This window comes from Bradyrhizobium sp. CCBAU 53340 (assembly GCF_015291645.1).
GTDB lineage: Bacteria > Pseudomonadota > Alphaproteobacteria > Rhizobiales > Xanthobacteraceae > Bradyrhizobium.
Window position 1 is genome coordinate 3,060,670 of the sequence record NZ_CP030055.1, and the last position, 909,539, is coordinate 3,970,208.

Consider the following 909,539-nt stretch of genomic DNA (forward strand, 5'->3'; position numbering starts at 1 on the left):
CCGTTTCGCGGGTCGATGCAGCTACGGTTTTAAGCCTGTTACATCCCAATCTGCACTGGACCGAGGCCGAGGGATTTCCCTATTACAGCGGCACTTGGCGCCAACCGCAGGAAGTTCTCGATAAGCTGCTGGTCCCGCTGGTGCGCGACTGGGACAATTTCGCGGCCGTTGCTGACGACTTCATCGTCGAAGGGGATCGCGTCGTCAGCCTCGGAGCCTATTCCGGGGTCAATAAGGCGACGGGCGGGGCTATGCGCGCACCGTTCGCCCACGTATGGCGCGTTGTTGACGGCAAACTCGCTCGCTTTGACATGTATACGGATACTCTGCTGATCGATCGAGCCATGCAACAGCGGCACGCCAGTAGCAGCGACGGCGCGCAGATCAGTTCGTAGCCACATGCCACCGATCGAATGAAAGCGAATCGGCGAGGAAGGATTAGGATGATGAAAACTCTAGTTCTCGCGGCGGCTGCGGCCGCGTGGATCGTTGGCCATGCTGTGGAGGCCACTCCTATGGAATCTACATCTGCCACGACAACCTACCACCGCGTGACCGTTGATGGCGTCGGCATCTTCTACCGCGAGGCCGGTCCGAAAGATGCGCCAACGATCGTGCTGTTGCACGGGTTTCCGTCCTCCTCACGCGAGTTCGATACGCTCATTCCCTTGCTTGCCACCCGTTATCATCTGGTGGCACCGGACTTTCCGGGATTCGGTCAGAGCGAGGCCCCACCGCCATCGTCCTATGCATACACCTTCGACCATCTGGCGATGACGATGGATGACTTGCTCGATCAGCTCAAAATCAGCAAATGCGCCTTCTACCTTCATGACTATGGCGGGCCCGTTGGTTTCCGCATGCTGCTGGCGCATCCGGAGCGGGTGCACGCTCTGATCATCCAGAATGCCAACGCCTATAAGGAAGGCCTGGGCGCCAAGTGGACCACCATCGCGCAGTATTGGGCCGATCCGAAGGCGCATCCTGACGTGTTCGACACGTTTGTATCGCGGGCCGCGACCGAACAGCGTCATACGCTTGGCACTTCGCATCCCGACCGTTACAACCCGGATACCTGGACCGACGAGTACGCCCACCTGTCGCGCGTCGGCCAACGCGAAATCCAGGAAGATCTGCTCTACGACTACCGGACGAATGTCGCCTCATATCCTGCATGGCAAGCATGGTTGTGGGAGCATAAGCTGCCGACCTTGGTGGTCTGGGGACGGAACGATCCCTCGTTCATCGCTCCCGGGGCAGAGGCATACAGGCGCGATCTGCCGGACGCTGAAATACATTTGCTCGACGCCGGCCATTTCGCGCTCGACGAGAAGAGCGATGAGATCGCGGATCTCGTTCTCGCGTTCCTCACCAAACACCCAATCTAACAGCGCGCTACGTGCATTGCGCTGCTAGGTGCCGGGGATCCGGCAGCCGCGGAGAAGATGCACGTCGCTCGCTTTCGTGCGATCCGATCTTCCTGGTCTTCGAAACTCGTCTTTGAGAGCGTAAAGTGGGCTCGGTCAGTGGCCAAACAACTACCTCATGCCAAGGATTGGGTAAGATATCGTAGGTTCGGCAGGTGTGGGGAAAAGCGGTAGCGCTCCTCCGCTACCAATCCTGCGATTTTGTACGCCAAACGATTTTCCGCGATTGTGCTGCTGACGGCAGCGGTTGAAGCGGCTTGTTCGCCAATTGCAATAGCCTTGCCCCGTTTGATCGAAATTGTTGGTCGTCCAGCCGACGGGAAGGAGTAGCTCCGAGGCCGAACCAGATCAACAGGCGCCACGAGCGAGCCCAAACGGTCCGCATCTTGAAGGGGCGGACGCCGGCCAGTGCTAACGATTCGCCGAATTTCGCTCGATTGCTAGTCGTGGCGATCGGAGCCGTCACGCGAATGGCAGGCCTACGTAGTTTTCGGCGAGAGTTGTCGCGGCCGCCCTGGACGAGGCCACGAGCTCAAGCTCTGCGAGTTGGCGCTTCAGGTCGAATTCGGTGCCCTCATGGAATCGATGGAGCATCGACGTCATCCACCATGAGAAGTGCTGGGCGCGCCACACGCGGCGAAGCGCGGTGCGCGAATAGGCATCCAAAAGATCGGTCGATCGTTTGGCGTAATACGAGGCCAACGCCCCGGCGAGTACGTGCACGTCGGCCGCGGCCAGGTTCAAGCCCTTGGCGCCGGTTGGGGGGACGGAATGCGCTGCGTCACCGGCAAGGAATAATCGTCCATGCTGCATCGGTTCGCAGACGAACGAGCGGAGGGGGATGATCCCCTTTTGAAAGATCGCACCCATCTTGAGCTCGAACCCATCGCCACCCACCCGGGCCTGCAGCTCATTCCAGATTCGATCATCGGACCAGTTATCGACGCTGTCGGTGGGGTCGCATTGGAAATACATGCGCTGCACGTCCGCAGATCTCGTTGAGATCAGCGCAAACCCGCGTTCGTGGTGAGTGTAGATCAACTCTTCAGAAGATGGAGGCGCCTTGGCCAGAATCCCGAACCAGCCGAAAGGATAGACCCGGAAGTAGTCGCGGCGGACCGAGTGTTCTGGTATTGCGACGCGACTTGCACCGTAGCCGCCGTCACATCCGGCGACGAAGTCGCAGGACAGTTCGCGCGTCTCGCCATGCTTGGTGGCGAATCGGATGGCGGGCCGGTCGGAGGTGAGGCCGTCGATACTGGTTGCTTTGGCCTCAAAATGAATCTGGCCGCCCGTACGCAAGCGAAGCGCGATCAGGTCTTTCAAGACTTCGTGCTGCGGATATACGGTGATCGTGCGGCCATTCGACAGGCTCTGAAGATCGATCCGATGCCCGCGGCCGGCGAAACGCAGCTCAAAACCGCCATGGACGAAACCCTCGTGCTTCATGCGATCTCCGGCACCGATCTCGGTCATCAGATCTACGGTCGACTGCTCGAGAACGCCGGCCCGGATCGTCTGCTCGATCTCTGCCTGCGACCGGCTTTCGATGATGATCGAGTCGATGCCGCTTAGATACAGCATCTGAGAGAGCAGCAATCCCGCGGGACCCGCTCCGACTATACCTACTTGTGTTCGCATTGAGTGTTCCTCTCGCAATCTTTCGAATGTGTCGAGCGGCTGTAACGACCTCTCGTCACGTTTTGCGCGCGGGGATATGGCGACCAACGACAGCGAGTGAGAGGGTGAGACCCATCATGGCAACGCCCAGCATCAGGAGATAGCCATCCTTTCCGCCGACCGTGATCACCGTTGCACCGGCAAAGGCACTGAGGATGGCTCCAAGCCGGCCAAAAGCGAGGGCGGAGGCCGTGCCCGTCGCCCGCACCGAGGTCGGGTAGACATACGCGCACACGGCATACATGGTCGACTGCACCGCATTGGCGAAGAAGCCCTGCACACCGAACCCTGCTATCAGCATGCTTGCTTCCAGCGCGATGTTCACGCGGGTCAGGTAAAGCGCGGTGGCGGCGCCGAGGAAGCTGCACAGCAGGAGCGGCCAACGGGAGCCGTACCGGGTGATGGCTACGGCGCAGGTCAATGCGCCGAGCACGCCTCCGAAGTTGTAGGCGGTCAAGCCGGACCCCGCGATCGCGACGTCCAGCCCTTCGGACGTCAGCATCGTCGGCAACCACGTGAAGGCGCTATAGACGGCAAGCAGGTTGAGAAAAAAGGCGCACCAGAGCGCGATCGTGTCGCGAGCCCGACCCTTCTCGAACAATGCAAGAAAACCCTCGCGTTTCTCGATTCTTTGCTCGCTCAAATCTGTGAAGACTATATCGGCTGCGACCGGTCGCGATATGCGCCCGACGAGCCGGCGCAGCTCGGCCCAACGCGCGGGCCGGCGCACGAGAAAACGGGGCGTTTCCGGGAGGATGAAGAGCAGAAGGAAGCTCAGGAGCACGGCCAGAGCTCCGCCAAGGAAGAACAGGGCCCTCCAACCGAAATTCGGCAGGACCAGGCCAGCGAACAGGCCGGCGAGCATGCCTCCAAGCGGGACACAGACGATGGTCGCGGTAATGGCGAGCGTCCGCCGCCGTGCGGGCGTGAATTCCGCTGCAACAGTGGTGGAGCTCGGCAACGCTCCGCCAATGCCGAGTCCTGCTATGAATCGCAGCGCGCCGATGTGCCACAGGTTGGCCGCGAAGCCGATGCAGAAGGTTGCCAGCCCGAAGACCATCACACTAACGATCACGGCGCCGCGTCGTCCGAACCGGTCAGCCAGGAGGCCGGTGAAGGCGCTCCCTATTCCCATTCCGACCAAGCCGGCGGCAAGGGCAGGAGCAAAGTCGCCGCGCGTAACACCCCATTCCTTGATCAGAACTGGCACAGCGAAGCCGATCAGCTGTCCATCAAACCCGTCCATGATGATCGATAGCGCGGCGATGAAGACGACGATTTTCTGCAGGACAGTCCAGGGGCCATTATCAAGGAGCTGCCCGATGTCCAGGGAGGCTGCGCTGTCGCGGCTGCTGTTCACCTCACTGGGATGGCGAGTTGGGCTGGAGGTTGCCGCGATGTGCGGAGTGGACAAGGGGCCTATGGGGTACGACTCTGTCACAACTTCCCTCCCTGTTGTTTTGCATCGATGTGTCGGATCAAGTTGACGTTCGATAGGCCTTCGAAATGAGGACCGCCGAACAAGGGTCCGTTCGCGGGACAGCCGAAAATGGCGATCCCATGGCGCTGTTGCTGCTGATCTGACATCCTGCGCTCCCTTCTGGACGAGCTTCCCCGTGCCCTCCCCGGCAATGGCGGAAGGGCGACGTCACTTCATTGGGGTTGAGATCGGGCTCGCGCCCGATCAGAACGGATAGTGTCGTTCGCTTGTCTGAATGGTCATCCAGCGGGTGTCCGTGAATTCCGCAATTCCAGACTTGCCGCCAAACCGCCCGTATCCGCTGTCCTTGACCCCACCGAACGGCATCTGGGCCTCGTCGTGTACGGTGGGACCATTGATGTGGCAGATGCCGGATTGGATGCGCGAGGCGACGCGCATGCCTCGCGACGTATCCCTGGTGAACACGGCAGACGACAAGCCGTAGGCATTGTCGTTTGCGCAGGCGATCGCTGCGTCCTCGCCCTTGACCCGAACGATGGGCTTGATCGGTCCGAAGGACTCCTCGCTGTAGATCTTCATATTCGATGTGACACCGTCGATCAGTGTGGCCGGCATCAGTGTGGATTCAGCCTTTCCACCGCAAAGCAGTTTCGCGCCTTTCGCGAGTGCGTCATCGATGAGGTCGTTGCAGCGCTTGACGGTGGTCATGTCGACGACGGAGCCGAGGACGACGGGGCCCTTTCGCGGGTCGCCAAGCGGCAGATTGGATGCCTTGTCGGCAAGGCGACGCACGAATTCGTTGGCGATGGCCTCGTCAACAATGATCCGCTCGGTCGACATGCAGATCTGTCCCGAGTTGGCAAAGGCACCAAACGTGGCTGCGTTCACGGCGGCGCCGATGTCGGCATCATCAAGAACAACGAGTGGCGCCTTGCCTCCGAGTTCGAGGACGGCCGGCTTGAGATACTTGGCGCAAGTGGCAGCGATGATCTTTCCGACGCGGGTCGATCCTGTGAAATTGACCCGGCGGACGGCGGGATGCGCGATCATCGCTTCGACGACAGGTCCTGCGTCCGACGGAGCGTTGGTGACGTAGTTGACGACGCCCTTGGGAAAGCCGGCTTCCTTGAACGCCTCGACGATCAGCCCGTGGGTTGCGGGGCACAGCTCCGATCCCTTCAAAACGACGGTGTTTCCGCAAGCCAGCGGAAGCGCGATCGCTCGCACGCCGAGGATCACAGGCGCATTCCAGGGCGCCATGCCCAGGACCACCCCGGCTGGTTGCCGCACTGCCATTGCAAGGCTGCCGGGTACGTCGGAGGGAATGATCTCGCCGCTGATCTGCGTCGTCATCGCGGCGGCTTCGAGCAGCATGCCGGCCGCGAGATGGACGTTGAACCCGGCCCAGATCCCCGAGCCGCCGGTTTCGGCAGCGATCGAGGCGGCGAATGACGGGGCCTTCGCTTCCAGCGCATGCGCGGCTCGGGTCAGAAGGGCGCGACGTTCCGAGGGGCCCGTTGCAGACCAACTCGGGAAGGCTGCGGCTGCAGCTTCCACGGCCGCAATCGCATCCTGCGGTGTCGCTGCTGGCGCTCGCGTTGCAATCTGGCCATCGAGCGGATTGAGGCGCTCGAACGTGGCGTTACCGGTGGCAGCTCGCTGTTCGCCGCCGATCAACATCGAAATCGTATTCATCTCTACTCCCTGGGTTCTGTTTTATCTGTACAAGTCGGCTCTGCTTATCGGTGCAGGTCTCTGTCCTCGACCTCGACTTCGATCAGTGTCGGTCGCCCGGACGAAAATGCCTTGGCCAAAGCGTCATGGAGGCCCTTGGCATTCTCGACATGAATTGCGGAGCAGCCCAGGCCCCTCGCGATCGAGACGAAATCGAGGCCGGGGAGATCGGTGCCTTGGACGTGCTCTTGCGAGCCGAAGCCGAACACAGGTGCGAAGTCCTGTAGCGCGGCGTAGCGCCCGTTCTTGAGGATGACGAAGGTGACAGGCAGAACAAGTTGTGCGGCGCTCCAGATGGCCTGGATCGAGTAGAGGCTTGAGCCATCGCCCATCAGAGCAATCACACGGCGGCCGGGCTTGCCGAGGGCCACGCCGACAGCCGCCGGCATGCCGTAACCGAGGCCGCCGCTGTCCATGGTGTAGAAGGCTTCGCTCTGCGTGATGGGCAAGTGCGCCTGCATCACTGGCCTGGCGCCCGGCGCTTCCTCGACGATGATCCCGGCGGTGGGCTTCATGTCAGCAATGGTTTGCATCACGAAGGCCGTTGAGAGCGGCGCCGTCGGCTCCACTCGCCGCGCGATGGTGCGAGCAGGAGGAGTGGAGCGTGTCGGCGGCGTCGCACGTGCTAGAAGATCCAGGAGGCCGAGCCGCACGCTGCCGATCGCGGCCATTCCGTCCGGCGTCCATGCCGCGGTCTGGGGATCGTCGGTCAGCTGGAAGAGCTCGGCTCCGTCAGGCAGATGCGGACCAAATCCCTCGACATGATACGAGAACGCCGGCGCGCCGATCGCGAAGACGAGATCGTGTCCCTCGAGCAGGTGGACGATCTTCTCGCGGATTGCCGGCAGGAATCCCGCGAACAGTCGGTGGTCCTCGGGGAAGCTGCAGCGGCCGGACATCGGCGCAGTGAAGACTCGCGCATTGTGCGCTTCGGCGAGCTGCCGGACCTCGTTGAAGGCCCCGTCGCGATCAACAGCCGCTCCGACGACGAAAGCCGGCCGCTTCGAACGATCGAGGGCACTTCCGATCTGGTCGAGAATGGCTGGATCGGGGCGGACCTGCTGGCTGACCGTGCGTGGCGGCAGATACTCGGCGGGACGATCCCAGTCGTCCACGGGCACCGAGACCAGGACGGGCCCGCAAGGTTGCGTCATCGCGATGTAGTAGGCCCGCGCAATGGCATGCGGCACGTCCTCGGCACGTGCCGGTTCGATGCTCCATTTCACATAGGGCTTCGGAAGCTCGGTGGCCTCGCGGGAGGCGAGAAACGGATCGAAAGGCAGGATAGAGCGGGCCTGCTGGCCGGCCGTGATGACGAGAGGCGTCCGGTTCTTGAACGCGGTGAAGATGTTGCCCATGGCGTTGCCGACGCCGGCCGCCGAATGCAGGTTGACGAAGGCGGCGTTGCGCGTTGCCTGCGCAAAGCCGTCGGCCATGCCGACCACAACGGCCTCCTGAAGTCCGAGAACGTAGCGGAAATCGTCGGGGAAGTGCCGGAACAACGGCAATTCCGTCGATCCTGGGTTGGCGAAGACGGACGTCATGTTGAGACGACGCAGCAGATCGACGACGACATCGCGCACAGTCGGCGCGGTCACGCGTCTTTGCTCGAACGTATCCGTCCCTGTGGCCATATCCGTTCCCATCCCGGTCTTTTTGTCGTTCGGACACTAGGGGAGGGACGCCGTTGCAAAGAATTGAAAAAAAGGGGAAAAGCCATTACACTTGGTTATGGCCCTGAGCATCGAACAGCTGACGACCTTCACCACGATCGTCAAGGCGGGGAGTCTTGGCCGGGCGGCTGTCCTGTTGAACATGACACAGCCCGCGCTGAGCCGGGCAATCAAACGGCTGGAGCAGCAACTTGGCGCCGAACTGTTCGAGCGCCACTCCAAAGGCATGCAACTGACAGATATCGGAAGGGCCTTCTTACCGCACGCGACGTCGCTGCATGTCGAGGCCACGCAAGCGCTGGAGGAAATTCAGGCGCTACGCGGAGCGGCGAAGGGGACCGTTCGAGTAGGGGCGGTGGCGAGCATCGCGAGTTCGATCCTGCCGCCCGCGATCAAGCGCACCTTGACCAAATGGCCCGGACTTCATTTCGAAGTATTTGAAGGCGTCTGGGACTTGTTGGCAGCGAGTTTGTCGAAGCACGAGATCGATCTTGCCTTGGGCGCGGAAGCGCCGGACACGGACGAAATCGTTGCAATCCGTGATTGCTGCTGGGAGGACACGAGCCACGTGATCGTTTCGTCCGGGCACCCTCTCAGGCGTCGTCGAAAATTGACGCTCGCCGATACGCTTCACGAGAAATGGACGATCCCGCCACCCGGCACCGGACCGCATCAGCACGTCGAGCGTGTGTTCGCCGAGCAAGGCCTCGGCATGCCAGATGTGATCGTCAGAACACGCTCGATCACGGTGCTCAAGAGCCTTGTCGTCGATTCCGGGTTTCTCAGCTGGATGGCGGAGCCGATGTTCGAGCCGGAGCGGCGCGCCGGTCTCATTGCTCCCCTTTCGATCGCCGGGGTCGATGGGAGGCGAAGGCTGGTGGCGTTTCGCCGCCGCCGGGGTCTCCTGGCCGTTCCGGCAGTGAAGCTGCTGGACGAGTTGAGACGGCTGACGTCGGCGGGAAGCCGCAAACGCTGACCGCAAGTTCGGCCATGGGGATGCTTGAGTACACCCCGAACTAGTTACGACAACAGCCAAAGAGGCTTGGGTGCAACGGTTTAGATGCCTGTCCTGTTGTTGGAAGGCGGGTAGCTTCGAGCTTGGAGTGCACGCCGGGTCAGGTGGGCTGTCCTGAATAAACCCCCTTTATCGGTGCCACCGCCTCCGCCTATGATGGCAAGAAAATTGCTTCGGTCGGCGGGAGGAGGGAAAGATCGATGAACCGCGTCCGCGACATTGTTTCGCAAGACCTGAGGCTATTCGGTGACATCGTCGTGCGACTTCAGCGCATGGATCCGAGCGCCGACCTGAGACAGTCGATCCTTCCGGATCTGCTGCGGCTGCTGCGCGCCGACTTCGTCGCATCGTATGTCTGGCGGTCAGAAAGCGCGAATTTCCAACACGGCGTCTCGCTCAACATGGATCCGCAGAATCTGAAGCGCTACGACGACTGGTTTCAGTTTCGCGATCCCATGACCGCGCAGCTTCGCCAGCGCCGTCGCGCCTCGTTCGTTGAAGAAGTATTACCTCGCCGCGATATGATCCGTACCGAGTTCTACAACGACTTCCTGGCGCGAGATGGCCTGCATCACGGCATCAACATGTATGTCTTCGACGGCGACCGCGATCTCGGTGACTTCCGGATTTGGCGCGCGGCGGGACGCCCGGATTTCGAAAGTCGCGAGATCGATCTTCTTACCGGTCTCGAGCCATTCCTGCGCGGCGCGATGTTGCGAGGCATGCACAGGTACGAGGACTTGACCGCGCGCGAAAGCGACGTCGCGAGCCTGGTCGCGAGGGGCTGCACGGATCGAGATATCTCGCGGTTGCTCAACATCGGCTTTGCGACCGTTCGCACACATATCAACAACGCCATGCGGAAGCGCTGCTGCGCCAACCGTGCCGAACTTGCAGCCCTGGTGGCACGCGAGAAGCCGATCAGTTGAACCGCAGCGGTCCCCGACCGCCTCAGATTGAGGTCGCGGCGCGCTGATGTTGCAGCGCGGTCGCGTACGCTCCACATTTCTGTTGATACCGCCGCGTGCAGAGGCATCCTATCAATCGCGTCCTGGAAGCAATTTCTGGGACTGGCCATGAAAAATCTGCACGAAATGGGCGTGGTGGAAGCCGCTGCCGCGATCCGCTCGGGCGAGATCACCGCGGAGGCGCTTGCTTCGGCGCTGCTGGAGCGCGCGAGGACATTCAGCGGGCTGAACGCATTTGTCACGCTCGATGCCGACCAGGTCATGGCGGCGGCTCGGCGGGCCGATCAACAGCGACAGGCCGGTCAGGCGCTTGGATCGCTCCATGGCGTGCCGATCGCATTCAAGGACAACATCAATACCGCCGGTCTGCCTACGACGGCCGGCACGCCCGCATTGCGCGCGCACCGGCCGAAAGCGGACGCTCCGGTCGTCAAAGCCCTGAAGGATGCCGGCGCGATTGCCTTCGGCAAAGCCGGGATGCACGAGTTGGCGTTCGGCATAAGCTCGAACAATCAGGCGTTCGGAGCCATTAGGAATCCCTTCGGAGATCGTCACATACCGGGAGGCTCGAGCGGTGGCTCTGGTGCGGCCGTGGGAGCGCGGCTGGTCCCGGCCAGCATCGGCTCCGACACCGGCGGATCGGTCCGCGTTCCCGCTGCATTCTGCAGCGTGATGGGTTTTCGGCCGACGGTGTTGCGGTGGCCGCAGGCGGGCATCGTTCCGATCTCGTCAACGCGCGACACTGCGGGGCCCTTGGCGCGACATGCCGCCGACCTCGCAGCCCTCGACGCTGCTGTCACGGGCGATGCCAGCCCTGTCCCGGTGAAGCGGCTATCGGATCTCCGGATTGGCGTGCCCAGGTCATTCTTCTGGGATGATCTGGAGCAGGAGACCGCCAGTATTTGCGAAGCGGCTCTCGACGTGCTCAAGCGCGCAGGCGTCACCTTGATCGAAGTCGATCTGCGCGAGGTTGCCGCACCGAACGAGGCCGTTTCGTTCACGGTGGCGCTTTATGAAGTCAAACGTGACCTCGATGCGTATCTAAGAGAGGAAGGCATCGCTCCGCGCTTTGCCGAGATCGTCGCAGAGATAGCCAGCCCCGACGTCAAAGCCGTTCTCGCACCTTTGCTGAACCCCGCATCGGAAGTTCCAGCAGAGGCTTATCGGGAGGCGATGGAAATCCATCGGCCGAAGCTGATCTCGCTCTATCGCGCATGTTTTGCCGAAAACCAAATCGATGCTGTGGTCTTTCCAACGACACCGCTGCCGCCTCCACTGATTGGCGAAGACGATAGCGTAATGCTCAACGGCCGAGCCGTTCCGACCTTTGCAGCCGTCATCCGTAACACTGATCCCGGAAGCAATGCCGGCCTTCCTGGCATTAGCATCCCCGTCGGCCTGACCTCGGCTGGTCTGCCGGTCGGTCTTGAATTCGACGCTCCCGCCGGTGGAGATCGAGAACTGCTCTCGCTTGCTATCGCGCTGGAGAAGGTGCTTCCGCCGCCGCCAACGCCAACGCCCTGACCCGATTGCACATATCGTCATGCCATCATTGGAGGGAAAAGTGCCTACATCAATCAAGATGACTCGTCGCGACCTCGTCCGTGCCGCCGGTGCGGCAGCCCTTGCGATAGGTGCGCCCGCGATCATTCGCCCTGCGCGCGCAGCGGACGCGCTCAAGATCGGCGTTCTTGTCGCCGATTCCGGGCCGGCTGCCTTGTTCGGTCCTGCGCAACGCGCAGCGGCAGAGCTGGGCGCCGCGACCATCAATGCCAAAGGCGGAATTCTCGGACGCCAAGTCGAAATCATCTTCGCCGACGCGGGAGCTTCGCCTGCCGAAGTGGCCAAGAGCGCCGTCAAGTTGATGCTGAGCGACAAGGTCGAGATGATCTTCGGCTCGCACGACAGCGCTGTTCGGCAGGGCGTGGAGAACGTGGTCAAAGGCAAGATCCCGTACGTTTACACGCCTCTGTTCGAGGGGGACGACTGCTCGTCCAACGTCTACTTTCTCGGCGAAGTGCCCGAGCAGGAGTTGCAGAAGACGCTTCCGAAGATGGTCGAACTCGCCAAAGGCAAGACTTTCTACCTTGTCGGCAACGACTACGTCTGGCCACGCACGACCAATGACAAGGCGAAGAAATACATCGCTGATCTCGGCGGCACCGTCGTCGCGGAGGATTACTACCCGCTTGGCGCGCCGAACAAGTTCGAGAACACGGTGACCAAGATCAAGTCTGCAAAGCCTGCCATCGTGCTGCAGACCTTGGTCGGCGGCGACAATGTCAACTTCAACCGCACCTTCGCCGACTTCAATCTGTCCGATGATATCCTTCGCCTGTCTTGCCTGCTCGAGGAGAATACGCTGATCGGAATCGGGAAGGATGCCAGCAAGAACCTCTACTCGAGCCTCGGCTATTTCGCGGATCTCGATCTTCCGGAAAACAAGGCCTTCATTGGCGAACTGACCAAGAAGTATGGCGACAAGGCGCCGCAGCAGTGCACCATATCCAAGGGCCTTTACGATGCGTTTGTGTTCGCGGCCGCTGTGACGACCAAGTCGAATTCGCTCGCCGCCAAGGACTTCGCCGCGGCTGCCGAGGGCGTGCAGTTCAACACCCCGAGCGGGCCGATGACCATGACGCACCGCCACACCTCGAAGAACATCTTCCTGGCTCGTTGCGAGGGAACGAAGTTCGCTGTGATCGACACCTTTGCGGCCGTCCCGACACAGCAGTCCTGCACCTGACGAGGTCGATGGTATGGAGGCATTGCTCTTCACGCAGGGGCTCAACGTCGTGTTCGAATCCCTGATCCTTGCGATGTTGGTCCTCGGCCTCGCCGTCGTGATGGGCTTGTTGAATGTCCTGAACATCGCGCATGGCGAGTTCATCATGATAGGCGCGTATGCCGCCTATATGGTGCAAAGGGCAGGGCTTCCATATTTGCTCGCGATACCGGCCGCTGCGCTGGTCTGTGGGGTTATCGGCCTTGTCGTGGAGCGATGCCTGATAAGGCCGTTGCACTACGAACCATTCGAGACGCTGCTGGCAACCTGGGGGCTGGGACTGCTGCTTCGCAAGTGTGTCGAGCTTGGGTTCGGCCGGGGCTATCGCAGCGTGGAGATTCCGATCGGCGGCTCAGTGAGCCTCTTTGGTGAGTCCTATCCGGCGTACCGATTGGTGCTGATGGTCGTCGCCGCATTGGTGCTTGCCTGCCTGTTTGTCTGGTACCGGCGCGCTCCGACCGGAGCTCGAATCCGAGCCATGGTCGGCAATCCCGTGCTCGCGGAGGCCGTTGGCATCCGAACGCGTGAACTGGCGCGAAACACCTTCATCACGGGCACGGCATTGGCAGGTGTTGCCGGCGTCCTGGTTGCGCCGCTGACGCCGGTCGAACCATTCATGGGGCTGACCTTCATCGTGAACTCATTCTTCGCGCTGGTCGTCGGCGGAATGGGAACCGTAGCCGGGCTATTCGCTGGCGCGACCATCATCGGTGGACTGCAAAGTGTTTTGTCTGCCGCCGTCAGCCCGACCTCGGCCTATCTCGCCATGCTCCTCATCTCCATCCTCTTCCTTTGGCAGCGACCCCGTGGCTTATTTCCTCGTCCGTAGCATCCTGACACTGGCGTTCTTGATCCTCATTCCACCCTTGCTGGGTGAGTTCTGGGCCTATCAGCTCGGGCTCTATTTCATCTACGGCCTGGCCGCCTTGGGGGTTGGTCTGACCTGGGGACAGGCAGGGATTCTGCCGCTTGGGCAGGGAATGTTTGTCGCGATCGCCGCCTACCTGACGGCACATGGGCTGCTCGCTTTTGGCTCGTCGCCGATCGCCTATCTCGCGCTGCCCGCCGCCAGCGTCCTCGTCGCCGTTCTTGCCTTTGGGTTTGCCGCTCTGGTGTTCCGAGGCCGGTTTGAGCAAGGCCCGTCGTTCTCGCTGATGACGCTCGCGTTGACACTGGCGGCATTTCAGGTGGCGAACGGATGGAGTAGCGTCACCGGCGGATTCAATGGGCTTCGCAATATTCCAGGCCTTCCCGGCTTGGATGGCTTCCTCGACCTCTACTATCTCATTGCCATCGTCTTGGGGCTGAGCATCGCCGCTGTTGACTACCTCTTGCGCGCCCCAATTGGCGTCTTGTGGCGAGCAGCTGCCGACAACGAACGGCGACTCGCCTTTCTCGGTTATGACGTTTCAGTTATCAAGGCAGCTGCGTTTGCGACAGCGTCCGGCCTCGCCGGCCTTGCGGGAGCTCTTTATGCTCCGCAACAAAACCTCGTGACGCCCGATCTTGCAGGCTTTGCCTTTTCCGGCGACCTGGTGATTTTTGCTGCTGTCGGTGGTCGTGCCACCGTGCTCGGGCCTGTGATTGGCGCAGTCGTCGTCGGGGTTCTGTCGGCCGAGTTGCGTGATCGCTTCCCCTGGTGGGAGATTGGCATCGCGTTGTTCTTCATCGTCGTCGTGCTTCGCCTTCCCGGCGGACTCATGACTCTCTTTGCGCCATTGCGAGGGTTCTCATTCGCGAGAATGGGCACGCGCGCCAGATCAGCAGCCCCCGGCAAGCCGCGCATTGCAACGTCGCTCTCTGTGGCATTTGAGGATGTACGTGTGCGCGTCGGGGATGTGACAATTCTGGATGGCCTGTCGGTGCGCACCGGCGAGGAAGCCGTGCTCTGCGTTATCGGCCCGAACGGTGCCGGCAAGACCTCGACGCTCAACGTCATGACGGGCATGCTGCCGAGGCGAGGCGGCAGGATTGTCATTGATGGAGCGGACGTGCTTCGGCCAGAGCCGGCGATCGTTGCAAACAAGGGAGTGGCCCGTAAATTCCAGGCACCGTCAGTGTTTCCGACGTTGACGATCGACGAAAACCTGGCTGTCGCGCTTTGGGCCGGACGTTGGCACGGGTTCGACCTGCTTCGGCTCGGTCTGTTTGGATGGACCTCGCCGCTGCTCGAGGAGATGCGAAGGCGCTTCCAGTTCCTGAATGACGGAGCAAGGTCGGCATCTGCTCTGTCCCACGGCGAGCGTCAAATTCTCGAGCTCACCATGGCCCTGATTACCGAGCCGCGCATGTTGCTGCTGGATGAACCCTGTGCGGGGCTGTCGCACGAAGAGACCGCAGCAGTGATCGACGCAATCCAATGGGCGCGAGGCGAGCTGAACCTGCGCATCATCATCATCGAGCACGACATGGAGCTCGTGCGCCGCCTCGCTGACCGCGTGGTCGTGCTGCATGAAGGCCGTTTTCTCGCGGACGGCAGCGTCGAGGAGGTGCAGCGGAATCCGGAGGTCCGCGCCGTCTATGTCGGAGGCTCCCGATGACAGGCGGCTATTTCGAGATCCAGAACATCTCTGGCGGGTATGGGTCGGGACGAGTCGTCCGCGACGTCAGTATTTCGATCGATCGGGGAGAGGTGGTGTGTCTGCTTGGTCGCAACGGCGTTGGAAAATCGACGCTTGCGAAGCTTGCGTGCGGATTCCTGCAGCCGATGAGCGGGACAGTGCAGCTCGCAGGTGTTGAGATCACAGGGAAGCGGCCGTCGGAGAACCTGAGGCTAGGGTTGACCTACTGCCCGCAGGAGAGGGTGGTATTCGATGATCTCACCGTTGCGGAGAACTTAACTCTGATGCGCACCGATCGCCGGCTCGACGAGTTCGATCCCTATTTTCGTGCCTTTCCGCGACTCTCCGAACGCCGCGGCCAGCACGCCGGAACGCTCTCCGGCGGCGAGAAGAAGCTGCTGTCCTTTGTGCGGGGCCTCTCGGAGGGATCGGCGATGGTGATCATCGACGAGCCGACCGAGGGGGTTCAGTTCGAGAACGTCGTTCGCATGGCAGAACTCATGCTCGCGCAGAAGGAAGCCGGGGCGTCGTTTCTAGTCGTCGAGCAAAACCTGACATTGGTCGACCGAGTGGCCGACCGGATCGTGATCATGGACCACGGAGAAATCGTGTTGAGCGCGGCGGCGTCCGAGCTCGATCGACAGCAGATTCTCGCGCACCTCACGGTGTGACCTGAGGCCCAACGAGGCTGGTACGATGCGAGGCCCAGCGCTCGGATATCAGGAATGCATCTCCTGCCCGTTTCGATAATCGCGCGGCGCCATTCCGAACTTGATCCGGAAGGCCTTGCTGAAATGACTGAGATCGTTGAACCCGTTGTCCATCGCGATCTGTGACACGCCGCGCGCGCGCAAAGCCGGGTCCTTCAGTTGTTCGGCGCAGCGATCGAGCCGCCTTGACCATATGTAGCGCGACAACGAGGTCCCCTCGACTTCGAGCAACTGGTTGATGTATCTTGCCGACAGCTTGAGCTCGGCTGCGATCGTCGCCGGTGTCAGATCGGCATCGTGAACGTTGCGCTCGACCGTCTCCTTGATCCTCATCAGAGCCAGGCTCCGATATTCGGTAAGGGAGGGCGCGCAGGACTCAGCCAATTCCGCCAGTAGGGCAAGCAGAAGGTCCTTGAAATTCTGCGATATCTTGAGGCCGGCTGCGCGGCTCGTAAGATGGGGCGCACGATCGACGAGATGTGACAAATAGCCAAAGACCATTGGCGCGAGCTCGGATCGGTCACCCAAATTGCAAGCCGAGAGACGATTGAGGTGCGGGATCCTGCCGACGCACTGCTCGCGGGGGACCCGAACGCAGGCAAGCTCGAACGCCTCGTGCGAGGAAAGCTTGTATGGTCGCGTTGCGTCACACAGTGCGCCGTCGCCGGGGTTCAGGTGCGCCAAGCGCCCATCCTGCTCGGCGACCAGCGAGCCCGACAGGACGAAGTTGAAGACCAGCATCGAGTGGTCCGCGCGGGAGATGCCTTCGGTGCTTCGCTGAGCCACATGGGGAGAAGCCTTGATGCGGCACAGGTCGAGACCATTGATCGGTGTGGAGTGGAAGCTTGCATCGAATTGAGCTTCGCCAACCAACCGGTAGTCCAGGTCGACGAGGTTGCGGCTTACAACGTCGTGCCAATAGTCGAAGCGCTCTCGCGGCGGAAGGCTCGCCGTCGAGGCGAAGCACGGCTGCATCGAAGCAGCCTTTGTGGCTTCCAGAAGCATCTCTTGATTCCCCTCGATCCGTTACGATGGGGTTCTTGGGTGCCCCTTCGGCGGCAATCACTGAACAGGATCATCCGCCAGCGTGAAGTTTATTGCTCAATTTCGGGACCGATCAAGCACGAAATATGCCATTTTCCCGGGTTGGCCCGGATTGTTTTCCGCTGACGCGGGGATCTCGTCCAGCCGTCTCAGACAAGTTTCTGTTCCGTCCGAACCAAGCCGCCTTCGACAGAGCTGACCAATGTGGGCCCGTCAATTCGGTCAGCATCTTTGCATCGGAGAACATTCATGGTTTCGAAGATTAACTCCAGTCCTGTCCCCGAGACCGGTATTGCCGACCCCGCGCGCCGCGACTTTCTAAAAACCGCAGCGGCGCTGACGGCGGGGGCGACGCTCGGCTCGACCGGCCGTGCGTGGGCTGCCGCGGACAAGAAGATTCGCGTCGGTTACATCAGCCCGAAGACCGGGCCATTCGCGCCGTTTGCCGAGGCCGACGATTTCATTCTCGATCAGGTCAGAAAGTCGCTTGCCGGCGGGCTGTCGGTGGGAGGGTCAAAATATGAGGTCGAGATCATCGCGCGCGACGATCAGAGCAGCCCGGACCGTCAGTCCAACCTCGCCGCCGAGCTCATCAACAAGGAGAACATCGACCTGATGCTTGCGCAGGTCTCGATCGGTCCGGCCGTATCGCAGCAGTGCGAGCTCAACGGCGTTCCCTGCATTTCGACGATGGGCCCGTGGCAGGCGTGGATGTTCCCGATGAAGGGCGATCCGGCCAAGGGATTCAAGAACGTGTTTCATTTCTTCTGGGGAATCGAGGACATTGCGGCCGTCTATCTCGACATCTGGAAGGACGCAGACACCAACAAGGTGGTCGGCTCCGTCTTCTCGAATGACGTTCCTGGCAATGCCATGGGCGACGCGAAGCTCGGCATGCCGGGCGCCTTCGCCAAGGCCGGCTACAAGATCATCGATGTCGGACGCTTCCCGGTTGGAGCGGACGACTTCTCGACCCACATCCAGGCCTTCAAGAAGGAAGGCGTGGAGATCGTCACCGGCCTGTTCAATCCTCCCGAATGGGCGACCTTCCTGAATCAATCGGCTCAGATGGGGTTCAAGCCGAAGGTTTGCACAATCGCGAAGGCGTTGCTCTTCCCGGGCGGTGTGGCGGCGCTGGGTCCGCGCGCGGAGGGTATGTCCACGGAAATCTGGTGGTTGCCGAGCTACCCGTTCCGCTCGAGCCTGACCGGGCAAACCGCGACCGAGCTTGCTGCCGCCTACCAGGCGGCCACGAAGCGGGAGTGGACGCAGCCGATCGGCGTCGCGCATGCCCTGTTCGAGGCTGGCGTACAGGCCTTGAAGGCAAGTGGCGATCCGAAATCCCCCAACAAGGTCGTCGAGAGCCTCCGCAAGCTCAAGACCGATACAGTCATCGGAAATCTCGACTTCGGCGCAAGCGGAATCGCCAATGTCTCGAAGATCCGGGTGGTCGGCGGGCAGTGGCATGTCGAGGATGGCGGAAAGCCGCACCTCTACATCACGAGCAACAGCACGGCGCCCGAGATCAAGGCCGAGCGCAAACTCGAACTCCTGAAGAGCTGACGGCAATGACGGCATTGCTCGAACTGCGGGACGTCAGCAAGCGCTATCGCGACATGGTCGTGATTCCCGGCTTGACGCTTAAGGTCCGGGCAGGCGAATTCGTCGGCGTCATCGGGCCGAACGGAGCGGGTAAGACCACTCTGTTCGGCCTGATCTCCGGTAACCTGCGCTGCGATTCCGGAGCGGTTTATCTCGATGGGGAAGACGTCACCGCACTCGGCGCCGACGCGCGTTGCCGCGCCGGGGTCGGCAGGACGTTCCAAATCCCGCAACCCTTCCAGGGCATGACCGTGTTCGAGAACGCGCTCGTGGCGGCCACCTTCGGGGCAGCTCTGCACGGCAAACGAGCTGAGCAGAAAGCACGCGAAGCTCTCGTTCGTTGCGGCCTTGAGCGTCTCGGCGACACGCCAGCCGGCCGCCTGACCTTGCTCCAGCGCAAGCGGCTTGAGCTGTCCCGGGCACTTGCCACCCAACCCCGATTGCTGCTGCTCGACGAAGTCGCGGGTGGGTTGACGGACGCCGAAGTCGGTGAACTCCTCGAACTCGTGACCGCGATCCATAGAGCCGGAGTGACCGTGATCTGGATCGAACATCTCGTTCATGCGCTGGTCTCGTCCGCAGATCGCCTGCTTGTGCTGTCGGAGGGAAGATTGCTCGGCGACGGGGCGCCAGGCGCAGTCATGAGCAGCCGCGAAGTTCGCGACGTGTATCTCGGATCCGATCTCGACGAGCAGGCGTCCCATGCTGCGCACTGAGCAACTCGATGCCAACTACGGCATGTTTCAGGCCTTGTTCGGCATCAACTTCTCAATCGAACGCGGAGAGGTCGTTTCGCTGATCGGCGCGAACGGCGCCGGCAAGTCGACCCTGCTGCGCGCGATTGTGGGATCGGTTCCGGTTGCCGCTCCGAGCGTGCTGCTCGATGGAAAGCCGGTCGGCGGCTCCGCCGAAATCGATCAGATGAGTCGTGGAATTGCGCTGGTGCCGGAGGGTCGCCGGCTGTTTCCGAGCCTGACAGTCGACGAGAATTTGCTGCTCGCCGCGAAAAACGGCCGTCGAGGCCCATGGACGCCAGATCGCCTCTATAGGGAACTGCCGGCTCTCCAGAGCTTGCGCTCTCGTCCCGCCACGGCACTTTCCGGCGGTCAGCAGCAACTCGTGGCGGTCGGCCGGGCGCTCGTCACGAATCCTGACTTCCTTCTCTGCGACGAGATATCGCTCGGCCTTTCGCCGGTCGCGGTTGAGACGGTCTACGAGCTGCTCGGCACGGTCATCGAGGAGGGCATGGCCGTGGTTCTTGTTGAGCAGAACGTGCGCCGCGCGCTCTCCAGGTCGTCCAGGTACTACTGCATGTTGAAGGGAAACGTCGTGCTCGAGGGCATCTCGAAGAGGGCCGATTACGCGCGCGTATCGGCCGCGTATTTCGGAGATTGATCATGCAAATCGCCGCTGAAACGTTGTTGAACGGGCTGATGCTGGGAGCGCTCTACGCGCTGTTCGGACTTGGCCTCAGTCTGAGCGTCGGCGTCATGCGCATGATCAACATCGCCCATGGCGATCTGATCGTCGTCGGGGCCTATCTGACCAGTGTCGTCATGAGCGGAGCGGGCGTCGGTGCCTTGACCGCGTTGCTCGTGGTCATTCCGGTGATGTTCGCGCTCGGTTGGATCCTTCAAATCGTCCTTCTCAACCGTGTCGTCGGAAAGGATGCTTTGGCCCCGCTTCTTCTGACGTTCGGCCTCTCCATCGTCTTGCAAAACGTCCTTCAGGAGATCTTCACCGCGGATACGCGAAGCTTGCAGGCCGGGGATCTCGCAGGTCTCGGATTCAACGTTCTTGGCGTTTCCATTGGAGTTCTTCCCCTCGTCTCTGCGCTCGCGAGCATCGCACTGCTCGGTGCGGCGCATTGGCTGGTCGGCCACACGCATTTCGGGCGTCAGGCGCGCGCCGTATCGGATGACCCCGGCACCGCGAGGTTGGTCGGCGTAAACGATAGACGTTTGTTCGGAATTGTGACGGGCGTCATCTTTTCGGTGATCGGTGTGGCAGCCGTGCTCTACGCGCTCAGGACGCCCTTCTCGCCAGCGGCAGGGCCCGAACGGCTGCTCTATTCGTTTGAAGCGGTGGTGCTTGGTGGGCTCGGCAATATCTGGGGGACGTTGTTCGGTGGACTCGTCATCGGCGTCGCACAGCTTTTCGGGGCGAAGATCGCCTCCGGCCTTGGTCCCTTCTTCGGTCATCTCGCATTCCTCGTGGCTCTGCTCGCTCGTCCCCAAGGGTTGTTCGGAAAGGCGTCGTCATGACCGTGGTCACCATGTCGCGTGCGAGCTCCAGGACGATGTTGACGCGGATCTCAACAGGGGCCGGGCTCCTCATTGTCGCTACGTTCGCAGTTTTGATTCCCTTGATATCGACATTCGCCGTTCAGCGGCTACTCGTTGAATCTTTCACAATGTTCGCGGTCGCACTCGCCTGGAATTTGCTCGCAGGCTATGGCGGCCTGGTCGCCATCGGCCTGCACGTCTTCGTCGGCGTAGGCTCATATTCACTCTTCGCGCTCTCGAACCAGCTGCACCTTAACCCGTTTTTGCTGCTGCCTGCGGCAGCCGTCTTTGCGGCCGTTTTCGCGGTTGTTTCGGCGTGGCCGATGTTCCGTCTCAGCGGTGCTTATTTCGCGGTTGGCACATGGGTCCTTGCCGAGATGATGCGGATACTGACGTTGAATTCGCCATGGCTTGGCGCCGGAGGTGGCATGCCGCTGGAGGCGATGAGCGACATCGATCGGTGGACGCGCAACGCGGGAGTCTACTGGGCGGCGCTGTTCGTCGGTGTCGGGTCGCTGGTCGTCAGCCGACAAGTGCTGCGCGGCTCGCTGGGACTTGCGTTGATGAGCGTGCGTGACTCGGAGCCCGCCGCGTTGGCGAGTGGCGTTCCGGTGGCCCGCGCCAAGATCGCGCTCTGGGTGCTGTGCGCCGTCATCTCGGGGCTTGCCGGCGCTGTGTCCTATATGAATACGCTTCAGGTCACGCCGGATGCCTCTTTCTCGCTGAACTGGACCGCGGCGGCAATCTTCATCGCCGTTCTCGGGGGCATCGGAACGCTGGAGGGCCCGATCGTCGGCACGATCGTCTATTTTCTGCTCCGCGAGACCTTTGCGGGCTATGGCGCCTGGTACTTCATCGGGGTCGGGCTGCTTGCGATCTTGACCATGGTGGCAGCTCCGGGCGGCGCGGTTTCTCTCATTGCGGAAAAGTGGCACCTCGATCCGTTCCGGATCCGCCGACGCATGGCCGAGCCCGATCCGGACCTATTCGCGTCATTCCCTACAACCTAAAACCTGGCTCGGAGAACTCGCATGCAGGACACGAAATTCAAGGTCGCAGTCGTTCAGGCCGCGCCGGTATTCATGGATGCACCAGCCTCCGTTGCCAAGGCGATTGGTTTCATCCAGGAGGCGGGTGCAGCGGGGGCGAAGTTGCTGGCGTTCCCGGAGGTCTGGATTCCAGGCTATCCTTGGTGGCTTTGGCTCGGGACGCCGGCTTGGGGAACGCAGTTTGTACCCCGCTATCATGCCAATTCGCTGCATGCTGATGGGCCCGAAATCCTGCAGCTCTGTGCGGCCGCCGCCGAGGTGAAAATCAATGTTGTGATGGGTTTCTCCGAAATCGACGGAGGAACGCTTTACTTAAGTCAGGTTTTCATCAGCGATGCGGGAAAGATCATCTTCAAGCGCCGAAAGCTCAAGCCGACCCATGTCGAACGTACGCTATACGGCGAAGGAGATGGGTCTGATTTCCGCGTTGTCGAAAGCAGCGTCGGACGCCTCGGAGCCTTGTGCTGTGCCGAGCACATTCAGCCGTTGTCGAAATACGCCATGTACTCGATGAATGAGCAAGTTCACGTAGCGTCGTGGCCATCTTTCACGCTGTATCGCGGCAAAGCCTACGCTTTGGGCCATGAGGTGAATCTCGCCGCCAGCCAGATCTACGCGCTGGAGGGAGGTTGCTTCGTCCTGCATGCCTCGGCAATTACTGGCCAGGATATGTTCGACATGCTTTGTGATACTCCAGAAAAGGCCGATTTGCTGAACGCGGAGGGAGCGAAGCCAGGTGGCGGCTATTCGATGATTTTCGGTCCCGATGGCCAGCCGATGTGCGAGCATCTGCCGCAGGACAAGGAAGGCATCCTTTATGCTGACGTAGACCTGTCGATGATTGCAATCGCCAAAGCGGCCTACGACCCCACGGGGCACTACGCCCGCGGTGACGTCGTCCGCCTCATGGTCAACCGCAGCCCGCGTCGCACGAGCGTCAGCTTCAGCGAAGACGAGAATGCGGCGGTTACTTTCACTGAGACTTGAACGGTCTACGCGACACTGTGTTCGCTCGCCAAAACCGTCGGTAGAACGAAATAAGTGAAGCAGCAGCCAGTGTCATTTCGGCGACCTGGCTGGATCGCGAGCGGTCGCGATGTGCTTGTTGAAAGCCGTGTCGGGTCGCGCTTATGATTATAACGGTGTGGTTTGAGGGCTTACAGTGACGCCGATTAACGTAGACGACTATCGAAGCCTGGCTAAGCGTCGCCTTCCACGAATGGTGTTCGACTATCTTGATGGGGGAGCTGAAAGTGAACGTGGTTTGCACCGAAATCTCAAAGCTTTTGCGGCGATCAATTTTGCGCCTCGGCGGCTTGTCGACGTCAGCCAGCGCAGTTCGTCCGTATCTCTGTTCGGGCGAACGCTTCCAACGCCCTTTGTGGTCGCACCGACAGGCCTGAACGGTGCTCTGTGGCCTGACGGCGATGTAGCGTTAGCCCGGGCCGCTCGCAGCGCAGGGATCCCGTTTGTACTTTCGACCGCATCAAACGCGACACTTGAGGACGTCGCGGAACGGGCGGGCGGTGATCTCTGGTTTCAGCTTTACGTCGTGCAGCGAGATCTAGCGCAGCAGCTTGTCGGCAGGGCCAAAGAAGCGGGTTACCGTGTGCTGGTCCTCACCGTTGATGTTGCGGTGAATGGCAGAAGGGAACGTGATCTTCGAAACGGGTTTGCGATTCCGTTCCGCCAGACCCCCCGATCGGTTCTCGACGCCCTAACTCATCCAAAGTGGACGCTCAGGCAGATCCGCCATGGGTTGCCCCAGCTCGCAAATTTTGCCAGCCCCAACGCAACCGACGTGAACGCACAAGCCGCCTTGATGCGTCGGCAGATGGATGCCAGTTTCTGCTGGGAGGATCTTCAGGCGCTCCGCGAGGCCTGGCCGGGAATCCTTATCGTGAAGGGCGTCATGACTCCGACCGACGCAAGTCGATGCCGGGAACTTGGCGTAGATGCCGTCGTTCTGTCCAATCATGGCGGAAGGCAGATCGAGGATGTTCAGGCGCCCATAGACTTGTTGCCGGAAATCTCGAATCAGAATGCGATGCCGTTTCTCGTCGATGGCGGCATACGCCGCGGAGCCGATGCGGTCAAGGCGTTGGCGCTCGGTGCCAAAGCCGTGTTGTTGGGACGTGCCGTCCTTTATGGGCTTGCCGCTGCGGGCGAAGAAGGGGCAAGTCACGTGCTTGAAATCCTCGCTGCCGAAGTCGATACGACGCTTGCCCTTGTCGGCTGTCCAGAAGCCGCACGACTTAACAGCCAGTTCATTCAATTGGGACCACGCACCGTCGCGCTGGCGTAAAGCTGGCGCGCCGCTGGCCGCGAAGGCCAATGACTTAGAAGGTGCTCACTGCGTTCCCTCGTCAGAACTGAACTTGAACCGAATGTCGGTGTCGGTGGTCGCGTCCCCCGCAACCACCGATACCAACACTCCCGCAGCCGGCGCTGGGGGAGTTTTCGATTTTGGCTGTGGATGGGCGGCTTTTGACACCCAACCGGCGCCCAACATTGACGCCGCCTGATATGCAGTAAGCGCCCGGATCCATTTCGAAACGGAGCAGTGAGCCGGGGCCAATGTTGGAAGCCAAAAAGGGTCAATATTCGCAGCCGCGAGACAAGATGGCCCACCTTCGTCGTCGGTGACGATCTGCGCGCAGGTCGACTTGTTCCGGTGCTCAAGCGCTTTGACTTCGGTGGTCCACCGATCCGTGCGGTGTATCCGTCGAGCCGGCATCTATCGCCGAAGGTTCGTATCTTCATTGATGCGGTCATCGACGCCTGGCGACCCGAACCGCCCATGAGCGCATGGGCGGCTGCATCGCCGCCGTTTCAGGCTACCATGGCGGCGCCAAGTCCCATGAACCGATTGCGGTGAGACAGCGCAGAACCGAACTGGTTCGCGACGACAAGTGCCTTGCGTAGGAACAGGCCGATGTCGCACTCATCAGCCCAGCCTATTGCGCCATGCATTTGCAGCGCCTCGCGGGTTACCAGCAGAGCCGTGTCGGAAGCTCTGGCCTTGGCCCTTGATATTGCGAGTGAGCGCCAGGCGGGATCCACGGCTTGCTCTGCCTGGATTGCGGCATCGTCAATGCTGGCGCGGGTCAGGGTCAATTGGATCATCAGGTCGGCAGCCCGATGCTGGAGGGCTTGGAACGCCGCGAGCGGTTGATCGAACTGCCTGCGCTGCTTGAGGTAGTCGAGCGTGATGTCGAAAGCGCGTTGTGCGAGGCCGAGCAGGTAGGCAGCGCTCGTCAGAGCGGCTTCGTCGAGTGCGGCGCGGAGGCTATCACGGACGTCGCCGCATAACGTGCGGCCGCAGTCCACCGGAATTTCGACGGTTCCGACCGTCGTTCCATCCTGTTGGAGATGCGTCGCGATGGACAGCTCGTTGGCGTCGAACAGGCGAAGCTGCAGCCGATCGGAGCCGGCAACAGGAGCCAGGTAGTACTGCGCTGCGCCGGTCATCGGGACGAACAGCCTGCATCGAGTGCGGCCGGCGGGTAGCTCGATTCCGTCCGGCGTCTCCTGCCAAGCGAGTGCGACCAAGGTGCCTCCAGCGATCACCTCCTGGACCAGATCCTGCTCCGTCGTGACAGCGAGCATGCGGACCGCAAGGCTCGCCGCGATCAGGGGTTCTGGGACGAGACCTCTGCCAAGCTCCTCATGTAGCGCGACCGCTTCCATCACGCCCATCCCGACGCCGCCCATCGATTCAGGAAGGCGTAGCCCGATCCAGCCCAACCCGGCCATCTCTTTCCAGACGGCAGGGTCGAAGCCAGGCGATGTGAATCGCAGCTTGCGCACGCGTTCCAGCGTGCCGTTGCGGGGCGCGACGGCGCTGGCAGTGTCGCGAATGGCCTCTACGAACTCCAGTCTCTGCTCGTCCATCGTTCATATCCCACTTGAGCCCAGCCAATCGGCCAGGACCTCGTCGTTGTGCTGGCCAAGGCGCGGCGGAAGGCGGTGATAGCTCGCTGGCGTTTCGGACAGGCGCATGGGATTGGCGACAAAGCGGAACGAGCCGATCTCCGGATCAGGCATCTCGCAAATCATCTTGCGATGAACGACCTGCGGATCGGAGAGGGCCGAGGCAAAGTCGTTGAGCCGGCCGCACGCAATCCCCGTTGCATTCAGGATGTCGACCCATTCCGCGGCGGTTCGTCGTTCGAATGCGCTTTCGAGAATCGGGGCGAGCTCGCTCTTGTTTGCCATGCGATCCCGGTTCGTGACGAACCGCGGATCGGTGGCAATCTCGCCCGCGCCCAGGGCCTTGCAGAGGATGCCAAACTGTCGGTCGTTTCCGACCGCGATCATGATTGTGGCGTCCGCTGTCGGAAACGCCTGCCAGGGCATGTTGATCTGGGAGGCGGTTCCGGCTCGCACCGGCAGCCTTCCGGACACCAGATAGTTCTGCGCGATATGCGACTGAGCAGCGAGTTGGGTATCGAGAAGCGCGATATCGATATGCTGGCCCCTCCCAGTGATGTCATCCCGCGCGCGCAATGCGACCAGGATCGAGATCGCGGCGTAGAAACCGGCGTTGATGTCCGAGACGCTGTAGCCGACCAGCGCGGGGCCCGCACCGGGAGCTTCGGCAGGTTGGCCGGTCACGCTCAGTAGGCCGCTCTGCGCCTGGAAGATCGGATCGTAGCCGGGACGTGGAGCGTATGGGCCGTCCTGGCCGTAGCCAGTGATCGAGCAGTAGATGAGTCCAGGATTGCGCGCCGAAAGCGTGAGATAGTCCAGTCCGAACTTTCGCAGGCTCCCCGTCTTGAAGTTTTCGACGAGGATGTCAGCACGTTCCGCAAGGCTCAGAAGCTTCGCGAGATCCTCCTGTTGCGCCATGTCGAGCGTAACGGAACGCTTGTTGCGGTTCATCGCAAGAAAAGAAGAGGTCTGGCCTGTTTCGCTGCCGTCCGCGCGCCGTTGCGGAAATCCCATGCGGCGGACGTCGTCGCCACCGAGGGGATGTTCGACCTTGACGACATCGGCACCGAAATCGGCGAGCATCTGCGTAGCCCAGGGCCCGGCAAAGACCCGCGTCAGGTCGAGTACCTTCACGCCTGAAAGAGCAGGGGACATCGATGTCATCGTGCGGGCATCCCAAGCTCGTTGCGGGCAAGCACGTTGCGCAGGATCTCGGATGAGCCTCCGAAGATGGTCGCCGGCCGTGCCAGAAGAAACTGGCCGGAGGGATGCAGGCCGGACTCGTCGATCGGCTCGAAGCGGCCGGCATGGCCACCGCCGATGGCCACCATTGTCTCGGTGATGCGCTGGAAAAGTTCGGTCTGGACGATCTTCAGAACCGAGATCTGCGCGTTCGGCGTCTCGCCCCGCTTCACGGCTCCGACGATCGACGCATACAGCGCCTTCGAGTCCACCAAGTCGAGCTGAAAACGCGTATAGGAAGCCTGGAAGGCAGGATCGTCGGCGACACCGACCTCGTCCGCAAGCTGTTTCAGTTGGACGAGGCCGCTCGACGACAGTTTGGGGCTTCCGATCGCGATCCGCTCGAATCCGAGCAGGGCCTTGGCGTAAGTCCAGCCTTTGTTGATCTCGCCGACTACACGGTCCTTTGGCACGCGGACGTTCTCGAAGAACATTTCCGCGAACTCTTCATGCATATCGAGATTGGTGATGCCGCGGACGGTGAGCCCGGGCGTGTCGACAGGCAGAACGAGGAATGAGATTCCTTCCTGTTTCTTGCCGTCGTTGCTGGTGCGCGCCAGGACGAATACCCAGTTCGCATCGGTTCCCAGAGTGATCCAGGTCTTTTGGCCGTTGAGCAGCCAGTGATCGCCCTGATCACTTGCTGCGAGCCGTAGCGAAGCAAGATCGGAGCCGGCGCCGGGCTCGGAATAGGCTTGGGCCCAGACATGCTCCCCGGAAAGGATTCGCGGCAGGAAGAACGCCTTCTGCGGCTCGCTTCCGTGCCGGATCAGCAGCGGTCCAAGCATGACCAGCCCCTGATCATTGACACGCCCTGCGCCGAAGCGCTCCATCTCCTCGATCATGATGAGCTGGCGTGTACCCGATAGGCCCATGCCGCCGTGCTCTCGTGGCCAGCTCGGTGCAATCCAGCCCTTTGCCGACAGCCGCATGAACCATTCGCGGTTCTCATGCCAGAACAGGCGCCGTGAAGGATAGCGGATCATGCCGGGCGGATAATTGGTCTCTATCCACTCCCGTACCTCGAGCCGAAAAGTGTCGTCGCTCAATGTGTCGAGACGATCGAGTTCTTCCGCTTTGATATGCTTCGGCATGATTTCACCGGCCCTTGAAGACCGGCTTTCGCTTTTCTCGGAATGCCGCCAGTGCCTCCTTGGTGTCCTCGGTTTCCGCCAGCGCTGCTGTCTGGCTCTGCTCGTAACGATAGCCGTCGCGCAGCGGCATTTCCTCGGTCAGGCCGAACGAGCGTTTGGCCGCGACGACTGCAAGCGGAACCTTCTCGGCGATGGTCCGCGCGATGGCGGTGGCCTCTTCGAGAAGCTTCGCCTTGGGCACGCATAGCGACGCTGCGTTCATGCGCAACAGCTCGGGTCCGTAGATGCGCTTGGTCGTGTAGATCATCAAACGCGCATCAGACGGACTGAAGGCGCGCAGCACGTGACGGACGCCGCCGGCCAGACCGTAATCGACCTCCGTCATGGACAGGAATGCCTCCTCGGCGACGACGAGGATATCGCAGACGAGCGCAAGCACGCAGCCCGCGCCGATCGCTGCGCCGTTGACCGCGGCAATCACCGGCTTCGGACATTCGAGCACGCAGTCGAATGACGCGCGAACGAGCCGGTTGTGTCGCGAATACCCGCCGGGCTCGGCCAAAATCCCGGGCCGCTCGGACAGATCCGCTCCTGCCGAGAAGGCTTTGCCTTCGCCCGTCAGGACAATCGCGCGCACGTCGATGTCTGCGCCGAGTACGTCGAAGACCCGGATGCATTCCTCGCGGAAACGCCGGTCCTGCGCATTTACCGGTGGCGCGGTGATCGTGACGGTCGCAACATGGGCCTCGACCGTGACGCGAAAGCGCTCGATATCTTCCAATCCTCTCATGCTTGTTCCTCCTCTTTGAAGTCGTAGAGCTCGGTCGGGTTCACGACCAGGATGCGCCGGATGAGCTCGACATCACGCAGCCAATCCTGAAAGAGGTCGGCGAGGCGTCCGGCGTCCGGCGCCGGCCGTATCCGGACATAGGGCCAGTCGGAGCCCCACACGAGCCTGTGCGGCGCGCGTTCGACCAGGCGATCGTGGAGCGGCTGGATGCGCGCGTAATCGGCTCCGCCGGCGGACAGGCGGCAGACCACCAGCTTGATCCACAGCGCGCCGTCCGCGAGCAGATCGACGATCCGGGCGAAGGCTGGCCCGTCCGGCCCCTCGTCCGGATTCGGGTTGCCCATGTGATCCACCACCAACGGCACACCAAGCCGGAGCAATGCAGGCAGATGCTCGACAAGCTGGGATGCGGTGGCCCAGAGCTGGGCATGCATGCCGAGTTCGCGCATGCGTGGCGCCAGCGCGTGAAGCGCCGCAACACCCACGCTGCCGGGATAGCGCTCTCCGGAAGGCGTTCGCATCTCGGTGAAGCGCAATCCGGCAATGCCGCCGGCGCGCCAGCGTTCCAGCATCACACCGTCGATGGATTCGTCCGTCACCGCGACGCCGCGCAGGGCCTGTGGTGCGCTCGCGATCGCCGCCAGCATGGCGCTGGGATCGCTGGCGTAGGGCGCGGGCTGCGTCAGCACGCCGCGCGCGACGCCGAGCACGCCGCGAGCGGCGGCGTGAATCTCGGGGCCGGCCTCGGGCAGTGCATAGACGGACCGCTCGATCGGCGGATAGGAGCCGAAAGGCCCGAAGACGTGGCTATGGGCGTCGCAGGCACCGCTCGGAAGCGCCCGCGCGGGTGCAGTGACAGACGGGGCAGGAACGGTCGGGATCGAACCCGCGATCACGACATGCCTCCGAGCCGCCCTGCCGGCAAGGTAACCAGCTCGTCTTCGGACGGTAGCGCTTCGTTTCCATCAGGAAGCGGCAATCGGTGCGCGTTGAGGGTGATCGCGACCATCGTATAGTAGCCGATCACGGCTGTCAGCTCGACCACGCCACGGGTTTTCCAGCGCCGCTGGATCGCAGTGTAGATCTCCTCGTTGACCTGGCCGCTTTGCTGGAGGGTTCGGGCGAATTCGTAGACTTCCAGGTCCGCCACGTCTGAGAAGATGGGTGCGCGCTTGGCGCCGATGGCTTCGATCACAGTTTCGGGCATTCCGGCGCTGGCGCAAGCGCGGGCGTGCACCCACCATTCGACCTGACTGGTCCAGCGCCGCGCCGTGACGAGGATGGCGAGCTCGTTCAACCGCGGCGGCAGGCATGTGCGATAGCGCAGGAACTCTCCGAACTCGGACCACAGCGCGGCGAGTTCCGGACTGTGGATCGCCGCGCGGAGCGGACCTATCATCTGGCCGCGTGGTCCCGATACCACCTGATCATGGATCTGCCGCTGCGCAGGGCTCATCTCCTCAGTGCTGAGGAGTGGAATGCGCGCCTCACGACGCGATGCTTGCTTGCTGTCGGTGCTCATACGATGCCTTCCGCCACAAGCGCGGAGATCTCGACTTCGTCGAGGCCGATCTCTGCGAGGACCGACCGTGTGTGCTGGCCGAGAGTAGGAGGCGCGCGATCGAAGCGGAGCGGAGCATCCTGCATCCGGATCGGACTGACGATCTGGGGCAAGTTTCCGCCAATGGGGTGGGAAAGATGCCGGAGCATCTGCCGGTGCCGCACCTGGTCGTCAGCCAGAACCTGATCGACTGTGTTGATCGGAGCGGCGGGGACGCCAGCCTCGTCGAGGGCGGCCACGATTTTGTTTCGTGTCCAGCCGGAGAACTGCGCGCCCAGCAGCTCCGTCAACACGGCGTTGTTGGTGACGCGAGCGGCATTGGTGCTGAATCGCGGATCGTTCGCCCATTCGGACTTGCCCAGAACCGAGCACAGCTTGGCAAACTGGCCGTCGTTACCGACCGCGAGGACGAACGTCCCGTCTGCGCAGGCGAATACGTCTTGCGGCTGGATGTTCGGATGCCGGTTGCCGCCGCGTATCGGGATCCGGCCGGTGAGCAGATGGTTCATCGCCTGGTTGGCGAGGATCGCCGCCGAGACGTCCAGCATGGCAAGATCGATGGTCTCGCCCTGTCGCGTCTCTTTGGCGCGTGCCAATGCGGCAAGGATCGCGACCGCCGCGTACATGCCCGTCATGAGATCGATGATGGGAATGCCCACCTTCTGCGGACCGGCTCCAGGACGGCCGTCGCGCTCGCCGGTAATGCTCATGAGCCCGCCCATCGCCTGGATCGCAAAGTCGTAGGCGGCCTGGTCGCGGCGCGGTCCGTCCTGACCGAAGCCCGTCACTGAGCAATAAATCAGCGCCGGGTTGAGCGTCCGAAGAGAACCTGCATCGAGACCATAGCGCGCCAACGCGCCGGCCTTGAAGTTCTCGATCACGACGTCGGCCGTTGTCGCGAGCTGTCTCACGATGGCCTGCCCCTTCGGTTGCGCGATATCCACGGTGATCGATCGCTTGCCGCGATTGACCGCAAGAAAGTAGCCGGCATCCTTCGTGGCCATTCCTTGCGCGTCTTTCAGGAAGGGGGGGCCCCAGCTGCGCGTGTCATCGCCGCTCTCCGGCCGTTCGACCTTGATCACGTCCGCGCCGAGATCGGCCAGGATCTGGGTCGCCCAGGGGGCGGCCATGATGCGACTGAGATCGAGAACGCGGATATGACTGAGCGGACCGCTGCGCGCGGCGGAGGGAGCGTCATCAGCCATCGAAGGCCTCCGTGGCTTGCGCGGATGGGCGTGCGGCAAAGCTTTCGTGCCATTTGGCGAGATGGGGACGGCCGGTTCGCCAGTTGAGCTCGGCGAAACGGAAGTCGGCGTAGGACAGCGCACAGCCAAGCGCGATCTCGCCGATGCCGAAGCTCGGCGTCGGCGCATCCACCGCCTGTTGTTCGAACCTGTCGAAGGTCGCGTTCACCTTGGTCGCGAACGCCTTGATCCAGGCCTCGGTCTGTCGCTCTTCTGGTTTGGCGAGTTCGTTTCGCCACAGGATCAACAGGTCAAGCAGGCCGTCCGCGAGCGCCTGCCGACTCAGAGCCCGCCACCGCCCCGGCCCCTCGAGCGGAAGCAGCACGCCCGGTCCTGCCAGACTATCGAGGTATTCGACGATCGTCCGCGAATCCTGCAGGACATCTCCGTTGTCGAGCACCAGGGTCGGGATCTTGCTCAGGGGATTGTCCGCCATGATGATGGGATTCGGCGTCGGCAAGGCCGCGACGCTGCGCACGCAGGCGATGCGGTCTGCGAGCCCCAGCTCATGTGCTGCAACCATCACCTTGCGGACGTACGGGGAGCGAGGGGACCAATGCAGCTTCACGGCCGGCCTCGCCGGAAGAGGACATGAGACACTGGGCGTTTCCCGTCTTGCAGCGTTATGATGCTTCTCGCCTTAGAGCGAAAAAGGTCATATGTCTAGCCTATTGATTATAGAAAGCCCGCAGTCCAGCCATGCCTAGCCGCACCCTGTCCCCGGCCAAGCCGGATCTCTCGCGCAGCAACGTTGCCCGGTATGTCCAGTTGGCAACGCTTTTTCGCCGGCATATCGAGTCCGGCCATTGGCCGGCGGGTGAGCAGATCCCCACCGTTGACGAACTAGCTGCGCAATACGGCGTCGCGCGCGCCACCATTCGCCAGGCGCTCGGCATGCTTGAAAGCGAGGCCCTCATCAGCCGGTTCAGGGCCAAGGGCACCTTCGTCAACGCGCAGAAACGCGAGCACCTCTGGCTCGACATGACGACGGATTGGCGCGGGCTTCTGAATGCCCGAGAGGGCGCCGTCATCGAGGTGCTCGAAGAGGAGGATGTGAGCCTTTTGCCGTCGCGTTTACACGATATCGGCACGCCGACCCGGCGCTATCGCCGGCTGAGGCGGCGTCATTCGCGGGAGGGTCAGATCTTCCTCGTGGCCGACGTGTTCATCGATGCGGAGTTCTTTCCGCTCATCCCCCGTGAAGCGCTGAGCAGCACGACGGCGATGCGCCTTGCCACGTTCTTTCCGCGCAACATTGGCCACGCTCACCAGACGATCGTCATTGGCGCCGCCGATCTCGAGATGTCCGCGCTGCTCGACCTTCCGTTGAACGCGCCTGTTTGCCTCGTCGATCGATCGGCCGTCGATGATCGAGATCGTCTCATTCTCTTGTCCAAGGGCGTTTATCGCGGCGACCTCGTCCGCCTGGACATGCGTCTCTAGCAAAAGTCCACTGGACAAGATTAGCTCTATAGTCCATGTTTATGACATAAAGACTTAACGGTGCGCCATGAGCGCGACCGAATGGGAGGGCGCGCGTGACGGATAGAGCGATTGATGCGGTGGGACGCCAGCAGATCGACGCGACCTTTCGCAAAGTAGCTTGGCGTATCATTCCGATCCTGATGCTGGCCTATGTGCTCGCCTTCATCGATCGCGGCAATGCCGGGTTCGCGAAGCTGCAGTTCATGGGCGATCTGCATTTCAACGAGGCGACGTTCGGGCTCGGCGGCGGCCTTTTCTATCTCGGCTACAGCGTGTTCGAGATTCCCAGCAATTTGTGGCTGGCGCGCATCGGAGCGCGGTCCACGCTGCTGCGCATCATGGTCTGCTGGGGCCTCTGCTCGGCGGCGCTTGCGTTCATGACTGCGCCTTCGCACTACTACATTCTTCGTTTTATGCTGGGAGCCGCTGAGGCCGGCCTTTTTCCGGGCGTGCTGTTTTATCTCACCACCTGGATTCCGCCGTCGCGCCGCAGCCAGTTCACAGCGCTGTTCATGTCCGCGATTGCCATCTCCGGCATGGTCAGCGGGCCGCTGTCAGGCGCGATCCTCAGCGCGACCGACGGGCTGCTCGGCCTGAAAGGCTGGCAATGGCTGTTCCTCATCGAGGGCTTGCCTTCGGCCTTGACGGGTATCGCAATCTACTTCGTGCTCGCCGACAGCCCCCAGACGGCGAAATGGCTGTCGGCACGCGAGGTTGAAATCATCACGGCCGAACTGCAGAGCGAAGCGAATGCAGGCCAGCTACTGCGTCAGCATAGTTTTGCGGGTGCTCTGCGCGATCGGCGCCTGTACATCCTGGCTGGCATGTCGGTGGGGCTCATTGCCGGCGGCGCCGGCATTCCTCTCTGGCTTCCAACCATTCTCCGGGGAGCGGGCCTTCACGACCCGCTCTCGATCGGCCTGTTCTCCGCGATCCCGTACATTGTCGCCGTGGTCGTACAGCAGCTGATTGCACGAAGCTCCGACCGGACGCGCGAACGTCGTTGGCACGCCGCGGTGCCGGCGCTGCTTTGTGCCCTGGGATGGGCGTTGCTGCCGCAGGCGATGAGTCATCCCTGGATGGCAATCGGCCTGCTCACGGTCATGACCTCGGGATATCTCGGCGCGACCGGTCCGTTCTGGACGATGCCCAGCCTCTATCTGTCGGGAACGGCCGCAGCCGGCGGCATCGCCTTGATCACGACTTGCGGCGGAATTGGCGCGTTCTTCGCGCCGACACTGGTCGGGTGGATGACCACCACGACCGGCTCGTTGACCTACGGGCTGTATTCCTACGGCGCGATGATGGCGCTTGCCGCGATGGTAATGCTTCTGGGAACGAGCCCGGTGAAGCCCGCAATCGCTGCTGAACCTGCTTCCGAGCTTCGGTTGGCGGTCAAGCACCATGCTGATCTCTAGACATGTTGTCGGACCGTTTGGTTTCGGCGATCAGCGGCTTCTTCAAAACTCGTATTGCAAGAGGTTAGACAGGGGGATCCTAACAGATGTGCGCCGCGGGGAATCGCAGATTTGCAGCACCGGTATCTGGCTCAATTTGTAATCAACGTACATCGGAGGAACAAACGAGCATGTCGCGATCGGCGCCCATCGTGAGTAAGGACGCGGCGATACTTCCTTGGGCCCCGTGGTCGCTTGCGGCTCGCTGGGCATTGCTTGGGACGTTCGTCGCTATGTCGGTCATTGCGGCCACGACATTTTTTATCCCGTTTGGAATCTATCTTGGGCAGATGGTGAAAGCCTTGGGCTGGTCCCGTGGCCAGTTCTCGTTCGGTTTTTCGGTCGCATCGCTGTGCGGTGCGGCGATGACGCCGGTCTCCGGCTGGCTTGTCGACCGCTACGGCTCGCGAATCATTGTCACGGCGGGGGCTTTGCTGCTGCCGCTTGCGATGGCGTGCTTCGGTGTGTTTCCCGTATCTTATTCAGCGTTTCTAGCGGCCTGCGTCTTCATGGGCGTCGTGTCAGCGTTGTCCGCACCCTCGGTGGTTTTGTCCATTCCCCCGCAATGGGTTGAGCGAAATCTTGGCTTCGCCTTCGCAATCGGCGGGGTTGGTTTCGGCGTCGGCGCGACGGTGCTTCCACCGCTCACTGCTGCCGTCGTCGGGGCCGTCGGTTGGCGCGAGGCATGGCTAGTGATGGCAGGATTGGTCGGCATTGTTGGCATCGGCAACTCGCTGCTGCTGATCCGCGACAATCCGGATGTCGTGCGCGCGCGCCGAGCACGGGCGGCTTCGGAGGATTTGCCGGGCTTCAGCTTCGGCGAGACGATCCGATCCGTCGCTTACTGGCTGCTCATCGCCACCTACCTCATCGTCGCGGTTGTCTACACGGGGGTCGCGTTCCACGTCGTGCCGCTTCTAACGGATATGGGGATCCCGCCCGCGCAGGCAGCCAGTGCGCTCGGCATCATGGGCATCGCGTCACTGTTCGGCCGGCTCGGCACAGGGCTGTTGCTTGACCGTATGCATGTGCTTGTCGTCGGGTGCAGCATTCTGGGCGGGTTGGCTGCCGGACTGATCACGTTGACATTCGCCGGCGCCGGCACGGCTCCGTACATTGCGGCGGCATTGATTGGCTTGGCGGTCGGCGGTGAGGCGGACCTCATGCCGTTTATTCTGCGTCGTCGTTTCGGCCAGCGCGCCTTCGGTCGCACTTATGGCCTCGCTTATGGCTTCTTCCAGCTGGGGCCGATCCTCGGGCCGTTGGCCATGGGCATCGTGTTTGACCGAACGCATTCATATCAACAAATCCTGTATTGGTTCATCGCCGCTGTGCTTACCTCGATTGCGCTCCTTGCTTTCGCCGTGCTGCTGCGCGATCGGACCGTTCCCGCATCGGTGCAGCCATGCTGACATCCGAAGAAGCCGCGGCTGATGTGCTCGTTGTGGGCCTCGGCCCAGTAGGCGCCACTCTGACGGCGCTGCTTGTTCGGCGTGGCGTGCGCGTGCTGGCGATCGACAAGGAGGCGGATGTCTATCCGCTGCCGCGCGCGGTCGGATTCGACCACGAGATATGGCGTATCTTTCAGCAAGCTGGTGTGGCCGAGCAGGTCATGCCGCACGTGAGGGAATCCCGGTTCTATGATTTCCTCGGTTCAGATGGTCGCCTCGTGCTGCGCTACGACCGGGCCAATATGAAGCGGACGTCGGGCTGGCCGCCCAACGTGACGTTCTTTCAGCCTGCCGTGGAAGACGCCCTGCGCGCGGCGGTCCGCGCATCGGGGCGCGGAGAGATCCGAACATCGCGTCGCTTGGTCACTCTGCAGGATGGGCCTGAGGGAGTTACCGCGCGGCTAGACAGCCCGGAAGGCGAGGAGGTGGTGAAGTGCCGATTCCTGGTTGGTTGCGACGGAGCTTCTTCGGTCGTGCGCTCTCTGATCGGCACGACGCTCGCCGATGACGGCTTCGATGAGCCCTGGCTCGTGATCGACTGCTTGGCTTCAGACGAGACCGGGCTGCCGGATCGCAATCTACAGTTCTGTGACCCAGCGCGTCCGGCCACCTTCATGCGTATGGGGCCGGGCCGACACCGATGGGAATTCATGTTGCTGCCTGGCGAGGTCCCAGAAGCGATGCGGGAGACGGATACAATCCGGCGTCTGATCGAGGCGCGCGGTTTTCCGGTCCCCCATACGATCGAGCGGCGCGCCGTTTACCGCTTCCACGCGCTGATGGCCGATCGCTGGCGGAGCGGCAACATACTGCTTGCAGGCGACAGCGCGCACCAAACGCCTCCTTTCGCCGGCCAGGGCATGTGCTCTGGCCTCCGCGACGCCGCTAACTTGGCTTGGAAACTCGCTTTCGTACTCAACGACAAGGCGGACGACGCGCTCCTCGACAGCTACCAGACTGAGCGCGAGCCGCAGTTGCGATTCATCATCGACCTTGCGGCCAAGCTTGGGCGGATAGTTTGCACGACCCACCGCTCGATTGCGGCCGAGCGCGACGAGCAGATGCGTGCCGATCTGCAGGCGGGTAAACAGGCTTTGCCTATGGCCTATCCGCCGCTGTCGGGCGGTTGCGTGTTAGCTGGGACGGCCGGAGCGGGATCGTTATTTCCGCAACCCGTCGCCGAAACCTCCGCCGGTGTGAGCCGCCTCGACGATGTCTTCGCGGGCCGGACCATCCTTCTTTCGAGGACATCGCCCATTTCGGCCAAGCGCGCCGTCGGGCTTGCTCAGTTCGAGCTGACCACGCCTGAATTGTCTCCGTTCGCGGCGGAGTTAACCGCTTGGCTCGATGCGCACGGCGCGCCCGCCGTGCTTATTCGACCCGATCTTTACGTATTCGGGACCGGCACCCCTGAACACCTCGCTGACCGATGGTGTGAGGCTCTACATCCATCAATGCGCTCCCTCCTTACAGCATAAGGTCCTCGCTCATGCCCGACACCCATGAAAGCATCTGGTCGCACCTGGTAGATGTTCCGTTCCGCCAGGATTGGATCAACGCCGGCGGCATAAAAACCCGTATCGTCGAGGCCGGGTCACCCGACCGACCGACGGTGGTCTTTTTGCACGGGATTGCCGGGAGTTGGGAGGGATTCTGCGCAAACATAGGTCCGTTTGCTCGACAGTTCCGCGTGTTTGCGTTCGACTGGATCGGCGCCGGCTTCACGGACAAACCGGAGCAGCCGATCTACACGATGCAGGACTACGTCAAGCATCTGCACGACGTGCTGGCGGCGGTGGGCGTCGCACGCACCTCCCTGGTTGGCGTGTCGATGGGTGGCTGGAGCGCCATCAACTTCACTCATGCCCATCCAGAGATGGTCGAGCGGCTGGTCATCTGCGCAGCCTCCGGCTTGCGGCGACCACCGGGTTTCACGCCACCCGCCGCGGCGAGTATCCGCAACGATCGGGCCAAAGCGATCGACGATCCGTCGTGGGACAACGTATCGAGCGTCTTCACTGATCTTATCCACGATCCGGTCAAGCGCATCCCCGATCTCATCAAGCTCCGGCAGACCATCTACAGCTTGCCCGAGATGAAAGCGTCCATGGCCCGCATCCTAGCGATCACTGCTACGGAACGGTTCAACGAGAGCGCATTGTCGGACGACGAGTGGCGATCGATCGACCAACCTGTCCTCCTGATTGAATCGACAAGCGACAGTGAGCATTTCCGTCGCAACACGGCGCGCGCACACAGCCTGCTCAGAAACTCTGCGGTCTTTGCCATGGAGGGTGTTGCGCACTGGCCGCAATTCGAGAAGCCAGAAGTCTTCAACCAAAAGGCTATCAGCTTCCTGCTCGGGCAATGATCGCGCTACGGAGATTTCTAAAATGCCAATGACATTCCGCCTCGGCTATCTTGATCTCGGCTCGACCGACGTCGAACGAGACACCGCCTTCTATACCGACGTGATTGGACTTGTGCCTTCGGGCTCGGCAAGCGACGCGGCGTGGCTTAGCCTCGGTTTTAACGATCACGACCTCTGTCTCCGCTCTTCGAGCGACAGTCTTCTCGCCGTTGGCTACCAGCTCGCTGCTGGCACAACGCTCGATGCGGCAGCGGCGCACCTGAGCGCGCATGGAATTGCTTCGAGCCGACAGTCCGACCCGCGACCTGGCATCACCGCGCTCCTTGAATGCGAGCCAGTACCGGGACATCGGGTTCAGCTTTTCAAGGACATGGCCGCGCCTGCACGGGGCTTCGCTGAACGCGGTGTCGCGCCCATCCGGCTCGGGCATTTCGCGTTCATGTATCCTGATAGCGAGCGCAAGCTTGATGTATTCTACCGCGACATCCTTGGCTTCCACTACACCGATAGCTTTGGAGAGGCGGTAAACTTCTATACGTGCAGTCACGAACACCATGTCTTGAATATTGTCAATGTGCCGCACGCGCGCCATCGGCTGCACCATCTGGCGTTCCAGCTCCGTGACTACTCTGCGCATAGTCGGGCGGCGGATACATTGGCGACGCGCAACGTGTCGCTGCTGTGGGGACCATCGCGTCATACCGCCGGACACAACATCGCCAGCTATTTCCGCGACAGCGCGGAGCGGCTCGTGGAGCTGTACGCCGAGATGGATGTATTTCTGCCGGATGCAGGAATGGTCGAGCCGCGGCCATGGCACAAGCAGCTGCCGATGCGGCCGCAGCGCTGGGCGCCCGGCGATGTCGTCAATTGGAAGACATCCTTCGAGTTTCAGCTTTCCAAAGCGTGAGCCGTGGCGCGAAGCCGAAGGGGCGGTACCAGCCTGGCTTCGATTGCCGATGATACCTGCAAAAGAAGGATACTGAGATCGATGAAACTGTTGCGCATCGGGGCTGCCGGCGCTGAAAAACCGGCACTATTGGACCGCAATAACACGCTGCGCGACCTGTCGAAGCATGTCCGCGATTTTGATGCTGCGGCGCTGTCGAAGGCCGGTCTCGCAGCGCTCGCTGCGATCGACCCGGACTCGCTGCCGGTGATCGACACTGCTCCTCGGATCGGGCCCTGCGTGCCTCGCCCCGTCAACTTCGTCTGCATCGGCCTCAACTACGTCGATCATGCGCACGAGGCTGGCCTTCCCATCCCGGCCGAGCCGATTGTCTTCCTAAAATCCCTTGGCTCTATCCAAGGTCCGAACGATCCGGTCCGTCTGCCGCGTGGCTCCGTCAAGACGGATTGGGAGGTGGAACTTGGCGTCGTCATCGGCAGCTCCGCCCGCTATGTGTCCGAGGCGGGCGCGTTAGCGCATGTCGCGGGATATTGCGTCGTTAACGATGTCAGCGAACGGAGTCTCCAGCTCGAGCGCGGCGGCACTTGGGATAAGGGCAAGGGAGCCGACACATTTGGCCCTATCGGCCCCTGGCTGGTAACCGCCGACGAAGTCCCGAATCCGCAGGCGCTTCGACTGTGGACAGAGGTAGACGGCACGCGCATGCAGGATGGCACTACCGCAACAATGATTTTCGATGTCCGTAAGATTGTGAGCTACGTGAGCCAGCTTTGGACGCTTAACCCCGGTGATATCATCGCGACCGGCACCCCACCCGGCGTCGGGATGGGCAAGAAGCCTGAACCGATCTTCCTGCGAGCCGGACAGACCATGCAGCTCGGCATCGATGGACTCGGGATCCAAACGCAATCCGTGGTAGCGGACTGATCAATTTGCTGACCCCATCTCCCGGTGGCGCTGGGGATCATATCATCTTGGGGTATCTCCAACGGATCAAGAATGCCAAAGCTGCACCTCAACGAACCAGCGCCAATCGATGGGAAGGTGCCGTAGATTATGTGCTCGCGGCTAGGTGATGATAGGAGGAATCGACAGACTGGGCGAAATCAGGATACCGATAAGTTAGGTCTGAGGAAGCCGCAAAGCCGAATTGGCGAAAGTGCGCCTCACAGTTGAGGATCAGGTGCCGTGCGGCCGTGCACGGCACCTGCTCTTAGGCTACCTTGCGACGAGATGCTTGACATACCAGTCTCGCGCCGCCGAAGCTGATCGCTCGAAATCGGCGCCGTAGCAATCAAAGTGTCCAGAGGGCAATGCCAGCAATTGCTTCGGTTCACCGACTGTCTCGAAAGCCTGCTTGGCGAGCTCGAACGGAATAAGTGAATCATTCTCTGCGCCGATGAACATCAGCGGGCGTGGCGTGATGCGATGGAGATAAGCGAGCGGCTCGAAGCTGCCGATCATCTCGAAGCTTCTCAAAGTCACCTCGTTTTTCCAGTTTGGGGCGATCGGGGCCATCTGTCTCGTGCAGAACTCCCAGGAGTCCTGCGTGGGGAGAACACAAAGCGTCTTCGTGGTATCTTCTGCAGCGACGGCCGCCATCATGGGCAATTGGCCGGTCGCGCGAGCCCTGCGGTCCTGCGCGAATATCTGCGACAAGTGTTTGCGTGCCTCCGGGGGTACTTGGCTCCAATAGCCACCACCGCTCAGAAACGGCACTTGCACGACGATGCAGCCAATGCGCTGATCAAGCGCTGTTGCCTGGATTGCGACGCCGCCACCATAACTGCAGCCCCAGACACCAATGCGGTCGGGATCGACACGCGGCAAGGTCGAGCCGAATGAGATGGCATCACGGAAATCTGAGACTTGCTGGAACGGGTCGATTTCTTGACGGATGCGACCCTCACTGTCACCAAAGCCCCGAGGATCATAGACAAGCGCACCGAGGCCGGCTTCCGCGAACACATCGGCAAACTTGTCGAGGTAGAATTCCTTCACGCCACTAAAACCGTGGTGAAGGACGATGAGTGGAGCTCGATCCGCACCACCATTTTTAGGCAAGAAATGCCAGCCCCGAAGGATGGCACCGTCGTCTGTCCTGAAGGCAATGTTGCTCGATCCAGCGGGCGCTGCTGCGTTCGCCATTTATCTGTCCTCCCTTGCACGGGCGATAAGCCGCATGTTGTAGTCGTTCTCGGTAGCGAATAGACTAGGTCAAGGTTGGAGACCGCGTCCTGCACGATAGCGAACGACCAGGACAATCGCGAACAGCAGCTTGGTCTTCTACGTAGGCAATGCGGGGGGACTTGACCATGAATGATCCGCTCGCGTCCGACGGTCGTGATTGTACCGAGGACCTGAGATTGTGGGAGCGTCCTATTCTGGATTGGCAGCTTCGCGCTCCTGCAAGCGCCAGGCCTTTGGTGGCTCGCTCGCGCAAACTGAGCAATGTTCTGCTGGTCGATGGGCGCCTCGGCCAAGGTTGCATTGGGGCGCGGAGCCCAGCGCCCTACGGATTTGTCGTCGTGGATTTCATTATTGACGGGCGCGGAGTCGGATGCGGCGAGCTTCAGAGCTTGTCGCTCGAGCGGGGCGACGTCGCCGTCTGGAACACCCGCCAGAAACTGAACTTCGAAGTTCTTACTGCAATGCACAAGTTCATGCTTGTCGTTCCAATCAGGCAGGCGCGCAAGCTATGGCCTGATTTGATTTCTCCGAACCTTCTCCACTTCTCGCACCGAGATGCACTTTCACCAATTCTGGCCGCCTGTTTCGAGTCCTTCTTAGCTGGTGTCGATTCGATGGCCGATGCTTATGCATCGGCCGCAGCCGAGGCTGGATTGGATGTGGCAGTAAGGGCGTGCCGCGTTCAACGGGACGAGGGCCCCTCTGACCGAAAGTCTCTGTTGATGCAGAGGATCATCGGCTATCTCGAAGCCAACCTTCGCGATCCAGAGTTGAACCATGATCGCGTAGCGACCGAATTCAACGTGTCTACGCGATACCTTCAGATCCTATTCGCCAGGAGCGGTGCAACGGTCTCCGAGTGGATTCGGCAGCGTCGACTGGAAAATTGCCGGAAAGCATTGGAGACGAAAAGCAGAACCGAGACCATCACGAATATTGCTCTTGCCTGGGGGTTCAACGACGCGTCCCATTTCAGCCGGCTATTTCGGCAACGCTTCGGCATCACACCACAAAACTACGCCCTGAGCTGCTGCGAGAGCGCCTTGGCGAGAGGTGTGAGCGCGGCTCATTCCCCGCGCTTGGGGCCTGACCCCTGGATCCGCGCCCGAACGCCGGGCTAGGGCCGACGAGGCGGATCAACTCCGCGCCGCCCCAGACACCTATTTTCTTCATCACATTCGCCCTATGCACGTCCGCAGCCTTTGGGCTGTGATCTCGAATTCTTGGATGGAACCATTAAGCAATTTGATGCTATTGACAGCCGATAGCACGAGGTCCGTACGAGGGGGGGAGCGCAGCAGCACCCGCTACTTCACCAATGCGCACCCGCCTTCCGCCAGCGGGCGGAACGCCTGGTCCGCTGATATCGTCGATACCAGCTTGTAGTAATCGTACGGATATTTCGCCTCCTCCGGCTTCTTCACCTCGAACAAATACATCGGGTGCACGACGCGGCCGTCCTGGCGGATGGTGGTGTCGCCGAACAGCTTGTCGTGACCCTTGAAGGTCTTCATCTGCGGGACCACATCCTTGGCATTGTCGCTTCCGGTGGCGGCGACCGCGTTGAGATAAGCGAGCGTGGAGGCGTAGACGCCGGCCTGGTTGCCGCTTGGCATCTTGCCGTTCATGCCGGGACGTTGCGAGAAGCGCTTCGCGAATGCGCGGGTGTCGTCGTTCATGTCCCAGTAGAACGCCTCCATGAGCTGGAGCCCCTGCGCGACCTTGAGCCCCATGCCGTGGACGTCGTTGATGAAGAGCAGGAAGGCCACCAGCTTCTGCCCGCTGCTCTGAATGCCGAACTCTGCCGCCTGCTTCACCGCGTTGATGGTGTCGCCGCCGGCATTGGCGAGGCCAATCACCTGCGCCTTCGAGCCCTGCGCCTGCAACAAATAGGAGGCGAAATCGGAGGTGCCGAGCGGATGCTTGGCGGAGCCGATCACCTTGCCGCCGTGGGACTCGATGTATTTCTGCGCTTCCGCCTCGATACCCTTGCCCAGCGCATAGTCAACCGTGAGGAAGTACCAGTCCTTGCCGCCGCGCGACATCATCGCGGCCGCCGTGGTGTTGCCGGTCGCCCAGGTGTCGTTGACCCACTGGATTGTATTGGGCGAGCAGGCCTTGCCGGTCAGATCAGCGCTCGCCGTTGACGACGCCAGGAAGGTCATACGACTGTCGCGCAAGATATTGTTGATGGAGAGACCGACGGCCGAGTTCGGCACGTCGACGATGGCGTCGACGCCGTCGACGTCGAGCCATTTGCGCGCAATCGCCGAGCCCACGTCGGCCTTGTTCTGGTGGTCGGCATAGACGATCTCGACCTTGATATTCTTTCCGCCGCCGTTGAAGTCCTCGGCGGCCATGCGCGCGGCCTCCACCGACCCCATGCCGTTGGTGTCCTGGAAGATGCCGGAGATATCGTTAAGCACGCCGATGCGCACGACATTGTCCGAGATTTCCGCGCTCGCCGTTCCGCTTGCGAGGCACGCTATCAGTCCCAGCAACTTATTCAGGTGTTTCATCGTCTCCTCCCTGTTGACCTTGCGGCCGGTCATTGCCGGGCCGTCACGAGAACTTTTAGATCTGCCGCTCGGGCAGGCGCAGCACGAGGCCGTCGAGCTCGGGCGACATCCTGATCTGGCACGACAACCGGCTGGCCGGCTGCCGCTCGGCGGCGGTGCCGTCCAGGAGCGCGTCTTCCTCGTCGCCCATCGCCGGCAATCGCGCGAGCCAGGCGTCGTCGACATAGACGTGGCAGGTCGCGCACATGGCATTGCCGCCGCATTCAGCCAAAATGCCGTCGAGGCCGTGACCGGTCGCGGCCTGCATGGCGCTCTCGCCGTTGCCGACCTCGATACGGTCCGTCTTGCCGTCGGGATGAATGAAGGTAATGGCGGGCATCGAAGGTCCTCGTCAGGCCGGAGTGATTGATATCGGCAGGCTCTCGAGCCCGCGCAGGGTGTTGTTGTAGCGGCGCTGCACCGGACCGCTGATCTCGATCGAAGCAACCTTGCGCGCGATCGCCGAGAGCATGACCTCGCCCTCGAGGCGCGCGACGAGCTGTCCAACGCACATGTGGATGCCCGAACCGAAGCCGACATGGCCCGACGTCTTGCGTGTGATGTCGTAGCGGTCGGGATCGTCCCAGCGGCGCGGATCGCGGTTGGCGGCGCCCAGGAACATCAGCACTTTCTCGCCCTCGCCAACGCGCGCGCCCGCGATCTCGACGTCGCGCGTCGTGGTGCGGAAGAAGGTCTGCACCGGGCTTTCGAAGCGCACGGCTTCCTCGAACGCGTTGCGCGCGAGCGACGGATCGGCGCGCAGCCGCGCGAACTCCTGCGGAAAGCGGGCGAGGCAATAGACGGCGGCGCCGATGCCGTAGACCGTGGTGTCGAGCCCGGCCGACAGCAGCGAACGCACGAGGAGCGGAGCTTCGTCCGGCGTGATCTCGCCGGTATCGGAGAAGGCGTGGATGCAGGCGCCAAAGCCGCCAGGCGCGAGATTAGGGCGCTGGCACTGCTCCGCGACATAGGCCTGATGCGGCGCCGAGCGCTCGATCGCCGTCTGACGCAACTCGTTCGGTGGGCCGAAGGCGTTGAAGACGAGGCCGGCATAGGGGATGAGATGCTCGCGCCCCTCTTTCTTTAGCCCCAGTGCGTCGGGAAACACCGACAAGGGATAGGCTTCCGCGAGGTCGGCGACGGCATCGAACGATTTTCGATGCAACAGCTCGTCGATCTTGGCTTCGGCGGCCGCGGCAAACCGGTCCCGGATGCGCTTCATGGTGGCAGGCGACAATACTTTGCTGAGAACGGCGCGAGTGCGGGTGTGCGCGGGCGGATCGGCCTCCAGGATCCGGCTCGGCGGCCGCCAGGGCTTTTCCTTCTTGAAGTCGCTCAAGCCGACGCCGCGGCTGGAGCAGAAGGTCTGGGGATCGTTAAGCACCGCATGAACCTCCGCGTAGCGCGCCACGCCGTGGACGTTCCATTTGTCGAGAAAGACGACCGCGCCCGCCTCCCGCAGCCTTTCATGAGCCGGATAGGGATCGTCGAAGAACGAGATCGCGAAGGGATCGATGTCGAGATGCGGAATGGCCGGCGCTCCGCCGGCGGCGCCGATCGACGCTGAGGCGTTTGGTATACTCATTCACATCCTCCAAATTTTGAGCTTGTGAAGCGTTGCCGCTTGTCCTTATTTCTGGGGCGCATGATGCGAGCAGTGATGCGATGACCCCGCCCTCGACCAGATCCCGACATAAGCCCGTGGCCACGCAGGAAGGGCCGACGCTCGACCTTGAGCGTTACGTGCCGGCCTTCATTACCTTCATAGCCAACAAGCTGTCCAACAGCGCGACCGCCTTCTATCAGCGCGAATTCGGCGTCAACGTCACGGAATGGCGGATCATGTCGCTGCTGGCGATCGAGCCGGGCATTCCGGCCTCGCGCATCTGCCACGTCATTGGCTTCGACAAAGGGCCGGTGAGCCGAACACTGGCCGGCATGGAGAAGCGTGGGCTGATCGCGATCCGCACCGATCCTAATGACGGGCGCACCCATTCGATCTCGCTGTCTGCAAAGGGTCGCGCTACCCACGATAAGGTCATCGTCGCGGCCTTCGAGCGCGAGCGGCGGCTGTTGTCTTGCTTGTCGAAGGACGAGCAGGAGGTGCTGATCGACCTGTTGCGTCGCCTGCACGAAAATCTCGGCGCGGTAACGGGCGGCGAGCGCTGAGGTGCCGCGCTTGGCGCAACCGACGCGCGCCCCTTTGTTTTCAGGCATCCGCCGGCGTTTGCCGGCGGCGCTATCCCTACCGAACATGATTCCTCCAGATCAGGCGCAGCGGTTGCCCCGCCGTCATTCTCGCCTGCGAAGGATTCGCACAAATTAGTTGCTTAGGCAACAAAGAATTTCGACGGGTTAATGGCAGCGATGTTGGCCCATTAAGGGATGTTCTCAGATCTCGCGCATTTCTGGCTTGTCCTCCCTTGTAAAATCGAAAGGAGGCCAGTGCCTCTTGCCTCCGATACTGTCCGGCGTGGGAGTGGACGTCCTGACGATCAGCCGGCCCGGGCAGGCCCGCTCCGACCCATTGGATTTCGTGGATCGGGGCTGGTCCCATTCCGATAAGGAGTCAGCGGCTGAAACTGCGGTTTTCTACGATCTCGCCGGATCGATTGTAGCGCTCAAGTGACGCGAGTTGAGCGTGTCGCGGCCCGCCCGGCTCCGCATGATGATCAGGATCTGCTGCGCCTTCCGTGTGAAAAGGCGCACCAACGAATTGAGCACAAGACCGATCACGCGACGGATCTCCGCGAGATCTGCGAGCCGCATCAATCCAGCAAGACGCGCGGCGCCCTTCTTCCCGACAAGGCGCCAAAGTACTGCCCGGTAGCTACAGCCGCGCTGACGCACGCTCTACAACAACCTACGCGGCATCAGGCTGCAGCGGGGGAGTGCTTATTCTTATCAAAGAGCCAGACATCGAACTGCATCAAACTGAGTCACAGCCAATGGCGCGCCCCATTGACAAAGTCGCCTTATCCATCGGGCGGGCTGCATCCCAGATGCATCATTTCAATAAATATATCAGATCAAAACGATCAATTTTACGAATGAAATGAATTCTGGAATATGACGCCATTCCGACGGTCGATGGCGCGTCGGCACGAATGAATGAGCTTAGGGATGACGCCCGCGACCTCGCTTGCGAGGACGATCGCGCATGGGGGGATTATGAAGCGAGTACTGAAGCTTTCCGCAATGATGCTGGTGGTCGGTGCGGCCAACGGAGCAATGGCTGCAGAGAACGGCGTGACCAACTACCCAGCCGGTTCGCCAGGCGTCTTCGTTGGCGCCTTTCCGCCGATCCCGGGTCTTTTTGCGATCAGCCAGACCAGCTACACGAGCGCGAACGGCCTATACGATGGAAGCGGCAACAAGTTGCCCATTCCATTCCAGCTTTCGGCGGTTTCGGAAACGGCCAGGTTTCTCGCCAGCTATCCCGGCGAGTTCTTTGGCGCTCACGTCTATTCTCAGCTTGTTGTCCCATACGTTCACATCGACAATTCGAACCCGGGGGGCACGTTCCAGGCCAACGGATTTGCGAACCTGACGATCTCGCCGGTGATCCTGAACTGGGCGCTCTCGCCGCTGCAGAGCGTCACGCTCGGGCTCGACATCATGCCGAACACCGGCACCTACTCTCCCAGCAAGCCCCTCAATGTGGGCACCAACTACACCACGATCTCGCCCGTGTTCGCGTATCGCTACGCCGATCCCAAGGGGTTCGAGTTCGCGATCTCACCGCGCTTGTTGCTCAACGGAACCAACACTGAATCGGTCAACGTTTTCACGGGAGGCCTGCAGCAGTACAGGAGCGGCGACGCTTTGGCAGTCGACTTCACCTCGGGCTACAATGTCGGCGCTTGGAAACTGGGCATGGTCGGCGGTTACACCCAGCAATATGCGGATGACACGGTAAACGGGATCAAGGCCTTCAATGCAGCAGGCATTCAGAACGGCAACCGTCTTCGGGCGCTCAATTTCGGCCCCTCGGTCACCTACAACGCAGGTCCCGTTCAAATCAACCTGAACTACCAGCACACCTTCTACGTGGAGAACGGCACCAAGGCCGACACCGTCTGGGCCAATGTGGCTTTCCCGATCTGGGTGCCCGCACCGCCGCCAGGTGCCGGACCGGGCAAGCACTGATCCGAGTGACTGCCCAAGGATCCGGTCCCAACGAGGCATTGATAGAGAGCCGGCGCATGCGTGTTGCCTTAGCGCAAGTCGAGAGCAGCTGCTCGCATGGTGTCGCGCAACCAGATCAGGCCGGCGTCGTTCGAGCGATAGCGGTGCCATTGAGCGCATTGCTGCATGCTTGGCAACGATACCGGCAATTCGATGATGCGGATCGGTAGGCTTCGCTGCGCAAGTTTCGCAAGTCGACGGTGCAGGGTGGCGATGCGATTGGTCCCCACCACAAGATGCGGAATTGCGGTGAAGGCGTATGTCGAGATCGCCTCGTTGCGCGTCACTCCGCTTTGCTCCAGGTAGCGGGTCTCCAGGGATTGAGCCGCGATAGCCGGCCGCATCACAACATGGGATGCCTTGGTGTAGTCGCTGCGCGAAAGCTTTCCTCGCGCGAATTTCCCTTTGCTCCAGGCGATGGCGCAGAAATCTTCCTCGACGATGACCTCCGAAGGGTGAAGTTTTGAGCTGAACTCCCGCGGGATGATGAGCAGGTCGACGTCGCCCCGTTCCAGGGCGCGCTCGGGCGCCTGAACCTGCTGGAGGAAGTCGAAGCGAATGCCGGGGGCAGCCGCTTCGCAGCGCGCAAGCAGCGCCGGCACCAGGGTCGCCATGGTGTAGTCCGACGCGAGGATCTTGAAGCAGCGGTCGGACTGAGCCGGATCGAACTCCGACGTTGACGCGATCGTCCAGTCGACCCGAACCAGCAGGTCTCTGATGGAATCTTTCAGCGCCTCGGCGCGGGGCGTGAGCTCCATCTTGCGCCCGAACTTCACCAGAAGTTCGTCATCGAAGTAGTTGCGCAGACGAAGCAGAGCGTTGCTCATCGCGGACTGCGTCACATTCATGCGCGCCGCTGCGCCGCTCACGCTGCGCAGATGCAGGAGATGATCGAGGGCGACCAGAAGGTTGAGATCGAACTTGTTGTTGAAGCGCATCGCGACGCCCGAGGATCCATTTATGAAATCAATATCAGGGATCTTAATAATCAATTTTTCAGAGGAATAAAAGGGCGCTACCTTAGCATCGGGAAGAACGTCCAAGGGCGCGCCTTTCGTGCGCCGAGAGTGGTCAATGTTCAGGTATTTTCCAACGAATTACGTCTGGAATCTCTCGGTCGATCTCGCGATCGAAATGGGGGCCAGGATCGGCGAGATCGAGGAGATGTGCGCGCCTCTGCAGGAGGCCGCGCGACAGCCCGATACTGCAGGTACGGCAGCTTTCCGCGAAACCTGGTCGCGCATGGCCGACAAGCTCTGCGGACTTGCTGCCGAGGATGAAGAGCGCGGACGGCTGCTCTCCGCGGGCGAAAAATACGGACGTGCCGCCACCTATCTGATCACTTGCGAACGGCTGCAGGCCCACGGCGCGCCGGGCCGCCTCGAACTCTACCGCCGCTTTCTCGACGTGTTCGCCAAGGGCGTCGCCCTGGCGCGGGAGAACTGCGAGCGGGTCGAAATCCCCTATGAGGGTGCCTACATCGCCGGTCTTCTCGTGCGAGCCGATGGCGTTGAAAGTCCGGCTCCGCTCCTGGTGCAGGTCAACGGGCTCGATTCAACCAAGGAGATGAAGTACCGCGTTGGGTTGCCGGCCTGGCTTGCCAAGCGCGGCGTTTCCTCGCTCGTGATCGACCAGCCGGGATCTGGCGAGGCGCTGCGGCTGCACGGTCTGACGGCGCGCTATGACAGCGAACATTGGGCGAGCCGGGTGGTTGACTGGCTCGAGACGCGCGCCGATGTCGATCCCAAACGGATCGGGTTGGAGGGCGTTTCGCTCGGCGGCTATTTTTGTCCGCGCGCCGTGGCCTTCGAGCCGCGCTTCGCCTGCGGCGTCGCCTGGGGCGCCAATCATGACTGGCGGGACGTGCAGAGGAAGCGATTGCAGAAGGAAGGCAGCTTCCCGGTCCCGCATTACTGGCAGCATGTCCGCTGGGTCTGGGGCGCCAAGGATCAGGACGATTTCGAGAAGATTGCCGAGAGGGTTCATCTCGACGGCGTCCTCGACCGCATCAGGGTGCCCTTCCTCGTGACCCATGGCGAGAAGGACTCGCAGATTCCGCTGCATTGGGCGGAGCGCACCTACGAGCATCTCGTGAACAGTCCCAAGCGCGAGCTCAAGGTCTTCACCGACCGCGAGGGCGGCTCGCAACATGCGAGCTTCGACAACAGCATCAATGCGGGCCAGTACATCGCCGATTGGGTGGCCGAGACATTGGGCGGTCGTGTCAATTGAACACCGGCATTTCCGGGGAGAAGAATGAAAATCGTAGGTTTAGACAGTTTAATCTTCGGCGTGGACGACGTGCCCGGTGCTGCACGCTTCCTCATCGACTACGGCTTGACGCCCGTCGACGTCTCGGATGCCGGGGGACGCTTCGAGGCGATCGACGGCACATCGGTCGTGATCGCGCGCGAGGACAATCCGCGGCTGCCCGTGCCGCCTGCGCCGGGCTGCCGGTTGCGCAAGACCATGATGGGCGTCGCAGATGGCGCGACGCTGCAGGCGATCGCTGCGGAATTGCGCCGGGATCGCGAGGTCCGTGTCCTGCCGGACGGCTCGATCGAATCAATCGACGATTCCAATTTCGTCATCGGCTTCCGGACGACCGTGCGCCGGCCCTTTGCGCTGCCGGGCGAGATCTCCAATGCGCCGGGTAGTGTGATCTTTCGTCCCGTCAACAGCCTCGGCGTGCCGCCGCCCGGGACGGTGATCCGCCCGCGCTCGCTGTCGCATGTGGTGTATTTCGTGCCCGACGTGCTCAAGGCAGAAGCGTTCTACGTCAACCGGCTGGGCTTTCGCTGCACGGACCGCTTCACCTCAACCGGTCCGTTTCTGCAACCGGCGGGGTCGCTCGACCACCACACCCATTTCCTGATCGGCGCGCCTCCGCATATGCACGGCGTCGAGCACTTCACATTCCATTTCGGCGGCCCGTCGGAAATGATCACCAACGGCTACCGTTTCGTGGAAAAGGGCTACCAGGCGTTCTGGGGACCCGGCCGCCACATCCTGGGCTCGAACTGGTTCTGGTACTTCAACAGCCCGTTCGCCTGCCACATCGAGATGGATGCGGACATGGATCTGCACGACGCCAGCTGGGCGCCGCGCGAGGCCGCGCTGTCCGCCGATGCGTCCCAGACGTTCCTTTTGAAGATGCGCAAGAAATGGGCCCCCGGTCCGGGAATCCACGAGAATGGCGACTACGCCTGAGGTGAAGATTGCAAGGTTACTCCGGATAGGCCGAGCCGACGAGATCGGCGAGGGTCAATCGCGCGGATTCGATCCGCACGAGTCCGGAGAGGACACGATGTTCGTCGTTCGGCAGGGCGGTGTCCTGCAGGCTTGGCGCAACGCCTGTCCGCATATCGACGGAGCGCCGATGGCCTGGCGCAAGGACGCGTACCTGAATGCCGATGGCTCGCGCATCGTGTGCCATGCGCATGGGGCGGAATTCCTGCCTGATAGCGGGATCTGTGTGCAGGGCCCGTGTGTGGGTAAAAAATTGACCGCCGTGCCGATCATCGTCGATCGCCGCGGCGAGCTCTTGGTGAAAGAAGAATAAGACCGCCGAAAAAGGCGCGAGATTTGAGAGGAGGGACACCTTGGCGGTGATTCATAAGGTATTGGTCATCGGCGGAGGATTTTCCGGCATGGCTGCGGCCATCCAGATGCGCAAAGCCGGCATCGACGTCGATCTCGTCGAGATCGATCCCAACTGGCGTCCTGAAGGGGCCGGCATCACCGTCAATGGTCCGACCTTGCGCGCGCTCGAGACGATCGGAGTCTTCGACGAATTCGCAAGGCGCGGTTTTACCTCCAGCGGAGTCGATCTGTTCACCCCCACGGGGCAGAAGATCGGCGAGATACCGACGCCCAAAGTGGCGGGCTCGGACGTTCCAGGGGGCGGCGGGATCATGCGGCCGGAGCTGGGACGGATCCTCGCGGACGCCACCCGCGCGAGCGGTGTCGCGGCTCGTGTCGGATGCACCTACACGACGATCGAGCAGACGGCCGATCAGGTCACCGTCGCATTCACAGACGGGACGACTGGTAGCTATGACCTCGTCGTCGCCGCCGACGGTGTCCACTCGAAAACGCGCGAACGTTTCTTTCCGGAGGTCAAGCCGCCGCAATATATCGGACAGGGAGTCTGGCGCGCGGTTCTGCCGCGTCCGGCAGAGATCGTGCGCCCGCGGATGTGGCTGGGAGGCACCGTCAAGGTCGGCGTTAATCCGGTCAGCCAGACACATTTGTACATGTTCATCACCGAGGCGCGGCTGGAAAAGACAAATCTCGATCCGGCCTCCTTCCCCGATCTCGTGACGTCCATGCTGAAGCCGTTTCCTGATCCGTTGATCCAGTCGCTCATTCCCCACGTTTTCGCTTCCGAGGCGCCGATCGACTATCGCCCGCTTGCCAACCTTCTCGTGCCGGCACCCTGGAATCGCGGGCGCGTCATCCTGATCGGCGATACGGTCGCGGCGACCACGCCGCATCTGGCATCCGGCGCCGGTATCGGCATCGAGAGCGGCATCGTTCTTGCGGAGGAACTGGCGAAGGCTGCGACCCTGCAAGACGCGTTCGACGGCTTCCATGCGAGGCGCTGGGAGCGTTGCCGCATGGTGATCGAGAATTCGGAAAGGCTCTGCCGGATCGAGATGAAGAACGGCGACAAAGCCGAGCACGCGAGGATCATGCGGGAATCGGTCATTGCGCTGACGCAGCCGATTTGATCCGGCGGATGCTGGTGGTCAGCTCAGTGCCGTCGAGCCGAAAGACAAGTCATAAATCAAAGGGGGAATAGCAATGCAATCGACAACGGAAAACTGGTCAGGCCGTCTTTCCTTGATGGTGGCGCACTGCGCCGGCATGGTGGACCTCGTCGCCTTGCCGGTCTGGGTTGGCGCCCTGATCGCGCAGTACAAGTTCGCGCCTCAGCAGGCGGGCGGGCTTGCGACGCTGTTCCTGATCGGCGCGGTGCTTAGCAGCCTGTTCTTTGCACCACGCCTCAACCGCATAAATGCACGGCTGGCCGTGATCGGCGGCTTCGCGCTTGCCGCGGCAGCCTTCTTCGCTGCAGCGTGGGTTACGGATTTCGCGACTCTCGCCGTCTTGCACGCGCTTGCGGGCGCCTCGGCCGCCTGCGGCCTCAGCTTCACGCATGGGACAATCGCGCGCAGCGCCAATCCGCATCGCCTGTTTGCGATCGTCGGCATGGCGCTGGGCGTCTTCGCCATCGTGTTCCTCGGCGCGACGCTGAACCTGATCGGCGCGTTCGGTGGCCGCGCGCTGTTCGCGGTGTTCTCGGCCGTCATGGCGATTGCCGCGATCGTTGCTGCAATCTCTTTCCCTGCCGTCGTCGCGCGTGAGGAGAACTTGATTGCGGACGTCAGTCACCTCTCTCGGGCCGTGTGGTTCGGCGTGGCCGGGGTAAGCTGCATGGCGTTGACCCAGGCGATGATGTTCAGTTTCATCGAGCGCATCGGGGTCGACAGAGGTTACGGCACCGAAGCGGTTACCGGCGTACTGATCGCGCTCGGCTTCGTCAATCTCCTGCCGGCACCGCTCGCGGCAGTCCTGGAAAAGAAGCTGTCGGCAAGGACGGTGGTAATCGCGGGGCCGATCTGTCAGGCGATCATCGCGGTGGCGATCACCTTCGGCAGCGGCTTTCTTGCCTATGCGATCCCAACGGCCCTGTTCGTCGCGGTAATGATCTTCACGCACACCTTCGCCTTCGGCCTGCTGTCGCGACTCGATCCGACGGCGCGTGCCCTTGCGGGAACGCCGGCGATGCTGATGATCGGAGCCGCGGGCGGCCCGATTCTCGGCGGCACGCTGGTTCAAACCTTCGGCTACCAGGCGCTGGGACTTGGCGCGATCGCCATCTCGACCGTCGCGGTCCTGCTGTTCTCGCGTGTGTTTGCCACGAGCACGGAGCTCGCAGGCCCGCAATCTCTCGAAGTTGCCTGATCCGAAGAGAATCGAGGAATGACGATGTCGCTCGCACCAATTCGCCGTGTCGTGACAGGTCACGACGCGCACGGGGATGCCGTGATCGCAACCGACGGCGCCTTGCCGACGGTGGTCGCGCTCACCGCGATTCCGGGGACGATGTTTCATGAGGTGTGGAGCACGGCTGCAACGCCTGTTTCCATCGACAACGGACCGGACCCGACCATTGGCCCCCTGCGCCTGCCGCCGCCGGCGCACGGTACCCGCATCCGTTTCGTCGACATCCCGCCCGACACCGAAGACTTCCTCAAGCATGGTGCGGCGCGGATGAAGGATGCGTTCGGCCAGGTCGGCGACATCAACGCATCGACCGTGCGACCGGACTCGCCACATCCGCTGATGCATCGCACCGAAACCGTCGACTACGGGATTGTCATCTCCGGGGAGATCACGCTGGTGCTCGACAAGTGTGAAGCGAACCTGAAAGCCGGCGACGTCGTGATCCAGCGTGGCACGAACCATGCGTGGGCCAACCGAAGTGCCAAGCCGTGCCGGATGCTGTTCATGCTCGTCGATGGACAATTCAGCGACGAAGTCAATGCATCGAAGGCTGGCTCATGAGACTTGCGACCTACGATGACGGAACCATCGACGGCAAGCTGGTCGTCGTTTCCAGGGATCTTCAGCGGGCGGTCGGTGCGCGCGTGATCGCGCCGAATCTCCTGACGGCGCTGCGCTGCTGGCCATCGGTGGAGGCGCCATTGCGCCTTCTCGGCGAGCGGCTCGACCACGGCCGCGCCGAGGACGCCGTGCCGTTTGATCCAACTCGCTGCCTCGCGCCGCTGCCGCGCGCGCCGCAATGGTGCGATGGATCGGCATTTCTCAATCATGGGCGGCTGATGGATCTTGCGTTCGACAAACCGCCAATTCCGGATTTCGACACCATCCCGGTGATGTACCAGGGAGCGAGCGACGATTTTCTCGGCCCGCAGACCGATGTGCCCTTTGTGACCGAGGCGGACGGAATTGATTTGGAGGGCGAGTTCGGCGTGATCGTCGACGAGGTGGCGATGGCGACGCCGCCCGCGGAGTGCGGCAGACACATCCGGCTCCTGGTGCAGATCAACGACTGGAGCCTCCGCGCCATCGGCGCGCGCGAGGTGCGGACCGGATTTGGTTTCCTCCAAGCCAAACCCTCGACGAGTTTCGCGCCAATCGCCGTGACGCCAGACGAGCTCGGCGACGCCTGGCGAGACGACCGCGTGGACATGCAGCTTGGCGTCTGGCGCAACGGGGAACGGGTCGGTGCGGCCTCGGGCCGCGAAATGGCATTCAGCTTTGCGGATCTGATCGCCCATGCTGCGAAAACGCGCCGCCTCACAGCCGGGACAATCATTGGATCGGGAACCGTGTCGAACGCCGATCGGTCGGCGGGCTCGAGCTGCCTCGCGGAGGTAAGAGCCATCGAAATGGTTGATTATGGCGCGGCCAGGACGCCGTTCCTGAAATTCGGGGATCGCGTGTCCATGCAGGCGCGCTTCGCCGACGGGCGGGACGGACCGTTTGGTCGTATCGATCAGAAGGTCGTCCGGGCGGGCGATAAGTCTGTGGCCCCGCCTCGCTCGTCCAATCGCGGCGGAATGTAGATCGATGCGGATTTTGGTCACTGGAGCTGCGGGATTCATCGGTAGTGCGCTGCTGAAGTCGCTGATGAGCGACCCCGCTATGCCTGAGATCGTCGCCGTGGACCTCGCCGGGCGGCCGGCCTGGGCTGCAGCAGGACGCGCGCGCTGGATTTGCGGTGGGGTCGACGAATGCGCCGTCCTGGACGCGATCTTTCGCGACGAATACGATCTTGTCTTCCATCTCTCGAGCATCCCGGGGGCGCTTGCGGAAGCCGATCCGCGGCTCGGACGTCGCGTCAATCTCGACGCCTCGCTCGATCTTCTGGAGCGACTGACGGCGACGTCTCGCTGCCCTCGCGTGGTCTATGCCAGCAGCATCGCGGTCTACGGCCCGAGCTCCGGCCCCGTCAGTTCGCGAACGCCGGTGCGTCCGGCGATTACCTATGGCGCGCACAAGCGCATGATCGAGATCGCCCTGGCCGACCACACCAGGCGGGGTGAGCTGTCCGGCATCTCGGTGCGGCTGCCCGGCATCGTGGCCCGCCCAGGACCGGCGACCGGATTCGGCTCTGCCTTCATGAGCGAACTCCTGCACGCGCTCTCGGCCGCCGAGCCCTATTGCTGTCCGGTATCGCCGAGCGCCACCATGTGGTGGCTGTCCGTTACCGCGGCGGTGAACAACCTCAAGCACGCCGGCGCGATCGCCCATTGCGGTACCGTTCAGCTTCCGGCGCTGCATCTAACCATCGGGGAAGTCGTCGAAGCGGTTGCTGAGGCCGGTGGAACGGTACGAACGTCACTCGTTCAATATCGTCCGGATGAGCGCATCGAGTCGACATTCGGCCGTTTCCCCGAACTGGACGTTGCCGACGAGCGCGCGCTTGGCTTCACCGACGACGGCTCAGTCGCGACGCTGATCAGGAATGCGCTCGCCCAACCAAATCGGGCCTCCCGGGAAGGGTGAGCGACATAGAGAGACAAGCCGCAGCGCAAGAGGACCTTGACCTGGCTTTCAGTCGGCGACGGATCTCGCACGGGCGGCTGCTGTCGGGCGGACTGTCAATTCGCCCGTCTCGCGAGTTAGGCTGCCCTCCGGTAAGAGCATAGCGCTTCCAAGACAGTGGGTTTCGCGAATAGCGGACCCTCGCTACCAAACCTGCGATTTTGCATGGCAAACCACGATCTTTTGCGATAGTGAAAACGGAGAGGCGCATGCCGCGTGTGATGCAGGAAGCCGAGCCGTTCTTTTTCAATGGCAATGATATTGCCGTGCTCGTCTTGCATGGTTTCACGGGGACCACGCAGAGTATGCGCTACTTCGGGCAGGAGCTGCACCGGCGCTATGGGTTTACGGTCCGGGGTCCTCGCCTGGCTGGACACGGCACCACACCCGATGACATGGCAACGACCGGCTTTCACGACTGGATCTCTTCGTGCGAAGAGGCACTCCATGAACTGGCCACAGGCGGCAGGTCTGTTTTCATCGCAGGCTTATCCATGGGCGGGACACTGGCGCTTAACCTGGCCGCACGTTTTTCTACGGTTGTCCGTGGCATTGTTCCCATAAACAGTCCAATCGGCATTTTCGAACCGCCGCTCGCGGAGTTGATCCTAAGCAAGTCCGTTCCGGCGCGGGTCCCCGGAATAGGTTCGGATATAAAAGATCCGAGGCGTCCGAGCTCGCCTATTCGGAGCTGCCCGTCAACTGCGCACGGGAGGTGTTTGTCTTGGTCGCTGCGACTTCTGCAATTCTTTCCAAGGTAACTTGCCCAGTGCTTGCGATGCACTCCCGTGAAGACCATGTTGTGCCGGCGCGAAATGGACAAAGAATTCTCGAGAGCGTTGGGTCCGACGACGTCAGGCTGCTGTGGCTGAATAACTACTATCATGTTGCGACTCTCGACAACGACAAGGATCTTATCGTCCAGCGCGCAGGGCGATTCATTGAGGAAATCGGCTGATAGCTGACCATACAGTTGCGGCAGGGCCTCGGCTCACGAACAATCCTACGCGCAAACTTGGATGAGGTAGCGTAGGCCTGGTCGGAGTGTGGAAAGACGGTAGGTTCCAGTGACTCGAACGCCCGGAAGCTTCAGAGCGGCTAAGATTCGCTAATCACGACGCCCTCTCGCGGTTGGATATTTGGCTGCAAGCCATTGGTCTCTAATGATCGGATTTTGATAATAGCTTTGGCCTACCATTGAACTGTACGTCAACGCCTATGGGACAATTGCGTCACTGCGCGACCGGCAGCAGGAATACCCGCCGATAGTCCGCCGTCCACTGCAATGGTTTGGCCGGTGATCATTGATGCCTTCTCGGAGACGAGAAACGCAACCGCGTCGGCAACGTTCGCCGGACCTGAAATTCGCGGCAGCGGGCAGAGCGCTTGCAACTCGTCGAATACGCCTGGGTTGGCTTCGAGGCGGGCGTTCCAGGCGCGGGTTCGGACGGTCCCTGGTGCGACAGCATTCACTCGGACGCCATGGGGCCCAAGTTCGACGGCGAGGCATTTTGTCAGATGGATCAACCCCGCCTTTCCGGCGCTGTAGCCCGGGAAGCCATAAACCCCGAGGCCATTGACGGTTGCGATGCTGACGATGCTCCCTTGCTGCGCAATCAACTGGTCACGGAAAGCCTGAATGCAAAGAAATGCAGAGTCGAGATTGGCGGCGATGTCTTCACGCCAAGTCGCATAGTTCATCGTGAAGATCGAAGCTCCCTTCGCTCGGCCGACCGTGTTTACGAGAGCGGTGATGTTCCCGAGCTTCATGGCCGCGCCTGCTGCTGCGGAAACCGAAGCAGGATCGGTGGCGTCTACTTTGAACGAAACGGCCTGACCACCTTCCATGCGGATGCCGGAGCAAATCTTTTCCGCTCGCTCTTCATCCAGATCGACGCAGACGATGCCGAACCCATCGCGCGCGAGAGCCTGACAAACAGCGCTGCCGATATCTCCGGCGCCCCCCGTGACGAAAGCCCAGTTGGTCATGTCCAGTCCTTTACGATGTTGCATGGAGGTGAGGTGGGCGATGCTGCGCCCAAGGTCGCGTCGTCTCGAACCGGGATGCCAGCTGCAAGACGCCGAGATCGTCGAAACGACGTCCGACGATCTGCAGTCCGACAGGAAAGCCCTCTGATGTGAATCCGCAAGGGATTGAGGCAGCCGGATTGCCCGACAAGTTGAACGGGTATGAAAACTCCGCCCAGCTCAACCAGTCCCAGGGGTGTTGCGGCCAGTGCGCGGGCTGGAGTCGATCCGCCGGAAACGCGGCGACGGACACGGAGGGTGTTACGAGGAAGTCCCAATTCTCGAAGAAGCGGTGTATGTCGACCGCATAGGCGTACTTCTTCAGCCGCATGCTCTGATACTCGGCAAGCGTGTAGTTCATTCCAGCGCGGATACAAGTCACGAATCCCGGATCCATCTTTGCTTCCCACTCGGGCAGGAGCGATGCGTGACGGGCGGCAAAATGTGCTGGCCAGAAGAAGCGTGCGAGTTCTGGACCATGCGGGCCCCAGGCAGGCGTGATTTCCTCGACCGTGAGACCCAATTCGGCTTCGTAGACCTTCAGGGCTGCAGAAACTAGTTCGGCGACCTCGCGGTCGACCCGCGCGTGACCGAGATCAGGACTGAACGCAACGCGCAGGGGCCGAGGAGAGGTGTCACGCAGTCGGCCGGGATAATCCGCCGGCAGGGACTCCAAGCTTGTCGGATCCCATGGATGAGGTCCAGCCATTACCTTCAGCATCAGACTCGCGTCAGCGACGCTGCGCGTGATTGGCCCCAAGTGGAGGGTGTTGTCGCCGGTAGAGGGTGGGTAGATTGGAACGCGCCCATACGTCGGTTTCAGCCCAAATACGCCACAGAAGTGCGCAGGCATGCGGATCGAGCCGGCGCCGTCTCCGCCCTGGTGAAGGGGCCCATACCCCGCAGCCGCCCCGACGCCCGCGCCCGACGAAGAGGCGCCGGCATTGTAACCGTGCTTCCAAGGGTTATGTGTGGTGCCGGTCAGCGGCCCTTCGCTGACCCCTTTCCAACCAAACTCCGGTGTCGTGGTCTTGCCCAGGATGATCGCGCCCGCATCCCGCAGCCGCGCCACCATCGGCCCAGTGAAATCTGCCATTTTGCCTTTGCTTGTAAAACTCCCGAACTCCGTCGGAAGTCCCGCGATTGCTTCGTGGTCCTTGATCGTGACCGGAATCCCGTGCAGGGGACCGGACCCTTCCCCCCTCATGAGAGCCTGTTCAGCTTTTCGTGCTTGGTCTAGAGCCATCTCCGGGATCAATCGGGCAAAGGCATTTAGACGCGGCTCCAGACGCTCAATGCGTTCGAGAATGGTTTGCACGAGCTCTACTGGGGACAGCGCTCGCGATTGGTAGAAACGCACTAATTCAGCGGCGGATGCGAAACAAAGATCTTCGGCGTTCATAGGACAATCAGCCCTTCTTCAAATTCCAGAAGACCGGCATGCCGTCGACCATACCAGTCAGATTTGAGCGATAGGCGGTCGGTTGGTAGTAAAACCCCAGCGGAATGTACGGCACATCCTCAAAGGCCTGTCTTTGCATCGAGTCGACAATCTTTTTCTGCTCGGCCATATCGGCTGTGTTCATGTAGGCGTCACGGTAACCTTCCAGAGCAACGCTGGTCGGCCAGCCGGCGCCCGAGAAGCCGGCGGCGCCGATGCCTCTCAGGAAGGTGTGACTGATCGGGTTAAGCCCCAAGATGCCGGAAGTATAATTGCACCAGACACTCCAGCCACCGCGATCGGCGGGCTGCTGCGAGTTGAGGCGGGGCAGTACCGTTCCCCAGTCCAGCGCTTGGTAGTCCAGATTGACGCCGCTGCGCCGGAACATGTCCGCGGCGATTTCGCTCATCGCATTCAGGGATGGGATGTCGGAGGGAACCAGAAGCACGACCTTCTCGCCGTTGTACCCGGCCGCTTGGAGCTCCTTCTTGACCTTCTCGATGCTGCGTGGCTGCTTGAAGACATCGAGGCCAACGTCGCTGGCCGCGGGCGAGTTGGGTAAGAAGAAGCCGACGTCGTCCTTCCAGAGACCATGGTCCTCGCCCATTACAGCAGTCATGTAATCGGCTTGATTGACGGCGGCGAGGAATGCACGGCGAATGGCCGGATTGTTGAACGGCGGCTGCAGGTGGTTGAACTGCAGGAGTGCAAGATAGCCAGCCTTGTCCTTTACGTCGACGGTCACGCCGCGCAATGACTTTAGCTGAGGTAGAAGATCGGCAGTAGGCTGCTCCCACCAATCCATCTCGCCGACCCGAAGGGCTGCCGCGGCAGTCGATGCATCGGGCAACGTGTGCCATTCGACGCGATCGACGTGAACGATCTTCGCTCCCGCGGTGAGGCCTGGGGCCTCTTGCCGGGGGGCATAGCCTGCGAACTTCTCGTACACGGCGCGCGTGCCGGCCAGGCGCTCGTCGGTTCGGAAGCGGAAGGGGCCACTTCCGATCATTTCAGTGATCTGCTTTGCGGGATCCGTCTGGGCGAGACGCTCGGGCATGATGAAGCAACACCTTGACGGCTTGCCGAGCGCAAAGGGCAACGACGGAAACGGTTGCTTGAGCCGAAAGCGGATGACCTTGTCGCTGGGGGCACTCAATTCATCCGTGATGGCGGCGAGCTGCTTGCCCAGGACATCGAGGCGCCACCAGCGCTCGATACTCGCCACTGCGTCCTTTGCGAGAACCGGAGTGCCGTCGTGAAAAATCAGCCCATCGCGCAATGTGATGGTCCAGCGTCGGCCGTCATCCTCCACGAGATGGCCGGCGACCATCTGTGGCTGGATGGTGAATGACGCGTCCATCCCGTACAAGGTGTCGAACACCATCAGCCCATGGTTGCGGCTGACCAGGGCCGGGCTTTGCACCGGGTCCAGCAGGGCCAGGTCCGACTGAGGGATGAATTTCACGACCGGCCGGCTCTGTGCTCGACTGACTGCGGGACTGAACAACGGCAGTATCGATGCGCCTGCGCCTTTGAGGAGGGTTCTGCGAGTGACCATGTCGTGCGCTCCGTAAGTTCCTGAATTCAGATGTAGCAGGGTGGTTCGTCGCAACTCATGCGGCGCCGGCGATTGCCGCGCCTCAAAAATAGGTCCTCAGGCTCCGCGTGATCCGATAGTCATCGTCGACCATGTGTACGATCCTCCACTTGTCGAACGTCAAACAGGGGTGAGAGATGCCAAGCGCCACCATGTCTCCCACTCGGAGCTGCGAACTCGCTGGTAGCGTCATGTGGCAATGCTGATCATTCAGTCCTGTGACTTTGTGCTCTGGAGGGATCGGGAGAGGTCTCCTCATCCCGCTATTCGGCCTAAACCAGCTCAGCGCTACCGGTGGCTCGTCAGGGGAGATGTCGCGTTTGCCCAATCCAAGGATTGCCTTCTGCGGCTCGGGACGTGACTGGACGTAGCTCCAGACTTCGAGTGCCGGGCGGAGGCCCTCGTCGTTCGCGACGATGGCTGGGCTCCGCTCGCGAAGCCGCTCGAAAGCGCGCGTGTACATGATGGCGTCGTGCGTGATGTAGCAACCGGATCTCAGAACCACGTGATGTGGCCGACCGAGATGGGCTTGCTTGAGTTTGGTCGCCACGATGTCGAAATAGGATGATCCGCCTGCGCTCAAGATCGGCTCGTCCACCGAGAGCAGATGCTCCGTTGCGCACCGCTCCGCGAGATCGACCATGCAATCCAGGAACGCTTCGACCTTGGCAGCCGCCTCGGCTGGCTGAGGCGAATTGAGTAGGCCCTCGAAACCTTCGATTCCCACCAAACTAAGTCCGGCCGTTGCCGCAACGACGCGAGCGAGATCCAAAGCTTGGGCGACGGAGCGGCACCCAGTGCGTCCACCCGGATAACCCAGCTCGACCAGCACATTCACCGCTCGCGGCAATCGCATCATCGATGCTTGTCGCGCGATGGATTTGGCATGCTCGGCGTCGTCGACAAGGCAATAGAATTCAAAATCCGGATCGTTGCGGATTTCCGAGAGAGCGAATTCGATGGCAGCGCGACCGACAAGCTGGTTTGCCAGGAATATCCTGCTGTGGCCGAACGCTCTTGCGACCCTAATTTGATGCGTTGTGGATAGAGTAATCGCCCACGCACCGTCCGCGATTTGGAGATCGAACAGATCAGGCGCCATCGTGGTTTTGCCGTGAGGAGCGAACCGGACATTCTGGGCGCTCAAGAACCGCTTCATCCAGGCGCTGTTGTGTCGTAGGGCCGATTCTCTGATGACGGCCGCGGGTAGGGGGAGGTCTTCTCTCAGAATCTCCCAGCCCTGCTTGGGCACATCGTCGAGCAAGATGTTCTCGGAGGTTGGCGGAATGCCCTTTTCCCAAGGCTCTAGACCGGCCTGGGCGATCCCGATTTTTGATTTGTTCATTGCTCTGCCTCTCGCGCGAAGCGCGGCTCTGCCGCGCAAGTGCCGGCGTCGTCCCGCATAGTTCCGAAGACCGCCTCGGAAACGCCGGTGGTCTCTGTGCGAAAGGCGATGACTGTCCCGGTCTCTGCTCTCCCCGAACGATCCGTCGCGAGCGAGGTGACGAAGACGGTTTTTCCGTCAGGTCCGCCGAAGCAAGGCATCGTGGGTGCGGACACCGGCAAAGTGATGCTGTCGACGAGCACGCCGTCGGGCGAGAACCTGTTGATGCAACCCGCTGTGACGCCGGCGCTCCAGTACAGGCCATTCACATCAACGGCGGCACCGTCCGGAAGTCCGTCCTTCTCGGTGAGAGCCGCGAACGACCTAGCCCTTCCGAGACGACCAGATCGTGCGTCGAAGTCGAACGCGCGGATCTCGCCCGCATTACTGCACGCGCGGCTATCGGCGTGATACATGGTTCCGGCATCGGGACTCCAAGCCAGCCCATTCGAGACCTTGAGACCATCAATGACACGTTCGCAGGAGCCGGTCGGGGTAATTCGATAGAGAGCTCCGGAAGCCACGCGTGGGATGGCGTCGTGCATGCTGCCAACCCAGAAGCAACCATCCGGGCCGATCCTGCCGTCGTTCAGGCGGTTGGTCGTACGGTCAGGCTCAGGGTGAACGAGAAAATCGAGCGTCTCCCGCGCAGGATCGAACAGGTGGATGCCACTCCTCAGAGCGAGGACAAGGCGTCCATCCTGAGCGAAAGCCAGACTGCCGACCGCAGATGGCATGGCATAAGCGGCCGATTTTTTGGTCTTTGGGTCGAGCCAATGGATCGACGGCGACACGATGTCGACGAACCAGAGCACGTTTCGGGTGGTGTCCCACACCGGGCTTTCGCCGATCGCAAGACCAAAATCGATGAGTGTCTCGAAGCTGAACGTCACCGAAAAGACCCTGTTCCCTGGAGCTTGATGTACTCACCAGTACAAAGTTTTGATATATCAAAAATGTGTATTTGTCTACATTTAGGCGATATCATCCAATATGTCCGCTTTTTGATATGCCAAATGTCACTAAATTGAGCGCGGGCTTGCCTTTAGTGCAGGCATAGCCGCAGATGTTCGCCCTGAGGAAATAGGATCGAGAATGAGCGCGGATGTGATCGAGCCCGAGGCTGCGGACCAAGTCGCACGGGACAGCCTGTCGGAGCGCGTCTACGCGCAACTGCGTCTCGAATTGATGATGGGCATGTACGAGCCCGGCGCGCGTCTGAACATCCGCCGGATCGCCGCCACTTCCGACATCTCGCCGACACCGGTCCGCGAAGCCGTGATGCAGTTGGTGCGGGAAGGAGCCCTGGAGCTAAAACTCGGACATCAAGCGCGAGTGCCGGTGTTGAGTGTCCGTGAATACATCGAAATTCGGGAAACCAGAGCGCCTTTGGAACGCTTGGCGAGCGAGTTGGCGGCTGTGCACATCACCAAGGATGAAATCGCATCGCTGCGCGATCTGCACCGCCGCTTCATCGAGGCCGAACGTGAAGGGAGGTGGAAAGACGCACTGGCGGTAAATCAGGAGTTTCACTTCCTCATCTATCGATCCAGTCAAAACGCGACTCTCGTCAGGGTGATCGAGAACCTATGGCTTCTGATCGGGCCGTTCATAAACCATCAGTACCCATTGGTGCAGCGAGCTCACATCGAGCTCCATCCTCACCTCCTCGTCATTGATGCCCTCGAACGACGATCGCCCAGCGAAGCCGGCGAGCTGATCGTGCGCGACTTGCGGGAGGGATCCTATCTTATTCTCTCTCATCTCGGAGACGAAAAGAGCAAGAAGCGACGAGGCCGGAAATCCCGAAGCGAAGGCGCGTATTCCTTCTCTGGAAAATCCAAAACCTCGTAAGCGGTCAGAATGGACGAACCGCGCTGGGGCGCTGGTGCGGCGTTTTGTATCGGACGATATTGCTGGGTGCCTCGTAACGAGCAGAGCCAACCAGCGCGCAAGACATCGCATCCTTGAGGGGGAGCAGTGTCCGGCGCCGTCCCGTGTCCGTAGCTAGGAGGCGACCTTCAAGTTTGGAAATATCTGATAAGAAATTGATATCAGTCGGGGCGAATTCGGCTTTTTTCAATCGCCGCTCGGATTCGTTCAGTTTTCAAACTGTTCGTGCATCGGCAGACCAGATGCGCCCCCCAAGTTAGGCTGCCCTTCGATAAGAAAATAGGGCTTCCGAAATAGTGGGCTTCGCGATGTAGCGGACCAATGACTCGAACCCTCGACAACTCCAAGAACTCAGTCAAGCACGACCTGCTCTTCGTCGAGAGTGTGCAACCGAGCCATTCCGACAAGGGCAGAACCTGTTGGCGGCTCATTGCAGGATCGAAGAGAGGTTTGTTGGAATAGCTATTGATTTTACCAGGAAATCATACGCCTCGTAATCGGCGGCTCAAGCGCAGGGTGCTGCCACCTACAATTTGGAAGCGCACCGCGCGGCCGAGAACGAGATCCCGTCTAAGCTCCCAGGCGGTCTCATCTTGCCGTCAGCTGTCGTTCTCGCGGAGAAATGCCGCAATGAAATCGCAACGAATTGAGCGAAACGAACGTGAACAGAACGCGACCGACGGGGCTGCCGTGCCAAGAAAGATCAATAACTTAGAAGATGCTCACTGCGTTCGGGACGCAGGGAACGCCCTCGGTCAGATCGCCACTCGAACGGAATGTCGGTATCGGTGGTTGCGCCTCCTGGATTTGAAGCTACCCCGGACATTTTCCCAGATGACTTTTGTAGAGGCTGAGGCGGTGCAGACTTCAACCTATTCGGCGAGTATCAAAGTGGCCCCCAAGAAAGGAAAAACTGGTTCTTAAGAGCCGCCCGAAAGACCGATATGCAAGGTTCTGCAGTAATCCGGTCGAAATGTAGAGGGGCAATTGTGAGTAAGGACGCAGTTGATTTTACGCCGAACGCACTAGACCGCCGGACCTTCGTAAAGGCAGCGGCAGCAGCCGCTACAACTGGTGCAATTGTCTCTTTTGGTAACAGGGCGGCCACCGCTGCGACTCCTGTGCGCATCCAATATGATTGGCTCATAGGCAACGGCCAGATCGGCGATATTGTCGCGCAAAAAAGAGGTTACTTTGCTGAGGAGGGTTTGGACATAACCTTCGGCCCGGGTGGCCCCAACGCGCAGACGGTACCGCCGGTTCTCTCGGGGCAGGCGCAGTTCGCGCAGCTCTCGTCGACCGCCCAATTTTTTAAGGCTTACGGGGCCGGGCGCCCTCTGAAGCTTTTTGCATGCGGCTTCAGTTATTCGCCATATGCATACATTTCGCTGCCAAAAAATCCGATACGCACACCGGCGGATTTGGTTGGCAAGACGATCGCGATTAATCCCAATGGACGTTATCTTCTCGATCTCATCATGGTCGCCAACAAGCTTGATCGATCGAAGGTCAAGGTGGTGACGATGGGAACGGATATGTCCGCGTTGATCTCCGGCCAGGTGGACGCGGTTACTGGATTCATCACCAACACAACGGCGTTGTCGGTTCTTGGCCCTGATGTCGTAACGCTGTTTCCCGCCAAAATAGGGGTTCCGAACTACGCGAATGCGTACTTCACCTCGGAAGATGCCTATCCGAGCCAAAAGCAAAACCTGGCAAGATTCATTCGGGCTGCCTCGAAGGGGTGGGGTTGGGCGTTCAGCAATAGGCGCGAAGCCGTCGATATCATGTGCGAGGCCTATCCGACGCTGGACCGGCAGATCGAGTACAAGACCATCGATTTGATCATGTCGTTGTCCTTCGATGAAACGACGAAGCAGTCCGGCTGGGGCTGGATGAGCCGCGAGAAGCTCACCGCTCAGGTCGCGCTGTTTAAGGAAACAGGAAACATCCCCCCGAATGCCCCAGGCGTTGCGGAGTCTGTCACGTGGGAGATCCTTGATATGACTGCCGACGTCCGACCGAAGCTGGGTTGAGCATGATGCCGGACGAAGCGGCGATCCATGTGCGTAACCTCGAAATGTCGTTCGGCGAGCTGGTCGCCTTTCGCGATTTGTCGATCGACGTCAAACCCGGACGCTTCGTAGTTCTGATCGGACCGTCCGGGTGCGGGAAATCCACTCTGCTTCGTAACATCGCAGACTTGCTGACAAGCACCGACGGCGAGATTCGCGTCTTCGGCGCAAGTCCGGCAGAGAGTAGGCGAAGGCGCCGCTTCTCATTCGTATTCCAGGAAGCAACGCTGCTTCCGTGGCGAAATGCGCTCGACAACGTCAGGCTGCCGTTACAGGTCGGGGGTTGGTCCGGCCTCGGACGGCAAAGCCGGGACGAAAGAGAGCTCCTGGATCTCGTCGGATTGGAAGGCCGCGAGGACGCATATCCATGGCAGCTATCCGGCGGCCAGCGGCAGCGCGTGGCGATTGCCCGCGCGCTCGTCACTCAACCCGATATTCTCTTGATGGACGAGCCCTTCGGTGCACTGGACGAAATCACTCGCGATGGTTTGAACGAGGAGCTACTTCGGATCTGGCGAGAAACGGGAACGACGATTGTTTTCGTTACGCACAGCTTGGCTGAAGCAGCCTTCCTCGGCCAAAGCATCGTTGTCATGGGGACGAATCCCGGACGGATCGTTGAGCAGATAAATCTAGATGATGAAAAGCCAGGCAATCACATCGAACGCAACTCAGAGAAATTCTTCAACATCACCTCTCGTCTTCGTGCAGTCCTCGAAAAAGCGCACGGCTAGTGAGTTGGTGGTGAAGAGAGGTTTCTCCTGGATTTGGCCCCTGCTGGGCATCCTATCGCTGCTTGCCCTGTGGCAGGCCGTGATCGTCGGCTTTCAGGTGCGCCGTTTCATCGCCCCTGATCCGATCTCGGTTGCAAAATCGATCTGGATGAATCGGCAACTGCTTTGGGATAACCTGCGAGTGACGGCGTCGGAAGCCGTTCTTGGATTTCTGGTCGGCAATACTATCGGGATTCTCCTCGCAACCGTGTTCGTACATAGCGAGCGAATTAGGAGGACGTATCTGCCGGTGATCATTCTGTTCAACACCATTCCGATTATCGCGTTATCTCCTGTCTTGATTCTGATCTTCGGGCTGTCGATGACGTCAAAAGTCGCGATTGCCGCAATCATCTGCATGTTTCCGACACTCGTAAACGCGTTGCGTGGGCTCGAGTCGGTTTCGCAATCGGAAATGGAGCTGATGCGTATCCTGTCGGCAAGTCGCAGCGAGGTGTTTCTCCGCCTTCGCGTGCCTCGCTCGCTGCCATTCCTTTTCTCTGCGTTAAGAATCACTGCAACGAGCAGCGTCATTGGCGCAATCGTCAGCGAGTGGGTAGGAGCGGAGTCCGGCATCGGAGTCCTGATAATCCAATCGACCTTCGACTATCGGACGGAGCTTCTCTACGCAGCGATTGCAATGTCGTCAGCGCTTGCCCTCTGCATGTTCGGGATCGTGGCCTTGCTCGAGAAGTATTTGGTTACATGGAAAGCGCACTGAGTGTGGCCTCAAGGAGAATATCGAGATGACTGACAAGCGTTCCGAGATCGCGAGTGCGGCGAATGGCGACACCAGGCGTCACAATCAGCTCAAGGAGCTCGATCTTCCTCGTTACGTGTTGCTTCCCGGCGATCCCGATCGGGTAAACTTAATGGCAAGCCAGTGGAAGAATGCGAAGCTAGTCGACTTGCCACGGGGATACCGGGCTGCTGTCGGAGACTACAAGGGAGCAAGGATTGGGGCGGTTTCCGCAATGATTGGAGCGCCATCCCTGGATGGAGTTTTTACGGATTTGGCATGGCTTGGTGTCGATACGTTTATTCGCGTTGGTACGTGTGGAACGCTGCATGAAGAGATCCAGACAGGCAGCCTGATCATCAATGACGCGGCGGTCAGGCTCGACGGAACGAGTGAAAATTACATTCGCAAGGAGTTTCCCGGGGTCGCCTCAGTCGAAGTGACCTTCGCGCTAGTCGATGCAGCGGTGGCTGGCGCCCATTCTTATCGCGTAGGAACAGGCGCGACCACGGCGTCGTTTTGGGTGGGACAGGGCAGGCCCGGTTTCAGAAACTATATTTCATTTGAGGGCGAGCGGGTTTTTGAAGAAATGAAGCGCGCCGGCGTGCTGAACTTCGAAATGGAAACGGCAACTTTGTTGACGCTCTCGCGGATATTTGGTCTGCGCGCCGGGTCAATCTGTTCAGTGATTGCCAATCGCGTGACCGGCGCTTGGGGCGACAACGGAGGTGTTGCACAGGCATGTCTAGTCGCCGCCGAAGCGGTGAAGCGACTGACGCTTTGGGACCAACGGGTAGCTCAAGCAAGAAGACGAAACATTATAGCGGCTGATCTTTCCTAGTCGTCCAATAAACGTTCCTGGAATCTGCTGGTCGAGGAGACGGTGATGAACGCAGTCACCATGCCCACAATTATTGCCAAAGGTATCCTGCTTGAGGACGAGGCGGTCAGGATTCTGGACCGGCGAACCTTCCCCCTGAAGACGGAATATGTGGTTTGCCGGACCTATGAAGATGTTGCCGTCGCGATCGAGCAGATGGTGACGCAAAGCAGCGGGCCGTTCTTTGCGGCAAGTGCCGGCTTTGTGTTGGCTGCCAAGCAGGCGGGTCGGATGCGTAGCAACGAAGACCGCCGCGCTTTGCTATCGAAAGCTGCGGTGCGTCTCATCCAGACGCGGCCGACGAATAACAACATACGCGATGTCGTTGCCCATCTGGTGAAAGAGGCCGACGCGATTTTGGGGGATGAGGATATCGGCATCAAAATGGAGGAAATCGTGCGGGTCGCCTGGGCCCGTCAGCAGGAGCTCAGTCGCAATCTCGGAGCAAATGCTGCCAGACTTATCGACAACGGCGACACCATCCTCACGCATTGCTGGGGGGAGTCCGGAATCGTGGAAACGCTAAATGCCACGCTGCGTGCGGGAAAGAAAGTAAAGGTCGTCTGCACGGAGACGCGTCCCTATCTGCAAGGCTCGCGGTTGACGGCACATAGCATCGCGGAAATGGGCATCGACGTAACCGTTATCACCGACAACATGGGGGCACATGCCATGGACCGCGGGATCGTCAGCAAGCTTCTGACTGCGGCTGATCGGGTCACGCTTTCGGGCCATGTCATCAACAAGGTCGGCACACTTCAATTGGCCATTGCAGCCAACAACTTCGGCCTGCCTTTTGTCACGATGGTAAGAATTCCGGATGCGGCGGCGTCAACACCAGATGATGTGCGGATGGAGGAGCGCGACGGGGACGAATCCCTGCATTGCCTCGGCATGCGCACGGCAACCCCGCTTGCCAAAGGTTGGTATCCAGCCTTTGACGTGACGCCGCCAAAATTGGTGTCCGCCATCGCAACTGCCGTAGGCGTGTTTCCGCCGACCTTGATACGGGAACATTTCACTGTGCCGCGGGCATCCTGATGCAAGCCGATAAGAGAATTTGCCTGACGGGTGGCTATACCTGGCCAGGCCGCAGCGCGGTCATGGCACGCGGCGGCATACTCATAGCGGGGAGGCGCATCAGCGACTTGCTCGCGCCACACGAAGAAGAAGAGGCTTCCAAAAGCGCGGACGAAATCATCGATGTGTCTGGCATGTTGATCATGCCGCCGCTGGTGAACGGACATGTGCATTCGACCTCGACCTTGCTTAGAGGTACGGAAAACTCGCTGCCACTCGAATTGTGGTCCTACTACGCAATCGGTTACGGACATGGCTTCGGCGAAGAAGCTGCGCGATATGCCGCTCTGACGACCAATATCGAGATGATCAGAAATGGCATCGGGGGCTATATCGATCATTTTCCGCAAACGCGCTTCGTAAACGCAGCGCTTTCGGCGCATGTCCAATCGGGTCTGCGGATCGGCTTCGCACCATTCTTCGCCGATCTCTGGGACGAAGATATTCTGGGCATTCCGCTTGATCGGGACACCGTGGGCAGATTGACGCCACGCGCTCCGAGGCTCTCGAGCGAGATCAAGTCAACTTTCACGGACCTCACCGCCGAAATCCGCAGTTCCGGAGAGGGACGGGTTGCTCTGCTCGCCGGCCCGAATTCACCGCAGCGATGCTCCGACGATCTGTGGAGTCTCTGGAAAGATCTGCAGGACACGTTCCATATCGGGAGTCACACGCACCTTCTCGAGACCTATCCGCAGTTCAAGGCCGCCCGGCGGCGCTGGCCTGGCGGGTTGCTCAAGGCGCTAGCAGATGCGGGTCTTCTGAACGATAGCCTGTCCGTCGGCCACGCCATCTGGCTCGATCAATCGGACAGAGAGCTTCTGGCAGCCCACGGGGTCACCGTGTCCTTCAACCCGATCAGCAACGGCATGTTGGGATCCGGACAAAAGCGGATTCGAGATGACTTGGATGCCGGCCTGAACGTCGCGCTCGGTACCGACTGCTCCAACACCGGCGGCCGGCACGATCTCTTTGAAGTGATGCGCCATATGCTGATTTCGGGACGGCAACCGGGCTCCGATTTCGACCGATGGCTGACACCGGAAGAAGTGCTCGATGCCGCAACAACAAGCGGGGCAAGGGCGATCGGCGCTACGTCTGCAACCGGTAGACTGGAAGCCGGCGGCCCGGCGGACATTCTCCTGCTCGACCTTGAAACCAATGGGTTGGCGACATCGTCGAAGACGCTCAACTCCGTTGTCGTTCACGCCGATCCCAGAAATGTTCGCTCGCTTATGATCGACGGGCGCTGGCTGTTGAGAGATGGAACGATCGTCGTCTTGGACGAAGCTTCCGTTTTACGAGAAGCGAAACTTGTCGCCGAGAATGTACGCATGGATGCGAGCGAGCGGCTGCGCGACATCAGGACGTTCCATGAGACCTATGCAACATGGCAACGCGATATGTTTTCCGGTCGATGTTGCCCGACGTGCGGCAGGCTCTCCTGCGACTGAGAGCTAGCGGATAGAACATGAGGCGAAAGATGTTGAATGAAGCTGACAGTCGTAAAGATCTTGCTCGCATCTACCAAGAACTTGATCAACAAGGCCTGATATTCCTGGCCGCAGGCAATATCAGCGTCCGACATGGCGGCGATATGCTGATTTCTCCAACCGGCGCAACAGCCGGCGCGATTCAGACGTCGTCATTTGTGCGAACGAAGTTCGATGGAAGCTCCCATTCGGATCAAAAGCCGTCGAGCGAGTGGTCTATGCATGCGTCGATTTATCGTAAATTTCCAGATGCGGCGGCAGTGGTGCACACGCACTCCGACAGTTGTGTCGCAATGGCCTGCACCGGTCAGGCGCTGCCGGCGTTTCACTACATGATTGCCGCGTTCGGCGGTGACGATGTCCGTTGCACCCCTTACGTGACCTACGGCTCGAAAGAGTTGGGAGATCATGCCGTCGAAGCCTTGGTCGGACGCACGGCATGTTTGCTGGGCAACCATGGCATGATCTGTCACGGAACGACGCTTCAAAAAGCTTTCAATGCAGCTTTGCGTCTTGAAATTCTTTGCCGTCAGTTCATCCAGGCGCGACAGGCCGGAACAATCAAGATGCTCAACGACAATGAGATGGCGATCGCGATTGAGCGTTACAAGAGCTACGGTTGATGGGCGAAACAGCGTCTAAGCCGAGATCCTGGCTTTCCGCGACGCTTGATGACGTATGGCCGCGCGAATGCTTTTCACTGCACCGTCAATTTTCGATTCCGGAATCTGTGAGACTGCAATCCTCAAGCAATTGCGCCTTGCATTCTCAGAATAAAATCGTTCGCCAGATTCAACCAAAATGCCTTGCTTCGTGAGCATTGAGGACAGCGCGTCCGCCTCAATGTCGGCGGGCAACTCCATCCAGAAAGATGACGCGCCGTCAAAATGCTTGACGCGCGCCTCGGGCAGCCATCGCGCGATCGATTTTACCATCGTGTCCGTTCGCCGCCGGATGGTCGTCGAGACGTGCCTCATATAGGAGTGGTAGTAACCACGGTCGATAAACATCGCAAGCGCACGCTGAATGTTGCCCGGCGGATGACGATGTATGAGTCGACGAATTGCGCGTAGCTCACTGATAACGAGAGGTGAGGCGACGACGAAACCAACACGAAGCCCTGGTGCAACGCATTTTGACAGACTGCCTACGTGAATGACCCGCCCCTCGCGATCGAGGCTCTTGAGGGAAGGAATCATTTTTGCGTGCGCAAGCAGTTCCGTTTCGTAAGTATCCTCAACAACAATCATATCCTCGCGCCGCGCTCGATCGAGCAACTCGAGCCGGCGCTCGGCGGGCATTACCGCCGTTGTTGGGCAATGATGTCCAGGCATCGCGAAAACCACGTTGCAAGAATTCAATTTATCCGACAGCTGGAGGCCGAATTCATCGACATTCAAGGTGACCCGCTTTGCTGGCGTTGTCGCAAGAATCTCAGCCATGTCGGTCAGGCCGGGATTCTCGATCCCAACCCTTGTTCCGGCCCTGCAGAGAAGCTGAGCGACGAGATATCGACCTTCCTGGCCGCCGAGAGTTACGAGCAGTTCGTCCTGCGCTGCCCAAATCCCGTGTTTTGGCAGAACATGCTGGCGAAGACTGGATAACAAGGCGTCGTCATCACGATCGAATGCGTCGCGGCCCCATTCCGCAATTTCAGTGACGCCCAGTGCGCTTCGCTCGCATTCCCGCCAGTGATTGATCGGAAATGTACTCGGATCAAACTGGCCATACAGCAGATTGTGAGAAGCGAGGCTCAACTGGGGATCATCTGACGGCCTGACTGGCACCTTACGAGCCGGCCGAAGTCTCGAAGACCAATCGTAGGGTTCGACGGCCTGCACGGGATGAATATCCCGGTACTCGATATCGTTGCGCGCGGCGACAAAAATCCCCGAGCGATCTTTTGCTAGGAGATAGCCTTGTTCGATCAAGGAATCTATCGCTGCAATAACCGTATTCCGACCAATCTTGAGCGATTCCGCTATTGATCGACTGGACGGCAGCCGCACGCCTTCCGGAATCCTCTTTCCGTCTATTGCATCGATAAAAGATGCAACGAGTTGCATAGAAAGCGATCCGCGGGACTTTTGCGGTTTTGGCAACAAGTGATCCCAAACCTGAGCGGGATCGCTCTTTCGCTTGCTGGCCTTTGCCCCACCGTAGCTCGCCATCGCGGCTCTCGACGAAATCAACTGCTCTCACTAAAGAAAAATCTGGTTCTTATCAAGCGACTTCACTGTTTTTATCACTCAAGGCATCTCTGTTGGACGCTCAGGAGAGTTCGTGGGGAGGATTGCAGGCGGGCTCGCTTCAAGTCGTGGCGACCGACCACGGCTCTTTCACGGCGGAGCAGTAGTGCGCGCGCCGGCAAACAGAGACAGCCAATGAATGTCGGTATCGGTGGTTGCGCCTCCGGGATTTGAACCTGCAATTCGACCCGTGTGAAATTCTGACCAGAGACACCGCCTGCTAGCATACGATAGCGGCATCGAAAATTCGCTCGTTTGCGATTTTTCGCGACATAGGCCGCTTTCAGCCGACTGGTAGCCGGAGAATCTTTCAACATTCCCCTGCGTGAGCGTAAAGCTGCGCTTAGATAACTCGCCCGCAGTCTTCGGGCCCGTTTGGAAACGGAATTCGGAAGCCGCACAGAGGACTAAAGGCGTAGTGTTTCATCAAACATGTTGCTGCTCTCTTAGCTAGCTTGCAGCATAACATACATTGCGCAGGCCCAACCGAGCAGGTGCTGTCAGGCGGCCATCGCAAATTGGCGTAGTTTAGCGAACAAATCGGACAACTCGCCCCAGCGGCGTTCCTGGAGCGATTGGAGCCTTACGAGCGGCGCCGCGGCCTGTCTCGACTGGGCGTCCGGGAAGGCGAGCGCCACGCCTCGAGGAGCATCTTGAGGAATTGGCTGGCATGAGGGGATAGCGTCGACCCGTGCCTGCGCACGATTCCGATCGTCCGCGACACCTCCGGCTCCGTCAACCTGACGGTGTGAATGATCGGATGGCCGGCGGCCGGTGTCGCGAGCCTCGGCAGTACGGCGATGCCTAGTCCCGCTTCGACGAGACCGAGCGAGCCGGAGAGGTGAGCAACTTCATAGGACCAGTTTAGTTGCAGGCCGTGTCGCGCCAGCGCGTTGTCGATCAACGCGCGGTTGCCACTGTTGCGGCCGACGGTAATAACCCGGTGCGATACGATCTCCGACCAGCTTACCTGTTTACGCGATGCCAACGGATGGTCGTGGCGGCAGGCCAAGACGAACGGATCTTCAACCAGTTTCTCGAATTCGATTTCGGCATGCGAAGCACCGATGAAGTTGATGCCGAAGTCGGCTTCTCCGCGCGCGACCGCTTCCAGTCCCTCATTGGCCCCGATGTCCAGAATCCGGATGCGGATGCGCGGATATGCCTCGGCAAAACGGCCGATCGCACGCGGCAGGAAATAGAACACCGCCGTCGGCACCGCAGCCACCGAGACCAGGCCTGAACTTCGCGCGCCGATATCATGGATGGCGAGCACCGAGGTCTCGAACTCGTCGATGAGACGGCGCACCTTCGGCAAGAAATCGCGGCCGGTCATGGTGAGATTGACGTGACGGGTCGACCGCTCGAGCAACGGCGCACCGAGGCTCTCTTCCAGCTTCTGAATGCGTCGGCTGAGTGCCGGCTGCGACAGGTTGAGCGCCTTGGCGGTGCGGACAAAGCTTCCCGTCTCCGCCACGCTAATGAACGCCTTGAGGTCGAGCAGTTCTGCGTTCATGGCTGGCTCCCATTATACCGTATGATGCATTAATACTTCAGATATTTGCATTTTACAGAAGAGTTGCAAGAGCCCATGCTCTGTTCGCACGAAGATGTTGCCGAACGGAACAGCTCCAATGAACGATCAGATTGCGATTCCCTGTGTGGTCATGCGCGGCGGAACCTCGCGCGGGCCGTTTTTCCTGGCCAGCGATCTCCCGGCCGATCCCAGGGCGCGCGATGCGGTCCTGCTGTCGGTGATGGGGGGCGGGCACGACCTGGGCATCGATGGAATCGGCGGCGGCAATGCCGTCATCAACAAGGTCGCGATCATCGGACCGGCATCGGTCCCCGGCGCCGATGTCGACTACCTGTTCGCCCAGGTAAGGGTGCGTGAAGGGATCGTCGATACGTCGCCGAACTGCGGGAATATGCTGGCAGCGGTGGGACCGTTCGCAATCGAAGCCGGTCTCGTCGCCGCGTCCGCAGATCGCACCCATGTGCGCATCCACAATGTCAACACCGGCAAGCTGATTGATGCCACGGTTGCCACTCCCGGCGGGCGGGTGACTTACGAGGGCGACGCGCGGATCGACGGCGTGCCGGGAACGGCCGCGCCCATCGAGCTGTCGTTTCCCAACGCGGCCGGCGCGCGCACCGGTCGCCTGCTGCCGACGGGACGACCGGTCGACCGCATCGATGGGATCGAGGTGACCTGCATCGACGCGGCGATGCCGGTCATGCTGATCCGCGCGGCGGATCTGGGATGGACCGGCCGCGAGGCGCCATCGGATTTCGTCGACAGCGGCTTCCGCGCGCGTCTCGAAAGCCTGCGCGTCGAGGCCGGACGCCTGATGGGTTTTCCAGATGCCGCGAACATGGTGATCCCGAAGCCGGTTCTGATTGCCTCTGCCGGCGAGGCGACGTTGAACGTCAGATACTTCATGCCGCACGAGTGCCACAGCGCGCTGGCGGTGACCGGCGCCGTCGCGATCGCGACGGCGTGTGTGACGCCAGGCACGATCGCGGCAGAGATGGTCGGACCGCTGGCGCCGCCGGTGCCGATCACGCTCGCCCATCCCTCCGGCCAGCTCGTGGTTCGGCTGGAGCCCGGCCCGGTTGCCCGGGTGCAGCGGACCGCCCGCCGGATTTTCCAGGGTCACGTCTTCGCCCGGCGAGTGCACGTGCCTCATTCAATCCTGGCGGCCTGAACTCGGTCCGCCTTAAGCCATCGATAAGAATCAGAATCATGGGAGAAACGAGAATGCACACGCAAGCGCTGGCTGGGTCTCCAAGCATCGAGGTGCGAAAGCCGTTCTACCGGATTCTCTACGTCCAGGTGCTGATCGGTCTCGTGCTGGGTGTCCTGACCGGCCATCTCTGGCCCGACTTTGGTGCCGCGCTCAAGCCCCTCGGGGACGGCTTCGTCAAGCTGGTCAAGATGATGATCGCGCCGATCGTGTTCTGCACCATCGTCAGCGGCATCAACAGCATCAGCGATTCCCGCGAGGTCGGTCGCACGCTGGTGAAATCCATGGCGCTGTTCTATCTGCTGACCGTGCTCGCCCTGCTGGCCGGGCTGATGGCTGTTTCGTTGATCCAGCCGGGCGTAGGCATGCATGTTTCAGTCAGTACGCTGGATCCGTCGGTGGCTGCGAAATTCACCAAGCAGGCCGCTGCGACCGGATTTGCTGACTTCGTGCTGCATATCATCCCGCATTCGTTCTTTGGTGCGTTCGCCGATGGCGAAGTGCTGCCGGTCCTGCTGGTCTCCATCCTGATCGCCTTCGGCCTAAGCCGTGCCGGAGATGGCGGTGCCGTAGTGACGAAGGCGGTTGAATCGTTCTCGCAGGTTCTGTTTATCTCCTTCGGTTTCATCATGAAGCTTGCCCCGCTCGGCGCCTTCGGCGCCATGGCGTTCACGGTGGGCCGCTATGGCATCCGTTCGATCGGCTCACTCGGGCTGCTGATCCTGACATTCTATATCGCCTGCTCGGTCTTCGTGGTCGTGGTGCTCGGGACGCTGGCGCGGTTGAACGGCTTCAGCCTGTGGAAGACCATCCGCTACTTCAAAGAAGAGCTGCTGATCGTGCTCGGCACGTCATCGTCGGAGCCGGCACTGCCTGGCGCGCTGCGCAAGTTGGAGCAGCTCGGGTGCCGGAAAGGCGTGTCAGGGCTCGTGCTGCCGATGGGTTACTCTTTCAATCTGGACGGCAGCGCCATTTATCTCACCCTGGCGTCCATCTTCATCGCTCAGGCCTGCGACATTCACCTGTCTTGGGGGCAGATTGCGGCGATGCTCGGATTGATGTTGCTGACGTCGAAAGGGGCGGCCGGCGTCACCGGCAGCGGCTTCGTCGCGCTTGTCGCAACTCTTACCGTCATGCCGGACTTGCCCGTGACCGGCGTGGCGCTGCTCGTCGGTATTGACCGTTTCATGTCGGAAGCGAGGGCACTGACCAGCATGATCAGCAACTGTGTCGCAGCCATCGTCGTTTCGCTGTGGGAGAACGCCTGTGACCGTGAGGCGTTGGCCCGTGAACTGGGACAGAGTAGCGCTACCGAACCCGCAGCGGGATCGAAGAATGCCGCAGCAGCAGTGGTGCAGGAGGGCAAGAGCTGGATGCCGACGCCGCAATCGGCCGCTTGAGGGAGGGACACTTCGGCCGGCGTTGGACTTCGCGCGGCGGATACCGCGAGCTCGGCCGGCTCAATGGAAGCCGGCGGGTGGCGGCAAAGCCCGAGCTTTGCGATTCACGTCTGCGCTGTCTCCGCAACCGCAGCGGCTTCCCAACCCGGTTCGACGGGGAACATGTACCAGGTGGTCAGCACGACCTTTGAAAACAGCCAACGACCGTTCTCTCTGACGTATTCATCGTCGAAGCGCCCACCAACCATAATGCTTTTGCCGTTGAGGACGGGACGCCCGTCGAGATGGCTGTAGCCTTTGCCGTGGTCACCGTCGATCTCGACGACATGCGCGTGGATGAATTGGCGCGCCCACTTGATGGGAAAGTTGATGAAGAAAGATCGAATCGCCTCGCGGCCGGTGACGGATGGCCGCCCGCCGTAGGAAACGGTAGCGTTCTCAGAAAAGAGATCCGCCAGTTCAGCCACTCTCTCCTGATTGACATATTCGTGGTAGGTGCAGCGGAGCGTTCTGATGGCCTCTCGATCGTCATGCTCGGCAAGGCGCCTCTCGAGCGCTTCAATTCTGGCTCGAAGGTCCGCAACACTGTCTGAATTGCTCATGGTCCATCCGTTTTCGTTAGAAGTTGTCTGGCTTGTGGAGCCGGTGGTCACCGATGATGTCGCGGAGCCGCTCCTCGACGCGGAGCCGTACGGCCGGGTGCGGGAGGATGTAGAAGTCGTCATCGTAAATCGCTTGCATCGTTATCCTGGCGACATCGGCGGCGCTCACATTGGATGCCTCCATCCCCGCTCTGACGCGCCGATCGAACGGCGCGCTCTCGGGATTTGTGGACGCCAGGTGCGCAGGACGATGCCTGTCCGAGTCGGCAATGGCCGTCTTGACCAGCGACGGGCACAACACGTTGACCTTCAGCTTGGAGTCGGAGAGCTCGAGATCCTTCAAAAGGCACTCGGACAAGGCAACCACCGCGTGCTTGCTGGCGCAGTAAACTCCTGATCCCGCAACCGCGGTTAGCCCTGCAGCGGAAGACGTATTGACGATGTGACCCTCATCGCCGTCCGCAATCATGCGCGGAACGAAGCATTGAATGCCGTGGGCAACCCCCAGCAGGTTGACGTTTAGCACCCATTTCCAGTCTTCTGGGGTTGCGGACCAGACCGGGCCAAGCGTCGCGACGCCGGCGTTGTTGAAGAGCAGATGAACGTGTCCGAACTCTTCAAAAGCGAGGTCTGCAAGGCTCCGAACGGCCTCGAAGCTGGAAACGTCACAGTGTTGCGTGCGTACAACGATGCCGCTTGACATCAGGCTTCTTGTCGTCGAGAGACCGTCGTGATCGACGTCCGCGAGAACGAGCTTCATGCCGCGTTCAGCACAAGCAATGGCCAATTCGCGACCGATGCCGCTCGCAGCCCCCGTAATGACAGCAACCCTTCCGTCGAACTGCTTCATGCCGCAGTGATCCCACCATCCACGGTGAAGACCGAGCCGGTGATGTAACTTGCGGCCGGGGACGCCAGCAGCAGGCTGATGCCGGCGATCTCGCGCGGCATCGCAATTCGCCTCATGGGAACCATGGCTTCAAGCGGCTTCGTCCCGGCCTCGTCAAGCAGGCGGCCGCCGCCGAGCGACGTCCGGAAGAAGCCGGGTGCAATGGCATTTACCTGAATGTCGAACGGAGCCAATTCGAGAGCCGCCTGCCTGACGAGATTCACGACCGCGGCTTTTGAAGCTGCGTACGAATATCCAGTGGCCCAGGCGCCGCGTAGTCCGCCCACGGACGCGGTAACCACGATCCGGCCGCTGCGCTGTGCCTTCATGTGGCGGGCCGCAGCCTGCATCGTTGTGAATACACCGGTCTGGTTCGTTGCGAGGACCTCGTTCCACGCGGCGAGATCGACATTTTCGATGTTGCCCTTTGGCGAGACAATTCCCGGCCCGGCGCTTATTCCGGCATTGGCGAACACGACGTCGAGCTTGCCTTTGCGCGCGACGACGTCGTCCACCAGGCGGCGGACGGCCTGTGGATCTGCGACATCGACCGTTGCAATCTCCGCCGCAGGAATCACTTCCTGACTGACCCGCCTCAGTTCTTTCTCGTTCCGGTCCACCAGGATGACGTCAGCTCCGTTAGCCAGCATCGCCTCGGCAATGGCCAAGCCGAGGCCGCTCGCGCCTCCGGTCACAATGGTCACAAGTCCTCTCACGGAGAAAAGGTGCTCGGCTGCCAATGACATGCGTTTGTCTTTCATAGGCTTGATTTCGAATGCGCCATATTGGCGTGCTTCGACGAATGGAGGCACGAGGCCCCAAAGATCGAGGCATATCCCTATCGAAATAGGCAGTTGCGCCCCGACACCGCGAGATCCCGGTCCGAAGGGACGCGCCGGCGCCTGGGACAGACAAACGCAGTTCATCAGCGACATTGTCGCAATCGCGACAATCGATGCAGAAAAACTTGCCTAGCGTCGCCCCGAAGCCGGGCGCATGCGGATGGCCCGGCAGCAACGAAAGACCGCCGCCAGGGGAAACGGACAGCTATCATGACAATCGAGACAACGAATGTTCTGCTCGCTGCTCCGGGCGAGGCGAGAGACGGAATCGTCCGGCTGTTTACGAAGATAAGTTGGCGTTTGCTGCCGTTCCTGATGCTTTGTTACGTCGTGGCCTTCCTTGATCGAATCAATATCGGATTCGCTCAGCTCCAGATGAAGCAGACGCTACCTTTCAGCGATGCCACCTATGGAATCGGCGCGGGGATATTCTTCGTCGGATATATGCTGTTCGAGGTTCCCAGCAATTTGCTGCTCGAGCGGATCGGCGTGCGAAAGACGTTGCTCCGGATCATGTTCGCCTGGGGCATCGTCGTCGCGGCGATGGCGTTCGTCCAGACGCCTCTTCAGTTCTACATCGGGCGGGTGTTGCTCGGCGTTTTCGAGGCTGGCTTTCTCCCCGGTGTGATCCTCTATCTGACTTATTGGTATCCGTCGGGAAGGCGCGGCCAGGTGATGGCCACGTTCATGTCGGCAACAGCGATCGCTCCGCTTCTGGCCGGCCCGCTCTGCGGAGCGACACTGAAGTACCTCGATGGCATCGAAGGCCTGCATGGCTGGCAATGGCTCTTCATTTCCCAGGGAGTGCCGGCCTCGATTCTGGGCATCGCGTCCTATTTCTACCTTCAGGACGGGCCGGAGGATGGCGACTGGCTAACAGCCAAAGAGAAGTCTCTGCTGCGGCTCCAGCATGAGCAGGATCATCCGGAGGTCGAGACCTCCTCGCATAGCGGCTTCTGGCAAATGGCGACGGATCCCAAGATCTACGGTCTGATCCTGGTGGACATTCTTCTTCTTGGCGCAAATTACACGATGGTGTTTTCGATCCCGTCGATGATCAAGAGCTGGGGTATCTCGGATTTGCTTCACGTCGGTTTGCTCTCGACTTTGCCTCAGATCGCGGGCGTGATCGGTATGATCCTGGTTGGCCGGCATTCCGACAGGCATCGCGAGCGGCGGTGGCACTATGCATTATGCGTTTCGGTCGCCGCTCTGGGGATTCTTCTGATGATTTTTGCGAAAGGCAACATCGCATTCGCGATACCTGGCCTTACAATCGCCGGCCTCGGCTTCATCTCCGCCGTTCCGCTGTTCGTTACGACCTGTACCGAATATCTGTCGAAGGCGAGCATTGCCGGGGGAGTTGCGTTCATCGCAGGGCTTGCCAATCTCGGCCCGGCCGCGGCGCCGCCAGCCACGATATTCATTGCGACTGTCACGGGCAGTCCGGTCTACAGCCTCTATCTGGTTGTGGTCTTGTATCTGCTGTCCGGGGCCGTCCTGCTGGTCACGTTGCGCGGTGCTCCGTCGCGCGGCCGGTGACGATCCGATTCGACGCAACGAACGCCAAAGCAGGCGCGCGAAGCAATACGAACGGAGAGGGAGTTTGATGATTATCGTGGTTGGATCTGTGGACTCGCGAAGTGAAAGCTTCGCCGATCTGGTGAAGCTCAGTCTCGAGCACGTGCATCGGTCTCGCGGAAAGGATGGCTGTATCGAACACATCGTGCAGATTGATTGCGAAGAGCCCCTCTGCTTGCGGTTTTTTGAACGTTGGCGTGATGCTGCCGCGTTGAAGCTACATTTCGCCCAACCGAGCTCACGAGCGTTCGTACAACAAGTCGCCAAGCTATGCTCGGAGCCGCCGGTCATGGCGATCTATGATGCCGAGGAAAGGTCGATCTAGAGCTCTTGGCGCCCGACAGTTCGGCTCTCGCGGTCGAGACGCAGTGGGGCCGCCATAGACCTTTCTGAGTGTGATGGCCCACCGTTGGCGCACGCAAATGGACTTCGGCGCCCAATATGTTGCGCCCAGGGTTTCAGGGATGCAAAAGTATAGCCCGTAAGCAGCGTGGTATCGGCAGGGAGTAGGGGCGAGGCCGCCAGCCAGGAAATCAGCGGGCGAGCTCGGCTGGCCCTTGCCCGCGCAGGGCTTCGAGCAGGGCGGGTATCGTTGCGAATGAACAAATCGGTTCTGAAGGCTGTTCTGCGCAAGAACAAATGGTTTGCCAGCCTTCCCCCATCGTTGGCGGACAACATTCTTCGTCTGGGGCGCATTCGAACCGCGGATGATTCGTTGATCTATTCGGCCACCGATAGCCGGGACGGATTGCTTGCCTTGATTTCGGGGCAAGTCCGCCTCACGGGCTTTTCGCGGTCTGGAAATCCATCCTTCCTTCTCGTTTCCTCGCCCGGGTCGTGGATAGGTTTAACCTCGGCCCTTGACGGGCGTGCTTATGGCTATGACGCGTTTGCCATAGGAAAGACCGTGCTCTTTCATCTGAGCCAGGAGCGGTTCGACGCGCTTATCAACGAGAGCAATGAGAACTATTCGGCGTTTGTCCGACTGGTCTGCGATCACCTGCGCGTTTCGATCCAGAACCTGATCATTCTGCGCAATCGGCGTCCACTTCACCGCCTCGCGCAGGAATTGCGAAGACTGGCAGAACGTCACGGCCGCCAAACCAAAAAGGGACTGGTTATCGATCTGCGATTGTCGCAGGAGGACCTTGCGGTGATGATTGGCGTCGGCCGCCAGACGATCAATCGCCTGCTCAGGAGTCTCGAGCAGGATGGAATTGCGACGACCAAATACGCGTCTGTTACGATTCATAACCTGCCAGCCATCGAGCGCCTCAGTTCAAGCGATGGCGTCGACAGCTAGGAAAGCAGGACCTTTCTCGGATCAAGGAAAGCTTTGGGAGTGTCACCAACCATCCAACGCGCGGCGCCATTCCTTTCATTTTGGAAACAGCTGCCAAGCTATTGAATCTGTTAGAGGGCATTTTGATCCTTTTTCCCAAACGCGCTTTGAAATCGCTGAACAATCAAACAGATTTTGATTCCGCCATTCGGAGGTTCGATCCCTCCCGCCCCAGCCAGCCCTCCGTCGTTCAACTACTGGTGAATTCGGCCTGGCTGGAGAGCTGATGCACGGCTTTGCGACACATGCTGCACAGGGGGGCGGTCGAACCATGGCCCGCGAAGAGAGAGCCAAAGACGGAGGTCTGGCGGCGATCGGAAAGCCGGAAACCTTCGCAAGAGGACGGCTGACCAATCATGAAGAAAAAATGGTCTGGCTGCCGACTATCGCGGCGATGCCCGCGGGCGCCATCGTCACTCGGCTTCGATGGAGGCGACCATGTCGGCAAAGAGACTGCCTCCAACGATGATGTGAGCGCGCATCGCCTGTTGTGCTTCGATCTCGTCTCCAGCTTCAATTGCGGCCACTATCCTCGTATGCTCGCCGAACGAGAGCGCCAGGCGTGCCGGCAGTGACAGGCTCTGGTGTCGGAAGAAGCGCATGCGGAGGCGGGTTTCGCTAACAAGATCGGCCAAGGGGACGTTGCGCGCACCGGCGTAGATCGCCTCATGAAACGCCGTGTTGAACTTGATGTAGCCCGCGGTCTCGCCGGCGCTCACGGCTGGCGCAGACTCCCTGTGTATCTCACGCAGGGCAATCCGTTCGACGTGGGTCATGCGCCGTGCTGCGAGGCCGGCAGCTTCGGCCTCCAGCGCGGTGAGGATTTCGACCATGCCGATCGCCCGCTGCGGCGTCATGCTGGCGACGACCGCGCCTTGACGGGACTTGAATTTGACCAGACCGTCATTGGCCAAGCGAAGCAGTGCTTCCCGCGCCGGCGTACGCGAGACCGAGAAGCGTTTGGCGAGGCTCTGTTCGTCCAGCTTGTCACCGGGAAGAAGTCGGCCATCGGCGATGTCGTTTTCGATTCTGCGACAAAGCTCATCAGAAACGCGAGCGCGCATAGGGAGCTGCCTTTATGTATTCATGGGTGCCTTTATGTATACGTAGAACATTTTTAGAAATACATATAGTCACATTCGAGCAACGACACATCGGAAGCGCCAATGACACCAGAGGATCAGGGTGGATCCCCCTTGCTGAAGACCGACGGGCTCGTCGCGACGATTTTCCTCAATCGTCCGAGGCAAATGAACAAGCTCACCGCAACAGATCTCGCCGTTCTGTCTGAGCACTTCGCCAGTGTTGAAAGCGCCGGTGCGCGGGTCCTCATCATGACCGGCGAAGGACGCGCTTTTAGTGCCGGCTACGATCTCGGAGATATCGCTGCCCGAACGGAGAGCGCGGCCGCCTCCAAGGACGGCGTTCAGGTTTCCGGCTTCGAGAGGGTGGTTGACCAACTCCAGGACCTCGCGATGCCAACCATCTGCAGGCTCAATGGCGGAGTCTACGGCGGCGCGACCGATCTCGCGCTTGCCTGCGATTTCAGGATTGGCGTGGACAGCTGCGAAATGTTCATGCCGTCGGCGCGTCTCGGGCTTCACTACTACAGCAGCGGCCTCGTCCGCTTCACGTCGCGTCTCGGCGTCGCGGCAGCCAAGAAGTTGTTCCTCACGGGCCAGAAACTGGACGCAGCTGAGATGCTGCGCATCGGTTATCTGGATGAAGTCGTCCCTGCAAGCGGCCTCGATGCACGTGTGAACGAACTCGCCGCTGTTCTTACCGCCAATGCGCCGGTCGCGATGTGCGGCATGAAACGGGCAATTGATGAAATCGCCCGAAGTGAGTTCGATCGCACCGCTGCCGATGCCCGCTACGGTGAGAGCCTCGCTGGCGCCGAACTTCGCGAGGGCAGTGCGGCTTTCGCCGAAAAGCGCGCCCCACGCTTCGGTTGCTGTTCGGAGGGGCGATGACCAAGCCCGCTTCATCGATGACAATCGCGCTGAAGCCCAGGTCGAAGGGGCCGCTCGCCGGCCTCATCGTGGTCGATCTCACTCGAGTGTTGGCGGGGCCGTATTGCACGATGATGCTCGCAGATCTTGGCGCACGCGTCATAAAGGTCGAGATGCCAGGTGTTGGTGACGATGCTCGACACATCGGCCCGTTCATTTCTAATTCCGATAGCTCGCCGAGTTCGGGATATTTCTTCTCTGTCAATCGAAACAAGGAATCTATTGCGCTCAGCCTCAAGGACGATGCCGACCGCGGGATATTCGAAAGTCTGCTCTTGGGCGCAGATGTCTTGGTGGAGAATTTTACACCCGGCACGATGGACCGTTTTGGCTGGAGCTGGAAAACCCTCAGCTCGCGATTTCCGCGCCTCATCTTGGCATCGATATCCGGCTTCGGTCAGACGGGCCCTTACCGCGAACTGCCGGCCTACGACATGGTTGTGCAGGCGATGGGAGGGGTCATGAGCTTGACCGGTGAGGAGGGGGGCTCACCGACCCGCGTCGGCGTATCGATTGGCGATATAGCCGCGGGCACGCATGCGGTGATCGGAATTCAAGCGGCAGTGATTGAGCGCTCCCGCACTGGTCAGGGCAAGCACGTCGACATCTCAATGCTAGATGCGCAAGTCTGTCTCCTCGAGAACGCGCTCGTCCGTTATCAGATTGATCAAACCGTTCCTGGCCCCATCGGCGCGAGGCACCCTTCGATAACACCTTTCGGCATATTCAAGACCAACGGCGGGCACATCATCATCGCCGCGGGCAACGACCGGAAGTTCAAAGAACTTTGCGACGCCCTGCAGATGCAGGAAGCCAAAACCGACAGGCGATTCCTCACCAACGCCTCACGATGCGAATACCATCGTGCTCTCGTGGAGAAGATCGACGCCGCGCTGGCAGATAAGACCACCGGGGAATGGCTTTCGATTCTTACGCAAGCCGGAATTCCCTGCGGACCGATGAACGATGTCGCTGCCGTCATGCGCGATCCCCAGCTCAATGCGCGTGGAATGTTCGTCCCCCTGGAGGCTCCAGGGGGCACGGTCCTTAAGACGGCCGCATGCCCCATTCGTTTCGCCGACGACCAATTTGCAAGCTACAGGCCTGCTCCCGAACTCGATGCCGACCGCGAGGCTCTCCTGCAAGAACTCGGCATCGTCTAATCGTTCAGAGGAATGGAATTCATGAAAAGGTACGCCTGCTTTTCTATGTTCATCATGTTGGGTGTCGCTTTGCTTTGTCCGGAAGCATCGGCGCAGAAGCAATATGATCCCGGCGCCAGCGACACGGAAATCAAAATCGGCAACTTGATGCCCTACAGCGGAGCTGGATCTGCCTACTCGGTGATCGGGAAAACCGAGGCCGCCTATTTCGAGATGATCAACAAGAAGGGAGGAATCGGCGGCCGGAAGATCAATTTCATCTCGTACGATCACGCCTACAGCCCGCCAAAAGCCGTTGAGCAGATCCGCAAGCTCGTGGAAAGCGACGAGGTTCTGTTGACCTTCAACATCCTCGGCACGGCCCACAATGCCGCTGTGCAGAAGTACCTGAATGCCAAGAAGATCCCGCAGTTGTTCGTGGGCAGCGGCGCGGAACGATGGAACGACCCGGCGCACTTTCCTTGGACGATGGGGTGGCAGCCGAGCTATCAGGCAGAGGGACGCATTTATGGCCGGTATGTCGCTCAAACCGTGTCCGATGCAAAGGTTGCGATCCTTTGGCAGAATGACGATTCCGGTCGGGATTACGTCAAGGGGTTCGTTGAGGGTCTAGGCGGCAAGATTGAGCCGGCACTGAAATTGTCCTACGAGATCACGGATCCCACCATTGATCCGCAGATTTCGCAATTGAAGGCATCGGGAGCGAACGTCTTTTTCGACGTGGCTTCCCCGAAATTTGCTGCGCAGGCCATTCGCAAGACCGGAGAGTTGCAATGGAGGCCGATGCACGTCCTGAACAATATCTCCACGTCTGTGGCGGCAGTCTTGAGACCTGCCGGGGTCGATAATGCCAAAGGGCTGATCTCGACTGCCTATCTAAAGGATCCGCTCGATCCGGCCTGGAGCGGCGACGAAGGTTATCTGCACTGGATTGCGTTCATGAACGAATACATGCCCGGAGCTGACAAAGCTGATTCCAATATCGTCTATGGTTATTCGGTCGCCCAAACGTTGGTCGAAGTGCTCAGGATGTGCGGCGACAATCTCTCGAGAGAAAATGTGATGAAGCAAGCTGCCAGTCTGAAAGACTTGAAGCTCGACATGCTTCTTCCGGGAATAACCATCAACACGTCAGCAGCGGATTTCTCGCCGATCAAGGAGGAGCAATTGATCCGATTCGACGGCGAGAAATGGGAGCGGCTTGGGCCGGATGCGGCGACTATCAGGTGATTTCCGGAGGCGATGATATGCGACAGGGCTAACACGGGTCCGGTGAAGGAATGGCGCAAACCGCCCGCCTGGGGGGATCGGGACTGGCGGCGATTGTGCTGGGCGGCGGGGCGCCGATGGTGTTGGTCGCCTACGGAGGCCTAAAGTTCGCTCCGGCAGCCCACGGGGCATCGCTATTTACCGCACTCATCCCCTTGCTGGTTGCGATCTTGGCCGCCATCGTTCTTGGCGAGACATTCACTGTTTCAAGGCAGATCGGACTTGCCTCGATCGTGGCTGGGGCCCTCCTGATCGTCGGTGGCGCGGGTGCCACGATCGGATCGCGGCAAAACATCGGCCATGCCCGGTCATCGGAGCGGCGATGTTGTGGGCCTGCTATTCCGTCGCGATGTGGAAAGCGAGATTAGACGGGCTCCACGCTGCCGCTATTGCCGCGGTCGGATCATTGATCGCTTACGTGCCAGTGTACGCGTCATGTCCGGGGCCAATCTGCTCAATGCACCTTGGCACGACGTCGTGTCAATCGGCATTGGACTGGGGCCCCCGATCGGCGTCCAAAGGGAACCCTTTGATCGACGCGTTCTGCCGGTAGCGTTCGGCTCGTCGGAGCTGGCCGGGATAGCGGAGACGAGCCGAGCGCGGTTGGCGTGATCGTCGTCGCGGCTTTTGAATCGCCAGCTGTCATTGCCGGTCTCGACGATGTCGCAGTGATGGGTCAACCGATCGAGCAGCGCAGTGGTCATCTTGGCGTCGCCGAACGCGCTGGGCCATTCTCCGAAGGCGAGATTGGTGGTGACGATGACGGAAGCTCTTTCGTAGAGCCGGCTGACGAGATGGAAGAGAAGCTGGTCGCCGGACTGGGCGAAGGGCAAATATCCGAGTTCGTCCAGGACGATGAACTCAGCAAGCCGGCCCTGTCGTCCGTTGCGAGTCTCGGTCTCGAGGCGGTTGACGAGGTCGACTACGTTATAGAAGCGGCCACGGGCACCAGATCGGATGCAGCTTCTGGCGATCGCAATGGCCAGGTGGGTTTTGCCCGTGCCGGTGCCGCCGACCAGGACGACGTTGCGCTGCTGGGTGATGAAGCCGCCGCCGAGATCATTGACGAGCGTCTGGTTGATTGGCGTGCCGTCGAACTGGAAGTCCTCAAGGTCCGCTGGCCCCGCGTTGTCGTACCAGCTTTCGCTCTCCTTCATGACGAGCGAACAGGCGTCGGAAGGCGGCTCGGCATGGTGGTGAGCCCGCCTCATTCGCTGCGTGCAAAGGCTACTCTTCTCGATCGCTGGATGGCCGAAGCCCCGCTCGAAGTGCGACAGGATCGGACAATAGTCCGTCTTTCCGTATTGCTTCCGAACACCAGTGCTCGAGCCAGGCAATCCAGCGGTTCATCATCTCACGCTTCCGCGCGATGGCAGGATCGTTGCAATAGAAGTGGCCAGTCACATCATCTGGCTCTAACCCTTCTGAATGGTCGAGAATAAGTCGAGCTTCTGACCGAGCGAAGCTCAAATCGCGTGGTCCGTATGTTGCGAAGGCGTAACGTCCACCGTGCGTGGAGCACGAAATACCCGGCAGGCGCTCAATCCAGCGGTTGAGCAGGTTAACGCCGGCTGGCGCGTCGACCGTTCGGTTCCGGTGGGGGAGGAGCCAGGGCCGTCCGTCGATCATGGCCAACTGCGCAAGCATGTCGTGAGCGGTCGCGCCGAACCCCACGAGGGGAATCAAATGGCTTTGCGATCCTCTTTTGCGGGTTTTTCTGAAAAACGGCGGCACGAACCAGGCCCGCTCGTCGGGCGCCTCGTCAAAGGTGAAAACGCGGCGGCTGTCCGCGCCTATCGTCTGACGCCGACGCTGCACGGACGCGAGTAGCAGCTGAAAGCCGAGGCTGACGGACTGGGGCAGTGCGCCCGACCTCGAAATAGCCAGCAAACGGCCCATTTCGATTTCCGGTGGGGCCTTTCCGCGGAGCTCGGTTTGCGGGTCAAAAGGCAGGCCTGGAGCACCAAATTCGGAGCGCGGCCGGGGAGGGGGTCTGAGGTCCGCAAGCGATACTGTCACGCCCGTCTCTCGGACCCGGGCTGGATCCCTCAACCACCCGTAAAATGATTTGAGCGATCGTAAGCTGCCACAGCCCATGTCGTAGGCCCGTTTGCAGGTCGTGTTTACTGCTTCCGCTATTTCCTCCTTGGTGATCACTGCGACGGGCCGACCGCGGAAGCGGTTCAATTCGACTGTCTGAAGTTTCGAGGCGTAGTCCTTCCTGGTGGCCGGCCGGTGGGTCGCTGCTTCCGGCTGCTTGGGATCATAGAGGACGTCCAAGAAGGTCGCGACCGCGGCCTCCCACCTCATCTCCGGCTTCCGAGGCCGTGCACTCGAAGCGGAAGGTGCAGTGCGTCCGGTAAGCCGGTCAAGGAAGGGCTCTGGGTATATGCCGCGCCGAGCTTGCTCCTTCGCCTCCAGCGCCCAGTTTCTGGCGGTCTGGAGGACAATTCCCTCGTGGTCGCGTTCGGCGACGGCACCCAGGTCCCACCGGCGCTGCTGGTCTCCCCAACGCAGTCTCAGCGACCATCGGCAGCCCGATTTTCCGACCCGGAGTGCTAGCCCGCGCACCGCCGCATCGAGCAGGTCATATCGGCTTTTGCCCGCGCGGTGATCGCGTAGCGCTTTGCGCACGTGCTCGATGGTGAGAACAACGGCCATCCCCAATGTCTCCCTGGGTCACTTCCGGCTTGTGGGTCACTTTGGGTCACTTGATGCGGAATGTGCTCCCGTTCGGATTCCCAGAGTGGAAACCGTTGCTTGTAGAGCTTCGTTTTCAGAAACGCAAATTCGGGAGGGCAGTGTTTTGCGATTAACTGCCCTATCTTGTTAACGAATTTGGCTTCGCGCAAGGGTACCAAAGAGGGGTAGAAATGATCCAATTGCCCGCCAACAGGGCCTTCGTCTTGGAGCACGGGCGAAATAATCAGTGGCAAAGGGAGCTGACTGTAAATCAGCCGCCTCATGGCTTCGCAGGTTCGAGTCCTGCCTCCCCCACCACGCCTCGCTCTTCGGGCTACGCGTGGCGCAGCCGCGCGATGCCTGAAGAGCGAAGCGTGGTGTCCGGCGAAGCCCGCAGGGCGAAGACGGACTGAGCAAGCCAGCCGAAATCACCGTCACGCGAAGCTTGCGAAGGCTGTCGCGCCGTAGTCCGCAGGGCGTAGGCGGACTGACCGCTACCTCATCATCTCCCGCACCATCGGCACCACTTTCCGCCCATAGAGCTCGATGCTGTTCATCAGCTTCTCGTGCGGCAGCGGGCCCGCCGAATATTTCAGTTGAAACCGCGAAATCCCAAGCGCCTTGGCCGTCTTTGCGATCTTGCGCGCCACCGTTTCCGGTGAGCCGACATAGAGCGAGCCGTGCTCGGCCTCGCTGACGAACTCGTCGCGGCCCATCGGCGGCCAGCCGCGCTCGCGGCCAATGCGGTCACGCATCGCCTTGTAGTCGGGCCAGAGCTCTTCGCGCGCCTGCTCGTCGGTTTCGGCGATGTAGCCCGGCGAGTGGACGCCAATTGGCTGCGCGGGGCGGCCGAATTCCTTGAAGGCCCGGTGATAGAGATCGACGTAAGGCGCAAAGCGCTCGGGATCGCCGCCGATGATGGCAAGCATCAGGGGCAGGTCGTAATGCGCTGCGCGCACCACCGATTTCGGACTGCCGCCGACGCCGATCCAGGTTTTGAGCTGGCCGTTCTCGACCGGCGGATAGACCAACTGCTCCTTCAGTGGCGGACGCAGCTTGCCCTGCCATGTCACCGGCTTCTGCGACAGCAGTGCGGCGAACAGGTCGAGCTTTTCTTCGAACAGCTCTTCGTACATGCGCAGGTCGAAGCCGAACAGCGGGAAGGATTCGGTGAACGAGCCGCGACCGAGGATCACCTCGGCGCGCCCGTTGGAGAGTGCATCCAGCGTTGCAAAGCGCTGGAACACGCGGATGGGATCGTCCGAGCTCAGCACCGTCACCGCTGAGCCGAGATGGATGCGTTTGGTGCGCGAGGCGATCGCGGCGAGCACGGTCTCGGGCGAGGAGATCGCAAAATCAGAACGATGGTGTTCGCCGAGGCCAATGAAGTCGAGCCCGAGCTCGTCGGCCAGCACCGCCTCGTCGACGACGTTGCGGATCACCCGGGCATGCGGAAGCATGGCGCCAGACGCATCCTTTGTGACGTCGCCAAAGGTGTCCAGTCCGAATTCGAGCGGTGCAGTCATCGATCAGGTCTCTATGGGAGGTCGATGAGATTTAATCGATGGTCGCAAGCCAACAAGGCGGTTTCCGGAAATGCTCGGTTTCCGTTTGTGCGTCTATGTCGAGACGCGCACGACCATCTTGCCGAGCGCGGCGCGTGTCTGCATCGTCTTGAAGGCCTCGCGAAAGTCGTCAAGTGCGAAGACGCGGCCGACCACGGGCTTCAGCTTGCCCTCGGCGAGCCAGCCGGTCAGCTCTGCCATCAGGCGCTTCTGAACATCGGGCTCGCGGGTGGGAATCTGCGCGAGGTCGACACCGAGCAGGGCGCCGCCCTTCAGGAGCGGCAGATTGAACGGCAGCGCGGGGATCGCACCGCCGGCAAAGCCGACCACGAGATGGCGTCCGCGCCAGGCGATGGAGCGAAACGCCTGGACCGAGATGTCGCCGCCAACGGGGTCAAAGATCACGTCGGCGCCATGTCCGCTCGTCAATTCCTTCAGCGTGTCGCGCCAGCCGGCCTGCGTGTAGTCGATCACAGCGTCGGCGCCATGCGCCTGCGCGAAGTCGCGCTTTTCCGGTGTCGACGCCGCCGCGATCACGCGAGCGCCGAGCAGGTTGCCGATCTGCACGGCCGCGATCCCGGTGCCGCCCGCCGCTCCCAACACAAGCAGCTGTTCGCCCTCGCGCAACATGGCGCGGGCGCTCAGCGCATAAAGCGCCGTCAGGTAGTTGGCGCGAAACGACGCGGCAACCTCGGCGGCAACGCCGTCCGGCAGGGGATGGAGCGCCTCGGGTCTGACGATGATCTCTTCAGCCAGCGCGCCCGACCGCGTCATGCCCATCACGCGCATACCGGGCTGATAGCCGCCGGGGCTGCCCGGCGCTTCGGTCACGATCCCGGCGAATTCCGTTCCGGGAATGAAAGGCAGCGGATCCTTAGTCTGATAGCGCCCTTCGATCTTCAAGCCATCGACAAAGCCGATGCCCGCAGCCTCGACGCGGATACGCAACCGTCCGGGCTCCATGGACGGCGACGGAATGTCCTTCAGCTCGATCTGATCGATAGGGGCGTATTGCTCGACGACGACGGCTTTCATCTCGGACCTCTGTTGTTCCCGTCACCCTGGCAGTTGCCGAGACTAGCCTCTTGCGTCTACCGCCACATCCCCCGCATCCGCGCCCCGATGTCGATCTTCGGCCCCTGTGATCCGGTGCGCGCGGCTCCCGCAGCGGCCTTCGGCCAGGCGGTGCGCTCGAACAGATAGACGAGCTGCTCGGGGATGAAGCGGGTGCGCGAGGCATAGACGTGACGGTCGCCCTTGGCGGCCTGGCCGTGCACGAAGAAGCGCTGCGGCACGACGAGATGCAGATCGTCCTTGGCGCGCGTCATCGCGACATAGAGCAGGCGGCGCTCCTCCTCGAGCTCGGCCGAGGTGCCGGCGCCGAGATCGGAGGGCATGCAGCCGTCGACGACGTTGAGCACGAACACCGACTTCCACTCCTGGCCCTTGGCCGAATGGATCGTCGAGAGGATCAGATAGTCCTCGTCGCGCAAGGGTGGGCCTGACTTGTCGCTGGTCGCATCAGGCGGGTCGAGCGTGAGCTCGGTCAGGAATTTTTCGCGCGAGGAATAGCCGCTCGCGATCTGTTCGAGCTGCATCAGGTCGGCGCGGCGCGTCTCGGAATCCTCGTGGATGCGGTCGAGATGCGGCTCGTACCAGAGCCGCACGCGCTCGAGATCCGCAGGCCATTCCGAATAGCGCAAATTCTCGACCGTGCGGACGAAGCCGGTCCAGTCATCGCCGGTGCGCGCCGGTACCGGCAGCCGGCTGAGCCCATGCAGCGGATCGGGGCTCTCCGCCATCTGGTCCAGCACGCGCTGCGCGGTGGCGGGGCCGATACCGGGCAACAGATGCAGGATGCGAAAGCCGGCGACACGGTCGCGCGGGTTCTCGGCAAAGCGCAGCAAGGCCAGCACGTCCTTGACGTGTGCGGCGTCGAGGAATTTCAGCCCCCCGAATTTCACGAAGGGAATGTTGCGGCGAGTGAGCTCGATTTCCAGCGGACCGGAATGCGAGGAGGTCCTGAACAACACGGCCTGATGCTTGAGCAGCGCGCCTTGCTCGCGATTGGCCAGCACCTGCTCGACGATGTAGCGCGCCTGGTCGGCCTCGTCATGGACGGTGACGAGCTGCGGCTTTTGCGTGGAGGTGCGGTCGGTCCATAGATTCTTGGTGAAGCGCTCTCGCGCGAGGCCAATGACGCCGTTCGCTGCCGCCAGTACGGATTGTGTCGAGCGGTAATTGCGGTCGAGCGTGATCGTCTCGGCGCGCGGCGAGAAGCTCTGCGGGAAGTCCAGAATATTGCGGACGGTGGCGGCGCGGAACGAGTAGATCGACTGCGCATCGTCGCCCACGACGGTGAGCCCGCGGCCATCGGGCTTCAGCGCCAGGAGGATCGAGGATTGCAGGCGATTGGTGTCCTGATATTCGTCGACCAGCACGTGGTCGAAGCGGCCGCCGATCTCATCGGCGATCAGCGCATCGCTCATCATCTGCGACCAGTAGAGCAAGAGATCGTCGTAATCGAGCACGTGCTGGGCCTGCTTGGCCTCGACGTAAGCGGCGAACAGCCCCTTCAGCTCGGCCGCCCAGCCCGCGCACCAGGGATAGTGCTGGCCGAGAACCTTCTCGATCTCCATCTCGGCATTGACGCAACGTGAGTAGATCGACAGGCACGTGCCCTTGGCCGGAAAACGGCTTTCGGTCTTCGACAGGCCGCGCTCGTGCCGGACCAGATTCATCAGGTCGGCGGAATCCTCGCGGTCGTGGATGGTGAAGGCCGGATCGACGCCGATGCGCTCGGCATATTCGCGCAAGAGCCGCGCGCCGATGCCGTGGAAGGTGCCGGCCCAGGTGAGCGCGTCGCGCATGATCGCCGCGTTGTTCTCGCCCAGCACCTTGCGGGCGATGCGCTCGACCCGGCCGGCCATCTCGGCTGCCGCGCGGCGGGAGAATGTCATCAGCAGGATCCGGCGCGGATCCGCGCCGGCGACGATCAGATGCGCGACACGGTGGGCAAGCGTATTGGTCTTGCCGGAGCCGGCGCCGGCAATGACGAGCAGGGGAGCGCCCACGGTCGCGCCATCGGCCACGCCATGCTCCACGGCGCGGCGCTGCTCCGCATTGAGCGTGTCCAGATATGACGTCACGAATCGCCCCGGTGAAAGCGTGAGACTCGGCGATCTCCGCGCGAATCGCAATGCGGCTGGACGGAGCCTCGGATAACATCTAGGGAAAACACAGCCCAAAGTTCCGGCCCGAAAAGCGCGCCCCCGACATGACCGAGCTCAAGCCCAACCAGTTCGAGATGCGGCGGCTGGAATCGCTCAGCAACACCATTTTTGGCGTTGCGATGACATTGCTCGCGTACGACCTGCCCAAGGCGGCCGTGTTCACCCGGGCGCCCGACTGGAGCGATCTCGCCCAGGTCTATTCCGGCAAGCTCGCCGGTTTTGCACTCAGCTTCATCATCGCCGGCGTGTTCTGGATCAGTCATCACCGCAGGCTGGCACGCCAGCCGGTGGGCAGCCGCGGCATGGTGATCCTCAACCTGTTCTTCCTGCTCTCGATCGTGCTGCTACCCGTGAGCAACGGTCTCTACACCAATTACGGCATGAGCAGCGCGGTGGCCGTGCTCTACGGCCTGCATCTGACCGCCATCGCGGGCCTCAATGCCTGGCTGTGGTGGCTGATCATGGGCGGCTGGCGCCACGAGATCATGGCCTCGATGTTTCCGTTGCTGGTGTTCGTTCCGGGTACGATCGTTGCGGTCTTCGCGCCGCACGTCGCACCCTTCGTGTGGTTCATCGCTTTCGGCGGTCTCGTGATCCAGCGCTTCTATATCGCCCGGGCCGAGCCCGACGCGTGAAACGGCGGCTCAGCCCTTTGTCGCGCCGAACCCATCGGCCGGCACATAAAGCTTGACCGGTCGGATTTCGTAGGCCGCGCTCGGATTGACCGCACGCAGCTTTCGCGCGGCTGCGATTGCTTCCTCATCGGTGTCGTATTCGACGAGGTGGAAGCCCAGGAGCTGCTCCTTGGTCTCGGCAAACGGCCCGTCCAGCACGATGCCGGCGCCCGGGCCGCGCAAGGTATGGGCCTTTCTCGTGTTGTCCAGACGGGCAGCCGGCCCGAGATGTCCGCTTGCCCTCAGGGGCGCCTGAACCTCGATGACCTTGGCCACGACCGCGGCATCCTGCTCCGGCGTCCACGCCAAGAGCTCGTCCTCCACATGGTAGGCCAGGATTGCGTAAAGCATCTTCATCTCGCTTGTTTTTGGGGGCGCAGCCCGAAAGACGTATGGTCGCCGCCGGTTCCGACAATCCCGGAGACTAGACTATTGCGTCCCGCTTGTACGACGAAACCGTCCTGAAACCCGATTGCGGCCTGGCGCGGTGAACGCCGTCCGGCGAAGAGGCGACTGATGGCCACAACAACAGTCGAGACGCATCGGAGGCGGCAATGTCGGGTCAGACCATCAAGATTATCTGCGATGCGCGGCGGGCAGGGACGTCGGAGCCTGCCGATCTGCACGACCAGGCGGGCCATCACCGCTATTACGGCAGCTCGGCCGAGAATGGCGGCGAGCGCATCGTCGAGACGCGCCGCGGCAAGCGCCCCTTCGTGCTCGCCATCTTCGGCTTCTGAGCCTCGCCGGCGTCAGGGTGCGCTGAGGACCTGCTTGACGAGCGCCTCGCGCAGCGCGGCCAACTCGCCACTCGCCTCCATCTGCGCGATCACCTGTCCGACCTTCGGCACCAGATCACGGTGGCGCTCGTGCAGATAGTGGTAGATGCTGATGCGTTCGAGCGGAGGGGAGAGCGGATAGATCCGGGCTTGTAGATTGAGCTTGCGAACCGCGACCAGCCCGCTGAAGAGGTCGGTGACCATCACGTCGAAACGATCGGCATCGAGCATCATGATCATGTTCTCGAGGCTCGTGGTCGCCGTGACGCGATCCATGCCGCGCGTTCCGGCTTCCGATGAGCCGACGCCGCGGACGATACCGATGCTGTAGTTCCTGATCGAATTCCAGCCGTGCACGTCGAAATGAAGTTTCGTCGCGAACACCGACGGCTCAATGTAATTGATTGCCGGCGTCACCTGCAGCAGCGTCGGGTATTCGCGCGACAGCGTTCCGATCCGCTGGATCTCGCCGTCGACCTCGCCGGCGCTGGACAGCGCCAGCGCCCGCTTGCCTGGGACGTCCTCGAATTCGAGCTTGATGTTCAGCTTGGCGTAGACGGCCCGCAACATCTCGCCGCCAACATATTGATCCGGGATGTCGGCGATCCGCGCCAGCCGGATCACCGACTGCGCGGAGGACGAACCGGCTGCGCATAGCAACAGGCAGACGACGACTATCCGCCACATGGGACGCCTCTCTGATCGGTTCTTGCTACTATTGGGTTCTGGTGCCTTGCGCGATCTACCGGAGATGGCGCTTACGCCAAGCCACGACACTCATCGTTCGCCCGCCATGCGGGCGACTCCCGGTTTTTCACCGATGTTATTCTAGCACGCAAAGTGGTAATTTGCGCGAGAATCCTGCTGCTGGGCGCAAGATATGACCCCACCGAACTCAGATCGCCCAAGGGCCGACAGGATTGCCGCGCGCATCGCGTGCTGAGAGAGAATCAAGATCGTCGAATTGTGCGCGGCTGCGACCGGCAGGCCGAAGAGGAGTGTCGCCATTTTCGAGAGTGGGGTGCATGGGCAACGCAGGTGACAAGAATCCCGATCGCAGCCGCGCGGTTGCTCCTGCGGCCGCGAAGCAGCATTTGAGCGGCATCGGAAGTGCATTCGCGGCCCCGCTGCCGGGGGCGCTGCTGTCACGGATCTTCAACTGGTCGCGAAGCGGCGTCGGGCCCCGCCTGCTTGCCGCCGTTCTGCTGTTCTCATCGCTCGTCACGCTGACACTGACTGCGCTCCAGTTCTATCTCGACTACGATCGCGAAGTCGGCGCGATCGAGACGCGGCTCGACGAGGTCGGCCGCAGCATCACGGCCAGCCTCGGCGAAAGCCTGTGGAATCTCGACCAGAACCAGCTCAAGCTTCAACTTGACGGCATCCTGCGGCTGCCCGGTATGCGCGCTGCCGAGGTCCGCGAGGTTGCCGATCGCCCCAATCCGATCCACGTCGCCGTCGGCGAGCGAAGCAGCCGCTCCATCGTGACGCGCGACTACCCCTTGACCACCGTTGTGCAGGGCACCCCGCGCGACATCGGCGTGCTGCATGTCGAGGCGACGCTGAGTGACGTCTACCAGCAATTGCTGAACCGGGCCCTGGTCATCCTGGCAAGCCAGGCGGCCAAGACGTTCGTCGTCTCGCTGTTCATCATCTACATGTTCCACATTCTGGTGACGCGGCATCTGGTCGCGATCGCCGAGTTCGTCAGCAGGTACAATCTGGCGCGACCGCCGCCGCCTTTGCACCTGGAGCGGCGACCACCCTACGATCCGGACGAGCTGGACAAGGTGATGGATGCGTTCAATGGGATGTGCGTCAATCTCGGTCATGCCTATGGCGAGCTCCGCGAGGCCAATGCGAATCTCGAACGTGATCTGAAGATCCGCCGTCGTGCGGAAGAAGATGCGCGCGCGAGCGAGCAGCGCTTTCGCGACTATGCCGAGACGGCATCCGACTGGTTCTGGGAAACCGGGCCGGATCATCGGTTCACCTATCTCTCCGACCGGGTCACCGCATTCGGCATGGACAAGACCATGATCGGCAAGCGTCGGACCGATGCCGCTTTCGACCGCGATGCGGAGCCGGAGAAGTGGCGCGCGCACATGGCGATGCTGGACCGCCACGAACCGTTCCGGAAGTTCGAGTATTGCGGCCGCGATACGACGGGACGTCTGCGCCATTTCAGCGTCAGCGGCCAGCCGATCTTTGCCGACGACGGGCGTTTCATGGGCTATCGCGGCTCGGCCACCGATCTCACGGCGCAGCACGAGACCGAGGAGCGGCTTCGCCAGTCCCAGAAGATGGATGCGATCGGCCAGCTCACCGGCGGCGTCGCGCACGACTTCAACAACGTGCTCACCGTCATCACCGGCACCATCGAAATCATCCGGGAAGGGCTTGCGGACCAGCCTGAGCTCGCCGCGATCGCCCAGCTCATCGACGATGCGGCCTCACGGGGTGCCGAGATCACATCGCAGCTGCTGACCTTCGCGCGGCGTCAGCCGCTGGAGCCGCGCGAGATCGACGTCAACGGTCTCGTGGTCGAGACGGCGAAGCTGTTGCGGCCGATCCTCGGCGAGCATGTCGAGATCGTGACCCGGCTCGCCGACGATGCGTGGCCGGCCATGGCCGATCCGTCGCAGCTGTCCTCGGCGATCGTCAATCTTGCCGTCAATGCGCGCGATGCGATGCCTGACGGCGGCAGGCTCACGCTCGAGACCGCAAACCGGGAGCTCGATGGCACCGGCGAGGGGGACGGCGATGCAGGCTCCTATGTCATGGTCGCCGTCTCCGACACCGGTCACGGCATTCCGGCCGACGTCCGCGACCGCGTGTTCGAGCCGTTCTTCACCACCAAGGGGGTCGGCCGCGGCACCGGGCTCGGCCTGAGCATGGTCTACGGCTTCGTCAAGCAGACTGGAGGCACGGTCGCGATCGAGAGCGAGGAGGGCCGTGGCACGGTGGTACGGCTGTTGCTGCCGCGATCGGCGGGCGAGGGAGCGGCGAAAACCTCGCCGGTGCAGGCGCTGGCGCCGTCGCGCGGGCACGAGACCATCCTCGTGGTCGAGGACGACCCGCTGGTGCAGGGGTATGTCATCGCCCAGCTCGGCAGCCTTGGCTATCGAACTTTGACGGCCAGCGATGGCGCAAGCGCACTTGCGCTGGTCGATCAGGGCGCGAGCTTCGATCTGCTGTTCACCGACATCATCATGCCCGGCGGGATGAACGGGCGGGAATTGGCCGACGCTGTCCGGCTGCGCCGGCCGGGCGCGCGGGTGCTCTACACGTCCGGCTATACCGACAACGCCATCGTCCACGAGGGACATCTCGTTCCCGGTGTGGCGCTGCTTCGCAAGCCGTACCGGAAGGCCGACCTGTCGCAGAAGATCCGTGAGATGCTGGCGGGCGAGGGGCCGCTCTGAACGGCGCGCGATACCGCCGAAATCGGCTGACCAAAGAAAAGGCGCGGCAGGGGAGAACCCTGTCGCGCCCGATTTCTTGCTCGCTGGTCCAGGGCTGAGAGCGCCCCGATGCCAAGCCTCTTTCAAAGCCTAGCGGGCGATCCCAGCGAGGTGACAGCGCTTGAGACAAGACACTGGATCACCTCCTTTCGTTGGTTTCGGGACACTCAATATAGGTCTAAATCGCCGCGCCGTTAAGGGGTGGTGCCCGGAGGCGGGAACAACCCCCTCCGCGAGGCGGGAAAGACCGGTCCGGAGCAGTTGAGACCGTCGCCGGGCCGTGTTAGGGAGCCCCTGTCGCGGGTGTAGCTCAATGGTAGAGCAGCAGCCTTCCAAGCTGAATACGAGGGTTCGATTCCCTTCACCCGCTCCAAATGTTTTCAATCACTTATCGGGCTTGTTAATTTCCATTCCGACAAGACGGCGGAATCCATTCCGACAAATGTTCACTTTCTGGCCGCCTGCTTGCGCCGCTTGATGCGCTTGATCTGTGCGTCCTGCTTAGCCTCGTCGTCGTGATGGAGATAGTGCGCCATCGCTTGGTCGATGACCATTGCCCCTTCTTCATCAGCTGCGCTTCTGTGAGGCCGGACGTGCTCGCCTCGGTGGTCCCGCCATGCCGGCCAAACGACGTGAAGGTCAGCTCAGGACGCAAATCCGCGGCCAGAATGATCTTCTTCGAAATGCGCTCGACTTGAGTCAGCATCTCGCCCTTGCCGCTCCAGGGCAGACTGCTTCCATCTCGCCGGAGCATCAGGCCGCCGGTCGGCCGCAATGCTTTCATGGCGTCGAGCTCGGCCATCAGCAGGGGATAGAGCGGCTTACCCTTCTATCGAAGAGCGGCTCCCACGATCCCGTGCTCGTCTTGTAGTTGATGACATAGACATGGTTCGGGCGGCTTTCCCGGCCGGTAGTGCTCCGCCATAAACGGATGAAGATATGGGCCTTGCGCTGCAGCCATTCCCAACCGATTAGGACACCGGTTGCCAATGACGGATAGCCCAGCTCGATCGCTTTCGCACGGAATGCCGCCAGCTCGTCAAAATTGGCATGCGGCGTTTCGCGCGAGGTCGATTGCAGGCCCATCTTCTCAAATGGGTTCTTCGGTGGAAACAGGTGAGGGTGCGCCCGTGAGATCGTGTTCCATGCGCCGCGAGCGGTCTTCATCGCGTGGTTCACGGTCGTGCGGCGTTCGACCTTCTCGCCGTCGACATCCTTGTAGAGCAGTTTCTCGAACAGATCGTCCGCAAACGCCGTATCGATGCTCGAAACGCGCAGCGTGCCAAGGCGCCTTCCGTCCTTCAACAAGTATTCGCAGATCATCTTGATGCCGGTCTCATGCACGCGACATTGACCGGGGCTCAAAGGCTGCAAACGCTTTGCCGTCTTCTGTTTCCACGTTCGACGATACTCGTGAAACATCCAATCCAGCGTTCCGATCACCACCCCAATGCCCACGGGATTCGCGTCATCGCCACCTGTCAGCCAGCTGTCGAACGCAGGCAGCAAGATCTTCTCGGCGCGCTGCACCGCCAGCTCGTAATCGGCGCCGAGCGGTTCGTTCTTGATTGGACAACCTTTTTTACGTGCCCACGTTGGCACGTCGAAAAAATACGCAAAGCTCCCTTTCTGAAGGCGTTTGCGCCTTGTGTAGCGAGGCAGCGGCAGCGCCGAACGTCCCACCCTCATCACAGCAAACTCCTAGACACCTCCGGATCGTCCTTAGGATCTATTGGAATCGATCTCTCTTCCCGTATCAACACAGAAATGCGTCCGTCAGGCCAAATCTCGACACGCGCGACTTTGCCTCCACTGTCGAGAACACCTCTAACAGCGCGCTTAATGTCTGCTTCAGTAAATCGGACTCTCGACATCCAAGCCGGTGGGTACGGAAGCGAAGGCGCAGTTGGTAGTTCATTCAATCATGACCCGCAGTGATCGCTCCACTGAAGGTAGAGGAAGCTTGGCGCATGTTGAGGCACCTGAACGGCTCTAGATTCGAAATAAGGAAGAGCAATCACAGGAGAGGTTAACGATCATATTTCGTTGAGATCGTTGAAGCGGTGAAGTGAAGTTGGACCCAGTCGCTGCCGTACGGCTCAAGCTGGCTTAAACTTCCCCATGATGGATTGGAACGAGAGCTAAAGTTTTTCAGTAGGTTAGCAGGTGGCGTGTGCGCGACGTGTGCACCGGGAGATCAAGAAAAATCCACGATGGCCAACGTGAGCAGCCTTGTCGCGCATGTGCAGAACCCTGAATTCCGAGGACGGGGCGGCGAGTGCTTACGTGCGGTCTCAGCACGGAATGATAGAAATCATGGGTTTGCGTCCCACTCCCCGCTCCCTCGGCCATTTCCACAATTTTGTACGCCAAATTGCGATCTCGTCAGTGCAAGGAATTGGTGTCTTCGCCATTGAGTTGCGTCACGAGCCAATCGGCAAAGGCTCGTACCGCGGACCTCTGTCTACTCGCGCGCGGGTAGATTAGGCGATGGCCGACGTAGCGGATATCGTTGGCGCGTCCTGCCAATGGCGCCACCAATCGTCCACTCGCCAGTTCGCGTTCTGCGAGAAGTGTTGATTCCAACGCAACGCCCAACCCCTCGGCAGCCGTCGCTATCGCAAGAAAGCTTCGATCGAACCTCATGCCGTGGAGGGCAGGTGCTTCCAATCCGTTCGCCGTGAACCATTGGTGCCATTGAACCTGCTTCACGTCGGAGCGTATCAGCGTCTGATCGAGGAGATCGGCAGGCTTCCTTATCGATCTCGCGAGGGCAGGCGAGCAGAGCGGGGTCACCGTCTCCTCCGGGAGAGGAACAACCTCCACGCCCTCCGCACGCGGCGGACCGTAAACGATGTCGATATCAAAATCATCGTTGCTGAAGCGAGCGTAGTCCGTGCTCGCAGCCAGCCGAACCTCGAGCTTCGGATAAGCCGCGAGAAACTGTGCAAGCCGTGGTGCAAGCCACTGCGCGGCAAAACTGGGTGCCGAATGGACGCGCACCAATTGTGGTCCGCGCGCGGCGACTTCCTCGAGGCCACGGCGAAGCTGATCGAAGGCCGCTCCGGTGTGTCGCATCAGATTTTCGCCGGCCGGCGTGAGCCGCACCGATCGCGCGCTACGCTCGAACAGAACGGTGCGAAGCGTGTCCTCCAGCTTGCGGATCGCATGACTGACCGCACTCGGCGTCAGGTGAAGCTCATTCGCCGCATCGCGAAACGATCCGGTGCGAGCGGCGGCCTCAAAGGCGCGAATTGCTGATATCGGGACATTCGACAGCATCCCATAAGTGAACCAGATTCATCGATCCGTGACAACTGTGCGTTTGTCTGTTGGGCGCCGGCGGGGCATTCCTGGCCTTGCCAAGGAAAACAATTTGCGGGAGGAACTGATGCTGCTCAGCGGCAAGACAGCGATCATTTCGGGCGCGGCCTCGCCGCGCGGCATCGGGCTGGCCACCGCCCGGCGGTTCGCCGCCGAGGGAGCGCGGGTCGCCATTCTCGACATTGACGCGAGCGCGGCGGCGGACGCCGCAACATCGCTTGGCAAGTCCCACATTGGGCTGCAATGCGACGTTGCCGACCAATCATCCTGCGAGCAGGCCGTTTCTCGCGTGATCGAGTCCTTCGCAAGCATCGACATTCTCATCAACAACGCCGGCATCACCCAGCCAGTGAAGTTCCTGGATATCTCGCCGGCCGATTGGGATCGCATTCAGGATGTCAATCTGAAGGGCGTTCTTTTCCTCTCCCAAGCGGTGATCCCGCACATGCGTGCGCGCAAGTCCGGATCGATCGCCTGCATGTCCTCGGTTTCGGCCCAGCGCGGCGGCGGAATCTTGGCGGCCCGCATTATTCGGCCGCCAAGGCTGGCGTGCTCGGTCTCGCCAAGGCGATGGCCCGCGAGTTCGGTCCGGACGGCATCCGCGTCAACTGCGTCACGCCCGGCCTGATCGGCACCGATATCACCGCGGGCAAGCTGACTGACGAGATGAGGGCGAAGATCCTGGAGGGCATTCCGCTCAATCGCCTCGGCACGGCGGAAGACGTCGCCGGCATCTACACCTTTCTGGCCTCGGATCTCTCCGCTTATGTCACCGGCGCCGTGATCGACGTCAACGGTGGCATGCTGATCCACTGAGCCAGCAAGAGACAAGGTCCAAATCGATGGAAACGCTGACCAACACGCCCAAGCTGGCGGACCGCGCCTACAACATTCGCCGCAATGCGCTGCGCATGGGCGAGGTCCAGGGCCAGGGCTATATCGCACAGGCGCTGGACATCTCCGACGTCCTGTCCGTGGCGTATTTTCACGCGATGCGCTACCGGCCGGAAGATCCGTCCTGGGACGAACGCGACCGCTTCCTGCTCTCGAACGGGCACTACGCCATCGCGCTCTATGCGGCTTTGATCGAGGCGGGGATCGTCCCCGAGGAAGAACTCGAAACTTATGGCAGCGACGAGAGTCGCTTACCGATGTCGGGCATGGCCTCCTACACGCCCGGAATGGAAATGTCGGGCGGCTCGCTAGGGCTTGGGCTCAGCATCGCCGTAGGGATGGGCCTCGGGCTCAAGCGCAAGAAGTCCGATGCGAGGGTGTACACCTTGTTCTCGGACGGGGAGCTCGACGAGGGCTCGGTCTGGGAGGCCATCCAGTCGGCGGGCCATTACAAGCTCGACAATCTGATCGGCATCGTCGACGTCAACAATCAACAGGCCGACGGTCCTTCGTCGCAGGTCATGGCATTCGAACCGCTGGTCGAGAAGCTTCAAGCCTTCGGCTGGTTCGTACAGCGAATCGACGGCAACGATCTCGATGCAGTGATCGCCGCGTTCGATGCCGCCAAGTCCCACCCCGAGCCAAAACCCCGCATGATCGTCGCCGACACGCTGATGGGCAAGGGCGTACCTTTCCTGGAGCAGCGCGAGAAGAACCATTTCATTCGCGTCGAGCAGCACGAATGGCAGCTCGCGCTGGCCGCGCTGGAAGCCGGGAGGCAGGCATGAAGACCGTCAGATCAGCACCCCAGCCGGGCAAGCCACGCCTGACCACCTCGGCCATGATCGCCTCGATCGCGTCTGAGGGACAGAAAACGAAGCCGGCGCCGTTTGGGCACGCGCTCGTCGAGCTCGCGCGCAGCCGCCCCGATGTGGTCGGCATGACAGCCGATCTCGGCAAATACACCGACCTGCACATCTTCGCGAAGGAATTTCCGGACCGTTACTACCAGATGGGCATGGCTGAGCAGCTCTTGTTCGGCGCGGCCTCAGGTCTTGCCGCCGAAGGCTTTATGCCGTTCGCGACCACCTACGCGGTGTTCGCTTCGCGCCGTGCCTACGACTTCATCCATCAGACGATTGCGGAGGAAGACCGCAACGTGAAGATCGTCTGCGCATTGCCCGGTTTGACCTCGGGCTATGGCCCGAGTCATCAAGCCGCGGAGGATCTCGCGCTGTTTCGCGCCATGCCGAACATGACGGTCATCGATCCCTGCGATGCCCATGAAATCGAACAGCTGGTGCCCGCGATCGCGGCGCATCAGGGGCCGGTCTACATGCGCCTGCTGCGTGGCCAGGTGCCTGTGGTGTTGGACGAATACGACTACAGGTTCGAGCTCGGCAAGGCCAAGTTGATCCGTGACGGCAAGGACGTCCTGATCATCTCATCCGGCATCATGACCATGCGTGCGCTCGATGCCGTGCAAACTCTGAAGCACGATCGCGTCGATGCTGCGGTGCTCCACGTTCCGACTATCAAGCCGCTCGACGCCGAGACGATATTGCGTGAAGCCGGCAAATCAGGCCGCTTGGTCGTCGTTGCCGAAAACCACACGACGATTGGCGGTCTCGGCGAGGCGGTCGCCGCACTGCTGATGCGTTCAGGCGTCCATCCGCCGTTCCGCCAGATCGCATTGCCGGACGAATTTCTTGATGCTGGCGCACTACCGACACTGCACGACCGCTACGGCATTTCCACCGCCGAGGTCGCAAGGCAGATCAAGCAGTGGCTTTAGGGCACCGGCACTAAGCCAAGCCAATGCGAATGAAGAGTTCCGCCCGCTGCATGTTGCGGTGGACGAGCGATGGCTGTTGCCCGAATGCGGGTGTTCGTAGAGCCCAGACAGCTGAAAGGCAGCGCCAGCTCAAGCAGCCGGCACAACGTCAATAGAGGATCAGGAGGAAAACATGACTGTCTCGAAGCCCGGACGCATCAGCCGCCGTTCGCTCTTGCTGGCGGCCAGTGCCGTACCTCTCTGCGGGATTCTGACCCGCCCCGCATCCGCCGCCGAGTTCGTCTACAAGTTCGCGACAGGACAGGATCCGACCCATCCTGTGAATATTCGCGCGCAGGAAGCGATCGACCGCATCAAGGAAGCGACCAGCGGCCGGTTGGAGATCAGACTGTTCCCGGCCAACCAACTCGGTTCCGACACCGAGCTCATGACGCAAGTCCGCAGCGGTGGGGTCGAGTTCTTCAATCAATCATCCTCGATCCTCGCCACCCTCGTGCCGAGCGCCGGCATTGTGAACACGGGCTTCGCATTCGCCGATTACGACAGCGTGTGGAAAGCGATGGACGGCGACTTGGGCACCTACATCCGGGCGCAGATCGCCAAGACGCCGATCATGGCGGTGTCGAAAGCCTGGGACAACGGCTTTCGCCAGGTGACCTCATCCGGTCGCGAGATCCGCACCCCGGATGATCTGAAGAATTTCCAGATCCGCGTTCCGCCCGCGCCGCTGCTCACTTCGCTCTTCAAGGCGCTCGGCGCCGGGCCGACGCCGATCAACTTCAACGAGGTTTATTCCGCGTTGCAGACCAAGGTCGTCGAGGGGCAGGAGAACCCGCTGCCAATCATTGCGACCGCGCGTCTTTATGAAGTCCAGAGCACGTGCAGCCTGACGGGGCACGTCTGGGACGGCTACTGGATCCTCGGCAACAAGCGCGCCATCGAGCGCCTGCCCAAGGACGTGCAGGAGATCGTGACGCGCGAGCTCGATCGCTCCGCGGTCGAGCAGCGTGCCGACATCGCAAAGCTCAGCCAGTCGTTGCGTAATGATCTCTCGGCCAAGGGTCTCAAATTCATCGACGTCGATCGCACCGCCTTCCGCCAAGCCCTGTCCAAGACCAGCTTCTACGCGGACTGGAAGGGCAAGTTCGGGGAAGAAGCATGGTCTCAGCTCGAAAAAGCCGCGGGCCAGTTATCATGACCAGCGTGAGCCATACGCCGCACGTCGATGCCGGTGTGACGACCGGCGCATCACAGGCGGGCCGGCGCAGTTGGGGCGTGACAGCGAACGCTGTGCTCGGCCATATCGTCGCTGTACCTGCAGCACTGCTCGTTCTCGCCGAAATCGCGGTGTTGTCCGCGGGCATTGTGGGCAGATATGTGTTCCGCTCGCCGATCGTCTGGTCTGACGAGCTTGCCGGCATTCTCTTCCTCTGGCTCGCCATGCTGGGATCGGTGATTGCGTTTCAGCGCGGGGAGCATATGCGGATGACCGCCATCGTCGGCGTTCTCAGTGCGGAGGTTCGCGCATTCCTGGATGTCGTGGCGGCCGCAGCATCGCTGGCCTTTCTCGTGCTCGTCGTCTGGCCAGCCTATGAGTTCGCCGCCGACGAGGCCTTCGTGACGACGCCGGCGCTCGAGATCGTGAACAGCTGGCGTGCGGCGGCGCTGCCGATCGGGATTGGATTGATGCTGGTCGCGGCGGTCCTCCGCCTGATCCGCATCGCGAGCCTGCGCAGCTTGCTCGCTTCCCTGGCGCTCGTTGCAGGTATCATTGCGATCTTCGTCCTGCTCGCTCCCGCCTTGAAGCCGCTCGGCAATCTGAACCTCCTGATCTTTTTCGTTCTCGTTGTCGGGGCGATGGTCTTCGCGGCCGTGCCGATCGCGTTCGCGTTCGGCCTCGCCACCGTCGGCTATCTCGCCTTGACGACCGGCACGCCCGACGTGGTGATGATCGGACGGATGGACGAGGGCATGAGCCACCTAATCCTGCTCGCCGTGCCGCTCTTTGTCTTTCTCGGTCTCCTGATCGAGATGACAGGCATGGCGCGCGCCATGGTCAGCTTCCTCGCGAGCCTCCTGGGCCACGTGCGCGGCGGATTGCACTACGTGCTGGTCGGAGCGATGTATCTGGTGTCGGGCATTTCCGGCTCCAAGGCGGCAGACATGGCTGCGGTGGCTCCGGTCCTGTTTCCCGAGATGCGGGAGCGCGGGGCCAAGCCGGGCGACCTCGTTGCGCTTCTGGCGGCGACCGGCGCCCAGACCGAGACGATTCCGCCCTCGCTAGTCCTGATCACGATCGGCTCTGTGACAGGCGTTTCGATCTCGGCGCTGTTCACCGGAGGGTTACTGCCCGGAGTGGTGCTCGCGGTCATGCTCGCGGCGATTGTGTGGTGGCGATATCGCCGCGAGGACCTATCCCACGTGAAAAGGGCCACTGGGCGGGAGATCGGCCGCGCTTTTGTCATCGCGATACCGGCCATCGCGCTGCCATTCGTGATCCGGACCGCCGTCGTCGAGGGAGTAGCGACGGCCACGGAAGTCTCGACCATTGGGATCCTGTACTCGATCTGTGCCGGTCTCCTCATCTACCGCCAGTTCGACTGGCGCCGCATCTATCCGATGCTGGTCGAGACAGCCTCGCTGTCAGGGGCGATCCTGCTCATCATCGGCGCGGCGACAGGCATGGCCTGGGCGCTGACCCAGTCGGGATTTTCTGCCTCTCTGGCCAAATTCATGACCAGCCTTCCCGGCGGGGTCCCCGTCTTCCTGGCCGTGACCATCCTGACCTTCGTGATCCTCGGCAGCGTGCTGGAGGGAATCCCAGCCATCGTCCTGTTTGGTCCGCTGCTGTTTCCGATCGCGCGGCAGGTCGGCGTACACGATGTCCACTACGCGATGGTCGTCGTTCTTGCCATGGGAATCGGCCTGTTTGCACCGCCGTTCGGCGTCGGCTACTACGCGGCCTGCGCCATCAGCCGCATCAGTCCGGACGAGGGTATGAAGCCGATCGTGGGCTATATGATCGCGCTCCTGATCGGCACGCTGATCGTTGCTGCCGTGCCCTGGCTATCGATCGGCTTCCTTTGATCTATTGGCGAAAAGCCTTGAGGCTTCTCCCGCACCGGCCTGCCGCTTCTTACGGTGCGGCTTCTCTGCAGTCGTAACTCTCTGCCGCGCTCCTATTGCCCCCGACATAATGTGGATAATTGGGGTAACGGCACATCGGACGGGACGCCTTCAGAGCAAAGGGCGGCGTGGCTTCCTTCACCGTCTGGATCAGCGCGTCGGCCGGTGCGATGCCGTCGGCGACCCAATGGTCGAGTGGGTCGAGCAAGTCGACCATGGTCGGGATCGCGGTGCCATCCGGTACGGTTGCGCCGTGGCCGGTGTGGGTCGAGCCGGGCGAAAGATAGAGGCGCGCCGAGACGTCGACAGTGGCTTGACCGAGCTTGGCCACGACCGACTTGAAATAGTCGATGCCGGCGAGCGGGCTCTGCGCGAGGTCGGCTAGATTCTCTCGCATAATCAGCTTGCCGCCATGGGCGAAGAACGGCGACAGATCAGGATTCGTGGAATCGAGCAGCTTTGAGACCTCCTCGACGCGGGCACGAAAATTTTCCGGGAGATAGCTTCGGACATCGAACTTGGCGTCCCGCGCGACCATGAAGCGAATGGCGTTCGCCCCGTAGATCCAGTGTTGCGAAGCCGTGGCCACATCAAGTGGCTCGCTCGGTGGCGCCGTGCCGACAACCCAGCGCGCCATGGTCGATCGATCAGGGTCGGGTGTCGTCTCGTTGCCATAGAGCCATTGCGGATAGGCGGTGATGCCGTTGGCCATCGCGAACGGGAAGGGATGCGGCGCATGCACCGCCTGGACGGAGACGATCTGCAGGTCCGACAGGCAGTTGTCGCCGGTATCCCTTCCGCCGGAGCAGCGCAATGCGGCCAGATTCACCTTGGCTTGGCAGGCGAATGAGTTGCTGACGATGCCGTCGCGCAGGCCATCGAGTTCGTCGCAAGCCTCCATCACGAACTTCGCCAGCGTCTTGGTCTTTGCTGGATTGAGCCAACCGCCCTCGAACTGCGGCAGCACGTTCGGGATGTAGGACTGGAACAGCATAGAGAGCTGCACTACCGGCACGACGCTGACGATCCCGTCATAATCGACCGGAAAGCGCTGGGCCATAGTGAGGCCTTCGCGACCGCCCTCGGAGCCGCCAAAATAGTAGATCCTCACTGGCCGCTTGCGATAAAGTACTTCGCTTAGCACGACGGCGACATCGCGCACCTTCTTGTAGGAGGCATAAGCATAGTTGGTGAGCATCTCGTCGTTGAGAGCGAACTTGCCGATCGAGTCGCGAGGAAAGCTCGAAGCTTGATGGCCGGAATCGGTGCCGACCGTCGCATAGCCACGCGCAAGCGGCAGGAGATCGTCGGGCGCTGCATCGCGGAGGGGCGCCAGGCCGGTGATCAAGCTTCCATTGTAGCCGCCCCCGCCATATTGCAATAGCCTGCCGTTCCAGGCGGCCGGCAGATTGAGCTCGAAATTGATCAGCTGCGCCGCCGGATCAATCGGGGCAATGGTGCCCAGGACCTTGCAGAAGTCGGGCGTCTTCGCCTGCGCTGCTGCCGGCATGAAGCTTACAGACGTGACGATGGCGTCCCCGCTCGGAAGACCGATCAATGTGGCTGGAATGGTCCGATCGGCAAGTCCTATGCAGGCGCCCTGAAATGCCTCGTCGGCGACCGAGCGTCCTCCGCTCAGCAACACAATGGCCACGCCAAGCGCCAGACTTAGAGCCGCGGCCGATCGGAGCGGCCTTGCGCGAGCAGGGGGGCCGTTGTTTCTGCCTATCATCATTTCACTTCCTAGCGGAGTTTCTGTTGCGCAGAGCCGGACGCACTCGAAAATTCTCTTGCGAAGATGCCAACATGTCAAATGTCTGAGATGGCTCAGGATCGTGTCTGTCGAACCGTTCAAAGCGTGGCAGTAAAGGCGAATTGAATTTTTGAGGCGGCTGCGGCGAACAGTACTCTGTGGGATTGCACCTGATGTCGTCGATCCACGAAAGCCGCGGGCGTGTTCGCAGGTCGCTGCGACGCGGGAGCCCTCCCTTAGGCGAACTTTGGCAGATGCAGTGGCAGCCCATCACAGGCCATGTCAATCTCCTCGACCTGGCCCTTGCCGACCTCAGTGACGCGTAGCTTCCTGCCTTCGAGCGCAAAGGCACAATTGGTCGGTTGGGGTCCGTCCAGGACCAGACGATCGGCGACCTCACCCCGCCGGTCTAGCACCGTAACGTTCTTCTGGTTGTAGACCGTGCAATAGAGCCGGCCGTCCGTTCCGAAGGCCATCCCGTCCGGTCCTTTGAAGTCCGAATTGGCATCCAGCTGCAGCACGTTGCCGAAGACGACGCGCTTCGGCACTGCCTCGCCAAGCACGTCATACCGATAGATCTCGCCGGTGAAGGATGCGTTGGCGTAGAGGTGGTTGTCGGGACCGAAGGCAATGCCGTTGGTGAAGCGGATCTTGCGATCGAGCACGCGGAGCACCTTCATGGCTGTGGGATCGATCTCATACACACGGCCGTCCCAGTCGAGATCCATATACCCGTCGACGAAGGCCTGGCCGTTGATGAAATCCTCGGCGGCCATTCCGGAGTCGGTCATGTACAGTAGTCCGTTCGGGCCGAAGCAGAGGTCGTTCGGAAACAGAAAGCGCTCCGCGCCTTCCCCTTGCATGCGCCGGATCTCGTTTCCGCTTTCATCGATGCAGATCAGCGCCCGGAGGCCGGCTTCCGCTATCCAGATGCGGCTGTGGCCGTCGGTCGTCAGTCCATTCGGACGGCCACCCGTCGTTCGGATCACGCGACGATTGCCCCGAGGATCGAGCCGCGTGACGCAAAGGGTCGACGCGGACATCTCGGTGACATACATCGAGCCGTCGGGCAGGCACACCGGCCCCTCCGGCGCGCCGATTCCGGTTGCAAACAGTCTCGACGCCATTCATCCCTCCCGTTTTCGAATGCTGCACTCGTTATGCGATGACCAAATCGCTGGTCGGATCAATCAGCACCACGCGATTGAGGTCGATGGCGAGATCGATTCGCTCGCCATGGCTGCTGACGTCATGGGCCTGCAGCTCGGCAACCGCATCGACGCCGCCGATCTTGATGGTGGTGAAGGTGCGTGTCCCGGTCGGTTGAATGAGATCGGCAGTGGCCGAATAGTAGACTACGCCGTCGCGCAGCGTCCCGCCGGCCCGACTGAAATGTTGGGGCCGAATGCCGACGAGAATCTCTCGCTCATCCATATTGGCCAGCGGCCTCGTCTTCGCGCTCGGAAGCGTCAGTTCACCGCCGGACTGAAACACCACTGCTACCACCGGACCGTTCGTCCTAAGGGTCGCCGGGATGAGGTTGATCGACGGAGAGCCGAGAAAGCCTGCCACGAACCCCGTACGCGGCTGCTCGAACAGTTCCAGCGGAGCGCCCTGCTGCTCGATTTTTCCGTCACGCAGCAGCACGATCCGGTCGGCCAGCGTCATCGCCTCGACCTGGTCATGGGTGACGTAGATCATGGTCGTCGTGATCTCGTGATGCAGGCGCTTGATCTCGGTGCGCATCTCGTCACGCAACTGAGCGTCGAGATTCGAGAGCGGTTCGTCGAACAGGAACAGGTCGGCCTTGCGGACGATGGCGCGGCCGATGGCGACGCGCTGACGCTGTCCTCCGGACAGCTGCCTCGGATAGCGCTGCAGGAAATTGCCGATGCCGAGCATCTCCGCGGCTTCACTGACCCGCTTCCTGATCTCGATCTCGGGAGTCTTGCGGGCGCGCAGACCGAAAGCGATGTTCTCGCTGACGGTCAGATAGGGGTAGAGCGCATAGTTCTGAAACACCATCGCGATGTTGCGCTCGCGCGGGCGCAGATCGTTGACCACCGCGCCCCCGATGGTGATCGCCCCACCATCCGGATCCTCGAGGCCGGCGATCGTTCGCAACAGCGTGCTCTTGCCACAGCCGGACGGCCCCACCAGCACAGCGAATTCGCCATCGGCGATGGTGAGATCCACCCCCCGGACCGCATGCACGTTGCCGTAATATTTGTGTACTCCGGACAGCTTGACGTCAGCCACTCCGCTCTCCCTAACCCTTGACTGCACCCAGCGATATGCCGCGCACGAGATAGCGCTGCATCACCGAGACCGCGATAAAGATCGGCAACGTCCCCAGGACTGACATCGCCGCAATTTTGGCCCAGAAATTCGATTGGCCGCCGAAATAGTGCGTCAGCATGACCGGAAACGTGATGACCTCGGTGCGCGTGAGCACGAGCGCGAACAGAAAGTCGTTCCAGGCGAACACGAAGGTGAAGACCGACGTCGCCATGAGGCCGGGGCGAACCATCGGGAAAACGACCTTCCAGATCACCTCCCATCGATTGAGGCCATCGACCAGCGCGCTTTCCTCGAGCTCCAGGGGAACGTCGACGATGTAGCCGCGCATCATCCAGATCACGTAGGGAAGATTGAATGCGGTGTAGAGCAGGATCAGCCCGAAATAGCCGTCGACGAGGCCGAAATACACGTAGATCAGGAAGATCGGGAAGACGACCGCGATCGGCGGGATCATGCGCTGGGAGATGATCCACATCGCGAGGTTCTCGCCGCCGGTGCCGAATCGGGCGAGGCTGTAGGCGCAGAGCGTCCCGAGAACGATTGCGATGCCGGAGCTGACGCCGGCGACGATCAGGCTGTTCAGAATCGCCAGGACGTCGCCATCTCTGAACAGGACGTAATAGTTCGAGAACTGGATCTCTCCGGGAATCCACAAGGGCGGGACGTGATAGATTTCGTCCGGTGTCTTGAATGAAATCATGAACAACCAATAGACCGGAAACAGGAACAGCAGGGTCACGATGCCGGCGCCGAGATAGCGGACGGCGAGAATGCGGGCTTTTCTGGCCGGAAACCTGCCGGTCCTCATCGCGCAAGCTCCATGCGCTTGAGGACCAGGGTCGTGATCAGCGTCAGCAGCGCAATCACCAGGAAGGAAATCGCGGCTGTGTAGCTGGTCTCGAATTGCGAGAAGCCCTGGACATAGGTGTAGAGCGAAATGGTCTCGGTCGTCGAGCCCGGCCCGCCTTCGGTAAGGGCCCAGATGATGTCGAAGATGCGGACAAGATCGAGGCCGCGGATCAGGCAGGCGACGGCGATCACGGGCGCGATCGCCGGTAGAACGATTGCGCGAAGCACGCGCAGGTACGACGCCCCATCGATTTCCGCGGCCTCGAGCTGCGACTGGTCAACATTCGACAGCGCAGCAAGCAGCAGCAGGAACATGAATGGCGACCACTGCCAGACCTCGCAGATGATGATCGCCGGATATACGTAGGCAGGATTGACGGTCCAAAGGATCCGCACCGGCTCACCAGCGAAGAAACTCAGAATCTGGCCAATCGGACCGAAGCGGACGTCGAACATCAGGCGCCAGGTGGCGCCCGCAACGATTGGAGAAATGACGGTCGGCAACACCAGCAGTGCGACGAAGATCTGTCGACCCGGCATGCGATCGATGAAGAGCTGCGCCATCAAGAAGCCGACCAGCAGCTCCAGGGGCAGGGAGATCGCGGTGATGATGGCGGTGTGACCGAGCGAGGCCCAGAGGCGGGTATCCCTGAACAGCTCCGCATAGTTCAAGAGGCCGGCGAAAGAGGTGTCACTCTCGGTCATCGTGATGCGCTGGAAGCTCACGACGAGCGAGTAGATCAGGGGAAACAAGCCGACCAGCAGGAGGATCAGAATGGCCGGCGCGACGATGAGATAGGGCAGGCGATCCTCGAGCATGCGCCCGAAGCGGCTGGGGCGGTGCTCGGCAGCGTTGAGGTTCACAGAAGCTGTCATTATCAGTCCGGAAACGGCACCGCACGGGAGGGCGATGCCTCCCGTGCGATATCCAATAAGCTATTGCGGATAGGCGCCGGGCTTCGCGGCCCAGACCTTGTAGACGGCTTTCTGGTTCTCGATGCCGACTTTCTCGGTGATCGCGTCGAATTGCTGCGCCATGCGGTCGAGAATGGCCTTGGGATCTTCGCCGGCCCAGAGGCTCGAGATCGCCTTGGTCATCGCCTCATCGTACTTGTCCTGTTGCAGCAGCGAGAGATCGAGCAGGCCCTTTTCGCCCGACGTCTTGATCGTATCGAGATAGGCTGGAGCGTCAGGCCAGAGCGCGCGGTATTTCTCGCTCGCGTAGTGCGAGAAGCGGAACGGATCGCGCAGCGTATAGGGGAGCTGGACGCGCTCCAGGCTGGTCTTCTTGCTGTTCAGCCACTGGATGAAGAGATACGCGGCCTCCTTGTTCTTGCTGGTGGCCGACACCGACAAGTCGAAGCCGACGCCGAGCTCCGGGCGACCGAGAGGCGTGAGTGCGTAGCCGACCTTGCCGGCGACTTGGGATTTCGGCACCCACTTCAACGCCTCTTCGCCTGAGCCGTAGCCCGCGGCCCAGCGGCCGTAGGGCGGCCAGGAGATCGTCATCGCGGTTGTGCCCTGAAGGAACGCAGCTAGGTTGTCGACGAAATTCCACTGCTCGACGCCAGGCGGCATGAACTTGTTCTCCGCCAGCATCTGCTTGAACACCTTAAGGCCGACGTCGCTGTTCACCGACGCTTTCATGGTGTCTGCGTTGAAGAACTTGCCTCCCTCCATACGGAAGCGCTCCTGGAACATGTATTGCGGATAGGGCGCCGTGCGGAAGAAGCCGGCGCCGTAGACCTTGGGCGCCATCTTGTCGGTGATGAATTGGCCGATCTCGTCGAACTGCTTCCAGTCCTTTGGCGGAGCGAGCTCGTAACCGAACTTGGCCTTGAAATCGTCCTTCATCTTCGGATCCTCGAAGATGTCCTTCCGGTAATAGAGCAACATCACGTCGCCATCGTCCGGGAAGCCGTAGATCTTCCCGTCGTACTGCATCTGGTTGTCGCGATAGGCGGCGGCGATGTCCTGCAACTCGTCACGATAGCCGAACTTGTCGACATATTTGTCGAGCGGCTCGAGCGCGCCGGCACGTGCTAGATCAGGCATCCAGGACGGAATGACGTTCAGCGCGTCATAGGCTCCGGCGCCCGATTTGAAATCCTGCACGATCTTGGTGAACATCTGGTCGGTCGGCACCTCGACCACTTTCACCTTGATGCCGGTGAGCTTCTCCCATTGCGGGCCGGAATAGTTCAGCGGGTCGAGCGACTGCAGACCGGCCTCCCAAACGATGCTGATCGTTGTACCCGCGTACTTCTTCGCGGCTTCCACCGCTGTGTCGGCGGCATCCTTGTCGGCGGCCGGGGCTGAACTTGCAGCCAGCGCTAGCACTGCGGCCGCGGCGAGAAACGTCCTGAACTTCATCCCTTCCTCCTCCTCTCTTGGACGTCCGGAGAACGGCAGTGCCGGCTTCGGAGCGCTTCTCACGTGATCCCTGCCCGGTTAGCCAGCCGCCGGCGTGAAGACGCTGTCGGCGGCGACCTGCCGAGAGAAACAAATTCATCTATGTCGAGGATTTGCAGCGCAGGCGCATCGCTGGTCCGGGCTTGTCGCCCGCAACCTGAATGGACGCCAGTTGGCGTTGTAGAAGCACGCATCCTCCCCGGAACGCTCGACAGCGTTGACTTTGGGGCTAGTCTGCGTCGAGGCGGAACTCGCCGACAAATGAGAACTTTGCAAGCATCGGTGAACCGCAGTCACCTATCTGCTGGGGTCTCTCAGAAGCAAAGCGAGCCGATCATGCGCTTGCTAGATCGGGCAGGAGAACAGGCTTACAGGACGGTGCAGACGCAATGCTCGCGCAAGCTCGCGCCGGTGCAATCGTGGCGGAACAGGCCGCGCCTCAGAACAGTGGTCGCGGGCGCGGTGCCCATAACGCCGAAACTTGCGCCCGCCGCATTCTCGGAGATCATCAGCCGCACGCAATGGTTGCCGACAACGGCGGCGTGCCGACCTCTCCTTGTGTACGCAACCAAGGGCCAACGCAACTATAGTTGACGAGCGTTCGCCCGCCGGTGCTTGACGCCGTGGCCCACCAGTCTTCACGAGTTAGCGTGCGTCTCAGGATCAGAGGCAGGAGGCCGCCGACACGAAGGATCTCGCATTCGAGGCTCGTCTCGATTGCGGCGATCGCCTGGAAGCTGTTGATCTCGGTTTCGCCGCGACGGATGCGTACGCTCACATCTCCACGAGGGCGGATCGCTTCTATCGGAGCATCGATCTCGAACAGTCCGTCGACATGTCGACGGGTCGAGATCTCCGCCGTCTGCCGTATCTGCATAATGAGTGCACTCAGGGGATCGACGACGCATGGACCGACGAACAAGGTCAGAGCCGCTCGCGAGCTTCATCAAGCAAACGTTTTCCGCTTTGGAAGCCGAACTCTAGGGCGCGGGTTCGTCGACATGCTTACCCCCAGTCTGGTGATCGCTAACGCGTGAGGCGCTTCAGCGCATTGAATTCAGGGCGCGGCAACTTTCTCGTCAGGCGAGGAGCGATGATGTATGATCAAGGTCTGATCGGAGTGCTCTGGATCGAATGGGCCTGAGGATGAGGCAGCTGTTATTGATGCTCACCTGCTGCTTGGCGGCGGCTGAGCTGGCCGGCGCGTCGGCTCAAAATTCCGTGAATTCCACGTCGTCCGTCGTTCAAGCCACTGACCCCCTTGCGGGTAGTGCCTTGTACGATGATGTGAAGCAGTATGAACGGTTCGGTCTCCATCGGTTCGGTACGGTCGGCGCCAACGCCGCGCTAGATTGGATCGCTGAACGACTTCAGGCCACGGGCCTTGCGGTCGAAGCCCAGCGGTTTTCCATAGAGCGGCAATACGTCCTTGATTCCGCAACCATGACGGTGGGGGAAAAGACGGCTTCGATCGTGCCGCAATGGTGGATACCGGAAGACAAATCCAGCTTCACACTCACCGCACCGATAGCCCGAGGCGGAAACGTCGCCGGAAAATTTGTGAGACTTAAGATTCCATATGACGGAGGTGCCTATCTTAATGAAAAGCATCGCGCCGCGATTGCCGCCGCGTCGCGCAGTGGGCCCGCGGCAATCCTGCTGACGATCGATCATCCCAGTGGAGAAATCTTTACTTACAATGTCGCCCAGTCCGACGCCCCCTGGGGCGTACCGGTGCTCTTGGTTGCGCCAAAAGACGAGCCCCTGCTCGAAGAGGCACGGCGGACCGATAGCCCCGTCACCGTGGCTGTGAAGGGGCGCTATGAAAGGAATGTTGCCGGTCAGAACGTGATCGGACGGCTTGATCGCGGCAAGGACACGACCATCATCGTGTCCACCCCGGTAACCAGCTGGTTCACCAGCACTTGCGAGCGAGGGCCCGGCATTGCCGCGTTTCTCGCAACTGCGGCTCTCGCGGCCAGATCACTCCCCGATGCCAACTTCATCTTCGTCGCCACCTCAGGTCACGAGATTGGACACGGCGGAATGGAGCTTTTCCTTCGCAACAAGGCGCCACGGCCCGATGCTAAGATCTTGTGGTTGCATTATGGTGCGTCACTGGCCTGCTATCAGCGGGTAAGGAATGGCGATGAGTGGAAAATCTTGCCCGAAGTCGACGCTCAGCTCCGATTTTTCGGTGTGAGCGAGGCGCTGGCAGCGTCCGCGCGGAATCACCTGCAGCAAGAGCATGCCACATGGCTCGTTGGCGATCGTGCAGCGGCAGGTGAGTTGCGAGATGTCAAAGGCGCCGGATATACAAATTTCCTGGGCATGTTTGGTCTGCATCCTCTGTTTCACACCCTTCAGGACAGTGCAGAGATGACGGGGCCAGCCGTTCTGGACCCGGTCATGCCGGGGGTCGCGGCGGTGCTGCAGGACTTTATCGCCAAGCAAAGGTGAGGGTTACGACCGCCATCGTGACGTCCTCACGCCCTCTGCCGCGCACAAGACGCCGCTGCGGTGGCGACCAAGATCGAGGTCGGTGAATTCGCTCGGGTGTCACAGTCGGGCTTCAATGCTCGACCGCCGGTCGGCTCAGCACACCATCCTCCCGCAGTCGCTCGATACAGGCTCGCTCGATCGGCTTCTCGGAGATAGTCTTCGGAATGGTATCCAGCACCTGAAATATCTCGGGGATGTCTCGCTTCTGCAGCGACTTGCCGCAATAGGCCAGGAGATCTGCTTCTCTGAAATTGGCGGCGCACGGCACGACAGCGGCAACCAGCGTCTTCTCTCCCGCGACGTTCCGGGGCGTCGCGACGCCATAGACGAAGACGTCGGAGACGAGGCCTGACTTGATCAGAGTCGCCTCGACCAGAGCGGTGTTGATGAAATCGCCGTTGCGACGGACGCCGCCGCCGATCCGGTAATGGAAAAAGAACCAGCCATTCTCGTCTTCGTGCACGACGTCGCCGGTGCGGAACCAGCCATCGACAACCTTTGCCTCGCTCGCCTCCGGATTTCTGAAATACGTCGTCTTGATGGCCACGCCATCCTTGCGCCGAAAGCGCAGCTCGCCGGGCTGCATCGGTGGGCAGCGCCGTCCCTCATCATCGAACACGACGGCTTCGAGTTCGGGTGGCGGCTTACCCAGGCTGCCGATCGGTCCGGATCCGGGCGGATTGGTGAGGGCGCCGCCGCCTTCGGTCGAGCCGTAGATCTCGCAGATCCTCACGCCATAACGGCGCTCATACTCCGTCCAGAGGTCGGGCGGCATGCCCGCGCTGATGATCAGCCGGACCGGGTTGCTCGCATCATCGGGCGCTTCCGGGCTGCTGTAGATCTCTGGAATCATGCCGCCCAGAATGTTGAACATGGTGCAGCCGAACCTCCGGCAGATCGGCCAGAGATGCCGCTTGCTGAATTTGCGACTGATGACGACCGGCAAGCCTGCCGTCAGGCCGATGCGAAGCGTGCCCTGGGCGTTGATGTGCGTCAGCGACAGGCCGGTGTAGAGCACATCATCGGCATTGAGCTCGATGCCGTGCATGCCGCGTGCCCGGCTCATATAGGCGCCGTGGGATATCACGACGGCTTTGGGGTTGCCCGTCGTGCCCGACGTGAACATCAGCATCATGGGATCGGTCGGTGAAACGCCGATCCGGTCGCTGAATCCGCCTTCCTTCAACACATCCCGGTAAGCCAGGTTCACCCGCGCAATCGAGGCAGGCCAAGCGCTTTGCTCGGTCAGGATCACGGCCCAGGGGAGGTCGTTGCCTCCGAGGTCGGCAATGGCGGCTGCACATTCGGCCGAGCAGATGACGCCGCGGCACTCGGCATGCGACAGCATGAAGCTCAGCTTCTCGCCGATCGTTCTGGGATCGATCGGCACGAAGACCGCGCCCAGCATTGCGGCGGCCAGCATGGCTTCGACGAATTCCGGGCGATTGGCCATCATCAGCGCGAACGTGTCGCCGCGCCGAAGACCGAGTGCTGCGAGACGCCGCGCGAGCGCCGCGCCGTTTCGTTCCAACTGGGAGTAGGAGCGCTCCTCCGTCCGATAGGTGCCGTCGGCCGCCACGTCCACGAATGTCAGGGCCGTCTTGTCAGGCGTCCCCGAAGCCTGGGCGGCGACGAGGTCGTAGACCGTATCGAGCGGAGGAGTGGTTTCCACGGGCCTCAACCCCCGAAGCCGTAGTAGCTGCGGACCACCGGCTCGCGAAGCTTGCCGGGCTCGAAGATCTCGATGACGACGCCGTCGGGCGCGCCGAGCATGAAATAGCCGCCGCCACCGCCGAGCCGGCGGATGGGATTGGGAATATGCAGGCCCGCGGCCTTCATGCGATCGTAGAGCTCGTCGATGCCGACGACCTGCATGCCCAGATGATGGACGGCATTCTTGCCTTCGCCGCGCGGAAGCTGATCGTAGAGGTGCAGCGCGCCGATGCCCACTTTGATGAAGACGTTACGCGCGCCCGCGACGTCGCCGTCCCACATCACCTCGGCATCGAACCAAGTTTTGTAGAAGTCGATCGTGGCATCGACGTTGGATGCAAACAGATGCACATGTTGCAGGTGATAGCGCTGTTTGGTGCCGTAGGGATACTGCCACTCGTTCTCGGGTGTCGTCATGGTCGCCCTCTTTTATTGAAGTCGGATATCGAATGCCGCGTCAGCGCTTGACGAGCGGGCAGGTGCTTTCGGTCAGCGGAATGGTGACGTCTTGCGCCGGGATCGTGCGCAGGATCTTGTAGAGGTCCCACTCGCCCTTGGACTCCTTGGGAGCCTTGACCTCGGCGAGATACATGTCGCGAACGACGCGGCCGTCCTCGCGGATCGTGGCACCGTGCGTGAAGGCGCTCTCGATGGGTGTTGCGCGCATCTTTGCGGTTACAGTGTTTGCGTCGTCCGAGCCGGTTGCTTCGATGGCCTGCAGATAGTGACGGACGGCCTCGTAGACGCCGATCTGCATGAAGGTCGGCCGCTGCCCCTTGCGCCGGACCGCGAACTTGTCCGACCAGGCGCGGGTCTGTTCGTTGAGATCCCAATAGAAGGGAGTCGTGAGGAACGTTCCTTGCGTCGCAGGAAGGCCGAGCGAGTGGACGTCGGTGAGCAGCAGGAGCATCGCGGCCATCTTCTGCCCGCCCGCCGTCAGGCCGAACTCTTCGGCCTGCTTGATGGTTGCGACCGTGTCCCCGGCGGCATTTGCGAGGCCGACGATGTTGGCTTTCGAAGCCTGCGCCTGCAGGAGGAAGGACGCGAAATCGGTGGTGCCTTGCGGGTGTGCGGAAGCTCCCAGCACCTTGCCGCCATTGGCCTGAACGACGGCACTGGCGTCCTTCTGAAGCTGATGGCCAAACGCATAGTCGGCCGTCACGAAGTACCAGGTTTTTCCGCCGCCTTCGACCACTGCCTTGGCCGTTCCGCGGGCGAGGGCGTAGGTATCGAAGGTCCAGGCGACACTGGTTGGTGAGCAGAACTGATTGGTGAGCGCCGTCGTCCCGGGCGACGAGAACAGCATGACGCGGGAGCGGGTGCGGGCGACCTCCTGAACCGCGAGTGCGACGGCGGAGTTCGGAACGTCGGCGATGGCGTCGACGCCATCCTGCTCGAACCATTTGCGGGCGATGCTGGCGCCAACGTCCGGCTTGAGCTGATGGTCCGCGAAGACGATCTGGATCGGCTTGCCTGCCACGCGGTTGCCGAACTCCTCCGCAGCCAATTGAGCTGCGACGACGGAGCCTTCACCCGTGGCATCGGAGACGATGCCCGACATGTCGGTCAGCACGCCGATCTTCACGACATCGCCGGAGATTTGTGCGCGAGCAGGCACGCTTGCCTCGATAGCCAGTGCTGCGACGAGCATCCCGAATACGAGTCTCATCAGGCGTTCCCCCATCATCGGTGTGTGATGGTGGGGTCTGTGTCAGAGCGGGCTCCGGCTGGCAAACGAGGTTTTTTCGGTGCCTCTTGAGCGAAACTCAACACTCAGCCGGGCGAATCCTTTCGCGTGGACTTCTTGGCAGCTGCTTTCTTGCTGCCCTGCAGCTTGCAGGCGTTACACAGCCAATTGGAAAACGCGGCGACGGCCGGCTCGTCTGCCATGCGCTGCTCGTATTCGAGCACGAAGTGACGCCGCGTCGGTCGGACGAGAGGATGCGCCCTGACGAGATCGAGCTGCGCGAGATCTGTATCGAGCAAGCTCTCGATCGCAATGGCGGCGCCGAGACCGGCGGCTGCAGCCTCGATGGCAAGGCCGAGGTTTTCGAAACTGCTCCCCCCGCGAACAGGCACCTTGGTGAGCTGCGCATGGTCGAGCCAGCGCCGCCAGTCATCCGGTCGCGGCCTGTTGTGCAGCAGCGGAACGGACGTGAAATCCAGCGTGCCGTTCTTCAGCAGGGCTGGCGAGCACACCGGCACGGTGGCGATCGGGAGCAAAGGCCGGGTGACGAGACCAGCCCTCGGCTCGCCATCCGATACCGCGATGACGGCGTCGTAGCGGCTGGCGAGAAGGTCCACGGGGTTCGCGCTGGTATGCAGATCGATCTCCAGCTCGGGATGTGCCGCCTTGAGCGCCGGCCACATCGGCAGGAGAAAGCGTGACAGGAAGAACCCGTAGACGCCGACCGATAGCCGCCTGAATTGCCGCAGGTGCAGGCCTTCGGCCGCATCTGCAATGCGGTCCAGCGCTTCACGCGCGGAATCGGCGAAGGCTTTACCCGCCGAGGTCAAGATGAGGCCGCGCGATCCACGCAGGAACAACGCCGTGCCCATGCGCACCTCGAGCGCACGGACATGCCGGCTGACGGCACCGACCGTCACGTTCAACTCGTCTGCGGCGCGCGTGATCGACAGATGTCGGGCAGCCGCCTCGAATGCCCGCACGGCGTGAAGCGGAGGAAGTCGTCGTGAAGCCATGATCGTGCGCCCCGCAGGATGAGCGAACCTTGAGTTTAGCTCAAGGCCCCCACCCAAGAAGTCGTTTGCGTGGACCGCTGTCAAGCCATACCCGAACCTTGGCAGGGTCCATCCCGCCCAAGATACGTCGTTCGGAGAGGAAACTTATGACCGTTCATGCCGGTTTGGCCCGTCGCGAAGCGTCGTCCCGGCGCTCGATGGCGTTAGCGCCCACCTGCCGCGGGCTGAACTACTATACCATCGACCAAAGCGTTCGGGATCTGCTTCCTCTCTACATGGACGCGCCGTTGCTGGCGTACCTCGATCCGCATCTCACCGAGCTCGGCGCGCTCGCTGGCACCACGCTGCACGACCTTTCCGATCAAGCCGAGCGCCACCAGCCCGTTCTGCACTCCCGCGACGGCTATGGCCGCGACGAGGAGTGGGTCGAATATCACCCGGCCTACCGGGAGATGGAGCGGATCGCATTCGGGCAGTTCGGCATGCACGCGATGTGCAACCGCGCTGGCGTGCTGGGCTGGCCGTCGGCGATGCCGCCGATCGCGAAGTACGTGTTTCACTACCTGTTTTCCCAGGCCGAGTTCGGCCTGCTGTGTCCGGTGAACCTCACCGACAGCTCGTCCGAGCTGGTGCGACGCTTCGGCAGTGCCGAGCTGCATGAGCGCTATCTTCCGGGGATGTGGAGCCAGGATCCGGCCACACTGCTCAAATGCGCGCAGTTCATGACGGAGAAGGCCGGCGGCTCCGATGTCGGTGCGGCCGAGCTGACCGCGGTGCGCGATGGCGCGCACTGGAAGCTCTACGGTGAAAAATGGTTCTGCTCCAATGCCGATGCGGAGCTTGCCGTGTTGCTGGCACGGCCGGAGGGGGCAGTCGGCGGCGGGCGGGGCCTCGGCCTGTTCCTGATGCCGAAGACGCTGCCGGATGGCAGCCGCAACGCGTATCGCATCATGCGGCTCAAGGACAAGCTCGGCAGCCGTACCATGGCGAGCGGCGAGATCGTGTTTGACGGCGCGGTGGCCTATCAACTCGGTGAGCTCGACCAGGGCCTGAAGCACATGCTGGTGATGGTGAATTCCAGCCGCGTCTCGCATCTGGCGCGCGCCGCCGGCATGATGCGCCGCTGCCTAAATGAGGCGCTTCAAGCCTCCCGCCACCGTAACGCTTTCGGCCGCGCCGTGGTCGATCATCCCCTCATGCGCCGGCAACTCGTGAAACTGATGGTGCCGACCGAGCAGGCGCTTTCGGCGCTGCTCTATTCGGCAACTGCGCCGGAGAAGGTGCTGCGGCTGTTGACGCCGATCGTCAAGTACCGGGCTTGCCGCGACAATGTCACGGTGGCGACCGGCGCGATGGAGGCACGTGGCGGCAACGGCTATATCGAGGACTGGCCGAATGCGCGGCTGGTGCGCGATGCCCATCTCGGCCTGATCTGGGAGGGCACCAGCAACATCAACGCGCTCGACGCCGTGCAGCGCGCAGTCGGAAAGGTCGGCGCGCATGCCGCTTTGCGCGACGACCTTGCGACCCGGCTTGGGGACACGCAGGGAGTTCCCGGCCAATTCCGCACGCGGCTCGACGGTGCGATCAATTCCGCACTGCGCTTTGCGGAGGAGGTTGCGTCCGACAATGAGAACGAGCGTTTCTGCCGGCTTGCTGCGGGCAAGCTCTATCATGCCGTTACAGCCGCGCTGTTCATCGAGGACGGCTTGCAGCTGGCTGCATCCGGCGGCGATACCCGTCGCTTGCTGCTCGCCCGCTTCGTGCTCGAGCATCGCTTGCAAGAACCGAATACGCTGAACCTCGACGGTCAACGCTGGGAGGACGAGGCGATCGACCTGCTGTTGGGTGAGGCCCCCGTGCCGTTGTCGCGCGCGGCAGCGCTCCTTGTGAGGTGATCACGATGGATCAGTCGACCCAACGTGAGCTTGCCCGCCTGCTCGCAACCCTGCGGCGCGAAGGACGCCAGCAAAGCGGTCTCGATCAGCGTCTCGTGCCGCCCGACAAGGCGACCGCCTACCGTATCGCGCATATGGTCGAGGAGGAGCTCGGTTGGGACGTTGCGGGCTGGAAGATCGCTGCGATGAAGGAAGGGCTGCAGCGCGAGCTGCGCACGGACTCGCCGATCTATGGTCGGGTCTACGCTCCGCTCGTCAAGGAGTCGCCGGTGACGGTCGAGCATACACGGCAGTGCAGCCCCATTCCGGAAGTCGAATACCAGGCGGTGCTCGGCGCGGACCTTCCGCCGCGTGACACGCCTTACAATCTCGCGGAGGTCAGGGACGCCGTCGTTTCGCTGCATCCGGGCGTGGAATTGGCCGAGTGTCGCTTCGTCCATGACGCCGCATTTCCCCCTCTGCCGGCGATTCTTGCAGACGGAGCCGGAAGTGGGACCATCGCATACGGTCCGCCGATCGAGAATTGGCGGGAGCGCGATATTGCCGGCCAGGAGGTCGTGCTGACCTGCAACGGGACACTGAGGCGGAAAGGCAGTGCGGCGATCGCGCTCGACCATCCGATCGTGCCGGTGACGTGGCTCGCCAACGAGCTCTCGCGGACCGGCATCGGCCTGAAAGCCGGGCAGATGATCAGCACCGGAACGGTGACGGGAATGTTGAGACCGAAGGCCGGTGAGACGTTCGTTGCTGATTTTGGACCCTTCGGCAACGTGACGGTGACGTACGCGTGACCTGATCGAACGGACACTTTCCTAGAACAATAGTCGGATGTGCTGCGCGACCGTGTCGCCACACCCAACCGACAAGGAGTTGGAAACGGCATGGCTCAAGCCTCGCCTCGGGGAGGGAGAAGCTTATGGGGTTGATCGGTCTTTGTCGCAGATTAATTCTTGCGACCATTGTGTTGTCTATGCCCACGACGGCGTGGGCGGAATTTCCCGAGCGGCCGATTAAATTCGTCGTGCCTTTTGCGGCCGGCGGACCGACGGACGCGTTGGCGCGGTCTCTGGCCGAGGGCGTCAGAGCAAGCTCGGCCAGGCCGTGATTGTCGAAAACCGGGCCGGCGCCGGCGCCAACGTCGGAGCGGACTTCGTCGCGAAGGCGCCGGCCGATGGTTACACCCTCCTGTTTGGGACATCGGGCCCGCTTGCCATCAATGTGAGCCTGTACACGAAGCTCAGCTACGACCCGATCAAGAGCTTCGATCCGATCATCATGATCGGCAAAATGCCGAACGTGCTCTCGGTACATCCCTCGGTGCCGGCGCAGAACGTGCAGGATTTGATCGCATATGCGAAAGCGAACCCGGGAAAATTGAGCTTCTCCTCGTCCGGCAACGGCGCATCCACTCATCTCGCCGGAGTCATGTTCAACGCCGCTGCCGGCACAGATATTCTGCATGTGCCCTATCGCGGCGGCGCACCTGCGATAAACGATCTCGTCGGCGGCCAGGTTCAGATGAGCTTCGCCGATATTTTCGTTTCAGCCCCTCACATCAAGGCCGGAATCCTTCGCGCGCTCGGCGTCACGACGATCGAGCGGACGCCGGTCCTGCCCGATGTGCCGACCTTCGACGAGCAAGGTCTGAAGGGCTTCGACGTCAGCGTCTTCTTCGGCGTCGTCGCGCCGAAGGGCGTGCCTGAGCCGATCATTGAGAAGCTCAATGCGGCCTTCGTGGCTACCATGAATGACAGCTCGATCAAGCCGATCCTCGATGCGCAAGGGATCATCCCGGCGTCGTCGAACAGCCCCGCCTATCTGAGGAAGTTCATGGCGCAGGAAATTCCCAAATGGCGGGACGTGATTAACTCGATCGCATTGCGGATTGAATGAGGCCAGCTTCGCTAAACGCAACTGGCGCGGCTGGCTATAGCTTTCCGATCGCGCCCTTCAAGACGAGTTCGAGCTCGTGACTGACTTCCTCCAACGGCTCGGCACTCCGCGCGGCCCGGCACATTGCGACCGTGCCCTCGACGGACGCCACGACCAGCGTCGCGAGCCGCCGCGCGCGCGACGCGGTGAGACCTTCCTGCTTCAGCGCACTCGACAGGATCTCCTGCCAATCCGCGAAGATGCCTTGAGCGAGATCCAGCAAGTGGCGCTGGACCGCCTGTCCGCCGGCGGTGTCCTGATCGGAGGGGTCGCTCATATATTCCTCGACGGCGACTGCCAGGATCGGACATCCGGCCTGATAATTCGTCCTCTCCAGCGTCTTCTTCCAGAGTGCGATGAAGGCGCGGAGGCCGGCCATGGCCCCCCGTTCGCTAGTGAGGTGCCGCAGGGGACCGCTGACCTGGGCGCCCGCAAAGACAATGGCATCTTCGATGAGCTGCTGTTTGCCCCTGGGGAAATGATGGCTGATCGATCCGCGCGGCGTGCCGGTGTGACGCACGACTTCCCGCACGCTCGTCGCATTCACGCCGCGGCGGCTCATCAGATCGGCGGCCCCGGCCACCATTTTCGCTCTCGTGTCAGACGTCATCAGGCACCTCGTTATCCGAAACTACAATATGACAGTTGACATAGCCAGCGCTTCGTGGATGTATGTCACGTGGCATAATCGGGGTTGACCCAGATAGATTGCGATGACCTTTATCCATGTAATGAGCCCGCAAGGACGATTGACCGGCCAGCAGCGTCGGGTGCTGGCCAAGACGCTGACGGATGCCGTGCTGGTGCCGGAGGTCGGTCGGCTCGTTCCTCAGGCGCGGCGAGGTTACCAGGTGCATTTCCTCGAGCGGTCGCTCGACATGATCGCGCACGGCGGAGAGTTGCTGTCGGACCAACCGAGCGATGTCATGGTGGTGGATGTCGTCGTGATGGACTGCTGCTGGACCCGCGACGATCGAGCCACCGTCATTCGCAACGTTCTCAGGGCCCTCTCGGATGCTTGTGAGCTAAAGGATCCGCCTCCGGGCTGGTGGGTCAATTTCCGCATCATCGAAGAGGGCAACTGGGGCTCACGCGGTGGCGTGCTGTCGTTCCTCGATATTCTTCAGGAGGGCGCGGCAGCGTTCCCGCCCGAGCGGGCCGCGGCCATTCGAACCGCACTTGCCATCAAAGAACGACAGATAAACTGGAGGCGACGCAATGACCACCGAGGGCACGATCCGCACCGAGGCGCATGATCACATTCTGAAGATCATCATCGACAATCCCGCGAAGAAGAACTCCTTCTCGCCGGCGATGATGGACCAGCTTTCGGACGCGTTGACCGAGCTGCACAACAACGACAGCTACTGGGTCGGCGTGATCTGCGCCGAAGGCAAGGACTTCACCGCCGGACTCGACATGCCGAAATTCTTCGGTCCGAATGCGGAGAAGCGGAACATCAAGGAAGGCAATGTCGACGTCTTCGGCCTCACCAAGCGTTGCAAGAAGCCGATCGTGACGGCGGCGCAGGGCATCGTCTACACCGTCGGCATCGAGCTGATGCTGGCCGGCGACATCGTCGTTGCCGCCGACGACAGCCGGTTCTGCCAGATGGAGGCAAAGCGCGGTATCGCCCCCTTGGGCGGCGCGCACTTCCGCTACCTGTCCCGCGCAGGCTGGGGCAATGCCATGTACCACCTCTTCCTCTGCGATGAATTCACTGCACAGCGTGCGCGGGAGATCGGTCTCGTGCAGGAGGTCGTGCCGGCGGGTCAGCAGGTCGCCCGCGCCATGGAGATCGCGGCGATCATCGCCCGCAACGCACCGCTTGGCATTCAGGTGACAAAGGAAGCGGCCTCGAAATATGCCGAGCAGGGCGAGGCGGCTGCGATTGCCTGCATCCCCGCGATCCGGGACCGCGTTCTCAAGAGTGCCGACGCGCGAGAAGGTATTCAGTCCTTTATCGAGCGGCGTCCGGCGGTCTTCCAGGGGCGATGAGGCTATACCGATGATCGCCTACTGACCGGTGCCGAAGAGATCGACACCGGCTCGTCCCGCTGCAGCTCCACGTGAGTGAACTTTGGCAACATGGTCAGCCACCTTCCGTTTGGCGCGATCTTGGCTCCGTGTAGGGCAGGGAGGAGGGCCAGCTCGAGTGCTCCCTGGGCTGACGACATCGGGTAGGTCGCAGATCCGGCCGGGCAAGCTGGAATCAGGGGCTCCATGATGGCAAAGACGCGCGAGAGGCGGAGAATGCCGGCGCCACGGCGCTGGCGGACGCGGTCGGTACCGATCGCGGCATCCGCTAGGCCGTGATGCACGCTGGAGCGCGGCGCGAGTTACCGCGTACTCGACCGCTCCTACATCTATGGACTCCGCGTCGGATTTTTCCTCAGTTCATCCACGCATCGGCGCTGCACGTTCCGGTAACGTGCATGCGACGCAGTATGGCGTGCCGCCGCGGCTTATGTCATCATAAGCGAGATCAAATACTGAGGGGGAACCGCCATGTGCAATCTGTTTGCGCAACAACCTCAACGCAACTACGAAACGCAGACCCGTTCGCTGCGGATCGGAGGCCATTGCACATCGATCCGTCTCGAACTCGCATTTTGGGACACGCTGGAGGAGATTGCGGCGAGAGAGCGGATGAGTCTCGCCAAGTTTCTGACAACTCTCCACGACGAGGTCCTCGAGCATTACGGCGAGGTAAACAACTTCACCTCGCTCTTGCGCTGTTGTTGCCTCATCTACCGCTCCAGTGGTGATGGCGCGAAAAGCGATCGCGTTATTCCTGTATCAGTCATGCAGAGCAGCCGACCGGAGCCTCAGCTATCTAGGCTGGAGCGCAAGCAGCGATCTCAGGACGTAGCTCTGTCACTCTTGAAGTGACAGAGCCGCGCGGCCGACCGGATCTATATCTCTTTCTTCTGCATCGCGGCGGCCATGTAGTCGGCCTGCCGGATCGCCAGTGATACGATCGTCAGCGTCGGATTGCAGGCTGCGCCCGATGTGAACTGACTGCCGTCTGAGATGAATAAGTTCTTCACGTCGTGGGTCTGACCGAACTTGTTGACTACGCCATCCCTAGGCTTCTCGCTCATCCGGTTGGTGCCGAGATTGTGGGTGCTCGGATAGGGCGGCGTCGGATAGGTCACGGTGGCGCCGACGGCGTCGTAGACCGCTGCACCTTGTTTGTAGGCGTGCGCACGCATCGCGATGTCATTGGGGTGATCGTCAAAATGCACGCTCGCGACGGGCATTCCGAACTTGTCCTTCACCCTCGGATCGAGCGTGATGCGGTTGGTCTCCTGCGGCATGTCTTCGCCGACCAGCCACATGCCGGCCATCCGGGGATAGCCATCGAGCGCAGCGGTGAACGGGCGGCCCCAGGCGCCGGGATTGAGGAAAGCAGCCATGAAGGGTAGGCCGAGCGACAACGTTTCCATCTCATAGCCGCCGACGAAGCCACGCTTCGGGTTGTTGGCGGCCTCGTCGCGGATGATGCCGGCCATGGTCGTGCCGCGATACATGTGCACTGACTTCTCGAACAAGGCATACACGCTGCCCGTCATGTGCCGCATGTAGTTGCGGCCGACCTGGCCCGATGAATTGGCAAGACCGTCGGGGAACATCGAGGATGCGCTGTTCAACAGCAGCCGCGGGCTTTCAATCGAGTTTCCGGCAACCGCGACGATCCGCGCCTTCTGGCGCTGCATCGCACCGGTCTCGTCTGCGTAGACGACGCCGCTCACCTTGCCGCCGGCGTCATGCTCGATCTTGACCGCCATGCTGCTCGGCCGCACTTCCAGATTGCCGGTGGCTTCGCCCTTCGGGATCTCCGTGTAGAGCGTCGACCATTTCGCGCCGGACTTGCAGCCCTGGAAGCAGAAGCCGATCTGCTGGCAGGAGCCGCGTCCATCGCGCGGCTGGCTGTTGATCGCCATATTGCCGGTGTGCACGGACTTGTAGCCGAGCTTCTTCGCGCCGGCTTCGAGGACCTTGAAGTTGTTGTTGCCGGGCAGGCCGGGAATGCCGTTGGTGCGGGTCACGCCCATCTTGTTCTCGGCCTTGGCGTACCACGGCTCGAGTTCGGCAAGCGTGATCGGCCAGTCCAAGAGGTTGGCGCCCGGGACGTTTCCGTAGGTGCCCTTGACCTTGAACTCATGCTCGTCGAAGCGCAGCGACGCGCCGGCCCAATGTGTGGTCGAGCCGCCAACCGCCTTGACGATCCAGGCAGGGAGGCCAGAGAAATCCTTGGCGACGCGCCAGGTTCCCGACGTCGTGCGCGCGTCGGTCCAGGCGAGCTGGGTGAAGCTCTCCCACTCGTCGTTGATGAAGTCCTGGTTCTCGATGCGGGGACCCGCCTCGAGAATGACCACCTTGACGCCCTTCTGCGCGAGCTCATTGCCCAGCGTGCCGCCGCCGGCACCGGAACCGACGATCACCACAACGCTGGAATCGTTCAGATCGAATTTTGCCATATGCGTTCTCCTGAACCGTTGGGTGGCTTAAGCCTTCGGCAGCCAGTCGATGTCGGCGAAGCCGCGGTTGATGTAGCCGCCGTGCTCGGCGGAGGAGCCCTCGTAACCGAACCGCGGCCAGACCTCTTTCTGGTTGTAGAGCGAGACGACGAGGTCGCCGCGCACCTTCTGGAAGAAGTCGCTTGCCTCGATCTCCTTCAGCAGCACGACGCGGTCGGCTTCCCACGGCACTTCGGCGTAGGCCATCTTGTGGCGGTCGCGCGCGTTCTGATCGAGCCGGGTGATGCCGTCGCTGATCAGCGATTTGACGGCGGGATCCTTTGCCGCCTTGCCGTCCCACGGCTTGATCGCCGTGATGTAGTAGCTGTCACCGAGCACGTCGTGCGGATAGATGTCCCGCGCAACCTTCAGCAATGTCTTCATCGTCGCGGGCGAGAGTGTGCTCGCGTCCTCGGCCCAGGCATCCTCGATGCTCACTGTGACGCTGGTTGCGACGGCGACGACGGGCACGGCGGTCGCCGCGCCCTTGAGAAAGACGCGGCGGCTGTGCTTGCTTCGACGATCGACTTCTCTCATGGCATTCCTCCGTGGAATTTTATGATCTGGATTGTCTTGATTTGATCAGCCGAAGCGTCCGCCTTTCTGGATCACCTCGATCTTGTAGCCATCGGGATCACTTACGAAGAAAAAGCGCGCCAGCGTCCTGCCGTCGTGCTTGAAGTGGCGCAACGGTCCCGGCGCGAGCTTCTCGCGAACGAAGCGGGCGTGCTCGGCATCGAGATCCTCGACCACCACGGCGAGATGGCCGTAGCCATCGCCGAGCGCGTAGGGTTCCTTACGATCGAAATTGACCGTCAGCTCCACCTCGAAGGAGGAGGAGGAGTGACGCAGATAAATCAGAGCAAAGTCTGCAAACTTCAGATGATCGGCGACTTCTAGGCCGAACGCGCGCCTGTAGAAGTCGAGCGAGCGCGCCTCATCGAGCACGCGGATCATCGAATGGACTGGCTTGGCCATTCAGTTGAGTTCCTTGAGATAGCCGATGATCGCGGCGCGGATTTCCGGTTTGACCTGGCGATAGGCCATCACTGCACCTGGGACCACCGCCTGGGGATTGGTCAGCCAGGCATCAAGCCTCGTGTCATCCCAAACAAAATCGGCTTTGGCGAACCCGTCCGAGTAGTGAAACCCCTCAGCTTTGCCGGCAGACCGCCCAACGATCTTGTAAAGCGATGGTCCCTGCCGAGCGGGGTCGGAAAAGTTCGTTGTATGACACGTGGCGCATTGCTGTTTGAACAGTGTTGCCCCGTTGGAGGGGTTGACGGCAGGCAAGCTCATCTGGGCATTGGCCAGCTGCGTCGCAAGCAATACGCAGCAAAGTCCACACGCTATTCTTTTTGTCGTGCTTAGCTTGACCATCGATCCTCCCGATGGTTGAGGACTTTAGATGACGCGGATCCATGCTTGGTAGTAACGGGTTGTTTCATCATGGATGAACAGTGACATTCGCACTGCAACGCAGAAAGACTGTTGGCGCGTCTGCACAATGGCCGTTGGCGCCGTGACACAAATCCACTGGCACAAAAAATGCTGAGGCTCGAATGACCCAATGGCGCACTGAAGTTCGCCGGGGAGACGGAGGAGATAATGAGAGCCCAAGTACTGCGAGCCTATGACGAGGAACTTTCCAACGACCTTTGGGTCAGGGAAGAAAAGGTGCCTGATCCGAAATTGACGAAATCAAGCGACGTTATTGTCCGCATTGGTGGTGCGGGCGTATGCCGAACCGACCTTCATATCATCGAAGGCGTGTGGAAGCCGCACATGGATCCGACCGGTGACAAACTGCTCCCCCTCATTCTGGGACACGAAAATGCAGGCTGGATCGAAGAGATCGGCAAGGAAGTCGAGGGGGTGAAGAAGGGGGATCCCGTGATCGTCCACCCGAAGATCACCGGTGGCACCTGCCTCGCGTGTCGCCGAGGCTTCGACATGCATGGTCCTGGCACATTTCCCGGCCTCGACTGCAACGGCGGTTATGCAGAGTTCCTTTGCACCTCAGAACGCAACATCGTCCCGCTGCCGCAGACTCTCGCACCGAAGGAAGTCGCGCCGTACGCGGACGCGGGCCTTACTGCGTATCGCGCTGCCAAGAAAGCCACGCGTCACCTTCTGCCGGGCGAATTTTGCGTCGTTATCGGTGCGGGCGGCTTGGGCCACATTGGAATCCAGTGCCTCAAAGCAATGTGCGCGGCCGACATCATCGTCGTCGACAAGTCCGAAGCATCGCTGAAACTGGCCGAAAAATCGGGCGCCGATCATCTCGTGAAAGCTGACGGAAACGAAGTGGAAGCCGTTCTGGCCCTCACCGCTGGAAACGGCGCGGAAGCGGCGATCGATTTCGTCGGCGAGAAGGGCACGACCTCGAAGGGCCTGGCAATGACCCGTCCGATGGGCAGCTACTACGTCGTCGGCTACGGCGAGGACATTCGGGTGCCGACCGTCGACATGGTGATTACCGAAAAGAACATTATCGGCAATCTGGTCGGCACATGGGCCGAGTTGACTGAGTTGATGGCCCTTGCGGACCGAGGTCTGGTCGAACTCGCCACGGCGGAGTATCGCCTTGCGGATGCCAACAAGGCCTTGCACGATCTCAATGCCGGAAAAATTCATGGGCGGGCCGTGTTAATCCCTTGAAGGGTAGGTGCATCATCCATCGCGAGTATGCATTTCCTCGCGATGGATCGAACGAGCGGCCATCGTCATGCCCGTGTGGTGCCGTCGGTGACTGTTACGGGAGCCCCAGCCGCGTGAGATCTTCTGATGGTCACGCGCTGCAGCAGTTCAATCAGATTGGTTTCACACAGGCTCATATCGCAGTGCAAACACCGCAAAGGTGGAGGAGTGGTCCGATCTCCGGAGTCTCATCCTGCGCCATCGTCTCAATCTGCATGGTTGTCAATCTCATATCGATAAGATCGCTGTAGGAACGCGCATGAGGTTCGTCCTCGTCAATGGCAGAACACCTTCGCTGAAGGCGTTCTGCATGTCTTGCTGCGAACCGATTCACACACACTATCTCAGGGAATGCAGTACCGGGCTTCCTTTCTGCGATCATGATTGCTACGTCCGGCATACGGAACGCTGGATCGAGAAGGTCCGGCAACCGAACCAGGCGGCCGTTTTCGAGGACTATCGCTAGTCTGAGTGGGCGAGCAACGAACCGATCTCGGCATGCACGGCCTTCACGCGAAAGAGGTCTGTCGCATTGAGGCGCCGCGCTCGATTCCGAAAGCGCCCATAGTATTGCCCCGGGGCAATTTCTGGGCCTGCTGCGGCGCAAACATGCCGCAAAGTGACGGTCTCCGCGTTGCGCCAATTCTCATTTTGCAACTCTTGTCGCAATTTGCATTTCCGCAGGTGTCGCCAACCGGGAGCCGCTAGGTCTCCGTCGGCGCTGATCCTCACCTCCGGCAGTCAGAAATCGATTTGGCGGGGCAAGTGAGCGCTGGCACGCCCATTGCAAAGCTGTTTGGCACAACAACGCTGACTGCTCCGTCCGGGGCGAGCCGCGAAAAGAACGAGGGAAGGGGATGCTGAGCTGAGGGCGAACCTTGGGGCGGGGTGACTCAATTGCGATTGAAGGACGGCTGGGTCCGAAGATCGCTCCCGATCATCCCTGAGGCGCTCAACAGTCATCCTGAGACCCTTGCCGATATCAAACGTCCGGCCGTGCAAACGGTCGCGAGGTGGCCCGTAACGCACGGGTAAGCGCTGCTCGGTCCGCGGAGGTCCAGGCAGGCGGAATATCGATGTGGTTTCTGACCCGATCAGGAGGAAAGACGAGATGTCTGGAACGCTAACGCTCAACAAGATCACCGCCCAGCGCGGCATTTCCGTCGGTGAGGCTGCAAAGAAGATTGCAGACCTCGGATGGAATCCGTCCTACGTCCAGGAAGCGATGACCTTCCCCACCGACTACAAGATCACGAAGGCGCCGAAGGATCCGATGAAGCAGGTCCTTCGCTCCTATTTCCCGATGCAGGAGGAGAAGGACAACCGCGTTTATGGCGCCCTCGATGCCGCGCTCCGCGGCGACATGTTCCGCAACGTCGAGCCGCGCTGGGTCGAGTGGATGAAGCTGTTCCTGGCCATCATCCCGTTCCCGGAAATTTCGGCGGCACGTTCCATGGCGATGGTCGGGCGGCTCGCACCCGGCGAAGATCTCCGGACCGGCTTCACCATGCAGATGGTCGACGAATTCCGTCACTCGACCATCCAGATGAACCTGAAGAAATGGTACATGGAGAACTACATCGATCCGGCCGGCTTCGACATCACGGAGGAGGCGTTCGGCAAGTGCTACGCCACCACCATCGGTCGCCAGTTCGGCGAAGGCTTCATCACCGGTGACGCCATCACGTCGGCGAATGTCTACCTGACCGTCGTCGCCGAGACGGCGTTCACCAACACGCTGTTCGTCGCGATGCCGTCGGAAGCGGCCCGCAACGGCGACTATGCGCTGCCGACCGTGTTCCTCTCGGTTCAGTCGGACGAGAGCCGCCATATCGGCAACGGTCACTCGATGCTGATGTCGATGCTGAAGGAGCCGGAGAATCACCTGCTGCTCGAGCGCGACATGCGCTACGCCTTCTGGCAGAATCACGCCATCGTCGATGCGGCGATCGGCACCTTCATCGAATACGGCACCACGAACCGCGACAAGAACAAGGAGTCCTACGCGGAGATGTGGCATCGCTGGATCTTCGAGGACTATTACCGGACCTACATGCTGCCGCTCGAAAAGTACGGCATCAAGATCCACCATGACGACGTGCAGACCGCCTGGAAGCGGCTGACCGAGAAGCATTACGTTCACAAGGTCGCGCAGTTCTTCGCGGTCGGCTGGTCGGCGAACTTCTGGCGCATCGAGGCTCAGACCGACAAGGACTTCGAGTGGTTCGAGCACAAATATCCGGGCTGGTATGCGCAGTTCGGCGAGTTCTGGAAATGGTACGAGAAGCTGTCGCATCGCGGTCAGACCAACATCCTGTTCAACAGCGACGTCGGCTACGTCTATCCGCATCGTTGCTGGTCGTGCCTGGTTCCATGCCTCATCCGTGAGGACATGGTCACCGACGAGATCGACGGCAAGCTCCACACCTTCGCCCACGAGCTCGATCGATGGACGGCGGTGGAAGCGTTCGCCGGCGAGTACCAGGGGCGTCCGACCCCGGCGATGGGAAGATTCAGCGGCCGTCGCGAGTGGGAAAGCGTCTACCACAATGTCGATATTGCCGACGCCATCAAGGATCTCGGCTTCGTGCGCACGGACGGCAAGACCCTGGTCGCGCAGCCGCACCTGCGCTTCGACCAGAAGGAAATGTGGACGCTCGACGATGTCCGCGGCCACATCCTCAAGAGCCCGCTGCAGACGCTGCGGGAGATGAGCCCGGCCGACCGCGAGAAGCATCTCGCCGAGTATCGCAAGGGATTCACCATCAATCCCTGCAACTAAGTGGGACGGAAGGGGCCGGCTCCGGCCGGCTCCTTCCCGATCGCTCCCCGGAAGATCTGAAAGCGTTCGTTTGAGGAGGCCCCGATGGGCGCGCCCGCTAATGTCGTTCGCCTGCAACCGGTAGGCATAGAGTTCGAGGTCGAGGAGAACGAAACTGTTCTCGACGCTGCGTTTCGTCAGGGAATCGCGCTGCCGCATGGTTGCAAGGAAGGGCAGTGCTCGGCGTGCAAATGCGTCCTGACCGGAGGTGATGTCGAGTTGAAGAAGTACTCGACGTTTGCCCTCAACGAGATGGAGCGCGGCCAGGACTACATCCTGCTCTGTCGGACCTTGGCGTACTCCGATCTCGAGGTGGAGCTCCTGAACTATGACGAGGAAGTGCTGTCGAAATCGATCCCGGTCAAGGATTTCACGGGCATCGTTACGGGCGTCTCTGCGCTGACCCATGACATCCGCCGCCTCGAAATCACACTGGAGCAACCTCTGAAGTTCTGGGCGGGTCAATATGTCGACATCACGCTCCCGGGACCAGAGACGATTACGCGCTCGTTTTCCATGGCAAATTCGCCGGGCGAAAGCCAAAAACTCGCGTTCATCATCAAGAAATATCCCAACGGACGCTTCTCCTCACGGCTCGACGGAGATCTCGCCGTCGGAACCGAAGTCGGAATCAAGGGACCTTACGGGACCTGCTTCCGACGAGAAAACAAGACGGGAGCCATGATCCTGGTCGGCGGCGGATCCGGGATGTCGCCGTTGTGGTCCATCCTGCATGACCACATCAGCTCCGGTGAAGTGCGTCCGGTGCACTTCTTCTACGGAGCCAGGACGCAGAACGATCTCTTCTATCTCGACCATCTCGCGGAGCTCGCCGTCAAGCATCCGGAGTTCACTTTCGTCCCGGTTCTCTCCCATGCGGCGGACGACACGGCCTGGAGCGGAGCAAAGGGTTTCGTGCATGAGGCCGTCGGCGAGCACCTTCGCAGCGCGGACTACGGCGAAGATGTCGACGTCTATGCCTGCGGACCATCGCCAATGATCGAGGCGCTGACGCCGGTGTTGCAGATGAATGATGTCGAGTCGGACCGGATCTTCTTCGACAAGTTCACGCCGGCGAACAACTAAGACGCCTCGACCGCTCAACAAAGTTCTAGAGCCCAACAACAGGAGGAGGAAGACGACCATGACTGCCGTTCAAACCGTATCAGCCAAATCCGGTGCAGCAGGTTCTGCGGTGTTTCCGGATTCGGATAGCCGCAGATATCGCTATTTCGAGCCGCGCAGCAAGCGAGCCACGCACTACGAAGACGTTACAGTCGACGTGCAGCCGGATCCGGAACGTTACCTGTTGCAGGACTGGATCATCTCCTTCCCGAACGGCAAGGGTGCGTACACCAAGGACAACACGGCGGCCCTCAGCTCGAATTGGCACGCGTTCCGTGCTCCCGACCAGGAGTGGGAGCGCACGCACTACCAGCGCCAGTCCAAGATCGAGGCCATGGTCCAGGCTGTGATCGCCAACGGCCGCAAGTCCGGCGCGCCGAAGAGCTTCGACAAGGCCTGGGTCAAGATCCTGCAGAACCACCTCGGCGCGTGGAAGCACGCTGAGTTCGGTCTCGGCACGTCGCTGATGCAGGCGCAGCGCTATGGCTACACCCAGATGATCAACAACGCGACGCTGACGAACTCGTCCTACAAGCTTCGCCTTTCACAGGATATTACGCTGTATCTCGCCGAGATCGGAATGGACATTCCGGGCTTCGACGACACGGCCGGCAAGCGCGTCTGGCTGGAAGACAAGGGCTGGCAAGGAACGCGGGAAGCGATCGAATCGATCATGGGTTCGGCCGACTATTTCGAGCAGTATTTCGCCACCAACATCGTGTTCGAGCCCTTGGTTGGCGAGCTGTTTCGCAGCGGCTTCCTGATGCAAGTCGCTTCGTCGAACGGCGACTTCATCACGCCGCCGGTGATTTCGTCGGCGGAGGCGGACTACGAGCGCAATCTCGCCAACACGATCGATCTGATGCACCTCCTGGTGACCGACAATCAGCATGGCGCCCACAACAAGAAGCTGTTCCAGGGGTGGGTGAACAAGCACGTCGCGCTCGCCAACAAGGCGGCTGCAGGCCTGCAGCCGATCTGGTCGCAGCCGCACTCGAAACCGGTGCAGTACGCCGACGCGCGCGCGCAGTCGGTCGAACGCATCAAGAAGATTCTCGGCGAGCTCGGCCTCACCTTTCCCAAGGAGTAAATTGCAATGTCCGTCGTTTCCAGATCTGCGACCAACCAGAATATCTTCCAGAAGATGGGGGACCTTCGTTTCGAGCAAACGATTTCCCACCAGTGCGGCGTCACCATGAACGACAGCGTCGAGGCGCGCGCCATTGCCGAGTTTATGGCGAAGAAGCCGAACGTGACCGTCACCTACCAGCCTGCCCTGATCCGCATCGACGGCGAAGGAAAGCTGATCTTCAAGATGGATGAAATCAGCGAAATTCTCGGGAAGGAAATGACGGCCGAGATCTTCGAAGTGAACACCTCGACCCACTACGGACGGATGGTGCGTATCGACGACAATACGGTGACGCTGTTCGGCAACATGGACGAGGTCTTCGAATACATCGAGTGAGCTTCCGTCTCCCTGACTGGGTGGGGCCGCATCCCCGGTGGCTGTGGCCCCGCCGCTTCTCGAAGTGGTCTCGCCCGACCACCGCGCTTCGTTTGATCGACTACAGCCAACCAGGAATTTCCGGAGAGCATCATGTTCATAACTCCCAGCGGCGAGGAAGTGTTCGTCATCGACGGCCATACCCATTTTTGGGACGGCAGCCCGGCGAATCAGCTCAACGTCCACGGCAAGCAGTTCATCGACTGTTTCTACGCCTACCACACCTCGCTCAGCCCGAAGGACAAGCTCTGGCCGAAGGAGCAGTTCGAGAAATACAGCGCCGACCAGATGTACCACGATCTGTTCGTCGACGGTCCTGACGACATGGCGGTCGTTCAGTCGACCTACCTCACGGAGTTCTACAAGAACGGGTTCAACACCATCGATCGCAACGCCGAGATGGCGAAGAAGTACAAGGACCGCTTCATCGTCAACGGCGCCTTCGATCCACGGGACGGCGAGAAGGCGCTCGAGTACATCCACTACATGAAGGAGACGTTCGGCATCAAGGGCGTCAAGCTCTATACCGCCGAGTGGAAGGGTGACTCGCGGGGGTGGAAGCTCACGGATCCCAACGCCTATCGCTGCCTCGAGCTCTGCCAGAAGCTCGGCATCACCAACATCCACGTCCACAAGGGCCCGACGATCATTCCTTTGGACAAGGATGCGTTCGATGTCCACGACGTCGACCATGCCGCAACCGACTTCCAGGGGTTGAACTTCATCATTGAGCATTGCGGTCTGCCGCGCCTCGATGATTTTTGCTGGATCGCGGTGCAGGAGACGAACGTCTACGGCGGCCTCGCCGTGGCGCTGCCGTTCATTCACGGACGGCCGCGCTATTTTGCCGAAGTGATCAGCGAACTGCTGTTCTGGGTCGGCGAGGACAAGCTGCTTTTCGGGAGCGACTACGCGATCTGGACGCCCCGCTGGCTGGTCGAGAAATTCTGGAACTTCGAGTTGCCGGAGGACCTGAAGCAGGAGCACGGCGTCGACCTCACGCCGCAGGCAAAGAGGAAGATTCTGGGCCTCAACGCCGCACGTCTCTACGGAGTGGACGTCGAGGCGCAGAAGGCGAAGCTCGGGCAGAAGATCCACGCGACGGCAGCGGAGTAGAGCCGATGAACGCGCTCCATCAGCACGATCGCAAGACCAACGAGGTGTGGGAGCGCCTCGCGCTGGTCACGGATCCCGAGCTGGACGAACCGGTTACCGAGCTTGGATTCGTCGAGCGGGTCACGGTCGATCATGTTGATGGAGTCGACATCGTGTTTCGGCTGCCGACCTACTGGTGTTCGGCGAACTTCGCGTTCCTTATGGCCGATGATATGCGTCGGGCGGTGTCCTCGTTGCCGTGGGTTCGCGAGGCGCGCCCGCAGCTTCGCGACCACATGGTCGCCGAGGAGATCAACCGCGGTGTCCGCGAGGGCAGGTCGTTTGGCGAGGCGCTCAAGGATTTCGCAAGCGGCGGTTCACTTGACGAACTGCGGGAGAAATTCCGCCGCAAAGCGTTCGAGCGGCGCCAGGAAGTCATGATCCTGGCGTTGCGTGGGCTAGGTTACGAGGATCCGGCGATCTGCCGGATGAATCTGGGTACCTTTGATGCGATCAACTTCAGCTCGGAAGAAGTTGCGCGCCAGAAGCCGCGTTATCGCGAGCTTCTGGTTGAGCGGCGGCTCGCCAATCTCCCGGCCGCCCCCGCCTTTGTCACCTACGACGGGGCGTCAATCAAGCGCCACGAGATGGCCGCGTATTTACAGCGGTTGCGGGGAGTACGCATCAACATGGAGTTCAACAGCTCGTTGTGCCGAGGCCTTCTTGCGGTGCGTTATCGCGAGCTCGATGGGGATCGCGTGGAGCAGACGCCAGCTCCGTGCGGAGGTTGCGGCAGTGGCTGCGCCGTGCGGTCGGTAGGATCGCCTGCAATGGACAAGCGTTTCTCTGCGCTAACGTGAGGTCGCGCTGATACGCGTGCGACCTGTGAGTGCCGACAAAACGGAGTGGGCAGCAAGTCCGCCAGACCTGATAACCAAGAGACGACCACGTGGGAGTGAAACGCGATGCCAAAAGTTCTGCTGCACGACATAGATGCTCGCCGCGCTCTTGCGCGCGGAGTCCAGAAGCTGGCTGCCGCGGTCGAATCGACCCTCGGCCCCAAGGGTATGAACGCGATGGTCGACAGGCCGATCGGCACGCCCATCGTGTCGCGCGATGGCGTTACCATCGCCTCCGAGATCGACTTGCCGGATCGCTTCGAGAACATGGGCGCCCAGGTGGTGCGCGAAGTCTCGATGCAGACCAACGAGGTCGCCGGCGACGGTACGACGACGGCTATGGTGCTCGCGAACGGCCTCATTCAAGGCGGCGTTGCGGCTTTAGAACGCGGTGCCAAGCCGGTCGATCTCTGCAAGGGGATCGACCGGGCCGTCGAAGTCGTCGTCGAGAGCCTGAAGAGCGCGGCAATTCCAGTATCGGACCGCAACACGCTACAGGCCGTGGCAACGATTGCGTCGACCGATTCCCATCTGGGCGGCCTGATCGCTGAGGCGGTGGAGCGCGTCGGCAAGGATGGCATCATCAGTTCCGAATACGGGCTGACGACGAGCACGACGCTCGAGGTGGTCGAGGGCATGTCGTTCGACCGTGGTTACATTTCGCATCATATGGTGACGGACGTGGAGAAGATGGAGGTGGTGCTGGATCAGCCCTACATTCTCCTGACGGACCTGAAAATCAAGGCGCCGGGCGAGCTGGCTGCGGTGCGTGCGAGGGTCGCGGAGACCGGGAGACCGCTTGTCATCGTCGCCGAAGAGATCGCACCGGAAGTGGTCGTCACGCTGCTCGGCGAAGGCAACCGTGGCAAGGTTCTGGTGGTCAATCCGCCCGACTACGGTCACTGGCGCAAGGCCATGATGGATGACCTCGCCATCATCACCGGAGGACGGGTCATCGCCCGCGAACTCGGGGGCGCGCTGGAAGAGACGAGCCTTGCCGACCTCGGCACTGCGCGGCAGGTTCGGGCCAGTGCGCGCGAAACGGTAATCATCCGGGGCGGTGGGGACGATGCGGCGATCGCCGCGCGCCGACAGCAGGTGGCCAAGCAGCACGATCTGGCACCGCCGAACATCGAGCAGGACAAGCTTAAGGAACGCCTGGCTAAGCTCTCGGGTGGGACCGCCGTGATCCTTGCGGGCGGCGTCACGCCGGTCGAGCAGAAGCGTACGATCCAGTTGATCGACGATGCGCTCAGTGCTGCACGGGCTGCGGCCGAGGAGGGTATCGTGCCGGGCGGCGGGACAGCGTTGGCGCAGTGTGCGCCGGTGGTGGCGCGCACCCTCGGGAACATCAATGGAGACCTGGGTGAAGGCATCAAGCTGGTACGCGAAACCCTGTCGCGCCCTGCTGCTTTCATCGCCCGAAATGCCGGCCATGATGCGGCGAAGGTTGTGGCCGAGCTGCAAAGTTCGCGGGCCGGGGTCGGGTTCGACGCTGCAAACGGCGTGTTCATCGACATGGTATCCGCCGGCATCGTCGACCCGGTCAGGGTGACGTATACCGCGCTTCGAAATGCTGCCTCCGTGGCCACGCTGGTGTTGACGACCAACACGCTGGTTGCCGATGTGCCGGAGTATGTTGATCCGACGCAGGGACCTGCGTTGGGCGGCGGGGCAGAAAAGCTTGGGCGGGCCTGAAGCACATGAAATGCGGTTCGCGTTCCGTCAGGGCGTCAATGGTCGACGCGACGCGCCGCGATGGCTTGACCGTCACGATCGAATGATTGGACGGTGACAACGATCTGGAAACAGCTACAATCTTGCAAGCTTCGGCGTGAGCCCGAAGGAGGCAAATCATAAGCCTCCACGGTCATTCGACCAGCCGGGGCAGGAGGAAACGGGACATGGTCTACATCATCTCCAAGCGCGACGGTCCGCACCGCGAAGAGCTCAAGGCGAAGGACTTCCTTCAGAAGAACCGCACGAAGATCAACTCGCTCGCCAATCACCTGACGCTCGGGCGTTGGCAGGAGTTGCGCAATCCGACGCCGCCCTCTGAGCCCCAGCCATCAGGCAAGCTCTGGTCCACGCCTCCGGCTCAGCCGAAGGAGATCGAGCCTTACGTGCGGATCAGTTATAACGGCCGCGTCGTGATTGCCGATCTCGCGTCAGGGCGGCAACTCCATTTTGTCGGCGAATTGCGCGGCGGCGGCCAATCGCGATGCTTGGCTCTGGCGACACGCGAGAATGGGATCTTCGAGCCGCTCGACGACGAATTATACAAGGTCCTGATCGACCTCGAGGGAGTGAGCGTGCCCGACGAGACGTCGGAAGCGCGCCTGGAGCAGATCATCTCGGGCCGTCTCGGTTTGGATGCGATCGCCAGAACGGTCGAATGATCTGCGTGAGCCACGCCGGTGAGAGCACGATCTCATTGGCCCTGCTCATGTCGTTTCTGCCGATCAAGCTGCTGTTTGCCAATATAGGTTTGGTGCTCCAATGCTGACGGAAACCTTCATGGCTAAGCCGCCGTTTTCCCTGGAAGGCTACAAAATTCCGGAGGCCGCGGATGCGGAGCAGGGACGGCCGTACGATGAACGGGAGACCAACAAGGCGTGGGAAAATTTCCTGACGTTCGGAGATGCAAAGGGCGAGAACGCTCTGGTGCGGGGCGTTATCGAAGAATCATGGCAACGCAGCATCAAGTCGGGAGTCAATGCACACTGCAGGGGCAGCAGCTTCGTGACTTCGCCGGACGAGCTCTATGAGCTGCGTCTGAAGAACGATGATCTGCTAGGCTCCAGCGCCCACACCTTCCGCCGCGTTGCGGAAGTCCTTGGTGATGCGGCCACAATGCTGGTCATCACCGACAGGAATGGCGTCGTGCTTGATGTCGGAGGCGATCAGCGGACGATCGATGCCGGGCATGATATTCGCCTCGAAGTCGGCGCCGCCTGGGGCGAGACGGTGACCGGCACCAACGGCATTGGCACAGCGCTCGTCACCGGAAAACCGGTTCACGTCCACGCCGCCGAACATTTTTCCGAGGGTATCAAAGCTTGGACTTGTGTCGGCAGTCCCATTCGCAGCCCGATCGACGGCAGCATCATCGGGATCATTGACTTTTCCGGACCACAGGCGATCTTTCACCGCCACAACATTGCACTGGCGGTGATTGCCGCCAATCACATCGAGCTTGCGCTCTCGGAGAAGATTCGGCTTGAAAGAATACGGCTGCTCGAGGCCAGCATTTCTCGAATGCCGGGAATGGGCAGCGCTGACGGTGTCGTGATCCTTGATCGTTTCGGTCGGGTCATCCACCACAACGATATGGCTCGGGTTCGCTGGCAACGGATCGCGGAGTCCATCGACCTGGGCATCGGAAATCGGATACTTCCGAGCCAGGATGGTCGTTTGGCTAAAGATCTGACCAATGGCCTGCCCGAGGGACTACGTGAACAACGGATCGAGCCGCTGCTGGTCGATGGTGTTGTCCAGGGGGCTATGCTCGTGCTTGCAGCAAGGCCGCGAGCAAGTTCTGCCAGCGCCCAAGTCTCGCCGATAGCGCGCGCAGCGCTCACCTTTGCTAAAGAAGCGATTGTCGGATGTAGCGAAGCACTGGCGCAGGCGGTCGAGAAAGTCGAGCGGGCGGCGCTCGGCCGGACGGCTGTCTTACTCGAGGGCGAGACCGGAGTTGGCAAGGAATTGTTTGCTCGTCTCGTTCACGCTGGAGGCCAGAAGACTGGCAAGGAGCCCTTCGTCGCGTTCAATTGCGGCGCGGTCTCCAAGGAGCTTCTTGGCGGCGAATTGTTCGGGCATGCCCCGGGCGCATACACGGGCGCCACGCGAGAAGGAAAGCCCGGCAGGTTTGAGTTTGCCAATGGCGGCGTGCTCAGCCTCGACGAAATCGGTGAGATGCCGCTGGATCTGCAACCATACTTGCTGCGGGTGCTGGAAGAGCGAGCGGTGTACCGGCTCGGTGACAACAAACCGCGTCCCGTGGACGTCCGGCTCGTGGCGTCAACCAATCGGAATTTGAAGCAGGAGGTAGCGGAGGGACGTTTTCGCAAAGATCTGTATTTCCGGATCGGCGTCGTCAAGATCACCATCCCGCCGCTTCGGGAGCGCCTCGGCGATGTCGAGGTCCTGATCGACCACTTCAACCGACAATTTGCGGAAAGCTATGGCACACAACCTCTACGTTTCGAGGCAGCCGCAATGGAATTGATGCGGCGCTATAGCTGGCCGGGCAACGTCCGCGAATTGCGCAATCTAATCGAGAATCTCGTGCTCATGACCCTCACCGGGGTGGTGACCCCGAGGGACTTGCCGGAGGACTTCGTCGAAGCGGCGGCGCAGCAGCCGTCGATGCCGTTGCCGAGTGGTCATCGCTCGACGCCAGAAAACGACGAGGTGGCGCGCTTCGATGAAGTGGAGCGTCGCGCCATCGAGAGGGCCGTCGCCAACGCCGGCGGCAATATTGCCGCCGCGGCCGAGAAGCTAGGGCTTTCGCGTGCCACGCTATATCGGAAACTGCATCAATATCGCTCGCGGACCTGAGGACACGATCGTTCATGGCGATGGTCTGGGACGGACAAAAAGAAGGAGGTGGGGCTGCTGCTGCTGCGGAGGTTGCCTCGCAAATACTGTCACGTGCAGACCGCGACGTGACTTTCATGATGCACCTGGTTGGCGAAAGCCAAAATCTGCTGGTCAGGCATTTCGTAGTGTTCATCGAGACTGAACTTGCGAAGCGCGGCGCCAGTTACGGCGCCCATCCGCTATTGCGCCCTTTCATCGAGACGCACGCACGCGAACTTTCCAATTTCGTTCTGCAGGGCATCGGACTACGGCTTCAGTTTGGTTTGCAGGCGCTCGAGGCTATGGCGGGCGATCCGATGCGGTTGCTGAGGGTCGATCTATGGGACCCGCTGCAATCTCATGTCAATGATGCGCAGCGCCACTTTGTATCTGGTGTTGGTGGCTTGCAGCGGATCCTGGTTCAGATCGAGGCCGGCGCATGAGCGCCGGTTCGATGACGGCTCTCCAAATGCTGGCCCAGCGCTTGCAGATCGTTCAGGAGATGTCGGCCGTCCAATCGCGCACTCTACTCAACCGTCAGCTTGGCGGCGGTGCGGAATTCGAGATTGAAGGCTCGAGCAAAAGATCGCGGCCTCCGGCTGTTCGCCTGACCGCCGCAGGGCCCTCGCGGATGCGCGCGAGCGCTTACGAAGGGCAAATGCCGAGATGGCGGAATGCGATGCCCATTGCGCTGTGCTGGAGCAGCGCCTTGAGGAATTAGACAGGTGTATTGCCGCCAGTAAATAAGACGATCCGAACCGTGAGGCGACCGATGGATACGATGGACGCAGAAGCCCCGACGCTCTATGATTTGCTTGGGCGGCACTGGACGGTAGGTGCGGGCGTAACGAATACCGCGTTTGATCCCGCGGGACGGTGTGTCGCGTTTGCGCTGGCCGATGGCGCTGTGGCGATAGCTCCTGTGGCCGACGTCGAGCCGCCGCAAGATCGCTGCCGCGTGGAACTGGATATGGGGCGGACGACGATTTCACCTCGACAGAAACCAGTGCCACCATTGACGAAGGTGATCATCAGCGACGGCCCGCTCCGTCTCGCTCCGATTGGGACATCGGAATTCGTCACCAGTGACCACGGCCGCTTGCTTTGCATTTCGGCGTCCGGCGTCACACGGGCGGTATCGAACAACGCGGCGCCTGTCGATTTTATTGCCCCCGTACCGGGCGGTGGTATCCTGACTGCTTCCGGAGGGTCGATCCTTTTTTACGATTCCAAGGGTGAGGTTGTCTGGCTGCAGGAGCGGATTGGTGGGCGTGCCTCGGCGATTGCGGCATCATCGGATGGTCTCAGCTTCGCGATCGGGGCCGACGGTCGTCTGTTCGTTCGAACGTTCGGCCCACGGCCAGAGCCGGCCACTTCGTTCGAGGTGGGACCTGTCTCTGCGTTGTCGTGGAGTCCCGATGGAAGCTGGTTAGCTGCGTCAGTGATCGAAGCGGGCGTTGTCTTGGTGCGCCTTGCAGACGCGAAGATCATCAGGATTCCCACATATCCCGCAGCCGTCGCATCTCTTTCGTGGAGCGCGGACTCCCGTATCCTTGCCACGAGCGGAGCCTATCGGACAATTGCATGGGACGTTTCTAGGCTTGACGACCACAGCGAGCAACCGACGAACCTCGCCACCGGCCGTGCCCGGTTCGTGCTCGTTGAAGCCGTAGATTTCCATCCGCAGGGTAGATTGGTCGCGGCGGGGTATGCCGACGGTCTGGTCGTTGTTGCTAAGGTTGGACGGTCCGACGAATTGGTCGTCAGGCGGCCAGGTGGAGGCGCCGTTCATGGCCTGCGTTGGTCCGCCAACGGCCAACATCTGGCACTCGGAACGACTGAGGGCGAGGCAGCGATCGTGACGTTCCCGCCGCATGTCTTCAAACAGCTTCCCATTCGAGTATGAATACGGATGAAACGAAATCACGAGGAGAAATAACTATGTCGACCGATCGCTCCGTCAGTGAAACCGAAAGTAAAGATCGATTCTTTGTAGAGTTGGCCGAACTATCCGAACGCATGGTCGCTGCGCACGGAAAGGACTTCTCGATGGGTGCATTGGTGCTGGCCGCGAGGTTTATCGCCGAGAACAAGCCGTTTGAGCGAAGCGCGGCGACACAGTAAGAGTCGGTGCGGTTCAGGTGAATTTGTCGATAGAGTTTGCGGGGGAATGGTATGTTGAAGCGACTTTTTCGGAACGACGAGCTTCTTCACAAGGCTGAATGGCTCGAGACGCTTTCGCTTTATTCGGGCATCGGATTGTGGGACGCGATCCTTCACGAGGGAGACGCTATGCATCCCGACGCGCGCTGGACTTGGTCGAGCGAATTCCGCCGATTGTGCGGGTATAAGACCGAGGTCGAATTCCCCAACGTCGTGCAATCGTGGTCGGACCGCCTTCATCCCGACGACGCCCCAGCGACGTTTGCCGCGTTCGGTTCGACATGCCAGACGGGCGTCGGCTATGACGTAAAGTACCGCCTGAAAGTAAAAGACGGAAGCTACCGCTGGTTTCGAGCGACAGGTGGAGTCGTGCTCGATGAGAAAGGAAAACCGCGGCGCGCTTGTGGATCGTTGGTTGACATTCACGAGTTGATGACAGCAGAAGCCGAGAAGAAAGCTCTTATCAACAACCTGGCCAACGATTTTGAGAGTGCAATCGGCAAAGTCATCGAGACGGTTCCTTCAGCCTCAACTGAACTCGAGAGTTCGGCAAACAAGCTAAGCAGGACTGCCGAACGGTCGCAAGAGATAACTACGACCGTCGGTACCGCCTCCGAGGCGGCTTCTACGAACGTGCAGTCCGTTGCATCAGCGACCGAGCAACTTTCCTCATCCGTTAGGGAAATCAGCCGACAGGTGCAGGAAGCTGCTCGCATTGCCAACGAGGCCGTCAATCAGGCGCGAAAGACCAACGACCGCGTCAGCGAGCTCTCTAAAGCGGCTGCACGCATCGGTGACGTCGTTGAGCTCATTAATTCAATCGCGGGACAGACTAATTTGTTGGCCTTGAACGCCACCATCGAGGCGGCGCGGGCGGGCGAAGCCGGCCGTGGCTTCGCGGTCGTGGCGTCCGAAGTGAAGGCCCTGGCAGAGCAGACGGCGAAAGCTACTGGAGAAATCAGCCAGCAGATCGGCGGGATCCAGGCCGCGACACAGGAATCAGTCAGTGCAATAGGTGAGATCAGCGGTACGATCGAGAAGCTGGCGGAGATTTCGTCGACCATCGCCGCGGCTGTCGAACAGCAGGGTGCCGCGACGCAAGAGATTGCACGCAACGTTCAGCAAGCTGCAAGCGGTACCCAACAGGTGTCCACGAACATCATGGGCGTGAGGCGTGAGGCCACTGAAACTGGTGTGGCTTCTTCCCAAGTGTTGACCTCGGCACGGTCCCTGTCGAGCGAGAGTGGCCGGCTGAGGGACGAGGTGAGCCGATTTCTCAAGACGGTACGTGCTTCATGACGTAAATGCGAAAATTTCGAGGAGCTTTTCGACACCTCCTTTTGGCGCAGCACAGTCTTTCGAGATCAAAAAGCTCATCGCAGGTTAGAACGTAAAAAGGCAGGCCAGAAACTATCGGTTTGGTGACCAGGCCGGTTATCCGAGATGGGGCGTCAAGGACGTCATCTGCGCATTGAGCAATACTAGATCTAATCGTCACCTCGATGAGTTGGCAGCTAGGACGGGTGGCTGGAACGCACGATTGATGGTCTTACCAAATGAGAGATGCGCGCGACCGGAGACGGTTTCGAGAGCTGATGCGTCCACCGCCGGACTAAGACGGATGAAGGGTGTAGTTGGACGAAGAGCGCCATAGAGAGGCCGGCCATCATTCAACTACGCATGGGGCGCCGCATCTCGGCACCATCGCGCCGTGGTTGAGAAGCGAGGCGCTGTCTAGCGACGATCGGCGACCGATCATAGAAGTAGCCCAATTTCTAGCGTTGCGCCATAAGAATTCGTTATGGCGGCAGACCGCAGTCATGCTTCCCCCGGCCATAGCCGCAAATCTATTTTTTACCGTCGACCGCGGCAAAAAAGTCTAAGAGCAAGATCGCAAAAGCGGCGACGTGGTCAGGCGCATTCATTTGCAGCAGCAACGGAGCGGGGAAATGACGATTGAGTTGAGCCGACGGGGATTTTGCATCGGGACCGCCCTGATTGGACTACAGTCCGCTTCCTCCATCGCCTTCGCCCGAACTGAGGATGGTACGGTCAAGCTCGGCCTCGTCGCGCCGATGAGTGGGCCGAATGCCAGGTATGGCGCTTTCTCGCTGCGCGGTGCCGAGATGGCGGCGAAAGAGATCAACGCCGCCGGAGGCGTCGGCAGCCGCAAGATCAACGTCATGCCCGCGGACAGCCAGGGGACGCCGGTCGAGGGCGTTTCGGCGACGCGTCGCCTGATCGACCAGAACCAGGTCGACTACATCATCGGCGACGTCTCGAGCTCGGTCACGCTGGCCATGCAGCCGGTCGCCGAGGACGCAGGTGTCCTGCTCCTCAATGCAGCGTCGTCCAACCCGATGATCACCTATAAGGCCGGCGTTGGCGGCTTCAAATGGACGTTCCGCAACTATCCGACTGACGAGAACCGCGCACTGATCGTGCTGCAATACGCCGCCGAGAAGAAGGGCTTTACGAAATACGCCGTTCTCTCGGTCGATACCGACTATGGGCGCGCGGCCATTACCTTCACCAAAAAGTATCTGCCCCGCTTCAACAGCCAGATCCTGACCGAGGATTACTATAAGGAAGGCGAGGTCGACTTCCGCAGCGTGCTCTCCAAGATCCGCGATTCCGGCGCCCAGGCCATCATCATGTATGGCAATGCAGATTCGACGCCCATCGTCGGTCGCCAGATGATCGAGGTCGGGATCGCCGGCAAAATTCCGCTGATCGGCAACGCCGAGTTCAATACGGCAAGCTCGATCAAGGCGGCGCCGAAGGCGCTCGAAGGCGCCATCGAGGCGGCGGCCTGGCTTCCGGCTTACGACTCCCCGAAGAGCAAGGCGTTCGTGGAGAAGTTCATCGCCGAGTACGGCGAGGCGCCGAACAATCACGCCTATGTGCATTGGGAGACGGTGCACCTGCTGGCCAAGGCGATCGAGCAAGCCCAGAGCATCGACCGCGACAAGGTCCGCGCCGCGCTCTCCGCAATCCACTACGAAAGCGCAGTTGGCGAGGTGACGTTCGACGATCACAACCAGGCCCGCTTGCCGATGATCCTGCTGGAAATCGAGCACGGCAAGCCCGCCATCAAGGGAGCTTACTCGGCTGAGATCGACTATCCGAAGTAAGACGGCACAACGGGGCTCACATGTTCTACACGGTCATCGAGCAGGTCGTTAACGGCATCGTATCCGGATCAGTCTACGCGATCGTTGCCGTCGGTATGACGATGATCTTCGGCGTGCTGCGCGCCATCAATTTCGCTCACGGCGAATACTACATGCTGGGGACCTTCGGCGCCTGGTTCGCGATCGACTATTTCGATCTGCCCTATCCGGTGGCGATCGTGATCGGTGTGGTGGCGACGGCCTTGATCGCGGTCGTCGTCGGTAACCTCGTGATGCAGCGGATCGTGGGAGCCCCGGCCGAGGCGGGCGTTCTTGCGACCCTCGGCGTTTCTCTGATCCTCCAGAACACCATCATTCTGGTGTTCGGCGGCAGCTACAAGTTCTTCTCCGGCGGCTATATCGAGCCGGTCACGCTGTTTGGCTTCACGCTGGCCGAGCAGCGCATCCTCATCATCATCGTCGGCCTCATCGTGTTCGTCGGCCTCGAGCTGATGGTCACCTACAGCCGGATGGGCAAGGCGATGCGCGCGGTCTCGCAGAATATCGAGTGCTGCGCGGTGGTCGGCATCGACGTCCGCCATATTGCGCTGTGGACCTTCATCCTCGGCGCCGGCCTTGCGGCGCTGTCGGGCGTGCTGACTGCGCCCGTCAACGTCAGCGTCTACGGCGGCATGGGCGAGCTCATCACCTTCAAGACGCTGCCGATCATCATCATGGGCGGGCTTGGCAACGTCCGCGGCACCTTCGTCGCGGCGATGATCCTCGGCATCGCCGAGAGCCTGGTCGCGACCTATGTTGGCTTGCAGTTCCGAGACACCGTCGGCTTTGCGACCCTGATGCTGGTGCTGATGTGGCGTCCGCACGGGCTGTTCTCCGCGCAGGCGCGCTTCTGATCGCCGGGATGTGACATTGACCGAGATTGTCCGAGATCAGACCATGACACCGGCAGAAAGTCCGATCGCCAAGACGGGACCGGACCTGCGCATCCCGTTCGGCCTTGCGCTGGCGGCGCTGGCCTGCGTCGCGCCGCTGTTCCTCGGGACCTATCCGCTGCACGCGATCATCATTGCGCTGATCTTCCTGCTGCCGGCGCATGGTCTCAACCTGCTGCTCGGCTACACCGGGCTGCTGTCGCTGGCGCAAGCGGCGTTCTTCGGCATCGGAGCCTATGCCTCGGCGCTGCTGGCCGTGCATGTCGTCACGCCGTTCTATCTGAATTTCCTCGCCGCCGGCCTTGTGACGGGTGCGATCGCGTTGCCGCTCGGCATTCCCGCGCTGCGGTTGCGCTCGACATCCTTCGTGATGTGCACCCTCGGCTTCGTCATCATCGGGCAGGCGATCGCCAAAAACTGGATCAGCCTGACGCGCGGCGACATGGGCCTGGCGGCGATACCGAAGCCTTACTTTGCGCTGGGGCCGGCCTCGTTCACGGTATCCGGCACCGTCGGCTTCTACTATCTGGTGCTCGCGATCGCGGCGCTGGCGACGCTGGTCGTTTATTTGATCGTGCGTTCGCCGGCCGGCCGCAACATGATCGCCATTCGCGAGAACGAGACGCTGGCGGAATCCGTCGGCATCCCCACGTGGCACTACAAACTGATCGTCTTCATGATCAGCGCCGTTTTTGCCGGGCTCGGCGGCAGTCTTTATGCCCACTACCTCACTGTGGTGAGCCCGCTAACTTTCCAGATGTATTATTCGACCACGATGCTGATCATCGTGCTCGGCGGCGGGGCAGGGACCATCTCAGGCGTCATCTTCGGAAGCCTGCTGTTCGTCGGCCTCACCGAAGCCCTGCGCGTCGCGCCGGAACTGCGCATGATCGCCTACGGCTTCTTCCTGCTCGCCCTCGTATTCTACTTCCCGAACGGCTTCGCACCGCTGATCGGCCGTTTCTGGTCATTCCTCGAGAGGCGCAAATGAACGGGCTGCCGATCCTCGACATTTCCGGGCTCTGCAAATCCTACGGCGCGGTGCGCGCGGTCGACGGGGTCGACCTGCATGTCGATCGTGGCGAGATTTGTGGGCTGATCGGACCAAATGGCTCCGGAAAGTCCACCTTCTTCGACTGCGTGACCGGGCTTGCCAAGCCGAGCGCCGGGGCAGTGAAACTCGATGGCCAGGACATCACGGGCTGGTCGCTGAACGATATCGCGCGGCAGGGGCGCATGCTGCGCTCGTTCCAGAAGACGGTGGTGTTCTCGGCACTCGATATCGAGGAGAACCTCGTCATCGCCGGCCAGATGTTCACCTTCCCCGGGATCTTGTCGACCTTCGGGATCGGCGCTGCCGCGCGCAATCGTGTTGCGGCCCTGCGGGAGCGGGCGCGCGAGCTGATCAAGATCGCCGGCCTTTGGGATGTGCGCTTCCAGCCCGCAGGAAAACTCTCCGGCGGACAGCAGAAGCTGATCCAGTTCGCCTCGATGCTGATGCCTGAGCCGAAGCTCATCCTGCTCGACGAGCCCATGGCCGGCATCAATCCAAAACTGATCGAGCGCGTGGTTGACAGCATTCGTCTTGCCAACACCTCGTTCGGCGTCAGCTTCCTGATCATCGAGCACAACATCGACGTGGTCACGAGCCTGTGCCGGCGCGTGGTCGTGCTCGACCAGGGGCGCAAGCTTGCGGAAGGCACGCCGCACGAGATCGTCCAGAACCAGGCAGTGCGGGAGGCCTATCTCGGTGGCTGAACCCTCTCTTTCGATCAAGGGCCTGCGCGCGGGATACGGCTCGCTCGACATCCTCAACGGCGTCGATCTCGACGTGCCGCAAGGCCAGTTCGTCGCGCTGATGGGCCCGAACGGCGCAGGCAAATCGACGCTCCTCAAGACGCTCTACGGCATGACGACCGTCAAAGGCGGCAGCATCAATTGGCAGGGCAAGGACATCTCGGCTCTCAAGTCGCGCGCGATCCTGGCCGAAGGCATCTCCTGGGTGCCGCAGGGCCGTTGCAATTTTCCTGTCATGACGGTCGACGAGAATTTGCAGATGGCCGCTTATACCTTGCGCGACAGCAAGGTGAAGGCGGAACGCGACTATGTCTACGACCTGTTTCCGATCCTGAAGACGCGCCGCAACACGCTCGCCGGCAATATGTCCGGCGGCGAGCAGCAACTGCTCGAGGTCGCGATGGCCGTGTTGCAGCGGCCAAAGATCCTGCTGGTCGACGAGCCCTCCGTCGGCTTGTCGCCGACCGCTATCGGAATCGTGTTCGACGAGCTCGCGCGCATCAACGCGGCCGGGCAGACCATCCTGCTGGTCGAGCAGAACACCAAGAAGGCCATGCAAGTCGCCCAACGCGCCGTCATCTTGCGGCTCGGAAAGGTGATCTGGGACGGCCGGCCTGCCGACATCACTCACGACGAGCTCGGCGAGCTGTTCCTCACCGGCCGCATGCGCGGTGAGACCGACGTCGAGCACTAATACGATCTGCAACGCAAAGGACGACCCCAGTGACGATCTTCGTGCCGGCCACGCGCGTCTCGCGCATCAAGATTTCCCCGACCACGGCAGCGTCCGCGCGCGTGCGCGAGCTGAAGGCCGCCGGCCGCGACATCGTCGACATGGCGATCGGCGAGCCCGATTTCGACACGCCTGACGACGTCAAGGCGGCGGCGCATGCTGCGATCGATCGCGGTGAGACGAAATACACCGCCGTCAATGGTACCGTGGCGCTGCGCAAGGGCATTATTGCCGACTACAAGCGGCGCCTCGGGTTGGAGTATGCGGACGGCGAAATCTGCGTCGGTGGCGGGGCCAAGCAGATCCTGTTCCTTGCATTGATGGCGAGCGTGGAGGAGGGGGCCGAGGTCATCATTCCCGCGCCCTATTGGGTCTCCTATCCCGACATGGTCATTGCCAATGACGGCAAGCCAGTGATCGTCCGCTGCTCCGAGAACCAGGGTTTCAAGCTCACCGCCGACGCGCTGGAGGCCGCGATCACGCCGAAGACGCGCTGGCTGATCCTCAATGCGCCGTCAAATCCGACCGGCGCGGCCTATTCTCGCAGCGATCTCGAAGCGCTCGGTGCCGTGCTGCTGCGCCATCCGAATGTGCTCGTGCTCTCCGACGACATCTACGACCAGATCTGGTATCGCGACGAGCCTGCGACGACGCTCGCGGCGGCAGTGCCCGCCCTCAGGGATCGCATCCTGCTCACCAACGGCGTGTCCAAGACCTATGCCATGACCGGATGGCGGATCGGTTATGCCGCTGGCCCCGCGCCACTGATCGCGGCGATCAACAAGCTGCAGTCGCAGATGTCGTCTTGTCCGTCGTCGATCAGCCAGGCGGCAGCGGCCCATGCACTGACCAGCGACCAATCGTTCGTGCGCGACAGCGTCAAGCTCTACAAGGAGCGCCGCGATTATGCCTGTGCGCGCCTGAACGCGATCCCCGGCCTGTCGTGCCTGGTGCCCGATGGTGCGTTCTATCTCTATCCCGGCTGCGCCGGTGTGATCGGCAAGACCACGCCTGAAGGCAAGGTCATCGAGAACGATCTCGACTTCGTGCTCTATCTTCTGGACGGCGTCGGCGTCGCCGCGGTGCAGGGCGCGGCCTATGGCCTCTCACCTTATTTCCGACTGTCGATCGCGACCTCGATGGAAGCGATCAAGGAGGCCTGCGACCGTATCGAAAAGGCCTGTCGGGCACTTCGCTGAGCCCTCTTCAGGCGCGGACGGGAAAAGCCCGGCGGCCTGAGAAGAATCTCATTGAAATCAATAGGCTAGATAAAGGATAGTGCTGCTCAGGATCCTATTCTCAGAGCCGGTATTCGACTCATATGAGCGTCGATTTCAGGAAGCTGAAGAGCTTCGTCAAAGTCGTGGACGCCGGCAGCGTTTCGCGCGCGGCCGGCCTGCTGCGCACGGCGCAACCGGCGCTCTCGCAGCAGATCGCGGCGCTTGAGAGCCACTTCAAGCACAAGCTGCTCCTGCGCAGCAATCACGGCATTGTCCCGACCGAAGCCGGCCTGATCCTTTATCGTCACGCCCAGTTGCTCTTGAAGCAGATCGAGCAGGCGCAGATCGACATCGACCAGTCGACCAAGGCGCTGGCCGGGCGCGTGTCGATTGGACTTGCGACCTATTCGGCGTCGAGCACGTTGTCGTTGCCGATTCTGAAAGAGATGTCCGCGCTGCATCCGCAGATCATCGTCCATATCAACGACAGCTTCGGTCACGTGCTCAGCGAGCTCATCATGACCGGGAAGATGGATATGGCCATGATCTATGGTTCCGGGCCAATCAAGGGCGTCAAGCTCCAGCCGCTGTTTCGCGAGGAGCTGTATCTCGTGTCGCGCGCCGAGACGGCGTCGAAGAAGTCGACGGATGAACCGCTGCCGCTGTCGGCGCTGGCCGACGTCAAGCTGCTGCTGCCGAGCCAGGGGCATTTCCTGCGGCGCCTGATTGATGAATCGCTGGCGCGAGCGCGGGTCACGCCGAACGTCGCCTCCGAGATCGAATCGGTCTCGGCACTCGGTGCGGCCGTGACCGAAGGCTTGGGCTCGACCATCCTGCCTGCCTCAGTCGCCGCCGCCAGCGCGTCGAGCTTTGCGGGCGTCGAGGTGCGGCGGCTGGTCCGCCCCGCCATCGAGGCGACCGTCTCCCTGTGCGTCTCCGATCATCTGCCGCTGTCGGAGCCCGCGCTGGCCACGCGCTCGGTGCTTCTGACCGTGGTCGAGAGGCTGATGCGCAGTCATCCGCAAGGTATCCGGGCGGTCTAAGCAGCACGCTTGCAATTTGAGGCACGGGCATCGCCGCAGCTCGAGCAGCATTGTGCTGGTTTCGCCATGCCATAAACAAAACCTATGGCGGCAGACGGGAGTTGTGGTGGTCGCGTGTGGCCGCATTTCCTACCCTCGAAGATAATCGCTTCGAGGACAAAGATGGCCAAGCTCGCATTCGATACCGGGGGAACTTTTACCGATTTCGCGCTGCTCGATGACAAGGGCGAGCTGCATCTTCACAAGGTGCTGAGCACGCCGGCCAATCCGGCCGAGGCCGTGGTTCGTGGGGTTTCAGAGCTACTCGCGCAATTCGGTGATGTCGTCGATCTCGACAGCCTTCAGGTCCTGGGGGCGACCACCGTCGTCACCAATGCGGTGCTGGAGCGCAAGGGCGTCAAGACCGGCTTCATCTCGACCGCCGGCTTCCAGGACATGCTGCGCATCCGCAACGAAGGGCGCTACGATCTTTACGACCTGAACTTGAAATATCCCGATCCGCTGGTGACGCGCGCGAACAGCTTTGGCGCGATCGAGCGCATCTCGGCGGACGGCGAGGTCGTGACCGCGCTCGGGGAGGAGACTGTCCGCGAGATCGCCGGCCGGCTGCGCGAGGAAGGCATCAAGTCCGTCGCGGTCTGTCTGCTGCATGCCTACAAATATCCCGATCATGAACAGCGCATCGCGGCGCTGCTGCGCGAGGAATATCCCGATATCTTCGTGTCACTGTCGTCAGAGGTTTGCCCGGAGGTCCGGGAGTTCGACCGCGCCTCGACCACCGTCGTCAACGCTTATACGCGGCCGCAGATGTCCGGCCACGTGGCGCATCTCGAGCGCGAGTTCGCAGCCAAGGGTATCCATCGTCAAGTGCTCTGGATGACGTCGTCGGGCGGCCTCGTGCCGAGCAGCCGCGCTGCGGAGCTGCCGGTGCGCCTGATCGAGTCGGGCCCGGCCGCAGGCGCTGTTGCCGCTGCCGAATTCGGTCGGATCGCAGGCGAGGGCAGCGTGCTGTCCTTCGACATGGGCGGCACCACCGCAAAGCTCTGCCTGATTCCGAACGGCGAGCCGACGGTCGGCACTGACCTCGAAGTCGCACACTATCATCGCTTTCGCAAAGGCTCGGGCTTTCCCCTCAAGATCCAGTCGATCCGCATGATCGAGATCGGCGCCGGCGGCGGCTCTATCGCAGCGAAGAATCCGCTCGGCCTGCTCGATGTCGGGCCACGCTCGGCGGGCGCGATGCCGGGGCCGGCCGCCTATCAACGCGGCGGTACCGAGCCGACCGTCACGGACGCCGATATCCTGCTCGGCTACATGGGCACGGAATCCTTTGTCGGCGGATCTTTCAAGGTGTCGAAAGACGCCGCGCTCACGGCGATGACCAAGCTCGCAGATTCGCTCGATGTCAGCGTGCCGCGTTGCGCCTTCGGAATCCACGATCTCGTCAATGAATCCATGAGCAAGGCCGCGGCCGTGCACGCGACCGACCTCGGCGTCGATCCGCGCAGCCTTCCCATGGTCGCCTTTGGCGGCGCCGGTCCCGTGCATGCCTACGGCATCGCGCGCAAGCTTGGCATCAAGCGTATCATCTGCCCGACCGGCGCCGGCGTCACTTCGGCAATCGGCATGCTGATTGCGCCTGTGGCAGTCGATCTCTCCACAAGCTTCCCGATGCAGGTCGACACCTGGGATTTCGCGACGATGGACCGCCTGCTCGGCGATCTCTCCGCACAAGGGGCAGAGGTCGTCCGCGCCGCTGGTGTCGCGCCGGAGACGATCACCAACAGCTATACGGTCGACATGCGTCACGTCGGCCAGGGCCACGAGATCACTGTTGCATTGCCGGATCGCAGCCTGCCGCCGAAGCAATTCCACGAGGAGCTGCTTGCCAATTTCTACAAGCTTTATCGCGAGCTGTTCGGCCGCACCGTCGCTGGTTCATCGGTCGAGGTGATCACATGGCGTCTGCGCTCGAGCGGCAAGAAGGATCAGGTGACCCGCCCCCATACGCGCGATGTTGCCGAGGCCAGGAAGGGCGCACGTTCGGTCTATTTCAGCGAAGCCGGGGGCTTCGTCGATACGCCGGTCTACGATCATTACAAGCTGCCGGTCGACGGGCAGATCAAGGGGCCGGCAATTGTCGAGCAGCGGGAATCGACCGCGGTCGTCGGACCGAGCGGTACGGCTCACGTCGACGCTAACGGCAATCTCGTGATCAACATCGCCTGAGGACCACGCCCCATGTCCGCGAACGCTGCCGATTTCAACGATCCGATCAATCTCCAGGTGATGTGGAATCGCCTGATCTTCATCGCCGACCAGGCCGACATCGTGCTTGGCCGCACCGCGTTCTCGCCGATCGTGCGCGAGAACCACGATTATGTGACCGTGCTGCTCGACAGCCGCGGTCGCGCGCTGGCGCAATGCACCTGGTCGATCCCGGTGTTCATTACCTCGCTGCCGGTCGCCGCGCAGAAATACTTCCTGCCGAAGTTTCCGGCCGAGACGTTGCAAGAGGGCGACGTGCTCGCCACCAACGATCCCGAGATCGGCACCGGCCATCTGCCCGACGTCACAATGATCACGCCGATCTTCAAGAACGGCAAGGTCGTCGCCTATGCCGGCTCGATCGCACATCTTCCGGACATCGGCGGCGCTCCCCTGCATTCCGAGGCCAGCGACATCTTCGAGGAAGGCATTCGCTTTCCGATCGTGAAGCTGCACAAGGCCGGCGTCCCCAACCAGGACGTGCTCGACATCATCGCCGCCTCTGTTCGCCTCCCAACGGAGGTGATGGGCGATCTCGAATCCATGGTCGCGGCCAACAATGTGATGGGCCGGGAACTGGTCAAATTCCTCGATGAATACGATCTCGACGGCATCGACGAGTTGGCCGACGCGATCCACACCCGCTCCGAAGCGCAGACCCGGCGCGCGATCCGGCAATGGCCGAACGGCACCTACAGTGCCGAGGTTCTGCTCGACGGCTACGACACCGACGTGACCCTCAAGGCCGCAGTGATCGTCCGCGACGATTCCATTCATGTCGACTACACCGGAACGTCCGAGCAGATCCTTCATTCGATCAATTGTCGCACCAATTATCGCTACGCCCATTCGGTCTACGCGCTGAAGTGCTTGCTCGACCCGGATACGCCGAACAATGAGGGCTGCATCACGCCCATCACGGACGAGGCGCCGCTCGGCTCGATCCTCAATCCAGAGGAATGGACGGCGGGCAATTCGCGCAACCTGATCGGGCATGTGATCCCATCGCTTATCTTCAAAGCGCTGGAAGGCGTGGTGCCGGGCAAGGTGATGGGCGACAGCGGCGGCGCGCCGATCTGGGCTGCCAACTGCGTCGGTCGGCGCGACGACGGTTCGCAATACGGCTCGGTGCAGAATTTCCACGGCGGGCAAGGCGCGCGTGCCGAATTCGACGGTCTCGATACCCTGAGCTTTCCTTCCAACTGCAAGGTCACGGCGATCGAAATGTTCGAGATCGCGGTGCCCGCGCTCACGGAGTGCAAGGAGCTGATCCCGGATTCCGGCGGCGCCGGCAAGAGCCGTGGCGGCCTCGGCCAGCGCGTCGTGCTGCGCAATCTCGGACCCAATCCCATGAATGTCTACCTGGCGTCCGAGCGCGTGCGCCATCCCTGCTTCGGCGTCGTTGGCGGCCAGTCCGGCAGCACCGGCAAGGTACACAAGAATGGCGAGCCACAGTTTCCAAAGGGCAAGGTCGTCCTCAAGACCGGAGATCGCTTGGAGGTCGAGACGCCGGGCGGCGGCGGCTGGGGCAAGACGTCGGAGCGCAGTGCGGCATTGATCGAGCTCGACCTTGCGGAAGGCTTGATTACGTCCGCTGCCGCGAGGCAGATTTACGGCTATCAGCCCTCAAGCGTGGCGGCGACCGCCGCCGAATAGGACAATCATGGGTCTTCTCGACGGAAAGATTGCACTCGTCACAGGGGCCGGCACGGGCATCGGCCGCGAGGCCGCCATCCTCCTGGCAAAGGAAGGTGCAACGGTGGTCCTGACCGGACGACGGATTGATCCGCTGCGCGACGTCGTCGCGCTCATCGAGAAGGCCGGCGGCAAGGCCGTCGCCCATGTGCTGGATGTGGCATCGCGCGATGCGATCCGGGAGACAGTGGCCTGGGCCAAGCGTAACGTCGGGACGATCGACATCCTCGTTAACAACGCCGGCAGCGCCAGCAAGGTTCTGAATGCGCGGTTCATCAGCGAGGCCGAGTGGAATGCCACGGTCAACGTCAATCTCACCGCCGTGTTCAACCTGACGCAGGCCGTTCTGGACGACATGATTGCCAGGAAGGAAGGCACTGTTATCACCGTGTCGTCGCTCGCGGTCGTGAACCCGAACCTGCTTGGGGGAGCGGCCTATGGTGCGGCCAAGGCCGGCGTGAAGAACTTCATGACGTTCCTGCACAACACGTTTCGTAACCAGGGCATCCGAGCAACGACGATCCTGCCAGGCGAGACCGACACACCTATCATGGATAACCGCGCGCGCCCGCCGCTAGACAGCGAACGCGCCGTGATGCTCAATCCGCACGACGTCGCGCGTGCGGTGCTGCTCTGTGCGAGCCTGCAAAAGGGTGCCGTGATCCCCGAGTTGCACATCTGTCCGACTTTCATGCGCGATACGTCCGCGGACATTGAAACGGCCCGTTGGGTCGGTGCACCCGAGGGCCTCGCCGACAAGCCGAAAAGCTAGAGAAGAGGATCTCCCATGAACGGAGCCAAGTTGCGCGAACGCCTTGCCAAGGGCGAGGCGGTCACCATGTTTACGCCCCATCACTCGTCGTCGGGACTCGCTGTCCGCCTGGTCGAGCTCGGTGGGGATGCCATCTTCGTCGATTGCGAGCACGGCACCTGGAGCTTCGAGGATGTTCGGGTCACGGCCCAGGTCGTCCGCGGTGCCGGCGGCGCCGCGATCGTTCGTCCGCATTCCCATGAGCGGCCGGTCCTAATCCGCTATCTCAATGCCGGTGCAGACGGTCTAATGGTGCCGATGGTCGATACCGCCGAGCAGGCGCGCGCCATTGTCGATGCGGTTCGCTACGCATGCCCCGCCGATCACGAAAAGCGGCTCGTCATCGCCATGATCGAGACGCCAAAGGCGATCGAGGACATTGAGGAACTGCTCGCGGTGGAAGGGATCGATGTCTTTTTCATCGGGCCCGGCGACCTCTCACAGAACATGGGTTATCCGCCGGCGCCGCCTTTCGGGCAGCCCAGGCCGCAGGCCGTTACGGAGCGCGTTGCCCACGCCGTGAAGAAGATCCGCGCAGCCGGCAAGGTTGCCGGAACGCTCGTGACGTCGGATGAACTGCCTGCGCTGCTGGAGCAGGGAGTGCGGTATTTCTACATCCACTCCGACCCGTTCCTGCGTGTCGGCCTAGCTGCTGTCATGAAGCTGCTTGAACGCTCAGCTCGGACAACGTACGCGTAGTGGGAAAGGAATCCCGTGGCATTCGAAATGTTCAATCTCGCGGGCCGGCGCGCGCTGGTAACGGGATCATCGCAAGGCATCGGGCTTGCCATCGCCCGAGGGCTGGCCGAGCACGGCGCCTCCGTGGTGCTGAATGGCCGCGACCGCAACAAACTGGATGCGGCCGCGGCAAGCGTCAGGGCCGGCGGCCATGAGGTCGCAGTGACGAGCTTCGATGTGACCCGGCCCGACGCCGTTCGCGGTGGAATCTCGCGCATTGAAGAGGCGATCGGGCCGATTGACATTCTCGTCAACAACGCCGGCATGCAATTTCGCACTCCGTTGGAGGACTTTCCCTCGGAGAAGTGGGAGGAGTTGCTCAAGACCAACGTCTCCAGCGCCTTCTACGTCGGTCAGGCCGTAGCACGCCATATGATCTCACGCGGGAAAGGCAAGATCATCAATATAGCGTCGGTCCAGAGTGAATTGGCGCGGCCCGGCATCGCGCCGTACACCGCGACGAAGGGAGCAATCAAGAACCTGACGCGGGGCATGTGTGCCGATTGGGCGAGGCACGGTCTGCAGGTCAACGCGATCGCACCCGGCTATTTTAAGACTCCCCTTAACCAGGCTCTGGTGGACAATCCCGAGTTCTCGGCATGGCTCGAAAAGCGCACGCCAGCATCGCGCTGGGGCAATGTCGACGAACTGATCGGCACCGCCGTGTTCCTCTCCGGTGAGGCGTCGTCCTTCGTCAACGGCCATACGCTCTATGTCGATGGCGGCATCAGCACCTGCCTGTGATCTAACGCCTCACCGCCTTCAAACAACACCGCCGCCTTGGACCGGCCTTCACGAAGGATTCCGCGCGATGTCGACGAAGCCCGAAGTATTGATGATCGGAGCCTATCCTACTTGGGATATGGTGGACCTTGAGGCGCGCTATATCGTGCACAAACTCTGGGAAGCGGCTGATCGCGACCGCCTCATCGAAGCGCATCGCAGCACGATCCGGGCGATTGCCACCCGTGGTGAACTCGGCGCATCCGCCGACCTGATGAAGCGGTTGCCGGCGCTCGAGATTGTCTCCTGCTATGGCGTCGGTACCGACGCTATAGATCTGGCCCATGCCAGGACAAATGGAATCCGGGTGACCAACACGCCGGACGTATTGACCGCCGACGTTGCCGACATGGCTATCGGCCTGTTGCTGGCGGTGGCGCGGAAGATTCCACAGGCCGACAGTTTCGTGCGCGAGGGACGTTGGACCAAGGGCAACATGCCGCTGGTGACCCGGGTCACTGGCAAGACTGTGGGCGTGGTCGGGATGGGCCGTGTCGGCGCGGCCGTCGCAAAGCGGCTCGCCGCGTTCGATTGCGAGATTCGCTATTTCGACGTTGTCCGGCGCGCAGACCTTCCTTACGCGTTCGTGCCGAATCTCGTGGAGCTGGCCCGCCGCGCCGAGTTCCTGATCGTGACACTGGCCGGCGGCGAGAGCACCAAAGCTATCGTCAATGCGAGCGTGCTCGATGCGCTTGGACCTGACGGTATCCTCATCAATGTCTCCCGAGGCTCGACAGTGGACGAGACGGCTCTGCTTTCCGCGCTCGAGGCAAAGGTGATCAAGGGTGCAGGTCTCGACGTTTTCTGGAACGAGCCGAATATCGATGAACGACTCAAGGTCCTCGACAATGCCGTCCTGCAACCCCACCACGCCTCGGGCACAACGGAGACCCGGTGCGCCATGGGCAAGCTTGTGCGCGACAATCTTGCCGCCCATTTCGCGGGCGTGACTCTGATCACACCCGTTCTTTGAACGCGACCCGCGCCGTCCTCCGCCAAGCGACCTGGAGCTCTCTTGGAGTGCGGAACGTGCCGGTAGGCGCATGGTTCAGGAGTGTTGATAAGCGGACCGCTCTTGTCGACGAGAACGGGCGGCCCAAAACCGGGCCGGGATGCGTTGCGTGCCAGCAATCTCGCTCACAAGCGCACGGGCACCGCAATTGCCATATCGAATGAGGTCTGGCAGCTCGTTAGTATAATGGTGCCCGTTGCGATCGGCATCGTGTTTTCCGCAACGGGCTCGTTCAGGATTGCTCTTCTTACGCAGGCGGCCGATCCGCTGATGGCCGCGGTACTTACGATTTTCGTGCGCTATGAGCCCGAAAGCTGATGTGTCTCGGGCAAGGAATATTTGGCACGAATGGTCGCAGCATTCGATACCGTGACGGGGCCTATCAGGCTGGAGAGGAGCAGGAGTGCCTGCAACGCGTGTCGCCTTGGCACTCTACCGCGCCCATAGCGAACCCCCTGGCCGGCTGGCGCTCCCATGACCAGGAATAGCGGATGGACGACCCGGAAGGCAGGCCCTCGACGTGCAGGAAAAGCGCGCTGCCCCGCTCTCATAGCGCGAGAACGAGTCGGCCGGCACCGCGAAAACCTGATTCAGCGTCGGCAATCGCGGTCAGAGCCTCGCTGAACGGCTTCTCTAGACCGACGTTTGGCCGTAGCACGCCCTCCGTCGCAAGCTGAGCGATCTCGGGGAGGTGCTCCGTGCCCATCGTCGCGAAGGCAAGCTTGTATCGGCCCGACAAAATCCCGCGGATTGCTCTGCCAGGTGTGGGGTTGATGTCGACGAATACTCCTCCGCGCTTGAGCATGGAAATTCCTTCGCCTACGGGCATCGTTCCGGCCGTATCGAAAATCGCATCGAACTTTCCCGCCTCTCGGTACGAGGGGCTATCAGCGTAGTTGAATACCGGATCAACGCCGGTGGCTTTGGCCGCTGGCATGGCGGCCTTGCCGCATGAACCAGCGACCGCCGCGCCTCGTGCCAGCGCCAACTGCACTGCGAACGCGCCGACCGCCCCGCTACAGCCGTTGATGAAGATGCGCGACTCGCTGCGAACTTGCGCCTTGTCGATGATTGCAGCCCAGGCTGTCGTTGCCGGAATGGGAAGGCAAGCAGCCTCGCTGAACGAGAGCCGCTCCGGTTTTCTGGTCAGATATCGGCTATGGACCACGATCGACTCGGCAAAAGCGCCCGCGATCTTGAAGTCCATCGTGCCGAAGACATCGTCTCCAAAATGCACGTTTGTTACGTCCTCGCCGACGGCCTCCACGGTCCCGGCGTAGTCGGAGCCGACCCCCTTCGGAAATGCCCTGCCGATGATCAGTTTCATGGCGCCCCGACGGAGCTTCCAGTCGAGGGGATTGATGGCGACAGCTTTTACCTTGACGCGCACCTGGTCGCGCTCGAGCGGCGGTGGCGTGTAGTCGCCGAAATACATCTCCTCGGGACCACCATAACGATCGTACTGCACTCTCTTCATGTCTGACTCTCGGCGTTTGTCAGTAAACTACCGCGAGGTTCTCGATCTCGGCAGCGGCTGCAGCCAACGCTGCGGTCCGGTTCTCGGGGCTGCGTCCAAGGCCCTCGGCACGGATGACTGTCACGTCGCTGACTCCGAGAAAGGTGAAGAAGCTCTTCAGATATTTCTCCTGATGATCGAACCCGGCGGCGGGCTGACCGTCAAGATAGAGATTGCCGCGCGAGGAAGCGATGATCACGCGTTTGCCCTGTGCAAGTCCTTCGACGCCGTTGGCGGTGTAGCGGAATGTCTTTCCTGGGACGGCCACGCGATCGAGCCAGGCCTTGAGCTGTGACGGAAGAGAAAAATTGTACATCGGCGCGCCGATGACAATCACGTCGGCGTCGACAAAGTCATCGAGGGCTTTGGAATTGCGCGCTGCGCTCTCCTTCGTAGCAGCATCCTCCGGAGCCGAGCCCCGCTGAACCAGTAGCTCCGGACCCGTCAAGTGTCCGATTGGCTCTGCGGCGAGGTCGTAGCGAACGACCTGTGTATCGGGATTGAGGACGGTTAGTCGCTCCACGATGGCAGCTGAGAGTTGCCGGCTGGCCGATTGGCCGCCAAGGATGCTGGCGTCGACATGCAGAAGTTTCATAGTCCTAGTCCCTTCATATGGCCCCGCGACGGGGCCTTTGATCGCGAGTTGCCTTGCGGCCGCTCAGCGAGGAAATCTTCCCCAGCCCGATAAATGCGGAGCACGCATCCCCGTAGAGGCCAGAAAATTACAGTCTGTGTAATTTTTAAATATTACAGCGACTGTAAAGTTACAAGGGGTGCGGTAAGTGTTATTTGTAGGTCATGAAACAGGAATCATCGGCTCCGGATGGCTGGCGTGAAAGAAAGCGTCGCGAGACGCTGCAGCGCATCGCCGAAACGGGGCTTAAGCTATTCGTCGAGAATGGGTACGAGGCGACAACGCTTGAAGCGATCGCGGCAGCCTCCGGCATATCGGCACGGACATTCTTCTATTACTTCAAATCGAAGGAAGACATTCTGCTCGCTTGGCAGCAGGGAATGCCGGAAGCCGTCCGGGCGGCGATTCTTGCTGAAGCCCCCGACCAGCGTCCCGTTCACCTCGTGCGCAATGCGTTCTTGAAATTGGCGGTCCATTTCAGCTCCGAGCACGCCGTGGCGATCGATCGGATCGTGCGCTCGACCGAACAGCTAAGGGCGAGCAATCAGGCGAAGTTCTTGTCGATGGAGAAAGCGGTATTCGAAGCTCTATCGGAGCACTGGCCGCAAGCACGCCGGCGCAGGGCCCTTCAGGTCGTCGCAATGGCCTGTGTCGGGGCCATGCGTCTTTCCGTTGACGCGTGGGCAGATGAGGGAGGTCAGAAGCCGTTGGCGAGCTTCATCAGACAGATCTTCTCTGCGTTGGAGGATGAACTTTAGCAATAGCAAGACGCCGGCGTTTATGTTTTTCAAGGTTGCCTATAAGGGAGGAATATTTCTCCCGAAAGTGTGCCCTGCTAAAACGCCAATCCGTCGCTTCGGCATGCTCTCCGCCGCGACAGGTAGTGTTTTGCGTCGACCTCCCACAGCCGGCGCCTCTCTAGCTAATAGCAAGGGTCGGTTGGCCGATTGAGTTGTTCGCGACGGTGGAGCTCCCTGACGGTCAACGGCGTCGCTCCCTTGCGGCGCCAGGACCGGACCCGACGCCGTTGAGCTCTTCCATTGCACTATCCGGCAAATTGAGCTCGAATGCAGCGAGATTTTCATGCAGATGTGCGACAGACGAGGTGCCGGGGATAAGTAGAATGTTGGGCGAGCGACGAAGCAACCAAGCAAGCGCTACCTGCATGGGTGTTGCACTGAGGCGAGCGGCGACATCCGTTAGGGTGGCCGATTGAAGGGGAGAGAACCCTCCGAGTGGGAAGAACGGGACGTAGGCGATGCCGTCCCGTGCGAGTTCGTCGATCAAGGCGTCGTCGGACCTGTGAGCCAAGTTGTATTGGTTCTGCACGCAGACAATCTTGCAGATCTTGCGTCCTGCCGCGATCTGTGAAGGAGTGACGCTGCTCAGCCCAATTTGCTTTATTAGGCCCTGGCGTTGGAGATCTGCCAAGACCGTCACCGGTGCTTCGATGGCCTTGGCCGGGGCATGAGGGTCCATCATGACGCGGAAATTGACGACATCGAGCGCGTCCACGCCGAGGTTTCTCAGATTGTCGTGGACCGCCTGGGTCAGCTCTTCACGAGAGAAGGCCGGATGCCATGAAGCGTCCGCGCCGCGTCGAGCGCCAACTTTAGTGACGATGACGAGGTCCTTGGGTAGGGTTGCAGCGCCTCTCGGATCAATTGGTTCGTGACGTGCGGACCGTAAAAGTCGGAAGTGTCGATATGATCCACGCCCCACGCGACGGCTTCGCGCAGGACAGCCAACGCCGCCGCGCGGTCTTTCGGAGGACCGAACACGTGGGGACCGGCAAGTTGCATGGCGCCGTAGCCAAGCCGCTTTACGCGGCGGTCTCCCAGATCGAAGCTGGCAGCTGAGTCGGTTGTGGGCATAGGTCGTCTCCGTAATCGATGATCTGTAGCTAGATGTTGCCGGGCCGCTCGATAACTAGGTACTCTCCGAACGGGGCGTTCGGAGAAGTGAACAGTGAAAGTCGATCTGGGGAACTGAGCGCCTTCGTGACCGTCGCGCAGGCTGGAGGCTTTCGGGAGGGAGCTCGGTCGAGTGGGGCCAGTGCCTCAGGGCTCAGCGAAGCCGTCACCAGGCTGGAAGCGCAACTTGGCGTCAGGCTGTTGAACCGAACGACCCGGTCCGTCGTGCCTACCGAAGCGGGGCAGCGCCTCCTCGAGCGGCTCGGGCCGGCATTCGCCGAAGTGGAAGCTGCGGTCGACGTGGTCAATAACTACCGCGACAGGCCTGCAGGTATTCTGCGTCTCAACGTACCCGTTAGCGCGGCGCGTCTCGTGCTGCCGACAATTGTACCGGGCTTTCTCGCGGCTTATCCCGACATTCGGCTGGAAATCATTGCCGAGGACAGTTTCATCGACGTTCTGGCGGCGGGCTGCGATGCCGGCATCCGATATGACGAGCGTCTGGAGCAGGATATGATGGCAGTACCGATTGGACCTCGCATTCAGCGCTTTGCGACCGCTGCCGCTCCAATCTATCTCGATCGTCACGGCCGGCCCAATCATCCTCGCGATCTGCTCAACCATGCTTGTCTTGGGGGGCGTTTTTCGTCCGGTGCGCTGGTGGCCCCGTGGGAGTTCGAAGGTGAGGGAGAAATCGTTCGCGTCGAGCCCAAGGGACCATTGTTGGTCAGCGCGGGGACGGCGACAGACCTTGCTGTTGCCGCGGCCATCGCCGGTACTGGCATCATCACTCTCTTTGAAGAATGGCTGCGCCCCTATATCGCCAGTGGTCAGCTCGAGCCGGTCCTTGAGCCCTGGTGGCAAAGCTTCTCCGGTCCATTCCTCTACTATCCCGGCCGACGACTCGTGCCAGCGCCGTTGCGCGCATTCATCGACTTCGTGAAGGGTGAATAATCCTACCCGCCGTGTGGATCCATTTCCTACTCCCGTAGCGCGCTCGCCAGCAGCAAGACGCTCCCTGGTTGAGCGCTCAAAGCTGCGCGCGGAGCTTTACGGCGATAGAGGAACGTGGCGAAACGAGATACCGGCCTCGTATCAAGTAGCAGAGAGCTCCGATGACTTTTCCCAGAGGAGGAGGGGGAGGCGCGAGATATTGTGGCCAAATGTTATACGGGTCCGCAATGGATCGCGTCAGTAAAACCAAAACCTCGGACATTCGAAATTGCCGATATGAGCAATAGATTCCCCCGATGGTCCGCGCGGTAGCACGCGAAAAGGCGTTCATCAGGAATTGTCGATGGCACTTGAGACATTCACAGTTCGAGTTGGTGCAACGGTCGGTGCCCCGGAATCCTTCAATAGTCATCACGGCTTTACTTGACGCATATCAAAATCGGACATATATCAATTTCCGGCTTGCCGCAGCGAAGGTCGGTAGCGCGGTTGTCCCTGGCTAGACAAGGAAGGCTGATGAAACTGTACTATGCACCAGGCGCCTGCTCGCTCTCGCCGCATATCGCCCTTCTGGAGGCTGGTCTTCCGTTCGACATGGTCAAAGTCGATCTGCGAACGAAGAAGCTCGAAAGTGGGGAGGACTATCTGGAGGTCAATCCCAAAGGCCAGGTCCCCGCGTTGCAACTGGATAGCGGCGAGGTCATAACAGAGGGGCCGGTCATCGTTCAGGTGATCGCCGATAAGGTCGGCAATGGCCTAGCTCCGGCCCGTGACAGCGCCGAGCGCTACAAGCTGCTCGAATGGCTCAACTTCGTCACGACGGAGCTGCACAAGAACTTCGGCCCGCTGTTTTCACCAATACTAGCCGACGACGCTAAGTCATTCTTCAGGGACCGCGTCATCGCCAAGCTAAAGTATGTCGACAGCCAGCTTGCTGGCCGCAATTTCCTGATGGGCGATCAGTTCACGGTCGCCGACGGGTACTTGTTCACAATATTAGGCTGGACCGATCCCTTAAAGTTCGATCTTTCGGGTATGGGGAGCCTGCTCGCCTACAAGGCTCGTATAGCTGCGCGCCCGAAGGTGAAAGAGGCCCTCGTTAAGGAAGGTCTGATGAAGGCGGGGTAAGGCGCGACGCTCGGGGGAGGGCGCGTCGAGAGCGTCAATCCGTTTGGAGGGCGCGGAGCTGAGGGTAGAAGGCGATGAGGTCCGCGTAATCAAAGAGGACGCGGAGAAGGCTCGTGCTGGTGCATTTCACGAGACTTTTGGCAGTGCCTAAACACAAGGCGCACGTCTGCGGAGGAGCGTGACCTGTCGCGTGAGAGGCGGCGCTTGCTCTGCAAAGATCGGCGCTCAAATCGGAGGAGACAATGACCCTTAACAGGAACGAGTCAAACGACAGCGTCGGCCAAACCTCCTTCAACGTTGATCAAGAGCCAGACGTAGCCGCGTCGCGCCGCCAATTTCTCAAGACAGCTGCGGTCGGCGCCACAGTCGCTGCGGCTGCTGGGCCGCTCATGCCATTCGGCGCGAATGCGCAGCCTTCCGGAGAGCAAGGCAGTGACGGCATCTTGAGCCGGCTGCAGGGCTCTGAGACTGATCGCAACCGAAGGATACTACTCAAAGGCGGAATCGTGCTGTCCATGGATCGATCCGTTGGCGACTTCATGAACGCCGACGTATTGATTGAGGGAAAGACGATTAGGGCTGTCGGGCCAAACCTTTCGGCCCCCGATGCCATTGTTGTCGACGCCACGAACACAATTGTTATGCCCGGCTTTGTCAATACACACCACCATCAATTTCAAACGAACACACGTGGCTACTTCGCCGACGCGTTCTATTTTACCTCTGGACGTCGACCGGACTACCGGCGTGCGTTCATGCCTGGCGGCATCCATGAGAAGTATACACCCGAAGACGCATACATCGGCCAGCTCGTTGGCGGGCTCACCAACATATCCGCGGGTGTCACCACAGTGTGCGACACGTCGCAGGTGTCAATCACGCGAAAACATACGGACGCTTGCATAGATGCGTTCAAGGAGTCCGGTCACCGCACCGTCTTTGTCTTTACGAGTGGTCCGGGCAACGCCGCTAGTATGGCGGACTATGCATTTCCTCAAGATATCCATCGCATAAAATCCCAATACTTCAGCTCCGAAGATCAGCTCATGACGCTCGGCTTGGGCGCCTTTCCTCCCGACGTCAAAGCGGTTTTCCCGCTCGCTCGCGAAATTAAGATGCCAATTTACGTTCATGTGACCGGAGCAGCCCGAAGTGCGGTGGTTGAAGAGTTAGGAATACTCGCCGACTGCACCATCATTCACGCGATGGACCTGCCAGAGAGCGCGTGGCGGCAGATCGTGGACAACGGTGCGAAAGTGTCCATGTCCTCCGTTACCGAACCTACTGTGGCAAACGGAATTCCGGCAATCATGGAGGTGATGAAGTACGGCATCATGGAGCGGGCGAGTTTCAGCACCGATGCCGAGGCCTTTATGACTGCCGACTTCTTCTCTCAGATGCGCGGCGCATTTATGCTTCAACGACTTCTTGCTGTACAGCTCTCTGATAACGGTCAGCGTGATGTACCCCGGCCGATCACTTGCCGCGAGGTTCTGGAGATGTCGACGATGGGAGGCGCGGTCGGTGCGAACCTGGCCCACAAAGTTGGCTCCCTGACTCCGGGTAAAGAAGCAGACGTCATCATGCTACGAGTCGACATGATAAATGTGTGGCCGATCACCAACGTTCCGGGAGCGATCGTAACGCTGATGGACACCAGCAATGTGGATACGGTCTTCATCGCGGGTAAAGTGAGAAAGTGGCGAGGCAGACTTGTCAACGTCGATATGGTGAAACTGCTCCGCTCGCTCGAGACCTCTCGAGACCAATTGTTTGCTCGCGCCGGCTGGAGGGTCGAGCCCTTCGGAACATGCTGCGAACGTTAGAAGACTACGGCACGAATTCAAAGAGACCGATTGATTCTCCGGACCGTGATGTCCGATTGTCCATCGGGCGGATATGGTCGAACACGCTGCCTAGCAAAGGAAGGGCCTGGTAGCTGAGACCGTCCGGCAAATCTGAGCTATCCCGATTGAGGAGTCGCTCCGGACAAGGCTCAAATGTAGTCTCGGCGGGACGAGGCGTAATGTCATGCAGAGAAGTACCGGCGCAGCCTGAGCGGTAAACAGCGACAAGGATTGTGACGATCGCCGCGGCCCAGGGCAGGGTTGTTTCGGCAGCAGCGGGCCAACGTCGCCACGCGTCACCGAGACCCCCCAGCTCGCCGATAATCTGTTTTTCTGGAAACTCCCGTGTAATTTTCGGGGGATGATCTTTCTGTTTCGCGTTCTCCGTCGAACCGGTCTCGCAAGCCTTTGGAAGCGGGCGCAGGGGCAGTGGTAGGGACTCTTGTCCGTTCGAGGCAAGCACTCGGAAGGTGGTCCTCACATTCACCGCGCCATTAGCGCTGCTGCGTCTGCGATCGCGAGCGCTTTTCTCACCCTATGAGTTGCATCGCGGATTCTGCATGCCGCGTCGGAGCATGCGTGCGATCGACGAAGTGGGAGGGCATGCCAGTGATAGCCGCGAAGGACATAGGCGGGCGCATGAGCTGATGCCTGGGCTTGTAAGGCTCGCAGGGCTGCATTGCCGAGGCAGTGCTCGAACTCTCGTCGAGAAGGCGAGTGGCACAAAAGGTTCGACTTCATTCAGAGCGGTCGCTCGTACTGTTGCCGATTTATGACTCCGCCGTGGATTCAATGGTGAGGACCTAGATTGGGTTCTGAGAACCACAAGCGAGCGGCTCCTTGGTGTCAATTCAGAGTGTTCGCGGTCCGACTGCAAATCAGGCGCGGCAAATGGAGGAAGCATAGGGTGAGGCCGATGCATCATGCACGGTCTTGGCCCGTTCATATAGAGGGGGACAAATGTTAAACTATGAGAGACTACGGGCGGCAGCACTTTCCATCGCCATGATTGGGTCAGCTAGTATGGCAAACGCTGCGGACCTTTCGGTGAAGGCGAAAGAGGCGCCACCGGCAGACCCTCCATTCTTCCTGGTGAACGACAATCGGCTGACGTTTTCCTGGATGCCACAAGGCACGGAGCCAGGGGCTTATTCGCGGCGTCCCGACGGGTCAATTGATGGTAAGACTGCAAAGCAGGTCTACTCCTTCACACACTTCGACGTTTGGGCCTATGGCACCAACTCGTTCAATATTTCTCTGCTTAAGTCGGATCACAATAACCCGGCACACCCGTGCACAAATGCCGGGATAATCCAGACGAGCTTTACCAGTCCGGTGGTTGCAGCCACTTGCTCGGGAGCAAGCGACGTTACCGGGCAGTTGCGCTCGACCTTCGGGTGGAATGAACTCTTCAACACGAAGACGTTCACTGCGGGGCCCCTGAAGAACATCTCATTCGTCGTCGGTTTGGATGGCGGCACCGAAAACAACTTCTTGTCTCCGGCCAGGCGTGACGTCGTCGCCGGTCTGCAATTCCAATTCGATTTGCCATATAAGGGCTTCTTGAATGTCGCGCCGATGGCGTTCTGGGAGTTCTCCAACAATAGCGCGTACGCTCAATGCGGAAGTAGTTTCGCCGGCACTATTCCGGGTGTGAACTGCCTGATCGACGGCACCAGAAGATACAATCCGACATGGTCGATTGAGGCCAACTACTACATGGATCTCGGATTTCTGCCAGAAAACATGCAATTCTTCTCAGTTAGCGGCCGTACTGCAATTATCGGAAAGAGAGGAAATGAGGCCAATCCGCTCCCTGGCCTCAGTACCGCTGTACAGTACTTTTCCGAGCCCATCCGCCTGACCTTCGACGCGAGCAAGGCGGTTTGGGGAGCCAAGTACTCACATTTTGTCGACCTATGGGTGTCTTACCGATACTGGCAAAACAAGTTCGGACTTGACCACAGCGTGAGCAGGACCTGCAACGTTTCTCCAGGCGTGAGCAACAACACTTGCACCGAATCCACTGTCTACGCTGGCGTCACGGTTAAATGGTAGTTGCGGCGACGTGGCGCGTTGAGCGGCCAGCCTTTAGCACCAAATAGCGATCTCGCGAAAAGGGGCTTCCGATGGAAGCCCCTAAAGCTCCTGACCGATTGCTGCTGGATGGCTTGGTGCAGTGGACGGAGCGGCGTACCTTCTGAGTGCAACGCAGCACATCTGCATATTTGGACCAGTCAGCAAGGTTTACGGGGGCCATTCCGGAGCAAGCCACGGTTCTCAACGTGAGCCCGGCCTGGAACGTGCGCAGCTGGTACCAAATTCAATGGAGGTTAATTCCGTGTTAGATAAAGATCCGAGCCGTAACACCAGCCACATTGATCGGCGCCAAGATGTACTCGAGGGCGCACTTCTACGCGGCTCGATCACCCGCCGTGCATTTGTCACAATGTCGCTGGCATTGGGCTTTCTTTCAGCCAGTCGTATCGGCGCGCTCGCGCAAACGTTGGACGAAATTAAAACCAATCAGGCAGCACGAGCCAAAGCGTTGTCCGGGAGCTACGACTACGTTGTATGCGGAGCAGGCACCGCAGCGTGTGCGCTCGTCGGCAGGTTGGCCCTTGACAGCAGCAAGAGCATTCTTCTGATCGAAGCGGGCGGATGGGACGACGCGCCGTCGATCCTCAATCCCAGCATCTGGTTCACCAATATTGGCACCGAGCGAGCCTGGAGCGACGTAACGCCACCGTTCGCCGGCATCAACAACCGTTCGATCCTCGAGCAAACAGGTAGGGTGTTGGGTGGGGGCAGCAGTATCAATGCCGCCTGCTGGGTGCGCCCGTTCAAGGATGATTTCGAATTCTGGGCTAACGAAGCCAAGGATGAGAGGTGGGGTTATGAGCATGCACTTTCCATATATCGCCGGGTCGAAAATTGGCGAGGCACGCCGGATGACAGATATCGCGGTAAAGATGGACCTGTTTGGTGCCAACCTGCAAAGGACCCTTCGCCGGTCGCGCCGGCGATGCTCGAGGCTTGCCGAGCACTCGGTCTCCCTGTGATAGAAGACTCCAACGGCAAGCGTGAAGAGACGGGCGAAGGGTTCGCTTACTTCAATCACATTGTCCGGGACGGCCAGCGACAAAACATGGCGAAGTCCTATCTCTACCCTGTGCTGAATAAAAAGAACGTCACGCTGTTGGTTGATACCCAGGTCGATCGCCTTTTAATCAAGAACGGAAAGGTTAGCGGAGTCGAGTTCGTCCGCGATGGGAATAGGCAAATCGTTGCGGCAGAGCATGAGGTCATCGTTTGTGGCGGCGGCATCAACACGCCACGATTGCTGATGCTGAGCGGCATCGGTGACGAGAAGCATCTCAGGTCCGTCGGAATCGAGCCCGTGGTTCATAGCCCCGAAGTAGGCAAGAATTTCCAAGACCATATTCTACACCGGGGCTGCCTCTGGGAGGCCCAGAAGAAGGTAGAACTACGAAATTCGGGGGCGGAAGTACTGGGTTATCTGAAGAGCGACCCGTCTCTCAATCGTCCCGACATAAGCGTGGTCCAAGTGGAATCGCCAATCACGACCGAGGTCATATCAAAGAAGTATAGCCGCCATCAACGAGCTGGGCGCTCTGTTCAGCTGTAGTCGCGCCGAAAAGCCGCGGTCAACTCAGGTTGAAATCCAGCGATCCAAGGGACCGACCCATTGTCGAACCGAATTACTTGAGTCATCCGGAGGACGTTGCGGCGCTGATGCGGAGCATTGAGGTTTGTCGACAGATTGGAAACTCGGCGGCGATGCGTCCGTTTGCGCTACGTGAGGTCGCCCCTGGCAAGGATCTTAAAGGTGAGGAACTTGCCAACTTCGCCCGCGACGGAGCTTCGACATTTTATCATGCTAGTGGAACGTGCCGCATGGGCGCAGATCCACAGGCAGTTGTCGACGCGAAGCTGCGCGTCAATGGAGTCAGCAACCTTCGCATTGCTGATAGTTCTATCATGCCGCGGATTCCCGGTGCGGCCTTGATGGCTGCATGCGTGCACATTGGCGAGCGTATGGCAGAGATACTTTCGGCCCCAGCCTAGCGGAGAGATTGATCGATAAGTCGCGCCCGGCTTGATGGCATGTCGATTTGTCGTTCTTCCGCGTTGTTCTAATAAGTCGAGCCGCCCGGACGTGCTGCCTAGTCGTTCGGATCGAAATACGTCGCGGCCCCAACGAGGAATGTGGATCGCGAAACGGGCCGTGAGAGGACACTACGGCGATTGAACTGGTTTGATGGTCGCTGTGATCCGCGAGTCAGCCAAGGCTGCTTCGGCCGAGCCCATGACGGGGCCGGGCGCGTTGCGTCGGCGGTGCCTTCACCGAAGGGCTGCGTGGGACTCGAATGATCCGGATGCACCTCAAGATTGAAGTACGCATGTGGCCGAGGATTTGGCGGTCTACCTCGTGCCTCGGTTGGTCGTGGCACTTCATAATCGAGCCGCGCGCGCCGACGAAGCCGGTGGAGAACGCGATCCATCTCGACAAGAACCGTACAATCCCGTATTGATCCTTGGAGATTCAGCTCACGGTCGGCAGTAGCCAGACAGGCTGACACAAGGCTAGTGGCGCGCCCGTGCCAAGTCGCTGTATGAAACAGGTGGCTCCCCAGCCGGTTTGAAGGGGCATCGTACAGTCCGTTCCCAGCGGGCGATTCGACCATCGGCATTGTTCGCTACAGTCCACGGGCGTCGCTGTTGCCCGCGCCGCCGCTCGTCAGAAGTCACGCGGCGACAGCGCCCATCGCTGCTTCCATTTCCACCAGCAGTCCCTTTTCAGTGTAACCGTCGGAGTAAGGCTCGCGGAATAGTCGCCGCCGGAAAGCCGTTTAAGCAGCGGATTTAATACGCGCCTTCGATCCCCAAGGCAGCCGTTCATTGTTCCGGCGTGGGGTGTAATTGGCGGTGCCGGCGAGGTCGTTAGCTGGCCAGACTTGCGGATCGTGCTTCGGTCATGATCGAGGGATGCCTCAACGCGGCGAAGTAGTTCCATGATCGGAGCACGCGAAGAGCCTCACATGCGTCCGGAGGAAAGTCGCGCAACGCGCGTTCTGCCGTATTGGTTGAGGGCAGATGCGGCCGTCATATCAGCGCACCAGCTGCCTCGACGCCGATGCCTACCTGCAAGGATTGCGTGTCTTTGCGCGTTCAACCGGAAATGTGCTCGAACCACCAAATCCTGTTCGCGCCGAGCTTTCCTGAATGCCTCAGACTGGACATAACATAATTTCGGTCGTATCATAATTTCGTGAAAATGCGCATATTCTTTTGAAGAGTTGCCAAGGTAGAGAGGGAGGAGTCTCGAATGCCGTCGTTAGCGAAAAAGTCTGCCTGTAAGCACCGTCTTTCTTAGCCGGTTTGACTTCTACGATGCGATCCGGCCGGTAAGAGACGGCAGCCCTCTATGTAGCCGCGCTGGACGGCCAAAAGTCGCTTCTTTCTTTTTCATGGGTCTGACGAAACCCCAATGCATTGGTCACACGACCACACACGCGGGAGAAGCAAATGTCCCCGAGTCGCCTCCTGTTGCGATCGAGTCCTGGTCCTAGTCGTGAAGCGGACCATAGAGGAAGCACAGTTGATACGCTGGCCCGGGATGCCATGGGAAGAAACAGATCATTTGTAGTTCCAGGAAGCGTGGATCAGACCGGCGAGGAGCGTGGGCTGGAGCAGTCGGCTTTTGATGATGGCCATTGTTGGCCAGGAGACATTCAGAAGAGCCGGGAGAAGATGGTTCGACTACTGCGCCTATTTTCATCGCCCCGGAAGCGGCTGGGTCTTACCCCCGATGAGGTGCTCATCTTCCTTGCGATCGGCTATCTTTGCACGACGACTACGAACTGTGTTGTTCAACTCACGCCGATCGGCTTAATCGATGTGGCGACGTTGCTCGGAATCCCGAAAGAAACGGTTCGTCGAAAAACGGGCAGGTTGGCAGATCTTGAGTACGTGAGCTGCACTCCGAAAGGGGTCATGATCAAGCAACCCAAGGTGTGGTGTGATATGTTGAATCGTGCTCTTGCCTGAAATCCTCGATTGCTGCCCTCTAGACAAAAAAAAGGCTGCGCGCCTGCCGCAGCCCAGTCTTGGGAGTAAGCCTACACGGAGGATAGCTCGGTCACTTCGACGCCAGCACCGAAGAGCCGCGATCTTTCATTGCAGCCCGACGGATTCAGGTGAGGTAATTTGACATAGAACGAGCTTTAGATGTGGTTCGTAAAACCCAGTTTGGGGGGCGGGACTAATTTAGTTTATCAAACCGCGGCTAATTTAATATCGGTCGGGCCGGGAAAGAAGGCCATCAGTACTAGGCAGGCCCTATAAAGGGTGCCCTTCACAAGATCTTCGCTCGGGCTAAACCTCAATCACCAAGTGTGCGGGTGCGGAAAAAATGAGGCGGAGGGACAACGAGGCGTCCAACCGAGCTTCCCTTCGAACCGGTTGCCAGGTCTGTCGTCGTCTCCACGAGAGGAGATGGTTGCAATTGCAGAGCGGCGAGTAGGGGATGACGTTAGGCTTCGAACAACGCGCTCATCAGTTGTTCTCTGCTCAAAGGCAATGAGCGGACACGGGCGCCGAGCGCGACAGCCACCGCATTGCCGATCGCAGCTGCGGTCGGGCCGAGCGCTACCTCGCCAATACCGAGCGACAGGTCCTTTGGGCTGCCGATTAGCTTGACCTCGATCTCCGGTATCTCGCTGAACCGTAGCACCGGGTAGTGTTCCCACGCGTTCGAATTTATGACCCCGTCTTCGAATCGCACGCGCTCCTTAATTGTCCAGCTCGCCGCTTGGATCGCTCCGCCTTCGATTTGATTGATCGCGCCGTCAGGATTGATGACGAGACCGGCATCTGCTGCAATCCAAAAGCGCTCTAGTCGTATTTCTTCGTCGACCAAAAGGTCAACGACCATGGCAAGGTAAGCGGCGCGGTTCTTGTAGCGGCTAAAGGCGAAACCTCGGCCCCGACCGCTCCCGATCTCGCCCGGTCCGCGCCAGCCGGCCATCGCAGCCGCCGCCTCGATTACCTTCCGCCCGCGGAGATCGGACAGATTTTCTAGTCGATAGTCCACAGGATCTCGCCCCACGAGCTCCGCCAGCTCGTCCATCATTGATTCAATGGCGAATACATTTGCGAGCGCGCCCAAGCCCCGCATGGACGAACTGCGCACCGGGGGATCGGTCACAAGCCGATGCAGGACGTGCCGTCGCGGAAAGTCATAGATGGGAAAGCCATTGCGGATGCCACCGCCACCGCTGGCGTCTGAAATGTCGACTGGCGCGGACGGCGAGGGCGGATTTGGTATAAGTTGCGCGCTCAGAAGGTTAACCCGTCCTCCCATGCCCGGCCGTGTGCCGTGCACGGGGCTTAAAATATCCATACCCCATGTGAGCGGCTTTCCGTCGTCGCCAAGACCTACATCGATCGTCACTTCTGCGGCGGGACCAAGAGGAGACGAGGTCATCTCATCCTCGCGCATCCACATAACCCTGATCGGGGCGCCAGGCTTGGAGCATGCGATCAGTGCGGCCTCGAAAGCCGCGTCGTCGGCCCCATTGTGTCCGTAGCAGCCCGCTCCCTGGCGGTGGATGACGTTAATTGCGGAAGGATCCAGGGCGAGTGCCGTGGCGATCGCGTTGCGAAGTGGATTCACGCCTTGCGCATGGGTCCAGACAGTAAGGTGCCCAGCCTCAAAAAGGGCGATCGCACAGGACGGTCCGATCGAGGCGTGAGCGAGCCAGGGCCGCGAGTAAGTCGCGGTGACCGTTCTGGCGGCCATTGCAGGCTCTGCGCTCTCTTCATCGCACAACGTGCGCGCCTTGATGGTGCGCTTGCGTAGGGCGCTCGGGTCTTCGTCGCCCCGCTGCAGAGGGGCCCCACCGGTCCAGCTGATGAAGCGTTCGCGAGCATGCCAAGCACTTACAACATCTTCTTCTCGCTCTCCAACGAGCGCGGCAAAGTCCCCCGTCCTCACTATCTCGACCGCATCGACGTAGCGCTTCGCCAGCTTGGTTCTTTCGAGCCGATCTATACGTGCACCTGGCCAAGGCTGGTGCAGCACGCGCGCATGCAAAATGCCCTTGAACCATATGTCATGAATAAACCCTGCGCCGAAGACCTTCGCGGGAAGGTCTATCCGCTTAAGGCTGGTTCCGATTACCTTGAAGCTGGCCGGCGACTTGACCATCGCGGATCCGGTAGCGGGTCGATGGAGATTGACCACACCGGATAGGCTCCAATAGCTTTCGCCCGTCTCTTGACCGTCCCGCAGGAACGCGCCATCCATGATCGAAATCGCGTCGTTTTGGCAATTGAGCTGTTGCGCAGCTCGGCTGCAAAAAATCTCGCGGACTTCGGCGGCCACCAACCGGACAGCAGCCCCAGATTTCTCTATCGATATGCTACCGGCCGTATAATGCTCATCAGGACATCCATCGGTGTCGCCGGATACGACGTCGAGCCGGTCCGGCGAGACGTCCATCTCTTCAGAAACTAGCTGAGCAAGCGCAGTTAGCACACCTTGCCCCAGCTCCACTTTGCCCGTCGCGAAGCGGACTCGTCCGCCCGGTTTGATCGTGATCCACTGGTCGAGCCATGGATTGTCGACCAAAATCGGCGGAAGATCGTTGGAAGTCATGATGCGGCTTTCTCCGCTCCTCGGGCAAGGAGCTCCGCCGCGCGCTCGACGGCCCGCAAAATTCTGAGGTGCGCCCCGCAGCGGCATAGATTGGGTTCTAGGGCAGCACGGATTTCCTGGCGATTGGGGCGCGGACGCCTATCAAGAAGCGCCTTTGCCGAAATCATCATACCGGACAGACAGTAGCCACACTGTCCAGCTTGTTCCTCGAGAAACGCCTGCTGTAGCGCGTGTGGCTCCCCGAGCTTACCAAGACCTTCCAAGGTCGTGACCGGCCGCCCAACAGCTTGCAAGACCGTCGTCGTACATGAATAGGTCGGCTCCCCATCGAGGAGCACCATGCAAGCGCCGCACTGCTCTTGCCCACAGCCAAACCGCGCGCCAGTCAGCCTGAGATAGTTTCGCAACGCCGTCAGAAGTGGTGCGTCTTCTGCAATGTCGAGCTTTGCGAAGCGGCCATTGACTTCCAGTTCAACCATCATTTTTCACCGACACTTGATTTATCTGCATAGCAACGACGGCAACCGTTCGATTTCGTCGGTAACGAAGGAGAGGGGCCTCGTAGTTCCATAAGCGCGCTTGCTGTGCCGACGCCGGGATCGCGTGTCTGTGGTCCGATTGAGCCTACCCTCAGATATAGGGAAACCTTCGGCGGGCATGCCGAAGGTTTCCGTAGTCGCGCAAAACTTGGAGATGAGAGCCCATGCTCTCTTATAGGTTCGTTGCTCCCCGTCCTCGTAGTCCTAAGTGCAACCTCCTCGACCAAACTATCTGATTTCGACTTACAACACGTGCCTTCAGCCTGACAGATTAGTGACCGCCGCCTTGTTTCTCACGCCTGCGGTTCGCATTCAGTTCGACTCTCTAGATGTCGACAGTTTCGCGCGGGAGCAACCTGCCAAAAAATAGTACATGTACGATTTTGCGCGTGTCAATGGTTTTGTGAGCCCCCCTGCCGGATAGGTCCGTGCAACTGCAGGCGCGTGGGCGAGCGTAGCTGACGGGTCACCAGTAGCTGGCACCCGGAACACCGCGTGCCAAACGCCGATCGACAAGTTGTCCTGTTCACTCCAACACACGTTGGCTTCGCCTTGATCGCCAGTCGTCGGGCTCTGCGTCATGAAGCAAGACTGCGTGCAATTGTCTCGAACGTGGCGGGCTCGCGACCCAGGAGCATGCGCATGACGTTGTTGTTGCCCAAAAAGCCGTGTCGATCGTAGTGCTCGTTCATGGCGTGCCAGTCTGCTAACCCTTCGGGAGAGCGGGCGGCGAGGCGGGGCGTCAATTTTACCTCGAACGTACGGATCTGAACCGGATCCAGCGATAGGCCGCGCAGGCGGCCAATCGTGCGCACCATATCTGCCATTGAACCTTGCGTGCTGCTCAATTCATAGCTGGCGTATTCGTGGCCTCTCTCTGCGATCGACTTTACTCCGACCTCAGCCAATTCACGTAAATCTACGAGCGAGAACAAGCGGTCGGGATTGAACGGGATTGGAATCCGCCCTGCCGGCGAGTTGCCGCCATAGGAGCGATATACCACCTGGGCGAACATCGCCGGCTGCAATATGGTCCAACTCAGCGAGGTACTACGGATTGCGGCTTCCGCCTCGGCCTTTCGCATGTGATGGCGTAGGCCGGGCGTATGGGGATGAAGGACCGATACGTATACGAACTTCCTGACCTTTTCGTTCTCGGCGGCGCGCGCAACCGCTATAGCATACTGGGCTTCGGCACCGACCATGGCCGGGGGAATTAAATAGACCGCGTCCGCGCCCTTAAGAGCCGCTTGGATTGTTTCCACGTTTGAGAAGTCCGCGTGAACCACCTGGTCCGCAGAGCCGCCGATTACCCTGGCGCCCGAGTCGCTATGTGTCGTCGCTCGCGTCCGAAACCCGGCCGCGCGTAGAGCGCGCAGCACGTATCCACCGCTGATGCCCGAAGCGCCGAAGACGACCACCAGTCGATTATCCGCATGGCTGCGCTCCGAAAACATCACCTTTTCATCTTTCACATTATTGTCTTTCAAACAGGAAGCCTCTGCTCGAAGGGTTCCGTCGATGCGTGGCCGATATGAGAGGCCGAATGACGTGGTCGTGCGATGAATTCCTTGCGAGGAGCGAGACTAGCTCTATCTCCGGTGTTGTGGCGTGCTCACTGGCCATGGCGGCAATACGTCGGGCTGATGTTCAGGTTGACGGCACCAGCCCGCCAGGGCCTTTCGCTGCTAGCGCTTAAGCCTCTACGATCGGAAGTCGCTGGACGTGTTTGCCGGTCAGCTTCCGCCAAGCGTTCGCGACGGCGGGGCCGACCGGTGGCACGCCAGGTTCGCCTGCGCCGGTTGGCTTCTCGCCGGAATTGACTATCGACACTTCTACCTCGGGCATCTCATTGATGCGCAACACGCGATAGTCATTGAAGTTCGACTGTAGAACACTGCCGCCGTCCGCCAGTGCGATCTCACCGAACAGGACCGCGCCCAGTCCAAACGCGATACCACCTTCCATCTGAGCTCTAACCGAATTCGGGTTGACGACAACGCCGCAATCGACTGCACACCAGACTTTGTGCACGCGGGGGGTGCCGTCAGAATTACGCGACACTTGGGCAACCTCCGCGACGTGGGTACCGAAGGACTTGACCACTGCAACGCCCATCTGATGGCCTTCTGGGAGGCGCTTGCCCCAGTTTGCCATTTCCGCTGCGCGCCGCAGCACGCCTTTGTCACGCTCATCGGCAAGGTGTGCGAGGCGGCCCTGCACGGCATCCTTGCCTGCCATCTGCAACATCTCATCCACAAACGTCTCGACAGCAAAGCCGGTGTGTGTGTGTCCGACCGAACGCCAGAACATGGGCGGAACGGCCAGGACAACATTGTGGGCCTTTACTCTCAGATTCGGGATGGCATAGGGCAGATCGTCGGCGCCTTCTACCATGAAGTGCTCAACATCTTCGCCAGGAGTGAGACGCTGGCCGACAATCGCATGATCCCAGCCGACGATCATGCCCTTGCTGTCAATGGCGCCCCGCAAGTTATGGAGGAACATCGGCCGATAAAAACCTCCACGGATGTCGTCTTCACGGGTGTGGAAGTGCTTGACGGGCCGGTTTCCTCCAGCCGCTTTGAACACCTCTGCGGCGTGGCTCATGCCGGGGCCACCGAAGGTAGTTCGGCGACCAAATCCGCCCCCGGTGAGCTGAGCGTTGAGGCGGATCTTGGAAGGATCGAGCCCGAGCACTTTGGCCGCCGCCTTCAAATCGACGCCAGGCATTTGCGAGCCGCAGAATATGTCGAGCCTACCATCGTCCCGCGGCACGAACAGCTCGTCCATCGGCTCCATTGGTGCGTGCGCTAGGAAAGGAAAAAGAATGCGGGACTCGTGCGTTCGGACGCTTTTGTCCGCCAACACTCTGTCGACATCGCCCGTTTTGACGGCGACTATACCTGCTTCTCCCAGTTTCTCGGCATAGGCGGCCGCCAATTGTTGGGAGCTCCGCGTCTCCGCCTTCGACAGATTCCATTCGACCTTGAGCAGGTCGCGCGCCTTGATAGCCGTGTAGGTATCGGTCGCATAAACCGCAACGCCTGTGGAAACCGCCTTCACATCGACCACGCCCGGAACCTTACGCGCTTCTGAATCATCGAACGACCGCACGCTGGCGCCGAATTGATCGGGGTGCTTGACCAATGCCACCACCATGTTCTCGGCTTCGAGATCCAAGGTGAACACCGCTTTGCCCGTCGTTTTGTCAGGGATGTCCAGCCGCGGAAGCTCCCGGCCAATCAACCGGAAATTCCTAGCATCCTTCAGCACTGGATCGGCTGGCGGGGTCTGCTTTGCCGCTCGCTCCGCGAATGCGCCGAAGTCGCCCTTCCTTCCGGAGGCGGAGTGCCCGATCACGCCCTTCGAAACAGTAATTTCGGCCGCCGGTACGCTCCACTCCTGCGCCGCTGCAGCCACCAACATGGCGCGGGCCGTGGCGCCGGCTTTACGATATTGCTCATACGAGTTGGCTATGCCGGAAGAACCAAAAGTCCCCTGCAGGAATATGTTCCGACTGACCAGTATGAGATTGGCGTAGACCTTGTCATCGATAGGTGAATGAACGACCCTAATCTGCGACCAGTCGGCGTCGAGTTCCTCGGCAACGAGAGCGGCCAAACCTGAATGGATTCCCTGACCCCATTCGAGATGTTTTGAGAGGATAGTAATCGTGCTGTCCGGTCCCACCTTGACGAAGGAATTCATGGAAGAATGTCCGGCCGGGCCGCCTGGAAGAGCGTCTAAAAGTGCGGCGCGGGCCATGCCCTTCGGCATCACGGCAAAGCCAATGACGAGGCCGACGCCCCCAAGGAACGTTCTGCGCGAGGAAGGAAGGTCTTGAACGCTCATCGCACCATCTCTCTATGTTTGCCGAAGGACTTCGTTGCAGGGATCACACCTGTATGAAATGGGTCTATTATTGCCGTCGACACTATCTCAAAGACGCCGCGATATGGTCCGCGTGCAGATTCCGAAATTGCAGACCTAATTCGGCGTTGCAGGTGCCAAGAGGATATATTGTAGGCCAAGCGAATGTTTGTCGTTTTCCGGCCGTTTACGCGCAGGTTGTGCGCCTAACGCGCTGAATATATCGCGCGATTGGCGAAATGAGCCACAAACCGCCGAATTGACGTCCTGCTGAATGGCGCGTGATGGCGGCAATCGATACGGCAGTGTTCGCTCTTGGAACTGCGACATATCTTGGCTCTCTAGTAATAGCGCCATGAGCTGGTTAAGCAGGTGCTTGGACGCGCTAGGTCCGATGAGCGCGATTAGCAAATTCGAACATGTCGAGCCGCGCAGTCGTGCGGTCAGATTCGGTTATCGCGCCCGACTCGTTGAAGTTCATGATGGCGTTAGGTTCAGTCGAACTAGCTGTCCATTGTGGCAAACCACAGCCGTTAGGATCGCCTGTCTTCACGAAATTGATCCAATATCCGTTCATGGCCTTTGCCATCTTCCGGTCGTCATCCGTGAAAGTTAGAGGCTCGTTGAAGAGGGTACTCGTCCAGTCTGCTCCCATTGATGTCGCAGGAGTTTGCGACAGGTTGTCGAGCATAAAGGGCAGCTCGGAAGCATGTAGAGCTCCGGCAATCTTGGCACGAAGGGCATATGCCCTATACGAAAAGCGGTATGAATAGACGGGCTGTCTCAGTTTCGCGAAAGAGCGGGCGACCGCGCGAGTTGGTTCGTAGTAGAGCGCCTCGGTCAACAGGCGCGCGGCTCGCTCCGGCTCGGGGTATAGCGATTCGAAAGCTCGGAGCAGCGGCTCACGATTGGCGCCCAAACTGCCAAGAAGTCCCTCTAAATCGATGCCTCCAAGAAATACCCGTGCTTCGTAATCAGTCGTGCCAACGATGATCGGAACAGGGCTGAACGCCCCTTTCTCGAAAGCGCGCCCGAACGAGTCAGTCATGATCTTCCCGTCGATCATGGGGCCAGCGAATGTTGTGCGCTGGGGCGAGTTTTGTCCGAGCCCGCTGACGATCGTCTCGCCGGGTAAGGCCCGTAGGCCTGCTGCATCGAGTTGCCCCAATCGAAAGTGTTCTAAAAAAGCCTCGCCCAGCGATTCGCCCGTACGCGCCACTCCCGCCTGATGATGCAGCGGGGGCTCTCGATGCATTCCGTGCGTCGACGATTGCAAGATGGCTTTCTGAAAGAGCCCTCTGGCTTGGGGGGCTATCAGCATTGCCGCAACGCTGCGCGCGCCGGCCGACTCGCCGCAGATCGTGACGTTCTCGGGATCTCCACCAAATGCTGAGATATTGCGCTTCACCCAGCGAAGCGCCGCAATTTGGTCCATGAAACCGTAGTTTCCGAGCGGCTCGTTGGTGTGCGCTTGCGTCAGTGAGGGATGGGCGAAGAATCCGAAGCGACCGAGCCGGTAGTTGAAGGACACGAAAAGAATCCCCGCGTTCGCGAATGGCGTGCCGTCGTAAAGCAGGGTGCCACTCCCTCCATTGAAGAAGCCGCCTCCGGGAATAAACACCATCACTGGACGCTTGGTCCTCTGGGATCCGTAGGGGCGCCACACGTTGATAGTAAGGCAGTCCTCGCTTGTTCCGTTCACGGGTGGCGTGAATGGAACGTCCGATTGAAAGCATGCTGGGCCAAACTCGTCGGCGGTGCGAATGCCCTGCCAAGAGATCGCGGCTTGCGGTGGCCGCCAGCGCAATGGCCCCAGGGGCGGCGCTGCATAGGGTATCCCCCTGAATACCTCGGTCCCTTCCTGTGAAATCCCACGGACCTTACCAGAATCGAGTGCAACGACTGGCCCGCTGGCTGCGTTAGACGCCATCGGCTCCTCCATTTTCGAATGCGTCCCGCCAGCTGCGTCTCGCCACGAGTTCTTCTCGAGAAATTGCGGACGACGATGTCCAATTTTGCTCCGGACCGAAGGAAGGCGCGTCTTCATAAGTTCGGTACTGCTCCAATATGAAGCAGGGGCTCGCCGCTGGTTTCATCTGTTCCGCAAGGCCCAGCCTAAGCGGCCACGGCCAGCGTGGGCTATTTTTGACATATGACAAATTCGGACATATTGCAATTTGATCTCGCTCGTTCTTTCTTTCGGGATTTCGATCTCTAGATCGGGTTCAAGCCACGGTCGCGCGACTCGCGTTGAGTCCGACATCGCCCGCGCTTGAGCTCTGTCCGCTGCGCCTTCAGATCGACATGGGAGCCAACAATGCATGAGCCTGCCTTCTGGTACCAGCCACGCTCGCCGTTGTCGTATTTGCTCCGCCCGTTAGGAGGGCTATATGGCGCAATCGCCGCCCGGCGTATGGCGCGTGAGGGCCTCGAACCTTGCATCCCCGTGATCTGCGTCGGGAATTACCACGCCGGCGGCGCAGGCAAGACCCCGACCGTGCTCGCATTGACAAGCCTCTTGCGTGAGCTCGGCGAGAGCCCAGCTGTGGTGAGCCGCGGTTACCGTGGCCGGCTAAGGGGCCCAGTAATGGTCGATCGCCAGCATCACAACGCCTCCGATGTCGGCGATGAGCCGCTGATGATGGTGAATGAACTGCCAGTCGCGGTGGCGCGAAACCGTCTCGGCGGCGTCGCGCTCGCCAAGTCTCAGGGCGCGACCGCCATTTTACTCGACGACGGCTTTCAGGACCCGCGCATCATGAAAGATGCCGCGCTAATTGTGATCGACAGCGAACGTGGCCTTGGCAACGGCCAGGTGTTTCCGGCGGGTCCGCTTCGCGGGCCGCTGAAACCGCAGATCGCGCGAACTGATGCGTTGGTCCTGATAGGCGATGGTCATGCCGCGGACTATGTGGCGGCTGAGATCGCGATGCGCGACAAGCCGGTCCTGCGCGCGCGTCTGAAGCCTGACTCCGCCACGGTTGCCAAGCTGGTCGGCAAGCGGGTCCTGGCATTTGCCGGCATCGGGGATCCCGAGCGCTTCTTCCGAATCCTACGGTCGAACGGCATCGAGGTCGCATGCACGCATCGCTTCACAGACCATCACATGTTCTCCAAGGCCGATATTGAAGCGCTCTCCGCCAGGGCGAAGCGCGAGCAGCTCACGCTTGTGACCACGGAAAAGGATCTTGCGCGACTGCTCGGCAGCAATCTGTACGACCAGGCCATGCCTTTCGCGGTCGAGATCGAGTTCGACGATCCGGCAGGGCTCCGGGCAGCGATCAGCACTTATCTGTACAGGGCCCGCGAACGGTGTCGCTTGGCTGAGCGGCTTCAGGCCAGCGTCCACGCGCTGGCCGGTTTCACCGTCTGAACCACGCGCGTTCGAATTTCGCGAGCGTGCTCGTAGCGACTGCTTGCAAGGCTGTTCACTGTTCTCGAACGCGCTCCACAGCAACGCTCGTAACGCGATGACTATAGCGATGCGACTACCGTATTCGGTACCGCGTAGCGTCTGCAATATGCGCGCGACAAATGCGTATCGATGGACGCCGGGGATTGATCGCGCCACGATCAATCCTGAGAACGGTTCCCATCCTTTGATCGATGGTTTCGTCGAGATCCGGCGCCAGCCGCGCTTCCCTACGAACTTCGGAGCTTTCTGTTGTTGCTCTCGCACGCGCGCCGACGCTTTGCCGCCGCGCGTTATTCTTGACATATATCAAAATCGGACATATTACAATTTCGCGGCATCCGGGTCCATCGTGGCATCGGATGCGGCGCCGACTTCCTATTTTGTTGAGAGGCTCCCCATGTCGATGCCGGCGTTCATGCCAACTGCGCGCGCAATTCCTTCGGATGCAGTACCGACAAGTGCGCTCAAGCAGTATGTACCGCATCTCAGCATCGCCGAGCGGGATAGGCGATGGGCCCAGGCCAGGAGCAGGATGATGTTTGCCGAGCTGGACGCCCTGGTCTTTCTCGGCAACGACATTTACTTCGGCATGGGCATGGCAAACCTCAGGTACATGTTTCAGCTGGATGCGCAGATCGGGGGCGATGCTCTCTTCCCAGCCGTAGGTGATCCGGTTGTCTGGACCGGCATCATTCACATGAACCGGCCGTTCAATCCCTTCGCGGCGATCCAGGATTGGGTTTCCGACGTTCGCGGGCGCGCCGGAATATCGGGGATCGTCGACGAGTTGCGCGGTCGCCGTCTTGAGCGCGCGCGAATTGGGCTGGTGGGCTTTTCGTCGACCATTCAGCGTACCCCGACCTTGCTGCACCGAGAGGTCGAGGCTCTCAAGTCGTCCCTACCGGGTGCGACCTTTGTTGACGCCGGCTGGCTCATCGAGGAGATGCGCGTCGTCAAGAGCGAAGAGGAGATTGGCATGCTACGCAAGGCGGGTGGTATCGCCCGCAAGGCCGTAGACGCTCTGATCGCTACCGCTCGCCCGGGAGTACCTGAGGCGGTTGTGTTTGCAGAGATGATCAAGACGCAGATCGCGAACGGCGCCGAACCCAACATCTTCAATCTGTGGGCGGCCGGCCCCGTCGAGCACCCCGCGAACGAACTATGGCACACCCTGCATGGGTCGGATCAGCCGATTGCGCCGACCATGCGCCCGTTGGCTTCGGGCGATATCATCATATCGGAACTCCACACCAAGTACGGCGGCTATCGCTGCCATACCGAATACACGGTGTATCTCGGCCGCCAGGCGCCGAAGCAATTGCTTCGCATCTGGGATGTCGCAGTCGAGTGTCTGCAGGTTAGTAAAACCGCATTGACGCGAGGCCGGACCATTCGTGAAGCCGTTGCAATGATCCGCAAGCCGGCCGAGGCGGCAGGACTAGACTGGGTCGAACTCGGTTTCCACGCCATGGGAACGGCGTCGCCCGAACACCCCAGCGTGGTCTACCCAAGCGGGTACGGCGTTGATGCAATCAACGGTGCGCGGGTCGACGATATGGAGCTCGAAGTTGGGATGGCCTTTGGGAACAACATCAACCTGCACGACTCAAACTGGAAGGTCGATGTCGGGGTGATGCTGGCAGATTTCATGGTTGTTCGCGACAAAGAGGCCGAGGTGCTGGTCAATACGCCTCTCGAGTTGGCTCAGATCGCCTAGGCTTCATCGCGTTTGCAGCGGGCCCAGTTTTGGAGGTGAGCAATGCCTATGCCTAAGAGATTCGCTCGGCGTGGGTCTTGCCAGACTTGTTCTGATGTATGGGCTCGCGAGTTCAGCGGCCGCTGCGGCGAGCCGAGTTTCCTTAAGAAAGTGGTGTAAGCATGCTCGATACGCGCGTTGGGAGCGGCTTGCCGTCCGAAGGCCTGCCGGCCTCCGCCAATACCGTGCTCTCCACCGTCGAGGTGAAGAATCTCAAGCACGTCTATGTGCCGGCAAATAAGCGGCCTGTCGTTGCGCTCCAGGACGTGTCCCTCAGCATCAGGGCCGGTGAGTTCATCTCCCTGCTAGGACCTTCCGGTTGCGGAAAATCCACCTTGCTCTACCTGATCGGCGGTTTCCTGCCCGTCGTCGAAGGGAGCATTTCCGTCGACGGCAGCGACATTAGAGGACCTGGGCCGGACAGAGGCGTAGTCTTCCAGAGCTTTGCGCTGTTCCCTTGGCGCACGGTATTGCAAAACGTCACCTACGGGCTGCGAAAGCAGGGAATGTCGAAGGCCGACGCCGAGAGCAGAGCTCGCGAATTCATTAGGTTGGTCGGCCTCAATGGCTTCGAGGACAGTTTTCCCTCGCAGCTGTCGGGCGGTATGAAGCAGCGAGCCGCGATCGCGCGTACGCTCGCGATCGATCCCAAAATTCTTCTGATGGACGAGCCGTTCGGGGCGCTCGACGCTCAGACGCGCAGCCTGATGCAGGATGAGTTGCTGGGTATATGGCGGCGGTCTCCTAAGACGGTTATCTTCGTGACCCACGACGTGCAGGAGGCTGCTTATCTCTCGCAGCGCGTGGTCGTCATGTCGGCTCGCCCCGGCCGGATCAAAACCATCGTTCCCTGTAATTTCGACCGGTCCGATCCTTCGTTCGTGCGAAGCGCCGAATTCGTGGCGAAAGTCGACGAGCTTCAGGAACTGGTCCGAGCCGAAGCCAGGCTGGCTCAGGAAGCTGCCGGTCGATGAAACGGACCATCGTCTACTACGCTCCGCTGCTTGTAATCGCCTTGATATGGGAGGGAGTCTCGCGTGCGGGCTTGGTCTCGACCGACATCCTCCCACCGTTGAGCACGGTAATCGTGTCACTCATCGAGCTGGTCCGCGATGGTGAGCTGCCTTCCAATGCTTTTGCCTCACTTGAGCGAGCGGGATCAGGACTTGCCCTCGCGATTGCGTTCGGCGGCAGTCTCGGCATTCTGATGGCGTGGTCGCGTGGGCTGAATGCAATCATCAATCCACTTGTGCAGATCTTCTATCCGGTGCCCAAATCGGCCCTTATTCCGGTTACTTCCATCTGGCTCGGATTTGGTGATGCATCGAAGGTGCTGCTTGTCTTTCTCGGGTGCATGCTCCCAATCACCATCGGTGCCTACAACGGCGCACGATCTAGCGATGCGGTGCTCGTCTGGTCCGCGCGCAGCATGGGATCATCGAGGCTCGGTGTCTTGTTCGACGTCGTCGCTCCCAGCGCGCTGCCCGAGCTTCTCAACGGAGTCCGCACGGCATTGGCGCTCTCATTCGTGCTGCTGGTGGCCGGCGAGCTGATCTCTGGCCGCGACGGGCTTGGCTACCTGATCGGCTTCTATGGGGCCGCGGGCTCTTACGCTCCGATGTATGCGGTTATCGTTACGGTCGCGCTTCTGGGCTTTGGTTTCGATCGCATGTATCAGATGTTCACGCGGAGGCTTCTACTATGGCGCGAGTAGCGCGCATTCAGGGATCCTCGCCTCGGCAGGACTCGATCGGGTTCATCGTCGTGATGACAAGCGTCGCGAACATCGGGCGCAATTCGATCGCGTTGGTGGCGCTCGCGATCTCCTGGGAACTGTTCGCCAGGAGCGGATTGGTCACGCCTTTTCAATTGCCGTCGTTCAGCTCGGTGGTCGCAACCATCTACGAAAGCGCCATATCAGGCGAACTCTGGCGCAGCCTGTGGCTCACCCTCTACCGTACAATGGTGGGTTTTTCGATCGCCAGCGCTATTGGCATCTTCCTAGGCGTGTTGATTGTTCGCAGTCGGGCTGTTCGGTGGTTTTTTGACCCTATCATCTCGATCGCATTTCCCATTCCGAAGATCGTCTTTTTGCCGATCATCGTGTTGTGGTTGGGTTTCGGTGATGCGACGAAGCTCTCCATGATCATCATCGATGCAATCCTTCCGGTGCTCACCGCCACGATCGCCGCTGCTACGGTAGTTCAGCGAGATCTGATCTGGTCTGCAAAGAGCATGGGAGCAAACGATACCGAACTGGTCTGGGATGTGTTGCTGCCGGCGGCCCTTCCGCAAGTACTGACAGGGCTACAGGTAGCTTTGCCGCTCTCGCTGATCATATGTATCGTCGCTGAGATGCTTACCGGCGGGGCCGGGCTCGGAGCGGACATGATGAACGCGTCTCGCTACTCAAATTCCAGAGCAGTCTTCGCGGGCATCGTTGAGGTCGCCGTGCTCGGCTTCCTTCTGATCAAAATCCTGGGGACGCTGCGGCAGCGGCTGCTGCGTTGGCATCAGGAAGCAGCCGCACCGACGACGGTGTGACCAGATCCGCATCCGGCGCGCAAGGACAATCGTCGCCTGAAGGCGGCAATCAACGGGAGGATAGAACAATGATGCTGCTCGCAAGAGTCGCAGCCGTAGCAGGCTTGGTACTGTCGATGGATGCCTCCGCTGGTGCGCAACCCGCGGCAATCAAGTTGTCCTGGGTTGTCCCGGTCACCAACTGGGGTTCGATCGTACTCGAGAAGAAGGACCTGATGCTGAACAACGGCAAGACCTACAATCTGGAGGTTACGCGTTTCCGCGGAACCTCCGAGGCTCTACAGGGCCTTGCTTCCGGCGATCTCAACATCGCGGACATTTCGACCACTGGCTTCGCCGTCGCCTACGAAAACGGGGTGAAGGATGTCAGCATCATCGCCGGCGAGCTAGAGGACGGCATACCCGACTATTATTCGACTGAGTTCCTCGTACGCGATAGCGGCAGCATTCGTACCGTGCCCGACCTCAAGGGTAAGACCATCGCCGTAAGCGCGCGCGGTAGTGCCAACTACATGCTTCTTGTTGCCATGCTGCGCAAGAACAACATCGACGAACGCAAGGACGTGAACATCGTCGAGGCCGCCGCTCCGACAATGGGCGCGATGCTAAAAAGCGGGAAGGTCGACTTGATCGCCGTGACCCGTCCATTTTCGGCACAACGAGGGGTCAGGGAGGGCAATAGGGTTCTGTTCACAGCTGCAGATGCTGTGGGAGAATGTCAGGCCATCGTGTGGGTAGCGAAGAAGACCTTCATAGAGAAGAACCGCGCGGCGCTGATCGACTTTCTCGCCGACATGCGGCGGGTCGCACATTGGTTTTCGGATCCTGCCAATCACGCTGAAGTCGTAAAGATCGCGGCGAAGGTGACGAAAATGCCCGAAGCGTCTTGGCAGGACTGGCTCTTCACTAAGGCGGACTTTTATCGCGACCCCAACATGATGCCGAACGTGGCGGCGATGCAAGCCAATCTGGACCTGATGGAGAAGCTGGAGATTATCAAGGACCCTATCAATCTATCGGACACCATGGATCTGAGCCTAGTCGAGGCAGCGATGAAGCGCGAGTGATAGTCGATCTGGGAAGGCCTCCGAGCTGGAGGAATGTTGTTCTCCGGCTCTGCGCTTGCTTAGTGCGGGAAGCGTGGGGCAGGTCTCGAATAGCCTGGTCGGGCGGGCATGAGCTCAACGGGCACGGGCCCATAGGAGTGCCCGGGCGGCGACTTCGTCCAGTGGGACTCTGATCGAAAAGCTGCCGAACAACAAATACGAGCGACCTGCAACCGTCCCTTCCATCGCGGTTTTCTGGCGACTGTAGGACCTCCCGCAATGCGGTCCGATGAGAGGTTGAAATGCCGAGCGACATTGGCGTAAAGGTGATCGTCTTGTTTCACTCCCGCAGTGGGAATACTGTGCGCATCGCACAGGCCCTCGCCGATGGGGCTAGGCGAGTTCAGGGCACTACCGCGAAGGTATATCGCGTCCCGGAACTTACGGATGAAGCGGAATTGCTCGCGCACCGACATACCGGGACCGCCTTCGCGGAGATCCAACAGTTCCCTGTGGCGCAGCCAGACGATCTAAGCGCATTTGACGTCGTGTTGATGGGAGCGCCCACGCGCATTGGCTCAATGTCGGCCGAGATGAAGCGGTTCATCGACCGCCTCGGCGAGAACTGGCAACGGGGAGATCTTCGAGACAAGATCGGTTCAGCATTTACGTCGGCTTCCACGATACACGGAGGTCATGAGATGACGCTGATGGGTATTCTGACTAGCATGATGCATCTCGGCATGATCGTAGTTACCCCCGGCTACAGCGATCCCATTTTCAGTTTCGTTGCCGCACCCTACGGCGCGACCGCTACGACGAAGCCGGCCGGCACTCGGGTGAGACCAAGCGCGGATGATCTTGAGGGCGCAGCCGTGTTGGGCCAGCGGGCTGCCACTTTAGGCTTATGGCTACTACGGGGGCGCACGCGCGATTAGATTGTTGCTTTAAATTCTCAAACCTGGGAGGGGCGGAATGCGCGTCATTGCAATTGAAGAACACTTCGTTACGCCGACATTCGTATCCGGCCTTGGCAAGGCCAGCGCAGAACGGATGCGCCAAGCCCCGGGCGGAGGCAAGCTTTTCGATAGGTTGATGAATATCGGGGACGCGCGGATCGCCGAGATGGATGCTGCCGGCATTGACATGCAGGTCCTCTCTCTTAATTCTCCCGGGGTCGAGCAAGCCGATGCTTCGGAAGCAATCGCATGCGCGCGTGACGCAAACGATTACCTCGCAGCCGCAATCAAGGCTCATCCTACCCGTCTGGCGGGCTTTGCTTCGTTACCGATCCAGTCCCCGGACCAGGCTGTAATCGAGCTCAAGCGTTGCGTTCTCGAACTTGGTTTCAAAGGTGCCAATGTCAACGGCCACGCTCGTGGCCGCTACCTCGATGATCCCTATTTCAGTCCGGTTCTTGCCTGCGCCGAGAGCCTCAGCGTTCCGATCTACCTCCATCCGACGCTGCCGCCGGAGCCGGTCATCAACGCGCTGTACGGCGGCTTCCCTCCGGCAATCTCGAGCGTGTTCGCAGGGAAGGCCTGGGGTTGGCACATTGAGACCGCCACCCACGTTCTCCGGCTGGTTCTCGGCGGTGTGTTCGACCGTTATCCGGCGCTCCAGGTAGTGATTGGCCATCTCGGCGAGGGAATACCCTTCATGATCGAGCGGCTGAACCGGTCCTTTCCCGTGCAAATGACAAAACTTAGACGGCCAGTCGCCGACTATCTTCGCCAAAACCTGCACTATACGTTTGGCGGGTTCAACTTCATGCCGACATTTCTCAATGTGTTGCTCGAAGTCGGCGTGCAGCGAATCATGTTCTCTGCGGACTACCCCTACGGGACGATGGAGGAGGGGAGGTCGTTCCTTAATAACCTTCCTGTTAGCGCGTCGGACAGGCAGTGTATTGCCCATGGCAACGCGGAGACCCTGCTTAACCTTCCGAGCGCTACGGGCTGATATCAATTATGCGGGCCGAAATCCGTTTCCTGCCGCGAAAGTTGAAGCGTATTTCGAGCGTTACACTAGGTCTGCGCCTCATCGCGCAGTCCGGAAGGAAGATCGTATAGTGAACCGCCGTTATCGAGGTCGATGGCGCGCCTCCAAATCTCTGTTGCTCGAGACCATGGCGTTCTCGAAAGCGGCACAAGATCACCCTTCAGGGACAACACGCTGGTCTGCCACTGGGAATCGCTCAGATCCCGCCATTCAACATTGAGATGCACCGCCGAGTGCTGGAATAGATAGCGCAACGCATGTGCGGGAAGGGTCGCGCCGAACTCGACGTTCTCGTTCTGGTGTTCAGGTTCTACCAGGACCTCTTTGGCCATTCCCTTGCGTGCTGCTTCGGCGAGTCGCGCAAGGCTGCGGGCCTGATAGCCAATGTGAGCAACGACATGGCGACGGGTCCAGCACGGAATGAGAGAGGGCGCGTCCAGAGCGCTGTCGGAGAGTTCGTTCAACTTTCGAGCAAAGTATGCCGTCCCTTGGCGCGCCCACAAAAGATCTCGCGCGGGCGCGGCCGGACAGTCGTGTCGAGAGTCCGAACCGAGCCGCTCACGCAATCGCATCCAGGCCTCCTCTTCCACGCGACTGGACATCCTCATCTTTGGTGCCCACGGGATTGTCGTGCCGGCTTCCCTGCACCTTCAGGCACGCTGGGATTAGACCCAAGGGGCCGGCGCTCGGACTAGTCAATTTGAGTCCTGGCGAAGTGCAGACGCTCCATTATAGGCGCATCCGAGAACCGAAAGAGATCGAACTGCGTCTCAGCCTCAAGGGACCAGCCGACCCAGGAGGGCACGACGAAGAGGTCCCCCTTTTCCAGACTTGTCCTGGCGCAATTGAGAGAAACCGTGCCTGATCCTTCGAAGACCTGGAACACCGACGATCCGACCTCGCGTCGTGGCGGCGTGGACGTTCCGGCTCGAATGCGGTGAAACTCGGCGCGGATTGTTGGCATAACATCACCGCCGGTAGTCGGATTGACATAGCGAATCGCTGCGTGCCCTTGCTCCACCGTTGCCGGCTGCCCCTCGTCCTCGAGAATCAGTTGCTCAGCCAGTGCGCGGTCGGTGAACTCCCATCGGTACGCACCGAGAGGCGAACTGACGGTGTCCTTCAGCTGCGAGAGCGGCCGCAGGCCCGGATAAGACCAGAGACGCTCTCCGCGCGAAAGGCGCGGTGTTGCGTAATCAGTCACGCGATCGGATCCGAACTCAAAAAAGCCGACATCGTTCTGGTAGGAGAACGGAATGTCGAGACCGTCGATCCATGCCATCGGAGCGTCCGTGTCATTGTGGTGGCCGTGAAAATGCCAGCCGGGGGTCAGCAGAAGGTCGCCTCGGCTCATGCGTACCGGGTCGCCGTTTACGACGGTCCATACGCCTTCTCCATCTACGACGAACCGGAAGGCATTTTGAGCATGGCGGTGTTCTGGCGCGGTCTCGTGCGGACCAAGATATTGGATCGCCGCCCAGAGCGTTGGACTGATGTAGGCTCTGCCACCAAGGCCTGGATTGGCAAGTCCGATGGCGCGCCGCTCGCCCCCCCGTCCGACTGGAACGAGTTCACCTGAGCGTTGCGCAAGCGGGAGTAGCCGCGACCACTTCCATATGTGAGGCACCGCCTTGGGAGCAGGCACGACCGGCATGAGGTCGTCGATTTGCGTCCACAGCGGTTTGAGATATTCGGCTTCGAGCTCCGAATACAGTTGACGTAGCTCCGGAGTGTCCTCCGGCTTCATCATGTTACTGTGATCTTGATCCTTCATGTTCCTGGCCTTGTCGTCGTATGGTGATGGTAGCGCGGGTTAGAGGGGCATGTCGGGGCAGGGGACGATAGCCGCAGCGGACCCAACCGGCGTCAAGTCATGTGTCGGCCAAGGCCATCTTCGTGTCCGCTTCCGCAACAATTGGCTCGCTGATTTGTCCTTCACCTCCGCTCTGCTCATCCGATAACTCGCCCGTCCGGATTTCAGACTGCCCTGCAGGGCAGTCGGGCAAATCGCTGCGGGCTTCGCAACTACCTCGAATCATTGGATGCAGCGGGGAGGGAAAGTCAGCTCATCCAACCGGCTCTGCAATGGTAGTGGTGAGCGCGCCCAATCCTTCGATCTCGACGACGCAGACGTCTCCGGGCACCAATGCGCCGACGCCTGCGGGGGTACCGGTATAGACGAGGTCGCCCGGCACCAAGCGTACAGCACGAGAGAGAATCGAGATGATCTCCGGTACTGACCAGATGAGCTCGGAAAGGTTGGCGCTTTGACGAACAGTTCCGTTGACGGATAACCTGATCCCACCAGAGGCGAGCCGACCGACCCCTGCAGCCGGGTGGATTGGACCGCATACGGCCGACTTGTCGAATGCCTTGCCCCAGTCCCAGGGCCGACCCTTATCACGCGCCTCCAATTGCAAGTCTCGGCGGGTCAGATCGTTGCCGATCGCGTAGCCCCAGATTAAGTCCCAGGCACTTTCTTCCGGCACGTTGAACCCGGGTCGCCCGATCGCGACGACAAGTTCGGCCTCATGCTGGAAGTCCTTCGTCAGCGGCGGGTAGGGCACAATGGCCCCGTCGTCCACCACTGCATCCGCAGGCTTGGTAAAGAAGAACGGTGCTTCGCGCGAGGGGTCCTTGCCCATCTCGCGGGCGTGGGCCTCGTAGTTTCGGCCGACGCAGAAGATTCGGCGAACGGGAAAGCGTGTGGCTTGTCCATGGACGGCTGCGCTTGAGGTCGGAATGGGGTCGAACACGAAACTCAATCTGGTCATCCTTTTCGATATGCAATTTCTATCGGAGCCCGTATCGGTCCGAGAGAAAGCGGAGCATCGGGCCGTCTTTAGCAACGATGCTTAGGGGACTGGCAGTGCCTCAGAACGTTTCGTTTGTACCAAAGCGAAGCTGGTCTCAATTGAGGCTATGCCTTCAAGGCGCGCCAGCTTCTCCCTCAAAAAGCGCTCGTAGGCCCTTAGATCGCTGGCGACTATTCGTAGCAAAAAGTCGCGCTGCCCTGTCATCAGGTAGCAATCGATAACTTCCGGCCAACTCATCACGGCTGCTGCAAAGCGGTCGACGTGCTCCTCGGTCTGACGTTCGAGTTTGACGGATGCGAAGGCGCTGACCGGCAATCCGACCTTTTCCTGGTCAATGATGGCGGCATAGCCTTTGATGATGCCGCTGTCCTCAAGCTGCCGCACTCTGCGGGCACACGGAGACCCGGACAGGCCAACCTTTTCGGCTAGGTCTCCAATCGTGATCTTGCCGTCGCATTGAAGGGCCCTAATGATCTTTTTGTCGATCGCATCTAGGTTGGCAACCGACATCCTCAGTCTTCCCACCTTGTCGTCATTGTAAGTGGCCAGGTCGCTACTCCTGGCTCGAGTGGTCTGAGCTCTTTGTGTGAGGGCCATGTCGGGAACCTAGTTGATGAATCGCGCCCTTGCTCCGCTTATGACCAATCCCTGGAACCGGTAGAAACAGGATTAGATCTGCATTGCGGATCGGCGGCTTCAGACCGCCGCATGCGCGAAGCGGCATCACATGCCCCTCCGCGAATGCGAGGCCGCCAACCGTTCACACCGTCCCGCGGCCTCGTGTCGACCCATCCGGATCTGAATCAGCTCCGGGTATGTGGCCAGTTATGGTTCAAGTCTTTCCACGGAATGAAGCCGACACCCGGGGCTCCCATCATCCTTGCTTTGTCCTCGGGGTACCCCTCCCAAGTGCAGATCTCGAACTTGTGGCCCTCCGGTGATTTGAAGTACACGGAAACAATATCGATATCACGGTGGCTCATCGGCCCGAAGAAGGGGATGCCTTCCTTCTTCAGACGCGCGATGTTCATATCAAGTCCTGCTACCGAGGTCCTGAAGCCATAATGCGGGGATATGTTGGGGTCGTCGGGCTGCGGCGTAGACGGGCCTGCTTCTTCCGTACATTGCAGAAGCGAGTGACCGATCCGTAGGAAGAGGTGGGGCTTACGGCCCATCTTCTTGTCCGTCTCATCGAAGCCTGCGTAATAATAGGGTTCGCCTCCCATAAACTCGCGCACGAAACGCTCCATGAGAGCTACGTTCTGGCTGGTCAATGCAAAGTGGTCCAACCCCCACAACCCAAAGGCATTGTCGACTTTTTCTTCGCGGCCGCCGACCTTGGGATTAAGGTTGGACAGGTGCGAGGCCGTTTCTTTCGTGGTCATCCGTCAAACTCCTCCTATGTTCAGAATATCCCATGCGCTTTTTCAGAGTGCCGTCTGCGAAGCGGGGCGGTCTTCGCTCGACTTGCGCCCACTTAAGGTCGAGTGCTCGCCGCTCAAATTTCCCCGGCCAAAGGCGTTCTCAAAGAGCGGCGCGGCGATAAAAATGATATAGGACCGAAAATGATATATGTCCAGTATTTATTGTCCGCTTCGAAGCACCCCCGGCTGTGGGCCTCAAGAAGGCCGGCCGGCATCAGCGGCGAGCCTCTATTTAGAGCGGTCCTCTACCGCCCAGCCGCCGGCACACCGGCATCGTTTATTAGGAGGGAGAGTCTGAATCGCGTCCGGTGCTTGACCAAGAAAAATGTACCATGTACAATTTTTGCTTGCGGTCAGTTTGCTGCTGAACAAGCCGAAAGTGGCGTTGGTCGCTGGGGCACTCCATCTGCAAGCAGCATTGTCAATTTCGCTATTTTTGTACGAAGCTGCCGCAGGGAAGTGGAGATCCTCGACGGGAGCGCTGATACGCTTCCATACAGGGTTCGGCAGATAGCAATCAGCGGATAAGATGAAGTCAAAGGCAAAATCGAAGACGCAGCGTTCCAGCACGCGCGCTCCCTCTCGTGACAAGGAACAGCCTCACGACGTTTATCGCATCCGTGGCGCGAATGCGGATCATGTGGAGACGTTGGGGCTTAGAGAGCAGAATAAAGTCGACAAGTTTCAGCGAATCTACGCGGCCGCGCGCCGTCAGTTCGCCGAGGTTGGCTACGACGGCACGACGCTTCGCGACATCGCCAAGGAAGCGCGCGTAGCTCTCGGGACCCTCGGGTTTTACGCCGAGAACAAGCGTGAGTTAGTGCTGCTCATATTCAATGAGTTCATGCCTCCCGTGATAGAACGCTGCCGAGAAGCCGGCATCTATCAAGGATCGCTTGTGGACGCGGTCGTCGCTCATTTCCGCCCGGTGTACGCCGCATACGCCGCCGAACCCGATCTTTTTCGCACCATCCTGCGCGAGAATGTTTTTCACACCACGTCTCCCCATGCGCGCGAGTTCAGTCGTATTCGTCTCGAAACCGTCAGCCATCTTCGAGACATCGTATCCAAGGCGCGCGACGCGGGGGAAATCATGCCATATATCGACGTAGACTTGGCCGCTCGCACAATCTTCTATCTCATGTTCGCGTCGGTGCGTTGGTGGCTCCATACAACCAACAAGCCATTGGTCGAGCCCGGACTCGCGGAGCTGAGAACAATGACTGCTCTGCTTCTCGATGGAATGAAAAGCGGTAAAGCGGAGGTCGCTCCGGCCACGCGCCGCGCTCCGGTTCGCAATCGCACATAGCTAGATTGGATTCGCGCGTTATTGCCTGTGCTCGGGGGCGTCGGCCGCAACCGCGCAGCCAAATATTGACACGTCATAAAATCGGACATATTGCAACTTGAGGGGCTCGCCATCTATGAGCCGCTTGATGACTGGGGTTGCCTTGGAGCTCCCCCATCCGCGCCAGCGTCAAGCCGAGCGCGCCCTATTCCTTTTGCAACAAGCCCAGTTTGGAGGTGTGCAATGCCTGCGTCTGAGAACTCATCTCGGCTCGGGACCTCGACAGCGGAAGATGACCGGATCAATGAGGCGTTTTCGGCGATCCGCGCTCGAGGCGGCGACATCCTGAACATACATAAGACATTGTGCCATTCTCCCGCGATGCTAAGAGCTCAGTCGGCCTATGCGACCGCTCTCCGCGGAGACTCCTCGATTCCCAGGCCGCTACAGCAGTTGATGATCTTGCGTATTTGTCAACTGAACGACGGCGCATATGAATGGAGTGTGCACATCCGGGTGACGGTAAAACTCGGTGTACCCCTTTCAAAAATTGAAGCACTCAAAGCCTGGGTTGATTCAGATTTATTCTTGACCGACGAGAGGGCGGCACTTGCATTCGTTGATCAAGCTTGTGGTGCCGACGGCGTGGATGACGAAACGTTTCAAGCGGTGATCGACGCGTTTGGCGCACAGGGCGCCGTAGATTTGGCCGCCCTCGTGGCTTGGTATGTCGGGAATACGCGTTTTACCAAAGCGCTTCGAATCACGCCGGAAACGACCGGGGTGGAAATGGAGTCCGTCGACGCGAGACCCACGCGACCAACTCCGGGTGGATGATGATGAAGCGCGACGGCGCGCGCGGCTTCCAGGCCCTACCTGCGGGAGGACCTGAACGCCAGCGCTAAGGAAGCGGCCTGATTGCGCCGTCAATTAGCCGGCCCCCGTCCAGAATGATACGAACGTTAAGTTCGACTATGCCGCGCGAATCTTGGCGAGGAAATTATGCACCTGCTCGCCGAGTCCGCGGCTTTGTATCTCCAGCGTTTCGGAAGCGAGCTTCACGCTCTCGGCCGCACCTGCTGCTGTATCAGCGTCTGCTTTTACGCCGGAGATGTTGTCCAATACGTTTTTAGTGCCCTGCGCCGCGTATTGCGTGCTTCGCGTGATCTCTTCGGTCGCCGCGCCTTGCTCCTGAACCGCAGCGGCAATCGAGGTTGCCACCTCATTGACCTCACCGATAATACCGCCGATCGCCTGAATCGCATTGATAGCATCGCCAGCCACTCTCTGGATGTCCGCAATCTGTTCGGAAATTTCCTCGGTTGCTTTTGCCGTCTGGCTCGCCAGCGACTTCACCTCGGAGGCGACCACCGCAAATCCCCGCCCCGCGTCCCCCGCTCTGGCAGCTTCGATAGTAGCGTTAAGCGCAAGCAAATTGGTCTGCGCTGCGATACTGGTGATCAGACCGACTACCTCACCAATCCGGTCGGCCGATTTCGCAAGCCCCTGTACCGTGGCATCCGTTTCCCGAGCCTGGTTCACAGCACGACTCGCAATACCTGCGGCATGCGAGGCCTGCCAGCTGATATCGTTGATCGAGGCGCTCAATTCCTCCGAGGCCGAAGCTACGCTCTCGACGCTTATGGAAGCGTCGCCGGAAGCCTTTTCGGCGACCTGAACGCGGTGGTTGGTCTGGCGCGACACGGCCGATAGGTCGCCGGATGTCTTCCGCATCTCGCCGGAGGCCTCCTTCAACTCATTAAGGGATTTGCGAACACTGCCCTCGAATTCGCCGACATACGCTTCGATGGCGTGCTGGCGCGCGATCGCGGCGGCATTGCGCTCGCGTTCTTTGCTTTCCATCTTCAACTTCTCGACGGCTTGATGTTTGAATGTCTCCAGGGCGCCGACGAGCGATCCGATCTCATCGCCTCGATGAGCGTAGCCCGTTTGAACGGAAAGATCGCCAGCGGCGACCTTCAACATGGCATCGCGGATCTTATGCAACGGGGTGATCACACGTCGCCTGACCATCACCATCGCGCCAACGCTCAATAGGATTGACCCTGCCAGGATCGACAGCTGCAGGACCAGTGATCTAAGGGCAACGGAATACAGGATCCGTGCGCGCTCCTTGGCGGCATCGAGGGCGGCTTCGGCAACGCGGACCGTCGTTGACAGACGGCCAGAAGTGATGACATTCCACTGAGTCGCCGTCAGTTCGGCCTTCTGGCCCTGCTCAAGGGCAATAAGTAAGCGATCACGCAGCGAGAGCAATTCTGGGTCGAAATATGCGCTTTTGTTCGCAGTCATGGCGGTGGAAATCGCTTGTGGCAACTGCATGGTAGCGGTCGTCAATTCAAGCGCCTTCCACGCAGCGTCGACGCCGCCGTTGGATCTGATGTAGTTGTTCTTGAGCTCTGGCGTGACACGCCCTTCCATTAGTCCAGCCGTAACAATCGAAACAGCTTCGCCAGCCGTGCTTCGTAACAACCAGGCGACCTGCTTTATCGCAAGCAGTTGGTCGATCACGGCGTCCTTGTGGTTGATATCGACGGCCAGGACAGCCGACAACTTCCCCAATGTGGCAAGCAGCGCATTCGCCGTTTCCGTATACTCTTTTGCGAGCCCTGGACGACGAGGCGCCTTGGGTTGCCTTATAAGCTCCCAGAATTCCCGTTGCTGGGACAACAAAGTTTTGAAGAGTTGGTCGAATTCGGGGATCAGGATACCCTTCGACTCGAAATCGATCTTCTCAAGGACAGCGAGCGCGTTTGCCATCGCCGGTACTTCCGCGTCGCGGAGTTGCCGCAGATATTTTTCAGTGTCGCTATCGATAGGGGCGTCGGCATTGAGATAGCTGCTGGAGAGGCGGTCGGTGCGGAGATTATGCATCGCCGCGAATAAGTTTGCGGAAGCGTCCGAGATCACGGAAATTCGGCTTGCGACTAGTAAGCGCTGCCAGCCATCCCATGCATTGAGCGAGAATACGACCACGACGCAGAAAGCTGCGGCGAAAATCACGATCTTCAGTAGCGCCGATATAGTCAACCGATTCAACATTCGTTTCTCCAGAACCTCGCTGTAGATGAATTGCGTCGCTATCAGCCGGCGGCAGCCTCATCCGCTCCCACCGGTATCGAGAGAGAAAACCGCCTTTTTGGAGGCGAATCTAAAATTAGTATATGACCGAAAAAGCTAATCGCTCCTTGACGTCGAGATCGCGGTAGAATGCGGAGGAGGATTAACGCCAGAGTTTCCTTTCCAGGATAGCGCGAACCCCCGGATTCATTGAGCATCCGCCCGCCTGGCGCGTATCCCAACCCGAGGCCCGGCCAGTCCTCGGCAGCCGCCGTCCTCGCCCTCCAAAGCGCCAAAAACTGATTGACGACATGAAATCGGACATGTACATTTTTAGGGTAATCTGACCTGACCGTAATCTGCTAGGGGAGGAATGGCTGTCTCCGGAGGGGCGCGTCTTCACGCGCGGGCACTATTGCGGGCGGCGCATATGCCGACGGCATGAAGCAAGTCGTGGTGACCAGTCCATGCGGTCCGTTCGTCAAGAATGCCTGTCACTACTTCCTTGTTTGCGGATTGAAACGTAACGCGGTCGTCTTCGTTCGGGCCCTCGGCTGAGTTATCGCGGTTCATTCACAATCAGTTTTTGTCGGCCCAACATTCAGAAGCCGAAGCCATGAAGGCTTCAAAAAGGTGCAGTGACTGCGCCGTCAGTTTTCGGTGCCCAACGTCTGACAGTAGCGCCGTCTTCTTGTTCTTGGTCATTAGCCAATTGCCATAGCTGATCGTGATGACGTCGGGTGTTCGATGAACATGCGCTTCCCGCCATTAGGCGAGCTGCAACCGTTCGTGCGCGAGGACATTCGAAACTGCGGGTGCTTGGCAATACCCACCAAGTCGACGCGATCCAACGAACAAATTTGGCAAGAAACACCCTTTTCAATGTGTAACAATGCGGCTTGGGAGAAGCGGTCTAATGAGCGCGCGGGCGAGTTCGAACAGAACGCGGCGGTTGCACGAGCCGAACAAAGTGAAGCTGGAGGCTGCCGCGCCAGGCGGCGGCGTTCGAACCGTTGCGGTTGGGCTGAATCACGTTTCTCTCGTTCGACAAGCACCGAACTTCATGGACTCGGCGCTAGTGCCATGGTCGGTACAATCAAAACAATCATGTCAGCCACCCTGCTGCGCGATCAACCCTGGGCAGTGCCACCTGATGATGGCGAAAGCCGTGGCCGGTGACCAGAAAAGGCCCTTTCGCCGGTCATCGCTGACCAGCCGACCTGCCATGAACCCTTCAGTGTTTTGGTGGATTCGGCGAACCGCATGCGCGGAGCTTTACCAACGAGATCGATGCGGAAGTTCGGATAGTTCATGCGTGCAGGCGCTCTATGGCGCTACTTGGAGGAAGTCATGACGACTAGCTTTATGATCAATGGCAAACCGGTGTCTGTCGATGCGCCGACCGATACTCCGCTCCTGTGGGTGATCCGCGAAAGCCTCAAGCTGACCGGCACAAAATTTGGCTGCGGGGCCGGGCTTTGCGGCGCCTGCATGGTCCATATTAATGGAAAGCGCGCGTATTCTTGTCAGACGCAGCTTTCGGAGTTGGCCGGCAAGACGGTTACTACGATTGAGGGCCTCTCAGCTGACTCGAGCCATCCGGTTCAGAAGGCGTGGCTCGCTGAGAGCGTACCGCAGTGCGGCTACTGTCAGTCCGGACAGATCATGAGCGCCGCCGATTTGCTGAACCAGAAGCCTAAGCCTACGCGTTCCGAAATCGTTGAGCACATGAGCAGCAATCTTTGCCGTTGCGGCACTTATCAGCGCATCATTCGCGCGGTCGAGCGTGCGTCGCGGGAGGCATGACATGAACAAGCGCATCGAGAAATCTGAAGCGCTTCTATCACGTCGTCAGGTTATGATCGGCGCGGCCGGATTGTCGTTCGCGATCGCCCTCCCAGAGAACGCTGACGCAGTCACTGTTGCATCTGATCCAAGCGGAAAGACCATGAGTCCGTGGATCAGCATTTCCCCGGACGGTACAATAAGCATCATGTCGCCTGCCGCTGAAATGGGGCAGGGCTCGATGACGGCGCTCCCCTTGATCGTTGCGGAGGAGCTTGATGCTGATTGGTCCCGAGTCAACGTCGTACCGGCGCCGATAGTAGATGAGATCTATGGCAGTCCAATCTATCGGATGCTGTATACGGCGGGATCATACACGCTCGAGGCTTACTACACTCCGCTGCGGGTCGCCGGCGCGCAGGTGCGTCGCGTGCTGCTGGAAAATGTGGCACGTAAATGGGGCGTTCCTTTCGATGAGCTTGCTACTGAACCGAGCGTGGTTGTGCATCAGAAATCGGGTCGTAGGTTGACCTATGGTGATATCGCCAAGTTCGCAGATGTGCCCGCAACGGCGCCCGAGATCACGTTGGATCAGCTCAAGAAGCCCGCTGACTTTCGCCTGATCGGCAAGGACCGCATGCGGGTCGAGCTACCTCTGAAAGTGAACGGTAGTGCGACCTACTCGATCGATGTGCAAGTTCCGGGCATGCTCTACGGCGTGGTATTGCGCGCGCCGATCGAGGGGGCAATTCCCGACAAGATCAATGAGGCTGTGGTCAAAGCGCTCCCTGGGGTAGTTTCCGTGGTTCGGCTACCGCACGGGGTGGGCGTCGTGGCCGAGACGGTTTGGGCTGGCCTCAAGGCACGCGAAGCGCTGAATGGCGCAGTCACGTGGACCCGCACCGGCCTGGCTTGGGGCTTCGACAGCGACAAGGGGCTCGACGCCTTTGCCGCGAGGGCCAGGAATGTGAAGGGGCCCTCGCTCAATTTTAATGCGCGGGGGCAGGCGCGTGCCGAACTCGAGAAAGCGGCCAGCGTAGTCGAGGGCGAATACCGTACGGACTATGCCTATCACGCGCAAATGGAGCCACTGAATGCGGTCGCCTTTGTCGCGCCGGATGGCGGCTCAGTCGAGATTTGGGCGGGCACTCAGGGGCAGTCTATCGCGCAGACAACACCGGCCAAATTTCTCGATATCCCCCGAGACAAGGTGAAACTGAATAATTTCTTGCTGGGTGGCGGCTTTGGCCGGCGAGGCAGCCGCGACGCTGACTTCATCATGGATGCGGTCATGCTGTCCAAGGAAGTAGGGCGCCCAATAAAAACGATATGGACGCGAGAGGATGACGTTCGCAACGGCCGCTTTCGCTCTCTTTCTGCCAACTTTCTGCGCGCCGGCTTCGACGGAGCCGGCAAGCTCATCGCTTGGCATCATCGCGTTGCGGCAGATCGACTAACGCAATATCTTGATCCTGTCCGCTTCGTTGAACGTGGCGGTAGGGATGGCATGCTGATGAGCGGCACCGACGTAGACGGCTACGACGTGCCGAATTTTCTCGTTGAGCAGAGTTATCAAGAGACTGGTGTTCGCACCAGTCCGCTTCGCGCGATTGGAGCAAACGCTAACAAGTTCGCGACCGAAGCGTTCATGGACGATTTGGCGCGCAGTCGTCGTGTGGATCCGCTCGACTTTAGGCTCGAGCTGCTCAAAGGCCCGCGTGCACGCAAGGTGGTGGAACGGGTGTGCCAAATGGCGGAATGGAGCAAGAAGCGCTCCGGCCGTGCGTTGGGGTTGGCATATATGGACTTTCAGCACACCCACGTTGCAGGCGTCGCGGAAGTGTCGCTCGACCAACCCAGTGGCAAAATTACGGTGCATAATTTCTGGAGTACCGTCGATTGCGGGCTCGCAGTCCAGCCCGACAACGTCGTCGCTCAGTTGGAAGGCAGCATCGTTTTCGGTATCGGCTTGGCGATGAGCGAACGCATCTCGATCAAGGATGGCGCAGTCGAACAGTCTAACTTCTATGACTATGCAATCCCGCGGATGAACGAGATTCCGGAGATTCACGTGGAGGTGATCAAGACCGATAATGCTCCGACCGGGGTTAGTGAAGCGGGAACGCCTCTGGTTGCGCCGTGCATTTCCAACGCGATCATGGAGTTGAGCGGGGTGCGTCTGCGACACACACCGTTCTTGCCCGAGCGGGTGAAAAAGGCGATTGCTTAATACGGGAAACCTCTCAGACTCCAACCGAACCGCTTTTGGTTTCGGTTGGCTTTCTGGTGCCTTCAGCATTGGGACCGGCTCTCTTTGGAGAGGCTTTCATCCTAGTGATCGCAAGGCTGGTACGAGGTCTTGAGGGGCGCCCCGGATGCATACGAGGAATCGTCGAAGTCCCGGATCGACGCCCAATCGGATGTGCGGTGGTTGAAACAACGAATCTTGCTTATGGGCTCGCATGCAGAAGAAGGTGTCGTCGGCCGAAGCAGGCTGTCGTTGTCGGAGGGTTTTGTGATTGTCGTCTCCAGGGCGGAGCAATACACAAGGTCGGTCGGTTAGTATCACTGTCATCACGGGTCGTTTAAATGCAGCGGGTTCTTTACATCCTTTGGATTGTAGGTCTCTTGACAACGGGGTCGGCGGCTCAGGAGCAATATCCGACCAAGCCGGTCACGATCGTCGTTCCGACAGCTCCGGGAGCCCTTGTGGACACAATCGCTAGAGCTCTTGGACAGCGCCTCTCCGAGACCTGGAAGCAGCCCGTGATCATCGAAAATAAGTCTGGCGCCAATAGTCAGATTGGTGCCGTGGCCGTAGCCCGGGCCCAACCCGACGGCTACGTACTGCTCATCGCGCCAGATGCTACCTTCGCCATAAATCAGCACCTCTACCCCGCGCTTCAGTACGACCCTTTCCGAAACTTTGCGCCTATCACTGCCGTAGGCCGCATCGATCAAGCGTTGATCGTTCATAGCTCCGTCCCAGCCACGAGCTTTCAGGAGCTGGTGGCCCTCGCTAAGTCCAAACCAGGTGGCCTGACCTACGGCACTGTCGGCGCGGGATCTAGCATGCATCTCAACTTCGAACTCATGCAGCAGATCGGTCAGTTCAAGCTATTGGCTGTCCATTATCGAGGCGGGGCGCCCGCGTTGTCTGACGTACTCGCAGGAACTGTCTCGATGATGCTGGTATCGCCTGCTCCGGCAGCGGAAGCCGCGGAAACTGGTTCCGTCAGGCTTTTGGCGACTGGCGGTCTCCAGAGGCTCTCGAACCTGCCGAATGTACCCACTATTTCCGAGAGCGGGCTCGCCGGATTTGAGGCCTATACATGGGTCGGCCTGGTGGCGCCGGCAGGTACACCTCAGCCTGTTGTCGACAAGATCAACAACGATGTGAGGCAGATTCTCTCCGACGCCGACTTTGAGCGGAAATTCCTGGCGCCCAACATGCTTAAGTCCATCGCGACGTCGCCTAGCGAGTTCGCAGTTTTTATGAAGAATGAGTCAGAGAAGTGGGGAAACGTGATCCACGAGATCGGTCTCAAGATCAACTGAGAGCGGCTTGCAAGTCCGCGGTCAATTGGACGCCGGCGTCTTCCACATGCGGACTCGATGCCGTTTGGCGACCATGCTGAAAGAGACAGCCTCGCGACGGGCGATGCCGGTATTTGCTAGGAGTGCTTGAATGAAGGCAATTGTACTTCGCGAGTTTGGACCGCCCGAAGTCATGCGCTACGAGGACGTGCCAGAGCTGGAGCCGCGGGAGGGCGAAATCCGCATCCGCGTTCTCGCGTCTACGGTGAATCGGGTACTGGATGTTTCGGTTCGTGCTGGGAATGAGCGTCATCGCGGCATTGTTCTGCCCTTAATCCCGGGGGTTGATTGTGCTGGTGTGGTCGACAAAGTTGGCCCAGGGGTCATCGGGTGGCGCTCGGGTATGCGTGTGGCTGCTGCCGGCATGATGCCGCTCGATACATGTCGCAACGTCGAGGACTATCGCGGACCCCTCGGTATGATGGGCATTAACAGACCCGGTGGTTTCGCGGAGAAAGTCACAGTCCCGGCTGCCGTCGCAGTCGAGATCCCGTCAGATATCGACTTTCATCATGCTGCGGTCGTCATGCGGCACGTGCCGACTGCCTGGAATCTCCTTGTCAATGTAGCTGAACTGAAACGATCCGAGACGGTGCTCATCATGGGCGCGGGCGGCAATCTCGGGACCCTCGGAATTCAAATTGCGAAAAATATAGTCGGTGCCAGGGTCATTGCTGCCGCAGGTTCGGATGATCGCTCCAGATTGGCAACGTCCCTTGGTGCAGATTACGCCGTGAACTATAACTCCCACGACCTTTATGAGAAAGTTATGGAGATTACGGGAGGCAAGGGTGTCGACGTGCTCTATGACAACGTTGCGAACCCGAAGGTATTGCCGGCAGCCTTTCGCGCGATCGGCTCTAATGGTCGCCTCGTCACGGCAGGGGCGCACGCCGGCCCGGTGGTGCCAATAGACTTCTCCCATCTTTATCAGAAAAGCATCTCAATTAAGGGGCGGCCAGGCTACTCCCGCGCCGACATTCCCAAGATCTTTGCTGCCGCCGCAGCCGGAAAAGTTCAGGCTGTAATTGAGCAAGTGCTGCCACTTTCGCGCGCGGCCGAAGCGCATCACCTCATGGAAACACAGGAGGTGCTAGGCAAGATCGTACTTGACCCGACGTTGAAATAAGCCCCGCCTCTCACCTCTGTTCGCTGCGTTGATTGCACGAATAGAAGGAAATCCGTCAGATGAAAATGTTTTTGCCGTTTCTGAAACCCCTCTATAGCGGCCTCGAACCCTTTGCTTATCCCCTGATCCGTGTCACAGCTGGGCTTCTGCTCGTCCCGCACGGCGCGCAAAAGTTGTTCGGATGGTTTGGCGGTGATCCTGCAAAGACGATTGTGGCCTTTCAGGCCATCGGCTTCAAGCCTGCCGATTTTTTCGTGGATCTCACCGGATCGATCGAGTTCGTCGGTGGCCTGCTCATCGCCGTCGGCCTTTTGACGCGCCCTGCCGCAGCGGTATGCGCTGGTCTTCTGACCGTCACCATCTACGTGACCTCGGCAAGGGGCTGGTCGGCGATGGAGTACTCGATCTTATGGACGACCGCCTGCCTTGCGATCACCGTTCTCGGGGGCGGCCGATTGTCGGTGGACAGGCTCATTTGTCGCGAATTCTGATCAACCTAGAAACATCGCTGGGGAAAACGGTCCGGTCATCCGTCAGTCGAAAAGCGCGGTCGCGGTCAGGCCACAGGCGCACAGGCCGGTCACGACGGTGATACTCTTCCAGTGGTCGAACGGCAACGCGAGACGCACACGCAACATGCAAGGTTCGCCGATGATTGGTGACGTCCGACATCCGCTTTATAATGGCGCTGCTGAAGCGCTCGTTGCGATACGGGTGATCGTCAAGGGCATCTTGCGTTCTCTGCGCGATCTCTCTTCCGACCTGATTTTTGAATCCTGTCGAGGAGGGATGATTGGAGACTCATTTTCCACCTGCGCGTTGGTGAGCCGTGTTCGATGATGATGCATCAGGTTCCAGAGCAAGCCGGTAGAACAAGATGCTCTGCGCCGCCAGTGCACGGCATTCCAAATTGAGGAAGCGGAGATGCGAGGATGCCGACCGGCAAACGTGGGTCCACCTTCGCCGAATTGCAGCAAGTGCCGTCGACGATCGGCGAAAATCGGCAGACAAATGCCGAGATGGTCCGAATAAATGAATTCGATCGAGAACACGTTCCAGGAATTCATTGACGCAATCCAGACAGCGGGCGATGCGAACGCATTTGAACGAATCGCCGCGCGGCTTGCGCAAAAGCTTGGATTTCAGCGATTTGCCTATTTGCGCTTAGCGGACGAGGCGCCCATGCTCATCTCGTCCTACCCGAAGTCCTGGACCAGTCGCTACTTTCATCTTGGATATCAGCAGCTCGACCCGGTGGTCCTCCGTGCCAAGGTCGAACGGGACCTGTTCAGTTGGGGCGGAGTGGCCTGCGCGCCTGCCGGCTCGCGAGCGCAGCGACAGTTCTTTGATGAGGCTACGACCTTTGGCATTCGATCCGGCATCACTGTGCCGATAAGAGGCGGTTTCGGACGAATGGCGGCCTTCACACTGGCGACGGACGATCGCAAAACAGATCTCGATCGTCTTGTTGGCGAGTTCAGTGATATCATCCACCAGGCTGGCTTGTATTTTCACGTCTATGTCGCTGCTCGGCTCGATGCTGCTTTTGTCACGCGGCAACTCATTGGAAATGAGTTGACCCAGCGCGAGCGCCAGTGCCTTGCATGGACAGCCCAGGGCAAGACGGTCGCGGATATTGCCGTTCTGGTCGCGATCGCGCCGCGTACCGCCGTGTTTCATCTCGAAAACGCGCGCCGCAAACTGGGCGCGGCGTCGATCGCCCAGTGTGTTGCGATAGCCCTACGCCGCGGCCTGTTGAGCTGACGGCCTCTCATTCGATTTCCGGCAAAGCCAGATCGGGGAGGCGCGGGCATGCGCCTGCACGACGCATGGCGCATTGTATTCCAGCCAAGGTGATCTAACGTGGTCCGGCGGCTCTCACGCCACCTGCAAAATCTGACAGGCGATCACGTGTCCGTTTTCTGCTGTCAAAGCCTTCCCGGTAGTTCGAGGAGGTCGACATGCATGCCATCGCGCTTCACACATCTCAATTTGGCCGCCATCTGGATTTTCTTACTTCGATGTATCAACTCCGCCGCCGAGTTTTCAAAGACCGGCTGGACTGGAGCGTCTCGGTGTCGGGTGACCTGGAAATCGATGTCTATGATACCCTGAATCCGACATATCTTCTCGTGATCTCAGATGAGAATGAGGTTCTGGGCTGCGTCAGGCTCCTGCCCACGACAGGCCCAAACATGCTCGCCGACACCTTTACCCATCTTCTGGGCAACCGGGCTGCGCCGAGTGACGTGGGCATTCTCGAAAGCTCGCGTTTCTGTGTCGACACAGAGCGCAGTGTTGACCCCGGCCAAAGCGGGTTTAATCGCGCAACCTTCGTGCTGTTTGCTGCGATGCTGGAGTCGATTCGAGCGGCGGGAGCGCAATCCATTGTGACTGTCACCGATGCGCGAATGGAGCGCATCCTCAGGCGAGCCGGTTGGCCCTTGGAGCGGCTTTGCGAGCCGCAGCCGCTTGGGCAGACCATCGCGCTTGCGGGATTTCTTCACGATTCGGATCGGGCGCTCGAGGCCATGTACCGGCAAGCTGGCGTGGACGGACCGGTTCTGATCCCGCTCGCTTCGGAACGCAAGGCCGCTTGATCTCTGGGTAGTCGCCGAGGTCCCGTCTCGTGCTAGCCGATCCGCGACATAGCTTTATCGTTCTTTTGAACATCACACGAGGCGGCGGGGTGGACGCTCAGGCGTCCGCCCTTGGCGCTCGCGTAAATCTCGCTCTGCTGCCGGCTTGCCGCGAGGTCTTTGGCATTCCCCAAATCGCAGTTGGCCGGTATGAGCAGGGCATTCTTCCTGATCAGATTGCCGCTTCGCTAGAGCAATTCGATATCGATGCCCTTTCCGTATGGCAGGATCCCCGTCTTGCGGCACGCCTCAGGGAATCAGATGCGGGCGTCGTGTTTCTGGGCGGAGCATTCCTTGAGGAAGAGGTGCTGATCGCGGCATTGGAAGGGGCGCGGCAAGGCTATGACATACGGCTGCTCTCGGATTTGTCGGCCGCACGAGATGAACCCGACCGGTGCCTCGCCTTAGCTCGATTAGCGCATCACGGCATCCTCGCGACCACGGTTCGACAAGCTCTGCTCGAATGGGCCGTGTGCTTAAACGATCCTGCCGTCAGCCGGAAGGTCCAGGAATTGCTCTCCTCAATGGCGCCTCCCGCAAGCTGCCGCTTGCGGACCGGGCTCTCGTGTTGGGGTGGACGGTCCCCTTCCGCCACACTGCGTGGCAAGAAGAGGCGTCGCTGACCTCAAACGAAGGAGCCGCCCGTGGAAACGATTGTTCGCATCGGTTTGGACACGTCAAAGAGCGTATTTCAGTTGCATGGCGTCGACAGGTTGGAACAGCCGGTCTTGCGACGTAAGTTGAAACGCAGTCAAGTTCTGGCGTTCTTCGGTCGTTTGCCGCCTGTGTTTGTCGCGATGGAGGCTTGCGGAGCATCGCACTATTGGGCGCGGGAGCTGCGATCGCTGGGGCATGAGGTGGCGATGATCCCGCCGCAATATGTCAAACCGTATGTGCAGCGCGGGAAATCCGACGCTGCGGACGCCGAGGCGATTTGCGAGGCGGCGAGTCGACCAAAACTGCGCAAGAACTTTGTGGCGGTCAAAAGTCCCGAGCAACAGGGTGCACAGATGTTGACGCGCGTGCGTACCCAGTTCATCGGTAGGCGCACCCAGCTCGCCAATTCGATCCGCGGTTACGCCGCAGAGTTCGGCTTTACCGCGCCCAAGGGGCTTTCGCGGCTTCAGCAACTACTGATCGATATTCGGGCCGACGCGACAGTTCCCGAGTTGGCAATGGAGTTGGTGGAAGCGTTGGCGACCGAACTGGCACGTGTAGATGATCAGATCGCCACGCTCGACAAGAAGCTCATGCAACTCCATCGGGGTAACGAGATGAGCCGACGACTGGCGGCTATTCCAGGGATTGGTCCGATTGGTGCGACGTTGTTATCAATCAAGGTCATAGACGCCCGCGGCTTCAAGTCGGCAAGAAACTTTGCGGCCTGGCTCGGCTTGACGCCGAAAAACCATTCGACGGCAGGCAAGAACCGGCTCGGTGTTATCACGCGCGCCGGTGACGAGATGCTACGAAGCGTCTTAGTCGCGGGCGCTACCGCGGTCATCGGCGACCTACGCCGGAGCGGCAGTAGGATGTGGCCCTGGCTAAAAGCTTTAATCGCGCGGAAGCCACCAAAACTCGTCGCGGTAGCATTGGCCAACAAGATGGCGCGGATCGCTTGGAAATTGATGATGAGCGGGGAGCGCTATCGACCCATTGGCAACGCCGTTCCAATGGCGACACCGATATAGGCCTGAACGAAACGCAAAGTTTGGCGTCAGCACCGCAGGTCTGACGCTGAGGCCGGAACTTGCAGGATAGGAAGAGGTGGTGTGATCGGCGCAAGCCGAACAGCGAGAGTTTCCGCTCGGTTCACCGGCAGCAAATGCCGTTCTCGTGTTTGGATCTCACTGTTCGCGAAGCCCATCTTGGCCAGTGGTCGCAGACCCAATCGTAGGCCGGACATATGAGCGCAAGCGATCCGAGCATGCTGCCAAAGCCAATCCTTGCAAGTCGGGGGCCGTCCACATATGAACCGAGCCCGCTTCGCGGTCTCGGCCTCCGGCTTCGATCCCTGGCGCAAACACGTCGTCCACGGATCTTAAGCTCGCGTGTTGTCTGCGTGATCGATAGTGCGCGACGGCCTCGGTGACGCGCCGGCGATCCGTTTGAGACGATACTTTGAGGAGCCGGCCGCAGGCGGCCGGCGCTTTTAATGAGCCCCCGGAAGGCGGGGTGGGCGGCGCTCCCGCATAGCCCCGAACCGGCGGTCCGCAACCACGCCTCGCTTGGGCTCTCCGTGTCGCTTGTGTGCTTGGCGCGGTCCTCCGCTGACGCTCCGGCCGTTCCGGTGCGGTCCGCCTTCATGTTCGGGGCTTTCCGGTCGCTCTTCGCCGCCCACCCCGCCTTTCGGGGGCAGGACGCGGAAGAGAAGCGAGCGGAGATCGTCATGTCCAATAATTCAACCCGCCATCACGCGGCGAAGCTGAAGGCAAGTCTCTACGAAGAAATCACGGCTCACATCGTCGCCGATCTGGAGGCTGGCATCTTCCCATGGGCCCGGCCATGGGGCACGAGTGGCGGCAATCAGGCTTTCGCGCTGCCGAGAAATGCGGCCACGGGCAAGGTCTATTCCGGGATCAACGTTCTGATCCTGTGGGGACGGTTGTTCGAGGGAAGCTTCGCCTCGGGGCGATGGCTCACCTTCCGCCAAGCCGCAAGTCTCGGCGGGACAGTGCGCAAGAGCGAGCACGGCGTCACAGTATGCTATGCCGATCGCTTCATTCCCAAGCGCGAGCGGGGAGACACAGGCCGTGCCTCTCAAGACCAGAAGGACGCGGAAGGGGCGGCCATTCCATTCCTGCGGCGCTACACCGTCTTCAACGTCGATCAATGCGACAACCTGCCGGATCATTGCCTCGCCGAGGCGCGGGCCCCGCCTGAGCGCGAGATCGTGCCGCGGGCCGAAGCGCTCACGGTCGCGACGCGCGCCGATATCCGCATCGGCGGCGCAAAGGCCTTCTATTCACCGTCAGACGACACCGTCCACGTCCCGCCACAGCCCGCGTTTTTCGAGCAGATCAACTATTACCGAACGCTGTTCCATGAGCTTGGGCACTGGACCGGCCACCTCTCGCGCTTGAACCGCGAGCTGTCAGGCGCATTTGGCTCAAAACTCTACGCCAACGAAGAACTGGTCGCCGAGCTCACCGCAGCTTTCGTTTGCGCCGCGCTGTCGATCGAGCCCACCGTCCGCCATGCCGACTATCTCGGCTCATGGCTCAAGGTCCTTCGGGAAGATAGCCGCGCGATCTTCCGCGCCGCGAGCAAGGCCTCTAAGGCCGCCGATTTCCTGCTCGCCTTCACAGACGACGGCGAAGCCTCCGCGACTGCGATGCAGCGCGAGATTGGACCGTGACGAGGGGGCGGGCGTCGGCGGCTGCCTTCGCTCGCCCCCTAAACGGCCTCTCTGCATCGGGCTCGTTGACGAGGTCGCCCGCAATCAATGAGCCTGTTCTCAAGACAAGGATAACTGACATGGAACTGCGCAACATCGCCCTTAGCAATCTCAGGCTTACGAACGTCAATGTCCGGCATAGCCGGAAAGCCCCTGACATCTCCGACATCCTGCCCTCGGTCCGCGCGCGCGGCGTGCTTCAGCCTTTGCTGGTCCGGCCACACGGCGACGTCTTCGAAATCGTCGCCGGGCGACGCCGGTATTTTGCAGCAAGCAAGGTCGCAGAAGAGCAGGGCTTGACGACCGGTGCCGTCCTGCTGCCATGCGCGGTGACGGAGGCCGACAGCGATGCCGACGCTCTGGAAGCGTCCCTGATCGAGAACGTGGCACGCGCTCCCATGGACGAATTGCAGGAATACGAAGCGTTCGCCAAGCTATTGAAGCAGGGGCGATCCGTTGCCGATATCGCCCAAACGTTCGGGCAGACTGAGCGCTACGTCAAGCAGCGCCTTGCGCTCGCGGGCCTCAACAGCGCGATCAAGGAGGCCTACCGGAATGGCAATATCGAGCCCGAGGAACTGCAACTGCTCGCCACCGCCACGCGCAGCCAGCAAAAGGACTGGGTCGCGGCATTTGAAGCCGAGAAGGGGCCGGACGAGGATGCGGACGGCGCGCCAAGGGGACACCAGTTGAAGCAATGGCTGTTCGGCAGCGAACAGATCGTAACGGGCGCTGCGCTGTTTCCGGTTGAGGCCTACAAGGGCGACATCGTGACCGACCTGTTCGGCGATGCCAGCTATTTTGCCGATGCCGCTTCATTCTGGACCTTGCAGAATGGCGCCATTGCGAGCTTGAGAGAAGACCTAGCGGCGAAGGGCTGGAAGGTGACCGTGCTCGACAAGGGCACGCGCTTTCCTTCGTGTCAATATGACGAGGCTTCCTTGGAGGAGGGCGGCGAAGCCTTCATCGAAGTCCGCAACAATGGCGAGGTGGAGGTTCACGAAGGCTATCGACTTTACGTGGAGACATTCACCTCGACCAAGGCAGAGGGGGCGGATGGCACGCCGCAAGCCGCACGATCCGAACTGACAAAGGCCGCCGAGAACTATCTCGCCCTCCATCGGCATGCCATAGTCCGCGCCGAACTCTTGGCTCGCCCTGGCATCGCGCTTCGTCTTGCGGTCGCCCATATGGTCTGCAGCTCGCCGCTGTGGAGCGTCAAGCCCGACCCGCAGCGAGCGGACAAGGAAACGACCAGCCAAAGCATTGCAGCAAGTCCGGCCCAATCGGCCCTCGCTGCCGAACGGGACGCCGTTCTCGAGTTGTTGCAGCTCGAGAAAAGCTATTACGGCGCGGTCACGCGCGGCAATGGTGATGCCTTCACTGCCGCGAGCCTGCTTGCCAGACTGCTGGGGCTTCCCGACGAGGTCGTGCTGCGGATCATGGCCCTTGTGATGGCTGAGACCTTGGCTGCGGGCTCGATCCTCACCGAGGCCGCGGGGCTGGCAATCAAGCCGGACGTGAAGCGGTGGTGGAAGCTGGACGACACATTTCTTGACCTCCTCAAGGACAGGGCGGCAATCAACGCATTACTGTCGGAGGTCGCGGGCAAGGCGGTTGCGGACGCCAATGTGTCGGAGCCCGGCAAGGTGCAGAAGAAGATCATCCAGGACTGCCTGAATGACGAGGGACGAGAGCGCACCGATGGCTTCCTGCCGCGCTACATGGCCTTTCCGATCGGCCATTATGATCCGAACAAGACCCTCGAAATCGCTCGCGCGTCCGAGGGAATTAACGCTTTGTTTACCTGAGTTTTGAGCCGACGATTCGGGCGCGGACGGTCGCGCCGCGCCCGAATTTGATCCCGGCCGAGTCGCAAAAGAGTCAACCTGGGGCGCGGCAAATTTCGGGAATCGAGAGCGGCGCGACTCATCCTATAGGTCGATCCGGTTGAGCGGCGCGCGCTGCATCATGGAGCCGACGATGGTGAATCCGTCCAAGCTGTTTCCCGAACCGCAAGCGGTGAGGCTTAGCCGCATTTGCCTCGCGCAAACCGTCGTCTGCCTTTCCGCGCTCGCTTCCAGCGCCGTCCTGTTGTCGAAGGTCCTGCCGACGATGATCAGCGGGTTCAATTGATCGGACCGCCTTCGGCAGGGAAGCCGACGCCCGCGACGGACCCCTCAAAATCAGAAGCCGGACCGTGAACGCAATACCTCGCTCAACGATCCGGCCTCATCGGTAACGATCCACTCTCGGCCAGGGCAACCAATCGACCACGCAAGCTCAACGCTGCGGTGGCGCCGCCCCTTGACGCTGAAAGCGGGAGGTCAGCGAAGACCTACTTCTTTTTTTTCGCGGTGGTCTTTTTCGCGGTCTTCTTCGCCTTCTTCGCTTTCTTGGCCATGTGCCCTCCGTCAATGCATGAAGCTAAACGGTGCACACCGGGAATCGGCATGCACAGAAATCAGCGTAACATCGAACGCACAATATTGACCTCGCGACACGCAACGCACGCCCGTTGCGCATTCGAGTCGCACCTCTTCGCGGTGTAAGGCCGTAAGCAATGGCGGAGCGATAGCCTCGCGAGCAGCGCTCGCCGAGGCCGATTGGCGTCACTCCGCCGCCGTTACAGATCGCGGCAAGCACACTGTCGTCGTTCTGGTGGCAAGCACTGCCGAGGCTGTTGGAGAGAGCTTGCATCAGAGCCAGCGCGGCGCCGTCAACGACAGGTTCACATAGTCCTTCGCTGATCCGCCACGGCGGAGATGGCCGCGCCAGACTTGATGCCTCTCGTGAAGACCCGGAAGTCAGGATGGGTCTCTGCGCTCTTGTCGCGGTTCGGGATGATGTCGATCTCGGCCCGGATGGAGACGGTCCTGAGCTGGCCTTTGTCGTTGCCGCATCGTCTTGTGCCGCCCGGCCGGGCGGTCTTGTCCTCTTCTGTTGCCAGCGGGTCCGATCCCCTCACGCGTGGCGAAGAGACCTATGGGAAGCGCTCCGCCTGCAAAACCCTCACCTCCAGCTTTTTTCCCCGCCGGACAAGTCCGGCTCCTCGCGGCCGCTTCGCTTCAAAAAAGCTTTCAGCTCAGGTGCTTCGCGTGCGCTGCGCCCCGCAAGCGGGTTCGAAGACGTTTCGCTTCCCATAACGGTCTCGCCATCGCGAGGGGATCGGCTCCTCGCGGAAACAGAAGAGGACAAGACCATGACCGCCATCGGATACGTCACCAAGAACGACAACGGCAGCTACAAGGGCCAGCTCAGGACCGTCTCCATCCGGGCCGAGATCGACATCATCCCGAACCGCGACAAGAGCGCAGAGACCCATCCTGACTTCCGGGTCTTCACCCAGAACGTCGAGATCGGGGCAGGCTGGATCCGCCGCGGCGAGGCCAGCGGCAAGGACTATGTGAGCCTGTCGCTGGCAGCGCCCGAGTTCGGCCCGCGCAAGCTCTACGCCAATCTCGGCCGCGCCGCCGGCCAGGACGACGACAGCGTGTTCGCCCTGATCTGGAACCCGGCGGACTGACGCTAACGGCCCCCGCGAGCGTTGCTCGCGGGGGCCGTTCTCCCGCCCGATTTGGACAGGACGATCCAAAGTTGTATAAGTGTTTTAGTGGGGAGCCGTATTGAACCGTTCGGTGAATTCGAAGGCAGGTCGAGACGACGATGATGTCGCTTCCTGCGCGCTCGCCGCCTATGACGGCGGCGACTGGGCGTGGGAGTTCCTGCGGCGGAACGCTGACTATGTCGCCGACTGGCGATGCAGCGTTCCCAGGCACCTGCCGTGCATCACGCTGAGCGATGGGACCAGGCTGCTGCGCCTGCGGCGGCGTTTCCTGCAAGCAGAGAGATGGGGGCTCTATGCCTTCGCCGATCCACGACTCTGCGCTCACGAGGCAACCGCATTCTGGCACGCCAACGCTTTGAAACGGGTGGTGCGCCTGAATGCAAGAAAGCCGAATGATGGCGAAGCGAGCGTCCGGCGGCTCGCTGACTTCAACGCCGACCGGTACGCAGTGATCGGCGCAGACGGCATCCCGCTCGTCGTGCTGAAGCGCAACGGCGTTCGAGTTCCCTTGGAAATCCACGGTCTTCCTGTTCTGACCACGTCCTTTACGCCTGTCTATGAGCTGCACGATCTCGACGATCTCACCGCTCAAGCCGAGCTTCTGAGACGTCTGCAGCGCTTCGCCGACGCAGACTTTAGAGCGATTCAAAAACCGTCCGCTGCAACTGACGAACGCCTTCACCAGGCCCTGATCGCACTCGATGAGAGCCTGAAGGGCAAGACGTATCGACAGATCGCGATTGCGATCTTCGGAGAGGAGAAAGTCACCAAGGAATGGAACGGGCATAGTCAATTTTTGCGCGATCGCACCCGACGGCTGGTCGCCAAAGGCACAGAACTCATGAAAGGTGGTTATCGCGACCTTTTGAGCTGATCGAATTTTCTCATTCTCTTTTGACGAATTTTCCTCGCGCGGGATGGCGAAACAGAAGCTCTAATCTTCGCCACTCCACAAAGCGCCTCCAATCTGACGACGCTTCTTCTCGCACCTTTTGGTTGCACGGGGTGCGGGAAGGAAAGCTGGAATGACGCGAACTGACGACAAGGAACCCGACAAGCCGTTCCTCAACACGGTCGAGGCGGCCGCCTGGCTCAGGCTCACCAAGAACACGCTGGAGAAGATGCGGGTGCAGGGGCGGGGACCCACCTACCGCAAGCACGGGCGCTACGTCCGCTACCACATCGAAGATCTCGTCGAATGGTCGCATGCGAGCAAGCGGAGGTCGACCTCCGATGCCGATTGATCGCACCAGACTTTGGCGCCAGGCGACCACTCTTTCGGCGATGTGCGCGGGCATCATCACGCTTCTGATGTCGTCGGCACCCGCTACGCCGCTGCTGATCTACAACGCCACCGGCAGCGCGCCGCTCGGCTTCTATTATCTGGAGCAGCGGTTGCCGGGGCGCGGCGAGCTCGCGGTCTACAAGCCGCCTCCCACGGTCGAGCTTCTAATCGTCGCCTACCAGATTCTCCCGACGCCGGTCCCTCTGTTGAAGCGGGTCGAGGCCATCGGCGGCGACGAAATCTGCCGCGCCAAGCATCCGATCGACAGCATCGCGATCAACGGAAAGGTCGTTGCCGAGGTTCTCGAGAAGGACCGGGAAGGGCGACCTCTGCCGGCTTGGGAAGGCTGCATGAGGCTCGTCGAGGGGGAATACTTTCTGCTGCAGCCGCACCCGAATTCCTTTGACTCGCGCTACTTCGGGCCCGTGCTTCGTTGCGATATTTTGGGCGTGGCGCGCCCGCTCTGGACGTGGAATCCGGACATGTGACGGTGGCAACGACGGGCGCGCGTCTGAAAAACGGGCGCGCCCGTCGCGTTTTCCTCGTCGGCTCTAGCTCGGATCGGCATCTGCCGCGTCCGCCCGGCAGGCAAAATTGTTTCCAGCAGTAAGGCCAACAAAGCGTCCACGAGCCGCAGATCGCGACGTTGATGATCGGAGATCGATCGCGCCAGCTCGCGCATTGGTTGGCATGCGGAAGCCGCTTTTCTTTGAACGGGGGACTTGAGGGGCGCTGCCCCTGCACCCCTGCAAGACCTTCTTTCGTCCTCCGGTGCAGCAAGTCGGTCGCACGTCGCCGCTCACGCGGCTCGGTGCAACCGCGTTGCGCACCATCGGATTCGCGCCGCTGCGCGGCGCCGAAACAAGCTCTTGCCCCCGAAACCCCGGTCTCGCCGACGGGCAGGCGGCATGGCGAAGGCCATGCGCGCAGCGCCCATCATCAACGAGCGAGACATCACTATGGCAAAACTTACGAAAGCTGAGGCAAAGGCACATGCAGAGGCTGTTGAACTGCTCAAGAAAGACGCCCTCACATACGATGAACGCGTGTTTGTGCTCGACAATTGGCACGAGGGCGCAAGCCATATCAACGGGTCGGCTGGCGCGTTCTTTACCCCTAGCGGGCTTGCCGGTGACTTCGCAATCGATGCCTATGGCGGCCGAACTGTCGACCTTTGCGCCGGGATTGGCGCACTCGCGTTCCACGTCTTTTGGAGGGCACACTACGCGCGCGGCCGTGACGAACCACAGAAAGAAATCGTCTGTATCGAGCGTAATCCTGCCTATGTCGAGGTCGGCCGCAAGGTGCTTCCGGAAGCCAGATGGATTTGTGCTGATGTGTTCGATCTGGACTTCCCAAGCTTGGGGCATTTCGGTTGCGCGATCGGAAATCCGCCGTTCGGAGCCACGCCCAGGATCGCAGGCGGACCGCGCTACACCGGGCGCTCATTCGAGTTTCACGTGATCGATATCGCCTCCGACATCGCGGATTATGGGGCATTCATCATCCCGCAGTCGTCCGCGCCGTTCCAATATAGCGGCGTGCAGTGCTACCGCGAGCGCAAGAGCGCGGACTATCTAAAATTCGCCGAGCAGACCGGAATTCACCTTGAAGCGGGCTGCGGCGTGGACTGTGCGTATCACCGCGACGCGTGGAAGGGCATCGCGCCCAATGTCGAAATCGTCTGCGCCAACTTCGAAGAGATGCCCCGCAACAAGGCTCAATCATCTGCCGGCCCGGAGGCGGAATTGCGAGCTCTCTGGAGTGAAAAGGGCGTACCGGTCGAGCGGCAGGACGCGATGATCGCCGAGATCGAGGCCAAAGCAAAGGCGGGAATTCGGTTCGACGAACGGCCCGTTCAGCCAGACTTGTTCGCTAATCTTGGCTCTGTTGCATCCAAGCGTTGATGGTCGCTGTGTTGAATTTCGTCTACATCATTGCCATCTGAGCGGAACAGGCAGTATGCCGGTTTCACTCAGGCGGCATCAGCGCGCGGTGAGCGTTGGCGCGACGCATGAGCGTCGCGCCAAGATCAAGGGACGGGGCTTCCGCCGGCTGAAGCCGCCAAAGCTCGCGGCTTCAGATCGTTGGCAAGTTTGCCCGGATCATCATGAACGCGCGCCAGAGGTCTCGAATGAAGCGACTCGATCGCTTGTGTCGCACAATCCTGCACAAAGCCGTCGCGAACGAGAAAATGGTCGCATCAGGTGACCGTAATTACCTTTGAGACGTAGGCGAGGGCGTGCAATAGGGCCATGTGAGACTTCGCTCGCTTTTCGCGCAAGACCTTCCGTACGGAGTCGTCGGCCAAACTGTCGATGATCCTGTCGGCCTCGGCCCCCAGCTCGAGCAGTTCTCCGATCTGACGCCGTATTGCAATGCAGCCTTCCGTAATCGCTGCAAGCTGTTCGGTCGACAACTCACGGTTTGGCTCCGGACGATGCCTGTCCACGGAGCGTTCCTCAACGCTATCTCGATGCAGGCGTATGACCTGTCCCACCTCTTTCCTCCATCGTGCAATGGTTAAGGAGTCCCGATCGCAGATGGTGCGGGCGAAGCTGGAAAGACCCGTTAAGGCGAGCACCTCGCGGAGATCCAAAAAGCGAAAAGCCTATCCCAAATGCGAGCCGTCCCGTTGCTTGATGTGCGCTAAGTGCACTTGTGGTCACAAGCGAATCTGCCCCGCACCGACGAGAGCGGGGGACCAAGTTGGTTGGCCATGAGGCGCAATCGTCCCCGGTCAGCCATCGGCAACGCGTTATGCGAGCGCATGGATGCGCGAAATATCCATCATCAAAAGCTGAGACAACGACCGGCAATGTCACAGCCTGACTTGTGGTGCGGGACATCTGGTGAGGGCCCGAAATTCGACCGAGTTTGCCGCTTTTGCTCGCCGCGATGGCACACATTCTATGCGCGACGATCGCGTGGGAGTGTCACTGGTGGGGTTCATAACGTGCTGATAACGTATGGGCGATGCCTTCGGCCCGCGCTCTACTCGTCGCTTCGCTCCTCACCGAGCCACCCTACGGGTGTCTCGGCCCTGCGGGTAACGATCGCTATCGCGAGCGCGCGCAAACAGCGGGGCTCCGCAAGTCAACTGCCAAGTCGCGGCGGCTCCTTCGCTAGGAAAGCAAAAAAGCGAGAGGGCAAGATAAAAGCACTGGCGCTACGGAGCGCCTAAGCCGTTGTCTGCACATCCAAGATTTGGTGCTGCCCAGGTTCTTGCTGTCACCAGGTTCGACCTAATGCAATGGTGATCTTGCGCAATCACGTCTGCGTCTTGGCGAAAGCTAGTAGGCCACACATATCGGCCGCTCATTCAGATGTCGGATGCGTGCCATGCGAGAGATCGACGACGAATTCGAAGCCAAGCTCGGACGGATCGGCAACCGCAGAGCCGGAAGGGCGCACAGCTATCTTCGACGCGTCCGTCAGGAAGCGGCCAAGGCCGGCGCCAGTGCGCGGGCAAGTTCGTCGTTCACCGGCGGTCGTATCGGCCGCGGCCGGGCGCAAGGTGCGGTGCTGGCAGGGCGCGGACGAAGTCAGGGGCAACGCCGTGTTGTGATCAAGGCCCGGATCGTCAGGATCAAGTCGGGCGATCTAGGTGCCGTGCGAGCCCACCTTCGGTATGTCCAGCGCGACGGCGTCACTCGTGAAGGCGAGCCAGGTGAGCTATACGACGCCAGCAATGACCGCGCCGACGGCAAGGACTTTACGGAACGAAGTGCCGGCGATCGCCACCAGTTCCGATTTATCGTGGCGCCTGAGGACAGCGTAGAGCTCGCAGATTTGAAGCCGTTCGTCCGCGACCTGATGCAGCAGATGGAACAGGATCTCGGCACCAAGCTCGACTGGGTCGCTGCCGATCATTTCAACACCGGCCATCCCCATACCCACATCGTCTTGCGCGGCAAGGATGATCAGGAAAACGACCTGGTCATCGCGCGCGACTACATCGCTCATGGCTTTCGGTCGCGGGCGGCGGAACTGATGACGCGAGAGCTCGGCCGCGAGACCGAGATCGAGGTTGCTCGCAAGCTTCAGCAAGAGATCACTGCCGAGCGGTTGACGCGGCTCGACCGAAATATCCTGCGGGATGCTGCTGGCGGAGTTCTTGAACTGGGGGCGCTCTCTGCGCGTGAGCCTGTCTGGCAGACGGCTCGGATCGGGCGGCTGCGAACCTTGGAGCGTATGGGATTGGCGGAAGAGACTGAACCGGGCCGTTGGCAGATCGACCCCGAGCTCGAGCCCAGGCTGAGACGCATGGGGGAACGCGGCGATATCATCAAGACCATGCACCGCGAGATGGCCGCGGCCGGAGTTACGCGGGCTCCCGGCGACTACGCGATCTTCGATCCGCAGGGAAGCGCTCACCGCCTGGTCGGGCGGGTCGTTGGCGAGGGCTTTGCGGATGAACTGACGGAGCGCCGCTATGTTGTGATCGATGGGGTGGACGGACGAACGCACTATGCCGAGATTGGGGCTCTTCGTCCCAACGAAGAAGCGCCTGTCCGGAACACAATCCTGGAGCTCCGGTCGCGCGTCCCTGAGCCTCGCGCAATCGATCGCACCATCGCTAGCGTCGCCGCCGGCAATGGCGGCATCTACAGCGAGCGTGCGCATCGGCAATTCGATCCGCAAGCATCTGGCGAATATGTCGGGTCGCACGTGCGGCGCCTGGAAGCGATGCGGCGCGAGGGGGTGGTCGGCCGGCTTGCCGATGGCAGTTGGAGCGTGGGACGGGATTATCTGGATCGGGTGCTCCAGTACGAGAAACTCCAACAAACGCGCAATCCGGTGCGGGTCACCGTGCTGTCGTGGCAACGGCTCGAAGTTCTGCCGCAGGCGCTGGGTACCACCTGGCTCGATCGCACGCTTGTTGGGATGGAGCCCGATGGGCTCGCATCGACCGGCTTTGGTGCGGAGGTGGAGACCGCGCTCCGAACAAGACGGCAATGGCTGATCGAGCAGGGGCTGGCGCGAGAGGAAGCCGGCCAGATGCGCTTTGCCCGGAACATGCTCGAGACGCTCGAGGCGCGCGAGCTGGCACGGACTGCGGCCGACATATCCGCGCGCACTGGCCTTGCACATGTCGATGTCAAAGCCGGCGACAAGATCGAGGGCGTCTACCGGCGCATGTTGACGCTGAACAGCGGACGGTTCGCCCTGATCGAGCGATCCCAAGAGTTCGCGCTGGTGCCGTGGCGGCCGGTGCTGGAGCGGGCGCGCGGCCAATTGGTCACCGGCCACGTCGGTGGGGAGGGCATCTCCTGGTCGATCGGCATCAAGCGCGGCATCGGCCGATGAGGCCGATGATGTGGCCAAGGTTTCTGTACTCCGGTCGCAGTGCGGAGGAGCCGTCGCCGCTTCAACTCATCGACTTTCAACGGTGATCCTGGCCTTTCCGCTGCTGCCTATCCAGTCGGCGAGGGAAGATTCATAGCCCCACCAGCCGAGCATGGGCTTGTTCAGATATACGAAAAGCTCGCCGTCACGTTTTGGCGTAAGAACCTCAGCAAGCTGCTCGGAATCATCGGGTATCGTATACTCAACGTCGTTGGCCCGAACGTCATCGCTCTGGTTGGGTGGCGCGCGGTCGAGAAAATCCTCCTCGTTACCCCTTGCGCCGACGCGGAATATGATGCTTCCCCATGGGCGGTCGAACGTGTGGCGGAACGGATAGAGCAGAGCCATTGCCGCTGCCTTGAAGAATGGCAGACGGCCTATCGGCTGTCCGCCCATATAGGACTCTTCGCCGAAGAAACTCCACTTGCCGGATGGGGGCTTCGTCTCGGGCGCAGGGAGCCGCTGGACGACAATTCGGTATTCCTTGCCGGTCCTGACGAATACGCCGGTCGAGATGCAGATATTGTTCGGCAAGTTGGTGGCCGATGGCGATGCATCGAAGACCACCTCGATCTGCTGCTTCTTCCTGCCTTTTTCCGTGCTGCCAGCCAGTCCGGTCGTCTCCGTGCAGAAACTGCCGAAGCCGTCGCGGATGTTGAAGAGGTAGTGGCTGCCAAATGCGACGGCCAGATATAGGATTCCAATCGCAGATAGCGCTGGAGCGAGATAGAACTTAAATCCTCGAAGCAGCGCCTGATAGATTTTCGATTGCCGAAGCTTCCGGACAGCCACGCTGGGCAGGAAATAGAACACAAGGAAAGCGCCAAGAACGGCGCGGACTGGCTGCGCGGTATAGGTCAGCAGGCTGTCCTCGTAGCTGGCGGGCAGACGCAGCCAGTTGAGCAGCGGGCGGTCGAATTCAGGATAGAGAAACAAATACAAGATGGCGCCAGCGAACAGGATGGTTTGGGCGGGCGAAACAACTTTGGGGACTTTCGGTTCTTCGGGCTTGTTGGAGTCCGGCAAGAAACGCGTCCACAAAAGTCTCATGCCATCATTGATCGATCCTTTCAGGCTCGCGCTTATCCAGATGAGAAATGCGACGAGAGAAGCCCAGATGACGAACCAGGCCGGATCTCGCGCATAGGCGTCTATCCAGCGCGAGGCCATGCCTGGCAGGAAATTGCCGATGATCCGGATCGTATCCGACAGGAATCGAAAGGAGGTGCGGAGCTCCTGGAACGGGTAACTGTCCCTAAACAAGGGATAGAGCAGGAGGTAGCCGGTGACGAACACCGTCAGAAAGTAGATTGCCCGGCGCCGCCAGACGAGGTCCCAGATGCCTTCTTGCTCCTTGTGCCGGTCGATGGACGGCTTTCCCTCAGACACGCTCGAGTCATTTGGCTCGACAGTGACCGAGACGTTGGAGATCGTTGGTCCCGAAGGCCAATAGTTGACATAGGGAGCGGTCGAGCGGACGACCTCATATTGTTTTGGGAAGCCAATGGGCGCATAAAAATGCGCACCAAGCTTGATCCTGCCGAAGACTGCCTCATGAATTTTCGGCACTGGCTTGGGATTTGGCGTGCCGTCAGGCGCAACTGTCGCAGGCATCGCGTCATAGAAGTCCTGGATCTTGCGAGGACTGTAGCGGTAATAGCCGCCAAGGCCGCTGCGGGAATCGTACAGCCTGCCGTCCTTGTCCTTTGCTGACTCGGTGCTGATGAGTGCATCGGGCTCGGCGTCAGGCATGTCCTTGAAAACGACGCCGGCTTGCTTGGCCTCCGACATCATCCACGCCAGCGAGATGTTTGCGAGAGAATCGTCAGGGTAGCCGCCGCCGACGTTGGAATGAACACCGGTGAACCAGACCTGCAACAACCGCTCGTCACTGGAATGCCGGCTTGATCCGCTCGGCTGTGTATTGGTCGTATCTTCATCCCAAAGGACGGGGTGGAATGTTGCCCGCTCGTCGTCGATTGCCAGCGCATGGCGCGCCTTGCGGATCTTGGGATTGAATGTCTTGTTCGGCAGCTCCAGCGGCCAAAGCCAATCGTTGACGCCGCGCGTCATTTCATCGATCGGCAACCCGTAAGCCGCAACCGTGTCCCACACGCCGACGAATTCGATGGAATCGACCACGCGTTCGCATGGGGTGTAGAAGCGCTTGTCGAGCCAGGACTGAATGAGGCGAAATGGATATTGGAGGTTCCAGACCGGATATTTGTCGTGACGATAAGCGCGATAGGCCGCACGTGCCTTTCGATCCAGTTCTGCCTCGTTAGCGAACTTCACGAGCCCCTGATTGAGCACCAAGCCAACGACTATCCGAACGGTAAAAGCACCTCGGCTGAAGCCAAAGGCATAGATCTTGTCGCCCTCTCGGTAATTGCGGCAGATGAATTTGTAGAGGTTGAGGACGTTGCGCTTCAGACCGTACCCGAAGGCACCGCCGAGAATGGCAAGCGGCTTGAAGGATGAAGTTCCGACGCCGTCATCGTAGATCGCGATCTGATCCGATGTCTTGAGATCAAGCGACTGAAAAGTCCGCCAGACATTGGTCCGCCAGACCTTGCCGGCGGCGTTGCCCGTGCCATCCGATAGCAGAATGATATTCTTGGGCATCGGCTTCCTCCAGATGAACAGGGGTCAGCAGTTGATTAAGAGCAATTACAGGTGCCGGCTCAAACAGGCCGGCCCGGTGGAAAAAAGAACAACAAGAGGTTCAGCGCACCAAGGAATAAGAACTGGCCGATCGCCAGTGTCACCGTGGCGAGCTTGAGAGCGGTGAGCGTCGAAAGTAAGCGGAACGAGTGAGGAGTGAGCGGGATGCACAATTTTAGAGTTGCCGCCAGGCCAGTATCTTCCGCCAGATCCGCCACCATGTAGAAGGCGGGGAGAATCCACCAGATCCACGTCGGAACGGCCGAAAGGAATCCCAGCCGCTCAGCGAGTGAGGTGGATGCAAGGCCAAGAAATAGCCCAAGGCAAATCAGGAAGAGGACGTCGAGGGGGAATAGGACGGGAAAGACATATCCGCGGATCGCCTTTGCATGCGTACTGTCCGCAAGCCAGCGAGCGAGCGTTGTCTCGCTCAGAACTTCGGTCTGAGAGGGAATATACTTGAGCCGCTCGAGAAATCGCTCCGCGACGTCCTCGCCATATCGTGGGGCGACAATAAACTTCAGCGCAAGAGTCAACGCAAGCGTCAGTCCGAACAAAACAAGGATCGTTCGCACAAATATGCCCTCGTCAAAAAAAAATCGGTCTTCGATCGAAGCCGCTCTCGCCCGTAATACAAACCTTCTGGGTACCTTCTGAGGGCGGATCGGTCCCTAGCCTCAGCAATTTATCGATATTGTCACACTTTCAAGTTGCTTGGCTAGATCAATGCAGCTTTTCCCCAGACCCCAGGCGGGCGCGCTACTTCTGATCGGTGGCAGGAAGTACCTGATCAGGCAGGTAGGTCCTGTCCCCAGCTTCCGGCCGGGTAGGGATCATGATGGGTCGTCGCTAGTCGGGCGATGTGTTGTGCGTCCTGGCGCAACGGCGCTTAGGCACACGAGGGAATAGCTCGTACTCCTCCCGCCGCCCTCGTCCTTGACGAGGATACCCTGATTGACGAGACCTTGGATGTCGCGAAGGGCGGTATCAGGCGAGCACTTTTCGATCGTTGCCCATTTGCTCGATGTCAGTTTGCCTTCAAACCCGTCCAGCAGACGGTTCAGCATATCGCGCTGCCGCTCGTTCACTTGAGCCGTGGAGTGCCGCTTCCAGAAGTCGGCTTTTTCGAGCACGGCTGCGAGAGTAGTCTCGGCGCCACTGAAGGCGCGGTCGAGACAGCCCAGGAACCACTCAAGCCAGGGTGTGATGTTGAGATCGCCTTTCTGCGTGGTCTCCAGCAAGTCGTAGTAGGTCTTCCGCTCGGTCCGTATCTGGGCCGACATGCTGTAGAAGCGTTGCGGGATCCCTTCGGAGCGGGCAAGCGACATGTCGGCGATGGCGCGCGCGATACGTCCATTGCCGTCCTCGAATGGGTGGATGGTCACAAACCAGAGATGCGCGATCGCAGCCTTGATGAGCGGATCGGTGTTCTCTTCGGTATTGTACCAGTCGAGAAACGCAGTCATTTCGGCATCGAGCTTGTCGGCAGTCGGTGCTTCGTAGTGCACGCGCTCACGTCCATAGTCGCCCGAGACGACCTGCATCGGTCCTGACGAGGCATCGCGCCAGGCTCCCACCGCGATCTTCTTCATGTTGCTGCGGCCGGTCGGAAACAGCGATGCATGCCAGCCAAACAACCTTTCCGCCGTGAGCTCGGCTTTGAACTTCTGAGTAGCGTCGAGCATCATCTCGACAACACCCTCGACGTTGCGATCGGCTGCTGGCAGAGCGCCTGCGTCCATGCCGAGGCGACGCGCCAGTGAAGAGCGCACCGCGTCTTTGTCGAGTTTTTCGCCCTCGATTTCGCTGGACTTGAGGACTTCCTCGGTCAGGCTCGTGAGGACAGCCTCCTCCTGTTGGGGGAAGCCGAGCGCCTGCATCCGGCCGATGAGCTGGCCCTGGCGCAGCCGCACGGCCGCGAGCTGCTTCGCGAGGGCGTCGCTAAGCCAGGAAAAGTGAGGCCAATCAGGTAGTTGGTGGATATAGTCGGACATTCCCCGCACTCCTTGCGGGGAATATGGCGGCTTTTCTCCGCAACCGCAAGGTTAATTACCGCAAAATATGCGGAGAATGGAGGCGGTATTCTCCGCACCGGACCGGACCTCGCCAGCCCGAAACAGGATCCGTTGGAGCTTCCGCCTGACGCCCTCCTTTGAACTTCGAGGGCCATCAAAGCCGCCGGCGGATGCCGCTGGGTGCTGCCTGGATCGCCATACCTCCGCCGAGGCTGCGCGAGTTCGCGCGCTTATACTCATTTCGCGAAGTGAGTATAACGAGCCGCTTTTCAGATAATCGGTCGATGCGCACCGTCGAACATTGCGATCGAGTAGGGCGGTCGATTCGTTCTCTCTCAATCGGTCTCGTGCGCGGCGCACATCGAAGCGAGCCCGGTAAGTGATCCAGCTTGATCAGGCCGTTCACAGTCTATTGAGCTGCTTCCTCAAAGACGCCGAGATTGGCGCATTAACGATCTCGCATCGATAGGCTTGATAGACACGGATCTCGTTGCCGCAACCGATTTTTATTCAGGTTGAATGCGAAGGCGTCTGCCGCTTTTCATCTTGCCGCGCTCGTTCGCGAGAGTTGAGTGGGGCAGAAAATGTTTCCGGCGAAAATCTATGTCGGCCAGATCGCCGTCGTGCTCGGCATCGTTGCCGTCTCGACGTGGGGCGCGACGCAATGGACTGCCGCAGCTCTCGGCTATCAGCAGCGCCTCGGTGAACCCTGGTTCCTGATTGTCGGCTATCGCGTCTATCTGCCCTGGCGGTTGTTCGAATGGTGGTTTGCCTACGAGGCCTATGCGCCCGAGGTGTTCGAGGAGGGCGGAGCGATTGCTGCAGCTGGCGGCATCGCGGGCGCGCTTTTTGCGATCGTCAATTCGGTGTGGCGCGCGCGCCAAAGCCAGTTGGTGACGACCTATGGTTCGGCGCGGTGGGCCACGCCGAAGGAAATCAAGACGGCCGGCCTTTTCGCGTCCAAGGGCGTTTTCTTAGGGCGCCTCGAAAACAACTATCTGCGTCACGATGGACCGGAACACGTCATGTGCTTTGCGCCGACCCGGTCGGGCAAGGGTGTGGGGCTGGTATTGCCCACGTTGTTGTCGTGGACCTCCTCGGCTGTGGTGCACGACATCAAAGGCGAAAACTGGGAATTGACCTCCGGTTGGCGTTCGACGTTCTCGCACTGCCTCTTGTTCAATCCGACCGATTCCAGAAGCGCCCGCTACAATCCGCTGCTCGAGGTGCGCAAAGGGGAAGCCGAAGTCCGCGACGTCCAGAACATCGCCGATATTCTGGTCGATCCCGAAGGAGCGCTCGAACGCCGAACCCATTGGGAAAAGACCAGTCATTCCCTTCTGGTCGGTGTCATCCTTCACGTCCTTTACGCCGAAGAGAAGAAGACGCTCACCCGCGTCACCGAGATCCTGGCTGACCCCGCGCAGTCCTTTGAGAAGACGCTCAGGATCATGTTGGCAACCAATCATCTCGGCACCGACGCGGAGCCGAAGGTGCATCCAGTCGTTGCCGCGACCGCACGAGAGCTGCTCAACAAGTCCGAAAACGAACGCTCCGGCGTTCTGTCGACCGCCGTGAGCTTTCTGGGGCTCTACCGCGATCCCGTCGTCAGCAGAAACACCGAGCACTGTGATTGGCGCATCGCCGACCTCGTCAGTGCCGACAAACCGGTCACACTCTATCTCGTCGTTCCGCCGTCGGACATCAGCCGTACCAAGCCGCTGATCAGGCTGATCCTCAACCAGATCGGCCGCCGGCTGACCGAGACGCTGAACACCAAGGCAGGTGACCCCAGGCATCGCCAGCTCCTGATGATGCTGGATGAGTTTCCTGCGCTAGGCCGGCTCGATTTCTTCGAAAGCGCGCTCGCATTCATGGCCGGTTATGGCATCCGCGCCTATTTGATCGCGCAGTCGCTCAACCAGATCGCAAAGGCCTATGGCGAGAACAATGCGATCCTGGACAATTGCCACGTCCGCATTGCCTTCGCCGCCAATGACGAGCGCACCGCAAAGCGGATCTCGGACGCACTCGGCACCGCGACGGAGCTACGTGCACAGCGCAACTATGCCGGACATCGCCTGGCTCCCTGGCTCGGACATGTCATGGTCAGCCGTCAGGAGACGGCGCGTCCTTTGCTGACGCCGGGCGAAGTGATGCAGCTGCCGCCCGACCAGGCCATTGTGCTGGTTTCGGGGCTGGCACCGATCCGCGCGATCAAGCTGCGGCACTATGAGGACGCAAACTTCGTCAGCCGTCTGCGCAAGCCGCCGTCATTGGTAGGCGATGTATACGCCGATCGGCCGCCGGCGCGACCTGACGATTGGCGGGGCGAGGTGCGCTCCACCGATCTTCGCCTTGCGACCCTGCCGTATCGCGAACTCGTGCAGACGGGCGGCGAGGAGGGCGGTCTCAAGCAGCAATTGGCGCTATTCGACGAGGCCGCACCCGCCGTGAATGAGCCGCGCACCTTCGAGGAGCGATTGCTCGACGACGAGACCGACGTCGCCGCCGACCGCAGCCAGATGCAGCAGGCGGCAAGCGCGTCAAGCAGCGTACGCCGCGCTCATGCCGTCACTCGCGACGACGACGATCTTCTCCCCTCATTCTGAAGAGCATCCCCGATGAAACCGAAATTGTCGGCCTACGTGTCTGAAAGTGTGGCGCAGAGGCTCGAGATCGCCGCCAAGCGTCCAGGAGCCAACAAGTCATCCATTGTGGATGCCGCGCTGGATCGCTTTCTCAACCCTGAGCGGGACACGAGCGGCGATGCGGCGCTGATCCGTAGGCTCGATCGCATGAGCCGTCAGCTCGATCGATCCGATCGCGATCTGTCGGTGATGGCGGAGACCATCGCGCTCTTCATCCGCTACTACTTGACCATCACCCCGCCGCTGCCGTCGCAGGATCAGGATGCAGCGCGAGCGCTCGGCCGCGAGCGGTTCGAGATGTTTGTCGCCCAGGTCGGCAAACGCGTCGCCTCCGGTGGCCGGCTTGTCGCCGACGTCATGGACCGCGTCAGCGCCGTCAAGCCGGATCTCTTCATGCGGAACATCGAGGAGGGCGCCCCATTGGGCGCTGCTCAAACTGGCGATACTGGATCCCGCGCGCAGAGCGCGGCGGGTGAGCCGCCGGAGCATCCTCCGGCAGGGCGAGAGGAGGTCGGCAATGTCTGATCTCCTCTCGCCAGAAACCCGTGAACGGCGCCGGGGCATGCTGCGGACCGCGATGGGGCCGGCAATTGCGCTCGCTCTGGAGGAGCCTGATGTCGTCGAGGTCATGGTCAATCCCGATGGAAGACTTTGGCTTGATCGGCACGGAACGGGCCGCGCCAATACCGGCGTTGTCCTGACGCCGCAGGAGTCCGAGCGGATCATCCGCCTTGTTGCCAGCCATGTGCGGGCGGAAGCGAGCGGTTCGTCCCCAATCGTCTCGGCGGAACTCCCCGAAACCGGTGAGCGCTTTGAAGGCGTCTTGCCGCCGGTTGCGCTCGCCCCTTGCTTTGCCATCCGCAAGCCCGCAACGACCACGTTCCGGCTATCCGATTATGTCAAGGCGCAGATTGCCTCGCCATTGATGGCGAAGGTGCTGACCGCCGCCGTCACGGAGGCGCGAAGCATCCTGATTGCCGGCGGCACTGGCTCGGGCAAAACGACGCTCGCCAATGCGCTTCTTGCTGAGATTGCCGGCCTTGAAGAGCGGGTGGTCATCATCGAGGACACCCGAGAACTGCGTTGCGATGCCAAGGATGCCGTGACGCTCCGAACCAAGCCGGGCGTCGCGAGCCTTGCCGATCTTGTCCGCTCCACGCTGCGCCTGCGGCCCGACCGCATCATCGTCGGCGAGGTCAGGGGCGCCGAAGCCCTCGACATGCTGAAGGCCTGGAATACCGGTCACCCCGGCGGGATTGCCACTGTTCATGCCAACTCGGCCCGAGCTGCGCTCTACCGGATCGAACAGCTCATCCAGGAAGCAGTCGCAACTGTGCCGCGCCGGCTCATCGCCGAGGCAATCGATCTGATCGTCTTCATCAAGGGGCGAGGGCCAGCGCGACGCATCGAGGCCGTCGCCGAACTCAAAGGTCTCGATCCATCTGGCGACTACCTGCTCGAGACCCCGCCCGGACTTCCAAACACATCCCATCGCCCCTGACCTCAAGGAGACTGCAAATGTCCATTCGTCTATCTCTCAAGGTGCGTTCTCGCCTGCGCGGCTTCTGCTCGGTTAGCGGATTGCCGCTGGTCGCGCTCGGTGCAGCGTCGGCTTGCGTGCTTCTCAGTGTCACGGCGGCACACGCCGCGGGTTCAGGCATGCCATGGGAAGCTCCGCTCGAACGAGTTCTAGAGTCCGTGCAGGGACCCGTCGCCAAGATCGTCGCCGTCATCATCATCACAGTGACCGGCATATCTCTGGCCTTCGGAGACACCTCCGGCGGATTCCGCAAGATGGTCCAGGTCGTATTTGGCCTCTCAATCGCCTTCGCTGCGAGCTCGTTCTTCCTGTCGTTCTTCTCGTTCGGCGGTGGAGCTCTGATCTGATGCGTCCCGATGGTTTTGAGCTCGTGCTCCACCGCTCGTTGACCGAACCCATCCTGATCGGCGGCGCCCCGCGTGCGGCCGCCATCCTGATCGGGACCCTCTCGGCCGTGCTGGCGCTCGGCCTGCGCCTTTGGTTCGCAGGCCTCATCCTCTGGGTCATCGGCCACAGCGCGGCCGTCTGGCTTGCCAAACGCGATCCGGCCTTCGTCGAGGTCGCCATCCGTCACACCAAGCACAAGGGACAGCTCGCATGCTGAACTTGAGAGAATTCCGCGGCAACGCCTATCGGCTGGCTGATTGGCTGCCTTGGGCATGCCTGGTCGCGCCAGGCGTCATCCTCAATAAGGACGGCAGCTTTCAACGGACGATACGCTACCGCGGACCGGACCTCGACAGTGCGACCGAGGCCGAGCTGATGAGCGTGGTATCTCGCGTCAACAACGTTCTAAAGCGCCTTGGTTCAGGTTGGGCGCTCTTCTTCGACGCCACACGCATCCCAACTGGCGAATATCCGCGGTCGGAATTTCCTGATGCGGTGTCGTGGCTGGTGGATGAGGAGCGACGGGCCGGTTTCGAAGGGCCGGCCGGGGTGGCGTGGGAGGATCCTTCACGCCCCGGCGGGCAGCACTTCGAAAGTGTGCTGCATCTGACCTTGATGTATTTGCCGCCGGCCGAAACGGTCTCGCGCCTCGAAGGCCTGTTTCTGGAGCGTCCCCAGGCGAGGACTCGCGCGGCTGGGGGACAACGCGCTCGTAGTGGTCAAACACCCAAACCTCATGAGCGCGGTGACATTGACCACGGGGAGACCGACGGCCAACGAAGATTTGACAGCGACCAGAAAGGCTATCGCGATCATCTCCAAAGATTCATCCAGGAGACCGATCGGGCGATCGATCTGCTCTCGTCAGTCCTGCCCGAGATCTGGCCTCTCAGCGATGCGGAGGCGCTCACCTATCTTCATAGCTGCATCTCGACCAAGCGCCATCCGGTCAGCGTTCCCAAGATCCCAGCCTATCTCGATTGCTTCCTAAGCGATGAGCCTTTGACTGGGGGATTGTCGCCGGCGATCGGGCGGAGCCATCTCCGCGTGTTGACGGTCCTTGGGTTTCCGCACGTCACCTTTCCAGGCCTGCTCGATGAACTGAATCGGCTTGGCGTCGCCTACCGATGGGCCACCCGGTTCATTCCGCTCGACCGCACCCAGGCTAACGCGACGCTATCCCGATACCGGCGGCAATGGTTTGCCAAGCGGAAGTCGCTTGCCGCAATCCTCAAGGAGGTCATGTTCAACGAGCAGGCGGCGCTGCTCGACACCGACGCCAGCAACAAGGCTCTCGACGCCGACGCGGCGCTGTCCGAGCTCGGCGACGATCTGGTTGCTTTCGGCTATATCACCACGACCGTTACCGTAAGCGATGAGGACTCCCATCAGGCTGATGAGAAGCTCCGTGCGGTCGAGCGGGTGATCAATAGCCGCGGTTTCACGGCCATCCGCGAGAGTGTCAACGCCGTGGAAGCCTGGCTCGGCAGTCTGCCGGGCCAAGCCTATGCCAACATCCGCCAGCCGATCGTCCACACCCTGAACCTCGCCCATATGTGCCCGTTGTCGGCAGTATGGGCCGGACCCGAACGGTGTGAGCACCTCGACGGCCCGCCGCTTCTGATCGCCAAGACCAAGGGGGCGACCCCGTTCCGGTTGTCGCTCCACGCCGGCGACGTCGGGCACACCATCATTGTCGGACCTACGGGAGCGGGCAAGTCGGTCCTGCTTTCGATGCTGGCGCTGCAATTCCGTCGATATCCGAATGCGCAGTTGATCACGTTTGACAAAGGGCGGTCGGCCCGGGTTACCACGCTCGCATTGTCCGGATCCTGGTATGAGCTAGGTGCCAAAGGGGGCATTGCCTTTCAGCCGCTCAAGGATGTCGCGGAGGAGGGGGCAAGGCTCTGGGCGCTGGACTGGCTCTGTGGTGTCCTCGCCCATGAGCGCGTGACAGTGACCCCCGAGGTCAAGGAGACGCTCTGGTCGGCGCTCCGGAGCCTCGGGTCTGCGCCGGTCTCGCAGCGGACGATGACCGGCCTCGTGGCGCTGCTTGCCCGCGACGCGCTGCGGCAGGCGCTGCAGCCCTACACGCTGGAAGGACCCTACGGCCGATTCCTCGACGCAGACGCCGACCGTCTTTCCGGTGCCGACGTGCTCACCTTCGAGATGGAAGAATTGATGGCATTGCCGGGCCTGGTGGCGCCGGTGCTGACCTATCTCTTCCACAGCCTTGAGGACCGCTTCGACGGCCGGCCCACGCTGCTGGTCCTCGATGAGGCCTGGGTGTTTCTGGATGACCCGCTGTTTGCGAGCCGGATTCGCGAATGGCTGAAGACGCTGCGCAAGAAGAACGTCTCTGTCATTTTCGCGACCCAGTCGCTGACCGATATCGCCGACAGCCACATTGCCCCTGCGATCATCGAATCCTGCCCAAGCCGCATCTTCCTTCCGAACCCAAGAGCGCTGGAGCCGACCCAGACCGAGACCTATCGCCGGTTCGGCCTGAACGACACGCAAGTTCGGCTAATCGCAGAAGCATTCTCCAAGCGCGACTACTACCTGCAGTCCCGTGCTGGAAACCGCTTGTTTGAGCTCGGCCTCGGTCCGGTGGCGCTCGCGCTGGTCGCGGCGTCCTCGCCAGAGGATCAACGGGCCGTCGATAGTGTCCTGTCCCGCTCCGGCCCCCATCACTTCGCCAAGCGCTATCTCGCAGAGCGAGACCTGCACTGGGCAGCGAACCTGATCAGCACCTTCGAACAGGCCAAGGCCTGACCTCAATCTCAACTCTTGGAGTCTCTTCCATGCTCGAAAGTGTCGGCCGCATGTTCTTGGGTACAACTTCTAGAATTATCGTAACAACGATACTATCGATGGCCATCGCCGTGAATGGTTCGAGGCGGCTTGGCGCGTTTGATATCGTATTCGATCCTACCAACTACAGCCAGAATCTCCTGACTGCCGCACGAGCGCTTGATCAGATCAACAATCAGATCAGGAGCCTCGAGAACCAGGCGCAATCGTTGCGCAATCAGACAAAGAATCTCACAGCCTTGCCGACGAGCGTCGTTGGCCAACTCACGTCGACGATCAACCAGATGAACACTCTGATTGGTCAGGCCAAGAACATTTCGTTCGATGTTCAGAGAACCCAACAGGATTTCGAGCGGCTGTATCCTCGTCAATACGCGGCAGCCGTTTCGTCCGACAAGATGGTTCAGGACGCGACCTCGCGCTGGGACAATAGCTACGACGGGCTGAAGCAGTCGCTCACGCTTCAGTCTGCAATCGTTGGCTCGTTGGATCAGGACGGCCAGACGCTTCGATCGCTAATGGCGAATTCGTCCGCTGCGGTCGGCTCGCTACAAGCCCAACAGTCTGGCAATGAATTGCTCGGCCTCCAGATCAAGCAATCGTTGCAGACCCAGGCTCTCATGGCGACGCAGGCGCGTGCGGACACGTTGCGTGCAGCCGAACAGCAGGCATCGTCCGCCGCCGCGAAGGAGCGATTCAATCGCTTCATCGGCGATGGCCATGCCTATACCGGCGGCAAGTAAGTGAGGGCGCCATGGCCGATCTCTCCGTCATTGACCGGTTCACCGACACCTTCTCGCGCTACATCGACTCCGGATTTGGCCTACTGTCCGGCGATGTCTCATTCTTGAGCTCAACGTTGATCGGCATCGACCTGACGCTGGCGGGACTTGCCTGGAGCATGCGGGCGGACGACCACATCATGGTCACGCTCGCCAAGAAGGTGCTTTATGTCGGCGCTTTCGCGTTCATTATCGGCAACTTCAAGAACCTTGCCGATATCGTCTTCTCGTCCTTCTCCAGCATCGGTCTAAAGGCGGCCGGCGGGAGCTTGAGCGCGGCCGACTTGGCGCGGCCTGGCTTTGTCGCTTCCGCCGGGTTCACCGCCGCCCATCCACTTCTGGAGGAGACCGGGCAATTCTCTGGGTTTGATGTCCTGACCAACCTGCCGACGATCCTGATCCTGCTGTTCTGCTGGATCCTGATTGTGCTCGCGTTCTTCATCCTCTCGGTGCAGCTCTTCGTCACGCTGATCGAGTTCAAGCTCACAACGCTTGCAAGCTTCATCCTCGTGCCGTTCGCCCTGTGGGGAAAGACTGCGTTCCTCGCGGAAAAAACCCTCGGCAACGTGGTTGCCTCGGGAGTGAAAGTGATGGTTCTCGCAATCATCATCGGCATCGGTTCGACCATCTTCGGTCAGCTCGCGAGCACGTTGACGAAGCCAGTCGACATCGTATCGGCCATGAGCTTGTTGCTGGCCGCCCTTTCGCTGTTCGGTCTTGGCATCTTCGGCCCAGGAATCGCGGCAGGACTGGTCTCAGGTGCACCCCAGCTCGGCGCTGGAGCGGCCGCCGGAACGGTGGCGGGCGCGGCGGCTGTCGTGATCGGCGGCGGAGCGGCAGCCGCCGGAGGCTTGCGCCTTGCGGCGGGCAGCTCAATGACCGCGGTTCGCTCCGCAGCATCGCTCACAGGGGCGTCTTCGGCCGCCGGCACATCAGCCCGGGCCGCAGTGGATCAGCTCTCGAGTGCGGGTACTGCCGGCGCGGCGACCGGAGCACCGGCGTCAGGCGCAGGGCGTGCAGCAGCGCCGGCAGGACGCGGACACGCGAGGGAAGCGGCACAAGTTGCAGCTCACACGCTGAAAGAGGGCGACAAGGGTGGGCATTCGTCGGGCCCGAAGCTGGGGGAGGAGTAGGATATGGCAGCCCACCCCTTTCAGCGCGTGTCCGTCCGCTATGGCGAGACGCCAGAGCCGGTCACGCCTTATCAGAAGGCAGCCCAGGTCTGGGACGAGCGGCTCGGATCCGCCCGTGTTCAGGCCAGCAACTGGCGGCTGGCAGCGCTGGCAGCCATCGGCCTGTCCAGCGTCCTCGGATTGACGATTTTCACCCAGATCGCTCGCTCGGGCGTCGTTCCCTACGTGGTCGAGGTCGATCGGCTCGGTGAAGTCCGAGCAGTCGGGCCAGCGCTCGAGGCCTACCAGCCGTCAGACGCGCAGATCGCGCATTTTCTTGCGCGATTCATCGAGAACGTCCGCTCGCTGTCGATCGATCCGGTCATCGTTCGTGCGAACTGGTTGCGCGCCTATGACTTCGTCACCGACCGTGGGGCGCAAGCCTTGAACGATTACGCGCGCGAAGCCGATCCGTTCACGAAGATTGGCTCCAAGACCGTGACCGCCGAAGTCACGTCCGTGGTGCGCGCGTCCGGCGACAGCTTCGAGATCCGCTGGAAAGAAAACACCTACGAGAATGGCGCAATCGCGAAATCCGAGCGTTTCACGGGTCTCGTCACCACCGTTCTCAAGCCGCCGGCGGATGCCGAAACGCTGCGGAAGAACCCCCTCGGGCTCTACGTCCATTCCCTCAACTGGTCGCGCGACCTCATCGGAGACGCCAAATGAATTCCAAAGCCCTCACCAAGCTCGCGTCGGCCAGCGCCGTTGCCTTGTCGCTTGGGCTTGCCGGATGCGCCACCAAGCTCAATCTCGAAGCGCCCTATGATGAGATGACATTTGAAAAGGCCCTTCCAGAGAGCGATTCGCCGGCGCCGGTGCAAGTCGTCGAAACACCCAAGGTCCTGCCGTTGCCTGGCCAGCTGAAGCCTCTTCCGACGAAGGCAGCCAAGGAGGAGAAACTGCCGCCCGAGCAGGCGATCGCGAAAGCGAACAAGGCCGCGCGGATGGAGCCCACACGCGCCGGGTATATCAACGCCATCCAAGTTTATCCCTGGACAGAAGGAGCGCTCTACCGGCTTTATGCAAGCCCGGAGAAAGTCTCAACCATCGCGCTGCAGCCGGGCGAGGAACTGATCGACGTTTCCACGGGCGATACGGTTCGCTGGGTCGTCGGCGATACATCAAGCGGGCAGGGGAGCTCGCGGCGCGTGCATATCCTGGTCAAGCCAACGCTTCCGGACATTCAGACCAACCTCGTGGTGCTGACGGACCGGCGCGCCTATCACCTCGAGCTCGTCTCGACCAAGCAGACCTACATGGCGTCCATCTCATGGACGTATCCGACTGATACGCTCGTCGCTCTTCACAAGCAGAACGCCGCCGCCCAGCAGGCCGAAGAGAGGATCGCCGATCGCGGGGTGCGGCTCGACAGCCTGAATTTCCGCTATCGCATCGAAGGTGACGATCCTCCGTGGCGGCCGGTGCGCGCTTTCGATGACGGCCGCAAGGTCTATATCCAGATGCCGTCCGGCCTGTCGCAAGGCGAAGCGCCGCCTTTGTTCGTTGCCGGAGCCGATGGCCGGCCAAACCTCGTCAACTACCGGGTCCGCGGTTCCTACTACATCGTCGATCGGATGTTCGGCGCCGCTGAGCTTCGCCTTGGCGAAGATCCTCAGCGCATCGTCCGGATCATCCGCATCGACGCGCGGCCGGTGTCTCAGATCTTCGGTACCGGGAGCGCTTCATGACGACAGGGTCGGATCAGGATCCGGAGCCGCTGGAACTGCGGGCACGGCCGCGGCCCGTGCGGCGCCTCAACAGGCGTGCGCTCATGATCGGCTGCGCTGTTGCTGCGCTGTTCGTCGGCGGAGCGATACTCATTGCGCTCAAACCAAATTCCTTCAAGCAGTCTGGGCGAACAGAGCTGTACAACACCGACCGCAAGCAGACCGCCGAGGGGCTGAGCAAGCTGCCAAAGTCCTATGAGGAGTTGCCGCTATCGACGCCGCGGCTTGGACCGCCATCGCCTGGGGACATTGGCCGGGCCTTTGCTGAGAACGAGAAGAAGGCTGGCGTCGCGCCGGACGCTGGCTTCCGAACCAATCCGGAGGAAGACGCCGAACGGGCTGAGCGGATCCGCCAGACGCGAGTCGCTCAGCAGGCAAAGGAGTCGGGCTTGTTCGTCCGCTTGTCGGAGAAGCAGGAGAAGCGGAAGCAGACAAGCACGACCGAAGCAGCGGCTGCTGCTGCCCCATCCGCATTCCGGCCTTCCACGCCCGACACAGGGCCATCTGCTGCGGAACTCGCAAAGACTGCGCAGGCAATGATCGACCGATCCAGCGAGATCATCCCCTCGTCGCAGGCGCGAAAGCTTGCCTTCGTGGGAGCGAAGGCCGATACGGAGACCACGAATCCCCATGCGCTCAAGCCGGCGCCATCGCGCTATGCCGTGATGGCGGGGTCCATCATCCCGGCTAGTCTCGTCACGGCGCTCAACTCCGACCTGCCAGGGACCACCATCGGTCAGGTCACCGAGAACGTCTACGACACGATGACAGGCGAGCATCTCCTAATCCCCCAGGGGACAAGGATCGTGGGCAAGTACGACAGCGTGGTCGCTTTCGGTCAGAAGCGGGCGCTAGTCGTCTGGACGAGACTCATCCTGCCGAACGGGAATTCGATCGTGATCGAGAACCTTCCGGCTACAGATGTCGCAGGCTATGCCGGGCTCGAGGACCAGGTGGATTTCCATACCTGGCAGTTGCTCAAGGGAGTGGCCCTTGCGACCCTGATTGGGGTGGGGACACAGCTATCGATCGGCAACGACGAGAGCGATCTCGTTAAGGCGCTGCGAGAAAGCACCCAACAAACGACCAATCGCGCCGGCCAGCGCCTGGTGGAGCGCGAGCTCGACGTGCAGCCGACGATCACGGTGCGGCCGGGTTGGCCGTTGCGGGTGATTGTTTCGAAAGACTTGGTGCTGAAGCCTTACCAGGACGCTCAGACAATTGCCCAGGACGTTCAGACAATTGCGAAGGGCAGGTGAAAGATGAAGCTTGCGAAGCTGCCTGATCGGACGCCCGTGAAGATGAACGTTGTATTTACGCCAAGCCTGGCACAGAGGCTGCGCGAGTATGCTGCGTTCTATGCAGAAACCTACGGCAACAAGGAGGAAGTAGCTGAGCTGATACCGTTCATGCTCGAGGCATTTCTCGATGGCGATGCCGATTTTCGAAGGAGTAGGAGATCGGCGGCCACAGACATCGCACCACCTTAGTATATGGCTGTTAAGTCGCCGCCGGCTCTATTGTAGCGATCGCGCGCTCCACAGCCCAGACTGACTTCTGCAGCCTTTCAAGCAGCAGTTTTAGTTCGCCCTCTTTCGCCTCCTCCATGTGTAGGTTGTTGCGCCGCAGGAGTGCGTCAACGAGCTCATCAAGTGAGATAGTGCTCTTTGAAGGGCTACAATCAGACGTCGTACCACTCGCGATGGAACAAATTTCTCCAGTAGATGATAGGCTTATTTCGACTGAGACGCTCTCCATGATGGAGCGTTCGATCAATTCGACAGGAAGCTCGATGGAAACAACAACTGTCCCACTCGAGACATCTCTATATCCAACCGTAGAAGTGCTCTTTCCAACTTCCGCGAAGGGGCGAAGAGCCAACGTTTCATCTCGCCACATGACAAGATCTTCCGAGTTGATGTTGCCTTGATTGTGGAATCTCATTGATAGGGACTATAATCCCTAGAGACTATATGCCCGACCGTATTCGATCCTGCAATGCAGGATTGGCGCAAAATCGTCGGCAAAAACGTCCGGAGGATTCGCCAAGAACGGGGAATAACCCAGGAGAAGCTTGCCTTCGAAGCCGAGATAGATCTGACCTATGTCGGAGGCATTGAGCGTGGAAAACGCAATCCAAGCCTCCTCGTTTTGGCTCGAATAGCCGAAGCGCTCTCCGTGCATTTGACGAAGTTGCTCGCTGAGTAACTGCGGCAGTCAACGTCTAATTTAGTGCCTTTTGCTCCAATGGTTCGCGGTCGTCTTCGAAATCGCGATTGAGGTCGATCAACCACAAGCGAGTAGGCAACACCATCTGACCAGGGGAACGGTCCAAGGTGATAACGTCGACCTGATGGAGGCGTAGTGGCGGACTGTGGGCGGCTCGGCCTCGGGCGAATCCAGCGCTCCAAAGAAAAACGCAAAGAGGCCGCGAAAGGCGGGCAGAAGGAAAGACGGCGAAAGAAAGCGCAATGACGAAGACGGCGGCGGGCTGACGAAGAAAATCTGCATAACGCTGCGCGGTCTGCGCTCTTCGTCCTTCTGCTTACTCGACGGTCAGATTCGTTTTCTCCGAGACGTCATTGGCATTCGCCTGCAGTAAGCTTCGCATAGCGCGTGCTGCCGGGACGAACGCCTTTTCGTACGTGAAGGCATGCCAGTCGATATTTTCTCGGGCACCCAACTTGTCTTGGTGAAGCTTGTCTCTGACGCTCATCGCACTGCCGACGTCCGCATCGAGACCCAATGTCGCCTCGGGATCGAACTTCTTCACTAACGACGGCCTCCACTGACGCGTCTCGATGCGATCGCTTGCCGACCCATCCCGCCCGTTTTCGACGAGCCAGAGTGCCGAGCCTAGTCCTTCGCAGATTGAAAACGTGCCGACGCAGAATTCGAAGTTTAGCATCTGGAAGTAGGGCTCGAACAAAAGCGACTTACCGTTGCCGCGCTTGGCATGCGGAACGATCAGAGCAGCCTTCATCTCCAACGCAACCAGAATGTGTTTGAGATTTGAGACAAGCCGATCTTGCACCACCTGAGCAAGGCCTGCCGGAAGACATTTCCTGATCCATGCTTCCCAATCGGATGAACTGGAGAGGTTGACATATCCGTCTGGCTGACTCGGCAATTCGATGAGGTGAAACTTCAATCTTGCCTCCGAATAAGGAGGGGTTCCATGGAAGAAACCGGCTCGCCGCGATCAAGAGCCGCTGAAATGTCCTCTTTTTTGTCCCCTAAGTGTTTTGTCATAACCATAATTATATCAGATAGATACGAAAATTTCACCCAGGAAGTTGAGCCGATCAAAGTCCTCATAAATGTCCACCTTTCAAGAGGTTGAAGAACTCCAATCTTCGCCAATACATTGAAATTGTTCTCAAAATGTTCTTTAGGTCTACCCTCCGCCCCAGATGGTGAGTCGAAACAATCGGTCCATGTCTGACGAACAACTTCATCCGCCGGCAAGCTGGGACAAATTCGAGGAGATCTGCGCCGATCTCTTTTCGCGCATTTGGAATGACCCAGAACTCGTTCGTTACGGGCGAAGCGGCCAGCGGCAAAAGGGTGTCGACATATACGGAAAGCCAAACGGCGCCGACGCCGGCGTTCAATGCAAAGGAAAACGCGTTTGGCCGCCGACGAAGCTAACAATTGCGGAAATTAATGCGGAGATCGAAGAAGCCAAGAAATTCCGTCCTGCGCTCAAGACCTACATTATCGCAACCACCGCTGATAACGACGTCGCCGTCACTGACCACGTCAATGCGATTTCCGAGAAACATGCGGAAGAGGGGCTTTTCCGCGTAACTGTCTTCGGCTGGCGTGAGCTCACGCGCCGCATTGATGATTTTCCTTACCTAAAAGAAAAGCACTTCGATATTATCACGCTTCGGCAAATGAAGCGCTCAATGCCGGACGAGATTGCCGAGCGTGTTGTCGAAGGATTGAAAAACGCAAATATCGTCATTCCTGCCGGCGTGGATCATGCGACGCAGCCCAAATCCACTATTCTTGATGAAGGCCTCGCCGAAGCAATCGAACGTGATGTCGCGCACCGCTATGAGCGAGCCCTTCAACGTTCCATCTTCCCTGAGTTAAGCAAACAGGATGAATTGGCGCAGCTTGCGGTCGAGATCATTGACAGCAAGGGCTCAGCCCCGTCATCCGGACTACGGCGCACCATCTTACTGCGAGCCGCAAGGTCCGCCGCCGCTCGCGGCAATCTGATAAATGCGCGCAGTTTTTTGACCGCCGGCCAGAACCTTTCAGGCGCCGATTCCGACGCGCCAGCCCGCGCGCGCCTCGCAGTCGCCGAAGGCAACATCAATGAAGCGATTCAGATATTGCGCGACCTCTCCGACGCGGATTCGCGCTCGGTTCTTTTAAGCATTCTGGCAAAGGACCGAGGCGAAGATCAGGCTGTCGCTTGGATGACCGAGAACAAGGTGTCACCCGCGCAGCTAACCGCCTTGGGCATTTTTACTCTCTGCACGATCTACCTGAAGAAGGGGGACCTGGACTCCGTCAGTCGAGTTCTGGCTCAAGTGACGCCGGCGCAGTTCAAAGAGCTTCCCTATTTGCATTTTCTGAGGGGGGCCATCAGTTTCACGCGGCTGCTGCCGGTAACGGAACAGGCAACAGCCCTCAGCGGCCTCCCTCTGGATGTGCGCAACGCGCGGCCCGTTATAGGTGGGCAGGAACTTTCCGTCATCCTCGATGCCGCGATCGACGACTTTCGCGAGGCTCTTCCCTACGCCATAACCCTCAGCCTCACGCATGCCCCGCGGCTTATTCAGTTTTATATCAGATGGTGCGAGTTATTACATCCGACCCGTAAACAAGCCGCGCTCGCGCAGCTTCGCAGCGACATGGAGGACAACGCGCGCGCAGTCGCCAATGTGCAATATGCGTTTGCCTATCTCGATGGCTATTCGCCAGCAGCACTCGAAACCTATCTTCAGCGCCGCGACGCTCTCGGTGGATTGAACGATGACGAACTCCGCGCCGCGTTTGTCATAAGCTTGAACAAGAATGACGCGTCCGGCCTCGCTTCGCTGATCGCCGCGAAGCGCCAGCAAGCCGAGGCCTCGTTTGGCAAAAATGGCATTCTTTCGCTTGAAATTCAGGCGCTCGCAAAAAGTGGCGATGCGACGTCGGCGAAAATAGTCCTCGAAGACAATCTCGAGCTCTTCGATTCGGGCCAAGTCGCTAGCTTTCGCGCGGAGATCGCGAAAGCGGAAGGCGCCGATCCGGTCGCCGAACATTTGCGTCTCTATGAAAAGGAGAAGACGCCCGAAACTCTACGGGCACTCGTCGACGTCCTCGTTTCAAAAAAGGACCATGTCGGCATTGCCAAATACGCCAAATTGCTGTTTGCCGCGACCAAAGATCCGCGCGACATCGCACTGGCCGCGGAAGCCGAAATGCGCGCCGGGCTTGGTGACGATTTCGTCCGCACATTTGAGCTCAATCCTTCCTTGCAGGATCATCCGCCGTTCCTGCGATACTACGCATGGCAGTTGTTTCGCCTCGGCCGGGTGCGTGAAGCGAAGGCGATTACAGAACGTATCGAGAAGAACGATGCGGCACATCGCGATCTGCAACTCGAAGCCGCGATCGCGATCGAAACCGGCGAATGGGAATCGCTCGCGGGTCCATTGGCGGCTACACTTGATCCCTCACAGGACTCGAACGGCCTCACACTCATCCGCGCTGCCCATCTCTCGCAGGCGTCGAGCCAAGGGCCGCTGATGGATCTTATTGCCGCCGCCATCGCAAAGGGCGGTGACGACCCAAATGTCCTGCTGGGCGGTTACTTCCTCTATGTCGAACAAGGGCTCGAAGAGGAGCGCGCGGAATCGCACGAGTGGTTCCGAAAGGCGCTTGCCCTTTCCGGCCCCGACGGGCCACTTCAATCCTTTGAGATCAAGGATCTTCTCGCGCAGCAGACGGATTGGGATCAGCACACGCGCTTCGTTAGCGCGAAGGTGGTTGCGGGTGAGTTTCCGCTTGCGGTTGCTGCGCCAGGTTTGCGAACAACCTTGGTCGATATCGTTCTTCGAAATCTGATCCGCAATGCCGCGATGACTGATGCCCGGCGAAAGGTCGCTCTGCCACTCTTTGCCGGCAACCGGCTTCCGACGCCCCCTGGCCTGACGACGTCCCTTGCGCTGGACATCACGGCGCTCCTTGTGCTCGGCTGGCTCGGCATCCTGCCCCTGATCCTCGCGACTTTCCCCAACGTCATTCTGCCGGGCGGTGTCTTTGCGGAACTCTTCGAAGGACGACGTCGGATACGCCGCGGACAAAAGACGCGGCTGCGGAAGTCAATCGAAATACGCGAGGCCATTGCGAAGGGGCAGATCAAGGTCTTGCGTTCGCCGGCCCTCGTCCAGGATGCCTTGACCGCCGAAATTGGCGTTGAGCTCAGCGCGCTCCTCCGCGAAGCAAAAGCAGCAGACGGAATCGTTATCCGGCCAGCGCCGATTGCGCGTGTTGGCCTCGCAGAGACCGGCGACGCTGACATGAGCGCTCATGAGGATCGCTTGTCCGACATGCATAGCCTGCTGAAAGTGTTGGCTGATCAGAATGCAATTGATGAAGAGGCGGAGAAGTCTGCCAAGCAGTATTTTGGTCTTCAGGACAAGATGTGGGCTTCATCAGCGATACCTGACCCCGCGCGCCCGGTTTACCTGGATGGCTTAGCCCTCGCTTACCTGCAATATACCGGCCTGCTGCCCGCGTTTCTCCGTACATTCTCCGACGTTTACATCCATCAGTCGACTGAGGAAGAAGCCAACGCCTTGATCGAAGACGATCTGAACGTAGCTGAAGTGTTCCGCATCATCGACGATATTCGCTCCGCTGTACGGCGAGCCAATGCGGCCGGACATGTTACGTTCGGAGCCCGACGTGCGCAGGCCAATGAGAATGATTTCGATGGCATGCAATCAAGTTTGAATCTGATTTCGGACCTGACCGATGTCGATGCTGTCGCCATCGACGATCGTGCTCTAAATAAGGAGCCCTTCGCGGCAGATACCGCTGGGCGCCGTGCGCGCTTGGTGACGACGCTGGACCTGATCGAAGAGCTCCGTACTCGCGGTGCGCTGACTGAAGAGCGATGCCGGGCGTTGCGCTACCGCCTGAGATCGGTCGGCGCCATGTTAATGCCAGTCACGGCCAGCGAACTCGCGGCCGCCGCCAGACGTAATCGTCAGAACGAGGCTCCCGAGTTCAAGGCCATTCGCGATAGCCTTGATTTGGCACGGGTATCGGAGACGCCACAATTTCCCGGCGAAATGCGCTGGTTCATGAGCTACGTGCAGGCAACTCGTATCTCTATCGCGCGCATCTGGAATGAAGAACCCGACGAGCAACGCGCACGGATACTCGCGACAGCTATCTTCAATATGCGGATCGTCCCAGAAGACTGGCTCGGTCGTTGGGGCGATCATCCACCTTCCAATTGGGTGGACGCCGTCCGAAGCGCTTTGCTTGGCGGATTCGCGGTACCGGTCGAAATTGGTGACGACGACAAAATCGCGGCCTACCAAAAGTGGCTCGATGACGTCGTAATGGCCGATATCCGCTCCCTATCACCTGAACTCTATCAGAGGGTGGTCATCTATCTACGAAGCTTTGCGCTCACACCGTGGAGCAAGGACGAAGAAGATGCGGGGGACGAAAATGAATAGGCCGAACCTCACGCCCGCCGAACTCGCGCGATACAAGGCTATGTTCGCCTTGCGTCGTCTCGGTTCCACGCTACAAAGCGATGTACTGGCGGATGGAGCCGTCGCCCGCGAGTCCGGTATCGGAATTTCAAACCCAGTTCATTTACCCGATGGCGTTAGCCTCGATCGCAATAGCCTTTTTGACGCTTTTCAAAAGGCGACCGACGGTGAGGCGATCCCATCACTCAAGGATACGGACGGCGCCGAACGCAGCCTTAAGCTCGAAATTCAGAATGGAAATGGTGTTCTTTCTTACGGAACGAACCGTATTGCGTTTCCCCAAGCTGCGCTGCTCTCTAAAAAAATCGACACGCGGCAGGCACTCCTCACTGGGGCTTTGAAGGGCAACACGCTGACCCAACACGCTGCGGAACAGCTCAACGCGATCGTTAGCAAGCCGGATTATTCACAAACTGATTTTTTCGCCGCGCGCAAGATTTTGGGTGGCGCCCCGGAAAGTTTTGCGACCGGCCTCCATGAAGTCGCCCGCAACAAAGGCGAACTCTCGCAGGACGACCTTCTTCCTTCCGAACCATCGCATTGGGAGAACCTCGCTGCGGCTCACAGGGCATCCCAACAGCTCGCCGATTTTGTCAGTTGCGAGCTTGCCGCGGAACGCTCCAGGCGTATCTCCCAAGATCCTATTGCCGCCATCGATACCATTTCATTGAGCTTCGGAAGCTCAGAGATGGTTCCTTTCGAGCTTATGCGGACAATCCATACGGATGATCTGCTGTCCAGTCTGCGAGCGCTGATTGAGCTCTCCGACCCTGTTGCACTAACGGGTGCGTTTGAACTGTGTGCGGATCGAGCCGCGGACGATCAGCGGCTGATCGAGATGGGCAGTGCTTTGCTTGACCGGTTGTTGAACGACCCAGCGCGCCTTCTTCGCGAGCTTGAGACTTTTGCAACGGCGTTTGTCATAGCGACCGCCCATCTTGCTGAGCACGAAGACTTTCGCACGAAGCCGGTCTTCTGGCGTCGAGTTGTCGCAGCTGCGCATGCCTCCCTTGTGGCGCGAGTCCTGGGTAGCTCGCCAGATGACAAGAGTTCGCTCTTGAATTGGGCGATACGAATTCGCGGCAAAGCCTACTATCTTTCGATCGTGCACGACGCTTATACCGGGGCCCGCTGGCGCGCTGACTGGATCACTCCTGACCATGTAGCGGCAGATCTCTACGGCCGCCTCCTTGGCGCCCTACAGAAAATGGGAGATGCTGTGCCAGAAGTCTGGCGCGACAAAATCAAAAGTGCAGAGCGTTCTATCTTGAAGGATAGCTTGCCTCTGGCGCAGTCGTTTCCATCCCTGCTCCAAGGTGCAGCGCCAAGCGCGGAAAGGCCTCCGATAGCGACCGATGTGGGCCGCATGTATGCTGAGTTCATAAGTGAGCCGACGCTCGAGAAATTTCTCTACTTCATTCCCATCGTCTATGCTTTTGGCTTTTCGGCCGATGCCCGCAACGCCGTCCTCAGCACGATCCAGATGCTCCGGGAAAATCTGTCAACGACTCCGCCGGAAATGGCGCAGGCGGCTCTCGGCCTTGCGGCCATGATTGCGGCTCAAAACCGCGACGTCGAGATCGCCGATACTGTCACTATGGTTGCCGTCGAGCGCGTTGCATTCGATCAGGGTGTCGATGTTCTGTTGTGGACCGTGACGACACTCGTAGAATGCGCAGCTGCACGGACCGATCGTAAGGAGGCGCTCGCCGCCTTAGCTCGGCGACTGGAAAACCTAGCCTTCGTAGCGCCGACCAAGTTCCTTGAAGAAGCGGTCGATGCCTTGCGAATTCTCCAGTCCTTGGATCGGGAGCTGGCAGTATGGCTCGGACGGGCGATTGCAACGGCCCGGCTAGGATTGTCTAGCTCAGCGAATTGAGGAGTGATCATTGGTCGAAGCGGAGAAGAAAACGCCGGATGACATGGCAGCGGATGTCGTCGCCGACATCAAACGAGCTGAGTCTGATATACTTGATCTCTATGAAAGGCACTGCCGAGGGCCAGTCGGCTACCAGCATTTCTATTTATTGGTATCGCTCGTCGTGCGCTGGCCCAAGCTGCCGCTTTCCGCAGCATGATTGAACAGCGCAATTCGCTTGTCGCCTCGTCAATCATTCGCATGCAGCTGGATACGGTGCTTCGGCTCTATGCCATGTTCTGGGTCGCCGATCCGGAGAAATTCGCAGAAAAGGTCTTCAAGGGGACTGACATCAATAAGCTTAAGACGGCTGACGGTGAGCTCTTGACAGATGGCTATCTCAAGAAGCGCCTCGGGGCGAAAAATGATTGGATACGCCCGGTCTATAGTGAGACGAGCGGCTACATTCATTTCTCGAACCGCCACATCAAGGCAGCATTCAAACCTTCGGAAGCCGAGACCGCGCGTTCTGTCGATCTGGTGATTGGGCCGGAAGATATGGGCCGGCCGCTAGCTTACTATGGTGAGATGTTGCGAGCGTTTCGACATCTCACAATGATGATACCTGTTGCCGCCGAGGATTGGTTCGAACGTCTAAAGGGCAGCAAATTCAACACTGCGACCCTGTCGAATTCACCAGGGATCAGGAATTCGAAGGGCAAACCTCCAAAGTGATTCCGTTGAAGTGGGTGCCGAGGAGCTCACGAGCTCGACAGAATTTCAAAAGTGTCTGGGTGAACACGGAAAACCTGCTCAAACCGTGTCTTGGCCCAGTCCGCCATCTCCGCCTTGGAATAGGTTTGCGTCAGCCAGTCAAAGTCGTAGCGAAACGGGCCCTCATCTAAGATCCATTGGCGGGTAAGATCATAGTTGATGATGTTTGCGTAGAAATTGCTGAGAGTTTTTGTGATGGCTTCTGGGGCTTTCCCAGGGATGTTCCTTGGGAAAATGCCGTCATCGTCCGCTCTATCGGTAAAGAGGGACAGGTATTTTAGAAACAGAGATTGGCTGTTCTCAGAAACACGCGGCGCGGCGAGCCAGGCGCCTGGCCAGCAGAAGAATTCCGGACGCTTCAACTTGTCTATCGAAAAGCTAATGAAATAGGAAAATAGAACGCGCACAACAACGTTACCGGGATTGAACCGGAATGTTTCCTTTTCTGCCAGAATTTCGGCAACGCCAGGCATGGCGGTCGCCCACGTTTCGATCGTTGAAAGCGCCACGCCCGGGTGGTCATACCCACACGCCTTCGTCAGCATGTCGGCGACCTGCATATACTCTTGGCGCGAATACTCGGTGATACGGCCCAGCAACTCAGGGTGCTCCTCTCGCACAGACTGGCACAGACGCAAAAACCGAATGCCCGGATCGACGTCGATGATGAAATTCTCGAAACTTTCGATATCGAGTGGAAAACCGGCGGTCGGATTGATCGCGAGATCGACAATCAGAAGGAAAAGGGCAACCGCGGGATCATCGACAAAATTAGGCCTCGCTGAATTCGTTGCTTTGAGAAAGCTTTCGAAGGCTTTCCCATACTCGCCTCTGAAATAGCCGGCATCCTTCAGCGCGTCCAAAGTAGGTGGATTGGCCATTCCGAACGTCAGGAATTGTAGTTGGATCATTCGCGCTTGGCCTTCGAACAGTGCGTGCAATCCCAAGGGGGCAACGCGTACCTGCGTGTCGCGTGCCCAACCTTCCAGCTTCGCATCCCTATTGCGGATAAAGCGCTCCTGCCATCCTGCTGTATCTGGTAAGTGCAACCAATCACGGTCGACTGTCGCAGCCAGCAGTCCCACCGCGTGCGTGTAGGCCATCCAATAGCAGTGACCCACAGTCTCGAAATAGGGGTCTTTCATCGCCTGCGGGATCAACGCCGGTGTGATCGTTGCGATCTTGTAGAATTCGGCGTCAACGGCGTTATTGACCGCCATGTTTGCCGCTCGAAGGCCGGGATCTTCGTCTGTGAGACCAGCTCGTGCAGCGTCTTCGGCCCACCGCTTCAGCGATTTTTTCGGACCGACAAGCTTGAGGACTTTCTCCAGGTGTTCCAGATTTTCGTGAGCTTGCGCAGGGTAGGTCAGGCTCAAAATAAGACCCGAGATCGAGCCGATATGCTGCCACCAATGAATCGTTTCGTGCAAATAAGTGGAATATGCTTGAATGGTTTCTCCATCGACGTCTCCCGGGGCACGAGCACCGCTCGTGACGGCATCGACAAGTTCGTGGACCCGCGGGCTTAGTCGCAAGACGAAATGCTCAGTCGTATAGGTACCGAGCTGATTGAGACATGCGCCGAACTCGCCCGGCGCCCTGAGCGGCTTGGCAACAGGCTCAAGAAGGGTCGGGTCGAGGTTGTCGAGCAATACGGTGATCCCAGCAACGAATGGAGAGACGTTGTGCGCGCTGTCTCAATCCTGCAAGAACCCACGATCCAGGGCAATATCCCCGTGACAATGAATTGTTGTTGGCAGAGGCTTCATGACTATGAAGCGGCAATCGTCTAAGGGGTAAAAGCCGGCCGTCGCTCACGCTCATGGTCCCGGCACTCGTGCTGAACCAGATCAATCAGGGCCGCCAGCGCCGTCTCATTGCTCTGGCGCAAGCACGTTGCTCTTCTCCGCCGCAACGAAGTCGAGCAGCTTTGATTTTCGGGCCCAAGCAATCACCCTGGGAACACTCTCGCTAATGGCGGCGCGACGGAATCTTCAGCTCCGTCCGGCGCTCGGCGACCAGTTGCCGCGCTTCTGTAGTATCTAGCCCGGCTTGCTGAAGCTGCCGTATTGTTCCGTTCAGTGCCGCGATCTGCGCGCGAAGATGAAGCATTCGTATCGGCTGCTTCTCTTGCACTCTGATGAAACCGCCCAACACCGATTTGCGTGCACAGAGCACCGAGCCTAGCCTGAACACGGGAAGTTTCGATGTCTCAGCCAGGTAATATACTTTTCGCCGAAGCTCACGTGATCCGAACAGATATTCTGCGATAGCTCCAGCACCTTCCAAGATGTCGTCAGCGCTTATGTTTAAGCTGGCGGCCCTCGGGTCCATGTGTCCTCACTTGCAGTTGGTTAATCCTTGGCGGCTGCTAAGGATATTCCCAGAGCAACAGGGGGCACGTTCGCTTGAACCTCACTGGACCGGCCTCGAAATTAGACCCTGCCAAATTCAGGTAACCCCAACTATCCTGACCCGCGTTGAACTTAGGCAAGGGGGTTAAGGGAACAGGCTCATTGTCGTTTTTGATAGATGAGAATCAATCGCAAAATGCTGCAGCGCAAAACATTACCAATGGCTCCAGACATTCCTAGTCGACGCCATACGCCGATATTCACTGCGCAATAATTGGCGTGACGGCTAAGCATTCTTGCTCAGCTATCTTCCGATAGATTTTGCTGATCCTGGCCACAGGTGTGACATACGTCACCGCTGCTATATTCGCTTTCGCTGATGACGTTGCCCTTGCAATTGTGGTCGCGACAATCTTGGCGTCTGATTTCATAGTCTTTGTCGCACATCAGGCAATGAAGGGTAGCGTTGTCCTTGAGGAAGGCGGTCTTGCTTTTGTCCAAGTTCACTTCGTAAAATCTTGTCGTGGCCTCATAGATGCACGAATGACAAAGATACCTGCGCGTCGTCTTGCTGATCCCGAAAAGTGTTTTGAACGCGCTCTTCTTGATGGCAGCAAGATCTAACGGCAATTCGTCGATAACTTCTGACGCAGCGGACGAATATTTTCCGTCGTGAAAGAACGCGGGGCCTGTCCGGGATGCGAAGGAAACGCGATCCTTAAGCCACGGCCTGCCGTTCCATAGTTCGACATATTGACGAACTAAAAGATCAATCAGCTCTTCAGGCTGAAACCTCTGGCCCGCATGTCCAAGGTGCGCAAACTTATTCCTGAGGGATCGAATTTCATTGTAGGCTTGAATATATTCGTCGCTGAGCGCTTTCGCGCAGAGGGAATTGACGGCCGCGGGTAAATCGACAGCGTCGAGAGTCCGCAACTCCGAGAAATCGATATCACGTCCCACCGTACTGAACTTCGGGTCACTGTTAAGAAGAAGCAGGTAAGCGCTGACAGCGCATATCCGCGCTTTCAAGGCGAGTTCATTCGACTGCTGAATGACAGAGCAAACAGCCTGCAACTCGGGTTGATACTGTTGGATATATTCGGACCATTCCTCGCCCCATTGCCCCTTCGTTGGGCGCGGGTCCTCACCCGGTACACACCTGATCAAAATCCTGCCGGATTCGGATGAGCGACGACCAAGCCGAGAAATATAGCCTGAGAGCAACGTCGTCCAAGGCTTGAGGGGTCGGGATATTCACGATCATGAGAAGGCTCTTAGGGGAACGGGCTGGTTGGAGTTTTAGGTCATAGCCGCAACAGTGAGCAAGCGACGCGGCTCGGCAGATAAACGGATCATCTTCGAGGCCCGAATGCCTGCGGCGCGGCATTGACAATCATTCCCGACGTTTCCGCCCGGATTCCCAATCCTTCCGATCGGGAATTCCAAACTCATTCGGTAGACCAGAGTCTCCTCAATCCAGAAAGGAGATTGCCAATGACTGTCCTCACCATCGGAAGAAAACTCGTCCCCCTTGCACAGGTCGCCTTTGTGGAGGGGTTTGATCCGACCGCAAATCCCGAGTTCAAGCCGGAGAAGGAGTTCAAGGCGAGGCTGATCCTACTCAACCGCGAGATCGTCCTCACCTAGAAACCGTGGAAGCGTTCGCGGGCGAGCACGGGCTGCACCTCTTCACCGAAGATACGGTTGCCGTAAACCAGGCGATCGTTTTCCGGGTCGAGGTTTTCGAGTCAACCGCGGACTTCAAACCGGCGAAGCCTTACAAGACCCGCCTCAAATGGCGCGACCTCGTCGGCGGGGAACAGAGCAAGCTCCTGCTCACGGACCGCAGACCGTGATCCAGGGCATACTGAAGACAAAGGTCGCGACCCGGCCGGCTGCGATCGCAGCTCGACGCCCTGCTCGCGGCCGCAAGGGGTCCCGTCGGCTCTTAGCGATCTCTTTCTGACGCAATAAATCTCTTGATATCGTCCGTCAGCCGAAACCATTCGCGGCTATGACGAGCGGTTCGGAAGCGCCTGTGCAGCTCGCGTTCAAGCGACACCGTGCCCGGGATGGTCAGGTGAATTGTAGGCTCGACATGCGAGGCCGTCCGCAACTGCTTCAGTCTTCGCTCAAGGGACGTACTAAATCCAATCTTTACGAATTCCGGATTGTCGGTGCTGATGAGATAAACAACAGGCCCGGAAGATCTCTCCGGACCGTTGTAAATCTCGCTGATGATACGTTGGCACTGACGCCGCACATCGTCATCGAAACAGTCGGTCCGGTCTGGCGGTTCCTCGGGAAATCCAAACACGAGGCGCGCGGCCACCGTTGCCTCGCGAGCTTTTGACTGCGTGGGATCGACCGGAATATTCGCGTATGCCCGCCGCGATGACATGACCGTGGATACGACGTCATCGATTGAGTTGATGGCTCGTTGCTTTAACTGCCTATCATCGAATTCCTCGGTGCCGTCACCTCCCTCGGCTTCCTCCGAGAGTTCCATATCCATTTCGCCTGGATCAAAACGATCCAATAGCCAGCGGCGCGCTGTTTCCTTCTTTGCTTTCGCAAGCAATTTCTTTGCAGCGGTCCTTGGCATATGGCGCAGATCATCGTTGTCGCAAAGGATGATCCAGTCTTCCGGCAACCCCCACGGGGCGCCAAGGTGCTCCAGGAGGCTCGCCAAAGCTTGAACTGCCTCTGCGGTTTCGCCCATAACCCAATCCATCCATCGAGGCGTGAAATCGTTTCGAGTGTAAGTGAATCGCTCCAGAATACGCCAATTCGTACCCTTGGACGACCGGTTCCGTCCTATTGGTTGGGGACAATATCAATCGGACGGCAGCGTCCTGCATTTAGAAGTGCAAACGGCGGCGGGCCATGACACGCCGGATGTTGTCGAGGCTGACAAGGACGTTCAGCCGGGCGACGGTGCCGGATTCGAGAAGGTCGAGTTCATCCTCAAAGCCAAAGGTAAGCCTGCAAAGCTCGTCACGGGTGAGATAAAAAAGATCGTCGATTGTCAGCGGCAGCATCGTTTCCTCCATCAAACGGCCGCGCCAATCGCGGCCTTTAACGGAGGCCGATGCGACGGAGGAGGCGGGCGCGCCCGGAGGGCGGGAGCGAAGCGGACGAGCGCTCAGTGCTTGCGCCTTCATGCCGAGGACGGTGCGACAAGGCCGGAGAAGAACGTGCTTGGGGTGGCTATGGAGAACAGATTGCGGGCTTAATCACCGCCGATGGATATCGAGCCGATGAGCTTCCAGGCTGCTTATCCCGCGATAATGCCGCTATGGACGAACAGATAGAGCTTTTCGTCGGGGCGGCGCTGCGATTGCCATTCCTGACCATGACGTTCGAAGCCGCACGCCATCAGACCTTTATGCATCGGCACGCGCGCTGTTACGGACGTGGCAAATATTCGGCGGCCCCCAGCACGGGAAATCAGGGCTTCGACGATCTGCCGGGCGTGCGAATGTCCCCGGTGCGCCTCGGCGACGACCACCCATCCAATTTCCAGATCAAATGTGCTGGAGACATCCTTCGCATGTGCGTTGCGAAATACCTTACGCACGTAATTCGGATAGGGGTTTTTGAGAGCGCCTACACCGATCAATTCCCGCCCGATGCGCAGGAAAGCGAGCGCTTCGGCTCTCACGATCCGCGCATCAAACCCGCCCGCGGTGACCTCTCCGGCTTCGAGGACCATGCCCCGAAAGCGGTCTATTCCCTCTCTAGAACACTCGCCCGGCGCCTTCAATTCGAGGGTCGGCCCACGCTCGGTCATAACTCAATGTTCCAGAAGGCCAGCGCGGCGCGCACCTCGTCGCGGGGATAGTGCGGTCCAGCATCTTTAAGGTCCCGGCGGATCGCGGCCAGCCTGCGGTCCGCGCTTCGCCGTATCCCGTCATCCAGCTTTGCAACGCCTTTCGGCAAAGACGCCCGTCCGGACCTAGGCCAGCTCTCGGGATAGGCGCTCCAATCCGTCCAGGCCTCGATAGCGGCGAGCCCCTCTTTGGCACCCTCATGGTCGCAATGCCAGCCATACAGATGCCGCGCACAAATCCGCAACATCGCCTTCACATCCTGCATAGTGTCGGTGAAAGCCTTGAGAGGGGTCGGCAACAGAACCATGTTTGCGACACAGGAGAAGAAGCGGCGATCCTGCACGATCGCGTTGGCTTCCTGAAACTGCGCATCGTCGATGCCCCAGATATGGCAACATGACCAGTTCGGGCGGTCGTCAGACCGCAAGCCAAGAGCATGTGTCAGCGCCATGTTGGCGTGAACATTGCCCTCCCGCTTGTGCTCCGTATGACCCGATTGCCTGTTCCTGTTCATCTGCGGCTTGGACCAATTCTCCTTGTAGAAATAGGTCCGCCTCGCATGCTCCGGATACCATAGTGGCAACAGCCGGAAAGTCGTGGGATCAACCCACCGCGCCGTGTCTTCGATGAGCCGCATGATTTCGCTCAGCTTCAACACGTCGCGCAGAGCGGTTAGCCCATCAGGTAACGTCGTGCCTGACAATTCGTCCCTGCTCCTATTGCTCGGGAAACTTCCTCCTCCGCATACATTCTGTCAATTCCGCTGGTGCGCCCCGCTGCGTCTTGCCCAAGCGCTCTTGGCGAGCTGACTCCGCCGGTAGCGTTTGTTATGCGATGGAATGTCCTTCGATGATAGCCATACAAGTAGCGCTCATGGAGGGCGGGAGCGTGGCGGAGGTCCAGTACGGACAATTGCTGACATTGGCCGTAGCGCTACCGTGAGTAATTGTACTCAGGCTCCTGCTCCCTCTCATTTGACGTCTCACGTGGACGATCCGACGAGATATTTTCGCTATCGCATCTGAGCTTAATTCGCAGCTGAAGCGGTTGAGCGCCCACAAAGTTATTGGTCCTTCCGCGTCTAACCGCGTGCGCTCATCGTCAACCTGCAGGCAGTAATTCGCCAGCACGGGAATACCTCGATCGAAATTGCCGCTCGACTGTCGACAAGATGACGCGTAGCACCCGCGCGCCACTCTCCTCTAGCGAACCCGCCGATAAGTCTTCAGCAGAGTCAGCTCTCCGCGATCAGCCTTTTCTTTGGCTGCCAACAGAATCGCGCGCAGCCTTGATCACCGGCGGCTCGAGAGAGGTAATGAGAGCCGCCACCTTGGGATCGAGGCCGCCATTGCGGCCATAGCGCCGGCGAGCATCGCCGGCATGTACAAGATACGATCCCGAGTCCGCTGTGCGATGGCGTCGTTGTCGAGGAGCTAGGCCATGAAATGCCGGCTCGAATAAGCGATACGTCCTGACGCTAGATCTTGAGAATTTTCTTGATGTACTGCCACGATTTCGAAAGCGGCTGTGACCAGCGAACTGTGCCGTCTTTCCGGACGTATTTTTCCCATTCGGGGAAGAGACGTTTTTCGCCTTGATCGGAAAGCTCTTCCATTGAGCTCGATCAGAATCGGGTGAATTGGCACGACCCGTCCTGAGGAATTGGTCTTGAGATTTCTCACGTCCTTGAGCGCGACCCTTCCGGTTCGTGCATCGAAATCTCGAAGGTCGAAATAGAAGAATGTTCCGTCGGTCGGAATTTGCGCGCACTCGAGTTGACCGACTTCGTCCCGCTTCATGCCGGTGAACAGGCAAATCAGGTATCCCCAATATAGGTGGTGCTGAACGAAATATGCTCCGGGCTTCCAAATGCGGAGCCGGTTGAGGCAGCGGCGGAGTTCGAAGGCGAGGGCGCTACGTCGCTTAGCGTGTGTACGCCAAACGCAACGAGAGCCGCGATCAGCAGCGCATAAACCACCAGCAATACCGCGCGCGTCTCCCGGTAGTTTTTCATCGCTTGTTCGATCGGTGTTTCGGCTATTTCCTCCCGCTCGCGGACGGAAATGTAACTGTAAAGACTTTGCATCCAGCTTCGCCGCGAGGAAGCCTGACTCTGGAAGAATGAACCATTGATCCGCCACTGCAAAGCAAACGACAGGCCGATGAATGCCGCAGCCGCAAAGTAGAATAAAGATGAAACCAGGACGCCCGGTGTCTTGGTCGCGTCGCCCAGGATCTTCAGTATGAAGGGCGCCGCCGAGACGGCCAGGTCGCGCCAGAGGGTAGCCGCGAGATCCTGTGCCCGCTGTGCGACCTTCTGGGTTTCATCAATGACGGTCTTGCGGAGATCAGCAAGCGCCTTCAGAGTTTCACGGCTCGTTGATTGAACATGAGCCTCATAAGCAGCTTTCGCCGCCTCGAGCGCCTGTTCCAGGGTCGTTGCAAGATCTTGCTGAGGACGGCTAGCGCGAGCCAGCTCTCCGGAGAAGAGCAGGTGGCGCGCCTCGATGTCGGTCCCGGAAAGAAAAACCCACGAGGCCGCTTCGGTCAGCTGAGGGCGTGCGCCGGGCAGGGCATGATCATCAGCTTTGATACGATAGATTGGAGGTGTGGCTGCGGCCTGCAACCAGACCTCACCGTCCTCAAGCCATACGCGGGACACGAGTCCGCCCAACAAGCGTCGGGCCGCAACGGCCTCCCAAGCTTGAAATGCTGCGGATGACGCCGCTGGCGCCGCTACCAGGATCCATGGATTGAGATCAGTGGCTACCTCGCGATCCGGAACAAAATCGCGGACATATCGAGTAGGATTGATGGCGTCAGGCAGCGCTTCCGGAGGTCCGGCCGGTCGCTCAAAATCCCAAGGAGCGACGTTTAATCCACGCGTGCGGAATGCCTGATTGGAATTGAAGTCGGCGGCCGCAACTTGCGCCAAGACCGTCCGCCGCGTCAAATATTGTGGAATGCTAGATTGGAAAATGAAGAACGCGCAGCCTTCGGCTGCCGGCTTTCCAAGTGTGATCACGACCTCGCGTGCTGGGTCGAATGCATCGCCCGTGAGTAGGTCGCCACCGAGAGCGAGATTATAAACTTGCACGGACGTGAACGGCGACGGCACATCGTCCGCGAATCCGAGCCAAGCCGTCTGCGCATCGGCCGACGACAGCCGCCCGCGCAGAACGAGGGCGTCGACACGCTCGTCCGCTAACGCGCCGCCTGCGACCAGCTCACGTACGCGTTCGACCAGATGTGCTGAGCTCGAAGTCATCGAGTGTGATCGTGTCCTTGATGATAATCTCGCCCTTGTCGCGATTCACGGAAACCACTGAAGGTGTCAAACCGATCGGGAAGGTCAGTTTGACGCCGCTTGCCGTTTCCACCCGCCGGTTCCTGGGCGGAGGAATTGCGTTCTTTTGGAGAACGAACGACTCTCCGGCCATTCCCTCACGCTTCAGCTTTGCCTTAAAGTCCGTCACGACGGGACTGTCGTCGGGGAGTGGACCAAAGATACTCTGCAACCAGTTCTCAGCGTTCTCGCCGTCGACAGAGCCGCCCGACTGGCTTGCATCGTAGAGACGCTGCGCCAAATTCTTCATCGTGTCCGGTGGAAGCGTGTCTTTGTACTTTTGGGCGATATTGCGCGTGACATCGACAATTGTCTTGGTCAACTCTTCTTCCGTGCGCTGACGGCGGACCAACAGAAATTGCTCGAAATAGGCAGCAGGCCGCTGCGGGTTCTGCCGATCAACAACGCAGATCTGGTCTCCCCCTCGATGCAGCTTGATGAGTGCGGCCTTCTGCAAAGCGTTCCGGTTCTGCACAAACGTTCGCTCGATCTCGCCAAAAGTTGGCTTTGGCTTTCCAGTGCGTCCACGACTGACATCGTAGTCGTAGCTGAGAACCTTTTCGTCTTCGAATTTCAGAAGCGCAAACAGGCGACCGCTCGAACAGGAGAGCGAAAAAATCAAGAACGCGCCGACCGCAGTGCTTCCCCCGTGGGCCTGGTTGAATGCTGTCGCCAACTTCTCACTCTCTTCTTGGAAAGTCCCCTTGTCCCGACTGATGCGAGCGAGCTGGGCTCGGACCGGCGCGTCCTCCAAAAACTCGTATCGGTTTCCGCTATTGACGGATCGAACACGGCCAAAAAGAAGGCCGCATGTCGTCCGGCATCGAAGGCCGTCAATAACTGAAAGTGCTCCTCACCCGGGCCAACGATATGGAACACACTCTGATCAATGCGCAGGCTTTCAAGCTCCTGCTCAGTAAGGAAGGCCATGATATTGTTCCTAGAACAAATAGAGAACATTTGCAATTGAAGAAATTTTCAGCACTCTAATTACCTCGCATGCCCTTAAGAATCCTGCACTTTGTGGAGTATTCCACTTCAAATTGAAGCTACGGGCTTGAGTATTGGGCGGTTGAAATCGCTTCGTAAACCTTGGAGTGTTAAGCGTGGCGCGTGCCGTCTAACCCCGCAGCGCCACCACTGAAGCCCGGGTGGAGCAGCCGGGGGGCGATCGACGCAATCCGAACGACAGATCAGCTATGGCAACAGTGAACCAGAAACCCGCAAATGGCAGCCGGTCTGCAAGCAACCCTCTGTAGTGCCTTCCAAATCAGTTTACGATTGGGAGCGGTTCTGGATCGATCGCTCGGGTGTTGTCGACCTCTCCGATGGAGGCTTTTTGGTGGATCCGGTCAGCCTGCTTCGGCGAGCTCATCCAAACGCGCCTGTAACACTTGTAACACTAGCCGAGCCTGGTCGATATCGCGCTCTTCAAATGGCGCGCTTCGGTCTACGGAAATCAAGCCGCGACAGCGCATGCCGCCCGACATTGATTGATGGGATTGATTAATTTGCAGTAGGGGGCAGTGTGCGCGAGGTCACCGACACGAACTATCTGATGTTTCCTGAGCTGAAGGAGTACTTGTCGAAGCCATACAATTGCGTTGTCCTTACCGATCTGGTCATCATGGAGACGCTCAGAATTGGCGATCTCGAGTCGGTATGCCGCCAGCTCGAACCGCTGACCCAGCATCCAAAACAGGTCATTGTACTGAAGACGACCCATGCCGTGGCCGGCCTGCGCAGACGCAGGCGCCGCGGCTTGCAACGCCGGCGCGTCCACAGGGTGCAAACGCAGGGCTTCGCGGCATGGTGCGAAAAACTCGATCTGGCCAGAAAGGGCGACAAGGAGTTGGTCAAACAGTTCGTGGCGAAATGCGAGCGCGCGTCCGCAGACCTGGCGGACTTAGCGATGGGCCAAGAGACGTTTGCGGCCAACCTAGCCGAGCACGCAAAGCATTATTCGGAGGCTGAGCTCAAGATCCTGCGAAAAAATGAGCCTATCACGCCGGAGCTTCTGAAGAAGATTAAGGGGCACATCGTTGATCTCGCTGGCGCTCTCTTTGATGCGCATCCATCTTTCAAGAAGCGACCCGCTGTTAAACATCTCCCAAATGCTTTCGTTTTTCGATACGCCATATCCGGATACGTCGTCGCCCTTCGCCGGATAAAGGAGGGAGGAGCGAATGAGGCGTCGGCCGAGAAGATCCGGAACGATCTGATCGACGCGATGATCGTGGCTCACGCGACCTATTTTGATGGCTCTCGAGCCAGGATCAAAAAGCAAAAGAGATACACGAAACGACATGCGAGTTGCTCAAGCACTTCCATGACGAGATCAAGGCGTTTGCGGGAGACGCATCAACCGCTGAAAGAGCCGTGGTCGAGCAGGAAACGGACGCTTCAGGCTACCTTTCGTTTTGAATCGGCTCGGATTTGTCGCAGCTAGGATACGGCGATGAGTTTTCTGGACGGCGCTCAGGACGACATCTTTATCAATCGCGAAAGAGAACTCGCTTGGCTGTCAGAGGTGACAGAGCGGCGCGGCCGTACGGCTCGAATTTTTGGCGTCGGTGGCATCGGAAAAACGGCTCTCGTCAGACAATTCCTTAAGAGGTATCGATCTGAGGCCGAGGCAATCGTGCTGGCTCAGTCAGGATCGGAGCTCGATCTTGATCGCGTGGACTACACTCTGCGTGAAGCGCGACGGGGGCGCGTCAGCATGGTCGTGATCGAGGACGTTACCTTGTCCGCTGAAGCGACCGAGCGGTTGAATCGGACGGTGTTCAACTGGAAGGCCATTCGATCCCTAATTCTCACATCACGGCCGAAAACCTTCGGGGGCGAGCGTGACACTTTGCATTTGGGCCCTCTCGATCATGGCGCCACACGTAAACTCTTGGAAGCTCTGACCCGGGTGAATGGACCGATTCCCGAGGCCGTGTTTTCGCTGACTGGCGGCCTTCCTTTGGCAATCCGCCTCGTCGCTGGCCAGCTCGAAACACAAGGGCCGGACGCGGTCTTGAGTCAGCTTCAAGGTGCTCTCTATGATCTTGAGGCATTAGTTGACGCACCGCCAAGGAAGCTGATCGCGACCGTCAAACCAAAATTGATTGTCGTCAACGAACAGATCCTCGATCGCCTCAAACGACGCCCTCAGGATATTCACAATATCGATCACCGGAAGTTCGAGGAGATCGTCGCGGAGTTGCTGGACGATATGGACTTTGATGTTGAGCTCACGCCCGCCACCCGGGACGGAGGGAGGGATGTTCTGGCTTACTGGAATTCGCCGATGGGGCGTCTTCTGTGCCTGGTCGAGGCAAAGAAATATCGGCCCGACAGGCCTGTCGGCATTCAGCTTGTGCGTCAACTATACGGCACATTGGTTGACGAGCGGGCAACCAGCGCGATGCTTGTCACGACTGCGGATTTCTCGCCGGATGCCAGAAAGTTCGAGCAAAAGCACAAGTGGCAAATCTCTCTCAAGAATTACGCTGACTTGGCCGAGTGGATTGAGAATTACAAGAAGCCAAAACCGAAGGGCACCATACTGCCGTAGGGCGAGATACCTGGAATTCAGTAATGTCGAGCAAGGTGCAAGAAGAGATTTCCGAAGCCGAGGCTTTGATTGCGGAGCTGTTCCGGAACATGGGATATCGTGTCCGCCGTCGCGTGTTCGCGTTCGGCATCGAAGTGGACATGATCGTCGAGAAAGATGAGCTGAAATCGCCGGTAGAAGTCAAAATCAGGCACAAGTCTCATTTTGGGCTGCAAGACATCCAAGATATCTATGCCCGCTTCATGCCGCTCGTTCAGGTAGGCGGATACGTAGCTCCCATTATTTGTGTGTTCGGCAGAGTCAGCGGCGCCGCTAAAGAATTTGCCAAAGCGCAGCCCGGATTCCGTATCTGGGACATCTACGAGCTGCGAGAGAGAGCCAGACCTTACCATGACGTCTATCAGAAGTTTGGTGGGGCCAGCGGCGACAAGCCGCTTCCGAAAGCATCAAAACAGGCGATTGAGCAGGCCCAGTTGCTGATCGGAAGGTTAGTGAACCATGAGAGCGATGCGGGACTGACGCCGCAAGAGTACGAAAGCCTCTGTCAGGAAACCGCCGCCTTCCTGTTCGATCCGCACCTTTACGGCTTTGAGCGACAGACCGAAACAAGCGATGGCGGCAACCGGTATGATTTCATTTGCCGTATAAAGCCCGGAGACCCGTTCTGGGACGGGGTTCGAGCGGATTTCCGGACGCGGGCCATTCTTTTTGAGTGTAAAAACTACGCCGAGCCGATTACGGCCGATCAGATATATTCGACGGAGCGTTACCTGTTTTCGCGCTCTTTGCGCACTGTATGCGTGCTCGTTTCGCGGCGGGGTCCTGATGACAGTGCAAAACGTGCAGCCCAGGGAGCAATGCGGGAGAGCGGGAAACTCATACTGCTGGTTTCCAACGCTGATCTTGTTCGGATGTTGAAGCTGAAAGAGCAGGGCGAGAACCCGACGCTGATTTTGGACGAGATGATTTGGGACTTCATCATAAAGCTCCCCCGCTGATGTCTTGTTTGTCGGGAGCGGTGCGAGGACCGGGGATATGATTATTCGAGCGGATACTCCGGGCAGTCATCTCCGATCGACGCGAGCACCCCGGCGGTCGTGACAGCGGCAACCTGCGTGGAGAAGCCCGGTGCGGATCCTAGCGAGCGGCGTCGAGCGCTCGTTCGCAGGCATGCGGAACCGTGGCTCTATCGCGCCTGTATCGGTGCAAACGGGAGGCCGTCGGCCTGTTCGAACGACCCAAATGCCATCCATATAGGAGGCGATTCGCGCCGGTCATCGAAGCTGCCGTCAGCTGGTGCGTGATGTCCGACTCACGGTAATCAACAAGCGACACCCACAACGGGCCTAAGATGGTTGCGGCTATGCAGGGACAGCTTGCTTCGGGCTATGCAATCGAGGTAGACGGCCGGCTGAAGGCCGAATTTGCCACCAAAGACGGCGCAAAGTCGGGCGCTAAGGAACTGAAAAAGCGGTTTCCCATGCTCCAGATTAGAATCTACGATGCTCAGACGAGAGAGCGGGAAGAGATTCAGCTATTTAGAGCTTAGCGTTTCAGTCGGACTGCACTCAGGACCGTAAGGGGGCTTCATGCTGTCGGTGGGCCAGATCCATCGCCTCGCATCCTACTTCGATGCGCTTGATCGTAGTCTGGTCGAGGGATTAGCGGATCGCTATCCCACAGACGAGCGCGAAGTTACTCGCCGGCTTGCTCAGCTTCTCCATGATCCGTCGAAATGGTACGCCAATGTATCTGTCTCATCGGCATGGCCGAAGACCGAAAGGGATCCGTACCTTGCCATCGAAGTGCGACTGCACCCAACGGGTTGGGAAAATGAAATCACTTACTCAGATTATGGTCTGGTGGTTACATTTGAGGATGAGGTGCTTGCTCGCGGTCCGCAGACCGCGGCCTATCTGATCCAGGCCAAACGCCTCTATGATCACGACGGAGAACCACCCTATGACCTTCAGGCGCAATTTCGTGCCGGCAACGAAGGGCAGCGCTTAAGTCTCCGGCACCTCGAAGACCATCTCGGCGAGAATACTGTAAAGTCCGCGTCTTATTGTCCGCGGCTGTCAGTTTTTGACAAAAACTCGATCGCGATTGTCCGGCAATTGCACCAGGAAAACGCAGGCGCCTTGTACGTCGGCACTCCCTTTGGACAAGAATTGCAACGCAATGTGAGCGACGCGAGCTCGACGGCTTCGGAAGCCGGCTTCTGGATCAGCCCCGTCTCGCCGAGGCTGTCGAGGGCAGTGGATTTGCACCGAACGGCATTCCTCCGGAGCCTGCCGTTCGGATGGTTCCTCATCGCAAATTTGTGGACTTTGGCGACAGTTGGCAGCGGACCTTCGCGCGGTCCGGTCCCTTCAGCTCCTCACGTTGTTCCTTGGATCAGTCCGGGTACTCCCCACGACCTCAGGCTCAACATTGCCTGCGAGCCGAAGCGCCAACAGCTCATCCTCGGCCTTGCCAGAGGGGAGTTGGACGCTGCCAAAGAGCTTGCGAAGATCTCTGGAGACAAAGTACCTGCCAGCCGGTTCCGACCAGCTGCCACGGTTGAGATACGAATAACGCGAACAATTGCACCAGAGCTCCGTCTTCCCCTAGATCACGATCCGGACGACGGCCTCCGTCTGTAATTCATACGCTAGCTTTCGGACGTGGTATCAACGCCGGGCGGCTCCTTCCTTGCGGTCACGCTCTGCGCGCAAGCTCGCGCTTGTGGCCCGAGCCGGAAAACGTCTCCGCTCTTCGGGTAACGATCGTTGCTGCTTGGTCGGTCTGCTTGATCCCCGAGGTTGATACAGTCGCGTCCGTTAACCTGTCAGAGCTAGAAGCACGCCCTGTGGTCTTCGTGAGGGGCTGGACTGACCCACGTTAGATGACGTCGGTTGTCATTGGACGGAATTTGCGAAGCGGCGCGATCGCCAGCAAATCGATCGAGCGCCGGCTAGCTCGAGCGCTCACTTCTGAAATCGAAAAGCTGAGGTGTGGTGGCTGTCGAGCCAGGGGGCAGTCCGAGTACCTTGCCGCCAGTGACAGCCAACTCGAATATCATTCCGACAGGAACAAAATCTGTAGTGATCTCAACAAGCAAAAAGGCTGCGAATTGTCGGAATGTCTGTTGAAAGCGCAACGGAAATTCGAAGACTTCCAAGCTGAATACGAGGGTTCGATTCCCTTCACCCGCTCCAAGCATCTCAGACGACGTTGCTCCCGAGCTCAATCCCCTAACGCGTAAGCAATGACGTAATCGCCGCGCCTGGTGCCGAACGAGCCGTGGCCGCCGGCCGCGGTGACGACATATTGCTTGCCACCCGCCTCGTAGCTCATCGGCGTCGATTGGGCGCCGGCGGGCAGGCGATCCTCCCAGAGCACCTTGCCGTCGCGCACGTCGTAAGCACGGATCGTGTACTCGTAGGTCCCGGTGTAGAACGCGACTCCGCCGGCGGTCGTGATCGGCCCACCCAGCATTGGGACGCCCATCTTGAAAGGCAGCGGCAGCGGCGTGGTATCCCGGATCGTGCCGTTGGGATGCTGCCAGACGATCTTCATCGTCTTCAGGTCGATCGCGGCCATCGAGCCCCATGGCGGCCGGTAGCACGGCACGGAGAGGGGCGAGAGGAAGCTCTGGATATCCACCCCGAACGGCGTGCCATACATCGGCTGCGCGCCGACCTCGCTGCCGACAGGCTTCTCGGCCGTCGGCGCCGGAGGATTTTGCGGCCCGCGCGGAATGAGCTTCGAGACGAAGGGCAACGACATCGGGTTGGCGATGGCGATCTGTCTCACCGGATCGATCGCGATGCCGCCCCATTCGAACATGCCGAGATTGCCGGGGAAGACGAGCGTGCCCTGCAGCGACGGCGGCGTGAACGTGCCCTCGTAGCGCAGCCGGTGAAACATGATCCGGCACAAGAGCTGATCGAAGATCGTGCCACCCCACATGTCCGCGCCCGTCAGTCTCGCCTCGGGGCGGAAGGTCAGCTCGGAGAATGGCTGCGTCGGCGCGGTGCGGTCGCCGGGCGCTGCGCCTTGCGGGACGGTGCGCTCCGGTGCCGGCACGATCAGCTCGCCGGTCCTGCGATCGAGCACAAAGATGTTGCCGACCTTGGTCGGCTGGATGATCGCGGGAACGACGCCATTGGCCGTGGTTACATCGACCAGGCTCGGCTGCGAGGGCACGTCCATGTCCCAGAGGTCGTGATGCACCGTCTGGTACGACCAGACGCGCTTGCCGGTGTTGACGTCCAGTGCAACGATCGAGCTGGAATAGCGCTCGACCAGCGCATTGCGATTGCCTCCCCAGATGTCGGGTCCGTTATTGCCTGTCGGGATGTAGACGAGGTTCAATTTCGGATCGAACGAGGCCGTGATCCACGAATTCGGCGAGCCGTTGGTGTAGTGGCGCGTCGGCGACGGCAGCTCATTTTCGTCGGCCGCGGCGGAGTCCCAGGCCCAAACCAGCTTGCCGGTGTAGACGTCGAAGCCGCGGATCACGCCAGACGGCACGTCGACCGCGTAATTGTCGATCACCGCGGCGGCGACGACCAGGATCTTGTCGCTGACGACAGGCGGTGACGTCGGCTCGAAGAAGCCCGCCGTCTTGATCCCCATGCCTTGCTGGAGGTCGAGGCTGCCGTGATCGCCAAAACTCTCGCACAGCTTGCCGCTGTCGGCATCGAGCGCGATCATGCGCCCGTCATTGACCGGCAGGAAGATCCGCCGCGGGCATTCGGCGGGCGCGGGAGCGCCGCTGCTGTCGACGGCACCATCGGCGGTTTCGTGATAGGAAACGCCGCGGCAGGTCATGTGCTGGAAAGTCTTGTTGAACACCAGCTTGGGATCGTATCGCCAACGCTCCTTGCCGGTGCTGGCGTCGAGCGCAAACAGCACCTGGTGCTGCGAGCAGAGATAGAGCGTATCGCGCACCTTGATCGGCGTCACCTCGAAGGTCGTCTCGCCGGAATCCTCCGGCGTCGGCATATCGCCGGTGCGGAAGGTCCAGGCCACCTTGAGCCTGCCGACATTGTCGGGCGTGATCTGCTTCAGCGGCGAATAGCGCTGTCCGAACTGCGTGCGACCATAGGCCTGCCAATCGCCGTCCGGCTGAGGGTCGGCTTCGCTTTGCGCTACGGTCGACGCTGCCTCGGCGATCGTGCCTTTGATGTCGTGATAGCTCGATAGAAGTCCGATGATGAGGACGACGGAAGACGCCGCTATGCCGATCCAGAGCGGCAGTGTCGCGCTTCGGTAGGACACCGGCTCGTCTCGCAGCAATCCGCGAACGATCGCCGGCGTCAGCAGCCAGAGCGCCATCGGGAAGACGACGTCGCCGCGCGCTGCGAGCGGCCACCAGTCGAACTGCACCTCGGAGATGGCCCAGGCCAACGTGCCGACCAGCACGACCGCAAACAGCCAGAGCGCCTGATGACGCTGCGCGAGCAGCAACCCGGCCGTCGCGAGAATGCCGACACCGAGAACGACATAGAAGATGGATCCGCCGAGCGCCGCGAGCCAGAGGCCGCCCCCCGCGAGCACCAGACCGATCAGGCCATAGACGAGACCCGTGACAAAGACGGCCGTGGATCGCTGCATGGCTGCTCCGGCGCGGCGAAGGGTCGAGGCGGTCCAGTGCAAACGCAACAGACGGCGCTTGGTTGCAACCACTGTGGTCCAGTCAACCACAGGGAGCAACCCTTAACTGCTACATCGAAGCAACATCCGCGCGCAAAAACTTGCGATCTGATGTGATAATGCTTTGATCGCAATTGTGCGCGCACGGAGTGCGATCACAGTTGCATGGCCTGTCCACGCCGCTAACCCACGGGAACCACATCCGCCATGTATCTGGGCATCGATCTCGGCACCTCTGCAGTCAAGACGGTTCTCGTCGACGACGCCCAGTCTGTGATTGCGAGCGCGAGCCAGGCGCTGACGATGGCCTCGCCGCAGATGGGCTATTTCGAGCAGGATCCCGCGCAATGGATCGAGGCGGCCTTTGCGACCCTCGACGCCTTGAAGGCCTCGCACGGACAAGAACTCGCGGCGGTCGAAGGCATTGGACTGTCAGGCCAGATGCATGGCCCCACGCTGCTCGATGCGAATGATCAGCCATTGCGGCCCTGCATCCTCTGGAATGACGGACGCTCCGCCGCTGAGTGCCGCATCCTGGAGCAGCGCTGGCCCGCGCTGCGCGCGATCACGGGCAACAAGGCGATGCCGGGCTTTGCGGCGCCAAAACTGCTCTGGATCGCGACGCATGAGCCTGAGATCTTTGCGGCGACGACGCGCGTCCTGCTGCCGAAGGCCTATCTGCGTCTGGCGTTGTCTGGCGAGGCGATCGAGGACGTCTCGGACGCATCGGGATCGCTGTGGCTCGACGTGGCGCGCAGGGACTGGTCGGATGCGGCGCTGGCCGCGACCGGCCTGTCGCGCGCGCACATGCCGCGTCTGGTGGAGGGGTGCGCGCCGGCGGCAACGCTTCGCAGCGAGCTCGCGCAGCGCTGGGGCATGGCGAGACGGCCAATGATCGCGGGCGGCGCCGGCGACAACCCTGCGGGTGCCATCGGCATCGGCGCGATCAGGCCCGGAACCACGTTTATCTCGCTGGGAACTTCGGGCGCCTTGCTGGCGCCGACCGACCATATTGCCGCCAACCCGGACCGGGTGGTCCACACCTTCTGTCACGCGATCCCAGGCATGTGGATCCAGGCCGGCGCGATCCTCTCCGCGGCGTCATGCCTTGCATGGGCCGCGCGGCTGTTCGGCGTCGCTGAAGCCGAGCTGTTGGCGCCGCTGGGGGCGCGCCCGCGGGCGCCGTCGCCCGTCAGCTTCCTGCCTTATCTCGCGGGCGAGCGGACGCCGCACGACGATCCCCTCGTGCGCGGCATGCTCGACGGTTTGAGCCATGGCACAGACCGCACGGCGATCGTGCAGGCCGTGCTCGAGGGCGTCGCCTTTGCGCTGGCCGATTGCCGTGACGCGCTTGGCGATGCTGGCATCGTGGTCACGGAAGCCGACGTCATCGGCGGCGGTTCACGGTCGAGGTTCTGGTTGTCGGTGCTATCAAACGTTCTGAATATTCCGATCCATCGCTTTGCCGACGGTGAGACCGGCGCCGCGTTCGGTGCGGCGAGATTGGGGCGGCTTGCTGTCACCGGCGAGGCAATCGCAACCGTCTGCACGCCACCGCAACGCGTCGAGACTTTCGAACCCGATCGCGCACTAGTGGGGGCCTATGCCGACCGGCTTTCCGCCTGGCGCCAGTTGTATCGACCGCGCCACTAACGTCGCTTTGGTTGCGCATTTCTCCCTGTTCGCTGTTGCCCTGTGCGATGGCCTTTTGTTTAATGGGCGAACCGCGCTCAAAACGAAACGCGGACAGGAAACGCGTTGTGTGCCGGAGGAACGATGAACGATCCGATCCTCGAAATGCGGGGAGTTTCGAAATCCTTCTTCGGCATCAAGGCGCTGCGTGCGGTTGACCTGACCGTCTATGCCGGCGAGATCCATGCCTTGATGGGCGAGAACGGCGCCGGCAAATCGACCCTGATGAAAATTCTGTCGGGGGCCTACCGGCCCGATCCTGGCGGGGAGATTCGCATCGAGGGCAAGCCGGTGCGGATCGAAGGTCCGCACGGCGGCCGTGCCGCGGGCATCTCGATCATCTATCAGGAACTGTCTTTGGCCCCCAATCTGAGCGTTGCGGAGAATATTTATCTCGGCCGCGAGATGTCCCGTTCAGGTTTGCTGGCGCGCGGCGCGATGCGCGAGGGTGTTGGCCCGATCCTGGAGCGGTTGGGCGCCGATTTCCTGCCGTCGACATTGGTGGCGCATCTCTCCATGGGTCAGCGCCAGCTCGTCGAGATCGCGCGTGCGCTGCACGCGCGCTCGAAAATCCTGATCATGGACGAGCCGACCACCGCATTGTCGGCCGGCGAGAGCGAGCGGCTGTTCGCGCTGATCCGGCAACTTCGTGCCGCAGGGCTCGCCATCATCTACATCTCGCACCGCATGGATGAGGTCTATGCGCTCGGTGACCGCGTCACCGTGCTGCGCGACGGCCGGCTGGTCGGCTCGCTCGACAAGCAGGACATCCGCGCCGATGCCATCGTCCGCATGATGGTCGGGCGCGATGTCTCTTCCTTCTACAAGAAGGATCATGATCCCGAGGCCGGGAAGGGGCACCCCGTGCTCACGGCCATCGACATGGCCGACGGCCAGCGCGTCAAGGGCTGCTCGCTCACGGTGCATGCGGGTGAGGTGGTGGGGCTTGCCGGCCTGATCGGCGCCGGCCGTACCGAGCTTGCACATCTCATCGTCGGTGCGGCACCGAAGATTTCGGGCCGTCTCGAACTCGAAGGCCAGCCCATCGACATCCGCACGCCCGGCGAAGCGCTCGAGGCCGGCATCGCCTATTTGACGGAGGACCGCAAGGCGCTCGGCCTGTTCCTCGACATGTCGTGTCTGGACAACATCAATCTCGCCGTGCTCGGGCGCGATGCCAAGCTCGGCTGGTTCCTGGATCGCGACAAGGCGCGCGAGCGCGCCGACCGCGCCTTCGCTGGCCTCAGCATCCGCGCGGCCAATGTCGGCGTTCCGGCGGGGGGACTCTCCGGCGGCAACCAGCAGAAAGTGCTGCTCTCGCGGCTTCTCGCCATTGCGCCGAAGGTATTGATCCTCGATGAGCCGACGCGCGGCGTCGACGTCGGCGCCAAGTCGGAGATCTATTCGATCATCGACAATCTCGCCAAGGCCGGCACTGCGATCCTCGTCATTTCGTCCGATCTGCCTGAAATCATCGGTATCTGTGACCGCGTCCTGGTGATGCGGTCGGGGCATATCGCGGGCGAGGTGAGGCGAACAGAGACGGCGCCTTTGACCCAGGAAGACATCATGGCCCTCGCGACGGGGACGGAGCATCTCGATGCCTGACAATACTGCCTCGAAGGCCCAGCCCGCTCCGACGACGACCAACGGGGGCGCGGCAGAGACGAAGCGCCAGCGGGTGAGGATGCTGATCAGCGCGCTCGGCATGCTGCCGGTGCTGCTGATCCTCTGTATCGGCTTCCACTTCCTGTCCGAGGGGCGTTTCTTCACCGGGCAAAATCTCGGCATCGTGCTGCAGCAGGCTGCCGTCAACACCGTGCTTGCCGCGGGCATGACCTTCGTCATCCTCACCGGCGGCATCGATCTCTCGGTCGGCTCGATCCTGGCGGCGTCCGCGATGGCGGGCCTCACGATTTCCAAGCTACCCGAGTTGGGTGCGCTGTGGCTGCCGGTCGCGGTGCTCACCGGTCTCGGCTTCGGCGTCGTCAACGGCGCGCTGATCGCGCTCTTGCGCCTGCCGCCTTTCATCGTCACGCTGGGCTCGCTCACCGCCGTGCGCGGCCTGGCGCGGCTGCTCGGCGCCGATACCACCGTGTTCAATCCGTCGATTCCCTATGCCTTCATCGGCAACGGCTCGCTGACGCTCGTGCCTGGCGTTGCGTCGATCCCATGGCTCTCGGTGATCGCACTGCTCGTCATCCTGGTCTCCTGGCTGGTGCTGCGCCGGACCGTGCTTGGTGTGCACATCTATGCGGTGGGCGGCAATGAAAGCGCGGCGCGGCTTGCCGGCATCAAGGTCTGGGCCGTCGTGATCTTCGTCTATGGTGTGTCGGGACTGCTGGCCGGGCTCGGGGGCGCGATGCAGGCGGCGCGGCTCTATGCGGCCAATGGCTTGCAGCTCGGACAAAGCTACGAGCTCGACGCCATCACCGCGGTCATTCTCGGCGGCACGTCTTTCGTCGGCGGCATCGGGTCGATCTGGGGAACGCTGATCGGCGCGCTGATCATCGCCGTGCTCTCGAACGGCCTGATCCTGATCGGCGTCTCCGACATCTGGCAATACGTCATCAAGGGCCTTGTGATCATCGGCGCCGTGGCACTGGATCGCTACCGGCTGCAAGGCTCTGCCAGAACGTGAAGGCTCTGCCAGAACCTGAAAGAGATCGGCGCGCACGCCGCAATACGAGGTTCCGCTACGGCAACTGGTCTGCCGTGCCGGTTTTTGAAGACAGACCAGGGAGGAAGCCAATGTTGAAGACCACTATGCTCGCCGGCGCCGCGATGGCGCTCGCCCTGACCACCGCGCCGGCCTCCGCCAAGGAGCTCAAGTCGATCGGCGTCTCGCTGGGGTCGATGGGCAACCCGTTCTTCGTCGCGCTGTCGAAGGGCGCCGAGTTCGAGGCCAAGAAGACCAATCCCAATGTGAAGATCACCACCGTCGGCTTCGAATACGACCTCGGCAAACAGGTCACCCAGATCGACAATTTCATCGCCGCCGGCGTCGACCTGATCCTGCTCAACCCAGGCGATCCCAAGGCGATCGGGCCGGCAATCAAGAAGGCGCAGGCCGCGGGCATCGTCGTGGTTGCGGTCGACACGGCGGCCGAAGGCGCCGATGCCACCGTCACCACCAACAACGTTCAGGCCGGCGAAATCTCGTGCCAGTACATCGTCGACAAGCTGGGCGGCAAGGGTGACGTCATCATCGAGAATGGGCCGCAGGTCTCCGCGGTGATCGACCGCGTCACCGGCTGCAAGAACGTCTTCGGCAAGAATCCCGGCATCAAGGTGCTGTCCAGCGACCAGGACGGCAAGGGTTCGCGCGAAGGCGGCCTCACCGTCGCGCAGGGTTATCTGACCCGCTTCCCCAAGATCGACGCCATCTTCGCCATCAACGATCCGCAGGCGATCGGGACCGATCTGGCGGCGAAACAGCAAAACCGCAGCGGCATCATCATCACCGCAGTCGATGGCGCTCCTGACATCGAGGCCTCGCTGAAAGATCCCGCGTCACCGCAGGTCCAGGCGTCGGCCTCGCAGGACCCGTTCTTCATGGCGCGGCGCGCAGTACAGGTCGGCGTCGGCATTCTCAATGGGCAGAAGCCGGCCTCGACCGTCGAGCTGCTGCCCTCGAAGCTCGTGACCCGCGACAATATCAAGGATTACAAGGGCTGGACCTCGGACCGTACGCAGTAGGACAGGCTGCAGCGGGCGGCGATCCCTTGACGGATCGCCGCCCGTTCACTCTCGCTCGATCGCTCGCTTCGGCACCGTCAGAACCATCGGCACGGTGACTGCAAAAATCGCGACACCGATGATCCATACAAGCCAGGTTCTGTCAGGCCGCGACAGGGCGTAAATTGCGCCGAAGGCGAGCGGGCCAAGGATGGCAGCCAGACTGACGAAGCTCGCGACAACGCCCTGCAACTGGCCCTGGCGTTCCCTGTCGACGGCTTTCGACTGGAGCGCCCGCAGGGCCGGCGCGCTGATGCCGCCGAATGCGATCAGGGGAATCAGTGCGAACGCGATCCAGCCTGCCTGCGCGAAGGCGAGGATGAGGAGGGCGATCGCCTCGCAGCCGATTCCGAGCAGAAGCGTGCCGCGTTCGCCAAGCCGTTCCGTGAGCGGGGCAATGGCGAAGGCCTGCACCAGGGCCACCAATGCGCCGAAGATGCCGAGCGAAATGCCGATGTCGGTCGCAGTCCAGTGGAAGCGATCCGTGACGAAGAGCACCCAGAGCGTACTGTAGGTCTGGCCGACGAGGCTGACGAGCAGGAAGACGGACAGCAACGGGATCAGCGCACGAAACGTCAACGCCCAGCGCAGCGGCGCGAACGGATTTAGCGTCCGCCATGCGAACGGCTTGTGCTTGGTACGATGCGTTTCCGGGAGAACGAACAGCGCGATCAGGACGTTCGCACTACTCAACGCGGCCGCCGCAAGGAAAGGGGCACGCAGCGAGATATCACCGAGCATGCCACCGATGACCGGACCGATGACGAAGCCGGAACCGAAGCAGGCGTGGAACAGGCCGAAGCGGTGGGCGCGCATCCCCTCCGGGGTGATGTCGGCAATGGTGGCGGTGATCATCGCCACGCCCGCCGCCGTCAATCCGGCGATGGTGCGGCTGATGAACAGCAGTGACAGATATGGCGTGAACGCCATGATCAGATAGTCGACCGTCGTGCCGGCAAGCGCGAGCAGCAGCACCGGACGCCGGCCGACGCGGTCCGACAGGACGCCGAGCACCGGAGTGACGATGAACTGCGTGAGCGCGTGCAGCGCCAGCAACGTGCCATAAAGCGCAGATACGTTATCTGTGCCGGCCATGGCGCGCAGCAGATGTGGCAGCGTCGGGAAGATCAGCGCGATGCCTGATGCCTCGAGGGCTGCACAGACGAGGATCGCAACGAGCGGCCGGCTCATGGGATTTTGCCGCCTGTCAGTCAGGCGACACCTTCCGCGAAGGCGGACGATGCGAGCGGCAAGGCTTCCCTCCAGCGGTTGGAGGCGGCCGTCTCAGCCGTCAGCCGGCTCGCGTCCGCGGCTTCCACCGCGAGAGCGACGGCCTCGTCATCTTCCGGCGCCATCGCGGTCAGGAGATCCGGGCGCTGGCGCTCTGCGATCGCGAGATAGGGATCGTTCGGGATCGGATGCCAGAGCCAATAGGCGGCAGGCTGCTCTGCCGTGAAGCCATCGACATGAGCCGCAACCTCTTGCGTGAATTCGGACGCCGCGGCTTCGACAGGCATCCGGCTGCGGTAGTCGATCGGGGGGAGGATGTTCATCGAGAACCCTGTCGCGTCACGGCGCGACGCAAAGCCGGGCAGAACCAGCGTGCCCGTCCGCGCATAACGCGCAGGTCCAGGTGGATAGCGGAAGTCGGCATCATGGGTCTTGACGGTGATCCCGGCATATCTGGCGCTGGGATAGACGTCCACGACCATGAAGACGACGCCGTTGTTCTGAAGGACCTTCGAGATCTCGGCGCCGGTGTTGCGTCGTGCAAATGCGATCGGCGTGGCCGCGGTCGCGCTCCGGCCGGCGTAGATCCATCGCTCGGTGGGCGTGGGCTGGCGGCCGATCGAATAGACGAAGCCGACGTTGAAGCCACGGTCCTTGAGATGCGCTGCGAACAGTTCGAGGCTCCCGATGTGGGGCACGGCAATGATGCAGCCGTTGCGCGCCTGTGAAAGCGCCCGCGCGAGACGATCGAGCGCATGTTGCGGAATCCTGGCATCGAGGCCCATGGCCCGAGCGCGATCCTGCTGCAGATTGGCAAGGTCGAACAGGACGGTGACCCAGGCGGCCAGACCGTCGATCACATGATCCGATGTCGCGATGCTGCGGCGAATGATGCTCTGGCGCAGGAACATATTGTTGCCCATCGTGCTCGGCAGGCTCGTGATTAGGCTTGCGATCTCGCGCGCGACATCCACCTGGCGTGCGATGGGGACGATGGGTGCCAGGCGGTCGACAAGGTTCACGACAGCGGTCTGGATGTCTCCGTGTCCACGGGGGAAGGGACGCGGATTCGTCTCGCGCGGTTCGGTGCCTGCTGCTGTTTCCCGGAACGTCACCTGAACCCCAAAACCCGCCGAATATTGCGGGAAAATCACACCACACAAGTGTTACCAGCTTCTCAAGGTGCCCCTTTCAGCCATTGGCGGCGCCCTCGGCCTCACCTTGGCCTTGCGGCTGGAATCCTCGGAAAAAGAACGCTTTAGCGCCATAGTGGGTTGACCCCGGCGAACGATATGTCAGAGAAGGGCAGGTGTCGGCCGGAGCTGGAAGCCGGCCTTCTTGGGCACTTTGGGAGCATTTGCGGATATGGCTGAGCGGGTCGCTCTCATCACCGGCGTGACGGGTCAGGACGGCGCTTATCTCGCCGAATATCTGCTGTCGCTCGGCTATGTCGTGCACGGGATCAAGCGGCGTTCGTCCTCGTTCAACACCGCGCGCGTCGACCATCTCTACCAGGACCCGCATGTCGGCAACGTGCCGTTCCTGATGCATTACGGCGACATGACGGATTCGACCAATCTGATCCGCCTGGTGCAGCAGATCCGCCCCACCGAGATCTACAATCTCGCCGCCCAGAGCCACGTCGCGGTCAGCTTCGAGAGCCCGGAATATACCGCCAATGCCGACGCCATCGGCGTGCTGCGCCTCCTGGAGGCGATCCGCATCCTCGGCATGGAGAAAGAGACGCGGTTCTACCAGGCCTCGACCTCCGAGCTCTATGGCCTCGTGCAGGAGATTCCGCAGAAGGAGACGACGCCGTTCTATCCGCGCTCGCCCTACGGCGTGGCAAAGCTGTACGGCTACTGGATCACGGTGAACTACCGCGAAGCCTACGGCATGTTTGCCTCGAACGGCATCCTGTTCAACCATGAAAGCCCGATCCGCGGCGAGACCTTCGTCACCCGCAAGATCACCCGCGGCGTGGCGCGGATCGAGGTTGGTCTGGAGCAGACGCTCTATCTCGGCAATCTCGAGGCCAAGCGCGACTGGGGCCATGCCCGGGATTACGTCGAGGGCATGCACATGATCCTGCAAGCCGACAAGCCCGATGATTTCGTGCTCGCCACCGGCGAGATGCGCTCGGTGCGCGAGATGGTCGAGCTGTCGTTCGCGCAAGTCGGCCGCCGCCTCGAATGGCGCGGCGCCGGCGTGGATGAGACCGGCGTCGATGCCATCAGCGGCAAGACGGTGGTGAGGATCGATCCGACCTATTTCCGTCCGACCGAGGTCGATCTGCTCGTCGGCGATGCCAGCAAGGCGCAGAAGGTGCTCGGCTGGAAGCCGAAGCGAAGCTTTGCGCAGCTCGTCGAGGAGATGATGGCGAGCGATCTGGCCGAGGCCAAGCGGGACATCGCGAATGGCAAGCGTACCGTTTGAGCTCAACGGCAAGAGCGTCTACGTCGCCGGTCATCGCGGCATGGTCGGTAGCGCCATCGTGCGGCGGCTGGCGCAGGAGAATGTGAATCTCGTCACCGTCGACCGGCACGAGGTCGATCTCTGTAACCAGGCCGCCGTGTTCGACTGGTTCGCGCGCGTACGGCCGCAAGTGATCTTTCTCGCCGCGGCAAAAGTCGGCGGCATCGTCGCCAACGACACGCTGCGCGCCGAATTCATCTATGACAACATCGCGATTGCTGCGAACGTCATCCACGCCGCGCATGTGAACGGCGCCGAGAAGCTGATGTTCCTGGGCTCGTCCTGCATCTATCCGAAGCTCGCGGCCCAGCCGTTGCGCGAGGATTCGGTGCTCTCGGGCCCGCTGGAGCCGACCAACGAGCCTTATGCGATCGCCAAGATTGCCGGCATCAAGATGGCGGAAGCCTATCGCAGCCAGTATGGCAGCGACTTCATCAGCGTGATGCCGACCAACCTCTACGGTCCCGGCGACAATTATCACCCCGAGCTGAGCCACGTCGTCGCGGCGTTGATCCGGCGCTTCCATGAGGCAAAGCTGTCGGGCGCGAAGACCGTCGCAGTCTGGGGCACCGGCACGCCGCGGCGCGAGTTCCTCTATGTCGACGACATGGCCGATGCCTGTGTGCATCTGATGAAGACCTACTCGGGCGCGGAGCTGATCAACATCGGCACCGGCGAGGACATCGCCATCGCCGAGTTCGCGCGCGTGGTCGCCGAGATCGTCGGCTATCGCGGCGAGATCGCCTACGATACGTCGCGGCCCGACGGTACGCCGCGAAAGCTGCTCGATGTCAGCCGTCTCGAGAAGCTCGGTTGGCGCGCGACGACGTCGCTTCACGACGGCTTGAAGCGCGCCTACGAGGCGTATCAGGCGACCCTGCTGGTTCCCGCGCAGTCCTAGGAACCATCACCGCAAGCACGAGTTGGCCGCTGGGGCAGGACGACATGCCACACGAGGCCTTCAGTGCAAGACATCGTGCCCGTGCGCTCCACTGCGCAAGTCGCGGGTCATCCCATTCATCCGATGCTGGTGCCGATCCCGATCGCCTGCTTCATCGGCGCGTTGCTGACCGACATCACCTATCTCGCTTCGGCCGAGATCATGTGGGCGGATTTCTCCGCCTGGCTTCTGATCGTCGGCGTCATCTTCGGTATGCTGGCCGCGATCGCAGGCCTGACCGACTTTCTCGGCAATCGCCTGGTCCGAGCACAAACACCGGCCTGGCCGCATCTGATCGGCAATGCCGTGGCGATGATCCTCGCGATCTTCAATGCGTTCATTCACACGCGTGATGCCTGGACCTCAGTGTGGCCGTGGGGGCTGGTTCTTTCGGTACTCACCGTACTGATCCTGCCCGTCACCGGCTGGCTCGGCTGGGCCATGGTGTATCGCCACGGTGTGGGAGTTGCGCGATGATGTCTTTTCGCACGCGCGCGCTCTTGTGCGCTTCGCTCCTCGCTCTTCTCGCCGGCTGCAATGACGGCAGCGGCGATCCCAAGGCGCAGATCGGCGCCAATCCTGTCCTGCCCGAGATCCAGCAATATCTGCTGCCGCCCATGCACATTGCCCGCATCATCGGCTGGAAGAAGGACGAGACGCCGACGGTTGCACAGGGCCTGCAGGCCAAGGCCTTCGCCACCGGATTGCAGCATCCCCGCTCGCTCTATGTTCTCCCCAACGGCGATGTGCTGGTGGTCGAATCCAAGGCGCCGAAGGCCGCCGCGATCAAGCGGCCCAAGGAGATCGTGATGGGATATATCGAGTCCTGGGCGACCTCCGGCGGCGATACCGGACCCAGCAATCGCATCACGCTGCTGCGCGATACCAATGGCGATGGCGTGCCGGATACGCAAAGCGTCTTCCTCGACCATCTCAACTCGCCGTTCGGCGTCGCCCTGGTCGGCAACGACCTCTACGTCGCCAACACCGACGCGATCGTGAAATATCCCTATGCCGAAGGCGACACCAAGATCACCGTATCAGGCACGGTGCTAACGCCGCTGCCGGGCGGCCCGATCGACCACCACTGGACCAAGAGCCTGGTTGCAAGCCCGGACGGATCAAAACTCTATGCGGGCGTCGGCTCCAACAGCAACATCACCGAGAACGGGATGGAGGCCGAGCACAATCGCGCCGATATCCTCGAGATCGATCGCGCCAGCGGCCGCTGGCGGATTTTTGCCAGCGGCTTGCGTAATCCGAACGGCCTGAGCTTCGAGCCGCAGACCGGCGCGCTGTGGACCGTGGTGAACGAGCGCGACGAGCTCGGGCCGGATCTCGTGCCCGATTACATGACCTCGGTGAAGGACGGCGCCTTCTATGGCTGGCCCTACAGCTATTACGGCCAGCATGTCGATCCCCGCGTCAAGCCGCAACGGCCGGACCTCGTTGGCAAGGCAATCGTGCCCGATTACGCGCTGAGTTCGCATGTCGCAGCGCTCGGACTTGCTTTCTCCAGCGGCAGCAAGTTGCCGGACGCCTATCGCAGCGGCGCTTTTGTCGGCGAGCATGGCAGCTGGAACCGGCAGGTTCTGACCGGCTACAAAGTCGTGTACGTGCCGTTCACGGATGGCAAGCCGAGCGGGCCGGCGCAGGACGTCGTCACCGGCTTCCTCACCAGCGACAACCAGGCACGCGGCCGTCCCGTCGGCGTTGCCATCGACAAATCAGGCGCGCTGCTGGTCGCCGACGACAGCGGCAACACGGTGTGGCGAGTGACGGCCGCGCATCCGCAGGTCACCCAGCGATAGGCAGGCCGCGCAGCGATAGGAGAGGGATGATGGGTCTTGCTCAATATGCGATCGTACCGGTCCAGGACGAATGGGGCGTGCTGCATGATGGCAACGTCAAGAGCAGATACGCCACGAAGGAGGCCGCGTTCGAGTCGGCGGTGGCCGCAGCATCCCTGGCGCTCCGTGAGGGTCATGAAGTCCATGTCAGCGTGCCCGGCCGTGAACCCGGCGAGAACGCGCTCGGAATCTAGCCGCTTCACACGATCAGCCGGCCGCGCCTCCTGGCGATGCCGATCGTGACCTCGGCGCCCGCGTTGAAATCGAGGCGATCGGATTCGACGCCATCGCTGAAGATCACGCCGTTCTCAGCCATCAGCGAGCGGATGCGCAGCTGCTCCTCGGACGCGAGGCGGCCGCAGACGAGACTGGTCTGCGAGTGCCGGCTGGGAAAGGGCTCGCGCACGGCAAAGCGCAACTCCGCGGCGTTCCAGGGCAGGGCCTCGTAATCAGTCAGAGCGGGCGGCTGGCCAAAGCTGCCGGCGATCGCAAGCGAGCCGGTGACGATGCTCTTGAACCAGGCGGTCGAGCCGAGCCCGGTCGAGACGATCAATCCGCTCGAGGATTGCCGCTCCGTCGTCCCGCCGGCCGCGATCTCGTAGATCGCGGAGACATGCGTGCGGGCGCCGATGAAGAGGTCGTTCACCGCATGCAGCACCTGGCCGTCGCTGAGCCGCGCCTCCGCCATCGTCACGGCCTGGCTGCCGCGCTTGTCGGCGGCGACATCAGGCAGCAGCTTGGCGAGATCGCGTGGCGCGAAGGGCAGGAGGATGCCGTCGTAGCGCGCAGGGTCGGGGTTGAGCCCAACAAGCGGATGGTCGTCGAGATATTTCATCGTGTTGGCGACGACGCCGTCCTGGCCGAGCGCGACCACGATGTCGTCGGGCGCGAAGATGAAGTTCGGCAGGAAACCGCGCTCGATCACCTGATAGCGCCCCCATTGCTCCAACACCTGAAGCGTCGCGCGCCGCTGCGCCTGATAGACCTCGTGCTCCCTCTCATAGTCGGAGAAGTCGGCGCCGAGATGCTCGGCATAGAAGCGCGCCTGCGCCGCCGTCAGGTAACGCGCGACCAGGTCTTCCAGCCTGGTCTTGCGCGTCACCAGCACGATCTTGCGGTCATTGGCGGCGGGCATTGGCGGGCTCCGGCTTCGGCTTCTCCATGAGCTGGCTGAGCAGATCAGGCGAGACGTTGAGCTGGCCGATCTTCTCGGCCTTCTCGGCGATGCCGGAGAAGGCTTGCGCGATCAGCTGGCCCGGCTGCATGCCGGCGGCGGCGAGCGCCTGGATGACGCGGGTATCGACGCCCTCGAAGATCTTCATCAGCGCGCCGACGCGATAGGCCTCGGCATCGGCCAGCGTGCGGGTGTTTTCGGCATTGAGGCCGACGAAATCCTTGCGCTTGCCTTCCAGCACGATGTCCGCGGCCATGCTGGCCTCGCGCAGCCCGTTGCGCTTGGCGGCAACGCTCGCCTCGGCATCCATCTGGGTCTCGCGGATCGAGCGCTTCTTCTGCTCGACCGCGATCTCGGTGTCGAGCTCGCTCTCGCGAATGGCGCGCTCCTGCTCGACGGCGAAATTGCGCCGCGCGAAGATCGCTTCATCCGCGTTCTTCAGGATCGCTTCGCGTGCCTGCGCCTCCAGCGCCTTGGCGGTGTCAGGCGTCGGCTTGATGCCGCGGATGGATACGCCAAGGATTTCCAGGCCAAGCGCTTCGATGTCGGCGCGCCCTCGCAGACCGCCCGCGATGATGTCGGCGATGCGGTCGGAGGCTTGCAGTGCATCTTTCAGCGTCAGCTCCTTGATGGCCTGCTGCGCGAGCACCTCGACCGTGCCGAGGATGCGTTCCGGCAGCTTCTCCGGATCGTCGGTCTCATAGGTCTTGCCGTCGGACTTCAGGGTGAAGTTCAGCATCGAGGCCGCCTTCTTCGGCTCGCTGACGCGATAGGTGACGTGGCCCTGCACGGTCAGCGTCTGAAAGTCGCGCGCGATCAATGAGAAGATGAAGGAGGCGTCGCGGCTGCCGACGGGCACGGCGACGAGCGTCGTCACCGGCGCGTAGTACAGCGCGGAGAGGCCGGTGCCCTCCGCGACGACCGCACCGGCGCGGTACTTCATCAGATAGGTGGTGGGCTGGGCCTTGATGAACCGGATGCCGAACATGGCTTGCCTCCTGCGGCTATAAGTTGGCCTGAGCAACTAAGTAAGTTGGACTGTACAACTAACTATGCTACTGTCAAGGCCGAACAGGGGAGGCTGTCGATGGCGGGCGAGGTGCGGGCCGAAGGTCTTGGAAAGTCAGGACATCTGGACTTCCCGCGGCCGCTGACCACGGTCGATGTCGTGATCTTTTCGATTCGCGACGATTGGCTTCAGGTGCTGCTGGTGCAGCGTCCGGCCGGTGAGGGCGAACCGTTTCCGCTCAGCCTGGCACTGCCGGGCGGCTTCGTCGACATCGCCAGGGATCGCGACCTTGCCGCCTGCGCGGCGCGCAAGCTGAAGGAGAAGACCGGGGTCAGCAGCCCCTATCTCGAGCAGCTCGGAAGCTGGGGAAGCGCGTCGCGCGATCCGCGCGGCTGGTCGGCAACCCATGCCTATTTCGCGCTGATCCCGGCAGAGGCAAGCGTGCTGACATCAGATGCGCGGTGGTGTCCGATTCAAGACGGAAGGCTGAAGGAGAAGCTTGCCTTCGATCACGGCGACATCCTGGCAACCGCGATCCAGCGCCTGCGCAACAAGGTGGAATATACGTCGCTGCCGGCTTACCTGATGCCCGCGGAATTCACGTTGCCCGACCTGCAGCGCGTCTACGAGATCGTGCTCGACCGTCCGCTCGAGAAGAGCGCCTTTCGCACAAGGATCCTGTCGGCCGACATGATCGAGCCGGTCGCAAAGATGCGGCGCGGCCCGAACCGCCCCGCGCAGCTCTATCGCCTGAAGAAAAACAGCGAGCCGGTGTATTTCGTGCGGACGTTCAATCCGCCGGAGTGATGCTGCGCCGGATGCTCGGCTAGAATAACATCATGTTAGGTTTCTCGCATAACAGGGTAATTGTGTTAGCCCGGCGAAAGCCTATTATCGCGTCACTCAAGCACCAATCGGCAGTAACGAACGCTAGCGGAAAGTCCGCATAGCGCGTGGAGAATGCTGCCAGTTTCTTCCAGAAGCCCGCCCACGGGCCGCAAGCAAACCAATTTGCAAACCAATTTGGAGGACTCCCAGGATGACCGGAATCCATCACGTGAGCCAGTCAAGGAAGGCCGCTGCGAGCGGCTGGATCGGGTCGGCTCTCGAATATTATGACTTCTTCATCTACGCGACCGCCGCCTCGCTGATCTTTCCGCAGATCTTCTTTCCGTCGGAGAATCCGACCGTCGCCATCGTCGCATCGCTGGCAACCTATGGGGTCGGCTATGTGGCCCGGCCGATCGGCGCCTTCGTGCTCGGACATTGGGGCGACACCCATGGCCGCAAGACCGTTCTCATCGTCTGCATGTTCATGATGGGTCTGTCGACCATGGCGGTGGGCCTCCTGCCGACCTACCAGCAAGTCGGCATCCTCGCGCCGATCCTGCTGGTCATCCTGCGTCTGATCCAGGGATTTGCCGTTGCCGGTGAGATCTCCGGAGCGAGCTCGATGATCCTGGAGCACGCGCCGTTCGGTCGGCGCGGCTTCTATGCGAGCTTCGCGCTTCAGGGCGTGCAGGCCGGACAGATTCTCGCGGCCGCCGTGTTCCTGCCGCTGGCTGCCTATATGCCGACCGACGCCTTCAACAGCTGGGGCTGGCGGATTCCCTTCCTGCTCAGCTTCTTCGTCATCGTCGCTGGCTACATCATCCGCCGCGAAGTCGACGAAACCCCTGCCTTTGCCCGAGAGGACCAGCGGGGAGAAACGCCGCGCTCGCCCATCGTCCAGGCCATCAAGCTGAGCTGGCCTGACATGCTCAGGGTCACCTGCATGGCGCTGATGAACGTCATCCCCGTGGTTGCGACCATCTTCGGTGCGGCCTACGCGGTGCAGCCGGCCTATGGCATCGGCTTTGCCAAGGACGTCTATCTGTGGATCCCGGTCCTCGGAAACATGTTGGCCGTGTTCGTCATTCCCTTCGTCGGCAATCTCTCCGACAAGGTCGGCCGCAAGCCTCCGATCGTCGTCGGCGCGCTGCTCTCCGGTCTGCTGGCCTTCGGCTATCTCTATGCCATCAGCATCAAGAACGTGCCGCTGGCGATCCTGCTGTCACTGTTGATGTGGGGCGTGGTCTATCAGGGCTACAACGCGATCTTCCCGAGCTTCTATCCGGAGCTGTTTCCGACCCGCACCCGCGTGTCGGCTATGGCGATCTCGCAGAACATCGGCACCACCATCACCGCGCTGCTCCCCGCGCTGTTTGCGACGGTCGCGCCTCCCGGCTCGGCCAATATCCCCTTGACGGTCGGCGCGATCGCCTTCGGCATCACCGTCATCGCGGCGCTGGCAGCCGTCACGGCCCGGGAAACCTATCGGATCGGCATCGACGATCTCGGTAATCCCAAGGCCGTTCCGATGCCGCGGGGCGACTATGAGCGTCAGCGTGCGGAGGCAGCGGGCGGCGCGGCCGCAATTCCGACCTGACAGACGCGCAAGCAAGCCATGCCGTTGCGATCGATCGTTTGCGGTGGCATGGCTCGATGCGCTACGTGACTGCCTGTTCGAACCCGGTGCGCGTGAGCGCAATCATCATGAGGTTGCCAGATGAACCCCGTCGTCGTTGCCGTCGCCATCACCGGCTCCGTTCCGCGCAAGAAGGACAATCCGGCGGTGCCGATTCTGCCGTCTGAACAGATCGAGTCGACCCACCAGGCCTTCGAGGCCGGTGCCACGTTGGCCCACATCCATGTCCGCAACGACGACGAGACGCCGTCCTCCGATCCGGAGCGCTTCGCCCTGGTGCAGGAAGGCATCCGCAAGCATTGCCCCGGGATGATCGTGCAGTTCTCGACCGGCGGGCGCGGCCGCGACCCCTCGGCGCGCGGATCATCGCTCTACCTGAAGCCGGACATGGCCTCGCTGTCGACGGGATCGGTGAACTTTCCGACCATCGTCTATGAGAACAGCGCGGCCCTGGTCGAGACTCTCGCCACCGGCATGAAGGCAAATGGCGTTCGTCCGGAAATCGAGATCTTCGATCTGTCGCATTTGCACGGCGCGCGACGCTTGATCGAGGCGGGGCTGATGGACGCGCGTCCGCACGTGCAATTCGTCATGGGCGTGAAGAACGCGATGCCGGCCGACGAGCAAGTGCTCGACATCCTGCTGGCAGAACTGAAGCGCCTGATCCCGAAGGCGACCTGGACCGCAGCCGGGATCGGCCGCCATCAAGCCGAGGTCATGGGCTGGGCCCTGGCGCGCGGCGCCGATGCGGTGCGCACCGGGCTCGAGGACAATATCAGGGTCGACAAGACGCGCCTTGCCGCCAGCAATGCCGAGCTCGTCCGCATCGCCTGTGAAGCTGTCACGCGCCATGGCCGGCGCGTGGCGACTGCGGCCGAGGCGCGATCCTTGCTCGGGATTGTGCGGTAGTGACGATCGTCCCACACCTGACGTCTGCCTGACATGCTCCTGGCTGCCTTCTGCCATTCGGCGGCCGGAGTTCCCGCGTGCTGAGTCTGCGGGTAAGACGAGGCTCACAGGCGTGATCGGCGCCTGCCGGGCAGGCGACGACTTGAATGCGGTTCTTGAAATCTGACAGCAGGCTCATCGGGGTCCTGCTGGTGCTCGCGATAACCCAGCTCATTGGATGGGGTACGATCGGCCTTCCGGCCGTGGTTGGCCGCGACCTTGGAGCCGATCTAGGCATGAGCCTGCCGGCGGTGTTCGCGGGCAGCTCGGTTCTCTATGTCACCATGGGCCTGTGCGCGCCCTGGCTCGCCAAGGCCTTTGCGCGGCACGGCGCGCGCAAGGTGATGATGGTGGGCACGGTCGTCTCCGCGCCGGGCTACGTCGTTCTGTTTTTCGCGCGCGAGCCGCTGCTCTATTTCGTCGGCTGGGTCATTCTCGGCATGGGCGGCAGCGCCACCTTGTCGACCGGCGCCTATATCATGCTGAACGAGGTCGCCGGGCGCGGCGCCAAGAATGCCATCGGCGGGCTGATGCTGGTGACAGGGCTCTCCAGCAGCATCTTCTGGCCGACCACCTCGTTCCTCAGCGATTGGCTCGGCTGGCGCGGGACCTGTCTCGTCTATGCGGCGATGATGCTCGCCATCAACCTTCCGCTCTATGCGTTTGTCGCGCCGCGCCGCAAAATTGTGACTGACGATCGTGGCGAGGCGGTCAAGGCAGCGCGGCCGCCTGCGATTCCAAGAAGCACTTTCGGTCTCGTCGCCTGCGTGATCACGATGAACGCCTTCGTGAACTTCGGCATCAGCGCGATCCTGATCGAGCTGTTGCGTGCGGAGGGGCTTGCGCCCGCGCAGGCGCTTGCGTTCGGCTCGATGCTGGGCGTGATCCAGGTCAGCGCCCGCGGCCTCGACTTCCTCGGCGGCGGCCGGTGGGACGGCATCACCACCGGGCTCGTCGCAGGCACGGCATTGCCGGTCGCCATGCTGCTGCTGATGATGAGCGAGGGCGCAACCTGGGCGGTCGCGACCTTCATCCTGCTCTATGGCGCGGGCAGCGGTGCGATGGCGGTGGCGCGAGCGACCATCCCGCTCGTGTTCTACGACCAGGCCGAATTCGCCAGGGCGATGTCGATGATCGCATTGCCGCTCAATCTGGCCTCCGCGATCTCGCCACCGTTGCTCGCAGGCCTGCTCACCGAATTCGGCAGCCGCGGCGCGCTTGGGCTCACCTTGGCCTTTTCCTCCGCAACGGTGCTGATCCTGGTCCTGCTCGGCCGGCGTCGTCCGCGAGTGGCCGCGGTCGGGGCGGCCTGAGGCGTTATTCGCAGCACGGAATTCGTCGCTTCGGACTGCGCCTGTCGCCGGCACAGGGGATGGCCGTATGCCGCCAGTGCAGTGCTCGGGGCATCAAAATGGTGTATCCGCAGGGAGCGTAGCCACGGCTTCTCGCCGCCGCGCCAAGATCCAGTTCCCCGGAGGAAATCGACATGTCGGCCCTGCCGCTCTCAGGCATCAAGATCCTTGACCTCACGCGTGTGCTCGCCGGGCCCTTGTCGGCCCAGATGCTGGGCGATCTCGGCGCCGAGGTGATCAAGATCGAGCGGCCGGGCACCGGCGACGACGCGCGCGCCTTCGGCCCGCCTTATCTGACCGATCCAGAGGGCAAGGCGAACAACAACAATTCGTTCTATCTCTGCGCCAACCGCAACAAGAAGTCGGTCACCGTCAACATCGCCAAGCCCGAGGGTCAGGCGATCATCCGGGAGCTTGCCAAGGACGTCGACGTCTTCATGGAAAACTACAAGGTCGGCGATCTCAAGCGCTACGGCCTCGACTACGAGACCATCAAGGCGATCAACCCTCGCATCATCTATTGCTCGGTGACCGGCTTCGGTCAGACCGGTCCCTATGCGCCGCGCGCCGGCTATGACGCCATCCTCCAGGCGATGGGCGGCCTGATGAGCGTCACCGGCCATATCGATGGCGAGCCCGGCGAGGGCCCGATGAAGGTCGGCCCGTCGATCGTCGACTACATGACCGGCATGAATACCTCGATCGGGCTGCTCTCGGCGCTGTACCATCGCGACGTCAATGGCGGGCAGGGACAGCATATCGACGTTTGCCTGTTCGACACCGTCATTGCGTCGCTCTCGCATTGGCTCCAGATCTATCTCGTCAACGGCAAGGTGCCGCCGCGCCGGGGCACCTGGGGCAATGGCGGCATGCCGGCCGGCGTATTCCGCTGCACCGACGGGGAGCTGATGGTTGTGGTCGGCAATGACGGCCAGTTCCGGAAGACCTGCGCCGTGCTCGGCGAGCCCGAGCTCGCGAGCGATCCGCGCTTCGTCAAGAACAACGACCGCGTCGTGCACGGCAAGGAGATCATGGCGATCTTCGCCGGCCTGTTCCTGAAGAAGCCGGTGGCCTATTGGCTGGAGAAGCTGGAGGAGGCCGGCGTGCCGTCGGGCCCGATCAACGATTTCGAGCAGGTGTTCTCCGATCCGCACGTGCAGTCGCGCGGCATGCGGGTGAAGGTTAACCATCCGTTTCAACCGGATCTGTCGCTGATCCGCAATGCGCTGACCTTCTCAGGGACCCCGATCACCGATTACCGCGCCCCGCCGCTGCTTGGCGAGCACACCCAGGAAGTGCTCGGCGGCAAGCTCGGCTATGATGCCGGCAAGATCGAGGAGCTGAAGAAGCAGGGGATTATCTAGCCAGGTCTTCGCATCTCCTCGCAAGCGCGGCGACCCAGCACAGCCGGAACAGAGCCGTATCGCTGCGCATCAACTGGTGACGGAAGCATGGCGATGGCGCGGCCTTGTGCGGGGCTTGCGCGCAATCCCCAGATAATCCCGGTCCGTAGTCGCACAGGCTTCCACTTTCCTTGAGACTCTGATTCGATCCCTCCACTGACTTCGGGAGGGAAATGGATGTCCTACACGATCGGGTTCCAGGCGAAGGACCAGAAGGCAATTCTGGCGACAGAGGCGGCAACCGCTAACCAGGCTGTTGCCATCATTGCCGCACTGCGGCAAAGCGCCGAAGAGATCAAGTTCATCCGCTCGCCGCAGGAAGGCGATATGGGCATCGAGATGCTGCTGCTGCTCGCCAAGGAAGAGGCCGAGGAGATGCCGCAGCGGGGCTAGAGCATGATCCGGAAAAGTGCGCAGCGGTTTTCCGACAAGATCATGCTCAGACGATAAGTCTCCGCAAATTACACTTCGAGCTCCAGCGAAGCATGCCGGCGGCAGGATGACGTAGCCTGGCACCGGTCTCGCTTGAACCGAAGGTGGCCCATGAAACGCGAAGCGCTCCGCGTCGAACCGATTTCGACCTATCTCGACCGCTGGAAGGCGCCGGCTTCGCCCGTGACGCGCGCCGGCAACATGATCTTCGTATCCGGCCTGCCTCCGTTTGATCCTGAAACGGGCGAGATCGCGGCCGTGCCGATCGAGCGTCAGAGCGAATTGGTCATGGAGCAGTTGAAGCTGTGCCTTCACACGGCCGGCGCCTCGCTCGACAACGTGATGAAGTGCAACATTTACTGCACCTCGGCCAAGCACTTCCCCATCTTCAACGCGATCTATGCGAGCTACTTCCCGGAGCAGCCGCCCGCGCGGATCTTCGTCTGCATTCCCGAATGGACCGGGTCTTTCGACATCGAGATCGACTGCATCGCGATGATGTGAGCGATTACCGTGCAGCGACCCGCGAGGGCGCCTTGGTCGCGGCCTTGCCCGCCGTCAGCGCCATGGTCGCGACGCTGACGACGCGCGCGACCACATCCTCGACGTCGTCGAGATCGCATTGGCCTTCTGACAGCTTTGTCAGGCGCTCGCTTTCGCGGATGGTGTGGTGCGCCATCGCGAGTGCGAAGTTGAGCCCCCAATAGATATCGACGTCGCTGCGGTCGGGCAGGGAGCGGAGCATGGCGCCGGCGAATTTCCGCAAATGGTCGATCTCGCGGTTCTTGATGCGGCGGATCGGCGGTACGGATTCGATCGAGGCGCGGATCATGAAGCGCGCCGCGGTGGAACGCTGGTTCTCCGGCCCGAGGCATCCGCGCAGCGTCGGTCCCACCAGGGCGCGCAGGATCACCTCGATCGGCGCGCGGCCGCCGCCGTCTTCCTCGGCGGCCTTCAACTCGCGCAGGCGCTCGCGGTTGGTCGCGATCGAACGGGTGACAAATAATTCCGCGATCAGCTCGTCCTTCGAGCCGAAATGGTAGTTCACCGCGGCCAAATTGACGTTGGCCTCCGCGACGATGTCGCGCAGCGTGACGTCGCCGAAGCCGCGATCGGCATAGAGCCGTTCGGCGGCGGCGAGAATGGCAGACCTCGTATGATCGCTGGCCATGGATTGCCCTCAGGGAGGGGAGTTGCAATTCAAACACTTGTATGAAACTATCGTTTGAAGGCCGGAGAAAGTCAATCCGCAATCGCAACTCGTTCGCAACGCGCGAACCGGTTCCGAAGACCCGTCAGGCGCATTCGCGGCTTGCGGGCCGCACGAGGCGGGAGGACAGTCCGGCGCAAAACGAGATCGCAAAGAGAGAGACGAGGAGCGTCCCATGGACTTCGATATGTCGCCCAAGCAGAAGGAATGGCTCGACCGCGTGCAGTCCTTCATGGCCAAGCATGTGCGTCCGGCGGTGCCTGTTTATAACGAGCAGGATCAAAGCGGCGAGCGCTGGAAGGTGATCCCGGTCCTGGAAGACCTCAAGAAGAAAGCGAAGGCCGAAGGTCTCTGGAACATGTTCATGCCGCCGAGCGAGCATGAGGACGACGAATTCCGCGGCGCGGGATTGACCAATCTCGAATACGCCCTGCTGTCGGAGGAGATGGGCCGCATCACCTGGGCTTCGGAGGTGTTCAACTGCTCCGCGCCCGATACCGGCAACATGGAAGTCTTCATCCGCTACGGCACCAAGGAGCAGAAGCGGAAATGGCTGCGTCCGCTGATGGACGGCGAGATCCGCTCCGCCTTCCTGATGACCGAGCCGGCAGTGGCCTCGTCCGATGCGACCAATATCGAGACCCGGATCGAGAAGGATGGCGATCACTACGTCATCAACGGTCGTAAATGGTGGTCGTCGGGCGTCGGCGATCCCCGCTGCAAGATCGCGATCCTGATGGGCAAGACCGATTTCAACGCGGCCAAGCATCAGCAGCAGTCGCAGATCCTGGTTCCGCTCGACACGCCCGGCATCAAGGTCGAGAAGATGCTGCCCGTGTTCGGCTTCGATGACGCGCCGCACGGCCATGCCCAGGTGCTGCTCGAGAACGTGCGCGTGCCGAAGGAGAACATCCTGCTCGGCGAGGGCCGCGGCTTCGAGATCGCGCAGGGCCGCCTCGGACCGGGCCGTATTCACCACTGCATGCGCACCATCGGCAAGGCCGAGGAGGCGCTGGAGAAGATGGTGAAGCGGCTCACCTCGCGCACCGCCTTCGGCAAGCGGATCGTCGAACATTCGGTGTGGGAGCAGCGTATTGGCGAAGCCCGCACCAACATCGAGATGACGCGTCTGCTCTGCCTCAAGGCCGCCGACATGATGGACAAGGTCGGCAACAAGACCGCGCAGGCCGAGATCGCCATGATCAAGGTCGCGGCCCCCACCATGGCGCTGAAGATCATCGACGAGGCGATCCAGGCGTTTGGCGGCGCGGGCGTCTCCGACGACGCCGGCCTTGCCAAGGACTACGCCCACATCCGCACGCTGCGTCTCGCCGACGGTCCGGATGAGGTGCACAATCGCGCCATTGCAAGGCTCGAAGTTCGGAAGTATGCCAATTCTCCCAAGCATTAAGCGATGGAGCGGGATGAAGCGCCCGCTCTAAAGAAGCGACAAGAGCATGATCCGCATTCGGTGGCCGCTTGACGCAAGTGCGCCAGCGGTTACCGAATAGGATCCCGTTCGGACTGAAGAGGGAGCGTCACCGTGGCTAACGGCGTCAGGAAAGACGAAGAGTTCTCGGGCACCAAGCCGGTCGAGGAGCGTCATCGCTTCGACGAGTTGCGGCTCGAGGCTTGGATGCACGAGCACGTCGAAGGCTTTGAAGGCCCGCTGGTCGTCCTGCAGTTCAAGGGCGGCCAGTCCAATCCGACCTACCGGCTCAACACGCCGAAGCGCTCCTATGTGATGCGCAGAAAGCCGTTCGGCAAGCTGCTGCCTTCGGCGCATGCGGTCGATCGCGAGTACCGCGTCATCGCAGCCCTTGGAAAGCAGGGTTTTCCGGTCGCGCGCGCCTATGCGCTGTGCCAGGACGACAGCGTCATCGGCGCTGCCTTCTACATCATGTCGATGGAAGAGGGCCGCGTGTTCTGGGATCCGACGCTGCCGAGCCAGGATAACGATGCGCGCCGCAAGATCTTCACCAGCAAGATCGAGACGCTGGCCGAGCTCCATATGTTCGACCCCGTCGCAATCGGCCTCGGTGATTTCGGTAAGCCGGGCAATTATTTCGCGCGGCAGATCGATCGCTGGACCAAGCAGTATCGGGCGTCCGAGACCCAGCACATTCCGGAGTTCGAGAAGGTCGCCGAATGGCTGCCCAGGACCGTGCCCGAGCAGGCGCGCGTCTCGATCGTCCATGGCGATTATCGCCTCGACAACATGATTTTCCATGCGACGGAACCACGCGTGCAGGCCGTGCTGGACTGGGAACTGTCGACGCTCGGCGATCCCATGGCCGATTTCACCTATCTGTTGATGCAGTGGATCATGCCGGGCCTGCAGGGCGCCGATCTCAAGGCGCTTAACATCCCGAGCGTCGAGGAGGCCGCGCAGATCTATTGCAACGTCACCAGGATGACGGTGCCCGATCTGAACTGGTATTTTGCCTACAACCTGTTCCGCCTCGCCGGCATCACGCAAGGCATCGCCGGCCGCGTCCGCGACGGCACCGCCGCCAATGCCAAGGCGCTGGAGTCCGCCAAGCGCACCGTGCCGCTGTCAAAGGCCTCGTGGGAATACGCGCAGAAGGCGGGCGCGGTGTAACGAGATAGAGGCGCGGTCGATGACCGCGCCTCTTTTGATTTGACGCGCGGCTGTTCCCACACACTCCGTCATTGCGAGCACAGCGAAGCAATCCAGAATGTTTCCGCAGAGGCAGTCTGGATTGCTTCGTCGCATCAGCGCAAAATTGCTTGGCAATTCTGTCGCGGGCTTCTCGCAATGACGGGGAGGCGCGCGTGTCCCTTGTACGGCTAACAAACTTGACCACATCTCTTCCCGCAAGGAGGCGGTCATGATCCAGCAACTGCGCATCTACGAAATCTTCGACAAGAACAAGGCTGCCTTCCACGCTCGGTTCCGCGACCATGCGGCGCGCATCATGCGCACCCGCTATGGCTTTCAGATCGTGGCGATGTGGGAGACAAAGTCAGGCGAACGGACCGAGTTCGCCTATCTCCTGGAGTGGCCGGACGAGGTCGCCAGGATTTCGGCATGGGCGGGCTTCATGGCGGATGCCGAGTGGAGCGAGATCAAGCGAGTCACACATGCGGAGCATGGGCTGATGGTCGGGCAGATCGAGGACCGCCTGCTCGTGCCGGTGGACTATTCGCCGTCGTTCAGCCTCCTGCACTGATCCGCCTTCGGAGCCGCGTACATGATCGACCACGCCACCCTCGTCACCTACATCCTGATCGTTCTCGGCTTCGTCTTCATTCCGGGCCCGGCGACCCTGCTCACCATCGCTCGGGCGGCAAGCTCCGGCACAAAGGTCGGCATCGCGACGGGCGCAGGCATTGCCGCAGGTGACCTCATCCACACCAGCATGGCGATCGCCGGCCTCTCGGCGATCATCGCGACCTCAGCGCTGCTCTTCAGCATCGTCAAATATGCCGGCGCGGCATTCCTGATCTATCTCGGTATTCGCGCGATGCTCGACAAGGCGCCGATCGAGCTGAACAGCGCCGCGCCCGCGATCGGCGCGGGCCGCGCCTTTCGGCAGGCTGTGCTGACCGAAGTGCTCAATCCAAAGACCGCGCTGTTCTTCCTCGCCTTCCTGCCGCAATTCGTGCGGCCGGAGCATGGTTCGATCGGACTTCAGCTTGCGATCCTCGGCATTGTCTTCGTGCTGCTCGGCCTCGTCAGCACCGTTGTATTCGCTGTCGGCGCCGGCCGCCTCGGCAATCTCCTGCGGCGCCATCCGAGCGTGGTGAAGTGGCAAGGCAAGGTGGTTGGGACCATCTACTGTGCCGTCGGCATGCGGCTGGCGTTGCAGGAGCGGTGAGGCACGGCGCTCGCTCCTGCGGCACTTGCGACTACCCCTTCGCGCAATGCGCGATCAGCCTCTCCACAAACCCCGCGCATTTCTCCAGCTCGGCCATCGCGATGAACTCGTCCGGCGTATGCGCCTGCGCGATCGAGCCGGGGCCGATCACCACCGAAGGGATATCGGCCATGCTGGTGAACAGGCTGGCCTCGGTGCCGAAGGCGACCTTGGCGTGGTCGTTGCGCCCCGCAAGGCTCTTGGCCAGCGTGACGATGGCGGCGTCGGCCTTGGTGTCGAGCGCGGGATAATCGAGGATCTCCTCGAAATCGATGCCGCATTCGGGGTGTCTCGCCTTCATCGCCGGCTCGAGCTCGGCCTTGGCCCAGGCGACGATCGCATCCGTCACCTCCTTGGATTCGGTGATGCCGATGCCGCGGCATTCGAAGTCCACCGTGCAGGTGTCGGGCACGATGTTCAGCGCCGCGCCGCCATGCACGATGCTGGTCAGCAGCGTCGAGTGCGGGACGTCATAGAGGCTGTTGCGCTCGGCCTCGCCCGCAAGCTTCACCGCGCGGCGGCGGATCTCGGTGATCAGCTCGGCGGCATATTCGATCGCGTTGACGCCATCGGGCGCGATCGAGGAATGGCGGGCAAGGCCCCGGAACGTGGCGCGCACGCCGTGCTTGCCCTTGTGGCCGATGATGACCTTCATCTCGGTCGGCTCGCCGATGAAGGCGCCGAGCGGCCGCAGCTTCTTCTTCGCGACTTCGGCAAGCATCGGCCGCACGCCGACGCAGCCGATCTCCTCGTCATAGGAGATCGCAAGGTGGATCGGCGTATTCAGCTTGGCTTCGAGCATCTCCGGCACCATCGCAAGGCACACTGCGACAAAGCCCTTCATGTCGGTGGTGCCGCGGCCATAGACCTTGCCGTCGCGCTCGACGAGCTTGAACGGATCGTGACTCCAGTCCTGGCCCATAACAGGCACGACATCGGTATGGCCCGACAGCACGTAGCCCGGCCGATCCTCCGGTCCGATCGTGACCCAGAGCGACGCCTTCTGCCCTGTTGCATCGGTGATGCGCTCGCCCTTGATGCCGAGGAAGGCGAGATAGCTCTCGATATGCGCGATCAAGGGCAGGTTGGTGCGATCGCTGATCGTGTCGAAGCCGACGAGGTCGGCCAGCATGTTGCGGATGCGATCGGGACGTGAACTCGGGAAGATCGGATTGGGCATTGTCTCGTTCATGTGATGGAGGACGGCCTCACCGCTTGCACGAAACATACCAATGGAGTGGCCATTCGGGCAAATCCGACCGCGAACCAGGCTTTCGCCGAATCTCAGGCAAGTGCAGAAAGATCTTTCGGCAGCATTCGCTTGAACAGGTCCAGCGCGCGGCGCGCCTCCAATGGTGGCAGCGCAATCGCGAACCGGACTGCGGCCCCGATCTCGATCATCGCCAGTTGCGAGAATGTCGTGAGAGCAGGGGCAGGCTGCTTCGGCGCGACACGATGCAGGGCGTCACGCAGCAGGCCGGCAAGGAAGGCAACGTCTTCCTGGTCGATCCTCTGAAGCGTCCGATCACTTTGGGTCGCCTGCCAGATGTGATGCATCACCGGGTGATCGCGGAACATCTGGTAGTAGCCGTCGGTGATGCGGCACAGCGCCGCGTGTAGGTCGGACAGCTTCTTCATCTCGGCGAGGTCGCGCGCAACGCATTCGTGGCCGGTGGCATTGCAGCGCTCGGCGAGCGTTCCGATCACTGCGCTCTTGTCCGGGAAATATTGATAGAGCGAACCGAAGGCGATGCCGGTGCGCTCGACGATGTCGCTCATCCGGATGGCGTCGCTGCCTTTCTCGGCAAGGATCTCCGTTGCCGCGGCCAGGATGCGATCGAATCGCTCCCGGCTGCGTTCCTGTGTCGGCACCAGCGGCGTGCGCCGTCCGGTCGCCTGCGTCGCTTTGACCGCCCTGATCTTCCGTTCCGGCATCGTGGTTCCCGCCATCTGCGCTTGACGCCAGAAATAAGAGAGTTTATCGCCTTTATCAAATACGAGAGTTTATCGTATTTAACGGAGGTGCGTCATGCGGCAGGTTTTCACGACCGGATTGCTGTGGTTTTCGGCGCTGGGCTGCGGTGTCATGGCGGGCGTCTATTTCGCCTTCTCGAACTTCATCATGACCGCGCTTGGCCGGCTCGATCAGGCTGCCGGTATCGCGGCGATGAACGCCATCAATGTCGACATCGTGCGCTCGCTGTTCATGCCGCTGTTCCTCGGTACAACGGTGGCGGGTGCAGCGCTGGTGGTGATGGGCGCGTTGCGTCTTAGCGAGCCGGGCGCGATCAGCATGATCGCCGGTGGCAGCCTCTATGTCGTTGGCATGTTCGTGGTGACGGTGGGGCTCAACGTGCCGCTGAACAACGCACTCGCCGCGGTGCAGCCGTCGGCCCCGCAGGCGGGCGTGGTGTGGGCCGCGTATCTGAAGGACTGGATGTTCTGGAACCACGTGCGGACATTGGCGTCGGTCGTGGCGAGTGCGTTGTTTATCGCTGCGCTCGCCGCGTAACAGGCTTCGTAGGGTGGGTTAGCGAAGCGACGTCCACAATCTCTTGCGCTGCCTGACGGGCAAAACACGCGAGCCGTAGGGCAATGCGTCTCGCGAAAGATATTCCGCTTTACCGAAATTCGGAAACGACGTATGTGTTGCGGCAACCCGGCCCATGGAAGAGGGGCGTATCGCGATCGTCACGACGCGGGCCGGGCGGCGGTGGACGCTAGTCACATCGGCGCGAAGGGTCTTGCAGGGCGGGCAACCGTGAGCAAGACCATCGCGCACACGACCGGTGTGACTGCGTACGGCAAAATCGTGTGGTCCTGGCGCCCGGAGCCTGTGCGCCAAGGCTCGTGGTGATGTGCGATGTCCAACCGGATGCGCACATCGGTCATCTGCGAGACGACGGGGGCAATAGTGCATCGCTCCCCGGGGAGATCACGACATAAGCCGTCAAACCACTGCGCAGGGAAGGCCGGATGTTTCGGCTTCACCTGTATGCCGCTGTGCAGCCTCTTGTAGCGCAACCTTCGCACAGTGGACCGCGGGTGCCAGCCGGGCACCCGGCCTTCCCTGCGCCCTCTTTCAGATGAGGGTGAGGTTGATGAAGCAAAGCTCGGGCGGAATGAGCCGCGAGGCTGCGAAGGTGCGTCTGTGATTGAAAGATCGAATGCTAACGTTGCCGCGAACACTGCCCTGTGACCGTCGCCCTGAGGCGGCCGCTACTTCAGCGGCCCTCGAAGGGCGACAGCCCGGCTGCATCTCGGCCGCACATCCTTCGAGGCTCGCAACGCAGTGCAGATGCACTGCGTCACTCGCACCTCCAGCGACAACCGCTTCGCGGTTGCGCGGGGATGACGGAATGGATATTGCTGGTGCGGAAAGACTCTGGATTGCTTCGCTGCGCTCGCAATGACGGTGTGGAGAGACTTTCGCACCAAACGTCGGTCTCGTGCCCCGGACGCAGCGCAGCGCTTCTTCAGCGGTGCGGCGCGTCCGGGACACGAGTGAGCCGTCAGACCGGCTTGCCCGTATACGGCATCGATGCCGTGAGGCCGCCGTCCACCGGGAAGGCCTGGCCATTCACATACGACGCTTCATCACTTGCCAGGAACAACCCCATCGCCGCGAGCTCGTGGGGCTGGCCGGGGCGCTTCAGCGGATTGAGCTGGCCGATCTTGTCCTGGGTGCCGCGCTCTTTCGCACGGTCGAAGATCGGTTTGGTCATGCCGGTTTCGATCAGCCCGGGGCAGACCGCATTGATGCGCACGCCGGTGCCGGTGAGGGAATATGCGGTGGTCTGCACCAGCGAGATCACGCCGGCCTTGCTGGCGGCATAGGGATGCCCGCTGGCGCCGGCCTTGAGGCCCGCGACCGATGCGGTCAACACGATCGCGCCGGACTGCTGCTTCACCATGTGCGGCATCGCGTATTTCACCGCAAGGAACGGTCCAATCAGATTGATGCGCAAAATTTCCTGCCAGTGGTCGACGGTCTGTTCGGCCAGCGGAACGAGCCCGCCGGAGATGCCGGCATTGGCCCAGATCACGTCGAGCCTTCCATGCGTCTTCACCGCCTTGTCGATGACGGCGATGACGTCGGCCTCGGAACCCGCGTCGGCGATCATCGCCTCCGCGACGCCGCCGGCCTTCTTCACCTCGTCCACCGTCTCCTTCACCGCCTCGCTGCGATCGACCGCGATCAGTTTTGCGCCTTCCCTGGTGAACAGCAGCGATGCGGCACGGCCGATGCCGCTGCCGGCGCCGGTGATGATGACGGATTTGCCTTGCAGGCGGCCCATGCGTTTCTCCCTTCGGTATGCCGCGCGACGCTTGCCGCGCGACGGAATTTCAAACAGAATTTCAAACGGTAAAGTGTCTTGAGACACGTTCGCTACTCACGTACAGCGACATCACACGGGATGGAAGGGTTTCGATGGCAGGTGCAGACAAGCCTGATGTGGTCACGACACGCTGGTGGTGGGTTCGTCATGCGCCGGTGCGCAATGACGGCGGCAACATCTACGGCCAGACCGATCTTCCCTGCGATACCAGCGACACCTACGTGTTCAACGCCGTTGCCAAGGTGTTGCCACGCAACGCGGTCTGGTATTCGAGCAATCTGATGCGCACGCACCAGACCGCGGAGGCGATCTGGGAAGCGGGTTTTCCGAGGCCTGCGTCCATGACGTGGGAGCCGGATCTCGCCGAGCAAAATCTCGGCCGCTGGCAAGGCATGAACCGCGCGGCGTTCATCGCGAGCCGTCCAGTTGGCTCGAGCTGGTTCGCCGACATCAACGAGCCGGCGCCGGGCGGCGAAAGTTTCATGGATCTCTATAATCGCGCGCGCCGCGTCATCGAGCGGATCAATAGCGAGTCCGCCGGGCAGGATATCATCGCGGTCGCGCATGGTGGCACCATCAAGGCGGCGATCGGGCTCGCGCTCGACGGTCAGGTGGAGAAGGCGCTGTCGTTCGACATCGACAATGTGTCGATCACGCGGCTCGATTGTTTCGCAAGTCCCGAGCGCACGATATGGCGGTTGCCGATGGTGAACCAGCAGCCGTGGATCGCCGATGATGCGCATGCCGAAATGCATCAGCCTGCGGGACCGGAAGTCAGGAAGCTCGCCTGAGCCGTTACGGCTCCAGGCCAATTCGAAATCATACTCTGGGAGGAAAGCATGACCTTGTTCGACATGAAGGGAAAAGTCGCCGTCATCACCGGCTCGACGCGCGGTATCGGGCTTGCGATCGCCGAGCGCATGGCCGAGCACGGCGCCAAGGTGGTGATCTCCTCGCGCAAGGCTGATGTCTGCGAACAAGTGGCGAAGGGCATCAACGACAAGTTCGGCAAGGGCACCGCAGTCGCGATCGCCGCCAACATCTCATCGAAAGAGAATCTGCAAAATCTCGTCGACGAGAGCAACCGCGCCTTCGGCAAGATCGACGTGCTGGTCTGCAACGCGGCGTCGAATCCATATTACGGCCCGCTCGCCGGCATCTCCGACGATCAGTTCCGCAAGATTCTCGACAACAACATCGTCGCCAACAACTGGATGATCTCGATGGTGGTGCCGCAGATGATCGAGCGCAAGGACGGCTCGATCATCATCGTCTCCTCGATCGGAGGCCTAAAGGGCTCGACCATCCTCGGCGCCTACGCGATCTCCAAGGCCGCCGACATGCAGCTCGCGCGCAACCTCGCCTGCGAATACGGCAAGCACAACATCCGCGTGAACTGCATCGCGCCCGGCCTGATCAAGACCGATTTTGCCAAGGCGCTGTGGGACAATCCGGAGAACCTGAAAGCCTCGACCGCGCGCTCGCCGCTGCTGCGCATCGGCGTTCCCGACGAGATTGCGGGCGCGGCTGTGTTCCTGGGATCGAAGGCCGGCGACTTCATGACCGGGCAGACCATGGTGATCGACGGCGGCGCGACGATTAGTTGAGGCGTCAATGCCGGTGTCATCGCCCGCGAAAGCGGGCGATCCAGTACTCCGCGGCGGAAGTTGTGTGAACGAACTGCCGCCGCGGAGTACTCGATGCCCCGGTCAAGCCGGGGCATGACAGCGAGTGTGTGGATGCGGCCTCGCGACGCGAGCCTAAGCGAGCGATTTCAATCCACCGCCGCGTAAACCAGATCCCGCACCAGCGTCCGCGTGTAGTCACGTTGTCCCGGGCCCTGGCTCATGAACACCGCGAACAGATCCTCCTTCGGATCGATCCAGAAGAACGTCCCCGCAATGCCGCTCCAGAAATAGTTGCCGGCGCTGCCGGGGAAGGGCGCAATGCCGGCCTCGCGGCGCACGGCGAAGCCGAGGCCGAAGCCGTGGCCGGGCGAGAGCAGCGTGCCGTTGATCTGAACGTGAGGTCCGAGGTGATCGGACGCCATCAGCTCCAGCGTCTTGCGGCCGATGATCCTGACGCCGTCGAGCGTGCCGCCATTGCGCAGCATCAGCGCGAAGCGGGCATAGTCCATCGTGGTCGAGACCAGACCGCCGCCGCCTGACTCCATCACCGGCTGCTCGAGCATGTTGAACAGCGCGACCTTGTCGCCGGTCCAGGGATCGGCTTCGAACGGTTCGGCGAGCCTGTTGGCATTAGCCTCACTCGTCGAGAATCCAGTTTCGGTCATCTGGAGTGGCGCAAGGATGCGCTCGGTGAGGAAGGTGCCGAGCGATTGGCCGCTGATGATCTCGATGATGCGGCCGAGGATGTCGGTGGAGCGGCTGTAGTTGAATTCGTCGCCGGGGTGGCACACGAGGGGAAAACTCGCGACCAGCGCGGCGTGCTCCGCGTTGGTGATCTTCCGGCTGCGGACGCGGGACTCCTGGTAGATCTTGTGCACGGGGCCGTCGCCCTGGTGCTCATAGGTGAGACCGGAGGTGTGCCGGAGCAGGTCCTGCACCGTCATCGGCCGCTTCGGTGGAACCAGGTCCAGCTTGCCACCGCTGACCACGCCGACCTTTTGGTTCGCGAACTCCGGGATGAATTTGGCGACGGGATCGCCGAGCAGGAGGTGACCGTCCTCGAGCAGCGCCATGATACCGATCGAGACGATCGGCTTGGTCATCGAAAAGATCCGGAAGATCGAATCAAGCGCCATCGGCGCAGTTCCGGCCGGGCTCTGCTTGCCGAGCGCCTCGAACCAGCCGACCTGGCCGCGCCTGGCCACCAGCACGGTCACGCCGGGGACGGTTCCCTTATCGATCTCGCGCTTGAACGCATCCGACATCGCCTGGAGGCGAGGGCGCGACAAGCTCAGCGTCTCGGGCTTGGCCTCAGGCAGAGGCGGGGTTTTCGGCGCGGTCGAGGGGCGAGGGGCGGCGGTCATGTTCACTCCCGGGGCACATTATTGTCGGGAACGAAGAGTGGCCCAGAAGCCGCTGCACAAACAAGCGAAGCCAGCGCGCTTCACCCTTGCAATCCGTCCTTGCAATCCGGCCGTCCCCTGTGCTTGAAAGCGGCCCTGATCCTCCGCGGCAAGGCGAGGGTCCGTAGGAGTGTAGCTCAATTGGTAGAGCACCGGTCTCCAAAACCGGGGGTCGCAGGTTCGAGCCCTGCCACTCCTGCCAGCTAATCCCATACAGTCAGGATCAACGGGCAGGATAGCGGCGAGCCGAAAGCTCGGCGCGCAGGTCGTACGGGCCTATAAGCCCTTGATCCACATTACGTCCGTCGGCCGGGCCCCGGCGCATTCCGCCCCCGCCACACCTTGACCTTTGGCCCCATCCGCAGTAGATACCCCGCACTCGCAGCCGGCCCGTTGAGATGCGGATATCCGGCGCGGCTTTGAAATCCCCCGAACATCAGAGCCCGGTTTTCCGGCTCATCCTTCGAGACAGAGGGCTGGGCCACAGGCGGCTGTTCGGATCCCCGAAATCCTTATTGGCGTCTCAAACGATGGCAGTCAGCCCGTTCAAGTTCTTGCAGGAAGTGCGCTCGGAGACCGCCAAGGTCACCTGGCCGACCCGTCGTGAGACCACGATCACCACCATCATGGTGTTCGTGATGGTCGCCGTGGCCTCGGTCTTCTTCTTCGCCGCCGACCAGATCATCCGCTACCTCATCACCTTCCTTTTGGGCATTCACTGATGGCTACAGCAACGGCTCAACTGTCCGACAAGCGCTGGTACATCGTCCACGCCTATTCGAACTTCGAGAAGAAGGTCGCCGAATCGATCCGCGAGCAGGCCAAGCAGCGCGGGCTCGAGGATCTGTTCGAGTTGGTGCTGGTTCCGACCGAGAAGGTCACGGAAGTGCGCCGCGGCCGCAAGATCGACGCCGAGCGCAAGTTCTTCCCGGGCTACGTGCTGGTGAAGATGAAGCTGACCGACGAGGCGTTTCATCTGATCAAGAACACGCCGAAGGTCACGGGCTTCCTCGGCGCGGAAAACAAGCCGATGCCGATCTCGGAATCCGAGGCCATGCGCATCCTGCACCAGGTGCAGGAAGGCGTGGAACGGCCGAAGGCGTCGGTGTCGTTCGAGATCGGCGAGAACGTGCGCGTGGCCGACGGCCCGTTCGCCTCGTTCTCGGGTGTGGTCGAGGAAATCGACGAGGCGCGCTCGCGCGTGAAGGTCGCGGTGTCGATCTTCGGCCGCGCAACGCCGGTCGAACTGGAATTCGGTCAGGTCGAGAAGGTCTGACCGGGTAGCGCGGGAAGCCGATCAGGCTTTTCGCAAAGAGAGGCCGTGGGAGGGAGAGGGCGGTTGCCAGCCGCATCCGACCCAGACCACGAACCTGAAACCGCCGGCGTCAGTCGGCACAACAGGAGTGATACATGGCAAAGAAAGTGACCGGATACCTGAAGCTTCAGGTCCCGGCCGGTGCGGCGAATCCCTCGCCCCCGATCGGTCCCGCGCTCGGTCAGCGCGGTCTCAACATCATGGAGTTCTGCAAGGCGTTCAACGCCCAGACCCAGAAGGAAGAGAAGAACACCCCGATTCCCGTCGTGATCACGATCTACGCCGATCGTTCGTTCACGTTCGAGATGAAGACCCCCCCGATGTCCTTCTTCCTCAAGCAGGCCGCCAAGATCCAGTCCGGCTCGAAGGCGCCGGGCCGTGACAAGGCCGGCAAGGTGACCAAAGCGCAGGTGCGCGAGATCGCCGAGAAGAAGATGAAGGATCTCAATTGCGACACCATCGAATCGGCCATGAAGATGGTCGAGGGCTCCGCCCGTTCGATGGGTCTGGAAGTTGCGGGGTAAGCGGTCATGGCAATCGGAAAGCGTTTGAACAAAGCCCGCGAAGGTGTTGACCGCGAAAAGCTTTACCCGCTCGCGGACGCCATCAAGATGGTCAAGGAACGCGCCAAGGCGAAGTTCGACGAGACCATCGAGGTTGCGATCAATCTCGGCGTCGATCCGCGTCACGCCGACCAGATGGTCCGCGGCGTCGTGACCCTGCCGAACGGCACCGGCCGTACGCTCCGCGTCGGTGTGTTCGCCCGTGGCGCCAAGGCTGACGAGGCCAAGGCTGCCGGTGCCGATGTCGTCGGCGCCGAAGACCTGGTCGAGAAGGTGCAGAACGGCGCGATCGATTTCGACCGCTGTATCGCCACTCCCGACATGATGCCGCTGGTCGGCCGTCTCGGTAAGGTGCTCGGCCCGCGCGGCCTGATGCCGAACCCGAAGATCGGCACCGTGACCATGGACGTCACCGGTGCGGTGAAGGGTGCCAAGGGCGGCTCGGTCGAGTTCCGCGTCGAGAAGGCCGGCATCCTGCAGGCCGGCGTCGGCAAGGCCTCGTTCTCCGAGGAGAAGCTGGTCGAGAACATCAAGGCGCTGGCCGATGCTGTCGCCAAGGCGAAGCCGGCCGGTTCCAAGGGCACCTACATCCAGCGCGTTGCGGTGTCCTCGACCATGGGCCCCGGCGTGAAGGTCGAGCCGGGCACCATTCTCGGCTAAGTCTGGAAATTGCATGAGGCGAGGGGCGGAATTGGGCAACCGATTCCGCCCCTCGTCGTTTGTGGGGGCTCACCGGAAACAAGAACAATGGCTGACAAGGTCCTGGTCTATTCGCGCTTTCCCAAGTCGATGATGGCGCGCTTCGCCGAGCGGTTCGAGCTGCTCGACACCGGCGGCAAGCCCGCGCGCGAGGTGTTTTCGGCCGGCGAGCTTGGCGGCATTCGCGCGCTGCTCACTGCCGGCGGCTCGCCACTCGGTGCGGAGGTGATGGACCTGTTTCCAAAGCTCGGCGCCATCGTCTGCTACGGCACCGGCTATGACGGCGTCGACCTGAAGGCGGCCGCCGCGCGCAACATCGCGGTCGGCCACAGCCCCGGCGCCAATGCGGCTTCCGTCGCCGATATCGCGATGACCCTGATGCTGGCGACGACGCGTCGGATCCTGATTGCCGACCAATATGTCCGCAGTGGCGACTGGGCCGCATCAAAGCAGTCGCCGATGATGCGCCCGCAGGCCGGCATGCCCGGCCGCCGCATTGGGGTCTACGGCATGGGTGAGATCGGCCGCAAGATCGCGGCGCGCTGCGCCGCGTTCGAGAGCGAGGTCGGCTATTTCAGCCGCACCAGATACGATCTGCCTTATCAATATTTTCCGTCGCTGGAGGCGCTCGCCGACTGGTGCAGCGTGCTGATGGTCGCGGTCCGGGCCGGGGCCGACACCCAGCATGTGGTCAATGCCGACATCCTCGGGCGCCTCGGTGCGGACGGCTACGTCGTCAACATCTCCCGCGGCTCGGTCATCGACGAGAAGGCCTTGGTCGCGGCGCTGACCGAGAAGACCGTTGCCGGCGCCGGCCTCGACGTCTTTGAAAAGGAACCGCACGCTCCCGACGCGCTGACCGCGCTCCCCAACGTGGTGTTCGCGCCTCATATCGGCGGCCACACCCTCGAATCGCACGTTGCCATGCAAGGCTGTGTCCTGGCCAACCTCAGCGCGTTTTTCGAGGGCAAGCCGCTGCCGTACAGGGTCAAATCAGCCTGAATCGGCCCTTGTCGGGCCGGATCAAGCCGGGCCGGCATCGGATTGGAACTGGTGTGAATTTTGCTCTTGGCAAGCAGGCAGAGAGCGGTTAAAGAACCGCTTCCGGACGTGCCGGCCTTGGCTGGCGCGTTCGTGCACGCATTCCGAAAACCCGTCACACAGGAGATCATTCCTTTTCAGGACGTCCGTAAGGATTTGCCCGAAAAGGAAGGAAAATCCATCGGCCGGTTGGGATGCGGGCAGAGGTCAGGCGGTTCGCCGGCTGGCCTTGTCCTGTCCAAGACTGCAGGCGCCCGCGGGAAATTTCGATTTCTCAACGGCTTAATCGCATAGCCTGCATAGACGGGTGAAGACCGGATTTCACTTCGCATCTCACCTTAAGGTGGCTGCGGAAGGAGTTTGGTTCGGACCTCGACACGCCGTGGGCCTTAGCGGGTTCCCGGAGGGCAGGCTTTGAATTGTCGTCTTGCCCGGCGTGTCCGATGGGTTTTGGCCCTGAGGTTCAGGTTTGGGCGGGACGATGGGTGCAACCCGGCGGTCCCGCTTTCGCGATGACCGCCAACCGGAAAGAGCTTGCTGTGGAACGAGCGGCAAAAAAAGACGCGGTCGAACAGCTCAATGGGGTCTTCAAGACCACGAGCGTCGCGATCGTTGCTCAATATTCCGGCCTCACCGTCGCCCAGATGCAGAAGCTGCGCCAGCAGATGAAGCAGGCGGGTGCCTCGGTGAAGGTCTCGAAGAACCGTCTCGCCAAAATTGCTCTTGAAGGCACTGACGTCGTTGCCATCGGCCCCATGCTGAAGGGGCCGACCGTGATCGCCACTTCGAACGATCCGGTTGCGGCGCCAAAGGTCGCCATCGAATTCGCCAAGGCGAACGAAAAGTTCGTCATCATCGGCGGCTCGATGGGGAAGACCGTCCTGAATGTCGACGGCGTGAAGGCGCTTGCCTCGCTGCCGTCGCTTGACGAACTGCGCGGCAAAATCGTCGGCCTGCTTGTGGCTCCGGCGACCAAGCTGGCTCAGCTCGCCAACGCACCCGCGGGCAAGCTCGCGCGCGTCATCCAGGCTCATGCCTCAAAGGGCGAAGCGGCCTGACGCCCTTCGCAAAACTCAAACCGAACCAGACTTACACCTAAGGAAACTGAACAATGGCTGACTTGCAGAAGATCGTTGACGACCTCTCGAGCCTCACCGTGCTCGAGGCTGCCGAACTCGCGAAGCTCCTCGAAGAGAAGTGGGGCGTTTCGGCTGCCGCGGCTGTCGCCGTGGCCGGCCCGGCTGGTGGTGGCGCTGCCGCCGCTCCGGCTGAAGAGAAGACCGAGTTCACGGTCGTTCTCGCCTCCGCCGGCGAGAAGAAGATCGAGGTCATCAAGGAAGTCCGCGCCATCACCGGTCTCGGCCTCAAGGAAGCAAAGGACCTCGTCGAGGGTGCTCCGAAGCCGCTGAAGGAAGGCGTGAACAAGGAAGAAGCCGAGAAGATCAAGGCCCAGATCGAGAAGGCTGGCGCCAAGGTCGAGCTCAAGTAAGCAACGCTTACGGGCGGGGTCCCGGGCGGAAGCCCGGGACCTTGGTCCGCCTCAAAGGGCGGGCCGGATGCAAAAGGCGTGCGACGGATCGTCCCGACGCGGGCCAGACACGAAAAAGTGTGGGGATTTGAGGGTTTACCCCTCGAATCTGCACTATTGTCGTCCCATATCGGGTCGACAGCACGAAAGCGCGGTGGCAGGGAGGCCGGATTTCCCTGTAAGCCGTTGGGAGAGCAGGCTATTTCGGGCTTTTGCAGTCCGTGAAGACGATCGTTGTGACGGGCGGGCGCGCACCAGCGCCCCGCGCGTCGTTTTGCGTTTTGAAGGTCTGAAGAACGGATTCAGGACATTCCGGCCTGAACCTGAGTCTTCGGCCCCCAAAGCGGGTTCGACAAATTCAACCCGGAGAGCGGTGGCAGCCGCGTTCCGGACGGTTCGCCCAGAGCGGGCGGCGAAAATGAGAGGCCACGATGGCGCAGCAGACATTCACCGGTCGCAAACGCGTTCGCAAGTTCTTCGGACACATCAAGGAAGTCGCCGAGATGCCGAACCTCATCGAGGTTCAGAAGGCGTCCTATGACCAGTTCCTGATGGTCGACGAGCCCGCGGGCGGGCGCCTCGACGAGGGCCTGCAGGCCGTGTTCCGCTCCGTGTTCCCGATCTCCGACTTTTCGGGCACCTCGATGCTGGAATTCGTCCGCTACGAGTTCGAGCAGCCCAAATACGACGTCGATGAGTGCCGCCAGCGCGGCATGACCTTCGCGGCCCCTCTCAAGGTGACGCTGCGCCTCATCGTGTTCGATATCGATGAAGAAACCGGCGCGAAGTCGGTGAAGGACATCAAGGAGCAGGACGTCTACATGGGCGACATCCCGCTCATGACGATGAACGGCACCTTCATCGTGAACGGCACCGAGCGCGTCATCGTCTCGCAGATGCACCGTTCGCCGGGCGTGTTCTTCGACCACGACAAGGGCAAGACCCATTCGTCGGGCAAGCTGCTGTTCGCTGCCCGCGTCATCCCGTATCGCGGCTCCTGGCTCGACATCGAGTTCGACGCCAAGGACATCGTCTATGCGCGTATCGACCGTCGCCGCAAGATTCCGGTGACGTCGCTGATGTTCGCCCTCGGCCTCGACGGCGAGGCGATCCTGTCCACGTTCTACAAGAAGATCCTCTACAAGCGGACCAAGGAAGGCTGGCGCGTTCCGTTCGACGCCAACCGTTTCCGCGGCTACTCGACCATCAACGACCTGATCGACGCCGACACCGGCAAGGTCGTGCTCGAGGCCGGCAAGAAGCTCACCGTCCGCGCCGCCCGCCAGCTCCAGGAGAAGGGGCTCAAGGCGCTGCGCCTGTCGGATGAGGAGCTCGTCGGCAATTACCTCGCCGAGGACCTCGTCAACCCGAAGACCGGTGAGATCCACGCCGAAGCCGGTGAGGAAATCACCGACAAGTCGATGAAGGCCCTCAACGAGCACGGCTACAAGGAACTGCCGCTGCTCGACATCGACCACGTCAATGTCGGTGCCTACATCCGCAACACGCTCGCGGCCGACAAGAACATGACGCGTGAAGACGCGCTGTTCGACATCTACCGCGTGATGCGTCCGGGCGAGCCGCCGACGCTGGATTCGGCGCAGGCGATGTTCCAGTCGCTGTTCTTCGACGCCGAGCGTTACGACCTCTCTGCGGTCGGTCGCGTCAAGATGAACATGCGCCTCGATCTCGATGCGCCCGACACCCAGCGCACGCTGCGCAAGGAGGACATCCTCTGCGTCATCAAGACGCTGGTGGACCTGCGCGACGGCAAGGGCGAGATCGACGACATCGACCATCTCGGCAACCGCCGTGTGCGCTCGGTCGGCGAGCTCATGGAGAACCAGTACCGCATCGGCCTCCTGCGTATGGAGCGCGCGATCAAGGAGCGCATGTCCTCGGTCGACATCGACACGGTCATGCCGCAGGACCTGATCAACGCGAAGCCGGCGGCTGCCGCCGTGCGCGAGTTCTTCGGCTCCTCGCAGCTCTCGCAGTTCATGGACCAGACCAACCCGCTGTCGGAAATCACCCACAAGCGCCGCCTCTCGGCGCTTGGACCGGGCGGTCTGACCCGCGAGCGCGCCGGCTTCGAGGTGCGCGACGTGCATCCGACGCATTACGGCCGCATCTGCCCGATCGAGACGCCGGAAGGTCCGAACATCGGCCTGATCAACTCGCTCGCCACGTTCGCGCGCGTGAACAAGTACGGCTTCGTCGAGACGCCGTATCGCAAGGTCAAGGACGGTCGCGTCACCGACGAGGTCGTGTACCTCTCGGCGATGGAGGAAGGCCGTTATTCGGTCGCTCAGGCCAACGTGCCGGTCGATGCCAAGGGCCGCTTCACCGAGGACCTGGTGGTTTGCCGCGCGAGCGGCACCCGCGACGTCGTGCCGCTGACGCCCGACAAGGTCGACTACATGGACGTGTCGCCGAAGCAGCTCGTTTCGGTCGCAGCAGCGCTGATCCCGTTCCTGGAGAACGACGACGCCAACCGCGCGCTGATGGGCTCGAACATGCAGCGCCAGGCGGTGCCGCTGGTTCGCGCCGAGGCGCCGTTCGTCGGCACCGGCATGGAAGGCGTGGTTGCGCGTGACTCGGGTGCTGCGATCGCGGCGCGCCGTTCGGGCGTGATCGACCAGATCGACGCGACCCGCGTCGTTATCCGCGCCACGGAGGATCTCGATCCGACCAAGTCGGGCGTCGATATCTACCGTCTGATGAAGTACCAGCGTTCCAACCAGTCGACCTGCATCAATCAGCGTCCGCTGGTGAAGGTCGGCGACATCGTCAAGAAGGGCGACATCATCGCCGACGGTCCGTCGACCGATCTCGGCGAGCTCGCGCTCGGCCGGAACGTGCTCGTCGCGTTCATGCCGTGGAACGGCTACAACTTCGAAGATTCGATCCTGCTCTCCGAGCGGATCGTGAAGGAAGACGTCTTCACCTCGATCCACATCGAGGAGTTCGAGGTGATGGCCCGCGACACCAAGCTCGGGCCTGAGGAAATCACTCGCGACATTCCGAACGTCTCGGAAGAAGCGCTGAAGAACCTCGACGAAGCCGGTATCGTCTACATCGGTGCGGAAGTGCGCGCCGGCGACATCCTGGTCGGCAAGATCACGCCGAAGGGCGAAAGCCCGATGACGCCGGAAGAAAAGCTTCTGCGCGCCATCTTCGGCGAAAAGGCGTCCGACGTTCGCGACACCTCGCTGCGCGTTCCCCCGGGCGTGCAGGGCACGATCGTGGAAGTCCGCGTGTTCAACCGTCACGGCGTCGACAAGGACGAGCGTGCGCTGGCGATCGAGCGGGAAGAGATCGAGCGTCTGGCCAAGGACCGCGACGACGAGCAGGCGATCCTGGACCGCAACGTCTACAACCGTCTTGCCGAGCTCCTCGAGGGGCGGCAGGGCATTGCCGGTCCCAAGGGCTTCAAGAAGGACACCAAGATCACCCGTGCGGTGCTCGAGGAGTACCCGAAGTCGCAGTGGTGGCTGTTCGCTTCGCCGAACGACAAGCTGATGGCCGAGATCGAGGCCATGCGGAAGCAGTACGACGAGTCGAAGAAGGGGCTCGAGCAGCGCTTCCTCGACAAGGTCGAGAAGCTCCAGCGCGGCGACGAATTGCCGCCCGGTGTGATGAAGATGGTCAAGGTCTTCGTCGCGGTGAAGCGCAAGATCCAGCCCGGCGACAAGATGGCCGGCCGCCACGGCAACAAGGGCGTGGTGTCGAAGATCGTGCCGATCGAGGACATGCCGTTCCTCGAAGACGGCACGCATGCCGACATCGTGCTCAATCCGCTGGGCGTGCCCTCGCGCATGAACGTCGGACAGATCCTCGAGACCCATCTCGGCTGGGCTTGCGCCGGCCTCGGCAAGCGTATCGGCCAGACGGTCGATGCCTATCTGTCGAAGCAGGACATCAAGCCGCTGAAGGATACCTTGAAGAAGGTCTACGGCGAGGACGAGACCATCAAGACGCTCAACGACAACGAGCTGCTTGAACTCGGCCACAATCTGAGCCGCGGCGTGCCGATCGCGACGCCGGTGTTCGACGGTGCCAAGGAAACCGACATCGAGGAGATGCTGAAGCTCGCGGGTCTCGACGCTTCGGGCCAGTCGACCGTCTATGACGGCCGCACCGGCGATGCGTTCGATCGCAAGGTGACGGTGGGCTACATCTACATGCTCAAGCTGCACCATCTCGTGGACGACAAGATCCACGCGCGTTCGATCGGTCCGTACTCGCTCGTCACCCAGCAGCCGCTGGGCGGCAAGGCGCAGTTCGGCGGCCAACGCTTCGGCGAAATGGAGGTGTGGGCGCTCGAAGCTTACGGCGCGGCCTACACGCTGCAGGAAATGCTGACCGTGAAGTCGGACGACGTCGCCGGCCGTACCAAGGTGTACGAGGCGATCGTGCGTGGCGACGACACCTTCGAGGCCGGTATCCCGGAATCGTTCAACGTGCTGGTCAAGGAAATGCGCTCGCTCGGCCTCAACGTCGACCTGCACAATTCCAAGATGGGTCCGGCGCCGACGTCGGAAGCGGCCGAGTAACACGACCTTTCATGCCCGGCCTTCGCGGCCGGGCATTGGCGCCCCTCCCGATGCCTTGAGGGCAGGGCGCCCCGCTTAAGTGATTTTCGAATTTGCGGCCGGAGGCGACCGGTACGCGAGGAGAAGACGATGAACCAAGAAATTATGAATCTCTTTAACCCGACGACGCCGGCTCAGGTCTTCGACCAGATCCGCATCTCGATCGCGTCCCCGGAGAAGATTCTGTCCTGGTCCTACGGCGAGATCAAGAAGCCGGAGACCATCAACTACCGTACCTTCAAGCCCGAGCGCGACGGCCTGTTCTGCGCCCGCATCTTCGGGCCGATCAAGGATTACGAGTGCTTGTGCGGCAAGTACAAGCGCATGAAGTACAAGGGCATCATCTGCGAGAAGTGCTCGGTCGAGGTCACGCTGTCGCGCGTCCGGCGCGAGCGCATGGGCCATATCGAGCTCGCAGCTCCCGTCGCCCACATCTGGTTCCTGAAGTCGCTGCCGTCGCGCATCGGCCTCCTGCTCGACATGACGCTGAAGGATCTCGAGCGGATCCTCTACTTCGAATACTACGTCGTGCTTGAGCCGGGCCTCACCGCGCTGAAGGACCGTCAGCTGCTGTCGGAAGACGAGTATCTGAAGGCGCAGGACGAGTACGGCCAGGATTCCTTCACCGCCATGATCGGCGCCGAGGCGATCCGCGAGCTGCTCAAGGGCATGGACCTCGAGAAGCTCGAGCTCAGCTTGCGCGCGGAGATGCAGGAGACCGACTCCGACATCAAGCACAAGAAGCTCGCCAAGCGCCTGAAGATCGTCGAGGCCTTCCGCCACTCCGGCAACAAGCCGGAATGGATGATCCTGACTGTCGTTCCCGTGATCCCGCCGGACCTGCGTCCGCTGGTGCCGCTGGACGGCGGCCGCTTTGCGACCTCCGACCTCAACGACCTGTATCGCCGCGTCATCAACCGCAACAACCGCTTGAAGCGGCTGATGGAGCTGCGCGCGCCCGACATCATCATCCGCAACGAGAAGCGCATGCTTCAGGAAGCGGTCGATGCGCTGTTCGACAACGGCCGCCGCGGCCGCGTCATCACGGGTGCCAACAAGCGCCCGCTGAAGTCGCTCGCCGACATGCTCAAGGGCAAGCAGGGCCGTTTCCGCCAGAACCTGCTCGGCAAGCGCGTCGACTATTCGGGCCGTTCGGTGATCGTGGTCGGTCCCGAGCTGCGCCTGCATCAGTGCGGCCTGCCGAAGAAGATGGCGCTCGAGCTGTTCAAGCCGTTCATCTATTCGCGGCTTGACGCCAAGGGCCTGTCCACCACCGTGAAGCAGGCCAAGAAGCTGGTCGAGAAGGAGCGGCCCGAGGTCTGGGACATCCTGGACGAGGTGATCCGCGAGCATCCCGTGCTGCTCAACCGCGCGCCGACGCTGCATCGTCTGGGCATCCAGGCGTTCGAGCCGGTGCTGATCGAGGGCAAGGCGATCCAGCTTCACCCGCTGGTCTGCTCGGCGTTCAACGCCGACTTCGACGGCGACCAGATGGCCGTGCACGTTCCGCTGTCGCTCGAAGCGCAGCTGGAAGCGCGCGTCTTGATGATGTCGACCAACAACATCCTGCATCCGGCGAACGGCCAGCCGATCATCGTGCCGTCGCAGGACATCGTGCTCGGTCTCTACTACGTCTCGATCATGCGCGAAGGCCTGCCCGGCGAGGGCAAGCTGTTCGGCGACATGGCCGAGCTCGAGCATGCCCTGCACGCGAAGGTCATCCACCTCCACACCAAGATCAAGTACCGGTGGGAAGGCATGGACGAGACCGGCAAGGTCTCCAAGCGCTGGATCGAGACCACCGCGGGCCGCGTCATGCTCGGCAATCTGCTGCCGAAGAACCCGCGTATCTCGTACGAGATCATCAACAAGCTGATGACCAAGCGCGAGATCTCGGGCGTCATCGACCAGGTCTACCGTCACTGCGGCCAGAAGGAGACTGTGATCTTCTGCGACCGCATCATGGCGCTCGGCTTCTACAATGCGTTCAAGGCCGGCATCTCGTTCGGCAAGGACGACATGGTCGTGCCGCACGGCAAGTGGAAGATCGTCGACACCACCCGTACGCTGGCGAAGGATTTCGAGCAGCAGTACAACGACGGTCTGATCACCCATGGCGAGAAGTACAACAAGGTCGTCGACGCCTGGTCGAAGGCCACGGAAGAAATCGCCAAGGCGATGATGAAGGAGATCTCCGCCACCAAGAAGACGGCGAGCGGAGCCGACGCCGACATCAACTCAATCTACATGATGGCCCACTCCGGTGCCCGCGGTTCGCCGGCCCAGATGCGCCAGCTCGCCGGCATGCGCGGCCTGATGGCCAAGCCGTCGGGTGAGATCATCGAGACGCCGATCATCTCGAACTTCAAGGAAGGCCTCTCGGTTCTCGAGTACTTCAACTCGACCCACGGCGCCCGTAAGGGCCTCGCGGACACCGCGTTGAAGACCGCGAACTCGGGTTACCTGACCCGCCGTCTGGTCGACGTCGCGCAGGACTGCATCATCACGCAGTCCGACTGCGGCACCAAGCTCGGCATCAAGATGCGCGCCATCGTCGATGCCGGCACGGTGGTCGCTTCGCTCGGTTCGCGCATCCTCGGACGCACGGCCTGCGAAGACATCCGTGACAGCTCGGGCAAGGTGATCATCAAGCGCGACACGCTGATGGAAGAGAGCCATCTGGAGGCCATCCAGCAGGGTGGTGTTCAGGAGGTGAAGATCCGCTCGGCGCTGACCTGCGAACTCGTCAACGGCATCTGCGGCAAGTGCTACGGCCGCGACCTCGCCCGCGGTACGCCGGTCAACCACGGCGAAGCCGTCGGCGTCATCGCGGCGCAGTCGATCGGTGAGCCGGGCACCCAGCTCACCATGCGCACCTTCCACATCGGTGGTGCGGCGCAGCTCAACGAGCAGTCTTTCGTCGAAGCCAATTTCGACGGCAAGATCGTGATCCGGAACAAGGCCATCGCCCGCAACAGCGAAGGTCATCTGATCGCGATGGTGCGCAACATGGTGGTGGCGGTGGTCGATGCCGACGGCACCGAGCGTGCGACGCACCGCGTCCAGTACGGCTCGCGCCTGCACGTCGACGAAGGCGATATGGTCAAGCGTGGCCAGCGCATCGTCGAGTGGGACCCGTACACCCGTCCGCTTCTCACCGAAGTGGAAGGCACCATCGGCTTCGAGGACCTGGTCGAAGGACAGTCGATCTCGGAAACGCTGGACGAGGCCACCGGTATCGCCAAGCGCGTGGTCATCGACTGGCGCTCGACCCGCGGCGGCTCGGACCTGCGTCCGGCCATCGTGGTCAAGGGCAAGGACGGCAAGGTGCTCAAGCTCGCCCGTGGTGGCGACGCCCGCTACATGCTGTCGGTCGACGCCATTCTCTCGGTCGACGTCGGAGCCAAGGTCAACCCGGGTGACATCCTCGCCCGTGTCTCGACCGAAAGCGCCAAGACGCGTGACATCACCGGCGGTCTGCCGCGGGTGGCGGAACTGTTCGAGGCACGGCGTCCGAAGGATGCGGCGATCATCGCCGAAATCGCGGGCACCATCCGGTTCGGGCGCGACTACAAGAACAAGCGTCGCATCTCGATCGAGCCGATGGACAAGACCGACGAGCCGCGCGAGTACCTGATCCCGAAGGGCAAGCACATCCACCTTCAGGACGGCGACGTCGTCGAAAAGGGCGACTTCATCGTGGAAGGCAATCCGGCGCCGCACGACATCCTTGCGGTCAAGGGTATCGAAGAGCTCGCGGCCTATCTGGTCAACGAAATCCAGGAGGTCTACCGGCTCCAGGGCGTGCTCATCAACGACAAGCACATCGAGGTGATTGTCCGTCAGATGCTCCAGAAGGTGGAAATCACCGACCAGGGCGACACGGACATGATCTCCGGTGAGCAGGTCGACAAGATCGAGTTCGACGCGCTGAACGAGAAGGCCAAGGAAGAGGGCAAGAAGCCCGCCACAGGTACGCCGGTTCTGCTCGGCATCACCAAGGCGAGCCTGCAGACCCGCTCCTTCTTCTCGGCGGCCTCGTTCCAGGAGACCACCCGCGTCCTCACGGAAGCGGCGGTCAACGGCAAGATCGATCCGCTCGAAGGCCTCAAGGAGAACGTCATCGTCGGCCGGCTGATCCCGGCAGGCACCGGCGCCTCCATGGCCAAGATCCGCGAAGTCGCGATGAAGCGCGACAAGCTGATTCTCGACGAGCGCGAGAAGCAGGCGTCGGTCGTGCCGCCGGCGCCCGAGGCGGAGCCGATGGCTCTGCCGCCTGCGGAATGATGGTTCATCCGTAGGAATACCGAGGACAATGAAAGGGCCGGCGAAAGCCGGCCTTTTTGCTGCTTTGATTGCCTGTTGCGATGCGGGATCAACCTTTGTTCATCTTTCCTTCAGGCGCCAAAGCGCTTCTGCTAAGGGAACTTAGACCGGTGGTCCCGTGACGGGGGACAGGGCCGGAGACCACGGAACTCACATGCTTGATCTCGCAATCGTAGGCGGCGGCCCCGGCGGGCTGATGAGCGCCTGGTACCTGAAGCGTAAGCTCGGCGATCTCTGCCGCATCACCATTTACGAAGCGTCCGACCGCCTCGGCGGCAAGATCGTCACGCGCAAATTCGATTCCGCGCCGGCAATGTACGAGGCCGGCGTTGCCGAGATCTACGACTACTCGATGACGGGCCCCGATCCGCTGCGCGAGCTGATCCAGCATTTCGGATTGCAGACCATTCCGATGGACGCCGAACAGGTGCACCTCGACGGCGAGCTGTTGAACGATGTTCCCGGCATGCGCCGCAAATACGGCGCCAAGACAGCGGCTGCGATCGAGGCCTTCCGCAAGCGCTGCGCCGACGAGATGTCGCCGATCGAATATTACGAAGGTGTCGGCGCCCACGACAACGAAAACCCCTGGGCCTACAAGACTGCCGAGCAGGTGCTCGATGAAGAAGTCGAGGACGAGACCGCAAAGCGATTCTTCAAGGTGATGGCGCGCTCGGACATCGCGACCGAAAGCCACAACACCAACGGCCTCAACGCGCTCAAGAACTATCTGATGGATGTCGACGGCTATATCGGCCTCTACTCCATCCAGAACGGCAACGAGCAGCTGATCGAGTGCCTGCAGTCGGAGGTCAATGCCGACATCCAGCTCAATCATCGCGTGCTCACGGTCGGCAAGGTGCCGACGGGCCGCTACCAGCTCAAGATGATGAACGGGAAGGGGCCGGAGACGCGCGACTTCGATCTCGTGCTGGTCTGCCTCCCGCATTCCTGGCTCGCCACGATGGGGTGGGAAGGCGAGCAGCTGCGCAAGTCGATGGTCAAGCACGTCGCCTATTTCGACCGTCCCGCGCATTATTTGCGCGTCTCGATCCTGTTCGACACGCCATTCTGGGGCGAGAAGATTCCCGGCGCCTGGTTTATGTCGGAGGCTTTCGGCGGCTGCTGCGTCTACAACGAGGGCGCGCGTCACGACGTCGGCAAGCACGGCGTGCTGAACTGGCTGATTCCCGGCTCCGATGCGCTGGCCTTCGCCAACCTGTCGGACCAGGAGCTGATCGATGCCGCGCTGAAATCGCTGCCGGCCTCGCTTGGCAACGTGCGTGAGCATTTCATCGAAGGCAAGATCCACCGCTGGCTGTCGTCGGTGAACGCGATTCCGGGCGGTCTGCCCGTGCGCGACGTCATGACCAATCACCGGCCCGAGCCGAAGCAGCATCCCGGCATCGTCGTGGTCGGCGACTATCTGTTCGACTCCACGCTGAACGGCCTGCTCGACTCCTCGGATGCGGCGACCGACATCATCCTGACCGAGATGATGCGCCTGCGCCGCGAACGCGCGCAGGAAAAGGGCGAGCCGATCTCCGACAGGATCGACCGCGACTATTTCGAGAATTATCGCGGCCTCGGTCCCTACAGCGAAGTCTGGAGCCATTTCACCGACCCAGATTATCTGACCAAGCTGATCAGCATCGTCTGGGACAAGGCGAAGGGCGCCAAGCTTCTGGTCGCGGGCTCGGCCAGCGGCGAGCTGGTCGGTGCGCTGCGTGAGCGCGGCATCGATGCCTGGGGCATCGAGAACAACCGCGCGATCCACGCCAAGACGCCGAAGGCGCTGAAGAAATACAACAAGCTCGGCTCGATCACCGACATGCCGTTCAAGGACGGCAGTTTCGACTATGTGTTCGAGACCAGCCTCTGCCACGTGGCCCCCAAGCAGGTGGTCCGCGCGATCCGCGAGTTGAACCGTGTGGTCAAGACCGGGCTCGTGTTCGGCTCGATCACCTCGGACATGGCATCGGTCGTGATCGATCGCTACGACCTCTTGCGCGGGGTCAAGAAGCTCGGCACCTGGTGGGAATGGTCCGAACTGTTCTTCGGCAACGGTTTCGATCTGTCGATGCACCGCAAGGACTGCACCGACGCGCTCTGGACCGCGACGCTCGCGGCCAACAAGGGGCCGGGCCAGTGGTATGCCGACGCCGACTCCTTGCGCTATTCCTTCTTCGACAAGGTCGAGGACGAAGACGGCGACGGCTAGCTCACAGAGCGGATGAATTCGCCAATTGCTTTGCCGAATTCATCCTGATCGCATAAAATTGGTGCAAGTAGCGGCATTCCGCTATTTCTCTGCGGTCATGCCGGCCGTCAGCATCGGTTGGTTTCATGGCGTCCAGACCTCTCTCCCCCGACAGACAGAAGCTCGCTGCACAAGAGGCGGCCGAGCTCGAGGACAAGCTCGCCGCCGGCCACGAGCCCGAGCTGAACGAGGACGACGAAGACGAAGACGAGGACGACGACGAGCTTGAGCTCGACGACGACGATGACGAGGACCTCGTCGTCTTTACCGCCCGCGAAGCCGCCGGCGCGCTCGCGACCATCCTGGGCTTCGTCAAGCCCTTCCTGTCCAACTACAAGCGCATCCTGGGCTATGTGGCGTTCGGCGTAATGGTCGAGACGCTGTTCAATGTCATCATGCCGCTCAGCCTCAAGTTCCTCATCGACGATGCGCTCGGCGAGGAGGATTTCCAGGCGCTGTACAAGATCCTCGGCGTGCTCGCGATCGCCGGCATCTTCACCTCGATCGTCGCGGTCTGGTACGAGCGCTGGGATGCGCGGCTGGCCGCCCGCATCATCTCCGACGTCCGCAAGCGTCTGTTCGAACACGTCCAGGACCTGCCGGCCGCCTATTTCGGCCGCACCAAGCGCGGCGAGATCCTGTCGCGCTTCTCGGTCGACCTCTCGGCCTTCGAAGGTTCGGTCAAGACCTTTACCAACAGCGCCGCGCTGCCGTTCCTGGAGTTGATCGCCGGCATCATCCTGATGCTGTTCCTGAACTGGCAGCTCGCGGTGGTCGCGCTGCTGGTGTTCCCGATCACGCTGATCGGCCCGCGGATCCTGACGCCGAAGGCGGTGCAGGCCAATTACGAGCAGAAGCTCAACGAAAGCGCGCTGCTCGGCATGGTGCAGGAGAACGTGGCGGCGCAGGCCGTGATCAAGGCGTTCAGCCTGCAGCGCAAGATGTTCGGCTTCTTTACCTTCCGCAATGACGAGACCCGCAACCGGATTGCGGTTGCCGGATTCCTGTCGACGATGGTGGAGCGGACGGTCACCATCTCGGTGTTGCTGTTGCACCTCGTCGTGCTCGCGATCGGCGCCTATCTCGCGACCAAGGGGCAGATCACCATCGGAACCTTCGTCACCTTCGAGAGCGCGTTCTGGGAGGTCTCCTACAACATCGCCCACGTGATGCACTTCATCCCGGTGTCGATCTCCTCGGCCGCCGCGATCCGCCACATCCAGGAGCTGCTCGACGAGCCCACCCGCGGCGCCGATCGCCCCGGCGCGCCGGATCTGCCGCGCATCACCAACGACATCACCTTCGACCATGTGACGTTCCAGTACGAGGGCGGCCAGACGCCGGTGCTGGACAATCTCAGCCTCAAGCTCAACGTCGGCAAGAGCATCGCCATCGTCGGTCCCTCGGGCTCCGGCAAGAGCACGCTGCTCAATCTGATCCTGCGGCTCTACGTGCCGGACGAGGGGCGCGTCACCATCGACGGCGTCGACGTCCGCAAGGTGACGCTGGATTCGCTCCGCCGCAGCATGGCGGTGGTGTTCCAGGAGAACATGCTGTTCAACATGTCGATCCGCGAGAACATCCGGCTCGGCAAGGAAGGCGCCACCGACGAGGAAGTGGAGGAGGCCGCCAAGAAAGCCGAGATCCACCGCTACATCATGAGCCTGCCGCAGCGCTACGACACGCCGGTCGGCGAGCGCGGCGATACGCTGTCGGGCGGCCAGCGCCAGCGCATCGCAATCGCCCGCGCGATCATCCGTAATCCCTCGGTGCTGCTGCTCGATGAAGCCACCTCCGCGCTCGATCAGACCACGGAAGCGGCGATCAACCGCACATTGCTGAAGGTCGCCAAGGGCCGCACCATGATCTGGTCGACCCACCGCTTGACTTCGGTGGTCGAGATGGACGAGATCATCGTGATTTCAGGGGGCAGGGCGATCGAGCGCGGCTCGCACGCCGAACTGCTGGCCAAGAACGGCACCTATCGCAAGCTGTGGAACGACCAGATCCACCAGCCCCACGGCGCGGCCGCTCAGGCCGACGTCGACAGCGATGATGACGAAGACGATGAGGACGACCTCGACGAGGATGATGAGGACGAGGACGACGAGGAGGAGTGACCGAGGAAATTCGGCTCCAGATGGATCACCCCTCCGAGCCGCCGCAATAGTCCCTGGGTCGACCACGCCATGAAGCGGGCCCAGCGCTGCGCGGTCCAGTAGGGGCTTGTCGCAATCGAAACCGAGCGGAAGTCGAACGCCTTCGCCGCCGACCATTGATCGCAGGCCCGCTTCACCGGATCAGCGTAGAAGGCGGCGATCTTGCCCGCATCCATCCCATCGGACGCCAGCCATTGCGGGATGTGGATATTGCAGAGCCGTTCGACGTCGGTGAACACCTTGTCGCAGCCGGTGCCGGCGACCGGGCAGGAGGTTGCGAAAGCATCGCCCACCAGCACCACGCCCGGCTGGTGGCTGGCGTCATTCACGTAGAGATCGACTGGGCGGACCTTCATCTCGCCGACGATGTCGAACGGGCCGGTGACGCGCTTCAGCCGGGGCAGGGCGGTATTCAATGTCTCGGCTGGCGCGCGGCGCAATTCGCGCAGCCAGGGATCGTCGAAGCCGCGATACACGAACAGATTGGCCCGCATCCGCGTGCCGACCGGAAACAGCGAGATGTAGGGGATGCGGTCGCTCGGCCGCTCCGAGAAATAGGTCAGGGCCGGGAAGTCGAAGGAATTCCGGCCGGCAGGCGCCACGTCGAACCCGATTGAGATCGAATGGCAGGCACTGACGATCTTTCTGATGATGCCGAGCTGGTGGCGCAGGCCGACGTTCAGGCCGTTGGCGAGCACGACCAGGCGGGCCGAAATCGTCTCGTCGTTGGCCAGCGCGATTCGCTGCCGCTCCGGGCTGGCCTCGACCGATATCGCCTTGCTCCAAATCCGCTCGACCGCTTCAGGGATCTCGTCGCGGACCGCGTTGACCAGGGAATCGTAGAGGATGTTGAATTGCCGGCTCGGCGCCTTGTCGAGGAGATGGCCGAAGCGCGCGATCCAGTTCTCGCCCGAGAAGGTCGCGCGACGCAGCACTGAGTCGGCGATTCCGGTTCGCCGGAATCGCTCGATCTGTCCGTGACCGCTCAGCTTTTCGACGCGAAAGTCGGCAGGATAGGTCTGGTGCGGGTCGATCAGCACCGTCGAAATGCCGGCGCGCCCGAGCATCGCGGCGGCGGTCGAGCCGGCAAGTCCCCCGCCGACGATGGCAATATCGATGTACCGCATGGGCGCCTGTCTCTGCCGGAGGTGGCAGATTGACGCATCAAGAGAAAAAAAAGCCTTAGCGGGCGATATAAAAGTACATTTCTCCCGGGTAAAAATTGGTTGCGGTTCTGGTGAACGGGGGCTTCCGCTCCCATATCCGGGATGCGCGGTGGGGAGGCCGGCGGGCGATTTCTCAAGGCGCGAGAAGCGCTTTGTGACTGTCGTTTCGCCTTGACTTGATCGATTCTCACTTATAGAAAGCGCCTCACTTAACGACAGGCGGTGAGCATCGCCAACGTCGGAACGGGCCACCCGTTTGATCCCTGAGGGGTCGCAAAGACGGGCACCAACCTCGACGAATGCCGCTCAAACGCTGTCGATAATAGCTAGGCAATGCCAGTGCGATTTTAGGTCTCTCGAGCATGTTCTCGTGAGGCCGAATTCGGATGCATGACCTCAGTGCGCGGGCCGCGGCTTTATGCTGATCGGCCTCAATACTGCGGTCCTCTGTGGCGTCGAAGCGCTTTCTGCTCAGCAATGGAGCGGATGGCGCAATTTCGCTTTGTGCGGGTTGTTCCGCGCGAGGCGGGCCCCGTCGGGCGGGTAGCGCGACAAGAATTTGCGGTCCCGGCAACGGGCCGCGGCAAGACAGCGGGCCCGGAAGGGGCCGCGATAACAAAGGGTAAGGCCAGGATGCCGACGATCAACCAGCTGATCGCTCAACCGCGTGAAGTGCAGAAGTCGCGCAAGAAGGTGCCGGCGCTGCAGCAGTCGCCGCAGAAGCGTGGTGTTTGCACCCGCGTCTACACCACGACCCCGAAGAAGCCGAACTCGGCGCTTCGTAAGGTCGCCAAGGTGCGCCTGACCAATGGTTTCGAGGTGATCGGCTACATCCCGGGTGAGGGCCATAACCTCCAGGAGCACTCGGTGGTGATGATCCGCGGCGGCCGCGTCAAGGACTTGCCGGGCGTGCGCTACCACATCCTCCGCGGCGTCCTGGATACCCAGGGCGTCAAGAACCGTAAGCAGCGTCGTTCGAAGTACGGCGCGAAGCGTCCGAAGTAAGCGGGAACCAGCTCAATGTCTCGTCGCCACTCAGCGGAAAAGCGCGAAGTTCTTCCCGATCCGAAGTTCGGGAACATCATCGTCACCAAGTTCATGAACTCGGTGATGTACGCCGGCAAGAAGTCGGTCGCGGAAGGCATCGTCTACGGTGCGTTCGGCATCATCGAATCCAAGACCAAGCAGAACCCGCTCGGCGTGTTCGAGCAGGCGCTTGAGAACGTCATGCCGACCATCGAGGTCCGCTCCCGCCGCGTCGGCGGCGCGACCTATCAGGTTCCGGTGGAAGTTCGTTCGACCCGCCGTCAGGCGCTGGGCATTCGCTGGCTGATCTCGGCCGCGCGCGAGCGCAATGAAAAGACGATGACGGAGCGTCTCTCGGCAGAGCTCCTGGATGCGTCGAACAACCGTGGGAACGCCGTCAAGAAGCGCGAAGACGTGCACCGGATGGCGGAAGCCAACCGCGCCTTCTCGCACTATCGCTGGTAACGGCGAAACAAACGGACTCGCAAGGAACACCCTATGCCCCGCCAACATGCCATCGAGGACTACCGTAACTTCGGTATCATGGCGCATATCGACGCCGGCAAGACGACGACGACCGAGCGCATCCTCTATTACACCGGCAAGAGCCACAAGATCGGCGAAGTGCACGAAGGTGCCGCGACGATGGACTGGATGGCGCAGGAGCAGGAGCGTGGCATCACGATCACCTCGGCTGCGACCACCGCATTCTGGGCCGGCAAGCGTCTGAACATCATCGACACCCCCGGCCACGTCGACTTCACCATCGAAGTCGAGCGTTCGCTGCGTGTGCTCGACGGCGCCGTCTGCGTGCTCGACTCGAACCAGGGCGTCGAGCCCCAGACCGAGACCGTCTGGCGCCAGGGCGACAAGTACAAGGTTCCGCGCATCGTCTTCGCCAACAAGATGGACAAGATCGGCGCCGACTTCTTCAAGTGTCTGGCCGACATCGTTGACCGTCTGGGTGCCAAGCCCGTCGCGATCCAGCTTCCGATCGGTGCCGAGAACAACTTCAAAGGTCTCGTCGACCTCGTGAAGATGAAGGGCGTCGTCTGGAATGACGAGTCGCTCGGCGCGAAGTTCGACTATGTCGATATCCCGGAAGATCTCGTCGACCAGGCCAAGGAATACCGCGAGAAGATGGTGGAAGCCGCCGTCGAGCTCGACGACGACGCCATGGCCGCTTACCTCGACGGCAAGGAGCCGGATGAGGCGACCCTGAAGCGCCTGATCCGCAAGGCGGTGCTGACCGGTGCGTTCTATCCCGTGCTGTGCGGCTCGGCCTTCAAGAACAAGGGCGTGCAGCCGCTGCTCGACGCCGTCGTCGACTACCTGCCGTCGCCGCTCGACGTTCCCGCGATCAAGGGCACCGACGACAAGGGCAACGAAGTCGTGCGCAAGGCGGACGACAAGGAGCCGCTGGCTCTGCTCGCGTTCAAGATCATGGACGACCCGTTCGTCGGCACCATTACCTTCTGCCGCATCTATTCGGGCGTTCTGTCGTCGGGCACCGGCGTCGTGAACTCGACCCGCGAGAAGAAGGAGCGCATCGGGCGCATGCTGCTGATGCATGCGAACAACCGCGAAGACATCAAGGAAGCCTATGCCGGCGACATCGTCGCGCTGGCCGGCCTGAAGGAAGCGCGCACCGGTGACACGCTGTGCGATCCCGACAAGCAGGTGATCCTGGAAAAGATGGAATTCCCCGAGCCGGTCATCGAGATCGCGATCGAGCCGAAGTCCAAGGCCGACCAGGAGAAGCTGGGCGTGGCGCTGGCCAAGCTCGCCGCGGAGGATCCGTCCTTCCGCGTGTCGACCGACCACGAATCCGGCCAGACCATCCTGAAGGGCATGGGCGAACTCCACCTCGACATCAAGGTCGACATCCTCAGGCGCACCTACAAGGTCGACGCCAACATCGGTGCGCCGCAGGTGGCGTTCCGCGAGCGTCTCACCAAGCGCGTCGAGCACAGCTACACCCACAAGAAGCAGACCGGTGGTACCGGCCAGTTCGCGGCCGTGTCGTTCATCGTCGAGCCGAACGAGCCCGGCAAGGGCTACGAGTTCGAATCGAAGATCGTCGGCGGTGCGGTGCCGAAGGAATATATCCCCGGCGTCGAGAAGGGCCTCGAGAGCGTTCTGTCCTCCGGCGTGGTCGCGGGCTTCCCCGTGGTCGACGTCAAGGTGCAGCTCGTCGACGGCAAGTATCACGACGTCGACTCGTCGGCGCTCGCCTTCGAAATCGCCTCGCGCGCCTGCTTCCGCGAAGCGCTGCAGATGGGCAAGTCCGTCCTGCTCGAGCCGATCATGAAGGTCGAAGTGGTGACCCCGGAAGACTACACCGGCTCGGTCATCGGTGACCTGAACTCGCGGCGCGGTCAGATCCAGGGTCAGGACATGCGCGGCAACGCCAACGTCATCAACGCGATGGTGCCGCTCATGAACATGTTCGGTTACGTGAATAACCTGCGCTCGATGAGCCAGGGTCGCGCGACCTTCACGATGCAATTCGACCACTACGCAGAAGCGCCGGCCAACGTGTCGGCAGAAGTCCAGAAGAAGTTTGCCTGATTGTCGTCGGTTGAAAGCTGACGATTGAACGGAGAGTCAAATGGCCAAAGCAAAGTTTGAACGTACCAAGCCGCACTGCAACATCGGCACCATCGGTCACGTCGACCATGGTAAGACGTCGCTGACCGCGGCGATCACCAAGGTTCTCGCCGAAGCCGGCGGTGCAACGTTCACCGCGTACGACCAGATCGACAAGGCGCCGGAAGAGAAGGCGCGCGGCATCACTATCTCGACCGCGCACGTCGAGTACGAGACGCCGAACCGCCACTACGCTCACGTCGACTGCCCCGGCCACGCCGACTACGTGAAGAACATGATCACCGGCGCCGCCCAGATGGACGGTGCGATCCTGGTCGTGTCGGCTGCTGACGGCCCGATGCCGCAGACCCGCGAGCACATCCTGCTCGCCCGCCAGGTCGGCGTTCCCGCGCTCGTCGTGTTCCTCAACAAGTGCGACATGGTCGACGATCCGGAACTGCTCGAGCTGGTCGAGCTCGAGGTTCGCGAGCTGCTCTCCAAGTACGACTTCCCGGGCGACAAGATCCCGATCATCAAGGGTTCGGCTCTCGCCGCCCTCGAAGATTCGGACAAGAAGCTCGGCCACGACGCCATCATCGAGCTGATGAAGAACGTCGACAGCTACATCCCGCAGCCGGAGCGTCCGATCGACCAGCCGTTCCTGATGCCGGTTGAAGACGTGTTCTCGATCTCGGGCCGCGGCACCGTCGTGACCGGCCGTGTCGAGCGCGGCGTCGTCAAGGTCGGCGAGGAAATCGAGATCGTCGGTCTCCGCGCCACCCAGAAGACCACCGTCACCGGCGTCGAAATGTTCCGCAAGCTGCTCGATCAGGGCCAGGCCGGTGACAACATCGGTGCGCTGCTCCGCGGTACCAAGCGTGAAGACGTCGAGCGCGGCCAGGTGCTCTGCAAGCCGGGTTCGGTCAAGCCGCACACCAAGTTCAAGGCCGAGGCTTACATCCTCACCAAGGAAGAGGGCGGTCGCCACACCCCGTTCTTCACCAACTACCGCCCGCAGTTCTACTTCCGCACCACCGACGTGACCGGTGTCGTGCACCTGCCGGAAGGCACCGAGATGGTGATGCCGGGCGACAACATCGCGATGGAAGTGCACCTGATCGTGCCGATCGCGATGGAAGAGAAGCTCCGCTTCGCCATCCGCGAAGGTGGCCGCACCGTCGGCGCCGGCGTCGTCGCCTCGATCATCGAGTAATTACGAGAATAGGGACGGCGAATAGCGAGTGGTGACATTCGCTATTCGCTATTCGCCACCCAACGAAGAGAGACCACGGCAATGAACGGCCAAAATATTCGCATCCGTCTCAAAGCGTTCGACCATCGTATCCTCGATACGTCGACCCGCGAGATCGTGAACACGGCGAAGCGCACCGGTGCGCAGGTCCGCGGACCCATTCCGCTGCCCACCCGCATCGAGAAGTTCACCGTCAACCGTTCGCCGCACGTCGACAAGAAGAGCCGCGAACAGTTCGAGATGCGCACTCACAAGCGTCTGCTCGACATCGTCGATCCGACCCCGCAGACCGTCGACGCTTTGATGAAGCTCGACCTGGCCGCCGGTGTCGACGTCGAGATCAAGCTCTAAGAATTTTGGATCACGTTCGCATCTCGCGGACAGAAAGAACAGGAAGCACGCCGATGCGCTCCGGAGTGATCGCACAAAAGGTCGGGATGACGCGGGTCTTTACAGAGGCCGGCGAACATATCCCCGTGACCGTGCTGAAGCTCGGCAATTGCCAGGTCGTAGGCCACCGCACTGAAGAGAAGAACGGTTACGTCGCGCTCCAGCTTGGTTCTGGCAGCCGCAAGACCGTGTACATGCCCAAGGCGGAGCGCGGCCAGTTCGCGGTCGCCAAGGTCGAGCCAAAGCGGCAGGTCGAGGAGTTTCGCGTCACCGCGGACGCCATGATCCCCGTCGGCGCCGAGATCCAGGCCGACCACTTCGTCGTCGGCCAGTTCGTCGACGTCACCGGCACCTCAGTCGGTAAGGGCTTCGCCGGCGGTATGAAGCGCTGGAATTTCGGCGGTCTGCGCGCCACGCACGGTGTGTCGATCTCGCACCGCTCGATCGGTTCGACCGGTGGTCGTCAGGACCCCGGCAAGACCTGGAAGAACAAGAAGATGCCCGGCCACATGGGTGTCGACCGCATCACCACGCTCAACCTTCGCGTCGTCCAGACCGATGTCGAGCGCGGCCTGATCCTCGTCGAAGGCGCCGTTCCCGGCTCCAAGGGCGGTTGGATTCGCGTGCGCGACGCCGTCAAGAAGCCGCTGCCGAAGGAAGCTCCGAAGCCCGGCAAGTTCAAGGTTGCGGGCGGCGAAGCCGAGGCTGCGGCCCAGCAAGAGGGTGCGTGAGATGGAACTGAAGGTCACCACCCTCGAAGGTAAGGAAGCCGGCTCGGTCCAGCTTTCCGACGCCATTTTCGGCCTCGAGCCGCGCCAGGACATCATTGCGCGTTGCGTGCAGTGGCAGCTCAACAAGCGCCAGGCCGGCACCCACAAGGCCAAGGGCCGCGCCGAGATCTGGCGCACCGGCAAGAAGATGTACAAGCAGAAGGGCACCGGCGGTGCTCGTCACGGCTCGGCCCGCGTGCCGCAGTTCCGCGGCGGCGGTCGTGCCTTCGGTCCGGTGGTGCGTTCGCACGCCACCGACCTGCCGAAGAAGGTCCGTGCGCTCGCTCTCAAGCATGCGCTGTCGGCCAAGGCCAAGGACGGCGATCTGCTCGTGATCGAGAAGGCCGCGCTGGAAGCCGCCAAGACCAAGGCGCTGCTCGGTCACTTCTCGGGCCTGGGGCTCACCAACGCGTTGATCATCGATGGCGCCGAGCTCAACAACGGCTTTGCCGCTGCGGCCCGCAACATCCCGAACATGGACGTGCTGCCGATCCAGGGCATCAACGTCTATGACATCCTGCGCCGTCAGAAGCTCGTTCTGACCAAGGCCGCCATCGATGCGCTGGAGGCGCGCTTCAAATGACGAAGAACATCGAGGCCCGGCATTACGACGTGATCGTCGCCCCGGTCGTCACCGAAAAGGCGACGCTGGCGTCCGAGCACAACAAGGTGCTGTTCAAGGTGGCCGCCAAGGCGACCAAGCCGCAGATCAAGGAAGCGATCGAGAAGCTCTTCGACGTCAAGGTCAAGAGCGTCAACACGCTGGTCCGCAAGGGCAAGGTCAAGGTCTTCCGCGGCAACCTCGGCTCGCAGTCGAACACCAAGCGCGCGATCGTGACCCTCGAAGAGGGCCACCGGATCGACGTCACCACCGGTCTGTAAGGTCGCACGACGATGGCACTGAAGACATTCAATCCCACGACGCCGGGCCAGCGCCAGCTGGTGATGGTCGATCGTTCGGCCCTCTACAAGGGCAAGCCGCTGAAGGCGCTCACCGAAGGCAAGAAGTCCTCGGGTGGCCGCAACAACACCGGTCGCATCACCGTGCGCTTCCGTGGCGGTGGCCACAAGCAGACGCTGCGCACCGTCGATTTCAAGCGCGAGAAGATCGACGTCCCCGCGACGGTCGAGCGTCTCGAGTATGATCCGAACCGCACCGGCTTCATCGCCCTGATCAAGTATCAGGACGGCGAGCAGGCCTACATCCTGGCGCCGCAGCGCCTGGCCGTGGGTGACACCATCGTCGCCGGCAACTACGTCGACGTGAAGCCGGGCAACGTCATGCCGCTCGGCAATATGCCGGTCGGCACGATCATCCACAACATCGAGGTCAAGATCGGGAAGGGCGGCCAGCTCGCCCGTTCGGCCGGCACCTACGCCCAGCTCGTCGGCCGCGACCAGGACTACGTGATCATCCGCCTGAACTCGGGTGAGCAGCGCCTGGTGCACGGTCGCTGCCGCGGCACGATCGGCGCGGTGTCGAACCCGGACCACATGAACACCTCGATCGGCAAGGCCGGCCGCAAGCGTTGGATGGGCCGTCGCCCGCACAACCGCGGTGTCGCCATGAACCCGATCGACCATCCGCACGGCGGCGGTGAAGGTCGTACCTCGGGCGGTCGCCACCCGGTCACCCCGTGGGGCAAGCCGACCAAGGGCAAGAAGACCCGCACCAACAAGTCGACCAACAAATTCATTCTCCTAAGCCGCCACAAGCGGAAGAAGTAAGGAACGACGGACATGGTTCGTTCAGTCTGGAAAGGCCCGTTCGTCGAGGGTTCTCTGCTCAAGAAGGCAGATGCCGCGCGCGCGTCCGGCCGTCACGACGTCATCAAGATCTGGAGCCGTCGCTCGACCATCCTGCCGCAGTTCGTCGGTCTGACCTTCGGCGTCTACAACGGTCAGAAGCACGTGCCGGTGGCCGTCAACGAGGAAATGGTGGGTCACAAGTTCGGCGAGTTCTCGCCGACCCGGACCTTCCATGGCCACTCCGGCGACAAGAAAGCCAAGAAGGCTTGAGGATTAAACGATGAGCAAACCTAAGCGCGAACGGAGCCTCGCCGAGAACGAGGCCAAGGCGGTCGCCCGGATGCTGCGGGTGAGCCCGCAGAAGCTCAACCTGGTCGCCCAGCTCATTCGCGGCCGGAAGGCTTCCGCTGCGCTCGCCGACCTGCAGTTCTCGCGCAAGCGGATCGCGGTTGACGTGAAGAAGTGCCTGGAATCGGCGATCGCCAATGCCGAGAACAACCACGACCTCGACGTCGACGATCTCGTCGTGGCGCAGGCTTTCGTCGGCAACGGCCTCGTGATGAAGCGCTTTGCCGCCCGCGGCCGTGGTCGCTCGGGCCGTGTCTACAAACCATTTTCGCAGCTGACGATCATTGTTCGTCAGGTCGAAGCCGAAGCAGCAGCGGCTTAAGGGTCGCAGGAGAAAACGATGGGTCAAAAGATCAATCCGATCGGTCTGCGTCTCGGCATCAACCGGACCTGGGATTCCCGCTGGTTCGCCGGCAAGCAGGAATACGGCAAGCTGCTGCACGAGGACGTCAAGATTCGCGAGATCCTGCACAAGGAGCTCAAGCAGGCGGCTGTCGCCCGTATCGTGATCGAGCGTCCGCACAAGAAGTGCCGCGTCACCATCCACTCGGCCCGTCCGGGTGTGGTGATCGGCAAGAAGGGCGCCGACATCGACAAGCTGCGCAAGAAGGTCGCGGACATCACCTCGTCCGACGTCGTCATCAACATCGTCGAAATCCGCAAGCCGGAGCTCGATGCGACGCTGGTGGCCGAGTCGATCGCGCAGCAGCTTGAGCGCCGCGTGGCGTTCCGCCGCGCCATGAAGCGCGCCGTGCAGTCGGCGATGCGTCTCGGCGCGGAAGGCATCCGCATCAACTGCTCGGGTCGTCTGGGCGGCGCGGAAATCGCGCGCATGGAGTGGTACCGCGAAGGTCGCGTGCCGCTGCACACGCTGCGCGCCGACATCGACTACGGCGTTGCGACCGCGTTCACGACCTTCGGCACCTGCGGCGTCAAGGTCTGGATCTTCAAGGGTGAGATCCTCGAGCACGATCCGATGGCCCAGGACAAGAGAATGGCCGAAGGCGAGACGGGTGGCAGTGGTGATCGCGGTGGCCGTCAGCGCCGCGACACGGCTGCAGCCTAAAGCCGCACAGGAATTTGAGGGCTTAAAGCCATGATGCAACCTAAGAAAACGAAGTTCCGGAAGGCGCATAAGGGCCGTATCCACGGCGTTGCGTCCTCGGGCGCGACGTTGGCGTTCGGCCAGTTCGGCCTGAAGGCCACCGAGCCGGAGCGTGTCACCGCGCGCCAGATCGAAGCCGCCCGCCGCGCGCTGACCCGCCACATGAAGCGCGCCGGCCGCGTCTGGATCCGCGTGTTCCCCGACGTTCCGGTGTCGAAGAAGCCGGCTGAAGTTCGCATGGGCTCCGGCAAGGGTTCGCCGGAATTGTGGGTCGCCCGCGTCAAGCCGGGCCGGGTGCTGTTCGAGATCGACGGCGTCAACACCCAGACGGCGCGTGAAGCGCTGACCCTGGCGGCCGCCAAGCTGCCGATCAAGACGCGCTTCGTCGAGCGCATTGCGGAGTAATGGCCATGGCCCAGATGAAGATCGAAGACATCCGCGCGATGAGCCCCGACCAGCAGGACGACGCCGTCCTGAACCTGAAGAAAGAGCGCTTCAACCTGCGCTTCCAGCGTGCCACCGGGCAGCTCGAGAACACCTCGCGCCTGCGCGAGGCTCGCCGCGATATCGCCCGGATCAAGACCGTCGCCGCGCAGCAGCGCGCGAAGAAGAAGTAAGGGGCTAACGGATATGCCGAAACGTACTTTGCAAGGCGTGGTCGTCAGCGACAAGACTGCCAAGACCGTCGTGGTGCGCGTCGATCGCCGCTTCACGCACCCGATCTACAAGAAGACGATCCGCCGTTCGAAGAACTACCATGCGCACGACGAGAACAACGAGTTCAAGCCGGGCGACATGGTCTGGATCGAAGAGACCAAGCCGATTTCGAAGTTGAAGTGCTGGATCGTGATCCGGGGCGAACACAAGAAAAGCGCCTGATCTGTTGGCCTTGGCCGACTAACTTCAGGGAAATGTTGAGCGCCGGCTAGGCTGGCGCAAAGAGAAAGAGGACGAGGTGCATCAATGATTCAGATGCAGACCAACCTCGACGTGGCCGACAATTCTGGCGCACGCCGTGTCATGTGTATCAAGGTGCTCGGGGGCTCCAAGCGCCGCTACGCCACGATCGGCGACATCATTGTCGTCTCGATCAAGGAAGCCATTCCGCGTGGCAAGGTGAAAAAGGGCGACGTGATGAAGGCCGTCGTGGTGCGTGTCCGCAAGGACATCCGCCGCGCTGACGGCTCGGTCATCCGCTTCGACCGCAACGCTGCCGTTCTGATCAACAATCAGTCCGAGCCGGTCGGCACCCGTATCTTCGGGCCCGTGCCGCGCGAGCTGCGCGCCAAGAACCACATGAAGATCATTTCGCTCGCGCCGGAGGTGCTGTGATGGCTGCGAAGATCCGCAAGGGCGACAAGGTCGTCGTGCTGACCGGCCGCGACAAGGGTCGCACCGGCGAAGTGTTCGAAGTTCGCCCCGACGCCGGCACGGCGCTCGTGCGCGGCATCAACATGGTCAAGCGTCACCAGAAGCAGACGCAGGCCCAGGAGGGCGGCATCATCTCGAAAGAGGCGCCGATCCAACTGTCCAACATCGCGTATGTCGGCAAGGACGGAAAGCCGACCCGCGTTGGATTCAAGATTCTGGCGGACGGCAAGAAGGTTCGCATCGCCAAGAGCTCGGGAGCTGAGATCGATGGCTGAGACCGCTTACACCCCGCGCCTGCGCGCGGAATACGACGCGAAGATCCGCACGGCGATGACCGAGAAGTTCGGTTATCAGAACGTGATGCAGGTTCCGCGCCTGGACAAGGTCGTGCTGAACATGGGCGTTGGCGATTCCGTCAACGACCGCAAGAAGGCCGAGACCGCCGCTGCCGAGCTGACCCAGATCGCCGGCCAGAAGGCGATCGTGACCTATTCGCGCATCGCGATCGCGACCTTCAAGCTGCGTGAGAACCAGCCGATCGGCTGCAAGGTCACGCTGCGCAAGGCCCGCATGTACGAGTTCATCGATCGCCTGGTCAACGTCGCGCTGCCGCGCGTCCGCGACTTCCGCGGCCTGAACCCGAAGAGCTTTGACGGCCGCGGCAACTACTCGCTCGGCATCAAGGAACACATCATTTTCCCCGAGATCGACTTCGACAAGGTCACGGAAGCCCGCGGTATGGACATCACCGTCTGCACCACGGCCAAGACCGACGAAGAGGCAAGGGCCTTGTTGACCGCTTTCAATTTCCCGTTCCGGCAGTGAGACGCTGACCTAAAGCCTCTCAAACGCGGATACCCAGGAGCCAAGCATGGCAAAGAAGAGTTCAGTCGAGAAGAACAACCGGCGCAAGCGGATGGTGAAGAACGCCGCCCCGAAGCGCGAGCGGTTGAAGGCGATCATCGCCGACAAGACGCTGCCGATGGAGGAGCGGTTCGCCGCGACCCTGAAGCTTGCGGAAATGCCGCGCAATTCGTCGGCCACCCGCATCCGTCTGCGTTGCGAGCTGTCGGGCCGCCCGCGCTCGAACTATCGCAAGAACAAGCTGTCCCGTATCGCGCTCCGCGACCTTGGCTCCAAGGGCATGGTCCCGGGCCTCGTGAAGTCGAGCTGGTAAGGAGGGTCGTTTAGATGTCTACGCACGATCCAATCAGCGATCTGATCACCCGCATCCGCAACGCGCAGATGCGCTCCAAGAGCAAGGTCTCCACGCCGGGCTCGAAGATGCGCGAGAACGTCCTCGAGGTGCTGAAGAGCGAGGGCTACATCCGCGGTTACGCCACGCTCGAGCACTCCTCGGGCCGCAGCGAGATCGAGATCGAGCTGAAGTATTTCGACGGCGAGCCCGTCATCCGCGAGATCGAACGTGTCTCCAAGCCCGGGCGTCGCGTTTACGCCTCGGTGAAGAACCTGCCGCGGGTCAATAACGGACTCGGTATTTCGGTGTTGTCGACGCCGAAGGGGATCATGGCCGACCACAGTGCGCGTGAAGCGAACGTGGGCGGCGAAGTCCTCTTCACGGTGTTCTGAGAAGGATTTTTGATCCATGTCACGTGTTGGCAAAAGGCCTGTGGCGGTGCCGTCCGGTGTGACCGCGACCGTCGATGGGCAGACCGTCAAGATGAAGGGGCCGAAGGGCCAGCTTCAGTTCGTCGTCCATGACGACGTCGAGGTGAAGCTCGAGAACGGCCAGGTGAAGGTCAAGCCGCGGGCCGAGACCAACCGCGCGCGCGCGCTGTACGGCACCGCTCGCGCCCAGGTCGCGAATCTGGTCGAAGGCGTCACCAAGGGCTTCGAGAAGAAGCTCGAGATCACCGGCGTCGGCTACCGCGCTGCGATGCAGGGCAAGAACCTGCAGCTCGCGCTCGGCTACAGCCATGACGTGATCTACCCGATCCCGGAAGGGATCACGATCGCCGTGCCGAAGCCGACCGAAATCACGGTGTCAGGCAGCGACATTCAACGCGTCGGCCAGGTCGCCGCCGAGATCCGCTCCTATCGTCCGCCGGAGCCCTACAAGGGCAAGGGCGTGAAGTATGTGGGCGAATTCATCTTCCGCAAGGAAGGCAAGAAGAAGTAACGGAGCCGGTCATGTCCAAAGCCAAGGTTACGAATGCCCGGCGCAAGCGGAGTGTGCGGCTGAAGCTGCGCCGCTCCGGTGGTGGTCGTCCGCGTCTGTCGGTGTTCCGCTCGTCCAAGCACATCTACGCCCAGGTCATCGACGACCTGAAAGGCGAGACGCTGGCCTCTGCCTCCTCGCTCGAGAAGGCGATGCGCGACGGCGGCAAGACCGGCGCCGACATCGATGCGGCGAAGGCGGTCGGCAAGCTGCTGGCCGAGCGCGCCGCCGAGAAGGGCGTCAAGGAAGTCGTGTTCGATCGCGGCAGCTACCTCTACCACGGGCGCGTCAAGGCTCTCGCCGACGCTGCGCGTGAGAGCGGGCTGAGCTTCTAACAGAATTTGAGGATTGAGGCGTAAGCCTCTGAAGGATTGGAAAAATGGCAGAACGCGAACAACGTGGTGGACGCGATCAACGCGGCGGCGGACGTGAACGCAAGGAGCGCGAGGAGCGCGACAGCGAGTTCGTCGACAAGCTCGTCCACATCAATCGCGTGGCCAAGGTCGTCAAGGGCGGCAAGCGCTTCGGTTTCGCAGCGCTCGTCGTGATCGGCGATCAGAAGGGCCGCGCCGGCTTCGGTCACGGCAAGGCGCGCGAAGTGCCTGAGGCGATCCGCAAGGCCACCGAGTCCGCCAAGCGCAACCTGACCCGCGTGTCGCTGCGCGAGGGCCGCACCCTGCATCACGACATCGCCGGCCGTCATGGCGCCGGCCGTGTCTATCTGCGTGCAGCCCCGGCCGGTACCGGCATCATCGCCGGTGGTCCGATGCGCGCCGTGTTCGAGACGCTCGGCGTCCAGGACGTGGTGGCGAAGTCGATCGGCTCGTCGAACCCCTACAACATGGTTCGCGCGACCTTCGATGCGCTGAAGCACCAGGACTCACCGCGTTCGGTCGCGGCGCGCCGCAACATCAAGGTGTCCACCCTCCAGGGTCGTCGCATCGGCGGCGATGCCGAGGCGGCGGCGGACTAACCAACGCTTTTCGGAGTAGACCACGATGGCCAAGGCCGCAAAGACAATCAAGCTCGAGCAGACCGGTAGCGCGATCCGCCGCCATCACTCGCAGCGTTCGACGCTGATCGGGCTCAAGCTCAACAAGATCGGCCGCGTCAGCGAACTGCCGGACACCCCGGCCGTCCGCGGCATGATCGAAAAGGTTCACCATCTCGTCCGCATCGTCGACGAGAAGTAAAATTGCGCGCATGATCCAGGTCATGCGCAAAACACAAGGAGCAGGGCGATGAAGCTCAGCGATATCGCCGACAACGCCGGCTCGCGCAAGAAGCGCATGCGCGTCGGCCGTGGCATCGGTTCGGGCAAGGGCAAGCAGTCCGGCCGCGGCGGCAAGGGCCAGACCGCGCGCTCGGGCGTGCGCATCAAGGGTTTCGAAGGCGGCCAGATGCCGATGCATCGCCGTCTGCCCAAGCGCGGCTTCAACAACATCTTCCGCGTCGAGTACGCCGAGATCAATCTCGACCGTCTCCAGGATGCGGTGGATGCCAAGAAGCTCGACACCGGCAGCGTCGTGAACGTCGAGGCCCTGGTGAAGGCCGGCGTGCTGCGCCGCGCCAAGGCCGGCCTGCGGCTGCTCGGCCGCGGCGAGCTCAAGGCCAAGCTCAACATCGAGGTGCACGGCGCCACCAAGTCTGCGATCGAAGCGGTCGAGAAGGCCGGCGGTTCGGTGAAGATCCTCGCCCCTGCCAAGGAAGAAGGCGAGGCGGCGTAACAACTGCGTCATTGGCCCGCGCCTCGCGGGCCTTTACGCATGCGGGACGTGGACTTATCGAAGCCGAAGCCCCAGATAATGTCCGGCGTCCGCTAGATTAGCCCGGCCGCGGGTATGACGGCGCAAAAGGCGGCGGGAGAAAGTCCAATATGGCCTCAGCAGCGGAACAACTGGCAGCCAATCTCAATTTCGGCGCGTTTGCCAAGGCCGACGAACTGAAGAAGCGCATCTGGTTCACCCTGGGTGCGCTGCTCGTTTATCGGCTCGGAACCTACATCCCGCTGCCCGGCATCGATCCCAACATCTGGGAGCAGGTGTTCAAGTCGCAGGCAGGCGGCATCCTCGGCATGTTCAACATGTTCGCCGGCGGTGGCATCCACCGCATGGCGATCTTCGCGCTGAACATCATGCCGTACATCTCGGCCTCGATCATCATCCAGCTCCTGACCACCGTCTCGCCGCAGCTCGAGGCGCTGAAGAAGGAAGGCGAGGCGGGCCGCAAGACGCTGAACCAATACACCCGCTATCTGACGGTGATCCTGGCCGCGTTCCAGTCCTACGGCATCGCGGTTGGCCTTGAAGGCGCCGGCAATGTCGTCAGCGACCCCGGCATGTTCTTCCGTCTTTCCACCGCGATCACGCTGACCGGCGGCACCATGTTCCTGATGTGGCTGGGTGAGCAGATCACCTCGCGCGGCATCGGCAACGGTATCTCGCTGATCATTCTCTCCGGCATCGTCGCCGAGCTGCCGGCTGCGCTCGCCAACATGCTCGAGCTCGGTCGTCAGGGCGCGATGTCGACCGGTCTGATCCTGGTCGTCATCGTGATGGCGGTCGCGGTGATCGCCTTCATCGTGTTCATGGAGCGTGCCCAGCGCCGGCTGCTGATCCAGTATCCGAAGCGCCAGGTCGGCAACAAGATGTTCGAGGGCCAGTCCTCGCATCTGCCGCTCAAGCTCAACACCTCGGGCGTGATCCCGCCGATCTTCGCGTCCTCGCTGCTGCTGCTGCCGACCACGGTCGCGAACTTCAATGCGGGCAAGGGGCCGGAATGGTTCCAGTGGATCACGACCCAGCTCGGCCACGGCCGTCCGCTGTTCCTGATTCTCTATCTGGCGCTAATCGTGTTCTTCGCCTTCTTCTACACCGCGATCGTGTTCAATCCGACCGAGACCGCGGACAATCTGAAGAAGCACGGCGGCTTCATCCCGGGCATCCGCCCCGGCGAGCGCACCGCCGAATATATCGACTACGTGCTGTCGCGCATCACCGTGCTGGGCGCGATCTATCTGGCGATCGTCTGCTTGATTCCGGAAATCCTGATCTCCTATGCCTCGGTGCCGTTCTACTTCGGCGGCACCTCGCTGCTGATCGTGGTCAGCGTCACCATGGACACGGTGGCGCAGGTGCAGGGCTATCTGCTCGCCCACCAGTATGAAGGCCTGATCCGCAAGTCGAAGCTGCGCGGCCGCCGTAGATGAACATGGAGCTTGCGCGCCGGATCGCTTTCACGATTGGCGCGCTACTCCTGTTCAGACTCGGCACCCACATCCCCGTACCCGGTGTGGTGCCGTCGACGCAGCCGCTCACGGCGGGACTCGTTGCCCGCCTCTCGCTTTTCGCCCTCGGTCTCGTTCCCTATCTCAGTGCCGCGATCCTGGTCCGGCTGCTGGCGGTGGTCTGGCGCGGCTTGAGCGCGATCGAACGATCGGGCGAGGCAGGCCGGCGGCGGATCGCTCGCATCACGCTCGCTGTGACGTTCGTCCTCGCCACGTTCCAGGCCTATGGCATTGCCTCGGCCCTCAAGGACATCCCAAATCTGGTCAGCGACCCCGACGGCTGGTTCGTGGTTACGGTCACCGCGACCCTGGTCGGTGGGGTGTTCGTGCTGATCTTCCTCAGCGAGCAGATCACCCGCCATGGCGTCGGCAATGGTCTCGCGCTGGTGCTGAGCGTCGGCTTCCTTGTGGCGTTGCCGACTGATGTCTCAAACGGCATCGAGCTGATGCGAAACGGCTCGGTCTCCAGCAATCTCGTGCTGTTCCACGTCGCGTTCTGGATCGCCGCGGTCGTGCTCATGGTCGTTGGCGAAAGCGCGCGGCGAAACATCGGGATTGAATTTGCCGAGCGTAGCGTGGGGCCGCGCATCCTGGCGGCGCGGCGGGCGGTGCTCCCGGTCAAGTTGAACAGCGCGGGCTTCCTGATACCGACCGCGGTGGCACCCTGGTTCATCTTCCTGCCGCTGACCGCTGCAGGCCTCCTGCTTGGCGGCGCCCCTTGGATCGAGGGCGTCTACCAATCCCTCCAGGTCGGGCGGCCCGCCCATCTGATCGCGATCTCGATCGCCGTGTTCGTGCTGGCGTTCGTCTATACCTCCCATGTGGTCGATCCCGCAGAGGTCGCCGAGCAGCTTGCCAAGCACGGCGGCGCGATTCCCGGCGTCGCGCCGGGTGAGGCCACGGCGGACCATCTCGATCGCGTCGTGTCATTGACGACCGTCCTCGGAGCCGTCTACCTGACGCTGGTGCAGATGATTCCGGAAGCACTCTTGGTTTACGGAAACGGGCTGCCCTATAGTATGAGCGGTGGTGCGGCGCTGATCGTGGTTTGCACCATTCTCGATCTTCAAACACAGGTGCGCGACGTATCGCTCACCAATCCGGGGGGCGTACGCCGATGAGAATTATACTTCTGGGACCGCCAGGATCGGGCAAGGGGACCCAAGCGCAGCTGCTGGTGCAGCGCTATGGCATCGTCCAGCTCTCGACCGGCGAAATGTTGCGTGCAGCTGTTGCGGCCGGAACGCCGGTCGGACTGAAGGCCAAGGAGATCATGGCCAGCGGCGGTCTCGTCCCTGACGATGTCGTGGTCGGAATCATCTCCGACCGCATCGACCAGCCGGACGCCAAGCATGGCTTCATCCTGGATGGCTTCCCCCGCACCGTGCCGCAGGCCGAGGCGCTGGACGAATTGCTGAAGCACAAGCACATGAAGCTCGACGCCGTGATCGAGCTTCGCGTCAACGAGAGCGCGTTGCTGAGCCGTGTCGAGACCCGTGTCGCCCAGATGCGGGAGCGCGGGGAGGAAGTCCGGCTCGACGACACTCCGGAGGTCCTGACCAAGCGGCTCGCCAGCTACCGCAGCCAGACGGAACCGCTGATTCACTATTATTCCGAGCGTCGGAAGCTCTCGACCATTGACGGCATGATGGCCATCGACGAGGTCACCCGTGCCATCCACCGCCAGCTCCTGGCGCTTGGTGCGGTCGAGCCCAAGACCCATGCCAAGACCGCGGCCAAGACGGCCTCCGTCAAAAAGGCGGCCAAAAAGGTCAAATCCGCCAAGAAACCGGCGAAAGCAGCCAAAAAGGCCGCCAAATCGGCCAAATCCGCCAAAAAGGCCGTGAAAGGCGCCAAAAAGGCAGCCAAGAAGCCGGCCAGGAAAACGGCCAAGAAAACGGCTAAAAAGACCGCCAAGAAGGCCCTCAAAAAGGGTGCCAGAAAAGCCGCAAAAAAGGTCACGAAAAAGCGAGCTAAGCGCTAGCGGCGGTTGACGAAAGCCCCCGGAATCCCTTAATAAGCCCCGCATCCAAGTCGGATAGTTTCAAACGATGCCGGGCCCTAGGAAGACCAGGGGTGGGCGTCGTGTTCGCGTTTGTGAACACCTGCCCGAGAAACATAAGCACTTAAAGCCCGATTCCTGACGAGGGATCGGCAACAGGAGAGAAGGCCGTGGCCCGTATTGCCGGCGTGAACATTCCGACCAACAAGCGCGTGCTGATCGCGCTCCAGTACATCCATGGCATCGGCCAGAAGATCGCTGGTGAGATCCTCGAAAAGGTGAAAATCCCCGAGGATCGTCGCGTCAATCAGCTCAGCGACGCTGAAGTGCTCCAGATCCGCGAAGTCATCGACCGCGACTATCTCGTCGAGGGCGATCTGCGTCGTGAAGTCGGTATCAACATCAAGCGTCTGATGGACCTCGGCTGCTATCGCGGCCTGCGCCATCGTCGCGGTCTGCCGGTGCGCGGCCAGCGCACCCACACCAATGCGCGTACGCGCAAGGGTCCGGCCAAGGCCATCGCCGGCAAGAAGAAGTAAGTTTTCGAATCCAATCGCGGCGTGTGGCGATAGGGGAAGCCCTTTCGCCACGCGCCTTTCGTTCCATCAGGTGTAGCCGCTGGCATTACGGCGGCGTTTGAGATCTCTAGGAAAGGTACTCTATGGGCAAGGAAGCCACCCGCGTTCGTCGTCGTGAGCGCAAGAACATCGCCTCCGGCGTCGCGCACGTGAACTCGTCCTTCAACAACACGACCATCACCATCACCGACGCGCAGGGCAACACCATTGCCTGGTCCTCCGCCGGCACGATGGGCTTCAAGGGTTCGCGCAAGTCGACCCCGTATGCCGCGCAGGTCGCCGCCGAAGACGTCTCCAAGAAGGCGCAGGAACACGGCATGCGCACGCTGGAAGTCGAGGTCGCCGGTCCCGGTTCGGGCCGTGAGTCGGCGCTCCGCGCGCTGCAGGCCGCGGGCTTCACCGTCACCTCGATCCGCGACGTGACCACGATCCCGCACAACGGTTGCCGTCCGCGCAAGCGTCGGCGCGTCTGATACGAAGTTGCGGGCGCCGTGGTGCCCGCGATGCTTTTTTTAAGAAGCCGCGGATTTGATCTGCGGCCTTTCTCCAACGCCAGTATTTGAATTTTCAAATCGACTGGCCTGTATGGGTGAAACAGTGACGATCCAGAAAAATTGGCAAGAACTGATTCGGCCGAACAAGCTCCAGGTCACGCCCGGCAGCGACCCGTCGCGCTTTGCGACCATCGTCGCCGAGCCGCTCGAGCGCGGCTTCGGCCAGACCCTCGGCAATGCGCTGCGCCGCATCCTGCTCTCCTCGCTCCAGGGCGCGGCGGTGCAGTCGGTGCACATCGACGGCGTGCTGCACGAGTTCTCCTCGATCGCTGGCGTCCGTGAGGACGTCACCGACATCGTGCTGAATATCAAGGACATCTCGATCAAGATGCAGGGCGAAGGCCCCAAGCGCATGGTCGTGAAGAAGAGCGGCCCGGGCGTCGTCACCGCCGGCGACATCCAGACCGTCGGCGATGTCACGGTGCTGAACCCGGACCTGCAGATCTGCACGCTCGACGAGGGCGCCGAGATCCGCATGGAGTTCACGGTCTCGACCGGCAAGGGCTACGTGCCCGCCGAGCGCAACCGTCCCGAGGACGCGCCGATCGGCCTGATCCCGGTCGACAGCCTGTACTCGCCGGTCCGCAAGGTCTCCTACAAGGTCGAGAACACCCGCGAGGGCCAGATCCTCGACTACGACAAGCTGACCATGACGATCGAGACCAACGGCGCGATCTCGCCGGATGACTCGGTGGCTTACGCCGCTCGCATCCTGCAGGATCAGCTCAACGTGTTCGTCAACTTCGAAGAGCCGCGCAAGGAAGTCGCCCAGGAGATCATCCCGGACCTCGCCTTCAACCCGGCCTTCCTGAAGAAGGTGGACGAGCTCGAGCTGTCGGTGCGTTCGGCCAATTGCTTGAAGAACGACAACATCGTCTACATCGGCGATCTCGTGCAGAAGAGCGAAGCGGAAATGCTCCGCACTCCGAACTTCGGCCGCAAGTCGCTGAACGAGATCAAGGAAGTGCTGGCCCAGATGGGGCTGCATCTCGGCATGGAAGTGCCGGGCTGGCCGCCGGAGAACATCGACGAGCTCGCCAAGCGCTTCGAAGATCACTACTGATCGACTTCACCGTGACGGCCGGCGTCCCCGGCCGTCATTTTTATGGGCGAACGCAGGAAGCCCACCTGAGCAACTGGTCCGACGAACCGTCGCGGCAGTTCTAAAACAAGGAATAGTTACATGCGTCACGGCAAGGTTCATCGGAAGCTCAACCGCACGGCCGAGCACCGCCGCGCGATGTTCGCCAACATGGCAGCCGCGCTGATCAAGCACGAGCAGATCGTCACCACGCTGCCCAAGGCCAAGGAGCTTCGTCCGATCGTCGAGAAGCTCGTCACCCTTGGCAAGAAGGGCGGCCTGTCCATGCGTCGCCAGGCCATCTCCGAGATGCGCGACAAGGACCAGGTCAAGAAGCTGTTCGACGTGCTGGCGCCCCGCTACAAGGATCGCCAGGGCGGCTACACCCGCATCATCAAGGCGGGCTTCCGCTACGGCGACAACGCCGCGATGGCCGTGATCGAGTTCGTCGATCGCGACGTCGATGCCAAGGGCCAGGACTCAGGTCCAGTGCAGGCGAAGGAAGCCGAGGCGGCGTAAGCCAAATCGAAAATCAGGTTTCGAAAGCGGCGCCCTCTGGGCGCCGCTTTTTTGTATCCCGCAGCCACTTCTCATGCGGCGCACGATGATGACGAAATCATACGTGCGATTGCGCAAGCCATCGCGCGCGACGGTCACAGCCTGAAGTCGCTGATGGCCTATGCTGGCCGTGCCACCATGACTGCAGGACCTCGATGCCCTCGTCGCGTTTGTCAGAACGCTGTCGCCAAAGAAATAGGTGCCGTAGGGTGGGCAAAGGCGCGCGTGCTTCGCGCGCCGTGCCCACCACCTATAGATGGTGGGCACGCTTCCGCCTTCGCTCCTCGAGCTATGGCCGACAAGCCGCTTTGCCCACCCTACAAATCTGCCGTTGTGGCAGCTCTCACGCATCGGTGAGCGGCGATTGCACCGACACGTGCAGCGCACGATATCGGCTTCAACCTCAGCGGAGATAAAACATGAAGATCGACCTTTCCGGAAAGACTGCCCTCGTCACCGGCTCGACCGCCGGCATCGGCCACGCCATTGCCAAGGGCCTCGCGGGCTCCGGCGCGAGTGTCGTGATCAACGGGCGCGGCCAGGACAAGGTCGATGCCGCCGTGCGCAAGCTGGAAGGGACGGGAGCCAAGGTCCGCGGCATCGCCGCCGACGTCTCGACCGCTGCTGGCTGCAAGGCGCTGGTTGCGGCACTGCCCGAGGTCGACATCCTCATCAACAATGCCGGCATCTTCGAGCCGAAGGGCTTTTTCGAGATTCCGGACGAGGACTGGAGCCGTTTCTTCGAGGTCAATGTGATGAGCGGCGTGCGGCTCTCGCGCGCCTACATGCAAGGCATGCTCAAGCGCAACTGGGGCCGCATCGTCTTCATCTCCTCCGAGTCGGGACTCAACATTCCCGCCGAGATGATCCACTACGGCATGAGCAAGACCGCCCAGCTCGCGGTCGCGCGTGGCCTCGCGCAGCTCACCCAGGGCACCGCCGTCACGGTGAACTCGGTGCTCCCTGGCCCGACCATGTCCGAGGGCGTCGAGACTTTCGTGAAGGATCTGGCGAAGCAGAACGGGCAATCGGTGGATGAAGCCGCCGCCAATTTCGTCAGGCAGCACCGTCCGAGCTCGCTGATCGGGCGTTTCGCCAGCGTCGACGAGATCGCCAATATGGTGGTCTATGTCGCCTCGAAGGAGGCATCCGCGACCAACGGCGCGGCGCTACGGGCCGAAGGCGGCATCGTCAACACCATCGCTTAAGCCGTGATCGGGCGTCGGGAGCGGGAGTTCCGGCCTAGCCGTTCTGCTCCTGCGCCCCTTTCATTCGCGGTGAGACTGGCTAAAACGGGCCTCCATGCTCTGGCCCCTCTCGACCCGCCACAAACGCCTGTTCAGGCTGACATCTGCACGCTGGCAGCGGCGGGCGATCTTTCTGCTCGGCGGGATCGGCGTCGGCGCTGCGGCCGTGGCGCTGGCGCAGCTGGCTGATCTCGCGCAATACGCCTTTACACTCCTCCTGGCCAAGTCGCGCTATGCCGTGCTGGCGGTGACGCCGCTCGGCTTCATGCTTTCAGCCTATATGACCCTCCGCCTGTTCCCGAATGCGCAGGGCAGCGGCATCCCGCAGGCGATCGCCGCGCGGCATCTGACCGATCAGGCCGCGCGAGAGAGCCTGGTCTCGATCCGGATCGCGATCGGCAAGATGATCCTCACCTTGTTTGGGCTGCTGTGCGGCGGCTCCGTGGGGCGGGAAGGGCCGACCGTCCAGGTCGGCGCCTCCATCATGTTCGCACTCGGTCGTGTCTCGCCGCGCCGCCAACCTGGGTTGATCCTGGCCGGTGCGGCTGCCGGCGTCGCCGCGGCCTTCAACACGCCGCTCGCCGGAATCGTCTTCGGCATCGAGGAGATGAGCCGCGCCTTCGAGACCCGCACGTCCAGCCTGATCATTGGGGCCGTCATTGCGGCCGGCCTGACCTCGCTCGCGCTTGCGGGCAATTACGCCTATTTCGGCAGCAGTGCGATGACGCTGGCACGTGGCGCCGACTGGCTGGCCGTTCCGGCCTGCGGCGTCGTCGGCGGCCTCGCGGGCGGCCTGTTCAGCCGCGTCGTCATTGCCATGGCGCGCGGGTTCAAGAGCCCGCTCGGACGGGCGATCAAGGGCCATCCGCTCTGGTTTGCGTTCGCCTGCGGCCTTGCCGTCGCGATATGCGGTCTGGTGTCCGGCGACACCATCTACGGCACGGGTTATGTGCAGGTGAAGGCGGCGTTGGATCACGGCACCCCGTTGCCGCAGGACTTTGGGGTGCTCAAGCTCTTGGCGACGAGCTTTGCCGCCATCAGCGGCATACCGGGCGGCATTTTCTCGCCATCGCTCGCCGTCGGCGCGGGCATCGGCAGCAACATTGCGTCATTCTTCCATGACGCGCCGCTCGGCGCGATCATGCTGCTCGGCATGGTCTCGTATTTCGCTGGCGTCGTTCAAGCGCCGATCACCGCCTTCGTGATCGTGACCGAAATGACCGACAATCACGGCATGGTCGTGCCGCTGATGGCGGCCGCGCTGATCGCGCATTTCGTCTCGCGCATGATCTGCGAGGAGGGTATCTATCACGCGCTCGCAAAAGGCTTTGTCGAGCGGGCGACCCGTCCGCGCGAGGGGGAGGAAAGATGAGCCGTTTCTGGAGCAGCTTGACGCACGAGCTGAAGCCCTATGTGCCGGGCGAGCAGCCGCGCATGGCGGATCTGGTCAAGCTCAACACCAACGAGAACCCGCTCGGTCCGTCGCCGCGGGCGCTGCAGGCGATCCGTGACGCGGCGGCCGATACGCTGCGTCTTTATCCGGATCCGCAGGCGACGGCGCTGCGGGCGGCCCTGGCCGCCTATCACGGCGTGAGACCAGAGCAGGTGTTCGTCGGCAACGGCTCAGACGAGGTGCTGGCGCATGCCTTCGTCGCGCTGCTGAAGCATGATGCGCCACTACTGTTTCCCGATATCACCTACAGTTTCTATCCGGTCTATTGCCGTCTGTTCGGTATCGCCTATGAGACTGTGGCGCTCGATCAGGCCATGCAGATCCGCACGGCGGATTATCGCCGGCCGGCGGGCGCGATCATCATTCCGAATCCGAACGCGCCAACAGGCATCGCGCTGTCGCGCGCGGAGATCGCGACACTGCTGGCGGAGCACAAGGATGCGCCTGTCGTCGTCGACGAAGCCTATGTCGATTTCGGCGCCGAGACCGCGATTCCGCTGGTTGCGTCCCATCGCAATCTCCTGGTCGTGCAGACCATGTCCAAGTCGCGCGCGCTCGCCGGGCTTCGCGTCGGATATGCGATCGGCGATGCCGATCTGATCGACGCGCTGACGCGCGTGAAGGACAGCTTCAATTCATATCCACTCGGCCGGCCTGCGCAGGCCGGCGCGATCGCCTCCATCGAGGACGAGGACTATTTCCAGCAGAGTCGCCGTCGCGTGATCGAGGGCAGGGAGCGGCTGACCCGCGGACTGAAGGCGGTCGGTTTCGAGGTGTTGCCCTCGCTCGCCAACTTCGTCTTCGCGCGCCATCCCGCGCATGAAGGGGCTGCGCTTGCGGCGGCGCTGCGCGAGCAGGCAGTGATCGTCCGCCACTTCTCCGTGTCTCGCATCTCGGATTTCCTGCGGATCACCGTGGGCACGGATGAGCAGATCGAGCGGCTGCTGTCGGCTTTGGTCCGGATCGTGGGGTAGCGCCGGAAATCGTAGGGTGGGCAAAGCGGCTTGTCCGCCGTAGCTCGAAGAGCGAAGACGGAAGCGTGCCCACCATCTCTTGCCGCCATAGCCAGGTGGTGGGCACGGCGCAAGGGCGCCTTTGCCCACCCTACGAGACGTTACGAGGCCGTTGCTACCACCCCTCCAGCACGATCTTGCCGCGCGACTTGCCGCTCTCGAGCAGCGCGTGAGCACGCTTGAGGTTGGCCGCGTTGATCGTGCCGAAAGTCTGGTCGAGCGTGGTGCGCAAGACGCCCTTGTCGATGAGGTCGGCGACGTCATTGAGCAGATGATGCTGCGCGATCATGTCTGGCGTCTGGAACGAGGAGCGTGTGAACATCGATTCCCAGTGCACCGAGATCGCCTTGCCCTTGAACGTGCTCATGGTGAATTCCGGGGGATCGTCGATCAGGCCGAACCGGCCCTGCGGCGCCATGAGCTCGGCGATGCTCTTGTAGTGCTGGTCGGTGAAAGTGAGGCTCGCCACCAGAGCGACCGGCGGCAGCCTCAAGCTCTCGATCTGCTCCTTCATCGGCTTGCCGTGATCGATCACAGCGTGGGCGCCGAGATCGAGGCACCATTTCTGCGATTCAGGCCGCGTGGCGGTGGCGAGTACGGTGAGGCCCGTGAGGCGGCGCGCGAGCTGGATCAGGATCGAGCCGACACCACCGGCGCCGCCGGTGATGAGAAGCGTACGCGGATCGACGCTCTTGCCCGGGACGGCGCCGAGACGATCGAACAGCAATTCCCAGGCGGTGATGGAGGTGAGGGGAAGGGCGGCGGCCTGCGCGAACGAGAGCGACTTCGGCTTGTTGCCGACGATGCGTTCGTCGACCAGATGGAATTCGGCATTGGTGCCCTGGCGCAGGATCGAGCCCGCGTAGAACACCTCGTCGCCCGGCTTGAACAGCGTGACGTCGGGGCCGACGGCATCGACCACGCCGGCGGCGTCATAGCCCAAAATCTTGGTCTCGCCCTCGGGCGGCGCGGCGCGCTTGCGCACCTTATAGTCGACCGGATTGGCCGAGATCGCCTTCACGGCAACGCGGATGTCGCGTCCTTTCGGCTCTGGCTTGGCGGTGTCGAAATCGAACAGCGCGTCCTGATCCTCGATCGGAAGCGACTTCTTGTAGCCGACGGCCTTCATGGCTTGTCTCCATCAGATGGCGTATTCGCATGCGCCCTAACTGTCGCCCTGGCTCCGATTTGGCAAGTACTGTACATTCGGGGATATAGTCCCTGTTTGGATACTATTGGGAAAACTACTTATGAAACGGCGCAATTTTGCCCGTCGTCCCGGGTGCTCGGTCGAGGCGACGCTGGACCTGATCGACGGCAAGTGGAAGGGCGTGATCCTCTACCACCTCCAGAGCGGCACCCAGCGCTTCGGCGAACTGCGCCGCATGATGCCCGGCATCACCCAGCGGATGCTGACCAAGCAGCTTCGCGCGCTGGAGGAGGACAAGCTCGTCACCCGCAAGGTCTATGCCGAGGTGCCGCCGCGGGTGGAATATTGCCTGTCCGAGCTCGGCGAGAGCCTGCGGCCGGTGATCGACATTCTCAAGGCCTGGGGCGAGAGCCACCAGCAGCGGCTGTCTTGCGCACCGCCACCGGTGGTCGTGAAGAAGCCGAAACGCGCGGCGTAGATATCCGGGAGCGGCGTGCCGCTGCCGGATCGATCGCTTCAGAACGCGACCTGCGTGCGCATCGCCACCGCGGTTCCCCACTGGATCAATTCGCCGCAACCGAATCCGTCCGCCATGAGGATGGAATATGATCAGCATCATGCCAATTCGCTGTCCTGGCGACTTGTCATTCCGCACGCAGAACTTGCATGCCGGAGGCGGCGGAACGGCCCGAATATTGCCGCCCGGCGCCCTTCTATTGGGGGGCGAACGCGCCTATATTCCGGCGTCTTTTCCAAGAGGTAGGAATGTTTCGATCGATCTCGACCGCCGTCCTCACGGCATTGTGCATAGCCCTTTCGGCCCACTTCAATCCGACCGCGGCGCAGGACCGTCGCGTGCCGTCGTCGCCGGCCGAACTGCGGCTGTCCTATGCGCCGATCGTGCAGCGGGTGCAGCCGGCGGTCGTCAACGTCTATGCCGCCAAGGTGGTGCAGAACCGCAACCCACTGCTGGACGACCCGATCTTCCGCCGCTTCTTCGGCGTGCCGGGCCAGCAGCAGGAGCAGGTGCAGCGATCGCTCGGCTCGGGTGTGATCGTTGATTCCTCCGGGCTCGTCGTCACCAACGTCCACGTCATCGAGGGCGCCGACCAGGTGAAGGTATCGCTGTCGGACAAGCGCGAGTTCGAGGCCGAGATCGTGCTGAAGGATTCCCGCAGCGATCTCGCGGTGCTGCGCCTGAAGGACACCAAGGAGAAGTTTCCGGCGCTCGAATTCACCAATTCGGACGAGCTGATGGTGGGCGACGTCGTGATGGCGATCGGCAATCCCTTCGGCGTCGGCCAGACCGTGACCCACGGCATCATCTCAGCGCTGGCGCGCACCCAGGTCGGCATCACCGATTACCAGTTCTTCATCCAGACCGATGCTGCGATCAATCCCGGCAATTCCGGCGGCGCGCTGGTCGACATGAACGGTCGGCTTGCCGGCATCAACACCGCGATCTATTCGCGCTCCGGCGGCTCGCAGGGCATCGGCTTTGCGATTCCGGCCAATATGGTGCGGGTCGTCGTCGCCTCCGCCAAGAGCGGCGGTACGGCGGTGAAGCGGCCGTGGCTCGGTGCGAAGCTCCAGGCGGTGACGCCCGAGATTGCCGAGAGCCTCGGCCTGCGCTCGCCGACCGGCGCGCTGGTCGCAAGCGTCGTGCCCAATGGTCCTGCGGCGAAGGCGGGGCTGAAATCCTCCGACCTCATCACCGGGATTGACGGCCAGGCCGTGGACGATCCCAACGCGTTCGATTACCGCTTCGCAACCCGTCCGATCGGCGGCACCGCGCAGATCGACGTGCAGCGCGGCAGCAAGCCGCTCAAGCTGACGATCGCGCTCGAGATTGCACCTGACACCGGCCGCAACGAGCTCGTCATCACCACGCGTTCGCCGTTCCAGGGCGCGAGGATCTCCACCATCACGCCAGCGGTGGCCGACGAGCTGCATCTCGATGTCGACACCGAGGGTGTCGTCGTCACCGATATCGGCGACGGTACGGCGGCGCAGAATGTCGGCTTCCAGAAGGGCGACATCATCCTGTCCGTGAACAGCCAGAAGATCGCCAAGACCAGCGACCTGGAGAAAGCCGCCAAGGAGCAGCCGCGGCTCTGGCGCATCGCGGTGGTGCGCGGCGGTCAGCAGATCAACGTCACGCTGGGCGGATGAGTCCGAAGCGACCACAGGAGACGCCAACTCTCTTTGCCGCGGCGGGGCTCGATCACGAGGCCCCGCATCCGCTGCCGGACCGGCTGCGGCCGCGTACGCTGTCGGAGGTCGTCGGGCAGGATCACATCCTCGGCCCCGACGGCGCGTTGACGCGCATGCTGGAGACGCGCACGCTTGGTTCGCTGGTGTTCTGGGGACCGCCCGGCACCGGCAAGACCACGGTGGCGCGGCTCTTGGCGGATGCGACGGACCTGCATTTCGAGCAGATCTCGGCGGTGTTCTCCGGCGTTGCCGATTTGAAGAAGGCATTCGATGCCGCGCGTGCCCGCCGCGAGATGGGCAAGGGCACGCTGCTGTTCGTCGACGAGGTGCATCGCTTCAACCGCGCGCAGCAGGATTCGTTTCTGCCCGTGATGGAAGACGGCACCGTCGTCATGGTCGGCGCCACCACGGAAAACCCGTCCTTCGAGCTCAACGCGGCGCTTTTGTCTCGCGCGCGCGTTCTGGTGTTTCGTTCGCTCGATGCTGCTGCGATCGAGAAGCTGTTCGCGCATGCGGAGGCGGTCGAGGGCAAGAAGCTGCCGCTCGATGCGGAAGCGCGCGCAGTGCTGGTGCGTATGGCCGACGGCGATGGCCGCGCCTCGCTGACGCTTGCGGAAGAGGTCTGGCGTTCCGCACGCGCGGACGAGATATTTAACGCCGCTCAGTTGCAGGACATTTTGCAACGCCGCGCGCCGATCTACGACAAGTCGGCCGACGGCCATTACAACCTGATCTCGGCGCTGCATAAGTCGGTGCGCGGCTCCGATCCGGATGCGGCGCTGTATTATCTCGCGCGCATGCTGGATGCCGGCGAGGATCCGCTGTTCCTGGCGCGCCGCGTCGTGCGCATGGCGGTGGAGGACATCGGCCTTGCCGATCCACAGGCGCTCGTCATCGCCAATGCGGCGAAGGACGCCTTCGACTTCCTCGGCCATCCCGAAGGCGAGCTCGCGATCGCGCAGGCCGTCGTCTACCTCGCCACCGCACCGAAATCGAACGCGGTCTACACGGCGTTCGGCTCGGCAATGCAGGTGGCAAAGCAGGCCGGCTCGCTGCTGCCGCCGAAGCACATCCTGAATTCGCCGACCAAGCTGATGAAGTCGGAAGGCTACGGCGCAGCTTACGAATACGACCACGACGCCCCCGACGCCTTCTCCGGCCAGGACTACTTCCCGGAAGCCCTCGGCCGCCAGACCTTCTACGACCCGCCCGAGCGTGGCTTCGAGCGGGAGATCAGAAAGCGGCTGGATTATTGGGCGAAGCTGCGGAAGGAACGGGGTGGCTCGGGCTAGAGGTGGCCATTTCACCGTGACGAAAGGCTGCTTTTAGGGTACGCAGGCAGCCATGAGCCGCCGCATCAAAAGAACCAATCAAGAGCCCCGTTCGCGCGATGAGCGCAAGGAATCGCGCCCGTTCAAGGCGCGTAGCGCGAAGAAGGCCGGGCCGCGTCCGGGCGGCAAGCCCGGCGGGAAGCCGCCGCGCTTTGCGGGCGAGCGCGCCGAGCGGCGTCCGCCTAGGGCCAAGCTGGAGAGGGCGGAAGCGGAAAGGGCCGCACCCGAAAAGTCCGTCGAGACGCTGCTGCCGACCAAGGTGCAGACGGTCATCGTCACGGCCGACGAGAACAACATGCGTGTCGATCGTTTCCTCGAGGCGCGCTTTCCCGGCCTGTCGTTCTCCCATATCCAGCGCGTCGTCCGCAAAGGCGAGCTGCGCGTCGACGGCAAGCGCGTCGACAGCAAGGACCGGCTGGAGGAGGGGCAGAGCGTCCGTATTCCGCCGCTGAAGCTGGATGCGCCGAAGGTCGTCGGCGAGCTCTCGGAAGCCGCGCAGAAGACGCTCAAGGCGCTCAAGGAGATGACGATCTACGAGGACGACGACGTCCTCGTGCTGAACAAGCCCGCCGGTCTTGCCGTGCAGGGCGGCTCGGGCATGACGCGCCACATCGACCAGATGCTGGAGGTGATGCGCGATTCCAAGGGTCAGAAGCCGCGCCTCGTGCACCGCATCGATCGCGAGACCTCGGGTTGCCTGTTGATTGCGAAGACACGCTTTGCCGCCTCGCATCTGACCGGCGCGTTCCGCTCGCGCTCGGCGCGCAAGGTCTATTGGGCGCTGGTGCCGGGGCTCCCGAAGCCGAAGCAGGGCCGCATCTCGACCTTCCTTGCCAAGGAGGAGAGCGAGGACGACACCATCATGCGGATCGCGCAACATGGCGATGAGGGCGCGAGCCACGCGGTAACCTACTACGCGGTGGTCGAGACCGCCGGCAACAAGCTGACCTGGGTGTCGCTGAAGCCGGTGACGGGCCGCACGCACCAGCTTCGCGCCCACATGGCCCATATCGGCCATCCCATCGTCGGCGATCCCAAATATTTCAACATCGAGAACTGGCAGCTCCCGGGCGGCCTGCAGAACCGCCTGCATCTCTTGGCGCGCCGCATCGTGATCCCGCATCCACGCGGTGGCGTGATCGACGCCACCGCGCCGCTGCCGCCGCACATGCAGCAGTCGTGGAATCTGCTCGGGCTCGATGCAAGCCGGTTCGATCCGATCGAGAATGCGCCGGAGGAGTAGGGAGGCAGTCAATCTCTCGGTATCGTCCCGGCGAAGGCCGGGACCCATCACCGCGGAATCTATCGGTAGAGTGCCATCTTCGTATCGGCGAACGAAGCCAACTGCTGGTCTTCGCCAAACGTCTGCTGCGGAGTATGGGTCCCGGCCTTCGCCGGGACGACACCCGAGGATTTGGCTGACAATTACAGCTCCCTCAATTCCGAAACTGCTCCAGAAACATCCGCAAACTGTCATGCGGGCTCTCGACGTCAGCGATCAGCCAACCTTCGGGCCCGCTGACCAGAATGAAGTTCAGCGCGACCTTTCGGCCGCGATTGTCGAAACTCGCCGCGACATAGGTCTTGTCGTAGTGTTTGCGGATGATTGCGATCGTAACAGGGCCGAGCTTCCAGCTCGGGCTCTGCACCAGGAAATCATAGGGCTCGGTCCGCGGCCCGCTCCAGGCCTTGCGCAAGGAGGGATCGAAGAATTGCCGGGCCGTCGCATCATCCCGGGGCAGGCCCTTGGACAGTTCCGGCGCACCCTCGCCGTAATAGGCATAGACGTTGCGGACGAGCGATTCCGGGGTGCGAAAGCCGGCCTCGGCCGCAGCCGGCCAAAGCCCGGTGAACAGGGCCACAATGCCCGCAAGTTCCTTCATGCCCGCCGCTCGCTTTATCGGCCACAGGTCTTATCTTAAAAGCCGATCCTATTTTGAAAACTTGCATTCAGCGACCGGGACCGAAAACTCACATGCGCGAATTGTTCGAAGAAGCCGCTGGCCAACCTCCGCCGGATCCCAGGGAATCAGCGCGCGCGTCGGCGCGGACGCCGCTGCGCAAGCGCTTCTACAAGGAAGCCGGTGTCGCTGAGGTTGACGGCGGCTTTGCTATCACCCTTGACGGCAGGCCGATCCGCACGCCCTCCGCCCGCCAGGTGGTGCTTCCTTCGCAGACGCTCGCCGATGCCGTGGCCGCGGAATGGGCCGCGCAGGGCGAGGCGATCGATCCGGTGACCATGCCCCTGACGCGGATTGCCAACAGCGTGGTCGAGGGCGTGGTCGACCGCGTCGAGCTCGTGACTGATGACCTCGCCAAATACTTCGAGACCGACCTGCTGTTTTATCGCGCCGGCCATCCCGAAGGGCTGGTCGCCCGCGAGGCCGCGCATTGGGACCCCGTGCTGTTCTGGGCTGCTAACACGCTTGGGGCACACTTCATCCTCTCTGAAGGCATCATGCATGTGAAACAGCCGGACGAGGCCGTCCAGGCCGCCCGCGCCGCGCTGCCTGATGATCCCTGGTCCGTGGCCGCCCTCCACATGGTGACGACCCTGACCGGATCGGCGCTGCTGGCGCTGGCGCTGGCCCATGGCGTGCGCGACGCCGACCAGGTCTGGTCTGCCGCCCATGTCGACGAGGACTGGAACGTCGATCAATGGGGCGTGGACGAGGAGGCGGCCGCTCGCAGGGCCACCCGCCTCAGGGATTTCCAGGCCGCCGTGACGGTCTTGGCGGCCGTGAATCCGGCCGCGGCCAAAGGTCCTTAACGAGAGGTTTACGAGGGCACCTTAGGGTGGGACCAGCGTTCCCTGGGCCTTCCGAGATGCCGACGCCAGTTACTTCGATCCTTCCGGTCAGTGCCGCCAGCCCCGTGGCTGATGCGGCGACGCCGGATCTTGTGCTGCAGGCCGGCAGCGTGGTCGATGCCCGGGTCGTCAGCCTGCTTGCCGACAATCTGGTGCGGATTGCGATCGCCAACCTCTCGATGGACGTGATGTCCGAGGTGTCGCTGACCCCGGGGCAAAATCTCCAGCTTGCGGTATCGCAGAACGACGGCACCATCAGGCTTGCCGTCGTGGGCGGGGCAGGCGAGGCGAGCGCCGATCAGGTCACGCTGACACCGACGGCAGCCTCGCTGGTCGACAGCCCCTCGCTCGCGCCATCCGCGCCCGCAGTCCGCAATCCCCTGACGCCGGCCGAGCAGGTCGCCGTCACGGTCGCCTCGGCCGAGGCCGTGACCAGACAGGGCAGTCAGGCACCGCTGTTCGCCAATCTCGCCTCCGTTGTGACCGGCAGCGATCTGCCCGAGGGCCTGAAGCAGGCCGTGCTGGACGTGCTGGCGCAACAGACGCCGCTCGACACCGCACTCGATGGCGGCGACATCGAATCCGCCTTCCAGAAGTCGGGCCTGTTTCTCGAGGCTTCGCTCGCCTCGGGCACGCCGCAGCCGTCAGGCGCGATGCCGGATCTGAAGGCGGCGCTGCTCGTGCTGCGCCAGACATTGTCGGCGACGTCTGGCACGCTCGAGACCGGCGCGCCACGGACGCCGGTGCAAACCGCCGCGCCACCGCCAAGCATTGCGGCCGCGCCGCAGACCGCAGCCGCCGCACTTCAGCCGGCAGGCGAGGCCGTACAGACGGCGGCGCCGCCTGACGCTGAAATTGTCCAGCCCGCTCCATTGCCGCGCGACGCTGTGCTTGCGGCCGCTGTGCTGAAAGACATGGCGGGCGAGGCGCCGCAGGCAGCGCTGCCGCGGGCGATCTCCGCCGGCCTCGCTGCGAGCTTGCTGCAAGAGGCCACGCAAAGCTTGCCACGCATGACCGGTAACGTGCCGGGCTCGAATAGAGCCGTGCCGGACAGCCATGTCTTCGAAGCGGCCGCGCGTCCAACGACGCCACCGCCATTCCGGGGCGCGTTGCCGGCGCCGCAAGCCGTCGCCTCGCCATCGCTCGCACCGAATGCGCCGCTCGCTGCGACCGTGCATCGCCTGCTCGGCGACACCGATGCTGCGATCGCGCGACAGACGCTGTTGCAGGTCGCCTCGCTGCCCGACCGCACCGATGCCAGCGGGCATCGCATCGATCCGACCGTGCCGCAGTGGAATTTCGAGATTCCGTTTGCGACCCCGCAAGGCACGGCGATGGCGCAATTCGAGATCTCGCGCGACGGCGGCAACGAGACGCCCGATCCCGCCAAGCGTGCCTGGCGCGCGCGCTTCTCGCTCAATGTCGAGCCGGCGGGGCCCGTGCACGCGCTGATCACGCTGAGCGGCGACAAGACCTTTGTGCGGATGTGGGCCGAGCGGCCGGCGACCGCGCAGCAGCTGCGCGCCGGGATCGGTGAGCTCAATCAGGCGCTGGCCAAAGCCGAGCTCAAGCCCGGCGACATCATCGTGCGCGACGGCACCCCGCCGCAACGGGCGCCGGCGCGCGCCGGGCATTTCCTGGATCGCGCCACATGAGCGAGCAGTCCAAACTCGCAATTGCGCTGCACTACGAGAAGGGCGGCGGCGCGCCTGTGGTCGTCGCCAAAGGCAAGGGCACGATCGGCGAAAAGATCGTGGAGATCGCCAAGGCCCACGATATTCCGATCGAGGAAAACGAGATCCTGGCGGGCGCACTTTCCAAGGTCGAGCTCGGCGAGGAGATCCCGCCGGATCTCTACAAGGCCGTCGCCGAAGTGCTGGTGTTCGTGCTGCGGCTGTCGGGCCGCGCGCGCTAGCGCATCTCTCTCCGCGCGTCATTGCGAGCGCAGCGACGCAATCCAGAATCTTTCCGCGGAGGGACTCTGGATTGCGTCGCTGCGCTCGCAATGACGGAGTGTGCGGCTCTATCCCAGCTTGAACAGCGCCTGCAAAAACTCCACCACGGCTTTCTTCGACTCCGCCGCCGTCGCCGGATTGCCGCCGACATGCGGGTTGAGCTCGACGCAGGAATCCTTGTAGGTGAAGGGCACGTTCGCATCGGCGTTCATCAGCACGCCGCCGTCGCCTTCCTTGATGTGGCAGTTGCGCACGGTTTGGGCGTTGGCCGACACCACGACCGTTTTGACGCCGAGCAACCCGCTGTCAAAGCCGTGCGCGCTATCAGGATATTCGGTCAGCACCACGTCGCGGCCGGCAGCTTTCAGCCGCTCGACGAAGGCCTTGCAGCTCCTCACCGGGTTATAATCATCAGGCGTGCCGTGGAAGATGCGGATCGGGCGCGCGGCGACCTCGGTGTCGGTCTGATAGGTCGTCGAGCAGTCCGGATAGAACGGGATATAGGCCGCGAATTGCAGGCCGGACTTGTTCCAGAGCTTGTTGAAGCGGTCGAGGCTCGCATAGAGCGTCGCCTGTCCGCCGCGTGAAAAACCCATCAGCACGATGCGGTCAGGGTCGACGCGCGGGTGCCTGGCCAGGATTTCCAGCGAGTGGTAGACGTCGATGATCAGGTTGAGCCGGCCGAGCAGGGCCTGGTTCGGCCCCGTCACCGTCAGCCCGCGGCCGGTGAAGCCGTCGATCACGAAGGTCGAGATGCCCATGGCGTTGAATTCGTGCACCCAGGCTTCGGTGGTGGCGCCGACGCCGCTCGAGCCGTGCATCAGCACCACGACCGGCATCTTGCCGGTGCCCTGCGCCACGCGGAATTCGCCGGCCACCGTCACCGGCTTGCCGGACGCGGCATCGCCGCTCAGAAATTGCTGGTCGGAGAGGGTGAGAGACGGGATCGGGTAGATCTCGGTTCGGGCAGGAGCTTCCTTGGGAAGCGATTGAGCGGCGGCGAGCCCTGATGAAACGCAGAGTGCGATGAGCGCCAGAGCGACGCGCAATGCCGTTGGCATTGAATCCTCCCCCATGATTTTCGGGAAGTAGATCAACGGACATGCGCGCTGTCAATTTGCGCGAGGCACTCTCACGCCTTTTCGGCCGGCTTCTTTGCTGTCAGCGCCTGGTCGATAGCGAAACCGCCGATCTCGCTCATCGCCTGCGAGATCACGTCGCCCTTGCGCGCAAAGCCGCTGGAAAGATAGTCGAACTGCGTCCGCGCCAGCCGCAGCACCTCGATCGGCACGGACACGACGGTCTCGTTGAAGGCGTCGACGGACGTGCGAAGCGTATCGAGCTCGGTGGTGAGCTTGCCGATATGGCTTTCCGCATCCTGCATCAGCATGAGCAGCTTGCCACGCTCGGTGTCAAAAGCAGTTCGTTCGGCGGCGGCTGCCGCTGTCACGTCGGCAAGCTGCGTCCGCAGCGCGGCGATCTGGTTGACCATGGCGTCGGAGGCGAGCTCGGCAGCCTCGCGCAGCTCGACATGGCGCGTGTTCTCTTCCTGCTGCTGGTGGTAGAGCCGCTCGGCCGACATTGCCCGCTGCGCCAGCGACTCGATCAGGCTGGCCGCGCGCAGCAGCATCTCGCCGTTCCGCCCCGACACCATGCTGGCCATCCGCCGCAGGAAGCCGGTGGTTTCGGACGCGCTGTTCGGAGGCAGGGGAACGACCGTGGCGGACATGTGGATGATGCTTGCAGCCGGACGTGATGACCGCCGCCGTACCGACTGAGTTCACGCAACATTCGGCGCCTGATCGAAACGGGAGCAAGCCTGAATCGGCTGGCCCGGTCAACCGGCGCGTCGCGACAAATTGCGACCATTGCCCCGGGGCGCGATGGGTCAGGCGTCCTTCTGGCGACCGATCCGCCCGAGATGGGTGAAGCCGAAGCCTGCAGCATATTTCAGGCCATAGCCCAGCGCCCGGTCGATGCCGATATGGGCGAGCCAGATCAAGGCGATGGAGAGGGTGAGGGGCGAGGCGAGGCCAAAACCAAGCGTCATCAGCGTCACCGGCGCCATGTAGCTGTGGGCGGCATTGTAGACCAGCGCACCGAACTTGGCGTCCGACAGGTATGCCAGGAAGCTCAGATCCGGCACCAGGAACAGCAGGACGTAGACCCACCAGGAGCCGCCCCAGCTAGCATAGAGCGCCGTCATGGCCGCGAACAGAGCGAGCCCCTCGAGCCGCAGCAGGATCCTGACGCCGCCGGTCACGGAGCCGGCGTCAGTTGTTCTCTCGTCCATCGTGGCCTCCAGGCAAAACTTTGGAATTCCTTGCGCTTTCACGCTGTGTCAGGGCAGCCCTGCGGCGCCGAAAGCCGCTTCCCGGGCCGCAAAATGCCGTGTTAGAACCCGCTTCACTTAAGGCTTAAGAACTGGCGGGAGCAAATGAAACATATCCTGGACGCCCTTGAAGACCGTCGTGCCGGCGCAAAGCTCGGCGGCGGGGAGAAGCGCATCGAGGCGCAGCATGCCCGCGGCAAGCTGACCGCCCGTGAGCGCATCGAGCTCCTGCTCGACAAGGGGTCGTTCGAGGAGTTCGACATGTTCGTCGAGCACCGCTCCACCGAGTTCGGCATGGAGAAGACCAAGGTGCCCGGCGACGGCGTCGTCACCGGCTGGGGCACCGTCAACGGCCGCAAGACGTTCGTGTTCGCCAAGGACTTTACCGTGTTCGGCGGCTCGCTGTCGGAAACGCACGCGTTGAAGATCACAAAACTCCAGGACATGGCGATGAAGGCGCGGGCGCCCATCATCGGCCTCTATGACGCGGGCGGGGCCCGCATCCAGGAAGGCGTTGCCGCACTCGCCGGCTATTCCTACGTGTTCCGCCGCAACGTGCTCGCTTCGGGCGTGATCCCGCAGATCTCGGTCATCATGGGCCCCTGCGCCGGCGGCGACGTCTATTCGCCCGCCATGACCGACTTCATCTTCATGGTGAAGAACACCAGCTACATGTTCGTCACCGGCCCCGACGTGGTGAAGACCGTCACCAACGAGGTCGTCACGGCGGAAGAGCTCGGCGGCGCCTCGGTGCACGCGACGCGCTCCTCGATCGCGGATGGCGCCTTCGAGAACGACGTCGAGACGCTTCTGCAGATGCGTCGCCTGATCGACTTCCTGCCGTCCAACAATTCGGATGGCGTGCCGGAATGGCCGAGCTTCGATTCCATCGAGCGGATCGACATGTCGCTCGACACGCTGATCCCCGACAATCCGAACAAGCCCTACGACATGAAGGAGCTGATCCTGAAGGTCGTGGACGAGGGCGACTTCTTCGAGATCGCGGAGGCCTTCGCCAAGAACATCGTCACGGGCTTCGGCCGCATCGCCGGCCGTACCGTCGGCTTCGTCGCCAACCAGCCGATGGTGCTGGCCGGCGTGCTCGACAGCGATGCATCGCGGAAGGCCGCGCGCTTCGTCCGTTTCTGCGACGCCTTCAACATCCCGATCGTCACCTTCGTCGACGTGCCGGGCTTCCTACCGGGCACGAGCCAAGAATATGGCGGCCTGATCAAGCACGGCGCAAAGCTGCTGTTCGCCTATTCGCAGTGCACCGTGCCGCTGGTCACCATCATCACCCGCAAGGCCTATGGCGGCGCCTTCGACGTCATGGCGTCGAAGGAAATCGGCGCCGACATGAACTACGCCTGGCCGACCGCCCAGATCGCCGTGATGGGCGCCAAGGGCGCGGTCGAGATCATCTTCCGCAGTGACATCGGCAACGCCGACAAGATCGCCGCCCGCACCAAGGAATACGAAGACCGCTTCCTGTCCCCCTTCATCGCCGCCGAGCGCGGCTACATCGACGATGTCATCATGCCGCACTCGACGAGGAAGCGCATCGCACGTGCGTTGGCGATGCTGAAGGACAAGAAGGTGGAAGCGCCGGCGAAGAAGCACGACAATTTGCCGTTGTGAGCAAAGCGTAGGGCGGGTGAGGCAAAGGCGTAACCCGCCTTATCTATTGGAAGCAGATAGCCGAAGACGAGCCTGACATGCCGAGCGTCTTCGACTTGCCTGAATCTCATCCTCTGCGCGCCGCGCACAAGAAGTGCATCAATCACCGCGCAGACATCGAACGCAGTCAGCTCTGCGGTTGTTTCTATTGCAGAGAGACGTTTGGACCAGGTCGGATTGTCGATTGGGTTGATAAGGACTCTACAGCTCTATGCCCGGAGTGCGGGGTCGACAGCGTAATTGGGGATGCATCAGGCGTGCAGATCACCAAATCGTTTCTAGAGGAAATGCATGCTGCTTGGTTTAGCTGAGCCAGTCCGCTGCTCTGCTGTCGCCGTGCCACGCCAGGTTTGTCCCAAGTATCGGCGATTTGAGGTCCCATGACCGAAGACGATCCGACCGACGAAATCTCCGAGATCGAAGACCGGATCGAGCGGCTGGCCGAGATCGCCGAGCGGTGCCGAAAGTACATCCTGGCGTCCAAGATCGCGATCGGCAGCGGTGCGGCGCTGCTCGTGGTCACCATCCTCGGACTGTTTGGGCTTGGTCAGACCGCCGCACTTGGCTCGATCGCCCTCGTGCTCGGCGGCATCGTCTCGCTCGGCTCGAATATCAGCACGCTGCGGCAGACCGACGATGCGATCGGTGCTGCCGAGGCGCACCGTTCGGCGTTGATCGGCAGGATCGATCTGCGTGTGGTCGCCGATACGCCGATGAAGCTGGTGTAGTCCGCTGCACAATGCTCAGAGCGTAGGGCGGATTAGCACAAGCGTAATCCGCCATCTTTCCATAGCGACGAAGGCGGCGGATTCTGCCTGTCTACCGGCAGGCCGGATAGCCGAAGCGCTTGATGATTTCGCTTCCCGAGATCGAATGGAAGGCGAATGTATCCATGAAATGGTTGTCGGTGACGTATTGGCGCAAGGCGGCTTTGTAAGTGCTGGCCATCTGTTGCGTGCGCGACGCGCTGACGATGCCCTTCTTCATGGATCCGCCGGCGTGAAACAACAAGGTCGCGCCTGGCGTGACGCAGACATTGCGGATCGAAAGGAACATGGTGCAGGCGGACTGACAATGGCTGTCGATGCGAAAGCGCTCGCCCGAGGCGTTGTACTGCTGGATCACCGCCAGGAATCGATCAAACTCGGCCGGAGTGGCCGCGCCGTAGCCCATGTGCAGGGACGATACGGAGCCGTCGGCATAGGCCTGATGTCCGGTCAGACCGTAGAACATGCAGAGAAATCCAAGTGTACCCAACGTGCGCGCCAATCGCGGCCATCTCTTCATTGCGCTCTCCCGAATGAATCGATCGAAGATGATTTCGTTGAAAGCAGGCAGGTTGCTGGGCAGACCGGCGCGGTGCAAGCAGCCCGGCTAAGGCGGCAATGGGATATACATGAATTTTCTGCGAGCAGGTTGGAGGCGACGGCTCACGCCGCAGCCTTGGGCGTCGCCTCGGGCGTGAGCGCCTGCAATTCCGTACGGCATTCGGCGGCGTAGGCCTGAAGGCGTTCCACGGTTTGCCGGTCGAGGATTGCCTTCGCGAGGCGCTCGGCGCGGGCCAGCTGGTCTTTCAGATATTCGATGCGGGCCATGTGTCGCCATCCTGGGGAAGATGAGAGGCAAATTGCTTCGTCAGCGGTGACGACTCTACGGCCGACGCCCGACCAATTATGTGCGGTGGATCACGCTTCGCGTGTTTTGTCCGCCGCAGCGAAATGCGCCATCTGGTCCGCGCGGGCTTTGGCGAACGCCGGACGAGCGGTGGCGCGCGAGACATAGGCGCGGCAGGCGGGGCTGTCCGCCAGCCCGTCGAACTGATCGACGACGCGCAGCACGTCCGACATCAGGATGTCGGCGACGGAGAAAGTTCCGGCCAACCATTCGCGCGCCGCAAGCACCGGCTCGATACGCTTGAGGCGGAGCTTGAGGAAGTCGTCCACGAACTTCCACGCCGCGGTGTCGCTCGGATGGCCCATGAACTTCGACATGGTCCACGGCAGGCTTGCCATCTCCACCGAATTGAGCGCGGCAAACAGCCATTCGGTCGCCTCAACGCGGCCGCGGGGATCCGTCGGCATCAGCTTCGCGCTGCGCTGACCCAGATGCAGCAGGATCGCGCCGCTCTCGAAGATCGAGAGGTCGCCGTCGGTGAGCCACGGCACCTGGCCGAACGGCTGGTGCGCGAGATGCGCGGGACCGCGGTCGCCGAACGGGACGCTGGCGACGCGGTAGGGCAACGCGGCTTCTTCCAGCGCCCAGCGCACACGTAGGTCGCGCACGAAACCGCGAGGCGGCGGGGGAACCCAGTCGAAGGTGGTCAAAGTGAGGTCAGGCATGCTGTGTCTCCGTGCTGTCTGGCAGAGGACGGATAAGGGGCGGGCATTCCGACATGGCGAGAGATTTTTTCCGAATGCACTCGCATCTGAGCACAGGATTCAGCCGCAGTTCATCTCGCGACCGCGACACTTCTTGGGCATCACTCGATCGACTGGATAGAGGATACCTTCATGGAGCGAAGGAACTTTTTGAAACTTGCTTTCGGCGTCGCGGCGAGCGCGGCTGCGTTAACTGCTGCCGCTCAGGCCGCGCCATTGGCGCCGCAGCCGCTCGGTGATGTCGGCCTGCCGCAAGACCATCCGGAAGTTCGCCCTGCGGTGACCAGCAGTGAGGAAGCCGCGCAGCTCAAACCCGAGCAGGTGCGTTGGCACGGCCGTCACTGGGGATGGCATCACCGTCACTGGGGCTGGCACCATCGCCATTGGGGTTGGCGGCATCGCTGGCATCGCCGCCACTGGCGTCATTGGTAACAGCGCCTGGAATAAGAAAGGGGATCGCGATCACGATCCCCTTTTATCGACGTGAAGGGCCTCAACGAAAATGGCCGCGCAGGCTGGTCCTGCGCGACCATTTCGGAAGTGCGAGGGATCAGAACGGACGGCAGCGGCCAGCGTACCAGCGGAAACCATAGGGGCAAACGCGCGGACGCACCACGACGACAGGCGGGGCAACCACGACCGGGGCGGGGGCCACGACGACCGGACCACGCATCGGACGGCAGCCGCCATAGGGGCCGCGATACCAGCCGGGGCCGCAACCACCGGCGGCGCTGGCCGCCTCGCTGAAGCCGACAACCGCGCTGGCGAGCATCACGGCGGCAAGCAGATACTTCATTTGATGATTCCTTCTGGTCCTCGGGGCGAATCTTGGGGCTGCGCTTGCGGCGCACAATGAATCAAAAGACACGATTTGACACATTAAATCTGGGCATGTGCCAACACGTCGCGATCCAAATCTGCCAATCGTGACCTGAATGCGCCATGAATATTTCCCGACGTGCAGCCTTGCGCGACATGGATGGCGCTGCAGCCCTGTCTAGATGAATCGGAAACGGGACGCCCGATTCTTGTTTGGCGCATTGTCGCTGCGCGAACCGGTCTCCATTTCGTTCGACGCTTCAGCGGCCGAGAAAGCCCAGCACCAGCTCCTTGTACGTCTCCGGCGCCTCCAGGAAGACGAGGTGCCCGGTGTCCGGGATCACCTCGGCCCGTGCATTCGGCATCTTCGCGGCAAACGCTTTTGCGAGTTCCGCGTTCTGTCCCATCTTTGCGCGCAATGCTTCCGGCGCATTCGGTCGGCCCGGTGCGTTGTGGTCGTCGGCGCCCATGATGAACAGCGTCGGCTCGGTGATGTCAGCAATCTCATGCGCGACCGGCTCGCGATAGATCATCTGGCCGGAGGAGACGAAGGCGCGCAGCCAGCGCGGATAATCGGGGCTGCCCTTGATGTTGAAGCGTGCGTCGATGAACGGCGTGATCGCGTCCGGCGGCAGCTTGATCGCGTAATTGGTCTGGAGCTGCTTGCGATAGCCGTCGGCCGTGAGCCTGTCCTCGGCCTCGATGATCTTCTCGGTCGGCGTCGGCGGCACATAGAGGCGGTAGTCTTCAAGGCCGATCGGCGCGGTCAGTACGAGATGGGCGACACGATCTGGATAGGCACGTGCGATGCGCACGCCCAGCATGCCGCCGAGCGAATGCGCGACGATGTCGGCCTTGTTGACCCCCAAGTGATCGAGCAGCGCGATGGTGTTGCGCGCCAGCGTGTCGAAATGCAGTTCGCCCACAGGCTTGGAGGATTTGCCGAAGCCGATCTGGTCCGGCACCACGACGCGGTACCCGGCCTCGTTCAGCATCTTGATGACAGGCGCCCAATAGCTCGACGGAAAATTACGTCCGTGCAGCAGCACCACGGTGCGGCCATTCGGCTGTGCCGGTGCCACGTCCATATAGGCCATGCTGAGTTGCTCGCCGTCATTGACGACAGGCAACAGATGCACGGGATAGGGATAGGCAAAGCCTTCGAGCGCGATGCCGTAGGGCTCGCGCTGGGGCGCGTCGGTGGCGCGGGCGGCAGCGAGTGGTAGAGCGAGCAGGGCGGCTGCGAGGGCGGCTGAGAACAAGCGGGTCATAAAGGTCTCCGTCATGCCCGGGCTTGACCCGGGCATCCACGTGCCAGCCGCAATAAAGGCGTGGATGGCCGGGTCAAGCCCGGCCATGACGAGAGCGAGAGTTCACACGCGATTGTGTGCCGTCACGCGCAGAGCGTGATCAGTCCTTGCCGTTCCCGAACAGCGCTGCGAACTGCTTCTCGCCGGTGCGCGTGAAATTCACCACGCGGCTGCCGGGGGTAGCATCGCGCGCGGCCCATTTCAGCTCGGCGAAGCGCTGCATCATGGCGGCGCCCAAAGTCCCGGCGAGATGGTGGCGCCGCTCGCTCCAGTCGAGGCAGGCCTTGCAGACCGGGCGGCGGGGATGGCTGAGCATGTCGGGCGAGATCTGCAAATGCTTGGCGAGGAAACGCTCGCCTTCCGGCGTCAGCTCGATGTCCTGCTTCTTCTGCTTCACCAGATTTCGCGCACGCAAGCTATCCAGCATCTGCACGCCGAGATCGCCGGCGAGGTGGTCGTAGCAGATCCGCGCGCGGCGCAGCGCCGGATCCTTCGGTCCGGTGCGCACGCGCATATGGCCAGTGCGCGCGGCGAGTGCCGCAAGGCCTTCCAGCATACCGGCGACGTCATCGTCGGTGAGGCGGTAATAGCGGTGGCGGCCCTGCTTCTCCGGCTCGATCAGGCCGCCAGCCTCGAGCTTGGCAAGGTGCGAGCTCGTGGTCTGCGGCGTGATGCCGGCCTCCTGCGCCAGCTCGCTTGCGGTGAGCGCGCGGCCGTTCATCAACGCCGTGAGCATGTTGGCGCGAGCGGGGTCACCGATCAGCGAGGCGACCATGGCGATGTCGGGACCTGATTTCATGCTTCGATGCTAGCCGAAGCATTGTGGTCGGGCAAGGGCGTAGCGTGGTGCCGCAAACACGCCATTGCGAGCGAAGCGAAGCAATCCAGATGCTTCAGCGGCGACGGCGTCGTTTGTGCTTTTCGTAGTGACAGATCAAGGAGCCCAACATGTCCGTCACCGTCTTCATCCGCTACCAGCTCGATCCGTTCAAGCGCGCGCAATTCGAGGACTATTCGAAGCGCTGGCTCACCATCATCCCGAAATGCGGCGGCGATCTGATCGGCTATTTCATGCCGCATGAGGGCACCAACAACATCGCGTTTGCGCTGATCACCTTCGAGAGCCTTGCCGCCTACGAGGCCTATCGCGCGCGGCTGCGGCAGGATGCGGACGGGATGGCCAACTTCCATTTCGCCGAGGACAACAAGTTCATCCTCGCGGAAGAGCGCACATTTCTGCGCAAGGTGGTAATGTAGGCCATCAACGACGAGGAGACGCCCATGATCGCCGTGATCTTCGAGGTCTGGCCCAAGCCGGACCATCGCCAGGCCTATTTCGACCTCGCGGCCGATCTGAAGCCGATCCTGCAGACCATCGACGGCTTCATCTCGGTCGAGCGGTTCGAAAGCCTGACCGAGAAGGGCAAGATCCTGTCGCTGTCATTCTGGCGCGATGAGGCCGCCGTCCAGACCTGGCGAAACACGATGGAACATCGGCGCACCCAGGCCAAGGGCAGGGCGCAGATTTTTGCCGACTATCATCTGCGCATCGCCGGCGTCATCAGGGACTACGGGATGAACGATCGCGAGCAGGCGCCGAAGGACAGTCGCGCGGTGCACGACACGCACTAGCGCGCGCGAGGATGCGTGCCTATGTCTGCGCGGCCAACAAGGGAGAGAAACATGCACGTGACGACTGCGGACAAGCGCGCAACGTTCAGGAAGATGCACGAGAGCGGCTGCTTTATCCTGCCCAATCCGGTCGATGTCGGAGGCGCCAAGGCGTTGCAGCATCTTGGTTTCAAGGCGATTGCGTCGTCGAGCGCGGGCTTTGCCTGGACCATCGGCAAGGCCGACAATCGCGTCAATGTCGAGGACGTCTGTCAGCATCTGGCAGCATTGAGCTCCTCGGTCGACATCCCCGTGAATGCGGATTTCGAGGGCGGTTTCGCGGTTGAGCCGGACAAGGTCGCGGAGAATGTCGAGCGCGGCGTGCGCACCGGCGTTGCGGGCCTCTCGATCGAGGATTCCACCGGCGACAAGGACAAGCCGCTCTACGATCGCGGGCTCGCGGTCGAGCGCATCAAGGCCTCGCGCAAGGCGATCGGCGACAGCGGCACACTGCTGGTCGGCCGCTGCGAGGCTTACTTGTGGGGCGTGACCGATCTCAAGCTCGTCATCGACCGGCTCACCTCTTATGCGGACGCCGGCGCCGACTGTCTCTATGCACCGGGCCTGAAGACACGCGAGGACATCGCTGCGGTGGTGAAGGCCGTCGCACCCAAACCGTTCAATCTGTTGATCGGCGGCTCCGGCCTGTCGTTGAAGGAGGCCGAGGATCTCGGCGTGCGCCGGATCAGCGTCGGCGGCTCACTCGCTCGCGCCGCCTGGGGCGGCTTCATGCGCGCGGCGAAGGAGATGGCGGAGAAGGGCACGTTCAGCGAGCTTGCCAGCGGCTATCCCGGCGGCGAGCTCAACAAGATGTTCGGCTAGAAAGGCCACCGAGACAAACGAAGAGCGGTGGGATGTGTGTCCCGCCGCTCTCTCATCCTCTCGGTGTCATGCCCCGCGCAGGCGGGGCATCCAGTACGCTGCGGCTTTTCGATTCAATCGCTGCCGTCTCGGAGTACTGGATCGCCCGCCTGCGCGGGCGATGACAGTAATGGGTTACGCACAATAGTCGTTACTTCGCGCCGTCGGACGGCGTCTGCGTATCCGGGGCCGGCTTGCTCGGCGCAGCGCCCGTGGTCACGCCGGGCGCGGTGTTGTTGCGCGGCGTCACGTCACGCATGCCGGGAGGCGCGGCTGGATTGGCAGGCTGAGTCTGCTGGGCGGTCTGCGTGGCAGGCGTGTTGCTCGCCTGGTTGCCCGTGCTGGTGTTGTTCAAGCCATAGAAGACGGCCCCCAGCACCAAGGCGACGGCCACGGCGAACAGCGCGACCTTGCCGCTGGAAGCGGGGCCTTCGCCAAGCTCGGGATCGGCCTGAAGGTCGGCATCCCTCCGCGCCGCGCGAAGGTACTCATCGTCGGCGAGGTTCGGGCGGTACGGATCGTTGGGAAAACGGTCGTCAGCCATCGATTGGGTCTCCTCGTTGATTGCCACCTGACAACCCGTGGCTGCGGGATTCTGTTCCGCGCGCGTTATGCTTTCGTCGCATGTTGCCCTCAGGCGCGGAATCGGGAACCTGTTCATGCTGGAACCCGGCGCGGTTCCACCGAGGGGAAAGGGAACAAGGCGATGTGGAGCCTGCCGCCGAGCGATAGCGTGCTGCATTTCCTCTCCCTGGTCGCGGTGGCGGCGCAGGGCATGACCGCCGCACTCGCGGCCGGCCGCCGCAGCATGGATTGGCTGGGGGTCTGCTTCCTCGGTTGCATCACCGCGCTCGGCGGCGGCACGCTACGCGATCTCTTCCTCGGGCATTATCCGCTGGCCTGGGTGCAGAACCCGATCTACCTCGCGCTCGCCGGCGGCGCGGCGTTCCTCACGATCTTGATGGCGCGGCTCGTGCACCGGCTGAAACTCGCCTTCATCGTGCTCGATGCCATCGGCCTCGTCGTCTTCACCATGGCCGGCTGCGACATCGCCTGGCAGATGGATGCATCGCTGCCGATCGTCATCGTCTCCGGCATGGTGACGGGCTGCGCCGGCGGCGTGCTCCGCGACGTGCTCTGCAACGACGTGCCGCTCTTGTTTCGCTCCGAGCTCTACGCCAGCGTCTCGGTGGTGACAGGATTGTTCTATGCCACCGCCTTCGGTCTCAATCTCAACGCCGAGCTCTGGACCATCCTGACCTTCGTCCTCGGCATCAGCTTCCGCCTGCTCGCGGTGCGCTACAAATGGGAGATGCCGAAATTCGTGTTCACGGGGGACGAGGAGAAGTAGCTACGGCTCCTGCCCACGCGCCTTCGCCACCTGCGCCGGCGTCACCAGCACCCCGGCATTGCCCCAGGAATTGCGGATGTAGTTGGTCACCGCCGCGATCTGCTCGTCGGACAACTGCCTGGCATAGCCTGGCATCTCCCCGGTGTTCGGCGCGCGCGGTGTCGTCACGGTGTGGGCGCCGTCGAGGATGATGCGCAAGGTCGAGGCGGGGTTGATCGATTGCAGCAGCGCATTGCCCGGCAGCGGCGGATAGATCCGCGGCGCGCCGGATCCGTCGGCCTCGTGGCAGGCGATGCAGAGCTTGGCGTAGACGGCCTGTCCGGCTTTCATCTCGGCCTCGTCGGGCGGCGTGACGATGGTCTCGCGGCGCGCCGGCGGCAGGCTCTTCAGATACACGGCCATCGCGCGCACGTCGGCATCGCTCATCTTCGATGTCGAGGCGATGATCATCTCGGCCATCGGCCCGCCGGCATGGCTCCTGGCATTGCGCCCGCTCTGCAGATATTCGGTGATGTCATCCGCGCTCCACGATTGCAGACCGCTCCGGGCGGCACCATCGAGGCGGGGGGCGTACCAGCCGCCGAGCTCGCTGCCCGACAGCGCCTGTGCGGTCTTGTCCGCACCAAAATAGTTCTTCGGGGTGTGGCAGGCACCGCAATGGCCGAGCCCGGTGACCAGATAGCCACCTCTGTTCCACACCGCGCTCTTGCTCTGGTCCGGTTCGAACAGGCCGGGCTTGAAGAACAGGAAATTCCAGGCCCGCATCAGGCCGCGATAATTCAGCGGCCAGCGCAGCTCGGGCGGCTTGTTGCGGCCAGTGACGGGCGCGAGCGTGCCGAGATAGGCGCGGATCGCCAGCGTGTCGTCCTTGGTCATCCGGGTGAAGTAGGGGTAGGGGAAGGCCGGGTAATACTGCGAGCCGTCCGGCGCGGTGCCGTAACGCACCGCTCGGGTGAAATCGGCATCGCTCCAGGCGCCGATCCCGGTGTCGCGGTCCGGCGTCAGGTTCGGCGCATAGATCGCGCCGAACGGCGTGTCGATGCGTTTTCCCCCGGCGAAGGGCTTGGCGGGATCGGCGGTGTGGCAGCCCGCGCAGTCGCCGGCCTCGACCAGAGTCTTGCCATAGGCGATCAGCTCGGGCGACGGCTCGGCGGCGACGGACGCGCTCGCAACCGCACCGCACAAGAGCGCAACAGCCAGAATCGTCCGCATCGAAAGCCTTCTCCTGAGACCATCAATCGAGCGCCGGATCATAGCGGCGCCATGTCGTTTCGCGATATCGGGGGTATGGTGACACAAATTGAAAATCGCCAATGCCTTTCCGGCCACGAAATTGCGTTTTTTTCCGGCCGCCGCGGAACGTCCAGATTTGTGATGCGAAAGGTGAAATATCCGACATAGAGTGGCGCAAGTGGTCGGCGCGCCCTAGCTAAAAACAACGGGCAGGCAACGGCTTAAGTGGCCAAACGCTCAAGAGGGCGGAAGAGGACAAGAATGGGCATCAACCAGGGTCCGATCAGTCTCGATCAAAAATACACCCAGGAGACCGGGCACGTCTTCACCACGGGCATCCAGGCGCTGGTCCGCCTGCCGATGGCCCAGATCCGCCGCGACCGCGCCAATGGGCTGAACACCGCGGGCTTCATCTCCGGCTATCGCGGCTCGCCGCTCGGCGGCTACGACCAGCAGCTCTTCGCCGCGCGAAAACATCTCGAGCAGTACAACATCAAATTCCAGCCCGGCGTGAATGAGGATCTGGCCGCCACCGCGATCTGGGGCTCGCAGCAGCTCAACCTCTCGCCCGGCGCCAAGTATGACGGCGTGGTCGGCATCTGGTACGGCAAGGGCCCCGGTGTCGACCGCTGCGGCGACGTCTTCCGCCACGGCAATGCCGCCGGCTCCGCCAAGAACGGCGGCGTGCTGTGCCTCGCCGGCGACGACCACGGGGCCAAATCCTCCACGGTTCCGCATCAGTCCGACCATGCCTTCATGTCGGCCTTGATGCCGTATCTCTATCCCTCGAGCATCCACGAGATGATCGAGATGGGCCTGCTCGGCATCGCGATGTCGCGTTACTCCGGCTGCTGGGTCGGCATGAAGGTGATCACCGAGACGGTGGAGACCACCGCCGAGATCGACCTCACCGACGAGATGAAGCCCTTCATCATCCCGCCTGATTTCGAGATGCCGCCCGGCGGGCTCAACCTGCGCTGGCCGGACGACCGTTTCGAGCAGGACCGCCGCTTGCAGGACTATAAGGGCTTTGCTGCGATCGCCTTTGCCCGCGCCAACAAGGTCAACCGCGTCACCATGGATTCGCCGAACGCCCGTTTCGGCATCATGGCCTCGGGCAAGAGCTACGAGGACGTCCGCCAGGCGCTGCGCGAACTCGGCATTACCGAGGAGGTCGCCGCTAAGATCGGCCTTCGTCTCTACAAGATCGGCATGCCCTGGCCGCTGGAGCCGGAAGGCGTGCATCAATTCGCCGTCGGCCTTGAAGAAATCTTCATCGTCGAGGAGCGCCGCGAGATCGTCGAGAACCAGGTCAAGCAGGTGCTGTTCAACTGGCGCGACGACGTCCGTCCGCGCATCGTCGGCAAGATGGACGAGCACGACAAGCGCTTCCTGACCTTCGCCGCCGAGCTCAGCGTCGCCTCGCTGGCGACCTCGCTCACCGAGCGACTGCTTCGACTTAATCTCAACCCCGAGATCGCGGAGATGCTTCGCGCCAAGGCCGACTGGTTCAACGGCCGGCAGGCGTCCCAGATGATCCCCACGGCGCCTGTCTCCCGAACCCCTTACTTCTGCTCCGGCTGCCCCCACAACACCTCGACCAAGGTCCCCGAAGGCAGCCGCGCGCTCGCCGGCATCGGCTGTCACTTCATGGCGCTGTGGATGGACCGCTCCACCGAGACCTTCACCCATATGGGCGGCGAGGGCGTGCCGTGGGTTGGCATCGCGCCCTTCACCAACGAGAACCACATCTTCGCGAACCTCGGCGACGGCACCTATTTCCACTCTGGCATTCTCGCCATCCGCCAGGCGATCGCCTCCAAGGCCAACATCACCTACAAGATCCTCTACAACGACGCCGTCGCCATGACCGGCGGCCAGCGTCATGACGGCGATCTCTCGCCGCAGAAGATCATGGCCCAGCTCCATGCCGAGGGCATCAGCGAGATCTACCTTGTCTCGGAAAACCCCGACGCCTATCCGGCCGACACCATCCCGCCCGGTGTGAAGAAATATCACCGCGACGACTTGCAGAACGTCATGAAGATGTGTCGCGAGTATAAGGGCACGTCGGCCATCGTCTTCGTGCAGACCTGCGCCGCCGAGAAGCGCCGCCGCCGCAAGCGCGGCCTGATGGAGGACCCGGCGCGCCGCGTCATGATCAATCCGGCCGTCTGCGAAGGCTGCGGCGACTGCTCGGTGCAGTCGAACTGCATCTCGGTCGAGCCGCTGGAGACCGAATTCGGCCGCAAGCGCGCCATCAACCAGTCCTCCTGTAACAAGGACTATTCCTGCCTCAAGGGTTTTTGCCCGTCCTTCGTCACCGTCGATGGCGGCGCGCCGCGCCACCGTGCGCCGGCCGAGCTCGCCGATATCGGTGAACTCCCCGAGCCGGCCTCGCGGCCGACGCTGGATAAGCCCTACAATATCGCGGTCGGCGGCGTCGGCGGCACCGGCGTGCTCACCATCGGCGCGCTGCTCGGCATGGCCGCGCATATCGAGGGCAAGGCCTCGATGATCCTCGACATGTCCGGCCTCGCGCAGAAGGGCGGCGCGGTGCTGAGCCATGTGCGCCTCTCGGATCATCCGGCCGAGGTGACCTGCTCGCGCATCGTGACCGGCACGGCCGATCTCGTGCTTGCGGCCGACGAGGTCGTCGCCGTTGCCAAGGACACGATCTCGCTCTGCGACTCTAGTCGCACCCGCGGCATCATCAACAGCCACGTCATTCCCACCGCCGACTTCATCCTCAATCGCGACTTCAACTTCCAGACCCGCAAGCTCAACGGGCTCCTGGAAACCGCGCTGCACAAGGACTCCGTCTTCTTCGACTTCACCAAGCCGGCCGAGCAGCTGCTCGGCGACAGCATCGCCACCAACATGATGATGATGGGCTATGCCTATCAGAAGGGACTTTTCCCGCTATCCGCTGAATCGATCGAGCAGGCGATCGAGGTCAACGGCGTCTCGATCAAGATGAACAAGGAAGCCTTCCGCCTCGGCCGCCTCGCGGTCGCCGATCCTGCGCGCCTTGCCGAGATGCTGAAGGGGACGGACGAGGTCGTTGCGCCCAAGACGCTGGATGCGATGACGCTCGATGAAGTCATCGAGCATCGTACCAAGCATCTCACCGCCTACCAGAACGGCCGCCTGGCAAAACGCTATCGCAAGCTGGTCGACCAGGTCCGCGATGCCGCGATGAAGGGCGGCTATGGTGATGCTCTGCCGCGCGCAGTGGCGATCAACTACGCCAAGCTACTCGCCTACAAGGACGAGTACGAGGTCGCGCGCCTGTTCTCTGACGGCGCTTTCGAGCAGCAGCTCCGCGACCAGTTCGAAGGCGACTACAAGTTCAGCTTCAACCTGGCTCCGCCGATCTTGGCGTCGGGCGTCGATGCGCTTGGCCGCCCGAAGAAGCGCGCCTTCGGCCCGTGGATGCTGAAAGCATTTCGTGTGCTGGCGAAGTTCAAATTCCTGCGCGGCACGCCCTTCGACATCTTCGGCCGCAGCGCCGACCGCAAGCTCGAGCGCGACCTGATCGTCGGCTACGAGAAGGACGTCGCCACCGTGCTCGGCCTGTTGTCACCGGTCACGCACGACACGTCGGTCGAATTGCTGTCGCTGCCCGACCGCATCCGCGGTTACGGCCCGGTCAAGGAGAAGGCCGTGGCGGATGCAAAAGCCCGCTACGCCCAGCTCGCCGCCGATCTGGCAAACCCGCCGCCGGCGCCAAGGCAGATCGCAGCGGAGTAGTGTGGTCTCCTAGGGTGGGCAAAGGCGCGACGCGCCGTGCCCACCACATTCGTCGGAGTCGTGCCAAAAGTACGTTGGCAAGCTGCGCTTTTGCCCACCCTACGACATCGACGATGTCTCGACTAACTGGCGCTCCGCCACATTCGAAAAAGTTAGGCCACGCCGAGCCGGGACCGGCTAACCCATCTGGACGTCGGACTCCTGCGGGTCAGGGCCATACCTGTTCGGTCCGACAGTGCCGGGCAGGACGCCGAGCTCGACGATCGCCCATGCAACCAGGGCGAATGATGCGACGTTCAGGATGAGGCCCGAAGCAGACATTTGTCCGGCGATTTGGCAAAGGGCTGGACCAAGGTAAAACAGCAGCAACCACCAGCCGCTCTTGTCGCGATCGTGCAAGCGTTTCCGTCCGACCGCGATGGCCGAGTTGAGAAGCAGCAGCGAGAAGATGAGCCAGAGGACGATGGCTAGGTAAGGCAACCAGCCTAGCAAGGCGGTCACCAAAAACATGGCCACCTCGGCAATGATCCACAAAGGCCACGCGATCCAATAATCCGACCGTCCGATGCGACCATCGAAACGAAACAGCAGATCGATCGCTTGCTCCCGGAACGCGTGAGTAAAGATAGTTTTGCCTAGAGGCATGTTCACCTTATTGGAGTGTTGCCGCTTCGATACACGTATTGGGGGAGGCTGACAAGCAAGGCCGGTTCGGCGGATCCCAGTCGGTACGACCGATCGCGACAGGCCATTTCGTTGGGCGGGTCGGGGCGGCTGGTGACCACCATCCCTTGCGTTGCCGTCGGGCAAAACACCCATGCTGTGGTCAATCCGCACGCACAAAAACATTCCGCTTTACCGAAATTCGGAATTGTCGTATCAATTCGCCACCTCATCCCTCCAAAAAGGGGCGTATCGCGATCGTCACGAAACGCGGGGTGAGCGGCGGTGGACGCGGGCTGCGTCGCGCGAGCGATTGTCTCGTGCACGACGGGCGCGGTCTCGCGTACGGCAAAATCGTGTGGTCCTGACGCCCGGGGTCTGTGCGTCAAGTCTTGCGATCGCTCGCAAGACGACGGGGGCAATAGTGCATCGCTCCCCGGGGAGAGCGCGACATAAGCCGTAAAGCCACTGCGCAGGGAAGGCCGGATGTTTGGCCGCACCTGTATGCCGCTGTGCATCTGTTCTTCGCGCACTTGCGCACAGCGGACCGTGGGTGCCCAGCCGGCACCCGGTCTTCCCTGCGCCCTCTGTTTTCGGAGGAGGGCAAGACGGACACAAAACTCGGGCGGAATGAGCCGCGAGGATGCGGCGGTGCGTCTGATCGTCATTGCGATATTGAGGCAGCGAGCCCTGCGTAACCGTCACCCTGAGGTGCTCGCCTCTTCGGCGAGCCTCGAAGGGCGACGCCCGGCTCTCGCGGCGAGAGTGTCGAGACAGCCGTGCATCCTTCCAGGCTCCCGGCGCGATGCCTTGCATTGCGCCACTCGCGCCTCAGGATGACGGATTGGGGAATTGCGCCAAGCCGCTGCTCTCTCGCACGACGGAATATTTCCGCGCTTGCCAACAGGGCACCAGCGGTTCAGAAAAAAGAGCCAAGAAGAAACGCGAGCGGAGACCTCTGTTTTGACCATCAAGGGCAAGGCCTACATTGCCGGGATCTACGAACACCCGACCCGGCATGCGCCGGACAAATCCACCGCCCAGCTCCATGCCGAGGTCGCCAAGGGCGCGATCGAGGATGCCGGGATCAGCAAGGACGATGTCGACGGCTATTTCTGCGCGGGCGATGCGCCCGGCGGGGCCTGGCCGATGGTCGATTATCTCGGGCTGAACACCAGGAAGCTTCGCCACGTCGATTCCACCGAGACCGGCGGCTGTTCCTACATCATCCATCTCGGCCATGCGGCCGAAGCGATCGCGGCGGGCAAATGCTCGATCGCGCTTGTTACGCTCGCCGGCAAGCCGCGCACCGGCGTGATGCCGCCGCGTGCAGCCGGCGCCGAGGTCGATTTCGAATCCGCTTACGGTGCGACCACGCACAATGCCTATGGCATGTGTGCCATGCGTCATATGCACGACTATGGCACCACCTCCGAGCAGCTCGCCTGGATCAAGGTCGCGGCCTCCCATCATGCGCAATACAATCCGCATGCGATGCTCAAGGACGTCGTCACCGTCGAGGACGTCTTGAACTCGCCAATGATCTCCGATCCCCTGCACCGCATGGATTGCTGCGTCGTCTCCGATGGCGGCGGCGCGCTGATCGTGACGACGCCGGAGATCGCCAAAAGCCTGAAGAAGCCGCTTGTGCGCTTGATCGGCCATGGCGAGGCGATGAAAGGTCCGCGCGGCGGCAAGGATCTCGATCTGACTTACTCGGCCGGTGTCTGGTCCGGACCGCGCGCGTTCGACGAAGCCGGCATCACCCCGAAGGACATCAAATACGCCTCGATCTATGACAGCTTCACCATCACCGTGCTGATGCAGCTCGAAGACCTCGGCTTCTGTAGGAAGGGCGAGGGCGGCAAGTTCGTCGCCGACGGCAATCTGATCTCGGGCGTCGGCAAGCTGCCGTTCAACACCGATGGCGGTGGCCTCTGCAGCAACCATCCCGTCAACCGCGGTGGCATGACCAAGATCATCGAGGCCGTCAGGCAGTTGCGCAGCGAGGCGCATCCGAAGGTGCAGGTCAAGAATTGCGATCTCGCCATCGCCCACGGCACCGGCGGTCTCCTGGGTGTTCGCCACGCTGCCTCGACCGCCATTCTGGAGCGCGTGTGATGAGTGAAGCAAGGAAATATCCGGCGCCGGTGACCAATCCGGAGACCGCCGCGTTCTGGGACGCGGCGAAAGAGGGCAAGTTCATGATCAAGCGCTGCACGGCGTGCGGCGAAGCACATTACTTCCCGCGCTCGATCTGCCCGTTCTGCTACTCCGACAAGACGGTGTGGGAGGAGGCCTCGGGCGAGGGCACGATCTACACCTACAGCCTGATGCGGAAGTCGCCGACCGGCCCCTACGCGATCGGCTACGTCACGCTGAAGGAGGGGCCGTCGGTGCAGACCAATTTCGTCGACTGCGATCTGGAGAAATTGAAGATCGGCCAGAAGGTGAAGGTGGTTTTCAAGCCGACCGACGGCGCCCCGCTGCCGTTTTTCACGCCGGTGTAGGACAGTCCTCATCCTGAGGAGCTTGCGAAGCAAGCGTCTCGAAGGATGGTCACGACAAAGAAAGCGTTTCGGGCATCCTCATGGTTCGAGACGGCGCAAGAGCGCTTCCTCACCATGAGGATGAGAACCAGAGGAAACAAACAAGATGTCCGCCAGATACGAAGAGCTCAAAGGCCTCAAAAACCTCGGCCAGAAATATGCCTACGGCGATCGCGAGGTCATGCTCTACGCCTACGGCATCGGTCTCGGCGCCGATCCCATGGACGAGAACGAGCTCGCCTTCGTCAACGAGGGCACGTTCACGCCGCGTCCGCTGAAGGTGGTGCCGACGTTCGCGTCCGTCGCAGCGTGGGGCTCGGGGCCGGGCGAGATGAATCTCAACCGAGTCATGGTGGTGGACGGCGAACGCGACATCACCTTCCACCAGCCGCTGCCGGTCGTGGCCAACATCACCGCCGACTCCTCCGTCGTCGAAGTCTACGACAAGGGTGAGGGCAAGGGCGTCGTCATCAGCCATCAGACCGTGCTGAAGAACGAGAAGGGTGAGAAGCTTGCCACACTCGTCGCTTCGCGCTTCGCCCGTGGCGATGGCGGCTTTGGCGGGCCGAGCCTGACCCAGCCTGATCCGCACAAGATCCCGTCGCGCACGCCCGACAAGACCATCGACATCGTCACGCGTCCCGACCAGGCGCTGGTCTATCGCCTCTGCGGCGACCGCAACCCGCTGCACTCGGATCCCGAGTTCGCCAGGAAGGCCGGCTTCCCGCGTCCGATCCTGCACGGCATGTGCACCTACGGCATCACCTGCCGCGGCGTGCTCCAGACCTATGCCGACTATGACGCGTCGGCCTTCCGCCAGCACGTCGCGCGGTTCTCTTCGCCGGTCTATCCCGGCGAGACCGTGACCATGGACCTCTGGAGGGACGGCAACACGATCTCGTTCGAAGCCAAGGTGAAGTCGCGCGGCGTCACCGTGATCAAGAACGGCAAGACGGTGCTGGGTTAGGGCAGTCTTGTGCCCCGGATGCAACGCAACGCGTAGCGGTGCGCTGCAGAGCCGGGGCCAAGGGGCCGCCTCCAAGAACTGGGTCCCGGCTCTGCGACGCAGCGTTTCACGCTGCATCGCGTCCGGGACACGGGAGAACAAGAACAAACAGGGAGAAGCCACCATGGGACTACTCGACGGCAAGGTTGCGCTGATCACCGGCGCGGGCGGGGGGCTCGGTGAGGCCTACGCAAAGCTGTTCGCGCGGGAAGGGGCGGCGGTCGTGGTCAACGATCTCGGCGGCCCCCGTGACGGCTCCGGCGCCGACACCTCGATGGCGCAAAAGGTGGTGGACGCGATCAAGGCCGAGGGTGGCAAGGCGATCGCCAACGGCGCCGACATTTCCACCATGGAGGGCGGCCAGTCGGTGTTCGACGATGCCATCAAGCATTTTGGGCGCGCCGACATCCTGGTCAACAATGCCGGCATCCTGCGCGACCAGACCTTTCACAAGGCCAGTGAGGCCGATTGGGACAAGGTGATCAAGGTGCATCTGAAGGGCACCTTTTGTTGCACCATGCCGGTGTTTCGCTGGATGCGCGAAAACGGCGGCGGCGTCATCGTCAACACCTCCTCGACCTCAGGGCTGATCGGCAATTTCGGCCAGACCAACTACGGCGCGGCCAAGGGCGGCATCTGGGGCCTGTCCAACGTGCTGGCGATCGAGGGCCGGAAATACAACATCCGGATCTGGACGCTGGCGCCGGGCGCCCTGACCCGCATGACCGCAGACCTGCCCCGCTATAAGGAGAACCCCGGCGCGGCGCTGGGACCGGACGGGATCGCGCCGGCCGTGCTATACATGGTCAGCGATTTGTCGGGCGACCAGACCGGCAAGGTGCTGGGCGTGTCCGGGCCCCGCGGCGTGCGCGAGATGCGGATGATGGAGATGGAAGGCTGGAAGCCGCCGCACACGGGCTGGAACGCCCGGGACATCGCCGATCATGCCAAGGAGATCTTCTTCTCCGAGGAGCAGATCAAGATGGGCGCGCGGAGGTTTTAGCCAAAACTGTCATTCCGGGGCGCGACGCAGTCGCGAGCCCGGAATCCATAACCACCAGCCGGGGTTATGGATTCCGGGCCTGTCCCTTCGGGCCATCCCGGAATGACGAACAGAGAGAGAGAGACAAGGACTGATGAAGCTCACCGCCGACGCCAAAGGCACCTTCGCAATCGCGCCGACGCCATTCCACGACGACGGCCGGATCGACGAGCGCTCGATCGACCGCCTGACCGATTTCTACGAGGAGGTTGGCTGCGACGGCGTCACCGTGCTGGGTATCCTCGGCGAGGCGCCGAAGCTCGATGCCACTGAGGCCGAGCAGGTGGCGGTGCGTTACGTCAAGCGCGCCAAGAAGATGCAGGTGATCGTCGGCGTCTCGGCGCCGGGCTTTGCCACGATGCGGTCGCTGGCAAGGGCCTCGATGGACGCAGGCGCGGCCGGCGTCATGATCGCGCCGCCGCCGAGCTTGCGTACCGACGATCAGATCGTTGGCTATTTCAAGCAGGCGGCCGAGGCGATCGGCCCCGATGTGCCCTGGGTGCTCCAGGACTATCCGCTGACGCTCACGGTGGTGTTCACCCCGGCTGTGATCCGCAAGATCGTCATGGACAACCCAAATTGCGTGATGCTCAAGCATGAGGATTGGCCGGGCCTCGAGAAGATCACGACGCTGCGCGGCTTCCAGAAGGACGGCTCGCTGCGTCCGCTCTCGATCCTCTGCGGCAATGGCGGCACGTTCCTGGACTTCGAGATGGAGCGCGGCGCCGACGGCGCCATGACCGGCTATGCCTTCCCGGAGCTTCTGATCGACGTCGTCAACCTCTCCAAGGCCGGCAAACGCGATGCCGCGCACGACATCTTCGATGCGCATCTGCCGCTGATCCGCTATGAGCAGCAGCCCGGTGTCGGTCTGACCGTGCGCAAATACGTGCTCCAGAAGCGCGGCATCATTGCCTCCAGCGCCCAGCGCAAGCCGGGCGCGACGATGACGGCGACCGCGAAGGCCGAGGTCGATTATTTGCTGTCGCGCGTCGCCCGTTTCGACAAGCGCGCCAATCTCGGCCCGCAATCCAGCGCCGCAGGCTAGTGGAATGGCCGAGACATCAGCATCACGCCCGGCCTCGACCATCCTCCTGCTGCGCGATGGCGCCAAGGAGATGGAGATCTTCATGATGGTCCGCCATCATCAGATCGAGTTCAACTCGGGCGCGCTGGTGTTTCCCGGCGGCAGCGTCGATGCCGGCGATCAGGAAATCGTCGCTCGCGCCGACCTTTATTCGGGCGGCGAGGCCTTGAGCGAAGCGGAGCGCGGTTTTCGCATCGCCGCGATCCGCGAGACGTTTGAGGAAAGCGGCATCCTGCTGGCGCGCGCGAAGGGCTCGAACGCACCTGTCGATGCCAAGCGCGCCGGCGAGATCGCCGACGCGCATCGCGTCGCGCTCAACGAGCACAAGATCAGCTTCCTCAGCATTCTCGCCGACAACGGTCTCCAGCTCGCGCTCGACACGCTCGTGCCTTACGCGCACTGGATCACGCCGGAGGGCATGCCGAAGCGCTTCGACACCTGGTTCTTCCTTGCGGCCGCACCGCCCGACCAGCTCGGCGCGCATGACGGGCGGGAGTCGACCGACTCGATCTGGGTTTCCGCGCGCGAGGCGGTGGAGGGCGGCGAGAGCGGCCGCTTCAAGCTGCCGTTCCCGACCACGCGCAACCTGATCCGGCTGGCCAAGCAGCCGCGCGTGAGCGCTGCACTCGACCATGCCAGGGGCCTGTCGATCGTCACGGTGATGCCTGTCATGACCAAGACCGAGAGCGGCCGCCAGCTCCGCATTCCTCGCGAAGCCGGCTATGACGGCGAGGTGTTCGAGGTCGGCGCGGTCGGCTAATACACTTCGACGCGCAACGAAGTATTGGCGAACGCGAACGAGCTAGGTTCCGTCCATCGTGGAATGGACGGAGCGCGTCATGGATACCAGGCAGCAGACCAACGTCGCCGTCGAGCTGGCGCTGCTGGTCGGGCTCGCAACGCTGTGGGGCGGCTCCTACACTTTCATCAAGCTTGGTGTCGCCACCATTCCGCCGGTGACCCTGATCGCGGCGCGCACGTCGATCGCAGGCCTGCTGCTGCTCATTGTCATGCGGGCGAGGGGCATCAGCATGCCCACGGACGCCGCGACCTGGCAGCGCTTCGCGTTCCAGGCCGTCCTCAACAGCGTCATCCCCTGGACCCTGATCGCCTGGGGCGAGCGCCATGTCGATGCGGCGCTTGCCACCATCCTCAATTCGGCCGGGCCGATCTTCACCTTCCTGCTCACCGCGATCGTCACCCGTCATGAGGCCACGACGCCGCGAAAGCTGTTCGGCGTGGTCGCCGGCATGGCCGGCATCCTGCTGATCGTCGGCGTCGATGCGTTCCGCGACATCGGTAGCGGCCTCCTCGCGGAAGCGGCGATCGTCGCCGCCACCGTCTGCTACGCCTGCGCCGCGATCTTCGGCCGTAGCTTCAAAGGCCTCGATCCCATGGCGCCGGCCGCCGGCTCGTTGCTGGCGGGTGCGGCCGTGCTGATCCCGGCCTCGCTCGTGCTCGAGCAGCCTTGGGCGCTGTCGCCCTCGCTCGCTTCCGTCCTGGCGCTGCTCGCGCTCGCGGTATTCTCGACCGCGGCGGCGTTCGCGATCTATTTCCGCTTGATCCAGACCCTCGGCTCGGTCGGCACCACGGCCCAGGCGTACCTGCGCGTCCCGATCGGGGTTGCGATCAGCGTCGCTTTCCTGGGCGAAACGCTGAGCCGGACCGCATGGATTGGTCTCGCCTGCGTCGTCCTCGGCGTCGCCGCCATGACGATCCCGGCCCGGCGGGCTGCCGTCGCTAAACCATCATGAAAAACAGCCCCTTCCGGCCTCCGGAGGCATGTTCCCCCGGAGGGGCGATACAGCGTATATTGGGCGGGTATGGAGTCCGGTTCCGCCCCAATGCCCGTCGAAACGCCACCGAATTCGCCGCCGAAGCGATCGTTTTCGCTGTCGATCGGCCAGATGACGTTCGGCAGCTTCATCCTGGTGCTGGCGGTGATCATCGTCACCTCGACCGCCAGCGTGATCGCGATCCGGCATATCGACGCCACCTTCGCCGAACTCCAGCGGCTGCAAAGCGTCGGCGATCTCGCCGAAGACATCGACCGCCGCATGAACGATTTGCGGCTCGCCGCGCGTGACTTCGTCACCGATCCTGGCGCCGGCATCCAGTTCAAGCAGGTCGGCGAGGCCGCCTCGACCCTGAGCGACATTCTCAAGAAGACCCGCATTGAGCTTGCCCCTGAACAGCAGGACATGATCGACGGCGTCTCCGAGCGGCTTGCGACCTATCGCAGCGGGCTGGAGCGGATCTCGACCCTGATCGATCGCCGTGCCCAGTTGCTCGCCGGGCTGCCGCCATTGCGCGACCAATTCGACGCAGCGGTCTCCGCAAGCGGCGACCGTGATCTTGCCGCCCGCCTGTCGGAGGCGCAGAGCCGGATTGCGCTCGGGCTGCTCGCGCGCAATCCATCCGCTGCCGAGCAAGCCGCGCAGAGCATGCGGACCATGGAGATCGCCGACAGCGGATTGAAGGCGGCCGTGAACAATTACGCCGATGCCATCATCGCGGTCGCCGTCCGCGAACGGCAGATCGCCGATATCGACCGCGAGGTGCTGGGGACCGAGGGGCGGCTGATCGGCCGCGTCACCGAATTGCTCCGCGACGTCAGCGACCGCCGCGGTCACGTGCTGTCGCGCGACTTTGCCCGGACGCTCGCGGAAGCGCGCTGGCAGAGCATCGTGCTCGGCAGCATGGGCGTGCTGATCGGCATCCTCGCCGCTGTCTTCGTGGTGGGACGAACTGTGCGCCCGCTGGCCCAGATCGCGCGCTCCATCCGTGCCCTTGCGGCGGGCGTGAAGGATACGTCGATCCCGTCGGCCGATCTCAACAACGAGATCGGCGACATCGCCCGCGCCGCCGAGGTGTTCCGCCGTGCGCTGGAGGAGGCCGACACCGCCCGCGAAGCGGCGGTGCGCGCGCTCACCGAGCAGCGGCTGGCGGAAGAAAGCTATCGCAAGCTGTTCGAGGGCTCGATCGACGGCATCTACGTGACGACGCCGGCAGGCGATCTCCTCAACGCCAATCCGGCGCTGGCGCGGATGATGGGCTATGACAGCCCGCAGCACCTGATCGACAGCATCAGCGACATCGCCCATACCATCTATGTCCATCCCGAGGCGCGCGCGGAATACCAGCGGTTAATGCATCGCGACGGCATGGTACGCGAGTTCGAGTACCAGGTGCGCCAGCGCAGCGGCGACATCCTCTGGCTTTCCGACAGCGCGACCGGCGTGCGGGACGAGGATGGCAAAATTGTCCGCTACGAAGGCACGCTGCGCGACATCACCGACCAGAAACGGGCGGAAGATGCCATTGCCGAAGGCCGGCGCCTGCTCCAGCAGGTCATCGACACCGTGCCCGCCGTCATCAACGTCAAGGACCGCGACCTCCGTTACGTGCTGATGAATCGCTATATGGCCGGCATCTTCGGCATCGAGCCGGGCGATGCGCTCGGCCGCACCACGGCCGATCTGATGTCGCGCTATGGCGCGGCCAAGACCGACGAGAACGACAAGCGCGTTCTCCGCCAGCGGAAGGGGCTCGGCTTCTACGAGGAGGAGTACAAGGACGCCTCCGGCAACATGCGGCAATGGCTGGTCAACAAGCTGCCGCTGCTCGATGCCGAGGGCGAGATCGAGCGGATCGTGACCGTGGCGCTCGACATCGGCGAGCGCAAGCGCGGCGAACAGGAGATGCGGAAGGCCAAGGACGCCGCCGAGACCGCGCTGCGCAATCTGCGCGAGACCCAGGCCTCGCTGATCGAGGCGGAAAAGCTCGCCGCCCTTGGGCGCCTGGTTGCCGGCGTCGCCCACGAGGTCAACAATCCCGTCGGCATCAGTCTGACCGTCGCCTCTGCGCTGGAGCGCAAGACGGCGATATTCAGCGCCGAGGTGGAGCGCGGCGAGCTTCGCCGCTCGACGCTCAACGACTATCTCAACACCAGTCGCGATGCGTCCTCGCAGCTCGTCTCAAATCTCAATCGCGCGGCCGAACTGATCCAGTCGTTCAAACAGGTCGCGGCCGACCGCAATTATTCCGACCAGCGCACCTTCGACCTCGCCGACCTCACCGAGCAGGTGGTGATGAGCCTGCGCCCGGGCCTGCGCAAGCAGAACCTGACGCTCAATGTCGAGTGCCAGCCTAACCTGACCATGAACAGCTATCCCGGTCCGTACGGGCAGGTGCTGACCAATCTGTTCCTGAATTCGGTGGCGCACGCTTTCCCGGATGGACGCGCGGGGGTCATCGACATCCAGGTGCGTGAATCCGGCAAGGACAATGTCGAGATCATCGTCTCCGACAATGGCTGCGGCATGTCGCTCGACGTGCGCCGCCGTGCCTTCGATCCGTTTTTCACGACGCGGCGCGATCAGGGCGGCACCGGCCTTGGGCTGCACATCGTCTACAGCATCGTCACCAACCGGCTCGGTGGGCGGCTGGACCTCGATTCCGAGCCGGGTGGCGGCACGCGCATCCAGATGATCCTGCCGCGCACGGCGCCGCTGGAGCAGGCTGCAGAATAGCTCGCGCCAGAGCTTTTCCCATTCCGATGGAATCGGAACGGGGCTCTAGATTCTTGTCTTGACGCGTTTTCTTGACGCGAACCGGTACCCACTTCGCTCGAAAACGCTCTAATCGACGTCGACGAGCTTGTGCAGGGTGGCGCCGAAAATCAGGCTGGCCTTGCCGACCAGCGCCGTGCCGGTCATTTCTGCGCGTGTGTCGGTGTAAGTCCCGCTGACGCCGATGCCGACCGGAGCAGGGCCACCGAACAGCGGATTGTCGTCGCCGCGCGGTGACGTGTGCCGTTGCACCAGCACCTCGCCCTTGAAGGTGTGGTCGTCTTTTACGACGTAGCTGCCGGTGTAATAGAGGTACGCATCGCCGCCAAGGATCTTGCCGTCGCGAAAAAGAATCACGCCGCTGCCCTTGCCGACTCGACCATCGAGCAGGCTCACGTGGATCGAATAGAGGCCGTTCTTCATAACGTCCCGAGGCCGGCCGCCATCGCCCAATGGCGTAACCGGTGAAGCTTTTATGCCAAAGCGCAACTCTTCGCGCAACGCGGCAGTTTTGCCTGCAATGGTGTTTCGTGCCGGCACGCGAACCGTAGTCATCCCGGCTTGCCTGTGACGCAGATATGACGGTCTCATCATGCAGCGAGGCCAGTCGCTGCGAATCAGAGTTGGCCCGCGAAATGCATAGCCATTGTTGCACTGGCCGCGGGGTGCTGGAGCAAGACGAACGTGAGCAACTGGATCGATTCCGGCGGCGATGAGCCGCGTCTGTACAGTGCGCGTCCCACGATTTGCGAAACGCAGCGACGGCGAACCGGCCGTCCCACACGATGGCGAAGCGCGGCAAGTGTTGCTTGCGCGCTGGCGCTGATCACGCTGGTTGCCCCGCTCGGGCACGCACGCGACCGCGGCCAGTTCGTCAACACCAGTGCCGAGCTGAAGGCCTGGTTCGACGGCTTGCGCAGCGGCAAGGGGCCATGCTGCTCCGATGCCGACGGCTCGGCGATCTCCGACTCCGACTGGGAAAGCAAGGACGGGCACTATCGCGTCCGCATCCCGCGCCTCGGCTACGTCATCGAAGGCAAGGAGCAGGAGCTTGTCTGGGTGGATGTGCCCGAGGATGCGGTGATCTCGGAGCCCAATCGGGTCGGGCGTACCATGGTATGGCCGATCTACGGCTATATGGGCGTCAGCATCCGCTGCTTTATGCCGGGTAGTATGACCTAGCTAGCCGGGCAGCGCTTCGCCTGCCGCGTCACGTATATTTCTTGTCGCGCTCAAGCAGCTCGATGGAGATGCCTTCGGGCCCGCGAATGAAGCAGATGCGAACGCCTGGCCGGATCGTGGTCGGCTCGCGCGTGAAGGTTACGCCCTTGGCCTTGATCTCGGCGGCGACGGCGTCGATGTCCTTCACCGTGAGCCCGAAATGGTCGAGGCCCTGATGAGGGTGCGGAGGCGGCGGGCTGACGGTGCTGTCGCCTTCCAGCGGCGCGATGAAGATCCTTGCGCCGCCGAGATTCACGTCGATACGTCCCGGCGCGCGCACGATCTCGCCGCCGAGGACATCGCGCAGCCAGGCCGCGGTTGCTTCCGGATCGGGGCTGCGCAGATGGACGTGATCCCAGGTGACGACAACCGGCATTTCAATTCCTCCCGATAGGGGCTTTGCGATGTTGCAGCGCATGTTAGCGATCCCGACCGACGATCGCCACTGCAGCTCCTACCCGAGATTCCCACGGTCGCGGGAACCTTAGTTCGTCTCGTGGATTAACGAGGGAGGCGGGTAATATACCTATGAGCGCAGGGTCTGGCCGGATCGGACTGGGAAATCTCGTCAGGAATGGCGAGGATTCGCTGCGGTCCAGGCTCGCAAGCATCTGGCTCAAACGCGGCCTTCTCTGGTTGTTGGCCGCGATCGTCACTGGCGGTGCCGTCTGGCTGGTGATGCCGCCTTCCGAGGGAAACGTCGCACAAACCGGGCCGGTGAAAATGGCGCTGGCAACCATCGATCCAGCTTCCCCGACAACCGCCTCGGATACCTCCGCCACCCAAGCTGCAGGCCTCGACGGGCTGAAAATCTCGTCACAGACTTGGCGCCGCGGCGGACTTGGTTCGAAGGCGCTGGTGACCTTCACCTTGCGAAACGACAATGACTATGCCGTAAGGGACGTCGAGATCGTCTGCGCTTTTGCGCGACGCGACGGCAGCCATTTGACCGACCGTAGTCGCGTGCTGGCCGACATCGTCGGCATGAAGAGCCGCAAGACCTTTGCGCGCGTTCCCGTCGGGTTTGTTAACGTGAACGCCGATCAGGCCAAGTGCTCGTTGGTCACGGCGCGGCGCGTCTAAGGGGACCACAGTTCGCTAGCGGAAAAGTTACCGTCCTTGCCCATTGGCCAAATTCTTGGCGTTGCCATTTGAACCAAAGGCTGGCCGCAGGAACCAATTAGAGGATCGCCGGTTGAGGCGAAAAGCCCACGCGGGGATGCGGGGGGCGGAGCGCGGCCAATGCCCATCTTTCGGTATTTCATGTTCGTCGGTGGAGCGCTACTCGCACTGTTGTTCGCAGTTGATGTTGTTTGGCCGACGTCGCCGGCCGCGCAGGCCGTTGCGAGTGCAGGCTACGACCAGCCACTGATCCGGATCCGGTCCGACCGCCATCTGCCTGACCGCGTCGTGCTTGATACCAGCCAGCCGACCATCGCAGCGCCCGCGACAAAGACAGCTGCCGTCGCCGCGCCTCAGCCGACCGCGCAGGCGGATCCATTGGCTGACATGTCGGCGAAGTCGCGGGTGCGCGAGACATTCGCCCAATTTACGCCGAAGGCCGACGCCAAGCCGCAGGCCCAGGCCCCCGCTCAGCCCAGGCGCAAGGTGGCTCGGGCGCGTCCGGCGCCGCAGCGTGGCCAGCCGATGATGCTGGTGGCGCAGCAGCCGCATTTCGGTCTTTTCAACACGACATGGTGACAGTGCCTTTGGCCGCCTCGATTAAGGCGGAGGGGGCTTTTTATTGTCTGACCGCTCTGCTAATTCGAACCGATCCGAACGTCGTCGATGGGCTGGCCTGCCAGCATATGACCGTGGCGCTTCGGTTGCGGCCCAATATCTGGGGCCAGGGCGCTCGTAGCTCAGCTGGATAGAGCATCGGATTTCGATTCCGAGGGTCGGAGGTTCGAATCCTTCCGAGCGCGCCATCGTCACTGTTGTCCAGGCCGTCGCATCCGTCCGCGCCGTCCGCTCGCGCGGGATCTGTGGCGCCGCTGTCAGCTTGCCGAAAGTCCGGCTTGCCGCGCCCTCGCCAACGTATCGGAAGGTGCCTCGTGGAAAGTTGCGCGGTACGCCGCCGCAAACTCGCCGAGGTGATGAAAGCCCTGGGCGCGCGCACACGTGGCGACCGAGACGCCACTGCTCCTGAGGAGTTGCGTGCGGGTGGCCCACAGCCGCTTCAGGCGGATGTATTGATGCAGGCTCATGCCGCGCACTTTGCTCACCGCGCCGCTGAGCGTGCGGACCGAGACGCCGAATTCACCGGCGAGATCCGCGGTATAGATCGGAGAGGTCGGATAGGCCGAGACATAATCGTCGATCTGCTGAACGAGCCTTGCGGATCGCGCGCCGGCGCTCGGTGTGCGGCGCTCGGACATTGGGTCTATCTGAAACAGGTCGTCGAGAGCGAGCAGCAGGCCCTCCTGGAGATGCGCCGCGACTTCCGTGGTCTCGAACATGTGCGGCTCGACCGAGGCGGTCCGGAGAATGTCTTGCACGAGCTGCCGCGCATAGAGATGAGCGGCAGCGTCCGCGATGCGAATCCACAGAGCGTCGGCGCGATCGAACCAGCCGCGATCCTTGAGTGTCGGCGCGAACATGATCAGCGCATGATAATTGATCTGGGGCTCGACGAAATGGCAATGGTGGTTGCCCCGCAGGGCGATGAAAAAGCGCGAGTCGATATCCATTCCGCTCGAACTGGCGCGCAGGTTATCGCTCATCGGCAGGATCACCATACCGCCCGGTGCGCGGTAGGTGGTCTCCAGGATACGTGCAAACGACCTTGCGACAATGATCCGGCATGCCGGCAGGTTCACGATCGCGCGCGCTGCCGCGAAGTTGGCGACGTCGAGCGGAATGCTGCGGGCGTCTTCCAGCGACTCGGCCGGGCGAAACGAGTCGACGTCGGTAAACCGGGTCAGCTGGAGGGCGGAGGAGGGGGCGAGAGCGTCGAAGAACATGCATCTGGCCAGATCTTGCAATGTGACAATAAAATGAACGCGGCCATCAATGGCGAAACCCGACGATTCAGTAAACTGGATTCCGGGCCGTAGTATTGCGGGCGTCATGCCACAGGGACGGTCGGATCGATGCCGCCGTCGACGGTTTCGGCTCACCAGCTGATCGATGGTATGAGCCTCGTACCAGGCGAGTGCAGGCGTCAAAGCTCGCCGCCTGCACCATCTCGCAAAAGCGAAAGGGCCCCAGAGGGCCCTTCAAATCTCACCAGCGGCGATAGCCGTAATAGCCATAGTAGCGCGGTCCATAGTAACGCGGGCCATAATAGCGCGGCCCATAATAATATCCCGGGCCGTAACCGTAATAATAGTTCGGCCGCCACCAGCAGCGTCCCCAGGCGTTGCAAACCATGCGGACCTGCTCGACGTTGGAGGCCTGCGGCGCGGTCGGGGCCGGTGCAACGGGCATGGCTGACGCCGTCGACGATACCGCGAGGGTGCCGAACAGGGACGCGGCGACAAGGCCGATCTTGAGCTTCATGATGTCTTCCTCCGCTTACGCAATACAGGATATCGAAGTTGTTCTGATCAAATTGTGGCGGAACCGAAATGTAATGGTGATGAACAAATCCTCGTCGGTCCGCTGAGGCCTGATCCAGCGCGGGCAAACTACCTAGGTTCACGTCCATAGCCAAGACCGTGCGCGCTGCAGCCGGGTCGGGCGACCGCTGCCGTTTGTTGATCCCGCTCAATTCGCAGATCCGGCTCTGCTCCTAGTCTGATTACACCAAGGCCGTGGCAAGGTGCCGGCGGTCGGGCAGGGTGAATCTCGATGCGAGCCATTCCAAATCTGTCGATCTCGCCGGAGAAGGTCTTCTTCGTCGTATCAAAGGCGCGCCGGTCCGATAGCGAGGCGGCCGGGGGCGGGGTCATTCTGGATTCCGGTGACGACGACATGAGCTATGGCCGCGGCGGGCGTGGCGAAGCCACCGACCGTGCCGAGCTCGCCGGCTTCATCCGCGACCTCAACGTCGACGAGCAGATCGACCTCGTCGCGCTGACCTGGCTTGGACGTGGCGACGATGAACTCTCCAACTGGCGCGACCTGCTTACCCAGGCGGCGCAGGCCCATAATCGGCGCACCGCATCGTATTTGATCGGTACGCCCATGCTCGCCGACTATCTGGAGGAGGCGATGGCGCAGTTCGGCAAGTCCTTCGAGGAGTTCGAAGAGCATCTCTGACCCGTGACACGGCGCGTAGTTTTTTGAGGAGCAGTGCAATGAACAAGATGAGGATCGACAAGGGCGACTGGCTCGTCGTGTGCGACGGACGCAAGGCGCTCATTCTGGAAAATCTCGGCGATGAGATGTTTCCGAACCTGCACACCAAGGAGGTGCACGAGCAGTCCAATCCGTCGACCGCCGCGCAAGGGACCGACGCGCCGGGCAGGTTGCATGCGTCGGTCGGCGGCGCCCGCAGCTCGGCGGAGCAGACCGACTGGCATGACGAGGCCGAGCGGATCTTCCTGCGAAACCTCGCTGGCCGGCTCGATACTGCGCTCAGCTCGGGGGAGACGTCGGCGCTGACCATGGTGGCCTCGCCGCGCGCACTGGGCATGATCCGTACGGATTACTCGGACGCGGTGCGCAAGGCACTTCGCGGCGAGGTCGGCAAGGACCTCGTCAAGCTGCCGGTCTACGAGATCGAGAAGCAATTGCTGCTGTCAGGGGCCACCGGTTAAGGCGGGCCCCGCCGCCAGAGCCGCGTCGGCGCTCTCAGTAGCAGGGGTGCCGGCGGCGGTCCTGGCCGATATAGGCGGCCGCGCTCTGATAGCAGTGGTTGGTGGACGGGCCATCGTAATAGGCAAAGGTGCCTGGGGTGAGGCCGGGGCCGTAATTGTGCAGATAGCTGATCGGATAGGGCAGCGGGTTGGCATAGTAACGGTGGTACCGGTGATGCGCCCGCGCCTCCGCCAGACTGGGGGCGAGGATTGCTGCCGACAGGGCAGCAACCACGGCAACAAGCTTCAACTGGCTCATCTCGATTCTCCGGAACCCGCGCTTAGAGGTCAGTTCCTTATAGCCATTTTGGGCAGGGCGGGCACCTGTCCGGGGACCGGAAATCGGGCCTAATCCGGCTGATTCTCGGGCGGGTGTGACCGAAATGCCGGAGGAAGCCCTGGCGGCCTGCCCATTTTTGGCCTTTTCGGGATGCTTAACGAATTCCCCACACAAGTATGGCCAAAGAGAATCCGGTCAAAGATTCCCCGCGCCAGTCCTGTGGGGTGCTCTTCGAGGCCGGTTCGTTTCTGCAAGGTTCTCACCGTCACGCTGTCATGCGCATCACGCTCCTCAGCCTGCTGTTGCTCTTCGTCGCCGCTGCGCCTGCGCGGGCCGAGCTGCACATCACCCGCGACCACGGCGGCTATGTCGAGGAGTACAAAGCCAAGTACAAGCGCGTCCGCGACAAGGGTGAGCGGGTCATCATCGACGGCATCTGCAATTCGGCCTGCACACTGGTGCTCGGCATCGTGCCGATGAACAAGATTTGCGTGACGCCGCGCGCGAGCCTCGGCTTTCACCAGGCCTATTACGACAAGGCCTTCACCTTCGGAATCAAGGTCACCAGCGCCGAGGGGACGTCCGACCTGATGTCCTACTACCCTGATACGGTGAAGGACTGGATCCGCCGCAATGGCGGGCTCACCACCGACATGAAGAAGATCAAGAACGGGGTCGAGCTCTGGAAGATCATCGATCCCTGCCCGGAAGAATGGTGATCGGCTGATCTGGTCAGCCGCGCGCGCCGCAGCGCAGCATCGGAAATTCGCATTGCCGCACCGCGCCCGCTCGGGCAATGAGGCAGGCAATGAATCATAGTCAAGATCCTCTGGCCGCCCGTGCCGCGCCGGTGCTGTTCGTCCTGCTCTGGAGCACGGGTTTCATCGGCACCAAATACGTCGTCAACAACGCCGACCCCTTGACCTATCTCGCCATCCGCATGGCGCTGGTGGTCGGCTTGATGGCGATCATCGCCGGCATTGCCCGCCCGAAATGGCCCGATCGCAGCGGTATCGCGCATAGCGCAGTCGCCGGCATTCTCATCCACGGCTTCTATCTCGGCGGCACCGCGATAGCGATCGCACATTCGATCCCGGCGGGGCTCTCCGCGCTCATTCCAGGCCTCCAGCCGATCCTGACCTCGACCATCGCCAACCGCTGGCTCGGCGAGAAGGTGACGCCGCTGCAATGGGGCGGCCTGCTGCTGGGACTGGGTGGCGTGGTCCTGATCCTGCACAATCGCCCGATGACCGGCGAGGCCGGGCTCGGGTGGCTTGCTTCGGTGGTCTCGCTGATCAGCATCACCTTCGGCACGCTCTACCAGCGCCGCTACTGCAACCACATCGACTGGCGCGCCGGCAATCTGGTGCAATACCTCGCCGTCACGATCTTCTTCGCAGCCGGTGCTTTCCTGTTCGAGGATCGCGTCGTGCACTGGACGCGGGAGTTCGTGCTTGCGCTGGCCTGGCTTGTAATCGCGCTCTCGATCGGATCGATCGGGCTGTTGTACTGGCTGATCCGCCACGCTGCGGCAACGTCGGTCGCGAGCCTGTTCTATCTGGTACCAGCGGTGACGGCGCTGATGGCCTATCTGCTGTTCGGCGAAAAGCTCGATGCGCTGGCGATCGCCGGCATGGCGATGTGCGCGACCGCGGTGTTCGTGGTCCACCGGCGCGCGTAGACGGGCTTGCGGAATACATCCCTGACGTGCAGCATCTTTCGTGTTAGGCTAACCGCTTTTCGGCGACCCTTTCACACGGTGATTTTCATGAAGAAGGCGGGGCGCGCACTGCTCGGCAGGTCGATGAAGCCGGTCCGGATTGCCTGCATCAACTACGCCAGGGAGTCGATCGACGAGCGCGACATGAGCCGGCTCACCGCGGCACTTCAGAAGTGTTACGACAAGCATTTCCTCCCGGTGTGGGGTTATCCGGTCGAGCTCTATGTCACCCGCAAGCCGAAGCGCACCGATTGGCAGCTCGTCTATTTCGACGATGCCTTGCACAAGAACATGCTCGGGCGCCACGAGCTCACCCATCGCGGCCAACCGATCTCCAAGATCTTCGTCAAGGCGCTGGGGGAGGAGCCGATCAGCGTGGCGGCTTCGCACGAGCTGTTCGAGATGGTGCTCGACCCCCTGGCCAATCTCTGGGCGGACAAGAATCCGAACACCCAATATGCCTATGAGGTTTGCGATGCGGTGGAGGAGGATTCCTTTAACGTCGAGGGATTGCCGATGTCGAACTTCGTCTATCCATCCTGGTTCGAGCCTTTCAAGCACCCCCGTGGCACCAAGTTCGATCACAAGGGGACGCTGAAGGCGCCGTTCTCGATGACTGAGGGCGGCTATGTCATCAAGAAGGTCAACGGCAGGAAGGTGATCAAGGCGTTCGGCTCACCTGCGAAGCGCCGGCGCTTCAATGCGGAAGACCGGCGCGGCCATCGCAGCGAGTTTCGCGATCCGCAAGGCCAGCATCATCCGGGCAGGCGCGCGTCGAAGCGGAGAGGGTAGGAGCAGTCTCCGGGTGCGCCGCCCCCGGAGACTGGCTCTCAAGCTGCGATCAGCGCTTGGCCTTCTTTTTCTTCTTGACCGCCTTTTTCGCGGTCTTCTTGGCGGCCTTCTTCACGGATTTCTTGGCGGCTTTCTTCGACGATTTCTTGGCGGCCTTCTTGGCCTTCTTCTTGGAAGCCTTCTTTGCCTTCTTCGGCGCGACTTTCTTCGCAACCTTCTTGGCGGCTTTCTTCACCTTCTTCACGGCGGTGACGGCGGCATCCTTGGTCGCTTCCACGGCGGTGGTTATCGTCTCCATTGCCTGCTCGGTGATCGGCTTGTCGTCGTCCATATCGTGTCCCCCACGGTTTGCATGGAGTGATGACGATAGCGAGTTTCACAATAGTGTCAAAGCAACGCTCAACTCTTGCGGATCTTTGCGTAAGCGGCGAGTGCGCGCTCGCGTCCCTTGGCATGATCGACGATCGGTTGCGGATAGGTCTTGCCGAGTGTGATGCCTGCGCTGGCCAGTTCGAGCGGCGTCGCCTGCCAGGGCTGGTGGATCAGCTTGGCTGGCAGGTCTTTCAGCTCCGGCACCCAGCGTCGGACATAGGTTCCATCAGGATCGAACTTCTCGCCCTGGAGCACCGGGTTGAAGACGCGGAAGTAGGGGGCGGCGTCGGCGCCGCAGCCGGCCACCCATTGCCAATTGGCCGGATTGCTGCCGGCATCCGCATCGACCAGCGTGTCCCAGAACCAGGCTTCGCCATCGCGCCAGTCGATTAGGAGGTGCTTGACCAGGAACGAGGCGACCACCATCCGCACCCGGTTATGCATCACGCCGGTGTGCCAGAGCTCGCGCAGACCAGCGTCGACGATCGGATAGCCAGTGCGGCCGCGCTGCCAGGCGGCGAGGGCCTTCTTGTCGGTCGTCCAGGGGAAGTCATCGAAGCTGGTTTGGAGGTTTTCGGTGCCGAGATTCGGGTGGTCGTGGAGCAGATGGCGGCAGAACTCGCGCCAGCCCAGTTCGCTCAGGAACTTTTCGATGCCGGGGCCGATCGCCGGATTCTCGGCCGCAGCGAAACGGGCGGCGTGAAAGACCTGACGGGGGCTGAGTTCGCCGAACCGCAGATGCGGGGAGAGGCCTGAGGTGCCCCGGCGATCGGGGCGATCGCGGTCGCCGACATAGTCGTGCGCGGCGTGCTTGAGGAAGTCGCGCAGGCGCGCTCGGGCGGAGGCTTCCCCCGGTGTCCAGGTCTCGCGCAGGCCGCCAGCCCAGTCGGGCTTGCTTGGCTCGAGCGCCCAACTCTCCAGCTTGTCGCTGGCCAGCTTCGGCGCGGGTCGAAGCTGTTTCGGTGCGGGCAGGGGCTTTGGCGGATCGCCGAGCGAGAGCACCCGCCGCCAGAACGGCGTGAACACGCGCAAGCCGCGGCCTTCCTTGTTGCGGATCGCCGAGGGCGGGACGAGCAAGTCGCCGGGAAAACGCTGCGAGGCCACGCCGAGCTCTGCCAGCGCCCCTTCGAGCTGTTTCTCGATGGCCTGTTGCGGGGCCTGAGCGACCGTATTCCAATAGACCGCGCCAGCTTCGCACTTGCGCGCCACCTCTGGGATCACCCGAGCCGCCGTCCCCTTGCGCAGGACGAGCGAGCCGCCACGCGCTGCAATGTCGGCGCCGAGCGCGCGCAGCGACTGTGCCAGCCACCAGCGCGCTGCCCCGCCAGGGGCTCGTCCGGCCGTATCGTCGAGCACGTAGAGGCAAATCACCGGCGCGCCGGATTTGGCGGCGGCGTGAAGGGCTGGGTGGTCAGACAGGCGGAGGTCGTCGCGGAACCAGACGATGACAGGCGGAGGGCTTGAGGTGATCAGGATGTCCTCGTTTACGATTTGGAAACTATTGCCGCGTGGATCACCGTTAATGGGGCCGTAAGTGAATTGCATGAATATGCAGGAGTTCCGGGGGTAGTTCCATCGATGACCAATTCGTTAACGGCGAAGTTCGTGCCGCAGTTCAAGCTGGGTACCAAGGCCGTCCTGTGTGCGGTGCTGCTGATTGCCATGAATACGGCCCTCGTGGTCGGCGCCGGCTATTGGTCGCTCACCTCCGCCTTCAATGACAGGGCTCTGCGCGACATCGAGGTCAATCTGCGCACGTTGGCCCTGGCCTTCGCCGAGATCGTTCCTGACGCCCGGATCACCGTGCGAGACGGCGCGGTGGTGCGCGCCGAGATCGCCAAGATGCCTGATTTTAAGGATCATGCCATCGTCGATCGTGCGGTGTCCTATGTCGGGGGTAGCGCGACCCTGTTCGTGTTCGACGATGCGAGCGGGCAGTTCGTCCGCCGCTCGACCAACTTGAAAAAGGAAAATGGCGACCGTGCCATCGGCACCCAGCTCGCGGCCGATCATCCGGCGCAGGGGCCGCTGCGCCGCGGCGAAGCGTATAAGGGGCCGGCGACGCTGTTCGGCAAGTCCTTCATGACCGGCTATTTTCCGATTTTGGATGCGACCGGCAAGGTCAGCGGGCTGCTCTTTGTCGGCATTCCGATGGCGCAGTACGAGAGCATGCTTGCCCACGCGATCGAGAGCATGGCGGTCGCGGCCGGCATCGCCGCGCTGCTGGTGCTGGTGCTCACCATGCTGGTCGTGCGCCGCGTCACCCGGCCGCTGACCTCGGTTACCCGCTCGCTGACGGCACTCGCCAATGGCCAGAGCGACGTCGCGATCGAGTGTGAGGACCGCGCCGACGAGATCGGCGAGATCGCGCGCACCGTTGCGGTGTTCAAGAGCAATTCACTGGAGCGGGCACGCCTACGCAGCGAACAGGCGGAAGCCGCGGCGGCTGCGACCGAGCAGCGCAAGGCCGACCTTCGCAACTTCGTTGCTGAATTCCGTAGCGGCGTCGGCGGCATCCTCGACAAGGTTCTGCGTTCCTCCGGCGAATTCGAACGCGTGGCGCAGCAGTTGACCGACAACGCGCGCTCGACAGCGGAACTGTCGGCGAAGTCGGCCGGTGCGTCCGAGCAGGCCTCCGACCACGTCCGTTCGGCGGCGTCGGCCTCTGACGAACTGTCTCAATCGATCTCCGAGATCACCCGGAGAGTGCAGGAATCCAACGCGATCTCCGCAGAGGCGGTGCAGCAGGCCGAGGCCACCGATCAGCGCATCGCGCAGCTCTCCGAAGCAGGCTCCCGCATTGGGGACGTCGTCAAGCTGATCACCTCGATCGCCGAGCAGACCAATCTGCTGGCACTGAATGCGACCATCGAGGCCGCCCGCGCCGGCGATGCCGGCCGTGGCTTTGCGGTGGTGGCCCAGGAGGTGAAGACGCTCGCCGGCCAGACCGCCAAGGCGACCGACGAGATTTCCAGCCAGATCGCCAGCATGCAGCTTGCGACCGAGGAATCGGTGACCGCCATCAAGGCGATCACGGAGACGATCGAGCGCATCAGCGGCATCGCAAGCTCGATCTCGAGTGCCGTCGAGCAGCAGAGGAACGCCACCCAGAACATCGCGGCCAGCGTTCGCGCGGCGGCCTCGGGCACCGCCGACGTCGCCGTCAATGTCCGTCAAGCGGCCGAGGGCGCGAGCGAGACCGGCGAGACCTCGAGCCGGATGTTTGCCTCCGCCCAGGCGCTGTCGGGCGAGAGCCTGCATCTGAAGGCCGAGGTCGACAGCTTCCTCGATCGCGTGCAGGCGGCTTGATCTCGGGAGCGGGCTGAAACCATCGGCCCGCCGCGACGTAACTGACGGCATGGTGAGACCGACCGCGCGTCGCGGGCAGGGAGGCCGTCAGTGAACCGCATCGCCGTGCTCTATGTCGCAACCCTGATCGTGCTGACCGGGCTGGATTTCCTGTTCCTGGGTCTGGTCGCCAAGGGCTTTTTCGCCGCGCAGGTTGGCGACATGCTCGGTGATTTGAGGCCGGTGCCCGCCGTGCTGTTCTACCTTCTCTATGTCGTCGGCGTTCTGATCTTCGTCAGCGGATCAGCCGGCGTGACCTGGCAATCGACGTTGCTCTACGGCGTGTTGTTCGGGCTGTTTTGCTATGCGACGTTCGATCTCACCGCGCTGGCGCTGCTCAAGCACTGGAGCTGGCCGGTCGCGTTCGTCGACGTCGGCTGGGGCGCGATGGTGACCGCGGTCTCGTCGACCGCGGGTCTGTTGGTGGCGGATCGGGTGACCGGTTAGCGGCCTTTATTTCGGCTGCGGCACGATCCGGATATAGGGCTTCGGTTCTTTCCAGCCTCGCGGGTAGATCGTCTTGGCCTCGTCATTGGAAACCGAGCCCGCGATGATCACGTCCTCGCCCTGCTTCCAGTCGGAAGGCGTCGCAACGCGATGCTTGGCGGTGAGCTGGAGCGAGTCGATCACGCGCAGGATCTCCTGGAAGTTCCGGCCCGTGGTCATCGGATAGACCAGCACCAGCTTGATCTTCTTGTCCGGCCCGATGACGAAGACGTTGCGGACAGTCTGGTTGTCGGCGGCCGTGCGGACGAGGGGATCGCCTGAGATCGCGGCCGGCAGCATGCCGTAGAGCTTCGAGACGTTGTAGTCGGTGTCGCCGATCATCGGATAGTTCGGGGCGGCGCCTTGCGTCTCCTTGATATCCTCCGACCACTTCGCGTGGCGGTCGACCGGATCGACCGAGAGGCCCATCAGCTTGACGCCGCGCTTGTCGAATTCCGGTTTCAATTTGGCGAGAGCGCCGAGCTCGGTCGTGCAAACCGGCGTGAAGTCCTTCGGGTGCGAAAACAGCAGGGCCCAGCTGTTGCCGATCCAGTCGTGGAACTTGATCTTCCCTTCAGTGGTCTCGGCTTCGAAGTCGGGGGCGGTGGTGCCGATCGGAAGTGTCATGGTTTGACCTCATCGCGTTGAAACTGCTTGGAAATTACCGTCTGGACGTCAAGCCCAGTATAGGGGCTTGCCGACGTCAAGTGAACGCCGTCTGAACTGCTTGAAGTAAAATGTGAATTCCTCCTCTGAAGGGCTGATTTCTCAGCACAATTTTGTTACGGCGGCGCCTGCGGCGAAACACACCTCCACCGGGGCTTCACGGTCTCGATTGCCCCGATAAAGCCTTTTATGACCCGCATCACGCCCGCCCGACGCTCTCCGGAACCGAAACGGTCCTCGCAGCGACTAATCGGCAACCATTGAGAAAAGTCGCGATCCCCATATCCAATCATTAACCACCCCTTTACGCCCAGCATGAAAATGCTGGGCCATCAGAAGAAATCTGGAAGTGAACTATGTCTGCCGCACTGCCCAAGCCCGCTGAAAAGCCCGCGGAGTCCTCGTCCCTCGAACCGTCCTGTCGCGATACCGCGGCCCATGCGCTCTCCATCGTGCGCGACGGCGTGATCACGGGCGAAGGTCCGACCACCAAGGGCCGGGTGCACTTTTCCCGCTCCATCGATGCCGATGACGCCGCCTGGTGCGCCCGGATCCTGACGGCCGCGGCCGTCAACGACCAGCCGGTCAGCCGCGCCGAAGCTGAGGCGCTGTTCGAGATCAACGAGGCCGCGACCGAACGCGCCGATGGCGGCCGGTTCGACGATTTGCTGGCCAAGGCCGTCGCCCATTATGCCGCGAGCGCTTCGGGCCTGAAGGTGCCGCTGCGTAGCGTCGCGCTGGCGCAGGACACCGACATCGAGAGCTGGGCGCCGTCCTATGCCTCCAAGGTCAAGAGCGAGATGCTGGAGTGGATCGCCGGCCAGATGCGCGGCAAGCGCCAGAACAACCGTCGCCTGATGGCGATGGTGGCGACCTTCGTGGGCGCCACCGCGCTGCCTCTGGCGGGCCAATTGCCCAATGTCTTCGACATCGGCATGTAAGAAACGAAATTTTCCCGCGCCCCTTGCGAGGCGCGAGAGCAAGCGGCGGGGTTATTTCCCCGCCGTTTTTTGTTTGCCGGCCTCAGGCTCCAGGCCCAGCGTACGGCCGGGGAATCCGGCGGCGTCGAAATAACGCTGGCTGCCGACGCGCTGGACGTTGAGTACGGTCTCCAGGCCGTTCTCGGACTTCTTCCTGGACCGCTCGACGGCCTTGAACGCCTTCGGCGTAACGCCATTGGGCAGCGCCTCCGACATCACCCGACCGACCAGACCGCCGTTGTGGGAGCCGCGCAGGCCGAGGAGCTGGGCCGCGGTCATGCCGACGTCGGCATTGCTGACCGGCAGCTCGTCGACGAAGCCGGCTTTGAAGTCCGGTCCGATCGCAGCCATGAAGTTGTAGGTGTCGCCGCGGCTGAAGCTGCCATGCATGCCCTGGCCCTGGCGCAGCACGGTGTCGGCCACCTGCACCGAGCAATTGGTCGGCGCCTCGCCGCATTCGCTGGCATAGGAGCGGAAGTTGACCACGATCGCCGGCGTCGGCGTCGCCGCCTTGCCGCGCAGATTGATGCTCGACAGCGGCAGCGTGCCGGGGAAGCGGCCAAGGGAGTCGTCGACGAACAGGCCCGAGACGTAGTCCTGCTCCAGCAGCGCCCTGACGGTCTTCGCCGCCAGCTTCTTGTCCTTGTTCGGCAGGTAGATCAGGTCCGAACCGCCATTGGTGGCGACAACGAGCTCGGGCTTGGTCGGATCCTTGCCGAGCACGCCGTTGCCGGCCTTCGGATGCTTGTTGCCCTCGACCTTCGCGTTCTTGTCGTTCGGGTCGAACAGCGGCAGGTCGAGCGCCTTGGCCAGATCGAGGGCGACGAAGCCCATCGGCAGGAAGTCCTTCGGCGTGTCGTCGTAGCTGACCTTGGCCGAAGGGCTGGTCTTGCTCTCCTTGGAGATGGTCGAGAAGCCGTGGTCGGCCTGGATCATGATGTTGGTGTTGGCAGCGAGCCCGAGCTCATCCAGCGCCTTGCGGATCTGGGCGAGGTTGTTGTCGACGTTCTTGATGCTCGCCATCGTGCTGGGGCCGTTGATGCCCGGCAGGATCTGGTTGAGGCTGTCGCCCTGGTTGTGCTGGGTGCCGTCAGGATCGCGCGACCAGAACACCAGCACGAACGGCTTGTTGCGCGCCTTGAACATCGGCAGCACCACCTTGGTGGCAACATCGGCGAAATAGGCCTGTTGCGTGACGTTGGCGACCGTGGTGCCGGGCGTCTTGGCGTCGCCCGCCTTGGCATTGTCGCCGCGCGTCGGAGCGGCGAGGGGAAGGCCGGCTTTGGTCAGCGCGTCCTTGACCTCGTCCGACAGGGCGACGCCGTTCTTGCCGCCGGTGGAATCGTCGACCACGATCGAATGCTGGCCGGCCTTCTCCGGATGGTCGGTGTGGTCGAACTGGTAGGCCGGGCCGACCTTGCCGATCGTCGCCGTGCTCAGGCCCTTGTCGCGGGCCATCTTCAAAACGGTCTCTTCGTTCAGATAGTCGCCCTTGAAATGCTCGTCGATGTCGCCGAGCACGGCGTCGTTCTCGATGAAGGGGACCACGGTGTCGCCGGCGGGCACCGACGTGTAGTTGGTCCAGATCGTGTTGGAGAACACGCCGGTGTCGCCGAGATAATGGCCGGTCGACATCGCCGAGCCGTTGGCCATGGTGAAAGTCGGGAACAGCGAATGCGAGTTCTTGAAGTTGACGCCCTTGTCGCGGACCTCGGCCATCGCCGGCGCGGTCTCGGAGGTGATCTTCAGCGCCCGCAGCCCGTCGGGAATGAACAGGATCAGGTTGCGGGGCGTGTTGTTTTCGGCGGAGGCAAATCCGGTGGATAGCACTGTCAGCCCGGCTGACAGCAACACCAGTGAACGGCGCATCGAAATCTCCTAACGGTGAGGCGGCTTGGCCGCCGAACCGCGGCCCCCGGCCATCGTTTAGTTTTGCTGTATGACGGTTTTGTTACAAGACCCGATCGGCATGCAGAAGTGACGGGGGGGGGCGAGGAGGCATCCACGGATTCGTCATTGCGAGCGCAGCGAAGCAATCCAGACTGTCACCGCGGAAAGACTCTGGATTGCTTCGCTGCGCTCGCAATGACGGAGCAAGCTGCATCGGCATCGCTCATTGTTTACATCTTCCTCTCAGACGCACCATCGCATTCTCGCGGCTCATCTCGCCCGAGTTTTGTCCGTTGCCTCACCCTCATCTGAAAGAGGGCGCAGGGAAGGCCGGGTGCCCGGCTGGCACCCGCGGTCCACTGTGCGATGGTTGCGCTACAAGAGGCTGCACAGCGGCATACAGGTGAAGCCGAAACATCCGGCCTTCCCTGCGCAGTGGTTTGACGGCTTATGTCGCGATCTCCCCGGGGAGCGATGCACTATTGCCCCCGTCGTCTCGTAGATGACCGATGTGCGCATCCGGTTGGACATTGCACATCACCGCGAGACTTGGCGCACAGGCTCCGGGCGCCAGGACCACACGATTTTGCCGTACGCAGTCACACCGGTCGTTTGCGCGGCGGCCTCGCTCACGGTTGCCCGCCCTGCAAAGCCCTTCGCGCCGATGTGACTAGCGTCCACCGCCGCCCGGCCCGCGTCGTGACGATCGCGATACGCCCCTCTTCCTTGGGCCGGGTCGCCACGACACATGCGATATTTCCGAATTTCGGTAAAGTGGAATATGTTTTGGGGTGGGGAATTGACCCATCTTTCGCGTGTTTTGCCCGTCAGGCAACGCAAGGGCTATGGTCACTAAATGAAGACCCGCCGCTCAGGGAAGCGGCGGGTCCGGGACATGAAATCGTGGCTGCTACCAGCGATAGGGGCCGCTCAGCGTGCCGTTGTTGTTGCCGTCGGGGCCGACATCGCCCTGCGTCGAGCTCGGCGTCGGATGATTGGTGCCGTTATAGGCCCCGTACGGGCCCGCGACATCAGGATAATAGGCGCGCGGCTGAACCGGCTCATAGGCGGGGGCGGTGCGATCCCAGCCCACACGCGGCCCGTTCCAATCGTAGCCCTGTGCCGACGCGGCCGTGGTGCCCGCGACCAGGGATGCCGTGATCAGGCAGAGGAGTTTTGACTTGTTCTGCATATGAGATGCTCCTTGTGTCGGGAGCCAACTGCTGCAATGCGGGAGCGTTCCGAGCCTGTCGGGTCCATGCGATCAACTGCGATCAACAGGTCATGAGGCGGCGTTCCGGGGAACGAAGTGTTTGAAACTCGGGCGGAATCCCCGACGTACTGCCGCAGCCGGTTCCGTGTTAAGTGCGTGCCTTAACCAATAATTAATTATACGTTTGCGGCTGGGCGACAGCCCGGCCTAGCGTGCGGTGGGGAGCCGCTATCCGCGAAGCCAAACGAGTTGGTGCGTATCATGATGTCCAGATCACAAGGGGCGTTGCTCGCCTCGCTCAGCGCAGCTGCGCTGCTCCTTAGCCTCAGCGATGGTGTTGCACGACCGGCCGGCGCCGCCACGCAGGGCATGGTGGCCGCGGCTGCGCCGCCCGCCGCAGTACATGCGCCGATCGCGCCGGGCGCACGGTTCCGCGGCCGCAGCAATCGCTTCAACAATCCCTGGGTCTATTGGCCGGGCGGCGGCGGGTTCTTCTACGACGGCGCGAGCTATGCCGAGCCGTTCGTTGATGCCGGGCAGCCTGTCACCAACGACGTTCGCTATACCTACACCTACGACGTTCCCTGGGACTGGGCCCATCGCTTCCCGCCGAACGTCGTGCCGTCCGACCGGCCCTATGTCTCGAGCTGTCCGACCGAGCAGGTGACGGTGCCCGGCCGCGGTGGCGGCGAGCACATCGTCAACATCATGCGTTGCTACTGAGCAGGGCGCTGCATTCGCGGCTCACTACAGAATGCCTGCCGCGGCGGCTTGGTCGCGGTCGGACTGTTTCCGCCTGACATTCGCAAGCTCGCGGCTGCAGGCCACAAACGCTGATGTCCCCGGGCGCAGTCCGAACTGACCGCAGACATCCCGATCTTCATCGGCGATGAGGCGCGCGAGGTCCGCCTGGGCGGCCTCGCGCATCGCAGGCGCCGAGGCGAGCGCGTGCAGCCCGAGCGCCGTTACAACGGCAAGCACCAACGCGGCAGCGACGCCGAGGCGCTGCGTGTCATCGCCCGTTTGTTCGGAAAGGCGAGTCTTGCTTTTGGCTTCCGTCATGAAATCCTCTCGCATAAAATATCGATAGGCAGAAAAATGACGTTCGAACCGTCCGGCAAATTCGGCGGATCGAATACTGATACACGCTGCTTCGCAGCGGTGACGTGAAACAGATTACAAATTTCAAGCCGGCGCAGGGCCGAATTCAAAGTCGCTATTAGCCCAGTTCAAAGCTGGTTACGCCGAACACGCGGTCGAGCCGCAATGATGCGATCGGTCCAGTGTACATTCGCGCCGTTTCGAATGTCGGCTTCAGCCCGAGGGATTCCGCAACCGCGATAGCATCGCGGTTCATGGCGGGGATGTCGAGCACAATCTCGTTGCTGCCGGGGCTCGCCAGCAAAGCCTGCAATACGGCCTCCGCCGCGGCGCGGTCGTCGGCTACCATCGGGCCGATCTTGCGGCCGATTCGACAGGGACGGATCACGCCCCACGCGGCAAGCTTGCCGTCGCACAACAGTGCGCGGCCAACGTGTCCCGGCGTGTTGATCCAGGCGCGCAAGAAGGCCTCGCGCGGGGCAGGGAAAACGGTGGCGTCGTCGGCTTGCACAAGGGCAAACGGGATCGTGTCGAGCGCAACAATCTCGGCGGGCGGATTTGGTGGCGCGGTGACGGCGCCGCCGTAGCGGATGTTGGCGTAAGCCAGCTGGAAGCCGGACTTCTTGTAATTGTCCTGCTGCGCTACGACGCCGTCGAGCCCGATCACGCGCGAGCCGGCATGTGCGATTGCAGCGTTCCAGATGCGCAGGCCGTGGCCTCTGCCACGAAAGCCTGCGCGCACGATGTAGAAGCCGAGGAAGGCGAAACGATCGTCGTAGGTGACGCAGGAGACGGTCGCGACCGGCTCGCCGTCGATCTCGCCGACGAAGAAGCCTTTCGCGTCGGGAATCGCGAAGCAGGCGGCATCCCGCAGGCCGGGATTCCAGCCCTCAGCCGCGGCCCAGTCGATCGCGATGGAGATCTCCTCTGGCCGTAAATTGCGGATCTGCAAATCGCTCATGTCGTGGTGCCTCGTGGCAATGGACCTGTGGGCAAGTCTGGCTGTAGAAGGCGCGATAACAGGCTGAACCTTGGCAGACTGAACCTTGTCGGACTCCTTGGGCTCGCCTCAACGCTATCACAGGGATATCTGGTCATGGCAGCAGAGAAGGTCGCACTCGTAACCGCGGGCGGCAGCGGCATGGGGGCAGGGGCTGCGTGGCGGCTCGCCGCCGACGGCTTTCGCGTCGGGATCCTGTCGTCCTCCGGCAAGGGCGAGGCGCTTGCGGCCGAGCTCGGCGGTTTGGGCGTCACCGGCTCCAACAAGTCCAATGACGATCTGAAGCGCCTCGTCGACGGTGCGCTGGCAAAGTGGGGGCGGATCGACGTGCTCGTCAACAGCGCCGGCCACGGCCCGCGCGCGGCCATCACCGAAATTACCGACGAGCAGTGGCATCTCGGCCTCGACACCTATTTGCTCAACGTGATCCGTCCGGTCAGGCTGGTGACGCCGGTGATGCAGGCGCAGAAGGGCGGTGCCATCATCAACATCTCGACCGCCTGGGCGTTCGAGCCGAGCGCGATGTTCCCGACCTCGGCAGTGTTCCGCGCCGGCCTCGCCGCCTTCACAAAGATCTTCACCGACACCCATGCGGCAGACAACATCCGCATGAACAATGTGCTGCCGGGCTGGATCGACAGCCTGCCGCAGACGGAGGCGCGCCGCGACAGCGTGCCGCTGAAGCGCTACGGCAAGGTCGAGGAGATCGCGGCGACGATCTCCTTCCTCGCCTCCGACGGCGCCGCCTATATCACCGGCCAGAACATCCGCGTCGATGGCGGGCTGACGCGCTCGGTTTGAGGGCGGCCAAATTCGAATAGCGTTCCTCCGCGCCTCAGCTGTGTGCGGTCAGCAGGTGCGCCAGCGCGGGCAAAATCCTGTAGCGGGCGATCTCGTGCGGATATTCGCCGCGATTGGCGAGCAGCACGATGCCGATCCGGCGTGACGGCACCAGGCCGATATAGCCGGAGGCGTTGTTGAGGCCGCCCGGCTTGTCGACAACAGTGAGGCCATCGAGATGCACAGTCTCCCAGGCCATCGCTTGACCGAACGAGGCCTGTCCGAACGTCTGGTCGGTGCGAAAGCTCTCACGCTGCGTCATCCGCAGCGCCTCGCGCAAATGCGGGTCGATCGCGCGGCCGTCGACGCAGGCCGACACGAATGTCGCAAGGTCTCGCGCGGACGAGAACATCTGGCCAGTGCCGGGGAAGTCGAAATAGCTCTGCTGGCCTCCGATCGGGCCGATCGTGCTGCCCTGGTCGGAATAGCCCTGCGCGACGCGCCGCAGCGTCGCCGCATCCATGATCGCGCGGTTGTCCGGTCCGCGTTCGGGAGCCGATGTGGCATGCATGCCGAGCGGCGTGAGGACGCGGCTTTCGATCAACTTTGCGATCGGCGCGCGATAACAGCGCTCGAGCACGAGCTGGAGCAGCACGTAGCCGGCATGGCTGTAGATGCGCTGCTTGCCAGGCACGACGCCCACGGGCGGCGCGAAGGCGTTGAGCATGTCGATGAATTGCGCCTGGGAGTAGGAATCGTTCGGCCAAGGCGGGTGATCGGTCGGCAGCAGCAATCCCGATGTGTGCGTGGCGAGCTCGCCGACGGTGACGTTGCGGACGTAGGCGCCGCTCAGCTCCGGCAGATATTTCGGCAGGGGATCGTCGAGCTTGAGCTCGCCGCGGAGCGTGCCTGACGCCACCAGCGTCGCCTCGAACGGCTTTCTCAGAGAGGCGAGATTGAACAGCGTGTCCGGCGTCACCGGCCGTTTACTGGCCTCGTCCGCAAAGCCGTAGTTGAAGAATTCGACATGACGGCCGGCATAGAGGGCGGCGGCGAGGCCGCCCGGATGCTCCGGTGTCGCAGTCGGCGCGAGCTCGCCAGCCACGATGTCGCGCATCTGCGCGATCATGTCCGAATCCGCCGCGGCGCGGCGCGATCCGGCGAACGCTGCCGCGAGAGGAATAAGCGCAGCGCGGGCGAGGGATCGCCGGGTGATGTGGGGTGGATTGTCAACAGGCGGCACGTGCTCTGACTGAAAATGCGATGCGCCCCCGTGGACCAATTTAGCGGGCAGAGGCGAGCATCCCAATTCACGATTGCGCGTTGTCGGTTCCATGTCTGGCGCCGTCGAATTTATACTTAGCTTTCTAGCTAACAATCATTGACACCGAATCGCGGTGCGACTATAGTTAGCTTCATGGCTAACCAATTGTCCCAGCTCGACCATGTCTTCGCAGCGCTTGCCGATCCGACGCGGCGGGCGATCGTGATGCGGCTGTGCGCCGGCGAGGCCTCGGTCGGCGAGCTCGCCGAGCCATTCGAGATGGCGCTGCCGAGCTTCATGAAGCACATCCACGTGCTGGAGCTGAGCGGGCTCGTGCAGTCGGAGAAGTCCGGCCGCGTGCGCACCTGCCGCCTCAGCCCCGACGCGCTCCTCAGCGCGGAAGACTGGTTCCAGCACCAGCGCGCGATCTGGGAGACGCGGCTCGATCGCTTCGAGGCCTATGTGATGAAGCTCAAGAAGGAGAGGGCGGCTGCCAAGCGGCCGTCCAAGACGACAGAGAAGACAACCAACAAGCCAAGCAAACGGAAAGGTACAGAGTAATGACGAATGCTGCCAATGCTGCCCTGTCGCAATGGTCGATGGACCGCGAGATCGTGATGTCGCGCGTGATCGACGCGCCGCGCGATCTGGTGTTCGAGGCGTGGTCCGACCCAAAACACCTGCCGCAATGGTTCGGGCCGAAGGGATTCAAGATCGAGACCTTCGAGATCGACGTGCGCGTAGGAGGCGTCTGGCGCTTCAACATGATCGGCCCCGACGGCACCGTCTATCCGAACCGCATGCGCTTCCGCCGCATCGAGCGGCCGAAGCTGATCGAGATGGACCATGGCGCCGACCAGGACGAGGATCCCAATATGTTCCGCTTTACGGTTACTTTTGCCGAGCAGGCCAACGGCAAGACCGTGCTGATGATGCGGCAGCTGTTCGCAAGCACCGAGCAGCGCGACCACACGATCGGCTTCGGCGCCGTCGAATACGGCTACCAGACGCTGGACAAGCTCGCGGCCCATGTCGGCGGCCTGAAGAAGTAGGACGCCCGCGTGAGTCCAGGGCCCTTCGAAGAAGGGTCCCGGACTAAACTTGGAAGGGAGCAGGGAGAGCTATCGCCCTAGCAATTATGGCAGCGCGCGGTCGAATTACGACAGTGGCGTCACGCAGATTTTTGTCGCGCCGTGCTTCAGATTTATGACAGAATTGCTACCGTTGGATGTCATCTCGGCTACAGCGGAGCTCATCATGTTGCAGTGGCAGGCGCGGTCAAATCCCCTCGCGTGGTGGTGGGGGTCCCTGACGCTTGTCAGTGCGGCCAACATTCTCGTCTGGTTCATGCTGTACCGCGAGTTCTATCCGAGCGTGGCCGGCAGCGTCGGCGGAGGCTCGGACATTGGCCTGATGTTCCTGTTGTGCGCGGGCTATGTATTCGGCTGCGCCTTCCGCTCCGTGCTGCCGCGCGCCGATGTGCAGCGCATCTGCCTGTTTGACACCTGGCTCTCCAGCGTCTTCATCGGCCGCACCGTTGCGACCGTGGCCGAGCTCTGCTTCGTCGCGCAATGGGCGATCATCCTGCACCAGCTCGGCAAGATGACCGGCGCGGAGACCGCGGTGAACATCGCGCTGGTGATCGTGCCCATCATCATCATCGCGGAGTGCTTCTCCTGGTACGCCGTGGTCACCACCAACTTCCTCTACAACGCGATCGAGAACTCGCTGTGGGCGGTGACCTTCTTCCTCGCCGGCATCGCGCTGTGCCGCCTGATGCCGGAATTTCAGGGCGTGGTGCGCTGGGCGCTGATGTCAGGCATCGTCGGCATCGCCTGTTTCCTCGCCTTCCTCGTCACCGTCGACGTGCCGATGTATCTCAGCCGCTGGCGGGCAGGGCATGAAGAGGGCAACAAATTCCTCGGCTTCCTCGAGGGCCTGCACGACGTCGCGACGCGGTGGGTGGTGACCCACGACATCGCGCATTGGAAGGGCGAGCTGACCTGGATGTTCCTGTATTTCAGCGCTGCCGTGTGGTCGAGCCTCGCGCTCTGCGCGCTCTATGCGATGGAAGGTTATCTCACGCTGTATCTCGCCTGAGACTCTTTGTTTGACGCGTTTTCTTAACGCGAACCGGCGCCCACTTCGCTCGAAAGCGCTTTGTCTACTTGCCGACCAGGCCGCACTTGCTGCGGTCGAGCGGGCGGAAGGCCTGGTCGGGCGGAATGGTCGCGACCAGCTTGACGAAGTCCCACGGGCCCTTGGATTCCGCCGGCGTCTTGACCTGCACCAGATAGAGATCGTGCACCATGCGCTGGTCCTCGCGGATGCGGCCGTTCGTCGTGTAGGCATCCGACACCGGCGTCGCCTTCATCTTGGCCATCACGGTCGCGCTGTCGTCGGAGTCGGTGTCCTTCACGGCCTGCAGATAGTGGCGCACGGCGGAATAGACGCCGGCCTGGATCTGTGACGGCATCGCCTTGCGGCGGGCATAGAACGCATCGGAGAATTTTCGCGCAGCCGGCGAGAGGTCCTCGAAGAACGAGGTGACGATGAGATCGCCGCGCGTGGCCTTGAGACCGACCGCCTCGATGTCGACGTTCTGGAACGACATCGGCACGATCTTGATGCCTTGATCGGCGAGGCCGAATTCCTCCGCCTGCTTGATCGCAGTGGCGTTGTCGCCGGCGACGTTGATCGCGAGGATCTTGGCGCCCGAGGACTGCGCCTGCAGCAGGAACGATGAGTAATCGGGCGTGCCGAGCTGGGCCTTGACGCTGCCGGCGACCTTGCCGCCGAGGGCAGTGAGACGATCGCGTGCAGTTGCCTCGATCGAATGACCGAACGCGTAGTCGCCGGTGATGAAGAACCACGGCTCCTTGCTGGTCTGCATGACGCCGGAGACGACGGCGGTTGCCGTCGAATAGGCGTCCTGGGTCCATTGCACGCTCGAAGGCGCGCAGGCCTCATCGGTGAGCTGGTTGGCGCCGGCGCCGGACACCAGGAAGATCTTGCCATTGCCGCGCACCAGTTCCTGCACGGCGAGCGCCGCGCCCGAGCTGCCACCATCGGCGATCGCCTGCACCCCGTCGCTGAACCATTTGCGGGCGAGCGAGGCCGCGAGGTCAGGCTTGTTCTGGTGGTCCGCCTGCAAGATCTCGATCGGCTTGCCGTTGATCTTGCCGCCGAACTCCTCCGCCGCCATCCGCGCCGCCTCGACCGAGCCTGGGCCCATCGCGGTTGCGAAAATGCCGTTCATGTCGGTGAGCACGCCGATGCGGATGGCGTCGCCCGTGATCTCGGCGCGCGCAGCGGGGCCAGCGAGCATGAGTGTGAGGAGCAGCGTCGTGAGGGACGTCGTTCGGTTGGTGGTCATGGCGTTTCCCGATTTTGATTTAGGCGTGTGCACCGCCATCGTCGCGACGATGAGCGCGCGGTTTCGCAGAGGCTTTAGTTGACGTGCTTGCAGGTCGGATCTTCGGGCCCAAAGGCCTGCTCGCCGGGAATCGGTGTCAGGATCTTGTAGTAGTCCCAGGGATATTTGGATTCTGCGGGCGTTTTGACCTGAGCAAGCCAGAGATCATGCACCATGAGGCCGTCGGCGCGGAGCTTGCCGCCATGCGCGAAGAAGTCGTCGATCGGCGTGTCGCGCATCCTGCTCGCCACCCGAAGCGGATCGTCGGTCCCGGCTGCCTTGACGGCGTTGAGATAGTGGGTGACCGCGGAATAGACGCCCGCTTGCCACATCGTGGGCATGCGCTGCATTTTTCCGAAGAAGCGCTTCGACCACGCGCGCGTCTGCTCGTCCATGTCCCAGTAGAAGGCGGTGGTCAGCAGCAGGCCTTGCGCGCTCTGCGATCCAAGCGCGTCGATGTCGGTGATCAGCGCCAGCAGGGCTGCCATCTGCTGTCCACCTTGAAACAGGCCGAACTCACCGCCGGTCTTGATCTCGTTCACGTTGTTCGGTGGGCCGCCGGCGATGCCGATGATCTTCGCTTTCGAGGCTTGCGCCTGAAGCACGAAAGACGACATGTCGGTCGTACCAAACGGAGGCCGGGCCGAGCCGAGCACCTTGCCGCCCTCGCGCTTGATCACCTCGGTGGCGTCACGCTCCAGCGCATGGCCGAACGCGATATCGTCGGTGAGGAAGTACCAGGCATCGCCACCGCGCTTGACCACTTCCTGGGCCGTGCCGACGGCGAGCGCATGCGTATCGAACACCCATTGCATGGTGTAGGGCGAACAGAACTTGCCGTGAAAGTCCGCCGTTCCGGTCGCAGTGACGATGAGCAGCTTCTTCCTGTCGCTCGCGACTGTCTGCACGGCGAGCCCTACCGCCGACACCGGCACATCGACGATGAGGTCGACCTGTTCGGTGTCATACCATCGCCGCGCAATGGCGGCGCCGATATCGGGCTTGATCTGATGGTCTCCGACGATCAGCTTGATCGGCTTGCCCAACACGCTTCCGCCGAAATCGTCGATCGCCATTTGAGCCGCCGTCACGGAGCCCTGACCGGTTGGTGTCGAAGAGGGCCCGGTCATATCCGACAACACGCCGATCTTGACCTCGTCGTCCGAGACCTGGGCCTGGACGGCTGTGCTTGCCAGGATAACTGCCGTCACGACGAAAACGCGCGCGAAGCCATGCATGTTGTTTCCCTCCCTTCGGTGCCGGATGCGTCCCTTTTTCGGGATCGTCTCGTTTCAGGCGGCCTCGGCGATGACCTTGTTGCGCAGGATGCCGATGCCGGAGATTTCGACCTCGACGGTGTCGCCGGGGCGCATCCACAATGGCGGCGTGCGTTTGGCGCCGACGCCGCCGGGCGTCCCTGTTACGATGACGTCGCCGGGAACGAGCGGGCAGATCGTCGAGATGTAGGCGATGAGCTCGGGGACGCCCGTGATCAGGAGATCGGTCGTCGTGTTCTGCACGACGTTGCCGTTAAGGCGCGTCTGAAGCGTGAGCTTCGATGGGTCCGGAATTTCGTCGGCCGTCACCAGCCACGGGCCAAAGCTGCCGCTCTCCGCAAAGGTCTTGCCGGAAAGGAACTGGCTGGTGTGGCGCTGCCAGTCGCGGATGCTGCCCTCGTTGTAGCAGGCATAGCCGGCGATGTGGTCAAGCGCGCGGCTTGCGGGAATGTGGCGGCCGCCTTTGCCGATCACGAGCGCAAGCTCGCCCTCATAGTCGAAATCGTCGCTCACATCAGGTTTCACGATGGGCTGGAGATGGCCCACCTGGCTGCACGGAAAGCGGACGAACAGCGCGGGCTTCTCGGTGACGGTGCGCCCCGTTTCGGCGACATGGTCGCGATAGTTGAGGCCGACGCAGATGATCTTGCCGGGATCGGGGATCACGGGCGCGAAGCTGATGGTGTCGAGCCGATGATCGGGCGCGGTGGACGCAACCAGCTTTGCCGCTTCGGCCACGCGATCAGCTTCTAGCAACTGCCGCAGCGTGGTGCAGGGCGCCATGCGCCAGCCGAGATCGACGATGCCGTTGTCCTTGACGGCCCCGAAGGAGGCTCGACCGTCGGCGATGAAAGAGAGCAGCTTCATGGAGTATCCTCGAAAGATGTTCGGTCAGGCCGCGGACGGCACTTGGGTTTGATGGAAGATGGCGGCGATGAGCCGATCGAGCTCGGCATCGTTGCGAGCGGTGCCGCCGATGTAGCGGTCGGGACGAACCAGCGCGGCAATGATGCCGTGCTCGCGCAGCCACGGTCCGATGTCTTCGGCATCATCGCTGGTCAGGATTTTGACTCCGGCTTGTGAAAGAGCGGGACCTGCTGCGCTCTCCACAAGCAGCACGTCGCCGTAGCCGATCCGGTCGTCGCCACGGCTGCCGTCCTTCAGCACGAACTGCGGCGCAAGATGTCCAGCGAGTGGCAGGTCGCCGAGCGTGAGCCCGGGGCCGAGCAGGGGCTTTTTGACCTCGAGTTTGACGGGCGCATTCTCCCGCGCCTGCCCGGCGGCGAGGCCTGCTTCGATCGCCTTGGTGTTGATGACGCCGCCAAGGCGAATGGCGAGCTCGATGAACTCGCGAACATGCGGCAGCCGTTCGCTCTGATAGGTGTCGAGGATATCGGCGCTCGCGTCGCCACGAATGACGCTCGCGAGCTTCCAGGCAAGGTTGGCGGCATCGCGAATGCCGGCGCACATGCCCTGGCCGAGGAAGGGCGGGGTCTGGTGTGCGGAATCGCCGGCGAGCAGCAGCCGGCCGCTCCGCCATTGCTGCGCGATGGCGGAGTGAAAGGTGTAGACCGCGGCGCGTTCGAGCTCGGCGTCCTCAGGCGCGATCCAGCGCGACAGCAGCTCCCAGACCTTTGCCGGCTGCGCGACGTCGTTCGAATCCTCGCCCGGGTGAATGGTGATCTCCCAGCGCCGCCGCGTGCCGGTGCCGCGAACATAGGTGGCCGGCCGCCTGGGATCGCAGTGCTGGAGGCTGTAATCGCCGAGATCGTCGCGCGCCCGCTTGAGCAGGACGTCGACCACAAGCCAGCGCTCATGGAAGCCGAGATCGTCCATGCCGGAGCCGATGAAGCGGCGGACCAGAGACCGCGCCCCGTCGCAGCCGATCACATAGCCGGCGCGGACCTCGCTGAGCTTGCCGTTGGAGAGATCCTCGTAGCGGACGCGCACGCCGCTCTCGTCCTGATCCAGCGCGAAGACGTCGCAGCGGCTGCGCAGGCTGACGTGCGGCCAGCGCGCGAGGCCACTGACCAGCACGTCTTCCAGGTCGGGCTGATGGAAGCGATAGCTGAGATTCCAGCCCATCGGCGTCAGCGTCTGCGGCCGCGACCAGTCCAGCAGCATCTTGCCGTCGGCATCGAGGAACAGCATGCCGGGGCTGAGGGTCACTTGCGGCAGGATCGCGTCGGAAAGGCCAATGGTCTGGAACACGCGCATGCATTCGTCGTCGAAATGCACCGCGCGCGGCAGATGATAGGTCCGTGCCTCACGCTCCAGCACCAGCGTCCGCAATCCGCAGAGGCCGAGCAGATTGGCAAGCGTGGCGCCGACCGGGCCACGGCCGACGATCACGACATCAAACCCTTCGGGTGCGGATTTATCTTGCATGGGGCTATCTCTTCCCCAGGCGGTGGCACCCGTTCAACGGCGTCGGCCGAACTGTCCGCCCAGCGGACGGACTCCGTCATGGCAGGGCTTGTCCTGCCTGCGCGGCCGAAGCCGCTTCGGCGAGGCGAAGGCCCGGCCATCCACGCCTTGCGGCGTTGCACGAAAGACATGGATGCCCGGGTCGAGCCCGGACATGACGGCGTGGAGACGCCCGCGTAAAAAAGGCCAATCAGGCCACGCTACGCTTCGACCGGAATGGCCGCGGCCGTCTCCTGAAGCTGCTTGGCGAACTGCGCCTTCGCTTCCTCGATCCCAAGTGCCGAGCGGATCCAGATGATGGAGATGCAGCCGTAGACGGCGCCATTGCGTACGATAGGGACGGCGATCGAGGCGGTCTTGGGATTGTATTCGCCCTCGCTGCGGATCGCGTAACCCCGCGCTTGCGTCTCGGCGATCATCCGGTCAAGGCGGCCCTGGTCGAGGAAGGGGCGGTCATCTGCCTCGTCGATACGGCGCAGATGGCTGATGATGAGATCACGCTCGCGCACAGGGCAGGCGGCGAGGTAGGCGCGGCCTGCGGAGGTCCGCAGCATCGGCAGGCGCTTGCCGATCATGCCGCGGTCGATCGAGAGCGGACTGCGCGAATGCGTGGTCTCCTGCACCACCATCGCGGCGTTTTCATAAGTCGAGAGGTCGACCGGCCAGACCAGGGTCTTGCTGAGCTCGGCGAGATAGGGCGCGGCCGCTTGGCAGATCACCACGCCTGGGTCATAGCCATCGCCGAGACTGAGCGCGAGCCGGGTCACGCGAAAGCGGTCGTCGCTGGCGCTACGGGCGACATAGCCGAGTTCCTCCAGCGTTTCGAGCAGGCGGTAGACGGTCGGCCGGGGCAGGTCGAGCGCGCGGGCGACGTCGCCGGCGCGGATGCCGCCGGAGCGGTTGACCTCCTGCAGCACGTCCAGCCCGCGCTTGAAGGCCCGGACGCCCTCCGACTGCCGCGGCTGGCCGTTCCGCGTCCGCTCCTTGGACACTTCGTATTTCCTCCCTTGTGGCAGATCGCGGCGTGATTATCGTCTTTGCGAACGCGAAGCGATTGCGTGACGCCACCGTAGGGTCGCGCGCGGCCGGTATCAAGTTCGCCGCGATGCGGCAAGCACGATGCTCTCGGGAGGAATTCGATGGAAATCACCGCGCTCGGCTATATCGGCATCAATTCGTCGCAGCTCGACCAGTGGGGCCAGATGGCAACCGGGCTGCTCGGCATGCAGCAGGTCGACCGCGGCGGCAAGATGCGTGCCTTCCGTATGGACGATCGCAAGCAGCGCCTGATCGTCGATGGCAGCAGCGACGCCGGTCTCGCGGTGATGGGCTGGGAAGTCTTATCGACCGCGGAGCTCGATCAGCTGGCAGGCCGACTGGAAAGCCACGGCGTCAAGGTCACGCGTGGTTCACGTGCGCTCGCCGACGAGCGACATGTCGCCGAGCTGATCGCGTTCGCCGATCCGGCCGGTAACCGGCTGGAGGCTTTCTGCAAGCCGGAGCTTGCAAGCGGGCCGTTCAAGCCGGGACGCCCGATCTCGGGCTTCCGCACCGGCGCGCTGGGCATGGGGCACGTCGTGCTCAACGTCGAGGATGTCGAGCCACTGCTGCCATTCTATCGTGACGTGCTCGGCTTCCACGTCTCCGATTTCGGGCTGAAGCCTTACGGCCTCTATTTCTTCCACGTCAATGGCCGCCACCATTCCTTTGCGATGGTCGGCTCGGGACGCAAGGCGCTGCATCATTTCATGGTCGAGCTCGGCAGCCTCGACGATGTCGGGCAGGGCTACGACCTCGCGCAGATGGACGACGGACGCATCGCCTACACGCTGGGCCGGCACACCAACGATCACATGACCTCGTTCTATGTGAACACGCCGTCCGGATTCTTCATCGAATATGGCTGGGGCGGGCGCGTCATCGATCCCCAGACCTGGCAGCCGCACGAGACCTTTGACGGCCCGTCGCTGTGGGGCCATGAACGGCTCAACATGCCGGAAGAGCAGCGCAAGCGGCTGCGCGACATGCGGATGGATGCGGCGGCACGCGGCGTGCGCGTTCCGGATCCGCGGGTGCCGCCGCTGAACTGCGCCTGGCTAGACTCCGTCGTCGCGCGCGAATGATTTGCGCGGGCGTTCAGGCCTCGCCGAGATCGGGCTCCGTCAATATCCCTTGCCGCAACGCTAATCGGACCAGCTCGATGTCGGAGCCGACGCCGAGCTTGTCCTTGATCAGCGAGTGCAGATTCGCCACCGTCTTCGGGCTGACGTGCAAGGTCTCGGCGATCTCCTCCGTCGTGTTCTCGGCGAGCAGCAGCCGCAGCACCTCGAACTCGCGCGGGGTGAGCACATCAGCGGCCGAGTTCTCGCCGCTGATCCGGCTCAGCGCCAGCTCGTGGTCGATGTCGGGGCTGATCGCGATCTTGCCGGCGAGCACGTCCATCACGGCGCGGACCAGCGTCTCCGGGGGACTGGTCTTGGTGACGTAGCCTCGCGCGCCGGCGCGGATCGCCTGGACGGCAAATCCCGCATTCTCGTGCATGGTGAAGACGAGGATCTTTGCGGCCTTGTCCCATTGCCTGATCCGCCTGACGGCCTCGACGCCGCCGATGCCGGGCATGCTGAGATCCATGATGACGAGGTCGGGCGCCTCGGACTTGAACAGGCGATAGGCCTCCGCTCCGTCGCCCGCTTCGGCGATGACGCGCAGGCCCGGCTGTTTCTGCAGCACGGAGCGATAGCCCTCGCGGACCACCGAATGGTCGTCGACCAGCAGGATCGTAGCCGTCATGCCGCGTGCTCCAGCGCCTGTGCAGTGGCGGCCGTGAGCGGAATCACGACGCGCAGCGCGGAGCCGCCGTTGGGACTCGCCTCAAAGCTCAGCCGGCCGCGCAGGGCTGCGACCCGCTCGCGCATGCCGAGCAGGCCCATGCCCGATTTCGCGGCGGGCTCGGTCGAGCGCCCGTCATCGTCGATGGCGAGCGCGATCTCGTCGGCATGCATGGCCAGTTCGAGATTCACCTTAGTGGCGCCGGCATGCTTGGCGGCATTGGTGAGCGCTTCCTGCACGATGCGATAAAGGTTGGCGCTGATCGTCGCCGGCATGGTCTCGAACGTGCCGTCGAAACGGATCGCAAAGCGGGTCTCGCCACGGCTGCGGCCATTCCAGCCGGCAACGAGACCTTCGAGACTGGCAACGAGTCCGAGCTCCTCGACATCGGGCGGACGAAGGCGGAACAGCGCGCCGCGCAGCGTCTCCATCATCCCTGACGCGGTTCGCGCGATGCCGTCGCATTCGCCAAGCAAGGACGGGCATTCCTGTGCGGCAGTCTGGCGGGCGGAGGAGGCGAGCGCGCGGATCGCGGCCAGCGATTGGCCGAATTCGTCGTGCAGCTCGCGGGCGAGATGGCGGCGCTCCTCATCCTGGAGCGCGATCAGTTTCCGGGTCAGCTCGGCGCGCTCGGCCAGCGCGGTGTCGAGGCTCTCGGCGAGATGGTTGAAGACGTCGCGAACTGCGGAGAGCTCGGCAAGGTCGAATGGCGGCAGCCGCGCGCTGAGGTCGCCAGCGGCGACGCGCTCGAGGCCGCCGCGGATCATACGCGTCGGGCGCAGCGCGCGCGCCAGCGCGGCGTAGACCAGGACGCACAACAGCGGCAGCGCGATTGCAAGCGCGAGCATCAGGCGGCCGGCCTCGTGCCAGGCCTCCGCCGTCTGCACGGCCGGGTCGACCGAGACCACGACCTCGCCGAGTTTCGTGCCGCGCACGATCACGGGCCGTGCCGCCTCGCGACCAGGGTCGAACAGGCTGTGATAGAACGCCGCGAAGATCTGCGGCGGCGGGTCCTCCGTGACAGGCGCGCCGCTACAGAAGCGCTGAAGCATCTCGCCGCCGGTGCCGCGGAAGGCGAGGCACAAGCCGGGCGTCATGACATAGGCTGAAACGGGATCGAGGTTGGGAAAGTCCGAGCGCGGGCTTGCCGTCCACTGCACCTTGCCCTGTTGCAGCTCCAGCGTTTTCGCCACGATGGCCGCGATGCCATCGATCCGCGCGTGGGCGGCACGATCGGCCGTGATCAGGAAATAGGCTGATATCGCGGCGAAGCAGGCGGCCGATATGGCGGCCACGCGCAAGGTCAGGCGGACCTTGAGATCGGATCTCGGGCGGTTCCACATCGGCGGGCACCTGGCGCGAACGGAATTGTCGCCTCCGCATTAAAGGGCAGAACGGTGCCTGCGCAAAGCGGCACGCTTGCCGCAGTGCAACGTCGTGAAATTTTCCCGGCGCCGGTCGGGATGTCTACGGCTGCAATGCCGCGCTGACGCTGCCTTGGCCTGCCTGCCTCAGAACGTCAGCTGCACCTTCATCGACTGCGAGCGGTCGCTGGCGAGCTCGAACGCGGCCACCGCGTTCTCGAACGGCATCGTCGCCGTGATCAGCGGCTTGACGTCGATCAGGCCTTCGCCCATCAGCCGTACCGCCAGCTCGAACTCGGGATCGAAGCGGAAGGTGCCGCGGAGCTGCAATTCCTTGGCGACGATGGAATTGATCGGCAGTGTCATCTCGCCGCCGAGGCCGAGTTGCACCAGCGTCGCGCCGGGACGGAGCACGTCGAGCGCGGTGCGCAGCGCGGCCTGATTGCCGGAGGCTTCGAACAGCGTATCGAACACACCCTTGCCGGCGCGCCACGGATCGAGCGCGGTGGCATTGGTCGCAACATTGATGGCATGCGTGGCGCCGAGCTTTTTGGCCACCGCGAGCGGCGCCTCGGCAACGTCGGTCACCACGATCTCGGAGGCCCCGCCGAAGCGTGAGACCAGAATCATCAGAGCGCCGATCGGACCGCACCCGGTGATCAGCACGCGCTTGCCGAGCAGGGGGCCGGCCTGCTTGCCGGCATGCAGGCAGACCGCGAGCGGTTCGGCGACCGCGGCTTCCGCCAGCGAGAGCTTGTCGGAGATCGGCACCGCCTGCGTTGCATCGACCGTGATGAACTCGCGAAAGCCGCCCTGCACATGGGGAAAGCGCATCGCGCTGCCGAGAAAGCGCATGTCGAGGCACTGGTTGCGCATCCCCTCCTGGCAATGCAGGCACTGCCCACACGGCTTGCTCGGATTGACCGCGACGCGCGTGCCGGCCTTGACGGCGGTGACGCCGTCACCAACCGCTGCCACCACGCCGGCGATCTCATGTCCCAGCGCCATCGGCTGCTGGATACGCACCACGCCAAAGCCGCCGTGATGGTAGTAGTGCAGGTCCGAGCCGCAGATGCCGCCATTGGCGATCTTGACGCGGACCTCGCCCGGGCCGGGCTCCGGATCAGGATAATTGTCGATCCGCAGATCCTTCGGGGCGTGAATGACGACGGCGCGCATGGTCTCGTTCCCTGATGTTCGCGATTACATCGCGGCGATCATGCCGCCATCGACATAGATGATCTGGCCGTTGACGTAAGTGGAGGCATCCGAGGCGAGGAAGATCGCCGCGCCGACCAGCTCGTCCGGCTTGCCCCAGCGCTTGGAGGGGATGCGGCCCATCAGCCAATTGTTGAAGTCGGCGTTGCTCATCAGCGCCTCGTTCATGTCGGTCAGCATGTAGCCGGGGCCGATCGCATTGGCCTGGATGCCGTGCTGGGCCCATTCCACCGCCATCGAGCGGGTCAGGTTCTTGATGCCGCCCTTGGCCGCGGTGTAGGGCGCGATGGTGGGCCGCGCCAGCTCGCTGCCGAGCGAGCCGATATTGATGATCTTGCCGCGCTTGCGCGGGATCATGCGCTTGCCGGCTTCGCGGCCGATCACGAAGGCGCTGGTGAGATCGGTCTCGATCACCTTGCGCCACTCGTCGGTGGTGAACTCGACCAGCGGCTTGCGGTGCTGGATACCGGCATTGTTGACGAGGATGTCGACGGCGATGTTCTTCTTGTCGAAGTCGTTGAAGGCGGCGACGATGGCGGGCTCGTCGGTGACGTTGAACGCGGCACCTTCAGCCTGGTGACCGGCGGCGCGGAATTCGGCGACGGCCTGCTCGACGCGCTTGGGGTCGACGCCGTTGATGATGATCCTGGCGCCGGCCTTGGCCATGCCTTCGGCGATGGCGCGGCCAAGTCCGCGCGAGGAGCCGGTCACGAGTGCGGTGCGGCCGGAAAGGTCGAACAGGGCAGTGCTCATCTCAAATAATCCTCAGACGTTGGAGCGGCGCACGATCAGATCGGAGCGCTCGAAGACGGCGGGCAGAAGGTCGACGCCGAGGCCGGGGCCTTCCATCGGGAAGACGTAGCCGTCCTTGATCACGGGCATCGTGGTGACGAGCTCATTGTACCAGCCCTTGTAGAAGGCGCGCACGGATTCCTGGATCAGCGTGTTGGGCTGGCTGAACGACATGTGGATGGCGGCGATGAAGCCGATCGGGCCGATGCAATCATGCGGTGCGAAGGGGCGGTGATAGGTCTCGGCCATGGCCGCGATCTTGCGGCCCTCGGTGAGGCCGCCGGTCCAGCACAGGTCGGCCATCACCACGTGCATGGCGTCGCGATCGAGCATGTCCTTGTAGGGGAAGCGTGAGCCCAGCGTCTCGCTGGCGCAGACCCAGACGTCGGTCGAGCGGGCATATTCGGCCAGCGCCTGCGGCGAGTTCATGCGGATCGGGTCTTCGTACCAGGTCGGCTTGTACGGCTTGATCGCCCGCGCGATCTGCTTTGCGGTCGGCAGGTTCCACAGCGAATGGAGCTCGACCATGATCTCCATCTTGTCGCCGACGGCTTTGCGGATCTTCTCGAACGGCTCGAGTGCCTGCTTCATCTGCGCGGCGGTGATGTAGAGGCCCTTGTTCTCCTGCGCCGCGGGATCGAACGGCCAGATCTTCATCGCGGAGATGCCGCTTTCCAAAAGGCTTTCGGCCAACGCATCGGCGCGGTTCATGAAGCCGTCGAGGTCTTCGTAGGGGCCTTTGGACGCTCCGAGATTCCAGTTCGAGACCGGGCTGATATTGGTGGAGCGGACATATTGCGTGCCGGCGCAGGTGTTGTAGATGCGCTGCTTGTCGCGGCAGAGGCCGCCGAGCATCTGATGGACCGGCTGATTGCAGACCTTGCCGAACAGGTCCCACAGCGCGATGTCGATCGCGGAGGCTGCACGGTATTCGACGCCGGTCGAGGACTGCGCCATCGGCAGGTTCAGCATGTCGCGATGGATCGCTTCGATGTGCAGGGGATTGCGGCCGAGCAGGCGGCCGGCAAAGGTGTCATGGATCTGCGCTTCGACGGCGCCGGCGCCGTAGAAGGTCTCGCCGAGACCGATCACGCCGCTATCAGTGTGAACGCGCACCCAGATGACGTTGGAGAATTCCTCGGTGCGCAGCGTCTCGATCGACGTGATCTTCACGGCCATTGTCCTCCCATCATAGGCGCGTCGCGCCGACGTGTTTTCATTTCGCACTGCAGCATGCTGCGGAGTCGAGGGAAGTTTTACGCCTGCTTGTAATATATCACAACATGTTTTAAGGGTGCCACAAATAAGGCGCGGCCCTGCGAGCGACAGCGAGGCCGGCGGGAGGCAAACATGGCACGGCGCAAGCGCGCGCTCGAGGTGGTGAGATCAGAGGACGGCGGCGAGGGCAGGCCCTCGCGGCGCAACCGCCTCAACTTCTTCGAGCTGGCCTATCAGAAGATCGAGGAGCTCCTCGTCCATTGCGAGCTCAAGCCCGGCCAGTTCATGACGATGCTGGAATTGCAGCAGATCACGGGCTTCGGGCGCACGCCGGTGCACCACGCCGTCAATCGTCTGTCCGCCGATACGCTCATCATCATCCGTCCGCGCCACGGCCTGCACATCGCGCCGATCGATCTGGCACGCGAGCGCATGCTGCTCGGCTTGCGCCGCGACATGGAGCGTTTTGTCATTCGCCTGGCGGCCGACCGCGCCAGCCTTTCCCATCGCAATCAGGCGCTGCACATCGAGCGACTGCTGCGCGAACGTCGCGCCAGCCTGAGCCTCGACGAATTCAACAGCCTCGACCGCCGCATCGACGCGCTGGTGCTGGAGGCCGCCGGCGAGCCGTTCCTGGTGCACACGCTACGGCCGCTGCACACGCTGTACCGCCGCATCGGCTACATCCACCACCGCTTCATGCCGGGGCAGGCCGATCTGTCGGGAACGATCGATCATCACCTCGACATCCTCAGTGCCGTTGCGAACCGCCGCGTCGAGGACGCGGTGAAGGCCAGCGATGCCCTGATCGACTACATGGGCGAGATATTCACAGGCATGGAGGCGGGGATCGATCCGCGCCTGCTCGATTGCAGCATCGAGCCGCTGCTCGGTGCTTAAGAAGTGCTTGGCGCATAGAGAATTTTGAAGAGAGGACCAAACATGTCAACGATGGCCGTGCCACAACCGACCGCAAGCGAAGCCGCGGTCCGCTACCTCATCACCAACTACAGTCCCAAGGGCAACAAGGTCGGCTGGCTGATGATGGCCTCGATTCTGGTCGAGGCGTGGGACCTCTATTCGATCGCCTTCGTGCTGATCTTCATCAAGGAGCAGTACAATCCCGATCCGCTGATGCTGGGCCTTGCCGCGGCGGGCACGCAGGGCGGCGCACTGATCGGCGCGATACTCGGCGGCTGGCTGTCCGACAAGATCGGCCGCCGTGTGATGTTCCTGCTCACGATGGTAATGTTCATCGTGCTGGCGCTGGCGCAGGCCTTCGTGCCCAGCGTCGGCTGGCTTGTCGTGATCCGCTTCCTGCTCGGCGTTCCGCTCGGCTCGGACATCTCGACCGGCTATACCTACATCATGGAATCCATGGCCAAGGGTGAGCGCGAGGTCATGGGCAACCGCTGGCAGTTCATGTTCGCGGTTGGCGAGGTGCTGACCATCGGCGTCATCGTGATCTTCCTGCTGCTCGACATCCATCACGAGACGCTGTGGCGCGTGACGCTCGGCCTCGGGGCGTTGCCGGCGCTGATCATCCTGGTGATGCGCCACGACGTGCCGGAGACGGCGGTGTGGCTGGTGCAGAAGGGACGCTACCGCGAGGCCAAGCAGGTCGCGCGCGAGATGTTCAACGACAATCTCGACATGCTGCCGGACCAGGACGTGGTGGTGCCGAAGGTCAGCACCCGCGCGTTCCTTGCCGACCTCAAGAAGGATCCGATCCGCTGGCGCGCCACACTCTACGGCTGGATCGCCTGTTTCATGCAAGCAAGCGAGTTCTCGACCTTCGCGTTCTACCTGCCGGTACTGTTCGCGATGGTCGGCGTCTCGTCGATTCTCGGCAACAATCTGGTGACGATGGCGCTGTTTGCCTTCGCCGGGCTGTCGGGCTGGGTCGGGCCCCTGCTGACGCCGAAGATCGGCCATCGCGGCATCTCGATCGCGGGCTTCTCCATCGTGCTGGTGTCGCTGCTGGTCGCGGCCTTCGCGCTCTATACCGACAACAAGATGCTGCTGCCGTTCGCGGCCGCCGCCATGCTCTGGGGCCATTACTGGGATGCCTCGAACTGCATGACGATCCCGACCATGGTCGCCAGGCCGCAATACCGCGGCACCGCCAGCGGCTTCGCCTATATGTTCGTGAAGCTGCCGTCGTTCCTGGCGATCTTCCTGTTCCCGTCACTGTTCGCCGCGATCGGGCAGGCCAACGCCACCCTGTTCGTCGCGATCTTCCCGCTGATCGGATTGTTAGCTGCAATCTTCATCCTGCCGGAAGTCTACGGCTACGAGAACGACTGACGACAAGCTATCCGGTCGCGGCCTCATGGCCGCGATCGGTTTGCTCCGGGTCTACGGGCTCAGGAAAACGGGATCAATGCCGGTTGCGGTGTGGCCGAGCAGGCCGAGGGCCTGAAGCTGGGCGCTGTGCAGGTCGATCTGCACCACGGCGAACAGGACCAGCAGCACCACGGTGCTGAAGAGCAGCATCGGGTGGGATGTTTCGCCCGACGCTGAAAAGCCGTGAAGCGAGCGCAGGGAAAAGCTCTGCGGCAGTGCCTTTGATTGAATCTGCATGACGAATCTCCTTGCCGCGCCCCATGAGGCTGCGCGACAAGGTACAGTATAGGTTCTGCTATGCGCGGCACATTGATGCGCCGCAAATTGCGCAATTAATGGATCGCCGCCGCGAGCGCTGCGATGAGGGCTGGCGGCGTCACCAGCATGCCGAGCTTGAGAAACGGCCATGCGCCGACCTCGATCTTCTCCCGCCGCAGCGCGACCAGCCACAGGATCGTGGCGAGCGATCCCGTGACCGACAGATTGGGCCCGAGATCGACACCGATCAGGATGGCGCTGACGACGGAAGCCGGCAGATGATCGCCGGCCGCGACCGAACCTGCGACCAGGCCGACCGGAAGGTTGTTGGCGATGTTGTCGGCGACGGCCGTTGCGACGCCGACACTCCACGCCGCTTTGGGCACCGATTGCGCCACCGCCTGATGCAGCAGCGCGCTGAGCTGGCCGATCACGCCGGTGTTGATCAGCGCTTCGACCATCACGAAGAGGCCGCCGACCAGCGGCAGTACGCTCCAGGATACGCCCTTCAGCACGGGCAATGGCGATTGCCGGCTGATCAGCAGCACGATCGCGGCTGTCACCACGCCGCAGATGAAGGTCGGCAGGCCCAGCTGCTTGTCCAGCGCCGAGGCCGTCACCAGCACGATGCCGATGGCGACGATGCCGACGGCGGTCAGCTTGCCGCCGCGGCCAAGCCTTGGATGCGGTACGCGGCTTGCGATCGTCTCGTCCTTCAAAGCGCGATGCTGGGTCAGGCGCAGCACGACGTAGGTCAGCAGGATCGCGGCCGCCGAGGGCAGGGCGAACAGGCGCAGCCAATCCGTGAGCTGCGGCATGCGCGCGCCGAACACGACGAGATTGGCGGGGTTGGAGATCGGCAGCACGAAGCTCGCGGCATTTGCGATGAAGGCGCACACGAAGAGATAGGGCAGCGGCTTGGCGCCGGCGGCGCGCGTCGCGGCGTAGACGGCCGGCGTCAGCACGATCGCGGTGGCATCGTTGGAGAGCAGCACGGTCACGACCGTGCCGACAATGTAGATCAGCAGGAACAGCCGCTGCGGCGAGCCGGCGGCGTATTCGACCGCAAGCGCCGCCAGATAGTCGAACAGGCCTTCGAGCCGGGCCAGCTCGGCGATCAGCATCATGCCGATCAGGAAGAGATAGACATCGAGGCCTTTCTCGATGCCCACAACCGCATCCCGCCAGGGCAGGAGGCCGAGCAGCACCAGCGCGCCGGCGCCGAGAACGGCCCAGATTGCCTCGGGCAGGCGAAAGGGGCGGATGATGACGCAAGCGGTGGCAGCGACGATGATGCTCCAGGCCCAGATGGCGTCAGACGGCACAGTCGGCAAGTGGCTTTCTCCGTTCGCCCCTGACTATCGCGTCGTGGATCGAACCGCCAGCCTCAAAACTTCACTGCAAGCAACACCGCGCCGGCGCCGATCATGCCGATCCCGATCCAGCCCTGCGCGGACGGCCGCTCGCCGAGAAAGGCGAACGCGAACAATGCGACCAGCACGACGCTGAGCTTGTCGATCGGCGCCACCAGCGTCGCGGGGCCAAGCTTCAGCGCGCGGAAGTAACAAAGCCATGATGCGCCGGTGGCGAGCCCTGACAGCACGAGGAACAGCCAGGTCGTCGAGGAGACCATTGAGGGCGCGACGAACTGTCCGGTGAAGAACAGCAGCAGGGAGAAGGCGAGCAGCACCACGATGGTGCGGATGAAGGTGGCGAGGTCGGGACTGATGTTCTCGACGCCCACCTTGGCGAAGATCGCAGTCAGCGCAGCGAAGCAGGCCGAGAGCAGCGCCCAAGTCTGCCAGGCGGAGAAGAGGGCGGGTTTCATGGGGGAGTATCTTAGCCGTGCAGTTGTCGTTATGAGGGTAAGTCCAGCCTAGCATTCCGCCTTCGCTGGGACGACTGTAGAGAGGTACTCACCTTACCACCGACAGCTTCTCGGTGATCGCCTTGCGCAGGATTCGCGAGAGCGATTCCACTGAATATGGCTTCTGAATCAGCTCGAAGCCGCGATGGGCGCTTTCGGCGAGCACGTTGCTGTAGCCGGAGGTGAGCACGACGGGCAGGCCCGGATAGCGCTCGCGGATGATGCCGGCGAGCTCGACGCCGTTCATGCCGGGCATGATCACGTCGGAGAACACGAGGTCGACCGCGAATTCGTTCTCGCCGAGGATGGCCAGCGCGGCATTGGCGTTGGCGACGCGGCGGGTGACGTAACCGAGGTCTTCCAGAAGCTCGGTCGAGAACTGGCCGACATCGTCATTGTCCTCGACCACGAGCACGCGATAGCCGCGCCCTGTGGTGGCGGCCTCGCTGGTCAGCGCCGCCGCGTCCTTCTCGGCAACGGGGCTCTGCGCCTGCGGCAGATAAATGGTGAAGGTCGCGCCTTGGCCTTCCGTGCTCGTTACCGCGATATCGCCGTCGGACTGCTTTGCGAAGCCAAAGGCCTGGCTGAGGCCAAGGCCGGTGCCCTTGCCGACCTCCTTGGTGGTGAAGAACGGCTCGAAGATGGCATCGATGTTCTCAGGCGCGATGCCGCTGCCGGTATCGGCGACCGAGATCGCGACATAGTCGCCGCTGCGCGCCGACTGTGCCCGCAGGTTCGGGATGCCGTGGACCTTGCGCACTGAAATGGTGAGGCGGCCTTCGTCGTGCATGGCGTCGCGGGCGTTGATGGCGAGGTTGATCAGCGCGGTCTCGAACTGGGCGATGTCGGCGACGGTGTAGCAGTCGGCATCGTCGATCTCGACCACGATCTCGATGCGGCCGCCGACCAGTGGGCGGACCAGCTGTGCCACGCCCTCGACCTGGCTACCGACGTTGAAGATTTGCGGCTTCAGCGGTTGCCGGCGCGCGAACGCCAGCAGCTGCGCGGTCAGCTTGGAGGCGCGCTCGACGGTGTCGGAGATGGCGTCGACATAGCGGCGGCGGCGCTCCTCCGGCAGCTCGCGGCGGCGCAGGAAGTCGGTTGCCGAGCGGATGATGGTGAGGAGGTTGTTGAAGTCGTGCGCGACGCCGCCGGTGAGCTGGCCGATCGCCTCCATCTTCTGCGACTGCCGCAGCGCTTCCTCGCCGAGGCGGCGCTCGGTGATGTCGACGGCCTCGGGCACCGCGCCGGTGATGTTGCCGTGGCGGTCGAGCACCGGGCGCATGCCGAACTCGAAATCGCGCTCGCCGATCGGCAGGCGCAGCCGCATCTCCAGCCGCACCGCTTCGCCTTTCAGCACGGTGTCGAAGGCTTCGCGCACGGCGGCGCCCATGCCCGGTGTGCCGGTGAACCAGGGCGTGTCCCAGAACGGCTTTCCGATTACGTCCGAAGAGCTCGCCTTGATGCCGTCGAGCGCGGTCCTGTTGGCGTAGAGCAGTTCGCTCTTCAGATTGACCAGGCCTTGATACTGGTTGCTGGTCTCCAGGATCGCGCGCAGCCGCGCCTCGTTGGATTCGAGCTCGGCGGTGCGCTCGGCGATACGCTCTTCCAGCGTCTCGTTGATGCGCCGGAGCTCGATCTCGGCCTGCTTGGCGACGGTGATGTCGTGGGCGACGCCGATGAAGCCGATATGCTTGCCGGTCGGATCCCAGCGCGGCTGCGATTCCGAGCGCAGCCAGCGCCATTCGCCGGATGCATTCTTGTAGCGCGCTTCCAGCACGAACGGCTTGAGCGAAGCTTCGCCCTGCACCGATTGCTGCAGGACATGCGGCAGGTCGTCGGGATGCAGCACCTTGCGCCAGTCGAAGGCGATGGCCTGATCGTAGGGCAGGCCGACGAAGTCGACATAGGCCTGGTTGGCGAAGGAGCGCGTGCGGTCGAGCTTGGTCACCCAGATCGGCACCGGCGCACTGTCTGCGATCAACCGGAAACGTTCTTCGCTCTCGCGCAAGGTCTCGCGAGCGAGCATCTGGTCGGTAATGTCGAAGTCGGCGCCTACGAGGCGGAGTGCGCGGCCGTTCTTGTCGCGCTCGATCTTGGCGACGACGCGGATCCAGCGCATCTCGCGGTCGCTCGATCGTATGATGCGGTACTCGTCGGAATAATCGTCGCTCGCGCCCTTCAGAGTGTCGAAGAGGTGCTTGACCGTCCGCTGGCGGTCCTCCGGGTGAATCCTGGCGACCCAATCCTCGTAGGTTTCGCCGGTTGATTCGGGGGGCAGGCCATGCACCAGCAGATATTCCGGCGAGCGGCGGTTCTTGAAGCCTTCGCGGAAGTCGATCTCGAGCCCGCCGACCTTGCCGATCCGCTGGATGCGCGCGAGCTCGGCCTCGCGCTCCTGCAGCGCGCGATAGGCATTGTCGCGCTCGCGCGCGATTTCTTCGAGGTGCTGGCGCAGCCGTTCGGCGGCGATGGTCTCGGGCAAAGGATCGTTCAAGGTGTCGGCCGTTGTCATGCGGGTGCGCACGTGCCGGATCGATATTCACACAGACAGGGCGTGATGGCTATCGCCTGGGAGGGAAATCTGCAACGGCCGCCGCAACCCGGTGCGACGGGGTGTAAACCAATATCGGGACTGGCTATTTGTTCCTGAAGAAGGAACGATGAGCCCTCGGCGCGCGTATCTGCGAGGCGCCCCAACTGATATTCGAAACGCTCCTTTCTCAAGAGGTTCAAGCTTGAAGCTCTTTGTCTGCCAGGATTGCGGCAATGTCCTCTATTTCGAGAACCGCGCCTGCGAACGCTGCGGCCACCGGGTCGCATTCCTGCCGGAGAAGGAGACGATGTCGGCGATCGAGCCTGACGGGGAGGGCTGGAAGGCGCTTGCTGACAAGGGCGAGAGCCGGATGTTGTGCCGCAATGCTGGGTACGACGCCTGCAACTGGCTGACGGATGCTAGCGATACCACCGGCTATTGCCGCGCCTGCCGCCACAACGGCATCGTGCCCGATCTCTCCGACGCCGCGCAGCTCGCCGGCTGGCGCGAGCTGGAGGTGGCAAAACACCGGCTTTTCTATTCCCTGATCCGCTGGAAACTGCCGCTCCAGACCCGGCAGGACGACCCCGAGCACGGGCTGATCTTCAATTTCCTCGCCGACGATCCGAGCACGGGGCAAAAGATCATGACCGGCCATGACAACGGCCTGATCACGATCGCGCTCACCGAGACTGACACGATCGAGCGCGAGCGGCGCAGGCTCGAGATGGGCGAGCCCTACCGTACGCTGCTCGGGCATTTCCGCCACGAGGTTGGTCACTATTTCTGGGACGTGCTGGTGCGCGATGGCGGCAAGCTGGACGAATGCCGCGCCATGTTCGGCGACGATTCAGGCGATTATGGCGAGGCCCTGCAACGCCATTATGCCGAAGGCGCCCCGCCGGACTGGCAGCAGAATTTCGTGTCGGCCTATGCCACCATGCACCCCTGGGAAGACTTCGCCGAGACCTTTGCGCACTACCTCCACATCGTCGACACCCTGGAGATGGCTGGCGAGTTCGGCATGGAGGTGCGCCCCAAGGTCGACCGCGACGGCGAGCTGACAACGCGGATCCGGTTCAATCCCTATCAGTCAAAGGACGTCCAGACGCTCGTCGACGCATGGCTGCCCTTCACCTTCGCCATGAACAGCGTCAACCGCGCCATGGGCGCTCGCGACCTCTATCCCTTCATCCTGTCGCCTGCGGTGGTCGCCAAACTGGGCTTCGTTCACGAGCTGGTCCGGGGCGAAGCCAGGGCCGGACGCCGATAAGGCCAGCTTTTGGGTGTCGATAAGCCGCGCAGCGGCAGCCGGGCTCCGTCTGGTACGCCAGTGCCGAGGCGGATTTAGACCGTTGCCTCCGGCCCATTTTGCTGTACCACGACAGGATACGGCCCCGTCCGGTCGGCCCGCCAAGGCCCCGGGAGGGGTCCCGCCCAAGGGACGAAGCTCAAGAAAATCATGTTCAAACGCATCCTGATCGCCAATCGCGGCGAAATCGCCTGCCGGGTCATCAAGACCGCCCGCAAGATGGGAATTCAGACGGTCGCCGTCTATTCCGAGGCCGACCGCGACGCCCTCCATGTCGAGATGGCCGACGAGGCCGTGCTGATCGGCCCGCCCGCCGCGGCCGAGAGCTATCTGGTGATCGAGAAGATCGTCGAGGCATGCAAGAAGACCGGCGCCGAGGCCGTGCATCCTGGCTACGGCTTCCTGTCCGAGCGCGAGGCGTTTCCGCGGGCGCTGGAAGCCGCCGGCCTCGTCTTCATCGGCCCGAACCCGGGCGCGATCGCGGCAATGGGCGACAAGATCGAATCCAAGAAGGCCGCCGCCAAGGCCAAGGTCTCGACCGTGCCGGGCTATCTCGGCGTCATCGAGGACGACAAGCACGCGGTCAAGATCGCCGACGAGATTGGCTATCCCGTCATGATCAAGGCCTCCGCCGGCGGCGGCGGCAAGGGCATGCGTATCGCGCATTCCAAGGCCGAGGTCGCCGAAGGCTTCAATCTCGCCAAGGCCGAGGCCAAGGCTTCGTTCGGCGACGATCGCGTCTTCGTCGAAAAGTTCATCGTCGATCCCCGCCATATCGAGATCCAGGTACTGGGCGACAAGCACGGCAACGTGATCTATCTCGGCGAGCGCGAATGCTCGATCCAGCGCCGCAACCAGAAGGTCATCGAAGAGGCGCCGTCGCCGCTGCTCGACGAGGCCACCCGCCGCAAGATGGGCGAGCAGGCGGTCGCTCTCGCAAAGGCCGTGAATTATGATTCCGCCGGCACTGTCGAATTCGTCGCAGGACAGGACAAGAGCTTCTACTTCCTGGAGATGAACACGCGTCTGCAGGTCGAGCATCCCGTCACCGAGCTCGTCACCGGCGTCGATCTTGTCGAGCAGATGATCCGCGTTGCTGCGGGCGAGAAGCTCGCGATCGCGCAGAAGGACGTGACGCTGACCGGCTGGGCGGTGGAATCGCGTCTCTACGCCGAAGACCCGTTCCGCAACTTCCTGCCCTCGATCGGGCGCCTGGTGAAGTACCGGCCGCCGGCGGAAGTGAGCCAGGACGGCATCACGGTGCGCAACGACACCGGCGTGCAGGAAGGCGGCGAGATCTCGATCCATTACGACCCGATGATCGCAAAGCTGGTCACGCACGCGCCGTCGCGCGCGGCTGCGATCGAGGCGCAATCGACCGCGCTCGACTCGTTCTATGTCGACGGCATCAGGCACAACATTCCGTTCCTGTCGGCGCTGATGCATCATCCGCGCTGGCGCGAGGGACGGCTCTCGACCGGCTTCATCGCGGAGGAGTTTCCCAAGGGGTTTGCGGTGCGCGTGCCCGAAGGCGAGGTCGCCCGGCGGATCGCCGCGGTCGGTGCCGCCATCGATCATGTGTTGGGGGCGCGCAAGCGGCAGATCTCCGGCCAGATGGGTGGCCGCGTCGTGCAGCGCGAGCGCCGCCGCGCGGTCTGGCTCGATCGCCAGGAGATCCTGCTCGAGGTCGCCCGCGAGGGCGATGCCATCGCGATCCGCTTCGTCGACGCCGACGGCAAAGTCGGCAATGCGCATCTGTTGCAATCCGCATGGAAGCCGGGCGATCCGGTCTGGCAGGGTACGATCGACGGCCATTTCGTTGCGGTGCAGACGCGCCCGATTCCAAACGGCATTCGCCTCGCGCATCAGGGCGTCGAGGTGCCGGTCTATGTCTGGACCGAAGCGGAAGCGGCTTCGGCGCGGCTGATGCCGGTGACGACGGCCTCCGACACCGGCAAGAAGCTGCTGTGCCCGATGCCCGGCCTCATCGTCTCGATCGCCGTGACCGAGGGGCAGGAGGTCAAGGCCGGCGAGACGCTGGCGGTCGTCGAAGCCATGAAAATGCAGAACGTGCTTCGTGCCGAGCAGGACGGCACCGTGAAGAAGATCCACGCCAGCGCCGGCGCGACGCTGGCGGTGGACGCGCTGATTTTGGAGTTTGCGTAAGGCATGCTGGTGGGGCCCTTAGCCGGGCCTCACGACCGCTGTCATTGCGAGCGCAGCGAAGCAATCCAGACTGCCGCCGCGGAAAGATTCTGGATTGCTTCGCTGCGCTCGCAATGACCGAGTATGTTGCGGCTGCGTCGCAACAATTGAGAGAGCATCATGGCCTTTCGTTCCCGCCGCGAGAAACTGCGATTGATCCTGTCGGGCGCAACTTGCGTCCATCCCGGCTCGGTCTATGACGCGATCTCGATCCGCATCGCCGAGGATCTCGGCTTTCCGCTCGGCATGTTCGGCGGCTCGGTAGCTTCGCTCGCGGTGCTCGGCGACCCCGACGTCACGCTGATCACGCTCACCGAACTCGCCGAGCAGATGCGGCGGATGTCACGCGCCGCGACCCTGCCGGTGCTGGTCGATGCCGATCACGGCTATGGCAATGCGCTCAACGTGCGTCGCACGGTGCAGGAGCTGGAGACGGCGGGCGCCGCCGGCCTCACCATCGAGGATACACTGCTGCCGGCGGCCTTTGGCGAGGCGAAGGCGCAGCTGATCTCGCTGGAGGAGGGCGTCGGCAAGATGAAAGCCGCGCTCGATGGCCGCGCCGATCCTTCGCTGGTCATCATGGGCCGCACCGGCGCCGCCTCGATCACCTCGATCGAGGATGCAATCAAGCGTGCGAGGGCCTATGAGGCCGTTGGTGTCGATGCGCTGTTCTTTACCGGCATCAAGTCGCGCGCCGAGCTTGAGGCGATCGCGTCCGCCACGCGTCTGCCGATCGTGCTCGGCGGTGCGCCGGACGAATTGAACGCGATCGATTATCTCCAGAGCCAGCGCGTGCGCATCGCGCTCCAGGGCCACGCCCCGATCGCGGCGGCGACGCAGGCGGTTTACGAGGTGCAGAAGGCGCTGCGCGAGGGCATGCCGCCGAAAGCGCTGAAGGGACTGGCGTCGGCAGAGCTGACCAGTCGCATCATGCGCGACGCCGAAGTCAAAGTGCGCAACGCTGATTTTCTCGGGCTGAAGCCATGAGCCGGGCGATCCTCCAGGTCATGATCCGCGGGCACGTCCAGGGCGTCGGCTATCGCGCCTGGGTCGAATGCCAGGCGACCGCGAGCGGTCTCGAGGGCTGGGTCCGCAACCGCCGCGACGGCAGCGTGGAAGCGCTGTTCGCCGGCGCGCCGAAGCATGTCGCGGACATGGTCGCGCTGTGCCGTCATGGTCCGCCATCCTCGCGCGTCGATAGCGTGACGAGTGAGACGGCAAGTGCGGACGAACTGAATCTGCGCAGGGCAGGGGAAGCATTCTCGGTGTTGCCGACGGTGTAGGTGTGCCCTGTGCGCGCTGGCACAGGCCGCGGTCTTCACCTCGTCGGCAGTTTCGAAATCGCTTCGCTGAGCTCGTGGATCTCATACGGCTTGCGCAGGATCGGGAAATCACCGTGCACGCCGGCGGCGGCTTCGCTGTAGCCGGTGGCGAGCAGGATCGGCAGGTCGGGGCGGATCTGGCGCAGACGGTGGGCGAGGTCGAGCCCGTCCATCTTGCCGGGCATGACGATGTCGGAGAACACGAAGTCGACTCCGTTGTTCTCGAGCTCGCGCAGCGCGGATTCGGCGTCCGCGACCCGGCGCACGCGGTAACCGAGCTGCTCCAAAAGGCCGATGCTGACGAGCGCGACGTCGGGATTGTCCTCGACCAGCAGCACCGTGCCGCTGCCGCGCAGCGGCGTCGTCTCGGAGGCCTCGCTCGACGCGGTCGCGGTTTCGCGCGGCAGCAGGATGGTGAACGTCGTGCCCTTGCCGAGCTCGCTTGCGACCTTCACCGTGCCGCCCGCCTGATGCGCAAAGCCGTGCACCTGCGACAGTCCGAGACCGGTGCCTTTGCCGACCGGTTTCGTCGTGAAGAACGGCTCGAAGATCTTGTCGACGACGTCGGAGGGGATGCCGAGCCCGGTATCGGCGACGGCGATGGCGACGAATTCGCCGCTGTGGAACGGATCGTCCAGGACAGTGTTATGCGCGCCGATCGTCACGGTGCCGCCGTCTGGCATCGCATCGCGCGCGTTGATGACGAGGTTGAGCAGAGCCGTCTCGAACTCGGAAACGTCGGCCTTGACCGGCCAGACCTCGCGCTCGATGTCGAAGGCGAGATGAACGGCGCTGCCTACGCCGGCGTGAAGCACCTCGCGGATCGCCTCGATACGCGCGCCGAAATGGATCGCCTGCGGATTGACGCTTTGCCGCCGCGCGAAAGACAGCAGCTGTCCCGTCAGCGCGGCGCCGCGCTTGGTGGCAGTCTCGATCGCCAAGATCGCGCGCTGCAGCCTGGACTCGTCGGGATCGCCCTTCTTCAGGACGTGAAGGCTGCCGCTGATGATCATCAGCAAATTGTTGAAGTCGTGCGCGACGCCGCCGGTGAGCTGGCCGAGCGCATCGAACTTCTGCGACTCTGCGAGCTGTCTCTGCATTGCCTCGAGCTTGAGCTGGGTGTTGCGGCGCTCGGTGATGTCGCGGGTGATCTTGGCGAAGCCGACGAGGGTGCCGTCCTCGTAGATCGGGTCGATCACGACGCTGGCCCAGAAGAAGGTGCCGTCCTTGCGGACCCGCCAGCCTTCCTCCTCGTAGCGGCCCTGATCCCGCGCGATGCCGAGCGCACGGGCAGGCTTGCCGTTGGCGCGGTCGGTCTCGGTGTAAAAGCGCGAGAAATGCTGGCCCAGGATCTCTTGGGGCGAATAGCCTTTGATCCGTTCGCCGCCGATGTTCCAGCTCGTGATGGTCCCGTTGGGGTCGAGCATATAGAGCGCGTAGTCCGCGACTCCCTCCACCAACAGCCGGAAACTCCGCTCGCTTTCGAACAAGTCTCTCTGTTGACTGGACTTTTTGACCATTCCGGACCCCGCCTCGACCGTGGCAAACGCTCCAGACGGCGTTTGGTTCCCGGTTCACTGGGACGTTTTTAGGCAAATAGAGCCCACGGTATGCAAGGAGCAAGGCGGCCTGCGCCACTTGACAGGCAGACGTTCGTGTCAGATATTTCTGTTATGACAGAAATAACCGGAAAGAAGAAACTCCCTGCCGCCGTCGAACGCTTCATCCTGCATTGGGGCGACATGGGGGATCAGTGGGGTGTCAACCGCTCGGTCAGCCAGATCCACGGGCTGCTCTATCTCGCCGAGACGCCGATGACGGCAGAGGACATCGCCGACACGCTCGGGATGGCGCGCTCCAACGTCTCCAACTCGCTGAAGGAGCTGCTCGCCTGGAACCTGATCCGGCGGGTGCCGATCCTCGGTGATCGCCGCGATCATTACGAAGCCGAGACCGACATCTGGGAGGTCGCGGCCAGGATCGCCGCGCGGCGCAAGGAACGGGAGCTCGATCCGGCGATCACCGCACTTCGGGCCTGCGTCACCGATGCCGCCGACGATCCCACCATCAATCCTGTCGCGAGCAAGCGGCTGAAGGAGATGCTCGCCTTCACCGAGCTCGCTGACCACTGGTTCATGCAGATGCTGAAAGTGCCGCGGCCGCGGCTGGTCGCCTTGATGCGGCTTGGCGAGAAGATCGCCAACCTGCTGCCGCTGGGCAAGGCCAAATAGTTGTGAGGAGGGTGCGATGACGTCGGCTCGATTATCAGGTTCAGGCGCAACTCCCTCCGCTCACATCAAACTGCTCGACGACCGCCGCTTCCGCGCGCTGCTATCGGACGAGGATTGGGGCCGCCTGCCGCTCGCGACCTGGCGGCGCTTCTCAAAACGCGTCGCCGATGGCGATAGCGTCGTCTATGTCGGCGTCGTCGACGAGGTCGCCTTCAGCGACATCGGTTGGTGGTTCGCGCAGATCGCGCGTCTGATCGGCGGCCCGCTGCCGACCGGTCGCGACACCGGCGTGCCGATGATCGTGACCGTGACCGAGGACGGCGCGACCGGCGGCCAGACCTGGACCCGCATCTGCGCGCGCAAGCGCGGCTTTCCGCAAGTGATCCATTCTGCCAAGCGCTTCGCCGGCCCGACCGGGCTCGAGGAATATGTCGGCTTCGGCGTCTCGATGGCGCTGCGCATCGCGGTCGAGGACGAGACGCTGACCTTCCGCAGTGCAGGCTATGGCCTGCAGCTCGGACGGCTCTGGATGCCGCTGCCGCAATGGCTCACGCCGGGCGATCTCACGGTGACGCATCGCGATCTCGGCGAGGGCGCCTTTCGCTTCACCCTCGATGTCATTCATCCGCGTTACGGCGCGCTGATCCACCAGTCCGCCGTGTTCAGGGAGACCGTGTCATGACCCCGCTGTTGTGGACGCTCATCGCCATCCAGATCGTGATGGGCGTGTTCGATACCTTCTATCACCACGAATTCACCGAGCGCCTGGCCTGGCGTCCGTCGCAGCGTTTCGAGCTGAAGCTGCACGGCATCCGCAACATGCTCTATGCGCTCCTGTTCCTGCTGCTCGGCTGGCTCGAAGTCCATGGCGTGCTGGCGCTCCTGATCGTCGCCGTGCTGGTCGCCGAGATCATCATCACGCTGATGGATTTCGTCGAGGAGGATCTGAGCCGCAAGCTGCCGCCGAGCGAGCGGATCAATCACACGCTGCTCGCGATCAATTATGGTGCCATCCTGGTGCTGTTGCTGCCGGTGCTGATCAATTGGGCGATGCAGCCCTTCGGTGTGATGGTGGTCTATCAGGGCCTGCTCAGCATCGCCGCGACCGCCTGCGCGGTCGGCGCGTCACTCTGCGGCATCAGGGATTTTGCCGCGATGCGCCGGCTGGGCCGCATGAAGAATCTTCCTGCGGAAGGACTCGTCGAGAAAATCTCCAGCCGCAAGACCGTGCTGATCACCGGTGCCACCGGTTTCATCGGCAGCCGCCTTGCGGCGAGCCTTGGCCGAGCAGGGCATCACGTCATCGCGCTGATCCGCAATCCCGCCAAGGCCGAGATGCTGCCGCCGCCGGTCACGCTGATCACGAGCCTCGATCAGCTCGCCGCAGACACGCCCATCGACGCCATCGTCAATCTCGCCGGAGAGCCGATCGGCAACGGCCTGTGGACCGAGGCGAAGCGCGCCAAGATCATCGGCTCCCGCGTCGACATGACCGGCGAAGTGGTGAAGCTGATCGCGCGGCTCGCGCGTAAGCCTGAAGTGCTCATCAGCGGCTCCGCGATCGGCTGGTATGGATTGTGGGCGGATCAGGTGCTGACGGAGTCCGCCAAGTCGCACGCCTGCTTCAGCCACGAGCTGTGCGCGGCCTGGGAGAAGGCGGCGCGGCCGGCAGAGGAGCTTGGCATCCGCGTGGTCAATTTGCGCATTGGTCTCGTGCTCGGCACCGAAGGCGGCTTCATCACGCGCCTCCTGACGCCGTTCGAGTTCGGGCTCGGCGGTCCGCTCGGCACCGGCCGGCAGTGGATGTCCTGGATCGAGCGCGACGACCTCATTCGCCTGATTGCCTATGTGATGGCGACGCCCGATCTCACAGGTCCCGTCAACGCCACCGCGCCGATCCCCGTCACCAACGCGAAGTTCACCGAGGAGCTTGGCCGCCGTCTGCACCGGCCTGCCGTGTTCCGCATTCCCGGCGGCCTCTTGCGCCGGATCGGCGGCGGCTTTGCCGACGAACTCCTGCTCGGCGGTCAGCGCGTGCTGCCGAACAAGGCGCTGAGCCGCGGCTTTGTGTTTCGGCACGAGACGCTGCGCAGCGCGTTCGAGGCGATTTTGTGAGGTCGCAAGATGTCTTGGAAGACGTTCTCCCGAGCATTTCGAGGTTGGCAGGGCGCAACACTGACAGCGACTGCCGTTGTTGAGTTATTTGTCCTGTTTCTTGTGGCGTTAGCCGGCGTCAAAGGCTTTGCCGCGCTCTCAACGTGGGATTTCGTCTGGACTATCTTGATTAGTGTGCCTTTGATCTTGGTGCTGATTTCCTTGGTCAGTAGTATTCCGTCAGCACTTGTAATCTGGCTGAGCGAACGGTTCTGTATTCGATCACCGATATTTTTCGTTCTTTCCGGCGGCCTCGTGGGAGCCGTGAGCCAGACTGCATTGTTCAGGTCGTTCGACGGATTGAGCTTGCTATTTGCAGTAGCGGGATGTCTCGCCGGACTGGACTATTGGCATACAGCGGGTAGATATGCGGGTGAAGTGTGTGGGGGGCTGATCCTTAGGCCGTCGCCACGCTCCGAAACGTCGCCGTCACCGCACGCAGCGCCGCAAGCTTCGCGGGATCGCTGACCTTCGAATGCAGCATCACTTTCGAGCTGCCGAGTTTCGGCAGCTTGTGCGCAGGGCCGATGTCGATCAGCCCGGGAGGTGCGATCCGACGCGCCAGCGGCGTGATCGCAAGTCCAGCCAGCGCGGCGGCGACCACTGCGGTCACGCCACCGCCGACGAAGCGCTCGCGCCAGGCAAGGCCGGCTTTGTCCAGCGCGCGCACGCCGACCGCGCGGACGCCGCAAGGCGGGGCGAGGGTGGCGAGCGGCAGCGCTTCGCCCTTAGGCAGGGCGAAGCGCCGGGACGCGAACCAGCCAAATTCGTCTTCGGTCAGCTTTTCACCGCCGCGGCGGCTGCCTTCCTGGCGGACGATCACCGCGTCGAGCTCGCCCGCGTCATAGGCGTCCTGCATCTCGCGCGAAAAGCCGATGATGACGGCAAGCGTCAGGTTGGACGACATCGCGTGCAGCCGTTCCAGCAGCGGCACCAGCTCGGGGCCGGCGGCGTGGTCGGAGATGCCGAGCGAGAGCGATTGCGCGGTGGAAGCTTCGCCCGACAGCGCGCGGTCATGCGCCGCCATCAGTGCGCGGGCGCGATCGAGAAAACTGGCGCCATCGGCGGTGAGCCGGACTGCGCGCGGCGAGCGCTCGACGAGGCGCTTGCCCAGCAATGTCTCGAGCCGTTGCAGCTTGAGGCTGACCGCCGCCTGGGTCGTGCCGAGCGCTTCGGCGGCGCGGGTAAAGCTCTGGAGGTCGGCGACCAGCAGGAAGGCCTTGATGGTGGCGATGTCGAGGATGGCTGTCATTACGATATATTATCACTGGTATCATCAGAGATAAGATATCAAAATGACAGCGGAAGGTCTAGCTTCTCATCAACGCCGCGCAAGACCTGCGCAGCATCTTGAGGAGAACGACCATGCCCCTGATCACCGTGTCCTACACCACCTCCCGCCAGTCGCCGTCGCTGAAGGCCGACATCGCGAACGCCGTGTCCGAGCTCACCGCCAAGATCCTGCACAAGGACCCCAAGGTCACCGCCATCATCGTGAAGTCGGTGGATGCCGGCGACTGGTTCGCCGGCGGCAAGTCGCTCGCCGAGCAGAAGCTCGCCAGCTACTGGATCGACATCCACGTCACCGAGGGCACCAACACCAAGGACGAGAAGGCGGCCTATCTCGCCGCGATGTTCACACGCATGGCTGAGATTCTGGGGCCGCTGCATCCCGAGACATACTTGCACGTCGACGAGGTCAAGGGCGATGCCTACGGCTTTGGCGGCCTGACCCAGGAGCGGCGTTACATCGCCGGCAAGCTCGACGTGTCGCTGAAGGCGGCGTGAGGCTTCGGCCGCGGGTGAGCCGTCTCACCCGCGGCCTGATCGTCAGCTCGCGGCCCGGAACTGGACTTCGGCGTCGTTGATGAAGCACGTCTTGTCGAACAGCTTCAGGTCCAGCGGGTTCGGCAGCCGGACGTCGTTCAGATCAGGGCAGGGTTTGATCGCGGGATCATAGGAGCGATCGATCTGCGAGATGAAGACGACGATCAGCCCCTTGTCGCGCGCGAAGGATTTCAGGGCTCGCACCTGGACAGTGAGATCAGGGTTTTCCCGCCGCTGGTCGAGCAGTTGCAGATAGTCGATCACGACGACCGTGCCGCGCGGCGCCGCAGCCATCTGCTTGATGATATAGTCGGCGCTGATCGCGTCGGAGCAATCGGTCTCGAACAGCCTGTCGAACTGGGCAGCCTCCGCGCCGATCGCGCGCAAGCGATCCGCGACATCTTTCTCGGTGTATTCAAGCGAGAAAAATGCCGCGCGATGGCCTGATTTCATCGCCTCCACGGCGAGTTCGAGGCTCATCAGCGTCTTGCCCTGACCCGGGCGCGCGCCGACCAGCACGAGGTCGCCAGGCCTGAATTGCGGAAACAGCTTGTTCGCCGGCGTCAGCGCCGCGGCCTTGGCCGCGAGCATGCTCCAGGCGGAAAAGCCTTCCGTCGTGGCGATACGGTCGAGCGCGTCGTGGAGCGGGATGCCTTCCTCGCGCGACAGACGCTTTGCTTTTCGCTTGAGATGATAGATCGGCGCAGACAATTTCATCGTTAAACCTCCTGATGCGAGCAGAAAGCGCAATCCCTCCTTATGCGTGGCGCTCGAACAGTCGGTCCGATGATCAACTCGCCCGACATGAGATCTGCTTTCCCGGCGGAGGGGGGAGGCGTGGGCGACACCGGGTGCAAGACTAGCCGATTCCATGCCTGACGAGAACGCGCGCGGCGCCTCGCCAACAGAAATGCGTCAGACCGCGGCTTCCGGCAGCATTGCGCGCGTTGGCCCGAACAGATCTTCAAAGGCCTGCCGAAGCGCGACATCGACATCGGCGAGCGTCACGAGCTGGCCGAGATCGACTAGCGAGGTGACGCCGTAGCGGGGGTCAGCAACGCCGCAAGGAACGATGCCGGCGAAATGCGACAGATCCGGCTCGACATTGATGGCGATGCCATGGAACGAGACCCAGCGCTTCAGCCGCACGCCGATCGCCGCGATCTTGTCCTCGTGCTCGGGTCCCTTGTCCGGGCGCTTCACCCAGACCCCGACGCGATCCTCGCGGCGTTCGCCGCGAATGTTGAAGGCAGCGAGCGTCTTCAGGATCAGCTCCTCGAGGCTCGCGACATAGGCCCGGACGTCAGGCCGGCGCCGCTTGAGATCGAGCATGATGTAGGCCACGCGCTGGCCGGGGCCGTGATAGGTGAGCTGCCCGCCGCGCCCGGTCGCGAAGGTCGGGAATCGGGGATCGAGCAGGTCGGTCTCCTTGCCTGACGTCCCGGAGGTGTAGAGCGAGGGGTGTTCGAGCAGCCAGACCAGCTCCGGCGCCTCGCCAGCCGCGATCGCCGCGACCCGCGCCTCCATCTCGGCTACGGCTTCGGGATAGGGCACCGGCGTGTCCGAGATCCGCCACTCGACGGGCGCGCCGCTTTTGGCGGAAAACGACGTCAAATCGAGGTCTTGGCGGCCGTTTTGCGGAGAATTAACCATTGCCTAACCATAACGTGGTGATCATCGCATGCGCAAATGCCAAGTCCTTTGGCGTTGAGTCCCAAGTCTTAAGTCTCAACAGTTCTTAAGTCTCAAGTTGCGGCGGTCATGACAGTGCCCACACTCGATAAAGTCACCGTGGATCTCATGGTCGTCCTCGGGACGACCACCATGCCGATCCATCAAGTATTACGTCTTTCCCGCGGCGCCATCATCGAGTTGGACGCAACCGAGGCCGACGAGGTCAAGGTTCTTGCCAATAATCTGCCGGTCGCCTCCGGCGTCGTGCTGGTCGACCGCAACCGGATCGCGGTCGAGGTCAAGCAGATGCTGCCGCGGACGCTAGGGACGCGGTAGCGCCCTGGGCACCCGGTAGCGGCCCGGGCACGCGGTAGCAGCCCGGGGGGCCCGGCAGGGGCTTTCGACTCACCTGATAGGGCCGATCCGGGCAGGTATGAGACTTTCCTGCCAAGCCTGTGGAATTCAGGGCCTTTGCAGGCTTGTATCCCCCTGATGGATTTGTTAGATCGGCGGCCGCTGATCCGGCCAGCCAGACGACCTCAGGCCGGTATCTTCTTGCGCTCGTGGCGGAACTGGTAGACGCGCTGCCTTGAGGTGGCAGTGGGTAACACCGTGGGGGTTCGAGTCCCTCCGAGCGCACCAAAAACCCTTCGTTTGAAATCATTGGGCTTTTCCCCAGAACGCTGCCGCTCCGCTTTCGTGCAGCGCTCGCACGTTGTCGCTTCGGGCGCCCGTAGAAAGTCATCGACTGACTGGCTCCGATCGAACGCGACGAATGCTTTCCTTGCTGCTGTCGTAGCGCTAACGCCGCCGAGCGGGTTTCTGGGACAGAAAGAGCGCGACATAGGCCAGGAGGTCTTCCATGAACTGCTTGGCCAAGCGCGATAGCGGGCGGTGTTGCGAGTGCACGACGCGGTAGCCAATGTCGATGCTCGGATTGAATGGGCGGATTGCGACTCCGCGTCCCAAAAAGTCGCGAGCGCTGAAAGGGTCGACGATTGTCACGCCTGCGCCCGCCAGGACCAGCGAGCAAGCGCTTGTCGATAGCGAAGTTACAATCATCCGCCGATATTGAATCGATCTAAGCGCCGTTTCGACGCCATGTCGAAGATCGCTGCCCGATCCAAGCATGATGATGGATTCGTTGACCAGATCCGAGGCTCGAATTGCCGTGCATTTGGTCAGCTTGTGACCGTTCGGCAATACGACAACAGCCGATGCCGTGATGCTGGAAAAGCTTACGGAGGATCGGTCCGCCGATGCCATGCACACACCGATGTCATAGCGGCCGCCGGCGACCCGCTCCACGACCGAGTGTGAGGGGATCCCGTCGAGTTGAATGTCGACGTCCGGGCGGTTTCGGCAGAAGTCAGCAATAAAGTGGGGCAGGAAATGGATCGCCATTGCAGGCATGGCGGCAATGCGGAGCGATCCAGAACGCTTATTGCGCAGATTGTCGGCATGGGCCGTCAAACGATCCAGCCCGAGGAATGTGCGCTCGACCTCGGCCAACAGATCGATCGCTTCGGCAGTTGGAACGACTTGATTTCCTCGACGATGGAAGAGCGTTAGGTCAAGCACGTATTCAAGATCGCGGATCAAACGGCTCACGGCCGGTTGGGTGATGTGCAGCGTTTCGGCCGCGGCAGTCATCGCGCCCGTCAGCATCACCGCTCGGAAAGCTTCAACCTGCCGACTGTTTATCTTCACGAAGGTTCCACCATAACATTTCTGTATTCACGACCGGCTACTTATGAATTTGAAGCCTGCGAAACCCCTTGGTAGCAATCGCATACTGCCCGATCGAGCGCAGGTGGTCCATCGAGTCCGATCCGGCCGAACGCAAATCTGTCGGACGACCTTGAGGGGAAAAATGAAGCTGTTGCACAGGCCACGACCGGGGAGTCACGTGGGGGCGCATGCGTCTTCCGGCGGAATAACCGCGTTGCAGTCCATCCTTGCAACTGTCGGCATCGCGCTACTCGGGATCACGGCAGCATCGGCTCATGTCACCATCGAGCCTCAGCAAGCGATGGTCGGATCGGCCTACAGGGCCGTTGTGATAGTCCCTCACGGCTGCGCTGGCTCTCCGACGCTCAAGCTACGGGTTCAGATCCCGAACGGAGTCATCGCTGTCAAGCCGCAGCCAAAAGCCGGTTGGACTCTTGAAACTGTGAGCGGCAAATACGGTCAAACCTTTGACTATTTCGGAACGCCGATCAGCGAAGGTGTGAAGGAAATTGCCTGGAGCGGAAGACTGCTCGACGAAAACTACGACGAATTCATCTTCCGCGCCTATCTCACATCGGACCTGCAACCCGGTACCAAGCTCTATGTACGAATAGTCCAGGAGTGCGAGAAGGGTGTCTCTCGCTGGATTGAAGTTCCGACGAACGATACGTCAAGCGACGCGTTCAAGTTCCCCGCGCCAGCCGTACAGCTAATCCCGAGAAGTGATGTTCCGGCAGTGCAGCGTCCGTCGCCCGGAGCTCGGTGATGGCCTTTCTCGCATGGTTCTCGCGCCTGCTCGTCCTGCTGCTCCTGACAGCGACAGGCGCTGGTCAGGCATTGGCGCATGCCGCGCTTGTTTCCACCTCTCCGAAGGACGGAGCGATCGTGGCCGGACAGCCGTCGGAGCTGACCTTGGCTTTCACCGAACCGGTTTCTCCGATTACGCTGAAGCTGATCGGCCCGGATGGTTCGGCCTCGATACTTGAACGCTCTGCTCTGCGCGACAAGACGCTCGTTGTCACACCTCCAGCTGGCCTCCGCGACGGAACCCATGTTCTGAGTTGGCGCGTCATTTCGGAGGATGGCCATCCGGTCAGCGGTTCAGTTCTGTTCTCGATTGGCGCGCCGACGGCTACGCCGTTGGCTAACGAGAAGACTGATGTATCAGTCGTAACCGCGATCTGGTTCGCGAAAGTGGCGCTCTATCTCGGACTCTTCTTCGGTGTCGGTGCATTGGCCTATAACGCCAGAGTGTCGCCTCTACCGCCCGCCGCGGAGCGCATAGCTGGTTGGTTGATGGTCGTCGGTTTACTGGCAGCGATCTCCTCTCTCGGCCTTCAAGGACTGGACGTTTTGGGAGTGCCGCTGGGCGAGATCGGTAAGTTCGCGCCATGGGCTGCGGGCCTCCATACCTCATTCGGTCTGACAGCAATCATAGCCGCGGCAACCTTCATCGTCGGCTTGGCGTCCCTGCGCGTCCGTCAGAAGGGCCTCGGGAGCGTGCTGGCTTCTCTCGCTCTCATTGGCGTCGGCGCCGCCCTCGCAGCGAGCGGTCACGCGAGCGCAGCTTCACCACAATGGCTGACCCGCTCTGCCGTTTTCGTCCACGCTACCGCGATCGCCTTCTGGGCCGGTGCCCTTATTCCTCTGGCCGAAGTGTTGTCCCGCCGCGGCCCCGGTTCGGTTGATGCGCTGCGGCGGTTCTCGCGCGCCATACCCTTTTTCGTAGCTCTTCTTGTTATCGCGGGCAGTCTGCTTGCAATTATTCAGGTCGAGACGCCTACCGCTCTGTGGACGACCAGTTACGGGCGCGTTCTACTCATCAAGCTCGCGATGCTGGCGGGGCTTTTTGGCCTGGCCATCGTAAACCGCTACCGTTTCACGCCTCCAGCAGAAGCTGGAGATTTCAAAGCCATGAGATTGCTAACGAGGTCTATCAAGATTGAGGTTGTACTTGTCTTGGCAATCTTTGCAGTGGCTGCTGTCTGGCGCTTCACTGTTCCGCCGCGAGCCTTAGCCGCAGCCAAAGCGGCGCCTGCGCATATCCACATTCATTCGGAGAAGGCCATGGTCGACGTGTCGATCATGCCTGGCCGTGCCGGCCCGGTCACGGCCTCGATCGACACCATGACCGGTGAAGGCGACGTCCTGAAGGCTAAAGAGATCCGCCTTATGGTGGCGAACCCGGCAGCTGGCATTGAGCCGATTGAGCGCCAAGCCTTTCAGCAGCCTGACGGCACTTGGCTGATAACAGATTTAACGCTGCCAATGGCCGGACGATGGAAAATAGACGTCGAAATTCTGATCGATGATTTTGAAAGCGTCCGAGTATCGGGAATGGCGGAGGTGCGGCAATGATTCCATACGGATACTCAACTGTCGAAATTGAAAACCTGATGAGCCGGCTTAAGTCGCCGCACGTGATTGGACTCGTCTAATGTGGCTGATCGAATTCGCCGTCGTTCTCTGCTGCATCTTTGTTGGCGCAAGATTAAGCGGAATCGGGATCGGATTGGCCGGCGGCTTCGGCTTGCTGATCCTTGTCTTCTGTTTCGGGTTGCAGCCGACGTCTCCACCGATCGACGTCATGCTGATCATCCTGGCTGTCATCACGATGGTTTCGACCATGCATGCGGCGGGTGGCTTGGACTACCTGGTTGATCTGGCCGAAAAGATTCTTCGTCAAAATCCGGCAAGAATAATCCTGATAGCTCCGGTGGTTACCTATTGCCTCGCGTTGTTTTGCGGCACGGCTTACGTCGCGTTTGCCTTGTACCCCGTCATCGTGGAAGCCGCCTACGATGCAGGCGTCAGGCCCGAGCGCCCTCTGTCCATAGCTACGGTCGCGGCGTCACAGGCTGTCACGGCAAGCCCCATGAGCGCAGCGACTGCCGTCTTAATTGCGCTGGTCAGTCCGCACGGAATCACCATCGGCCAGATTCTGCTGGTCTGTGCCCCGGCCGGGCTGATCGGCGTGCTGGTTGGGGCATTGTCAGTTTACCGACGCGGGTTTGAGCTCGACAAGGATCCAGAATTTCAACGAAGGCTCGCGGCTGGAGAGATCGCGCCGCCGAGAGAGACGAGGGCCCGCACAGTCGCTTACGAGGCCAAGCTCTCGGTTGTCTTCTTTGCGGTCGCCGTTGTGAGCATCGTCACTTTTGGATCGATGCCGAAATTTCTGCCGTCGTGGGCTGTCGAAGGCAAGATCGTCAGGCTCTCGATGCCGAACGCGCTGGAAATGATCATGCTGAGCTTTGCATTTCTCACGACAATCCTGCTGAGGATCAAGACGGAGAACATCGTCAATAGCTCGATCTTTAGAACCGGCCTGGTGGCGGTGGTAGCAATCTTCGGCATTGCATGGATGGTCGACACCTTTTTCAGCGCGAACCGAGCCTTGCTCGTCGATACGCTCGGACAACTCGTCAGGTCTTATCCCCATCTGTTCGGCTTGTCGCTGATGGCGATGGCAGCTCTTGTCCTAAGCCAGGGAGCGGCGATCCGGGCCCTCGGCCCGTTGGGACTAACGCTGGGTATCAGCGCAGGTCACCTGGTGGGGTTCTTTCACGCTGCATCAGCCGTCAACATTATTCCGGCCACTGGAGCGGTGATCGGTTCGGTATCGATCGACCGGACAGGTACGACGAAAATCGGAAAATTCGTCTTCAACCACAGCTTTCTCGTGCCGGGGCTGGTCTCGACAGTCTCGTCAGTTCTCGTGGCTTACGCGATTGCGTCCGTCCTTCTGGGAGGGACACCAAAGGGATGACGAGGGTCAGCGGAGAAGCTCCGCACCGTCGTCCCTGCGCCAACGAGGGTCGAAAGAGCCATCGTGCTGAACGTGCAAGTGCGCGTCGTCGCGTCAGATCGCCCAAATTCGGCCATTCATCCTTGTCGTACAGGAGACTCTTAATATGAGAGAGCGTGTCAAGCTGCCGCCGTCAAAGGTCGTGGTGGATTATCTCATACGTCCCAGGCTCGATGCCGGTAGCTACGCTTCCTTCGAACCGATCATGGACCTAAATCGCGCCCATGTGGTGATGTTGGCGGCACGAAGCATTATCAAGCAGGAGACCGCAAGAACGCTGATCCGCGTTCTTGAAGATGTCCGTGCTGCCGGTCCAGCCGAGGTCACATGGGATCCAGCGCTCGAAGAGGCTTATTATAACCTCGAGGCGCACATCATCAAAAAGGCCGGACCTGCGATCGGCGGGCAGATGCATACCGGAAGAAGCCGTAACGATCTGGGCGCAGCCCTGACGCGCATGTCCGCGCGCAGCCAGTTGCTTTCGCTTGCGACGCTTCTGCATTCGCTGCGTGAGGAGTTGCTTCTCTTGGCCGAGACTCACGCCAGCACGATCGTGACCGGCTATACTCATATGCAGCCAGCACAACCGACGACCTTGGGCCACTATTTTCATGCGGTCGCTCACGCCCTGGAAAGGGACGAGCTTCGGTTGCAGCAAAGTTACGAGGTCGTGAACCGTTGCCCATTGGGAGCTTGCGCATTCAATACGACTGGCTTTCCGATCGACCGACAGATGCTTGCGGAACTCACGGGATTTTCGGGCCTGGTGGAAAACTCGATCGATGCGGTGGCGAGCCGAGACTACATTCCGCAAATCCTGGTGGCCCTGGCGATACTGGCCGTCAACCTGAGCAGGCTTGCACAAGACTTGTACACGTGGGGGACGGATGAGTTTGGTTGGCTCGAAATCGGTGACGAGGTCGCTACGACATCGAGCATCATGCCTCAAAAGAAGAACCCGATAACGCTCGAGCATATCAGAAGTAAGTCATCTCATCTCATCGGCGCCACCACTGCGGCGCTTGCGGCGCAGAAAGGTGTTCCGTATGGCCATTTGCGCGACATTTCTCTCGAGTCGGTACATCCCTTGCGCGAGGGTCTCAAGGAAGCTGAGGCGGTCCTAAGTCTGACGACGGCGACGCTTCGCTCTCTGGAGATCAAGGGCAATGTCGCGGATAAGCGGGCGGCTGAGAACTTCTCCACTGTGACCGAGTTGGCCGATGTGATGGTTCGAGAGACCGAAATCTCCTTCCGGGAAGCCCATATCGTCGTCGGCTCGGCTGTGAGCGAGCTGTACGCTCGGGGCGCGCCCCCTACAGATCTCACGATTCAACTGCTGGACCGGATTGCCGAGGCGCGCTTTGGGCATCCGTCGGGCCTGTCCGAAAACTCTCTCCGGCAGGCGTTGTCGCCCGCAGCCAACGTGGCCATCCGGCGTGTGAGGGGTGGACCTGCGCCATCCGAGGTTCTTCGTAGCATCGAGGCCAGCAGGAAGCGTTTCACGACCCAGCAGACGTGGTGGGACGAGCAGAAGGCGAGCCTTGAGGCGGCGCAACGACGCCTGGACGCGGCCGCAGCCAGCCTTGCCGCAACGTGAGGGCGGCGAGAGGCGCAAGCAGGTTGCTCATCACTGCGGCAAGGACACCAGCAGCCAGGCGCCTGCGGCCACGCATGCAATGCCGGCGGCACGCGCGATCCATCGTCCGACCGGCGTGAGTTTCTCCAGGAGAACAAGCAGCGCCAGCAGCGCAATCCAGAGCACGTTCATCACCCCGCCCACGAATAAGAGCGCCATCAACACCCAGCAGCAGCCGACACAATAGCCGCCGTGCCGAAACCCCAGCAGCAGGCAGCCTCGCGGGCTGTCGCGAAAGCCGCCATGGTCCATCAGGAACTTGAACGGCGACCGGCATTGGGCGAGGCAGACCTCCTTGAGCGGTGTCCATTGATAGAGTCCCGCCGCGATCAGCACGATGGCGCCGAGCAGGTTGCTGCCGATCACCATCCGCGAATCCAGCAGGGCCGCTCGTTCGATCGCCCATTGGAGGAAAGTGGCTGCCAGCGAGAAGCCGTTCCAGGCGAGGAGATAGCCGGCCGCAAACCAGCCGGTCGCGGCGAACGGCTTGCCCTGTGCTTTGCCCCGCCGGCCAACGCGGGCGTACATGAGGATCATGGGCGCTGCCGAGGGCGCCATCATGCCGACCATCATCACCGCCCACATCAGGAACACATACGCGAACTCAATCGCTCGCCACGGCTCGCTCGCCGGCATCATGATTCCGATGCCGGCCGGGATCATCCGGAACCCGGTCATGTCCATGCCGCCCATATCCATGTCGTTGGCGAGCCAGAGCACATAGCTCCATGCCAGTGCGACAATGATGCCGATGGCGCCGCCGACGACCCAGCGGTCGCGGCGCAGCACGGTTTCCAGGGCGCTGTCGGTCATTTGCGATGGACGTTGCCGGCCTCGTCGCAGGGCCGGTATCGGAAATTACATCAGGCCTGGTTCGACCAGCGGATCGGCGCATAAAGGCCGTTCCTGCCGGAATTATCCCAGTGCATGCCGTGATCGCTGAACGTGTTGCCGGCGGCGCCGACCGCCATGACCATCGCGTCGGGGCTCACGGGATGACCGATGTTCGCCCACATTTCGCCGCTCGGGTGCATGGTCGGCAACGGATCAACGGACATATGCAAAATACCCGGAATCTCCGCGGATCGCGTCTTGCCGTCGATCCGGAAGGTGATCGGGACCTTGCGCACGCCGAGGTTCTTGCTGATCAGCGGTGTGAACGCGGCCATCGGACCGCCGGCGGCGCCGGTGAAGATGGCAGCGAGAGCCTCGGTCTGAGAATCGTCGGCGCGCTGATCGATATAGGCGGCCACCGACCAATCTCCGTCTGCCATCACCCCGGGTGCGTGGAGGACGACCAGGACATTGAGTCCGTCGAGCGCGAGGTCGCCATAGCGACCGCTTTCGACGTGGAAGATCAACGGAACGTTGCAGAAGCCCTCGGTCGGTCGCGATGTCAGCGGGGGAGCCGCCGACACGAGGCAGGGACACACGAGGGCGCAGCTGCAGTTTTCGAAATAGTCACCGGAAAGGTGCCATGGGACATCCGCCATCGCTCTCTCCCGCCAGGTTGAACCCGATGGATTTCTCTCGAATGAACGACGTGTGGTCGGAAGCTACGCCGCGCGGCGAAGTCCCGCAAGCCGGAGCTCGGCCGACTTGCCGGAAAAAGCAACCGACCAGCTGGCCCCTTTAGTCCATTTCCGCAAGCGCGCCTCTCAGCCATATTCCTCGCCGATGCCGTATTCCCGGTAGATCTCGAGTGGATCGAGGTCGGGGAAGAGGCGGCATTTGGCCTGGGCCAGATGCAGGCTGACGGCCGCCGGCTCCTTGCCGTTCGACAACAGTTTGCGGATATCGTCCATATGCGCGCTCGGCTGGTGCTTTGCCTCGAGCTGCTCCAGTGCGACCAGGGCGGTCGCGAGCGCCTCGGTCAGAACCCAGTCGTCGTGGCCCGTGATTCCCTTCTTCGGCATCGGCAGACCCCAATCGGCAAGACTTCACCAGCAAGACTTCATCGGCAAGCCTTCGCCTGGTGCGGTGGCGGCACTCTACCGCAGCTTTCGTCGAATCTCCATCGAGCCGCACCGGGTGGGCGGCTTGGCGCGTGGAAGCGGGCGAGGGGGCCACGCTGTCGCTTGCATTATGGCGGGGCGTGGCTAAAAGGCGGCGGCGCGCGGGCGATGGTATCTTTGTTGAAACAAAGTTGGCGTAGACGGGCCTCGCGCGACCTCTCTCGGCTGGAGCCAGCATGGTCTTTCTAAGCTTCGTCTACCGCTTCCTGACCAATTTCGCGTTCATGGCGCTGGTCTATTTCAGCCTGAACTTCATGGAGAAGTACCAGAACCGGGCGATCCTCGCGATCCTGGTGCTGGTCTACGCCGGCATGCGCGCGGCCTCGACGCTGCGCGCCTTCTACTTCTTCCAGAAGATCGAGAAGCTGGAAGCCGAGACCAAGCGGCTTCAGGCGCCGATCAATGACGGCTCCGGCGGAACCAACGCGCGCAGGCAGATCATCACGGACGTCGCGCGGCTGCGCCGCGACGGCGAGCTCAAATCCTATATGGATCTGTTCTTCCTGGCGCTGATCGTGCTGCTCTGCGTCGCCAACATCATGCGGCAGTAACAGCGCTTAAGCTCAGGCCCGCTTCTTCACACTGGTGGCGACGCGGGTCGGGCGGGGTGCCGGCGTCCTGGCTTGAGCTGCGTGCCTCGGCGCGGCATGCGTAGCCGCGCGCGGTGCCTGCATCCTGCCCGCCTTGCCCTTGCCCGGATGCGGCGCCTCGGCCGCCATCGCCAGCCGCGTCGCGGCGCGCCGCGACAGGGTCGTCGACAGCAGCACCTCGACCGACCCCTCGGGGATCGCGAAGAGATCGCGGCTAGGAGCGGGCAGGGTCGCGGCGACATCGGCCTGTGCCATGGTCTTGCGCGGCAGCACGACCGGCTGGTGCGCGGTCTGCGCGTTGAGGTCAGCGAGGGCGGGGGCCGGCAGGCTGGCGGTCTGCGTGAACACGAAATTCGGCACTTGAGGCCAGCGCGCGATCGGCGTCGATTCCGTCGGCGGATGCAGCAGCCACTCCACCGGCGTGGTCGGCGTCGCCGGCTGGTCGGCGGTCGCGGGCACCACGTGCACGATGCGATAGCCGCGCGCCTTGAGGTCGCGGATGATCTTGGGCAGCGCCGCCACGGTGCGCGGCTGGATGTCGTGAAGCAGCAGGACGCCCTTGCCCTTGGCCTCCAGCCGCTGGATCGCGAGCTGGTAGACGCGATCGGGCGAGACGTGGCGCCAGTCATCGGCCGGGAAGTCGGCGCTCCACACCTGGATGCCGCGTGAGATCAGATAGTTCTCGACGCCGTCGGCGCGCATCAGACCGGGAATCCGGAAGAACGGCGCCAGTTTGGATGGGTCCGTCATTGCCGCCGAGGTCCACTCGATGCCGCCATTGATCTCGGCCTCGGCCTTCTCGATCGGCATTCTGTTCATCGTCAGCGGATGGGTCATGCTGTGCGTGCCGACGGTGTGGCCCGCGGCGACCAGCTTGCGCACGCCTTCCGGATTGGCCTTGGCCTGCTGACCGATGATGAAGAACGTCGCCTTGATGCACTCGCTGGCGAGGATCTGAAGCACCTGGTTGGAATATTTCGGCAGCGGACCGTCGTCGAAGGTGAGAACCACCTCGTGGTCCTTCAGCGGCAGCGTCTCGCGATACTGCATGGTGCCGATGCGCGGATGCTCGTGCGGGTCGACGACGAGGGTGCGGGAGGTACCGAGCGCATCGGGATGACCGGGGCAGTCAGCCGCAGACGCCGCCGGCGACGCGGCGGTCAGCAATCCGAAGAACACGCCACCAAGCAGGACGGTCAACGATCGCGTCCGGACAATAACGCTACTGCCGATCATGAACCCGGTCTGCCTCATCTACGTTGGCTGCGATATCCGTAGGTCGGAGGTGCCCGGAAACGGTTCAGACGCAAAGACCTTTTCCGCCCAAGGTCCCGTCCATGGCACCCCTCAATCATTGCATGGCCTAGCATGAACAGAGTGTTAATAGGGCTGAAATCACCCCATTTTGGTCAGACGTGACATTCCGGCATCAATGCGCGTCGGCATTGTTCGATGCTGTGCCTGCCGGGACCACGTGAACCACGTGAAAGCCGTTTTCTCTGAGGTATCGCAGGAAGGCCGGCATGATGGCGGCCGTGCGGGCCTTGGAATCGTGGAACAGGATGATGCCCTTGCCGGCCGCGGCCACGCGCTCGGTGATCAGCTTCAGTTCCTGTTCCGGCGTCATCTCGTTCCAGTCGCTGGCCCAGAAATCGGCGCCGAACACAACGATGCCGCGCGACTGCAGCAGATCGAGCTCGGCCGGCGTCGCTTCGAAATAGGGGAAGCGGAAGAATGGTGTCGAGGGCGTCGTGGTCGAGGCGCCATTCAGCGCCATCTCGTCGGCGGCGATGCCGCGGTCGATCTCGCTCCGAGCCTTGTCGGCCGGGATCCGCGCCATGAACGGATGTGACCAGGTGTGGTGGCCGATGGTGTGGCCCTCGCGCGCGATGCGCTTGACCATGTCAGGATGTTCGGACGCGTGCAGGCCGATCAGGAAGAAAGTCGCACGTACGCATTCCTGCGCCAGCGCCGCCAGCACCTTCGAGGTGGTCGGTGGATGCGGGCCGTCGTCGAAGGTCAGCACGACCTCGTGATCGGCAAGCTGCAGCGTCTGCGGAAAACTCTTCAGGCCGACGCGTGGCGTGCTCCTGGCATCGACGCTCAGCACCCGCGACGTGCCGAGCGCATCCTTGCGCGGGCAGTCTGCGGCTCCGGCCGCGGCACTCCCGATGAGGGCTGCGAGAGCCGCGCCCATCGTGACCGAGGTCCAGTTCGGTCGATGCATCTTTGCCATTGCGCTTGCGATTGCCTTGTGGGTATTGGCTGACCGTCAGCCCAAATCACCAACCTGTTGCGAGGCCCACCATGGATGAACAGATGGACGGCGCCGCCTCCGTCGAGGCCTCGGTACTCGACCACGTGCCGATGCGCAATGAAGACGGCGAAATCAGGCATGAATTCGTCGAGGAAATCGCCCATGCGATCGAGGCCGCCGACAGCGCCGCGCTGCGTGCCTGCGTCGCCGAGCTGCACGAAGCCGATCTCGGTGATCTCATCGCGGCGCTCGCGCCCGACGATCGTGTCCGCCTGGTCGAGCTGACCGGCGCCGACTTCGACTTCTCCGCGCTGAACGAGCTCGACGAGGGGGTGCGCGAGGAGATCCTCGACGAGCTGCCGCCCGAGACAGTGGCCGAGGGCGTCCGCGAGCTCGAATCCGACGACGCGGTCGAGCTGCTCGAGACCCTCGACGAGGACGAGCAGGAGGAGATCCTCGAGAAGCTGCCGTTGCAGGAGCGCGTCGCGCTCGAGCGCAGCCTGCTGTATCCGGAAAACTCCGCCGGACGGCGGATGCAGACCGAGTTCATCGCCGTGCCGCAGGATTTCACGGTGGGGCAGGCGATCGACTACATGCGCGACACGCCCGATCTGCCCGATCGCTTCTACGAGATCTATGTCGTCGACAAGGACCAGCACTGGCAGGGTGCGGTTCCGCTCGACGTGCTGCTCCGCGCCCGCCGTCCGGTGCCGCTCACCGAGCTGACCGACGAGGATCGCCGCCGCGTCTCCGTCTTGGAGGACCAGGAGGAGGTGGCGCGCATGTTCGGCAAGTACAACCTTGTCGCGGCTCCCGTGCTCGACACCCAGGACCGGCTCGTCGGCGTCATCACCGTTGACGACGTGGTCGATGTCATCGAGGAGGAGGCGGACGAGGACCTCAAGGCGCTCGGCGGCGTCACCAGCGACGAAGAGCTGTCGGACACGTTTCTCACCATTGCGCGCGGCCGCTTCAACTGGCTGCTGATCAACCTCGCCACCGCCTTCCTGGCGTCCTCCGTGCTCGGTCTGTTCGAGGGCCAGCTCGAGAAGATGGTGGCGCTCGCAGTGCTGGCGCCGATCGTGGCGAGCCAGGGCGGCAATGCCGCGACCCAGACCATGACGGTCGCAGTGCGCGCGCTCGCCACCCGCGAGCTCGGCTCCTCCAACGCTTGGCGCGTGGTGATCCGCGAGACGCTGGTCGGCCTCGTCAACGGCATTGGCTTTGCGGTGATCACGGGCATCGCCGCGGTGGCCTGGTTCAAGATCCCGGGCCTTGGCATCGTCATCGGGCTTGCGATCATCGTGAACCTCGTCGCCGGCGCGCTCGGCGGCATCCTGATCCCGATGGGGCTCGAACGCGTCAGGGCCGATCCGGCCGTGGCTTCCGGCACGTTCGTGACGACGGTGACGGACGTGGTCGGCTTCTTCTCCTTCCTCGGCATCGCCACGCTGTGGTTCGGGTTGAAGTAGGGGGCGTGGCAACTACGCTCTCGTGTCCCGGGCGCGCTGCAACGCTCTTTGGCGTTGCTGCGCAGAACCGGGACCCAGAAGGGCAGCAAACTCCGCGCTCAAATGGGCCCCGGCTCTGCGGCGCACCGCGAAGGCGCGCTGCGCCGCGTCCGGGGCACGCGACCATCTTTAATCCGACTTTAAGCGACCTGTCGCATCATCGCCTGCGCTTGGGGGAATGAGCATGCGCTTGCGGCTGAAGGCGGACGGACGGGTCGTTGAATTGCGGGACGGGCAAGAGCTTCCTGTCCAGCCGGCCCCGCCTGCAGTCGAGACTCGGCCGGTGGACGCCGGCTCGCTCGCGGTGCGCGATCTGCGCCGGCGCGCCTGTCTCACCCAGATGGAGTTTGCCGCCAAGCTCGGCGTGCCTGTCGAGACCATCCGCAACTGGGAGCAGGGCAAGCGCGCCCCGCGCGGCCCGGCCCGCGCCTTGCTGGCCGTGATCGCGCATGCGCCCGACACGGTATTCCAGGCGCTCGCCAAAGCCTGACCCGCGAACCTGCCATTCGCATTGCAGCTTAAGATGTGGACCCCGGGGCCGGCCTCGTCCGTTGCACTCTGGCGGACCCGGTCCATAATGACGTCGTTGACGAGTCTGGGGCTGCCGCAACAGAGAGGTTTCCTCATGCTGTTCGTCGAGGCCAATGGCGCAAAAATCCCGGCGATCGGGCTTGGGACCTGGGAGCTGGAGGGGCGCACCTGCGCCCGCGTGGTCGAGCAGGCGCTGCGGCTCGGCTACCGCCACATCGATACCGCCCAGGTCTATGACAACGAGCGCGAGGTCGGCGATGGCCTGCGCGCTTCCGGCGTCCGCCGCGACGATGTCTTCGTCACCACCAAGGTCTGGACCAACCATTTCGCGCCGCATGATCTCGAGCGGTCGATCAAGGAGAGCCTGGCGCGCTTGAGGCTTCCCTCCGTTGACCTCGTGCTGTTGCATTGGCCCAATCCGCACGTGCCGTTGGAGGAGACTCTAGGGGCGCTGGCGCATGCCAAGCGCATGGGCCTGACGAGCCACATCGGCGTCTCCAACTTTACGGTGGCCTTGATCGAGCAGGCGGTGGCGCTGTGCCCCGAGCCGCTGGTCTGCAACCAGGTCGAATACCACCCTTATCTGGACCAGACGAAGGTGAGGGCGGCCTGCGATCAGCACGGCATGGCGGTGGTCGCCTACAGCCCGATCGCCAAGGGGCGGATCAAGTCTGACCAGACGCTTGTGGCGATCGGCCACGCCCATCACAAGACGCCGGCGCAGGTCTGCCTGCGCTGGCTGGTGCAACAGAATGTGTCGGCCATTCCCAGGACATCGCGCGTCGAGCGTCTGTCGGAAAATATCGAGATCTTCGATTTCGAACTCTCGGACGACGAGATGGCCCAGATCTCCGCGCTGGCCAGCCCCAAGGGCCGCCTGACCGATTTCGGCTTCGCGCCGAAATGGGATTGAGGGGAGGCTGCGGTATGCTAGGAGCAGGCCGGCAACCCAAGATCGGGCGATGGAACTGCGGAAGATCATACGGACTGATATCGCGGCGTCAGCCATCGCGCATCTGACGCTGGTGGCGCTGATCATCGTGATCAGCGAAGTCCATCCGTTTCAATCTGCGCCGCCCGAGACCGTGACGGTCGATATCGTCACGCCAGAGCAGGTGAAACAGGAAGAGGCCAAAGCCGAAGAGAAGGCTCAGGAGGAGGCGAAGGAGAAACCGCCGGAGCCGCTTCCCGACCTGAAGCTGCCGAAGCTGGACCTCACCGACAAGCCGGACGCGGCGCCGAAGCCCGCGCCGGCCCAGAAGAAGGCGCCGCCGGAGCAGAAACAGGCCTCGCACGAGCCGCAGCAGAAGCAGCCTCAGCCGTCACAAACGGCGAAGCAGCAAGAGGCCAACGCCCAGCCGCAACCTCAGCCATCCCAGCCGCAGCAACAGCCACAGGTGCAGCCATCGCAGCTGCCGCCGCAACAGCCGCCGCCACCTCAGCCTCAGGCGGCGCAGCAGCCACCTCCGGCGACGCCGCAGCCGCAAGCTGCGCCGCCGGCCTATCAGGCGCCGGAGCCGGACGTCACGGTCAAATACGGCGTGTTGCTGGGCCTGCCGCCCGAATTGCCGCCCGAGCCGAAAGACGCGCCCAAGGATGACGGCGGCGATGCCAAGGATTCGATCGCAGCCAAGCTGCCGCCCGAGGTCATTGCCGAGCTTCGCCGTCACTTGAGGAGTTGTTCGAAACTGCCGGCGGGCGTTGCGCCGACCGACGCCGTACGCATCAAGCTGCGCGCGGTGCTCGCGACCGACGGCACGCTGGCGCGCGCGCCGATCCTGATCGCGGCCCCGCCATCCGCGAAGGGCGTGGCCATCGTGAAATCAGCGATGAGCGCGATGCAGGCCTGCCAGCCCTACAAGATGCTGCCCGTCGACAAATACGCCGAATGGCAGGTGATGGACCTGTCGTTCACGCCGGCGGATTTCGGGTCGTAGCTGGCTTGCAGGTTTCGCCTCGCCCGACCCGTCTTACGAATTGTGGCTTGCGAGCCAGGCGAATGCCGCCAGGATTCCCGGCAGTTGGAGGTCGTGGCGAAGCTTGCCGGACGCCGGCAGGAGGCGGTGCTCCACCGCGACGCCGACGCGGCGCAGCGCCTCGACATAGGCGGTCTGAACTGACGCCGACACGCGCTGATCGAGCGGATCGGTCAGTGCGATGATCTTCTCCGGAGGATGGCGGGCCACCTCGGCGACATGATCGATCGGGTCGAGGAAGTCGGCGTGTCCGGTGATGTCGGCGGTCCAGCCGTTCTCGCGATTGCGCCGTGCGACCGCTGTATTGCCCGAGGTGATCACCGCGCAGCCGATGTCGTCGCGGCGCGCGATCAGTGCGGCGACGAGATGACCGCCGCCGGATTGGCCGACGAGATTGAGCCGACGCCAGCCGAAATGTGCCTTGAGGCGGCTCAGCGCCGCATCCACCAGCGCGACCTCGCGCGGCCGGCGTCGGTCGAGATGGTGACCAGTCGACCCTAGGATGCCGGGACGTGCCAGATGGACATAGGGGCGATGGAAGCTGGCGCTGAATTGTTCTGCCAGCGCCTGCACGTCGTAGGCCGTCGTCGCGACGTACCATTCGTTGGCGACGACCTCGCCATCGCGTTTCTCCACGGCATCGCCGCGCAGGAAGATGACGGGATCATCAGGGGCGCCTTCGGGCGCAGCACCGTAGAATGCGAGAACGTCGGGCCTGCCGTCGACCTCGATCCGAACACGTCCCGGACCGTCGTTATCGGACGTAGTGAATTCGACGCCGCGAACCACATCGGCCCCGGAAAAAGGCGTGGTCGGCAGATCTGCAATGTTTGGAAAGCTGATCACGAGCAGAGTTGTCGGGGAGATACGCACGCAATGTCAAGTGGCGCGCGTGATCTCGGATTGCCCGACGGGCAAATCAGCCGGGCAGCTGTCAACCGACTCGCGCGAAAATATTCCACTTTACCGAAATTCGGAAATGGCGTATGTGTTGCCCATCCCGGCTCATCCTTGAGGGGCGATCGTACGTCGTCACGAATTGCGAGCCGGGCTTGCGGTGGCCGCGGCAGCGTTAGGCGCGAGAGGTGCGGGCAGGGCGGGTAGTCCCTGTGAGCCCGAAACCGCGTGCGGACGAACGGCGCTGTAAAGTTCGTCGCGCCAACATTTTTCCCGCAACGTCGACAGCGCGGGAAAACCCTGTGGCCGGCGAATGCGCGCACGGCAAAACCGTGTGGTCCCGGCCGTCGTAGCTACGGTCAAGCTTTCCGCGGAGGTGTGGAGCGTCCAACCGGATCAACCACATCGTCAATTCGCGGGGCGAGGGAGGCCAGAAGGAATTCGGCTCCCGGGAGAGCGCGGCATAAGCCGTCAAACCATCGCGCAGGGAAGGCCGTGTGTTGGGCTTCACCTGTATGCTGCTGTGCGGTCTTTTTGCGCTACATTTTCGCGCAGCGGACCGCGGGTGCCAGCCGGCACCCGGCCTTCCCTGCGCCCTCTTGGATAAGAGGGTGGAGTGATGAAACAAAGCTCGGGCGGATTGCGCCGCGAGGGCGCGAAGGCGTGTCTGCTGTGTGAGAATCGGAAGATCGATGAGGCAAGCTCAACTCTATATCCGTCACCCTGAGGTGCGCGCTCAGCGGCGCATCAGCGCCGTTGAGCGAGCCTCGAAGGGCGACGGCCCGGCTGCATCCCGGCCGTTCATCCTTCGAGGCTCCCGGCGCGATGCGATGCATCGTCCGGTGCGGTGCGCTGCAGAGCCGGGACACAAGGGCCTCAATGCCCCCGCTTCAGCCCCCCGTCGCCCGCAACCACCTCCGGACCCATCGCGGCCCAGGCGCTCGACGCGAACTGCCGCCGCCACGTCACCACCACCACGGCGGCCGTGGTCACGAACAGCACCCAGGGGCTGACGAACCAGCCGAGATAGCCGAGCGCGAAGAAAAAGGCGCGCTGGCCGCGGTTGAAGTGGCGGCCGGCGGATTCGAACACGCGCGTGGTGCGGATGACATGGGCCTCGGCCTCCGGCGTGTCGCGCTGCGAGGCCGGCGGCATGCCGCCATAGAGGATGGCGACATAGTTGAACAGGCGATAGGCCCAGGCAAATTTGAAGAAGGCGTAGACGCAGATCAGCACGAGACCGACGCATTTGAGCTCCCACAGCGCAGGCGAGGGGCTGAGATCGATCGGCAGCTTGCCCAGGATGGCGATTGCGTCGTTGGTGGCATGCAGCAGCGCCAGCGCGCCGCCGAGCGCGAACAGGCTGGTGGAGGCGAAGAAGGCGGTGCCGTTCTGGAGCGAGGCCATGATCTGCATGTCGACCATGCGTGCCTCGCGGTCGAGCAGGCGGCGCACCCAGACCTCGCGGTATCGGTTCATCCGCGCCGACAGGCTGTCGCGGCCATAGGCGGAATGCTCGAGCGTCGCAGCATAGGCCAGCCACTCGATGATAAAGAAGCCGACGGCGGTGATGTCGACCCAATGCCTGCTCATGTCTCTCTCCTCGCGAGCCATGACGATTGCCACGCATGGTTGGGGGCGGCAACGATTGATTGGCGGCAGGCGATGGCGTTAAAAGCAGCCGCACAGACGGACTTACGGAAGGACCAGGGACATGGCAGCGTTCAAGCTCGCGATCGGAAACAAGAACTACTCATCATGGTCGATGCGGCCCTGGCTCGCGCTTCGCGCCAACGACATCCCGTTCGTGGAGACAGTGATCCCGCTCTACACCGACAATCCCGCGGACAAGGAGCAGATCCTGTCCTTCAGCCGCGCCGGCAAGGTGCCGGTGCTGGTCGACGGTGACATCACGGTGTGGGATTCGCTTGCCATCATCGAGTTCATCGCCGAGCGCTATCCGGAGAAGAAGCTGTGGCCGGACGACGTCGCCGCCCGCGCCTTGGCCCGTTCGGTGTGCGCCGAGATGCATTCCGGCTTCATGGCCTTGCGCAGCGAATGCGGCATGAACCTGCACCGTCCCGTGCGTCCGGTGGCGCTGTCGGCGGACGCCAAGGCCAATGTCGCGCGCGTGCAGGAGATCTGGCGCACGTGCCGGACCCGCTACGGCGCAGGCGGGCCGTTCCTGTTCGGCCGCTTCAGTGCGGCGGATGCGATGTATGCTCCCGTCGTGCATCGCTTCCGGACCTACGCCATCGAGGTCACGCCGGAGACCAAGGCCTATATGGACGCGATGATGGCGATGCCGGCCTTCCAGGAATGGACCCGCGACGGCCTCGCCGAAACGCTTGTCATCGAAAAGTTCGAGAACGTGTGAACATGCGCATGACCGGAAGGAGCGGGGACCGGCTCTCCGCCAAGGTCATGCTCGCTTGAAATGTGATGGAGCGCCGCTTGACGGCATGCCGGCTCGCGGCGCTCAATCACGGAGAACAACGAAGAGGGGACGGCCATGGGAATTCTGGACTCGCTGGAGAACAATCCCGCACTACGCAGCGCGCTCGGCCAGCTTGGCGCCGCCGTCCTGCCGGCCGTTCTGAGCGAGGTGATGGGCAACAACAACCAGGGCGGCTTGGGGGCGATCGTCGCCAAGCTCCAGCAGGCGGGCTTTGGCGAGCAGGTCAAATCGTGGCTCGGCAACGGCCAGAACCTGCCGATCTCGGCCGACCAGCTCCGCGCCGTGCTCGGCAACGATACCGTCCGCCAGCTCGCCGCGCGCTATAACATCCCGGTCGACCAGCTCGGCGAGATCCTGGCTCAGGAGCTGCCCAAGGCCGTGGACCGGGCGAGCCCGGACGGCCATCTGCCCCCCGGCGCCTGAGCGGCTGGTTCCGACGGTATCACCGGATGCCCGGTGCGGCCCCTATCATCCTGAAAACACTGTGAGATTGGCGTATTTTCCGAGCCTGCATACTGCTGGCCAAAACGCCGCGCCGCGTGCTATAGGTCGGGTCGGGTATTCAGCCGGTCCGTCGCAGTGGGGACCCTGGGCACGGCCGGCGCTGTTTGAGTGATGGAGATGGGCGTTGAAGCATAAATTCCCCGTGGGAACGCGCGTATTGTTCACGGCCAGCAACGTCGCGCGCCCGGCTGCGAGTGGCTCGTATGAGGTCATTCGCCTGCTGCCGACGGAAGGCGACGACTGCCAGTACCGGATCAAGAGCTCCACTGAGGCCTTCGAACGGGTCGCCAAGGAAAGCCAGCTCGCGCTCTCGTAACGCGCAGACCACATGTACGCATTGACATTGCGGACGAATTTGCTCCGCTCGCCGTCAAAAGGCCCGCTTCGCCTTGGCAAGGTGGGCCCCGGGGGCAGCTGCCGGTTCGCGGTGCTCGCTTGACCATCAGCTCTTTGCTCGCGTGAGGGACATCGCGCATGGACTGGGCATGGGCCTCGTCGCTCGACCAAATCTGGCGCTCGCCGGCGTTCCCGATGTGGATGACGCTGGCCGCTGCCGGCTTCTTCGGGTTGATTCTGCTGATCACGCTCCTGCGGGCCGAGAAATCGGTCGCCAACGGCGCGCTGACCGTCATCACGCTGCTCTCGATCGGCATCGCCGTGGCCGCGACTATGCGCATCTATGGTCCGATCGGTCACGAAACCTCGACGGTTGAAGCCGGCACTCAAGCCACGATGACCGCGACCCTTCCGGCGCTCGCCTGCCTCGACGATCTCGCCGGCGATGCCGTCGCGATCGGCTGCGAGAAGGCGCTGTTCGGTGCGCCGGATGCGGCGGCTGCCGCTGTCGCCTACACTGCGGCCCGGATCGACCGGCTGACCGCGCTCGGCGACGCCGCGAGTGCCAGCAAGAGCCTGACGCTGGACATGAAGGTGCTGCGCAAGGCGCTGGAGCGCGATCGCTATGGCCTCGTCGCCCAGGTGCTGGTTGCGCGCGACGGCTGCACGCAGTTCGACTGCGCCGCGTTCCGCTCGCTGACGGATCAGCAGCAGGTGGCTGCCAACATGGAGTCCCACCTCTACGATCAGCTGGTCGGGCGCTACGCGCCGACCTGGAATTCGCCCACGGCGGCGCCCGGAGCGTTGCCGCCCAATCCGATCGCGGCGTTGCCGCCGTCGATGCCGACGGGCAAGCCGACCAATGCCGAGTTCCCGAGCGCCTCGTCGACCCCGCCGGTGAGCATCATGAATCCGGAGCCGCCGACGGCGGCCACACGTCAGGCGCCGGCCGCCAATGCGGCCGCAGCGCCGGCGCCACGTGCCCCGGCAGCAACCTCGGCACAGGCCACCCCGCCTGCGGCACCAAAAAAGCCGCCAGCGCCGAAGGCTGCGCGCGCACCTGCCGCCGCGCCGGTTCCGCTCGCACCGCCGCCGGCTTCGGCTCCCGCGGCTGCGGATAACAACTAGTTCGGCTTTGAAAACCTGCGCACGGCCCGCTAATGCTGGGCCATGCCACTCCATCTGATCAAGCTTGCCGTCGGCTGCGACTCCGTCAAGGAATTGAAGGAGTGGGTGGCCGAACGGATGCAGACGGCCAAGAAAAAAGGCCTGCCGCAACACCACATCCACATCACGCGGATGGTGCCCAAGCGCGATGCCGAGATTCTCGCGGGCGGCTCGCTCTATTGGGTCATCAAGGGCGAGATTGCCGCGCGCGAGAAGATCATCGGCATCGAGCCGTTCCGCGACAAGGACGGCATCGGCCGGTGCCGGATCGTGATGCAGCCGAAGGTGATCTCGGTGTCGCCCCGGCCGATGCGCCCGTTCCAGGGCTGGCGCTATCTCACGGACGATTCCGTGCCGCCCGATCTCGGCAAGTCCGCCGCAGGCAGCATCGCGGCCATGCCGGAGCCGATGCGGCGCGAGCTGCGCGACCTCGGGCTGCTCTAGACCACGATATTATCGATCAGTCGCGTCGCGCCGAGCTTGGCTGCGACCAGAATCCGCAGCGGCCCGTCCTTGCGCGAGGTGACCGGCGCCAGCGTCTCGGCGTGCCGCGCCTCGAAATAATCGAGCGCAAAGCCGGCCGCCTTGATCATCTCGGCGCCGCGCGCCATCGCGCCGGCGATGGCTTTGCCGGCCCGGATCTGCCCGGCACTGTCCCTCATGGCGCGGTAGAGGGTGGTCGCGATCTGACGCTCCTCGACCGAGAGGTAGACGTTGCGCGAGGACATCGCGAGGCCGCCGCGCTCGCGCACCGTGCGGGAGCCGATCACCTTGACGCCGAGGTCGAGATCCCGCGCCATCTGCGTCACCACCCGCAATTGCTGAAAGTCCTTCTCGCCGAAGATCGCAAAGTCCGGCCGGCACTGCGTGAACAGCTTGCCGACGACGGTGGCGACACCGCCGAAGAAGTGCGGCCGGAAGCGGTCTTCGAGGCCGGCCAGCGCCGGCCCCTCCGGCACGATGCGGGTGGCAAAGCCGTCCGGGTACATCGCCTCGACGCCGGGATGCCAGACGATATCGACGCCCTCGGCCGTGAGCTTGGCAATGTCGGACTTCCAGGTTCGCGGATGGGCGCCGAAATCCTCTGACGGGGCGAACTGAGTCGGGTTCACGAAGATCGACACGACGACGCGGCTGGCGCGCCGTTTGGCGAGGCGCACCAGCGACACATGCCCGTCATGGAGGGCCCCCATGGTCGGCACCAGCGCGATCGTGGCCTTTCGCTTGCGAAGATTGTCGACGGCGCGTCGCAGAGCGGGCACCGTGCGGGCGATCAGGGGGCTTCGTGACATCAGGACTCGGCAAGGTTGGGGGAGGGACGCAGGCAGCTAACCTTAACAAGCGGCGGTCGTGGACGCCATGCATCGACATCAGGCACAGCCTCTCGCGCTGTGCCGCGCAGGATGTCATCGACATCGTGGGCTGAATCACAGACCAAAGGTGACGGCGCGATTCATGATGAAGAGCTACGCACATCGATTTGCATTTCCTGTCACGCATTTCACTTGACCGCAGAGGCGGCCAACTTGAAGATATTGCTTAGGGGTGTTGAGGATCGCCATGCTTGTGCAGGCCAGCCAAAGCCAATCCGGCTCGGCACACGTCGTTGTGCTCGGCAATGAGAAGGGCGGCTCCGGCAAATCGACCACCGCCTTGCACATCGCAGTTGCGCTGCTGAAGGCCGGCCAGCGCGTCGCCACCATCGACCTCGACTGCCGCCAGCAAAGCTTCACCCACTACATCAACAACCGCTCCGCCTGGGCGCGCCGCACCAAGCTCGATCTCGCGCTTCCGGTGCATAGCTGCATCAAGCTCGGCGAGACCATGCAGATCGCCGAGAACGAGAATTCCGAGTTCCAGCAGTTCATGGAGGCGGTCTCGGCGGTCGAGAGCAGCTTCGACTTCATCGTCATCGATACGCCCGGCACCGACAGCTATCTGATGCGCCTTGCGCATTCGATGGCCGACACGCTGGTGACCCCGATCAACGACAGCTTCCTCGACTTCGACGTGCTCGGCACCGTCGATCCCGCCAACTACGCGGTGACGGGCGAGAGCCATTACGCGGAGATGGTGCGCGACGTCCGGCGCAAGCGCCGCCAGCTCGACGGTTCGACGACCGACTGGATCGTGGTGCGCAACCGCCTGTCGATGCTTGGCTCCCGCAACAAGCAGCTCGTCGCCGACGGGCTGAAGGATCTGTCGTTGCGGCTCGGCTTCCGCTACGTCGACGGTTTCGCCGAACGCGTCGTCTACCGCGAGTTCTTCCCCCGCGGCCTGACGGCGCTCGACGAAATCGACGAGGCAACGCTCGGCATGCGGCCCAATCTCGGCCATCTCACCGCGCGGGAAGAGGTGATGGGCCTGCTTCGCCAGCTCAAGCTGCCGCTCGACGAGCGCGGGCGGCGCCGTGCGGCAAATCGCGCCGAGTGGTTCAGCCAGGTGGACAAGCCGCTCGAGCTCCACGACATCCTCGGCGCCTAGCCGGGATACGCCGCGACTTCCGGTCGATCAGAGCAGCGTTCCCGCGGGAACCGAGCGCGGGCAAAGTCGTTTTCACTGGGAATTCGCGAGGAAACTGAACCTGATCGTCACGGGTTGCGTCGGATGGGTCACCTGCATCCGGACGTAGCGGTATCAGAACAGGGTGCTCAGCAAACGTGTGCGCCGCACAATGAAAGGGCTGCCGGATCACAATATTTAGCCTTCCTGTCACGCGCCTGTGACATATATTAGGGAATAGGCGCGAAGGAGCCGAAGAGCTCCTCGAACAACACGATTTTCAACAGGGATCAGGTCGGACGGCCTGAGGCTGAGGACGAAAATGAAGCGTGGAATTGCCGTTCTGGTTTCGGTCGGAGCCCTCTGCGGGATCGCCTATTTCACGGCGAGCAAGTGGGCCATCAAGCATGAGACCATCACCTTTTACGATGCTTCGCGCGACAATCGTCCCGTGCCAGTCGACATCGCGATCCGTCGTGACAAGGAAATGCAGGCCAATGCCGGTATGATTACCCTGCCGGTTGCCGTCATCAATCATGGCAATACCGTCAAGAACACCGAATACGGCTTCCTCGCCAACGTCTTTGCTGCGCGCGGCTATCTCGTGGTCAGCCCGCAGCACGATCTGCCGACCGATCCGCCGATGGTGACCAAGCCCGGCGAGCTCTATGTGGGCCGCCTGCCGCAGATCCTGCGCGGCGTCGCCAACATCCATCTGGCGATGCAGGAGATGAGGAAGGTTCAGCCCAACGCTGACTACACCAAGGTGACGATGGTCGGCCATTCCATGGGCGGCGACATCACGATGTACTTCGCCAAGCAGTATCCGGATGAGGTCAAGAAGGTCGTGACGCTGGATAATCTCCGGGTGCCGTTCGTGACCGCCGGCAAGTTCAAGATCCTGTCGTTCCGTTCTCATGATCCGCAGTTCAAGACCGATCCGGGCGTGATCCCGACCGACGAGGAGTGCGAGAAGGCTGGTATTCAGGTCGTGAAGACGGACTTCCAGCACAACGACATGCGCGATACCGGCCCGGATGATGCCAAGAACTCGATCCAGGGCATGCTCGATAAATTCCTGAGCGACACCGACAGCGCCATCGCGCCGGTCGACACCCGTTCGGCTCCGCCCAAGATCCTGGAGCCCGGTCCGGTCGCCCTGATGGCGCCAGCCAAGAGCTGACCTTTTCGCCCAAAGTTCGAACAAGTCGCAAAAGCCTCCGCCGGCTCCCGCCTGCGGAGGCTTTGCACATTGACCGGGCAGGGGACGCTATCCACATGAGGGGCGTGAGATCACGTGCGGCCCCCAAATGTCCGGCGATCCCCTCAAACCGCGCAATAGCGATGCGGTCTCGGCGCCAGCCGAAAGCGACGCCGCGTTGCCGCAGGCGAAGACGTCGACTGCGGAGGACGTCGCTGCCTTCGTCGCCAAGGCGCGCGCCCTATCGCCGCATGCACCGGGCGCGAAGGGCCGTTTGATCTTCGCGCTGGATGCGACGATGAGCCGGCAGCCGACCTGGGACATGGCCTGCGCGCTTCAGGCCGACATGTTTCGCGAGGCTGCGGCGCTCGGCAGCCTCGACATCCGGCTCGTCTATTATCGCGGCTACAACGAATGCCGCGCCACCGGGTGGATTTCTGACAGCGGCAAGCTTGCGACGCTGATGAGCAAGATCGATTGCCGCGGTGGCGACACGCAGATTGGCAGAGTGCTGACCGACGCGCGGCGCGAGGCGGTCGCATCGGGCGTGCGGGCCGTGGTCTTCGTCGGCGACGCCATGGAGGAGAAGGTCGACGCGCTCTGCGCCAAGGCTGGCGAACTCGGCATGCTGAAGGTGCCCGTGTTCCTGTTTCAGGAAGGCCACGATGCGGTCGCCGAGCAGGCGTTTCGCGAGATCGCGCGTCTGACGGGTGGCGCCTGGTGCCGGTTCGATCCGGGCGCGGCGGCGCAGCTGCGCGAGCTGCTGCGGGCTGCTGCGGCCTACGCTGCCGGCGGCCGCGAGGCGCTGTTGAGACTCGCGAAAACGGGCAGCGGCGCGGCGCGGCTCATCGGACAGATGAAGTCGTAGCTCAAGCCGGTCGAGGCGGACGCCATGTATTTTGCCGGAAGGGCGACTATAGTCTCGCTATGACTCTGATCGCCGGCGTTGTCGCCGTTATCACACTCTATCTGCTGCTCCAGATGTTCCGCGCGGCCAATCCGGCGGTGCTGGCGCGCGCCATCAAGCTCGGCGGCGGCGTGGTCGCGCTCGCGGTCGCCGCCTTCACCGGCTTGAGGGGCGAGCTGGCGGTGGCGATCCCGCTCGGAATTTTCGGGGCCGGACTGCTCGGCTGGACGCCGCTCGCAAATGCGGGGTTCGGCAATATCGGCGGCTTGTTTGGCGGTGGCGCAACGCGCCCGTCCGGCCAGACTTCGCGCGTCCGCTCGCAATTCCTGGACATGCGACTGGATCACGAGTCCGGCCAGCTGTCCGGCCAGATCGTGGCCGGACCTCACGCCGGACGCAGTCTCGACGAGTTCGATCTTGCAGGCCTGCTGGCAATAGTCCCGACGCTCGACGCCGAGAGCGTGGCCTTACTTGAAAGCTATCTGGACCGCCGGTTTCCCGCTTGGCGTCAGAACGCGCAAGGCGACGCGGCAGGGCGGCAGCGCCGCACGGCGGCGAGCGGCAAAATGACGGCGGAGGAGGCCTATCAGATCCTTGGCTTGCAGCCGGGAGCGGGGCGCGACGACATCAGCCGGGCGCACAAGTCCCTCATGAAGAAACTGCATCCCGACCAGGGGGGCTCGACGTACCTCGCTGCCCGGGTAAACGAGGCCAAGGATACTCTGCTTCGTACGCATAACGGCTAACTCCGGCACCACGCCACAAACGCCCGTACCGCGTGCGCTCCGCTTGGCTCTGTTTGCCGTCGCCCCGTTGCCCGCCATTGTCGGCGTGGTCGATCCCTTGAGCAAAGTCTTAACCGTAAATTCTTGACGAGAGGTTGTCGTGGAACAGCTTCCGGCGCCACCGCATCCCCAAAACAAAAATGCCCGCGCAAGGCGCGGGCATTTTGTTGGGCGGGATCAGAGAGATCAGTTGCGAACGGTCATGCAGGAGATGTCGGCACGCTTGAGCGTCCGGCACACCGCTTCGGCCTGATCCCGCTCGAGCCCGGCGAAGCGGGCGCGGTAGAGCTTGCGATTGTCACGGGCGACGACCGGCTCGGTGAACGGATCGGCCCTGCTGAGCAGGCCGCGGGCCGAACTGCGCGCGGCTTCAATTCGCTGCTGCGCCTCGCTCTCGCTCTCGAGCGCTCCGACCTGGACGATCCAGCCGCTATGGGTGACGACCGGCTTGGTGGTGGCGCTCATCTGGATCGGCTGCGGGGCCGGGTCGGCGGAGGCCAGCTTGGCGGCCGGGGCGGGCGCCGGGGCAGCCGCGCTCGCCGCCGGCAGCACGCCGAGGATGCCGTTGCCGGTGCCGAAGCCCGCCGGCTGCTGCGGTAGTTCGGTACGGGCGGCCTCGGACCTGACCGGCTCCGGCTTGTTGATGACATCAGCCCGCGCGACGACAGCTCCGGAGGTCTCGGCGACGTCGTTGCGGGGCGAAATCGTGTTGGTGACCTGCGGGGCAACTTGCGTCGGCGTGGCGGACGCAACCTTCACCGCACCGGCCTTGACCTGAACCGTCTTGACCCGGACCGGCTTCATCGGCTCGGACGAACCCGGGATCAGGGCGAGCGGCTGGCTTGTGATCACGCCATTGGTGAGCGGCGCGGGCTCGATCTTGGACTCGGCGGGCTTGGCTTCAGGCTTGGCCTGAACCGGGGGCATCGCGGCGGTCGCAGCGGCGAGCGTCGACAGTCGCGAGGTGAAACGCGGGGCGGCAGCCTCAGCAACAGGAGCGGCCGCGACCTGGACCGGCGGTGTCGGGCGAGCCGGGGTATCCGATGCGTCGGCGACCTCGGTGCTGGCGTCGGCGCTGTTGCGCTCGGTCACCGCGGCAACCGTGTGGCTGGTTGCGCCCTTCTCGAGGTTCTCCGCGAGCAGGTTGCGCATGATGGCGTCGCGTGAGCCGCCGCTGCGGCCACCCAGCACGACGCCGATCAGATGACGGTTGCCGCGACGCATCGAGGTCACGAGGTTGAAGCCGGAAGCGCGCGTATAGCCGGTCTTGATGCCGTCAACACCTTCGACGCTGCCGAGCAGGTGATTGTGGTTGCGGATCGACTCGCCGCGCCAGTTGAACGTCGTGGTCGAGAAATAGCGATAATAGCGCGGGAAGCGCTCCTGGATGGCGCGGCCGAGCGTCGCCTGGTCGCGCGCAGTGGTAACTTGCTCGTCGTTGGGTAGGCCGTTGGCGTTGCGATAGACCGTCTTGGACATGCCGAGGGCGCGCGCCTTGCGCGTCATCATCGCAGCGAAATCGTCCTCGTCGCCTGCGATCGCTTCCGCGATCACGACGGCGGCGTCGTTGGCGGAGCGGGTGACGAGGCCCTTGATCGCGTCCTCGACGCGGATGGTCTGACCGGCACGCAGGTTGAGCTTGGTCGGATCCTGGTCGGCGGCGTGCTGGGACACCGGCATCTCGGTGTCGAGCTTCATCTTGCCGGACTCAAGACGCTCGAACAGCAGATAGAGCGTCATGATCTTGGTGAGCGAGGCGGGATGGCGCAGCCCGTCGGGGCTGGTCGCCTGAAGCACTGCGCCGGAATTGCCGTCGACGATGATCGACGCGAATTGCGGGCTGTAGCTCTCGGACGCATCGCTATGCACCCGGTGGTGCGCGTAGTGGCGCCGATAGCGTCGCGCGTCCGCGGCGTTGGTCGTGAAAATGACGGCTGTGGTGACCGTAAAAAGCCCGAAAACGCCAACCCGCGCCAAGCGCGAGGAAGACCAGTTGCTACGAAGCATGGAACCCCGTCCCCGTTTGTGACTTGATCACCGGCTCGTGAGGCGAAATTGTGCCCTGCGGACCCGGGATCATTACCTGCTCAGGCTGCCCCTTCCGCTGATGCTCACCGCGAGGGACGTTGGGCCTGAGCCGCTGTTCTGGCTAAGGTGATGTTCTCAAACGGCTTTTGACCGTCTGCGGAAGGCGAACATTTCCAGGGAATCAGGGTAGGGGCCCCCGGTTTCCAAATGCTTAAGGAACCCTTGCGGGAAAGCCCGGGAATCTCGATAACTTGCAGCGATTCTTGTGCGTCGCACAAAAAATCTTGACATTTTTGTGCATTGCACTAATTATGAGCAGAGTCAGGGAGCCGGGGCTTCCGGACGAGAGCCAGGGAAAAGGATTCCAAGATGTTCAAGGTTGAAGACTTTCAGAACTACGGGAAAGAGCATTTCGAGAGCTGCGTTGCTTCCGCGACCTCGGTGCAGCAGGGCCTCCAGGCAATCGCCAGCGCCTATGGCGACTACACCAAGAAGTCTTTCGAGGACACCAAGTCGTTCGTCGAGAAGCTTTCCGGCGTGAAGTCGCTGGACAAGGCGCTCGAAGCGCAGACCGACTTTGCGCGCTCCGCCTACGAGACCTTTGTCGCGGAAACGCAGAAGATCGCCGGCCTCTACAGCGACCTCGCCAAGCAGGCGTTCAAGCCGGTCGAGACCGTCGTGTCGAAGTTCACCCCGGCCGCCCAGTAATTCGTTCGACAAGTTCTGGAATCAGGAAAGCCCGGCTGGTTCAGCCGGGCTTTCTCTTATCTCGCCAGCCGCAGCTTGCTAAGAGCGGTCCCGATCGTGTTGAACGTGGTCACAATCTGGGTCGAGCTGGTGAGCATGTAGAACTTGTCCGGGCTGCTCGCACAGTATTTCAGGATCGTCGACGTGGGATCGGCGGGCGAACTCGTGTTCACCTGGATCGTGTAGATCGTGTACATCGGTGCGCCGCTGGCGTCCCTGGCGTTGTGCAGACTGTCGCACAGGACCTGCTGCCTGGCGTCGATCGAGCCGGGGAAGGTGCTGTTGCCGTAAGTGGTTGTCTGGCTGCTCCCGTCGCCGTAGGCTGGCCAGCGGTTCTCGGTGTTCAGGCCATCGGATAGCAGGATGATGACCCTGTTGTAGGTGGTGCCGCTGGTGGTGCTTTCCGCGGGCGCGTTCAACGGAGCGGTCTGCAAGAGCGAGAGCCATCCCCAGGCCAGACCGATCACCTGATTGGTGCCGCCGGTTGGCTGCATTGCGTTGACCGCGGTCTTGAGTGCGCTCCAATCATAGCTCAGCGGGATGATCGGCTCGAGCTTGGTCGAAGCGCTGCTGCTGCAAAAGGAAGTGGCGTTCTCGTAATATTGCTCCGCCGGGAACAAGGTGGCGACAGTGCTTGCGTTCGGCGCCGTGGACTGCGCGTCGTAAGGCTGGGTCCGATCCGTAATGCATCCGCTCCACGTCGAGTGGGAATTCGGGATCCACGTGTGCGTATACGTTGAGCCGGATGCCACGCTGTTATAACAGCCGTTGATCAAATAGTGGTACTTGTACCAGCCACTGCCGTTGGTGCCGGGGCAGATCAGCCCTTTATTCGAGCCCGAGTTCGGGATGGTAGTGACCGCCGATGTGCTGCCCGGGCCGTTCACGCAAGTGAAGCCATTGGTTGACATGGTCCACGGGCAGTTCGAGCCCGGTCCGATGTTCGACCAATTTGAGGGTTTGGACGACACGAGGTCCGGCGCCTCCGCCTCCCAGCTCGTCCAATCGATCCAGCTCTGTCCGTAGTTGCTGGATCCGACATTCACATCCTTGGCAAACGGGATGACCGAAATATAAACGTCGCCGTTGTTCTTGCTGAGTGCGCTGAGCTGATCGATCAGGCCGCCAGATCCGGCCACGGCGTTTCTTAGCGCCGTAATCTTGCCGTCCTGGGCCATCGATCCCGTGTTGTCGAGCACCAGCGCCACGCGCATCTTCGCGTTGCCCCAGGTAGAGGTCGAGGTGGTGTTGAAGCCGAGCGTCGGATAGCCGGCAATCTGCATGAAGTCGGAATTGATGTAACCGGAGCCGTTCAGCAGCAGGGTGGCTGGCGCACTCGTCGTGGCGGCCGTGTAGGTGGGGGTAATGGTGACACCTTTCGCCTCGGTATCGGCATAGAGGCCCGAGAAGTAGCTCTGCGCCTTCGTGCTGATGTCCGAGGTCGTGATCGTTCCCGCCGTCAAATCCTTGGACAGCATCAGTGTGGTGGAGTCGAGGGCGGCTTGCATCGCCGAGCGTGCGCGGGAAGCGCGGGAATAGTCGATAGCGGCGCCGACGAAGCCCAGGACGGGGACGAGCGCGATGGCGAAGATCACGGCAATATTGCCTTGCTCGGCCCCGGCGAAACGGACGAGCTGTCGTCCAGCGCGGCTGACAGCGAGCGAGCGAAACATGGCGATCCCCGAGATCTGTGGTTCTGCCCGATTTCACGCCACAACCTTGAAGGGTGGGTAAATCGAACCGTAGAAAAACGGGAAATCTCGCGCCAAATTACCGCAGTCACCGTCCGCGTCAGGTTCCTGGTCAACATGTTCTGAACACGTTGACGGGAAATTTTTGTCAAATCGGTCCGGATTGATTAACCTTGTCCAAGATCGCCCGGACCGGGAATCGGGACCGCCGCGGCCGTATCGGCTGGAGCTCGGCACGCTTGCGGCGAGCCGGGGGCAGGGCCATATTCCCAGCAATCGATCCGGACCGGACCGGTTGGAAGCGGCGATCCGACAGGACGGCGCGCCTGCGCGAGGCTCCCCGTGAGGGGCCGTGTGGTGAGCCGTCATACGCTTCCGTGGGGAATGTGAACGCCTGAGCCATGCCGCAACTGACTTCCAGACTCGACCTGCCCGCGGCCGCCGCCGCCCACGCTCCCCGGATGAGCAATGACGAGAACCGTTCCGGAGGTCCGGCGGGGCCGAACACGTCCGTCATCACCAAGGTCAAACCGAAGACCAAGCGGCCGAACCTCTATCGCGTGCTGATCCTGAACGACGACTACACACCAATGGAATTCGTCGTCCATGTGCTGGAGAAGTTCTTCCAGAAGGACGTCGAGGCCGCGACCAAGATCATGCTGCATGTCCACCATCACGGCATCGGCGAATGCGGCGTGTTCACCTACGAGATTGCCGAGACGAAGGTGACGCAGGTGATGGATTTCGCCCGCAAGCACCAACACCCGCTGCAATGCGTGATGGAAAAGAAGTAGGGCGCGTCACGGCGGGTACGAGCCGGCCCTGTGCATGGCGGATGTGATCGTCGCGTGACGCCTTCGTGTGGTGTGCCGGCGTGATCTCCATCGCCCCCGGCAAAACTACGGAAATCCGTGCCGGCGAGAATCTGTCTAAGAATTCTGCCCAAATCGGAACGGGTTTTGCATCGAGAATACCGCAGGTGCCGATCTGCCAAGTCGCGGAACCGGTCTTTCGCCGCGATCTTGTATAACTATATGTGACAAAGGTTGTTGTTGCCTGACCGGGCGATGGCGATCATGATGGTGGGGGCCATAGAGGACGCGAATGCCGACTTTTTCCCAAAGCCTTGAACAATCCCTGCATCGTGCGCTGGCGATCGCAAACGAGCGTCATCACCAATACGCGACGCTCGAGCATCTTTTGCTCTCTCTGATTGACGACTCCGATGCAGCCGCCGTCATGCGCGCCTGTAGCGTCGACCTCGACAAGCTTCGTACGAGCCTCGTCAATTATCTTGAGACCGAATTCGAGAACCTGGTGACGGATGGCGCCGATGACGCCAAGCCGACCGCCGGTTTCCAGCGCGTGATCCAGCGCGCGGTCATCCATGTGCAGTCGTCAGGTCGCGAAGAGGTGACCGGCGCCAACGTGCTGATCGCAATCTTCGCCGAGCGCGAGAGCCACGCTGCTTACTTCCTGCAAGAGCAGGACATGACGCGCTATGACGCGGTCAACTACATCAGCCACGGCATCGCCAAGCGGCCGGGCGTCTCCGAGGCGCGCCCCGTCCGCGGTGTCGACGAGGAAACCGAGACCAAGGGCAACGAGGACGCCAAGAAGAAGGGCGAGGCGCTCGAGACCTATTGCGTCAACCTCAACAAGAAGGCGCGCGACGGTAAGATCGATCCGGTGATCGGACGCAATTCCGAGATCAATCGGGCGATCCAGGTGCTGTGCCGTCGCCAGAAGAACAATCCGCTGTTCGTGGGCGAGGCCGGCGTCGGCAAGACCGCGATTGCGGAGGGCCTCGCCAAGCGCATCGTTGACAGCGAGGTGCCGGAGGTTCTGGCGGCTGCGACCGTGTTCTCGCTCGACATGGGCACGTTGCTCGCGGGCACGCGCTATCGCGGCGACTTCGAGGAGCGCCTGAAGCAGGTGCTGAAGGAGCTCGAGGCGCATCCCAACGCCATTCTGTTCATCGACGAGATCCACACCGTGATCGGTGCGGGCGCGACGTCGGGCGGGGCGATGGATGCCTCCAACCTGCTCAAGCCAGCGCTGGCCTCGGGCACGATCCGCTGCATGGGCTCGACCACCTACAAGGAATATCGCCAGCACTTCGAGAAGGACCGCGCGCTGGTGCGGCGCTTCCAGAAGATCGACATCAATGAGCCGACGGTCGAGGACGCCATTGCGATCCTCAAGGGCCTCAAGCCTTATTTCGAGGACTACCACCGGCTGAAATACACCAATGAGGCGATCGAGGCTGCGGTGCAGCTCTCCTCGCGCTACATCCACGACCGTAAGCTGCCCGACAAGGCGATCGACGTGATCGACGAGTCCGGCGCGGCGCAGATGCTGGTTGCCGAGAACAAGCGCAAGAAGACCATCGGCATCAAGGAGATCGAGACCACGATCGCCTCGATGGCGCGGATTCCGCCGAAGAGCGTGTCGAAGGACGACGCCGAGGTGCTCAAGCATCTCGAGCAAACCCTGAAGCGCACCGTGTTCGGCCAGGACAAGGCCATCGAGTCGCTCGCCGCCTCGATCAAGCTGGCGCGAGCCGGCCTGCGCGAGCCGGAGAAGCCGATCGGCTGCTATTTGTTCTCGGGCCCGACCGGTGTCGGCAAGACCGAAGTGGCAAAACAGCTCGCGGCGACGCTCGGCGTCGAGCTCTTGCGCTTCGACATGTCGGAGTACATGGAACGGCACACCGTTTCGCGCCTGATCGGCGCGCCTCCCGGCTATGTCGGCTTCGACCAGGGCGGCCTTTTGACCGATGGCGTCGACCAGCACCCGCATTGCGTGGTGCTGCTCGACGAGATCGAGAAGGCGCACCCCGACCTCTACAACGTGCTGCTCCAGATCATGGATCACGGCCGGCTCACCGATCACAACGGCAAGCAGGTCAACTTCCGCAACGTGATCCTGATCATGACCACGAACGCAGGCGCGTCGGATCTCGCCAAGCAGGCGTTCGGCTTCACGCGCTCGAAGCGGGAAGGCGACGACCACGAGGCGATCAACCGGCAATTCGCGCCGGAATTCCGCAACCGTCTCGATGCCATCGTCTCGTTCGGCCATCTCAGCGTCGAGGTGATCGGCACGGTGGTCGAGAAGTTCGTGCTTCAGCTCGAGGCGCAGCTCGGCGACCGCGACGTCACCATCGAGCTGTCTGAGCCTGCCAAGGCCTGGCTGATCCAGCACGGCTACGACGAACAGATGGGCGCGCGGCCGATGGCCCGCGTGATCCAGGAGCACATCAAGAAGCCGCTGGCTGATGAGGTGCTGTTCGGCAAGCTCAAGGGCGGCGGTCACGTCCGGGTCGTCCTGGTCAAGGACGAGGCCGACGAGACCAAGGACAAGATCGGCTTCGAGTTCGTCGAGGGTCCGGTCACGCCGAAGCAGGAAAAACTGCCGGCCCGCAAGCGTCCGCCTGGCAAGCCCAACAAGCCGGGCGGCCCCGGCGGCTCCAAGGGGCCGACCTCGAAGGGCCCGCTGGTCAAGGCGTGATCGGCGCATCATGAAAAGAAAAGGCCGGCTGAAGAGCCGGCCTTTTTGTTTGCCGTGCGTGACCTAAGTCCCGGTGTCGGGCGCGGGCGCTGCCGGCGCTCGCGGCTTCTTCGTTGCGGGCGGCCGGGCGCGAGGAGGAGGAGCGGACGGCTGCATCGTCACGATGACCGGATTGGGCTTGTGATCGGTTGCCGCGCCCGTTGCGGCATCGACTCCCATGCCGACGACACCGCCGAGCAAGAGATTGCCCGCAAAGCCGGCGGCGCCCCCGGTCTGGATGTCCCGGCTAAGCGGCACGATTTGCGGCTCATAGCCTTCCTTCTGGAAGGTGATGGAGATGTCGGCATTCCGCTTGACGACCACAGAGCAGGGCGTCGTGCAGGTGGTCGGAACTTCCATTCCGCTGACGATGGCTTCAACGCCTGAAGGAGTGGATGAAATGCTGATGTTCTCGGTCGTGCCGCGCGTGACAGACGCGCAGCCGCCCAGCATGACGCTGAGCGCCACAAATCCAAATGAACGCATGAAATGCCCCTTGTCCCCGCCCCAATGAAGCGCAACCGGAACGGGAGGGCAATATGTCAATCGCCCAGATGGTTAAGCTACGCACAGATTGCGCATGGAGGCAGTGGAGCCCTGGGCTTGGGGCCTGTTATTCGCCGCGCAGGCGTTGGTCATCCTGCACGCGGACGTGCTCGGCACCCCGCGCCCCCGCGGGCGACAGCCGCAACATGCTCAGCATCGCGCCGCAGAGGGCAAAGCCAACGCCGGTGAGCAGCGCGATCCGGGTTCCCTCGACAGGGTAGCGGCCAAGGAACAGCGCGACCAGCGCAGCTCCTGTGGTCTGGCCGAGCAGACGTGCCGTGCCCAGCATGCCGCTGGCGCCGCCGGCGCGCTCGCGCGGGGCGGCCGCGATCATGGTGCGGTTGTTGGGCGTCTGGAACAGGCCGAAGCCGGCGCCCGCCAATGCCATGCGCCAGACCACGTCGAGCGGCGTCGGATTTGAGGACAGGAAAGCGAGCGCGGCAAGGCCACAGGCAAACAGCGTCAGCCCGATGCCACCAAGCAGGCCGGCGGGGTAGTGCTCGACCAGGCGGCCGGCGAGGGGAGCCGCGAACGCCACCGCGATCGGCCATGGCGTGATCAACAGGCCCATATGCACGGCCGAATAGCCGAACCGGCTCTGCAGGTAGAACGGGATCGCAACGAAGGCCAGCATCTGGCCGCAGAACGAGGCGATCGAGGTCGCAATCGACAGTCCGAACACCGGGATGCGCAACAGATCGACCGGCAGCAACGGCGATTTCATGTGCGTTTCGCGGTAGACGAGCAACGCGCCGGCGACGATCGCGATGGCGAATTGCACGAGACAGGTTATCAGCGCCTCACCATGTCCGACGCTGTCGATCGCGGCGATGCCGACGCCGAAGGTGATCGCCGACAGCCCCGCGCTCTGCCAGTCGAAGGAGTGGCTCGCTGGAATCGTGTGCGGCAGGCTGCGCAGGCCGAGCGCGAGCGTGACCGCGCCGAGCGGGACGTTGATGGCAAACAGCCAGGGCCAGCTACCGACCGCAAGGATGCCGGCCGCGAGCGTCGGCCCGACCGCGGCAGAGAAAGCGACCACGAGCGCATTGAGCCCGATGCCGCGGCCGAGCAGGCTGCGCGGATAGGTGAAGCGGACGAGGGCCGAATTGACGCTCATGATGCCGGCTGCACCGAACCCCTGGATGATGCGCGCGATCGTGAGCAGCGGCAGCGTATGCGCCAGCGCGCACAAGGCGGATGCGAGCGTGAACAGCGCGAGCCCGATCAGATAGACACGGCGATAGCCGACGATCTCGCCGAGCGAGGCCAGCGGCAACAGCGAGATCGTGATCGCGAGCTGATAGCCGTTGACGATCCAGATCGAGAAGGCCGGGCTCGCGTTCAGGTCGGTTGCGATCGTCGGCAGCGCGACGTTGGCGATGGCGCTGTCGACGACGGCCATGATGATGCCGAGCGCAATGGTCAGCACTGCCTGGTTGCGCTGAGGCTGCGGCAGGCCGTCGACGTGCTCGATGGTTGTAGACGTCATCGCGATGCGTGTTCGGTTGAGGCGCGGTTACTGGTCCGCAACTTGGTCCGACCCGGGATGGTTCCAGCCAAAGCCGTGGGCATTTCAGCCCTATTTCGTCCTCCGCGGCTCCTGAATCGCCCTAAGATAGCTTACCACGGCTGCGGCGTCGTCTCGGCCGAATCGAGCCGTCGGCATGGCGCGATGAATGCTGCTGTAGCCGTCTTGAAGGCGCTGCATGAAGTCGGGATCGTAGAGTTTGTTCTCGCCGAGATAACGGAACGGCGGCGCCAGTTCGTTCGGACTCGCGCCCGTCCTGCCGACCGCGTGGCACCGTGCGCACATCCGTTGCAGCATTGCCTCGGTGTGCCGCTGCTCGAGGTCCAGGGCTTGACTGGCAGTGCTCCACAGAACGCCGATGGCCAGCAGCGTCGGCGCAAACCTGTTCATCGTGTAATCCCGTCAATCCCAGCGCGAAGTTGCCTTGGCCCAGACGTAGAGTGCAATCAAGGCGATGGTTACCCCTGTGGAGAAGATCAAGATGCGGCGATCCCAATCGATCCTCTCTCGCTCCGCTCTTCTCAAAGAGAGGGCTGAGAACAGGGCCTTCATGGCAAATCGGCGCATCGGAAGCCTCGCGATGGTCATAGAATGCCACGACCGACGCAAGCAGGCTTGATCCAACTCAAGGACAGATGCGCTGTTGGCTGGCTGTCAGTGCCGGAGCTGGTTCTGCCTGTAGTCGCGTGGCGACATCCCGAAATGCTCCCGGAAGACGCGGCCGAAATGCGAGACGTCGTTGAAGCCCCAGGCAAAGGCAATTTCGCTGATGTGACGCTGGGCGAGCACGGGCGAGGCGAGGTCGCGCTTGCACTGGGCAAGACGCTCGGCGAGCACATGACGCTGGAACGAGGTGTCCTCGTCGGCAAGGAGATCGTTGACATAGCGCGATGAGATGCCGAGCGCAGCGGCCGTCCCCGGCAGCGAGAGGTCGGGATCGGCGAGGCGCGCGCGGATATGCGCCTTGAGCCGGTAGAGCAGGGCAGAGCGATGGGTCGAGGACGGCAGCGATGTCTCGCCAAGCCGTTCGCCCAACGCCATGGCCAGCAAGTCGACGGCCTGCTCGGACAGGGCGGCCGCGCTGTTGGGCGCAAGCCGGTCTGCGCTCTGACAGAGGCGGAAGATGAAATCATAGGCGAGCCGCTCGAGCGGCACATCGGCCCCGAACGTGATCGCTGTGAGCGCCTCGGTATTTCCGAGCCGCCGCTGCAGCATCTCGCGAGGCACCTTGAAGATGGTCTGAGAGAATGTGTCTCTGAACTTCAGCTCATAGGGGCGCGTAGTGTCGTAGAGCGCGAACTCGCCTGGGTGGATTACGGTCTCGCGGCCGTCCTGCACCACGCCGCCATCGCCGCGATTGCCGAGCGCGACCAGAACATAATCCTGATCCGAACGCGCGATGCGCGAGGGCGTGCGGAAGACGTGTTGGCGCTCGGAGCAGACCTCGGAGCAGACGGCTTTGCCGAGCGGGGCCTGGGTGACCGAGCCGTGAAATGCGCTGCCGAGGTCGGACTTGCAGTCGAGCCCGACGAAGACGTCGCAGACGATGTCCTGCCAGAGGGCGAGCCGCCGGTAGCCGGGGCTGCCGTCTGTCGTGAACTGAATTGTCATCGTCAGGCCTCCCTTTCGCATCAGGCAAACCGCACGGTGGCGCAGATCCAGCCTGACCGCAGGCAAGTTCCGTACCGGGCGCAATTCCTTCCAGTCGAGTTTTCGCCAGTCGAGTTTTTGTTCCGCCGTGGTCGAGCGCGCGGCCGCCCAGCTTGGCCCAATAGACTGCATCGGACGTGGTCTTGGATCAACTGGCAAGGGAGGCGGTAATGGGCATCGAACATCCGAAATACAAGGTCGCGGTGGTGCAGGCGGCGCCGGCCTGGCTCGACCTCGACGCCTCGATCGACAAGTCGGTCGCGCTGATCAGGGAGGCTGCCGAGAAGGGCGCCAAGCTGATCGCGTTTCCGGAGGCATTCATTCCCGGGTACCCCTGGCATATCTGGATGGACTCGCCGGCCTGGGCAATCGGCCGCGGCTTCGTGCAGCGCTATTTCGACAATTCGCTATCCTATGACAGCCCGCAGGCCGAGCGGCTGCGCGAAGCCGTGCGCAAGGCCAAGCTCACCGCCGTGATCGGCCTGTCCGAGCGCGACGGCGGCAGCCTTTACCTGGCGCAATGGCTGATCGGCCCGGATGGCGAGACCATCGCAAGACGCCGCAAATTGCGGCCGACCCATGCCGAGCGCACCGTCTACGGCGAAGGCGACGGCAGCGACCTCGCCGTGCACGCGAGGCCCGACATCGGTCGCATCGGCGCACTGTGCTGCTGGGAGCATCTCCAGCCGCTGTCGAAATACGCCATGTACGCCCAGAACGAGCAGGTGCATGTCGCGGCCTGGCCGAGCTTCTCGCTGTACGATCCGTTCGCGCCGGCGCTCGGCGCCGAGGTCAACAACGCCGCCTCGCGCGTCTATGCGGTGGAAGGCTCCTGCTTCGTGCTCGCGCCGTGCGCGACGGTGTCGCAGGCGATGATCGACGAGCTCTGCGATCGGCCGGACAAGAACGCATTGCTGCATGTCGGCGGCGGCTTTGCCGCGATCTACGGCCCCGACGGCAGCCAGATCGGCGACAAGCTCGCGCCGGACCAGGAGGGGTTATTGATCGCGGAGATCGACCTCGGCGCCATCGGCGTCGCCAAGAACGCGGCCGATCCCGCCGGACATTATTCGCGCCCCGACGTCACGCGCCTGCTGCTCAACAAGAAGCCCTACAAGCGCGTCGAGCAGTTCGCGCTGCCAGTCGACACCGTCGAGCCGGTGGATATCGGCGCGGCTGCGAGCTGATCGCTGCGATCGAGGGGAGGGTACGATCATGGAATCCGCAATTCCCGCGCATCTCGAAATCCAGCGCACGCGTCACAAGCGCGTGCCCGACGATTATCAGCCGCCATATCCGTCCTTCGTGGCGCGCTACAAGCCCGCGGTCAGCCGCGTCGTGATGGCCTATTTTGGTCTGCAATATCGTGGAGCGACGCCGGCTGCTGCGACGGAAGCACTTGCTGAAATCGATGGTCTGCTCGCCGGCGAAGGCGGTCCCACGCATTCGGATCGCGCGCACTATGTCGACCAGGCTGGCCACGCCAACATTGTTTCGGTGGCCTATTGGGACGATATTGCGCGCTTCGATGCCTGGTTCGCGCCGGTGCGCGAGGTGTGGACCGGAAAGCCGCGCGAGGGGATCGGCACTTTCATCGAGGTGCTGCGTCCCGCCGTGGCGCGGCACGAGACACTGTTCTCCTCGCTCGGCAGGCCCGAGGGTGTCGCCGTGATCGCGGATGGCATGAGCGGCGAGGTGCAGGAGCACGCCTATTGGGGCGGCATGCGCGATCGCATTCCGCTGTCGCAGACGGATCCGATGTCGCCGAGCGGCAATCCCGAGTTGATCCGCGACGGTGCGCGCCTGCGGGTGAAGGCGAATGACAATCTCTGCCTGATCCGATCCGGCCAGGACTGGAGCGATACGGAGGCGTCGGAGCGAAAGCTCTATCTCGACGACGTCGAGCCGGTGCTGCGCGAGGGCATGGATTTCCTGCGCGACGAAGGGCTAGCGATCGGTTGCTATGCCAACCGCTACATGCAGGTGCTCTCGGCTGACGGCAAGGCGAACGAGAAATCCTACGGCCAGAGCTGGTGGAAGAGTCTCGCTGCACTGGAGCGCTGGGCGGAATCGCACCCGACCCACGTCAAGATTTTCGGGGCGGCGATGAAATATCTCTCGACGCTGGGGCCGTCAGCGAAGCTGCGGCTTTATCACGAGGTCACGGTGGCGGCTGCCGATGAGCAGTTCTTCGAATATCTGAACTGCCATCCGAAGACGGGAATGCTTGCGGCGGTTGAAACCGTGACTGCTTAGGCGGCGCAGTGGCCGAGCAGCTCGGGATGCGCGGCGCAGATGTGGTGTGCGCCGGCATCCCTGAGCTCGGCCTCGGTGCCGTAGCCATAAAGGACGCCGATCGCCGTCATGCCGTTGGTTCGGGCGCCGACCACGTCATGACTGCGGTCGCCGATCATGACGGCGCTGCCCGCATCGACTTTTGCCTCGTCGAGCGCGTAACGAAGCAGATCCCGCTTGTCGACACGGGTGCCATCGAGCTCGGAGCCGAACACGCGCTCGAAATACGGCTTTAGGCCGAAATGATCGACGATGCGGGTGGCGTAGACCGCAGGCTTGCTCGTTGCCACGAACATGCGCGTGCCGGTCGCAGCCACCGCCGCCAGTGTGTCGTGGATGCCCGGATAGGGCGTGTTCTCGAACAGCCCAACCTCGGAAAACCGTTCGCGGTAGAGCAGGAGCGCCTGGTCGGCCAGCGCCTCGGTTCCGGTCAGCGCCTTCAGGCTCGCGTGCAGAGGCGGCCCGATGCACCAGGTCAATTCATCCTGGGTCGGGACCGCCATACCAAGTTTTTTCAGGGCATACTGGATCGAACCGGTGATCCCGGGCTTTGGATCCGTCAGCGTGCCGTCGAGATCAAAATAGATTGTCTGCATCCTGGCCGGGCTCAGCGTTGCTAATTCCGGCCGTTGCTAGTTGCCTTGGGGCCTGAATTCAAGAGCCGATATTGAGGGCGACATGGTGTTCGTCGGGGCTCGGAAGCGGATCTGGTGGCTGCTCGCGGCGGCGTTGGTGTGCACGCCGGTGCTTGCTGAGGATGCCTCGGTCCCTCCGACGCAGCTTGGCCCCGAGGCGCCGGCAAAACCGACGGGGAACGAGCCTGTGCGCGAGAGCGACACGCGGGAGTCGATCTGCCTGATCGTGGAGGCGGCCGCGCGCGATGCCAATCTGCCGCTGGAATTCTTCGCCCGCGTGATCTGGCAGGAGAGCCGATTCCAGGCCGATGCAGTGGGTCCCGTGACGCGCAGCGGCGAGCAGGCGCAGGGGATTGCGCAGTTCATGCCGGGCACGGCGAGCGAGCGCGGGCTGCTCAATCCGTTCAATCCGGTGCAGGCGTTGCCGAAGTCGGCCGAGTTCTTGAACGAGCTGCGCAACCAGTTCGGCAATCTTGGCCTTGCGGCGGCCGCCTACAATGCCGGGCCGCGACGGGTGCAGGAATGGCTCGCCGGCACCGGCGGCATGCCGGAGCAGACCCGCAACTATGTCTACGCCATCACGGGTACGAGCGTTGACGCTTGGGCCAAAGCCGGCAGCACCGGCAAGGGGCCGCCGAGCTCGCCGCCGACGAGTTGCCGCGACCTGATGGCGCTGCTTAAGCGCGCGCCGAACCCGTTCGTTGCCGAGCTGGAGCAGCATGTCGAGCTAGCTGCAGCCAAAATCTGGGGCGTTCAGCTCGCTGCCGGCTTCGACCGCAACAAGGCGCTGGCGATGTACTCCCGCGCCGTCACGCGCCTGAGCAGCGTGATTGGCGAGCACGATCCCAGCCTATTGAGCTCGGTCGTGCGCAGCCGCGGTTCGCACCCCTTCTACCAGGTCCGCATCGGCGCCGACACGCGACCCGAGGCGGACGAACTTTGCAACCGCATCCGGAAGGCTGGCGGCGCCTGCTTCGTCCTGAAGAACCGGGGCGTGAGCGGGTAGCGACTGCCGTGCATGCCAGCCCCGCCGCATGCTTCCTTGACGTCAGCCTTGGCATTGCCCGTTATGCAGGCCGATTTCTCACCCGGCCAAATTAACACCGTGGCGCTTCCTCCACTCGATTCCCCGCAATGGCAAAGTCCCTGGCGCGCCTTCACCTGGGGGCTGCGCTCGATCACGCAAACGATCCTCACCCTCGTTCTGTTCGCGACTTATCTCGGTATCGGCGCGCTCGCCCATGACAGCCATTTCAGCCTGGTCTGGGCGCTGGCCTCGACGCTGTTCGTCTGGGCAGGGCCGGCGCAGATCATTCTGATCACCACGCTCGGCTCGGGCGCCACCATCATCCAGTCGGCGATCGCAGTGACCGTCAGCGCCATCAGGCTGTTTCCGATGGTGGTCTCGGTGTTGCCGCTGATGCGTACGCCGACGACTAAGCGGCGTGAGTTGTTCTTCGCGGCGCATCTCACCGCCGTGACGCTGTGGGTCGAATGCCATCGCTTTCTGCCGCAGGTCCCGCGCGAGCGGCGGATCGCCTTCGTCAACGGACTTGGCTTCGGTCTGGTCTCGGTGTGTCTCACCGCCAACACGATCGGCTATTTCCTCGCCGCCAATCTGACGCAGACGTTTGGAGCTGCGATCCTGCTGCTGACGCCGCTGTCCTTCCTGTTCTCGACCGCACGCAACAGCCGCGAGGTTGCCGACGTGGTCGCGCTCACGCTGGGGATATTGCTCTATCCGCTGGCGGCGAAGATGAACTCCGGCCTCGACATCCTCGTCAGCGGCGTGGCGGCTGGCACGATTGCCTATGGCGTGCATTGGTGGCAGGAGGTGCGCGCATGAGTGCTGCGCAACTCATCGGCGATTGGCAGGCGCTGGTCGTGCTGTTCGTCGCCGGGGTCGTGCCCAACCAGATCTGGCGCATGCTGGGACTCTGGTTCGGCGGCGGCATCGATGAGGGCTCGGAGCTGCTGGTTTGGGTGAGGGCGGTCGCGACCGCGATCCTCGCCGGCGTCATCGCCCAGATCGTGGTCGAGCCGCCCGGTGCGCTCTCCAGCGTGCCGGACGCTCTGCGCTATGGCGCGGTGGCCGCCGGCCTTGTCGTGTTCCTGCTGGCCCGCCGTTCGATCTTGGCGGGCGTCGTCGCCGGTGAGCTCTTCATGCTGGCCGGCAAGTGGTGGTTGGGCTAAAACCGCATCCAAACAGCCAAGGAACTGGAAATATGGTTCGCGAAAACGAGCTCCGCGAGGGCGAGGTCGCCATCGAGTTGCCGCCGGCGCGGGATGCCGGCCTCGTCTTCATCGGTCGCATCCGCACGCCCTGGACTTCGCGGCTGGAAACGCCGCGGCAGGGGCGCCAGGACGGTCCGATCTGCCGCCTCGAGATCTTCGAGCCGTTTGTGCAGGCGATCAAGGGCGTCGACTTCTACAGCAATCTCGAAGTGCTCTACTGGCTCGACCAGTCGCGCCGAGACATCGTGCTGCAAAGCCCCAAGAACAACGAGAAGACCCGCGGCACGTTTTCGCTGCGCTCGCCGGTGCGGCCCAATCCAATCGGCACCTCGATCGTCAAGCTGGTGGGCATCGAGGGCAACACGATCCTCGTGCGTGGCCTCGACTGCCTCGACAACACGCCGCTGATCGACATCAAGCCGGATCGTTGCGAGTTCACCCCGCTGGCCGCGCCTCAGGCTGGGGATTTCCAGGCGGAGTGAGGTCTCTCTACAGCGTCATTGTGAGGAGCGAAGCGACGAAGCAATCCAGACTGTCTCCGCGGAAAGAATCTGGATTGCTTCGCTTCGCTCGCAATGACGATGTGGAGGCAGCTAGCCCGTCTTCAGCGCCGCGATCAGCTTGGTCGCGTTCTCTTCCAGCACCTTGACGTCTTCCTTGCGGCTCGCGGGCGGCAGCATCGCAACGCCGTCGTGCCGGGGCATCACGTGCATGTGGAGGTGAAACACCACCTGGCCACCGGCAGGCTCGTTGAACTGCTGCACGGTGATGCCGTCGGCGTTGAACGCCTTCATCGCGGCGATTGCGATCTTCTTCGCGCCGCGAGCGACGTGGGCGTAGTCGTCCGGCGTGACGTCGAGGATATTGCGGGCAGGGGCCTTCGGGATCACCAGCGTGTGGCCGGGCACGCGCGGCATGATGTCGAGGAAGGCGAACACGTGCTCGTCTTCGTAGACCTTGTGGCAGGGCAGCTCGCCGCGCAGGATCTTTGCGAAGATGTTGTTGGTGTCGTAGGCGGTGGTCATGGCGGCTCCCTCGGAATTTTGCGCTTACTGTCACCAGCCACAGTCAACCGTCAAGGCGCCTCGTCGATGCCCTTCCGGAACGGTCCGAGCTCGGCAAGCTCCCGGCCGGCCTCCGCAACATAGGCGCGCTCACGCTTGAGGTAGTCGGCGATAGCGCGGCGCAGGCCGGGATCGGCGATGAAATGGGCGGAATGGGTGGTCCGGGGAAGGTAGCCGCGCGCGATCTTGTGCTCGCCCTGCGCACCGGCTTCGACGTGCGTGAGAGCATGTTTGATCGCGAAATCGATCGCCTGGTAGTAACAGACCTCGAAATGCAGGAAGGGATGATGCTCGACCGCGCCCCAGTTGCGGCCGAACAGCGTGTCCGAGCCGATGAAGTTGATCGCGCCTGCGATCCAGCGATGGTTGCGGCGGGCCATCACCAAGAGCACGTCCTCGCGCATGGTCTCGCCGATCAGCGAGAAGAACTCGCGCGTGAGATACGGCCGGCCCCATTTGCGCGAGCCGGTCTCCATGTAGAACTCGAAGAAGGCGTCCCAGGCGTCCTCGGTGATGTCCTTGCCGGTGAGCCAGTGAATGGTAATGCCCGCCGCCAGCGCATCACGCCGCTCGCGCTTGATCGATTTGCGGTGGCGCGAGTTCAGCGTCGCCAGGAAATCGTCGAAGCTCGCAAAGCCTTCGTTGTGCCAGTGGAACTGCTGATCGGTGCGCTGGAGGAAGCCGTGCTGGGCGAGCAGCTTCCACTCCGCCTCGCGCGCGAAGGTGACGTGCACCGAGGATGCCTTGCTGACGCCGCACAGCGCTACCAGCCCACTCGCCAGCGCTTCGGTGACACGCTCGCGGTCGACGCCGTCGCGGACCAACAGCCGCGGCCCCGTTGCAGGCGTGAAGGGAACCGAGACCTGAAGCTTCGGGTAGTAGCGTCCGCCGGCGCGCTCATAGGCGTCGGCCCAGCCGCGGTCGAAGACGTACTCGCCCTGGCTGTGCGATTTCAGATAGCAGGGCACGACGCCCGCGACGCGGCCATCGATCTTGGCTACCAGATGCCGCGGTCCCCAGCCGGTGCGGATCGTTGCCGAACCCGATTTCTCAACGGCGGAAAGAAAGGCGTGCGAGACGAACGGGTTATAGGCGGACTTTAACAGGCCGAGGGAATCGCCTGGAAGCCCGGATGAGGTTCCCAGGCCGTACCCATTGCAGGCCTTTTCATTAAGAGCCCTGCCAGGATTGGCGCAGGCGTCCCAATCCTCCGGCGAGACTTCGCCAATGGACGGTACCGCCTCCAGAGTGATTTCGGATGATGCCATTGCACCCAAGATCGTGCATTGCAGCAGCGACTTCAAGGGGCGGGAACTTCAACCCTACGGCACGAAGCCCTCAAAGATCATCTGGTCGGCATATTGCGCGACCCGCGCCCGCTGCTCCGGTGTGCGGGTGGTCCAGCCGAGCAGGGCGCAGCCGAAGACGTTGCGGGCGATCCAGGGGGCCGGCGCCGGCAGGTGATCGACCTTGTAGGCGACGAAGTGGGGCTGGGTCCGGAAGCCGTGGCGCAGGTACAGCATGCCGTCGCGCTGCTCTGGGGTCAGGTGGGCCCAGTATTCGTCCTCATAGCTCCGCTGCGCGACGATGCCGCGCGGCAGGAAGGGCAGCAGCTCGCGGAGCGCCAGCACCTGGTCGGAATCGAAGGACATCCCGACTGCGTGCCCCTGATAGGACGCCAGCACCTCGGCCATCCGCTTCACCAGCTTGCGGTCGCCGTCGAAATGGCTCTTCACCTCGATCACCAGCGGCACGCGGCCGGCGACCATGGCGCAGAGGTCGCCGAGCGACATCATCCGCTCGGGCGTGTCCTTGAACTTGATCGCCTTCAGCTCTGCCGCGGTCTTTGCGACCACCGGGCCGGCGGCCTCGGTGAGACGGCCGAGGGCATGGTCGTGATGAACCATGGCCTCGCCATCGGCAGAGAGCTGGATGTCGACCTCGATCGAGAAATTGCCTGCAACAGCGGCCTGCACCGCGCCGGGCATGTTTTCCACGATGCCACGCGAAATGTCATGCAGGCCGCGATGGGCGACCGGCCGTGCCGTCAGCCAATCCGGAGCACGCATCAGCGTCAGGCGACCTCGAACACGCCTTCGACCTCGACGGCCGCATCCGCGGGCAGTGAGGCAACGCCGACGGTGGTGCGGGCGTGGCGGCCCTTGTCACCGAAGGCAGCGACCATCAGGTCCGACGCCCCGTTCAGCACCTTCGGTCCGTCCAGGAAGTCCGGCGCCGAGTTGATGAAGCCGCCGAGGCGTACCACACGCACGACCTTGTCGAGGTCGCCGAGCGCTGCCTTGACCTGGGCCAGCAGGTTGACGGCACAACCGCGCGCGGCCGCCGCGCCGTCCTCGAGCGAGACGCCGGCGCCCAGCTTGCCCTTGGCGATCAGCTTGCCTGATGGATCGAAGCAGACCTGGCCGGAGACGAACAGCAGATTGCCGGTACGCACGAAGGGCACGTAATTGGCGACGGGGGTGGGCGCCTCGTGCAGCTTGATGCCCTGTTCCGCCAGTTTCTGCTCGACCGTGCCCGCCATGTCTCGACCTCGACGTCTGAAAAATTCTCATCCGCTCCGGCACGTCTGGTGACCGCCAGGCGAGCCCTGTTTCGCCCATCATGCCGCCACATGCAAGCAAGCCGATAGGACGGTGGGATATCTCGACGGATTGTATTTTCCTGAGGCCGGTCAGGGGGTTCAACGACGAGGCGCAACTTTACGTGAAACCGCCGCAGTTGCGACGCAATGGAACGGTCATTAAAGTGTCGAATCTGCGCGGCCCCAGGGAACAGACATGGTGCACCTTTTCCGGACTTCACTCGGTGTGATGGCGCTCGCGGCGGCCACTGTCGGCGCCGGTGGTGGTGCGCACGCCGCGAATGGTCCGTTCCTCGCGCACCAGGCGCTCTACGATCTCAGTCTGGTCAAATCGCGCTCCAATTCCATCAACAGCGCGCGCGGCCGCATCCTCTACAATTTCGCCGGCAGTGCTTGCGAAGGCTATACGTCGGAATTCCGCCAGGTCTCCGAGCTCGACAGCGGCGAGGGCAAGGTCACGCTCAGCGATCTCCGCTCCAACTCCTGGGAGGACGCCGCGGGGAAAAGCTACCGCTTCAAGATCGAGACGCGGATGAACGAGACCGAGGCCGGCCTCGTCGACGGTTCGGCGGAGCGCGATGGCGACCACATCAACGTCAAGCTCAAACTGCCCGCGCCGAAGAATTTCACCCTCGACGGCAAGATCGTGTTCCCGACCGAGCAGATCCAGCGCATCATTGCAGCCGCCAAGGACGGCAAGTCACTGCTGGAGCTCTCCGTCTATGACGGCTCCGACGACGGCCAGAAGGTCTACAACACGCTGACCGTGATCGGCCAGCCGATCCCGGATGACCGCACCGCGACGCCTGATCCGGCGACGTCGGACGAGCACATGAAATCGCTGAAGCGCTGGCCGGTGACCGTCAGCTATTTCGACCGCGACGTCCAGCAGAAGGAAGGCGAGCAGATGCCGGTCTATGCGATGTCGTTCGAGCTCTATGAAAACGGCGTCTCCCGCCGGCTCGTGCTCGACTACAACGATTTCGTCATTTCCGGTGCGATGGGCAAGTTCGACGTCAAGGACAGCAAGCCCTGCAATTGAAGGGTGAGGCTAGCGCCCGACACAGTCTCCAGCTACGCTCCCGTCCAACCATAAAACTCCGGGAGCCAGCCCATGCCCAAGCTCGATCATCTCCGTCCCAGCGGCCTGCACCACAATCCCGCTTATTCCCACGTCGTCACCGCCTCCGGCGCGCGCACGATCTACATCTCCGGCCAGGTATCGGTGGACGAGGAGGGCCGGATCGTCGGCGAGGGTGATATCGCCGCGCAGACCACGCAGGTGATGCAGAATCTCGGCCATGCGTTGAAGGCGGCCGGCGCGACTTACGCCAACATCGTCAAGATCACGACCTTCGTCGTCGGCTACAAGCCGGAGCTGCGCCCGATCATCGGCAAGGCTCGCTCCGTCTTCTTCGAAGGCATGGAGCCGCCGGCTTCGACGCTCATTGGCGTCTCAGCGCTTGCCGCGCCGGAATGGCTGATCGAGATCGAGGCGATCGCGGTCGCGGATTGACTGCGCCTAATGCGGCGCGCCGCCCTCGCCGGGCCGCGCCGGCCCCGCGCTTTCGCAAAAACCTGAAAACAACCCCATGCACAGTAGAAACGCCATCTCGGGATGGTCTGCTATTTCGTATTTTTAGAATTTTCTTTGACCCGTCGGGCAAAACAGTGGCACTATGGCATCGTGGCTACCACGGATTGACGAAATCCGCCCGTCCACCATAACTTCTCGCGACCGCCATCGATGACTCCGCCGTGAGGAAATAGGGGAGGCCAACGTGAAAATCCTGATGTTCGCGATTCCGGTCTTCATGGCCACGATCCTCATCGAGGCGGCGATCGCGTGGCGGATGGGGCGTCGCGGGGTCTACGACGTACCCGACGCCATTACGAGCCTGCACCACGGCGTGCTGAGCCAGGCCATCGGCGGCTTCGCCAAGCTCATCGACATCGGCCTCTATGTCGCGGTCTACCAGGCCTTCCACCTCGTCGAATGGAGCCGCGACAGCGTCCTGCTCTGGGTCGCCGCGTTGCTGCTCTACGACTTCTCTCACTATTGGTACCACCGCTTCAGCCACGAGATTCCCGTGCTCTGGGGCAGCCATGTGGTCCATCATTCGTCGGAATATTTCAATCTTTCGACCGCGTTGCGGCAGCCCGCGACCGCCGCGCTGTTCACCTGGATCTTTCACCTGCCGATGGCCGTGCTGGGCGTTCCACCGATCATGTATGTCATCGTCGGTCTCGTCGATCTCCTGTACCAGTATTGGGTCCACACCGAGCTCGTCGGCCGGCTCGGCGCGCTCGACCGCATCCTGGTCACTCCGTCGAACCATCGCGTGCATCACGGTCAGAACGACTATTGCATCGACAGGAACTACGGCGGGATCTTCGTCCTCTGGGACCGGATGTTCGGCACCTTCGTCGACGAGCGCGACGGCGAAAAGATCGCCTACGGAATCCGCAAACCGCTGCGGAGCCTGAACCCGCTCTGGAGCAACCTTCAGGTGTACGCGGATCTGATCCGACAGACCCGCGCGGCTCGCGGGCTCGCCGGCAAGTTGGCCGTCTGGTTCGGAAGAATGCAGGCGCCGGAACCTCTGGATCCGTCGGTCGTGCGTCGTTACGACCCCGAGACGCCGCGGGCGGTCGCCGCCTACGGCGCGGTTCAGTATACGCTCACGATGGTGATGCTTCTGCATTTCCTGTCCGGCTTCGAAACCTTTCCGGTGCAGGTCTCCGTCACCTATTCCATTGTCATCCTGGTTTCCTGCATGACCATCGGCGGCGTCATGGAAGGACGTCGGATCGCCTTCGCCGCCGAAACGGCGCGACTGGGCGCGCTCGCGCTGGCCGCGATTGCGCTGCCGGACTGGTTCGGCTTGCCGCTGCCGACGGCGGCCCGCGCCGTCGCGGCAGCGGGCGCGCTCGCCGCCGGGATCTGGTTGCTCACGCTTCGCCGCGAGCGACGGTCCGCCCCGGCGGCGGCCTGACCGATCGGAGGCCGGGACGAAACCCAGGCGCCGATTGAACGCAGCCCTTAAGCCGCGCCTTCCTCGACCGCCGCCGATGCCGACCGGGGCGTGGAAACCAGCGCGGCGAAGGCCCCGAGCAGCGGCATGGCGATAAGAAGCGCGACCGCAGCGACGTCGAAGGCGACGCCCGCACCGCCGGCGCGGTGCGCGAAGACGCCCGCGATCGGCGGCAACGCCAGCATGCCCGCGTAGAACGCGGAGAAGAAGATTCCCATTCCGACCGCGCGCGCCTGGGCGGGAAGCGCCCACGTCGGCAGGCTGGCGAACGTCGCTCCGGATAGGCCGGCCACCAGCCCCAGTGCTGCGAAGATGAGAACGTCGTGGTCGGACACCGGAACGGCTGCCATCCCGACCGCGGCGAGCAGCAGGGATGCGGCGGCGATCCAGATGCCGGAGCCTCGCCGGATCGCAAGCGCGCCGCCGACCGGGATAGCCGCGATGGTGACCCACAGCGCGACGCTGACGTGAGAGGCGGCGATCTCGGCCGTATAGCCCCGCTCGGTGAGAAGCAACGGACCGAAGGCAAACGCATTGGCGAAAGTGGCGTTGGCAGTGCCACCGACGAGGCCTGCAATGGCCACCGCGGCCGTGACGGTCGCGCCTGGAAAGGCCGCGGACAATGGTGCGCTCGGTCGCGCCTGCTTCGGCAGCGCGAACAACAGGATGAGCGCCATCAGGGTCAGGATCACGAGTGCCATCGATGCCCCCATCAGCCCGAACTTGTCCGCTATCGGCGGCAACGCGATCAAGGCCAGCGCTATCCCGCACGGCCACGAGCCGGCGAGAGCCGCCATCGCAAGGCCGAACTGCCTGCCAGTGAACAGATCAGCGATCATCTTGGTGCCAGCGATGGTAAACACCACCCCGCCCGTGCCAGCGATGATTCTGGCCAGCAGGCGCGCGTTCCAGTCGCTCGACAGATCGACGACGGCGCCGGCGAACATCAGCGCTGCGCACAGAAGAAGCGTCGTTCGTTCGCCGAGCCTTTGGACCATTATTCCCCCAGGAAGCGCGACGAGGACGCTGGGTGCGAGGTAGGCGCCGACCAGGATGCCGAGCCGGGCATAATCGAGGCCCTCCGCGCGAAGCAGGGGGCCGAGCGCTCCGACGCTTTCGAACTGCATGCCCATGACGCAACGCGCCGTGAAAAGCAGGGCCAGAATTCGCCATTTCGACTCCACAGGGGCCTCCGCATCCGACGATTGCATCCGGCCAGTGTTACGTCGAAGCTCCCGCGAAGCAAGCCGCGATGTCGGCTTGATCAGAGGATCCTGAGCTTGCAATTCGAAAAACAAGGGGTGAAGCGGGGGAGCCATCGCGCCACCCTTGCTGGGCCGCGCCCGCCCTGCGCTTTCGCAAAACTTGAAAACAACCCCGTGCACAGCAGAAACGCAATCTCGAAATGGCGTGCTAGTTCGTATTTTTAGAATTTTCTTTGGCGCGTCGGGCAGAGCAGTGGCACTATGGCATCGTGGCCATCCGAACATAGCAGCGGCAAATCGAGGTCGGCGGCGCGCGCAATGCGTGCGCGACGTCCTGTCTCCGGGCAAGCAGCGTGACGGTTGCCAAGCGGTTTTGAACGAAAGGAAAAGCCATGTCGCGAGGGCTTCGCATCGGAGAGGTCGCCGGCCGAACGGGCCGCAGCATTCATACCATCCGCTGGTATGAAGCTCAGGGCTTGATCCCCGGCGTCGTCAGGGACGGCGGCGGCCGGCGCGTCTATAGCGATTTTCACGTCGGCTGGCTGGATCTGATGGAGCGCCTGCGCGGCACCGGCATGTCGGTCAAGCAGATGCGCGAATATGCGGCGCTTGCGAAACGAGGCGAAGCAGCGCTGACCGAGCGTCACGCGCTGCTCGCAGCTCACCAGCGGCGCGTACAGGACAACATCCACCGCTGGTCGCAGGCCTTGGCGCTCATCGAAGCCAAGGTCGAATTCTATGAGGAGTGGATCGTCAGTGGGGAAAGACCCGCGGTGTCGCCGCATGGGCGCCTCAAGGCCGCGCCGGCCTCATTGGCTGCCGGGCGGCCTTAACACCCTCTCGACCAACGCGGTGTCCATGTATTCGGTCAGCTCGCGCAGTTTTCCGTCGGCCATGCGTATGACGAAGCAGTAGGTGTTGGCGTAGAGCTCGCCGGCAAGCGTCGTTGCATTGCCCCGGCACTCGGCAACGACGTAGTCGCCTTCTGCAATGATGCGGGACACGGCGAGGCTGGTGGGAGCGGTGAATTGTCGGTGGAGAGGCTTCATCAGGCGCTCTAGCACGTCGGCCTTGCCGACATATTCGCCGGACCAGGGCGTCGAGCCGGTGATCCGCCAGACGAAGTCATCTGCCATCGCGGCGATGAAGGGGCCGGGGTCGCGACGTGCGCGCGCATCCATGATGTCCTGAATGAGCGCCTTGTTGTCGGTCACTGTCATGGGCTGTCTCCTTGAATCGGGGCCAGCCATCTCTCTACAGGCTAGAGCATGCTCTAGATCAAGCCGAATTTAGGACGTGTCGATCGTCTGCATACTAACCGCAACGGTTGGCGTGACCTGCATCATCCTATTCACGCTATTGGCGACACCCCCAACTGTCCCAAGTTGATTTTAGAGGCGTCCTAATCTTTTGCCCATGCGATTCAATCGCTCAAGGCGCCGTCTCCGACGATGATGTCGCCTCCGTCGCGGGCGCGCTTCTCCACTTCGGTTAGAAACACAAGGAGCCTATCGCGCTGTTCCCAATTCGCTGCAAGCTCGCAGAGCTTTTCCAGCGTTTGTCGCCGATTTCCCCGAGGCGCCCGGCCTCGTAGCGCCGCGCTTCTTCCTTCCGATATACTACGCGATCCGGCCAAGGTAACGAGATCTTATGTCCCAAATCGATTGGCTTAGCCAGCTCCTGCAACTGATCACCATCACCGGCCAGCTCGAGGTCCGCTGCGCCTACGGTGCGCCGTGGCGTCTTACCTGGGGCCGGGCAGCGGCGAACGAGATCCCTTACCACGTCATAGTCAAGGGCCGGGCCATTTTAGAGAATCCGGAGACGAGAACGGCGCGGGAGCTGGTGAGCGGGGATATCGTGCTGCTGCCCCATGGTGCTGCGCATGTGCTGCACGACGGTAGTGGGCAGACGCCAATCCGTACACACGAAAGCGTAGGCTCTGCCGGATGGATGTTGAGCGAGAACGATGGGCAGGGTGAGCAACTGGATCTGATGTGTGGGCGATTTTTCATTGCGCCCCCCCATGATCGGCTGATCCGCAACTACATGCCCGTGGAACTGGTCGCGCGGGCTATGAACAGCAATGGAGAAGACGAAACCGGCTCCGCTTCCAACCAACTGGCCAGCTTGGTGAGGCTGATGCGAATGGAGTCCGCCTCTGACAGAGCGGGAGGACGTGCTATTCTCGACGCACTTTCTTCAGCCTTGTTCACCCTGGTATTGCGCTCGGCGAGCGAAGCTGAGAAAGCGCCCGAAGGCCTCTTGGCCCTCGCCGGTCATCCGCGACTGGCTCCAGCCCTTGCGGTGATGTTTGCCGATCCAGCGCGGTCTTGGAAACTGCCTGATTTGGCGGAGATGTGCGGCATGTCGCGCGCTACGTTCATGAGGCACTTTCAAGACAGGCTAGGTTGCTCCGCCCTCGACCTGTTGACCGATCTCCGCATGAGCCTGGCCGCCAACGAGTTGAAAAAACCTGCCATCAGCACCGAGGCTGTGGCCGAGACAGTTGGGTATCAATCCGTTTCGGCATTCCGGCGTGTATTTACCGAGAGAATGGGGATGACACCGGGGGAATGGCGCCGAGTGGCGCACAAGGGTGAGTAGACCTACGGCCTGGGTCGGAGGCGCGCCAGTTTGATCCTTTCGCGCATCGTATTGAGCTGATCCAGTCTCGAAGTTTCCATGGCCAACCGTAAATTGGGCTCCGTCATCACTTGATGAAGGAGCCACGCAATGAACTGCACCACCCCAGTCGCCGCCGATCCCGCAACCAGCGCAATCGCTGAGATCTTTCCGCAGGCCAAGACGGGCGGAAATACTCCCCCCTCCCAACCTTCCCATTCGCTCACCCAGCCGATGCCGACGAACGTCGTCATTGAAACCATTCTGAGCCGCAGTGCCGCCAAGTACTACGACCCCACCGCCACTTTGCGCGACGATCAGATCCGCGAGTTGGTGCGGATCGGCACGTCCGCGCCGACATCCTTCCACCTGCAGAACTGGCGGTTCATCGCCGTCCGTACGCCCGAGGCCAAGGCTCGGCTCCATCCGATTGCCTGGAAGCAGCCCGCGATCCTCGACGCTGCCGTTACCTTTATCATCATCGGGCAATTGGCCGATGCCAGCACCGTGCCCGATCGTCTGGCGTCTGTCGTGGAAGCCGGAATCATGCCGGCGCACCTAGTGCCGGATTGGGAAATCCCTGCGCGCGGACTGTATGACGATCAGCCCCAGCGGCAGCGCGATGAGGCGGTACGCTCCGCGACCTTCGGCGCCGCGGCGATCATCTATGCGGCTCGCTCTTTGGACTGGGGTTCGACGCCGATGATCGGCTTCGACGCCGAAGCCGTGCACCGCGAGTTCGGTCTGGCCGAAGACGAAGTGCCGGTCATGCTGCTGACCGTCGGGCCGGAGCGAGCAGGCAACTGGCCGCAGAAGCCCCGCATGCCGGTGGCTGACGTGCTCGACTTTGCATAATTCCAAATCAACTCAAGAATTCATGGAGACTACGATGGCAAGGACTGTTGCTCTGAAGCAAGAACAGGTGCCGGTTGAATCGAAATCGACCCTTGATGCGTTCACCAAGAACATGGGGTTCACCCCAAATATGATGGCGGCCTTCGCGCAGAGCCCAATCGCATTCAACTCCTGGGCCACCCTGCTCAGCTCCCTGAGCAAAGCCCTCGACGTAAAGACACGCGACAGTATCGGACTCGCGGTCTCCGAGGTGAATGGTTGCAACTATTGCCTGACGGTTCACAGCTTCACAGCCGAACACATGGCGAAGCTATCGGCCGATGACATCATTCTTGCCCGAAAGGGCCATGCCAACGACCCGAAGCGGGACGCCGCCGTCCAGTTCGCACGCAAAGTCATCGAGACGCGTGGGCAAGTCAGTGATGCCGATCTGAAAGCGGTCCGCGAGGTTGGCTACACCGACGCGAACATCATCGAGATCGTAGCATTGGTGGCCATGTACTCGCTGACGAACTTCTTCAACAACGTTTTCGATCACGAGAAGGACTTTCCGGCCGTCGCGCCGGCCGGCTCGATCTGAGCTTGGTCCCGTCGCAATCCCACGAAGCAAATGGAATCGATCGCATGAACATCCTCCATATTGATTGCAGTCCGCGTCAGGATTCGCATAGCCGCCGGCTTTCGGCGGCGGTCGTCGAAAAGCTTCTCGAGGTTGCGCCCGGGGCGAGCATCACTCGGCGCGATTTAGGGACTGAACCCTTGCCTCACGCCGTGGCGGATTACGCGGTCACGCTGTCTTCGCTGGCCACGTTGGCGGCTCCGCTGAAGGGTGCTCTGGACGTTTCCGAAGCGCTTATTCAGGAAGTCGAGGCGGCCGATGTGATTGTCATCGGAACGCCTATGCACAACTTCACCATTCCCTCGGTCCTCAAGGCCTGGATCGATCAAATTCTGCGCGTCGGTCGCACGATGAAGTCGACGCCGTCGGGAAAGGCGGGAATGCTCCGGGATCGTCCGGTTTTCATCGGCGTCGCTTCCGGTGCCGTCTTTTCCGGCGAGCGAGCCAATCAGCCCGATTTCCTCACGCCGTACCTGACGCTGGCGCTGAACTCCATTGGGCTGAAGACCCTGCAATTCCTCCCGGTGCAGGCCACCGCGATTCTTGACGGGGACAAGGCCACATCAGCGAGGGACAACGCTCTTGCCGCCATCGACCTTACGGTCATGGGAGAGCTTCGAGGCGGCCTCGATCGTCCTGCAGTGCTCTCGCGATGCCCTCCTGCTCCGGGGACGGTCGCACCGGCAGCATTCAAGAGCGCGCCTCTTGGCACGCTCGCATCATAACCCTCCGGCCTCTGCCGGGCTATGAACACGAGGTCTTTCGATGATTTTACCTGCCGGTACGCTTCCCCAAGTCGGCGACAGGATCACCGACAAATCAGCACCGCCCGATGACAGCGCCGTACGCAAATGGCTCGGACCAGATGCGTTCGAGCATTGGGCTGAGCTGCGGAACTGGATCGACGAATTCTACCCTGGATTTTTCGCGCCGGACTGGCTCTACGGTGGCAAGAATCGCGGTTGGTCTCTGCGCTACAGGAAAACCAAGGCGTTCTGCACCTTGGCGCCGGAATACCGAAGGTTTTCGGCTGTCGTGGTGATGGGTGGCGCAGAACGAGAGAAGTTTGAGGAGCGGCGCTATGTCTGGCGGCCGCAGTTGGTCAAGCTCTACGATGAAGCCAAAACATACATCGACGGGAAATGGCTGACGGTTGCCATCTCATCGGCAGATGATCTGCATGATGTGACGAAGCTTCTGACCATGAAGCGCCCGCCAGATGTATCGTAGCCTAGGCTCAGTTCGGCCCGCTCATGTTTTGCAACAGAGCCATCGCCTCGTCGGCGCGATCCACGGGCACGAAGAGATGATCGTGATGAAACGCCGACACGGCATTCACGCTGATCCCGGTCGCGGCGAGACGCGCTGTGATTGCTGCCAGAAAGCCCACCGCATCGAGCGCGGAGTGAACCGTCAGGGTGATCAGGCGCGAGGGAAATGCGTAGCCTAGTCCCGCACGTTCGGCCTCCTCGTGCAGGATCACCAGCGTCGTTCCTTCGCGTTCGCGGAACGTCAGCACCGGGCTGATGGTGGCTGGAATGCTCGCGCCCGGCGCGAGCGTGCAAAACACGAAGATGCCGTCCAGGATTTCCGGCTTCATGTTATTCAGCAGCGCGTCGAGATTGCGTTCGCCTGTCACCATGCAAGCAGCCGCCAAGCGCATGTTGAAGCCGCGACCAACATACCTTTGTATATCTCCTCAAATACTTCTAATAGGCCGAGCCTACGCTGGTACAATTGAGCGACAGCGGGAGATTCTTACAATTTGAGTCCACTCGGGTCACTGCGAGGAGCTCAAATGAACGTCGTCATCCAGAAGCTCAACGGCTTGTGGCACCTCATTGTCGGGTCTTGTCAGATCCGGACTCCGTTCCTGGAGACGCAGGATCGGCAGCTGGTCGTTCAGTATGCGAGGCGCGCCTATCCCGGTGCGCAAATCTTCGAAGGCGACTAAAGTCGATCGGGAGGCCATCACTCCTGCGCCTTCTCCGGGCCGTCATAGGCGATACCGCGGATCACGGCGGCGTTGCCGAACTTCTTGCGCAGACTGTCCACCGCGCGCTCGGCATGGGCGGCGCGGCGGTCGAGCATGTCGGTGTCGTCGGCAGGAGAGCCGTCACGCAGGGCGCTGACACCGGCGCCCATCAGGCGGAAGGCAGTGCCGTCGATTTCCTTGGCCAGCATCTCGCGGCAGATCGAGAAAATTTTTGCGGCAAGCTGGGTCGGCGCCGCGATCGACTGCGAGCGGGTGCGCTGGCGGAAGTCGGCGGTCTTCAGCTTCAGCGTGACGGTCGAGCCGGCAAGCTCGCTGCTCTTGAGCCGCGACGACGTTTTCTCGCACAGCCGCCACAGGATTTTTTCCAGCGAGGCGAAATCGCGGATGTCGGTTTCGAACGTGGTCTCGCTCGAAATCGTCTTGGCGCCGCGATCGGGCTCGACGCGGCGATCGTCGATGCCGCGCGCGAGCCGCCACAGCCTGCGGCCGTCGCTGGGAAACTGCCGCATCAGCTCGATCTCGTCGGCCTTTTGCAGATCCGCGATGATGCGGAAGCCGCGCTGCACCAGGCGCTCCTGCGTCGCCGGCCCGACACCGAAGATGAAGCCGACCGGCTTCTCGGCCAGCATCGTCCGTGCTTCCCCCTGATCGAGCGTGGCGAAACCGCGTGGCTTGTCGAGGTCTGAAGCGATCTTGGCCAAAAACTTGTTGCAGGAGAGGCCGACCGAGACGGTGATGCCGACGTCGCGCTCGACGTCGCGAGCAAAGCGCGCCAGCACCTTTGCCGGGATCATGCCGTGCACGCGCTCGGTGCCGGAGAGATCGAGAAAGGCCTCGTCGATCGACAGCGGCTCGACCAGCGGCGTCAGCGCCTGCATCGCCTGCCGCACCTCGCGGCCGACGCGGACGTATTTCGCCATATCCGGCCGGATCACGGTCGCATGCGGGCAGGCTTCCAACGCCTTGAACATCGGCATCGCCGAGCGCACGCCATAAGTGCGCGCGATGTAGCAGGCCGCCGACACCACGCCGCGCTTTCCCCCGCCGATGATGACGGGCTTGTCGGCGATCTCAGGGTTGTCGCGCTTTTCGACCGTCGCGTAGAAGGCATCGCAGTCGATATGGGCGATGGTGAGCCCCGCGAGCGCAGGGTGGCGGACCAGGCGAGGGGAGCCGCAGGCGGAACAGCGCCGCACGCCCATATCCAGATCGGCCAGACAATCCCGGCAGAAACAGCGGGGCCCGGCCGTATCAGGGGCGCTCACGGCACGTCGCGCTCCCAGGTGCGGTCGCCGAGCGCATCGCCCAGTACCTGCCGCGCTGCAGCAACGTTGGTCGGGTGCAGCTCCGAGGCCTTGGCAAAGGCCTTCACGGTGTCGTCGTCGCGCAGAACGAAATCGAGCACGCTGAGCAGGAAATTCGGGTCCGAGGCGGCGTTCCGGAGGGTCTCCGGGCCGACTCCGGTCTCGGCCAGGAACAGGCCCAGCCTCTCAGGGTCGCCCGCAATGAAGGACAGCGCCTGAATCGCAACGATTTCAGCGACTTCGCGGGGGTTGTGAACAGGCTTTTTCAAGGGGCCGGTTTGCCTTTCCGTTAACTTTCGGTGTCTACTTTGGAATATGCCCGAGTCTTAATGTTGAGTCTCGGCTTTGAGTCTTGCGGCCCCGGACAAGCAACTGGAAACCACCGCAGAAAGTGGCCCTCGGGTTTAACGAAACTAGAGCGAATCTGAGGCTAGTTTGAATCCAGTTTTCGAAGCGCCGGAAAGCGGCCTCTGAGGCGTCACATGCATCGGTCATTGCGACCAAACAGGAGGGCGGGATGGCTAAGACCGTCCTGATCGTGGAAGACAACGAGCTCAACATGAAGCTCTTCCGCGACCTGTTGGAGGCGCACGGCTACCAGACATCGGGCACCAGCAACGGCTACGAGGCACTCGACCTCGTGCGCAAGATGCGGCCCGATCTCGTGCTGATGGATATCCAATTGCCGCAGGTCTCGGGGCTGGAGGTGACGCGCTGGATCAAGGACGATCCGGAACTGCGCGCCATTCCCGTCGTCGCGGTCACGGCCTTCGCGATGAAGGGCGACGAAGAGCGCATCCGCGAGGGCGGCTGCGAAGCCTATTTGTCCAAGCCGATCTCGGTCGGCAAGTTCATCGAGACGGTCCGGCGTTTTATCGGATAGGAAGTGAGTTCAAAGTGTCCGCGCGAATCCTTGTCGTCGATGACGTTCCTGCCAACGTCAAGCTGCTAGAGGCCCGTCTCTCCGCCGAGTATTTCGACGTGATGACCGCCTCGAACGGCACCGAGGCGCTGGCGCTGGCCCGCCGCGCCGAATGCGACATCGTTCTGCTCGACGTCATGATGCCCGACATGGACGGCTTCGAGGTCTGCCGCCGCCTGAAGACCGATCCAGCCACCCACCACATTCCCGTCGTGATGGTCACGGCGCTCGACAGCCCCGCCGACCGCAACCGCGGGCTGGAAGCCGGCGCCGACGACTTTCTCACCAAACCCGTCTCCGACGTCGTGCTGATCGCGCGCGTGCGCTCACTGACGCGGCTGAAGATGATGACCGATGAGCTGCGCATGCGCGCCATCACCTCGCTCGAGATCGGCATGCAGGCGCCGGAGCGGAGCGCAGTGGCCGATACGGGCAAGGGCGGCCGCATCCTCCTGGTCGACGACCGCGAGTCCTCCTACGAGCGGCTGGCGACGATCCTTGCCGCCGAGCACACCATCGACGTCGAGCCCAATCCGACCGAGGCGCTGTTCCATGCCGCCGAAGGCAATTACGATCTCTTGATCGTCTCGCTCGATCTGAACAATTTCGATGGCCTGCGGCTCTGCAGCCAGGCGCGCTCGCTGGAGCGCACACGCCATGTGCCGATCCTGGCGATTGCGGAAGCGGAAAACTCCACGCGGCTGCTGCGCGGTCTCGAGATCGGCGTCAACGACTATCTACTGCGCCCGATCGATAAGACCGAGCTGCTCGCGCGCGCGCGCACCCAGATCCGCCGCCGTCGTTACACAGATCATTTGCGCGACAACGTGCAGAACTCGATCGAGATGGCGATCACCGATGCGCTCACCGGCCTGCACAATCGCCGCTACATGGAGAGCCATCTGGCAACGCTCGCCGAGCAGGCCTCGACCCGCGGCAAGCCGCTCGCGCTGATGATCCTCGACATCGACTATTTCAAGTCGATCAACGACAATTACGGCCACGACGCCGGCGACGACGTCTTGCGCGAATTCGCGGTGCGCGTGCGCAAGTCGATCCGCGGCATCGATCTCGCCTGCCGCTATGGCGGCGAGGAGTTCGTGATCGTCATGCCGGAAACCGATCTGCACGTCGCCGGCATGGTTGCCGAGCGTCTGCGCCGCTCGATTGCGGGCGAGCCTTTTGCGGTCCACAAGGGCACCAAGCGCATCGAGGTCACGATCTCGATCGGGCTCACCACGCTGGAGCAGAAGGGCGAGGCGGTCGCCGACGTCCTCAAGCGCGCCGACACGGCGCTCTATCGCGCCAAGCACGACGGGCGCAATCGCGTGGTGTCACAGGCGGCGTGAGATCGGGGCCGAGACAAAAGCGCGACAACAACTCCCTGCACATTGTCGAGAGAGTTGACTCCATCTCCCGCTCGAGGGCGGACCCTTCGCTTCTCTCAGGGATTCTGCGTCACACCCCTCGGATCCGGGTGCTGCGGTCCGGGCTCCTGACGCGGGTCTCCATTCCTGTCGGTGTCAATCGACGGAACAATGTCGGGGGCGGTAACAGTGTCGCCAAAAAGCGCAACGTATTCTGAAAGCGGCATATAGCCAGCTTCGACCAATGCGCGTGCAGTCGTGCGATCCATGGGCATTGCGATCCTCCAGCCGATAGCCTCAATGCTAGCCTCGCTCGGGTAAATGCGACGTTAGGTCGATGCGCAACTGCTGCGTTGCGTTGCGGTTAATGCGTTGCGTTTAATGCGTGGCGCAGGGCGGTGATCACACTCCCCAGCGGTACGTGAATGCAGCAGATTGACCGACGAGGGAGCCCGGAAGGCGCCTTCTAGGCTTGCTTCACCGGCTTTTCACCATGCCTTACTTTGACGCCTGCATTCCGCAGCAGCACCTTCGCCGCCTCCTTCGCCGCACGCGCCATCGCGGGGTCATCACGCACCAAGTCTTGCGCGATTGAGCCGTCGACCAACAGCACAAGCTGTGTGGCGAGCGCATCGGCGTCCGTAACGCCAAGCTCGGTCAGCCGGTCACGAAACCAGACGCGGCGACTTTCCTTGAAGGCGATGGCGATCTTCTTGACGGCGCGGTCGGTGGGCCCGAGCTCGGCCACCGCATTCACGAACGGGCAGCCGCGAAAATCCTTCGCGGCAAAGCGCCGCTCGAGCGAATCGAAGGTGGCGAGAATCTGCTCGGCCGGCGGCTTGTCGGAGGGGCGGGCGTGGACGAAGCGGCGCTCCAGATAGGCCGCGATCAGCGCGTCCTTGGAGGGGAAGTGGTTGTAGAGCGTGCGCTTGGAGATGCCGATCTCGGCCGCAATGGTGTCGACGCCGATGGCACGAATGCCTTGCAGATAGAACAGTCTGTCGGCGGTCTGAAGGATCCGTTCCTTCATGTCGGATTTTTCGGCGGACGGCATAACACAGACCTGTGTAACAAGCGCCTTGACAGCGCCCGCTACCTATAGACTAATTACACAGGTCTGTGTAACCAAAATCAACGCGAATTGCAGATGCCGGCGCGCGTGCCGCGCCCATGAGGGAGAACAACAATGCCCTTGTTGCAGGTCCTGCGCCCGGCACTGCCGATCCTGATCGGCGCCTCGATCATGCTGACGCTGAGCATGGGGCTGCGACAATCGCTCGGCATCTTCATGCAGCCGCTGACACACGACATCCACCTCTCGGTGTCGGACTTCACGCTGGCGCTGGCGGTGCAGAACCTCGCCTGGGGTTTTCTTCAGCCGCTCGCCGGCGCCATGACGGTGCGCTTCGGCTTCCGCCCCATCATGATCGTCGGCGCGTTGATGTACATCGTCGGCCTCATCCTGATGGCGACGGCGAACGGGCTCGTCAGCACCATGATCGGTGCCGGCGTCCTGATCGGCACCTCGCTCGCCTGCACAGCGGCCGCGATCGCGATGTCGGTGGCGGCACGCGCCGTGCCCGCGACGGTGCGCTCCACCGTGCTCGGCATCGTCTCGGGCGCCGGCTCGCTCGGTGCGCTACTCTCGGCGCCGATCGGGCAGATGCTCAACGAGGGCTTTGGCTGGCGCATCGGGCTTGCCGGCTTCGTCGTCATGTCGGTGCTGATGATTCCCGCCGCATGGTATGCCGGCCGCGTCGACGCGATCCCGCTGCCGAAGCCGGCCGCCGACGACATCGGCGATGCCACGGCCGCATCCGTGACGAAGGCGGCGTTCGGCAATGCCTCCTTCGTGGTGATGACCTGCGCTTATCTCGTCTGCGGCATGCAGCTCGTCTTCCTCACCACGCATCTGCCGTCGTACCTCGCGATCTGCGGCCTCGATCCGATGCTGAGCGCGCAGACGCTCGGCATGATCGGCGGCTTCAACGTGCTGGGCTCGCTGTTCTTCGGCTGGGCCGGCCAGCGCTGGAACAAGCTGGCGCTGCTGGGGACGATCTACATCCTGCGCTCGCTGGCGCTCGCCTGGTACTTCATGCTGCCGGCGACGCCGTTCTCGACGCTGCTGTTCGGCGCCATCATGGGCTTCCTCTGGATGGGCGTCGGGCCGCTGGTCGCAGGCGCGGTCGCCGAGATGTTCGGCCTGCGCTGGCAGGCCATGATCCAGGGCCTCGCCTTCATGAGCCACCAGATCGGCAGCTTCCTCGGCGCCTATGGCGGAGGGCTGATCTACGACGCACTCGGCTCCTACAGCATGGCCTGGCGCATCGGTGTCGCGCTGGGATTGGCCGGCGGCATCGTGCAGGTGGCGTTCGCGCTGATCCGGCCGGCGCGGCCGTCGGCGCCGATGCTGCGGACGGCGTAGGCATTGTCAGTCGCTGCTCATTCGTTGGGCGATGCGCACCTGCGTGAAGCAGCGCGTGGCGCGGTTGCCGCAAGGCAGCAAGCTGGAATCGAAGCGCATTCAGCAGCTTGAATGAATCGCGTCGATGGTGCGATTCTTGCATATCCTTTCACCAAGAATTGGAACCGCGTCTGACGCTTTCCGATCTGGCGACAAGGGAAAGGCTGATAAGCCATGAGGCTGGTCGATGCCAGTCTCCAGCCATCGACGCTCGACGACCTCATCGCGCCGAGCCGCGATCATTTTGCCCCGAAAATCCGAGCTGATCACGCTGGCGCTGTCGCTCCGGCGCGAATGATCGTCGCTGCGGTTCCACTCAAACAATGCCCAGAAGGCATCTCTTGCGACTGATCTCTTGAGACTGATCTCTAAGACTTGGGAGGACGATGATGCAATCAAGAACATCCACGCGCCAAAGGCTCGTGACACTGGTGGTCGCGCTGTTGGGAATTGCGCTTCTCTACCTCGCCCTCGGCGAGGTCGCGCTCGCCGAGGATGCGGCCCCGCCCGCCTGCGGCGGCAAGATCCTCGAGAAGTGCACGCCCAATTCCGGCGACACCGCCTGGATGCTCACCTCCGTTGCGCTGGTGCTGATGATGACGGTTCCGGGGCTCGGGCTGTTCTATGGCGGCATGGTGCGCAAGAAGAACGTCGGCGACACCGTGATGACGAGCTTTGCGGTGACCTGCCTCGTCACCATCCTGTTCGCGCTCCTGACCTACAGCCTGGCCTTCCGCGCCGGCACGCCGTTTATCGGTGGGCTGGATCGCATGTTCCTGAAGGACATCCTCAGCGACATCGGCAAGGGCGGTATCGGCAATCCCAATCCGCTCGCGGCGACCATCCCCGAGAGCGTCTATGTCTGCTTCCAGATGACCTTTGCGATCATCACGCCGGCGTTGATCGCAGGTGCGTTCGCCGAGCGGATGAAATTCTCCGCGATGCTCTGGTTCATTGGCCTCTGGGCGATCTTCGTCTATGCGCCGATCGCCCATTGGGTGTGGGGCCCTGACGGCATCTTCTCCTCCGGCAATGACGCCGCCTGGGTCAAGGTGCTCGATTTCGCCGGCGGGACCGTGGTGCATATCAATGCCGGCGTGGCAGGCCTGATGTGCGCCATCATGCTCGGCAAGCGCAAGGAGACGGGACCCGCCCACAACATGGTGCTGACCTTCATCGGCGCCTCGCTGCTCTGGGTCGGCTGGTTCGGCTTCAACGCGGGCTCCGCGGTGACGGCAGGCATGCAGGCCGGCATGGCGATGTTGGTGACGCAGATCGCAACGGCGGTCGCCGGCTTCACGTGGATGCTGGTGGAGTGGTCGCTCAAGGGCAAGCCGACGGTTGTCGGCATTTGCTCGGGCGCGGTCGCAGGCCTCGTCGCCATCACGCCGGCGTCGGGCTTCGTGAGCCCGGTGGGCGCCTTCGTGATCGGCATCGCGGCCGGTGTCCTCTGCTACTGGGGATGCACCGGGCTCAAGGCCATCTTCAGCTATGACGATGCGCTCGATTGCTTCGGCGTCCACGCCCTCGGCGGCATCGTCGGCGCACTGCTCACCGGCGTCTTCGCCGTCGAGCAATATGGCGGCACCGCGGGCGCGCTGGAGGGAAATCCCGGCCAGTTCATCAACCAGTGTATCGGCGTTGCGACGGTCTTTGTCTACGACGCCGTCGTCAGCCTGATCATCCTCTATGTGGTCAAGCTGTTCGTCGGGTTGCGGGTATCGGAGGATATGGAGCGCGACGGTCTCGACCTCGCACTGCATGGCGAGGTCGTGCACTAGGAGTGCGCGACGGCAATGTAGAACCATCCGGCCATCCGCGTGATCAGCAGATGCGCCGGCACGGGAGAAGGCATGATGACCGAAATTTTTGCGCAAGGTGACCTGCTGATCGAGCGGGTGTCCGATGTGGCGCCATCGGGAACGCTCGTCCAAACCGGTGTGCCGCTGGTCCTGCTGGAGGGCGAGGCCACCGGACATTGTCATGCGATCCGCGAGGGCGCGACGCTGTTCCGCGACGACGATCTGGCACGCGACATTCCGGCCGGGCTCTATCTTGGGCATCTCCAGATCGCCGCAGCTTATGCGCGGGTGACGCACGAGGAACATGCGCCGCTGACGCTGCCGCGCGGGACCTATCGCGTGCGTCGTCAGCGCGAGCTGGGGCCGCGGGATGCGCGCGTCCTCGCCGACTGAGCAGGCGCTGTCTGCGGGGCAGACGGCGGCGTTGGGCGATTACCGTGCGCGGTGGAGAGCCATCGGACGCGCGACGGCGCCTGCCGATCGCGATGCCGCGGAGGAGGGCGCGCGGCTTGCCTATCAGGCCGCAGAACTAGAGCCGCCGGCCCGTATCGTCTGGTGCGACGGGCCGCTGGCACTGGCCGGCCGGAGGTCGCGCGACGACGGCCGCAATGTCCGCGTTCGTCTCGTCGATCGTCTTCGCCGGCGTATTGCGTCGCTGGTCAAGGCGCGCTTACACCGGAAGCTGCTGGCCGCGGTCGACAGAGCGGTCGATCCCACTGATCCGCTGATCAGGGCGTCGACCGAGACGGTGATACGGAACGTGCCGGAGCATAATCTGTCGGTGCTGGGGCAGCTGCGCCGGACCGGCTTGTCGTTGTCAGGCGTGCTAGAGGCGTTCACCGCCCCACGGCGCTTTGCGAGCTGCGTGGCGGGGCCCCACGATCTGTCGTGGCTTGGCGCTTACGATTATCTCCGCGAGGTCTTTGGTTTGCATGCGGAGACGGAGCCCTTGCGCGGCCTGATGCGGCTCGCGACGAGCGTGGGCTGGCTGCTGCCGCACGAGCACAGCTGCTGGCTCACGGAGCGACCGAACCTGTTGAGCGGCGATGCGCGCGACCGGCTACATCACGCCAGCGGGCCGGCGCTGCGTTATCCCGACGGCTGGTCGATTTGGGCCTGGCGCGGGGTGGAGGTGCCCCGCTGGATTATCGAGCAGCAGGACCGGATCACGCTCGCCGCGATCGACGAGCAGATCGACGTCCAGGTCCGCCGCTGCATGATCGAGATCATGACGCCGGAACGTTACGTCGCCCTTGGCGGCGCGACCCGGGTGGCCGAGGACGAGACCGGAATCCTGTGGCGCCGCAACTGGCTCGCTGCGGACGCCTGGGCCGCCGTGGAGGTCGTCAACGCCACACCCGAGCCGGACGGCACGCGCAGGCATTTCTTCCTCCAGGTGCCGGCCAATCTGCGCACGGCGCGCGAAGCGGTCGCGTGGACCTACGGCATGAGGGCGGAGGCCTACGCACACCTCGTGCTGAGGACGTAACGCATGCCTGGTCGCTAGCTGCGGTAGTAGCGCCACATTCGCAGGAAGGTACGATGGATCATGTCCGGCGGCTGATCGAACGGCTCGACATTGATCCGTACCATGTTGGTGTGGCTCATCCGCCAGGGCAGGCGCATCAGCCAGCGCCAGGATGGCTGCTTGCGCCAGTCGGCCACGAGCGCGCTGGTGAGCGGTGCGTTCAGCACGATCTGGAGTTCATGCACCGTCATGGCGCGCTCGGCGATCTCGACGAGGTCGATGCGCTCGATGGCGCGCCACCGGATCAGGCCGAAGGCCTGGATGAAGATGCCGTATTGGTTCGCGCCGATCGTGGGCCGGCCGGTCTCGAGCAGCGGAATGTTGTAGTAGGTGAACCCGGCCGCGAGTGCCGCGAGCGCAAGCCAGTAGAGCGCGCCGGTGAGAAGCGCAGCCGTGCAGAAGATCGCGGCCAGCGCCGCCGTGACGTAGACCGGGAAATAAGTATCGTCGCGGCCATAAGCGACCGAATAGCCACCGACATGTCCCTCGTCCAAGGCTGCGATCATGGACGTGGAGGCTACGACCATTGGCCGCAAATAAAAACGGGGTCGCGAGGGCCCCGTAAGACAGCATTGGTCGATCTTGCTTGATCTCGACGACTTGGCCGCCTGCGCGCCAATCAGGCGGGCAAGAGGGACGACTGATCCTGCCTTGCGCGCCACGCCGCGACCAGATGCTCCAGTTCGCGGCGAACCTCGTCCACGACGCCGGCCCAGTCGCCGCGCTTCGTTTGCCGGAACAGCCGCATCGACCGGTACCACGGGCTGTCGTCGCGCTCGAGCAACCAGCGCCAGTCCGGATTGAACGGTACCAGCGTCCAGACGGGCGCTCGAAGCGCGCCGGCGAGATGAGCGACGCTGGTGTCGACCGAGATCACCAGATCGAGGCAGGAGATCAGCGCCGCTGTTTCGCTGAAATCGGTGAGGTGTTCGGTCAGGTCGACGATGTCGGGACGCTCGCTCAGGAAAGCCCGGTCGTGGTCGCGAACGCCTTTTTGCAAGGAGACAAACTGAACGTCGCAGTCCAGCAGCGGCGTGAGCGTGCGCAAGGCCAGCGATCGATTGTGATCGTTCTTGTGGTCCGGATTGCCCGCCCAGACCAGGCCGACGCGGAACCGATTGCGGCGACCAAGCCGGTCTTGAAGTCGGTCTTGCCACGCTTGCACGCGCGCTGGCGAAGGCGGAGGCAAATAGCCTTGCGCGAACGGGATGGTGTCGAGCCGTGTGCCGAAGGCGAGTGGCAGGGTGCCCAGAGGGCAGTGCAGATCGAACATCGGTGGAGACGATCGGCCGATACATGCGGTGACCCCGGCGATGCCGGCCAGAAGCTGCTGGATCGGGGGCTCGACCTCCAGGATGACGCGCGCGCCGAGCGCGGCCACCATCGGCACATAGCGGGCGAACTGGATCGCATCGCCCAGTCCCTCATCGGAGTAGAGCAGGATGGTCTTGCCCGCGATCGGCTGGTCGCCACGCCAAAGCGGCTTTGAAAAGCCGCGATCGACCAGGCCAACGGAGGGGAGTCGCCAGCGTGCTTCGCGTGCGAGCCAGCCGCGCTCGAAGTCGCCGGTCAGCAGCTGGAGCGTCGCCAGATAAAACAGCGTCTGCGCATCGTCAGGGGCCGCCGCGAGCGATCTTTGCAGGGTCGCGAGCGCTTCATCCAGCAATTGCAGATGCAGCAGGACCACGGCCTTGTTGTTAAGCACCGCATGGAAATCGGGTCGAAGGCTAAGGGCCCGGTCGAAACAGGCAAAGGCCTGCTCCAGCCGATCAGATCGCCAGTGCAGCAGGCCGAGATTGTTGTGCGTCTCCGCAAGGCTCGGATCCAGTGCGATCGACCTCTCGTAGTCGGCCTCAGCTTCGTCGAAGCGGTTCAGTGCTGACAGGCAGACGGCGCGCATCTGATACAGCGCTGCGGAATTCGGATTGAGTTTTTCCGCGACGTCGAAGCATTCCACGGCCTCTGCATGCCGGCCGAGCTCGAGCAGCAGCATGCCGCCATTATGCGCGGCCTCCCAATATCGCGGATTGAGCTTCAGGGCCTGCTGCAGATGCTGCGCAGCCTCGTCCTTGTGCCCGAGCTGCCAAAGCAGATTGCCGACGTGATTCCACAGGCCCGGATCGTCAGGCTTGAGGCTCAGGGCCTGGCTGTAATGTTGGCGTGCGTCCTCACCGCGGCCCTGTCGCTCCAGCACCGTGGCGAGGCTGAGCAGATATTCGGCCTTCGGTGCCTGCCGGATCGCGCGGCCGATCCATTCCACGGCGGCGTCAGGCTGCTGCGCGTGAAAACAGAGGACGCCGAGCAGGTGCAGAGCATCCGGGTGCTGTTCGTCCAGTGTCAGCGCCTGCTGGCAGCACAGCTCGGCCTCGGCAATCCGCCCAGACTGAAAATGCACAAAGCCGGCCTGGCACAGCGCCGCCGGCGTGACCTTTCCGGATTGTTTGGCCGCCGCGGCCCGGCGCTCTCTGCGATTCATGGATGGTTGGAAGAAGATTCTGAAGCAGCCTCGCGATTGCAGGCTGCGAGACTCTTCTTCCTAACCACGCCAGGATTTCGCGAGGCTGGCGGCTCGTGGCCATGACACGGCTCTCGTGCCCCGGACGCAGCGCAGCGCCTCTTCGGCGGTGCGCTGCTGAGCCGGGGCCCATGGCTCAACAGCGTGCCGTGTCGCTCTCTGGGTCCCGGCTCTGCGGCGCACCGCTACGCGCTGCACCGCGTCCGGGACACGTGAGGGCCAGTGCTGTGACCCACGCTGCGTCATTGCAAGCCACCGGGTCCGCGCGAATCGCGGCCCGATGACAGGCTCCGCGATGCAATCCAGAATCCCTCCGCGGCGGCAGTCTGGATTGCTTCGTCGCAAAGGCTCCTCGCAATGACGGGGAGAGAGGCGGAGACACAAACGAAAACGGGGCCCGAAAGGGCCCCGCAAAACTCATCGCTATCGCCGATCTTACTTGATCTTGGCTTCCTTGAACTCGACGTGCTTGCGCGCGACCGGGTCGTACTTCTTCTTGACCAGCTTGTCGGTCATGGTGCGCGAATTCTTCTTGGCGACGTAGTAGAAGCCGGTGTCGGCCGAGGACACGAGCTTGACCTTGATGGTGACCGCTTTGGCCATGTTCTGAACCTCAGAAAATTGGGGAATCTGGAGCCGGCCAAACGGCCCGCGTTGGCCGGCAACCTAGCCAGAAACCGGGGGAAGTCAAGGATTTAGGGCCGCAAAACCACTCAAATCGGGCCCATCAGGCCTCGAAGAAGCGGTTTTTCGGCCGGGGAAGGCCCAGATTCTCCCTCAAAGTGGCCCCTTCATACTTTTTCCGGAAAATCCCCCGCTTCTGAAGCTCGGGGACCACCTTGTCGACGAAATCGTCGAGGCCGGCGGGCAGGAACGGGAACATGATGTTGAATCCATCCGAACCGCGGCCGACCAGCCATTCCTCCATCTGGTCGGCGATGGTTTTGGCGGTGCCGACGAAGGACAGCCCGCCATAGCCGCCGACTCGCTGAGCGAGCTGGCGCACGGTGAGCTTGTCGCGTTTGGCGAGATCGACCATGCGCTGGCGGCCGCTCTTGCTGGCGTTGGTTTCGGGGATCTCAGGCAATTGCCCGTCCGGATCGAAGCCGGAGGCGTCGGTGCCGAGGATGACGGAGAGCGAGGCGATGGCGCTGTCGTAATGCACGCGACTGTCGAGCAAAGCGCGCTTCTCCCTGGCTTCATCGACGCTGTCGCCGACCACGACGAAGGCGCCGGGGAGGATCTTGAGATGTTCGGGATCGCGACCGACCTTCTCCATGCGGCCCTTGATGTCGGCATAGAGCTTCTGTCCGTCGGCGAGGCTGCCGCCGCCGGTGAAGACCGCTTCCGCGGTTTCCGCCGCGAGCTGCTTGCCGTCCTCGGAGGCGCCGGCCTGCACGATCACGGGCCAGCCCTGCACCGGGCGGGCGATGTTGAGAGGCCCGCGCACCTTGAGATATTTGCCGACATGGTCGAGCGTGTGCATCTTCTGGGGATCGAAGAACAGGCCACTCTCGACGTCCCGCACGAAGGCATCATCCGCGAAGGAATCCCACAAGCCGGTGACGACGTCGTAGAACTCGCGGGCGCGCTTGTAGCGCTCGGCGTGCTCCATGTGTTCGTCGAGGCCGAAATTCAGCGCCGCGTCGGGGTTCGAGGTGGTGACGATGTTCCAGCCGGCGCGTCCGCCGCTGAGATGGTCGAGCGAGGCGAAGCGGCGGGCGACGTGATAGGGCTCGTCGAAGGTGGTCGATCCCGTCGCGATCAGGCCGATCCGCTCGGTGACAGCCGAGAGCGCCGAGAGCAGCGTGAACGGCTCGAACGAGGTCACGGTGTGGCTGCGCTTCAGCGCGTTCACAGGCATGTTCAGCACGGCAAGGTGATCGGCCATGAAGAAGGCATCGAACTTGCCGGCCTCGAGCTTCTGGATCAGCTGCTTGATGTGCGCGAAGTTGAAATTGGCGTCGGGCCAGGCCCCGGGATAGCGCCAGGCGCCGGTGTGGATGCTGATCGGGCGCATGAACGCGCCAAGCTTGAGTTGCCGTTGTGCCATCGCCCCGTATCCGTTCTGGGTGTCGTTCGCAAAGACATAGGGACTCGGCGGAACTCTGCCATTGGGAGGGCCGGGAAGAATTTTTCGTTTTTCGATCAACTCTCAGCACGTTCGCGTCATTCCCGGGCGCCGCGAAGCTGCGCGTCCGGAATTCATCAAGCCTCAGACGCTCACAGCGAGCGGGGCTACTGCCCCCGTGCCCTTTGATCGAAGGCGCTCAGCACGGCGAGGGTCATCGCGGTGACGCCGGTCTGGATGGTCGGTTTCGGCACCGGGGCGAATTGCGGCGAGTGGTTGCCGGGAAGCGGCGGGCCGCTGCCGTTACGCGCGGCGGCGACGCGCTCGGGCTCATAGACGCCGATGTTGAAGAACATCGAAGGCACGCCGGCGCTGACATATTCCGAATAGTCCTCGCTGGTCGTGTTTGCTGGGGTGACGTTGAACTTGTCGCCGAAGGCCGCTTTCAGCACCCGCTCGGCCGGGCCGACCACAGCGGCATCGTTGACCACCGCCTTGGTACCCTCGTCGAGATGGATTTCGGGCGCCGGCGCATCCGCCATCGCCGCCACCGCTTTCGCCGTCCGCTCGATCCCGGCCAGCATCTTGGCGCGCACCTGCGGCTTGAAGCTGCGGATCGTGCCAATCACCCTGGCCTCGTCGGGAATGATGTTGCCGGCAGTGCCGGCGTGGATCGCGCCGATGGTGACAAGGCCGAATTCGGTCGGGTCCTTCTCGCGGCTGATCACGCTCTGCACGTCGACGACGAAGCGGGATGCCATCATCACCGGATCGATGGTCGCCTGCGGTATCGCGCCATGGCCGCCGCGGCCGAGAAATCGGATGAAGAGACTGTCGACATTCGATGATCCGACCCCGACCCGATAGGTCACGGAGCCGTAGGCTCCACTGCCGTCGTGCAAGGCAAAACCCGCGTCGGGTTTCGGAAAGCGGGTGAACAGACCGTCGTCGATCATCGCCTTTGCGCCCGTGACCTCTTCCTCGGCGGGTTGCGCGATGAACATCAACGTACCGTGCCACTGCTCCTTGATGCCGACCAAAGTCTTCGCCGTACCGACCCAGCTCGCCATGTGGATGTCATGGCCGCAGCTATGGGCGACAAATGTCTCGCGGCCCTGCCAGATCTGCTTGTCACGGCTGGCATAGGGCAGGCCGGTCTTCTCCTCCATCGGCAGCGCATCGAGCTCGGTGCGGACCATGATGGTGGGACCGTCGCCGTTCCTAAAGATGGCAACGAGGCCGGTCGTGCCGACATGCTCGGTGACTTCGAAACCAATCGCACGCATCTCGGCGGCGAGTTTCGCCGCGGTCTTCTTTTCCTGGTAGGCAACCTCGGGATGGGCGTGGATGTCCTTGTAGAGCGCGTCGAGCTTCGGATATTCGCTCGCGAAGGAGGTCTCGATCGTCTGCTTCAGCTTGGCGACGTCGAGCTCCGCATGGGCAGGCGGCGAGAGCAGGGCGCACAACGCCATGGAAGCGAGCAGAGGCCTAACGAACCGCGTCATCCAATCCTCCAGTCGTTCAATCCCATTGCTTCACCTACCACATCTCGTCGCTTCTCGCCGCCATAGAAATGGAAGAACGGCACCGGCGCATCGTGGCGTTGCTTCGAACCAATCCGCCTCTCGCGCCGACCAAGCCAAGACCTTCGTTTTCCGAGGAGACTTTTTCATGACTGGCGCAATGACCGTGGACGGCTGCATCGTCCGGATCGACCGCCCGATGCCCTGGTTCGGCCGGCTGCTGTCGCTGCCGCTGCTGGCGGCGAGCGCCTATCTGCTTTGGAACGTCGCGCTCGGCCTGCGTCAGGATTTCTCCGGCTTCGGCCGGCTTGCCGATGATCTCGTGCCGGTGCTGGTGTTTTCGGGCCTCGGGCTGCTCATCGGCATTCCCGGCGTGATCCTGCTGACATTTCGCTATTTCGTCGTGCTCAACGAGACGCTGCGCCAGATCGTCATCACCAGGCAGTTCGGGCCGCTGAACATCCGCAAGCAGCGCGATCTTGCCGACTATCACTTCATCAGCATCACGGATGACTATGATCCCGAGCTGACGACCTACGACGTCAATCTCTGCGGCAATAAGGGCACCGAGCCGATCACGCTGCAGAGCTTCACGAAGCGCGAGGACGCGGATAAGCTTGCCAGCGAGATCGGCCGTGTCCTCAAGCTGCCGGCGCGCGACTATGTCGGCACCGAGCCGGATAGCGATGACGCACGGTAGAACATGCGATTGACCGGCCGGGTTCACCTCTCTCTACGCGAGAGGTAAGGTCAGCTCAAAATATCCTTCTGCATCTTGCCGCCGTAGAAATGGAAGAACGGCACCGGCGCGTCGTGGCGCAGCGGGCCGGTGGCAAGACGCGTATCGAGCTCGTTCAGGACATTCCGCGTCATGGGATGCAGATCGGCGAGCGGCTTTGAGCCGAGCTCGACCCAGACCAGTTCGACCAGCTCCGCATCGGCATGGATCACGCCCTCGACATGGTGGGTGATCGCGGATGCATCGGCGGTGAAGAAGCGGGTGTCGAACCTTTTGACGCGGCCGGGCGGGGTGATCGCGCGCGCGATCAGGAACAGGCTGGAGGGATCGGGCAGGAGCCCTGCATCGGCGAATGGCTTCCAGGGGCCTTCGAGCCTTGCCTTGCCGTCCACCTTGCGACCGAGGCAGAGGCCGGTTTCCTCGCAGGCTTCACGGATTGCGGCAATCGCCAGCGACTTGGCGCGCGAGGCCGGCGTCTTCGGGCTGCCCTTGGCGAGATTGGCCTCGAGCTCCGCGGTAATCGGGGCCGCGACGGGCACGCGATAGTCGTTCTTGTCGACGCGGCCGCCGGGGAAGACGAACTTGCCGGGCATGAACACCACCTTATCATGGCGCTTGCCGACCAGAACCTTCGGAGTGCTGCCGCTGCGATCGACCAGGATCAGCGTCGCCGCATCCTTGGGGCGGAAATAGGGATGGTTGTCGGCTTCCTTCTCCTCGTGGACCTTGGCCTTCTCCACTGCTTGCGCAATATCCGTCATGTCCTCACCCGAACCGTTCTTGCTTATTTTGCTTACACGGGCGGAATACCATCCGGCGGGTTCTCGTCAAACCCGTGCATGCGCAGAGCCCATTGCAAGCCGACCACAGCTCCTTTCACCGGCTGCAACAGGGCGAGCGAGGCAAAGAAGGTGAAGGGCAGGTAGGCCACAAAGCTGAGCCAGACCGGGGTGGTGTAGTTGGTCTCGATCCACAGGATCGACGGCACCACGATGTGGCCGACGATGACGATCACGAGATAGGCGGGCAGATCGTCGGCGCGGTGCGGCGTGAAGTCGAGACCGCAAGCCGAGCAATTGTCCGCAGTCTTCAGGAACGCGCGAAACAGCTTTCCCTGGCCGCAGCGCGGGCAGCGGCCGCGAAAGCCGCGCTTCATCGCCGCCCAGAGGTCGCGCTTCTCGACGAGGCCGGTCTCGCGCGTCCAGATCTTTGGGGCTGTGCTCATCGTCACCATGCCTTGCCCTTCTTGCCCTTACTCTTGCCCTTGCCTTTGCCCTTCGCCTTGCCGGATTTTGGCTTCGGCGGCTTGCGTTTTTTATCCGGACTGCGGCCCGGATGCGCTTTGAACGAGGGGCGGCGTTGTTGACCGGGACGCCTGCGATCGCGCGGGCTCGTCTCGCTGGAGGACGACAGCAGCTCGAAGCGCAACGCGCCTGCGACAGGGGCGGCTTCAATCAAGCGGACATCGACGACGTCGCCGAGCTGGTACATGGTGCCGCTGCGCGTGCCGATCAGCGCGTGTCGGCTCTCGTCATAGTTGAAATATTCCGTGCCGAGGGATCGGATCGGGATCAATCCGTCGGCGCCGGTCTCGCTGAGCTTCACGAACAGGCCGGCACGGGTGACGCCGGAGACGCGGCCCTGGAAGCTGGCGCCGATGCGGTCGGCGAGGTGATGGGCGATCAGCCGGTCGACGGTCTCGCGCTCGGCCTTCATCGCGCGCCGCTCGGTCAGCGAAATATGCGCGGCGACTTCGCTTAAGGTTTCCGGCGTCTCGCTGTCGGGCAGGGCGCCTTCGCCCAGGTCCAACGCACGGACCAGCGCGCGGTGTACGACGAGGTCGGCATAGCGGCGGATCGGCGAGGTGAAATGCGCGTAGCGGCGCAGGTTCAGGCCGAAATGACCGTAATTGTCCGATGAGTATTCGGCTTGTGCCTGAGCGCGCAGCACGACCTCGCTCACCAGCGGGTAGTAGTCGTGGCCTTCGAGCTGAGCCAGCACGCGGTTGAAGAGGGTGGGGCGCAATGCGCCACCCTTCGCGAACGGAACGTCGAGCGTCTCCAGGAATTCGGAGAGCGCGTGGACCTTCTCTAGCGTCGGCTCGTCATGCACGCGGTAGATCAGCGGGAGCGATTTCTTCTCCAGCATCTCGGCCGCCGCGACGTTGGCGAGGATCATGAATTCCTCGATCAGCTTGTGCGCATCGAGACGCTCCGGCACGACGACGCGGTCGACGGTGCCGTCGCTCTTCAGGAGGATCTTGCGCTCGGGCAGATCGAGATTGAGCGGATCGCGCTCGTCGCGAGCGCGCTTGACGCAAGTGTAAGCGGCCCAGAGCGGTTTCAGGATCGGATCGAGCAGGGGGCCGGTGGTGTCATCGGTACGCCCGTCGATTGCGGCCTGCGCCTGCGCGTAGCTCAGCTTGGCGGCCGAGCGCATCAGGATGCGGTGAAAGCTGTGCGACTTCTTGCGGCCGTCAGGTGCAATGACCATCCGCACCGCGAGCGCGCCGCGCGGCTCGCCCGGCACCAGCGAGCAGAGATTGTCGGAGATGCGCTCGGGCAGCATCGGCACGACGCGGTCGGGGAAATAGACCGAATTGCCGCGGTCGAGCGCATCGCGGTCGAGCGCAGTGCCCGGCCGCACGTAGAAACTCACGTCGGCAATGGCGACGTCGACGATGAAGCCGCCCTTGTTGTTCGGATCAGGGTCGGCCTGCGCATGCACCGCGTCGTCATGATCCTTGGCATCGGGTGGATCGATGGTGACGAGCGGAACGTCGCGCCAGTCCTCGCGTCCCTTCAGATTAGCCGGCTCGGCGGCTTCCGCCTCGCGCTCGGCGTAGGAGGAGAACTGCATGGGGATGTCGTGGGCGTAGATCGCGATCAGGCTGATCGCCTTCTCCGACTTGACCGAGCCGAGCTTCTCCTTGACCCGCCCTGAGGCCAGCCCAAAGCTGCGGGTGCGGACGATGTCGACGCTGACGAGGTCGCCGTCCTGCGCGCCCTTCGTGTTATCAGCCGCGATATTCAGTTCGCGGTCCGCCATCTTCTTGTCGACGGGGATGAGGCGTCCGCCGCCTTCGGGGAGCGCGCGGAAGACGCCGAGGATGCGGCTCTTGGCCTTGTCGAACACCTTGATGACGCGGCCGCGATAGGCCGGGCCTTCGTCCTCGCTTGTGCGCTCGATCCGCAGCAGCGCGCGGTCGCCGACGCCGGCGGCGGTGCCGGGCTTGGGCCGGCGCGGCATTTCGACGAGGATCTTGGGCGGCTCGCCATTCTCGACCTCGTCCCATTCGGTGGGGGAGGCGATCAGCTCGCCGTCGCGGTCGCGGCCTGTGATGTCGGCGACCAGCGTCGGCGGCAGGCTGTCCGGCTCGGAGACCGTGTGGCGTTTTTTCTTGATGGTGCCGTCGTCGGCGAGCTCGCGCAAGATGCGCTTGAGCTCGATGCGATCGGCGTTCTTCAGGCCGAACTCGCGCGCGATGTCGCGGATTCCGACCTTTCCGGGATGTGCCTTGATGAAGGCGACGATGGCTTGCCTGTCGGGAAAGCCACGGTCATTCTTGCGTTTCACTTAACCTCTAATTGGTGCCGGCACTCTTCTTGGCCGGAGCTTTGGCTGCGCCACCCGACTTGGTCGCCGACGGCTTTGTGGCAGAAGTCTTGGCCGTCGACGCCACGCCAGCGCGCGCCTTGCTGGTGGATTCAGTTTTGGTTTTGGCCGCGGCTTTCTTCGCGGCCGGTTTCTTCGGCTTCGGCGCGGTGTCGTCACCGTCCGCAGCCTTTTCTGCAGTCTTCTTGGCCTTGGTCGGCTTCGCGGCCTTCTTGGCTTTCGCCTTGCCGCCGCCCTTGGCCGCACGCTCGTCGATCAGCGCGATCGCCTGGGCCAGCGTCACCGTGTCCTTTTCGAACTCGGCCGGAATGGTCGCATTGACGCCGCCTGCGGTGACATAGGCACCGTAGCGGCCGCTCTTCACCGTGACGGTGCCGAGGGTCGGGTGATCGCCCAGCGCCTTGCCGGGATCGGCGCCGAAGCGCCGGCTCGGGCCCTTGGCGACCTTCTCCGCAATCAGCGTCACGGCGCGGTTGAGGCCGATGTCGAAGACTTCGTCGCCGGCCTCCAGGCTGGCATAGGTCTTCTCATGCTTCACGAACGGCCCGAAGCGACCAAGGCCGGCCGTAATCGGCTGGCCGGTCTCCGGATGCTTGCCGATCTCACGCGGCAACGACAACAGCTTGAGCGCAAGTTCGAGCTCGATATCGCTGGGTGAGGTGCCCTTGGGGATACCTGCGCGCTTCGGCTTCTCGCCTTCCTCGTAATCCTTCTGCTCGCCGAGCTGGATGTAGGGGCCAAAGCGGCCGGCCTTGACCCAGACATCGCGACCCGTCTCAGGGTCCTGGCCGAGCGAACGGTCGGCGGTGCTCTCACCGTCGGCGGCGAGCTGACGGGTGTAACGGCATTCCGGATAGTTCGAACAGCCGACAAAGGCACCGAACTTGCCGGCCTTCAGATTGAGCCGGCCGGTGCCGCAACTCGGGCACTGCCTGATGTCGCCGCCGTCCGCGCGCGGCGGATAGATGTGCTGGCCCAGCATCTCGTCGAGCACGTCGAGCACCTGGGCGACACGCAGATCCTTGATCTCGTCGACTGCGCCGATGAAGCCGGTCCAGAAATCCTTCAGCACCTGCTGCCAGGAAATCTCGTTGTTGGAGATGCGGTCGAGCTGCTCCTCCAGATTGGCGGTGAAGTCATACTCGACGTAGCGGTTGAAGAAGCTTTCGAGGAACGCGACCACGACGCGGCCCTTGTCCTCGCCGTGCAGGCGCTTCTTCTCGAGCTTGACGTAGCCGCGGTCCTTCAGCACCTGGAGGATCGAGGCATAGGTCGAGGGCCGGCCGATGCCGAGCTCCTCCATGCGCTTGACCAGCGAGGCCTCCGAGAAGCGCGGCGGCGGCTCGGTGAAGTGCTGGGTGACGGCGAGCGACTGACGCTTGATCGCCTCGCCCTGGCTCATCGCGGGCAGGCGGCGGGAGTCCTCGTCCTCCTCGTCGTCGCGACCTTCCTGATAGAGCGTCAGGAAGCCGTCGAACTTGACGACCTGGCCGGTGGCGCGCAGCTCCAGCGTGCGACCGCCGGCCTTCGCCGTGATGTCGACGGTGGTGCGCTCGAGCTCGGCGGATTCCATCTGGCTCGCGATGGTGCGCTTCCAGATCAACTCATAGAGCTTGGCCTGATCGGCATCGAGCCTGCGGCTCATGCTGTCGGGGCGGCGGGAGAGATCGGTCGGGCGGATCGCTTCGTGCGCTTCCTGGGCGTTCTTGGCCTTGGCCTGGTACTGGCGCGGGGCATCCGGCACATAGGCGTTGCCGTAATCCTCGCCGATCACCTTGCGTGCCTGGGTGATCGCCTCGGGGGCAATCTGCACGCCGTCGGTACGCATATAAGTAATGAGTCCGGTGGTCTCGCCGCCGATGTCGATGCCTTCATAAAGGCGCTGGGCGATGCGCATGGTGTGCGCCGGCGCAAAGCCGTATTTGCGGCTGGCTTCCTGCTGCAAGGTCGAGGTGGTGAAGGGCGCCTGCGGATTGCGGCGCGCCGGCTTGGCATCGACCGCCGTGACGGCATAGGTCGCGAGTTCCAGTGCCTTCTTGAAGTCCTCGGCTTCAGCGCCGGTGCCGATGTCGAGGCGCTGGATCTTCTTGCCGTCGGCGCCGACGAGGCGGGCCTCAAAGGCATCGCCGCGCGGGGTGAGCAGGGTCGCGATCAAGGACCAATATTCGCGCGGCACGAACTTCTCGATCTCGAGCTCGCGGTCGCAGACGAGGCGCAACGCCACCGACTGCACACGGCCGGCCGAGCGGGCGCCCGGCAGCTTGCGCCACAGCACGGGGGAGAGGGTGAAGCCGACCAGATAGTCCAGCGCGCGGCGCGCCATGTAAGCGTCGACCAGCGCACCGTCGATCTCGCGCGGATGCTTCATCGCGTCCGTGACGGCCTGCTTGGTGATGGCGTTGAACACCACGCGCTCGATCTTCTGATCTTTCAGCGCGCGCTTCTCCTTCATCACCTCCAGCACGTGCCAGGAGATGGCCTCGCCCTCGCGATCAGGGTCGGTCGCCAGAATCAGGCGGTCGGCACCCTTCAGGGACCTGGCAATATCGTTGAGCCGGCCGGCCGCCTTGGGGTCGACCTCCCAGATCATCTTGAAATTGCTCTCGGGATCGACGGAACCGTTCTTTGCGGGAAGGTCGCGGACATGGCCAAACGAGGCCAGAACCTCATAGGACGAGCCCAAATATTTGTTGATCGTCTTGGCTTTCGCCGGCGACTCCACAATGACGATATTCATGTAGTTCCAGTAACTTACGGGAAAATCTCGGGCCGAGATCGATCAGATTCGGGTCGGCCGTTTCGCCCCGAACATGGGTGGTGAGGCGGTCCCTGTCAAATCGAAGGGTGTTGAAAGCCCCGGGAATGGGAAAAGTTTCATATCGAGAAAGTTGTAAATTACAACCTTGGAGTTGCGGCCGCTATGGGCGTAATGTTCCTGCGGGGCATGGATTCGGGTGGGGCCGGTGGCAAAGCCAGGAAAGAAACGGGCGCGCGCCGCATCAGGCGTGCGGGGAGGCTCGCGCAACGAAGAACCGGAAGAGGGCGGCGCCGACGAAGCCGTGGCCTTCATCGCCGAGCAGGCGGCTGCCTTGCGCAGACTCGCCGAGCGCCACAAGCTCGACGTGCTGCATCATCTCCTGGGCATGACCAAGCTCGAGGCCGACGAGCATCTGCGGCTGCGGAGCAAGCGCAAGCTGTCGTGAGATGGGAGGTAGATGCGAGGCCGCGATTGACGGAGCAGGGGCGCGGTCACCACTGTCCCATGAGCGCTCGAAAGGCGAGCTTACCTGTCCGTCACGCGAAAGACGCGCGCGGCTCCTTCCACGCCCCGAAGCGGTGCGTCGAACGCAACAACGCTGTGACCGGCGAGAATCTGGCTTACCCCCGGTGCAGAATATAGCGCTTCTGACAGGCAAATTTCGCCAGCGCCGGCCAGCGCCTGGACACGCGCTGCAACATTCACCGTCTGCCCGAAATAGTCGAGGTTCTCGTTCAAGGTGACCGCGATCGATGGTCCGCAATGGGCGCCTATCTTGAGGATGATACTGGGATCGCCGTGCTCGGCATTGTAGCGCTCGATGTCCGCCAAAATATGCAGAGCGGCCGAGGCTGCATCGGACGGACGGGAGAATACGGCCATCACGGCATCGCCGATCGTTTTGACGATCGCGCCCGAATGCTGCTGGACAGTCGCGCCGAGCAGAGCAAAGTGCTCGCGCACCAGCGCGTAGGCATTGAGGTCGCCAAGCCGCTCGTACATAGCGGTCGATCCCTTGAGGTCCGTAAACAGCAAGGTTACCTGCCTGATGCCGAGGCCTTCCTTCTCGTCGACACGCTCGGACCGGAACAGTCGTCGGAAGGTCTGTCGGGCAAGCAGCATGCCGCCTGACAGATAGGGGTCAAAGTCGAGCGCTGGCTTGACCGTTTGCGCCAGGATCTCCGGCGGCCAGTTGATCAGAAGCAGCGAGCCGCGTGTGGACGAGCAATTCTCTACCTCAACCACCGCCGGCCCGGGCGGCACGGCCGATGCCAGCGGAGAAAAACGGCGCCCATCGTATGTCACGGGCAAGCGCGTCGGAGACGCCGCGGGGGCGCCGGTTACATTCACTGCGAAGCTGGCCTGCGTCTGCACATTGACGCCGGCGAGTGCTCCGGGCGCGAGTTCGACCTTAAGCGTCGTGGTCGAGCCTGGGGGCAAGAACGCCATGCCACGCGCGAGACCGCGGAGAACATCAAGGAAGCGCGTCGGCTGTCCGGGCAGGCGCCCATCGGCGAGAAAGCGGGCCTTCCAGTGGAAGTCTTCGACTGAAAGCTGATCGAGATCGTGGAACTGAAGCCTTCGAAGCTGTGGAGATACCGTGAAAGTCACTTCGATGAAATCATCGAGGTCGGTATCGCCGCTGACGTCGCACAGACCGCAGACATAGTGCGTTTTCAAGGTTCGCAAGGCGCCAAAACTGTCGAGTACCATGCCGGATTGGGGGCAGACGACATCCCAACTCATGTCGAACAGACCGCTGCGTGCTGCATGGAGAAACAGGTCGATGCTCTCTGCTTCACTGATGGCGCGGTCGCGTGCAAATCCGAGGGGATTGACCCGGTAGAGAGAGAGGTCGTCGCCGCCCCTGATCAGGCCTTCGAATTTGGAGATGACGCGCGGGCTCCAAGATCGGGCTTGCTCGACCTCGGTCATCTTGCTTTCGAGGAGCCGTTCTTGAACGTGATGCATCTTCCCACCCAGGTCATCGACGAGGTTGAACGGGACGTCATGCGTCAGCACAAATGGCAGCTGCTTGCAGCAGTCCAAGAATAGCACAAAACCCGCGAGACAAAGGCATGCTTGGAGGCAAGTGAGGAGCGCCACGACCTCGGGCGTGCTCTTACCCCAACGACCAAGGGCCGAGCGCGCACGCAGCTACCCCGCCGACCGCCGCCGCGGCGCCGGCCGCGGCTTCAGCATGGTGTCCGCGGCGGTGAGCAGCCGCCCGTCCTCGGCGTGCAGTTCGAGCTTCTTCACCGGGCGGCCTTTTGCGCGATCGACCAGCATGGTCGCGATTTCCTCGGGGCGATCGTCGAACTCTTCGCTCCATTGCCGGAGTGCCACGAGGATCGGGAAGAGGCCGCGGCCCTTCGGTGTCAGCACATATTCCTGGTAGATGCTGCCGTCGGAGGCGGGGGCCGTTTCCAGAATGCCGTGATCGACCATCGATCGCAGTCGCGCGGACAGGATGTTCTTGGCCATGCCGAGCTTGTTCTGAAATTCGCCGAAGCGGCGCAGGCCGAACAGCGCCTCGCGGATGATCAGCAGCGACCACCAGTCGCCGATCGCTTCCAGCGATCGCGCGATCGGGCAGGCATCGCCCTCAAAGCTCGTTCGTTTCACCATCGTTTCTCGTCCAGTCGCGTTCGCACGGTTTCGCCGCCGATCACGCTGATGTGTGGTTGCATAATAAAACCATATGGCCTAGATGGCAATCATAGTTTCATTATGCAACCACTGGAGACGAATGTGAGGCTGAAGAACAAGACGGCACTGATAACCGGCGGCAACAGCGGCATCGGACTTGCGACGGCAAAGCTGTTCGTGGCGGAAGGCGCCAGGGTGATCATCACCGGGCGCAACAGGGAGACGCTCGAGGCAGCCGCGAAGGAACTCGGCCCGAACGCGCTCGCCGTTGCGGCCGATGCCACCGACATTTCGGCGACCGAAGCTGCGATCAGGCAGGGCGCCGAAAAATTCGGCAAGCTCGACATCGTCTTCGCCAATGCCGGCATCCCCGGCAACACGCCGCTCGGCTCGGCAACGCGCGAGGTGTTCGAGAAAGTCATCAGCACCAATCTCACCGGCGTGTTCTTCACGGTGCAATCGGCGCTGCCGTATCTCAACGAGAATGCTTCGATCATCCTCAACGGCTCGGTGATTTCAGTGCTTGGCGTCCCCGGCTATTCCGCCTATGGCGCGGCCAAGGCCGGCGTGCGCGCAATGGCGCGGATCATGGCTTCGGAACTGTCGCCACGCGGCATCCGCGTCAACGTGGTCGCGCCCGGTGCGATCCGCACGCCGATCTGGGGCGCCGCGATCGCAACGCCCGAAGCGGAGAGGGTGTTCGAGAAGCGGATCGGGCTGATGACGCCGCTCGGGCGCCTTGGTGAACCGGATCACATTGCCAGGACAGTGCTGTTCCTTGCCTCGGACGATGCCGCACACATTCAGGGACAGGAGATCTTCGTCGACGGCGGCGCAGTTGCGTCACCCGCCGGCGCGCCCATCTACCGAGGCTGATCAAATCAGTTTCAATTTGAATCGGTCGGCGCCCCGAAAATGGTTGCGCCGGCTGGTTCCCGCGTCTTGCGAGATGTATTTTCTGAAGCTTGCGTGACGCGTTGAACCTTTGCGTGCGCTGCCAAGACTTTTCTACGGGCGAAGGGGCATCGGCCCATTGAGGAACCCGTTATGGCGAAAGCAGCACATATTTATCCGCCGATTTCAGCACCGCGTATTTACACCGAACGTTCCGCAGTTCCCGTCAAGCAGCGCTCCGATATGTCGGAATTCATCGGGGTCGCCATCTTCTCCGGTGTCGGCCTGCTCGTGTCGCTCATTGCCGTGATCCTGGGCGTGCAGGGCACCTGGTTTTAGCTTTGTCGATCTTTCAGCCGCCGCCGGGGTCCGGCAGCGGCTGTCGTCGGCGCAGCCTTACGCCGCGCGCAAAGAGGTGGCCGCCTGGAGCGCGCCGGCTAGCGCTTTCTCGCGATGGTCAGGGCCAACCTGGATTCCGTCAGCGACGATGAATTCAGGGTTCGTGATGCCCATGAACGCGAACACGCCGCGCAGATAGCTTTCGAGATGTTCGAGTGAGGCGGCCGGCGTGCCCGGACCGTAGTAACCGCCGCGCGAGATCGCCACGATCACGCGCTTGCCGCCGGCAAGGCCCTGCGGGCCATCGGCGCCATATTTGAAGGTCTTGCCCGCCACCAGCACGCGATCGATCCAGGCCTTGAGCTGGCTTGGAATCGTGAAATTGTACATGGGCGCGCCGATCACGACGATTTCGGCCGCGAGGAACTCGTCCAGCACGGCGGCGCTCGCCGCGAGATCGGGTCCGAGTTCCGCCGGCGCTGGCGCGCCCTGGGCGGCCGCGAGATGCGATCCGGAGAGATGCGCGAGCGGAGTCTGGGTCAGGTCGCGGTAGACGAGGTCGAGCGAGGGCGAGGCCTGCTTGAGCCGGTCGACGACGGCGGCAGACACCTGCCTGGAGACGGAGTGGGGGCCGAGGACGCTGGAGTCGATATGGAGGAGTTTCATTGGGGTCACCCATGGTATAGATTTGTAACCCGCACTACATGAGTGACTGTCGAAATCCCCGCAAGAACGCACTTTTTTGAGCCATGGGCACATCTTTGACACCTGAACACATCCATTTTCCTGCCGAACGGAGGCCGGATCCCAACCATTCCGACTGCCGCAACGTCGCCTCGATCCTCGCGCGCGTCGGGGACAAATGGAGCGTGTTCGTCATCATGATGCTGAGCGACGGGCCAAAGCGCTTCAATGAGCTCAAGCGCATGATCAACGGTATCTCGCAGCGGATGCTGACCTTGACGCTGCGCGGGCTGGAGCGCGACGGCCTCGTCACACGCACGATCTTCCCGACCATTCCGCCGCGCGTCGATTACGAGCTGACAGACCTCGGCCGCGGATTGCAGCAGCCGGTGAAGGCACTCGGCGAGTGGGCGATGGCGCACCAGGACCAGATCGCGGTGGCGCGCACGCGGTTTGACGAGCGGAATGGCGGCTAGAGCAGCGACACCAGTCCGCCGCCATGGCGCTCGAGCCTTCCGGCAAGCTCGAGCTCAAGCAGCACCATGCGCACGATCGCGGGTGAGGCGCCGGACATCCGCACGAGATCGTCGATCGAGATGGGGGCGGGGCCGAGCAGGTTCGTGATCTGGTCGCGGTCGTGTCCTTGTGGATCACTCTCGAACGGCTCGCTATCGGGCTCGCTCGCAGGACTCATCAACGGCCGCTCCATGATCGGCTGAACCGCGTTGATGATGTCGGCAGCTTCCGGGACGAGCGTTGCACCCTGCTTGATCAGATCGTTGGTGCCGGCGGCGCGCGGATCGAGCGGCGAGCCCGGGACTGCGAACACCTCGCGGCCCTGCTCGGCCGCCATGCGCGCGGTGATCAGCGAGCCCGACCGATGCGCCGCTTCCACCACGACCACGCCGAGCGACGCGCCCGAGATCAGGCGGTTGCGGCGGGGGAAGTCGCGGGCGCGCGGCTCATGGCCGAGCGGCATTTCGGAGATCGCCGCGCCCTGGTGATCGAGGATCGCGGCGAGCAGGTCGCCATGTTCGGGCGGATAGATGCAGTCATGCCCGCCCGCGAGCACGGCAATCGTGCCGCTTTCGATGCTGGTCCGATGCGCAGCCTGATCGACACCACGAGCCAGGCCCGAGATGATGATGAAGCCGGCTTCGCCGAGCTCGCGCGCGAGCTGGCCGGCGAATTTCAAGCCCGCGCCGGAAGCGTTGCGCGAGCCGACGATCGCGATCATCGGCCGCATCAGCGTTGCGACGTCGCCGCGCACGGCGAGCAGCGGCGGCGCGTCGTCGAGTGTCGCGAGCCGCGCCGGATATCCGTTCTCGCCCGGTGCGAGCCAGGCGATACCGAACTTGCGGCTCGCGGCGAGCTCGGCTTTCGCTTCATCGACACTGCAGATGCGCCCCGACCGTGACGCGCCGCCGCGGCGCGCCAGATCGGGCAAACGCTCTAATGCAGCGCGCGCCGTGCCGAAGTGTTCGACCAGTGACCGGAAGGTGCGCGGCCCGACATTGTCGGAGCGGATCAGCCGCAGGCGGTCGATCCGCTCTTGCTCGGTCAGCTCGGTGCTCGGATTGATGGCGTCCACGGCGTCTCCTTGTGGAGGCAGCATGGAACAACCTGAGGGCGTGAGCAAGCGTGGCATGCGCTTGCGCGACCCTGTCGCAATGCTAAAAGCGATGCCAATAAGAAGGGTGTTGCCATGATCTCACTTGCCGACCTCCAGCGCCGCATTGAAGCGGGCGAGCTTTCGCCCGATGCCGCGATCGCCCAGTCGCTCGCGGCGATCGAGGCGAGGGAGAAGGACGTCCACGCGTTCGTCCGCTACGACAAATCGGCGAAGGCGCAAGGCTCGGGGCCGCTGCGCGGCATCGCGGTCGGCATCAAGGACATCATCGACACCGCCGACATGCCGACCGAGATGGGCTCGGAGATCTATCGCGGCTGGCAGCCGCGCAGCGATGCGCCCGTGGTGATGATGCTGAAGCGGGCGGGTGCCACCATCATCGGCAAGACCACCACGACCGCTTTCGCCTCGCGCGATCCGACGGCGACGCTCAATCCGCACAATCTGGGTCACTCGCCTGGAGGTTCGTCCTCGGGCTCGGCGGCGGCCGTCGGCGCCGGCATGATCCCGCTGGCGCTGGGCACGCAGACCGGCGGTTCGGTGATCCGGCCCGCCGCCTATTGCGGTGCGGCTGCGATCAAGCCGTCGTTCCGCATGCTGCCGACGGTCGGCGTGAAATGCTATTCGTGGGCGCTCGACACGGTCGGCCTGTTCGGATCGCGCGCGGAAGATCTCGCGCGTGGACTTCTGGGAATGACCGGCCGCACCGAATTCGCAGGCATTACGCCGGCGAAGTCGCCGCGCATCGGCGTGGTCAGGCAGGAGTTTGCCGAGGCCGTTGAGCCGGCGGCGGAAGAGGGTTTGCTGGCCGCGATCAAGGCGGCCGAGAAGGCCGGGGCCAGCGTGCAGATCATCGATCTGCCCGAAGCGGTCAAGGAAGCCTGGCGCATCCATCCCATCATCCAGGATTTCGAGGCGCATCGGGCGCTCGCCTGGGAGTTCGATCAGCGTCACGACGAGATCGCGCCGCTGCTCCGCGCCAGCCTCGATGAGACGGTCGGACTGACGCCGAAGGAATATGACGATGCCCGCCGGATTGCCCGCCGCGGCCGTCGTGAGCTCGGCGAGCTGTTCGAGGGTTTCGACGTGCTGCTGACCTATTCGGCGCCCGGCACCGCGCCGGCCAAGGAGCTCGCCTCGACCGGCTCGCCCCGCTACAACCGGCTGTGGACGCTGATGGGCAATCCATGCGTCAACGTGCCGGTGATGAAGGTCGGGGGTCTTCCTGTTGGCGTGCAGGTGATCGCGCGCTTCGGCAATGATCCGGGCGCGCTGGCCGCGGCGTGGTTCCTGGAGAATGCGCTGGCGAAATCAGGCTAGGGCGGGCTCGGCCGCGGGCAGGGTGCGTTGGGTCGCAATGCTATTTGCGCCGAGCCAGCGCTCGGCGGCCGCGCGGCCGCTCCGGTGCAGCAGGCGGATGAAGCCGCGACCAAGATCGGTCGATGAACGCTGCGCAAGTCCGTCAACGGAGTCTTCGGCCGCGATCCTGGAAAGCCGGAGCGTCGGCGCTGCATGCGGTTGCGCCCATTCGATCGCCGCGATCTCGGCCTTGAGCGCGGCATTGGCGGCGATCTGGTCGAGGCGGCGGTCGATCGCGGCGAGCGTGATCGGCACGTAGCTGTCGCGGGCCGGCGTGACCTGGACCAGCAGAAGATCGGCAGTCGTCGATTCCCGTGCGAGCTTGATCAGTGGCGGATTGCCGCCAAAGCCGCCGTCCCAATAGGCCTCGCCGTCGATCTCGACGGCGCAGTGCACCAGCGGCGGGCAGGTCGAGGCCAGCGCGACGTCGGCGGTAACAGCGTCATTGCGGAAGATCTGCTGCTGCCCGTCGCGGATCCGCGTCGCTGCGATGAGGAGTTTTGGACATTTGGGATCGCGCAAGACCTCGAAATTGATGTCGCGCGCCAGCGCCTGGCGGAGCGGATCGAGATCAAACGGATCGAACTGGCCGGAGCGCAGCGTCGGGCCGAACGCGACGGAGCTTCCCGCCGGCGAGAAGCCGCCGATCAGCATCAGCGAGCGGAACGAAGCCTCGTGCATCAGCCGGACCCAGAACCGGTTCAGCCGGCTGCGTGCGCCTTCGCGGCCGCCTTCGGCAAAGCCGCCGGCGACCAGCAATGCATTGATGGCGCCGGCGCTGGCGCCGCTGATGGTGTCGAATTCGATGGACGGCTGTTCCAGCAGCCGCTCCAGCACGCCCCAGGTAAAGGCGGCAAAGCTGCCGCCGCCCTGTAGCGCCAGCGACAATTTTCGCGGCGGCCATTGATTGGGGCGAGTCTGTTCGATGGACGCGGCCGGCATTACGACCGGCGCAGGCGCTTGCACAATGGGAGCAGGTGGCGGCGCTGGCGGCAAAACAGGAACGGGCTTGGGCGCAGCAGGCGGCGAGGGCGCTTCCGACCAGATATTGGTGGCGAGGAGCAGGCGGCTTGCCGCAGTGCCCTGCGAGCCACCGTCATCATGCGTGCCGTCAATCTTCTCGCTCATTCTGAGCAACCGCGTAACGCCATGTCCACTGTCAGGATGACAGGCATGGAACCTGACCGCCACTAGCTCCTGCGAGTCGGGTGAAAGTTGCGAACAGGATTTGGCATATAATGCGGAAGCCCTGCGGCGGTATCCGTACTTTTTTCGGTCTCGGATTCGAAAGCGCGACTTAAGCCTTCTCGCCGATGCGGCCTTCTTTCCCCGATTGCAGCCGCTTGATGTTCTCGCGATGCATGTAGAACAGCAGCAGCGTCAGCACGACCGACAGCGAGGCCAGCGCGAGGTGGCCGAACCACCACAGGAACAGCGGCGCGACGAAGGCCGCCACCAGCGCCGAAAGCGAGGAGTAGCGGGTGGTGAAGGCGGTCGCGAGCCAGATCAGGCAGAACACCAGCGCCGCCGGCCAGAACAGGCCGAGCAGGATGCCGATATAGACGGCGACGCCCTTGCCGCCTTTGAACTTCAGCCAGACCGGGAAGAGATGGCCGAGGAAGGCGCCGAGCCCCGCCAGCATCGCGGCATTGGGGCCGGCGATGTAGCCTGAGACCACCACCGCCGCGGTGCCCTTGAGCGCGTCGAGCAGCAGAGTTGCCGCGGCGAGGCCCTTGCGGCCGGTGCGCAGCACGTTGGTGGCGCCGATATTGCCGGAGCCGATCGAGCGCAGGTCCTGCGTGCCGGCGAGCCTGGTCAGGATCAGCCCGAACGGAATCGAGCCGAAGAGGTAGCCGATGATGAAGGCCACCGGCAGGAATGCATCAAACCCCATGGCGGTCTCTCCATGGCTGACATAACCAGCGCCCATTAGACATGCTCATAAACCGTTCGTCCGCCGACGATGGTCCTGATGGCGCGGCCTGTAAAGCGGGCTTCGTCGAACGGGGTGTTCTTGCAGGGTGATTTGAGGTCGGCGGGATCGACCACCCAGGGAACATCGGGGTCGATCACGATGACGTCGGCCGGTGCGCCGTTGCGCAGGGTTCCGCCCGGCAGGCCAAGCAGCTCGGCCGGCCGGGTCGACATCGCCCGGATCAGCGTCTTGAGGCTGAGCTCGTCATTGTGGACCAGCCGCAGGCCCGCCGGCAGCATGGTCTCGAGCCCGATTGCGCCGGGAGCCGCTTCCGCGAAAGGCAGGCGCTTGACCTCGACGTCCTGCGGATTGTGGTCGGACATGATGACGTCGACGAGGCCGGAGGCGACGGCCGCGACCATCGCGCGGCGATCGTCTTCGGTGCGCAGCGGCGGCGACACCTTCAGGAAGGAGCGGTAGGGGCCGATGTCGTTCTCGTTCAGCGCCAGATGATTGATCGAGACCGAGGAGCTGACGGCAAGCCCGGCATCGCGGGCGCGCTTCAGGATCTCGAGCGACTCCATGCAGGACAGCGCGGCGGCGTGATAGCGGCCGCCGGTGAGCGCGACGAGACGCATGTCGCGTTCGAGGATCACGGCCTCGGCCGCCGTCGGGATGCCCATCAGGCCGAGGCGCGAGGCGAACTCGCCCTCGTTCATCACGCCTTCGCCGACCAGATCAGGATCCTCGGTGTGGTGCACGATCAGCGCGTCGAAGTCGCGGGCGTAGGTCAAGGCGCGGCGCATCACCTGCGAATTGGTGACGCTGCGGTCGCCGTCGCTGAAGGCGACGGCACCTGCGGCCTTGAGCAGGCCGAACTCGGTCATCTCCTCGCCGCGCATGCCCTTGGTGAGTGCCGCCATCGGCTGGATGTTGACGATCGCGGTGTCGCGGGCGCGGCGCATCACGAAATCGACGGTCGCCGAATTGTCGATGACGGGCGCGGTGTCGGGCTGGCAGATGATCGTGGTGATGCCGCCGGTCGCCGCCGCCTGGCTGGCGCTCGCAAAGGTCTCGCGATGGCTGAAGCCGGGCTCGCCGACAAAGGCGCGCATGTCGATCAGGCCGGGCGCGACAATCTTGCCGGAGCAATTGACGACGTCGGTGCCTTCGGGGACGCCGGCCGCGCCAATGCCGCGGCGGGTCTCGCGGATGATGCCGTCGGCAATCAGGACGTCGCCGGGACCGTCGAAATCCCTGGAGGGATCGACGACGCGGGCGTTGGCGAGCAGGATCGGGCGGCGGTCGGTCAGCATGGGCATCACGCGTTCGGCAGGTTACGGGCGAGCGCTTCCAGCACCGCCATGCGCACGGCAACCCCCATCTCCACCTGTTCGCGGATCAGGGACTGCGCGCCATCGGCAACCGCGGTGTCGATCTCGACGCCGCGGTTCATGGGGCCGGGATGCATCACCAGCGCATCGGGCTTGGCGTAGCCTAGCTTCTTCTGGTCGAGCCCGAAATAGTGGAAGTACTCCGACGTCGACGGCACGAAGGAGCCGTTCATGCGCTCGCGCTGCAGCCGCAGCATCATCACGATGTCGGCGCCGTTCAGCCCCTCGCGCATGTCGCGCGCGACCTCGACGCCCATTCGCTCGATGCCGGGCGGCAGCAGCGTGGAGGGGCCGACGACGCGAACGCGGGCGCCCATGGTGTTGAGCAGGATGATGTTGGAGCGGGCGACGCGCGAATGCAGCACGTCGCCGCAGATCGCCACCACGAGGCCCTCGATCCGGCCCTTGTTGCGACGGATGGTGAGTGCATCCAGCAGCGCCTGGGTCGGATGCTCGTGCGCGCCGTCGCCGGCATTGATCACGGAACCGTCGACCTTGCGTGCCAGCAGTTCCACCGCGCCGGAGGCGTGATGGCGCACCACCAGGATATCAGGGTGCATGGCGTTCAGCGTCATCGCGGTGTCGACCAGCGTCTCGCCCTTCTTGATGGACGAGGAGGACACCGACATGTTCATGACGTCGGCGCCTAAGCGCTTGCCCGCGAGCTCGAACGAGGACTGGGTCCGGGTAGACGCCTCGAAGAAGAGGTTTACTTGCGTCCGTCCACGCAGGACGGTGCGCTTCTTGTCAACCTGGCGGTTGAGCTCGACATATTCTTCGGACAGGTCGAGCAGGCCGGTAATGTCGGCCGCGGAAAGGCCCTCGATGCCCAGCAAATGCCGGTGGCCGAGGACGAAGGTCGATTTCGATGTCATTAAAGCGAGAGCTATAGGCGCGGATGGCGGGGGGAGCAAGGGCCAATGCCGGGGCGGGGAGTTATCCCCTGATCTGTCTTAATGCGGCCGTGGCGTGACCTCTCGGTCATGCCCGGACTTGTCCCGCCTGCGCAGCCGAAGCCGCCTCGGCGAGGCGAAGGCCCGGGCATCCGCGATCTTCGTTCGCATTTGACGTAAAAGGGCCGCGGATGGCCGGGACAAGCCCGGCCATGACGACTGGGATGCATTCCGTGAAATCAATCCTGACAGCGCTCTTGGCCGTAGTGACGATCAGCACAGCCCAGGCCCAATCGCTCCCCGGCGGCTTCGTCTATCTGCGCGACATCGATCCCAGCATCATCCAGGACATCCGCTACGCCACGCCGAACAATTTTGTCGGCCGCCCGCTTGCCGGCTACGGCGCCGGCGAATGTGTGGTGAAGCAGGAGGTGGGATTGAGGTTGAAGGCAGTCCAGCGGGATCTTGCGGCACAAAATCTCTCGCTCAAGATGTTCGACTGCTATCGGCCGGCACGGGCCTCGCTCGACATGGTGAGATGGTCGCAGAACGGTCATGAGAGCGCGGCCGATCGGCGCTACAATCCGAGGATCCCCAAGACCGAGCTGTTTCGCCTCGGCTATATCGCCAGCCACTCGCAACATTCGACGGGTGCCGCGCTGGATCTCACTCTGGTCGATCTGAAGGCCGACAACTCCGCCAGGATCGACCCCGCGAAGGCCTATGCGGACTGTACGGCACCCGTCGAGGCGCGGCTGCCGGAAGGCAGCGTGGACATGGGCACCGGCTATGATTGCACCGATACGAAGGGCCATACCGCAGCACCGTCGATCAGGCCTGATCAACGGGCCTGGCGCAAGCGGCTGGTGGCTGCGATGGCCAAGCAAGGCTTTGTGAACTATTCGAAGGAGTGGTGGCATTTTTCCCTGCCGGGGGCGGGCGGGGCGGCCTATGATTTCCCGATCCAGCCGCGGCGGAACTGATTCCGCGTGGGAAGCCAGATGACCCAGCCCAGCTTTGCGACCCATGAGGTCTTCAACCAGTCGCCCCCGTTCGAGGACATCGATCTGTTCGCCGTGGATCGGCCGCTGGTCGATGCAGTGAAGGCCAATGGCGGTGCGGCTGCGGAGCGGGAACTGTCGGCGTTCGGCAAGTATTGGGGCTCGGCGGCGATGGCCGATCGCGGGCGCGTCGCGAACGAGAACACGCCGAAGCTGCGCACGTTCGATGCCAAGGGCAATCGTCGCGACCGGGTCGAGTTTCATCCTGGATATCACGAGCTGATGGCGCACAGCGCGCACGCGGGCGTGCATAATTCGACCTGGACCGCGGATGGCAAGCCTGCGGGCGATGCGGCCGAAGTCATTCGCGCGGCAAAATTCTACATGGCCGCGCAGGTCGAGACCGGCCATCTCTGCCCGATCACGATGACGCGTGCCTCCGTCGCGGCACTGGCGATGCAGCCGGATCTGCTCGGCAAGGTGATGCCGGTGCTGTCGACGAGGAGCTATGATCCGAGCTTCGCGCCGTGGTGGGATAAGCGCGGCATGACGCTCGGCATGGGCATGACCGAGAAGCAGGGCGGCACTGACGTGCGCGCCAACATGACGCGCGCGGTGCGCGACGGCGACGCCTATCGCATCACCGGCCACAAATGGTTCATGTCGGCGCCGATGTGCGATGCTTTCCTGGTACTGGCGCAGGCAGATAGCGGACTGACCTGTTTCTTCATGCCGCGCTTCGCGCCTGACGGCTCGATCAATGCGATCCATTTCCAGCGGCTGAAGGACAAGCTCGGCAATCGTTCGAACGCCTCCTCGGAAGTGGAGTTCGTCGGCGCCTATGCCGAACGCGTTGGCGAAGAAGGTAAGGGCATCCGCACCATCATCCAGATGGTGCAGCTGACGCGGCAGGATTGTGCGATCGCCTCTAGCGGCCTGATGCGCTCGGGCCTTGCGCATGCGCTGCATCACGCCCGTCACCGCAGCGTGTTCCAGAAGCATCTCGCCGATCAGCCCTTGATGCAGGCCGTGCTTTCCGACATGGCGCTGCATGTGGAGGCGAGCACGGCGCTGGTGATGCGGCTCTGCCGCGCTTTCGACCGCACGCCGCACGACGCCGCCGAGGCCGCCTACATGCGGCTGCTGACGCCGGCGATCAAATACTGGACCTGCAAGAGCGCGCCGCCATTCCTCTACGAGGCAATGGAGTGCCTCGGCGGCAATGGCTATGTCGAGGACGGTATTCTGGCGCGCCACTACCGCGAGTCGCCCGTCAACGCGATCTGGGAAGGTTCGGGCAACGTGATGTGCCTCGACGTGCTCCGCGCGCTCTCGCGCGAGCCGGAGGCCGCGATGGCGGTGCTGCAAGCGCTGGCAACCGAGACGAAAGGCTTGTCGGGGGCAGCTGACGCGGCTGCCTTCATCGGCAAAACCTTCCGCCGCGCTGACGGAGAACGAGTCGCGCGGCTGGCGGTCGAGAAGCTGGCGCTGCTCGCCGCTGCCGCCGCGCTCAGCGGTGTCTCACCGCACAGCGCCGAGCTCTTCGCGGCCACGCGTCTCGCCGCCAATCACGCCAGCATGTATGGCGCGGTGGACCTCGATAGCGGGGACGTGCGCGCGCTGCTCGAGCGGGCGCTGCCTTGAGCCTCCCAACCGAAAGCCTTCTGATGGATTCTCTCAATCCCGATCATCCGCCGCTGACCGTGACGCCGGCGCCGCTGCGCGTCTGGAAGTTCTGGGGCACGGCGCTGTGGGGCCTGCTCATCTTCGTCGCGATGTTTGTCGGCCAGATCGGGGCGGTCGTATTGCTGGTTGCGCTGCGTGGCCTGCCGATGGATCTTGCCTCCCTCCAGGTCGTCGGCCGGGAGCCGCAGGCGCTGGCGCTCTCGGTCATCATGGGCCTGCCGGCAACGCTTCTCGTGGTGTGGCTCGCCATCCGCATCAAGAAGGCTTCCTTCGTCGACTACCTCGCGCTGCGCTGGCCGACCTTTCGGCAATTCTTGCTCGGCGCCGCCGGACTGCTCCTGACCGTGCTGGCCTGGGAGGTTGTGTCACGATCCCTCGGCCGCGAAGCGACGCCAAGCTTCATGACCGATCTCTTGAAATCCGGCCGCGACAAGGGCGCGGCGCTGTCGATGCTGCTCGCCTTCAGCGTGGCCGCGCCGATGTCGGAGGAAGTGCTTGCGCGCGGTTTTCTCTTCCGCGGCTGGTCGGCGAGCTTCCTGCGCGTGCCCGGCGCAATCATCCTGTCGTCGCTGGTGTGGACGGCGGTGCACCTGCAATACGATCTCTACTTCCTCGCCGAGGTGTTCTCCATCGGCCTGTGGTTCGGCTACATGCGGCACCGGGCGAATTCGCTCTGGCTCACCATCGTGCTGCATGCGCTGAACAACATGACGGCGGTGGTGCTGACGATGTGGCTGGGGAGCTGACGGCAGGCACCCGTCGCTCCAACTTCTGGTCGACGCGGTTGTTGTTCTGCCGACACCGATGCTATTCCTTATTGACGGTAGGCCGCCGGTCTCGTTACTCTGAGTAGAGGATGAGATTTAAATCGCCAGATAGTTGCTGCAACAAAACCATATGACGGATCTTAAGAAGATGACCGATCGCGGCGTGCCCTCTCGGTCGGCGCCGCGCACGTGGGATTTTTGGGAGACAACGCTGGTCGGCTTGCTTGCGGACGGTGCATTCGTTCTGGTCGGCGTCGTTGTGGTGAGCATCGCACTCTCCGTCGGCGCTGGATCAAAGGTGTACGCTCCGGGAGAACTCCAGGCGTTGGCATCGCAAGGGCGCTGGTATGGAGTTTTCCTTATTTCGGGAGCGCCGGCTGCCATCGCAGTGCTTTGGATCGCAATCCGGATGGCAAGGAGGGAGTTCGGCGAATATCTCGCTCTGAATTGGCCACGTGGTGGCGAAATCGTTCGGGCTCTCGCCATTACGACGATCTTTATGTCGATTGAGGGATTTGTACTGTCGAAGATGAGCCCGAATGGGTATCAAGCCGATCCTACGCTTGTGGTGGGAAGCGCCGCGGGACTGCTCGGTTGGCTCATCGGAGGCTGCATCGCGGGACCCATCATGGAAGAGTTTGTCGTTCGCGGTTTCCTGTTTCGCGGCTGGTCGGAATCCTTTCTCGGTCCGATCGGAGCCATCTTTCTTACGTCGGCTGTCTGGGCGCTAAATCATACCCAGTATGATTGGTTCGGGCGCGCGATTATTTTCGCTTTCGGGTTGGTACTTGGCCATCTTCGATGGTCCAGCAACTCAACATGGACGAGTGTGGTGGCCCATTCGGCCTGCAACACTTTCATCCTCTTTACATCGGGGCGCTACGTCTAGCGCTCACGCCACCAGCGCGATCGCGATCGGCATCGTGATCGCCGCCAAGATCGTTTGCAGCGTGATGATCTGCGCCAGCAGCGGCGCGTCGCCGTCCATCTGGCGGGCCAGCACATAGGCGCTCGGCGAGGTCGGCACCGCCCCGCAGATCGCGACGATCGCGAGGTTGGTGCCTGACAGACCGAACCAGGCGGCGAGCACCAGTGCGAGCATGGGCATCAGCACCAGCTTGAACGCCACGCCAAGGGTCGCACCGAGACTTGGGCGGAGCAGGCCCTTGAGCTGGAGGCCGGCGCCGGTGACGAGCAGGCCGATGGCGAGCGAGGAGCGGCCGAGCGCGTCGGCGACCTCGTGCCAGATCTTCGGCAGCGGCAAATGGATGACATTGATGACGAGGCCGATGACGCAGGCCCCGATCAGGGGATTGCGGATGACGGTCATCGCGATCGCGCGCGCGGACTGCTTCTCGGGGGAAGCGTAATGCGCGAGCACGGCGACGCTGAACACGTTCACAAGCGGGATGATGGCGACCATCGCCACCGAGGCCAGCGCCAGCCCGACATCGCCGTACAGATTGGCGGAGACGGACAGCGCCACATAGGTCTGCCAGCGCGTCGCGCCCTGAAAAATCGACGTGAAGGCGGGGCCGTCGATGTCGAGACGCACCAGCGCCGGGCGGAGCGCGAGGCAAAGCAGCGACATCGCCAGCGCCGACAGCAGCAATGCGCCACCGACCCCGGCGACCGGGACTTTCGAAAGATCCGCCCTCACCAGCGTCTGGATCAGCAGCATCGGAAACAGCACGAAATAGGTCAGCCGCTCCAGCCCGTGCCATTGCGTGTCGAGCCGCATCAGGCTGTGCCTGAGCACCACGCCGAGCACGATGAGGATGAAGACCGGCAGCAGCGCCGCGATCACGACGGCCATGAATCAGCCATTTCCCGATGCTGCGCGAAGATTTGCGAGCCGATCGAGCGCGCCCTGCAGAATGAAGATGGCGGCGTGCTCGTCGATCACCTCGGCGCGCTTGGCGCGGCTGACATCCATGCCGATCAGCTCGCGCTCGACTGCGGCGGTCGACAGGCGCTCGTCCCAGAGGCCGATGGGGAGTGTGGTCAAATTGGCCAGATTGCGGGCAAACGCACGGGTCGATTGCGCGCGCGGACCCTCGCTGCCGTCCATGTTGATGGGAAGCCCGAGCACGAAGCCGACCACCTTGCGCTCAGTGGCGATGGCGAGCAGCCGGGCTGCGTCCTGCTTGAACTGCTTGCGCTGGATGGTCTCGACGCCTGTCGCGAGACGGCGGTCCGGATTGGACACGGCGACACCGATGGTCTTGGTGCCCAAATCAAGGCCGATCAACCCGCCGCGTTCGGGCCAGTGGGTTGCAGCATCGACGAGGGGCAGGATAAGAGCCGGCATGGGATTAGCGCATATCATGCGCTGCGCTGCGGAGTGAACCCACAACGATGGATGCCCTGACACTATTCGGCCTATTTGCCGTGACGGCGATGCTGGTCTGCTATGCCCTCGAAGATCGCAGCCACTGGTTCGTGCTGCTGTTCGCCGTATCTTGCGGGCTCGGCTCGGCCTACGGCTTCCTGCAGGGCGCCTGGCCGTTCGGTCTCGTCGAGGCGATCTGGGCCTTCGTTGCGCTGCGGCGGTGGTGGCTCAGGCCGCGATGATTTCATCGTCCCTGGTGAGGCAGGACAGGAAGCCCTGAAGCGCGCTGGTTTGATGGCCGGCGCGGCGCTGGATGAACAGCGTCTCGACGCGGGCGTGTGACGGGTTCAGCGCCTGCATGGTGACGCTGCCGTTCATCGCGCTCCGCTCGACCACGGCGCGCGGCAGCAGCGTCACGCCCATGTCGGCGGCGACGCAGCCGATCATGCCGTCGAGCGTGCCGAGCTCGAAGCGCGCTGCCGAGGGCCAGCCGAACTCGACAAAGATCTGCTCGAGACGCTGGCGGTAGGTGCAGCCGGTGCGGAACACCAGCGCGGTCGGGCCTGACTCCGGTGTACCGGCGCGCAGCTCGGCGAGCGAGGCCCAGCGCCGGGCGCTGACCAGCACCAGCTCTTCGCGGAACGCGCTCGTCACGGTGAGGTCGGCATGCGCGATGGGACCTGCGACGAAGGCGCCATCGAGCGCGCCTTCGAGAACACCGGCGACGAGATCGGCGGTCGGCGACGTACGTAGGCTGAGGCGCACCGCCGGGAAACGGCGGTGGAAATCGGCAAGCAGCGGCGGCAGCCGCACGGCGGCCGTCGTCTCCATCGAGCCGATCGAAAGCGGTCCTTTCGGCTCGCCGTCGTCGCGGGCGGCGAGGACGGCTTCGCGCGACAGCGCGGCCATCCGCTGCGCGTAGGGGAGGAGGCGCTTGCCGGCGCCGGTCAGCGCCATGCCGCGGCTGTGGCGCTCGAACAGCGGCGTGCCGATCTCGGCCTCCAGCGCCTTGATGCGCTGGGTGACGTTGGATTGCACCGTGTTGAGCTCTTCGGCGGCGCGCGTAATGCCGCCGGTGCGCGCGACCGCGGCGAAGGTCTGGATGTCGCTCAGTTCCATGGTGTCGTTTCGCTTTTGTGATGGCAGCGTTCGCAACAATTCATTTTTCGAGAATGCTAGACCCCCCTAATCTCGCTGTCCAGATCGGGGAGGGGCCATGCCCATTGCGACGCCGCTGACGAGGCTGTTGGAGATCAAGCATCCGGTCCTGCTGGCGCCGATGGACGTCGTCGCCGGCAGTCGCCTGGTGACGGCCGTGAGCTCCGCCGGCGGTTTTGGCATTCTCGGCGGCGGCTACGGCGAGAAAGCGTGGCTGGAGCAGGAGACTGCAAAACTCGCCGAACTGCGCGCGCCGTTCGGGATCGGCTTTATTACATGGAGCCTCGCCAAGCGACCCGAGCTGCTCGATATCGCGCTCGCCGCAAAGCCGTCTGCGATCATGCTCTCGTTCGGCGATCCCGCCCCGTTCGCGCCGCGGATCAGATCGGCCGGGGCGCGGCTGATCTGCCAGGTGCAGGACGAGACGATGGCGCGTCAGGCGCTCGATGCCGGCGCCGACATTCTGATTGCGCAGGGGACAGAGGCGGGCGGTCACGGCGCCTCACGCACCACCGTCGATCTCGTGCCTGCCATCGTCGATCTCGCTGCGGGTCGCGTGGCGGTGGTGGCGGCCGGCGGCATCGCCGACGGCCGCGGTCTCGCCGCCATGATGATGCTGGGCGCGAGCGGCGTGCTGCTCGGCACCCGCTTTTATGCGAGCCGGGAGGCCGACGGCGCTGATGAGGCCAAGCGGCGCATCTGCGCGGCGAGCAGCGGCTCGACCGTGCGCGGCATCATCTTCGATCTCTCGCGCAACAATGTCTGGCCGGCGCCGTTCACGGGACGGTGTCTGGTCAACGACCATGCCCGCCGCTGGGGCGGCCGCGAGGTCGAGCTGATGCAGAATGTCGCCGCAGTTTCGGCCGAGTATGCGGCCGCGAAAATGTCGGGCGATTTTGATATTGCCGCGGTGATCGCGGGTGAAGCTGTCGGCCTGATCCATGATATTCCACCAGCGGCCGAGATCGTCGAGCGGATTGCGTCCGAGGCCGATCAATTGCTGGCCGGTCGGCGCAACTCCATCGCATCGTTCGCCTGAACCTAGAGAGACACACCATGTGGCCTGACCGTCGACTGATCGATCTGTTCAAGACCGAATTCCCGATCGTGCTGGCGCCGATGGCCGGTGTGATGGATGCGGAGCTGGTGATCGCCGTGGCCGAGGGCGGCGGACTTGGCTCATTGCCGAGCGCCATGCTGTCGCCGGAGAAGGCGCGCGAGCAGGTCAACGTCATCCGCCAGCGCGTGAAGGCGCCGCTGAACATGAACTTCTTCTGCCACACGCCGATCGAGCTCACGGCCGAGGCCGACGCGCGCTGGAAGCAGCGGCTCACGGGTTATTACACCGAGCATGGTCTCGATCCGGCGGCGCCGGTCAATGCGGCCAATCGGGCGCCGTTCGATGCGGCCTTCTGCGAAGTCGTCGAGGAGCTGAAGCCGGAGGTCGTCAGCTTTCATTTCGGCCTGCCTGAGCAGGCGTTGCTCAAGCGCGTCAAGGCGGCCGGTTGCCTCGTCATCTCGTCCGCCACGACGGTGAAGGAAGCGGTCTGGCTCGAGCAGCACGGCGTCGATGCCGTCATTGCGCAAGGAGCCGAGGCCGGTGGCCATCGCGGCATGTTCCTGACCGACAAGATCGCCGAGCAGCCGGGTACCTTTGCGCTGGTGCCACAAGTCGCTGATGCCGTGAAGGTGCCCGTGATTGCGGCCGGTGGCATCGCGGACGGGCGCGGCATCGCCGCGGCCTTTGCGCTTGGGGCGTCCGGCGTGCAGATCGGCAGCGCTTACTTGCGCTGCCCGGAGTCCAAGGTCAGCGCGGGCGGCCGCAAGGCGCTCGCCGAGGCGCGGGACGATTCCACCGTCATCACCAATGTGATGACCGGCCGCCCGGCGCGTGGCGTCCAGAACCGCCTGATGCGCGAGGCCGGCCCGGTCTCGCCGGACGCGCCGCCATTTCCTCATGCGGCAACCGCGCTTGGGCCGCTCAAGACGGCTGCTGAAAAGCAGGGCAGAGTGGATTTCACCAATCTCTGGGCCGGACAGGCCATCGCGCTCGGTCGTGAGGTCCCGGCCGCCGAATTGACCCGGGATCTCGCCAAATCGGCGCTGGAGCGCCTCCGTCAGATGGCCGGGTAGTTAGGTTGTTGTTTGCGCATGGTCTTTTCGGAAAACCGCTTCACACTTTTCCGGACCATGCGCTAGCGCCGGTTGCGGCGCAAAAGCGGCCTCTGCTATACGGCACTTAGGTTTTGCCGTGAGAGGCCTTATATAATGTCCGTTGACGCCGCTACCGTCCGCCGCATCGCGCATCTGGCGCGCATTGCGGTTGCTGAGGACGAGGTTCCGCATCTGCAGGGCGAGCTCAACGCCATGCTCGCCTTTGTCGAGCAGCTCTCGGAGGTCAATGTCGAGGGCGTGGAGCCGATGACCTCGGTGACCCCGATGCAGATGAAGAAGCGGCAGGACGTGGTCAATGACGGCGGGATCGCCGACGATATCGTTGCCAACGCGCCCGCGACCGAAGGTCACTTCTTCCTGGTGCCCAAGGTTGTTGAGTAATTCAATTCAGGACGCTGTCCGATGTGCATGCTTTGCGACGATGAGAAGGCCTATCAGGCCTACATGAACTACCTCGACAAGATGGAACGGCAGGGCAAGGCCGCCGATCCCAACGTCGCCGTCAATGAAGTGCTCGACGAGCTCCAGGCCGCCGCGAATGCGGCCGCCAAAAAAGACGACCCGGCCAACGACAAGACCCTGTCTCCGTTCTTCTGCAGCCCGATCAATAAATGACCGATTTGACATCGCTGACGCTCGCCGAGGCCCGCAAGGGTCTCGCCGACAAGACTTTCACGTCGCTCGAGCTGACCGACGCGCATCTTTCCGCGATCGAGAAAGCGCGCGTGCTCAATGCCTTTGTGATGGAGACGCCCGACCAGGCGCGCAACATGGCGCGCGAAGCGGACGTCCGGATCGCCAAGGGCGATGCCGGTCCGCTCGCCGGCATTCCGCTCGGCATCAAGGATTTGTTCGCGACCAAGGGCGTGCGCACCACGGCGTGCTCGAAGATCCTCGGCAATTTCGTGCCGACCTACGAGTCCACAGTGACCTCGCAGCTCTGGCGCGACGGCGCGGTGATGCTCGGCAAGCTCAACAATGACGAGTTCGCGATGGGCTCGGCCAACGAGACCTCGTGCTTCGGGCCCGTCGGCAATCCCTGGCGGCGCGAGGGAAGCAACACCACGCTGGTGCCGGGCGGCTCGTCCGGCGGCTCGGCCTCGGCCGTGGCGGCGCTGCTGTGCATGGGCGCGACTGCGACCGACACCGGCGGCTCGATCCGCCAGCCGGCGGCGTTCACCGCCACCGTCGGCATCAAGCCGACCTATGGTCGCTGCTCGCGCTGGGGCATCGTCGCCTTTGCATCCTCGCTCGACCAGGCGGGCCCGATCGCGCGCACGACACGCGATGCCGCGATGCTGCTGCGCTCGATGGCTGGCCACGATCCGAAGGATACGACCTCGGTCGACATCCCCGTGCCTGATTACGAGGCTTCGATCGGCAAGTCCGTAAAGGGCATGAAGATCGGCATCCCCAGGGAGTATCGTCTCGACGGCATGCCTGCCGAGATCGAGAAGCTCTGGAGCGAAGGCGCGGCGTGGCTGAAGGCGGCCGGTGCCGAGCTCGTCGAGGTGTCGCTGCCGCACACGAAGTACGCGTTGCCGGCCTACTACATCGTGGCGCCGGCGGAGGCGTCGTCCAACCTCGCGCGTTATGACGGCGTGCGCTATGGACTGCGCGAGCAGGCCAAGAACATCACGGAGCTCTACGAGAACACCCGCGCCGAAGGTTTCGGCGCCGAGGTGCGCCGCCGCGTCATGATCGGCACCTATGTGCTCTCGGCCGGCTATTACGACGCCTACTACCTGCGGGCCCAGAAGGTGCGCACGCTGATCAAGAAGGATTTCGAGGATTGTTTCGAGAGGGGCGTCAACGCGATCCTCACACCGGCGACGCCGTCGGCCGCCTTCGGCATCGGCGAGAAGGGCGGCGCTGACCCGGTCGAGATGTACCTCAACGACATCTTCACGGTGACGGTGAACATGGCCGGCCTGCCGGGCATTGCCGTGCCATCAGGCAAGGACAGCCAGGGCCTGCCGCTCGGCCTGCAACTGATCGGCCGTCCGTTCGAGGAGGAGACGCTGTTCTCGCTCGGCGAGGTGATCGAGCAGGCCGCCGGCCGTTTCACGCCCGCGAGGTGGTGGTGAATGTCGCCGGTTTCATCGCAAGCCTCGACGGCGCGGCGCCCGCGCCGGAGCTGAACGCGCCGCTCGCCGGTCTCTGGTGGGCCGCGAAGGGCGACTGGGACCAGGCGCACAAGATCGTACAGGACGACGATGGCCGCGACGCCGCCTGGGTGCACGCGTATCTGCACCGTGTCGAAGGCGATCTCGGCAATGCCGGCTACTGGTACCGCCAGGCCGGCCAGCCTGCGGCAAAAGATTCATTGGAAGCGGAGTGGGAGCGGATCGCTGCCGCGCTGCTCGGGAGCACAACATGAGCACGGCCACGCACAAGCTTCTCAAGGGCGCCACTGGTGACTGGGAGGTGGTCATCGGCATGGAGATCCATGCCCAGGTGACGTCAAACTCGAAGCTGTTCTCGGGCGCATCGACGGCATTCGGCGGCGAGCCGAATACGCAGGTGTCGCTGGTCGACGCGGCGATGCCCGGCATGCTCCCGGTCATCAACGAGGAATGCGTCAGGCAGGCTGTCCGGACCGGGCTTGGGCTGAACGCGAAGATCAATCTTCGCTCGGTGTTCGACCGCAAGAACTATTTCTATCCCGATCTGCCGCAGGGCTATCAGATCAGCCAGTACAAGTCGCCGATCGTCGGCGAGGGCGAGGTGTTGCTCGAGCTCGAGGGCGGCAAGACCGCCACCGTCGGCATCGAGCGGCTGCATCTGGAGCAGGACCCGGCGAAAATGCTGCACGACAAGTTGCCGTCGCAGTCCTTGATCGATCTCAATCGCTGCGGCGTCGCGCTGATGGAAATCGTCTCCAAGCCTGATATCCGCGATGCCGAGCAGGCCAAGGCCTATGTCACCAAGCTGCGCTCGATCCTGCGCTATCTCGGCACCTGCGACGGCGACATGGAGAAAGGGTCTCTGCGCGCCGACGTCAACGTCTCCGTGCGTAAGCCCGGCGACCCGCTCGGCACCCGCTGCGAGATCAAGAACCTGAACTCGATCAACTTCATCGGCCAGGCGATCGACTACGAGGCGCGACGCCAGATCGAGATCCTGGAGGACGGCGGCAAGATCGATCAGGAGACGCGCTTGTTCGACGCCAACAAGGGCGAGACGCGCTCGCTGCGGTCCAAGGAGGAGGCGCATGACTATCGCTACTTCCCCGATCCCGACCTGCTGCCGCTCGAGTTCAGCCAGAGCTTCGTCGACGAGCTGAAGGCGAAGCTGCCGGAGCTGCCGGACCAGAAGAAGGCGCGCTTTGTCGCGGAGTTCGGCCTCTCGGCCTATGACGCGAGCGTGCTGGTCGCCGAGCGCGAGAGCGCGATGTTCTACGAGACGGTGCTCGACAGGCTCGCCAACCGCGCCCGCGATGCCAAGATGGCGGCCAACTGGGTGATCAACGAGCTGTTCGGCCGCCTCAACAAGGAAGGCCGGGATATTACGGGTTCTCCAGTGTCATCCGAACAGCTCGCGGCGATCGTCGACCTGATCGGCGAGGGCACGATCAGTGGCAAGATCGCCAAGGACCTGTTCGAGATCGTCTGGCAGGAGGGCGGCGACCCGCGCGCGCTGGTCGAAAGCCGCGGCATGAAGCAGGTGACGGATCTTTCGGCGATCGAAAAGGTTGTCGACGACATCATCGCGGCCAATCCCGACAAGGCCGCGCAGGTGAAGGACAAGCCGCAGTCGCTCGGCTGGTTCGTCGGCCAGGTGATGAAGTCGTCCGGCGGCAAGGCGAACCCGCAGGCGGTCAACGAGTTGCTCAAGTCCAAGCTCGGAATCTGATCTCGCGCGTTCGGACGAGGTGACGACACGCCTCGTCACCTCGCTGAGCGTTCGCGATGCGACACTCTCACGCCTCATCGACGACAAATATCATCCCGTGCAAACGCGATGCGACGACCGAATCGCGGTCCGCGCGATTCGCGCAAAACGGCGACTTGCACGCGCTCTGACGAGCGCCGCCGCCGTTAAGCATGAAAATAATTTCGTTGCCAAAATTCGCGACTCAGAGTCCGCGACTCGCCTCCGTGGGGTGATCGCGCGCGTTGCTGCATGTGTCGTCGCCTTGATCGCGCGCGATGCACACGCACAGAATAATACTTGCTGCATAGTGTTTTCCTGCAATCGCGATGCTTGCCGACGTCAATGCCGCGAGATGCATTTGCAATCGCGGAGGCGCGTCTGTGCTGACAAGCAAATCAGGCGCGGCTGGCGCACGCGCGCTGCGTCGTCAACACTTCCTTAAGTGAGAAGATGTTTTTTTCGTCGTGTTGGTGTATTCGGGGTGAGTGCATTCGATCCCCGAATGCGCACAGCGATTAAAGCCATCTCACACATCGGAGGGCAACATGGCCAAGAAAGCGAAGAAGGCGAAGAAGGCGAAGAGCGCAGTGAAGAAGACTGCGAAGAAGACCCGCAAGGTCGCGAAGAAGAAGAAGTAACTTCGCTTCTGAAGTTGCCGGCTCCTAAGAGCCGGCACGTCATCAGCGCCTCCTAGAGGTTCTGGTCGACGATAGAGGGTGTCGGCGAGACATCAGGTCAACGGTCGGATCGTCAACTTCGCGAGCTTGCTCGTCAAAGTCCGGTCCGGCAGAAGAAACAGAGTTTTCTTCGTTCGGTGCGGGTCTCCTTCAAAAGGGCTCCGCAATTCCACAAGCGGCCCTCGGGCTCATTTGGAATCTGGTCCTGACGTGTTCGCCGACGCCCTCGTTCCCTGAGGCCGGGGTATTGCCGGCAATCCCATTCCCGACATTGTTGATCTGACTGCGGCGTAGCTCTGCTGCGCGATCGCGTTGCCTTGGTCGCATCTGCCTGGGCAAGCGAGGGCTGCGGCACGATTGCATGTTGTTTGCGCGACGCTCCCCCATTCTCGGTGTCATCGCCCGGCTTCCCACGGGCGATCCAGTACGGCGAGACGGTCGTGGTTGAATCGATGGACCGCGGCGTACTCGAATCCCTGCCTGCGCGGGGAATGACAGGGCGGATGCGGTTCGCCACCGTGCGCGATGGTTATCGATGTCCGAAAACCGCAAGGTAAACCGAATCTGACGAACCGCAGAAGTGCCTGCAAATCAGGGACTTCTTGAATTTGCCGTGCGCACGGCGCGGCCTCGCGTTTACGTCTGCTTCATCGCGATACTTAAACTGCCATTCAAATTTGCCCGCCATCATCGCCTCCAACAAGCCGGCAAACGGCAATGGGCAAGAAGCCCAAGGGGATGAGTTGAACAGCGCGGGGCCCGGCAAGGTTACGCGCATCAGAGTTGGACGGGAGCCGCGCTCGGGGGAACGGGGCGGCATAAGAAAAAGGGGATGCGTTATGTTTCAGGGTACTTTCGATCTCGATACGGCCACGCCGATCGATGCGAGCGCGCTGTCGGACGTTCTGTTCGAGCGCGGGATCTATTGGGCAAGCGGCCGTTCGGGCCTGGTCGACCTCGTCGCCGCCCACAAATGGTTCAACCTCGCCGCGTTGAAGGGCCGCAAGGATGCCGTCGCGCTGCGCCAGGAAGTGGCCGGTCAGATGTCGGACGCCGAGATCTCAGCTGCGCAGCGTGAGGCGAGGGCGTGGGTGTCTGCGCATTGAGCGCCGCATCGCATCCGGCCCCGTGTTTTCACGGAGCGATTGGGTTGCGTTGAATCAAGTTCCCGCGTCGTGCCGCCATCTAAAGCGGGATGGGGTTAGGTTGAATCGATTTGGGATTGAACGAAGCCGCTGGCGCGGCATGTAGGGAGTCATAGCAAGGATTGCCTCCTGTCTGAGAGGATTGCGGGTTTTCGCAGCCCAACCCTTTAGACAGGAGGTTTTCCGATGGCTGAGATCAGCCCACTTCGCCGCCGCATGATCGAGGACATGACGGTCCGCAATCTGTCACCGGCGACGCAGCAATCCTACCTCAACGCCGTAGCGAAGTTGAGCCGATATTTCGGTCGTTCTCCCGACCGCCTCGACCTGGAGGATATCCGTGCCTTCCAGGTTCATCTGGTTGCGACGGGGATGTCCTGGCCGGCGCTGAACCAGATCGTCTGCGCACTGCGGTTCTTCTACGGTGTGACGCTTGGTCATGACACCGTTCCGGAGCGCATCGCCTATGCGCGTAAACCGCGCAAACTGCCGGTCGTGCTGAGCGCCGACGAGGTCGTGCGCTTCCTGGAAGCGATCCCAAGCCTCAAGAGCCGTACCGCGTTGACCACCGTCTATGCCGCAGGCTTGCGCGTATCGGAAGTGGTCCTCTTGAAGGTTGTCGACATTGATAGCCAACGGATGTTGATCCGGGTCGAGCACGGCAAGGGCGGCAAGGACCGTTACGTTATGCTCTCGCCGCAGCTTTTGAGGATTCTGCGGACGTATTGGCGGCTCACTCGGCCAAAACGATGGCTATTTCCCGGCCGCGACGACGAGCGTCCGCTCGTCCCGAACGTGCTGCACGCCGCCTGTCGTTCAGCCTGTGCTGCGGCTGGCTTGAGCAAGTCGGTGACAGTGCATACGCTGCGGCACACATTCGCGACCCATCTCCTGGAGAACGGGGCCGACGTGCGCATCATCCAGGTGCTGCTCGGCCATGCCAGTCTGGCCAGCACGGCGCGCTATACCCAAGTCGCCACAAAGACCATCAGCAATACGCCAAGTCCGCTTGACCGACTCCGCCTGGAGGTCGTGCCGCCCGGCTGAGCGGACCTGATGGCTCCGGTTCTGGAAGTGGCGGATATCTTCTGCCGCCACGGCGAAGCGTTTCGGCAAGCCCGTGCCGAGCATTTGGGCCGCGTCGAGCGGCGCGTCATGGGCGCGATCACGGCATGCCGGACGGCTGTGCTCGGCGGCCACGTCGAGCAGTGCGATGACTGCGGCGCCACACGGATTGCCTACAACTCCTGCCGCAATCGGCATTGCCCGAAGTGCCAGGGCTCGGCGCGCGTGCAATGGCTCGCCGAACGACAGGCCGAACTCCTTCCCGTGCCGTATTTCCACGTCGTCTTCACCATGCCGGCCCCCGCCGGAGAGATAGCCTTTCAGAACAAGGCCATCGTCTATGCCATCCTGTTCCGCTGCGCGGCCGAGACGCTCGCCACCATCGCGGCCGACCCCAAGCATCTCGGCGCTCAGCTCGGTGTGACCGCCGTCCTCCATACCTGGGGCCAGACGCTGCAACACCATCCGCATATCCACTGCGTCGTGCCTGGTGGTGGACCTTCACTCGACGGCACACACTGGGTCGCTTGCCGGCCCGGCTTCTTCCTGCCGGTGCGCGTCCTCTCCCGGCTGTTCCGCCGTCTGTTTCTGCTAGAGCTCCAAGCTGCCTTCGCGGCTGGCCAGTTGGGCTTCTTTGGCGATCTCGTCCATCTCGCCGATCCCGCCGCATTCGCCGAACGCCTCGCTCAACTTCGACGGACCGACTGGGTCGTCTATGCCAAGCCGCCATTCGGCGGGCCCGAACAGGTGCTGGCTTATCTCGGCCGCTACACGCATCGCGTCGCCATCGCCAACAGTAGGCTGATCTCGCTTGCCGACGGCAAGGTGAGCTTTTCCTGGAAGGACTATCGGCAGAATCGTCAAGCCAAAGTGATGACGCTTAATGCCGATGAGTTCATTCGTCGCTTTCTCCTCCACACCCTGCCGGACGGCTTCCACCGCATCCGCCACTATGGCTTCCTCGCCAATGGCGGACGCAACGATAAAATCGCCCTCTGCCGTCAACTCCTTGCTGTCCGCAACGCTCCGACTGATCAAGAAGCCGGCGACGATCCCCTCACCAAATGTGAGATCCCCGTCTGCCCGCATTGTGGCGGCACCATGCGGCGCGTCGATGTCGTCCCACGAGCCTGCGCCCGCGACCATCCGTTTCGTTGTGATACGTCATGACCAGCGCCTGCACTATCCACCCCTTCCGTGATCACCTTCGCGGTGGCAACGTCCGAAGTCGCCGTGGCCGCGCTCGTCACCGCTCACCCCGCCAATCGTTCGGCCGCGCATCCCAGCGCAACAAATCCCTCGCGGCATCGCGCCCACTGCCCGATCAATCGGGCCGCTCACACCTGCTCAATGTCTCGCCGACGCGCGGCGACCACAGGCGCACCTTCTCCGCAACTGCACCGGCTGCACTATCGCCATAGTGCCCGCAACTCCGCGGCTTCGTTCAATCCAGCTTCTATGAGGTCGCACGCTACGACTGCGCGCGCGGCTTAAGTCTGCCCCGCGACCTCACAGAACCCTCAAGATTCCCAAATCAGCGTATTCCTGATTCACCATGCTGGCTGGGCAGGAGGCCAGCATGGATGGGCAAGCCTTACTCTTTGGATCTTCGAAAGCGCGTCGTGGCTGCGATCGAGGGCGGGATGTCCCGTAATCAAGCTGCCAGGCAGTTTGGAGTGGCGATCAGCACGGCCATCGGCTGGATGCAGCGGGTCGAGGAGACCGGCAGTGTTGAGCCTGGCCAGATGGGCGGCCACAAGCCGAAGGCAGTCTCGGGAGAGCATGCGGTCTGGCTGTCGCAGCGGATCAAGGACGGTGATTTCACCATACGCGGGCTCGTTGCCGAGCTTGCTGGACGCGGCCTGAAGGTCGACTACCACTCGGTCTGGGACTTCGTGCATGCCGAGAAGCTCAGCTTCAAAAAAAAGCGTGGCGGCTGGCGAACGCGATCGTCCCGAGGTGGCGCGGCGGCGAGCCCAGTGGGCAAAGTATCAAGGTCGCGTCGAAGCTGAGCGGCTGGTCTTCATCGACGAGACCTGGACGCGGACCGATATGGCCCCCTTGCGGGGATGGGCGCCGCGCGGGCACAGACTTCCCGCCAAGGTTCCCCACGGCCGCTGGAAGACCATGACCTTCCTGGCGGCCCTGCGCCACGACCGGATCGATGCGCCATGGTTCATCGAGGGGCCGATCGATGGCGTGAGCTTTCGCACCTATGTCGAGAAGGTTCTTCTGCCCGTCCTTCGACCCGGCGATATCGTTGTCTTGGACAACCTCGGCAGCCACAGGAGCAAAGCAGTTCGCCAGCTCATCCGTTCGGTCGGAGCCAGACTCTTCTTCCTGCCAAAATACTCGCCCGACCTGAACCCGATCGAACAAGTCTTTGCCAAGCTCAAGCACCTGCTCCGCAAAGCGGCCGCGCGAACCGTCGACGCGGTCTGCGCCGCAATCGGCCACGCACTCGACGCCTTCACACCTGAGGAATGCGCCAACTACCTGAAAAATTCAGGCTATCGAACTTAATGCCATCACGCTCTAGATACGCGCGGCATGAGTGAGCCCGACAGGAATGGTCTGAGCCCCTGGCTGCCGATTCAGATCGCGCCTGATGATTGCGATCTGGAACTCGGACGGCCGCACAAGACCGGCATTCTGCCGCTCACCTTTCCATGCCGCCGCAAGGCCGGTGTCTGGTTCAATGTCTGGGCGGACGAGGCCGTGCTGATATCGCCCTCACACTGGCGAATCTGGCGATCCCGGATCTAGGTGGGCACACATATATAAGGAGTGAGCGAATCAGGCTGGGTTCAGCCGCGCGGCTTTCACCTGGAATGCACAGGCCGCGATTCTGCTGGGGTGGCGGAGAGAGAGGGATTCGAACCCTCGATACAGCTTGAGACCGTATGACGCTTTAGCAAAGCGTTGCCTTCAGCCACTCGGCCACCTCTCCGGTGCGAGCCTTATGCATCTAATTGCTTGGGCCGGTCAATTTGGAAGCGCGTGTTTTCGTTCAAATATTCCCAACGAATTCCGCGGGGGTGGGGTGTCCGCACTGATTCCCCGATCTCCCGAGGGGCTTCCCCCCTTATAAAGTCTTCATGCCGCGCATCCGGTGCTGCTGGATTGCACCTGTCCTGCGGGGGATCACCGACCATTACGGGCCATTACACATCCCGTTGGGTCTTCGTGCCGATTCCACGATTCGAGCGCCTCAGAACCGCGTGTGTGCGTAAGTCGGCTCGCCAGCCATCAGACCGGGAACTTTGGGGGCAAAAGGAACCGGTCAAAAAAGATCAATAAGAACAATGTGTTGCGAGTGTCGTTCGATCACATCTGCGTGTTATTTGTGCAACACCCGTCGGAAAACACGCTTCATAGGCCCGGTTCGGAGCGTTCTCTTGTTGTGTGTGCAAGGACGTTCGGTAATTGTGAACGGGCGACGGAGGGGGGCATCCCAAGGTCGTCCCGTTTAGGTCTTTCGCTTAAGTCCCTCGCGTTCATGCGGGTGTGTCCGAAGACGCGAAGGTGACCAAGGCGGTGATTTAGAGGGGGTTGGGGAATTGGCCATTCGGGTCAGTGACCTTCCCTGAAGAGCAACTTGGAGGTTTAACATGAAGTTGGTTAAGAGCCTTTTGCTCGGCTCAGCGGCGGGTCTGATCGCCGTGGGCGGAGCACAGGCAGCCGATCTCCCCGTGAAGGCCAAGGCGGTCGAATACGTGAAGATCTGCTCCCTGTACGGTGCGGGTTTCTACTACATCCCGGGCACCGATACCTGCATCAAGCTGGGTGGTTACCTGCGTGCTGACGCCGCGATCCATGCGAGCGACTTCAACGGCTATTTCAGCGGCACGGGCGGCGCCGAAAACCGTCTGTCGAACTACTACACCCTTCGCGCCCGCGAAGACCTCAACATCGATACGCGGACCGCGACCGAGTACGGCGTTGTGCGTACGTTCGCTGATCTGACCTTCTCGTGGACGACCGGCGGCTACAGCGGCACGGCTGCTGGCGCGACTGGCTATGACGTCATTTCTGGTACGACGTCGTCTGCGCCGGGCAATGCCACGGGCGGCGGTCTCGCTGGCGGTTCGCTTGGCGTGTACTACGCCTTCATCCAGTTCGCTGGCTTCACGATGGGTAAGGCTGTTTCGCAGTTCAGCGCTCCCTGGACCAACTATCCGGCCAACAACTTCGATGGTCTGGTCGGCAATGGTGGTACGGTCACTGGTGTTACTCAGTTCAGCTACACTGCTGACTTTGGCCAGGGCATGACCTTCACGGTGTCGGCGCAGGATCCGACGGTTTACTACCAAGGCGGTGTCGTCAACGCGTCGCTTGCGACGTCGGCGGGCATTGTCGGTGGTTCGCTGGGCGGTTCCGCCTACGGTGGAACGAGGTCGCCTGACTTCGTCGCGATGTTCCGCGCCGATCAGGCTTGGGGTCTGTTCCAAGCGTCGGTTGCCGCGCATGACAACCACGTTGCCTACTACGGCGCGACCGAGACGACGGGTCACCCCGATGACAAGTGGGGTTGGGCTGGTCAGTTGGCCTTGTCGATCAAGAACATTCCGACTGGTGCGGGCGACACGATCAACATGTCGGGCGTCTACACCAACGGTGCAAGCTTCTACAACTTCCAGGATCTGGCACCGCACGCTTGGTCGATGTTCGGAGGCACTGGCCTCGCTGGCGCATACCAGAGCGTTGGCTTTGCTACCGTGACCGACAGCGTGTTCATTCCTGGCTCCGGCCAGGAGCTGACCACGACCTACGGCTTCAGTGGTGGTTACACCCACAACTGGGATCCCTACTGGAACACGACGCTCTACGGTTCGTACGGTGCGGTTCGCTACAACAGCAATGCCAAGGGCTTCATCTGCGGCGGCGCTGCCATGGTTGCCTTGTTGACGGCGGGTTCGACCTGCAACCCGGACTTCAACTACTGGGTGATCGGTACGAAGACTGGCTGGACTCCGGTCAAGAACCTGACGTTCTCGGCCGACGTCAACTACGCGGAGATCGACACCAAGTACGCGGGCTCGGTCGCGTATGCGGGTTCTGCCGTTACCGCCAAGCCGGCTGCGATCTACGAGATCAAGAACCAGGGCACCGTCTCGCTGCTGCTTCGCGCTCAGCGCAACTGGTAAGTTCGGTCTAACGACCTGACGAGAGAGCCCCGGCGGGAAACCGCCGGGGCTTTTCTTTTGTGGCAGAACGACAGACCTGGGACGCAAGACGACTTGCTTTCGGCTCCCGAAAGAAAAGAGGCCGCCCAGCGCGGCGGCCTCTTCGAAGTTCGAATCTCCGATTGTCCTTGTTTCAGATCCGGGGCGGCAATAGTCGCCACCTTCGACGCCGGTCCAGCTCCAGTTCCATGCTGTTGTTGCGGCACGCGTCATAGGACGCGAAGTTGAGAGCGTTTCGACAGTTTTGCACGGCGCTCCCGAACAATGAGCGGTCGACATAGGGGCCGTTGCTTGTTTCGGCTGCTGTCGTGACGGGGCGGCGCTCGTTGGTACGATCGAAAAGACAGCAAGCGCTAGAACAGATGTTGCAAACATCTTCATAGCTTTCCCCCCTTTTGTTTTCCGGACTCCAGACGCCCGTCCCAAAAGCGGAGAGTAGCAAGGCGAGTTCGCCCGTCGCACTCATCTGGGCGCGTCAGTTCGTTGGGGGAGCATGCGGCCGTCCGAGAGAGGAGGGTGCTATTCCACGCTGCCGGTGCCGCGACGCAAATCGGCCTCGATCTGCAACCGCGTGCCGCCGCCGAAGCGGGCACGGTAGACCTGAAGATTCTCCATGATCCGCTGCACGTAATTGCGCGTCTCGGAGAACGGGATCAGCTCGACCCAGTCGACTGCGTCGATCTTGGGATCGCGGGGGTCGCCGTAGCGGTCGATCCACTTCTTCACGCTGCCGCGGCCGGCGTTGTAGGCGGCAAACGTCATGATGTAGGAGCCGCGATAGTCCTCGAGCAGGCCGCCGAGCTCGGCGGCGCCGAGCGTGGCGTTGTAGGACGAATCGTTCTTCAGCCGCGACAGGTCGTAGGTCGCTCCGTGCCGCTTGCAGACATAGCGTGCGGCATCAGGGGTGACCTGCATCAGGCCATAGGCCTGCGCCGGCGAGACCACGGAGGGGTTGAACGCGCTTTCCTGCCGCGCGATGGCGTAGACGATGCTGCGCTCGACCTCCGGGCCGATCTGGCTGAACTGCGGAATGCCGTTGACGGGGTAGGCGTAGAAATCGAACGGCAGCCCGCGATTGAGCGCGGCCTTGCCGACCAGCAGCATGCCCCGCGCATCGCCGTAGCGCTGGGTCAGCTCACCGAGGCCGGCCAGTGCCTCGGGGTCGCCGTTCTCGCCCATGTCGGCGAGCATTGGCACGGCGAGTTCGCGCTCGTCGAGCTCGTAGAGCAAGTGCGCCGCGCGCACGATCTCGAGCCGTTCGGCGCCACGGCCGCGCGGCTGGCTGTTCAGCTCGATCTGCGGCAGGCCGAGCTTTGCGCGCGCGAGCTGGCCGTAATAGCTGGTCGACTGCTCGGCGGCGCGGGCATAGGCGTTGCGCGCCTCCTGCTGGCGACCGGCGGCTTCGGCGGCGCGGCCCTGCCAGTAACCGGCACGCGCCAGCGTGGTCGGATTGACGCTGCCGACGCCGATGCGGGCAAAGTGCTGGGCGGCCGCCGCAGGATCGTTGAGGAAGCGTAGCGCGATCCAGCCCGCCGTGAACTCCTGCTCGGTCTTGTAGATGTCGCGCGAGGGCAGCGCCGCGTCGCGCGCGATCAGATAGGCGCTGCGGAAATCCTCGGTGTCGATCATCTTGCGGGCCAGCAGGCGCCGCTCGATCCACCATTCGTCGAGATTGTAGAGCCGGTTCGGGTCCTTCGGCGCCGACAGCATCAGCTGGGCCGCTTCAGGAAACTTCTCTTCGCGGCGCAAGAGCTGGATCTTGCTGAAGATGAAGCCGGGATCGCTGTGCAGCTCGCGCGGCACCTCTTCGAGCAGCGCGCGCGTGTTCGGCGCCTTCTTGAAGGAGGCGATACGGGCCCTGGCGAGCGCGACATAGCCGGCGCCGAGCCGCTTTGCCGCGCGCAGCGCCGCCTCGTGCTCGCTGCCATAGAGCAGCGCATCCATCCGCGCTTTCTGGTCGCCCGGTGTCAGCAGGGCGCCGAACTGATCGAGCGCGTTGTTTTCGGTCTCCTCCGACATCGGGTCGTTGCGCCAGGCCTCGCGCACCAGCCGCTCGGCATTGGCGCGATCGCCGCGCGCCAGCATTGCCTTGGCGAGCACGAAACGGCCCTTGGCCGACACAGGAGATTCGTTCTCGAACCACGACCACGCAACTGAATCGTCACGCCTGTCGTCCCACATCGCGGCTTCAAGACGGCGGCGCAGGAAGGTCTGCGACGGCCAGCTCGGATTGGCCGAGAGGAAAGCGCGGTAGCGCTCGACGCTCGCGCCGTTGTCCTCGCTACGCAGGATGATCCATTCCGCCAGCTTTCGCGCGACAGGATCGGAAATCGAATCTGCGTAACTGGTGGCATCGCCCGGCTTGCGCTTGCGCACGAGCTCGATGACGTTCTCAAGCGTGTCCTTGTCGGCTTGCGACGTCGACGAAGTCGCAGCGACGGCGGCCGGCGTGACCGGCTTGCGCGGCGCGGCGTGCTGACGGGTCGCAGGCGCGAGCACGGGCGTTGCGACAGGCCTGGCGGTGGCCGGAGCCGGGGCGGTGGGTCTGACGGTGGCCGTCACCGCCGGTGCCGCCTGATGCGTCGGCGCGTTGGATGCCGGTCGCGATTTCGGTGTGGAGGCGGCGGCAGCGGGCTTCGGCTTGTCCTTCGCGGCATCCTTGCCGGCAGGTTTCTTCGCGGCGTCCTTGGCCGTCGCTGGAGCGGCTCCCTTACTTGCACCCTTGGCGCTGTTCTTGGCGCTGTCCTTTGCGGGGTCCTTGCCCGCGCCCTTGAAGGTCTCCTTGGCTGCCCCCTTGGCCGTGTCCTTCGCGGGCTGCTTGGCGGCTGGCTTTGTGGTTCCCTTCGTCGCTTGCTTGGCCGGTTCCTTCGCGCCGTCCTCGGTCGTCTCGCTGGACTTGGCCAGGGCAGCGCAGCCAATCGAAAGGCCGGCCACCAAGCATATGGCCAGACCGGCGGATCGCCATACGGCACGGGATAAGGAGGTCACGGAGGTTCGTCGCCCCGAATCAGTCAATTGGCTCAAGACCTATCTGTACAAGATCTGGCTGTATTTGATTGAATATGCGGACAAAATACCAACAGTCGCTTACCGTCGCCGGGTTTGCACCACCACCGCGGCAAAATCGCGGCCTAAACGGTGCGTCACGCAGATGCAGGTCTTTTACGGGCGGGTGAGACCCGATATGAGAGAGGCTTGCTCTAAAATCTCGCCGCGTACGGAGGAAGTCCATGGCAGCCAAGACGAAATTCCGGGGATCGTTCACCGCCTTGGTCACGCCGTTCAAGAACGGCTCGCTGGACGAGGCGGCGTTCCGGTCGCTGGTCAACTGGCAGATTTCCGAGGGCACCAACGGCCTGGTCCCGGTCGGCACGACGGGCGAGAGCCCGACGCTCAGCCATGACGAGCACAAGAAGGTCGTCGAATGGTGCATCGCTGAAGCCAAGGGACGCGTGCCTGTCATCGCGGGCGCCGGCTCCAACTCGACCCAAGAAGCGGTCGAGCTCTCCCAGCACGCCGAGAAGGCCGGCGCGGACGCCGTACTGATCGTGACGCCCTACTACAACAAGCCGACCCAGGAGGGCATGTACCAGCACTTCAAGGCGATCAACGACGCGATCGGTATTCCGATCATCATCTACAACATCCCGCCGCGCTCGGTGATCGACATGTCGGTCGACACCATGAAGCGGCTGTGGGAGCTGAAGAACATCGCCGGCGTCAAGGATGCCACGGCCAGCATGGTGCGGGTGTCGCAGCAGCGCGCCGCGATGGGCGAGGACTTCAACCAGCTCTCCGGCGAGGACGCCACCATCATCGGCTACATGGCGCATGGCGGCCATGGCTGCATCTCGGTAACCTCGAACGTCGCGCCGCGCCTGTGCGCCGAGTTCCACGCGGCTTGGGCGAAGGGCGACACCAAGGCAGCGCTCGCCATCCACGACAAGCTGATGCCGCTGCACAACAATCTCTTCATCGAGAGCAATCCGGCTCCGATCAAGTACGCGATGTCGCTGCTCGGCAAGCTCGACGAGGCGCTCAGGCTGCCGATGGTGCCGGTGTCCGAGCCGACCCGCGCTGCCGTGCGCAGCGCGATGGTTCACGCCGGCCTGGTCAACTAAGCGGTCACAGACCGCATCGACCGGTTCACGACGAAGCGTCGAAGGATAGGGGATGGCCATGCTGAAGGAATTCCGCGAATTCGCGATGAAGGGCAACGTCGTCGATCTCGCCGTTGCGGTCGTCATCGGTGCCGCCTTCGGTGCCATCGTCACGTCGATGGTCAACGACGTCATCATGCCGATCATCGGCGCAATCACCGGCGGCCTCGATTTCTCCAACTATTTCATCGGACTCTCGAGCAAGGTCACGGAGCACAATCTCGCCGATGCCAAGAAGCAGGGCGCGGTGCTGGCTTATGGCAGCTTCCTCACCCTGGTCGTTAACTTCGTCATCGTCGCTTTCGTGCTGTTCATGGTCGTTCGCACCATGAACCAGTTCAAGCGCAAGGAAGAGGTCAAGCCCACAGAGCCGCCGAAGCCCTCGGCGGAGGTCGTGCTGCTGACCGAGATCCGCGATCTCCTCAAGAAGTGACGCGCGCGCTTCATCCAATCTGTTAGATTCGCTGCGTATCTGGATCAGGTTTGTCTGCCATGGCCGATAAGAACGAACGTCCGATCAAGGTCATGGCGGAAAATCGCAAAGCCCGCTTCAACTACGCGATCGAGGATACGATCGAGGCGGGCATTGCGCTGACCGGAACCGAGGTGAAGTCGATCCGCAACGGCAAGAGCACGATTGCGGAATCCTATGCCGACTCCAAGAACGGCGAGATCTGGCTGATCAACGCCACCATTCCCGAATACCTCCAGGGCAACCGCTTCAATCACGAGCCCAAGCGCCCGCGAAAGCTGCTGCTGCATCGCCGGCAGATCAACAAGCTGATGGGCGCGGTCGACCGCGAGGGCATGACGCTGATACCGCTCAAGCTCTATTTCAACGAGCGCGGGCGCGCCAAATTGCAGCTCGCGGTTGCAAAGGGCAAGAAGCTGCATGACAAGCGCGAGAGCGAGAAGAAGCGCGACTGGAGCCGGGAGAAGGGCCGGCTGATGCGGGCGAGGGGATGACGGGATGACGACTCAGAGGAACTTGCTCGAGGTCGATTGGAGCCAGATCCCTGCGCCCAGAGACGATGGCGGGGCTGCGCACCTGAAGGGCCTGACGCTGCCGGCGATCAGCCTGCTCGCGACTGACGACACCTCGGTCAATCTGTCGACGCTCCCGGGCCGCACCGTGGTATTCGCCTATCCGCGCACCGGCGAGCCCGGCAAGATCGGGCTGGTCGACGACTGGGACATGATCCCGGGCGCGCGGGGGTGCACGCCGCAGACCTGCGCCTTTCGCGACTTGTTTGCCGAGCTGAAGGCCGCCGGTGCCGCGCAGGTGTTTGGCCTCTCGACCCAGAGCAACGAATACCAGACCGAGATGGCCTCGCGCCTGCATCTGCCGTTCCCCGTGCTTTCGGACGAGAAGCTGGCGCTCACGCGCGCGCTCAATCTGCCGACCATGGAGGTCGCGGGCCTCACGCTGATCAAGCGACTCGCGCTTGTTGTCGACGATGCCAGGATCACACATGTGTTCTATCCGGTGTTCCCGCCCGATCGGAACGCCGGCGACGTGCTGGATTGGCTGAAAGCCCATCCGGCGAAGGTTTAGTCGAGGCCGGCTTTCACCTTCGCGAAGACGCTGCGGAACATGTCCGTCGTCAGCACGCCCGTATTCGTGTTGTAGCGGGAGCAGTGATAGCTGTCGTACAGCTTGAATCGACCAGCCTGATGCACGGCGCCGTGGCCGAATGGCGCTTGCGAGGCCTTCAGCCCGAGCGGCTTGAGCACGCTGTCGTGCGCAATCCGCCCGAGTGCGACGATTGCGCGCAGCTTCGGCATCGTTTCGAGATTGGCGACGAGAAACTGGCGGCAGGTATTGATCTCGACCGGCAGCGGCTTGTTCTGCGGCGGCACGCAATGCACCGCGTTGGCGATCCGGCAGTCGACCAATCTCAGGCCGTCGTCGGGCCGGGCCTGATAGCTGCCCTTGGCAAAGCCGTATTCGAGCAGCGTGGCGTAGAGCAGGTCGCCGGCATAGTCGCCGGTGAACGGCCGGCCCGTACGGTTGGCGCCCTGCATCCCGGGCGCAAGGCCGACGATCAGCAGGCGGGCCGTGATGTCGCCGAAAGGCGCAACCGGGGCATTGTGCCAGGACGGCTCGCGCGCGCGGTTCGCCTCGCGAAAGGCGACCAGGCGCGGGCAGAGCGGACAGTCACGGTCGGGGGCGAGGGCGGGAGGCTGGCGGCTTGACCGTGCCGCCTCACTCCTCGAAGTCGTCATCGCCCCTTGTCGGCGCCATCGTGGTCGCGCGCTGGAGGAACTGCGGGGCGTGATGACGACCCTCACCACGCTCGCCGCGGTCGCGCGGGGCAGGCCGCTCGGACGGGTCGCGGCCGAGCTTGGACTGCAGCTCGACGAGGTCGGTGAAGACGTCGGCCTGGCGGCGCAGCTCGTCGGCAATCATCGGCGGCTGGCTGGCGATGGTGGAGACGACGGTGACCCGCACGCCACGGCGCTGGACGGCCTCGACCAGGGAGCGGAAGTCGCCGTCACCGGAGAACAGGACCATCTGGTCGATGTGCTCGGCGAGCTCCATGGCGTCGACCGCGAGCTCGATATCCATGTTGCCCTTGACCTTGCGGCGGCCGGAGGCGTCGATGAATTCCTTGGTCGCCTTGGTGACGACGGTGTAGCCGTTGTAGTCCAGCCAGTCGATCAGCGGGCGGATCGAGGAGTATTCCTGATCCTCGATGATGGCGGTGTAATAGAACGCCCGGAGCAACGTCCCGCGGCTCTGAAATTCCTTCAGAAGGCGCTTGTAGTCGATGTCGAAGCCCAGAGTTTTCGCCGTCGCGTAAAGATTGGCCCCGTCGATGAAGAGCGCGATCTTGTTGGTAGGGGAAGGTGACATTCAGTTTGCTCGCGTAGTGTGTTCGTGATTGATCGTTTTATTGTTGGCGCGGCGGCAGCAAGCCGCGCAGTTCAAATGGCTGCCGAAACCCGTCGAAACCGCAAATCCGGAGAAGTCGGGGCAATCAAGGTATAGTTATGGCGGCGCTGCATACACCCGGCCCCGCCCACAATGGCAGCCCGGGAAATCACCCATCCCAGCCCTAATGTGGGGGTACCAGAGCCGTTTGGCGAGGCCAAATCACAAATTGGCCTTGCGAAATCGTCCCGGCCCCTATAACTAGCCCCAATCATCCACATATTTCGTCCCACCCGCAACGGAGCGACAGTCCATGGCTCGCGTCACCGTAGAAGATTGTATCGACAAGGTCGACAACCGGTTTGACCTGGTCCTGCTGGCCGCCCACCGTGCCCGCATGATTTCGTCCGGTTCACAACTAACGGTTGACCGCGATAACGACAAGAACCCTGTTGTATCTTTGCGCGAAATTGCCGACACGACCATCTCGCCGGAGGATCTCCGCGAGGAGCTGGTGCACTCCCTCCAGAAGTTCGTCGAGGTGGACGAGCCCGAGCCGGACACCGTGCCGCTGATCGGTTCCGCCGGCGCCAGCGTCGATGCGGACGATACCGAAGTGGCTGTGGAGCGCATGACCGAAGAGGAGCTCCTGAAGGGCCTCGAAGGCCTCGCGCCGCCGGAAGAGCAGCCCGAGGAGGACGAGTAATCGTCTTGCTCGCGATCGTCGACTTCTTGTGATCTTATCAAAGGCCCGAACCCGCGTTCGGGCCTTTGCTTTTGTTGGCGTTTTCGTGGTTACCATAGTGTTGCCGGTTCGCGCGGCGCCCGTCATCAAATTGATCGGCAGCGTCTGCAATCGGGGCTTAGGATGTATGCAACGGACCGTTGCGCGGTCCGTTTGAAGGCAGGACGGCATGGTGTATCGACGCCGCAGACCCACGCAGATGCAGGCCGCAGCCGAATCGGTTGCCGTGGCCCCGACTGCGCCAGTGGCACGGCCAGCGAAGCCGCGCGCGCGGATGATGCGTCAATATGACCTGGTCGAGCGCGTCCGCTCCTACAATCCGAACACCGACGAGGACCTGCTGAACCGGGCCTATGTCTACGCCATGAAGGCGCACGGATCGCAGACCCGCGCGTCGGGCGACCCGTATTTCTCGCACCCGCTCGAAGTGGCGGCGATTCTCACCGACCTCAAGCTTGACGATGCCACCATCGTCGCCGCGCTGCTCCACGACACGATCGAGGACACCGAAGCCACGCGCGCCGAGATCGACCAGCTGTTCGGTCCCGAGATCGGCGCGCTGGTCGAGGGTCTGACCAAGCTGAAGCGACTCGAACTGGTGTCGCGCGAGGCCAAGCAGGCCGAGAACCTGCGCAAATTGTTGCTGGCCATCGCCGACGATGTCCGCGTGCTGCTGGTCAAGCTCGCCGACCGCCTGCACAACATGCGCACGCTCGACTTCGTGCCGACCGAATCGCGCCGGCGCATCGCCGAGGAGACGCTCGACATCTACGCGCCGCTGGCGGGGCGCATGGGCATGCAGGAAATGCGCGAGGAGCTGGAGGATCTGTCCTTCCGCACACTCGATCCCGAAGCCTATTCGGTGGTGATGCAGCGGCTCGATGCGCTGGCCGAGCGCAACCGCAATTTGATCGGTGAGATCGAGGACCAGCTCTCCAACAACCTGCGCCACAGGGGGCTCGGCGCGCGGGTTTATGGTCGCCGCAAGAAGCCGTTTTCGATCTGGACCAAGATGGAGCGCAAGTCGGTCGGCTTCGAGCAGCTGTCCGACATCTTCGGCTTCCGCGTCGTCGTCAACGACATCGAGGCCTGCTACCGCGCGCTCGGCATCGTCCACACCACCTGGCCGGTCGTGCCGGGGCGTTTCAAGGACTACATCTCGACGCCGAAGCAGAATGACTACCGCTCGATCCACACCACCGTGATCGGCCCCGGCAACCAGCGCGTCGAGCTGCAGATCCGCACCGAGGCGATGGACCAGATCGCCGAGCGCGGCATCGCCGCGCACGTGTTTTACAAAGAGGGCGTGGGCTCGCCGACCGAATTCCTCAAGCGCGAGTCGAACGCATTCGCCTGGCTGCGCCACACCATCGGCATCCTCTCGGAGAGTGCCAATCCCGAGGAATTCCTCGAGCACACCAAGCTCGAGCTGTTCCACGACCAGGTGTTCTGCTTCACCCCGAAGGGCAAGCTGATCGCGCTGCCGCGCCATGCCAATGTGATCGACTTCGCCTATGCCGTGCATACCGACGTCGGCAACAGCGCCGTGGGGTGCAAGATCAACGGCAAGTTCGCGCCGTTGTCCTCCGAGCTCCAGAATGGTGACGAGGTCGAGGTGCTGACCTCGGAAGCGCAATCGGCGCCGCCCTCGGCCTGGGAAACGCTCGCGGTCACCGGCAAGGCGCGCGCCGCGATCCGCCGCGCCACCCGAACCGCCGTGCGCGATCAATATGTCGGCCTCGGCCGCCGGATCGTCGAGCGCCTGTTCGAGCGCGCCAAGATCGAATATGCCGACGACAAGCTCAAGGGCGCGCTGCCGCGGCTGGCGCGCACCTCGATCGAGGACGTCATGGCGGCGGTGGGGCGCGGCGAGATCAAGGCCTCCCACGTCGCACGCGCGATGTACCCCGATTACAAGGAGGAGCGCGTCGCGCGCTATGGGGTCAAGAAGGCGCAGGGGCTTGCCGCCAAGGTCAAGGAGAAGTCGCCCGAGCCGTCGCGCAGTCCAGTCGCGATCCCGATCGGCGGAAACAATTCCGCCCTGCCGGTGAAGTTCGCGCCGAACGGCGGTGCCGTGCCAGGCGACCGCATCGTCGGCATCGTCACGCCGGGCGAGGGGATCACGATCTATCCGATCCAGTCGCCGGCGCTGAAGGATTTCGAGGAGGAGCCGGAGCGCTGGCTCGACGTCCGCTGGGACATCGAGGACTCCGCGCCGCAGCGCTTCCCGGCGCGGATCAAGGTCGAGAATGTCAACGAGCCCGGTGCGCTGGCGCAGATCGCCACTGTGATCGCCGAGCATGACGGCAACATCGACAATATCAGCATGCATCGCCGCTCGCCCGACTTCACGGAGACGACGATCGATCTCGAAGTCTACGATCTCAAGCATTTGAGCGCGATCCTGGCCCAACTGCGCGCCAAGGCGGTCGTCGCCAAAGTCGAACGTGTTAATGGATAGGCGTCTGTCGCCATCGCCTGTTGCTCCGATCTCGTGAGTCCTGAAATGCCCGCACCTCCGCTCCGCCTCGGCGTCAATATCGACCATGTTGCGACTGTCCGTAACGCACGCGGCGGCCGCCATCCCGATCCGGTCCGCGCCGCGCTGCTTGCGATCGAGGCCGGCGCCGACGGCATCACGGCGCATTTGCGCGAGGACCGCCGGCACATCCGCGACGAAGACATGGCGCGGCTGAAGGCCGAGATCTCCAAGCCGCTGAATTTCGAGATGGCGGCGACCGACGACATGATGCGCATCTCGCTCGCCACCAAGCCGCATGCGGTGTGCCTGGTGCCCGAGCGGCGCCAGGAGGTGACGACCGAAGGCGGGCTCGACGTCGTTGGCCAGCACAATGCGCTCGCGCCTTACATTGCCCGGCTGAATGATGCCGGCATTCGTGTCTCGCTGTTCATCGCCGCGGACCCAGCCCAGATCGAAATGGCGGCGCGGCTGGGCGCGCCCGTGATCGAGATCCATACCGGGGCCTGGTGCGATGCCGTGACAGACGGCCACGTCGACAAGGCGGAAGCCGAATGGCAGCGGATCGTGGCGGGCGTGAAGATTGCCAAGGCGGCAGGGCTGGAGGTCCATGCCGGCCACGGGCTCGACTACGCGACGGCGGAGAAGATCGCCGCTCTGCCCGAGATCATGGAGCTCAACATCGGCTACTACATGATTGGCGAGGCGCTGTTCGTCGGTCTCGCCGAGACGGTGCGCAGCATGCGCGCCGCGATGGACCGCGGCCGGGGCCGGGCATGATCATCGGCATCGGCTCCGACCTCATCGACATCACCCGCGTGGCCAAGGTGATCGAGCGCCATGGCGAGCGTTTCCTCGACCGCATCTTCACCGCGGCCGAGCGGGCCAAGGCGGAGCGGCGCGCCAAGAACGAGAAGATGGTGGTGGCGACCTACGCCAAGCGCTTCGCCGCCAAGGAGGCCTGCTCCAAGGCGCTCGGCACCGGCATCCGGCAGGGTGTCTGGTGGCGCGACATGGGGGTGGTCAACCTGCCCGGGGGACGGCCGTCGATGCGGCTGACCGGGGGGGCGCTGGCCCGGCTCCAGGCCATGACGCCTGATGGCTTCGAGGCGCAGATCGACCTGTCGATCACCGACGACTGGCCGCTTGCGCAGGCCTTCGTGATCATTTCCGCCGTCCCGCAAGCCAAGTCCTGAGCGCCAGACGTCCATTTTATAATTCGTATTAAGAATCAATGGCTTGCGCAATTTTGATGCGATCCTTGATTGCGTCATCTGCGACAACCGTCTAAAAGTCCGCGGACGCAAATCAGGCTGGGCGAATTCGGCTTTACGCCGGAATTGGCCCTCACTATCAGAATCAGGACAATCTCCTTGGGCTGCGAACCGATGGGCTGTTCGCGGGAGGAGGGCGTTCTGTGATCGCCGGCCGGAATTGAGAGAGCAATGAGCGTGACTTCGGGAACGAAAACTGAAAGCGGCGTCGGCGAAACGGTCCGGGTCGTCATCCACGCTCTGCTGATCGCGCTGGTGATCCGCACCTTCCTGTTCCAGCCCTTCAACATCCCGTCGGGCTCGATGAAGGCGACGCTGCTAGTCGGCGACTACCTCTTCGTCTCGAAATATTCCTACGGCTATAGCCACTATTCGATCCCGTTCTCGCCGCCGCTGTTCTCGGGACGGATCTGGGGCTCGGATCCGAACCGCGGCGACATCGTCGTGTTTCGTCTGCCGAAGGACGATTCCGTCGACTACATCAAGCGCGTGATCGGCCTTCCCGGCGACCGCCTCCAGATGAAGGGCGGGCTGCTCTATATCAATGACGTGCCGGTGCACCGCGAACGGCTGAGCGATTTCGTCGGCGAAGACCCTTGCAGCGCGTCCGATACGGAGCGGGTTACGACGGCGCGGGTGAAGCGTTGGAAGGAGGAGCTGCCGAACGGCGTCGCCTACGAGACCCTCGATTGCGTCGACAACGGCTTCTACGACGACACCAGCGTCTATACCGTGCCGGCCGGTCACTTCTTCATGATGGGCGATAACCGCGACAACTCCACCGACAGTCGCGTGCAGTCGGCGGTCGGCTACGTGCCGCAGGAGAACCTGATCGGCCGCGCCCAGATGATCTTCTTCTCCATCGGCCAAGGCGAGCACGTCTGGATGTTCTGGCGCTGGCCGTGGTCGGTGCGCTGGAATCGCTTCTTCAAAATCGTCCGATGAAAGACGAAGCCAAGGACGTCACGACCGAACCGATAGAGGCGCAGGCCGCTCCCGAGGGCGAAGCTGCAACCAAGACGCTTGCGCCCAAAACGGCTGACAACAAGACTCCGGAAGTCAAGGCGCCCGCGAAGAAGAAGCGGACGCGAAGCAGCAAGGCCAAGGAGAAGGCGAAAGCGGCGGCAGACGCCAATGCGGCGCTCGAAGCGCGCATCGGCCACAGCTTCACCGACCCGAACCTGTTGATGCAGGCGATCACGCATGTGTCGGCGCTGAAGTCCGGACGCAAGCGTGGTGACAGCTATCAGCGGCTCGAGTTCCTCGGTGACCACGTGCTCGGGCTCGTCGTCTCCGACATGCTCTATCACGCCTTCCCGAATGCCGATGAGGGCGAGCTGTCCAAGCGGCTTGCCGAGCTCGTGCGCAAGGAGAGCTGCGCCGATGTCGCCAAGTCGCTCGGCCTGCTCGACGACATCAAGCTCGGCTCGGTCGGCTCAAGCGCCGATGCTCGCCTGCGCAAATCCATCCTCGGCGACATCTGCGAAGCCGTGATCGGTGCGATCTTCCTCGACGGCGGCCATGCGGCGGCGGACGAGTTCGTCAAGCGCAACTGGACCGAGCGCATGCACAAGCCGCGGCGTCCTTTGCGCGATCCCAAGACCGTGCTGCAGGAATGGGCGCAGGGCAAGGGATTGCCGACGCCGGTTTATCGCGAGGTCGAGCGCACCGGCCCGCACCACGATCCGCAGTTCCGAGTTGCCGTCGACCTGCCGGGGCTGGCGCCGGCCGAAGGCATCGGCGGCAGCAAGCGCGCGGCGGAGAAAGTAGCAGCTTCAGTGATGATCGAACGTGAAGGCGTTGGCGGCGGCAATGACGGCTGAAACAAGCGGCGATGTGCCCACCGCGACGCGCTGCGGGTTCGTTGCGCTGATCGGCGCGCCCAATGTCGGCAAATCCACGCTGGTCAATGCGCTGGTCGGGGCCAAGGTCACGATCGTCTCGCGCAAGGTGCAGACCACGCGCGCGCTGATCCGCGGCATCGTGATCGAGAACAATGCGCAGATCATTCTGGTCGACACGCCCGGCATCTTCCTGCCCAAGCGCCGGCTCGATCGCGCCATGGTCTCGACCGCCTGGAGCGGGGCGCATGACGCCGATCTCGTCTGCGTGCTGCTGGATGCCAAGACCGGCATCGACGAGGAGGCCGAGGCGATCCTCGCCAAGGCGGCAAGCGTCAATCACGAGAAGATCCTGGTCATCAACAAGGTCGATCTGGTTCAGCGCGAGAAGCTGCTGGCGCTGGCGCAGGCCGCCAACGAGCGCATGAAGTTCGCAAGAACCTTCATGATCTCCGCGATCTCCGGTGACGGCGTCGACGACATCCGCAAGACGCTTGCCGAGATGGTGCCGCCGGGGCCGTACCTCTATCCCGAGGATCAGATGTCGGACGCGCCGATGCGGCAGCTGGCGGCTGAAATCACGCGCGAAAAAATCTATCAGAAGCTGCACCAGGAATTGCCCTACCAGTCGACGGTCGAGACCGACAAGTGGGAGGAGCGCAAGGACAAGTCGGTGCGCATCGAGCAGACGATCTTCGTGGAGCGCGAAAGCCAGCGCAAGATCGTGCTCGGCAAGGGCGGCGCCACCATCAAGTCGATCGGCGCGGACTCGCGCAAGGAACTGATGCAGATCCTGGACGTGCCGGTGCATCTGTTCCTGTTCGTGAAGGTGCGCGAGAACTGGGGTGACGATCCCGATCGCTATCGCGAGATGGGCCTGGAATTTCCCAAAGAATAAGCAAGAACAGATCGGCCAACGATGAGCGTGCCTCATAACGTCCAGCGTTTCGAAGCGCTGCTCTATGCCTCGCTGATGCTGGATGCGTTGTCTGTGGCGGTCCAGGACCGCACGCCCACGATCGAGATGACCGAGCAGATGATCATGACGGCGACGCTGCTCGCCGGCGGCATGATCCTGCTGCTGGTCTATTTCGTCTGGCTGGCTGCGCATGGGCGCAAGAACTGGCCACGCTGGGTGCTGGCGGCAGCGCTCGTGCTGTCGGTGATCTCGCTCGGCCAGATCCTCGGCGAGCGGGGCCTCGAGCTCGACAGCGCCATCGAGATCGTCTCGTGCCTGCTGACGGCGTTCGGGCTTTATTTCTCCTTCACAGGCGATGCGCAGGGCTGGTTCGACGCGTAGCCTCTTGCGCAGTGCCGTAGGGTGGGCAAAGGCGCGCCCTTGCGCGCCGTGCCCACCATCTCGCGCCGTCGATCAAATTGGTGGGCACGCTTCGCTTTGCCCACCCTACGATCCCTCGAATTGCGCTACACTTCATCCCATGGAATGGACCGACGAAGGCATCGTGCTGGGCGTGCGGCGGCATGGCGAGAGCAGCGCCATCGTCGAGCTCTTGACGCGCCAGCACGGCCGGCATCTCGGTCTCGTGCGCGGCGGAGCCAGTTCGCGGCTGCGGCCGCTTCTGCAGCCCGGCAACAGTGTCAGCGCAGTGTGGCGGGCGCGGCTCGACGAGCATCTCGGCACTTATGCGATCGAGGGCCTGAAGCTGCGCGCAGCGACGCTGCTGGGATCATCCCATGGCGTCTACGGCGTTACCCATCTGGCCTCGATTGCGCGGCTCCTTCCCGAGCGCGATCCGCACGAGGAGATCTTTGCACTGCTCGAACATTCGCTCGACGATTTCGACGACATTGGCAGCGCGGCCGTGCATCTCATCCATTTCGAGCTCGCCATGCTCTCCGAGCTCGGCTTCGGCCTGGCGCTCGAAAACTGTGCGGTGACCGGGGAGACCACGGACCTGATCTATGTCTCGCCGAAATCGGGGGGCGCGGTGTCGCGCGGCGCGGGCGAGCCCTGGCGGGACCGCCTGCTGCGGCTGCCGCCGTTCCTGCGCCACGGCGAAGCCGCGCATGAACTCACTGATGAGGATCTTCAGGACGGCTTCCGACTGACCGGCCTGTTCCTGCTGCGTCATGTGCTGGAGCCTCGCGGGCAGGGTCATTCCGACGCGCGTGCGGGCTTCATTAATGCCCTGATCCGGCAGCAGGCCAAAGCGGCGCTGCCCACGCCATGAGCTGATCGCGCTGCTGCATTGCCCCAGGACATGGGGTTCCCCCGGAACGAAATTTGGCTCTTCGCGTTGGCCGGAACAGGTTCCACAACGGGGACAGCCCACATGTTGATCAGGGGTTTTGCGCTGACCGCGGCGCTGCTGGTTTTTGCGCCTGATGCAATGGCCGGAGAGCCGCAACCGGGTGTCTTCCGCCGGGCCTCGTGCACCGTCGTCCGGTATTATGTGGCGAAATATTCCGCTGCAGCCGCAGAGACATGGGCGCGGTCCCACGGCGCAACCGATGCAGAGATCGAAGCGGCCCGTCGCTGTGTCGCCAACATGCCGGCGACGCCGCCGGCCAAGGTCCAGCCGACCGTGACCGCGGGCTGGGCAGGGCAGTAGGAGCCCACAGGGAACAATCGATCCTTGCCCGATTCGCTTCCACGGTTTAACCGGGCGGCATGGGAAAACGAATCGTTCCTCCGGAAGAACCGGCCGAAATTCACGAAGTGCCGCTGCGCGACGCACTGGAAGAGCGCTATCTTGCCTATGCGCTCTCCACCATCATGCACCGGGCGCTGCCGGACGCGCGTGACGGCCTGAAGCCGGTGCACCGGCGCATCCTCTACGGCATGCGCCTGCTCAGGCTCGACCCCGGCACGGCCTTCAAGAAATCCGCCAAGATCGTCGGCGACGTGATGGGCTCGTTCCATCCGCATGGCGACCAGGCGATCTACGACGCCATGGTGCGTCTCGCGCAGGATTTCTCCTCGCGCTATCCGCTGGTCGACGGCCAGGGCAATTTCGGCAATATCGACGGCGATAATCCCGCCGCCTACCGCTACACCGAAGCGCGCATGACCGACGTTGCGCGGCTTCTGCTCGAGGGCATCGACGAGGATGGCGTCGAATTCCGCGCCAATTACGACGGCCAGTCGAAGGAGCCGGTGGTGTTGCCCGGCGGCTTCCCCAACCTGCTCGCCAACGGCGCGCAGGGCATCGCGGTCGGCATGGCGACCTCGATCCCGCCGCACAATGCCGCCGAGCTGTGTGATGCGGCGCTGCATCTGATCGAGAAGCCCGACGCGAAGTCCAAGGCGCTGCTGAAGTGGGTCAAGGGCCCAGATTTCCCGACCGGCGGCATCTGCGTCGACTCCAAGCAGGCCATTGCCGAGGCCTACACCACCGGCCGCGGCTCGTTCCGTGTCCGCGCCAGGTGGTCGCATGAAGAGGGCGCACGCGGCACCTGGGTCGTCGTCGTCACCGAGATCCCCTTCCTGGTGCAGAAGTCGCGCCTGATCGAGAAGGTGGCCGAACTGCTGGACCAGAAGAAGCTGCCGCTGGTCGGCGACATCAGGGACGAGTCGGCCGAAGACGTCCGCATCGTCATCGAGCCGAAGTCGAAGAACGTCGATCCCGCGCTGATGATGGAATCGCTGTTCCGCCTGACCGAGCTCGAGAACAAGATTCCACTGAACCTCAACGTGCTGATCAAGGGCCGCGTGCCCAAGGTGGTCGGCCTTGCCGAGGCCTTGCGCGAATGGCTCGACCATCTGCGCGACGTGCTGATCCGCCGCAGCAACTACCGCAAGGCGCAGATCGAGCACCGGCTGGAGGTGCTCGGCGGCCATCTGGTCGCCTATCTGAACCTCGACAAGGTGATCAAGATCATCCGCACCGAGGACGAACCGAAGCCGGCCCTGATCAAGGCGTTCAAGCTCACCGAGATCCAGGCGGAAGCCATCCTCAACATGCGTCTGCGCAATCTGCGCAGGCTCGAGGAAATGGAGATCCGCAACGAAGACCGGGATCTGCGCAAGGAGCTGAAGGGCATCGAAGGCGTGCTCGCCTCGGAAGCCGAGCAGTGGAAGAAGGTCGGCGAGCAGGTCGGCAAGGTCCGCGACATGTTCGGACCGAAGACGCCGCTCGGCAAGCGCCGCACCACTTTTGCCGATGCGCCCGAGCACGATCTTGCCGCGATGGAGGAAGCCCTCGTCGAGCGCGAGCCGGTGACGGTCGTGGTCTCCGACAAGGGCTGGATCCGTACCATGAAGGGCCATGTCGAGGACCTCTCGGGCCTCGCCTTCAAGCAGGACGACAAGCTCGGCTTTGCCTTCTTCGCCGAGACGACCTCGAAGCTGCTGCTGTTCGCCACCAACGGCAAGTTCTACTCGCTCGACGTTGCGAAGCTGCCGGGCGGCCGCGGCCACGGCGAGCCGATCCGCCTGTTCATCGACCTCGAGCAGGAGGCGGCGCCCGTTGCGCTGTTCGTCAACAAGGGCGGACGCAAATTCCTGGTCGCGAGCCATGAGGGTCAGGGTTTTGTCGTCAACGAGGACGATTGCGTCGGCACCACCAAGAAGGGCAAGCAGATCCTCAACGTCGACATGCCGAACGAGGCACGCGCGATCACCGAAGTGCTCGGTGACACCGTCGCGGTCATCGGCGAGAACAGGAAGATGCTGATCTTCCCGCTCGATCAGGTGCCGGAGATGGCGCGAGGTCGCGGCGTGCGCCTGCAGAAGTACAAGGACGGCGGTCTCTCCGACGTCGCTGTCTTCGAGGCCAAGGCAGGCCTCACCTGGAAGGACTCCGCAGGTCGCGAATTCTCCGCGACCATGAAGGAGCTCGCCGAGTGGCAGGGCACCCGCGCCGACGCCGGCCGCCTGTCGCCGAAAGGCTTCCCGAAGTCGAACAAGTTCGGCAAGGTGATCGGGTAGGCGGCCTCACGTTCCTGATGTGCAGCGATGCTCTTGCATGGCTGTATCGGCCGGCGCGGTCTGATACCGTCCGCCGTGCCGGATATTGGGAACGTTGAGAAGTCACGCGATGTACGATGTCATTGTTGTCGGCGGCGGCTCGGCCGGCGCCGCGGTTGCGGCACGGCTCTCCGAAGATGCTGCACGGCGCGTCCTGCTGTTGGAGGCGGGCCTCGACTGGCGCGCTGACGAGGCGCCCTGGGAAGTCAGGACGCCGAACCCGATCCCGATCATTCACAAGCGCGAATATCAGGAGAAATGGCAGTGGCCGGATCTCTTGACGCGCCGGGTGGCAGGGCAGGAGCCGCGCTTCTACTGGCGCGGCAAGGGGCTCGGCGGCTCATCGATGATGAATGGCCAGATCGCCATCCACGGCGTCGCCGATGCGTTCGACGAGTGGGCTGCCAGTGGCTGCACCGGCTGGTCGGCCAGGGAGGTGATGCCGCTCTTCTCCGTGATCGAGGACGATCTGGAATTTGGCGATACCGCAGGTCACGGCCGCGGCGGACCGTTACCGGTCTATCGCGCGCCGCCGGAGAAGTGGGGCCCGATTGATCGCGGCTTGCGCGATGCGGCGTTGGCAAGCGGCTATCCCTGGTGCGCCGATCTCAACGGTCGTGATGGCGAGGGCGTCGCCTGCTATCCCATCAACAGCCGCGACGGCCGCCGCATCACCACCAACGAGGGGTATCTCGAGCCCGCTCGCAGCCGCGCCAATCTGGAAATCCGGGGCAAGACGCTGGTCGATCGCGTGCTGATCCGCGACAACAGGGCGACGGGCCTCCGCGTTCATACCGATGGGCAGGGCACCAGCGAGATCAGCGCGCGCCAGATCGTGCTGTGCGCCGGCGCGATCCACAGCCCGGCGATCCTGCTGCGCTCGGGCATTGGACCCGCGGCCGAGTTGAAGGCAATGGGTATCGCGGTTGAGCGCGATTTGCCGGTCGGCCGCCACTTCTTCGACCATCCGCTGTTTCGTGCCACGATTCAGCTCCACGAAAATCTGCGGCCGACCGATCCTGACACCCGCCACACCAATTGCTGCGTGACCTATTCCTCGGGCCTCGCCAATGGCGGCAAGCGCGACATGATCCTGATTGCGTTCAACCATCGCGGCATCGGCATGCCCGGAGCGATCGGCGCCGGTCTGTTCAACGCCTATTCGCGCGGAACGCTCAAGCTGGCTTCGACCGATCCAGGTGTCGATCCCATCGTCGAGGAGAACATGCTCGCCGATCCCCGTGACATGCTGCGCATGATGGACGCGGTGAAGCGGCTCGCCGTCATCACCTCGCAGCCGGCGCTTGGGGGCATCGCCGACTGGATCAGGCTGACCGACACGGACTTGACATTGCCGCAGGCAGCCGCGCTTCCGGATCACGAGCTGGATGCATTGTTGCGGCGTGAGACCGGAGACATCCAGCACGCCGCCGGGAGCTGCCGCATGAGCGGCGTCAATGATGCCGATGGCGTCGTCAATCCCGATGGTTCGGTGAAGGGCATCTCGGGCCTGCGCGTCGCCGACGCCTCGATCATGCCGTCCGACTGCCGCGCCAATACGCACCTCACGACGGTGGTGATCGGGGAAGCCATTGCGCGGATGATGATGCGGTAGTGCGACAATGGCGCTGCTGTGAGGCTGACGGACAACAACCGAAGGGCGGACAACTTTCGCTTCAACTGAAGCTGATGCCGCGACCGGCATCAGCTTCTGCTTGAAGGTTACGGCTGTCCGTTACGCCTTCACCTTGTTGGTCGGCCAGTTGTGGGTCTCGGCCGTGGCGTCGCGGCACCAGCGATAGAAGGCGTCGTAGAGCAGCATGCCGGCCTCGAGCTGTTCGAGGTCGTCGTCGAACATCCGCGACAGCCCGAGCGAGGCCGCGAGCAGGCCGGGCGCCTCCGGCGCCAGGTCCGGTCTTGCCGTGTCGGCGCCGCGCACCAGCGTGGCCAGCCGCAGCAGGGCCGGAGTCGCGATCCCGAACTCCTCGATCATGACGTCGAAGGTGCAGAGCTCGCCGCGGTGACTCCAGAACACGTTCTCGATGTCGAAGGGGGCTGCGTTGAAGCGCTCGCTGACCCCGACGACCTCGGACGGTGTCACGTAGAGGAACACCGCGTTGGGGTCGACGAAGCGACGGATCAGCCAGGGACAGGCGATACGATCGACCTTCGGGCGCGCCCGCGTCACCCAGACCGTGCGTCCTTTGGCGTCGCGTGGCGGCAGCTTGCGGGTGTCGAGCAGCGGCAATTTGGCCGCCTTCCAGCCCTCAAAGCCGCCCTCCAGCGCTTCGGCTTCGGCGCCGAGCTGGCGGAGCCAGGCCGCCGTGCCTTGTGCCAGCTTTTCACCGCGCAGGCAGGAGACGATGGTCCGGCGGCCGGCGAAGTCGCCGCCCCAGTCGGGAACGTTGCTGTGGCTGAGCTTGATCGAGCCAGGGATCAGCCGTCGGTCGGCGGCAAAGTCCTCCTCCGTCCGCACGTCGATCAGGACAGGAGCATTGGCCGTGCCAATCAGGCGCGCCAATTTATCGGACGAGATAGTCGTGAAAGTAGGCATGTAGTTGCGTCCTCGTGAGAACATAACGGGACGCGATACTTGGGCCTGTCGCCTCGTGGGGAGATCGCTCAAATCCCCATGGCGCTGATTACAGCGAAACCGCGCCGGCCTGTCAATCGCCGGTTTCGTTGGCCATGAACGTTAGAAAGGATTGCAACTCGGGCCTATAGTGGCGGATGCGGAATTCTGCGGCGGGAGCGGGGTTGATCCTCGGTCGCAGCAAGAAGGCGCTACAAGGAGGGACCAAGGATGACACGCAAGATCTCGCTCGCGCTCGCCATCGCCGCACTGGCGCTGTCCGTCCAGGCTGCGTTCGCGCAAAAACCGGGCGTCGAAAAGCTCTATATCCTCAATTGCGGGGAGGGTGTTGCCGGCGACATCGGGCGCTGGTCGCCCGGGGTGAATGAAGGCAAGTCGATGGACTTCGTCGACACCTGTTACCTCATCAAGCACAGCCAGGGCTGGTTCCTTTGGGATACGGGTATCCCTGACGCCGTCGCGGCGATGCCGAACGGACTCGCGCCTGCCGATCCCAAGGCCGTGACCTGGAGGCGGCCGAAGACGCTCGCCTCGCAGCTCGAGCAGATCGGCGTCAAGCCGGTTGATATCAAGGCGATGGCCGTGTCGCATACGCATCCCGACCACATCGGCAACGTCGAGATGTTCCCGCAGGCGACGCTCTACGTGCAGAAGGTCGAATACGACTGGCCGGGCGCCAACAACGAGCCGCGCTTCAAGCCTTCGCATCCGGTCGAGCTGCTCGCGGGCGACAAGGACGTGTTCGGCGACGGCAGCCTGATCATCCTGTCGACGCCCGGCCACACGCCGGGACACCAGTCGTTGCTGGTGAAATTGCCGAAGACCGGTGCAGTGGTCCTCTCAGGCGATGCCGTTCACTTCAAGGACAATTGGGACAATCGCCGCGTTCCCAGCATGAACACCAACAAGGAACTGACCGCGACCTCGATGCAGAAGATTGCCGAGACGCTCGACAAGGAGAAGGCGCAGCTCTGGATCAACCACGACAAGGCCCAGCGCGACACGCAGAAGATGTCGCCGGAATTTTACGACTAGCTTTCGCAATCGCTGTTGCCACTAAGGTGGCAGTGGGGATGTGGTAGGCGCCTCGAAATCTCCGGGACGGGAGGCGAAGAGTGGAGTGGCTCGGGGTCGCGATCGCGCTTGTCTCGAGCAGCATCGGTGGCACCGCCGCGGCGATCACCCGCTATCTCGTCGGTGGCGCCGATCCGGTCATGCTTGCGATCCTGCGTTGGGGGATCGGCTTTCTCTGCCTGCTGCCTTGCGCGCTGCTGCTCCGCGTGCGTTGGCCGCAGCGCTCCGACTACCCCGCCGTGATAGCGCTCGGCATCTGCTTCTTCGGCCTGTTCTTCATTCTTTACAATATCGCGGTGTCCTACACGACCGCTGCCCGCGCGAGTCTCGCGCTGGCGACGCTGCCGCTTCACACCATGGTGGTTGGTGCCATTCTCGGCGTCGAGCGGCTGACCGCACGCAAGATCGTCGGTGTCGGCATCGCCGTGCTCGGCGTGGCGGCGGCGCTGGCTGTGGGTCTGGCACAGAGTCCCCCCGGTTCCTGGCGCGGCGAGCTGATCATGACCGGCGCGGTGTTCTGCATGGCGTTCTACAACGTGCTGTCGCGCCCGCTGATGCAGCGCTCCAGCGCGCTCGGCTTTCTCACGGTCGGCATGGGCGCTGGTGCCGTGGTGCTGGTCGTTGCCGGGCTCATGAAAGGCAGTTTTGCCGCGCTCGATCACTTCACGACGGCGCAGTGGATTGCCGGACTCTATCTCGGCGCTGGCGGCGGCGCGCTCGCTTTCATCCTCTGGGTCATGGCGCTGGCGCGGGCGACGCCGACGCGCGTCGCCAATACGATGACGGTCAACCCGATCGCGGCGACCTTGCTGGCGGCGTTGCTGATCGGCGAGCCGATCACGCCGAATCTCCTGATTGGGCTCGTCGCCGTGTTCGCCGGCATCTGGATCGCGACCAGCCAGCCGAAATCGGCCTAGCTCTTCGGCGCCGTGACCGGCGGCGGGGCCGCCTCCGGCGTCTTCTTCGGTTTCAGCGTGCCGGCATAGAACGAGAGCAGCCACACCAAAAGCACGGCGAGCAGATAGACGCCCCAGGCCTGCGGCGGCGTCATGGCCCAACGCAGGAGGCCCTTGAATGTACGCGGCGGATGATTGTCTTCGGTCATGATGCGCTTGTGCGCGAAAGCTCAGGCCCGGTCAATCCGGCCGCCGCTGTGCGCGGATCAGGAATAGCGCGGCAAGCGCCGACAGGCTGAGTGCCGACGAGACCATCAGCACCTTGGTGCCCATGACGTCGATCAAGAGGCCGAAAGCCAGCGGCGCCACGGCTTGGGCCATCCGCGCGGGGGCACCGATGATGCCGAGGCGATAGCCGAAATCCTTCGGGCCGAAGATCGACAGCGGCAACGTCCCGCGGGCGATCGTCAAAATGCCGTTGCCGGAGCCGTGCAGCAGCGCAAAGGCGCTCGCCGCAGGCGCGCCGAAAATGGCGACGACGGCGGCGCCGATCGGGTGGGTGATGCAGGCGAGTCGCGTTGACCACAGCGGATGGAAGCGGCTGAGGACGCTCGCTTCGAGAATACGTGCTACCACCTGCGCCGGACCGATCAGCGCGCCAGCCGCGATCGCCTCGACATGCGTCGCGCCGGCTGCCTCCAGGATCCGCGGGAAATGCACGGCCATGGCGCCGGTGACGGTCCAGACTGCGGCAAAGACAAAGGCGAGCAGGATCATGGTGCGGTCGAGCGGCACGTGCGGCTTCTCCGCTGTCGCCGCGGCCTGCTTGGCGCCCTTGATCGCCGGCAGTATGAAGAAATTGAGGGGCAGGCCGATCACGATGTTGGCGGCGGCCCAGGCGAAGCAGGTCTCGCGCCAGCCGATATGGGCCAATCCCCAGGCGGTGAGGGGCCAGCCGACGGTCGAGGCAAAGCCGGCCATCAGCGTGATGCCGGTGATGGGCCTGCGGGCTTCGGTGCCGTAGATGCGGCCCAGCGCGGCGAAGGCGGCGTCGTAAAGCCCCATCGCCATGCCCATGCCGAGCACGAACCAGGCCAATGTCATGACCGCGACCGACTGCGAGACGCCGAGCAGCACGAGGCCGGCGGCAATGGTGAGGTTCGAGGCCGACAGCACCTGCCGCCCGCCGACGAGGTCGATCTGCCGGCCGATGCGCGGCCCCAGCATGGCGGAAATCACGAGCGAGGCCGAGAACGCGCCAAAGATCCAGTTCGTGGAAATGCCGAGGTCATGCGCCATGGGATCGGCGATCAGTGCCGGCAAATAATAGCTCGAAGCCCAGGCGAGGGTCTGCGTCGTGCCGAGCGCGAGGATAATCGGAAGCTGGCGCTGGCTCATGTCCCCGTATTTCTGGTCGGCGGTGTCATCATTTGCATTTGCAGCCGGTGCACAAAGCACGTCAACAGCGTTCGCGGCATATTCGACCTGCTACGGATGGGAGCCTGGTTGCGGCCTTTCGCTCGTCACGAATGCACGCCATAATGGCGTATGCAACTCACCTCCCGCCTTGCGTTGATGAACTGGCTGGCCGGCCAGGGGCTCACCGGCCTTCCTGAACCCGAGCTCCTGCGCGGTTTCTGCGAGCGCTGCCGCGCCGAGGGGCTGGAACTCTCGCGCGGGCTCGTCGTCATCGATACGCTGCATCCGATCTACGAGGGTCGCGCTTTCCGCTGGAGCGACACGCCGTCCAACGAGAGCGACGTCCACGAATACGGCTCGACGGCGGAGGGTGATGCGGCCAAGAACTGGCGCCGCTCGGTGTTCTATCATCTGCTCGAGCATGGTCACGACGAGATGGTAATCGATCTTGCCGACGCGCCCTCGCTTGATTTTTCGCAGATCGGCGAGCTCGCCGAAAACGGTCACCGCCATTTCCTGGCCTTCGTGCACCGCTTCGGCGAGAGTGGTGCGCTCGGGCAGATGGATTGCCTCTACTCTTACTGGACGACGCGGCGCGACGATGGCTTTACCGAAGCCGAGCTCGCCGCGCTACGCGATCTCGTGCCGGTGCTGGGGCTTGCGATCAAATCGGCGCAGCAGGTCGACATCGTGCGGACTCTGGGGCGGGTCTATCTCGGGCGCGATGCCTCCGAGCAGGTGCTGCGCGGGCGCATCTCGCGCGGTGTCACCGAGCGCATCAAGGCCGTGCTCTGGTATTCGGACCTGCGCGGCTCGACCGGAATTAGCGAGAGCATCGGCCCGGACGAGATCATCCCGTTCCTCAATGATTATGCCCAGGCCGTGATCGATGCGATCCACGAGGCCGGCGGCGACGTGCTGAAGCTGATCGGCGACGGCGTGCTGGCGATGTTCTGGGGAGAGGACATGGCGGACGCGCGGCGGGCCGCGCTGCGGGCCGAGCATCTGTTCCGCCAGAACGTCGCGGCGTTGAACGCACGCCGGGCAGCGGAGGGCCGTCCCATCACGTCGGCCTATATCGGCCTGCATGTAGGTGAGGTCTTTTACGGCAATATCGGCAGCGAGGATCGGCTCGATTTCACCGTGGTGGGGCCGACCGTGAACGAGGTCAGCCGGATCGCTTCGATGAGTCGTTCGGTCGATCGCGAACTGCTGGCGTCAGCTGAGTTCTACAAGGGCCTCGATGCCGCCGGCCGCCGCTACCTCGTCTCCACCGGCCGTTACGCGCTGCGCGGCATCGGCCGCGCGCAGGATCTCTATACACTCGACCCTGAAGTCGACGCGAGCGAGCCGGTAACGGGGAGCTACGAGCGCTATCTGGCCAACTAGCACTGCGCCGCGGCTTCGTCCCCGACCATGTCAGGTTGTTGGTCGAGGGCCACCGCGGGCGACATCCAGATCACCAGCGCCTGCACGCCGAACACGGCGGCCGCGAGATAGAGGCATGCTTCGGCACCGTAGAATCCGCCGACAATGGCGCCGAGCGCCGAGCCGACCGGGCGGGCGCCGTAGCTCATGATGTTGATGGCGGAGACGCGACCGAGCAGGCGCGGCGGCGTCACCGACTGGCGCAGCGTCGTGGTCGAGATCACCCAGAGGATCGGCCCGACGCCGAGCAGGAAGAAGCTCAAGCCCGCAAGCCAGGGCGAGGGCACCAGAACCGTCAGCGCCATCACTGCAGCGGCGACGAAGCCGGTAACCGGACCGAGGCCGACCACGGTGCCGAAGGCGATGCGCTTCATCACGCGCGTGGCGAACAGCGCGCCGATCACCATGCCGACGCCGTACATCGTCAGCACGGTGCCGACACCGGCGGCGGTCAGGCCGAGATGACGCACCGCGTAGGGCACGAACACCGCGATCTGCAGGAACCAACCGGTGTTGAAGATGAACTGGGTGATAAACACCGGCCGCAGCAGCGGATGATGGAAGACGAAACCGGCGCCCTCGCGAATGTCTTGGAACGGATGGCGTCGCGGGGTAGGCGCACGCACGGGCTCGTAGAGGCCGGAGAGCAGCACCACGGCGATCGCCGAGAGCGCCGCGGCAAAGCCGAAGGCCGGGCTCGCGCCCCACCATCCCACCAGTGCGCCGCCGAGCGCAGGACCGCTTGCAAAGGCGATGGTGCGCGCAAGCTCGATGCGGGCATTCGCAGCCGGCAGCAGCTCCGCGCTCACCAGCGAGGGCACCAGCGCCGGTGCGGCGACGCTGTAGACCACGGTGCCGCAGACGGCGGCAAAGCCGAGCAGCGCCAGCAGCGGCAGATTGAGTGCGCCGAACGCGAGCAGCAGTACGATTGCTGCCAGCGCCCCAGCGCGTAGCGCCTCGGCACCTGCCATCAGCAAGCGGCGGGAGATGCGGTCAGCGAGCAGGCCGGCGGGAATCGCGAACAGCACGAAGGGCAGGGTGAGGGCGGTCTGGAGCAGGCCGGTCTGGCCCTCGGCGACGCCCAGCGTCAACACGGCGACGATGGGGGCCGCGGCCAGCGCGATCTGCTCGGCCGACTGGGCTGCAAGATTGGACCAGGCGAGCCGGTTGAAAGTGTCGGGGAGGCGAGGGGCATTTGACATGGCGCATTTCCTGCAAAGTCGGATTGGCGCCAGTATCTACTTCCGGGAGCGATCAAACCCACCCGCTTCCCGACAGGGTTGGGCACAGGGGGGCTGGCCGCGGGAACCGATGCGGCCAGATGCAGTTGCAAATGAGTTGCAATAAGGATCGACTCCGGTATTGTCGCCCCATGGATGCCCGATCGCCCGATCTGACCCAGGACCTGACAGAAGCCTCGGCCGCTGGTTGGCGCGATGATGCGCCCGCGACCAAGAGCCTGCCGGAGGTGAACGCCACGGTGACCATCCCGACGGCGGGAGCGTGGTGGCGGCGGCTGCTCGCCTTCGTGGGCCCGGGCTACATGGTCTCGGTCGGTTACATGGATCCCGGCAATTGGGCGACGGACCTCGCCGGCGGGTCGAAGTTCGGCTACACGCTGCTCTCGGTCATCCTGCTCTCGAACCTGATGGCGATCCTGCTGCAGTCGCTGGCGGCGCGGCTCGGCATCGTCACCGACCGCGACCTCGCGCAGGCCTGCCGCGCGACCTATTCGCCGGCGGTGAACTTCCTGCTCTGGCTCGCCTGCGAAGCGGCAATCATCGCCTGCGATCTCGCCGAGGTCATCGGCACTGCGATCGCGCTGAAACTTCTGTTCGGCATTCCGCTGATCGGCGGCGCGCTGATCGCCGCGCTCGATGCCTTCCTGCTGCTGCTCCTGATGAACCGCGGCTTCCGCTTCCTCGAGGCCTTCGTCATGGCGCTGCTCGCCGTGATCGCGGTCTGCTTCGCAATCCAGATCGTTGCTGCTGCGCCGCCGGTCGCGGAGGTGTTGCGCGGCTTTGCGCCGAAGAGCGAGATCTTCACCAATTCCGAGATGCTCTACATCGCGATCGGCATCATCGGTGCGACCGTTATGCCGCATAATCTCTATCTGCATTCCTCGATCGTGCAGACGCGCGCCTATGCGCGCAACCACGAGGGCCGCCGCGAAGCGATCAAATGGGCGACGACGGATTCCACGATCGCGCTGATGCTTGCGCTGTTCGTCAACGCCGCGATCCTCGTCGTCGCGGCAGCGACCTTCCACACCAGAGGTCATTCCGACGTCGCCGAGATCGGCCAGGCCTTCGAGCTGCTGTCGCCGCTGCTCGGCCTCGGCATCGCCTCGACGCTGTTCGCGGTGGCGCTGCTCGCCTCAGGCCTGAACTCGACGGTAACGGCAACGCTGGCCGGTCAGATCGTGATGGAGGGGTTCCTCGACTTGCGCCTGCCGAGCTGGGCGCGCCGCCTCTTGACGCGCGGCATTGCGATCGTTCCGGTGATCGTCGTCACCGCGATCTATGGCGAGCGCGGCACGGCCGATCTCTTGGTGTTCAGCCAGGTCGTGCTGTCGATGCAGTTGCCCTTCGCCGTCATCCCGCTGGTCCGCTTCGTCTCCGACCGCCGCAAGATGGGGCAGTTCGCGATTGCGCCGTACGTTGCTGCGGTCGCGTGGATCGTCGCGGGCGTGATCGTGATTTTGAATTTGAAGCTGCTGGCCGATACGCTGTTCGGGTGATGTTGCCACCACGTAGCTATCATCGCCCGGTTCAACCGGGCGATCCATTATTCCAGAAACGGTTCTGATTAAGCCGAGAGGCCGCGGCGTACTGGATGCCCCGCCCCCCGTGCGCAATTGCGCAGCTAGGCGGGGCATGACAGAAGGCTAATCCTGCGGCTCAGACGTTGCATCGCCTTGCGCGTCGATCCGCAGCCAGCCCGAGGGCGCGAGGCGCTGCTGCGGCAGGAAGCGGGCCTTGTAGTCCATCTTCTTCGAGCCCTCGATCCAGTAGCCGAGATAGACGTAAGGCAGGCCCTGGCGCCGTGCACGGGCGATGTGATCCAGGATCATGAAGGTGCCCATCGAGCGGCTGACCTGGTTGGGATCGAAGAACGAATAGACCATCGACAGGCCGTCGCTGAGCACGTCGGTCAGCGCGACCGCGATCAGCTCCTCGCCGCGGCCGGTGAGGCCGCTATCGGGACCACGCTTGCGATACTCGATGATGCGGGTCTCGACATGGCTGTCCTCGACCATCATGGCGTAGTCGAGCACCGTCATGTCCGCCATCCCGCCATGGCGGTGGCGGGCGTCCAGATAGGCACGAAACACCGAATATTGCTCGGAGGTCGGCACGGCGCTGCGTTGCTCGCCGACGATGTCGGCGTTGCGCGCCATCACCTTGCGGAAGTTGCGGGACGGGCGGAACTCGTTGGCGACGACCCGGACCGAGACACAGGCGCGACACTGATCGCAAGCCGGACGGTAGGCGATCGACTGGCTGCGGCGGAACCCGCCATGGGTCAGGAGATCGTTGAGATCGCCGGCGCGGTCACCCACGAGGTGCGTGAACACCTTGCGCTCATGCCGGCCCGGCAGATACGGGCAAGGGGACGGCGCCGTGAGGTAAAATTGGGGGGTGTCGCGCGAGTGCTGGGTCAAGGGACGTCGTGGGCCTCCGAAGTGGGTATCAGCATCGCGCTACGAAGGCCCCGGGTCAATCGGTCTGCTCGGCAGGTTTGGTCGGTCAGCTTAGCCGCTCCGGGTTAGTAGGTTCTTGATCGCCAGATTCTCAATAGGTCCTTGCCGTCTGAGGCACGGGTGCGCGAACGGAATTGTTGATCACGACCGTTCCCAGCACGAAATCGTGCAGCAGCCGACGGCGGCCATTGAACAGGCCGACCAGCACTACGAATGGCGACAGGAACGAGACCGTCACCCAGAACAGCACGGCATGGGTGGCGCCGAGGACAAAGTAGCCGGGCGCGCCGTACCAGGTGCGCAACTCCAGGTCCATGATCCGCATCCCGACCGTCGCCGAGGAGGGGCCGCCGATGCAGGCGCCGTAATAGACGATGGCCCAGATCACGGAGGCAGGCCAGGCCAGCCAGAACAGCGCCCAGCCGATGCCGAGCGTCACCGCGCCGAACAGGGCGATGAAGATGTAGCCGAGGATGACCGGAACGGAGATCACGACCATGTCGATCAGGAACGCGAATGCGCGCCGGGTCGAGACGCCGCGGAACAATTCCGGATGCAAATAGGGATCATAGGCATGCGGCTGCACGCCGCCGCCATTGCGCCAGACGCCGCTGTCATTTGGCGAACCCGAGTAGGACATGAGCTTCCCTTCCGCTTTCGGATCTCTCACCCGGCAGCACATGGGAACCACCCGGCCACACGCCAAGGCTGTCGGGCGGTCGATCCTGCAAAATATTCCGGCGATTCGACGGCCGGCGATGCTTGCGCGGTCCATCATTTGCACCATGCTGCAGGGGGGGAGGGCACAATGCCGGCCCCGGACAGGACGATTTTCATGGGTGGTCAGGTCGAGCTGCATTGCCGCTGCGGCGCCGTCCGCGCCGTGGTCACGCGGGTGTCGCCACGGACGGTCAATCGCGTGGTCTGCTACTGCGACGACTGCCAGGCTTTCGCGCATCAGCTCGGCCGCGCCGATCTGCTGAATGCGGGCGGCGGCAGCGACATTGTCCAGGTCGCGCCGTCGACGCTCTGCTTTGTAGAGGGACAGAACCGGATCGCGGGGGTGCGACTGAGCCCGAAAGGCCTCTACCGGTGGTATGCAAGCTGCTGCAACACGCCGGTCGGCAACACGGTCTCGCCGACCGTTCCCTTTGTCGGCATCATCGCGCAGGCGTTCGACGGCGGCACGCCGGCCGTTGACGATGTCGCCGGCGCGCCAATCGGCGCCATTCTCGGCAAGTATGCGGTGGGCGAGCCGCCGGCGGGCTCGACGGGACTTAACCTTTCTCTTCTCCTGCGCGTTATCGGCAAGGTGCTGGCGTGGAAGGTGCGCGGGAAGACGTGGCCGCATCCATTCTTCAAGCGGGAGACGCACGAGCCGATCTTTGCAGTCACGGTGTTATCGCGCGAGCAACGCGACGCGCTCCGTCCGTTGTGTGGGCCTCGGCCTGCGGCGCAAGCGGCGGATTGAGTGACGTAAGGGGGCCGCGCCGTGCCCAAAATCGTTCAGCGCTCGTTGGCTGGGATTGGTGGGCACGCTTGCGCTTTGCCCACCCGAGGGCAACTCATCCCTGGCTGCGCAGCTTCTCGGCTGCCTTCGGCGCAAAATAGCTGAGCACGCCGTCGGCGCCGGCGCGCTTGAAGGCGAGCAGGCTCTCCATCATGGCGCGTTCTCCGTCGAGCCAACCATTGTTCGCGGCGGCCGCAATCATCGCGTATTCGCCCGAGACCTGGTAGGCGAAAGTCGGCATCGCGAACGTGTCCTTCACGCGGCGGACCACGTCGAGATAGGGCATGCCGGGCTTCACCATCACCATGTCGGCGCCCTCCGCGATGTCGAGCTCGACCTCGCGCAGCGCTTCGTCGGTGTTGGCGCTGTCCATCTGGTAGGTGCGCTTGTCGCCGGTCAGCGTCTTGGCCGAGCCGATGGCGTCGCGGAACGGGCCGTAGAAGGCGGAGGCGTATTTGGCCGCGTAGGCCATGATCTGCACGTCGAGCAGACCGGAATGATCCAATCCTTCGCGGATCGCGGCGACGCGGCCGTCCATCATGTCCGAGGGTGCGATGATGTCGCAGCCGGCTTCGGCCTGCACCAGCGCCTGGCGCACCAGCACCGCGACCGTTTCGTCGTTCAGAATCTTGCCGTCGGAGATTAGCCCGTCATGGCCGTGGCTGGTGAAGGGATCGAGCGCGACGTCGCAGAGAACGCCGATTTCGGGAAACTCCTTCTTGATTGCGCGCACCGCCCGGCAGACCAGATTGTTCGGGTTGGTCGCTTCCGAGCCTTCCTCGTCGCGCAAGGACGGGTCGGTGTAGGGAAACAGCGCGAGGCAGGGGATGGTCAGCTTCATCGCACGCTCGGCCTCGCGCACGGCCTGGTCGACGCTGAGGCGATCGACGCCGGGCATCGAGGCGACGGGCTCGCGCTTGTTGTTGCCGTCGATCAGGAACAGCGGCCAGATCAGATCATCCGTCGTAAGCACGTTCTCTCGCACCATGCGCCGGGCCCATTCGGCCTTGCGGTTGCGGCGCGGGCGGACGGTCAGATCGAGGGCGTGGGGCACCGGTGCACCCGTCCCGCGCGCGACCTCGCGCAATTCGATCGGACGTCCGTATTTGATCGCCATTACTCTTCTCCCGGCTGGAATTATTCTTATACCAGTTCGCATGGTTCCCGTCACCGCGGCTTGACCTCCCGCAAGATGATGGCAGCCGATTGATTTTGCGGGGCGAACCAGCCAGAAGGGGGCATGTCCGAGATTTCCACCCGCGATGCGTCCCGCGACAGCGCCAATGCCAGGGACGCCGTCAGAGACAATGCGCGAGACAGCGCGATGTCGGTGGCGGCGATCTCGTCGGAGAGGCCTGAGTCCGACGACAATGTCTGGACACGCCGGCTGGTGTTGTTCCTGCGGGTGATGGCGCTGCTGTCGATCCTCAAGGGTCTTTATCACTGGGCGCAGGTGACGGGCTTCGTCGGCGGCGAGGACGAGGCGTTCGAGAACCAGTCGATGGCCTGGCAGGCCTCGACCATCTACTTCGCCGTCATCGAGCTCGTCGCCGCCGTCGGCCTGTGGCTGGCCACGCCCTGGGGCGCGGTGGTGTGGCTGACGACCGTGGTCTCGATGGCGGTGATCGAGTTGATGTTCCCGGGCATCTATGGTGGCAGCCTGATCGTGGTCGGTGTCGAAGCCTTTATGCTCGCCGCCTATCTCGCGCTCGCCTGGATGGCCGCGCGCGAACGGCCGCCGTAGCGCAGGCTATTTCTCGTGCCCCGGACGCACTTGCGGCGTGATGCGTTGCAGAGCCGTGGCCCATCTTTGCACGATCTCGTCTGTGGCTTTCTGGGTCCCGGATCGGCGCTCCGCTTCGCTGCGCTTGTCCGGGACACGAGAGTGCGTTCGTGGTGACTTGGTTGACCACTGGTTGCCTCAAATTCGAGGTAAGTTTTCGTTGACTTAGCGGTTTCAGCCACAGCTCTTACGCGTGCGTTTCGAAACGGGGCGGGGCTGTTCTGGAATGTGACAGGAGGGCCGGACGGAGGGTGAACAGGACCTTGCGACGGTCAACAGACGGTTGCGAAAAGTGCTTGTGGCACAAGCTTAATCCGCAATTCACTGTCTTAAATTCATGATCTCTTTATTCTCTTATTTAAGCCGATCTTCAAACGCCTCCCCTTAAGTTGCACCTATCAGACGGGACACAAGTTTCGTCGAATAAGTGTCGATAAAAACGACAACAGGGGAAGTGTCATGATGAAAGCCGTCGCAACTGCGGCAGATACCGCAGAGCGCGTTTCCGGCCCGCAGGGTTCGGTGCAGTCGCTCTATCTGGAAGCTTTGACTCTGGTGGAGCGGCTGCATCGCCGGCTCCTCGACGTGATCAAGGACGAGTTCGATCGTCGTGGCCGCGCCGACATCAATTCCGTGCAGGCACTCCTGCTCTACAACATCGGCGACAAGGAGCTGACCGCGGGCGAGCTGCGCACGCGCGGTTACTATCTCGGCTCCAACGTCTCCTACAATCTGAAGAAGCTCGTCGAGCTCGGCTTCCTCGACCATCAGCGCTCGCGCGTTGATCGCCGCTCGGTGCGCATCCGCCTGACGCCGCAGGGCCAGGAAGTCCGCCGTATCGTCGACTCGCTCTACCAGAAGCACGTCAAGACCGTGGAGCAGGTCGGTGGCATCTCCGGCGAGGAGTTCTCGACCCTCAACAAGTCGCTGCACCGTCTCGAACGGTTCTGGACCGACCAGATCCTGTATCGGCTCTGAGTTCCAAACGGGATCAAGGACAAGCCGGCCCGCAACAAGACCGGTGTGCCTTTCCTGACGTGCCTGACTTCCCCCAGCGCGCCGGCCTGGCTTGTCCCGGACCGGCGCGTTTTGCCGTCTTTTCGCGGTTGCGAAAAAATCTGCCTGACAGGTGGAACCGGGTCCTCGCGCCGCAGTTGTCTCTCTGGATCGGAGGGACACGATGCTGGTCGAGCGCGGGTTGCAGACTATGAACGTCGAACTCGTGAGCGATGCCTATGCCATCGCCGCGAATTACCTGCGCCGCTCTGGCGCGATCCCCGACACGCTCGTCACCAATGAACGCCTGCTCGAGATCCTCGTAAAGCTGTTCCAGCACGGCGAATTCAACAAGATCAGGCTCGCCAACAAGGCGATCGTGCGCTTCGAGGCGCAGGGCGAGGCCAGAGCGGTTGCCTGATCAAGACTCCCAAAATTCAAAACAGCCAGAGGGTGCCATGGAAGCTGCCATCGACCGCATCATGAAGACCTATGACCTGCTCGCCAACCGCACCGCGGCAGCGAGCGAAGAAGCGCGGGAAAAGGTGACCAATTACCTCAACACCCTGATGGAAGCCGGCGAAAAGGACACTCACAGGTTGACGGTCTGCGGTCTGACCTATTTGCGCCAGCTCGACGGCAGCGTGGACCCCGTGAAGGCCGGGTATACCGGCCTGTAGACCAAGCGGCCCGGGAGGGCTGACGGATCCGGCGAGCTCGATGGTGCCGGGCCCATTTGACCATCGGCCGGTTCGTTAAGGATGGGGCGGTCGAGTCCGCGCGTCTGCGCCGAAGAGTCCCGTAGGCTTGCGGGGGTAAATCCTCCGATTCCCACCATATCTGGCATAATTCCTGTACCCGACCCGCAAATGCTTGGCCGGGACGGGGCGATGTGGTAAGTCGCGCCTGCTTCCGACCGCCACACCAGACCGACCGTAGCCCGCCGCAGGGCTGCGGCGGTGGAGATATTCGCCGATGACGTCAGCCAAGACCGCCAATGCGCCCGATTCGTTTTTCACCGCCTCGCTCGAGCAGGCCGACCCGGAAATCGCCGCCGCCATCAAGGGCGAGCTCAGCCGGCAGCGCCATGAAGTCGAGCTGATCGCCTCCGAGAACATCGTCAGCCGGGCCGTGCTGGAAGCGCAGGGTTCGGTGATGACCAACAAGTACGCAGAGGGTTATCCGGGCGCGCGCTACTACGGCGGTTGTGAGTGGGTCGACGTCGCCGAGAACCTCGCGATCGATCGCGCCAAGAAACTGTTCGGCGCTGGCTTCGCCAATGTGCAGCCGAACTCGGGCAGCCAGATGAACCAGGCGGTGTTCCTGGCGCTGCTCCAGCCCGGCGACACCTTCATGGGTCTCGACCTCGCGGCTGGCGGCCATCTCACCCACGGCTCGCCCGTCAACATGAGCGGCAAGTGGTTCAAGGCCTCGCACTACACCGTGCGCCGCGAGGACCAGATCATCGACATGGACGCGGTCCAGAAGCAGGCCGAAGAGGTCAAGCCGAAGCTGATCGTGGCCGGCGGCTCGGCCTATTCGCGTGCATGGGATTTCAAGCGCTTCCGCGAGATCGCGGACTCTGTCGGCGCTTATCTGCTGGTCGACATGGCGCATTTCGCGGGCCTCGTGGCCGGCGGCGTGCATGCCTCGCCCGTGCCTCATGCCCACGTCACCACCACGACGACGCACAAATCGCTGCGCGGTCCGCGCGGCGGCCTGATCCTCAGCAATGACGAGGTGCTCGCCAAGAAGCTCAACTCGGCGATCTTCCCGGGCCTGCAGGGCGGCCCGCTGATGCACGTGATCGCAGCGAAGGCGGTTGCCTTCGGCGAGGCGCTGCGTCCTGATTTCAAGGTCTATGCGAAGAACGTCGTCGAGAACGCCAAGGCGCTGGCCGAGGCGATGAAGAGCCACGGCTTCGACATTGTCTCCGGCGGCACCGATAACCATCTGATGCTGGTTGACCTTCGGCCGAAGGGCCTGAAGGGCAACGTCTCGGAGAAGGCGCTGGTCCGCGCCGCCATCACCTGCAACAAGAACGGCATTCCGTTCGACCCCGAAAAGCCGTTCGTCACCTCGGGCCTGCGTCTCGGTACGCCCGCGGCGACGACCCGTGGCTTCGGTGTCGCCGAATTCCAGCAGGTCGGCGGCATGATCGCCGAGGTCCTCAACGCGATCGCACAGTCCGACGACGGCAAGGCACCGCTGGTCGAGGCCGCGATCAAGGAGCGGGTCAAGGCGCTCACCGACCGGTTCCCGATCTATCAGTAAGGCTGGGTCCCAAGGATGCGCTGCCCGAACTGCAACAGTCTCGATACGCAGGTAAAGGACTCGCGTCCGACCGAGGATTCTTCCGTGATCCGCAGGCGGCGCGTGTGCGTCGCCTGCAATTTCCGCTTCACCACCTTCGAGCGCGTGCAGCTGCGCGAGCTCACGGTGATCAAGCGCAACGGCCGCCGCGTGCCGTTCGATCGCGACAAGCTGATGCGCTCGGTGCAGATCTCGCTTCGCAAGCGGCAGGTCGATCCTGAAAGGGTGGAGAAGATGGTCTCCACCATCGTGCGTGAGCTCGAGACCGGCGGCGAGGCCGAGATCTCCTCCGAGGTGATCGGCGAGACCGTGATGGAGCATCTGCGTACGCTCGACGACGTCGCCTATGTGCGCTTCGCCTCCGTCTACCGCAATTTCCGCGAAGCCAAGGATTTCGCCGAGGTACTCGGCGAGCTCTCCGGTGAGGAGGAAGCGCGGCTCGCCGCGATCCGCAAATGATCTTCCGCATCCTGGAGGATCAGTTCGCCGCGAGGATCCGCGAGTCCAAGGACGTCGATCGCCGGTTCATGCAGCTGGCGCTGGCGCTCGGTCGGCGCGGGCGGGGCAGCGTTTGGCCCAATCCCGCCGTGGGCGCTGTCATTGTCAAGGACGGCGTCATCGTCGGCCGCGGCTGGACGCAGCCAGGCGGACGGCCGCATGCCGAGCCTGAAGCATTGCGGCGGGCGGGCGAGGCGGCGCGCGGCGCCACGCTCTACGTCACGCTCGAACCCTGCTCGCATTTCGGCAAGTCGCCGCCTTGCGCCGACGCGGTGATCGCGGCCGGCATCAAGCGCGTGGTGGCGGCGATCGAGGATCCCAATCCTGAAGTGGCGGGGCAGGGCCATGCGCGGCTGCGCGCTGCCGGCATCACCGTGGATGTTGGCCTATGTGCCGCAGAGGCGGCGTTCGACCATGCCGGCCATTTCCGCCGCATCAGGGACAAGCGTCCGCATGTGATCCTGAAGCTCGCGGTCTCGCCCGACGGCAAGATCGGCGCGGCCGGCGGCCGGCCGCTCGCGATCACCGGCGAGGCCGTGCGCGATCGCGTGCATCTGTTGCGCGCGCAAAACGATGCCATCCTGGTCGGCATCGGTACGGTACTGGCTGACAATCCGCAGCTCAATTGCCGCCTGCCGGGCATGGCGGCGCGTTCGCCGGTGCGTGTGGTGCTCGACCAGAATTTGCGAATTCCGGCATCCAGCCAGCTTGTTCGTTCTGCACGCGAGTTGCCGCTCTGGGTGATCGCTTCCGAGCTTGCGGAAGCAGCCGCCGCGACACGTCTCGGCGCCGCTGGCGCGCAAATCATGCGTGTGCCGCCCGGAAGTGCTACCGGGCTCGATCTTCCGGCTGTTCTGCATCGTCTCGCCGAGAAGGGCATCACGCGGCTCATGGTCGAGGGTGGCAGCCACGTTGCGGCTTCGTTCGTGTCAGCCGACCTCGTCGACGAGATCTGGCTGTTCCGCGGCGCGGAAGAGGTGGGCGCTGGTGGGGTCGATGCGCTCGATGCATTGCCCCTGTCGAAAATCACGCAGTCGCAGGCCTACAAGGTTCATGCTAGCGAGACATTCGGCCAGGATACTCTCACCATCTACGAGCGCGCCTAATATGTTCACCGGCATTGTCACCGATATCGGCGAGATCGTCAGCTTCACGCCCGTGGCGCAGGGGCAATTGCACCGCCTGCGCATCGCTTGCAGCTACGACCAGACCACCATCGCCGATGGCGCCTCGATCGCCAGCAACGGCGTCTGCCTCACCGTGGTTGCTTCCGGCGTCGCTGATGGCAAGGATTCTACTCAAAGGACCTGGTACGACGTCGATGCTGCCGCCGAGACGCTGGCGCTGACGACGGCCAAGCACTGGAAGCTCGGTACGAAGCTCAACCTCGAGCGGGCGCTCAAGATCGGCGACGAGCTCGGTGGCCACATCGTCGCCGGCCATGCCGACGGCATCGCCACCATCGTCAGCCGTGAGGACCTGCCCGACATGGCGCGCTTCGAGCTCTCCACGACGCGCGAGCTGGCGCGCTTCATCGCCACCAAGGGCTCGATCACGCTCGATGGCGTCTCGCTCACGGTCAATACGGTGAAGGACACCGCCTTTTCGGTGCTGATCATTCCGCATACGCTGGAAGTCACGACGATCGGCGGCTGGAAGGCGGGCACTGAGGTCAATATCGAGGTCGACCTGATGGCCCGCTACGCGGCGCGGCTAACGGAAATGAAGTGACCGGCGAAGCCGGATTTGCGCTTTAAAACTTGGCTTACACGCCTGCGGTGACTACATAACGGCCGACCCAGTAAACGGATTGAGACGATGGCTGACGCGCGACGCGCACCCCTGAAGGACCAGACCGACATTTCCGGCGCGCGTGCGCTCGTTGTCGAAGCGCGGTTCTATGACGACCTCCAGGACGCGCTTCTGGACGGCGCGGTCACAGAACTGAAAGCGGCCGGCCTGACCCATGACGTGATCACGGTTCCCGGCGCGCTCGAGATCCCGGCTGCGGTCGCGATTGCGGTCGATGCGGCTGCGGCGAACGGCAAGCCCTATGATGCCGTGATCGCGCTCGGCTGTGTGATCCGCGGCGACACCATTCATTTCGAGATCGTCTCGCAGGAATCCTCGCGCGCGCTGATGGACCTTGCGGTGGCGCGCAAGCTTCCGCTCGGCAACGGCATCCTCACCGTCAACAACGAAGACCAGGCGTGGGCGCGGGCGCGCGCCAGCGAGCTCAACAAGGGCGGCGATGCCGCACGCGCAGCGCTTGCGATGCTGCGCATCAAGCGCCGCCTGGCGCGGGCCTGAGCCATGGCTGACATCAGGAAACCAGCGGGCGTTGCCGAGAAGAAAGCGAACCGTCGCGGTGCGGCGCGGCTTGCTGCCGTTCAGGCGCTGTACCAGATGGACATTGCCGGCGCCGGCATCAACGACATCTTTGCGGAGTTCGAAAGCCACTGGCTCGGCAACGAAGTCGAGGGCGAAACCTACCTGCCGGCGGAAGCGGCGTTCTTCCGCGACGTCGTTTCCGGCGTCGTGCGCGACCAGAAGAAGCTCGATCCCCTGATCGACGAGGCGCTGTCGAAGGGCTGGCCCTTGAAGCGAATCGAGGCGATCCTGCGTGCAGTGTTGCGGGCAGGGGCCTATGAGCTTCAGCACCGCAAGGACGTGCCGGGCCGCGTCGTCGTGTCCGAATATGTCGACGTCGCCAATGCCTTCGTCGACCGCGAGGAGACCGGCATGGTCAACGCCGTGCTCGATCAGATCGGCCGCCAGTTTCGCGGTGATGAGTTCGGGCGAGGATAGCGCGGGCTTAGGGCGGTGAACTGATGCGATGCAGCTGCCCCATACCCCGGTGTCATGCCCCGCGAAGGCGGGGCATCCAGTACGCCGCAGCCTATCGATTTCACATGACTGTCTCTGGAATACTGGATCGCCCGGTCAAGCCGGGCGATGACAGTTGTGTGTGGAGCTGACATCGATGACCGCTCCGCACAATCCTTCCGCCGAAGACTCCCTCATCGCGCGCTATTTCAAGCCGCTGGCGATCGATCCCGGCGCGTTCGGTCTGGTCGACGATGCCGCGATCCTATCCGCGTCCGGTGACGACATCGTCGTCACCACCGACGCCGTGGTCGAGGGCGTGCACTATCTTGCCACCGATCCCCCCGACACCATCGCGCGCAAGGCGCTGCGGGTGAATCTATCAGATCTCGCCGCGAAGGGTGCGATGCCGGCCGGCTTCGTGCTGACACTGGCGTTACGCAGCAAGGAGGATGCCTGGCTTGGGCCGTTCGCGAACGCGCTTGGCGAGGATACAAGAGCCTTTGCATGCCCTCTGCTCGGCGGCGACACGGTGTCGACGCCGGGACCGCAGATGATCTCGATTACCGCCTTCGGCCGCGTGCCGAAGGGGCGGATGGTCGGCCGCACCGGCGCCCGGCCGGGCGATATTATCCTGGTGACGGGCACGATCGGCGATGCCGCGCTCGGGCTCGACGTACTTACCGGCGGCACGGTTGCCGCGGCGCTTGCGTCTGATCCCGCCGCAAGAGAATCACTGATCTCACGCTATCGCATTCCGCAACCGCGCAATGTGCTAGCGCAGGCCGTGCGCGACCACGCGACGGCAGCGATGGACGTGTCGGACGGGCTTGCCGGCGATCTGACCAAACTCTGTGCAGCGTCCGGCGCCTCTGCCAACGTCGATGTGGCGCGTGTGCCGCTCTCAGCCGCGGCGGCCGACCTGATCGCGCGCAACGCCATTTGTGTTGAGACGCTACTTGCCGGGGGCGACGACTACGAAGTGCTGTGCACGGTATCGCCGGCACAAAGCGATGCGCTGATGGCCGCCGGGCGGGCCGCCGGCGTGGCCGTCACGGCGATCGGCACGATCGTCACGGGTCATGGGCAGCCGCGCTTCCTGGACGCGCAGGGCCAGGAACTCGCCCTGAAGCGTCTGTCCTACAGTCATTTCTAGAGTCGCAATCCCTGCGCCAGCCAACACATGTATCGCCTCCTTTGATGCAAAGGCAGCCAATGGGTGCGATTCGATGACGGCGGCCGTTTCGGGGGTGAGTGAGGCGCTGGCTGCTGCCGGGCGCGCGTGCGGAAGCTGCACGCTCTGCTGCAAGGTCTACAACGTGGTCGCGTTCGGCAAGCCCGCCGGCACGTGGTGCTCACATTGCGAGCCCACCTTGGGCTGCGCGATCCATGATAGCAGGCCAGGCGAATGTGCGGCGTTCGACTGTCTCTGGAAAACCATGCTAGCACTGCCCGTGCACTGGAAGCCCGATCAGGCGAAGATGGTGCTGACGGTGCATCCTCATACCAACAACATCCAGGTCGTGGTTGATCCCGACCTGCCAGCAGCCTGGACGCGGCAGCCTTATCACAGCCAGTTGCGCCTGTTGGCGAAGAGCAACATGGCGAATGGCCATCTTGTGATCGTGTTCGTTGGCGAACTGGCGACGCTGATCCTCCCCGATCAGGATGTGCCGCTTGGCGCTCTCACGCTCGACCAGATGGTGTCGGTGACACTGGAGGCCGGCGCGAGCGGCAGCGTCTACGAGGTCAAGGTCTTCAACCGACGCAGAACGGCCTCCGGGCAGACCTTGGAATTGGCGTCATCATCGCGTCATCCCGCGATGGCGGCAGCTTAGGGCGCAGCCGAGGCTTGGCCTCGCCTGGCGGAGCGGTCGCCGCCCCGGTGTGATGTCGAAGCCGGCGGCCAGGCGCAGAGGATGAGCTCTAAATACTTGCCGAGATCGGCTTTTTCGCACCTATCCGGCGTTGCACCCTCAATTTGATTTTGGCAAGCTTGTGATCGACTAGGGCAATCCCTCCGGGGCTGCCTTGTTCAAAATCAAGGCGCCGCCGCGAGACGGACAATAAAAGGCGCCGGGGGTACATCAAGGATCCGAGGCAGAAAATCACATGACAGCTCTATGGTTGATAGTGCTCTGCGGAGTGCTTTCCGTCGTCTACGCGATTTGGGCGACGTCTTCGGTATTGGGCGCGGATGCGGGGTCGCCGCGCATGCAGGAAATTGCAGGGGCGGTGCGTGAAGGCGCACAGGCCTATCTCCGGCGCCAATACACCACGATCGGTCTCGTCGGCATCGTCATCTTCGTGCTGCTTGCCTATTTCCTCGGACTCTATGTCGCGATCGGTTTTGCCATCGGTGCCGTCCTGTCGGGAGCGGCAGGTTTCATCGGCATGAACGTCTCGGTCCGCGCCAATGTGCGCACCGCGCAGGCCGCGACGACGTCGCTTGCCGGCGGCCTCGAGCTCGCCTTCAAGGCGGGCGCGATCACCGGCCTGTTGGTCGCGGGTCTCGCGCTACTCGGCGTGACACTCTATTTCGGCTTTCTGGTGCATTCGCTCAAACTTGCGCCCGACAGCCGCACCGTGGTCGACGCGATGGTCGCGCTCGGCTTCGGCGCTTCCCTGATCTCGATCTTCGCCCGTCTCGGCGGCGGCATCTTCACCAAGGGTGCGGACGTCGGCGGCGATCTCGTCGGCAAGGTCGAAGCGGGCATCCCGGAGGATGATCCGCGCAACCCGGCCACCATCGCCGACAACGTCGGAGACAACGTCGGTGACTGCGCCGGCATGGCCGCCGACCTGTTCGAGACCTATGCGGTGACCGCGGTCGCCACCATGGTGCTGGCTGCGATCTTCTTCGCCAAGACGCCGATCCTCGCCAACATGATGACGCTGCCGCTCGCGATCGGCGGCATCTGCATCATCACCTCGATCATCGGCACCTTCTTCGTCAAGCTCGGGCCGAGCCAGTCGATCATGGGCGCGCTCTACAAGGGCCTGATCGCAACCGGCATCCTGTCGCTGATCGGCATCGCCGTGGTGATCTATTACCTGATCGGCTTCGGCAAGCTCGAGGGCGTCGACTATACCGGCATGGCGCTGTTCGAATGCGGCGTGGTCGGCCTCGTCGTCACCGCGCTGATCATCTGGATCACCGAATACTACACCGGCACCGACTATCGCCCTGTGAAGTCGATCGCCCAGGCTTCGGTCACAGGTCACGGCACCAACGTGATCCAGGGCCTCGCCGTCTCGATGGAAGCGACCGCGCTGCCCGCGATCGTCATCATCGCCGGCATCCTGGTCACCTATAGCCTCGCTGGCCTGTTCGGTATCGCGATCGCGACCGCCACCATGCTGGCGCTGGCCGGCATGGTCGTCGCGCTCGACGCGTTCGGCCCGGTGACCGACAACGCCGGCGGCATCGCCGAAATGGCGGGCCTGCCGAAGGAAGTGCGCAAGTCGACCGACGCGCTCGACGCGGTAGGCAACACCACCAAGGCGGTGACGAAGGGTTATGCGATCGGCTCTGCCGGTCTCGGCGCTCTCGTGCTGTTCGCGGCCTACAACCAGGACCTCAAGTTCTTCGTTGCAGACAGCGCGCATCACGCCTACTTCGCCGGCGTCAATCCGGACTTCTCGCTGAACAACCCCTATGTCGTGGTCGGCCTCCTGTTCGGCGGATTGCTGCCGTATCTGTTCGGCGCGATGGGTATGACCGCGGTCGGCCGTGCGGCCGGCGCGATCGTCGAGGAGGTGCGGCGCCAGTTCCGCGAGAAGCCGGGCATCATGCAAGGCACCGACAAGCCTGATTACGGTAAGGCGGTCGACCTGCTGACGCGCGCCGCGATCAAGGAGATGATCATTCCCTCGCTGCTGCCGGTTTTGTCGCCCGTCGTCGTCTATTTCGTGATCTACGCGATCGCGGGCGGTGGTGCAGCCGGCAAGTCGGCGGCGTTCTCGGCCGTCGGCGCCATGCTGCTCGGCGTGATCGTGACAGGCCTGTTCGTCGCGATCTCCATGACCTCGGGCGGCGGCGCCTGGGACAACGCCAAGAAGTACATCGAGGACGGTCACTTCGGCGGCAAGGGCTCTGATGCCCACAAATCCGCGGTGACCGGTGATACCGTCGGCGATCCCTACAAGGACACGGCGGGCCCTGCGGTGAACCCGATGATCAAGATCACCAATATCGTGGCCCTGCTACTGCTGGCGATCCTGGCGCACTGAGCGGCGCAAACGACCCAGACAATGACCCCGCGGCGCGAGCCGCGGGGTTTTTGTTGGATGTCGTCATTCCGTGATGGTTCGAAGGACCTGACCCGGAATCACGAGATGGAAGGTCGAGCCTCAGGCTTTCGGCTCCGGTCCGTCCTCAGCTCTTTGCGCGAAGACCTCCTTCGCTGCGAACAGGCCGTTGAGGGCAGCCGGGAAGCCGGCATAGACGGCCATCTGAATGAGGATCTCGATGATCTCCTCGCGGCCGAGCCCGACATTCAGGCCTGCCTCGATATGCACCTTGAGCTGAGGTGCGGCGTTCCCCATGGCCGCCAGCGCTGCGATCGTTGCGATTTCGCGCGAACGGAGGTCGAGCCCGGGCCGTGAGTAGATGTCGCCAAATGGAAACTCCAATACATAGGTGGCGAAGTCTGGAGCGATGTCGCCAAGCGCCGCGACGACCTTGTGGCCGGCCTCTCCGTCGATCTCAGCGAGTGCGCGCCGACCGCGCTCCAACCGGCTTTCGCCGGCGTTCGGGAAGTGTTGCATCATAATCCTTCATCCTCTGTTCCGTTTCGGCATAACCGCCGATCTTGGTGTCGAGGACGAGAAGACAGGCATTCAGTTCGTCGACGTGGGCACGCACGCTTTCGCGATGTCGCTCCAGCAGCGCGCGCCGCTGGGCCTCGGTGCCGCTGCCTCGATCTCGCAGTTCCGCGTAAAGCAGCATGTCCCGGATCGGCATGCCTGTTGTCTTCAGGCGGCCGAGAAACTCGATCCAGACAAGGATCGAGGCGTCGTAGTCACGTCGGCTGGATCGATCCCGGTCGGCGTAAGGCAACAGCCCGATCCGCTCGTAGTAGCGGATTGTATGGGCCGTGAGTCCGGAACGCCTTGCAAGTTCGCCGATCTTCATGCCTGTCTCTCATCACGACGCACGGAAACTACGAGTTTGAGCGCGCTCTAAGTCAAGAGACATTCTGGGACTGTCTGTGCAAGCGTCGCGCCGGCACGTCCGGTCGGGCCATGTGGCGGGCCAGCGACCTACTGCACGTCCATCTGCAGACCTTCCTTCTGGATGATGCCGGCGAATTTCTTCGTCTCGTCGTTCACGAAGGCGGCGAACTGCTCTGGCGTGCCATAATCGGCGCGCGCACCCATGGCGGCGATCTGCTTCTTGATGTCGTCGCGCTCAAGCATCGCCTTGACCTGGAGATTAAGCGCCTCGAGCACGGGCGCGGGGACGCCCTTCGGCAGAAATACCGAGAACCACGAGGACACGTCGAAATTCGCAAGCTCCGGCGCGCTCTCGCGCATGGTCGGCAGGTTCGGCGCGAGTTCGCTGCGCTCTGTCGTGGTGACGCAGAGGCCGTTGAGCGTGCCGTTCTGCACCTGCGGCAGGCTTGGATAGAGATTGTCGAACAGGATCTGGATGTCGCCGGCGAGTGCCGCCTGGAGCGCGGGACCTGCGCCGCGAAACGGGATGTGCGTCATCTTCAGTCCGGTGAGCTGGAGGAACCAGGCGCCGGTGAGGTGAGGGCTCTGGCCGACACCGGAGGAAGCATAGCTCAGCTTGTCCGGATTGGCCTTCAGATAGGCGATCAGATCAGTGACCGATTTGATGCCGGTCTTCGGATGCGCCGACACGATGTTGGGAATCCGGATCATGTTGGTAACCGGCTGGAGCTGGTCCGGCTTGTAGGTGAGGTTCTTGAAGATGCTGTAGGCGATCGCGTTCGGTCCCGGGTTGCCGATCAGGATGGTGTGGCCGTCGGCCCTGGAGCGAACGACTTCCGCCGTGCCGATCGTGCCGCCGCCACCGGACCGGTTCTCCACGACGGCCGTCTGGCCCCAGGTGGATTGGAGATGGGCCGCGAGCAGCCGGCCCATTACGTCGGTCGAGCCGCCGGCCGCAGCCGGCACAATGATGCGGATGTTCTCGGTCGGCTTCCAGTCCCCCAGGCTCGGTCGCGGCAGGATCGCTGCGGCCGACAGGCCAGCGACACCGGCGAGCACGCGACGGCGGGACAGAATTTTGTTGGGCACGAATCCACTCCCAGCTTCTTGTTTTGCAGGGAGCGTAGGGAACCGGGCGTGCAACGGCAAGTCGCACGCGTTCGCGAGTGCCGCGCGAAGAGCGGCACGACGCCGCAGGCTGAAGGCTCAGTTAAAGCTGAGCAGCTTGAACAGCGGCGCGAGGTAGCTCATCTCCTGACCCGACGTCGGCGTAGTCCGGCTGATGAAGTCGAAGATCTTGCCATCCTGCAGGCCGTAATTCGCAAGCCGGCGCACGCGCCGGTTCTTGTCGAAATAGATCGCGATGACGCGCTGGTCGACGACCCTCTGGTTCATGAAGGCGACCATGCGCTCGGAGCGCTGCGAGATGTAATAGAACACCTCGCCGTCCAGGGTTGCGACGGTGGAGGGCGTGCCCATCACGATCAGCACCTGGTCCTGGCTCGCGCCGATCGGGATCTGCTCGAGTGCGCCTGGCGGCAGGATGTAGCCCTTCTGGAACTGCTCGCTGGTGCAGCCTGCGAGCGATGCGCCAAGCAGGGTCATGGCCGCGAACATGCGCAGGCCGCGCCAGCGCGAATTCAGGCCGCGCCAGCGCGCGTGAAGGCCGCGCCGCTTGTTCGCGCGCCGGGTGGTCTGGTTCGTTATCGTCATAGCGGAACTGATTCCGTCCCCTTGCGTCGCGCGAGGCGCTGAAGTACCGGGCAGGGCGTCTGAATGCAACTCGCGCGCGCCCGCTTGCGGAAACCACAATGCTTTGGCCGTTCAATCACTTCAGGAAACCCCGGCTAGCCCCGGCCGGCACCATTGAGGCCATCTATGGCATGATCGTGACGCAGGCGCGAGAACCCATATTTTACCGGGACTTGGGCGTGCCGGATACGGTTAATGGCCGTTTCGACCTGTTACTTCTGCACCTCTGGCTGTTGCTGCGGCGGCTGCGGACGGCCCAAAGCGGGGTGGAGCTGTCGCAGGCCTTGTTCGATCGCTTCTGCGAGGACATGGACGACAATCTGCGCGAGATGGGCGTGGGCGACCAGACCGTCCCGAAGCGGATGCGGGCCTTCGGCGAGGCCTTTTATGGCCGCGTCCAGGCCTACGACCAGGCGATCGAGGCGGGTCCCGAGGCACTGGCGCAGGCGATCTGCAAGAATATCTTGAACGGGGCCAGCCTGGATCAGGCGCGGCGTCTGGCCGCCTATGCGGTGGCCGCGAATGCGGATCTCGGCCAGACTGGCGACCCCGCCTTGCTGCTTGGATCCTTCAAATTCCCTGCACCGCTTCGGGAGGGTGAGCCGTCATGAATCGACCGATGACCGGATCCGAACCCGATCCCTGGCGCGCGCCGGTGATGGTCGCGCAAATTCCTGATACCGGGCTGCACCGCAAGCTCGAGGCCTCGGCGGCCGAGCGCCAGGCCATGGCCGATGTTGCGGGCCTGCGCGACATTCTGTCGGCCCATGCCGACTTCGACGTCGTGCCGAGAAGCGGCGGCCGGATCCAGGTCACGGGTCGCGTCCGGGCCCGGATCGGCCAGACCTGCGTGGTCACGCTCGATCCGATCGAGAACGAGATCGACGAGGAGATCGATCTGACCTTTGCGCCAGAAGCCGAGACGCGGCGGCTCGAGGACCTGATCGAAGAGGGACAGGACGACGAGGAGGCCCCCGAGGTCGCCGATCCGCCGGAGGCCATCGTCAACGGGACCATCGATCTCGGTCGTATCGCCACGGACGCGCTGTTCCTGGCCATCGATCCCTATCCCCGCAAGCCGGGTGCCGTGTTCGAGGCGGAGGTCACCGCGCCTGACCCCGAGGATCATCCGTTTGCGGCGCTGAAAGCGCTCCAGGACAACAAGCAGGGCAAGAAGAAGGGCAAATAGCTGGATGTTCCGGCAAGACCCCCCTTCCTTGGAGTGAGAACTCTTTGCAGGGGTGCTTTCAAAGGCTGATTTATCTATTTGATTTCTAAATGTTTCTCGTGAAATTGCTGGTCCGGCGCCGGGGTCACCCCGAATGCAAAAGGCTGGGGGCAAGAGGTTGTTTCGGGATAACAAAACGCTATTGTCCGCCCCGGTCCGGGTGCGGCGTGGCGCTTGGCCGGTCGCCATGTCCATGGCGAACCCATCTCGCGGCCCCGCTAGTTCAAGACCGCACCAGACCAGGTTTCCGGGACTTCTATGCCAAGCAAGGTTCGCATCGCGCTGGACGCCATGGGGGGCGACGCCGGCGCCGCCGTGGTCATTCCGGGCGCCGCCATCTCGCTTGGCAGGCATCGCGATATCGAATTCCTGCTGGTCGGGGACCGCGCCAAGATCGAGCCCGAGCTCGATCGGCACCCCCAGCTCAAGGCCGCCGCGAAGGTCATCCATACCGAGGTTGCCGTCAGCGGCTCGGACAAGCCGAGCCAGGCGCTGCGGCGCGGCCGCAAGACCTCCTCGATGTGGCTTGCCATCGATGCCGTGAAGAAGGGCGAGGCCGATGTCGCGGTCTCCGCCGGCAATACCGGCGCGCTGATGGCGATGGCCCGGTTCCATCTGCGCACGCTGCCCGGCATCGACCGCCCGGCCATTTCAGCGATATGGCCGACCCGGCGCGGCGAGTCGGTTGTGCTCGATCTCGGTGCCACGATCGGCGGCGACGCGCACCATCTGGTGTCGCTTGCGATCATGGGCGCGGCCATGGTCAGCGTCGTGTTCGACAAAAAACGCCCGACCGTCGGCCTGCTCAATATCGGCACCGAGGAAATCAAGGGCCACGAGGAGATCCGCGAGGCCGGCGAGATGCTGCGCGCGATGAACCTGCCGGAACTCGACTATATCGGTTTCGTCGAGGGTGACGGCATCGGCAAGGGAATGGCCGATGTGATCGTGACCGAGGGCTACAGCGGCAACATCGCGCTCAAGGCTGCCGAGGGAACCGCGCGCCAGATGGCGGACTTACTCCGTAACGAGATTCAGCGGAGCTGGCTGTCCAAGCTCGGCTATCTCTTTGCCCGCAACGCCTTCCAGGCGCTGCGGGACAAGATGGACCCGAACAAGTCGAACGGTGGCGTGCTGCTCGGGCTGAACGGGCTCGTGGTCAAGAGCCACGGCGGAATCAATGCCGAAGGCTTTGCCTATGCGATCGATGTTGGCTATGAGATGGCTCACTACGATCTCCTGAACAAGATCAATCAGATGCTCAACCGCGAGGGTGGTGCACTCAGTTCCGTGCAGACCGCGCCGGAGGATGTTTCGTGACTCAAATTCGTTCGGTCGTGCTTGGCTGCGGCTCTTATCTGCCGGAGCAGGTGGTGACCAACGCCCAGTTGGCGGCGCGTATCGACACGTCCGACGAATGGATCGTGCAGCGCACGGGCATTCGCGAGCGGCACATCGCGGCCGAGGGCGAATTCACGTCGCATCTTGCGATCAAGGCTGCGCAGGCCGCGCTCACTGACGCTGGCGTGGACGCCCAGTCGATCGAGCTGATCGTGCTCGCGACCTCGACGCCTGACAACACCTTCCCCGCCACCGCGGTCGCTGTGCAGCACGGGCTCGGCATCAATCATGGCGCGGCCTTCGACCTCCAGGCGGTGTGCTCGGGCTTCGTGTTCGCGCTCGCCACGGCCGACAATTTCCTGCGCACCGGCGCCTACAGGCGGGCGCTGGTGATCGGCGCCGAGACCTTCTCGCGCATCCTCGACTGGAACGACCGCGGCACCTGCGTGCTGTTCGGCGACGGCGCCGGCGCGGTGGTGCTGGAGGCGCAGGAGCAGCCGGGCAATCCCGCGACCGACCGCGGCATCGTCACCACGCATTTGCGCTCGGATGGGCGTCACAAGGCAAAGCTGTTCGTCGACGGCGGGCCGTCCTCGACCCAGACCGTCGGCCATCTGCGCATGGAGGGCCGGGAGGTCTTCAAGCACGCGGTCGGCATGATCACCGACGTGATCGTCGACGCCTTCAAGGCAACCGGGCTCAACGCCGACGGCATCGACTGGTTCGTGCCGCATCAGGCTAACAAGCGAATCATCGACGCCTCCGCCCACAAGCTCCACATCGCGCCGGAGAAGGTGGTGTTGACGGTGGATCGCCATGGCAATACCTCCGCGGCCTCGATTCCGCTGGCGCTGTCGGTGGCGCGCAAGGACGGCCGCATCAAGCGCGGCGACATGGTTCTGCTGGAGGCGATGGGCGGCGGCTTCACCTGGGGCTCCGCGCTGGTGCGCTGGTAAAGCCACATCCATAAAATTTTGCCGGAATCAGCCGCGATATCGATGCGTCTGCATTGATGAGCGGTGTTGACCGCCGTATCGTAAGCTCATAATTTCAGACAACAATTGTTCGCCGTGATGTGGGGCAGGGCGATGACCGATCAAAGCAAAACCGTAACGCGTGTGGATCTCTGCGAAGCCGTCTACCAGAAGGTGGGACTGTCGCGCACGGAATCGTCCGCCTTCGTGGAACTCGTGCTGAAGGAGATCACCGACTGCCTTGAGAAGGGCGAGACGGTGAAGCTCTCCTCGTTCGGGTCCTTCATGGTCCGCAAGAAGGGCCAGCGCATCGGCCGCAATCCGAAGACCGGCACCGAGGTGCCGATCTCGCCGCGCCGGGTGATGGTGTTCAAGCCGTCGGCGATCCTGAAGCAGCGGATCAACGGTCAGCACCGGGCCAATGGCGACGCCAGCAAGGCTCAACAAGAGGCGTAACCGCCTTTCGGAAAGGATTGGCATTTGGACAAGGCGCCGGATGCGTTCCGAACCATCAGCGAAGTAGCGCAGGAACTCGACATTCCGCAGCACGTGCTGCGGTTCTGGGAGACCCGCTTCTCCCAGATCAAGCCGATGAAGCGCAGCGGCGGCCGCCGCTATTACCGCCCCGACGACGTCGATCTGCTCAAGGGCATCCGTCGCCTGCTCTACGGCGAGGGCTACACCATCCGCGGCGTGCAGCGGATCCTCAAGGAGCACGGCGTCAAATCGGTCCAGGGTCTGGCCGACAGCTCGGCCGCAGTCTCGTTCGGGGCGATCGAGGACGCCATCGGCGCGAGCCTGATGGAGCCGGAGGACGAGGCCCCCATCAAGGGCATCACCGATACCGACGATGACGACTACCAGGGCGACGAGGAGGAAGGCATCGACTTCCGCTTCACGGAGGTCGACGACGAGGAAATCCTCACCACCTTCCGCAAGGGCGGCACGTCAGCCGCGCCGGCCGGCCCCAGCGCGCTAGACCGGGAACGGCTGGAACGGGTGCTCGGCGACCTCGTCGCTTGCAAGGACATGCTGGATCAGGCCCTGAAGGAGGGCTGAGGCGCCGCCTTTGCGGTCCGTTCCCTAAGGTTTGGCCGAAGCCACCAAAATGGTGCGGCTCGCCTTGCGCATCGCCCCGATCCTAGCTAATGGAACGACGTTCGGAGCGTGGCGCAGCCCGGTTAGCGCACTAGTCTGGGAGACTAGGGGTCGGAGGTTCAAATCCTCTCGCTCCGACCAATACTTAGCCGGATTTCAGGGCCTCCGGTTTTTCCTCAGGGTAACGTTTAGGGTAACGCGGGTTCTCGCCACTTTGCGGTTGCTTCCCTTGCTTTCAATCCTCGATTGCGGAAAGCTTAGTCCACAGGATGGGGGAATCATCATGGTGTGGCCGTGTATCGCTGATGCTCATCGGCAGGTCGTTGTTCAATGACCGCTGAGATCGCGATCATGAACCGGCACGCACTTGTCCTTGCTGCGGACAGCGCGGTGACCGTCTCCCGTCGCAAGGTCTGGAAGACTGCGAACAAGCTATTCTCGCTCTCCCCGCACAATGACATCGCGATCATGGCTTACGGCGCAGGTGATTTCATCGGATTCCCTTGGGAAACCATCGTAAAGACCTACCGCCTAGCAGTCGGACAACGGCAGTTTAAATCCGTCCAAGAGTGCGCAGATGACTTTATTGCGTATCTGAAAAACGAAAAGTTCTCCGCCAGCACTGAGGAGGAAGTTAGCGTCGTCATAGGGTTCGTTAAGCATCTGGATCTTCTTAAAAAGCAGATGCCCGAATATAAAACCAGAAAGGAATTTCGAGCAGCGCTGGAGGTTCGGATCGCGAGAAGCAAAGAGCGAATCGAATCGCTGTCAGAGATTGCAGCGGACATCAGCCTGACGGATTTTCGCTCGCAGTATCAGGAAACAATAGCTGGCCTAGCAAAAGAAGAATTCAAGGAACATGTGCCAAAGAAGATAATGAAGAATTTGGTTGAACTTCTTTTTATGGGATTTCGACGAAGGTTTAAGTCAGACTATTACACGGGAGTAGTGGTTGCTGGTTTCGGCACGGACGAGCTTTTTCCGTCTCTTGCTTCTTACGTGATCGACGGCAAGCATAAGGGCCGCCTGAGAGCTTGGAAGGAAGAGGTAAACAGTCACAATTGCAACGAAGTGGATGAGTCGAACGGTGTGATCATTGCCTTTGGGCAAGATGACATAGCGGTCCTTTTTCTTGAGGGCGTTATGTCGCAGCACACCCGCTGGATGCGGCGTACTCTTAAGAGGCTGCTTGATGACAAGTCGGACTCGCTCATCGAAACTTACGTTCCCAATCAGGACGAGCAAACCGTCGAACGGACGCTCCAGCGGAAAGAAAATTCTAAAATCGTAAGGGATTTGGATAAGGAATTCGAAGATTATCGCGATAGGAGCTTGGTTCAGCCCGTGATGAAGGTAGTCGCGACCCTCCCAAAAGAGGAGATGGCCGAGATGGCTGAGGCGCTGGTGGAACTAACTTCCCTTCGACGACGCGTTGATTCTCCGCTAGAGTCGGTTGGTGGACCGACTGATGTTGCTGTGATCTCCAAGGGCGATGGTCTTGTGTGGACCAAGCGGAAACATTACTTCGATGCCGCGTTGAATCGTGACTTTCTCACGCGTAAGGCGCTGCAACTTCAGAAGGTGAGTCTCGATGAAAGATCGAATTGAAAATCGAGCCGTTCGCTCTCGTCGGACAGTGCTGGACTACTTCCATGGCTCTCGTGCTGTTGGCAGTCCCGAAGAAGAGGCTGAAAAGGCTTCGGAGCGCATCATTGGAAAATTGCACCGGGAACGCGAGAACGCTCGGGAGGAAATACGGCGCAAACAGCAGCCCGCCGCCTAAAGCCGCAACTCGCTGACGCTTGCCGCCGACCACTGCGTCGCCATCCATAGCGTAATTGCGACCGACAGCACTAAGTCGTCGTGAGCACCGACGCGCGCCGCGTATGTCGTGCGGCCGGCCTCCGATATCCTCCGCTTGAAGTCCTTCAGTTCTCCCTTTAGCGCTGCGGCGTCGTTTGCGTCCGCTGCGATACGCAGTTCGCCGCTGTGCGAATGGGCCTCAAGGTTCGAGATCAACAAGCCCTTGGGCACGTGCCAGGTCTTGGCGCCGTGCTGCGTCGCTTCCAGGCCAGCCGTGATGGTGATTCGGCTGGGCGACAGGCCGGCAGCATCGAACATATCGCCGACTGGGCGACCAACGCCTGTCTCGTCAATGACCAGGGTCGGCTTTAGCGTGTCGAGGGGCGGGCGTGCCAGCAGGTTGACCACTCGCTGGATTTGCTGCGGATAAGACATGCCGAGCGGTAGGCGCTCAAGATGCCGGACATCGAAGTGCACTGAGCTACGTTGGCGCCATATCTGTAGCTTCTCGTTCTTGATCCAGTCGTCGAGCGGGATCACGCGATGATGCATTACGCTGATTGCGGTCGGGTCGGTGCTCTGCCCAAGATCGACGCCGACGAACCAACGATCGACAGCGCGAGCCGGCAGTTGCGGCCATTCCGCAGGGTAGATCATGCCCATAGCGGCCGAACCTCATTGGTGAACATGGCGTCGATTATGTCAGCACCGAACGCAGCGTCCTCGGTGTCCAAGAATTCGCACAGGTACTCTTGCCGGAACTTCGTCTCGCCGAGATTCTTCCGCTCGCGTTCAAGAAACTCGGGTGTGATGCGATCGCAGGATCCCAACTCGACGCGAATGCGGTGCCAGTCCGGATCATTGGCGAACCACGTTTCATAGAAGGCGCCGCGCTTGCCGGCAGGCGTTGACAGGTAGACGAGCTGCGCGCGCGGGTTGGTGGCCAACATGGGCCGGATGGCGGTGATCAACTCATCGGAGCAGCGCGATGCTTCGTCGATGATGGCCAAGCGAACGTTGGCAAGGCCGCGTAGGGTGTCGCCGTCGTTGTCGCCTGGGCAGGCAAGGATGCGACTGCCGTTCTCGAACTCGATACGGCGCGCGGCGTCGCCAATCAGGCAGGGTGCGTCGGCAAGGCGGCCATAGGTTTTGCGCGACCGGCGCACAAACTCGTCAGAAAGCCGCTGAGCCGGCGACGCGATCAGGATGAGGCTATCAGGCTCCGTCGTGGCCACCGATAGCGACTTGATCGTCGCAGCCTCCGTCTTCCCGTGCTGCCGCGGGATCAGCATAGCCGTCTGCGGCGCGTCGGAGCGAACGAACTCGGCTTGCCAGTCATCCAGTGCTATGCCAGCGTCAACCGCCAGCAAGGCCGGGTCGAGCGCTCGCGCAATGTCACGGGCCATCAGCACGGCGAGGGGACCGGGCAGGGTGGCACAGCGGGCTTGGCCTCGATGAGCAAAGGCGGCTTCCCTGCGCGCTCGGTAATCACCGCCGCGGCGTCCGTCTCCAGCCGATGCAGGACCGCCCCGACTACCCGGGCAGCCTCAGGGAAGGGGCGGAGGGCCGTTACGATCGCCTGGCGCGTCGCCAGGTAGTCCGCGCTAATCAGGAGCGACGTCGACCGCACGTCATGACGCTGCACGATCATGCCCAACAGCTTTCCGACCAGGGCTAGATTTGCGGTGATGGCGCCTTCCGCGCTGATCGCGGCTTTGATGTCGCCGAAGTCGATCGCGGTGGCCACGTGCTGTTGCAGCCGGGCGCGCTGGTGCACGAGTTGGGACAGCAAGCCTTCTTGCTCGCTCGCCTGCAAGGCCTCCAAGTCGATCTCGGTAGGCTTCTGTGCGGTCAGGATCGCCGCGCGCATGGCGGGGCTGACGTGGTTGGCGGCGTGGCGGCCGACGGCATCAGCGCTGACGTTGAAGCGACGGGCGAGGGCGTTGTGCGCAATGCCGTGCGCGAGTCCAATCTCGATCTGATGCCGGGACTTGTGAGAGCAAATTGAACACTTCGGGCCGGTCTTGCCCATACTCAACGCACCTGCGATTTGGCCACGCGAATTCGCGTTTCGATACCCCTGTGTTTACCCCACCTATATCGAAAAATCCGTAAATGCGCAAAAGTGCTGCATTCATAGTAACGCAGCGTAACAGAGCATTAGTCAGTAGAACTAGAGCGCCTCGAATGAGGAGAGCAAAGCGCCGCGCTTGAGCTATTTTGTATCGCTTCGCACAGTAAAATGCGGCGCGCTTTCATTCGCGGCTCGGTCGCGGCTCGGTGTTGCGATGTCGTTGGGGCTGGTTGTACGTTTGTGCTTTTCGGGAGAATTTCAGATGTCTAGTTGCATTGTGTCATCAGCTTCTCCATTGATCGGCGGTGAACCGTGACGGGAACGGTGGAGCGTATCGTTAAATGCCCCTGGTGCGCGGAAGAAGTGCAGTCGGAAGCGATCATTTGCCGACATTGCGGTTCGAACATGAACTGGACGCCGGCACATGCGCAAGCCCACGCTGAGCAGCAACTCCAACTCGCCGAACAGCAGCTAAAAATCGCGCAAGCTCATCAGACGGCGCATAACATTGGAACAATCATTGGGCTTGTGATCGGAATACCAATTGCGATCATGATGATTATCGTCATTGTGGGCTCTTCAGGGCGATGAACGCAGGTCACGACAGTCAATTGTTGGCGCTCACGCGCCTATATCTGTTGGTTAATCTGCTTTTAATCGCCCCCGCGCTCGCGCAGAACGCCGACCAAAACTCGGAGAGTCCTGGCGGCATCACGGCCCGCGGCGCGAACTACGAGGTTGTGAGGAGCGGCCCCGACGACCATCTTAATTGCCTTTATCGAGATAAGGTCAAGCTTTTGTGCCCTGAAGGTGTGGAGTTCGTCAGCATCGAGCAACATCACAAGCTTAGGGACTATGACTTGATTATCGTTTCGATGGGGCAACTTGGATCTGGCACCCGGTGGCACGACTGGAGTGTTATCGCAGAAGACGGGAAACGCGGCACTATCAAAGAACTCGCCAGCGCTTGTTTAGAGTGTGAGATTAAGGTCAAGCGATTGGGGCCAAGTTCAAATGAGGCGCTGTTTATCTATCGACAGGAGCAACACCTCGTGACCGCTCGCTTCCATGAGGGGCGTCTCACCATGCGGAAGAGCAAGCTCGACCCCCATGAGCCTCTCGGAAAGGAAGATTGCGGCGGCCTTTTTGGCATTATGAAGCAGTGCAAAGAGACCAAGCCGAATTCATTCTACTGCACCACGATGGGCAGCACGGCGCGCAACTTTTTCATACGGCGGATCGTGGATCACCACAGCGGATTCTCGATCGGCCGGTTGGAGCAGCAATGCAGAGCCGCCTGCTCGACCGGCAAGCTCATGGATCGAAAATCTTTCTTCAAGCGTGTATGCCGTCACACGCCTGATTGAGAGCTGGTGCAGCGCCGCAACCAGGAACTATTTCCAAGGCTCAAAGGTTTGGCGGCCGCCCGAGCATTTTCCGGTTCATTTCCACGTTGACTCACGTTCGTTGGTTCACTGGTTCACCTATAGGGATATGAGTGAACCGAACCAGACGATGATGGGGCAAAAATGCCCCCCATCGTTTCGTCGTTGGTTCGCTGATTGGTTCAGGCGAACCAGCCTGTTATCTAAGGGTTTTTTGCTTCTCTTGGTTCGGTTTTAGTTCGCACTTTGGTTCGCTTAACTTGCGCCTGGAAATCGTGCGGGAGGCAGGGGTGGTTGGTTCACCCCTGAACCACGGGAATCCATGGCGTTTAATTCCCGCTGACCCGCACTGGTTAACGTCCAACCGCTACGCTCTGACCGAATTAGCTTTTGCTGCTCCAGCTTCTGTGCAAGGCGGTACACGCGGCTGTCGCTCATCCCGAGCAGCTTTCCGATGTCCCGCCGGCTCTTGCGCGGGTGCTGATCGATGGTGCGCAGCAGCGCGTCTTCGTCCCGCTCGGTCGCACGCTCGCGCTCCATGATGCCGATATCCGACACAGGCCGAGCAACGACGGTCGGGATGGGACGCCCCTTTGTGTCGCGCAGCTTTGGATGCTGCACCGTGACCAGCTCGAAATGGACCGGCTCGAACGATGGCCCGCGAAACTTGCCGAGGGCCTCGAAGGCGATCACTTGACCATCCCGACGCAGGGCAACGTTTCCGTCCACTTCGTTCAGGAACGCCCCGCCGCCCTTTGGAATAAGGTCATCGTCGGCTGCGCGCTTGGTCGGATGCGCCAAGGCGAGCACGCAGGGGCCGCCAGGAAGGGTCGTCATGGACCGCAGCAATCGGGCGTAGTTGCCCATTTGGACGTTGTCGTTGTCGTCATCGCCCTCGAAATATGCCGCGACCGTATCGACGACGATCAGGGACGATTTCAGGCCCTTGGTTGCGACCTCCGCTTCTATGTTGGCGACATTCTCCGAAATCTTGACCACGCCGTTGATGAAATGCACGTCTATCGTCTCCGGGTCGATGCCCATCTCTTGGGTGACGCCGAGCCAGCGCGCCTGCACGTCCGTCGGGTTTTCGCCAGCCGCATAGATGACCGTACCCTTGTCAACTTGAATGCTGCCGATCGGACGGCCAGTTGCGACGTGAGCGGCTAGGCGCATGGCCGCAGCGGTCTTGCCACCGCCGGTCTTGGCCGTCATCGAGTAACAAAAGCGCCGCTGGAAGATCCGGTCGACGACGTAATCGGGCGGCACAAAGTCGCGAACAAATTGGGCGGACGTTTGGATGAGGTTCGTGGGTGCAGGTGATTTAGGGAAGGGGACGACGGGCATCGCTTTTGGCTTCTCCAGTAATTCGCGGAAACGGCGTTCGGACCAACGTTCGATTTTCTTCGCATCTGACCAGGGGCGGCCGTCCGCCAACCATTTCGCATAGCCGGCGTCATCGAGATCGAAGAAGCGGTCGAGCCGCTTCAGACGGCTCGCCTCGCTCGCCTTCTGCTTGGCTTGGGCTTCGACTGATGCTCTAGCGGCGGCTTCCCGGCGCTGTATCTCGGCGGCGAGTTCCGGGATCGAGTCGATCAGCACTTGCAACTTGTTGCGTGTTTCCTCGTCACGATCGGGCGGATTGCCGTCGTTGTAAAACCAGACGCTCGAGTCCTTGTCGTGCTCGATCCAAGCTGACGCATCGACGGTCTGCGCGGTTTCAGGAATTACGCGTATGAACGCTGGCCAACCTTCACCGGCTAGGCAGTCGATGCCGCCTGGCAAATCCATATTGTCCCAACCTTCGCAGGGTTCATCCTGATCCTCATGAGCCGCAAGTCGAACGATGGGTCGGTATTTTCGATCATGGATGACGAACGAGTTGGATGCGGCAAACGCTCCGTAGGGCAGCAATTTGGGATCGTTAATTTGCGCGACGATGCACATTTGTGGACTCCATCAAGAGCCCCCACGCAACATTTACATTGCGGTCGCCATCGAAGTGTGGTAGCGATCAACGTGCGACAGTTTACAGCTACCCTTCGACGCCTCAGCAATGCCCGTTGCTGGGGCGTTTACTTTTAGACGGTACGAACGTTGGCAGCCTGCGGCTTTCCGGTTCGCGAACTGATCTCGATTTCGAAACCAACGTGCTGCCCGACATCGAGTGAGTCGACGCCGCTAGGCAGCGCCGAGACGTGGCAAAAGACGTCGTGCCCGTCCGTCGAGATGAACCCGAAACCCCGCTCGGCATTCCACTTTTTCACGTGTCCGATTTTCATTTCCGTTTTCCTCGATGCAAGTTGCTACGCGTAGGCAGGAGCTGACTCGTGCGCTGCTATCCATTCCGCCGCCGCCGCTTCGCTGATGCGGGTGCATTTCCCTATCTTGACGATGCGCGGTCCTTTGCCTTCGGCGCACCGTCGGTAGAAGGTGGCCCGGTGGATGCGATAACGCTGGCAGAATTCATCGACGGTCAGCATGTGTCCGCTCCTGTTCCTGAACGCAAAAAATCCCGCCGCAGGCAATCAAGCCTTTGGCGGGTTCGTCACAGCGCAGATGATGCGCTCGATTCCTAAAAAGTCGCTTAATGTCGCGCGTTGGCGCGGTGGGGCTTATATGTATCGTTCCAGAACGTCTACTTGGTCGAGATAGCGGCGGTCGACAATGTATTCAAACTCTCCGATCGCAAGACTGTGCTCGTTCGGCGAAGCCAGAATTGCAATCGAAGGCGCGACGGTGACCAGCAGAACGCCACCTTCTCCCTTTGGACAATTCAAACCACGAGCGAACATCTCGCCGATGTCGCGTTCGGAAGTCCAAGAAAATCCATATGTGCGATTCTGATGGTTCGACCATCGCTCGCCGCGGTAGAGCCGCAGCGACGGCCCATGGTAACCCGGCAGCAAATTGGCAAGAGCTGGCGCGAGCACCGTATCTACCGAAAAGCAGTCTCGGATCCAGAGGCCCTGATTGGTCCAAGCAGAGTGGAAAGCGCGCTTGATCGAGTCGGCGGCCGGCGGCACATGTGCTAGGCGAACGAGTAGCCAATAGAATAGATCCGGCTTCTGCCTCGCTTCCCATAGGCAGCGATTAATTTGATCCGTATTGTCACTCAAAATGCCGCGAACGAAGTCCTCGACCGTTTTAAGCGGCACGGCAGGTTGTCCGTACGGATTTGAATCTAACATACCCTTAGCCGCCTTTGTATCGGTCACTCCCACCACGCCGCCTGCAACATTCGGCCAGGGTAACTCGCTAAGAATCGGATTTGATCCGCCGGGACGCCAAGGCCGACAAGCGTGGTCATGAGTTCAACGCGGCTTCCGCCTCCCGCGAACTTTTCGATCGCGGTTTCATATTTGCCAAAATCAGCGAGAGTGCGCAGCGAAACGAAGCCAGGATAGCTGGCGCGGATCGTGTCGATCATAGTGATGCAAGCCCCCTGTGCTCCTCAGAGCATGAAACCACAAAGACGGTCAGCGGTCAATCGAAATTCGGATTTATGGAAACTGTCAACGCGCGATGTAACTTGTCAACGGTGACAAACTTCTCCACACCCGCGAGGCACAGTAGCTCGTAAGCGCATCCACCCACTATATTCGGCCCTGAACTGTGATGAGGCGCACGGAGAGGCGGGAAGGCTCGGGGGGCGCGGGCTGCTCGGGATGAGCTGGAGGCGGCTATTCGATGACGTTCTGTCCGCGTTGCGACAACAGTCGTCTGGACCGGCCATAGGTTGGCGACGGGCGGTACTCGATTAACCGATACCTCCGTATCTCTACTACTTTGGCGAAGGCCCTATTGATCTATCGCCTTGGTTGCGATTGGATAATTTCGGCTCAGGGGGAAACCATGCGGAATTTGGGGATCACGGCGCTTGCCGTCGCGTTAGCCGGATGTGCGTCGTCGTCTTCGGACATCACGCCCTCGTATGTCTCGCCGATGATTTATCAGAGTTACAACCGCCAGCAGTTGGCGATGGAGGCACAGAGTGTGTCGGCGCGCGCGGGTCAGACCTGATCGCCGCACAGAAGCCAGCAGATCGCGCAGGTCAACTCTAAGGAATTTCCTCCCGGCCCTCGCACAACCTGTGAGTAGGTCAAGTTGAAAAAGGCGGACGAAGTGAAAAGCATTCAATTTTGGTTCTTGACATTATTTCTTTGGGCAAATGGGCCTGCCTTCGCTGCGCCGCCCGCTGAGTGCGTTGGCAAATTCGTCGGGAGTTGGACGATCCGGGTCAATGCCACAGGGCAGACATATCCCGCTCAACTCTTTGCAAATGGCAGGTCACAGGTAAGCTGTCCGATGTGCACACCGGGCAGCACTTGGACGTGCTCTGGCAACACATATTCTTACACCGTGGACAATGGCCCATCGGGATCGGCCACCCTGAGCGCGGATGGAAGGACGATGTCCGGCGGATGCTGCACAATTACGCGGAACGGCGCTCTGCCTTCGTCGTCCGCAGCCGCCTCCAAAGATGCCAAAGCAAAGTCCGCCGCGCTGGCGCAGCAGCCGACGAAGCCAGCTACGCAGCAGAAAGCTGGCGGTTCGTGCGGAAGCGACATAACCGGCACCGACCATACTGCGCCCGCATCGAACGGCAGCGATGATTGCAAAGCAGCCGCTCGCTCGCTGCACGCAGCTCGCGTCCTGAAAGGAAAGAAGCAGTTCTCGCTCCTCGCCCCCGAAGAATACAAAAAGGCTGCAGCAGCGGCTCAGCGGGCTGGCGACACAGAGCTTATGTTAAAAATAATCCGAGAGGCCGAGCAGCCCGATGCGCCAATAGCGGACAAGTCCGATCCATACAAGGAAGGCCTCGTGCGATCAGCAAATGCAATAAGCGATGCTGCGAAGGAATTGTTGAGCAAACCCGTAACCTGCAGCGACATGAAAGATGCGGAGGCGCTCTATTCGCGCGCCGCGAAAGATTTTCTCGACGCCGACGAAATTGAAAAAGCCAACGAAGTGAACCGTAGGAATACTGCACTTGTCGAGACGTTGGATAGTCTAGAAACGCAAGGGAAATGCAAAGTCCAGCAGGCATTCATCAAGCAGTTACCCGCTTCCATCACGAACGCTCAAACTGATAACACCACCAAATGCCAAGCAGCGCTGGAAAGTCTTAAGAAACTAGATCAGCCGACCGCCAACATGGCCTCTATCGGGGAGCCAACGGACGCCCAGTCGACACCTTCCAACTATAACGTCGTTGTTGCAAAAATGAAACTCGCAGCGGAGGGCTGCAATGTGCCAAATGCCCAGCCGTATACGCTTAGGGAATGTTTGGCTGCTCGAATCTATATGGCCCAAGAGGGCACAGCTCCTGACGTAATCTCCGCTATCCTCGAACATGCCGGCTGCTCGAAATAGGACACGATATATAGCGGCGTGCTCACGGCAGCCCTGCGTCAGCGTGCGTCGCATGCCAAGATCAAAGCGAGCTTGGCCGCAGCAGGCAAGCCCGTACAGAGGCGATCCGCTCGCCAGTGGCTGGTGTCCAGCTCTTTGCGTTCGATCTGCTCGCGGCCAGCGGCGAGGATCTGCGCCAGTTGCCGCTGGAGATGCGCAAGACCAACCTGGCGCGACTGCTCCGCGGCCGGCCCGACGGCATGTTCGCCGCGCCGTTCGAGGCGGGCGGGATCGGGCCGGAACTTTTTGGCGCGGCCTGCCGCATGGGCTTGGAGGGCTTAGTGTCCAAGCGTCGCGATCGGCGCTACAGCGGTGGCCGCTCGCAAGACTGGATCAAGGTCAAGAACCGCACACATCCGGCCATTAGCAGCGAGTTCTAAGTTACGATCCAAGCCAGGCTTCGAACTCCGCCGCACTGCGAACCCCGGCGGCTGTGAAGAGAGCCCCTTGAGTCAAGTTCACGGCCATTTCCACCAGATCAACGACTTCGGCGCGATCGTCCAACGCGCGGATCTGCTTGGCTCGGTTGGTCTCCAGCCAATTCGCGGTGATGACATCGCGCGAGCGCGTATCGAGGCCAGAAAGGGCCGGATCGCTTTCCCAAATTGCAGTGATGAGGCTCGGATCCGTGATCGTACTCGCCAAGGCGATGCTTTCGGTCACCGTCGTTGCGCGCATTATTCGACGATACTCGACCCGAAGCGCGGCACCAGCCGCGTCTGTCTTGTCGATCGCTTTAGGGATCAAGGCGTCTCGGTCGTTCTGCAATTTCGTTCTGGTGTCAGCCGCCGCGCTGCGCACGCGCAGGAAGATGGCGCGCTGAGTGGATGCGAATTTCTTCAGCTCGTCCGCCTTGCCGTCGACAGAGAGTAGCGAATTCTTGGCGAGGTCGGCGCGCTTGGCGTCCATGCGGTCGACGATGCCGACCGCGGAATCGAAGGTTGAAGTGAGCGCGGCGTCCGCGCTTTTCGGGAAGCGGGCCTGAAGGGTTGCAGCGGCAGGATTCGAAGAGGGCATATGTAGGTCGTCCTTTGAATGTGTGATGATTTCAGGCGGCCACGGGCTGTCGACGTGCAGCTACGGTGCGTTCCCAAGCGCAGAGTTCACCAACACGCCAGAACCGGCGTTTCGCGATGTAGAGCGGGCGAGGGAAGTGGGGATCGTCTTTTAGGCGGCGCTCGCCCCACATGTGACTCACGCCGCCATAGCGGGCGCGGAGCTGGGATGTGGGGATCAGGGCCTTCGGATCGTCAGCGGACATCGTGACCTCATATGTTGGTCACATGCTGTCACGTTCCGCATCGGATTTAGTCAGCAGCTAAATCGCGAATTAGGTGCTGCGGGATTTTGCCTGGGCTTTGGATGAGCGACGAGCAATATTCTCAATCACTTCCGGATCCAACCTGAAGTGCTTCGCGGCAGCTTCCAAGAGTGCGCTGTGGCCGCGATGGGCTTTTTTGTTCTCCTGCATCCATTTTTTGATTGTGAAGTGCTGACTATCTCGTTTGTCAATCCATGAGACCCGACCCTTGGCATCCACAAAAAATGTGTGCTGCGGCCGGCGTGCCGGTTTTCCCCTTGGGCGTTTCTCTTTGTCTTCGAGGACATCGGCCAGAAAGGAACGGACGTCATTATCGTCCAATAAATGTTCGCTACGGAGCATCGCGACAAGCGAACGTCGATCGCCCCGCTTTGCCCAATCAAGCGCATCCTGCCACGCGATAGAAATTTGAGCCGCCGCTGCGTCCTTATCGTGCGCGGCTTGCTCCTCGTCCGATAGCGGCGCGCTCGGCAGCGGTGGCTTGGGATGCTTGCTCATGCCGTCTCCCTAGCAAACGGGTACACGTTGCTCGCGGGACGGTTGTTCACCAGATCGTCGACATATCGAGCCCACGCCGTGAACGCCTGCGTCTTTTCGCGCAGATATTTGTGTCTGGCGTAGACGCGGGCTACGCCCCGAATCGCACCCGACGAGTGGTTGACGCAGGCTTCCGCGATTTCAATCGAAAATCCGAGCGCTTGCAGGCCTGAATAGAAGGTGCGGCGCAAGTCGTGCAGTGTCCAAGGCTCCAATCGCGCGTTCGGATCGCTCTTGCGCAGCTCGGCTAGCATAGCTTCATCGAACCGCTTTTTCGCTTTGCTGAGACCGCTAATCGGAGTTTCGCCGGTCGTGGTGAACAGCAGACCCTTTCCCTTGATGGCGGGAAGCGACTTCAACAGCGCAACAGCCTGTGGGCTGAGCGGCACAAGATGCTCGCGCCCGTTTTTCGTTCGCTCTTTCGGGATCGTCCAGAGCGGTTCGCACCACCGGCTGCCGTCGTCGAGCACTATGGCTGTACCCTGCAAATCGAGTTCGATCCGCGGCAGTTCGCGCAGTTCGTCGCGGCGTTGCCCCAGCAAGATCAAGCCCTGTACGAGGCGCCCAAAAGGGTAGCCCTCCCGATCGGCAACTTTCCAGGCGGCGACCAGCTCGGCGGCTGAAAGCTTTCGTTCTCGCTCGGTTTCGTGGGCAAAGGCGTCGAGCGAAGCGACTGGGGAGGCCTCGCGCATGTCGCGGTCGACGCACCAGTCGAAAAAGGTCTTGAGGGTGGTAAGGGTTCGATTGGCTGTCACTCCGCGCCCAGAGTCGACTAGGCCGTCGAGCAGCACGATTGCATCATGCTTGGTGACGGATCCGAGTGGGCGACCCGACCATTTGCCAAGCACGCCGTTCCCGGTCTTATCCCATTCGCCCGGCTTCTCCGGATCTGGTTTCAGGCCGAAATAGTGGGCAGTGAGCAGGCGGGTCGATTCGCGCAAACCCTGGCGTTTGCGGCCCTTGTACCGCTTCAAGAACTCGATCGTGGCCGCATCGATGGTGTTATCGCGGACAGCCTCCCGCTTGGCTTCAGCCTTCTCCTGCCGGCGGACATGGGTGGGGTCGATCCCACGCTGAACGTCCTCGGCGGCCGCTGTTGCCAGCATGCGGGCTTGGCTGGGGGTCAGAGGATGGCCGATCTGTGGCTGAGCAGGGGAGGGTGTGAGCGCCAGCGGTCCGAGGGTGAGCTTTTTAGGCGCACGCTGCCCAACCTCGTCACGCTCAACCGGTGAGCGGAAGCGGAAGACCCACGACTTAATGCCGGAGGGGTGGACCACCAAGAACAAACCGGCCGCGCCGCCGTCGGATTTTTCATAGCGAACCGCGCGCGGTTTGAGCTGCTCGATTGCCAGGTTGGATAGCGCCCTAGTCTTGGCCATGCCGTTACCCCAAGGTGCTGTGGGGTAACGATTTTAGCCTGTTAGTGGCCGTTACCCTGCGTTCGTAACATGCCACAAGAAATCAGAAATATCTAGTTCAATAAAGTGTTTACACCCTATCCGATCGTTCAGTCTCGTTACGCTTCGTTACCCTATCGCCTTCGGCTGGGAGACTAGGGGTCGGAGGTTCAAATCCTCTCGCTCCGACCATTTTCTTCAGAGAAGGACCAATGTGCTTGCCCGGTCGCGGGATCGGCAAGCGATCTCCTCTGCTCGGGACAATCCGTTGTCAGCGGCTGGCGATCAGCACCGGTCGTGCGGACAGTGCTGCTCCGCGCCGGCCTTGCTGCGGGCCCATGTCGGGACCGCGAAGGCAAGTTGAGATCGCCCCATCGTGTCCACGAAGGAGGCTTGCGCGCTCTGCAGGCGTTTGGTCAGCCCGCCGACGTTCAGGTCCAGAGCTGCCAGATCCAGGGTTGCGTCGACGGCCAAAAGGGCCATCGACAGGCATGCAACCGTCGCCGCGACGGCGATTGCCTTCCATTCTGGTGACTTAATCATTTGACTTTATCACGTATTGCCTGCCCGGATAGATAGGATTTCCGAGCAGGATTCAACCCCCCGTGCATGGCCCGCGCACGCGTTCTTGAAGTGCGACGGTCCGGTAACAAGGTGAGGCGTGTCGCTGTGGTCGGCGCGAATCGATCGCGGCCTTGAATCGATCACGTCGGGCGCCGAGGCTGGTTCAGGAACGAATGCTAGGCAGGTGGCCGCAGATAACCCACCACCATCCGCGTCGTCTCATCCACCAGCGTCCGCACGACCTTGTTCGGCAGCGTCTCGGCCTGGTTCAGTACCGTGTTGTGCGCGACGGCTTCGATGGCGCTGACGCAGATGAAGGTCGCGATATCGAGGTCGATCCTGCGCATCTCCTTGCGGCGGCTGTCGAGATAGGCGCGCATGAGGGTGTGGACCTCGCGGTTGAAGGCCTCGACGTCGAGCTTGCCTGCACGCGGGATCTGCTCGGCGAGCACACGATGCAGTTTGGGGTTGATGCGGTGGGCCTCGATCGCGACGGTGACGAGGCGGCGCACGGCCTTCTCGATCGGCATGTCGGTGACCTCGATGAGCGTTGCGCGGACGATCGCCATGATCTCCTCGTTGTGACGATCGATCACGGCGGCGACGAGCGCCTCCTTGCCTGGAAAATATTGATACAGCGAGCCGACGCTGACGCCGGCGACCTCGGCGATCCGGTTGGTGCTCGTCTTCTCGAAACCGTCCTTGACCAGAATGCGAGCGGTTGCCTCGACCAGCGCGTCGACCGTGGCGCGGGATCGCTGCTGCGAAGCGCTTTTTCGGGGTTTTGTCGGCGGTTTGCGGGCCACGGCCTTGTGATCTGAATGCGAGTTGGAAAAGCGAGTGAATGCTCGCATTATATCGGCAAGTGGCGGCGGGTCAGCAAGCCTCTTTGTCGCCGCATCGAATGAGCCGGATGGGGATGTGGCCATGAGCGTTGCCAGGATCGTGTCGGCCTTGCAGATTTGCCCGGGCGGTTGCGTGTTCAGTCCACCGGCCCGGCATGATCCCTCGCCGAGTCTGCAGAGCCGCCTTTTCAACCTGCTGCTCGGGCAGCTCTCCTACAAGCAGCAGTTCGCCTCCGCCGAGGCCGTGCAGGCGCACGTAGCGAAGTTCGCGCGGGAGCCTGCAACGTTCGAGCCGGTGGGGCTCGGCCGCGGCGTCGAGGCGGTGCTGACGAAAATGGGCGGATGGCCGGTCTATTACACCGCGCCATCGTCGGGTCATGAGGGCTGCAACCACGTCATGTTCCTGCATGGCGGCGGCTACATCAACGAGATCGTAGCGGCGCACTGGCGCTTTATCGGCGAGATGACCCGCCGCGCGGGCGTGGTCTGCGTCGTGCCGATCTATCCGCTGGCGCCGCGCGCCACCGCGAAGGATGTCGTGCCTGCGACGGCCGAGTTGCTGCGGATGCTGCTGGAGGACGCGGGGCCCGCAAAGGTCACGGTGGTGGGCAACTCGGCCGGCGCGGGCCTCGCGCTTGCCGCGTGCCAATGGCTGCGCGATCATGGCCATCGGCAACCGAACCGTATGGTGCTGATCTCGCCCGCGGCCGACGCCTCCGTGAACCGCCCCGAGCAGGTCGAGATTGCGGCGCGCGATCCGGTCCAGGACATTCCGGGGATCATCGAGGCAGGGCGTCTGTATGCCGGCGAGCTCGATGTCAGCCATCCCTTCGTCAGCCCGCTCAACGGTGCGTTTCGTTGGCTTGCGCCGATGACGATCTTCTCGGGCACGCGCGATCTGCTCTACCCTGACAGCGTCGATCTCGCCGCGCGGGCGAGGGCGGCAGGCGTGCCGGCCGAGCTGCATCTGTGGCGAGATCAGCCGCACAATTATGCGCTGATGCCAACGCCAGAGGGCCGTCGGGCACGTGCGATGATTTTGAGGGCGGTGGCTTAAAGAATGAGCGTGACCGTCGTCACGCTACGCACTGCCTCATGCCAGCCTTTTGCCAGCCTTTTGCCAGCCTTGGGCTCTGGCGAGATTTCGGCGCTGATCGTGTCGCGCGGAGGATTGAGGCGGCCCCCCGGGCGTCTCCTCGGTATCAGTAGTTTTGCGGGGCCTTAGGCGCGGCCCTTGATCTCATAATGACCCGGCACGCATTTGTAGCGCTCGAGGCGCCAGTTGGTGTGATAGATCGGATGCTCGTCCATCCATTTCGCAAGCGGGGCCTGTGCGCCGACAGCGCATGCCATCATCGACATGTCGGGCGTCATATTGCTGTCGGTCACGATTTCCTCGACACAGCCGCCGGAGGCGGCAGCACCGAGCCGGCAGAGCACGGCAACGACGGTTATGAACATTCCAGTCACCTCATTGGTAGTCTCGACCACGAGGAGGATGCAAGCCGAGTGCCACAGCCTGTGTCGAAAACGACACGCCGGCTGAGCCTGCTCGCCCCAGCGTTCCCCATTTGACGATTCGGATTGTAAAAAAATTCCCCTTAAACCGAAGCCGGGGAACTACGGGGAACCCACAGAGAATCAAGCAGAGATGAGCGATTGTAAGGGCTGTGCCGCGTTAGCCGCCCTTCACAGCAATGGCTGAGCCGGTAGGCTTCGAGCGTGCGGAATACCCGTCAGAAGAGCGGGGCCGTGACGCAATGATGGAAACGCGAGGGCAGACCATGACAGTACGACCGACCGGCGTGATCCCGCCGATGACGACGCCGTTCCGCAAAGATGGCGAGATCGATTACAAGCTCGTGGCGCCCCAGGTCGACTGGATGATCGGCGCCGGCGCGCATGGCGTTGCGGCCGGCGGCTCGACCGGCGAGGGCCACACGCTCGACCACGAGGAATATCGCGACCTGGTGGCGGCGACGGTGGAGGCGGTGAACGGGCGCATTCCCGTCATCGCCGGCATCATCGTCGATTCCACGCGCGATGCGATCCGCCGCGGCAAGCTCGTGCGTGACATGAATGTCGCCGCCCTCCAGGTCACGCCGGTGCATTATCTGTTCAAGCCTGACGACGAGGCGATGGTGGCGCATTTCCGCGCCATGGCCGACGAAACCGGCATGCCCATCATCATCTACAACGTGGTGCCGTGGTCGTATCTGTCGCCGGCGCTCTTGACGCGGATCATGACTGAGGTGCCGCTGGTCGTCGGCGTCAAGCAGAGCGCAGGCGATCTAAAACTGTTCGCGGACCTCATGATGATGGCGCCAGACAAGCTGATCTACAGCGCGGTCGATGCGCTGATGTATCCGTCCTACACACTGGGCGCCCATGGTTCGATCGCCGCGATCCTGACCGCCGCGCCGCATGCCTCCGTCGCGCTGTGGGACGCGGTGAAGGCGGGCGATCATCCGCGCGCGCTCGAGCTGCACAAGAAGCTGCTGACGCTGTGGAATGCGATCATTGCCGACAATCTGCCGGCCTGCACGCGCTATGCACAGACGCTCCAGGGTCTGCCCAGGACCTATCCGCGTGCGCCGATGCCGGAGGCTTCACCTGCGCAGCAGGCGGCGACCTGCAAGGCGCTGGAGGCGCTCGGCGCCTTGAGTGGGGCGCGGGTCGAGGCGGCCGAATAGTCCGTCGGCCGAAATAACTGATGTCGGGATGCAGCGCCGATCCGCTTTTACCTGCGGATGCGGCGCTGCTACATTTCGCACGCGTCGCATCAGCGGCGCGCTAACGACGAAGAAACAGACCGACAAGGGGAGGGGCCGAAAGTCCCATGAAGGAATTTGCTGGAAAGATCGCCGTCATCACCGGTGGCGGCACGGGCATGGGGCGGGAGCTCGCCCGGCAGCTCGTGGCCGAGGGCTGCAATGTCGCGATGTGCGACGTCTCGGAAGCCGCGATGGCCGAGACCAAGCGCCTGTGCGAGGTGGAGAAGCTGCCGCAGGGCCTGCGCGTCACGACGCATGTCGCTGACGTCTCGATCGAAGATCATCTCAAGCGCTTTCGCGACGAGCTCGCCGATCAGCAGAAGACCGACAAGATCCACCTGCTGTTCAACAATGCCGGCATCGGCGGCGGCGGCAGCCTGTTCACCAACACGCGCGAGCAGTGGGAGCGCACCTTCAACATCTGTTGGAGCGGGGTCTATCTCGGTGTCCGCACCTTTCTGCCGATGCTGGTCAAGGCGGACGAAGCCCACATCATCAACACCGCCAGCGTCAACGGCTTCTGGGCCTCGATCGGCATGGGCCAGGCGCACACCGCCTACAGCTCGGCCAAGTTCGCGGTGAAAGGTTTTACCGAGGCGCTGATCAACGACCTCCGCCTGCACGCGCCGCATGTCAAATGCTCGGTGGTGATGCCCGGCCATATCGGCACTTCGATCGTCTCCAATTCGCGCAAGGTGCAGAGCGGCGACGGTTCGGATCGCCTCAATGCCGACGAGGTCGTGCTGACCCGCAAGCGGATGGCCGCCGCCGGCGTGCCAGATGCTGACAAAATGTCGGACGAGGACATCCAGGCGGCGTTCGCTGAACGCGCCCGCAGCTTTCTGGAGGATGCGCCAACGACGGCGGCAGAGGCTGCGAAGATCATTCTCGACGGGGTGAAGGCGGAGCGCTGGCGCATCCTGGTTGGCGAGGACGCCAGGCGTCTCGATGAACGTGTAAGGGCGACGCCCGAGCAGGCCTACGACCGCGCCTTCTACGAAAGCTTTGCCCAGGAGGTCGGCTGGAGGCTTGGCTGAGGCCATCAGCGAGCGCGCGCACAGATAGGTATGATGAATGTCATCTCAAGAGCGGTGCCGGCAATTTTACGCAGGTAATCTTACCCGTTACCTGCGCGCGTTCGCCCTCGTATGACGGTGCGGAATGTCACGCTTGCGCGATATTCCCGCGTTCAAGCGATGGTGATCTCAAACATGCCGCATTTGAAGCAGCCCAGCTTGGTTGGCGAACCAAAATAGGTTAGTCAATCAGGGGTAACGCCACGATCGAGCTTAGCTCCGATGATACCCGCATGCCTCTCCGACGATTTCATCCTGTGCCCGGAGAGAGAGGATATCTCCGCTGAATTCACTCGCCTGCTGACCGCGGCCCAGGAGGGCGGCGCCACGATCGCCGAATGCCTGATGATCGCGCGGCAGCTCAAGCGCGGCGACGAGCGATCCTGGCATCGCGAGTGGAAGAAGCTGGCGCAGGCCAACCGGCATCGCGCCGAAGCGGCGTTCGCAGAGGGCCACCTGGTGACCGCGCAGCGCAATTGGCTGCGCGCGATGAACTATTACGGCGCGGCCGCAATGCCGCTCGATCCGGCCGACGAACGCCGCTGGGTCGCGGTGCTGGCGATGCAGGAATGCGCCCGTCGCTACCTCGCAGCGCGCGGGCCGGCCGGCGAAGTCGTGACGATCCCCTGGGTCGAGGGGCATGCGCTGCAGGGCTATTTTCTGCCGGCGCCATCAGCGAACGGACGGGCGCCGACCGTGATCTGCATCGGCGAGCCCGGGCATCGCAAAGAGGAGTTTTTGGTCAAGCTGGCGCCGCATGCGCGCGAGCGCGGCTTTGCGATGCTGGCGCTCGATCTGCTCGGCGACGAACGGGATGATTACGCCGACATGCTGTTGCAGCGTCGCGATCTCGAGAGCTCGATCGGCAGCGTGATGGATTATCTGGAGCTGCGCAACGACGTCGATTTCGATCGCGTCGCGATCGTGGCGGACGGATGGGGCTCTTCGTTCGTGACGCGTGCGGTGCTGCAGGAGCCGCGTCTGGCCGCAGCGGTCTGCGACGGCGGTCTGTGGGATCTGCACGAGCGGTCGTTCTTTGCCAGCCGGTTTGCGATGAGCGACCTCAGCATCGTGCCGGTGCCGCATACGCCGCTGATGGCCTCCAGCGCCGAATGCCCGGTGCTGATCACGATCGGCGAGGACGGCTGGCTCAAGGCCGACCGGGCGCGTCAGATCGTGCAGAAATCCCGGCTCGGCAGTTCGGACATCGTGCTGAAGGTGTTCACGGCGGCGGAGACCGGCGCGGCGCAGGCCCATGCCGACAATCCGAGCCTTGCCAACGAATACATTTTCGACTGGCTCGAATCGCGGCTCGGCGCCGTCGGCATGCGGATCTGAGCCAGGAAGCGAATTCGAGCTTCAGAAGTCCAGCGAAATCCTGACGCAGGCCTTTTCAAGCCGGGTCTTCAGCGTCGCGAGCTTGGCGGTGAATTCCGTCAGCTCGTTCTCGTCGAACTCCTGGAAGACGAATTCGCGAATCGTCTTGTACTGCTCGTTGAGGCTGGCGATGTGCTTTTGCGTCTTCTCGACGAGCGACAGCCGCACCACGCGTGCGTCAGTCGGTGAGGGACGACGGCGCAACAGGCCCTTCTTCTCCAGAAGCTTGGACTGGGTGGTGACGAACGACGGGTCGACGTGGAGGAGTTTCGAGACCACGTTGACGGGAACGCCGTCGTCCTTGTCGAGGTCGGAAATAGCCATCAGGATCAGCCATTGCGGTCCGCTGATGCCCAGCGTTCTGGCCCAGAACTGACGCAGCTCCTCCAGATACATGTTGATCGACGATATCTCCCAGGTGAAGCGCCTGATGATATCGAGATTGCCGACGGAGCGGAGACGCGCCCCTTCTTTCCTCGTCGCTGACAAAGCGTCACTCCCGCAAGCTGATTTCTTTCCGGCTGGTGTTCGCGGCGGCCATAGTCCACGCAAGTCTGCTCTGACGCAAGTGCAGAGCAGGGTAATTTTGTCACGGAAACTACAAATATGAGCAGATCAGCATTTATCGCCATCTCGGGTGTTGCGCTGTGGACACAGAGTTAGTAAAGCCACAAAGCTGATCTAAAAAACTATTTTGATTAACGTAACGGCGCAGGCATATTGATCCGTGACGGTGGGGGGTTCTCGATCGTCCCGTTGCAGGTGGTTCGCTCACGTCCCTCGCGTCGAATGCGGGTGTGTCCGGAGGCGCGAAGCGGCCGAGCGGATTTGAAGAGACGGGGATCTGGGGGGCCTTACGGTCCGGTCTCCGCAAAATGGCAACTTGGAGGTTTTAAATGAAAGTAGTGAAGAGCCTTTTGCTCGGCACTGCGGCGGGTCTGATTGCCGTCGGTGCAGCTCAGGCGGCTGATCTTCCGGTCAAGGCCAAAGCGGTCGAATATGTGAAGATCTGCTCGCTCTATGGCGCCGGTTTCTACTATATCCCGGGCAGCGACACCTGCATCAAGCTTGGTGGCTATCTGCGTGCGGAAGTCGCGCTCAACGCCGGTGGCAACTACAGTGCCCAGTACAACGGCGTGTCCGCGGCGAACAACCGCTTGACCAATTACTATTCGATGCGTGCTCGTGAAGACCTCACCGTCGACACGCGCACGGCGACCGAATACGGCCTGGTCCGCACCTATTTCGATGCGGTCTTCACCTGGACGACGGGTAGCTACAGCGGCATCGGTGCCGGCGCAACCGGCTATGACGTGATCGGCGGCGGCAGCACGGCGAGCGCTCCGGGTAACGCCAGCGGCGGTAACATCTCCGGCGGCGCCCTCGGCGTCTACTATGCCTTCATCCAGTTCGCCGGCTTCACCCTCGGTAAGGCGGTGTCGCAGTTCGACGCGCCCTGGATCAACTATCCCGGCAACAATTTCGACCAGCTGGTCGGCGGCAGCGGCACCACCAACGGCGCTCCGCAGGCGACCTACACCGCCGATTTCGGCCAGGGCGTGTCAGGGACGATCTCGGTCCAGGACCAGACGCTGAACTTCCAGACCAATCTCTGGAACACGGCCGGCATGACCACCACGGGCGTGCTTGGCGGCGCCTATGGCTCCAGCGATTTCGGCGGCACGCGGGCGCCCGACATCGTCGGCAACATCCGCGTCGATCAGGCCTGGGGTCTGTTCCAGGCGTCGGTGGCGGCGCACGACAACCATGCCGCCTATTACGGCGCAGCCGAGGCGACGGGTCACCCCGCAGACAAGTGGGGTTGGGCGGTCCAGCTCGCTCTGTCGATCAAGAACATCCCGACCGGTGCCGGCGACGTGATCAACTTGTCGGGCGTCTACACCGAGGGTGCGAGCCGCTATAACTTCCAGGAGCTGGCCGCGACCAGCTACTCGATGTTCGGCAGCTCGAACGCGGCCTATCAGAGCATCGGCTTCGCCGGCGTGTCCGACGCGGTGTTCGCACCGGGCGGCGGCCTCGAGCTGACCAAGACCTACGGCTTCCGGGGTGCCTACACGCACAACTGGAGCCCGTACTGGAACACGGGGCTCTACGGTGCGTGGGCTGCTGTCAACTACAGCGGCACGGCCAAGAGCCTGATCTGCGGCAGCGCTGCGTTCGCCACCCTGACCGGCGCCTGCAACCCGGACTTCAACATCGGCCAGGTCGGTGTCATCACCCGCTGGACGCCGGTCAAGAACCTGACCTTCTCGGCTGACTTCACCTACAGCCACCTCGACCAGAAGTACTCGGGCACGATCACGACGCCGGCGCTGACGTCGGTTGCCAAGCCTGCGACGACCTACGAGCTGAAGGACCAGGACACCTACAGCCTGCTGCTGCGCGCCCAGCGCAACTGGTAAGCTCGGTTTTCTGACGATCTGACGAAGCCCCGGCGGCCAACCGCCGGGGCTTTTTTTCCGGTGTCGAGCGATTTCGAAAAGCAGAAATATGCCACGCCGGCGGCGAAGACGCGCTATGCGATTGGATCGCCGTCAAACTTATTTACTTACCTGAGTTACTAAGCTATATAGTTCTCGGCCGATTTCGAAAGTCACGGCTCTTAGCTTCACGCTAAGCCTCCAAGAACCTCCGGTAGTGCCCTGCCGGAGGTTTTTCGTTGTGGGGTTCGGGGCACGCGGCGCTTCAGCCGCGCATGACGCGCGCGCGGAAATTCGGCCGGTAGGCGAGGCGGCTGTGGCCGGTGCAATAGGGCTGGCCGTCCTGCACGGCGTTGCCGCAGAAGCAGAAATCCTCGGCACCCGGCGTAGAAATCGGCCAGCGGCAGCTGAATTCACCGAGCTCCATCAGTGAGCAGCGATTGGCGTCGTCGATCGGCCCCGTCGTCATGGGCGCGTCGGTCTCGCCATAGATCGTGGCCAGCATTTCGTATTGCAGCCGCGGCACGGCCCGTGTCGCGCGTGCCGGCGCACAGCCTCTGTCCTGGACCTTGCGGTCGTCGACAGTCCGCCCGCGCGTGAGATTCAATCGCGACAATTTGCCGATCACGGCGTTGCGGCTGACGCCGATGTCGGCGGCAATCTCGCGGCACGACAGGCCGGCCTCGAAGTGCTGCTTCAGAAGTTCAACTCGTTCATTGGTCCAGGTTGGTGAGAGAACAGGCATTTGTAACGGTCCCAGGTTGCGACATCTGGCCGTCCGTCGCCGAGATCCGTCCGCTTCACGCTCCGTGTGCGCTCACGTCCTGCCATTGTCGCGGATCGACAAGAGCCCGTCCTTGATGGCGAGACGGATGCCTTCCTCGATCAAGGTACGTGCGACGCCGGGAACGCTGGTGCCGTGGGTGCCCTGTCTCACCAACTTCTCCAGGTAGGTGATGGTCGAGAGCGCCAAGGTTACGGGGATACGGTCAGTCTCGGCTTTTTCGGTGGCCATGGCCCGAACGCTAGCCTCTTACTCGGGTACATAAAAGTAACGATTAAGACTCTATTTAGCTTTGAGGGCAGAAGTCAAATCCGGGCTGTGACGGTGGTTCAGCGCTTTGGAATCGCTAGGGAAAAGCACGCAGCTGAGCGCGCCGAGCGGAATCCCGGGCGGCGGTGCGGCGTCAGCAGGTCAGAAGATGTGGACGAGGCTCAGGCGTGCACGATCGCCTTTTCGATCATGCAATGGATGCCCTTGGAGCCGTTGACGGTCTGCGTGACTCGCAAATCGGCCGCGAGACTGCATAGCGTGTAGGCGTCCTCGCGCGACAGGTTTCGGATCTCGCCGAGCAGCGCGATCATGTCGCGCAGTGCCCGCACCGCGCATTGGTCGAGGTCGGGATCCATCGCCATGGTCATGTAGTGGCTCGGCGTCTCCGCGCGCGGATAATCGAACCTGAGATCCTTGCGCAGCGTCAGCCGGAAACGGCCCTGGAGCGCGGTCTCGATTGCGGTGACGCAAACCTCGCCGTCGCCCTGAACGCCATGGCCGTCGCCACAGGAGAACATCGCGCCCGGGACGAACACCGGTAGATACAGCGTCGCGCCGGCGCCGAGCTCCTTGTTGTCGAGATTGCCGCCCATGGCGCGTGGAACGAGCGAGGAGATGCGGCCCCAGGCCGGCGGGGGCGAAACGCCCATCACGCCGAAAAACGGCTTGAGCGGCAGGTCGAGGCCCCAGGGCATGCGGCCGACCATTCGCGCCCGGTCGAGCGGGAGGTTGAGGATGCGCGTCTCGTGAAAATCGTCGGGCAGGGTGCCCGACAACGGCTTGATCAGATTCCAGCCCCAATCCTGCCGAAGCTGGACGTCGAGGATCTTGATTTCCAAGACATCGCCGGGTTCGGCGCCGTCGACGGCAATCGGGCCGGTGAGGATGTGGCCGGGGAGCATGCGTTCGTTCTTGGCATGAACCTCGAACATTTCAGGCGGAATGTGAAACTTGCTGCGATCTGGCAGCATGTCGGGGCCGCCGCTGATGGTGTCGACGGTGACTTCGTCGCCGCTGGCGACGGTCAGAACGGGCTTGAGCGCGGCTTCAAAGAAACCCCAATGGCAGGTTTCGGAACTTGAATGCAGGTGGTGATGGGTCATTCGCCGCGTCCAATCGGTTTCATCAGAATTCGTGTTGCGATCTTGCGATGGCCGGGCTTGACCCGGCAATCGATCCTCTTCCAAGAAGATTTCTGAAGACAAGCAGGCGGGTCAAGCCCACCTGTCGCCGGCACGATCATTTCAGCGAGGTTCCTCCTGTTCTTCATTCTTTCCAAGACGCTCGGCGCCGCGGTGCTGCCGGTCAACCTTCTGGTCGAACTCGGGATCGTCTCGGTCGTGCTGATGGCAACGCGCTTTGCCGGGCTCGGCCGGAAACTGGCCGCGACCACGCTGGTCCTGCTCGCGCTCGCGGCCTTTTCGCCGCTCGGCAATCTCTTGCTCTATCCGCTGGAGTCGCGTTTTCCCCCGTGGGATCCGTCGCGCGGCGCACCTAGCGGCATCATCGTGCTGGGCGGCTCCGTCGATACCGATCTATCGGCAGCGCATCACACGCCGGTGGTCCCGCACGCTGCCGATCGGTTGTTGGCGCCGGCCGAGCTTGCACGCCGCTTTCCGAATGCGCGTATCGTCTTCACCGGGGGCTCCGCGAACCTGGTCGCGAATGACGCCAGAGAGGCCGATTATTCGGTCCCGATTCTGGAAAGCACTGGCATCCCGAGGGAGCGCCTGATCGTGGAACGGGACTCGCGCAATACCTACGAGAACGCGATCTTCACAAAGCGTCTGGTGGCGCCGAAGCCGGGCGAGCGCTGGCTGCTGGTCACCTCGGCCTACCACATGCCGCGTTCGATCGGCATTTTCCGCAAGGCCGGATTTGACGTCGAAGCCTATCCGGTCGATTGGCGCATGGGCGGGCGCGACGATTTGTTCTCCTTCACCAACTACGGTGCGGATGGCCTCGGCCGTACCGAGGTGGCCGTGCGCGAATGGATCGGCCTTGTGGCCTACCGTCTGATGGGACGGACCAGCGAGTTGCTTCCCGGGCCGGCCAAGGACTAGAACTGGCCTCAGAAGCAAAATGTTCGCGTCGGGAGGATGCCATGCAGCAGCAAACTGCTGAAACGATCGACCTTGCCGGCCTCGTGGCCGATCTCAACAGCCTGCTGCGGCTGAAGACGACGGTAACAGGCATGAAGCTGTTCGCGCATGCTTCGGACATGGAGGCGATTCCGAAAATCCGGCGGCCGAATGCCGTTCACACCACCGACCAGATCGTCAGCATGGCCTCGCGGCTCGGCTGGACCGTCGGCATTACCGGCGAGGATCTTGTTGGCGCGCAATGCCGTGCGGTGATTGGATTGGCGCCGCAGGACGAGAAATGGCTCGCCGGCGAGAACTATGTCGGCGTCTGGCACGGCACGGCGGAGGATGCGCGCAAGCGCCAGGAGGCGCTGGACGTGGTTCCGTTCGGGCAATATCAGGCGCTCGCGGTCAGTCCGCTCGCAAGCGGCCGGCTCAATCCGCCCGACATCTGCCTCGTCTATGCCACGCCCGGGCAGATGATCATCCTGATCAACGGGCTGCAATATACCGGTTACAAGAAGTTCGAGTGGGGCGTGGTCGGCGAGACTGCCTGCGCGGATTCCTGGGGGCGGGCGCTCAAGACCGGCCAGCCCAGCCTGTCCTTGCCATGCTATGCCGAGAGGCGCTATGGCGGCGTGCCGGACGAGGAGATGCTGATGGCTTTGAAGCCTCATCATCTCGCCAAGGCGATCGAGGGCATGAAGGCGCTGGCCAAGAACGGCCTGCGCTATCCGATCCCGCCCTATGGAATTCAAAGCGACGTCCGTGCCGGCATGGGCGTGAGTTACGCAAAGAAATAAAGGCCCACCATGAGCTCTGCGAAGTTCGACATCATTGTCTATGGCGCGACCGGTTTCACCGGCCAGCTCGTCGCCGAATATCTGGCGGCCCACTACAAGGGCGACAGCTCGCTGAAATGGGCTATGGCGGGGCGCAGCCTCGACAAGCTGAAATCCGTGCGCGATGCCATCGGCGCGCCGGCCGATACGCCGCTGATCGTGGCCGATGCCTCCGATGCGGCCTCGCTGAAGGCGATGACGGAGCAGACGAGATCTGTCATCACGACGGTCGGTCCGTATCAGCTCTACGGCGAGGCGCTGCTGGCTGCCTGCGTCGCGACAGGCACGGATTATTTCGATCTCTGCGGCGAGCCGATCTGGATGCGGCAGATGATCGACAAATACGAGGCGGCTGCGAAGCAAAGTGGCGCGCGCATCGTGTTCTCCTGCGGCTTCGATTCCGTGCCGTTCGAGCTCGGCACGTTCTTCGTGCAGGAAGAGGCCAAGCGCGTGTTTGGCGCGCCCGCCGCGCGCGTGAAGGGCCGCGTGCGCGACATGCGCGGCACGCTCTCGGGCGGCACTGCGGCGAGCGCCAAGGCGACGTTCGATGCCGTTGCCAAAGACATGAGCCTCGTTGCGATCCTGAACGATCCGTTCGCGCTGACGCCCGGCTTCACCGGACCGAAGCAGCCAAGGGGTAACAAACCCCTGATCGAGGAGGATCTCAATTCCTGGGCCGCGCCGTTCATGATGGCGCTGATCAACACCCGCAACGTCCATCGCTCCAACATGCTGATGGGCTTTCCATACGGTCAGGACTTCGTCTACGACGAGATGGTCCTGACCGGGCCCGGCGAGAGGGGCGAAGCCAACGCCAAGCGCGTGATGGCGGCGAACGCCGAGAAGACCGGCCCGAGCGCGCCGAAGCCGGGCGAGGGGCCGTCGAAGGAGGAGCGCGAGAACGGGCTCTTCAATCTGCTCTATGTCGCGATCGCGCCTGACGGCCGCATGGTCCGCGCCGGTGTCACAGGCGATCGCGATCCTGGCTACGGCTCGACCTCGAAGATGATCTCCGAATGCGCGATCTGCATGCTGCGTGATGCAACGGATGTTGCCGCCGGCTTCTGGACGCCGGGTGCAGCGATGCAGCACAAGCTGATCAAGCGGCTGCGCGACCATGCGGGGCTGACGTTCGAGGTGGAAGCGTAAGCTCCGCTTTCCCGGAGGGGGCCTGATCGATGTCCGCGACGTTCGACATCGTCGTCTACGGCGCGACCGGATACACCGGTCAGCTCGTGGCTGAACATCTCGCGGCGCATTACGTTGGCGACGGTGCGCCGACATGGGCGATGGCGGGACGCAGCAGAGACAAGCTTGCTTCCGTTCGCGACACGATCGGCGCGCCTGCTGACACGCCGCTGATCGTAGCCGACGCCTCCGATCCCGCATCGTTGCGCGCCATGGTCGATCAGGCGAAGCTGGTCGTCACCACTGTCGGTCCCTATCAGCTTTATGGATCCGATCTGCTTGCCGCCTGCGTCGCCTCGGGCACCGACTACATGGATCTCTGCGGCGAGCCGATCTGGCTGAAGCAGATGATCGACCGACACGAGGCCGCCGCCAAGGCGAGCGGCGCGCGCATCATGTTCTCCTGTGGCTTCGATTCCATGCCGTTCGAGCTCGGTGCGTTCTTCGTCCAGGAGGAAGCAAGGCGCGTGCTCGGTGCACCGGCGTCGCGCGTCAAAGGACGGGTCCGCGACCTCAGCTGGAAGTTCTCCGGCGGCACCTCCGCGAGCGCAAGGGTCACCTTCGAAGCGGTTGCGCAGGATCTCAGCCTGGTGTCGATCCTCAAGGACCCCTTCGCATTCACGCCCGGCTTCGAAGGGCCGAAGCAGCCGCGCGGCAACAGGCCTGTTTTCGAGGAGGATCTGCAATCCTGGTCCGCCCCGTTCGCGATGGCGACGCTGAACACGCGCAATGTGCATCGTTCCAACATGCTGATGGGATTCCGCTATGGCCGGGATTTCGTCTACGACGAGATGGTGCTGACCGGGACGGGGGATGAGGGGCAGGCCAATGCCAAGCTCGTCATGGCCGCCAACAGCGAAAAGACCGGCCCTGAGGCGCTCAAGCCCGGCGAGGGACCATCGAAAGAAGAGCGCGACGCCGGACATTACGATCTGCTCTATGTCGCCATTGCGCCCGATGGCCGCCAGGTTCGCGCGGCCGTGAAGGGCGATCTCGATCCCGGCTATGCGTCAACGGCGAAGATGACCTCGGAATGTGCGATCTGTCTGTTGCGCGATGCGCCTGACGTTCCGGCCGGTCTCTGGACGCCGGGTGCAGCGATGCAGCACAAGCTGATCAAGCGGCTGGTCGATCATGCCGGGCTGAGGTTTGAGGTGGAAGCGTAGCTGTTGTTCTTCGCCTCCCCCCGCAAGCGGCAGGGCTATCGCATATGGCCGAACAGGGCGAGGAGGAAGGTGTCGTCCCAGCCGGCGCGCTTGATTTTCCGGCGTATGGAGGTGGGACCAGGACAAGATCGAAGGATGTTGAGCGCGAGTCTGCGCAGGATGGCGAGGTTCTCGGGAGCATGATCCATTCTCGCCCGGTTGCCGTCTTCGTCGAAGTGGACGTCGAGCACCCAATGCAACTGGTTCTCGATCGTCCAATGACTGCGCGTGACCGACAGCAGCCGCCTGGCGGACATGGGCTTGGAGAGCAGGTAATAGCGCACGACCGGCGGCTCGGCGCGATTGCCCTGCAATTGCCTGCGCGAGGTGACGCGGCCGATCGCAACGACGCCAGGGAAGCTGTGGACGGCAGCCAGACTGGTATTGCGCATGATGGTTGCCCGGCGCGCTTCGCGCCGGTCGTGGGTGGAGGGTTCGACCGTTTTGGTGGCCCTACGCTCGCCGGACCGAGCAAACTGCCCGACCACGGCCTTGAACAGCGGTCCACGGTTGGCCTTGATTGCCAGCACATAGTCGCCGCCGCGATCGAGCACCGTCTTTGCCATCGCGCGATGGCAATGCAGCGCATCGGCCGTGACGATGCAGCCTTCAAGAGACAGCAGCGCCAATACCTCCAATGCCCCCTTGGTCTCGTTGCGGCCGGGGGCCTTCTGCTGGGCAAGAGACATTCGCGCCTCCACCGCAAAGACGTTGACCAGGTGCAGAGGCTCGTAGCGCGAACCACGCTCGAAGGCGCCCCGCAGCGCCTTGCCGTCGACCGCGACCACTCCGGTGAGATTGAGCCGGTTAGCCTTGGCAAACGCCGCCATGAAACGCCGGAACGCAGCTTCGAACGCTTCCGGCTCGAGCAAACGGAACACGCGGCTGAAGGTGTCGTGACTGGGAATCCCGTGCGTCAGGCGCAGAAACAGTCGCAGCAGGTCTTCCTTGGCCTCTCCAAACTCCGCCATGTCCGAGCAGGTCTCTGCTCCGCACAGCACCGCAGCCAAGGCGATAACCAGCACCTCCAGCAGATCGTGCCGTGCGTTCGCCGCGCGCGGGTCCGACAACCGCCGAAAAGCCTTCTTGAACTTCCCCATCCGACTCCCTCCGCGTTGTGGGAGTCGTTCTCAGAATCCACCTTGTCAAACAATGCAATAGAGGCCGCAAATCCATATGCGATTCCCCTGCCGCAAGCGGGGAGAGGGAGAGAAGGAATCACGCCGCCCTCGCGTCATAGGCGTACATGAAATCCATGCTCTTTGATCCCAGCGGCAACAGCCATTTGATCATCTGATTGCGGATGAAGGCGCCGGTGGCGCTGAACTCGCGCTTGTTGTTGCCGTTGCGGCGGGCGATGGCGACGATCTTCTCGGCGCGCGGGCGCCGCTCGGCTTCGAAGGCCTGGAAGGTCGCCGTCAGCTCCTGACCCTCCTGCATCAGCCGGGCGAGCCGCATCGCATCTTCCAGGGCCAGCGAGGCGCCCTGGCCGGCATGAGGGCTGGTCGCATGGGCGGCGTCTCCGATCAGCAGCGAGCGCTTGCGTGACCAGGTCGGCAAGGTCGCGACGTCGAGCGTGTCGGTGACCACGATGTTCTCGGTCGCCTCGATGATCGCGGGGATCGGATCGTGCCAGCCGTGATGGAAGCCGCGCAAATGCTGCTTCAGCGTCTCCGCGTCGAGGGCACGAAACATCGCGGCGTCCATGCCGTGTGCAGGCTGCGTGCTCCACCACATCGCGCCGTCCTTGGGATCGGGGCTGCAATAGCCGTAACCGAAGAAGCCGCTCTGTCCGAACGTGGTCTCGACGCGCCCGCCGATCGCCCTTCCGTTGAGGACGGAGTGCGGCACGAAACCACCGAACCCGATCAGGCCGGTGTTGAAGGGTTTTGGTCCATCCGGCACAACCTGGCGCCGTGCGATCGAGTGGACGCCGTCGGCGCCAATCAGGAAGTCGCCTTCGGCGGTGGTGCCATCGGCGAAATAGGCGATGACAGGCTGATCGCCACGATCTTCGACCTTGATCAGGCGCTTCTCGAAATAGAGCGAGACGCAGGCGCACCAGGCTTTGTCGACCAGGATCTCGTTCAGCGCGGCGCGGGAGACGTTGACGGCCGGCTGGCCGAAGCGCCGCGCCATGTCGCGGTTGATCGAGCCGAGCCTTTGGCCTTCCTGTGAATAGAAGTCAAAGGACTCGGCGATCGAGCCGCGGCTGATCAGCTCGCCCGCAAGCCCGATCTCATCCATCACATGCATGCCGTTCGGTGCGATCTGGAGGCCGCCGCCGATGCCCTTGGAGTAAGGCCAGGCTTCGTAGATTGCGGATTCGATGCCGGCGCGTCGCAGCAGGATCGCGGCAACAGGCCCGGCGATGCCGGCGCCGATGATCAGGGCCTTGCGGGGACGATGAGGCATTGGCTTGCTCCCGACGTTTCCGTGGTGCTAGGAGAAATTACGGTCGCTAAATCTCTTAGTGGCTAAGATATATATCGACTAAGATATGAGGTGAGCCTTGTCAAGGACAAAGGCGCGCGCAGCGTTGCTGGGGGAATTGGAAGAGGCGATGCGGCGCTCGTCGGCGCAGGGCGTGCTCTATGGGCAAGCGGTTGCGAACGTGGCCGGAATTGCCAATTCCGATCTGGAATGCATGGACATTCTCTATCTCGAGGGACGCGTGACCGCGGGTCGGCTCGCCGAGGTCACGGGATTGACGACCGGCGCCATCACCGGCGTGGTCGACCGGCTCGAGAAGGTTGGCCTGGTGCGCCGCGAGCGGGACGAGGCCGATCGCCGCAAGGTCTACATCGCCGTCGTACCGGAGACCGCGATGAAGATCGGCCAGCTCTACGTGCCGATGCAGCAGGCGATGGAGAAGGTCTTCAGCGCCTATAGCGATGAAGAGCTGCGCCTGCTGCTGCGTTTCGCCAACGAGGGCTACAAGGGCGTGCTCGCAGCGACCGCTGCATTAAAGGGCCTGCTCGATACGCCGCCCGAAAAGAGACCGCAGCTCAAGCTGAAGAAGCATCCTCGCCAGACGTGATCTTGTAAGCCTGCGCGGCCGCGATCATGCCCCACATCGCGCCCAGCATCATCCAGAAATGGCGCCAGTGGTCGGTGTCGATCACGAAGCTTTCGCCGACGGTACCGACGAAGGCCGAGAACACCGCCAGATAAGCCCGCTGCCAGGGCACGCGGATGAAGATGTGGCGGAAGCCTGTGATGACGGTGGTGAAGACCAGTGCGGGATAGCAGACGCCGGAGAGCCAGCCGCCGGACATGAAGGCGTTCAGATAGGAATTGTGGGTGTCTTCGGGAAAGAAGCGGTGGAACTGCAACGGGCCGATGCCGAACGGCAGATCGAGTGCCATCTCCGCACCCAGGATATGCCGGCCGAACCGGCCAAAGCGGCCTTCGTCATAGCTCTGGTCGAAGCTCGCGCGCTGCTTGAACATCTCGGCGATGGAATCGAACGACAGCAGCACCGCGATCAGTGCGAGGCCGAGCACCACCGCGACGATGGCCATGACGATAATGCGCGAGCGCTGCGCATTGGTGCGGCTGGTCAGCACCATCAGCGCCAGCATGAAGGCGGCGGTCAGCACCAGTCCGCCCCATGCGGCGCGGGAGAAGGCGAGCAGGATCGCCAGCGACATGATGCCGAAGGCGATGACGTTGCGGAAGGCCTTAGCCTGCTTGTCCGAGACCACGCTCTGGAGCGCAAACAGCGCCGGCAGGATCAGGAACGCACCGAGCACGTTCGGATCCTTGAACGTGCCGCGCGCCCGTCCGTATAGCGTGAGAAGGTCGTCTCCGCCCGGCACCAGGTGGAAGTAGCCTGCGACTGCCGACAGCGAGGCGACCATCGCTCCGACCACCAGGCCACGGCGGAGCATATCGAGCCGAGCCGCCGTGTCCTCGGACGTGACCATGGCGAAGAACACCACCGTGACCGCCATGTACCAGGAGGTCGCGATCCAACTCGCCACCTCGGACTGGTCGTATAGCGGGATCGCGCCGATGGTGTAGCCGACATTGAGCAGGACCAGGGCCAGCACCAGTGGCATCAGCACGAGGCGCAAGCGCAGACCGGTGGCGAAGAAAGCGACGGTGGCGAGCAGCGTCGCAACCTCGTAGGGGCTCGGCTCGATGAAGACGATCGCGCCTGACGCGCCGACCAGCCACACCAGCGCGCGCTGAAGGGCCAGCACGCCGGGCGCGGCCGGTGCGGCTATTTTCATTCCACCGGCTGTCGCCGCATAGGCCATCAGACGCTCATACGCTTACGCAACTCTACGCCACAAACATTGCCGTCATCGCCCGGCTCGGCCGGGCGATCCAATATTCAGCGGCGCCCATTGGAGAAAACAAGCTGGCGCTGCGGAGTACTGGATGCCCCGCCTTCGCGGGGCATGACGGAAACTCAATACGCGTTCTCGTTCTTGGTCAGCAGCGAGAGCGGCGTCTTCAGGAGAATGACAAGGTCGAACAGCACCGACCAGTTCTCGATGTAATAGAGGTCGAACTCGACGCGCTTCTGGATCTTCTCCTGATTGTCGATCTCGCCGCGCCAGCCGTTGATCTGGGCCCAGCCGGTGATGCCGGGCTTGACCCGGTGGCGGGCGAAATAACCGTCGACGGCCTCGTCGAACAGCCGGCTCTGGAGCTTGCCCTGAACCGCGTGCGGCCGCGGGCCGACCAGCGAGAGATTGCCTGAAAACACCACGTTGAAGAGCTGCGGCAGCTCGTCGAGGCTGGTCTTGCGGATGAAGCGGCCGACGCGGGTGACACGCGGATCGTTCTTGGTCACGACCTTCGAAGCCGTCGGGTCGGCCTGGTGGTGATACATCGAGCGGAACTTGTAGACGTCGATACGCTCGTTGTTGAAGCCGAACCGTTTCTGGCGGAACAGGACGGGGCCGGGGCTGTCGAGCTTCACCGCCAGCGCCACCAGCGCCATCACGGGAAGGGCCGCGAGCAGTGCGAGGGTGCCGACGACGCGGTCGAACAGCCATTTCATCACCAGATCCCAGTCGGTGATCGGCGCCTCGAACACGTCGAGGGTCGGCACCTCGCCGAGATAGGAATAGGAGCGGGGGCGGAAGCGCAGCTTGTTGGTGTGGGCGGAGAGGCGGATGTCGACCGGCAGCACCCAGAGCTTCTTCAGCATCTCCAGGATGCGCGCCTCCGCCGAGATCGGCAGCGCGAACAGCACGAGATCGACTCGGGTACGGCGGGCGAATTCGACGATGTCGTCGACCTTGCCGAGCTTGCGCGCGCCTGCGCAGGTGTCGAGCGCGCGGCTGTCGTTGCGGTCGTCGAACACGCCGAGCACGTGGATGTCGGAATCTTCCTGTGCCTTCAGTGCCTCGACCAGCTGCTCGCCGTTGCTGTCGGAGCCGACGATGATGGTGCGGCGGTCGAGCCGGCCCTGGCGTGCCCAGCTGCGCACCAGCGAGCGCAGAACGAGGCGCTCGACGACCAGAGCCGCGAGGCCGAGGACATAGAAGGCGGCGAGCCACAGCCGCGATATTTCGCTGCCGAACTTGGCGAAGAAGGAGATGCCGATGAAAAGCAGGAAGACGAACGACCAGGACGAGATCATCCGCGTCATCTGCCGGAGCTGCCCGCGGAACAACTGCACCTGATAGATGTCGGCGGCCTGGAAGCAGATCACGGCGGCGATCGCGACGGCGACGATCTCTGCGGGGTAGACCCAGCTGAAGCCGACCAGCGGCATGACGTAGCCGACATAAACGGCGATGCCGACCACGCTCAGCAGCACGAAATCGATGACGCGCGCGAAGCCGGCGATCACGATCGGCGAATAGGCGCGTGCGACCCTCTGGTTGACGACCTCGAGTGCAGCCGGGGTGAGGCGGCGACGGCGTTCGACGAAAGCTGTCTCAGCAGGCTTGGCCGCGGCGCTGGTCGCGACATCGAGCATCGAGCGTGCGTTGAGCGGTTCCACGAGCGTCCACGTCCATTTCAAAGACCCGCGGGCACGCCTTTGCGCCCCGAGGGCATCCCCCTGGGACGTCGATTATCGGATAAATCGGAAGATTCTCTAAAGCTGGCTTAAGGATGGTTAATGATTGGCAAATGCGTCGCGATAGCCCGCGAGCACGCCATCAACCATCGCCTGCTGGGAGAAGTGCGCCGAAATGCGCTCGCGCAAGGCCGATGCGCGCTGCGCGGTCGCCTGCGTATCCTCAAGCGCGGCCGCGATCGCCTCGGCCATGGCGTCGGCGTTGCTCGCCGCGAACAGGGCAGGGCTATCGCTGCCGAAAATCTCGGGAATACCGCCGACGCGCGCGGCGATCATGGGAACGCCGGCCGCCCCCGCCTCGATCACGACGTAGGGCATGGAATCGCCGCGCGAGGGAACGACCAGCAGCCGCCCCTTGGAGAAGCCGTAGCGCGCCTTGACATGCCCGATGAAACGAATCGCGTTCGCGAGGCCAAGCCGTTCGACCTGCGCCTTCAGTACCGCCGTTTCCTCGCCATCGCCGCCCAGCGTCAACGTCACCTTCTTGCCGCGCTCGTGCAGCCGCGCCACGGCATCGACCAGCAGATCGGCGCCCTTGATATGGCGGAACTCGCCGACATAGGCGAGGTCGGTGGCATCGTCGGCAACCGCGACGGGCTCAAATTCGTCCGGCGTTACACCATTGAAGACGCAGTGCACCACGCCCTTGGGCTTGCCGACGATGCGCTGATAGGTATCGCGGGCGAACGCGCTCTCGAACAGGAACAGATCCGTCGAATCCGTCAGCGCCCGCTCGAGCCGTGCGTAGAATTCGCCCTTGAAGGTGTTGAGGGGGTAATGCAGCGAGCCGCCATGCGGGGTGTAGATCCGGATGGTATCGTCCGAACGCCGCCGCATGCGAACGAAGGCGCCGGCCTTGGCGCCATGTCCGTGCATGACGTCGGGCTTGAGCGCAGCGATCAGGCGGCCCATCCGCAGCCAGACGAGAAAATCGTCTGGTGAGGGTTCGCGACGGATCGCGAGCCGGTGCACGCCGAGCTTCAGCCGCGGCGCAAGCTCGGCCAGCGCCTTCTCGGCGCGCTCGCCGCCGGTGAGGCTGTCGGCGAGAATCCCGACTTGATGACCGCGATCGATCTGGCCGTTGGCGAGGTCGAGGATGTGCCGGAAAATACCACCGACGGGCGCGCGCACGGCGTGCAGGATGCGGAGCGACTGGTCAGGAGAGGGGGGCATGATCAAAACCAGCGCTCGACGGCGAATGCCGAACAATCTTCGAAAATATCGAGACGGATTAAGGACCCTCGTGGTTAACAAACGGTGACGACATCCTCGGGTGCGCATGCGATTGGCCGCGATTAACCCAGCGGCAACCATAATGGAGTGTAATCGCGGCGATTGAAGTAGGTTAGTGGCGTCGCCCTGCGGGAGTGTTCGATGCGTTTAGCGTTCTGGCGTGCCGGCAAGGACAAGGCCGTCATCGAGCGGGCCGTTTCGAAGGCCAGGGTTGAGGCCAAGCCCGAAGCCACGCCTCGCGTTGAAGCTGGACCCGTAGCGGTTGTCGCAAAGCAGGCGCCGGCCGAATCCGGTGACATCGATCTGCACGCGCTCGGTGGCGCCCTCGCGCGCAAGCGCGCCTGGATCATCGTGCCGACGGTGCTGGCGCTCGTCGCATCCGTCGCTGTCGTCAATGTCATTACGCCGCGCTACAAGTCCGAAGCGCGCATCCTGATCGATGGTCGCGAGAACGTCTTCCTGCGGCCGAACAGCGATCGCACCGAGGAACGGCAGGCACTGGACGCCGAGGCCGTCACCAGCCAAGTGCAGCTCGTGCTGTCGCGCGACCTCGCGCGCGAGATCATCAAGAAGAACAAGCTTGCCGAGCGCCCCGAATTCGATCCGGTGCTGCAGGGCGTTTCGCCGCTGAAATCACTCGCCGCGCTGGTCGGCATCGGCCGCGATCCGTTCTCGATGACGCCTGAAGAGCGCGTCCTCGACGCCTATTACGATCGCCTTCAGGCCTATGCCGTCGACAAGTCGCGCGTCATCGTCGTCGAATTCCAGTCCGCTGATCCCGAGCTTGCCGCGCGCGTCGCCAATTCGATCGCGGACGGCTATCTCGTGCTCCAGCAGGATGCGCGCCAGGAGCAGGCCAAGAACGCAAGCCAGTGGTACGCCGGCAGGATCGACGAATTGCGGCGGAACGTTTCGGAGGCCGAAGCGAAGGCCGAAGATTTCCGCTCCAAGTCGTCGCTGTTCGTCGGCACCAACAACACCACGCTGTCGAACCAGCAGATGGGCGAGGTTAACACACAGCTCAACAATGCGCGTGCGCTCAAGGCCGACGCCGAAGCCAAGTCGCGCCTGATCCGCGAGATGCTCAAGAGCGGCAAGCCGATCGAGGCCTCGGAAGTCCTGAACTCGGAATCGCTGCGCACGCCGTCCCAGCAGCGGGTGGCGCTGCGGGCCCAACTGGCCGAGCAATCGTCGACCTTGCTTGGCAATCATCCGCGCATCAAGGAATTGAAGGCGCAGCTGGCCGACCTCGACAACCAGATCCGGGACGAGGCGGCCAAGATCGCCCGCTCGCTCGAAAACGATGCGCGCGTCGCTGGCGAGCGTGTCCAGGAATTGTCGGCGAGCCTCGAGCAGCTCAAGAAGCAGGCGACCTCGACCAACGGTCAGGATGTGCAACTCCGCGCCCTCGAGCGCGAAGCCAAGGCGCAGCGCGACCTGCTGGAGACCTATCTCGCCAAATATCGCGAGGCCAACACCCGCGAGACCATCGACACCGCGCCGACCGATGGCCGCATCATCTCGCGCGCCATCGTCTCCAACACGCCGGCCTATCCGAAGAAGCTGCCGATCGTGCTGATCGCAACGCTGGCGATGCTGCTGCTCTCGTCCGGTCTCGTCGTCACCGGCGAGCTGCTGCGCCAGACTGCACCGCGGGCCGTTGCCACGTTGACGCAGCCTATGGTTCGCAAGGAGCCGGTCGTCGAGGCGGTCGAGGTGGAGCCGGTGCCGCTCCAGCCGGAGATGGAGATGACGACGAATGCCGATGCCAGCGAATTCGTCGAGATCGGGCAGCTGGTCGAAAGCCTGAAGGCCGCAGGTTCGGCCGCGAAGAAGGTCACGGTGCTCGGCACCGCACCGGGCGATGCCATCACGCTGTCGGCCCTGACGCTCGCCCGGCACCTTGCTCGCGACGCGCGCGTCGTCGTGGTTGATCTTGCCGCATCCTCGCCGACGATTGCCGCTGTGTCCGTCGATCCGACGGCGCCTGGTCTTGCCGAGCTGATGCAGGGACAGGCTTCGTTTGCGCAGGTCATCACGCGCGACAAGCTCTCGCCGCTGCACCTGGTCATGGCCGGTCGCCCGGGCTTCGACCGCAGCCTGCTCCAATCGCCGCGGGTGTCGCTCGCGATCGACGCTCTGTTGCGCGCTTATGATCACGTGCTGATCGACGCCGGCAGCGCATCCGATCTGCCGGCCGAACTGCTGACGGCGAATGCCCGCGCCGTCGTGGTGCCGGACGCATCGATGGAGGCGGACGCACGCACCCTGATGTGCGAGCAGCTCAAGGCCGTTGGCTTCAGCGAGGTGACGATGCTGAGCCGGCCCGTGCAGCCGTCGGATGCCGGCGAAACGCCGCGCGTGGTGGCGGCGTAAGGAGAGGGCGCGCTTCGGCGCCTACCCGAACGCTTGCCGCACTCTGCGGGCCAGGTCGAGCAGCATCTGGTTCTGCTTCACCAGGCGCTTGCCATGGTTGAACGAGGACATCGCCATCGCCGCCAACCTGCCGCGCGAGGTCAGCGGCACGAAGCTGTCGAAGATGTCCTCGTCACCCCTGCAGAACATGCGCTTGTAATCGTCGGTGCCGATGCCGAGGTCGAGTGAGCGGTAGCCGCGCTCGGCGTAGCGGTCGATGATGTAGCGCATCAGGATCAGACCCGGACTGTAGCGGGCGTGCTCCGACATCGTGTAGGTGTTGAACATCATCGAGTAGCGCTGGCCGTCGGCGACGCCGGCGAAGACCGCGATCACCTCGTCGTCGCATTCGAGCGCATGGATGTCGATGACGCGGCCTTCGCCGCGCGGTGACAGACAGGCGTCGCGGATGAATTGTTCGACGCCCGGCTCGGCAAAGACGTTCGGCAGCTTCTGCTCGGCCATCCGCACCGGTTTGACACGGAAGAACCAGTCGAGCAGACGGGTGACGTCCGCGTCGGTCGTGGCCAGGTGATAACGATAGCCGGCCAGCCCGTGCAGCTTCTTTTCCTTGCTCTTCAGCCGGCGGCGAAGGGAATTGCTGATCCGGGAGGCGGGTGGCCCACCCGGCTCCATCTCCAGCAGAGGGCAGCCGTTGATGGCGCTTTGCTGCGGCAGCAGCGCGAACGGGTTCTGCTGACCGTGCCAGTGCCTGGGCTGCTGCGTCAGCGCGAGAACGTCGACCTGCTCGCGTAGCGGGGCAAACAGCATGTCGATATCTGCGGCGCGCGCTTGGGCGGCGAACTCGGCGCTCCACAGTCCCATGTTGAAGGTCGTATGCTTGCCGCCCATGAAGCAGGCTGTGCGTACGCCGTGACCTTGGCGTAGCGCAAGCGGCAGCACGGCAAGCAGCCTGTGCTCGGCATCGCGCGCGATCACGATGAAGGGGCGGGCGCCCTCGCGTTCCCCGACTGATCGTTGCCAGGAGCCCAGCAGGTCGAACCGCTGATAGGGCGTGAACAGGTGTCCGGGCTCCTCGAGAGCGCGCCAGACCGGCTCGGCCTCGGCAAGGTCGCCGACGACATCGACATGCGCGATATGGCTCGCTCGAGGCCGCGCTGGCGATTCTGCCGTCCGGCTTTGTATCGCCGCAGCCATGGTCATCCGCGAAACCTGTCGAGAAAGCAAGAAATACGTATTTCGGCCAGTGGCCGACCTTTGCAAAGAAATGTCAACAAAGGGTAATGACAGTGGCTGAGGGATCAGGCCGCCAGCGAACCCGAAGGTGGGATATTGGCACCCGACAACAGATGGCTGGAGCGGTTGCGGCTCGAACTGACCTGGTTGACCGGCCAGCCCTTGCTGCGCAGCCGTGGTGCAGGCGCCATCCTGCGCTTCGAGCGCGTGCGGCCGCGACGAGGCGGCGCGTTTCAACCGCTGCGCCGGAACGAAATCACGCCGCAATTTCTCGATCGTGCCATTCGCGCGCTGAAGCGTTGGAATTATGATTTTCTCGGCATGGACGAGGTCTGCCGCCGCGCGGTGACGCTGCCCGAGAAGCGTCGCTTCGTGGCGCTGACCTTCGATGGTGCGAGCAAGGATCTGATCAGCTTTGCCTATCCGGTGCTGGCGCGGCACGCCGTGCCGTTCACGCTCTACGTTCCCACCGCCTTTCCCGACGGCGTCGGTGAGGCATGGTGGCTCGGGCTCGAGCAGGTGATTGCACGCGAGAGCCGCATCAGCCTGATGATGGGAGACAAGGAGCAGCGCTTCAGCGTCACGGATAATTCCGAGAAGCAGGCGCTGTTCTCGTATCTCGAGAGCTGGCTGCGCTCGCTGCCGCCGGCGGATTTGTCGACCGCGATCGCCGATCTCTGCACGCGTTACCGGGTCGATCTCGCCGCCCTCTCGCGCGAGGCGTCGATGGACTGGGAGGATCTGGCGAGGCTCGCCGCTGATCCGCTGGTCACGATCGGCAGCGCGACTGTGAACTATCCCAATCTCGCCAGCATGAAGGACGCGGCCGCGCTACGCGAGATGACGATGGGCAAGGCGGTCGCCGAAGCGGCCTTCGGCCGCGAGGTCGGGCACCTCGCGTTTCCGTTCGGCGATCGCGCCTCATTCCGGCGCAGCCACGTCGTGATGGCCGAGGAAGTAGGTTTCGCCAGCGCGGTCTCGACCATCTCAGGAATTGTCGATGCGGAAGGGCGCACCAATCTGCACGCGCTGCCGCGGATTGCCTGGGACGGGCGGGTGCGCTCGCTGCGCATGATGCGCGTGCTGGTGTCCGGTGTCGCCTTTGCGCCGGTGAGACCGACTGGCAGTGCTACGAGCTAGATTTGGCGCGATCCGGCCGCTGCATCCAGCTCACGATCGGCATTGCCGGCAGCACCCAGCCCATGCCGACTACCACGTAGTAGATCGCCTGCCGCCAGCCGGACTCGGCGATCCACGGCATCTGCGCAGCCGCCATGCCGAGCAGGGCCCAGACGGTGGCCAGCACCAGAAGCAGGATGGCGCCGAGGAACTTGCGGGTACGGATCGTCATGGCGGGGGCTTGCGGCTTTCGCGTAACTTGCGCTGCAGGAGCGGGGGACTATAAGGGGCACGCAGTCTGGTTCAAGTAGCTTGGATACAAGGCTTGGTTCGCCCCTGAAATGACGACGAATTTCGCCCCGATCAACCCGCATCGCGCCGTGCGCTGGTGGCTGATTTCCGTGGCCGCCCTGATCGCTCTGATGGTGCTGGTCGGCGGCGCGACGCGCCTGACGGAATCCGGCCTTTCGATCGTCGAATGGAAGCCGGTCACCGGCAGCGTGCCCCCGTTGTCGGAGGCGCAGTGGACCGACGCCTTCGAGGCCTACAAGAAGATTCCGCAATATCGCGAACTCAATGCCGGGATGAGCCTGTCCGAGTTCAAGCAGATCTTCTGGTGGGAGTGGAGCCACCGGCTGCTCGGCCGTTTCATCGGCGTCGCCTATCTGCTGCCGTTCCTGTTTTTCCTGTGGCGCGGTGGTCTGGCGGGCGATTTGAAGCGGCGGCTTTGGCTGTTGTTCGCGCTTGGAGGCCTCCAGGGTGCGGTCGGCTGGTGGATGGTGGCCTCAGGGCTGTCCGAGCGGGTCGAAGTGTCGCAATATCGGCTCGCGACGCATCTGGTTCTGGCGCTGCTGATCTTTGCCGGCATCGTCTGGACGGTGCGCAGGCTCGCCGATCGGCCGCAGCTTGCGGTTCCCGCGCGGCTGCGGTTCACGAGCGCGGTGCTGGTGCTCGTGACCTTCATCCAGATCTATTTCGGTGCGCTGGTCGCGGGCCTGCGCGCCGGACGCGCCTACAACACCTGGCCGCAGATCGACGGCGCATTCATTCCGTCGGCGGAGCGGCTGTGGTTCGAGACGCCGTGGTGGCGCAACATGTTCGACAATGTGCTGACGGTTCAGTTCGAGCACCGCATGACGGCTTACTTGCTGTTCACGCTGGTGGCGCTGCATGCGTTCAACGCGGTGCGCTCGCGCGCCGGCTCGGCGACCAGCGGTGCGCTCTGGCTGCTTGCGGCGGTCAGCTTGCAGGTGGTGCTCGGCATCCTCACACTGCTCAACCAGGTGCCGATTGATCTGGCGCTCTCGCACCAGGCGGTTGCGATCGCCGTTCTGACGTTGGCGGTGATGCAGGCGGAGCGGCTGGCGGCGCGGCAAAGCGCGGAAGCACAGCCGCGCGCGGTCCCGGTGGAGCAGCCCGGCTGACCAGATCAGCAATAACCGTAGATGCCGCACGAATAGGGCAGGCGCCAGAAGTAATCGACCTGTTTCCCGCCGTAGTACGAGCCCTGGTAATCGTAGTCCCAGGGGCGACCGTAATAGCCCGGCAGCGTATGGGAGCCCGGCAACAGCGGCGTGCCTGGCAGGTTCCGAATGTAGCTGCCAATGCCATAGGCCGGCGAGATCAGCGCATCCGGATCAGTCTCGACATAGACCTTTGGCGGCTCCTGCGGCGGAGCGGCGGCCCGCCGCTTCGGATGGGCCGGAAAGTCAGCGGCAACGGCGGCTGAGACCGTCAGCATCACCGCCAGGGCAGGCACCATCCAGCGCAGCATCATCGGCTCCGAATCAAAGGGGCGATCCAGCGATGATGTATGCGGCAGATATGGTTAATGACTATTAACCGGGGCGCGCTTTCACTTGCTCCGCGGATCAGGCCGGAAACGTCCTGACCGGGGTGACGACCGCGTCGAATTGGATGCTCACCCTGTTCTTCAGAACGTGCTGGATGACCTCCGTCTCCGACTTCTCGAAGAATTCGTCCCAGTTCGCGGCCTGACCGAACTCTCGCGCGAAATCGATCTCGGCGAATTTGCCGAGGAAGAGGGCGGTGACATCAGACTCGTTGTTCTTCGCGAATACGTGCTTTTGTCCGGACTTCCTCATGTACAAGCCGATCATGCGGAGGGCCTTGTAGACCAGCGTGCTGTCGTGAAAGAGAATGACTGCATCGCTCTTCATCAGCGGAAGCGTCCACAAGAAATCCCTGAAGCAGGCGATGTCGGTGTGCTCGCCATCGATGAAAGCGATCTCGAAGCTGTTTTGAGCGCCCTGTACCGCATCCACCGAGCCATCGAACGTGGTCAGCTTGGACGTCGGGATGCCGCGAGACACCAGATTGTTGATCATGGTCTGGTGGGTAATTCCGGAATAGTCGTACTTGGCGCCCCGCTCGTCCGGCTGCTGGCGTCCCCTTTCATCAATTGAAAGCACCGCCGTGCATGCGGGGTCCAGCAGAAACGGCGTCAGGCTGCCGCCGAGATAGGAGCCGATCTCGACATAAGAAAACGATCCGAGCACTCGCTTGGCGAGAGCAATGGTCTGCAACAAGAACCTTTTATCGTGAGCGCTTGTTTGCGAGGGGATTGGAAACAGCGTTCCGATGTCCGCTACGGCGATATTCATGGCCATCCTTGTGCAGTCGCGTTCATGACGCCCGGTTGAGACGTGGGAGCGTTGGGCGACTGTAGCGAGGGAAGCTGGCGCGGAGCCTTCGGCAAGGCGCAGCGCCAGTTTCCGGTGCGGATGGAAGGTGTCGAAGCTTGCTAGGCGCCCAGCGCCTGCTCCAGGTCGGCGATCAGGTCTTCCTTGTCCTCGATGCCGATCGAGAGCCGGACCACGTCGGGGCCGGCGCCGGACTTGATCTTGGCGGCGTCGTCGAGCTGGCTGTGCGTGGTCGAGGCCGGATGGATCACCAGCGAGCGCGTGTCGCCGACATTGGCGAGGTGCGAGAACAGCTGCAGCTTCGACACCAGGTTGACGCCGGCGTCATAGCCGCCCTTCAGGCTGAAGGTGAACACGGCGCCCGCGCCCTTTGGCGCATATTTGCGTGCGAGCTGGTTGTACTTGTCACTCGGAAGGCCGGCATAGCTCACCGAGGCCACCGCCGGATGTCCGGCGAGGAATTCGGCGACGGCTTTCGCATTGTCGCAGTGCTTCTGCATGCGCAGCGGCAGCGTCTCGATGCCGGTGAGGATCATGAAGGCGTTGAACGGCGACAGCGCCGGGCCGAGGTCGCGCAGGCCCAGCACGCGGCAGGCGATCGCGAAGGCGAAATTGCCGAACGTCTCCTGGAGCCGGATGCCGTGATATTCCGGCCGGGGCTCGGAGAGCATCGGATATTTGCCGCCCGTCGACCAGTCGAACGTGCCGGCATCGACGATGATGCCGCCGAGCGAATTGCCATGGCCGCCGAGAAACTTCGTCAGCGAGTGCACGACGATGTCGGCGCCATGATCGATCGGGCGGATCAGATAGGGCGAGGCCAGCGTGTTGTCGACGATCAGCGGCACGCCTGCCGTGCGCGCCACGGTCGAGATCGCCTCGATGTCGGTCATGCTGCCGGCGGGATTGGCGATGGACTCGATGAAGATCGCCTTCGTGCGCGGCGTCACCGCGCGCTCGAAGCTGGCGATGTCATCTGGGTCCGCCCACACCACGTTCCAGCCGAAGCTCTTGAATGCATGGGTGAACTGGTTGATCGAGCCGCCATAGAGCTTTCGCGCGGCGATGAACTCGTCGCCGGGCTGGAGCAGTTGCTGCAGCACCACGACCTGCGCGGCGTGGCCCGACGCCACCGCCAGCGCGGCGGTGCCGCCCTCGAGTGCGGCGACGCGCTCTTCCAGCACCGCGTTGGTCGGATTGCCGATACGCGTGTAGATGTTGCCGAACGCCTGCAGGCCGAACAGCGAGGCGGCGTGGTCGGCGTCGTTGAAGACGAACGAAGTCGTCTGATAGATCGGGGTCGCGCGCGCACCGGTCGTGGGATCGGGCTGTGCACCGGCATGCACGGCGAGGGTCGAAAATCCCGGAAGGCGATCGCTCATACTTGGCGTCCTGTTTTTGTGGTCTGAAATCGCGCGGCATGCTGATCGGCGCCGCGCCCGGCGTCAAGCTGCGGCTTCACATCGCAACGATCGTGCTACGCATTGTCGCGTTCGCGGAATGAATCCGTCGCGATTGCTTCAGCTCTGTTCGGTCTTGTTTTTGGCGGCACGATCGGAGGCTGCGGTATCGCCGCCACCGACACTCATCCGATTGAGGGATAGACGCATGCCTTGCGTCGGCGCTGGCGGGCGCTTGGAGGAGAGCGTGCGCGAATTGACGCCCATCCAGGAGATCTCCGACGACAGCCGGCCATATTCGATCTTGGGACAGCGGTTCATCACGACCTTGATACCTGCGGCCTCGGCCTTTTCCGCCGCCGCATCGTCGCGTGCGCCAAGCTGCATCCAGATCACCTTCGGCAGAGGATCGAGCATGAGGGCTTCCTCGACGACAGGCATGATGTGGCTGGAGTTGCGGAAAATGTCGATCATGTCGACGGGGCTGCCGATGTCGGAGAGCGAGGCGACGAAGGGCTTGCCGAGCAGGTCCTTGCCGACATGTCCGGGGTTGATCGGGATCATGTCGTAGCCGCGCTGCGCCAGATATTTGAACGCGAAATAGCTCGGCCGCACATTGACCGGCGAAGCACCGACCATGGCGATCGACTTCACGCTGTTGAGAATGCTGCGGATATAATTGTCGGGATAGGAGTCGTGATTCATTGCTGGTCTTTTCTTGTTGTCACTCATCCCGCCAGGTCGGCGCGCGCTTCTCGATAAAGGCGCCGATGCCTTCTTCGGCATCGCGTGCCATCATGTTTTCGGTCATCACCTCTGCCGCATAGCGATAGGCATCGGCAAGGCTCATCTCGGCCTGGCGATAGAACGCCTCCTTGCCGAGCTTGACGGTGTAGGCCGACTTCAACGCGACCTGTTGCGCCAGCGCGATCGCGGCATCGCGCTCGGTGCCGGCAGTGACCACGCGATTGACGAGACCGATCTCTCTCGCGCGCGCGGCGGGGACCGGCTCGCCCGTCAGCAGCATCTCCATCGCCTGCTTGCGCGGCACATTGCGCGACAGCGCCACCATCGGCGTCGAGCAGAACAGGCCGATGTCGACGCCGGGCGTGGCGAAGTGGGCGGCTTCCGATGCAATCGCAAGGTCGCAGCTCGCCACGAGCTGGCAGCCGGCGGCTGTCGCGATGCCCTGGACGGCAGCGACCACGGGCTTGGGCAGATGCACGATCGCCTGCATCATCGCGCTACAGGCGTTCATGGTCTCGGCGAAGAAGGCGCGGCCACGATCGGGATCCGCGCGGCGCGCGGTCAGCTCCTTCATGTCGTGACCGGCCGAGAAGGCAGGACCGTTGGCTGCCAGCACGACGCCGCGGACGGCCTTATCGCCGCCGATCTCGTCGAGCGCGGCATGCAGGCCCGCAATCATCGCCGTCGACAGGCTGTTGCGCGCGGCCGGCCGGTTCAGGGTTAGGACTGCGATAGGGCCGACCATTTCGCGCAGCAGAATTGGCTGATGCGGCGAGGGGGCGCGGGCGGCCTGGGTGGACATTGGAGCGTTTCCGATTGGATTATTACAGTTGGATGATGCAGATAACCTAATGTAGCAGGTGGCGCGAAGCGAGGGTGGGGAACGGCATGGCGGCAGCGAAAATGAGCGTGGCGGAGCTTGAGCAGTTTCTCCGCGACGAATTCCCCCAGGCCTTCAGCGGCGATGACATCACGATCGAGAGCGCGGACGGCCAGACCTGCCTTTTGCGCCAGCGTTACAGCGAAAGGATGCTGCGGCCGGGGGGAACCGTGTCCGGCCCGACGCTGATGGCCCTGGCCGATTTCGCCATGTACGTGGTGCTGCTGTCGGCGATCGGTCCGATCGGGCTCGCCGTGACCACCAATCTCAACATCAATTTCCTCCGCAAGGGCCAGCCGGGGCAGGACGTGCTGGCCGAGGCCCGGCTGCTCAAGCTCGGCAAGCGCCTGGCGGTCGGGGAGGTGAACCTGTTGACGGGAACGTCGCCCGATCCCATCGCCCATGTCACATCGACCTATTCCATTCCAAATATTTGACCTTTTTGCAGGTAATATAGCACCATATTTTTAAACCATTGATTCTGCTTGCGTAAATTCCATCTTTGGGCATTGACCGTTGCGCGGCGCTTCTCTAGAAACTCGCGCAGTCTGGTGCGGTGTTCGCGCCGATGTCTCCCTTCACGGAAATTCAGAGATGAAAACCTTTTCGGCAAAGCCGGCCGAGGTAACGAAGAAGTGGGTGCTGATCGACGCCAAGGGTCTGGTCGTCGGCCGTCTCGCCACCATCGTTGCCATGCGTCTGCGCGGCAAGCACCTCCCGACCTACACCCCGCACGTTGATTGCGGCGACAACGTCATCATCATCAACGCCCAGCATGCCGTCCTCACCGGCCGCAAGCGCGAGCAGAAGACCTACTACAAGCACACCGGCTATGTCGGCCACGTCAAGGAGCGCACCGCGCGCCAGATCCTCGAAGGCCGTCATCCCGAGCGCGTGCTCGAGAAGGCCGTCGAGCGCATGATCCCGCGTGGTCCGCTTGGTCGCGTCCAGATGGGCAACCTCCGTGTTTACGGCGGCGCCGATCATCCGCACGAGGCCCAGACGCCCGAGAAGCTCGACATCGCCAAGTTGAACCGCAAGAACACGAGGGCCGCATAATCATGGCCGAATCCATTCAGTCGCTCGACCAGCTCTCGCAGCTCAAGACCGCAGCCGTGGCGCCCGATGCGCCCAAGCACGAGAAGAAGGTCGACAAGTTCAACCGCGCCTACGCCACCGGCAAGCGCAAGGACGCGGTCGCCCGCGTCTGGATCAAGCCGGGCGCCGGCAAGGTCACCGTCAACTCGCGCGAGGTCGAGGTCTATTTCGCCCGTCCCGTGCTGCGCATGATGATCGAGCAGCCGTTCTCGGTGGCCCAGCGTTCGGGCCAGTATGACGTGATCTGCACCGTCGCCGGCGGCGGTCTGTCCGGCCAGGCTGGCGCCGTGCGTCATGGCATCTCCAAGGCTCTCACTTACTTCGAGCCCGAGCTGCGTAGCGTGCTCAAGAAGGGCGGCTTCCTCACCCGCGACTCGCGCGTGGTCGAGCGTAAGAAGTACGGCAAGGCCAAGGCCCGCCGGTCCTTCCAGTTCTCGAAGCGTTAATCGCTTCGGTCACATTCGCCGCGAAAGCGGCTTCAATGAGATGCAAAAGGGCGCTGATTTCAGCGCCCTTTTTGCTGTTCGTTTGTACGCAAATTGAAGACGAGTTTCCCGAAAACTTGGGCTCGCGTGAAAACCTGAATGGAACTCGCCGGACCTAGCGTGGCATTTGGAAGGGCGCGCAAGTCGGCTGGGCCGATCGCGTAACTGCTATGTCTTGAAGGGGGCCGACATGATGTCGCTCGATAGCATCACGCTCTATTTGGTTGCCACCATGGTCGCCGCACTGCTCGGCGCCATGATGGTGTTGTTTGGTAAGCAAGAGAACAGCCCTGCGCTGAAATGGTGGGGCACCGCGTATCTGCTCGGTGCGGCCTCCGTGGCGCTGTGGACTGCGGCCGGCGACAAGCTCGGGCCACATCTCTATCTCGCGCTGAACGCAGTCGGCTTCGTTGCCTGTGGCATGGTGTGGAATGCGGCGCGCGTCTTCCATGGCCGCAAACCGAACTGGCCGGGCCTGCTCGCCGGTGCGCTCGCCTGGGTCGCTGCCGCCTCGCTGCTCGATCCTGCCGCGTCCATGCTGCGCATGCTCGTCGGCGCCGGCATCGTCTCGATCTACGCGGCGCTGACCGCGGGCGAGCTCTGGGTCGAGCGGCGCAAGAGCCTGCAACGTCGCTGGCCCGCCTTCGTCGTGCCGGTCATGCACGGCTGCGTCCTGATGCTGCCGATCCTGCTCGGCAGCTTCATGCGCCCGAACGACGCGAGCTTTTCCGGTAGCATCTGGGTCACCGTGTTCGCGGTCGAGCTCGTGCTCTACGCCGTCGGCACCGTGTTCGTGATCTTCATGCTGGTGTCCGAGCGGACGGTGACCGCGCACCGGACCGCCGCATCCACCGATCCACTGACGGGCATGCTCAACCGCCGCGGCTTCTCGGAAGCATGCAGCCGGGTGATCGAGCGCGAGGCCAAGGCCGGACGTCCCGTGACCGTGATGATCTTCGACATCGACCACTTCAAGTCGATCAACGACCGCTTCGGCCATCCCGCCGGCGACGAGATGCTGAAATTGTTCTCGACCGTCGTCGTCAGCAACCTGCGCATCTCCGATCTTTCCGGCCGCATCGGCGGCGAGGAATTCGCGGCGCTGCTGCCGTGTTCGCTCGAGGAGGGCGTGCTGGTTGCCGAGCGTGTGCGCGAGGCGTTCGAGACATCGGGTGTTGTCGTCGATGAAGGCCCGGTCGACACCACGGTCAGCATCGGCGTCGCCGGCGGCCCGGCGGGCACCGAGCTCGAGGTGCTGCTGGCCTCAGCCGACACCGCGCTCTACCAGGCCAAGCGCGGCGGCCGCAATCGCGTCGAGTCGGCGGAGGAGCTGCCGCTGTCGCTGGAGAACTGGCGTCGCCAGAGCGCCGCGCGGACCGGCGCGCCGCAGACGCGTCCGGCCACGGCATGAAGCAAACGGGCGCCTTGCGGTAATCTTCTGTTTACCATTCGATCCATACCATTGCGGTCATGGAATCGATCCGTCGACAGAATCCGCAGGCTGCCCTGATGTCGCTCGAAGCCGCTGCAAGCTCGGCCCGCGGCGGCTTCGCCTGCCTGTTCTCGACCGCGGACGAATACGAGACCGCGCTGATCGCCGAGCGCCGCGCGCAAGGCCGCTACACGCAAAGCCACAGCTACTGGCCGTTTGTGCTTTTTCTCGGTTGCGCGTTCATCGTTGCCGGCACCGTGCTGTTGTTCGCCTGAGAGCGCCGCATTTTCGGCCGGGCAGGGCGCCGTTTCGGCGCCTTTTTCTTTGCTTCCAGCTGCGGTAGACACGGCCACCAAACAAATAGGGGTGGAAACCGATGATCACCGAGATCGCGCAAATCGACGTCAAGCCGGGCAGCGAGAAGGATTTTGAGGCCGCTGTCGCCAAGGCCAAGGCCGCCTTCGGCCGCTCCAAGGGCTTTCACGGTTTTGAACTGCACAAGTCGATCGAGAAGCCGCAGCGCTACCGGCTGATGGTGAAATGGGCGACGCTGGAGAACCATACCGTCGATTTTCGCGGCTCCGAGAATTTCACCGAATGGCGCGGGCTTGTCGGCCAGTATTTTGCCTCGCCTCCCGATGTCGAGCACACCGAGACCGTGCTGACGACCTGAGGCGCTACCTCTTTATGCCCCCTCTGCGAGAGGCGCCTCATACGTCTTGAAATGGTCGATCATGACCTTGGCGATGGCGACGAGCGGCAGCGCCAGCGCCAGGCCCCAGACGCCGAAGACGACGCCGAGCAGGATCTGGAACGCAAACAGCGTGGCCGGCGGGATGTTCAGCGCCTGGCGCTGGAGCAGCGGCGTCAGCACATAGCTCTCCATCGCATGCACGCCGAGGAACAGCATCAGCGCCGACAGCGCCGGAATCCAGCCCGAGGCGAGGCTCGCCAGCACCACGACGACGCCGGCGATGATGGCGCCGACGGTCGGGATGAAGGCGAGCAGGCCGGCCTGGATGCCCAGGATGAACGAGCCGGGGATGCCGATGATCGCAAGTCCGATCCAGGTCACGAGTCCGACCGCGAGCATGACGATGATCTGCGCGATCAGCCAGCGCTCCAGCGTCTCGCCGATGCGGTCGACGATGAGGGTCGCGCGGACGCGGTGCCTGACCGGTGCGAGGAATAGCAGCCCGTCGTGATAGACGCTGGGCTGCGTGGCGAAGGCGAGCCCCAGGAACAGCACGATGAAGATGTTGCCGACGGCGCTGATCGCGCCGAACAGCAGCTTGAAGGTCTGGCTGACGATTGCTCCGCCGCTGGAGGCAAGCGCGCCTGCGCCTGGCAGTTGACCGCGTGCAGTCGGGCTTGCCACCGGTGCCGTCGCCGTATCGCCCGAGGCGGAGGGGGCGGCGGAGGTCGCGTTGCTAATGTCGAAGAAGCTGGTGTCGATGCCGTGGTTTTCGAGGAAAGACCTGACATGCGAGATCTGCGACTTGATGGTGTTGCTGAGCGCTGAGGCCTGATCGGCAATCGTCGCGCCGCCGAGATAGGCGACGCCGGCAAGCAGGGCCGCAAGCACGGTGCAGACGATCGCAAGCCGCGCCGCATGTGGCAGGTGCACGCGGCGGCCGAGCGCATTGGTCAGCGCGTTGAGGCCGACGCCAAGCAGCATGCCGGTGAAGATCAGGAGCAGGGTGGCGGCAAAGTACCAGGTGAAGACCAGCGCCGCAGTGAACAGGACGATCCCGATGCCGCCGACGGCAATGGCCCAAGCCCTGTCCCAAGCCCTGTCCCAAGCCATGTCCCGAGCCAAATCGGAGCGGTTTTCCGGCTGTTCATCTCTGGAGATGGTCACATCGTGTCCTTTTCGGAAGCGCGCAGCAGCACTCTTTCGTGAAATCTGACCGGGGATCAAGCCGGCCCCGTGCGCCGGATTGAAGCGCCCAAGTGCGTTCAAGTGCGTTCAAGCGCGTTGCGGCCGACGCCCATGGGGCCCCAGGGGGCGCGCCGAGGGGCAGGAATTAGGTCAAAATAGCATTGCCGGCCCGCGATCCGCTCTGTTGAATTTGTTCCATCCGAGGGGCATGTTTAGAGAATCTTTTTCGGCGTGGAGGTCGGAACGGGAGATGAGAAAGCCGGTCGTCGGCGTGATCGGGAATTCCCATCGCGTCGAAAATCGTTTTCAGGTCCAAATGGTCGGCGAGCGCAACCTGCGCGCCGTGGCCGAGGTCTCCGGTGGCCTGCCGATGATGTTTGCGGGCTCGCCCGACATCACCGATATCGCTGCACTGCTCGATACCGTTGACGGCATCGTGCTGACCGGGGCTCGTGCCAACGTCCACCCGACCCGGTTCAACGTCGATCCCTGCGAGAAGCACGAGCCTTATGACATTCACCGCGACGAGGTCGCGCTGGCGCTCTCGCTCGCCTGCGTCTCGCGCGGCATTCCGCTGTTCGGCATCTGTCGGGGCTTGCAGGAGATGAACGTCGCCTTCGGCGGCTCGCTGCATCCCGAGATCCGCGAAATCCCCGGCCGCATGAACCACCGCATGCCCCGGCTGGAGAATGGCGAGATCCATCCCGATCCGACCGTCGTGTTCGCCGACCGTCACGACGTCGACCTCACGCCGGGCGGCGCGTTCGCAAAACTCCTCGGCTGCGAGAAGATCCGGGTCAATTCGCTGCACGGGCAGGGCATACTCGACCCCGGCAAGCGCGTGCTGATCGAAGGCGTGGCCGAAGACGGCACCATCGAGGCGATCCGCATCGCGGAAGCGTCGACCTTCGCGCTCGGCGTGCAGTGGCACGCCGAATACGACCCGCAGCGCAATCCGATCAATCGCAAGCTGTTCGAGGCTTTTGGCGAGGCGATGGTGGCGAAACAGAGGGCGGCGGCATAGGCCGATCGGCGTCGCTCTGACCTCACGGTCGGGAGTTGTGCCGGGCCGAACTCGCGCGTTACGTTCCAGGCTGGAGCTTCCAGTCTGGAATTAACTTCCGATGATACGCAACCTCGCCGTTACGGCTCTCATCGCGATCGTCTCGCCCGCATTGGCCCAGACCGTCCCGCCGCAAGAAGGACCGATCACCTGCGTTTCGCCAATTGCGCGGGATGATACGGAAGCAAGCCTGAAGCAACGCTACGGCAAGGACGCGGTGGTCCAGGAACTGCCGGGCGCCGAAGGTGAGACCTACAAGGGGCTGGTGCTGTTTCCGAAGGCGATGGACCGTCGCATCGAGATCGGCTTCGCCGACGACAAGGCTGGGCGCGCCTCCGGCCTGATCCTTCGCGACACCGCGAAGACGAGCCGCTGGAGCGTCAGCGGCATCACGATCGGATCGAGCCTCGCCGACTTGCAGAAGGCGAACGGCAAGCCGTTTCTGGTGGCCGACTTCGAGTGGGACTATGGCGGCTTCGTCACCGACTGGAAGGGCGGCACGCTCGGCCATCCGTTGCAGGGCGGCTGCACCGTGACGATCCGCTTCGACCGGAAATCGGCTGCGCCGAAATCGCTGCTTGGCGACGGCGTGAAAGTCGCCTCGGACAATGCGACGCTGGTGAAATGGGCGCCGGTGGTAACGGAGATCGGGGTGAATTTTCCGGACAAGTGAGGATGTGACGAACTGCGTGCGCAACATTTCGAGTGGAGTAAACCAATCAGTAGGAATCGTTGCGCGCTGATTTTTCCGATTCCGATTCGTTCTTTGAGAACGAAGTGGAGTCAGATGCGGAACGAAAGTTTTCAGCCTTCACAGGATGGATAGAGCGTAGCGAAACCCATCCTGCGACCATTCCATACAGCAGCTACACCTTCGCGTTCTCGCGACCGACTTCGCCCGAGCTTTGGTCTGTTTTCCGCCTCTCCGGAAAAGCTGGACACTTTTACGGGTCGCGAGGGGCGGCCCCGCTGCGCACGCATCCTGGGGAATGATGGGGGACGTTGTCTGCGACCCGAGTGCAGCAGTTCGACCCCATCCATTGCATCGCACAATCGCAATGACGGGCGACGCACTCCGCATTGAGGTTTGCGTGATGGCCACCATATCTTCGGCAAGGGAGCCCTTGCCGTGCAGATCATGAAGGCGGCCCTCGTTGCGGCGATCGGCATCGTCGCTTGTCTTGCCTGTCTCCGTCCCGGCTCAGCGGAGGATCACCGCCGTCTTGCACTCACCGTCACGATCGACGGGGCCATCGGCCCGGCGTCGGCGAGCTATGTGAAGGAGGCGCTGGTCAAGGCCAGCGAACGGCGCGCCGAGATCGTGATCCTTCGCATGAATACGCCCGGCGGCTTGAACTCAAGCATGCGCGAGATCATCGCGGACGTGCTCGGCTCGTCCGTTCCTGTCGCCGGCTACGTCGCGCCGGCCGGCGCCCATGCGGCGAGTGCCGGGACCTATATCCTCTATGCGACGCATATCGCGGCGATGGCGCCGGGCACCAATATCGGCGCGGCGACGCCCGTGCAGATCGGCGGACCCCTTCCGGGCCTGCCGAGCGGTACGCCAGACAAGGAGAGCAAAGACAAGAAGGATGAGCCGAAGGACGCAATGACGGCGAAGGTGACGAACGATGCCGTCGCCTTCATCCGCAGCCTTGCCGAACTGCGCGGCCGCAATGCCGATTGGGCGGAGAAGGCGGTCCGCGAAGCCGCCACGCTGTCCGCCACCGGCGCGGCGCAGGCGCACGCCATCGACCTTGTCGCGCGCGATGAGGTCGACCTGCTCAGGCAGATCGACGGTCGCGTGGTCGAGCTTGGCGGCGGCACGACGCAGCGCCTGGCAACGCAGGATGCCGTCATCGAAGCCGTCGATCCCGGGTGGATCTCCCGATTCCTGGCGGTTATCACCGATCCCAACGTCGCGTTCATCCTCCTGATGATCGGCATTTACGGCCTCATCTTCGAGTTCATGTCCCCCGGCACCGTTGCTCCGGGCGTGGTCGGGACGATCTGCCTGCTGCTCGGCCTCTACGCCCTCAACATGCTGCCGATCAATTATGCCGGGCTCGGCCTGATGCTGGTCGGGATCGCGCTGCTCGCCATCGAGGCGTTCAATCCGACTGTCGTGATCGGCCTCGGAGGCGTCGTCGCCTTTGTGCTGGGCGCCATCATGCTGGTCCGGGTCGAGTCGCCCAGCTATCGGCTGTCGTGGTCGGTCATCGCCGTCGTCGCGGCGATCTTTGCGGGATTCGTTCTGGTCGTGCTCGGCGCGCTCCGGCGCGCCCGCCGCGGTTCGCCACGGGTCGGCGCGCAAGCCATGCGTGGCCTGATCGCCGAGGTCCTCGACTGGAACGAAAACGAGGGGCATGTCTTTACGCACGGCGAGCGCTGGCAAGCGCGCGGCAATGACACTTTCAAACCCGGTGAGAGGGTCGAGGTCGCCAATATCGTCGACTTGACCCTGGTGGTTCGGCGGCCGAGCGGTGAGGGAGGTCAAGTCTGATGTTCGAATATTCGCTCTATGCAGCGCTTGCGCTGATCGTCATCCTGTTTCTCACCCAGGCTGTTCGCATTCTCAGGGAATACGAGCGCGGCGTCATCTTCACGCTTGGCCGCTTCACTGGGGTGAAAGGGCCGGGCCTCGTCATCCTCATTCCGGTCGCGCAGCAGCTGGTCAAGGTCGACCTCAGGGTGATGGTGCAGGTGGTGCCGCCCCAGGATGTGATTTCGCGCGACAACGTCTCGGTCAAGGTCAACGCCGTTCTCTACTTCCGCATCGTCGATCCCGAGCGCGCCATCATCAAGGTCGGCGACTACATGGCCGCGACCAGTCAGCTCGCCCAGACCACGCTGCGCTCGGTGCTTGGCAAGCACGAGCTCGACGAGATGCTCGCCGAACGCGACAGGTTGAACGCCGACATCCAGGAAATCCTCGACAAGCAGACCGACGTCTGGGGCATCAAGGTGACCGGCATCGAGATCAAGGACGTCGATATCAACGAAACCATGGTGCGCGCCATCGCCAAGCAGGCCGAAGCGGAACGGTTGCGGCGCGCCAAGGTGATCAACGCGATGGGCGAGCAGCAGGCCGCCGAAAAGCTGGTCGAGGCCGGCCGCATTCTCGCGCAGGAGCCGCAGGCGATGCAGCTGCGCTACTTCGCCGCGCTGCATGACATCGCGGGCGAGCGGTCGTCGACCATCGTGTTTCCGCTGCCGACGGGGCTGCTCGATCATTTCACGCCGCGGCGCGAGACGACGTGAGTGTGGATCGACGGAGGACTGCGAACTGCGCTCGCAACATCTCGGATCGAATAAACCAATCAGCAAGGATTGGTGCGCGCTGATTTTTTCGATTCCGATTCGTTCTTTGAGAACGAAGTGGAGTCAGATGCAGAACGAAAGTTAAGTTTCGACCGTTCAAAACAAAAGGCGCCCAAAAGGGCGCCTTTCGCGTGTCGGGATATCGAGCCGATCAGCCCGAATAGTACATGTCGAACTCGACCGGATGCGGGGTCATCTCGAAGCGCTCGACTTCGGTCATCTTCAGCTCGATATAAGCGTCGATGAAGTCGTCGTCGAACACGCCGCCGTTCTTGAGGAAGCCGCGGTCCTTGTCGAGGTTTTCCAGCGCCTCGCGCAAGCTGCCGCAAACGGTCGGGATCTGCTTCAGCTCTTCCTTCGGCAGATCGTAGAGGTCCTTGTCCATCGCCGGACCCGGATCGATCTTGTTCTTGATGCCGTCAAGGCCCGCCATCAGCATCGCGGCGAAGCCGAGATAGGGATTGGCAAGCGGATCGGGGAAGCGCACCTCGACACGCTTGGCCTTCGGCGAAGCGGTGTAGGGGATGCGGCAGGAGGCCGAGCGGTTGCGCGCGGAATAGGCGAGCAGCACGGGCGCTTCATAGCCCGGGACCAGACGCTTGTAGGAGTTGGTCGACGGGTTGGTGAAGGCGTTGATCGCCTTGGCGTGCTTGATGATGCCGCCGATGTAGTGGAGGCAGGTCTCCGAGAGGTCGGCATATTTGTTGCCGGCAAACACCGGCTTGCCGTCCTTCCAAATCGACTGGTGCACGTGCATGCCCGAGCCGTTGTCGCCATAGACCGGCTTCGGCATGAAGGTGGCGGTCTTGCCGTAGATGTGCGCGACCTGATGGATGCAGTACTTGTAGATCTGCAGGTGGTCGGCCATCAGCGTCAGCGTGTCGAACTTCATGCCCAGCTCGTGCTGGGCGGAAGCGACCTCGTGGTGATGCTTCTCGACCTTGACGCCCATCTTGGCCATGGCACCGAGCATCTCGGAGCGCATGTCCTGCACGGAGTCCTGCGGCGGGACGGGGAAGTAGCCCGCCTTGGTGCGGATGCGGTGGCCGAGGTTGCCGCCCTCATATTCCGTGTCGGTGTTGGTCGGCAGCTCCGAGGAGTCGAGGCGGAAACCGGTGTTGTAGGGGCTCGAGGAGAAGCGCACGTCGTCGAACACGAAGAACTCGGCTTCGGGACCGACGAACACGCTGTCGCCCACGCCCATCGACTTCACCATGGCCTCGGCCTTCTTGGCGATGCCGCGGGGGTCGCGGTTGTAGGGCTCGCCGGTGGTCGGCTCGAGCACGTCGCAGGTAATGACCATGGTGGTCTCGGCGAAGAACGGGTCGATCGTCGCGGTCACCGGATCGGGCATCAGGCACATGTCGGACTCGTTGATCGCCTTCCAGCCGGCGATCGAGGAGCCGTCGAACATCGTTCCTTCGGCGAAAATGTCCTCATCGATCATGCTGACGTCGAACGTGACGTGCTGCCACTTGCCGCGCGGATCGGTGAAGCGCAGGTCGACGTACTTGACGTCGTTGTCCTTGATCGATTTCAGGACGTCTTTGGCGGTCTTCATGCATACCCCTTATGGCTCTGCGGGTCGGTTTCCAGATGAGCAGATTCGTTCTCGCTTTCGGCGAGTTTGGCGCAACTGCACAAACGAAATCAGGCCGCCGAAGCAGCCTTTTTTCTTTCAGAGTGTCGCAAGATTCGGGATAGCACCCGGCTCAGATAGCGTCCAGCCCGGATTCGCCGGTTCGGATGCGGATCGCCTCTTCGATATTGGAGACGAAAATCTTGCCGTCGCCGATGCGGCCGGTCTGCGCGGCGCGGCGGATTGCGTCGATCGCGCGCTCGACCAGATCGTCACCGATCACGATCTCGATCTTCACCTTGGGCAGGAAATCGACGATGTATTCTGCGCCGCGGTAGAGTTCGGCGTGGCCCTTCTGGCGGCCAAAACCCTTGGCCTCGGTCACGGTGATGCCCTGGAGGCCGACTTCCTGAAGCGCTTCCTTCACCTCGTCGAGCTTGAACGGCTTGATGATGGCTTCGATCTTCTTCACTGCGCGCCTCCCGGCCTTTCGATCAAATAGCAACGTCTTCGTCAGGATGCGCTTTTCTTAACGCACGATCTTGTCTTCGCTATGCCGGGACCTGACCAGCCCGGCAACAACGGCTGGCCACACCCAGATGATGTCAGTGAGCACGACGAACCGAAGCGGCTTCCTCGAAAGCAGGGTCTATGCCAAGTTGCAAATGCCCTGGATATTGGAGCGTTATCAGCCTTTTAACGAGCATCTCTGATAGGTGGAGCCAGTCGGCTCAAAATACCGCAGACTACGAAATAGGCAAACGGTTCAATATCTGTGCAAACAAGTGTTCCGTTGGTCGGAGCGGCACGAAACGTGCCTGTTGAAAAGGCGTTTGGACCAGGGAAGTGGCATGGAAGTTCTAACCACCGCCGAGATGCAGCGGGCTGACCAACTCAGCATCACGGCCGGCACGCCCGGTTTCAAGCTGATGCTGAGCGCCGGCCAGGCGGTCGCGGAAGCCGCCAATGCGCTGGTGGAGGAGGGGGCGATCCTGATCGTCGCCGGCCCCGGCAACAATGGCGGTGACGGTTTTGTCGCAGCCGCCGAGCTCGCCGCGCAAGGGCGCGAGGTCTCGGTCATCCTGATGTGCGAGCGCGATCAGCTCCAGGGCGATGCGGCCTCCGCCGCGCGCGGCTGGAAGCACCCGGTGCTGCCGTTTAATCCGCAGGCGATCGGAAGGCCGGCGCTGATCATCGATGCACTGTTCGGCGCAGGCCTCAGCCGCTCCGTCGACGGCGAGGCGCGCGAGATGATCGAGGCGATCAACGCCAACGGCGCGCCCGTGCTCGCGGTCGATCTGCCGAGCGGCATCAACGGCACCAGCGCAGCGGTGATGGGCGTTGCGGTGAACGCCACCGAGACCGTCACTTTCTTTCGCAAGAAGCCCGCACATCTCTTGCTGCCCGGGCGCATGCATTGCGGCCGCGTGCGCGTTGCCGACATCGGTATCGACGCACAGGTGCTCGACGAGATCGCGCCGCAGATCTTCGAGAACGATCCGGATTTCTGGGGCGCCGCGTTCCCGGTGCCGCGGATCGACGGCCATAAATATACGCGCGGCCACGTGCTGGCGGTATCCGGCGATGCGGCCGCGACCGGCGCTGCGCGGCTTGCCGCCCGTGGCAGCTTGCGCGCCGGCGCCGGTCTCGTGACGCTTGCGACCCCGCGCGATGCGCTGGCGATCAATGCGAGCGCGCTCACGGCCGTGATGGTGCGCCCTGTCGACACCGCGGTCGAGTTCGGCGGGCTGCTGGAAGACAAGCGCTACAACACCTGCATGATCGGTCCCGGTGCCGGTGTCGGCGAGCGCACCTGCGACATGGTCCATACCGCGCTGACCGCGCAGCGGCATCTGGTGCTGGACGCCGACGCGCTGACGAGCTTTGCCGCAAAGCCGGAGCGGCTGTTTGAATCGATCAAGTCGTCGCACGACACCGTCGTGGTGCTGACGCCACATGAGGGCGAGTTTCCGCGCCTGTTCTCCGACCTCAGCAACAAGACTCCGGGCCGCTCCAAGCTGGAGCGCGTGCGCGCCGCCGCCGAACGCTCGGGTGCCGTCGTGCTCCTGAAGGGTCCAGACACCACCGTCGCCGCGCCCGACGGCCGCGCCACCATCGCCGCCAACGCACCGCCCTGGCTCGCCACCGGCGGCGCCGGCGACGTGCTCGCCGGCATCATCGCTGGCCTTCTGGCGCAGGGCGTGCCGGCGTTCGAGGCCGCCAGTATCGGCGTCTGGATGCATGGCGAGGCCGCGAGTGAAGCCGGGCCGGGGTTGATCGCCGAAGATCTCACCGAGACTCTGCCGGCCGTGCACCGCCGGATCTATCATGCGCTCGGGATCGAGTACTGATGCTGCGGCTGCTCGCGCTCACCGACATGAGCGCGGCGGCGCAAGTCCATCGGATCGCCTTCGATCAGGCGATGCCGTGGCTCGCCGGGCTGCACACGCCGGACGAGGACCGCTGGTTCTACCGTGAGCGTGTCTTTCCTGCCTGTCACGTCTGGGGACGCTTCGATGGCGACGAGCTCTGCGGGATCATCGCGTTCCGTGACGGCTGGATCGAGCAGCTCTACGTCCGCCCCGCCGCGCAGGGCCGCGGCATCGGCACCGAACTGCTCAATGTCGCCAAAGCCGCCAACGAGCGGCTTGAGCTCTGGACCTTCCAGCGCAATGCACCGGCGCGGGGCTTCTACGAGGCGCACGGTTTCAAGCTTGCCGAGAAAACGGATGGAACGCGGAACGAGGAGAACGAGCCTGACGCGCGGTACGTCTGGGTAAGAACGAGCCGATAGCCTCACTCCACCCCGTACCACCGCACCAGCCGCGGTGCCGCCCAATCGGTCATGACGGATTCGATCAGCCATCGTCCTTGTGACGTCGCGGCGAAGGCGATGCGCTCGGTCTGGTCGGGCTCGATGGCAAGCGTATCGAGCCAATAGGGCTTCCAGCCATCGTCGAGCCGGTCGAGCAGGCGGAAATGATGGCCGTGCAGGTGGAACACGGTGGTGAGCGGGGCGGGGTTTTTCAGGGCCAGCACCACGGTCCGGCCGGCCTTGGCGCGGAAGGCGGGAGCGGAGGCGGTGGAGAAGTTAGCGGTCCGCGCCCAGCCGGCGTCGGCCGCGCCGAGCGCGACATCGAACCGCAGGGCCCCTTTCAGGTCGAGCTTTTCGGGGAGGCCATTCGAGGGGAGCGGCTGCGGCGGCCCCAGCGGCGTACGCTCGATTTTGCCGGAAACGGCGAGGCGTCCGAGCAGGTGCGCCTCCTTGCCGTCATGCAGCACGAACGCGGCCGACGCAGCTGCATCCACAACTGCGTCGACACGGGCGCCTGGGGCCAGGACCAGAGCGCCGTTGCGGGCCGGAAACGGCTCGGCCGGCTGACCGTCCAGGGCCATCACCTGGACCTCGTGGCTTTCCAATTTGATAGCCAGAACAGAGCGTTGTGAGCCGTTGATGAAGCGCAATCGGAGCCGCTCGCCGGCGGAAGCTGACAGTTCGAATGAAGTCTGCCCGTTCAGGGTGTAGAGCGGGCTTGTGCCCTCGGGAGTCCGGCCCGGCGGAAGCGCCGTGCCGTCCGGTCGCAGGCGCCATTCTTCGATCAGCAGCACCTCGTCGCGATCGACGCTCACCGAATTCGTCTCTGTGGCGATGATCGGGAGCGGCCGGGCGGGCTGGCTCAGGCGATCCTCAAAGAGACGGAAGTTGGTCAGCAGAGTTCCGGCATTTGGTATTGAAATAATTGATGTTTCTGTCGAATCCGGACCGACGGGCGCGCGCCCTCCCAGCGGGTCGGGCACGGCTGCGCCATCAAGGCCGTACCAAACAGGAGCAAGCGGTACGGGCAGGTCGTTTCTGAAAACCATTTCGCAGCGGTCGCCGCGCTTGAAGCGCACATTCCCGATGTGGCTTGCGGCGACGAGCTCCCAGATCGGTGTAGCTGGCTGGCCCGCCCTGAGAGGCAATGTTGCCGGTCTTGCCTGTAGAAGGACCTGGGCGGTCGGGAGCGGGGCTGCGCCGCCCGCCACCGATCCGGCTGCCGAGGCTCCGAGCGAGGCCCCCAGGCCGGCTAAAACCTCGCGCCGGGTCAGGTCAAAAATCCGCGGTTTCATGGCCCGATCCCGACCACGCGGCGCTGGATAAGTCCAGCCGTCATGCCTACTTGAAGCCTGCCTCCATCAGGCCATTTTTTTGCTGCGAACAGTCGGGCACATGCTATAAGCCCGGCCGCCCGCGGCATCGCGGCCGGTCTTGATGCAATTCACGCGGGCGTGGCGGAACTGGTAGACGCGCTGGATTTAGGTTCCAGTGACGAAAGTTGTGGGGGTTCGAGTCCCTCCGCCCGCACCAAGCGCTAATCGCGTTTGCACGGATTACCGAAGGGCCTCGCTTTGCGCGGATGTTTGTCCGTCCGGAGCAGGGCTCTGATGAACCACCGGCGTTGAGGCGTTTGCCTCGCGCCGGATCGATTAATGACAGCGTCCCGACGCGGCTAGCGTGCCGGGACCGAGCGAGAAGAAGATTGGACGCCATGCAGGTCACAGAAACCCTCTCGGAAGGTTTGAAGCACGAGTTCAAGATCAGCGTTCCCGCGTCTGATCTCGACGCAAAAGCAGGCGCCAAGCTCGTCGACCTCAAGGACAAGGTGCGCCTCAACGGCTTCCGTCCCGGCAAGGTGCCGGTCACGCACCTCAAGAAGGTCTATGGCCGTTCGGTGATGGCCGAGACCATCGACCAGACCATTCGCGACACCAACACCCAGCTCTTCACGGAGCGCGGCTTCAAGCTTGCGACCGAGCCGAAGATCACCATGCCGACCGAGCAGGCCGAGGTCGAGGAGCTGCTGAGCGGCAAGTCCGACCTGACCTACACGGTCGCGATCGAAGTGGTGCCGGCGATCGCACTCGCCGACTTCAAGGCCTTCCAGGTCGAGAAGCCCGTCGCCGAGGTGTCCGATTCAGACGTCGACGAGGCGATCAAGCGCATCGCCGACACCAACCGCACCTATGCCGCCAAGGGCGAGGGCGAGAAGGCCGCTTCAGGCGACCGCGTCACCATCAACTTCAAGGGCACCATCAACGGCGAAGCCTTCGAGGGCGGCGCGGGTGAAGGCATCCAGGTCGTGATCGGCTCCAATACCTTCATTCCCGGTTTCGAGGAGCAGCTCATCGGCATCGGCGCGAACGAGACGCGCACGCTGAAGGTGTCGTTCCCCAAGAACTACATGAGCGAGAAGCTTGCCGGCCAGCCGGCCGAGTTCGAGACCACCGCGACGCTGATCGAAGCGCCGCAGGATCTTGCGATCAACGACGAGTTCGCCAAGACGCTCGGCCTGGAATCGCTGGACAAACTCAAGGAAGCCGCGCGCGAGCGTTTGGTTGCCGAGTACGCCGGTGCGACGCGCCAGCGCGTCAAGCGCGCGCTGCTCGATCGTCTCGACGAGGCGCATCGCTTCGAGGCGCCGCCCTCGCTCGTCGACGAGGAGTTCAATCTGATGTGGAACTCGGTCAAGGCCGAGATGGATTCCGCCGGCAAGACCTTTGCCGACGAGGACACCACTGAGGACAAGGCGAAGGAAGAGTACCGCAAGATCGCCGACCGCCGCGTGCGTCTCGGCCTCGTGCTTTCCGAGATCGGCGAGAAGAACAAGATCACCGTGACCGATGACGAGGTCGGCCGCGCCGTGATCGAGCGCGCGCGCTCGATGCCCGGCCGCGAGAAGGAAGTCTGGGACTATTACCGCAACAACGCCCAGGCGCTGGCCCAGCTTCGTGCACCGATCTACGAGGACAAGGTCGTCGACTTCATCCTCGAGCTCGCCAACGTGACCGAGAAGAAGGTCTCGCGCGAGGACCTGTACAAGGACGACGAGGAAAAGACTGCAGCCTGAAGGCTTTGACGCAGTCTCCTGTTAAGGATGATCAGCGGAAGGGCCCAGCTAGCCAGATGGCCGGCTGGGTCTTTTTGCGAGAATCAGCTTCAAGTGCCAAGTGGATTAACGGGTGGATTAAGCCATAATTCGCTCCGCACTTGTCTGGCGCGAATTGGGCTATATCTGTCGGTACCTACGCGTTCTACCTCTACCAACTTCCTGCATCACGGGACGTCCATCGGCCTTCCGGCAAACCCAGCCCGACGACTGGCAGCCAAGACTGGCGATGTCCGCCTCTAAAACCCTAGGTGACTCATGCGCGATCCGGTTGAAACCTACATGAACCTCGTGCCCATGGTGGTCGAGCAGACCAACCGTGGCGAGCGCGCCTACGACATTTTCTCGCGCCTTTTGAAGGAACGTATCATCTTCGTGACCGGACCGGTCGAGGATGGCATGTCGACGCTGATCGTCGCGCAGTTGTTGTTCCTTGAGGCGGAAAATCCGAAAAAGGAAATCTCGATGTACATCAACTCGCCGGGTGGCGTGGTGACGTCGGGCCTTGCGATCTACGACACGATGCAGTTCATCCGCCCGCCGGTCTCGACGCTGTGCACCGGTCAGGCCGCCTCGATGGGCTCGCTGCTGCTCGCCGCAGGCGAGAAGGACATGCGCTTCTCGCTGCCGAACGCGCGCATCATGGTTCACCAGCCCTCCGGTGGCTTCCAGGGCCAGGCCACCGACATCATGCTGCATGCCCAGGAAATCCTGAACCTGAAGAAGCGGCTCAACGAGATCTACGTGAAACACACCGGCCAGACCTACAAGTCGATCGAGGACGCGCTGGAGCGCGACAAGTTCCTGACCGCCAACGACGCCAAGGAGTTCGGCCTGGTCGACAAGGTCATCGACAAGCGCGCCGAAGAGGCCGCGCCTGCGAAGGCCCCGTAGCGTTACCGGGACTGCAATTTTGATCCCTGGGATCATCAGCACGGCGTTCATGTTAAGGACGCGTTCGCAAGGGCGCAAAAAGCCGGTTTTGCGCCCTGCGACAGGCAGAAAGTTCCGCTTTCGTGCTTGTTTTTCGTGGTAATCCAGCAACGCTGGGGTGATTTCGGTCACTTCGCCCGTGCCAAGACGTGAAATCACGGTATTGTCACGGGTAGCCGGCGCCCCCCCGATTAGCGAATTCTTGATAGTCGGGTGACAGCATGGTTGGCTACGAATGATGGGCTATGATCGCGGAGAAGCGAGTGACCGTGATTCGCACGGGATGTAACGCGTAGGGTCTTTTTTGGTACGGAATTTGCTCTATTTGAATCCCTTACCCGCCAACGTTTCGGGATGGGACGATCGAGCGGACGGGATCGAACCGCGGACGGAGACATGAATGAGTAAGGTCGGCACGAGCGACTCCAAGAACACGCTATATTGCTCGTTCTGCGGCAAGAGCCAGCACGAAGTCCGCAAACTGATCGCGGGTCCCACGGTCTTCATCTGCGACGAGTGCGTCGAGCTCTGCATGGACATCATCCGCGAGGAGAACAAGTCCTCGCTGGTCAAGTCGCGCGACGGCATTCCGACGCCGAAGGAAATCTGCAAGGTGCTGGACGATTACGTCATCGGCCAGAGCCATGCGAAGAAGGTCCTGTCGGTCGCGGTGCACAATCACTACAAGCGCCTCAACCACCAGACCAAGCACAACGACGTCGAGCTCGCGAAGTCGAACATCCTCCTGATCGGTCCGACCGGCTCGGGCAAGACGCTGCTCGCGCAGACGCTCGCCCGCATCCTCGACGTGCCGTTCACGATGGCGGATGCGACGACGCTGACCGAAGCCGGCTATGTCGGTGAGGACGTCGAGAACATCATCCTGAAGCTGCTCCAGGCCGCCGACTACAATGTCGAGCGTGCCCAGCGCGGCATCGTCTACATCGACGAAATCGACAAGATCAGCCGCAAGTCCGACAATCCCTCGATCACACGCGACGTGTCGGGTGAGGGCGTGCAGCAGGCGCTATTGAAGATCATGGAAGGCACGGTGGCTTCGGTCCCGCCGCAGGGCGGCCGCAAGCATCCCCAGCAGGAATTCCTGCAGGTGGATACCACCAACATCCTGTTCATCTGCGGCGGTGCGTTCGCCGGCCTCGAGAAGATCATCTCGGCGCGCGGCCGGTCCACCTCGATCGGTTTCGCCGCCCAGGTGATGGCGCCGGAAGACCGCCGGACCGGCGAGATCTTCCGTCACGTCGAGCCTGAGGACCTCCTGAAGTACGGCCTTATCCCCGAGTTCGTCGGCCGTCTGCCGGTCGTCGCGACGCTCGAGGATCTGGACGAGACTTCGCTGAAGAAGATCCTCACCGAGCCCAAGAACGCGCTGGTGAAGCAGTACCAGCGGCTGTTCGAGATGGAGAACATCGAGCTCACCTTCGCCGACGAGGCGCTTGGCGCGGTTGCCCGCAAGGCGATCGAGCGCAAGACCGGCGCGCGTGGACTGCGTTCGATCCTCGAAGCAATCCTGCTCGAGACCATGTTCGACCTGCCGGGCCTGGAAGGTGTGGAAGAAGTCGTGATTTCCCGCGAAGTTGTGGAAGGCACGGCGCGTCCGCTCTACATCTACGCCGATCGGACCGATCGCGCGGTCGAGAACGCCAGCGCCTGATTTCCCGGCGCTGGGACGCTCCAACGTCTTTGCTAGTAGCGGCTGCGGACATTTCCTCCGCAGCCGGAATTGCGTCGCTTACTCGTTGCGTAAGCGCCTGATGGCGCGTGTTTTTCAATGACTTGACACCCCCCCGGTCGATAGCCACCTAATGTCGGCGGCGAGCGAGAATTCTGTTCAAGATTCGCCTCAGTTTCGATCCGGCAAGCCCGGTCCAACCTACGAAGGGTAGACCGGTTTTGTGGATCATCTCGGCACCTTGTGGCGGTTGCGCACCAGATGCGGGCTGCGTGCGAGGGGGCAAAGCAAAAGGAAAAGGCCATGACTAATCCAAAACCCCGGCCAACCATCGTCCATGGCGAGACGCACGCTTATCCCGTGTTGCCGCTGCGCGATATCGTCGTCTTCCCGCACATGATCGTTCCGCTCTTCGTCGGTCGCGAGAAGTCGATCCGCGCGCTCGAAGAGGTGATGAAGAACGACGCGCTGATCATGCTCGCGACGCAGAAGAATGCGTCCGACGATGATCCGGCGCCCGATGCCATTTACGAGACCGGTACGCTTGCCAGCGTGCTGCAGCTCTTGAAGCTCCCTGACGGCACCGTGAAGGTGCTGGTCGAAGGGCTCGAACGCGCACGCGTGTCAAAATACACCGATCGCGCTGACTATTATGAAGCCACCGCCGTTGCGCTCGCCGACACCGATGCGAAGTCGGTCGAGGCGGAAGCGCTGGCGCGTTCGGTCGTGTCCGACTTCGAGAGTTATGTGAAGCTCAACAAGAAGATCTCGGCCGAGGTCGTCGGCGTCGTGCAGGCGATTACCGATTTCGCCAAGCTCGCCGACACCGTCGCCTCGCATCTTGCCGTCAAGATCGCGGACCGTCAGGGCATCCTGGAGACGCTGTCGGTCACCACGCGCCTGGAGAAGGTGCTGGGCCTGATGGAGAGCGAGATCTCGGTGCTGCAGGTCGAGAAGCGCATCCGCTCGCGCGTCAAGCGCCAGATGGAGAAGACCCAGCGCGAGTATTATCTCAACGAGCAGATGAAGGCGATCCAGAAGGAACTCGGTGACGACGACGGTCGCGACGAGCTCGCCGATCTCGAAGAGAAGATCTCCAAGACCAAGCTCTCCAAGGAAGCGCGCGACAAGGCGCAGCATGAATTGAAGAAGCTGCGCCAGATGTCGCCGATGTCCGCGGAAGCGACCGTCGTACGCAACTATCTGGATTGGCTGCTGTCAATCCCGTGGAACAAGAAGTCCAAGGTGAAGAAGGATCTGGAGCAGGCGCAAGCCATCCTGGATTCCGATCACTACGGGCTTGAGAAGGTCAAGGAACGCATCGTCGAGTATCTCGCCGTGCAGTCGCGCGCCAACAAGCTGACGGGCCCGATCCTGTGCCTCGTCGGCCCTCCCGGCGTCGGCAAGACCTCGCTCGGCAAGTCGATCGCGAAGGCCACGGGCCGCGAGTTCGTGCGCGTGTCGCTCGGCGGCGTGCGCGACGAAGCCGAGATCCGCGGTCACCGCCGCACCTATATCGGCTCGATGCCCGGCAAGATCATCCAGTCGATGCGGAAGGCGAAGTCGTCCAATCCGCTGTTCCTGCTGGACGAGATCGACAAGATGGGCGCCGATTTCCGCGGCGATCCGTCCTCGGCCTTGCTTGAGGTCCTCGACCCCGAGCAGAACGGGACGTTTGCCGACCACTATCTGGAGGTCGACTACGATCTGTCGAACGTCATGTTCATCACGACCGCGAATACGCTCAATATTCCGGGCCCGCTGATGGACCGCATGGAGATCATCCGGATCGCGGGTTACACCGAGAACGAGAAGGTCGAGATCGCGCGCAAGCACCTGATCCCGAACGCGGTGTCCAAGCATGGCCTGGACTCCAAGGAGTTCTCGATCGATGACGACGCGTTGCTGCTTCTGATCCGCCGTTACACCCGCGAAGCGGGCGTGCGTAATTTGGAGCGTGAGCTCTCCACACTTGCCCGCAAGGCGGTGAAGGAGCTGATGATCTCCAAGAAGAAGTCGGTCAAGGTCACCGAGAAGACTCTGGAAGAGCTCTTGGGCGTGCCGAAGTACCGCTTCGGCGAGATCGAGAGCGAGCCGCAGGTCGGCATTGTCACCGGCCTTGCCTGGACTGACGTCGGCGGCGAGCTGCTGACCATCGAAGGCGTCATGATGCCCGGCAAGGGCAAGATGACGGTCACGGGCAATCTGCGTGACGTCATGAAGGAATCGATCTCGGCGGCGGCGTCCTATGTCCGCTCGCGGGCGATCAACTACGGGGTCGAGCCGCCGCTGTTCGACCGGCGCGACATCCATGTGCACGTGCCCGAGGGCGCGACGCCGAAGGACGGTCCGTCGGCGGGCGTCGCCATGGCCACCGCGATCATCTCGGTCATGACCGGCATTCCGGTCCGCCACGATGTCGCGATGACCGGCGAGATCACGCTGCGCGGCCGCGTGCTGCCGATCGGCGGCCTCAAGGAGAAGCTGCTCGCCGCCGCTCGCGGCGGCATCAAGACGGTGCTGATCCCCGAGGACAACGCCAAGGATCTCACGGAGATTTCCGATGCGATCAAGGGCGGCATGGAGATCATCCCGGTCTCCCGTCTGGACGATGTCATCGCCAAGGCGCTGGTGAAGAAGCCGGTGCCGATCGTCTGGGAAGAGGACACCAAGGTGACCGTGAAGCCCGACGGGGACGAAGCCGCCGGCGGCCTGACCGCTCACTGAGATCGCAGCTTGGAAAGATGATAAAACGGCGCCTTCGGGCGCCGTTTTTGTTTTGGAAGGGGATGCGATGCAGGTCGACGGTCACTGCCATTGCGGCAAGATCACCTTTGAGGCCGAGGTCGACCCCGAGGCGGTCTCGGTCTGCCACTGCCGCGACTGCCAGACCCTCACGGGCTCGCCGTTCCGGGTGACCGCCATCTGCACCGCAGATGACATCAAGCTCACCAGCGGCACGCCTAAGGTCTATGGCAAGCGTGGCGACAATGGCCGGATGCGCTTCCAGCACTTCTGCGGCGATTGCGGTTCCCCGCTGTTCACCAGCGGTGAAGGCGACCAGGCCGACGATTGGGGCATCCGCTGGGGCTGCATCCGCCAGCGCGACAAATTGCGCCCTGTCAGGCAGATCTGGTGCCAATCGGCCGCGGTTTGGATTGATGCGGTCCCGCTGCTGCCGGGCCGACCGGGCGATTGAAGGCCAGCTGATTGGTGTTCAGCACTTGCCCGCACCTGCCGGGTAGGGATAAAGAAGCGCCGTGGGGCGGTTAGCTCAGCTGGTTAGAGCATCTCGTTTACACCGAGAGGGTCCGCGGTTCGAATCCGTGACCGCCCACCAGTGACTTACGAGACTGCCCCGGGGCAGTGCCAGTCTAGCGCGCTGCTGGCTTCTGAACGCCCTCCTGCCACGCCATTGCTGAACCGCTGTCGTCCGAGAACTGGCCGATAGTCAGGCCGGTAAAGGAAATCCCGGTTCCGACTCGAAACGCTCATTTGCACAACCGTGACTGGCGGGATGCAGGCTTTTTGACAAGTCGCCGATCGAGCCGGCCTGACTTGGCAGACAGATCTGCAAGCACAGTTGACGGCTATGCCTTGCGAGATCTGAAGAGCAGTTCGCTCGACAGTGTTGGCCATTTGCCGAGCGGGTCTGCCAGGAAGGCCGTGAGCGGCTTGATCGCAGGTTTTTCGACGAGGACATAGACGAGCCAGGCGATGGTGATGAGGAAGGCCGGCACAAGGAAGGCCCGAATGAGCCAATCCGCCGGCGCGCCCTGGCCGATATGGCCCCAGCGCAAGATCATGAGTCCAACGTCCTGGTGAATTAGGTACAGCGGGTAACTGATTACACCGATGAACGCCAAAGCGCGAAACGGTCGCGGTAGGAGATGGTCATATCGCGCGGCAAGATAGACGACGGCCGTACCGACCCATAGCAGCAGCGAGCGGTACGTTTCGATTGGGACCGACGGTTGCCTGAAATGGAACTTCAGGTGGTAGAGGTCGACTGCGATTGCAACGACGATCCCGGCAAGAGCTTCCCTTGTACGTCCCCTCGTCAGCGCGGCGATGCTCATGCCGGCGATGAAGAACGGGAAGAAATCGTTCGAGGTGTAATAGTCGGTGCTGGTGGTCAGGGTTCGGAATATCGTCACCGCGCAGATCAGCGCCAGCAGACGTCGCCTCAGCCCGAGCGCCATCATTAGGAAGCAGAAGATATAGAATTGAGGGTCGGAAGGGCGATGACCGTGTAAGCGTAGTGGACCCATTTCAGATCGCGGCCGGCCTCGACGAGTTCGGGTGCGAGTGCCTTGAACAACGTTGTCAGGAAGCCGCAGACGATCAGCGCGGGCAGCAGGCGGCCGAGTCGTTTGGCGTAGAAGTGCCACGCCGAATGCGAGGAGTCGGCGCTGATCGCGATGCAATAGCCGCTGATGATGAAGAACAGCAGGACCCCGAACGTGCCGCGGTTGAATATCGGCAGCGGCACAAAATGATAAAGCAGCACCCAGATGACTGCGATGGCCCGCAGGCAGTCGATACCGGTTGATCTTTCGGATTTCAGGAGGATTTCTGCCACGCTGCAACTTTAGGCGGCTCATTCTGGTTGTGTCAATTCGGTCGAACCTCAAGTTCGAAACCGTGCGAAGATCATGCGGCCGTTCATTGGATTTGAATGGGCTCGAACTTCGCTTCGTGATATGGCCGTCTCGTCGCCAAATACCGCGCGAGTGAGGTCTCGATGCAACAGCCCACCGGTCACGAGCAAAACGCCGACCAGATCGCCTACTGGAACGGACCGAGCGGTCAGCGCTGGGCCGATCGCCACAGCGCGCAGGAAAGCCTGCTCGGACCCATTGCCGACGTGCTGATCGACCGTGCCAGGCCGAAGCCAGGCGAGCGCGTTCTCGACGTCGGCTGCGGGTCGGGCGCGACGACCTTTGCATTCGCGAAAGCTGTCGCGCCCGACGGCTTTGCGCTCGGCCTCGATGTCTCCGAGCCGATGCTGTCGCAGGCGCGCGCGTCGACGCCGAAGGGGCTGCCGCTGGATTTCGTGCTGGCGGATGCGACCGTTTACCCGTTTGAGCCGGCCAGTTTCGATCTGCTCGCCTCCCGCTTCGGCGTGATGTTCTTTGCCGATCCGATTGCGTCCTTCACCAATCTTCGCCGTGCGCTGAAGCCGACGGGGCGGCTCGCTTTCGTCTGCTGGCGCGAGCCGAAGGAAAATCCGTGGATGATGGCGCCGCTGATGGCGGTCTACAAACACGTGCCGAAGATGCCGCCGGTCGGGCCGGAGGAGCCGGGCCCGTTTGCGTTCGCCTCGGAAGAACGAGTCACGCGTATCCTCAAGGGCGCGGGATTCATCGACGTCGCGATGGAGCCGCATAATCTGCCGATGGACATCGCCATTGGCGGCGGGCTCGATGCTGCCGTCGACGGCTCGCTCCAGATCGGCCCCGCCAGCCGCGCGCTCCAGGGCCATCCGCCGGAGACATACGCTGCGGCCAAGGCATCGATCCGCGAGACGCTCGCGCCGTTCGCGGAGGGACAGTCGGTGGCGCTGCAAGGAGCGATCTGGATCGTGACGGCGAAGGCGGGGTAGAGAGCGCTCTATCCGTACCCGTCATTGCGAGGAGCGAAGCGACGAAGCAATCCAGACTATTTCCGCAGAGGGATTCTGGATTGCTTCGCTTCGCTCGCAATGACGACGTAGACGGGTCCGTGCTCCCTCACACCACATCATCCGGCGCCAGCGCGCAGCCATTGTCCGGATGCGTCTCGATCTGGAGCGTGGTGTGGCCGATGCGGAAGGTCGTCTTCAGCATCTGCGCGGTCTCCATCAAGAATGCGTCAGCGGTGCCTGATGGCATCACCAGATGACAGGTCAGTGCGGTCTCGGTGGTCGAGATCGGCCAGACATGGAGATCGTGAATCGCCGAGACGCCCGGGCGTGCCAGCAGGAACGCTCTGATCGCGGCGAGGTCGGTCCCCCTGGGGGCGGCCGCCATCGACATGTCGATGGAGCCGCGGAGCAGGCTGGTCGTGCTCCAGAGGATGGTGCCGCAGATGACGAGGCTGGTGACGGGATCGAGCCAGAGCCAGCCGGTCCAGGTGATCAGCGCCGCCGAGACGACGACGCCGAGCGAGACCGCGGCGTCGCCGGCCATGTGCAGATAGGCGCCCTCGATATTGATGTCGTCCTTGCGCCCGCTGGCGAACAGCAGTGCGGTGAAGCCGTTGACGAGGATGCCGATGCCGGCGACCACCATCACGGTCACGCCCGCGACGGGCTCCGGCTCGCGCAGACGCAGGATCGCCTCCCAGCCGATCGCGCCGGTGGCGACCAGCAGGAACACCGCATTCGCCAGCGCCGCCAGAATGGTGGAGGCACGAAAGCCATAGGTGAAGCGGCCGCTCGGGGCGCGCTGCGCCGCGATCGAGGCGCCCCAGGCGACGACCAGGCCGAGCACGTCGGACAGATTGTGGCCGGCATCCGCGAGCAGGGCGGTGGAATTGCCGAGATAGCCATAGACCGCCTCGGCCACGACCAGAGCGGTGTTGAGCGCGATGCCGATCGCGAACGCCTTGCCGAAATTGGCGGGCGCGTGGACATGTGCGTGACCATGACCGTGCGAATGGTCGTGATCGTGACCATGGCCATGCGCGTGGCCATGGCTATAGTCATGGTGGTGATGACCGTGATGGCTGTGACTGCTCAACCTAGTGCTCTCCGGCTTCAGCCAAATCAGGCGCCATTGTAGGCGTTTCGCTCGCCCCGTCACGCCGGAACAGCACGTAGAGCGCTGGCAGCACCAAAAGCGTCAGCACCGTCGAGGAGATGATGCCGCCGATCACGACGGTCGCGAGCGGTCGCTGCACTTCGGCGCCGGCGCCAGTGGCAAGCGCCATCGGCACGAAGCCGAGCGAGGCGACCAGCGCCGTCATCAGCACCGGCCGCAGCCGTGTCAGCGCTCCCTCGCGCACAGCGTCGGCAAGGGGCCGTCCCTCGCTGCGCAGCCGCTCAATGAAGGCGATGATGACGAGGCCGTTGAGCACGGCGACGCCCGATAGCGCGATAAAGCCAACCCCGGCGCTGATCGACAGTGGGATGCCGCGGAGCAAGAGCGCGGCGACACCGCCGGTCAGCGCTAGCGGCACGCCGGAGAACACCAGCGCGGCATCCGCCACTGAACCCATGCTCATGAACAGCAGCAGGAACACCAGCGAGAGCGCGACCGGCACCACGATCGTGAGCCGTTTGCTGGCGGAGACCAACTGCTCGAACTGGCCGCCCCAGCCGATCCAGTAGCCGGGCGGCAGTTTCACTTTTTCGGCGACGGCGGCTTGTGCCTCCGCCACAAAGGACCGCAGGTCGCGGGCACGGACATTGGCCATCACCACCACGCGGCGCTTGCCGTTCTCGCGGCTGATCTGGTTGGGGCCGGGCGCGATCTCGATCGCGGCGACCGAGGACAGCGGAACATAGCGGAGCGCAGCGCCCGATGGGCCGGACCAGGCGGTCTTGGTCACAGTGGTGGCATCCGCGGCCGGCGGCAACGGAATCGGCAGCGCTCTGATCGCGTCAGGGTCGGCGCGCAGGCTCTCGGGTAGGCGTACCACGATATCGAAGCGGCGGTCGCCCTCGAACAGTTTTCCGGCCGGCTTGCCGCCGATCGCGATCTCGACGAGGTTTTGCGCCTCGCTGAGGCTGAGGCCGTAGCGCGACAGCGCCTGGCGGTCGAGCTTGACGGTGAGGATCGGCAGGCCCGCGACCTGCTCGGTCTTGACGTCGGCGGCGCCCTCGATGCCGCGGACGACGCCGTTGACCTGTTGCGCAACATTGGCAAGCACGTCGAGATCATCGCCAAAGATCTTGACGCCGACGTCGCTGCGGATGCCGGCGATGAGCTCGTTGAAGCGCATCTGGATCGGCTGGGTCATGCCATAGGCGGTGCCGGGCAGGGTGTTGGCGGCGCGTTCGATCTCCTCGATCACCTCGTTCTTCGGTTTGGCCGGATCGGGCCATTCCTCGCGCGGCCTCAGCGTGACATAGGTGTCGGCGGCGTTCGGTGGCATCGGATCGTTGGCGATCTCGGCGGTGCCGATCTTGGAGAAGATGGTCGCGACTTCAGGCACCTGTTTGACCGCCTTCTCCAGCCGAAGCTGCATGTCGACGCTCTGAGTCAGACTGGTGCCGGGAATCCGGATCGTCTCGATGGTGATGTCGCCCTCATCGAGGCTCGGGATGAACTCGCCGCCCATGCGCGTTGCGGCAAGCAGGCTGCCGGCCACGATCAAGAGGGCGCCGAGCGCAACGCTGCGGCGATAGCGGATGGCACGGTCGAGCAGCGGCACATAGGCGCGCTTGGCCGCGCGCATGAAGATGTTTTCTGTCTCCGAAACCTTGCCGGTGACGAAGATCGCCACCGCGGCCGGGACGAAGGTGACCGACAGCAGCGCCGCGCCGGCGAGCGCCATCAGCACGGTCAGTGCCATCGGCGTGAACATCTTGCCCTCGGTCCCCGTCAGGGTCAGGACCGGCAGATAGACGACTGCGATGATCAGCGTTCCGAACAGGCTCGGCTTGATCACCTCGCTGCTGCCGTCGCGGATGGTCTGCAGCCGTTCGTCCAGCGTCAGCAGGCGGCCAAGTCGATGCTGCTCTGCTGCCAATAGCCGCAGGCAGTTCTCGACGATGATCACTGCACCGTCGACGATGATGCCGAAATCGATGGCACCTAAGCTCATCAGATTGGCGCTCACCTTGCGCTCGACCATCCCCGTGATCGTGAACAGCATCGAGAGCGGAATGACGCAGGCCGTGATCAGCGCGGCCCGAATGTTGCCGAGGATCAGGAACAGCACTGCGATCACCAGCGCTGCGCCCTCAATGAGGTTCTTCTCGACGGTCTGGATGGTGGCTTCCACCAGATGGGTGCGGTCGTAGACCGCGCGCGCGATCACGCCGTCGGGCAGGGATTTCGCGATCTCGCCCAGCCTTGCGGCGACGCGCTGGGCCACCGTGCGGCTGTTCTCGCCGATCAGCAGCATGGCGGTGCCGAGCACCGTCTCGCTGCCGTTTGCTGTCGCCGCGCCGGTGCGCAGGTCCTGGCCCTCACTCACCTCGGCGACGTCGCGGATGCGGACCGGCACCCCACCGCGCGAGCCGATCACGATGTCTCTGATATCGGCGATATCGGCGACCTGGCCGGGGGCACGGACGAGATATTGCTCGCCGTTGCGCTCGATATAGCCAGCGCCGACATTGGCATTGTTGGCGGCAAGCGCCGTCATGATATCGCGGAAGCCGAGTTTGTAGGCCATCAGCCGGCCGGGGATCGGCAGCACGTGGAATTGCCGCTCATAGCCGCCGATCGAGTTAACCTCGATGACGCCGGGAATGGCGCGTAGCTGCGGCTTGATGATCCAGTCCTGGATGGTGCGCAGCTCCGTCGGGGTGAACTCGGTGCCAGCAGGCGACTTTGCACCGGTCTTGGCCTCGACCGAATAGACATAGATCTCGCCGAGACCGGTCGAGATCGGGCCCATCGCGACCTCGGTGCCCGTAGGCAGCTGATCTCTCGCCTGCTGGATGCGCTCGTTGACGAGCTGACGCGCGAAATAGATGTCGGTGCCGTCCTGGAAAACGACCGTGACCTGGCTCAGGCCGTAGCGCGAGATCGAGCGGGTGTAGTCGAGTTTTGGCAAACCGCCCATCGCGGTTTCGATCGGGAAGGTGATGCGTTGCTCGGCTTCAAGCGGCGACAGGCCCGGCGCGCGCGTGTTGATCTGGACCTGCACATTGGTGACGTCGGGGACGGCGTCAATCGGCAGGCGGGTGAAATTCCAGATACCGAAAGCACCGGCCGCGAGCGCGATCAGCACCACGAGCCAGCGCTGGCGGACAGAGAAGGCGAGAAGGGCGTCAATCATGATCGGCGTCTCCCTTGCCCATCTCGGCCTTCACGACGAAGCTGTTCTCCGCGACGTAGCGTTCGCCGGCAGAAAGACCGGCGCGGATCTCGACGAATTTCGGATCGGAATCGCCAAGCTCGACCGGTCGCGCCTCGATCTTGTCGTTGTCCTCGCGGACGAACACGATGGTCCTGTTCTCCAACGTCTGGATCGCGCTTCTGCGCACGGCGACGACCACATTGCGCGCGGCAAGGATCAGCCGTGCCGTGACGAACAGGCCAGGCCGCAGCCGCCCTTCCGGATTGGGCAGCACCACGCGCGCGAGCGCGGTCTGGGTCTCGCTCGAGCCGATCGGGGCGATGTAGGAGATCGCTCCCTTGATCTCGCCGCGGCCGTCGTCGGGGTCGATCAGCACCTCGTCGTTGAGGCGCACACGCTTGAGGTCCTGCCGGTAGATCGAGAGGTCGACCCAGATGGTGGAGAGATCGGCGACGACGAAGGCCGGCTTCTGCTCGGAGGCATATTCACCGAGCGAGATCTGTCGCTCGATGATGGTGCCCGGGATCGGCGCCTTCAGCTCGTAGACAGTGAGGCTCTGGTTGCTCTCGATTGCAGCGAGCAGATCGTCCTTGCCGACCTTGTCGCCGATGCGCTTCTGGATCGATTTTGCCACACCCGGAAAGCGCGGGGTGACCTGCACGACCGCTTCTTGATTGGCGCGCAAGATGCCGTTGAAGGACAACGTATCGGTCAGCGTGGCGCTCGCCGCCTCCGCCAGCGCGACGCCTGCCGCCGCCAGCTTGACGTCGGAGATGCGGATGCGATCGGCGCCGTGCTCGTCGGGCTCGACGTGGTCGTTTGGTTTCTCCGGCTTCTTCTCTTCGGCATGTTCGGTTGACGCGACCTTGGGCGGCGAAAGCATGGAATAGCCGAAGGCGCCGAGCGCGGCGGCAAGGATGGCGGCCAGGATAGTGGACGATGTCTTCATCGGGCGCTCTCCCGGGCCAGCGAGAAGGGATTGCCGACGAGGCCTTCGATGGTGGCAACGCCGGCATGGAAATTCTGCAATGCCTCCTGCTCGCGCAGCCGCGCTTGCGTTACGCTGGCCTGGGCGTCGAGCACTTCGAGGAGGGTGAAGCGCCCCTGGCCGTAGCCTTGCGAGATCGCGTCGGCCGCTTCGGTCGCCTTGGGAATCGCGGTCTCGCGCAACACCGCGAGCTCGCGCAGCGAACCCTGCAGGGAGTCGTAGGCGCGGCCGGCGACCACGATCAGCGTGTTGCGGTTGGTCTCGCGCTCGGCCCGGGTCTTGGCGAGGCTCTCCTGGGCCGAGAGGATGTTGCCCTGGTTCTGGTCGAACACCGGAATCGGCACCGAGACGGAGAGACGGATTGCGTCGTCATTGGTCTCGTTGAAATGACGCCAGCCGGCGGCGATCCGCACGTCGGGATAAGGCTTGAGCCGCGCCATTAGCAGCTCGGCGTTCCGCTGCGCATAGACCGCGGTCCAGCGCATCAGTTGCGGATTGGCATCGATGGCGGCGACCACGGACTGGAAGGTCGGCGGCCGTCCCGTGGTGTCGGGCCGGCCGGAGACCTCGCCGAATTTCGCGGCGGGATCGCCCATCAGCACCGCTAGCTCGCGCCGGGCACTCGCCAGCGTCGCCCTGAAGCGCTCGCGGTCGGCTTTCACCAGCGCCGAGGCGACCTCGGCGCGGCCGGTCTCGGCCGGCGAGGAGGCGCCGGCTTCGACGCGGCGGTGCAGGAGCGGCGTCAGCCTGTCGATCGCCGCGATCTGCTCGTCGAGGATCTGGATGCGCCGCTGCGCGCCCAGCACGCTGAGGAAGGCGATCGCGGTCTCCGACAGCACCTCCAGCCTGATCGCCTTGCGCTGGATCGCGGCGACTTCGACGCCGGCTGCGCCGGCCGCGATCCGCGCCTCGCGCTTGCCGAACAGCTCAAAGGCCTGGCTGATCTGAAGCGTGGTCTCGGCCGATTTGGTGCCGCGATAGACGCCGGAGCCGAACGAATTGTCCTGCTCATAGGACAGTTCCGGATTGAGCTGGGCGCCGGCCTGGATGCGCTGGCCCGTGGCGATGCCCACATCGCGTTCCGCCGCCGTCAGGCGTGGGCTCGCGGCGAGCGCGCGCGACAGCGCCGCGCGCATCGTCAGCGTCTGGGCGCGCGCGTGCTGTGTCAGCCAGGGGCTGACGATAACAGCCATCGCGCACGCGAAGCGCGCGGCAGTCCATTTGAAAGACATGAGGGTGACCTGTGAACAATAGCGTCAAAGGCGCACGCGGCGCCCGGCTGATCGGTTCAGGTCAGTGTTTTGGGGGCGGGGAGTCGGTATCGGGCGCGATCCCGATCAGCGCGAGCGCGCGATGCGGGATCGGTGCGGTAACGATGTCGGTTGTCCCCTCGGATTGGAGCGGCTGCGCGACAGCGACTGAGAAGCAGCCGTGGCAGTGATGGCCGCCCAGCGCCTTGTGATCGCCGTGACCATCAGAGTCGAGCACCAAGGCGACCTCCGAGCCCCCTGAGGGGCTGGTGACGTCGATGTCGTGCGCGCCATGGAGCACGCCTGACAGCAGGTACATAGTTGCCGCCAGCACAGCCACGAGCCCGCGCCAGTTGCGCACGGACCAAAAGCGATGGGGGCGGCGGATCGCGATCACGAGGTTACCCAGTTCCTGATCTGCCTGCGGTAGCACGGCGGCCGGAACAGTGTCGACCCGCAACATTGTTACGTGTGGGGAACTCGATGTCGCAAGCGCCCAAACGAAAAGGCCCCAGCCGGGGCTGACCGGCTGAGGCCTTTTTTGCTCACAATCTTCATCCGTTGGGACTTGCGGAGACAATCAAGCGCGCGATGGTTCGTTCCCGCGCCCTGCAAAATTTAGGAACGTTCTCCGGTCCCCCTCATTAGCGCCCCGGAGCGTTTGAGGAGGAAGGGACCATGGACGGACTGATCTATCTGATCGGCCTGATCGTCGTGATCATGGCGATCTTGTCGTTCTTCGGCCTGCGCTGAGAGAATTGCTATGGCGATCGAAACTCTGGTGCAGGACAATTTGATGGAAGGCGGCGTCGTCACCGCCGAGGAGCGGCGGAGCATCCAATGGAGCTCCGTCATCGCCGGCGCTCTCGCCGCCGGCGCAATGTCATTCATCCTGGTCGGCTTTGGCGTGGCGATCGGTCTCGGTGTCAGCTCGGCTTCGCCGACCTGGCGCGATGCATCGGCGGCGCTGGCGCTGTTGTCGGGGCTGTATCTGATCATTCAGGCGATCGTCAGCTTCGGTTTTGGCGGCTACATTGCCGGCCGGACGGCGCGGCCGGCGCCCACGCTGGCGACGATCGAGGATGACGGTGAACGACGCGACGGGCTGCACGGGTTGACGTCATGGGCGTTGGCCGTGCTGATCGGTGCTGCGTTGCTGGCAATCATCGCTGCATCGGCGATCGAGCGCTCGCCGACGCGAAGCGCGAACGGCAGCGCGACCTCCGCCGAACCGTTGTTCAGCTACGAGCTCGACAAGCTGTTCCGCGCGCCGCGGCGGCCCGTTAACACGGACATGCGGGAAGCCCGTGCCGAAGCCGGACGCATCCTGATGACGTCATCGAGCCATAGCGGCGTGAACATCGACGATCGCAATTATCTGGTGCAGCAGGTCTCAGCGCTGACGGGACTGGGTGCGCCGGACGCCGAACGGCGCGTCGACGCGTCGATCGCCGACTCTCATACGGCGATCAGCCGGGCGAGGCGCAATTCGGTGATCGTGGCCTTCTCGGTTGCAGCTGCGGCCCTGATCGGTGCTGCGGTGGCCTGGGCTGCCGCCGTTGCCGGCGGCCGGCATCGCGATGGCGAGCCGCTACCGAACTGGATGGCGAGCTCCAACCGCTTCCATCGTGGCCGGCGCGCCGTGCCGGTGCCGTAAGGGGAGAAGGCTTTAAGCCTTCTCTTCCCAGATCATGGCGAGGTGCACGATGGTCTGCACGGCCTTCTCCATGTCCTGCCGGCTGACCCATTCGAGCCGCGAATGAAACGCGTGCTCACCGGCAAAAATGTTGGGGCAGGGCAGGCCCATGAAGGACAGGCGTGAACCGTCGGTGCCGCCGCGGATCGCGGTGCGCATCGGGCGGAGGCCCGCGCGGCGGATCGCTTCGATGGCGTATTCGAGGATGTGCGGGTGACGGTCGATCACCTGCTTCATGTTGCGGTACTGCTCCCGCACCTCGAACTTGTAGCTCGAGCGCGGGTACTCCTTCATCACATCCTTGACGATGCTCTCGAGCAGGGCTTCCTTTTCCTTCAGCCCTTCCTCGGTGAAGTCGCGCACGATGAAGGAGAGCGTCGCCTGTTCCAGCGCGCCTTCGATGCCGACCGGATGCAAGAAACCCTGCTTGCCCGAGGTCGTTTCGGGCGAGCAGCCTTCCCTCGGCAGGCGCTCGACGATGGCAGCCGCGATCTTGATCGCGTGCTCCATCTTGCCCTTGGCATAGCCGGGATGGGCGCTGACGCCTGAAATGATGATGGTGGCGCCGTCGGCCGAGAAGGTCTCGTCCTCGACGCTGCCGGCGGTCTCGCCGTCCATGGTATAGCCGAAATCCGCGCCCAGCTTCTTGATGTCGACATTGTCGACGCCGCGGCCGATCTCCTCGTCCGGCGTGAACAGGATCTTGATGGTGCCGTGCTTCACATCCGGGTTGTTGATGAAGAAATGCGCGGCATCCATGATCTCGGCGACGCCGGCCTTGTTGTCGGCGCCTAGCAGCGTGGTGCCGTCGGTGGTGATGATGTCGTTGCCGATCTGGTGCTTCAGCGCGGGATGCTCGGCGAAGCGGATCACCTGGCTGGGATCACCCGGCAGCGTGATGTCGCCGCCGCGATAGTTCTTCACCACCTGCGGCTTGACGTCCTTGCCGGTAACGTCGGGCGAGGTGTCCATGTGCGAGCAGAAACAGATCACCGGCAGCTTCTTGTCGGTGTTGGCCGGGATCGTCGCGTAGACATAGCCGTAATCGTCGAGATGGGCGTCGGCGACGCCCATGGCCTTGAGCTCAGTCACGAGAACGCGGCCGAGATCTTTTTGCTTCTCGGTCGATGGCGAGGCCGGGGAATTCGGATCGGACTGGGTGTCGATGGTGACGTAGCGCAGGAAGCGCTCGGTCACGGTATGCGCGAAGGTCAGGGACATGTTGGATCAAACTGCCGGGGCTTTGGAGAGCAGGGGCTGGGAAGCAGCCGGTATATCAGAAAGCGGGCGGCGTTGCGGCACCAGGGACGTCGGATCAGGCTTAACCAAGCGTAAGCGCTCAAATCGCCTCTTTCAGCTCCTTGACCGGGCGGAACGCGACCTTCTTGCTGGCCTTGATGTGGATCGCTTCGCCCGTGGCCGGATTGCGGCCGGTGCGGGCGGCGCGCTTGCGGACCTGGAGGATGCCTAAGCCCACGATACGAACGCGGTCGCCCTTCTTGAGATGCTTGGTGATGAGGTCGACCAGGTCGGTCAGGACCGCTTCGGCATGCTTCTTGGAGAGATCCTGGCTTTCCGCGATATCGGCGGCGAGGTGCTTGAGCGTGATGGTGGCGGGGGCGGCTGCCTTCTTCGCTGAGTCCTTCTTAGGCGAATCCTTCTTAGCCATGTCTGGCCTCCTCGATGCTTGCGGGGTCGCGGGAAGAGGGCCCTGGGAACCTTGCAAGTGACGGAAGGCGTAGACGATTCGGGACCGGACTGACTACATCGCGCGACCTTGAAGGGTCGGTCCCTGCACGTTGGCGGCGCGAAACGGGACTATTCCGGCTGTCGGCGCCAACGTCCTTGACTTCACAATGTCGCGCCTTTAAGTCCCCCCTCGTTCCGCGGACATCGCGTCACGCGGGAGTAGCTCAGTTGGTTAGAGCGCCGGCCTGTCACGCCGGAGGTCGCGGGTTCGAGCCCCGTCTCTCGCGCCATTTTTGGCAACATTTTCCTCCCCTTCGCCGCCAACATCACCAACCAGACCACGGGCGTCGTGCGACCTCAGTCGATCGGATGACGAATTCATTTGTCTTATCAATATCTTGTATGGTGATCTTCAGTCCTGTCGGGAAAGCAAAAAAGGCCGCCCGTTGGCGGTCATTGCATCTCAAAGCGGACCTTTTTCGGCGATTAGCGAATCTCAGACGCCTCCGAACTCGTGATCGCCATCGGCTTGCCGGCCTTGATGACGTGGGTCGACTGGGCGGTCTGGCTGTAATCGGCGTTGGTGCGGGCTGCGATCCCGAAGGCGGCCACTGCGATGCCGGCCACCAGCGCCACCACCACGATCTTCAGGTGGGTACCCCGATCAGCAGAGTGAATTGAGTGGTTCATCGAAGCCTCCCGACGGGCTTTGGCGCCGTCTGTAGGCTGATGTCTTAAGGAGCATCTGTTTCCGGATCGTTTCGCGGGTTCCGCAAAATGGTTTCATCTGGCGATTCCGCCGTTTCGCCTTGAGCAGCCTTACCTGCCGCGTAATCGCACAGGCCCAGTCGCTTCGTCATGATCGCTTCCATCGGCCGCGAACCATCCGGCGAGGAGAAGCACCATGAACCGTCGAACCGTCCTCGAAGCCACCTTACTCGGCACCGCCCTGGCGGCAGCATCGGGCGCCGGCGCGCCAGCGGCGGCCCAGCCGGTTGTCCGATCGCCCTATGTCGTCGCCAGGGACGGCACGAAGCTGTTCGTGCAGGACTGGGGCAGCGGGAAGCCTGTGGTGCTGCTGACGGCCTGGACCTTCGATGCCAGCACCTGGGGCAGCCACATTGCGGCCCTCAACGAAAAAGGCTTCCGCTGTCTTGCGCCCGACAGGCGCGGGCATGGCCGGTCCGAGATGCCGTCCGCGGGCTATGACCTGGATACACTGACCGATGATGTCGCTGCGATCATCGAGGCGCGCGATCTGCGCGACGTCACGCTGGTCGGCTTCTCGATGGGAACGGTCGAGGCGCTGAACTATCTCGGACGATACGGCTCGGACCGGATCGCAAGGCTGGTGCTGGTCGCACCGACGACGCCGTTCCTGGTCAAGACCGAGGACAATCCGGATGCGGTCCCGAAGGCGATGATCGAGACCGACCACGCAGCCATCGCCCGCGATTTCGCCAAATGGATCGCGGCGAATGAAGCGCCATTCTTCCTGCCGGAGACACCGGAGATCACGCGGACCTGGATCCGACAGATGATGCTGAGCGTGCCGCTGCCGGTTGCGCTGGCGTGCCGCAAGACGATCTCCTTCTCCGATCTGCGCGCGTCTGCAGCCAGGGTCGATTGCCCGACGCTGATCCTTCACGGCGACAAGGATGCGAGTGCGCCGCTGCCATTGACCGGAGCCAAGACCGCAAAGCTGATCAAGGACAGCAAGCTGATCGTCTATGAAGGCGCGCCGCATCCGCTGCCGCTGACGCATGGTGAGCGGCTGATGGCGGACATGCTCGCATTCATGAGCGTCTAGCTCGCCCTGACGATGTCGGTGCGGATGGTCCGCGCCGCCCAGACGAACAGCAGGGCGCCGAGCGTGGTCGTGACCGCCGCCGAAAGCAGGGAATAGCGCACGGCGTCCGCGCCGTAGCTGCCCTTCAAGGCGTCATTGACCATTCCCACCGCGAGCGGGCCGACGCCCTGGCCGAAGCAGGTCGCGGTGAGCGCGATCAGCGCAGAGGCGAGCGCCCGCATGCTCGGCTTCGCCACCGTCTGCGCGATCGCGAAGACGGGCCCGAGATGGAAGCCGACCAGGAACGAGGTCAGTGCCAGCATCGCGATCATCGTCGCGAAGTCCTGCGTCAGCATGCACAGCGCGAAGACGGGGCCGGCGAGCCCGGAGGTGATCGCCGGTGCCCACAGCTTCCAGCGGTCGTCGCGGCGGCCGATTTGCGCCACCACGAAACCGCCGAGCAGGGTGCCGGCCATGCCGGCGAGCCCCTTGAACGTACCGGCATAGGTGCCGATCTCGGCGCTCGACAGATGGTGCACGCGCGCCAGGAATGGCGGGATCCAGGCCGCGGTGGCGTAATTGGTGTAGGTCGTCAGGCAGAAGCCGATCAGCACGATGACGAAGCTTTGCTGCGAGGCCAGAAAGCTCAGCGTCGGGCCGAGCGGCTCGGGCACGAAATCTTCCTGCATCGCGCCGCGCTTCGGCTCCGAGACCGTCAGCCACAAAATCAGCGCAAGCAGGATGCCGGGGACGCCGGCGACATAGAAGGCCATGCGCCAGCCATGGTGCTGGTTCACGTAGCCACCGACGAAATAGCCGAGGAAGACGCCGAGATAGGTGCCAATGGCGTAGATGCCGAGCGCGCGCGGGCGCTCGTTCTTGGCAAAGAGGTCGGCGACGATCGATTGCGAGGCCGGAGAGCCGGCGGATTCGCCGATGCCGACGCCGATCCTGGCAAAGGCCAGCGCGGTTACGCTCGAAGCCGCGCCGCACAGCGCCGTCATCGCGCTCCAGAATGCAAACGCCAGCGCCACGATGTTGCGGCGGTTGAGCCGGTCGGCAACGCGCGCGATGGGAATGCCGAGCAGGGAGTAGAACAGTGCGAAACCGAAACCAGCCAGCAGCCCCATCGTGGTGTCGCTGAGCTGGAATTCCTTCTTGATCGGCTCGATCAGGACGTTGAAGATCGTGCGGTCGAGGAAGTTCAGCGCGTAGATGATGGTGAGCAGGCCCAGCACGTAATAGCGCCGCGCTGCGGGCTTCGCCGCGGCGGCCGTCTGCACCGACATCTGTGACGTCACATCGACCATCGCTTCCCCCGATTTGTCTTTGTTGTTGTCGGTCCCAGCCCTCGTTGGAGCTGGCAAATCATCCTTCGCGGATGTAATTCCCCGCTTCGAACTCGACCGGCGGCGCGCTGCCGTCGAACGACACGCCGATCGGATCTCGACCTGCTTCCATCGCTTCCAGCTGCTCGCCGAGCATGCGCCGGATCATCAGGATGCCGCGGTCGCTCTGGCCGAAATGCTCCTCGGAATGGACCGTCACCTCGCCCTGGCCGACCTGGGCCTCATAATCGCCGGGAAATTGCTGGTGCTCTTCTTCCGTCATGTCCCACCAGAACTTGCCGTTGAACTTCGAGCGCATGCGGCCGATGTCGCCGGAATTTTTCACGCGGCTGGCGACATAGATGCGGAACGAGGTGTCATCGATCGGCAGCGTCCAGCCGATCGACTCGACACGTGCGAATTGCGCCACGCGCGGGTTCGGCACGACGCGCAAGCTGGGGAGGGCGGCTTCGGTGACACGGTAAAACACACGGCCGTCGTCCTGCCTGCGGATCGAGCGCACGACGATGCCGCGCGGCGTCTTGTCGAACGTCACCTCCGGCATCGAAGCCATCATGTTGGTGAATTGCGGCCCCGAGAACGAGCCGTGCAGCACCGGCACGTGGTAGGGATCGACCACGTTCTCGAAATGCTGGAGCCAGTTGCAGGGGATGATGGCCGGGCCGCCGCCGCCGATCGAGGAATCGTCAGCCTCGACGAACTCGCCGTCGTCCATCTTTTCCAGGCATTCGTAAGCCGGCAGCACCGGGCGTTTCTCGGCCGGGCCCATATAGGCGAAGATCAGACCGTAGCGCTCTTCGACCGGATACCAGGGCTGGCGCACCTTGTCCTTGAATTGGCCGCCGTCGGGCTCGCAAGGCTGCTCCAGGCAATGGCCTTCGGTGTCGAACTTCCAGCCGTGATAGCAGCAGCGGATGCCGTCCTCCTCGACCTTGCCGTAATAGAGCGTGGTGCCGCGATGGCAGCAGCGCGCGTGCAAGAGGCCGGCGCGGCCATGCTTGTCACGGAACAGCACCAGATCTTCGCCCAGTGCACGCACCTTCTTCGGCGTGTCGGTGGCGTCGGTGACGAGCCCGACCGGATGCCAGTAGCGGCGGAGCAGCTCGCCCATCGGCGTGCCGCGTTGCACTGAAGTGAGCTCGGTGCGGGTGTGCGCTGGTTTCATCGCATAGGCCGTGCCGAGATCGCGATCCCGCTGGGTGATGGTCATGCCGGTCCTCCCGCTCCGGCCGCGACGGCCGGGGCCTTTTTCATGGCTTGCCCGCAGTGAAAAATAGTTCGATGACAATGTCAACGATCTTCCCGGAAAGCCTCTTGGTCGCGTTCGATCGGGCTGGGGAGGTTGCGCTACCAAGGCTTGGCACATCCTGGCTTTCTTGGCAGAGGTGGACCATGAGCCAGACATCGAGCAGGGGCGGGCACGAATCGTCCGATGCGGACGACAATCACTCTCCGGCGCCGATCACCGCGATGCTGTCGTCGCGGCTGATGGTGCTGGCCAATTTGCTCAAGCGCGGTGCCATCCTGCGCTACAAGCGTCTCACCGGATTGTCTTCGGTCGAGTTCGGCCTGGTCGCTTCGCTCGGCCGCCGGCCGCCGATGAGCGTAGCGCGGCTCGCCGAGGCAGTCGGCCAGGACAAGGGACAAATCAGCCGGGCGCTGGCAAATTTGCTGTCGCGCAAGCTGATCGTGAAATCTGCAAATCCGAAGGACAGTCGCGAGGTGCTGATCTCGCTGACACAGTCCGGGCTCGCAGCGCATGATGCGATCGTTGAAGGCGCGCAGGAGCGCAACCGGACGCTGCTTGAGCAACTGAGCCATGATGATCTGGAGACGCTGCTCGCGCAGATCGATCGTCTCACCGCGACTGCGGAAGCGATGCTCGAAGCCGAGAAGGTCGCGCGCTGATCGTGCGGAAATCTTTGGACGTGTTTGAGCGCTTCTAAGAGCTGCTCTAAGAGTTCTTCTAAGAGCCTTTCCATTAGCGATATCGCGCGCGCTCCCCTAAGCGTCACCCGATCGCATGCCGTTCCGGGACAGGCGGCATGGTGCATCAGATGCACATTGGGGTGACGCGTTGGACAGTCTTGGAATGCTGCGGTCGGCCGTGTTGGCGACCGCGTCCGCTTGGGTTTTGATGCCGCAGGCATCGCTTGCACAATCGTCGGCACTGGGTGGCGCACAGAACCTGCCGCCCGTGAACGTGGCTGCACCGGAACAGCGCCGCCGCGCTGCTACGCCCGCGTCGCGCCGCGCGCAGAGCCAGGTGCAAACGGTCAACAGTCCGAAGCCGCAGCCGCAACGCAATGTCGGCGTGGTCGAGAATCCGCGTGGTCCGATGCAGGGCTATGTCGCCAGGCGCAGCGCGTCCGGCACCAAGACCAACACGCCGATCATTGAGACGCCGCAGGCGGTGTCGGTGATCGGTGCGGACCAGATCCGCGACCAGAAGCCGAACAAGCTCGACGAAGTCCTGCGTTACACCGCCGGCGTGCGCGCCGGCACGTTCGGCGCCGATACCCGCAACGACTGGTGGCTGATCCGCGGCTTCAAGTCCGACGACATCGGGCTGTTCCTCGATGGCATGCAGCTGTTCTACACGTCCTATGCCAGCTGGAAGCTCCAGCCCTTCAACATGGAACGGGTCGAGGTGCTGCGCGGTCCGTCGGCCGTGCTGTATGGCGGATCGAGCCCGAGCGGCATCGTCAACGTCATCAGCAAGATGCCGCCGATCGAGCCGGTCCGCACCATCGAGACTGGTGTCAACAATTTCGGTAACGCCTATGTCGGCTTCGATGTCGGCGGTCCCGTCGCGATGCAGCCCCAGGATGGCCAACAGGACGGCAAGCTGTTCTACCGCCTCGTCGGCCAGGTCCAGAACGGCGGCACGCAAGTCAACTTCACGCCCGACAACAATTACTTCATCGCGCCGTCCTTCACCTGGAAGCCGGACGCCGACACCACCTTCACGGTGCTGGCCTCGGCCTCCAAGCAGGACACCCGCGGCATCAACTTCCTGCCTTACCGGGGCACGGTGACCAACGCGCCGTTCGGCAAGATTCCGACCAGCTTCTTTGCCGGCGATCCCGCCGTCGACAAGTTCACGCGCGAGCAGGAGATGCTCGGCTATCAGTTCGAGCGCAATCTCACCGACGATGTGACGTTTCGGCAGAATGCGCGCTTCGCCCATGTCGACCTGACCTATCGCGGCTACGTCGGCAGCGGCTGGAGCGAGATCAGCACGGCAACGCTCGGCCGCTACAATTGGTATGCGAAGGACACTGCCAACCAGGCCGATCTCGACAACCAGCTCGAATATCGTTTCAACACCGGTGCGGTGAAGCACACCACGCTGTTCGGGGTCGACCTGAAGGGCTATCAGATCGACGACTATCAGGCCTTCGGGTTCGGCGTCTCATCGATCAACGTCCTCAATCCGTCTTATGGGGCCGCCGAGGTTCCGCTGCCGACCTCGCCGTTCCGCAACTTCCTGATCACGCAGAAGCAGGCCGGCACCTATCTCCAGGACCAGATGAAGGTGGGCAACTTCACGCTGGTGCTGAGCGGGCGCAACGATTGGGTGGAGACGTCTCAGGCGGCGCGTGACACCAGCGCAAGCATTGCCCAGCGCGACGACAGCAAATTCAGCGGGCGCGCCGGGCTGATCTATAATTTCGACACCGGCATCGCACCCTACGTCTCCTATGCGACCAGCTACAATCCGATCATCGGCCTCAACGCGCAGAACAAGCTGTTCCTGCCGGAGACCGGCCGGCAGGCCGAGATCGGCGTAAAAGTCGCGCCCAAGGGATTTGACGGCTATTTCACCGCGTCGCTGTTCGATCTGAAGCGGCAGAATGTGGCGACCACCGATCCCGCGAATGTCCTGCTGCAGAACCAGACCGGCGAGGTGACCTCGCGCGGCATCGAGCTCGAAGCGGTCGCCAACGTCACCAAGGAGCTGAAGCTGATCGGTGCGTTTACCGCCTACCATCTCTTTACCAGCAAGGACCTCGATCAATCCCTGATCGGCAAGACGCCGACCAATACGCCTGAGATGCTGATCTCGGGCTGGGCGGACTACACCTTCAATGACGGGCCGCTGGAGGGATTTGGTTTCGGCGGCGGCGTTCGTTACGTCGGCTCGTCCTGGGCCGACACCGCCAACACGCTTCAAGTTCCCGCCGTCGCGCTCGGCGATCTCGCCGTTCACTACGAATGGCAGAACTGGCGCACCGCGCTCAACGTCATCAACCTGACCGACAGGATCTATGTCGCGAGTTGCGCGTCGGCGACGTCCTGCTTCTACGGCGATCGCCGCCGCATCACCGCCAGCGTCTCCTACAAATGGTGAGGCAAATGGTCAGGCCCGGCGAGGGGAGAGTTTTGTGAAGGCGCGCACGGTCCGGGTCTGGTCCGTGGTCCACACCTGGACGAGCCTGGTCTCGGCATTGTTTCTGCTGCTGCTCTGTCTGACCGGCCTGCCGCTGATCTTCCATCACGAGATCGATGAGCTCCTGGGCTACGCCCCCCAGCCCGAAGCTCATGCGAGCGCGGCGCGCGCGACGCCTCAGGCCGTCGCCGACGCCGCGCTCGCCGCCGATCCCGGCTGTGTCCTGCAATATGTTTCCTGGGACAAGGACGCGCCCGGGATCGTGATGGCCTTCACCAACAGCGCGCCTGACGGGGCACCAGACAATGCGACCGTGCGCGCGTTCGATGCGGTCTCGGCAAGACTGCTCGGGCCGGTCGGTGTCGGGCCGATGCTGGTCGTGCTCAAGCTGCATACCGACATGTTTGCCGGCCAGGCTGGTAAGCTGTTTCTGGGCGCGATGGGACTGTTGTTTGCGGCAGCCATCATCTCCGGCGTCGTCCTGTACTGGCCGTTCACGCGTCGCCTGCGCTTTGCCACCATTCGTGACACCGCCTCGCGCCGGGTCCGCTGGCTCGACTGGCACAATCTGATCGGTGTGGTGACGGTGACCTGGGCGCTGGTGGTGGGCCTGACCGGCGTCGTCAATACCTGGGCCGAACTGATGCTCAACCAGTGGAAGGCGACCGAGCTCGCCAGCATGGTGGCGCCCTATGCCGGCAAGCCGCCGCCGGAGCATCTTGTCTCGCTTGACGAGGTGGTTGTTCGCGCCAGACAGTCGGCGCCCGGAATGGAGGTCGCCTTCATCGCATTCCCGGGCACGCCATTCTCGTCCTCGCACCATTTTGCAGCTTTCATGCGCGGCGACACCGCGCTGACGGCGCGGCTGCTCAAGCCGGTGCTGCTCGACGGCGAAACCGGGGAAGTTGCCGATACCAGGGCGCTGCCGTTCTATCTCCAGGCACTCCTGGTCTCGCAGCCGCTGCATTTCGGCGATTATGGCGGCATGCCGCTCAAGCTGATCTGGGCCGCGCTCGACGGGCTCACCATCGTCGTCATCGGCAGTGGCCTCTATCTCTGGCTAGCGAGGCGGTGGAGGCGGGCGCCTGGCCCGCATTCGCCAGACAAGCCCAGGTCCGGTCATCTGGTCCGGTCATCAGGTCCCGTCATGATGCATGGCTCCTCTGATCATGCGCCCCTGTGGATACGTGTCTTTGCGGCACCAAGCCTGCTCGCGACGATGACCGTCACGGGGCTCTTGGCGGCGTTGCTCTGGGAGAGGGGCGGCCAGTATGTCGCCTGGGTGACAGTCGGGGCGCCCGTTGCCGTCGTCGGCTGGGTCTGGGGGCGCTGCCGCAGCCAAAAAACCGGCTCATTTTTGCCGGCGATCCGCGGCAAATAGCCGGCGCGGCCGGTACGCCGCAATCCGAGAGCTGCTGCCCTGCAAAACCGTGGCCGCCCTTGTCGCCTCAGGCGATCTGCTCCATACCAGCCGCGGGGTGATTCCGGGATTTCCACCGGTCTGGAAGCAGCAAAGGGCCTGAAAAGAGCGTGTCTTGCGCCCATTGGTGCACTGCGCTAAGGCTCAGAATAATTCCAAATCGGACGAATCCGTGGCTGTCCCGAGGCTGCGGGAAAAAGGGCTCGTCAATGAGCGGCATTCTACAGAACTATCTTCCACTCGTCGTATTCATAGGAGTAGCGGCCATCATCGGCCTGGTGCTGCTGATCGCGCCCTTCATTGTGGCGTTCCAGCAGCCGGATCCGGAAAAGCTGTCGGCGTATGAGTGCGGTTTCAACGCCTTCGACGACGCCCGCATGAAGTTCGACGTCCGCTTCTATCTGGTCGCCATCCTCTTCATCATCTTCGATCTCGAGGTGGCGTTCCTGTTTCCCTGGGCGGTGGCGTTCGGCAAGCTCGGCGCGACCGGCTTCTGGTCCATGCTGGTGTTCCTCGCCGTGCTGACGGTGGGCTTCGCCTATGAATGGAAGAAAGGAGCACTCGAATGGGATTGAATCCTGTGCCGTCCGCCGGCCCGGCGATCGCGCCGGCCCCCAAGGGCATCCTGGATCCGTCGACCGGCAAGCCAGTCGGGGCCAATGATCCGTTCTTCCTCGAGGTCAATCACGAGCTGTCCGACAAGGGCTTCTTCGTGGCCGCAACCGATGACCTCATCACTTGGGCGCGTACCGGCTCCTTGATGTGGATGACCTTCGGTCTCGCCTGCTGCGCGGTCGAGATGATGCAGGTATCGATGCCGCGCTACGACGTCGAGCGCTTCGGCTTCGCCCCGCGTGCCTCGCCGCGTCAGTCCGACGTGATGATCGTCGCGGGTACGCTCACCAACAAGATGGCGCCAGCGCTGCGCAAGGTCTACGACCAGATGCCGGAGCCGCGCTATGTCATCTCGATGGGCTCCTGCGCCAATGGCGGCGGCTACTATCACTATTCCTACTCGGTCGTGCGCGGCTGCGACCGCATCGTGCCGATCGACATCTACGTGCCGGGCTGCCCGCCCACGGCGGAAGCGCTGCTCTACGGCGTGCTGCTGCTGCAGAAGAAGATCCGCCGCACCGGCACCATCGAACGCTAAGGTTTTACGTCATGGACGACGCCAAGCTCGACGCCCTGGGGCAGACGATCGTGAGCGCGCTTCCGGGCGCCGCCATCGGTCATTCCGTGGCCTTCAACCAGCTCACGGTTGATGTCGAGGCCAGCAAGATCGTCGAGGTGGTCAAGTACCTCCGCGACGATCCGAACTGCCGTTTCGTCAACTTCACCGACATTACGGCGGCCGACTATCCGTCGCGCGAAAAGCGCTTCGACGTGATCTATCACTTTCTGTCACCGACCCTGAACACCCGCATCCGCCTCAAGGCCCAGGCCGATGAGACCACGCAGGTGCCGTCGCTGATCGAGGTGTTCCCCGGCGCCGACTGGTTCGAGCGCGAGGCCTACGATCTCTACGGCGTGTTCTTCGTCGGCCACCCCGACATGCGCCGTATCCTCACCGATTACGGTTTCGAGGGGCATCCGCTGCGCAAGGACTTCCCGCTGACCGGCTTCCTCGAGGTCCGCTACGACGACCAGGAGAAGCGCGTGGTGTATGAGCCCGTCCGGCTCAACCAGGAATTCCGCAAGTTCGACTTTTTGTCTCCGTGGGAAGGTGCCGACTATCCGGTTCTTCCCGGCGATGAAAAAGCGGGACCGAAGGCCTGATCATGAACGAGCAACCCGAAAACCTTCGCAACTTTACGATCAACTTCGGACCGCAGCATCCGGCGGCGCATGGCGTTCTTCGTCTTGTGCTCGAACTGGACGGCGAAGTCGTCGCCCGCGTCGATCCCCATATCGGCCTGCTTCACCGCGGCACCGAAAAGCTGATCGAGCAGAAGACCTATCTGCAGGCGATCCCTTACTTCGACCGGCTCGACTACGTCGCGCCGATGAATCAGGAGCACGCCTTCTGCCTCGCTGCCGAGAAGCTGCTGGGCATCGAGGTGCCGCGCCGCGGCCAGCTGATCCGCGTGCTCTATTGCGAGATCGGCCGCATTCTCTCGCATCTTCTTAACGTCACCACGCAGGCGATGGACGTCGGCGCGCTGACCCCGCCGCTGTGGGGCTTCGAGGAGCGCGAGAAGCTGATGGTGTTCTACGAGCGCGCCTCGGGCAGCCGTATGCACGCAGCCTTCTTCCGCGTCGGCGGCGTGCATCAAGACCTGCCTCAGAAGCTGGTCGACGACATCGAGGCCTGGTGCGATCCGTTCCTGAAGGTCGTGGACGATCTCGATCGGCTGCTCACCGCGAACCGCATCTTCAAGCAGCGCAACGTCGACATCGGCGTGGTGCCGCTGAAGGAAGCCTGGGAGTGGGGCTTCTCGGGCGTGATGGTGCGCGGCTCGGGCGCCGCCTGGGACCTGCGCAAGTCGCAGCCCTACGAGTGCTACGCCGAGATGGATTTCGACATTCCGATCGGCAAGAACGGCGACTGCTACGATCGCTATCTGATCCGCATGGAAGAGATGCGCCAGTCCGTCCGCATCATGAAGCAGTGCATCCAGAAGCTGAACGCAGCCGACGGGAAGGGGCCTGTCGTCGTCGAAGACAACAAGGTTGCACCGCCCCGTCGTGGCGAGATGAAGCGTTCGATGGAAGCGCTGATCCATCATTTCAAGCTCTACACCGAAGGCGTTCACGTGCCGGAAGGCGAAGTCTACGCCGCGGTCGAAGCGCCCAAGGGCGAGTTCGGCGTCTATCTGATCTCCGACGGCACCAACAAGCCTTACAAGTGCAAGATCCGCGCGCCGGGCTTTGCCCACCTCCAGGCGATGGACCACATCTGCCGTGGCCATCTGCTCGCCGACGTCTCGGCCATTCTCGGCTCGCTCGACATCGTGTTCGGAGAGGTCGATCGGTGATGGCGCAGGCGCCAATCCAGTTTGACCGCGCCTCGGGGGCCCTTGAAGGGGCCAACCTGTGGGAGCGGACGGCTGCCTTGGCGCTGGTGACGGGATCGAAGATCTCCTCGCACTTCTCGCATATGGGCTACATCGCCTGCGCGAACCTGCTGCGCAAGACGCTGCCCGAGCGCAACATCGCGATCAAGCTCAACCCGGATGCCGTGTTCGAATTCCCGTACGGCGACGGCTATTGGAGCAAGCTGCTCAACCGCTCTTATTGCTACGAGGACGAGTTGGAGCTGCTGTTCGCCGACTCCATCGACGTCGACTACACGCTGCTCGATTGCGGCGCCAATTACGGCTACTGGTCGGTGCTGGTGTCGAGCAAGCCGTTCGGTTCGCACAAGGCGATCGCGATCGAGCCGTCGGGCCAGAACTATCCGAAGCTTGCCAACAATGCGCGCGTCAACGGTGGCCGCTTCGAGACCATGAAATGCGCGATCGGCGCTGCCCGCGGCACCGCGCGTCTGTCAGGCACCAAGCATGAGGCCTTCAGCATCGCCGGCGCTCCGTCGGATGGCGGCGAGGAAGTGCCGGTGCTGGCGCTCGACAATCTGATCGACGACGGCAAGGTCGCAGGCACCGGCAAATACCTGATCAAGCTCGACGTTGAAGGCGTCGAGATCGAGGCGATCAAGGGCGGCGCCCGGCTGCTTCAGGCCGACAGCGTCATCATGTGCGAGGAGCACGGCAGCGACCGCTCCCATGCGGTGTCGCGCTATATCCTCGAGCAAACCCCGCTGAAGCTGATCGTGTTCGATCCGCGCAGCAACCGTATGGAGACCGTGACCGAGCTGTCGATCCTCGATCGCATCAAGGTCTCGACCCACGTCGGCTACAATGTTTTCGGCACCGCAAGCGCGTTCTGGCAGGACAGGATTGATGCCCTGAATGCCAAGGCCGCGCGCCGCATGCAGTGAGAGATAAGATATGTCCGTTCGCCGATTAGCACCGAAGGAAGTCCAGCCCGCGAGCTTCGCGTTCACGGAGGAGAACCTCGCATTCGCCAAGCAGCAGATCGCGAAATATCCGGCCGGACGCCAGGCTTCGGCCGTCATCGCCATCCTCTGGCGCGCGCAGGAGCAGCATGACGGCTGGGTGTCGGAAGCTGCGATCCGCGTCATCGCGGACATGCTCGACATGCCCTATATCCGCGTGCTCGAGGTTGCGACCTTCTACACGATGTTCCAGCTCGCTCCCGTGGGCAAGAAGGCCCATGTCCAGGTCTGCGGCACCACGCCGTGCCGCCTGCGCGGCGCCGAAGACCTGATCCATGTCTGCGAGAGCCGAATCCATCACGATCCCTTCCATCTCTCCAAGGACGGCAATTTCAGCTGGGAAGAGGTGGAGTGCCTGGGCGCCTGCGTGAACGCGCCGATGGTGCTGATCGGCAAGGACACCTATGAGGACCTGACCAAGGAAACCTTCGGCAAGGTGCTCGACGGCTTTGCCTCCGGCAATCCGCCGAAGCCCGGTCCGCAGAACGGCCGCCAGTTCTCCGCGCCGGCGGGCGGGCCCACCACGCTGAAGGAGACCTCCTGATGGGTCTTCCGTCTCAGGCGAACGAGGGGAGCGGAGCCGTGAAGAAATGGGGCTTCGTTGCCATGCACGCCGCGCTCGCGGCCGCCTTCATGTTCCTGCTGCAGCGTTTTGTGATGAACGCCCCGCAGGAAACCAGTCTGCTCTGGGCGCTGACCTTCGCCGTCTGCGCCGCCGGACTTGCCTACAAGCAGTCCAATCGTTGATCGGAAAGCACTGATATGCTCGAGGACAAGGACCGCATCTTCAAGAACCTCTACGGCCTCCACGATTGGGGGCTCGAGGGCGCGCGGCGCCGCGGCGCCTGGGATGGTACCAAGAACATCATCGACAAGGGCCGCGACTGGATCATCAACGAGATGAAGGCCTCTGGCCTCCGCGGCCGCGGCGGCGCCGGCTTCCCGACCGGTCTGAAATGGTCCTTCATGCCGAAGGAATCGACCGACGGCCGTCCGAGCTATCTCGTCGTCAACGCCGACGAGTCCGAGCCCGGCACCTGCAAGGATCGCGAGATCATGCGGCACGATCCGCATCTGCTGATCGAGGGCTGCCTGATTGCCAGCTGCGCCATGAACGCGCACACCTGCTACATCTATGTTCGCGGCGAGTTCATCCGCGAGCGCGAGCATCTTCAGGCCGCGATCGACCAGGCTTATGACGCCAAGCTGGTCGGCAAGGACAACGTAAACGGCTGGCCGTTCGACATCTACGTCGCGCACGGCGCCGGCGCCTATATCTGCGGCGAAGAGACCGCGCTGCTCGAAAGCCTCGAAGGCAAGAAGGGCCAGCCGCGCCTGAAGCCGCCGTTCCCGGCCAATGTCGGCCTGTTCGGCTGCCCGACCACCGTGAACAATGTCGAGTCGATCGCGGTCGCGCCCGACATCCTGCGCCGCGGCGCCGCCTGGTTCGCCGGCATCGGCCGTCCAAACAATGTCGGCACCAAGCTGTTCTGCATCTCCGGCCATGTCGAGCGGCCCTGCAACGTCGAAGAGGCCATGGGCATTCCGTTTCGTGAGCTGATCGACAAGCATTGCGGCGGCATCCGCGGCGGCTGGGACAATCTCAAGGCGGTGATCCCCGGCGGCTCGTCGGTCCGCATGGTGCCGGCCGAGCAGATCATCGACACGCCGATGGATTTCGACAGCTTGAGCAAGCTGCGCTCGGGCCTCGGCACCGCCGCCGTGATCGTGATGGACAAATCCACCGATTTGATCCGCGCCATCGCCCGCATCTCCTATTTCTACAAGCATGAGAGCTGCGGCCAGTGCACGCCGTGCCGTGAAGGCACGGGCTGGATGTGGCGCGTGCTCACCCGCATGGCCGAGGGCCGCGCCCACAAGCGCGAGATCGACATGCTGCTCGAAGTGACAAAACAGGTCGAAGGCCACACCATTTGCGCGCTCGGCGACGCAGCCGCCTGGCCGATCCAGGGCCTGATCGCGCATTTCCGTCACGAGATCGAAGCGCGCATCGACCAGTATTCGCACAGGGCCGACATCGATGATGCCGGCGTCCGCGATCCCGTGAACATGGTCGCGGCGGAGTAAGAGACATGACCAAGCTCATCATCGACGGCAAAGAGATCGATGTTCCCGCCGAATACACGCTGCTTCAGGCGTGCGAGGCGGCGGGCGCCGAGATTCCGCGCTTCTGCTATCACGAGCGCCTGTCGATCGCCGGCAATTGCCGGATGTGCCTCGTCGAGGTGAAGGGCGGCCCGAAGCCGGTCGCATCCTGCGCCTGGGGTGTGCGCGACTGCCGTCCGGGCCCGAAGGGCGAGCCGCCGGAGATCTCGACGCGTTCGCCGATGGTGAAGAAGGCGCGCGAAGGCGTGATGGAATTCCTTCTCATCAACCATCCCTTGGACTGCCCGATCTGCGACCAGGGCGGCGAGTGCGACCTGCAGGACCAGGCGATGGGCTATGGTGTCGACACCAGCCGCTTCGCCGAGAACAAGCGCGCGGTCGAGGACAAATATCTCGGCGCGCTGGTCAAGACCTCGATGAACCGCTGCATCCAGTGCACGCGCTGCGTCCGCTTCTCGGCGGAAGTCGCCGGCGCCCCTGAAATGGGCGCGACCGGGCGCGGCGAGGACATGGAGATCACGACCTATCTCGAGCACGCGCTGACGTCGGAGCTGCAGGGCAATCTCGTCGACATCTGCCCGGTCGGCGCGCTGACCTCGAAGCCCTATGCCTTCGCGGCGCGTCCCTGGGAGCTCGGCAAGACCCAGTCGATCGACGTCATGGATGGCGTGGGCTCGGCGATCCGCGTCGACACCCGCGGCCGCGAGGTGATGCGCGTGCTGCCGCGCATCAACGAGGCCGTGAACGAGGAGTGGATCTCCGACAAGACCCGCCACATCGTCGACGGCCTGCGCACCCAGCGCCTCGATCGCCCCTATATCCGCGAAGCCGGCAAGCTGCGTGCGGCGAGCTGGCCGGAAGCTTTCGCCGCGATCGCTGCGAAAGCGGCGCGCACCGACGGCAAGCGCATCGGCGCGATCGCGGGCGATCTTGCTGGCGTCGAGGAGATGTTCGCGCTGAAGGATCTGCTCGCCAAATTCGGCTCGGCCAATCTGGCGGTGCAGGGCGGCGATGCCTTCGATCCCGCGCTCGGCCGCGGCTCCTACATCTTCAATCCGTCGCTCGCGGGCGTCGAGCAGGCCGATGCGCTGCTCATCATCGGCGCCAATCCGCGGAAAGAGGCGGCCGTGTTCAACGCCCGCATCCGCAAGCGCTGGCGCGCCGGCGGCTTCAAGATCGGGGTGATCGGCGCCAAGGCCGATCTCACCTACGATTATGACCATCTCGGCGCAGGCACCGAGACGCTCGGTGAGCTCGCCTCCGGCAAGCACTCCTTCATGGACGTGCTGAAGAACGCCAAGAACCCGATCATCCTGGTCGGCGCGGGCGCCACCTCGCGCCACGACGGCGCCGCCATTCTGGCTGCCAGCGCCAAGCTCGCGCTCGATGTCGGCGCGGTGAAGGACGGCTGGAACGGCTTTGGCGTGCTGCACGAGGCCGCCTCGCGCGTCGGCGCGCTCGACATCGGCTTCGTTGCGGGTGCGGGCGGGCTGAACGCCGCGCAGATGACGACCTTCGGCACGCTGGACTTGCTGTTCCTGCTCGGCGCGGACGAGATCAAGGCGCCTGATGGCACTTTCGTGGTCTACATCGGCACCCATGGGGACCGTGGCGCGCACCGCGCCGACGTGATCCTGCCGGCGGCCGCCTACACCGAGAAGTCCGCGATCTACGTCAACACCGAAGGCCGCGTGCAGATGACCGGCCGCGCCGCGTTCCCGCCGGGTGAAGCCCGCGAGGACTGGGCGATCATCCGCGCGCTCTCCGAAGCGCTCGGCAAGAAGCTCGGCTATGACTCGCTGGCCGCGCTGCGCCAGGTGATCTTCAAGGCCGTGCCGCATCTGATCCGTCTCGACCAGATCGAGGCCGGCTCCGCCGACCAGGTCAAGAAGCTGGCCGGGAAGGGCGGCTCGCCCGAGAAGGCGCCGTTCAAGCCTCTGGTCGAGGACTTCTATTTGACCAACCCGATCGCGCGTGCGTCCGCCGTGATGGCGGAATGCTCGCGGCTTGCCTCCGGGCAGATGCTGACCGCAGCGGAGTGAGCAGAATGGAATTCTTCGAAAGCGCATTCTGGACCGGCTTCCTCTGGCCGCTGATCATCATGATCGCGGAGAGCGTGCTGGTGCTCGTCGTCCTCCTGGTCGCGATCGCCTACATCCTGCTCGCCGACCGCAAGATCTGGGCGGCGGTGCAGATCCGCCGCGGCCCGAACGTGGTCGGCCCCTGGGGCCTGTTCCAATCCTTCGCCGACCTGCTCAAATTCGTGCTCAAGGAGCCGATCATTCCGGCCGGCGCCAACAAGGGCGTGTTCCTGCTGGCGCCCTTGGTATCGTGCGTGCTCGCGCTCGCGGCCTGGGCGGTGATCCCGACCAATCTCGGCTGGGTGATCTCCGACATCAATGTCGGCATCCTCTTCATCTTCGCGATCTCGTCGCTGTCGATCTACGGCATCATTATGGCCGGCTGGTCGTCGAACTCGAAGTATCCGTTCCTGGCCGCGCTGCGCTCGGCGGCGCAGATGGTGTCCTATGAAGTCTCGATCGGCTTCGTCATCATCACCGTGCTGCTCTGCGCCGGCACGCTGAACCTGTCGGCCGTGGTCGAGGCCCAACATGCGCGGGGTCTTGCGAGCCTGATCGGGCTGCCGCAGCTCACCATCCTGAACTGGTACGTCTGGCCGCTGTTCCCGATGTTCGTGGTGTTCTACGTCTCGGCGCTGGCGGAAACCAACCGTCCGCCCTTCGACCTCGTCGAGGCGGAATCCGAGCTCGTTGCCGGCTTCATGGTCGAGTACGGCTCGACGCCGTACCTCTTGTTCATGCTCGGCGAATACGTGGCGATCGTCACGATGTGCGCGATGGCCACTATCCTGTTCCTCGGAGGCTGGCTGCCGCCGGTGGACCTGCCGCCCTTCAACTGGGTGCCGGGGATCATTTGGTTCTCGCTGAAACTGTTCTTCATGTTCTTCCTGTTCGCGATGGCAAAGGCGATCGTGCCGCGCTACCGCTACGACCAACTGATGCGCCTCGGCTGGAAGGTGTTCCTGCCGCTGTCGCTGGCGATGGTGATCGTGGTGGCCGGCGTGCTGCAATTCGCCGGCATCGCGCCGAAGTGAGGCTGTCATGGGTATCAACGTCAACGCCACTGCACGCTCGCTTCTGCTGTCGGAATTCGTCTCGGCGTTCTTCCTCGCCATGCGCTATTTCTTCCAGCCGAAGCCAACGCTGAACTATCCGTTCGAGAAGGGCCCGATCTCGCCGCGTTTCCGTGGCGAGCATGCGCTGCGCCGCTATCCGAACGGCGAAGAACGCTGCATCGCCTGCAAGCTGTGCGAGGCGGTCTGCCCGGCGCAGGCCATCACCATCGAGGCCGGCCCGCGCCGCAACGACGGCACCCGCCGCACCGTGCGCTACGACATCGACATGGTGAAGTGCATCTATTGCGGCCTCTGCCAGGAGGCCTGTCCGGTCGACGCCATCGTCGAAGGTCCGAACTTCGAGTTTGCGACCGAGACCCGCGAGGAACTGTTCTATGACAAGGCCAAGCTGCTCGCCAACGGCGACCGCTGGGAACGCGAGATCGCGAAAGCGATCGAGCTCGACGCGCCGTACCGGTGAGGTGAGGGTATGATCCTTCCCGCGCTCTTCTTCTATCTCTTCGCCGGCGTCTGCGTCGCCTCGGCCGTCATGGTGATTGTCTCGCGCAATCCCGTGCACTCCGTGCTGTACCTGATCCTGGCCTTCGTCAACGCCTCCGGCCTGTTCGTGCTGATGGGCGCCGAATTTCTCGGCATGATGCTGATCGTCGTCTATGTCGGCGCGGTCGCGGTGCTGTTCCTGTTCGTGATCATGATGCTCGATGTCGACTTCCTCGAGCTGCGCGAAGGCTTCATCCAGTACCTGCCGGTCGGCGTCGTGATCGGCGGCATCTTCCTGTTCGAGCTGCTGTTGACCGTCGGCGCCTGGGTCATCAATCCCAATGTCGGCAAGACCATCACGGCCCCGATCCCGGCCAACGTCTCGAACACCGAGGCGCTCGGCCTCGTGCTCTATACGAAGTATATCCACTACTTCCAGCTCGCGGGCATGGTGCTGCTGGTCGCCATGATCGGCGCCATCGTGCTGACGCTGCGCCACAAGGCGAGCGTGAAGCGGCAGGACATCAACGTTCAGAACGCACGCACGCCCGAGATGGCGATGGCGATGCGCCAGGTGGCACCGGGGCAGGGGCTCTCGGACGCCGACGCGGCGGAGTGGGTGAAATGACGATCGGGCTCGGACACTATCTGGCGGTCGGCGCGATCCTGTTCACGCTCGGCATCCTCGGCATCTTCCTGAACCGCAAGAACATCATCGTCATCCTGATGTCGATCGAGCTGATCCTGCTCTCGGTCAACATCAACCTGGTGGCATTCTCGACCTTCCTCGGCGACATCGTCGGCCAGGTCTTCGCGCTGCTGGTCCTGACCGTTGCAGCCGCCGAAGCCGCGATCGGTCTTGCCATCCTGGTGGTCTATTTCCGCAACCGCGGCTCGATCGCGGTTGAGGACGTCAATCTGATGAAGGGCTGAGCTCTCAAATGGTTCAGGCAATCGTTTTCCTGCCGCTGCTGGGCGCCATTCTGGCCGGCCTGATCTCGCTGGTCGGCGCGCATGGTCGCAACCCCTCGGGTGACGAGCTCGAGCATCATGGCGATCACGGCCACGGTGCGCACGTTCATGCGTCCGATACCATCAACGAGGATGCCTCCGTCATCCACGAGAGCCATCACGAACCCGGCGACGGGCATGACGGCCACGGCCCGGCCGAGCCGGCGGCCGCGGGCTCGCGCGGCGCCGAGCTGATCACGACCGCCCTGCTGTTCGTGTCGGCGGCGCTGTCCTGGATGACGCTGGTCGATGTCGGCTTCAACGGCCACGACGCCCGGTACCAGCTCTTGCCCTGGATATTCTCCGGCGAGCTCGAGGTCTGGTGGAGCTTGCGCGTCGACACGCTCACCGCCGTGATGCTGGTGGTGGTGACGACCGTGTCCTCGCTCGTGCACCTCTATTCCATCGGCTACATGGACGAGGATCCGAACCGGCCGCGCTTCTTCGGCTATCTCTCCCTGTTCACCTTCGCCATGCTGATGCTGGTGACGGCTGACAACCTCGTGCAGCTGTTCTTCGGCTGGGAAGGCGTGGGTCTCGCCAGCTACCTCCTGATCGGCTTCTGGTATCAGAAGCCCTCGGCGAACGCCGCCGCCATCAAGGCCTTCGTGGTCAACCGCGTCGGCGATTTCGGCTTCGCGCTCGGCATCTTCGCGATCTTCATGCTGACGAGCTCGACCGATTTCGAGACCATCTTCCATGCCGCTCCCGGCCTGACCGGCAAGACCATCGACTTCCTCGGCTGGCATGCCGACGCGCTGACCTTGACCTGCCTGCTGCTGTTCATGGGCGCGATGGGCAAGTCGGCGCAGTTCCTGCTGCACACCTGGTTGCCGGACGCGATGGAAGGCCCGACGCCGGTGTCGGCGCTGATCCACGCCGCGACCATGGTCACCGCCGGCGTCTTCATGGTGGCGCGCCTGTCGCCGCTGTTCGAGCTTGCTCCGAACGCGCAGGCCGTCGTGATGTTCTTCGGCGCGACCACGGCGTTCTTCGCCGCGACCATCGGTCTCGTCCAGAACGACATCAAGCGCATCGTTGCGTATTCGACCTGTTCGCAGCTCGGCTACATGTTCGTGGCGATGGGGGCAGGGGCCTATTCGGTCGGCATGTTCCATTTGTTCACGCACGCCTTCTTCAAGGCGCTGCTGTTCCTAGGCTCCGGCTCGGTGATCTACGCGATGCACCACGAGCAGGACATCCGCAACATGGGCGGCCTCTGGCGCAAGATTCCGTACACGTTCGCGGTGATGGCCGTCGGCACCTTGGCGCTGACCGGTTTTCCGTTCTTCGCGGGCTACTACTCCAAGGACGCGATCATCGAGGCGGCCTATGCCGCACATAATCCGTTCTCGACCTACGCCTATCTGCTGACGATCGCGGCAGCCGGCCTGACCTCGTTCTATTCCTGGCGCTTGGTGTTCAAGACCTTCTTCGGCGAACCGCACGACCAGGAGCACTACGAGGCGGCGCATGAAAGCCCGATCTGGATGCTGATCCCGATCGGCGTGCTGGCCGTCGGTTCGATCGCGGCAGGTTTTCTATTCGTGGAGGTGTTTGCTCACCCCCACGGCGTGGAGGAGTTCTTCCGCGAATCCGTGAAGATGAACCCGCACATCCTCGAGGATATGGAGCACATGCCGCGTCTGCTCGGCTGGCTGCCCTTCGTGATGATGGCTGGTGGCTTCCTGGTGTCCTACACTTTCTACATCCGTAAGCCCTACCTGCCGGTCGAGCTCGCGAACACGCAGCCGATGCTGTACCAGTTCCTGCTCAACAAATGGTACTTCGACGAGCTGTACGACCTCATCTTCGTCCGTCCGGCGAAGTGGATCGGCTATCAGCTCTGGAAGAAGGGCGACGGCTTCATCATCGACGGTCTGGGTCCCGACGGCGTCTCGGCGCGCGTCTTGGATATCACCCGCAACGTCGTGAAGATCCAGACCGGTTATCTCTATCACTACGCGTTCGCCATGCTGATCGGCGCCGCCGGCCTGATCACCTGGTTCATGTTCGGCTTTGGAGGCCAGTAAATGACAACCTGGCCCATCCTTTCGGTCACGACGTTCCTGCCGCTGGTCGGTGCGCTGATCGTTTACCTGAGCCGCGGTGATGACGAGGCGTCGCGGCGCAATTCGCGCTGGATCGCCCTGTGGACCACGATCATCACCTTCGCCGTGTCGGTGATCCTGGTGCTGCGCTTCGATCCGTCGAATGCCGACTTCCAGTTCGTCGAGAAGGCGAACTGGCTCGCCACCGGCATCACCTACCACATGGGTGTCGACGGCATTTCGCTGCCCTTCGTGATCCTGACCACCGCCCTGATGCCGTTCTGCATCATTGCGAGCTGGAAGTCGGTCACGAGCCGGGTGCGCGAATATATGATGGCGTTCCTGATCCTGGAAACGCTGATGGTCGGCACCTTCTCGGCGCTCGATCTCGTGCTGTTCTATCTGTTCTTCGAAGGCGGCCTGATCCCGATGTTCCTGATCATCGGTGTCTGGGGCGGCCCGCGCCGGGTCTACGCCTCGTTCAAGTTCTTCCTCTACACGCTGCTCGGCTCGGTCCTGATGCTGCTCGCCATCATGGCGCTGTATTGGAACGCCAGCACCACCGACATCCCGGTCCTGATGCACACGGCCGTGCCGCGGTCATTGCAGACATGGGCCTGGCTCGCCTTCTTCGCCTCGTTCGCGGTGAAGATGCCGATGTGGCCAGTGCACACCTGGCTGCCCGACGCGCACGTCGAGGCGCCGACCGCAGGCTCGGTGATCCTGGCCGCGATCCTGCTGAAGATGGGCGGCTACGGCTTCCTGCGCTTCTCGCTGCCGATGTTCCCGCTGGCCTCGCATGACTTCGCGCCGCTGATCTTCACGCTCTCGACCATCGCCATCATCTACACCTCGCTGGTGGCGATGATGCAGGAGGACATGAAGAAGCTGATCGCGTACTCCTCGGTCGCGCATATGGGCTTCGTCACCATGGGCATCTTCGCCGGCACCATGCAGGGCGTCGCCGGCGGCGTGTTCCAGATGATCTCGCACGGCATCGTCTCCGGCGCGCTGTTCCTCTGCGTCGGCATCGTCTACGACCGCATGCACACCCGCGAGATCGCGGCCTATGGCGGCCTCGTCAACCGGATGCCGCTCTACGCCATGACCTTCATGGTCTTCACCATGGCCAATGTCGGTCTGCCCGGAACCAGCGGATTCGTCGGCGAGTTCATGACGCTGCTCGGCACCTTCAAGACCTCGATCCCGACCGCGTTCTTCGCCACGACCGGCGTGATCCTGTCGGCGTGCTATGCGCTGTGGCTGTACCGCAAGGTCGTGTTCGGATCGCTGGTGAAGCCCTCGCTGGCTAGCATCAAGGACCTCACCTTCCGGGAGTGCCTGACGCTGTTCCCGCTGATCGCGCTGACGATCCTGTTCGGCGTCTATCCGAAGCCGGTGCTCGACATGTCGGCCGTCTCGGTCCAGCAACTCGTTAACAACTACAACACCGCTGTGACGGCCGTGAAGGCCGCCGCACTGCTCCAGTGATCGGGCAGGTCAGGATATCGCCATGAGCTTTTCGACTGCAGGTTATCAACTGGCGCCGGTGCTGCCCGAGCTCGTGCTCGCGATCGGTGCCATGGCGCTTCTGATGCTCGGCGCCTATCGCGGGCAGGGGACCACGAGTGCGGTGACCACGCTGGCGGTGCTGCTGCTGATCCTGGTCGGTGTGCTCGAATACACGCTGCCCGCGGGCAAGCAGGTCACCTTCGGCGGCAGCTTCGTCGTCGACGATTTCGCGCGCTTCATGAAGATCCTGTCCCTGGTCGGCTCGGCGGTGACGCTGATCCTGTCGACCGAGTTCCTGGCCGATCCGTCGCGCCGCATCTTCGAATATGCGATCCTGGTGCTGCTCTCCACGCTCGGTATGATGGTGCTGATCTCGGCGGCTGACCTGATCACGCTCTATCTCGGCCTCGAATTGATGTCGCTCGCGCTCTACGTCGTGGCGGCCTCGAACCGCGACAATGCCAAGTCGACCGAAGCCGGCCTGAAGTACTTTGTGCTCGGCGCGCTGTCCTCGGGCATGCTGCTGTATGGCGCCTCGCTGGTCTACGGCTTCACCGGCACCGTCAGCTTCACCGGGATCGCCGCGGCCGCGACGATCTCGAATACCGGCCTCGTGTTTGGCCTCGTCTTCCTGCTGGCCGGCCTCTGCTTCAAGGTTTCGGCCGTGCCGTTCCACATGTGGACGCCAGACGTGTACGAGGGCGCCCCGACGCCGGTCACCGCCTTCTTCGCCTCGGCGCCGAAGGTCGCCGCGCTCGCGGTGTTCACCCGCGTCACGCTGACCGCATTCCCCGGCATCGTTTCGCAATGGCAGCAGATCCTGGTGTTCGTCGCGATCGCCTCGATGGCGCTGGGCTCGTTCGCCGCGATCGGCCAGAGCAACATCAAGCGCCTGATGGCCTATTCGTCGATCGGCCATATGGGCTTCGCCCTGGTCGGCCTTGCCTCCGGCACGGTCGAAGGCGCGCAGGGCGTCTTGATGTACATCGTGATCTATGTCGCGATGACGCTCGGTTCGTTCTCGATCATCCTCGCGATGAAGCGCAACGGCCAGGCGGTCGAGCAGATCAGCGATTTCGCGGGCCTCTCGCGCACCAATCCGCTGCTCGCCTTCATGTTCGCGATGCTGCTGTTCTCGCTCGCCGGCGTTCCGCCGCTCGCGGGCTTCTTCGCCAAATGGTACGTCTTCGTCGCCGCCATCAAGGCGAATTTGTTCACGCTCTCGGTGATCGGCGTGCTCTCCAGCGTCGTCGGCGCCTACTACTATCTCGCCATCGTCAAGACGATGTATTTCGACGAGCCGGCGGGGCAGGTCGATCCTGTCAGGGTCGAGGTCAAGACGGTGCTGGCGGTCGCAGGCCTGTTCAACATCCTGTTCGCGCTGTTCGCGGGTCCGGTGGTGAGCGTCGCCTCCGCCGCCGCCAAGTCGCTGTTCTAGGATGGGATTCGCGCTCGGTCCTCGCGCGTCAGCGGCGGGCTACAAGCTCGCCGCCCTTGAGCGGACCGGCTCGACCAACGCTGATGCGATCGAAGCAGCCCGCGCCGGCGAGCGCGGCCCGATCTGGTTCGTGACGTCGGAGCAGACCGCCGGCCGCGGCCGCCGCCAGCGGCCCTGGATCGCACCCAAAGGCAATCTCGCCGCCAGTGTGCTCGAAGTCCTCGATGTCGCCCCAGCGGTGGCCGCCACGATCGGTTTTGCCGCCGGGCTGGCGGAGGAGGCCGCCCTCGAGAAGGTCAGCCTGGAGGCCGCGCTCCGGCTTGGCCCCGACCGGCCCCGATACGCCCTGAAATGGCCGAATGACGTCCTCGCCAACGGCAAGAAGCTCGTCGGCATTGGTCTTGAGGCCGAAGCCGTGGGTGATCGCCTGGCCATCGTGGTCGGGATCGGCACCAATATCGTGGCGGCCCCGGAGGGCACGCCGACGCCGGCGGTATCGCTCGCAGCCCTCGGCGTCCAGATCAGCGCCGAAGAGCTGTTCTCGGCCCTGTCGGACGCCTGGGTCGAGTTCCGCGGCATTTGGGACAATGGCCGAGGCTTCGCCGAGATCCGTAAGCTGTGGCTGGAGCGGGCCGCCCGCCTCGGTGAGCCGATTGCGATCCACACGGGAACCATGGTCTTGGAAGGCATCTTCGACACGATCGACGACACCGGCTGCCTGATCGTCCGCACCGCGGAGGGCCGCCTTGTGCCCGTGGCGGCGGGCGAAGTGTTCTTCGGCCCGGCCCGTTCGGTGGGAGCTGCGTGATGGCGAGGCCCGACGAACTGGTGTTTGCGCCGCTCGGCGGCGTCGGCGAGATCGGCATGAACCTGTCGATCTACGGCCTCGGCAACCGCCACCAGCGTGCCTGGCTCGCGGTCGATCTCGGCGTCTCCTTCGGCGACGAGGAGCATCTGCCCGGCATCGACCTGATCATGCCCGACATCAGCTTCCTGGAAAAGGAACGCAAGAACCTGATGGGGCTGGTGCTGACGCATGCCCACGAGGATCATTTCGGCGCCATCATCGACCTCTGGCCCAAGCTGAAATGCCCGATCTACGCGACGCAATTCAGCGCGGCGCTGTTCGAGGCCAAATGCGCCGCCGAGCGCAATGCCCCTGTCATCCCCGTCACGGTGGTCCCATCCGGCGGCCGTATCGATGTCGGTCCGTTCAACGTGGAGTTCATTCCGGTCGCGCATTCGATTCCGGAAGCGCATGCGCTGGCGATCCACACCGACGCCGGCGTGGTGCTGCACACCGGCGACTGGAAGATCGACCCGACCCCGACGCTGGGCCGTCCGACCGACGAGAAGCGGCTGCGCGAGCTCGGCGAGGAGGGCGTGCTTGCCTTGATCGGGGATTCCACCAACGCGGTGCGCGACGGCCGTTCGCCGTCCGAAGCCGAGGTCGCCCGCACCATCATCGATCTGGTCAAGGCCGCCAAGGGCCGCGTCGCGGTCACGACGTTCGCCTCCAACGTCGCGCGCATCAAGGCCGTCGCAGATGCCGCCAAGGCCGCCGACCGCGAGGTCGTCGTGGTCGGCCGCGCCATGGAGCGCGTGGTGCAGGTGGCGCGCGAGACCGGCTTTCTCGACGGCGTGCAGAATTTCCGCTCGCCCGAGGTCTACGGCCATCTGCCGCAGGACAAGGTGCTGGCGCTCTGCACCGGCAGCCAGGGCGAGCCGCGCGCCGCGCTGGCGCGCATTGCCAATGACGACCATCCGGAAATCACGCTCAACCGCGGCGACAGCGTGATTTTCTCCTCGCGCACCATCCCGGGCAACGAGAAGGCCGTCAGCTCCATCATCAACAATCTGGTGCTGCAGGGCGTCGAAGTCCTCACCGACCGCGACCATCTGGTCCACGTCTCGGGCCATCCGCGCCGCGACGAATTGCGCGACATGATCTCCTGGGTGAAGCCGCAACTGCTGATCCCCGTGCACGGCGAGGCCCTGCACCTGAACGACCACGCCAAGCTCGCGCGCGCCGCCGGCGTGCCGCGCGTTCTGGTCATTCGCAACGGTGACCTCGTCAAGCTTGGCCCCGGCGATCCCGGCGTGGTCGGCGAGGTGCCCTCGGGCCGGCTCTACAAGGACGGCACCATTCTTGAGGACTCCAAGTCGCGCGCGGTGGTCGAGCGCCGCCGCATGGCATTCTCCGGCTGCGCCTTCGTCGCCATCGCCATGACCGCACAGGGCGAGCTCGCCGACGAGCCCGAGGTCGATCTGGTCGGCATCCCCGACAAGAACCGGGCCGGCGAGCCGTTCGACGACATCGTCTTCGATGCCGTGATGTCCACGGTCGAGGGCCTGCCGAAAGCGCGCCGGCGGGATCCGGATGCGCTGGCGGAATCGGTGCGACGCGCCGTCCGGGCCGTCATCAACGAACATTGGGGCAAAAAGCCCCCCTGTCTGGTCCACGTCCTGACGGTGTAGGCTAGGCGTGATCTTGCGGATCATGCCCTGAGGGAGAAGAAACATGCTGGGTCGCCTCAACCACGTCGCGATCGCGACCAAGGACGCCGTCAAGGCCGCCAGGATCTACGGCGCCGCGTTCGGGGCGCAAATTTCCGAGGCCGTGCCGCTGCCCGAGCACGGCGTCATCACCGTGTTCGCGACGCTGCCCAACACCAAGATCGAGTTCATCGAACCGCTCGGTGAGACCTCGCCGATCGCAAAATTCCTCGAGCGCAACGCCGATGGCGGCATCCACCATATCTGCTACGAGGTCGTCGACATCATCACTTCGCGCGATACGCTGGTGAGGGAGGGCGCGCGCGTGCTCGGCGACGGCGTGCCGAAGATCGGCGCTCACGGCAAGCCGGTGCTGTTCCTGCATCCGAAGGACTTTTCCGGCGCGCTGGTCGAAATCGAGCAGGCGTAAGACCGGGTCATGGCCGCCCAGATCTCAACCGCGCTCGCGATCTACTTCGTCATCTGGTGGATCGCGCTGTTCTTGACACTGCCGTTCGGCGTCCGCAGCCAGCACGAGGACGGCGGCGGCGCACCCGGGACCGATCCCGGCGCGCCTGTTCTGACCGGGATGAAGCGCAAGCTGGTCTGGACCACGATCATCTCGGCGATCATCTACGGCCTCGGTCTTGCCGCCTATCAGGCCGGCTATCTCTCGATCGAACGCCTGTCGAAACTGATGGGAATGCCGTTTTAGGGGTAGAGACAACGTATATTAACCAAGGGCGTCATTGCGAGCGTAGCGAAGCAATCCAGAGTCTTGCCGCGGAGGGATTCTGGATTGCTTCGCGGAGCTCGCAATGACGGCGGAGATAGTTCGTATAGTTGGGAGAGCAAATGACTTTTCAGAGGATCGTGGTCGCGCTTCTGGTGCTGATCATCGCCGGTCTCGGAGCCGTCGGCTATGTCGAATGGAAGACGGCTGTGCAGGTGCGAACGCTGAAGGCGTTCGTCGAGGGCTATGTCTTTAACGAAGTCGTGATGGCCTGCGAGCAGGCCAAGAGCTCGACGCCGTTCAAATGGAACGGCGGCAAGAGCACCTCGGTGATCGGCCTGAACTCGGTCAAGCTTGATAAATACACCGTCAGCGCCAGCTACACGCTGGTGGCGGACAGCGTCTATTGTGATTACGATCCCATCAAAAGAAAGGCCGAGATCGGCTCGAGCTTCCTGGAGCGGGAGTAACGGTCCGGCCCATACCAAGCATGATCCGGAAAAGTGTGAAGCGGTTTTTCGACAAGATCATGCTCAAATAAACGGGATAGGATCGTCATGACTCACGGGCAGGGGGATTACCGGATTCTGCAGGAAGCGGCCTTGCGGGATTATCTTGCGGGCCTGCCTGACATCACCGCACTGCTCGGCGGTGCGCCGGCGTCATGGGCGATCACCGAGGTCGGCGACGGCAATCTCAATCTCGTCTTCATCGTGAAGGGCGCAAGCGGCGGCATCGCCGTGAAGCAGGCGCTGCCTTACGTCCGCCTCGTCGGCGAGAGTTGGCCGTTGCCGCTGTCGCGGGCGCATTACGAATATCTCGCGCTGTCCCGGCAGGCCCGGCTGGCGCCCGGCCTCGTGCCGGCCTTGCTGCACCACAGCGAGACGCTGGCGCTCACCGTGATGGAGCTGCTCGAGCCCCACATCATCATGCGCAAGGGGCTGGTTGCCGGAACGCGCTATCCGCGCTTTGTCGACGACATCTCGACCTTCATGGCGCGGACGCTGTTCCATACTTCCGATCTCGCGCTTGCGGCGGCCGAGAAGAAGGAGGCCATCGCGGCCTTCGCCGGCAATCATGCGCTGTGCAAGATCACCGAGGATCTGATCTTCACCGATCCCTATCGGATCGCCGAGCAGAACCGCTGGACCGCGCCCTATCTCGACGGCCTCGCTGCATCCTTGCGCGAGGACATGGAGCTGCATGTCGCGATCAGTAGGCTCAAGCTGAAATTCATGGCAAGCCCCGAGGCGCTGCTGCACGGCGATCTCCACACTGGCTCGATCATGGTGACGGCGTCAGAGACGCGGGTGATCGATCCCGAATTCGCCTTCTACGGCCCGATGGGGTTTGACCTCGGCGCGGTGCTGGCCAATCTGCTGATGGCCTATTTCGCCTCCGCCGGCCACGAGCGTGCGCCGGGCGAGCGACGCGAATTCGAGACGTGGGTGCTGGAGACGGTCGAGCAGGTCTGGAACGAATTTTCGCGAAAATTTCTCGGCCTCTGGCGGTCGGAGGCCAGCGGCGATGCCTATCCGGTCTCGCTCTTCACCGGCGAGAAGGGCGCTGCGCGGCTGGAGTCCGAGCGGCAGGCCTACATGCAGCGGCTGTTCACCGACACGGTCGGCTTCGCCGCCGCCAAGATCATCCGCCGCATCTTCGGCCTCGCCCACAACATCGATTTCGAGCTGATCGAGGATCCGAAGCAGCGGGCCATCAGCGAGGCCCGCGCCATCAGGCTTGCGCGGGGGATGATGGTGGAGGCGGCTGCGTTTCGGGCGATCGGTGAGGTCACCGGCGCGGCGCGGAAATTGCGGGACTGGCAGCCGGAATTGTCAGGCTGAAGACGTCGCAATGACGCGTGAGAGACGGTCGTAGAACGCTAATAGAGATGCACCGGCAGCATGACGCCATGCGTCTCGACCAATAGACCCCAGGTCTCGTTGGCCGCAACCTCGAACTCCCGGCTGCGCGCCGGGCTGCCATCCACCGTCAGGGTGACCTTGTACTTGCCCGGCGACAGATCGAGCTTCTGGCTCTCGGGCAATTCGGCGGCCGCGTCGTCTGAATTCGCCAGGTTCTTTCCGGCATGTGCCGCCAATCTGATGGTCCGCTCGTTGACGGTGACGACTGCCGCGCCGTCCGTGTTGTTGCCGAGCATCAGCCGCCCTTGCTCCGGTTTTGGCAAAAACCCTGCCGTCGCGACAGGACGCTTGCGCAGCGACAGGTCGGCGATTGTCTTGCCGTCCCGACGGGTGAGCCGAAGCGAGCCCGGTCCGTCGGCCGTTGTGAAGCCGATCACGATCCGATCGGGCTCGATGGCGGCGCCTTCATTCTCGGTCCAGCCACGGTCGTCGAGCGCGGCACGATAGAAGCCGAGGACCGCCGCGAGATCGAGCGGCGTCTCGACGTGCGCCGACCGGATGAAGGGCGAGTTGTTCGCGGTCATCAGATCCCAGCCGCCGGGCAGGGGCAGGCCCAAATCTGTCGACGTTTTGCTCTCAAAGGTTCGGCGTCCGGCGCGAGTCAGCGCTTCGAGAGCGTCGCAGATCAGGCGCTCACCGAGAAAGTCGGGGGAGCAACGGCCCCAGACCGTCCACCAGATATCGGCAACTTCCCCATTCCACCGCGAGGTGTGGGACCAGCCGGCCTGGATGCCGTCGGCAGCTCCGTCCCTGTCAGGGGCCGGCGCGACCGGAATCGCCATCGCAGCGGTCGCGGCGACCAGAATGCCGGCGAGCAGGACAGCTGGCGTTCGACGATTCATTCTTACCGCGACCCTTGGGCTCAGATAACGATCGTGAGCTTGGTCGCGTCGATCACGAAAAATGTTCACTGGCTCGGTGCTCGATGACGCACTGCGTCATCAGGCGGGCTTGCGTCACGCGGGCGTGCAACCCCACGAGGTCTTCGTGCCTGCCTGAGGAACCGGCATCGGTTGCCCTCAAAACGAAGCTTGCGTTCGACGGGCGACGGATGATCAAATCCCTGATCGACATACCTTGCGTTGATGGGGGACCACATGATGTTCAGGATGACTGTGATCGTCGCTGGAATGGCACTGGCGCTTGCCGGATCGGCGGAGGCCCAGACCCCGCGCAAGGGCGGAACCATCCGGATGACCGCCCCCTACGGTTCGAGCTTCACCAGCCTCGACATCCACACCACCCAGCGCGCGCAGGACGAGATTTACGCCAAGGCGCTGCATCGCTCGCTCTACACTTGGGACTCTGCGGAGGGAAAGCCGGTTCCCGAGCTTGCAAAGGAGGTCGTCGTCTCGGGCGGCGGTCTCGTTCAAACTTTCAAGCTCCGCGACGACGCCTATTTCCACAACGGTCGCAAGATGACGGCCGACGACATCATCTGGACCTTCAACCGCATCATGGACGGCACCAAGGCCTATCCCGGCGCGCGTTATGTCCGCATCATCGAGGGTGCGGCGGCTGTGGAGAAGGGGCAGGCCAAGGAGATCTCCGGCCTGAAGAAGATCGACGACTTCACCCTCGAGATGAAGCTGACCGAGAAGGTCGATCCCGGCTTCTATTTCTTCACCGCGCTGACTTCGATCTATCCCGCCGACGAGGGCGGCAAGGAGAGCTTCATCCAGCATCCGATCGGTCTCGGCCCCTTCAAATTCGTCGAGCACGTGCCGGGTTCGCGCATCGTTCTGGAGCGGTGGGACAAGTTCTACAAGCCCGGCAAGCCCTACGCCGACAAGCTCGTCGTCTCGATCATGGGTGAGGCCGCGGCGCGCGACGTCGCCTTCCGCAACAAGGAAATCGATACCTCGGTGCTCGGACCTGCGCAATATGTCGCCTATGAGGCTGATCCCAACCTCAAGGGCACCATCGTCGAGGTCGCTGAGGTCTTCACGCGCTACATGGGCATGAACCCCGCGTTCAAGCCGTTTGCCGACAAGCGGGTCCGGCAGGCAATCAACTACGCGATCGACAGCGACCTGATCATCAACAAGCTGGTCAAGAACAAGGCCTATCGCGCCACCAGCTGGCTGCCGCTGACCTCGCCCGCCTACGACAAGACGATGAAGCCGTACCCCTACGATCCGGCCAAGGCCAAGCAGCTGCTCACCGAGGCAGGCTATCCCCAGGGCTTCGAATTCGAATGGACCACCAGCCAGAACGAAAGCTGGGGCCTGCCGATCGTCTCGGCCGTCATCCCCATGCTGGACAAGGTCGGTATCAAGGTGAAGGTCAAGCAGGTCGAGACCGCGGTGCTGGCGGAGGTGGTGCGCACCGGCGACTACCAGGCCTTCATCTATTCCCAGCAGAGCGGACCGGATCCGCTGGCTGCGCTCAAATGCTTCCACTCGTCGACGCCGCAGCCGGCCTGCAATTACATGAATTTCAGGAATCCCGACTTCGACAAGATCCTCGACGAGGCGGGACAGACCGACGACACCGCCAAGCGCAACCAACTGCTGCAAAAGGCCAATGCGTTCCTCTACGAGGAGGCGCCGGTCTGGTTCTTCAACTACAACAAGGCCGTCATGGCCGTGCAGCCCTGGCTTCACGGCATTCAGCAGAACCCGACAGAGCTGACCCATCAGAACACCGAGGAGCTGTGGGTCGACGACACTTCGCCCGCGAAATGACACGCGTTCTCGTGCTCCCTCCATCGCCATGAGCGATGGAGGGACTGAAGAAAGTGCCGATGCTCTCCTTCCTGATCCGTCGTCTGCTGCAAACCATTCCGACCGTGCTCGCCGTCGTGCTGCTGGTCTTCGTGCTGTTCAGCGTCGTTCCCGGCAGCATCGCCTCGAGCATGAGCGACGACGTCGATCCCCAGGTCGAGCTGCGCCTGAAACAGCAACTCGGTCTCAACGATCCCGTTTATGTGCGGTTCGGCAACTACATCGGCAAGCTCGCCACCGGCGATTTCGGGACGTCGTTCCGGACCCGCGAGCTGGTCACGAGCATGATCGCCAAGCGGGCCTGGCCGACGCTGCAGCTCATCTTCACGGCCATGGCATTTTCCGTCCTGCTCGGCGTGCCGCTCGGCTTCGTCGCCGCCCTGCGGCCGGGCGGTCTCGTCGACAGCGCAGCGATGGTCCTGGCGGTCTCGGGCCTGTCCATCGCCAAATTCTGGCTTGGGCTGGTGCTGATGTACTTTTTTGCGTTGAAGCTCGGCTGGCTGCCGAGCTTCGGTTACGGCGATGGCGGCCTGAAATATCTGCTGCTGCCGGCCGTGACGCTCGGCGTCTCGCCGATGGCGCTCTTTGCCCGGACGACGCGCGCCGCCGTGCTCGAGATCATGACCGCTGATTTCGTCCGCACCGCGCGGTCCAAGGGCATGAGCGAGACGCGCGTGGTGAAGTGGCATGTGATGCGCAACGCGCTGGTCATCATTCTCACCACGGTCGGCCTGCAATTCGGCGGGCTGATGGGGCAGGCGGTCGTCGTCGAAAAACTGTACTCCTGGCCGGGCATCGGCTCGCTGCTGGTCGACAGTGTCCTGCAGCGCGACATCCCGGCCGTCCAGGGCTCCATTCTCGTGGTGGTGCTGGCTTTTCTCGCGATTAATCTGCTGGTCGATTTGCTCTACGGCGTGATCGATCCGAGGATCAGATACGCATGAAGCTCCGCGCCAATCTCATCATCGGTGGCTCGTTGTTCGCGCTCGCGATCGTGGTCGGCGTGCTCGCCCCATGGCTGGCGCACACCGATCCCGTCATGGATGCCAATCTCATGAACGCGGAGGAGCCGCCGAGCTGGACCTGGTGGTTCGGCACTGACGACCAGGGCCGCGACATCTATTCCCGCGTCGTCTATGGCGCGCGTATCTCGCTCACGGTCGGTATCATCTCGCAGCTCATCAACAGCGTGATCGGCGTGGCGCTGGGCTTGAGTGCCGGCTATTGGGGCGGCTGGTGGGACGATGTCGTCAACGCCCTGACCAACGTCATGCTCGCGATCCCCTCGCTGATCTTTGCGCTCGCCATCATGGCGGTGCTTGGCCCCGGCCTGACCAGCCTCCTGATCGCGCTCGGGCTCACCAACTGGTCCTTCACCTGCCGGATCGCCCGCGCCTCGGCGCTCTCGCTGCGGAACCAGGGCTATGTGCAGGCCGCCACTGTACTCGGCTACGGCGACTTCCGCATCATGATCACGCAGCTCTTGCCGAACATGCTGGGGCCTATCGTCGTCATCGGCACGCTCGGCATGGGCAGCGCAGTGCTCTCGGAGGCGGCCTTGTCGTTCCTCGGCCTCGGCGTCCGTCCGCCGTTTCCGAGCTGGGGCAGCATGCTGTCGGATGCCCGCGACCAGATCACGACGGCGCCGTGGCTGTCGGTGTTTCCGGGCCTTGCCATCTTCCTGACGGTGCTCGGCCTCAACCTGCTCGGCGACGGTCTGCGCGACATTCTCGATCCCCAATCGCGGAGCCGGCGGACATGACCGGCGCGCCGCTGATCGAAGTCGAGGATCTGCGCATCGATCTCGACGGCGGAGCGCGGCGCGTTGCCGCGGCCGAGGGGGTTTCATTCCGCATCGATCGCGGCGAGACGTTTGGCCTCGTCGGTGAATCCGGCTGCGGCAAGAGCATCACGGCGCTCTCCTTGATCGGCCTCTTGCGGCCGCCGTTGTCGATCGGGGCCGGCGTGATCAGGTTTGACGGGCAGGAAATCCAGCACCTGTCCGCGGCCGCACAGCGGGACCTGCGCGGCAACAGGATCGCCATGATCTTCCAGGAGCCGATGACGGCGCTGAACCCGGTCTCGCCGGTGGGACGGCAGATCGCCGAGATGTTCGTGCTGCACAAGGGCAAGAGCTGGCGGGACGCCAACAAGCTCGCGATCGAGGCGCTGGCGAGCGTCCGTGTCCCTGCACCCGAGCGGCGCGTCAACGATTATCCGCACCAGCTCTCCGGCGGCATGCGCCAGCGCGTGATGATCGCGATTGCGCTGGCCTGCGGTCCGGATCTTCTGATTGCCGACGAGCCGACCACCGCGCTCGACGTGACCGTGCAGGCCGAGATCATCGAGCTGATGCGCAATCTGTGTGCGGAGCGGGGCACAGCGATCCTGATGATCAGCCACGACCTTGGCCTGGTCGCCAATGTCTGCCGCCGCGTCGCCGTCATGTATGCCGGACGCATCGTCGAGGAGCGCGGCTCCGCCGATATCTTCCGCGCACCCTCGCATCCCTATACGCAGGGGCTGGTCGCCTCGCTGCCGCGGCTCGGCAGCCGTGCCGCGCTCGGCCGTAGCAGGCTCAAGGAGATCGCGGGCGTCGTGCCGGCCATCACCAGCTTCCCGGATGGCTGCCGCTTCAATCCGCGCTGCCCGAACGCGACCGACATTTGCAGGCGGGTGGTGCCGACGGCGGATTTTCTCGAGGCCGGCGGTATGGTGAGGTGTCACCACCATGCATGAGCCCAGGACCAGAACGGGGGAGGGAAGGCCAGACGACGATCTCATTCTCAGCGTCGAGGATCTCGCGGTGCATTTCCCTGTCGGCGGCGGCCTCCTGGGCCGCAACCGGCGGCTGCTCCGGGCCGTCGACGGCGTCGATCTCAGGCTGAAGCGGGGCGAATGCCTCGGCCTTGTCGGGGAGTCCGGCTCGGGCAAGTCGACGGTGGCGCTTTCGATCCTTGGCCTGCTGGCACCGACGCGCGGCCGCATCATCCTGGACGGGAAGGTGGTGACCGACGGGCTGTCCGGCGACCGGAAGTCTCTGGCCCGCATCGTGCAGATCGTGTTTCAGGATCCCTACGCTTCGCTCAATCCACGCCAGACCGTCCGCCGCACGCTGGAAGATCCCCTGCGCGTCCACGGCGTGACCGCCAAAAGCGAGATCGAGGACCGCGTCGCGACCATGCTGCAGCGTGTCGGCCTGCGGCCCGAGCAGGCCGACCGCTATCCGCATGAATTCTCCGGCGGCCAGCGCCAGCGCATCGGCATTGCGCGCGCGCTGATCCTCAATCCAAAAATCGTCATCTGCGACGAGCCGGTGTCGGCGCTCGACGTCTCGATCCGGGCCCAGATCATCAACCTGCTGCTGGAGCTAAAGGACACGCTCGGTCTCTCCTACATCATGATCAGCCACGATCTCGGCGTCGTCGAGCACATGAGCGACCGCGTCGCCGTGATGTATCTCGGCCGCATCGTCGAGAACGGCGACTGGCGCGAGATTTTCGAGCGGCCGGCGCATCCCTATACGCAGGCTCTGATATCGGCCATCCCCGATCCGCTGCGCCATGCGCCGCTGGCAACGACCGGTGGCGATCTTCCCAACCCGCTGAATCCGCCGAACGGCTGCGCCTTCAGCCCGCGGTGTCGGTACGCGGAAGATGTGTGCCGTCGCGAGCCGGGGCCGACTCTGGAGACGCGGCCCGATGGGCATGCGGTGCGGTGCTGGCGGGCCGACGAGATTGCGAGCCGGACCGCGTTGGCCTCGTCCGTAGGCGCAGATCGATAGAGTGGAAGGGGCGCTTCGCGACGACATCTGTACTTGGCTCCGAAGCAGACATTTTTGCGGTGCGGCACCGAATGCCGGCTTGTGACCCAGAGCGAGCATCGTTAGCGAGCTTGGACTAGTGCCCGATAGGACCGTTTGTTCGCTATCTCCTTTAAGATCAGGCAATCAATCCACGCTATCGTCTCGGCTGCGTCCTTCAAGATGGTAACGGTTGGCAACACGGAATGTCTTACTACTTCTTCGCTGCCTGTCTGATCGTAGTAGCCTTGAGTTACGAAGTATCGTTTCGCCGAGCCTGGAAGCTGTCACGGAACTATGAGCTGCTTGGCCCAGCCCAGCGGCTCGCCCTACGGCGGGGTGCGCTTTGGCCGATAGGCTACGGACTGATTTGCATGCTGCTTGGGTGGGTCTTACTTCATTTTAGTCAAGACAAGCTTGTTCTCTATCTAATAATGCTTAGTGCCTCTTTCGTTGCCGGATCGTTTATTGGCGTTATGGCCGGCACCGCGAACCGGGTTTGAAGCATCGCGAACAACACCAGAGAGACATCGAGCTATAGCCGCCGACAAGCGGGACTATGACTTTGTCATTGTCTTGTTGATGTCCAGTTTTGGCCCTTTGCGTCCGACCTCCATACTCACGTTGGCGTCAGCTCTTGGCGGTAGACCGGACACGAACGCAGTCACAGCCGATCGACGCGAATGACCCGATTGAAATATCCTCTTGAGAGTCGGGCGATGAAGAACGCGATCCGTCGGCTGAGCCATCAAAGGCCCTTGTACGCTCAAGAGGGAGTACCACCATTTTTCTATCGCGATTGGCCATGAGGTTGTTACCGTCTTGTTGGGAATGGCAAAAACCCTCACCCTTGATTAGGCCAGTTCATTCCGACATCGCATTGATGAAAAGCTAGGAGGGAACATGCGCAAATATGTTCGTGGTACCTTCGTCGCCGCGCTAGGTCTTGCCTTTATCGGCGTGGCCCTCAGACCAATTGCAGCAGAAGAGCCTTACAAGGCTCAACTCGACACGTTGCGCAAATCGCTGGAGAAATATCAGGACTACAAGGCAGCCGTGCGCGACCGCTACCTGTCGACGGTGGGCTGCGTGCACTATTCCGGCGAGAAAGTCCCGCACCACATGGAATATGCCAAAGGCGCTATGGGAGTGCACTTTGCCAATGTCACAGTGCAGGGCGCTCCCGATCCGATGAAGCCCAACGTGTTGATCTACGAACCCGTGGGCACGGAATTGAAGCTCGTGGCTGTTGAGTGGCTGGTGCCTCTAACGGCAGATACCAAGCAGCGCCCCTCTCTCTTCGGCCAACCCTTCATGGGCCCGATGGAAGGACACTGGCCGCTCATTCCAAAGGAGTTTGTGCATTATGATCTGCATGCCTGGTTGTTCAAGGACAACCCGCTCGGCATGTTTGCGCCCACCAACCCGAATGTTAGCTGCGATGGCTACGACTTTTCCCTGCTGGAAGAGCCGACCATGATGATGCCGGGCCCATAAGCCAATCGCGAGGTCGGCTTCTGGCCCTAAGGCGAAGATCGCGATGGCGCCCAGCACGTCAGCAGCCGAGGCCAGACCGGACGTGGTGGCGACGCGGCCAAATCGACGCGAATGACCCAAGGCGGACAAAGCTGTTTGCTCCTCGGCGCGGTCTAGGCGAGCCTTAGGGTTTCGGCTTAATGTTCGGACATGTCGCTCACCAGTCCGATCAAGCGCTATGATCCGATGTGGCCGCAACAATACGCGGCAGAAGAGGCGCGACTGAAACCCATTTTTGGTTCTGCGCTGATTGAAGTCCATCACGTTGGGAGCACCGCCGTTCCTGACTTAGCCGCCAAGGCAGAAATTGACGTGCTTGCGGTGGTCAACTCAGACAACAGCTTGGAAGATTGGAGCCGATCATTAATGGCGCTAGGCTATCGTCGCGGAGGCGATCTCTCGCCGGGCCACCACTTTTTCAAGCGGGATGTGGACGGTGCCCGCACTCACAAGCTTCATGTGTGCTTGGACGGCCACGGAGAGATTGCGCGGATGCTGAAATTCAGAGATCATCTGCGCAAGCATCCAGGCGACCGTTTGAAATATCAGGAATTGAAGCTAAGACTGGAAAGCGAGAACACCTCAGGTATTCAGCAGTACCTGATAGCCAAAGACCCATTTATCCAAAATATTCTGGCCAAGCTCGATTGACTGGCAACGGTCGACACTAAGGACGGGCGGTCCATGTTACCCTTTGTGCGAGCAGGAGGATTGAATGACGCTCAAGCCGCTAGAACTGAGAGAGATGACCCCAGAAGAGAGGGAAAAGCGTGATCTTGCCATTAAGGAGGCGAGAGACTCTGGAAAGACAGACGCTGCTGAAAAGTTGGTGACGCTCCGGACATCACTGAAGAAGAAGTAACGGCGGCGATGCCGGGAGGTGCAGATCACGAAATTCACGAACGAGAGGCAGAAGCTCCGGACCCGCTGAATGTCGTATGTCGGGAAGTGGCCGATCTGCGAAGTAGCGTCTCCTCTGACGGTGGTCCGCTCATGGAGACGGAGCGGGCCAGATTTGCTCAACCTGAATTCTTCGCAGACCGAGCGCCTGGACCGATTCCAGGCGCGCGGCCGAATGATGCTCAGTACCCGAGGAATGGTCCTTGGGTCCACATGCCTTCGCGGCGGTTGTGGATCCACGCCGCACCGGTGACCCGGTTGTCGGCAATACCACCTACGACAGCGGTGTTGCCGTCGGCGGACAATGCCGCGGAAAAGCCCTGCTCGGCGTGTCCGGTTGCGCCAAGGCCAACCAGCTTTTCGCCCTCCTGGCTCCACGTGGCTCCGCTTCGGCGGTAGGCCCACGCGGCCCCATTATATGAGTTGTCACCGATTCCCCCTACGACGGCGGTGCGGCCGTCGGCGGACATCGCTACGGAATGACCTTGTTTGGCTTCCCCAACCGCGCGGCTGCCAACCAGCTTGCTGCTCTGCTGGCTCCAGGTAGCTTCGGTGCGGCTGTAGATCCACGCCGCACCGGTGTTTGCGTCGTCGCCGAGCCCACCTACGATGGCGGTGTTGCCATCAGCGGACATCGCAACGGAGAAGCCTTGTCCGGCCTTTCCGGCTGCGCCGGTGCCGATTAGCTTGTTGCCCTGTTGTCTCCAAACGCCGTCGCTTCGGACAAAGACCCACGCTGCCCCGGCGTATGAGTCGTCAGAAGGGCCGCCCACGATGGCACTATTGCCATCAGCGGACAATGCGACCGAGGAGCCTTGCGCTGCGTTTCCAACCGCACCGGTGCCGACCATCTTGCCCTGTTGGGTCCAAACACCATTACTTCGAGTGAAGACCCACGCCGCTCCGGCCTTCAAGTTATCGTAACTCCCGCCGATCAGGGCGGTGTTGCCGTCGGCCGACAGCGCGACCGAGGAACCTTGCGCTGCGTTTCCAACCGCACCGGTGCCGACCATCTTGCTACCTTGTTGAATCCAAACATCGCCACTCCGAGTGAAGGCCCACGCCGCTCCCGCGTGTAAGTTGTCATAAGGCCCGCCGACCATGGCCGTGTTGCCGTCAGCGGACAGCGCAACGGAGATGCCTTGACCGGCTTGTCCGACCACGTTGCTGCCCACCAGCTTGCTGCCCTGCTGGGTCCAAACATCGTTGGTGCGCGTGAAGACCCACGCTGCCCCGGTGAGCTTGTTGTCGACGATGCCGCCTACGATAGCGGTGTTCCCATCGCCGGACAGTGCTACAGACCAACCCTGCTCACTGGGACCAACCGCGCCAGTGCCGACCAGCTTCGATCCCAATTCCGAGTTGGATTGACTTACGGCCGGAACTGCAGCTGCAATCGCGGCGAACGCAACGAAGCAACATAGCAACGATCGCCGCCCGGCTCCTCGCCGTGGCACGATTGTGATTTCATGAGCCCGTTCGGCTAACCAAAGTTGCTCGCTTCGGGTCTCAAAGTCGAACTCTTGTTCGACGACGTCGAAGCGCGGACCCGGCGGACCTGTTGAGATTCTTCCACCGATAAAGCTCAACCCATGTTCGTCGGCGATAGATGTGATGGAGCCTTCTGTTCTCGAAGGAAGCGGTATGCGATCGATTTTCATGACTAGGTCCTCCTCTGCGCAAATCGATGCGCTAAGCTCCGGACCTCGCTCGAGCCGCCTACTGGCCGCGAGACGGCGCCCAGTGATCGACATCAATTCTAACGATGTAGGTGAAGATAGTTTGCCAAGTTTCAAGTCAGCGTGCGCTCATGCGCCTGCAAAAAAATACCACGACGAGGTCGACGCTTTTTGATTTGAGTCAATGCCGATTGCTTGCCCACCTACCGCCCCAAGACTTCACGATGCAACGGTCGCGCGTATTTCCTGTGATCCGCTATTTTCCCGCCGGCACCTTCGAAGGCGATTTTCCAATATCATCCGTAACTATGCCAGCAAGGGCATGGCAGCGGGTGGAGCGCTTTCTATCGGAGGAGGTCCGCGACCGGCTGCTTGAAAGCAGGCCCTAGCAATAAGCTATGGGCGGCGCATGCGCATGGCCCGTAAGTCCGCTTCTGGGCCCCATAGCGGACCTACTGCACTATCCGCCGATTTATCAGCTCGTGACCTGAAGCCGCGGCCCTGTCTTCTGAACTGCCGATTTGCTGCCTACCTAGGCGACGTCGGGCTCACCGCAAAGTCAAGCGCGATTGGTCTACCCATAGCTCTCCGCACTTCTGCATCTGTGCGAGAGCACGATAGAGCGCTTCGTGGGTCAAGCCGAGCTCGGCCGCCCAATCCTTCTTGGATTGCTTCAGGTCGACCACGCCGGCCTCGCCTTCGGTCTCGACGAAGTGGACGATCCGCTCCCGAGCTGTCTTGAGACTCAATCTTTCAGCTTGCGTACGCACTCTGCGGAGCTCCCGCGCGAGGTGGGCGATCCACTTGTCCCTGAAGTCGCTGGCCTCGAATGCTGCGCGAAAGGCTTTGCCCGGGATAGCCAGGATCGACGAAGGTTCTGTGGCGACCGCGTCGCAATGGTACACGGGCTGATCGAGGCTCGCCTCGGCCAGAAAGCCGCGCCCCGTTCGTTGAAGAATAATCTCTCCGCCGGAATGCGATCGCCGGACGAGTCGGACTTCTCCCGAGAGCACGAAGAACATGGCTCTTGGGCGGTCGCCCCGGCTGAAAAGAGTGGTTTGGCGCGCTATCTCCAACAACCGCGTCTGTCGCCGGACAGGCCCGGGTAACGCGGCGAGGAGCGGAGATGCAAGCGACAGCGACTTCCAATCAGGTGCCACAGGGGCCGTCGCTCGGCTCGTCTGCCGGCCTTTTTCGATCAGGATCATATGATCGAAATCATATGTGAACAGTCCCCGTTGCGTCTATGCTTTTTTGCCACTGCTCGGGAAAACTGATCATGCGCCTTCATCTCGCCGCCCTGGTTTCGGGGCTATTGGTTCTTTCGGTCGGATATGCCGCCGCCCAGCATCACATGCATCAGGGTGATATGGATCACGGTGTTTCCGTAACCGATACGCGCGAGTTCGTGAAGTTTCCGCCCGTACTCGTCGAGCACACTATCGCAAATATGCGCGATCACCTGCTCGCTCTTCAACAGATCAACGAGGCGTTGGCTCAGGGCGAGCCGGAGAAGGCGGGCAAGATCGCCGAGGAACGGCTGGGCATGAGCTCGTTGCGGCTGCATGGAGCGGCGGAGGTCGCGAAGCACATGCCGCAAGGCATGCAGGATGCTGGCACAGCGATGCACAAGGCAGCCAGTCGTTTTGCCATCGAGGCACAAAACGTGGGCGTCACCGGCGAACTCAAACCCGCTCTCGGGGCGCTCGGCGAAGTGATGGTCGCCTGCGTCGGCTGCCATGCGGGCTATCGACTCAAATAGCCTTGTTGGCGGGTCAGCTCGTGGCCGGCAGCCGAGCTAGTTCGAAGCAAATGCGATGGCTAGTATGTGTAGTAGACTGGACGCGAGCATGCCGCCACGAGCCGGGCCCGGCGTTGGAGACGCGGCCTGATGGACATGCGGTGCTGGCGAGCTGAGGAGATTGCCGGGGCAGGCGGCGGTGGCCGTGGCCGAAGGCGCTCATCCCTAGAAAAGGCGCGGTTCGCGACGACGTCGCCATTTGGGTCCGAAGCAGACATTTTGCAGTCAGGCTCCGAATGCTGGCTTATGGACCCATAGTGCACCAATAGACGCCAACCTGTGACACCTGGCTCCAGGGTAACTCAAGATGGGCTTTGAACCTGCGGTTCGCCACGTCGACCTATGTCTTAAGTGATCCTTGTCCCGGTGGGCGAGAGTCATTGCGGCTTCGTCTTGAACAATGACGGTCCTGCGACCTGCGGTCCGACAAAATCTTGGGGGAACGGATGAGCAAAGTCGTCATTTGCGGTGGAGGCGTAATTGGATTGTGCGCAGCCGCGATGCTTGGCCGCGATGGCCATCGCGTGACGGTCCTGGAGGCTGACCCGGCAGATCGGCCCACGGCATCCGCGGTTGGGTGGGACTCGTGGGAGCGTCCGGGAGTTGCCCAATTCAGGCAACCTCATAACCTCAGTGCGCGATTTCGAATGATCAGCGATCAGGAATTGCCGGGGTTGACGGATGATTTGCTTCGAGCTGGCTGCGTTTGGGTGGACTATCTCGACAGTCGCTCTCTTCCTCCAACTTTGACGGACAGGGCACCGCGACCGGGTGATCAAGCCCTGCGCTTCGTCACCGGCCGGAGGCCGATCGTTGAATGGGCCGTCGCTGCCATCGCGCAAGCCGCACCCAACGTGACTGTCAGCCGCGGCATCAAAGTTCGCGAATTGATCACCGGCGCATCGGCCGTCCCAGATGTGCCGCACGTGACCGGGGTTCGCACGACATCGGGTGAAGAGATTCCCGCCGATCTGGTGATCGACGCCATGGGGCGGCGAAGCCCAGCCTGCGAATGGATCCTCAGCGCGGGTGGCCGCAGCCCGATCGAGCAAGCCGAAGACAGTAACTTCGCCTATTTTACCCGATATTTCTCAGGGCATCAGCGGCCTCGCAGGATGGGACGCGCGCTAACGCCGATGGGATTGTTCTCGATCCTAACCCTGGACGGGGACAACGACACCTGGTCGGTCACCCTGTATACATCGTCGAAGAACAAGGCGATGCGAGCCTTGCGCGATACGACCACGTTCCATCGTGTTGTTTCGGCATGTCCGCGGCACGCCCATTGGCTCGACGGGGAGCCAATCACGCCCGTTCTTCTGATGGCGGGAGTCGTCGATCGTTACCGGCGGTTTGTCGTCGACGGTAAGCCTGTCATCACGGGATTCGCCGCGGTGGGTGATGCCTGGGCCTGCACCAACCCGTCCGCAGGACGAGGTTTGAGCGTCGGTCTCCTGCACGCACAAGTCCTCCGCAACATCGCTCGCCGGCACATCAATGATCCCGAAGCATTCTCCCGGAAATACGACGCTGACACCGAAAGCCAAGTCGGTCCGTTTTATCGAAACCAGATCGCTGCGGACCGCGTTCGGATAGCTGAGATGAACGCGCTCGAAGCGGGCATGCCCATGCCGGCACCCAACCCGGTCATGGCCAAGCTTCTCCTTGCCGCCACCGAAGACGCCGACGTGCTCCGCGGCATGGTCGAAATCGCGTTGTGTGTTGCGCTGCCTCAGGAGGTCATGGCCAGACCGCCCGTCGCCGCGAAACTGGCTTCAATGGACGGCTATCAATTGCCGCCGGACCCGAACATCATCGATCGCGATCGAATGGCGGCGCTCCTGGACGGCTGATCTCTACGACGCCAGACGATTATGCTCGCGTAAGAAGATAAAGAGCCGTGCCGACGACAGTCGAAGCATTCTCTCGACCGCTACGGACCAGTTTCCAGACCATCGCAACTTCGCCGCTACCGCTCATCCGATCACGGGCGGGAGAAAAACGCATGGAATTCCCGACCAATGAACTATTGGAGATCGATCCCAATGTCGAAACCGGCGAAGCGGCGTCGCACATCCAGTCTTATTGGCGGCGTTTTTAACCTTTATCTTTTCGCTGGTCCTTCTGGTGATCCTCCTCCCCATTTATGCGCCCCCTTAGAAATTCAAAAAGCCTAGCCACGCCGACGAGGTTGGTCGACTTCCGAAATTGGCCCTTTGCTTCCGTTAGGGCGTTGCGGCGAGATGTCCGGTGTCGGGGTAAAGCGGAAGCTCCCCACACTGGTCAAAACGGCGCTGTTGACCTATCTCGGACATGATCCGACCGGAGCTCAGGAATTCCGTTACTGAGGCGCAAGGAGGACATCGACATGTCGCCTGCGTGACACTCGTCACATCCTGTAGTCTCGGCGTCGGGTATCCCATCGGCTATGGGCTGAGGTTGGTCCTCACCGAGAGATTAAAGGGAACGACCATGCGCGATATTCGTGATCGGAGTTCAATCGAACTGACCGACGAAAAGCGCGAGCTGACAATTGCAGAGCTCGACAGGATCGCTGGTGCCGGCGGCTACAGCGAGGCCGACCAAGCGCTATCCTCCCTGATAAAGAGCCTTCACGACGCCAGAAACTCCAACATCGGAAAAATCTGAGAAGAAGTGATTTCCGCGTCGAGGCCGGCTCAGTTGGCGGCCTCTTTCATTTCGAAATATCGCTTATTGGCCCCTTAGCTGAACGCAGCAAGAGCCTTCGCCACTTCCGCTAGCGGTCGTAAAGTTGGTTTGGGCCGACGGCCGCCCTTGGCTGAAGGATGACGCGATAGGAGTTTGGGCGATCGTCGCGCTCCTACCGCGCGGACCCGACCTCAAACCAGCGCCATCGCAGTTCCGGCAGCGGCGCTGAAGGCGACGACAATGAGCGGAGGGGCGCGCCAGGCGACCAGCAGGACGAAGCCGACAAGCGCGATGCCGAAATCCCTTGGCGAATGCACGGTCGTGGTCCAGACCGGATTGTAAAGCGCAGCACCCAGCACGCCGACCACTGCGGCGTTGACGCCGCGCATCATGGCCTGGGCGCCGGCGCGCTTGCGGAACGAGTCCCAGAAAGGCAGTCCGCCGAGCAGGATCAGGATGCCCGGCAGAAAGATGCCGACAAGGCCGAGCGCGGCCCCTGCCACGCCGTGCGGTTCCGGAGAAACCACCGTGCCGAGGTAAGCGGCGAAGGTGAAGAGCGGGCCCGGCACCGCCTGAGCGGCGCCATAGCCGGCGAGGAAGGCGTCATCGGTCAACCAGCCCGGGGCGACGAAAGCTTGCCGGAGCAGGGGAAGCACGACATGGCCGCCGCCGAACACGAGCGCGCCGGAGCGGTAGAAGGCGTCAAACAGGGCGACGCCCATCGAGCCGGTCAGCCCGCGCAGGACGGGGAGGCCTGCCAGCAGGACAAAAAACGCCCCGAGCGTGGTCAGCCCCACGGTCCGCGAGACCGGCATCTCGACGTGCCCGGACGGCGCCGCTGCATCGCTGCGGCACAGCCAAAGGCCGGCGAGCCCACCGAGGACGATCGCACCGATCTGGGCAATCGATGCCGTACTGAAGAGGATGATGAGCGCCGCCACGACGGCGATCGACGCGCGCTCGCGATCGGGGCAGAGGTTGCGCGCCATGCCCCAGACGGCCTGCGCCACGATCGCGACCGCGGTGAGCTTGAGCCCGTGCAGCAGGCCGGTCCCCACGGGGCCGCCCAGCGCGCCGGCGCCGTAAGCAAACAGAACGAGGATCACGGCCGACGGCAGGGTAAATCCGGTCCAGGCGGCAAGGGCACCCGGATAGCCGGCGCGCATCAGGCCGATCGAGAAGCCGACCTGACTGCTGGCGGGACCCGGCAGGAACTGGCACAGCGCGACCAGATCGGCGTAGGCATGCTCGTCGATCCACTTCCTCCGCACCACGAACTCGTCGCGGAAGTAGCCGATATGGGCGATCGGACCGCCGAAACAGGTGAGCCCGAGCTTCAGGAAAATGCGCAGGACTTCCAGCGCCGAGCCGGCGTGGGACCGCTCTCCGGCGGCGATGGCGGTTGATCGATCGAGGTTGCTCACGGAGGTTCGTTTCCAGCACGGGTTTATCGAGTTTCGATAAACGATATCGGCAAGGGCGGCCAGCGCTAATCCTTCGCCAAGTCGTTCATGGCCTCGCCGGTGAATTCGAGGAGCCGGGCCTTCGCGAGGATCAGCCCTTTCTTGCCCAGCGGCGTTGCACGGTAGAGCGTGCGCGCGGTCCGGCCCGGATGTTCCTTCCGCGATCGCAAATAGCCTTTCCGTTCCATGCCGTGGAGCAGGGGATAGAGCGTTCCGGGACTGAGCTTGTAGCCGTGCCGGGCCAGTTCCTCGATCATCCACTGGCCGTAGATCTCCTGTTCCGCCGCATGGTGCAGAATGTGCAACCTGACGAACCCGGTCAGCAGATCCTTGAACTTCATGCCGTCTTTATCGAATTTCGTAATTGGAACGACGCCTCGCGTCATCAGTTGGTGCGCCGTCGCGCTGGACGCTTACGAGTCTGGCGAGGCCATGATAGCAGCGAGGAGACTGGTTATGGCAAGTGCGGCAGATCGCGATCCCCGACACCATACGCAGAAAATGCAGAAGGCACTCCACGATATCAGGAACCATCTGCGTGAAGACGTGCAGAAGGTGGACGAACCGCAGTTGAAGGCGATGTTCGAAACCTCCGCCGAGGTTCTGGGCGGGCTTGAGAAGGCCTTCAAGGATTACGAGCAGAAGAACGAAAAGGCCTGGCGCTGAGAGAGCTCGGTGCCGCGACAAATGTGGGCCCACATCTCCACGGGAGCGCCGTGATGGTCGTCATGCCAAGCAAGCGTCGCTTGCTCCTGCTCGGAGGCGCGTTGGCGGCGGTCGCGGCGCCCGCCGTCATCACCCGGCCGGCCCTTGCTGAACGCAAGGGCGGCCGCGCGAAGCAAAAGGGCGCGGAGAAAAAGGACGAGGAAGTCAGTCCGCCCGAGGATCTGATGCGCGAGCACGGCGTGCTCGATCGGGTCTTGCTGCTCTACGAAGCCGGCATCCGGAAGTTCTCGTCGAACGAGGATTTCGATCCCGCCCTCATCACGCAATCTGCCGGCATCGTCCGCGATTTCATCAACAACTACCATGAGAAATCCGAGGAGGAGCACGTCTTCCCGCGATTCAAGACAGCCGGCCAGATGACCGATCTGGTGGACACTCTGCTGCGCCAGCACGAGGCGGGCCGGAAAGTCACCGACAACATCCTGAAGCTTGCGCCGTCGGGTCGAAGCAATGACGACGACCGCAAGCAACTGGTCGGAGCGATGCAGTCCTTCATCGCGATGTACCGGCCGCACGCGGCGCGCGAGGACACCGATCTCTTTCCGAAGCTGAAAGACGTGGTCTCCTCGAACGAGTATGATGCGATGGCCGAGGATTTCGAGAAGAAGGAGCACCAATTGTTCGGCGAGGACGGCTTCGAGAAGATGGCGACCCGCGTCGCCCAGCTCGAGCAGCAGATGGGCATTCACGATCTGAACCAGTTTACGCCGCGCTGACGCGGATGATGTCATCGTGCTCCTGTTTTGCCCGACGTGTCAAATGCCGCTGAAGCGCTGGCTCAAACCACTCCGCGCCAAATTCCCCAATGATTTGTACTGTGCATGGGGTTGTTTTCGCGGTTTTGATGTGAGGGCGGCTACTCCGCCGCTTTTTCGCGCAAGCGCTGCGCATAGACATTGATGATCAGGGCCACCAAGAGGATCACGCCGCGGATCAGGATCTTGAGGAAGCTGTCGATGTTGACGTGGTCGAGGCCGTTGTTGAGGACGCCGAGCACGAACAGGCCGACGATGGTGTTGCCGATGCCTCCGCGGCCGCCGAACAGGCTGGTGCCGCCGACGACGACGGCGGCGATGGAATCGAGCAGATACGTGTCGAACTCGTTCTGCTGCGCGCTGCCGAAATGGGCGACGCCCAGCATGCCGCCGATGCCGGAGCACACCGCGGAGATCACCATCACGCTACCCAGGATGAGCTTGACGTTGAGGCCGGAATATTCGGCGGCCTCCCGGTTGCCCCCGACCATGTAGACGTAGCGGCCGAAGCGCGTGTAGGTCAGGACCAGATGCCCGGCGAGCAGCATGATGGCGGCGACGATGACGATCCAGGGGATGCCACCGATCGAGCCCGAGCCGAGCGTCGAGATCAGGCTCGGCACCTTGTAGGCGATCTGGCCGCGCACCAGTAGCGCCGAGATGCCGGCGGCGATCTGCATCATCGCCAGCGTCATGATGAAGGAGGGGATGCCGATGACGGTCAGCCCGAGCGCGTTGATGAGGCCGAGCGCCGCGCAGAGCAGAATCGACAGCAGGATCGCGACCGCGCCGGGCAGTGGGATGTTGGCGATGTTGACGTAGGATTCCTGCAGCGTGAAGTAGGCGACCGCGATGCCGGTGACGTTGGCGATGCTGGCGATGGAGAGATCGATCTCCGCGCAGAGGATCACGAAGGTGAGGCCGACGGCGATGACGCCCGTCACCGACACCTGCGTCAGGATGTTGCCGAGATTGTCGATGGTCGCGAAGGAGGGGCTGGCAAAGGCGAAGAAGGCGGACAGGAAGATCAGGGTCAGGAACGGTGCGATGTTGCGCATTTGCGAGCGCAGGAAGGTCGCAACACCCCGTGCGTGCTGTCCTGTCGCTGGAGCCGTCTCACTGCTCGCCATGGTGCTTCTCCGTCACGCCGCTTCCAGCAGGCGGTCCTTGCTGACCGGCTCGTTCTTGAACTCCCGCACCACCGCGCCGCGCTTGAGCACGAGAATGCGGTCTGCCAGCGACAGCACCGTTTCCGGTTCGGTCGACAGCACGATGATCGCGAGCCCCCTGGCGCGGAGGTCGCGGACGATGTTGATGACGTCGTTCTTGGCGCCGACATCCATGCCGCGGGTCGGCTCGCACAGCACGAGCAGCTTGGGCGGATAGGTCAGCCATTTTGCCAGCGCAACCTTCTGCTGGTTGCCGCCCGAGAGCATGCCGAGATCGAGCCCGACGACCGGCGGCCTGATCTGCAACTGCTCGACCTGGCGCAGGGCGATGTCGCGCTCCTGCACAGGCTTGAGCAGCAGCGACGAGATGCGGTCCAAAATGCTGATCGAGATATTCTTGTAGACCGGCTCCTGGTGGAACAGCATGGCGCGCCGGCTCTCCGGCACCAGCGCCACGCCGGCGCGTCGCGCCGCCGCCGTGCTGGCGAAAGTTTTCGGCTTGCCCTCGACGATCAGTGTGCCGGCGTCCGGCTTCAGCTTGCCGAACAGGATACGCGACAGCTCCTGCTGACCGCAGCCCATGAAGCCGTAGATGCCGAGCACCTCGCCGGCGTGGGCCTCGAAGGAGACATCCTTCAGGCTGCGCGCCAGCGACAACTGATCGACCTTCAGCACCACCGAGCTGTCGCTCGGCCGCGGCAGCATCAGGTCATCGGTGTAGCTGTGCTCGAGCGCCTCGCCGCCGCGGCCGATCATGGCCTCGATCAGCGCGCCCTTAGTGGTCGCGGCCGCCGCTGTTTCCGCGACCTTCCGCCCGTTGCGGAACACGGTGACGGTATCAGACACCCGCAGAATGTCCTCGATGAAATGCGAGATGAAGACGATGGCGGTGCCTTGCTCGCGCAGCCGCCGCAATGTCGCAAACAGTCGCTCGACCTCCGGCGGGGAGAGCGCCGAGGTTGGCTCGTCCAGGATGACGATGCGGGCTCCCGAGAACAGCACGCGAGCAAGCTCGATCAGTTGCTGCAGTCCGATCGGCAGATCGCCGAGCCGCGACATTGGATCGACGTCGATGCCGAATCGAGACAGCTGCTCACCGGCCTCGCGCGCCATGCGTCGCCATTGCACGAGGCCGAGGCGGTTGGTCGGCTGGTTGCCGAGAAAGACGTTCTCGGCGACCGTGAGATCAGGCGCAACCGAGAGCTCCTGATGCACCATGGCGATGCCGGCCGCGTGCGCATCGCGGGCCGAGCGGAAATGCGTCTCCGTCCCGTCGATCAAGAAGCGGCCGGAGAATTCGCTGTGCACGCCGGCGATGATCTTCATCAGCGTGCTTTTGCCCGCGCCGTTCTCGCCGACGAGACCGTGGATCTCGCCGGGAAGAAGCGCGAAGTCGACACCGCGAAGGGCTTCGACGCCGCCGAAGCTCTTCGTGATGCCCTGCAGTTCCAGGATGGGCTGACGACCCTCGGGCATGCAAGTTCAGGTCTTGGAGGATTTCAGATCAGGAAATGGTCTTCCATCCACTGCATCCCGGCGGCATTGGCCTTGGTCACAACCGGGCCATCGGTGACGACATTCTTGGGAATGCCTTGTCCGCTCTTCTCGCCGCCGACCACGGCTGCGACACCGGCGATGATCGCGCCGCCATGGATGCGGCAGGACGGATTGCGGACGGTCGCGAACATCCGACCCTCGCTGACCGCCTGGATCGCCGGTGGCATGGCATCCACCCCGCCGATCAGGATGTTGGTGCGGTTATGCGCCTTCATGATGTTGGCGGCGGCCAGCGCCATGTCGTCATTGTGGAAGAACGCCGCGTCGATCTGCGGATACTTCGTCAGATAGGTCTCCCAGAGCCGCGCGGTCTTGGAGACGTCCCAATCGGCCGGCTGGGTGTCGAGCACCTCGATCCCGGGGAATTGCTTGACCACCGAATCAAAGCCCTTGGCGCGGCCCTGTGCGCCGGTGTGGCCAAGCGCGCCTTGCGTCATGATGATCTTGCCCTTGCCGCCCATGGCGTTGCACAGCGCCTGCGTCACCGAGGCGCCCATGAACTCGTTATCCGGGGCGAGGAAGGAGTGGACGTTGATCTGGTCGAGCGGCGCAATCAGCGTGTCCATGTCGATGACGGGCGTGCCGGCGTCGATCATCTTCTGCACGGGCTGGGTGAGGGTGCCGATGCCAAAGGCCTGGATCGCGACGAAATCCCATTTCTGCGAGGCCATGTTGTCGATCGCAGCGCGCTGCTTCACCGCATCGAGCTGGCCGTCGAACCAGGTGACCTCGACATTGAACAGCTTGCCCCAGAATTCCGCAGCCTGCTTGCCCTGCGCGCACCAGGTGGCCTGAAGGCCTGCATTGGAGAATGCCGCCTTCAGCGGCTTCTCGCTTCGTCCGACTTCTGCTGCAAGTGCTGGGTTTATGCCCATGCTGCCTAGGATGGCAGTCGCGGCGCCGGCGGTTGCTGCCGCCTGAAGAAGATCGCGCCTCGTCGTCGAGAAATCTTTCGTCTCGGACATCGCTCGCTCCCATATATTTTTCGTCGGCGCGTCATTGACTGCGCGGCCGATGCGGAAAGTGTCTCACAAGAGTTGGCGCCACTCAATGTGCAATCAAGGCTTCGATCGTTGTGGCTGTGTTGGTGCAGCGCAAAGGGCTACGCTGCGATGCCAGCGAAGGCCTCGATCTCGACGAGCAGCTCGCGCGGCGGGCCATACACCTCGTGCGAGGCGACCTCGCAGGAGATCAGGCGGAAATGCCCGCTGAGCTCGCCGGCGTAGTCGACGATCGCCTCGATCGTAAGCGCAAGCATCGATCCCATGATCAGCTCGCTGCCTCGCGAACGGAACATCATCCGCGTTTCAGGATGCTGCATGAACAGACGTTGATAGATGAGGGCGCAATATCGGGGCAGCGCGCGGCTGCAAGCTTAAAGCTCTGGTCGATCGGATTGCGAGAAGCGCTGATCGGTACGTCAGCCGCGCCGACAAAAAAAGAGCGGGGCCCTAGCCCCGCTCAAAAATTGTGTCGACCCTATTATCCCCGATTCTAAGATTTGATCTTGATTGACGGGGCGACGCTGCGTTTTGCGCGCCAGGGGCTCCTCCCGAGACTTGGACCACCAGACTTCGACCTTGCGGTCAGCGCCTGAGCAAGAGGGATGCTAGATCAACTTTTCTCGCTTGTCATCATTTTCGGCAACGATTGTTCAAAATTCGAGCAGTTCACGAAATGATCGGGCTTTTTGTTCTCTAAGTATATGATAAATATATGAAATATTTGGATGGGGAGGGCGGTTTGACTTGCCTCAATTGCTCGACACGTGGGTCATGCTGGTCTTTCCGAGGCACAATTGTCGATAAATTTGCGCGGGGCCAAGCTGGCGCTGGCATCGACCTCGACTCGAAGCTTGCTGCGGTGTTTAGTTAGTAGGCGAACGAATGGCTCGGCGGATGCGCGCACGGCTGCAAAAATTCTTACCCCTGGTCCTGCTGGCCCTGGCAATGCAGGTGCTGGCGCCGATCGCTGCCTGTTGGGCGGCCGGTCAGGCCGTTGCCGATCCGCTCCAAGTCGCCGTCATCTGTCACAGCGTCAGCGAGCAGGGCGGTCCGAACGACCAGGGCGTGCCCTCGACGCACGCCGGCACGTGTGCCCTGTGTTGCCTGACGCAGGCCAATGCGTCGTTCGATTCGCCGGCGCAGGCGACACTCTTCATTCCCTTCCGTCGTGCTGACCGCGTGGTGTGGCATGAGGCGGATGCACGCGTAGTCACCGCACATGGTGGCTCCAACGCCCAGGCCCGCGCGCCTCCGCATTTGACGTAAGCGTCGCGGCCGGACCGGCCGCTTGAACCTGTACGTCGCTTTGCTTTCTTGCGGAGACATCGCATGTCTATCAGTCGCACGCGTGCGGGCCTGTCGGGCCTCGCTATTGCGCTTTGCCCTCTTTACCCAAGTCTTGTTTCCAGAAGCTTTGCCCACGAGATTGTCGGCAACCGCTTTTTTCCGGCAACGCTCGGCATCGACGATCCCGGCGTCAACGACGAGCTCTCGCTTCCCACCTTCGACAGCTTCAAGACTGGCGACGCTCCGCCCGTTCGGCAGCGCGACGTGTCCGGCGAGTTCTCCAAGCGGATCACCGAGGATTTCGCGATCTCGTTTGGCTCGACCTACACCTTCCTCGGTCCGATTGACTCGACGGTTCCCGGGGCCAACGGGTTCCAGAATCTGGAGACCACATTCAAGTATCGGGTGTTCAAGGACCCCGTGCATGAATTCGTGATGTCGGTGGGCCTGAGCGTGGAATGGGGCGGCACCGGCGCGCAAAGCGTGGGAGCGGATCCGTTCAATACCTACACGCCTACGGTCTATTTCGGCAAAGGCTTTGGCGACCTTCCTGACACGCTCTCCTGGCTTCGGCCGGCAGCGATCACAGGCCAGGTTGGCTACGCCATCCCGGGTCGGAATTTCACCACCACCTTCGGGATCGATGCGGATACGGGATTGAGCACTGCCGACACCGAATTCCATCCGCGCGTGCTGAACTGGGGCGGCACTATCCAGTACAGCATGCCCTATCTGAAATCAGCGGTCGTCGATCTTGGTCTGCCGGATTTCATCAATCACCTGGTTCCGCTTGTGGAAGCCACGCTGCAGACTCCGGTGGCGAACACGCTTACTTCCGGCACGATGACGACCGGCACGATCAATCCGGGCGTCATCTGGGTCGGCAACAAGTTTCAGATCGCTGCGGAGGCGCTGATCCCGATCAACCGGCAAAGCGGAACCAATGTCGGCTTCATCGCTCAATTACATCTGTATCTGGACGACATCGATCCGCGCGGCATCGGCAAGCCGATCTTCGGTGGGCCTGCCCAGCCTGCCAGCCAATTTACGAGGAATTGAGTTATGCGAGCGTCATCACTTTTTTCCATGATTCCGTTGTTGTTGCTGCTCGCCTCCGGTGAAGCTGTGGCTCATGCGACGCTTGACTATGCCGAGCCGCGGGTCGGCAACAAGGTTGCGAGCCTCCCCCACGCGGTGACGCTTACCTTCACGCAGAAGCTTGAGGCTGCATTCAGCTCGATCACTGTCACGGGGCCTAACGGGCAACGCGTGGACGCCGGTAAGGCGAGCGTCAACGGCAACCAGATATCTGTTCCACTGAAGCCGGGCGGCGCCGGCACCTACCACGTGAACTGGCACGTGCTGTCGGTGGATACGCATACGACCGACGGGAGCTTCACCTTCCAGGTCGGCCCTTGAAGGCGCAACTGCCGATGGATTGGTCAACGTCCGATGCGCCCCTGGTCGCGACCCGTGCCGTGCATTTCGCGACGACGGCGATGATGGCTGGAAATATCCTGTTTCAGGCTTCCATCGCCGAACCCGCTTCACGTGAGCTGGCAGGCGCGGCTGAGCGCGTGCGGACCCGTGCGTTGTGGATCTCGTGGGGTTGCCTTGCCATCGCTGTGATCTCGGGCGGGATTTGGCTGACACTTCAGGCGGTGTCGATGAGCGGCATGCCGCTCGACGAAGCGCTGAGCCCGGACGTGCTGTCTACCGTTGTCAACGAAACGCAGTTCGGCCAGGTCGCAGCCCTCAGGGCCTGCACTGCGGTTTGTTTGGCGATCTGCCTCATCTGCAATCGTGCGGCGATCGCGCGATGGCTTGGACTTGCGGCGTCGCTTGCATTTGCTGCAATGCTGGCCTGGACCGGACATGCCGGCTCGACCCTCGGTATCGTCGGCTACCTGCATCTTGCTGCGGATGCGCTACATATTCTGGCCGCTGCCGCCTGGATCGGTGGCCTGGTGCCGCTGATTCTCTTCCTCGCCGCCGCCCGCTATAGTAGCTCGCCGTCGGCGGCCCGCGATGCTGTCGGGCGATTTTCGACGATGGGCATCATCAGCGTGGCAACTCTCATACTGACTGGCGTGGCCAACACGGTGATCCTGGTCGGCTCTGTGCGAGCGCTGATCGCCACAGAGTACGGCGAATTGTTGTTGGTTAAGCTCGTCGTGTTCGCCTTCATGCTGACATTCGCTGCTGTCAACCGGCTGTCACTGACCCCGCGGCTCGGCAAGTGCGGGGATGGTGCGCGCGCCTCTCTCATGCGCAACAGCACCATCGAGCTCGTTCTCGGCCTTGTCATTTTCGCTATAGTCGGGCTGCTCGGCACGCTGCATCCCGCCATCCACCTCGCGAACTGAAATCAACAAGAGGAGCACAAAGTGCACATCAATAAAGCTTCGTTCGGATCAATCGCAGGCGCCGTCCTGCTCGCTCTCGTCCTGCGTGCCCCCGCCAGCGCCGACGAGGTCAAGGCAGGAGATCTCGTCGTCACCCAGGCCTGGAGCCGGGCGACGCCTGGTGGCGCCAAGGTCGCCGGTGGCTTCCTGACGATCGAGAACAAGGGCACCGCGCCCGATAAGCTCGTCGCCGTGTCGGCCGAGATCGCCGGCAAGGCTGAGGTCCACGAGATGGCGATGGACAATGGCGTGATGAAAATGCGTCCGCTGGACAAGGGCCTCGTCATCGAGCCGGGCAAGACCGTGAAGCTCGCCCCCGGCGGCAATCATCTGATGCTCCAGGATCTGAAGGGCCCGCTCAAAGAGGGCGAGAAGGTGCCGGTTACGCTCGAGTTCGAGAAGGCCGGAAAGGTCTCCGTCTCGCTCGACGTCCAGGGCGTTGGCGCCCAGGCGCCCGGCGGTGGCGGGCATATGATGAAGAAGATGCCGGATCATTCGGGAATGAAGATGTGACCAGTGTGATCTAGTCTCGGGAGATCGAGCATGTCGAAGACAGTCTGGCCGATCCTGATGGCTGTGCTGGCTGGATCGCCGGCGGCGGCGCACGTTTATCTGGAAGGCAAGCAGGCTACGGTCGGCGCATCCTACAAGGCCGTATTCGCGGTGCCGCATGGCTGTTCGGGCTCGCCGACAGTCAAGATCCGTGTGCAGATCCCTGAAGGCGTCATCGCGGTGAAGCCGATGCCGAAGGCCGGCTGGAACGTCGATGTCGTCGAGGGGCAATATGCCAGCGCGTACGACTACCACGGTAATAAGCTGTCCTCGGGGGCGAAGGAGGTGGCGTGGTCCGGCGGCAAGCTGCCGGATCACAATTACGATGAGTTTGTCATCAGCGCCTTTCTCGCCGACAGCCTGAAGCCGGACACAACTCTGTATTTCCCGGTCGTCCAGGAATGCGAGAAGGGCGTCAGCCGCTGGATCGAAATCCCGACGGAAGGAGGCGGGCATTCGCATGAAGGCAAGTCGCCGGCGCCTGGCGTGAAGCTGCTGCCCAAACCGTAATGCGTCTTCTCGCAGCGCTCGCGACACTGCTGATGCTCGTCGGTCATTCGACCGGCGCGTCCGCGCATGCGGCGCTGATCTCAGTCGAGCCGGCGAGCGGCAGCATTCTTGCGAGCGCACCAAAGGCAGTCGAGTTGCGCTTCAACGAGACGGTGACCCCGGGCGCGATCCAGTTGATCGACGGCGCGGGCAGGGCGCGGGCCGATGCGCGTGTCACGACATCGGGCGAGGGGATCTCGGTGGCGATGCCGGCGGATCTGCCGCAGGGCACCTCAGTCCTGAGCTACCGGGTGATCTCACAGGACGGTCATCCCGTCGTGGGATCCGTGATCTTCTCGGTGGGCGCGCCGACGGCCACGCAGCCTGCGGCCAATGTAGATGGCCGGTTGAACGCGCTGATCTGGCTGTCGCGGATCGGCCTCTATCTTGGGCTTTTTGTGGGCGTCGGCGGTGTATTCTTTGGCCGCTGGATTGCGTGGTCGATGACAGGCATGAATGTGCCGCGCGGTGCGCTGCTCATCGGTCTCCCATGTGCTGTTGTCTCCATCGGCGTGCTGGGTCTTGATCTCCTTGGTTTGCCGCTTGCAGCCCTTGTAACGGCGGCCCCCTGGACAGTCGCATTCGCGACCAGCGCGGGGCCCGCCTTGCTCGTTGCCATCGCGGCGATGCTGCTCGCACTGATGGCGCTCGGCCGGGCGTGGTACGCGCGCGCTCTCGCGGCCATCGCGTTTGCCGGTGTCGGCCTGTCGCTCGCGATGACCGGGCACGCCGCCACCGCGCCGCCTGAGGTGCTGACACGGCCAGCGATCTTCCTTCATGGCCTCGCCGTCGCTTTCTGGATCGGCGCGCTGGCACCGCTTGCCGCGTTGCTGTCGAAGCCGACACCGGCGGTGCTGCCGCTTTTGAACCGCTTCTCGCGCATTGCCGTGCCGGTGGTCGCCGTGTTGGCGCTCACCGGCCTCACGGTGGCGATCATCCAGCTCGAAAAGCTGTCGGCGCTCCTCGAGACCGGCTACGGCCTGATCTTGTCGGTCAAACTGGCGCTGGTCTTGTCCCTTTTGGGCCTTGCCGCCCTCAATCGTTACAGACTGACACCGGCGCTAGCGAAAGATCGCGGGGCCGCGTCCGCGCTCAAACGTTCAATCCTGCTGGAGTGCGGGGCCGCGCTCGCCATCTTTGCCGTGGTCGCGGGCTGGCGCTTCACGCCGCCGCCGCGGACCATCGTGCCGGAGACGCCGCTGGCGATCCATATCCACACCGACAAGGCGATGTTCCAGGTGCTGGTGTCCCCGGGCAAGGCCGGTATGGACGATTTCGTGCTCCAGCTCATGACCGGCGAGGCGACGCCGTTGAAGGCCAAGGAGGCGACACTGACGCTGAGCCTGCCGGAGCGCGGCATTGAGCCGATGGAGCGGAACGCCGAGCTCGGGCCCGACGGCTATTGGCATGTGCGCAAGGTCGAGCTGCCGTTCGCCGGCCGCTGGCATGTTCGGATCGACGCGCTGGTGACCGATTTCGAGAAGGTCACCCTTGAGGACGACCTCGAGGTCGCACCACCTTAAGGCCGGCACGGCTCAAGTCGAACCTGAAGTCGACGGAAAAATGACAGGAATTCCGCCGCGTTAGCGGCTTTTCCTCATTCCCGGTCTTGTGTTTTCGCTCCCAATCCGGTTTCACTGCAACCCCTCACTGATTCCCAGAGTATTGCCATGCGGTTGTCGCGGTTTTTTCTGCCCATTCTGAAGGAAAATCCGAAAGAGGCGGAGATCGTCTCGCATCGGCTGATGCTCCGCGCCGGCATGATCCGGCAGGAGGCGGCCGGCATCTACGCCTGGCTGCCGCTTGGCTTCCGGGTCCTGAAGAAGATCGAGCAGATCGTGCGCGAGGAGCAGGACCGCTCCGGTGCGCTGGAACTGCTGATGCCGACGCTCCAGCTCGCCGACCTCTGGCGCGAGAGCGGGCGCTATGACGCCTATGGCCCGGAGATGCTGCGCATCGCCGACCGCCACAAGCGCGAGCTGCTGTACGGACCGACCAACGAGGAAATGATCACCGAGATTTTTCGCGCGTATGTGAAGTCCTACAAGAACCTGCCGCTGAATCTCTATCATATTCAATGGAAATTCCGCGACGAGCAGCGTCCGCGCTTCGGCGTGATGCGCGGCCGCGAGTTCCTGATGAAGGACGCTTATTCATTCGATCTCAACGAGGCCGCCGCACGCGTTGCCTACAACAAGATGTTCGTGGCCTATTTGCGCACCTTCGCGCGGATGGGGCTGAAGGCGATCCCGATGCGCGCCGAGACCGGCCCGATCGGCGGCGATCTCAGCCATGAATTCATCGTGCTGGCCGAGACCGGCGAATCCGGCGTGTTCATCAATCGCGACGTGCTGGACTTGCCGGTGCCGGGCGAGGACGTGGACTACGACGGCGATCTGACGCCGATCATCAAGCAATGGACTTCGGTCTATGCCGCCACGGAAGACGTTCATGACGCAGCTCGGTTCGAGCAGGAAGTGCCCGCCGACAAGCGCGTGAACACTCGCGGCATCGAAGTTGGCCAGATCTTCTATTTCGGCACGAAGTACTCCGAGCCGATGAAGGCGATGGTGGCGGGCCCTGACGGCGTCGACGTGCCGATCCACGGCGGATCCTATGGCGTCGGCGTCTCGCGCCTGCTCGGCGCCATCATCGAGGCCTGCCATGACGATGCCGGCATCAAATGGCCGGAGGCTGTCGCCCCGTTCCGTGTGGCGATCCTCAACCTCAAGCAGGGCGATGCAGCGGTCGATGGGGCCTGCGAGAAGCTCTATGCCGAGCTCACCGCCAAGGGCGTCGATGTGCTCTACGACGACACCGATCAGCGCGCCGGCGCCAAATTCGCCGCCGCCGACCTGATCGGCATTCCCTGGCAGATCATGATCGGGCCGAAGGGGCTGGCCGACGGCAAGGTCGAGATCAAGAAGCGCAGCGACGGCTCCCGCGAGACGATGTCGCCCGCGGACGCGGTTGCACGCCTGGTCGGTTGAATATTGTTCATCGCCCGAGATCGCGGCCGCCAATCCGGCCACAATTGACCCCGAATCATGGGATTATCGAGCGATGGATGAAACCATGACCGAAACTGTTCAAACCGCGCCTTTCGCGCCCTTCGAGTGGATGCTGTCGGCGCGCTATTTGCGGGCGCGCCGCAAGGAGGGATTCATCTCGGTCATTGCCGGGTTCTCGTTCCTCGGCATCATGCTCGGCGTCGCCACGCTGATCATCGTGATGGCTGTGATGAACGGCTTCCGCAAGGAACTGCTCGACAAGATCCTGGGGCTCAACGGCCATATCCTGGTCCAGCCGCTGGAATCGCCGCTGACCGACTGGAAGGACGTCGCCGACCGCATCAGCCAGGTCCAGGGCATCCGGCTGGCTGCCCCCGTCGTCGACGGCCAGGCGCTGGCGTCCTCGCCCTGGAATGCCTCGGGCGTGCTGGTACGCGGCATCCGTTCCGACGACCTCAACAACCTCACCTCCATCGCCAAGAACATCAAGCAGGGCTCGCTCGAGGGCTTTGACGACGGGCAGGGCGTTGCGATCGGCCGGCGGCTTGCCGACCAGCTGTCGCTGCACGCCGGCGACAGCGTGACCTTGGTGGCGCCGAAGGGCGCGGTCACCCCGATGGGCACGACGCCGCGCATCAAGCCGTACAAGATCGTGGCCGTGTTCGAGATCGGGATGTCGGAGTACGATCTCGGCTTCGTCTTCATGCCGCTGGCCGAGGCGCAGGCCTATTTCAACCGCAGCAGCGACGTCACCTCGATCGAGGTATTCACCACCAACCCCGACAGGATCGACGCCTTCCGCAAGGCCGTGACGGACGCGGCGGGGCGGCCGGTGTTCCTGGTCGACTGGCGCCAGCGCAACTCGACCTTCTTCAATGCACTCCAGGTCGAGCGCAACGTGATGTTCCTGATCCTGACCATGATCGTGCTGGTCGCGGCCCTCAACATCGTCTCCGGCCTGATCATGCTGGTGAAGGACAAGGGCAGCGACATCGCGATCCTCAGGACCATGGGAGCCTCGCAAGGCTCGATCATGCGGATCTTCCTGATCACCGGCGCCTCGATCGGCGTGGTCGGCACGCTGGTCGGCTTCTTCGTCGGTCTCGTGATCTGCCTCAACATCGAATCTATCAGGCAATTCCTGTCCTGGCTGACCTCGACCGAGCTGTTCTCGCCGGAGCTCTATTTCCTGTCGAAGCTGCCCGCCGAGATCGACGTCGGCGAGACCACGGCCGTCGTCATCATGGCGCTGACGCTGTCGTTCCTGGCGACGCTCTATCCGTCGTGGCGCGCCGCGCGCCTCGATCCTGTCGAAGCGCTGCGGTACGAGTGAGGGGCTGATGGAGCAGCAGCAGGGGGCTGAGGATGTACCGGTCATCTATCTCCACGAGATAAGGCGGCAGTACCTCCAGGGTGAAGCGGCGCTGACGATCCTCGACAACGCCAAGCTGGCGCTGTGGGCGGGCCAGTCGGTCGCGCTGGTCGCACCATCGGGTTCGGGCAAGTCGACGCTGCTGCACATCGCAGGCCTGCTCGAGGCGCCCGATTCCGGCGAGGTCTATGTCAACGGCGCGCCGACCTCGCAGCTGCCCGACATCGAGCGCACCCAGCTTCGCCGCACCGATATCGGCTTCGTCTACCAGTCGCACCGGCTGCTGCCGGAATTCTCGGCGCTGGAGAACGTGATGATGCCGCAGATGATCCGCGGCCTGAAGAAGTCCGAGAGCGTCAAGCGCGCCAAGGAGATCCTCGGCTATCTCGGCCTCGGCGACCGCATCACGCATCGGCCCGCGGAGCTGTCGGGCGGCGAGCAGCAGCGCGTCGCGATCGCGCGTGCGGTCGCCAATGCGCCCCGCGTGCTGCTGGCGGACGAGCCGACCGGCAATCTCGATCCGCACACCGCCGACCACGTGTTCCAGGCGCTGATGCAGCTGGTCAAGGCGACCAAGGTCTCGATGCTGATCGCGACCCACAACATGGAGCTGGCCGGCCGTATGGACCGGCGGGTGTCGCTGTCGAACGGCCAGGTCGTCGAGCTCGAATAACAAGGCGGCGAAAACAACCCCATGCACAGTAGACGGCCGCGGCCGGGGTGCCGCCAGACGGTCGTTTGACTTCATGGGCAAAATGGTCGCGATTGCGCAACGCCTCCGTAGGGTGGGCAAAGCGAAGCGTGCCCACCTCTGCTAGAGTGACGGATAGACGGTGGGCACAGCGCGCGAAGAGCGCGCCTTTGCCCACCCTACGCGGCTGGGACGACCTTAAAGAATTTGGGTTTGTGACCAAACGCGAAGTCGATGGCAGATTGAGTTGGATTCCTGTCCCCCGCAGCAAGCTCTAAGTCCGCGCTCGGCTCTTGCTTGCTTTTCGTCCAATTTCGCCTCTCTTGGATCCGAGGGAGGATCTAACATGGCAGACGACCTGAGGCAGATCAAAGAACGGATCGCTCAATGCAGGCAGCAAAACGCTGCTCTGATGAAAGACGTCGATTCGTACCTGCAAGACATTCCGGCGTGAGAGAATACAAACGAGCAGCCGCCGTGGCGCATCATAAAAGTGCGGCTGACGGAACCATCGCCGATCTCAATCCTTACGCCAACCGGCCAGATCGTCAACGAGTTGCGGTCCTGTTTGGATTCACTGGCGACCCGCCTCGCTCTTAGGAATGGCAAGAGCACATCGGGCGTATATTTCCCAATTTCCAAGGACGCCCGCGTCTTTGCTGCCGACGGCCTCCAAAAAATTAAGAAGCTTTCGCCCGCAGATCAGAAGATGATCACTGACCTCCAGCCACACGGCGACGCAAATCCGAGACTGTTTGGGTTTCACGACCTTGATCGCAATCGGAAACACGTCGAGCTCGGGGTTCAGGCGGCAGGTAACTCCGGCTTCGGCTTTGCGCAATGGAAGTGTGCAGATCATGATGGGGCAACCTGCCGGAACGTTGCAGCTAAATGAAGAGAAGGCTGGCATTGCTTTTGTTCCAAACGGTCCTTGTGAGTTCATGATTTACAATCGGCTCACGTTCAGCACGCCGTCTGAATTGGCCGGACTGCCGGTCAATGAGGGCATCGATTGGTTCGCCGGAGAAGTCGAACGGATCGTGACGCTCTTTGACTAGGGCTGGGCGCCTAGACAATGCCCGCCTATCTTGCGGTCGGACTAAGGCCTGGTATTATCCTAGTACTCCAAGACCCCCATCCACGGAACCACCCCATGGCCGATCCCCGCCGCGTCGAATTCGGCGACTTCCTCCGCTCACGCCGCGAGAAGCTATCGCCGAAGACCGTCGGTCTTCCCGCGGGACAAAGGCGGCGCACCGCGGGGCTGCGCCGCGAGGAGGTCGCCCAGCTCGCCGGCATCGGGGTCGACTGGTACATCCGGCTCGAGCAGGGGCGCACCGTCAGCCCGTCGGTCACGACCGTCGATGCGCTGGCGCGCGCGCTGCGGCTGAGCAAGACCGAGCATGCGCACCTCAAGGATCTTGCGCGCGACGGCGCGAGGGGTGCGTTCAGCCGCGAGGTGGTGCCGCCAGCCATTCAGCGCCTGGTCGAGAGCCTGCCGCACCCCGCCTACATCACCGGGCGGCGCTGGGACGTGCTGGCCTGGAACGCAGCCGCCGAGGAGGTCTTCGCGTTCGGCCGCTTGCCGGAAGAGGATCGCAACACGCTGCTGTTGATGATGACCAACAAGAAGACGCGGAAATCCTACGGTGCGGGCTGGGCCGACGTCGCCAAGCGCATGGTCGCGATGTTCCGCGCCACCCACGACGTCTGGGCCGGCGATCCCGCCTTTGCCGAATTGCTGGCGCGCTTGCGCGAGGGCAGTCCCGAATTCGTCAAATGGTGGGGCGCGCACGAGGTGCACGGCACCTTGTCGGGCCGCAAGACCATGACCCATCCGACCAAGGGCGTGCTGCATTTCGAGCACGTCAGTTTTCAGGCCAACGACGATCCCGCGCTGAAGCTCGTGATCTATACGCCGGTGTGAGTACGACATCTAGCGCCGAACTCATTCTCCGAAGTCTTGTCGGCCGGAGAGCGCTTCCTTGCAGCGTGCCGCGAACGCCATCAGGTAGCCGCCAATCTCTTTGGCGAGATCGTCGCCGGGCTCGATGTCCTGCAGGCTCATGTTGATGGCATAGACCGGCAGACCCTCGACCACGATCGGCGTGGCGACGGCGAGCACGCCTGGCTGCCAGGAGGCGGCGCAATAGCCGTCGCGTCTGACGGCGCGAATTGATTTCTGGACATCGGCGACCAGCGCCTTGGTGGCGGCGGCACTGCGTCGCCTGAACTGCCCGATCAGCCTGTCGCGTTCGCCGTCCGGAATCCCTGCGAGATAGGCGCGGCCCAGCGAGGTTAGCTCCATCGGGACCTGTTGGCCCGCAACAATGCTGCGCAACGTCGGGCGTGGATTGTAGCGAATGGACTCCAGGTAGACCATCATCGCGCGGTCGGCGGTTGCGAGACCAACGTTGAGCTTGCGCCGCGTCGATTCAGCCCGCATCAATGGACCAAGGACCCTGAGCGCCGGCGAGCCCATGCGAACGGCGTGACCAAGGCTGAGAACCGCCGCCGCAAGCCGATAACTCCGTTCCGCCCTGATCTCGTCGAGCATGCCGAAGGCGACCAGCGTCTTGGTCAAACGGCTGACGGTGGAGCGGGGCAGTCCGGTCCGTTCGACGATCTCGCCGTTGCCGAGCGTGTCGACGCCGGGCCGGAAGGCGCGCAGGATTTCAATGCCTCTCTCGAGCGACCTGTTTCCGTTTGCGCCGCCGGAATACTGCTGTGCCAAGGCCATCTCAGCTCCTCAACCGAATTCCATTTAGTGGAAATGACCGATAGTCGCTTTTATGGCGGTCCGATATAGACGCAAGCAATAAATCAAAACCAAATCCCGTCGGGAGTACGAAACGCAATGTCCAGAGATCCCCTTTAGGTAACCCGTCCGGCGCGATCCGCTCCGCGGCTTCGACCCGCCGGACTGCGGTCTGGAACGAAACGTCGCTTATCCCTCAAGGCGCATGCGCGGCGAGACCCCCGGGTCGGCATCTGCCGACGCGGCCGAAGTGATGCGCCCATCCGAGATGAACGTCGGCGTTCGGCGCAAAACCGCAACAAGGCTTGTACATGACCAACCAACTCATCGAATTCTCCGTTGAATCCGGCGTTGCGACTATCGTCCTGGACAGGCCCGAGCGCCGCAATGCCATGAGCGACGAGATGCGCTCCGAATTCGTCGATGCGCTGCACAGCGTTGCGGGCGATAGGGCGATCAGGGCCCTGGTCCTGACCGGACGCGGCAGCGCGTTTTGTGCTGGCGGTGACATCAGCGGGATGAGGCGGCGCCTGGACGCACCGCAAGGGGAGGTCGCGTTCAACGGTTGGAGCAGGCAACAAGGCGTGCATCGCGCGCAAACTTTGCTGCTCAACCTTCCTAAGCCAACCATCGCGGCGGTGAACGGAGCCGCGGCTGGCCTCGGCGCCGATACAGCGCTCGCGTGCGATTTCCTGATCGGCTCCGAGCGCTCGAAATTCACCTGGTCCTACGTCAAGCGTGGATTGATCCCGGACGGCGGCGGTCTCTACTTTCTGCCGCGGAGGGTCGGTCTTGCCAAGGCGAAGGAACTGATCTTCACGGGGCGTATGGTCGAAGCCGAGGAGGCGCTTGCGCTCGGCATTCTCGATCGCAGGGTGGCTGCCGGCGAGTTGCTTCCGGCTGCACAAGCCTGGGCCGCGGAGCTCGCACGAGCTTCGCCGACGGCGCTGGCGCTGGGCAAGGGTATTCTCAACCAGACCTTCGAGCGATCGGCTCACGAAATCTTCGATCTCGGCAGTCAGGCGCAAGCGATCTGCTACACCAGCGCCGAGCACCGTGATGCGGTGGTGGCATTCCTGTCCAAATCCTCCGTGAAGGAATGACGTCATGAACGCCATCAGCCGCCTCATTCGACCGCGGAGCGTCGCCGTGATCGGCGCGTCGGCCGACCCGGGCAAGACGTCGGGGCGACCGGTGTCGTTCCTGCAAAAGCATGGCTTCAGCGGCGAGATATATCCCGTCAATCCGAAGGTTGAACGTATCGCCGGGCTCACATGCTATCCGGAGGTTGGTGCGCTCCCTGCCGTGCCCGATGTCGGCATCGTTCTGCTGGGCGCGGAACGCGCGCATCTTGCCGTGCGAGAGCTCTCCCAGCGCGGCACCGCTGCTGCGATCGTTCTTGCCAGCGGTTATACCGAAACCGGCGAAGAGGGGGCGTTGCGCCAGAGACAGCTCATCGAGTCTGCCGGCGCGATGCGGCTCCTCGGGCCCAATACCATCGGTCTGGTCAACCTGACCGACAACATCGTCCTCTCGGCCTCGGGCGCGCTGGCGATGGATCATTTCACCGCCGGCTCGATCGGCGTGGTGTCGCAAAGCGGAGGAATCCTCGGGGCGTTGCTCTCGCGCGCCGCCGCGCGCGGGATCGGACTGTCGAAGCTGGTGTCAACCAGCAATGAGGCCGATCTCGAGCTTTCCGACTTCATTGAATTTCTTGCGGCGGACGAGGCAACCCGGGTGATCGCCCTCTATGTCGAGACGATCCGTCATCCGATCCGCTTTCGCGAGGCTGTGCGCAAGGCGCGGCAGGCGGGCAAGCCAGTGGTGGCATTCAAGATCGGTCGCTCGGAAGCCGGCGCAAAGGCAGCCGTGTCGCACACCGGCGCTCTCGCCGGATCGGACCGGATGTACGACGCCCTGTTCAGGCAGCTCGGCGTGATCCGGGCGAAGACGTTCGAGGACCTGCTCGATATTCCGGCGGCTCTTGCCACCGGCAGGATGCTCACCGGCCGGCGCGTGGCGATACTCACTTCGACCGGCGGCGCCGGAACGATCGTCTCCGACAGCCTCGGCGTCGCCGGGTTCGAGACGCCCGCGCCCGACGGCAAGACCGCGGCCCAGCTCAGATCGCTGCAATCCGGGTCCCATGCCAATCTCGACCGCAATCCGGTTGACCTGACCTTGGCCGGGCTGCAACCGGACGTGCTGCGGGGCGCGATCCGCGTCCTGCTGGCTAGCCCGTCATATGATGCCCTGATCGTTATTGCGGGATCGTCGGCGGTTGGCTCCCCGGCGCTGCTCGCAGATGCCATCCGTGATTGCCTTCCGATGTCCGGCAAGCCGGTCATCGCCTATGTCAGTCCTCACGCGCCGAATGTCGGATCGGCTCTCACGGCGCAAGGTGTACCGGCCTACACATCGGCGGAAAGCTGTGCGTCCGCGCTCTCGGGCCTGCTCAAGGCAGCGGAGCCGTTGCAGAGCGACGACATAACGACCCCTGCAAACCATGTCGACGTCAGCGATTTCCCCGCAGGCTCGCTCGACGAGGCCGCTGCAAAGGCGCTGTTTGCCAGGTTCGGCATTCCCACGGTCGCAGAGCGGGTCGTCCAGGCGCCGGCCGAGGCGGAAGCGGCAGCGCGAGAGCTTGGCGGCAAGGTCGTGCTCAAGATCCTGTCCGGCGAGATCACGCACAAGAGCGATGTGGGCGGTGTGGCCCTCAATCTCACACCCGATACGATCGGTCGCCGGCTGGTGCGCATGGCTGAAGAAGTGGAAGCGGCGACCGGCCAGCGGCCCCGGCGGTTCCTCGTGCAGGAAATGGTCTCCGGTGGCGCCGAGTTGATTCTGGGGCTGCATCGCGATCCGCTTGGAACCGCAGTACTGCTCGGCATGGGCGGTGTCGCCGCGGAGCTGTTCCAGGATACGACCATGCGCCTCCTGCCCGCGCAGGGCCGACTGAGCCGCGAGGATGCGCGCTCGATGCTGCGCGAGCTGATGACCTGGCCGCTGCTGGACGGATTCAGAGGGCGACCGAAAGCCGACATCGAAGCGATCGTCTCGACCGTCGTGTCCTTCTCGGCGATGGCAGCAGAGCTCGGGGAGCGCCTGATCGAGGCCGAGATCAATCCTGTGTTCGTCTTGCCGGCCGGACAGGGCGTCCGGGCCGCGGACGGCGTTGCGGTGCTCGGAGCAGCCGGCGCGGTCTGAGCAGCCTCGGGCGCTCGCCGATGACCAAAAAAAGGGGAGGATGCGCATGTCGACATTGGTTCATGCCGGGGCCACGACGCCCGCGGTCAGCGTCAGGAAATTCCTGACCGTCCTGGTCGCTCTTGCGATCATGGCCGCTATCGTCATGGCGCCGGCTCCTGGCGGTCTTTCACTTGCCGGGCAGCGCGTGATTGCCGTGATGGTCTTCGTGGTGCTGATGTGGATCACCGAGGCGATTCCGTACGGCGTCAGCGCGGTTGCGCTTGTGCTTCTGCTGATACTCGCTCTCGGGTTTTCACCTGCCGCGAACGATGCGGGACCCATCCTTGGAACAGCGAAAGCCATACCGCTTGCGCTGAGTGGGTTTTCGAACGGCGGCTGGCTGTTCGTCGCGGCAGGGCTGGCCATGGCCGCAGCCATCACGAGTACTGGGCTCGAAAAGCGCGTTGCCTATCTGATCCTGAAGCTGGTCGGCGCGGAAACGCGTGCGATCATGCTCGGTATCATCCTGACCGCATTTGCACTCACGTTCTTCATTCCGTCGGTGATTGCGCGCGCGGCAACGCTTGTTCCGATCGTCATCGGGTTGACGGAGGCTTTTGGTCTGCCGCGCAGCAGCCAGATCGGCAAGGCCATGTTGCTGCTGGCGGGCATTCTGCCGTCTGTCACCGGAGTCGGTGTCCTCACCGGCGCGGCGCCCAATCCCGTGATGGTCAATTTTCTCACCAGCGCCGGCCAAACCCAGGTCAGTTATGTCGACTGGTTGGTCTACCTTTTCCCGTTCACGGTGGTGTTTTCCGGCGGGCTCTATGTCCTGGTGACCCGGCTTTTCAAATTTGAGTTCGCAGAATTGCCGGGAGGGAGCGACTACGTCTCCGCTCGGATCGCGGAATTGGGGCCGATGTCCAGCCTTGAAAAGCGGGCTTCGGCGATCATGGTGGTGACGATCCTGCTCTGGGCGACGGACAAGATGCATCACATCGAGGCGTCCGCCGTTTCGGTTTTCTGCGTGCTGCTCCTCGTTTTGCCAGGCGTAGGCGTTACCACCTGCAACGACCTCTACAAGCGGATCGACTGGAACTCGATCCTGTTGTTCGGCGCGGGCATCTCGATGGCAGAGATGCTGTCCAAGACCGGAGGGGCTGCCTGGTTGTCGAAAGTCGCATTCGTTGAGTCGGGGATGGGAGGGTTGTCGGTCACGGCGCTGGCGATCATGATCTTCGTCGTCGTGTTCTTCGTTCGCTTCTGCTTTACCAGCATCACGTCGTGTCTTACCGCGATCACGCCAGCGATTATCGGCTTTCTGGTATCTCTGCATGATCCGGCACTCCCGATTGTCGGTATCGTGCTCGGTGTCGCTCTGATCGCTCAGTGCCTCTCGATCATTCCCGTGACCTCGGCTCCGGCCATGATCGCCTATGGCGCCGGCGGCTTCACGACGCGGGACATGATGCGCCTGGGCCTGCCGCTCGCGGCCATCATGTACGGCTTGATCGTGCTGTTCATATTCACCTATTGGCCACTCGTCGGTCTTTGGACATGAACCAGTGTCCAACAGCTGCCGCTCTGAAGCTCGTAATCCAAACGCCGGTGTGAGGCCCCGCGAACCTTTTTGCGAAATGAGGAAGTTTCAGAGTAGGTTCGTCGGCACCATTAGCCATTGTTTGGAGCCTGCCTGTGACCATCGCCCTCAAGGGCATCATTCCCGTGATGCTGACGCCGTTCACCGAAGCGAACACGATCGACTATGCCGGCCTCGAACGGCTGATCGAATGGTATATCGCCGGCGGTGCCGACGCGTTGTTTGCGGTTGCCCAATCGAGCGAGATGCAGTTCCTGACGCTGGACGAGCGTGTCGCGCTGGCCCGTTTTGTCGCGAAGACCGCAGCCGGCCGGCTTCCGGTCATCGCCTCAGGCCATATCAGCGACTCTAGGGAGGACCAGCTCACCGAGCTCTCGTCCATCGCCAAGACGGGCGTCGACGGATTGGTGCTGGTGACCAATCGCCTTGCCTCCATCAATGCGACGGGGACTGCGTTCGCCGACAATCTGACCTGGCTGCTCGACCAGCTGCCCAGGGACATGACGCTCGGTCTCTATGAATGCCCGGCGCCGTTCCGCCGGCTCCTTTCCGATGATGAGCTGGCCTTTTGCGCCGACAGCGGGCGCTTTGCGATCCTCAAGGACGTCTCCTGTGATCTTCTGACCGTGCAGCGCCGGGTCAGGCTGACGAGGGGCTCGCCGCTCACCATCGTCAATGCCAATGCGGCGATCGCCTTCGATGCGATGAAGTCGGGGGCTCCCGGCTTCACCGGCGTGTTCACGAATTTCCACCCCGATCTCTACAAATGGCTGCTGACGCGCCACCACAAGCATCCGGCGCTAGCGAACGAGCTTTCGGTGTATCTAGCGCTTGCCGCGATGGCGGAGCCGATGGGCTATCCGAAACTGGCAAAGCTCTATCACCAGCGGCTCGGCACCTTTTCCTGCATCGAGAGCCGGGCGGTCGATTTCGACATCAGAGAGCGGTTCTGGGCGCTGGATGCGCTGATCGACAAGATCGTCGAGGGGCAGGAGTCGTTCCGCGCGAAGATCGCGGCGGCGCGCTGAGCGGGCGAGGCCGCTCAAGGCGACGGCGCAGCCGAAGGCGTTGCGTTGACCTTCTGCTCGGGCGCGGGCCAGGGGCTCTTTGGCGCGGGCGTCGTTGCTGGGCATGATGCCGCGAGCTGCGTCCACGCCGACGGCAGGCCGCTGGCGTCGATGTCGAACTTCGTCGTGTCCGCCGTTTCGTCCGGCTTGCGCGTGATCTCCCGGACGTGCAGGGAGCGGGACGCCATGATCGCCCTGAACGTGCCGAAATCGAGCGAGCCGCTCCACATTTCGTATTTGCCTGTCCGGACCGCAAATCCGCCGGCTTCCTCGCTGGGCGCGGCGTCCGCCGTCATCATGATCGAGCGTTTGCCAACCGCCGCCTCGTCGACCTCGGCTGCGAACATCAGCGGCACGCGATTTTTGTTGTCGCAGTACAGACGCCATTCCATCGTCCGGAAGGAGGGCGCGTTCTCGTTCTTCAGCGTTGCGAATTTGCTGAGATAGGGCCGCGTGGCTTTCTCCAGCCGCCACATCGTCTCGGCAAGGGGACGCGTGTCGACACCGAAGCGGTAGAGCTCGGCGCGCGTCAGCATGTGCAGGTTTTCGAACTTCACGGTGCGGATCAGGTCATCGAGCTCGCGGCTGGTCCCCATCGCCACGATATAGGCGGTTCGATCGTGATCGGCTGCGGCCGTCCGGCGCTGCTTGAGCTCGGCGATCAACGCCGGGGGTGGATTGCCGCGAATGGCGAGCACGAGCCTGGAATTATGCACCGCCAGTGCGGCGTCGGGCGCGACCTCGCGCGATGTCGCGCCGAGAAACACGTATGCGCAGGCCGAGTTGCACATCGCATGATAGGTGGTGAGCTCGGCGTCGATCTCGCCGCCCGCGTTCTTCGTCTTCAGGCAGGCCGCGTCCACCTGCGCGTCTGCGGCGCAGGCCGTCACCAGGGTCCGGCCGACCCGCGCGATCGACTTGCGGCCGCGGAGCAGCCGCCCGATGACATAGGACTGCTCGACATTGCCACCGGGCGAATACAAATAGATCGGACGCTGCGTGTCCTTGACGCCGGCGAGGAAGCGGCGAATGCGGGGCGCCGCATTGCCGTCGATCTCGCCCTCGATGGCGATCCATCGGTCACAACCCGGTCCGCAGGAGTCGGGTGCTCCCTTGGCAAGATAGATCGTCAGCGTGGAGGCAAATCCCGCTTTCTCGGCCGCTGTCTGCTCTGCACGCAATGCGCCAGGGATCGTCAGCGAGGTCACGAGGAGCAAGATGCGGGCGAGCATGAAATGAGCAGACCGGACGCGATGCAGGAGACGGCATGACGTTACAGGATGATCGCAGCAGGCACAACTTTTAGTGGCACGCTTGAGCGCCGCGAGGTTATTGTATCAACGGGCCGAGAGCATCTTCTCCATGGAGACGTTCGCGACTGATTCATCAGGCTTTGCCGACGGGCTCCGAATGCGTGAATTTGCGATTTTCGACGATTACGCCGGCCACAGCGCGTTGAGCGATCCCGGCGCTCATGCCGGTTTGATCAGCGACTTGCCGCTGGATATTCCGGCGTTGTGTCGCATTTTGCACGGCCTGCTGATCCACGAGGCATGGATCGAGCGGCAGGGGTTCGATCCGGCTACGTTTGCCGGGCAGAGCCGTGCCACGTTGCCGGTGTCCAAACGCCTGGATCAGCTTCTGGCGATCGACCCGAGACCGCTGGCGGTCGCTCGTCCAGGCGAGTCGAGAGCTCTGGCGACTTGCCGGGACTTTGCGTTGATGTTGTGCGCGGTTCTGCGCCAGCGCGGCGTGCCCGCCCGTGTCCGCTGCGGTTTCGGCACGTACTTCACCGGCCACCCCTATCACGATCACTGGGTGTGCGAATATTGGGCGCGAGGAGAGCAGCGGTGGGTTCTGGTCGACGCCGAGCTCGACGATGCGCACCGCACCCTTCTCGCGTTCGATTTCGAGCCCACCGACGTGCCGCGCACGGCGTTCATCACCGGCATCGAGGCGTGGCAACGCTGCCGATCCGGCGCCATGGATCCCGGGCAGCTCGGGCACGGAACGACGACCGGTCTGTTCTTTGCGCGCGTCAACCTTGCGCGCGATCTGCTCGCGCTGGCCAAGAACGAGACCTCGCCATGGGATACGTGGCGCGCCGCACGCGAGCCGCATCTTGGGCTGGACGCTTCAGCCCTGTCGCTCTGTGATGACCTTGCGCGCCTCGGCGAGGTGAGGGCCGTCGAGATCGCGCCGTCGTTGCGCGTTCCACCGTGGCAATGAGAGCGCAGGCGCGCGCTATCAGCCTTCGCCGTGATCGAGGCGCCGCGACCGGTGAGGAACTGCCGGCGCCTTCTGCGTGAAATACGGGTTCACGATGCAGCTCGCGGAGCGGCCAACGGCGAGAAACTTGCACTGGTCCAGCGAGCCGTAGCGGCAGTCGAGATAGCCGACGGGACCGTAGATCTGCATGCAGACCGGATAGTCCGGATCATAGGTCTGCGCATCTGCGGCTACGCCCATCAGCATCAGCAGCGTTCCGATCGCGATGCGGACAAATGTGGCGAAGGCGAGCGAGAATGTGGCGACAATGGGGAGAGGAAACGATGCGCGCATCTTCGATTCTCCAATCACACAATCGTGCGCGCGACGTTGTACCGCGCGCTCGCGATATAGAGCATGCAGCGGACATTGGAATCGCAGAAAACTCTTGTTTCAAAGGGTTTCCGCGCACGCGATACTAAACACTCGTTCATGAAATCGGGCCCTTTGGCGCGAACTGTTGCGTCGAGGTTACAGCAATTCCGGCGATCACTGCTAAGACGTCGCCTCGGCCCGGGGGCCTAACGACGAAACTGGAACGGGAATCAAATGAACAAGAATTTGTTGCTTGCTGCCGTGAGCCTCGTCGCGCTCAGCGCGACTGCGCCGGCGCTGGCTGCTGACCTCGCTGCGCGTCCTTACACCAAGGCGCCTGCGATGATCGCCACGGTCTATGACTGGAGCGGCTTCTACATCGGCATCAACGGCGGTGGCGCTTCGGCTCACACGACCTGGGATCAGCTTGCTCCGGTGGTTGGCGGTGAAGGCTCGCACAACGCGACCGGCGGCACGGTCGGTGGCCAGGTCGGCTATCGCTGGCAGTCCGGGCAGTGGGTGTTCGGCGTGGAAGGCCAGGGCAACTGGGCCGACTTCTCCGGCGACAACGTCAGCGGCCTCACCGGCTTCACCGATCGCTCCAAGATCGATTCGTTCGGTCTGATCACCGGTCAGATCGGCTACGCCTGGAACAACGTCCTGGTCTACGCCAAGGGCGGTGCGGCTGTGGTCGGCACCAAGAACGAGCTGCGTGCTGCCGGCGCGACCTTCGCTTCGGTCAGCGACACCCGTTGGGGCGGCACCATCGGTGCGGGCCTCGAGTTCGGCTTCGCTCCGAACTGGTCGGTTGGCGTCGAGTACAACCACATCTTCCTGTCGGACAAGGACATCACCTTCGCCGGCTTCCAGACCGACCGCGTCCGTCAGGACGTCGACATGGGTCTCGTCCGCCTGAACTACAAGTTCGGCGGCCCGATCATCGCCAAGTACTGAGAACAGCCCCTCTAATCAGAGCGGTCGTCGAAAGCCCCGGCCTTGCGCCGGGGCTTTTTTGTTATTTGAATTCAGTGAGTTAACCATTTCATTTTGAAGCGGCTGAGATCGCTTGACTCCCTGGAACGAAATGAGAACAATGTTCTGCATACGTTCTAGGGATGGAGCAAGCCATGTTCAGGATTTTCGTCGAAGAAGCCGCTGCACTGACCTCGATCGCACTGTTCGTCGGGATGATCGCGATCTGGGCCCAGGTCATTCCGCAGCTCTGACGGGCGCCCCTTGCTGACCGCCTTGGGGAAAAGCGGGATGAGGCGGCGAAGCGGCCGCTCCAGCGTGGACTCTGGCGCGGCGAGCCCCCACCATTGTGAGGCGAGTCGGCCGGGTCAGTGCAGGATGCCTCGACGGCCGGCGACCGCTCCAACCCACCTGCAAGAGGCCGTCACGCGACCATGCCGAGCGCCGGATTTGTCCACCTTCACGTTCACTCGGCCTATTCGCTGCTCAAGGGCTCGATCAAGATCGCCAAGCTCGCCGAGCTTGCGAAGAAGGACCACCAGCCGGCGCTGGCGCTGACCGACACCGACAATCTGTTCGGCGCGCTCGAATTCTCCGACAAGATGGCCGGCTCCGGCATCCAGCCGATCGTCGGCCTGGAACTGGCGGTCGATTTCGGCGACCAGGATCCCAATGCGCGCAACGCGCTGCCGCCCTCGCGCGTCGTGCTGCTGGCCGCGCAGGAGCGCGGCTATCGCAGCCTGATGCGGCTGAATTCGCGGGCCTTCCTCGAAACGCCCGACAGCCATGCGCCGTTCATCAAGTTCGATTGGTTCGACGGCGAGACCGAAGGCCTGATCGCGCTGACCGGCGGCCCGGACGGACCGATCTCGCTCGCGCTTGCGAGCGGCCAGACCGAGATTGCGGCCGCGCGCTGCGAGCGTCTTGCCGGTCTGTTCGGCGACCGCCTCTACATCGAATTGCAGCGCCACAACATCGACAAGGAACGGCGGATCGAGAGCGGGCTGATCGACATCGCCTATGCGAAAGGCCTGCCGCTGGTCGCGACGAACGAGCCGTATTTCGCATCGACCGACGATTATGAGGCGCATGACGCGCTGCTTTGCATTGCCGGCGGCCGGCTGATCGCGGAGACCGATCGCGTCCAGCTCACGCCCGATCACCGCTTCAAGACCCGCGCCGAGATGGCGGTGCTGTTCGCCGACATTCCCGAGGCGCTGGCGTCCACCGTCGAGATCGCCGAGCGCTGCTCGTTCCGCCCGCTGACGCGCAAGCCGATCCTGCCGTTCTTCACCGTCGGCGCTGCCGGCAGCTCCGATGCGGCCGCGGTCGAGGCGGCTGAATTGAAGCGGCAGGCGGAGGAGGGGCTCACCAACCGCCTGCGCGTGCACGGCCTGTCGCAGGGCACGAGCGAGGAGGACTACAACAAGCGCCTGGCGTTCGAGCTCGACGTCATCATGCGCATGAAGTACGCGGGCTACTTCCTGATCGTGTCGGACTTCATCAAATGGGCGAAGAGCCAGGGCATCCCGGTCGGACCGGGCCGCGGCTCGGGCGCAGGCTCGCTGGTGGCTTGGGCGCTGACCATCACCGACCTCGACCCGATCAAGTTCGGCCTGCTGTTCGAGCGCTTCCTCAATCCCGAGCGCGTCTCGATGCCGGACTTCGACATCGACTTCTGCCAGGACCGCCGCGGCGAGGTGATCAGGTACGTCCAGGAACGCTATGGCCGCGACCAGGTCGCGCAGATCATCACCTTCGGTACGCTGCAGGCGCGCGGCGTGCTGCGCGACGTCGGCCGCGTGCTGCAAATGCCCTATGGCCAGGTCGACAAGCTGACCAAACTGGTGCCGCAGAATCCGGCGGCACCCGTCACGCTCGCGGCCGCGATCGAGAGCGAGCCAAAACTGCAGGCGTTCCGCGATGAGGATCCGATCGTGGCGCGCGCCTTCGACATCGCCCAGCGCCTCGAAGGCCTGACGCGGCACGCCTCGACGCATGCGGCCGGCATCGTGATCGGCGATCGCCCCTTGAGCGAGCTCGTGCCGCTCTACCGCGATCCGAAATCCGACATGCCGGTGACCCAGTTCAACATGAAATGGGTCGAGCCAGCGGGCCTCGTGAAGTTCGACTTCCTCGGCCTGAAGACGCTGACCGTGCTCGACGTCGCCTGCAAGCTGCTCAAGCCGCGCGACATCCATGTCGATCTCGCCACGCTGCCGATCGACGATGCCGAGAGCTACCAGATGCTGGCGCGCGGCGAGGTGGTCGGCGTGTTCCAGGTTGAAAGCCAGGGCATGCGGCGCGCGCTGGTCGACATGCGGCCTGACCGGTTCGAGGACATCATCGCGCTGGTCGCGCTGTACCGACCGGGCCCGATGGCGAACATTCCGACCTATTGCGCGCGCAAGCATGGCGACGAGGAGCCGGAATATCTGCATCCGGTGCTGGAGCCGATTCTGAAGGAGACGTTCGGCGTCATCATCTACCAGGAACAGGTGATGCAGATCGCGCAGGTGATGTCGGGCTATTCGCTCGGCGACGCCGACCTCTTGCGCCGCGCCATGGGCAAGAAGATCCGCGCCGAGATGGACAAGCAGCGCGACATCTTCGTCGCCGGCGCGGTGAAGAACGGCGTGCCGAAGGGGCAGGCCGAGACCATCTTCGAACTGCTCGCCAAGTTCGCCGACTACGGCTTCAACAAGAGCCACGCGGCGGCCTATGCGCTGGTGTCCTACCACACCGCCTATATGAAGGCGCATTACCCGGTGGAGTTCATCGCAGCGTCCATGACGCTCGATCTCAACAACACCGACAAGCTTTCCGAATTCCGCTCCGAGGCGCAGCGCCTCGGCATCAAGGTCGAGCCACCGAACATCAACCGCTCGGGCGCGACCTTCGAGGTCGGCGAGAAGACGATCTACTACGCGCTCGCCGCGCTGAAGGGCGTGGGCATCCAGGCCATCGACCAGATCATCGAGGAGCGGACCAAGCGCGGGCTGTTCACCTCGCTCGCCGACTTCGCCGCGCGCGTCAATCCGCGTGCGATCAACAAGCGCATCATCGAAAGCCTTGCTGCCGCCGGCGCTTTTGACTCGCTGGAGCCGAACAGGGCGCGGGTCTTCGCCGGGGCCGACTCGATCCTGGCGGCGTGCCAGCGCGCGCATCAGGCCGAGACGATTGGCCAGAACGACATGTTCGGCATGTCGGCGGATGCGCCGACCATCATGCTGCCGCAGATCGAGCCGTGGCTCCCGGCCGAAAAACTCCGCCGCGAATACGATGCCGTCGGTTTCTTCCTGTCGGGCCATCCGCTCGACGACTACGCCACCGTGCTGAAGCGGCTGCGGGTGCAGTCATGGGCGGAATTCTCGCGCGCGGTGAAGACCGGCGCCACCGCCGGCAAGGTCGCGGCGACAGTGGTGTCGCGTATGGAGCGGCGGACCAAGACCGGCAACAAGATGGGCATCATGGGACTGTCCGATCCCACGGGCCATTTCGAGGCGGTGCTGTTCTCCGAGGGCCTTGCGCAATATCGCGATGTGCTGGAGCCGGCCGCGGCCGTGCTGCTTCAGCTGGGCGCCGAATTGCAGGGCGAGGACGTCCGAGCTCGCGTGCTGCACGCCGAACCGCTGGATGACGCCGCGGCCAAGACGCAGAAGGGCCTGCGCATCTTCGTGCGCGATACCAAGCCGCTGGATTCGATCGCCAAGCGCCTGGCCGGACCGGAAGGCGCGGGCGCGAACGGTGCCGCGCCGAGGATCGGCAGTCCCGGCATCGCGCCGCGCTCGAATGGCGACGGCGAGGTTTCGCTGGTGATGATGCTCGACCTCGAGACCGAGGTCGAGATGAAGCTGCCCGGCCGCTTCAAGGTCTCGCCCCAGATCGCCGGCGCCATCAAGGCCGTGGCGGGCGTGGTGGACGTGCAGCAGATCTAGCGCTGTTCCAGGCAAATCGCGCCGTCAACGTCGGGTTGCTGTTGCAACCTGACGCCGATTTTGGCTAGCATCCATCCCCGGGGAATGGGTGGGGTACATGATGCTGCGATTGGGCGTGTTGTTGGCCGTTGGTGCCATGCTGACAGGCTGTGTCAGCGATCAGGTCGGAACCGATTTTGCTACCGTGTCACGAAAGGTGGGGCCTCCGCGCGCGGGGGAGTCGCGGGTGGTGTTCTTGCAAGACAAGCGGCAGGGCCTGAGCATGGCTATCTGCGGCTGCCAGGTGAAACTCGATGGTGCGCCGCTCGGGACAGTCGTCGCCGGGAAATACGCCTACGCCGATCGTCCCGCCGGACGGCACGAGGTTTTGCTAACCGAGGCATTGTTTCCCGGCGATACCAAGCGAGAGATCGTGATGGAATCCGGCCGGACACATTTCTACCTCATCAAGAGCAGTGCCCGACACGATGCCACGACGGGGGGAGCGATCCTAGGCGGCCTTGCGGGGCTTGCGGTCGTTTCCGTCGCGACGGCAGGTGAAACCAATCGTGGGCCGGGCGAGCTTGTCGCGCTGGACGAGGCGACCGCGCGAACGAAGCTCGCCGAATTGCAGGCCGTGGACTAAGATGCGCGGCCCGATCGCCGCTGCATCGATAAAGGCGGCCCCGCGAGGGAGGATCAAATCATGTGCGAGAATTGCGTCCAAGACCGCAACGTACAAGACCGCAACATCGGCATCGTGTCTTCGCGGAGGTCCTTCGTTCATTTGACTGTCTCCGCGCTCGGACTGGCTTTCGCCGGCGCAGCGCTCGCCAAGGAAACCAAGCCGCCGCCCAAGCCGCAGAACGTGCTGTCGCCAGATGCGGCGTTGAAGCGGCTGATGGACGGCAATGCGCGCTATGTCGACGGCGTGACGCGGCGCCACGATTTCAAACATGAGCGCGAGGCGCTGGCGGGCGGGCAGAATCCGTTCGCGGCGGTGCTGAGCTGCGCCGATTCCCGCATTGCCCCGGAATACGCCTTCGATACGGGGCGCGGAGATCTCTTCGTCTGCCGCGTTGCCGGCAATTTTGCCGGCACCGAAACCATCGCCAGCATGGAATATGCGGTCGCCGTGCTCAACGCGCCGCTGATCCTCGTGCTCGGCCACGATGCTTGCGGCGCGGTCGATGCGACACTGAAGGCGATCAAGGACGACAAGCCGCCGCCGGGACACATTCCCTCGCTGGTCGATGCGATCGCGCCGGCCGCCAAGGCCGCGATGCAAAAGGGCGGGGAGGTGCTGGACAAGGCGATCCGGCAGAACGTGATCGACAATGTCGCGAAGCTGAAGTCGGCCGCGCCGATCCTCAATCCAGCCGTGGACCAGGGCAAGCTGAAGGTCGTCGGCGGCATCTACCGGCTCAGCACCGGAACGGTGGATCTGATCGCGCAAGGCTGAGGTTTACGGAGACTGAAGCTTGCAGAGACTGAAGCTTACGTAGGGCTGACGCAAGACGGCGAGCTTGGGCGGGCGCCACGCCGTCGCCTCAATCCGAGCCTTTCGTTCAACTGCCGTTCAGCCGGCCGCGCGTCTCATGCGTGGTGGACACTCAACAACAATAACGGGCAAGCCAGCCATGCGCGGGACACACAAGGTTTTCATCTGCTTCCTTTTACCGACCCTGCTTGCTGCAGGTCTGATTGCTCCGGCGCGCGCGCAGCAGCAGGAAAAGCGTATCGCGCTCGTGGTTGGCAACGGCGCCTATGCCAAGGCGCCGCTGGCGACCACCGCCAACGACGCCGGCCTGATCGCGCAGACGCTGCAGGCGGCGGGCTTCGACGTGGTCGGCGCACGCGATCTGGACGGCGACACGTTGCGCAAGAGCCTTCGCGACTTCATCCAGAAGGCGCAGGCCTCGGGCCCCGGCACCGTCGCGATGATCTATCTTGCCGGCTATGGTGTGCAGCTTGCCGGCGAGAACTATTTCATCCCGGTCGATTCCAGCATCGCGCGTGACACCGACATTCCGACCGAGGCGCTGCGCATCAGCGATTATACCCGCCAGCTCGCCGCAATCCCACTCAAGGCCAACATCGTCGTGCTCGACGCAGCACGGGCGCAACCCTTCATCGAGGGCGGCCAGCAGCCGATCGCCAGTGGGCTGGCGCTAGTCGAGCCCGATCCGAACATGCTGATCGCCTTCAACGCCGCGCCGGGCACGGTGGCGCCGGAAGAGCAGGGGCCCTACGGCATCTATGCACAGTCGCTTGCCGAGATGATCCGTACCGGCGGGCTGTCGCTGCCGGAGGTGTTCGACCGTGTCCGCCTGCGCGTCAATGAGAGCTCCAAGGGCGCGCAGGTGCCGTGGGACGATCAGAAGATCAGCGCGCAATTCGCTTTCTTCGAGCGTGCCCCAGACGCCCCGCCGCCGCAGGCCGCGCCCGATCAGGTTGCCGCGATCCGCAACAAGCCGATCCGCGATCTCAGTGTGCAGGACGCCTATGCGGCCGCGCTCGAGCGCGACACGCTGCCGGCCTATGAGGACTTTCTCGCTGCCTATCCCGGCGATCCCTTGGCCAGGCGCGTGATGGCGATCGTGGCCGCGCGCCGCGAGGCGATCACCTGGCGGCGGACCTATCGCGCCGATACGCCGGACGCCTATTGGTCGTATCTGCGCCGCTATCCGCACGGGCCGCATGCCGGCGATGCCAGGCGCCGGCTCGCGATCCTGACCGCGCCGCTCGAGCCGCCGCCGACTTTCGCGATGATGGACTATGATGTGCCGCCGCCGCCGCCGGAGGAGATCGTCTATGTCGACCGCCCCGTGCTGTATTTCAGCGATCCCGTGTTCGACTTCGTGCCGCCACCGCCGCCGCCGGTCTATTTCTGCCCGCCGCCGCCGCCGGATTTCGTGGTGCTGCCGCCGCCGCTGCCCGTGGTCGGCCTGTTCGTGCTGCCGCAGCCGGTGTTCGTGCCGATTCCGGCGTTCTACAGCCCTCCGGTCTATGTTGCGCCGCCGCCGAACAACATCATCTTCAACAACATCCATAACACCACGATCATCAACAACGTGATCAACCAGGCGCCGGCACCGGCACCGGCAGCGGCGGTGAGTGATCCAGCCATCAACGCGACCGTGGCAGCGTCCGGAAAGCCTGCCGGGGCAACGACGGCTGTGCCGCCGACCGTGGTTCAAAAGGCGGCCTTGATTCGCGACAACAAGGCTCCGGTCCCCAATACGGTTTCGGTCGATCCGACAACGAAGGCCGGCGCGGCAGCCTTCAAGACAAGGAGCCAAGTCACGACGCCGACCGGCAACGCTGCTGCGGGAAGTCCGGCCGGCGCTCCCTTAACCGGCAATGCCACGACGAAGACGGGAGCGCCCGGCGCGCCGGTCACCGGCAGCGCAGTTGCACCCACGGCCGGAGGCAAGACCACCAGTCCGGTGACGGCTACCGCGCCGAGCACAGCGGATACGAAGGCCGGTGCGCCAGCCGGCCACTCCTTGCCCGTGCCCGGCCAGACCGCGCCCGCAATCAAGGGCGCGCCGCAGACGGGAACGGCGGCCACGGGCACGTCTTCGTCGACGTCCTCGACGAACCCCGTCGGCGGCGCAACCACCAAACCCGGCAGCAGCTCGCAGCCTGCCAACGCCAAGCTTACACCACAGACGACACCGTCAAATGCGCCGCCTACCGGAGCAACGCGTCCGAACTTCCCGGAGCATGCCAATACGGCCAATCCCGCCAATACGGCCATTGCGCCGGTAAAGCCCGGCGAGACCAAGCTGACCCCGACAGGCAAGCCGGGCGTGACCACGACGAACGTGACCAACGGGAAGCCGACGCAGCCTTCTCCGCCGGTCGCTACGCGGGAGCCGATCAAGCCGCAGAGCCTGCGGCCTGCAACACCGCCCCCCGCGCAGGTCACAAGGCCGCCGCCACCGCCACCGCCGCACCCCCAGGCGGTCGCAAGACCGACACCTCCGCCGCCGCCCAGGATGGCTGCGCCTCCGCCTCGGATGGCTGCGCCGCCACCGCCGCCTCGGCCGCCTGTGGCTGCTGCCCGGCCCGCGCCGCCGCCGCCCATGGCTCGCCCGGCGCCACCGCCTCCGCCGCGGGTCGCGGTTGCGCCCCCGCGACCGCCGGCCCCGCCGCCGCGGCCGCCTGCGCCGCCGCCAGCGGCGAAAAAATGCCCGCCCAACCAGCCGAGGTGCTAGGTATCGCGCCCCGGAGCGGGGGCCTGAAAGGCGGGTAGCGCGGAGGAGGGTGCCAAAACACCCTCCGGAGGGCCCTTATTTCCTTGCTTCTGGCCGAAATGGCGCTATATAGCGCGCCATCTCACACGGAAGCATGGCTCAAAAGGCCGTCCGGTGGCAGCCGGGGCGACAACGCTCCGTTTTGCTCACACGCTTCCGGAGGAACCAACCGGAGAATTAGAACGATGGCACTGCCCGATTTCACTATGCGTCAGCTGCTCGAAGCTGGCGTGCACTTTGGTCACCAGTCGCACCGCTGGAATCCGAAAATGGCTCCGTTCATTTTCGGTACCCGTAACAACATCCACATCGTCGACCTCGCCCAGACCGTGCCGATGCTGCACACGGCCCTTCAGGCCGTCAGCGACACGGTTGCCAAGGGCGGCCGCATCCTGTTCGTCGGCACCAAGCGCCAGGCACAGGACGGCGTCGCGGACGCTGCCAAGCGCTGTGCGCAGTACTTCGTCAATTCGCGCTGGCTTGGCGGCACGCTGACCAACTGGAAGACGATCTCGGCCTCGATCAAGCGTCTGCGTCACCTCGACGAAGTGCTGGCCGGCGGCGAAGCCAATTCCTACACCAAGAAGGAGCGCCTGACGCTCCAGCGCGAGCGCGATAAGCTCGACCGCTCGCTCGGTGGCATCAAGGACATGGGCGGCCTGCCCGACATGATCTTCGTGATCGACACCAACAAGGAAGACATCGCGATCCAGGAAGCCCAGCGGCTCAACATCCCGGTCGCCGCGATCGTCGACACCAATTCCGATCCGAAGGGCATCACCTATGTGGTGCCGGGCAATGACGACGCCGGTCGCGCGATCTCGCTCTATTGCGACCTGATCGCGCGTGCCGCGATCGACGGCATCTCGCGCGCCCAGGGTGATTCCGGGATCGACATCGGCGCTTCGGTTCGTCCGGTCGCCGAAGAGCTGCCGGCTGCGTCTTCGAGCGGCTTCCAGGGCCTTGCCGGTCCCCGCGGCACCGCCGACGACCTCAAGAAGCTCCCGGGCGTGTCGGGTGCGATCGAGAAGAAGTTCAACGACCTCGGCATCTTCCACTACTGGCAGCTCGCCGAACTCGACCACGACACCGCGCACACGATCGGCGAAGAAGTCGGTCTGCCGAGCCGCGCGGATGCCTGGGTCGCCAAGGCCAAGGCGCTGACCGCGGAAGCGGAATAGTCAAGACGAGCGATGCGTTGGCCGGATTGGATCCGGCCGCCATTTCATTCTGTTGACGCGAATTCCTGAGATGGACCGCGGCGGGGCAATTGGGTGCCACGCCGCGGCAAACCGGCAGGCAAGAAGGATTTTCAAATGGCAACGATCACTGCTGCGATGGTCAAGGATCTGCGCGAGTCCACCGGCGCAGGCATGATGGACTGCAAGGCCGCGCTGACCGAAAACGACGGCAACATGGAAGCGGCGCAGGACTGGCTGCGCAAGAAGGGCCTGTCGAAGGCCGCCAAGAAGTCGGGTCGCGTCGCCGCCGAGGGCCTCATCGGCGCGCTCACCAAGGCCAACAAGGGCGTCGTGGTCGAGGTCAACTCCGAGACCGACTTCGTCGCGCGCAACGGCCAGTTCCAGGGGCTGGTCAAGATTGTTGCCCAGGTCGCCTTCGACACTGGCGCCGACGTCGAGAAGATCAAGGCCGCCAAGGTGGGCGACGTCACGGTGGAAACCGCGATCAACGATGCGATCGCCACCATCGGCGAGAACATGACGCTGCGCCGCGCGGCCTCGCTGGAAGTAAGCCAGGGCGTGGTGTCGAGCTATGTCCACGGTGCGGTCATCGACGGCGCCGGCAAGATGGGCGTGCTCGTGGCGTTGGAATCGTCCGGCAAGGCCGACGAGCTCGCCGCGCTCGGTCGCCAGCTCGCGATGCATGTCGCGGCCGCCAACCCGCTCGCGCTCGACCCGACCGGCCTCGATCCGGCGGTCGTGAAGCGTGAGAAGGACGTGTTGGCCGACAAATATCGCCAGCAGGGCAAGCCGGAGAACGTGATCGAGAAGATCGTCGAGTCCGGCCTGAAGACCTACTACAAGGAAGTCTGCCTGCTCGAGCAGGCCTTCATCCACGACACCGGCAAGTCGGTGGCGCAGGCGGTGAAGGAGGCCGAAGGCAAGGTCGGTGGTCCCGTGAAGATCGCCGGCTTCGTGCGCTATGCTCTCGGTGAGGGCATCGAGAAGCAGGAATCGGACTTCGCGGCCGAGGTCGCGGCGGCCAGCGGCAAGAAGTAAGCGCCGGAACACTCCTTCCGGCGTGCCGCCGGAAGCGGCGCCCGGACAAGGGAAGTGCTCATGACTGATCCGGTCTATCGTCGCGTCGTGATCAAGCTGTCCGGCGAGTATCTCGCGGGACAGCAGGGTTTCGGCATCGATCAGCCGACCATGGACCGGGTTGCGGACGATCTGATCGCCGCCCGCCAGCTCGGATGCGAGGTTGCGGTGGTGATCGGCGGCGGCAACATCTTCCGCGGGGTCGAGGTCTCCTCGCGCGGCGTGTCGCGCCCGACCGGCGACACCATGGGCATGCTTGCCACCATGATGAACTGCCTGGCGCTCGAAGCCACGATCGAGCGCAAGGGCGCGCCGGCGAGGGCGCTCTCGGCCTTCGTCATGCCCGAGGTTTCCGAGCTGTTCACCCGCACCGCGGCGCACAAATACCTGGCTGAGGGCCGGATCCTGCTGCTCGGCGGTGGAACCGGCAATCCGTTCTTCACCACGGACACGACGGCGGTGCTTCGCGCCGCCGAGATCGGCGCCGAGGCGGTGCTGAAGGCGACCAATGTCGACGGCGTCTACTCGGCCGATCCGAAGAAGGATCCGTCCGCCACGCGCTTCGACCGGCTGACGCATTCGCAGGCGATCGAGGGCGGCTACAAGGTGATGGATGCGACCGCCTTCGCACTTGCCCGCGAGACGTCGCTGCCTATCATCGTATTTTCGATCGCCGAGCCGGGGTCGATCGGCGCGATTCTGCGCGGCGCCGGCCACGGGACGATCGTCGCCGGCTGACGGCTCATCTGGCGCGCCCCAAGGAAGGGCGCGGTGAGGTCGCCGGGTTATTGAAGGAGAAACGTTATGGCCACGGGTAATTTCGACCTCAACGAAGTGAAGCGCCGCATGCAGGGCGCGGTCGCCTCGCTCAAGCACGAGCTTGGCGGCCTGCGGACCGGCCGCGCATCGGCCTCGATGCTCGATCCGGTGCAGGTCGACGCCTATGGCAGTCACATGCCCCTCAACCAGCTCGCCACCGTCAGCGTGCCGGAGCCGCGCCTGATCTCGGTGCAGGTCTGGGACAAGTCGATGGTCAAGGCGGTGGAGAAGGCGATCGTCGATTCCAATCTCGGCCTGTCGCCGGCAACCGAAGGCCAGGTGCTGCGCCTGCGCATCCCCGAGCTCAACGAGGAGCGCCGCAAGGAGCTCGTCAAGGTGGCGCACAAATATGCCGAAGCCGCCAAGGTCGCCGCGCGCCACGTCCGCCGCGACGGTCTGGACGTCCTCAAGAAGCTCGAGAAGAATCACGAGATGTCGGAGGACGATCAGAAGCGTCACGCCGACGAGGTGCAGAAGGCCACCGACGGCACCATCACCGAGATCGACCAGCTGCTGGCCGCCAAGGAAAAAGAAATCCTCACCGTCTAAGGCTTCTTTTCCATGCCCAACGCCGCCGCGCCTGCAACTGAAGGACCCGACCGGTCCGACGCGCCTGCGCATGTCGCCATCATCATGGATGGCAACGGGCGCTGGGCGGCCGCGCGCGGACTGCCGCGCGCGGAGGGGCATCGCCGCGGCGTGGAGGCGCTGCGCCGTGTGGTGCGTGCCTCGCATGAGCTCGGCATCCGCTATCTCACCATCTTTTCGTTCAGTTCCGAGAACTGGTCGCGCCCGGCGAGCGAGATTGGCGATCTCTTCGGTCTGCTCAGGCGTTTCATCCGCAACGATCTCGCGAGCCTGCATCGCGACGGCGTCAAGGTGCGCATCATCGGCGAGCGCGAAGGGCTGGAGGGCGACATCTGCGCGCTGCTCAACGAGGCCGAGGAACTGACGCGCGACAACACCCGCCTCACGCTGGTGGTCGCCTTCAACTACGGCTCGCGGCAGGAGATCGCGAAAGCGGCGCGGAAGCTCGCGCGCGAAGTCGCGGACGGCAAGCGCGATCCTGACACGATCGACGCCGATACGCTCGGCGCCCATCTCGATGCGCCCGACATTCCCGATCCCGATCTCATCATCCGCACCAGCGGCGAGCAGCGCCTGTCCAATTTCCTGATGTGGCAGGCCGCCTATAGCGAGCTCGTGTTCGTGCCGGTGCACTGGCCCGATTTCGACAAGGCTGCACTCGAAAGCGCGATCGCCGAATTCGCCAGGCGCGAGCGCCGTTTCGGCGGTCTGGTCGCGAAATCAGCCTCGTGAGCGAACCCGACGCCGCACCGGCGGGCGCCAGGCCTGCCCCGAGCAATCTGGTGATGCGCGTGCTCGCAGCGCTGGTGCTGGCACCGCTCACCATCGTGCTCGCTTATGTCGGGGGCTGGCCGTGGGCACTTCTCGTGACGCTGGTGTCGATCGGGCTGTTCGCGGAATGGCTCATGGTGGTCGGAGCTGGCTCGACCGCATTGACCGGGGCAGGGACGATCGTCATCGCCATGATGGGCTTGTGCGTTGCCGCCGGCGCGCTCAAGACCGCTGTTGTCGTCGGCTGCGTCGGCGGCGCGATCGTCACGCTGATCGCGCGCGGCAAGTTCATGTGGGCCGCGACCGGATTTGCCTATGCAGCTGCGGCGCTGCTGGCCTCGATCCTGGTGCGGAAGGATCTGGTCAACGGTTTCGCCGCGTTGATGTTCGTGCTGCTGGTGGTGTGGGCGACCGATATCGGCGGCTATTTCGCCGGCCGCAGCATCGGCGGACCGAAGCTGTGGCCGCGCGTTAGCCCCAAGAAGACCTGGGCCGGCGCGGTCGGCGGCTTTGCAGCAAGCCTTGCGGTTGCATCGGGGTTTGCAGCCTTCGGTATCGGAAAGGCAGTTCCGCTGCTGCTCGTCAGCGCCATCCTGTCGGTGGTATCGCAGGCTGGCGATCTGTTCGAATCCGCGGTGAAAAGACGCTTCGGCGTCAAGGATTCCAGTCACTTAATTCCTGGCCATGGCGGGCTTCTGGACCGCCTGGACGGCTTTGTCGCCGCCATCCTGGTGGCATGGATGATCGGCTTTCTCCGCCATGGTGTGCATAGCGCCGGAAGCGGTCTTATGGTTTGGTGAGGATATGAGCGCAGTCCCTTTGCGTAACAACAAGCTTGCTGCGTCCGACATTCGCAGCGTCACGGTCCTCGGCGCCACCGGCTCGATCGGTGACAGCACGATGGATCTGCTGCGCGCGTCGCCCGAGCGCTATCGCGTCGAAGCCTTGACCGCGAACAGCAATGTCGACGCGCTGGCCAAGCTCGCGAAGGAATTTTCCGCGCGCTTCGTCGCGATCGCGGACAGCACCAAGCTCGCCGATCTGAAGGCCGCACTCGCGGGCACGGACACCGAATGCGGCGCCGGCGAAAGCGCGGTCATCGAAGCCGGCGCGCGTCCGGCCGATTGGGTGATGGCCGCTGTGAGCGGCGCAGCCGGATTGAAGCCGGCGCTGGCTGCGGTCGATCGCGGCGCGCATGTCGCGCTCGCCAACAAGGAATGCCTGGTTTGCGCCGGGGATTTCTTCATGCAACGCGCGGCGAAGGCGGGCGCCTGCATCCTGCCTGCCGATTCCGAGCACAACGCGTTGTTTCAGGCGCTGGCATCGGGCAATCGCGACGAATTGGTTCGCGTCATCATCACCGCATCGGGCGGCCCGTTCCGGACCTGGAAGAGCACCGACATCGAGCAGGCGACGCTCGAGCAAGCCCTGAAGCATCCGAACTGGAGCATGGGCCAGAAGATCACGATCGATTCCGCCTCGATGATGAACAAGGGGCTCGAGGTGATCGAGGCGTCCTATCTGTTCGCGCTTTCGCCGGACGAGATCGACGTTCTGGTGCATCCGCAGTCGATCATCCACGGTATGGTCGAGTTCTCCGATCGCTCCGTGGTGGCCCAGCTCGGCTCGCCCGACATGCGCACCCCGATCGCCCATTGCCTGGGCTGGCCCGACCGGATCACGGGACCGGCGGCCAAGCTCGATCTCGCCAAGATCGGTCAGCTGACCTTCGAGGCGCCCGATTTCGAGCGGTTCCCCGGGCTGCGCCTGGCCTTCGATTCGCTCCGGCACGGGAAGGGGGCGACCACGGTCTACAATGCCGCCAACGAGGTCGCGGTCGCAGCCTTCATCGCCGGCAAGATCCGGTTCGGCGCGATTGCCCGGCTGGTCGAGGCGACGCTCGAGGACTGGATCCGGGGCGGGAACCACGGCCCGATGACGTCAGCGGATGATGCAATAAACGTTGACCATGTTTCGCGAAATAAAGCTGCCGCCCTATTGCCTCAAATTGCCTTAAAGGCATCCTAGATGGTTCGGTGCCAGGGCCTTGCGGCGCTGGATGAGGGAATTCGATGATCGACTTTTTTACCCATAGTTTCAATACGTTGAGCCATGGGCTCCTCGGTTACGTGGTCCCTTTCCTGTTCGTCCTGACCATCGTCGTGTTCTTCCACGAGCTCGGCCATTTTCTGGTCGCGCGTTGGGCCGGCGTGCGGGTGTTAACCTTTTCGCTCGGCTTCGGGCCTGAGCTTGTTGGCTTCAACGACCGTCACGGCACCCGCTGGAAGATCTCGGCGATCCCGCTTGGCGGCTACGTCAAGTTCTTCGGTGACGAGAGCGAGGCCTCTACGCCATCGGCCGAGAGCCTCGCGGCCATGACGGCCGAGGAGCGCGCCGGCAGCTTCCACCACAAGAAGGTCGGTCCGCGTGCGGCCATCGTCGCAGCCGGTCCGGTCGCCAATTTCATCCTCGGCGCCCTGATTTTCGCGGGCATGGCCCTGTATTACGGCAAGCCGAGCACGATCGCGCGCGTGGACGGCGTCGTCGCCGAGGGCGCGGCAGCCGCCGCCGGCTTCAAGATCGGCGACGTCGTCGTTGAGATCGACGGCAAGCCGATCGAGAGCTTTGCCGACATGCAGCGAATCGTCGCGACGAGCGCCGGTTCAGCTCTGGTTTTCCAGGTGAAGCGCGATGGCGCGGTGGTGTCGCTGACGGCGACGCCGGCGCTGCTCGAGCGCAAGGATCCGTTCGGCAACAGCCACAAGGTCGGCGTGCTCGGCGTCGAACACAAGTCCCAGGCGGGCGAGGTCTCGACCGCGCCGGTTGGCGTTGGCGAGGCGCTCAAGATCGGGGTTGAGCAGGTCTGGTTCATCATCACCAGCACCTTCAAGTTCCTGGGCTCGCTGTTCACGGGGGCCGGCAATCCAAGCGAGGTCAGCGGCGTCATCGGCATCGCAAAGATGTCGGGGCAGGCGGCCAACGCCGGATTGCAGTTCCTGATCAACCTCTGCGCCGTTCTGTCGGTCTCGATCGGCCTGTTGAACCTGTTCCCGATCCCGCTGCTGGATGGCGGTCACCTTATGTTCTATTCGGCGGAAGTGGTCCGCGGTCGTCCGCTGTCCGAGCGGACGCAGGAGATCGGGTTCCGAATCGGGCTGGCATTGGTGCTGATGCTGATGGTGTTCTCAGCCTATAACGACATCCTGCGATTGCCGGGGTCCTGATAGGGGCTTTTTTGTGGCGTTGCTGTTGGGCAACGTCTTGGAACGAAATTGAAATTACGGCGCGCTCGGCCGTTTGCGGCGTCGGGGAAATTGGCTACAAGCGGCTAGAACTTGGGGAATCTCCCAGACCGGCTTTGGGGTTGGGTCTGGTAAGTTGATAAGGGCGCGTTGCGCATGAAGTTTGGACTGCGACTCCGGGGGGGCTTGCTCGCAACCCTGATCATGTTCGGCGCGCCGGTGGTTGCCCCGGTTGGGGCTGTTTTGGTGTCTTCGTCTGCGCTCGCTCAGACCGTGCAGTCGATTTCCGTCGAAGGAAATCGCCGCGTCGAGGTGGAGACGATCCGCTCCTATTTCAAGCCTGGCCCCGGTGGCCGCCTCGATCAGGGCGCCATCGATGACGGCCTCAAGGCGCTGATCGAGACCGGCCTGTTCCAGGACGTGAAGATCAACCGCGGCGCCGGCGGCCAGCTCGTCGTCTCCGTGGTGGAAAACCCGGTGATCGGTCGCATCGCCTTCGAGGGCAACAAGAAGATCAAGGACGAGCAGCTCACCGCCGAAGTCCAGTCCAAGGCACGCGGCACCTTCTCCCGCGCCATGGTGCAGTCGGACACGCTGCGAATCGCCGAGATCTATCGCCGCTCCGGCCGCTATGACGTGACCGTCGTGCCCGAGATCATCGAGCAGCCGAACAACCGCGTCGATCTCGTCTTCACGATCAACGAGGGCGCCAAGACCGGCGTCAAGTCGATCGAGTTCATCGGCAACAACGCGTTCTCGTCCTATCGCCTCCGGGACGTCATCAAGACGCACGAATCGAATCTGCTCAGCTTCCTCTCGAGCGGCGACATCTACGATCCGGATCGCGTCGAGGCCGACCGCGACCTGATTCGCCGTTTCTACCTGAAGAACGGCTTCGCCGACGTTCAGGTCGTCGCCGCGCTCACCGAATACGATCCGGACAAGAAGGGCTTCAACGTCACCTTCAAGATCGAGGAGGGCGCGCAGTATCGCGTCGGGACCGTCGATTTCCGCACCAGCATCCCGAACTTCGACGCGAGCTCGCTGCGCAGCTTCTCGCGGGTCAATATCGGCTCGCTCTACAACGTCGAATCGGTCGAGAAGTCGGTCGAGGAGATGCAGATCGAGGCCTCGCGCCGCGGCTACGCCTTCGCGGTGGTGCGTCCGGGCGGCGACCGCAATTTCGATGCGCACACCGTCTCCGTCGTCTTCAATATCGACGAGGGTCCGCGCACCTATATCGAGCGCATCAACATCCGCGGTAACTCCCGCACGCGCGACTACGTGATCCGCCGCGAGTTCGACATCTCCGAGGGCGACGCCTACAACCGTGCGCTGGTCGACCGCGCCGAACGCCGCCTGAAGAACCTCGACTACTTCAAGACCGTGAAGATCACGACCGAACCGGGCTCATCGAGCGACCGCGTGGTTCTGATCGTCGACCTCGAAGAGAAATCGACCGGCGACTTCTCGATCTCGGGCGGTTACTCCACCACCGACGGTGCGCTCGCCGAAGTCTCGGTCTCCGAGCGCAACCTGCTTGGCCGCGGCCTGTTCGCCAAGGCGTCGGTCACCTACGGCCAGTACGCCCGCGGCTATTCGCTCTCGTTCGTGGAGCCGTATCTGCTCGACTACCGCGTCGCGCTGGGCCTCGACCTCTATCAGCGCCAGCAGCTGTCCAACAGCTACATCTCCTACGGCACCAAGACGCTGGGCTTCTCGCCGCGTCTCGGCTTCTCCTTGCGCGAAGATCTGGCGCTGCAGCTGCGCTACTCGATCTACCAGCAGGAAATCTCGCTGCCGTCCTACCTGGCGAACTGTAACAACGTTGCCGGTTCGGCCTTCAACCCGAGCCCGGCTTTTGCGGCCTCGCAGACCCCGCCGATCGACCTGACTTCGACCAACGGCCTCGGCTGCTACAGCGACGGCGAAGCCTCGCTGCCGGTCCGCAAGGAGCTGGCGAACGGCAAGACTCTGACCTCGGCGCTCGGCTACTCGCTGACCTACAACACGCTCGACAACAACAAGAACCCGACCGACGGCCTGCTGATCGACTTCAAGCAGGACTTCGCCGGCGTCGGCGGCGACGTCTCCTACCTGAAGACCGTCGCGGACGCGAAGTACTACCAGTCGCTGGTGTCTGACCTCGTCGGCCTCGTCCATCTTCAGGGCGGTATCCTGAACAAGGTCGGCAACAGCGACCTGCGCATGCTGGATCACTTCCAGATGGGGCCGAACCTCGTCCGCGGCTTCGCGCCGAACGGCATCGGCCCGCGCGACATCAACCCCTACGACACGCAGGACGCGCTCGGCGGCACCAAATATTGGGGCGCTTCGCTCGAATTGCAGATGCCGTTCTGGTTCCTGCCCAAGGAAGTGGGCCTGAAGGGCGCCGTCTATGCCGACGCCGGTGGCCTGTATGACTATAAGGGGCCGACCACGTGGGCGCTGACCGGTGAAACGACCACGCCGGCCAACTCGTCCTGTACGCCGTCGACGACCAACCCGGCCACGCCTGGCACCTGTACCGGCCTGATCTACGACGACAGCAAGGTCATCCGGTCGTCGGTCGGTGTCGGCCTGATCTGGGCCTCGCCGTTCGGACCGCTGCGCTTCGACTACGCGGTGCCGCTGACCAAGGGCAAGTATGACCGCGTGCAGGAGTTCCGGTTCGGCGGCGGCACGACGTTCTAGTTCGATCAGCAGGACATGATCCGGCCGCCTCGGCATTCCCGTCGGGAATTCCCTGGGGCCGGCGACCAAAAAGATCGTGCTCAATCCGTGAGATAAGGCATGATGCGGCGGAGCCGCTTCATGCCGAAGCCGGACCGCGACGGGGTGGAATGGCGCAGCCGACCTTCTTCACAAAACCGCCGGCCTCAACGCTGGCTGACATTGCCGCGCTGACCAAGGCGCAACTGGTCGACCCGACCAGGGGCGATCATGTCATCACGGGTCTGGCTTCGCTCGACGAAGCCGGCCCGATGCATTTGGCTTTCTTCGACAACCTCAAATACAAGCGCGAGCTCAAGGCCACCAGAGCCGGGGCCTGCCTGGTGAGCCCGCGCTTCGAGGCGGAGGTGCCCGCGCATGTGGCGGTGCTGCGGGCGTCGCAGCCGTTTCGCGCTTTCGTCCGGATTGCCCGGGAATGGCACGGCGATGCGCTCAGGCCGCAATCCTCGGTCGGCAATGACGGTATCGCCCCGTCGGCCATCATCGATCCCTCGGCCCGTCTGGAGGACGGCGTCATCGTCGATCCGCTCGCGGTAATCGGCCCGTATGCCGAGATCGGCAGCGGCACGGTGGTCGGCGTCGGCGCGGTGATCGGCCCGAACGTCAAGATCGGCCGCGACTGCAATGTGGGCGCCCGCACGGTGATCCAGTGCGCGCTGATCGGGAACAATGTCTTGATCCATCCCGGCTGCTCGATCGGCCAGGACGGCTACGGCTTCATCTTTTTCGGCCCTGAGGGCCACCTGAAGGTCCCGCAGACGGGGCGGGTGCTGATCCAGAACGATGTCGAGGTAGGTGCCGGCACGACCATCGACCGCGGCTCCCTGCGCGATACCGTGATCGGTGAGGGCACCAAAATCGACAATCAGGTCCAGATCGGCCACAATGTGACGATCGGTCGGCACTGTCTGCTGGCGGCCCAGATCGGGCTCGCGGGCAGCCTGACCATCGGCGACAACGTGGCGCTGGGAGCGAAGGTTGGCATCAACAATCACCTCAAGATCGGCGATGGAGCCCAGGTGACGGCGATGAGCGCGGTCAAGGACGACATCCCGCCGGGGGGACGCTGGGGCGGCCATTTCGCCAAGCCGACCAAACAATGGTTCAAGGAGATCATCGCGGTGGAGCGTCTGGTGCGCGACAGCAAGACCGATCCGAAGGATGAGGGACGGGAATGACTGAGGAATCTCCTGTTAAGTTCGAACTGGTGGATATCAACGCGATCCTCCAGACACTGCCGCACCGGTTTCCGATGCTGCTGATCGACCGGGTGATCAACATCCGGGCCGATTACAGCGGTATCGGCATCAAGAACGTCACCTTCAACGAGCCGGCCTTCCAGGGCCATTTCCCCGAACGTCCGGTCTATCCCGGCGTCATGATGATCGAGGCGATGGCGCAGACCGCCGGCGTCATCGGCATCAAGTCGGTCGAAGGCACCGAGAAGCCGCGGGCGGTGTATTTCCTCACCATCGACAAGTGCAAGTTCCGCAAGCCGGTGCTGCCAGGCGATACCATCGAGTATCACATGCGCTCGCTCGGCCGGCGCAAGGCGATGTGGTGGTTTCACGGTGACGCCAAGGTCAACGGTCAGATCGTCGCCGAAGCCGACGTCGGAGCCATGTTGACCGACTAAGGACAGCGGGCTGCCCGTTCAAGTGTTGGATGAAGTCGTTGATGTAGCGGCGCGTCCTGTTTAGCTGGCGTCTGAAACATGCCGAGATCATACGTCACTGGACAGATCGGACGCAGTCGCGCTAACAGGCGGAAAGCCTAGCAAGTTCAACACATAGTCAGACCTTGTTGATAAGTAAGATCGCTTGATGAGTAAGATCGATCCCACCGCGCGGGTGGAAGACGGCGCCGTGATCGGCGAGGGCACCGAGATCGGGCCCTTTTGCATCATTGGTCGCAACGCCCGGATCGGGGCCAATTGCAAGCTGATCGGACAGGTCACAATCATCGGCCACACCACGGTTGGCGACGGCTGTGTGATCTCGCCGTTTGCGGTGCTCGGCGGCGCCCCGCAGGACCTCAGCTACAAGGGCGAGCCGACCACGCTCGACATCGGCTCCGGCAACGTCATTCGCGAAGGTACGACGATGAATGTCGGCACCCTCAAGGGCGGCGGCAAGACGCGCGTCGGCAACGACGGCTACTTCATGAACAACAGCCATGTTGGCCATGACTGCGTGGTCGGCAACAACGCGATCTTCGCGACCTCGGCGACGCTCGGCGGCCATTGCGAGATCGGCGATGCCGTCTATATCGGCGGGCTGTCGGCGGTGCATCAGTTCACCCGCATCGGCTCTTACGTCATGGTCGGCGGCCTCTCGGGTGTGCGCGACGACATCATCCCGTACGGGCTTGCCAACGGCCAATATGCGGTGCTGGAGAGCCTCAATTTGATCGGGATGAAGCGCCGCAAGTTCACCAAGCAGCGGCTTGCGACCGTGCGGGCGTTCTACCAGAAGCTCTTCCATGGCCCGGGCACCTTCGCTGAACGGCTTGAGTCCGTGCGGCCCCTCGAGAGCGAAGACCCCGCGATCGCCGAGATCCTCGGCTTCATCGGCAAGGGCAAGCGCCCGCTCTGTCTGCCCACCATCGAGAAGTGATGCTGCAATGGCCGCGGACATGACATCGGCGGCTTCCGAGATTTCATCGCCGGTCGGCGTGGTCGCGGGCGGCGGCGCGATGCCGTTTGCGGTCGCCGAGTCGCTCGCCGCGCGCGGCATCACGCCGGTGCTGTTTCCCCTGCGCGGGGCCTGCGATCCGGACCTCGTGGAGAAATTTCGCCACCGCTGGATCTCGGTCGGCCAGCTCGGCCGCGCCATGCGCCTGTTCCGCGAGGAGGGCTGTCGCGACCTGATCTTCATCGGCACCTTGGTGCGGCCCTCGCTCACCGAGATCCGTTTCGACTTCAAGACGCTGCGATTGCTCGGCAACGTCATCCGTGCCTTTCGCGGCGGTGACGACCATCTGCTCTCCGGCGTTGGACGGATCCTCGAGCAGGACGGCTTTCGTATGGTCGGCATCAGAGATGTCGCGCCCGACCTCTTGATGCCCGAGGGCTGCATCAGCCGCGCCTGGCCGGCCGACAATGCCAAGAGCGACATCGAGCGCGGGCGCGCGGTGCTCGCCGCGCTCGGGCCGTTCGACATCGGTCAGGCTGCCGTGGTGATCGATGGCCACGTCGTGGCGGTCGAGGACATCGAGGGCACCGATGCGCTGCTGGCGCGCGTCGCGCGCCTGCGCGAGGAGGGGCGCATCCGCGCCGCCACGGGCCGGGGCGTGCTGGTGAAGATGCCGAAGAGCGGCCAGGACCTGCGCTTCGACCTGCCGACGATCGGTCCGCGCACCATCGAGGGGGTCGCCAAGGCAGGCCTGGCGGGCATCGCCGTCGTCGCCGGCAACACCATTGCGGCCGAGCCGCAGGCAATGATCGCGCTCGCCGACGCCAAATATCTCTTCATCATCGGTCTGCCGGCGTGATGCAGGTGCGCGATCCCATCAGGAAGATATTCCTGATCGCCACGGAGGAGTCCGGCGACCGGCTCGGCTCTGCGCTGATGAAGGTGCTGCGCCAGCGCCTCGGCGACGGCGTGCAGTTCGTAGGCGTCGGCGGCCGTACCATGGCGCGGGAGGGCCTCGAAACACTGTTTCCGATCGAGGAGCTGTCGATCGTCGGATTCGCGGCGGTGGTGCAGCAGTTGCCGAAGATCCTGCGCTTGATCCGGGAGACTGCGGACGCGGTGACGGAAGCCGCGCCGGATGCGCTCGTCATCATCGACAGCCCCGATTTCACCCATCGCGTCGCCCGCCGTGTGCGCGCGAAGAACCCGGAAATTCCCGTGATCGACTACGTCTCGCCCTCGGTCTGGGCCTGGCGGCCGGGCCGGGCGCGCGCCATGCTCGACTATGTAGACCATGTACTCGGGCTGCTGCCGTTCGAGCCGGAGGAATACCGCAAGCTGAAGGGGCCGCCCTGCAGCTATGTCGGCCATCCCCTGATCGAGCAATTGTCTTCGCTGCGGCCTGATGCGAACGAACAGAAGCGCCGCGACAGCGAGCCCCCGGTGCTGCTGGTGCTGCCGGGCAGCCGCCGCAGCGAAATCCGTCATCATCTGGACCTGTTCGGTGCGGCGCTCGGCCGGTTGCAGGCCGCGGGCGTCGCGTTCGAACTGATGCTGCCGACCATGTCGCATCTCGAAGCCACCGTCCGCGCGGGCGTGGCGCGTTGGCCAGTCAAGCCGCAGATCGTGGTCGGCGAAACCGAGAAGCGCGCAGCGTTCCGGATCGCGCGCGCGGCGCTGGCGAAGTCCGGCACGGTGACGCTGGAGCTGGCGCTGTCGGGCATCCCGATGGTGACGGCCTATCGCGTCGGCGCGATGGAGGCCTTCATCCTGCGCCGGGCGATCCAGGTGTCCTCGGTGATCCTGGCAAATCTCGTGATTGGCAAGGACGTCATCCCCGAATTCTTGCAGGAAGACTGCACGCCGGAGAAGCTTGCCGGCGCGCTGTCCGAGGTGCTGACGGATACGCCGATGCGCCGGCAACAGGTCGAGGCCTTCGCGCGGCTCGACACCATCATGTCGACGGGTAACAAATCGCCGAGCGTGCTCGCCGCCGACATCGTGCTCGCGACGATGCGGAAGCGACGCGCGAGCTAGGCGAGCCCGCCGTCGACCCGGAAACACTGGCACGTAATCCGCTGACTTGCGTCCGACGCAAGATAGAGGGCCATGTCGGCGATGTCCTCGGGCGTCACCGCATCGGGAATGGCTTGGCGCGTGCGCAGCTCGGCAATCTGCCGCTCGTCCGGATACCACAGCTTGCGCTGCCGCTCGGTGATCACCATCCCCGGCGCAATCGCGTTGACACGGATGCGGTCGGCGCCGAACCGGCGGCCCAGCGAGTTGGTGAAGCCGACGATTGCAGCCTTCGCTGCGGCATAGACCGGCAGCGCCGGCGCGCCGCGCATCCAGGCCACCGATGACATGTTGATGATCGAGCCGCCGCCCCGCGCCTGCATCTGCGGCACCACGGCTTGCGCGGCAAAGAAGACGTGCTTCAGATTGACGCCAATCGTCCAGTCGAAGTCCGCCGGCGTCACGTCTGCCAGCACCTGGCGCTGGTCGTTGGCGGCGTTGTTGACAAGCACCGCGGTATCGCCGAGTGATGCGTGAATCTTCGCCAGCGCAGCGCGCAAGGCATCGATGTCCATGAGGTCGCAGGGCACGAATAGCGGCGCGGCAGGCGAGGTCTTCGCGACGTCCTGCGCCAGCGCTCCGCCAGCCTGCGCATCGATGTCGAGGAAGGCGACGTGGGATCCCTGAGCGGCGAAGGCGCGCACGAAGGCTGCGCCGATGCCGCTGGCGCCTCCGGTGATCAGCACCACGCGATCCCTAAGGCCGGCATAGGTCGTCTTGGTCATGCGATCAGTCGCTCCGTCTCGGGGTCGAACAGGCAGATACGGCGCGTGTCCAGCGCAAAGGAAGCGGTGGCGCCGGGTGTGGGCCGGATGTCCGGCGAGATGCGTGCCTGTGCCGGCTCGCCGCCGAGCCGCAGCAGGACGATGGTCTCGGCGCCCGTGGGCTCGACCAGTTCGACCGGCGCGGTGACGATGACAGGCGTGCCTACGGCGCCGGAGAACACGCGGTCGCCCTCGGCGATGCACTCCGGCCGGATTCCGAGCACCACCTCGCGGCCGACATAGGATGCCGCCGCCTCATAGCCCTGCAGGCGCAGGCGTACCTCGTCCGGCCGGCCTGCGCCGATCACCACAACAGGCCCGCTCGTGTCGGACTCGAGCCTTGCCGGCATTGTGTTCATCGGCGGCGAGCCCATGAAGCGGGCGACGAACAGATTGGCAGGATAGCGGTACACGGTGTCGGGGTCGGCGAATTGCTGCACGACGCCGCGATGCATCACTGCGATCCGCGTCGCCATCGTCATCGCCTCGATCTGGTCGTGGGTGACATAGATGATGGTGGCACCGATGCGTTGGTGCAGCCGCTTGATTTCCATGCGCATCTCGACGCGCAGCTTGGCGTCGAGATTGGAGAGCGGCTCGTCGAACAGGAAGAGCAGGGGATCACGCACCAGCGCCCGCCCCATCGCCACGCGCTGGCGCTGTCCGCCGGATAGTTGCGATGGCTTGCGACCGAGCAGCGGTTCGATCTGGAGCAGCTTGGCAACATTTGCCAGGGCCTTCTCTTGCTCGGCTTTCGGGACGTGGCGGCATTCCATGCCGAAGGTGATGTTCTGGCGCACCGTCATCGAGGGATACAGCGCATAGGACTGGAACACCATGGCGATGTCGCGGTCCTTGGGCGGGACGTCGTTGACCACGCGCCCGCCGATCTCGACGGTGCCGTCGCTGGCGTGATCGAGCCCGGCGACGATGTTGAGCAGCGTGGACTTGCCGCAGCCGGACGGACCGACCAGGACGGTGAATTCGCCACTCTCGATGTCGAGGTCGACGCCTTTCAGCACCTCCAGATTGGCGTAGCGCTTGGACAAGGCGCGAATGCTCAGGGCTGTCATGGCAAATCCATCATTTTACGGCGCCGGCGGTCAGGCCACGAACAAAGTACCTGCCGCCGAAGAGGTAGATCAGCAGGGTCGGCAGGGCGGCGATGATCACCGCGGCGCTCTGCACGCCATGCTGAGGAATGTCTGCGACCGCGGCCGACAGCGCGATCAGCGCAGCCGTGACCGGCTGCTGCTGGCCGGTCGTGAAGGTCACGCCATAGAGAAACTCGTTCCAGATGTGCGTGAACTGCCAGACCACGGTGACAACCAGGATCGGCGGGGAAAGCGGCAGGATGATGCGCCAGAAGACGCGGAAGAAGCCGGCGCCATCGATGCGTGCGGCCCTGATCAGCTCATGAGGGATGGCGACATAGTAGTTCCGGCAGAACAGGGTGGTGAAGGAGAGTCCCTGGATCGTGTGGATCAGGACCAGGCCTGTGAGCGTGTTCATCAGGCCTGTATCGCGCAGCACGATGGTCCAGGGCAGCAAACGCATCTGCTGCGGAAGGAAGATGCCGAGCGTGACGATCCCGTAGATCCAACTGTCGCCGCGAAAGCGCCAGAGCGACACGGCGTAACCGGCGACAGCACCAAGCAGGGTGGAGAAGATGGTCGCGGGGATGGTCACCAGTGCGGAGTTCAACATATAGGGCCGGATGCCGGCGCAGGTCTCGGCGACGCAGAAGCCGCTCCAGGCGGCGGCATAATTGCTCCAGGCGAAGTGCTGCGGCCAGCCGATCATCGAACCTTGCGCGATCTCCTCGTTGGTGCGGAGCGAGTTCAGCACGACGACAGCCAATGGCGCGAGCCATGCTGCAGCGATCAGCGAAACGACGAGATAGATCAGAATCCGGCTCGGGGCGTAGGTTCGCTCACGCATGGATTGTTCGCCGCCGCTGGACATAACGCCATGCCGCGTAGGGCAGCAGCACCCCCAGAAGAATGAGCAGCATAAGGACTGCCGCCGCCGCTCCCCGACCGAGCAGGCTGCGCTGGAACATCAGGTCATAAACGACGAGCGCCGGCAGCTGGGTCGCAATTCCTGGCCCGCCATTGGTGAGCGCGCGGACGAGATCGAAGGTCGAAATCGCGAATTGCAGCTGGATGACGATGACGGTGACGGTGATCGGCCACAGCGTCGGCAGGATGACACGCCGGTACATCCTGACAGGTCCGGCGCCGTCGATCTGCGCGGCCCTGATCAGGTCGGCGTCGACAGACCGAAGGCCGGCCAGGAAGAGCGCCATGGCAAAGCCAGATGATTGCCAGATCGCAGCGATCACGATGGTCCAAATCGCCATGTCGCGGTCGATCAGCCAGTCGAACCGGAAGGAGGACCAGCCGAGGTCGTGGACCAGCTTCTGGATTCCGAGGCCGGGATTGAGCAGCCAGCTCCAGACCGTGCCGGTGACCACGAACGACACCGCCAGGGGATAGAGAAAGATGGAGCGCAGCACGTTCTCGCCGCGAATGCGCTGATCGAGCAGGATTGCGAGGATGAGGCCGGTTGCCAAGCTCAGCACCACGAAGGTGCTGCCAAACAGCAGCAGATTGTCGAGGGCGATCTGCCAGTTCCGCGATGCCGCAACAGCGGAGTAGTTGCGCAAACCGACCCAGCCCGTAACCGGGACCAGCGTGGAGGGGGTGAACGAGATCCAGATCGTCCACAGCGAAAACGCAATGAGGTGCGCCGCCGACAACAGCAGCGGGACCCAGATCATCAGATATTCGGGCAGCCGGCGGACCATGTCGGAGGTCGCCGGCCGGCCCGGATGCATTGGTGTCGAGATGGCGTCGGTCAACGTGCGCTCTCGACGGCGTCTGCAAGGCGTGTGGCCGCTTGCTCCGGCTTGATCGTCTTGTTCTTCACATATTCGGTGATCACGTCGATCATCGACGCGGTCATTCCGTTTTCCTGCGCCATGTTGTGCGCGAGACTGAGCACGGCCTGGTTGCTGGCGATCGCGTCTTTCAGGGCCGCTGCGGTCGTCCGTTGACCATCCGACCAGCCTTCGCCGGACAGATCGACGTCGGTGCGCACGGGGATTGACCCTGTGATCTGCGAATACATGGTCTGGATCGCCGGATCCATCACGAGCTGGGCCATCAGCTTCTGGCCGGCTTGCAGGTCCGCCTCCTTGCGTTGCCAGAAGATGAAGGCATCGGCATTCAACAGGAAAACAGGCTTGCCGTTATCGCTAGGGCCGGGGGCGATCATGAAGTCTTCGAACTTGAAGCCGGCGTTGCGCAAGACGCCTTGTGCCCAGCCGCCCATGATCATCATGCCCATGTCGCCATCGACGAAGCGCTTCAAATTGGTCGAGAAATGCTGCGCGCCGACATTGGGGTCCATCCAATCGGCGATCTTGCGGACCTGCGTGAACGCAGCCTTGATCTCAGGGCCCTCCAACGCCTTCTTGTCGAGATCCATGATGGCCGCGCGGTACGAAGCGGGGCTGATTCCCGCCAAGGCGGCCTCGAATTTCTGACCATCATCGGGCCGGGTGCCGCCGTTGGCAACGGGATAGGCGACGCCCGCGGATTTCATCTTCTCGGCGAGATCGTTGAACTCGGCCCAGGTGACGGGGGCCTTGTCGGCCTTGGCCTTGTCCATCGCGCGCTTGGAGAGGAACAGCATATTGGTGCTGTAGATCTGCAGCGGCAGCGCGATCCACTTGCCGCCCGGCTTGTGCAGTTTTGCAAGATCGGGTGCGACCACCTTCTCGTAGCCGGCGGCCGCGACGACGGCGTCGAGATCGACGGTCGGGGCGATCTTGGACCAGGCCGCGATCTCCGGACCCTTGAGCTGCGAGCAGGCGGGCGGATCGCCGGCGATGATCTGCGCGCGCAGCTTGTTCATCATCTCGGTGGTGAAGCCGGGCACGGGCGAGTGCTGCCAGATGCCGCCCTTCTCCTCGAATTTCTTGCCGAGCGCGGTGATTGCCGCGCCGTCGCTGCCTGCGGACCATTGCGAGATCGCGGTCAGGCGCGGCGTGACCGCGCCTTGCGCGCGGGCAAAGGCGGGCAAAGCGAGGGCGGCAGCCGAACCAGCGAGCAGACGGCGCCTTGTTACTGTGATCGTCATGGCAAGTTCCTCCCGGGTGTGAAGTTGTTTGCGCCATTTGGCGCTATTGTTGGAGTGCGCGAGCCGCACGCTGCCTAGCTCATCTCAAGCGGCCTCCGTCGATGCGGCCGGCATGCCGCCGCTTCTGGCCAGGCAGAAGGCGGCAAAGGCAAGTGCCGATTGCGGATCGTTGCCGTTCGAGGGCGGCACGAAAGCGAGGTTCACCTGCGCCAGTTTCCGGCCACCGAGCAGACATGCATCGATCCCGTCGATGACGGCCTTGCGATCGTCATCAGCGAGCAGCGATGGCCAGCCGCTGACGGCAACGCCGCGACAGGGCTTCACGTTCAGCGTGTTGCCGATGGCAAGACCAAGCCTGAACAGCCGCTGGCGCAATTCCTGGCGCACGCGCGGTGTCAGCGAGATCGTGGTCACCCACTCGTTGCCAAGTTGGAGCAGTTCTGCCTCCGTGGTGCGCAGCAGCTCGGCCACTGCCGGCAGCGACGTATAGGCTTCGACGCAGCCATGGTGACCGCAGCGGCAGCGAGGGCCGCCGGCCTCGAACACCATATGACCGAGCTCGACCGGCTGCAGCGCTTCGTCCTCGCCCGGATTGTCCATCCAGGTCCCCGCGACGCCCTGGCCGACGAAGACGAACAGATGCGCATCGCTGAAGGGATAGTTTTCCGTGCGGTAGCGATGAAAGGTGGCATGCGCCACTACCGAATTGGTGAAGGCGACGGGGAGGTCCGCGAACATGGCATCGAACATCTCGCCGATGCGGTCGACGTCACAGGGGATGATCGGATTGCCTGATACGCTGAGCCGGCCGAGCCCCGGAATGGTGACGCCGATCTGTGCGAGCCTGATGCGCCGCCGCCGCGTCCAGTCGCGCAGCAATGTCAGCGCTTCACGAAACACAAGGCCGACCGCCTCGGTCGTCGGCTCCGTCGGCAGCGGTACACGCTCAGTGTAGCGCAGTTCACCCGAGAAGTTGCCGACCCCGACGCTGAGCCACTGACCGGTCAGCTCAACGGCTCCGAGCGCCACCGAACCATCAAGCGAGACGAGACCCGTCGGACCGCCGACATAGGGGGCGGGGCGCCTGATCTCCTCGATCAAGCCTTCGGCCTTCAGGTCGAACAGGATGCGCGACAGGCTCGCTTCGGACAGCCGCACGGCTTTCGCCAGCGGCGGCCGGAACGAGCCGCCCGACTGAAGCAGATGAGTCAGAATGGCAGCGCGCGTCTGCCGCCGACTTCTCGGCTGCTCTGGCATGTCCGTCCCTGTCGTCATTCTTACTTAGTGTAAGAATTTGCGCGCGGAGCGTTTCGCCTGTCAAGCGCTTGACGGCGCGATGCATGGGCTTGTTGTTGTGCGTGGCAACAAGGTCAGGACAGGCGCGCGACGTCGACGAGGATCCGTTTTCGATTGTCCGGGTCGACCAGAACAGGCAAGGCGACGCCGGGAGCGGTGCGGCTTTCGCGCCGACTTGCACTGCTGAACGACATGCGCGTGACAGCGTCCCAGTCCGGGCCGCCATTGGGATCGCTCACCCGCACGGTGATGTCCCACGTCCCGCCCGGTGCGCTGCTCGGTCCTGCCTCGCGCGCGCTCAAGACGGTCGCTATGGACGGGACGAGCCCCAGGGCTGCGGCGCCGCCGGCGAGCGCGATCTCCGTCTGCTGCGCCGTGAGGCCGTTGACCGCCGCTGACGATGCTGCGGCATATTCCACCTCGCGCCAGACGAGGGGAAACGGGCGGCTCGGCGTGGCGGGCTGCACGTTGCCGCGCAATTGCTCCGCAAGCTGCTCGGCGGCTTCCCGCCCGGTCGGCACCTGATCCCATTCGATCCTGAACCGCTGGGGATCGGCGAGGTCCACGGTGACAGGCAGCATCATCCGGGGGCGCGGCCATTTCGGCTTGGGGACGTCGTAACCGCCGTACCGCACGGCTGTCGCCGCGAGGCGCTCTGCCGTGATCACCCCGTCGATGACACAGCGCGGAACGAGCACGGTCTCTCCGGCCGCATCGGGGAAGGGCGAGCAGGACACCACCTGCAGCCATCCGTCCACCGGGTTCGTGATCCGCATCGGCTTGCCCTGTGCTTTGCTCGCTCTCTCTGTGTCTTGCCAAACAAAAACGGCGCCATCGTGAGATGGCGCCGTCTTGAAAGCCGTTTTGGCTGCAGACTTACTTGCGATCGTTGATCGCGACGTAGTCGCGGCGGGTGACGCCGGTGTAGAGCTGGCGCGGACGGCCGATCTTCTGCTGCGGATCCTCGATCATCTCGCTCCACTGGCTGATCCAGCCGACGGTGCGGGCGACCGCGAACAGCACGGTGAACATCGAGACCGGGAAGCCCATCGCCTTCAGCGTGATGCCCGAATAGAAGTCGACGTTCGGATACAGCTTGCGGTCGATGAAGTACTGGTCGCTGAGCGCGATCTTCTCGAGCTCGAGCGCCACCTTCAGCATCGGATCGTCGCCATGGCCCATTTCCTTGAGCACGGCGTGACACATCTTCTGCATGATCTTGGCGCGCGGATCGTAGTTCTTGTAGACGCGATGGCCAAAGCCCATCAGGCGGACTTCAGAGTTCTTGTCCTTCACCTTGGCGATGAACTCGGGGATCTTGTCGACCGTACCGATCTGATAGAGCATGTTCAGCGCGGCTTCGTTGGCGCCGCCATGCGCCGGGCCCCAGAGGCAGGCGATGCCGGCCGCGATGCACGCGAACGGGTTGGCGCCCGAGGAGCCGGCGATGCGCACCGTCGAGGTCGAGGCGTTCTGCTCGTGGTCGGCGTGCAGGATGAAGATCTTCTCCAGCGCGTCGGCCAGCACCGGGCTGACCTTGTAATCCTCGCAAGGCACCGCGAAGCACATGTTCAGGAAGTTCTCGGCAAAGCCGAGCGAGTTCTTCGGATACACGAAGGGCTGGCCGACCGTGTATTTGTAGGCCATCGCAGCCAGCGTCGGGATCTTCGCGATCATGCGCATGGACGCGATCATGCGCTGCTTCGGATCGTTGATGTCGGTCGAGTCGTGATAGAAGGCGGCGAGCGCGCCGACAGCGGCCACCATGATCGCCATCGGATGGGCGTCGCGGCGGAAGCCCTGGAAGAAGCGGGCCATCTGCTCGTGCACCATCGTGTGATGGGTCACGCGGTAGTCGAAATCCTTCTTCTGCGCGGCGGTCGGCAGGTTCCCGTAAAGCAGGAGATAGCAGGTCTCCAGGAAGTCGCCGTGCTCGGCGAGCTGCTCGATGGGATAGCCGCGGTATTCCAGCACGCCCGCATCACCGTCGATATAGGTGATCTTGGACTGGCAGCTCGCGGTCGAGGTGAAGCCGGGATCGTAGGTGAACAGGCCCGACTGGCCGTAGAGCTTGCCGATATCGACGACATCGGGCCCGACGCTGCCGCTGAGGATCGGGAGATCGAAATTCTTGTTTCCGACCGTCAGCGTGGCGGTCTTTGGGCTTTCTTTGGCGTCCATCAGAGGTCCCCGATGTGTGGTGAAACGGGCCGGAGCCGGTGTCCCGCAAAGGAGATTATGGGGCAGCCGGATGTTCCAGAATGTGCGGCAAGATGGGTATATTATTGCTGTGTGCGCTGCAAGATGGCCACTTGCATAGCCTACTTACGTCGTAGCCTGATCCTTAAGCCGGGCGAGGCTTTCCTGGCGTCCCAGCACGTCCAAAACCTCAAATATACCAGGCGACGTGGTCCGTCCGGTCAGCGCCGCCCGCAAAGGCTGGGCGACGGCGCCGAGCTTGAGACTATTTTTCTCGGCAAAGGCGCGCAGCGCGGCTTCCGTGGTGGCGCCGCTCCAGGTCTCGACATTCTCCAGCGCGGAATGAAGCTGGCCGATCAGCTTGCGGTTGTCAGGCGTCAGCAGGGCGGCTGCCTTGGGATCGAGCTGCAACGGCCGGTCGGCGAAGATGAAATAGGCGCCGTCGATCAGCTCGAGCAGCGTCTTGGCGCGCTCCTTCAGGGCCGGCATCGCCTTGAGGAGCTGCGCGCGCGTGATGTCGTTTAACTTGGCTTTAATCTCGTCGCGGGGGGGCACGACGTGGTCAAGCACGTCCTCGAACATCTTCAAGAGCGCTTGATCGTCGGCGTGGCGGATGTAGTGGCCGTTGAGGTTTTCCAGCTTGGCGAAGTCGAAGCGGGCGGCGGCGCGGCCGACACTGGCGAGATCGAAGGCGGCGATCATCTCCTCGGTCGAGAAGATCTCCTGGTCGCCATGGCTCCAGCCGAGCCGGACGAGGTAATTGCGGAGCGCTGCCGGGAGGTATCCCATGGCCCGGTAGGCATCGACGCCCAGCGCGCCGTGGCGCTTGGAGAGCTTTGAGCCGTCCGGGCCGTGGATGAGGGGGATGTGGGACATGTTCGGCAGCGCCCAGCCCATGGCATCATAAATCTGCTTCTGGCGCGCGGCGTTGATCAGATGGTCGTCGCCGCGGATGACGTGGGTGACGCCCATGTCGTGGTCGTCCACCACCACCGCGAGCATGTAGGTCGGGTTGCCGTCGCCGCGCAGCAGGACGAGGTCGTCGAGATTCTCGTTCTGCCAGACCACGCGGCCCTGGACCTGGTCCTCGATCACGGTCTCGCCGGTCTGCGGCGCGCGCAGGCGGATTGTCGGCTTGACGTCAGCCGGCGCGGTTGCCGGATCGCGGTCGCGCCACATGCCGTCATAGAGGCGGGTGCGGCCCTCGCTGCGCGCCTTCTCGCGCATGGCGGCAAGCTCCTCGGCGGTGGCGTAGCAACGATAGGCCTTGCCGTCGGCGAGCAGCTGCTCGGCGACCTCGCGGTGGCGGGCGGCCCGGCTGAACTGGTAGATGACGTCGCCATCCCAGCCGAGCTCCAGCCATTTCAGCCCGTCCAGGATCGCGCCGATCGCGGCCTCGGTGGAGCGTTCCCGGTCGGTGTCCTCGATCCGGAGCAGCATCTTGCCGCCGTGCTTCTTCGCATAGAGCCAGTTGAACAGCGCCGTGCGGGCGCCTCCGATATGGAGGAAGCCGGTCGGAGAGGGCGCAAAGCGCGTGACGACGGAATCGGTCATTCTTGGCAGGGCCTATGCATTGGAAGCGGTGGTGTATAGCAGGAACGGGACATAACTAAAGCCCGTCAGCGGACCCGCGAGGCCTTGCCTAGGCCCTTGGCGCGGCCACGCGAATTTGGCAGAAGGACCGCTGATTTCCCTACAGGATTTTCGTAATGACAGAACCGGTGGCGACTGAGGTTGGGCGCGATTTCATTCGTGACATCATCCAGGCCGACCTCGATCAGGCCAAGTACAAGGAGATCGTGACCCGGTTCCCACCGGAGCCGAACGGCTACCTGCATATCGGCCACGCCAAGTCGATCGCGCTCAATTTCGGCATCGCCCAGGAGTTTCCGGGCCGCTGCCACTTACGCTTCGACGACACCAACCCGGTCAAGGAAGAGCAGGAATATATCGATTCCATCCAGGCCGACGTGCATTGGCTCGGCTACGATTGGGGCAAGAACCTGTTCTATGCCTCGGATTATTTCGACCGCCTGTACGAATGGGCGGAGAAGCTGATCCGCGACGGGCTCGCTTATGTCGACGACCAGTCCCAGGAAGAGATCCGCCTCTCGCGCGGCACGCTGACCGAGCCTGGCAAGAACTCGCCGTTCCGCGACCGCAGCGTGGATGAGAACCTCGACCTGTTCCGCCGCATGAAGGCGGGCGAATTTCCCAACGGTGCGCGCGTGCTGCGAGCCAAGATCGACATGGCCTCGGGCAACATCAATCTGCGCGATCCCGTGCTGTACCGCATTCTGCATGCGCACCATCCGCGCACCGGGACCAAGTGGTGCATCTATCCGAGCTACGACTATGCCCATGGCCAGTCCGACGCGATCGAGGGCATTACGCACTCGATCTGCACGCTGGAGTTCGAGGATCATCGGCCGCTCTACGACTGGTTCATCGAGAAATTGCCGGTGCCGTCCAAGCCGCACCAGTACGAAATGGCGCGGCTCAATCTGACCTACACGCTGCTCTCCAAGCGCGTGCTGACCCAGCTCGTCCGCGACGGCCATGTCGCGGGCTGGGACGACCCGCGCATGCCCACCATGGCGGGAATGCGCCGCCGCGGCGTGCCGCCGGCGGCCTTGCGCGAGTTCGTCAAGCGGATCGGTGTCGCCAAGGCCAACAGCGTGGTCGATGTCGGCATGCTCGAATTCTGTATCCGCGAGGAGCTGAACCGCACCGCGCAGCGCCGCATGGCGGTCTTGCGGCCGCTCAAGGTCGTGATCGAGAACTATCCGGTAGGGCAGACCGAGGAACTCGAGGCGATCAACCATCCGGATGATCCCTCGGCAGGTACGCGAAAAATCACCTTCGGTCGCGAGCTCTATATCGAGCAGGATGACTTCATGGAGAACCCGCCGAAGAAGTTCTTCCGCCTGTCGCCGGGCAACGAGGTGCGGCTGCGCTATGCCTATTTCGTCAAGTGCACCGGTGTGATCAAGAACGACAAGGGCGAGGTGGTGGAGCTGCGCTGCACCTACGATCCCGCGACCAAGGGCGGCAATGCGCCCGACGGCCGCAAGGTCAAGGCGACCATGCACTGGCTGCCGGCGGCGACGTCCGTGCCCGCGGAAATCCGCATCTACAACCAGCTGTTCGCCAATCCGAGCCCCGACGCTTCGAATTTCGCTGCCGATCTCAATCCGAACTCGCTGGAGATCCTCAGTGATGCGCGGGTCGAGGCATCTGTTGCCGAGAGCAATGCGACCGAGCCGATGCAGTTCGAACGCCAGGGCTATTTCGTGCGCGACAAGGACTCGACGCCCGGCAAGCCGGTGTTTTCGCGCACCATTGGCCTGCGCGATACGTTCGCGAAGGAAGTTGCCAAGGGCTGATGACAGTGAGTAGTGAAGCCGACGCCATCGTTTCCGCCATCATCGCGAAATGGTGCTCCGGCTTCGCGACGCTCGATGCGGCGGCGCTGTCGTCGCTGTATTCGAACAACGCGTTCTTCTTCGGCTCCAACCCGAAGCTCTATCGGGGCAGGGACGGTGTCGCCGATTATTTCAACGGCCTGCCACGCTGGCGCAGGCCCAGCGCGGCGTTCTCGGAGGTGCAGGCGGCGCACGCGGGGCCGGATCTGATCAACATGGGCGCGACCATCACCTTCGATCTCGCCGGTGAGCGGCCTGATCTCGTCGTCAAGATGAGCTGGGTCATCATCCGCGAGGACGGCGACTGGAAGATCGTCAATCACCATGCGTCATCGAAGGCGCCGCTGATTTAATCGCAGCTCCATCGGCATGGTCATTCCGGGATGGCCCGAAGGGCCAGGCCCGGAATGACAGAAGAATACGAACCCAAACTCTCTGCGCGCGTTGAGACGGATCCAACCAAGGATCCCCCCATGCAGAACATCGCAGAGCATATGGAAGTCATCGGCGCCGACGGCGTCCATGTCGGCACCGTCGACAAGGTCGAGGGCAACCGCATCAAGCTGACCAAGAAAGACAGCGGCGAGGGCAGCCACAAGGGCCACCATCATTTCGTCGACAAGGGCCTGGTCGCCGGGGTCGAGGGCAACAAGGTCCGGCTGTCGGCCAAGGCGGATGTTGCCGTGACGATGGAACAGGAAAAGTAGGGCTCGTCCCCTTCGTTCCCGATCCGTACCGCTATTCGGCGGCCTGCACGTTCCGGTAGCTTCTGCGTCCGTCGCGTATCGCAGGGTTGCAGGGAATGGCGGAGCCGGGCCGGCCACAGCGTGCCTCGCAGGGGATCGCCGGCACTTGGCCGACCGGCAGGGCTGCCTCGGCCGGCGGCCTTGTGCCGGCAGGCTTTGACCTTTGGCCCGCGATCGTCGGGACGCTGCGCGAATGGGTCAAGGCTGAAGCCGGCGCCGGGCGATTGTTTCCCTGGGTGCCGATCGCCTTCGGCTGCGGCATCGCGCTCTACTTCGCCGCCGATCACGAGCCGGTGCTGTGGGTCACGGCTACGACAGCGGTCGCGCTTGCGATCGGTGCGATCCTGTTGCGGCGGAGCCGCCTGTTTGCGCCGGCCATCATGATTGCGGCGGTCGCGGCCGGGTTCGCCATGGCGACCTGGAAAACGGCACGCATCGCGCACACCGTGCTCGCCAAGCCGCTGTATTCGGTGTCGCTGTGGGGCTTCGTCGAGACCCGCGACATCCGCGAACGCACCGACCGTTTCATGCTGCGCGTCACCGCGATGGAGGCGCAGCGCAGCGACGTGAAGCTCGAACGCGTCCGCCTGTCCGTGCGGAAGGGCACGGCGCCCGATGTCGGCAGCTTCGTGCAGCTGAAGGCGCGGCTGATGCCGCCGCTGTCGCCGCTGCGACCCGGCAGTTACGATTTCTCGCGCGATATGTTCTTCCAGGGCATCGGTGCGTCCGGCTTTGCGATGGGGGCGATTACCACCGTGACGCCGCCCGTGTCAGGCGGATTGCAGCTACGCTATGCCGCGATTATGCAGGGCCTGCGCGATGCGATCGACGCGCGCATCCGTGCCACGCTCGACGGCGACAACCGCGCGATCGCGACCGCGCTCCTCACCGGACGCCGCGATGCGATCACGACGCCCGTCAACGATGCGATGTTCATTTCCGGCCTCGGCCACGTCTTGTCGATCTCCGGCTATCACATGGCCGTCGTCGCCGGCGTCGTCTTCTTTGCGGTTCGCGCGCTGCTTGCGTTGATCCCCGGCCTAGCGGTCGGCTTTCCCATCAAGAAATGGTCGGCCGCTGCGGCGCTGGTGGCATCCGCGTTCTACCTGCTGCTCTCGGGCGCCGAAGTCGCAACGCAGAGATCGTTCTTCATGACCGCGGTCGTGCTGATTGCGGTTATCGTCGATCGCCGCGCCATTACGTTCCGCACCCTAGCCGTGGCCGCGCTGATCGTGCTCGCAGTGGCGCCGGAAGCGCTGGTGCATCCGAGCTTCCAGATGTCGTTTGCTGCAACGCTCGGGCTGGTCGCGATGGTGCAGATCGGCATGCCGAGCCTGTTGGCCTCGCCCGATCATTCGACGACGGCGCGCATCGCGCTGTGGGGCGGCCGCGAGATCGCGATGTTGTCCATGGCCTCGATGATCGCAGGGCTGGCGACCACGCCTTACGCCGCCTTCCATTTCCACCGCGTTACGCCCTACGGCGTGCTCGCCAATCTCGGCGCTATGCCCGTGGTCTCGGCGCTGGTGATGCCGGCGGGGCTGCTGGGACTGCTCGCAGCGCCCTTCGGGCTCGACGGCGTGTTCTGGTGGTTGATGGGGATCGGCATCGACTGGATGATTTTGGTCACGCGCTGGGTGGCGGCGCTACCGGGCGCTGTCGGCCATGTCGGCGCCTTCGGTACGGCGCCGCTGATCGCTGCGAGCTTGGGCCTGGTCCTGATGGGTCTGCTGCGCACACCGCTGCGTTGGTCGGGAGCGGTCGTGCTCGTGGCCGCGACCATCTGGGGTCTTTCCGTCCGGCAACCCGATATTCTCATCGCCGGTGACGGCCAGAACGTTGCGGTGCGAGGCAGGGACGGGCAGCTGCATCTGATCAGGACGAGGAAGGACAATTTCCTGCTCAAGGAGTGGCTTGCGGCGGACGCTGATCCGCGCGACGCGGCCAGCGGTTCGCTCGGTGACGGCGTTTCATGCGACGATGCCGGCTGCGTGACACCGCTTGCCGACGGCCGCATGGTTGCGCTGGCCCTGCGCATCGACGCGCTGGCCGATGATTGCAGCCGCGCGGCACTGGTGGTGACGACAAGGCCTGCGCCGCCGGATTGTCGCGCGATGGTGGTCAACCGGCCGCGTCTGGCGAGCCAGGGCGCGCTGACGCTAACACCCCGCGGCGATGGTTTTGCGATTGCGGCGGTGAGGGCGAGGGGCGCAAATCGCCCCTGGTCGCCGGCGGCGGCCGGCGATGGAGATTTCGAATTGACCCTCGTGCCACGGTCGACAGCTCCGCGCTCCAAGGACGCAACACCGTCCGAAGCCGACCTTCAGGCCGAGGATTAAAACCGACGGTTCAACCGATCGGCAGGCCCGGAGTTGTCGACTGTCTGTCGGCCACCACCTGCGGCTTGTGCTCGCGCTCGCCGAGCGGCTGGGTCACAGGCAGTTGCAGCACGGTTGCGCGCTGGCCTTCGACGAGCTGCGTCACCAGCACGTACTTGCCGTCGGGGAATTCGATCGCGTCGTGATGACGATCGGGAATGTGCGGATCGATCTTGCCGAACTTGCCGACGCGGGAATTGACGGTGCGCGTCCAGATCCAGCGGTTGTCGTAGCGGACGTTGTCGGCGAAGGCGAGCTCCGTTCCCGGCAGCAGGCAGACCGCGACCGACATGTCGGCTTCGGAGGCGAAGCCGCGCGTCGAGGTGCCGCGGAACGTTGTCGTGACGATGGTCTCGCCAACTTCTGCGGGACGTGTCGCGACGGCATGCAGGCTATAGTCACACATCGGGTGCTCCTCATGCAGGGATAGCGACCCACGTCCCTTATCGAGGCGCAGGCCTCTACCAGAGTGTAAGCATGAAAGCTCCGCTCGGTTGTAGGCAAATCTGCGGCTTGGATCCGCAAGCTACAATCACAATATCTTTCCCGAATTCGCTAGGAACAAAGCCTGCGTCCGCGCATTCGGCAAGCTTCTCCGTCAGCGTCCGGCCGGCGCCGACCAGCCCGAATATTGCCAGGCAGGCTGCGCCCGCTGATCCATGGCGTTGCGGGCATCGCGGAATTGCGCGCTGGCTGCCTGCGGCGCCTTGCGCGCGTGATGCTGGGGCTGCTTGGCAAAGGCCTGCGACGCAGATGCTGCGATCAGCATAAGCGTGACGGTGCTCAAGATGGTCTTGCGCATGGTTGTCTCCTCGGTCTCCTGATGGGCCTCGCGAAGCGATAACGCTTCGTTGCGGCGTGCCGAGGATGTAGCGCTGAAGAGGTGGCCGGATAATCTGTGCAAAACCAGAAAGACTATCCAGCCGGAGCGGACAATCGTCCGCTCCATCAGTCGATGGCGATCACCGATCGCGCGAGAGCGAGGCGCTCAGTATTTCCGGTACAGGCCGATCAGCTTGCCCTGGATCTTGACCCGGTTGGGCGGAAGGATGCGGACCTCATAGGCGGCATTCGCTGGCTCCAGCGCGATCGAGGCACCGCGGCGGCGGAAGCGCTTCAAGGTCGCCTCCTCATCGTCGATCAGGGCGACCACGATATCGCCGGTGTCGCAGCTCTCGTTGCGCTGGATCAGTGCCATGTCGCCGTCGAGAATACCGGCGTCGACCATCGAATCGCCGCGCACCTCGAGTGCGTAGTGCTCGCCCGCACCCAGCATGTCCGGTGGGACGCTGATGGTGTGGCTGCGGGTCTGCAAGGCCTCTATCGGTGTACCGGCCGCGATCCGGCCCATCACGGGCACCGCGACGGGACGCTCGCCCTCGTCGGCGGGCGGGCTCGACGTCGTGCGCAGCTTGCCGAGATTGCCCTCGATGACGCTCGGCGTGAAGCCGCGGCGATTGCCGGCGGCGGCCTGCAGCTCGGGCAGCTTGATCACTTCGATGGCGCGGGCGCGGTTCGGAAGGCGGCGGATGAAGCCGCGCTCCTCGAGCGCCGTGATCAGGCGATGGATGCCTGACTTCGAGCGCAGATCGAGCGCGTCCTTCATCTCGTCGAAGGAGGGCGGTACGCCGCTTTCCTTCAGCCGCTCGCTGATGAACCGCAGGAGCTCGTATTGTTTGCGCGTTAACATCTCGACCAAAATCCCCCTGACGATGTCGTTCGATTCCGAGACGCTGGATTCAGCGATAAGCCGCTACATGCTCGAAACAAATCATGAACGGACACTATATGTTCGATACATGTTCCGCAACTGCTTAATTTACCGTGAACGCCACAAAGTTCGCGGAACGCACGCGAACGAAGCGGTCAGGCGGGCAGTCGCAATACCTCGCAGGGCATGCCGGCCTCGGCCTTCGGCGCAAACGGCGCGCGCACGAGAAGTGCCTGTGCCGCAGCGAGATTCGCAAGCAGCGAGGAATCCTGGTGATTGACGGGAACGGCGACGAGCGTGCCGTCGTCACGTGTGTCGAGGCGCGCGCGCAAATAGTCCTCGCGCTGGTCGTTGGCGCCGACGTCGCGGCCGAGCACGGCGCGTTCGCGGCGGTGATGAATCACCGAGCGGCCTGATAACGCGCGAATCAGCGGCACCATGAACAGGAAGCCGCAGACGTAAGATGACACCGGATTGCCGGGCAGGCCGATCACCCGCATTGCCCCGAGCTGCCCGTTCATCATCGGCTTGCCCGGCCGCATCGCGATCTTCCAGAACGCCATCGCGGTGCCTTCATCGCGGAGCGCCTGCTGCACCAGATCGTGGTCGCCGACCGAGGCTCCGCCGGTCGTGACCAGGATGTCGGCGCCGCTCTCGCGCGCGCAGCGGATGCCGGCGGTGGTGGCGGCAAGCGTGTCGGCGGCAACGCCGAGATCGATGGTGTCGGCGCCCTCGCTGCGGGCAAGCGCATGCAGGGCGTAGCCGTTGGAATAGACGATCTGGCCGGGGCCGGGCGTGGTGCCCGGCATCACCAGCTCGTCGCCGGTGGCCAGGATCGCGACTTTCGGACGGCGGCGAACGGCAAGCTGCGGGCGGTTCATGCCGGCAGCGAGGGCCAGGTCGCGCTCGGTCAGCCGCGCGCCCTGGCGCAGCAGCACGTCGCCCTCGCGAAAATCGATGCCGGCAGGGCGGATGTGCCGGCCGGTCATGGCGGCTTCCTTGATCGTGATGCGCCCGCCGTCGGCAACGGTATCCTCCTGGATGATGACCGCGTCGGCGCCGTCGGGAACGACACCGCCGGTGAAGATCCGCACGGCTTCGCCGGCGCCAACGGTTCCTGCGAAGGGACGGCCGGCTGCAACCTCGCCGATGACAGCGAGCTGTGTGTCGACCTTCGCCGCATCGGCCGCGCGGACGGCATAGCCATCCATCGCCGACATGGCCTGCGGCGGCTGCGTCCGCAGCGCCGCGACGTCGCGCGCCAGCACACGGTGAAACGCCTGGTCGAGAGCGACCGCTTCTTCAGCCAACGGCTCTGCGCCCGCAAGCACGGCGGCAAGCGCATCGGATACCGGCATCAGGGCCACGGCGAACTCCCGCAACATCAGCAAAAGACTCGGTCGGCAAGGTTTCTAGCCGAGCGGCGAGGCCGACGCAAAAGGCCAGGGGATGATCTGCAATGCGCGCGGGATTCTCTGCGGCGTGCTGGCGGCCGCCGCCCTTGACGATCTCCAGCGCAAAGGCGGCTTCTGCCCGGGTGAGGCCGCCATAGCGCTAGCGCAAGGCCTCGAATTGCGCCCTGGCGCCGAGCTCGGGGTCGGTGATGAGCACCATCGCGCTCGATCGCCAGCCGGAGGCGAGAGGTATGGCATTCTCAGTCCATTCGCTGCCGGCTGGTGTCGCCTGCACGTGCAATGGCACGCGGCCAGGCGGTCGATGCAGGCGCATCTCGCCGCCGATGCGATCCGGATTGTCGAGGCTGCAGGAGCCGATCAGTGCGCGCAGACGATGGCCGTCCTCGACGTTGACGGCTCGAACGTCACGACCGCGTTATGGGATTGCTTCTCGACGAATTGCCATCTTCCGCGACATCAGGCGCCTGGAGCCCCTGGTCCTTGTCGGGCATCGGATCGGCCTGGGCCTTCAAATCGGCTGCCTTGCTGATCAGCTTTGCGGAAAGCTCAGAATCCGAGGTGGATCTGGCGAATTTCATCAGCAGAGAGGCCTGCTTGGTGAGGTAGGTTTTGCCCAACACGTCGATACGTCCAGTTCCGATGTAGAATTCCCAACGGACTCAAGAGTCCGAAGGCGGGCATTCCGTTCCCGGAACTTCGTATAAAAATGCACAGAGCGATTTGGTTCCTGGTTCCAGGCGGAAATTGTTCCCGACCGGCCGGGCCGGGGCCGTCCGCATCCGTCGGATCAGATCCCCAGCGCCCTCAGTGCATTCCCGACCGCGGTCGGCGAGGTCACATGCACGGCGGTCAACCCGCGGGCGCGGGCACCCTCGACGTTCTCGGCCAGATCGTCGAAGAACACGATACGGTCGGCCGGCACCCCGATCGCGGCAACAACATGGTCGAAGGCTTCCGCATCCGGTTTGCGCAGCCCGATGCTGGAGGACAGGTACAGCTCGCGGAAATGGCCAAGCAGCTCGGCATATTCCTTCGAAAAATGGTCCACATGCGGTCGATTGGTATTTGAGAACGCGTAGAGCGGCATCCGCTTCGCCGCGCGCTGCAGCAGCTCCGCGATGTCGGGCATCTCGCCGGCGAAGATCGCGTTCCAGCCCTCGAGGAACTGTGCATCCGAAATGCCGATGCCGAGCGAGGCGCGCAGCGACTGGAAATAATCCGCGTCGCTGATCTTGCCGACCTCGTGCAAGCGGTAGGCCTCGCTGTCGCGCACGTAGCGTGCGACGATCGCCTCAGGCTGGCACCCGGCATGTCCCGCCCAGCAGGCGATCGCCTTGGAGAAATCGATGTCGAGCACCACGCGCCCGAGATCGAACAGGAGCGCATCCGCGCTGCCGGGAGAGAGCGATGTCATTGCGTCGATTTCTCGTCAGTAACGATATGGTTCGTGATCGAACAGCGGGAATGCGCTGAACACGCTCGGCGGGTTGGTTGCAGTGGCCGGGTGCAGGCAGGATTTGTCGATATCGGCGAACGAGGTAGCGCCCAAAAGACCGAGGCAGCGCAGCACCTCGTCCTCGAGCAGCTCCAGCATCCGCGCCACGCCTGTCTCGCCGGCCGCGGCGAGCGCCCAGCATTGCAGCCGACCGATGCCGACCAGATCGGCGCCCGCGGCGATCGCCTTGACGATGTCGGTGCCGCGGCAGATGCCGCCATCGACCATGATCTTCGCGCGGCCCTTCACCGCGTCGACGATCTCGGGCAGCACGTGCATGGCGCCGCGGCCGTGGTCGAGCTGGCGGCCGCCATGGTTGGAGACATAGATCCACTCGACGCCGTGATCGATTGCGATCTGCGCATCCTCGGCCGTGGCGATGCCTTTGATGATGAGCGGTATCCTGAACTTGTCCTTGATCATCTTCACGGTCCGCCACTCCAGTCCCTTCTGGAAATCGCCCCCGGTGGCGCGCAGGCGGCTCTCGCGGACGTAACGCTTGGCAATGTCGCGCTCGCGGCGGCTGTAGTGGGCGGTGTCGACGGTCAGGCAGAAGGCGGCATAGTTGGCTTTCTCGGCGCGGCTGACGACGTCGGCGACAAAGGCGTCATCGCCGCGGACATAGAGCTGGTACATGCGCAGCGCATCGGGGGCGGCTTCGGCGGTCTTTTCCAGACCCGGCTCGGAGACCGAGCTCAGCATATGCGAGGCACCGAAGGTGCCGGCGGCGCGGGCGACGCTGGCGGCGCCGAAGGGATCGAAGATCTCCAGCGCACCGACTGGGGCGAGCACCACGGGCAGGCGCATCTTGCGCCCGAACTGCTCAACGGAGCCGTCGACCTTACGCACATCGCGCAGCACGCGCGGGCGGAAAGCGATCTCGTCCAGCGCCATGCGGTTGCGGCGCATCGTGGTCTCGGTTTCGGCGGCGCCGACGATGTAGTCCCAGGCGTTCTGGTTGAGGTTGGAACGGGCCTTCCGGATGAATTCGTGCAGGTTCTGGAACGGCTCGTTGCTGGCGCCGAGCTCGACGTTCCGTTCCGGCCGGAGTGCTTCGTTCATTTGTTATCCTCCCGAGAATTTGAAGCCTTATGCCATCGCCTATCCCGTCCGGCCCTCCAAAACCATCCTAAAATCGCATAGCTGCGAGGCGTGACGTGGCGGCCGATTCTCGCTCCGCGGGAGCCGGTCTTCCGAACGTTGCCAAATGTTTAGGTCGAGGCGAAGAGGTTTCTGCGGTATACCCGCCGGTGTGGCGTGCCGGCCTTGAAGAAACCAGAATGATATTGTGAGAACCGGGTTGGATCGCCATTTGCATGGCGGCTGCCAAGCCTCAAAAGAACCGCTAAGCGAAAAGGCTACCCATTCCATGCGGAAAACCCTGCTGTTCCCCTTGGGCGCGCTCACTGGAGCATGCCTGACCCTCCTCGTATCCGGTCCGCAGGGCGGACTCTGGGCGGCACGGGCGGCGGCGGGCGCAGATAGCGCCTATTCCCAGCTCAATCTGTTCGGGGAGGTTTTCGAGCGGGTGAAGGCGAGCTATGTCGAGAAGCCCGACAATTCCAAGCTGATCGAAGGTGCGATCACGGGCATGGTCACCTCGCTCGATCCGCATTCGCGTTACATGAACGACAAGGCCTGGACCGAGATGCAGGAGACCACCTCCGGCGAGTTCGGCGGCCTCGGCATCGAGGTCACGATGGAGGAGGGCTTGGTCAAGGTCGTCTCCCCGATCGACGACACGCCGGCGTCCAAGGCCGGCATCATGTCCGGCGACCTCATCAGCAAGATCGACGGCGAGGCCGTGCAGGGCATGACGCTCGAGCAGGCCGTCAACAAGATGAAGGGGCCGGTCGACACCCAGACCAAGCTCACCATCGTGCGCAAGGGCGCCGATGCCCCGCTCGATGTCGCGATCAAGCGCGAGATCATCCATGTGCGCCCGGTGCGCTTCCACGTCGAGAACGGCGACATCGGCTATATCCGCATCACCTCATTCAACGAGCAGACCACCGACGGGCTGAAGAAGGCGATCGCCTCGATCTCCAAGGATGTCCCGCAGGAGAAGCTCGTCGGCTATGTGGTGGATCTGCGCAACAATCCGGGCGGCTTGCTCGACCAGGCCGTGTCGGTCTCGAGCGCGTTCCTCCAGCGTGGCGAGGTCGTCTCGACCCGCGGCCGCAATCCCGAAGAGACCCAGCGCTTCACCGCCCATGGCGGCGACCTCATCAAGGGCAAGCCGCTGGTGGTCCTGATCAACGGCGGCTCGGCCTCGGCCTCGGAGATCGTGTCGGGCGCGCTGCATGACCACAAGCGCGCGACGCTGATCGGTACGCGCTCGTTCGGCAAGGGCTCGGTGCAGACCATCATTCCGCTCGGCACCGGCAACGGTGCGCTGGCCCTCACCACGGCGCGCTACTACACGCCGTCGGGCCGCTCGATCCAGGCCCAGGGCATCGCGCCCGACATCGAGATCCTTCAGGACGTCCCGGCCGAGCTGAAGGGCCGGGTCGACACCATGGCGGAGTCGCAGATGCGCGGGCATCTCTCGGCCGCCGACGGCACCGAGCAGACCGGATCGCAGTCCTACGTCCCGCCGGAAGAGAAGGACGACAAGGCGCTGCACGCGGCCTACGACTTCCTGCACGGCGTCACCGTGAATGCGGCCGCCGCGAAGCCGGCGCCCAAGACGACTGTGCCGAACTAGACTGTCCGGTCCCTGCGACCTGCAAAAGATTCGCCCGGGCGTGGATGGCCACGCCCGGGCGAATTCGTTTCAGTCGCGCCGTTCGGGCGCGGCGTTTGAGAGGTCCTAGCTCGCCTCGCGGCGACGGGCCTCGCTGCCGTCGCGCTGAGCCAGACGGCTGCGATGGAGCGCGAACAGCTCCATGATCTTGTCGGCCGGCTTTGCGGCGCTGAACAGATAGCCCTGCATCTCGGTGCAGCCGAGCGTGCGGAGCAGGCGCTGCTGCTCTTCGGTCTCGACGCCCTCGGCCGTGGTCGCCATGCGGCGGGCGCTGGCGAGGTTGACCACGGCTTGCACGATGCTGGCGGAACCGTCGGGACCGGCGATGTCGTTGACGAAGCAGCGGTCGATCTTGATCTTGTCGAACGGGAAGCGATGCAGATAGCTCAGCGACGAGTAGCCGGTGCCGAAATCGTCGAGTGCGATGCGCACACCAATGGCGCGGAGCTGGTGCAGGATCGCAAGTGCGGTGTCGTCGTCGCGGATCAGCACGGCCTCGGTGATCTCGAGCTCCAGCCGGCTCGCCGGCAGATTTGAGGCGGCCAGCGCCGCCATGATCTTCAGCGCCAGCGTGCTGCTCTTGAACTGCACCGGGGAGACGTTGACGGCGAGGCGGATGTCGTCGGGCCAGCCGGCCGCATCGCGGCAGGCGGTCGCGAGTACCCATTCGCCGATCTCGTTGATCAGCCCGGTATCCTCCGCAATCGGGATGAACTCGGCGGGCGAGACCATGCCGCGTTCGGGGTGACGCCAGCGCACCAGCGCCTCGCAGCCGGTGATGCGGTCGTCCTTCAGGCTGAGGCAGGGCTGGTAGTAGACCTCGAGCCCGCCTTCGCGCCCGCCTTGGGCGATGGCGTGGCGCAGATCGATCTCGAGCTGGCGCCGCTCGCGCACCTTGGCATCCATCTCCGGCTCGAAGAAGCGATAGGTGCGACGGCCGGCGGACTTTGCGGCGTACATCGCCATGTCCGCGTTCTTCAGGATCTGGTCCAGCGCGGTACCGTGTTCCGGCGCCATTGCGATGCCGATGCTGGCGTCGGTGGTGAGATGATGGCCCATGCAATCGAACGGTGCGCGGATCGCGGCGAAGACCCGCGCCACGAGCGCGTTGACCTGGTCCTGCGAGCTCACTGCGTTCTGCACGATCGCGAATTCGTCGCCGCCGAGCCGCGCCACGAAGTCGGCCGGACCGGCGCAGTCGCGCAGGCTCTTGGCCACCGACTTCAACAGTTCGTCACCGACGAGATGACCGAGTGCGTCATTGACGCCCTTGAATTCGTCGATGTCGATGTAGTGCACCGCGAGCTCTTCGCCGTCGACGATGGCGGTGAGCTCGTCGCGCAGGTGTTCGTGGAACATGGCGCGGTTGGGCAGGTCCGTCAGCGCATCATAATGGGCGAGGTGGGTGATGCGCTCCTCGATGCGACGACGTTCGGTGATGTCCTCATGGGTCGCGACCCAGCCGCCATCGCCGAGCGGTTCGTTGACGATCTGGACCGAGCGGCCGTCGCTGGTGTCCACGACCATGGAGTTGCGCACATGGATGTCGCGCAGCACGCGCGCGACGTACAGGTCCACGTCGCCCGCGAACGAGCCCGTCGCCTTGCGGTGCACGATGATGTCGCGGAAGCTGCAGCCGGGCTTCACGGTCTCCGCCGACAAGCCGTACATTTCGATGTAGCGATGGTTGCAGACCACGAGCCGCCGCTCAGCATCGAACAGCAGCAGGCCCTGGGTCATGTTGTTGACGGCACGGTCGAGGCGCTGTTTCTCGAGCGTCATCCGCTCGCGGGACAGGCGGTGCTGCTCCAGGAGCTTGCGCACGATCGCGATCAGCACGCCCGCGATCGCGAGCGCCGAGGCGCCGGCGACCGAAATCAGGATGCCGATCTGCTCGCGCCAATCGGCAAGCGCTGCCGCGCGCGTGGTCGTCGCCATCATCAGGATCGGGAAGTGGGGCAAAGCCCGCGCCGAGATCAGTCGGTCTTCGCCGTCGATCGGGCTCACGACACGTCCGGCGAAGTGGTCGAGCGTGAAGATCTTCTGCTGCTCGTACGAACCGTTCCTGAAGTTGCGTCCCATCATCTCACTGGAAGAGGGATAGCGGGCAAGCAGCGTGCCGTCCCGGTGCAGCATCGAGATCGTCGCGCCGTCGCCGAGCCTGACGGTCTCGAAGAATTTCTCGAAATTGGCCGGCTCGATGCCGCGCCCGACGATACCCATGAATTCCCCGTGCGCTCCCATGATCCTGCGCACGATCAGGATGGTCCAGGCGCCGGAGATGCGGCTGTGAACCGGTTCGATCAGCACGTCGGGCGCCTGCGGATCGTATCGGAAGGCGCGGAAGTAGGCGCGGTCGGCGACGTTGACCTTCGGAGCCGGCCATGCCGTCGAGGAATTGATCACATTGCCGTCGGCGTCGATGATGTTGACGCCGCCCATGTACGGAAGCGCCTCGATCTTCGAGCGTAGCATCCGGTGCACGTCCTGGCCCGAGAGGCGCTTGCGGAAGTCCTCTGCGGTGGCAATGCCGGTCACGCGCACGTGGTCGACAAGATCCTTCTGGATGACCGCGAAGTCCTGCAATTGCTGGTCGAAATGATGGGCGAGCAGCAAGACGGTGTTTTCCAGCTCGCGGCTGGAGTTGCGCAGCGCGCGTTCGCGAAAGTTCTGTGCCATCAGCACCGCGCCGACGGCGATCGCAGCGATCAGGAGCGTGCCGCCCACCACGAGCCAGCGGATGGGTCCGCTACGCACGAAGGCCTGGTCAAGCCGAGTTCCGTATCTCGTCATCATGCCGATCGTTGCCGTGCACACGTCTGGGTCATTCGCGATCCCCGTCACATCCGTCGGTTTACGGGATCGATGTGGAGGCGACGTTAGGAATCGCGGTTAATGCGACATGAACCGCGATGCGCAAATGCAATCGATGCGGATGGCGAGAGCCGTGCAGATTTTGCCTGCATGGTCGAGATGACCATCCGTCCTTGCCGGTCCCAGCGACGTCAACCAGCGCTTAACCAACTAACGTGCTGGCGATGCTCGATGTCGCGATGGCGCGCGGTTTGCAAACCAGGTTCGCTACCACGCAGAGAGGACGCGATCATGAAAAAGACTTTGAAGAATTTTTGGGCCGACCAATCCGGCGCGACCGCAATCGAATACGGCCTGATCGCGGCCGGCATTTCGCTCGCCATCATCACCGTCGTGAACGGCCTGGGCAGCAAGCTCAACACCAAGTTCGGATCGATCAGCGCGGCGCTGAGATAATCGCGAGATCAGGCGCGATAGTGGCCCGATTTGCCGCCGAGCTTCTCGACGAGATGGATGCCCTCGATGCGCACGCCGCGCTCCACCGCCTTGATCATGTCGTAGATGGTGAGGCAGGCGACCGAGACCGCTGTCAGCGCTTCCATTTCGACGCCGGTGGGGCCGGTCACCTTGACGCTGGCGCGCACCATGCAGCCCGGCAGCTTCGCATCGGGTTCGATGTCGACCGTGACCTTCGACAGTGCGAGCGGATGACAGAGCGGGATCAGCTCCGCGGTGCGCTTGGCCGCCATGATTCCGGCGATGCGCGCGGTGCCGAGCACGTCGCCCTTCTTGGCATTGCCTGAGAGGATCAGGTCGAGCGTCGCCTTCTCCATGACGACGCGACCTTCGGCGACGGCGAGCCGCTCGGTTGCGGCCTTGTCCGAGACGTCGACCATCCGCGCTTCACCCGAAGCGCCGATATGGGTGAGGGCAGGGCCCGCCGTCTTCGATGGCCTGGTTTTCGCAGGCTTGCGCACCATGTCCTTGCGCGCCATCAGCGCGTGCCCGTGGCGCGGGCCCTGGTTTCGCGCGCGAGCAGCGTGCGCGTGGCCGCGGCGACGTCGGCCTGCCGCATCAGGCTTTCGCCGACCAGGAAGGTCGACATGCCGACGCGCGCGAGCCTGGCGAGGTCATCGGGCGTGAAGATGCCGCTCTCGCCGACCATCAGCCGCTCGCCGGGGATCAACGGCGCCAGTGTCTCGCTGGTCGCCAGCGTCGTCTCGAAGGTGCGCAGATTGCGATTGTTGACCCCGATCATCGGCGAACGCAGCTTCAGCGCCCGGTCGAGCTCGGCGCGATCGTGGATCTCGATCAGCACGTCCATGCCGTAGGCGATCGCGGCGTCCTCGAGGTCCTTGGCCGTGGCGTCGTCGAGCGCAGCCATGATGATGAGGATGCAATCGGCGCCATGCGCGCGCGCCTCGACGACCTGATAGGTGTCGAACAGAAAATCCTTGCGCAGCACAGGCAACGAGGTCGCCGCGCGCGCCGCCACCATGAAGTCGAGATGGCCCTGGAATGAGGGCGCATCAGTCAGCACCGACAGGCAGGCCGCGCCGCCCGCTTCATAGGCCTTGGCAAGCACCGGCGGATCGAAATCGGCGCGGATCAGTCCCTTGGAGGGCGAGGCCTTCTTCACTTCCGCGATCAGCGCGTAGTCGCCATTGGCGTGCTTGGCCTTGATCGCGTGCACGAAGCCGCGCGGCGCGGCTTGCGCCTTGGCCTGTGCTTCGATCGCCGAGAGCGGCTGGGCGCGCTTGGCGGCTGCAATCTCCTCGCGCTTGTAGGCTTCGATCTTGGTCAGGATATCGGACATGACAGGCTCAGCTGTTCGAGACCGCGATCAGATGCTTCAGGCGGGCGTTCGCCGCGCCGCTGTCGAGCGATTTCGCGCCGATCGCGACGCCTTCCTTGAGGTCCTTGGCGCGTCCGGCGACGATGAACGCGGCGGCGGCATTCAGCAGCGCGACGTCGCGATAGGGGCTCGGCTTGCCGTCGAGCACGCTTTGCAGCGCGATCGCATTGGCATCGGCATCGCCGCCCTTGAGCGCGCCGGGCTCACAGCGAGACAGGCCGGCATCCTCGGGCGTCACCTCGAAATTCCTGATGTCGCCATTGTGGAGCGCGGAGACGAAGGTCGGACCGGTGAGGGTGATCTCGTCGAGGCCATCGGAGCCGTGCACCACCCAGGCGGATTCGGAGCCTAGATTCTTCAGCACCTGAGCCAGCGGCTGCACCCATTGCCTGGAGAATACGCCGACCATCTGCCGCTTCACGCCGGCGGGGTTGGATAGCGGCCCGAGCAGGTTGAAGATCGTGCGGGTGGCGAGCTCGACCCGGGTCGGGCCGACGTTCTTCATCGCCGGGTGATGAGCGGGAGCGAACATGAAGCCGATGCCGCATTCGCGGACGCAGCGACCGACCTGCTCGGGTCTGAGGTCGATCTTCACGCCGAGCGAGGCCAGCACGTCGGCAGCGCCCGAGCGCGACGACAGCGCGCGGTTGCCGTGCTTGGCGACCGGCAGGCCGGCGCCCGAAACGATGAACGAGGCGCAGGTCGAGACGTTGACCGAGCCGGAGCCGTCGCCGCCGGTGCCGACGATGTCGACGGCGTCCGCAGGCGCATCGACCGTGAGCATCTTCGAGCGCATCGCGGTGACCGCGCCGGTGATCTCCTCCACGGTCTCGCCACGCACGCGCAGCGCCATCAACAGGCCACCCATCTGCGATGGCGTGGCCTCGCCGGACATCACGGCGTCGAAGGCGGATGCGGCTTCCTCACGCGACAGGCTGGCGCCGGTCGCCACTTTTCCAATGATCGATTTCAGGTCGTCCATCGCGTGCTTTCAACTCACTGGTTCGCGCCGGTCACTTGCGCGAAGGCGGCCTGATTAATGCTGGTCCCGATGTCCGTTTCAAGCTTGTTGACGTAGGAGGCGACCTGCTCGTCGGTCAGCGAGCGGTCGATGCTGTCCTTCAGCTTCTTGACGGCGTCGGAGGCGGTGTCGACGGTGGGATCGACGATGTCGGTGACACGGTAGACGATCACTTCGGTGCCGCCGGTGACCGGTGCCTGTCCGGCGCCGTCCTTGGCGGCACGGAAGGCGGCCGCAACGATGTTCGCGGGCACGCCGGCCGGCTGATCATCACGCTTGAAGCCGCTGGCGGTCTCGACCTTGGCGTTGATCGCAGACGCCTCGTCGGCGAGCTTGCCGCCCTGTTCGAGCTTCTGCACCATCTCGGTCGCCTTCGTCTTCAGCTTGGTGGCGATCTGCTCCTGGCGCCAGCGCGCCTCGACCTGGTCGCGGACCTCGTCGAGATTGCGGTCGCGCGACGGCGTGATGGCGAGCACGTCGTACCAGACATAGCCGCCCTTGTACGAGATCGGGTCGTTGTCGACGCCGACATCGCTGTTGAAGGCTTGCGAGACCACGTCGAGGCCTTGCGGAATGTTATCGACCGGCTGCCCGCTCGGAGCGCGGCCGGAGCGGTCGACGGCATCGACGGTCACGGCAGTGAGCCCGAGCTTCTGCGCGGCATCAGCGACGCTGGTGCCGGCACCGCGTTCGTCCTCCATCTTGTCGCGGAGCTCGCCGACCTTCGCGCGCGCGCGGCCAATGGCGATCTCGCGCTTGATGGCGGGGGCGAGGGTCGCGTAGTTCGCCTCGGCGCCCGGCTCGATCTTGTCGACCTTGACGATCGAGACGCCAATCGGTCCCTGGATCGGCTGGCTGATTTCGCCGACGGGAAGCGCGAAGGCGGCATTGCCGACCGCCGCTTCGAGCGAGGATTTGGCGACGAGGCCGAGATCGACGTCGGAGGCGCTCAGCCCGCGCTCCTTGCCGAGGTCCTCGAAGGAGAGCCCGCCGACCAGACGCTCGCGCGCGGCCTGCGCCTCGGCGACATTTGGAAACACGATCTGGTGGATCTGGCGCTTCTCCGGCGTGCCGAGCTGATCCTTGCGCTGGTCGAACAGCTTCTTCGCCTCGTCGTCGGAGACGTCGGTCCACTTGGCGATGTCATCAGGCGAGATCACGGCGAAGACGATCTTGCGGTATTCGGGCGCGCGGAACTGGACCTTGTGGTCCTCGAAATAGGCGGCGAGCGCCTCGGGCGAGGGGGCCTCGATGGTGCCCGCTTGCGCGGCGTCGAGCCTGACGAATTCGATCGCGCGCTGCTCGTTCTGGAAGCGCGTTGCGACGTCGAGCATGGCCTTCGGCGGCTCGAGGCCCGCACCGATCGTGCCGGTGATCTGCCGGCGCAGCGCCACCTTGCGCTGTTCGGCGACGTAACGCTGCTCGGTGTAGCCGAAATTGCGGATCAGGGCCTGGAAGCGGTTCGCATCGAATTTGCCGTCGACGCCCTTGAAGTTCGGGTCGTTCATGATGAGCTGGCGGATCTGCTCGTCGGACTGGCCGAGCCCGAGCTGGCGCGTGTTTTCGTCGAGCGCGGCCTCCGCGATCGTCTGCTGCAGCACCTGGCGATCAAGGCCGAAGGCGCGCGCCTGGTCCGGCGTCAGCGGGCGGCCGAACTGGCGGCTGATCTGCTGGAGGCGGTCGGTGTAGGTCTGGCGGAACTCGTTCAGCGAGATCTCGGTGCGGCCGACCTTGGCCAGCGTGGACTGCCCGAAGCCCCGGAAAATGTCGGCAATGCCCCAAATGCCGAAGCTGATGATCAACACGCCCATCACGACGGCCATGATGGTCTTGCCGACCCAGTTTGATGAGGCCTTGCGCATTCCTCGAAGCATTTGGTCCAACTTGTCTGAAAGGAGGGGAACGGGAGCGCGTCTTAATGCAGATTCCGCAAAAGCGCGTCACCAAATTGATATGCCATCATAAAGTGGCGGCTTTCCCCCCGCAACCTTGGCTCAACCGGGTCCGCGAAGCTGCGCCCAAAGGGGCTCTGGTCTCTGGAACTGCCACGACACCTCTGCTAGCGCATGCACAAACCTCAATTTGCTGGACATTGACATGACCGATGCCATCCGCCCGCTGATCGCCGGCAACTGGAAAATGAATGGCCTGAAGGCCCAGGAAGCCGAATTCGACGCCATGCTCAATGGCGCGGCAGACGTCGCAGGTAAGGCCGATCTGCTGGTCTGCCCGCCGGCGACCCTGATCGCGGCCTTTGCCGACAAGGCGCGCGGCCAGAAGGTCGCTGTCGGGGCCCAGGATTGCCATCCCAAGGCCTCCGGCGCCCATACCGGGGATATCGCTGCTGAAATGCTGGCTGACGCGGGGGCGAGCGCCATCATCGTCGGCCATTCCGAGCGCCGCGCCGACCACGGTGAGGGCGACGCCCTGATCAGGCAGAAGGCGGAAGCGGCCTGGCGGGCCGGGGTGGTGGCGATCGTCTGCATCGGCGAGACGCAGGCCCAGCGCGATGCCGGCCAGACCCTGGATATCCTGCGCGGCCAGCTCGATGGCTCCCTACCGGACGGCGCGACCGCGGCCAACTTGGTCGTCGCCTATGAGCCGGTTTGGGCGATCGGCACGGGCCTCACGCCTACGGCCAAGGATGTTGAGCAGATTCATGGGTTTATCCGGGAGTTCCTGACCTCCCGGTTCAAGGCCGACGGTGCGAAGATGCGAATCCTCTATGGCGGCTCGGTGAAGCCCTCGAATGCGGCCGAGCTGATGGCCGTGAAGAACGTCAATGGCGGCTTGGTCGGCGGCGCCAGCCTGAAAGCGGCCGATTTCCTTGCGATCGCCAAGGGCTGCCCCTAGCTAAGCGTAAAGCGCGGACCGGGCCGATCGGGGGTGGCAATGCCCCTTCCGATCGTGTAACACCGCGCAACTTCAGGAAAACCCGCGAAGCGCGATCGGCCGCCGTCAGGCGCCGCCCGCTTGTGACGGAAGGATACTATGCAGACCGTTGTCATCGTCATCCACCTCATGATCGTTGCCGTCATGATCGGTGCCGTCCTGCTCCAGAAGTCGGAGGGCGGTGGCCTCGGCATGGGCGGAGGCGCGGGCTTCATGTCGAGCCGCGGCACCGCGAATCTGTTGTCGCGCACCACGGCGATCCTCGCCGCCGGCTTCTTCCTGACCAGCCTGTTTCTGTCCTGGTACGCTGGCTACAACCGCGCGCCGTCCTCGATCATCGGCCAGCCGGCGTCGCAGACGCAGCCGGCCGGTGGTGGTCCGATCGCCCCGCCGACTTCGGGCGGTATTCTGGACACGTTGAAGAAGGCGGACGAGCAGCAGCAGCAGGCCCCGGCAGCGCCGAGCGGCCCGCAGGTGCCTCGCTCGCAATAAAGCAGGGGGGCCATGCAGGACGATGGCTAGCGTCCTGCATCAACAATCCCCATCAAGGCACTGTCACCATTCTTCGTTTTGGCTCACCCACAGGCCCGCAGATTCTTTGGGGCTGAATACGAATCGTTTTGGCGAATCGGGTTCGAGGGATTAGAGGTTAGGTCCCATGGCGCGGTACATATTCATCACCGGCGGCGTGGTTTCTTCGCTCGGCAAAGGTCTGGCTTCAGCGGCACTCGGTGCCCTGCTGCAGGCCCGGGGCTACAAGGTCCGCCTCCGCAAGCTCGATCCCTATCTCAACCTCGATCCCGGAACGATGTCGCCGTATCAGCACGGCGAAGTGTTCGTGACCGATGACGGCGCGGAGACCGATCTCGATCTCGGTCACTACGAGCGCTTCACCGGACGGCCTGCGACGAAGCAGGACAACATCACGACCGGGCGCATCTATCAGGACATCATCACCAAGGAACGCCGCGGCGATTATCTCGGCGCGACCATCCAGGTGGTGCCGCACGTCACGAACGCCATCAAGGAGTTCGTGCTGTCAGGCAATGACGATTACGACTTCGTGCTGGTCGAGATCGGCGGCACGGTCGGCGACATCGAGGGCCTGCCGTTCTTCGAGGCGATCCGCCAGCTCAAGAACGAGCTGCCGCGCGATCACGCCGTCTACATCCACCTGACGCTGCTGCCCTACATTCCCAGCGCCGGCGAACTCAAGACCAAGCCGACGCAGCACTCCGTGAAGGAGCTGCGCTCGATCGGCATCCAGCCCGACATCCTGCTCTGCCGTACCGATCGCGAGATCCCGAAGGAGGAGCGGCGCAAGCTCGGGCTGTTCTGCAACGTGCGCGAAAGCGCCGTGATCGAGGCGCGCGACGTCGACAACATCTATGCCGTCCCTGAGGCCTATCACAACGCCGGCCTCGACGACGAAGTGCTCGCCGCCTTCGGCATCGGCTCGCGGATCCCGCCGGTACTGCAGAGCTGGCAGCAGATCAACGAGCGCATCCGCAACCCTGAGGGCAACGTCACCATCGCCATCGTCGGCAAGTACACCGGCATGAAGGATGCGTACAAGTCGCTGATCGAGGCGCTCTCGCATGGCGGCATCGCCAACAAGGTGAAGGTCAACCTCGACTGGATCGAGAGCGAGATCTTCGAGAAGGAAGATCCGGCGCCGTTCCTCGAGCACGTCAACGGCATCCTGGTGCCCGGCGGCTTCGGCCAGCGCGGTGCGGAAGGCAAGATCAAGGCGGCGCAGTTCGCGCGCGAGCGCGACGTGCCGTATTTCGGCATTTGCTTCGGCATGCAGATGGCGGTCATCGAGGCGGCGCGAAACCTCGTCGGCATCGAGGACGCCAATTCCACCGAGTTCGGTCCGACCAAGGAGCCCCTGGTCGGCCTGATGACGGAATGGTTGCGCGGCAACGAGCTCGAGAAGCGCTCGCAGGCCGGCGATCTCGGCGGCACGATGCGGCTCGGCGCTTATCCCGCGGCGCTCAATCGCGGCAGCCGCGTCTCGCAGGTCTATGGCGGCGCGACCGAGATTTCCGAGCGCCACCGCCATCGCTACGAGGTCAACACCGCCTATAAGGACCGCCTCGAGCAGCACGGCCTGAAATTCTCCGGCCTTTCGCCCGACGGCGTGCTGCCTGAAATCGTCGAGTACGAGGATCACCCCTGGTTCATCGGCGTCCAGTTCCATCCCGAACTGAAGTCGCGGCCGTTCGAGCCGCATCCGCTGTTCGCCTCGTTCATCGAGGCGGCGGCGAAGCAGAGCCGGTTGGTATAGTTGCTCAGCCGCCTTTGACGATCGCGCATTTTGTTGCGACAAGCACCCTGCAAGAACAACAATGCAGGGAGTGAGCTCCGATGATCTACGAAATGCGCCAGTATCGCTGTGTGCCCGGTCGCCTGCCGGCCCTGCTGAAGCGCTTTGACACGATCACGCTGAAGATCTGGGAGAAGCATGGCATCAAGCAGGCCGGGTTCTTCACCACGCTGATCGGGGAATCCAATCAGGAACTGACCTATTTCCTGGCCTGGGAGTCGCTGGCCGAGCGCGAGAAGAAGTGGGGCGCGTTCATGACCGATCCGGAATGGCTCGAGGCGCGCGCCAAGACAGAAGCGGACGGCCAGATCGTCGCCAACATCGTCAGCCAGATCCTGGCACCGACGGCTTTCTCGTCGGTCAAATAGCGGTCTTTCCAGCGAGAGAGGCTGCGGCGCAACCCTGATATTCGAAGGTCAGATATTCGAAGGTCTTGGCCGAATGGGGTTGATCCCACCCATTCGGCCGCTATGGTCGCGCCGAAACAGGGATTTTGCGCCGTGAGCACCAGTCAATCAGCAGCGCCGGTCGTCACCGTCGGGTCGGTTAAATTCGGCAATGATCTGCCGATCTCGATCATTGCAGGTCCCTGCCAGCTCGAAAGTCGCCAGCATGCGCTGGAGGTCGCCTCTGCGCTGAAGGAGATCACCACGCGGCTGAAGATTGGCCTCGTCTACAAGACTTCCTTCGACAAGGCCAACCGCACCAGCGCCTCGGCGGCGCGCGGCCTTGGTCTGGCGCAGTCGCTGCCGATCTTCGCCGAGATCCGTTCCTCGCTCGGCCTGCCCGTGTTGACCGACGTGCACGACGCCGCGCAATGCGCCGAGGTGGCGCAAGCCGTCGACGTCCTGCAGATCCCGGCCTTCCTGTGCCGGCAGACCGATCTGCTGCTGGCTGCAGCCGCAACCGGCAAGGTCGTCAACGTCAAGAAGGGGCAGTTCCTCGCGCCCTGGGACATGGCGAATGTCGTCGCCAAGATCACCAGCGCCGGCAATCCCAACGTGCTGGTCACCGAGCGCGGCGCCTCCTTTGGTTACAACACGCTGGTCTCGGACATGCGGTCGCTGCCGATCATGGCGCGCACCACTGGCGCGCCCGTGATCTTCGATGCGACCCATTCGGTGCAGCAACCGGGCGGGAAGGGCGCGTCGTCCGGCGGCGAGCGCGAGTTCGTGCCGGTGCTGGCGCGCGCGGCCGTGGCCGTCGGTGTCGCCGGGCTCTTCATTGAAACCCATCCTGATCCGGATCGCGCGCCGTCCGACGGACCGAACATGGTGCCGCTGCATCAGTTCGAAGGGCTGATTCGCACGTTGATGGCGTTCGATACAGTGACCAAGAGCATCACGCGCTGATGCACCAGCCTGTGACGAGGCCATCCTCCGAGCAGAAGTTTCCACCCGCGATCAACATCATCGCGCTTGCCGGCTTCTCGGCGGCGCTGTCGACGCGGGCGCTCGATCCCGTGCTGCCACATGTGGCGGAGGATTTTGCGATCAGCATCACCACGGCCGCGAGCATCGCGGCCGGCTTTGCCCTGATCTATGCGCTGGTGCAGCCGGCGATCGGCGCGGCCGCCGATCTGTTCGGCAAGGCGCGATTGATGACGATGTGCCTGGCGCTGCTCGGCGTCGCCTGCATTCTCGGCGCGCTGACGAGTACGTTCTCGGCCCTGTTCGCCACCCGCATCCTGGCCGGCATCGCCTCCGGCGGGGTGTTTCCCGTCGCGCTCGGCCTGACCGCCGACCTCGTTGCACCCGCCAAGCGACAGGTCGCGATCGGGCGCACGATGGCGGGATCGATGACCGGCAATCTGCTCGGCGCATCCGCCTCCGGCATCATCGGCGATTTCATCGGCTGGCGCGGCGTGCTCGTGATCCTCGGCGCGCTTGGCCTGATCGCGGCCCTGGCGGTCGCGGCGGGTTTTCGCGGCGCTGCGCTGACGCCGCCGCCGAAGACCGACCTGAAGACGCTGAGGCAGGGTTACCGCACCATCTTCGCCAATCCCAACACGCGCTACTGCTACTCGGCCGTCTTCGTCGAGGGCTGCTGCGTGTTCGGCCTGTTTCCTTTCATCGCCGCGTTCCTGTTTGATCTCGGCGAAAAATCATTGTCGATCGCGGGCATCGTGATCGCAGGATTTGCGGTCGGCGGCTTGCTCTACACCTTGACTGTATCGCGCATGCTGCCGTGGCTTGGCGTCAAGGGCATGATGATCGCCGGCGGCTGCCTTGTAGCGTTGCAGCTCGGCGCGCTCGCCTTCGGTCCCGGCTGGAAGCTGCAATTCGCCAGCATGCTGGCGATGGGCTGGGGCTTCTACATGATCCACGGCTGCCTGCAGGTGTTCGCCAGCGAATTGTCGATCGGGGCGCGGGCGACCGCGATGTCGCTGCATTCGTTCTTTTTCTTCATGGGGCAGACCGTCGGACCGCTGGCCTACGGCCTTGGCCTCCAGCACGGCGGCAAGCTACCGGCGCTGCTTGCGAGCGCGGTGATCATGGTGGTGCTGGGTCTGGTCTGCGCACAGATGCTCAAGCCGCGTGCGCCGTCTGACGCGCGGGCCTGATAGGCGTCGAACTTCCGCTACGATCGATGTCTAGCCCCGCCCGCGATAGGGCGCGACGCCCTGCTCGGGCACCCACAGGCCCTTCGGCACGCGACCGGTCTGCCAGAACACGTCGATGGGAATGCCGCCGCGCGGATACCAGTAGCCGCCGATGCGGAGCCATTTCGGCTTGATCTCGGCGGCGATGCGTTTGCCGATCATCACGGTGCAGTCCTCGTGAAAGGCGCCGTGGTTGCGGAAGCTCGCGATGTAGAGCTTGAGCGATTTCGACTCCAGCAGCCACTGGCCGGGCGCGTAGTCGATCATCAGATGGGCGAAATCGGGTTGTCCCGTGACCGGGCAGAGCGAGGTGAATTCCGGCACGGTGAAACGGACCAGATAGTCGGTGCCCGCTTGCGGATTGGGCACGCGGTCGAGCTTGGCTTTCTCCGGCGTATCAGGCCATTCCACGGCGCGACCGAGTTGCAGGCTGGACGAGGTCTTCGATTTGTTGGGTTTTTTCGGCATGGGGGCCCTCATAGCCAATCATCAGGCGGCCGTCACCCGGCCTTTTCCGCTTCGATGCATTGCGGTAGAAGCACCCGCGAACTGCCCCCCTTTGTTCCCCGAAAAGAGGCCCCCATGACCGCCATCATCGACATCATCGGACGCGAAATCCTCGATAGCCGCGGCAATCCCACCGTCGAGGTCGACGTCGTGCTGGAAGATGGTGCGCTCGGTCGCGCCGCGGTGCCGTCAGGTGCCTCCACCGGCGCCCACGAGGCGGTCGAGCTGCGCGACGGCGACAAGGCCCGCTATCTCGGCAAGGGCGTCACCAAGGCGGTCGGCGCCGTCAACGGCGAGATCTTCGAGGCGCTGAGCGGCCTCGATGTCGAGCAGCAGGCCCAGATCGACCAGATCATGATCGAGCTCGACGGCACACCGAACAAGAGCCGGCTTGGCGCCAACGCCATCCTCGGAGTGTCGCTCGCCTGCGCCAAGGCGGCCGCGAACTCGCTCGACATGCCGCTCTATCGTTACGTCGGCGGCACCTCGGCGCGGCTGCTGCCGGTGCCGATGATGAACATCATCAATGGCGGCGTGCATGCCGACAATCCGATCGACTTCCAGGAATTTATGATCCTGCCCGTCGGTGCGTCCTCCTTCGCCGAGGGCCTGCGTTATGGCGCCGAAGTGTTCCACACGCTGAAGTCGGAGCTGAAGAAGGCCGGCCACAACACCAATGTCGGCGACGAGGGCGGCTTCGCCCCGAACCTGCCGTCGGCGGATGCCGCGCTGGAGTTCGTCATGAATGCGATCGGCAAGGCCGGCTTCAAGGCGGGCTCCGACATCGTGCTCGGCCTCGACTGCGCCTCCACCGAGTTCTTCAAGGACGGCAAGTATGTCTATGAAGGCGAGGGCAAGACCCGTTCTGTCTCCGAGCAGGCGAAATATCTCGCCGACCTCGTCGGCCGCTATCCGATTGTCACCATCGAGGACGGTATGTCGGAAGACGACATGGACGGCTGGAAGGAGCTCACCGACATCGTCGGCAAGAAGTGCCAGCTGGTCGGCGACGATCTCTTCGTCACCAACGTCAAGCGCCTCGCCGAAGGCATCAAGGCCGGTCGCGCCAACTCGATCCTGATCAAGGTCAACCAGATCGGCACGCTGACCGAGACGCTCGCCGCCGTCGAGATGGCGCACAAGGCCGGCTACACCTCTGTCATGTCGCACCGCTCCGGCGAGACCGAGGATTCCACCATCGCCGACCTCGCGGTCGCCACCAATTGCGGTCAGATCAAGACCGGCTCCCTTGCGCGTTCCGATCGCACCGCCAAATACAACCAGCTCCTGCGCATCGAGCAGCAGCTCGGCAAGCAGGCGCTGTACGGCGGCAAGGCGGCACTGAAGGCGCTGGCATAAGCCAGCGTCACCGCGCGAAAGCGCGAACAAGAGGACAGGGGAGGATCGACATGAGCGATGGCAAGACCGGACTGCAACTGCGTTCGCTGATCAGGAAGAGCGGTGAACTTGAAATCTCGCTTGTCGATGTGCCGACCCCCGAGCCTGCGGACGACGAGGTCGTCGTCCGCATCGAGGCGGCGCCGATCAACCCCTCCGACCTTGGCCTGCTCGTCGGCGCCGCCGACATGAGCACGGCCAAGGCATCAGGCACGAAGGATGCGCCGGTCATCACCGCGAAGGTGCCTGATGGTGCGATGCGCGCGATGGGGGCGCGGATCGACCAGTCCCTGCCTGTCGGCAATGAGGGCGCCGGCGTCGTCATCAAGACCGGCTCCTCGGACGCCGCGAAGGCGCTGATGGGCAAGACGGTGTCGATGATCGGCGGCGCTATGTATTCGCAGTACCGCACCTTGAAGGCGAGGGACTGCCAGGTGCTGCCCGACGGCACGAGTGCGGCCGAGGGCGCCTCCTGGTTCGTCAACCCGCTCACCGCACTCGGCATGACCGAGACGATGCGGCGCGAAGGTCACAAGGCCTTGGTGCACACCGCAGCCGCCTCCAATCTCGGCCAGATGCTGAACAAGATCTGCATCAAGGACGGCATTCCGCTGGTCAACATCGTGCGCAGCAAGGAGCAGGCGGAGATTCTGCACAAGATCGGCGCAAAATACGTGGTCGATTCCAGCGCGCCAAGCTTCCTCGACGACCTCACCAATGCGCTGGTCGAGACCGGCGCCACCATCGCTTTCGACGCCATCGGCGGCGGCAAGCTTGCCGGCGACATTCTCAACTGCATGGAAATCGCGATCAACAAGACCGCGAAGGAATACAGCCGCTACGGCTCCAGCGTGCACAAGCAGGTCTATGTCTACGGCGCGCTCGACATTCGTCCCATCGAGCTGCCGCGCGGCTTCGGCATGGCCTGGGGCGTTGGCGGCTGGCTGCTCACTCCGTTCCTGCAGAAGATCGGGCCTGCCGACATCGCGCGGCTGCGTCAGCGCGTCGTGAACGAACTGAAGACGACCTTTGCCAGCCACTACACCAAGGTGGTGTCGCTGCAGGAGACGCTCGAACCCGCCAACATCGCGGTGTACGCCAAACGTGCCACCGGCGAAAAATTCCTCATCAACCCAAATAAATCTTCGTGATCTGCGACGGCGGGTGATCAAAAAGAGGTCTTGCCTTCTGAGCGAAGCGGAAGATTATTCCGCCGCGTTGAAAGCGGAAAAACCGCAACGCGCGCTCAGAAGGGGACATCTTCATGATCGATCTCAATCGCCGTCATCTGCTCGCAGGCGCGGCCGCCATCAGTGCGGCTGCCGCGACCGGCCTCCGGCCGTCCACCGCCAATGCCGCAGTGCCGCAAGCCGGCGCTCAGGCACCGGGCTTCTACGTTACAAGGTCGGCAGCTTCGAGTGCACCTCGATAAATGACGGTGCACGCAGCTTTCCGATGCCGGACAAGTTCGTCACGAACATCCCAAAGGACGAGGCGCTTGCCGCCGCCGATGCCGCCTACATGCCGAAGGGGATGGTCACTGTCCCGTTCAATCCGCAGCTGATCAACACCGGCTCCAAGCTCGTGCTGATCGATACCGGCAACGGCGTCGCCAACCTGGAGCCCAGCAAGGGCGCAGTCGGCCGTACCCTGCAAAACCTGCAGGCCGCCGGCATCGACCCGAAGAGCATCGACGTCGTGCTGCTCTCGCATCTGCATCCGGACCACACCAACGGCATCCGCCTGGCCGACGGCTCGATGGCCTTCCCGAACGCCGAGATCATGGTGCCGCTGAAGGATTGGGAGTTCTGGGCCAGCGAGGAGAACGCGGGCAAGGCCTCCAGCGACATGATGAAGAACTACTTCGCCAACGTGAAGAAGACCTTCGCCGGCATCGAGTCCAAGGTGACGAAGTACGAATGGGGCAAAGAGGTCGTATCCGGCATCACCTCGATCGGAACGCCCGGCCACACGCCCGGCCATACTTCATTCGCGGTCGCCTCGGGCGACAAGAAGGTGTTGATCCAGTCGGACGTCACCAACATTCCGGAACTGTTCCTCCGCAATCCGGACTGGCACGTCGCCTTCGACACCGACGGCGCGATGGCGCAGGAGACCCGTCACAAATTCTACGACATGGCAGCGGCGGAGAAGGCGACCGTCATCGGTTTCCACTTCACCTTCCCCTCGGTTGGCCATGTCGAGAAGGATGGCGCGAAGTATCGCCTGATCCCGTCGGCCTGGAATCCGACGATCTGATCCGATCTTCAGATTTGCGCGAAACGTCGGGCCGCCGTCTGGCGGCCTGATTGTTTGAGTGACCATCTGCTTTCGCGAAACGCAGCGTTTCCAAATCGGACCGGTTCATGCACTTGCATCCATTGGCCCACATCGCTTAAGTGCCATCAGGCACTTCCGCTCAAGCCTCAAGGACACCCAATGGCCTACAATATCGTCGTGATCGCCGGCAGTCTGCGCAAGGACAGCTTCTCGCTGAAGATCGCCAACGCGCTCGCCGAGCTCGCGCCGGCATCGCTCAAGCTCGACGTCATCACGCCGGCGGGCATCTCGTTCTTCAACCAGGATCTCGAGGGCGCGCCGCCCGCCGACTGGCTCGCCTTCCGCGAAAAACTCCAGAAGTCCGACGGCGTCATCTTCGTGACGCCGGAATACAACCGCGCCATCCCGGGCGTGCTCAAGAACGCCATCGACGTCGCCTCGCGGCCCTATGGCAAGAGCTCGTTCAACGGCAAGCCGGTCGGCATCATCTCCAATTCGCCGGGCGCGCTCGGTGGCGTCAGCGCCGCCAAGACGCTGCAGAACATCCTGCCCGGCATCTCTGGCCCGATCATGCAGCAGCCCGAGACCTATCTGAATGCGGTCGGCGATGCCTTCGATGCCGAGGGCAACCTGACCAAGGACTCGCTGAAGGGCGTGCTCCGGGCCTATCTCGACGCTTTTGCTGCGCACGTCGCCAAGCACCACGGCTGAGGTTTCTCAGCCGAGGTTGCCCAGCTCTCCGTCATGGCCGGGACAAGCCCGGGCATGACGACTGCGGTCGGCGCAATTAGCACTCCCTTAACCAAGCTGGCCCATCTTGCCAAAATGGTCTCCCGCGCCCGCCTCAAATCGATCCTGACCGGTCTTGCCCTCTATGCGATGGCGGCCGCCATCGTCGGCTATTTCGGCGTCAACGCCTACACCGGCAAATACGGCCTCAACGCCCGCCAGGAGCTCGACCAGGAGATCATCGCGCTGACCAGCGAGCTCGCCCAGCTCAAGCGCGAGCGCGCCCGGAGCGAGCAGCGCGTGTCGCTGTTGCGCACCGAGAGGATCGATCCTGACATGCTGGACGAGCGAGCCCGGTTCCAGCTCGACTACGTCAATCCGCACGATCTCGTTCGGATGATCCCGCAGAACTAGCGCTTTCCGCGCCATTCGAAACGGGCCGCGAAAGCGCCCGTTCATCGTTCCGGAATTCGTACTTCGAACCGCCACCTTGACGCCGGCGCGGCGCGCCGGGCACTCCTAGCCCGGCGCGATGCCGCCAAAGGTTGACGGAGATCAATCGGGGTGTGCAAGGCGCCGCTTAGACTGCTTCCCGGAGGAAACGGTGATGGATGGGTCAATGCCCCGGCATCACGCGGCTCGTGTCGAGGCCGCTATTGCATCAGGCCAGGCGGCTCGTTCCGCGCTCGTGGCCTCGTGGCGCCGTTCCTCCCGATTGCATCATCTCGATCCCTGCGGCCGCAGCGCGCCGTTGCGTCTGAGCGACCCTGAGCTGCGACAGGCGCGCGAGCGCGTCGCGCCACTGCTGGCCGCCGCGCAAGGCGCCATGGACCGGCTCTATCAGGCGGTCGGCGCAAGCGGCTGTTGTGTGCTGCTCGCCGACGGCGAGGGGGTGCCGGTCGACCGGCGGGGCACGTCGGCCGACGACACGACGTTTCAATCCTGGGGCCTCTGGACCGGTGCGCTCTGGAGCGAGGAGCACGAGGGCACCAACGGCATCGGCACCTGCGTTGTCGAGCAGCGGCCGCTGACGATCGATCGCGACCAGCATTTCTTCACCCGCAACACGCTGCTGAGCTGCACCGCCGTTCCGATCTACGACCATGAGGCGGCCTTTGTCGGCGTGCTCGACGTCTCCTCCTGCCGTGCCGACCGCACCGATGCCTTCTCCAGCCTGATCGCGCTGGCGGCCGGTGAGGCGGCGAGGCGGATCGAAGCTGACCTGTTTCGCCGCGCCTTCGCTGAAGCCCGTATCGTGCTGACGCCGGGACCGGACGGCCAATCCATTGGCCTCGTCGCGGTCGACGCGGATGATCTCGTGATTGGTGCGAGCCGGTCGGCGAGGGCGGGATTCGGGATCGCGCCGGGCCGGGCGCTGCAACCGGTTCCCGCGGCAGATCTGCTCGGCGGCGATGCCGCGCGGGATCATCTGGCTGGCGGCCAGCGCGCAGTGGTGCAGCGGGCGCTGCTCCGTGCCGGTGGCAACGTTTCGGCAGCTGCCAAGGCTCTCGGCATCAGCCGCGCCACGCTGCACAGGAAGCTGAAGCAGTTCGAGCTGAAGCACTGAGTGCTATTGCCTTGCGACTGTCGCAGTTCTGCGACAGGTCCGCACCTACATCGCATCCACCCGGGCTGACAGAAATCACCTTCCGCGAGATCGTTGGCGCAAGTCGTGAGCACACGACGATTTGCGCAAACATCAACATCGGGAGTGATCAATGAACAAGGTGGAATTCCTCAATCTCACGAAGAATCCGTTCGCCGCAAGCTATGACAATTTCATCGGCGGCAAATGGGTGGCCCCGCGGACGGGCAAGTACTTCGATAACGCCTCGCCCGTGACCGGGCAGGTCGTCTGCAAAATCGCCCGCTCCGACGCGCAGGACGTTGAAGCTGCGCTCGACGCCGCGCATGCGGCCAAGGACGCCTGGGGTCGCACCAGCGTCGTCGAACGCGCGATCATCCTCAACAGGATCGCCGATCGCATGGAAGAGAATCTCGAGCGGCTCGCGATCGCCGAGACCTGGGACAACGGCAAGCCGATCCGCGAAACCCGCGCCGCCGACCTGCCGCTTGCGATCGACCATTTCCGCTACTTCGCCGGCGCCATTCGCGGGCAGGAAGGCAATCTCTCCGAGATCGATCAGGACACCGTCGCCTATCATTTCCATGAGCCGCTCGGCGTCGTGGGCCAGATCATCCCCTGGAACTTCCCGCTGCTGATGGCCTGCTGGAAGCTCGCGCCTGCGATCGCCGCCGGCAATTGCGTGGTGCTAAAGCCCGCCGAGCAGACGCCGGCTTCGATCCTGGTCTGGGCCGAGCTCGTCGGCGACCTCTTGCCGCCCGGCGTGGTCAACATCGTCAACGGCTTTGGCCTCGAGGCCGGCAAGCCGCTCGCCTCCAGCCCCCGCATCTCCAAGATCGCCTTCACCGGCGAGACCACGACGGGCCGGCTGATCATGCAATATGCCAGCCAGAATCTGATCCCGGTCACCCTGGAGCTCGGCGGCAAGTCGCCGAACATCTTCTTCAAGGACGTGTTGGCCGAGGACGACGATTTCCTCGACAAGGCGGTCGAAGGCTTCGTCATGTTCGCGCTCAACCAGGGCGAGGTCTGCACTTGTCCGAGCCGGGCACTGGTGCACGAATCCATCTACGACCGCTTCATGGAACGCGCGCTCAAGCGCGTCGCCGCCATCGTTCAGGGTGATCCGCGCGATGCCGCGACGATGATCGGCGCACAGGCCTCCAGCGAGCAGTTGGAGAAAATTCTTTCCTATATCGACATCGGTAAGCAAGAAGGTGCCAAGGTTCTGGCCGGCGGCGCGCGCGCAAACCTCTCCGGCGATCTCGCCGGCGGCTTCTACATCCAGCCGACGGTGTTCCACGGCAACAACAAGATGAGGATCTTCCAGGAGGAGATCTTCGGACCCGTCGTGTCGGTCACGACCTTCAAGACCGACGAGGAGGCGCTGTCGATCGCCAATGACACGCTCTACGGTCTCGGTGCCGGCATCTGGAGCCGTGATGCCAACCGCTGCTACCGCTTCGGCCGGGCCATCCAGGCGGGCCGCGTGTGGACCAACTGCTACCACGCCTATCCCGCGCACGCGGCGTTCGGCGGCTACAAGCAGTCGGGCATCGGTCGCGAGACCCACAAGATGATGCTCGATCACTACCAGCAGACCAAGAACCTCCTGGTCAGCTACAGCCCGAAGAAGCTCGGCTTCTTCTGATCGGGCAGTCCGGGCAGGGCAGTGCAATTCTCCCGTTGCGCTGCCCTGTGCCGGTGAGATGGCAGCCATGAATGACAAGGTCAGCGCCACTGAGGCTGCACTCGAGCTCCTGGCCGAGATCTGCAAGGATCACGGCCCGGTGCTGTTTCATCAGTCGGGAGGCTGTTGCGATGGCTCATCGCCGATGTGCTACCCGGCCGGCGAATTCGCCGTCGGCGAGAGCGATGTGCTGCTCGGCCATATTGGTGGCATGCCCTTCTATATCGGGGGGCAGCAATACGAGATTTGGAAGCACACCGACCTCATCATTGACGTCGTTCCCGGGCGCGGCGGGATGTTTTCATTGGACAACGGGACGGAGAGGAGGTTCTTGACCCGGTCGCGAATCTGTTCAGCCGACCGCAGCGGTTAGATTTGTTACGCAATCAGTGCAAAAGATTTTGCAATATTTCCACCCACGTTGCAGTGCGGCATAATGAAAATCGCGTCGCGGCGCTGCGGTGCTTTCCAAGGGCGTTTGAGTTGGGTTAGAGAGGGCTTAGTTTTCTCTGACCCGGAATTCTCATGGCCGCCCCCAAGAAAGCCGCCGCAAGCAGCCCACACGACAAAACCGACGGCGCTTCGCCTCCGGAATTCACAAGAGAGCAGGAGCTGAAAGCGCTCCGCGACATGCTTCTGATCCGGCGATTCGAGGAAAAAGCGGGCCAGCTCTACGGCATGGGCGCGATCGGCGGCTTCTGCCATCTCTATATCGGCCAGGAGGCCGTGGTAGTTGGTATGCAGATGGCCCTGAAAGAGGGCGATCAGGTCATCACCGGCTATCGCGACCATGGCCACATGTTGGCCACCGGCATGGACGCCAACGGCGTCATGGCCGAGCTCACGGGCCGCCGCGGCGGTTATTCCAAGGGCAAGGGCGGCTCCATGCACATGTTCAGCAAGGAGAAGCACTTTTACGGCGGCCACGGCATCGTCGGTGCGCAGGTCTCGCTCGGCACTGGTCTTGCCTTTGCCAACAATTATCGCAGCAATGGCAATGTCAGCGTCACCTATTTCGGCGATGGCGCGGCCAACCAGGGCCAGGTCTATGAGAGCTTCAATATGGCGGAGCTCTGGAAGCTGCCGGTGATCTACGTCATCGAGAACAACCGCTACGCGATGGGCACCGCGGTCTCGCGCGCATCGGCGCAGCAGGATTTCTCCAAGCGCGGCGTGTCGTTCAACATCCCCGGCAAGCAGGTCGACGGCATGGATGTCCGCGCCGTCAAGGCCGCGGGCGACGAGGCTGCGGCCTGGTGCCGTGCCGGCAAGGGCCCCTTCATCCTGGAGATGCAGACCTACCGCTATCGCGGTCACTCGATGTCCGATCCCGCCAAATACCGCACGCGCGAGGAGGTCGAGAAGGTTCGCCACGACCAGGATCCGATCGAGCAGGTGCGCAACCGCCTGCTTGCGGCCAAGGTGAGCGAGGCTGACCTCAAGGCGATCGACGCTGAGGTGCGTGACATCGTCAACGCCTCCGCCGACTTTGCCCAACATGATCCCGAGCCGGATGCCGCCGAGCTCTGGACCGACGTTTACCGCTAAACGCGCGCAAGCTTTCTTTTGGAGTCGATATGCCAATTCAAGTGCTGATGCCCGCGTTGTCGCCCACGATGGAAAAGGGCAACCTCGCCAAATGGCTTAAAAAAGAGGGCGAGACGATCAAGTCCGGCGACGTGATCGCCGAGATCGAGACCGACAAGGCCACCATGGAGGTCGAGGCGACCGATGAGGGCACGCTCGGCAAGATCCTGATTCCGGAAGGGACCGCCGACGTCGCCGTGAACACGCCGATCGCGACCATCCTCGCCGATGGCGAGAGTGCCGCCGATCTTGCGAAAGCACCTGCGCCGGCCGCGAAGGCTGCTGAATCCGCGCCGCCCGCGGCTGCCAAGGCCGAGGCGCCCGCGCCCAAGGCCGCGCCCGCACCGCAGGCCGTCGCCGAGCCTGATCCCGAAGTGCCCGCCGGCACCGAGATGGTCACCCAGACCATCCGCGAAGCGCTGCGCGACGCGATGGCCGAAGAGATGCGCCACGACCCCGACGTGTTCGTGATGGGCGAGGAGGTCGCCGAATATCAGGGCGCCTACAAGGTGACGCAGGGCCTGCTGCAGGAGTTCGGCGCGAGGCGCGTGATCGACACCCCGATCACCGAGCACGGCTTTGCCGGCGTCGGCGTCGGTGCCGCCATGACCGGGTTGAAGCCGGTGGTCGAGTTCATGACCTTCAATTTCGCCATGCAGGCGATCGACCAGATCATCAACTCCGCGGCCAAGACGCTGTACATGTCCGGCGGTCAGATGGGCTGCTCGATCGTGTTCCGCGGCCCCAACGGCGCAGCCGCGCGCGTCGCCGCCCAGCATAGCCAGGACTATTCGGCCTGGTATTCAAACGTCCCGGGTCTCAAGGTCGTCGCACCGTTCTCGGCCGCCGACTACAAGGGCCTGCTCAAGGCCGCGATCCGCGATCCCAATCCGGTGATCTTCCTCGAGAACGAGGTGCTCTACGGTCACACCGGCGAAGTGCCGAAGCTCGACGATTTCATCGTCCCGATCGGCAAGGCGCGCATCGTTCGTTCCGGCAGCCACGTCAGTATCATCTCCTGGTCGAACGGCATGACCTATGCCCTGAAGGCCGCCGACGAGCTCGCCAAGGAGGGCATCGAGGCCGAGGTGATCGACCTGCGCACGCTGCGTCCGATGGACACCGAGACCATCGTCAACTCGGTCAAGAAAACGGGGCGTGCCGTCACGGTGGAAGAGGGCTGGGCCCAAAGTGGCGTCGGCGCCGAGATCGCCGCGCGCATCATGGAGAACGCCTTCGACTATCTGGATGCGCCGGTTGCGCGCGTTGCAGGCAAGGACGTGCCGATGCCTTACGCCGCGAACCTGGAGAAGCTCGCGCTGCCCTCGGCGGCAGAAGTCGTCGAGGCCGCAAAAGCCGTCTGCTACAGGTAGACCATGGCGGGCCCCAAGGAACAGCCACTGCCGCCCGACGTCATGACCCGCGACGATGCGGTCGAGATCCTGCGCGTGTTCGTGCTGGATGGCGGGCTGTCGATGGCGTTCCAGCGCGCCTTCGAGGAGCCCGACATGTGGGGCCTGCTGCTAGTCGATCTCGCCCGCCACGCCGCGCGCGCCTATGCGCGCGAGAGCGAATACACCGAGGAGGACGCGTTGAACCGGATCCTCGACATGTTCCAGGCCGAGATCGAACGTCCCACAGACGCCGGCACCACGACGCCGCGCGGGAAGGGACACTGACCCGTGGCGATCGAAGCGCACCATTATGATTTCATGCTGGAGGCGATCCGCGAGGCCGAGGCCTCGATCGCGCAAGGCGGCCTGCCGATCGGCGCGGTGCTGACGCGCGGCGACAAGATCATCGCCCGCGGCCACAACAACCGCGTGCAGGAGAACAATCCGATCCTGCACGGCGAGATGAGCTGCCTGCGCGAAGCCGGCGCGATCTCGTTCCACGACACCGTCATGTACACCACGCTGTCGCCATGCTCGATGTGTGCCGGCGCGCTCGCTTTGTTCAAGGTCAAGCTCGTGGTGATCGGAGAATCCGTCACCTTCGAGGGCTCCAAGGACATTCTCGACAAGTTCGGGATTCCCTGGATCGACCTTGCCGACGACCGCTCCATCACCATGATGAAGAATTGGCGTTCCATCCCTGCCAATGAGCGCCTGTGGCAAGGCGACATCGGCAACTAAACCCGGTCTGTTCGTCTTCATTGTCGGAGACGACGTTTTGAGAAGTTCTTCGTGAGGTCAGCATGCCCATCAACATCCTGATGCCAGCTCTTTCGCCGACGATGGAGAAGGGCAACCTCGCCAAGTGGCTGAAGAAGGAAGGCGACAAGGTCAAGTCAGGCGATGTCATCGCCGAGATCGAGACCGACAAGGCCACCATGGAGGTCGAGGCCATCGACGAGGGCACCATCGCCAAGATCCTCGTGCCCGAAGGCACGCAGGACGTCCCGGTCAACGATGTCATCGCGGTGCTCGCCGGCGAGGGCGAGGACGTGAAGGCTGCTGGCAGCGCCAAGCCCAGCGCCTCCGCCGCGCCTCCGAAAGCCGCCGAAGCTCCCGCTGCGGCACCGGCTCCTGCGCCTGCTGCGCCCAAGGCTGCACCGGCACCTGCTGCCGCTCCGGCGCCTCAGGCTGCTGCACCGGCCGCGCAGAGCAACGGCCATGCCGGCCGTGTGTTCTCATCGCCGCTGGCGCGGCGTCTTGCCAAGGAAGCCGGCATCGACGTCGGCATGGTCACCGGCACCGGCCCGCACGGCCGCGTGGTGGCGCGCGACGTCGAGCAGGCCAAGTCAGGCAAGGGCCTCAAGGCGCCCGCCGCGGCGTCCTCCGCAGGCGCGTCCTCGATCGCGCCGACCATGTCGGACAAGCAGATCCTGTCGCTGTTCGAGCCCGGCTCTTACGACATCGTCCCGCATGACGGCATGCGCCGCACCATCGCGCAGCGCCTGACCGCGTCGATCCAGAACGTCCCGCACTTCTATCTCACAATCGACTGCGACATCGGCAAGCTGCTCGCCGCGCGCGAGGAGATCAATGCGGCCGCGCCGAAGGACAAGGAGAAGAAGCCGCTCTACAAGATCTCGGTCAACGACTTCGTCATCAAGGCGATGGCGGTGGCGCTGCAGAAGATCCCGAACTGCAATGTCAGCTGGACCGAGTCAGGCATGGTCAAGCATCACCATTCCGACGTCGGCGTTGCCGTGGCGATGCCGGGCGGCCTGATCACGCCGATCATCCGCAAGGCCGAGACCAAGACGCTCTCGACCATCTCCAACGAGATGAAGGATTTTGCCGCGCGCGCGCGTTCCCGCAAGCTGAAGCCTGAGGAATACCAGGGTGGCACCACGGCCGTCTCCAACCTCGGCATGTTCGGCATCAAGGACTTCACGGCGGTGATCAACCCGCCGCATGCCACGATCCTTGCTGTGGGCACCAGCGAGGAGCGGCCGGTGGTGCGGAGCGGCAAGATTGAGATCGCAACAATGATGAGCGTGACGTTGTCCTGCGATCACCGTGCCATCGACGGCGCGCTCGGCGCCGAGCTGATCGGCGCCTTCAAGCAGCTGATCGAAAACCCCGTCATGATGATGGTCTGAAGCTGTCGCTGATAGGACCACGTTGAATGCGAACGCGCTGGCCCTGGATTTCGATGTTGCTGTCGATCATCGTTCTCGTCAGCCCGATCGGCACGGAAATCCTGCACGATGCATTCGTCAGCGGCGAGCAGCTCTCGCGCAGCATTGCGCAGCCGATCGCCCTGGTCGGGTTTGCGATTCTGATCTCGATCTGCATCGTCGAGTGGCTGGTCAGGTCGATTGTTTCAAAACGCCGCGCCCGCGGTGCAACGGTTTGAGTTGAATGGGAGCCGCAATGGCCGATACATCCTTCGACGTCATCATCATCGGCTCCGGCCCCGGCGGCTACGTCACCGCGATCCGCGCCGCTCAGCTCGGCTTCAAGACCGCGATCGTCGAGAAATCCTATCTCGGCGGCATCTGCCTGAACTGGGGCTGCATTCCGACCAAGGCGCTGCTGCGCTCGGCCGAGATCTATCATTACATGCAGCACGCCAAGGACTATGGCCTGTCGGCGGAGAAGGTCTCGTTCGATCCGAAGGCGGTGGTGCAGCGTTCGCGCGGCGTCTCCAAGCGGCTGAACGACGGCGTCGGCTTCCTGATGAAGAAGAACAAGGTCAGCGTGATCTGGGGCGCGGCCTCGATCGACGCACCCGGCAAGATCACCGTGAAGAAGTCCGACGTCGAGGCGCCCAAGGGGACGCTAGGCGAGGGGACCTATCAGGCCAAGCACATCATCGTCGCGACCGGGGCGCGGCCGCGCGTGCTGCCGGGCCTCGAGCCCGACAAGAAGCTGATCTGGACCTACTTTGAAGCGATGGTGCCCGAGCGGATGCCGAAGTCGCTCCTGGTGGTCGGCTCCGGCGCGATCGGCATCGAGTTCGCCTCGTTCTTCCATACCATGGGCAGCGACGTCACCGTGGTCGAGGTGCTGCCGCAGATCCTGCCCGTCGAGGACGCCGAGATCGCCGGCCTTGCGCGCAAGCGGCTGGAGAAGCAGGGCATCAAGATCATGTCCTCGACCAAGGTGACCAAGCTGGAGAAGAAGGCCGACAGCGTCATTGCCACCATCGACGACGGCAAGGGCAAGCCTGTGACGACTGAGTTCGAGCGCGTCATCTCAGCGGTCGGCGTCGTCGGCAATATCGAGAACCTCGGCCTCGAAAAGCTCGGCGTGAAGACTGATCGCGGCTGCATCGTGATCGACGGCTACGGCAAGACCAACGTTCCCGGCATCTACGCCATCGGCGACGTCGCCGGTCCTCCGATGCTCGCTCACAAGGCCGAGCATGAGGGCGTGATCTGCATCGAGGCGATCAAGGGCCTGCATCCGCATCCCATGGATAAGAACATGATCCCGGGCTGCACCTATTGCCATCCGCAGGTCGCCTCGGTCGGTCTCACCGAAGCCAAGGCCAAGGAGAGTGGCCGCGAGATCCGCGTTGGCCGCTTCCCCTTCGTCGGCAACGGCAAGGCGATTGCGCTTGGCGAGGACCAGGGCCTGGTCAAGGTCATCTTCGACAAGAAGACTGGCCAGCTGCTCGGCGCCCACATGGTCGGCGCTGAGGTCACCGAGCTGATCCAGGGCTACGTCGTCGCCATGAACCTGGAGACGACGGAAGAAGAGCTGATGCACACCGTGTTCCCGCATCCGACGCTGTCGGAAATGATGAAGGAGGCCGTGCTGGATGCGTACGGGCGGGTGCTGAATATCTGAGGTCAGACCCGTCATCCTGAGGTGCGAGGCCAGCGGTGCAAAGCACCGTTGGCAGAGCCTCGAAGGATGAGCGGCCGAGATGCAGCAGTCGGGCCGTCGCCCTTCGAGGCCTCCGCTTCGCTCCGGCACCTCAGGGTGACGGGACCAACACTGGAAAAGCCAAAACAAGAAGAGGGAATGAACCCATGCACGACAACGACAACCTGACCATCGAACGCCCGACCTTCGTCACGCATCTCGAATGCGCCATGGAAGGCGATCATTACGCCGCCGACCAGGTCCACAACCTATCGAAAGCCGGCAAGCCGCTGCTCGTGCGCTACGACCTTGCCGGCGTCAAGAAGGCGCTGACCAAGGATGCGCTCGCCCAACGTCCCGGCGACATGTGGCGCTACCGCGAGCTGCTGCCGGTGCGCAAATGCAAGGACATCGTCTCGCTCGGCGAGGTCACGACGCCGCTGATCCGGCTGCCCAAGCTTGGCAAGAAGCTCGGCGGCGGCGAGATCATCGTCAAGGACGAGGGACGGCTGCCGACCGGCTCGTTCAAGGCGCGCGGCTTGGTCATGGCGGTGTCGATGGGCAAGGCGCTCGGCATCAAGCACATGGCGATGCCGACCAACGGCAATGCCGGCGCAGCGCTCGCGGCCTACGCGACGAGCTGCGGCATCAAGACCACGATCTTCTGCCCGGCCGATACGCCGGAGGTGAATGTCAGCGAGATCGAGCTTCAGGGCGCGACCGTCTACCGCGTCAATGGCTATATCGATGATTGCGGCAAGATCGTCGGCGAGGGCAAGGCCAAGGTCGGCTGGTTCGATACCTCCACGCTGAAGGAGCCGTACCGTATCGAAGGCAAGAAGACGATGGGCCTCGAGCTTGCCGAGCAGCTCGGCTGGGACGTGCCCGACGTGATCTTCTATCCGACCGGCGGCGGCACCGGCCTGATCGGCATGTGGAAGGCGTTCGACGAGCTCGAGAAGATCGGCTTCATCGGCTCCAAGCGTCCGCGCATGGTCGCGGTGCAGGCCTCCGGCTGCGCGCCGATGGTGCGCGCCTATGAGGCCGGCACCGAGCATGCCACGCGCTGGGAGGACGCCCACACCATCGCCTCCGGCATCCGCGTCCCACAGGCGATCGGCGATTTTCTCATTCTGCGCGCGGTGCGCGAGAGCAAGGGTTTTGCCATTGCCGTCGACGACGACAAGATCTCCGCGGCGCTGAACGAGGTCGCGCGCGAGGAGGGGCTGCTGCTATGCCCCGAGGGCGCTGCGACCTACGCTGCCTACAAGGAGAGCCTCGCCGACGGCCGCGTCTCGAAGACCGACCGCGTCATGCTGTTCAATTGCGCGACCGGCCTGAAATATCCGCTGCCGCCGGTCACCCGCACGCTCGATCGCCACAAGCCGATCGATTACGCGCAGTTCTGACTTGCTTCTCCCTCGCCCCGCTTGCGGGGAGAGGGTCGGGATGAGGGGGACTCTCCGCGGGGACGGTAACAGCTGAATTTGCGGAGGCTGCCCTTCACCCGAATTGAGGCGCAATTCGACCTCTTCCCGCAAGTGGGGAGAGGTAAAAAACAAGAATCCTCGGGGAGATCACAATGAAGAAGGCCGTCTGGGCCGGGCTGATCGGATTTCTCGCCCTCACCGCCACCGCGCGCGCCGACGATTATCCCTCGCATCCCATCACCATCGTCGTTCCCTTCGCGGCCGGCGGCCCGTCGGATGCGATGGCGCGGGTGCTCGCCGAGCGGATGCGTCAGTCGCTAGGCCAGCCGCTGGTGATCGAGAACGTCACCGGCGCCGGCGGTTCGATCGGGGTGGGGCGCGCCGTCCACGCGCCGCCCGATGGCTACACCATCTCGTTCGGTCATCTCGGTACACACGTGGCCAACGGCGCGGTCTACAAGCTCAATTACGATCTCGTCGCCGATCTCGAACCGGTGGTGCTCTTGCCGAGCAATCCGATGATCGTGGTCAGCAAGAACGCGGTGCCGGCGACCTCGCTCAAAGAGCTGGTGGAATGGTTGAAGTCGCGGCCGACGCCGCCGACCGCAGGCACCGCGGGCGCCGGCTCCGGCAGCCACATCGCCGGCGTCTATTTCGAAAGCGTCTCCGGCATCAAGCTGCAATATGTGCCGTATCGCGGCACCGCGCCGGCGCTGAACGATCTCATCGCCGGCCAGATCGACATCATTGTCGACCAGACCTCGAACTCCATCAACCAGGTTCGCGCCGGCACCATCCGCGCCTACGCCGTCACCGACGACAAGCGCCTCGCCTCGGCGCCCGAGATTCCGACCGCCGACGAGGCGGGTCTGAAAGGCTTCAACATGACGCTGTGGTCGGGAATGTGGGTGCCGAAGGGCACGCCAAAGGAGATCATTGCCAAGCTGAACGCCGCCGCCGTAGACGCGCTGAACGATCCCGCCGTGAGGAAGCAGCTCGAAAGCCAGGGTCTGGAGATGACGCCGAAGGATCAACTCACGCCGGAGGCGCTCGGCGTCAGGCAGAAGGCCGAGATCGCAAAGTGGTGGCCGATGATCAAGGCGGCGAACATCAAGGTGGATTGAGGCGGGACGTCACTTCGTGACGTCGTCACCTGCTGCCAGCGCCCTCTGCAGGCATTGCATCAGATCCGCGGGGCGGAACGGCTTCCCGAGAAAACAGACTGCCCCGGCTTCGAGCGCCCGGATGCGAAGCCCCTCATCCGGGAAACCTGTGATCAAGATGAACGGCGTAGCCGAACCCTGCGCGCGCATCTCCGTCAACAAATCGATTCCGGTCATGGACGGCATGTGCACGTCGGCGACGACGCAGGAGGTACGGTTGGAATCGCTGGAGCCCAAGAATTCTTCGGCCGAGGCGAATGTGTGGACGATATACCCGCGCGACCGCAAGAGATTGTTGATCGCCGCCCGCACGTAGGGGTCGTCATCGAGCACCGAAATGACCGAAGCCGCTGACAAGACGTCCGCTCCTCGCCCGGGATTGCGCTTGCCGTCGCGCGGTCCAACCTGAACATGCAGGGTGGACCTGCCACTCACCGTTGCAAACTCATACTTAGGTTTGTACGTCGGACGGGCCGGGCCGAATGCCGAGCGCCTCACTCATTCTCACGAGGTCGGCCAGCGACTTCGCGCCCATTTTGCGCATGATCTGGCCGCGATAAATCTTGACGGTGATTTCGGCCAACCCGAGTTGGGCAGCCACTTGCTTGTTCATCAGGCCGGACGTCACCAGAGCCAATACGTCCCGCTCGCGCGAACTGAGTGACTCGAAGCGCGATCTGACGTTCGAGACCGTCTTGTTGAGATCGCGGCGCTTGCGGTCTCGCTCGATCGCAGCCTGCACTGCGTCCAGGATGTCCTGGTCGCGGACCGGCTTGGTCAGGAAATCGATCGCGCCGCCTTTCATGGCTCGAACGGTCATGGGAATGTCAGCGTGGCCGGTAATGAAGATGATCGGGGTGTGGATGTTGGCCTTGGCCAGATCGGACTGCAGCTCAAGGCCGCTGACTCCGGGCAGGCGGATGTCCAGCACCAGGCAACTGGGGACTTCCGGCGGCTTGGCCTGGAGCAGTTGAGGGGCCGAGCCGAATGCTTCGACCTTGAGGCCGACCGACTCGAACAGATTGGTGAGCGCACGCCGCATGGACACGTCGTCGTCGACGATGAAGACGATTGGCTGATCGCCGTTCTCCTGCCGCGCCGGAGGCTCCGCGTGCTCGGTCACGATGTTTCCCCACAATGGCGGGGCAGGGTGATCTGGAAGGTCGCGCCGCGCCCTTGGTTCGGTCCGGCGGAAAGTCGTCCGCCGTGAGCCTCGATGATGGAGCGACAGATCGATAGCCCCATACCCATGCCGGAGGACTTCGTCGTAAAGAACGGCATGAACAGGCGGTCTATCGCCTGTTCACAGATGCCCATGCCGCAGTCGCTGACGCTCACCAGCACCGCCTCGTCGTCACCGGCCGCTGAGCGGATCGTCAGCTCGCGCGGGCGATCATGGACGCCTTCCATGGCCTCGATGCCGTTCATGATCAGGTTGATGAGGACCTGCTGCAATTGGATTCGATCGCCAAAGATCTTGGGCAGCGCGGACGACAGCTCCATCCGCACCGACACGGCATGGCTGGCCATCTCGCGCTGCACGAGCGCGACGGCCTCGCGCACGACCACGTTGGCGTCGAGCGGAACCATCTCGACGTCAGATCGCTTGGCAAGCGCCCGAACGCGACGGATGACGTCGCTGGCACGCGTGCCGTCCTCGATGATCCATTCCACGGAGCGGCGGGCCGCTGCGAAATCGGGCGGACTGCGCTGCAGCCAGGTGAGGCAGGCATCGGCATTTGCGATCACGGCGGCGAGCGGCTGATTGATTTCGTGGGCAATGGAGGCCGTCAGCTCCCCTAGCGTCGTGACGCGCGTCACATGGGCCAGCTCGGCTTGGGCCTTGCGCAGCGCGTCTTCGGCCTGATCGGCTCGGATCGCCGCAGTGATGTCGGTGCAGACGCCACGGTAACCCAGAAAGGCACCCTCGGCGTCAAAGAATGGTTTGCCGCTGGTGCGGACATAGATCGGCTGCCCGTTGCGGTCTTTGCTGCGATACACCAGGTCGCGGAATGGAACGTGGGCGTCGAGCGCCGCCCGGTGTTGCCGCCATTTTTCGGGTTCGAGATCCGCGTCCGGAGCGATGTCCCAACGGGTGAGCCCGATCAGGCCCGCCGGGGCGGTGGCGGTATCCGAATGCTCCGATATCAGGGTCACGCGGTGGTCTGGCCCCGTCTCCCAGAACCAGTCAGATGCGGTCTCGGCGTAGTCGCGAAAGCGCTGTTCGCTCTCGCGAAGCCGGCGCAGCGCCTCTTTGGTCGCCGTGATATCGCTCACCGATCCCACAAACTCAACCTGACCGGCGGAATCCCGCGTGGCCCGGGCCACCGCCCGGACGTACTTGATGGAGCCGTCGGCCATCACCAGCCGGTACTCGTGATCGTAATCTTTTCCCTCGCGCGCGGCCCGCCCCGTGGTCTGTTGCACCGCGAGCCGGTCCTCCGGATGGATCCGCTGGAGCATGACTGGGATCTTCGGCGTACTGCCCTCATCGCATTCGAAGATGCGATAGGTCTCCTTGGACCAGGTGATCTCGCCGGTTGCGGCCCGCCAGCCGAAACTGCCGGTGTGGCTCAATTCCTGCGCCTGGGCGAGATAAGCCTCGCTCTGTCGCAGCGCATTCTCCGCTTCCTTGCGCTCGGTGATGTTCTCGCACGCCACAAGCACGATTGGACCGCCATCGGCTCGCACCATGGTCTTGGCGTTCTCGCGCACCCACAGCACCGAGCCGTCCTTACGCACCTTCCGGATCTCCCAGGTGTGGGACTGATCGACGGTCTCGAGGCACAGCGCGACGCACGCGCGGACGAAATTGCGATCCTCTTCGAAGAAGACATCCAGCACGGATCGGCCGATCAACTCTGCGGCCGTATAGCCCAGCTGCGCGGCGCCGAACGTGTTCACGTTGATCACGGTTCCGGTCGGATCGACCATGAAATACATGACCGGGTTATGCTCGAAGACCTGCTGCCACTGCTTGACCGCCTCGATCCAGCCGTCATCGGGATCGGTGTGCGGTTTCGTGGTAACAGCTTGCCTGACGCAGCCGGCGAGGAATTGCGCGGCTGACTTCCCGAACGTTACTGCTCGGCGAGGCTTCATCGCAGACGCTCCTGGCGCCCTCTGCGTGAAGACGAGTAGAGCACGTTGCCATGAGAGGAGCAAATCCGGCCAAAGTCGGATGAGGGGGGACGACCTTTCGCCTTCGACTTGACCGCCGCCGCCCTGGCCATCACGGCGCGTCAGGCACGCCACGCCGGCAAAGTCTTTCACGGTGCACGTGCAGCCGGAGCATCGTGCGCCGTCTCGTTGAGCGTGATCGAATGCGCCAGCTCCGGGCAATTACGGACAAACCTACGTATAGCTCGTCCAATCCTAGTCATGTCGATCATTTACCTCCGTACAATTGAGCGCTTCGTACCCGGCGGACTACCCTCACGACCAATCGGCAGTGTCGATCCGCCAATCGCGGCGAGCATATGAGAACCGGTCTGAAAGCATTTGGGCGAGGCCGCCGCTCTTCTCGACACGCAACCGCGATCGCCGCAATTCACGACCCGCGAGAGGTCGAAGAGAACGAACTGGCAAAAGCGCTAGCGACGACAGAGGGAGACAACAATGTGCGATGCATCCGTACCCCTTGAGCGTGGCCCGTCCCAGTCCGAACGCTGCTCTTCAGCCAATGGCTGCGCGCTGTGTGGCAGCAAATTTGGTCTGATCCGCTACTACTCGTGGCGCACCGCGCTCTGCTCCAAGACGTGCGTCGATCGCTTCCGCACACGCCGCGAGCGCGACCGTCGGTGGTTGTTTCGGGCTCAGTTCGCGTGAGGCTGAATTAGAGAGCTGAGATCGTCGCGCAGGTCTGATCCGGGAGTCCGTGTCTTGAATCGCCGTTGCAAGCTCATGTGCTCGATCGTTCTCCTCTGCTCCGCCACGATTGTCCAGGCGCAGGAAGCGGAACACGGTGCTGCCCATCGCCAGCACCCACCCCAGGACCAGGCGCTGCACGAAAAGTTCTATTCGACCTGGCACATGCCGGATAACCCGAGCCTCAGTTGCTGCAACAGCGCCGATTGCTACCCGACCGAGATCAAGTACGTCGACGGCCATATCTATGCACGGCGTAGGGAGGACGGGAGATACATTCTGATCCCGCCGCAAAAAGTGGAGCGAAACAGGGATAATCCAGACGGCCGAAACCACCTTTGCGCTCCACCGCCCGCACTCTCTCCGCTCGACAGCGTTTACTGCTTCGCCTTGGGAGGTGCCACATGAGATTCGCGTTCGTGCTCGTGAACGACCGGACTCCGTTCCGGCAAACCTGGTGCATGCAGTGCTGCGAGACCATCAGCGGCAGCTATCTTCGTGAGATTGCGACCCGTCTGCCTTACTGCGACCATCAGTGCTACGCGTTGTTCTGCGAGGCCCTGGCGCAAGACCGCGTGAGGGCGGCTTCATGAAATTCGTGCTGGTCAATCACGAACCTCCGTTGCGCACGGCCGCGTGCAGCGCATGCTCGCGGCCGATCCAGTCCGGTTACGTCCGGCACGTGCGGACGCAGCTGCGTTACTGTGACTACGACTGCTACCGGCGAGGCGAGCTCGCCACGCTGTTGATGCAATGGCCGATGCCCGCAGAGCTTGCTGCCGGGAATATCGAGGCCGCCGCTCGCAGCATGATGGAGATGTTTGCGGTCCTGAGTGCCGTCTCGTGCTGGAGCTGCACGATACAGATCTGGACCGTCGCGAGAGCCTTGACCGGCGCATTCCTGGACGGTCGCGACCTGATCACGACGGAAGGAGGTGACACCTAGCTGCGCGGCCGCAGTCGCGTGGAAGCCGCAGCAACGTAACCTCGCAGGCGCGCCATCCAGCCCCGGCGGCGTCGACTAGGGAGCGGGTGCTGCGGCCGCCACGGGGGCGGCTGCACCGGTCTGGTCCGTCACCACGCGCTGATCGCTCTTGCCGGCCACCGCGCCGCTGCTCTCGAACCGTGCGCGGTAGACCAGCACGTTCTCCATCACGCGCTGGACGTAATTGCGGGTTTCCGAGAGCGGGATGCGCTCGACCCAGTCGACCGGATCGACATTGGGGTCTCTGGGGTCGCCATGCGCCTGCACCCATTCGCGCACGCGGCCGCGACCGGCATTGTAGCCGGCGAAGGTCATGATCTGGTTGCCGCGATATTCCGACAGGAGCGCGCTGAGCTCGGCGGCGCCCATCTGCGTGTTGTAGACGGGATCGGAGACCATCTTGTCCCAATCATAGGTCAGGCCGAACCGCTTTGCGGTGTCACGGCCGGCTTCCGGCGTCACCTGCATCAGGCCGACCGCATTGGCTGACGACTTGTCGCGCTGGTCGAACGAGCTCTCGGTGCGCGCCACCGAATAGATCACGCTGGTCTCGATCGCGGGCGCGACCTGCTTGTGTTCGGGGATGCCGATCGTGGGGAAGGCGTAATGGTCGAGCGCGAGGCCGTGGGCAAGCGCCGACTTGCCGACCTCCAGCATCACGCGCGCGTCGTTGCGCTGGCCGGCGAGCTCGCCAAGCGCCCCGAGCGCCGCGACGTCGGTGCTCTCCTTGGCGAAATCCTCGGCGTAGTAGAGCACCACGTCGCGCTCGCCGATGGCATAGAGCATGTCGGCGGCGTGCACGCGTTCGTCCGCGGCCGGCGTGTCAGCTGCGGCCAGCACGGGCGAGGGCGCGCGCAGCTCTAGCCCCTCCAGGCCGAGCCGTGCACGGGCAAGCTGGCCGTAATAGGCGGTCGGATAGCGCGCGGCGGCCTTGTAGCTCTGCTGCGCATCGGCTGTGGCTCCCATGGCTTCAGCGGCGCGGCCGCGCCAGTAATGGGCGCGCGACAGCGCGATCGGATTGGCGGAGCCTTCGTCGATCGCGGCGAAGTGCGCAATCGCCGTCCTGGGATCGTTGAGATAGCGCAGCGCGATCCAGCCGCACATGAAGTGATAGTCGACGCGGTAAACCTCCATCGCCGGCACCGCAGCCGCGCGCACCACCTCATAGGCCGTCCTGGACTTGCCCTGGTCGAGCAGCTTTCGCGCGAGCAGGCGGCGCTCGCGCCACCAGGCATCAGTGTCCTGGGCCGCCATGGTGTCGGGCGCGGCCGCCAGGATCAGCTCGGCGGCATCGTCGATATGATCCTTCTGGAGGTGCCATTGCGCGCGGCACAGGACATAACCGAGGTCGCCGCGGGCGTCCGCCGCGACGTCGTCGAGATAGTCCTTGGCCTTGGTCTCCTTGCCATTGACCGCGGCGCAGGCCTTGACGATGGCGAGTGCGTCCTCGCCGAGGCGTTTTGCGGCGCGCCGTGCGCCGGCATAGTCCTTGGCCCCCAGGCGCTTGTCCATGCGGGCGCGATGATCCTCGGGCCGCAACAGATCGTGGAATGCTTCGTAGGAATCCTCCTCGCTGCGCTCGGACAATTCCTCCGAGCGCCACGCCTCGCGCACGAGCCGCGTCGCCCGGTCGCCGTCGCCCTCGGCGATCAGCACGCGGGCGAGCGCAAAATTGCCCTTGGCGCTGATCGGCCGGTCCATCGTGAAGGCGTGCACGGTCGCTGCGTCGCTCTTCTCCTGCCACAGGCGCGCCTCCGCGCGCTTGCGCAGCAGCACGGCGCTCGGCCAGTCCGGATTGGCGGCGAGGAAGGCGGCGTATCGCTTGAAAGGCGCTGTGCTCTCGGAATGGCGCAGCATGAACCAGTCGGCGAGTTTTTGTCCGGCCGGATCGGCAATGCGCTCGCGCGCCGCGGTCGCATCGTCGGTCTTGCCCTTGCGCGCGAGATCGATCGCGTCCTTCAGCGCGGCGAGGTCGCCGGTTAGCGCCGGCGGCGCGGGCTTGTCCGCGGGTTCGTCGTCCTGCTTCTTCGATTTGCGCTTGGCCTCGGCATGTTTGCCGTGCCTGCTGGCCGCAGCATGCCGCTGCTTGCCGGTTTTCGCTTCGTGCGTTTTCTTTGACGCAGATGATTTGGACGCGGATGATTTGTGACTGCTCTTCGCTGCCAGCTCGGTGGGAACAAGGGCCAAAGCGGCCACGGCAACGACACACGCGAGCGAGCGTAGGCACTGGTTCATTCGATGGTCCCCCTGCGAAACCACTACAAACCAAGGTCCGCGACGACATGCGGCTTGAGAATCAATCAATGACACCAAAACGATGCCATGACATCGTTTCGCATTCCTCACGCTCGTTCAACAATGCGGCAAAATACGGATTGGAGCCAGGGAACTCCTGAAACGGCGGAAGTGGCAGGATCTTTAACCTTTGTTAACGACCGGCCTCGCGCGACGGTTGCGGGCGGCTCCGGGCGCCACGGATGGGTCGATTGCGCGTGTTCCCCGGCGAAAATCCGGTGTATTGAGTTCCATAGATCCCTTCTTGTCAGCTTTTGCCCTTCATGCCGCTTTTCAACCAGTCGATCCGGCGCAAGATCGTCGGCATCGCCCTCGGATTGATCGTCCTGATGCTCATCACCTCGATCCTGTCGATGGTGATGTCGAGCCAGGTCGGCGTTCTCCTCGACGAGCTGACCAACCGCTACATCCCGGCCTATGGAGATCTGGCGCGGGCCAATATCCGCTCGCTGGAGCGGTCGGTGGCGTTGCGGCGGATGGTGATGGCGAAGATGCAGGACGTTTCGGACGAGCAGGCCTATGCCGCGCGCCTGAAGGAGTTCGAGGAAGCCGACCGCAAGATCGAGGAAGAGACGTCAGGCGCGCAAAAGCTCATCAACGCGATCATCGAGGATCCCAGGACACCATCGGACAATGCCGCGCTGGCGCGGATCGACACGCGCATCGAGACCGCCGTGACCGAGCTGCGCCAGGGCATGAATGAGGACCACGCCAAACTCCTCAAGCAGATCGACGCCAAGCAGATGCCGGAGGCGCGCGGGACGCTGGAGCACATTGATGTGCTGCGCGATCAGTTCAACCAGAGGATCGATGCGGTCCGCGCCGACATGCTCAAGCAGGTCTACGCGAGCACATCGACAGTGGTCGGCCACCAGCGGCAGGCGATCATCGTCTCCGGCGTCGTGACGCTGCTCGCAGCCGTTGTCGGATTTGCCTTTGCGTTGCTCGTCTCCGGCGGCATCACCCGCCCGGTGCGGCTGCTGCTCGCCGGTGCCCGCGAGGTCGAGGCCGGCCGCTTCGACAAGAGCATCACCGTCTCGACCCAGGACGAGATCGGCGAGCTCGCGGCTGCCTTTAACCGCATGATCGAGCAGCTGCGTCACAACGAGCGCATTCGCGAGACCTTTGGCCGTTACATCGATCCCAAGGTGGTGCAGGGCCTGATCGACCGGCCCGAGGTTGCCATCGACGGCCAACGCCGGGTGATGACCATCATGTTCTCCGACATGAGCGGATTCACCTCGATGAGCGAGGGCATGACCCCGCGCGGCCTCGTCAAGGTGATGAACCACTACTTCACGGTGATGTCGGCTCCGATCCGCAACAACCGCGGCGTCATCGACAAATACATTGGCGACGCCATCATGTCCTATTGGGGCCCGCCCTTCATCGAGGAGGGCGAGCAGGCGCTGCTCGCGGGGCTTTCCGCCGTCGACATGGCCGAGCAGGTGCCCGCGCTTCAGAAGCAGTTGCCGGATCTGCTCGGCATCCGCACCATGCCTGTAGCCTGCGATCTGCGCATCGGCATTGCCACCGGCGAAGTCCTGACCGGCAGCATCGGCTCCGAGCTGATGATGAGCTTTACGGTGATGGGCGATGCCGTGAACCTTGCCTCGCGTCTCGAGGCCGCAAACAAGGTCTACGGCACCCGCATTCTGATCGCGCAGGCGACGGCGGATGCCATCGGCGCGCACCTCGAGCTGCGCGAGATCGATCGCCTTGTCGTGGCCGGCCAGAGCACGCCGCAAGCGGTCTTCGAGGTGATGGGCAGGGCAGGTGCACTGACCGCGGCGCAAGAGGATCTGCGAAAACACTATGCCGAAGGCCTTGCCGCCTATCGCGGGTGCCGCTTCGACGACGCACGCACCGCGTTCGAGGCTGCGCTGGAGAGCTGCCCCGGCGACGGTCCTGCGCGCACCATGCTCGCCCGCATCGCAAAATTCGAGGCGAGCCCACCGGCGGCCGATTGGGACGGCGCCTGGTGGATGGACAGCAAATAGCCGTCTGCGTCCTGGCGAATAATTATTTCTACTTCATAACGATGTTCGCCGTGACCCATTTCCCGGGCTTAGGTTTGCTGTCCTTGTGGCGTTTGATGGGGACACGCCGATGACCGAACTCGAGGACAGGCTGGAACGGTTCGAGACGCTCACCGCCGAATGCGAGCTGATTGCCAAGCTCGCCACCGACAGCACCAAGCGCGAAGTCTATCTGAGGCTCGGGGAGCAGTATCGCCAGCTCGCGGTGGACATGCGCCAGGTGATCGCGACCAGGGCTGCCGCCTGACAGCGGCGGCAGGTTGCGGCCACAGACAAGGCACGATGCTTGGCATCCGCGCCTGTGGGAGCGGTCGTGCGGTCGCAATCCGTTCTTAACATTTGAGTCGCATCCTTGATGACGACGGGGATTCGCGCGTTGCGGTTCCCGGCGATGGGAATGCCTGGGGCAAGGTTGCGATGCAACGTTCCCCACCAACGTTGCTCGTGCGATGGTCACATCCCATGCGTCTTCTTGCGGTCATCATGTTTGCGCTTCTGACGGCAGCCTGCAACCAGGAGCAGGACGTCACGGGCTCGACCCCGGTCTGCCCGATGCGGACCTACACCTCCTACAATCCCCGTGACATGAGCCAGTGCGTTGCCGCCTGCAAGGCGTGCGATCACGGCAACACCGTCACCTGCTCGACGGCCTGCACGCTCCACGGCGCGCGGTGAGACGGCCGCGCCCCGGGGAACTGCGAGCGCTGAGTCGCTTGGCGGTGCCAGGACACCGGAACGATTCACATGGGTTAGTCATTAGAGGAGGGCGGCAGGACGCGGAGTCCTTTGGAATGGGTATGCTCGATCCCGGTCGGTTTCTGGTGTCGTGCCAGCAGTGCGAGGCATGGCCGATGGCCGCCAATATCAAGCGGTCGAGCTGGTCGGCCTCGCCGCACGAAGTGCGCTTCGTGTGCCCGCGTTGCCGCCGCGAGGAGACCGCCATCATCTCCGCCTCCGGTGAACTCACACCAATCAAGCGCATCGATGTTCCGCCGCGCGACGTCAAGACGGCTTGGGCTCAGGCCCAGCAGCGGCCAAGAGGGCGGGCCTAGCCCGCCCGTTTTGAGGTCAAGAGGGCGGGCATCGCCCGCCCGTCTAAGTCGAGAGGGCGGGCATAGCCCACCCGTTTTGGAACTGCGGTCGCGCGTCTGACGTTTCCGCCTCGACACCAAAGCAATCGGGACCGGGCGCATGATCAGCGAACATTTCGACACCCGCACACGGATCAACATGAAGCTGGCGCTGGACCGCGTCTGCCGAAATCGTCCCCGCGGCGAGGACCATGGCTTCCGACGATCGGTTGCCGAGAATATTATCCGCTGCGCACTCGCGGGGAGAACCGGCATCGGCCAGCTCGTCGACGCCGGCGAACGTGCAACGATCAGGACGCATGCGGAGCGGGAGCCGGTCTGATTGAGCCAGCGCAACCTTCGGTGCGGTGCTTCGACGCTGTTTCAACACGCAGATTGACTCTCCCTCGGCGCGACCCGTAAATTCCCCAGCGACGGTTCTCCTTACGGAGATCAAAAGGGAACGTTGTGCGGGATTTTCCCAACGCCGGGATTGTCTCAAAGCAGCGGCTGCCCCCGCAACTGTAAGCGGCGAATCTTTCGTCATATGCCACTGGGAATCTCGGTCCTGGGAAGGCGACGTAGAGGTCACGACCCGCGAGCCAGGAGACCTGCCGTCAGCCGTGGTCACACGCGAAGATGTCGGTCGGGGAGTACAGGCATTAGCTTCACCGGAGCAAGTTCGCGCTCCGTCGTGAAACCTCGTTCGCTGTGACGTGCCACTGACGTCATACCGAGGTTACAAGAGTGTCCCGCATCGTCCCTGCCGCCAGGCGCTTGAGCGCCGGCCTTGTCGCGTCGTTTTCCCTTTGCTCACTCGATCTTTCCGTGGTTCAGGCACAGCAGTCGGCATCGCCCAACCTGCTGCCGCCGATCGATGTCGCGTCAACCGAACGTCCAGCCAAGCCGCTGGGCGGGCAGCGTAACCCTGACAGGCCGGTGCAGAGGCGCCGCGCTCTGCCGCCGAAACCCGAAGCGCTGCCGGCGCCGCCCCCTGTTGCCGGCGTGTCTGCCGCCAATTTGTTTCCGACTGTCGTCGTCAGCCCAACGGGCGTGGTCACGCCGACCAATCTGGTTGCGAACTCGGTCACGGTCCTGACCGCCCGGGACATGGAGCGCGATCAGCGCCGAACGGCGTCCGACGCGCTCAGCGCCGTTCCAGGGCTCAATCTCGTCCAGACCGGCGGGCCAGGCGGACAGACGTCGATCTTCATGCGTGGAACGAATTCAAATCATACCAAGGTGCTGATCGACGGCATCGACGTCAGCGATTCCAGCAGCCCGAACCGCTCGTTCGATCTCGGCAAGCTGCTCACCTCCGACCTTGAGCAGATCGAAGTGTTGCGCGGTCCGCAGAGCGGTCTCTACGGCGCCGACGCGCTGGGCGGAGTGATCTCCATGGTGACACGGAAGGGCGACGGTCCGGCGCGCGCGACGGGCTCGGTCGAAGCAGGCTCGTTCGGTACGTTCAACCAGACGACCGGGCTGAGCGGTTCGCAAGATCACTTCAACTACGCCTTCAACGTCGCGCATTTTCGCGCCAGCGACGTACCGGTGACGCCCGTCGAACTGCTGCCGCCTGGTCAGAAGGCGATCGGCAACCATTACGACAACACGACCTATTCGACCAAGCTTGGCGCCGATGTCAGCGAATCCGTGACGCTCAATGCCGTTGCGCGGTACACCGATGCCACGCTGCACTTTACGGGCGACAGGTTTGATCCCGTGACATTGGCGAGTTTTCCCGCGGCTGCGCAAAGCACGCAGACGGTGCACCAGCTCTTCACGCGGGGAGAGGCGATCTGGTCCGCGCTCGATGAGCGGATGAAGAGCTATGTCGGTGTCAACTACACCAATCACCGCAACGACGACATCTCGCCCGGTGACGCGATGCCGACCATGACGACCGGCGATCGTGTCAAGTACGATTGGCACACCACGACTGAGCTTGCGCCCAATAACTATGTGATCATCGGTGCGGAGCACGAGACCGAAACTCTGCAAACCGCGACGGTCTCCGCGCAAAACGTCAACAAGGCCGGCTATACGGGGTTGCAGTCCCAGCTCCGGGATCGGGTCTTCGTCACGGCCAATGTCCGGCAGGATGACAACGAGCGGTTTGGCGAGCACCCGACCTTTCGCCTGGCCTCTGCGATGATCGTGCCGGTCACGGATACGAAGTTCAAGGCAAGCTACGGCACGGGATTCAAGGCGCCGACGCTCAATCAGCTCTATGTCAGCTTTCCCGCGTTCTTCTTCTTTGCCAATCCAAACCTCAAGCCCGAAGAAAGCATTGGCTACGACGCCGGCTTCGAGCAGCCCTTGTTCGGCGATCGCGTTCGCTTCGGCTCGACCTACTTCCGCAACGACATCACGGGCCTGATCCAGAGCGCGTTCGACCCCGCGACGTTCACCAGCACGAGCGTGAATATCGGCAAGGCGATCACGGAAGGCACTGAAAGCTTCGTCGCGGCTGCGATCACCGATCGTTTGCGTCTTCGCGCCGATTACACCTTCACCCGCGCCGTCGATGCGACGGCGGGGCTGGAGCTCCTCAGGCGTCCGAAAGAAAAGTGGAGTGTAAACCTCATCTGGAATCCGGTCGATCGGCTGACAGTGTCGGCAACGGTGTTGCACGTGGGGAGCTTCGTCGACGGCAGCCGCGACTTCAGCATTCCGCGTCTCCTGGCTCCGGCTTACACCGTCGCCAATTTGGCCGCGGAATACCTGATCACCGATCAGCTCAAGGCGTTCGGCCGGATCGATAACCTTGCCAATGTGCATTATCAAAATCCGACCGGCTTTCTGCAGCCGGGCCTCGGTGTCTACGCCGGCATTCGCCTCGCGACCTATGACGTCAGATAGCGGAAGCGAGGAATCCCATGACCAAATCTGATCCGCGCGTGGACTGGCTCGCGTGCCGGCTTGCTGGTCCCGGACCTGCTGCTGCGCTTCCGCAAAATATGCTATCAATCCCGCAAGGAGATCATTCCATGACTGTCACTATCCTGTCGCCGCGTGCCGATCGTGTCCGGCTCCGCCCGGTCGAGCCGCGCCATGCGTCGATGTTCTGTTTTGCGCTGCTGACTGTGGCGTGCGCGCTCGCAAGCTTTGCGTTCGCCTGCGCGATACCGTTTGCGGCGTTCGCCGTCATGGCCGCGGCCGCGCTGCCGTTGCGTCCGGCGCTGCTGGTCGTAACCGGGACATGGCTCGTGAACCAGTGCATCGGGTTCGGCGCGCTGCATTATCCCGTCGATGCCGGCACCATCGCCTGGGGTTTCGTCATCGGCGCTGTTGCGCTTGTGGCGACGGCCGCTGCGTCGACGGTGCTCCGTTCGCTGCCGCAGGGCCGTACGGCATTGATGCTGGCGTTGGCGCTTGTAGCCGCCTATGGCGCCTATGAGCTGGCGCTGTTCGCGGCGACGCCGGTCCTCGGCGGAGCGGGCGCTTTCACCGCCGCGATCGTGACGCGGATCGGGTTGACCAGCGCGGTCTGGCTCGTCGGCCTTGTCGCCGCCTGTGAAATCATCCGTCTGCTCGATCCGCTCGGACGGGGACGCGCGACAGCTTGAGCAGCGAGGTCCATTGGCGCGACGACATCGCATCGCTGGTGTTTCCCGTCACCGGTCACGGCGCGATCTGTGCCGTGCACCGCGGCGCCTTCCGGACATTGCTCGGCGCCGAGCCCTTGCCGGAGGCCTGCCTTGCCTATTTCCGGCGGTTCGAGGCGGTGTTTCGGGGCGCCGCCGACGCCAAGATCGCCCGCCGGGGCATTTTGCCCGGGACAAGTCTGCATCTTACCAGTCGCGACATCGCCCGGAAGCTGCTACAAGACCCCCAAATCGCCAATGGAGAATAGAACATGAGCCAGTCCCAGCTCGCCAACGCCCAGGTTCAGGTCACCCTTCCGGTCGCCGCCGGGCAGGTGGGACGGCTGTCGCAGGCTGTGATGGCCATGGTGCTCGGCCTGTTCGTCGTTGGCATGGTCGGCTTCTCCCATATCGACGTCGTCCACAACGCGGCCCACGACGTGCGCCACTCGAACGCATTCCCCTGCCACTAACCGAGACGGCATGAGCACGTTTCGCGCGATCGTCTTCGCGTCGGTCATATCAGGTTTCATCGTCGGTCTCGTCGTCACGGTCGTCCAGCAGGTCGGCACCGTTCCCCTGATCCTGAAGGCGGAAGTCTTCGAGAAGGCGGCGGAGTCGCACCAGCATGACGCCGCGGCGCAGCCGGTTGCAGCCGGGCATGACCACGCCGACCATGACCATGCGGCCCACGACCATGGCGACCACGACCATGGCGCCGGAGCCTGGGAGCCGCGCGACGGCTTTGAGCGCAATGCCTACACCGCCGCCGCCAACATCCTGACTGCGATCGGTTTCGCGCTTCTCCTTGCCGGCTTTTTTGCCGTGCGCAGCGGCGCCACCGGCGCGAGCGTGTCCTGGCATGAAGGCCTGCTCTGGGGCCTGGCGGGCTTCGCCGTCTTCACGCTGGCGCCCGGGCTCGGCCTGCCGCCCGAGCTGCCGGGCGTGCCCGCCGCGCCGCTGCTGTCGCGCCAGATCTGGTGGCTGGCTGCCGTGCTGGCGACAGCGGGAGGGCTCGCTTTGATCGTCTTCCGCCGCACGGTGCCGGCCGCGATATCAGGCGTGATCCTGCTGATCCTGCCGCATCTGATCGGCGCGCCGGAGCTCGCCAATATCGAGACCAACGTGCCGTCGTCGTTGATGCACCAGTTCGTCACCGCGGCGACGGTGACGAGCCTGGTGTTCTGGACCCTGCTCGGCGGTCTGACGAGCGCAGTGTTCGTGCGCTTCGATCAGCGCGCCTGAAGCTTGCGCCAGCGCTGTAGCGCGACAGCCGTCCACACCGTCTCGATAAGGCCGAACGGCCAGGCGCCCTGAAGAAAGCCGTAAGTCGCGCTGACCGACAGCAGCCCGAAGGTCGTGAGGGCGTCCATCAGTTCGCCGGGACCTTTGGCTTCTTGGCAGCGCCGAGCGCGTGAAAGACGGCATACTCCATTATTGGCCACAGCGCAGCCGTCGCCGTCAGCACGGTCGCCGCACACATCGCCGCCAGCACTGACGGTCTGATCTTCAGACCCGTTCTCCGCGACCGCCACACGATCCAGCCCCAAGCGCAGAGCACGACGGCGATCGACAGCCCCGTCATCAGCCCGTGAGCATGGTCCAGCACCGTGATCACGCTGCCCGCGCTGGCGAGCACGACGGCGGGCAATGTGAAGGGCAGCACACAGCACGCCGTGCAGGCCGCAGCGACAACGGCCGTTGCGACCGCCGTGCCTGCGGCTTTGCCGCCGGCAGGCTCGGTCTTGGCCGCGCAAGCGCACCCCTCCGATCTCTCAGAGGGGAGGCTGCACGACGGTCCAATAACGCTCATGTGATTCTCCTCATGCTTGTGCGTCTCGGACCCGATCGCTACGCCCTCAAGCCACTTGAGGTTCAAGCGAAAAGTGAGAGCTTCCATGAGAATTGGCGTCCTCGCCAAAGTAGCCGGCGTCTCCGTCCCCACGGTCCGCTATTACGAGAGCATCGGCCTGCTCGCACCGCCGGCGCGACAGGGTGGCCAGCGCATTTACGGCAGCGACGACGTCAAGGCGCTCAGCCTGATCAGGCATTGTCGCGATCTCGATTTTTCGATCGACGAGATCAGAGACATCCTCGCCTCGGTGCAGCGGCGCTTGCCCTGTAGCGACACGAAGACGTTCGCGGAGCAGCATCTCCGGTCGATCAGAAAGAAGATCGCCGGGCTGAGAGCGTTGGAAGCGACAGTGGCCGCGCTGGTCAGCGGCTGCGAGACGACATGCTGCGGCAGCGCCGCGCCGGACTGCGTGATCCTACAGCCAGGTCAGGCGCATTGCGGTTGAAGGCGGCCTGCTTGCTTCAGACATCCGCCGCTTTGCGCCCACCAATCGCTCGCCCAGTCCGCGTCGGCGATGGGGTGTCGCGATCGGCATCAACTTCCAAGCTCGCCAAGGGCCTGCGTGCCGCGCTCGACAAAACCGCGAGTGCAAAAGGCTGACCCCGCTGGCCGTCACGACATCAGTTCGTGCAGGCCGGTCCATCCCGTGTAGAGGCCGACGAAGACGATCAGGGCCGCCGAGACATAGGGCGCGCGGTGGGCGTAGCGGCTGAAGCCGCCCCAGTGGCGTTCGACGTGTCGCAGGCTGAGCGCGGCGAGAACGCCTGAAGACACCATCGTGATCGCGAGCCCGATGCCGAAGGACAGCACCAGGACGAAGCCGAGGCTGAATTGCTTCAGCTGAAGGCAGAGCAGCAGCACCGTGATGGCGGCGGGGCAGGGGATCAGCCCGCCGGTCAGACCGAACAGGACGATCTGCGCCGTGGTGACCGTGCGTCCGGCAAAGCGCTTGCGGATGTCGGCGGCGTGGGCGCGGGCATGCGCATCGTCCTCGTCGCCGAGATCGATGTGGTCATGATCGTGCTCATGCCCATGCTCTTCAAACAGCAGTTCGGTCGCCTCGCCGGCGAGGGTGATTCGTGCCTTGAACGCATGCGGCTCGGGAATCTCATCGACGCTTTCGAGATATCCATCGCGGGCAGTGAACGCGAAGCTCTGCTCCGAGCCGTCCTCGCGGATGGTGGTCACCCTGATGTCGCCGGCAGCGGGACGCGAGCCGTTCTCGCTCCGGATCCGCCAGCGCGGCGGCACGCCGTCTTCGAACACCTCCAGCAGCAGCGCGAAGCCGGCGAGCGAGATGGATTGCGGCTCGTCGTGGTGGTGATGATGATCATGATCGTGGCTCTGGTCCCGCCAGGTGCGCCAGACCATCCAGCCGGCGATGCCGACGATGATGGCGGCGGACACCAGCTGCAGCCAGGCCTCGCTGCGTTCGCCTGATAATTCCTGGCCGAAGTACAATCCCGCGAGCGCGACCGCCCAGACAACAGCGGTATGGGAGATGGTCGCCGACAGGCCGAGCAGCACGGCCTGGAGCACGGTGCCTCTGACTGCGATGATGAACGCCGCCATCATCGTCTTGGAATGCCCGGGCTCGAGGCCGTGCAGCGCGCCGAGCAGGATCGCGCTGGGCACGAACAGCCATGCGTGTGCGCTGCTCTGCTGGAGCAGGTGAGACAGGTCGGTCATCGCGTTCACTTCAAATAGGTTCGGACGACGTCGATGAGGTCGGCGGCGCCCTTGGCCTTCTCCGGATCCTTCTCGTGCGCGGGATCCACGACATGATGTCGGATGTGGTCTTCCAGCAGCTCGGTGGTCAGACCGCTGATCGCGCCTTTCACCGAAGCCACCAGCATCAGCACGTCGGCACAGCCGATCTCCGACTCCAGCGCGCGCTCGACGGCCTCGAGTTGACCCTTGATGCGCCTGACGCGGCCGATGAGCTTCGACTTGTGCTTGATGGTGTGAGACATGCAAGTAAGATAGGGGGGTACCCTATACGAGTCAATGCGCGCTTGCCGTCATGTGAAGCTCCGTCGTCGCGAATTCCTATCTGTCACCGTCACCCTGAGGTGGCCGCTTCTTCAGCGGCCCTCGAAGGGCGACGGCCCGCTTGCAGCCGGGCCGTACATCTTTCGAGGCTCGCCTTGCGCTGCATTCGCATCGCAAGCCTCGCGCCTCAGGATGACGGATTTGGAAGCAGTGATGCCGACTCAGTCGCGATCTCAGTGCGCCCTCGCAAAACTGGTCGCGCGTCTTGTGACATGAAATCAGAGATTGTGAGATGTCATCTTCACGAGGGTATCACTGTAAGCAACCCCGTGTCTTCCCGGTAACGATAGTGCCGCGAGAGCAACACTTACGGTGGATTTAACCTTCATCACTGGTCGTTCGCGTCAGCGCCGCTTTTTGGCCACACCCGAACATGAATAAAATCGCTCTAATGTTTTCAGGGGCTGGGCTGGCTCCTTGCAGGCGCGCGGAAAATCCCAAGGTCGATTCAAATCTTGGGTCTGATGTTCTGGGTCTGACAAGGGTTGGCCAAGGAAACTGGACCAAGGAAACTGGTCGCGATGGACGCCAAGGCCAACATCAAGCAGAGGCTGCCGAGCCGTCACGTGACGGAAGGTCCCGCGCGCGCGCCCCATCGCTCTTACTTCTACGCCATGGGTCTGACCACCGCGCAGATCCACCAGCCCTTCGTCGGCGTCGCCTCCTGTTGGAATGAAGCCGCGCCCTGCAACATCGCCCTGATGCGCCAGGCGCAGGCGGTGAAGAAGGGGGTCGCATCCGCCGGCGGTACGCCGCGCGAATTCTGCACCATCACCGTCACCGACGGCATCGCCATGGGCCATGACGGCATGCGCTCCTCGCTGCCGTCGCGCGAATGCATCGCCGACTCGGTCGAGCTGACCGTGCGCGGCCACGCCTATGACGCGCTCGTAGGCCTTGCCGGCTGCGACAAGTCGCTGCCGGGCATGATGATGGCGATGGTCCGTCTCAACGTGCCCTCGGTCTTCATCTATGGCGGCTCGATCCTCCCCGGCAATTTCCGCGGCCAGCAGGTCACCGTGCAGGACATGTTCGAGGCGGTCGGCAAGCACTCCGTCGGCGCCATGTCGGACGAGGACCTCGACGAGATCGAGCGCGTGGCGTGTCCCTCCGCGGGCGCCTGCGGCGCGCAGTTCACCGCCAACACCATGGCGACCGTATCGGAGGCCATCGGCCTTGCGCTGCCTTACTCGGCCGGTGCTCCGGCACCGTATGAAATCCGCGACGCCTTCTGCATGACCGCGGGCGAGAAGGTGATGGAGCTGATCGCGTCCAACATCCGGCCACGCGACATCGTCACCCGCAAGGCGCTGGAGAATGCGGCCGCTGTCGTCGCAGCGTCAGGCGGTTCGACCAATGCTGCGCTGCACCTGCCGGCGATCGCGCATGAGGCCGGCATCAAGTTCGACCTGTTCGACGTCGCCGAAATCTTCAAAAAGACACCTTATGTCGCGGATTTGAAGCCGGGCGGCCGTTATGTCGCCAAAGACATGTTTGAAGTTGGCGGCATCCCGCTTCTGATGAAGACGCTGCTCGACAACGGATTTCTCCACGGCGACTGCATTACGGTCACCGGTCGAACGATCGCCGAAAACCTCAAAAGCGTGAAATGGAATCCGCACCAGGACGTGGTGCACCCGGCAGACAAACCCATCACCGTCACCGGCGGTGTGGTCGGTCTGAAGGGCAATTTGGCGCCAGAAGGTGCGATCGTGAAAGTCGCGGGAATGTCCAACCTCAAGTTTACCGGTCCGGCCAGGTGCTTCGACCGGGAGGAGGACGCGTTCGCGGCCGTTCAGAACCGCACTTATAAAGAAGGCGAAGTCATCGTGATCCGCTACGAGGGCCCCAGGGGCGGCCCCGGCATGCGGGAGATGCTCCAGACCACTGCGGCGCTCACCGGCCAGGGCATGGGTGGCAAGATCGCACTCATCACCGACGGCCGCTTCTCCGGCGCCACGCGCGGCTTCTGTATCGGCCATGTCGGCCCGGAGGCGGCGGTCGGCGGCCCGATCGGGCTGCTTGAGGACGGCGACATCATCGAGATCGATGCGGATCTCGGTACCCTTAACGTAAAATTGAGCGACGCTGAGCTGGCTCAGCGCAAGACCAAATGGAGCGCTCGCGCGACTAACCATACGTCGGGTGCGCTCTGGAAATATGCCCAACAGGTTGGACCAGCGGTCGGGGGGGCAGTGACCCATCCGGGCGGTGCGCACGAGAAACAGTGCTATGCGGACATCTAGGCGTGCCATAGTTGCGTTTGTGTTGGGGGCTACCGCGCTGGCCGCGCCGGCGCTCGCCTTCGACGGCGCGCCCGTCAACCCGAAGGATGCGACCATCCCCGTCGTAACCACCTTGCCCGGTGCTGCCGGCACGGTGCGCAAGGCGGCGCCGCCGGTGGTGACTCAGGAAACCTCGGTCAGCGCCCTGGAATATGCCGCCGAGGGCGGTCACCCGGTTGCGCAGTGGATGCTCGGCCGCATGTATGCCAGCGGCGACGGCGTGGCCCGGGACGATGTGCGCGCCTTTGAATATTTCAGCCGCATCGCCAACACGCATGCCGAGGACAGCCCGTCGACGCCACAGGCGCAGGTCGTCGCCAACGCCTTCGTCGCGCTTGGCCGCTACTATCTCACGGGCATCCCGAACTCGAAGGTCAAGCCGGACCCGGATCGGGCCCGGGAGATGTTCTCCTATGCGGCGTCCTATTTCGGTAACGCGGACGCGCAATACGATCTGGCGAGGCTCTACCTGAAGACGCCGGACGCCTCGCGCGAGGACTTCCGCTATGGCGCGCGCTGGCTCGGCCTTGCCGCCCAGAAGGGCCAGCACGAGGCCCAGGCGCTGCTCGGCCAGATGCTGTTCAACGGCGACCGCCTGCCGCGGCAGGCCGCGCGCGGCCTGATGTGGCTGACCCTGGCGCGTGACAGCGCCAACGCCGACGAGATCTGGATCAAGGAAAACTACAACCGCGCCTTCGCCAAGGCCTCGGTCGACGACCGCGCCATGTGCCTGCAATTGCTGGAACAGTGGGTGCAGGGCCGCCACGAGTAGAGCGGTAGCCTCGGTCTCGTAGGGTGGGCAAAGCGAAGCGTGCCCACCACCCGTTTCGATCAGGAAGAGCCTGTTTCGATCAGGAAGAGATGGTGGGCACGGCGCTTTGCGCCTTTGCCCGCCCTACGGCAGTTGCGATTGCCGCTCGCTCCGACTAACCCGGCGTAAAGCCTACGCCGCCTCGAGATCCAGATCTGCCCACACCGGCACGTGGTCCGACGGCTTCTCCCAGGCCCGCACATAGCTGTCGATGCCGACATTGGCGAGCCGGTCGCTGGCCTGGGGCGAGAGCAAGAGGTGGTCAATGCGCAGGCCCTGGTTCTTCTGCCAGGCGCCGGCCTGGTAGTCCCAGAACGTGTACAGCCCAGGCTCGTCGGTGACGGCGCGCAGCGCATCGGTCAGGCCGAGGCCGAGCAGGGACTGGAAGCTCTCCCGCGTCTCGGCCTTGAACAGCGCGTCCTCGGTCCAGGCCGCGGGATTATGGACGTCGCGGGCGTGCGGAATGACGTTGAAGTCGCCTGCGAGGATCAGCGGCTCCTCGGTCTTAAGTCGCTCCTTCGAATACTCAAGAAGCCTGGACATCCATTTGAGCTTGTAGGGATATTTCTCGGTCCCGACAGGGTTGCCGTTGGGCAGATAGAGGCAGGCGATGCGCAGCACTCCGCGCTTGAGCGTCACCACGCCCTCGAGGAAACGGGCATGAGTGTCCTCGTCGTCGCCGGCGAGCCCCGATTTGGTCTCGTCGAATTTGAGCTTGGAGAGCAGCGCGACGCCGTTGAACGTCTTCTGCCCATGCGTGACCACGTTGTAGCCGAGCGCCTCGATCTCCAGCCGCGGAAACGCCTCGTCGACGCATTTGATCTCCTGCAGGCAGACGATGTCCGGCTGGCATTCCCTCAGCCAGGTCAGGAGAAGATCGATCCGCTGCCGGACCGAATTGACGTTCCAGGTGGCAATTCTGATGGGCATGTCGGCGGGCTCCGGGCAGGGGCCATGGTTAGAACAAACTGCCAACGCGCCCGTCAAGGACGCTGCAAAATCTCCCACAAAATTAACCCGGCTTAAGCAGGCGGCAGGTCATTGATCGTCAAAAGGTTCCTCGGATGGGATGGCCGCACAAATCCATGACGCGAACTGAGCCGCGCGACGGTCTGATCGGCGCGTTCCTGTACTGGCTCGGCGGCTTCGAGATCGAGGATGGCCTCACCGCCGATCTCAGCGAGCGCGAGCTGCGCCGGATCCGTGCCAAGCAGATCGATGCGGTGACGCGGCTGATCCCGGTGACGATGGCCGTCACCATGCTCAATGTCGCCATCGTGCTGATCCTGTTCTGGGGCAGGGGCTGGAACGACTTCCTCGCGATCTGGGGAGCAACCCTCACGGCGGTCGCTTCGCTCGCGGTGCGTTCGTGGCGGCGCTCGCTCCAGGCCCCGCCGCAGGAGGCGTCGCGGCGTGCCGTGCGGCAGATGACGCGGCAGGCGTTCTTCCTCGCCGCGATCTGGGGCGCGCTGCCGCTGGCGCTGTTCAGCCTGATAGAGCCGACCAGCCAGTTGATCCTGGCCTGCCTGATGGTCGGCATGATGTCCGGCGGCGCCTTCACGCTGTCGACCTTTCCGCGCGCCGGCCTCGTCTATCTCGCGACCGTGACGCTCGCCTGTGTTGGCGCATTGCTGCTGTGCGGCAGCGGGCCGTATCTGGTGACGGCGGTCTTCCTGCTGCTGTTCGCGTTCTTCATGGCGCGCAACATCGTCTCGCAGGGCAATCTGTTCCTCGGCAATCTCAAGGCCCAGCTCGAGCTCGAACGCCAGACTGAGATCATCTCGCTGCTGCTAAAGGATTTTCAGGAGAACGCCAGCGACTGGCTGTGGCAGACCGATGCCGAAGGGCATCTCACCGACGTGCCGCAACGTTTCGCCGACGTCGCGCAGCTGCCGCTTCCGCTGCTGAAGGGATCGCTCTTCGCCGACGTGCTCGACATGCTCTGCCCCGAGGACAAGGCGGCCGCCTACAACATCGTCGGCCTGATGGAGCACGCCGAGCCGCTGCACGAGATGAACCTCAAGGTCGTCGCCGGCGGCGAGGCGCGGCTGTGGTCGCTGACCGCGAAGCCGGCCTACGACCGCGACGGGCAATTTCTGGGCTATCGCGGCTTCGGCCGTGACGTCACCGAGCGCTGGCGCGCCGAAAAGGCCGAGGCCGAGAGCCGCGCCAAGTCGGATTTCCTCGCCGTGATGAGCCACGAGATCCGCACGCCCATGAACGGCGTGCTCGGGCTTGCCAGCATGCTGCTCGAAACCGAGCTCGATCCGGAGCAGCGCGAGGCGGTCACCACGATCCGCGAATCCGGCGACAACCTCCAGCGCATCCTCAACGACATCCTCGATCTCTCCAAGCTCGAGGCTGGACGCTTCCAGTTCGAGGCGATCGACTTTGCGCCGCAGGCGCTGGTCGAGACGGTCGCGACCGTCGTGCGCGCCAGCGCCAAGAGCAAGCGGCTTGCCGTCAAGGTCGAGCTCGATCCGAGCCTGCCGCCGACGCTGCGCGGCGACGTCGCGCGCATCCGCCAGGTGCTGCTCAACCTTGCCTCCAATGCCGTCAAGTTCACCGACCAGGGCGAGGTGACGATCAAGGCCATCTGCCAGGCGCGGCGCGATCTGCTGGCGACCGTCGAATGGACCGTCACCGACAGCGGCATCGGCATCGCGCCGGAGAAGCTCGGCCAGCTGTTCTCCGACTTCGCCCAGGCCGACGCCTCGATCAGCCGCCGTTTCGGCGGCACCGGCCTCGGCCTTGCGATTTCCCGCCGCATTATCGAGCAGATGGGCGGCACCATCGGCGTCACCTCGACGCCGGGCGAGGGCTCGACCTTTCGCTTCACGCTGGTGCTGCCATGGAGCCAGACGCAGACGTCCGACCAGGACGCCGGCCGCGAGGAAGCCGATGACCTCAAGGCGCGCATTGCAAGCCTCGACCGGCCGCTGAAAGTGCTGGTCGCGGAGGACGACGCCGTCAACCGCCTGGTCGTGAGCAAGATGCTCAGCGCCTTCGACGTCGAGCTACGGGTCGTCACCGACGGCGCCGAGGCGGTCGCGGCCGTGTCCGAGGGCGATTACGACATCGTGCTGATGGACGTGCGCATGCCCGAGATGGATGGCCTTGCCGCGACCCGGGCGATCCGCGCGGAAGGAGGGCGCTTCGCCGCCTTGCCGATCGTCGCGCTGACCGCCAACGCCTTCCCCGACGACGTCAAGGTTTGCCGCGAGGCCGGCATGACGGACTTCGTGGCCAAGCCGCTGCGCAAGCCCGCGCTGGTCGCGGCCCTGCTGCGTGCGCTGGACGGACACGTGATGACGGAGGAGGCGCCGCTGCTGCAGCCGGAGCTGCTGCCTGACGAGGTGGAGTGGACGGACGAGGAAAGGCAGATGACGGGCGCTTAAAGTTTGCCATAAACCCGCTCGGCGACCGCCTTCAGGTGCTCGACCGAACCGGACTCCGGATGCGGCTTGACCGGGGCGAACAGGATCGAGGCCTGCCTGCCGTTCTTCCAGACAAAGATGTTGACGGCATTGCCGTTGCCCTTGGTGCAGGAATGCTCGCCGAAGGCTTCACGGCCGAGCTCGGGGATCGCCACGTGCTGGCAGGGGTTGGGGCGCTTCATCATGCTGACGGCGGTGTCGCGCGAGGTCGTGATCACCGCGACTGTCATGGTGTTGGCCTCGCGATCGAACATCATGCAGCTGCCCGCGCCGGTGCGCTGGACCTGCAGCGTGCTCTTGTCGAGGAATCCGTCGGCATCCGCTGCGGTAAGCCATTCGCAATCGCCGAACCGCTCGCTGGTCCTGGTGACATTGGCGATGGCAATGCGCGCGGCGTCAGTGACCGGTCCGAGCAGCGTGTCGTCGGCGCGCCGGCCGGTCGGATAGACGCTCACTTGCAGAATGTAATCGCCGGACAAGGCGACAACAGAGGCCTCCTGACGCTCCGCACCGGCGGCGCTCGTTCCGCCCTGGCCTTCCTCGCCGATGCCGGACACCGCGTTCAGCGGCATGCGCTCTTTGAGCGTCTTGACGAAGGTTGCGTACAATTCCCTGGCGCGGTCCTTGTCGGGATTGCGGAACACGGTCAGCATCATCGTGTCGCCGCGACCTCCCTGATAGATGCAGCCGCGGCCGTCCTGATTTGAAATCAGCGACCATTTGAGCGCCGGCATCGCACCGGCGAGCTCCTTGGCTCTGATGAACGGGCAGGTTTCGGCAGCGTGCGCGGGAAGCACGGAGAGGGTTGCGATGGCAAGGACTAGGACGAGGTAACAGAACAGACGATCGATCATGCGCATTGGATAATTTGCTACCGCTATTGGTGCGCCATGGGCCGATGAAGGCACCACTCGTTCGCCGTGGCACTGCGATGCAAGTCTATCGCGACGACAATGCCACCGATCGCCCGTCGGGGAATTCCTAGGCACCTCCACAATGTGGCTGTGGTTCCTTGCATCCGTCAAGCCAGCGGCGGGATTTCCCATATTTTTACAGCTTCGAGCAAGCGAGTGTTGAGCACGCGGCTCCAATTGCCCGTAACGCTATCTCATCGATCGGCCCTGAAAATGGTCGAATGTGCCGTCGCGGGGAGGCCGATGTTCGAGGTCGACTGTTGCGATCAAGCTGGAGCGCAGTCGCCAACTGCCGCCGGATCGTTCAGTTGGTCAGAAGCAGCTCCAGTCACGGCGCGGCTGCTCATCGCAGAAAGATCGTATTGAAGATCCCACCAGTCTCTCAACTCGCCGGGTGAGCGTCGGGCAGGGGATGTGGGCCCCGCCATGGTCGATGAAGATGGGCACTATCGTTTCGTCGTGGCACGGTGATGCAGCGCTCCAGTCGAGAATGATCTATCCGTCGACTTGACCGTCTTTGCGTGACCACTTCGTGGAGACGGAAAGGATGGCTCTATTTCGGGGCTGGGAGTCCTTCCATTGCGACGATGCGGAACTTGGCGCCGCTCTGCCGTACCTTTGCTGCTTCTCGATTCTCTGGCGAGTCGAACCAGCGTCTTGCTGTGTCCATGTCTGGAAACTGAAGAATGGCCATGCAGCAAGGGGCGCCTCCGTCGCCTTCAAACAGAACGTTTCGCTGGCTGCGTGCAAGATAACGCGCACCATATTTCGGCAGAATGTCACGTGCCAATCTGCCGTACTCCTCCTGAATCGACTCGGCTCCGCTGGTCGCGGTTCGTTCGATAACAACGAACGCAGGACGTTCTTCCTGAGCGAACGACGGTGACAACAGAATTGCCACAAGGGCAACTGAACCGAAAAGAGCAACGATGCCGGCATCATTCAATGATCGCTTCATCGACTCTTCCTCCGCATGTTCGTCCGATCTTTAGACGGCGGCTGAAGTCGTACTGGGCCCCGTATCCGCGCATGGCCGCGTGTCCTGATCCAGCAGGACGTGCGCGATGACCGAGAACGGCTGCGGGACACGGAATGTTCCCGTCTTGAATGAAGGTAACGAACTCCTGCAGAGCATGGATTCGAGGCTGGCCCTCATCAGGAACATGAAAGCGGTAGCCGTTTGCTCAGGGTATGTGGTGGAGGCAATGCTGGTACGACGGCGGGCGAAGGCCCGCGGTGAGCGCAATTGGCGGGGGCGGCGCGGAAATCGGCGCTCGCAGGACACTCTGTCATGGTCTGGCGTAGGGCGGCGCGCCACGGCCGATGAAGCAGGGCACCACGCTTTCGCCGTGGCGCTATGACGCGGCGACCGCCGACGCGATCCAGTCGCAGCACGTTGCGAAGATCGATCGCTGCGACAGTGTTACGCGGTAGAGGCGCGGCTTATTTCGCTGCCTGCGGCCCGAGGTAACAGACCCGATCAGCCGCTGCTCGGAAAACCGGCAGAGCCAGCTGCAAAATGGTCCGACGCGCCGGGCCTCCGATGACGGTGTACGCAATTGCGAAATGGCGTGCCCCTTCAGAACACTTTCACGAACTCCCAGACAATTGAAATCCCATGTGATTTTGCAGATGCTCACGGCACAGCGATCCTCGCCGCCGACTTTGGTCCCGGCGCGTGCCTTACAAACTCCGCGCGCCATTGCGGCTCCGGAATGCTAATATCGCCGCGGCCGCAAAGACCGACGCGATTGAAATACGGTCGAGACGAGCGCGAAGAGACGCACTCGAAGAACAACGCCTGACCGCATTTGCGGTTCGTCGGCCGGGATACGGAGGACGCTATGGCATGGCGCGACGACAAGGCCCGGGCAACTCTGATCCACGACGCGGCGGAAAGCGTGCAGCCGGGCAAGGCCCCCCGGACCTTTGCCGAACTTCTGTTCGGCTACGCCAATAGCGAGGATCTCGCCAACTACGATGCCTCCTCGCTGGCCCTCCTGGCGGAGCAGGCCTGGGAGCACGTGCAGCGGCGCACGGCCGGTCGTGCCGATATCCGAATCGTCAATCCGATGATGCCGGATGGGCGCGAGATGTCCGTGCTCGAAATTCTCAACGACAACATGCCCTTCCTGTTCGATTCCACCATTGCTGAAATCGCCGAGCAGGGCATCGAGGTCACTCTCGTCGCTCATCCCATCATCGCGGTGGAGCGCGATGACCAGGGCAAGCTCGTGCGCTTCTACGGTGAAGCGCTGCCGGAGGGAGCAAAGGGCACACGCGAAAGCCTGATTCACCTGCATATCACCCGCCTTGACGCCGACGCCGACCGCGAGAGGCTGATCGACGGCCTCACCAGAACGCTCGGCGACGTGCGCGCCTGCGTCGTCGACTGGCGCGCCATGCGCGACAGGGTCGAAGACGCGATCAAGACTTTCTTGTCCAATCCGCCGCCGCTGCCGATCGACGAGGTCGCCGAGGCCAACCAGTTCCTGCAATGGCTCTGCGCGGACAATTTCACCTTTCTCGGCGTGCGCGAATATCGTTTCGCGCCAGATAGCGATGTGTCGGACGACATCACAACCGCCGAGGGCCTCGGCATCCTCCGCGACCCCGATGTCAAGGTCCTGCGCCGCGGCAACGAGATGGTGGTAATGACGTCGGAAATTCGCCAGTTCATGCGCGAGCCGACCCTGCTGATCGTCATCAAGGCCAATGTGAGCAGCCGCGTTCATCGCCGCATCCGGATGGATTATATCGGCATCAAGCTCTATGCGCCCGACGGCCGGCTCGAGGGCGAATTGCGTGTCGTCGGCCTGTTCACCTCGGGCGCCTATACGCGCTCGGCGCGACAGATCCCCTATGTTCGTCACAAGGTCTCGCGGGTGCTCCAGCGCGCCGGCTTCGACCCGAACAGCCATTCCGGCAAGGCTCTCCAGCATATTCTTGAGGAATATCCGCGCGACGAGCTATTCCAGATCGACGTCAATACCCTCTTCGATTTCGTCATGGAGATCCTGATCCTCTATGAGCGCCCCCGCGTCCGCGCGCTGGCGCGGGTCGACAAGTTCGATCGTTTCGTCTCCATCCTCGTTTTCATTCCGCGCGACAAATACGACACCGACGTGCGCGTGCGCGTCGCCAACTTCCTTGCGCAATCCTACCGGGGCACGGTGTCGGCCTCCTACGTGTCCTTCCCCGAAGGCGCATTGGCGCGCGTCCACTACATCATCGGGCGCTATGAAGGTAAGACCCCGGCCGTCGAGCGCACCACGCTGGAAGCAGGGATCAGCGCCATTGCCGCGACCTGGGCCGACAAGCTGAAGGCCGCGCTGGCTGCGTCCACGGACGGCATGCGCGCGCGCATGCTCGCCAATCGCTATGCCCGGGCCTTTACCGGCGGCTATGCCGAGGTTTCCACGGCGGAGCAGGCGATTGCCGACATCGCAACCATCGAAAGGCTCACACCGGCCCGTCCGGTGACGATTTCGGTTCACCAGCTCGATGGCCCGGAAGATCCCAGACACTTCGGACTGAAGGTGTTCTCGGATGCCGCGCCGCTGTCGCTGTCCTATCGCGTGCCGGTGATCGAAAACCACGGCCTGCGCGTGGTCAATGAACGCACCTATCAGATCGTGCCCGGGAACCGGCTCGAACCGGTCTGGCTGCACGACATGACGATAGAGACCAGCGATGGCCAGCCGATCGAGATCAGCCGGGAGTTCAATCATCGCCTGGAAGCCTCGCTGATGGCGGTGGTCGGCGATCGCGCCGAATCCGACGGATACAACGGGCTGATCCTGCGCACTGACCTGGGCTGGCGCGAAGTCTCGACCATCCGGGCGCTGTCGCGCTATCTGCACCAGATCCGCACGCCGTTCAGCCAAGACTATATGTGGGAGACCCTGCGCAAGAACGCGGCGATTACTGCCAACCTCGTTGCGCTGTTCCAGGCCCGCCTCGACCCGCGCCTTGCCGTGACCGATTCCGAGCGCGCGGCAAAGGAGAGCGCTCTCCTTGCCGAGATCGAGGAGCAGCTCAAATCCGTCGCATCCCTCGACGAAGACCGCATCCTGCGCCGTTTCACCAATCTGGTGCAGTCCACCATCCGGACCAATCTGTGGCAGGTCGGCGAGGACGGACATCCGCATCCAGTGATCTCCTTCAAGTTCGACGCGCGCGGTATCGAGGACTTGCCGGCGCCGCGACCGCTGTACGAGATCTTCGTCTATTCCCCCCGCGTCGAGGGCATTCACCTGCGCTTCGGCAAGGTTGCGCGCGGCGGCTTGCGCTGGTCCGATCGGCCGCAGGATTTCCGCACCGAAATCCTCGGCCTCGTCAAGGCGCAGCAGGTCAAGAACGCCGTGATCGTGCCGGTCGGCGCAAAGGGCGGCTTCGTGCCCAAGCGCCTGCCGCCGCCCTCCGATCGCGAGGCGTGGCTCGCAGAGGGCACCGAAGCCTATCGCATCTTCGTGCGCTCGCTGCTCGAACTCACCGACAATCTCGACGGCGACATCGTGGTGCCGCCCGACTTGACCGTGCGGCATGACGGCGACGATCCCTATCTGGTCGTCGCCGCCGACAAGGGCACCGCCACCTTCTCCGACGTCGCCAACGCGATCTCGGCCGAGAAGCACCATTGGCTCGGCGATGCCTTCGCCTCCGGCGGCAGCCAGGGCTACGACCACAAGAAGATGGGGATCACGGCGCGCGGCGCCTGGGAAGCGGTCAAGCGCCACTTCCGCGAGCTCGGCACCGACATTCAGACCATGCCTTTCACCGTGGTCGGTGTCGGCGACATGTCCGGTGACGTCTTCGGCAACGGCATGCTGCTCTCGCAGGCGACGAAGCTCATCGCGGCATTCGATCACCGCGACATCTTCATCGATCCGTTCCCCGACCCGGCGATCAGCTTCACCGAGCGAAAGCGCCTGTTCGACCTGCCGCGATCGAGCTGGCAGGACTACAACAAATCGCTGATCTCGGAAGGAGGCGGCGTGTTCTCGCGCTCGCTCAAGGCTATACCGCTCGCGCCGGAAGTGCGCAGCCTGCTCGATCTCGACAAGGAGCAGGCGACGCCCTTCGAAGTGATGACGGCGATCCTGAAGGCGCGCGCGGACCTCCTGTGGTTCGGCGGCATCGGCACCTATGTCCGGGCGTCGGCGGAGAGCGACGATCAGGCCGGCGACCGCGCCAATGATCCGATCCGCATCACCGGGACCGAGGTTCGCGCCAGGGTGATCGGCGAAGGCGCCAATCTCGGCGTCACCCAACGCGGCCGCATCGAAGCGGCGCAGAAGGGCGTCAAGCTCAACACCGACGCGATCGACAATTCGGCCGGTGTGAATACCTCTGACGTCGAGGTCAACATCAAGATCGCCTTGGCGCGCCCCGAGCGCGAGGGACGCCTCAGTCCGGCTGACCGTAACGCCCTGCTTGCCGCGATGACCGACGAGGTCGGTACGTTGGTCCTGCGCAACAACTATCTGCAGACGCTGGCGCTCTCGCTGGCCGAACGCAAGGGCGTGGCCGAGACCGGTTTCCTCACCCGCTTGATGCAGTCGCTCGAGCAGCGCGGCCTGCTCAGCCGTGTCGTCGAATTCCTGCCGGACGATGCGGCGATCGCCGAGCGCACACGACGCGGCCAAGCCCTGACGCGGCCGGAGCTAGCCGTATTGCTCGCCTACGCCAAGCTGACACTCTACGACGACCTGCTCCTCACCGGCGTGCCCGATGATCCTCATCTCGCCCGCAGACTATCCCTGTATTTTCCGGGCGAGGTCCTCGACAAATTCCCGACGGCGGTCGAACTCCATCGGCTCCGGCGCGAGATCATCGCGACCAGTCTCGCCAATGCCGTGATCAACCGCGGGGGCCCGGCCTGCATCGTGCGCCTGACCGACGAGACCGACGCCGATATCGCGACCATCGTCATGGCGCAGGTGGCTGTCGACGCGATCTACGACCTCAGGCGGCTCAATGACGCGATCGACGCGCTCGACACAAAAATCGACGGGCAGTTGCAGCTCGGCCTCTACGCGTCGATCCAGGATCTCCTGCTCTCCCGCATGGTCTGGTATGTGCGCAATGTCGATTTCAGGGATGGTCTCAGCGCGATCAACGCCCGGTTTGGCCCGGCCGTCCGCGAGATCGCAGCCTCTCTCGACGACGCCCTGCCGCCGGACATGCAAGCCGCGCGCGGCAAGCGCCGGCAGGACCTGATCGATGCCGGCATCCCCACCGGCCTCGCCGGCGAACTCTCCGACCTCGACGCCCTGGTCTCGGCGCCTGATATCGTGACGGTCGCCGAGCGCACCGGCCGCAGCATCGGCGATGCCACCGCGACGTTCTTTGCCGCCGAGGCCAATTTCCGTCTCGACCGCATCATCGCCGCCGCGCGCACTGTGACGGCCAGCGATCATTTCGAACGCCTGGCCATCGACCGCACCGTCGAGCTCATCGCGGCCGCCGAAAGACGCCTGACCGCAGATATGCTGGCAACTGGCCAATCCGGTCAGCAGGCTGCGGAAAGCTGGCTTACGGCTCATCCCGAGGCGACGCGCATCCGCCGCGCGGTCGAGGAAATTGCCGCCGGTGGCCTGTCGCTCGCCAAGCTGATGGTTGCGGCGAACCTGCTCGGGGACCTGGTCAAAGCGTGAGGGCGTGCGAGGCGGCGATGCGAGATGTGCAATGCTTGCTCAGGACGGAGGAATCCAATGATCCACGCCACTTGCCATAGCGCCGACAATGTCCGCTGCGTGGAGTTCGATGCCACGCCGTGGTTCAGCGAGGCGGATGCTCCGAGCATCATCGATTTGGCCCAACGAGGATGGGCCAGCAAGGCGATTGCGGAGTCGCTCGAGCACCGAGGCGGATACGAAGGCTTGCACGACCTCGTCGAGTATGCGGCGAAGCGACTGCAATCGGAATCCCTGGAGGATCCAACCTGGGAAACCTTCGAGTGCGTCGTCGATGGACCCGAGGCCGTCGCCTGGCTCAAGCAGAACCGGCCCAACGTGGTGGCAAAAATTCCGTAAGCCACGGGAAGCGCAGCAAAGGCCACCGTTGATTGGCGGCGTCGCAAGCGAAGCGGCGCCGCCGACAAGATTCGAACTTTCCTGATGGATTGGAGTGCGGCAGAGGGGGCCGCTTCGGCATCAGGCTGTGTCGGACCCGCCGCGTGTGTCCGGTCGAGCTCCCCATCCTTGGGGACCTCGCGATGATTGCATCTTACCGCTGTTTTGCCGGACGGGTCAAATTATTTTCGTAAAATCCGAATAGTGCCGTGCCGGTGTCCCGGCTACTGTGCATGGGGTTGTTTTGCAGATTTCGAAATGGGCTAGATCGAGAAGCTGGTGCCGCAGCCGCAGGATGCCGTCGCGTTGGGATTGTTGACGCGGAACGAGGCGCCGATCAGGTCGTCGACGAAATCGACCTGCGAGCCCGCCAGGAACGGCTGCGAAGCGGAATCGACCAGCACCACGGCATTGTCCTGCTCGATCACGAGGTCGTCGTCGGTGCGGTCGCGGTCGATGTCGAACTTGTACTGGAAGCCGGAGCAGCCGCCGCCCTCGACCGAAATGCGCAGCATCGCGCCAGAGCCTTCGCCCTTGAGGATCTCCCCGATCCGGCGTGCGGCGCGGTCACTGATGGTCACGGCAGTCGTCATTGTCGGTCTCCGGTAGGCCCACGTCATACCCAATTCATTTGGTATCCCGCGTCCGGCATAGTTAAGTGCAAGAATACGCAGAATCAAATGGATAGGGACTAAATTCGTCGTGTCCGTCGGAATGGCAGCCCCCCGCGCGCCCTATGCCTGCGACCCCGACCGCAGCCGCGGCCGGCTGGTCGCGGAGCCGCCGAGCCGGACCCGGAGCCCGTTCCGGCGGGATTGCGACCGGGTGATCCATTCCACCGCGTTCCGCCGCCTGAAGTACAAGACCCAGGTGTTCGTGTTCCACGAGGGCGACCATTACCGGACCCGGCTGACCCATTCGCTGGAGGTAGCCCAGGTCGCCCGTGCTCTGGCCCGGCAATTGGGGCTGGACGAGGATCTCACGGAAACGCTGGCGCTCGCCCATGATCTCGGCCATCCGCCGTTCGGCCATGCCGGCGAGCGGGCGCTGGATGCCTGCCTGAAGGATTTCGGCGGCTTCGACCACAACGCCCAGGCGCTCCGCGTCGTCGCCGCGCTGGAGCATCGCTATCCTGAATTCGACGGGCTCAACCTGACCTGGGAGTCGCTGGAGGGCATCGTCAAGCACAACGGCCCGCTGACCGACCGCAGCGGCGCGCCCGTTGGCCGCTATCGCGAGCACGGCGTTCCCGTCGGCATCGCCGACTACGTCAAGACGTACGACCTCGAACTCTGGAGCTTCGCCTCGCTGGAGGCCCAGGTCGCGGCGATCGCCGATGACATCGCCTACGATGCCCATGACATCGACGACGGCCTGCGCGCCGGCCTGTTCCACCTCGACGACCTCAAGGTCATGCCGCTCACGGCAGAGATCATCGCCGAGACCTCGGCGCATTACCCTGACCTCGAAGACGTCAGGCGCGGGGCTGAGCTGGTGCGCGAGTTGATCTCGCATCTGATCGGCGCGGTGTTCGCGCAGGTGCAGAAGAACATTGCCGCTGTCAGGCCGCAATCGGCCCAGGACGTCCGCCGGCAGAGCCGGGCGCTGATCGCGTTCCCCGCCGAGGTCGCCGAGGAGGAGGCCGCCATCAAGGCATTCCTCTACCAGCACATGTACCGCCACAAGCGGGTCATGCGGGTGATGGCCGAGGCCGAGCAGATCCTGTTCGACCTGTTCGCGAAATACCTGAAATCGCCGGCCGACCTGCCACCGGAATGGCTGGTGGGGGCGCAAGGCGACGACGAGGGCGACCGGGCCCGCCGGATCGGCAATTTCATTGCTGGAATGACCGACCGTTTCGCCCTGACCGAGCACCAGCGGCTCTTTGACTCGACCCCGGATTTGCGTTAGGCGGCGGCCATGCCCGAGACATCCTCAAGCCCGCATCTGTTCGCCGACGTGCTCGCACGCGTGCACGCCGCCTGTCGCGCGCTCGCGGCCGAAGCCAACTGGCCCGAGGGCATCGATTTTGCGCGCGTGGTGGTCGAGCCGCCGCGCGATGCCTCCCACGGCGATATGGCGACCAACGCCGCGATGGTGCTTGCGAAAGAGGCAAAGGCTAAGCCCCGTGATCTCGCCGAGCAGATCGCCGAGAAGCTCCGTGCTGATACGCTGATCGCCAAGGTCGATGTCGCCGGTCCCGGCTTCATCAATCTGACCCTCAAGCCCGCCGCTTGGGCCGAGGCGTTGCGGACGGTGCTGCGCGAGGGGGCCGATTACGGCCGTGTCCGCGGCGGCTCCAAGGTCAATGTCGAATACGTCTCGGCCAATCCGACCGGGCCGATGCATGTCGGCCATTGCCGCGGCGCCGTGTTCGGTGACGCGCTGGCGAGCCTGCTCCAGTTCGGCGGCCATGACGTCACCCGCGAATATTACATCAACGACGCCGGCGCGCAGGTCGACGTGCTCGCGCGCTCCGCGTTCCTGCGCTACCGCGAGGCGTTGGGCGAGGATATCGGCGCGATCCCGGAAGGGCTCTATCCCGGTGACTATCTGAAGCCGGTCGGACAGACGCTCGCGAAAGAGCACGGCGACAAGCTCCTGGCGATGAGCGAGGGGCAATGGCTGCCGACGGTGCGCGCCAAGGCGATCGCGATGATGATGGACGAGATCAAGGACGATCTCGCCGCCCTCAACATCCGCCACGACGTGTTCTTCTCGGAGCGCTCGCTGATCGAGACCGGCAACAACAAGGTTGCCGAGACCATCGACTTCCTGAAAGCCAAGGGCGACATCTATGAGGGTCGCCTGCCGCCGCCGAAGGGCGCGCCGGTCGAGGACTGGGAAGACCGCGAGCAGTTGCTGTTCAAGGCGACTGCTTACGGCGACGACGTTGATCGTCCGCTGATCAAGTCGGACAATTCCTACACCTACTTCGCCTCCGACATCGCCTACCACAAGAACAAGTTCGACCGTGGTTTTGCGGAGATGATCGACGTCTGGGGCGCCGATCACGGCGGCTACATCAAGCGCATGCAGGCGGCGGTGAAGGCGACGACCTCAGGCAAGGGATCGCTCGACGTCAAGATCGTCCAGCTCGTGAAGCTCTTGCGCAACGGCGAGCCGGTGAAAATGTCCAAGCGGAGCGGGGACTTCGTCACCTTGCGTGAGGTGGTGGATGAAGTCGGCCAGGACGCCGTCCGCTTCATGATGCTCTACCGCAAGAACGATGCGGTGCTGGATTTCGACCTCGCCAAGGTCATGGAACAGTCGCGCGACAATCCGGTGTTCTACGTGCAGTACGGCCACGCCCGCGGCCATTCGATCTTCCGCAACGCCCGGGCGGAGGTGTTCCCGGACCTGCCTGATGATACCGACAAGCGGATCGTCTGGCTCACTGAGTCGCCGGTGGAACGGCTGTCCGACCCCGTCGAACTTGATCTTCTTAAGCGCCTCGCAATTTATCCGCGCATGCTGGAAGCGGCCGCCGCAGCCCATGAGCCGCACCGTATTGCCTTTTATCTCTATGACTTAGCGAGCGAATTTCACGCACTTTGGACGAAAGGGCGCGATTTGCCCTATTTACGCTTCATTATCAATAATGATGCAGATCTTACAAAGGCGCGACTGGCCATGGTCCAGGGCGTCGTCTCGGTCCTGGCATCGGGCCTCGCCATCCTCGGCGTCCATGCTCCGGACGAGATGCGGTAGTTTGGGGCGAACTACTTAAGGGGAATATTCGGGGGTACCGGCAGAAGCCGGATCGCTTAGACTTGGTTGAAAGCCTTGTGGGTCGAAAGCTGCGCCTTGGTCGAGGGGCGCGCAGCTTTCCCGAAGGGACGCATCATCACGATGGCCGATCGATATCACGACAGACCGTTTCCTTCCGATGACTATGGTCGCGGCGCCGATCAGCATGGGAGCGCGGACGGCGACCCCTTGGCCGAACTGGCCCGCCTGATCGGGCAGACCGATCCGTTCGCAGCACAGGGCCGGCAGGGCGCGCGGCCGGCCGCAGCGCCTGCGCAGCACTATCGGGACGACGACTATTCGCAGGATGATGACCAGCAGGACTACGCCGAGCCGGCCGCGCCGCCTCCGCCTGGCCCGCCGTCATGGATGCGCCGCGCCAACGTGCAACCGCAGCCGGCGCCCGAGCCTGATTATCCCGTTGCCGTGAATCCCGTCCATCCGTTGCATCGCTATGCAGCCCAGCCGGCCGCGCCCGAGCCGCAACTTCACCAGCCGCAGGCTTACCAGAACCAAGCCCACCAGGATCAGGCTTACCAGGATCAAGCCTATCATCAGGACCAGGCTTACGAGGCGTCGTACGAGCAGCCAGATCCGGCGCGCTATGATGATGCGCTCTACGGTCGCCTCGAATCGGGCGAGCAAGATTTTCAGCGTGAGCCGGCCTATCCTGATGATCCTTACGCGTTTCAGAGCGACTACCCCGAGGCTGATCTCGATGAGCCCAGGAAGTCGCGTGGCGGCATGATGACGGTTGCGGCGATCCTCGCGCTCGCCGTGGTCGGAACTGGGGCGGCGTTCGCGTACAAGACCTATATCGGCTCGCCCCGCAGCGGCGAACCGCCGATCATCAAGGCCGACAATACGCCGACCAAGATCGTGCCGGCACCGTCGGACTCCTCCACCAAGGTGCCGGATCGCATGGTGAGCGGTGACGGCAGCGAGAAGATCGTGCCGCGCGAAGAGGCGCCCGTTGACGTCAACGCCAAGGCGGCCGGTCCGCGCGTGGTGTTCCCGGCGCTGAACCAGAATGCCAACCCGCCGTCGGTCGCGAGTGTCTCGCCGAACACCGTGCCGCCGCCGAGTGCCGGTCCGGTACCGAGCAACGGGACCATGCCGAGCGCCGCGCCGCGCTCGGTCAAGGTCGTGGTCGTGAAGGGTGATCAAACCGACAGCACCGCACCGCAAGCGGCCGCTCCGGTCCCCGCCAAGCCAGTCGCGTCCCCGAAACCGGCGGCGCAGCGCACGCCGCCGACGTCGGCCAACGCCAGTCTCAATGAGCCGCTCTCGCTGGCGCCGCAGGCCTCGCCGGCCGAGCCGCCGCAACGCATGGCCGCGACCAATCCGACGCAGATTGCGCCGGCCCCGAGCACTGCGAGCACCAGCTCCGGTGGCGGCTACATTGTTCAGGTGTCCTCGCAGAGGACCGAGTCCGAGGCCCAAGCCTCCTACCGGGTGTTGCAGGGTAAGTATGGCAGCGTTCTTGGCTCGCGCCCGCCAGTGGTGAAGCGGACCGATCTCTCCGACAAGGGCAAAGGGATATTCTATCGCGCCTACGCTGGGCCATATGGTTCCCAGGACGAAGCGTTGAAGGTTTGCAATAATCTCAAGTCGGCCGGCCTGTCTGACTGTTATATCCATAAGAATTAACGGCCGTTTCCTTGACCCCCTCCGGGGGCAGGGCTAATCGGCCCCTATGAGCACATCGGCCTTCATTACCGGCGTATCCGGAACGGAACTGAGCGCCGCTAGGCGGGCGTTCGCCCGTGCCCGACAGCGATGGGACTTCATTCCCCTCAGGCTTAGCTTTGAGATTTCGGCCCAAGCCGCGCTCGATGTTAGGGAATTGGACGCGCGACGGCTGATTGCGGCGAAACTAGCCGTGCTCAGCATTCTCGTGGATGGCGCCCCCAGGCCGCTCCATCCGGTGACGACTTCTGCGACAATGATCGCTCAGGTGATTCGCAGCGCAATCGGGTTCCAGGGTTTGTTGATGAGTAATGACGTGCCGATGAAGGCGCTCGCGGGCGGCATTGGCGAGGGAGTTCGCGCCATATTCGCGGCCGGCGCTCCGCTTCACAGCAACGACAATGCGGAACTGGACGCATTGACCGCAACCACGGCATTCGCATGACCGCAGAAATTCTATCGTTTGAAACCGGCCGGCCCGCAGAGCTAGCCGAGGGCGAGCCGGCATTGGTGGTCGATGTCGAGGGCTATGAGGGCCCGCTCGACCTGCTGCTCGCGCTGGCACGGCAGCAGAAGGTGGATCTCGCCAAGATATCGATCCTGGCGCTGGCCGACCAGTACCTTCACTTCATCGAAGCCGCGCGAAAGATTCGGCTTGAGCTTGCCGCCGACTACCTCGTGATGGCGGCCTGGCTCGCCTTTCTGAAGTCGCGCCTGCTGCTGCCGGAGCCGCCGAGCGCAGAAGGTCCGAGCGCCGAGGAGATGGCAACCGCGCTTGCCAACCGGCTGCGCCGGCTGGAAGCCATTCGCGAAGCCGCCAACCGGCTGATGAACCGGCCGCAATTGCAGCGCGACATCTTCCCGCGCGGTGAGCCCGAGCAGATCGCCGAGATCAGGCATCCGAAATATACCGCCACGCTGTACGACCTGCTCACCGCCTATGCGGCGCAGCGCCAGTCGCGGGTGCTGGCAAGCGTGCATCTGGCCAAGCGCACGGTGTGGTCGCTCGCCGAGGCGCGCGCCACACTGGAACGGCTGGTCGGCAGCATCAGCGAGCAGGACGACTGGGGCGTGCTCGACGACTTCCTGATCCGTCATGTCGCCGATCCGACGCAACGCGCAACAGTGTTCGCCTCGAGTTTTGCCGCCGCACTCGAGCTCGTGCGTGAAGGTCAGCTCGAGCTGAACCAGAAACAGGCGTTTGCGCCCATCTATTTCCGGAAAGGGCGCGGAAAACCGATCGTGGACGCAGCTTCTGCGCCCGATGCGCCGGTCGGTTAAGTGCAAGAAGGAGAAGCTGCCATGGCAAGCCTGGCTGAAGTGCGGGTAGAAGAGGCCGAGCCGATGGAGAACGAATCCCAGGCACGTCCCGAAGAATTGCGGCTGCTGGAAGCGCTGCTGTTCGCCTCGAGTGAACCGCTGGATACCGCAACGCTGGCCAAGCGCATGCCCGATGGCGTGGACGTGAAGGCTGCGCTCGAGCAGCTCCAGGCCGACTATGCCTCGCGCGGTGTGAACCTCGTGCGCGTCGCCAACAAATGGACGTTCCGCACCGCCGGCGATCTGTCCTGGCTGATGACCCGCGAGAGCCACGAGACCCGGCGTCTGTCGCGCGCCGCGATCGAGGTGCTGGCGATCATCGCCTACCACCAGCCGGTGACGCGCGCCGAGATCGAAGAGATCCGCGGCGTGGTCACCTCGAAGGGCACGCTCGACGTGCTGCTGGAGACAGGCTGGATCAAGCCGCGCGGCCGCCGCAAGACGCCCGGCCGTCCGCTGACCTTCGGAACCACCGAGGACTTCCTGTCGCAGTTCACGCTGGAACAGCTCGGCGATCTGCCGGGGTTGGAAGAGTTGAAGGGGACGGGCCTCCTGGATTCGCGCCTGCCGACCGGCTTCAGCGTGCCGACGCCGTCGGATGATCCGGCGCTGCGTGAGGACGAGGATCCCCTGGAACCGGGCGAGGAGCTCGATCTGGCCCTGGCACCTGCGGTCGAGCCAGAGACGCCGCCGGAAGGCGGCAATGAGGGCGGTGAGGGTGGCGGCGAGGAGTGATCCTCCCGGCCTTCTACGGGGCCCCTGCGACCGGTTAACACTAGCAAGATTACGTAGCGCCAACAGCGAATTGGCGCTGCCTTGGTCCTTGTTTTTGGGCCTTGCGAAGCCTACGTTCCGGTCAAGATCGGCCGGGTCCCGGCTATGCGCGTTTGGAGGGTTGCAGGATGGGTTCACTTAGCATTTGGCACTGGATCCTGGTGATCGCAGTGGTCCTGCTGCTGTTTGGCCGCGGCAAGATTTCGGATCTGATGGGCGACGTGGCGCAGGGCATCAAGGCCTTCAAGAAGGGCATGCAGGACGACGACAAGCCCGCCGAGAAGCAGGAGCCGTCCAAGTCCATCGAGCACAACGCGGCGCCGACTGCGGCGCGGTCCGACGTCGGCAGCAAGGCCGTCTGAGCCAGGAGCACGCGAAACGCGGGAAGCGGTCCCGATCCTGCGCGTGAAGGATTGGGCCGGTCGTGATTTCGCGTGAACGGAAGACGTCATGTTCGACATCGGGTGGAGTGAACTGGTTCTGATCGGGGTCGTGGCCCTGGTCGCCATTGGCCCGAAAGAGCTGCCGGGCGTGCTGCGCATGGTCGGCCAATGGATGGGCAAGGCCCGCAAGATGGCCGCCGAATTCCAGGGCCAGTTCCAGGAGGCGATGCGCGAGGCCGAGATGGCCGACCTCAAGAAGAGCTTTGACGAGGTCAAGGAAGCCGCCTCCGGCTTCACCAGCGGTGGTCTGATGACTTCGCTGCAGAAGGATGTCAGCGACGCGCTGCGTGTCGATGCGCTCGACAAGCCGGCCGAGACGCCGACGACCACGGTTGCCGAACTGCCGGCTACGCCGACCACGCCGGAAGCCCCGACGCCTGAAACCTTCGTGGAAGCGGAAGCGCATTCTGCAGTGAACGAGCCGCTCGCCATCACCCGCGAGGTCGAGCAGGCGCCGGTCGCGCAAGATGCCGTTGCTCAAGACACGGCGCCATCCGAAGCGATCAAGGACGCCAAAGCGTCATGAGCGACGCCGATATCGAGGCCAGCAAAGCCCCGCTGATGGACCACCTGATCGAGCTGCGCTCGCGGCTGATTAAGGCGCTGCTCGGCTTCGGCGTGGCCTTCATCTTCTGCTTCTTCTTCGCCAAGCAGATCTACAACGTGCTGGTCTGGCCGTATGTCTGGGTGGCGGGTGCTGCGAATTCCAAATTCATCTACACGGCGCTGCTGGAATATTTCATCACCCAGCTCAAGCTCGCATTGTTCGGTGCCGGCTTCATCTCGTTCCCGATTGTCGCCACGCAGATCTATAAGTTCGTCGCGCCGGGCCTCTACAAGCATGAGAAGCAGGCCTTCCTGCCGTATCTGATCGCGACGCCGTTCTTTTTCGTGCTCGGTGCGGCGCTGGTCTATTTCGTTGTGTTTCCGATGCTGACCCGTTTCTCGCTCGGTATGCAGCAGGCCGCTGGTGACAACACCGCACAGATCGAACTGTTGCCGAAGGTCGGCGAATATCTGTCGCTGATGATGTCGCTGATATTCGCCTTCGGCATCGCCTTCCAGCTTCCGGTGATCCTGACGCTGCTCGGGCGGGTCGGCATCATCACGTCGAAGATGCTGCGCGAGAAGCGCCGCTACTTCATCGTTCTGGCTTTCATCATCGCAGCCGTGCTGACGCCGCCTGATATCCTCAGCCAGTGCTCGCTGGCGGTGCCCTTGCTGGCGCTCTATGAAGGCTCGATCATTGCGGTGGCGATGGTGGAAAAGAAGGCGGCGGCCTCGCGGTCCACGACAGGCACCGACGTCTCGACGCCGGCCAATCCCGCAGAGTAGGGCGGCTGGCTCCGCTGTCATTCCCCGCGAAAGCCGGGAATCCAGTACGCCGCGGCTTCTCCGTACCTCTCGCTACCTCTGGAATACCGGATCGCCCGCTTTCGCGGGCGATGGCGGCCGTGCTAGGGGGAAACGCTGACGTACAACGTTCTCCGTTGTATGTTGACGCGCTAATTCAGGACCGCCGCCATGCACGACATCAAATCGATCCGCGACAATCCGCAAGCCTTCGACGCCGGTCTCGCCCGGCGGGGTCTGAAGCCGTTGTCGGCGTCGCTGCTTGCGATCGACGAGAGGCGGAGGACGGCGATCCTGGCGTCCGAGCAGGCGCAGGCGCGACGCAATGCGGCGTCCAAGGAAATCGGCGACGCGAAAAAGGCGAAGGACGAGGCGCGTGCGGCGAAGCTCATGGCCGAAGTCGCCGAGCTCAAGACCACGATGCCCGAGCTCGAGGCCGCCGCCAAGGCCGCCGACGAGGAGCTGACCAGAGAGCTGTCCGCGATCCCGAACATTCCGTTCAACGACGTGCCCGATGGCGTCGACGAGCACGGCAATGTGCAGCACCACGTGTTCGGTGCCAGGCGCAACTACGGTTTCAAGCCGAAGCTGCATGACGATCTCGGCACCGCGCTCGGCTACATGGATTTCGAGGCGGCGGCAAAACTCTCCGGCGCCCGCTTTGTCGTGCTGAAGAAGGGACTCGCGCGGCTCGAGCGTGCGATCGGCCAGTTCATGCTCGACCTGCATACGACCGAGCACGGTTACACCGAGATCAACCCACCGCTGCTGGTGCGCAACGAGGTGATGTTTGGCACCGGGCAACTGCCGAAGTTCGAGGACGATCAGTTCTGGGCGATCAAAGGCGAGCTGCTGGCATCGCCTGACCACGAGAGGTTGAAGACCGAGCGCCTCGGCCTGATCCCGACCGCTGAAGTCTCGCTCACCAACCTCGCGCGCGAATCCATCCTCGACGAGAAGCAATTGCCGATGCGCCTCACCGCGCTGACGCCGTGCTTCCGCGCTGAGGCGGGTGCGGCCGGGCGCGACACCCGCGGCATGATCCGCCAGCATCAGTTCACCAAGGTCGAGCTGGTCTCGATCACGACGCCGGAAGCGAGCAAGGACGAACTGGAGCGGATGCTGTCCTGCGCCGAGCAGGTGCTGCAAAAGCTCGATCTGCATTATCGCGTGATGACGCTCTGCGCCGGGGACATGGGCTTCTCGTCGCAAAAAACCTATGACATCGAAGTGTGGATGCCCGGGCAGGGCGACGGCGGCATGTTCCGCGAGATCTCGAGCTGCTCGGTGTGCGGCGATTTCCAGGCGCGGCGCATGGATGCGCGCTCGCGCGGTCCCGATGGCAAGCCGCGCTTCGTGCATACGCTGAACGGCTCCGGCACGGCGGTCGGCCGCGCGCTGATTGCCGTGATGGAGACCTATCAGCAGGATGACGGCTCGATCGCAGTCCCCAGCGTGCTTCAGCCCTATATGGGCGGCTTGAAGGTGATCGCGCGCGAGTAACAAGGCGTTTTCCAGCGAAGTGGGGGCCGGCTCGCGTCAGGAAAACGCGTCAAACAGGACTCAAGCGCGATTGCCCGATGTCGCGGCAGAAACGTTTGGTTGCGAAGATCGGGCGGACGGTTATCCTGACGGTGACCAGCGAACGCGAAACCACCGTCCATGGCCTTGCACCGCGATATCTTCTGGATCGGCCGACAATGGGCGGTGACCGGTGCCGGCATCCAGGCCGTCGATCAGCGTTTGCGGGGCGTGCTTGATATCGACATCGCGCGGCTCTGGGACGACGCCCTCATTCAAAGCCGCAGAGCGAAGGCCGGTGTCAATATCGAGGATTTTGACAAGGCGGTGACGGTAGCGCGCGGCCGTTATCCGCAGATGCCCGTGGCGGAGCCGCTCATCGCCCAACTCGAGGCGCTCGGCGTGATTGAGACATCGCCCGCCGCAAGTCCAGTCGTGCCGGCGATGCAGCTGCGTGCCGAGGGCAGGCTCGCGCGCTTCCTGCCGCAATGGCGGGTTCGCCGCTAGAGCGGCTTAGTAGGTCATCGGACTGAGATAATTCGGTGCCATCCGGAAATAGGTGCCCGGGTCGGCCGCGTGCGCGCGGTGCCGCGCCGGCGCGCAACCATGGCGCGTCGTGACCATGCCGTGTCCGCAGTCATGCCACTGCTCCACCGAGGACAATTTTGGCCCCGGGGCATCCGGCTTCGCTGCCGGCGTGGCGCAGGGGGCATCTCGCGGGCAACGCTTGGGCACGCATTTGCCACGTGCGAATTCCAGATCGTAGACCTGTCCGGACATCGTGACCTGGCCGTTGCACGGGCACTCGCCGGAGACCGTCATCTGACCGCCGAGGCAATTGTCCGCATTGACCCGCACGCAGGTGCCGCCCGGATCCGTGCCCGAGGCCATCAGCCGGAAGCCCACCGGACAGGCGCACTGCCCATCTCGCGCCATGCCACCGTTGCAGGTGATCGTGATTGGCGCGCGGGGCAGGGCGGGCGCTAGCGCGACGTCTGCGATGCACGCTCCGCCCTCGACATGGGTGTTGAGTGGGCATACGAACGGCGAGGCCGTCACATTGGTCTCAGCCGGTGCGGGAGGCGGACTTGGCCCCGGCGCTGCCGGGATTGGCGCCGGCGTCATCGGGGCCGATTTGGCGGCGCAGATGCCGTTGCGGAACTCCTGCCAGGGAAAGCAGCGGTCGGCAGGTTCCGAATCCTGCGCCCATCCCGCGCCAGCGACGCAGAGACTGAGGAGGAGAGCGGCTGCAAAGCGGGTCATTCCGTGCCCAGTCGCTTGAAAATGCGCCGGGAAAATAGGATGCGGCGTTGCGGCGCCGCAATGAGCTAGATCACAGAGGGGACCTGCCTTGCGCTGGCCGAATTCCCGACTTCGACCGGTTTGCCTGATCGGTCGTAGCCGGATAAGACGGCCTGACCCCAGCTCAGGAATCGACCTCCGGCATGCGCATTCTCTGCACCAATGACGACGGTATCCACGCTCCCGGCCTCAAGGTCGTGGAGGAGATCGCCCGCGCGCTGTCCGACGACGTCTGGGTGGTGGCGCCCGAGCTGGATCAGTCCGGCGTATCGCATTCGCTGTCGCTGAACGATCCCCTGCGCCTGCGCGAGGTCGGGCCGCGGCACTTCGCGGTGCGCGGCACGCCGACCGACTGCGTCATCATGGGCGCGCGCCATATCCTCGGCGCCAAACTGCCCGACGTCGTGCTCTCCGGCGTCAACAAGGGCCGCAACGTCGCCGAGGACGTGGTTTATTCCGGCACCATCGCCGGCGCGCTCGAAGGCACCATCCTGGGCCTGCCGTCATTCGCGCTGTCGCAGGAATTCAGCGTCGAGACGCGCGAGCGGCCGCCGTGGGACACTGCGCGCAAATTCGGTCCCGACATTTTGCGCAAGGTGATCAAGGCCGGTATCCCCAAGGACACCGTCATCAACGTCAACTTCCCCTCCTGCGCGCCGGAGGAGGTGCTCGGCATTCGCGTCACGCGGCAAGGCAAGCGCAATCTCGGTTTTCTCAGGATCGACGAGCGCAGGGACGGGCGCAACAATCCATATTTCTGGATCGGCTTCGAGCGCGCGGCGATGATGGATACGCCGGCCGAAGGCACCGATCTTGCGGCGCTGCGCGAGCGCTACGTCTCGGTCACGCCGCTCCGGCTCGACCGCACCAACGAAGCGTTTTCCGAAGAGCTGAGCGCGACGTTGAAGTGAAGACGATTTGGAAATGGCGGCTAGTCGCGGCGAAGCGCGGCTTCGATGGTCTTGCCGAGCGCGTCGAGCTGAAACGGCTTCTGCAGCGCGGGCCGGTCGCGGTACTGCTCGGGCAGGCCCGATGAGCCGTAGCCGGTCGCAAATATGAAGGGGCAACCCTTGGCCTTGATGACGTCGGCGACCGGCGAGATGACCTTGCCGTTGACGTTGACGTCGAGGATGGCGATGTCGAACTCGGTGGCCTGGGCAAGCCGCATCGCCTCGGTAATGTCGCCCGCTTCGGCTGCGACCTTGTAGCCCAGCTCTTCCAGCATGTCCGCGACCATCATTCGGATCATCACCTCGTCCTCGACGAGGAATACAGAGCGGCCGGAAAGCCCTGTCGCGGTCATTATCGTTGAGTCCTTGCCCATTCCCGAAAACGTTCGCAGATAACACGAATCGACGCAATGCGCGTTTCGGCCAACTGGCACCGTAAAATGGCCATGGCGGCGCCTCCGCTGCAAGCCGATTTGTGGTCAAATGCCAAGCATGAAGGCTATCATGGGTTCCTGAACAGGAACAAGATTCTGGCGCTGAGCATTGGCGCCAAAACCACCGATCCGGACCCGCACGAGACGGCATAAGCAGCGATGATCTCCAATCAGCCCCCGCCGGAAAAGATGATGTTTCAGCTCACGCTGAGGCGTCGCGGTATCAGCGATCAGACCGTGTTGCGGACCATGGAGGAGGTGCCGCGCGAGCTGTTCGTCGAGGCCGCAGATCGCGACGGTGCCTACCGCGATAGCGCGTTGCCGATCGCCTGCGGGCAGACCATCAGCCAACCCTTCGTCGTCGCCTACATGACCGAGCAGCTTCAACTCCAGAAGCAGCATCGCGTGCTCGAGATCGGCACCGGCTCCGGCTACCAGGCCGCCGTGCTGTCGCGGCTGGCCCGCGAGGTGCTGACGGTCGAGCGCTACCGCAAGCTGGCGGATGCCGCACGCGCTAGGCTTGAAAAGCTGAACTGTCACAATGTCGAGGTGATGCTCGGCGACGGCCTCAATTTGCCCGAGAACATCGGCCCGTTCGACCGCATCATCGTGACCGCCGCGGTGGAGCAGATTCCGGAGAACCTGGTCGCGCGGCTCGACATCGGCGGCATCCTGATCGCGCCGGTCGGCCCGCATCAGGGCGTGCAGACGCTGACCCGCCTCAACCGGACTGAAGCCGGAATCGAACGCAAGGAACTCGTCGAGGTCCGCTTCGTGCCGGCACTGCCTGGCGTGGCGCGGGAGCTGTAGAATTCCGGATCGGCTGCGCATCCAACATCTTATTGGGAGGGTTAAGCCGTTATTTACTCGGCGCGTGTTTACTTAAAACACCAGTTCTGTTGCGTACGAGTGAGTAACCATGTCTGTTGTCGCCGAGTTGCTTTACTCGCGCCGCGTACCGCAGGTCGCGGTGCTGGCGCTGATCTCTTTCAGTTTCGCAGGGTGCAGCGCCGACATGTCGTCGCGGCTGTCCCAGTCGAACTTCTCCAATCCCTTCTCTGAATCGACCGGTTCGGTGCAGCAGGCTCCGCCCCCGCAGCGTGAGCTGCCGCAATATGCGCGGCCGCAGACCCAGCCAGGCTATTATCAGTCCCAGGCCTTGCCGCCGCCGGCGGTCGCTGCGCCGCAATCTTATCCGGTTGCCTCGGGTGGCGGCGCTTCGGGAGGCGGACGCGGAGTCGGGTCCTACGCGCCGCCGGCGCAGCCTCATCTTGAAGCCACCGGCACCGTACCGCCGCGGTCGGTCGCAGCAGCCCAGCCGACTGGCGGGACCAAGATTATCGTTGGCACCAGCGACACGCTCGAGGTGCTCGCCAAGCGCTATCACGTCACGCCCCAGGCGATCCTCGCCGCCAACGGTTACAAGGGGCCGCGCGCTCTCTCGCCCGGTCAGCAATTGGTCATCCCGCATCCGGGCGCAACCGCTGCTGCACCGGCGCCGGCGATGGCTCCGGTCGCCGCGGCTCCTGCGATGGCGGCGAAGCCGGTTGCCGCTGTGGCCGCACCGCCCAGCCTTCACTTCGTCAATCACGGCGACACGCTCGCCAGCATCGCGCGCAAGAACCATATCTCCGCGGCGGAGCTCGCTCGCGCCAATGGTCTCGAGCCTTCGGCCAAGCTCAAGCTCGGCACCAAGCTGACTGTGCCTGGCGCCAAGACCGCAGCGGCGGCAGGTCCGCTTGCTCCGGCGCCTGTCGCTGCAGGCCCCGTGGCAGCTGCGCTGCAGCCCGTCGCGGCGACTCCGGTCCCGACCACCAAGGTTGCCGCTGCCGCGCCTGTGCAGAGCGCACGCCTGGCCCAGGCCACCACCAATATCGAAGAGAAACCCGCCGAGACGCCGGCGAAAGCGGCAGAGACCACGAGCTCGCTGCCGACCTTCCGCTGGCCGGTCCGCGGCAAGGTGATCACGAGCTACGGCACCAAGACCAACGGCAAGAGCAATGACGGCATCAACGTTGCTGTGCCCGAAGGTACACCGGTCAAGGCGGCTGATGATGGCGTGGTTGCCTATTCCGGCAACGAGCTGAAGAATTACGGCAATTTGGTCCTGGTTCGGCACGCCAACGGCTACGTCACCGCATATGCCCATGCGAGTGAGCTGCTGGTGAAGCGCGGCGATACCATCAAGCGCGGTCAGGTCATTGCCAAGTCGGGTCAATCCGGTGAAGTAGGGTCGCCGCAGCTCCACTTCGAGATCCGTAAGGGATCAAGCCCGGTTGACCCGCTTCAATTCCTGAACGGGGCGTGAGGTCTAAAGCGCCTCGCCCCACGCGTCACGACAATCGATGGATCGCCCGCGAGAGCGGGCGATCATTTTTTTGAGGACGTGACTACTTCGCCGTCAGCTTCACGCCGAGCCGCCCCGCCAGCTCCTGTACGAACTGCCAGGCGACACGGCCCGAGCGCGAGCCGCGCGTGGTCGACCATTCCAGGGCTTCGCGCTCCAGCGCCTCATCGTCGATCTTGATGCCGAAATGGCCGCAATAGCCGCGTACCATGGCGAGGTATTCGTCCTGGCTGCAACGGTGGAAGCCGAGCCAGAGGCCGAAGCGATCCGACAGCGAGACCTTTTCCTCGACCGCTTCGCCGGGATTGATCGCGGTCGAACGCTCGTTCTCGATCATGTCGCGCGCCAGCAGATGGCGGCGGTTGGAGGTGGCGTAGAGGATGACATTCTCGGGCCGGCCCTCGATGCCGCCTTCGAGCACGGCCTTGAGCGATTTGTAGGACGCGTCATTGCCGTCGAAGGAGAGGTCGTCGATGAACACGATGAAGCGGAAATCGGCGTCGCGCAGCTTCTCCATCAGCATCGGCAGCGTTTCGATGTCCTCGCGGTGGATCTCGATCAGCTTCAGTCTGTCGGCGGGCTTGCGGGCGGCGTTGATGCTGGCATGCGCCGCCTTCACCAGCGACGACTTGCCCATGCCGCGTGCGCCCCAGAGCAGGGCGTTGTTGGCAGGCAGGCCGCCTGCGAAGCGCTCGGTGTTCTCCATCAGGATGTCGCGCATGCGGTCGACGCCCTTCAGGAGGAACAGCTCGACCCGGCTGACCCGCGGCACGGCGGTAAGGCGCCCGTCGGGGTGCCAGACATAGGCATCCGCCCGCTCGAACGACTCGCGTTCGACCGCCGGCTTGCCCTGGGCTGTGAGGTGCGCCGCAATGGTCTCCAGCGCGCGGACGATGCGCTCCTGGGAGAGGTCGGAGGCAGCCATGGGAGCAGCCTTGGGAGCCGTCTTTTGGACCACCTTGGGGCGTTTTGCCGCGACCTGGGCGGGCTTTGTGGCAGGGGTACGGGGGCCTTTGCCGGCCGGGCTTTTGCTAAGGTTTTTGGGCATGTCCGAAGTTCCTGAGAATGCAGCCTTATCGGGCCTGACGGCGCGCCGCAAGGTGGCCAAATCGCCGGTCTGGCAGCGTTGCAATTGGGGCGGTGGTCGCTATAGTCCGCGCGAATTTGACCGAGCCGGTCGCCGTCAAGGCCTGACCGGCTTCCCCCGTTTCCACGAGGATCGTCCGAATGCTGATTACCCCTGCGTATGCCCAGGCCGCGGGCGCCGGTGACACCAACAGCATGTTGATGTCGCTGCTGCCGTTCGCCCTGATCTTCGTGATCATGTACTTCCTGATTCTGCGCCCGCAGCAGAAGAAGGTGAAGGACCACGCCGAGCTCGTGAAGAACATCCGCCGTGGCGACACCGTCGTGACCTCGGGGGGCCTCGTCGGCAAGGTCACCAAAGTGGTCGATGACGACCAGATCGAGTTCGAGATTTCCGACGGCGTCCGCGTGCGCCAGATGCGGTCGATGATCTCGGGCGTGCGCGCCAAGGGCGAGCCGGCCAAGGACAGCGCGAAGGAAAGCGCCAAGGACGACGCCGCGGCGAAGTGAGCGCTTTCCCGCGAGCATCTCAAATCTCCTGATCTGACAGGTCCAGTCGATGTTGTATTTCACGCGGTGGAGGGCGCTCGGGATTATCCTGACGGCGCTGATCGTGTGCCTCTGCGCGGTCCCGAACTTCTTCCCCGAGGCCCGGGTCAAGACCTGGCCCGCCTGGGCGCAGCGCCGGCTCGTGCTCGGCCTCGACCTTCAGGGCGGCTCCTATCTGCTGCTCGAGGTCGATTCCAACTACGTGAAGAAGGAAAAGCTCGACCAGGTTCGCGACGATGTCCGTCGTGTGCTGCGCGAGGCCAAGATCGGCTATACCGGCCTTGTGACCCGCGGTGACACCGTTGAGGTCCGGGTCAAGGATGCCGATTTCCAGACCTCGCTGGCCAAGCTGCGTGACCTCGCGCAACCCATCGGCGGCCTGCTCGGGTCGAGCAGCCAGCGCGACCTTGAGGTCTCCGATGCCGGCGGTGGATTGATCCGTCTGGGGCTCTCGCAGCCTGCGATGATCGAGCGCATGCGCAAGACCATCGAGCAGTCGATCCAGATCGTCGAGCGCCGCGTCAACGAGCTCGGCACCGTCGAGCCGGTGATCCAGCGCCAAGGCACCGACCGCATCCTGGTGCAGGTCCCGGGTCTTCAGGACCCGACGCATCTGAAGGAGCTGCTCGGCAAGACCGCGAAGATGGAATTCCGCATGGTCGACACCTCGGTGCCGCCGGACCAGGCGCAGCGCGGTGGAGCGCCGCCGGACTCCGAGCTGCTGATGAGCCAGAGCTCGCCGAAGGTGCCTTACGTCGTCAAGAAGCAGGTGCTGGTCTCCGGCGCCGAGCTCACCGATGCGCAGCCCGGATTTGACCAGCGGACCAACGAGCCGATTGTCTCCTTCCGCTTCAACTCGACCGGCGCGCGCAAGTTTGCGCAGGCGACGCAGGAGAACGTGGGACTGCCGTTTGCGATCGTGCTCGACAACGAGGTGATCTCGGCACCTGTCATCCGCGAGCCCATCACGGGCGGACAGGGGCAGATCTCGGGCAGCTTCACGGTCCAGTCCGCCAACGATCTCGCGATCCTGATGCGTGCCGGCGCGCTGCCGGCGCCGCTCACGGTGGTCGAGGAGCGCACCGTCGGTCCGGGCCTCGGCCAGGATTCGATCGAGAAGGGCGAGCTTGCGGCCTATGTCGGATCGATCATGGTCGTCGTGTTCATGCTCTTGACCTACCGGCTGTTCGGCGTGTTCGCCAACATCGCGGTGACGATCAACGTCGCCATGATCTTCGGCCTGCTGTCGCTGCTCAACGCCACGTTGACGCTGCCCGGCATCGCCGGCATCGTGCTCACCGTCGGCATCGCGGTCGACTCCAACGTGCTGATCTACGAGCGCATCCGCGAGGAGCTGCGCGGCGGCCGCAACGCGATCTCGGCGATCGACGCCGGGTTCAAGCGGGCGCTTGCGACCATCCTCGATTCCAACATCACCACCTTCATTGCCGCCGCGGTGCTGTTCTACATCGGCACCGGCCCGGTGCGCGGCTTCGCCGTGACGCTCGGTATCGGCATCATCACCACGGTGTTCACCGCCTTCACGCTGACCCGGCTCATCGTCGCCGGGTGGGTGAGGTGGAAGCGGCCGCAGAGCGTGCCGATCTAGGAGCCTGATCGTGACTCACACCGTTCTCATCGGGCTCGGCATCCTCATTGCTATCCTCACCGTGGTCGCGGCCCTGGGGCTGCTGCCGTCGCTGCGCATCGTCCCCGACGACACGCATTTCGACTTTACGCGCTTCCGCCGCATCAGCTTCCCGATCTCGGCGGTGCTGTCGATCGTTGCCATCACGCTGTTCTTCACCCATGGGCTGAACCTCGGCATCGATTTCAAGGGCGGCACGTTGCTGGAGGTCAAGGCGAAGTCCGGTACCGCCGACATCGCGGCGATGCGCACCTCGCTCGACAGCCTGGGTCTGGGCGAAGTCCAGTTGCAGCAGTTCGGCGGCCCCGAGAATGTCCTGATCCGCGTCGCGGAGCAGCCGGGCGGTGACGCCGCCCAGCAGGCTGCCTTGCAGAAGCTTCGTGGTGCGCTCGGAGACAGTGTCAGCATCGAGCGCGCCGAGGTGCTCGGCCCGCGCGTCGCCGGCGAGCTGCTCGCCTACGGCATGATTGGCCTGATGCTCGCGATCATTGCGATCCTGATCTATCTCTGGTTCCGGTTCGAATGGCAGTTCGCGCTGGGCGCCATGATCGCCAACGTGCACGACATCGTGCTGACCATCGGTTTCATGTCGATCAGCCAGGTCGACTTCGACCTGACCAGCATCGCGGCGCTTCTGACCATCTTGGGCTATTCGCTCAACGACACCGTCGTCATCTATGACCGTATCCGTGAAATGCTGCGGCGCTACAAGAAGATGCCGATGCCGCAGCTCTTGAACGAGTCCATCAACTCGACGCTGTCACGCTCGATCATCACCCACTTCACGGTGACCCTGGCGTTGCTGGCACTGCTGCTGTTCGGCGGTCATGCCATCCACAGCTTCACGGCGGTCATGATGTTCGGCGTGGTGCTGGTTGGTACCTACACCTCGATCTTCATCGCTGCGCCGATTTTGATCTATCTCGGCGTCGGCGAGCATCGTGAAGATGCGAAGGACGAGGCTCCGCCGGCGAAGAAAAACAAGGCATGATCCGAACCGCATGCCCTCGCATGGGTTTGCGAGGGTAGCAGCCTCATTCGGACGAAGCTCATGGCCGGCGACCCCAACGCTCCCCATTTCCCGCGCTCGGCGCCGATCGAGGCCTATGGCAAGGGCGGCTTCGCCTTCGCCGGCATGTCGCATCGTGGATCGCTGCTCTGCCTGCCCGACGCGATCTGGGCCTGGGATGTGACCGACCCGGCCAGGATCGACCGCTATTCGCTGAATCGGGTTTTTGCGGCGGCCAACAGCATCGATACGCTTCTGGTCGGCACCGGAACCGGTCTCTGGCTGCCGCCGCCGGAACTTCGCCAGGCGCTCAAGGCGGTGAGGGTGGTGCTGGACACCATGCAGACCGGGCCGGCCGTGCGCACCTACAACATCATGATCGGCGAACGGCGGCGCGTCGCAGCCGCGCTGATCGCCGTGCCATGAGCAGCGCTGCGACGCCGCCCGACACCGTGACATTCTGCGCCGACCTCGTGCGTAGCTACGACTTTCCGCGCTATGTCGCGACGCTGTTCGTGCCTGCGGCCGAGCGTCGCGCGCTGCTGGCGCTCTATGCCTTCAATGTCGAGATCGTCCGCGTCCGGGACCAGGTGAGCCAGCCCTTGCCCGGCGAGATCCGCTTTCAATGGTGGACCGATCTGTTCTCCGGCCTTGTCCACGGCAGCGCCGAAGGCAACCCGGTGGCGGCGGAACTGTTGCGCGCGATCCGCAATTTCGACCTGCCGGTCGAGCCGCTGTCACTGCTCGTCGACGAGCATCAGTTCGATCTCTATAACGATCCGATGCCGACCATGACGGCCCTCGAAGGCTATTTGGCCGCGACCTCTTCGGCGCTGTTTGCGCTCGCGGCGCGGATCATGGGCGAGGTTTCGGATGCGGCCGAGCATCTCGCGCGCCACGCCGGGCTGGCGCAGGGCATCGCGCAGGTGATTGCGAACCTGCCACGGGACTCGTCCCACCGGCAATTGTTCCTGCCGCAGCAGTTCCTGACCAGCCATGGCTGCGCCATGGAGGATGTGTTCGCTGGCAAGGAGACACCCAGTCTCCATGCCGTGCTGGATCAGCTCATCGGTGAGGCGCAGCAGCACCTCGCGACGGCGTCGTCCCTGCTGGCGCAAGTGCCGTCGTCGGTGCGGCCGGCATTCCTGCCGCTGAGCCAGGCGCGGGCCGATCTCAACCTGATGTCGCGGCCTGGGCGCAATCCCTTTACGCCGCAGCCGGTATCGCGGTTGCGCACGCTGTGGACGTTGTGGCGGGCTTCACGCTCCAGGGAATTTACCAAATAGCCGTCGGCTTATCGCGCGTACGGCCCAAATGCTCTATGCTGTCCTATGGCCGACCTGTCCCAAACCGTGCCCCCCGATCCGAGCGGCTTTCCGGTCGCCCCTGATGATATTCACGCCGCCGCCGAAATCATCCGAGGCGCGGTCGTCGAGACGCCCTGCAGCTACAGCCGGACGCTGAGCAACATCTGTGGCTGCGACCTCTGGCTCAAATTCGAGAACCTCCAGTTCACGTCCTCGTTCAAGGAGCGCGGTGCGCTGAACCGGCTCACGGCGCTGACGCCCGAGGAGCGCGCGCGCGGCGTGATCGCGATGTCGGCCGGAAATCACGCGCAGGGCGTTGCCTACCATGCCAGGCGGCTGGGCATTCCCGCCACCATCGTCATGCCCGTGGGCACGCCGATGGTGAAGATCGAGAACACCCGGCATCATGGTGCCGAGGTGATCGTGACAGGCGCGACGCTGGAGGAGGCGGCTGCGTTCGCACGGAGCCATGGCGAAGGCCGCAGCATGATCTTCGTTCACCCCTATGACGATCCGCTGGTCATTGCGGGGCAGGGCACTGTGGGGCTGGAGATGCTCAGGGCGGTGCCGGAGCTCGACACGCTGGTCGTCCCGATCGGCGGCGGCGGCCTGATCAGCGGCATCGCCATTGCGGCGAAATCGCTGAAGCCGTCGCTGCGAATCCTCGGCGTCGAGGCCTGGCTTTATCCTTCAATGTACAACGCCATCCATGGCGGCAGCCTGCCGGCGCGGGGCGATACACTCGCCGAAGGCATCGCGGTCAAATCGCCGGGCAAGATCACCACCGAAATCGTCCGCGGCCTTGTCGACGATATTGCGCTCGTCAACGAAGCCGAGCTCGAGCGAGCGGTTGCCACCCTGATCTCGATCGAGAAAACCGTCGTGGAGGGCGCCGGCGCTGCGGGCCTCGCGGCCATCATGTCCGATCCTTCGCGCTTTGCCGGCGAGAAGGTCGGTCTGGTCCTGAGCGGCGGCAACATCGACACCAGGCTGATCGCCTCGGTGCTGACGCGCGAGCTCGCGCGCGAGGGGCGGCTGACCCAACTCTCGCTCGATATTCCCGACAGGCCCGGCCAATTGGCCGCGGTCGCCGCGCTGCTGGCGGAGGCGGGCGCCAACATTATCGAGGTCTCGCACCAGCGCACCTTCTCCGACCTGCCGGCGAAGGCGACGCTGTTGCAACTCGTCATCGAGACCCGCGACAGCGCCCATCTCGACGAGGTCATGGCCAAGCTCGGCGCCTCCGGACTGAGTGCGCGCTGTACCTGAACTGGGCTCCGATGGCTACTCCGGTAGTCCCGCGGCGCGAAGCGCCTCACCAAGCGACGCTGCCAGCGCCGGAGCGCAGTTGACGCCCTGGAACTGACGGCCGTAGCGGAAGGTGGGGTGCAATTCGAGCACCCGGGTCGCGGCCGCTCTCGCTTCCTGCAATCGGCCGAGCTTTGCAAGCGCCGCCGCCAGTTGCACATGGGTGATACTGTGACGCGGATTGGCCTGAACCGAGCGGTAGGCCGCGCGACAGGCCTCTTCAAACCGGCCGCGGTGAAAATGCCCCATCGCCTGGGCGTCGAAGGCCGCGAAGGCCCAGGAGTCGAACGGGCTGAGACGCATTCCGCGCTCGCTCCATTCAATGGCACGGTCTGCATCGCCACCCCAACCCAGCATAACGCTGCCGAGGATGTAAGTTAGCGCTGATGAGGGGCTGATCGCGAGCGCGGCATCGAGCGCGGTGAATGCCGCGGAGCGATCATGTCCATCCATGCCGATCGAAAAGCCTGCCAGCGTGAGGGCAAGCGCGTCATCCTGCCCATGGGCGATGGCTGAGCGCGCGTGCTTGATCGAGGCTGCGCGACTCGTCTCTTGCAAACCGGCGCGGAGGAACAGGCAATGATGACACATGGCAGCGTTGCCGTGCGCCAGTGCGTAGGATGGTTCGAACGCGATAGCGCGTTCGAGCAGCACGAGCGCCTGAGTCACCTGTTCCGGCATCCCGGAATCGACGTCCGGCTGGGCGCGCAAAACGAGGTCATAGGCATCGAGGCTGTCGGGCCGCTGGCGCTTGACCCTGTTAATCTCGGCGCGGCGAAGGCTCGGTGCGATGGCGCCCACGACCGACATGGCGATGTCGTCCTGAAGCGCGAAAATGTCTTCGGATTGACGGTCATAACGCTCGGCCCACACATGCATGCCGGTCGAGGTATCGATCAATTGACCCGTGATGCGCGTATTGCCGCCGGTCTTCCGGACGCTGCCTTCCAGCACGTAACGCACGCCGAGCTCGCGGCCGACCTGTTTCACATCGACGGCTCGGCCCTTGTACGTGAATGTGGAATTTCGCGCGATGACGAACAGCCAGTTGATGCGGGAGAGGCCGGTGATGATGTCATCGACCATTCCGTCGGCAAAATAATCTTGCTCAGCATCACCGCTCAGGTTCGCAAAGGGCAACACTGCGATGGATGGCCGGTCAGGCAAGGTTAGTGACGGTCCGGATGCCCGGTCCGGGTTGGGCGCCGTCACCGCCGGTCCGACATAGCGATAGCCGCGCCGTGGCAGCGTCTCGATCCATTGCGCCACTCCAGACGCGTCCGCCAGCGCGCGCCGGACAGCTGCGATCTGGACAGTCAGGTTGCTGTCTTCAACCGCCAGGGCGGGCCATGCAGCTTCGATCAAATCACTCTTGGACACTGGCTCGCCGGCTCGCCGCACCAGCAGGGCAAGGAGCAGCACTGCGCGCTGGCCGAGCGAGGTCGGCTCGGCGCCGCGGAACAGGATCCCGGCATCGGCGTCCAGGCGAAAAGGACCAAACTCAAGGATCGCGGCCATTCTGAAGAAGGGCACATTTTGCAGGTTTTTTGCAATGTTTTCCGCACTGCCTTGCTACTTCCCGGAGCAGGCGGGCCATGATGTCGCCGTCGTCGCGCACCGAAGCGGCCCATCATGGAGGACCACATGACCGCAAAGCCACTCATCCGCAGGCCGGGCGCAACCAGTGGAGTGATGCTGCGGGGCCAGCCGATGGCCTTTCTGGTGACCGGGGAGGATACCCGGCACACCAGCATGTTCGACTGGACGATTCCGGCCGGTTTCGCCACGGGTCGGCACGTTCACCGTGTGCAGGAAGAGACCTTCTATATGCTTGAAGGCGAATGCGAATGGCACCTCGCCGAAGAGGTCGTCCGGGCCACGCCAGGGACCTACCTCTTCATTCCTCCGGGCGTTCCCCACAACATCACCAATGTCAGCGACAAGCCCGCGCGGGTGCTCATGACAGTATCCCCTCCGGGGCACGAGCATTACTTCGAGGAGTTGGCCAGGCTGACCGCCAGCGGACCGCCGGACGCGAAAGCCATCAGCGAGTTGCGCGCCCGCTTCGACACCGACCAGTTGTCGGCACTGACGACAAGAGCCTAGGGCGACGCCGAGGGTCCGGCGCCGCGCTGTTGCGGCGCCAGACCTGCAAGGTGGGTGATCAGACGATCGATCTCGGCTTCCGTGTTGTAGTAATGCGGGGACGCTCGCACGACGACCGGCAGCGAACGGACTTCCGCGTCGATGCGGGTGCTCGACGGATCTGAGGCGCCGATGGTAATGCCGGCTGCGGCGGCGCTGCGGACGATCGCGTCTGCCTCAACCCCATCCATCGTGAAGCTGACGATGGCGCCGGGCGTGCGGCCGAGATCGCGAATGGTGATACCGCTGATGGCAGCAAGGCCGCCGCGAAGGCGGTCCGCCAGCAGGCGGCAACGCTGCTCGATCGGGCCGAGACCGATCGCAAGCGTGTAGTCGACGGCTGCGCCAAGCCCAAGCCGAGCCGCGTAATTGTTCTCCCAGGTCTCGAACCGGCGGGCATCGTCACGGAGCTGATACTGGTTCCGCGAGACCCAGGGGGCCGCGAAATGGTCGATCATCGGCGGCTCGAGCCGTTGCAGCAGCGGCCGGCGGACGTAGAGGAAACCAGTGCCGCGCGGGCCGCGCAGGAATTTGCGGCCGGTGGCCGAGAGCATGTCGCAGCCGATCGCTTCGACGTCGACCTGCATCTGGCCGACCGCCTGGCAAGCGTCGAGCAGATAGGGAATGCCATGCGCGCGTGCGATCTTGCCCACGGCGGCCGCGGGATTGACCAGCCCGCCATTGGTCGGGACCCAGGTGATGGCGATCAGCTTCACCCGCTCGTCGATCATGCGCTCAAGCGCGTGGATGTCGAGCTCGCCACTGGCATCGCTCGGCACGACGTCAATGACCGCACCCGTGCGCTTGGCGACCTGGAGGAATGCAACGTAATTGGCGGCGTACTCCGCTTCGGCCGTCAATATCCGGTCGCCCGCGCGAAACTGCAGCGCGTAGAATGCCATTTGCCAGGCGACGGTCGCGTTCTCCATGAGTGCGATCTCGTCCGGAGCAGCATTCAACAAACGTGCGACCGACCCGTAGACCGCATCAAGCCGGTCGGACTCGCGGTCCGCGGCGGCATAGCCGCCGATCTCGCTCTCCAGATCGATATGCTGTTTCATCGCCGCGACGACGGGCGCGGGCATGAGAGCCGCCCCCGCATTGTGGAGATAGGCTCGCCGGGAGGCCGCCGGTGTGTCGGCCCGTATTCGGTCGATGTCGATCAAGCGGGCTCTCCGTCTCGCGATCCATCGGCATGGATTAGACGCACCGGAGCAGGCGGGCAAGACGGCGGGCAGCGAGGAGCTGGCCCGGTTTGGTCTCAGATGCAGAGGCCGAGGAGCTTGACGTGGCAGTTCGCGGCTTTGGGCTTGCTGGCAGGCGTGACGTCACGCTTCACGGCGACCAGCGGCTCACTATCCTTCTTGCCTTTGCCTTTGCCCTTGCCCGGTTTCGGCTCGTAGTCGCCTGCGATCACCATCGCCCAATAGGTGCGCTTGCCGCTGGCATTCTTCGCGCTCGCGATCCCGACGCGGGAGGCGTTGTGCAGCAAGAGGTTCTTGCGGTGCCCGGACGAGTCGATCCACTGCCCCAGCGTCTTCTCGAAGGTGTCGTAGCCGTAGGCAATGTTCTCGGCGGCGCGACCTGCGCCTGACGGTGCGACGCGCTTGGTGAAGGGGCCGAGGGCGTCGTGGCTGAGATCGTCCTTGGCCGCCATCGCGCGGGCCTGATCCATGGCGATGCGATCGAGCGTTCCGTCGCGCACGACGCGGCCCTCGCCATGCTTCAGCCGGAAGCTGGAGATCTGTTCGGCGGGGGGCTCGGTTGCCGTCACAGGCGCGGCCGCCAGCAGCACAAGACCTGCGATCAGCAGGGCCGCGCAGCGCCTCATGGTCCCCCAGCTCGTCATCGTTCCCCAAGTCAGCGTGATCCCGGGCTTCTCCACCGGCATTGTGGACGCTTCAAGGCGCAAGCTGGCCCCCGTAGACTAACTAGTGGGCAGGTCGGCCTCGAAGTTGAAGCGGTCGCGCAGGTTCTTGCGCTGCTCCAGGATGTCCTTGAGGAAGGCGCGGTCCTGCTCGTTCTTCATCATCGGCTCGATCAGGTCGAGCTGGTTCATCGCGACCAGTTGCAGGATCTCGGTGCGCGGTTTGCCGCCGGCATCGCGCGGCAGCGCATGAACCACCTGGATGTGTTCGGGCGGCTTTGGGCCTTTGGCGGCCGTGAGCTCGTTGCGGAGCTGGCCTTCGAGTGTGGCCAGGTCGGCTTCCACGAACGCATAGAGCCCGACGCCCGAGCGGCGGTCCGCAAAGGCAACGATCGCAGCGTCGCGCACGGCGGGGTTTTGCCGGATCAGCGCGGCCAAGACCGGCGCATCATTGACCAGCCGGCGGCCACCGCCCTCGCGGTCGGTGAAGTTGAACAGCCCGCGGGTGATCGCGCGGTAGACCTTCTTGCCGGTGGCGAGCCACAGGCTTGCGGCGAAGGACTTCTTCGCCAGGATCTTTCGCTCGCGCGGCGTCAGCGCCTCAGGCGCGTAGGAGCGCTTGTGCTTGAGCAGATGGCGGAGGTCTTCATAGGCGAGGATGCGATAGAGCCACCCGCGGCGCGCAAAGCAGGCCGCAAGCTGGAAGTCGGTCACATAAGCGCGTCCGTCGCGGCCGACCAGCCAGTTCTGCTCCTTGGCGAGATCGTTGTGACAGATGCCGGCGCGGCGCAACCGGCGGAGCATGTCCTTGGCCGAGCGGAAATAGGCGAGGTCGCCGTGGGGCTTTGCCAGATGCAGCGCGACACCGTCGACGAAGCCGCGCACCAGCGCGCGCCGGCCGGCCCACAGCAGCTCGGGTCCCACGGAGAGACCCTTTGCGAGCGCCAGCGCACGCTTCTCGCGCGCGAACAGATGCCGCGCCAGCAGGAACGACCACCACGGCACTTCGTCGAGCCTGCGCAGCACGGCGTCAACATCGCCGTTGTCGCTGCGGAAGCGGCCGCGCTCGACGGTCGAGAATACGTCGCGCTTGAGCAGCACGCCCTCGGTCCAGCGCGCCGAGAGCACCGCGGCGTCGTCTTTCGGAAGACTCATCGATATCTCACGCGGCTGCGGCGAAGCGCAAATGGTCGGCGATCCAGCGATCGAGATCGGAGAGCGCCAATGCGCTCATCGCCTGTTTCTTGGCCACCGTCTTCTCGTTGCCACGTAGGCGCGTGCCGTCGGGCTTCTTCGTCGGCGGGCTGGCGAGCGGCGGGAACAGGCCGAAATTGATGTTCATCGGCTGGAACGAGCGCGTGCCCGGCTCGATGGTCTCGATATGGCCGCCGGTGATGTGACCGAGCAGGGATCCGAGCGCCGTCGTGCTGGGCGGGCTCGCCAGCGTCTCACCGCGGGCGTCAGCGGCAGCATAAAGGCCGGCGATCAGGCCGACGCTGGCCGATTCCACATAGCCTTCGCAGCCCGTCATCTGCCCGGCGAAGCGCAGCCGCGGCTGCGCGCGCAGGCGCAGCTGGCCGTCGAGCAGCTTTGGCGAGTTGAGAAAGGTGTTGCGATGCAGGCCGCCGAGGCGGGCGAACTCCGCCTTCTCCAAGCCCGGAATGGTGCGGAAGATGCGCTGCTGCTCGCCGTATTTCAGTTTCGTCTGGAAGCCGACGATATTGTAGAGCGTGCCGAGCTTGTTGTCCTGGCGCAGCTGCACGATCGCGTAGGCCTTCGTGGTGGGATCGTGCGGATTGGTGAGGCCGACAGGTTTCATCGGGCCGTGGCGCAGCGTCTCGTGGCCGCGCTCCGCCATTACCTCGATCGGCAGGCAGCCGTCGAAATAGGGCGTGTTGGTCTCCCATTCCTTGAACTCCGTCTTCTCGCCCGCGATCAGGGCTGCGACGAAGCCGTCATACCGCTCCTTGGTCATGGGGCAGTTGATGTAGTCGGCGCCATTGCCGCCGGGGCCGACCTTGTCGTAGCGCGACTGGAACCAGGCCACCGACATGTCGATGGACTCACGGTGCACGATCGGGGCGATCGCGTCGAAGAAGGCGAGCGCGTTCTCGTCCGTGAGCTCCCGAATGGCATCGGCCAGCGGGGCTGAGGTGAGGGGGCCGGTCGCAACGATGACGTTGCTCCACTCGGCCGGCGGCAGGCCTTTGATCTCGCCGCGGGCGATCTCGATCAGGGGGTGGTCATTCAGCGCCTTGGTGACGGCGGCCGAGAAGCCATCGCGGTCGACGGCCAGCGCGCCGCCGGCGGGCACCTGGTTGGCATCGGCTGCGCGCATGATCAGCGAGCCGAGCCGGCGCATTTCGGCGTGCAGCAGGCCGACGGCGTTGTTGGCGGCATCGTCAGAGCGGAACGAGTTGGAGCAGACGAGCTCGGCGAGCCCGTCGGTGCGGTGCGCCTCGGTCATGCGGTCCGGCCGCATCTCGTGTAGCACCACGGGCACGCCTGACTTGGCCACCTGCCAGGCGGCTTCCGAACCGGCAAGGCCGGCGCCAATGACGTGCACGGTGTTGGGTAGTGGTCCTGTCATGGGGCGGACAGGTAGCGCTTTTCGGCGATCAGTGGAATCGCCGAGATCGAGTTTTCTGCCATCAGAAACGACAACGCCCGCACGAGGCGGGCGCTATCGGTTCGTCCGGTAAGGGCTGAAGGGTATCAGCCCTGATAGTGACCGGCGGCAACGCGCGGGATGTCCGAGCGATCGAGGCCGATATCGGCCAGTTCGCGATCGCTGAGCTGGGACAGCTCGGCAACATTGCGCTGATAGTCCCGGAAGGCCTGGATCATGCGGATGAGCGAGAGCAGCATTGGTAGTCTCCTGTAGTTCGATTCAGCCCTTGCTCGGGCCTCATCGTTGAAATGAATATAGGTGAGAGTGGTGCGTTGCGAAAGTTCCGATGTTGCGATGCAGCTAAGCGATGAATGCATAGCACTGGTAAGGGACGATTAACCCGTCGGCGCTCTCGCCCAACAACTAGGCGAAAATCCCCGGGCTAGGGAATAAATGCCCGTGAAATCACGGGTTTGGTGCGAAAACTCGCAATTCAGATTGTTCCGGAAATATGTTGCTTTCCGAGATCGGCAAGGAGGCGGAGCAGCTTGTAAGCCCAAGTAAGCTATGCGTGATTCGCATGAACTGCTGTTTATAGAAATGAATTCAAATTCATAAAATGACATCCGCCGGGTCCGACGAGGCGACGGTTCATGGGGGATCCGGAGTCGGCAGAACCTCCGAGAGTCCGCAGGTTCCTGAATGTCGGATGACCTCGAGAGCCCACGTCCCCATGATGCCTTGCACACACGCCAAGCGTGTAAATTGAGATTACGAAGTTGTAATGAAGATCAGAAATGCCGCATGCAGCTCTGCGCGCCACGCAACTTCACGTAATTCTCGCAGGGAATTTATTACGGAAAGTTGCCGCGTCGGCAGCAAAGTCATGTTGCAGATTCCGGCAATGTCGCTGGTTCTGTCCAAGAACAAAAGAAGGAAAGTAACATCATGACGAAGTTACTCGGGGTTATCGCAATTGCTGCCGTTGCATTCGCCGCCGCGCCGGTCCAGGCCGCCAAGCATGCCATGGGCGGGTGCAGCTCGGGCAATCTCGAGAAGACGGAGACCGCGATCGAGGCGATGCCCGATGGTGACGGCAAAACGGTCGCCCAGAAGGAAATCGCGTCCGCGCAGGATTCGCTGCTCAACGGCAAGACGGGTGCGTGTGGCATGCACCTGAGCAAGGCGATGCACGCCACCATGGGTAAGTAAGCGGGTAGGTCAACGCAATTCAAGAGAGGGCCGGTCGCCGGGCGATCGGCCCTACGCGTTTGTCTCCGTGCGTGCCTTATTAAGGGGCGTGCGCGAGCTGGGTGGCAAAATAGGCCACCGTCTTGGAATAGACCTCGCTCTTGTTCCACTGCTGCAGCACCGCGAAGTTCGGGCTTCCGGGTTGCCAATCCTTGCCCTTCTGCCAGCCATAGCCGGCGAGATAATTGGCGGTGGAGGCGAGCACGTCGGGGGCGCTGTGCAGCAGGTCGCGCTTGCCGTTGCCGTCGAAGTCGACGGCGTATTTCATCCAGGATGACGGCATGAACTGGGTCTGCCCGAGCTCACCGGCCCAGGCACCTTTCATCTCGGCGGGCGCAAGATCGCCGCGCTGGACGATGCGTAGCGCATCCATCAGCTCGCCACGAAACTGCTCGGCGCGCCGGCAATCATAGGCGAGCGTTGCGAGGGAGCGGATCGTCGCGAACTTGCCGGTGTTGACGCCGAAATCGGTTTCAAGACCCCAGATCGCTACCAGGACCTCGCCCGGTACGCCATAGGTCTGCTCGATGCGGGATAGCACCGAGCCGTACTGCTTCATCATGTTGGAGCCGCGTGTCATCCGCGGCGGCACCATGCGGCCTGAAAACTCTTCGAAGGTCTGGTTGAAGACCTTTTGCGATTTGTCACGGTTGAGCACGCTCTGGTCCAGCGTCACACCGGCAAGTCCGGCGGTGATGGCCTGTTGCGAGATGCCCTTGGCCGCAGCCTCGGTCTTGAAGTCAGCGAGCCAGGCGTCGAAATTGCCCGAGCCGCAAGCGACCGCGGCCAGAGCGGGCTCGACGGATACGATTGACGCTGAAAGGGCGAGGGCTGCGAGAGCGAGACGAGAAATCGTCAGGGTCATTCGAATAAATTGATTCCGTGAAGGGACATGACCGGAGGCGGTAATGTCCGATGTAACAGCGGCCAAAGCAAGGCGTGTGACAGCAGCCGATCCCGTCCGGGGGCGGGATCGGCTGTAACGAAATCGTCAGGCTTCAGCCTATCTCTATTCTCGATTCCGCCACGGAAAGAGATTGGCGGGGAAGTCGGCCGCCGGCTTGCGCGGACGTTGCGGCGGAGGCGGCACCGGCCGGGCGCCGGGTTCGGAGACGATGACCTTGCGATAGAGATGCCAGGTGGCGTGGCCGAGCAGTGGGATGACGACGGCGAGCCCGAGGAACGCGGGAATGGTGCCGAGCGCCAGCAGTACCGCCACGATCAGTCCCCAGGCCGCCATCGGCACCGGGTTCTTCGCCACGACGCGCAGCGAGGTGACCATCGACTCCAGCGCACCGGCATGCCGGTCGAGCATCAGCGGGAATGAGACGGCGCTGATGCAGAGTGCGGCCAGCGCGAACAGGAAGCCCGCGCCGCAACCGACCACGATCAGCCACCAGCCCTGCGACGTCGTCAGCACGCGCGTCACGAAGTCGGAGATTCCAGTCACGCCTTCATAGCCGAACGCTGCCACATAGATTGCCTGCGCGGTCGCGACCCAGGTCACGAACAGCGCGAGCAGCAACGTGCCGAGGCCGAGCATGGCGCCGAATGAGGGTGAGCGCAGCACGTCCATGGCGTCCCAGGCGCTGGCTTCCTCATACCGCTCGCGACGGCTGGAGAGTTCATAGAGGCCGAGCGCTGCGAACGGACCGATCAGAGCGAAGCCCGCGGCCAGCGGAAACAGCAGGGGTATTACTGAATAGCCCATCGCGACGCGCGCGATCACGAGGCCCAGCACCGGATAGATCACGCAGAGGATGATGGCGTGGCTGGGGACTGCCTTGAAATCTTCCCAGCCGCGCTTGAGCGCATCGTGCAGGTCGGACAGTTCGATGGTTCGGATCACCGGTCCAGCCGCGTCTGCGGTCTGGCCCATCGTGGGGACATTGCCCTGGTAGAGTGTGGCCATGGTCGGCTTGCTCCCTTGCCATGCGGCCGAATTCGGGCGCCGGCAACGGCGCAACCGGCCGCTCTTCTTGAGTGTTGCGAGTCCAACCAGACGCGAATTCCTGGTGGCATCGCGAGCTGAACGGGAAGCGTACGCCTATTTCCGAGTCCTGTCCCTCACGCTTGGGTGAGATTCGATGCCGCAGTGCAACCTTGATGACGTCATTCGGTCGTCATTTCGCCGCAGATAAGCTCATGCTGCTTTGTGGGTCGCGCGAACAGCGCGGGCGCAGTGCAGAAACTTGATCTATAAGGACCCACTCAGGGCCTTCCAACGGGATCCTTTTCGGGGAGCAGACATGAGCATTTTCGGGAAAATCATGGGCGCAATCTTCGGTAGCCATCAGGCTTCCGCTGCGCCCACCGGCGGCGCGCCCGCGGGCAGCGCACCTGCAGGGGCCGCGCCGGGCGGATCGGCGCCAGCGTCTGCACCTGCGGCCGCGCCTGCGGCAACGGTGGACGTCGCCGCGATCGTCGACAAGGCGGCCGCCGCGCACAAGGGCGAGAAGCTGGAATGGCGGACCTCGATCGTCGATCTGATGAAGGCGCTCGACGTCGATTCGAGCCTTGCGGCACGCAAGGATCTCGCCAAGGAGCTCGGCTACACCGGCGACATGAACGACTCTGCTACCATGAACGTCTGGCTGCACAAGCAGGTGATGTCCAAGCTCGCTGCAAATGGCGGCAAGCTGCCGCCCGAAATCAAGCACTGACCGACAGTTCGGTCGATGTCAGGGGCCCGCGATGTCGCGGGCCCTTTTGCATTCAGGTAGCGAGATCCGCATCCTCCGGATGCCTGTCGAGATAATCGACGACGAAACCGCAGCCCGCGATCACCTTTTTACCGTCGCGGCGAATGATTTCGAGCGCGCCCTTGATCAGATCGGACGCAATGCCGCGACCGCGCAACGCGCGCGGCGTCTCGGTATGGGTGATGATGACCGCCGACGGCGTCAGCCGGTAATTGGCGAAGGCCAGCTCGTTGCCGACATCGAGTTCGAAGCGGCTCCTGTCCTTGTTGTCGCGTACCGTTGCCGCCATGCCTGATCCTTCCGAAGCTATGCTTATTCCCTGATCTAGGCGCCTGAACCCGCGCTTGCCAAGGCGCGACCAAGGCAGGTTGCCGCAGGGGAGATATCCGCAAAATGCGTGTCCAGCTCAGTCTCATGGCCTTGCTCGCTGTACTCGCCGCGACAGGTCCGGCTCCGGCTGCAGCCGAGGGCAGTCCGGCCTGGGAAGCCTGCGGGGGACCGACCAGCGCGCCGGACGAGCGGGTGAAGGCCTGCTCGACGGTGATCGACAGCAAGAGCGAGACTGGCCGCAGGCTCGCCGGCGCCTATTGCAACCGCGGATATGGTCTCACCGAAAAGCGCGAGCTCGATGCGGCGCTGTCCGATCTCGACGAAGCGGTGCGCCTCGATCCGACCTATGCCTGCGCCTACAACAATCGCGGCCGCGTCTACGGCTTCAAGCGCGACTATGATCGCGCCATCGCCGAGTACGACAAAGCCATCAAGCTCGATCCGTCGATGGCGATGGCCTACAGCAATCGTGGCGAGGCCCGTTACAACAAGGGCGATCTCGCCGGCGCCATCGCCGATTTCGCTGCCGCGATCAAGCGCGATCCCGGCCATGCCATGGCCTACGCCAATCGCGGCTATGTCTATGCTCGCAAGCACGACACGGCGCATGCGCTCGCCGATTACATGATGCGTATCAAGCTCGCGCCGGATCTGATCGCCTACATCGACCGCGGCAATGTCTATCGCGACAGCGAGCAGCTCGATCGCGCCGCCGCGGACTACAGCGAGGCGATCCGCGTGGCGCCGACAGATGCAAGAGGTTGGCGCAATCGCGGCTTGATCCGGCTTTACCTCGGCGATAACAAGGGCGGAGTCGCCGATTACGACAAGGCGCTGCAATACGATCCGGCCGACGTGTTCTCCTGGAACAACCGCGGTCAGGCCCGGATGCGACTCGGCGACATCGAGGGTGCGATCGCCGACTTCTGCAAGGCGCTGGAGATGAAGCCCGACGTGCAGACGGCACGCGATGCGCTGCAAAAAGCTGGGCGCGCTCTACCGCCGAAGACGCAAGCATCGTGCCTTAGCACCGAATAATCCTCAAGGCCGCCCTTGTAAGTTCCAAGATGGTTCCCACGTCGTTCACAAGGACATACGCCCGAATGCGGCCGGCGGGTCGCTAGACATTCGGAGTGTCATGGTCGCCAGCCGCTGACGTATGCCTCTTTTGTAGGAGGGTACGATGTCGGACTTTGGTTTCTTGAATACTCATCGAACATGGGAAGACTGGTGCGGCATGCTGCTCGGCGCGCTGATCGCCGCCTCGCCATGGTTTCCCATCCAAGACGGAGCTATGACAGCCGGACATCAGACGGTCGTCTTGAACACGGTCGCCATCGGCTTGGTCGTGTTTGGCCTTAGCCAGCTCGAATATGTCGCATTGCAGCGGTGGCAAGAGGTGACCACGATCGTTATTGGACTGTGGCTCGTCACCTCGCCCTATGTCCTCGGCTATTCCGGTGAAGGCTTTCTCCGGATCTACCACACGAGTCTCGGTGGGGTGGTGGTGCTTCTCGGAGCACTCCAACTCTGGCAGGACTGGGATCTGAGCGACCAGGACATGCTGAAGCACGGGCAATAGGCCATCGATGTCGACAGGTCCGCCACGCTACGGGCGCGGCGGGCCTGCGCTCTCATCTCTTCACGAGGTCCTGATAGTCCGGATGCTTCTCGATCCACGCCTTCACGAACGGGCATTGCGGGATCAGCTTCAGGCCGCTGGCGCGGACCTGGTCGAGCGCGCCTTGCACCAGCCTTGAGCCGACGCCTTTGCCGCCGAGCTCCTTCGGCACCTCGGTATGTTCAAAGGTGATGACATTGCCGTCGAGCTTGTAATGCTCGGTCGCTACATAGCCCTCTACCTCCAGCTCGTAGCGGTGATGCGCCTTGTTGT

General features: G+C 62.8%; 877 protein-coding genes, 9 tRNA genes, 6 pseudogenes and 1 riboswitch (2 of these 893 only partly in view). Of the genes and pseudogenes, 577 read left to right on the forward strand and 315 right to left on the reverse strand.

The window, feature by feature from the left end; all coding sequences use genetic code 11:
* Both XH89_RS14455 and XH89_RS14460 read left to right on the forward strand, forming a co-directional pair.
* On the forward strand, positions 1–395 hold the 3' portion of the coding sequence (locus tag XH89_RS14455) for a nuclear transport factor 2 family protein (protein ID WP_194467683.1). 40 nt of this gene lie to the left of the window's left edge; 395 of the gene's 435 nt are visible here — the last part of the coding sequence; its start codon lies beyond the left edge, outside the window; its stop codon occupies positions 393–395.
* Between the two features lie 51 nt (positions 396–446).
* Entirely contained in the window at positions 447–1,388 is a 942-nt protein-coding gene (locus tag XH89_RS14460; protein ID WP_194468480.1) for an alpha/beta fold hydrolase, read from the forward strand.
* Positions 1,389–1,889: 501 nt separating this feature from the next.
* Here XH89_RS14460 and XH89_RS14465 read toward each other — a convergent pair.
* From XH89_RS14465 to mdlC, 4 genes are all read right to left on the reverse strand, one after another.
* Positions 1,890–3,068, reverse strand: a complete 1,179-nt coding sequence (locus XH89_RS14465) for a 4-hydroxybenzoate 3-monooxygenase (RefSeq protein ID WP_194467684.1) — start codon at positions 3,066–3,068, stop codon at positions 1,890–1,892.
* A 55-nt stretch (positions 3,069–3,123) separates the two neighbouring features.
* On the reverse strand, positions 3,124–4,467 hold the full coding sequence (locus XH89_RS14470; RefSeq protein ID WP_194467685.1) for an MFS transporter: 1,344 nt from the start codon (positions 4,465–4,467) through the stop codon (positions 3,124–3,126).
* A gap of 324 nt (positions 4,468–4,791) precedes the next feature.
* Complete coding sequence (locus tag XH89_RS14475; RefSeq protein WP_194467686.1) at positions 4,792–6,243, reverse strand: aldehyde dehydrogenase; 1,452 nt, start codon at positions 6,241–6,243, stop codon at positions 4,792–4,794.
* 44 nt (positions 6,244–6,287) lie between these two features.
* Positions 6,288–7,880 (reverse strand): benzoylformate decarboxylase, encoded by a 1,593-nt coding sequence (gene mdlC / locus XH89_RS14480; RefSeq protein WP_371825213.1) that lies wholly within the window; start codon positions 7,878–7,880, stop codon positions 6,288–6,290.
* Between the two features lie 133 nt (positions 7,881–8,013).
* Between mdlC and XH89_RS14485 the strand changes: the two genes are divergently transcribed.
* The 7 genes from XH89_RS14485 (at position 8,014) to XH89_RS14515 (ending at position 15,955) form a co-directional block, all read left to right on the forward strand.
* A complete protein-coding gene (locus tag XH89_RS14485; RefSeq protein WP_194468481.1) occupies positions 8,014–8,931 on the forward strand; it encodes a LysR family transcriptional regulator in 918 nt (305 codons plus the stop codon).
* A 239-nt stretch (positions 8,932–9,170) separates the two neighbouring features.
* A complete protein-coding gene (locus tag XH89_RS14490) occupies positions 9,171–9,899 on the forward strand; it encodes a helix-turn-helix transcriptional regulator (RefSeq protein WP_194467688.1) in 729 nt (242 codons plus the stop codon).
* Between the two features lie 27 nt (positions 9,900–9,926).
* On the forward strand, positions 9,927–11,462 hold the full coding sequence (gene iaaH / locus XH89_RS14495; RefSeq protein ID WP_210345247.1) for an indoleacetamide hydrolase: 1,536 nt from the start codon (positions 9,927–9,929) through the stop codon (positions 11,460–11,462).
* A gap of 40 nt (positions 11,463–11,502) precedes the next feature.
* Positions 11,503–12,684, forward strand: a complete 1,182-nt coding sequence (locus tag XH89_RS14500; RefSeq protein ID WP_246767838.1) for a substrate-binding domain-containing protein — start codon at positions 11,503–11,505, stop codon at positions 12,682–12,684.
* A 13-nt stretch (positions 12,685–12,697) separates the two neighbouring features.
* A complete protein-coding gene (locus XH89_RS14505; protein WP_194467690.1) occupies positions 12,698–13,552 on the forward strand; it encodes a branched-chain amino acid ABC transporter permease in 855 nt (284 codons plus the stop codon).
* Complete coding sequence (locus tag XH89_RS14510; protein WP_194467691.1) at positions 13,530–15,263, forward strand: ATP-binding cassette domain-containing protein; 1,734 nt, start codon at positions 13,530–13,532, stop codon at positions 15,261–15,263. The genes XH89_RS14505 and XH89_RS14510 overlap by 23 nt, the downstream gene beginning before the upstream one ends.
* Positions 15,260–15,955: an ABC transporter ATP-binding protein gene (locus XH89_RS14515; RefSeq protein ID WP_194467692.1), complete on the forward strand. Its 696-nt coding sequence runs from the start codon at positions 15,260–15,262 to the stop codon at positions 15,953–15,955. Before XH89_RS14510 ends, XH89_RS14515 begins: the two co-directional genes overlap by 4 nt.
* 48 nt (positions 15,956–16,003) lie before the next feature.
* On the opposite strand, the gene XH89_RS14520 is transcribed toward XH89_RS14515, so the two are convergent.
* The gene (locus tag XH89_RS14520; protein WP_194467693.1) at positions 16,004–16,999 is read right to left on the reverse strand and encodes a helix-turn-helix domain-containing protein; all 996 of its coding nucleotides are present in this window, start codon (positions 16,997–16,999) and stop codon (positions 16,004–16,006) included.
* 288 nt (positions 17,000–17,287) lie between these two features.
* Between XH89_RS14520 and XH89_RS14525 the strand changes: the two genes are divergently transcribed.
* From XH89_RS14525 to XH89_RS41280, 8 genes are all read left to right on the forward strand, one after another.
* Positions 17,288–18,601, forward strand: coding sequence for an ABC transporter substrate-binding protein (locus tag XH89_RS14525; RefSeq protein ID WP_194467694.1), 1,314 nt, complete (start codon positions 17,288–17,290; stop codon positions 18,599–18,601).
* Positions 18,602–18,606: 5 nt separating this feature from the next.
* A complete protein-coding gene (locus XH89_RS14530; protein WP_194467695.1) occupies positions 18,607–19,356 on the forward strand; it encodes an ABC transporter ATP-binding protein in 750 nt (249 codons plus the stop codon).
* Positions 19,343–20,035 (forward strand): ABC transporter ATP-binding protein, encoded by a 693-nt coding sequence (locus tag XH89_RS14535; protein WP_194467696.1) that lies wholly within the window; start codon positions 19,343–19,345, stop codon positions 20,033–20,035. Before XH89_RS14530 ends, XH89_RS14535 begins: the two co-directional genes overlap by 14 nt.
* 2 nt (positions 20,036–20,037) lie before the next feature.
* Complete coding sequence (locus XH89_RS14540; RefSeq protein WP_194467697.1) at positions 20,038–20,904, forward strand: branched-chain amino acid ABC transporter permease; 867 nt, start codon at positions 20,038–20,040, stop codon at positions 20,902–20,904.
* Between the two features lie 149 nt (positions 20,905–21,053).
* Entirely contained in the window at positions 21,054–21,935 is an 882-nt protein-coding gene (locus XH89_RS14545; protein ID WP_246767839.1) for a branched-chain amino acid ABC transporter permease, read from the forward strand.
* A gap of 21 nt (positions 21,936–21,956) precedes the next feature.
* A complete protein-coding gene (locus tag XH89_RS14550) occupies positions 21,957–22,961 on the forward strand; it encodes a nitrilase (protein WP_194467699.1) in 1,005 nt (334 codons plus the stop codon).
* A gap of 175 nt (positions 22,962–23,136) precedes the next feature.
* Complete coding sequence (locus tag XH89_RS14555) at positions 23,137–24,279, forward strand: alpha-hydroxy-acid oxidizing protein (RefSeq protein WP_246767840.1); 1,143 nt, start codon at positions 23,137–23,139, stop codon at positions 24,277–24,279.
* A gap of 369 nt (positions 24,280–24,648) precedes the next feature.
* On the forward strand, positions 24,649–24,852 hold the full coding sequence (locus tag XH89_RS41280; RefSeq protein WP_246767887.1) for a hypothetical protein: 204 nt from the start codon (positions 24,649–24,651) through the stop codon (positions 24,850–24,852).
* On the opposite strand, the gene XH89_RS14565 is transcribed toward XH89_RS41280, so the two are convergent.
* The 8 genes from XH89_RS14565 to XH89_RS14600 are packed head-to-tail and all read right to left on the reverse strand — an operon-like array spanning position 24,807 to position 32,406.
* Positions 24,807–25,868, reverse strand: coding sequence for an acyl-CoA dehydrogenase family protein (locus tag XH89_RS14565; RefSeq protein ID WP_194467701.1), 1,062 nt, complete (start codon positions 25,866–25,868; stop codon positions 24,807–24,809). The genes XH89_RS41280 and XH89_RS14565 overlap by 46 nt on opposite strands.
* Before the next feature lie 3 nt (positions 25,869–25,871).
* The gene (locus tag XH89_RS14570) at positions 25,872–27,062 is read right to left on the reverse strand and encodes a CaiB/BaiF CoA-transferase family protein (protein ID WP_194467702.1); all 1,191 of its coding nucleotides are present in this window, start codon (positions 27,060–27,062) and stop codon (positions 25,872–25,874) included.
* 5 nt (positions 27,063–27,067) lie between these two features.
* On the reverse strand, positions 27,068–28,243 hold the full coding sequence (locus tag XH89_RS14575) for an acyl-CoA dehydrogenase family protein (RefSeq protein WP_194467703.1): 1,176 nt from the start codon (positions 28,241–28,243) through the stop codon (positions 27,068–27,070).
* A gap of 4 nt (positions 28,244–28,247) precedes the next feature.
* Positions 28,248–29,033 carry an enoyl-CoA hydratase/isomerase family protein gene (locus tag XH89_RS14580; protein ID WP_194467704.1) on the reverse strand — a complete coding sequence of 262 codons (786 nt, stop codon included), beginning with the start codon at positions 29,031–29,033 and terminating at the stop codon, positions 28,248–28,250.
* Positions 29,030–29,929, reverse strand: a complete 900-nt coding sequence (locus XH89_RS14585; protein WP_194467705.1) for an amidohydrolase — start codon at positions 29,927–29,929, stop codon at positions 29,030–29,032. Before XH89_RS14585 ends, XH89_RS14580 begins: the two co-directional genes overlap by 4 nt.
* Positions 29,926–30,555, reverse strand: coding sequence for a carboxymuconolactone decarboxylase family protein (locus XH89_RS14590; RefSeq protein ID WP_194467706.1), 630 nt, complete (start codon positions 30,553–30,555; stop codon positions 29,926–29,928). Before XH89_RS14590 ends, XH89_RS14585 begins: the two co-directional genes overlap by 4 nt.
* Complete coding sequence (locus XH89_RS14595; protein WP_194468484.1) at positions 30,552–31,799, reverse strand: CaiB/BaiF CoA-transferase family protein; 1,248 nt, start codon at positions 31,797–31,799, stop codon at positions 30,552–30,554. Before XH89_RS14595 ends, XH89_RS14590 begins: the two co-directional genes overlap by 4 nt.
* A complete protein-coding gene (locus XH89_RS14600) occupies positions 31,792–32,406 on the reverse strand; it encodes a glutathione S-transferase family protein (protein ID WP_194467707.1) in 615 nt (204 codons plus the stop codon). The genes XH89_RS14595 and XH89_RS14600 overlap by 8 nt, the downstream gene beginning before the upstream one ends.
* Before the next feature lie 131 nt (positions 32,407–32,537).
* Between XH89_RS14600 and XH89_RS14605 the strand changes: the two genes are divergently transcribed.
* The 7 genes from XH89_RS14605 to XH89_RS14635 all read left to right on the forward strand — a co-directional run bounded on the left by XH89_RS14605 (position 32,538) and on the right by XH89_RS14635 (position 40,439).
* Positions 32,538–33,281 carry a GntR family transcriptional regulator gene (locus XH89_RS14605; protein ID WP_194467708.1) on the forward strand — a complete coding sequence of 248 codons (744 nt, stop codon included), beginning with the start codon at positions 32,538–32,540 and terminating at the stop codon, positions 33,279–33,281.
* A 95-nt stretch (positions 33,282–33,376) separates the two neighbouring features.
* Entirely contained in the window at positions 33,377–34,741 is a 1,365-nt protein-coding gene (locus XH89_RS14610) for an MFS transporter (protein ID WP_210345248.1), read from the forward strand.
* 272 nt (positions 34,742–35,013) lie between these two features.
* Positions 35,014–36,192 carry an MFS transporter gene (locus tag XH89_RS14615; RefSeq protein WP_194467709.1) on the forward strand — a complete coding sequence of 393 codons (1,179 nt, stop codon included), beginning with the start codon at positions 35,014–35,016 and terminating at the stop codon, positions 36,190–36,192.
* Positions 36,186–37,709 (forward strand): bifunctional 3-(3-hydroxy-phenyl)propionate/3-hydroxycinnamic acid hydroxylase, encoded by a 1,524-nt coding sequence (locus XH89_RS14620; protein ID WP_194467710.1) that lies wholly within the window; start codon positions 36,186–36,188, stop codon positions 37,707–37,709. Before XH89_RS14615 ends, XH89_RS14620 begins: the two co-directional genes overlap by 7 nt.
* 11 nt (positions 37,710–37,720) lie before the next feature.
* Positions 37,721–38,602 (forward strand): alpha/beta fold hydrolase, encoded by an 882-nt coding sequence (locus XH89_RS14625; RefSeq protein ID WP_194467711.1) that lies wholly within the window; start codon positions 37,721–37,723, stop codon positions 38,600–38,602.
* A 22-nt stretch (positions 38,603–38,624) separates the two neighbouring features.
* Positions 38,625–39,512, forward strand: coding sequence for a VOC family protein (locus XH89_RS14630; protein ID WP_194467712.1), 888 nt, complete (start codon positions 38,625–38,627; stop codon positions 39,510–39,512).
* An 81-nt stretch (positions 39,513–39,593) separates the two neighbouring features.
* On the forward strand, positions 39,594–40,439 hold the full coding sequence (locus tag XH89_RS14635) for a fumarylacetoacetate hydrolase family protein (protein WP_194467713.1): 846 nt from the start codon (positions 39,594–39,596) through the stop codon (positions 40,437–40,439).
* A 291-nt stretch (positions 40,440–40,730) separates the two neighbouring features.
* On the opposite strand, the gene XH89_RS14640 is transcribed toward XH89_RS14635, so the two are convergent.
* Positions 40,731–41,660 carry an alpha/beta hydrolase gene (locus XH89_RS14640; protein WP_194467714.1) on the reverse strand — a complete coding sequence of 310 codons (930 nt, stop codon included), beginning with the start codon at positions 41,658–41,660 and terminating at the stop codon, positions 40,731–40,733.
* Positions 41,661–41,827: 167 nt separating this feature from the next.
* Here XH89_RS14640 and XH89_RS14645 point away from each other — a divergent pair, with 167 nt between their 5' ends.
* Positions 41,828–42,823 (forward strand): helix-turn-helix domain-containing protein, encoded by a 996-nt coding sequence (locus tag XH89_RS14645; RefSeq protein WP_194467715.1) that lies wholly within the window; start codon positions 41,828–41,830, stop codon positions 42,821–42,823.
* A 186-nt stretch (positions 42,824–43,009) separates the two neighbouring features.
* Here XH89_RS14645 and XH89_RS14650 read toward each other — a convergent pair whose 3' ends face one another.
* Genes XH89_RS14650 through XH89_RS14660 form a run of 3 tightly spaced genes read right to left on the reverse strand, consistent with a single transcriptional unit; the run spans position 43,010 to position 45,845 of the window.
* Positions 43,010–44,221, reverse strand: coding sequence for an ABC transporter substrate-binding protein (locus XH89_RS14650; RefSeq protein WP_194467716.1), 1,212 nt, complete (start codon positions 44,219–44,221; stop codon positions 43,010–43,012).
* 55 nt (positions 44,222–44,276) lie between these two features.
* Positions 44,277–44,600, reverse strand: a complete 324-nt coding sequence (locus XH89_RS14655; RefSeq protein WP_194467717.1) for a 2Fe-2S iron-sulfur cluster-binding protein — start codon at positions 44,598–44,600, stop codon at positions 44,277–44,279.
* A 12-nt stretch (positions 44,601–44,612) separates the two neighbouring features.
* Entirely contained in the window at positions 44,613–45,845 is a 1,233-nt protein-coding gene (locus XH89_RS14660; RefSeq protein WP_194467718.1) for a cytochrome P450, read from the reverse strand.
* A gap of 80 nt (positions 45,846–45,925) precedes the next feature.
* Between XH89_RS14660 and XH89_RS14665 the strand changes: the two genes are divergently transcribed.
* Together XH89_RS14665 and XH89_RS14670 are read left to right on the forward strand one after the other, a co-directional pair.
* Positions 45,926–46,429, forward strand: coding sequence for a MarR family winged helix-turn-helix transcriptional regulator (locus XH89_RS14665; protein ID WP_194467719.1), 504 nt, complete (start codon positions 45,926–45,928; stop codon positions 46,427–46,429).
* A gap of 1,002 nt (positions 46,430–47,431) precedes the next feature.
* Positions 47,432–48,409 (forward strand): transporter, encoded by a 978-nt coding sequence (locus tag XH89_RS14670; protein WP_194468486.1) that lies wholly within the window; start codon positions 47,432–47,434, stop codon positions 48,407–48,409.
* A 68-nt stretch (positions 48,410–48,477) separates the two neighbouring features.
* Here the strand turns inward: XH89_RS14670 and XH89_RS14675 are convergent, their stop codons facing one another.
* A complete protein-coding gene (locus XH89_RS14675; protein ID WP_246767841.1) occupies positions 48,478–49,491 on the reverse strand; it encodes a LysR substrate-binding domain-containing protein in 1,014 nt (337 codons plus the stop codon).
* Positions 49,492–49,522: 31 nt separating this feature from the next.
* Between XH89_RS14675 and XH89_RS14680 the strand changes: the two genes are divergently transcribed.
* The 10 genes from XH89_RS14680 (at position 49,523) to XH89_RS42085 (ending at position 57,986) form a co-directional block, all read left to right on the forward strand.
* Complete coding sequence (locus XH89_RS14680; protein ID WP_194467720.1) at positions 49,523–50,680, forward strand: S9 family peptidase; 1,158 nt, start codon at positions 49,523–49,525, stop codon at positions 50,678–50,680.
* A gap of 24 nt (positions 50,681–50,704) precedes the next feature.
* A complete protein-coding gene (locus XH89_RS14685; protein ID WP_194467721.1) occupies positions 50,705–51,658 on the forward strand; it encodes a VOC family protein in 954 nt (317 codons plus the stop codon).
* The gene (locus tag XH89_RS14690; protein WP_194467722.1) at positions 51,642–52,010 is read left to right on the forward strand and encodes a Rieske (2Fe-2S) protein; all 369 of its coding nucleotides are present in this window, start codon (positions 51,642–51,644) and stop codon (positions 52,008–52,010) included. Before XH89_RS14685 ends, XH89_RS14690 begins: the two co-directional genes overlap by 17 nt.
* Positions 52,011–52,050: 40 nt before the next feature.
* Complete coding sequence (locus XH89_RS14695; protein WP_194467723.1) at positions 52,051–53,181, forward strand: FAD-dependent oxidoreductase; 1,131 nt, start codon at positions 52,051–52,053, stop codon at positions 53,179–53,181.
* 73 nt (positions 53,182–53,254) lie between these two features.
* The gene (locus XH89_RS14700; RefSeq protein WP_194467724.1) at positions 53,255–54,418 is read left to right on the forward strand and encodes an MFS transporter; all 1,164 of its coding nucleotides are present in this window, start codon (positions 53,255–53,257) and stop codon (positions 54,416–54,418) included.
* A gap of 24 nt (positions 54,419–54,442) precedes the next feature.
* Entirely contained in the window at positions 54,443–55,021 is a 579-nt protein-coding gene (locus XH89_RS14705; protein WP_194468488.1) for a cupin domain-containing protein, read from the forward strand.
* The gene (locus XH89_RS14710; protein WP_194468489.1) at positions 55,018–56,046 is read left to right on the forward strand and encodes a fumarylacetoacetate hydrolase family protein; all 1,029 of its coding nucleotides are present in this window, start codon (positions 55,018–55,020) and stop codon (positions 56,044–56,046) included. Before XH89_RS14705 ends, XH89_RS14710 begins: the two co-directional genes overlap by 4 nt.
* Before the next feature lie 4 nt (positions 56,047–56,050).
* The gene (locus XH89_RS14715) at positions 56,051–56,989 is read left to right on the forward strand and encodes an NAD-dependent epimerase/dehydratase family protein (protein WP_194467725.1); all 939 of its coding nucleotides are present in this window, start codon (positions 56,051–56,053) and stop codon (positions 56,987–56,989) included.
* A gap of 248 nt (positions 56,990–57,237) precedes the next feature.
* Positions 57,238–57,789 carry a carboxylesterase gene (locus tag XH89_RS14720; RefSeq protein ID WP_194467726.1) on the forward strand — a complete coding sequence of 184 codons (552 nt, stop codon included), beginning with the start codon at positions 57,238–57,240 and terminating at the stop codon, positions 57,787–57,789.
* The gene (locus tag XH89_RS42085; protein ID WP_367401041.1) at positions 57,720–57,986 is read left to right on the forward strand and encodes an alpha/beta hydrolase; all 267 of its coding nucleotides are present in this window, start codon (positions 57,720–57,722) and stop codon (positions 57,984–57,986) included. Before XH89_RS14720 ends, XH89_RS42085 begins: the two co-directional genes overlap by 70 nt.
* A 251-nt stretch (positions 57,987–58,237) precedes the next feature.
* On the opposite strand, the gene XH89_RS14725 is transcribed toward XH89_RS42085, so the two are convergent.
* From XH89_RS14725 to XH89_RS14745, 5 genes are all read right to left on the reverse strand, one after another.
* On the reverse strand, positions 58,238–59,017 hold the full coding sequence (locus tag XH89_RS14725; protein ID WP_194467727.1) for an SDR family oxidoreductase: 780 nt from the start codon (positions 59,015–59,017) through the stop codon (positions 58,238–58,240).
* A 10-nt stretch (positions 59,018–59,027) separates the two neighbouring features.
* Entirely contained in the window at positions 59,028–60,458 is a 1,431-nt protein-coding gene (locus XH89_RS14730; RefSeq protein WP_194467728.1) for an amidase, read from the reverse strand.
* Between the two features lie 7 nt (positions 60,459–60,465).
* Positions 60,466–62,055, reverse strand: a complete 1,590-nt coding sequence (locus XH89_RS14735) for an ABC transporter substrate-binding protein (RefSeq protein WP_194467729.1) — start codon at positions 62,053–62,055, stop codon at positions 60,466–60,468.
* 82 nt (positions 62,056–62,137) lie between these two features.
* A complete protein-coding gene (locus XH89_RS14740) occupies positions 62,138–63,439 on the reverse strand; it encodes an amino acid deaminase (protein ID WP_194467730.1) in 1,302 nt (433 codons plus the stop codon).
* Positions 63,436–64,371: an SMP-30/gluconolactonase/LRE family protein gene (locus tag XH89_RS14745; protein ID WP_194467731.1), complete on the reverse strand. Its 936-nt coding sequence runs from the start codon at positions 64,369–64,371 to the stop codon at positions 63,436–63,438. The genes XH89_RS14740 and XH89_RS14745 overlap by 4 nt, the downstream gene beginning before the upstream one ends.
* Positions 64,372–64,573: 202 nt before the next feature.
* Between XH89_RS14745 and XH89_RS14750 the strand changes: the two genes are divergently transcribed.
* The 8 genes from XH89_RS14750 to XH89_RS14785 all read left to right on the forward strand — a co-directional run bounded on the left by XH89_RS14750 (position 64,574) and on the right by XH89_RS14785 (position 73,034).
* Positions 64,574–65,332: a GntR family transcriptional regulator gene (locus tag XH89_RS14750; protein WP_194467732.1), complete on the forward strand. Its 759-nt coding sequence runs from the start codon at positions 64,574–64,576 to the stop codon at positions 65,330–65,332.
* A 1,028-nt stretch (positions 65,333–66,360) separates the two neighbouring features.
* On the forward strand, positions 66,361–67,407 hold the full coding sequence (locus XH89_RS14755; protein ID WP_194467733.1) for an ABC transporter substrate-binding protein: 1,047 nt from the start codon (positions 66,361–66,363) through the stop codon (positions 67,405–67,407).
* Positions 67,408–67,409: 2 nt separating this feature from the next.
* Entirely contained in the window at positions 67,410–68,180 is a 771-nt protein-coding gene (locus XH89_RS14760) for an ABC transporter ATP-binding protein (RefSeq protein WP_194468490.1), read from the forward strand.
* Positions 68,181–68,190: 10 nt separating this feature from the next.
* Positions 68,191–68,940 carry an ABC transporter permease gene (locus XH89_RS14765; RefSeq protein ID WP_246767842.1) on the forward strand — a complete coding sequence of 250 codons (750 nt, stop codon included), beginning with the start codon at positions 68,191–68,193 and terminating at the stop codon, positions 68,938–68,940.
* 25 nt (positions 68,941–68,965) lie between these two features.
* Complete coding sequence (locus XH89_RS14770; protein WP_194467734.1) at positions 68,966–69,799, forward strand: nucleoside phosphorylase; 834 nt, start codon at positions 68,966–68,968, stop codon at positions 69,797–69,799.
* Between the two features lie 45 nt (positions 69,800–69,844).
* Positions 69,845–70,879, forward strand: coding sequence for an S-methyl-5-thioribose-1-phosphate isomerase (locus XH89_RS14775; protein WP_194467735.1), 1,035 nt, complete (start codon positions 69,845–69,847; stop codon positions 70,877–70,879).
* Positions 70,879–72,372 carry an amidohydrolase family protein gene (locus XH89_RS14780; protein ID WP_194467736.1) on the forward strand — a complete coding sequence of 498 codons (1,494 nt, stop codon included), beginning with the start codon at positions 70,879–70,881 and terminating at the stop codon, positions 72,370–72,372. Before XH89_RS14775 ends, XH89_RS14780 begins: the two co-directional genes overlap by 1 nt.
* A gap of 29 nt (positions 72,373–72,401) precedes the next feature.
* On the forward strand, positions 72,402–73,034 hold the full coding sequence (locus XH89_RS14785) for a class II aldolase/adducin family protein (protein ID WP_194467737.1): 633 nt from the start codon (positions 72,402–72,404) through the stop codon (positions 73,032–73,034).
* A gap of 15 nt (positions 73,035–73,049) precedes the next feature.
* Here XH89_RS14785 and XH89_RS14790 read toward each other — a convergent pair whose 3' ends face one another.
* Entirely contained in the window at positions 73,050–74,582 is a 1,533-nt protein-coding gene (locus tag XH89_RS14790) for a PLP-dependent aminotransferase family protein (protein WP_194467738.1), read from the reverse strand.
* A gap of 661 nt (positions 74,583–75,243) precedes the next feature.
* A complete protein-coding gene (locus XH89_RS14795; protein ID WP_194467739.1) occupies positions 75,244–76,176 on the reverse strand; it encodes a LysR family transcriptional regulator in 933 nt (310 codons plus the stop codon).
* A gap of 118 nt (positions 76,177–76,294) precedes the next feature.
* Between XH89_RS14795 and XH89_RS14800 the strand changes: the two genes are divergently transcribed.
* Together XH89_RS14800 and dctA are read left to right on the forward strand one after the other, a co-directional pair.
* Positions 76,295–77,368, forward strand: a complete 1,074-nt coding sequence (locus tag XH89_RS14800; protein ID WP_194467740.1) for a 4-oxalomesaconate tautomerase — start codon at positions 76,295–76,297, stop codon at positions 77,366–77,368.
* Positions 77,369–77,421: 53 nt separating this feature from the next.
* The gene (gene dctA / locus XH89_RS14805) at positions 77,422–78,807 is read left to right on the forward strand and encodes a C4-dicarboxylate transporter DctA (protein ID WP_194467741.1); all 1,386 of its coding nucleotides are present in this window, start codon (positions 77,422–77,424) and stop codon (positions 78,805–78,807) included.
* 104 nt (positions 78,808–78,911) lie between these two features.
* Here the strand turns inward: dctA and XH89_RS14810 are convergent, their stop codons facing one another.
* The 3 genes from XH89_RS14810 to XH89_RS14820 are packed head-to-tail and all read right to left on the reverse strand — an operon-like array spanning position 78,912 to position 81,002.
* Entirely contained in the window at positions 78,912–79,409 is a 498-nt protein-coding gene (locus XH89_RS14810) for a nuclear transport factor 2 family protein (protein ID WP_194467742.1), read from the reverse strand.
* Positions 79,410–79,425: 16 nt separating this feature from the next.
* Complete coding sequence (locus XH89_RS14815) at positions 79,426–80,259, reverse strand: SDR family NAD(P)-dependent oxidoreductase (protein WP_194467743.1); 834 nt, start codon at positions 80,257–80,259, stop codon at positions 79,426–79,428.
* Complete coding sequence (locus XH89_RS14820) at positions 80,256–81,002, reverse strand: SDR family NAD(P)-dependent oxidoreductase (RefSeq protein WP_210345249.1); 747 nt, start codon at positions 81,000–81,002, stop codon at positions 80,256–80,258. The genes XH89_RS14815 and XH89_RS14820 overlap by 4 nt, the downstream gene beginning before the upstream one ends.
* Before the next feature lie 150 nt (positions 81,003–81,152).
* Between XH89_RS14820 and XH89_RS14825 the strand changes: the two genes are divergently transcribed.
* From XH89_RS14825 to XH89_RS14835, 3 genes are all read left to right on the forward strand, one after another.
* Positions 81,153–82,682, forward strand: coding sequence for an MFS transporter (locus tag XH89_RS14825; protein WP_246767843.1), 1,530 nt, complete (start codon positions 81,153–81,155; stop codon positions 82,680–82,682).
* Between the two features lie 67 nt (positions 82,683–82,749).
* Positions 82,750–83,046: a putative quinol monooxygenase gene (locus tag XH89_RS14830; protein WP_194467744.1), complete on the forward strand. Its 297-nt coding sequence runs from the start codon at positions 82,750–82,752 to the stop codon at positions 83,044–83,046.
* A 273-nt stretch (positions 83,047–83,319) separates the two neighbouring features.
* On the forward strand, positions 83,320–84,024 hold the full coding sequence (locus XH89_RS14835; RefSeq protein WP_194467745.1) for a Crp/Fnr family transcriptional regulator: 705 nt from the start codon (positions 83,320–83,322) through the stop codon (positions 84,022–84,024).
* Between the two features lie 452 nt (positions 84,025–84,476).
* Here the strand turns inward: XH89_RS14835 and XH89_RS14840 are convergent, their stop codons facing one another.
* Positions 84,477–85,127: a GntR family transcriptional regulator gene (locus XH89_RS14840; protein ID WP_194467746.1), complete on the reverse strand. Its 651-nt coding sequence runs from the start codon at positions 85,125–85,127 to the stop codon at positions 84,477–84,479.
* Positions 85,128–85,229: 102 nt separating this feature from the next.
* On the opposite strand from XH89_RS14840, the gene XH89_RS14845 reads away from it, so the two are divergent.
* The 4 genes from XH89_RS14845 to XH89_RS42090 all read left to right on the forward strand — a co-directional run bounded on the left by XH89_RS14845 (position 85,230) and on the right by XH89_RS42090 (position 88,875).
* Positions 85,230–86,036, forward strand: coding sequence for an enoyl-CoA hydratase/isomerase family protein (locus tag XH89_RS14845; RefSeq protein WP_194467747.1), 807 nt, complete (start codon positions 85,230–85,232; stop codon positions 86,034–86,036).
* The gene (locus XH89_RS14850; RefSeq protein ID WP_210345250.1) at positions 86,033–87,238 is read left to right on the forward strand and encodes a CaiB/BaiF CoA-transferase family protein; all 1,206 of its coding nucleotides are present in this window, start codon (positions 86,033–86,035) and stop codon (positions 87,236–87,238) included. The genes XH89_RS14845 and XH89_RS14850 overlap by 4 nt, the downstream gene beginning before the upstream one ends.
* A 12-nt stretch (positions 87,239–87,250) precedes the next feature.
* A complete protein-coding gene (locus XH89_RS14855) occupies positions 87,251–88,468 on the forward strand; it encodes an ABC transporter substrate-binding protein (RefSeq protein ID WP_194467748.1) in 1,218 nt (405 codons plus the stop codon).
* A gap of 116 nt (positions 88,469–88,584) precedes the next feature.
* Positions 88,585–88,875 carry an EamA family transporter gene (locus XH89_RS42090; protein WP_371825231.1) on the forward strand — a complete coding sequence of 97 codons (291 nt, stop codon included), beginning with the start codon at positions 88,585–88,587 and terminating at the stop codon, positions 88,873–88,875.
* A 112-nt stretch (positions 88,876–88,987) separates the two neighbouring features.
* Here the strand turns inward: XH89_RS42090 and XH89_RS14865 are convergent.
* The 5 genes and pseudogenes from XH89_RS14865 to XH89_RS14885 form a co-directional block, all read right to left on the reverse strand.
* A pseudogene (locus XH89_RS14865) lies at positions 88,988–89,622 on the reverse strand (ATP-binding protein); the annotation flags it as partial.
* 112 nt (positions 89,623–89,734) lie between these two features.
* On the reverse strand, positions 89,735–91,168 hold the full coding sequence (locus XH89_RS14870) for an integrase family protein (RefSeq protein WP_194467750.1): 1,434 nt from the start codon (positions 91,166–91,168) through the stop codon (positions 89,735–89,737).
* A gap of 515 nt (positions 91,169–91,683) precedes the next feature.
* Complete coding sequence (locus XH89_RS14875) at positions 91,684–92,715, reverse strand: LLM class flavin-dependent oxidoreductase (RefSeq protein ID WP_194467751.1); 1,032 nt, start codon at positions 92,713–92,715, stop codon at positions 91,684–91,686.
* Between the two features lie 93 nt (positions 92,716–92,808).
* Entirely contained in the window at positions 92,809–93,789 is a 981-nt protein-coding gene (locus tag XH89_RS14880; protein ID WP_194467752.1) for an NADPH:quinone oxidoreductase family protein, read from the reverse strand.
* A gap of 56 nt (positions 93,790–93,845) precedes the next feature.
* Positions 93,846–95,903, reverse strand: coding sequence for an ATP-dependent helicase (locus XH89_RS14885; RefSeq protein WP_194467753.1), 2,058 nt, complete (start codon positions 95,901–95,903; stop codon positions 93,846–93,848).
* 128 nt (positions 95,904–96,031) lie between these two features.
* Between XH89_RS14885 and XH89_RS14890 the strand changes: the two genes are divergently transcribed.
* A complete protein-coding gene (locus XH89_RS14890) occupies positions 96,032–96,622 on the forward strand; it encodes a TMEM175 family protein (protein ID WP_194467754.1) in 591 nt (196 codons plus the stop codon).
* A gap of 9 nt (positions 96,623–96,631) precedes the next feature.
* Here XH89_RS14890 and XH89_RS14895 read toward each other — a convergent pair whose 3' ends face one another.
* Positions 96,632–97,012, reverse strand: coding sequence for a YciI family protein (locus tag XH89_RS14895; protein WP_194467755.1), 381 nt, complete (start codon positions 97,010–97,012; stop codon positions 96,632–96,634).
* A gap of 203 nt (positions 97,013–97,215) precedes the next feature.
* Here XH89_RS14895 and XH89_RS14900 point away from each other — a divergent pair, with 203 nt between their 5' ends.
* Positions 97,216–97,401 (forward strand): hypothetical protein, encoded by a 186-nt coding sequence (locus tag XH89_RS14900; protein ID WP_194467756.1) that lies wholly within the window; start codon positions 97,216–97,218, stop codon positions 97,399–97,401.
* A 12-nt stretch (positions 97,402–97,413) separates the two neighbouring features.
* On the opposite strand, the gene XH89_RS14905 is transcribed toward XH89_RS14900, so the two are convergent.
* Positions 97,414–98,127, reverse strand: a complete 714-nt coding sequence (locus XH89_RS14905) for an ABC transporter substrate-binding protein (protein ID WP_194467757.1) — start codon at positions 98,125–98,127, stop codon at positions 97,414–97,416.
* A 338-nt stretch (positions 98,128–98,465) separates the two neighbouring features.
* Between XH89_RS14905 and XH89_RS14910 the strand changes: the two genes are divergently transcribed.
* Positions 98,466–100,865 (forward strand): ATP-binding protein, encoded by a 2,400-nt coding sequence (locus XH89_RS14910; RefSeq protein WP_194467758.1) that lies wholly within the window; start codon positions 98,466–98,468, stop codon positions 100,863–100,865.
* A gap of 338 nt (positions 100,866–101,203) precedes the next feature.
* A tRNA-Gly gene (locus tag XH89_RS14915) sits at positions 101,204–101,277 on the forward strand.
* Between the two features lie 27 nt (positions 101,278–101,304).
* On the opposite strand, the gene XH89_RS41285 is transcribed toward XH89_RS14915, so the two are convergent.
* The 3 genes from XH89_RS41285 to XH89_RS14925 all read right to left on the reverse strand — a co-directional run bounded on the left by XH89_RS41285 (position 101,305) and on the right by XH89_RS14925 (position 104,186).
* On the reverse strand, positions 101,305–101,706 hold the full coding sequence (locus tag XH89_RS41285) for a hypothetical protein (RefSeq protein WP_246767844.1): 402 nt from the start codon (positions 101,704–101,706) through the stop codon (positions 101,305–101,307).
* On the reverse strand, positions 101,706–102,593 hold the full coding sequence (locus XH89_RS41290) for a hypothetical protein (RefSeq protein WP_246767845.1): 888 nt from the start codon (positions 102,591–102,593) through the stop codon (positions 101,706–101,708). The genes XH89_RS41285 and XH89_RS41290 overlap by 1 nt, the downstream gene beginning before the upstream one ends.
* 696 nt (positions 102,594–103,289) lie before the next feature.
* Positions 103,290–104,186 (reverse strand): LysR substrate-binding domain-containing protein, encoded by an 897-nt coding sequence (locus XH89_RS14925; RefSeq protein ID WP_194467759.1) that lies wholly within the window; start codon positions 104,184–104,186, stop codon positions 103,290–103,292.
* Positions 104,187–104,295: 109 nt separating this feature from the next.
* Between XH89_RS14925 and XH89_RS14930 the strand changes: the two are divergent.
* The 5 genes and pseudogenes from XH89_RS14930 (at position 104,296) to XH89_RS14950 (ending at position 110,004) form a co-directional block, all read left to right on the forward strand.
* Positions 104,296–105,044: pseudogene (locus XH89_RS14930) on the forward strand (SDR family NAD(P)-dependent oxidoreductase).
* Between the two features lie 26 nt (positions 105,045–105,070).
* The gene (locus XH89_RS14935) at positions 105,071–105,910 is read left to right on the forward strand and encodes a transketolase (RefSeq protein ID WP_194467760.1); all 840 of its coding nucleotides are present in this window, start codon (positions 105,071–105,073) and stop codon (positions 105,908–105,910) included.
* Complete coding sequence (locus tag XH89_RS14940; RefSeq protein ID WP_194467761.1) at positions 105,907–106,917, forward strand: transketolase family protein; 1,011 nt, start codon at positions 105,907–105,909, stop codon at positions 106,915–106,917. The genes XH89_RS14935 and XH89_RS14940 overlap by 4 nt, the downstream gene beginning before the upstream one ends.
* A gap of 172 nt (positions 106,918–107,089) precedes the next feature.
* Positions 107,090–108,115, forward strand: coding sequence for a TRAP transporter substrate-binding protein (locus XH89_RS14945; RefSeq protein WP_194467762.1), 1,026 nt, complete (start codon positions 107,090–107,092; stop codon positions 108,113–108,115).
* Positions 108,112–110,004: a TRAP transporter large permease subunit gene (locus XH89_RS14950; RefSeq protein ID WP_194467763.1), complete on the forward strand. Its 1,893-nt coding sequence runs from the start codon at positions 108,112–108,114 to the stop codon at positions 110,002–110,004. Before XH89_RS14945 ends, XH89_RS14950 begins: the two co-directional genes overlap by 4 nt.
* 49 nt (positions 110,005–110,053) lie before the next feature.
* Here XH89_RS14950 and XH89_RS14955 read toward each other — a convergent pair whose 3' ends face one another.
* The 7 genes from XH89_RS14955 to XH89_RS14985 form a co-directional block, all read right to left on the reverse strand.
* A complete protein-coding gene (locus XH89_RS14955) occupies positions 110,054–111,697 on the reverse strand; it encodes a tannase/feruloyl esterase family alpha/beta hydrolase (protein ID WP_194467764.1) in 1,644 nt (547 codons plus the stop codon).
* A 335-nt stretch (positions 111,698–112,032) separates the two neighbouring features.
* Entirely contained in the window at positions 112,033–112,923 is an 891-nt protein-coding gene (locus tag XH89_RS14960) for an SMP-30/gluconolactonase/LRE family protein (protein ID WP_194467765.1), read from the reverse strand.
* A 31-nt stretch (positions 112,924–112,954) separates the two neighbouring features.
* A complete protein-coding gene (locus XH89_RS14965; protein ID WP_194467766.1) occupies positions 112,955–114,055 on the reverse strand; it encodes an ABC transporter ATP-binding protein in 1,101 nt (366 codons plus the stop codon).
* Between the two features lie 10 nt (positions 114,056–114,065).
* Positions 114,066–114,905: a carbohydrate ABC transporter permease gene (locus XH89_RS14970; protein WP_194467767.1), complete on the reverse strand. Its 840-nt coding sequence runs from the start codon at positions 114,903–114,905 to the stop codon at positions 114,066–114,068.
* Positions 114,902–115,822: a carbohydrate ABC transporter permease gene (locus XH89_RS14975; RefSeq protein WP_194467768.1), complete on the reverse strand. Its 921-nt coding sequence runs from the start codon at positions 115,820–115,822 to the stop codon at positions 114,902–114,904. Before XH89_RS14975 ends, XH89_RS14970 begins: the two co-directional genes overlap by 4 nt.
* 60 nt (positions 115,823–115,882) lie before the next feature.
* Complete coding sequence (locus tag XH89_RS14980) at positions 115,883–117,319, reverse strand: sugar ABC transporter substrate-binding protein (protein WP_194467769.1); 1,437 nt, start codon at positions 117,317–117,319, stop codon at positions 115,883–115,885.
* A 547-nt stretch (positions 117,320–117,866) separates the two neighbouring features.
* A complete protein-coding gene (locus XH89_RS14985) occupies positions 117,867–118,280 on the reverse strand; it encodes a hypothetical protein (RefSeq protein ID WP_194467770.1) in 414 nt (137 codons plus the stop codon).
* 224 nt (positions 118,281–118,504) lie between these two features.
* Here XH89_RS14985 and XH89_RS14990 point away from each other — a divergent pair, with 224 nt between their 5' ends.
* Positions 118,505–119,818: a hypothetical protein gene (locus tag XH89_RS14990; protein ID WP_194467771.1), complete on the forward strand. Its 1,314-nt coding sequence runs from the start codon at positions 118,505–118,507 to the stop codon at positions 119,816–119,818.
* Positions 119,819–119,930: 112 nt separating this feature from the next.
* Here the strand turns inward: XH89_RS14990 and XH89_RS14995 are convergent, their stop codons facing one another.
* From XH89_RS14995 to XH89_RS15010, 4 genes are all read right to left on the reverse strand, one after another.
* Positions 119,931–121,532 (reverse strand): AMP-binding protein, encoded by a 1,602-nt coding sequence (locus XH89_RS14995; protein ID WP_194467772.1) that lies wholly within the window; start codon positions 121,530–121,532, stop codon positions 119,931–119,933.
* A 5-nt stretch (positions 121,533–121,537) separates the two neighbouring features.
* Positions 121,538–121,990 (reverse strand): VOC family protein, encoded by a 453-nt coding sequence (locus XH89_RS15000; RefSeq protein ID WP_194467773.1) that lies wholly within the window; start codon positions 121,988–121,990, stop codon positions 121,538–121,540.
* Between the two features lie 40 nt (positions 121,991–122,030).
* A complete protein-coding gene (locus XH89_RS15005) occupies positions 122,031–123,242 on the reverse strand; it encodes an ABC transporter substrate-binding protein (RefSeq protein WP_210345251.1) in 1,212 nt (403 codons plus the stop codon).
* A gap of 104 nt (positions 123,243–123,346) precedes the next feature.
* On the reverse strand, positions 123,347–124,276 hold the full coding sequence (locus XH89_RS15010) for a LysR substrate-binding domain-containing protein (protein WP_194467774.1): 930 nt from the start codon (positions 124,274–124,276) through the stop codon (positions 123,347–123,349).
* A 146-nt stretch (positions 124,277–124,422) separates the two neighbouring features.
* Here XH89_RS15010 and XH89_RS15015 point away from each other — a divergent pair, with 146 nt between their 5' ends.
* The 3 genes from XH89_RS15015 (at position 124,423) to XH89_RS15025 (ending at position 128,067) form a co-directional block, all read left to right on the forward strand.
* Positions 124,423–126,174 carry an acyl-CoA dehydrogenase family protein gene (locus tag XH89_RS15015; protein WP_246767846.1) on the forward strand — a complete coding sequence of 584 codons (1,752 nt, stop codon included), beginning with the start codon at positions 124,423–124,425 and terminating at the stop codon, positions 126,172–126,174.
* Between the two features lie 5 nt (positions 126,175–126,179).
* Complete coding sequence (locus XH89_RS15020; protein ID WP_194467775.1) at positions 126,180–126,965, forward strand: 2-keto-4-pentenoate hydratase; 786 nt, start codon at positions 126,180–126,182, stop codon at positions 126,963–126,965.
* 310 nt (positions 126,966–127,275) lie between these two features.
* The gene (locus tag XH89_RS15025) at positions 127,276–128,067 is read left to right on the forward strand and encodes a tripartite tricarboxylate transporter substrate binding protein (RefSeq protein ID WP_210345252.1); all 792 of its coding nucleotides are present in this window, start codon (positions 127,276–127,278) and stop codon (positions 128,065–128,067) included.
* 34 nt (positions 128,068–128,101) lie between these two features.
* Here the strand turns inward: XH89_RS15025 and XH89_RS15030 are convergent, their stop codons facing one another.
* A complete protein-coding gene (locus tag XH89_RS15030) occupies positions 128,102–128,716 on the reverse strand; it encodes a TetR/AcrR family transcriptional regulator (protein ID WP_194467776.1) in 615 nt (204 codons plus the stop codon).
* A gap of 103 nt (positions 128,717–128,819) precedes the next feature.
* Between XH89_RS15030 and XH89_RS15035 the strand changes: the two genes are divergently transcribed.
* From XH89_RS15035 to XH89_RS15045, 3 genes are all read left to right on the forward strand, one after another.
* Positions 128,820–129,362, forward strand: a complete 543-nt coding sequence (locus XH89_RS15035; RefSeq protein WP_194467777.1) for a tautomerase enzyme — start codon at positions 128,820–128,822, stop codon at positions 129,360–129,362.
* Positions 129,325–130,104 carry a crotonase/enoyl-CoA hydratase family protein gene (locus XH89_RS15040; RefSeq protein ID WP_194467778.1) on the forward strand — a complete coding sequence of 260 codons (780 nt, stop codon included), beginning with the start codon at positions 129,325–129,327 and terminating at the stop codon, positions 130,102–130,104. The genes XH89_RS15035 and XH89_RS15040 overlap by 38 nt, the downstream gene beginning before the upstream one ends.
* 510 nt (positions 130,105–130,614) lie before the next feature.
* A complete protein-coding gene (locus XH89_RS15045; protein WP_194467779.1) occupies positions 130,615–130,998 on the forward strand; it encodes a ribbon-helix-helix domain-containing protein in 384 nt (127 codons plus the stop codon).
* 23 nt (positions 130,999–131,021) lie between these two features.
* On the opposite strand, the gene XH89_RS15050 is transcribed toward XH89_RS15045, so the two are convergent.
* The 4 genes from XH89_RS15050 to XH89_RS15065 are packed head-to-tail and all read right to left on the reverse strand — an operon-like array spanning position 131,022 to position 133,928.
* The gene (locus XH89_RS15050; RefSeq protein WP_194467780.1) at positions 131,022–132,590 is read right to left on the reverse strand and encodes a GMC family oxidoreductase; all 1,569 of its coding nucleotides are present in this window, start codon (positions 132,588–132,590) and stop codon (positions 131,022–131,024) included.
* Between the two features lie 27 nt (positions 132,591–132,617).
* On the reverse strand, positions 132,618–133,166 hold the full coding sequence (locus tag XH89_RS15055) for a gluconate 2-dehydrogenase subunit 3 family protein (RefSeq protein ID WP_194467781.1): 549 nt from the start codon (positions 133,164–133,166) through the stop codon (positions 132,618–132,620).
* A gap of 45 nt (positions 133,167–133,211) precedes the next feature.
* The gene (locus XH89_RS15060) at positions 133,212–133,607 is read right to left on the reverse strand and encodes a VOC family protein (RefSeq protein WP_194467782.1); all 396 of its coding nucleotides are present in this window, start codon (positions 133,605–133,607) and stop codon (positions 133,212–133,214) included.
* On the reverse strand, positions 133,608–133,928 hold the full coding sequence (locus XH89_RS15065; RefSeq protein WP_194468497.1) for a c-type cytochrome: 321 nt from the start codon (positions 133,926–133,928) through the stop codon (positions 133,608–133,610). It lies immediately after the preceding gene.
* Between the two features lie 309 nt (positions 133,929–134,237).
* Here XH89_RS15065 and XH89_RS15070 point away from each other — a divergent pair, with 309 nt between their 5' ends.
* The 30 genes and pseudogenes from XH89_RS15070 to XH89_RS15205 all read left to right on the forward strand — a co-directional run bounded on the left by XH89_RS15070 (position 134,238) and on the right by XH89_RS15205 (position 166,004).
* Positions 134,238–135,290: an NAD(P)-dependent alcohol dehydrogenase gene (locus XH89_RS15070; protein WP_194467783.1), complete on the forward strand. Its 1,053-nt coding sequence runs from the start codon at positions 134,238–134,240 to the stop codon at positions 135,288–135,290.
* Positions 135,291–136,440: 1,150 nt separating this feature from the next.
* Entirely contained in the window at positions 136,441–138,111 is a 1,671-nt protein-coding gene (locus XH89_RS15075) for an aromatic/alkene/methane monooxygenase hydroxylase/oxygenase subunit alpha (protein ID WP_194467784.1), read from the forward strand.
* A gap of 84 nt (positions 138,112–138,195) precedes the next feature.
* Positions 138,196–139,236, forward strand: a complete 1,041-nt coding sequence (locus XH89_RS15080) for a 2Fe-2S iron-sulfur cluster-binding protein (protein ID WP_194467785.1) — start codon at positions 138,196–138,198, stop codon at positions 139,234–139,236.
* A 58-nt stretch (positions 139,237–139,294) separates the two neighbouring features.
* Positions 139,295–140,365: an aromatic/alkene monooxygenase hydroxylase subunit beta gene (locus XH89_RS15085; RefSeq protein WP_194467786.1), complete on the forward strand. Its 1,071-nt coding sequence runs from the start codon at positions 139,295–139,297 to the stop codon at positions 140,363–140,365.
* Positions 140,366–140,371: 6 nt separating this feature from the next.
* On the forward strand, positions 140,372–140,743 hold the full coding sequence (locus tag XH89_RS15090) for an MmoB/DmpM family protein (protein WP_194467787.1): 372 nt from the start codon (positions 140,372–140,374) through the stop codon (positions 140,741–140,743).
* A 132-nt stretch (positions 140,744–140,875) separates the two neighbouring features.
* On the forward strand, positions 140,876–141,898 hold the full coding sequence (locus tag XH89_RS15095; protein WP_194467788.1) for an amidohydrolase family protein: 1,023 nt from the start codon (positions 140,876–140,878) through the stop codon (positions 141,896–141,898).
* A 5-nt stretch (positions 141,899–141,903) separates the two neighbouring features.
* Positions 141,904–142,737 carry an iron-sulfur cluster assembly protein gene (locus XH89_RS15100; protein WP_194467789.1) on the forward strand — a complete coding sequence of 278 codons (834 nt, stop codon included), beginning with the start codon at positions 141,904–141,906 and terminating at the stop codon, positions 142,735–142,737.
* A 105-nt stretch (positions 142,738–142,842) separates the two neighbouring features.
* Complete coding sequence (locus XH89_RS15105) at positions 142,843–144,474, forward strand: molecular chaperone GroEL (RefSeq protein ID WP_194467790.1); 1,632 nt, start codon at positions 142,843–142,845, stop codon at positions 144,472–144,474.
* A gap of 206 nt (positions 144,475–144,680) precedes the next feature.
* Positions 144,681–145,175: a hypothetical protein gene (locus XH89_RS15110; RefSeq protein ID WP_194467791.1), complete on the forward strand. Its 495-nt coding sequence runs from the start codon at positions 144,681–144,683 to the stop codon at positions 145,173–145,175.
* Positions 145,176–145,275: 100 nt separating this feature from the next.
* Positions 145,276–147,336, forward strand: coding sequence for a sigma-54-dependent Fis family transcriptional regulator (locus XH89_RS15115; RefSeq protein ID WP_194467792.1), 2,061 nt, complete (start codon positions 145,276–145,278; stop codon positions 147,334–147,336).
* A 14-nt stretch (positions 147,337–147,350) separates the two neighbouring features.
* Entirely contained in the window at positions 147,351–147,800 is a 450-nt protein-coding gene (locus XH89_RS15120; protein WP_194467793.1) for a hypothetical protein, read from the forward strand.
* Entirely contained in the window at positions 147,797–148,078 is a 282-nt protein-coding gene (locus XH89_RS41120) for a hypothetical protein (protein ID WP_246767848.1), read from the forward strand. Before XH89_RS15120 ends, XH89_RS41120 begins: the two co-directional genes overlap by 4 nt.
* Positions 148,079–148,129: 51 nt before the next feature.
* A complete protein-coding gene (locus XH89_RS15125) occupies positions 148,130–149,263 on the forward strand; it encodes a WD40 repeat domain-containing protein (RefSeq protein WP_194467794.1) in 1,134 nt (377 codons plus the stop codon).
* A 35-nt stretch (positions 149,264–149,298) separates the two neighbouring features.
* Entirely contained in the window at positions 149,299–149,481 is a 183-nt protein-coding gene (locus tag XH89_RS15130) for a hypothetical protein (protein ID WP_194467795.1), read from the forward strand.
* Between the two features lie 168 nt (positions 149,482–149,649).
* Positions 149,650–149,868 (forward strand): annotated as a pseudogene (locus XH89_RS41295) (PAS domain-containing protein); the annotation flags it as partial.
* Between the two features lie 120 nt (positions 149,869–149,988).
* Positions 149,989–150,819: pseudogene (locus XH89_RS15135) on the forward strand (methyl-accepting chemotaxis protein); the annotation flags it as partial.
* Between the two features lie 650 nt (positions 150,820–151,469).
* Complete coding sequence (locus tag XH89_RS15140) at positions 151,470–152,654, forward strand: ABC transporter substrate-binding protein (protein WP_194467797.1); 1,185 nt, start codon at positions 151,470–151,472, stop codon at positions 152,652–152,654.
* Positions 152,655–152,674: 20 nt separating this feature from the next.
* Positions 152,675–153,547, forward strand: a complete 873-nt coding sequence (locus tag XH89_RS15145) for a branched-chain amino acid ABC transporter permease (RefSeq protein ID WP_194467798.1) — start codon at positions 152,675–152,677, stop codon at positions 153,545–153,547.
* 43 nt (positions 153,548–153,590) lie between these two features.
* Positions 153,591–154,577, forward strand: coding sequence for a branched-chain amino acid ABC transporter permease (locus tag XH89_RS15150; RefSeq protein ID WP_194467799.1), 987 nt, complete (start codon positions 153,591–153,593; stop codon positions 154,575–154,577).
* Positions 154,574–155,344, forward strand: coding sequence for an ABC transporter ATP-binding protein (locus XH89_RS15155; RefSeq protein ID WP_194467800.1), 771 nt, complete (start codon positions 154,574–154,576; stop codon positions 155,342–155,344). Before XH89_RS15150 ends, XH89_RS15155 begins: the two co-directional genes overlap by 4 nt.
* On the forward strand, positions 155,337–156,077 hold the full coding sequence (locus XH89_RS15160) for an ABC transporter ATP-binding protein (protein ID WP_194467801.1): 741 nt from the start codon (positions 155,337–155,339) through the stop codon (positions 156,075–156,077). Before XH89_RS15155 ends, XH89_RS15160 begins: the two co-directional genes overlap by 8 nt.
* Before the next feature lie 29 nt (positions 156,078–156,106).
* The gene (locus tag XH89_RS15165; protein ID WP_194467802.1) at positions 156,107–157,315 is read left to right on the forward strand and encodes an aspartate transaminase; all 1,209 of its coding nucleotides are present in this window, start codon (positions 156,107–156,109) and stop codon (positions 157,313–157,315) included.
* Positions 157,316–157,437: 122 nt separating this feature from the next.
* Positions 157,438–158,379, forward strand: coding sequence for a nitrogen assimilation transcriptional regulator NAC (gene nac, locus XH89_RS15170; RefSeq protein WP_194467803.1), 942 nt, complete (start codon positions 157,438–157,440; stop codon positions 158,377–158,379).
* A 162-nt stretch (positions 158,380–158,541) separates the two neighbouring features.
* On the forward strand, positions 158,542–160,608 hold the full coding sequence (locus XH89_RS15175) for a hydantoinase/oxoprolinase family protein (protein ID WP_194467804.1): 2,067 nt from the start codon (positions 158,542–158,544) through the stop codon (positions 160,606–160,608).
* A 12-nt stretch (positions 160,609–160,620) separates the two neighbouring features.
* Positions 160,621–162,303: a hydantoinase B/oxoprolinase family protein gene (locus tag XH89_RS15180; protein WP_194467805.1), complete on the forward strand. Its 1,683-nt coding sequence runs from the start codon at positions 160,621–160,623 to the stop codon at positions 162,301–162,303.
* Positions 162,304–162,310: 7 nt separating this feature from the next.
* Positions 162,311–163,114 (forward strand): SDR family NAD(P)-dependent oxidoreductase, encoded by an 804-nt coding sequence (locus XH89_RS15185; protein WP_194467806.1) that lies wholly within the window; start codon positions 162,311–162,313, stop codon positions 163,112–163,114.
* 15 nt (positions 163,115–163,129) lie between these two features.
* A complete protein-coding gene (locus XH89_RS15190; protein WP_194467807.1) occupies positions 163,130–163,852 on the forward strand; it encodes an HpcH/HpaI aldolase/citrate lyase family protein in 723 nt (240 codons plus the stop codon).
* 27 nt (positions 163,853–163,879) lie between these two features.
* Positions 163,880–164,635 (forward strand): SDR family oxidoreductase, encoded by a 756-nt coding sequence (locus XH89_RS15195; protein WP_194468498.1) that lies wholly within the window; start codon positions 163,880–163,882, stop codon positions 164,633–164,635.
* A 67-nt stretch (positions 164,636–164,702) separates the two neighbouring features.
* The gene (locus tag XH89_RS15200) at positions 164,703–165,647 is read left to right on the forward strand and encodes a 2-hydroxyacid dehydrogenase (RefSeq protein ID WP_246767849.1); all 945 of its coding nucleotides are present in this window, start codon (positions 164,703–164,705) and stop codon (positions 165,645–165,647) included.
* Positions 165,648–165,749: 102 nt separating this feature from the next.
* A complete protein-coding gene (locus XH89_RS15205) occupies positions 165,750–166,004 on the forward strand; it encodes a hypothetical protein (RefSeq protein WP_194467808.1) in 255 nt (84 codons plus the stop codon).
* Positions 166,005–166,233: 229 nt separating this feature from the next.
* Here XH89_RS15205 and XH89_RS15210 read toward each other — a convergent pair whose 3' ends face one another.
* Both XH89_RS15210 and XH89_RS15215 read right to left on the reverse strand, forming a co-directional pair.
* Positions 166,234–167,163 carry an NAD(P)-dependent alcohol dehydrogenase gene (locus XH89_RS15210; protein ID WP_194467809.1) on the reverse strand — a complete coding sequence of 310 codons (930 nt, stop codon included), beginning with the start codon at positions 167,161–167,163 and terminating at the stop codon, positions 166,234–166,236.
* A gap of 19 nt (positions 167,164–167,182) precedes the next feature.
* Positions 167,183–167,797 (reverse strand): FMN-dependent NADH-azoreductase, encoded by a 615-nt coding sequence (locus tag XH89_RS15215; RefSeq protein ID WP_194467810.1) that lies wholly within the window; start codon positions 167,795–167,797, stop codon positions 167,183–167,185.
* 203 nt (positions 167,798–168,000) lie between these two features.
* On the opposite strand from XH89_RS15215, the gene XH89_RS15220 reads away from it, so the two are divergent.
* Complete coding sequence (locus XH89_RS15220; RefSeq protein WP_194467811.1) at positions 168,001–168,594, forward strand: TetR/AcrR family transcriptional regulator; 594 nt, start codon at positions 168,001–168,003, stop codon at positions 168,592–168,594.
* Positions 168,595–168,817: 223 nt separating this feature from the next.
* Here the strand turns inward: XH89_RS15220 and XH89_RS15225 are convergent.
* Positions 168,818–169,710: pseudogene (locus XH89_RS15225) on the reverse strand (aldo/keto reductase family oxidoreductase).
* 87 nt (positions 169,711–169,797) lie between these two features.
* On the opposite strand from XH89_RS15225, the gene XH89_RS15230 reads away from it, so the two are divergent.
* The 7 genes from XH89_RS15230 (at position 169,798) to XH89_RS15255 (ending at position 179,750) form a co-directional block, all read left to right on the forward strand.
* On the forward strand, positions 169,798–170,703 hold the full coding sequence (locus XH89_RS15230; RefSeq protein WP_246767850.1) for a LysR family transcriptional regulator: 906 nt from the start codon (positions 169,798–169,800) through the stop codon (positions 170,701–170,703).
* A 516-nt stretch (positions 170,704–171,219) separates the two neighbouring features.
* The gene (gene gstA, locus XH89_RS15235; RefSeq protein ID WP_194467813.1) at positions 171,220–171,831 is read left to right on the forward strand and encodes a glutathione transferase GstA; all 612 of its coding nucleotides are present in this window, start codon (positions 171,220–171,222) and stop codon (positions 171,829–171,831) included.
* A 242-nt stretch (positions 171,832–172,073) separates the two neighbouring features.
* Positions 172,074–173,657 carry an amidohydrolase family protein gene (locus XH89_RS15240; RefSeq protein ID WP_194467814.1) on the forward strand — a complete coding sequence of 528 codons (1,584 nt, stop codon included), beginning with the start codon at positions 172,074–172,076 and terminating at the stop codon, positions 173,655–173,657.
* Between the two features lie 981 nt (positions 173,658–174,638).
* Positions 174,639–175,736 carry a hypothetical protein gene (locus XH89_RS15245; protein WP_194467815.1) on the forward strand — a complete coding sequence of 366 codons (1,098 nt, stop codon included), beginning with the start codon at positions 174,639–174,641 and terminating at the stop codon, positions 175,734–175,736.
* 283 nt (positions 175,737–176,019) lie between these two features.
* Positions 176,020–177,327: a GMC family oxidoreductase gene (locus tag XH89_RS15250; RefSeq protein WP_210345253.1), complete on the forward strand. Its 1,308-nt coding sequence runs from the start codon at positions 176,020–176,022 to the stop codon at positions 177,325–177,327.
* Positions 177,328–177,356: 29 nt separating this feature from the next.
* The gene (locus XH89_RS42095) at positions 177,357–177,767 is read left to right on the forward strand and encodes a GMC oxidoreductase (RefSeq protein ID WP_210345254.1); all 411 of its coding nucleotides are present in this window, start codon (positions 177,357–177,359) and stop codon (positions 177,765–177,767) included.
* Between the two features lie 1,593 nt (positions 177,768–179,360).
* On the forward strand, positions 179,361–179,750 hold the full coding sequence (locus XH89_RS15255; protein WP_194467816.1) for a hypothetical protein: 390 nt from the start codon (positions 179,361–179,363) through the stop codon (positions 179,748–179,750).
* A gap of 484 nt (positions 179,751–180,234) precedes the next feature.
* Here the strand turns inward: XH89_RS15255 and XH89_RS15260 are convergent, their stop codons facing one another.
* The 5 genes from XH89_RS15260 to XH89_RS15280 form a co-directional block, all read right to left on the reverse strand.
* The gene (locus XH89_RS15260) at positions 180,235–182,361 is read right to left on the reverse strand and encodes a molybdopterin cofactor-binding domain-containing protein (protein WP_194467817.1); all 2,127 of its coding nucleotides are present in this window, start codon (positions 182,359–182,361) and stop codon (positions 180,235–180,237) included.
* Positions 182,358–182,843 (reverse strand): (2Fe-2S)-binding protein, encoded by a 486-nt coding sequence (locus XH89_RS15265; RefSeq protein ID WP_210345255.1) that lies wholly within the window; start codon positions 182,841–182,843, stop codon positions 182,358–182,360. The genes XH89_RS15260 and XH89_RS15265 overlap by 4 nt, the downstream gene beginning before the upstream one ends.
* A 635-nt stretch (positions 182,844–183,478) precedes the next feature.
* Entirely contained in the window at positions 183,479–184,390 is a 912-nt protein-coding gene (locus XH89_RS15270) for an SDR family oxidoreductase (RefSeq protein WP_194467819.1), read from the reverse strand.
* Positions 184,391–184,595: 205 nt separating this feature from the next.
* On the reverse strand, positions 184,596–186,755 hold the full coding sequence (locus tag XH89_RS15275) for a xanthine dehydrogenase family protein molybdopterin-binding subunit (RefSeq protein ID WP_194467820.1): 2,160 nt from the start codon (positions 186,753–186,755) through the stop codon (positions 184,596–184,598).
* A 403-nt stretch (positions 186,756–187,158) separates the two neighbouring features.
* Positions 187,159–188,820 carry a carboxylesterase/lipase family protein gene (locus XH89_RS15280; RefSeq protein ID WP_371825214.1) on the reverse strand — a complete coding sequence of 554 codons (1,662 nt, stop codon included), beginning with the start codon at positions 188,818–188,820 and terminating at the stop codon, positions 187,159–187,161.
* A gap of 270 nt (positions 188,821–189,090) precedes the next feature.
* Here XH89_RS15280 and lpxK point away from each other — a divergent pair, with 270 nt between their 5' ends.
* The 8 genes from lpxK to XH89_RS15320 all read left to right on the forward strand — a co-directional run bounded on the left by lpxK (position 189,091) and on the right by XH89_RS15320 (position 197,496).
* Positions 189,091–190,146, forward strand: coding sequence for a tetraacyldisaccharide 4'-kinase (lpxK, locus tag XH89_RS15285; protein ID WP_194467822.1), 1,056 nt, complete (start codon positions 189,091–189,093; stop codon positions 190,144–190,146).
* 439 nt (positions 190,147–190,585) lie between these two features.
* Complete coding sequence (locus XH89_RS15290; protein ID WP_194467823.1) at positions 190,586–191,905, forward strand: M24 family metallopeptidase; 1,320 nt, start codon at positions 190,586–190,588, stop codon at positions 191,903–191,905.
* Between the two features lie 161 nt (positions 191,906–192,066).
* The gene (locus XH89_RS15295; RefSeq protein WP_194467824.1) at positions 192,067–192,918 is read left to right on the forward strand and encodes an ABC transporter ATP-binding protein; all 852 of its coding nucleotides are present in this window, start codon (positions 192,067–192,069) and stop codon (positions 192,916–192,918) included.
* Entirely contained in the window at positions 192,915–193,658 is a 744-nt protein-coding gene (locus XH89_RS15300) for an ABC transporter permease (RefSeq protein ID WP_194467825.1), read from the forward strand. Before XH89_RS15295 ends, XH89_RS15300 begins: the two co-directional genes overlap by 4 nt.
* On the forward strand, positions 193,646–194,488 hold the full coding sequence (locus XH89_RS15305) for an ABC transporter permease (RefSeq protein WP_194467826.1): 843 nt from the start codon (positions 193,646–193,648) through the stop codon (positions 194,486–194,488). Before XH89_RS15300 ends, XH89_RS15305 begins: the two co-directional genes overlap by 13 nt.
* Positions 194,489–194,556: 68 nt before the next feature.
* A complete protein-coding gene (locus XH89_RS15310) occupies positions 194,557–195,555 on the forward strand; it encodes an ABC transporter substrate-binding protein (RefSeq protein WP_194467827.1) in 999 nt (332 codons plus the stop codon).
* A gap of 281 nt (positions 195,556–195,836) precedes the next feature.
* A complete protein-coding gene (gene wrbA / locus XH89_RS15315) occupies positions 195,837–196,472 on the forward strand; it encodes an NAD(P)H:quinone oxidoreductase (RefSeq protein ID WP_194467828.1) in 636 nt (211 codons plus the stop codon).
* 37 nt (positions 196,473–196,509) lie between these two features.
* Complete coding sequence (locus XH89_RS15320; RefSeq protein WP_194467829.1) at positions 196,510–197,496, forward strand: amidohydrolase family protein; 987 nt, start codon at positions 196,510–196,512, stop codon at positions 197,494–197,496.
* A 65-nt stretch (positions 197,497–197,561) separates the two neighbouring features.
* Here XH89_RS15320 and XH89_RS15325 read toward each other — a convergent pair whose 3' ends face one another.
* The 5 genes from XH89_RS15325 to XH89_RS15345 all read right to left on the reverse strand — a co-directional run bounded on the left by XH89_RS15325 (position 197,562) and on the right by XH89_RS15345 (position 201,736).
* The gene (locus XH89_RS15325) at positions 197,562–198,125 is read right to left on the reverse strand and encodes a maleylpyruvate isomerase N-terminal domain-containing protein (RefSeq protein WP_194467830.1); all 564 of its coding nucleotides are present in this window, start codon (positions 198,123–198,125) and stop codon (positions 197,562–197,564) included.
* A gap of 101 nt (positions 198,126–198,226) precedes the next feature.
* On the reverse strand, positions 198,227–199,309 hold the full coding sequence (locus tag XH89_RS15330) for a cupin domain-containing protein (protein ID WP_194467831.1): 1,083 nt from the start codon (positions 199,307–199,309) through the stop codon (positions 198,227–198,229).
* 292 nt (positions 199,310–199,601) lie between these two features.
* Entirely contained in the window at positions 199,602–200,300 is a 699-nt protein-coding gene (locus XH89_RS15335) for a fumarylacetoacetate hydrolase family protein (protein WP_194467832.1), read from the reverse strand.
* A gap of 90 nt (positions 200,301–200,390) precedes the next feature.
* Positions 200,391–200,861 (reverse strand): Lrp/AsnC family transcriptional regulator, encoded by a 471-nt coding sequence (locus XH89_RS15340; protein WP_194467833.1) that lies wholly within the window; start codon positions 200,859–200,861, stop codon positions 200,391–200,393.
* 293 nt (positions 200,862–201,154) lie between these two features.
* The gene (locus XH89_RS15345) at positions 201,155–201,736 is read right to left on the reverse strand and encodes a VOC family protein (RefSeq protein WP_194467834.1); all 582 of its coding nucleotides are present in this window, start codon (positions 201,734–201,736) and stop codon (positions 201,155–201,157) included.
* 568 nt (positions 201,737–202,304) lie between these two features.
* On the opposite strand from XH89_RS15345, the gene XH89_RS15350 reads away from it, so the two are divergent.
* On the forward strand, positions 202,305–203,084 hold the full coding sequence (locus XH89_RS15350; RefSeq protein ID WP_194467835.1) for a TetR/AcrR family transcriptional regulator: 780 nt from the start codon (positions 202,305–202,307) through the stop codon (positions 203,082–203,084).
* 222 nt (positions 203,085–203,306) lie between these two features.
* Positions 203,307–203,900 carry a carboxymuconolactone decarboxylase family protein gene (locus XH89_RS15355; RefSeq protein ID WP_194467836.1) on the forward strand — a complete coding sequence of 198 codons (594 nt, stop codon included), beginning with the start codon at positions 203,307–203,309 and terminating at the stop codon, positions 203,898–203,900.
* A 135-nt stretch (positions 203,901–204,035) separates the two neighbouring features.
* On the opposite strand, the gene XH89_RS15360 is transcribed toward XH89_RS15355, so the two are convergent.
* Positions 204,036–206,126, reverse strand: a complete 2,091-nt coding sequence (locus tag XH89_RS15360; RefSeq protein ID WP_194467837.1) for a methyl-accepting chemotaxis protein — start codon at positions 206,124–206,126, stop codon at positions 204,036–204,038.
* A 1,148-nt stretch (positions 206,127–207,274) separates the two neighbouring features.
* Positions 207,275–207,457, reverse strand: a complete 183-nt coding sequence (locus tag XH89_RS15365) for a hypothetical protein (RefSeq protein WP_194467838.1) — start codon at positions 207,455–207,457, stop codon at positions 207,275–207,277.
* 37 nt (positions 207,458–207,494) lie between these two features.
* On the opposite strand from XH89_RS15365, the gene XH89_RS15370 reads away from it, so the two are divergent.
* The 11 genes from XH89_RS15370 (at position 207,495) to XH89_RS15420 (ending at position 220,502) form a co-directional block, all read left to right on the forward strand.
* Positions 207,495–207,950: a (2Fe-2S)-binding protein gene (locus tag XH89_RS15370; protein ID WP_194467839.1), complete on the forward strand. Its 456-nt coding sequence runs from the start codon at positions 207,495–207,497 to the stop codon at positions 207,948–207,950.
* 1 nt (position 207,951) lies between these two features.
* Positions 207,952–210,159 carry a molybdopterin cofactor-binding domain-containing protein gene (locus XH89_RS15375; protein WP_194467840.1) on the forward strand — a complete coding sequence of 736 codons (2,208 nt, stop codon included), beginning with the start codon at positions 207,952–207,954 and terminating at the stop codon, positions 210,157–210,159.
* Between the two features lie 536 nt (positions 210,160–210,695).
* A complete protein-coding gene (locus tag XH89_RS15380) occupies positions 210,696–211,487 on the forward strand; it encodes a tripartite tricarboxylate transporter substrate binding protein (protein WP_246767851.1) in 792 nt (263 codons plus the stop codon).
* A 130-nt stretch (positions 211,488–211,617) separates the two neighbouring features.
* Entirely contained in the window at positions 211,618–212,655 is a 1,038-nt protein-coding gene (locus tag XH89_RS15385; RefSeq protein WP_194467842.1) for a zinc-binding dehydrogenase, read from the forward strand.
* Between the two features lie 59 nt (positions 212,656–212,714).
* Positions 212,715–213,146: a DoxX family protein gene (locus tag XH89_RS15390; RefSeq protein ID WP_194467843.1), complete on the forward strand. Its 432-nt coding sequence runs from the start codon at positions 212,715–212,717 to the stop codon at positions 213,144–213,146.
* A gap of 541 nt (positions 213,147–213,687) precedes the next feature.
* A complete protein-coding gene (locus XH89_RS15395; RefSeq protein ID WP_194467844.1) occupies positions 213,688–214,419 on the forward strand; it encodes an autoinducer binding domain-containing protein in 732 nt (243 codons plus the stop codon).
* Positions 214,420–214,616: 197 nt separating this feature from the next.
* Positions 214,617–215,255, forward strand: a complete 639-nt coding sequence (locus XH89_RS15400; protein ID WP_194467845.1) for an acyl-homoserine-lactone synthase — start codon at positions 214,617–214,619, stop codon at positions 215,253–215,255.
* Positions 215,256–215,344: 89 nt separating this feature from the next.
* A complete protein-coding gene (locus XH89_RS15405; protein ID WP_194467846.1) occupies positions 215,345–215,917 on the forward strand; it encodes an isochorismatase family protein in 573 nt (190 codons plus the stop codon).
* A gap of 21 nt (positions 215,918–215,938) precedes the next feature.
* On the forward strand, positions 215,939–216,985 hold the full coding sequence (locus XH89_RS15410) for an IS110 family transposase (protein ID WP_194467847.1): 1,047 nt from the start codon (positions 215,939–215,941) through the stop codon (positions 216,983–216,985).
* Positions 216,986–217,683: 698 nt separating this feature from the next.
* A complete protein-coding gene (locus XH89_RS15415) occupies positions 217,684–218,652 on the forward strand; it encodes an ArdC family protein (RefSeq protein ID WP_194467848.1) in 969 nt (322 codons plus the stop codon).
* Between the two features lie 119 nt (positions 218,653–218,771).
* Positions 218,772–220,502 (forward strand): ParB/RepB/Spo0J family partition protein, encoded by a 1,731-nt coding sequence (locus tag XH89_RS15420; RefSeq protein WP_194467849.1) that lies wholly within the window; start codon positions 218,772–218,774, stop codon positions 220,500–220,502.
* A gap of 123 nt (positions 220,503–220,625) precedes the next feature.
* On the opposite strand, the gene XH89_RS15425 is transcribed toward XH89_RS15420, so the two are convergent.
* Both XH89_RS15425 and XH89_RS15430 read right to left on the reverse strand, forming a co-directional pair.
* Entirely contained in the window at positions 220,626–220,823 is a 198-nt protein-coding gene (locus XH89_RS15425; protein WP_194467850.1) for a hypothetical protein, read from the reverse strand.
* Between the two features lie 599 nt (positions 220,824–221,422).
* Entirely contained in the window at positions 221,423–221,659 is a 237-nt protein-coding gene (locus tag XH89_RS15430; RefSeq protein ID WP_246767852.1) for a DUF736 family protein, read from the reverse strand.
* A 234-nt stretch (positions 221,660–221,893) separates the two neighbouring features.
* Here XH89_RS15430 and XH89_RS15435 point away from each other — a divergent pair, with 234 nt between their 5' ends.
* The 5 genes from XH89_RS15435 to XH89_RS15455 all read left to right on the forward strand — a co-directional run bounded on the left by XH89_RS15435 (position 221,894) and on the right by XH89_RS15455 (position 225,451).
* Positions 221,894–222,217, forward strand: coding sequence for a DUF736 family protein (locus XH89_RS15435; protein WP_194467851.1), 324 nt, complete (start codon positions 221,894–221,896; stop codon positions 222,215–222,217).
* A gap of 100 nt (positions 222,218–222,317) precedes the next feature.
* Entirely contained in the window at positions 222,318–223,133 is an 816-nt protein-coding gene (locus XH89_RS15440) for a DUF2285 domain-containing protein (RefSeq protein ID WP_194467852.1), read from the forward strand.
* A 151-nt stretch (positions 223,134–223,284) separates the two neighbouring features.
* The gene (locus tag XH89_RS15445) at positions 223,285–223,503 is read left to right on the forward strand and encodes a helix-turn-helix domain-containing protein (protein WP_194467853.1); all 219 of its coding nucleotides are present in this window, start codon (positions 223,285–223,287) and stop codon (positions 223,501–223,503) included.
* Positions 223,493–224,032, forward strand: coding sequence for a S26 family signal peptidase (locus tag XH89_RS15450; protein ID WP_194467854.1), 540 nt, complete (start codon positions 223,493–223,495; stop codon positions 224,030–224,032). The genes XH89_RS15445 and XH89_RS15450 overlap by 11 nt, the downstream gene beginning before the upstream one ends.
* 420 nt (positions 224,033–224,452) lie before the next feature.
* Entirely contained in the window at positions 224,453–225,451 is a 999-nt protein-coding gene (locus XH89_RS15455) for a methyltransferase (RefSeq protein ID WP_194467855.1), read from the forward strand.
* Between the two features lie 296 nt (positions 225,452–225,747).
* Here XH89_RS15455 and XH89_RS15460 read toward each other — a convergent pair whose 3' ends face one another.
* Positions 225,748–225,996, reverse strand: coding sequence for a hypothetical protein (locus XH89_RS15460; RefSeq protein ID WP_194467856.1), 249 nt, complete (start codon positions 225,994–225,996; stop codon positions 225,748–225,750).
* Between the two features lie 890 nt (positions 225,997–226,886).
* Between XH89_RS15460 and rlxS the strand changes: the two genes are divergently transcribed.
* A complete protein-coding gene (gene rlxS / locus XH89_RS15465; RefSeq protein WP_194467857.1) occupies positions 226,887–228,854 on the forward strand; it encodes a relaxase/mobilization nuclease RlxS in 1,968 nt (655 codons plus the stop codon).
* A gap of 66 nt (positions 228,855–228,920) precedes the next feature.
* Here rlxS and XH89_RS15470 read toward each other — a convergent pair whose 3' ends face one another.
* From XH89_RS15470 to XH89_RS15480, 3 genes are all read right to left on the reverse strand, one after another.
* Positions 228,921–231,518, reverse strand: a complete 2,598-nt coding sequence (locus tag XH89_RS15470) for a DUF2235 domain-containing protein (protein ID WP_194467858.1) — start codon at positions 231,516–231,518, stop codon at positions 228,921–228,923.
* 59 nt (positions 231,519–231,577) lie between these two features.
* Positions 231,578–232,132, reverse strand: a complete 555-nt coding sequence (locus tag XH89_RS15475) for a hypothetical protein (protein WP_194467859.1) — start codon at positions 232,130–232,132, stop codon at positions 231,578–231,580.
* 258 nt (positions 232,133–232,390) lie between these two features.
* Positions 232,391–233,551 carry a Fic family protein gene (locus tag XH89_RS15480; RefSeq protein WP_194467860.1) on the reverse strand — a complete coding sequence of 387 codons (1,161 nt, stop codon included), beginning with the start codon at positions 233,549–233,551 and terminating at the stop codon, positions 232,391–232,393.
* Positions 233,552–234,156: 605 nt separating this feature from the next.
* On the opposite strand from XH89_RS15480, the gene XH89_RS15485 reads away from it, so the two are divergent.
* From XH89_RS15485 to XH89_RS15540, 12 genes are all read left to right on the forward strand, one after another.
* Complete coding sequence (locus XH89_RS15485) at positions 234,157–236,184, forward strand: conjugal transfer protein TraG (RefSeq protein WP_194468500.1); 2,028 nt, start codon at positions 234,157–234,159, stop codon at positions 236,182–236,184.
* Between the two features lie 12 nt (positions 236,185–236,196).
* Complete coding sequence (locus XH89_RS15490) at positions 236,197–236,748, forward strand: CopG family transcriptional regulator (RefSeq protein WP_194467861.1); 552 nt, start codon at positions 236,197–236,199, stop codon at positions 236,746–236,748.
* A complete protein-coding gene (gene trbB, locus XH89_RS15495; RefSeq protein WP_194467862.1) occupies positions 236,741–237,724 on the forward strand; it encodes a P-type conjugative transfer ATPase TrbB in 984 nt (327 codons plus the stop codon). The genes XH89_RS15490 and trbB overlap by 8 nt, the downstream gene beginning before the upstream one ends.
* Before the next feature lie 17 nt (positions 237,725–237,741).
* Positions 237,742–238,110 carry a TrbC/VirB2 family protein gene (locus tag XH89_RS15500; protein ID WP_244550588.1) on the forward strand — a complete coding sequence of 123 codons (369 nt, stop codon included), beginning with the start codon at positions 237,742–237,744 and terminating at the stop codon, positions 238,108–238,110.
* Entirely contained in the window at positions 238,110–238,367 is a 258-nt protein-coding gene (locus XH89_RS15505) for a VirB3 family type IV secretion system protein (protein ID WP_194467863.1), read from the forward strand. The genes XH89_RS15500 and XH89_RS15505 overlap by 1 nt, the downstream gene beginning before the upstream one ends.
* Positions 238,361–240,925, forward strand: coding sequence for a conjugal transfer protein TrbE (gene trbE, locus XH89_RS15510; protein WP_194468501.1), 2,565 nt, complete (start codon positions 238,361–238,363; stop codon positions 240,923–240,925). Before XH89_RS15505 ends, trbE begins: the two co-directional genes overlap by 7 nt.
* 98 nt (positions 240,926–241,023) lie before the next feature.
* On the forward strand, positions 241,024–241,707 hold the full coding sequence (gene trbJ / locus XH89_RS15515; RefSeq protein WP_246767853.1) for a P-type conjugative transfer protein TrbJ: 684 nt from the start codon (positions 241,024–241,026) through the stop codon (positions 241,705–241,707).
* Between the two features lie 11 nt (positions 241,708–241,718).
* Positions 241,719–242,879, forward strand: coding sequence for a P-type conjugative transfer protein TrbL (gene trbL / locus XH89_RS15520; RefSeq protein ID WP_194467865.1), 1,161 nt, complete (start codon positions 241,719–241,721; stop codon positions 242,877–242,879).
* Positions 242,880–242,882: 3 nt separating this feature from the next.
* A complete protein-coding gene (gene trbF, locus XH89_RS15525) occupies positions 242,883–243,587 on the forward strand; it encodes a conjugal transfer protein TrbF (RefSeq protein ID WP_194467866.1) in 705 nt (234 codons plus the stop codon).
* Complete coding sequence (gene trbG / locus XH89_RS15530; protein WP_194467867.1) at positions 243,584–244,609, forward strand: P-type conjugative transfer protein TrbG; 1,026 nt, start codon at positions 243,584–243,586, stop codon at positions 244,607–244,609. Before trbF ends, trbG begins: the two co-directional genes overlap by 4 nt.
* 83 nt (positions 244,610–244,692) lie before the next feature.
* On the forward strand, positions 244,693–245,907 hold the full coding sequence (locus tag XH89_RS15535) for a TrbI/VirB10 family protein (protein WP_246767854.1): 1,215 nt from the start codon (positions 244,693–244,695) through the stop codon (positions 245,905–245,907).
* A 3-nt stretch (positions 245,908–245,910) separates the two neighbouring features.
* Positions 245,911–246,138: a DUF2274 domain-containing protein gene (locus tag XH89_RS15540; protein WP_194467869.1), complete on the forward strand. Its 228-nt coding sequence runs from the start codon at positions 245,911–245,913 to the stop codon at positions 246,136–246,138.
* 10 nt (positions 246,139–246,148) lie between these two features.
* On the opposite strand, the gene XH89_RS15545 is transcribed toward XH89_RS15540, so the two are convergent.
* Positions 246,149–246,592 carry a hypothetical protein gene (locus tag XH89_RS15545; RefSeq protein ID WP_194467870.1) on the reverse strand — a complete coding sequence of 148 codons (444 nt, stop codon included), beginning with the start codon at positions 246,590–246,592 and terminating at the stop codon, positions 246,149–246,151.
* 54 nt (positions 246,593–246,646) lie between these two features.
* Here XH89_RS15545 and XH89_RS15550 point away from each other — a divergent pair, with 54 nt between their 5' ends.
* Positions 246,647–246,856, forward strand: a complete 210-nt coding sequence (locus tag XH89_RS15550; RefSeq protein ID WP_194467871.1) for a helix-turn-helix domain-containing protein — start codon at positions 246,647–246,649, stop codon at positions 246,854–246,856.
* A 337-nt stretch (positions 246,857–247,193) separates the two neighbouring features.
* On the opposite strand, the gene XH89_RS15555 is transcribed toward XH89_RS15550, so the two are convergent.
* Positions 247,194–247,799 carry a hypothetical protein gene (locus XH89_RS15555; RefSeq protein WP_194467872.1) on the reverse strand — a complete coding sequence of 202 codons (606 nt, stop codon included), beginning with the start codon at positions 247,797–247,799 and terminating at the stop codon, positions 247,194–247,196.
* Between the two features lie 286 nt (positions 247,800–248,085).
* Between XH89_RS15555 and XH89_RS15560 the strand changes: the two genes are divergently transcribed.
* Genes XH89_RS15560 through XH89_RS15575 form a run of 4 tightly spaced genes read left to right on the forward strand, consistent with a single transcriptional unit; the run spans position 248,086 to position 254,980 of the window.
* Positions 248,086–252,348 carry a hypothetical protein gene (locus XH89_RS15560; protein WP_194467873.1) on the forward strand — a complete coding sequence of 1,421 codons (4,263 nt, stop codon included), beginning with the start codon at positions 248,086–248,088 and terminating at the stop codon, positions 252,346–252,348.
* Positions 252,341–254,266, forward strand: a complete 1,926-nt coding sequence (locus XH89_RS15565) for a hypothetical protein (RefSeq protein ID WP_194467874.1) — start codon at positions 252,341–252,343, stop codon at positions 254,264–254,266. The genes XH89_RS15560 and XH89_RS15565 overlap by 8 nt, the downstream gene beginning before the upstream one ends.
* A gap of 10 nt (positions 254,267–254,276) precedes the next feature.
* Positions 254,277–254,465 (forward strand): hypothetical protein, encoded by a 189-nt coding sequence (locus XH89_RS15570; protein WP_194467875.1) that lies wholly within the window; start codon positions 254,277–254,279, stop codon positions 254,463–254,465.
* Positions 254,462–254,980: a hypothetical protein gene (locus tag XH89_RS15575; protein ID WP_194467876.1), complete on the forward strand. Its 519-nt coding sequence runs from the start codon at positions 254,462–254,464 to the stop codon at positions 254,978–254,980. Before XH89_RS15570 ends, XH89_RS15575 begins: the two co-directional genes overlap by 4 nt.
* A gap of 26 nt (positions 254,981–255,006) precedes the next feature.
* Here the strand turns inward: XH89_RS15575 and XH89_RS15580 are convergent, their stop codons facing one another.
* The gene (locus XH89_RS15580) at positions 255,007–256,671 is read right to left on the reverse strand and encodes a hypothetical protein (RefSeq protein ID WP_194467877.1); all 1,665 of its coding nucleotides are present in this window, start codon (positions 256,669–256,671) and stop codon (positions 255,007–255,009) included.
* A gap of 1,002 nt (positions 256,672–257,673) precedes the next feature.
* Complete coding sequence (locus XH89_RS15585; protein WP_194467878.1) at positions 257,674–258,600, reverse strand: hypothetical protein; 927 nt, start codon at positions 258,598–258,600, stop codon at positions 257,674–257,676.
* Between the two features lie 270 nt (positions 258,601–258,870).
* Here XH89_RS15585 and XH89_RS15590 point away from each other — a divergent pair, with 270 nt between their 5' ends.
* Together XH89_RS15590 and XH89_RS15595 are read left to right on the forward strand one after the other, a co-directional pair.
* Positions 258,871–259,023, forward strand: a complete 153-nt coding sequence (locus XH89_RS15590; RefSeq protein ID WP_194467879.1) for a hypothetical protein — start codon at positions 258,871–258,873, stop codon at positions 259,021–259,023.
* Between the two features lie 5 nt (positions 259,024–259,028).
* Entirely contained in the window at positions 259,029–259,232 is a 204-nt protein-coding gene (locus XH89_RS15595; protein WP_194467880.1) for a hypothetical protein, read from the forward strand.
* A 92-nt stretch (positions 259,233–259,324) separates the two neighbouring features.
* On the opposite strand, the gene XH89_RS15600 is transcribed toward XH89_RS15595, so the two are convergent.
* The 7 genes from XH89_RS15600 to XH89_RS15630 form a co-directional block, all read right to left on the reverse strand.
* Entirely contained in the window at positions 259,325–260,098 is a 774-nt protein-coding gene (locus XH89_RS15600; protein WP_194467881.1) for a GIY-YIG nuclease family protein, read from the reverse strand.
* A 139-nt stretch (positions 260,099–260,237) separates the two neighbouring features.
* Positions 260,238–260,417: a hypothetical protein gene (locus XH89_RS15605; RefSeq protein ID WP_194467882.1), complete on the reverse strand. Its 180-nt coding sequence runs from the start codon at positions 260,415–260,417 to the stop codon at positions 260,238–260,240.
* A gap of 236 nt (positions 260,418–260,653) precedes the next feature.
* Complete coding sequence (locus XH89_RS15610; RefSeq protein WP_194467883.1) at positions 260,654–261,169, reverse strand: GNAT family N-acetyltransferase; 516 nt, start codon at positions 261,167–261,169, stop codon at positions 260,654–260,656.
* On the reverse strand, positions 261,166–261,912 hold the full coding sequence (locus XH89_RS15615) for a hypothetical protein (RefSeq protein WP_194467884.1): 747 nt from the start codon (positions 261,910–261,912) through the stop codon (positions 261,166–261,168). Before XH89_RS15615 ends, XH89_RS15610 begins: the two co-directional genes overlap by 4 nt.
* A gap of 774 nt (positions 261,913–262,686) precedes the next feature.
* The gene (locus tag XH89_RS15620) at positions 262,687–262,824 is read right to left on the reverse strand and encodes a hypothetical protein (RefSeq protein WP_194467885.1); all 138 of its coding nucleotides are present in this window, start codon (positions 262,822–262,824) and stop codon (positions 262,687–262,689) included.
* Positions 262,825–263,025: 201 nt separating this feature from the next.
* The gene (locus tag XH89_RS15625) at positions 263,026–264,477 is read right to left on the reverse strand and encodes a hypothetical protein (protein WP_194467886.1); all 1,452 of its coding nucleotides are present in this window, start codon (positions 264,475–264,477) and stop codon (positions 263,026–263,028) included.
* The gene (locus XH89_RS15630) at positions 264,437–265,309 is read right to left on the reverse strand and encodes a nucleoid-associated protein (protein ID WP_210345257.1); all 873 of its coding nucleotides are present in this window, start codon (positions 265,307–265,309) and stop codon (positions 264,437–264,439) included. Before XH89_RS15630 ends, XH89_RS15625 begins: the two co-directional genes overlap by 41 nt.
* 774 nt (positions 265,310–266,083) lie before the next feature.
* Between XH89_RS15630 and XH89_RS15635 the strand changes: the two genes are divergently transcribed.
* The 4 genes from XH89_RS15635 to XH89_RS15650 all read left to right on the forward strand — a co-directional run bounded on the left by XH89_RS15635 (position 266,084) and on the right by XH89_RS15650 (position 270,762).
* Positions 266,084–267,004, forward strand: a complete 921-nt coding sequence (locus tag XH89_RS15635) for a hypothetical protein (protein ID WP_194467887.1) — start codon at positions 266,084–266,086, stop codon at positions 267,002–267,004.
* A 9-nt stretch (positions 267,005–267,013) separates the two neighbouring features.
* Complete coding sequence (locus XH89_RS15640; protein WP_194467888.1) at positions 267,014–268,117, forward strand: restriction endonuclease; 1,104 nt, start codon at positions 267,014–267,016, stop codon at positions 268,115–268,117.
* Between the two features lie 23 nt (positions 268,118–268,140).
* A complete protein-coding gene (locus XH89_RS15645; RefSeq protein ID WP_194467889.1) occupies positions 268,141–269,115 on the forward strand; it encodes a restriction endonuclease in 975 nt (324 codons plus the stop codon).
* A 591-nt stretch (positions 269,116–269,706) separates the two neighbouring features.
* Positions 269,707–270,762 carry a hypothetical protein gene (locus XH89_RS15650; RefSeq protein WP_194467890.1) on the forward strand — a complete coding sequence of 352 codons (1,056 nt, stop codon included), beginning with the start codon at positions 269,707–269,709 and terminating at the stop codon, positions 270,760–270,762.
* Positions 270,763–271,345: 583 nt separating this feature from the next.
* Here XH89_RS15650 and XH89_RS15655 read toward each other — a convergent pair.
* Positions 271,346–273,721, reverse strand: coding sequence for a glucose/quinate/shikimate family membrane-bound PQQ-dependent dehydrogenase (locus tag XH89_RS15655; RefSeq protein ID WP_194467891.1), 2,376 nt, complete (start codon positions 273,719–273,721; stop codon positions 271,346–271,348).
* Between the two features lie 246 nt (positions 273,722–273,967).
* Here XH89_RS15655 and xylB point away from each other — a divergent pair, with 246 nt between their 5' ends.
* The 4 genes from xylB (at position 273,968) to XH89_RS15675 (ending at position 279,151) form a co-directional block, all read left to right on the forward strand.
* The gene (xylB, locus tag XH89_RS15660) at positions 273,968–275,413 is read left to right on the forward strand and encodes a xylulokinase (protein ID WP_194467892.1); all 1,446 of its coding nucleotides are present in this window, start codon (positions 273,968–273,970) and stop codon (positions 275,411–275,413) included.
* 123 nt (positions 275,414–275,536) lie between these two features.
* Positions 275,537–277,060: a sugar ABC transporter ATP-binding protein gene (locus XH89_RS15665; protein WP_194467893.1), complete on the forward strand. Its 1,524-nt coding sequence runs from the start codon at positions 275,537–275,539 to the stop codon at positions 277,058–277,060.
* A complete protein-coding gene (locus tag XH89_RS15670) occupies positions 277,053–278,093 on the forward strand; it encodes a ribose ABC transporter permease (RefSeq protein ID WP_194467894.1) in 1,041 nt (346 codons plus the stop codon). Before XH89_RS15665 ends, XH89_RS15670 begins: the two co-directional genes overlap by 8 nt.
* A gap of 110 nt (positions 278,094–278,203) precedes the next feature.
* On the forward strand, positions 278,204–279,151 hold the full coding sequence (locus XH89_RS15675) for an ABC transporter substrate-binding protein (RefSeq protein ID WP_194467895.1): 948 nt from the start codon (positions 278,204–278,206) through the stop codon (positions 279,149–279,151).
* Between the two features lie 45 nt (positions 279,152–279,196).
* Here XH89_RS15675 and XH89_RS15680 read toward each other — a convergent pair whose 3' ends face one another.
* Positions 279,197–280,381, reverse strand: coding sequence for a TCR/Tet family MFS transporter (locus XH89_RS15680; protein WP_194467896.1), 1,185 nt, complete (start codon positions 280,379–280,381; stop codon positions 279,197–279,199).
* A 20-nt stretch (positions 280,382–280,401) separates the two neighbouring features.
* Entirely contained in the window at positions 280,402–281,442 is a 1,041-nt protein-coding gene (locus tag XH89_RS15685; RefSeq protein WP_194467897.1) for a lysophospholipid acyltransferase family protein, read from the reverse strand.
* A gap of 343 nt (positions 281,443–281,785) precedes the next feature.
* Here XH89_RS15685 and gmd point away from each other — a divergent pair, with 343 nt between their 5' ends.
* The 5 genes from gmd (at position 281,786) to XH89_RS15710 (ending at position 285,879) form a co-directional block, all read left to right on the forward strand.
* On the forward strand, positions 281,786–282,856 hold the full coding sequence (gmd, locus tag XH89_RS15690) for a GDP-mannose 4,6-dehydratase (protein WP_194467898.1): 1,071 nt from the start codon (positions 281,786–281,788) through the stop codon (positions 282,854–282,856).
* On the forward strand, positions 282,837–283,796 hold the full coding sequence (locus XH89_RS15695) for a GDP-L-fucose synthase (protein WP_194467899.1): 960 nt from the start codon (positions 282,837–282,839) through the stop codon (positions 283,794–283,796). Before gmd ends, XH89_RS15695 begins: the two co-directional genes overlap by 20 nt.
* A 63-nt stretch (positions 283,797–283,859) precedes the next feature.
* Positions 283,860–284,312 (forward strand): DUF2231 domain-containing protein, encoded by a 453-nt coding sequence (locus tag XH89_RS15700; protein ID WP_194467900.1) that lies wholly within the window; start codon positions 283,860–283,862, stop codon positions 284,310–284,312.
* Positions 284,309–285,646 (forward strand): sorbosone dehydrogenase family protein, encoded by a 1,338-nt coding sequence (locus XH89_RS15705; RefSeq protein ID WP_194467901.1) that lies wholly within the window; start codon positions 284,309–284,311, stop codon positions 285,644–285,646. The genes XH89_RS15700 and XH89_RS15705 overlap by 4 nt, the downstream gene beginning before the upstream one ends.
* A 29-nt stretch (positions 285,647–285,675) precedes the next feature.
* Positions 285,676–285,879 carry a hypothetical protein gene (locus XH89_RS15710; RefSeq protein ID WP_194467902.1) on the forward strand — a complete coding sequence of 68 codons (204 nt, stop codon included), beginning with the start codon at positions 285,676–285,678 and terminating at the stop codon, positions 285,877–285,879.
* 5 nt (positions 285,880–285,884) lie between these two features.
* Here the strand turns inward: XH89_RS15710 and XH89_RS15715 are convergent, their stop codons facing one another.
* Positions 285,885–286,820, reverse strand: a complete 936-nt coding sequence (locus XH89_RS15715; protein WP_194467903.1) for a sugar kinase — start codon at positions 286,818–286,820, stop codon at positions 285,885–285,887.
* Positions 286,804–287,847, reverse strand: a complete 1,044-nt coding sequence (locus XH89_RS15720) for an SPFH domain-containing protein (RefSeq protein ID WP_194467904.1) — start codon at positions 287,845–287,847, stop codon at positions 286,804–286,806. Before XH89_RS15720 ends, XH89_RS15715 begins: the two co-directional genes overlap by 17 nt.
* 99 nt (positions 287,848–287,946) lie before the next feature.
* Between XH89_RS15720 and XH89_RS15725 the strand changes: the two genes are divergently transcribed.
* The 7 genes from XH89_RS15725 to XH89_RS15755 all read left to right on the forward strand — a co-directional run bounded on the left by XH89_RS15725 (position 287,947) and on the right by XH89_RS15755 (position 294,974).
* Entirely contained in the window at positions 287,947–288,675 is a 729-nt protein-coding gene (locus tag XH89_RS15725) for an NUDIX domain-containing protein (RefSeq protein WP_194467905.1), read from the forward strand.
* Positions 288,676–288,907: 232 nt separating this feature from the next.
* Positions 288,908–290,296 (forward strand): MFS transporter, encoded by a 1,389-nt coding sequence (locus XH89_RS15730; protein WP_194467906.1) that lies wholly within the window; start codon positions 288,908–288,910, stop codon positions 290,294–290,296.
* 120 nt (positions 290,297–290,416) lie between these two features.
* Positions 290,417–291,244 (forward strand): 3-keto-5-aminohexanoate cleavage protein, encoded by an 828-nt coding sequence (locus XH89_RS15735; RefSeq protein WP_194467907.1) that lies wholly within the window; start codon positions 290,417–290,419, stop codon positions 291,242–291,244.
* Between the two features lie 146 nt (positions 291,245–291,390).
* Entirely contained in the window at positions 291,391–292,596 is a 1,206-nt protein-coding gene (locus XH89_RS15740; RefSeq protein ID WP_194467908.1) for an MFS transporter, read from the forward strand.
* A gap of 173 nt (positions 292,597–292,769) precedes the next feature.
* Positions 292,770–293,999, forward strand: a complete 1,230-nt coding sequence (locus XH89_RS15745; protein ID WP_194467909.1) for a CaiB/BaiF CoA-transferase family protein — start codon at positions 292,770–292,772, stop codon at positions 293,997–293,999.
* A gap of 216 nt (positions 294,000–294,215) precedes the next feature.
* A complete protein-coding gene (locus XH89_RS15750; protein WP_128966853.1) occupies positions 294,216–294,431 on the forward strand; it encodes a hypothetical protein in 216 nt (71 codons plus the stop codon).
* A 150-nt stretch (positions 294,432–294,581) separates the two neighbouring features.
* Complete coding sequence (locus XH89_RS15755) at positions 294,582–294,974, forward strand: RidA family protein (RefSeq protein WP_194467910.1); 393 nt, start codon at positions 294,582–294,584, stop codon at positions 294,972–294,974.
* Positions 294,975–294,978: 4 nt separating this feature from the next.
* Here XH89_RS15755 and XH89_RS15760 read toward each other — a convergent pair whose 3' ends face one another.
* The gene (locus XH89_RS15760; protein WP_194467911.1) at positions 294,979–295,641 is read right to left on the reverse strand and encodes a TetR/AcrR family transcriptional regulator; all 663 of its coding nucleotides are present in this window, start codon (positions 295,639–295,641) and stop codon (positions 294,979–294,981) included.
* Positions 295,642–295,855: 214 nt separating this feature from the next.
* Here XH89_RS15760 and XH89_RS15765 point away from each other — a divergent pair, with 214 nt between their 5' ends.
* From XH89_RS15765 to XH89_RS15780, 4 genes are all read left to right on the forward strand, one after another.
* Complete coding sequence (locus XH89_RS15765; protein WP_194467912.1) at positions 295,856–297,091, forward strand: acyl-CoA dehydrogenase family protein; 1,236 nt, start codon at positions 295,856–295,858, stop codon at positions 297,089–297,091.
* Between the two features lie 132 nt (positions 297,092–297,223).
* Positions 297,224–298,282, forward strand: a complete 1,059-nt coding sequence (locus tag XH89_RS15770) for a phosphotransferase family protein (protein WP_194467913.1) — start codon at positions 297,224–297,226, stop codon at positions 298,280–298,282.
* A gap of 250 nt (positions 298,283–298,532) precedes the next feature.
* Positions 298,533–298,874, forward strand: a complete 342-nt coding sequence (locus XH89_RS15775; protein ID WP_194467914.1) for an NIPSNAP family protein — start codon at positions 298,533–298,535, stop codon at positions 298,872–298,874.
* Between the two features lie 21 nt (positions 298,875–298,895).
* Positions 298,896–299,522: a LysE family translocator gene (locus tag XH89_RS15780; RefSeq protein WP_194467915.1), complete on the forward strand. Its 627-nt coding sequence runs from the start codon at positions 298,896–298,898 to the stop codon at positions 299,520–299,522.
* Positions 299,523–299,553: 31 nt separating this feature from the next.
* Here the strand turns inward: XH89_RS15780 and argE are convergent, their stop codons facing one another.
* Together argE and XH89_RS15790 are read right to left on the reverse strand one after the other, a co-directional pair.
* Positions 299,554–300,741 (reverse strand): acetylornithine deacetylase, encoded by a 1,188-nt coding sequence (gene argE, locus XH89_RS15785; protein WP_194468502.1) that lies wholly within the window; start codon positions 300,739–300,741, stop codon positions 299,554–299,556.
* Positions 300,742–300,845: 104 nt separating this feature from the next.
* The gene (locus tag XH89_RS15790; protein ID WP_194467916.1) at positions 300,846–301,496 is read right to left on the reverse strand and encodes a TetR/AcrR family transcriptional regulator; all 651 of its coding nucleotides are present in this window, start codon (positions 301,494–301,496) and stop codon (positions 300,846–300,848) included.
* Between the two features lie 94 nt (positions 301,497–301,590).
* Here XH89_RS15790 and XH89_RS15795 point away from each other — a divergent pair, with 94 nt between their 5' ends.
* Positions 301,591–302,073 (forward strand): DUF1772 domain-containing protein, encoded by a 483-nt coding sequence (locus XH89_RS15795; RefSeq protein ID WP_194467917.1) that lies wholly within the window; start codon positions 301,591–301,593, stop codon positions 302,071–302,073.
* 1,000 nt (positions 302,074–303,073) lie between these two features.
* On the opposite strand, the gene XH89_RS15800 is transcribed toward XH89_RS15795, so the two are convergent.
* Positions 303,074–303,859 carry an SDR family NAD(P)-dependent oxidoreductase gene (locus tag XH89_RS15800; RefSeq protein ID WP_194467918.1) on the reverse strand — a complete coding sequence of 262 codons (786 nt, stop codon included), beginning with the start codon at positions 303,857–303,859 and terminating at the stop codon, positions 303,074–303,076.
* Positions 303,860–303,993: 134 nt separating this feature from the next.
* On the opposite strand from XH89_RS15800, the gene XH89_RS15805 reads away from it, so the two are divergent.
* The gene (locus XH89_RS15805; RefSeq protein WP_194467919.1) at positions 303,994–304,692 is read left to right on the forward strand and encodes a histidine phosphatase family protein; all 699 of its coding nucleotides are present in this window, start codon (positions 303,994–303,996) and stop codon (positions 304,690–304,692) included.
* Between the two features lie 48 nt (positions 304,693–304,740).
* A complete protein-coding gene (locus XH89_RS15810) occupies positions 304,741–305,508 on the forward strand; it encodes an SDR family NAD(P)-dependent oxidoreductase (protein WP_194467920.1) in 768 nt (255 codons plus the stop codon).
* Between the two features lie 167 nt (positions 305,509–305,675).
* Here XH89_RS15810 and XH89_RS15815 read toward each other — a convergent pair whose 3' ends face one another.
* Entirely contained in the window at positions 305,676–306,893 is a 1,218-nt protein-coding gene (locus XH89_RS15815; RefSeq protein ID WP_194467921.1) for a serine hydrolase, read from the reverse strand.
* A 165-nt stretch (positions 306,894–307,058) separates the two neighbouring features.
* Here XH89_RS15815 and XH89_RS15820 point away from each other — a divergent pair.
* From XH89_RS15820 to XH89_RS15875, 12 genes are all read left to right on the forward strand, one after another.
* A tRNA-Trp gene (locus XH89_RS15820) sits at positions 307,059–307,134 on the forward strand.
* A gap of 328 nt (positions 307,135–307,462) precedes the next feature.
* A complete protein-coding gene (secE, locus tag XH89_RS15825; RefSeq protein WP_027564420.1) occupies positions 307,463–307,654 on the forward strand; it encodes a preprotein translocase subunit SecE in 192 nt (63 codons plus the stop codon).
* Positions 307,654–308,208, forward strand: a complete 555-nt coding sequence (nusG, locus tag XH89_RS15830) for a transcription termination/antitermination protein NusG (RefSeq protein ID WP_194467922.1) — start codon at positions 307,654–307,656, stop codon at positions 308,206–308,208. Before secE ends, nusG begins: the two co-directional genes overlap by 1 nt.
* Before the next feature lie 134 nt (positions 308,209–308,342).
* A complete protein-coding gene (rplK, locus tag XH89_RS15835; protein ID WP_008136439.1) occupies positions 308,343–308,771 on the forward strand; it encodes a 50S ribosomal protein L11 in 429 nt (142 codons plus the stop codon).
* Between the two features lie 6 nt (positions 308,772–308,777).
* Positions 308,778–309,470 (forward strand): 50S ribosomal protein L1, encoded by a 693-nt coding sequence (gene rplA / locus XH89_RS15840; protein ID WP_128951210.1) that lies wholly within the window; start codon positions 308,778–308,780, stop codon positions 309,468–309,470.
* An 87-nt stretch (positions 309,471–309,557) separates the two neighbouring features.
* On the forward strand, positions 309,558–310,511 hold the full coding sequence (locus XH89_RS15845; protein ID WP_194467923.1) for a 2-hydroxyacid dehydrogenase: 954 nt from the start codon (positions 309,558–309,560) through the stop codon (positions 310,509–310,511).
* Between the two features lie 578 nt (positions 310,512–311,089).
* Positions 311,090–311,608, forward strand: a complete 519-nt coding sequence (rplJ, locus tag XH89_RS15850) for a 50S ribosomal protein L10 (protein ID WP_194467924.1) — start codon at positions 311,090–311,092, stop codon at positions 311,606–311,608.
* 53 nt (positions 311,609–311,661) lie between these two features.
* Complete coding sequence (rplL, locus tag XH89_RS15855; protein ID WP_018647233.1) at positions 311,662–312,039, forward strand: 50S ribosomal protein L7/L12; 378 nt, start codon at positions 311,662–311,664, stop codon at positions 312,037–312,039.
* A 470-nt stretch (positions 312,040–312,509) separates the two neighbouring features.
* Positions 312,510–316,634, forward strand: coding sequence for a DNA-directed RNA polymerase subunit beta (gene rpoB, locus XH89_RS15860; RefSeq protein WP_194467925.1), 4,125 nt, complete (start codon positions 312,510–312,512; stop codon positions 316,632–316,634).
* A gap of 129 nt (positions 316,635–316,763) precedes the next feature.
* A complete protein-coding gene (gene rpoC / locus XH89_RS15865; RefSeq protein WP_194467926.1) occupies positions 316,764–320,960 on the forward strand; it encodes a DNA-directed RNA polymerase subunit beta' in 4,197 nt (1,398 codons plus the stop codon).
* Between the two features lie 193 nt (positions 320,961–321,153).
* Positions 321,154–323,220 (forward strand): FAD-dependent oxidoreductase, encoded by a 2,067-nt coding sequence (locus XH89_RS15870; RefSeq protein ID WP_194467927.1) that lies wholly within the window; start codon positions 321,154–321,156, stop codon positions 323,218–323,220.
* 125 nt (positions 323,221–323,345) lie between these two features.
* The gene (locus XH89_RS15875) at positions 323,346–325,379 is read left to right on the forward strand and encodes an ABC transporter ATP-binding protein (RefSeq protein WP_194467928.1); all 2,034 of its coding nucleotides are present in this window, start codon (positions 323,346–323,348) and stop codon (positions 325,377–325,379) included.
* Here XH89_RS15875 and XH89_RS15880 read toward each other — a convergent pair.
* Positions 325,292–326,545 (reverse strand): NAD(P)/FAD-dependent oxidoreductase, encoded by a 1,254-nt coding sequence (locus XH89_RS15880; protein ID WP_194467929.1) that lies wholly within the window; start codon positions 326,543–326,545, stop codon positions 325,292–325,294. The genes XH89_RS15875 and XH89_RS15880 overlap by 88 nt on opposite strands.
* 672 nt (positions 326,546–327,217) lie before the next feature.
* Here XH89_RS15880 and rpsL point away from each other — a divergent pair.
* The 35 genes from rpsL to hisC all read left to right on the forward strand — a co-directional run bounded on the left by rpsL (position 327,218) and on the right by hisC (position 351,096).
* A complete protein-coding gene (gene rpsL, locus XH89_RS15885; protein ID WP_007603006.1) occupies positions 327,218–327,589 on the forward strand; it encodes a 30S ribosomal protein S12 in 372 nt (123 codons plus the stop codon).
* A 15-nt stretch (positions 327,590–327,604) separates the two neighbouring features.
* A complete protein-coding gene (rpsG, locus tag XH89_RS15890) occupies positions 327,605–328,075 on the forward strand; it encodes a 30S ribosomal protein S7 (RefSeq protein WP_008136420.1) in 471 nt (156 codons plus the stop codon).
* 33 nt (positions 328,076–328,108) lie between these two features.
* On the forward strand, positions 328,109–330,181 hold the full coding sequence (gene fusA, locus XH89_RS15895) for an elongation factor G (protein WP_194467930.1): 2,073 nt from the start codon (positions 328,109–328,111) through the stop codon (positions 330,179–330,181).
* Positions 330,182–330,221: 40 nt separating this feature from the next.
* Positions 330,222–331,412: an elongation factor Tu gene (gene tuf / locus XH89_RS15900; RefSeq protein WP_194467931.1), complete on the forward strand. Its 1,191-nt coding sequence runs from the start codon at positions 330,222–330,224 to the stop codon at positions 331,410–331,412.
* 81 nt (positions 331,413–331,493) lie between these two features.
* Positions 331,494–331,802: a 30S ribosomal protein S10 gene (gene rpsJ / locus XH89_RS15905; RefSeq protein WP_002712302.1), complete on the forward strand. Its 309-nt coding sequence runs from the start codon at positions 331,494–331,496 to the stop codon at positions 331,800–331,802.
* A gap of 53 nt (positions 331,803–331,855) precedes the next feature.
* Positions 331,856–332,572, forward strand: a complete 717-nt coding sequence (gene rplC / locus XH89_RS15910) for a 50S ribosomal protein L3 (RefSeq protein WP_188104661.1) — start codon at positions 331,856–331,858, stop codon at positions 332,570–332,572.
* A gap of 1 nt (position 332,573) precedes the next feature.
* Positions 332,574–333,194 carry a 50S ribosomal protein L4 gene (gene rplD / locus XH89_RS15915; protein ID WP_057745497.1) on the forward strand — a complete coding sequence of 207 codons (621 nt, stop codon included), beginning with the start codon at positions 332,574–332,576 and terminating at the stop codon, positions 333,192–333,194.
* Positions 333,191–333,493, forward strand: coding sequence for a 50S ribosomal protein L23 (locus XH89_RS15920; RefSeq protein WP_092294145.1), 303 nt, complete (start codon positions 333,191–333,193; stop codon positions 333,491–333,493). Before rplD ends, XH89_RS15920 begins: the two co-directional genes overlap by 4 nt.
* Positions 333,494–333,505: 12 nt before the next feature.
* Positions 333,506–334,339 (forward strand): 50S ribosomal protein L2, encoded by an 834-nt coding sequence (gene rplB / locus XH89_RS15925; RefSeq protein ID WP_194467932.1) that lies wholly within the window; start codon positions 333,506–333,508, stop codon positions 334,337–334,339.
* A 12-nt stretch (positions 334,340–334,351) separates the two neighbouring features.
* A complete protein-coding gene (rpsS, locus tag XH89_RS15930) occupies positions 334,352–334,630 on the forward strand; it encodes a 30S ribosomal protein S19 (RefSeq protein WP_008136357.1) in 279 nt (92 codons plus the stop codon).
* A gap of 10 nt (positions 334,631–334,640) precedes the next feature.
* Positions 334,641–335,030 (forward strand): 50S ribosomal protein L22, encoded by a 390-nt coding sequence (rplV, locus tag XH89_RS15935; protein WP_057745488.1) that lies wholly within the window; start codon positions 334,641–334,643, stop codon positions 335,028–335,030.
* A gap of 18 nt (positions 335,031–335,048) precedes the next feature.
* Positions 335,049–335,774: a 30S ribosomal protein S3 gene (gene rpsC / locus XH89_RS15940; RefSeq protein WP_014494500.1), complete on the forward strand. Its 726-nt coding sequence runs from the start codon at positions 335,049–335,051 to the stop codon at positions 335,772–335,774.
* 30 nt (positions 335,775–335,804) lie between these two features.
* The gene (gene rplP / locus XH89_RS15945; RefSeq protein ID WP_008136349.1) at positions 335,805–336,218 is read left to right on the forward strand and encodes a 50S ribosomal protein L16; all 414 of its coding nucleotides are present in this window, start codon (positions 335,805–335,807) and stop codon (positions 336,216–336,218) included.
* Between the two features lie 5 nt (positions 336,219–336,223).
* Complete coding sequence (gene rpmC, locus XH89_RS15950; RefSeq protein WP_027520957.1) at positions 336,224–336,430, forward strand: 50S ribosomal protein L29; 207 nt, start codon at positions 336,224–336,226, stop codon at positions 336,428–336,430.
* Positions 336,431–336,443: 13 nt separating this feature from the next.
* Positions 336,444–336,692, forward strand: a complete 249-nt coding sequence (rpsQ, locus tag XH89_RS15955) for a 30S ribosomal protein S17 (RefSeq protein ID WP_057745481.1) — start codon at positions 336,444–336,446, stop codon at positions 336,690–336,692.
* Between the two features lie 84 nt (positions 336,693–336,776).
* Entirely contained in the window at positions 336,777–337,145 is a 369-nt protein-coding gene (rplN, locus tag XH89_RS15960; protein ID WP_007603030.1) for a 50S ribosomal protein L14, read from the forward strand.
* Positions 337,145–337,459, forward strand: coding sequence for a 50S ribosomal protein L24 (gene rplX, locus XH89_RS15965; RefSeq protein ID WP_011088142.1), 315 nt, complete (start codon positions 337,145–337,147; stop codon positions 337,457–337,459). Before rplN ends, rplX begins: the two co-directional genes overlap by 1 nt.
* Entirely contained in the window at positions 337,452–338,009 is a 558-nt protein-coding gene (gene rplE, locus XH89_RS15970; RefSeq protein WP_194467933.1) for a 50S ribosomal protein L5, read from the forward strand. Before rplX ends, rplE begins: the two co-directional genes overlap by 8 nt.
* Before the next feature lie 46 nt (positions 338,010–338,055).
* A complete protein-coding gene (rpsN, locus tag XH89_RS15975; RefSeq protein ID WP_057745473.1) occupies positions 338,056–338,361 on the forward strand; it encodes a 30S ribosomal protein S14 in 306 nt (101 codons plus the stop codon).
* 14 nt (positions 338,362–338,375) lie between these two features.
* On the forward strand, positions 338,376–338,774 hold the full coding sequence (gene rpsH, locus XH89_RS15980) for a 30S ribosomal protein S8 (protein WP_015685407.1): 399 nt from the start codon (positions 338,376–338,378) through the stop codon (positions 338,772–338,774).
* A 16-nt stretch (positions 338,775–338,790) separates the two neighbouring features.
* Positions 338,791–339,324: a 50S ribosomal protein L6 gene (gene rplF / locus XH89_RS15985; RefSeq protein ID WP_194467934.1), complete on the forward strand. Its 534-nt coding sequence runs from the start codon at positions 338,791–338,793 to the stop codon at positions 339,322–339,324.
* Between the two features lie 11 nt (positions 339,325–339,335).
* Entirely contained in the window at positions 339,336–339,698 is a 363-nt protein-coding gene (gene rplR, locus XH89_RS15990) for a 50S ribosomal protein L18 (protein WP_008549238.1), read from the forward strand.
* Positions 339,699–339,742: 44 nt separating this feature from the next.
* On the forward strand, positions 339,743–340,336 hold the full coding sequence (gene rpsE, locus XH89_RS15995; protein ID WP_057745465.1) for a 30S ribosomal protein S5: 594 nt from the start codon (positions 339,743–339,745) through the stop codon (positions 340,334–340,336).
* A gap of 25 nt (positions 340,337–340,361) precedes the next feature.
* Positions 340,362–340,556: a 50S ribosomal protein L30 gene (gene rpmD, locus XH89_RS16000; RefSeq protein ID WP_063682061.1), complete on the forward strand. Its 195-nt coding sequence runs from the start codon at positions 340,362–340,364 to the stop codon at positions 340,554–340,556.
* A 48-nt stretch (positions 340,557–340,604) separates the two neighbouring features.
* The gene (rplO, locus tag XH89_RS16005; RefSeq protein WP_128951226.1) at positions 340,605–341,090 is read left to right on the forward strand and encodes a 50S ribosomal protein L15; all 486 of its coding nucleotides are present in this window, start codon (positions 340,605–340,607) and stop codon (positions 341,088–341,090) included.
* Positions 341,091–341,239: 149 nt separating this feature from the next.
* Complete coding sequence (secY, locus tag XH89_RS16010; RefSeq protein WP_194467935.1) at positions 341,240–342,571, forward strand: preprotein translocase subunit SecY; 1,332 nt, start codon at positions 341,240–341,242, stop codon at positions 342,569–342,571.
* On the forward strand, positions 342,568–343,770 hold the full coding sequence (locus tag XH89_RS16015) for a preprotein translocase subunit SecY (RefSeq protein ID WP_194467936.1): 1,203 nt from the start codon (positions 342,568–342,570) through the stop codon (positions 343,768–343,770). The genes secY and XH89_RS16015 overlap by 4 nt, the downstream gene beginning before the upstream one ends.
* Entirely contained in the window at positions 343,767–344,633 is an 867-nt protein-coding gene (locus XH89_RS16020; RefSeq protein ID WP_194467937.1) for an adenylate kinase, read from the forward strand. Before XH89_RS16015 ends, XH89_RS16020 begins: the two co-directional genes overlap by 4 nt.
* Before the next feature lie 188 nt (positions 344,634–344,821).
* Positions 344,822–345,190, forward strand: coding sequence for a 30S ribosomal protein S13 (rpsM, locus tag XH89_RS16025; RefSeq protein WP_014494511.1), 369 nt, complete (start codon positions 344,822–344,824; stop codon positions 345,188–345,190).
* A 122-nt stretch (positions 345,191–345,312) separates the two neighbouring features.
* The gene (gene rpsK / locus XH89_RS16030; RefSeq protein ID WP_007603045.1) at positions 345,313–345,702 is read left to right on the forward strand and encodes a 30S ribosomal protein S11; all 390 of its coding nucleotides are present in this window, start codon (positions 345,313–345,315) and stop codon (positions 345,700–345,702) included.
* 112 nt (positions 345,703–345,814) lie between these two features.
* Positions 345,815–346,846, forward strand: a complete 1,032-nt coding sequence (locus XH89_RS16035; RefSeq protein WP_194467938.1) for a DNA-directed RNA polymerase subunit alpha — start codon at positions 345,815–345,817, stop codon at positions 346,844–346,846.
* A 120-nt stretch (positions 346,847–346,966) separates the two neighbouring features.
* Complete coding sequence (gene rplQ / locus XH89_RS16040; RefSeq protein ID WP_057745449.1) at positions 346,967–347,383, forward strand: 50S ribosomal protein L17; 417 nt, start codon at positions 346,967–346,969, stop codon at positions 347,381–347,383.
* Positions 347,384–347,841: 458 nt separating this feature from the next.
* On the forward strand, positions 347,842–348,630 hold the full coding sequence (locus tag XH89_RS16045) for an SDR family NAD(P)-dependent oxidoreductase (RefSeq protein WP_194467939.1): 789 nt from the start codon (positions 347,842–347,844) through the stop codon (positions 348,628–348,630).
* Positions 348,631–348,724: 94 nt separating this feature from the next.
* Positions 348,725–350,041 (forward strand): chloride channel protein, encoded by a 1,317-nt coding sequence (locus tag XH89_RS16050; protein WP_194467940.1) that lies wholly within the window; start codon positions 348,725–348,727, stop codon positions 350,039–350,041.
* Positions 350,038–351,096 (forward strand): histidinol-phosphate transaminase, encoded by a 1,059-nt coding sequence (hisC, locus tag XH89_RS16055; protein ID WP_194467941.1) that lies wholly within the window; start codon positions 350,038–350,040, stop codon positions 351,094–351,096. Before XH89_RS16050 ends, hisC begins: the two co-directional genes overlap by 4 nt.
* A gap of 154 nt (positions 351,097–351,250) precedes the next feature.
* Here the strand turns inward: hisC and XH89_RS16060 are convergent, their stop codons facing one another.
* Complete coding sequence (locus XH89_RS16060; protein WP_194467942.1) at positions 351,251–352,264, reverse strand: zinc-binding alcohol dehydrogenase family protein; 1,014 nt, start codon at positions 352,262–352,264, stop codon at positions 351,251–351,253.
* A gap of 121 nt (positions 352,265–352,385) precedes the next feature.
* Here XH89_RS16060 and XH89_RS16065 point away from each other — a divergent pair, with 121 nt between their 5' ends.
* From XH89_RS16065 to XH89_RS16080, 4 genes are all read left to right on the forward strand, one after another.
* Positions 352,386–352,763, forward strand: coding sequence for a helix-turn-helix domain-containing protein (locus XH89_RS16065; RefSeq protein ID WP_194467943.1), 378 nt, complete (start codon positions 352,386–352,388; stop codon positions 352,761–352,763).
* 287 nt (positions 352,764–353,050) lie between these two features.
* A complete protein-coding gene (locus tag XH89_RS16070) occupies positions 353,051–354,457 on the forward strand; it encodes a DegQ family serine endoprotease (protein ID WP_194467944.1) in 1,407 nt (468 codons plus the stop codon).
* Positions 354,454–355,791, forward strand: coding sequence for a replication-associated recombination protein A (locus XH89_RS16075; RefSeq protein ID WP_194467945.1), 1,338 nt, complete (start codon positions 354,454–354,456; stop codon positions 355,789–355,791). Before XH89_RS16070 ends, XH89_RS16075 begins: the two co-directional genes overlap by 4 nt.
* Before the next feature lie 52 nt (positions 355,792–355,843).
* Complete coding sequence (locus XH89_RS16080; protein ID WP_194467946.1) at positions 355,844–357,073, forward strand: RluA family pseudouridine synthase; 1,230 nt, start codon at positions 355,844–355,846, stop codon at positions 357,071–357,073.
* 59 nt (positions 357,074–357,132) lie between these two features.
* Here the strand turns inward: XH89_RS16080 and XH89_RS41840 are convergent, their stop codons facing one another.
* Both XH89_RS41840 and XH89_RS16085 read right to left on the reverse strand, forming a co-directional pair.
* The gene (locus XH89_RS41840; protein ID WP_256440155.1) at positions 357,133–357,255 is read right to left on the reverse strand and encodes a hypothetical protein; all 123 of its coding nucleotides are present in this window, start codon (positions 357,253–357,255) and stop codon (positions 357,133–357,135) included.
* An 11-nt stretch (positions 357,256–357,266) separates the two neighbouring features.
* Complete coding sequence (locus tag XH89_RS16085; protein ID WP_194467947.1) at positions 357,267–357,713, reverse strand: hypothetical protein; 447 nt, start codon at positions 357,711–357,713, stop codon at positions 357,267–357,269.
* Positions 357,714–357,805: 92 nt separating this feature from the next.
* On the opposite strand from XH89_RS16085, the gene XH89_RS16090 reads away from it, so the two are divergent.
* Genes XH89_RS16090 through XH89_RS16100 form a run of 3 tightly spaced genes read left to right on the forward strand, consistent with a single transcriptional unit; the run spans position 357,806 to position 360,554 of the window.
* A complete protein-coding gene (locus XH89_RS16090) occupies positions 357,806–358,600 on the forward strand; it encodes an ATP12 family chaperone protein (protein WP_194467948.1) in 795 nt (264 codons plus the stop codon).
* Positions 358,601–358,656: 56 nt separating this feature from the next.
* Positions 358,657–360,294, forward strand: coding sequence for a flagellar hook-length control protein FliK (locus XH89_RS16095; protein WP_194467949.1), 1,638 nt, complete (start codon positions 358,657–358,659; stop codon positions 360,292–360,294).
* Positions 360,291–360,554: an EscU/YscU/HrcU family type III secretion system export apparatus switch protein gene (locus tag XH89_RS16100; protein WP_194467950.1), complete on the forward strand. Its 264-nt coding sequence runs from the start codon at positions 360,291–360,293 to the stop codon at positions 360,552–360,554. The genes XH89_RS16095 and XH89_RS16100 overlap by 4 nt, the downstream gene beginning before the upstream one ends.
* Before the next feature lie 108 nt (positions 360,555–360,662).
* On the opposite strand, the gene XH89_RS16105 is transcribed toward XH89_RS16100, so the two are convergent.
* The 3 genes from XH89_RS16105 to XH89_RS16115 form a co-directional block, all read right to left on the reverse strand.
* Positions 360,663–361,655 carry a dienelactone hydrolase family protein gene (locus tag XH89_RS16105; RefSeq protein ID WP_194467951.1) on the reverse strand — a complete coding sequence of 331 codons (993 nt, stop codon included), beginning with the start codon at positions 361,653–361,655 and terminating at the stop codon, positions 360,663–360,665.
* A gap of 71 nt (positions 361,656–361,726) precedes the next feature.
* Positions 361,727–362,323: a hypothetical protein gene (locus XH89_RS16110; protein ID WP_194467952.1), complete on the reverse strand. Its 597-nt coding sequence runs from the start codon at positions 362,321–362,323 to the stop codon at positions 361,727–361,729.
* A 159-nt stretch (positions 362,324–362,482) separates the two neighbouring features.
* Complete coding sequence (locus tag XH89_RS16115; protein ID WP_194467953.1) at positions 362,483–362,887, reverse strand: DUF4260 domain-containing protein; 405 nt, start codon at positions 362,885–362,887, stop codon at positions 362,483–362,485.
* Between the two features lie 144 nt (positions 362,888–363,031).
* Here XH89_RS16115 and XH89_RS16120 point away from each other — a divergent pair, with 144 nt between their 5' ends.
* Positions 363,032–364,564 carry an acyl-CoA carboxylase subunit beta gene (locus tag XH89_RS16120; protein ID WP_194467954.1) on the forward strand — a complete coding sequence of 511 codons (1,533 nt, stop codon included), beginning with the start codon at positions 363,032–363,034 and terminating at the stop codon, positions 364,562–364,564.
* Between the two features lie 419 nt (positions 364,565–364,983).
* Positions 364,984–365,331 (forward strand): hypothetical protein, encoded by a 348-nt coding sequence (locus tag XH89_RS16125; protein WP_194467955.1) that lies wholly within the window; start codon positions 364,984–364,986, stop codon positions 365,329–365,331.
* A 91-nt stretch (positions 365,332–365,422) separates the two neighbouring features.
* Here XH89_RS16125 and XH89_RS16130 read toward each other — a convergent pair whose 3' ends face one another.
* The 3 genes from XH89_RS16130 to XH89_RS16140 all read right to left on the reverse strand — a co-directional run bounded on the left by XH89_RS16130 (position 365,423) and on the right by XH89_RS16140 (position 366,942).
* Positions 365,423–365,968, reverse strand: a complete 546-nt coding sequence (locus tag XH89_RS16130) for a hypothetical protein (RefSeq protein WP_194467956.1) — start codon at positions 365,966–365,968, stop codon at positions 365,423–365,425.
* Between the two features lie 65 nt (positions 365,969–366,033).
* A complete protein-coding gene (locus XH89_RS16135) occupies positions 366,034–366,198 on the reverse strand; it encodes a hypothetical protein (protein WP_194467957.1) in 165 nt (54 codons plus the stop codon).
* Positions 366,199–366,288: 90 nt separating this feature from the next.
* Positions 366,289–366,942: a glutathione S-transferase family protein gene (locus XH89_RS16140; RefSeq protein WP_194467958.1), complete on the reverse strand. Its 654-nt coding sequence runs from the start codon at positions 366,940–366,942 to the stop codon at positions 366,289–366,291.
* Positions 366,943–367,113: 171 nt separating this feature from the next.
* On the opposite strand from XH89_RS16140, the gene XH89_RS16145 reads away from it, so the two are divergent.
* Positions 367,114–367,413 (forward strand): twin-arginine translocation signal domain-containing protein, encoded by a 300-nt coding sequence (locus tag XH89_RS16145; protein ID WP_194467959.1) that lies wholly within the window; start codon positions 367,114–367,116, stop codon positions 367,411–367,413.
* Between the two features lie 118 nt (positions 367,414–367,531).
* Here the strand turns inward: XH89_RS16145 and XH89_RS16150 are convergent, their stop codons facing one another.
* The 3 genes from XH89_RS16150 to XH89_RS16160 all read right to left on the reverse strand — a co-directional run bounded on the left by XH89_RS16150 (position 367,532) and on the right by XH89_RS16160 (position 369,909).
* A complete protein-coding gene (locus XH89_RS16150; RefSeq protein ID WP_194467960.1) occupies positions 367,532–367,777 on the reverse strand; it encodes a GCG_CRPN prefix-to-repeats domain-containing protein in 246 nt (81 codons plus the stop codon).
* A 283-nt stretch (positions 367,778–368,060) separates the two neighbouring features.
* Complete coding sequence (locus XH89_RS16155; protein WP_194467961.1) at positions 368,061–369,071, reverse strand: alpha/beta fold hydrolase; 1,011 nt, start codon at positions 369,069–369,071, stop codon at positions 368,061–368,063.
* Between the two features lie 139 nt (positions 369,072–369,210).
* The gene (locus XH89_RS16160; RefSeq protein ID WP_194467962.1) at positions 369,211–369,909 is read right to left on the reverse strand and encodes a winged helix-turn-helix domain-containing protein; all 699 of its coding nucleotides are present in this window, start codon (positions 369,907–369,909) and stop codon (positions 369,211–369,213) included.
* A gap of 149 nt (positions 369,910–370,058) precedes the next feature.
* Here XH89_RS16160 and XH89_RS16165 point away from each other — a divergent pair, with 149 nt between their 5' ends.
* From XH89_RS16165 to XH89_RS16175, 3 genes are read left to right on the forward strand one after another with little or no spacing between them, the layout of a single operon-like run.
* A complete protein-coding gene (locus tag XH89_RS16165; protein WP_194467963.1) occupies positions 370,059–370,367 on the forward strand; it encodes an NIPSNAP family protein in 309 nt (102 codons plus the stop codon).
* 24 nt (positions 370,368–370,391) lie between these two features.
* Complete coding sequence (locus XH89_RS16170; RefSeq protein ID WP_194467964.1) at positions 370,392–370,742, forward strand: antibiotic biosynthesis monooxygenase; 351 nt, start codon at positions 370,392–370,394, stop codon at positions 370,740–370,742.
* A 51-nt stretch (positions 370,743–370,793) separates the two neighbouring features.
* The gene (locus XH89_RS16175) at positions 370,794–371,603 is read left to right on the forward strand and encodes an oxaloacetate decarboxylase (RefSeq protein WP_194467965.1); all 810 of its coding nucleotides are present in this window, start codon (positions 370,794–370,796) and stop codon (positions 371,601–371,603) included.
* Positions 371,604–371,793: 190 nt separating this feature from the next.
* On the opposite strand, the gene XH89_RS16180 is transcribed toward XH89_RS16175, so the two are convergent.
* Entirely contained in the window at positions 371,794–372,186 is a 393-nt protein-coding gene (locus XH89_RS16180) for a hypothetical protein (RefSeq protein ID WP_194467966.1), read from the reverse strand.
* A gap of 162 nt (positions 372,187–372,348) precedes the next feature.
* On the opposite strand from XH89_RS16180, the gene XH89_RS16185 reads away from it, so the two are divergent.
* Positions 372,349–372,993 (forward strand): trimeric intracellular cation channel family protein, encoded by a 645-nt coding sequence (locus XH89_RS16185; RefSeq protein ID WP_194467967.1) that lies wholly within the window; start codon positions 372,349–372,351, stop codon positions 372,991–372,993.
* Here XH89_RS16185 and XH89_RS16190 read toward each other — a convergent pair whose 3' ends face one another.
* Entirely contained in the window at positions 372,994–374,205 is a 1,212-nt protein-coding gene (locus tag XH89_RS16190) for a cytochrome c (RefSeq protein WP_194467968.1), read from the reverse strand.
* Between the two features lie 282 nt (positions 374,206–374,487).
* Between XH89_RS16190 and XH89_RS16195 the strand changes: the two genes are divergently transcribed.
* Positions 374,488–377,979, forward strand: a complete 3,492-nt coding sequence (locus tag XH89_RS16195) for an indolepyruvate ferredoxin oxidoreductase family protein (protein ID WP_194467969.1) — start codon at positions 374,488–374,490, stop codon at positions 377,977–377,979.
* Between the two features lie 177 nt (positions 377,980–378,156).
* On the opposite strand, the gene XH89_RS16200 is transcribed toward XH89_RS16195, so the two are convergent.
* Positions 378,157–378,624 carry a DUF805 domain-containing protein gene (locus XH89_RS16200; RefSeq protein WP_194467970.1) on the reverse strand — a complete coding sequence of 156 codons (468 nt, stop codon included), beginning with the start codon at positions 378,622–378,624 and terminating at the stop codon, positions 378,157–378,159.
* Positions 378,625–379,605: 981 nt separating this feature from the next.
* Between XH89_RS16200 and XH89_RS16205 the strand changes: the two genes are divergently transcribed.
* From XH89_RS16205 to XH89_RS16240, 8 genes are all read left to right on the forward strand, one after another.
* Positions 379,606–380,763 (forward strand): thiolase domain-containing protein, encoded by a 1,158-nt coding sequence (locus XH89_RS16205; protein WP_194467971.1) that lies wholly within the window; start codon positions 379,606–379,608, stop codon positions 380,761–380,763.
* On the forward strand, positions 380,763–381,152 hold the full coding sequence (locus tag XH89_RS16210; RefSeq protein ID WP_194467972.1) for a Zn-ribbon domain-containing OB-fold protein: 390 nt from the start codon (positions 380,763–380,765) through the stop codon (positions 381,150–381,152). Before XH89_RS16205 ends, XH89_RS16210 begins: the two co-directional genes overlap by 1 nt.
* Before the next feature lie 145 nt (positions 381,153–381,297).
* The gene (locus XH89_RS16215; protein ID WP_194467973.1) at positions 381,298–382,158 is read left to right on the forward strand and encodes a MaoC family dehydratase; all 861 of its coding nucleotides are present in this window, start codon (positions 381,298–381,300) and stop codon (positions 382,156–382,158) included.
* Between the two features lie 163 nt (positions 382,159–382,321).
* Positions 382,322–383,200 carry an SDR family oxidoreductase gene (locus XH89_RS16220; protein ID WP_194467974.1) on the forward strand — a complete coding sequence of 293 codons (879 nt, stop codon included), beginning with the start codon at positions 382,322–382,324 and terminating at the stop codon, positions 383,198–383,200.
* A gap of 133 nt (positions 383,201–383,333) precedes the next feature.
* The gene (locus tag XH89_RS16225; RefSeq protein WP_194467975.1) at positions 383,334–384,287 is read left to right on the forward strand and encodes a dihydrodipicolinate synthase family protein; all 954 of its coding nucleotides are present in this window, start codon (positions 383,334–383,336) and stop codon (positions 384,285–384,287) included.
* Between the two features lie 4 nt (positions 384,288–384,291).
* A complete protein-coding gene (locus tag XH89_RS16230; RefSeq protein WP_194467976.1) occupies positions 384,292–385,086 on the forward strand; it encodes an NUDIX domain-containing protein in 795 nt (264 codons plus the stop codon).
* Positions 385,087–385,165: 79 nt separating this feature from the next.
* Positions 385,166–386,080, forward strand: a complete 915-nt coding sequence (locus tag XH89_RS16235; protein ID WP_194467977.1) for a DMT family transporter — start codon at positions 385,166–385,168, stop codon at positions 386,078–386,080.
* Between the two features lie 90 nt (positions 386,081–386,170).
* Positions 386,171–388,858, forward strand: coding sequence for a PAS domain S-box protein (locus XH89_RS16240; protein WP_194467978.1), 2,688 nt, complete (start codon positions 386,171–386,173; stop codon positions 388,856–388,858).
* Positions 388,859–388,966: 108 nt separating this feature from the next.
* On the opposite strand, the gene XH89_RS16245 is transcribed toward XH89_RS16240, so the two are convergent.
* Entirely contained in the window at positions 388,967–389,320 is a 354-nt protein-coding gene (locus XH89_RS16245) for a GrlR family regulatory protein (protein ID WP_194468503.1), read from the reverse strand.
* 261 nt (positions 389,321–389,581) lie between these two features.
* Between XH89_RS16245 and XH89_RS16250 the strand changes: the two genes are divergently transcribed.
* On the forward strand, positions 389,582–390,079 hold the full coding sequence (locus XH89_RS16250) for a hypothetical protein (RefSeq protein ID WP_194467979.1): 498 nt from the start codon (positions 389,582–389,584) through the stop codon (positions 390,077–390,079).
* Positions 390,080–390,107: 28 nt separating this feature from the next.
* Here XH89_RS16250 and XH89_RS16255 read toward each other — a convergent pair whose 3' ends face one another.
* Complete coding sequence (locus tag XH89_RS16255; protein WP_194467980.1) at positions 390,108–390,494, reverse strand: VOC family protein; 387 nt, start codon at positions 390,492–390,494, stop codon at positions 390,108–390,110.
* 152 nt (positions 390,495–390,646) lie between these two features.
* On the opposite strand from XH89_RS16255, the gene XH89_RS16260 reads away from it, so the two are divergent.
* From XH89_RS16260 to XH89_RS16270, 3 genes are all read left to right on the forward strand, one after another.
* A complete protein-coding gene (locus tag XH89_RS16260; RefSeq protein WP_194467981.1) occupies positions 390,647–391,201 on the forward strand; it encodes a hypothetical protein in 555 nt (184 codons plus the stop codon).
* 159 nt (positions 391,202–391,360) lie between these two features.
* Positions 391,361–391,819: a hypothetical protein gene (locus XH89_RS16265; protein ID WP_194467982.1), complete on the forward strand. Its 459-nt coding sequence runs from the start codon at positions 391,361–391,363 to the stop codon at positions 391,817–391,819.
* Positions 391,820–391,969: 150 nt separating this feature from the next.
* Positions 391,970–392,046: transfer RNA gene (locus tag XH89_RS16270), tRNA-Arg, on the forward strand.
* 69 nt (positions 392,047–392,115) lie between these two features.
* Here XH89_RS16270 and XH89_RS16275 read toward each other — a convergent pair.
* Positions 392,116–393,081 (reverse strand): helix-turn-helix domain-containing protein, encoded by a 966-nt coding sequence (locus XH89_RS16275; protein WP_194468504.1) that lies wholly within the window; start codon positions 393,079–393,081, stop codon positions 392,116–392,118.
* Positions 393,082–393,343: 262 nt separating this feature from the next.
* A complete protein-coding gene (locus XH89_RS16280; protein ID WP_194467983.1) occupies positions 393,344–393,619 on the reverse strand; it encodes a hypothetical protein in 276 nt (91 codons plus the stop codon).
* A gap of 291 nt (positions 393,620–393,910) precedes the next feature.
* Here XH89_RS16280 and XH89_RS16285 point away from each other — a divergent pair, with 291 nt between their 5' ends.
* Both XH89_RS16285 and XH89_RS16290 read left to right on the forward strand, forming a co-directional pair.
* The gene (locus tag XH89_RS16285) at positions 393,911–394,321 is read left to right on the forward strand and encodes a DUF3775 domain-containing protein (protein WP_194467984.1); all 411 of its coding nucleotides are present in this window, start codon (positions 393,911–393,913) and stop codon (positions 394,319–394,321) included.
* Positions 394,322–394,359: 38 nt separating this feature from the next.
* Entirely contained in the window at positions 394,360–394,821 is a 462-nt protein-coding gene (locus XH89_RS16290) for a host attachment protein (protein ID WP_194467985.1), read from the forward strand.
* 34 nt (positions 394,822–394,855) lie between these two features.
* Here XH89_RS16290 and XH89_RS16295 read toward each other — a convergent pair whose 3' ends face one another.
* Positions 394,856–395,119: a hypothetical protein gene (locus XH89_RS16295; protein WP_194467986.1), complete on the reverse strand. Its 264-nt coding sequence runs from the start codon at positions 395,117–395,119 to the stop codon at positions 394,856–394,858.
* 296 nt (positions 395,120–395,415) lie between these two features.
* On the opposite strand from XH89_RS16295, the gene XH89_RS16300 reads away from it, so the two are divergent.
* From XH89_RS16300 to XH89_RS16310, 3 genes are all read left to right on the forward strand, one after another.
* Entirely contained in the window at positions 395,416–395,859 is a 444-nt protein-coding gene (locus XH89_RS16300) for a hypothetical protein (RefSeq protein ID WP_194467987.1), read from the forward strand.
* An 89-nt stretch (positions 395,860–395,948) separates the two neighbouring features.
* Complete coding sequence (locus XH89_RS16305; protein ID WP_194467988.1) at positions 395,949–396,821, forward strand: DMT family transporter; 873 nt, start codon at positions 395,949–395,951, stop codon at positions 396,819–396,821.
* Between the two features lie 87 nt (positions 396,822–396,908).
* On the forward strand, positions 396,909–397,652 hold the full coding sequence (locus XH89_RS16310) for a hypothetical protein (protein ID WP_194467989.1): 744 nt from the start codon (positions 396,909–396,911) through the stop codon (positions 397,650–397,652).
* 49 nt (positions 397,653–397,701) lie between these two features.
* On the opposite strand, the gene XH89_RS16315 is transcribed toward XH89_RS16310, so the two are convergent.
* A complete protein-coding gene (locus XH89_RS16315; RefSeq protein ID WP_194467990.1) occupies positions 397,702–397,983 on the reverse strand; it encodes a histone in 282 nt (93 codons plus the stop codon).
* 68 nt (positions 397,984–398,051) lie between these two features.
* Complete coding sequence (locus XH89_RS16320; RefSeq protein ID WP_246767891.1) at positions 398,052–399,497, reverse strand: deoxyribodipyrimidine photo-lyase; 1,446 nt, start codon at positions 399,495–399,497, stop codon at positions 398,052–398,054.
* 105 nt (positions 399,498–399,602) lie between these two features.
* Between XH89_RS16320 and XH89_RS16325 the strand changes: the two genes are divergently transcribed.
* A complete protein-coding gene (locus XH89_RS16325) occupies positions 399,603–401,333 on the forward strand; it encodes a methyl-accepting chemotaxis protein (RefSeq protein WP_194467992.1) in 1,731 nt (576 codons plus the stop codon).
* Between the two features lie 90 nt (positions 401,334–401,423).
* On the forward strand, positions 401,424–401,819 hold the full coding sequence (locus XH89_RS16330; RefSeq protein WP_194467993.1) for a DUF2177 family protein: 396 nt from the start codon (positions 401,424–401,426) through the stop codon (positions 401,817–401,819).
* 6 nt (positions 401,820–401,825) lie between these two features.
* On the opposite strand, the gene XH89_RS16335 is transcribed toward XH89_RS16330, so the two are convergent.
* The gene (locus tag XH89_RS16335; RefSeq protein ID WP_194467994.1) at positions 401,826–402,485 is read right to left on the reverse strand and encodes a peroxiredoxin; all 660 of its coding nucleotides are present in this window, start codon (positions 402,483–402,485) and stop codon (positions 401,826–401,828) included.
* 395 nt (positions 402,486–402,880) lie between these two features.
* Here XH89_RS16335 and XH89_RS16340 point away from each other — a divergent pair, with 395 nt between their 5' ends.
* Positions 402,881–403,465: a hypothetical protein gene (locus XH89_RS16340; protein ID WP_194467995.1), complete on the forward strand. Its 585-nt coding sequence runs from the start codon at positions 402,881–402,883 to the stop codon at positions 403,463–403,465.
* A 51-nt stretch (positions 403,466–403,516) separates the two neighbouring features.
* Here the strand turns inward: XH89_RS16340 and XH89_RS16345 are convergent, their stop codons facing one another.
* Both XH89_RS16345 and XH89_RS16350 read right to left on the reverse strand, forming a co-directional pair.
* On the reverse strand, positions 403,517–405,373 hold the full coding sequence (locus XH89_RS16345; protein WP_194467996.1) for an alkaline phosphatase family protein: 1,857 nt from the start codon (positions 405,371–405,373) through the stop codon (positions 403,517–403,519).
* A gap of 931 nt (positions 405,374–406,304) precedes the next feature.
* Positions 406,305–406,586, reverse strand: a complete 282-nt coding sequence (locus tag XH89_RS16350; RefSeq protein ID WP_194467997.1) for a hypothetical protein — start codon at positions 406,584–406,586, stop codon at positions 406,305–406,307.
* Between the two features lie 282 nt (positions 406,587–406,868).
* On the opposite strand from XH89_RS16350, the gene XH89_RS16355 reads away from it, so the two are divergent.
* Positions 406,869–407,330, forward strand: coding sequence for a hypothetical protein (locus XH89_RS16355; protein WP_194467998.1), 462 nt, complete (start codon positions 406,869–406,871; stop codon positions 407,328–407,330).
* Between the two features lie 24 nt (positions 407,331–407,354).
* Here XH89_RS16355 and XH89_RS16360 read toward each other — a convergent pair whose 3' ends face one another.
* Positions 407,355–407,669 (reverse strand): hypothetical protein, encoded by a 315-nt coding sequence (locus XH89_RS16360; RefSeq protein WP_194467999.1) that lies wholly within the window; start codon positions 407,667–407,669, stop codon positions 407,355–407,357.
* Between the two features lie 157 nt (positions 407,670–407,826).
* Positions 407,827–408,669 (reverse strand): GNAT family N-acetyltransferase, encoded by an 843-nt coding sequence (locus XH89_RS16365; protein WP_194468000.1) that lies wholly within the window; start codon positions 408,667–408,669, stop codon positions 407,827–407,829.
* Positions 408,670–408,804: 135 nt separating this feature from the next.
* Between XH89_RS16365 and XH89_RS16370 the strand changes: the two genes are divergently transcribed.
* The gene (locus XH89_RS16370) at positions 408,805–409,509 is read left to right on the forward strand and encodes an SDR family oxidoreductase (RefSeq protein WP_194468001.1); all 705 of its coding nucleotides are present in this window, start codon (positions 408,805–408,807) and stop codon (positions 409,507–409,509) included.
* Positions 409,510–409,543: 34 nt separating this feature from the next.
* Here the strand turns inward: XH89_RS16370 and XH89_RS16375 are convergent, their stop codons facing one another.
* Positions 409,544–410,617 (reverse strand): serine hydrolase, encoded by a 1,074-nt coding sequence (locus tag XH89_RS16375; protein ID WP_194468002.1) that lies wholly within the window; start codon positions 410,615–410,617, stop codon positions 409,544–409,546.
* Positions 410,618–410,905: 288 nt separating this feature from the next.
* Here XH89_RS16375 and XH89_RS16380 point away from each other — a divergent pair, with 288 nt between their 5' ends.
* The 3 genes from XH89_RS16380 (at position 410,906) to XH89_RS16390 (ending at position 412,852) form a co-directional block, all read left to right on the forward strand.
* A complete protein-coding gene (locus XH89_RS16380) occupies positions 410,906–411,313 on the forward strand; it encodes a helix-turn-helix transcriptional regulator (RefSeq protein ID WP_194468003.1) in 408 nt (135 codons plus the stop codon).
* Entirely contained in the window at positions 411,313–411,804 is a 492-nt protein-coding gene (locus XH89_RS16385; protein ID WP_194468004.1) for an SRPBCC family protein, read from the forward strand. Before XH89_RS16380 ends, XH89_RS16385 begins: the two co-directional genes overlap by 1 nt.
* 205 nt (positions 411,805–412,009) lie before the next feature.
* Positions 412,010–412,852, forward strand: a complete 843-nt coding sequence (locus XH89_RS16390; RefSeq protein WP_194468005.1) for a hypothetical protein — start codon at positions 412,010–412,012, stop codon at positions 412,850–412,852.
* 64 nt (positions 412,853–412,916) lie between these two features.
* Here XH89_RS16390 and XH89_RS16395 read toward each other — a convergent pair whose 3' ends face one another.
* The 5 genes from XH89_RS16395 to XH89_RS16415 form a co-directional block, all read right to left on the reverse strand.
* A complete protein-coding gene (locus XH89_RS16395) occupies positions 412,917–414,128 on the reverse strand; it encodes an ABC transporter substrate-binding protein (RefSeq protein WP_194468006.1) in 1,212 nt (403 codons plus the stop codon).
* A gap of 74 nt (positions 414,129–414,202) precedes the next feature.
* The gene (locus XH89_RS16400; protein ID WP_194468007.1) at positions 414,203–415,405 is read right to left on the reverse strand and encodes an ABC transporter substrate-binding protein; all 1,203 of its coding nucleotides are present in this window, start codon (positions 415,403–415,405) and stop codon (positions 414,203–414,205) included.
* A gap of 54 nt (positions 415,406–415,459) precedes the next feature.
* Positions 415,460–416,311 (reverse strand): fumarylacetoacetate hydrolase family protein, encoded by an 852-nt coding sequence (locus tag XH89_RS16405; RefSeq protein ID WP_194468008.1) that lies wholly within the window; start codon positions 416,309–416,311, stop codon positions 415,460–415,462.
* Between the two features lie 24 nt (positions 416,312–416,335).
* A complete protein-coding gene (locus tag XH89_RS16410; protein WP_194468009.1) occupies positions 416,336–417,832 on the reverse strand; it encodes a bifunctional 3-(3-hydroxy-phenyl)propionate/3-hydroxycinnamic acid hydroxylase in 1,497 nt (498 codons plus the stop codon).
* Between the two features lie 239 nt (positions 417,833–418,071).
* On the reverse strand, positions 418,072–418,863 hold the full coding sequence (locus XH89_RS16415; protein ID WP_194468010.1) for a DNA-binding transcriptional regulator: 792 nt from the start codon (positions 418,861–418,863) through the stop codon (positions 418,072–418,074).
* 147 nt (positions 418,864–419,010) lie between these two features.
* Between XH89_RS16415 and XH89_RS16420 the strand changes: the two genes are divergently transcribed.
* Positions 419,011–419,994 carry a VOC family protein gene (locus XH89_RS16420; RefSeq protein ID WP_194468011.1) on the forward strand — a complete coding sequence of 328 codons (984 nt, stop codon included), beginning with the start codon at positions 419,011–419,013 and terminating at the stop codon, positions 419,992–419,994.
* Positions 419,995–420,007: 13 nt separating this feature from the next.
* Here the strand turns inward: XH89_RS16420 and XH89_RS16425 are convergent, their stop codons facing one another.
* The 5 genes from XH89_RS16425 to XH89_RS16445 all read right to left on the reverse strand — a co-directional run bounded on the left by XH89_RS16425 (position 420,008) and on the right by XH89_RS16445 (position 425,247).
* Positions 420,008–420,661: a response regulator transcription factor gene (locus tag XH89_RS16425; protein WP_194468012.1), complete on the reverse strand. Its 654-nt coding sequence runs from the start codon at positions 420,659–420,661 to the stop codon at positions 420,008–420,010.
* On the reverse strand, positions 420,658–422,043 hold the full coding sequence (locus XH89_RS16430) for a HAMP domain-containing sensor histidine kinase (protein ID WP_194468013.1): 1,386 nt from the start codon (positions 422,041–422,043) through the stop codon (positions 420,658–420,660). Before XH89_RS16430 ends, XH89_RS16425 begins: the two co-directional genes overlap by 4 nt.
* 168 nt (positions 422,044–422,211) lie before the next feature.
* Positions 422,212–423,243, reverse strand: coding sequence for an L-idonate 5-dehydrogenase (locus tag XH89_RS16435; protein ID WP_194468014.1), 1,032 nt, complete (start codon positions 423,241–423,243; stop codon positions 422,212–422,214).
* Between the two features lie 24 nt (positions 423,244–423,267).
* Positions 423,268–424,035: an SDR family oxidoreductase gene (locus tag XH89_RS16440; protein WP_194468015.1), complete on the reverse strand. Its 768-nt coding sequence runs from the start codon at positions 424,033–424,035 to the stop codon at positions 423,268–423,270.
* Positions 424,036–424,047: 12 nt separating this feature from the next.
* Complete coding sequence (locus tag XH89_RS16445) at positions 424,048–425,247, reverse strand: mandelate racemase/muconate lactonizing enzyme family protein (RefSeq protein WP_194468505.1); 1,200 nt, start codon at positions 425,245–425,247, stop codon at positions 424,048–424,050.
* 177 nt (positions 425,248–425,424) lie between these two features.
* On the opposite strand from XH89_RS16445, the gene XH89_RS16450 reads away from it, so the two are divergent.
* Both XH89_RS16450 and XH89_RS16455 read left to right on the forward strand, forming a co-directional pair.
* On the forward strand, positions 425,425–426,192 hold the full coding sequence (locus tag XH89_RS16450; RefSeq protein WP_194468016.1) for a GntR family transcriptional regulator: 768 nt from the start codon (positions 425,425–425,427) through the stop codon (positions 426,190–426,192).
* 42 nt (positions 426,193–426,234) lie between these two features.
* On the forward strand, positions 426,235–427,599 hold the full coding sequence (locus XH89_RS16455; RefSeq protein ID WP_194468017.1) for an MFS transporter: 1,365 nt from the start codon (positions 426,235–426,237) through the stop codon (positions 427,597–427,599).
* Positions 427,600–427,650: 51 nt separating this feature from the next.
* On the opposite strand, the gene XH89_RS16460 is transcribed toward XH89_RS16455, so the two are convergent.
* From XH89_RS16460 to XH89_RS16475, 4 genes are all read right to left on the reverse strand, one after another.
* Positions 427,651–427,875 carry a hypothetical protein gene (locus tag XH89_RS16460; protein WP_194468018.1) on the reverse strand — a complete coding sequence of 75 codons (225 nt, stop codon included), beginning with the start codon at positions 427,873–427,875 and terminating at the stop codon, positions 427,651–427,653.
* Positions 427,876–427,970: 95 nt separating this feature from the next.
* The gene (locus XH89_RS16465; protein ID WP_194468506.1) at positions 427,971–429,221 is read right to left on the reverse strand and encodes an arsenic transporter; all 1,251 of its coding nucleotides are present in this window, start codon (positions 429,219–429,221) and stop codon (positions 427,971–427,973) included.
* A gap of 62 nt (positions 429,222–429,283) precedes the next feature.
* On the reverse strand, positions 429,284–429,724 hold the full coding sequence (locus XH89_RS16470) for an EamA family transporter (RefSeq protein ID WP_194468019.1): 441 nt from the start codon (positions 429,722–429,724) through the stop codon (positions 429,284–429,286).
* 88 nt (positions 429,725–429,812) lie between these two features.
* The gene (locus XH89_RS16475; RefSeq protein ID WP_194468020.1) at positions 429,813–432,290 is read right to left on the reverse strand and encodes a PAS domain-containing protein; all 2,478 of its coding nucleotides are present in this window, start codon (positions 432,288–432,290) and stop codon (positions 429,813–429,815) included.
* A 211-nt stretch (positions 432,291–432,501) separates the two neighbouring features.
* Here XH89_RS16475 and XH89_RS16480 point away from each other — a divergent pair, with 211 nt between their 5' ends.
* The 4 genes from XH89_RS16480 (at position 432,502) to XH89_RS16495 (ending at position 437,099) form a co-directional block, all read left to right on the forward strand.
* Positions 432,502–433,572 carry a putative zinc-binding metallopeptidase gene (locus XH89_RS16480; protein ID WP_194468021.1) on the forward strand — a complete coding sequence of 357 codons (1,071 nt, stop codon included), beginning with the start codon at positions 432,502–432,504 and terminating at the stop codon, positions 433,570–433,572.
* Between the two features lie 189 nt (positions 433,573–433,761).
* The gene (locus tag XH89_RS16485; RefSeq protein ID WP_194468022.1) at positions 433,762–435,777 is read left to right on the forward strand and encodes an acetyl/propionyl/methylcrotonyl-CoA carboxylase subunit alpha; all 2,016 of its coding nucleotides are present in this window, start codon (positions 433,762–433,764) and stop codon (positions 435,775–435,777) included.
* A 159-nt stretch (positions 435,778–435,936) separates the two neighbouring features.
* Entirely contained in the window at positions 435,937–436,803 is an 867-nt protein-coding gene (locus tag XH89_RS16490; protein ID WP_194468023.1) for an oxaloacetate decarboxylase, read from the forward strand.
* A complete protein-coding gene (locus XH89_RS16495) occupies positions 436,800–437,099 on the forward strand; it encodes an acylphosphatase (protein ID WP_194468024.1) in 300 nt (99 codons plus the stop codon). The genes XH89_RS16490 and XH89_RS16495 overlap by 4 nt, the downstream gene beginning before the upstream one ends.
* A gap of 35 nt (positions 437,100–437,134) precedes the next feature.
* Here the strand turns inward: XH89_RS16495 and XH89_RS16500 are convergent, their stop codons facing one another.
* Positions 437,135–438,658: a PAS domain-containing sensor histidine kinase gene (locus XH89_RS16500; RefSeq protein WP_194468025.1), complete on the reverse strand. Its 1,524-nt coding sequence runs from the start codon at positions 438,656–438,658 to the stop codon at positions 437,135–437,137.
* Positions 438,659–438,811: 153 nt separating this feature from the next.
* Between XH89_RS16500 and XH89_RS16505 the strand changes: the two genes are divergently transcribed.
* From XH89_RS16505 to XH89_RS16515, 3 genes are read left to right on the forward strand one after another with little or no spacing between them, the layout of a single operon-like run.
* Positions 438,812–439,369, forward strand: a complete 558-nt coding sequence (locus XH89_RS16505; protein WP_194468026.1) for a GbsR/MarR family transcriptional regulator — start codon at positions 438,812–438,814, stop codon at positions 439,367–439,369.
* Positions 439,370–439,385: 16 nt separating this feature from the next.
* Positions 439,386–440,051, forward strand: coding sequence for a DUF4166 domain-containing protein (locus tag XH89_RS16510; RefSeq protein WP_194468027.1), 666 nt, complete (start codon positions 439,386–439,388; stop codon positions 440,049–440,051).
* Positions 440,048–441,484 (forward strand): TIGR01777 family oxidoreductase, encoded by a 1,437-nt coding sequence (locus XH89_RS16515; protein ID WP_194468028.1) that lies wholly within the window; start codon positions 440,048–440,050, stop codon positions 441,482–441,484. Before XH89_RS16510 ends, XH89_RS16515 begins: the two co-directional genes overlap by 4 nt.
* A gap of 436 nt (positions 441,485–441,920) precedes the next feature.
* Here XH89_RS16515 and XH89_RS16520 read toward each other — a convergent pair whose 3' ends face one another.
* Entirely contained in the window at positions 441,921–442,775 is an 855-nt protein-coding gene (locus XH89_RS16520) for a LysR family transcriptional regulator (RefSeq protein ID WP_194468029.1), read from the reverse strand.
* Between the two features lie 113 nt (positions 442,776–442,888).
* Between XH89_RS16520 and XH89_RS16525 the strand changes: the two genes are divergently transcribed.
* On the forward strand, positions 442,889–443,311 hold the full coding sequence (locus XH89_RS16525; protein WP_194468030.1) for a 4-oxalocrotonate tautomerase family protein: 423 nt from the start codon (positions 442,889–442,891) through the stop codon (positions 443,309–443,311).
* 42 nt (positions 443,312–443,353) lie between these two features.
* Here XH89_RS16525 and XH89_RS16530 read toward each other — a convergent pair whose 3' ends face one another.
* The gene (locus XH89_RS16530; protein ID WP_194468031.1) at positions 443,354–444,067 is read right to left on the reverse strand and encodes a DNA helicase; all 714 of its coding nucleotides are present in this window, start codon (positions 444,065–444,067) and stop codon (positions 443,354–443,356) included.
* A gap of 198 nt (positions 444,068–444,265) precedes the next feature.
* The gene (gene lipB, locus XH89_RS16535; protein WP_194468032.1) at positions 444,266–445,003 is read right to left on the reverse strand and encodes a lipoyl(octanoyl) transferase LipB; all 738 of its coding nucleotides are present in this window, start codon (positions 445,001–445,003) and stop codon (positions 444,266–444,268) included.
* A 114-nt stretch (positions 445,004–445,117) separates the two neighbouring features.
* Here lipB and XH89_RS16540 point away from each other — a divergent pair, with 114 nt between their 5' ends.
* On the forward strand, positions 445,118–445,360 hold the full coding sequence (locus XH89_RS16540) for a FliM/FliN family flagellar motor switch protein (RefSeq protein ID WP_194468507.1): 243 nt from the start codon (positions 445,118–445,120) through the stop codon (positions 445,358–445,360).
* A gap of 221 nt (positions 445,361–445,581) precedes the next feature.
* A tRNA-Leu gene (locus tag XH89_RS16545) sits at positions 445,582–445,666 on the forward strand.
* 159 nt (positions 445,667–445,825) lie between these two features.
* Here XH89_RS16545 and XH89_RS16550 read toward each other — a convergent pair.
* The gene (locus tag XH89_RS16550) at positions 445,826–446,734 is read right to left on the reverse strand and encodes a LysR substrate-binding domain-containing protein (protein WP_246767855.1); all 909 of its coding nucleotides are present in this window, start codon (positions 446,732–446,734) and stop codon (positions 445,826–445,828) included.
* Between the two features lie 235 nt (positions 446,735–446,969).
* Between XH89_RS16550 and XH89_RS16555 the strand changes: the two genes are divergently transcribed.
* From XH89_RS16555 to argH, 4 genes are all read left to right on the forward strand, one after another.
* Positions 446,970–447,521: a YcnI family protein gene (locus XH89_RS16555; protein ID WP_246767856.1), complete on the forward strand. Its 552-nt coding sequence runs from the start codon at positions 446,970–446,972 to the stop codon at positions 447,519–447,521.
* Complete coding sequence (locus tag XH89_RS16560; protein WP_194468034.1) at positions 447,521–449,113, forward strand: copper resistance protein CopC; 1,593 nt, start codon at positions 447,521–447,523, stop codon at positions 449,111–449,113. The genes XH89_RS16555 and XH89_RS16560 overlap by 1 nt, the downstream gene beginning before the upstream one ends.
* Before the next feature lie 79 nt (positions 449,114–449,192).
* Positions 449,193–450,524 carry an anaerobic C4-dicarboxylate transporter family protein gene (locus XH89_RS16565; RefSeq protein WP_194468035.1) on the forward strand — a complete coding sequence of 444 codons (1,332 nt, stop codon included), beginning with the start codon at positions 449,193–449,195 and terminating at the stop codon, positions 450,522–450,524.
* Between the two features lie 145 nt (positions 450,525–450,669).
* On the forward strand, positions 450,670–452,160 hold the full coding sequence (gene argH / locus XH89_RS16570; RefSeq protein WP_194468036.1) for an argininosuccinate lyase: 1,491 nt from the start codon (positions 450,670–450,672) through the stop codon (positions 452,158–452,160).
* Between the two features lie 30 nt (positions 452,161–452,190).
* Here the strand turns inward: argH and XH89_RS16575 are convergent, their stop codons facing one another.
* The 3 genes from XH89_RS16575 to XH89_RS16585 form a co-directional block, all read right to left on the reverse strand.
* Positions 452,191–453,012, reverse strand: coding sequence for a DUF2182 domain-containing protein (locus tag XH89_RS16575; RefSeq protein WP_194468037.1), 822 nt, complete (start codon positions 453,010–453,012; stop codon positions 452,191–452,193).
* A gap of 50 nt (positions 453,013–453,062) precedes the next feature.
* Positions 453,063–453,692 (reverse strand): DUF1326 domain-containing protein, encoded by a 630-nt coding sequence (locus XH89_RS16580; RefSeq protein WP_194468038.1) that lies wholly within the window; start codon positions 453,690–453,692, stop codon positions 453,063–453,065.
* A gap of 165 nt (positions 453,693–453,857) precedes the next feature.
* Positions 453,858–454,115: a hypothetical protein gene (locus XH89_RS16585; protein WP_194468039.1), complete on the reverse strand. Its 258-nt coding sequence runs from the start codon at positions 454,113–454,115 to the stop codon at positions 453,858–453,860.
* Positions 454,116–454,390: 275 nt separating this feature from the next.
* Here XH89_RS16585 and XH89_RS16590 point away from each other — a divergent pair, with 275 nt between their 5' ends.
* Entirely contained in the window at positions 454,391–454,765 is a 375-nt protein-coding gene (locus XH89_RS16590; protein ID WP_194468040.1) for a hypothetical protein, read from the forward strand.
* A gap of 12 nt (positions 454,766–454,777) precedes the next feature.
* Here XH89_RS16590 and XH89_RS16595 read toward each other — a convergent pair whose 3' ends face one another.
* The gene (locus XH89_RS16595) at positions 454,778–456,040 is read right to left on the reverse strand and encodes a polysaccharide deacetylase family protein (RefSeq protein ID WP_194468041.1); all 1,263 of its coding nucleotides are present in this window, start codon (positions 456,038–456,040) and stop codon (positions 454,778–454,780) included.
* A 193-nt stretch (positions 456,041–456,233) separates the two neighbouring features.
* The gene (locus XH89_RS16600) at positions 456,234–457,040 is read right to left on the reverse strand and encodes a polysaccharide deacetylase family protein (RefSeq protein WP_194468042.1); all 807 of its coding nucleotides are present in this window, start codon (positions 457,038–457,040) and stop codon (positions 456,234–456,236) included.
* Positions 457,041–457,111: 71 nt separating this feature from the next.
* Here XH89_RS16600 and mgtE point away from each other — a divergent pair, with 71 nt between their 5' ends.
* The 4 genes from mgtE (at position 457,112) to XH89_RS16620 (ending at position 461,040) form a co-directional block, all read left to right on the forward strand.
* A complete protein-coding gene (gene mgtE, locus XH89_RS16605; RefSeq protein ID WP_194468043.1) occupies positions 457,112–458,533 on the forward strand; it encodes a magnesium transporter in 1,422 nt (473 codons plus the stop codon).
* A gap of 217 nt (positions 458,534–458,750) precedes the next feature.
* On the forward strand, positions 458,751–459,062 hold the full coding sequence (locus tag XH89_RS16610; RefSeq protein ID WP_194468044.1) for a DNA-binding transcriptional regulator: 312 nt from the start codon (positions 458,751–458,753) through the stop codon (positions 459,060–459,062).
* Between the two features lie 135 nt (positions 459,063–459,197).
* A complete protein-coding gene (locus tag XH89_RS16615; protein WP_194468045.1) occupies positions 459,198–460,016 on the forward strand; it encodes an aldo/keto reductase in 819 nt (272 codons plus the stop codon).
* Positions 460,017–460,065: 49 nt separating this feature from the next.
* Complete coding sequence (locus tag XH89_RS16620) at positions 460,066–461,040, forward strand: hypothetical protein (protein WP_194468046.1); 975 nt, start codon at positions 460,066–460,068, stop codon at positions 461,038–461,040.
* 33 nt (positions 461,041–461,073) lie between these two features.
* On the opposite strand, the gene XH89_RS16625 is transcribed toward XH89_RS16620, so the two are convergent.
* Together XH89_RS16625 and XH89_RS16630 are read right to left on the reverse strand one after the other, a co-directional pair.
* On the reverse strand, positions 461,074–461,952 hold the full coding sequence (locus XH89_RS16625) for a S9 family peptidase (RefSeq protein ID WP_194468047.1): 879 nt from the start codon (positions 461,950–461,952) through the stop codon (positions 461,074–461,076).
* A gap of 900 nt (positions 461,953–462,852) precedes the next feature.
* Positions 462,853–463,569 (reverse strand): DUF599 domain-containing protein, encoded by a 717-nt coding sequence (locus tag XH89_RS16630; RefSeq protein WP_194468048.1) that lies wholly within the window; start codon positions 463,567–463,569, stop codon positions 462,853–462,855.
* A gap of 121 nt (positions 463,570–463,690) precedes the next feature.
* On the opposite strand from XH89_RS16630, the gene XH89_RS16635 reads away from it, so the two are divergent.
* The 5 genes from XH89_RS16635 to XH89_RS16655 all read left to right on the forward strand — a co-directional run bounded on the left by XH89_RS16635 (position 463,691) and on the right by XH89_RS16655 (position 466,885).
* The gene (locus XH89_RS16635) at positions 463,691–464,353 is read left to right on the forward strand and encodes a glutathione S-transferase family protein (protein ID WP_194468049.1); all 663 of its coding nucleotides are present in this window, start codon (positions 463,691–463,693) and stop codon (positions 464,351–464,353) included.
* Positions 464,354–464,488: 135 nt separating this feature from the next.
* On the forward strand, positions 464,489–464,857 hold the full coding sequence (locus XH89_RS16640) for a YidB family protein (RefSeq protein ID WP_194468050.1): 369 nt from the start codon (positions 464,489–464,491) through the stop codon (positions 464,855–464,857).
* 205 nt (positions 464,858–465,062) lie between these two features.
* Positions 465,063–465,254 carry a hypothetical protein gene (locus XH89_RS16645; RefSeq protein WP_026312695.1) on the forward strand — a complete coding sequence of 64 codons (192 nt, stop codon included), beginning with the start codon at positions 465,063–465,065 and terminating at the stop codon, positions 465,252–465,254.
* A gap of 158 nt (positions 465,255–465,412) precedes the next feature.
* Positions 465,413–466,402 carry a hypothetical protein gene (locus XH89_RS16650; RefSeq protein ID WP_194468051.1) on the forward strand — a complete coding sequence of 330 codons (990 nt, stop codon included), beginning with the start codon at positions 465,413–465,415 and terminating at the stop codon, positions 466,400–466,402.
* A gap of 42 nt (positions 466,403–466,444) precedes the next feature.
* On the forward strand, positions 466,445–466,885 hold the full coding sequence (locus XH89_RS16655; protein WP_194468052.1) for a DUF1489 family protein: 441 nt from the start codon (positions 466,445–466,447) through the stop codon (positions 466,883–466,885).
* On the opposite strand, the gene panC is transcribed toward XH89_RS16655, so the two are convergent.
* Positions 466,882–467,733, reverse strand: coding sequence for a pantoate--beta-alanine ligase (panC, locus tag XH89_RS16660; RefSeq protein ID WP_194468053.1), 852 nt, complete (start codon positions 467,731–467,733; stop codon positions 466,882–466,884). The genes XH89_RS16655 and panC overlap by 4 nt on opposite strands.
* 268 nt (positions 467,734–468,001) lie before the next feature.
* Between panC and XH89_RS16665 the strand changes: the two genes are divergently transcribed.
* The 4 genes from XH89_RS16665 to XH89_RS16680 all read left to right on the forward strand — a co-directional run bounded on the left by XH89_RS16665 (position 468,002) and on the right by XH89_RS16680 (position 471,797).
* On the forward strand, positions 468,002–468,925 hold the full coding sequence (locus XH89_RS16665) for a division plane positioning ATPase MipZ (protein WP_194468054.1): 924 nt from the start codon (positions 468,002–468,004) through the stop codon (positions 468,923–468,925).
* 340 nt (positions 468,926–469,265) lie between these two features.
* Positions 469,266–470,126: an alpha/beta fold hydrolase gene (locus XH89_RS16670; RefSeq protein WP_194468055.1), complete on the forward strand. Its 861-nt coding sequence runs from the start codon at positions 469,266–469,268 to the stop codon at positions 470,124–470,126.
* Positions 470,127–470,253: 127 nt separating this feature from the next.
* Positions 470,254–471,012, forward strand: a complete 759-nt coding sequence (locus XH89_RS16675; RefSeq protein WP_194468056.1) for a VWA domain-containing protein — start codon at positions 470,254–470,256, stop codon at positions 471,010–471,012.
* Between the two features lie 59 nt (positions 471,013–471,071).
* On the forward strand, positions 471,072–471,797 hold the full coding sequence (locus tag XH89_RS16680; RefSeq protein WP_194468057.1) for a DnaJ domain-containing protein: 726 nt from the start codon (positions 471,072–471,074) through the stop codon (positions 471,795–471,797).
* A 225-nt stretch (positions 471,798–472,022) separates the two neighbouring features.
* Here the strand turns inward: XH89_RS16680 and XH89_RS16685 are convergent, their stop codons facing one another.
* The gene (locus tag XH89_RS16685; protein ID WP_194468058.1) at positions 472,023–473,843 is read right to left on the reverse strand and encodes a D-alanyl-D-alanine carboxypeptidase; all 1,821 of its coding nucleotides are present in this window, start codon (positions 473,841–473,843) and stop codon (positions 472,023–472,025) included.
* A gap of 390 nt (positions 473,844–474,233) precedes the next feature.
* Here XH89_RS16685 and XH89_RS16690 point away from each other — a divergent pair, with 390 nt between their 5' ends.
* Complete coding sequence (locus tag XH89_RS16690; RefSeq protein WP_194468059.1) at positions 474,234–474,572, forward strand: phasin family protein; 339 nt, start codon at positions 474,234–474,236, stop codon at positions 474,570–474,572.
* Positions 474,573–474,628: 56 nt separating this feature from the next.
* Here XH89_RS16690 and XH89_RS16695 read toward each other — a convergent pair whose 3' ends face one another.
* Positions 474,629–476,284 (reverse strand): pilus assembly protein, encoded by a 1,656-nt coding sequence (locus XH89_RS16695; RefSeq protein ID WP_194468060.1) that lies wholly within the window; start codon positions 476,282–476,284, stop codon positions 474,629–474,631.
* A gap of 479 nt (positions 476,285–476,763) precedes the next feature.
* Between XH89_RS16695 and clpS the strand changes: the two genes are divergently transcribed.
* Entirely contained in the window at positions 476,764–477,096 is a 333-nt protein-coding gene (clpS, locus tag XH89_RS16700) for an ATP-dependent Clp protease adapter ClpS (protein WP_027530069.1), read from the forward strand.
* Positions 477,097–477,406: 310 nt separating this feature from the next.
* The gene (clpA, locus tag XH89_RS16705) at positions 477,407–479,815 is read left to right on the forward strand and encodes an ATP-dependent Clp protease ATP-binding subunit ClpA (RefSeq protein ID WP_194468061.1); all 2,409 of its coding nucleotides are present in this window, start codon (positions 477,407–477,409) and stop codon (positions 479,813–479,815) included.
* 63 nt (positions 479,816–479,878) lie between these two features.
* Here the strand turns inward: clpA and XH89_RS16710 are convergent, their stop codons facing one another.
* The 5 genes from XH89_RS16710 to XH89_RS16730 all read right to left on the reverse strand — a co-directional run bounded on the left by XH89_RS16710 (position 479,879) and on the right by XH89_RS16730 (position 483,539).
* The gene (locus XH89_RS16710; RefSeq protein WP_194468062.1) at positions 479,879–480,340 is read right to left on the reverse strand and encodes a PEGA domain-containing protein; all 462 of its coding nucleotides are present in this window, start codon (positions 480,338–480,340) and stop codon (positions 479,879–479,881) included.
* 127 nt (positions 480,341–480,467) lie between these two features.
* Positions 480,468–481,889, reverse strand: a complete 1,422-nt coding sequence (locus XH89_RS16715; RefSeq protein WP_194468063.1) for an MFS transporter — start codon at positions 481,887–481,889, stop codon at positions 480,468–480,470.
* A gap of 90 nt (positions 481,890–481,979) precedes the next feature.
* Positions 481,980–482,318, reverse strand: a complete 339-nt coding sequence (locus XH89_RS16720) for a c-type cytochrome (RefSeq protein ID WP_194468064.1) — start codon at positions 482,316–482,318, stop codon at positions 481,980–481,982.
* A 12-nt stretch (positions 482,319–482,330) separates the two neighbouring features.
* Positions 482,331–482,480 carry a hypothetical protein gene (locus tag XH89_RS16725; RefSeq protein WP_194468752.1) on the reverse strand — a complete coding sequence of 50 codons (150 nt, stop codon included), beginning with the start codon at positions 482,478–482,480 and terminating at the stop codon, positions 482,331–482,333.
* A 102-nt stretch (positions 482,481–482,582) separates the two neighbouring features.
* Positions 482,583–483,539 carry a helix-turn-helix domain-containing protein gene (locus XH89_RS16730; RefSeq protein WP_194468065.1) on the reverse strand — a complete coding sequence of 319 codons (957 nt, stop codon included), beginning with the start codon at positions 483,537–483,539 and terminating at the stop codon, positions 482,583–482,585.
* 209 nt (positions 483,540–483,748) lie between these two features.
* Between XH89_RS16730 and XH89_RS16735 the strand changes: the two genes are divergently transcribed.
* Complete coding sequence (locus XH89_RS16735; RefSeq protein WP_194468066.1) at positions 483,749–484,765, forward strand: carbon-nitrogen hydrolase family protein; 1,017 nt, start codon at positions 483,749–483,751, stop codon at positions 484,763–484,765.
* 28 nt (positions 484,766–484,793) lie between these two features.
* Positions 484,794–485,834, forward strand: a complete 1,041-nt coding sequence (locus XH89_RS16740; protein ID WP_194468067.1) for a phenylacetaldoxime dehydratase family protein — start codon at positions 484,794–484,796, stop codon at positions 485,832–485,834.
* Here the strand turns inward: XH89_RS16740 and XH89_RS16745 are convergent.
* Complete coding sequence (locus tag XH89_RS16745) at positions 485,831–486,469, reverse strand: HAD family hydrolase (RefSeq protein WP_194468068.1); 639 nt, start codon at positions 486,467–486,469, stop codon at positions 485,831–485,833. The genes XH89_RS16740 and XH89_RS16745 overlap by 4 nt on opposite strands.
* 82 nt (positions 486,470–486,551) lie before the next feature.
* On the opposite strand from XH89_RS16745, the gene XH89_RS16750 reads away from it, so the two are divergent.
* The 4 genes from XH89_RS16750 to tsaA all read left to right on the forward strand — a co-directional run bounded on the left by XH89_RS16750 (position 486,552) and on the right by tsaA (position 489,225).
* Positions 486,552–487,514: a lytic transglycosylase domain-containing protein gene (locus XH89_RS16750; RefSeq protein WP_194468069.1), complete on the forward strand. Its 963-nt coding sequence runs from the start codon at positions 486,552–486,554 to the stop codon at positions 487,512–487,514.
* Positions 487,515–487,613: 99 nt separating this feature from the next.
* Positions 487,614–488,354, forward strand: coding sequence for an AzlC family ABC transporter permease (locus tag XH89_RS16755; protein ID WP_194468509.1), 741 nt, complete (start codon positions 487,614–487,616; stop codon positions 488,352–488,354).
* On the forward strand, positions 488,351–488,701 hold the full coding sequence (locus XH89_RS16760) for an AzlD domain-containing protein (protein ID WP_194468070.1): 351 nt from the start codon (positions 488,351–488,353) through the stop codon (positions 488,699–488,701). The genes XH89_RS16755 and XH89_RS16760 overlap by 4 nt, the downstream gene beginning before the upstream one ends.
* Before the next feature lie 32 nt (positions 488,702–488,733).
* Positions 488,734–489,225, forward strand: coding sequence for a tRNA (N6-threonylcarbamoyladenosine(37)-N6)-methyltransferase TrmO (gene tsaA / locus XH89_RS16765; RefSeq protein WP_194468071.1), 492 nt, complete (start codon positions 488,734–488,736; stop codon positions 489,223–489,225).
* Between the two features lie 111 nt (positions 489,226–489,336).
* On the opposite strand, the gene XH89_RS16770 is transcribed toward tsaA, so the two are convergent.
* From XH89_RS16770 to XH89_RS16785, 4 genes are read right to left on the reverse strand one after another with little or no spacing between them, the layout of a single operon-like run.
* Positions 489,337–489,768, reverse strand: coding sequence for an HIT family protein (locus XH89_RS16770; protein ID WP_194468072.1), 432 nt, complete (start codon positions 489,766–489,768; stop codon positions 489,337–489,339).
* Between the two features lie 50 nt (positions 489,769–489,818).
* Entirely contained in the window at positions 489,819–491,075 is a 1,257-nt protein-coding gene (locus XH89_RS16775) for a GNAT family N-acetyltransferase (RefSeq protein WP_194468073.1), read from the reverse strand.
* Positions 491,076–491,129: 54 nt separating this feature from the next.
* Positions 491,130–491,876 (reverse strand): glycerophosphodiester phosphodiesterase, encoded by a 747-nt coding sequence (locus XH89_RS16780; RefSeq protein ID WP_194468074.1) that lies wholly within the window; start codon positions 491,874–491,876, stop codon positions 491,130–491,132.
* 5 nt (positions 491,877–491,881) lie between these two features.
* On the reverse strand, positions 491,882–492,349 hold the full coding sequence (locus XH89_RS16785) for a RidA family protein (RefSeq protein ID WP_194468075.1): 468 nt from the start codon (positions 492,347–492,349) through the stop codon (positions 491,882–491,884).
* A gap of 256 nt (positions 492,350–492,605) precedes the next feature.
* On the opposite strand from XH89_RS16785, the gene XH89_RS16790 reads away from it, so the two are divergent.
* From XH89_RS16790 to XH89_RS16800, 3 genes are all read left to right on the forward strand, one after another.
* The gene (locus XH89_RS16790; protein ID WP_194468076.1) at positions 492,606–493,451 is read left to right on the forward strand and encodes a cell envelope integrity EipB family protein; all 846 of its coding nucleotides are present in this window, start codon (positions 492,606–492,608) and stop codon (positions 493,449–493,451) included.
* Positions 493,452–493,523: 72 nt separating this feature from the next.
* Positions 493,524–493,925, forward strand: coding sequence for a RidA family protein (locus tag XH89_RS16795; RefSeq protein WP_194468077.1), 402 nt, complete (start codon positions 493,524–493,526; stop codon positions 493,923–493,925).
* 265 nt (positions 493,926–494,190) lie between these two features.
* Positions 494,191–495,405: a sterol desaturase family protein gene (locus tag XH89_RS16800; protein ID WP_194468078.1), complete on the forward strand. Its 1,215-nt coding sequence runs from the start codon at positions 494,191–494,193 to the stop codon at positions 495,403–495,405.
* Between the two features lie 47 nt (positions 495,406–495,452).
* On the opposite strand, the gene XH89_RS16805 is transcribed toward XH89_RS16800, so the two are convergent.
* Positions 495,453–496,628, reverse strand: a complete 1,176-nt coding sequence (locus XH89_RS16805; RefSeq protein ID WP_210345258.1) for an MFS transporter — start codon at positions 496,626–496,628, stop codon at positions 495,453–495,455.
* 413 nt (positions 496,629–497,041) lie between these two features.
* Here XH89_RS16805 and XH89_RS16810 point away from each other — a divergent pair, with 413 nt between their 5' ends.
* Entirely contained in the window at positions 497,042–497,482 is a 441-nt protein-coding gene (locus XH89_RS16810; RefSeq protein WP_194468080.1) for a MerR family transcriptional regulator, read from the forward strand.
* Here the strand turns inward: XH89_RS16810 and XH89_RS16815 are convergent.
* The gene (locus XH89_RS16815; RefSeq protein ID WP_194468081.1) at positions 497,459–497,869 is read right to left on the reverse strand and encodes a nuclear transport factor 2 family protein; all 411 of its coding nucleotides are present in this window, start codon (positions 497,867–497,869) and stop codon (positions 497,459–497,461) included. The genes XH89_RS16810 and XH89_RS16815 overlap by 24 nt on opposite strands.
* 430 nt (positions 497,870–498,299) lie before the next feature.
* Here XH89_RS16815 and XH89_RS16820 point away from each other — a divergent pair, with 430 nt between their 5' ends.
* From XH89_RS16820 to XH89_RS16840, 5 genes are all read left to right on the forward strand, one after another.
* On the forward strand, positions 498,300–499,256 hold the full coding sequence (locus XH89_RS16820; RefSeq protein WP_194468082.1) for an AraC family transcriptional regulator: 957 nt from the start codon (positions 498,300–498,302) through the stop codon (positions 499,254–499,256).
* Between the two features lie 252 nt (positions 499,257–499,508).
* A complete protein-coding gene (locus tag XH89_RS16825; RefSeq protein WP_194468510.1) occupies positions 499,509–500,129 on the forward strand; it encodes a nitroreductase family protein in 621 nt (206 codons plus the stop codon).
* 34 nt (positions 500,130–500,163) lie between these two features.
* Positions 500,164–500,709: a carboxymuconolactone decarboxylase family protein gene (locus XH89_RS16830; protein ID WP_194468083.1), complete on the forward strand. Its 546-nt coding sequence runs from the start codon at positions 500,164–500,166 to the stop codon at positions 500,707–500,709.
* Positions 500,710–500,753: 44 nt separating this feature from the next.
* Complete coding sequence (locus XH89_RS16835; RefSeq protein WP_194468084.1) at positions 500,754–501,473, forward strand: FMN-dependent NADH-azoreductase; 720 nt, start codon at positions 500,754–500,756, stop codon at positions 501,471–501,473.
* A gap of 40 nt (positions 501,474–501,513) precedes the next feature.
* Positions 501,514–501,978: a DUF3788 domain-containing protein gene (locus tag XH89_RS16840; RefSeq protein ID WP_194468085.1), complete on the forward strand. Its 465-nt coding sequence runs from the start codon at positions 501,514–501,516 to the stop codon at positions 501,976–501,978.
* Positions 501,979–501,985: 7 nt separating this feature from the next.
* On the opposite strand, the gene XH89_RS16845 is transcribed toward XH89_RS16840, so the two are convergent.
* On the reverse strand, positions 501,986–502,387 hold the full coding sequence (locus XH89_RS16845) for an ACT domain-containing protein (RefSeq protein WP_194468511.1): 402 nt from the start codon (positions 502,385–502,387) through the stop codon (positions 501,986–501,988).
* Positions 502,388–502,546: 159 nt separating this feature from the next.
* On the opposite strand from XH89_RS16845, the gene XH89_RS16850 reads away from it, so the two are divergent.
* Positions 502,547–502,702 (forward strand): hypothetical protein, encoded by a 156-nt coding sequence (locus XH89_RS16850; RefSeq protein WP_194468086.1) that lies wholly within the window; start codon positions 502,547–502,549, stop codon positions 502,700–502,702.
* A gap of 17 nt (positions 502,703–502,719) precedes the next feature.
* Here the strand turns inward: XH89_RS16850 and XH89_RS16855 are convergent, their stop codons facing one another.
* Both XH89_RS16855 and XH89_RS16860 read right to left on the reverse strand, forming a co-directional pair.
* Entirely contained in the window at positions 502,720–503,946 is a 1,227-nt protein-coding gene (locus tag XH89_RS16855) for a DNA polymerase IV (protein ID WP_371825215.1), read from the reverse strand.
* Between the two features lie 59 nt (positions 503,947–504,005).
* Positions 504,006–504,317: a DUF3572 domain-containing protein gene (locus tag XH89_RS16860; RefSeq protein ID WP_194468088.1), complete on the reverse strand. Its 312-nt coding sequence runs from the start codon at positions 504,315–504,317 to the stop codon at positions 504,006–504,008.
* 248 nt (positions 504,318–504,565) lie between these two features.
* On the opposite strand from XH89_RS16860, the gene XH89_RS16865 reads away from it, so the two are divergent.
* Both XH89_RS16865 and XH89_RS16870 read left to right on the forward strand, forming a co-directional pair.
* Complete coding sequence (locus XH89_RS16865) at positions 504,566–504,931, forward strand: response regulator (protein WP_008566616.1); 366 nt, start codon at positions 504,566–504,568, stop codon at positions 504,929–504,931.
* 14 nt (positions 504,932–504,945) lie between these two features.
* Positions 504,946–506,319 carry a PleD family two-component system response regulator gene (locus XH89_RS16870; RefSeq protein WP_194468089.1) on the forward strand — a complete coding sequence of 458 codons (1,374 nt, stop codon included), beginning with the start codon at positions 504,946–504,948 and terminating at the stop codon, positions 506,317–506,319.
* Between the two features lie 484 nt (positions 506,320–506,803).
* Here the strand turns inward: XH89_RS16870 and XH89_RS16875 are convergent, their stop codons facing one another.
* Complete coding sequence (locus tag XH89_RS16875; protein WP_194468090.1) at positions 506,804–507,367, reverse strand: TetR/AcrR family transcriptional regulator; 564 nt, start codon at positions 507,365–507,367, stop codon at positions 506,804–506,806.
* Positions 507,368–507,523: 156 nt separating this feature from the next.
* Between XH89_RS16875 and XH89_RS16880 the strand changes: the two genes are divergently transcribed.
* From XH89_RS16880 to XH89_RS16895, 4 genes are all read left to right on the forward strand, one after another.
* The gene (locus tag XH89_RS16880) at positions 507,524–508,762 is read left to right on the forward strand and encodes an MFS transporter (protein WP_194468091.1); all 1,239 of its coding nucleotides are present in this window, start codon (positions 507,524–507,526) and stop codon (positions 508,760–508,762) included.
* A 425-nt stretch (positions 508,763–509,187) separates the two neighbouring features.
* The gene (locus XH89_RS16885) at positions 509,188–510,582 is read left to right on the forward strand and encodes an ammonium transporter (RefSeq protein WP_194468092.1); all 1,395 of its coding nucleotides are present in this window, start codon (positions 509,188–509,190) and stop codon (positions 510,580–510,582) included.
* A 75-nt stretch (positions 510,583–510,657) separates the two neighbouring features.
* Positions 510,658–510,996, forward strand: a complete 339-nt coding sequence (locus XH89_RS16890; RefSeq protein ID WP_210345259.1) for a hypothetical protein — start codon at positions 510,658–510,660, stop codon at positions 510,994–510,996.
* Positions 510,974–512,092 (forward strand): DUF6745 domain-containing protein, encoded by a 1,119-nt coding sequence (locus XH89_RS16895; RefSeq protein WP_194468093.1) that lies wholly within the window; start codon positions 510,974–510,976, stop codon positions 512,090–512,092. Before XH89_RS16890 ends, XH89_RS16895 begins: the two co-directional genes overlap by 23 nt.
* A 14-nt stretch (positions 512,093–512,106) precedes the next feature.
* Here XH89_RS16895 and XH89_RS16900 read toward each other — a convergent pair whose 3' ends face one another.
* From XH89_RS16900 to XH89_RS16920, 5 genes are all read right to left on the reverse strand, one after another.
* A complete protein-coding gene (locus XH89_RS16900; protein ID WP_194468094.1) occupies positions 512,107–512,637 on the reverse strand; it encodes a hypothetical protein in 531 nt (176 codons plus the stop codon).
* 113 nt (positions 512,638–512,750) lie between these two features.
* On the reverse strand, positions 512,751–514,607 hold the full coding sequence (locus tag XH89_RS16905) for a tetratricopeptide repeat protein (protein WP_194468095.1): 1,857 nt from the start codon (positions 514,605–514,607) through the stop codon (positions 512,751–512,753).
* A gap of 474 nt (positions 514,608–515,081) precedes the next feature.
* Complete coding sequence (gene rpmG / locus XH89_RS16910) at positions 515,082–515,249, reverse strand: 50S ribosomal protein L33 (RefSeq protein ID WP_057756569.1); 168 nt, start codon at positions 515,247–515,249, stop codon at positions 515,082–515,084.
* A gap of 124 nt (positions 515,250–515,373) precedes the next feature.
* A complete protein-coding gene (locus XH89_RS16915; protein WP_194468096.1) occupies positions 515,374–516,699 on the reverse strand; it encodes an LLM class flavin-dependent oxidoreductase in 1,326 nt (441 codons plus the stop codon).
* A gap of 185 nt (positions 516,700–516,884) precedes the next feature.
* The gene (locus tag XH89_RS16920; protein ID WP_194468097.1) at positions 516,885–518,222 is read right to left on the reverse strand and encodes an amidohydrolase; all 1,338 of its coding nucleotides are present in this window, start codon (positions 518,220–518,222) and stop codon (positions 516,885–516,887) included.
* A gap of 166 nt (positions 518,223–518,388) precedes the next feature.
* Here XH89_RS16920 and XH89_RS16925 point away from each other — a divergent pair, with 166 nt between their 5' ends.
* A complete protein-coding gene (locus XH89_RS16925) occupies positions 518,389–518,940 on the forward strand; it encodes a hypothetical protein (RefSeq protein WP_194468098.1) in 552 nt (183 codons plus the stop codon).
* A gap of 50 nt (positions 518,941–518,990) precedes the next feature.
* Here XH89_RS16925 and XH89_RS16930 read toward each other — a convergent pair whose 3' ends face one another.
* From XH89_RS16930 to topA, 4 genes are read right to left on the reverse strand one after another with little or no spacing between them, the layout of a single operon-like run.
* Positions 518,991–519,740 (reverse strand): NUDIX domain-containing protein, encoded by a 750-nt coding sequence (locus tag XH89_RS16930; RefSeq protein WP_194468099.1) that lies wholly within the window; start codon positions 519,738–519,740, stop codon positions 518,991–518,993.
* A gap of 32 nt (positions 519,741–519,772) precedes the next feature.
* Complete coding sequence (locus tag XH89_RS16935) at positions 519,773–520,213, reverse strand: DUF983 domain-containing protein (protein ID WP_194468100.1); 441 nt, start codon at positions 520,211–520,213, stop codon at positions 519,773–519,775.
* Positions 520,207–522,555: a ribonuclease R gene (gene rnr / locus XH89_RS16940; protein WP_194468101.1), complete on the reverse strand. Its 2,349-nt coding sequence runs from the start codon at positions 522,553–522,555 to the stop codon at positions 520,207–520,209. Before rnr ends, XH89_RS16935 begins: the two co-directional genes overlap by 7 nt.
* A gap of 7 nt (positions 522,556–522,562) precedes the next feature.
* Positions 522,563–525,331: a type I DNA topoisomerase gene (gene topA, locus XH89_RS16945; RefSeq protein ID WP_194468102.1), complete on the reverse strand. Its 2,769-nt coding sequence runs from the start codon at positions 525,329–525,331 to the stop codon at positions 522,563–522,565.
* Positions 525,332–525,557: 226 nt separating this feature from the next.
* On the opposite strand from topA, the gene XH89_RS16950 reads away from it, so the two are divergent.
* Positions 525,558–525,797 carry a hypothetical protein gene (locus XH89_RS16950; protein WP_194468103.1) on the forward strand — a complete coding sequence of 80 codons (240 nt, stop codon included), beginning with the start codon at positions 525,558–525,560 and terminating at the stop codon, positions 525,795–525,797.
* An 80-nt stretch (positions 525,798–525,877) separates the two neighbouring features.
* Here the strand turns inward: XH89_RS16950 and XH89_RS16955 are convergent, their stop codons facing one another.
* Together XH89_RS16955 and XH89_RS16960 are read right to left on the reverse strand one after the other, a co-directional pair.
* Positions 525,878–527,323 carry an adenylate/guanylate cyclase domain-containing protein gene (locus tag XH89_RS16955; RefSeq protein WP_194468513.1) on the reverse strand — a complete coding sequence of 482 codons (1,446 nt, stop codon included), beginning with the start codon at positions 527,321–527,323 and terminating at the stop codon, positions 525,878–525,880.
* A 186-nt stretch (positions 527,324–527,509) separates the two neighbouring features.
* Positions 527,510–527,980, reverse strand: a complete 471-nt coding sequence (locus XH89_RS16960) for a helix-turn-helix domain-containing protein (protein WP_194468104.1) — start codon at positions 527,978–527,980, stop codon at positions 527,510–527,512.
* A gap of 123 nt (positions 527,981–528,103) precedes the next feature.
* Here XH89_RS16960 and XH89_RS16965 point away from each other — a divergent pair, with 123 nt between their 5' ends.
* A complete protein-coding gene (locus tag XH89_RS16965) occupies positions 528,104–528,877 on the forward strand; it encodes a glucose 1-dehydrogenase (protein WP_194468105.1) in 774 nt (257 codons plus the stop codon).
* A gap of 171 nt (positions 528,878–529,048) precedes the next feature.
* On the forward strand, positions 529,049–529,234 hold the full coding sequence (locus XH89_RS16970; RefSeq protein WP_194468106.1) for a hypothetical protein: 186 nt from the start codon (positions 529,049–529,051) through the stop codon (positions 529,232–529,234).
* A gap of 57 nt (positions 529,235–529,291) precedes the next feature.
* On the opposite strand, the gene XH89_RS16975 is transcribed toward XH89_RS16970, so the two are convergent.
* Entirely contained in the window at positions 529,292–529,900 is a 609-nt protein-coding gene (locus XH89_RS16975; RefSeq protein WP_194468107.1) for an FMN-dependent NADH-azoreductase, read from the reverse strand.
* 83 nt (positions 529,901–529,983) lie between these two features.
* Here XH89_RS16975 and XH89_RS16980 point away from each other — a divergent pair, with 83 nt between their 5' ends.
* Positions 529,984–530,394, forward strand: coding sequence for a helix-turn-helix domain-containing protein (locus XH89_RS16980; RefSeq protein WP_194468108.1), 411 nt, complete (start codon positions 529,984–529,986; stop codon positions 530,392–530,394).
* Here the strand turns inward: XH89_RS16980 and dprA are convergent.
* Entirely contained in the window at positions 530,391–531,533 is a 1,143-nt protein-coding gene (gene dprA / locus XH89_RS16985) for a DNA-processing protein DprA (RefSeq protein WP_194468109.1), read from the reverse strand. The genes XH89_RS16980 and dprA overlap by 4 nt on opposite strands.
* Before the next feature lie 90 nt (positions 531,534–531,623).
* Here dprA and XH89_RS16990 point away from each other — a divergent pair, with 90 nt between their 5' ends.
* A complete protein-coding gene (locus XH89_RS16990) occupies positions 531,624–532,868 on the forward strand; it encodes an amidase (protein WP_194468110.1) in 1,245 nt (414 codons plus the stop codon).
* Here the strand turns inward: XH89_RS16990 and XH89_RS16995 are convergent.
* The 4 genes from XH89_RS16995 to XH89_RS17010 form a co-directional block, all read right to left on the reverse strand.
* The gene (locus tag XH89_RS16995; RefSeq protein ID WP_194468111.1) at positions 532,860–534,035 is read right to left on the reverse strand and encodes a patatin-like phospholipase family protein; all 1,176 of its coding nucleotides are present in this window, start codon (positions 534,033–534,035) and stop codon (positions 532,860–532,862) included. The genes XH89_RS16990 and XH89_RS16995 overlap by 9 nt on opposite strands.
* Positions 534,036–534,204: 169 nt before the next feature.
* The gene (gene plsY / locus XH89_RS17000) at positions 534,205–534,801 is read right to left on the reverse strand and encodes a glycerol-3-phosphate 1-O-acyltransferase PlsY (RefSeq protein ID WP_194468112.1); all 597 of its coding nucleotides are present in this window, start codon (positions 534,799–534,801) and stop codon (positions 534,205–534,207) included.
* Positions 534,802–534,836: 35 nt separating this feature from the next.
* The gene (locus XH89_RS17005) at positions 534,837–536,138 is read right to left on the reverse strand and encodes a dihydroorotase (protein ID WP_194468514.1); all 1,302 of its coding nucleotides are present in this window, start codon (positions 536,136–536,138) and stop codon (positions 534,837–534,839) included.
* Positions 536,139–536,143: 5 nt separating this feature from the next.
* Positions 536,144–537,091 (reverse strand): aspartate carbamoyltransferase catalytic subunit, encoded by a 948-nt coding sequence (locus XH89_RS17010; protein WP_092291136.1) that lies wholly within the window; start codon positions 537,089–537,091, stop codon positions 536,144–536,146.
* Between the two features lie 242 nt (positions 537,092–537,333).
* On the opposite strand from XH89_RS17010, the gene XH89_RS17015 reads away from it, so the two are divergent.
* From XH89_RS17015 to XH89_RS41300, 4 genes are all read left to right on the forward strand, one after another.
* Entirely contained in the window at positions 537,334–538,092 is a 759-nt protein-coding gene (locus XH89_RS17015) for a M15 family metallopeptidase (protein ID WP_194468515.1), read from the forward strand.
* Positions 538,093–538,110: 18 nt separating this feature from the next.
* The gene (locus XH89_RS17020; RefSeq protein WP_194468113.1) at positions 538,111–539,754 is read left to right on the forward strand and encodes an acyl-CoA dehydrogenase family protein; all 1,644 of its coding nucleotides are present in this window, start codon (positions 538,111–538,113) and stop codon (positions 539,752–539,754) included.
* Between the two features lie 23 nt (positions 539,755–539,777).
* Positions 539,778–540,542 (forward strand): CPBP family intramembrane glutamic endopeptidase, encoded by a 765-nt coding sequence (locus XH89_RS17025; protein ID WP_194468114.1) that lies wholly within the window; start codon positions 539,778–539,780, stop codon positions 540,540–540,542.
* A gap of 151 nt (positions 540,543–540,693) precedes the next feature.
* Complete coding sequence (locus tag XH89_RS41300) at positions 540,694–541,452, forward strand: CPBP family intramembrane glutamic endopeptidase (protein WP_246767857.1); 759 nt, start codon at positions 540,694–540,696, stop codon at positions 541,450–541,452.
* A gap of 3 nt (positions 541,453–541,455) precedes the next feature.
* Here the strand turns inward: XH89_RS41300 and XH89_RS17035 are convergent, their stop codons facing one another.
* Complete coding sequence (locus XH89_RS17035; protein ID WP_194468115.1) at positions 541,456–542,379, reverse strand: AEC family transporter; 924 nt, start codon at positions 542,377–542,379, stop codon at positions 541,456–541,458.
* 3 nt (positions 542,380–542,382) lie between these two features.
* A complete protein-coding gene (gene ruvX / locus XH89_RS17040; protein WP_194468116.1) occupies positions 542,383–542,874 on the reverse strand; it encodes a Holliday junction resolvase RuvX in 492 nt (163 codons plus the stop codon).
* Between the two features lie 47 nt (positions 542,875–542,921).
* On the opposite strand from ruvX, the gene XH89_RS17045 reads away from it, so the two are divergent.
* Positions 542,922–543,137, forward strand: a complete 216-nt coding sequence (locus tag XH89_RS17045) for a hypothetical protein (protein WP_194468117.1) — start codon at positions 542,922–542,924, stop codon at positions 543,135–543,137.
* Here the strand turns inward: XH89_RS17045 and XH89_RS17050 are convergent.
* Entirely contained in the window at positions 543,124–544,014 is an 891-nt protein-coding gene (locus XH89_RS17050; protein WP_194468118.1) for a LysR family transcriptional regulator, read from the reverse strand. The two genes, XH89_RS17045 and XH89_RS17050, sit on opposite strands and share 14 nt — an antisense overlap.
* Positions 544,015–544,111: 97 nt before the next feature.
* Between XH89_RS17050 and XH89_RS17055 the strand changes: the two genes are divergently transcribed.
* The 12 genes from XH89_RS17055 (at position 544,112) to XH89_RS17110 (ending at position 555,757) form a co-directional block, all read left to right on the forward strand.
* Positions 544,112–545,092 (forward strand): nitronate monooxygenase family protein, encoded by a 981-nt coding sequence (locus XH89_RS17055; protein ID WP_194468119.1) that lies wholly within the window; start codon positions 544,112–544,114, stop codon positions 545,090–545,092.
* Positions 545,093–545,109: 17 nt separating this feature from the next.
* Positions 545,110–546,186, forward strand: coding sequence for a nitronate monooxygenase family protein (locus XH89_RS17060; protein ID WP_194468120.1), 1,077 nt, complete (start codon positions 545,110–545,112; stop codon positions 546,184–546,186).
* Between the two features lie 135 nt (positions 546,187–546,321).
* On the forward strand, positions 546,322–546,609 hold the full coding sequence (gene gatC, locus XH89_RS17065) for an Asp-tRNA(Asn)/Glu-tRNA(Gln) amidotransferase subunit GatC (RefSeq protein ID WP_128961251.1): 288 nt from the start codon (positions 546,322–546,324) through the stop codon (positions 546,607–546,609).
* Positions 546,610–546,630: 21 nt separating this feature from the next.
* Positions 546,631–546,843, forward strand: a complete 213-nt coding sequence (locus XH89_RS17070; RefSeq protein WP_194468121.1) for a hypothetical protein — start codon at positions 546,631–546,633, stop codon at positions 546,841–546,843.
* Complete coding sequence (gene gatA / locus XH89_RS17075; RefSeq protein WP_194468122.1) at positions 546,840–548,315, forward strand: Asp-tRNA(Asn)/Glu-tRNA(Gln) amidotransferase subunit GatA; 1,476 nt, start codon at positions 546,840–546,842, stop codon at positions 548,313–548,315. Before XH89_RS17070 ends, gatA begins: the two co-directional genes overlap by 4 nt.
* Entirely contained in the window at positions 548,306–548,608 is a 303-nt protein-coding gene (locus XH89_RS17080; RefSeq protein WP_194468123.1) for a hypothetical protein, read from the forward strand. The genes gatA and XH89_RS17080 overlap by 10 nt, the downstream gene beginning before the upstream one ends.
* Positions 548,605–550,083, forward strand: coding sequence for an Asp-tRNA(Asn)/Glu-tRNA(Gln) amidotransferase subunit GatB (gene gatB / locus XH89_RS17085; protein WP_194468124.1), 1,479 nt, complete (start codon positions 548,605–548,607; stop codon positions 550,081–550,083). Before XH89_RS17080 ends, gatB begins: the two co-directional genes overlap by 4 nt.
* A 1,537-nt stretch (positions 550,084–551,620) precedes the next feature.
* The gene (locus XH89_RS17090; RefSeq protein WP_130366276.1) at positions 551,621–551,887 is read left to right on the forward strand and encodes a hypothetical protein; all 267 of its coding nucleotides are present in this window, start codon (positions 551,621–551,623) and stop codon (positions 551,885–551,887) included.
* A 225-nt stretch (positions 551,888–552,112) separates the two neighbouring features.
* Positions 552,113–552,973: a site-specific integrase gene (locus XH89_RS17095; protein ID WP_128943944.1), complete on the forward strand. Its 861-nt coding sequence runs from the start codon at positions 552,113–552,115 to the stop codon at positions 552,971–552,973.
* 9 nt (positions 552,974–552,982) lie between these two features.
* Positions 552,983–554,161 carry an IS91 family transposase gene (locus XH89_RS17100; RefSeq protein WP_194462004.1) on the forward strand — a complete coding sequence of 393 codons (1,179 nt, stop codon included), beginning with the start codon at positions 552,983–552,985 and terminating at the stop codon, positions 554,159–554,161.
* A 413-nt stretch (positions 554,162–554,574) separates the two neighbouring features.
* A protein-coding gene (locus XH89_RS17105) for an IS630 family transposase (protein WP_371825163.1) occupies positions 554,575–555,514 on the forward strand; the annotation gives its coding sequence in 2 pieces (ribosomal slippage) (positions 554,575–554,910 and positions 554,912–555,514; 939 coding nt in all).
* A 27-nt stretch (positions 555,515–555,541) separates the two neighbouring features.
* Positions 555,542–555,757, forward strand: a complete 216-nt coding sequence (locus tag XH89_RS17110) for a hypothetical protein (RefSeq protein WP_194468125.1) — start codon at positions 555,542–555,544, stop codon at positions 555,755–555,757.
* Positions 555,758–555,848: 91 nt separating this feature from the next.
* Here XH89_RS17110 and XH89_RS17115 read toward each other — a convergent pair.
* Positions 555,849–555,941 (reverse strand) — tRNA-Ser (locus XH89_RS17115).
* A 661-nt stretch (positions 555,942–556,602) separates the two neighbouring features.
* Between XH89_RS17115 and XH89_RS17120 the strand changes: the two genes are divergently transcribed.
* Entirely contained in the window at positions 556,603–558,138 is a 1,536-nt protein-coding gene (locus XH89_RS17120) for a porin (protein ID WP_194468126.1), read from the forward strand.
* Positions 558,139–558,696: 558 nt separating this feature from the next.
* Here XH89_RS17120 and XH89_RS17125 read toward each other — a convergent pair.
* Positions 558,697–561,165 carry a transglycosylase SLT domain-containing protein gene (locus tag XH89_RS17125; protein ID WP_194468127.1) on the reverse strand — a complete coding sequence of 823 codons (2,469 nt, stop codon included), beginning with the start codon at positions 561,163–561,165 and terminating at the stop codon, positions 558,697–558,699.
* Positions 561,166–561,407: 242 nt separating this feature from the next.
* Between XH89_RS17125 and dapA the strand changes: the two genes are divergently transcribed.
* From dapA to XH89_RS17145, 4 genes are read left to right on the forward strand one after another with little or no spacing between them, the layout of a single operon-like run.
* Positions 561,408–562,298: a 4-hydroxy-tetrahydrodipicolinate synthase gene (gene dapA / locus XH89_RS17130; RefSeq protein ID WP_194468128.1), complete on the forward strand. Its 891-nt coding sequence runs from the start codon at positions 561,408–561,410 to the stop codon at positions 562,296–562,298.
* A gap of 58 nt (positions 562,299–562,356) precedes the next feature.
* Entirely contained in the window at positions 562,357–562,770 is a 414-nt protein-coding gene (gene mscL / locus XH89_RS17135; protein WP_194468517.1) for a large conductance mechanosensitive channel protein MscL, read from the forward strand.
* Positions 562,771–562,829: 59 nt separating this feature from the next.
* Positions 562,830–563,303 (forward strand): SsrA-binding protein SmpB, encoded by a 474-nt coding sequence (smpB, locus tag XH89_RS17140; protein ID WP_024341117.1) that lies wholly within the window; start codon positions 562,830–562,832, stop codon positions 563,301–563,303.
* 4 nt (positions 563,304–563,307) lie between these two features.
* Entirely contained in the window at positions 563,308–563,892 is a 585-nt protein-coding gene (locus XH89_RS17145; RefSeq protein WP_194468129.1) for a peroxiredoxin, read from the forward strand.
* On the opposite strand, the gene XH89_RS17150 is transcribed toward XH89_RS17145, so the two are convergent.
* Positions 563,889–564,563: a uracil-DNA glycosylase gene (locus XH89_RS17150; protein ID WP_194468130.1), complete on the reverse strand. Its 675-nt coding sequence runs from the start codon at positions 564,561–564,563 to the stop codon at positions 563,889–563,891. The genes XH89_RS17145 and XH89_RS17150 overlap by 4 nt on opposite strands.
* Positions 564,544–565,194, reverse strand: coding sequence for an NYN domain-containing protein (locus XH89_RS17155; protein ID WP_194468131.1), 651 nt, complete (start codon positions 565,192–565,194; stop codon positions 564,544–564,546). Before XH89_RS17155 ends, XH89_RS17150 begins: the two co-directional genes overlap by 20 nt.
* Before the next feature lie 331 nt (positions 565,195–565,525).
* Between XH89_RS17155 and rpoZ the strand changes: the two genes are divergently transcribed.
* The 12 genes from rpoZ (at position 565,526) to XH89_RS17215 (ending at position 578,096) form a co-directional block, all read left to right on the forward strand.
* Complete coding sequence (gene rpoZ / locus XH89_RS17160; RefSeq protein ID WP_008133017.1) at positions 565,526–565,918, forward strand: DNA-directed RNA polymerase subunit omega; 393 nt, start codon at positions 565,526–565,528, stop codon at positions 565,916–565,918.
* Positions 565,919–566,126: 208 nt separating this feature from the next.
* Positions 566,127–568,418 carry a bifunctional (p)ppGpp synthetase/guanosine-3',5'-bis(diphosphate) 3'-pyrophosphohydrolase gene (locus XH89_RS17165; protein WP_194468132.1) on the forward strand — a complete coding sequence of 764 codons (2,292 nt, stop codon included), beginning with the start codon at positions 566,127–566,129 and terminating at the stop codon, positions 568,416–568,418.
* A 45-nt stretch (positions 568,419–568,463) separates the two neighbouring features.
* Entirely contained in the window at positions 568,464–569,216 is a 753-nt protein-coding gene (locus tag XH89_RS17170; protein ID WP_194468133.1) for a pyridoxine 5'-phosphate synthase, read from the forward strand.
* Positions 569,213–569,632 (forward strand): holo-ACP synthase, encoded by a 420-nt coding sequence (gene acpS / locus XH89_RS17175; protein ID WP_194468134.1) that lies wholly within the window; start codon positions 569,213–569,215, stop codon positions 569,630–569,632. The genes XH89_RS17170 and acpS overlap by 4 nt, the downstream gene beginning before the upstream one ends.
* 249 nt (positions 569,633–569,881) lie before the next feature.
* Positions 569,882–570,655: a signal peptidase I gene (gene lepB, locus XH89_RS17180; RefSeq protein ID WP_194468135.1), complete on the forward strand. Its 774-nt coding sequence runs from the start codon at positions 569,882–569,884 to the stop codon at positions 570,653–570,655.
* Positions 570,652–571,533: a ribonuclease III gene (rnc, locus tag XH89_RS17185; protein ID WP_194468136.1), complete on the forward strand. Its 882-nt coding sequence runs from the start codon at positions 570,652–570,654 to the stop codon at positions 571,531–571,533. The genes lepB and rnc overlap by 4 nt, the downstream gene beginning before the upstream one ends.
* The gene (era, locus tag XH89_RS17190) at positions 571,523–572,449 is read left to right on the forward strand and encodes a GTPase Era (protein ID WP_194468137.1); all 927 of its coding nucleotides are present in this window, start codon (positions 571,523–571,525) and stop codon (positions 572,447–572,449) included. The genes rnc and era overlap by 11 nt, the downstream gene beginning before the upstream one ends.
* Positions 572,450–572,470: 21 nt before the next feature.
* The gene (locus tag XH89_RS17195; RefSeq protein WP_194468138.1) at positions 572,471–572,851 is read left to right on the forward strand and encodes a hypothetical protein; all 381 of its coding nucleotides are present in this window, start codon (positions 572,471–572,473) and stop codon (positions 572,849–572,851) included.
* 139 nt (positions 572,852–572,990) lie between these two features.
* Positions 572,991–573,743 carry a DNA repair protein RecO gene (gene recO / locus XH89_RS17200; protein ID WP_194468139.1) on the forward strand — a complete coding sequence of 251 codons (753 nt, stop codon included), beginning with the start codon at positions 572,991–572,993 and terminating at the stop codon, positions 573,741–573,743.
* A 102-nt stretch (positions 573,744–573,845) separates the two neighbouring features.
* Positions 573,846–574,124 carry a hypothetical protein gene (locus tag XH89_RS17205; protein ID WP_194468140.1) on the forward strand — a complete coding sequence of 93 codons (279 nt, stop codon included), beginning with the start codon at positions 573,846–573,848 and terminating at the stop codon, positions 574,122–574,124.
* A gap of 59 nt (positions 574,125–574,183) precedes the next feature.
* On the forward strand, positions 574,184–576,442 hold the full coding sequence (gene parC / locus XH89_RS17210) for a DNA topoisomerase IV subunit A (RefSeq protein ID WP_194468141.1): 2,259 nt from the start codon (positions 574,184–574,186) through the stop codon (positions 576,440–576,442).
* A 109-nt stretch (positions 576,443–576,551) separates the two neighbouring features.
* The gene (locus tag XH89_RS17215; RefSeq protein WP_194468142.1) at positions 576,552–578,096 is read left to right on the forward strand and encodes a GMC family oxidoreductase; all 1,545 of its coding nucleotides are present in this window, start codon (positions 576,552–576,554) and stop codon (positions 578,094–578,096) included.
* A 120-nt stretch (positions 578,097–578,216) separates the two neighbouring features.
* Here the strand turns inward: XH89_RS17215 and XH89_RS17220 are convergent, their stop codons facing one another.
* A complete protein-coding gene (locus XH89_RS17220) occupies positions 578,217–579,035 on the reverse strand; it encodes a chromate resistance protein ChrB domain-containing protein (protein ID WP_194468143.1) in 819 nt (272 codons plus the stop codon).
* Positions 579,036–579,284: 249 nt separating this feature from the next.
* Here XH89_RS17220 and XH89_RS17225 point away from each other — a divergent pair, with 249 nt between their 5' ends.
* Both XH89_RS17225 and XH89_RS17230 read left to right on the forward strand, forming a co-directional pair.
* Positions 579,285–580,109 (forward strand): N-acyl homoserine lactonase family protein, encoded by an 825-nt coding sequence (locus tag XH89_RS17225; protein WP_194468144.1) that lies wholly within the window; start codon positions 579,285–579,287, stop codon positions 580,107–580,109.
* Between the two features lie 80 nt (positions 580,110–580,189).
* Entirely contained in the window at positions 580,190–581,065 is an 876-nt protein-coding gene (locus XH89_RS17230; protein WP_194468145.1) for a DMT family transporter, read from the forward strand.
* Here the strand turns inward: XH89_RS17230 and XH89_RS17235 are convergent.
* Together XH89_RS17235 and XH89_RS17240 are read right to left on the reverse strand one after the other, a co-directional pair.
* The gene (locus XH89_RS17235) at positions 581,062–581,253 is read right to left on the reverse strand and encodes a hypothetical protein (RefSeq protein WP_194468146.1); all 192 of its coding nucleotides are present in this window, start codon (positions 581,251–581,253) and stop codon (positions 581,062–581,064) included. The genes XH89_RS17230 and XH89_RS17235 overlap by 4 nt on opposite strands.
* A gap of 31 nt (positions 581,254–581,284) precedes the next feature.
* On the reverse strand, positions 581,285–582,442 hold the full coding sequence (locus XH89_RS17240) for an MFS transporter (protein WP_194468147.1): 1,158 nt from the start codon (positions 582,440–582,442) through the stop codon (positions 581,285–581,287).
* A gap of 150 nt (positions 582,443–582,592) precedes the next feature.
* Between XH89_RS17240 and XH89_RS17245 the strand changes: the two genes are divergently transcribed.
* The gene (locus XH89_RS17245) at positions 582,593–583,852 is read left to right on the forward strand and encodes an adenylate/guanylate cyclase domain-containing protein (RefSeq protein ID WP_194468148.1); all 1,260 of its coding nucleotides are present in this window, start codon (positions 582,593–582,595) and stop codon (positions 583,850–583,852) included.
* Here XH89_RS17245 and XH89_RS17250 read toward each other — a convergent pair.
* Positions 583,849–585,093, reverse strand: coding sequence for an MFS transporter (locus tag XH89_RS17250; RefSeq protein WP_194468149.1), 1,245 nt, complete (start codon positions 585,091–585,093; stop codon positions 583,849–583,851). The two genes, XH89_RS17245 and XH89_RS17250, sit on opposite strands and share 4 nt — an antisense overlap.
* A gap of 170 nt (positions 585,094–585,263) precedes the next feature.
* On the opposite strand from XH89_RS17250, the gene XH89_RS17255 reads away from it, so the two are divergent.
* Positions 585,264–586,631, forward strand: coding sequence for an Nramp family divalent metal transporter (locus tag XH89_RS17255; RefSeq protein ID WP_194468150.1), 1,368 nt, complete (start codon positions 585,264–585,266; stop codon positions 586,629–586,631).
* A 147-nt stretch (positions 586,632–586,778) separates the two neighbouring features.
* Here the strand turns inward: XH89_RS17255 and XH89_RS17260 are convergent, their stop codons facing one another.
* Positions 586,779–587,555, reverse strand: coding sequence for an arginyltransferase (locus XH89_RS17260; RefSeq protein WP_194468151.1), 777 nt, complete (start codon positions 587,553–587,555; stop codon positions 586,779–586,781).
* A gap of 130 nt (positions 587,556–587,685) precedes the next feature.
* Entirely contained in the window at positions 587,686–588,234 is a 549-nt protein-coding gene (locus XH89_RS17265; protein ID WP_194468152.1) for an RDD family protein, read from the reverse strand.
* Between the two features lie 168 nt (positions 588,235–588,402).
* Between XH89_RS17265 and XH89_RS17270 the strand changes: the two genes are divergently transcribed.
* On the forward strand, positions 588,403–589,065 hold the full coding sequence (locus XH89_RS17270; RefSeq protein WP_210345260.1) for a DUF6151 family protein: 663 nt from the start codon (positions 588,403–588,405) through the stop codon (positions 589,063–589,065).
* A 94-nt stretch (positions 589,066–589,159) separates the two neighbouring features.
* On the opposite strand, the gene hemB is transcribed toward XH89_RS17270, so the two are convergent.
* The gene (hemB, locus tag XH89_RS17275) at positions 589,160–590,221 is read right to left on the reverse strand and encodes a porphobilinogen synthase (protein ID WP_194468153.1); all 1,062 of its coding nucleotides are present in this window, start codon (positions 590,219–590,221) and stop codon (positions 589,160–589,162) included.
* Between the two features lie 123 nt (positions 590,222–590,344).
* Here hemB and XH89_RS17280 point away from each other — a divergent pair, with 123 nt between their 5' ends.
* From XH89_RS17280 to XH89_RS17340, 13 genes are all read left to right on the forward strand, one after another.
* On the forward strand, positions 590,345–590,848 hold the full coding sequence (locus XH89_RS17280; protein ID WP_194468154.1) for a DUF6163 family protein: 504 nt from the start codon (positions 590,345–590,347) through the stop codon (positions 590,846–590,848).
* 498 nt (positions 590,849–591,346) lie between these two features.
* The gene (gene ldtR, locus XH89_RS17285; protein ID WP_027529973.1) at positions 591,347–591,865 is read left to right on the forward strand and encodes a transcriptional regulator LdtR; all 519 of its coding nucleotides are present in this window, start codon (positions 591,347–591,349) and stop codon (positions 591,863–591,865) included.
* Positions 591,866–592,067: 202 nt separating this feature from the next.
* Positions 592,068–592,304: a hypothetical protein gene (locus tag XH89_RS17290; protein WP_194468155.1), complete on the forward strand. Its 237-nt coding sequence runs from the start codon at positions 592,068–592,070 to the stop codon at positions 592,302–592,304.
* 37 nt (positions 592,305–592,341) lie between these two features.
* Positions 592,342–592,563: a hypothetical protein gene (locus XH89_RS17295; RefSeq protein WP_188099667.1), complete on the forward strand. Its 222-nt coding sequence runs from the start codon at positions 592,342–592,344 to the stop codon at positions 592,561–592,563.
* 295 nt (positions 592,564–592,858) lie between these two features.
* Complete coding sequence (gene glyA / locus XH89_RS17300; RefSeq protein ID WP_194468156.1) at positions 592,859–594,157, forward strand: serine hydroxymethyltransferase; 1,299 nt, start codon at positions 592,859–592,861, stop codon at positions 594,155–594,157.
* A gap of 15 nt (positions 594,158–594,172) precedes the next feature.
* Entirely contained in the window at positions 594,173–594,655 is a 483-nt protein-coding gene (gene nrdR, locus XH89_RS17305) for a transcriptional regulator NrdR (RefSeq protein ID WP_188099670.1), read from the forward strand.
* On the forward strand, positions 594,652–595,800 hold the full coding sequence (gene ribD / locus XH89_RS17310) for a bifunctional diaminohydroxyphosphoribosylaminopyrimidine deaminase/5-amino-6-(5-phosphoribosylamino)uracil reductase RibD (protein ID WP_194468157.1): 1,149 nt from the start codon (positions 594,652–594,654) through the stop codon (positions 595,798–595,800). The genes nrdR and ribD overlap by 4 nt, the downstream gene beginning before the upstream one ends.
* A 1-nt stretch (position 595,801) precedes the next feature.
* Complete coding sequence (locus tag XH89_RS17315) at positions 595,802–596,425, forward strand: riboflavin synthase (protein WP_194468158.1); 624 nt, start codon at positions 595,802–595,804, stop codon at positions 596,423–596,425.
* A gap of 87 nt (positions 596,426–596,512) precedes the next feature.
* Positions 596,513–597,004 carry a 6,7-dimethyl-8-ribityllumazine synthase gene (gene ribH, locus XH89_RS17320; RefSeq protein WP_092228692.1) on the forward strand — a complete coding sequence of 164 codons (492 nt, stop codon included), beginning with the start codon at positions 596,513–596,515 and terminating at the stop codon, positions 597,002–597,004.
* Positions 597,005–597,007: 3 nt separating this feature from the next.
* Positions 597,008–597,502 carry a transcription antitermination factor NusB gene (nusB, locus tag XH89_RS17325; protein WP_194468159.1) on the forward strand — a complete coding sequence of 165 codons (495 nt, stop codon included), beginning with the start codon at positions 597,008–597,010 and terminating at the stop codon, positions 597,500–597,502.
* A 175-nt stretch (positions 597,503–597,677) separates the two neighbouring features.
* Positions 597,678–598,676 (forward strand): thiamine-phosphate kinase, encoded by a 999-nt coding sequence (gene thiL, locus XH89_RS17330; protein ID WP_194468160.1) that lies wholly within the window; start codon positions 597,678–597,680, stop codon positions 598,674–598,676.
* Positions 598,677–598,749: 73 nt separating this feature from the next.
* The gene (locus XH89_RS17335) at positions 598,750–599,358 is read left to right on the forward strand and encodes a hypothetical protein (protein ID WP_194468161.1); all 609 of its coding nucleotides are present in this window, start codon (positions 598,750–598,752) and stop codon (positions 599,356–599,358) included.
* A 274-nt stretch (positions 599,359–599,632) separates the two neighbouring features.
* Positions 599,633–601,753, forward strand: coding sequence for a sodium-translocating pyrophosphatase (locus tag XH89_RS17340; protein ID WP_194468162.1), 2,121 nt, complete (start codon positions 599,633–599,635; stop codon positions 601,751–601,753).
* Between the two features lie 120 nt (positions 601,754–601,873).
* Here the strand turns inward: XH89_RS17340 and XH89_RS17345 are convergent, their stop codons facing one another.
* The 4 genes from XH89_RS17345 to XH89_RS17360 all read right to left on the reverse strand — a co-directional run bounded on the left by XH89_RS17345 (position 601,874) and on the right by XH89_RS17360 (position 604,411).
* Entirely contained in the window at positions 601,874–602,290 is a 417-nt protein-coding gene (locus tag XH89_RS17345) for a carboxymuconolactone decarboxylase family protein (RefSeq protein WP_194468519.1), read from the reverse strand.
* The gene (locus tag XH89_RS17350; RefSeq protein WP_194468163.1) at positions 602,229–602,657 is read right to left on the reverse strand and encodes a MerR family transcriptional regulator; all 429 of its coding nucleotides are present in this window, start codon (positions 602,655–602,657) and stop codon (positions 602,229–602,231) included. Before XH89_RS17350 ends, XH89_RS17345 begins: the two co-directional genes overlap by 62 nt.
* Positions 602,658–602,785: 128 nt before the next feature.
* Positions 602,786–603,787, reverse strand: a complete 1,002-nt coding sequence (locus tag XH89_RS17355; protein WP_194468164.1) for a tripartite tricarboxylate transporter substrate binding protein — start codon at positions 603,785–603,787, stop codon at positions 602,786–602,788.
* 117 nt (positions 603,788–603,904) lie between these two features.
* Positions 603,905–604,411 (reverse strand): outer membrane protein assembly factor BamE, encoded by a 507-nt coding sequence (locus tag XH89_RS17360; protein WP_194468165.1) that lies wholly within the window; start codon positions 604,409–604,411, stop codon positions 603,905–603,907.
* 98 nt (positions 604,412–604,509) lie between these two features.
* Here XH89_RS17360 and XH89_RS17365 point away from each other — a divergent pair, with 98 nt between their 5' ends.
* The 8 genes from XH89_RS17365 (at position 604,510) to XH89_RS17400 (ending at position 610,699) form a co-directional block, all read left to right on the forward strand.
* Complete coding sequence (locus tag XH89_RS17365; RefSeq protein ID WP_194468166.1) at positions 604,510–605,061, forward strand: ubiquinol-cytochrome C chaperone family protein; 552 nt, start codon at positions 604,510–604,512, stop codon at positions 605,059–605,061.
* Complete coding sequence (locus XH89_RS17370) at positions 605,058–605,639, forward strand: DUF177 domain-containing protein (RefSeq protein ID WP_194468167.1); 582 nt, start codon at positions 605,058–605,060, stop codon at positions 605,637–605,639. Before XH89_RS17365 ends, XH89_RS17370 begins: the two co-directional genes overlap by 4 nt.
* 297 nt (positions 605,640–605,936) lie before the next feature.
* Positions 605,937–606,998 (forward strand): phosphate acyltransferase PlsX, encoded by a 1,062-nt coding sequence (gene plsX, locus XH89_RS17375; RefSeq protein ID WP_194468168.1) that lies wholly within the window; start codon positions 605,937–605,939, stop codon positions 606,996–606,998.
* Complete coding sequence (locus tag XH89_RS17380; RefSeq protein WP_194468169.1) at positions 606,995–607,975, forward strand: beta-ketoacyl-ACP synthase III; 981 nt, start codon at positions 606,995–606,997, stop codon at positions 607,973–607,975. Before plsX ends, XH89_RS17380 begins: the two co-directional genes overlap by 4 nt.
* A gap of 132 nt (positions 607,976–608,107) precedes the next feature.
* The gene (locus tag XH89_RS17385) at positions 608,108–608,449 is read left to right on the forward strand and encodes an integration host factor subunit alpha (RefSeq protein WP_028141392.1); all 342 of its coding nucleotides are present in this window, start codon (positions 608,108–608,110) and stop codon (positions 608,447–608,449) included.
* Between the two features lie 24 nt (positions 608,450–608,473).
* Positions 608,474–609,052, forward strand: coding sequence for a MerR family transcriptional regulator (locus XH89_RS17390; RefSeq protein ID WP_194468170.1), 579 nt, complete (start codon positions 608,474–608,476; stop codon positions 609,050–609,052).
* A 102-nt stretch (positions 609,053–609,154) separates the two neighbouring features.
* Positions 609,155–609,232, forward strand: a tRNA-Pro gene (locus XH89_RS17395).
* A gap of 189 nt (positions 609,233–609,421) precedes the next feature.
* Entirely contained in the window at positions 609,422–610,699 is a 1,278-nt protein-coding gene (locus XH89_RS17400) for a hypothetical protein (protein ID WP_194468171.1), read from the forward strand.
* A gap of 171 nt (positions 610,700–610,870) precedes the next feature.
* On the opposite strand, the gene XH89_RS17405 is transcribed toward XH89_RS17400, so the two are convergent.
* Genes XH89_RS17405 through XH89_RS17415 form a run of 3 tightly spaced genes read right to left on the reverse strand, consistent with a single transcriptional unit; the run spans position 610,871 to position 612,926 of the window.
* Positions 610,871–611,557 (reverse strand): hypothetical protein, encoded by a 687-nt coding sequence (locus XH89_RS17405; protein WP_246767859.1) that lies wholly within the window; start codon positions 611,555–611,557, stop codon positions 610,871–610,873.
* Positions 611,548–612,300 (reverse strand): phage terminase large subunit, encoded by a 753-nt coding sequence (locus XH89_RS17410; protein ID WP_194468172.1) that lies wholly within the window; start codon positions 612,298–612,300, stop codon positions 611,548–611,550. Before XH89_RS17410 ends, XH89_RS17405 begins: the two co-directional genes overlap by 10 nt.
* On the reverse strand, positions 612,300–612,926 hold the full coding sequence (locus XH89_RS17415; protein WP_194468173.1) for a hypothetical protein: 627 nt from the start codon (positions 612,924–612,926) through the stop codon (positions 612,300–612,302). The genes XH89_RS17410 and XH89_RS17415 overlap by 1 nt, the downstream gene beginning before the upstream one ends.
* Before the next feature lie 354 nt (positions 612,927–613,280).
* Between XH89_RS17415 and XH89_RS17420 the strand changes: the two genes are divergently transcribed.
* Positions 613,281–613,559 (forward strand): hypothetical protein, encoded by a 279-nt coding sequence (locus XH89_RS17420; protein WP_194468174.1) that lies wholly within the window; start codon positions 613,281–613,283, stop codon positions 613,557–613,559.
* Positions 613,556–614,335 carry a hypothetical protein gene (locus XH89_RS17425; protein WP_194468175.1) on the forward strand — a complete coding sequence of 260 codons (780 nt, stop codon included), beginning with the start codon at positions 613,556–613,558 and terminating at the stop codon, positions 614,333–614,335. Before XH89_RS17420 ends, XH89_RS17425 begins: the two co-directional genes overlap by 4 nt.
* Positions 614,336–614,608: 273 nt before the next feature.
* Here the strand turns inward: XH89_RS17425 and XH89_RS17430 are convergent, their stop codons facing one another.
* From XH89_RS17430 to XH89_RS17450, 5 genes are all read right to left on the reverse strand, one after another.
* The gene (locus tag XH89_RS17430; RefSeq protein ID WP_194468176.1) at positions 614,609–616,300 is read right to left on the reverse strand and encodes an AAA family ATPase; all 1,692 of its coding nucleotides are present in this window, start codon (positions 616,298–616,300) and stop codon (positions 614,609–614,611) included.
* Between the two features lie 134 nt (positions 616,301–616,434).
* Positions 616,435–616,635, reverse strand: a complete 201-nt coding sequence (locus XH89_RS17435; protein ID WP_194468177.1) for a cold-shock protein — start codon at positions 616,633–616,635, stop codon at positions 616,435–616,437.
* A 24-nt stretch (positions 616,636–616,659) separates the two neighbouring features.
* Positions 616,660–616,836, reverse strand: coding sequence for an AlpA family transcriptional regulator (locus XH89_RS17440; protein WP_194468178.1), 177 nt, complete (start codon positions 616,834–616,836; stop codon positions 616,660–616,662).
* A 132-nt stretch (positions 616,837–616,968) separates the two neighbouring features.
* Positions 616,969–617,571, reverse strand: a complete 603-nt coding sequence (locus XH89_RS17445; RefSeq protein ID WP_194468179.1) for a hypothetical protein — start codon at positions 617,569–617,571, stop codon at positions 616,969–616,971.
* Positions 617,568–617,783, reverse strand: coding sequence for a hypothetical protein (locus tag XH89_RS17450; RefSeq protein ID WP_194468180.1), 216 nt, complete (start codon positions 617,781–617,783; stop codon positions 617,568–617,570). Before XH89_RS17450 ends, XH89_RS17445 begins: the two co-directional genes overlap by 4 nt.
* 983 nt (positions 617,784–618,766) lie before the next feature.
* Here XH89_RS17450 and XH89_RS17455 point away from each other — a divergent pair.
* Both XH89_RS17455 and XH89_RS17460 read left to right on the forward strand, forming a co-directional pair.
* The gene (locus tag XH89_RS17455) at positions 618,767–619,729 is read left to right on the forward strand and encodes a hypothetical protein (protein WP_194468181.1); all 963 of its coding nucleotides are present in this window, start codon (positions 618,767–618,769) and stop codon (positions 619,727–619,729) included.
* A gap of 116 nt (positions 619,730–619,845) precedes the next feature.
* Positions 619,846–620,148: a hypothetical protein gene (locus XH89_RS17460; protein ID WP_371825216.1), complete on the forward strand. Its 303-nt coding sequence runs from the start codon at positions 619,846–619,848 to the stop codon at positions 620,146–620,148.
* 1 nt (position 620,149) lies between these two features.
* On the opposite strand, the gene XH89_RS17465 is transcribed toward XH89_RS17460, so the two are convergent.
* The 5 genes from XH89_RS17465 to XH89_RS17485 all read right to left on the reverse strand — a co-directional run bounded on the left by XH89_RS17465 (position 620,150) and on the right by XH89_RS17485 (position 624,393).
* Positions 620,150–620,677 (reverse strand): hypothetical protein, encoded by a 528-nt coding sequence (locus XH89_RS17465; RefSeq protein WP_194468182.1) that lies wholly within the window; start codon positions 620,675–620,677, stop codon positions 620,150–620,152.
* A gap of 421 nt (positions 620,678–621,098) precedes the next feature.
* A complete protein-coding gene (locus tag XH89_RS17470; protein WP_194468183.1) occupies positions 621,099–621,587 on the reverse strand; it encodes a hypothetical protein in 489 nt (162 codons plus the stop codon).
* Positions 621,584–623,005: a site-specific integrase gene (locus XH89_RS17475; protein ID WP_194468184.1), complete on the reverse strand. Its 1,422-nt coding sequence runs from the start codon at positions 623,003–623,005 to the stop codon at positions 621,584–621,586. The genes XH89_RS17470 and XH89_RS17475 overlap by 4 nt, the downstream gene beginning before the upstream one ends.
* Before the next feature lie 303 nt (positions 623,006–623,308).
* A complete protein-coding gene (locus XH89_RS17480) occupies positions 623,309–623,506 on the reverse strand; it encodes a hypothetical protein (RefSeq protein ID WP_194468185.1) in 198 nt (65 codons plus the stop codon).
* Positions 623,507–623,763: 257 nt separating this feature from the next.
* The gene (locus XH89_RS17485; RefSeq protein ID WP_194468186.1) at positions 623,764–624,393 is read right to left on the reverse strand and encodes a TetR/AcrR family transcriptional regulator; all 630 of its coding nucleotides are present in this window, start codon (positions 624,391–624,393) and stop codon (positions 623,764–623,766) included.
* Between the two features lie 121 nt (positions 624,394–624,514).
* Here XH89_RS17485 and XH89_RS17490 point away from each other — a divergent pair, with 121 nt between their 5' ends.
* The gene (locus XH89_RS17490; protein WP_194468187.1) at positions 624,515–625,489 is read left to right on the forward strand and encodes an alpha/beta fold hydrolase; all 975 of its coding nucleotides are present in this window, start codon (positions 624,515–624,517) and stop codon (positions 625,487–625,489) included.
* A 164-nt stretch (positions 625,490–625,653) separates the two neighbouring features.
* Here XH89_RS17490 and XH89_RS17495 read toward each other — a convergent pair whose 3' ends face one another.
* Complete coding sequence (locus tag XH89_RS17495) at positions 625,654–625,893, reverse strand: hypothetical protein (RefSeq protein WP_194468188.1); 240 nt, start codon at positions 625,891–625,893, stop codon at positions 625,654–625,656.
* 323 nt (positions 625,894–626,216) lie between these two features.
* Between XH89_RS17495 and XH89_RS17500 the strand changes: the two genes are divergently transcribed.
* The 3 genes from XH89_RS17500 (at position 626,217) to XH89_RS17510 (ending at position 629,620) form a co-directional block, all read left to right on the forward strand.
* Positions 626,217–627,125: a dihydrodipicolinate synthase family protein gene (locus tag XH89_RS17500; protein ID WP_194468189.1), complete on the forward strand. Its 909-nt coding sequence runs from the start codon at positions 626,217–626,219 to the stop codon at positions 627,123–627,125.
* 146 nt (positions 627,126–627,271) lie between these two features.
* Positions 627,272–628,243: an SDR family oxidoreductase gene (locus XH89_RS17505; protein ID WP_194468190.1), complete on the forward strand. Its 972-nt coding sequence runs from the start codon at positions 627,272–627,274 to the stop codon at positions 628,241–628,243.
* A gap of 261 nt (positions 628,244–628,504) precedes the next feature.
* Positions 628,505–629,620, forward strand: coding sequence for an alpha/beta hydrolase (locus XH89_RS17510; RefSeq protein WP_194468191.1), 1,116 nt, complete (start codon positions 628,505–628,507; stop codon positions 629,618–629,620).
* Positions 629,621–629,641: 21 nt separating this feature from the next.
* On the opposite strand, the gene XH89_RS17515 is transcribed toward XH89_RS17510, so the two are convergent.
* Positions 629,642–630,148: a MarR family winged helix-turn-helix transcriptional regulator gene (locus XH89_RS17515; protein WP_177248183.1), complete on the reverse strand. Its 507-nt coding sequence runs from the start codon at positions 630,146–630,148 to the stop codon at positions 629,642–629,644.
* 407 nt (positions 630,149–630,555) lie between these two features.
* Between XH89_RS17515 and XH89_RS17520 the strand changes: the two genes are divergently transcribed.
* Positions 630,556–632,082: a porin gene (locus XH89_RS17520; RefSeq protein WP_194468192.1), complete on the forward strand. Its 1,527-nt coding sequence runs from the start codon at positions 630,556–630,558 to the stop codon at positions 632,080–632,082.
* Between the two features lie 283 nt (positions 632,083–632,365).
* Here XH89_RS17520 and XH89_RS17525 read toward each other — a convergent pair whose 3' ends face one another.
* From XH89_RS17525 to XH89_RS17535, 3 genes are all read right to left on the reverse strand, one after another.
* Positions 632,366–632,845 (reverse strand): GcrA family cell cycle regulator, encoded by a 480-nt coding sequence (locus XH89_RS17525; protein WP_194468193.1) that lies wholly within the window; start codon positions 632,843–632,845, stop codon positions 632,366–632,368.
* Between the two features lie 72 nt (positions 632,846–632,917).
* The gene (locus XH89_RS17530) at positions 632,918–633,115 is read right to left on the reverse strand and encodes a hypothetical protein (RefSeq protein ID WP_007603456.1); all 198 of its coding nucleotides are present in this window, start codon (positions 633,113–633,115) and stop codon (positions 632,918–632,920) included.
* A gap of 200 nt (positions 633,116–633,315) precedes the next feature.
* Positions 633,316–634,257 carry an acetamidase/formamidase family protein gene (locus XH89_RS17535; protein WP_194468194.1) on the reverse strand — a complete coding sequence of 314 codons (942 nt, stop codon included), beginning with the start codon at positions 634,255–634,257 and terminating at the stop codon, positions 633,316–633,318.
* A 192-nt stretch (positions 634,258–634,449) separates the two neighbouring features.
* Here XH89_RS17535 and XH89_RS17540 point away from each other — a divergent pair, with 192 nt between their 5' ends.
* The 4 genes from XH89_RS17540 to XH89_RS17555 are packed head-to-tail and all read left to right on the forward strand — an operon-like array spanning position 634,450 to position 638,434.
* Positions 634,450–635,217, forward strand: a complete 768-nt coding sequence (locus XH89_RS17540) for a YdcF family protein (RefSeq protein WP_194468195.1) — start codon at positions 634,450–634,452, stop codon at positions 635,215–635,217.
* Between the two features lie 41 nt (positions 635,218–635,258).
* Entirely contained in the window at positions 635,259–636,041 is a 783-nt protein-coding gene (locus XH89_RS17545; protein ID WP_194468196.1) for a DUF169 domain-containing protein, read from the forward strand.
* A 9-nt stretch (positions 636,042–636,050) separates the two neighbouring features.
* A complete protein-coding gene (locus tag XH89_RS17550) occupies positions 636,051–637,229 on the forward strand; it encodes a trans-acting enoyl reductase family protein (RefSeq protein WP_194468197.1) in 1,179 nt (392 codons plus the stop codon).
* A gap of 29 nt (positions 637,230–637,258) precedes the next feature.
* Complete coding sequence (locus tag XH89_RS17555) at positions 637,259–638,434, forward strand: trans-acting enoyl reductase family protein (RefSeq protein ID WP_194468198.1); 1,176 nt, start codon at positions 637,259–637,261, stop codon at positions 638,432–638,434.
* Between the two features lie 35 nt (positions 638,435–638,469).
* Here the strand turns inward: XH89_RS17555 and XH89_RS17560 are convergent, their stop codons facing one another.
* Together XH89_RS17560 and XH89_RS17565 are read right to left on the reverse strand one after the other, a co-directional pair.
* Positions 638,470–639,573 (reverse strand): ISAs1 family transposase, encoded by a 1,104-nt coding sequence (locus tag XH89_RS17560; RefSeq protein WP_194462274.1) that lies wholly within the window; start codon positions 639,571–639,573, stop codon positions 638,470–638,472.
* 118 nt (positions 639,574–639,691) lie between these two features.
* Positions 639,692–640,888, reverse strand: a complete 1,197-nt coding sequence (locus XH89_RS17565) for an FAD-dependent monooxygenase (RefSeq protein ID WP_194468199.1) — start codon at positions 640,886–640,888, stop codon at positions 639,692–639,694.
* Positions 640,889–641,036: 148 nt separating this feature from the next.
* Here XH89_RS17565 and XH89_RS17570 point away from each other — a divergent pair, with 148 nt between their 5' ends.
* Positions 641,037–641,513: a MarR family transcriptional regulator gene (locus tag XH89_RS17570; protein ID WP_194468521.1), complete on the forward strand. Its 477-nt coding sequence runs from the start codon at positions 641,037–641,039 to the stop codon at positions 641,511–641,513.
* On the opposite strand, the gene XH89_RS17575 is transcribed toward XH89_RS17570, so the two are convergent.
* The 3 genes from XH89_RS17575 to XH89_RS17585 all read right to left on the reverse strand — a co-directional run bounded on the left by XH89_RS17575 (position 641,482) and on the right by XH89_RS17585 (position 645,692).
* Complete coding sequence (locus XH89_RS17575; protein ID WP_194468200.1) at positions 641,482–642,738, reverse strand: O-antigen ligase; 1,257 nt, start codon at positions 642,736–642,738, stop codon at positions 641,482–641,484. The two genes, XH89_RS17570 and XH89_RS17575, sit on opposite strands and share 32 nt — an antisense overlap.
* Before the next feature lie 155 nt (positions 642,739–642,893).
* Positions 642,894–644,441 carry an undecaprenyl-phosphate glucose phosphotransferase gene (locus XH89_RS17580; RefSeq protein ID WP_194468201.1) on the reverse strand — a complete coding sequence of 516 codons (1,548 nt, stop codon included), beginning with the start codon at positions 644,439–644,441 and terminating at the stop codon, positions 642,894–642,896.
* A 117-nt stretch (positions 644,442–644,558) separates the two neighbouring features.
* Complete coding sequence (locus XH89_RS17585) at positions 644,559–645,692, reverse strand: glycosyltransferase family 4 protein (RefSeq protein WP_194468202.1); 1,134 nt, start codon at positions 645,690–645,692, stop codon at positions 644,559–644,561.
* Positions 645,693–645,893: 201 nt separating this feature from the next.
* Between XH89_RS17585 and XH89_RS17590 the strand changes: the two genes are divergently transcribed.
* Positions 645,894–648,128 (forward strand): exopolysaccharide transport family protein, encoded by a 2,235-nt coding sequence (locus tag XH89_RS17590; protein WP_194468203.1) that lies wholly within the window; start codon positions 645,894–645,896, stop codon positions 648,126–648,128.
* A 21-nt stretch (positions 648,129–648,149) separates the two neighbouring features.
* Here XH89_RS17590 and XH89_RS17595 read toward each other — a convergent pair whose 3' ends face one another.
* Positions 648,150–649,331 carry a GNAT family N-acetyltransferase gene (locus XH89_RS17595; RefSeq protein ID WP_194468204.1) on the reverse strand — a complete coding sequence of 394 codons (1,182 nt, stop codon included), beginning with the start codon at positions 649,329–649,331 and terminating at the stop codon, positions 648,150–648,152.
* Between the two features lie 129 nt (positions 649,332–649,460).
* Between XH89_RS17595 and XH89_RS17600 the strand changes: the two genes are divergently transcribed.
* On the forward strand, positions 649,461–650,504 hold the full coding sequence (locus tag XH89_RS17600; protein WP_194468205.1) for a polysaccharide deacetylase family protein: 1,044 nt from the start codon (positions 649,461–649,463) through the stop codon (positions 650,502–650,504).
* Here XH89_RS17600 and XH89_RS17605 read toward each other — a convergent pair.
* Positions 650,494–650,715, reverse strand: coding sequence for a DUF2842 domain-containing protein (locus XH89_RS17605; RefSeq protein WP_045003154.1), 222 nt, complete (start codon positions 650,713–650,715; stop codon positions 650,494–650,496). The genes XH89_RS17600 and XH89_RS17605 overlap by 11 nt on opposite strands.
* Positions 650,716–650,824: 109 nt before the next feature.
* Between XH89_RS17605 and XH89_RS17610 the strand changes: the two genes are divergently transcribed.
* Entirely contained in the window at positions 650,825–651,907 is a 1,083-nt protein-coding gene (locus XH89_RS17610) for a COX15/CtaA family protein (protein ID WP_194468206.1), read from the forward strand.
* A 5-nt stretch (positions 651,908–651,912) separates the two neighbouring features.
* Here XH89_RS17610 and XH89_RS17615 read toward each other — a convergent pair whose 3' ends face one another.
* From XH89_RS17615 to XH89_RS17635, 5 genes are all read right to left on the reverse strand, one after another.
* Positions 651,913–652,257 (reverse strand): hypothetical protein, encoded by a 345-nt coding sequence (locus tag XH89_RS17615; RefSeq protein WP_194468207.1) that lies wholly within the window; start codon positions 652,255–652,257, stop codon positions 651,913–651,915.
* 97 nt (positions 652,258–652,354) lie between these two features.
* Complete coding sequence (locus XH89_RS17620) at positions 652,355–653,107, reverse strand: class I SAM-dependent methyltransferase (protein ID WP_210345262.1); 753 nt, start codon at positions 653,105–653,107, stop codon at positions 652,355–652,357.
* Between the two features lie 140 nt (positions 653,108–653,247).
* Positions 653,248–654,528: an O-acetylhomoserine aminocarboxypropyltransferase gene (locus XH89_RS17625; protein WP_194468209.1), complete on the reverse strand. Its 1,281-nt coding sequence runs from the start codon at positions 654,526–654,528 to the stop codon at positions 653,248–653,250.
* A 138-nt stretch (positions 654,529–654,666) separates the two neighbouring features.
* Positions 654,667–655,251, reverse strand: coding sequence for a CoA-binding protein (locus tag XH89_RS17630; RefSeq protein WP_194468210.1), 585 nt, complete (start codon positions 655,249–655,251; stop codon positions 654,667–654,669).
* 19 nt (positions 655,252–655,270) lie between these two features.
* The gene (locus XH89_RS17635; RefSeq protein ID WP_194468211.1) at positions 655,271–656,095 is read right to left on the reverse strand and encodes an enoyl-CoA hydratase; all 825 of its coding nucleotides are present in this window, start codon (positions 656,093–656,095) and stop codon (positions 655,271–655,273) included.
* Between the two features lie 86 nt (positions 656,096–656,181).
* On the opposite strand from XH89_RS17635, the gene XH89_RS17640 reads away from it, so the two are divergent.
* The 6 genes from XH89_RS17640 (at position 656,182) to XH89_RS17665 (ending at position 659,861) form a co-directional block, all read left to right on the forward strand.
* Entirely contained in the window at positions 656,182–656,610 is a 429-nt protein-coding gene (locus XH89_RS17640) for a PaaI family thioesterase (protein WP_194468522.1), read from the forward strand.
* A 157-nt stretch (positions 656,611–656,767) separates the two neighbouring features.
* Positions 656,768–657,232 carry a 50S ribosomal protein L13 gene (rplM, locus tag XH89_RS17645; protein WP_057756282.1) on the forward strand — a complete coding sequence of 155 codons (465 nt, stop codon included), beginning with the start codon at positions 656,768–656,770 and terminating at the stop codon, positions 657,230–657,232.
* A gap of 2 nt (positions 657,233–657,234) precedes the next feature.
* The gene (rpsI, locus tag XH89_RS17650) at positions 657,235–657,717 is read left to right on the forward strand and encodes a 30S ribosomal protein S9 (protein WP_057756279.1); all 483 of its coding nucleotides are present in this window, start codon (positions 657,235–657,237) and stop codon (positions 657,715–657,717) included.
* A gap of 229 nt (positions 657,718–657,946) precedes the next feature.
* Complete coding sequence (locus XH89_RS17655; protein WP_194468212.1) at positions 657,947–659,167, forward strand: GGDEF domain-containing protein; 1,221 nt, start codon at positions 657,947–657,949, stop codon at positions 659,165–659,167.
* Between the two features lie 59 nt (positions 659,168–659,226).
* Positions 659,227–659,463 carry a hypothetical protein gene (locus tag XH89_RS17660; protein WP_194468213.1) on the forward strand — a complete coding sequence of 79 codons (237 nt, stop codon included), beginning with the start codon at positions 659,227–659,229 and terminating at the stop codon, positions 659,461–659,463.
* Between the two features lie 101 nt (positions 659,464–659,564).
* A complete protein-coding gene (locus tag XH89_RS17665) occupies positions 659,565–659,861 on the forward strand; it encodes an antibiotic biosynthesis monooxygenase (RefSeq protein WP_057756272.1) in 297 nt (98 codons plus the stop codon).
* Between the two features lie 12 nt (positions 659,862–659,873).
* Here the strand turns inward: XH89_RS17665 and XH89_RS17670 are convergent, their stop codons facing one another.
* Positions 659,874–661,049, reverse strand: a complete 1,176-nt coding sequence (locus XH89_RS17670) for an AI-2E family transporter (protein ID WP_194468214.1) — start codon at positions 661,047–661,049, stop codon at positions 659,874–659,876.
* A gap of 271 nt (positions 661,050–661,320) precedes the next feature.
* Here XH89_RS17670 and XH89_RS17675 point away from each other — a divergent pair, with 271 nt between their 5' ends.
* From XH89_RS17675 to XH89_RS17690, 4 genes are all read left to right on the forward strand, one after another.
* Positions 661,321–662,094, forward strand: a complete 774-nt coding sequence (locus XH89_RS17675; protein ID WP_194468215.1) for a gamma-glutamyl-gamma-aminobutyrate hydrolase family protein — start codon at positions 661,321–661,323, stop codon at positions 662,092–662,094.
* A gap of 100 nt (positions 662,095–662,194) precedes the next feature.
* On the forward strand, positions 662,195–662,806 hold the full coding sequence (locus tag XH89_RS17680) for a hypothetical protein (protein WP_194468216.1): 612 nt from the start codon (positions 662,195–662,197) through the stop codon (positions 662,804–662,806).
* A 456-nt stretch (positions 662,807–663,262) separates the two neighbouring features.
* Complete coding sequence (locus XH89_RS17685) at positions 663,263–664,636, forward strand: nodulation protein NfeD (RefSeq protein WP_194468217.1); 1,374 nt, start codon at positions 663,263–663,265, stop codon at positions 664,634–664,636.
* Positions 664,636–665,394: a slipin family protein gene (locus XH89_RS17690; protein ID WP_371825217.1), complete on the forward strand. Its 759-nt coding sequence runs from the start codon at positions 664,636–664,638 to the stop codon at positions 665,392–665,394. The genes XH89_RS17685 and XH89_RS17690 overlap by 1 nt, the downstream gene beginning before the upstream one ends.
* Positions 665,395–665,605: 211 nt before the next feature.
* Here the strand turns inward: XH89_RS17690 and glnA are convergent, their stop codons facing one another.
* Positions 665,606–667,015 carry a type I glutamate--ammonia ligase gene (gene glnA, locus XH89_RS17695; protein WP_014494828.1) on the reverse strand — a complete coding sequence of 470 codons (1,410 nt, stop codon included), beginning with the start codon at positions 667,013–667,015 and terminating at the stop codon, positions 665,606–665,608.
* A gap of 151 nt (positions 667,016–667,166) precedes the next feature.
* Complete coding sequence (locus XH89_RS17700) at positions 667,167–667,505, reverse strand: P-II family nitrogen regulator (protein WP_007603495.1); 339 nt, start codon at positions 667,503–667,505, stop codon at positions 667,167–667,169.
* 379 nt (positions 667,506–667,884) lie between these two features.
* Between XH89_RS17700 and XH89_RS17705 the strand changes: the two genes are divergently transcribed.
* Both XH89_RS17705 and XH89_RS17710 read left to right on the forward strand, forming a co-directional pair.
* Entirely contained in the window at positions 667,885–669,384 is a 1,500-nt protein-coding gene (locus XH89_RS17705; RefSeq protein ID WP_194468218.1) for an NAD(P)H-hydrate dehydratase, read from the forward strand.
* Positions 669,384–669,827, forward strand: coding sequence for a GNAT family N-acetyltransferase (locus tag XH89_RS17710; protein WP_194468219.1), 444 nt, complete (start codon positions 669,384–669,386; stop codon positions 669,825–669,827). Before XH89_RS17705 ends, XH89_RS17710 begins: the two co-directional genes overlap by 1 nt.
* Before the next feature lie 2 nt (positions 669,828–669,829).
* Here XH89_RS17710 and XH89_RS17715 read toward each other — a convergent pair whose 3' ends face one another.
* Positions 669,830–671,143, reverse strand: a complete 1,314-nt coding sequence (locus tag XH89_RS17715) for a multicopper oxidase family protein (RefSeq protein ID WP_194468220.1) — start codon at positions 671,141–671,143, stop codon at positions 669,830–669,832.
* Positions 671,144–671,296: 153 nt separating this feature from the next.
* Between XH89_RS17715 and XH89_RS17720 the strand changes: the two genes are divergently transcribed.
* From XH89_RS17720 to XH89_RS17750, 7 genes are all read left to right on the forward strand, one after another.
* A tRNA-Leu gene (locus tag XH89_RS17720) sits at positions 671,297–671,381 on the forward strand.
* 181 nt (positions 671,382–671,562) lie between these two features.
* Entirely contained in the window at positions 671,563–672,921 is a 1,359-nt protein-coding gene (gene tig / locus XH89_RS17725) for a trigger factor (protein WP_194468221.1), read from the forward strand.
* A gap of 297 nt (positions 672,922–673,218) precedes the next feature.
* Positions 673,219–673,854: an ATP-dependent Clp protease proteolytic subunit gene (locus tag XH89_RS17730; RefSeq protein ID WP_128926031.1), complete on the forward strand. Its 636-nt coding sequence runs from the start codon at positions 673,219–673,221 to the stop codon at positions 673,852–673,854.
* A gap of 439 nt (positions 673,855–674,293) precedes the next feature.
* Positions 674,294–675,565, forward strand: a complete 1,272-nt coding sequence (gene clpX / locus XH89_RS17735; RefSeq protein WP_018642420.1) for an ATP-dependent Clp protease ATP-binding subunit ClpX — start codon at positions 674,294–674,296, stop codon at positions 675,563–675,565.
* A gap of 321 nt (positions 675,566–675,886) precedes the next feature.
* On the forward strand, positions 675,887–678,310 hold the full coding sequence (gene lon, locus XH89_RS17740; protein ID WP_194468222.1) for an endopeptidase La: 2,424 nt from the start codon (positions 675,887–675,889) through the stop codon (positions 678,308–678,310).
* A 67-nt stretch (positions 678,311–678,377) separates the two neighbouring features.
* The gene (locus tag XH89_RS17745; protein ID WP_194468223.1) at positions 678,378–678,782 is read left to right on the forward strand and encodes a GFA family protein; all 405 of its coding nucleotides are present in this window, start codon (positions 678,378–678,380) and stop codon (positions 678,780–678,782) included.
* Positions 678,783–678,846: 64 nt separating this feature from the next.
* Positions 678,847–678,923, forward strand: a tRNA-Val gene (locus XH89_RS17750).
* Positions 678,924–679,173: 250 nt separating this feature from the next.
* Here XH89_RS17750 and XH89_RS17755 read toward each other — a convergent pair.
* Both XH89_RS17755 and XH89_RS17760 read right to left on the reverse strand, forming a co-directional pair.
* Positions 679,174–679,785: an acyltransferase gene (locus XH89_RS17755; RefSeq protein WP_194468224.1), complete on the reverse strand. Its 612-nt coding sequence runs from the start codon at positions 679,783–679,785 to the stop codon at positions 679,174–679,176.
* Between the two features lie 2 nt (positions 679,786–679,787).
* Positions 679,788–680,165: an acyltransferase gene (locus XH89_RS17760; RefSeq protein WP_194468225.1), complete on the reverse strand. Its 378-nt coding sequence runs from the start codon at positions 680,163–680,165 to the stop codon at positions 679,788–679,790.
* 162 nt (positions 680,166–680,327) lie between these two features.
* Here XH89_RS17760 and XH89_RS17765 point away from each other — a divergent pair, with 162 nt between their 5' ends.
* Positions 680,328–681,188: a class I SAM-dependent methyltransferase gene (locus tag XH89_RS17765; protein ID WP_194468226.1), complete on the forward strand. Its 861-nt coding sequence runs from the start codon at positions 680,328–680,330 to the stop codon at positions 681,186–681,188.
* 127 nt (positions 681,189–681,315) lie between these two features.
* Here the strand turns inward: XH89_RS17765 and XH89_RS17770 are convergent, their stop codons facing one another.
* The 5 genes from XH89_RS17770 to XH89_RS17790 all read right to left on the reverse strand — a co-directional run bounded on the left by XH89_RS17770 (position 681,316) and on the right by XH89_RS17790 (position 688,175).
* Positions 681,316–682,305, reverse strand: coding sequence for a cation diffusion facilitator family transporter (locus tag XH89_RS17770; RefSeq protein ID WP_194468227.1), 990 nt, complete (start codon positions 682,303–682,305; stop codon positions 681,316–681,318).
* A gap of 1 nt (position 682,306) precedes the next feature.
* Positions 682,307–685,519: an efflux RND transporter permease subunit gene (locus XH89_RS17775; RefSeq protein ID WP_194468228.1), complete on the reverse strand. Its 3,213-nt coding sequence runs from the start codon at positions 685,517–685,519 to the stop codon at positions 682,307–682,309.
* Positions 685,512–686,489 carry a divalent metal ion exporter adaptor subunit IhpB gene (gene ihpB, locus XH89_RS17780; RefSeq protein WP_194468229.1) on the reverse strand — a complete coding sequence of 326 codons (978 nt, stop codon included), beginning with the start codon at positions 686,487–686,489 and terminating at the stop codon, positions 685,512–685,514. The genes XH89_RS17775 and ihpB overlap by 8 nt, the downstream gene beginning before the upstream one ends.
* Positions 686,486–687,760, reverse strand: a complete 1,275-nt coding sequence (ihpA, locus tag XH89_RS17785) for a divalent metal ion exporter subunit IhpA (protein WP_194468230.1) — start codon at positions 687,758–687,760, stop codon at positions 686,486–686,488. The genes ihpB and ihpA overlap by 4 nt, the downstream gene beginning before the upstream one ends.
* A 61-nt stretch (positions 687,761–687,821) precedes the next feature.
* Positions 687,822–688,175 carry a hypothetical protein gene (locus XH89_RS17790; RefSeq protein ID WP_194468524.1) on the reverse strand — a complete coding sequence of 118 codons (354 nt, stop codon included), beginning with the start codon at positions 688,173–688,175 and terminating at the stop codon, positions 687,822–687,824.
* A gap of 366 nt (positions 688,176–688,541) precedes the next feature.
* Between XH89_RS17790 and XH89_RS17795 the strand changes: the two genes are divergently transcribed.
* Positions 688,542–689,435 carry a hypothetical protein gene (locus XH89_RS17795; RefSeq protein WP_194468231.1) on the forward strand — a complete coding sequence of 298 codons (894 nt, stop codon included), beginning with the start codon at positions 688,542–688,544 and terminating at the stop codon, positions 689,433–689,435.
* 12 nt (positions 689,436–689,447) lie between these two features.
* Here XH89_RS17795 and pepT read toward each other — a convergent pair whose 3' ends face one another.
* Positions 689,448–690,695, reverse strand: coding sequence for a peptidase T (gene pepT / locus XH89_RS17800; protein WP_194468232.1), 1,248 nt, complete (start codon positions 690,693–690,695; stop codon positions 689,448–689,450).
* 118 nt (positions 690,696–690,813) lie between these two features.
* Complete coding sequence (locus tag XH89_RS17805) at positions 690,814–691,143, reverse strand: HU family DNA-binding protein (protein ID WP_194468233.1); 330 nt, start codon at positions 691,141–691,143, stop codon at positions 690,814–690,816.
* Between the two features lie 233 nt (positions 691,144–691,376).
* On the opposite strand from XH89_RS17805, the gene XH89_RS17810 reads away from it, so the two are divergent.
* Positions 691,377–691,453, forward strand: a tRNA-Asp gene (locus XH89_RS17810).
* A 196-nt stretch (positions 691,454–691,649) separates the two neighbouring features.
* Here the strand turns inward: XH89_RS17810 and XH89_RS17815 are convergent.
* Together XH89_RS17815 and XH89_RS41845 are read right to left on the reverse strand one after the other, a co-directional pair.
* Positions 691,650–691,853: a hypothetical protein gene (locus XH89_RS17815; RefSeq protein ID WP_194468234.1), complete on the reverse strand. Its 204-nt coding sequence runs from the start codon at positions 691,851–691,853 to the stop codon at positions 691,650–691,652.
* Positions 691,854–691,897: 44 nt separating this feature from the next.
* The gene (locus XH89_RS41845; RefSeq protein WP_256440160.1) at positions 691,898–692,023 is read right to left on the reverse strand and encodes a hypothetical protein; all 126 of its coding nucleotides are present in this window, start codon (positions 692,021–692,023) and stop codon (positions 691,898–691,900) included.
* A gap of 44 nt (positions 692,024–692,067) precedes the next feature.
* On the opposite strand from XH89_RS41845, the gene XH89_RS17820 reads away from it, so the two are divergent.
* Positions 692,068–692,973 carry an alpha/beta fold hydrolase gene (locus XH89_RS17820; RefSeq protein ID WP_194468235.1) on the forward strand — a complete coding sequence of 302 codons (906 nt, stop codon included), beginning with the start codon at positions 692,068–692,070 and terminating at the stop codon, positions 692,971–692,973.
* Here XH89_RS17820 and XH89_RS17825 read toward each other — a convergent pair.
* Together XH89_RS17825 and XH89_RS17830 are read right to left on the reverse strand one after the other, a co-directional pair.
* Complete coding sequence (locus tag XH89_RS17825; RefSeq protein ID WP_194468236.1) at positions 692,970–694,262, reverse strand: MFS transporter; 1,293 nt, start codon at positions 694,260–694,262, stop codon at positions 692,970–692,972. The genes XH89_RS17820 and XH89_RS17825 overlap by 4 nt on opposite strands.
* 58 nt (positions 694,263–694,320) lie before the next feature.
* Positions 694,321–695,511, reverse strand: a complete 1,191-nt coding sequence (locus tag XH89_RS17830; protein WP_194468237.1) for an aromatic ring-hydroxylating dioxygenase subunit alpha — start codon at positions 695,509–695,511, stop codon at positions 694,321–694,323.
* A 182-nt stretch (positions 695,512–695,693) separates the two neighbouring features.
* Between XH89_RS17830 and XH89_RS17835 the strand changes: the two genes are divergently transcribed.
* The 25 genes from XH89_RS17835 to mtnK all read left to right on the forward strand — a co-directional run bounded on the left by XH89_RS17835 (position 695,694) and on the right by mtnK (position 720,981).
* A complete protein-coding gene (locus tag XH89_RS17835; protein ID WP_194468238.1) occupies positions 695,694–696,209 on the forward strand; it encodes a MarR family winged helix-turn-helix transcriptional regulator in 516 nt (171 codons plus the stop codon).
* 184 nt (positions 696,210–696,393) lie between these two features.
* Positions 696,394–698,655, forward strand: a complete 2,262-nt coding sequence (locus XH89_RS17840; protein ID WP_194468239.1) for a TonB-dependent siderophore receptor — start codon at positions 696,394–696,396, stop codon at positions 698,653–698,655.
* Between the two features lie 34 nt (positions 698,656–698,689).
* Positions 698,690–700,075 (forward strand): PepSY domain-containing protein, encoded by a 1,386-nt coding sequence (locus XH89_RS17845; RefSeq protein WP_246767861.1) that lies wholly within the window; start codon positions 698,690–698,692, stop codon positions 700,073–700,075.
* A 248-nt stretch (positions 700,076–700,323) separates the two neighbouring features.
* Positions 700,324–700,689, forward strand: a complete 366-nt coding sequence (locus XH89_RS17850) for an NADH-quinone oxidoreductase subunit A (RefSeq protein WP_092290902.1) — start codon at positions 700,324–700,326, stop codon at positions 700,687–700,689.
* Complete coding sequence (locus tag XH89_RS17855; protein ID WP_194468525.1) at positions 700,686–701,267, forward strand: NADH-quinone oxidoreductase subunit B family protein; 582 nt, start codon at positions 700,686–700,688, stop codon at positions 701,265–701,267. Before XH89_RS17850 ends, XH89_RS17855 begins: the two co-directional genes overlap by 4 nt.
* An 11-nt stretch (positions 701,268–701,278) precedes the next feature.
* On the forward strand, positions 701,279–701,893 hold the full coding sequence (locus tag XH89_RS17860; protein ID WP_194468240.1) for an NADH-quinone oxidoreductase subunit C: 615 nt from the start codon (positions 701,279–701,281) through the stop codon (positions 701,891–701,893).
* A 2-nt stretch (positions 701,894–701,895) separates the two neighbouring features.
* Complete coding sequence (locus XH89_RS17865) at positions 701,896–703,092, forward strand: NADH-quinone oxidoreductase subunit D (protein ID WP_194468241.1); 1,197 nt, start codon at positions 701,896–701,898, stop codon at positions 703,090–703,092.
* Positions 703,092–704,054: an FkbM family methyltransferase gene (locus XH89_RS17870; RefSeq protein WP_194468242.1), complete on the forward strand. Its 963-nt coding sequence runs from the start codon at positions 703,092–703,094 to the stop codon at positions 704,052–704,054. The genes XH89_RS17865 and XH89_RS17870 overlap by 1 nt, the downstream gene beginning before the upstream one ends.
* Positions 704,055–704,064: 10 nt before the next feature.
* Positions 704,065–704,676, forward strand: coding sequence for an NADH-quinone oxidoreductase subunit NuoE (nuoE, locus tag XH89_RS17875; protein ID WP_194468243.1), 612 nt, complete (start codon positions 704,065–704,067; stop codon positions 704,674–704,676).
* Positions 704,676–704,879 (forward strand): hypothetical protein, encoded by a 204-nt coding sequence (locus tag XH89_RS17880; protein ID WP_194468244.1) that lies wholly within the window; start codon positions 704,676–704,678, stop codon positions 704,877–704,879. Before nuoE ends, XH89_RS17880 begins: the two co-directional genes overlap by 1 nt.
* Before the next feature lie 15 nt (positions 704,880–704,894).
* A complete protein-coding gene (nuoF, locus tag XH89_RS17885) occupies positions 704,895–706,220 on the forward strand; it encodes an NADH-quinone oxidoreductase subunit NuoF (RefSeq protein WP_194468245.1) in 1,326 nt (441 codons plus the stop codon).
* 5 nt (positions 706,221–706,225) lie between these two features.
* On the forward strand, positions 706,226–708,301 hold the full coding sequence (gene nuoG / locus XH89_RS17890; RefSeq protein ID WP_194468246.1) for an NADH-quinone oxidoreductase subunit NuoG: 2,076 nt from the start codon (positions 706,226–706,228) through the stop codon (positions 708,299–708,301).
* Between the two features lie 5 nt (positions 708,302–708,306).
* The gene (gene nuoH, locus XH89_RS17895; protein WP_194468247.1) at positions 708,307–709,374 is read left to right on the forward strand and encodes an NADH-quinone oxidoreductase subunit NuoH; all 1,068 of its coding nucleotides are present in this window, start codon (positions 708,307–708,309) and stop codon (positions 709,372–709,374) included.
* Positions 709,375–709,381: 7 nt separating this feature from the next.
* On the forward strand, positions 709,382–709,876 hold the full coding sequence (gene nuoI / locus XH89_RS17900) for an NADH-quinone oxidoreductase subunit NuoI (protein WP_191093171.1): 495 nt from the start codon (positions 709,382–709,384) through the stop codon (positions 709,874–709,876).
* A gap of 9 nt (positions 709,877–709,885) precedes the next feature.
* A complete protein-coding gene (locus XH89_RS17905; RefSeq protein WP_194468248.1) occupies positions 709,886–710,524 on the forward strand; it encodes an NADH-quinone oxidoreductase subunit J in 639 nt (212 codons plus the stop codon).
* The gene (gene nuoK / locus XH89_RS17910; protein ID WP_008547737.1) at positions 710,521–710,829 is read left to right on the forward strand and encodes an NADH-quinone oxidoreductase subunit NuoK; all 309 of its coding nucleotides are present in this window, start codon (positions 710,521–710,523) and stop codon (positions 710,827–710,829) included. The genes XH89_RS17905 and nuoK overlap by 4 nt, the downstream gene beginning before the upstream one ends.
* A gap of 8 nt (positions 710,830–710,837) precedes the next feature.
* Positions 710,838–712,940 (forward strand): NADH-quinone oxidoreductase subunit L, encoded by a 2,103-nt coding sequence (gene nuoL / locus XH89_RS17915; protein ID WP_194468249.1) that lies wholly within the window; start codon positions 710,838–710,840, stop codon positions 712,938–712,940.
* A complete protein-coding gene (locus XH89_RS17920; RefSeq protein WP_194468250.1) occupies positions 712,941–714,449 on the forward strand; it encodes an NADH-quinone oxidoreductase subunit M in 1,509 nt (502 codons plus the stop codon).
* 22 nt (positions 714,450–714,471) lie between these two features.
* A complete protein-coding gene (gene nuoN, locus XH89_RS17925; protein WP_194468251.1) occupies positions 714,472–715,908 on the forward strand; it encodes an NADH-quinone oxidoreductase subunit NuoN in 1,437 nt (478 codons plus the stop codon).
* 1 nt (position 715,909) lies between these two features.
* Positions 715,910–716,716, forward strand: a complete 807-nt coding sequence (locus tag XH89_RS17930; RefSeq protein ID WP_194468252.1) for a biotin--[acetyl-CoA-carboxylase] ligase — start codon at positions 715,910–715,912, stop codon at positions 716,714–716,716.
* Entirely contained in the window at positions 716,716–718,386 is a 1,671-nt protein-coding gene (locus XH89_RS17935) for a ribonuclease J (protein WP_194468253.1), read from the forward strand. Before XH89_RS17930 ends, XH89_RS17935 begins: the two co-directional genes overlap by 1 nt.
* A 43-nt stretch (positions 718,387–718,429) precedes the next feature.
* The gene (gene mce, locus XH89_RS17940) at positions 718,430–718,834 is read left to right on the forward strand and encodes a methylmalonyl-CoA epimerase (protein ID WP_194468254.1); all 405 of its coding nucleotides are present in this window, start codon (positions 718,430–718,432) and stop codon (positions 718,832–718,834) included.
* Between the two features lie 9 nt (positions 718,835–718,843).
* Positions 718,844–719,119, forward strand: a complete 276-nt coding sequence (locus XH89_RS17945) for a DUF1467 family protein (protein WP_194468255.1) — start codon at positions 718,844–718,846, stop codon at positions 719,117–719,119.
* A gap of 140 nt (positions 719,120–719,259) precedes the next feature.
* Entirely contained in the window at positions 719,260–719,607 is a 348-nt protein-coding gene (locus XH89_RS17950) for a hypothetical protein (RefSeq protein ID WP_194468256.1), read from the forward strand.
* A gap of 87 nt (positions 719,608–719,694) precedes the next feature.
* Positions 719,695–720,981, forward strand: coding sequence for an S-methyl-5-thioribose kinase (gene mtnK / locus XH89_RS17955; RefSeq protein ID WP_194468257.1), 1,287 nt, complete (start codon positions 719,695–719,697; stop codon positions 720,979–720,981).
* Positions 720,982–721,019: 38 nt separating this feature from the next.
* Here the strand turns inward: mtnK and XH89_RS17960 are convergent, their stop codons facing one another.
* Complete coding sequence (locus tag XH89_RS17960) at positions 721,020–721,904, reverse strand: hypothetical protein (protein ID WP_194468258.1); 885 nt, start codon at positions 721,902–721,904, stop codon at positions 721,020–721,022.
* 258 nt (positions 721,905–722,162) lie between these two features.
* On the opposite strand from XH89_RS17960, the gene XH89_RS17965 reads away from it, so the two are divergent.
* The 8 genes from XH89_RS17965 (at position 722,163) to XH89_RS18000 (ending at position 729,988) form a co-directional block, all read left to right on the forward strand.
* Positions 722,163–723,749: an ABC transporter substrate-binding protein gene (locus XH89_RS17965; RefSeq protein WP_194468259.1), complete on the forward strand. Its 1,587-nt coding sequence runs from the start codon at positions 722,163–722,165 to the stop codon at positions 723,747–723,749.
* A gap of 59 nt (positions 723,750–723,808) precedes the next feature.
* Entirely contained in the window at positions 723,809–724,732 is a 924-nt protein-coding gene (locus XH89_RS17970) for an ABC transporter permease (protein WP_194468526.1), read from the forward strand.
* Positions 724,729–725,550: an ABC transporter permease gene (locus tag XH89_RS17975; protein ID WP_194468260.1), complete on the forward strand. Its 822-nt coding sequence runs from the start codon at positions 724,729–724,731 to the stop codon at positions 725,548–725,550. Before XH89_RS17970 ends, XH89_RS17975 begins: the two co-directional genes overlap by 4 nt.
* On the forward strand, positions 725,547–726,527 hold the full coding sequence (locus tag XH89_RS17980) for an ABC transporter ATP-binding protein (protein WP_194468261.1): 981 nt from the start codon (positions 725,547–725,549) through the stop codon (positions 726,525–726,527). Before XH89_RS17975 ends, XH89_RS17980 begins: the two co-directional genes overlap by 4 nt.
* On the forward strand, positions 726,520–727,572 hold the full coding sequence (locus XH89_RS17985; RefSeq protein ID WP_194468262.1) for an ABC transporter ATP-binding protein: 1,053 nt from the start codon (positions 726,520–726,522) through the stop codon (positions 727,570–727,572). The genes XH89_RS17980 and XH89_RS17985 overlap by 8 nt, the downstream gene beginning before the upstream one ends.
* A gap of 921 nt (positions 727,573–728,493) precedes the next feature.
* The gene (locus XH89_RS17990; protein ID WP_246767862.1) at positions 728,494–729,087 is read left to right on the forward strand and encodes a hypothetical protein; all 594 of its coding nucleotides are present in this window, start codon (positions 728,494–728,496) and stop codon (positions 729,085–729,087) included.
* Positions 729,088–729,276: 189 nt separating this feature from the next.
* Positions 729,277–729,777, forward strand: coding sequence for a GrpB family protein (locus XH89_RS17995; RefSeq protein WP_194468263.1), 501 nt, complete (start codon positions 729,277–729,279; stop codon positions 729,775–729,777).
* Positions 729,778–729,841: 64 nt separating this feature from the next.
* Positions 729,842–729,988, forward strand: coding sequence for a hypothetical protein (locus XH89_RS18000; protein ID WP_194468264.1), 147 nt, complete (start codon positions 729,842–729,844; stop codon positions 729,986–729,988).
* Positions 729,989–730,208: 220 nt separating this feature from the next.
* On the opposite strand, the gene XH89_RS18005 is transcribed toward XH89_RS18000, so the two are convergent.
* Positions 730,209–731,687, reverse strand: coding sequence for a WD40 repeat domain-containing protein (locus tag XH89_RS18005; protein WP_194468265.1), 1,479 nt, complete (start codon positions 731,685–731,687; stop codon positions 730,209–730,211).
* A gap of 566 nt (positions 731,688–732,253) precedes the next feature.
* Positions 732,254–732,913, reverse strand: coding sequence for a Crp/Fnr family transcriptional regulator (locus tag XH89_RS18010; protein ID WP_194468266.1), 660 nt, complete (start codon positions 732,911–732,913; stop codon positions 732,254–732,256).
* Positions 732,914–732,984: 71 nt separating this feature from the next.
* Here XH89_RS18010 and XH89_RS18015 point away from each other — a divergent pair, with 71 nt between their 5' ends.
* The gene (locus XH89_RS18015; RefSeq protein WP_194468267.1) at positions 732,985–733,467 is read left to right on the forward strand and encodes a hypothetical protein; all 483 of its coding nucleotides are present in this window, start codon (positions 732,985–732,987) and stop codon (positions 733,465–733,467) included.
* Between the two features lie 416 nt (positions 733,468–733,883).
* Here XH89_RS18015 and XH89_RS41305 read toward each other — a convergent pair whose 3' ends face one another.
* Entirely contained in the window at positions 733,884–734,027 is a 144-nt protein-coding gene (locus XH89_RS41305) for a hypothetical protein (RefSeq protein WP_246767933.1), read from the reverse strand.
* A 126-nt stretch (positions 734,028–734,153) separates the two neighbouring features.
* On the opposite strand from XH89_RS41305, the gene XH89_RS18020 reads away from it, so the two are divergent.
* Together XH89_RS18020 and XH89_RS18025 are read left to right on the forward strand one after the other, a co-directional pair.
* The gene (locus tag XH89_RS18020; protein WP_367401027.1) at positions 734,154–735,359 is read left to right on the forward strand and encodes an FAD-dependent oxidoreductase; all 1,206 of its coding nucleotides are present in this window, start codon (positions 734,154–734,156) and stop codon (positions 735,357–735,359) included.
* Between the two features lie 619 nt (positions 735,360–735,978).
* On the forward strand, positions 735,979–736,155 hold the full coding sequence (locus tag XH89_RS18025) for a hypothetical protein (RefSeq protein ID WP_194468269.1): 177 nt from the start codon (positions 735,979–735,981) through the stop codon (positions 736,153–736,155).
* Between the two features lie 212 nt (positions 736,156–736,367).
* Here XH89_RS18025 and chrA read toward each other — a convergent pair whose 3' ends face one another.
* Positions 736,368–737,600, reverse strand: coding sequence for a chromate efflux transporter (chrA, locus tag XH89_RS18030; protein WP_371825218.1), 1,233 nt, complete (start codon positions 737,598–737,600; stop codon positions 736,368–736,370).
* Positions 737,601–737,665: 65 nt separating this feature from the next.
* Positions 737,666–737,980 (reverse strand): PadR family transcriptional regulator, encoded by a 315-nt coding sequence (locus XH89_RS18035; RefSeq protein WP_194468270.1) that lies wholly within the window; start codon positions 737,978–737,980, stop codon positions 737,666–737,668.
* A gap of 115 nt (positions 737,981–738,095) precedes the next feature.
* Here XH89_RS18035 and XH89_RS18040 point away from each other — a divergent pair, with 115 nt between their 5' ends.
* Positions 738,096–738,305, forward strand: coding sequence for a hypothetical protein (locus XH89_RS18040; protein WP_194468271.1), 210 nt, complete (start codon positions 738,096–738,098; stop codon positions 738,303–738,305).
* A gap of 53 nt (positions 738,306–738,358) precedes the next feature.
* Complete coding sequence (locus XH89_RS18045; RefSeq protein WP_246767863.1) at positions 738,359–739,081, forward strand: hemerythrin domain-containing protein; 723 nt, start codon at positions 738,359–738,361, stop codon at positions 739,079–739,081.
* Between the two features lie 140 nt (positions 739,082–739,221).
* Here XH89_RS18045 and XH89_RS18050 read toward each other — a convergent pair whose 3' ends face one another.
* From XH89_RS18050 to XH89_RS42100, 4 genes are all read right to left on the reverse strand, one after another.
* Positions 739,222–740,250 carry an ABC transporter permease gene (locus tag XH89_RS18050; protein WP_194468273.1) on the reverse strand — a complete coding sequence of 343 codons (1,029 nt, stop codon included), beginning with the start codon at positions 740,248–740,250 and terminating at the stop codon, positions 739,222–739,224.
* Between the two features lie 12 nt (positions 740,251–740,262).
* On the reverse strand, positions 740,263–741,765 hold the full coding sequence (locus XH89_RS18055) for a sugar ABC transporter ATP-binding protein (protein WP_194468274.1): 1,503 nt from the start codon (positions 741,763–741,765) through the stop codon (positions 740,263–740,265).
* A 23-nt stretch (positions 741,766–741,788) separates the two neighbouring features.
* Positions 741,789–742,811 (reverse strand): sugar ABC transporter substrate-binding protein, encoded by a 1,023-nt coding sequence (locus tag XH89_RS18060; RefSeq protein WP_194468275.1) that lies wholly within the window; start codon positions 742,809–742,811, stop codon positions 741,789–741,791.
* A 137-nt stretch (positions 742,812–742,948) separates the two neighbouring features.
* Positions 742,949–743,113: a hypothetical protein gene (locus XH89_RS42100; protein ID WP_367401026.1), complete on the reverse strand. Its 165-nt coding sequence runs from the start codon at positions 743,111–743,113 to the stop codon at positions 742,949–742,951.
* A 631-nt stretch (positions 743,114–743,744) separates the two neighbouring features.
* On the opposite strand from XH89_RS42100, the gene XH89_RS18070 reads away from it, so the two are divergent.
* The 10 genes from XH89_RS18070 (at position 743,745) to XH89_RS18115 (ending at position 752,699) form a co-directional block, all read left to right on the forward strand.
* Positions 743,745–744,116, forward strand: coding sequence for a DUF2946 domain-containing protein (locus tag XH89_RS18070; RefSeq protein WP_194468276.1), 372 nt, complete (start codon positions 743,745–743,747; stop codon positions 744,114–744,116).
* A 63-nt stretch (positions 744,117–744,179) separates the two neighbouring features.
* Complete coding sequence (locus tag XH89_RS18075; protein WP_194468277.1) at positions 744,180–745,196, forward strand: hypothetical protein; 1,017 nt, start codon at positions 744,180–744,182, stop codon at positions 745,194–745,196.
* Positions 745,197–745,199: 3 nt separating this feature from the next.
* Positions 745,200–745,556 (forward strand): copper resistance CopC family protein, encoded by a 357-nt coding sequence (locus tag XH89_RS18080; RefSeq protein ID WP_194468278.1) that lies wholly within the window; start codon positions 745,200–745,202, stop codon positions 745,554–745,556.
* Positions 745,553–746,503, forward strand: coding sequence for a copper homeostasis membrane protein CopD (gene copD / locus XH89_RS18085; protein WP_246767864.1), 951 nt, complete (start codon positions 745,553–745,555; stop codon positions 746,501–746,503). Before XH89_RS18080 ends, copD begins: the two co-directional genes overlap by 4 nt.
* A 27-nt stretch (positions 746,504–746,530) precedes the next feature.
* Positions 746,531–747,055: a copper chaperone PCu(A)C gene (locus XH89_RS18090; RefSeq protein ID WP_194468530.1), complete on the forward strand. Its 525-nt coding sequence runs from the start codon at positions 746,531–746,533 to the stop codon at positions 747,053–747,055.
* Positions 747,056–747,085: 30 nt separating this feature from the next.
* A complete protein-coding gene (locus XH89_RS18095; protein WP_194468279.1) occupies positions 747,086–747,604 on the forward strand; it encodes a YcnI family protein in 519 nt (172 codons plus the stop codon).
* Positions 747,604–749,166 (forward strand): copper resistance CopC/CopD family protein, encoded by a 1,563-nt coding sequence (locus tag XH89_RS18100; RefSeq protein ID WP_194468280.1) that lies wholly within the window; start codon positions 747,604–747,606, stop codon positions 749,164–749,166. The genes XH89_RS18095 and XH89_RS18100 overlap by 1 nt, the downstream gene beginning before the upstream one ends.
* Before the next feature lie 147 nt (positions 749,167–749,313).
* Positions 749,314–750,633 carry a proline--tRNA ligase gene (proS, locus tag XH89_RS18105; RefSeq protein WP_194468281.1) on the forward strand — a complete coding sequence of 440 codons (1,320 nt, stop codon included), beginning with the start codon at positions 749,314–749,316 and terminating at the stop codon, positions 750,631–750,633.
* Positions 750,634–750,706: 73 nt separating this feature from the next.
* Entirely contained in the window at positions 750,707–751,987 is a 1,281-nt protein-coding gene (locus tag XH89_RS18110) for a lipoprotein-releasing ABC transporter permease subunit (protein ID WP_188105183.1), read from the forward strand.
* A 7-nt stretch (positions 751,988–751,994) separates the two neighbouring features.
* Positions 751,995–752,699 carry an ABC transporter ATP-binding protein gene (locus tag XH89_RS18115; protein WP_194468282.1) on the forward strand — a complete coding sequence of 235 codons (705 nt, stop codon included), beginning with the start codon at positions 751,995–751,997 and terminating at the stop codon, positions 752,697–752,699.
* 592 nt (positions 752,700–753,291) lie between these two features.
* Here XH89_RS18115 and XH89_RS18120 read toward each other — a convergent pair.
* Complete coding sequence (locus XH89_RS18120) at positions 753,292–753,576, reverse strand: hypothetical protein (RefSeq protein WP_194468283.1); 285 nt, start codon at positions 753,574–753,576, stop codon at positions 753,292–753,294.
* Between XH89_RS18120 and XH89_RS18125 the strand changes: the two genes are divergently transcribed.
* Both XH89_RS18125 and XH89_RS18130 read left to right on the forward strand, forming a co-directional pair.
* Entirely contained in the window at positions 753,575–753,775 is a 201-nt protein-coding gene (locus XH89_RS18125; RefSeq protein ID WP_194468284.1) for a hypothetical protein, read from the forward strand. The genes XH89_RS18120 and XH89_RS18125 overlap by 2 nt on opposite strands.
* Positions 753,776–753,870: 95 nt before the next feature.
* Positions 753,871–754,644, forward strand: a complete 774-nt coding sequence (locus tag XH89_RS18130; protein WP_194468285.1) for a helix-turn-helix transcriptional regulator — start codon at positions 753,871–753,873, stop codon at positions 754,642–754,644.
* Positions 754,645–754,665: 21 nt separating this feature from the next.
* Here the strand turns inward: XH89_RS18130 and XH89_RS18135 are convergent, their stop codons facing one another.
* Entirely contained in the window at positions 754,666–755,457 is a 792-nt protein-coding gene (locus XH89_RS18135) for an IclR family transcriptional regulator (protein ID WP_194468286.1), read from the reverse strand.
* A gap of 329 nt (positions 755,458–755,786) precedes the next feature.
* Between XH89_RS18135 and XH89_RS18140 the strand changes: the two genes are divergently transcribed.
* The 4 genes from XH89_RS18140 (at position 755,787) to XH89_RS18155 (ending at position 761,292) form a co-directional block, all read left to right on the forward strand.
* The gene (locus XH89_RS18140) at positions 755,787–756,578 is read left to right on the forward strand and encodes an enoyl-CoA hydratase/isomerase family protein (protein WP_194468287.1); all 792 of its coding nucleotides are present in this window, start codon (positions 755,787–755,789) and stop codon (positions 756,576–756,578) included.
* A 4-nt stretch (positions 756,579–756,582) separates the two neighbouring features.
* The gene (locus XH89_RS18145; RefSeq protein WP_194468288.1) at positions 756,583–758,682 is read left to right on the forward strand and encodes an acetate--CoA ligase family protein; all 2,100 of its coding nucleotides are present in this window, start codon (positions 756,583–756,585) and stop codon (positions 758,680–758,682) included.
* Entirely contained in the window at positions 758,651–760,225 is a 1,575-nt protein-coding gene (locus tag XH89_RS18150; protein WP_246767865.1) for a DASS family sodium-coupled anion symporter, read from the forward strand. The genes XH89_RS18145 and XH89_RS18150 overlap by 32 nt, the downstream gene beginning before the upstream one ends.
* A 134-nt stretch (positions 760,226–760,359) precedes the next feature.
* Entirely contained in the window at positions 760,360–761,292 is a 933-nt protein-coding gene (locus tag XH89_RS18155; RefSeq protein WP_194468289.1) for a dihydrodipicolinate synthase family protein, read from the forward strand.
* Positions 761,293–761,306: 14 nt separating this feature from the next.
* On the opposite strand, the gene XH89_RS18160 is transcribed toward XH89_RS18155, so the two are convergent.
* Positions 761,307–762,563: a hypothetical protein gene (locus XH89_RS18160; RefSeq protein ID WP_194468290.1), complete on the reverse strand. Its 1,257-nt coding sequence runs from the start codon at positions 762,561–762,563 to the stop codon at positions 761,307–761,309.
* A 130-nt stretch (positions 762,564–762,693) separates the two neighbouring features.
* Between XH89_RS18160 and XH89_RS18165 the strand changes: the two genes are divergently transcribed.
* Positions 762,694–763,560, forward strand: coding sequence for a transglutaminase-like domain-containing protein (locus XH89_RS18165; protein WP_194468291.1), 867 nt, complete (start codon positions 762,694–762,696; stop codon positions 763,558–763,560).
* A gap of 18 nt (positions 763,561–763,578) precedes the next feature.
* Here XH89_RS18165 and XH89_RS18170 read toward each other — a convergent pair whose 3' ends face one another.
* Positions 763,579–763,806 carry a DUF3551 domain-containing protein gene (locus tag XH89_RS18170; protein ID WP_246767893.1) on the reverse strand — a complete coding sequence of 76 codons (228 nt, stop codon included), beginning with the start codon at positions 763,804–763,806 and terminating at the stop codon, positions 763,579–763,581.
* A gap of 342 nt (positions 763,807–764,148) precedes the next feature.
* On the opposite strand from XH89_RS18170, the gene XH89_RS18175 reads away from it, so the two are divergent.
* The 19 genes from XH89_RS18175 (at position 764,149) to lpxB (ending at position 788,167) form a co-directional block, all read left to right on the forward strand.
* Entirely contained in the window at positions 764,149–764,868 is a 720-nt protein-coding gene (locus tag XH89_RS18175; RefSeq protein ID WP_194468293.1) for an outer membrane protein, read from the forward strand.
* Between the two features lie 452 nt (positions 764,869–765,320).
* Positions 765,321–768,824: a DNA polymerase III subunit alpha gene (gene dnaE / locus XH89_RS18180; RefSeq protein WP_194468532.1), complete on the forward strand. Its 3,504-nt coding sequence runs from the start codon at positions 765,321–765,323 to the stop codon at positions 768,822–768,824.
* Between the two features lie 97 nt (positions 768,825–768,921).
* Entirely contained in the window at positions 768,922–769,449 is a 528-nt protein-coding gene (locus tag XH89_RS18185; protein ID WP_246767866.1) for a DUF2846 domain-containing protein, read from the forward strand.
* Between the two features lie 60 nt (positions 769,450–769,509).
* The gene (locus XH89_RS18190; protein ID WP_194468294.1) at positions 769,510–770,265 is read left to right on the forward strand and encodes a carbonic anhydrase; all 756 of its coding nucleotides are present in this window, start codon (positions 769,510–769,512) and stop codon (positions 770,263–770,265) included.
* 178 nt (positions 770,266–770,443) lie between these two features.
* Positions 770,444–773,026, forward strand: coding sequence for a caspase family protein (locus tag XH89_RS18195; RefSeq protein WP_194468295.1), 2,583 nt, complete (start codon positions 770,444–770,446; stop codon positions 773,024–773,026).
* Positions 773,027–773,250: 224 nt separating this feature from the next.
* Positions 773,251–774,246: a 30S ribosomal protein S2 gene (locus tag XH89_RS18200; protein WP_194468296.1), complete on the forward strand. Its 996-nt coding sequence runs from the start codon at positions 773,251–773,253 to the stop codon at positions 774,244–774,246.
* Between the two features lie 135 nt (positions 774,247–774,381).
* On the forward strand, positions 774,382–775,305 hold the full coding sequence (gene tsf / locus XH89_RS18205) for a translation elongation factor Ts (RefSeq protein WP_194468297.1): 924 nt from the start codon (positions 774,382–774,384) through the stop codon (positions 775,303–775,305).
* A 60-nt stretch (positions 775,306–775,365) separates the two neighbouring features.
* Positions 775,366–776,082, forward strand: coding sequence for a UMP kinase (pyrH, locus tag XH89_RS18210; protein ID WP_194468298.1), 717 nt, complete (start codon positions 775,366–775,368; stop codon positions 776,080–776,082).
* A 66-nt stretch (positions 776,083–776,148) separates the two neighbouring features.
* Positions 776,149–776,712 carry a ribosome recycling factor gene (gene frr / locus XH89_RS18215; protein WP_128951567.1) on the forward strand — a complete coding sequence of 188 codons (564 nt, stop codon included), beginning with the start codon at positions 776,149–776,151 and terminating at the stop codon, positions 776,710–776,712.
* 12 nt (positions 776,713–776,724) lie between these two features.
* Positions 776,725–777,483: an isoprenyl transferase gene (locus tag XH89_RS18220; protein ID WP_194468299.1), complete on the forward strand. Its 759-nt coding sequence runs from the start codon at positions 776,725–776,727 to the stop codon at positions 777,481–777,483.
* Positions 777,480–778,322, forward strand: coding sequence for a phosphatidate cytidylyltransferase (locus tag XH89_RS18225; RefSeq protein WP_246767867.1), 843 nt, complete (start codon positions 777,480–777,482; stop codon positions 778,320–778,322). The genes XH89_RS18220 and XH89_RS18225 overlap by 4 nt, the downstream gene beginning before the upstream one ends.
* A 4-nt stretch (positions 778,323–778,326) precedes the next feature.
* Positions 778,327–779,550: a 1-deoxy-D-xylulose-5-phosphate reductoisomerase gene (gene dxr / locus XH89_RS18230; protein WP_194468300.1), complete on the forward strand. Its 1,224-nt coding sequence runs from the start codon at positions 778,327–778,329 to the stop codon at positions 779,548–779,550.
* A gap of 44 nt (positions 779,551–779,594) precedes the next feature.
* Positions 779,595–780,746, forward strand: a complete 1,152-nt coding sequence (gene rseP / locus XH89_RS18235; RefSeq protein WP_194468301.1) for an RIP metalloprotease RseP — start codon at positions 779,595–779,597, stop codon at positions 780,744–780,746.
* A 174-nt stretch (positions 780,747–780,920) separates the two neighbouring features.
* Positions 780,921–783,458: an outer membrane protein assembly factor BamA gene (bamA, locus tag XH89_RS18240; protein WP_194468302.1), complete on the forward strand. Its 2,538-nt coding sequence runs from the start codon at positions 780,921–780,923 to the stop codon at positions 783,456–783,458.
* Positions 783,459–783,607: 149 nt separating this feature from the next.
* On the forward strand, positions 783,608–784,675 hold the full coding sequence (lpxD, locus tag XH89_RS18245; protein ID WP_194468303.1) for a UDP-3-O-(3-hydroxymyristoyl)glucosamine N-acyltransferase: 1,068 nt from the start codon (positions 783,608–783,610) through the stop codon (positions 784,673–784,675).
* Complete coding sequence (gene fabZ / locus XH89_RS18250; protein ID WP_194468304.1) at positions 784,672–785,133, forward strand: 3-hydroxyacyl-ACP dehydratase FabZ; 462 nt, start codon at positions 784,672–784,674, stop codon at positions 785,131–785,133. The genes lpxD and fabZ overlap by 4 nt, the downstream gene beginning before the upstream one ends.
* A gap of 187 nt (positions 785,134–785,320) precedes the next feature.
* Positions 785,321–786,112 (forward strand): acyl-ACP--UDP-N-acetylglucosamine O-acyltransferase, encoded by a 792-nt coding sequence (lpxA, locus tag XH89_RS18255; protein ID WP_194468305.1) that lies wholly within the window; start codon positions 785,321–785,323, stop codon positions 786,110–786,112.
* A gap of 19 nt (positions 786,113–786,131) precedes the next feature.
* Entirely contained in the window at positions 786,132–786,989 is an 858-nt protein-coding gene (locus XH89_RS18260; RefSeq protein ID WP_194468535.1) for an LpxI family protein, read from the forward strand.
* Entirely contained in the window at positions 786,986–788,167 is a 1,182-nt protein-coding gene (gene lpxB, locus XH89_RS18265) for a lipid-A-disaccharide synthase (RefSeq protein WP_194468306.1), read from the forward strand. The genes XH89_RS18260 and lpxB overlap by 4 nt, the downstream gene beginning before the upstream one ends.
* On the opposite strand, the gene XH89_RS18270 is transcribed toward lpxB, so the two are convergent.
* The 9 genes from XH89_RS18270 to gltX form a co-directional block, all read right to left on the reverse strand.
* Positions 788,164–788,931 carry an SDR family NAD(P)-dependent oxidoreductase gene (locus XH89_RS18270; RefSeq protein ID WP_194468307.1) on the reverse strand — a complete coding sequence of 256 codons (768 nt, stop codon included), beginning with the start codon at positions 788,929–788,931 and terminating at the stop codon, positions 788,164–788,166. The two genes, lpxB and XH89_RS18270, sit on opposite strands and share 4 nt — an antisense overlap.
* Positions 788,928–790,043, reverse strand: coding sequence for an ABC transporter ATP-binding protein (locus tag XH89_RS18275; protein WP_194468308.1), 1,116 nt, complete (start codon positions 790,041–790,043; stop codon positions 788,928–788,930). The genes XH89_RS18270 and XH89_RS18275 overlap by 4 nt, the downstream gene beginning before the upstream one ends.
* A 10-nt stretch (positions 790,044–790,053) precedes the next feature.
* Positions 790,054–790,911: a carbohydrate ABC transporter permease gene (locus XH89_RS18280; RefSeq protein WP_194468309.1), complete on the reverse strand. Its 858-nt coding sequence runs from the start codon at positions 790,909–790,911 to the stop codon at positions 790,054–790,056.
* Positions 790,904–791,833 (reverse strand): carbohydrate ABC transporter permease, encoded by a 930-nt coding sequence (locus XH89_RS18285; protein ID WP_194468310.1) that lies wholly within the window; start codon positions 791,831–791,833, stop codon positions 790,904–790,906. The genes XH89_RS18280 and XH89_RS18285 overlap by 8 nt, the downstream gene beginning before the upstream one ends.
* The gene (locus tag XH89_RS18290) at positions 791,830–793,116 is read right to left on the reverse strand and encodes an ABC transporter substrate-binding protein (protein WP_194468311.1); all 1,287 of its coding nucleotides are present in this window, start codon (positions 793,114–793,116) and stop codon (positions 791,830–791,832) included. The genes XH89_RS18285 and XH89_RS18290 overlap by 4 nt, the downstream gene beginning before the upstream one ends.
* 84 nt (positions 793,117–793,200) lie before the next feature.
* On the reverse strand, positions 793,201–794,373 hold the full coding sequence (locus XH89_RS18295; RefSeq protein ID WP_194468312.1) for an ROK family transcriptional regulator: 1,173 nt from the start codon (positions 794,371–794,373) through the stop codon (positions 793,201–793,203).
* A gap of 113 nt (positions 794,374–794,486) precedes the next feature.
* On the reverse strand, positions 794,487–795,188 hold the full coding sequence (locus XH89_RS18300; protein WP_246767868.1) for a hypothetical protein: 702 nt from the start codon (positions 795,186–795,188) through the stop codon (positions 794,487–794,489).
* A 100-nt stretch (positions 795,189–795,288) separates the two neighbouring features.
* Positions 795,289–796,593, reverse strand: a complete 1,305-nt coding sequence (gltA, locus tag XH89_RS18305; RefSeq protein WP_194468313.1) for a citrate synthase — start codon at positions 796,591–796,593, stop codon at positions 795,289–795,291.
* A gap of 144 nt (positions 796,594–796,737) precedes the next feature.
* Positions 796,738–798,165 carry a glutamate--tRNA ligase gene (gltX, locus tag XH89_RS18310; RefSeq protein ID WP_194468314.1) on the reverse strand — a complete coding sequence of 476 codons (1,428 nt, stop codon included), beginning with the start codon at positions 798,163–798,165 and terminating at the stop codon, positions 796,738–796,740.
* Between the two features lie 155 nt (positions 798,166–798,320).
* Between gltX and XH89_RS18315 the strand changes: the two genes are divergently transcribed.
* The 4 genes from XH89_RS18315 to XH89_RS18330 all read left to right on the forward strand — a co-directional run bounded on the left by XH89_RS18315 (position 798,321) and on the right by XH89_RS18330 (position 803,121).
* Positions 798,321–799,997: a glutamine--tRNA ligase/YqeY domain fusion protein gene (locus XH89_RS18315; RefSeq protein ID WP_194468315.1), complete on the forward strand. Its 1,677-nt coding sequence runs from the start codon at positions 798,321–798,323 to the stop codon at positions 799,995–799,997.
* Positions 799,998–800,002: 5 nt separating this feature from the next.
* Positions 800,003–800,389 carry a nuclear transport factor 2 family protein gene (locus XH89_RS18320; protein WP_194468537.1) on the forward strand — a complete coding sequence of 129 codons (387 nt, stop codon included), beginning with the start codon at positions 800,003–800,005 and terminating at the stop codon, positions 800,387–800,389.
* A gap of 120 nt (positions 800,390–800,509) precedes the next feature.
* On the forward strand, positions 800,510–800,743 hold the full coding sequence (locus tag XH89_RS18325) for a DUF2171 domain-containing protein (RefSeq protein WP_194468316.1): 234 nt from the start codon (positions 800,510–800,512) through the stop codon (positions 800,741–800,743).
* Between the two features lie 95 nt (positions 800,744–800,838).
* Positions 800,839–803,121 carry a ComEC/Rec2 family competence protein gene (locus XH89_RS18330; protein ID WP_194468317.1) on the forward strand — a complete coding sequence of 761 codons (2,283 nt, stop codon included), beginning with the start codon at positions 800,839–800,841 and terminating at the stop codon, positions 803,119–803,121.
* Between the two features lie 10 nt (positions 803,122–803,131).
* Here XH89_RS18330 and XH89_RS18335 read toward each other — a convergent pair whose 3' ends face one another.
* The 8 genes from XH89_RS18335 to XH89_RS18370 all read right to left on the reverse strand — a co-directional run bounded on the left by XH89_RS18335 (position 803,132) and on the right by XH89_RS18370 (position 808,843).
* The gene (locus XH89_RS18335) at positions 803,132–803,566 is read right to left on the reverse strand and encodes a hypothetical protein (protein ID WP_194468318.1); all 435 of its coding nucleotides are present in this window, start codon (positions 803,564–803,566) and stop codon (positions 803,132–803,134) included.
* 192 nt (positions 803,567–803,758) lie between these two features.
* Positions 803,759–803,962 carry a hypothetical protein gene (locus XH89_RS18340; RefSeq protein WP_194468319.1) on the reverse strand — a complete coding sequence of 68 codons (204 nt, stop codon included), beginning with the start codon at positions 803,960–803,962 and terminating at the stop codon, positions 803,759–803,761.
* 186 nt (positions 803,963–804,148) lie between these two features.
* The gene (gene lexA, locus XH89_RS18345) at positions 804,149–804,850 is read right to left on the reverse strand and encodes a transcriptional repressor LexA (protein WP_194468320.1); all 702 of its coding nucleotides are present in this window, start codon (positions 804,848–804,850) and stop codon (positions 804,149–804,151) included.
* A gap of 176 nt (positions 804,851–805,026) precedes the next feature.
* Positions 805,027–806,238 carry a gephyrin-like molybdotransferase Glp gene (gene glp, locus XH89_RS18350; RefSeq protein WP_194468321.1) on the reverse strand — a complete coding sequence of 404 codons (1,212 nt, stop codon included), beginning with the start codon at positions 806,236–806,238 and terminating at the stop codon, positions 805,027–805,029.
* Between the two features lie 187 nt (positions 806,239–806,425).
* A complete protein-coding gene (locus XH89_RS18355) occupies positions 806,426–806,599 on the reverse strand; it encodes a hypothetical protein (RefSeq protein WP_194468322.1) in 174 nt (57 codons plus the stop codon).
* A gap of 91 nt (positions 806,600–806,690) precedes the next feature.
* On the reverse strand, positions 806,691–806,906 hold the full coding sequence (locus XH89_RS18360; protein ID WP_194468323.1) for a hypothetical protein: 216 nt from the start codon (positions 806,904–806,906) through the stop codon (positions 806,691–806,693).
* Between the two features lie 167 nt (positions 806,907–807,073).
* Positions 807,074–807,700 (reverse strand): HAD family phosphatase, encoded by a 627-nt coding sequence (locus XH89_RS18365; RefSeq protein WP_194468324.1) that lies wholly within the window; start codon positions 807,698–807,700, stop codon positions 807,074–807,076.
* Positions 807,701–807,715: 15 nt separating this feature from the next.
* A complete protein-coding gene (locus XH89_RS18370) occupies positions 807,716–808,843 on the reverse strand; it encodes an alpha-hydroxy acid oxidase (protein WP_194468325.1) in 1,128 nt (375 codons plus the stop codon).
* Positions 808,844–809,150: 307 nt separating this feature from the next.
* Here XH89_RS18370 and XH89_RS18375 point away from each other — a divergent pair, with 307 nt between their 5' ends.
* Entirely contained in the window at positions 809,151–810,488 is a 1,338-nt protein-coding gene (locus tag XH89_RS18375) for a S41 family peptidase (protein ID WP_194461881.1), read from the forward strand.
* Positions 810,489–810,593: 105 nt separating this feature from the next.
* Here XH89_RS18375 and XH89_RS18380 read toward each other — a convergent pair whose 3' ends face one another.
* Positions 810,594–813,323 carry an EAL domain-containing protein gene (locus tag XH89_RS18380; protein WP_194461882.1) on the reverse strand — a complete coding sequence of 910 codons (2,730 nt, stop codon included), beginning with the start codon at positions 813,321–813,323 and terminating at the stop codon, positions 810,594–810,596.
* Positions 813,324–813,632: 309 nt separating this feature from the next.
* Here XH89_RS18380 and XH89_RS18385 point away from each other — a divergent pair, with 309 nt between their 5' ends.
* Positions 813,633–813,797, forward strand: coding sequence for a Flp family type IVb pilin (locus tag XH89_RS18385; RefSeq protein ID WP_194461883.1), 165 nt, complete (start codon positions 813,633–813,635; stop codon positions 813,795–813,797).
* A gap of 8 nt (positions 813,798–813,805) precedes the next feature.
* Here the strand turns inward: XH89_RS18385 and moaC are convergent, their stop codons facing one another.
* From moaC to XH89_RS18405, 4 genes are read right to left on the reverse strand one after another with little or no spacing between them, the layout of a single operon-like run.
* A complete protein-coding gene (gene moaC / locus XH89_RS18390) occupies positions 813,806–814,321 on the reverse strand; it encodes a cyclic pyranopterin monophosphate synthase MoaC (RefSeq protein WP_194468538.1) in 516 nt (171 codons plus the stop codon).
* A gap of 14 nt (positions 814,322–814,335) precedes the next feature.
* Entirely contained in the window at positions 814,336–815,157 is an 822-nt protein-coding gene (trpC, locus tag XH89_RS18395) for an indole-3-glycerol phosphate synthase TrpC (protein ID WP_194461884.1), read from the reverse strand.
* Between the two features lie 7 nt (positions 815,158–815,164).
* Positions 815,165–816,178, reverse strand: coding sequence for an anthranilate phosphoribosyltransferase (trpD, locus tag XH89_RS18400; protein WP_194461885.1), 1,014 nt, complete (start codon positions 816,176–816,178; stop codon positions 815,165–815,167).
* Between the two features lie 14 nt (positions 816,179–816,192).
* A complete protein-coding gene (locus XH89_RS18405) occupies positions 816,193–818,091 on the reverse strand; it encodes a SurA N-terminal domain-containing protein (RefSeq protein ID WP_194461886.1) in 1,899 nt (632 codons plus the stop codon).
* A gap of 223 nt (positions 818,092–818,314) precedes the next feature.
* Between XH89_RS18405 and tpiA the strand changes: the two genes are divergently transcribed.
* The 6 genes from tpiA to XH89_RS18435 all read left to right on the forward strand — a co-directional run bounded on the left by tpiA (position 818,315) and on the right by XH89_RS18435 (position 824,001).
* Positions 818,315–819,070 carry a triose-phosphate isomerase gene (gene tpiA / locus XH89_RS18410; RefSeq protein ID WP_194461887.1) on the forward strand — a complete coding sequence of 252 codons (756 nt, stop codon included), beginning with the start codon at positions 818,315–818,317 and terminating at the stop codon, positions 819,068–819,070.
* Positions 819,071–819,208: 138 nt separating this feature from the next.
* Positions 819,209–819,601 carry a preprotein translocase subunit SecG gene (gene secG, locus XH89_RS18415; RefSeq protein ID WP_194461888.1) on the forward strand — a complete coding sequence of 131 codons (393 nt, stop codon included), beginning with the start codon at positions 819,209–819,211 and terminating at the stop codon, positions 819,599–819,601.
* A gap of 166 nt (positions 819,602–819,767) precedes the next feature.
* Positions 819,768–821,399, forward strand: coding sequence for a CTP synthase (locus tag XH89_RS18420; protein ID WP_194461889.1), 1,632 nt, complete (start codon positions 819,768–819,770; stop codon positions 821,397–821,399).
* An 80-nt stretch (positions 821,400–821,479) separates the two neighbouring features.
* Positions 821,480–821,806, forward strand: coding sequence for an NIPSNAP family protein (locus tag XH89_RS18425; RefSeq protein ID WP_194461890.1), 327 nt, complete (start codon positions 821,480–821,482; stop codon positions 821,804–821,806).
* Positions 821,807–821,938: 132 nt separating this feature from the next.
* Positions 821,939–822,790 (forward strand): 3-deoxy-8-phosphooctulonate synthase, encoded by an 852-nt coding sequence (kdsA, locus tag XH89_RS18430; protein WP_194461891.1) that lies wholly within the window; start codon positions 821,939–821,941, stop codon positions 822,788–822,790.
* Positions 822,790–824,001 (forward strand): MFS transporter, encoded by a 1,212-nt coding sequence (locus XH89_RS18435; protein WP_194461892.1) that lies wholly within the window; start codon positions 822,790–822,792, stop codon positions 823,999–824,001. The genes kdsA and XH89_RS18435 overlap by 1 nt, the downstream gene beginning before the upstream one ends.
* Positions 824,002–824,031: 30 nt before the next feature.
* Here the strand turns inward: XH89_RS18435 and queF are convergent, their stop codons facing one another.
* On the reverse strand, positions 824,032–824,508 hold the full coding sequence (gene queF, locus XH89_RS18440) for a preQ(1) synthase (RefSeq protein WP_194461893.1): 477 nt from the start codon (positions 824,506–824,508) through the stop codon (positions 824,032–824,034).
* A gap of 114 nt (positions 824,509–824,622) precedes the next feature.
* Here queF and eno point away from each other — a divergent pair, with 114 nt between their 5' ends.
* From eno to XH89_RS18525, 17 genes and pseudogenes are all read left to right on the forward strand, one after another.
* A complete protein-coding gene (gene eno / locus XH89_RS18445; protein WP_194461894.1) occupies positions 824,623–825,906 on the forward strand; it encodes a phosphopyruvate hydratase in 1,284 nt (427 codons plus the stop codon).
* Between the two features lie 50 nt (positions 825,907–825,956).
* On the forward strand, positions 825,957–827,096 hold the full coding sequence (locus tag XH89_RS18450; protein ID WP_194461895.1) for a zinc-binding dehydrogenase: 1,140 nt from the start codon (positions 825,957–825,959) through the stop codon (positions 827,094–827,096).
* Between the two features lie 113 nt (positions 827,097–827,209).
* A pseudogene (locus XH89_RS18455) lies at positions 827,210–828,204 on the forward strand (MBL fold metallo-hydrolase).
* 180 nt (positions 828,205–828,384) lie between these two features.
* Entirely contained in the window at positions 828,385–828,936 is a 552-nt protein-coding gene (locus XH89_RS18460) for an NADPH-dependent FMN reductase (RefSeq protein WP_194461896.1), read from the forward strand.
* Positions 828,937–829,050: 114 nt separating this feature from the next.
* The gene (locus XH89_RS18465) at positions 829,051–829,368 is read left to right on the forward strand and encodes a septum formation initiator family protein (RefSeq protein WP_194468539.1); all 318 of its coding nucleotides are present in this window, start codon (positions 829,051–829,053) and stop codon (positions 829,366–829,368) included.
* Between the two features lie 193 nt (positions 829,369–829,561).
* A complete protein-coding gene (locus XH89_RS18470) occupies positions 829,562–830,521 on the forward strand; it encodes a GAF domain-containing protein (protein WP_194461897.1) in 960 nt (319 codons plus the stop codon).
* A 151-nt stretch (positions 830,522–830,672) separates the two neighbouring features.
* A complete protein-coding gene (gene adh, locus XH89_RS18475; RefSeq protein WP_194461898.1) occupies positions 830,673–832,190 on the forward strand; it encodes an aldehyde dehydrogenase in 1,518 nt (505 codons plus the stop codon).
* 67 nt (positions 832,191–832,257) lie between these two features.
* A complete protein-coding gene (locus tag XH89_RS18480; protein WP_194461899.1) occupies positions 832,258–832,602 on the forward strand; it encodes a DUF779 domain-containing protein in 345 nt (114 codons plus the stop codon).
* A 152-nt stretch (positions 832,603–832,754) separates the two neighbouring features.
* Complete coding sequence (pdhA, locus tag XH89_RS18485; protein WP_194461900.1) at positions 832,755–833,777, forward strand: pyruvate dehydrogenase (acetyl-transferring) E1 component subunit alpha; 1,023 nt, start codon at positions 832,755–832,757, stop codon at positions 833,775–833,777.
* A 29-nt stretch (positions 833,778–833,806) separates the two neighbouring features.
* A complete protein-coding gene (locus XH89_RS18490) occupies positions 833,807–835,189 on the forward strand; it encodes a pyruvate dehydrogenase complex E1 component subunit beta (protein ID WP_194461901.1) in 1,383 nt (460 codons plus the stop codon).
* 3 nt (positions 835,190–835,192) lie between these two features.
* On the forward strand, positions 835,193–835,495 hold the full coding sequence (locus XH89_RS18495) for a DUF5076 domain-containing protein (RefSeq protein ID WP_194461902.1): 303 nt from the start codon (positions 835,193–835,195) through the stop codon (positions 835,493–835,495).
* 3 nt (positions 835,496–835,498) lie between these two features.
* Positions 835,499–835,951 carry a nucleoside deaminase gene (locus XH89_RS18500; RefSeq protein ID WP_194461903.1) on the forward strand — a complete coding sequence of 151 codons (453 nt, stop codon included), beginning with the start codon at positions 835,499–835,501 and terminating at the stop codon, positions 835,949–835,951.
* Positions 835,952–836,013: 62 nt separating this feature from the next.
* Complete coding sequence (locus XH89_RS18505) at positions 836,014–837,366, forward strand: pyruvate dehydrogenase complex dihydrolipoamide acetyltransferase (RefSeq protein WP_194461904.1); 1,353 nt, start codon at positions 836,014–836,016, stop codon at positions 837,364–837,366.
* 26 nt (positions 837,367–837,392) lie between these two features.
* Positions 837,393–837,623, forward strand: coding sequence for a hypothetical protein (locus XH89_RS18510; RefSeq protein WP_194461905.1), 231 nt, complete (start codon positions 837,393–837,395; stop codon positions 837,621–837,623).
* 17 nt (positions 837,624–837,640) lie between these two features.
* The gene (lpdA, locus tag XH89_RS18515; RefSeq protein WP_194461906.1) at positions 837,641–839,062 is read left to right on the forward strand and encodes a dihydrolipoyl dehydrogenase; all 1,422 of its coding nucleotides are present in this window, start codon (positions 837,641–837,643) and stop codon (positions 839,060–839,062) included.
* 185 nt (positions 839,063–839,247) lie between these two features.
* Complete coding sequence (locus XH89_RS18520; protein ID WP_194461907.1) at positions 839,248–840,489, forward strand: threonine synthase; 1,242 nt, start codon at positions 839,248–839,250, stop codon at positions 840,487–840,489.
* A 173-nt stretch (positions 840,490–840,662) separates the two neighbouring features.
* A complete protein-coding gene (locus XH89_RS18525; RefSeq protein WP_194461908.1) occupies positions 840,663–841,634 on the forward strand; it encodes a tripartite tricarboxylate transporter substrate binding protein BugD in 972 nt (323 codons plus the stop codon).
* 9 nt (positions 841,635–841,643) lie between these two features.
* Here XH89_RS18525 and XH89_RS18530 read toward each other — a convergent pair whose 3' ends face one another.
* The 3 genes from XH89_RS18530 to XH89_RS18540 form a co-directional block, all read right to left on the reverse strand.
* Positions 841,644–842,006 (reverse strand): response regulator transcription factor, encoded by a 363-nt coding sequence (locus XH89_RS18530; RefSeq protein WP_371825162.1) that lies wholly within the window; start codon positions 842,004–842,006, stop codon positions 841,644–841,646.
* Between the two features lie 118 nt (positions 842,007–842,124).
* The gene (locus XH89_RS18535; RefSeq protein WP_194461909.1) at positions 842,125–842,796 is read right to left on the reverse strand and encodes a response regulator transcription factor; all 672 of its coding nucleotides are present in this window, start codon (positions 842,794–842,796) and stop codon (positions 842,125–842,127) included.
* Positions 842,793–844,775, reverse strand: coding sequence for a PAS domain S-box protein (locus XH89_RS18540; protein ID WP_194461910.1), 1,983 nt, complete (start codon positions 844,773–844,775; stop codon positions 842,793–842,795). Before XH89_RS18540 ends, XH89_RS18535 begins: the two co-directional genes overlap by 4 nt.
* Before the next feature lie 1,169 nt (positions 844,776–845,944).
* Between XH89_RS18540 and XH89_RS18545 the strand changes: the two genes are divergently transcribed.
* Positions 845,945–846,133: a hypothetical protein gene (locus tag XH89_RS18545; RefSeq protein ID WP_194461911.1), complete on the forward strand. Its 189-nt coding sequence runs from the start codon at positions 845,945–845,947 to the stop codon at positions 846,131–846,133.
* A complete protein-coding gene (locus XH89_RS18550) occupies positions 846,130–846,486 on the forward strand; it encodes a hypothetical protein (protein ID WP_194461912.1) in 357 nt (118 codons plus the stop codon). The genes XH89_RS18545 and XH89_RS18550 overlap by 4 nt, the downstream gene beginning before the upstream one ends.
* Positions 846,487–846,561: 75 nt before the next feature.
* On the opposite strand, the gene XH89_RS18555 is transcribed toward XH89_RS18550, so the two are convergent.
* A complete protein-coding gene (locus tag XH89_RS18555; protein ID WP_194461913.1) occupies positions 846,562–848,760 on the reverse strand; it encodes a lytic transglycosylase domain-containing protein in 2,199 nt (732 codons plus the stop codon).
* Positions 848,761–849,083: 323 nt separating this feature from the next.
* Here XH89_RS18555 and XH89_RS18560 point away from each other — a divergent pair, with 323 nt between their 5' ends.
* The 10 genes from XH89_RS18560 (at position 849,084) to XH89_RS18605 (ending at position 856,764) form a co-directional block, all read left to right on the forward strand.
* Positions 849,084–850,820 carry an adenylate/guanylate cyclase domain-containing protein gene (locus tag XH89_RS18560; protein ID WP_194461914.1) on the forward strand — a complete coding sequence of 579 codons (1,737 nt, stop codon included), beginning with the start codon at positions 849,084–849,086 and terminating at the stop codon, positions 850,818–850,820.
* A gap of 109 nt (positions 850,821–850,929) precedes the next feature.
* Positions 850,930–851,106: a hypothetical protein gene (locus XH89_RS18565; protein WP_194461915.1), complete on the forward strand. Its 177-nt coding sequence runs from the start codon at positions 850,930–850,932 to the stop codon at positions 851,104–851,106.
* A gap of 215 nt (positions 851,107–851,321) precedes the next feature.
* Positions 851,322–851,534 (forward strand): hypothetical protein, encoded by a 213-nt coding sequence (locus XH89_RS18570; RefSeq protein WP_194461916.1) that lies wholly within the window; start codon positions 851,322–851,324, stop codon positions 851,532–851,534.
* A 116-nt stretch (positions 851,535–851,650) separates the two neighbouring features.
* Entirely contained in the window at positions 851,651–851,911 is a 261-nt protein-coding gene (locus XH89_RS18575) for a hypothetical protein (protein WP_194461917.1), read from the forward strand.
* A 139-nt stretch (positions 851,912–852,050) separates the two neighbouring features.
* A complete protein-coding gene (locus XH89_RS18580) occupies positions 852,051–852,272 on the forward strand; it encodes a hypothetical protein (protein WP_194461918.1) in 222 nt (73 codons plus the stop codon).
* Positions 852,273–852,347: 75 nt separating this feature from the next.
* A riboswitch (cobalamin riboswitch) is annotated at positions 852,348–852,563 on the forward strand.
* Positions 852,564–852,757: 194 nt separating this feature from the next.
* Positions 852,758–854,794, forward strand: a complete 2,037-nt coding sequence (locus XH89_RS18585; RefSeq protein ID WP_367401025.1) for a TonB-dependent receptor plug domain-containing protein — start codon at positions 852,758–852,760, stop codon at positions 854,792–854,794.
* 128 nt (positions 854,795–854,922) lie between these two features.
* Entirely contained in the window at positions 854,923–855,501 is a 579-nt protein-coding gene (locus XH89_RS18590) for a hypothetical protein (RefSeq protein WP_194461920.1), read from the forward strand.
* Positions 855,498–855,788: a hypothetical protein gene (locus XH89_RS18595; protein WP_194461921.1), complete on the forward strand. Its 291-nt coding sequence runs from the start codon at positions 855,498–855,500 to the stop codon at positions 855,786–855,788. The genes XH89_RS18590 and XH89_RS18595 overlap by 4 nt, the downstream gene beginning before the upstream one ends.
* A 3-nt stretch (positions 855,789–855,791) precedes the next feature.
* Complete coding sequence (locus tag XH89_RS18600) at positions 855,792–855,992, forward strand: CbtB-domain containing protein (protein ID WP_194461922.1); 201 nt, start codon at positions 855,792–855,794, stop codon at positions 855,990–855,992.
* A gap of 10 nt (positions 855,993–856,002) precedes the next feature.
* Positions 856,003–856,764 (forward strand): CbtA family protein, encoded by a 762-nt coding sequence (locus XH89_RS18605; RefSeq protein WP_194461923.1) that lies wholly within the window; start codon positions 856,003–856,005, stop codon positions 856,762–856,764.
* On the opposite strand, the gene XH89_RS18610 is transcribed toward XH89_RS18605, so the two are convergent.
* Together XH89_RS18610 and XH89_RS18615 are read right to left on the reverse strand one after the other, a co-directional pair.
* Positions 856,752–856,892 (reverse strand): hypothetical protein, encoded by a 141-nt coding sequence (locus XH89_RS18610; protein ID WP_194461924.1) that lies wholly within the window; start codon positions 856,890–856,892, stop codon positions 856,752–856,754. The two genes, XH89_RS18605 and XH89_RS18610, sit on opposite strands and share 13 nt — an antisense overlap.
* Entirely contained in the window at positions 856,892–857,332 is a 441-nt protein-coding gene (locus XH89_RS18615; RefSeq protein WP_194461925.1) for a hypothetical protein, read from the reverse strand. Before XH89_RS18615 ends, XH89_RS18610 begins: the two co-directional genes overlap by 1 nt.
* 85 nt (positions 857,333–857,417) lie before the next feature.
* Between XH89_RS18615 and XH89_RS18620 the strand changes: the two genes are divergently transcribed.
* On the forward strand, positions 857,418–857,819 hold the full coding sequence (locus XH89_RS18620) for a MerR family transcriptional regulator (protein ID WP_194461926.1): 402 nt from the start codon (positions 857,418–857,420) through the stop codon (positions 857,817–857,819).
* A 167-nt stretch (positions 857,820–857,986) separates the two neighbouring features.
* On the opposite strand, the gene XH89_RS18625 is transcribed toward XH89_RS18620, so the two are convergent.
* Together XH89_RS18625 and XH89_RS18630 are read right to left on the reverse strand one after the other, a co-directional pair.
* Positions 857,987–859,063 carry a nickel/cobalt efflux transporter gene (locus XH89_RS18625; protein ID WP_194461927.1) on the reverse strand — a complete coding sequence of 359 codons (1,077 nt, stop codon included), beginning with the start codon at positions 859,061–859,063 and terminating at the stop codon, positions 857,987–857,989.
* Positions 859,064–859,068: 5 nt separating this feature from the next.
* Entirely contained in the window at positions 859,069–859,347 is a 279-nt protein-coding gene (locus XH89_RS18630) for a metal/formaldehyde-sensitive transcriptional repressor (protein ID WP_063706516.1), read from the reverse strand.
* A 600-nt stretch (positions 859,348–859,947) separates the two neighbouring features.
* Between XH89_RS18630 and ilvD the strand changes: the two genes are divergently transcribed.
* The gene (gene ilvD, locus XH89_RS18635; RefSeq protein WP_194461928.1) at positions 859,948–861,672 is read left to right on the forward strand and encodes a dihydroxy-acid dehydratase; all 1,725 of its coding nucleotides are present in this window, start codon (positions 859,948–859,950) and stop codon (positions 861,670–861,672) included.
* Positions 861,659–862,483: a tetratricopeptide repeat protein gene (locus XH89_RS18640; protein WP_194461929.1), complete on the forward strand. Its 825-nt coding sequence runs from the start codon at positions 861,659–861,661 to the stop codon at positions 862,481–862,483. Before ilvD ends, XH89_RS18640 begins: the two co-directional genes overlap by 14 nt.
* Before the next feature lie 171 nt (positions 862,484–862,654).
* Here the strand turns inward: XH89_RS18640 and xth are convergent, their stop codons facing one another.
* Complete coding sequence (gene xth / locus XH89_RS18645) at positions 862,655–863,452, reverse strand: exodeoxyribonuclease III (RefSeq protein WP_194461930.1); 798 nt, start codon at positions 863,450–863,452, stop codon at positions 862,655–862,657.
* A gap of 134 nt (positions 863,453–863,586) precedes the next feature.
* Between xth and XH89_RS18650 the strand changes: the two genes are divergently transcribed.
* Positions 863,587–865,920 carry an ATP-binding protein gene (locus XH89_RS18650; protein WP_194461931.1) on the forward strand — a complete coding sequence of 778 codons (2,334 nt, stop codon included), beginning with the start codon at positions 863,587–863,589 and terminating at the stop codon, positions 865,918–865,920.
* Here the strand turns inward: XH89_RS18650 and XH89_RS18655 are convergent.
* On the reverse strand, positions 865,917–866,819 hold the full coding sequence (locus tag XH89_RS18655; RefSeq protein WP_194461932.1) for a hypothetical protein: 903 nt from the start codon (positions 866,817–866,819) through the stop codon (positions 865,917–865,919). The genes XH89_RS18650 and XH89_RS18655 overlap by 4 nt on opposite strands.
* 607 nt (positions 866,820–867,426) lie before the next feature.
* Positions 867,427–867,831: a DUF1330 domain-containing protein gene (locus XH89_RS18660; protein WP_194461933.1), complete on the reverse strand. Its 405-nt coding sequence runs from the start codon at positions 867,829–867,831 to the stop codon at positions 867,427–867,429.
* 886 nt (positions 867,832–868,717) lie between these two features.
* Between XH89_RS18660 and XH89_RS18665 the strand changes: the two genes are divergently transcribed.
* Complete coding sequence (locus tag XH89_RS18665; protein WP_194461934.1) at positions 868,718–873,532, forward strand: NAD-glutamate dehydrogenase; 4,815 nt, start codon at positions 868,718–868,720, stop codon at positions 873,530–873,532.
* A 57-nt stretch (positions 873,533–873,589) separates the two neighbouring features.
* Positions 873,590–873,910, forward strand: a complete 321-nt coding sequence (locus tag XH89_RS18670) for a hypothetical protein (RefSeq protein WP_194461935.1) — start codon at positions 873,590–873,592, stop codon at positions 873,908–873,910.
* A gap of 302 nt (positions 873,911–874,212) precedes the next feature.
* On the opposite strand, the gene erpA is transcribed toward XH89_RS18670, so the two are convergent.
* Positions 874,213–874,542 carry an iron-sulfur cluster insertion protein ErpA gene (erpA, locus tag XH89_RS18675; RefSeq protein ID WP_011087527.1) on the reverse strand — a complete coding sequence of 110 codons (330 nt, stop codon included), beginning with the start codon at positions 874,540–874,542 and terminating at the stop codon, positions 874,213–874,215.
* Positions 874,543–874,663: 121 nt separating this feature from the next.
* On the opposite strand from erpA, the gene XH89_RS18680 reads away from it, so the two are divergent.
* The 11 genes from XH89_RS18680 (at position 874,664) to XH89_RS18730 (ending at position 885,306) form a co-directional block, all read left to right on the forward strand.
* Complete coding sequence (locus XH89_RS18680) at positions 874,664–875,860, forward strand: deoxyguanosinetriphosphate triphosphohydrolase (RefSeq protein WP_246767557.1); 1,197 nt, start codon at positions 874,664–874,666, stop codon at positions 875,858–875,860.
* A 9-nt stretch (positions 875,861–875,869) separates the two neighbouring features.
* Positions 875,870–877,660: an arginine--tRNA ligase gene (argS, locus tag XH89_RS18685; RefSeq protein WP_194461937.1), complete on the forward strand. Its 1,791-nt coding sequence runs from the start codon at positions 875,870–875,872 to the stop codon at positions 877,658–877,660.
* Between the two features lie 141 nt (positions 877,661–877,801).
* Positions 877,802–879,349 (forward strand): SPOR domain-containing protein, encoded by a 1,548-nt coding sequence (locus tag XH89_RS18690; protein WP_194461938.1) that lies wholly within the window; start codon positions 877,802–877,804, stop codon positions 879,347–879,349.
* 46 nt (positions 879,350–879,395) lie between these two features.
* The gene (locus XH89_RS18695) at positions 879,396–879,833 is read left to right on the forward strand and encodes a hypothetical protein (RefSeq protein WP_194461939.1); all 438 of its coding nucleotides are present in this window, start codon (positions 879,396–879,398) and stop codon (positions 879,831–879,833) included.
* Complete coding sequence (locus XH89_RS18700; protein WP_194461940.1) at positions 879,830–880,669, forward strand: ScpA family protein; 840 nt, start codon at positions 879,830–879,832, stop codon at positions 880,667–880,669. The genes XH89_RS18695 and XH89_RS18700 overlap by 4 nt, the downstream gene beginning before the upstream one ends.
* A gap of 21 nt (positions 880,670–880,690) precedes the next feature.
* The gene (scpB, locus tag XH89_RS18705; protein ID WP_194461941.1) at positions 880,691–881,443 is read left to right on the forward strand and encodes an SMC-Scp complex subunit ScpB; all 753 of its coding nucleotides are present in this window, start codon (positions 880,691–880,693) and stop codon (positions 881,441–881,443) included.
* Between the two features lie 167 nt (positions 881,444–881,610).
* Positions 881,611–881,844, forward strand: coding sequence for a twin-arginine translocase TatA/TatE family subunit (locus XH89_RS18710; RefSeq protein ID WP_027529733.1), 234 nt, complete (start codon positions 881,611–881,613; stop codon positions 881,842–881,844).
* Between the two features lie 88 nt (positions 881,845–881,932).
* Entirely contained in the window at positions 881,933–882,451 is a 519-nt protein-coding gene (gene tatB / locus XH89_RS18715; protein ID WP_194461942.1) for a Sec-independent protein translocase protein TatB, read from the forward strand.
* Positions 882,448–883,260 (forward strand): twin-arginine translocase subunit TatC, encoded by an 813-nt coding sequence (gene tatC, locus XH89_RS18720; RefSeq protein WP_194461943.1) that lies wholly within the window; start codon positions 882,448–882,450, stop codon positions 883,258–883,260. The genes tatB and tatC overlap by 4 nt, the downstream gene beginning before the upstream one ends.
* Before the next feature lie 189 nt (positions 883,261–883,449).
* Positions 883,450–884,781, forward strand: coding sequence for a serine--tRNA ligase (gene serS, locus XH89_RS18725; RefSeq protein WP_194461944.1), 1,332 nt, complete (start codon positions 883,450–883,452; stop codon positions 884,779–884,781).
* A 159-nt stretch (positions 884,782–884,940) separates the two neighbouring features.
* A complete protein-coding gene (locus tag XH89_RS18730; protein ID WP_194461945.1) occupies positions 884,941–885,306 on the forward strand; it encodes a hypothetical protein in 366 nt (121 codons plus the stop codon).
* Positions 885,307–885,312: 6 nt separating this feature from the next.
* Here the strand turns inward: XH89_RS18730 and XH89_RS18735 are convergent, their stop codons facing one another.
* Entirely contained in the window at positions 885,313–886,062 is a 750-nt protein-coding gene (locus XH89_RS18735) for a hypothetical protein (RefSeq protein WP_194461946.1), read from the reverse strand.
* 182 nt (positions 886,063–886,244) lie between these two features.
* Here XH89_RS18735 and surE point away from each other — a divergent pair, with 182 nt between their 5' ends.
* Positions 886,245–887,012 carry a 5'/3'-nucleotidase SurE gene (surE, locus tag XH89_RS18740; RefSeq protein ID WP_194461947.1) on the forward strand — a complete coding sequence of 256 codons (768 nt, stop codon included), beginning with the start codon at positions 886,245–886,247 and terminating at the stop codon, positions 887,010–887,012.
* A gap of 20 nt (positions 887,013–887,032) precedes the next feature.
* Here the strand turns inward: surE and XH89_RS18745 are convergent, their stop codons facing one another.
* Positions 887,033–887,404, reverse strand: a complete 372-nt coding sequence (locus XH89_RS18745; RefSeq protein ID WP_194461948.1) for a response regulator — start codon at positions 887,402–887,404, stop codon at positions 887,033–887,035.
* Between the two features lie 57 nt (positions 887,405–887,461).
* Between XH89_RS18745 and XH89_RS18750 the strand changes: the two genes are divergently transcribed.
* The 3 genes from XH89_RS18750 (at position 887,462) to XH89_RS18760 (ending at position 889,793) form a co-directional block, all read left to right on the forward strand.
* Positions 887,462–887,638, forward strand: a complete 177-nt coding sequence (locus XH89_RS18750; protein ID WP_194461949.1) for a hypothetical protein — start codon at positions 887,462–887,464, stop codon at positions 887,636–887,638.
* Between the two features lie 6 nt (positions 887,639–887,644).
* On the forward strand, positions 887,645–888,295 hold the full coding sequence (locus XH89_RS18755) for a protein-L-isoaspartate(D-aspartate) O-methyltransferase (protein ID WP_194461950.1): 651 nt from the start codon (positions 887,645–887,647) through the stop codon (positions 888,293–888,295).
* Between the two features lie 109 nt (positions 888,296–888,404).
* Complete coding sequence (locus tag XH89_RS18760) at positions 888,405–889,793, forward strand: LysM peptidoglycan-binding domain-containing M23 family metallopeptidase (protein WP_194461951.1); 1,389 nt, start codon at positions 888,405–888,407, stop codon at positions 889,791–889,793.
* An 82-nt stretch (positions 889,794–889,875) separates the two neighbouring features.
* Here the strand turns inward: XH89_RS18760 and XH89_RS18765 are convergent, their stop codons facing one another.
* Positions 889,876–890,880 (reverse strand): ATP-binding protein, encoded by a 1,005-nt coding sequence (locus XH89_RS18765; protein ID WP_194461952.1) that lies wholly within the window; start codon positions 890,878–890,880, stop codon positions 889,876–889,878.
* Positions 890,881–891,059: 179 nt separating this feature from the next.
* Between XH89_RS18765 and yajC the strand changes: the two genes are divergently transcribed.
* Genes yajC through XH89_RS18795 form a run of 6 tightly spaced genes read left to right on the forward strand, consistent with a single transcriptional unit; the run spans position 891,060 to position 896,700 of the window.
* Complete coding sequence (gene yajC, locus XH89_RS18770; protein WP_092229337.1) at positions 891,060–891,428, forward strand: preprotein translocase subunit YajC; 369 nt, start codon at positions 891,060–891,062, stop codon at positions 891,426–891,428.
* A 49-nt stretch (positions 891,429–891,477) separates the two neighbouring features.
* Positions 891,478–893,076 carry a protein translocase subunit SecD gene (gene secD, locus XH89_RS18775; RefSeq protein WP_194461953.1) on the forward strand — a complete coding sequence of 533 codons (1,599 nt, stop codon included), beginning with the start codon at positions 891,478–891,480 and terminating at the stop codon, positions 893,074–893,076.
* A gap of 10 nt (positions 893,077–893,086) precedes the next feature.
* A complete protein-coding gene (secF, locus tag XH89_RS18780) occupies positions 893,087–894,106 on the forward strand; it encodes a protein translocase subunit SecF (RefSeq protein WP_194461954.1) in 1,020 nt (339 codons plus the stop codon).
* Between the two features lie 60 nt (positions 894,107–894,166).
* Positions 894,167–894,550, forward strand: a complete 384-nt coding sequence (locus XH89_RS18785) for an Mth938-like domain-containing protein (RefSeq protein ID WP_194461955.1) — start codon at positions 894,167–894,169, stop codon at positions 894,548–894,550.
* Positions 894,547–895,410 carry a phytoene/squalene synthase family protein gene (locus XH89_RS18790; protein WP_194461956.1) on the forward strand — a complete coding sequence of 288 codons (864 nt, stop codon included), beginning with the start codon at positions 894,547–894,549 and terminating at the stop codon, positions 895,408–895,410. The genes XH89_RS18785 and XH89_RS18790 overlap by 4 nt, the downstream gene beginning before the upstream one ends.
* A gap of 45 nt (positions 895,411–895,455) precedes the next feature.
* On the forward strand, positions 895,456–896,700 hold the full coding sequence (locus XH89_RS18795) for a threonine ammonia-lyase (protein ID WP_194461957.1): 1,245 nt from the start codon (positions 895,456–895,458) through the stop codon (positions 896,698–896,700).
* A gap of 15 nt (positions 896,701–896,715) precedes the next feature.
* Here XH89_RS18795 and XH89_RS18800 read toward each other — a convergent pair whose 3' ends face one another.
* Positions 896,716–898,257, reverse strand: a complete 1,542-nt coding sequence (locus XH89_RS18800) for a winged helix-turn-helix domain-containing protein (RefSeq protein WP_194461958.1) — start codon at positions 898,255–898,257, stop codon at positions 896,716–896,718.
* Positions 898,258–898,383: 126 nt separating this feature from the next.
* Here XH89_RS18800 and XH89_RS18805 point away from each other — a divergent pair, with 126 nt between their 5' ends.
* A complete protein-coding gene (locus XH89_RS18805) occupies positions 898,384–898,845 on the forward strand; it encodes a cupin domain-containing protein (RefSeq protein WP_194461959.1) in 462 nt (153 codons plus the stop codon).
* On the opposite strand, the gene XH89_RS18810 is transcribed toward XH89_RS18805, so the two are convergent.
* The 5 genes from XH89_RS18810 to XH89_RS18830 form a co-directional block, all read right to left on the reverse strand.
* A complete protein-coding gene (locus XH89_RS18810) occupies positions 898,842–900,050 on the reverse strand; it encodes an aminotransferase class V-fold PLP-dependent enzyme (protein ID WP_194461960.1) in 1,209 nt (402 codons plus the stop codon). The two genes, XH89_RS18805 and XH89_RS18810, sit on opposite strands and share 4 nt — an antisense overlap.
* A gap of 95 nt (positions 900,051–900,145) precedes the next feature.
* Entirely contained in the window at positions 900,146–900,733 is a 588-nt protein-coding gene (locus tag XH89_RS18815; protein ID WP_194468541.1) for a CAP domain-containing protein, read from the reverse strand.
* A gap of 78 nt (positions 900,734–900,811) precedes the next feature.
* Entirely contained in the window at positions 900,812–901,906 is a 1,095-nt protein-coding gene (locus tag XH89_RS18820) for a serine/threonine protein kinase (protein WP_194461961.1), read from the reverse strand.
* Between the two features lie 7 nt (positions 901,907–901,913).
* Entirely contained in the window at positions 901,914–903,341 is a 1,428-nt protein-coding gene (gene trmFO, locus XH89_RS18825; protein ID WP_194461962.1) for a methylenetetrahydrofolate--tRNA-(uracil(54)-C(5))-methyltransferase (FADH(2)-oxidizing) TrmFO, read from the reverse strand.
* A gap of 125 nt (positions 903,342–903,466) precedes the next feature.
* Entirely contained in the window at positions 903,467–903,619 is a 153-nt protein-coding gene (locus tag XH89_RS18830) for a DUF1127 domain-containing protein (protein ID WP_194461963.1), read from the reverse strand.
* A gap of 691 nt (positions 903,620–904,310) precedes the next feature.
* On the opposite strand from XH89_RS18830, the gene XH89_RS18835 reads away from it, so the two are divergent.
* Entirely contained in the window at positions 904,311–904,574 is a 264-nt protein-coding gene (locus XH89_RS18835; protein ID WP_194461964.1) for a hypothetical protein, read from the forward strand.
* Between the two features lie 79 nt (positions 904,575–904,653).
* On the opposite strand, the gene XH89_RS18840 is transcribed toward XH89_RS18835, so the two are convergent.
* Positions 904,654–905,478 (reverse strand): lytic murein transglycosylase, encoded by an 825-nt coding sequence (locus XH89_RS18840; RefSeq protein WP_194461965.1) that lies wholly within the window; start codon positions 905,476–905,478, stop codon positions 904,654–904,656.
* A gap of 144 nt (positions 905,479–905,622) precedes the next feature.
* Positions 905,623–906,525, reverse strand: coding sequence for a DUF2189 domain-containing protein (locus XH89_RS18845; protein WP_194461966.1), 903 nt, complete (start codon positions 906,523–906,525; stop codon positions 905,623–905,625).
* Positions 906,526–906,862: 337 nt separating this feature from the next.
* On the opposite strand from XH89_RS18845, the gene XH89_RS18850 reads away from it, so the two are divergent.
* Positions 906,863–907,276, forward strand: a complete 414-nt coding sequence (locus XH89_RS18850) for a DUF3597 domain-containing protein (RefSeq protein WP_194461967.1) — start codon at positions 906,863–906,865, stop codon at positions 907,274–907,276.
* Positions 907,277–907,328: 52 nt separating this feature from the next.
* On the opposite strand, the gene XH89_RS18855 is transcribed toward XH89_RS18850, so the two are convergent.
* Positions 907,329–907,604 carry a GNAT family N-acetyltransferase gene (locus XH89_RS18855; RefSeq protein ID WP_194461968.1) on the reverse strand — a complete coding sequence of 92 codons (276 nt, stop codon included), beginning with the start codon at positions 907,602–907,604 and terminating at the stop codon, positions 907,329–907,331.
* Positions 907,605–907,708: 104 nt separating this feature from the next.
* Here XH89_RS18855 and XH89_RS18860 point away from each other — a divergent pair, with 104 nt between their 5' ends.
* Both XH89_RS18860 and XH89_RS18865 read left to right on the forward strand, forming a co-directional pair.
* Positions 907,709–908,683, forward strand: coding sequence for a tetratricopeptide repeat protein (locus XH89_RS18860; protein ID WP_194461969.1), 975 nt, complete (start codon positions 907,709–907,711; stop codon positions 908,681–908,683).
* Positions 908,684–908,828: 145 nt separating this feature from the next.
* Positions 908,829–909,227, forward strand: a complete 399-nt coding sequence (locus XH89_RS18865) for an SPW repeat protein (protein WP_194461970.1) — start codon at positions 908,829–908,831, stop codon at positions 909,225–909,227.
* Between the two features lie 52 nt (positions 909,228–909,279).
* Here XH89_RS18865 and XH89_RS18870 read toward each other — a convergent pair whose 3' ends face one another.
* On the reverse strand, positions 909,280–909,539 hold the 3' portion of the coding sequence (locus XH89_RS18870; protein WP_194461971.1) for a GNAT family N-acetyltransferase. 16 nt of this gene lie beyond the right edge of the window; only the last 260 of its 276 coding nucleotides appear in the window; the start codon falls outside the window, past its right edge; the stop codon is at positions 909,280–909,282.

Excerpts from the sequence above, each read along its gene's own strand:
- XH89_RS18120 (WP_194468283.1), bottom strand. The coding sequence starts at position 753,576 with ATGATCTGCACACTTCCATTGCGCAAAGCCGAAGCCGGAGTTACCTGC.
- XH89_RS15445 (WP_194467853.1), top strand. The coding sequence starts at position 223,285 with ATGACGCGAACTGACGACAAGGAACCCGACAAGCCGTTCCTCAACACG.
- XH89_RS16995 (WP_194468111.1), bottom strand. The coding sequence starts at position 534,035 with ATGAGCGAGAAGATTGACGGCACGCATGATGACGGTGGCTCGCAGGGC.
- plsX (WP_194468168.1), top strand. The coding sequence starts at position 605,937 with ATGCCAAGCAAGGTTCGCATCGCGCTGGACGCCATGGGGGGCGACGCC.
- XH89_RS18495 (WP_194461902.1), top strand. The coding sequence starts at position 835,193 with ATGGCGGGCCCCAAGGAACAGCCACTGCCGCCCGACGTCATGACCCGC.
- XH89_RS17590 (WP_194468203.1), top strand. The coding sequence starts at position 645,894 with ATGCGTTTAGCGTTCTGGCGTGCCGGCAAGGACAAGGCCGTCATCGAG.
- XH89_RS18330 (WP_194468317.1), top strand. The coding sequence starts at position 800,839 with ATGGCGGAGCCGGGCCGGCCACAGCGTGCCTCGCAGGGGATCGCCGGC.
- lpdA (WP_194461906.1), top strand. The coding sequence starts at position 837,641 with ATGGCCGATACATCCTTCGACGTCATCATCATCGGCTCCGGCCCCGGC.
- XH89_RS18450 (WP_194461895.1), top strand. The coding sequence starts at position 825,957 with ATGAGCGATGGCAAGACCGGACTGCAACTGCGTTCGCTGATCAGGAAG.
- XH89_RS17510 (WP_194468191.1), top strand. The coding sequence starts at position 628,505 with ATGATACCCGCATGCCTCTCCGACGATTTCATCCTGTGCCCGGAGAGA.
- XH89_RS14550 (WP_194467699.1), top strand. The coding sequence starts at position 21,957 with ATGCAGGACACGAAATTCAAGGTCGCAGTCGTTCAGGCCGCGCCGGTA.
- XH89_RS18480 (WP_194461899.1), top strand. The coding sequence starts at position 832,258 with ATGAATGACAAGGTCAGCGCCACTGAGGCTGCACTCGAGCTCCTGGCC.
- XH89_RS17170 (WP_194468133.1), top strand. The coding sequence starts at position 568,464 with ATGCCCGCACCTCCGCTCCGCCTCGGCGTCAATATCGACCATGTTGCG.
- XH89_RS14700 (WP_194467724.1), top strand. The coding sequence starts at position 53,255 with ATGCAATCGACAACGGAAAACTGGTCAGGCCGTCTTTCCTTGATGGTG.
- lipB (WP_194468032.1), bottom strand. The coding sequence starts at position 445,003 with ATGGTTAATTCTCCGCAAAACGGCCGCCAAGACCTCGATTTGACGTCG.
- XH89_RS14890 (WP_194467754.1), top strand. The coding sequence starts at position 96,032 with ATGACCGAGCTCAAGCCCAACCAGTTCGAGATGCGGCGGCTGGAATCG.
- XH89_RS17990 (WP_246767862.1), top strand. The coding sequence starts at position 728,494 with ATGCGCAAATATGTTCGTGGTACCTTCGTCGCCGCGCTAGGTCTTGCC.
- XH89_RS16215 (WP_194467973.1), top strand. The coding sequence starts at position 381,298 with ATGTCCGCCAGATACGAAGAGCTCAAAGGCCTCAAAAACCTCGGCCAG.
- XH89_RS16020 (WP_194467937.1), top strand. The coding sequence starts at position 343,767 with ATGAGAATTATACTTCTGGGACCGCCAGGATCGGGCAAGGGGACCCAA.
- XH89_RS17920 (WP_194468250.1), top strand. The coding sequence starts at position 712,941 with ATGACAACCTGGCCCATCCTTTCGGTCACGACGTTCCTGCCGCTGGTC.
- nuoN (WP_194468251.1), top strand. The coding sequence starts at position 714,472 with ATGAGCTTTTCGACTGCAGGTTATCAACTGGCGCCGGTGCTGCCCGAG.
- XH89_RS17880 (WP_194468244.1), top strand. The coding sequence starts at position 704,676 with ATGGGTCTTCCGTCTCAGGCGAACGAGGGGAGCGGAGCCGTGAAGAAA.
- XH89_RS17415 (WP_194468173.1), bottom strand. The coding sequence starts at position 612,926 with ATGGGCAAGACCGGCCCGAAGTGTTCAATTTGCTCTCACAAGTCCCGG.
- XH89_RS17245 (WP_194468148.1), top strand. The coding sequence starts at position 582,593 with ATGCAACTCACCTCCCGCCTTGCGTTGATGAACTGGCTGGCCGGCCAG.
- XH89_RS16560 (WP_194468034.1), top strand. The coding sequence starts at position 447,521 with ATGGCCTTTCTCGCATGGTTCTCGCGCCTGCTCGTCCTGCTGCTCCTG.
- XH89_RS16975 (WP_194468107.1), bottom strand. The coding sequence starts at position 529,900 with ATGAAACTCCTCCATATCGACTCCAGCGTCCTCGGCCCCCACTCCGTC.
- lexA (WP_194468320.1), bottom strand. The coding sequence starts at position 804,850 with ATGTTAACGCGCAAACAATACGAGCTCCTGCGGTTCATCAGCGAGCGG.
- XH89_RS16585 (WP_194468039.1), bottom strand. The coding sequence starts at position 454,115 with ATGCCGAAGAAGGGAATCACGGGCCACGACGACTGGGTTCTGACCGAG.
- XH89_RS16340 (WP_194467995.1), top strand. The coding sequence starts at position 402,881 with ATGTCTGCCGCACTGCCCAAGCCCGCTGAAAAGCCCGCGGAGTCCTCG.
- XH89_RS14780 (WP_194467736.1), top strand. The coding sequence starts at position 70,879 with ATGCAAGCCGATAAGAGAATTTGCCTGACGGGTGGCTATACCTGGCCA.
- XH89_RS17820 (WP_194468235.1), top strand. The coding sequence starts at position 692,068 with ATGAACCGTCGAACCGTCCTCGAAGCCACCTTACTCGGCACCGCCCTG.
- XH89_RS18655 (WP_194461932.1), bottom strand. The coding sequence starts at position 866,819 with ATGCGCATGATCGATCGTCTGTTCTGTTACCTCGTCCTAGTCCTTGCC.
- ribD (WP_194468157.1), top strand. The coding sequence starts at position 594,652 with ATGATCTTCCGCATCCTGGAGGATCAGTTCGCCGCGAGGATCCGCGAG.
- XH89_RS16440 (WP_194468015.1), bottom strand. The coding sequence starts at position 424,035 with ATGAGCACTGCCCTGTTCGACCTTTCCGGCCGCACCGCACTCGTGACC.
- XH89_RS15190 (WP_194467807.1), top strand. The coding sequence starts at position 163,130 with ATGAACGGAGCCAAGTTGCGCGAACGCCTTGCCAAGGGCGAGGCGGTC.
- XH89_RS16810 (WP_194468080.1), top strand. The coding sequence starts at position 497,042 with ATGTCGCGAGGGCTTCGCATCGGAGAGGTCGCCGGCCGAACGGGCCGC.
- XH89_RS16760 (WP_194468070.1), top strand. The coding sequence starts at position 488,351 with ATGAGTGCTGCGCAACTCATCGGCGATTGGCAGGCGCTGGTCGTGCTG.
- XH89_RS16900 (WP_194468094.1), bottom strand. The coding sequence starts at position 512,637 with ATGATCGCAGCCTTGGACGAGGGACATGTCGGTGGCTATTCGGTCGCT.
- XH89_RS15545 (WP_194467870.1), bottom strand. The coding sequence starts at position 246,592 with ATGAGATTCCACAATCAAGGCAACATCAACTCGGAAGATCTTGTCATG.
- XH89_RS15805 (WP_194467919.1), top strand. The coding sequence starts at position 303,994 with ATGGCAGGTGCAGACAAGCCTGATGTGGTCACGACACGCTGGTGGTGG.
- XH89_RS15665 (WP_194467893.1), top strand. The coding sequence starts at position 275,537 with ATGAACGATCCGATCCTCGAAATGCGGGGAGTTTCGAAATCCTTCTTC.
- XH89_RS16670 (WP_194468055.1), top strand. The coding sequence starts at position 469,266 with ATGAAGCGTGGAATTGCCGTTCTGGTTTCGGTCGGAGCCCTCTGCGGG.
- XH89_RS16190 (WP_194467968.1), bottom strand. The coding sequence starts at position 374,205 with ATGCGGACGATTCTGGCTGTTGCGCTCTTGTGCGGTGCGGTTGCGAGC.
- XH89_RS14535 (WP_194467696.1), top strand. The coding sequence starts at position 19,343 with ATGCTGCGCACTGAGCAACTCGATGCCAACTACGGCATGTTTCAGGCC.
- glnA (WP_014494828.1), bottom strand. The coding sequence starts at position 667,015 with ATGAAGACCGCCAAAGACGTCCTGAAATCGATCAAGGACAACGACGTC.
- XH89_RS14990 (WP_194467771.1), top strand. The coding sequence starts at position 118,505 with ATGAGGCAGCTGTTATTGATGCTCACCTGCTGCTTGGCGGCGGCTGAG.
- XH89_RS14840 (WP_194467746.1), bottom strand. The coding sequence starts at position 85,127 with ATGCGCGCTCGCGTTTCTGATGAGCTTTGTCGCAGAATCGAAAACGAC.
- XH89_RS15645 (WP_194467889.1), top strand. The coding sequence starts at position 268,141 with ATGTCGAGCAAGGTGCAAGAAGAGATTTCCGAAGCCGAGGCTTTGATT.
- XH89_RS16230 (WP_194467976.1), top strand. The coding sequence starts at position 384,292 with ATGGCCGAGACATCAGCATCACGCCCGGCCTCGACCATCCTCCTGCTG.
- XH89_RS17265 (WP_194468152.1), bottom strand. The coding sequence starts at position 588,234 with ATGTCCTACTCGGGTTCGCCAAATGACAGCGGCGTCTGGCGCAATGGC.
- XH89_RS18130 (WP_194468285.1), top strand. The coding sequence starts at position 753,871 with ATGGCCGATCCCCGCCGCGTCGAATTCGGCGACTTCCTCCGCTCACGC.
- XH89_RS16750 (WP_194468069.1), top strand. The coding sequence starts at position 486,552 with ATGGTGTTCGTCGGGGCTCGGAAGCGGATCTGGTGGCTGCTCGCGGCG.
- XH89_RS16745 (WP_194468068.1), bottom strand. The coding sequence starts at position 486,469 with ATGCAGACAATCTATTTTGATCTCGACGGCACGCTGACGGATCCAAAG.
- rpmC (WP_027520957.1), top strand. The coding sequence starts at position 336,224 with ATGGCCCAGATGAAGATCGAAGACATCCGCGCGATGAGCCCCGACCAG.
- XH89_RS17425 (WP_194468175.1), top strand. The coding sequence starts at position 613,556 with ATGAACGCAGGTCACGACAGTCAATTGTTGGCGCTCACGCGCCTATAT.
- XH89_RS15055 (WP_194467781.1), bottom strand. The coding sequence starts at position 133,166 with ATGAGAGAAGTCGATCGTCGAAGCAAGCACAGCCGCCGCGTCTTTCTC.
- XH89_RS16400 (WP_194468007.1), bottom strand. The coding sequence starts at position 415,405 with ATGCATGGCTTCGCGCGCGTTTTCGTCGTGACGGCAGTTATCCTGGCA.
- XH89_RS16300 (WP_194467987.1), top strand. The coding sequence starts at position 395,416 with ATGCGCATCACGCTCCTCAGCCTGCTGTTGCTCTTCGTCGCCGCTGCG.
- XH89_RS15540 (WP_194467869.1), top strand. The coding sequence starts at position 245,911 with ATGAAGCTTGCGAAGCTGCCTGATCGGACGCCCGTGAAGATGAACGTT.
- XH89_RS17635 (WP_194468211.1), bottom strand. The coding sequence starts at position 656,095 with ATGTCCACCCAGGCCGCCCGCGCCCCCTCGCCGCATCAGCCAATTCTG.
- XH89_RS16225 (WP_194467975.1), top strand. The coding sequence starts at position 383,334 with ATGAAGCTCACCGCCGACGCCAAAGGCACCTTCGCAATCGCGCCGACG.
- XH89_RS14460 (WP_194468480.1), top strand. The coding sequence starts at position 447 with ATGAAAACTCTAGTTCTCGCGGCGGCTGCGGCCGCGTGGATCGTTGGC.
- XH89_RS16920 (WP_194468097.1), bottom strand. The coding sequence starts at position 518,222 with ATGACGCGGTTCGTTAGGCCTCTGCTCGCTTCCATGGCGTTGTGCGCC.
- XH89_RS16235 (WP_194467977.1), top strand. The coding sequence starts at position 385,166 with ATGGATACCAGGCAGCAGACCAACGTCGCCGTCGAGCTGGCGCTGCTG.
- trbF (WP_194467866.1), top strand. The coding sequence starts at position 242,883 with ATGGCAGCCCACCCCTTTCAGCGCGTGTCCGTCCGCTATGGCGAGACG.
- XH89_RS15045 (WP_194467779.1), top strand. The coding sequence starts at position 130,615 with ATGTGCAATCTGTTTGCGCAACAACCTCAACGCAACTACGAAACGCAG.
- XH89_RS17665 (WP_057756272.1), top strand. The coding sequence starts at position 659,565 with ATGATCACCGAGATCGCGCAAATCGACGTCAAGCCGGGCAGCGAGAAG.
- XH89_RS17640 (WP_194468522.1), top strand. The coding sequence starts at position 656,182 with ATGGCGGCAGCGAAAATGAGCGTGGCGGAGCTTGAGCAGTTTCTCCGC.
- XH89_RS15050 (WP_194467780.1), bottom strand. The coding sequence starts at position 132,590 with ATGGCAAAATTCGATCTGAACGATTCCAGCGTTGTGGTGATCGTCGGT.
- XH89_RS16725 (WP_194468752.1), bottom strand. The coding sequence starts at position 482,480 with ATGAAGGCCCTGTTCTCAGCCCTCTCTTTGAGAAGAGCGGAGCGAGAG.
- XH89_RS15715 (WP_194467903.1), bottom strand. The coding sequence starts at position 286,820 with ATGCCCGCCGCCAATGACCGCAAGATCGTGCTGGTGACGCGCAAGACC.
- XH89_RS14525 (WP_194467694.1), top strand. The coding sequence starts at position 17,288 with ATGGTTTCGAAGATTAACTCCAGTCCTGTCCCCGAGACCGGTATTGCC.
- XH89_RS17195 (WP_194468138.1), top strand. The coding sequence starts at position 572,471 with ATGAGCGTGCCTCATAACGTCCAGCGTTTCGAAGCGCTGCTCTATGCC.
- XH89_RS14870 (WP_194467750.1), bottom strand. The coding sequence starts at position 91,168 with ATGGCCGTTGTTCTCACCATCGAGCACGTGCGCAAAGCGCTACGCGAT.
- XH89_RS15275 (WP_194467820.1), bottom strand. The coding sequence starts at position 186,755 with ATGAGCGTTCAAGACCTTCCTTCCTCGCGCAGAACGTTCCTTGGGGGC.
- XH89_RS18665 (WP_194461934.1), top strand. The coding sequence starts at position 868,718 with ATGGCATGGCGCGACGACAAGGCCCGGGCAACTCTGATCCACGACGCG.
- XH89_RS16345 (WP_194467996.1), bottom strand. The coding sequence starts at position 405,373 with ATGCGCCGTTCACTGGTGTTGCTGTCAGCCGGGCTGACAGTGCTATCC.
- XH89_RS15005 (WP_210345251.1), bottom strand. The coding sequence starts at position 123,242 with ATGAGACTCGTATTCGGGATGCTCGTCGCAGCACTGGCTATCGAGGCA.
- XH89_RS16615 (WP_194468045.1), top strand. The coding sequence starts at position 459,198 with ATGCTGTTCGTCGAGGCCAATGGCGCAAAAATCCCGGCGATCGGGCTT.
- XH89_RS16780 (WP_194468074.1), bottom strand. The coding sequence starts at position 491,876 with ATGCGTGCTCCGGATTGGCTGACGGCACGGCCGGTCGCCCATCGCGGC.
- XH89_RS16895 (WP_194468093.1), top strand. The coding sequence starts at position 510,974 with ATGCGCGCGTCCTCGCCGACTGAGCAGGCGCTGTCTGCGGGGCAGACG.
- tatB (WP_194461942.1), top strand. The coding sequence starts at position 881,933 with ATGTTCGACATCGGGTGGAGTGAACTGGTTCTGATCGGGGTCGTGGCC.
- XH89_RS15000 (WP_194467773.1), bottom strand. The coding sequence starts at position 121,990 with ATGACGACACCCGAGAACGAGTGGCAGTATCCCTACGGCACCAAACAG.
- XH89_RS17980 (WP_194468261.1), top strand. The coding sequence starts at position 725,547 with ATGACCGGCGCGCCGCTGATCGAAGTCGAGGATCTGCGCATCGATCTC.
- nuoH (WP_194468247.1), top strand. The coding sequence starts at position 708,307 with ATGGAATTCTTCGAAAGCGCATTCTGGACCGGCTTCCTCTGGCCGCTG.
- XH89_RS17865 (WP_194468241.1), top strand. The coding sequence starts at position 701,896 with ATGAACGAGCAACCCGAAAACCTTCGCAACTTTACGATCAACTTCGGA.
- hemB (WP_194468153.1), bottom strand. The coding sequence starts at position 590,221 with ATGGCGATCAAATACGGACGTCCGATCGAATTGCGCGAGGTCGCGCGC.
- XH89_RS14570 (WP_194467702.1), bottom strand. The coding sequence starts at position 27,062 with ATGTCCCCTGCTCTTTCAGGCGTGAAGGTACTCGACCTGACGCGGGTC.
- XH89_RS16610 (WP_194468044.1), top strand. The coding sequence starts at position 458,751 with ATGAGCATGCGCTTGCGGCTGAAGGCGGACGGACGGGTCGTTGAATTG.
- XH89_RS18165 (WP_194468291.1), top strand. The coding sequence starts at position 762,694 with ATGGAGACGTTCGCGACTGATTCATCAGGCTTTGCCGACGGGCTCCGA.
- XH89_RS14895 (WP_194467755.1), bottom strand. The coding sequence starts at position 97,012 with ATGCTTTACGCAATCCTGGCCTACCATGTGGAGGACGAGCTCTTGGCG.
- XH89_RS17625 (WP_194468209.1), bottom strand. The coding sequence starts at position 654,528 with ATGAGCGATCGCCTTCCGGGATTTTCGACCCTCGCCGTGCATGCCGGT.
- XH89_RS17765 (WP_194468226.1), top strand. The coding sequence starts at position 680,328 with ATGCAACAGCCCACCGGTCACGAGCAAAACGCCGACCAGATCGCCTAC.
- XH89_RS16145 (WP_194467959.1), top strand. The coding sequence starts at position 367,114 with ATGGAGCGAAGGAACTTTTTGAAACTTGCTTTCGGCGTCGCGGCGAGC.
- XH89_RS18040 (WP_194468271.1), top strand. The coding sequence starts at position 738,096 with ATGGCAAGTGCGGCAGATCGCGATCCCCGACACCATACGCAGAAAATG.
- XH89_RS17905 (WP_194468248.1), top strand. The coding sequence starts at position 709,886 with ATGATCCTTCCCGCGCTCTTCTTCTATCTCTTCGCCGGCGTCTGCGTC.
- XH89_RS18700 (WP_194461940.1), top strand. The coding sequence starts at position 879,830 with ATGACCGCAGAAATTCTATCGTTTGAAACCGGCCGGCCCGCAGAGCTA.
- gatA (WP_194468122.1), top strand. The coding sequence starts at position 546,840 with ATGACCGATTTGACATCGCTGACGCTCGCCGAGGCCCGCAAGGGTCTC.
- XH89_RS15720 (WP_194467904.1), bottom strand. The coding sequence starts at position 287,847 with ATGTTCGGCATCCGGTTCATCAAGGCCCAGCCCACCACCTATCTGATG.
- rpsC (WP_014494500.1), top strand. The coding sequence starts at position 335,049 with ATGGGTCAAAAGATCAATCCGATCGGTCTGCGTCTCGGCATCAACCGG.
- XH89_RS16830 (WP_194468083.1), top strand. The coding sequence starts at position 500,164 with ATGGCAAGGACTGTTGCTCTGAAGCAAGAACAGGTGCCGGTTGAATCG.
- XH89_RS16710 (WP_194468062.1), bottom strand. The coding sequence starts at position 480,340 with ATGCGTTCATTTGGATTTGTGGCGCTCAGCGTCATGCTGGGCGGCTGC.
- dxr (WP_194468300.1), top strand. The coding sequence starts at position 778,327 with ATGAGCGCAGTCCCTTTGCGTAACAACAAGCTTGCTGCGTCCGACATT.
- XH89_RS16210 (WP_194467972.1), top strand. The coding sequence starts at position 380,763 with ATGAGTGAAGCAAGGAAATATCCGGCGCCGGTGACCAATCCGGAGACC.
- XH89_RS14810 (WP_194467742.1), bottom strand. The coding sequence starts at position 79,409 with ATGAGCAATTCAGACAGTGTTGCGGACCTTCGAGCCAGAATTGAAGCG.
- XH89_RS16510 (WP_194468027.1), top strand. The coding sequence starts at position 439,386 with ATGACGTCGGCTCGATTATCAGGTTCAGGCGCAACTCCCTCCGCTCAC.
- rplQ (WP_057745449.1), top strand. The coding sequence starts at position 346,967 with ATGCGTCACGGCAAGGTTCATCGGAAGCTCAACCGCACGGCCGAGCAC.
- XH89_RS16500 (WP_194468025.1), bottom strand. The coding sequence starts at position 438,658 with ATGGTCAAAAAGTCCAGTCAACAGAGAGACTTGTTCGAAAGCGAGCGG.
- XH89_RS15260 (WP_194467817.1), bottom strand. The coding sequence starts at position 182,361 with ATGACTTCCAACGATCTTCCGCCGATTTTGGTCGACAATCCATGGCTC.
- XH89_RS14950 (WP_194467763.1), top strand. The coding sequence starts at position 108,112 with ATGACCAGCGTGAGCCATACGCCGCACGTCGATGCCGGTGTGACGACC.
- XH89_RS15745 (WP_194467909.1), top strand. The coding sequence starts at position 292,770 with ATGTCGGCCCTGCCGCTCTCAGGCATCAAGATCCTTGACCTCACGCGT.
- XH89_RS15395 (WP_194467844.1), top strand. The coding sequence starts at position 213,688 with ATGAATTCGATCGAGAACACGTTCCAGGAATTCATTGACGCAATCCAG.
- XH89_RS18295 (WP_194468312.1), bottom strand. The coding sequence starts at position 794,373 with ATGCCAGAGCAGCCGAGAAGTCGGCGGCAGACGCGCGCTGCCATTCTG.
- XH89_RS18680 (WP_246767557.1), top strand. The coding sequence starts at position 874,664 with ATGGCAGCCCCCCGCGCGCCCTATGCCTGCGACCCCGACCGCAGCCGC.
- XH89_RS16455 (WP_194468017.1), top strand. The coding sequence starts at position 426,235 with ATGTCAACGATGGCCGTGCCACAACCGACCGCAAGCGAAGCCGCGGTC.
- XH89_RS16150 (WP_194467960.1), bottom strand. The coding sequence starts at position 367,777 with ATGAAGTATCTGCTTGCCGCCGTGATGCTCGCCAGCGCGGTTGTCGGC.
- tatC (WP_194461943.1), top strand. The coding sequence starts at position 882,448 with ATGAGCGACGCCGATATCGAGGCCAGCAAAGCCCCGCTGATGGACCAC.
- XH89_RS18565 (WP_194461915.1), top strand. The coding sequence starts at position 850,930 with ATGACCGAACTCGAGGACAGGCTGGAACGGTTCGAGACGCTCACCGCC.
- XH89_RS17615 (WP_194468207.1), bottom strand. The coding sequence starts at position 652,257 with ATGCTGCGCTGGATGGTGCCTGCCCTGGCGGTGATGCTGACGGTCTCA.
- XH89_RS17440 (WP_194468178.1), bottom strand. The coding sequence starts at position 616,836 with ATGCTGACCGTCGATGAATTCTGCCAGCGTTATCGCATCCACCGGGCC.
- XH89_RS15765 (WP_194467912.1), top strand. The coding sequence starts at position 295,856 with ATGGACTTCGATATGTCGCCCAAGCAGAAGGAATGGCTCGACCGCGTG.
- XH89_RS16865 (WP_008566616.1), top strand. The coding sequence starts at position 504,566 with ATGGCTAAGACCGTCCTGATCGTGGAAGACAACGAGCTCAACATGAAG.
- mce (WP_194468254.1), top strand. The coding sequence starts at position 718,430 with ATGCTGGGTCGCCTCAACCACGTCGCGATCGCGACCAAGGACGCCGTC.
- XH89_RS17450 (WP_194468180.1), bottom strand. The coding sequence starts at position 617,783 with ATGATCGACACGATCCGCGCCAGCTATCCTGGCTTCGTTTCGCTGCGC.
- XH89_RS16285 (WP_194467984.1), top strand. The coding sequence starts at position 393,911 with ATGCGAGCCATTCCAAATCTGTCGATCTCGCCGGAGAAGGTCTTCTTC.
- XH89_RS17145 (WP_194468129.1), top strand. The coding sequence starts at position 563,308 with ATGACGACTCAGAGGAACTTGCTCGAGGTCGATTGGAGCCAGATCCCT.
- XH89_RS18190 (WP_194468294.1), top strand. The coding sequence starts at position 769,510 with ATGTGCGAGAATTGCGTCCAAGACCGCAACGTACAAGACCGCAACATC.
- XH89_RS18755 (WP_194461950.1), top strand. The coding sequence starts at position 887,645 with ATGATCTCCAATCAGCCCCCGCCGGAAAAGATGATGTTTCAGCTCACG.
- XH89_RS14625 (WP_194467711.1), top strand. The coding sequence starts at position 37,721 with ATGCCCGACACCCATGAAAGCATCTGGTCGCACCTGGTAGATGTTCCG.
- XH89_RS17335 (WP_194468161.1), top strand. The coding sequence starts at position 598,750 with ATGACGGCGGCCGTTTCGGGGGTGAGTGAGGCGCTGGCTGCTGCCGGG.
- XH89_RS15320 (WP_194467829.1), top strand. The coding sequence starts at position 196,510 with ATGCGCGTCATTGCAATTGAAGAACACTTCGTTACGCCGACATTCGTA.
- XH89_RS17995 (WP_194468263.1), top strand. The coding sequence starts at position 729,277 with ATGTCGCTCACCAGTCCGATCAAGCGCTATGATCCGATGTGGCCGCAA.
- rplA (WP_128951210.1), top strand. The coding sequence starts at position 308,778 with ATGGCAATCGGAAAGCGTTTGAACAAAGCCCGCGAAGGTGTTGACCGC.
- nusG (WP_194467922.1), top strand. The coding sequence starts at position 307,654 with ATGGCTACAGCAACGGCTCAACTGTCCGACAAGCGCTGGTACATCGTC.
- lon (WP_194468222.1), top strand. The coding sequence starts at position 675,887 with ATGACTAATCCAAAACCCCGGCCAACCATCGTCCATGGCGAGACGCAC.
- XH89_RS14720 (WP_194467726.1), top strand. The coding sequence starts at position 57,238 with ATGCCGCGTGTGATGCAGGAAGCCGAGCCGTTCTTTTTCAATGGCAAT.
- XH89_RS16370 (WP_194468001.1), top strand. The coding sequence starts at position 408,805 with ATGGCAGCAGAGAAGGTCGCACTCGTAACCGCGGGCGGCAGCGGCATG.
- XH89_RS15655 (WP_194467891.1), bottom strand. The coding sequence starts at position 273,721 with ATGCAGCGATCCACGGCCGTCTTTGTCACGGGTCTCGTCTATGGCCTG.
- XH89_RS15350 (WP_194467835.1), top strand. The coding sequence starts at position 202,305 with ATGAAGTCAAAGGCAAAATCGAAGACGCAGCGTTCCAGCACGCGCGCT.
- XH89_RS15345 (WP_194467834.1), bottom strand. The coding sequence starts at position 201,736 with ATGACCACGAAAGAAACGGCCTCGCACCTGTCCAACCTTAATCCCAAG.
- XH89_RS14580 (WP_194467704.1), bottom strand. The coding sequence starts at position 29,033 with ATGAGAGGATTGGAAGATATCGAGCGCTTTCGCGTCACGGTCGAGGCC.
- XH89_RS14730 (WP_194467728.1), bottom strand. The coding sequence starts at position 60,458 with ATGAACGCCGAAGATCTTTGTTTCGCATCCGCCGCTGAATTAGTGCGT.
- nuoG (WP_194468246.1), top strand. The coding sequence starts at position 706,226 with ATGACCAAGCTCATCATCGACGGCAAAGAGATCGATGTTCCCGCCGAA.
- XH89_RS15550 (WP_194467871.1), top strand. The coding sequence starts at position 246,647 with ATGCAGGATTGGCGCAAAATCGTCGGCAAAAACGTCCGGAGGATTCGC.
- XH89_RS16720 (WP_194468064.1), bottom strand. The coding sequence starts at position 482,318 with ATGAACAGGTTTGCGCCGACGCTGCTGGCCATCGGCGTTCTGTGGAGC.
- XH89_RS16405 (WP_194468008.1), bottom strand. The coding sequence starts at position 416,311 with ATGAAGCTGCTCTCTTTCATCGCCGACGGTCGAGCCTCCTTCGGGGCC.
- XH89_RS18020 (WP_367401027.1), top strand. The coding sequence starts at position 734,154 with ATGATCAGCGATCAGGAATTGCCGGGGTTGACGGATGATTTGCTTCGA.
- XH89_RS15030 (WP_194467776.1), bottom strand. The coding sequence starts at position 128,716 with ATGACGTCTGACACGAGAGCGAAAATGGTGGCCGGGGCCGCCGATCTG.
- XH89_RS15600 (WP_194467881.1), bottom strand. The coding sequence starts at position 260,098 with ATGGGCGAAACCGCAGAGGCAGTTCAAGCTTTGGCGAGCCTCCTGGAG.
- XH89_RS17455 (WP_194468181.1), top strand. The coding sequence starts at position 618,767 with ATGTCCGGCGGATGCTGCACAATTACGCGGAACGGCGCTCTGCCTTCG.
- XH89_RS14980 (WP_194467769.1), bottom strand. The coding sequence starts at position 117,319 with ATGAAGTTCAGGACGTTTCTCGCCGCGGCCGCAGTGCTAGCGCTGGCT.
- lpxK (WP_194467822.1), top strand. The coding sequence starts at position 189,091 with ATGCATGAGCCTGCCTTCTGGTACCAGCCACGCTCGCCGTTGTCGTAT.
- XH89_RS16115 (WP_194467953.1), bottom strand. The coding sequence starts at position 362,887 with ATGGACGAGAGAACAACTGACGCCGGCTCCGTGACCGGCGGCGTCAGG.
- XH89_RS14680 (WP_194467720.1), top strand. The coding sequence starts at position 49,523 with ATGTTCAGGTATTTTCCAACGAATTACGTCTGGAATCTCTCGGTCGAT.
- XH89_RS18055 (WP_194468274.1), bottom strand. The coding sequence starts at position 741,765 with ATGCCCGAGGGTCGTCAGCCCATCCTGGAACTGCAGGGCATCACGAAG.
- XH89_RS16200 (WP_194467970.1), bottom strand. The coding sequence starts at position 378,624 with ATGCCTCTAGGCAAAACTATCTTTACTCACGCGTTCCGGGAGCAAGCG.
- XH89_RS14505 (WP_194467690.1), top strand. The coding sequence starts at position 12,698 with ATGGAGGCATTGCTCTTCACGCAGGGGCTCAACGTCGTGTTCGAATCC.
- XH89_RS17165 (WP_194468132.1), top strand. The coding sequence starts at position 566,127 with ATGGTGTATCGACGCCGCAGACCCACGCAGATGCAGGCCGCAGCCGAA.
- rnc (WP_194468136.1), top strand. The coding sequence starts at position 570,652 with ATGAAAGACGAAGCCAAGGACGTCACGACCGAACCGATAGAGGCGCAG.
- XH89_RS16080 (WP_194467946.1), top strand. The coding sequence starts at position 355,844 with ATGAGCCGCCGCATCAAAAGAACCAATCAAGAGCCCCGTTCGCGCGAT.
- XH89_RS14615 (WP_194467709.1), top strand. The coding sequence starts at position 35,014 with ATGTCGGTCATTGCGGCCACGACATTTTTTATCCCGTTTGGAATCTAT.
- nuoE (WP_194468243.1), top strand. The coding sequence starts at position 704,065 with ATGTCCGTTCGCCGATTAGCACCGAAGGAAGTCCAGCCCGCGAGCTTC.
- dprA (WP_194468109.1), bottom strand. The coding sequence starts at position 531,533 with ATGCTGCCTCCACAAGGAGACGCCGTGGACGCCATCAATCCGAGCACC.
- rpsL (WP_007603006.1), top strand. The coding sequence starts at position 327,218 with ATGCCGACGATCAACCAGCTGATCGCTCAACCGCGTGAAGTGCAGAAG.
- XH89_RS16630 (WP_194468048.1), bottom strand. The coding sequence starts at position 463,569 with ATGAGCAGGCATTGGGTCGACATCACCGCCGTCGGCTTCTTTATCATC.
- XH89_RS18650 (WP_194461931.1), top strand. The coding sequence starts at position 863,587 with ATGGGATGGCCGCACAAATCCATGACGCGAACTGAGCCGCGCGACGGT.
- XH89_RS15575 (WP_194467876.1), top strand. The coding sequence starts at position 254,462 with ATGATTGAACAGCGCAATTCGCTTGTCGCCTCGTCAATCATTCGCATG.
- XH89_RS17795 (WP_194468231.1), top strand. The coding sequence starts at position 688,542 with ATGGCGATCGAAACTCTGGTGCAGGACAATTTGATGGAAGGCGGCGTC.
- XH89_RS14650 (WP_194467716.1), bottom strand. The coding sequence starts at position 44,221 with ATGAAACACCTGAATAAGTTGCTGGGACTGATAGCGTGCCTCGCAAGC.
- XH89_RS18525 (WP_194461908.1), top strand. The coding sequence starts at position 840,663 with ATGAAGAAGGCCGTCTGGGCCGGGCTGATCGGATTTCTCGCCCTCACC.
- XH89_RS15450 (WP_194467854.1), top strand. The coding sequence starts at position 223,493 with ATGCCGATTGATCGCACCAGACTTTGGCGCCAGGCGACCACTCTTTCG.
- XH89_RS18830 (WP_194461963.1), bottom strand. The coding sequence starts at position 903,619 with ATGCTGCTCTCGCTCATCCGCATGATCCAGGCCTTCCGGGACTATCAG.
- XH89_RS18075 (WP_194468277.1), top strand. The coding sequence starts at position 744,180 with ATGTCTATCAGTCGCACGCGTGCGGGCCTGTCGGGCCTCGCTATTGCG.
- XH89_RS17945 (WP_194468255.1), top strand. The coding sequence starts at position 718,844 with ATGGCCGCCCAGATCTCAACCGCGCTCGCGATCTACTTCGTCATCTGG.
- rplE (WP_194467933.1), top strand. The coding sequence starts at position 337,452 with ATGGCTGAGACCGCTTACACCCCGCGCCTGCGCGCGGAATACGACGCG.
- ldtR (WP_027529973.1), top strand. The coding sequence starts at position 591,347 with ATGATGAAAGCCGTCGCAACTGCGGCAGATACCGCAGAGCGCGTTTCC.
- XH89_RS17975 (WP_194468260.1), top strand. The coding sequence starts at position 724,729 with ATGAAGCTCCGCGCCAATCTCATCATCGGTGGCTCGTTGTTCGCGCTC.
- XH89_RS15040 (WP_194467778.1), top strand. The coding sequence starts at position 129,325 with ATGACCACCGAGGGCACGATCCGCACCGAGGCGCATGATCACATTCTG.
- serS (WP_194461944.1), top strand. The coding sequence starts at position 883,450 with ATGCACGACATCAAATCGATCCGCGACAATCCGCAAGCCTTCGACGCC.
- plsY (WP_194468112.1), bottom strand. The coding sequence starts at position 534,801 with ATGGGGTTTGATGCATTCCTGCCGGTGGCCTTCATCATCGGCTACCTC.
- XH89_RS18220 (WP_194468299.1), top strand. The coding sequence starts at position 776,725 with ATGCCCAACGCCGCCGCGCCTGCAACTGAAGGACCCGACCGGTCCGAC.
- XH89_RS16595 (WP_194468041.1), bottom strand. The coding sequence starts at position 456,040 with ATGATCGGCAGTAGCGTTATTGTCCGGACGCGATCGTTGACCGTCCTG.
- XH89_RS18510 (WP_194461905.1), top strand. The coding sequence starts at position 837,393 with ATGCGAACGCGCTGGCCCTGGATTTCGATGTTGCTGTCGATCATCGTT.
- XH89_RS15175 (WP_194467804.1), top strand. The coding sequence starts at position 158,542 with ATGGCCAAGCTCGCATTCGATACCGGGGGAACTTTTACCGATTTCGCG.
- clpA (WP_194468061.1), top strand. The coding sequence starts at position 477,407 with ATGCCGACTTTTTCCCAAAGCCTTGAACAATCCCTGCATCGTGCGCTG.
- XH89_RS17480 (WP_194468185.1), bottom strand. The coding sequence starts at position 623,506 with ATGGCCCTTTTGGCCGTCGACGCAACCCTGGATCTGGCAGCTCTGGAC.
- XH89_RS14630 (WP_194467712.1), top strand. The coding sequence starts at position 38,625 with ATGCCAATGACATTCCGCCTCGGCTATCTTGATCTCGGCTCGACCGAC.
- trpC (WP_194461884.1), bottom strand. The coding sequence starts at position 815,157 with ATGTCCGATATCCTGACCAAGATCGAAGCCTACAAGCGCGAGGAGATT.
- XH89_RS18590 (WP_194461920.1), top strand. The coding sequence starts at position 854,923 with ATGACTGTCACTATCCTGTCGCCGCGTGCCGATCGTGTCCGGCTCCGC.
- rplB (WP_194467932.1), top strand. The coding sequence starts at position 333,506 with ATGGCACTGAAGACATTCAATCCCACGACGCCGGGCCAGCGCCAGCTG.
- XH89_RS17015 (WP_194468515.1), top strand. The coding sequence starts at position 537,334 with ATGCATTCCGTGAAATCAATCCTGACAGCGCTCTTGGCCGTAGTGACG.
- XH89_RS18260 (WP_194468535.1), top strand. The coding sequence starts at position 786,132 with ATGACATCGGCGGCTTCCGAGATTTCATCGCCGGTCGGCGTGGTCGCG.
- XH89_RS15710 (WP_194467902.1), top strand. The coding sequence starts at position 285,676 with ATGGGTCTTGCTCAATATGCGATCGTACCGGTCCAGGACGAATGGGGC.
- XH89_RS17575 (WP_194468200.1), bottom strand. The coding sequence starts at position 642,738 with ATGGCCTATGCGGCGACAGCCGGTGGAATGAAAATAGCCGCACCGGCC.
- XH89_RS16365 (WP_194468000.1), bottom strand. The coding sequence starts at position 408,669 with ATGAGCGATTTGCAGATCCGCAATTTACGGCCAGAGGAGATCTCCATC.
- XH89_RS15035 (WP_194467777.1), top strand. The coding sequence starts at position 128,820 with ATGACCTTTATCCATGTAATGAGCCCGCAAGGACGATTGACCGGCCAG.
- nuoK (WP_008547737.1), top strand. The coding sequence starts at position 710,521 with ATGACGATCGGGCTCGGACACTATCTGGCGGTCGGCGCGATCCTGTTC.
- XH89_RS17055 (WP_194468119.1), top strand. The coding sequence starts at position 544,112 with ATGCCCATTGCGACGCCGCTGACGAGGCTGTTGGAGATCAAGCATCCG.
- XH89_RS17370 (WP_194468167.1), top strand. The coding sequence starts at position 605,058 with ATGAATCGACCGATGACCGGATCCGAACCCGATCCCTGGCGCGCGCCG.
- XH89_RS16925 (WP_194468098.1), top strand. The coding sequence starts at position 518,389 with ATGACTGGCGCAATGACCGTGGACGGCTGCATCGTCCGGATCGACCGC.
- XH89_RS15705 (WP_194467901.1), top strand. The coding sequence starts at position 284,309 with ATGATGTCTTTTCGCACGCGCGCGCTCTTGTGCGCTTCGCTCCTCGCT.
- tsf (WP_194468297.1), top strand. The coding sequence starts at position 774,382 with ATGGCAACGATCACTGCTGCGATGGTCAAGGATCTGCGCGAGTCCACC.
- XH89_RS17660 (WP_194468213.1), top strand. The coding sequence starts at position 659,227 with ATGGAATCGATCCGTCGACAGAATCCGCAGGCTGCCCTGATGTCGCTC.
- XH89_RS15420 (WP_194467849.1), top strand. The coding sequence starts at position 218,772 with ATGGAACTGCGCAACATCGCCCTTAGCAATCTCAGGCTTACGAACGTC.
- XH89_RS15590 (WP_194467879.1), top strand. The coding sequence starts at position 258,871 with ATGACTGTCCTCACCATCGGAAGAAAACTCGTCCCCCTTGCACAGGTC.
- XH89_RS16915 (WP_194468096.1), bottom strand. The coding sequence starts at position 516,699 with ATGGCACAACGGCAACTCAAGCTTGGCGCGTTCATGCGCCCGATCAGC.
- XH89_RS14705 (WP_194468488.1), top strand. The coding sequence starts at position 54,443 with ATGTCGCTCGCACCAATTCGCCGTGTCGTGACAGGTCACGACGCGCAC.
- XH89_RS15870 (WP_194467927.1), top strand. The coding sequence starts at position 321,154 with ATGCTTGATCTCGCAATCGTAGGCGGCGGCCCCGGCGGGCTGATGAGC.
- lpxA (WP_194468305.1), top strand. The coding sequence starts at position 785,321 with ATGAGTAAGATCGATCCCACCGCGCGGGTGGAAGACGGCGCCGTGATC.
- XH89_RS15130 (WP_194467795.1), top strand. The coding sequence starts at position 149,299 with ATGTCGACCGATCGCTCCGTCAGTGAAACCGAAAGTAAAGATCGATTC.
- XH89_RS18315 (WP_194468315.1), top strand. The coding sequence starts at position 798,321 with ATGACAGAACCGGTGGCGACTGAGGTTGGGCGCGATTTCATTCGTGAC.
- XH89_RS15620 (WP_194467885.1), bottom strand. The coding sequence starts at position 262,824 with ATGGAAGAGCTTTCCGATCAAGGCGAAAAACGTCTCTTCCCCGAATGG.
- XH89_RS16135 (WP_194467957.1), bottom strand. The coding sequence starts at position 366,198 with ATGGCCCGCATCGAATATCTGAAAGACCAGCTGGCCCGCGCCGAGCGC.
- gltX (WP_194468314.1), bottom strand. The coding sequence starts at position 798,165 with ATGACCGATTCCGTCGTCACGCGCTTTGCGCCCTCTCCGACCGGCTTC.
- XH89_RS18545 (WP_194461911.1), top strand. The coding sequence starts at position 845,945 with ATGAGATTCGCGTTCGTGCTCGTGAACGACCGGACTCCGTTCCGGCAA.
- XH89_RS16815 (WP_194468081.1), bottom strand. The coding sequence starts at position 497,869 with ATGACAGTGACCGACAACAAGGCGCTCATTCAGGACATCATGGATGCG.
- XH89_RS15085 (WP_194467786.1), top strand. The coding sequence starts at position 139,295 with ATGACTGCCGTTCAAACCGTATCAGCCAAATCCGGTGCAGCAGGTTCT.
- XH89_RS15605 (WP_194467882.1), bottom strand. The coding sequence starts at position 260,417 with ATGCTGCCGCTGACAATCGACGATCTTTTTTATCTCACCCGTGACGAG.
- XH89_RS17630 (WP_194468210.1), bottom strand. The coding sequence starts at position 655,251 with ATGAATCACGACTCCTATCCCGACAATTATATCCGCAGCATTCTCAAC.
- XH89_RS17350 (WP_194468163.1), bottom strand. The coding sequence starts at position 602,657 with ATGAAGATCGGCGAACTTGCAAGGCGTTCCGGACTCACGGCCCATACA.
- XH89_RS15195 (WP_194468498.1), top strand. The coding sequence starts at position 163,880 with ATGTTCAATCTCGCGGGCCGGCGCGCGCTGGTAACGGGATCATCGCAA.
- XH89_RS16835 (WP_194468084.1), top strand. The coding sequence starts at position 500,754 with ATGAACATCCTCCATATTGATTGCAGTCCGCGTCAGGATTCGCATAGC.
- XH89_RS16620 (WP_194468046.1), top strand. The coding sequence starts at position 460,066 with ATGGAACTGCGGAAGATCATACGGACTGATATCGCGGCGTCAGCCATC.
- XH89_RS16280 (WP_194467983.1), bottom strand. The coding sequence starts at position 393,619 with ATGAAGCTCAAGATCGGCCTTGTCGCCGCGTCCCTGTTCGGCACCCTC.
- XH89_RS16490 (WP_194468023.1), top strand. The coding sequence starts at position 435,937 with ATGGCCTTTCGTTCCCGCCGCGAGAAACTGCGATTGATCCTGTCGGGC.
- XH89_RS18280 (WP_194468309.1), bottom strand. The coding sequence starts at position 790,911 with ATGCGTGAGCGAACCTACGCCCCGAGCCGGATTCTGATCTATCTCGTC.
- XH89_RS17870 (WP_194468242.1), top strand. The coding sequence starts at position 703,092 with ATGGCGCAGGCGCCAATCCAGTTTGACCGCGCCTCGGGGGCCCTTGAA.
- rplD (WP_057745497.1), top strand. The coding sequence starts at position 332,574 with ATGGAACTGAAGGTCACCACCCTCGAAGGTAAGGAAGCCGGCTCGGTC.
- clpX (WP_018642420.1), top strand. The coding sequence starts at position 674,294 with ATGAGTAAGGTCGGCACGAGCGACTCCAAGAACACGCTATATTGCTCG.
- XH89_RS18420 (WP_194461889.1), top strand. The coding sequence starts at position 819,768 with ATGGCGCGGTACATATTCATCACCGGCGGCGTGGTTTCTTCGCTCGGC.
- XH89_RS15775 (WP_194467914.1), top strand. The coding sequence starts at position 298,533 with ATGATCCAGCAACTGCGCATCTACGAAATCTTCGACAAGAACAAGGCT.
- bamA (WP_194468302.1), top strand. The coding sequence starts at position 780,921 with ATGAAGTTTGGACTGCGACTCCGGGGGGGCTTGCTCGCAACCCTGATC.
- XH89_RS15365 (WP_194467838.1), bottom strand. The coding sequence starts at position 207,457 with ATGAACTATCCGAACTTCCGCATCGATCTCGTTGGTAAAGCTCCGCGC.
- XH89_RS16035 (WP_194467938.1), top strand. The coding sequence starts at position 345,815 with ATGGGTGAAACAGTGACGATCCAGAAAAATTGGCAAGAACTGATTCGG.
- XH89_RS17345 (WP_194468519.1), bottom strand. The coding sequence starts at position 602,290 with ATGCAACACTTCCCGAACGCCGGCGAAAGCCGGTTGGAGCGCGGTCGG.
- XH89_RS15610 (WP_194467883.1), bottom strand. The coding sequence starts at position 261,169 with ATGACCGAGCGTGGGCCGACCCTCGAATTGAAGGCGCCGGGCGAGTGT.
- rplL (WP_018647233.1), top strand. The coding sequence starts at position 311,662 with ATGGCTGACTTGCAGAAGATCGTTGACGACCTCTCGAGCCTCACCGTG.
- XH89_RS14725 (WP_194467727.1), bottom strand. The coding sequence starts at position 59,017 with ATGACCAACTGGGCTTTCGTCACGGGGGGCGCCGGAGATATCGGCAGC.
- XH89_RS16820 (WP_194468082.1), top strand. The coding sequence starts at position 498,300 with ATGTCCCAAATCGATTGGCTTAGCCAGCTCCTGCAACTGATCACCATC.
- XH89_RS16410 (WP_194468009.1), bottom strand. The coding sequence starts at position 417,832 with ATGCAAGATAAATCCGCACCCGAAGGGTTTGATGTCGTGATCGTCGGC.
- XH89_RS16790 (WP_194468076.1), top strand. The coding sequence starts at position 492,606 with ATGGTGCACCTTTTCCGGACTTCACTCGGTGTGATGGCGCTCGCGGCG.
- XH89_RS16310 (WP_194467989.1), top strand. The coding sequence starts at position 396,909 with ATGAAGAAGGCGGGGCGCGCACTGCTCGGCAGGTCGATGAAGCCGGTC.
- XH89_RS15265 (WP_210345255.1), bottom strand. The coding sequence starts at position 182,843 with ATGATGGTTGAACTGGAAGTCAATGGCCGCTTCGCAAAGCTCGACATT.
- XH89_RS17530 (WP_007603456.1), bottom strand. The coding sequence starts at position 633,115 with ATGGCCACCGAAAAAGCCGAGACTGACCGTATCCCCGTAACCTTGGCG.
- hisC (WP_194467941.1), top strand. The coding sequence starts at position 350,038 with ATGAGCCGTTTCTGGAGCAGCTTGACGCACGAGCTGAAGCCCTATGTG.
- XH89_RS18575 (WP_194461917.1), top strand. The coding sequence starts at position 851,651 with ATGGGTATGCTCGATCCCGGTCGGTTTCTGGTGTCGTGCCAGCAGTGC.
- XH89_RS14740 (WP_194467730.1), bottom strand. The coding sequence starts at position 63,439 with ATGAACAAATCAAAAATCGGGATCGCCCAGGCCGGTCTAGAGCCTTGG.
- XH89_RS15300 (WP_194467825.1), top strand. The coding sequence starts at position 192,915 with ATGAAACGGACCATCGTCTACTACGCTCCGCTGCTTGTAATCGCCTTG.
- XH89_RS16255 (WP_194467980.1), bottom strand. The coding sequence starts at position 390,494 with ATGCCGGTTGTCGTCACCTGGGATCACGTCCATCTGCGCAGCCCCGAT.
- rpsG (WP_008136420.1), top strand. The coding sequence starts at position 327,605 with ATGTCTCGTCGCCACTCAGCGGAAAAGCGCGAAGTTCTTCCCGATCCG.
- rplV (WP_057745488.1), top strand. The coding sequence starts at position 334,641 with ATGAGCAAACCTAAGCGCGAACGGAGCCTCGCCGAGAACGAGGCCAAG.
- XH89_RS15815 (WP_194467921.1), bottom strand. The coding sequence starts at position 306,893 with ATGACCGCCGCCCCTCGCCCCTCGACCGCGCCGAAAACCCCGCCTCTG.
- XH89_RS18640 (WP_194461929.1), top strand. The coding sequence starts at position 861,659 with ATGCGGACATCTAGGCGTGCCATAGTTGCGTTTGTGTTGGGGGCTACC.
- XH89_RS16990 (WP_194468110.1), top strand. The coding sequence starts at position 531,624 with ATGATCTCACTTGCCGACCTCCAGCGCCGCATTGAAGCGGGCGAGCTT.
- XH89_RS16125 (WP_194467955.1), top strand. The coding sequence starts at position 364,984 with ATGACCGAAGACGATCCGACCGACGAAATCTCCGAGATCGAAGACCGG.
- era (WP_194468137.1), top strand. The coding sequence starts at position 571,523 with ATGACGGCTGAAACAAGCGGCGATGTGCCCACCGCGACGCGCTGCGGG.
- XH89_RS16095 (WP_194467949.1), top strand. The coding sequence starts at position 358,657 with ATGCCGACGCCAGTTACTTCGATCCTTCCGGTCAGTGCCGCCAGCCCC.
- XH89_RS15880 (WP_194467929.1), bottom strand. The coding sequence starts at position 326,545 with ATGCGGTACATCGATATTGCCATCGTCGGCGGGGGACTTGCCGGCTCG.
- XH89_RS18135 (WP_194468286.1), bottom strand. The coding sequence starts at position 755,457 with ATGGCCTTGGCACAGCAGTATTCCGGCGGCGCAAACGGAAACAGGTCG.
- dctA (WP_194467741.1), top strand. The coding sequence starts at position 77,422 with ATGCACACGCAAGCGCTGGCTGGGTCTCCAAGCATCGAGGTGCGAAAG.
- ihpB (WP_194468229.1), bottom strand. The coding sequence starts at position 686,489 with ATGAAGACATCGTCCACTATCCTGGCCGCCATCCTTGCCGCCGCGCTC.
- XH89_RS16375 (WP_194468002.1), bottom strand. The coding sequence starts at position 410,617 with ATGATCGCGCAGATGCGCGACATCGTGGCTGGCGAGCTCGCGCCGACT.
- XH89_RS18110 (WP_188105183.1), top strand. The coding sequence starts at position 750,707 with ATGGATGAAACCATGACCGAAACTGTTCAAACCGCGCCTTTCGCGCCC.
- XH89_RS17290 (WP_194468155.1), top strand. The coding sequence starts at position 592,068 with ATGCTGGTCGAGCGCGGGTTGCAGACTATGAACGTCGAACTCGTGAGC.
- XH89_RS18340 (WP_194468319.1), bottom strand. The coding sequence starts at position 803,962 with ATGCGCAAGACCATCTTGAGCACCGTCACGCTTATGCTGATCGCAGCA.
- rpmD (WP_063682061.1), top strand. The coding sequence starts at position 340,362 with ATGGCCAAGGCCGCAAAGACAATCAAGCTCGAGCAGACCGGTAGCGCG.
- XH89_RS18290 (WP_194468311.1), bottom strand. The coding sequence starts at position 793,116 with ATGACGATCACAGTAACAAGGCGCCGTCTGCTCGCTGGTTCGGCTGCC.
- smpB (WP_024341117.1), top strand. The coding sequence starts at position 562,830 with ATGGCCGATAAGAACGAACGTCCGATCAAGGTCATGGCGGAAAATCGC.
- XH89_RS17220 (WP_194468143.1), bottom strand. The coding sequence starts at position 579,035 with ATGCCTACTTTCACGACTATCTCGTCCGATAAATTGGCGCGCCTGATT.
- XH89_RS15060 (WP_194467782.1), bottom strand. The coding sequence starts at position 133,607 with ATGGCCAAGCCAGTCCATTCGATGATCCGCGTGCTCGATGAGGCGCGC.
- XH89_RS18275 (WP_194468308.1), bottom strand. The coding sequence starts at position 790,043 with ATGACAGCCCTGAGCATTCGCGCCTTGTCCAAGCGCTACGCCAATCTG.
- XH89_RS18600 (WP_194461922.1), top strand. The coding sequence starts at position 855,792 with ATGAGCCAGTCCCAGCTCGCCAACGCCCAGGTTCAGGTCACCCTTCCG.
- XH89_RS16905 (WP_194468095.1), bottom strand. The coding sequence starts at position 514,607 with ATGAATCGCAGAGAGCGCCGGGCCGCGGCGGCCAAACAATCCGGAAAG.
- XH89_RS18815 (WP_194468541.1), bottom strand. The coding sequence starts at position 900,733 with ATGACGAGCTGGGGGACCATGAGGCGCTGCGCGGCCCTGCTGATCGCA.
- XH89_RS16935 (WP_194468100.1), bottom strand. The coding sequence starts at position 520,213 with ATGGTGACGATGAGCACAGCCCCAAAGATCTGGACGCGCGAGACCGGC.
- XH89_RS17730 (WP_128926031.1), top strand. The coding sequence starts at position 673,219 with ATGCGCGATCCGGTTGAAACCTACATGAACCTCGTGCCCATGGTGGTC.
- XH89_RS18470 (WP_194461897.1), top strand. The coding sequence starts at position 829,562 with ATGGATGGGTCAATGCCCCGGCATCACGCGGCTCGTGTCGAGGCCGCT.
- XH89_RS14945 (WP_194467762.1), top strand. The coding sequence starts at position 107,090 with ATGACTGTCTCGAAGCCCGGACGCATCAGCCGCCGTTCGCTCTTGCTG.
- XH89_RS16675 (WP_194468056.1), top strand. The coding sequence starts at position 470,254 with ATGTCCGGCGATCCCCTCAAACCGCGCAATAGCGATGCGGTCTCGGCG.
- XH89_RS17315 (WP_194468158.1), top strand. The coding sequence starts at position 595,802 with ATGTTCACCGGCATTGTCACCGATATCGGCGAGATCGTCAGCTTCACG.
- eno (WP_194461894.1), top strand. The coding sequence starts at position 824,623 with ATGACCGCCATCATCGACATCATCGGACGCGAAATCCTCGATAGCCGC.
- pepT (WP_194468232.1), bottom strand. The coding sequence starts at position 690,695 with ATGTCCCTGACCTTCGCGCATACCGTGACCGAGCGCTTCCTGCGCTAC.
- XH89_RS16580 (WP_194468038.1), bottom strand. The coding sequence starts at position 453,692 with ATGGCGGATGTCCCATGGCACCTTTCCGGTGACTATTTCGAAAACTGC.
- XH89_RS16245 (WP_194468503.1), bottom strand. The coding sequence starts at position 389,320 with ATGAAGAACGGCCTCTATTCGATCCACGTGAGCCTGCTCGATGGTCGA.
- XH89_RS14845 (WP_194467747.1), top strand. The coding sequence starts at position 85,230 with ATGACACCAGAGGATCAGGGTGGATCCCCCTTGCTGAAGACCGACGGG.
- XH89_RS18060 (WP_194468275.1), bottom strand. The coding sequence starts at position 742,811 with ATGTCCGAGACGAAAGATTTCTCGACGACGAGGCGCGATCTTCTTCAG.
- XH89_RS17270 (WP_210345260.1), top strand. The coding sequence starts at position 588,403 with ATGCCGGCCCCGGACAGGACGATTTTCATGGGTGGTCAGGTCGAGCTG.
- XH89_RS14790 (WP_194467738.1), bottom strand. The coding sequence starts at position 74,582 with ATGGCGAGCTACGGTGGGGCAAAGGCCAGCAAGCGAAAGAGCGATCCC.
- XH89_RS15220 (WP_194467811.1), top strand. The coding sequence starts at position 168,001 with ATGAAACAGGAATCATCGGCTCCGGATGGCTGGCGTGAAAGAAAGCGT.
- XH89_RS15310 (WP_194467827.1), top strand. The coding sequence starts at position 194,557 with ATGATGCTGCTCGCAAGAGTCGCAGCCGTAGCAGGCTTGGTACTGTCG.
- XH89_RS17120 (WP_194468126.1), top strand. The coding sequence starts at position 556,603 with ATGAAGTTGGTTAAGAGCCTTTTGCTCGGCTCAGCGGCGGGTCTGATC.
- XH89_RS17930 (WP_194468252.1), top strand. The coding sequence starts at position 715,910 with ATGGGATTCGCGCTCGGTCCTCGCGCGTCAGCGGCGGGCTACAAGCTC.
- XH89_RS17400 (WP_194468171.1), top strand. The coding sequence starts at position 609,422 with ATGACCGCTGAGATCGCGATCATGAACCGGCACGCACTTGTCCTTGCT.
- XH89_RS17250 (WP_194468149.1), bottom strand. The coding sequence starts at position 585,093 with ATGTCAAATGCCCCTCGCCTCCCCGACACTTTCAACCGGCTCGCCTGG.
- XH89_RS14545 (WP_246767839.1), top strand. The coding sequence starts at position 21,054 with ATGTTCGCGGTCGCACTCGCCTGGAATTTGCTCGCAGGCTATGGCGGC.
- scpB (WP_194461941.1), top strand. The coding sequence starts at position 880,691 with ATGGCAAGCCTGGCTGAAGTGCGGGTAGAAGAGGCCGAGCCGATGGAG.
- XH89_RS16515 (WP_194468028.1), top strand. The coding sequence starts at position 440,048 with ATGACCCCGCTGTTGTGGACGCTCATCGCCATCCAGATCGTGATGGGC.
- XH89_RS14735 (WP_194467729.1), bottom strand. The coding sequence starts at position 62,055 with ATGGTCACTCGCAGAACCCTCCTCAAAGGCGCAGGCGCATCGATACTG.
- XH89_RS18560 (WP_194461914.1), top strand. The coding sequence starts at position 849,084 with ATGCCGCTTTTCAACCAGTCGATCCGGCGCAAGATCGTCGGCATCGCC.
- XH89_RS14655 (WP_194467717.1), bottom strand. The coding sequence starts at position 44,600 with ATGCCCGCCATTACCTTCATTCATCCCGACGGCAAGACGGACCGTATC.
- XH89_RS16575 (WP_194468037.1), bottom strand. The coding sequence starts at position 453,012 with ATGACCGACAGCGCCCTGGAAACCGTGCTGCGCCGCGACCGCTGGGTC.
- XH89_RS18460 (WP_194461896.1), top strand. The coding sequence starts at position 828,385 with ATGGCCTACAATATCGTCGTGATCGCCGGCAGTCTGCGCAAGGACAGC.
- XH89_RS18000 (WP_194468264.1), top strand. The coding sequence starts at position 729,842 with ATGACGCTCAAGCCGCTAGAACTGAGAGAGATGACCCCAGAAGAGAGG.
- XH89_RS14475 (WP_194467686.1), bottom strand. The coding sequence starts at position 6,243 with ATGAATACGATTTCGATGTTGATCGGCGGCGAACAGCGAGCTGCCACC.
- XH89_RS14715 (WP_194467725.1), top strand. The coding sequence starts at position 56,051 with ATGCGGATTTTGGTCACTGGAGCTGCGGGATTCATCGGTAGTGCGCTG.
- XH89_RS15480 (WP_194467860.1), bottom strand. The coding sequence starts at position 233,551 with ATGTCCGACTATATCCACCAACTACCTGATTGGCCTCACTTTTCCTGG.
- rplR (WP_008549238.1), top strand. The coding sequence starts at position 339,336 with ATGTCCAAAGCCAAGGTTACGAATGCCCGGCGCAAGCGGAGTGTGCGG.
- mscL (WP_194468517.1), top strand. The coding sequence starts at position 562,357 with ATGCTGAAGGAATTCCGCGAATTCGCGATGAAGGGCAACGTCGTCGAT.
- pyrH (WP_194468298.1), top strand. The coding sequence starts at position 775,366 with ATGACTGATCCGGTCTATCGTCGCGTCGTGATCAAGCTGTCCGGCGAG.
- XH89_RS16485 (WP_194468022.1), top strand. The coding sequence starts at position 433,762 with ATGTTCAAACGCATCCTGATCGCCAATCGCGGCGAAATCGCCTGCCGG.
- XH89_RS17365 (WP_194468166.1), top strand. The coding sequence starts at position 604,510 with ATGCTTTGGCCGTTCAATCACTTCAGGAAACCCCGGCTAGCCCCGGCC.
- rpsI (WP_057756279.1), top strand. The coding sequence starts at position 657,235 with ATGGCCGAATCCATTCAGTCGCTCGACCAGCTCTCGCAGCTCAAGACC.
- topA (WP_194468102.1), bottom strand. The coding sequence starts at position 525,331 with ATGAATATCGTCATTGTGGAGTCGCCGGCGAAAGCCAAGACGATCAAC.
- XH89_RS17550 (WP_194468197.1), top strand. The coding sequence starts at position 636,051 with ATGAGCTCTGCGAAGTTCGACATCATTGTCTATGGCGCGACCGGTTTC.
- trbB (WP_194467862.1), top strand. The coding sequence starts at position 236,741 with ATGTCTGATCTCCTCTCGCCAGAAACCCGTGAACGGCGCCGGGGCATG.
- XH89_RS18325 (WP_194468316.1), top strand. The coding sequence starts at position 800,510 with ATGCAGAACATCGCAGAGCATATGGAAGTCATCGGCGCCGACGGCGTC.
- XH89_RS15020 (WP_194467775.1), top strand. The coding sequence starts at position 126,180 with ATGGATCAGTCGACCCAACGTGAGCTTGCCCGCCTGCTCGCAACCCTG.
- XH89_RS18580 (WP_194461918.1), top strand. The coding sequence starts at position 852,051 with ATGATCAGCGAACATTTCGACACCCGCACACGGATCAACATGAAGCTG.
- XH89_RS18300 (WP_246767868.1), bottom strand. The coding sequence starts at position 795,188 with ATGCGGATCACGAACCCGGTGGACGGATGGCTGCAGGTGGTGTCCTGC.
- adh (WP_194461898.1), top strand. The coding sequence starts at position 830,673 with ATGAACAAGGTGGAATTCCTCAATCTCACGAAGAATCCGTTCGCCGCA.
- frr (WP_128951567.1), top strand. The coding sequence starts at position 776,149 with ATGGCCACGGGTAATTTCGACCTCAACGAAGTGAAGCGCCGCATGCAG.
- XH89_RS17585 (WP_194468202.1), bottom strand. The coding sequence starts at position 645,692 with ATGCCCCCCTCTCCTGACCAGTCGCTCCGCATCCTGCACGCCGTGCGC.
- XH89_RS14880 (WP_194467752.1), bottom strand. The coding sequence starts at position 93,789 with ATGAAAGCCGTCGTCGTCGAGCAATACGCCCCTATCGATCAGATCGAG.
- rseP (WP_194468301.1), top strand. The coding sequence starts at position 779,595 with ATGATCGACTTTTTTACCCATAGTTTCAATACGTTGAGCCATGGGCTC.
- rplF (WP_194467934.1), top strand. The coding sequence starts at position 338,791 with ATGTCACGTGTTGGCAAAAGGCCTGTGGCGGTGCCGTCCGGTGTGACC.
- XH89_RS18195 (WP_194468295.1), top strand. The coding sequence starts at position 770,444 with ATGCGCGGGACACACAAGGTTTTCATCTGCTTCCTTTTACCGACCCTG.
- queF (WP_194461893.1), bottom strand. The coding sequence starts at position 824,508 with ATGCCGAAAAAACCCAACAAATCGAAGACCTCGTCCAGCCTGCAACTC.
- lpxD (WP_194468303.1), top strand. The coding sequence starts at position 783,608 with ATGGCGCAGCCGACCTTCTTCACAAAACCGCCGGCCTCAACGCTGGCT.
- XH89_RS18840 (WP_194461965.1), bottom strand. The coding sequence starts at position 905,478 with ATGACCCTGACGATTTCTCGTCTCGCTCTCGCAGCCCTCGCCCTTTCA.
- XH89_RS17535 (WP_194468194.1), bottom strand. The coding sequence starts at position 634,257 with ATGACCCATCACCACCTGCATTCAAGTTCCGAAACCTGCCATTGGGGT.
- XH89_RS18735 (WP_194461946.1), bottom strand. The coding sequence starts at position 886,062 with ATGACCCGCTTTGCAGCCGCTCTCCTCCTCAGTCTCTGCGTCGCTGGC.
- XH89_RS16450 (WP_194468016.1), top strand. The coding sequence starts at position 425,425 with ATGGCACGGCGCAAGCGCGCGCTCGAGGTGGTGAGATCAGAGGACGGC.
- nuoF (WP_194468245.1), top strand. The coding sequence starts at position 704,895 with ATGCTCGAGGACAAGGACCGCATCTTCAAGAACCTCTACGGCCTCCAC.
- panC (WP_194468053.1), bottom strand. The coding sequence starts at position 467,733 with ATGTCACGAAGCCCCCTGATCGCCCGCACGGTGCCCGCTCTGCGACGC.
- XH89_RS15245 (WP_194467815.1), top strand. The coding sequence starts at position 174,639 with ATGTTAAACTATGAGAGACTACGGGCGGCAGCACTTTCCATCGCCATG.
- XH89_RS14690 (WP_194467722.1), top strand. The coding sequence starts at position 51,642 with ATGGCGACTACGCCTGAGGTGAAGATTGCAAGGTTACTCCGGATAGGC.
- XH89_RS15295 (WP_194467824.1), top strand. The coding sequence starts at position 192,067 with ATGCTCGATACGCGCGTTGGGAGCGGCTTGCCGTCCGAAGGCCTGCCG.
- XH89_RS18605 (WP_194461923.1), top strand. The coding sequence starts at position 856,003 with ATGAGCACGTTTCGCGCGATCGTCTTCGCGTCGGTCATATCAGGTTTC.
- XH89_RS16385 (WP_194468004.1), top strand. The coding sequence starts at position 411,313 with ATGACGAATGCTGCCAATGCTGCCCTGTCGCAATGGTCGATGGACCGC.
- XH89_RS14660 (WP_194467718.1), bottom strand. The coding sequence starts at position 45,845 with ATGAGTATACCAAACGCCTCAGCGTCGATCGGCGCCGCCGGCGGAGCG.
- XH89_RS16635 (WP_194468049.1), top strand. The coding sequence starts at position 463,691 with ATGGCAGCGTTCAAGCTCGCGATCGGAAACAAGAACTACTCATCATGG.
- XH89_RS17385 (WP_028141392.1), top strand. The coding sequence starts at position 608,108 with ATGACCGATCAAAGCAAAACCGTAACGCGTGTGGATCTCTGCGAAGCC.
- XH89_RS14530 (WP_194467695.1), top strand. The coding sequence starts at position 18,607 with ATGACGGCATTGCTCGAACTGCGGGACGTCAGCAAGCGCTATCGCGAC.
- XH89_RS14775 (WP_194467735.1), top strand. The coding sequence starts at position 69,845 with ATGAACGCAGTCACCATGCCCACAATTATTGCCAAAGGTATCCTGCTT.
- XH89_RS18845 (WP_194461966.1), bottom strand. The coding sequence starts at position 906,525 with ATGGCCACACTCTACCAGGGCAATGTCCCCACGATGGGCCAGACCGCA.
- XH89_RS41300 (WP_246767857.1), top strand. The coding sequence starts at position 540,694 with ATGACGGATCTTAAGAAGATGACCGATCGCGGCGTGCCCTCTCGGTCG.
- argE (WP_194468502.1), bottom strand. The coding sequence starts at position 300,741 with ATGCCCAATCCGATCTTCCCGAGTTCACGTCCCGATCGCATCCGCAAC.
- fusA (WP_194467930.1), top strand. The coding sequence starts at position 328,109 with ATGCCCCGCCAACATGCCATCGAGGACTACCGTAACTTCGGTATCATG.
- XH89_RS17295 (WP_188099667.1), top strand. The coding sequence starts at position 592,342 with ATGGAAGCTGCCATCGACCGCATCATGAAGACCTATGACCTGCTCGCC.
- XH89_RS16880 (WP_194468091.1), top strand. The coding sequence starts at position 507,524 with ATGCCCTTGTTGCAGGTCCTGCGCCCGGCACTGCCGATCCTGATCGGC.
- XH89_RS15565 (WP_194467874.1), top strand. The coding sequence starts at position 252,341 with ATGAATAGGCCGAACCTCACGCCCGCCGAACTCGCGCGATACAAGGCT.
- secD (WP_194461953.1), top strand. The coding sequence starts at position 891,478 with ATGTTGTATTTCACGCGGTGGAGGGCGCTCGGGATTATCCTGACGGCG.
- XH89_RS18365 (WP_194468324.1), bottom strand. The coding sequence starts at position 807,700 with ATGACATCGCTCTCTCCCGGCAGCGCGGATGCGCTCCTGTTCGATCTC.
- XH89_RS16565 (WP_194468035.1), top strand. The coding sequence starts at position 449,193 with ATGTGGCTGATCGAATTCGCCGTCGTTCTCTGCTGCATCTTTGTTGGC.
- tsaA (WP_194468071.1), top strand. The coding sequence starts at position 488,734 with ATGGTTCGCGAAAACGAGCTCCGCGAGGGCGAGGTCGCCATCGAGTTG.
- XH89_RS17035 (WP_194468115.1), bottom strand. The coding sequence starts at position 542,379 with ATGGCCGTCGTGATCGCGGCGCTGCTGCCGGTCTTCATCCTCATCGTG.
- nusB (WP_194468159.1), top strand. The coding sequence starts at position 597,008 with ATGGCTGACATCAGGAAACCAGCGGGCGTTGCCGAGAAGAAAGCGAAC.
- secY (WP_194467935.1), top strand. The coding sequence starts at position 341,240 with ATGGCCTCAGCAGCGGAACAACTGGCAGCCAATCTCAATTTCGGCGCG.
- XH89_RS17560 (WP_194462274.1), bottom strand. The coding sequence starts at position 639,573 with ATGGGGAAGTTCAAGAAGGCTTTTCGGCGGTTGTCGGACCCGCGCGCG.
- XH89_RS15240 (WP_194467814.1), top strand. The coding sequence starts at position 172,074 with ATGACCCTTAACAGGAACGAGTCAAACGACAGCGTCGGCCAAACCTCC.
- XH89_RS16530 (WP_194468031.1), bottom strand. The coding sequence starts at position 444,067 with ATGAAATTGTCTGCGCCGATCTATCATCTCAAGCGAAAAGCAAAGCGT.
- XH89_RS15845 (WP_194467923.1), top strand. The coding sequence starts at position 309,558 with ATGGCTGACAAGGTCCTGGTCTATTCGCGCTTTCCCAAGTCGATGATG.
- XH89_RS41305 (WP_246767933.1), bottom strand. The coding sequence starts at position 734,027 with ATGGCCATCGCGGCCAAGCATCGCGGCTGCGCACAATCCAATTACGCC.
- XH89_RS18760 (WP_194461951.1), top strand. The coding sequence starts at position 888,405 with ATGTCTGTTGTCGCCGAGTTGCTTTACTCGCGCCGCGTACCGCAGGTC.
- XH89_RS17970 (WP_194468526.1), top strand. The coding sequence starts at position 723,809 with ATGCTCTCCTTCCTGATCCGTCGTCTGCTGCAAACCATTCCGACCGTG.
- XH89_RS16785 (WP_194468075.1), bottom strand. The coding sequence starts at position 492,349 with ATGGCGGGCACGGTCGAGCAGAAACTGGCGGAACAGGGCATCAAGCTG.
- erpA (WP_011087527.1), bottom strand. The coding sequence starts at position 874,542 with ATGACGACTGCCGTGACCATCAGTGACCGCGCCGCACGCCGGATCGGG.
- XH89_RS16890 (WP_210345259.1), top strand. The coding sequence starts at position 510,658 with ATGACCGAAATTTTTGCGCAAGGTGACCTGCTGATCGAGCGGGTGTCC.
- XH89_RS18185 (WP_246767866.1), top strand. The coding sequence starts at position 768,922 with ATGATGCTGCGATTGGGCGTGTTGTTGGCCGTTGGTGCCATGCTGACA.
- XH89_RS17235 (WP_194468146.1), bottom strand. The coding sequence starts at position 581,253 with ATGACCGAAGACAATCATCCGCCGCGTACATTCAAGGGCCTCCTGCGT.
- XH89_RS18070 (WP_194468276.1), top strand. The coding sequence starts at position 743,745 with ATGCGCGCACGGCTGCAAAAATTCTTACCCCTGGTCCTGCTGGCCCTG.
- XH89_RS16155 (WP_194467961.1), bottom strand. The coding sequence starts at position 369,071 with ATGACCCGCTTGTTCTCAGCCGCCCTCGCAGCCGCCCTGCTCGCTCTA.
- pdhA (WP_194461900.1), top strand. The coding sequence starts at position 832,755 with ATGGCCGCCCCCAAGAAAGCCGCCGCAAGCAGCCCACACGACAAAACC.
- XH89_RS14855 (WP_194467748.1), top strand. The coding sequence starts at position 87,251 with ATGGAATTCATGAAAAGGTACGCCTGCTTTTCTATGTTCATCATGTTG.
- trbL (WP_194467865.1), top strand. The coding sequence starts at position 241,719 with ATGGCCGATCTCTCCGTCATTGACCGGTTCACCGACACCTTCTCGCGC.
- rpsS (WP_008136357.1), top strand. The coding sequence starts at position 334,352 with ATGGTTCGTTCAGTCTGGAAAGGCCCGTTCGTCGAGGGTTCTCTGCTC.
- XH89_RS15795 (WP_194467917.1), top strand. The coding sequence starts at position 301,591 with ATGCGGCAGGTTTTCACGACCGGATTGCTGTGGTTTTCGGCGCTGGGC.
- XH89_RS14905 (WP_194467757.1), bottom strand. The coding sequence starts at position 98,127 with ATGTGGCGGATAGTCGTCGTCTGCCTGTTGCTATGCGCAGCCGGTTCG.
- tig (WP_194468221.1), top strand. The coding sequence starts at position 671,563 with ATGCAGGTCACAGAAACCCTCTCGGAAGGTTTGAAGCACGAGTTCAAG.
- dapA (WP_194468128.1), top strand. The coding sequence starts at position 561,408 with ATGGCAGCCAAGACGAAATTCCGGGGATCGTTCACCGCCTTGGTCACG.
- rpsJ (WP_002712302.1), top strand. The coding sequence starts at position 331,494 with ATGAACGGCCAAAATATTCGCATCCGTCTCAAAGCGTTCGACCATCGT.
- XH89_RS16195 (WP_194467969.1), top strand. The coding sequence starts at position 374,488 with ATGGGCATCAACCAGGGTCCGATCAGTCTCGATCAAAAATACACCCAG.
- XH89_RS15120 (WP_194467793.1), top strand. The coding sequence starts at position 147,351 with ATGGCGATGGTCTGGGACGGACAAAAAGAAGGAGGTGGGGCTGCTGCT.
- XH89_RS18865 (WP_194461970.1), top strand. The coding sequence starts at position 908,829 with ATGTCGGACTTTGGTTTCTTGAATACTCATCGAACATGGGAAGACTGG.
- XH89_RS15650 (WP_194467890.1), top strand. The coding sequence starts at position 269,707 with ATGCTGTCGGTGGGCCAGATCCATCGCCTCGCATCCTACTTCGATGCG.
- surE (WP_194461947.1), top strand. The coding sequence starts at position 886,245 with ATGCGCATTCTCTGCACCAATGACGACGGTATCCACGCTCCCGGCCTC.
- XH89_RS18505 (WP_194461904.1), top strand. The coding sequence starts at position 836,014 with ATGCCCATCAACATCCTGATGCCAGCTCTTTCGCCGACGATGGAGAAG.
- XH89_RS18335 (WP_194468318.1), bottom strand. The coding sequence starts at position 803,566 with ATGTGTGACTATAGCCTGCATGCCGTCGCGACACGTCCCGCAGAAGTT.
- XH89_RS17045 (WP_194468117.1), top strand. The coding sequence starts at position 542,922 with ATGGATGCCCTGACACTATTCGGCCTATTTGCCGTGACGGCGATGCTG.
- XH89_RS17060 (WP_194468120.1), top strand. The coding sequence starts at position 545,110 with ATGTGGCCTGACCGTCGACTGATCGATCTGTTCAAGACCGAATTCCCG.
- XH89_RS15415 (WP_194467848.1), top strand. The coding sequence starts at position 217,684 with ATGTCCAATAATTCAACCCGCCATCACGCGGCGAAGCTGAAGGCAAGT.
- XH89_RS17655 (WP_194468212.1), top strand. The coding sequence starts at position 657,947 with ATGATGTCGCTCGATAGCATCACGCTCTATTTGGTTGCCACCATGGTC.
- XH89_RS14960 (WP_194467765.1), bottom strand. The coding sequence starts at position 112,923 with ATGGCGTCGAGACTGTTTGCAACCGGAATCGGCGCGCCGGAGGGGCCG.
- XH89_RS16170 (WP_194467964.1), top strand. The coding sequence starts at position 370,392 with ATGATCGCCGTGATCTTCGAGGTCTGGCCCAAGCCGGACCATCGCCAG.
- XH89_RS17020 (WP_194468113.1), top strand. The coding sequence starts at position 538,111 with ATGACCCAGCCCAGCTTTGCGACCCATGAGGTCTTCAACCAGTCGCCC.
- XH89_RS18435 (WP_194461892.1), top strand. The coding sequence starts at position 822,790 with ATGCACCAGCCTGTGACGAGGCCATCCTCCGAGCAGAAGTTTCCACCC.
- XH89_RS14605 (WP_194467708.1), top strand. The coding sequence starts at position 32,538 with ATGCCTAGCCGCACCCTGTCCCCGGCCAAGCCGGATCTCTCGCGCAGC.
- XH89_RS16160 (WP_194467962.1), bottom strand. The coding sequence starts at position 369,909 with ATGAAATCAGGTCCCGACATCGCCATGGTCGCCTCGCTGATCGGTGAC.
- XH89_RS15680 (WP_194467896.1), bottom strand. The coding sequence starts at position 280,381 with ATGAGCCGGCCGCTCGTTGCGATCCTCGTCTGTGCAGCCCTCGAGGCA.
- XH89_RS18615 (WP_194461925.1), bottom strand. The coding sequence starts at position 857,332 with ATGAGCGTTATTGGACCGTCGTGCAGCCTCCCCTCTGAGAGATCGGAG.
- XH89_RS41845 (WP_256440160.1), bottom strand. The coding sequence starts at position 692,023 with ATGACGAAGCGACTGGGCCTGTGCGATTACGCGGCAGGTAAGGCTGCT.
- XH89_RS15105 (WP_194467790.1), top strand. The coding sequence starts at position 142,843 with ATGCCAAAAGTTCTGCTGCACGACATAGATGCTCGCCGCGCTCTTGCG.
- XH89_RS16420 (WP_194468011.1), top strand. The coding sequence starts at position 419,011 with ATGGAAATCACCGCGCTCGGCTATATCGGCATCAATTCGTCGCAGCTC.
- XH89_RS14465 (WP_194467684.1), bottom strand. The coding sequence starts at position 3,068 with ATGCGAACACAAGTAGGTATAGTCGGAGCGGGTCCCGCGGGATTGCTG.
- XH89_RS16105 (WP_194467951.1), bottom strand. The coding sequence starts at position 361,655 with ATGCCAACGGCATTGCGCGTCGCTCTGGCGCTCATCGCACTCTGCGTT.
- XH89_RS16665 (WP_194468054.1), top strand. The coding sequence starts at position 468,002 with ATGCTTGTGCAGGCCAGCCAAAGCCAATCCGGCTCGGCACACGTCGTT.
- XH89_RS18660 (WP_194461933.1), bottom strand. The coding sequence starts at position 867,831 with ATGAAGCGATCATTGAATGATGCCGGCATCGTTGCTCTTTTCGGTTCA.
- XH89_RS18540 (WP_194461910.1), bottom strand. The coding sequence starts at position 844,775 with ATGAAGCCTCGCCGAGCAGTAACGTTCGGGAAGTCAGCCGCGCAATTC.
- XH89_RS17505 (WP_194468190.1), top strand. The coding sequence starts at position 627,272 with ATGAAGGAATTTGCTGGAAAGATCGCCGTCATCACCGGTGGCGGCACG.
- parC (WP_194468141.1), top strand. The coding sequence starts at position 574,184 with ATGGGAAAACGAATCGTTCCTCCGGAAGAACCGGCCGAAATTCACGAA.
- XH89_RS18355 (WP_194468322.1), bottom strand. The coding sequence starts at position 806,599 with ATGCGCCTGCATCGACCGCCTGGCCGCGTGCCATTGCACGTGCAGGCG.
- recO (WP_194468139.1), top strand. The coding sequence starts at position 572,991 with ATGGAATGGACCGACGAAGGCATCGTGCTGGGCGTGCGGCGGCATGGC.
- XH89_RS18790 (WP_194461956.1), top strand. The coding sequence starts at position 894,547 with ATGAGCAGCGCTGCGACGCCGCCCGACACCGTGACATTCTGCGCCGAC.
- XH89_RS16390 (WP_194468005.1), top strand. The coding sequence starts at position 412,010 with ATGTTGCAGTGGCAGGCGCGGTCAAATCCCCTCGCGTGGTGGTGGGGG.
- xylB (WP_194467892.1), top strand. The coding sequence starts at position 273,968 with ATGTATCTGGGCATCGATCTCGGCACCTCTGCAGTCAAGACGGTTCTC.
- trbJ (WP_246767853.1), top strand. The coding sequence starts at position 241,024 with ATGGCCATCGCCGTGAATGGTTCGAGGCGGCTTGGCGCGTTTGATATC.
- XH89_RS14635 (WP_194467713.1), top strand. The coding sequence starts at position 39,594 with ATGAAACTGTTGCGCATCGGGGCTGCCGGCGCTGAAAAACCGGCACTA.
- XH89_RS15695 (WP_194467899.1), top strand. The coding sequence starts at position 282,837 with ATGGCAAGCGTACCGTTTGAGCTCAACGGCAAGAGCGTCTACGTCGCC.
- XH89_RS16685 (WP_194468058.1), bottom strand. The coding sequence starts at position 473,843 with ATGCTTCGTAGCAACTGGTCTTCCTCGCGCTTGGCGCGGGTTGGCGTT.
- XH89_RS15535 (WP_246767854.1), top strand. The coding sequence starts at position 244,693 with ATGATCGGCTGCGCTGTTGCTGCGCTGTTCGTCGGCGGAGCGATACTC.
- XH89_RS14815 (WP_194467743.1), bottom strand. The coding sequence starts at position 80,259 with ATGAAGCAGTTCGACGGAAGGGTTGCTGTCATTACGGGGGCTGCGAGC.
- acpS (WP_194468134.1), top strand. The coding sequence starts at position 569,213 with ATGATCATCGGCATCGGCTCCGACCTCATCGACATCACCCGCGTGGCC.
- XH89_RS17610 (WP_194468206.1), top strand. The coding sequence starts at position 650,825 with ATGACGACGAATTTCGCCCCGATCAACCCGCATCGCGCCGTGCGCTGG.
- XH89_RS14770 (WP_194467734.1), top strand. The coding sequence starts at position 68,966 with ATGACTGACAAGCGTTCCGAGATCGCGAGTGCGGCGAATGGCGACACC.
- XH89_RS16970 (WP_194468106.1), top strand. The coding sequence starts at position 529,049 with ATGGCGAAAGCAGCACATATTTATCCGCCGATTTCAGCACCGCGTATT.
- XH89_RS41120 (WP_246767848.1), top strand. The coding sequence starts at position 147,797 with ATGAGCGCCGGTTCGATGACGGCTCTCCAAATGCTGGCCCAGCGCTTG.
- XH89_RS18080 (WP_194468278.1), top strand. The coding sequence starts at position 745,200 with ATGCGAGCGTCATCACTTTTTTCCATGATTCCGTTGTTGTTGCTGCTC.
- XH89_RS14640 (WP_194467714.1), bottom strand. The coding sequence starts at position 41,660 with ATGGCGAACGCAGCAGCGCCCGCTGGATCGAGCAACATTGCCTTCAGG.
- XH89_RS16590 (WP_194468040.1), top strand. The coding sequence starts at position 454,391 with ATGGTCTTTCTAAGCTTCGTCTACCGCTTCCTGACCAATTTCGCGTTC.
- XH89_RS16650 (WP_194468051.1), top strand. The coding sequence starts at position 465,413 with ATGGACTGGGCATGGGCCTCGTCGCTCGACCAAATCTGGCGCTCGCCG.
- ruvX (WP_194468116.1), bottom strand. The coding sequence starts at position 542,874 with ATGCCGGCTCTTATCCTGCCCCTCGTCGATGCTGCAACCCACTGGCCC.
- XH89_RS15140 (WP_194467797.1), top strand. The coding sequence starts at position 151,470 with ATGACGATTGAGTTGAGCCGACGGGGATTTTGCATCGGGACCGCCCTG.
- XH89_RS17675 (WP_194468215.1), top strand. The coding sequence starts at position 661,321 with ATGAGAAAGCCGGTCGTCGGCGTGATCGGGAATTCCCATCGCGTCGAA.
- yajC (WP_092229337.1), top strand. The coding sequence starts at position 891,060 with ATGCTGATTACCCCTGCGTATGCCCAGGCCGCGGGCGCCGGTGACACC.
- XH89_RS16495 (WP_194468024.1), top strand. The coding sequence starts at position 436,800 with ATGAGCCGGGCGATCCTCCAGGTCATGATCCGCGGGCACGTCCAGGGC.
- XH89_RS18820 (WP_194461961.1), bottom strand. The coding sequence starts at position 901,906 with ATGAGTCTTCCGAAAGACGACGCCGCGGTGCTCTCGGCGCGCTGGACC.
- XH89_RS16305 (WP_194467988.1), top strand. The coding sequence starts at position 395,949 with ATGAATCATAGTCAAGATCCTCTGGCCGCCCGTGCCGCGCCGGTGCTG.
- XH89_RS15675 (WP_194467895.1), top strand. The coding sequence starts at position 278,204 with ATGTTGAAGACCACTATGCTCGCCGGCGCCGCGATGGCGCTCGCCCTG.
- XH89_RS17705 (WP_194468218.1), top strand. The coding sequence starts at position 667,885 with ATGGAAGTTCTAACCACCGCCGAGATGCAGCGGGCTGACCAACTCAGC.
- XH89_RS18015 (WP_194468267.1), top strand. The coding sequence starts at position 732,985 with ATGCGCCTTCATCTCGCCGCCCTGGTTTCGGGGCTATTGGTTCTTTCG.
- XH89_RS14975 (WP_194467768.1), bottom strand. The coding sequence starts at position 115,822 with ATGACAGCTTCTGTGAACCTCAACGCTGCCGAGCACCGCCCCAGCCGC.
- XH89_RS14540 (WP_194467697.1), top strand. The coding sequence starts at position 20,038 with ATGCAAATCGCCGCTGAAACGTTGTTGAACGGGCTGATGCTGGGAGCG.
- XH89_RS18115 (WP_194468282.1), top strand. The coding sequence starts at position 751,995 with ATGGAGCAGCAGCAGGGGGCTGAGGATGTACCGGTCATCTATCTCCAC.
- XH89_RS17950 (WP_194468256.1), top strand. The coding sequence starts at position 719,260 with ATGACTTTTCAGAGGATCGTGGTCGCGCTTCTGGTGCTGATCATCGCC.
- gltA (WP_194468313.1), bottom strand. The coding sequence starts at position 796,593 with ATGGACGCCAAAGAAAGCCCAAAGACCGCCACGCTGACGGTCGGAAAC.
- dnaE (WP_194468532.1), top strand. The coding sequence starts at position 765,321 with ATGCCGAGCGCCGGATTTGTCCACCTTCACGTTCACTCGGCCTATTCG.
- XH89_RS17360 (WP_194468165.1), bottom strand. The coding sequence starts at position 604,411 with ATGACGATAACGAACCAGACCACCCGGCGCGCGAACAAGCGGCGCGGC.
- XH89_RS18800 (WP_194461958.1), bottom strand. The coding sequence starts at position 898,257 with ATGGCCGCGATCCTTGAGTTTGGTCCTTTTCGCCTGGACGCCGATGCC.
- XH89_RS17240 (WP_194468147.1), bottom strand. The coding sequence starts at position 582,442 with ATGAGCCAGCGCCAGCTTCCGATTATCCTCGCGCTCGGCACGACGCAG.
- XH89_RS17490 (WP_194468187.1), top strand. The coding sequence starts at position 624,515 with ATGAGCGTTGCCAGGATCGTGTCGGCCTTGCAGATTTGCCCGGGCGGT.
- XH89_RS17430 (WP_194468176.1), bottom strand. The coding sequence starts at position 616,300 with ATGTGCATCGTCGCGCAAATTAACGATCCCAAATTGCTGCCCTACGGA.
- XH89_RS18730 (WP_194461945.1), top strand. The coding sequence starts at position 884,941 with ATGGCCTTGCACCGCGATATCTTCTGGATCGGCCGACAATGGGCGGTG.
- XH89_RS18005 (WP_194468265.1), bottom strand. The coding sequence starts at position 731,687 with ATGAAAATCGATCGCATACCGCTTCCTTCGAGAACAGAAGGCTCCATC.
- rplM (WP_057756282.1), top strand. The coding sequence starts at position 656,768 with ATGAAAACCTTTTCGGCAAAGCCGGCCGAGGTAACGAAGAAGTGGGTG.
- XH89_RS15780 (WP_194467915.1), top strand. The coding sequence starts at position 298,896 with ATGATCGACCACGCCACCCTCGTCACCTACATCCTGATCGTTCTCGGC.
- XH89_RS16460 (WP_194468018.1), bottom strand. The coding sequence starts at position 427,875 with ATGCAGATTCAATCAAAGGCACTGCCGCAGAGCTTTTCCCTGCGCTCG.
- fabZ (WP_194468304.1), top strand. The coding sequence starts at position 784,672 with ATGACTGAGGAATCTCCTGTTAAGTTCGAACTGGTGGATATCAACGCG.
- nac (WP_194467803.1), top strand. The coding sequence starts at position 157,438 with ATGAGCGTCGATTTCAGGAAGCTGAAGAGCTTCGTCAAAGTCGTGGAC.
- XH89_RS17435 (WP_194468177.1), bottom strand. The coding sequence starts at position 616,635 with ATGAAAATCGGACACGTGAAAAAGTGGAATGCCGAGCGGGGTTTCGGG.
- XH89_RS14925 (WP_194467759.1), bottom strand. The coding sequence starts at position 104,186 with ATGCTGTCGAATGTCCCGATATCAGCAATTCGCGCCTTTGAGGCCGCC.
- glyA (WP_194468156.1), top strand. The coding sequence starts at position 592,859 with ATGACGTCAGCCAAGACCGCCAATGCGCCCGATTCGTTTTTCACCGCC.
- XH89_RS14785 (WP_194467737.1), top strand. The coding sequence starts at position 72,402 with ATGTTGAATGAAGCTGACAGTCGTAAAGATCTTGCTCGCATCTACCAA.
- XH89_RS18785 (WP_194461955.1), top strand. The coding sequence starts at position 894,167 with ATGGCCGGCGACCCCAACGCTCCCCATTTCCCGCGCTCGGCGCCGATC.
- XH89_RS17205 (WP_194468140.1), top strand. The coding sequence starts at position 573,846 with ATGTTGATCAGGGGTTTTGCGCTGACCGCGGCGCTGCTGGTTTTTGCG.
- XH89_RS14795 (WP_194467739.1), bottom strand. The coding sequence starts at position 76,176 with ATGAACGCAGAACTGCTCGACCTCAAGGCGTTCATTAGCGTGGCGGAG.
- XH89_RS14710 (WP_194468489.1), top strand. The coding sequence starts at position 55,018 with ATGAGACTTGCGACCTACGATGACGGAACCATCGACGGCAAGCTGGTC.
- XH89_RS16850 (WP_194468086.1), top strand. The coding sequence starts at position 502,547 with ATGAACGTCGTCATCCAGAAGCTCAACGGCTTGTGGCACCTCATTGTC.
- XH89_RS17090 (WP_130366276.1), top strand. The coding sequence starts at position 551,621 with ATGTTTCAGGGTACTTTCGATCTCGATACGGCCACGCCGATCGATGCG.
- XH89_RS16240 (WP_194467978.1), top strand. The coding sequence starts at position 386,171 with ATGCCCGTCGAAACGCCACCGAATTCGCCGCCGAAGCGATCGTTTTCG.
- XH89_RS14520 (WP_194467693.1), bottom strand. The coding sequence starts at position 16,999 with ATGCTTCTGGAAGCCACAAAGGCTGCTTCGATGCAGCCGTGCTTCGCC.
- mtnK (WP_194468257.1), top strand. The coding sequence starts at position 719,695 with ATGACTCACGGGCAGGGGGATTACCGGATTCTGCAGGAAGCGGCCTTG.
- XH89_RS18850 (WP_194461967.1), top strand. The coding sequence starts at position 906,863 with ATGAGCATTTTCGGGAAAATCATGGGCGCAATCTTCGGTAGCCATCAG.
- XH89_RS17805 (WP_194468233.1), bottom strand. The coding sequence starts at position 691,143 with ATGGCTAAGAAGGATTCGCCTAAGAAGGACTCAGCGAAGAAGGCAGCC.
- XH89_RS18695 (WP_194461939.1), top strand. The coding sequence starts at position 879,396 with ATGAGCACATCGGCCTTCATTACCGGCGTATCCGGAACGGAACTGAGC.
- XH89_RS14900 (WP_194467756.1), top strand. The coding sequence starts at position 97,216 with ATGTCGGGTCAGACCATCAAGATTATCTGCGATGCGCGGCGGGCAGGG.
- XH89_RS17555 (WP_194468198.1), top strand. The coding sequence starts at position 637,259 with ATGTCCGCGACGTTCGACATCGTCGTCTACGGCGCGACCGGATACACC.
- XH89_RS17475 (WP_194468184.1), bottom strand. The coding sequence starts at position 623,005 with ATGGCCAAGACTAGGGCGCTATCCAACCTGGCAATCGAGCAGCTCAAA.
- XH89_RS17500 (WP_194468189.1), top strand. The coding sequence starts at position 626,217 with ATGACAGTACGACCGACCGGCGTGATCCCGCCGATGACGACGCCGTTC.
- XH89_RS16075 (WP_194467945.1), top strand. The coding sequence starts at position 354,454 with ATGAGTCCGAAGCGACCACAGGAGACGCCAACTCTCTTTGCCGCGGCG.
- XH89_RS41285 (WP_246767844.1), bottom strand. The coding sequence starts at position 101,706 with ATGGCCGAGCTCGACGCCATGAAAGCATTGCGGCCGACCGGCGGCCTG.
- XH89_RS16840 (WP_194468085.1), top strand. The coding sequence starts at position 501,514 with ATGATTTTACCTGCCGGTACGCTTCCCCAAGTCGGCGACAGGATCACC.
- XH89_RS14595 (WP_194468484.1), bottom strand. The coding sequence starts at position 31,799 with ATGGCTGATGACGCTCCCTCCGCCGCGCGCAGCGGTCCGCTCAGTCAT.
- XH89_RS16065 (WP_194467943.1), top strand. The coding sequence starts at position 352,386 with ATGAAACGGCGCAATTTTGCCCGTCGTCCCGGGTGCTCGGTCGAGGCG.
- nuoL (WP_194468249.1), top strand. The coding sequence starts at position 710,838 with ATGGTTCAGGCAATCGTTTTCCTGCCGCTGCTGGGCGCCATTCTGGCC.
- XH89_RS42100 (WP_367401026.1), bottom strand. The coding sequence starts at position 743,113 with ATGGGATCGATGCTTGCGCTTACGATCGAGGCGATCGTCGACTACGCC.
- XH89_RS18570 (WP_194461916.1), top strand. The coding sequence starts at position 851,322 with ATGCGTCTTCTTGCGGTCATCATGTTTGCGCTTCTGACGGCAGCCTGC.
- XH89_RS18620 (WP_194461926.1), top strand. The coding sequence starts at position 857,418 with ATGAGAATTGGCGTCCTCGCCAAAGTAGCCGGCGTCTCCGTCCCCACG.
- XH89_RS18425 (WP_194461890.1), top strand. The coding sequence starts at position 821,480 with ATGATCTACGAAATGCGCCAGTATCGCTGTGTGCCCGGTCGCCTGCCG.
- XH89_RS16775 (WP_194468073.1), bottom strand. The coding sequence starts at position 491,075 with ATGGCATCATCCGAAATCACTCTGGAGGCGGTACCGTCCATTGGCGAA.
- XH89_RS15490 (WP_194467861.1), top strand. The coding sequence starts at position 236,197 with ATGAAACCGAAATTGTCGGCCTACGTGTCTGAAAGTGTGGCGCAGAGG.
- XH89_RS16325 (WP_194467992.1), top strand. The coding sequence starts at position 399,603 with ATGACCAATTCGTTAACGGCGAAGTTCGTGCCGCAGTTCAAGCTGGGT.
- XH89_RS16435 (WP_194468014.1), bottom strand. The coding sequence starts at position 423,243 with ATGCGCGCCGTCGTCATTCACGCCCCGAAGGATCTGCGGATCGACAAT.
- rplP (WP_008136349.1), top strand. The coding sequence starts at position 335,805 with ATGATGCAACCTAAGAAAACGAAGTTCCGGAAGGCGCATAAGGGCCGT.
- XH89_RS15360 (WP_194467837.1), bottom strand. The coding sequence starts at position 206,126 with ATGTTGAATCGGTTGACTATATCGGCGCTACTGAAGATCGTGATTTTC.
- XH89_RS16770 (WP_194468072.1), bottom strand. The coding sequence starts at position 489,768 with ATGACCACCGCCTACGACACCAACAACATCTTCGCAAAGATCCTGCGC.
- XH89_RS41290 (WP_246767845.1), bottom strand. The coding sequence starts at position 102,593 with ATGAGGGTGGGACGTTCGGCGCTGCCGCTGCCTCGCTACACAAGGCGC.
- thiL (WP_194468160.1), top strand. The coding sequence starts at position 597,678 with ATGACCGCTCCGCACAATCCTTCCGCCGAAGACTCCCTCATCGCGCGC.
- XH89_RS17960 (WP_194468258.1), bottom strand. The coding sequence starts at position 721,904 with ATGAATCGTCGAACGCCAGCTGTCCTGCTCGCCGGCATTCTGGTCGCC.
- XH89_RS18010 (WP_194468266.1), bottom strand. The coding sequence starts at position 732,913 with ATGATCCTGATCGAAAAAGGCCGGCAGACGAGCCGAGCGACGGCCCCT.
- rpsN (WP_057745473.1), top strand. The coding sequence starts at position 338,056 with ATGGCAAAGAAGAGTTCAGTCGAGAAGAACAACCGGCGCAAGCGGATG.
- XH89_RS16380 (WP_194468003.1), top strand. The coding sequence starts at position 410,906 with ATGGCTAACCAATTGTCCCAGCTCGACCATGTCTTCGCAGCGCTTGCC.
- ilvD (WP_194461928.1), top strand. The coding sequence starts at position 859,948 with ATGGACGCCAAGGCCAACATCAAGCAGAGGCTGCCGAGCCGTCACGTG.
- XH89_RS18690 (WP_194461938.1), top strand. The coding sequence starts at position 877,802 with ATGGCCGATCGATATCACGACAGACCGTTTCCTTCCGATGACTATGGT.
- XH89_RS17860 (WP_194468240.1), top strand. The coding sequence starts at position 701,279 with ATGGACGACGCCAAGCTCGACGCCCTGGGGCAGACGATCGTGAGCGCG.
- trbG (WP_194467867.1), top strand. The coding sequence starts at position 243,584 with ATGAATTCCAAAGCCCTCACCAAGCTCGCGTCGGCCAGCGCCGTTGCC.
- XH89_RS15180 (WP_194467805.1), top strand. The coding sequence starts at position 160,621 with ATGTCCGCGAACGCTGCCGATTTCAACGATCCGATCAATCTCCAGGTG.
- XH89_RS15640 (WP_194467888.1), top strand. The coding sequence starts at position 267,014 with ATGAGTTTTCTGGACGGCGCTCAGGACGACATCTTTATCAATCGCGAA.
- XH89_RS16525 (WP_194468030.1), top strand. The coding sequence starts at position 442,889 with ATGCCCCTGATCACCGTGTCCTACACCACCTCCCGCCAGTCGCCGTCG.
- XH89_RS16825 (WP_194468510.1), top strand. The coding sequence starts at position 499,509 with ATGCCGACGAACGTCGTCATTGAAACCATTCTGAGCCGCAGTGCCGCC.
- XH89_RS17100 (WP_194462004.1), top strand. The coding sequence starts at position 552,983 with ATGGCTCCGGTTCTGGAAGTGGCGGATATCTTCTGCCGCCACGGCGAA.
- XH89_RS16430 (WP_194468013.1), bottom strand. The coding sequence starts at position 422,043 with ATGTGGAACCGCCCGAGATCCGATCTCAAGGTCCGCCTGACCTTGCGC.
- XH89_RS14910 (WP_194467758.1), top strand. The coding sequence starts at position 98,466 with ATGGGCAACGCAGGTGACAAGAATCCCGATCGCAGCCGCGCGGTTGCT.
- XH89_RS15750 (WP_128966853.1), top strand. The coding sequence starts at position 294,216 with ATGTCCTACACGATCGGGTTCCAGGCGAAGGACCAGAAGGCAATTCTG.
- XH89_RS17340 (WP_194468162.1), top strand. The coding sequence starts at position 599,633 with ATGACAGCTCTATGGTTGATAGTGCTCTGCGGAGTGCTTTCCGTCGTC.
- rplC (WP_188104661.1), top strand. The coding sequence starts at position 331,856 with ATGCGCTCCGGAGTGATCGCACAAAAGGTCGGGATGACGCGGGTCTTT.
- XH89_RS15755 (WP_194467910.1), top strand. The coding sequence starts at position 294,582 with ATGAAACGCGAAGCGCTCCGCGTCGAACCGATTTCGACCTATCTCGAC.
- rpoB (WP_194467925.1), top strand. The coding sequence starts at position 312,510 with ATGGCGCAGCAGACATTCACCGGTCGCAAACGCGTTCGCAAGTTCTTC.
- XH89_RS15065 (WP_194468497.1), bottom strand. The coding sequence starts at position 133,928 with ATGAGCTTGCCTGCCGTCAACCCCTCCAACGGGGCAACACTGTTCAAA.
- XH89_RS15810 (WP_194467920.1), top strand. The coding sequence starts at position 304,741 with ATGACCTTGTTCGACATGAAGGGAAAAGTCGCCGTCATCACCGGCTCG.
- XH89_RS17405 (WP_246767859.1), bottom strand. The coding sequence starts at position 611,557 with ATGGGCATGATCTACCCTGCGGAATGGCCGCAACTGCCGGCTCGCGCT.
- XH89_RS17570 (WP_194468521.1), top strand. The coding sequence starts at position 641,037 with ATGCGGCGCTCGTCGGCGCAGGGCGTGCTCTATGGGCAAGCGGTTGCG.
- XH89_RS16180 (WP_194467966.1), bottom strand. The coding sequence starts at position 372,186 with ATGGCTGACGACCGTTTTCCCAACGATCCGTACCGCCCGAACCTCGCC.
- XH89_RS15200 (WP_246767849.1), top strand. The coding sequence starts at position 164,703 with ATGTCGACGAAGCCCGAAGTATTGATGATCGGAGCCTATCCTACTTGG.
- XH89_RS16520 (WP_194468029.1), bottom strand. The coding sequence starts at position 442,775 with ATGACAGCCATCCTCGACATCGCCACCATCAAGGCCTTCCTGCTGGTC.
- XH89_RS17620 (WP_210345262.1), bottom strand. The coding sequence starts at position 653,107 with ATGAATATCGCCGTAGCGGACATCGGAACGCTGTTTCCAATCCCCTCG.
- rpmG (WP_057756569.1), bottom strand. The coding sequence starts at position 515,249 with ATGGCCAAAGCGGTCACCATCAAGGTCAAGCTCGTGTCCTCGGCCGAC.
- gstA (WP_194467813.1), top strand. The coding sequence starts at position 171,220 with ATGAAACTGTACTATGCACCAGGCGCCTGCTCGCTCTCGCCGCATATC.
- XH89_RS15340 (WP_194467833.1), bottom strand. The coding sequence starts at position 200,861 with ATGTCGGTTGCCAACCTAGATGCGATCGACAAAAAGATCATTAGGGCC.
- tpiA (WP_194461887.1), top strand. The coding sequence starts at position 818,315 with ATGACCGATGCCATCCGCCCGCTGATCGCCGGCAACTGGAAAATGAAT.
- XH89_RS14575 (WP_194467703.1), bottom strand. The coding sequence starts at position 28,243 with ATGCCGAAGCATATCAAAGCGGAAGAACTCGATCGTCTCGACACATTG.
- XH89_RS18550 (WP_194461912.1), top strand. The coding sequence starts at position 846,130 with ATGAAATTCGTGCTGGTCAATCACGAACCTCCGTTGCGCACGGCCGCG.
- XH89_RS15730 (WP_194467906.1), top strand. The coding sequence starts at position 288,908 with ATGACCGGAATCCATCACGTGAGCCAGTCAAGGAAGGCCGCTGCGAGC.
- XH89_RS16690 (WP_194468059.1), top strand. The coding sequence starts at position 474,234 with ATGTTCAAGGTTGAAGACTTTCAGAACTACGGGAAAGAGCATTTCGAG.
- XH89_RS18520 (WP_194461907.1), top strand. The coding sequence starts at position 839,248 with ATGCACGACAACGACAACCTGACCATCGAACGCCCGACCTTCGTCACG.
- rlxS (WP_194467857.1), top strand. The coding sequence starts at position 226,887 with ATGCGAGAGATCGACGACGAATTCGAAGCCAAGCTCGGACGGATCGGC.
- XH89_RS16260 (WP_194467981.1), top strand. The coding sequence starts at position 390,647 with ATGAGCGCAGGGTCTGGCCGGATCGGACTGGGAAATCTCGTCAGGAAT.
- XH89_RS18375 (WP_194461881.1), top strand. The coding sequence starts at position 809,151 with ATGCGGAAAACCCTGCTGTTCCCCTTGGGCGCGCTCACTGGAGCATGC.
- XH89_RS17835 (WP_194468238.1), top strand. The coding sequence starts at position 695,694 with ATGAGCCAGACATCGAGCAGGGGCGGGCACGAATCGTCCGATGCGGAC.
- XH89_RS16315 (WP_194467990.1), bottom strand. The coding sequence starts at position 397,983 with ATGGACGACGACAAGCCGATCACCGAGCAGGCAATGGAGACGATAACC.
- XH89_RS16960 (WP_194468104.1), bottom strand. The coding sequence starts at position 527,980 with ATGGTGAAACGAACGAGCTTTGAGGGCGATGCCTGCCCGATCGCGCGA.
- XH89_RS16735 (WP_194468066.1), top strand. The coding sequence starts at position 483,749 with ATGGGCATCGAACATCCGAAATACAAGGTCGCGGTGGTGCAGGCGGCG.
- XH89_RS17225 (WP_194468144.1), top strand. The coding sequence starts at position 579,285 with ATGACACGCAAGATCTCGCTCGCGCTCGCCATCGCCGCACTGGCGCTG.
- XH89_RS15385 (WP_194467842.1), top strand. The coding sequence starts at position 211,618 with ATGAAGGCAATTGTACTTCGCGAGTTTGGACCGCCCGAAGTCATGCGC.
- XH89_RS18710 (WP_027529733.1), top strand. The coding sequence starts at position 881,611 with ATGGGTTCACTTAGCATTTGGCACTGGATCCTGGTGATCGCAGTGGTC.
- XH89_RS18625 (WP_194461927.1), bottom strand. The coding sequence starts at position 859,063 with ATGACCGACCTGTCTCACCTGCTCCAGCAGAGCAGCGCACACGCATGG.
- XH89_RS16470 (WP_194468019.1), bottom strand. The coding sequence starts at position 429,724 with ATGAAACCCGCCCTCTTCTCCGCCTGGCAGACTTGGGCGCTGCTCTCG.
- rpoC (WP_194467926.1), top strand. The coding sequence starts at position 316,764 with ATGAACCAAGAAATTATGAATCTCTTTAACCCGACGACGCCGGCTCAG.
- XH89_RS17830 (WP_194468237.1), bottom strand. The coding sequence starts at position 695,511 with ATGACCATCACCCAGCGGGATCGCGATCTCGGCACGGCCTATGCGATG.
- XH89_RS15015 (WP_246767846.1), top strand. The coding sequence starts at position 124,423 with ATGACCGTTCATGCCGGTTTGGCCCGTCGCGAAGCGTCGTCCCGGCGC.
- XH89_RS17255 (WP_194468150.1), top strand. The coding sequence starts at position 585,264 with ATGGATGCCCGATCGCCCGATCTGACCCAGGACCTGACAGAAGCCTCG.
- XH89_RS17095 (WP_128943944.1), top strand. The coding sequence starts at position 552,113 with ATGGCTGAGATCAGCCCACTTCGCCGCCGCATGATCGAGGACATGACG.
- XH89_RS17520 (WP_194468192.1), top strand. The coding sequence starts at position 630,556 with ATGAAAGTAGTGAAGAGCCTTTTGCTCGGCACTGCGGCGGGTCTGATT.
- XH89_RS17070 (WP_194468121.1), top strand. The coding sequence starts at position 546,631 with ATGTGCATGCTTTGCGACGATGAGAAGGCCTATCAGGCCTACATGAAC.
- ihpA (WP_194468230.1), bottom strand. The coding sequence starts at position 687,760 with ATGTCTTTCAAATGGACTGCCGCGCGCTTCGCGTGCGCGATGGCTGTT.
- XH89_RS18750 (WP_194461949.1), top strand. The coding sequence starts at position 887,462 with ATGCGCGTTTCGGCCAACTGGCACCGTAAAATGGCCATGGCGGCGCCT.
- XH89_RS18145 (WP_194468288.1), top strand. The coding sequence starts at position 756,583 with ATGAACGCCATCAGCCGCCTCATTCGACCGCGGAGCGTCGCCGTGATC.
- XH89_RS18835 (WP_194461964.1), top strand. The coding sequence starts at position 904,311 with ATGACGAAGTTACTCGGGGTTATCGCAATTGCTGCCGTTGCATTCGCC.
- secG (WP_194461888.1), top strand. The coding sequence starts at position 819,209 with ATGCAGACCGTTGTCATCGTCATCCACCTCATGATCGTTGCCGTCATG.
- XH89_RS17690 (WP_371825217.1), top strand. The coding sequence starts at position 664,636 with ATGTTCGAATATTCGCTCTATGCAGCGCTTGCGCTGATCGTCATCCTG.
- XH89_RS17025 (WP_194468114.1), top strand. The coding sequence starts at position 539,778 with ATGGATTCTCTCAATCCCGATCATCCGCCGCTGACCGTGACGCCGGCG.
- XH89_RS15115 (WP_194467792.1), top strand. The coding sequence starts at position 145,276 with ATGCTGACGGAAACCTTCATGGCTAAGCCGCCGTTTTCCCTGGAAGGC.
- XH89_RS16265 (WP_194467982.1), top strand. The coding sequence starts at position 391,361 with ATGCCCATCTTTCGGTATTTCATGTTCGTCGGTGGAGCGCTACTCGCA.
- XH89_RS18385 (WP_194461883.1), top strand. The coding sequence starts at position 813,633 with ATGAAAAAGACTTTGAAGAATTTTTGGGCCGACCAATCCGGCGCGACC.
- XH89_RS17825 (WP_194468236.1), bottom strand. The coding sequence starts at position 694,262 with ATGGTCGATGTGACGTCACAGATGTCGGTGCAGACGGCCGCCGCGGCG.
- XH89_RS18200 (WP_194468296.1), top strand. The coding sequence starts at position 773,251 with ATGGCACTGCCCGATTTCACTATGCGTCAGCTGCTCGAAGCTGGCGTG.
- XH89_RS16185 (WP_194467967.1), top strand. The coding sequence starts at position 372,349 with ATGTGGAGCCTGCCGCCGAGCGATAGCGTGCTGCATTTCCTCTCCCTG.
- XH89_RS14750 (WP_194467732.1), top strand. The coding sequence starts at position 64,574 with ATGAGCGCGGATGTGATCGAGCCCGAGGCTGCGGACCAAGTCGCACGG.
- XH89_RS17840 (WP_194468239.1), top strand. The coding sequence starts at position 696,394 with ATGCTGCGGTCGGCCGTGTTGGCGACCGCGTCCGCTTGGGTTTTGATG.
- XH89_RS17815 (WP_194468234.1), bottom strand. The coding sequence starts at position 691,853 with ATGAACCACTCAATTCACTCTGCTGATCGGGGTACCCACCTGAAGATC.
- XH89_RS18095 (WP_194468279.1), top strand. The coding sequence starts at position 747,086 with ATGTCGAAGACAGTCTGGCCGATCCTGATGGCTGTGCTGGCTGGATCG.
- wrbA (WP_194467828.1), top strand. The coding sequence starts at position 195,837 with ATGCCGAGCGACATTGGCGTAAAGGTGATCGTCTTGTTTCACTCCCGC.
- XH89_RS16060 (WP_194467942.1), bottom strand. The coding sequence starts at position 352,264 with ATGAAGGCCGTCGGCTACAAGAAGTCGCTTCCGATCGAGGATCAGGAC.
- XH89_RS18765 (WP_194461952.1), bottom strand. The coding sequence starts at position 890,880 with ATGCCCAAAAACCTTAGCAAAAGCCCGGCCGGCAAAGGCCCCCGTACC.
- XH89_RS18025 (WP_194468269.1), top strand. The coding sequence starts at position 735,979 with ATGCGCGATATTCGTGATCGGAGTTCAATCGAACTGACCGACGAAAAG.
- XH89_RS18050 (WP_194468273.1), bottom strand. The coding sequence starts at position 740,250 with ATGGCGAGCAGTGAGACGGCTCCAGCGACAGGACAGCACGCACGGGGT.
- XH89_RS15790 (WP_194467916.1), bottom strand. The coding sequence starts at position 301,496 with ATGCCGGAACGGAAGATCAGGGCGGTCAAAGCGACGCAGGCGACCGGA.
- XH89_RS16715 (WP_194468063.1), bottom strand. The coding sequence starts at position 481,889 with ATGACGTCTACAACCATCGAGCACGTCGACGGCCTGCCGCAGCCTCAG.
- XH89_RS14590 (WP_194467706.1), bottom strand. The coding sequence starts at position 30,555 with ATGAGCACCGACAGCAAGCAAGCATCGCGTCGTGAGGCGCGCATTCCA.
- XH89_RS18860 (WP_194461969.1), top strand. The coding sequence starts at position 907,709 with ATGCGTGTCCAGCTCAGTCTCATGGCCTTGCTCGCTGTACTCGCCGCG.
- XH89_RS15010 (WP_194467774.1), bottom strand. The coding sequence starts at position 124,276 with ATGGCTTCACGACGACTTCCTCCGCTTCACGCCGTGCGGGCATTCGAG.
- XH89_RS17745 (WP_194468223.1), top strand. The coding sequence starts at position 678,378 with ATGCAGGTCGACGGTCACTGCCATTGCGGCAAGATCACCTTTGAGGCC.
- XH89_RS16110 (WP_194467952.1), bottom strand. The coding sequence starts at position 362,323 with ATGTCCGCCACGGTCGTTCCCCTGCCTCCGAACAGCGCGTCCGAAACC.
- XH89_RS15390 (WP_194467843.1), top strand. The coding sequence starts at position 212,715 with ATGAAAATGTTTTTGCCGTTTCTGAAACCCCTCTATAGCGGCCTCGAA.
- XH89_RS15150 (WP_194467799.1), top strand. The coding sequence starts at position 153,591 with ATGACACCGGCAGAAAGTCCGATCGCCAAGACGGGACCGGACCTGCGC.
- rpsQ (WP_057745481.1), top strand. The coding sequence starts at position 336,444 with ATGCCGAAACGTACTTTGCAAGGCGTGGTCGTCAGCGACAAGACTGCC.
- XH89_RS15290 (WP_194467823.1), top strand. The coding sequence starts at position 190,586 with ATGTCGATGCCGGCGTTCATGCCAACTGCGCGCGCAATTCCTTCGGAT.
- XH89_RS16885 (WP_194468092.1), top strand. The coding sequence starts at position 509,188 with ATGATGCAATCAAGAACATCCACGCGCCAAAGGCTCGTGACACTGGTG.
- XH89_RS15375 (WP_194467840.1), top strand. The coding sequence starts at position 207,952 with ATGAACAAGCGCATCGAGAAATCTGAAGCGCTTCTATCACGTCGTCAG.
- gatB (WP_194468124.1), top strand. The coding sequence starts at position 548,605 with ATGAGCACGGCCACGCACAAGCTTCTCAAGGGCGCCACTGGTGACTGG.
- XH89_RS18270 (WP_194468307.1), bottom strand. The coding sequence starts at position 788,931 with ATGACCAAGACGACCTATGCCGGCCTTAGGGATCGCGTGGTGCTGATC.
- argS (WP_194461937.1), top strand. The coding sequence starts at position 875,870 with ATGCCCGAGACATCCTCAAGCCCGCATCTGTTCGCCGACGTGCTCGCA.
- XH89_RS18405 (WP_194461886.1), bottom strand. The coding sequence starts at position 818,091 with ATGCTTCGAGGAATGCGCAAGGCCTCATCAAACTGGGTCGGCAAGACC.
- mgtE (WP_194468043.1), top strand. The coding sequence starts at position 457,112 with ATGGATGAACAGATGGACGGCGCCGCCTCCGTCGAGGCCTCGGTACTC.
- XH89_RS18670 (WP_194461935.1), top strand. The coding sequence starts at position 873,590 with ATGATCCACGCCACTTGCCATAGCGCCGACAATGTCCGCTGCGTGGAG.
- XH89_RS17985 (WP_194468262.1), top strand. The coding sequence starts at position 726,520 with ATGCATGAGCCCAGGACCAGAACGGGGGAGGGAAGGCCAGACGACGAT.
- XH89_RS16360 (WP_194467999.1), bottom strand. The coding sequence starts at position 407,669 with ATGACGGAAGCCAAAAGCAAGACTCGCCTTTCCGAACAAACGGGCGAT.
- XH89_RS14800 (WP_194467740.1), top strand. The coding sequence starts at position 76,295 with ATGAACGATCAGATTGCGATTCCCTGTGTGGTCATGCGCGGCGGAACC.
- XH89_RS18045 (WP_246767863.1), top strand. The coding sequence starts at position 738,359 with ATGGTCGTCATGCCAAGCAAGCGTCGCTTGCTCCTGCTCGGAGGCGCG.
- XH89_RS16505 (WP_194468026.1), top strand. The coding sequence starts at position 438,812 with ATGACAGAAATAACCGGAAAGAAGAAACTCCCTGCCGCCGTCGAACGC.
- XH89_RS15280 (WP_371825214.1), bottom strand. The coding sequence starts at position 188,820 with ATGAAGACGCGCCTTCCTTCGGTCCGGAGCAAAATTGGACATCGTCGT.
- XH89_RS16875 (WP_194468090.1), bottom strand. The coding sequence starts at position 507,367 with ATGAAGGAACGGATCCTTCAGACCGCCGACAGACTGTTCTATCTGCAA.
- XH89_RS14685 (WP_194467721.1), top strand. The coding sequence starts at position 50,705 with ATGAAAATCGTAGGTTTAGACAGTTTAATCTTCGGCGTGGACGACGTG.
- XH89_RS17525 (WP_194468193.1), bottom strand. The coding sequence starts at position 632,845 with ATGCCTGTTCTCTCACCAACCTGGACCAATGAACGAGTTGAACTTCTG.
- XH89_RS15370 (WP_194467839.1), top strand. The coding sequence starts at position 207,495 with ATGACGACTAGCTTTATGATCAATGGCAAACCGGTGTCTGTCGATGCG.
- XH89_RS18160 (WP_194468290.1), bottom strand. The coding sequence starts at position 762,563 with ATGCTCGCCCGCATCTTGCTCCTCGTGACCTCGCTGACGATCCCTGGC.
- XH89_RS18125 (WP_194468284.1), top strand. The coding sequence starts at position 753,575 with ATGATGGGGCAACCTGCCGGAACGTTGCAGCTAAATGAAGAGAAGGCT.
- XH89_RS18100 (WP_194468280.1), top strand. The coding sequence starts at position 747,604 with ATGCGTCTTCTCGCAGCGCTCGCGACACTGCTGATGCTCGTCGGTCAT.
- XH89_RS17715 (WP_194468220.1), bottom strand. The coding sequence starts at position 671,143 with ATGAAACCGCGGATTTTTGACCTGACCCGGCGCGAGGTTTTAGCCGGC.
- XH89_RS16600 (WP_194468042.1), bottom strand. The coding sequence starts at position 457,040 with ATGGCAAAGATGCATCGACCGAACTGGACCTCGGTCACGATGGGCGCG.
- XH89_RS16275 (WP_194468504.1), bottom strand. The coding sequence starts at position 393,081 with ATGTTCTTCGACGCTCTCGCCCCCTCCTCCGCCCTCCAGCTGACCCGG.
- XH89_RS17215 (WP_194468142.1), top strand. The coding sequence starts at position 576,552 with ATGTACGATGTCATTGTTGTCGGCGGCGGCTCGGCCGGCGCCGCGGTT.
- XH89_RS16955 (WP_194468513.1), bottom strand. The coding sequence starts at position 527,323 with ATGCATCACGTTCAAGAACGGCTCCTCGAAAGCAAGATGACCGAGGTC.
- XH89_RS15210 (WP_194467809.1), bottom strand. The coding sequence starts at position 167,163 with ATGAAGAGAGTGCAGTACGATCGTTATGGTGGTCCCGAGGAGATGTAT.
- XH89_RS15725 (WP_194467905.1), top strand. The coding sequence starts at position 287,947 with ATGGCGGGCGAGGTGCGGGCCGAAGGTCTTGGAAAGTCAGGACATCTG.
- XH89_RS14835 (WP_194467745.1), top strand. The coding sequence starts at position 83,320 with ATGAACAAATCGGTTCTGAAGGCTGTTCTGCGCAAGAACAAATGGTTT.
- trmFO (WP_194461962.1), bottom strand. The coding sequence starts at position 903,341 with ATGACAGGACCACTACCCAACACCGTGCACGTCATTGGCGCCGGCCTT.
- XH89_RS15760 (WP_194467911.1), bottom strand. The coding sequence starts at position 295,641 with ATGGCCAGCGATCATACGAGGTCTGCCATTCTCGCCGCCGCCGAACGG.
- lepB (WP_194468135.1), top strand. The coding sequence starts at position 569,882 with ATGAGCGTGACTTCGGGAACGAAAACTGAAAGCGGCGTCGGCGAAACG.
- XH89_RS14940 (WP_194467761.1), top strand. The coding sequence starts at position 105,907 with ATGAAGACCGTCAGATCAGCACCCCAGCCGGGCAAGCCACGCCTGACC.
- XH89_RS17755 (WP_194468224.1), bottom strand. The coding sequence starts at position 679,785 with ATGGCGCTCGGGCTGAGGCGACGTCTGCTGGCGCTGATCTGCGCGGTG.
- XH89_RS17935 (WP_194468253.1), top strand. The coding sequence starts at position 716,716 with ATGGCGAGGCCCGACGAACTGGTGTTTGCGCCGCTCGGCGGCGTCGGC.
- XH89_RS18170 (WP_246767893.1), bottom strand. The coding sequence starts at position 763,806 with ATGCTGATGGGCGTAGCCGCAGATGCGCAGACCTATGATCCGGACTAT.
- XH89_RS14645 (WP_194467715.1), top strand. The coding sequence starts at position 41,828 with ATGAATGATCCGCTCGCGTCCGACGGTCGTGATTGTACCGAGGACCTG.
- XH89_RS16395 (WP_194468006.1), bottom strand. The coding sequence starts at position 414,128 with ATGACCACCAACCGAACGACGTCCCTCACGACGCTGCTCCTCACACTC.
- XH89_RS16175 (WP_194467965.1), top strand. The coding sequence starts at position 370,794 with ATGCACGTGACGACTGCGGACAAGCGCGCAACGTTCAGGAAGATGCAC.
- XH89_RS17965 (WP_194468259.1), top strand. The coding sequence starts at position 722,163 with ATGTTCAGGATGACTGTGATCGTCGCTGGAATGGCACTGGCGCTTGCC.
- XH89_RS14565 (WP_194467701.1), bottom strand. The coding sequence starts at position 25,868 with ATGGACGAGCAGAGACTGGAGTTCGTAGAGGCCATTCGCGACACTGCC.
- XH89_RS14485 (WP_194468481.1), top strand. The coding sequence starts at position 8,014 with ATGGCCCTGAGCATCGAACAGCTGACGACCTTCACCACGATCGTCAAG.
- rplN (WP_007603030.1), top strand. The coding sequence starts at position 336,777 with ATGATTCAGATGCAGACCAACCTCGACGTGGCCGACAATTCTGGCGCA.
- XH89_RS16980 (WP_194468108.1), top strand. The coding sequence starts at position 529,984 with ATGGGCACATCTTTGACACCTGAACACATCCATTTTCCTGCCGAACGG.
- XH89_RS15145 (WP_194467798.1), top strand. The coding sequence starts at position 152,675 with ATGTTCTACACGGTCATCGAGCAGGTCGTTAACGGCATCGTATCCGGA.
- XH89_RS16015 (WP_194467936.1), top strand. The coding sequence starts at position 342,568 with ATGAACATGGAGCTTGCGCGCCGGATCGCTTTCACGATTGGCGCGCTA.
- XH89_RS15355 (WP_194467836.1), top strand. The coding sequence starts at position 203,307 with ATGCCTGCGTCTGAGAACTCATCTCGGCTCGGGACCTCGACAGCGGAA.
- XH89_RS14620 (WP_194467710.1), top strand. The coding sequence starts at position 36,186 with ATGCTGACATCCGAAGAAGCCGCGGCTGATGTGCTCGTTGTGGGCCTC.
- XH89_RS18175 (WP_194468293.1), top strand. The coding sequence starts at position 764,149 with ATGAACAAGAATTTGTTGCTTGCTGCCGTGAGCCTCGTCGCGCTCAGC.
- XH89_RS15400 (WP_194467845.1), top strand. The coding sequence starts at position 214,617 with ATGCATGCCATCGCGCTTCACACATCTCAATTTGGCCGCCATCTGGAT.
- XH89_RS14970 (WP_194467767.1), bottom strand. The coding sequence starts at position 114,905 with ATGAGGACCGGCAGGTTTCCGGCCAGAAAAGCCCGCATTCTCGCCGTC.
- XH89_RS14665 (WP_194467719.1), top strand. The coding sequence starts at position 45,926 with ATGACCCCGCCCTCGACCAGATCCCGACATAAGCCCGTGGCCACGCAG.
- XH89_RS15560 (WP_194467873.1), top strand. The coding sequence starts at position 248,086 with ATGTCTGACGAACAACTTCATCCGCCGGCAAGCTGGGACAAATTCGAG.
- XH89_RS15075 (WP_194467784.1), top strand. The coding sequence starts at position 136,441 with ATGTCTGGAACGCTAACGCTCAACAAGATCACCGCCCAGCGCGGCATT.
- gmd (WP_194467898.1), top strand. The coding sequence starts at position 281,786 with ATGGCTGAGCGGGTCGCTCTCATCACCGGCGTGACGGGTCAGGACGGC.
- XH89_RS16085 (WP_194467947.1), bottom strand. The coding sequence starts at position 357,713 with ATGAAGGAACTTGCGGGCATTGTGGCCCTGTTCACCGGGCTTTGGCCG.
- XH89_RS16165 (WP_194467963.1), top strand. The coding sequence starts at position 370,059 with ATGTCCGTCACCGTCTTCATCCGCTACCAGCTCGATCCGTTCAAGCGC.
- XH89_RS16355 (WP_194467998.1), top strand. The coding sequence starts at position 406,869 with ATGATGTCCAGATCACAAGGGGCGTTGCTCGCCTCGCTCAGCGCAGCT.
- XH89_RS15625 (WP_194467886.1), bottom strand. The coding sequence starts at position 264,477 with ATGACTTCGAGCTCAGCACATCTGGTCGAACGCGTACGTGAGCTGGTC.
- rpsK (WP_007603045.1), top strand. The coding sequence starts at position 345,313 with ATGGGCAAGGAAGCCACCCGCGTTCGTCGTCGTGAGCGCAAGAACATC.
- XH89_RS16045 (WP_194467939.1), top strand. The coding sequence starts at position 347,842 with ATGAAGATCGACCTTTCCGGAAAGACTGCCCTCGTCACCGGCTCGACC.
- XH89_RS17010 (WP_092291136.1), bottom strand. The coding sequence starts at position 537,091 with ATGACATCGAAATCGACCTTCGTCCTCGGCCACCGGCATTTGCTGGGC.
- tuf (WP_194467931.1), top strand. The coding sequence starts at position 330,222 with ATGGCCAAAGCAAAGTTTGAACGTACCAAGCCGCACTGCAACATCGGC.
- XH89_RS15470 (WP_194467858.1), bottom strand. The coding sequence starts at position 231,518 with ATGCCCAAGAATATCATTCTGCTATCGGATGGCACGGGCAACGCCGCC.
- XH89_RS15800 (WP_194467918.1), bottom strand. The coding sequence starts at position 303,859 with ATGGGCCGCCTGCAAGGCAAATCCGTCATCATCACCGGCGCCGGCAGC.
- XH89_RS14850 (WP_210345250.1), top strand. The coding sequence starts at position 86,033 with ATGACCAAGCCCGCTTCATCGATGACAATCGCGCTGAAGCCCAGGTCG.
- XH89_RS15095 (WP_194467788.1), top strand. The coding sequence starts at position 140,876 with ATGTTCATAACTCCCAGCGGCGAGGAAGTGTTCGTCATCGACGGCCAT.
- XH89_RS17595 (WP_194468204.1), bottom strand. The coding sequence starts at position 649,331 with ATGACCATGGCTGCGGCGATACAAAGCCGGACGGCAGAATCGCCAGCG.
- XH89_RS14935 (WP_194467760.1), top strand. The coding sequence starts at position 105,071 with ATGGAAACGCTGACCAACACGCCCAAGCTGGCGGACCGCGCCTACAAC.
- XH89_RS15110 (WP_194467791.1), top strand. The coding sequence starts at position 144,681 with ATGGTCTACATCATCTCCAAGCGCGACGGTCCGCACCGCGAAGAGCTC.
- XH89_RS18745 (WP_194461948.1), bottom strand. The coding sequence starts at position 887,404 with ATGACCGCGACAGGGCTTTCCGGCCGCTCTGTATTCCTCGTCGAGGAC.
- argH (WP_194468036.1), top strand. The coding sequence starts at position 450,670 with ATGAGAGAGCGTGTCAAGCTGCCGCCGTCAAAGGTCGTGGTGGATTAT.
- XH89_RS14515 (WP_194467692.1), top strand. The coding sequence starts at position 15,260 with ATGACAGGCGGCTATTTCGAGATCCAGAACATCTCTGGCGGGTATGGG.
- XH89_RS17495 (WP_194468188.1), bottom strand. The coding sequence starts at position 625,893 with ATGTTCATAACCGTCGTTGCCGTGCTCTGCCGGCTCGGTGCTGCCGCC.
- rpsH (WP_015685407.1), top strand. The coding sequence starts at position 338,376 with ATGTCTACGCACGATCCAATCAGCGATCTGATCACCCGCATCCGCAAC.
- rpoZ (WP_008133017.1), top strand. The coding sequence starts at position 565,526 with ATGGCTCGCGTCACCGTAGAAGATTGTATCGACAAGGTCGACAACCGG.
- secE (WP_027564420.1), top strand. The coding sequence starts at position 307,463 with ATGGCAGTCAGCCCGTTCAAGTTCTTGCAGGAAGTGCGCTCGGAGACC.
- XH89_RS14670 (WP_194468486.1), top strand. The coding sequence starts at position 47,432 with ATGAAGCGAGTACTGAAGCTTTCCGCAATGATGCTGGTGGTCGGTGCG.
- XH89_RS18630 (WP_063706516.1), bottom strand. The coding sequence starts at position 859,347 with ATGTCTCACACCATCAAGCACAAGTCGAAGCTCATCGGCCGCGTCAGG.
- nuoI (WP_191093171.1), top strand. The coding sequence starts at position 709,382 with ATGGGTATCAACGTCAACGCCACTGCACGCTCGCTTCTGCTGTCGGAA.
- nrdR (WP_188099670.1), top strand. The coding sequence starts at position 594,173 with ATGCGCTGCCCGAACTGCAACAGTCTCGATACGCAGGTAAAGGACTCG.
- XH89_RS15740 (WP_194467908.1), top strand. The coding sequence starts at position 291,391 with ATGCGGTTCTTGAAATCTGACAGCAGGCTCATCGGGGTCCTGCTGGTG.
- XH89_RS17150 (WP_194468130.1), bottom strand. The coding sequence starts at position 564,563 with ATGACGACTTCGAGGAGTGAGGCGGCACGGTCAAGCCGCCAGCCTCCC.
- XH89_RS18610 (WP_194461924.1), bottom strand. The coding sequence starts at position 856,892 with ATGGACGCCCTCACGACCTTCGGGCTGCTGTCGGTCAGCGCGACTTAC.
- XH89_RS15080 (WP_194467785.1), top strand. The coding sequence starts at position 138,196 with ATGGGCGCGCCCGCTAATGTCGTTCGCCTGCAACCGGTAGGCATAGAG.
- XH89_RS15185 (WP_194467806.1), top strand. The coding sequence starts at position 162,311 with ATGGGTCTTCTCGACGGAAAGATTGCACTCGTCACAGGGGCCGGCACG.
- ribH (WP_092228692.1), top strand. The coding sequence starts at position 596,513 with ATGGCTGACGCGCGACGCGCACCCCTGAAGGACCAGACCGACATTTCC.
- XH89_RS15920 (WP_092294145.1), top strand. The coding sequence starts at position 333,191 with ATGACGAAGAACATCGAGGCCCGGCATTACGACGTGATCGTCGCCCCG.
- XH89_RS18805 (WP_194461959.1), top strand. The coding sequence starts at position 898,384 with ATGACCGCAAAGCCACTCATCCGCAGGCCGGGCGCAACCAGTGGAGTG.
- XH89_RS18370 (WP_194468325.1), bottom strand. The coding sequence starts at position 808,843 with ATGAACGAAGCACTCCGGCCGGAACGGAACGTCGAGCTCGGCGCCAGC.
- XH89_RS15305 (WP_194467826.1), top strand. The coding sequence starts at position 193,646 with ATGGCGCGAGTAGCGCGCATTCAGGGATCCTCGCCTCGGCAGGACTCG.
- XH89_RS15875 (WP_194467928.1), top strand. The coding sequence starts at position 323,346 with ATGGCGTCCAGACCTCTCTCCCCCGACAGACAGAAGCTCGCTGCACAA.
- XH89_RS15070 (WP_194467783.1), top strand. The coding sequence starts at position 134,238 with ATGAGAGCCCAAGTACTGCGAGCCTATGACGAGGAACTTTCCAACGAC.
- XH89_RS17605 (WP_045003154.1), bottom strand. The coding sequence starts at position 650,715 with ATGACGATCCGTACCCGCAAGTTCCTCGGCGCCATCCTGCTTCTGGTG.
- XH89_RS15090 (WP_194467787.1), top strand. The coding sequence starts at position 140,372 with ATGTCCGTCGTTTCCAGATCTGCGACCAACCAGAATATCTTCCAGAAG.
- rplX (WP_011088142.1), top strand. The coding sequence starts at position 337,145 with ATGGCTGCGAAGATCCGCAAGGGCGACAAGGTCGTCGTGCTGACCGGC.
- trbE (WP_194468501.1), top strand. The coding sequence starts at position 238,361 with ATGCTGAACTTGAGAGAATTCCGCGGCAACGCCTATCGGCTGGCTGAT.
- XH89_RS17710 (WP_194468219.1), top strand. The coding sequence starts at position 669,384 with ATGCTGCGGCTGCTCGCGCTCACCGACATGAGCGCGGCGGCGCAAGTC.
- XH89_RS15505 (WP_194467863.1), top strand. The coding sequence starts at position 238,110 with ATGCGTCCCGATGGTTTTGAGCTCGTGCTCCACCGCTCGTTGACCGAA.
- rplO (WP_128951226.1), top strand. The coding sequence starts at position 340,605 with ATGAAGCTCAGCGATATCGCCGACAACGCCGGCTCGCGCAAGAAGCGC.
- XH89_RS16350 (WP_194467997.1), bottom strand. The coding sequence starts at position 406,586 with ATGCAGAACAAGTCAAAACTCCTCTGCCTGATCACGGCATCCCTGGTC.
- gatC (WP_128961251.1), top strand. The coding sequence starts at position 546,322 with ATGTCCGTTGACGCCGCTACCGTCCGCCGCATCGCGCATCTGGCGCGC.
- XH89_RS16695 (WP_194468060.1), bottom strand. The coding sequence starts at position 476,284 with ATGTTTCGCTCGCTCGCTGTCAGCCGCGCTGGACGACAGCTCGTCCGT.
- XH89_RS18555 (WP_194461913.1), bottom strand. The coding sequence starts at position 848,760 with ATGAACCAGTGCCTACGCTCGCTCGCGTGTGTCGTTGCCGTGGCCGCT.
- XH89_RS15435 (WP_194467851.1), top strand. The coding sequence starts at position 221,894 with ATGACCGCCATCGGATACGTCACCAAGAACGACAACGGCAGCTACAAG.
- XH89_RS16855 (WP_371825215.1), bottom strand. The coding sequence starts at position 503,946 with ATGGGCGTGCGGCGCTGTTCCGCCTGCGGCTCCCCTCGCCTGGTCCGC.
- XH89_RS17775 (WP_194468228.1), bottom strand. The coding sequence starts at position 685,519 with ATGATTGACGCCCTTCTCGCCTTCTCTGTCCGCCAGCGCTGGCTCGTG.
- rplK (WP_008136439.1), top strand. The coding sequence starts at position 308,343 with ATGGCAAAGAAAGTGACCGGATACCTGAAGCTTCAGGTCCCGGCCGGT.
- XH89_RS16795 (WP_194468077.1), top strand. The coding sequence starts at position 493,524 with ATGCCCAAGCTCGATCATCTCCGTCCCAGCGGCCTGCACCACAATCCC.
- XH89_RS16050 (WP_194467940.1), top strand. The coding sequence starts at position 348,725 with ATGCTCTGGCCCCTCTCGACCCGCCACAAACGCCTGTTCAGGCTGACA.
- XH89_RS14490 (WP_194467688.1), top strand. The coding sequence starts at position 9,171 with ATGAACCGCGTCCGCGACATTGTTTCGCAAGACCTGAGGCTATTCGGT.
- XH89_RS17050 (WP_194468118.1), bottom strand. The coding sequence starts at position 544,014 with ATGGAACTGAGCGACATCCAGACCTTCGCCGCGGTCGCGCGCACCGGC.
- XH89_RS17110 (WP_194468125.1), top strand. The coding sequence starts at position 555,542 with ATGAGTGAGCCCGACAGGAATGGTCTGAGCCCCTGGCTGCCGATTCAG.
- XH89_RS16290 (WP_194467985.1), top strand. The coding sequence starts at position 394,360 with ATGAACAAGATGAGGATCGACAAGGGCGACTGGCTCGTCGTGTGCGAC.
- XH89_RS16220 (WP_194467974.1), top strand. The coding sequence starts at position 382,322 with ATGGGACTACTCGACGGCAAGGTTGCGCTGATCACCGGCGCGGGCGGG.
- XH89_RS18380 (WP_194461882.1), bottom strand. The coding sequence starts at position 813,323 with ATGATGACGAGATACGGAACTCGGCTTGACCAGGCCTTCGTGCGTAGC.
- XH89_RS16640 (WP_194468050.1), top strand. The coding sequence starts at position 464,489 with ATGGGAATTCTGGACTCGCTGGAGAACAATCCCGCACTACGCAGCGCG.
- XH89_RS18855 (WP_194461968.1), bottom strand. The coding sequence starts at position 907,604 with ATGGCGGCAACGGTACGCGACAACAAGGACAGGAGCCGCTTCGAACTC.
- XH89_RS15500 (WP_244550588.1), top strand. The coding sequence starts at position 237,742 with ATGTCCATTCGTCTATCTCTCAAGGTGCGTTCTCGCCTGCGCGGCTTC.
- XH89_RS16655 (WP_194468052.1), top strand. The coding sequence starts at position 466,445 with ATGCCACTCCATCTGATCAAGCTTGCCGTCGGCTGCGACTCCGTCAAG.
- XH89_RS17465 (WP_194468182.1), bottom strand. The coding sequence starts at position 620,677 with ATGGACGCCAAGCGCGCCGACCTCGCCAAGAATTCGCTACTCTCTGTC.
- XH89_RS15735 (WP_194467907.1), top strand. The coding sequence starts at position 290,417 with ATGAACCCCGTCGTCGTTGCCGTCGCCATCACCGGCTCCGTTCCGCGC.
- rpsE (WP_057745465.1), top strand. The coding sequence starts at position 339,743 with ATGGCAGAACGCGAACAACGTGGTGGACGCGATCAACGCGGCGGCGGA.
- XH89_RS16335 (WP_194467994.1), bottom strand. The coding sequence starts at position 402,485 with ATGACACTTCCGATCGGCACCACCGCCCCCGACTTCGAAGCCGAGACC.
- XH89_RS15125 (WP_194467794.1), top strand. The coding sequence starts at position 148,130 with ATGGATACGATGGACGCAGAAGCCCCGACGCTCTATGATTTGCTTGGG.
- moaC (WP_194468538.1), bottom strand. The coding sequence starts at position 814,321 with ATGGTGCGCAAGCCTGCGAAAACCAGGCCATCGAAGACGGCGGGCCCT.
- XH89_RS15455 (WP_194467855.1), top strand. The coding sequence starts at position 224,453 with ATGGCGAAGGCCATGCGCGCAGCGCCCATCATCAACGAGCGAGACATC.
- xth (WP_194461930.1), bottom strand. The coding sequence starts at position 863,452 with ATGCCCATCAGAATTGCCACCTGGAACGTCAATTCGGTCCGGCAGCGG.
- XH89_RS17005 (WP_194468514.1), bottom strand. The coding sequence starts at position 536,138 with ATGCTGACCGACCGCCGCCCGATCCTGCTCGCCAACGCCCGCGTCGTC.
- XH89_RS17410 (WP_194468172.1), bottom strand. The coding sequence starts at position 612,300 with ATGGCCCGTGACATTGCGCGAGCGCTCGACCCGGCCTTGCTGGCGGTT.
- XH89_RS15330 (WP_194467831.1), bottom strand. The coding sequence starts at position 199,309 with ATGAAGGATCAAGATCACAGTAACATGATGAAGCCGGAGGACACTCCG.
- XH89_RS18140 (WP_194468287.1), top strand. The coding sequence starts at position 755,787 with ATGACCAACCAACTCATCGAATTCTCCGTTGAATCCGGCGTTGCGACT.
- XH89_RS17155 (WP_194468131.1), bottom strand. The coding sequence starts at position 565,194 with ATGTCACCTTCCCCTACCAACAAGATCGCGCTCTTCATCGACGGGGCC.
- XH89_RS16100 (WP_194467950.1), top strand. The coding sequence starts at position 360,291 with ATGAGCGAGCAGTCCAAACTCGCAATTGCGCTGCACTACGAGAAGGGC.
- XH89_RS18490 (WP_194461901.1), top strand. The coding sequence starts at position 833,807 with ATGCCAATTCAAGTGCTGATGCCCGCGTTGTCGCCCACGATGGAAAAG.
- XH89_RS17470 (WP_194468183.1), bottom strand. The coding sequence starts at position 621,587 with ATGAGCAAGCATCCCAAGCCACCGCTGCCGAGCGCGCCGCTATCGGAC.
- XH89_RS15670 (WP_194467894.1), top strand. The coding sequence starts at position 277,053 with ATGCCTGACAATACTGCCTCGAAGGCCCAGCCCGCTCCGACGACGACC.
- XH89_RS16295 (WP_194467986.1), bottom strand. The coding sequence starts at position 395,119 with ATGAGCCAGTTGAAGCTTGTTGCCGTGGTTGCTGCCCTGTCGGCAGCA.
- XH89_RS16120 (WP_194467954.1), top strand. The coding sequence starts at position 363,032 with ATGAAACATATCCTGGACGCCCTTGAAGACCGTCGTGCCGGCGCAAAG.
- trpD (WP_194461885.1), bottom strand. The coding sequence starts at position 816,178 with ATGGACGACCTGAAATCGATCATTGGAAAAGTGGCGACCGGCGCCAGC.
- XH89_RS17680 (WP_194468216.1), top strand. The coding sequence starts at position 662,195 with ATGATACGCAACCTCGCCGTTACGGCTCTCATCGCGATCGTCTCGCCC.
- XH89_RS15215 (WP_194467810.1), bottom strand. The coding sequence starts at position 167,797 with ATGAAACTTCTGCATGTCGACGCCAGCATCCTTGGCGGCCAATCGGCC.
- XH89_RS16425 (WP_194468012.1), bottom strand. The coding sequence starts at position 420,661 with ATGACGGCTACGATCCTGCTGGTCGACGACCATTCGGTGGTCCGCGAG.
- XH89_RS16070 (WP_194467944.1), top strand. The coding sequence starts at position 353,051 with ATGTTTCGATCGATCTCGACCGCCGTCCTCACGGCATTGTGCATAGCC.
- XH89_RS16930 (WP_194468099.1), bottom strand. The coding sequence starts at position 519,740 with ATGACGGATATTGCGCAAGCAGTGGAGAAGGCCAAGGTCCACGAGGAG.
- XH89_RS14830 (WP_194467744.1), top strand. The coding sequence starts at position 82,750 with ATGATTATCGTGGTTGGATCTGTGGACTCGCGAAGTGAAAGCTTCGCC.
- XH89_RS16740 (WP_194468067.1), top strand. The coding sequence starts at position 484,794 with ATGGAATCCGCAATTCCCGCGCATCTCGAAATCCAGCGCACGCGTCAC.
- XH89_RS15155 (WP_194467800.1), top strand. The coding sequence starts at position 154,574 with ATGAACGGGCTGCCGATCCTCGACATTTCCGGGCTCTGCAAATCCTAC.
- XH89_RS18465 (WP_194468539.1), top strand. The coding sequence starts at position 829,051 with ATGGTCTCCCGCGCCCGCCTCAAATCGATCCTGACCGGTCTTGCCCTC.
- XH89_RS17850 (WP_092290902.1), top strand. The coding sequence starts at position 700,324 with ATGAGCGGCATTCTACAGAACTATCTTCCACTCGTCGTATTCATAGGA.
- XH89_RS14875 (WP_194467751.1), bottom strand. The coding sequence starts at position 92,715 with ATGACTGCACCGCTCGAATTCGGACTGGACACCTTTGGCGACGTCACA.
- XH89_RS16140 (WP_194467958.1), bottom strand. The coding sequence starts at position 366,942 with ATGCCTGACCTCACTTTGACCACCTTCGACTGGGTTCCCCCGCCGCCT.
- XH89_RS18035 (WP_194468270.1), bottom strand. The coding sequence starts at position 737,980 with ATGAAGTTCAAGGATCTGCTGACCGGGTTCGTCAGGTTGCACATTCTG.
- XH89_RS14760 (WP_194468490.1), top strand. The coding sequence starts at position 67,410 with ATGATGCCGGACGAAGCGGCGATCCATGTGCGTAACCTCGAAATGTCG.
- XH89_RS15485 (WP_194468500.1), top strand. The coding sequence starts at position 234,157 with ATGTTTCCGGCGAAAATCTATGTCGGCCAGATCGCCGTCGTGCTCGGC.
- XH89_RS16680 (WP_194468057.1), top strand. The coding sequence starts at position 471,072 with ATGACTCTGATCGCCGGCGTTGTCGCCGTTATCACACTCTATCTGCTG.
- XH89_RS17545 (WP_194468196.1), top strand. The coding sequence starts at position 635,259 with ATGCAGCAGCAAACTGCTGAAACGATCGACCTTGCCGGCCTCGTGGCC.
- XH89_RS15100 (WP_194467789.1), top strand. The coding sequence starts at position 141,904 with ATGAACGCGCTCCATCAGCACGATCGCAAGACCAACGAGGTGTGGGAG.
- proS (WP_194468281.1), top strand. The coding sequence starts at position 749,314 with ATGCGGTTGTCGCGGTTTTTTCTGCCCATTCTGAAGGAAAATCCGAAA.
- XH89_RS18795 (WP_194461957.1), top strand. The coding sequence starts at position 895,456 with ATGGCCGACCTGTCCCAAACCGTGCCCCCCGATCCGAGCGGCTTTCCG.
- XH89_RS42090 (WP_371825231.1), top strand. The coding sequence starts at position 88,585 with ATGGTGTTGGTCGCCTACGGAGGCCTAAAGTTCGCTCCGGCAGCCCAC.
- XH89_RS17280 (WP_194468154.1), top strand. The coding sequence starts at position 590,345 with ATGTCCGAGATTTCCACCCGCGATGCGTCCCGCGACAGCGCCAATGCC.
- XH89_RS16730 (WP_194468065.1), bottom strand. The coding sequence starts at position 483,539 with ATGACAATTCAGTTCACGACAGACGGCAGCCCCGGCTACCGGCGGCTC.
- XH89_RS17565 (WP_194468199.1), bottom strand. The coding sequence starts at position 640,888 with ATGCCTCATCGTCCCCGCAAGGCCCTGATCATCGGCGCCGGCATCGCC.
- clpS (WP_027530069.1), top strand. The coding sequence starts at position 476,764 with ATGAGCAATGACGAGAACCGTTCCGGAGGTCCGGCGGGGCCGAACACG.
- XH89_RS16090 (WP_194467948.1), top strand. The coding sequence starts at position 357,806 with ATGCGCGAATTGTTCGAAGAAGCCGCTGGCCAACCTCCGCCGGATCCC.